This window comes from Bacillus cereus group sp. RP43 (assembly GCF_040459645.1).
GTDB classification, from domain to species: Bacteria; Bacillota; Bacilli; order Bacillales; family Bacillaceae_G; genus Bacillus_A; species Bacillus_A mycoides_C.
Map to the genome: position 1 here is coordinate 979,066 of NZ_JARVHQ010000001.1, position 922,746 is coordinate 1,901,811.

The window sequence follows — 922,746 nt, forward strand, 5'->3', positions numbered from 1 at the left end:
GGATTCGCTCTTCATACGTTAGGAAAAATGCTTTATATCGATTTATGGAAATCAGGTGTGATTGTAATTGGAGCATATATTTTAGCTTCTGCCATTTACTTTATGATCGCTCAAAGAGGATATTTAAAACACGTAAAAAGCTAGGGAAACCTCTAGCTTTTTACGTGTGTAGTAAGTTACAGGAGGACGATAGATGAACATTCGGCAACTAGCGCTGCAAAATATAAAGGGTAATTGGCGTAATTATAAAGTATTTTTCTTAAGTAGTTGTTTTGCAATATTTGCGTCTTTTGCATATATGTCTGTAATTGTACATCCGTATATGCAAGAGACGATGTGGTATCAAAACGTACGCTGGGGACTTATCGTATGTAACGTTATAATTATTTCTTTTTTCGTTATATTTATTTTGTACTCTACTTCTATTTTCATAGAAGCACGTAAGAAAGAATTAGGACTATATATGTTAATGGGAGCGACGAAGTCTAACGTAATAGGAGTGATAATGACCGAGCAAATATTGATCGGGATTTTTGCTAATATTTTCGGTATAGGACTTGGTATGATTTTTTTGAAACTCTTTTTTATGGTGTTTAGCATGTTACTTCGCCTTCCGAAAGAACTCCCTGTCATATTTGATATGAGAGCGATTGGTGTAACGTTTATTACATATATGATTGTTTTTATTTTCTTATCTTTTATAAGTGCTTTACGTATATGGAATATAAAAATCATTCGGTTATTAAAAGAATTTCGAACAGATAAACGAGAGAGAAAAACATCAAAGTGGCTTTGTTTATTCGGCTTTGCTTGTTTAGGGACGGGATATGCGTTAGCGCTACAAGTGACGATGACAACGATAGCATTATACTTTTTTCCGGTTGTTATACTCATTTCTTTTGGGACGTATTTCTCATTTACACATGGCGCTACACAAGTATTAGAAGTGATAAAAAGAAATAAAAAGATTATGTATACATATCCGTATTTATTTATAGTAAATCAATTGTCACATCGAATGAAGGAAAATGGTCGCTTTTTCTTTCTAATGTCTATGGCAACAACGTTTGTAGTTACGGCGACAGGTACGGTGTTCTTATATTTTTCTAGTATGCAAGATATGTGGAGGGGCGGGGGAGTACACTCATTTTCGTACATAGAAAAAGGTACTTCTTCTCATGAAGTCTTTGAGGATGGTGCGGTTGAAAATTTACTGCATCAATATGGATATGATGATTTTCAATCTATGAGTTTTGTTGGAGTGTATGCATCCTTTCAGTCTAATAAGGGAGAAACAACAATAGTACCGCTTATAAAAGAAAGTGAATATAACCAAGAAGCGAGGAAACAAAAACAGAAAACGTATCGTCCTAAAAAAGGTACAGTGACACTCGTTTATTATAATAAATACAATAATTCGAATGTATATAATCAAAAAGAGATTCAATTGCAAGTAATGAATCAACCATATCAATTCGTATTTAACGGTCAGAAAGAAGGGGTTCAATTTAACCATCATCCTTCGTACATTAATGGTCTATTCTTCGTTATGAATGATGAAGACTTTGACAGTATAGCAAATCAGGTTCCTGATTCTGAAAAAATGATATATAGAGGCTACACATTACCAAATATCGAAAAGACGAAGAAATTAAATGAAGATTTACGGAAACATATGAAACAAGATAATAATAATGCATTTCGAAGTAATATGGAGTTGTATGTAAATATGAAAGAAGGGGGCGATATTACTCTATTTGTAGGCTCATTCATTAGTATATTATTCTTTCTTACTTCATGTAGTATCGTGTATTTTAAATGGTTTCATAATATTGCATCGGACCGAAAGCAGTATGGTGCACTCTCTAAACTTGGAATGACGAAGGAAGAAGTATGGAAAATTTCTCGTTGGCAATTATGTATGCTATTTTTTGCGCCAATTATAGTAGGGAGTATGCATAGTGCAGTTGCGTTATATACGTTTCATAATACGCTTTTTATGGATGGATCATTAAGAAAAGTAGGTTTGTTCATTCTGTTTTATATCGCAGCATGTATTATTTATTTCTTCTTTGCTCAAAGAGAATATAAGAAACATTTAGACTAGCGAACGCTAGTCTTTTTTTAATATTCGAAATTTACATAGAAGAATATAAAAAATTATGGTATAACAGTAAGAAAACGAAAAAGAGGGGAAAAGACGATGATTCGAGTAGGATATTTAGGACCAGAAGCAACATTTACAAATATGGCGGTGAGTCGTTTTTTTCCGGAAGCAGAGCATGTACCGTATCGAACGATTCCAGATTGTATAGATGCAGCTGCAAATGAAAATGTAGACTTCGCAGTTGTACCGTTAGAAAATGCAATAGAAGGTTCAGTGAATATAACGGTTGATTACCTTGTACATGAGCAGCCGCTTTCCATTGTAGGAGAAATTACAGTACCAATTCAGCAGCATTTACTTGTACATCCGCAGTATGCAGAAGTGTGGGATGAAGTATATGCGGTGCATTCTCATCCGCATGCCATTGCACAGTGCCATAAGTTTTTAAATGAAGAATTAAAAGGAGTAACTGTTCGAGATATGACATCCACAAGCGCTGCTGCGCAATATGTGAAAGAACATCCTGAAGAAAAAGTTGCCGCCATTGCAAATGAAGCAGCGGCAGAAAAGTACGGATTAACAATTGTAAGGCGTGATATTCATACACATAAAAACAATCATACGCGTTTCCTTGTTCTGCATAAGAAAAAGAAAGCAGTGCTCCCAAATAACGGAGAAAATCGCGGGGAGAAAACGACGCTTATGATAACGTTACCTGCTGACTATGCAGGAGCGCTGTATCAAGTGTTATCAGCTTTCGCATGGAGAAAATTAAACTTATCAAAAATTGAATCGCGTCCGATGAAAACAGGTCTTGGAAATTACTTTTTCTTAATCGACGTAGATAAAGCATATGATGACGTATTGTTGCCAGGCGTAACGATGGAACTTGAAGCACTCGGCTTTTCTGTTACTGTTCTAGGGAGTTATGCTTCTTATTGGTTGTAAGAAGCGAGGCGGCTATTTTTGTAGTATTTTGTTGTTAAGTCGATATAATCAGAATTACGTTCGATATATTTGATTTTGCGTCGATATAATTTCATTCGTTAGTATACTGTGTGATAGATTAATAAAATCCCACCTATAAAAGGTGGGATTCTTTATTTTAACTTCGCAAGACGATCCTCTAACTGACTACGCCAAATATCAGCTAGTTCTTGTACAGCAAGAACCTTCTCAATGCCATCTTTATCTTTTCTATTATGAAAATAAATTTCGTTAGAGAACAAAACAGATACATTATTTGATGGACGCTCTAGTAATGTGATTTTAGAATCTTTACGCACAGTACCTTCTTGTAGAACTCGGCATAAGTATCCAGTATATCCAGTTGCTACAATGCGTGGTAATATGCCAGGAATACCAAGGCGTTTTGAAATTGTGCTACAGGGTACCCTCGCTTGTGTAACTTGAATAATTGCCTCACCTAATTGATATGTATCTCCGATGCAAACATCACGCTCTAACATATTGGTTACTGTAATGTTTTCGCCAAATGTGGAAGCTGGAAGTGTTGTTTGGAATTCTTCTTCCCATAGTGCGTAATGTTCGTATGGATACACACAAACAGCGCGGTCAGGTCCACCGTGATGTTTTAAATCCGCTACATCATCACCAAGAAAGCCATCTTTTGAGAGGAAAGCTTCTTCTGTAGGCTCCTTACATATACCTGTTATCATTTCTTTATCTTCGTTATATTTCATTTGTTTCGGTTTACCGGTGCTAAAGTGAACGAGTTCAATTCCCATATTTGATCTCCTTTATAATTGTTTACAATATTATAACATCTACAAAATAAAAGCACAGAGTATGATAAAAAACTCTGTGCTTTACATTAATAAACGAGAAATCCAGCTTTATCTAGTGCCTCACAAGCAGCATCTAACTTCTCTTTAGAATCTGCTTCGATTGTATGTAAGTGAATACCATCTGTTAGTTGTGAAAGATAGGAAGCGTTTGTGTTTTCGATTTTTTGTAAATATTGCTCTACATCAAAGCGATTACTTACCATAATCGATGCTGTTAAGTCACCGTATACAGGATGCTCAACTTTTACGTCTTTAATCGTAACGCCGTGGTCAACTAACATGGTAAGTTCTTGACGTACTTCTGCCGGTTTATGTTGGCATACGATTACGCGTTCAAAAGCTTGTTGTCTTGTTTGTGGTTTTAAATATAAATACCCTTGCGCAGTTGCAATAATTGGTTCATTTCGTGCTTTTAGTAAGGAAATGTCTTGAACGATAACTTGCCTACTTACGTTTGTCTTTTTAGATAGCTCATTCCCCGATAACGGTTCATTTGCAGCAAGAAGCCACTCGAGGATGAGTTGTCGTCTTTCTTCGCCTAAAATCTTTTTTTGATCATTTTGTTTCATAATGATTTAACACCTCTATAAAATTGATTTCCAATTGTGTGTAGTGCATGAATAGTTGTATCAATTTGTTCTTTCGTTGTGTGATGTCCGAAAGAAAAGCGGACATATTGTTTTGCCTCTTCATACGTTTTTCCAATTGCAAGCATTGTTTTTGAAGGGTCTTGTTTACCGACTTGACAAGCACTTCCAGTTGAAATGGCTATACCATGACGGTTACATTCTAACATTGTATACTGACCTTCTATTCCTTTTATTGTAACCCCAATAATATGTGGTAAACAAGAAGTAGAATGTCCTTTCACTTCAATTTCTAGAGGAAGTGTTTGTAATTGCTCTAAAAAATAAGATCTTAATTGTTTAAAACGAAAGCTCTCTTCCTTTTGATTCTTTAATATATGCTCTGCGGCTGTTAAAAAAGCAGCGATTCCAGGAACGTTTACTGTACCAGGGCGAAAGCCTTTTTCATGAGAAGTTCCAGGGAATATTTGTTCCCAGCGAACTTGCGGATTTATATAGCAAGCTCCAACTCCTTTTGGTCCGTATATTTTATGGGCTGAAACAGAGAGACTATCAATCTCCATCGCTGTAACGTCTATTGGAAGTTTACCAAATGTTTGAACACAATCCGAATGAAATAAAACATTGTATTTTTTTAAAAGTGCTCCGATCTCTGCAATGTTTTGAACGGTCCCAATTTCAGAGTTTCCATGCTGTATACTTGCTAGAACAGTATTTTCCGTAATAGCTGCTTCTAAATCTACTAAATGAATTATCCCGCTTTTATCAACTGGAATCTCAGTAATCGTATAACCTTGCGATTGTAAGGAGTGAAAATAACTTCGAATCGATGCGTGTTCCATAGGTGTCGTAATAATGTGCTTTCCATTTCTAGCATTTAGAAGGGATTGAATCGCAAGATAGTTAGATTCTGAACCGCCGCTTGTAAAGAATACCCCTTGTTCCTTACCCCCAATCATTTCTGCAAATGTTTCTCTACAAACTTGTAATAAAGATGATGCGCTTCCGCCGATATCGTGTAAACTTTGTTCATTTCCGAAATATTTCTTTGCTGCTTCTACATATGTTTCTAAAGCTTCTTCGCTCATAGGTGTTGTCGCTGCATAATCTAGATATATCATCATGTAATTTCCTCTCTTCAGTAAGAGTGACATTTGTTTTCGTTTTTAGAATGGTAGTGAAAATAAGAATTGTAAAAAAACTCTTGTCATTATTTTAAAACTATGTAAATATAGGTGTCAAGACAGTTGAAAAGTGTAAAGTAGGAGGCAACAATTATGCCAAGTGCAGATGTCTTAATTATTGGAAGTGGCGTTGCAGCGCTTCGTGTTGCGAAAGAGCTTTGTCACGAAAAGAATGTGATAGTTATCACAAAAAAAACAGGACGTAATAACAATACACATTTAGCTCAAGGAGGAATTGCAGCAGCTGTTGCTACATATGACGATCCGAGTGGGCATTTTGAAGATACATTAGTGGCAGGTTGCCATTATAACAACGAAGAAGCAGTTCGTTATTTAGTTGAAGAGGGGCAGAAAGAAATAAGTAAGCTTATTACAAATGGAATGAAATTTGATGGAGATGAAAAAGGGCTCCACCTTGGTAAAGAAGGAGCGCATCGAAAACGGCGTATTTTACATGCGGGAGGAGATGCAACTGGTAAAAATCTATTAGAGCATTTAATACAAGAAGTAGTTCCGAACGTTACTGTCGTTGAGCATGAAATGGTGCTCGATTTTATTATAGAAAATAATAAATGCATAGGAGCTTTAACACGAAATAGTGAAGGGAAGTTGAAGCGTTACTATGCTGATAATACGGTGTTAGCATCAGGAGGAATTGGTGGTTTGTACGCCTTTACATCGAATGATGAGACAATTACAGGTGATGGACTTGCGATGATATATCGAGCTGGGGGAAAACTTGTTGATTTAGAATTTGTACAATTTCATCCGACAATGTTATACGTGGACGGGCGATGTTGTGGTCTCGTTTCTGAAGCAGTCCGTGGTGAAGGAGCTGTCCTTATAAATGCAAAAGGACAGCGTTTTATGATGGATATACATCCTGGGAAAGATCTCGCACCGCGTGATGTAGTGGCAAGGGCGATTCATGAACAACTTCTTGCGGGTGAAACAGTGTACTTAAACATCGAAACAATTCAAAACTTTGAACAACGTTTTCCGACCGTTTCATCATTATGTACAAAGAATGGCGTTGATTTAAAAGGAAACCTTATTCCAGTCGTACCGGGTGCTCATTTTCATATGGGCGGCGTGAAGACAGATTGTGACGGAGAGACGTCCATTCCAAACTTATATGCGGTCGGTGAAGTGGCGTGTAATGGAGTTCATGGTGCGAATAGATTGGCGAGTAATTCATTATTAGAAGGTCTTGTGTTTGGAAGACGAATAGGAAAACACATTTTAGCTAAACCAGCAGAGGAAAGAAAAAATGTGACGGAAGAGAGAGGGAAAAGTTTTATAGCTCTTAATGATTTACCGTTGAAAGAAGAAATACAAGAATACATGATGAAGCATGTTGGGATTGTGCGAACTGAGAAAAATTTATCATATGCTAAGAGATGGTTTAGTAGGTACGGTGTGCGAAATATGATCTTACAATACGATGCACTGACAAATGAAGAGATAACGCTTATTAATATGTTAACAGTTTGTGAGCTTATCACAGTATCAGCTTTGCAAAGAGAAGAAAGTATTGGTGGTCATTATCGCATTGATTATCCAGAAAGAAATAGAGTAAGAAAAGAGATTATTCGAGTGAGAAGAAAACTACAACTTGTTTAATAAGGGGAAGAGGGGTTTTATGAATACGTTAAAAGTTAAGGAAGTATTAAATAGATTTTTTCTAGAAGATATAGGAGAAAGGGATGTAACATCTCAGCTTATCTTTCCCGATAATGCACTTGCGAAAGGAACGTTTCTTGTAAAGGATACAGGGGTCTTTGTAGGACGCCTAGTAATTGAAGAAGGATTTAAATTAATTGATCAGAGAATTGAAGTTGAGCTTCATAAAAAAGATGGGGATCTTGTAGAAAAAGGAGAGATAATTGCAACCGTGCAAGGTCCAATCGCATCATTATTAACGGCAGAGCGCGTTATATTAAACGTTATCCAGCGCATGAGCGGGATAGCGACGATGACACGTAAGGCGGTCTTGGCTTTAGATAGCAGTCATACACGCATTTGTGATACGAGAAAAACGATGCCAGGACTACGTATGTTTGATAAATATGCGGTAGTGTGCGGAGGTGGATTTAACCATCGCTTCGGTTTATATGATGGTGTCATGATTAAAGACAATCATATTGCTTTTGCTGGCTCGATTACAAAAGCTGTTACATCGGTGAAAGAAAGATTGGGACATATGGTGAAAGTAGAAGTCGAAACAGAGACAGGGGCGCAAGTGAGAGAAGCGATAGAGGCCGGCGCAGATGTTATTATGTTCGATAATCGTACGCCAGAAGAGATTCGTGAGTTTTCAAAAATTGTACCAAGTGCCATCGTTACGGAGGCTTCAGGTGGTATTACAATTGAGGATTTATCAAAATACGGAAAAACAGGGGTAGATTATATTTCACTTGGAGCGTTAACACATTCAGTGAAAGCACTTGATATTAGTTTTAATATTGAGGCCTAATGAGAGTGGTTTAGAGGGGGAGAATCATAAATGGGTATTTTAGAGAAAGTTCAGCCAATCGAAGTAATGTTACCAGAGCGCTATCAAACGATGTCTACATTAGAGATGGAAGAGCGTGTCCGTGAAATTAAAGAAAAAATGGGGGCATTACTATTTATTCCCGGACATCATTATCAAAAAGATGAAGTGGTGCAATTTTCAGATGCAGCAGGGGATTCACTTCAACTCGCGCAAGTTGCAGCGAGTAATAAAGAGGCAAAATATATTGTGTTTTGTGGTGTGCACTTTATGGCAGAAACGGCAGATATGTTAACGACAGATGATCAAATTGTCATCTTACCAGATATGCGTGCCGGCTGTTCTATGGCAGATATGGCAGATATTGAACAAACAGAAAGAGCGTGGAAAGAGCTCACGAAATTATTTGGGGATACGATGATTCCATTAACATATGTAAATTCAACAGCTGCAATCAAAGCGTTTTGTGGTCGTAATGGAGGGGCAACAGTAACCTCTTCTAACGCAAAACAAATGGTGTCTTGGGCGTTTACACAAAAAGAGCGTCTCGTCTTTTTACCAGACCAACATTTAGGAAGAAATACAGCGTATGATTTAGGTATTCCGTTAGAAAAAATGGCAGTGTGGAACCCGCATACAGATTCATTAGAGTACGATGGAGCTATAGAAGAAATTCAAGTGATTTTATGGAAAGGCCATTGTTCTGTTCATCAAAACTTCACTGTGAAAAATATTGAAAATGTGCGAAAAAATCATCCGGATATGAATATTATTGTTCACCCTGAATGTTGTTATGAAGTTGTTGCCGCTTCTGACTATGCAGGATCAACGAAATATATTATTGATATGATTGAAGCTGCTCCAGCGGGAAGTAAGTGGGCGATTGGTACAGAGATGAATTTAGTGAACCGAATTATTCAGCAACATCCTGATAAAGAAATTATTTCGCTAAATCCGTTTATGTGTCCTTGTTTAACAATGAACCGAATTGATTTACCTCACCTATTATGGGCACTTGAGAACATAGAAAGAGGAGAACAAATCAATGTTATTCGTGTAGAGAATCAAGTAACAGAAGAGGCAGTTCTTGCATTAAATCGTATGTTAGAGCGTGTTTAAAGCAGCGGGATTTCCGTTGCTTTTTTTCGTACATATAATCATAACAAGGATGAAATAGGCATACATTGTGTTGAGGAAATCATTGCGGTTTTTCTATGCTTATTCCACTTCGAATCATATTGAAAATAGAAGAAGTGATAAAAGTAAAAGAAGTTAATGTTGTTTAGAAAGTGTTACTTCAAAGTGTTTTTACTTATAGATAAGTTATACAGGAGGGGGAAAATTTGAAAATTCATATCGTGCAAAAAGGGGAGACCCTTTGGAAAATTGCAAAAAAGTACGGAGTGGATTTTGAGACGCTAAAAAAAACAAATACACAGCTTAGCAATCCAGACCTAATTATGCCAGGGATGAAAATTAAAGTGCCATCGAATAGCGTTCATGTGAAACAACAGACTGGATCGGGTTCAGCGCCCCCGAAACAATATGTAAAAGAGGTACAGCAAAAAGAGTTTGCATCAACACCAACTCCACTTGGAATAGAAGATGAAGATGAGATCACGTATCAATCAGTACCTATTACACAAGAGCCAGCTATGCAACAAACACAAAAAGAAATGCAGGTAAAACCGCAAAAAGAAATACAGGTGCAGCCGCAAAAAGAAATGCAAGTGAAACCACAAAAAGAAGTACAGGTGCAGCCGCAAAAAGAAGTGCAAAAAGAAATTCCGATTCAAAAAGAGAAGCCAGTTGAAAAGCCACCTGTCATTCAAAAACCACCTGTTGTAGAGAAAGTAGAAAAACTAAAACCTACTACGAAAGAAAATACTAAATTTTCTATCAATGTATTACCGCAGCCGCCGCAACCGCCAATTAAATCGAAAAAAGAATATAAAATTTCAGACGTAATAAAAAAGGGAAGCGAGTTAATTGCTCCTCAAATTAATAAAATGAAGCCTAACAACGTCATTTCTCCGCAAACGAAAAAAGAGAATATAGGAAATGTATCGCCACAAGTAAAGAAAGAAAATGTAGGGAATATAGTATCGCCGCAAATAAAGAAAGAAAATGTAGGGAATATAGTATCGCCGCAAATAAAGAAAGAAAATGTAGGGAATATAGTATCGCCGCAAGTAAAGAAAGAAAACGTAGGGAATATAGTATCGCCGCAAGTAAAGAAAGAAAATGTAGGGAATATAGTATCGCCACAAGTAAAGAAAGAAAATGTAGGGAATATAGTATCGCCGCAAGTAAAGAAAGAAAACGTAGGGAATATAGTATCGCCGCAAGTAAAGAAAGAAAATGTAGGGAATATGGTATCGCCACAAGTAAAGAAAGAAAATGTAGGGAATATGGTATCGCCGAACGTATCAAAAGAAAATGTCGTTATCCCACAAGTAATACCGCCAAATATTCAAGTGCCAAACATAATGCCAATGTTGGATAATAACCAACCACCAAACATAATGCCAATAATGGATAACAACAATCAACCACCAAACATAATGCCAATAATGGATAACAATCAAATGTCAAACATGATGCCAATAATGGATAACAATCAAATGCCAAACATAATGCCAATAATGGATAACAATCAAATGCCAAACATAATGCCAATAATGGATAACAATCAAATGCCAGACATGATGCCAATAATGGATAACAATCAAATGCCAAACATGATGCCAATAATGGATAACAATCAAATGCCAAACATGATGCCAATAATGGATAACAACCAAATGCCAAACATGATGCCGATAATGGATAACAACCAAATGCCAAACATGATGCCGATAATGGATAACAATCAAATGCCGAACATGATGCCAATAATGGATAACAACCAAATGCCAAACATGATGCCGATAATGGATAACAATCAAATGCCAAACATGATGCCAATAATGGATAACAACCAAATGCCAAACATGATGCCGATAATGGATAACAATCAAATGCCGAACATGATGCCAATAATGGATAACAACCAAATGCCAAACATGATGCCAATAATGGATAACAATCAAATGCCGAACATGATGCCGATAATGGATAACAATCAAATGCCGAACATGATGCCGATAATGGATAACAACCAACCACCAAACATGATGCCATATCAAATGCCGTATCAACAGCCAATGATGCCACCATATCCGCATTATCAGCAACAAAATCCATACAATCAAATGGCGCCGCAATATACTTCTATGCCAAATCCAAATATGATGCCAATGGATAATAATATGCCACCACTCGTACAAGGGGAAGAAGATTGTGGATGCGGAGGAGAGAGTAGGTTATATAGTCCGCAACCGGGTGGACCACAATACGCCAATCCTTTATATTATCAACCGACTCAGCCAGCATATGCACCGCAGCCAGGAACTATGTATTATCAGCCGGACCCACCAAATGTATTTGGAGAACCAGTTTCGGAAGAAGAGGACGAAGAGGAAGTTTAAAAAAGGTGGGGTTATTCCCGCCTTTTTTGTATTTATGATAGTCAGAAATATGGTGAATTTACATTAAGTGCTAGAAAATTCCTAGTGAAATATTAACAGTGTAAAAACCTTCTCTGTTACTCATCATAAGAGGGAGCTTTTCGAAAGAGAAGTTCATTCTAACAAGGGGGGTTTTTGTATTGAATACGAAAGTAAAAGTGATTGCTGCTTCTTTGTTAGTTACCAGTGCATTAGCTGCATGTGGTACACCGAAAGATAATAATGCGATGGATGGACGTAACTATAATTACGAGCGTACATCTTATAATGATACACACCAGTATCGTGATAATGTAGCGCGTAACGATCGTTATACAGATTATGTAACATATAGAAACGGTCGTAACGATACAGGATATAATAATTATTACCGTGATGTAAATTACAATGGGCAAATTGCTAATCCGCATCCAACTCGTAATATTACAATGAACAATTCATACATTAACAATGATGGTAAAACTGCGGAGAAAATTACGAATCGTGTGAAACGTATGAATAACGTAGACCGAGTTTCTACAGTTGTATATGGAAACGATGTAGCGATTGCGGTAAAACCACGTAATACAGCAACGAATGAAACAGCGATGGCGAACGAAATTCGTCAAGCTGTTGTGAATGAAGTTGGAAATAGAAATGTATATGTTTCTGTAAGAAATGACATGTTTACTCGTGTCGATGCAATGAGTACGCGTTTACGTAACGGCACAGCTACAAACGATTTTAATCGTGACATAACAAATATGTTCCGAGACATTCGTTACGGTCTGACTGGTACAGTACGATAACAAATCGAAGAGGAAGGGATAGCCCTTCCTCTTTATTCATCTTTGTCTTGTAAACGACGCTTTTTAATAAAATAACTAACGGAGTAAGAAACTAAAAAGCATATGAAGAAAATACTACCTGTTAGAATGGCTTCAAACAGAGGTCTTTCTGGACTGAAAATAATATAAATAATAGCTATGATAATCCCAACAATAAAAGAGCGTAAGACAAGTTTGTAATAAGGAGTTAACTTTATTTCCTTTTCACTTTCATCTACATCGATTGAAACACTTAACTGTAAATAACTAAATAAGATACTTGTAAGAATAAATAATAACCATAATGGAGATTTCGTAATTTGATTAGCTCCTTCAGTGAATCCAATATAGCCTAAAATTCCGATTATACCAATGTATTGAAGAAGAAAGGCAATACGTATGTTTTTTAACGTTTGAAGAATGAGACGTTCATCCTTTATTTTTTTCACAATATCCATCTCCTGTTTATTATGATTTCGCTGTTATACCAATTGTAACATATATATTACATTAATCAATTTATAATTTACATAAATTTCAATTGGTTGAAAGAGGAAGAAAAATATATTTAGAAATATGTTGCGCTTCTACCTTGTTAATGTTATATTAGCAAAGCGATGAGCTAATTTACGTAAGACGAGAGATATGCTTAAGTGCTAAACACGCGAATGTGGTCGCCTGGTCTCTCGCCGTAAACGCATCAAGACGCCTGCTTTGCAGGCGTCTTTCATTTTATATAAAAGTAAATGATACATGCAGATAGGATAAATTCTTATCTGCATTTTTTATTTTCCTTAGAAATTTAATGCGATTGTTTATATGGATAAAACCCCCATTTCCGGAAAAACTACAAATGAAAGTATGATTTTGCCTAGAAGAGGTGAACGGAAATGAAATGGATACTAATTGCAGTGCAAGCTTTCGTTATGATGTTTTGCTTAGCTTATGGATCCGATGTGAGGGCAGAAGTAGTAGAAAAAGAACCTCAAGTTACAATTTTATTAGAGCGCATGTATGTTGATGGAGAAGTAAGCGAGGAAATACTGACAGAAAAAGTAGCGGATTTAGAAAAGTTTTTGCAGCAATATAAAGAATGGCAACTTGTTGATCGTGATGATGTGCAAATCGTATTACAAAGGAAAGTTGATGATATTTCTCCTTTACTGAAAACGAGCGGTTATTTTGGTGTTTCAGAGGAAGGGATATTGCAAATTTTCAAAGGGGTACCGAAAAGTGATAACGCGATCCATTCCTTCTTTCAAATTGATATGAAAAAGCTTGAAAGTTATGAGCGTGCGGAATTGAAACGTGGTATTCGCATAAAATCAAAAGAAGGTTTTGTGAAGACAATCGAAAAAATGAAGCAGTATGCAGTGCAAAATAAGAAAAAAAGCAGCTCAGGGTGAGCTGCTTTTTCTTATTTATTCTTAGCTAAAATCTCTTTTGCGATTTCATCAATTAGCATATCTTTTCCGATTGGATTGAATGCTTTCGTATTGAAGACTTCATTCGATACTTCATATACGTGATTATTTTTTACTGCTTTATTATCTTTCCAAACCGCACTGTTTTTATAGTCTTCGTATACTTTATCAGCTTCTCCGCCGAAGTTTACAATAAACATTTGATCAGGCTGGAATGCAACAAGACCTTCTAGTGATACTTGTGCCATCGTTTGTTTTAAATCTGTACCTTTTGTTGCTGGAAGCTTTAAGTCGTTAAAGATGATGTCACCGTATCCGAAGCTACCGTATACACGGAAGTTTTGTGGTGTAACTGCAACGAACATAAAGTTCTCATCTTTTGTTTTCTCTTTAATTTTTTTAGATAAAGAATCTGCTTTTTTATCGTAATCTGCAATCCATTTGTCTGCTTTCTTTTCTTCGTCAAATAGTTTACCTACTTCTTTAAACTTACCGCGCCAGTCTTCTAGATTTGTTTCTAGAACAACAGTTGGTGCAACCTTTTCTAATTGATCGTAAATTTTCAATTGACGATTGTTTAAAATAATTAAGTCGGGTTTTAAAGCAGTAACAGCTTCTAAATCAACTTTAGGTGCCCAGTACCAGCCAACTGCTTTTACGCCGTCTAGTTTGTCTGTTAAGTGGTTTTGGATTTTATCTTTATATGTGTTTGCTGTACCAACAGGTTTGTGTCCAAGAAGTAATAACTCTTCTGTTGATCCAGATAAGTCAACAATTCTCTTTGGATTTACTGGAATTGTAGCTTCCCCTTTAGCGTGTTTTACAACTTTCGTTTTCGGTTGTTCTTTTGCTTTTGATTCTTCTTTTTGAGAAGAACAGCCAACAATAGAAAGAACGACTAGCATAATAGTAAATAAAATAAATAGCTTTTGTTTCATCCTGATGTAACCCCTTTAATTAATATTGATAATCATTATTGACTCCTGTATAGTAATGTTCTTTTTGTATTTATGTCAATAGAAAAAAACGGAAATTGTAAACAGGGAACATTTGTTGGGGCAGTCTCGCTTTTCTATTGTTAAATATGTTAAAATGGAATACATGATTTGAGAGGGAGAGGTCGTATTTTGTTTGAATATGTTACAGGTTACGTGGAGTATGTAGGACCGGAATATGTCGTAATTGATCATAATGGAATTGGTTATCAAATTTTCACACCAAATCCGTATGTATTTCAAAGAAGTAAGCAAGAAATTCGTGTCTATACATATCATTATGTGAGAGAAGATATTATGGCACTTTACGGATTTAAAACACGTGAAGAGCGTTTATTATTTACAAAATTGTTAGGTGTATCGGGGATTGGGCCAAAAGGTGCTCTTGCAATTCTAGCTTCTGGTCAAACAGGACAGGTCGTTCAAGCGATTGAACATGAAGATGAGAAGTTTTTAGTGAAATTCCCAGGTGTCGGAAAGAAAACAGCACGCCAAATGATTTTAGACTTAAAAGGAAAACTAGCAGATGTCGTGCCAGATGCATTTGTTGATCTGTTCTCGGATGTCGAAAGTTTTGATCAGAAGAAAGGTTCATCAACTGAGCTTGATGAGGCGCTTGAAGCACTACGAGCACTTGGTTACGCGGAGAGAGAAGTTTCTCGCGTTGTACCAGAACTATTAAAAGAATCACTTACAACGGATCAGTATATCAAAAAGGCACTTAGTCTTTTACTAAATGGTAAGAGGTGAGTATAATGGACGAACGTCTCCTTTCAGGGGAATCTGGATATGAAGATGCGGATTTAGAGTATTCATTACGGCCACAGACGCTCCGTCAGTATATTGGCCAAGATAAAGCGAAACATAATTTAGAAGTGTTTATTGAAGCGGCGAAAATGCGTGAAGAAACGTTAGATCACGTACTTTTATATGGACCACCTGGACTTGGTAAAACGACGCTTGCGAATATTATTGCCAATGAAATGGGTGTTAACATTCGAACAACGTCAGGTCCTGCAATTGAAAGACCAGGAGATTTAGCGGCTGTATTAACAGCACTTCAGCCTGGGGATGTATTATTTATTGATGAAATTCATCGTTTGCATAGATCTATTGAAGAAGTGTTATACCCAGCGATGGAAGACTTTTGCCTTGATATCGTTATTGGGAAAGGACCGTCAGCTCGCTCTGTACGTCTAGACTTACCTCCATTTACGCTAGTTGGGGCAACGACGCGTGCAGGTGCATTATCAGCACCACTTCGTGACCGTTTTGGTGTACTTTCACGATTAGAGTACTATACAGTAGATCAGCTTTCTGCGATTGTAGAACGTACAGCAGAAGTGTTTGAAGTTGAAATAGATTCGTTAGCTGCATTAGAAATTGCAAGACGTGCCCGTGGTACACCTCGTATTGCGAATCGTCTATTACGACGTGTACGTGACTTCGCACAAGTTCGCAGTGACGGAACGATTGCGATGGAAATTACACAAATGGCGTTAGAACTATTGCAAGTAGATAAATTAGGACTTGATCATATCGATCATAAATTACTGCTTGGTATTATTGAAAAGTTCCGCGGTGGTCCAGTTGGATTAGAAACTGTTTCAGCAACGATAGGGGAAGAATCGCATACGATTGAAGATGTGTATGAGCCGTATTTATTACAAATTGGCTTTTTACAAAGAACGCCAAGAGGCCGGATCGTAACGCCGCTCGCATATGAGCATTTCGGAATGGAGATGCCAAAAGTATGACGGAGATGCCAAAGCTGCTTATTACAGCTGGTATTTTGCTCATTGTTGCTGGATTAGCTTGGAAGTTCATAGGAAGGCTTCCAGGCGATATTTTTGTGAAAAAAGGTAACGTTACCTTTTATTTTCCTATCATTACATGTATTGTGTTAAGTATTGTATTATCTTTTATTATGTATATAATAAATCGATTCAAATAAGAAATAGGTGGATACAGTTATGGATATTAATTTGTTTGATTTTCATTTACCAGAAGAGCTCATTGCACAAATTCCGCTTGAAGAGCGTGAAACATCAAGATTGATGATGTTAGACCGTGAAACAGGAGATATTGAGCACAAACATTTTACGGACATTCTTTCTTACTTACATGAGGGGGATTGCTTAGTTTTAAATGAAACGAAAGTTATGCCTGCTCGCTTGCACGGTGTGAAAGAAGATACAGGTGCACACATTGAAGTGCTTCTTTTGAAACAAGAAGAAGGCGATAAGTGGGAAACGCTTATAAAGCCAGCGAAGCGTGTAAAAGAAGGAACTGTCATCTCTTTTGGTGAAGGAAAGTTAAAAGCAACTTGCATTGGAACAGCAGATCAAGGTGGGCGTCAACTTGAGTTTTCATATGACGGCATCTTTTATGAAATTTTAGACGAGCTTGGAGAAATGCCACTTCCTCCATATATTAAAGAAACGCTAGAAGATCGCGATCGTTATCAAACGGTATATGCGAAGGAAATAGGTTCAGCAGCAGCACCGACAGCTGGACTTCACTTTACAGAAGAGTTACTCGAGAAATTGAAGCAAAAAGGCGTTGGGTTAGCGTTCATTACACTCCATGTAGGACTTGGAACATTTAGACCAGTTTCTGCAGATACGATTGAAGAGCATCATATGCACGCAGAGTATTACCATATGTCTGAAGAGACAGCTGCGTTATTAAACCGCGTAAAAGAGAATGGCGGACGTATTATTACAGTAGGTACGACATCAACTCGTACGTTAGAAACGATTGCGACAGATTATAGTGGTAAGCTTTGCGCCGCTTCTGGCTGGACAGATATTTTTATGTACCCAGGATATGAATTTAAAGCAATTGATGGTTTAATTACAAACTTCCATTTGCCGAAATCAACATTAATTATGCTTGTAAGTGCATTTGCAAATAGAGATAATGTACTTCATGCTTATAATGAAGCAGTAAAAGAAAAATATCGTTTCTTTAGCTTCGGTGATGCGATGTTCGTTGCATCTCACGCTAAAATGAGAAACAAATAAAAGGAGTAAATTATGACAGCAATTCGTTATGAATTTATTAAAACTTGTAAACAAACGGGTGCGCGTTTAGGTCGAGTACATACGCCACACGGTTCATTTGATACACCAACATTTATGCCAGTTGGTACACTTGCAACAGTTAAAACGATGTCACCAGAAGAATTAAAGGCAATGGATTCGGGTATTATCTTAAGTAATACGTATCACTTATGGTTACGTCCAGGTCATGAAATTGTACGCGAAGCAGGCGGTTTGCATAAATTTATGAACTGGGATCGTGCAATTTTAACAGATTCTGGTGGTTTCCAAGTATTTAGTTTAAGTGACTTCCGCCGTATCGAAGAGGAAGGTGTTCACTTCCGTAACCACTTAAACGGAGATAAATTATTCTTATCACCAGAAAAAGCGATGGAAATCCAAAATGCATTAGGTTCAGATATCATGATGGCATTTGATGAGTGTCCACCGTTCCCTGCTACTTTTGAATACATGAAGAAGTCTGTAGAGCGTACAAGCCGCTGGGCAGAGCGTTGTCTAAAGGCACATGAACGTCCACAAGATCAAGGTTTATTCGGTATTGTGCAGGGCGGGGAGTTTGAAGAACTTCGTCGCCAAAGTGCGAAAGATCTTGTTTCAATGGACTTCCCTGGCTATGCTATAGGCGGTCTATCCGTTGGTGAACCGAAGGATATTATGAATCGTGTTCTTGAGTTTACAACACCACTTCTTCCTGATGATAAACCACGTTACTTAATGGGTGTAGGTTCTCCTGACTCGTTAATTGATGGTGCGATTCGCGGTGTTGATATGTTTGACTGTGTACTTCCAACTCGTATCGCTCGAAATGGTACATGTATGACAAGTGAAGGCCGTCTAGTTGTGAAAAACGCGAAATTCGCTAGAGACTTCGGGCCGCTTGATCCGAACTGTGATTGCTACACATGTAAAAACTATTCTCGTGCGTACATTCGTCACTTAATGAAATGCGATGAAACGTTCGGAATTCGTTTAACGTCTTATCACAACCTTCATTTTCTGTTAAACTTAATGGAGCAGGTGAGACAAGCTATTCGTGAAGACCGTCTTGGCGATTTCCGCGAAGAGTTCTTTGAACAGTATGGCTTTAATAAACCGAATGCTAAAAACTTCTAATACATAATTTAAAAGGAGGAACAAAAGATGAATCCAGGTATGATGAATATCATTATGATCGTTGCGATGTTTGCGATTTTCTATTTCTTATTAATTCGCCCGCAACAAAAGCGTCAAAAAGCAGTAGCTCAAATGCAAAATGAGTTGTCAAAAGGTGATGCTATCGTAACAATCGGTGGTTTACACGGTACAATCGAATCAGTAGACGAAACGAAAATCGTTGTTAAATCTGGTGGTTCACACTTAACTTTCGATCGTAATGCGATTCGTGAAGTTGTGAAAAACTAATGATGAAGGCCCTGCATGAAATGTGCAGGGCCTTTTTTTAATTGTTTTGTTTTGACATATTTACACCGAAAATGCCTCCGAGTGTACTCGCACCCATTAATGCTAATTGGTAGAGTAACTGTGAGTTCGATAAAGTTTGAGAGAAGCCTAAATAGTTAACGAGAAAGACGAGAAGAGTGAATGTGAGTCCTGTAGTGAAACCTACTAACCAACCTTTTCCTTGTGCCTTTTTACCAGCAATAAATCCAGACATAAGCATAGATAGAAGGGCTATTATAAAAATAGTAATTACTAATGTCCCTTCATTAATATTCGTAAATTTTAATAAAAGAGCCATGATCATACTTGTAATAGAGGCGAGGATTAATAGGGTAATAATACCGAAGCCGATTGCGCTCGATAATTTTTTCGTTCCATCCATTATGCATTCCCCCTTTTTAATACAAGCATATTTTCATTTTGTTTAAGTTAGACTAGTTTCTTTTTTGTAGGGGAGCCTATAAGTAAAAAAAAGGGGGTGCAGAAATGGAATGGGTATCAATAATCGGACGAACAATGCTTTTGTATACAATCATATTAATTATTTTTCGTCTTATGGGTAAACGTGAAATTGGAGAATTAAGTGTATTAGATTTGGTTGTATTCATTATGCTCGGTGAAATGGCTGTAGTGGCAATTGAAAATACAGATAAATCACTTTGGCATCAATTAGTTCCAATGATTTTTCTAATGTGTATACAAATCATTTTGTCGATCATTTCTTTAAAGTTCCAGCGTTTTCGGCATTTAATAGAAGGAGAGCCTGCGATTCTTGTGAATGCGGGTAAAATTGATGAAAAAAAGATGCGGAAGCAGCGATATAACATAGATGATTTATTGATGCAACTACGTGAGCAAGGAATCGGAGATGTACGTGATGTAGAATACGCTATTTTAGAACCATCTGGAAAGTTATCTGTCTTTCAAAAACAAAAAAGTAAAAAGAGCAAAAATGATACACCAATCTTTACACTCCCGCTAATTATTGATGGAGAAATTCAATCTAATCATTTGCAAATGATTGAGCATACAAATGAGTGGCTCATTGAGAAATTGAATAACTTAGGTTATAAAGATGTGAAACAGATTGTATATTGTAGTTTTCAAAATGGACAATTTTTTGTTGATTTGAAAGAAAATTAGAGGCTTACCATTTTGAATGGCAAGCCCGCTTATTTCAAAAATGAAAGTTTACGAATGATAGGGAGACGACTTAATTCTTCTTTTCGAATGAGTTTGAAAACGAAGAGGAGAATGATATAAACGATTGTTGTTAAGGTGATTTCCCATAACGTTTGTACGCCAAGTGAATGAGAAAAAACAATATGCTTATGAAGATAAAAACCGAAGGTACCAGCAATCCCGATAGCAATTCCACCGAAAATATAGTCTTTTGCGTAGATGGTAAATGCAATTTTCTTTAAAACAGTGGCGTAGTGAAGGAATGTTACGGTTACTATATTCGCTGCGATGGCGAGGGCAACCCCCATCATTTGGAACTCTGGGCGTGAAGCGAGTGCAAAAATAACGATTAATTTTACGATAGCGCCAATAAAGGTGTTCATCATAGCAGCGCGTGCTAAGTTTAAAGCTTGCAACACAGACGTAAGGGGACTTTGGAAATAATGAAATAAAAAGCAAGGTGCAAGAAGCTGGATGAAAGCGACCGCGTTGTCTGATCCGTACATGAGAGTTAAAACTGGAGAAGCAAATACATATAATATAACGACTGACCATCCGCCGGTTATTAAGGAGATCCGAAGTGCTTGTTGTAATCGGTGTTCCACTAATTTGTGTTGTCTCTTTGCCATTGCCTCGCTAATTGATGGGACGAGTGCTGTAGAAAGAGCATATGTAATAAAGGCTGGCAGTGATAGAAGCGGGAACGCATATCCGTTTAACATACCGTATTGCTGAGTTGCGACAGATGCAGCAACGCCGGCGATCGCTAAGCTTTGCATAACGACGATAGGTTCAAAGAAATAAGAAACGGAACCAATTAAACGGCTTCCTGTAGTTGGTAAAGCAATGTCCATAAGGGAATAAAACGTATTTTTGCTCTCCTTTACAGTAGTGAAAAATCCAGAGCGTATAGATAAATGTTTTTCGCGTTGGAATAAAGTAAGTAAAAATAATAAAGATGCAACTTCGCCCAGAACAGCTGATAGCATGGCACCGGCTGCAGCATATTCTACGCCGTAAGGTAAAAATAACTGAATGCATACAGCGATAATTGTAATGCGGACAACTTGTTCTATGACTTGAGCATAAGCGCTCGGCTTCATATTTTGTTTCCCTTGGAAATAACCACGTAAAACGGAAGAAACTGCAATAACAGGGACGACAGGTAAAATAGCCATTAATGGATAGTAAGTTCTTTCATCTGTTAATAATGTTTTTGCTAAAATAGGTGTGAGTAGCATAATCCCAATTGTTAAAATGATACTAATAATGGATGTAACGGCTAGCGAGACAGTTAATATTTTTTTAACTCTTTGCTTATCGTTCACTGCTTCCGCTTCTGCTACAAATTTTGCGATTGCAACAGGAAGGCCAATTTGTGTTAATGTTATTGCTAAAATGAAGGTGGGGACAGCCATCATATAAAGGCCAACGCCTTCTTCTCCTAAAATACGTGCCATTACAATGCGGTTAATAAATCCAAGGATTTTTGTAATAAAGCCGGCTATCATTAAAATAAATGCACCTTTTAAAAAGCTTTGTCTCGTCATACTCTTCTCCTACCTTCTCAAAATCAATGGAATGATTTACAATAATTTATATGCACGTATGAGACAAGAATGACAAGCATTTAAGAGAGTGAAGTATGAATGGTACTCTTGAAAGAAGTTATTACTGTCCATTAGAGCGGGATTAAAAGCGACTTTTCGTGCTGAAATAAGAAGGAGATGTTATATATGGTGGATAAAGAGGCTTTGGTAGAATCATACCGCGGACAGTTACAAGTCGTTTTAGAAAGTAAAGTAGAAGAGTTTCACATGTTTGGTTATGACAGAGTGACAGATAATGATATTTGGAAGTTTCTCAAGGTGAAAAAGTGGAAAAAGATAGACAGTGATGTTAGGTTATATGAGTTAGTAAATGATGTATTAAGAGTAAGTGCTAATGAATATATGACTTATTTAACTGTAGAAGCATATCAAGCGCCACTTTGGTCGTTTGATGAATATGAAAATAAATAACCGACTGCAATTGGTTTGTTCTTCCTTTTGCAGTATAATGATAGGTATTGATAAAGAGGAATTAATTATGTCTAAGATTATATATAAAGGAGGTAGTGAAGAGAAAAAATAAATAATGAAAGTGTAGGTATTGTGAAAAGCTTACCGACACAGCTAGTGATGAACTAGCAAAAATACATGTATTTTATAGAAAGTAAGTCTACTAACTAGGCGTATGCACACGTGCAAAAGTGAATCGTAAGAGATTTATTGAAAGTGTTAGTAGCAGAAAGAGGGTACATATGGCAAAGCGTGGTACAAGAATTGCCGCCTTTTTCCTCATCGTTTTATTAATTGGTGGAGTAATTGGTGCGGCAGGAAAAGACATAGCAAAAGGAATTAGTCTAGGACTAGACCTTCGCGGTGGTTTTGAAATTCTGTATGAAGTAAAACCAGCCAAAAAAGGTGATAAAATCGATCGTGATGCACTTGTAAGTACAGTAGGTGCTCTTGAAAATCGTGTCAATGTTCTTGGTGTAAGTGAGCCGAACATTCAAATCGAAGGGGAAGATCGAATTCGTGTACAGCTTGCTGGTGTACAAGATCAGCAAAAAGCACGTGAAATGTTATCAACACAAGCGAAACTAACATTCCGTGATGTGGATGATAACCTGCTTATGGACGGAACGGATTTAAAAGGCGGCGGAGCGAAGCAAACATTTGATGAGCAAGGCCGTGCGAGCGTAGGTCTTACACTAAAAAGCGCTGAAAAATTCCGTGAAGTAACTGAAAAGATTTCAAAAATGCCACCACCAACGAATTTAATGGTAATTTGGCTTGATTTTGAAGAAGGAAAAGATTCATATAAAGCAGAATCTGCAAAACCGAATCCAAAGTTTTTATCAGCAGCAACAGTAAACCAAGTATTTAACCAAGCTGAAGTATCTATCGTAGGTGGAAACTTTACAGTTGAAAGTGCGAAAGAACTTTCATCTTTATTAAATGCAGGTGCACTTCCTGTTGATTTAAAAGAAATGTATTCAACATCTGTTGGAGCGAAATTTGGTCAACAAGCATTAGAGCAAACGATTTTCGCTAGTGCGATCGGTATTGCTATTATCTTCTTATTCATGCTTGTATTCTACCGTTTACCAGGACTTGTAGCGGTTATTATGTTAGGTTTATACATTTTCGTTACATTACTTGTCTTTAACTGGATGCATGCAGTTCTTACGTTACCAGGTATTGCGGCATTAGTGCTCGGGGTTGGTATCGCAGTTGATGCGAATATCATTACGTACGAGAGATTGAAGGAAGAGCTTAAAATTGGTAAGTCGATGATGTCAGCATTCCGTGCTGGTAACCATCGTTCATTAGCGACAATTTTAGATGCGAACATTACAACAATTGCAGCAGCTGGTGTATTATTCGCTTACGGTAATAGCTCTGTGAAAGGATTCGCAACAAGTTTAATCGTAAGTATTTTAGTTGGTTTCATTACGAACGTATTCGGTACTCGTTTCTTACTAGGTTTACTTGTAAAGAGCCGTTACTTTGATAAGAAACTATCTTACTTTGGTGTTAAGGAAAAGGATATTATTCCATTAACAAAAGGTGTAGTACATCCACCGACGAGGTTTGATCGTATTAACTTCGTAAATATCGGTCATAAATTCTTCTTATTCTCAATTGCAGTCGTAATTGCTGGGGCAATTATATTACCGATTTTCAAAATGAATCTTGGTATTGACTTTGCAAGTGGTACACGTATCGACTTGCAATCAAAACAAGCAACTACTGTTTCTAATGTTCATAAAGATTTGAAAGAATTGAACATCGATGTGAAGGAAGAAGATATTGTACCGACTGGAGATGATAATAAAGGTTTCGCAGTTCGTACAGTAGGTGTTCTATCAAAAGATGAAATTGCGAAAACAAAAACATTCTTCCACGATAAATACGGTACAGATCCGAATGTAAGTACAGTTTCACCGACAATCGGTAAAGAGATTGCACGAAATGCATTTATCGCAGTATTAATTGCTTCTGCAGTAATCGTTTTATACGTAAGTATTCGTTTCCGTCTTACGTACGCAGTATCTGCAGTAATCGCATTATTACATGATGCATTCGTTATGATTGTTATGTTTAGTCTTTTCCAGATAGAGGTAGACTTAACGTTTATCGCTGCGGTATTAACGATTATTGGTTACTCTATCAATGACTCGATTGTTACGTTTGATAGAAACCGTGAGTTATACAAACAGAAAAAAAGAGTTCGCGACATAAAAGACCTAGAAGAAATCGTAAACGCAAGTATTCGTCAAACAATTGGTCGTTCAATTAATACCGTGTTAACAGTGTTATTCCCAGTAATCGCACTACTTATTTTTGGTAGTGAATCACTGCGTAACTTCTCACTTGCATTATTAATTGGATTAGTTGTAGGTACGTACTCTTCTATTTTCGTTGCTTCTCAAATTTGGTTAATGCTTGAAAACCGCCGTTTGAAAAAGGGCAAAAACAAGAAGAAGGTTGAGAAAGAAGTATCTGAACCACAAGTATAAAAAATAAAACATATAAAAAGATGATGTCTCTATATGAGGCATCTCTTTTTCGTTTGCGGACACAATAAAGTAGCGCCTTTTTAAGGGGAGATAAATGGAAAAAAGTGGTGATATTATCTTTATTTTTGTTACAATGAAGTGAAACTTTAATCAGCGGGATTCTTACTGCTCGTTAAAGCGGGATAAAAAGAGAGGTTAAGAAAAGAAGGGATTTTAATTATGGAAAAAGATGAACGTTTTAAACAGGCCGAGTTTGGTGCTATTGTCGGAATCGTTGGTAATATTATATTAGCGATTGTAAAAGCGGTAATTGGTTATATTGGAAACAGTAAGGCACTTTTAGCGGATGCGGTGCATTCTGGATCAGATGTAATTGGCTCGTTAGCTGTACTTTTTGGATTACGAGCAGCAAAGCAACCGCCTGATGAAGATCATCCGTATGGTCATGGTAAAGCGGAATCGATTTCAGCGATTATTGTTGCGGTATTATTATTTATTGTTGGAATAGAGATAGCGATTTCGTCTATAAAAGCTTTTTCACAAGATTTAGAACCACCAAAAGGAATTACGATTTTTGCAGTTATTCTTTCGATTGTAGTGAAAGAAGGGATGTTTCAGTATAAATATCGATTAGGGAAGAGAATAAATAGTGATGCAATTATTGCAAATGCATATGAACATCGTTCGGATGTGTTTTCTTCAATTGCAGCTTTAATCGGCATTTGTGCAGCTATTATCGGCGGTAAGTTAGGTATGGATTGGCTTGTATATGCCGATCCAATTGCGGGATTATTTGTTTCAATTCTCGTTGCTAAGATGGCGTGGAGTATTGGATCAGAAGCTATTCATGCAACGCTCGATCATGTTCTGCATGAAGAAGATGTCGTTCCGCTTAGGGAGGCAGTTTTTCAAGTGGAAGGTGTGAAAAAAATCGGCTCTTTATATGCAAGGGAACATGGCCATTATGTTATTGTTGATATTAAAATATCTGTAGATCCATATATCACTGTAGAAGAAGGTCACCGCATTGGAAAACATGTAAAAGAAACACTTATGAAACAAGATAACGTACAAAATGTTTTTGTACATATTAATCCGTATTCTCCAAATTGAACATAACGGATATTTAATTATATAGATATCGAATCGTAGTTTGCATTATATTGTCACCCCTTAATCTGTCTTGTATAATGGATAGGTTAAGGGGTGATTTCGTGTTACAACCGAAGACGCGTTGGAAAGAAAAAGAATATAATGAGGAACTAGTGAGTGAATTAGCAAATAAATTGCAACTATCACCTCTTGTGACTTCATTATTTCTCGGCAGAGGCTTAAATACAGAAGATAAGATTGTAGACTTTTTAAATACAGCAGATCAAGAATTTCATGATCCATTTTTACTTGAAGGAATGGATCGGACTGTAGAACGTGTGAAAAAAGCTATTGAACATGGAGAACAAATATTAATATTTGGCGATTATGATGCGGACGGAGTAAGTAGTACGACTGTGTTATATCTTGCTCTCAAAGAATTAGGTGCAGAAGTAGAGTTTTATATTCCAAATCGTTTTACTGAAGGCTATGGGCCAAATGAAGAAGCGTTTCGTTGGGCGCACAGTGCAGGGTTCACATTAATTATTACTGTCGATACTGGTATCGCAGCGGTACATGAAGCGAAGGTAGCGAAGGAACTTGGAATAGATCTTATTATTACAGATCATCATGAGCCGCCACCAGAATTACCAGAGGCACTTGCGATTATTCACCCGAAATTAGAAGGCGGTGTTTATCCGTTTCATTATTTAGCGGGTGTTGGTGTTGCATTTAAAGTTGCACATGCACTTTTGGGCCGTGTGCCAGAGCATTTGTTGGAAATTGCAGTAATCGGTACGGTAGCCGATTTAGTATCGCTTCATGGTGAAAATAGATTGTTAGTACAGCGTGGACTGAAGCATATGCGAATGACTCGGAATATCGGTTTAAAGGCGTTATTTAAAGTTGCTAACGTTTCGCAAAGCGAAATTACAGAAGAAAGCATCGGGTTCGCACTCGCACCTCGTATTAATGCAGTTGGTCGTTTGGAAGATGCAACACCTGCTGTACACCTTTTATTATCAGAAGATCCAGAGGAAGCGAAAGAGCTAGCTGAAGAAATTGATGAGCTGAACAAACTTCGAAAAGATATTGTAAAGCAAATTACTGAAGAAGCTATCGCTGAAGTCGAAAATAATTTCCCGCCAGAAGAAAATAAAGTATTAGTCCTTGCAAAAGAAGGTTGGAATCCAGGGGTAATTGGAATTGTCGCTTCTAAGTTAGTTGAACGTTTTTATCGTCCGACGATTGTATTAAGCATTGATCCTCATAAAGAAACAGCAAAGGGATCGGCTCGTAGTATTGCAGGATTTGATTTGTTTGCAAACCTTTCAGATTGCCGTGAATTGTTACCGCATTTCGGAGGTCATCCGATGGCGGCGGGAATGACGCTTAATATGAATGATGTGGATGAATTAAGACGCAGGTTAAATGAGCAAGCAGATGTAATTTTAACAGCAGAAGATTTTATTCCGATTACAGCAGTGGATGCATTTTGTAAAGTAGAGGATGTAACGCTTGCTGCGATTGAGGATATGCAAAAGTTAGCGCCATTTGGCGTAGGAAATCCGAAACCGCGTATTGCGGTGAAAGATGCTGACTTAGGAAGTATCCGTGCAATTGGATCTGATGGTTCGCATTTAAAAATGGCTCTTCGTGATGGACAAGCAACACTGGACACGATTGGATTTGGATTTGGTACTTATGCGAAAGAAATCTCTCCAGTTGCGAAAGTTTCTGTAGTAGGAGAAGTGTCCATTAATGAATGGAATAACTTTAAAAAGCCGCAATTAATGGTGCAAGATATTGCTGTAGAGGCATGGCAATTATTTGACTGGCGTAGTATGCGTAATGCAGAAGCAAATTTAGCAGAACTTCCGAAAGAGAAAATAACCATGGTGTATTTTTCTGAAGAGGTATTGAATAAGTTTTCTTTAGAAGGCTATAAAGAACAGCTCGTGCATGCATCAGAGGTAACGCATTTAGATGATCAATATATTGTGTTACTCGATTTGCCGAAAGGAACAGATGAATTGCGTGATTTATTTAAAGTAGGATTTCCATCTCGAATTTACACGCTATTTTATCAAGAGAACAATCATTTATTTAGCACAGTCCCAACGAGGGAACACTTTAAATGGTACTATTCTTTCTTAAGCCAAAAAACACCATTTTCTTTAAAGCAATATGGGGAACAACTGTGTCGTCATAAAGGTTGGTCAAAAGATACAGTAAATTTCATGACACAGGTGTTTTTTGAGTTAGAATTTGTTACAATAAAAGACGGTGTCATTTTTATGGCAGACAAAAAACAAAAGCGTGATTTAATTGAATCGAACACATATCGTGAGAAAATGAACCACTTACAATTAGAGAAAGAATTGGTTTATAGCACATATCAGCAACTATATACATGGTTTGAAACGATTCGTAATCATAAATAAGTAGAACAGTTAGGGTAAAGGATTTGTATTTACAAACCTTTTATATCTGAGGAGGATTCAGAAATATGGATTTCAAGAAACATATCGCAATTGTACCAGATTATCCGAAAGAAGGTATTGTGTTCAAAGACATTACACCTTTAATGAACGACGGAAAAGCATATAAAGCAGCAACAGATGCAATCGTTGAGTATGCAAAAAAAAGAGACATTGATGTTGTAGTAGGACCAGAAGCGCGTGGTTTTATTATCGGTTGCCCAGTTTCTTATGCATTAGAAGTAGGTTTTGCACCAGTTCGTAAATTAGGAAAATTACCACGTGAAGTAATTACAGTTGACTACGGTAAAGAATATGGAACAGATGTTTTAACAATCCATAAAGATGCAATTAAGCCAGGTCAACGTGTATTAATTACAGATGATCTATTAGCTACAGGTGGAACAATCGAAGCGACAATTAAACTAGTTGAAGAACTTGGCGGAGTTGTAGCAGGAATTGCATTCTTAGTAGAGCTTACTTACTTAGATGGTCGTAAAATGTTAGATGGTTACGATGTATTAGTATTAGAAAAATACTAATCATTATATAGGTGAAACTACGGTGATAAAAAAGTACCCGTGAATCTCTTGGAGAGGAGCGGGTACTTTTGTATAATTGAACAAAAAAACATGGTGAAATGTCAGTAAAATCTTTTCCTTTTCACAATTCACAATCATTGGGTTATAATGATAGAATATAATTTATTCTACTTAATAAAGATAAAGTCAATTTTCAATAAAAGGTGATTCGATGGCAAATGAGCAAGTACTAACAGCTGAACAGGTACTCGAGAAAGCAAGTCAATATTTAGCGGATGAAGATATTGAGCTAGTGGCACGTGCCTATGAATATGCGCGCGATGCACATAGCGAACAATATAGAAAATCGGGTGAGCCATATATTATTCACCCAATTCAAGTTGCAGGTATTTTAGTTGATTTACACATGGATCCAGCTACAGTATCGGCAGGTTTCTTGCATGATGTAGTGGAAGATACAGAAATTACACTAGAAGATATTGAACGGGAGTTTAATAAAGAAATTGCTATGCTTGTCGATGGTGTTACAAAGCTCGGAAAGATTAAATATAAATCTCATGAGCAGCAACAAGCAGAAAACCATCGCAAAATGTTTATCGCAATGGCTCAAGATATTCGAGTTATTTTAATTAAACTAGCTGATCGTCTTCATAATATGCGTACATTGAAACATTTGCCTCAAGAGAAGCAGCGTCGCATTGCGAATGAAACGTTAGAAATCTTTGCACCTTTAGCACATAGACTCGGAATTAGTACTATTAAATGGGAGTTAGAGGATACGTCACTCCGCTATTTAAACCCACAGCAATATTATCGTATTGTAAATTTAATGAAGCGTAAACGTGCAGAGCGTGAAGAATATTTAGATGAAGTAATGACTGGTATTCGTGAGAAATTAAAAGAAGTTTCAATTCAACCTGAGATTTCTGGAAGACCAAAACATATTTACAGTATTTATCGTAAAATGGCATTGCAAAATAAACAGTTCAATGAAATTTACGATTTATTAGCTGTACGTGTCGTTGTAAATAGTATTAAAGATTGTTACGCGGTGCTTGGAATTATTCATACGTGCTGGAAGCCAATGCCAGGTCGTTTTAAAGATTATATTGCAATGCCGAAAGCAAATCTATATCAATCTCTTCATACAACTGTAATTGGACCGAAAGGTGATCCGCTAGAAGTGCAAATTCGTACGAAAGAAATGCACGAAATTGCAGAATTCGGTATCGCGGCACACTGGGCGTATAAAGAAGGGAAAACAGCAGAAACAACTGGTACATTAGAGAAGAAACTAACTTGGTTCCGTCAAATATTAGAATGGCAAAATGAAGCTTCTAATGCAGAAGAGTTTATGGAATCATTAAAAATTGATTTGTTCTCTGACATGGTATTCGTCTTCACACCGAAAGGCGATGTAATGGAATTACCACTTGGATCTGTTCCAATTGACTTTTCGTATCGTGTCCATTCAGAGATCGGGAATAAAACAATTGGTGCAAAAGTAAATGGGAAAATGGTGACCCTTGATTATAAATTAAAAACGGGTGACATCATTGAAATTTTAACATCGAAACATTCGTATGGCCCAAGTCAAGATTGGGTGAAACTTGCTCAAACATCTCATGCGAAAAATAAAATACGTCAATTCTTTAAGAAACAACGTAGAGACGAAAATATTGAAAAAGGCCGTGAACTTGTTGAAAAAGAAGTACGTGGTCTAGAGTATGAGATGAAAGAAGTGTTAGCTCCTGACAATTTAAAACGTGTTGCTGAGAAGTTCAATTTTGCAAATGAAGAAGATATGTTTGCAGCAGTTGGATATAGCGGAATTACAGCGTCGCAAATTGTTACGCGACTAACGGACAAGTTCCGTAAGCAACGTGAAGAAGAAGAAATCGTTGAAGTTAAAGAAGTTCGTAAACCGATGAAAATTCGAAAATGGGATTCTGGTGTAAAGGTAAGCGGTGCTGACAATTTATTGATTCGCTTGTCAAAATGCTGTAACCCAGTTCCGGGCGATGATATTGTTGGGTATATTACGAAAGGCCGAGGTGTATCGATTCACCGTCGTGATTGTGTAAATGTCCATACAGAAGAAGCTGTAGAGCGCTTATTAGAAGTAGAGTGGGAAGGTAGCCCTGAAAAAGAAATTGAATACAATGTTGATATTGAGATTTCAGGTTACGATCGCCGTGGTTTATTAAATGAAGTATTGCAAGCTGTTACGGAGACGAAAACGTACATTTCAGCTGTTTCTGGTAGAAGTGATCGTAATAAGATGGCAACGATTAACATGTCAATTTCTATTCGAAACTTACAGCACTTGAAGAAAGTAGTAGAGCGCATTAAACGTGTTCCAGAAATTTATGCAGTACGACGCATGATGCATTAATAGGGAGTGTATAAAAGATGAGAGTTGTTTTACAACGATCAAAAGAAGCGTCTGTCACAGTAGATGGTGAGATTGTAGGACAAATTCCATTCGGTTTAACACTACTAGTTGGCATTACGCATGAAGATACAGAAAAAGATGCAACTTACATCGCTGAAAAAATTGCAAACTTGCGTATTTTTGAAGATGAGAGCGGAAAGATGAACCACTCTGTACTTGATGTAGAAGGACAAGTTCTATCTATTTCGCAATTCACATTATACGGAGATTGCCGCAAGGGAAGACGTCCAAACTTTATGGATGCTGCGAAACCTGAATACGCAGAGCGTTTATATGATTTCTTTAATGAAGAAGTTCGTAAACAAGGACTACATGTGGAGACAGGACAGTTCGGAGCAATGATGGATGTTTCTTTAATCAATGATGGTCCGGTGACCTTAATTGTAGAAAGTAAATAGTGTTGCCGGGGAAGAGAGGATTATAGGATCCTCTCTTTTTTTATACATTGTGGTATGTTTTGTGTAGTTACAATAGGATTAATTTGAAGAGGAATAAAAGGAAAAGAAGGTGTAGCATGCTTCAAGAATTCAATATAGCTTTACGTTTTATGCTGGAGTTATGCATTCTTGGGAGTGTTGGATACTGGGGATTTCGAGTAGGAGAAATCCCAGCCATAAAAATTACACTGGCTATTATTCTTCCGATTGTTGTTGCTGTCATATGGGGGTTATTTGGAGCTCCACACGCAGAGTGGGAAGTGCAAGGTATATTACATGTACTGTTAGAAATTATCGTATTTGGAGTAGGTGTTGCAGCGTTGTATCATTTGAAGCACCCTTTACTTGCGAGTGGATTGGCTACCGTTATTATTGTTAATCGCATTCTTATGTTTATTTAGAATCAATAGCTGTTTCGGTTATGTATAACTATCTCATCAATATGGAACAATAAAAAGTAAAACATCCATATTGAATGTGAGGGATATACGTATGCGTATGAATGAAAAAGGGCATTCTGTTACAAATGGTGCTAATCAACTATTTAACGTAAATTTACATGATTTTATTTCAAAAGAACAAAATAATACTTCAATGGAGCTTGCTTCTGAGTTTGGGATTTCACTACAAGATGTAAAGCGCCTAAAGAAGCAGATTGAACGCTCTTAGAGCACTTGACAATCCTACTCAACAAACGTATAGTAATTTTATATTTACATATGAATATAACCGTTGATAGAGAAGAGTAAATGAGATACACATGGAAAGAGAAGAAATGTCTTAGGCTGAAAACATTTCTACATGATGACTGATTGAATGACACTCTGTAGGTTTCAACTTGAACAGCATATATGCTTAGTAGAGATGAACGCAAATTTAAGCGTTATTAAAAAAGTGGAAGCATACGTGCTTCAATTAGGGTGGCACCACGGGTATAATACTCTCGTCCCTACTGTTTAAACAGTAGAGACGGGAGTTTTTTTATTTTTATTAAGATTAAAACAATTTGAGGAGGAACTGAATATGTCTATTCAAATCCCACGCGGAACGCAAGATATCCTTCCGGGTAGCGTTGAGTTATGGCAGTATATCGAAGGGCAAGCACGCGAAATTTGCCGTCGTTACAATTATAAAGAAATTCGCACACCAATTTTTGAACACACTGAGCTATTTTTACGTGGTGTTGGTGATACGACAGATATCGTACAAAAAGAAATGTACTCATTCCAAGATCGTGGAGAGCGTAGTTTAACATTACGTCCAGAAGGTACTGCACCTGTTGTACGTTCTTACGTTGAAAACAAAATGTTCGGTGATGCAACACAACCAACGAAATTATACTATATCGGTCAAATGTTCCGTTACGAAAGACCACAAGCAGGTCGCTATCGTCAATTCGTACAATTCGGTATTGAAGCAATCGGTAGTAACGACCCTGCAATTGATGCGGAAGTAATTGCACTTGCTGTAGAGTTTTACCGCGGCATGGGCTTAAAAAATATTAAAGTTGTATTAAACAGCTTAGGTGATGCAGCGAGCCGTCAAGCGCACCGCGATGCATTAATTGCTCATTTTGAGCCGCGCATCGGAGAATTCTGTTCTGATTGTCAATCTCGCTTAGAAAAGAACCCTCTTCGTATTTTAGACTGTAAGAAGGACCGTAATCATGAATTAATGAGCACAGCACCATCTATTACAGAATACTTAAATGAAGATTCAGCAGTATACTACGACAAAGTACAAGAACTACTAACGATGATGGATGTTCCATTTGAGAAAGATCCGAATTTAGTACGTGGTTTAGACTACTACCAACACACTGTTTTTGAAATTATGAGTGAGGCAGAAGGTTTCGGTGCTATCACAACATTAAGTGGCGGTGGCCGTTATAACGGACTTGTACAAGAAATCGGTGGACCGGAAATGCCAGGTATCGGTTTTGCGATGAGTATTGAGCGTTTAATTATGGCGCTGAAAGCTGAAAATATTGAGTTACCAATTGAACATAGTATTGATTGTTACGTTGTAGCACTTGGTGAAAAAGCGAAAGACCATGCTGCGAAAATTGCGTTTGATCTTCGTAAAGCTGGACTATCAGTTGAAAAAGATTATTTAGATCGCAAAATGAAAGCACAATTTAAATCTGCAGATCGTTTAAATGCGAAATACGTAGCTGTATTAGGGGAAGATGAGCTAGATAAAGGCATCATTAACTTAAAAGATATGGCAACAGGCGGACAAGAAGAAGTAGCGTTAGATGTATTTGCTTCATACGTAGCAGAGAAATTAATATAGGGGGAACTTACAGTGGCTGAAAGAACACATGCATGCGGAAAAGTAACAGTAGAAGCTGTTGGACAAACAGTTCAATTAAAAGGTTGGGTACAAAAACGTCGTGACTTAGGTGGATTAATCTTCATCGATTTACGTGACCGTACAGGTATCGTGCAAGTTGTATTTAACCCAGAAACATCAAAAGAAGCGTTAGAAGTAGCAGAAACGATTCGTAGCGAATACGTATTACACGTAGAAGGTACAGTTGTTGAACGTGGTGAAGGCGCAATTAATGACAATATGGCAACTGGCCGTATTGAAGTACAAGCAACGAAAGTAAACGTATTAAACGCAGCGAAAACAACGCCAATAATTATTGCTGATGATACAGATGCATCAGAAGATGTACGCTTAAAATATCGTTACTTAGACTTACGTCGTCCTGTAATGTTTAACACATTCAAAATGCGTCACGACGTAACGAAAACAATCCGTAACTTCTTAGATACAGAAGACTTCTTAGAAGTTGAAACTCCAATTTTAACGAAGAGCACACCAGAAGGAGCTCGTGACTATTTAGTACCAAGCCGTGTACATGACGGTGAATTCTATGCATTACCACAGTCACCACAATTATTTAAACAGCTTCTTATGGTCGGCGGATTTGAGCGTTACTATCAAGTAGCACGTTGTTTCCGTGACGAAGATTTACGTGCGGACCGTCAACCAGAATTCACGCAAATCGATATCGAGGCATCATTCTTAACACAAGATGAAATTTTAGAAATGATGGAGCGTATGATGACGAAAGTCATGAAGGATGCAAAAGGTGTAGAAGTTAGTGCACCATTCCCTCGTATGAAATATGCTGATGCAATGGCTCGCTACGGTTCTGATAAGCCAGATACACGCTTTGAAATGGAACTAACAGACCTATCTGAATTTGCAGCAGATTGTGGATTTAAAGTATTTACAAGTGCGGTAGAAAGCGGCGGACAAGTAAAAGCAATTAATGCAAAAGGTGCTGCAAGCAAATACTCTCGTAAAGACATCGATGCATTAACTGAATTCGCAAAAGTATACGGTGCAAAAGGTCTAGCTTGGCTTAAAGTTGAAGAAGATGGCCTAAAAGGACCGATTGCAAAATTCTTCGGTGAAGAAGATGCAAACGTGTTAATGAGTACATTAGAAGCTAATGCTGGCGACTTATTACTATTCGTAGCAGATAAGAAGAGCGTTGTTGCAGATAGCTTAGGTGCACTTCGTTTACGACTAGGTAAAGAGCTTGAGTTAATTGACGAAAGTAAATATAACTTCCTATGGGTAACTGATTGGCCACTTCTTGAGTACGATGAAGATGCAGATCGTTACTTCGCAGCTCACCATCCATTCACAATGCCATTCCGTGAAGATGTTGAATTATTAGAAACAGCACCAGAAAAAGCGCGTGCACAAGCATATGACCTTGTATTAAACGGTTATGAGCTTGGTGGTGGATCACTTCGTATTTACGAGCGTGACGTACAAGAAAAAATGTTCAAAGCACTTGGATTCTCACAAGAAGAAGCACAAGAACAATTCGGATTCTTATTAGAAGCATTCGAATACGGTACACCACCACATGGTGGAATCGCATTAGGTTTAGACCGTCTTGTTATGTTACTTGCAGGTCGTACTAACCTTCGTGATACAATTGCATTCCCGAAAACAGCAAGCGCAAGCTGCTTATTAACAGAAGCGCCAAGCCCAGTTGCAGAAGCTCAGCTTGAAGAGCTAAGCTTGAAGTTGAACGTGAAAGAAGAGAAGTAAGAATAGAGTCTAGATGGTTATACTAACCCCATCTAGGCTTTTTTTATAGAGGTTGTTTAAAAATTCCGGTTTAGATGGCAGTCGCATCTCATCGTTGCTTAGAGCCAGTCCGGTGCTCAAGTAGTAAAAAAGCTACACTGCGCTCCTCCTGGCGTCAGCGCCTCGATCTACTCGGCCCTCTGAATCCTCCTTTTTAAGTGTATATGTAAGAAAAAATTCTGGTTCAGCTAGCGGTCTTATATTTTATTTTTTCTCTTTGAATATGTATTTTTAGGAATTCTATAACTTTTTCTATACAAATAGTCGGAAAAACGCTAGAATACATGGTAGACCATTTTTGTAATAGGAGTGTAGAGCTGAATGTTACATCAATTTTCACGTAATGAATTAGCCTTTGGAAAAGAAGGCCTTGAAATATTAAAAAATAGTACAGTCGGTATTTTAGGAATTGGCGGAGTAGGGTCATTTTCGGCAGAAGCGTTAGCGCGTTCTGGCGTAGGACGCCTTGTATTAGTTGACAAAGATGTTGTAGATATTACAAACGTAAACCGTCAAATTCACGCGTTAGTATCTACTGTAGGACGTTCAAAAGTAGAATTAATGAAAGAGCGTATTGCAGACATTAATCCAGAGTGTGAAGTAATTGGACTAGAGATGTTTTATACAGATGAAACATATGAAGAGTTCTTTAAACACGGTTTAGATTTCGTAGTAGATGCATCTGATACGATTACGTTCAAAATTCATTTAATTAAACAATGTTTACGTCGTAAAATCAAAATTATCTCATGTATGGGTGCGGCAAATAAAATGGATCCAACTCGTTTCCGTATTGCGGACATTTCTAAAACACATACAGATCCAATTGCGAAAGTAATTCGTACGAAGCTTCGTAAAGATGGTATTAAAAAAGGTGTAAAAGTTGTCTTCTCTGACGAAAACCCAATCGTAATTCGTGAAGAAGTACGTAAAGAAATCGTACCAGACGAAAATGCAAAAATTCGTAAAGCGAAATTACCACCTTCTTCAAATGCGTTCGTACCATCTGTGGCTGGTTTAATTATGGCAAGTCACGTTGTACGTGAGCGTATTAAAAACGTAGAAGTGAAGCGTGTAGGGCAAGAATAAAAAGGAAGCATATATCGTTTAGGATATATGCTTTTTGTATGTTTTAAAGAAATATCGATGTCGAATCGTTAATATAATTTCATTTACGGTGGTGCTGTTTCACTAAGGGAAAATAAACAAGGATGTCACTTAGTTGAAAAAGTGGCATCCCTGTTTTTAGTTTTCTGCTGAATATATAATATCTAAATTTCCATTTTGATCAGTCTTGAAAATCGGAGCAATTTGCTCTTCTTGTTCTTCGATCGAAACAAGTTTTCGAGCACGATCCATAATTCTAACAAGCATTGCATAATCTTCTTCGATTGCTTGTTGTTTTTTTGTGAGAATAGCTAATTTTGCTTCAAGTTCATTATTCGTTTTTTTCAAGGAAGTGAGCTGATTTTGTAATACGTCATTTTCAGTTTGTAACTTTGCGAGTGAAGGGTTATTGTGCTCCAAGTTTTGCAAAAATGAGATGACATTTTGCATTGTAAGATCTTGTTTATTTGGGGCGATATCTTCTGAAAACTCGGCATCGATTACGAGCTGCCGAGTTTGTGTGAAGTGCTCTTTTTCTATTTTAGCTTCCGAACGCTTTAATTCTTTACGTTGTTTTTTTGCAATTTGCACCGCATCTTCATAATATGGTCTTACTTCAGCATTCCATCTAAAGCCACAAGCTGCTGAAGTTCGGTTTAATGTATCGCCAACTTCATCGAATGCTTTTATTTGTGTACTTCCGCTGCGAATATGTCGTAAAACAGTTTCTGCTAAAAGGAGATCGTCTTCTTTTGTCCATGCATCTTGACGTGTTTTCATAAGCGAAGCCTCCGTAATGGTGACGTTTTCGCTTATATTACCCTTTATTCTTCGTTTTATGCGAACTTTGTAATCTTTCATAAACAGTAGAAAGTGCTTGTTCAAATTTTCCTGTCGTTTTCGGTTTATAATATTGCTTGTTTTTAATTTTATCAGGTAAGTATTGTTGTTGTACCCACCCGTTTGGCTGATCGTGTGGATATAAGTATCCGATGCCTCTTCCTAACGATTCGGCTCCTTTATAATGACTATCTTTTAAATGACTTGGAATATCGCCTGTTTGGCCATTACGTAAATCGTGTAGTGCGGCATCGAGTGCTTTATAGGCTGAATTTGATTTCGGTGATAGACAAAGTTCAATAACAGCATTTGCAAGTGGTATGCGTGCCTCTGGGAAGCCGACCCGTTCAGCTGATTCAATTGCTGCCAGTGTACGTGGCCCAGCTTGTGGGCTAGCAAGTCCGATATCTTCATATGCCATAATAAGCAGACGTCTACCGATGCTTTGTAAGTCACCAGCTTCAATAAGACGTGCTAAATAATGAAGTGCGGCGTTCACATCACTTCCGCGTACTGATTTTTGAAAAGCAGATAAAACGTCATAGTGAGCATCGCCACCTTTGTCGTGAACGAAGCTCTTTTTTTGTAAGCATTCTTCTGCGATTTCAAGTGTAATTTCCGCTGCCTTGTCGTCAGTTGTAAAGCTAGATAAAACTGCTAGTTCAAGTGCATTATAAGCTGAGCGCATATCACCGCCTGACGCATTTGCAAAGTGATGTAATGCTTCATCCGTAACAGTTACATCATATTCCCCAAGCCCTTTTTCTTTATCTTCAAGCGCTCGTTTTAAACCAATTAAAATATCATCTTCTGTTAGTGCGTGTAACTCGAAGATTTGACATCTGCTTCGGATAGCAGAGTTTATCGCATGGAATGGATTACTCGTCGTTGCACCAATTAAAGTAAGAAGCCCGCTTTCTAGATGGGGCAATAGAAAGTCTTGCTTCGCTTTATCTAGCCTATGGACTTCATCCAAAATTAAAACGAGGTGTCGATGCATCTTCGCTTCTTGTACGACAACTTCCATATCTTTTTTATTATGAGTAACCGCGTTTAAGAGGCGAAACGGGGTTCCAGTACTTCCCGCAATTGCGCTAGCTATTGATGTTTTTCCTGTACCTGGAGGACCGTATAAAATCATAGATTGAAAATGATTTGCTTGGACCATTCGCCATAAAATCTTTCCTTCACCAACTAAATGCTGTTGTCCAATAATTTCTTGAATATTTGTAGGGCGCATTCGATGTGCGAGTGGTTGTTTCATTTTTACCGTCTCCCTTAATATATAATCTCATTCTATCGTATCATTTTTTTTAGTGGAATTTGAAATAGGATGCTGTTTTGTGGGAAAGATGAACATTAATATTTTCATTTTTCTTTCAATTGTAATAATTTCCGAGTTTTTCAATGTGATTTTATGTTATCATTTTGATACACAAGTTGAAATTTCTTATAATACTATATTATGCTATAATTTCATAGGATTTTAAATTGTGTTCTTTTATAAATAAGATATAACCAATAGAAGTGAAAATTTGAAATGAGGTGCAAATAGATGAAGATTTCAACGAAAGGCCGCTACGGCTTAACAATTATGATCGACCTTGCAAAAAAGTTTGGTGAAGGTCCAATTTCATTAAAATCAATTGCGCAGGCACATGACCTATCTGAGCATTATTTAGAGCAATTAATTTCACCACTTCGTAACGCTCGTCTTGTAAAGAGTACGCGCGGGGCATATGGCGGATATGTATTATCTGATCAGCCAGTCAACATTACAGCAGGAGATGTAATCCGTGTACTAGAGGGGCCAATTAGTGTTGTAGAAATGATAGAAGAAGAAGAACCAGCACAACGCCAATTATGGATGCGTGTTCGTGATGCGGTGCAAGAAGTATTAGATAGTACAACTTTAGAAGATTTAGTACGTTATGAGGAAGAAAATCACGGGGGCTATATGTTTTACATTTAATTCCTTGTGAAACGATTTGGAAAGAAGGAGATTTAATGGAACGCATTTACTTAGATCATGCTGCGACATCTCCGACTCACCCAGAAGTGGTCGAAAAGATGATTCCATATATGACAGAAACATTTGGAAACCCGTCTAGTATTCACTTTTATGGGCGTCAAACGCGCCATGCGGTAGATGAGGCGAGACGTGTATGTGCACGTAGCATTCACGCGAGTCCAAATGAAATTATATTCACGAGCGGTGGTACGGAAGCTGATAATTTAGCACTTATAGGTGTAGCGCGCGCGAATCGTCATAAAGGTAACCACATTATTACAACGCAAATTGAACATCATGCGATTTTGCATACGTGTGAATTGTTAGAGCGTGAAGGGTTTGAAGTGACATATTTACCTGTTGATGAAACAGGGCGTGTTCAAGTTTCTGACATACAACAGGCATTAACGGATGAGACAATTCTCGTATCTGTTATGTATGGGAATAATGAAGTAGGAACAATGCAACCAATCGTGGAAATAGGTAAGCTGTTAAAAGAACATCAAGCTTATTTTCATACAGATGCAGTACAAGCCTACGGTTTAGTAGAAATTGATGTGAAAGAGTTGGGCATTGATTTACTATCAATTTCAGCTCATAAAATTAACGGACCAAAAGGTGTCGGGTTCCTATATGCTGGTGCAAATGTGAAATTTGAACCATTATTAATAGGCGGAGAGCAAGAAAGAAAACGCCGTGCTGGTACTGAAAATGTACCTAGTATTGCCGGACTTCAGCAAGCAATTTTGCTAGCTGAAAAAACTCGTGAGCAAAAAAATGCCCAATATGAAGAGTTTAAAGATATAATGGTATCTGTCTTCAAAAATGAGGACATTACTTTCGAGGTAAACGGAAACTTGGAATATCGCTTACCCCATGTGTTTAATATAAGTTTTACAGGAATGAATATTGAACCGTTTCTTGTAAACTTAGACTTAGCTGGTATTGCAGTATCAAGTGGTTCTGCTTGTACAGCTGGTTCGATTGACCCATCACATGTATTAGTGGCGATGTTCGGAAAAGACTCCGATCAAATACGTTCATCCGTACGCTTTAGTTTCGGACTTGGAAATACGAAAGAGCAAATTGAAAAAGCGGCGTACGAAACAGTGAAAATCGTGAAGCGATTAACACAAAATTAGCATGGGAGGTGACATGATGAACAAACTACCTCACGAAACACGCGTTGTCATCGGGATGTCCGGTGGCGTCGATTCATCTGTAGCAGCACTTTTATTAAAAGAGCAAGGTTATGATGTAATCGGAATTTTTATGAAAAACTGGGATGATACAGATGAGAATGGTGTCTGCACAGCAACAGAAGATTACAATGATGTAATTGAAGTGTGTAACCAAATCGGCATTCCGTATTATGCAGTAAACTTTGAAAAACAATACTGGGATAAAGTATTTACGTACTTTTTAGATGAGTATCGAGCTGGTCGTACACCAAACCCAGATGTAATGTGTAACAAAGAAATTAAATTTAAAGCATTTTTAGAGCATGCAATTGCACTTGGTGCTGATTATGTAGCAACAGGGCATTATGCACGCGTTGCTTATATGGACGGCGAATATAAAATGCTTCGCGGCGTTGATGACAATAAAGATCAAACATATTTCTTAAATCAATTAAGCCAAGAGCAATTATCAAAAACAATGTTCCCATTAGGTGAATTAAAGAAACCGCAAATTCGCGAAATGGCGACAGAAGCTGGTTTAGCGACAGCGGCGAAGAAAGATAGTACTGGTATTTGCTTCATCGGTGAGCGTAACTTTAAAGATTTCTTAAGTAACTATTTACCGGCGCAACCAGGTGTGATGCAAACATTATCTGGTGAAGTAAAAGGGAAACATGATGGTTTAATGTACTATACAATTGGACAACGTCATGGCCTTGGTATTGGTGGTAACGGTGATCCGTGGTTTGCTGTTGGGAAAAACTTGAAAGAAAACATTTTATATGTTGATCAAGGATTCCATAATGAACTTCTATATGGTGATGAAGTTATTGCTACGAATGTAGGCTGGGTAAGTAATAAAGCGAAAGAAAAAGAATTTAAGTGCACAGCGAAATTCCGTTATCGTCAAGCAGACAATAAAGTAACGGTTCAAATCGTTGATGAAAATACAGTTCGTATTCTTTGTGATGAGCCAATTCGTGCGATTACGCCAGGCCAAGCAGTTGTTTTCTATGATGGAGATGAGTGCTTAGGCGGCGCTACAATTGATGAAGTATATCATAGTGGTAAGAAATTAGATTATTTAGGATAACACGAGAAGCCTCTGCCGATTAGCGGTTAGAGGTTTCTTTTACATAAAGCGAATTTTCGTTCGCTTGGAAAATACATTCTTTGTTATAATTTGTTGTAGAGGTGAAGGATATGTCAAACAAACTTGAAACAGGTATTAAATATATGCAAGAAGGAAACTGGGAAGAAGCAGCTAAAAACTTCACAGAAGCAATCGAAGAAAATCCGAAAGATGCGCTTGGATACATTAACTTTGCGAATTTATTAGATGTATTAGGTGATAGTGAGCGAGCAATTTTATTTTATAAACGTGCATTAGAATTAGATGATAAATCTGCGGCTGCTTATTATGGTTTAGGCAACGTATATTACGGTCAAGAACAATTTGCAGAGGCAAAGGCTGTATTTGAACAAGCGATGCAAGCGGGCTTACAATCAGCTGACGTAACGTTTATGCTAGGGATCACACATGTGCAACTTGGAAATGATCGTCTTGCGCTGCCATTTTTACAAAGAGCGACGGAATTAGATAAAGACGATGTAGAAGCTGTTTTCCAATGCGGACTTTGCTTCGCGCGACTAGAACATATTCAAGAGGCAAAACCTTATTTTGAAAAGGTGTTAGAAATGGATGAAGAGCATGCAGATGCGTATTATAATTTAGGTGTTGCGTACGTATTCGAAGAAAATAACGAGAAAGCTCTTACTTTATTTAAGAAAGCGACTGAAATTCAGCCAGACCACTTTTTAGCGGGTAATGGTGTTCGTTTATTAGAGCAAGAAGCTGAATAAAGTGAAATTATAGTTTAATGCGCAGTTACCCCTCATCTAAAGATTGTGAAAGAGGTGGGGGATGTACTGCTCATTAAAGTGAAAAGAATTCGGGAAGGAGAGGAAAGATGGGAAATCAACATGCAATGGATTTGTTTGAGGAAGAGAAAAAATTTATAAAAGCGCAAGTTCTTCATACCATTTTCCACAACGAAGAAAACCTCTATTCCGTTGTCAGTATGAAAATCATTGAAACGAATGAAACATATGACGAAAAAAAAGTGATGATAAACGGTCACTTTCCCCGTATGCACGAAGATGAAGTGTTTACATTAACAGGTCACTTTAAAGACCACCCAAAGTATGGGAAACAATATTTAGTTGAAACGTTTAAGAAAGAATTGCCGCAAACGAAAGCAGGCATGGTGCAATATTTAGCGAGCGATTTATTTAAAGGGATTGGAAAGCGTACAGCTGAAAAAATCGTTGATCATCTCGGTGAGCATGCTATTTCTAAAATTATGGATGATCCGGATGCGTTAAATGGTGTTGTAAACAAGCAAAAAGCACAGGAAATATATGAGACGATTATTGAGCATCAAGGGCTAGAGAAAGTGATGAGCTTTTTAAATGGTTACGGTTTTGGAACAAAACTTTCTATTAAAATTTATCAGCAATATAAAGAGATGACATTAGAAGTGATTCGTAATAATCCATATAAACTTATTGAAGAAGTGGACGGAATTGGATTTGGAAGAGCAGATGATATAGGGCGTGCAATAGGAATAACGGGCAATCATGAAGACCGTGTACGTGCAGGGTGTTTTTATACGTTAGAGAATATTTCATTACAACTCGGTCACGTTTATATGGAAAAAGGTCAACTTGTGAGGGAAACGATGTCACTTTTAAATAATCAAGAAGGCAGAGTGACTGAGGAAGATATTGTAGGTTGCGTTGAAATGATGCAAAGTGAAGGGAAAGTCATCATAGAAGAAGAGCGTGTGTATTTAGCTTCGTTATTTTACTCTGAAAAAGGCGTTGTAAAGTCCATTCGCAGGCTTATGAATCAAGAGGAAACCCCCGCATTTCCTGAAGCAGAAGTGTTAAAGACATTAGGTGAAATTGAAGAACAGTTAAAGGTACAGTATGCACCGCTTCAACAAGAAGCAGTTCAAACTGCACTTCATAAGCCGATGATGTTATTAACAGGTGGACCAGGAACGGGGAAAACCACAGTTATTAAAGGAATTGTTGAAATGTATGCGTCGTTGCACGGGCTATCACTAAATCTAAATGAATATAGTGATGACAATCCATTTCCAATACTATTAACGGCTCCAACAGGAAGAGCAGCGAAGCGAATGAGTGAATCGACGGGGCTTCCGGCGTGCACAATTCATCGTCTGCTTGGATGGACGCCAGAAGGGTCTTTCCAGCGCAATGAAACAGACCCTGTTCAAGGAAAGCTCCTTATTATTGATGAATTTTCGATGGTAGATATTTGGCTGGCAAATCAATTGTTTAAATCCTTGCCGACGAACATCCAAGTAATCGTTGTAGGTGATGAAGACCAATTACCATCGGTAGGACCTGGACAAGTGTTGAAAGATTTATTAAATGCAGGTGCCATTCCAACGGTAAAACTCACAGAAATTTATCGTCAGGCAGAAGGTTCGTCTGTTATTCAGCTTGCCCATGCGATAAAAGACGGGACGCTCCCGCCAGATTTAGCACAAAATAAAAAAGATCGTTCATTTATCAGCTGTGCAGGTGCTCAAATTGTTGAGGTTGTTAAAAAGGTTTGTGAAAATGCTAAGACAAAAGGCTTTAGTGCAAGAGATGTACAAGTATTGGCACCAATGTACCGCGGACCAGCAGGTATTAATGTGTTAAATGAAGCTCTTCAAGAAGTGTTTAATCCGAAAAAAGAAAAGAGTAAAGAAATTGCTTACGGTGACGTTGTATACCGGAGAGGTGATAAAGTACTTCAATTAGTCAATCAGCCGGAAAGCCAAGTGTTTAATGGTGATATTGGAGAAATTGTTTCGGTATTTTATGCGAAAGAAAATGTCGAGCAACAAGATATGATTATCGTTTCATTTGATGGAATTGAAGTAACATATACAAAGCCGGATTTAAATCAAATTACGCATGCCTATTGCTGCTCGATTCATAAATCGCAAGGTAGTGAATTCCCAATAGTTATTATGCCAATTGTAAAGAGCTACTACCGTATGTTACGTCGTAATTTAATTTACACGGGTATTACAAGGAGTAAGAAATTCCTTATTATTTGCGGGGAGGAAGCAGCTTTTCAATCCGGTGTAAATCGCCTTGATGATGCAATGCGTCAAACGACTTTAGCTGGTCGATTGCAAGAATCACAAGGAGAAGTGCAAATGGTGACGGTTAATGGTGAAGAAATGGACGTGGAAAACATTTCACCGTATGATTTCATGTAACAAGGTGAAATTATATAGTGAAACTTTCAAACGTATAACGTTGAAAGGCTCTAGCAATGTATAAATGAATGCAGTTTGGACATAATGGCGAATAGAATCTGGGAGACTGTAAGGAGATGAAAGCCATATGTTCAGTTGTCCAAATTGTAAAGGGAAAGACATCGGAAAAATAGGTGTCAACCAATTTTATTGCTGGAACTGTTATATCGAATTATCGGTTTCAAAGGGGAAGATCCATACACATCAAGTAGAGGAAGATGGTTCATTAAGCTCTCTTGATGATTTATTTGATGATAATGAAAGAACGATCGGATAACGAAAAGGGGGATTTACCTTGAATCTACGCAATTCATTAATCGCATTAGGTGTTGGAGCTGCAGCATATCAATATGCCCGCAAACAAGATGTATTCTCAAAACGCAATGTGAAAAAAGCACGTAAGATGATTAAGTCTTATTTATAAGACGTAAAAAACTCCCTTCATGATAAGGGAGTTTTTTTATGCACTTGTATGCAAATATAAAAGTCCGATTTCAGAGAAGAGATAAGATAAACCGTAACATCCAACGCCAAGCATTCCATAATGCCATAAGTGCTTGGCTCTTTCTTTTCGCGAGGAATGAATAAAGAAACCTTTCCAAATACCGAACCCAATACAAATCCATTCAAGAATCATAAAAAGTGCTGATAATACGAGCATAAATAAAACCATCATTAGCCCTCCAGAATATATTTTTACGTCCTGTATTCTCATGGGTGGTTGTCCTTATTATGTTAAATATATGTACGTCTTTAAAAAACAGTATGGTCTGTATAAAAAGATTTTAAAACTTTTGCACATAACCTAACCTATTTATTTTCAAAATAAAGGTAGAGGAGGTTTTTCGTGTGAAGAATCTTAAAATCATTTGGATATATCGTTTAGGATTATTGTTACTTGTTTTTCTTTGTTTGCTGGTCTTTTTAAAAATTAAGCCACTATGGGCACCGATTATTTTTGTATTTAAAGTGGCGATCACACCGTTTCTTATTGCTTGTTTTATTGCTTATTTATTGCACCCTTTAATTGAAAAAATCCATAAGGAAGGAATGCCACGCACACTTGCTATTTTGCTCATTTATATTCTTTTCTTTGGCGGAATTGGCTATGGAATTTATAAAGGGACGCCAGTTGTTATTAAACAGTTACAAGAAATTAATGAACAATTTCCGCAGTTTACAAAAATGTACGATTCTTGGATGGATGGAGTTACAGAACAAACAGCGAATTTCCCATCATTTATTCATGAAAAGGTAAAGCAAATTTTCGTTGGTGTAGAAATGAAGATACAAACGCTTTTAAATAAGGTTATGAGCACAGCTCGTGGTGTATTGGATTCATTGCTCATTATTTTCTTAATTCCGTTCATTGTATTTTACATATTAAAAGATTACGGTGAGTTTTATCACATTTTTTGGAAAATAGTTCCGAGTAAGTGGCGTAGTACGGGTCAAATGCTTGCGAAAGAAATTGATAAGTCACTCGGAAGTTATATTCGAGGACAGTTATTTGTTTGCTTAGTATTAGGGGGAGTATCTGTTCTTTCTTTTTGGTTTATCGGTATGAAATATCCGTTATTACTCGGCATTATTATTGGGGTAACGGATATAATCCCATACTTTGGTCCTATTTTAGGGGCGATTCCGACGTTGATGATTGCGGCAACGGTATCAACGAGTTTACTCATTAAGGCGGGGATTACGATTGCTATTTTGCAATTTTTGGAAAGTAACATTTTATCGCCTTACATCGTTGGTAAGTCGCTTCGTATGCATCCCGTTATTATTATGCTCGCATTACTAGTTGGAGGAGAGATAGCCGGGATTGTAGGATTGCTAATATCGGTTCCAATTTTAGCTGTTATTCGTACAGTGGTCGTTCATGTGAGGCCTCTTTGGAAAAGAGAAGATATTTAATGTGAAAGCCCTCTATCTATAGAGATAGAGGGCTAATAATATGGTTATTTAGAGAGTTGTTCTTTTATTTGTTGAACAATCCCGCTCACATCATTTGTTTGAATATGTTTTATTTTTTTCCATTCATCATCATACATAAATACAATTTGATTACTAAAAAGTCGTTTCTGTTCTTTTAGATTAGAAATTTTTGCGAAAGAGTACTCTTCAAATATTGGGTTTTTGCTTAAATCTGGTCCGTAAAAGAAGAGCCTTTTGTTCGTTAAGATTAACAGTCCTGGCCTTGCGATGGAACGATATATAAATATATCTAATGAGCATGCTGCGTAAAACAATATAGTTTCGTCCGTAGTTAACATGTTTTTAGCTTTGTTCAATAAGGTTGTCATTGTGATCGCTCCTTCATTATTAATAATTTAATTATAACAAAAAATGTAATATTTAGAAAATTGTATAAGGTGTTTTTTATGAGGAGATTCCTATTTAGTAATAAATGCATAATATATTTAAAGGCTGTTAAGAATGAATAGTAGAATAGCTATGATTAATAAGCAATTGATACAATATAAATGATTATCTACATTGACAAACTTAAGAGAATTCTATTATATTTAGTCATATAATACATTAAATCAATGACGGAACAAGTACGTTACAGTCCATTTGTAGAGAGAAGCTTCCACTGGCTGAAAGAAGCTTTAAATGAAGGGTAACAGAAAGCTAATCCTGAGAGCAGCTAATCACTGCCGTCTTGCCACGTTACGGCACCATGAGGTGATGAATTGATTGTTATAATAATCAATTCATAATTAGGGTGGTATCGCGAGTTAACTCTCGTCCCTTTTATAGGGGCGGGAGTTTTTTATATTTAAGGAGGAAAATACAATGAAACAACTAACAGGCGCACAAATTCGTCAAATGTTTTTAGACTTTTTCCAAGAAAAAGGACATGCAGTAGAACCTAGTGCATCACTAGTTCCACATGAAGATCCATCTCTTCTATGGATTAACAGTGGTGTAGCAACATTAAAAAAATATTTTGATGGACGCGTAATTCCGCAAAATCCACGTATTACAAATGCTCAAAAATCAATTCGTACAAACGATATTGAAAACGTAGGGAAAACGGCTCGTCACCATACATTCTTTGAAATGTTAGGGAACTTCTCAATCGGTGATTACTTCAAAGAAGAAGCAATTACTTGGGCTTGGGAATTTCTAACGAGCGACAAATGGATCGGATTCGATAAAGAATTACTATCTGTTACAATTCATCCGGAAGATGAAGAAGCATTCACAATTTGGAATGAGAAAATGGGTGTTCCAAAAGAACGCATCATCCGTTTAGAAGAAAACTTCTGGGATATCGGTGAAGGACCAAGTGGACCGAATACAGAAATTTTCTATGACCGCGGTGAAGCTTACGGTAATGACTTTAGTGACCCAGAATTATATCCGGGCGGAGAAAACGAGCGTTACTTAGAAGTATGGAACCTTGTATTCTCTCAATTTAACCATAACCCAGACGGTTCATATACGCCGCTTCCTAAGAAAAACATCGATACAGGGATGGGTCTAGAGCGTATGACATCTATCGTTCAAGATGTACCTACGAACTTTGATACAGATCTATTCATGCCGATGATTGGTGCAACAGAATCAATTTCTGGTGAGAAATATCGTAATGGCGATTTAGAAAAAGATATGGCGTTTAAAGTAATTGCTGACCATATCCGTACAGTAACATTCGCTGTTGGTGACGGTGCTCTTCCATCTAACGAAGGCCGTGGTTATGTATTACGTCGTTTATTACGCCGTGCTGTTCGTTATTCTAAGAAATTAAACATCAACCGTCCATTCATGTTTGAATTAGTACCGGTTGTTGGAGAAGTAATGAAAGACTTCTATCCAGAAGTACTTGAAAAGAAAGATTTCATCGCAAAAGTTGTGAAGAATGAAGAAGAGCGTTTCCATGAAACACTTCATGATGGTGAATCAATTTTAGCTGAAGTAATTGCAAAAGCGAAAGAAGAAAAAACAACTGTTATTTCTGGCGTAGATGCGTTCCGTCTATACGACACGTACGGTTTCCCGATTGAATTAACAGAAGAATATGCAGAAGAAGCTGGTATGACAGTTGATCAAGCAGGCTTTGAAAATGAAATGGAGAAACAACGTGAGCGTGCACGTGCTGCTCGTCAAGACGTTGACTCTATGCAAGTTCAAGGCGGTGTACTTGGTGAGGTTAAAGTAGCGAGCGAATTCGTTGGTTACGGTACAGTTGCAACAGAAAGTAACGTTGTTGCACTTGTAAAAAATGGTGAGTACACAGATAGCCTACAAGCAGGTGAAGAAGGACAATTAATACTTGATGTAACGCCATTCTACGCTGAGAGCGGTGGGCAAATTGCAGACCGTGGTTATCTTCTTGCTGACGGCGTAAAAGTTGTTGTAAAAGACGTACAAAAAGCACCAAATGGTCAAAACCTACACAAAGTTGTTGTTGAAGAAGGTACATTAACGAAAGAAGCGGCTGTAAAAGCTCTTATCGATACGAAAAACCGTAGTAGCGTTGTGAAAAACCATACAGCAACTCACTTACTGCACCAAGCATTAAAAGATGTACTTGGAACGCATGTTAACCAAGCGGGTTCTCTTGTAACATCTGAACGTTTACGTTTTGACTTCTCTCACTTCGGTCAAGTACAAGCTGACGAATTAGAAAAAATTGAGCGTATCGTAAACGAAAAAATTTGGGAAAGTATTGATGTTGCGATTTCTCAAAAAGCAATTGAAGAAGCGAAAGAAATGGGCGCAATGGCATTATTCGGTGAAAAATACGGTGATGTTGTACGCGTTGTACAAGTAGGCGATTACAGCTTAGAACTTTGCGGTGGTTGTCACGTTGATAACACAGCTTCTATCGGTATTTTCAAAATCGTTGCTGAGTCTGGTATCGGTGCAGGAACACGTCGTATTGAGGCGGTAACTGGTAAATCTGCATATGAATTAATGAACGATCAAGTAGGTTTATTAAAAGAAGCAGCAGGAAAAATGAAAACAAATCCGAAAGATATTTTAACAAGAGTAGATGGTTTATTTGCTGAAGTAAAACAACTTCAAAAAGAAAACGAATCTCTTGCTGCGAAATTAAGCAATATCGAAGCTGGAAACTTAACTGATTCAGTAATGACAGTTGATGGCGTGAACGTATTAGCGGCGAAAGTAAATGTTGCAGATATGAACAACTTACGTACAATGATGGACGACCTTAAAAATAAATTAGAGTCTGTAGTTGTTGTATTAGCGTCTGTAAATGACGATAAAGTAAATATTTTAGCTGGCGTAACGAAAGATTTAATTAGTCAAGGTTACCATGCAGGTAAACTTGTGAAAGAAGTAGCTTCTCGTTGTGGAGGCGGCGGTGGTGGCCGTCCTGACATGGCTCAAGCAGGTGGTAAAAACCCGGCGCAAGTAGAGGAAGCTTTAGCATTTGTACAAGAGTACGTTAAATCTGTTTCAAAATAAAGAGATAGTAGTGTACAATGGTAGGGAGAGGAGAAGTTCTTCTCCCTATACTTACTACTTACAAGTGAGGTGCTTGAAATGGACGGTTTTGATAAAACAATGAAGTTTAGCATTCAAGATGAAAAACAGAGTGTCCATGTAAATGATGTACTTTTAACTGTGTATGATGCACTTCAAGAAAAAGGTTATAATCCGATTAACCAAATCGTCGGTTATTTATTAAGTGGAGATCCAGCATACATACCTCGCCATAAAGATGCACGAAGCATCATTCGCAAGCTTGAACGTGATGAGTTAATTGAAGAGCTTGTGAAGTCTTACTTGAAACATCATCGTGAGGAGTAGTTTATGCGGATATTAGGTTTAGATGTTGGTACTAAAACAGTCGGTGTTGCAATGAGCGATGAAATGGGCTGGACAGCACAAGGGCTGGAAACAATCAGGATTAACGAAGAACGAGGCCACTTTGGTTTTGACCGTATTTCTGAGTTGGTAAAACAGTACAATGTGGACAAAATAGTAGTAGGTTTACCTAAAAATATGAATGGTACAATCGGCCCTCGTGGTGAAGCGTGCCAGCAATTTGCAGAAAACCTGCGAAATCTGTTACAATTAGAAGTTGTAATGTGGGACGAGCGTTTGTCGACGATGGCAGCGGAACGTCTGCTCATTTCAGCTGATGTGAGCCGTAAGAAGCGAAAACAGGTAATCGATAAGATGGCTGCAGTCGTGATCTTACAAGGATTTTTAGATAGTAAATAAGAGGTGACCAAAATGGAAGAAAATCAAATTACAATTGTAGACGAAAAAGGAAACGAACATTTATGTGAAATTATTTTCACTTTTGATGCTGAAAAATTCGGCAAAAAATCTTACGTAGTCTTCTCTCCAATCGGTGAAGTAGACGAAGATGGAGACCAAATCTTCGATGCAATGGCATACGAGCAAAGTGAAGATGAGGGCGGAACATTACTTTCAATTGAATCTGAAGAAGAGTGGGAAATGGTACAAGAAATGTTTAACACTCTTGCTGATGAGCAAGAAGAAGAATAGTAATGAATAAAAAGGCGAACTGTTTACACAGTTCGCCTTTTTTGTATTCATATGCAAAATGACAGATTTTTTGTCGAAACTACTTAATTGTTTATAGTATAATAAGACGGGTTGTATGAAAAAAAGGCTTTAAATGAGCAGCTGTCACCAATTATTTAGAAATGATTGGTTTTGCTTTATGTTTGTAGGGCATTGTATAGAGGAAGTGTATATGGTCTACAATTGAATAAGGAGGAAGAATTTTGGTAGAGAATCAAGTGAAGAAGAAGCGTAGACGCATTTTTTTAATTTCGATTATCGCACTGCTTTTAGTTTGTGGATCAGTCTATGCGTATATTTCATCTGCATTAGGGCCAGTTGATAGCGAGAATAAAAAAGAGATTGAGGTAGAGATTCCAAAGGGGTCATCTACAAGTAAAATCGGTGAGATTTTAGAAGAAAAAGGTGCTGTGAAAAGCGGTACAGTTTTTAGTTTTTATACGAAATTTAAGTCAAAAAACTTACAAGCAGGTACATATTTATTAAATCCTTCGATGAGTGCTAACGATGTCATTGAACAAATGTCATCTGGCAACGTACATCGTCCGGCTCTTTATAAAGTGACGATTAAAGAAGGGGCGCAAGTAACTGAAATTGCTGAAGTGATTGCGGCGGAATTAAAGTGGAATAAAGATGATGTTGTGCGTCAATTAAACGATAAAGCATTTATTCAAAAAATGCAGCAAAAGTATCCGAAGCTATTAACGGATAAAATTTTTGATAGCAACATTAAATATCCACTAGAAGGATACTTATATCCAGCAACGTATTCTTTCTATAAAAAGGATACGAAGTTAGAAGAAATTGTAATCCCGATGCTTGAGAAAACAAATGCAATTATTGTTCAAAATGAGGCGAAAATGAAAGCAAAGAACTGGGATGTTCATCAACTTCTCACGTTGTCTTCACTTATTGAAGAAGAGGCCACTGGCTTTACTGATCGCCAGAAAATCTCTAGTGTTTTCTATAATCGTTTAGCGAAAGGTATGCCGCTTCAAACGGATCCGACGGTATTATACGCGCTTGGAAAGCATAAACAACGTGTATTATATGAAGACTTGAAAGTAAACTCACCGTACAATACGTATGTTGTGAAAGGATTGCCGGTTGGACCGATTGCAAACTCTGGTAAACATTCAGTGGAAGCAGCGTTAGATCCTGCGCAAACAGATTATTATTATTTCTTAGCTGCACCAAGTGGTGAAGTGTATTATGCGAAAACATTAGAAGAACATAATTCATTAAAGCAAAAATACATTACGAAAAAACAGTGAAATGGGGAGGGGTAGCGAAAAAGGTCGCACATCCCTCTTTTTTGTGGTAAAATATATCGGGTTAAAAACTGGCAGAAGAATCGTTTTTAATATCAAAACGGGACGTACAAGCTAAGGGTGAAACTGGCTTGTATTTTTATTGCATTCTATGTGTGAAAAGACAAAGGTTGACGCGTCATAGAGGCACTTCTCCATGTAAATAAGGAGGACCAATTATGGAGGATGCAGTTAACGAGTACCTATTATCATTTATTGATCCAAAAGATAAATTAATTCTTGAAATGGAAGAGTATGCAACTGAAAACCATGTGCCGATTATGGATCGACTTGGAATGGAATTTATGCTGCAATTTTTACGTTTAATTGGACCGGAAAGTATTTTAGAACTGGGAACAGCAATCGGTTATTCTAGTATTCGTATGATGCAAGCTATTCCGAACTCTCGCATTGTGACAGTAGAGCGCAATCGTGAACGATATGAAAAGGCACTTGAATATATAGAATGTTCCCCAGTAACAGACCGTATTTCTGTTATTTACGGTGATGCTTTAGAAACGGGCGAACAAGTGAAAGAACATGGAACATTTGATGTTATTTTTATTGATGCAGCGAAAGGGCAGTATCGTCGCTTTTTTGACTTATACGAACCGTTATTAAATCCTGGTGGCGTTATTATTTCAGATAACGTTATGTACCATGGTCTTGTGACGACAAAAGAGAAAATTGAAAATAGACGTACGCGTGGTTTGATTCGTCGTATTAAGACGTACAATGAATGGCTTATGAACCATGAAGGATACGATACAACGATTTTCCCAATTGGCGATGGAGTGGCTGTAAGTAAAAAGAGAGGGTGACAAAGTATGAAGAAACCTGAATTGTTAGTAACGCCTAGAGCGGTGGCGGATATTGAACCTCTTGTGAAAGCAGGGGCAGATGCAGTAATGGTTGGTGAACAAAAGTTTGGTTTACGTTTGGCAGGAGAGTTTTCACGTGAAGATGTGAAACAAGCTGTAAACATTGCACATGAAAATGGTGTGAGAGTATACGTTGCAATGAATGCAATGTTCCACAATGATAAAGTGGAAGAATTAACGGACTACGTTGCCTTTTTAAATGAGATAAATGTAGATGCGATTGTTTTCGGAGATCCAGCGGTATTAATGGCTGTTCGTGAAGTTGCACCAAACATGCAACTTCACTGGAATACAGAAACGACAGCAACAAACTGGTTTACTTGTAACTATTGGGGGCAAAGAGGTGCGAAACGCGCTGTATTAGCTCGTGAGCTTAGCTTAGATGAGATTGCTGAATTAAAAGAAAATGCTGAAGTGGAACTTGAAGTACAAATTCACGGTATGACTTGCATGTTCCAATCGAAGCGTTCACTAGTAGGAAACTACTTTGAGTATCAAGGGCGTAATCTCGACATCGAAAAGAAAAAGTATGAAGAGAATATGTTCTTATACGACCCAGAACGTAATAACAAATATCCAATTTATGAAGATGAAAATGGTACTCACATTATGAGTCCGAATGATATTTGTTTCATCGATGAGTTAGAGGAACTAATCGATGCTGAAGTCGATAGCTTAAAAATTGATGGTGTCCTAAAGAGTTCTGAATACATTATTGAGGTAACGAAGAAATATCGTAAGGCGATTGATTTGTGTGTAGAAGATCGTGATGCGTATTATGACGTGAAAGATGATTTATTTAAAGAGATAGAAGAAATGCAACCGGTAAATCGTCCGTTAGATACAGGATTCTTCTTTAAAGAAACGGTTTACTAGACGAGGAGGGTGTAGGAAATGACTGTACAAGAAATTTCACGAGTGATCGATGGCAAACGCGTTATTGTGAAAAAACCTGAACTGTTAATCCCTGCGGGTAACTTAGAAAAATTAAAAGTAGCTATCCATTATGGGGCAGATGCTGTATATTTAGGTGGACAAGAATTTGGTCTTCGTTCTAATGCAGGTAACTTTACGCTGGAAGACATGGCAGAAGGCGTTGAATTTGCAAAGAAATATGGAGCAAAAATATACGTAACAACAAATATTTTTGCACATAATGAAAATATGGATGGGCTAGAGGAATATTTAAAAGGGATTGAAAAAGCTGGCGTAACGGGAATTATCGTTGCCGATCCGCTTATTATTGAGACATGTAAACGTGTAGCGCCTTCTGTTGAGGTGCATTTAAGTACACAACAATCACTATCCAACTGGAAAGCAGCACAGTATTGGAAAGAAGAAGGTTTACATCGTCTTGTATTAGCTCGTGAAGCAAGCTATGAAGAAATGAAAGAAATTAAAGAAAAAGTTGATATTGAAATTGAAGCATTCGTCCATGGTGCAATGTGTATCGCGTATTCAGGGAGATGTACATTAAGTAACCATATGACAGCGCGTGACTCTAACCGTGGTGGTTGTTGTCAATCTTGCCGCTGGGATTATGATTTAGTTCAAACGGTATCACAACATAAAGATGCAAAAGAGCTTCCTCTATTCCAAGAAGAAGATGCTCACTTTGCGATGAGCCCAAAAGATTTAAATTTAATCTTATCCATTCCGAAAATGATTGAAATTGGAATTGATAGCTTAAAAGTTGAAGGACGTATGAAATCTATCCATTACGTAGCGACTGTAGCAACTGTATATCGTAAAGTAATTGATGCGTATTGTGCGGATCCGGATAACTTTGAGTTTAAACAAGAATGGTTAGATGAACTTGATAAATGTGCAAATCGTGATACAGCTCCTGCATTCTTTGAAGGGGTTCCAGGACATCAAGAGCAAATGTTTGGAAATCATAGTAAGAAAACAACGTATGATTTTGCTGGTTTAGTGTTAGATTATAATGAAGAAACGGGCATCGTAACGCTTGAGCAACGTAATCACTTCAAACCAGGACATGAAGTGGAGTTCTTTGGGCCAGAAATAGAAAACTTTACGCAGACGGTGGAGAAAATTTGGGATGAGGATGGAAACGAATTAGATGCAGCGAGACATCCGTTGCAAATCGTGAAATTCAAAGTGGATCAACCAGTGTATGTGAATAATATGATGCGCAAAAACATACTTCAATAAGAAAGAGTGGTAGTCGAATGGGGACGAATAAGCCTGTTGTAATTGGAATCGCTGGTGGTTCAGGATCAGGAAAAACAAGTGTAACGAAAGCGATTTTTGACCATTTTAAAGGTCATTCCATTTTAATCTTGGAGCAAGATTATTATTACAAAGATCAAAGCCATTTACCAATGGAAGAACGTTTAAAAACGAATTACGATCATCCGTTAGCGTTTGATAATGATTTGTTGATTGACCATTTGCAGCAGTTGCTTGCATATGAGCAAGTGGAAAAGCCTATATATGACTATACAGTGCATACGCGTTCAGAAAAAATTATTCCAGTTGAGCCGAAAGATGTAATTATTTTAGAAGGAATTCTTATTTTAGAAGACCCACGTCTTTGTGAGTTAATGGATATTAAGGTGTTCGTTGATACAGATGCGGACCTTCGTATTTTACGCCGCATGCAGCGCGATATTGAAGAGCGCGGTCGTACAATGGATTCAGTTATTGACCAATACGTAAACGTTGTACGCCCAATGCATAATCAATTTATTGAGCCTTCTAAGAAATTCGCGGATATTATTATCCCTGAAGGTGGACAAAATCATGTTGCAATTGATATTATGGTTACAAAAATTGCAACAATTCTTGAACAAAAAGTAAATTTGTAATAGCATAGTAAAAGATATACGATAGGAAGGGATTTTTTCCCTTCTTATCGAATACAATGAAACATGAAACCTCACCTACCAATAGGTGAGGGCATATTTATATCAACTTTCCATACATACCTTCTTTACATAAGGAAGAATTGGAGAATAAGGGGTTGTATGTGACAACTCCACTAGTGCACGTGTGCTAGAAACCTCCGCTATATATAAGCGGAGGAGTTTTCATATGGAACTCCTCTTTTTTTCAGGGGATTGGTATATAAAAGGAGTGGAAAACATGGCAACAGAAAAAACATACCCTATGACGCAAGAGGGTAAGCAAAAACTAGAGAACGAAGTTGAACAATTAAAAACAGTAAGACGTAAAGAAGTTGTAGAGCGTATTAAAATCGCACGTAGCTTCGGAGATCTTTCTGAGAACTCTGAGTACGATGCAGCGAAAGATGAGCAAGCATTCGTTGAAGGGCGTATTACACAACTAGAAAATATGATTCGTAACGCAGTTATCATTCAAGATAATGGTGAAGAGTCTACAGTTGTAACATTAGGTAAAACAGTAACATTTAAAGAGTTACCAGGTGGAGACGAAGAAGCGTACACAATCGTAGGTAGCGCAGAAGCTGATCCATTTGAAGGAAGAATTTCTAACGATTCTCCAATCGCAAAAAGCTTATTAGGTAAGCAAATTGGTGAGAAGGTAGCAATCCAAACACCAGGTGGAGAAATGCAAGTAGAGATTATCTCTGTAAAATAACGTAAAAATCACTCGTGTAAAAACGAGTGGTTTTTTATTTGTATAAAAGGTGAAACACCTCGTCTAAACTACAATAGACGAGGTGTTTTTTATGAAAATAAAACGGAGAATTATAATTGTTTTAATTTGTTTTATGTGTGTGATTTTTTTATTACTTTGTCGTTTAATCCAAATACAGATTATAGATACGGAATCATTTACTGACCGAAATATCAATTTGATTGAAAAAAGTGTTACACAACGAACACAATCACTTACAGTAGATAATGGAAGAGGGCATTTTACAGATCGAAATGGTAAGGAAATTGGTGAAGAGAAATATCCAGTCGTAATTATTTTTCCATTTTTACAAATAAAAAATGACATGTTAGAGAAAATTGCGCATATCATTGGTATGTCGAGACAAGAGATAAGAATGCAAATGAACAATAAGAATCAAGCATTTATATTACGAAGGGGGAATATCCCATTTCAATTAACGCTCGAGCAAATGGAGAAGGTAAATCAATTAGATATTTTAGGTATTGTAGCAGCAGAAGTTCGACTGAAGCAAACGGGAGAGGCAAATCATTTAATTGGTGATGTAGGAGAGAATGAACAGGAATTTCAAAAGCGTTATGGAGAAATGGAAAAAACTTCGAAACAAACGCCAATTGGTATTTCGGGATTGCAACAATCATTTGATGAATTTTTACTGACTGATGGAGAAGCGAAAGTACTATATCAAGTGGATCGACAGGGAGAACCGATTTTTGGGAAGCAGGCGAAATACACTTCACCAGGAAATCCGTTTTATCCAGTTACTATTCAAACAACAATACATAAAACGTTGCAACGACGAGCAGAGAAGATTATAGATGAAAACAGAATAAAAAAAGGTGGGTTAGTATTACTAGACATAAAGAATAGTGAAGTTTTAGCAATGGTAAGTAGGCCTTCTTTACAGATGAATGATAGGAGGATATATAAAGCTACACTTGAAAATCAAATGTTAACTCCTCATTTTCCGGGGTCTGTTTTTAAAACAGTAGTTGCAGCAGCAGGAATTGATGAGAATTTGGTGCGGTTTAATCGTACATTTAACTGTAATACGGATTTATACGGTGAAGATCTTCCGCAAGTTATGATGGGGTCATTAAACTTTAAGGGAAGCTTTGCTAGAAGCTGTAATCGGACGTTTGCCGTGTTAGGTGATGAACTAATGCAAAAGGATAGGGAAGTATTAGAAACGTATTTAGAGGCCTTAGGAGCAAGTAAGAAGGTAGGGTGGAAAGGTTCGGTATTTCATACACCAGAATTTGAGCAATTGCCAGAAGAAAAGAGTGCTATTATTTGGGGGAGCGAAGAAAATAAAGATAGTAGAAAAGCGATTGCTCAAACGATGGTCGGACAAAAAGATGTACGTGTGTCACCTCTAGCTATAGCGAATATGATGGCGACAATTGCTAGAGGTGGAGAGAAGATGGAAGTGAAAGCTGTGAAAAAAATAGTGTATAAAAATGGAACCGACTTTTTTACATTTGAAAATCATAAATTAAATGGGAAACAGCTTTCTTATGAAACGATGAAAAAATTACAACAGTTGTTAAGAGGCGTTGTAACGATGGAGAAAGGAACGGGAACCGCATTCCGTTCGTTGCCACTAACTGTCGCTGGAAAATCTGGGACGGCACAAACAGGAAAAGGAGGGAAGGTGAATCGCTGGTTTGCAGGTTATTTTCCATATGAAAACCCAAGATATGCTTTAGTTGTAGTTGATATAGAAACAGATAACGTAAATGTAGTTACACCAGCTTTTGCAGAAATGGTAGAAGCAATTCATCAATTAGAAATTGAAAAGTAATCTTGCAATTATTTATGAAATGTTTTCATTTCGTGAAAATATTATTGTAAATGTTCAACCTTTCTAGATTTAATGTTACAATAGCAAGTATGAAAAACTGCATGGAGGTTTGAAGAATGGCAGGAGGATCTAGATTTCAACAGAAACAACAAAAACGTCGTCAAAACGGTGTTTTAAATATTGCGATTGCTATTGTATTAGTAGCAGTAGCTATTGTAGCATATCAATTGTTTGTTCCTGGTACAAAAGAGCAAGCGTCTTCTAGTGATAAAAAAGTAACTCAGCAAACAACAAAAGAGAATAAAGCTGAGAAAGCTAAAGGTAAAGAAGAGACGAAGAAGAATGAGCAAGAGAAAGCAGAGGCTAAGAAGAAGGAAGAAGAGAAGCTAAAGGCTGAAGAAGAAAAGAAAAAAGCTGAAGAAGAAGCGAAAGCTAACGAGAAAGTACCAGCTGAAAAAACACAGTCACAGGCAACAGATGCGTATACGAAATCCTCTTGGAAGCCAGTAGGTACAGAACAAGGTGCAACACCTGCGATGACGTTTAAAAAAGGTTCAGCAGATTGGAATGAAATGAATCAAGCGATTTCCACTGCAATTGACGTTCCAGTAGAGCAATTAGTTATTCATAGAATCGGAAATAACGGTAAGAATAAAGCGTACGGTAATGTCCAAGATAAGCAATCAGGTAAAAAATATTATGTAAATATTGATTGGGTAGACAATGAGGGCTGGAAACCAGTACTTGTTCAAACTCTAAACTAAAAAAGAGAGGCTCTTATGAGCTTCTCTTTTTTAGTTAACGTAATTTCTTTAATTTAAAATGAACAACCGCGCTATAATACGGTCTTTTGCTTTCGGGATCCATAACCATTTGATGCGAGATGTGATGAACTTCAAGCATAAGTGCTTTATTATTATCAATTTGTTCACTAATTTTTTTTTCTAAAGAAGCTAAGTCCCCCGCTTCAAAAAATTCTATTTTATCTTCTAACATTTCAAAGGTAAATGACATGAAGATGCCCCCTCTCCTATGTAATCAACTACAGTGTAACAAAGAAAAGAAGGAAATACCATGTACATTTCAATTGACATTTTTAGAAAGAGGGAATATCATACTGATAAAACCGATAAGAAAAAGGGGAATTTTTATGGGGACAGAATTTAATGGTTTATTTGATGAGTGGGCTCATACGTACGACTCATTTGTACAAGGCGAAGATATACAATATAAAGAAGTTTTCGCCCATTATGAGGACATTTTAGAGGATGTAGTTAACAAGTCATTTGGTAACGTATTAGAATTTGGTGTAGGTACTGGCAATTTAACAAATAAATTATTACTTGCTGGTCGCACAGTTTACGGTATAGAACCGTCACGCGAAATGCGTACAATTGCAAAAGAGAAATTACCAAAAGAGTTTTCAATTACAGAGGGTGATTTTCTTTCATTTGAAGTCCCAAATTCGATCGATACTATTGTGAGCACTTACGCATTTCATCATTTAACAGATGAAGAAAAAGACGTAGCAATTGCGAAGTATAGTCAATTGCTAAACAAAGGTGGTAAAATAGTGTTTGCTGATACGATATTTGCAGATCAAGATGCATATGATAAAACTGTCGAAGTAGCAAAGCAAAGAGGTTTTCATCAGTTAGCAAACGATTTGCAAACAGAATACTATACACGTATTCCTATCATGCAATCTATTTTTGAAAACAATGGCTTCCATGTAACGTTCACGAGATTGAATCATTTCGTTTGGGTAATGGAGGCAACTAAGCAATAGAAAGAGGGATTAGATTGAGAATTGCTGTAATTGGAGCAATGGAAGAAGAAGTACGTATTTTACGTGACAAATTAGAACAAGCAGAAACAGAAACGGTTGCAGGTTGTGAATTTACGAAAGGGCTATTAGCAGGACATGAAGTAATCTTGTTAAAGTCTGGTATTGGTAAAGTAAATGCAGCGATGTCAACGACAATTTTATTAGAAAAATATAAGCCTGAAAAAGTAATTAATACTGGTTCAGCTGGTGGATTCCATCATTCTCTAAATGTTGGAGATGTAGTCATTTCAACAGAAGTTCGTCATCATGACGTAGATGTAACAGCATTTAACTATGAGTACGGTCAAGTGCCAGGAATGCCGCCTGGATTTAAAGCTGATGAGGCATTAGTTGCATTAGCTGAGAAATGTATGCAGGCAGAAGAAAATATTCAAGTTGTAAAAGGTATGATTGCAACAGGAGATTCGTTTATGAGTGATCCGAACCGCGTTGCAGCAATTCGTGATAAATTTGAAAATCTTTATGCAGTAGAAATGGAAGCAGCAGCTGTTGCGCAAGTATGCCATCAATATGAAATTCCGTTTGTAATCATTCGTGCACTTTCTGATATTGCTGGTAAAGAATCAAATGTTTCATTTGATCAATTTTTAGATCAAGCAGCTCTTCATTCTACAAACTTTATCGTAAAAGTACTAGAAGAGTTAAAGTAATGTAACAAAAAGGCAACTGTCTCATATAAAGAAAATACATACAGTTGCCTTTTCTTTATTGGCAAATAAGGGGGAGAACACGATGAATGTATATCGTGGAGTTCATGAGTTAATTGGTCATACACCAATCGTAGAAATTACTCGTTTTTCACTTCCAAAGGGGGTCCGTTTATTTGCAAAGCTTGAATTTTACAACCCAGGCGGAAGCGTTAAGGATCGTTTAGGAAGAGAATTAATCGAAGATGCGCTAGAAAAAGGGCTTGTCGCGCAGGGTGGAACAATTATTGAACCGACTGCTGGCAACACTGGTATTGGACTGGCGCTTGCAGCGTTAGAACATGATTTACGCGTCATTGTTTGTGTACCAGAGAAATTTAGTATTGAAAAACAAGAATTAATGAAAGCGCTAGGTGCAACGGTTGTGCATACACCGACTGAGCAAGGAATGACCGGCGCAATTGCAAAGGCAAAAGAATTAGTAAATGAAATACCGAATTCATACTCTCCAAGTCAGTTTGCGAATGAAGCAAACCCTCGTGCTTATTTCAAAACACTAGGTCCTGAACTTTGGTCGGCACTAAATGGAGAGATTAACATATTTGTTGCGGGTGCAGGAACTGGCGGTACGTTTATGGGAACTGCGTCTTATTTAAAAGAGAAAAACATTGATATTAAAACGGTTATTGTAGAACCAGAGGGATCTATTTTAAATGGTGGTAAGGCTGGTTCACATGAAACAGAAGGAATTGGTCTTGAATTCATTCCGCCATTTTTGAAAACATCTTATTTTGATGAAATTCATACAATTTCTGATCGACATGCATTTTTACGAGTGAAGGAATTAGCGAAAAAGGAAGGCCTTCTCGTTGGGAGTTCTTCAGGAGCAGCGTTTCATGCAAGCTTACTTGAGGCAGAGAAAGCAGCACCAGGTACGAATATTATAACGATTTTTCCTGATAGTAGTGAGCGCTATTTAAGTAAAGACATATACAAAGGATGGGAATAAAAAATGAGAGCAAAGACAAAGTTAATTCATGGTATTCGCATAGGAGAACCTTCAACTGGATCTGTAAACGTACCGATTTATCAAACAAGTACGTATAAACAAGAAGCAGTTGGTAAGCATCAAGGATATGAATATTCACGTACAGGCAACCCAACACGTGCAGCTTTAGAAGAAATGATTGCTGTATTAGAAAACGGTCATGCTGGATTTGCATTTGGTTCTGGAATGGCTGCTATTACAGCAACAATTATGTTGTTCTCAAAAGGTGACCATGTCATTTTAACAGATGATGTTTATGGCGGAACGTACCGTGTTATTACGAAAGTATTAAACCGCTTCGGTATTGAGCATACATTTGTAGATACAACAAACCTAGAGGAAGTTGTAGAAGCGATTCGTCCAAATACGAAAGCGATTTATGTAGAAACACCAACGAACCCATTACTAAAAATTACTGATATTAAGAAAATATCTGCTCTTGCTAAAGAGAAAGATTTATTAACAATTATTGATAACACATTCATGACGCCATATTGGCAGTCGCCAATTTCTTTAGGAGCAGACATTGTACTTCATAGTGCAACGAAATATTTAGGAGGACATAGTGACGTAGTTGCAGGCCTAGTAGTTGTAAATAGCCCGCAATTAGCAGAAGACCTTCACTTTGTACAAAACTCAACAGGAGGTATTCTTGGCCCACAAGATAGCTTCTTACTACTTCGTGGTTTAAAAACATTAGGAATTCGTATGGAAGAACATGAAACGAATTCACGTGCGATTGCCGAGTTTTTAAATAACCATCCAAAAGTAAATAAAGTATATTATCCAGGTCTTGAATCCCATCAAAACCATGAACTAGCAACAGAACAAGCAAATGGATTTGGTGCTATCATCTCATTTGATGTAGATAGTGCGGAAACGTTGAATAAAGTACTTGAGAAACTGCAATACTTTACACTTGCTGAAAGCTTAGGAGCAGTAGAAAGTTTAATTTCTATCCCATCTCAAATGACACATGCATCAATCCCAGCAGATCGCCGTAAAGAATTAGGAATTACAGATACATTAATTCGTATCTCTGTCGGAATTGAAGATGGTGAAGATTTAATTGAAGATTTAGCACAAGCGCTAGCATAATAAAAATGCACTGCTAATGTAGAGCAGTGCATTTTTATTATATTGATTTGTGAAATATTTCACAAATTAGACATACACAAATGAAATGATTTCATGTATATTGAATTCATGAAATGTTATTCACGAATAAACTTGTGAAATGTTTCACAAACAATGGGATTCATGTAGGACGGTAACTCTATTTTTTTTCGCTAATCGGGACTTATTATGACCTATAGGGACTTATAAAGACCGTGATAACAGAATAGGAGGAAATTTACATGGTAGTCAAAGAGAAAGTTGTAAATGAAATGCAAGAGGTAAAAGAGATGATTGATACGTTAGTAAATAACGGTCAAGAAGCTTTACAAGCATTAGAAAGTTTTACACAAGAGCAGATTGACAACATTGTTCATGAAATGGCACTAGCAGGTGTTGATCAACATATGCCGCTTGCGAAATTGGCTGTTGAAGAAACGGGCCGTGGTGTCTATGAAGACAAATGCATAAAAAATATTTTTGCCACTGAATATATTTGGCATAGTATAAAGAAAGACAAGACGGTAGGAATTATTCATGAAGATCCTCATGAAGAAATAATAGAAATTGCGGAACCGGTTGGTGTAGTAGCTGGAGTAACGCCAGTAACCAACCCAACGTCGACAACGATGTTTAAAGCATTAATCGGGATAAAAACGAGAAATCCAATTATTTTCGCATTCCATCCTTCCGCACAAAAATGTTCTATTGCAGCAGCGAAAACAGTATACGATGCTGCATTGAAGGCTGGTGCACCAAAGCACTGCATTCAATGGATTGACAGACCTTCTGTTGAAGCAACGAAACAATTAATGAATCATGAAGGTGTTGCGCTCGTTCTAGCAACTGGAGGAGCTGGTATGGTGAAATCAGCGTATTCTACTGGCAAACCAGCGTTAGGTGTAGGTCCTGGTAATGTACCGTGTTATATCGAGAAATCAGCACATGTAAAACGAGCTGTTAATGATTTAATTTTATCGAAAACATTTGATAACGGTATGATTTGTGCATCGGAACAGGCAATCATTATCGATAAAGAAATTTATGATGATGTTAAAACAGAAATGATTGCAAATAATTGTTACTTTGTAACAGAGGAAGAGAGAAAGAAATTAGAAAAGCTCGTTATAAATGAAAATACATGTGCAGTAAATAGTGATATTGTAGGGAAATCTGCGCAGTATATTGCCGAATTAGTTGGGATTACTGTGCCTGAACATACAAAAATGCTTGTAGCTGAAATTAAAGGAATTGGGGCAGCATATCCACTATCTCGTGAGAAACTGAGTCCAGTATTAGCTTGTGTAAAAGCGAATTCATTAGAAGAAGGATTTACATATTGCGAAGAAATGCTAGACCTTGGCGGCTTAGGGCATTCAGCAGTCATTCATTCTACAAATACAGAAGTACAAAAACAATTTGGTTTACGTATGAAAGCTTGCCGTCTTATTGTAAATGCACCTTCATCACAAGGCGGAATAGGTGATATATATAATGGGTTTATTCCATCGCTTACACTTGGTTGTGGTTCCTACGGGAAAAACTCAGTTTCTCAAAATGTAACAGCGACTCATTTATTAAATATAAAAAGGCTGGCAAATAGAAAAAAGAATATGCAGTGGTTCAAGTTGCCACCAAAAATTTATTTTGAAAAACATGCTACAGCATATTTAGCGAACATGCCTAATATTTCACGTGCATTTATTGTAACGGACCCAGGAATGGTTGAGCATGGATATGTAGATACGGTCACGCACTATTTACGTAAACATGCAAATGATGTGAAAGTCGAGGTTTTCTTCGAGGTCGAGCCAGATCCATCAGATGAAACTGTTTTTAAAGGTGCGGAAATGATGAGAAGCTTTAAGCCAGATGTAATCATCGCACTTGGTGGCGGTTCAGCTATGGATGCAGCAAAAGGGATGTGGCTTTTCTATGAGCACCCCGAAACAACATTCTATGGAATTAAACAGAAGTTTTTAGATATAAGAAAACGTACATGTAAGTATCCGAACTTGGGAAATAAAGCGCAATTTGTTGCCATTCCAACAACATCAGGGACGGGATCAGAAGTGACGCCATTTGCGGTTATTACAGATAAGAAAAATAATATAAAGTACCCGCTTGCGGATTATGAATTAACACCAGATGTAGCGATTGTTGATCCGCAATTTGTAATGACAGTACCACCTCATATAACAGCAGATACCGGAATGGACGTATTAACACATGCAATTGAGGCATATGTGTCTGTTATGGCAAATGACTATACGGATGGTTTAGCGTTAAAAGCAATTGATCTCGTATTTAAATATTTACCGAGAGCATATAAAGATGGGAATGATGAAGAGGCGCGGGAAAAAATGCATAACGCTTCTGCGATTGCAGGGATGGCATTTGCAAATGCTTTCCTTGGTATTAATCACAGTTTAGCACATAAGCTTGGACCGGAATTCCATATTCCACACGGACGCGCAAATGCAATTCTTATGCCGCATGTAGTCCGCTATAATGCTATTAAGCCAAGGAAACATGCATTGTTCCCAAAATATGAGCACTTTGTGGCAGATGAACGTTACGCACATATTGCGAGAATGCTCGGGCTTCCAGCAAGTTCGGCGGCAGAAGGTGCGGAATCACTTATCCAATCAATTATTGCGCTTGGGAAAAAATTAAATATTAATATGAGTATTGCAGGACAAGGAGTCGCTAAAGAACAATTTGAAGCGGTTGCTGGAATATTGGCAGAAAGAGCTTTTGAAGATCAGTGTACAACAGCTAATCCCAAATTGCCGCTTATTTCAGAGCTGAAAGAAATTTATATGGAAGCATATAAAGGCGTTTAATAGATCTGAAAGAGTCGCATTTAAGCGGCTCTTTTTTACTTTGGAAAACATCTCCCAGTTTGGTTCTATTTACTTGTCTTTAAGCTTAATAGAATGTGATAAAGTGAGGATGGGAGTGATAAAGATATGAAAGAATTACAAGAAAAAATAGCAGATTATACCCGTTTCGGACAAGTACTTTTATCTATAAGTACATTTTTAATGATCGGTTTATTAATTCCAAGTGGAGTCAAAGATATGGTGCAGTCTTTTGTTATGATGGGGAGTATTATTGTATTTTTAGTTCTTGCTTTTTTCTTCTTTAAGCGTGTTAGAACGATGCGTGACCAATTAGAGGAGAGCAAATATGAAGAAAATTGTTAAGTAGGGCGCTACGAAAAGAAGAAATCTTTTTGTAGCGTTTTTTCATTTTTGTAGAAAATGTATGCGTTTCATATTGACAATGATAATCCTTATCAATTAAAGTAGAATAGTAGTTAATGATTATCATTATCATTTAGGAGTGAAAGAATGAAAAAATCCATTACGCTGTTCACAGCGATCTTATCTATTTTTTTCTTATTAATAGGTTGCAGTGCAAAAGAAAACGAAAAAGCATCCGCAACAAAAACAGACAAAGAAACAGACAAAATCGAAATTACCGATCTCTCAGACAGAAAGATAACATTCAATAAAGTTCCTGAAAGTTTTGCGACGTTAAGTATGGGGGATATGAATATTATCCATGCTTTAGGAGGGAAAATCGTCGGTCGTCCAGATGCAAAAATTCCCCTTCCAGAAGATTTGCAAAAAACACAAGTAATTGGAAATGCACATCAGCCAAACTTTGAACAAATTGCTAGTTTAAAGCCAGATGTACTTGTTGCTAATAATGGGTTCCAAAAAAATATTCCAACGGTTGAAGGGCAAGGAACAAAAGTAATCATTTCTTCAGCAAACTCTGTAAAAGATATTCAAAAGAGTATTGAAATGTATGGAACAGTAATGAAGAAAGAAGATAAGGCAAAAGAGCTTAACCAAAAAATTAATGATCAAATGAAGAAATATGAGAAAAAGAGCGATATTAAAGCATTGCTCGTTTATGGAGCACCAGGCACTTATTTAGCAGCGTTACCAACATCTCTATCAGGGGATATTTTAGAAAAAACGGGCGGGAAAAATATCGCAGCTGGTTTTCCAGAAATGAAAGAGTATCCGCAATATGCACAGCTAAGTGTAGAACGTATTATTGAAGCAAATCCAGATGTGATTTATTTAATTACACATGGAGATCCCAATAGTGTGAAAAAAGCATTTGAAGGCGAAATGATGAAAAATGAAGCATGGAAAAATTTAGATGCAGTAAAACAAAATCGTGTTGTTATTTTACCACCAGATTTATTTGGATCAAATCCTGGGACAAAAGTAACAGAGGCGATGGACTTTATGTATAAAAGTATACAAGATGTAAGGAAATGATAAGTATGGAGAGTAGTGAAATAGTAAGAGAAAAGGAACATCCTTTTGCGAGAAAAAGATGGATAATAACAGTTACTTTAGTCGTATTAACATTTCTAGGTCTTTTTTACGGTCTTTTCGCAGGGAGCTTATCTTTTTCTTTACGAGACATTATAGAGGGTATACAAGATGAAGGTTCGACAGTTCATCGAATTGTGTGGGATCTTCGCATACCGAGAGTGCTCGTTGGATTTATAGTAGGAACATGTTTAGCTACATCTGGAGCATTACTGCAAGGGGTTATGAGAAACCCTCTTGCAGACCCTGGAATTATTGGAGTTTCATCAGGAGCAGGCCTTGTAGCAATAATAATCATGATTTTATTTCCACAGCATATGGCTTTTTTACCGCTAGGAGCTTTTTTAGGAGCTTTCATAACAGCGATGGTCATTTATGCTTTATCATGGCAAAAAGGGGCACCGCCTTCAAGAATCGTCTTAGTAGGTGTGTCAATCAATGCATTAATTGGTGCAGCAACGTCAGCATTAATGTTATTACATAGTGACAAAGTACAATCCGTGTTACCGTGGTTAGCAGGCGGTATCGGTGGTGTGAGTTGGGCTCATTTAAACATGATTACTTATTATGCAATATTCGCTATTATATTAGCTTTCTTCGGTATTAAACACATTCGAGTATTAATGCTCGGAGATGAAATGGCGAAATTATTAGGGTATAACGTGGAAAGAAGCCGGTTTTATTTAATAGTAGTAAGTACATTATTAGCTGGAATTGCGGTTAGTGTTTCCGGACTTATTGGATTTGTCGGACTTGTTGTACCGCATATGTTACGTTTATTAGTTGGAAATGACTATAAATATTTACTGCCATTATCATGCCTTGGCGGTGGGATATTACTTGTTTTTGCGGATGCGATAGCTCGAAGTTGGTTCGATCCAATCGAATTGCCTGTTGGTATTTTATTGTCCTTCTTAGGTGGTCCGTTCTTCTTATATTTAATCCATAGAGGAGGAAAACAACGTGATTTCCGTTAACAAAGTGTTTTACGCACATTCTGAAAGATTTCAAATGCAAGATATGAATGTACATATTAAAGCTGGAGAAATCGTTAGTTTAATCGGTCCGAATGGATCGGGGAAATCTACTTTGCTTCGTTTAATAGCACGGCTACTTAAACAAAGCGAAGGAGACATCATTTTAGATGGGGAAAATATTCATATGATGAAGAGTGCAGATGTAGCGAAGCAATTAGCGATGTTACCACAAATGCACGATCATCAATTAGATTTAACAGTGAAAGAACTAATAGAGTTCGGAAGAGGTCCTCATAAATCATGGAGTAGTCGCTTAAATAAAGAAGATGAAGAAATTGTTGATTGGGCATTGTCTGTTACAAATCTTGAAGGGTATGAATATCGTCTTTTACAATCCTTATCAGGAGGAGAAAGGCAACGTGCTTGGATTGCAATGACGCTTGCACAACGCACAAATGTCTTATTATTAGATGAACCAACAACCTTTTTAGATATCGTCCATCAGTTAGAAGTAATGGAACTTGTTAAACGATTAAACGAAGAGTTTGGTATGACGATTGTAATGGTTTTACATGATATTAATCAAGCGGCTCAATATAGCGATCGTTTACTCGTATTAAAGCGAGGAAAGATTCAGTATGACGGTGTACCAGAAGAAGTATTATGTCATCAAATGTTTCAGCGTGTATTTGGCATAGAAGTAGATATTTTTCAAGGAAGCGACAAGCCATTTTTTACACCGAAACGAATTTCTAAAAAAGGAGAAGCGAGATGCAAACAGAAGAGCGTATTACCACTGAATTAGTAAGAGAATTTGTTATGGCAGCTCACGGAGATCTAGAAAAAGTACAGGAACTGTTGGCTGAATCGCCAAGCTTACTTCATGCCGCCTATAATTGGGGTGGCTCAGATTGGGAAAGTGCTTTAGGTGCAGCTGCACATGTAGGACGTAAAGATATTGCTCTTTATTTACTGGAAAAAGGAGCTCGGATGGATATTTTTGCAGCGGCTATGCTTGGGGAACTTGAAGTCGTACAAGCTATTTTAGTAGTACAACCAGAAGCATTATTTGCACCTGGTCCGCATGGTATCTCGCTACTTCAACATGCACGAATGGGTGGAGAAAAAGCTCAGCGTGTATTTGAGTACTTAACAGTGCTTTCTTAATGACCGCAAAGTTCTTATGTGCGGTAAACTTTCCACTCAAAAGATTGGAAGGTTTACCGCCCGTTAGAACGGGATAAGTATCTAGTATATATGAAAATCCTACACCCCCTCAATTGTAGTTTTCTTTATACTAGTTATGATATGGATGCAGTAGACACTCTTTTGTCTACTGCTTTTTTTTGATATAATACATTTTTATAAGACTGAATTTTCTTTCTTTTTTGACTTTCTTGATAAAAATTATTTAACACTTAAGTAGTTTGAAATATATAGTTATGTAATGAGGTTCAAAATGATGGGAGTGAATAAAAGAGTGTTTCATACAGATCGTTTACAATTTCGCAAATATACAATGGATGATTTACCGTTTTATGCTTCTTTATGGGGGGATGAGAAGGTAATGCGCTATATTGGAAATGGAACGTTAAAAACATATATGCAATGTCAAAAAAGTTTGGAGGAGTGGGTACTTCCAAATTATAAAAATGGTCTCGGTTTATTTGTAATGATTGAAAAGGAAACAGGGATACGAATTGGTCATGCAGGGCTTGTCAAGCAGAAGGTAGATGGAAAAGAGGAAATTGAGATTGGCTATTGGCTACTTCCTAAGTATTGGGGGAAAGGGTATGCAAAAGAGGCTGCGGCAGCATTTCGGGACTATGGTTTTCAAGCATTACAAATGAATAAATTAATTTCACTTATTAATCCGAACCACCCAGCTTCAATATTTGTTGCTAGAAAAACAGGGCTTAGTTATGAGAAAACAACTTCATTTCATGAGATGGATGTTCTCGTTTATGCTATTAAGCGGGTTGGATGAAAAAAGGTGAATTGCATCTTTTGGAGAATGGTATATAAAAAATAAAGGGGGGATTACATGTATATTTATCATAATGGACTTATTATTCGTGAGGGAACGAACGGTGTACCAGCATATGCAATTAAAACTTTATTTGAAGATGCCGGTTGGAGTAATGATAATATCCCTTCTTGGCAAATTGAAAAATTTACGATAGCATTTGAAAATTCTACATGGGCTTTCACAATTTGGGATGAAGAAGAAATGGTCGCGATGGTTAGAGTGATTTCTGATCAAATCATGGTTGCTAACATAGTAAATTTAGTTGTGAAGTGTGAGTATAGGGGAAAAGGGTTAGGTAAGAAACTTGTAGCTCTTTGTTTACAAAAGCTTCCGCATGGCGATTGGTTTGCGCATACATCCGCTAACAATTTTGATTTTTATAGAAGTTGTGGTTTTGAAGTAAGAGAGTTATCAAGAAATGGAACATGTGCGTATTATGGGTATCAAGTGGCAAAAAAGGATGGGCATCGATAAAATTATAAGGTAATGAAGAAAAAGGATCGTTATTTTAATAATATAAACTAAACTGAGACTTATTTTGTGATAAAATAAAAGAAAATTCAGTTTATTAAACGGGGGATAAAAATGAATGTAAAAGTTGGGGATGTATTTAAATACGAAAGAAGGTTTACCGAGGAAGAAGTTTTTGAATTTGCAAATATTACAGGCGATAAAGGTAGACATCATATGGAATATGATGAGAATGGACGATTAATGGTTCATGGTCTATTGACTGCTAGCATTGGTACGAAAGTAGGAGAAGAGTTACATTACATAGCGAGGGAATTAGTAAGTGAGTTCATTAGACCAGTTTTTACAGGTGATACGATTACTTGTGAATTAACATTAACAAATATTGAGCAAATGGAAGGATATAAAAAAGTTTCAATTGAGTCCGTTTATCGCAATCAACATGAAAAGACTGTACTGGTTGGGACGAGTTATGGAATTATAAGGGAATAAAAAAGAAGCCTGTTTCGTAACAGGCTTCTTTTTTATCAATTAGTAAACTCGTTTTCGATTTTCAGCATGACTAGAGATAAGTAATAACGCAGATTCTTCACCTATGTTACGGACAATATGGGGAACGCATGCATTCCAGGAGAAAGAATCACCTTCTTCTACAATTGCAATGTCTTCACCATGTTGAACTTCCAGTTTTCCGCGTAATACAAGATGGCACTCTTCGCCTTCATGAGCATTTGGTGAGTTTTCTTTCGGGAATCCGGCAGAAATTTCTACTAGAGATAGGCGGAGACCACCTTGCTCAGCAACATGTTCAATTCTTTGTTCATCTTTACCGTATACGCTGTATTTCCGTTCTTCTTTTTTTATAATTTTCATTCGATCCTTTTGTTCTAACAGTAAATAAGGAAGGGGAACATTTAAAAAAATGGAGATTGTTTCTAAAGTTGAGATAGATGGTGATGTTTTATTATTTTCAACCTGACTCATAAAACCTTTAGAAAGACCTGTTCCTTCACAAATTTGTGCAATTGTTATGCCTTTACGTTGACGAATTTCACGTATTGCAGAACCAATATTCATAAAATCAAGCTCCTTTTTGTAAACAACTATTTGTATCATAGCAAAAAAAATATATATTTTCCCACTGAAAATGAATTGACGAATAAAAAAAATTAGTGTATGTTTTGTAATGTAAATAAAAGTTTTGTATAAGGAAACTATAAAGGAGAGAATGAAATGAATCAACATATCGGTAACTTAATTATTCGTATCGTGTTAGGGGTAACGTTCTTTATGCACGGTTTAACAAAATTCCAATCAGGAATTGACAATATTGCAGGGTGGTTCACAAGCATTGGTTTACCAGGAGGACTTGCATACGGTGTAGCAACAGTGGAATTAGTTGGTGGTCTATTGTTAATTCTAGGTTTAGGTGTAAGATATATTGGATTATTATTTGCACTTGTTATGGTTGGAGCAATTGTAAAAGTGAAATGGTCAGCTGGTTTATTAGGAGATGGGAAAAATCCTGGCTTCGAATTAGAACTTGCATTATTAGCAATGGGTGCTTATTTATTTGTTGCCAAAGCTGATGGTTTTGTAGATAATTTCTTAAAAGAGAAAATGTCAAAGAAGAACTAATTTAAATGGGGGTATAACAAGATGAGCTTTCAACTTCATCCCGAAACAACACTTGGTGTTGTTCATCTATACGTATCAAATATAAAGAAATCACTAGAGTTTTATACAGAAGTATTAAGTATGAAAGTGCTAAAAGAAGATGAAACAGTCGTTACATTTGGGAATGAAAATGAAGAACCACTCCTTATCATTGAAGAAAAGAAAGAAGCTTTACCAAAGCAAAGAGGGAGAACAGGGTTATATCATTACGCAATTTTATTACCAACCAGACAGGACTTAGCGAACATTCTTCGTCATCTTGTAGAGATGGTATATCCACTGCACGGCGGAGCCGATCATTACTTTAGTGAAGCTCTTTATTTAGCTGATCCAGATGGAAACGGGATTGAAATTTATCATGATCGCCAAAAAGAAGTTTGGCGTGATGAGAATGGAGAGCTACCATTTGTTAGTAACCCATTAGCCGGTGAAGAATTATTGCAGCAAGGAAGTGCATGGAATGGGTTCCCGGCTGGTACTGTGATGGGGCATATTCATTTACATGTAGCTGACTTAGAAGAAGCGAAACGTTTCTACGTTGATGGTCTTGGCTTTGCAGTAACAATCCCAGCTCGTAATGGAGCGTTATTCGTATCCGCAGGTGGTTATCATCATCATATCGGTTTAAATACGTGGCAAGGTGAAGGGATACCACCACAAATGCCAAATTCCGTTGGCTTGAAATATTTCACAATTGTACTAGCGGATGAAAAACAAAAAGAGCAAGTATGTGAAAGCTTAAAAAATATTGGCAAAATTGCTACGTACAAAGATGGAATATTACAGGCCAAGGATCCATTTGGACATTGTATACATTTCAAAATAAAAGGAGAAGCCTAAAAAAGGCTTCTCTTTTTTACTTTCTTATAATTGCTTTTTCGTTTTGTAAAAATAGTTGGTCAAATTGCTTTGCAAGGTCAAAATCTAGTTTCGTTAAACCTTTTGCATTCCAAGATGACAAAGTAATAATGACTGCTTTATACTGGATAAGGATAAATGGATGGTGATTATGTTCTTCTGATAGTTTGGCGGCTTCAGAGACAAATTCGACTCCTTTTAAGTAGTCGGAAAACATATATTTTCGTTCAATCCATTTTTCATCTTTTACCATCCATTTATCTACATTCAATAATTCCTCTTGAACTTCTTCTTCAGTTAATCGTAGCATTATTTTTCACATCCTTCACCTGCAGTAGCGCAAGACCATTGTTAATAAGGCGTGTTACAGATTCTTCAGTTGTGAAAGTAGAAAGTTGTTGTAATAATGCTGCTGATGTTTCATGCCCTTTGTTATGCTCTAAAAGTAACTCTAATATTTCAAGGCGAAGCAGCCATTCTTTCGGATAGCATGTATTTAACACTTCTTGAATTGCTATTAATTTCTCGACATGAGAGTCTTGTAGGATATTTTCTTTTCGAATATCACGAACTGTTTGATACATACGTTCAAGTTCAGTCAGTGTAAGTGGAGCAGGAGTTTCTTGTATTACTTCATCCATTGGGAAAAATGCTGCTGCATCTGCTGCACCTGGGAATACGGAAGTAATTGTTAAACCAACAGCCATATCAAATGCTCCCCATGAAGGATCGAATAATAAACGATCTTTATGAGTAACTGTGCAATCTGTAAATGAGATAAGGGCAATCTTGTTACCGTTCTTTACAATGTCTGTTACTGTTCCTTTTACATGAACGCCACTTGTGAAGGAAAGCTCGACGCGACTGCCAATTGTAATACCTAATGACTGTAACTTTTTTTCTGTACAATCTTCTAATGCGATATTACCTTCTAATAATCCGACCGGTGTGCCAAATCCATCGTTGTGTACAGATGTAGAATGATTTGCTAACTGTTTATTATGAATTGCTAATGCAGTTGGTGTATTTGTTCTCATGTAAATGACTTCACCAGTATCATTTTTAATTGTCTCTGTAAATGTACCGGTAATTTGTAATCCGCTACTTAGCTCAGCTGTAGCATGATTTTCGGAGCGAATTGCTTTTTCTAATCCTTCTGTGCCACCTGTTTTGAATGCCATCGTTTCAGAGAACTTCTCAAGTGCCTCAGTCAACTCTTCAAATGATTCACAAACAAATAGCTGTGGCTGCATTTTTGTCACGTCATAAGTTGTCCCTGTGCAAGCTTCAATTGAGAATGGAACTTTTTCTACAGCATCTGTTAAACAATGCTTGCTTTCACCAACAGAAGAAAGGAGACCAGCACCGTAGATTTTTGGAGCGTCTATATTTCCAATCAATCCGTATTCCACTGTCCACCAGAAAAGACGTGAAATTTGTTCTGCTTCTGATAAACCGGAAACTAAGTTTTGTTTTTCGATTACAGTATTTTCAGCAGCTTCAACTTCTTCAGGTGTAGAAGTCGGGCTTTCTTTTACAATCGTTAATGTACGAACAGCTTCAAAAGCCTCATGTTCTTCTTTTGTTGAGAAAGCTTTCGCTCCAATTTGTCCAAAGCGCTTCACATATTTTGCATATGTAGAATCAAGTAAAATCGGTGCGTGTCCTGCTGCTTCATGAACGATATCAGGAGCAGGGGTATACTCGATATTTTCTACTTTACGAATATCTGTTGCGATTGGTAGTAATCCGTGCCCCTGAAAATCGAAGAATGCTACGCCAGGAATAAGTCCGTCAATCGTTACAGCTCCCCAACCGCTTGGTGCTAAACAATCATTCATTTCTTCTACTTTTGGGATTGCATCTATATTAATACCAGATGATTGTAGTCCGTTAACATAGGCTGGATGAGCAACATCTTTTAAAAAGCTATGGTTTTGTCTCATAATGTAACGCCAAACAGCGTGATTCACCGGTGTGTATTGATCATAATGCTGTGTGGATACGAATGGTTTTAAATGTGATGGAATTTCTGTTTTCTTTGTCATTTAGACGTCCTCCTTTTTCTCTATAAAAATGAATACCGGTTTTGTATAGCTTGTACCACCTCCTTTCAAAATTGTAAGCGTTTATAAAATTTTATCATAAGATTCGGAATTATTTAACATTTGTTTCTGTGAGAAATAGAAAAAGCCCCCATCGGAACATCCGATAGGGGCGAAAGAATCGCGGTACCACCCTATTTGTAAGTGAAAGTATACTTACATCTCAACTAATGATAACGGAAAAATTCCGTCTTTTCCTTCATGCATAAAAGCACTACGAAAAAGAAGCTCCAGAATTGTAATTCGTACTTATATATGTGCTAATTCCCACCGACCATTAGCTCTCTGAAACAGGGATATAAGATACTACTGCGATTCTTTCAACGCATAATATACGAATTTATTTAAAAGGGAAGGACGCAAAAAAGTCCCTATCGGAATATCCGATAGGGACGATAAAAATCGCGGTACCACCCTATTTGTAAACAAGTAATTGTTTACCACTCACTTTAAGATAACGGAAAGATCCGTCTTTCTCTTCATGCATCATGTGCACTACGGGAAAGAAGCTCCAGAATTGTAATTCACGCTTGTATATGTACTGATTCGCACCAACCATCAGTTCTCTGAGACAGGGATATAAGCCGCTACTAGTATTCCTTCAAAGCCAATATATAATTCGTTCAACTAAACTATGTTTTGTATTATAAAACTATATTTAAAAGCTTGTCAACAATAATTTTATTATTTTACTTCTAAATCAACGTTTAAATTAGTTGTATTTCCAGCTGCATCGGTTGCTACAATATGAATTGTATTCTTTCCTTGTTGTAATTGACTACGATCTAAATAAATTTCATAGTTTTTCTCCCAAGGATTTAAGAATGCACCTTCCCATGCGCCATTTCCATTAATTTCATATTGTATCGTTACTGGATGTCCTGGAGCAACCCATCCGGATTCTGTCATCCAATCTAAAAGTATATCATCTACTTTCCCTCTAATTACGAGGTTCTCTTGATCTACTTCAGACGATAATTTCGGTGCAGTGCGATCGACAAACACAGCTCCTGTTTGCTTTGTTTCTCCTCCAGAATTAGAAGCAACAGCTTCGATTTGGTATAAGCCATCAGGTAGAGGAGATCCGTCAGTTTTCGTACCATTCCATTTGAAAGATTTATAACCAGGTGTTTCATTTTTCCCTTGATGTATCATGCCTTGATATGCTACACGATCTTTCGTAATTAAATTAGCATGAAACGTTACATCTTCAACTGGTGTAACTAAATAGTAATTGATAAGGTTATCATCTAGTATTCGGTCATTATTTGGACTGAAAGTAGAATTAACGATTTCAAGTCCATCAATACGCTTGTATTCTTTCGGATCGATGCTAAATGTAAATGGAATACGCATTTCTTCAGTCTTTCCTTGCTCTTTTACGTATAGATTTCCCGTATATACACCTTGTGGTAAGGAGCTATCTACAGTAATAGTAAAAGGCTTTTCGATATTACTATTAGGTTTAATGCTAATAGAAGAAGGGAAAGAAGTCTGGATTTTTGTTTTTGTATCTAGTAATTCAATGCGAGTTGAAAAGTTTTTCTTTTTGTTAGAAAGATTTTGTAACGTAATATTTTGTGTTAGCTTCACTTTGCCGCTATTAGGTTTAATAAGACCGAAACTTACATTGTTTGGTTTCACTAATGCATCTGCTTTTGCTGCTTTTGGAATGTTAATTAAACCGGATCCTTGTGCCATGACAGGATATGTATTTTCATTGACATCCTTTAATGTTTTTGCAGTGTTGGCAAGAGCTGCTTTCAATTGTTCTGTCGTCCAATCAGGGTGCATTTGACGCAGCAGGGCAACGGATCCCGCTACTTGTGGCGCAGCCATACTTGTTCCGTTGTGAGATTCATAGCCACCTCTTGGTACTGTGCTTGTAATGTTTACTCCAGGTGCAACAACATCAGGTTTTATGAGCCAACTTCCTTGTGATGGTCCTCTTGAACTGAAGTTACCAATAAGTTCGGTTTGGTTTGGTTGTCCAATCTTTATATTTTTCTTTCGTTTTGTAATTAAATTTTTCAACTCTTCACCATTCATATTTGATAGTTGCATAACTGGAAGAGCCACATCTTCACGTCCAAAATATTCTGGCATAAGATTAATTTCTTTTTCGTTAGAAATTAGTAGCACGCCGAGAGCACCAGCTTGTTTCGCTTGTTCTGCTTTTACTAACGTGCTCGAAGTTCCTTGTAAAACAAGGGCGAACTTACCTTTCACATCTTGTTTAGCGTAATCACTTGGATTACCGTAGCCGACATATACAAGCTGAGCATCGTTTCCTACTTGGAAATCTGCTTTTGATAAAGGTAATCCTTGGTAAGATTTATTGGAACCAGCTACTTGGAATGTTGGAAATGGAATAGAAACTGTAGATGCTCCAACAGAGATGACACTACTTGCGTTACCAGGAGCGTCAACAGACCAAGGTTTTGGTCCATCATTTCCATTTGAGACGACCGCAGTAACACCAAGTTTTGCTGCGCGTTCTAATGTCATTGTTACAGGTTGATCAGGTACATTTAAATCTTGACCAAGAGATAGATTTAAAACATCGGCACCATCTTGAATAGCGCGCTCAATACCTTGAATAATATCTTCGGTCGTACCAGTACCACCATCATTCATGACACGGTAAGCGAGTATGGAAGCATTTGGAGCAATCCCCTTTATTTTTCCGTTACCAGCAATAATTCCAGCAACATGGGTACCGTGGACGTTTCCATCCATCGGATCATTATCTTCATCGACTGTATCGTAGCCACCAATATAATTTGCTTGTAAATCAGGATGGGTATAGTCTACACCTGAATCGATAATAGCGACTTTCATTCCTTTTCCATCAAGGGGTTTGCCAGTTGGATCTTTTAAATTCCATGCTTCAGGTGCACCAACTGTAGGGCCTCCAACGTTTGGTTTTGCTTGATCAGCTGGGATTTTTGATGTTTCATGTAACTTATATGTTAAGTTCGGATAAATTGCTTTTACTTCAGGTAAAGAAGCTAAAGCAGCAATTTGATCTCCGGGGATAGAAATAGAAAACCCAGAAAATAATGTACTGTATGTTTCTTTTATCGTTGCCTTCGGTGCTTTTTCTTTAATTTTCTTTGTTGTATCCTCTTGTGCCTTTTTTAGTTGCGTATGGTATGATTGCACATTGCTATTTTTTAGATCCGGAGCATGCTGAATATTACTTTGTGAAGCGAGCGGAGCGTGTTGCAATTCTACAATGACTGAAATTTCTTTTGATGTTTTTGTTTCAACATTTTGCGCGATTTTATTTTCGCCCCATTGTTCAATATTCGCTTTTAACTGTGGGCTAAATTGCTTCTCCTTTTGCAGTGATTCAGCATGTGCGCTTAAAGCTCCAAAACTAGAAAAGACGAGCGCCATACTTAATAGTGTGGATGCAGTTTTTTTCATTGAAACTCCCCCTAATAAAAAGTGCTAATATTCAGAAAAAAATAATCTTGCAAATTTATCTCAAATTACATAATCGGATGTCAGCTAAACTATATTTTCGACATAATTCATACCAATCCTCTTTGAATTAAAAATTTCTTGGGAAATTTTTTCTGATTATGTCGAATAGGCATTTTTTACATATTGTAGGTGGGCATTGAGGAATGCTAAAGATGGAAAATGGGGGTGCCATATGAAAAGGTTTATAGTAAGTGTAATCATGATTTTGTTCCTTTTTTTCTGTTCCAGTTCGATTAAAGGCGCAGAAAGTAATGAAGTGAAAGTTGCCTTTATTCGTAATCATAATCTATGGATTAAAGTCGGTGAGAAAGAAAAACAAATTACAAAAGGAGAGTACATAACAGGGCCGAAATGGTCACATAATGGAGAATGGCTTGCATATGCAAAAGGAAAGAAGCGAAATCATTTTGAACTGTATCGGCTGAAAGATGGAAAGAAAGTTACACCATCTCAATCAGAAGCATCGAATTATCAATGGTCACCAACAGAGAATATAATTGCATTTATATTTACAAGTACATTAAATACATTTGATGCTGAAAAAAAGAAAGCAGATTTTGAAAATGTAGCCAATGGTGTAGGGGACTATGCTTGGTACTCAGACGGACAGAGATTTTTTGTTTCCTCTGAAGCGTACTTGCTTCCAACAGGGTGGACAGGTGCTCAGTTATATGAAATACAAAAGGATGCAAATATGAATCCTCATAAGATGAAACATTTATATGCACTACCGAATGAGCATGATGACTTTTTAGCATTAGTTGGAAGTGGATTTAAGTGGTCGCCAGATCAAAAGTGGATTTCGTTTTTGGCAGTACCAACAGCTTCTTTATCAGCGGATAGTAATACACTTTGCTTAATTCGATCAGACGGCAGTCGTTTTGAAACAGTAGATCCAATGTTATTAAACACACAATGGTTCAAATGGGCACCATCAAAAAATATATTAGCCTATATTGAAGGGAGCGGGAGGGTTGCATTAGAGAATAAACATTTAAAAGTAAAAGAACTGCCGGCTCTCCAGCAAAATACATTTACTCCAAAAGGCTATGTTGATTGGGATTTCACATGGAAGAACGATAATGTAATTATCGTTTCAAGGGCAAAGGAAGCAGAGCTATCGGCCCCTCTAGAAAAAAGACCACTACCATCTTTATATGAAGTAAATAGTATAAACGATGAACAAAATCAAATTACAAAGCCATCAAATAGCCAAGGCGATTATAACCCTATTTTTATTAAGAAGAGCAACCAATTAATGTGGCTCCGTTCAAATCGTAAGAAAGCTGATGTATGGATTGGCCATAGCGATGGGAAATATGAAAAGAAGTGGATTGAAAATATAGATGTGCCAGAGTGGTATTATGAGAAATGGAATTGGGAAGATGTCCTTTCGGTTAAAGGTGAGTAAAAAACCTGCCTAAAATATAATTTTTAGGCAGGTTTCTCCATATTATTTATGTGTTTTATTTGGCTTTTTTTTCGCAGGGTTTCCGTTCCCTTGGCGCTTTCTATTTTGTTCATCTTTTGCTTGTTTTTCATGTAATGTATCTAAAAAGTTATTTGAGTTACTCATTTTTATATCTCTCCTTTTTTCATTGCGTCCTAGTTACTATAACCATTTAGGAGGATAATCATGAGATAAAAGTTAAGCGCTTAGTTTTCTTTGGTAGTATAAGTAAAATAGTCCATACGTAATGAATGACATAAGTAAAATTTGTAACTCTACATTTTCTTTTAAAATAGTTGCGACAGGATCTGGTAAGTAAGATGATGTATCGCTTGTTTCTAAACCTAACCATTTGTTTAAGAGGTTCATGATACAAAATATGAAAACACCGGACCAGCTTGCGATAATTGCTTTTTGTTTAATTTTCGTTTTACGTTCATCATCTGTAATCCAAGGATTAGCAGTTTTATCGCTATTAAAAAAGCCATTTATGTATCCCCATATGATCATTCCGATAAAGATGATAATCAATTTCATATTTGCATTCCTCCCCTTATTGTAAAAAGTATTTTATATAATTGTAATATTTTCCAAATATTAATGTCAAATACTTTTTACATTATGCTTTTAAAATAGCAGGATTAAAGAAAAAAAATAGGGAAGAAATATGTGAGACCATTTTCTAGTGAGAGGAAGAGGAGAATGAAACTTGTCTTTGTTCGGCATGGTGAAGGTGAGCATACGAAAGATGTACCATTAAGTTTACAAGCGGTGAATCCGCAATTGACGGGTGTGGGAAAGAAGCAGGCTAAATTGCTTCAGTGCGATGTACCATTACAAGAAAAGGATATACTAATCGTTAGCCCTACACTTCGAACTTTACAAACTGCGACAATATGGAGTGCGGAAGTTGCTTGTCAAAAAATTGTTCACCCATATACATCCCCGCGTATTTTTCCTTATCGGGAATCCGCCAAAACATTGCCATGCGATCAATTGTTAGATCGAAAGATAATAAAAAATTTATTTCCGCATTTTTTGTTAGAAGAAAGTACAAATGAATTGTTATGGAATGAGGGAGTCAATATCATCTCGGAGATGGTATTTCAGCAAATAGTAGATGAATTTCTGCACTGGTGCTATCAGTTAAAAGCAGAAAAAATTTGTATCGTTTCACATGATGGAACAATTACAGCGTATAGGCAATATTTACATAAAGTCGCTTTAACTAGAGCTGATTTTTTGAAAGAAACGGGTATATATGAAATGGATTTATAGGGTAGGGAATTTGTAATGGAGAGTTAGGAGAAAATGTGTATGACTTAAATGAGCGGAGAGTATACTTTGGCGTAGCGAAAATTAAGTAATATGCAAAATTGCATATTACACATATTTTAAATGGTTGGTGTAAGTTTGGGGAGTTGAAACTAGTAGAATTCATTTTACATAATGATGCAAAATCGCATGTTAGATCGATAGATTATGTAGATGGAAATGTAGCACTTATATTTACAATACGCTTATTTTACGGGTTTATTAACCATAAAAAACGTTAGAAGAGACTTTTCAAGAAGCAAGAGTAATCGATGAGGAGACACATACATTTCGATTATATAAATAGCATGAAACACATTTGTTCTATATTCGAATAAATGTGTTTCACATTTAACTCACAGTTTTTTTACATTTTATTCAATGAAAATGATTATCACCTGTGGTATGATATGTTCAAGTTTTTACAGGTAATAAAAGTTACTATATAAACGTTAGTATTTAATGTTTTTTATGTATGTCACAAATTATTCATAATTAACATTTTAAAAGTAAGTAACTAATGTTATCATATTATCTGTAACTGATATAATTACAACTTTAGGAGGAAGATATGATTATTCAATTTTTAAGAGAAAACAAAGCAGTTTCTTTTGTGTTAGCGATAATTCGAGTGTATCTTGGTTATACATGGGTAATGGCTGGAATCGGTAAACTACAAGGAAAAGGATTCGATGCAACGGGTTATTTACAAGGTGCAATTGAAAAATCTAAAGGAGCACAACCAGCTGTTCAATCTTGGTGGGCATCATTCTTACAAGACTTTGCAATTCCAAATGTAGATTTGTTTAATACACTTGTAACTTGGGGAGAAATTTTAGTCGGAATTGGTTTAATTGTAGGCTGTTTAACGAAAACAGCAGTCTTTTTCGGCCTTGTAATGAACTTTTCCTATATGTTTAGTGGGTCAATTGGTGTGAACCCTGAGATGGTTATCTTATCCATGTTCGTTCTTGTTTCTGGTATGAATGCTGGGAAAATTGGAATTGATGGCTTCGTTATTCCAAAAGTACTAGGATCAAAAACTCAAAAACGCCAAAAGCAAGCTGCTTAATATATGAAAACGGGTATCTCAAAAAGAGATACCCGTTTATTTTTCAGCACTTATAGGATTTTTCTCGAAGAAATCTTTTACATACCCTACAAATTCTTGTGGCTCTTGACGAAATGGAGCATGATAACCTTTTTCAATAATATGGAAAGTGCTATTTTTTAAGAATTGATGATAAGTTTCTCCTTCTTTCCAAGAAACGCTATTATCATTTCTTCCCCATATAATTAAAGTTGGTTGCTTGATTTCATTTGCATTGATTTGAAGACGTCTAGGCCATAATTTCATTTTATTATAATGCTCTTCATCATTACGCTTGAATTTAACTTTGCTCTCATCATAATCTGCAATAGAAGAAACGGCACTTAAATCAGTCGACAACTTTGGTTTTGGTGAACCTTGTTTATTAACGAACGTATGAGGGCCGCCTGTAGCATCAGTTAAAATAAGGTGGGTAACCGCTTCAGGGTATAAATATGTTAAATTAAGAGAAATTTCTCCGCCCATCGAATGTCCCAGTATTGCAAATGAGTCATACCCTAGTTTTTTCATTAACTTATAATACAAATTTGCATGAGTTGGGAAAGAATAATAAAAATCCATCGGCTTAGAGGAACGTCCGAATCCTAAAGCATCAACAGAAATGATCGTATGATTTTTTGCTAAATCTGAGTAAATCTTTTGAAAACCATCGGATGATCCTCCAAATCCATGGATCATAAGTAAAGGTGGTTTTTCATCACCAATCTTTTTAAAGTAAATCGTTTGACCATCTATCTCTACCATTTTTTCCTCGGTAGCTAGTTTCGCTGTAATTGTATTTTTAACTTGTTTTACTTGTTCTACTGGCTTTTCTGCTGCACTACATCCTACTAATAGTGTAAGAGTAAGACAACCTACCATAAAATAGCTAAATCGCTTCAATTAGGTGTCTCCTTTCTAACATAACGCTGCATCTATCATAGCAAATAGCATATTACGATTTCCAGGAAGTTGATTACCATTCTTTATCATAAGAGGTGATAGGAGCGTTTCCTGGAAATTTGCTGTTTGAAGAAATTGGCGGAAAATGAATTGTGAATGGGGAACATCAATGCGTATCGTCCCATTCCAGGATTTACAAATCATTTCTAATAACTGAATAGCGTCTTTTTCTTTTTTTGAAATAAGCGGAGTGATACATAGTACATCTCCTTTTTGTATGCATAAAGCAAAAGCATCTATTTGATTATTCCGCTCTACTTTAAAGGAGTAAGTTGCTCTCGATAGTAGTGATAAATAAAGCTTAGAACGATGTGCACCAGTCGCAGTTTGATCAAGAGAAATTAGAGATTGAACATCCGTCTGCTGAATTTGTTTTATGGGAACAAAATTTGTATTTTTGTAAGCCACTTGTTTTTCGAAACGATGAATGGTTGTTATTGATTGAAATCCATAAGATTCATATAAGGATTCGCCAGCTTTTGTTGCAATGAGCGTAATAGGGAGCGATGGATGAGTTACTTTTAAGCTATTGTTTAACAAAATACGGCCAATTCCTTTTCTTTGAAAATCAGGATGCACGATTAACATACCGATAGAAGAAAATCCAGGGGCAAATGAAAAGACCCCGCCCGCTGCAATAAGTTTATTCTCATATACATAGCCAAAAACTGTGCCAATGGAAAGGTACAGATGGAATTGCTCTTTCATAAAACTCGCATGCTGTAACCACCCAACTGATTCACAAAGAGAGAGTAAGGCTGGAATGAAAGATTCGTCTAGTTTTACTGTTTTCATAAAGTTCACCATATTTCTATTTAAATTAGAAAAAATAAGAATAATATTACGAAATGTAAAATAATAGGTTCGTATTAAAAGAAATCCAACATGTTTATATTTATCTTTGTAAAGGGGAGTATGTTTGATATGAAAAGACAAACTTATACAAATTATAACTGAAATTTACATAAGTTAACAAAAAATTTACATATAACTCATTTTCTCTTAACAGTCTTCTATTAAATTTGATAGTGGGAAATGAATAACCTAATTAGGGGGACAAGACAGTGAAAAAGTTTGTAAAAAAAGCATGGCCATTTGCAGTTGTGGCGTCGTTAGCAGTTACTTCGGTAGCAACATGGAATTTTACGCGTTCTAGTGAGGTTAATGCAGATGAGAACGGAAACAATGCAAAAATTAAAAATGTTATTGTATTAATTGGGGATGGTATGGGGCCTTCATATATGACAGCTCATCGTTATATGAAAGATAATCCAAAAACATTTGAGATGGAATCTACAGAATTTGATAAGCATCTTGTAGGAACACAAAAAACATATCCAGAAGATGAGCATGAAAATATTACAGACTCTGCATCGGCAGCTACTGCGATGTCAGCAGGTATAAAAACATATAATGCAGCTATTGCAGTAGATAATGATAAAGCTGAAGTGAAAACAGTGCTTGAGCAAGCGAAAGAAAAAGGGAAGTCAACGGGACTCGTTGCAACTTCTGAAATTACGCATGCAACACCAGCTGCATTCGGTGCGCATGATATTAGTCGTAAAAATATGGACGCAATTGCAAATGATTACTTTGATGAGAAAATTAAAGGTAAGCATAAAATAGATGTTATGCTTGGCGGTGGTGTAAATAACTTTGTTAGAAAAGACCGCAATCTTACAGAAGAATTTAAGAAGTCTGGTTATAGTTATGTAACAGATCGTAATCAATTATTAAATGATAAAAGTGATCAAGTTCTTGGTTTATTTGCACCAGGTGGTTTAGACAAAATGATTGACCGTACTGATAAAACACCTTCATTAGAAGAGATGACAAATGCAGCAATTGAGCGCTTGAACAAAAATAAAAATGGTTTCTTCTTAATGGTCGAAGGTAGTCAAATTGATTGGGCTGGACATGATAATGATATTGTCGGTGCAATGAGTGAAATGGAAGACTTCGAAAAAGCGTTTAAAGCAGCAATTGAGTTTGCGAAAAAAGATAAGAACACATTAGTCGTTGCAACTGCAGACCATGCTACTGGCGGATTATCTTTAGGTGCGAATGGTGAGTATAACTTTAAAGTAGATCCGATTAAAGCTGCGAAACGTACGCCAGACTTTATGGCAAATGAGATTGTAAAAGGTGCAAATGTAGAAGAAACATTGAAAAAGTATATTGATCTACAATTAACACCAGAAGAAATTAAAGCTGTAAATGATATAGCTCCATCAAAAGATGTAACAAAGATTGATAATGCAATTGAAGATATCTTCAATAAGCGTTCGGTTACAGGTTGGACAACGGGTGGACATACAGGTGAAGATGTGAACGTATATGCATTCGGACCAGGTAAATACTTATTCTCTGGCGTTCAAGAGAATACAAATATAGCTAAACGTGTCTTTGACATTGTTGGCGGTGGCGACCCGAATAAAGGAAGACGCTAATTATAAATGAAAGTGAGGCGAAATGCCTCACTTTTCTTTTTAGGAGATGGAAAGATGAGAATTTTTTTAGGGAAATTAAGATTCCTTCTAGTATTTGTATTATTGCTAGTTGGATGTCAATCTCAAGAGAATAATATAGAACAAAAATCTGCTGAAAAAACTGAGGGAAAGGTACATATAACGAAAGAAGAAGAGAAATCCATTCAAGATGTTATTGAGGCATTTATACGGACGACGAATGAAAAAAATCTTGCTGAACATATGGAATTATTTTCAAAGAAGATGCCTAGTGCTGAAGACTTAAAAACACAAAAGGAAGCGGCATTTCAAAAGGGAAATAAGAAAATAGAATTAGAACATATGAATATGAAAGCTCTTAAAGGTGGGCTTGTTATTGTTGAAACGGAGGAAAAAGAAGTAGATGGAGGGGTTACTCTTCAAAAAAAAATGCGGTATGCACTTGGAAAAGAAGACGAAGGGTGGAAGATTGAAGAGGTTCGTACGATAGAGAAGAAATAAAAAGGTTCTCATAGGAGAGAACCTTTTTATAGTGGTAATAAAATTTGATTTGAACATGCTTCAATGTCATCAATATCTTGACGGATTGTTGCCATCTTATTATCGAGGTCTTCAGCTTTCATAGCAGCATCATGTAGTTCATCTTTCAAATAGTCAGGTATATTTCCTTCATATTTGTAGTAAAGTTTATGTTCTAAACTTGCCCAAAAGTCCATGGCAAGTGTACGTAATTGAATTTCTGCAAAGACATCTTTCGTACCAGAATTTAGTGACAATGGATATTTAATAATCATATGCAAACTTTTATAGCCATTTCCTTTTGGATTAGCAATATAATCTTTTACTTCTACAATTTCCATGTCTCCACGATTTTCAATAACTTCTTTTAAATGATAAATATCTTCTACAAAGCAACATGTAATACGGATGCCAATAATATCTTGTAATTGTGTTTGAGCATTTTCAACTGTTGGTGATAAGTTTTTACGCTCAAGCTTCCTAATGATACTTTCGGGTTGTTTAAGTCTTGTTTTTATATGTTCAAACGGGTTGTAGTCTTCTAAAAATTGAGCTTCCCGGTTCATAATTTCAAATTTAGTTTTTAACTCTTCTAAAGCGAATGTATAAGGTAATACAAAAGCTTTCCAGTAGTTAACTGTTGATTGGTTATATTCCATTTCTATACACACCTTTTCTTATTTACAAGTGAAGTTGTTATTATACTAAACACCAAATCATGTAGGCGCAAGCAGCAAATGATGAAATCATAAAGCGATATTTAGTTTTCATATTTTCAACTCCTTTCAAATGAAATTATATATGAATAAACGTCATTGTTAGTAATTTCACTATGTACAATTCTTATAGTAATAGATTCATGTGAAATTCGTATGAACTAATTGTTTCAGCTTTTTGTCTTTTTGCTAATGGCTTTTGGTTTTGTTTGTTATAATTACCTTAAATTGTAATAAAGGAGAGGGTATGATGAATCCAAAAGATAAAGAAAGAAAAGAGCAAGTGGCTCATATTATTGAAATTCCAGATGAATATAGGCTTGTTGTAGATGATCAAGAAGGAGTGGATGATCCGCTTCATGTACTATGGTGGGAGCATAAAGAGGATGAGGAGAAAACGATAGAGGTTTTGTTAAATAGACATACAGGGGAGTTAATTGAATTAAAGATAGAAGATGATGGGTATTTTTCAATTAATAATGAAACGCTGGATAATAACAAGGCGAAAAAAATTGCAAATGCATTTATAAAAGAATATACAAAAGAAGGATTAGAGTTTTATACATATGTAACTGTTAAGGACGACTGGCGTGGTTGGAAAGAAATAAATTATATGCAGGAAGTGAATGGATATCCATTGCCGGATACAGGATGTGTTGTGCGAGTTCATTCTTCAGGTAATGTTGTGAATTTCCGTTATAACGGAGGGGAAAATATACAGAAAAAACCGTTATGGCCAATTGAAATTGTTGATGAGAGCACAGTTTTAGATAACCTCAAGGCTAGACAAGATATAAGACTTGTATTTGCGGATTTAACGTACTCCTCATGTGAATATAAAAGTGGAGAAGAAGTAAAAGGGTACCATCTTGTGTATGAGCCAGAACCTAGTCATGCGTTTATTGATGCAAGTACAGGTAAAGATTTGTTTGAACCAGGACACTATAAATTAGCTCCTACAGTACCTGTTGAAAAAACGGTAAAAAGTACCCGAAAAAAAGATGTCTTCGATTTATTAGATTGGGACGTAGAAAAGTTTATAAAAGTAGATGAAAAAGAAGATGAGTATGAAGTCCGAATGAAATTTGTATTGAAAGAAGAAGCGCAAAAAGAAATAGAAGAGAAGGATCCATATTCAATGGATGAGTTCTATAAAAAGCATTTTCCTATGTTACAGCATGATAAATTCGTTGTAATTACTGTAGATAAAAAAACAAATCAATTGATCGCCTGTTTAATGTGGACGAATGAGAAAGACAGGAAATCAATATTATCAAGAGAGCAATGTTTAGAAAAAGCACTTCAATTTTTAGAAGAAATTATTCCAAATGCAACAAAGTATGTTCAGCTTTGGGATGATTATGAAGTGGAAGAGGGAATAGAGAGATTTTCCTTTTCGATACATGTAAATGACATTTGTGTAGCGGGAAAATATATCATGATCAACATCAATACAGAAAATGGTGCTGTGATGCACTACTCAGGAGAATCTAGCAACTTTATAAAAGAATTGCTCACATATGAAACAACACCAAAAGTAACAAAAGAAAAAGCGTTAGAAATATACAAAGAAGCCATCCGAGTTAAATTAGAATGGTATATAGATAATGATGCAGAGGAAACGGTATATCAATTACTGTATAAACAAACGACGGATGAAAATTATAAAGAGCCTTTCGAGTGTAGTCGAGAAATTCGTTATATTGATGCCCACACTGGGGAAAAGATTTGGAGTAAATAAGTCTTTAAATAGGGGAAAAGGTCTTCGAGAGAAGACCTTTTGTAGAAAGAACGATTATTCTTCGCATGTATCAATTTTGTATAACCACTTCTGTACACTGGCAGGTGGTCCTTCTGTTCCCCACTTTGTTGTACACATGCCGCAAGAACAGTGAACTTTTCCTTTTGCAAAAATACCGACAATTTCAGGAGTATATCCCCATGCGTGTTTTGCAATATTCATCTTTCGGCGCATTGTACGCTGACGTTGGTGTCTTGTATAAGCACGTGTTCTTTCAAATTTCATATTTGTAATCCCTCCTTGTAGTACAAGCAGCTTGCAAGAGCGTACAAGGAGTTCATCTCTTACAAGCTACTCTGGTACAAGAAGGTAATAAAATGTTTCACATTTTACCCTCCTATCTTTTGTTTAAGTATACGTAACGAAGCTTTGTGCGACAAATATCATGCTTAAAAACATGTTGGAATGATATCGTACAGACACAAACAACCTCATGCCCACATACACATAGTAAAGACCACTATTTTGGCGGAGGTGAAAGGTTTGAGTCTATTCGCCGCAATTGGATATATGGTTCGAGAAGTGTTTGTATTTGTTTCTTATGTGAAGAACAATGCGTTCCCGCAGCCGTTATCATCAGATGATGAGAGAAAGTACTTAGAGTTAATGGAGCAAGGTGATGCTCAAGCGAGAAATCTTTTAATTGAACATAATTTACGGCTTGTAGCTCATATTGTTAAGAAATTCGAAAACACCGGTGAAGATGCAGAAGATTTAATTTCAATTGGTACCATCGGGCTTATTAAAGCGATTGAAAGCTATTCAGCAGGGAAAGGAACTAAGCTTGCAACGTATGCAGCGCGCTGTATCGAAAATGAAATTTTGATGCATTTACGTGTGCTGAAGAAAACGAAAAAAGACGTTTCACTTCATGATCCAATCGGGCAAGATAAAGAGGGTAATGAAATATCGCTTATTGATATATTAAAATCAGAATCTGAAGATGTAATTGATATGATTCAGCTTAGTATGGAGTTAGAAAAAATTAAAGAATATATCGATATTTTAGACGAACGGGAGAAAGAAGTAATTGTGAAGCGTTTTGGACTTGGGCTTGATAAAGAGAAAACACAGAGGGAGATTGCGAAGGCACTCGGTATTTCAAGAAGCTACGTATCGCGAATTGAAAAGCGTGCTTTAATGAAAATGTTCCACGAATTTGTGCGGGCTGAGAAAGAGAAAAAAGCAAAAGAATAATGTATATTGTAGGCAGCTACACTTTAAAAGTGGCTGCTTTTCTTTCGGGAAAACGGAAAGAAAACGAGCTGCTCTAAGAAGAAATACATGTTCACTGTTGAAAATAGCGGGTTCTATCTGTAATATTAGAAGGTGCTAAACAATTTAAGAATAAAAATTATACTTAGTTTTTCTTCGTGTATAACGAGACGGCTCCATTCTATATGTGGGAATAAGAACCAATTTTACATATGATATAGAGAGAAAAGAAGGGGAAACTAAAGTTATAGGCTGATTAGGAGGTTTCGTAATTTGCGACGGACATTATATCGACTTATGATCGAACTTACAAATGGTCGTTTTACTTCTTATATATTACGTAAATTTGCACAATCTCGTTTGAGCTCTATCATTATTCCATCGTACGCGAAAGTTTTTCAAATTAATCAAGATGAGATGGAAAAGGGTTTGAAGGAATATGGAACATTGCATGATTTATTTACACGTAGGCTAAAAGAAGGAAAGCGTAGTATTGATACTGATGCATCGAGTATCGTTAGTCCTGTTGATGGTGTTTTTGCTGATCAAGGTCCTATTGAGGATACAAAAACATTCGATATAAAAGGAAAGCGTTATTCAATTGTGGATATGCTAGGTAATGAAGAGCGTGCAAAGCGATATGCAGGCGGTACATATATGGTAATTTATTTGAGCCCAAGTCATTATCATCGTATTCATAGCCCGCTTTCTGGCTCTGTGACTGAAAGATTTGTACTCGGTAGAAAATCATATCCGGTAAATGCAGCGGGTATGGAGTATGGGAAAGAACCATTGTCAAAAAATTATCGCTCTGTTACAGAAGTAAATAGTGACGGCGAACATATGGCACTTGTAAAAGTAGGTGCTATGTTTGTTAATAGTATCGAGCTCCTTCATGAAAGAAGTACTGTTCAAAAAGGTGAAGAGATGGCATACTTTACATTTGGCTCAACAGTTGTTTTATTATTTGAAAAAGATATGATTGAAGCAGTGCAGGAATTGACAAGTGGGCAAGAGTTGCGTCTTGGTGAAAAAATTGCAACCCGAGTATCTCATAAGTAAAGAAAAGATTTTATAATATACTTATGAAGCTCTAATTAAGAAATGTGGACAAAGATGCTTAATGGAGAAATCCCCTAGATGGGAGTACTTGTTTATTCGAGAGCCATCGCAGGATGGCTCTTTTTACAGGTCAATCAGTAATCTATATGTACTCAAGAAGATTTGACGAGCTTGTCCTCTAACGAGCGTCTAATAATTTCTTGTTTTATAAGTAAAATGAAGTCGGGATTTAATTTTAGTTCTTTTGCTTTATAATAAGACTCAGTGAGTAAATCAGTAGATAACTGTTCCATATGTTTTGTTTTCAAGGTGAGTCACCTCCTAATAATATAAGGATTGATTCGTTGTTGCATTTAATGTACCAAAAAAATATGACAGTAACAAACAAGAGGTTATCCACATACCTCAGTGGATAAAATGTGTATAGAATGTTAGTAAATTCCAAATTGACTGAAAAATTAGTGTGGAAAGTGTGTACAAGTTTATCCACAGGTTATCTATCGAAAAATGTTGTCGAAAAATTTTATGAAAAATCCTCAAAGAGGTGAAAGAAATTGAAGTTATTTTTACCAAATGAATATGTGAAAAATGTATATCATGTTCAAGCAGAAGATTTGAAAAAACGTGGAATTAAAGGAGTTATCACTGATTTAGATAACACTTTAATTGAATGGGATCGTCCAAACGCAACACCACAGCTTGAAGAGTGGTTTTTGAAAATGAAAGCAAATGATATTCAAGTAACGGTCGTTTCAAATAATAACGAGCAACGCGTTAAAGACTTCGCTGATCCATTAGGTATTCCGTTTATTCATAGTGCACGCAAACCGTTTGTTCGCGCATTTAAGCGTGCGATACACGAGATGCATCTGCAACCAGATGAAGTTGTAGTAATTGGAGATCAGTTACTAACGGATGTGCTCGGTGGGAATCGTGTGGGACTTCATACAATTTTAGTTGTACCGGTAGCGCAAACGGACGGATTGGTGACACGCTTTAATCGAAAAATTGAACGAAGAATTATGAAAAACATGAAGAAAAAAGGCTTAATTAACTGGGAGGAATAAAGTTTGACTGAAACAATTAAATGTATTGGTTGCGGTGTAGAAATTCAAACAGAAAATAAAAATGAAGTAGGATACGCTCCTGCATCATCTTTAGAAAAAGAACAAGTAATTTGCCAACGTTGTTTTCGTTTGAAACATTATAACGAAATTCAAGATGTATCTTTAACAGATGATGATTTCCTTCGTATTTTGAACGGAATTGGACAATCAGACGCACTAGTGGTTAAAATCGTAGATATTTTCGATTTCAATGGTAGCTGGTTACCAGGCTTACATCGTTTTGTAGGGAACAATAAAGTATTACTTGTAGGGAATAAGGCTGACTTAATTCCAAAGTCAGTTAAGCATGATAAAGTAAAACATTGGATGCGCTATAGTGCAAAGCAACTTGGTTTAAAACCAGAAGATGTCTTTTTGATTAGTGCAGCTAAAGGACAAGGAATTACTGAACTTGCTGATGCAATTGAGTATTACCGCGAAGGTAAAGATGTTTATGTTGTTGGATGTACGAATGTTGGTAAATCAACATTTATTAATCGTATGATTAAAGAGTTTAGTGATGAGACTGAGAATGTAATTACAACATCACATTTCCCAGGAACAACGCTTGATTTAATTGATATCCCATTAGACGAAACGTCATCTTTATACGATACACCAGGTATTATTAATCATCATCAAATGGCGCATTATGTTGGGAAACAAAGCTTAAAGCTTATTACACCAACTACAGAAGTTAAGCCAATGGTATTCCAATTAAATGAAGAACAAACATTATTCTTTGGTGGATTAGCACGATTTGATTATGTAAGTGGAGGCCGTCGTGCATTTACTTGTCATTTCTCAAACCGTTTAACAATCCATCGTACAAAGCTTGAAAAGGCTGATGAATTGTACGAAAGACACGCTGGAGAATTATTGAATCCACCGACACCAGAAGAATTAGAAAATATGCCTGAGTTTGTGAAATATGAATTTAATATTCGTGAGCCAAAAACGGATGTTGTATTCTCTGGATTGGGCTGGGTTACTGTAAATGAATCAGGAGCGAAAATTGTTGCTCATGTACCAAAGGGAGTAAGTGTTTCATTACGTAAATCTTTAATTTAATATGGAGAGGGATTTATGAAACAATTATATGGTGTAATCGGAAATCCAATTGGACATTCATTATCACCCGTTATGCATAACGATGCATTTGAACACTTGAATATGGATGCCCATTATCATGCGTTTCTTGTAGAAGAAGAAGCACTAGGGGAAGCAGTAAAAGGTTTGAAAGCATTAGGTATTTCAGGATTTAATGTAACGACTCCACATAAAGTTGCAATTATGGAGTACTTGGATGAGGTTGCCCCGCTAGCAAAGCAAATCGGTGCGGTAAATACAGTAGTTCATCGAGATGGAAAATTGATTGGGTATAATACAGATGGAATTGGTTTTGTTCGTGCCCTGCAGTCAATTAGTGAAGATCCACTTCAAGAGAAACGTATTTTATTAATCGGTGCAGGTGGTGCTAGTCGAGCTATTTACTTCTCGCTTGCAGATGTAGGTGTGAAAGAAATTGATATTGCTAATCGTACGAGAGATAAGGCGAAAAATCTTATCGCTGGGTGCATGGCAAATGTTAATTCGCATGCTCTATCGTTAGAATGTGCAGCAGAAAATCAAGGGGAATATGATATTATCATCCAAACAACAACGATAGGTATGCATCCGCATGTTGAGTATACGCCGCTGGAAATTCGTTCGTTGAAACAAGGAACGATTGTTTCTGATATTATTTATAATCCATTTGAGACGAAAATTTTAGGGGATGCGAAAGAACAAGGTGCAATAATTCAAAATGGAATCGATATGTTCGTTTATCAAGGTGCACTTGCATTTGAAATGTGGACAGGATGTGTGCCGAATATTGATAGAATGAAACAATTAGTAATGAGAGAGCTTGGAGGCTAATTATATGTTAACAGGAAAACAAAAAAGATTTTTACGTGCAAAGGCACATCATTTAACACCGATTTTTCAAGTTGGAAAAGGTGGCGTGAATGAAAATATGGTGAAACAAATTGGAGAAGCATTAGAAGTTCGTGAACTATTTAAAGTGAGCGTATTACAAAACTGTGAATTTGATCGTAGTGAAGTTGCAGAAGAGCTTGCACAAGGTGCACGAGCTGAAATCGTTCAAGTAATCGGAAGCACAATTGTTTTATACAAAGAATCAAGAGAAAATAAGCAGATTAAGCTTCCTCGATAAAAGATATACGTGAGTTATTTCGTAATGGACGCTTGATATGTAGAAAGCGAAACCAATTGAACTTTTATTAACAGTGGGCTCTCTTCGAATATTTATGGGGAGAGTTGCTGTATGTAAAAGGAAGGAGTGTTTCTTTTGAGAAAAATTGGCATTATTGGTGGCACGTTTGATCCGCCTCATAATGGGCATTTGTTAATTGCAAATGAAGTGTATCATGCTTTAGGGTTGGAAGAGGTATGGTTTTTGCCGAATCAGATTCCACCGCACAAGCAAGGACGTAACATTACGAGTGTGAAAAGTCGATTAAACATGCTGCAAATAGCGATTGAGGAAGAAGCATACTTTTCAATTTGTTTAGAAGAGCTAGACAGAGAAGGCCCATCTTATACGTACGACACTATGGTACAATTAACGGAGAAGTATCCGGATGTGCAGTTTCACTTTATTATTGGCGGAGACATGGTTGAGTATTTGTCAAAGTGGTATAACATTGAAAAGTTACTTAAGCTTGTGACTTTCGTTGGAGTTGCAAGACCAGGTTATACATTACATACGCCTTATGATATCGTAAAAGTGGAAATTCCGGAGTTTGCAGTTTCTTCTTCTCTGTTACGTGAGAGATATATGACGAAGAAAACGTGCAAATATTTACTCCCCGAAAAAGTACAGGTATATATCGAGAGGAATGGGTTGTATGAATCGTGAGGAAGCACTTAGTATTGTCAAACAACAAATGCATGAAAAGCGTTATATACACACGGTTGGTGTAATGGAAACAGCGATTGAACTTGCCCGATTATATGGTGTAGATGAAAAAAAGGCAGAGACGGCTGCTATATTTCACGATTATGCAAAATGTAGAGCGATTCCAGAAATGGAAGAGATTATTAAGAGAGAAGCTTTGCCGAAGGATCTACTGCACTATAACAAAGAGTTATGGCATGCACCTGTTGGGGCATACTTAGTAGAAAAAGAAGTAGGCATTACTGATCCTGAAATTCTACAAGCTATTACATATCATACAAGTGGTCATGAAAAAATGACAATGTTAGATAAAGTTATTTATGTAGCAGATTACATTGAACCAGGACGTAAGTTTCCTGGTGTGGAAGAAGCGAGGAAACTCGCATATAAAGATATAAATCAAGCTTTACTGTTTGCTTTAAAGCGAACAATTCAATTTTTAATGGAAAAAGATCAAACGATTTATCCATTAACATTCCAAACATACAATGCAGTTATCAAGGAGGAAATTAATAAATGAAAGATAAAGAGTTATTAGTATTAGCGGCAAAAGCAGCTGATGATAAGAGAGCAGAAGATATGGTTGTACTAAATATGCAAGGTATTTCACCGATTGCAGACTATTTTATTATTTGTCACGGAAATTCAGACAAGCAAGTACAAGCAATTGCACGTGAAATTAAAGCGAAGGCACATGAGTTCGAGATTAACGTACAACGTATGGAAGGCTTTGATGAAGCGCGTTGGGTTTTAGTAGACCTTGGTGATGTGGTTGCTCATGTATTCCATAAAGACGAGCGTAATCACTATAATTTAGAGCGTCTATGGGGCGATGTGCCGCGTGAAGATATTGCAGATGAGCTAGATCAATGAAATACGAACAATTTGCTTTGCTGTATGACGAACTGATGAATGATGTCCCTTATGATAAATGGGTGGAATTCACAGAGGAAAGTTTGCAACAGGCATCTATGAAAGAGGCAAAAATTCTTGACGTAGCATGTGGAACTGGTAACGTAACACTTCCGCTTGTGCGAAAAGGTTATGATTTAATTGGTGTAGATCTTTCGGAAGAAATGTTAACTGTCGCACAGCAAAAATTGGGGGGAGAAGGTTATTTTATTCCTTTTTACCAACAAGACATGAGAGAACTCGATGTTCCTGGTGAATTTGATTGTGTGACAATCTTTTGTGACTCATTAAATTATGTATTGCAAGAAGATGGAGTGCAAGAGACATTTAGAAGAGTTTTCCACCATTTACGTCAGGATGGCTTGTTTTTATTTGATGTACACTCTTTATATAAAATACATCACGTATTTCAAAATGAAACATATACAGTGAACGGTGAAGAAATATCACTTATTTGGAACTGCTTCCCTGGAGAAGAATCAGATAGTGTGGAACATGATTTGACATTCTTTGTACAAGATTCAGAAGAAGATGTGTACCATCGTTTTGACGAATGTCACGTGCAGCGTGCATATTCGGTTGAAGTGTTAACGAAATGGCTTGAAGAAGCTGGGTTTACAGTGCTTCGCGTCACAGGTGACTTTGAACGAATTGAAGTGACAGAACAAACAGAGCGCATCTTTTTTATGGCGAAGAAGAATGGATAAAACAAAAGCAACCGATAAGGTTGCTTTTGTTTTATAGAAAAGATGTAGTTTTAGTTCTAGAAAAATAAAAAGATGATATGTGTAAAGTGTAAAAATGCTAGTTTTAGTGAAAATGTAGCATGAAAAAGATCAGTATTAATAAAAAGGGTTTGGGATTATGATGGCGTATTTATTATGTGTGTTTATTGAATTGCTGCTCAACGCATTTTAAATCTTCATCAAATTTCTCATGTGTCCGTTCGATTAATTTATGAAACATATCCCCAACGTGCTCTTCTAAAATACGAATACCTTCTCCTGTAACACCGCCTTTAACGCATACCTTTTCTTGTAAAGTAGGTAATGTGAAAATTTCTTTTTCAAGTAATTTCCCCATTCCAATGACCATTTCACTTACTAAAGTAGTGGCTTCTTCGTGTGTAATATTTGTTTTATCTACAGCAGCGTTAATGAAACATTGTAATAAATAACTAAAAAAAGCAGGGCCGCAGCTTGCTATATCAGATGAAACGCGCGTTATATCTTCTTCTATAACAAGGGGAGTAGAAATGTTTTTGAATAGACGAAGTAGTTTTTGTTGCCATTCTTCAGAGCAGTTATTTCCAAATGTAAATAGTGATGCGCCAGATAAGGCGCGGTTTGTAATACTCGGAATAATACGTGCGACGTGGCATGGTACAAGTGTCTCTAATTGTGATGGAGATATTGGACTTGTGATAGAAACTAAGCACTTTTCATCAGAGAAATGTTCAGCATGTTTTTGTAGGATGGGGTATATATCTATCGGTTTTACGCAAATAAAAATAAGATGTGATCGTTCGATTACCTCATCGATAGTTTTGGCTATATGAACAGAATGGTATTTTTCCTTTATATGATATGCTTTGGCAGGCGTCCGATTAATAATAGTAAGGCACGAAGGCTTGACAGCACGGGTTTCTAAAAATGCATCGATTAGTATATTCCCCATGTTCCCTGTCCCTATAATTCCTATGTTCAATGTTTCATCCCTCCTTCGTAACAGCTTTCTCCTAAACAATATGAATGATGTTATAAATTTATGATTAGAGGTGTAAAATGATGTGGGATTTTCGGAAAAAATGGTTGGGATTAGTGGTTATTATTGGCACTTTGATTTTTCTTTTTTTCTGGAAAACGAATCAGCAAACAGAACCATCGCTCATTACAACGGAAGTTCAAGCGAAAGATGTGGAGAAAAAAAGTAGACCGAAAGCATTGGATACAAAGGAGCAGAAAAAAATAATTATAATTGATGTGAAAGGGGCGGTTTTTAAAGAGGGTGTGTATGAAATGAAGGAAGGGGACCGGGTGAAGGAGGCGGTTGAAAAAGCTGGAGGTTTGTTGCCGGATGCAGATATGAAAAAAGTGAATTTGGCGCAAATGGTCCAAGACCAAATGCTTCTTTATGTTCCTAACAAGAATGAGCCAATGCAAGAAGGGGCTACTTTTTCAAAAAGCGAGGGTAAAGTGCAAATAAATACAGCTTCTAAAGAGCAACTTGAAAAAATTACAGGCATTGGTTCTCGGAAGGCAGAAAGTATTTTGAAATACCGAGAAGAACATGGGCCGTTTCAGAAAATAGAAGATTTATTGGAGATTGATGGGATTGGTGCGAAGTCACTTGAAAAAATAAAAGATCAAATAATTATTCCATAAAAGATTGACGAAGTTTTTCTTCTTTCGCTACACTACAAGTAGACAAAAAAGTAGGTGAAAAATATGGAACGAATTTCATGGGATCAATATTTTATGACACAAAGCCATCTGTTATCATTGCGTAGTACATGTACAAGACTTGCAGTAGGAGCGACAATCGTTCGTGATAAACGAATTATTGCTGGTGGATATAACGGTTCAATTAAAGGTGGTGTACATTGTATAGACGATGGTTGCTATGTCATTGATAATCATTGCGTTCGTACAATTCATGCGGAAATGAATGCTTTATTGCAATGTGCGAAGTTTGGTGCAAAAACAGAGGAAGCGGAAATTTATGTCACACATTTTCCTTGTTTGCAGTGCTGTAAGGCGATTATTCAAAGTGGTGTTACAGCAGTTTATTATGCACAGGATTATAAAAATCATCCGTATGCCGTAGAGTTATTTGAACAAGCGAGTGTAACAGTGAAGCACGTTCCGCTAGAATATGATATTACATCGCTAGAGGAACAAGAGCGTCATTTGCAGCTAAAGGAATTATTCGCAGCTTTAGAAAAAGATAATTTATCAATGGAAGAATTACAGCGTGTATTCACTAAAGCGAAAATGATGCTATAAGGAGTGAGTATGAGTTGAATGGACAATGGGGCTATGTTGCAATCTCGTTTATAATTGGGATTGCAATTACCTTTTCCGCATTGCATTTGTTGACTGCTTGTTGTTTCGTTTGTTATGTTTTATTTTGTTTATATCGTACTTCGCGTAAAACCTTCATAATTTGTATGATAGCGTGTTTTAGTGGCGCTATGTACACTACGTATGTTCAGAGTCTAAATAAGCCGCTAGGGGAGTCCTATGAAGTTACACGAGGGGTCGTGCAAAATACACCTCTAATTAATGGGGATCGCCTCTCTTTTCAAATTGAGGATCAGAATAAAAACTTAGTGCAGCTAAATTATAAAATACAATCTGCTTCGGAAAAGAAGCAGTTGCAACAATTACATGCAGGTATATCGTGTACATTTAAAGGGGAGGTGAAAGAACCACAAACTGCCCGGAATTTTCATGTTGTTGATTATCGTAATTATTTATATCAGCAAAAAATACATTTTATATTTGATGTGACATACATTTCTGAATGTCAAAAAACATCGTTGTCACTCGTGCAATGGATTTTCCTTCTCAGGCAACAAACAATCTCGAAAGTTACAGAAATGTTCCCAGAACAATCAGGTGCATTTATGAACGCATTATTATTTGGAGATCGACAACAAATGACGTTTGAAGTAGAAGAGCAATATCAACAATTTGGTCTTATACATTTGTTAGCAATTTCGGGATCGCATATCGTATTATTAATGGTTATAATGTATTTTGTTTTACTAAGAAGTGGTGTGACGAAAGAGACAGCAACAGTATGCCTTATAGTTTGCATTCCGCTGTATATGATCATAGCTGGGGCATCGCCATCTGTTGTGAGGGCTTCTATAACAGGAGTTTTATTGTTAGTAGCTTTTATGTGCTCTATTCGCTTATCTAGTCTAGACGCCTTAAGTATAACAGCTATATGTATGCTTATATACGATCCGTATCTTATTTTCAACATTGGATTTCAATTCTCATTTGTAGGTAGTTTTGCTTTACTACTATCTGCGCCGATATTATTAGGGCGTAGTAATGGAGTAGTTCGAAATTCTATTTACATTTCTATAATTTCACAGCTCGCTAGTACCCCCATCTTGTTATATCATTTTGGTTATTTTTCTCCTTATAGCATTTTCCTCAATCTTATATATGTTCCTTTTTTATCCATTATTGTGTTACCGTGTAGCATTATTATTCTTATATGTATGCCGGTTATTCCATTTTTCGCAAAAGGAATTGCATATGTACTTTCATTATGTTTAACCATTTCTAATGATTTTCTAAGTTACTGTGAAAGTTTCCCTTTCATCCGACTTACTTTTGGTCAAACTCCCTTACTTCTTGTGGCTATATATTGTTTTAGTATCGTTAGTATATTTGTGATTTGGGAAAGAGTAATAACGAAAAAAAAATTGTGCATAGTCGTGGGTGTGTTTCTTTTTATTAGTACTTGTCATTATGTATATCCATATCTTCGCGAAAGTGGGAGTGTTACATTTGTTGATGTTGGACAGGGAGATGCAATATTAATTCGTCTCCCGTACGATAAAGAGGTTTATCTTATTGATACAGGTGGATCCCTTCCTGTCAAGAAGGAAGCGTGGCAACAGAAAAAGCATGAATTTTCTGTTGGGCATGATATTCTTGTTCCTTTTTTACAAAAAGAAGGTATAAAAACGATTGATAAATTAATTGTAACGCATGGAGATGCGGATCATATAGGTGCTGCGCTGGATTTGCTGTCATCTATGATTGTAAAAGAAGTTGTATTTGGGAGAAAGGAACAAGATGCTGTATTGGAAAGATTGGTGAAGAAAAAGGCGTTAGAAAAGAGCATGAAGATAAGTGTAGTAGGGGAAGGGGAAGGTTGGAGGGTAAATGAAGCGGAATTTTTCGTATTAGCTCCAAGGGGAAAAGAAAAGGAGGAAAATGACTCTTCGATTGTACTATGGGCCAGACTAGGAGGACTAACATGGCTATTTACGGGTGATTTAGAAGAAGAAGGAGAAAAGTTTATAGTATCGACATATCCTGATTTGCGGGCTAATATTTTAAAAGTTGGCCACCATGGGAGTAAAACATCATCTACAGACCCTTTTTTAAGGCTTGTACAGCCTAGTGTAGCGATTATTTCTGTGGGGGAGCGTAATAGGTATGGGCACCCGCATAAGGAAGTTATAGAGCGTTTTGAGAAGATGGGTATTGATATATGGCGTACGGATAAGCAAGGTGCTATTTCCTATGTTTTTAATGGAGAAAAAGGAACCTTTCAAAGTAAAATCACATATGATGAAACACATAGAAGATGAAAAAAAGAAGACTGCCATTAAGCGGCAGCCTTTAAGAACCGATGAATTTAATAACAGTTGCAATAATGAAAAGTGTTGCGAAAAAACCAAATGAGACGATAAATCCTACCCCTGAATCAATAGCGTCATTGCGTTTACTTTGAACGTTTTGTTCAAAATCATTCATTTAGAATCCCTCCCCAACATTCCATTTTAGTATAAAATATTGTCAGAAAAAAATCTACAATTTCCATGTGAAGCGAAATAGAGTATTTGTACACTTCTTCTAGTTAGCTAAGTAGCGTGAATTTTTCATTTCCAATCATGTTAACAGTTGGCACTTATACTAAGATTATTATTGTAAATAATAAAGGGAAGGTGATTACCGCACACCAATAAGAAATCCGGGGCTTATTGCGTGGCGTTTTATATAAATAAAGGGGCGGGGTATAAAGCCCGTCTCTTTGTACTTGTAAAACAAAAGCTAGGGCATTAGTATAAATATATATTGCCAAGTTAGGGAGTAGGAAAAAATATGAGTGATATACATAAGAAGATTAAAAAGAAACAGTTCGCTCCGTTGTATGTACTGTATGGAACGGAAGCCTATTTTATAAATGAAACGATAAAACTTATTACAACGGAAGCGCTTGAAGAGGAAGATCGAGAGTTTAATGTTGTGACATACGATTTGGAAGAAGTGTATTTAGAAGATGTAGTTGAGGATGCACGTACGCTTCCTTTTTTTGGAGAGCGTAAAGTTATATTAATAAAATCACCATTATTTTTAACGGCACAAAAAGAAAAATTAGAACAAAATATAAAAATTTTAGAAGAATATATTGGGGAGCCATCTCCTTTTTCTATTCTTGTTTTTGTTGCGCCTTATGAAAAATTAGACGAACGAAAAAAAATTACAAAACTACTAAAGAAAACAGCGGATGTAATAGAAGCAAATACGATGCAAGTGCAGGATGTTCAGAAGTGGATTGTTTCTCGAGCAGATGAGGTGCATGTGCATATTGATAATGCAGCTGTTAGTTTGTTGTTAGAGCTTGTGGGAAGTAATATAACAATGTTGGCGAAGGAAATGGACAAGTTAACGTTATACGTCGGTATGGGCGGAGAAATTACGCCAAAACTTGTCACGGAACTTGTGCCGAAATCTGTTGAGCAAAATGTGTTTGCTTTAACGGAAAAAGTGGTAAAAAAAGATATCGCTGGTGCGATGCAAATTTTAGACGGATTATTTACACAGCAGGAAGAACCAATTAAGCTGCTCGCGTTATTAGTAAGTCAGTTCCGCTTGCTACATCAAGTGAAAGAGCTGCAACAGCGTGGTTACGGACAAAATCAAATTGCTTCCCATATTGGTGTGCATCCGTACCGGGTAAAGTTGGCGATGAATCAAACGAAATTTTTCTCTTTTGAAGAATTAAAAAAAGTTATTATAGAATTAGCGGAAGCTGATTATAGTATGAAGACTGGAAAGATGGATAAGAAACTTGTGCTTGAGTTTTTCTTAATGCGGTTAAATCATATGTAGTGACACAAAAAAGTTCACGTACTTAGTACGTGAACTTTTTTGTGTATATAAAAAACGATCCGAATGGATCGTTTTTTAAACGCCTTACGCGTTTACTTGTTTCGCTAAGCGAGATTTTTGACGAGCTGCAGCGTTTTGGTGGATAAGACCTTTACGAGCTGCTTTGTCAAGTTTTTTAGAAGCAGTTTTGAAAGCTTCTTTAGCATTTTCAAGATCGTTATTAGTAACTAAAGCTTCTACAGTTTTAACAGCAGTACGCATGTCAGACTTGATAGAAGCGTTATGTGAACGACGCTCTTCGCTAAGTTTAGCGCGTTTGATAGCAGATTTGATGTTTGCCATACTTTTCACCTCCCTGGTGCAATCGAATGACTCGATTCTTACATAGAACAAGTGATATTTTATCAAACGGTGAAGAGAATTGCAATAGTATATCAATGAAATTTCACGTAAAGGAAAGAATGACCTAATATAACTTGGGGAAATCTAACGATATTTACTATGAATTACGGAGGAGATACGATGAAAGAACCATTAGATTTAAGTAAATATAGTGTTAGAACTGACCTTGCTGTAGAGGCGCACCAAATGCTGCAAGAGCGCCAAGAAGAACAAAAAGGGATACAGGGAGTTATTGTAAAAGAGAGGGAAGAAGAGGGAGTTACAATTACAAAAGTAACTATTGATGAAATTGCATCTGAATCGATGGGGAAAAAACCTGGGAATTATTTAACTCTTGAGGTGCAAGGTATACGTCAGCAAGATACGGAACTTCAGCAAAAGGTAGAGCGTATTTTTGCAAAAGAATTTTCTTATTTCTTAGAAGAGGTTGGAGTTTCAAAAGAAGCGAGTTGTTTAATCGTAGGTCTTGGGAATTGGAATGTAACGCCGGATGCACTCGGACCGATAGTTGTAGAGAACGTACTGGTGACGAGACATTTGTTTAAATTGCAGCCTGAAAGTGTGGAAGAAGGGTTTAGACCTGTTAGTGCGATTCGTCCAGGGGTAATGGGGATTACAGGGATTGAAACGAGCGATGTCATTTACGGAATTATTGAGAAGACAAAACCAGACTTTGTCATCGCAATTGATGCGTTAGCTGCGCGTTCTATTGAACGAGTAAATAGTACGATACAAATTTCTGATACAGGAATTCATCCAGGATCTGGCGTTGGGAATAAGCGTAAGGAACTAAGTAAAGAAACATTAGGAATTCCTGTTATTGCGATTGGTGTTCCAACTGTAGTAGACGCAGTTTCTATTACAAGTGATACGATCGATTTTATTTTGAAGCACTTTGGAAGAGAGATGAAAGAGGGACATAAGCCGTCACGGTCTTTATTACCAGCGGGATTTTCATTTGGGGAAAAGAAAAAACTAACAGAAGAAGATATGCCGGATGAAAAGAGTCGAAATATGTTTTTAGGAGCTATTGGTACGTTAGAAGAAGAAGAAAAGAGAAAGTTGATTTATGAAGTGTTATCTCCTCTTGGTCATAATTTGATGGTAACCCCAAAAGAAGTAGATGCGTTTATTGAGGATATGGCAAATGTAATAGCAAGTGGTTTAAATGCAGCACTGCATCATCAGATTGATCAAGATAATACAGGGGCATATACACATTGATGGAAAGAGGCAGAAATAGTTTGAGTCAATTTACGCTGTTATGTATATGCGGTACAGTCTTATGTTTGCTTATGATGATAGCTGGAGTGGGACTCGCTAATCATGGTCTGAAAAGTATGAAGGGGTATCGTCAGCTGTCATATGAACAAATTGCTCATATGACAGGAACAGAAGGCGCTGGAGCTGAATCCGGAATTTCGGGAGAGACGTTTTCGGCTATTGAAAAACAAAAACAGTTAGAAAGCTTAAGAAGTTTTAATGTTGTAGAAGGTATCGGTATGGCGATAGCAAGTGTTGCTCGTGATATGACAAAGTTTGGAACGGATATAGTTGTTGGGGCAATAAAAGGAATTTTTAGTTAAGGGTAGCGGGAAGGACGGTTGTCTTATGTTTGTAAGAGAGCTGTCTTTTAATTTGAAAAAGGTTTGTCTCTTATGGTTTGTTCGCATAAGATATAGATAGAGTGATTTGTATTGTAAGCAGCACGAGTTTTCATTGAATCTTTGCTGCTCTATTGATATAATCAGTGCTAGTGTATATTGGCGAGACTATTAGGAGTTGAGAACATAGATGAATAAAGAAGAAAGAGCAAAAAGACAGTCGAAAATTCGTAACTTCTCCATCATTGCTCACATTGACCACGGGAAATCAACGTTGGCAGACCGTATTTTGGAGAAAACAAACGCGTTGGCACAGCGCGAAATGAAGGCGCAATTGCTTGACTCTATGGAGTTAGAGCGTGAGCGTGGTATTACAATTAAATTAAATGCAGTACAACTAACTTATAAAGCGAAAGACGGTGAAGAATATATTCTTCACTTAATCGATACTCCAGGACACGTCGACTTTACGTACGAAGTATCTCGTAGTTTAGCGGCTTGTGAAGGTGCAATTCTTGTTGTGGATGCAGCGCAAGGAATTGAGGCGCAAACATTAGCGAACGTATATTTAGCGCTTGATAATAATTTAGAAATCTTACCAGTTATTAATAAAATCGACTTACCAAGTGCGGACCCAGAACGCGTACGTCAAGAGGTAGAAGATGTAATTGGTTTAGATGCATCGGAAGCTGTACTTGCTTCAGCGAAAGCTGGCATTGGTATTGAAGATATTTTAGAACAAATCGTTGAAAAGGTACCAGCTCCAACAGGTGATTCAGAAGAACCGTTACAATGTATGATTTTCGATTCTTTATATGATCCGTACCGCGGTGTAATTGCATATATCCGTGTTGTAAATGGAACGGTAAAAGTTGGCGATAAAGTACGTATGATGGCAACTGGAAAAGAATTTGAAGTAACAGAAGTAGGTGTGTTTACACCGAAAACGACGCAACGTGACGAGTTAACAGTAGGTGATGTAGGTTTCTTGGCAGCATCTATTAAAAATGTAGGCGATACACGTGTTGGTGATACGATTACACATGCGAAACGTCCGGCTGCAGAAGCGTTAGCAGGATATCGTAAATTAAACCCAATGGTATTCTGTGGTTTATATCCAATCGATTCTGCACGTTATAATGACTTACGTGATGCGTTAGAAAAACTAGAATTGAATGATTCTGCTCTTGAATTTGAGCCTGAAACATCTCAAGCTTTAGGTTTTGGTTTCCGTTGTGGTTTCTTAGGGCTGCTGCACATGGAGATTATTCAAGAACGTATTGAACGTGAATTCAAGATTGACTTAATTACAACAGCGCCAAGCGTTATTTATAAAGTGTATTTAACAAACGGTGAAGATTTTATTGTTGATAATCCATCTAATATGCCAGATCCACAGGTTATCGATCGTGTAGAAGAGCCGTTTGTGAAGGCTTCAATTATGGTTCCGAATGACTATGTTGGAGCTGTAATGGAAATTTGCCAAGGGAAACGTGGAACGTTTATTGATATGCAATATTTAGATGAAACACGTGTTACATTGACATATGAAATCCCGTTATCAGAAATCGTATATGATTTCTTCGATCAATTGAAATCAAATACGAAAGGATATGCATCATTTGACTACGAGTTAATTGGTTATAAACCATCTAAACTTGTGAAAATGGATATTCTTTTAAATAATGAACAAGTGGATGCTTTATCATTTATTGTACATCGTGATTCAGCGTATGACCGTGGTAAAGTAATTGTAGAGAAATTAAAGAAATTAATTCCAAGACAACAGTTTGAAGTGCCAATTCAGGCGACTATCGGAAATAAAGTTGTATCTCGTTCTACAATTAAGGCGATGCGTAAAAACGTACTTGCAAAATGTTACGGTGGTGACATTTCTCGTAAGCGTAAACTTCTTGATAAGCAAAAAGAAGGTAAAAAACGTATGAAGTCTGTTGGTTCTGTAGAAGTGCCACAAGAAGCATTCATGGCTGTACTGAAAATGGATGATAACTAATAGAGTGAAGCTATAATTAGTGGGATTTTTCTATTCTTCGCTAATTATTAGCCCGCACCAATTGTGATAAAAGTAGAAGCCGTTCGTTCGGCTTCTTTTTTATATGCTAAGTACTTTTTAGACATCTTAGCATCTCTCATTTACAATAGTGAGAGAGCATTTTAGTGATTGATATAGAGTTAGGAGATTATTAATGTCCGAAAATATTCGAAAAGATATTCGAGAGAAAATACAAAATGGTAATTTTAATTGTGAAAAGGAACTGACGCTTTCTATTATTAGCGGGAAGTGGAAAGTTGTCATATTGTGGCACCTCGGTGTGGAAGGGCCTCATCGTTTTAGTGAATTACAGCGACTATTCCCTAGCATTTCTCATAAAGTGTTGTCGAATCAATTAAAAGAGTTGATGGAGGATGGGATTATTGATCGAACAGTATACCCGGAAATCCCTCCGCGAGTTGAGTACTATATGACGGAATTAGGTATGTCGCTTTTGCCAATCGTTGAAATGATGTATGATTGGGGAAAAATGCGAATGGAACAAATTCGTAACACGTTATAAAAGTAAAGGACCCTCCGGAGCGCGGAGGTTTTCTTTTTAGAAAGGTAGGAGTTATATTTGGTACAAGCTGCATATATTCATATTCCATTTTGTCAGCATATTTGTCACTATTGTGACTTTAATAAAGTATTTATTGAACGCCAACCGGTTGATCAATACTTACAATATTTAGAGAAAGAAATAATAAATACGGTTCAAAAAGTACCGTTTGAAAGTATGAAAACGATTTTTGTTGGCGGAGGAACTCCGACAGCTTTAAATATGGAGCAAACAAAAAAACTACTCGATATCATTAACCGTCGTTTGCGTCCATTTGCACCGAATTGTGAATTAACATTTGAAGCGAATCCAGGTGATTTACCGAAAGAGAAGTTGAATTTATTGCTAGAAGGTGGAGTGAACCGAATTAGTTTTGGTGTGCAAACATTTCGTGATGAGCTACTTGAGAAGATTGGACGCAGGCATACGAGAGAGGATGCATTCGTAGCAATTCGAGAAGCGCAGGAAGTCGGTTTTACAAATATTAATGTAGATTTAATTTATGCTCTGCCGGGACAGACGATAGAAGATGTAAAAGAAACGTTAGACATTGCCTTTACGCTTGGTGTACAACATTTCTCAGCGTATTCATTAATTGTGGAACCGAAAACAGTCTTTTATAACTTAATGAATAAAGGGAAATTAAGACTACCAGGTGAAGATCATGAAGCGAAAATGTACGAAATGGTAATGGATGAAATGGAGAAACATGGCTATAACCAGTATGAAATTAGCAATTTCTCAAAAGGTGATAATGAAAGTAGACATAATCTCACATACTGGAATAATGAAGAATATTATGGATTTGGAGCTGGAGCGCATAGTTATGTGAATGGAGAACGAATTCAAAATGTAGGTCCGCTTAAGCAATATTTCACCAAAATTGATGAAACTGGATTTCCATATTTAGACGTTCACGCAGTGACGGAGAAAGAAAAAATGGAAGAAGAGTTGTTTTTAGGACTTCGAAAAACAAAAGGTGTGTCTAAAATAGCGTTCCAAAAGAAATTCAACATGGAGATGGATCAAGTTTTTGCGAAGCAGTTACAAGGCAATCAAGAACAGGGATTGCTTGAAGAGAGAGATGGATATGTGCGTTTAACACAAAAAGGAAAATTATTAGGAAATGAAGTGTTCCAGTCATTTTTGATTGACTAATTAAATGTTTCATAAACGTGAAAAAATTTCATTATTTCGTGACGTTTCCGTTGACAATTGAATGTCAATTTTGGTAAGTTATTAATAGATTTAGCACTCGAAGACAAAGAGTGCTAACAGAGGTGATGATGAGATGCTTACGGAACGTCAGCTCTTAATTTTACAAACAATTATTGATGACTTTATTGGATCAGCGCAGCCCGTTGGGTCTAGAACGTTGGCTAAAAAAGAAGAAATCACATTTAGTTCAGCTACTATTCGGAATGAAATGGCTGATTTAGAAGAATTAGGTTTTATTGAAAAAACGCATAGTTCTTCTGGACGGGTTCCTTCTGAGAAAGGATACCGATTTTATGTAGACCATCTTTTAGCGCCGCAAAACTTACCGAACGATGAAATTGTACAAATTAAAGATTTATTTGCTGAAAGAATTTTTGAAGCAGAAAAAGTTGCACAGCAATCTGCTCAAATTTTATCAGAGCTTACGAACTATACGGCCATTGTTCTCGGGCCTAAGTTAAGCACAAATAAACTTAAAAACGTACAAATTGTGCCGCTTGATCGTCAAACAGCAGTCGCTATTATTGTAACGGATACAGGGCATGTACAAAGTAAAACGATTACCGTTCCGGAATCTGTTGATTTATCAGATTTAGAAAAAATGGTTAACATTTTAAATGAAAAGCTATCTGGTGTACCGATGGCAGAACTTCATAATAAAATCTTTAAAGAGATTGTTACAGTTTTACGTGGGTATGTTCATAATTACGATAGTGCGATAAAAATGTTAGATGGTACATTTCAAGTTCCGTTATCGGAAAAGATATACTTTGGAGGGAAAGCGAATATGCTTTCGCAACCAGAGTTCCATGACATTCACAAAGTAAGATCTTTGCTGACGATGATTGATAATGAGGCTGCGTTTTATGACATTTTGCGTCATAAACAAGTCGGAATTCAAGTGAAAATTGGTAGAGAAAATTCTTCTACGGCAATGGAGGATTGCAGTTTGATTTCTGCAACGTATTCGATTGGAGAAGAGCAACTTGGAACAATTGCAATTTTAGGTCCGACGAGAATGCAATACTCTCGTGTAATTAGTTTACTGCAGTTATTTACAAGACAATTTACAGACGGACTTAAAAAGTAAATGAGAGTAATACATTCGCTCAAGTGATGAAATTTTCATTACTGTGTGTAATATATAATGCTTAGGTAATCATGCTAAGCATGATACCTAATACCTTTTAAGGAGGTGAAAATTGTGGAAGAGCGTAACGAACAAGTGGTAGAAGAAGTGAAAGAAGCGCAAGTTGAAGAAGCTGTCACGCCAGAAAACAGTGAAAAAACTGTAGAAGAAAAAAGTGAGGCTGCTCTTTTACAAGAAAAAGTAGATGAGTTACAAGCGAAACTAACGGAAACGGAAGGTCGCACATTACGTCTACAAGCTGATTTTGAAAATTATAAGCGCCGTGTCCAAATGGATAAACAGGCTGCTGACAAATATAGAGCACAAAGTCTAGTTTCAGATATTTTGCCAGCTCTTGATAATTTTGAAAGAGCGATGCAAGTGGATGCGACTGACGAGCAAACGAAATCCTTGTTACAAGGTATGGAAATGGTGCATCGTCAATTGCTAGAAGCGTTGACTAAAGAAGGTGTTGAAGCGATTGAAGCTGTTGGTAAACAGTTTGATCCGAATGAACACCAAGCTATTATGCAAGTGGAAGACAGTGAATTTGAATCAAACGCGGTAGTTGAAGAATTCCAAAAAGGTTATAAACTAAAAGACCGTGTGATTCGCCCATCAATGGTAAAAGTAAATCAATAATTTACATAAAAGTAGGAGGATTCGCCATGAGTAAAATTATCGGTATTGACTTAGGTACAACAAACTCTTGTGTAGCTGTTATGGAAGGTGGAGAACCAAAGGTTATCCCAAATCCAGAAGGAAACCGTACAACACCTTCTGTTGTAGCTTTCAAAAATGAAGAGCGTCAAGTTGGGGAAGTTGCGAAGCGTCAAGCAATTACAAACCCAAATACAATCATGTCTGTTAAACGTCATATGGGTACAGACTACAAAGTAGAAGTTGAAGGTAAAGATTTTACACCTCAAGAAATTTCTGCAATCATTTTACAAAACTTAAAAGCTTCTGCTGAAGCATACTTAGGTGAAACAGTAACGAAAGCTGTTATTACAGTACCTGCATACTTCAACGATGCAGAGCGTCAAGCAACGAAAGATGCTGGTCGTATCGCTGGTTTAGAAGTTGAGCGTATCATTAACGAACCAACAGCGGCAGCACTTGCTTACGGTTTAGAAAAACAAGATGAAGAGCAAAAAATCTTAGTATATGACTTAGGTGGCGGTACATTTGATGTATCTATCCTTGAGTTAGCAGACGGCACATTCGAAGTTATTTCAACTGCTGGTGACAACCGTCTTGGTGGAGATGACTTTGACCAAGTTATCATTGATCACTTAGTAGCTGAATTCAAAAAAGAAAACAACATTGATTTAAGCCAAGATAAAATGGCACTTCAACGTTTGAAAGATGCAGCTGAAAAAGCGAAGAAGGATCTTTCGGGTGTAACACAAACACAAATTTCATTACCATTCATTAGTGCTGGAGCTGCTGGCCCATTACACTTAGAATTAACGTTAACAAGAGCTAAATTCGAAGAAATTTCAGCTGGTCTTGTTGAAAGAACATTAGAGCCAACTCGTCGTGCATTAAAAGACGCTGGTTTTGCTCCGAGCGAATTAGATAAAGTTATCCTTGTTGGTGGATCTACTCGTATCCCAGCTGTACAAGAAGCAATTAAACGTGAAACTGGTAAAGAGCCATACAAAGGTGTAAACCCAGATGAAGTTGTAGCATTAGGTGCTGCAGTTCAAGGTGGCGTACTTACTGGTGATGTAGAGGGCGTTCTATTATTAGACGTAACTCCACTTTCTTTAGGTATCGAAACTATGGGCGGTGTGTTCACGAAACTAATCGAGCGTAACACTACAATTCCAACAAGTAAGTCACAAGTATTCTCAACAGCTGCTGATAACCAACCAGCGGTAGACATTCACGTACTACAAGGTGAGCGTCCAATGTCAGCGGACAACAAAACGTTAGGTCGTTTCCAATTAACAGATCTTCCGCCAGCACCACGTGGAATTCCACAAATCGAAGTAACATTCGATATTGATGCGAACGGTATTGTTAACGTACGTGCAAAAGACTTAGGAACAAGCAAAGAGCAAACTATTACAATCCAATCTTCTTCAGGTCTTTCTGATGAAGAAGTAGATCGTATGGTACAAGAAGCTGAAGCAAATGCTGACGCTGACCAAAAACGTAAGGAAGAAGTTGAACTTCGTAACGAAGCTGACCAACTTGTATTCCAAACGGACAAAGTTGTAAAAGATTTAGAAGGTAAAGTAGATGCAGCTGAAGTAGCGAAAGCAACGGAAGCGAAAGAAGCATTACAAGCGGCAATCGAGAAAAACGAACTTGAAGAAATCCGTGTGAAAAAAGATGCTCTTCAAGAAATCGTACAACAATTAACTGTTAAATTATACGAGCAAGCTCAAGCGGCTGCAGGGCAAGCAGAAGGTGCACAAGGAGCACAAGACGCTGGCGCGAAAAAAGATAATGTAGTAGACGCTGAGTTTGAAGAAGTAAAAGAAGACAAGTAATACAGTGAAATAAAATAAGTAAGATGACAAAAAGTCAAAGTCAAGCGTGCCTTGGCTTTGACTTTTTTCACGAATAAGAAGAAATGTGTGAGGATCTAAAGTTTTTTGTTTTGCATACTGTAAGTGAGGAAACTTTGTTGCAAAGCACTTTCTTTCGATGTTAAAATTACGTTTATGTGAAAGATTCGGGGGTTGCAAATTTATGAATAAACGAGATTATTATGAGGTCCTTGGACTTAGCAAGGGCGCTTCTAAAGATGAAATAAAAAAAGCGTATCGTCGTTTGGCTAAAAAGTACCATCCAGACGTAAGTAAAGAAGAAAATGCAATTGAAAAGTTTAAAGAAGTACAAGAAGCATACGAAGTATTAAGTGACGATCAAAAACGCGCGCAGTATGATCAATTTGGTCACGCGGGTCCGAATCAAGGTTTCGGTGGAGGCGACTTCGGCGGTGGCTTCGGATTTGAAGATATCTTCAGTTCATTCTTTGGTGGTGGTGGCGGCAGACGTCGTGATCCGAATGCTCCACGTCAAGGTGCTGATTTACAATATCAAGTTACTTTAGAGTTTGAAGAAGCTATTTTTGGTAAAGAATTAAATGTTGAGATTCCAGTGGAGGATCCATGTGATACTTGTAAGGGTAGTGGAGCGAAACCAGGGACTTCAAAAGAAACATGTAAACACTGTTCAGGATCAGGGCAAGTAAGTGTAGAACAAAATACACCATTTGGGCGTATTGTAAACCGTCAAGCTTGTGGTCATTGTTCAGGAACAGGTCAAATGATTAAAGAGAAATGTACGACATGCCATGGTTCTGGTAAAGTTCGTAAACGTAAAAAAATTAATGTCAAAATTCCAGCGGGTATCGATAATGGTCAACAAATTCGTGTATCTGGAAAAGGTGAAGCAGGCGTAAATGGCGGACCGGCAGGTGACTTATACGTTGTTGTTCATGTGAGAAGTCATGAATTCTTTGAACGTGAAGGGGATCACATTATCTGCGAAATGCCATTAACATTTGCGCAAATGGCACTTGGCGCGGAAGTAGAAGTTCCTACCGTTCATGGCAAAGTGAAGCTGAAAATTCCAGCAGGAACACAAACAGGAACAGAATTCCGCTTAAAAGGAAAAGGTGCTCCGAACGTACGTGGATATGGTCAAGGAGATCAATATGTAGTCGTTCGTGTTGTTGTGCCGACGAAATTAACTTCACATCAAAAAGATTTATTGCGCGAATTTGCAGGGCAAGAAGAGCAGGATGATAGCTTATTCGGAAAGCTTAAACGTGCTTTCAAAGGGGAATAATGGAAATAAAAAATGGAGTTGGTAAATTGTGAAATGGTCAGAAATTAGTATTCATACAACAGAAGAAGCAGTAGAAGCTGTCTCTCATATTTTGCATGAAGCAGGCGCTAGCGGGGTTGCGATTGAGGACCCAGCGGAGTTGACGAAAGAGCGCGAGCAACAATACGGTGAGATTTATGCACTTAACCCAGATGAATATCCAAGTGAGGGCGTTTTGGTAAAAGCATATTTCCCACAAACGGATTCTTTACACGAAACGGTTGCAGGTGTAAAATCATCTATTGATGCACTACCATCTTTCGACATCGAAATTGGTACAGGAAATATTACAATTAATGAAGTCGATGAGGAAGATTGGGCTACTGCTTGGAAGAAGTATTATCATCCAGTTCAAATTTCTGATACATTCACAATTGTGCCGACGTGGGAAGAGTATACACCGTCTTCTCCAGATGAAAAAATTATTGAATTAGATCCAGGTATGGCGTTTGGTACAGGGACACATCCAACAACGACGATGTGTATTCGTGCATTAGAAAAAACGGTTCAGCCAGGTGATACTGTGATCGATGTGGGGACAGGTTCGGGGGTACTTAGTATCGCAGCAGCAAAATTAGGTGCGTCTTCTGTTCAAGCGTATGATTTAGATCCAGTTGCAGTTGAAAGTGCAGAAATGAATGTGCGCTTAAATAAAACAGATGACATTGTCAATGTTGGACAGAATAGTCTATTAGAAGGTATTGAAGGTCCGGTTGATTTAATCGTAGCGAATTTACTAGCGGAAATTATTCTTCTATTCCCTGAAGACGCGGCGAGAGTTGTGAAGCCAGGTGGATTATTTATTACATCTGGTATTATTGGGGCGAAAGAAAAAGTAATTTCTGAAGCGTTAGAAAAAGCTGGATTTACAATTGAAGAAGTACTTCGAATGGAAGATTGGGTAGCAATTATTGCACGAAATGCGTAATATAGATTTTAGTCTATAAAGAACAGGGGAGTCTCTTACCATATAAGGTGAGGGACTTGCCGTTTGTTATATGAAAATGATAACGTTTCGTTCTTTTCGTAAGTCAACACTTACGAAAGGAACGAAACTCTACTAAGGTGATTATATGCAACGTTATTTTGTAGAAGAGAAATATGTAAATGAGACAAGTATTCGCATAATGGGGGATGATGTCCATCACATCGCAAGAGTGATGCGTATGTCAGCTGGTGACCACATTTATTGCTGTGTAAATGGTAAAACAGCAGAGTGTTCAATTGCTGAAATTACCAGTGAATTTGTGGATACCACTATTGTAGAATGGGTAGAGGCGTCAAGCGAACTTCCTGTGTTCGTGACGATTGCAAGTGGACTGCCGAAAGGAGACAAGCTTGAGTTAATTTTTCAAAAAGGAACTGAGCTTGGGGCGGCTGCATTTTTACCATTTCAAGCATCTCGATCTATTGTAAAGTGGGATGCGAAAAAAGCAGATAAAAAAGTTGAGCGTTTGAAAAAAATTGTAAAAGAAGCTGCGGAACAATCGCATAGAAGTGAAATTCCAGAAGTACACGTGCCCTCATCGTTTAAACAATTGCTGTCGATGAGTAGCGAGTATGATGTTTGTCTTGTTGCGTATGAAGAAGAAGCGAAACAAGGTGAGAAATCTAATTTTGCGAAAGCTTTAGCGACGATTAAACCAGGTCAAAAGCTGTTAATTGTATTTGGACCAGAAGGCGGTTTAGCGGAGGAAGAGATTACTGCACTTCGTGAACATAAATTTGTACCATGTAGTTTAGGACCAAGAATTTTAAGAACAGAAACGGCTCCGCTTTATGCGTTAAGTGCCGCTTCGTATCATTTTGAGTTGATGGGGTGATAATCAATGGCAACTGTTGCGTTCCACACGTTAGGTTGTAAAGTAAACCACTATGAAACAGAAGCGATTTGGCAATTGTTTAAACAAGGTGGTTATGAAAGAACTGAATATGAAAAGAAATCTGATGTATATGTTATTAACACATGTACAGTAACAAATACTGGAGATAAAAAAAGCCGTCAAGTAATTAGACGTGCTGTACGTCAAAATCCAGATGCGGTAATTTGTGTAACTGGATGTTATGCACAAACATCTCCAGCAGAAATCATGGCAATTCCAGGTGTAGATATTGTTGTTGGTACGCAAGATCGTGAGAAGATGTTAGGATACATCGAAGAGTTCCGTAAAGAGCGTCAACCAATTAATGCTGTCCGCAATATTATGAAAACACGTGTATACGAAGAGCTTGATGTACCATATTTCACGGACCGTACACGTGCATCTTTAAAAATACAAGAAGGTTGCAATAACTTCTGTACATTTTGCATCATTCCTTGGGCGCGTGGTTTAATGCGTTCTCGTGATGGAAAAGAAGTTATTAAACAAGCACAGCAATTAGTAGATGCGGGCTATAAAGAAATCGTATTAACAGGTATTCATACAGGTGGGTACGGTGAAGATATAAAAGATTATAATTTAGCTGGATTACTGCGTGATATGGAAGCAGAAGTAGGCGGATTGAAACGTCTTCGTATTTCTTCAATAGAGGCGAGTCAAATTTCAGATGAAGTAATTGAAGTGCTAGATAAATCTGAAGTAGTTGTACGTCACTTGCATATTCCGTTGCAATCAGGATCTAATACTGTATTAAAACGTATGCGCCGTAAGTATACGATGGAATTTTTCCAAGAGCGTTTAGATCGTTTGAAAGAGGCACTACCAGGTCTTGCGATCACATCAGATGTAATCGTTGGATTCCCGGGTGAAACAGAAGAAGAATTCATGGAAACATACAATTTCATTAAAGAGAATCGTTTCTCTGAATTACACGTTTTCCCTTATTCAAAACGTACAGGTACACCAGCAGCGCGTATGGAAGATCAAGTTCCTGAAGACGTGAAGAACGATCGTGTTCACCGTCTAATTGAGCTATCAAATCAATTAGCGAAAGAGTATGCTTCTGGATTTGAAGGTGAAGTACTTGAAATCATTCCGGAAGAGACATTTAAAGATGGTGACCGTGAAGGTTTATATGTAGGTTATACAGATAACTACTTAAAAATTGTGTTTGAAGGATCTGAAGAATTGATTGGTAAGCTAGTAAAAGTGAAAATTACAAAAGCTGGTTATCCATATAACGAAGCGCAGTTTGTTCGTGTTCTTGAAGATGATGTAAAAAAAGAATCAGCAAGCGCATAATAAAGTGAAACTTTAATCAGTGGGGGGGGTGTTCATCCCCCGCTGATTATTAGCCTTCACCAATCGGGAGTTTTACTGCCCACAAATAGCGGGATAAAAAGCATGCAACCGAAAATGGTTTGTATGCTTTTTTCTTTCGTGGAGAAGTTAAGTATTGAAATGGATGCAATGGAGTGCCCGTTAAATAAGTGGTTATTTAGCAAATTTTGTATGGGGAAGTTTTCGTGATAAAAATATATTTGTTTTTAGGTGGGAGCGATAGCGGCTGTTTACATAGATTTTTGGAAAAGGAAGAGCATCTATTCTTCTTTTATTCTGCCAAATAGTTGACCTGAAGTGATAAAATGTATTATAATCGTAAAAGACATGCTGAAGAAGTGTTTCTTTTTGCATGCTGAAGTTAGTATGTAAGTGTGATGTTTCGGAGGGAGGGAAAGAGAATGTCAAAAACAGTCGTTCGTAAAAACGAGTCTTTGGAGGATGCACTTCGCCGTTTTAAAAGATCGGTTTCTAAAACTGGTACACTTGCTGAAGCAAGAAAGCGCGAGTTTTATGAAAAGCCAAGTGTAAAACGTAAGAAGAAATCTGAAGCGGCAAGAAAGCGTAAGTTCTAAGAGAGGGTGTAAGTGATGAGTCTTCTCGGTCGTTTAAACGATGATATGAAACAAGCGATGAAGAATAAACAAAAAGAAAAATTAACCGTTATTCGTATGGTTAAGGCTGCTTTACAAAATGAAGGTATTAAACTGCAACATACTCTTACTGAAGAAGAGGAATTAACAGTTTTAGCTCGTGAAGTAAAACAGTATAAGGACTCCCTCCTTGAATTTAAAAAAGCTGGTCGTGAAGACCTTGTTGATAAACTGCAAAGTGAAATTCAGATTTTAAGCGCATATTTGCCGGAGCAATTAACAGAAGAAGAACTAGCGGATATAATTAAGCAAGTTATTTCTGAAGTTGGTGCTACATCTAAAGCAGATATGGGTAAAGTGATGACTGCTGTTATGCCGAAAGTAAAAGGTAAAACAGACGGATCACTAGTGAATAAGTTGGTTATCCAGCTATTAGCATAAAAAAGCGTCTCATTTCGTATGAGACGTTTTTTTATGCTTTTTTCAGTTTGGACGTGATATTACAAGCACTTTTTTCATACATATGGGATGAGAGGGGGTCTTTTGAGATGAAGAAATTAGAACAAATGAAGAATTGGTTAACGAAGCAAATAGACCTGCCAGTGGATGTGTTAATGGATCTACCTCGGATCACGCTTGTTGGGCAAGTACATATCTATATAGAAAACCATCGAGGATTATTAGTGTTTTCAGATAAAGAGGTAAGATTGCTATTGAAACATGGTCAATTATTAATTAAAGGTCAATCCTTTGTTATTAAAACAATCCTTCCAGAAGAACTGTTGCTTGAAGGGATTATTGAACAAGTGACGTTTTTAGAAAATGAAAAGAAAGAGGAGTGAGGAGAAACTTCCGTTTGTGAAGTTTTTCTTCGTTATCTTGTATTAACAGGTGGTAACATTCTGGCCTCAATATTCGGTTCGTACAAAGAGGATAGATGGGAATTGAGTTCCACGTAAAAAAACTGGCTCGTGAAGGTTAATGATTAGTGAGGATCAAGGGATCTGCTAATTAAAATTTTAGTACGAGCTAGTTTGATAATCGAATTAAAAAGTAGTGTATCTACTTTTAGAAAGGTAGTGGAGATAGTCGATGAAAAATAAATGGTTTATAAAATGGCTTGGGTATGTAAAGGTGCGAATTGAAGGTAGAGGAGCAGAACGCTTTGTTAACGAGTGTGTGCGGAGGAAATTACTAGTTTGGGATGTAAAGAAGATAGCTGATGAAACGTTAGTTTTTTGTATGTTATTACGAGATGTGAAAAAGATAAAACCGATTTATAGAAAAAATGAATGTAAATTATATTTTATTGGACGTTACGGTTTTCCGTTTTGGAATAAGCGTTTAATTAAAAATAGTGGATTTTTAATTGGGTTTTTAATATTTTTTTTCGGGATGATCGCATTGTCAAATATGGTGTGGAAAATTGAAATTACAGGAGCAAAACCTGAAACGGAATATATCTTGATGAAAGAATTGGACAAAATGGGTATAAAAAAAGGAAAATTACAGTTCCAAATGCCGAGTGTAGAAGATGTTCAACGTCATTTGACAGACAATATTAATGCGATTACTTGGGCAGGATTAGAAATAAGAGGGACAACATATCATTTTAAGATTGTTGAAAAAAATGAACCGAAAAAAGAAAGTGAACAACAGCCACAAAACTTAGTAGCAAAAAAAGAAGGGATTATTACAAAAACATTTGTGGAAGTTGGGAAGCCTGTTGTCATGAAAAATGACCATGTAGAAAAGGGGCAACTTCTCGTCTCGGGGATGTATGGTAATGAGGAGAATCCGACAATTGTTTCGGCTAAAGGGATTGTATATGGAGAAACGTGGTACAAATCTGAGGTGGATGTTCCGTTAAAGACGCAATTTCAAGTGTATACTGGTAATTCATACAATGAATATTTTCTTAAATTTGGGAGTGCTAAAATAAAAATATGGGGATTTCAACAGGATGAGTATAAACGCTCGCGTACTGAAAGTGTAAAACATGATGTGAAATTATTTGGATTCACATTACCAGTTGCATATGAAAAAGATATTGTACGAGAAGAGGAAGAAGCGAACCGAGAATATACCGAAAAACAAGCAATGAGAGTAGCGAAAGAGATGGCAGAAAAAGAACTGAAGAAAAAATTGGATGAACATGCTATGATTGTAAGTGATAACATTTTGAGTAAAGAGGTTGAGGCGGATCACCTAAAGGTCACATTACATTATACAGTGATTGAAAATATTGCAGAGCCACAACCAATATCTGAATCCGATATTCAAGGAGACTGAGTAATGGCAGAACAATTAGTAGAAATGAACCAACAATTGGAAAATCCCAACGAAGCAATCGCTCTTTTTGGGGTAAATGATGCTCATTTAAAAGTAATTGAACGAGAACTTAGTGTATCGATTGTGACTAGGGGAGAATCTGTTCGTGTATCTGGGGCAGATGAAACTGTGGTGCTCGTAGAAAAAATCTTACAACAGTTACTTGTTGTTATCCGTAAAGGTGTATCAATTTCGGAAAGAGATGTTGCGTATGCGATTCAGCTTGGGCAACAAGGGAAAATTGCTCAATTCGAAGAGTTATATGAAGAGGAAATTTTTAAAACGGCAAAAGGTAAATCCATTCGTGTGAAAACGATGGGGCAAAGACGATATATTCATGCAATGAAAAAGAATGATATTGTATTTGGGATAGGACCTGCTGGGACAGGAAAAACATACTTAGCTGTAGTAATGGCTGTGAGAGCTTTAAAGCAAGGGTATGTAAAGAAAATTATTTTAACAAGACCTGCTGTAGAAGCTGGAGAGAGCTTAGGGTTTTTACCAGGTGACTTGAAAGAAAAAGTAGATCCGTATTTACGTCCACTATATGATGCGTTACATGATATTCTTGGACAAGAATATACACAACGCATGATGGAACGTGGTGTAATTGAAATTGCACCGCTTGCTTACATGAGAGGGCGTACTCTTGATGATTCATTTGTTATATTAGATGAGGCGCAAAATACAACTGGTGTTCAAATAAAAATGTTTTTAACACGATTAGGTTTTAGTTCTAAAATGGTTATTACGGGGGACCCCTCACAGGTAGACTTGCCAAAAGGGGCAAAATCAGGTCTTTCTATTGCTACAAATGTTTTATCTGGTGTATCGGGACTTTCGTTCATTACATTAGAGCAAAGCGACGTTGTGAGACACCCGTTAGTGCAACGTATTATTGAGGCATATGATAAAATGGAATGATCCTATTTGTCAGGATCATTTCTTTTTGTATGATAAGGTTGGCGAATGACATATTTTTTACTATCATTAAAGACGAGGGAAATAAACTATAGGTGATGGTCTATAAAAATATGGCCTTAAAAAGCATCATTGGCTGGAAGAAACGAAAGCTATAAATAGTTTCACTTTATTTCTGGAGAGGAGAAGGTATTGAAATCATGTCAAGATCTCAAGAAATTTCTAAGTGGTTTCGTAATTTACAACATTCGAAAAAACTAAGTTGGATTTCTTACGTTTTATTAGGAGCAGTGCTGTTTTTTGCACTTATGAATAATGTAAAACCAGAGCAATTAGATGTTGAAACATACTCTATTGCTAAAAAAACAATCCACTCTCCTATTAAAATTGAAGATAAAGTTACAACGGGAAAAAAGAAAAAAGAAGCCGCTACCAAAGTTGAAGATCAGTATACATATAGAAGTGAGCTTAAACAAAATAAAGTGGATATTGTTAATGATGTTTTTGCTAAGGTAGATGAAGTGGTGCAAGAGATTAAAGCTGTTGGACCAGATGAGCAAAAAAAGATTACCGATGCTGATAAAGTGGACAAGTTGAAAAAGAAACTACCTGTCGATTTAACAAAAGATTTATCGGATTCAAACTTACTAAATTTGATTAACGCGGATTCAAGCCAATTGGTATTAGCAAAAGATGCAGCAGTCACAGCCGTTAATAGTATAATGGCTATGCATATTAAAATGGACGAATTGAAGGACGCTAAAGAGCGGTATGTAAGTGAGATGAATAATGTTAATGTCGATAGTGGTTTAAAAGAAGCTATTAAGGCACTAGGGAAATATGCAATTTCAGCAAATTATTTTTATGATCCGACTTTAACAAAAGAGAAGAGAAAAGCAGAGGAAGATTTAGTGCCGCCTGTTTATATCCTTCAAGGGCAAGTTCTTGTGAGAGAAGGAGAAACGATTTCAAGTGATATGTATAATCAGTTGAAATTAGTTGGGTTGCTAGAGAAAGGTAATAGCTTCCAACCTTATGTTGGTTTGGCGGTGCTCATTTGTGTGTTGCTATACTTTATGCATAAGCAGTTTGAAGTATTTTTACAGCGAAAAAGAGAAGATAGGCCGTATGTTTTAGCATACATCACAATTCTGTCTATCACGATTGTTTTAATGAAAATCATTAGTTTATTCCAAAAGCTTGAATATGCAGGAATTGCGTATGTTGTTCCGGTCGCGATGGGGACAATACTTGTGAAATTAATGATTGGTGACCGATTTGTATTTTTAACAAGTATGATTTTTTCTGTTTGCGGAAGTATTATGTTTAATGAAGGTGTAACGAGTACACTGAATTATAGTGTAGGGATTTATGTTTTGTTAAGTTCATTATCGGTTAGCATCTTCTTGAGAGAAAAAAATCGTCGTACGATGATTTTGCAAGCTGGTATACTCGTTTCCGTATTAAATGTAGTCGTATTGGCGGCATTGCTACTATTACGAAATGGGAACTTTTCACCTCTTGAAATTGGTACGCAATTATTAATGGCAGCAGTTTCGGGGATTATCTCTTCTGTTCTAGCTATGGGGATTTTACCGTATTTAGAAAGTGGGCTCGGAATTGTATCGAGTATGAAATTAATGGAACTTTCAAGTCCGAATCACCCGCTCCTGCGTAAAATCTTATTAGAAGCACCGGGTACGTATCACCATAGTGTAATGGTAGCGAATCTTTCTGAAGCTGCTTGTGAAGCGGTTGGAGCAAATGGAGTGTTGGCTCGTGTAGGGGCGTATTATCATGATGTGGGAAAAACAGTACAACCACAGTTTTTTATTGAAAACCAGATGGGGATTAAAAACCCTCATGATAGATTAGACCCTGTAACGAGTAAAGATATTATAATCGCTCACGTAACTGATGGGGTGAGGATGTTAGAGGAATATCATATTCCTCAAGAAATTATTGATATTGCTGGACAGCATCACGGTACAACGTTACTTAAATATTTTTACTATAAAGCGATTAAGGAAGATAAAGAGAAATATAAGGAAGAGATGTTCCGCTACCCAGGATCAAAAGCAACATCTAAAGAGTCGGCAATTGTTGGTATTGCTGATAGTGTAGAAGCGGCGGTACGTTCAATGAATCATCCAACGCCAGATCAAATTAATAACTTAGTGCAAAGTATTATTAAAGATCGTTTGCAAGATGGGCAATTTAGTGAATGTGATTTGACATTTAAGGAATTACAAATTGTTGGTAAAACGTTATGTGAAACGTTAAATGGTATTTTCCATTCTCGTATTACATATCCGGAACTGCCGGAAGAACAGGAGAAAGAATGAATTTATTAATTGATTTTATTGATGAAACAGAAGAAGTGAAAGACGAATATATAAGTTTGATTCGAGGATTGGTAGAAAAAGCAGCCCAAATGGAAAATATAGAAGAAGGAGCAGAATTATCGGTTACGTTTGTAGATAATGAACGTATTCGCGAAATTAACCGTGATTACCGTGATAAGGATCAGCCTACGGACGTTATTTCTTTCGCAATGGAAGAAATGGGAGAAGGCGAAATGGAAATTGTCGGTGCAGAGATGCCGCGTATGTTAGGGGATCTTATTATTTCTATTCCAAGAGCAAAAGAACAAGCTGAAGAATATGGACATTCTTTTGATCGAGAACTTGGGTTTTTAGCATTGCATGGCTTTTTGCATTTGCTTGGTTATGATCATATGACAGAAGAAGATGAAAAAGAAATGTTTGGAAGACAAAAAGAAATTTTAGAGGCATTTGGATTAGGACGATGAAAAAAGGAAAACTTTTAGATAGTTTTGGATATGCTATAGCTGGTATATACTTTTGTCTTCGTCATGAACGAAATATGAAAATTCATTATTTAGCCGCAGTCATTGTTATATGCTGCGGCTTTTATTTCCATATTACAACAACGGAATGGATTGTATTACTTATTGTGATAGGGATTGTAATGAGTTTAGAGATGGTGAATACGGCTATTGAAAAAACAGTAGACTTAGCAACCGCCGATATTCATCCGTTTGCAAAAATTGCAAAGGATGTTGCGGCAGGGGCGGTTTTATTGTTTGCAATTATAGCTGCTGTAATTGGTGCTATTATCTTTTTACCGTATATGGTATAGTTGCATTCCGAAGCTTTTATTAAGCTTTGGGAGCGCCGTGAAGGCCTTTAATGAAAGAGTGTATCTATTCACATCTGTGAACGGAAAGGATGCGGGAATATGAATAGCAAACAATTAATTCAAGAAGCAACCGAAGCGCGTAAACGAGCGTACGTACCATATTCTAAATTTCAAGTAGGTGCAGCTTTACTAACTCAGGATGGAAAAATATATCGTGGATGTAATGTTGAAAATGCATCATATGGTTTATGTAACTGTGCAGAAAGAACAGCGTTATTTAAGGCGATTTCTGAAGGAGATAACGAGTTTGTAGCTATTGCAGTCGTAGCGGATACAAAGCGTCCAGTACCTCCTTGTGGAGCATGTCGACAAGTTATGGTAGAATTATGTAAACAGGATACGAAAGTATACCTATCAAACTTACATGGTGATGTTCAAGAGACAACAGTCGGAGAATTGTTACCAGGAGCATTTTTAGCGGAGGATTTACATGAATAGAAAAGGTTATAAATCAGGTTTTGTCTCTATTATTGGCAGACCGAATGTTGGGAAATCTACATTTTTAAATCGTATTATTGGCCAAAAAATTGCCATTATGAGCGATAAGCCACAAACAACTCGTAATAAAATTCAAGGTGTATATACAGAAAATGATTCACAAGTAGTTTTCATTGATACACCAGGAATACATAAACCTAAACATAAACTAGGCGATTTCATGGTGAAGATGGCTCAAACGACATTAAAAGAAGTTGATATTGTTTTGTTTATGGTCAATGCAACTGAAGGATATGGTCGTGGTGAGGAATTTATTATTGAGAAATTACAAGAAACGAAACAACCGGTATTTTTAGTAATTAATAAAATTGACCAAGTTCATCCAGAGCAATTGCTGGAGTTGATTGATCAATATCGTAAATTATATGAGTTCGCGGAGATTGTGCCAATTTCTGCATTGGACGGTAATAACGTTGAAGCGTTAATTGGAGCAATTAAAAAGTATTTACCAGAAGGACCGCAATATTACCCGGATAATCAAGTAACGGATCATCCAGAGCGATTTATTATTTCAGAGCTTATTCGTGAAAAAGTATTACATTTAACGCGTGAAGAAGTGCCGCACTCTGTAGCGGTTGTTATTGATGCAATTCAAAAACGTGAGGGCGGAGCGGTTTATATAAACGCAACGATTGTTGTTGAACGTGCATCACAAAAAGGAATTATTATAGGTAAGCAAGGGAAGATGTTAAAAGAAGTCGGTAAGCGAGCTCGTTTTGACATTGAAGCACTTCTTGGTTCTAAAGTATTTTTAGAAGTATGGGTGAAAGTGCAAAAAGATTGGCGCAATAAGATGTCACAGCTTCGTGACCTTGGTTTCCGTGAAGACGAGTATTAATATGAAGTAAAGTTGTAATCAGTGGATGTTGTGTTCATCCACTGATTATTGGTTTTAATGAACCTTGATAAATTAGGAAAAATTTTTCTCACATGAAAATGAACAAAATGGGTCAATTTAATAACAACAAAAGAAATTGGTTTATAGGCTACGCTTATTGAGAAAGGTGGATTCTTATGCTAGATTTTACCTGGAAGTTTTTCTCCAAAACAGGAAGCATTGAAACGTATTTGCTTTTGAAAGAAATGGAAAAAGACGTAAACGATGAGATGGATCAACATGAAGAGGAGTTAGCGCATCTAGACTCTCCAATTTCTTGACCCGTTTTGTTCAAACCTTGGATGGTGACGAACATGTTTCAAAAAGTTGAGGGCATTGTTATCCGTACAACAGATTACGGAGAAACAAATAAGATTGTTACAATATACTCACGGGAATTTGGTAAGGTAAGTGCAATGGCAAGAGGGGCGAAAAAGCCGAAGAGTCGGTTAGCAGCTACTTCGCAACTTATGACACATGGTCATTTTCTTATTCAAATGGGATCTGGACTTGGAACTTTGCAACAAGGCGAGATTATTTCATCTATGAAAGAAATTCGCGAGGATATATTTTTAACTGCTTATGCATCATTTATTATTGAATTAACTGATAAAGCAACAGAAGATAAGAAGCATAATCCGTATTTATTTGAAATGTTATATCAAACGTTGCATTATATGTGTGAGGGTGTTGATCCAGAAGTATTATCATTAATTTATCAAACGAAAATGCTTCCGGTATTAGGGATGCATCCGTACTTTGATACATGTGCTATTTGTCATCAAGAAACAGATTTTGTCGCCTTCTCTGTCCGGGAAGGCGGTTTTCTGTGCTCGCGTCATGCGGAGCAAGATCCGTATCGTATTCCGGTGGGAGAGGCTGTTCATAAATTATTACGTCTCTTTTTTCACTTCGATCTACACCGGCTTGGTAATGTATCGGTGAAGGATAGTACAAAAAAACAAATGCGCACAGTGTTGAATACATATTATGATGAATATTGTGGGATTTATTTGAAATCAAGGCGTTTCTTGGAACAACTTGATAAGTTTCAAATATAAAAAGGGCCGTATACGGTCCTTTTTACATACTTTCTTTTTCGAATAGCATATTTAGTATATAATATTTAAGAGATAGTATAACTTTTTTCGTTGTGCATTAAAGGTGGTGATTATCATAGAGCTGAATAAACGGCAAGAACATATCATTCAGATTGTAAAAGATCACGGTCCTATTACAGGGGAGTCAATTGCTGCGCAATTGGGTTTAACACGTGCAACGCTAAGACCAGACTTAGCAATTTTAACGATGGCTGGTTATTTAGAAGCGCGTCCACGCGTAGGTTATTTTTATACGGGTAAAACTGGAGGACAGCTATTATCTGAAGCTGTTAAGAAAATTAAAGTGCAAGATTATCAATCTAGACCGGCTGTAATTGATAAAAATGTATCAGTATACGATGCAATCTGTACTATGTTTCTAGAGGACGTTGGTACATTATTTGTTGTAGATCAATCTACTTTATTAGTTGGCGTTGTATCTCGTAAAGATTTATTACGAGCTAGCTTAGGAAAGCAGGATTTAACCTCGCTTCCGGTTAATATTATCATGACGAGGATGCCAAACATTGCGATGTGTCGCAGGGAGGATTCTTTATATGATATTGCGATGGAATTAATAGAAAGACAGATTGATGCGATGCCAGTTGTGAAGGATACGAAACAAGGTTTAGAAGTGATTGGGCGAATTACAAAAACAAATATTACACGTGCGTTTGTAAATTTAGTAAATAACGAATAAGTGTAATTTGTTTAAAGTGAGGTAATGTAATGGATAATAAAATCGTATATGTCGTATCTGACTCTGTAGGAGAAACGGCTGATTTGGTTGTTAGAGCGGCAATGGGACAGTTCCCATTCGCTCCTGATATTAGACGTGTACCGTATGTAGAAGATACAGGGACATTAAAAGAAGTAATCTCGATTGCCAAGAGCAATCAAGCGCTTATTTGTTTTACGTTAGTAAAGCCTGATATGCGTCAGTATTTATTGACAGAAGCGGCAAAAGAAGGAGTAGAGGCATACGATATTATCGGACCTCTTATTGATCAAATTGAAGGAATTACAGGGCAAGTACCAAGGTATGAGCCAGGTGTCGTTCGAAGATTAGATGAAGAGTACTTTAAAAAAATTGAAGCGATTGAATTTGCAGTTAAGTATGATGATGGTAGAGATGCACGTGGTATTTTAAAAGCTGATATCGTGTTGATTGGAATTTCACGTACATCAAAAACACCACTTTCACAATATTTAGCGCATAACAAACGTTTGAAAGTTGCCAATGTACCACTTGTGCCGGAAGTGGATCCACCTGAGGAATTATATCAAGTGGCAAAAGAGAAATGTTTCGGTTTGAAAATTATACCGGATAAGTTAAATCATATTCGAAAAGAACGATTGAAATCACTTGGATTAAGTGATGGAGCAACATATGCAAATATTAATCGTATTCAAGAAGAAATTGATCATTTTGAGGAAGTAATTAGTAAAATAAATTGTCAAGTGATTGATGTATCAAATAAGGCGATTGAAGAAACAGCAAATATTATTGTTAATGCAGTGCAAAACCAAAAAATGTTTTAGCACATTTACCAAAGGTGAATGTGCTTTTTTCGCTCGTGAGAAGGCGATAGAGGAAGATGCGAAGTAGAGCATGAACTTTCGGCTTAGTAATAGAATATAGCGGAATGGTTATACTTATATTCTTCTGTTTTTTAATTATGCTAAAGGAACGATTTCGTTATCTTTAAATGTAAGATGAAAATTAAAGGGATATGTAGCGTAGTTGAAGAAAATATATTATAATAAAAAATTGTGATAAAAACCTATATTTTACGTTTAGACTTTAATTTTTCAGAATAAACTAGGGATAGGATTTTCGAAAAAGACATGTATTTACGTTAAATCGACAAAATCTAGACAAGAAAACGCACATTATGGAAGGATTCACAGAAGGGATGTAGAATACAGAAATATGCAAAACATCAGTTAAGATATTAGTTGATGCAGATGCCTGTCCCGTGAAGAATGCAATTGTGCAAGTTGGAACAAAATTTTATGTCGAAATTTTGTTTGTCGCATCCTATGCTCATCGTTCAAGAAAACAGCAAGGTAATTGGGTCTATGTAGATTCTGAGCAAGATGAAGTTGCCTGTTATATTTATTAACATGCAAAAGCTACAGATCTCATGATCATACAGGTTATAGTGCTTGCTAGTCTTCTTGTGAAAAAGGAGTATATGTATTGTCTCCAAGAGATATATTTGTAACAGATGAGCAAATGGATACAATTTTATATAGTAGTATGTATCTGCGAATTTACGCAGACTGGGGACTTATCCGAAAGGTCCAAAATCGTTTACACAATGTGATCGACAGTACTTTCTAACAAATTTAGAAAAATATTGTCGAATTATAAAGGAATCTTTTAATTTATATCGAATACAAAATACGACACGGAGATGGAGTTATGGGGAACAGAATTCCTGAAGAAGTTGTTGAACAGATTCGGACATCATCTGATATTGTAGAAGTGATTGGTGAGTATGTTCAACTTAGAAAGCAGGGACGTAACTATTTCGGCCTTTGTCCATTTCATGGTGAAAATTCTCCTTCATTCTCTGTTTCATCTGATAAGCAAATTTTTCATTGCTTCGGATGTGGAGAAGGGGGAAATGTCTTTTCTTTTCTGATGAAAATGGAAGGACTTGCTTTCACCGAGGCTGTTCAAAAGCTTGGTGAAAGAAATGGAATTGCAGTTGCAGAATATACATCAGGGCAAGGACAACAACAACAAGAAGACATATCTGATGACACTGTCATCATGCAACAGGCTCATGAACTTTTGAAAAAGTATTATCACCATTTATTAGTAAATACAGAAGAAGGAAATGAAGCACTTTCATATTTATTAAAACGTGGTATTACAAAAGAGATGATTGAGAAATTTGAAATTGGTTATGCATCACAAGCTTGGGATGCAGCAACGAAAATTTTACAAAAAAGAGGTTTGTCGCTATCTAGTATGGAACAAGCTGGCCTTCTTGTAAGAAGTGAGAAGGATGGCAGTCATTATGACCGCTTCCGCGGAAGAGTTATGTTTCCGATTTATACTTTACAAGGTAAGGTGATAGCGTTTAGTGGAAGGGCATTAGGAGATGACACTCCGAAATATTTAAATAGTCCTGAAACACCGATTTTTTACAAAAGTAAGCTGTTGTATAATTTCCACCAAGCAAGGCCGTTTATTAGAAAACGTGGGCAGGTTGTCCTTTTTGAAGGTTATGCCGATGTGCTAGCCGCGGTGAAAAGTGGTGTGGAAGAAGCTGTTGCGACAATGGGAACAGCCTTAACTGAAGAACAAGCGAAACTTCTGCGACGTAACGTTGAAACTGTTGTTCTTTGCTATGATGGTGATAAAGCAGGGCGAGAAGCAACGATGAAAGCAGGGCAATTACTATTGCAAGTTGGTTGCCAAGTGAAAGTTACATCCTTGCCAGATAAGCTTGACCCTGATGAATATGTGCAACAATATGGGACAACCGCTTTTGAAAATCTTGTGAAATCAAGTATAAGTTTTGTTGGTTTCAAAATAAATTATTTGCGTTTAGGGAAAAATTTGCAAGATGAGTCTGGCAAAGAAGAATATGTAAAAAGTGTTTTAAAAGAGTTATCATTGCTACAGGATGCGATGCAGGCGGAATCATATTTAAAATCATTATCGCAAGAATTTTCGTATTCAATGGAAACACTTTTGAATCAATTGCACCAATATCGCAAAGAACAAAAGGTACAGCAAAAACAAATAAAGCAGGTTTCTAAGCCATCTCAAATTGTTCAAACGAAGCCGAAGTTAACAGGTTTTGAAAGAGCAGAAAGAGAAATTATTTACCATATGTTGCAAAGTGCAGAAGTGACAGTACGTATGGAACCTCATATAGAAGATTTTTATACAGAAGAACATAAAGGGATTTTATATGAACTATACGCATATTATGAAAAGGGAAATGAACCTTCAGTCGGAACATTTTTAAGTTGGCTCTCTGATGAAAAGTTGAAAAATATTATCACTGATATTTCGACGGATGAATTTATTAATCCAGAGTACACAGAAGAAGCGTTACAAGGTCATTTGGAGGCGTTAAGACGCCATAAAGAGAAACTTGAAAAGATGGAAATTATCTTTAAAGTAAAACAAATGGAAAAAACAGATCCTGTAGAGGCTGCTAAATATTATGTGGCATATTTACAAAGTCAAAAAGCAAGAAAATAGCTTTTTTGATAAAATTTTAGTATAATGAATGTTTGTATCTCGCGTAAGGAGGGGAACAGATGGCTGATAAACCAGCTCGTTCTAAACAAATTGAAACTGAAATGACCCTTGAGCAAGTGAAAGAACAACTCACTGAGCTTGGAAAAAAACGTGGCGTTCTTACATATGAAGAGATTGCAGAACGCATGAATGGATTTGAAATTGAATCCGATCAAATGGATGAATACTATGAATATTTAGGTGAACAAGGGATTGACTTAGTTGGTGACAATGACAACGACGAAGGTCCTAATAATCGCCAAATTACAAAAACGGAAGAAGAGTTTGACCTTAATGATTTAAGTGTGCCACCAGGTGTGAAAATCAATGACCCTGTTCGTATGTACTTAAAAGAAATTGGTCGAGTTGACTTACTATCCGCTGAAGAAGAAATTCGACTTGCAACGCGTATTGAAGAAGGCGATGAAGAAGCAAAACGCCGTCTTGCAGAAGCAAACTTACGTCTTGTAGTAAGTATTGCAAAGCGCTACGTGGGCCGCGGTATGCTTTTCTTAGACTTAATCCAAGAAGGAAATATGGGTCTAATTAAAGCGGTTGAAAAGTTCGACTATCGTAAAGGTTTTAAATTTAGTACGTATGCAACTTGGTGGATTCGCCAAGCTATTACACGTGCGATTGCAGACCAAGCGAGAACAATTCGTATTCCAGTTCATATGGTTGAAACCATTAATAAGTTAATTCGTGTACAACGTCAATTATTACAAGATTTAGGACGCGAACCATCTCCTGAAGAGATTGGTGAAGAGATGGATCTTGCACCAGAAAAAGTACGCGAAATCTTAAAGATTGCACAGGAGCCAGTTTCTCTTGAAACACCAATTGGTGAAGAAGACGACTCCCATTTAGGTGACTTTATTGAAGACCAAGAAGCAACATCGCCTGCGGACCATGCAGCGTATGAATTGCTAAAAGAACAATTAGAAGATGTGTTAGATACACTAACAGATCGTGAAGAAAATGTTCTGCGTCTTCGTTTTGGTTTAGATGATGGACGAACTCGTACGCTTGAAGAAGTTGGGAAAGTATTCGGCGTAACGAGAGAACGTATTCGTCAAATTGAAGCGAAAGCACTTCGCAAATTAAGACATCCGAGCCGTAGTAAACGTCTTAAGGATTTCTTAGAATAGGTTATTTTTAAGTTTACTTCACGATTGTGAAGTAAACTTTTTTATTTTGTTAATTTTTGTTAAAATTTATCTATCGGCAACGATTACAATTTCTTGTAATTTATTTTACAGAATTGTCTTTTGATTTGCAAATGCTCATTTTTCGATTTTTCGATTAATTTTGTTTATTCTATACAAAATAATATGTAGAAAAGTAAAAAATATGATGAGAAACGTTAGTAATTATCGAAATAATATGCGATATCATAGTGAAAATCAATAAAATGAATTTACGGAATATTTTTAACAAATGATAGTTTGCTCTTTTCTGATAGAGCGTTTTCAAGTACAATTAAAATGACTGAATCATCTAATTATTTAGCGGTATAGAGGGGGGAGAAGAGATATGAAACGTAATCCGTTGATTCCGTTCGCTCTTATTGCAGCATTAGGTATTATCGTTATGTTTGTATTTTCATTTCAGGGGCTAAATAAATCTAAAGAGTTAGCTGATGCAAAAAATGGCGGGAAACCAGCACAAACAGCATCAAAGCCAGAGGATATTGTAAAGCAAAGCTGTACGAGCTGTCATGGTGATCAGTTACAAGGAGCGGTAGGCCCTAATTTACAAAAAATTGGTGGGAAACTTTCAAAAGATGAAATTAAAGAAGTTCTTTCAAAAGGAAAAGGAAATATGCCACCTAATTTAATTCCAGCTGATCAAGCAACGAAAGTAGCTGATTGGTTATCGAAGAAAAAATAAAGTGAAACTTTAATCAGTGGGGGTTCATCCCCCATTGGTTATTAGCCTTCACCAATCGGGCGTTTATGGGCAGTTGGTCTCCCGCCTAGCTTCTTTGTTTTAGCCGAATTTTTAGGTAGGAGTCTTACTGCCCGTTAATGCGGGGTAAAGTATAGAAAAACAAGCCTTTTGCTTTTTGCAAAAGGCTTGTTTTTCTATACTATCTAAAATACGATTAGTAATAGAGAATTGAAGTATTGTTATGGACTTGCAACAACTACTATAAATTCATTATCATGGAGACAGACTGACAAGAGAAGGAGTAATGGGAATACATGAATGAAGTAAAGCTTTCGAAACGATTAGAAGAAGTTGTGAGGGAGATTCCGGTAGGCTCTACAGTAGCTGATATTGGATCGGATCATGCGTATTTACCGTGTTACACAATTATAAATAATATTGCTACAAAAGCAGTTGCAGGAGAGGTTGTAGATGGGCCGTTTCGCTCTGCACAAGCAACTGTAGCTGAAAGTGGCTTACAAGATAAAGTAGACGTTCGTAAAGGGAATGGATTAGCTGTTATCGCGCCAGGAGAAGTAGATGTTATTACGATTGCTGGTATGGGTGGAGCGTTAATTCGTGACATTTTAGAAAGTGGTAAAGAAAAATTAGAAGGTGTAACACGTTTAATCTTACAGCCGAATATTGCAGCACACCATATTCGTGAATGGTTTATTGAAAATGGATGGGAGCTTATCCGTGAGAAAATTGTAATAGAAGACGGAAAGATTTACGAGATTTTAGTCGGAGAGCGAGGAGATACAGCAGTACCTTACTCTGAAAATAAACAAGCTGCATTGTTTATGGGTCCATTTCTAATAAAAGAAAAAAGTGAAGCTTTTGTTGAAAAGTGGGAAGGGGAATTGAAAAACTTCCAAAATATTTTAAAACAGTTAGAGCGTGCAGCAGATTCTGAAGAGACAAAAGCGAAGCGTGCAGAAGTAGAAGCGAAAATGAAAATGATAGGAGAGGTTTTATCATGAGTAAAATTCCAAATGGCCATGAAATTATTTCTTTATTTGAAGGTATGTATCCGAAGCATTTAGCGATGGAAGGGGATAAGATTGGCTTACAGATTGGAGCGCTTAATAAACCTGTCCAGCACGTATTAATCGCATTAGATGTAACTGAGGAAGTTGTGGACGAGGCGATCCAATTAGGAGCAAATATCATTATAGCGCACCACCCTTTAATCTTTAATCCATTAAAAGCGATTCATACAGATAAGGCGTACGGAAGAATTATTGAAACGTGTATTAAAAATGATATTGCAATTTATGCCGCACATACAAATGTAGATATTGCTAAGGGTGGGGTAAATGATTTACTTGCAGATGCGTTAGGGTTACAAAATACAGAAGTGTTAGCTCCTACATATGCAGAAGAAATGAAAAAAATTGTTGTATTTGTTCCAGTAACCCATGTAGAAGAAGTGCGTAAAGCTCTTGGAGATGCAGATGCAGGTCATATCGGTAATTATAGCCACTGTACGTTCGGTAGCGAAGGGATAGGTACGTTTATCCCTCGAGAAGGGACAAATCCTTATATCGGGGAAACTGGACAGTTAGAGCGTGTGGAAGAGGTGCGTATCGAAACGATTATTCCTACTTCACTACAAAGAAAAGTTATTAAAGCGATGTTAGCAGCTCATCCGTACGAAGAAGTGGCATATGATGTATACCCGCTTGATAATAAAGGTGAAACATTAGGTCTTGGTAAAATAGGGTATTTACAAGAAGAGATGACACTTGGTCAGTTTGCTGAGCATGTGAAACAATCATTACATGTGAAGGGTGCAAGAGTTGTTGGCAAGTTAGATGATAAAGTGAGTAAAGTAGCTGTACTTGGCGGTGACGGTAATAAATATATAAACCAAGCGAAATTTAAAGGGGCAGATGTATATGTAACAGGTGATATGTATTATCATGTTGCTCATGATGCGATGATGCTTGGTTTAAATATAGTCGATCCAGGGCATAACGTTGAAAAAGTAATGAAGCAAGGTGTACAAAAACAATTGCAAGAAAAAGTAGATGCAAAGAAATTCAATGTACAAATTCATGCTTCGCAGTTACATACAGATCCATTCACGTTTGTATAAGAAAAATAAAAACCGTTGCTCATGTAGGCAACGGTTTTTGCTATTGTTGTTTTTTTACTTTTACACGTGGCAATATCTTTTGAAGTGGTACTTTTCGAATTCTATCCCATGTAGCTGGATTCATCGGGTCATATTGCTCTAAGAAAGCAATAACTTCTTTTGTGATTGGTGTTGGAGTAGAAGCACCCGCTGTAACTGCAACATTTTCGATACCTTGTAGCCACTCTAATTGGATTTCACTTACGTCTGCAACGCGGTATGCTTTCGTACCAGCGATTTCTTGTGATACTTGTGCTAAACGGTTTGAGTTGTTACTTTTCGGATCACCTACAACAATTGTTAAATCTGCAACATCAGCTTGTTTAGCGACAGCTTCTTGGCGAACTTGGGTTGCTAAACAAATTTCCTTATGGAATTCTGCTGTTGGGAATTTTTTCTGAATGTCCTCCATTAAATGTTGAACATCCCATTGACTCATTGTCGTTTGATTCGTAACTAAAATTTTATCCGTTGGGATTTCTAATGTTTTTAAATCATCAGCTCTTTCGATAAGATGAACGATATCAGGTGCAATACCAACTGCGCCTTCTGGTTCTGGATGATTTTTTTTGCCGATATAAATGACATGGTAGCCTTCAGCTTTCTTTGCTTCAATAAGGTCATGTGTTTTTGTAACATCTGGACAAGTTGCATCAATTGTCGTTAAACCTTTTTCTTTTGCACGTTGTTTAACTTCTGGAGAAACACCGTGTGCAGTAAAAATAACAGTACCAGAATCGATTTTATCTAAAATTTCTAATCGACTTGGCCCGTCTAATGTAATGATGCCATCCTCTTCGAAAGCATCTGTTACATGCTTATTGTGAACAATCATACCTAAAATATAAATGGGTCTCGGTAATGATTTATCTAATGCGGCGTTACGTGCAATAACCATCGCGTCAACAACGCCGTAGCAATAACCACGAGGGGAAATTTTAACAATCTTCATGTGAGTAATCCTCTCCTTCTAAACAAGGGATACTTTTGTGCATAGTCCATTACATTATAAAGGAGGAGGAGATAGAAAACAAAGGATTGTTACACATATAGTTTTGGTTTTGTTGCTGATTGTTGAACGGGTTCTTTCGGAACCTCTTTTTCTATTACCGGTTCAAGCACTATTTTTTTTCGTTTTCGTTTCCTTTTTGGAGACGGAAGAGGTGGAGTTGCTACCTCAACCTGTTCTGTTGCATCTTCAGTTTGATTTTCTTCCGTACTTTTTCCGGAGGTGAGGATTTTAACAATGCTTGGTAGACTCCGCATAATGGGACCGTACTGTTCGACAACAGGACCGACAGATTGCACGACTTGAGATACTTTTTCGATATTATTTATCATATTAGTTGGGTTCGCAATTAAATTTGAAAAAAAACTACCGATGCCGCTGCTAGATGCAGCTGCAGTTGTAGCTGACGCAGCGCCGCGTGTATCATTTGATTCATACATTTGAGGTGGTATCATCTGTTGAGGATATTGCTGCATGTATGGTTGATATTGTTGTGTATATTGTTGTTGGTATGGCTGTTGCTGTTGATATTGGGGCGGCTGTTGTTGGTGCATCATCGGTGGCCCTTCCATTTGTCGATAAGGAGGGACCATTTGCATAAAAGGTTCGGTTGGATCGTGTTTTTTAAAGAGTTTAGCAAGGAAACCTTTCTTTTTTTGGGCCATCGGTGGTAGTTGTGGAATCGGATATGGTGTGTAAGATTGTTGTCCTCGATTCGGATACATTTGTCTTATAGGGGATTTCGGAAACATGTGGGAAATCCTCCTTTCTTCAGTTAGGTATATACACATACAATATGCAATGAAAGGGAAGAAGGTTAGTTTTTGAAATGAAAACCTAAACTAAAGATGGATTTTACTTGTAGATTTCGATATAATGTAGACTTGACTGATTTGTGCGCAGTAGAAATTTTAGAAAGAAGGTGTAACTTATGACACTACAAACTTTTACACAGTATGATTTTAAACCATTTTTAATAGATGCAGTTCGTGAACTACGCTTTACAGAGCCAACAGGAATTCAAAAGAAAATTTTCCCGGTCGTGAAAAAAGGTGTGAGTATAATTGGACAATCCCAAACTGGTTCTGGGAAAACACATGCATACTTACTTCCTACATTAAACAGAATTGATGCAAGTCGTGAAGAAGTACAACTTGTTATTACAGCGCCTACTCGTGAGTTAGCACAACAAATTTACGAAGAAATTGTGAAACTAACAAAGTTCTGTGCAGAAGATCAAATGATTACAGCACGCTGTTTAATTGGTGGAACTGATAAACAACGATCAATTGAAAAGTTGAAAAGACAACCTCATATTGTAGTTGGAACGCCAGGACGTATTAAAGACTTAGTAGAAGAAAAGGCGCTATTTGTTTATAAAGCGGATACTATTATTGTCGATGAAGCGGACTTAATGCTTGATATGGGATTCATTCAAGATGTAGATAAAATTGCGGCACGTATGCCTAAAAACCTGCAAATGTTAGTTTTCTCTGCAACAATTCCTCAAAAATTAAAACCATTTTTGAAGAAATATATGGAGAATCCAGAACATATTCATATTAATCCGAAGCAAGTTGCAGCAGGAAATATTGATCATTACCTTGTGCCTTCAAGACACCGTAATAAAACTGAATTAGTGAAAAATATGCTACTTCAATTTAAACCGTACTTAGCGATTGTCTTTACAAACACAAAGAAGAAAGCTGACGAAGTAGCCGATGGATTAGCAGAACGTGGGTTAAAAGTAGGGCGTATACACGGTGATTTATCACCACGTGATCGTAAAAAAATGATGAAACAAGTTCGTGATTTAGAGTTCCAATACATTGTCGCAACAGATTTAGCGGCACGCGGTATTGATATCGAAGGAATTAGTCATGTTATTAACTATGAACTTCCTTCAGATTTAGATTTCTTCGTTCACCGCGTTGGAAGAACTGCACGTGCGGGTCATTCAGGTATTGCTGTGACGATTTATGATCCAGCAAATGAAGAAGCGTTAGATAGTTTGGAAAAACAACGTCATATCGAGTTTAAGCATGTAGATTTACGCGGAGATGAGTGGGCGGATTTAGGTGACCGTCGTCGTCGTAAGAGCCGTAAAAAACCAAATGATGGACTAGATGTTATGGCAACAAAAGTTGTTAAAAAGCCGAAAAAAGTAAAACCAAACTATAAACGAAAACTTGCAACAGAACGTGACAAAGTGAAGAAAAAATATAGCAATAAAAAAAGATAAGGGGATTTCCCTTATCTTTTTTTATCTCACTACTTGAAAGAAAATCGATTGATGCGGGTTAATAATTAGTGAGGGGTAGAAAAAACGTTGTCTAAAGTTTCGCTGTATCCGGTTAATTTAAGTGTAGAGTGTGAATTGTTTGGATAGTAAGTTTAATTTGTATAGTGCCTTTTTGGGGAACAAACAATTCGCTACATATTTCTACAAATTATGCTATCATTATATCTATTGTATATTGAAGAGGTGATTGTATGTTAAAGATTGGATCTCATGTTTCAATGAGTGGTAAGAAGATGTTATTAGCAGCAAGTGAAGAGGCTGTTTCATACGGTGCAACAACGTTCATGATTTATACAGGTGCACCACAAAATACACGAAGAAAACCAATTGAAGAATTGAATATAGAAGCAGGAAGAAAACATATGGAACTGAACGGTATTGAGGAAATTATCGTCCATGCTCCGTATATTATTAATGTTGGGAATACGACGAAACCTGAGACGTTCCAATTAGGTGTTGATTTCCTGCGTATGGAAATTGAAAGAACAGCAGCATTAGGGGTAGCGAGACAAATTGTTCTTCACCCAGGAGCTCACGTTGGTGCAGGAGCCGATGCTGGTATTCAACAAATTATTAAAGGGCTTAATGAAGTAATAACGCCAGAACAAACGGTTAATATTGCGCTAGAAACGATGGCAGGAAAGGGAACAGAATGCGGTCGTAGCTTTGAAGAAATTGCGAAAATTATTGATGGCGTAAAATATAATGAAAAACTATCTGTATGTTTCGATACGTGTCATACGCATGATGCAGGTTATGACCTTGTAAATGATTTTGACGGTGTGTTAAACGAATTTGATAAAATTGTTGGAATAGATCGTTTGCAAGTACTTCATATTAATGATAGTAAAAATGTACGCGGGGCTGGAAAAGACCGTCATGAAAATATCGGTTTCGGTCATATTGGCTATAAAGCATTACATCATATTGTACATCATCCACAGTTAATGAACGTACCAAAAATTCTTGAAACACCGTATGTAGGTGAAGATAAAAAAGATAAGAAGCCACCATATAAATTAGAAATCGAAATGCTGAAAAATGGTACTTTTGATGAAGGAATTCTTGAAAAAATTAAAGCGCAATAAGGAGGGGATTTTCCCCTCCTTATTTTAGTAGTTGTTGAAATAAAGTATTTACTTGTTGGGCAGTAGCAGGGGAGGTTACTGTAGCGATTTGTTTTAGCAAATCTAGTCGCTCGGTATTATCGTAAATGTTAATATTTTTCCCTTTCATAAGTAAAACAATTTTATCAGCTTGTGCAGTTGTGATTGGAACTTCGTATTCTTTACTATATTTCAATAACTCTTTTGTAGAAATATGATTTAATTTTTTGTTCACAATTTGTTTAATGAGGTTCATCGTGTTGTCCTCCTTCACACGTTCTTCTATCGAAATATATGTAGGTGTAGCTTGTACATATTCGTATAAAGGTGCATTTTTTCAATGGGGAAAAGAAGCTTATGTTATAATATAAGAACGAAACTATAGATAAAGAGCATAAGGAGGACTTATGGAGAAAAAGCAACATCGAAAGGAAAGTGTTATCCATCTTGTATATCGTTTAGTTATGATTGTCTTTGGGGCAGCGTGTGCGGCGGTAGCGATTGAACTGTTTTTAATGCCAAATAAAATTATTGATGGTGGAATTATTGGTATTTCTCTTATATTAGATTATCTTACTCCTAATATTTGGTGGTTAAGTTTTTCTACTTTAGTTGTTATCCTCAACATTCCTTTTATGTACTCCGGGTATAAGCAAATTGGAAAAACATTCATGTTATCTTCAGCATTCGGAATTGTAGCTTTAGCATTTATTGAATCAACGTTGCATGCTATACCGCCATTTACAACAGAGCCGATTTTAGCAACAGTTTTTGGAGGTCTTATTTTAGGGATTGGTGTAGGACTTGTTATTCGTCATGGTGGATCGTTAGACGGGACGGAGATTATGGGGATTTTATTAACGAAGAAATTACCGTTTTCTGTTGGTGAATTCGTAATGTTTGTGAACTTATTCATTTTTGCATGGGCAGCATTTGTATTTGGTGTTGAACAAGCGATGTATTCTGTTATGACGTACTATATCGCATTCAAAACAATTGATACGGTAATTCAAGGATTGGATGAAACGAAAGCAGTTTTAATCGTGTCGGATCAATATGAGGAAGTATCAAATGCAATTTTACACCGCCTTGGTCGTGGAACAACAAAACTTGTTGCTAAAGGTGGCTATACAGATAAAGAAAAAGAAGTTATTTATGCAGTTGTAACACGTCTGGAAGTGACTAAGTTAAAATCAATTGTGCATGAAATTGATGAAAACGCATTTGTTACGATTATGAATACACAAGAGACAAATGGTGGTAAGTTTAAATCAGCAATTCACTAAAAAGTTAATTGTAATATCTTTTGAAAGCAGAGAATTCTTCTCTGCTTTTTGTTATAATAATAAGGTTTCTTGAAATAAAGAATATATTTTAGGCAGATTGGTTTACAACTATAATAAGCTGTACTATAATTCAAATAGAGATAAATCGGAATCATTCTGAATTAAAATAGGTGAGATGATATGAATAATATATTGGAAATAGAAGGATTAACGTTTCGATATGAAGATCGCAACGTGTTAGAAGATATTAATTTGCAAGTTCCGAAGGGAGCTTTTTTAGGTTTAGTTGGACCAAATGGTTCAGGGAAATCGACTTTACTTAAGTGCTTATTGGGTGTTTTAAAACCAAAGCAAGGAAGTATTAGATTGTTTGGCATTGATAGTAAGAAATTTAAAGAGTGGAATAAAGTTGGTTATGTATCCCAAAAGGCAAGTAGTTTTAACTCAGGTTTCCCGGCAACTGTTTTTGAAGTTGTTTCAATGGGGCTCGTTTCGAAAAAGGGGCTTTTTCGCTTTTTTACGAAAGACGATAATGCGAAAGTAGAAAAAGCGATTGCTGATGTAGGTATGAGTGAGTTTCAAGGTCGCAATATTGGAGAACTTTCTGGTGGACAACAACAGCGTGTATTTATTGCTCGTGCGCTTGTAAGTAATCCGGAATTGCTTATTTTGGACGAACCTACTGTTGGGATTGATGTAAAAAATGTGGAAAGCTTCTATGAGATACTAGAGGATTTAAACAAAAGGCTCGGGATTACGTTAATTCTTGTTACGCACGATATGGGTGCTGTAACAGAGAAGGTGACGCATGTTGCATGTTTAAATCAGCATCTACATTTCCATGGGAATGTAGAGAAATTCCGAGAGTTAGAAGATGCAGAAATGTCGATTTTATATGGACATCATGTTCATCGCTTAGAACATGATCATGGGCATCACGGGAGGATATAATGATACAGGATTTTTTACAATATGATTTTTTACGTAATTCTTTATACGCTGGTATTTTAATTGGGCTTGTCGCGCCACTTATCGGCGTGTTCGTTGTAATTCGCCGCATGTCGCTTATTGCGGATGCATTAAGTCATGTGACGTTATCAGGAATTGCAGCAAGTTTATTGCTTGAAAAGACAATCTTTACCGGTGGTTTTTTAAACCCTTTATATATGGGAATGTTTTTTTCAATCGGTGGAGCATTGCTAATTGAAAAATTACGTACTGTATATAAACATTATCAAGAGTTAGCAATTCCGATTATACTTTCAGCAGGGATGGGGATTGGAGTTATCTTCATTTCACTTGCTAATGGATTCAATACGGATTTATTTAGTTATTTATTTGGTAGTGTAAGTGCTGTGACAAGTGCGGATTTAATTATTATTGGTATAGTAGCAATTGTAGTTATTATAACGATTGTTTTATTATACAAAGAGTTATTTTTACTATCATTTGATGAGGAATACGCTGTATCAACCGGTTTGAGTGCAAAGTGGATTCACTTTATTTTCATTATATTAGTTGCTCTTGTAATTGCAGTATCAATGCGTGTTGTAGGTGTTCTTCTCGTATCATCTTTAATGACGTTACCAGTTGCAGCAAGTATTCGTATTGCAAAAGGATTTAAACAAACGATTTTCTTTTCCATTTTATTTGGTGAAATTGCAGTAATTGGTGGAATGTTTGCTTCGTATCAACTTGATCTAGCACCAGGTGGTACAATTGTTATGATAGCGGTTCTTATTTTAATCGGTGCGATTTTATGGAAGAAGAAAAAAACTGCATAAAGTAGGGATAGGTATGAATCTAACAGAAGCTTTACGCCTAATGAAGGAAAAAGGATATAAACATACGGGGAAAAGGGAAGAGATGCTAAGATTATTCGCGGCGCATAATCGTTATTTAACCGCAAAAGATGTTTTAGAACATATGAAGGATGATTATCCAGGGCTTAGTTTTGATACGATTTATCGTAACTTAACAGTTTTTGCTGAAATTGGTGTTTTAGAGCAAACAGAATTAAATGGTGAAAAACATTTTCGTTTTATGTGCTCTATTATGGAACATCATCATCATTTCATTTGTTTAGATTGTGGTGGTACGAAAGAAATCACTTCTTGTCCAATGGATTTTATGAATAAAGATTTTAAAGGTTATGAGGTAACGGGGCATAAGTTCGAAATATATGGTCGTTGTCCAAAGTGTGCAAAATAAGAGAACTCGTCGGTTATATAACTGACGAGTTTTTAATTTAAATGTAAAAAAAGGTTGCTCACAAAAATTGTGGGCAACCTTCTTTTTTATTGTTCTTGTTTTTCTTTTTCTTTTTCTTTTTCTCGTTCGGCAGCCATTTCAGCAGCGATTACATCAATTTCTTTTTTCAGTTCTTCTACCATTGTTTCTTCTGGTACTTTACGAACGACTTGCCCTTTACGGAATAATAAACCTTCTCCGCGTGCACCGGCAATACCGATGTCAGCTTCACGAGCTTCACCAGGACCGTTTACGGCGCAACCGAGTACGGCAACCTTAATTGGAACTTTAAGCGTAGAGATGTATTCTTCTACTTCATTAGCAATGCTAATTAGGTCAATTTCAATACGACCACAAGTTGGACAAGAAATAAGTGTTGCAGCATTAGATGCAAGACCGAATGACTTTAATAGTTCACGTGCAACTTTTACTTCTTCAACTGGATCAGCACTTAAAGAAATACGAAGTGTATTTCCGATGCCTTTACTTAAAATTGCTCCAAGACCGGCGGCACTTTTTACAGTTCCAGCAAACAGTGTTCCTGATTCTGTAATACCTAAATGTAATGGATAATCAAAAGCGCGAGCAGCTTTTTCGTATGCTTCAATTGCTAAGTTAACATCAGAGGCTTTCATTGATACGATAATATCGTGGAAATCTAAGTCCTCTAAAATTTTAATATGGTGCAGTGCACTCTCGACCATACCATCAGCAGTTGGATATCCATACTTTTCTAAAATATGACGTTCTAATGAGCCGGCATTTACACCGATACGGATTGGAATGCCACGCTCTTTCGCTGCATTTACAACAGCTTCTACTTTATGGCGACGCCCAATGTTACCTGGATTGATACGTACTTTATCAATGCCGCCTTCGATTGCTTTTAAAGCAAGGCGATAATCAAAATGAATATCAGCAACAAGTGGAATGTTGATTTGTTTTTTAATATCAGCAATAGCATTTGCTGCACGTTCGTCTGGAACAGCAACACGAACAACTTGACAGCCAGCTTCTTCTAAACGTTTAATTTCAGCAACTGTAGCCTCAACATCATGTGTTTTTGTTGTCGTCATACTTTGTATAATTAATTCATTGTTACCGCCAATTGTTAAATTACCGACTTTAACTGGACGTGTTTTTGTGCGTTGAGTCATTTCATTCACGAATTGATCGCTCTCCTTATAAAAGAAGTTTCTTATTTTAGTCCCTTACATCAATGATAGTATGTGTGAGAAAGGGCTATAGAAACCAAAGTACTCGGTTTCACTTTTACTATTGTATCAGCGCCTTTATGTAATTGACAAGGATTAAGTGATTGCTTATTGATATAAGGGGAATTTATAAGACTTTCCAACTTGGATTTTTGTAGCAGATGTATTGTTATTTAATTGCTTAAAATCATCAATTACTTTTTCAATAGAAGGAATTTTTTTCTTATTGATTGCTTCTGTAATAGAAAGAACTGTATCACCAGTTTTTACTTCGATTGCTTTATAAACTGTATCCGTTTCTTTTTCTGTTTTGTTCTTTTCATTCTGTTTTGCATCTGTATTTTCTTTTTTTATCGTTTGGGCAGCAGAGGTTTTTTTGTATGAACTTAACATCGGTAAAGTACCGATTTTAATATCGTAATAAAATATATAACCGAGGACAAGCACGAATAAGAGTACACCTAATCTCTTCATATCCTTCACTCCTTTGCTAGGAATATATGCTTGTCCAAAAAAAAAATGCCTATTTAGGCATTTTTTTATAGTTCTTGTTTTTCTTTCGGCTTTGGAACTTCTTTAATTGTTAAGTATAGAACGATTAAAACAACTGCAATGTAAATGAATGTTGCACCAGGTACGTTTATTTTGAATAAATCCATAATCATAAAGAAGATTGTTGGAATTGTGTAGCTGTAAGCAGTTAATGTCCAAACTTGTTTATAAGATAATTTGCGTTGACCGCTCATCGCAGAACCGATGAAGGCAAGCAATGTAACTCCTACAAAGGTAATAAATAATTGGAACAAGTACAGTAAGAACCCAATAACGAATAATAAGATTGGATAAATACTGTCAAATAACGAAATGAAATCTTGTAAATCTTTCTTCTCAAGAGATGCGCCTAGTAAGTCATTATAGGAGTATGTTTGTGTTTGACCATTCCCCATGGAGACTACTTTATCTTTTAAAACAAATAAACCTGTTTTATTTTGATATTTTTCTAAGTCTGTTGAATTTGGATCAAATACGAAAAGGGCATTTCCGTCTTCTTTTTCGATAGGCTGATCAATATCAGCTTGTAGCTCACCATTTTCAATTTTAAAATCAGGTAAATCTTTTTCGATTACTTTATTTACCATGTTAACACCATCTTGGATAACGCTACCGTACAAGAAAGTTCTTGGAATAGTAGTGATTAGGCAAAGAAGCATAATATACAAAATGGTTTTACCAATTTTTTGGAAACGGAAAAGCGCCATATCTTTAGGCGAATATACGCTTTTTGCTAGCTGTTTAAAAATGGACATAGATTCACTTCCTTTATGTATGTATAAAATCATTGTAACGTACGAATCTAGAGAAGCTCAAGATATATTATATTTACATATAGTAGAAAGGACTAAATTTCTTCTTATTAATTTACTTCTTTTAGTAGGGAAAAATACAATTGACACTTTTCTTTTGTATATGGTAAATTTATCTTACATTTTTCAAACGATATATCCGATGGAAATTTAGTTGTTTTTAATGTACATACATAATTGTGGACCCTTAGCTCAGTTGGTTAGAGCAGACGGCTCATAACCGTCCGGTCGTAGGTTCGAGTCCTACAGGGTCCATATCCATTTCAGATGTTTAGTATGTCAGCAGGAAGCTTCCTTGTAGAAGGAAGCTTTTTTTACGGAATATATGAGCATTTTAATTGAAAAGAAGTGGGAATTTTGCTACTTTAATGATAGCAAGACAAAGCGATTTATTTGTTTGCACCCTATGGCAATTAGGGTAGAATGAAGTTGTAGGTCACATATGTAGTGACAATACATAAACCGGGAGGAATATAACAATGGCAAAACACGAATTACCAAATTTACCTTATGCGTATGATGCTTTAGAACCTCACTTTGATAAAGAAACAATGAACATCCATCATACAAAACATCACAACACGTATATTACAAACTTAAACGCTGCTTTAGAAGGTCATGCAGAATTAGCTGACAAAAGTGTTGAAGAATTAGTTGCAAACTTAAACGAAGTACCTGAAGCAATCCGTACAGCAGTACGTAACAATGGTGGCGGACATGCTAACCATACATTCTTCTGGACAATCCTATCTCCAAACGGTGGGGGACAACCAGTAGGCGAACTTGCAACTGCGATTGAAGCGAAATTCGGTAGCTTCGATGCATTCAAAGAAGAATTTGCAAAAGCTGGCGCAACTCGCTTCGGTTCTGGTTGGGCTTGGTTAGTAGTAAACAATGGTGAGTTAGAAGTAACAAGCACTCCAAACCAAGATTCTCCTCTAACTGAAGGTAAAACTCCAGTTATCGGTTTAGATGTTTGGGAGCATGCTTACTACTTAAATTACCAAAACCGTCGTCCTGACTACATCGGTGCATTCTGGAACGTTGTAGATTGGAACGTTGCTGAAAAACTTTACCAAGAAGCAAAATAATTAAAGTTAATACAGATAGAAAAAAGCTAGGAGTTTTCTCTTAGCTTTTTTCTATGCTCTCCTTTTACATAATTGAGCTTGTCTTTGGAAGACTAGAACATGTAGTAAAGGAGAGTTGTGTATGAAGTGGAAACATGTAATTGGTGATGTTGAAGTGAATCGGGATTTAGTATTATTGCTCGTTATAGGAGGTTTATACACGCTCGCAATTTCTTTATCGAATACGTTTGTAAACATTTATTTGTGGAAGCAAACACAAAATTACGTAAATCTGGGCTTGTATAATTTGGCCAGCGTTGTATTGCAGCCTCTAACATTTCTTGTGGGCGGGAAATTAGCGAAACGTATTGATCGTTCGATTTTATTGCGAATAGGTGTAGGCACGTTAGCTGTTTTTTTTATCGTCGTTTTAGTAGCGGGAAAAAGTGCATCTCACTATATTTTACTAATGGGAGCCCTTTTAGGAGTTGGTTATGGTTTTTATTGGCTCGCTTTTAACTTGTTGACATTTGAGATTACAGAACCAGAAACAAGAGATTTTTTTAACGGTTTTCTCGGACTTCTTACATCTTTCTCTGGAATGATTGGACCGATAGCAGCAGGATATACAATTTCACGTATGGAAAAATGGAGCGGTTATACTGTCGTTTTCTTCCTCTCGTTAATGCTATTTGCGGTTGCAGTTGTTTTAAGCTTTTTTTTATCGAAGAGAGAATGTGAAGGACACTATGAAATTGTGCAAGTATTGAAAGAGCGGCAAGTTGATGAAAACTGGGGAAGAATTACGCGTGCTCATTTCTTCCAAGGTTTGAGAGAAGGAACGTTTATTTTCGTTATTTCGGTATATGTCTATTTAGCATCTGGTAGCGAGTTAGCACTAGGGAAATATAGTTTAGTGAATTCTGCAGTATCATTTGTATGCTATTATTTAGTTGCTCGTATGTTAAAGAAAGAATGGCGAAAAAAAGCAATTTTACTTGGTGGCATTATTTTATATGCGGTCGTATTTTTAGTTATTTTTAATGTTACATATACGAAATTACTTATTTATGCAGCATGTATTGCGGTTGCATATCCTATTTTACTCGTTCCGTACGGCTCAATGACATACGATGTAATTGGTAGAGCAAAACAGGCGAGAGAATGGCGCGTAGAATATATAGTGGTCAGGGAATTATGGTTAAATGCCGGAAGAATTTGTTCCATTTTAAGTTTTTTATGTGCTGTCATATTCTTTCCGCCTGAAAAAAGTTTACCTTTCTTACTATGTATATTAGGAGCTGGACATTTTCTTATTTATTTTGCAGTTAAAAATGTCAAATATGATGAGGGGAATGTGAACAAAACCAGTGTTGTAGCGCAAGGAAGCACGCAGAATCAAACTGAACCAGAAGGTTAACTTATTGTTTGTTTTATGCTAGAATAGAAAAAGATGTAAGACAGCAGTGAGGGCACCTGTATGAAGGTGTCCCTTTCACATTACATAGCTGTTGGTAGAGGGGGTTTGTATGAGCAAGAAGCAGAAACAACAAAAGAAAAAGACCCACGTTCCTTTTCGGTTAAACGTGTTGTTTTTTTGCGTGTTTTTAATGTTCTCCGCGGTTATTGTAAGGCTTGGATACGTACAAATTGTTCGTGGTGAGGAATATAAAAATGAAGTTGAGAAAAAAGAAAACTCAACGATAAGTAATCCTGTACCGCGCGGGAAAATATTTGATCGTAATGGAGAAGCGGTCGTAGATAATGAGCCTATTCGTACAATTACATTTACAAAAATGAAGGGATCAACTGCAGCAGATCGCTTAGAAACGGCGAAAAAGTTAGCGGATTTAATTGAAGTCCCAACAGATAAGTTAACAGATCGCGATAAGAAAGATTATTGGCTTGCTTTACATAAAGAAGAAGCAGAAGCAAAAATCACAAAAAAAGATCGTGAAGAGTTTAAAGCGAATAAAATTGACGATAAAGAACTAGATGAGCGTCAACGAAATCGTGTAACAGAAGAAGAGATTAATCAATTATCAGCAAAAGATTTAGAAATATTGGCGATCAAAAGCAAGATGGAAAGCGGATATGCAATGACGCCGCAAATCGTTAAAAAAGGTGCAACAGAAGAAGAATACGCGATTATTAGTGAAAATTTAGCGAAATTACCAGGTGTAGATACGAATGTTGACTGGGAGCGAAAATATAAGTATGACGATATGTTCCGAAGTGTACTTGGTGGTGTAACTTCTTCTGATGAAGGGTTGCCGAGAGAAAGATTAGATTACTATCTTGTTCGTGATTATAATCGTAACGATCGCGTAGGAAAAAGTTACCTTGAGCAACAGTACGAAGATAGTTTACACGGCACAAAAGCTGAAGTTAGAAATGTTACAGATAAAGAGGGTAATATTTTAGAAACTATTAATGTGTCACAAGGACAACGAGGTAACGACCTGAATTTAACGATTGATATGAAATTACAAAAGAGCGTAGAAGAAATTCTTACGAAAAACTTAATGAGATTTAAAGGGAGCGAACCTCTTTTAGACCGTGCATTCGTTGTAATGATGAACCCGAAAAATGGTGAAGTTTTATCTATGGCGGGGAAACAATTAGTGAATAAAGACGGCGAAACGAAAGTAGAAGATTTTGCATTAGGAACGATGACGAGTTCTTATCCGATGGGTTCAACTGTAAAAGGTGCGACAGTACTTACGGGATATCAAACTGGTGCAATTCAACCTGGATCTGTACAGTTAGATGAACCGATTAAATTAAAAGGGACACCTACGAAGTCATCTTGGAAAACGATGGGGTATATTAATGACCTTACAGCGTTAAAAATGTCTTCTAACGTTTATATGTTTAAAACAGCGATGAATATCGCTGGTGTTCCATACGTGCGAGGTGGTACGTTAGATATACCACAAAAAGCATTTGATACGATGCGTTACTATTTTGGGCAGTTTGGGCTTGGTGTAAAAACAGGAATTGATTTGCCAAATGAAACTGCTGGTCAAATAGGTAGAGGGAGTCAACCAGGCTTCTTATTAGATTTATCAATCGGACAGTATGATACGTATACACCGCTTCAATTAGCGCAATATATTTCGACGATTGCAAATGGTGGATATCGTATGCAACCCCAAGTTGTAAAGGAAATTCGTCAGCCATCGGCGAAGCCAGAGGAAGTTGGAAAAGTTGTTCAATCCATGGAACCGAAAGTATTGAATCGTGTTGATATGCCTGAATCACAAATTAAACGTGTTCAAGAAGGATTTAGACAAGTGTTTAACGATACAGGTGGTACAGCTACAAAATACTTTGCAGGTGCACCATATAAAGCCGCTGGGAAAACAGGTACAGCTCAAACTGTATATGGCGGAGATAAAGAGATTGGTAGAAATGCAAAAGGTGAGCGTGTTGAAACATATAACTTAACATTAGTAGGTTATGCCCCGCTCGAAGATCCAGAAGTAGCATTTTCTGTTGTTGTGCCGTGGGTACATGATGATAAAACAGGGATTAATGGATATATTGGTCGTGAAATAATGGACGCTTACTTTGATTTGAAGAAACAAGCATTAACTGGTGAAGCTCCAAAAGATGAAAAAGAGAAGAAAAGTAATACACAAGATGATGAATAAAAAAGTTGTAAAAAAAGCACACTATCTGAAAAGATAGTGTGCTTTTTTTTATGCTTTATGCATATGGTTTAGTAAATGTGGACAAGCGTAAAATGTTGAAAAAACATGTAGTTTCAAAAACGATGAACACAACAAGGTTAGTGCATACGCTCTAAGTTTGTTGTGTGTGATAGGAGATAGCGGTTTTATCCCGCTATTTGAGGGCAGTAAAACTGCTACCTCAAAATTCAGCTGGAGCAAAGAAGTTAGGTGGGAGCCTTGCTGCCCGTAAACGCCTGATTGGTGAGGGCTAATAATCAGTGGGGGATGAACAAAACTCCCACTGATTAAAGTTTCACTTTATGGATGATTAGAAAATTTCCTGCATCTAAAGTACAAAAGTGGAAATAAAGTTTGTGTATACAGTTGTTTTTTTGTGGAACTTTACAAAACTTTTACAAACAATTAAAACCGAATTAATAGTTTAGCAGTATTCTTATATCTGTAATCCTGTTATTTCCGGTTACTTCTAGGAGGAAGAACACGTGAAATGGATGAGCGCATCGATTAAAGTTTGGACATTATCGACATGTTTCCTTTGTTTTAATATATCTACTGCATTCGCTACAAATGAAATGGGAGAAGTGAGAGTTGATGGATCCTCAACGGTTTTTCCTATTATAGAGGCAGTAGCAGAGGAATATACAAAGGCCCATCCAAACGTGAAAATTTCTATTAGTATTTCTGGGACAGGGGGAGGATTTAATCGTTTCAGTAAAGGAGAAGTAGATATAAACAATGCTTCGAGATTGATGAAACCGGTAGAGGAAAATGCAATGCAGAAAAACTCTATTCAATTTACACCAGTTGAGGTTGCTTATGATGGTCTAACGATTGTTGTGAATCGTCAAAATACGTGGGTAAACAATATGACGATAGATGAGTTACGTCTATTATGGAGTGAAAATGGAAGATTGAAACGATGGTCACAAATTCATTCATCATGGCCACGTGAACAAGTTAAATTTTATGCACCAGGCGTAGACTCTGGTACTTATGATTATTTCCAAAATGTTGTCTTACAAAATAATCGCCTTGTAAAAACGGTTTCTTTGTCTGAAGACGATCAAGTTATTATGCAAGGGGTAATGAATGATAAAAATGCCATTGCTTTTGTAGGATATGCTTATTATATGGCCAATCGAGATAAGGTAAAAGCAATACAGGTGGATGGTGTATTTCCAACGAAAGAGACCATTCAATCGGGTGCGTATAAGCCATTATCTAGGCCGCTATTTACGTATGTGAATCATGCATCTATCAGAAATAAAATTAATGTAGCAAATTATGTTGAGTTTATGATTAAGCATGTTGGAAGCCTTGCTGAAGAGGTCGGATATGTAAAATTACCAAAAGAAAAATATAATGAACAGCTGCGAATGTTAACAGAAATAAAAAGGTAATGTCAGGGTGGAAAGGGGTTTTCATCTTTGGCTCATAATGACAAAAGTCAAATTACATTTTCTGTGCAACATTTGATTGAGAGAAATACAAATAGAAGAAAAAAAACGCAGCGAATCAATCGAATTGTTCCGTTAATACTAAAAGCCATTGCTAGCGTGTCCATTATAACGACACTTGGAATTATTATTACGTTGGCAAATGAAACAATCATGTTTTTTCAAAAGATATCATTGTATTCTTTTTTGACAGAGAAAGAATGGTTACCTTTTTTTGAAGATCCGAAATTCGGTATATTACCACTTATATGTGGAACAATCCTTGTAACAGCAATTGCCATGTTCGTAGCAATTCCTATTGGTTTAGGTTGTGCCGTATTTTTAAGCGAATACGCTTCGAATGGCGCTCGGAAAATATTAAAACCGTTGTTAGAGCTACTAGCAGGTATCCCGACAATTGTATATGGTTTTTTCGCGTTAACAGTTGTCACACCACTTTTACAACGCGTTATACCAGATTTGCAGTTTTTTAATGCTATTAGTCCAGGTATTGTTATAGGGTTTATGATGATACCGACGATTGCGTCTCTCTCTGAAGATGCTATGAGAGCTGTAGAAAAAGGAATTAAAGAAGCCTCATTAGCGCTAGGAGCAACTCGTTTTGAGATGGTAAAACAAGTGGTGTTTCCATCGGCTTTTACGGGCATAATGGCAGCGATTATATTAGCAGCTTCTCGAGCAATTGGTGAAACGATGATTGTTGTTATTGCTGCTGGATCAACACCTAATGTATCAATAGATCCGACTCATTCTATTCAAACATTAACAGCTTATATTGTACAAGTGAGTTTAGGTGATGCTCCGCACGGAACGATTACTTATTACAGCATGTATGCTGTAGGTGCAACGTTATTTATGTTTACTTTTATTATGAATATCATTTCGCAATATATTATGCGCCGTTTTAGGAGGGTGACATAATATGCGAATGTTAAACCATAAAAAAATACAAGAAAATATGGCATCGCGTTTTTTAAAGGATCGGATTTACAAGTGTTTGTTTTATATAGCAATTTTGTTTTCAGTAGTAATACTTTTTATATTGCTTTTTCAAATTTTTGAAAAAGGTATAAGTTATCTTTCAATAGATTTCTTTACAAACTTCGCCTCACGTAATCCGAGAGAAGCTGGGATTGTCGCTGCTTTGTCAGGAACAATACTATTTATGAGCATTGTTATACCGGCCTCTTTTATATTTGGAGTCGGAACAGCTCTTTATTTAGAGCATTATGCGAAGGAGTCCGTTTTTAAAAAGTTAATAGAATTAAATAATCAAACATTAGCAGGGGTACCTTCCGTTGTGTTTGGTTTACTCGGGTTAACTATTTTCGTATACGCTCTCCATTTAGGAGAGAGCATAATTGCAGCGGCACTGACGATGAGTTTACTCGTCTTACCAACTGTTGTGGTAGCTAGTCAAGAAGCGATTCGAACTGTGCCGAGCTCATTACTAGAGGCTTCTTACGGATTAGGTGCTACGAAGTGGCAAACGATGTATCAAATTGTATTGCCAGTAGCTTTACCAGGGATTGTAACGGGATGTACGTTAGCGGTATCGAGAGCAATTGGTGAGGCAGCACCATTATTAGTCATTGGAGCCCTTGCCTTTGCAAATTATGTTCCGTTTAGTATGTTTGATAGATTTACGGTTTTACCAATTCAAATTTTTAATTGGATGAGTAGACCACAAGAAGAATTTCAGTATGTAGCAGCAGCTGGGATGATTGTTTTGTTAGGATTGTTGCTCTTTATAAATATATTTGTCTTATGGTTACGAAATCGAAAATAAGTTGGAAGTGGATGAAAGGGGAATTCAAATGGTAGCAACAGTAGTAAATGTACAGGTGAAAAACGAGAAAAAGATTGAGGCAGCACAAAAAAAAGTGGTATTTGATACGAAAAATTTAAATTTATGGTACGGAGAAGACCACGCTTTAAAAGATATCAACTTAAGTATTCATGAGAATGAAGTAACAGCGATTATCGGTCCGAGTGGTTGTGGGAAATCAACATACTTGAAAACACTAAATCGTATGGTAGAGTTAGTGCCTATCGTTCGAACTACGGGCGTTATCGAATATAGAGAACGAAACATATTCGAAAAGTCATATCCGGTTGAAGAATTGCGTACGCATGTGGGAATGGTGTTCCAAAAGCCAAATCCATTCCCAAAATCTATTTATGAAAATGTAGCATATGGCCCGAAAATCCATGGTGTTCGTGACAAAAAAACACTTGATGAAATCGTTGAAAAGAGCTTGCGCGGAGCAGCGATTTGGGATGAGTTAAAAGATCGTTTGCACGATAATGCATACGGTTTATCAGGTGGACAGCAACAGCGCCTATGTATTGCACGCTGCTTAGCGATTGAGCCAGACGTAATTTTAATGGATGAACCAACATCGGCGCTAGATCCAATTTCAACATCAAAAGTAGAAGAGCTAATTCAGGAGTTAAAGAAAGACTTTAGTATTGTTATCGTAACGCACAATATGCAACAAGCAGCGCGTATTTCAGATAAAACTGCTTTCTTCTTAAGTGGGGAAGTTGTGGAATATACAGATACGAACAAATTATTTACAACACCTACAGATAAGCGTACAGAAGACTACATTACAGGACGATTTGGTTGATATTGTTGTAAGGCTAAGAGTAAATGCCCTCTTAAGAGAGGGCATTTCTCACTTTCACCTCATTCTAATAGGGGAGAATATTTCTCTTTTCTCAAGGCTTAATAAACGTACAAGAGGCTGGGTAGGGGATTTATATAAAATGGCACATAATATTGAGGGGGAAGAAACGATGGTAAGAGAACAATTTCAATGTGATTTAAAAACGTTACAGCAAAAGGTGATCGAGCTTGGTGAGTTAGCAAGGGAAGCTTTATTGATTGCTATGGAAGGTCTTCACAACAGGGATGTAGAGAAAGCGTTAGAAGTCATTGATGGGGATTATCGCATGGATAATTTAGAAGAGGAAATAAATGACCTTGCGCTTATGCTTATTACAAAGCAGCAGCCTGTAGCAAGTGATTTAAGAAGAATTTTCATTTCAATTAAAACAGCGACAGATTTAGAACGTATTGCAGACCATGCTGTTAATATTGCGAAATCAACAATTCGTCTTGGTGAAAAAGAAGTGGTCGTTAGCTTGCGTAATCTTGAGGAAATGTTTGAGATTGCTCATAAGATGTTAAATTTAGCATTAGAAGCATATGAGCAAGAAAATTTAACTTTTGCTAAACAAATTGCTGAGATGGATGATTCAGTTGATGAAATTTATGGGAAAGCGATTCGTGAATTTATTTCCTCTATCCCTGGACAACCAGAAGCGATTACACAAATTACACAACTATCCTTTGTTGCAAGATATATTGAGCGTGTAGCTGACCATGTTACAAATATTGCTGAGAATGTATTTTATTTAGTAAAAGGAAAGCATTATTTATTGAATGAGTAGGGGAAAAAGTAGGTGATGAGAAATCACCTGCTTTTTTTAGTCAAAACATGACAAAAAAAGCTCGTTGTTTCCTTTAGTCTATGATGATAAGATGTATCATAATTAATGGAAAAATAAGTACATATATTTTAGTTGCGTATTATTAATTATTTTACCAAGTTAATGGTAAGCGCTTTCTTTTTGTTGGGAGTTAGAAGGTACATTTATTCATACAGTGAGGGTTTAATTAGTGAGGCTGTCTCTCACTGATTGTTAGATTTACCAAACCAAACCGGACTTTTACTGCAGTTAATGTGGGATAAATGATATACGGAGTTCTTGAACATTATATAAGTGGAGGCTGAAGTATATGAAGGGGGTTATTTTAGCTGGAGGAAAAGGGAGACGTCTTAGACCATTAACATGTAATACTCCAAAACCGATGTTACCATTGTTAGAAAAGCCAGTTCTTGAATATAATATTGAATTATTACGTCAGCATGGTATTCGTGAAATTGCAATTACAGTTCAATATATGAGTACTGCCATTAAGCAATACTTTGGTGATGGTAGTAAATGGGGAGTTAACTTGTATTATTTTGAAGACTCTCCTCCGCTTGGAACAGCAGGAAGCATTAAGCAAGCGGAAAGTTTTTTAGATGAAACATTTGTTGTTATTAGTGGAGATGCATTAACTGACTTTCAATTATCAGAAGGAATTGCATTTCATGAACAGAAGAAGAGAATGGTAACGATGTTTGTGAAAGAAGTAGAAAACCCTCTTTCATTTGGGTTAGTTGTAATGAATAAAGAACAAGAAATTATACGATATATAGAAAAGCCGAGCTGGAATGAGGTAGTTTCTAATATTGTGAATACAGGTATTTATATAATGGAGCCAGAAATCTTTTCTTACATACCATCCATGGAATTTTCGGATTTCAGTCATGATGTGTTTCCGTTATTGGCAAATAAAAATGCTTTATTTGCATATTTATCAGAAGACTATTGGTTAGATATTGGTACATTTGATCAATATCGGCAAGCTCAATTCGATTTGTTGACGAAAAAATTGAAGGTGCCTATTCCATATACAGAAGTATTACCAATGGTGTGGATGGGAGAAGGTGTAACGATAGGAAAAGGGACGAAAATTCATGGTCCTTCTTTTATTGGGGAAGGAGCAATGATTGGTGCGGGGGCTGTAATTGAACCGTACTCTATTATCGGGAAAAATAGTATCGTTTCAAGTTATTCTCTTCTTCAAAAAAGCATCATTTTTGCAAACGCTCATATAGGAAAAAATTGTGAGTTGTTAGAAACAACAATAGGAGATCATACAATGGTCGAAGATGATGTTACACTTTTTCAAAAAAGTATTGTAGCGGACCATTGTCATATAGGGAAAAGTACAGTAATTAAGCAAAAAGGGAAAATATGGCCATATAAGGAGATAGATAGTCATTCGATAGTAGGTTCTGCCGGTGTTAAAGAGAGTGAAAAGAGTGCAGGATGGTTACAAAAAAGCCGGATTGTAGGCAGAGGTAATGTTGAAATTACTCCTCAATTTATTGTGAAAGTTGCAATGGCTTATGGATCTCTTTTTGCCAAAGGAGAGAGTATATTGATTGGAAGTCAGGAAAATATAGAAACAACTTCCTTTAAAAATTTATTCCTCCATGCCATTCATGGCAGCGGGATTCATACGATGGAATGTAAAGAAATGAATGAGTCGCTTTTTCAGTATGCCATTCATAATTTGCAATGTGCAGGTGGAGTTTTCGTTCAAGTGGAAAGCGAAAGAGGGATTGTTATACAACTGTATGGTAAGGAGGGCTCATTTTTAACGTATAAGCAGCAAAAAGCGATAGAACAAGTATATATGTCTGAGTCGTTTTATTACGCTTGTGAGAAAGAAATGGGACGAAATAAGCTAGTTCATGTTTCTGTAAATAATTATGTAGAAGCTTTGTTAGAGCGTATTGATATTGAAACGATACAAGAACAGAAGTTCCATCTTCTTATTAATAAGAGAAATGATATGTTACAACATTTACTTATGCTCTTTCTACAAAGGCTTGGATGCACAGTTACATGGATTTATGCGAGTGAACAAAAAGATCATGTGAAAGCTTTGATGAAATCGAGTAAAGCAAATATGGCGCTTATGTTTTCTGAACATGGAAATCGCTTCGAATTATATGACACTCACAGTAATATTTACCAAGGAACTGATTTTGAAGAAGTAGATATCCCGGATTTATTACTCGAATCAGCAGATAATGTTTACCCGATGTCTTTGAAATTCGGGGAATGTTATCTCCTCTTTTATATGCATAATGAAAAAAACTCTTTTCAAATAAGATGGAAGCGAGATATTTTATATCGAATTGGAAAATTATTTGAATTAATAGCATTGCAAGGAAAAACATTACTTAGCATAGCAGAGCAATCACCTCCACTGTATCTACTTTATGATGAAGTTGTATGTTCATGGAAGGAAAAAGGGAAAGTAATGAGGAAATTATTGGCCGATATGGAAAGAAAAGAAGAAGGTATATTTGAAGGAATACAGTTCAAATATACAGAAAAAGAGTGGTCTTATATCGTTTCTGATACAAAACAACCAAAATTTTTGGTGTATTCACATGCTAGAAACCCAGTCATAGCAAGGGAAAACATGAAAAATCTTATAGAAAAAATTAGACAATATCAAAAGGTGTAGAATTTTTATTTTAAAAGTGGTATTATAGTATAGTCTGATTTAAGTTATTAGTACTGGAGGGAAATAAGAATGCGTGTGAATATTACTCTAGCATGTACAGAATGCGGAGATCGTAACTATATCTCAAAGAAAAATAAACGTAACAACGCTGAGCGTATCGAGCTTAAAAAGTATTGCAAGCGTGACAAGAAGTCTACGTTACACCGTGAAACAAAGTAAGCAGTAGGAATATTTTCCTACTGTTTCTTTTTTTTATTCGATTCCTCTGTTAAAAGTGATACACTATCATCGTAGAGAAAAGTATCACTGTAAGGGGGAAAAGTGTGTGAAAGAAGAGAAAATACGTTTGCGTAAACAAATAATAGAGCACATGAATTCTTTATCAGAAGAACAGTATACAACTTTATCAGAGCAAATTGCAGTTTCGTTGTATGCGCAAAAAGAGTGGGCTGAAGCTAAAACAATTGGAATCACTCTCTCGATGGACAATGAAGTGAATACATATCCTATTATCGAAAAAGCTTGGGAAGAAGGAAAGAAAGTTGTTGTTCCGAAGTGTAATAAAGGAACACGAGCAATGTCCTTCCGGAAAATTAGTAATTTTGATCAATTAGAAACAGTGTATATGAATTTACGTGAACCCATTCCAGCGCTTACGGATGAAGTGAATGCGGATGAAATTGATCTTCAAATCGTGCCAGGCGTAGCTTATACAGAGCGAGGAGAACGAATTGGGTATGGCGGTGGCTATTATGATCGTTATCTCGTGCATTATAAAGGGAAAACGCTATCATTAGCTTATGATTTTCAAATGGTAAAACATATTCCAGTAGAGCCATTTGATAAAAATGTAAAAAAAATTATTACAGAAAAAGGAACAATGGTTAAAAATGGGCTTGTATAGACAAATAAAAATTGACGAGACTTTTTCTTCTTGATTATAATAAAATATGTGAACGTTTTCTTATTATAATTTTTTTATAGTAAGTGAGCATAGAGGGTGATGAAATGGTATCTATTTATGATATTCAACAATTGCTAAAGAAATTTGGTACGATTATTTATACAGGTGATCGAATTGCGGATTTACAATTAATGCAAGATGAATTGCGTGAATTAAATCAATCACAGCTAATCGATCCACAAGACTATCAAACAGCTTTATTTTTATTGAAGCAAGAAATTCAAAAAGAGCTAAATAAGAATTAGATAAAGGTAGGTAAGCAACATGGAAGAGAAATGGTTAGTTGGTGTTGACCTTGGTGGTACAACGATTAAATTAGCATTTATTAATGTGTACGGTGAAATTTTACATAAGTGGGAAATCCCTACGAATACAAATGAGCAAGGAAAACATATTACGCTTGATGTAGCGAAAGCGATTGATAAAAAGTTAGAAGAGTTAGGTGAATTGAAAAGCAAGTTAATTGGTATTGGTATGGGAGCTCCTGGTCCTGTACATGTGGCATCTGGAATGATTTATGAAGCAGTTAATTTAGGGTGGAAAAACTATCCATTAAAAGATTTATTAGAAGTAGAAACAGGATTACCTGTTGTTATTGATAATGATGCAAACTTAGCGGCGCTTGGTGAAATGTGGAAAGGTGCTGGCGAAGGAGCAAAAGACTTAATTTGTATGACACTTGGAACTGGTGTTGGTGGTGGTGTTATCGCCAATGGTGAGATTGTACATGGTATAAGCGGTGCTGCTGGTGAGATTGGACATATTACTGTTGTTACAGAGAATGCTTTTCCATGTAATTGCGGGAAGTCGGGTTGCTTAGAAACAGTAGCGTCTGCAACAGGTATTGTGCGTGTTGCTATGCAAAAAATACAAGAGACAGATAAAGAAAGTGTTTTACGCTCTATGTTAGCAGAAGAAGGGCTTATTACATCAAAAGATGTGTTTGAAGCGCTTGGACAAGGTGACGAACTAGCAGGTGAAGTAGTGGAAAAAGTAGCTTCTTATTTAGGATTAGCTGTAGCGAACCTTGCTAGTACGTTGAACCCAGAGAAAATTGTAATTGGTGGTGGCGTATCTAAAGCTGGAGATGCACTATTAGAGCCAATTCAACGTTATTTCGAGCAATATGCTTTCTCACGTGCTGTAAAGAGCACAAAGTTAGCAATTGCAATCCTTGGTAATGATGCAGGTGTTATTGGAGGAGCGTGGCTTGTAAAAAAGCACAAATACGAGGCGAAGATGATATAAGTTGTGAATAATGGAAAGAGGAAGGGGCCCCCTTCCTCTTTTTATGCAAGATCTTGTTGGAGAATAAAAATGTAAATGGATTAAGCTGGTGGGTACCCATTATATAGAACAGTCATGATTGTAAACCATCCGAAAACAAGTACGGTTGCAATAGCGAAGCCGCCCGCGAATAAGTTTTTTTCGCGAAGTGTTCTAAGCGTAGCAAATACAGCTAACAGAGTGACTAGCGTAAAAATGATAACAAGGCCCATACAATATCCTCCTCTGTCTACTCAATCCTTAGGATGAGTTTTTAGAATATTTACTCTTTTATATTGTACATGTTTTAAAAATGATTGTCGAGATAACACGCCTTCTTTTCCTAAGAGAAAGAAATGTTGTATCATTAAAAGTAAATTAAATAACTGGAGGAGATTTTCATATGAAATGGATACAAATGCCTTTAGGCCCATTACAAACAAATGCTTATATTTTAACGAATGATCAAAATGAGTGTATTATTTTTGATCCTGGTCATGAAGGAGAGAAACTTGTCACATATTTACAGGAAGCGCAGTTAAAGCCACTTGCGGTTTTATTAACACATGCTCATTTTGATCATATTGGTGCTGTTGATGCCGTGAGAGACGCTTTTCGTATTCCGGTATACGTACATAAAGAAGAAGCGGATTGGTTAGGAGATGCAACTGTGAATGGCTCGCAAATTTTTATGATGAACCGCAGTATTACAGCGAAACCAGCAGATCATATTATCGATGCAGAGGGTACATTAACGATCGGTTCTTTTAGTTTTGAAATTTTTGAGACACCAGGACATTCTCCAGGAAGTATTTCTTATTACAGTAAAGAAGCGAATGCTGTATTTTCTGGTGATGTATTATTCCAAATGAGCATCGGAAGAACAGATTTGCCTGGCGGAAGCTTTGCTGAATTAATTGGAAGTATTGAAGAGAAGCTATTTGTATTACCAGATGAAACAGCAGTGCTATGTGGACACGGTCCAGAAACAAGTATTGGATTTGAAAAAGAAAATAATCCATTTTTACAATAAGGAGTCATTATGGGGATGGAGCTCATTTTAAGAGAATGGATGGGAAAAGAAAAGGATCATTCGATTTCATATAGTACGTATATGAACCTCGCATTATATGCAGAGGGACATGGGTATTATATGAGAGAACGTGAAAAGATTGGCAGACGGGGAGATTTTTTTACGAGTAGCAATGTATCCTCTGTATTTGCGAAGACTTTTGCTAAGTTTTTTATTCGGCTTGTTGAAAAGGGGGAAGTGTCTCCAAATATTTGTGAGATTGGTGGGGGAACAGGAAAGTTTGCCTATGATGTTTTACAAGAATGGAAACAATTATCTCCGGAAACCTTTATCAATTTAAACTATTCAATTATTGAAGTGAGCCCTTTTCATAGAAGATTGCAGCAGGAGAGGCTTTGCTCAGTTGATAATGTGTCCTATTATACATCTTATATTGAAATGGGAGAGTCTTTCGAAGGAATTATTTTTTCGAATGAATTATTTGATTCGTTTCCTGTTGAAATAGTTGAGAAAAGAAATGGAATTTTGTATGAAGTACGTATCACGTATACAGATGAGGGGAACCTTACAGAAATATTTAGACCGATAGAGAAAAGAATCGGTCGTTACTTATTGAAATATAACATTCATATTGCGGAGGGACAGCGCTTTGAAGTGCCTATTGCAATGGAAGAGTATATAGAAGAGATTGCGAAATGGTTTCAGAAAGGTATATGTATTACAGTTGATTATGGATATACAAAAGAAGAATGGATGCATCCTGCACATCAAGAAGGAAGTTTACGAGGATACTATCAGCATGAGCTAATACGGAATCCTCTAGAGCATCCAGGTGAAATGGATCTTACGACTCATATTCATTGGGATGAGTTGAAGGAGATTTTTAGCCTTCAAGGAATGGGTGCAGTATGGCATAAGAAGCAATCTGAATTTTTGTTAGCGGCAGGAATATTAGAACAGCTTACGAGTCATCAAGATACGAATCCATTTTCTGAAACTCAAAAACGAAATCGAGCAGTTCGTTCTATGATTTTGAACGGAGGCTTAGGAAGTGCCTTTGATGTTGTTATACATACGAAAGATATGAAGAATTTACATTTGAATCAATATTTAACAATATGAAAAAAAACAAGACACAGTATACTTCTGTGTCTTGTTTTTTAATACGACTTATGTAGTATTATATATTTCCTCTCATGATATATATTTATATTAAAGATATGAGATGAAAAATATAGAATACGTTCTTTTTCTCCGTCTATTAGTCCCTAACCTAATAATACGCGAACGAGTTGAATAATTGTTTCATTTTCTACTTTGTAGTAAATTTCTAATCCTTTTCTTTCACTAGAAACGATTTTAGCACTTTTTAACTTTGCTAAATGCTGTGAAATTGTAGATTGTGGCATGTTTAAGCCTGTGTACATTGTAGAAACATTGCTTGGGCCACGTTCAATTAATCCTTTTACAATACATAAGCGAACAGGATGAGCAAGCACTTTCAATAATTCTGCATTGCTTTCATATAGTTCTATTTCTTTTTGAAAGGTTTCTAACATGTTCTTTTCCACCTCCGTGTGAGCTGTTATACCATACTATACATACCAAAAAATTAAAGAAAAGAAAACAGTTGTTGCAGAAAAAAAGTCCTAAAGTAAAGAAACTGTAAGAAAAGAGACCCTGATGTAAATAAAATAGATAAATTTGCACAGTTTTGTAAAATGACATTTTTGGGTGAAAATTTTGATGCGTTTCAAAAATTGAAAGATATAGATATATTCGTAACACAATTTTATCATGATTTTCTTATTCTTTCAAATGAATATACAAAATTTTTAAAATAATATGACAAAGGAATTATAATGTTATATATAGAATATAAAACAGGTTAAAAGAAAAGAAGTTGATTATAATCAGCTTCTTTATAATGGTGATAATGAAATATTTGAGTGTAGCTGATAAATCTTAGAATGATCAAACCATTAGTCATTTATTCTAGAGTTAATCTTGTATCAATTTTAAAAATCTGTGATTCCATATATTCTCATAAAAATTAATTGTCTCTTTTGCGGACATAAATGGATTATTTAACGTAGAGGTTGTTTTCTGTACCATGAAGTTTTTGTATCCTAGTCCATGGGCAAATTTAATTGTAGCATCCATGCAGTATTCTGTTTGGGCACCACAAAATTCAATACGATGTACAGATAATTGATCTAAAATTTCTTTTAAGTTTGTTTTATAAAATGAATTTGCATGTGTTTTTCTTACAAAAAAATCTTGTTCTTGAACATCTAGATCGGTATGAATAGCCCAAAGTTCTTTTTCGGGTACTAAATCATCATCACAATGTTGAACAAAAATGATTGGTTTATTTGATTTTCTATATGAAGAAATTCTTTTATTTACTTTTGTAAGCAAGTTTTGTAAATCAAATAAATGCTCTCCGCTATAACATACCCCATTTTGTAAATCGATAACGATTAAAATATCTGCACAAGTATCCATTATTTTTACCCCTTTTTTATTTCTTAATATATCAATTAATCCATTACTTGGAAATAGATGATACACTTTTATTTTTTTAATGTACTACACAAAAAGAAAAAACATTAAAAGGAATATACTAGACAGCATAAAAAGAAGATATGATAACTTAATTTCATATCTTCTTTTTTCTCTATGCATTTACAGGTTCTTCTACGTAAGAAAGAGCATTTTCAAAATCGGATATTAGATCGTTAACATTTTCAAGACCGACTGATAAACGAAGCAATGAATTAGAAATGCCTCTTTCGTCACGTGCCTCCTGTGATAAAGCTGCATGGGACATTTTTGCTGGATAGGAAAGAATAGATTCAACAGCCCCTAGACTAACCGCAAAAACGGGTAGTTTAACTTTCGATAAAAATTGGCGGAGTGCATCTTCTGACTGTAAAGTAAAAGATAGGACAGCTCCGGCCGATGTTGCTTGAGATTGTTGAATATCATAGCCAAGATGTGATTGTAATCCAGGATAATAGACATTTTGGACTTTAGAGTGCTCTTGTAAATAATGTGCAATTTTATTGGCACCTGCAGCTGAATGTTCGAGACGTACATGCAATGTTTTAATACCGCGAAGCACGAGAGAACAGTCTTGAGGTCCTAAAATAGCGCCAAATGCATTTTGTAAAAATCCAAGTTTTTGAGCGAGTTCGGCATCTTTTACGACCGCTAATCCGGCAGTAACATCACTATGGCCAGCAATAAATTTTGTGGCACTATGAAGAACGACATCGGCGCCAAGATCAAGCGGCTTCTGGAATAATGGGGTCAAAAATGTATTATCAACAAATGTAAGAGCACCAATAGATTTTGCGAGTTTAGAAACCTCGCGAATATCTGTTACTTTTAAAAGTGGGTTAGATGGTGTTTCTACATAAAAGAGCTTCGTATTCGGTTTGATATTTTGTTTTATTGCTTCTAAATTGGTCATATCAACAAATGTATGTGAAACACCGTAACGAGAGAGAACTTCAGTTATAATCCGGTAAGTGCCTCCGTATACGTCTTCTGAAATGAGTACGTGATCGCCTTGTGAAAGAAGGAGAAAAGCAGTAGAAATCGCTGCAATGCCTGATGCAAAGGCGAACCCTTTTGTTCCGCCTTCTAATAAAGCAATGATATCTTCCAGAGCTTCACGAGTTGGATTTCCAGATCGGCTATAGTCGTATTTGCCAAAAGTATCTACATCAAACTGGTGAAATGTTGATGTGTTATAAATGGGAACGTTAACAGCTCCTGTTTGTGCATCGTGTTTATATTGGTTGTGTAGTAAGAGTGTATCTATAGAATAACTCATATTCTCACACCTTCTTTTACAAGTTTAATGGCTTGATTTAAGTCTTGAATTAAATCATTACTGTTTTCAATGCCGACGGAGAATCGAAGAAGACGATTACATACACCGTTTGCCGTTCTGATTTCTTCTGGAATATCAGCATGCGTTTGCGTTGCTGGATAAGTCATTAAACTCTCTACACCACCAAGACTTTCAGCAAATGTGATTAAGGATAAAGATTGTAAGAATGGATTAATCCATGTTTCATCTTGAAGACGAAACGAAATCATACCGCCTCTTCCTGGATAAAATACATCTGTCACACCGTCTTCATCATTTAAATAAGCAACAATTGCTTTCGCATTTTCTTCATGTTGTCTCATGCGAAGCGCTAAAGTTTTCATACCACGAATTAATAGCCATGAATCAAATGGGCTTAAGACAGCACCGGAGGCATTATGATAATGAGCGATTTCTTCACAAAGTTCCTTTCCTTTTGCAACGACAAGTCCGCTTAGTACATCGTTATGCCCACCTAAATATTTCGTTGCACTATGAAGTACGATGTCGGCACCTTCTGTTAATGGTTGCTGTATATAAGGAGTGTAGAATGTGTTATCTACAATAAGAAGTAGTCCGTGTCTTTTCGCTACACTTGTGACAGTGGCAATATCAGTAACTTGCATTAATGGATTAGTCGGAGTTTCTATGAAAATAGCCTTCGTTTCAGTTGTGATAGCTTGCTCAATTTGTTTAATAGATTGTGTATTTACGTATCTACATCGAACATTCCACTTTTTTTCATGTTCAGAAAATAATCGATACGTTCCTCCATATAAATCTTCAGATACAATAAGTTCATCCCCAGAACGGAATAACGAAAGGACAAGGAGAACAGCTGCCATTCCTGAACTGCAGGCATAACCTTGTTCGCCATATTCTAAGTCTGCGATTGCCTGTTCTAAAAGACCACGAGTTGGATTTCCAGTTCGTGAATAGTCAAAGCCGGTAGATTTACCAAGTCCTTCGTGACGATAAGCGGTTGAGAAATAAACGGGTGGATTAACAGTTCCTGTTGTAGTTTCGCTACGATTTCCGATTTGTGCTAGTTTTGTTTCGATAGTTGACATGTAAAAATTCCTCCTTTTTAAATTGAACGAGTAGTTGAATATAAAATAAAAAAAGCCTTCTAAGAAGAAGGCTTTCGGATTGAATAGAGTCTTCTTCTCATCTGTCAAATCTTTGACAATTTGCTGGAATTAGCACCTTATTAACAAATTGTTAATGGTTGCTGAGGCGTCATAGGGCCAGTCCCTCTACCTCTCTAGATAAGAATGTTCGTATGAAATTTTTATTATGTTTTTAACTTTACAACAAAAGTTAACTGAATTGCAACTTTATTTTAAATAATTTTTATTTTTCCGCAAGTGTCATTGACTTTTATTTTAGTGCGTGCTAAATTTATAAAAAATTAACAAACATTGTTAAAAGGGGAACGTATTTCCTTTTAGCTACATAAATAAAATAATAAAGACAAACTCTTATTGAGAGCGGTGGAGGGAAAGGCCCTGTGAAACCCGGCAACCTTCAAACTAAATGTTTGAAACGGTGCTAAAACCTGCAAAACGTGTGTTTTGCATAATAAGAGGAGGAACAATTATGTCCCCCTCTTCAAAGCGAAGAGGGGGTTTTTATATTGATAGAAATGAGGGAGATTCGTGAAATTACTAGATTTATTATCAAAAGGAATTGTAATAGGTGATGGTGCGGTTGGAACGTTATTACATTCGCATGGTTTACAAAGTAGTTTTGAAGAATTGAATTTGTCTGATCCAGACTTAATTATATCGATTCATAAACAATATGTAGCTGCTGGAGCGGATGTTATTCAAACGAATACGTATGGGGCAAATGAAGCGAAATTACGTATGTATGGATTAGAAAATCAAGTTGTCCAAATTAATAGAGCGGCAGTGAATATTGCGAAAGCATCAGTAACAGAGCGGAATGCAATTTTAGGGACAATTGGAGGTATGAAACATATTGGTGCTGTTACAACGACTGATATAGAGCGAGAATTTATGTTACTTGAGCAGGCAGGTGCTCTACTAGAAGAACAGGTTGATGGATTATTATTAGAAACTTTTTATGATGAATTTGAATTATTACATGCCGTTAAAGTATTGCGTAAACAAACGAATATTCCGATTGTTGCTCAGTTAGCGTTGCATGAGGCAGGTACGACTCAAAATGGGAATGATGTCAATGAAATATTAAAACAGCTTTTAGATTACGGTGCAAATGTTGTTGGATTGAACTGTCAACTAGGACCACTTCATATGACGGAAGCTTTTAAAATGATATCGATTCCTCAAGATGGCTACTTGTCAGCATATCCAAATGCAGGTCTCCCGAATTATGTGGAAGGGCGTTACGTATATGAGGGAAGTCCAGCGTATTTTGAAGAAATGACACCGAAATTTATTGAGCAAGGTATTCGGTTATTGGGTGGTTGTTGTGGTACAACACCAGAACATATTGAAAGTATGAAGCGTGCTATTGCAAATATTGCACCTGTAATAGTAAAGGAGACGGTTCCACGGCCTAAAGTGGTCCATACACAGGAGAAGCGTTCGAGAGCTCATGTCACTCTCGCAGAAAAGGCAAAGAAACAAACGACAGTTGTAGTGGAATTAGATCCACCGAAAACGTTAGACACGCAGCGGTTTTTTGAAGGGGCAAGAGCACTGAAAAGGGCTGGAGCGGATACTATTACTCTAGCAGATAATTCATTAGCATCTCCTCGCGTTTCGAATATGGCTATGGGTGCATTATTAACGAAGCATGATATTCCAGTATTGACGCACTTAACATGTAGAGACCATAACGTTATTGGACTACAGTCTCACTTGCTTGGATTATCAGCATTAGGTATGGAGGAAGTGCTAGCTTTAACTGGTGATCCAGCGCGCGTTGGTGATTTTCCAGGTGCAACTTCTGTATATGATTTGTCATCTATAGAGCTAATTAAAATGATTAAAGAGATGAACGACGGTCGCTCTATTTTAGGGAAATCAATTGGTCCAGCAACAAGGTTTTCTGTCGGAGGGGCATTCAATCCTCATGTAAGGCATTTAAAAGCAGCGGTAAAACGAATGGAACGAAAAATAGATGCTGGAGCAGAATATTTCTTAACTCAGCCGATTTATGATGTAGCTTTAATTAAAGAAGTATATGAAGCGACAAAGCATTTGGAACAACCAATCTTTATTGGAATTATGCCGTTAGTAAGTAAGCGGAATGCAGATTTTCTTCATTTTGAAGTGCCGGGTATTACTCTTCCAGAAGAGATAAGGCAAAGAATGGATGGACATGAAACGAAAGAGGCTGCTATCGAGGAAGGAATTCGTATTTCACAAGAGTTGATCGATGCGGCAATGAAATATTTTAACGGTATTTATCTTATTACGCCGTTTTTAAAATATGAAATTACAGAACATCTCGTGAAATATGTGAGAGAAAAGCAAGAAGTGAAAGAAGGTATTAATTGATGAAACGAATAGAAGAGAGATTACAACATGAAATTTTAATATTAGATGGTGCAATGGGAACGATGATCCAGCAAGAAGACTTAACAGCGGAAGATTTTGGAGGAGAAGAATATGAAGGTTGTAATGAATATTTAGTAAAAACAAGACCGGATGTTATTTTAAATATTCATAAAGTCTACATTGAAGCTGGTGCAGATATTATTGAAACGAATACGTTTGGTGCAACAAATATTGTATTAAGTGATTACGAATTGTCTCATTTAGATGAAGAGTTAAACGAAAGGGCAGCGCTTTTGGCGAAGCAAGCGGTTAAAGAAAGTGGGAAAGAAGTATATGTTGCGGGAGCGATGGGACCAACGACGAAAGCGATTAGTGTTACAGGCGGTGTGACTTTTGAAGAGTTAATCGAAGCCTATACAAGGCAAGCGAGAGGATTATTAAGAGGAGAAGTTGATGTATTGCTCGTTGAGACGAGTCAAGATATGCGTAATGTGAAAGCTGCTTACCTTGGAATTCAATCGGCGTTTGAAGAACTAAACAAAATAGTACCTATTATGATTTCCGGAACAATTGAACCGATGGGAACGACTTTAGCGGGTCAAACGATCGAAGCCTTTTATTTATCGGTAGAGCATATGAAGCCATTATCGGTTGGATTAAACTGTGCTACAGGTCCTGAATTTATGAGGGAACATATTCGTTCTCTATCTGATTTATCGGAGTGTTATATTTCTTGTTATCCAAATGCTGGTCTTCCTGATGAAGATGGGCATTATCACGAATCTCCGGCGTCACTTGCTGAAAAAGTAAAACGTTTTGCTGAAGAAGGATGGATTAATATTATTGGTGGTTGTTGTGGCACAACACCAGAACATATAAGTGCAATGAAATTGGCGCTTGCTTCGATTAATCCTCGTGAGCATCATAAACGGATTGGACATGGAATTAGTGGGCTAGAAGCGTTGCAATACGATGATTCTATGAGGCCCCTATTTGTTGGAGAAAGGACGAACGTAATTGGATCACGTAAGTTTAAAAGATTAGTAGCAGAAGGGAAATTTGAAGAGGCTGCTGAAGTGGCAAGAGCACAAGTGAAGAAAAATGCTCATATTATTGATATTTGTATGGCGGACCCAGATCGTGATGAAATAGAAGATATGGAAAGATTTTTGGCGGAAGTTACGAAAGTGTTAAAAGTACCGATTATGATTGATTCAACAGATGAAAATGTTATGGCGAAAGCTCTTACTTATATTCAAGGAAAAGGTGTTATCAATTCTATTAATTTAGAGGATGGAGAAGAACGTTTTGAAAAAGTGACACCCCTTCTTCGGAAATACGGTGCTGCGATAGTTGTAGGGACAATTGATGAAGATGGTATGGCAGTTAGTGCAGAAAGAAAGATAGAGATTGCTAAAAGAAGCTATGAATTACTAACGAATAAGTATGGTATACGCCCATCTGATATTATTTTTGATGCGCTTGTGTTTCCTGTAGGAACAGGTGATGAAGAATATATAGGTTCAGCAGCAGCGACCATAGAAGGAATTCGTCTTATTAAAGAAGCGTTACCAGAGTGTTTAACGATTCTAGGTGTGAGTAATATATCTTTTGGTTTACCACCAGCTGGACGTGAAGTATTAAACTCTGTCTTTTTATACCATGCAACGAAAGCAGGATTAGATTATGCGATTGTTAACACGGAAAAATTAGAACGCTATGCATCAATTCCAGAGGAAGAAAAACGTCTTGCAGATGCATTATTATTTGAAACGACGAAAGAGACATTAGAAGAATTTACAAACTTTTATCGTGTTGCTAAAAAGAAAGATGTTGTTGTACAAGAAACATTAACGCTTGATGAACGATTAGCAAACTATATTGTAGAAGGTACGAAGCAAGGATTACACGAAGATTTAAGTCTCGCACTTACAGAAGGAAGAAAACCGTTAGATATTATTAATGGCCCGCTTATGACAGGAATGGATGAGGTAGGGCGATTATTTAATGGTAATGAGCTTATAGTTGCTGAAGTATTGCAAAGTGCTGAAAGTATGAAAGCTGCCGTAAGTTATTTAGAGCCACATATGGAATCTAGTGATAGTGCGAAAAAGGGGAAAGTATTGTTAGCGACCGTAAAAGGTGACGTACATGATATTGGGAAAAATCTTGTTGAAATTATTTTATCAAATAACGGATATGAAATTATTAATTTAGGAATTAATGTTCGTTCGGATCGAATTGTTCAAGAAGTACAAGAAAAGAAACCTGATATTATTGGTCTTTCTGGTTTGTTAGTAAAATCAGCGCAACAAATGGTAACAACTGCTGAAGATTTAAAAGCGGCAAATATTGATATTCCAATTGTTGTAGGTGGTGCAGCGCTAACGAGGAAATTTACAGATAATCGTATTTCTCCAACTTATAAAGGGCTCGTATGTTATGCAAGTGATGCAATGACAGGTCTTGATATTATTAACAAATTACAAAAAGAAGAAGAACGTGAAAAGATGAAGCAAGATAAACAGGAACGCCATCTTCATATTGTGAAACAAGAGGAGAAAAAAATAGAAATTCCGGCAGTTATTGAGCCGTTGCCAAAAGCAACTGTTATGATACCAGATTCGACGAAACGAGTTGTATTACGGGATATTCCTACCCTTCATCTTGCACCGTTTTTAAATAGACAAATGTTAATTGGACACCATCTTGGATTAAAAGGAAACGTAAAAAAACTCCTGCAAGAAGGAGATGAAAGAGCGCACGAATTAAATGATTTAATAGATGAATTATTACAAGAAGGACAATCTTGGTTACGTCCGAAAGCAGTGTATCAATTTTTCCCAGCCCAAAGTGATGGACAAAATATAATTATATACGACCCGGAAGATCATACAAGTATTATAGAGCGATTTGAATTTCCGAGACAAGGGAAAGCGCCATACCGTACTTTAGGCGATTATATACGCCCTATTGGAGATGAGATGGATTATGTTGCTTTCTTATCTGTTACCGTTGGAGAAAGTGTCCGCGATGTTGCAGAGGAATGGAAGGTGAAGGGGGATTATTTACGCAGTCATGCAATTCAGTCGTTAGCACTTGAATTAGCAGAAGGACTTGCTGAAAAAACACATATGCTTATTCGTGACCGCTGGGGCATTCCAGATTCGCCTGAACTGACGATGGAGGAGCGTTTCCGTACAAAATATAGAGGAATACGTGTGTCATTTGGTTATCCAGCATGTCCAGAACTTGCTGACCAGGAAAAATTGTTTCGCTTAATTCATCCAGAGGAAATAGGTATTACATTAACAGAAGGATTTATGATGGAGCCAGAAGCGTCTGTAACGGCTATGGTATTTTCTCACCCTGAGGCAAGGTATTTTAGTGTACTATAGTGTAGAAGGGGGAGACGTATGAAAAAAATAGTCTTTACAGGTGGCGGTTCGGCCGGCCATGTAACACCTAATTTAGCAATTATTCCACATTTACAAAAACAGAACTGGGATATCTCTTATATTGGTTCTCATCAAGGGATTGAGAAAACGATTATAGAAAAAGAAGGAATCCCGTACTATAGTATTGCAAGCGGGAAGCTACGTCGTTATTTTGATTTGAAAAATATAAAAGATCCTTTTCTCGTGATGAAGGGTGTTATGGATGCGTACGTAACAATTCGTAAACTAAAACCGGATGTTATTTTTTCAAAAGGTGGTTTCGTATCTGTACCAGTCGTAATTGGAGGATGGTTAAATAGGGTGCCAGTTTTGTTACATGAATCAGATATGACACCTGGACTAGCAAATAAAATTGCGCTCCGTTTTGCCTCGAAAATATTTGTTACATTTGAAGAAGCTGCGAAGCATTTACCGAAAGAGAAAGTAGTATATACAGGATCACCAGTACGTGAAGAAGTACTAGGAGGAAATCTTGAAAAAGGTTTAAAGTTTCTAGGGTTTTCCCGTAAGAAATCAGTTATTACTGTTATGGGAGGAAGTTTAGGAGCAAAGAAAATTAATGAAACGGTTCGATCGGCACTTCCAGATCTTCTGAAAAATTATCAAATTGTGCATCTTTGCGGAAAAGGAAATCTTGATGAATCCTTACAAAATAAAGAAGGATATAGACAATTTGAATATGTACATGGAGAGTTGCCCGATATATTAGCAGCAACAGATTTTGTTATTTCACGTGCGGGATCCAACGCGATTTTTGAATTTTTAACAATACAAAAGCCGATGGTTTTAATTCCGTTATCGAAATTTGCAAGCCGTGGAGATCAAATTTTAAATGCTGAATCCTTTAAAAGACAAGGGTATGCATCGGTATTATATGAAGAGGATGTAACGGTGAACTCTCTTATAAAGCATATAGAAGAGCTATCTAATAATAATGAAACGTATAAAACAGCATTAAAAAAATATAATGGAAAAGAAGCGATTAAAACTATCATTCAACATATTTCAGAGACATGATTAAACAATCATGTCTTTTTTAGTAGGATGAAAGATTCCAAGAATTGATATTTTTATGTTACAATAACAAATGGTTAATAGGGCAATTCCAATTGATTAAGCGTGAAAATACGAATGGATTAGGAGTGACTGTGTTGGGGCTAAGTCTCTATGAAAATACTGCACTTATTATATGCTTTGTGTTGTACGTTGGTAGTGTTATTGTTTATATTTCACGGAAATTTTCACAAGAACGAGAGCTTGAAAAATCAGAAATAACAGCTGAACTAGAAATGTTAGCTGATGAAAGTTATAAAAAACAAAAAATAAAAGAAGATCATGAGGCACCCCATCATTGAAACGCAAATAAGTTCTAAAGATGGGGATTTTTTTTGGGAAAAATCCTATTAACGCTAAAACGGAGTTTCCCCATGTATATTTAAGGAGTGGGTATAAATGAAATTTTATATTGCTTCAGGATTTCAAAATAAGCATCTTGTACGTTTCATATCAAGCCAGTTGAAAGAAGTAGGATGGCATCATACATATGATTGGACGAAAAATGAAAGAGCAACTAATAGAGAACAATTGCAAAAAATTGGTGAGGAAGAACAAAAAGCGATCCGAGAAGCGGATGTCTTTTTACTTATATTAGATGGCGGAAATGGAAGTCATACAGAGTTTGGAATGGCGATTGCGCTAGAGAAAAAGGTATATATTTATCATGAAGGAAACCCACTGCAAACAACGTTTTATCATTTACCAGAGATAAATATTTTTGAAGGAGATGCAGCTGAGTTCGCATCTTATGTTATGAAGCATATGGAATAATAGTAATTACCTAAAAGGTTATAAAAGGGATCTTTTGGGCACAGTGATTATAAGTAAAGTATATAAAGGAGTTATACATATGAAATTAGAAAATGGTTGGGAAACGAATTTTTTAGAAGTTGTACAAAACAGTGAATTCAAGAAAGATGCAATTCTTAGTCAATTGCTTTTTGCGGATGGTGAAGAAGTAGAAGAGCTTGTTGATGATTACGGTTATGAAGAGATTATTGAACGCGAACATGATGATGAGTTAGCAGGAATTTTAGGAGAAGAACTTTTTAGTGAGATGGAGCGAAACGTATTCTTATCTTCACAGCCAGAAGAAAAACTTATTTCATTCGTAAATGGATTAGGTTTTCATGTGTTAGATTGGATCGTGCTTCTTGAAACAGAATTTGGCATTGATAGCGCAAATTTCACATCGGATGCGGTGAAAATGTTAGAAAAGCGTTTTAGACAGTTTCCATATATAGAAGAGAAGACAATTTTTGATATGAAGCTTGAAGAAACAATGGATGTATTAGAGTCTGTAACAGGTTTGCATTTAAAAGAAAAGATGGGTGTTTAAAAAAAAAGAACGTGATAGCTTCACGTTCTTTTTTTTACATAATAATAATTTTATCATCTAGCTTTGTTTGTCCAGTAAGAAGTGCATTTAAATACTCTACTTTTCGTATGCAAGCTTGTATATGTCTTTCAACCTCTTGTAACTCTGCTTGGTGATGCGTTTCAATTGGATGAATTTGTACGTTAAATTTTTCGAATTGACTACTATATGTTATTTCTGCATAGCCGCTCATAATATCGGTTTCGTTATGAAATAAAAATTGCTTCGTTTCTTCACAGAATGATACATCCTGAAAGCCATATACTTTTAATGCTTCAATTACTTTGTTAATCATTTTTGTATTCATTTTTTAACCCTCTTTACGAAGTTCTACTTTTATATTATAACATAAAAAATTACACGGAAAGCGCTTCCAAGTGTATTTTATTATAAACTTTACGTTTCAATCATAAAAATGAAACAAAGAAAAAATAATTGTAAAGAAGGAAGGACTCTTTTATTGTTTCGTCATATATATAGAGAAATAGTGCAATGAAAGGAAATTTTCCGAGGTGGAGATTGTATTTCCAATTTGAGCGCAGTAAAAGAGGTGAGAATCTTGAACTTTGATATTGTAGGACAAAAAGCATATATAAAAGATGGGCCGCATCGGAACAGAATTGGAACTGTAAAGAAAAATGAAAAACAATTAGAAACCAACTTTGCTATTGTAATTGGAGAACAAAGTATTGATGTAGAGCTAAAGGATATCGTGTTAGTTGGAGTAGACGTAGGACAATTTCATACATGGTGCGAGCAGAATGGTTATTTGTGAAAGGGACGGGCTGTGAGATAATGAAATATATTTGAGAAAAGAGAATATGTTATTGTATTCTCTTTTTCTATGCGTAAGGAGACGGAAATGAAGTATAAAGAACGAGATTTCACATTGAAATTGAAAGAGAAAATTCAATGTATGGAAAAGGAGATAGAGCGAATATCACTTAAACTTTTTAGAGAGTATGCGCATTTATATATTGAGACAAGTATGGAATTAGACATTGGATTCGAAAGAGAAAAAGAGGATCCCTTTGAAACGGGGTATTATTCATCAGTTTCTATGGCGATAGTAGATGAAGAAGGTGAGATGATTGACTTTTATAGCATTCCAATTTGGAAATGCGAAAATATCCTTTTAGGAATGCTAACTCAATCAAGAATTTGGGGGAGTAAGAAAGTAGGAGAACTTGTTGATGATTCTTATTAAGAGATTGAGGAGGAGTTAAAAGAGAAACTAGAAGAATGCCTGGAGTGATACTTTTCAAGATGAGATGTAAAAAAAGACGCTAACAGTTTTATGTTAGCGTCTTTTTCTTATTATGAAGCAATCTCACCAGTTTTTACATCATCTTGATTGTACGTATCATGATCTAATTCACCAAGCCATTTACTAGAAATAAGACCTGCTGTCATAGAACCACTTACGTTAAGAGCTGTACGACCCATATCGATTAATGGCTCAACTGAGATAACTAGAGCGACAATACCGATTGGTAAGTTCATTGTAGATAATACGATTAATGCTGCGAATGTTGCACCGCCACCAACGCCGGCAACACCGAATGAACTAATAGCAACGACAGCGATTAAAGTTAAAATGAATTGTGGTTGTAATGGATCGATTCCTACAGTTGGAGCGACCATCATAGCAAGCATTGCTGGATAAATACCTGCGCAACCGTTTTGACCGATAGATACCCCAAAGGATGCAGCGAAGTTAGCGATTCCTTCAGAAATACCAAGTTTTTCTTTTTGTGCTTCAATATTTAATGGCATTGCACCAGCACTAGATCGAGATGTGAATGCAAATGTTAATACCGGGAACACTTTTTTCAAATATTGAATTGGATTTAAACCAGATAGCGCGATTAATAATAAGTGAATGATAAACATTACGATAAGTGCTACGTAAGATGCTAAAACGAAGTTACCAAGTTTTAAAATAGCATTTATATCGCTACCAGCAACTGTTTTTGCCATAAGAGCTAATACGCCGTATGGAGTAAGACGTAAAATTAACGTTACCATACGCATTACGATTGCATATACCGCATCAAGCATCTTCTTAAATAGCTCTGCTTGTTCTGGATATTTTCGTTTTACACCTATAAAGGCAATACCGATAAATGCGGCAAATATTACAACAGAAATTGTTGATGTTGGACGAGCGCCTGTTAAATCAAGAAACGGATTTGTAGGCAACAGCTCTAACAATTTGTCTGGAATAGTTGTTTTTTCGATAGAAGTAAATCTTTCTTCAACTAGCTTCAGACGAGCAGATTCTGCATCACCTTGTTGTAAGCCTGTTGCTGATACATCAAATCCCGCGCTTGCAGCTATACCGACAGCTGCAGCAATTCCTGTAGTAAGAATTAGAATTCCGATAATAAGACCACTAATTTTACCAAGGTTTTTCGTTAATTGTAATTTTGTAAATGCTGAAATAATAGATACTAAAATAAGTGGCATAACGATCATTTGAAGTAATTTCACATAACCGTTACCAATTAAGCCAAACCAGGTATTTGATTCAATAATTACTTTAGAAGTAGGCTCATAAATAAATTGTAATATAAGACCGAATATAATTCCGACTCCTAAAGCAGTAAATACACGTTTATTAAAAGATACATGCTTACGTTGCATATAATATAATACGCCAACTAAAATGAGCATGACTGCAACGTTAATTCCGACAAGCAGTGTATTCATGTTGATTCCCCCTAATTCCAATCTGTTATATAGAATATAAGATAATAAAACCTATAAGTCAACTAGGAAATTACGGAATTAAAAAAAGATGGCAAAATGCCATCTTTTAATGTCCAGCCCCAGGGACAAGTAAAAATGTTGTGTACCATGTAAATCCGATGAAGAAAACGGTTAGATACGCCCCGAATACGTATATATACATACGCTCTGTTAATTTTAAATAACTTAAAAGTACGAAGAATCCTGTTTGTCCTAAAAATAGTAGTGCGGTCGAATGCATATCCCCTACGTAAAACATAACCGAGAAAATTCCAGTCCAAAAGCCGAGAACGCGAAACATGCGCTCCATGCCATCTCCCTCCTTTTCTAAAAAAGTAAAACCTCTTTTCATTATAGTTTATTTTTCTAACTATTGTAAATATTCATTCATATAAAAGGAAGAAGCCAATTATAATATTGACTTCTTCTTAATTGAAAAATTAAATTTGAACTTTATCCCGCTATTTGCGGGCAGTAAAACTCCCACCTCAAAATTCGGCCTGAACAAAGAGGTTAGGTGGGAGTCGGGCTGCCCGTAAACGCCCGATTGGTGAAGGCTAATAATCAGTAGGGGAAGAACAAACCCCCCACTGATTAAAGTTTCACTTTATAGTTACAAGATTTGCATCCATCTAGTAGACTATCGTTTCGTGTTAATTCCACGTTCGGGAATAGGATTTCAAAAATTCCCTTCATCATATCTCCGTGCATATTACAAATTTCAGTGGGATGATGCGCAGCAACTTCTTTAAATGGGCAATTGTGTACATCATAGAAAATCTTTGTACCATCCGTACTTATTTCAAAAGCAGGAGATAAACCAGCTGTTGAGAATGCTTCTTTTGCGATTTGCATTTTTTGTTCTATCGTTAATGCTTCTGCACTTACATTTAAGCGATGCATATGTTGTTGCATTAATTCTTTGCCGAATTGTTTCCCTGTTTCATATAGCGCTTTTTCACCAGCGCTACCTAAGCTTAGGAGTGAATTAAATGCTATCTTCGCTAATAATTGATAATCACGAAATGGAAATTGTAACTGGATGACATCTTGAGACAAGACGTATAGTCTGCTTGGTCTTCCACCTTTCCCAGTTTTTTTTGTTTCTGATTTGAGCATATTAACATCTTCTAATTTAGATAAATGTAAACGCGCCACGTTTGGATGAATGTTAAACTCATCTGCAATTTCTTGTACAGTTACGTAATTATGTTTTTGCGAAATATATTTATAAATATAATAACGAGTAGGATCAGATAATACACCTGTAATTTTTAAAGCTTGTTCCATGAGGATCTCCACCTTTATCACTTTATCCAAGATATTAACATTATAATACAGATAAACTTCTGTATAGGTAATTTCAGACAATAATTCGGAAATTGTTCATAATTTCACAAACATATTTTCCCTTTTCCTCTTAGTGAAAATAAAAAATTGCTAATTTTTGTTTTGCAGTTTTTCATGATATATACATGGTGAGGAGGGAAATTTGATGAATAGTGTCGAGCTTTTTGCAAATATGATTATGAAAGAAGCTTGTGGGGTGCAAGCATCGGACTTACATATTGTGCCCAGGCAGAAGGATATGGCGATTCAATTACGTATAGGAAAAGATTTAATTATGAAACGGTGTATTGAAAAGGAATTTGGAGAAAAGCTTGTTTCGCACTTTAAATTTTTAGCATCAATGGATATAGGAGAGAGGAGAAAACCTCAAAATGGTTCGTTGTACTTACAAATTGATGGACAAGAAGTGTATTTACGCCTTTCAACACTTCCAACAGTATATCAAGAAAGTCTCGTTATTCGCCTCCATTTACAAGCATCTGCTCAGCCATTGTCTCATCTTTCGTTATTTCCAAGTTCAGCGGAAAAATTACTCTCTTTTTTAAAGCATTCGCATGGATTACTCGTATTTACTGGGCCGACTGGTTCTGGAAAAACAACAACAATGTATGCGTTATTAGAAGTAGCTAGAAAATGGCAAACACGTCGCATCATTACACTGGAAGATCCAGTTGAGAGAAGAAAAGACGGTTTATTACAAATTCAAATAAATGAAAAAGCTGGTATCACATATAAAACGGGATTAAAGGCTATTTTGCGTCACGATCCAGATATTATTTTAGTTGGCGAAATTCGTGATGAAGAAACAGCAAAAGTAGCTGTAAGGGCCAGTTTGACGGGACATTTAGTAATGACAACCTTGCATACAAATGATGCGAAAGGAGCGATACTACGATTTATGGATTATGGTATTACAAGGCAAGAAATTGAACAATCATTATTAGCTGTAGCTGCTCAGCGACTCTTCGAATTGAAATGCCCATTTTGCAAAGGCAAGTGTTCAACTTTATGTAAATCAATGAGGCAAGTGAGACAGGCAAGTATTTATGAACTGTTATATGGATATGAATTAAAACAAGCGATTAAAGAAGCAAATGGAGAACATGTTACGTATAACTATGAAACTTTGGAAGCATCGGTTCGAAAAGGGTATGCTTTAGGCTTTTTAGAAGAAGATGTATATGTTTAAGAGAAAATGGAGTTTAAGTGATCAAGCATTATTATGGAAAAGATTAAGTGATTTATTAGAGAAAGGTTACTCACTTTTGCAGGCGTTAGAATTTTTGCAGTTGCAACTACCATTAGGGAAGAAATTACAGTTATGGCGTATGATCGAGGGATTGAAAAATGGACAAAGTTTGCACGCTTCTTTTCACCAATTAATGTTTCACCCTGAGGTGTTAAGTTATTTGTTTTATGCAGAGCGACACGGTGACATTTCTTTTGCTTTGCAACAAGGGAGTGTACTTCTTTACAAGAAGGATAAATATAGGAAAGATATGATGAAAGTAATGCGATATCCTATGTTTTTATCGTTCTTTTTAATGATTATGCTTTCTGTTTTTAACCTCATTTTATTGCCTCAGTTTGAAATGATGTATAGTTCTTTACATTCCACAGCACCACCACTTACGGAGCAAATTTTAGTTGCAATTAAATTATTACCTTACTTCATTTATATCATTTTTCTTATCGTTATAACGGGCTTTAGTTTATATATATTTTATTTCCGAAAACTTCCGCCTACTCAAAAGGTAAAGATCATGATCCGTATTCCCCTTATGAAAACATTTCTTATTTTAAATCATTCGCACTATTTTTCCGCTCAATTAAGTGGTTTATTACACGGTGGATTGTCAGTACACGAAGCATTAACAATAATGATGAAGCAAAAGTATCATCCGTTCTTTCAGTATGAAGCAGTCCGAATTGAGCGGCAATTAATTGCAGGAGAACCGTTACAATCTATTATTGATAAAAGCGGTTATTACGAGAAAGAACTTTCTTATATCATTACGCATGGACAAGCAAACGGTAATTTAGCAAATGAGCTTGGTGATTACAGTGAGCTCATTATTGAAAAGGTAGAACAAAAAATTAAACGTATGTTATTTGTGATTCAACCTATTTTATTTACATGTCTTGGGGTTATAGTCATTCTGATGTATTTAGCGATGATTATGCCGATGTTTCAAATGATGAATTCTATTTAGGGGGCATTTACATGCAGAATGAAGAAGGTTTTACTCTTTTAGAAATGTTGTTAGTTATGGTTGTCATAACTGTATTATTACTATTAATTATTCCAAATGTAGTTAAGCAGCGAGCCTCGGTGCAGGAAAAAGGGTGTGAAGCCTACGTGAAATCTGTAGAAGCACAAATACAGGCATATCAACTCGAAAATAATAAAATACCTACAATCGAGGAATTAAAAACTAAAAAATATATTGCTGTTGATGAATGTCCGAAAGGTAAACCAATCCATATTTCTGATGATGGCACGGTATCAGCAGGGAAATCGTGAAGCAAAAAGGTTTTACTCTTTTAGAAATGTTACTTGTCTTATTTGTTATTTCTGTACTGAGTGTTGTTACGCATTTTAACGTTACTTCATTACATGAAAAACAAAGAGTTGAGCAGTTTTTAAAACAGTTTTCAAATGATATTTTGTATATGCAGCAGTTGGCAATTAAGCGTCAAAAACATTACACGTTACGCTGGTTTAAAGGGAAACAGATGTATTATATTTCGGAATCAGAGACGGATTTTTTAATTGTTAAGAGAGAATACAATAAAGATATCCAATTTGATTTGCATACCTTTCCAAATCCAATGACATATAATCCGAGCGGAAATATTAATAGAGGTGGTACGATTTTACTTTCCTATCAAGGGTATAAATATGAGATTGTATTTCAGCTTGGAAGGGGGAGGTTTACGTATCGTGAAGTGTCAAAAAGGATCAGTAATGGTTGAAATGGTTGTAGCGTTAAGTTTAATAATGGTGGCGGTATCGTTATTACTCCCGCAAACATTATTAATTATGCAGGAAAGAAAAAATATAAACATGAGCTATAAAGCATTACTATTATTAAAAAAAGAAGCGGCCGTATTTATGTATGAGAATGAGGAAAAGCGAGTAAAAGAGCAAGTCATAAAAGGAATTGTATATTACACATATTGGAGAGGAGATGAAGTTTGTACGATGTGGAAAGATATGAGAGGAAAAATGATGGAGCAATGCCTTTATGCAAAGGAAAAATAAAAAAGAAGCGGGATTTACATTAATAGAAATGATTGCATGTTTGTTGCTTTTATCAATGTTCTTTTTACTTTTACCGCGTCTTCATATTATGGGGATAGAAAATACACGTTCAAAAGGATTAAATGACTGGGAGTGGGATGTGTTTTTAGGACAAATGCAATTAGAGTTTCGTGAAGTATCAAGTGGGAGGAAGATAGCACTAGAAAATGGTGGGAATATTTTGCGCTTCCAACTTCGCAATGGTGATCAGGTGACGTATGAAAAAGTGAATAGTAATTTAATAAGAAAAGTAAATATGCGCGGAAGGGAATTTATATTACAAAGGATTGAGGCGATTTCGTATAAATTAACACCTCATTTGCTATATATATATGTGAAAGATATAAGTGGTGAAATATATGAAGGCGTGGCTGGGCGCTATAGTGAAATTGAGATAGAAACATGAGAAAACAAGATGGATTTGCAATGCCAGGAACAATTATTTTTCTTATTTTATTCATTTCTTTTTTGATGTACGAAACGAATATGTTACTTTCGGATAAAAAATTTTATTCTGAAATAGAACAAAGTTTTTTCATGGAGGAACTTATTGATCGAGCTATTTCAGATATCAAAAGAGACTTACAACAAAAAGAAAAAGAGGATGTTTTTTATTTCAGTATGAAAGAGGAGAAGTGAGTGGAAAGTATGTCTTTGAAAATGATGGTATTAGTATTTCGTTGCAATGTGTTACAAAACAGAGAGGTTTCTATACAGTGAGCTTTCGCTATAGGAAAAGGGATAATAAAATATTTGATTGGGTAGAAGGATAATGTGTGAAATACGCGAGGGAGAAGCGTTAATTTCCATTGTGTTGAGAGTCAATTTCTTTGAGAAAAGGGATAAAAACGACGATCAAAAGTTTAAATTTTCTCAAAAAAGAGAAAGGTAGAAAGAATATGATATATTCATGCTATCCAATCATTTTTTTCTAGGGAGATAAGGAAATGACAAACAACAATCAAATAGGTGAAAATAAGGAACAAACTATTTTTGATCATAAAGGAAATACGATTATGACAGAGGATAGGGAAATACAAATTATTTCAAAATTCGAAGAACCTCTTATTGTCGTATTAGCAAATGTATTAAGTGATGAAGAATGTGATGAATTAATTGAATTGTCTAAAAGTAAAATGAAGCGTTCTAAAATTGGTTCATCACGTAATGTAAATGATATTCGAACGAGTAGCGGTGCATTTTTAGAAGAAAATGAACTAACTTCGAAGATTGAAAAACGAATTTCATCTATCACAAATGTTCCTGTGGCGCATGGAGAAGGATTGCACATTTTAAATTATGAAGTGGATCAAGAATATAAGGCGCACTATGATTATTTTGCAGAACATAGTAGATCAGCTGGTAATAATCGTATAAGTACTCTTGTGATGTACTTAAATGATGTAGAAGAAGGCGGGGAAACATTCTTTCCGAAATTAAATCTTTCTGTACACCCTAGAAAGGGAATGGCAGTATACTTTGAGTATTTTTATCAGGATCAATCATTAAATGAGCTTACTTTACATGGAGGGGCACCTGTTACGAAAGGCGAGAAATGGGTTGCGACGCAGTGGGTGAGAAGAGGTACTTACAGGTAAAAGTGAGCCAACTTGTTTGATTGCGAGAAAATAGCGAGTATGTTACGTTTTGTTCTTCATAGCACAAGAAGAACAAAACGTTTTTTTTATTAAATAAAGTAACATCTTTCGTTATAATAACAAATAATAACGTATGATTGAGAGGAATGAAAATGAAATCTATATATATAACCGGTTATATGGGAGCTGGGAAAACAACAATTGGAAAAGCGTTAAGTAAAGAACTCCATATGGAAGTTGTAGATACAGATCAAAAAATCGAAGAGCAGAAAGAGAAAGCGATTCGGCATATTTTTGCAGAAGAAGGCGAAAGGGCTTTTCGCGAATATGAAAGTGAGATGTTACGTTCACTATCGATTCAGAATGTAATTATTACAACTGGTGGAGGGATTATTGAACGAGAGGAAAATCGAAAGTGGATGAAGGAAAATGGAACTGTTGTGTATTTATATTGTGATCCACATGTAATTGCAGAAAGGCTTCGTGAAGATACGACACGTCCACTATTTCAGAAGAAAGATATAGATGCATTTGTAACGAAATTTGAATCGCGCCGAGCTTATTATGAAGAGGCTGATATTCATATCGATACGACAAATAAGTCGGTAAAGCAAATTATGAATGAATTAAAGCAAAAGATTAATGAATAAAAAAGTGGACATACTAATCAAGTAGAGGTGATGATAATATGTCTACTAATGATTATGTACGCTTTGTGACACAGCAATTTGTGTCATATATGGATGCTCCAAAAGAGGATCGAAAACAACAGAAACAACAACGTCGTGCAGAGAAAGAGCCATTCTTAAATAAATGGTTTGGTGTTATGCCGCTGAGCGCTGCCTTGTTTTATCGAAATGTAAAAAATAAAAGAAAAAAATCAAGCTAACTGGTCCGTAATATGTCTAGCAAAATAACAATCCCCTAGTAGCATCATATACTAGGGGATTGTTATTTACTGCACGGATTCTTTTTCCTCAGTAACTGCATGTATTTTATTGTTTACCCATACAAATCCAATTCCGATACAAATAGAAATCCCCCAGCCAACAGCGGTCATAATAGCTCTCATTTCACCATATCCATCTACACCGAAAACAGAGATGAAATAGATTTTCAAGAAGCTTTTTAATATAAATTGAAGACCGAAAAATAGTGTTAAATATTGCAGTGCTGGATATATGCGACTATCCCGGTAAAGCTCGCGACTTTTATCGCGGTCATGGCCTTGCAGCGCTGCGATATCCGCTGCGAAATATAACATAATTGGTTTTTTCATAAAGATTGTACATATAACGATGCAGCCAAGTACGATATGATAATATGCATCATTCCATAGCATTCGTTCCGCTGATCCAGATATTAAGTCTACCGCTGTATTAGAAATAAGTGTAATTAAAATAAAGAACCCTGTAACGTTAAACTGTTTTTCTTTTTTAAAGGTATACAGTGTATAAATAATCCCCGGAACAGAGGAAATTAACATTGCGTAATAAGGATCGATATAAGGTTTTGCAAATTTCCAAATGAGGAACGGGAATACGAGATAAAAGACAAGATCTAATATAGCTTTTTTATTTTGATTCATACATGGCCTCCTTAAGTCATACATATATTTTATAATATAATTTCTGAAAATTGTATAAGGTTAATGAAAAAAAAGAAAAGTAGATGTTTAATAGATTAAGAAATTGCCCCTAGCGTAGTAAGTTTTTTTAGTATATAATAAAGGAAACGCTTTCATTTTTTGCTTTGTTCACAAAATGGACGGAAAATCACATATTTACTATTGATATGTTGCTTTATAATGAAACTAATTAAATATACATGCATACAATATTGTGAAATAAATAACATAAATAATCTATATAAATGTAAACGTTATCAAAGAGAGAGGTGGAGACAATGAGTAAATTTTTCTTCAATCATAATCCAGCAACATTAGAGGATGGAAGACTTGTTAAGTATGCTGAAATTATTTATGGAGAAGGTGGCCGTTCTGTATTAGAAAATTTAATGGTGAAGGCATCTATCAGATTGCGTGATCGTTATCCGAATAAATCTGACGAACAGATCTCGAACCTCGTAAATCAAGGCATCCATGATATGTTTCAAAAATACGTGAATGAGTAAGAGCAGCTACTGGCTGCTCTTATTTTTTTTGTATAAGGATTGTGCTTTTAGCTGAAAATAAAGGTGCATTTTGAAGTGTGTAAAAAGGAGGGGAAAAGATGAGCAATGGAATTGGTCGTTCAAAAAAAAATCTTCCAACTGATGCAAATCATGTAAGCGCGAAGGACCGTGCAAATCAAAAACGTATGACAGAGAAAAAACAACAAGAGCGTAATGACGATAGAGAATAGGATGGAAAAACATCTTAAAGAAAGCTCCTTCAACAGTTGAAGGAGCTTTCTTTAAGATAGAAAATGATTTGCGGTAACATAAAAGAGACCACCGTTTATAATTTGTATTGTAATACGTGGTTCGTATTGTTCTTGTAATGCTTGCTTTTCAATTTCATAGCTTTCTGGAAGTTCATCGCTATCTTCGTAAAATCGATTTAAAAGGTCTAAATCGTGATTCCAACGCACTCTCGCTTCTTTTGCCCACGTGTGGTCATCTTCAGCGATTATACTTTTTAAAGCATCCTCTATACGTTGTAAGCCACTTTGTGGCTTAATGATAGGTGAGAGCGTAAAACAAAAATCAGGTATTTTCGGTGTGAGTTTGATCTCTGCTAAAGTGTCATGAAAGTTTGCAATCATTGTCCCGGAAATAAGATGAATACCGATGGAATGAAGTATGTCTTTTTTTCGGTCGCATTGATAAGATACTTTTATATTTACACCAAGCCAAGGATGAAGGGGGGTATGAGTTGCCCCGCTATGTTTCACTTCCTCATATAAACGTATGTATGAGCCTAGTTCTTTTGTCGTTTCAAATATTTGATGCAAACGTGGTGAACCGTAATGAATAAGTTCACCGTCGTTTTCTTCGTTTTCCGGATTTGTAATAAGAGTAAGGCGCATCGGGTTCGGAACGCCTCCTGTTTTTTCAAGATAGTGCCAATAGAAAGGGCGGTTCATTAATAACTTATCCATTTCAATTGTTAACTGCACGTCTAATAGGTGAGGGGAACGCTCTAAAATTTCACAGTTATTCGCCTCAAAAAAGTTGTATAAGTAATTATGAATTTCATTTTGCTGCATAGTCCTGCACCTCTGCTTCATTGCGCTTCGCAAAATCGATAATAGATGTTAAATTTTCCATCTTGATTCGAATTTCACCTTCGCTTTTTGACTGCGCGAAAATTTCTTGAATATGCGCATCAATATTTTTCATGTTGATTCTCGTTAAAATTTCATCGAGTTCACCGATTACACGTTCAAATAAATTAATTTTTTCATATAGTAGTTTTAAAATGTGCTCTTCAACAGTGTGCTTTGTTGCTAAGTTATAAATATGAACATCATTTTTTTGTCCAAGACGGTGAATACGTCCAATCCTTTGCTCGAGTCGCATTGGATTCCACGGTAAGTCGTAATTAATCATATGGCTACAAAATTGTAAGTTAATTCCTTCACCACCAGCTTCGGTCGCAATTAATACTTGGGCACGATTTTGGAAAAGCTCCTTCATCCAATCTTTTTTCCCGCGCTTAAATCCACCGCGAAATGGTACAGAGGAAATGCCATGTTGTTGTAAGAACCATTGTAAATACATTTGTGAAGCTCTATATTCAGTGAAGATAATGACTTTATCGTCAATTTCTTTTATAAGCTCTAGTGCTTTATTTGCTTTGGAGTTAAACGGAATATAATTAATTTTATCCATCAGCACATCAATATGTGGGTCCTTTATGTAATGCTCATTTTCTTTCTGCCTTTTTTCTACATGTTTTTTTAATGAATAGTAAACAGCTTCACGACTACTACATGCTTCCCGTTTTAAAGTTAAGGATGAGAAAGCAGATGTGACGGCATCTTGTCCACGCCAATTTTCAATTTCATTATACAAAGCTTGTTCTTCTTCATTAAATTCAACGAAGATTGTTCGTACATGCCTTTTCGGCCAATCAATGCCAGTGTTATTGCGTCTATTTCGAACCATTACTTTATTGATAAGAGCTTTTAAATCTTCATCGGATTCAGTGGAACGATTTTTGGAAGCGTAATATTCTTCAAAATTAGATTGATTGCCTAAATGACCTGGTTTTAATAAAGAAACGAGGTTGAAGATTTCATCAATTTTATTTTGAACAGGAGTTGCAGTTAGTAATAAACAAAACTTCTTTTTTAATCGCTGTGCAAATTCATAGTTTTTTGTTTTATTATTTTTTAGTTTATGTGCTTCATCGATAATAATAAGGTCATACTCTAGGTTTAAAACGATATCGCGATGCGGTGAACGTTTCGCAGTATCGATTGATGAAACGATGACATCAGCTTGTTCCCAAGAATAACTTTTCTTTTGAGCGACCGCAGGAATAAAAAATTTTGTGTTTAGTTCATACGCCCACTGAGATACGAGAGAAGCTGGAACGAGAATGAGTACCTTTTTTACAAGTCCTCGAACCATATATTCTTTTAAAATAAGTCCAGCTTCAATCGTTTTTCCAAGTCCGACTTCGTCTGCTAGAATCGCTTTACCATTCATTTGTTCAATGACATTTTGAGCGACCTCTAATTGATGTGGAAGCGGCGTGAAATGTGATAAATGTTTCGGTGCTTGCAATCCATCAAAAGTAGGGACGAGTAACGATTTCTCTGTTTTATAAGCTAAATGATATAAATCCCAATTTGTCCAAGGACCATCTTCATCAATTCTTTTTAAAAAATTGTTTTGCCATGTTCGATCTACGGAAATATCGACATTCATTAAGACTCTCCCACCTTTTATAAACTAAAGTGATTATTAAAAAAATCTTTATTATAAGCCTTGTAATAAGGCGCTATCACAATTACTAAAAGTTAAAGAATAGACAGCGATAAAGGTCTAAATCTTAAAAGTTGTATTTAATATGATTAAGAATAAAAAATTCTAAATTATTTTTTATGCTAGAATATTGATGAAATATAGCGAATGATGTTAGGATAATGGTGTGAAATGTGTGGAATCTTTCGTATTTTATCCAAGAAAGCAATTTTTTATTTACGCTTTCATAAAAAAATATACTGAGATTCCGTATATCCTATATTTTCAGAATGAAAATGTTTAGATATGGGAAGCAACTTTTATTGATTTGTCAGAGCATAAGGGGGAAAGAGCATGATTACATTACAACGTACACCGTTATTTGATGTATACGCGAAGTATGGTGGGAAAACAGTCGACTTCGGTGGTTGGGAATTACCAGTTCAATTTTCAAGCATTAAAGAGGAACATGAAGCTGTACGTACAGGAGCAGGTTTGTTCGATGTATCTCATATGGGAGAAGTAGAGGTAAAAGGTGTAGATAGTTTAGCATTTTTACAACGTGTTGTTACAAATGACGTATCTACCTTAAAGGTAGGGGGCGCACAATATACAGCTATGTGCTATGAAAATGGTGGCACAGTAGATGATTTATTAATCTACAAACGTGGTGAAGAAGACTATTTATTAGTAATCAATGCATCAAATATCGAGAAAGATTACGAATGGTTAGCTAGCCATGTAATTGGCGATGCGAAAGTAGTCAATGTTTCTAGTGAAGTTGCGCAGCTTGCAATTCAAGGACCAAAAGCAGAAGGCATTTTACAAAAAGTTGTGTCAGAAGATTTGAAAGAAATTAAGTTCTTTAAATTTAAAAATAATATTCTTGTAGATGGAATTCCTGCACTTGTATCTCGTACAGGTTACACAGGTGAAGATGGATTCGAAATTTACTGTAAGAGTGAAGATGCAGCAAAACTTTGGGAGAAACTTCTTGAAGTGGGAGCAGAAGAGGGGTTAAAACCATGTGGCTTAGGTGCTCGTGATACACTTCGCTTCGAAGCAACACTTCCGTTATACGGACAAGAGTTATCAAAAGATATTACACCGATTGAAGCGGGAATTGGCTTTGCGGTAAAACCAAATAAAGAAGTAGATTTCTTTGGAAAAGAAACGTTAAAAGAGCAAAAAGAAAACGGTGCATCTCGTAAATTAGTCGGCATCGAAGTAATCGAACGCGGTATTCCTCGTACGCATTACCCTGTATTTATAGGAGAAGAAAAAATCGGGGAAGTAACGAGTGGTACACAATCTCCAACGTTAAAGAAAAGCATTGGTTTAGCACTAATTGATGTAAAATACGCAGCAGTTGATACAGAAGTAGAAATTGAAATTCGTAATAAACGCGTCAAAGCAGTAGTTGTTCCAACACCATTTTATAAACGTTCAAAGTAACGGGGAGAGGGGTAGATTTCATGTTGCATCGTTATCTTCCAATGACAGAAGAAGACAAAAAAGAAATGTTACAAACAATCGGCGTTCAAACGATTGATGAGTTATTCTCTGATATTCCAGAGAGTGTTCGTTTTAAAGGGGATTTAAAAATTAAAGAAGCAAAATCAGAGCCAGAGCTTTTAAAAGAGCTATCTCAAATGGCTAGCAAAAATGCGAACTTAAAAGAATATGCTTCTTTCTTAGGAGCAGGTGTATACGATCATTATGCTCCAGTAATTGTTGATCATGTTATTTCTCGTTCAGAATTTTATACAGCTTACACACCATACCAACCAGAAATTTCACAAGGAGAATTACAAGCAATTTTTGAGTTCCAAACAATGATTTGTGAATTAACAGGAATGGATGTAGCAAACTCTTCTATGTATGACGGAGGTACAGCTTTAGCTGAAGCGGCAATGTTAGCAGCTGGTCATACACGCAAAAAGAAAATTCTTGTATCTAAGGCAGTTCATCCAGAATCAAGAGCGGTACTTGAAACATATGCAAAAGGTCAACATCTTGAAGTTGTTGAAATTGATCATAAAGACGGTGTAACAGATTTAGACGTATTACAAAGTGAAGTAGATGATACAGTTGCTTGCGTAATCGTTCAATATCCAAACTTCTTCGGACAAGTTGAAAAGTTAGCTGATATCGAAAAAATCGTTCATCAACAAAAATCATTGTTTATCGTTTCTTCAAATCCATTATCATTAGGCGCATTAACACCGCCAGGAAAATTTGGTGCTGATATTGTAATCGGTGATGCACAGCCATTTGGTATCCCAACGCAGTTTGGTGGACCTCATTGTGGTTACTTTGCAACAACGAAAGCATTTATGCGTAAAATTCCAGGACGTCTTGTCGGACAAACTGTAGATTCAGATGGTAAACGTGGGTTTGTATTAACGTTACAAGCACGTGAACAGCATATTCGCCGTGATAAAGCGACGTCTAACATTTGTTCAAACCAAGCTTTAAATGCATTAGCAGCATCAGTTGCAATGACGGCACTTGGAAAACAAGGTGTGAAAGAAATGGCACGTCAAAATATTTCTAAAGCACAATATGCAAAACGTCAATTTGAAGCGAAAGGCTTCACTGTAACGTTCGCTGGACCATTCTTCAATGAATTTGTTGTAGATTGTAAACGTCCAGTTAAAGAAATAAATGATGTATTAATACAAAAGAATATTATCGGTGGTTACGACCTAGGCCGTGATTATAAAGAGCATGAAAACCATATGCTTGTAGCAGTAACAGAGCTTCGTACAAAAGAGGAAATTGACACACTTGTAAACGAAATGGGGGCTATCCAATGAAGAACCAAGACCAAGCACTTATTTTTGAAGTGACTAAAGAAGGACGCGTAGGATATAGCTTACCCAAACTAGATGTAGAAGAAGTAAAATTAGAAGATGTATTTGAGAGCGATTATATTCGCGTTGAAGATGCAGAGCTTCCAGAAGTATCTGAACTTGATATTATGCGCCATTACACAGCGCTTTCAAACCGTAACCACGGCGTTGATTCTGGATTCTATCCACTTGGATCTTGTACGATGAAATATAATCCGAAAATTAATGAAAACGTAGCTCGCTTCGCAGGCTTTGCAAATATTCATCCACTTCAAGATGAAAAAACAGTGCAAGGTGCAATGGAATTAATGTACGACTTACAAGAACATTTAATTGAAATTACAGGTATGGATACTGTTACCTTACAACCAGCAGCTGGTGCACATGGAGAATGGACAGGTTTAATGTTGATTCGTGCATACCATGAAGCAAATGGTGACTTTAACCGTACGAAAGTAATTGTTCCTGATTCTGCTCACGGAACAAACCCGGCGTCTGCAACAGTAGCTGGTTTTGAAACAATTACGGTGAAATCAAATGAACATGGTCTTGTTGACTTAGATGATTTAAAACGTGTTGTAAACGAAGAAACAGCAGCACTTATGTTAACAAATCCAAATACATTAGGCCTATTCGAAGAAAATATTTTAGAAATGGCAGAAATCGTCCATAACGCAGGCGGTAAATTATACTATGATGGTGCAAACTTAAATGCGGTATTAAGCCAAGCGCGCCCAGGAGATATGGGATTTGACGTTGTACATTTAAACCTTCATAAAACATTTACAGGTCCGCATGGCGGCGGTGGTCCAGGTTCTGGTCCAGTAGGTGTGAAAGCTGATTTAATTCCGTACTTACCAAAACCGATTTTAGAGAAAACGGAAAATGGCTATCACTTCAACTATGATCGTCCAGAAGCAATTGGGCGTGTGAAACCATTCTATGGTAACTTCGGAATTAACGTTCGTGCATACACATATATTCGTTCTATGGGTCCAGATGGACTACGTGCAGTAACTGAGTATGCTGTATTAAATGCGAACTATATGATGAGAAGATTAGCACCATTCTATGATCTTCCGTTCGATAGGCATTGCAAGCATGAATTTGTATTATCAGGTCGTCGTCAAAAGAAACTTGGTGTACGTACATTAGATATTGCAAAACGTCTGCTTGATTTTGGTTACCATCCACCAACAATTTACTTCCCATTAAATGTGGAAGAATGTATTATGATTGAGCCAACAGAAACAGAATCAAAAGAAACATTAGATGGTTTCATTGATAAGATGATTCAAATTGCTAAAGAGGTAGAAGAAAATCCAGAAGTTGTACAAGAAGCACCACATACAACGGTAATAAAACGTTTGGATGAAACATTGGCTGCTCGTAAACCAGTTTTACGTTATGAAAAGCTAGCACCTGTACAAGTGTGATTGGAATAAAAAGAACTCGCTATATGCGGGTTCTTTTTTTTTGCAACATTGGTGCAGCTAGAATGAAAAAAATGTTAAAAATTTATATTTTTTGTTTCATATTGCTGTAAAGATGCGGTTTTATAGGTGGTTTTGTTGAAAAAGTCGGTTTGATAAAAGTATTTATTTTTGTTAGAATTTTATTGAAATTAAGAAGATGTGATGAGGTAGAAATTACTCATTTTTATGTATATGTGAAAAAACGAGCAAGGCGGGGGTGGAAGCGTGGGATATCGATGTTATAGAATGGTATACCATTTAGAAAATGGAGAAACAATTAAAGATGTAAAAGAATTTTGTTACAGAGACCAAGGAAAAGTGTTAGAAAGAGTAGCGCACCGTGTAATGGATAATAGAGAAGTGACAGCGATTGATAAACAAGGAACAATCATTTCAATAGCGTGTGAGGACATTGTAAAGGTGGAACTTGATTACATAACAGAAAGTTAACCTTGAGTCATATCGAATTATTCGATACAATATACTGTTGAATGGTGAAGAGAGAAGAGAGGAGTTTATCATGGATAATACAAGACACTTTTATATGTTTATTTTAGCGTTTGTTCTTGTTGTGGCGTTAACGATTTATTTAATTGTTGATAGTAGCTGGTACAATACAGTTCATCCAGCATTCCTTCTTTTTATGTATGTAGGAATTGCGGTTGTTAGTTTCGGAATGAGAGACGAAATGTTAGATCGCTTTGAAAAGTGATACATATACGAAAGACCAACAGGAAAATGTTGGTCTTTTTTTCTTGCCAAAAATAGGATGGTGTGTATATACTGTATATATAATATATATACAGTATATACACACTGGAGGAAAACATGAATATTATTATTTCGAATTCTTCCCAAGACCCTATTTATGTGCAAATAAGGAAACAATTAAGCCAGCTTATTTTAAATGGTGGTTTAAAGGGTGGAGATCAATTACCGTCTATTCGTAGTTTAGCGAAGGAATTACAAATTAGTGTAATTACAACGAAGCGTGCATACGAGGAGCTTGAAAAAGAAGGATATATAGAAACTGTTGCTGGGAAGGGGACTTATGTTTCACGTAAAAATAATGAACTATTAAAAGAACAGCGGCTACGTCTATTGGAAAGTAAAGTGGAAGAGATTGTGAATGAAAGTAAAGTGTTGCAGCTTTCACTTGAAGAGTTGCAACAGATGATTGCGTGTTTATATGAGGGGGAATAAGAGATGTTAGAGCTAAAAAACGTTTGTAAAACTTATCAAGATTTCTCAGTGGAAAATGTAAGTTTTACATTGCCACGTGGATATATTATGGGATTTATCGGACCGAATGGAGCTGGGAAAAGTACGACGATCAAAATGATTATGAATTTAATCAGAAAAGAGAGCGGTGATATAAAAATTTTTGGTAAGGACAATAAGAAAGCCGAAAAGGAAATAAAACAAAATATTGGTTTTGTATATGATGAAAATCATTATTACGAAGATTTAACGTGTGAGCAAATGAAACGGATTATTGCACCGTTATATAAAAAGTGGGACGAAAAGCAGTATCAATCGTATATGCAGAGATTACAAGTTCCAAAGTATAAAAAGATTAAAGCGTTATCCAAAGGGATGAAAATGAAATTTGCGATTGCAATCGCACTTTCACACCATGCGGAATTTATTATTATGGATGAACCCACAGCAGGATTAGACCCAGTTGTTCGAAGTGAATTGCTTGATATGCTGCAGGAAATTGTGATGGAGGATGAAGTGTCTGTCTTATTTTCAACGCACATTACAACAGACCTAGAACGCATCGCAGATTACATTACGTTTATCAATGACGGAGAAATTATATTTACTGGTGAGAAAGATGAATTAATGGAGAACTACGTAATCGTAAAGGGAAGCAATGATTTATTAGACCGAGAAGGAAAAGAGCTATTTGTTGGATTACGAAAAAATAAATTTGGTTTCGAAGGTTTAGCAGAGGATAAACAAGCAATTATCGATTGGTTTGGAAATGAGGTTGTAATAGAAAAGCCTACATTAGATGATATTATCGTTTATACCGCGAAAGGGAGAGGTGCCTATGCGTCAGCTCGTATATAAAGATTTGTTCTTTTTTCGGGGGATATGGCCAGTGTATCTTACTATACCCTTTGTATTCTTTTTGTTTGAACCCGGTGATGGAATGCTGTTTCCTATGAGTTGTTTATTTATAACTCTTTCCGCAGTTATGATATTAGTCGTAATAGATGAACGAAATACAAGTGACATTATTATGAATAGTTTACCGTTAAGTAGAAAGGATATCATAATTGCTAGATATATTTCCTGTGCAATATTCATTGTAGGGGGCATGGTTTCCACTATGCTAGTTGTTTTTCTTATAAGAGGTATCGCTGTTATTGGTGATATCGGTGCATACTATCCTAAACTTTATATTGAGATTTCATGGTATGAAGTAATAAATGGAATTGTTTACGCCGTATTTTGGATGGTCACCTTTTTCCCTATTTATTATGTTACAAAATCGAAGGCGGTAATAAGTATAATAGCAGCTGCTTCAATAATAGTTGGGGGGATACTTTGGATATTTATTAGTGATTGGCTCAATGAAACAACACCTTCATTTCTTGAGTGGATTATGAATCCTCTACATATTGGTGTATTTATAATTGGATTCATTACATTAGTTAGTATTTATATCGCTTCTATGTTTCTTACAATTAAAATTTATGAAGCACGTGATTTGTAGAAAAGGCTCTTTTCATACTAGGAGGTGTAATATATGATCAAGCAACTAGTCTTAAAAGATATGATGTTGCAAAGAAAGTTAGGGTTTGCTTATCTTATATGCTTGTTTTTCCTTGCTATTGTTGATTTTCGTAGTGATAGTTTTCTGATGACATTTAGCATGTTTATACCTGTTCTTGGAATGATGCTGTCAATGAGTTATGAGGATAAAAATAAAAGTGAAATGATAATAAATAGTTTACCGTTGCAGCGTAAAGAAATTGTCATAGCGAAATACATATTTGTAAGTATTTTAGTTGCTTTAGGTGGGATTTTCCCATTTGCCGTTAGTTTAATCCAGTTGCAAAACGAAAATACAACTGTATTTATTCTATGGGGAGCGATTCTCGGAGGAATAACAGGTGGTTTTGTTTATAGCATAATTGTGCTCCCGATTGAATTTTCAGTAGGATATAGCAGTGCAAAACAAATTGCTCCTTTTATCGGAATTGCATTTGGGTATTTAAGTGGACTGATTGTAAGTAACGTATGGTTAAGTGTAGAAAATGATTGGAACACTAGTATATTCATAAATATTTGTTTCATAGCAGGACTGCTTCTTTTATATATCATGTCTATGTTACTCTCAATTAATTTGTATAATGAGCGTGATTTGTGAGGGGAGGGGAATGTTGTTGAAACAACTAATTTTAAAAGACTTCATCGTCCAATGGAAATTTTTAATTTGGTACATACTGTATCCTATTTTCTTTTATATGGCTTTAACAGATACGAAAAATTTATTCGTAATTATGTCAGTCATTTTTACAGTTATGGCAACCGTTAAAACATTTAATGAGGATAGTAAAAATGAGAGTGAAGTTATATTAAATAGTTTACCAATATTGAAAAAAGAAATTGTATTTGCAAAGTATATAGTAGCAATTATTATTCTTTTCATAAGCGTAACGATTGGCTGTTTCACGATGGGAATGAAGAATGGAGTTAATGTATTTGAATTTATTGAAACGACAGTGGTTGCTAGTATTAGCTTTATTTTAGTATATTTAAGCTTTGTTTTACCGATATCATTTTGGCTAGGGTATAAAAAAACTGTTTTTATTACGATATTCATATTTATAGCACCGATTGTTATTTTAGAGACGTTCTTTCAAATCAACCTGGAACAAATTCAACTATATAATAGCTTATTGTTCGTTAGTTCAATATGCATGTTCATAGCATCTGTCTTCGCTTCGATTAAGCTATATGAAAAAAGAGAATTTTAAAAGGTGCCTCATAAAAGGCACCTTCTTCAATAATGACAATAGGAAAGCAGCAGTTTATAAACAGAAACGTTATTCGGCAAATCTTTTGGAGTATGTAATATAAAGCTGAAAACGATAACGAAAATGAGAAAGAGGAAAAATAAAAATAGGATCTGCTTATGTATAGAATTTTGCATATAACCCACTCCTTTTTTAGGTAGTATGTCCAAAAGAAAGAAGGATATGAAAAATTTTAGGGGAGAATGATGATGAAAAGAAAATGGTTATATAGAATAGGGGTACTTTTATCCTCAATTGGTATCATATTAGCAAATTTTTATTCAGATATACCGCCGCTATTTCCTAGTTTGCATAAAGGGATTGGTATAAGTGTTGTCATAGTTGGTCTGCTTTGTCTTATCGTATCAAATTTCTATAGAAAATCTAAATGAATATAAAAAAGGACAGTTATTCTTTTTCAGAAGAACTGTCCTTTTTTAATAACTTGTTCCATAGCTTGGAAATACTCCATATAATTACGATTGTAATGGAGGCAATAATTGACCAAGCGATAGATGCAATTTCAAGTGCCATGTTAGGAAGGAATGTAAGAATGGATATTACTTTATGAAACAACCATTCTATTATATGAAAACTTATTTGTAATAGAATGACGATCCCGAGTGTAATCCATGCTAACATTTGTTTTCCTTTTTCTTTCCACATGACATTCACCTCACGTTAGCCTAATAATTTTAAGCCAACAGCGCCGCACAGAATGCAGCTTAAGAAGGCAAGGCGACGCCAATCCGCTGATTCACGGAAAATAAGAATACCGAGAAGTGCACTTCCGGCAGTTCCGATTCCAGTCCAAATTGCGTAAGCAGTTCCCATCGGTAATGTATTCATTGCAAGGGATAAGAAGAAGAAGCTTACGCCGAAGTTAGCGATTAAAATAACTTTTGGTGCCCAGCCTTTCTTTTCAGTGGCTACTTTCATAAAGAGTACACCAATAATTTCACAAATACCAGCTAGAATTAAAAATACCCAAGCCATTTTATGCAGCCTCCTTCGATTCTTTTTCTTCTGTTACTCGTTTTAAACCAATTACGCCGAAGAAGATTAAACCGATTAATAATACTTTTACAATAGAGAAAGGTTCTCCGAAGATGAAAATCTCGGTAAGAACGATTCCACCAGCTCCAATTCCTGTAAAGACTGCATATACAGTACCGACAGGTAAATCTTTATAAGCTCTAAATAATAAGACGAAACTAATTGTAATTAATAGAGCAACACCAGCCCACTCAAGTGGTGCCTCCGCTTTTTTAAGTCCAATAACCCAAAAGATTTCAATAATACCAGCTATGATTACATAAATCCATGCCATATGTCATTTCTCCTTCCTACCAGTCGTTAGGTAAAGGGCTTAAAAACGACGCATTGCAAAGGAGCAATCCGTCAGTTTGAAAGTCCGCGCCAAAATACTTTCCAAGAAGCTTCTAAACGTGTCTCAAAACGATTTAAACCTGCGTATAGTAGTTCAACCATAAGGCCGTCAAGTAAGCATAAAAAAGCCTCCAAAGCGTCTTTTACTTCAATGTTATGCAGTTCATCTTGTTCGCTTGCTCTTTTAAACACAGGGAATAAAAGTTTTCCGACATTTTCAATGTGTACATTCGCTTTATCAATAATTTGTTCGCGAAATGCATCCGGCGGAAAATAAGAAGTTCGTAACCAAAACATTGATTCTTCACTTTCACCAAATCGTTTTGCATAGCCTTTTAACAAATTTAAGAGCAATTTTTCAGTAGACGATTTTGAAAAATTTTCGATATCGTCTGTGAAGCTTTGCAAATCTTTTTGAAGAGCGGATTCCAAGCATGTAAAATATAGCTCTTCTTTTCCTTTAAAGTGTGCGTAAATCGATGGTTTTTTAATCCCAACTTCTTGAGCAATATTTGCTAATGAAGTTCCTTCATAGCCGTAGCGTGCGAAATGAGAAAGTGCTACAGCTTTAATGCGGTTTGCTGTCATTTTCATCCCCTACCTACCGTTCGTTAGGTTAATTATATGAGATGAAAAATATAAAGTCAATAGGTGAAGGGATAAAAAAAGAGCGCTATAGTTAACGCTCTTTTTTAGACTGTTTCTCGCTCAATTAAATGGAATGAAAGTTCTTCTGCGCTGCCGATAATTTGCTCGCTTTGAATTTGTTTATGGAATAAAGAAAAAGCATGTGAGCCCATTGTGAGCCCAGGATGTTCAATAGTTGAAATTTCTAATGCTTTTGAAATTTCATGGTTATCAAATCCCAGTATAGCGAGGTCTTCAGGTATGCGAATGCCATGTTTTTTTGCCTCTGTTAATAAGCCAGCAGCAACTTGATCGTTCGCTGTAACAATAGCGGTTGGGCGATTTTTCATATTTAAAATGCGATGGAGTACTTGTGCCCCGTCCTGCATCGTATAACATTGATGAAAAACCCAATCAGGGTGCACTGTTTTTCCTTCTTGACGAAGAGTATCGGCGAAAGCTTTTTCACGCTCGATTGAATTAGCACTTGTTTTTCTTGCTAAACAAATGCCGATTTTTTCATGACCTTTACTGAGTAAATAGGAAGTACCAAGGCGGAATCCTTCGTAATGATCTACATAGACAGATGAAATGAGGGGATGTTTCATTTTTTCACATGAAATAATAGGGGCAAATTTTGCGAACGGTTCAATTTGTTCCCATGAACTCGTGCGAGAGCAAATAATCATCCCGTCAAATTGCTTCATTTTCATCATTTCAAGAACGCGAATTTCTTCAATACTATCGTAATTCGTTTGGCATAAATTAATATGATATCCAGCTGCTAACGCTTCATTTCCGATTCCTTCAATGATCGTGCTAAAGTACGGAAGGTTAATAAAAGGTAGCATAACGCCAATTGTATATGTTTTACCCTTTATTAAATGGATAGCATTTATATTTTTTGCATAGTTCAATTCTTCAACTGCATCTAAAACACGCTTACGCTTTTCTTCTTTTACGTATGGATGATTATTAAGAACACGAGAAACAGTTGATATAGATACACCAGCAGTTTTTGCAATTTGTTTTATATTGGCCATATGTATCACCTCTTTCCTTAATTATAAGGGGAAAATAATAAGAATGAAAAAAATCTTGACCTGAAAAGCTTTTCACAATCTATGTTATAAGCATGACTTCTGTTGTTCGCGTAACCTTTTTATTTGGGCGTAAGAATAGTGGGGTCTTTTTTGTATGTCTGCAAAGAATTTTTGTCAGAATGTGTGAGAATAACGTGGAAAGTTTTCGGAGGAGGCGTTTGATAACGAAGCGAATAGAAGAGAGTATAAACGCTTCACTCGTTAAGAGAGCGGTATGAAAGGGCGGAAACAAATTGAAAAAAGGAATCATTTGTTTCGTGTTTTCTAGTGTAATACTTAGCTCATGTTCATTTCAGCAAACGATGCAAGAAGAAAAAACATTTGTAGGAACAACAGGAGGGGCTAAGGACCGTGTTACTGATCCGATTCCGCTAAAGGAACTTCCAAAATATTTTCCGGCGAAGTTTAAAGTTCCAACGTTTTTACCTTATGACATTACGAGTGATGTGCAGGGAGAGGTAAGAACGATGGGAAAGAAGAATGCTGTTTTAACGATTAAATATAAGCAACAAGAGAAAGGAAGGCACGATTATATAGAATTAACAGTGGCCAACTTTTCTTACAGTTTTCCATACCTCGTAGAAGAAAATCGATTTCAAGAACAAATGAAATTGAATAATGGAGCACCTGCTTATTTTAAAAATAAGGATGATTACGAGCGAGGGGACGAATTTGCTACGCTTATATGGAAAGAGAAGGGGATTGAATATCAGCTATTATATCGTAATGTAGATGAGAAAGATGAAGATGTGATTAAACAAAATCTACTGTACATTGCGAACAATATGGAATAAAAAACTAGCTGTATCATGCAGCTAGTTTTTGTATGTTATTTCTTTTTAATTTTGCCTGACCAAGATTTAAATCCACCTTTTAATTGGTAGAAATCTGTGTAGCCTTGTTTTTTTAAGTATTGAGCTGCACGACCTGTACGGAATCCGCTTTGGCAATATAAATAAACTGGTTGATCTTGGCGAAGTTCTTTGTGGCGAAGGCGAATTTGTGATAATGGAATGTTACGCGCACCTAAAATATGTCCCGCGTTAAATTCATCTGCTTCGCGAATATCGATAAGCTGTGCTTTACGGTAGCCAGCGCGAAATTCTTCTTCTGAAAGTGTTTTAATTAATTTTTTCTGATAGAAATACATCCATACAGTGTAGCCGATGAATGCTGCAATTGCGGCTAGTATAATAATCAAGTTTGTTGACACGATTCTATCGCTCCCTTTTTTCTTATCCTACTTTCAATATTATAATGCCCATATGTATTTATGCAACAGATTCATTTGTATATAAGAAGAAATTTCGTATTCTTTCACAAATTTTGTCGAATTTGGTAGACTAGAGAATGTGAAAAATAATTGGTTATATGAGGTGCAGGATGGGAAAAGAAAAATGGTGTTATATTAACTCTGGTCAATGTTCACCAGCATTTAATATGGCGTTAGATGAATGTTTATTAAATTGGCAAAGTGAAAAGAAAATGCCACCAACAATTCGTTTTTACGAATGGGAAGTACCAACATTAACAGTCGGGTATTTTCAGCGTGTTGAAAAAGATATAAATATGGATGTAGTTAACGAAAAAAAATATGGATTCGTTCGTCGTCAAACAGGCGGCAGGGGTGTACTACATGACAAAGAATTAACGTACAGTGTTATTGTGTCTGAAGATCATCCGGATATGCCAAAAACAGTTACAGAAGCATACCGCGTTATTTCGCAAGGCTTATTAGACGGTTTTAAGGCATTAGGATTAGAAGCGTATTATGCAGTTCCGAAAACAGAAGAGGATCGTGAGAATTTAAAAAATCCGCGTTCAGGAGTATGTTTTGATGCACCATCTTGGTATGAAATTGTAGTTGAAGGAAGAAAAATCGCAGGTAGTGCTCAAACACGTCAAAAAGGGGTTATCTTACAGCACGGTTCTATTCCGTTAGAAATAGATTTAGATGAGTTATACGATCTATTTTTATTCCCGAATGAACGTGTAAAAGAGCGTATGAAAAACATGTTTTCTTCTAAAGCGGTAGCGATTAATGAGTTGACAGACCGTACATTTACGATTGAACAGTTAATCAAAGCGTTTGAAACTGGATTTGAAAAAGGTTTAGATATAGAGCTTGTGCCGTATGAACTAACAGAAGAACAGCTTCATGAAGTTCAAACTTTAGCAAAAGAGAAGTATGAAAGTAATGAATGGAATTATAAAAAATAAGGAGATGGCGACCGCCATCTCCTTATTTTTATAGTAAATTAAGTACTTTTTCTACTTTGATTCCTTTATCTTGTAAAGAACGAAGGCGATTTACAACGTCCATAATTTCTTTGTCGAATGTAACGCTAATACCTTGGCTTTGTAGCTCTTTTTTTAATCCTTCAATAGAATCATCTATGTCGATGCCAAGCTCGTAATCTTGACAAACTTCAATTGTCTTTTTCACAAGTTTAACATAATTTTCTTGTAGTTTTGTATTTGTTTCAGTCAAAGCAGGTTGCTTCGGTTTTGCAGGAGTAACCGGTGCTGTCTCTTGCTTTGTAACTGGAGTAGGTACTGCTTTTTTCACAGGTGCTGGAGTAGATAGTTCTACAGCTGCTTCAACACTTACTGACTTCGGCGTTGGTACCGGAGTAGGCTTAGGTGTTATAGCGGGTGTTTCTACACGCATAACAGGTTTAGGAGCGGGTGTAACTGCTTTAGGAGCCTCTACAACTACTTCTTTGTTCGGAGTAGCTTCTACAACTGTTTCTTCTTGCTCAGCAGCTTCTTTATTTTCTTTGCTCCACATAACGCGTTCAATTTCTAGAGAAACATTGTTCTTATTCATCGCTGTTAATGTAACTTTACCAACTTCCGCGTTCCCAGTGAAATCAACAATTTTATAAATAACACTCTTGTTCCAATCCACGTTTCCGCTCAAAAATAATTCTTCGTTACATTTCGGCGTTAAGCCCTCGATTTTAATTTCTGCGTTTACACCGTTTTCACTGTATACCATAATTAGCGAAGCATTTACATCTTCGTCTGCTAACATTAGTTCACGTACCATTTTGCCGGTGCGTACTTGCGTTTTCTTCTTAACTGACATCTAATTTCTCCTCTCAAAAATTCAGTAATAATAAAAAAATCGTATAACGAAAAATAATTGCTCACGAAGATTTATGATACCGATAATAAAAGCATCACGTCAACAATTAACTTTAATTATTTTGCATTTTTCTTATTTTCTTTATGAAATTTTTCAATTTGTAAAATTAGACAGAAGAAAAACAGCCGTTTGAAGGGCTGTTAAAATTTAGATGTTTTATATAAAAATTTGTACAGAATATAAAAAGAAAGTGTAACAAGAGCACCTTGCCAAATAGACAAATTATAAAATAAGTATGGTTGTGTTTTAAAAAATACGTTTGAAAAAACTGATAAGATAAAAGGTATAAACACTGATAATAAGAGGAGTGCTTTTTGTTTCCAGGAAGCCAGTATTGTAAAAGAAAAACGTCTAAATAACGAAAAAGTTATGAAAGCACCAATTGTTAAAACGATAGCAGATAATATTGTTCCAGGAATACTAAGTGGAATTCCTGAAGTGTTTGTATCTGTAAATAGTTTTTGCATAAGAGTAGTAAATGTATCGTATCCAATTTGAATAGCTAATAATAAACTAACTGCAAATCCAATAACGGTAGCTTGTTGGAAAGAATTTTGATGCTCTGAAGAGTTAATCAATTCGTCGCAGTAAGCTTTTAAATCTTCTCCGAAAATATCATGTGCATTTTTACCATCTTCTTGCGCTTCTAAAAGATGATCCAATATTTCTAAAAGCAATTCTTCCATTTGCTTTTGCGGAACGCTAGTAAAACGTAAATAAATAAGCATATCACCATAAGCAGCTTCGTTTTCAGGTGTTAATAACTTTCTTTTTTCATTGTTTAACTTAACCATTTCTTTTTCGGTCATAATATCGTCACTCCTTTTTAAAGGCTAAATTTTCTTTTTTGAAGAAGATTTTGTATAGTGCATAGCAAGAGATGGCCAGTAAAGTGCCAATCCAAGGTGAGATTTGTAATGTAGTATAGGGCTGTTTAATAAATAAAAAGGAAATACCGATTAATAGTATCCATAGGCTATGGCGTATTAAAAAACTTCCTATATGCCTCCAAATAGTTGTTTGATTTTTAAATAAATCAGTGTTAATAAAATCGAAAACAAAACGTATCATAAGATGTACGGATAAGATAAATGCGAGCAGATAAATGAAATCAATGTGCACAAATTTAAAACGTGCTTCATTTGAAAATAAGGGAAATACCAATGCAATTACGGAAGAAATAGCAAAGTATATTGCTAACAGATAACTAGTTATAAATAAAGGAATCGATAATTGTTCCCATAAACCTGGCTTCGGTAGAGCAGCAATTAGTTCGTCACAGTACGCCTGTAAGTCGTCGCCAAAAATATCATAAGCACTTTTTTCTTCTTGCTGGGCTTCAATAAGGTGATCTAGAATTTCAATTAGCAGTTCTTCCGCGTGGTACTCTGGCACTTTAGCTAAGCGGATGTATATTAACATGTCACTATAGGCGGTTTCATTTTCTGTAGTTAATAATTTACGCTTTTGGTTATTTAGTTCGATTAAATCTTTCGCCCTCATTCCTATCGCTCCCCTTGTAATAAGTTGTTTACCGTCGTTGAAACCATTCCCCAGCTTTGTTTAAATTCTTCAAGCTGTTCTAATCCCTTATCAGTTACGTGATAATATTTTCGCTTCGGTCCAAGAGAGGAAGCCTTTAATGTACCTTCAATAAGTTTCTCTTTTTGCATGCGTAATAATAACGGATATATGCTTCCTTCACTTACGAATGTAAAGCCATGTTTATTTAATTTTGTACTCAGTTCATATCCGTACACTTCTTCTTGTGAAATGATGTATAGAATACACCCTTCTAGTACACCTTTTAACATTTGGCTGTGCATGATTTCACCACCTTTTATCCAGGTAACTTGCGTTGCAAGGTAGCTGATATCCAAATTATAACATCCAGTAACTTGCAACGCAAGTTACTGGAGTGGAAAACTTTAATCTGTGTTAATTTTTCTTTGTTTCCCATACTAACGAGAGGAGGGAAGCATATGAAACCATTTATGCCAAAACTCGTTTACTTTGAACCGAGGGCACTCGAATATCCGCTTGGAAAAGAGCTTTATGCGAAGTTTACGAAGATGGGATTAGAAATTCGTGAAACGACATCACACAATCAAATTAGAAATTTGCCAGGCGAAAATGAATTGCAAAAGTATCGTAATGCAAAAGCGACACTTGTCGTTGGGGTGAGGAAGACGTTAAAGTTCGATACATCAAAACCGTCAGCTGAATATGCAATCCCGCTTGCAACAGGATGTATGGGGCATTGTCATTATTGTTATTTGCAAACGACACTTGGGAGTAAACCTTACGTAAGGGTGTATGTGAATCTAGATGAAATATTTGAGAAGGCAAAGCAATATATGGATGAAAGGACCCCTGAAATAACAAGATTTGAAGCGGCGTGTACATCAGACATCGTTGGAATTGATCATTTAACGCATGCATTAAAGCGGGCGATAGAGTTCATCGGAGAAAGTGAAAATGGACGTTTACGTTTCGTTACGAAATATTCGCACGTTGATCATTTATTAGATGCAAAGCATAATGGGAAAACGCGTTTTCGATTTAGCATTAATTCACGTTATGTGATTAAAAATTTTGAACCAGGGACTTCGCCATTTGAAGAGCGAATTGAGGCTGCTCGTAAAGTAGCGGGGGCTGGTTATCCTCTTGGCTTTATTGTTGCGCCAATTTATATGCATGAAGGATGGGAAGAAGGGTACCGTGAATTGTTTGAACGATTGTACAATGCGTTAAAAGGCATGAAGATACCAAATTTAACGTTCGAATTAATTCAACATCGTTTTACGAAACCAGCCAAAAAAGTCATTCAAGAACGTTATCCGAGTACGAAACTTGAAATGGATGAAGAGAAGCGGAAATATAAATGGGGACGATACGGTATTGGGAAATATGTATATCAAAAGGATGATGCGGAAGTATTAGAAGAAACAATACGAGGTTATATATATGAGTATTTTCCCGATGCAGAAATTCAATATTTTACATAAGGGGAATCTGTATGAGAATATGGATTCTTTTTTTGTTTTATATATTTAGGCTCGTTTCCACCTTGTCACGTTATTCTTTCTGGTGTATCATTTTATTGATTGCTTCGTACGGAATAAGCAAAATGAAATTGGATGGAGGAAACCGATGCCTACCCCTAGTATGGAAGATTATATTGAACAAATTTATTTGTTGATTGATGAAAAGGGTTATGCCCGTGTATCTGATATTGCTGAAGCGCTTAGTGTACATCCATCCTCTGTAACAAAAATGGTACAAAAATTAGACAAAGACGAATATCTAATTTATGAAAAATATAGAGGGCTTGTATTAACATCAAAAGGTAAAAAAATCGGAGAACGTCTCGTATATCGTCATGAATTGTTAGAGCAGTTTATGCGCATTATCGGTGTGGATGAAAGCAAAATTTATAATGATGTAGAAGGAATTGAACATCATTTAAGTTGGGAATCAATTGACCGTATCGGTGATCTAGTACAATACTTTGAACAAGATGAAGTTCGAGTAGAAACACTTCGTGGTGTTCAAAAAGCAAACGAAGAGAAAAGTAATTAAGGGGAACGTGTGGCGTTTCCTTTTTTATTTCAATCGAAAAGGACGGGAGAATAATGAAAGCAATTATTTTTGATTTTGATGGATTAATTGTGGACACAGAAACAATATGGTTTCACTCTTTCAGAGATGCTGTTCGTGAATATGGCGGCGAGTTACCTTTAGAGGAATTTGCAAAATGTATTGGAACGACAGATGAAGTACTTTATGCATATTTAAAAGAGCAATTAAAAGAAAAATTTAACGAGCATGCATTAAAGGAAAAAGTAACAACTTTACATAAAGCGAAAATGAAAATACCAAAAGCGCGTGACGGGGTAAAAGAATATTTAGAAGAAGCGAAAGAACTTGGATTGAAAATTGCATTAGCCTCTAGTTCATCTAGGGAGTGGGTCGTTCGTTTTTTAGAAGAGCTACAAATTAGAGATTATTTTGAAGTGATTAAAACGAGAGAAGATGTAGAGAAGGTAAAACCAGATCCAGCTCTTTATAAAGTTACGATAGAAGAATTAGGAATTGAACTGTCAGAAGCTGTTGTATTTGAAGATTCATTAAATGGATTGAAAGCAGCGGTTGCAGCAGGATTAAAATGTATCGTCGTGCCTAATGATGTGACAAGAAATTTGCAATTTGAAAACCATCACCTTCGTATCGAAAGTATGAAAGAAAAAAGTTTGAAAGAAGTGCTTCAACATATAAAGTGAAACTTTAATCAGTAGGGAGGCTCATCTTCCACTGATTATTAGCCCCGTACCAACCGGGATAAAAAAAGACCGTATTTCCTAAAAGGAAGCACGGTCTTTCTTTTTGTTTTTCTTACCTTCAATGACAGTTAAATGAGATTGTTTTCTTTTTCTTTTCAACGATGGAGAATTACCCTTTTTCCCCTTGTCATCAGAAGCATTTCGTTTCAAGAAAGAATTACTTAGGGGTGCTACATTTTGTTTCCCGTGTTTGCGGTTCGATTGTTTCGCTGCACGCTTATATGAGCTTTGCGAATTTGCAGAACCACTAGAGTTTGTAAACATTTTGTAGAGTAAGTAAAAGATACCGACGACAGCCAACATGATACCAATGTTTTTCAATACTTGCATTGGATCCGTAATAACAGATGAAACAAGGCCGAATATTGCTAATCCGATAATAAGCACAAATATAGCGAATGTAAACGAACGACCGTTCATAAGGGACACCTCCTAAAAACATATATTAAAATTAGTATATTAACGATGAGGAAAGGAGTTGAACACCATTTTTAAATAATTATTGTTTGTTTTCTAAACGTAATAATTCTTCAAACGATGCGATTGCAACTTCCGCTTGATCATCTGTTGGTTCTTTCGTTGTTAATAGTTGCAGCCATAATCCTGGATATCCAAGTACTCGTAAAACAGGGACATCTCGTAATCGATTGGTAAATTGTAATACTTCAAAAGAAATACCGAGAACAACTGGAATTAATAAAATTCGGTTTACTACCCTTGCCCAAAGCGGATCTGTAGGGACGAGGAAATAGACAAACATTCCAATAATGACCGTAAATATAATAAAGCTACTGCCACAGCGATAATGGAGGCGAGTTTGCTTTTGAACATTTTCTACAGTCAGTGGAAGATTATTCTCGTAAGCATTGATTACTTTATGTTCCGCACCGTGGTACTGAAATACCCGCTTAATAAGTGGGGTTAAAGAAATGAAGTATATATAGCTCAATAATAGCATGAGCTTAATGACACTTTCGACAATGATTTGCCCTGTATGAGATGGGAAAATCGGTCTCGTTAATTCAGCTAAAAGTGCAGGAACTGCTGTGAAAATTACTTTACCGAATATGAACGATAAAACGCCAACTGCTGCAACTCCTAATACCATCGTTAATTTTGATTGTTCTTCTTTTTTATTTGCAAGTTGTTCATCTTCTTCTGGGTGGACATCAAATCGTTCTGAAGCAAAGTTTAAATGTTTCGCTCCATTCGCACTTGCATCCACAATAGCGGCAATACCTCGTAAAAATGGAATTTTTTTTAGTAGAGACAATGCTTTATTACGAACGCGTGGTAAACGATAAAATTCAATCGATTTATCTTTACGACGAACCGCTGTAACAGTATATTCTCTACCGCCAAACATAACTCCTTCTATGACCGCTTGCCCGCCATATATTTGTTTTGACTCTTCTGCCATGTTAACACCAACCTGTATTTGTTTCTCTCTTATGTAGAAAAAGAGGCAATTGTCATACTTGGTTCTGTCATCTTGAAATAAGACAATCACCGAGTTTCCTTTATTTTATCGACAAATACAGGCAGATGACAAGGGAAAATATTACGAGAGTCGGACATTTCTTATTCTTTTTATAGACAAATTTTGCAGGATTTAAACATGCTTCAAAATAGTTTCGGGCATACTATTGAGCGGAGGTGTCAATGTGAATCAAGAACAATCAACAATAAGAAACTTTGTACAAATTGGTTTATTTGGTGGCTTATTTTGGGGAGGTATATGGTATTTCCTTCATATATTCTCATTTACAGAAGCTGGCCCTAACTATTTACTTTTACCGTTTGCATTTGGAGATTGGAAAGAAGGGGTTTGGGGAAATGTACTAGGTATCGTTTGCATGGGACTTCTTTCAATTTTAGTGGCATTTCTCTATAAAGCTCTTTTTAAAAAGTTTGAAGGAGTATTACCTGGCATAATATACGGTTTATTTTGGTGGGCATTATTATTTTTTGGGATGGGGCTAATGGCACCTGCTATTAAAAGTGCACTCCATTTACCGAAAGAAACAATTGTAACGACAGTATGTATCTTTATATTATATGGTGTTTTTATTTCGTATTCTGTAGCATTCGAATCGAATAATACAAATAGAGGAGAAGGGATCGAGAAGACAAACTATTCAAATAAGTGATTCCTATGTTAAAATGTCGTATAGACATTCTTTAATATTAAGGAGTTTTAAGAAAATGAAAAAGTTACTCCTCGTAAATGGTCCTAACCTAAATCGCCTTGGCGTTAGGGAAGTAAATGTATACGGAAAAGGAACGTTAGCGACGCTTGAAACAGATATGAAACAAGAAGCAGAGAAAATGGGAGTGGAGTTAGAATGTTTTCAATCGAATCATGAAGGAGCTATTATTGATATTATTCATGAGGCTGATGACATATATGAAGGAATCATTCTAAATCCGGGTGCATTTACGCATTATAGCTATGCGATTCGGGATGCTATCGCAAGTGTTTCGATTCCAGTTATTGAAGTACATATTTCTAACATTCACGGGCGTGAGTCGTTTCGTCATGAATCTGTGACAGCGGCTGTTTGTGCGGGACAAATTGTTGGATTTGGTTTTTATGGTTATAAGCTAGCGTTATTTGCATTAATGGAGAAATTGAGGGAGGCATAAAGTCATGGAAAAGATCGAAAGATTAAGAAGTGCGTTTGATGAGGCTGGTATTGACGGTATCGTATTAACGAATGAACATAGCCGTAGATATATGGCGAATTTCACAGGAACAGCTGGTGTTGTACTAATTTCAAAAGAGCGTGCTCTATTTATTACAGATTTCCGTTATGTAGAGCAAGCTAGTAAGCAAGCGGTTGGATACGAAATAGTGCAGCATTCAGGATTACTTCTTGATGAAGTTGCGAAACAAGTTAAAGAACTTGGAATTCAAAAGCTAGGATTTGAGCAAGATACTCTTACATATAGTTCCTACGTAACGCATAATGAAGCGATCGAAGCTGAATTTATCCCGACTTCTGGGCTTGTAGAAAAGTTACGCTTGATAAAGACTGATTCAGAGATTAAGATATTAAAGGAAGCTGCACAGATTGCAGATGCTGCCTTTGAGCATATTCTATCATTCATTCGCCCGGGAGTATCTGAAATTGAAGTGTCAAATGAACTTGAATTTTTCATGAGAAAACAAGGAGCAACATCTTCTTCGTTTGATATTATCGTTGCTTCAGGTCTTCGTTCGGCATTACCGCACGGCGTGGCATCTGAAAAAGTGATAGAAACAGGAGATTTCGTTACATTAGACTTCGGCGCTTATTACAAAGGATATTGTTCTGATATTACTCGTACAATTGCAGTCGGTGAACCATCTGATAAATTAAAAGAAATTTATAATGTCGTTTTAGAAGCACAACTACGTGGTGTGAACGGTATTAAAGCTGGTTTAACGGGCCGTGAGGCTGATGCATTAACGCGTGATTACATAACGGAAAAAGGATATGGAGAATACTTCGGACACTCTACTGGTCATGGAATTGGTCTTGAAATCCATGAAGCGCCAGGTTTAGCTTTCCGTTCTGATACAGTACTTGAACCAGGTATGGCTGTAACAGTAGAACCAGGTATTTATATTCCAGGTGTTGGCGGAGTACGTATTGAAGATGATATCATTGTAACAAGTGAAGGTAATGAAGTAATAACGAAATCACCAAAAGAACTTATTATTTTGTAATACACAGGAGGATTTTTTTACATGATTTCAGTAAACGATTTTCGTACAGGTTTAACAATCTCAGTGGACAATGCCCTTTGGCAAGTAATGGATTTCCAACACGTAAAGCCAGGTAAAGGTGCTGCATTCGTTCGCTCTAAACTACGTAACCTTCGCACAGGATCTGTTCAAGAGAAAACATTCCGTGCAGGTGAAAAAGTAGAAAAAGCACACATCGAAAACCGTCGTATGCAATACTTATACGCGAGTGGTGAGTCTCACGTATTTATGGATAACGGAACTTATGAGCAAATCGAACTTGGCGAAAACCAAATCGAGCGCGAACTTAAATTCCTAAAAGAAAACATGGAAGTATCTATTATGACATACCAAGATGAAGTACTTGGTGTTGAACTTCCAAACACAGTTGAATTAAAAGTGTCAGAAACAGAGCCTGGTATTAAAGGTGACACAGCTTCTAACGTAACAAAACCAGCTACATTAGAAACTGGTCTTGTTGTACAAGTACCAATCTTTATTAACGAAGGCGAAATGCTTATCATCAACACTGGTGAAGGTAAATACGTTTCTCGTGCATAGTAAAAAAGCACTCGTGATTATCACGAGTGCTTTTTTATAGGAAGTAGGGAAGGTAGTAAATTGCGGTTATAACAAAACTAACTGTGACGAGTGAAAGGGTACCCATAATATATGGAGTCAAAACAATTTGAAACGGGCGTATTTCACCAGTTTCAACACCGGTAAAAGTTTTATTCGTTACATGATCCATATTGTTATTTCTAAAGTTACTCATAATAATTAACCACGTAATTGCAAATATTGCTAGACTACCAAGGAAAAAGCTCTCCATAAATGACCAGCCAACCATTTTTGAAAAAAGATAAATAATAGCTAATTCTACTACAATTGTTAAACTAATTTTCAATCCCTTCATATTTTCCCCCCTCATTTTGTACTTTCAACCAATTTGAAAATTTTTCGCATGATACAACATGCAGTACGCAAGGTGATTTTACTTCTTTCTCCAAAGCAGCATGTACGTCTGGAAATTGTTTTTCCGCATGTAATGAAATGTAAGGTAGTTTCTCTTGTGCTTTTAAAGAGCGAATGTTAGTCGTTTTAGCACCGGCAAATACGTATGTAAGTTGCAAGTCTAAAAAAGCGATTTTAAAGATCTCTTTTTTAGCAGCTTCGTTATATCCTCTTCCCCAATATTGATAGCCGAGCCAACTTCCAATATGTGAGTGCTTTTGTTCGTAATTAATATGTTTAAGTGTCGTGAGGCCAATTACTTCATTTTTCTCACTTACAATCACTCTTGATAAGGAGTGTTTTTTTCGTTCCTCTCCAATTGCAAAAAGAATGAATGCCTTTGTATCTTCCACTGATTCTACTTTTATCCCCAATGCATTTTTTACATGCGGATTGCTTGATAGTTCAAAAATCACATTTGCATATTGTAAATCGAGCGGTAATAAAGTAACATGCTGCATCGTCTATGCTCCTTTTCTATTAAATATACCATAAACTAATGAGAATATTCAGATTTTAGTAAAGTCGATAGAGAAAAAATTATGTTTTTACTTCTGAAATAGACAACCTCTGCATATGGTTGTACAAATATATTCTTTTTCAGAATAAGGAAGTAGTAACTGTTATGGGAGAAGGTGGGAGAATGAAACAGTGGCTAGCGGCAATGGAAACATCCGTGCTTGTTATGGGGTTACTTCGGTTGTTTTCAGGTAGCGCGGAAATATTCGCCGCTTTGCTTATGCTTTACGTGAATGATGCGAAGAAAGCATTGTTTATAAATGGTATGTTGGCGTTTGTTGGACCGACCGTATTAATTTTAACAATGACAATTGGCATAGCGAGTGTAGCAAGTGAGATTTCTTTCTTGAAACTCTTTTTTTTAGCACTTGGAATTGGCTGCATTTTTATCGCGTTGTTGAAATAGTAAGTCGAGTATAGTGGGGAGAAGCTTATGAAAGAAGTATTAGAAGTTTTACCGAAAACGATGAGACAGTTAGTTGAAGGCTGTAAACAATATGATGCTCTAGAGGAAATTCGCGTTCGAATTGGAAGGCCACTAGAGTGTATCGCACATGGAGAAGTGTTTTTTTATGACTATATCGCTACAGCGGAAGATGCAATCCATTTATTGAATAAATTAAGTCAGTTCTCAATTTATATGATGGAAGAGGAATTGAAACGTGGATATGTGACACTACGAGGAGGACATAGAATTGGCCTAGCTGGAAAAGTCATTACAGAAAAAAGTGCAGTGAAAATGATTCGGGATGTCTCTTCTTTTAATATTCGTATTGCCCGTCAAAAAATAGGGATTGCTGAGCCGCTTTTGCCATATTTGTATGAAACACGATGGTTAAACACGATGGTAATTGGCCCACCGCAAACGGGAAAAACAACACTTTTAAGAGATGTAGCACGCTGTATGAGTCAAGGTGTAAGTGCTTCGAAAATTCCTTCATGTAAAGTGGGGATTATTGATGAACGATCAGAAATTGCGGGCTGTGTGAAAGGAATTCCGCAATATGACTTTGGCGCGCGAGTAGATGTATTAGACGCTTGTCCAAAAGCTGAAGGAATGATGATGATGATTCGTTCTATGAGCCCAGACGTATTAATCGTAGATGAAATTGGACGTAAAGAAGATAGTGAAGCGATTATGGAGGCGGTGCATGCAGGCGTTCAGCTTTTTATAAGTGCACACGGATTTTCTTATGATGATGTTGTGAAACGTCCATCGTTACAGGCGGTGCTGGAACTTGGTGTATTTGATAGGTTTGTGGAATTGTCAAAAGCTAGAGGACCAGGAACAGTTATGCAAGTGAAAGATAGAGATGGAAAACCAGTATTACCTCATAGAAAGGCTCAAGGCGTATGGTGAAAATATTTGGTGCGGTATTAATAGTTGCTGTTAGCACTTTTTTCGGATTTTCATACGCTAAAAGGTATAGTGAGAGACCGCGGCAGCTTAGGTTATTGAAGGCAGCATTGCAATCATTAGAAGCTGAAATTATGTATGGACACACGCCATTATCTGAGGCGGCAGAGCGTTTAGTCAAACAAATGCCGAAGCCATTAAATTGGATATTTCAAAGCTTTTCGAAACGGCTAGAGAGCGGGGAACAGACAGTTAGAGAAGCTTGGATTGATAGTTTGAAGGAGAACTGGACGTTAACGGCGTTTAAACAAACCGAGTATGAAATACTGCAACAATTTGGTGAAACACTTGGACAACATGATCGTGAATCACAGCAAAAACATATTCGCTTATGTATTACACATTTGGAGAGAGAAGAAGGAGAAGCGAAAGCATTACAACTACAATACGAAAAAATGATAAAGAGTTTAGGGGTACTAGCAGGGCTACTTATCGTAATTTTACTGCTATAGGGGGGAGAAAGGCGATGTCCATTGATGTTGGATTAATATTTCAAATCGCCGGAATCGGCATTGTTTTAGCTTTCATTCATACTGTATTAAAAGAATTAAAGCGAGAGGATATTGCAAATTGGGTTATCCTTGTCGGTTTTGTCGTTATTTTATTCCATGTTGCGTTTTTGATTAATACTCTATTCGACAAGATTAAAAGTGTCTTTCTCTTCCAGTAAAGGAGGCGGTTCGAATCGAAATTATACAAATTGTCGGATTAGGCCTCGTTGCTACATTTTTAGCTGCTGTTTTAAATCAGCATAAGTCTAGTATTACATCGTTATTTATTGTGTTCATTGGTAGCATGATGTTTCTCCTCTTAATCGATCAAATTCATTCTATTTTACAAATGATTGAGAGAGTGGCGAGTGAAGCGAAAGTTAGCAACGTATATGTAGAAACGTTATTGAAAATTATAGGGATTGCTTATATCGCTGAGTTTGGTGCGCAAATTACAAAGGATGCTGGTCAAGGTGCAATCGCTTCGAAAATTGAATTAGCTGGGAAAATCTTAATTCTCGTTATGGCAATTCCTATTTTAACGGTTGTAATTGAAACAATTCTTGGTTTTTTACCTACAGGATAAGGGGGAGTGAATGTTGAGGAAGTTTGGAGCTAAGCTACTATTTGCTTGCTTCCTTTTCTTTTCTTTACCGATTGTTGTACAAGCTTCTCCTATAGAAACAAACGTCGTTGATCAACAATTGGATAAGCTCGGAATTGAAGATGTGAAGCAATTTTGGGACGGGCTTGTTACAAAGTATGGAGGCTATTTACCAGAGAGTCAAAAAGGAAGCTTTATGGAGTTTGTAAAGGGAGAAAAAGAGTTCTCCATAAAAGAGTGGATGATAGGTCTACTAAAATATTTATTTCACGAGCTTGTTGCAAATGGAAAGTTACTTGGAACGCTCATTATGCTCACGATTTTCAGTGCATTGCTGCAATCGTTGCAATCTGCTTTTTCAAAGAGTAGCGTGAGTAAAATCGCGGATGCAGTCGTATACATGGTACTTATTATTTTCGCTTTAAATAGTTTTTATGTCGTCATGACATATGCAAGAGAGACGATACAAACAATGGTAGATTTCATACTAGCGTTATTACCAATTTTACTCGCACTCATAGCAACGGGCGGCGGTGTTGTTTCTGTATCGTTTTTTCATCCAATCATCATTTTCTTAATGAATACGAGTGGGCTTCTTATGAATTACATCGTTCTACCGCTTTTATTACTTGCAACTATATTAAGTATTGTAAGTACGATGAGTGATCAATATAAAGTTACGAAATTGTCCAAGCTTTTGCAAAACGTTAGTGTTGGGATTATTGGTATCTTTTTGACGATTTTTTTAGGCGTATTATCTGTACAGGGAACAGCGTCAGCCGTTGCTGATGGTATAGCTGTGAAAACGGCTAAATTTGTAACAGGAAACTTCATTCCTGTAGTAGGAAGGATGTTTACTGAGGCGGCGGATACTGTTATTAGTGCATCTGGATTATTAAAAAACACAGTCGGAATTATCGGGCTCGTTATTTTATGCTTAATTGTCGCTTTTCCAGCGATTCAAATTTTTTGTATCGCGTTTATTTATAAATTCGCAGCAGCAGTATTGCAACCAGTAGGCGGAGGAGCAATTATTCAATGTTTAGATATCATTGGACGAAGTATCATTTACGTATTTGCTTGCTTAGCTATCGTATCATTTATGTTCTTTTTAAGTATCACAATTATTATTGCTGCCGGGAACATTACTCTCATGATGCGGTAGGAGGTGAAGAGTGTGCAATTTGTTACAGAGTGGATTAGAAATATTATCGTTTTTTTACTCTTAGCGACAATGCTTCATCTTATTCTTCCAAATTCAAATTTGCAAAAGTACGTTAAATTCGTTGTAAGTCTATTGTTAGTCGTACTAATTTTAACGCCTCTATTTAAGTTGTTACAAACAGATGTAAATGAAGTTATTGCGAATTTTAATGAAGAAAAGTACGTAGCAGAAGGATCTGTAAAAAATTCGATAGATTCGAAGAAAAAAGAAATACAAGCTCTAACACGTGCATATAGTTTAGAAGAGATGGCTACCAAAATGAAAAAAGACGTAGGAAAAGAGTTTGAGAAAAAGTATGGTATGACAGTCTCTGAAATACAAATAGTCGCAGTGGAACATGCAGAAGAAGTAAAGTCAGCGAAAGATATTCAATCTGTTGTTGTGACGTTGAAAGAAAAAGAGAGCAGTAAAAATGATGCAATCGAAACAGTAAAGTCAATTGAAATTAATACGAAAGAACCACCAAAAAAATTAGAAGAAACGAATGTAGAAATGGAAAAATTCTTTTCAAGCAGGTGGCAACTAGAGGATAAACAAATCCAAGTTCAGATGGAAGGGAGGACAGGTAGCGTAAATGGACAATAAAGATAAAAATTCGAGGTTCTCATTTTTTCGAAACTTATTAAATGGGGATGAAAAAGAAAATAATGAGAAGGGGAAAAAGGTAACACCTAAGTTTTTGCTTGTCCTACTCATACTTGGGATTGCGCTTATGTTTTCTAGTAATTTCTTATCACCTAAAAAAGAAGAAGTACCTGTGTTTAAAGAAAAGACAAGTCAAAGCCAAGATAAAGATGTGCCAACTTTCGGTCAAAAAAACAATGATAATATGTCAAATGTAGAAAAATATGAAAAAGCGTATGAACAAGAATTGAAAGCTTCTTTAGAAGAGATAGCCGGAGTAAAAGATGTAACTATTAAAGTGAACTTAGATTCATCTGAAGAAAAAATACTCGAGAAAAATACAGTAAAACGTTCACAAACTACAGGTGAAACTGATAAAGCAGGCGGTAAAAGGGAAGTAGAGGACGAGTCTCTTGATGAAAAGACCGTCATTATACGTGAAGGTGATAAAGAAACTCCAATTGTTTTGCGAACAGAGAAACCGAAAGTACGAGGTGTTCTTGTCGTAGCAAAGGGAGTGGATAATATACAAATAAAAGCAATGGTAAAAGAAGCAGTGACGCGATTATTAGATGTACCAGCTCATCGCGTTTCAGTATCACCGAAAAATTGATAGGGAGGAAATAAAGTGTTGAAAAAACAAACGGTTTGGCTATTAACGATGTTAAGTTTAGTGGTTGTGCTATCTGTTTATTATGTAACAACTCCTGATAAAATGAATACAGCAGCACCGGCAACGGGTGAAAAGATGGGACAAGAAAAGCAAGGTGCTGATAAAGCAGTTACAAAAGAAACAACGAAAGAAACTACAAATAAAGAGACAACAAAAGAAAATACAAGCAAGGAAACTACAAATAAAGAAACAGACAAAAAAGAGAATGACAAAAAAGAAACAAGTAAAAAAGAGGCTAGCGTAACAGTTCAATCAAGCGATGAGAATTTCACAGCGTTACGTATGCAAATGGAAGATCAGCGTAGTGTAGAGAAAGAAAAGTTACAAAATGTAATGAAGTCATCAAAATCTTCAGCAGAAGAAAAGAGTAAAGCGAAAGATAATCTTGATGCAATCACTACAATGGAAACGAAGCAACAATTACTTGAGACAGTGATTAAATCTCAAGGTGGATATAAAGATGCTCTTGTAAGAGCTGATGGAACGGACATTAAAGTGACAGTTAAATCGGCAAAGCATTCACAAAAAGAAGCGAATAAAATTATTCAGCTCGTAAGAAGTGAAGGTGGTTCAAAAGATGTAGGTGTGAAATTTGATCCATCAGTAAAATAAAGTGGCATATTAATTATAATAGGTGCTTTTGCTTCAAATTAGATAAAAGAATAATAGAAAAAAGCTATCGAAAACGATAGCTTTTTTCTATGTCATCTTTGCAATTGTATTTAGTATTTTCAATTGGAAACGGGGAAATACGCTGTGAGTAAAAGATTAATGGTTCATGATGATGGTGATTACTTTTTCCAGATTTGACGTGGATGAAGAGGACCAATGCCCAAATCACTACAGCAGGAAAGAAAAGGATGAGCCATATCATATGTCCACACCTCACTACAATAAATTTTCTACACTTTGAACATACTATTCTTTTATGAAGGAAGAATGAACGGCACGTAAACAAAAAAATAATATTTGGTAAAAATATGTTTTTTCACCGTAGATAAAATGAAGAATGCTGAGGGAATTATGTTTTTACACTGTACAGTTTTGAAAAAGTAAAGAATGTTTTTTAGGAAGTGGTCTTGCCAATTTCGTGTGAAACTTGGTATTATTACTAGGTAATAATTTTTTAGTGGAATAATATTTTTACAGGAATTTCGATTTATAATAAAGAAATATAAATTGGAATGTTTAAAAAATTTAGCGTAAGATGGGAATAGTAAATATTTCTATTAGTAAATGTCATAGGAATAAATTTTCTAATAGAATGCATCGTATTTTTACAGTAAATCAATTTGATGCCAATCTGTAAAAACGGGACAAACAAGAGTATGGGAGTGGATTTTACATGTTTAAAATTCAAGAAGTTCGTGAATTAATTAAATTAATTGATAGCTCTAATATTGATGAATTTGAATACAAAAAAGACGGTACAACAATCAAAATGAAAAAACGTGGTAATGAAGTAGTTACTGTGCAAGCACCGGTAACGAAACAGGTAGTACAGCCAGCAGCATCTGTCGAAGTAGAAACAGCAGTAGCGGCAGCGCAAGTAGAAGCGCCAAAACAAGAAGAGAAGACAGCTGTTCAAAATGAAAACCTACATAAAATCACATCACCGATGGTAGGGACATTTTATTCCTCTTCTTCGCCTGATACACCTCAATATGTAAGTGTTGGGGACAGAGTATCGAAAGATTCTATCGTATGTATTGTTGAGGCTATGAAATTATTTAACGAAATTGACGCAGATGTAGAGGGCGAAATCGTTGAAATTCTTGTTAATAATGGACAGCTTGTTGAGTATGGACAACCGCTATTTCTTGTAAAAGCGTAATAAGGGAGTCTTTGTGATGATAAAAAAAGTATTAATAGCCAATCGTGGGGAAATTGCTGTACGAATTATTCGTGCTTGTAAAGAAATGGATATTGAAACAGTTGCAATTTATTCAGAAGCAGACAAAGAGTCACTTCATGTGCAAATTGCAGATGAAGCGTATTGTGTTGGACCAACGATTTCAAAAGAAAGCTATTTGAATTTGACGAACATTATTAGTGTTGCGAAATTAACAGGTTGTGATGCAATTCATCCGGGATATGGATTTTTAGCAGAGAATGCAGATTTTGCAGAATTATGCCGTGAGTGTAACTTGATTTTTATCGGTCCGAGCCCAGAAGCTATTTCAAAGATGGGCACAAAAGACGTTGCACGTGATACAATGAAAGAAGCAGGGGTTCCGATTGTACCAGGTTCACAAGGGATTATTAAAAATACCGAAGAAGCGATCGAGCTTGCTAATCAAATTGGATATCCAGTTATTATTAAAGCAACTGCAGGTGGCGGCGGAAAAGGTATTCGTGTTGCGCGCCATGAAGAAGAGCTTGTAAAAGGAATTCAAATTACACAGCAAGAAGCTAGTACCGCTTTTGGGAACCCTGGTGTATACTTGGAGAAGTACGTTGAAGATTTCCGCCATGTTGAGATTCAAATAATGGCAGATACACATGGAAATGCCATTCATTTAGGAGAGCGTGATTGTACAATTCAGCGCCGTCTGCAAAAACTATTAGAAGAAAGTCCATCACCTGCACTTGATGAGAATATTCGCAAGCAAATGGGTGACGCAGCAGTTAAAGCGGCGGTAGCGGTTGATTATACAGGTGCTGGTACGGTTGAGTTTATTTATGAATATAAAACGAAAAGCTTTTATTTCATGGAGATGAATACGAGAATCCAAGTTGAACATCCAGTTACTGAAATGGTAACAGGGATGGATTTAATTAAAGAACAAATTCTTGTTGCTTCTGGAGAAAAGTTATCGTTACAGCAAGAAGAAGTACAATTTAATGGCTGGGCAATGGAATGTCGAATTAATGCGGAAAACCCTGCCAAAAAATTTATGCCATCTCCAGGTAAAGTAGAAATGTACTTACCACCAGGCGGATTTGGTATTCGCGTCGATTCAGCTGTATATCCGGGATATTCAATACCACCTTTCTATGATTCGATGGTTGCTAAATTAATTGTTCACGGAAAAACACGTGAAGAGGCAATTGCAAAAATGAAGCGAGCGCTCAGTGAGTTTGTCATTGAAGGCGTACATACAACAATCCCGTTCCATTTGCAATTGCTAGATCATCCTGATTTTGTAAAAGGTGAGTTTAACACGAAATTTTTGGAAGAGCATGAACTTGTGACGCAGTGATACATTAAAGGAGGTTTTTTTCATGGCTGAACATATGTTAGATATGGGTCAAGATACAACTCTTGGAAAAGTAGAAATTGCACCAGAAGTAATCGAAGTAATTGCAGGTATTGCAGCTGCTGAAGTAGAAGGTGTAGCGGCAATGCGTGGTAATTTTGCTACAGATGTTGTTGAGAAGTTAGGTAAGAAAAATCATGGTAAAGGTGTAAAGGTTGAATTAGCAAACGAAGATATTATTGTTGACCTTTATGTTGTGATGTATTTTGGTGTAGCAATTCCGGTTGTTGCACAAAAAATTCAAGACAATATTCGCCAAGCACTCTTTACAATGACAGGACTTGAGCCAAAAGAAGTGAATGTTCACATCGTTGGCGTAACATTCGAAACACAAAAAACAGAAATCGAACCAGTGTAAGAGTGAAAAAAGGTGCCTAGTAAAATAGGCATCTTTTTTATCGTGTCATTTCTTCACAAATTAAAACCCTCTAATTATTATACTATTTCAAAAAATAAGAAATATAAAAGGGAATGTTTCATTTTTCCAAAAAACGTACATTGTGATAAGATATGGAACTTGAAGTTAATCTTTTTATTATTTTTCAGCCTTGTACCCCGTGTGTGAAACGATAAATTGTGTTATTATCATTGTATTATAAGGTTGGAAAATCAATGAAAACTGCAAGAGTAAGTGAATTGACGGCTTATAAATTATAATAATATAACAAAGCATAAGGAAAGACTTGAAGTATAAAGGAGAGTTACAATGAAACGTAGGACGGCTAGAGAAAGAGCAATGCAAGCATTATATCAAATGGATATTACAGGAGAATTAGAACCGAAAGTAGCGGTGGAAAATACGCTAGATGAAGGTGAAGAAACAAATGAGTTTCTAGAATCACTTGTTGTAGGATTTGTAGACAACAAAGAAGAGATTGACGCAGCAATTCGTCAAAATTTAAAAAAGTGGAAGCTTGAGCGTATTAGTATTGTTGATCGCAGTATTTTACGTGTAGCTGTGTGTGAGATGAAATACATGGAAGAAATTCCACACAATGTAACAATTAACGAAGCAATTGAAATCGCAAAAACATTTGGGGATGAGGAATCTCGTCGTTTTATTAACGGCGTTTTATCTAATATAAAAGATACACTGTAATTTCTTTAAGGGGGAAACTTAAAATGGTAGCAGTAATCATCAAAGGAAATGAAGTTGCGGAGAAAAAACGAGCACAATTAAAAGAAGAAGTTGTGAAGTTAAAAGAGCAAGGGATTGTACCAGGATTAGCAGTTATTTTAGTTGGAGAAGATCCAGCATCTCGTTCTTATGTAAAAGGAAAAGAAAAAGGCTGTGAGCAAGTAGGAATCTATTCAGAGCTAATTGAACTTCCTGAAACGATTGCTGAGGAGCGTTTGCTTGCTGAAATCGATCGCTTAAATGGAGACGACCGCATTAATGGCATATTGGTACAATTACCTTTACCAAAACATATTGAAGAAAAAGCTATCATTGAAAGAATTTCACCGGAAAAGGATGTAGATGGATTTCACCCAATCAGCGTAGGACGTATGATGACGGGACAAGACACATTCCTTCCATGTACACCGCATGGCATTTTAGAATTAGTAAAAGAAACGAATCTTGATATTTCTGGAAAACATGTTGTTGTAATTGGAAGAAGTAATATTGTTGGTAAACCAGTGGGGCAACTGTTTTTAAATGAAAATGCAACTGTCACATATTGTCATTCTAAGACGCAAAATATAGAAGAATTATCGAAGTTAGCTGATATTTTAATCGTAGCCGTTGGACGACCGAAAATGGTAACAGCTGACTATATTAAAGAAGGTGCGGTTGTAATTGATGTTGGTGTTAACCGTTTAGAAACAGGCAAACTTTGTGGTGATGTTGATTTTGACAATGTATTAGACGTTGCGGGATACATTACGCCTGTGCCAAAAGGAGTCGGCCCAATGACTATTACAATGCTTCTTCACAACACTGTGGAGTCTGCAAAGCGTGCAGGTGTTGTTTGTCAATAATTTGAATCGGCTATGAGGAGAGAGCAATGGAGAAACAATATTTAACCGTTACAGCATTAACACGCTATATTAAAACAAAAATAGAGTATGATCCGCATTTACAGTCTGTTTGGTTAAAAGGAGAAATTTCCAACTTTAAATATCATAGTCGTGGTCATATGTATTTTACATTGAAAGATGAAAATGCAAGAATTGCAGCGGTTATGTTTGCGGGTCATAATCGTAACATTAAATTCAGACCGGAAAATGGAATGAAAGTACTTGTAAAAGGAAAGATTTCTGTTTACGAGGCGAGTGGTTCTTATCAAATTTATATTCAAGACATGCAGCCTGATGGAATTGGAAACTTGCATTTAGCTTATGAGCAATTAAAAGTTCGTTTAGAGGAAGAGGGCTTGTTTTCTCAAGTTTATAAAAAAATAATTCCTCCGTATGCTAAAACAATAGGTGTAATCACGTCGCCAACAGGAGCAGCGATTCGCGATATTATAACAACGATTAAACGTCGTTATCCAATTGGAAATGTTATTGTGTTTCCTGTACTTGTACAAGGGGAGTCAGCAGCTCCCTCGATTGTACAAGCAATTCGTACAGCGAATGAAATGGGAGATATTGATGTTTTAATTGTTGGACGTGGTGGAGGCTCTATTGAAGAATTATGGGCCTTTAATGAGGAAGTAGTTGCAAGAGCAATTTTTACAAGTGAGATTCCGATTATTTCGGCTGTAGGCCATGAAACAGATTTTACAATTGCAGATTTTGTCGCAGATTTACGTGCACCAACACCGACTGCAGCAGCTGAGCTGGCGGTACCTAATACTATAGAGTTACAAGAAAAGGTATTACAAAGAACTCTGAGATTGCAAAGAGCAATGAGAGAGAGAGTACATAAAAAAGAAGAAAAACTGCAAGTGTTACAAAAATCTTATGCGTTCCGTTATCCAAGGCAAGTGTACGAGCAAAAAGAAGAGCAGCTAGACAGGGCTCTTGAACAACTTGTTTTAGCGAAAGAGCGTTATATAGATAAAAAAGTAAATCAATTAAAGCAACTTTCATTTTATTTAGAAAAGCACCACCCATCTCAAAAAATTATACAAACGAAAACGGCAATTGAAACGTTGCAAAAGCAGTTGCAACGTGAAATGCAAACATTACTTCAAACGAAAGAGTTCGTATTTGTGAGAGCGGCTCAAAAGCTTGAGGTATTAAGCCCGCTTAAAGTAATGATGAGAGGGTATGGGCTTGTATACGATGAAGAGAAACAAGTATTAAAAAGCGTGAAAGATGTTAGCCTTGGAGATGCTGTTTCGGTTCAATTACAAGATGGAATACTAGATTGTAGTGTATCAAGCATAGAGGAGCGTGAATTGAATAATGGAAAATAAGTTAAGCTTTGAAGAAGCAATTTCGCAACTTGAGCATCTCGTTTCTAAGCTTGAACAAGGTGATGTACCTTTAGAGGAAGCGATTTCTTATTTTAAAGAAGGCATGGAATTATCTAAGCTTTGTGATGAGAAATTGAAAGATGTACAAGAACAAATGGCAGTTATCCTTGGGGAAGATGGAGAGCTTAAACCGTTTACTGCTTTAGGAGATGAAGCATAGTGACACATATAGCTTTTGATGCTTTTTTGAAAGAGAGTAAAACTTTCGTAGAAGAAAAGCTTGTAAGCTATGCAAATGAATTACAATGTCCAAAGGTGCTTCGTGAAGCGATGGCATATTCTTTGGAAGCGGGTGGGAAACGTCTCCGCCCGTTACTTTTATTTGCAACGTTACAAGCGTTTGGGAAAGAAAAAAATCTTGGAGTGGGTGCAGCTTGTGCCCTTGAAATGATTCATACATATTCGTTAATTCATGATGATTTACCTTGTATGGATGATGATGATCTAAGACGAGGAAAGCCTACAAATCATAAAGTATTTGGTGAAGCAATGGCAGTTCTAGCAGGAGATGGTTTGTTGACATATGCTTTTCAAGTTATTATGGCATATGAGCAAAAAGAAATCTCTGCTGAAAAAAAAGTAAGACTTGTACTTGAGCTTGCGAAAGCAGCAGGACCTGAAGGGATGGTTGCTGGACAAGTGGCAGATATGGAAGCTGAAGGAAAACGACTTACAATTAATGAATTAGAGTACATTCATAGGCATAAGACAGGTAAACTGCTTGAGTTTGCTGTACTTGCAGGGGCGATACTTTCTGATGCTACAGAAGAGCAAGAAGAGAAGTTACTTGCATTTGCGAAATATATCGGTCTAGCTTTCCAAATTAGAGATGATATTTTGGATGTAGAAGGAACAGAAGAAGAGATTGGAAAACCGATTGGTAGTGATGCTTCCAACGAAAAGAGCACATATACGACGTTATTTGCTGTAGATAGAGCAAAATCTATTTTAGAGGAGACAATTGCAAAAGCAAAAGATTCTATTAGCTCCTTGCAATTACAAGATGAATATTTACTATCTATTTGTGATTTAATCGCAAAACGTAATAACTAATATAACAGCGTTTTCATTTGTTGAGTCATTCATCATTTTATGATATAACTGTAGGAAAAGGTTTTTCTTTTCTTGTTATTGGCAAAAATATATGTAGATTACATTGCCGTTATCACTTCGTGTTAGCGGCTATTTTTTTCATCGCGTAAAGAAATATGATGTATAATATGATAAGTGAAAAAAATGGAAGTGTTTTCTGAAAGCAGGACAAGATAAAAAGAATGGAAAGAGAATTTCTTGTGTTGTGTAAATGTTTCTTATAATATTTGACATGTTGACAGATTATGAAATGAAAGTGAGTGATCCGTGTGGATCTAACGCAAATTCAAAACCCTAGTTTTTTGAAAGATATGTCTATTAGTGAACTAGAGGGATTGAGTGAGGATATTCGTAAGTTTTTAATTGAAGAGCTCTCTCAAACAGGTGGACATATTGCACCTAATTTAGGTGTAGTAGAACTCACAATTGCTCTGCATAAATTATTTGATAGTCCGAAAGATAAGTTTTTATGGGATGTAGGACATCAATCCTATGTACATAAAATTTTAACAGGGCGTGCGAAAGAATTCGGCACATTAAGGCAATACCAAGGTCTATGTGGTTTCCCAAAACGCTGCGAGAGTGAGCATGATGTTTGGGAAACTGGTCATAGTTCGACGTCACTATCTGCTGCAATGGGAATGGCTCTAGCGCGTGATTTAAAGAAAACGGAAGAATACGTTATACCAATCATTGGCGATGGTGCATTAACAGGCGGAATGGCTTTAGAGGCATTAAACCATATTGGTCATGAAAAAACGGACATGATTGTTATTTTGAATGACAATGAAATGTCAATTGCACCAAACGTCGGTGCGCTTCATAATGTACTTGGTCGTTTACGTACCGCAGGGAAGTACCATTGGGTAAAAGATGAATTAGAGTATATATTGAAGAAAATCCCAGCAGTTGGCGGAAAAGTTGCTGCGACAGCAGAGAAAATAAAAGATAGTCTAAAATATTTACTAGTATCAGGCGTCTTTTTTGAAGAATTAGGCTTTACATATTTAGGTCCGGTCGATGGGCATGATTATGAAAAGTTATTCGAAACGTTGCAATATGCAAAGAAAACAAAAGGCCCAGTACTTGTTCATGTTATTACGAAAAAAGGAAAAGGTTATAAACCAGCTGAGAGTGACGTTATTGGAACTTGGCATGGAACAGGACCGTATAAAATTGAGTCAGGTGACTTCGTTAAACCGAAGGAAGTTGCACCAGCATGGAGTGCTGTTGTTAGTGAAACAGTGCTTAAGCTAGCGAGAACGGATGAACGTATCGTTGCAATTACGCCTGCAATGCCTGTTGGATCGAAACTTGAGAAATTCCAAAAAGAATTTCCGAATCGCATGATTGATGTAGGTATTGCAGAGCAGCATGCTACAACAATGGCGGCTGGTATGGCAACGCAAGGAATGAAGCCATTCTTAGCAATTTATTCAACGTTTTTACAAAGAGCATATGACCAAGTTGTTCATGATATTTGTCGCCAAAATTTAAATGTTTTCATTGGAATAGATCGTTCTGGATTAGTTGGAGCAGACGGTGAAACGCATCAAGGTGTATTTGACATCTCGTTTTTACGTCATTTGCCGAATATGGTACTTATGATGCCGAAAGATGAAAATGAAGGACAACATTTAGTATATACAGCGATGCAATACGAAGATGGACCGATTGCTTTACGTTATGCACGCGGCAATGGACTTGGCGTTCAAATGGATGAAGAATTAAAGGCGATTCCAATCGGTACATGGGAAACGTTAAAAGAAGGCACACAAGCAGCAATTTTAACGTTTGGTACGACAATCCCGATGGCAATGGAAGCAGCAGAGCGTCTTGAAAAAGCTGGAATATCAGTGAAAGTAGTGAATGCTCGCTTTATTAAGCCGATGGATGAGGCATATTTACATGAGCTTTTAGGGAAAAATATACCGATTTTAACGATTGAAGAGGCTTGTTTAATCGGTGGCTTTGGAACGGGAGTAGTTGAATTTGCTTCTGAGAACGGATACCATAGTGCTTTAATTGAACGAATGGGTATTCCTGATCGCTTCATAGAGCATGGTAGTGTAACAAAACTGTTAGAAGAAATTGGTTTAACGACAGATGCTGTTGTAGACCGTATTCATACAATGATTCCATCAAAACAAAAAAGGGCGTAACAAATGAGCGTAAAAAAAGAAAGAGTAGATGTACTATTAGTAGAGCGAGGACTTATAGAAACGCGTGAGAAGGCTAAACGTGCTGTTATGGCAGGTCTTGTATATGCGAATGAAATGAGACTCGATAAGCCAGGGGAGAAAATCTCGCAAGATACGGAGATTACGGTGAAAGGGCAAGTTATGCCGTATGTAAGCCGTGGTGGTTATAAGCTTGAAAAGGCATTAGAAGCATTTCAACTTGATTTAAAAGATAAAGTTATGATAGATATTGGTTCATCAACTGGTGGTTTTACAGACTGTGCGCTTCAAAATGGGGCGAAGTTATCTTATGCATTAGATGTAGGATATAATCAACTTGCGTGGAAATTGCGTCAAGATGAGCGTGTTGTTGTGATGGAACGAACGAACTTCCGTTACGTGACACCGGCAGATTTAGAACGTGGTTTACCGCAGTTTGCAAGTATTGACGTGTCATTTATATCATTAAGGCTTATATTGCCGGTTTTAAAAACAATGCTTACGCCAAATGGTGATGTAGCTGCATTGATTAAACCTCAGTTTGAAGCTGGACGAGAACAAGTCGGGAAAAAAGGCATTGTTCGTGATAGAAAAGTACATGAAGCTGTCGTGGAAATGATTGTCGATTTTGCTCTTAAGGAAGGCTATAATGTCGAAGGTTTAACATTCTCACCAATTACAGGCGGAGATGGAAATATTGAATTTTTAATTCATCTAAAGTGGCACGGTGAGCGTGAGAATGGCGAAAATCATTCTCCGGTTTCTATTGAGCAAGTTGTTACAGAGGCGCATGATGTTCTAAAACAAAAAGGAAAAGGGGAATAACATATGTTGTTCCTCTTTTTGTTGTAATTGTATAATGATTGTAAAAACAATTGTGTACAAGTAACGGATTATACGTTAACATAAATAAGTGAAGTATACCAATGATTAAACTATGGTAAGAGATAGTGTGAGGTGCAAATGTATGAATAAAGGTCAGCGCCATATTAAAATTAGGGAAATTATTGCGAACAAAGAAATTGAAACACAAGATGAACTAGTTGATATTTTACGTAATGTGGGGTTTAATGTAACGCAAGCAACAGTATCGCGCGATATTAAAGAACTGCACTTAGTGAAGGTGCCATTACATGATGGTCGCTATAAATATAGCTTGCCAGCAGATCAACGGTTTAATCCGTTGCAAAAATTAAAACGAAATCTAGTGGATTCATTTGTAAAATTAGACACGGCAGGACATATGCTTGTGCTAAAAACATTGCCTGGTAACGCTCATTCACTGGGGGCACTTATTGATCATTTAGAGTGGGATGAGATCATCGGAACCATTTGTGGTGATGATACTTGCTTAATTATTTGCCGTACACCTGAAGATACAGGTGTTGTCTCTGATCGTTTCTTAAATATGCTGTAACAGAAAAATCTTGTTTACTTTCCTCTGTAAAGTGGAAAGTAAACAAGATATTTTTATTGGCGAAAAATATGGATTTTCAAATACAATACATTATTTTTTTTGAATGAAGTTAGAAAATAGGTGGATTGACCCGTAAAACGAATGTTTGGTACAATGGAGCGGGTTAGAAGAGTAATTTATACATACAAACATATAGTATAACTATTTGAATGAAGAATACTGAGAAAAGCCCTTAATAAGGGATTAGTTTATAACGAGGTGAATGGGGCATTGTTATCGGAATTATCGATCAGAAACTTTGCTATTATTGAGGCATTAAATATTTCTTTCCAAAAAGGTTTAACCGTTTTAAGTGGTGAAACAGGAGCTGGAAAATCAATTATTATTGATGCAATTAGTTTGCTTGTTGGTGGCCGTGGTTCAGCAGAATTTGTTCGATATGGAACAGAAAAGGCTGAGATAGAAGGGTTATTCTATGTAGAAGATGACAAGCATCCATGTATCGCAAAGGCAGAAGAGTTAGATATAGAAATAGAAGATGGCATGATTATTTTGAAACGTGACATCGCTGCGAATGGAAAAAGTGTCTGTCGTGTAAATGGGAAACTTGTTACACTCAGCATATTAAAAGAGATTGGAAAAACGCTAGTTGATATTCATGGACAGCATGAAACACAAGATTTAATGAATGAAGAGCGTCATATGTTTATGCTTGATCATTTTGATGGAAATCGCATTGTTAAACAATTGGATATATATCAAAATGTATATACAGACTATGAGAAGTTAAAAAAACAGCTGAAATCTTTAAGTGAAAATGAACAACAAATGGCCCATCGTCTAGATTTGATTCAATTCCAACATGAAGAAATTCGTAAGGCGGATTTAAAAATGGATGAGGAATATGAATTGACTGAGGAACGATTAAAAATCTCCAATTTTGAAAAGATTTATAAAGCATTAGGAGATGCGTATCGTTCGTTAAGTGGAGACGGGCAGGGATTAGATCATGTAAGAAATGCAATGGGACAAATGGAGAGTATTACGCACTTAGATGAAGCGTATCAAGAAAATCATGATTCTATTGCAAATAGTTATTACTTATTAGAAGAAGTTGCATACCAGCTTAGAGAAAAGTTAGATATGATGGAATATGATCCGAAACGTCTAGATGAAATTGAAACACGTTTGAATGAAATCCGTATGTTAAAGAGAAAGTATGGAAATACTGTAGAAGAGATTTTAGCGTATGCTGATAAAATTGAACAAGAAATTTTTACGATTGAAAATAAAGACGTACATATTGAAACGACGAGAAAACAGTTAACGAAATTAGAAGGTGTTATTGTAAAAGAAGCAACGTTGTTAAGTGCTATGCGTCATGAGCTTGCAGATCATCTTACAAGCGCTATTCATCAAGAATTAAAAGAATTATATATGGAAAAAACAAAATTTGAAGTGAGAATTATGAAGAGGGTAGGAAACGTAGAAGAACCTCTCGTGGAAGGAACACCGGTAAAACTTACGGCGGATGGCTACGATCATGTGGAATTTTATATTTCAACGAATCCGGGTGAACCGTTAAAGCCACTTTCAAAGGTCGCTTCTGGCGGAGAGTTATCTCGTATTATTTTAGCTTTAAAAAGCATTTTTTCTAAGCATCAAGGTGTTGCATCTGTTATTTTTGATGAAGTGGATACGGGTGTGAGTGGTCGGGTTGCACAGGCTATTGCGGAAAAAATTTATCGTGTATCAGTAAACTCGCAAGTACTTTGTATTACGCACTTACCTCAAGTAGCTTCAATGGCGGACTCGCATTTATTTATTAGAAAACAAGTGGCGAATGATCGGACGATTACATCGGTTACTGTGTTAAGTACGGATGAAAAAGTAACAGAAATTGCTCGAATGATTTCTGGTGTTGAAATTACAGATTTAACGACAGAGCATGCGAAAGAGTTACTTACGCAAGCGCATCATTTCAAACAGACAGCAGAGGCTATCCAGTAATGGATAGCTTTTTTTCTCAAATGACGATTTCTTAATTCTTCCGGTTATAAATAAAGCACTGCAAGGAGAGATTAAAAAGTGAAGCCAAGAGGCTGAATGTGGGGTAGGAGCGAGGAGAGTGAACAAATTGAAATTAGAAAGATTTCGAAAAATAATAGGTCTTTGTCTCCTTGTTTCTTTAGTTTTTATTGGATGTTTTAAACCGCTTCGAACGTTTATTTCATCGCCGAAGCAACTTGTTGTTTTTGAAGGACAACAATCAGAAATAGCATCATTACCAGTTTTTAAGGCTGCATCTACAGATCGTAATGTATTTACTGTAAGTTCAAATGAACAAGAACAAGGGCTTATGGTAAATTCTCACCAAAATGGTGAAGCTGATATGGTGTTTCAACTTGCTGGTTTTCCAGTGAAAAAAGTAAATGTGAAAGTATTAAAAGATTTTAAAGTTATTCCAGGTGGACAATCGATTGGTGTAAAATTGAATACAAAAGGTGTACTTGTTGTAGGCCATCATTTAATTCAAACTGAAAAGGGTAAAGTATCTCCTGGTGAAACAGCTGGTGTACAGATTGGAGATATGATTACTGAAATCAATGGTAAAACAATTGAAAGAATGAGTGATGTAGCACCGTTTATTCATAATAGTGGAGAAACAGGTGAACCGCTTAATCTTGTTTTATTAAGAGATGGAAAATATATTCGGGCTAAGCTAACACCACAAAAAGACAATGGTGAATCCTCTTACCGAATTGGACTGTATATTCGTGATTCAGCAGCTGGTATCGGAACGATGACATTTGTACATCCAGATTCTATGAAATACGGAGCGCTTGGTCATGTAATTTCTGATAATGATACAAAAAAGCCAATTCAAGTAGAAGATGGACAAATTATGCGTTCGACAGTAACGTCTATTGAAAGAGGAAGTCACGGGAACCCGGGAGAAAAATTAGCAAGATTTTCACCGGATCGTGAAGTGATTGGTAATATTACAATAAATAGTCCGTATGGTATCTTTGGGAAGTTAAACACAAATATGACAAACGGCATAATGGATAAAGCAATGCCTATCGCATTATCCCATCAAGTAAAAGAAGGGCCAGCGAAAATATTAACAGTTATTGATCAAGATAAGGTGGAAGCGTTTGATATTGAAGTTGTTAGTACGGTACCACAAAAGTTCCCGGCTACAAAAGGTATGGTTATAAAAGTGACAGATAAACGTTTACTAGCAAAAACGGGTGGTATTGTACAAGGAATGAGTGGAAGTCCGATTGTACAAAATGGGAAAGTAATTGGTGCGGTTACACATGTATTTGTAAATGATCCAACGTCAGGATATGGTGTTCATATTGAATGGATGTTACATGAGGCTGGAATTAATATTTATGATCAAGAGAAAAAAGCGAGCTAATACATATTAGCTCGCTTTTCTTTTGAAAAATTCGTTGAAATTTTGTAAAAGCTCCGCAAGAGCTGTTTTTTGTTGTAAGATATAAGCAAAGGGTTGAACGTTTCGCTGTAATTCTATGATGGAATGTGTTGCGAAAGGAAATAAATGAACGATAAACATATTTTTTTGTGATTTTATCGGAAAGTAAGAAACTTTAAAGGGAATTTTCACACAATTGTCGAACAATTCATGTAGCCTAGAAGCTTACACATGTCGGGAGAATCGATTCGGTAAGGGAGGAAAAACTGTGGAGAAAATTAAAGTATGTCTTGTGGATGATAATAAAGAATTGGTATCGATGCTAGAGAGTTATGTTGCTGCTCAGGATGATATGGAAGTTATTGGGATTGCTTACAATGGTCAAGAATGTTTAAACTTATTGAAAGAAAAGCAGCCTGATGTACTCGTTTTAGACATTATTATGCCACATTTAGATGGTCTAGCTGTGCTAGAGAAAATGCGACATATTGAAAGGTTAAGACAACCTAGCGTTATTATGTTGACAGCATTCGGACAAGAAGATGTGACGAAAAAAGCGGTTGATTTAGGGGCATCATATTTCATATTAAAACCATTTGATATGGAGAATTTAACAAGTCATATTCGCCAAGTGAGTGGTAAGGAAAATGCTACTATTAAACGTCCATTACCATCTTTCCGATCAGCAACAACGATCGATGGAAAACCGAAAAACTTAGATGCGAGTATTACAAGTATCATTCATGAAATTGGTGTACCCGCTCATATTAAAGGGTACATGTACTTACGAGAAGCAATCTCTATGGTGTACAATGATATCGAATTACTAGGATCTATTACGAAAGTATTATATCCAGATATCGCAAAGAAATATAATACAACAGCAAGTCGTGTCGAGCGCGCAATCCGTCACGCAATTGAAGTGGCTTGGAGCCGTGGGAATATTGATTCTATTTCGTCCTTATTTGGTTATACTGTATCAATGTCAAAAGCAAAACCTACGAATTCCGAGTTCATCGCAATGGTTGCGGATAAGTTGAGACTTGAACATAAGGCTTCGTAAGTGTTGATATAACAGTGTTTTTGATTGTTTAGTGGTAATGTAAAGTTACCAACAAACTTCTTTTCGTACCAACAAATAAAGGTAATGTATTTTAATAAACACCGTCTTTTATTGGTTTGTAAATCAAACTAATGAAAGGCGGTGTTTTTTGTTTTGACTGAATTTGAATTACAGCTAGATAATTTTATGTTGTATTGTTCAAGTAAAAACTTATCGACTAAAACACTGAAAAGTTTCGTAATGCCGATGAACGTTATGATGGTAATTTAGTTAATGGGAATTTATCAGATGAAAAGGTAGAAGAAGGGGCAAAGTGCGGCAAACCCTCTGAAAAATCTATGCTTAGAAAAATTTGGGACGGTATATACGTTGGTTCTGGGCAAGTTATTGGGGAGATTGTAGAAGGATTTGATTCACTAGACGATACAGTAACAAAAGAAAATATTAAGTATGCTATAGGTCACCCTATAGAGACAACCTTTACTGCTTGGAATGCTGTTTCGGATTTATTTATGAATGATTTTTGGCATGGTGATGCGGAAAGTCGTACAAAATGGGGAACGAGTGTTTTTATGGGGCTTGGATTGGGATGGCTTGGGGATAAAGGAATAAGTAAAGTAGGGAAAGTAACTACACTCGCAAAAGGTACGAATCTAACAAAATTCTCAGAAGGTATCTCGTCTGTTTCGAATCAATTACCATTGAAAGACCGATTTGCATTCGCAGGTACTAGTGGCTTTGGTAGCAATCAGATAAAAACTTTTGAAGCTTTACAAGAAGCCCGTGATACATTTATGTTTTCCGAAACTGGTGGAAGAAGTAGAGTTAAAGGTGTACAAGAAGTAATAAAAGATTATGCGGATAAAGTTCTTGATAGAGTAGATGTAAAAAATGAGTATCCCGATTCGTATACAGCATCTAAAATATTACGTGAAGAACTTAAGGATGCAGGGATTGAACCACCCCCATATTTTAATGCAGCACATCATCTAACACCTTGGAACGATAGTAGGGCAGAAAAGGCACAAAAATTATTAAAGGAATTTGGGATAGACTATGATTCGGCGGCTAATGGAGTATTTTATACCTTATAAAGTTAATGAATACGTGACTACTGAAGTCTTACACATAGGAAAGCATAGTTCAGAGTACATACTTGAAGTAGAGAGTATTAAGTCTTGTTAAGAAACGGGGCGGTACTCAAGAATATGCTGTTGACGCCTTACATGATATAAGAGAACGTTTATTGAATGGTGAATTAAAATTAAATAAACCGAAGAAAGAGTAATCTTATAATAGAAAAATAACAAAGGAGAGTAAAAATGAAAATTTGGGAATTAAAGAGTTCATTTGATGACTATGAATCTTTTCAACTATTGAATTTAGAAGAAGATTCTAAAAAGTATTTTGAAGGAAAAATTGACTCGGCAGTAAAAGCATCTGATTCATGGGGAGAAATACGTATTAAATGTGTAGAAGAAGGAAATAAAAGTGATTTTCCTCATTTTTGGGGAGAAGTTGGTACACCAATGGTTAGTGGGAAAGCTAAAAAATTCTTAGAGTCTATGCTTGGTGATAATGTAGAATTTCTTCCCCTAATTCATGATGTGACGGGAGAAGTGTATTATATAATTAACGTTTTAAATGCAATAGATGCTATTGACTATGAGAAAGCTATACTAAAGAAATTATGTTCTGGCTTAGTAATAGATTTCAAAAAATACGCATTCTTACCTAATATGGTCAAGAACCAAACAATATTTAAAGTTTACTTAAATGAAATATTACATATTCCTTTCGTTTTTGTATCAGATGAATTTAGAAATGCAGTTTTAGAAAGTGATTTAAAAGGTTTTGAATTTGTAGAGGTATGGGATTCAAAAGAGGACATGTAAAAGAAAGTTCTAAAATAACTGATAGGGGTTAACAGCATGGGTGCAAAGGTTTTAGAAATTCTAAGAATGTTAAACAATTATGAGGGAAATGAAAAAGAAATTTTTGAACAGATTCAAGCTGAAGCAATGGTGAAATTTATATGTGGAAAAATCTGATTTTAGAAATTGAAGATATACTGAAAAGTGTTAACTTTAATCTGAACACACCAGCAACAGATACTGAAGTTCATAGATTAAGAGAACACGTGAAAGAGAAATTTAATGTTGATTTACCGAGTGAATTTGAGGAGTTTCTTAAAAACGTAAATGGTTTAGATTTTGGTGGACTAGTTATTTATGGAGTTGACCCTTCTTTACTAGAAACAGAAAGAAACGAACCGATCTGTGGATTTATAGACACGAATGAGATTTGGTATGAAAATGAATTTCAAAAAGAGTACCTTTTCTTTGGGGATTCAAATATTGCGTGGTTTTGTAAAAACTTATCTGAGGGTACTTATCTAGAACTTGATAAACCATCTGGCACAGTGATGAAAACATATAATGATTTCAATACAATGCTTGAAGAGGCATTGAAAACAGCAATTCTGTAATAAGGAGGTAGTAAAAGTTATGTTTAATTTTTTGAAAAAGTGTGTTGTAGCTAATGAAAGTATAAAATCTGACCAAACACCTATTTTCTATCCTTTAACAAGTGAAGAGATAGAGGAAGCAGAAGGTTTATTAAAAATGAAATTCCCTAAAGAGTTGAAAAATTTTTATAAAGAAATTGGTTATGGTTTTTTAGAGGCATCAAGTAAGTTCTTTTTTAACAGATTTATGGACCCCTTTTCTGTTGTGGATTTTCGTTTGAGACAAGATATCTATGAATATAACCCTAATATAGATGGTGTAGGCGATGAAGAATCATTAGTGTTTTTTGAAGTAACAGAACTTAACTTTTTAACAATTAAATTTAAAGAGGCAAATGAATTAGGTCAATGTCCTATTTACTCTGAAGATGAGAAAATAGCGGATTCTTTAGAAGAATTTTTAATTAAAATGGGCGAAAATCCTGACTATTATATCTAATGAAAGAATCAATGAACACCTGAGTTTCAGAGTTGAACGTGTAAGTCTTTAGCAAAGTTCTAAAATAACTGACAGGAGTTAGTAACATGGACGTAGAGATTTCAGAAATGCTAAAAATATTAAACGATTATGAAGGGAATGAAAAAGAAATTTTTGAATTGATTCAAGCTGAAGCAATGGTTAAATGTAAACAATGCGAAGAAATGATAGAGGCTTTTTATTTTGTTGTTCCATGCATTCGTAATTTTAGTGGGTAAGTTATCCATGATATAATAGATGATAATAAAAAGCCCTGCAAAACAGGACTATATTATTCTTCGTCTTTATTTTGTTTTTCTAATTCAACTAACTTTTGGATTAAAATATGCTGTGGCATATGCATAAGTTGTTCAAGTGGAACACCTAACGCTTTTGATAGGCGGACTGCAGTGTCTGGAGAAATTTGTAATGGTCTCATAGAAGTACCTCCTTTTTCGTATAGTATAGCATAAGATTGGGGGAGTGAGGATGACTCTTATATTTGCACATCGTGGTGCGGCGGGAACGTATCCGGAAAATACAATGATTTCATTTGAAGCGGCGGAGGCTTTCGGGGCAGACGGAATTGAGCTCGATGTTCAATTCACGAAAGATGGAAAAGTTGTCGTTATTCATGATGAAACGGTGGATCGGACAACAAATGGAAAAGGTGCGGTTCGAAATTATTTATATGAGGATTTATGTAAGTTGGATGCGAGTTATAAATTTAGTGAAAAAGTAGGTTTTTGTAAAATTCCTCTTTTAGAAGAAGTACTGGAATGGCTCGCAAAAACGAAATTGCTACTCAATATTGAACTGAAAAATAATAAAATCCCATACAGAGGTTTAGAAGAAGAGGTTATAACACTTGTACGTAAGTTTAGTTTAGAGGATCGGATTGTATTTTCTTCGTTTAATCACTACAGTATGAAGCGATGTCATATGATGGCTCCTGATATTCAAACAGCTATTTTGTATCGTGAAGGTTTGCATAGCCCGTGGGCATATGCAAAAAAGATGGGTGCTACTGCAGTGCATCCAAATTATCGTTATCTTCAAGATGCCATCGCTGAATTAACGATGGAAAGTGGTGTAGAGGTTCGTCCTTACACGATAAATGAAGAAACGCTTATGCGTAAATATTTTGATATGAACATATCGGCGATTATTACTGATTATCCTGAAACAGCAAGAACTTTATTACCCATAAAAAATGAGACCTAATATAATGGTCTCATTTTTTTATGGGTATGTGAAAACTTTGTTCTATCTTCTGAAGCGGGCTTGTACTTTATTTCTCTTACGATCTCTGTGTAAGACGAAGCCACCGAAAATATAAAACCCGAGTGCAAAGCAAAGAGCACCGATTAAAAATTGTAACCATAATATAGGGATTGGGGAGAATAAAATCCCAAATACAGTATCTCTCATTAGTTTAATACCAAGCACGGCTAATGAAATCGGGATGAGTGCTAATAATAGAGCGAGATAACGCTGCATACATAACGCTCCTTTTCAGATTATTTTGTTTATTTTAATGATGTTATATGAAAAGGGGGTTTGTCAAGAGGTTGCTGAGCGAGTAAGATAAGTATGTGAAAAATTTTGCAGAGATACTTCGAGAGGAAGTGTAATGTATGAAACAAAAGGTGTTAATTGTTGGAGCGGGTGAAGGTGGAAGTACACTGCTGAGTCTGTTACAAAATTCGAATATATTTCAAATTATAGGAGTTATTGATATTAATCCAATTGCGAAAGGATTACAAATCGCGAAGGAATATGGGGTTCCGATTGGTGATAGTGTAACTCCGTTTCTTTCTATGCATATTGATGTAATGTTTGATATGACAGGTGATTATGATTTACATAAAGTTTTATTGGGAAGCAAGCATAAAGACACCCTTCTTATACCAGGGGATATTGCGAAAATTGTTACGAGACTAGCGCATGAGAAGGAAAGCTTAATTGGGAAGCTAGAAGAACAGACGCAACAAGGTGATTTAATTTTAAATTCTACGCACGACGGTATGATTGTTATAGATCAAGAGGGACAAGTTCGTCTGTTTAATAAAAGTGCAGAGCGTATTATCGGATATAAGAAAGAAGAGGCGATAGGAAAATATATTTTAGAAGTTATTCCAACAAGTAAGTTGCTTCGTATTATACGCACGAAAAAAATAGAAGTGAATCATGAACTGACGTTAGAGAATGAAAAAAAGATTATTACAACGCGTATCCCGATATTAAAAGAAGATGGAGAAGTTCAAGGCGCATTTGCGATTTTTAAAGATATTACAGAAGTTGTAGATTTGGCGGAAGAAGTTACAGATTTAAAAGAAATTCAAACGCTACTTGAGGCGATTATTAACTCATCTGAGGAAGCGATTTCGGTTGTTGATGAGAAAGGAAGAGGATTGGTTATAAACCCTGCTTATACGAAGTTAACGGGTTTAACCGAAGAGGATATTATAGGAAAGCCAGCTACAACTGATATTGTAGAAGGTGAAAGTATGCATATGAAAGTACTTCGGACGCGCCGAGCGGTACGAGGAATACATATGAAGATTGGGCAAAAGAAGCGGGATGTAATTGTAAATGTAGCACCGGTTATTGTTGATGGAATATTGAAAGGAAGCGTCGGGGTAATTCGCGATGTATCAGAAATTCAAAAGTTAACAAATGAATTGAATAGGGCAAGACAAATTATTCGAACGTTAGAGGCGAAATATTCATTTGATGATATTGTTGGCGATTCAGATGAAACGACGGCAGCTATTGAACAAGCAAAACTTGGAGCGAATACACCAGCAACAGTATTACTTAGAGGGGAATCTGGTACAGGGAAAGAGTTATTTGCACATGCTATTCATAACGGTAGTAACCGAAAATACAATAAGTTCGTACGAGTAAACTGTGCTGCAATTTCTGAGACCTTATTAGAAAGTGAATTATTCGGTTATGAGGAAGGTGCGTTTTCTGGAGCGAAAAGAGGCGGGAAGCGAGGATTCTTTGAAGAAGCGAATAATGGAAGTATTTTTTTAGATGAAATCGGAGAGTTATCTGCAAATACGCAAGCGAAGCTTCTTCGTGTACTACAAGAAAAAGAAATTGTGAAAGTAGGAGGAACGAAAGCGATACCTATTAATGTTCGAGTGATCGCTGCGACGCATGTGAATTTAGAAAAAGCTATTTTAGAAGGAAAGTTCAGAGAGGACTTATATTATCGTTTAAATAAAATTCCGATTCAAATTCCTTCCCTTCGTCAGCGTAAAGGAGACATACCAGCGATTGCAGAAAGGTTAATTCAAAAAATTAATCAAGATTATGGTCGTAATGTAGAAGGACTCACCGATTCCGCCATTTCGTATTTACAATCATATGAATGGCCGGGAAATGTTAGGGAACTTGAAAATATTTTAGGACGAGCTATTATCTTTATGAATTATAACGAGATATATATTGACGTACATCATTTACCGCCTTTACATAAAGAAGAACAAGTAGAGACGAAACAAAATAATTTATTACCTGAATTAGAAGAGAAGGCCCTTGAACACCTAGTGACAGAATTTGAGGGGAATATTATCCGTGAATATTTAGAGAAATTTGAGGGGAACAAAACGAAGACTGCAAAAGCGTTAGGAATTTCAGTTCGAAACTTATATTACAAGATAGAAAAGTACGACTGTGCAAAAAATAGCATGCAATAAATTGCGTACCGTGCAATTTATTGCATGGTATACAAAAAGTGACAAAACAAGACAGAATATTTCGTTATTTTCCAAAGTATTGATTTTACTGCATTTTGAATGCGTTTTCATTATTGGTAAGACCACTTTTAAAAGTTGGCACGGTATTTGCTTAATGAATAGACGAGGGACGACGGAAAGGGTTGATTACAAAATATGAAGTTAGAACACTTAATTGATCAAGCAGCAGGACAGCCTAAAAAAACTGTGGCTGTAGCAGTAGCTGAAGATCATGAAGTAATTGAAGCTGTAGCGAAAGCAATTAAGTTACAGCTAGCTCAATTTCGTCTATATGGAAATCAAGAGAAAATAATAGGGATGCTACAAGAGCATGGGTTACAAACTTCAGAACACATTGAAGTGATTGCAGCAGCGTCAAGTGCTGAGGCTGCAGAACTTTCTGTTAAATCCGTAAGAAATGGCGAAGCAGATGTGCTAATGAAGGGGAACATCCCAACAGCAAATATTTTGAAAGCTGTATTAAATAAAGAGTGGGGACTTCGTAAGGGCAGCGTACTTTCACACGTTGCAGCGTTTGAAGTTCCAAATTACGATCGTCTTATTTTTGTTACAGATGCAGCGATGAACATTGCACCTGATGTAACACAAAAAGCTGCTATTATACAAAATACTGTAGAAGTTGCCCGAGCAATAGGAATTGATTTGCCGAAGGTAGCGCCAATTGCAGCGGTAGAGGTTGTTAATCCTGCGATGCAAGCGACAATTGATGCAGCGATGTTAACTCAAATGAATCGCCGCGGACAAATTAAAAATTGTGTCGTTGATGGACCACTTGCTTTAGATAATGCAGTATCACAAATTGCAGCAGAACATAAAGGCATAGTAAGTGATGTTGCAGGTAAGGCAGACATTTTACTCGTCCCAACGATTGAAGCTGGAAATGTGCTATATAAATCACTCGTCTATTTTGCAAATGCAAAGGTAGGAGCGATGATTGCTGGCGCTAAAGCACCGATTGTTTTAACATCTCGTGCTGATTCAGCAGAAACAAAAGTATATTCATTAGCATTGGCAGTTGCGACTGCTTCAAAATAAACCAAATAGGGTAAAACAATTAGGGGGAAACGACAATGACATTAGAAATCTTCGAATACTTAGAGAAATATGATTATGAGCAAGTGGTATTTTGTCAAGATAAAGAATCTGGTTTAAAAGCAATCATTGCAATCCATGATACAACACTTGGACCAGCTCTTGGTGGAACAAGAATGTGGACATATGATTCTGAAGAAGCGGCGATTGAAGATGCATTGCGTCTTGCAAAAGGGATGACATACAAAAATGCAGCAGCTGGTTTAAACTTAGGTGGTGCAAAAACAGTAATTATCGGTGATCCACGTAAAGATAAAAGCGAAGCGATGTTCCGTGCATTAGGACGCTACATTCAAGGACTAAACGGACGTTACATTACAGCTGAAGATGTTGGTACAACAGTAGATGATATGGATATTATCCACGAAGAAACTGACTTTGTAACAGGTATTTCACCTTCATTCGGTTCTTCTGGTAACCCATCTCCAGTAACTGCATACGGTGTTTACCGTGGTATGAAAGCAGCTGCAAAAGAAGCGTTCGGTACAGATAATCTAGAAGGAAAAGTAATTTCTATTCAAGGCGTTGGTAACGTAGCATATCACCTATGCAAACATTTACACGCTGAAGGAGCAAAATTAATCGTTACAGATATTAATAAAGAAGCTGTACAACGTGCAGTAGAAGAATTCGGTGCAACAGCAGTTGAGCCAAATGAAATTTACGGTGTTGAATGTGATATTTACGCACCATGTGCATTAGGCGCAACAGTTAATGACGAAACTATTCCACAACTTAAAGCAAAAGTAATCGCAGGTTCTGCAAATAACCAATTAAAAGAAGATCGTCACGGTGACATTATTCATGAAATGGGTATTGTATACGCACCAGATTATGTTATTAATGCAGGTGGCGTAATTAACGTAGCAGACGAGTTATATGGATACAATAGAGAACGTGCACTAAAACGTGTTGAGTCTATCTATGACACAATTGCAAAAGTAATCGAAATTTCAAAACGTGATGGTATAGCAACTTATGTAGCAGCAGATCGTCTAGCTGAAGAGCGCATTGCAAGTTTGAAAAACTCTCGTAGCACATACTTACGCAACGGTCACGACATTATTAGCCGTCGCTAATCATTAATATATAACTTTTACAAAAGGTGTGGTTACCTCTTATGAGGTTTCCACTTCCTTTTAAATTTATTAGTGGAGGTAGCAACATTGTCTGTAAATCGAATTCTTGTTATTAACCCAGGTAGTACATCCACAAAAATTGGTGTTTTTGATAATGAAAGACCTGTTCTAGAAGAAACGATTCGTCATGACGTAGAACAGATTGGAAAATATAAGCGAATTATCGACCAATATGAGTTTCGTAAAGAAACGATTTTAGAAGTTCTACATTCTCACGGTATTAACATTTCAAAATTAAACGCTGTTTGTGGGCGTGGTGGATTACTTCGTCCAATCGAAGGCGGTACGTATACAGTAAACGATGCGATGTTAGAAGATTTGAAAAATGGGTTTAGTGGTCATCACGCTTCAAACCTCGGAGGTATTTTAGCCTATGAAATTGCTTCTGGATTAAATATTCCTGCATTCATTGTGGATCCTGTCGTTGTAGATGAGATGGAACCGATTGCTCGTATAAGTGGTATTGCTGGTATGGAACGCAAAAGTATCTTCCATGCATTAAATCAAAAAGCAGTTGCTCGTAAAGTAGCTGACCAATTAAATCACAAATACGAGGATTTAAATTTATTAGTTACACATATGGGCGGCGGTATTACAGTTGGTGCTCATAAAAAAGGAAAAGTTATCGATGTAAATAATGGTTTAAACGGAGAAGGACCATTTAGCCCAGAGCGTGCTGGTACAGTACCAGTAGGACAGCTAGTTGAAATGTGTTTCTCTGGTGAGTATTACCGAGACGAAATGGTGAAACAGCTTGTCGGACAAGGTGGACTTGTAAGTCTAATCGGTACAAATGATGCAATTAAAGTAGAACAAATGGTTGAAAAAGGTGATCCTGAAGCAACTCTTATTTATAAAGCAATGGCATATCAAGTTGCAAAAGAGATTGGCGGAGCTAGTGCTGTGCTTCACGGGAAAATCGATGCAATCGTATTAACTGGCGGACTTGCATACAGTAAAATTCTTGTCGATGAAATAAAAGAACGAGTGGACTGGATTGCAGATGTTATCGTACATCCAGGAGAAGATGAGTTAGAAGCGTTAGCAGAAGGAGCACTTCGTGTATTACGTGAAGAAGAAGCGCCGAAAGAGTATGTTGTAAGAGAAAAACAAACAGTAGCTAGGGGTTGAGATAATGGCAAGAGAATATGATTTAGTCATCGTTGGCGGCGGTACAGGTGGATATGTTGCTGCTATTCGCGCATCACAACTAGGATTAAAAACAGCACTTGTTGAAAAAGAAAATCTTGGTGGTACTTGTTTACACAAAGGATGTATTCCTAGTAAAGCTCTTTTACGTAGTGCAGAAGTATACGCAACTGCTAAAAAAAGCGAAGAGTTCGGAGTTATTGCAAGTAATGTAGAGCTAAACTTTGCAAAAGTACAAGAGCGTAAAGAGAAGATTGTAACGCAGCTCCATAAAGGCGTTCAACATTTAATGAAACAAGGTAAAATTGATGTGTTTGAAGGTATTGGCCGTATTCTTGGCCCATCTATTTTCTCTCCGATGCCAGGGACAATTTCAGTTGAACTTGCAAGTGGAGAAGAGAATGAAATGTTAATTCCAAAAAATGTACTTGTTGCAACGGGTTCTCGTCCAAATTCATTACCAGGTTTAGAGTTAGACGGAGAGTATGTAATGTCTTCAGATCATGCCCTAAAAATGGAAACGCTTCCTAGTTCGATCATTATCGTTGGTGGCGGTGTAATTGGTATTGAGTGGGCATCTATGCTTGCTGACTTCGGTGTAGAAGTTACAGTGTTAGAGTATGCAAAAACGATATTACCACTAGAAGACCAGGACGTTTCAAAAGAAATGCAACGTCTGTTCAAGAAAAAAGGTATTAAAGTGGTGACTGGTGCAAAAGTATTACCAGAAACATTGGTAAAAGATAATGGAGTAACAATTCAAGCTGAACATAACGGTGAGAATAAAGAATTTAAAGCAGAAAAAATGCTTGTATCTGTAGGAAGACAAGCCAATACGCAAAATATTGGTTTAGAGAATACGGATATCGTTGTGGAAAAAGGATACATTCAAACAAATGAGTTTTATCAAACGAAAGAATCTCATATTTACGCAATTGGAGATGTAATCGGTGGCTTACAACTTGCTCACGTTGCTTCTCATGAAGGAATTGTTGCAGTAGAACATATTGCAGGGAAAGAAGTTACACCAATTGATTACTCTATGGTATCAAAATGCGTATATAGCAGTCCAGAAGTTGCTTCTGTTGGTTTAACAGAACAAGAAGCGAAAGAAAAAGGCTATAAGTTAAAAGTAGGTAAGTTCTCATTCCGCGCAATCGGAAAAGCACTTGTATACGGAGAATCAGATGGATTTGTAAAACTTGTAGTTGATGAAGAAACAAATGACATTCTTGGTGTTCATATGATTGGACCACATGTAACAGATATGATTTCTGAAGCTGGTCTTGCAAGAGTACTTGATGCAACACCTTGGGAAGTAGCACATACAATTCATCCGCATCCATCATTATCTGAGGCGATTGGTGAAGCAGCACTAGCTGTAGATGGAAAAGCGTTACACGCATAAAAATGTGGATTTAGGAGGTTATGAAAAATGGCAGAAGTAAAAGAAAAGCGCCATGAAGAGCTTGGCTTAAGTGATGAGCAAGTATTAGAAATGTTCCGTACGATGTTACTTGCACGTAAAATCGACGAACGTATGTGGTTATTAAACCGTGCAGGTAAAATTCCATTCGTAATTTCTTGTCAAGGACAAGAGGCTGCACAAGTTGGAGCAGCGTTCGCTCTTGATAGAGAGAAAGATTATGCATTACCATACTACCGTGATATGGGTGTTGTACTAGCGTTTGGTATGACAGCTAAAGAGCTTATGTTGTCAGCTTTCGCGAAAGCTGGAGATCCAAACTCTGGTGGTCGTCAAATGCCTGGTCACTTCGGTCAAAAGAAAAACCGTATTGTTACAGGTTCATCTCCAGTAACAACACAAGTACCTCATGCAGTTGGTATTGCATTAGCTGGAAAAATGGAGAAGAAAGATTTAGTAACGTTCGTTACATTCGGAGAAGGCTCTTCAAACCAAGGTGATTTCCATGAAGGTGCAAACTTTGCTGGTGTACACAAACTACCTGTTATTTTCATGTGTGAAAATAATAAATATGCAATCTCTATTCCGGTTGAAAAACAATTAGCATGTAAAAACGTATCAGATCGTGCAATTGGTTACGGTATGCCTGGATATACAATAGACGGAAACGATCCGCTTGCAGTATATAAAGCTGTAAAAGAAGCAGCAGACCGCGGTCGTCGTGGTGAAGGCCCGACTTTAATTGAAACAGTATCATATCGTTTAACAGCGCATTCTAGTGACGACGATGATCGTGTTTACCGTGATAAAGAAGAAGTAGAAGAAGCGAAGAAAAAAGATTCAATAATAACATTTGCAGCTTATTTAAAAGAAGTTGGCGTGTTAACTGAGGAATTTGAAAAACAAATGTTAGATGAAATTATGCATATCGTAAACGAAGCAACAGAATATGCAGAAAATGCTCCGTATGCAGCACCTGAAGATGCATTGAAGCACGTATACGCAGAATAGGGGGGAACGTTTCATGGCTGTAATGTCTTATATTGATGCTATTACATTAGCAATGCGCGAAGAAATGGAACGCGATGAGAAAGTATTCGTTTTAGGAGAAGATGTTGGTAAAAAAGGTGGCGTGTTTAAAGCGACACACGGTTTGTATGATCAATTTGGTGAAGATCGTGCGCTTGATGCACCGCTTGCAGAATCTGCAATCGCTGGGGTAGCAATTGGTGCGGCAATGTATGGTATGCGCCCAATCGCTGAAATGCAGTTTGCTGATTTCATCATGCCAGCAGTAAACCAAATTGTTTCTGAGGCAGCAAAAATTCGTTATCGTTCTAACAACGATTGGACTTGTCCAGTTACAATTCGTGCGCCATTTGGCGGGGGGGTTCACGGTGCATTGTATCATTCACAATCTGTAGAAGCGATGTTTGCAAACCAACCAGGTTTAAAAATTGTTATCCCTTCTACACCATATGATGCAAAAGGCTTATTAAAAGCTGCAATTCGTGATGAAGATCCAGTATTATTCTTTGAACATAAGCGTGCATATCGCTTAATTAAAGGTGAAGTGCCAGAAGATGACTATGTATTACCAATCGGAAAAGCAGATGTGAAACGCGAAGGTGATGATATTACTGTTATCACGTACGGATTATGTGTTCACTTTGCTCTTCAAGCAGCTGAGAAGTTAGCACAAGATGGAATCTCTGCACACATTCTTGATTTAAGAACGGTATATCCGTTAGATAAAGAAGCGATCATTGAAGCAGCTTCTAAAACAGGTAAGGTTCTTCTTGTAACAGAAGACAATAAAGAAGGAAGTATTATAAGTGAAGTGGCAGCAATTATTGCTGAAAATTGTCTGTTTGATTTAGATGCGCCAATCGCACGTCTTGCAGGCCCAGACGTTCCGGCAATGCCATATGCACCAACAATGGAAAAATTCTTTATGGTAAATCCAGATAAAGTTGAAAAAGCAATGCGTGAACTTGCGGAATTTTAATCGGGGGGACTATACATGGCTGTAGAAAATATCACAATGCCTCAGCTCGGGGAGAGCGTTACAGAGGGTACAATTAGTAAATGGCTCGTTAATGTTGGCGATCACGTAAACAAGTATGATCCACTTGCAGAAGTAATGACTGATAAAGTAAATGCCGAAGTACCATCTTCTTTCACTGGTATTGTGAAAGAGTTAATAGCTGGCGAAGGTGAAACGTTAGCTGTAGGTGAAGTTGTTTGTGTCATTCAAGTAGAAGGTGCAGATGAAGTAGCAGCAACAGCTGTAGAGGAAAAAACGAAAGAAGAACCAAAGGCAGAAGTAACTACGCCTGAAAAAGCACCGAAAGCAAAACAACCAACTGATGGAAAACCACGTTTTTCACCAGCTGTGTTAAAACTTGCGGGTGAGCATAACGTTGATTTAGATTTAGTAGAAGGTACGGGGGCAAATGGCCGTATTACTCGTAAAGATATTTTAAAGCTAGTGGAATCTGGAAATATTCCGCAAGCAGGTGCGAAGAAAGAGGCAGTTGTTGCAGTAGCAGAGCGCCCAGAAGCACCAAAATCAGTGGCAGTAGCACCGGTAGCGCAAAAAGTAGAAGCTGCAAAACCAGTTTCTGTGCCGACAATGCCTGGAGATATCGAGATTCCGGTAACAGGTGTGCGTAAAGCAATTGCAGCAAATATGTTACGCAGTAAACACGAGGCACCTCATGCTTGGATGATGATTGAAGTAGATGTGACAAACCTTGTATCATACCGTAACTCCATTAAAGGCGATTTCAAAAAGCGTGAAGGCTTTAACTTAACGTTCTTTGCTTTCTTCGTAAAAGCAGTAGCACAAGCGTTAAAAGAATATCCTCAAATTAACTCAATGTGGGCTGGCGATAAAATCGTTCAGAAGAAAGACATTAACCTTTCTATCGCTGTTGCAACAGAGGAAGAACTATTTGTACCAGTAATTAAGCATGCGGACGAGAAAACAATTAAAGGTATCGCTCGCGAAATTACAGAACTTGCAGGAAAAGTACGCACGAAATCATTAAAAGCTGATGAAATGCAAGGCGGAACATTTACAATTAATAACACAGGATCATTCGGTTCTGTTCAATCTATGGGTATTATTAATTACCCACAAGCGGCTATTTTACAAGTTGAATCAATTGTAAAACGCCCAGTAATTATGGATAATGGTATGTTCGGTGCTCGTGACATGGTTAACTTATGCTTATCACTTGATCACCGTGTACTTGATGGTTTAATTTGTGGTAAATTCTTAGGACGTGTAAAAGAAATTTTAGAAAACACGTCAGAGAACAATACATCTGTATATTAATAAAAAGCTCGCGTTTGCGAGCTTTTTATCATTTCATTTCTTCATTTGTATCCTACTATATGTACAAACCTTTCCCAGTAATCTTACAATGAATGATCATGTATTAGGAATTTGCGAAAATACATTGCTGATATATGGTATATAGATATAAAATAAGAAAAGAATAATTTTTTTGGCAAATCTTACTGACGAAACTGTAGTATAATATATTGTATTGTATGAAAAAGAGAGTTATTCTATATAAGTGTTTTATAGATAATGTGTAATCAGTCGTCAAAACATAAAGAGTATTGACTCCTGGTTTTTTTATTTTGCCGTAACAATGTTTCAGGAGGATGTCATGAAAAGAAGTACCGATTTTCTAAAAAGCTTAGATGTAAAACTAATTTTAATTTTGTTTGCATTATGTGTTACGAGTATAGCCGCTATATATAGCAGTCAGCAAACCGGACAATATGGAGATGCAAACTTTGCTTTGAAACAAGGTGTTAACTACATAATAGGGGTTGTATTGTTACTTCTTGTTGCAAGCATCGATTTAGATCAATGGCAAAAATTGTCTTGGCCACTTTATATCGCTGGGTTTGGTTCACTTATTCTTTTGAAAATACTACCGGTTTCCACTTTTACACCTGAAAAATTAGGTGCAAAAAGATGGTTCGTTTTCCCAGTAGCTGGACAAATTCAGCCGTCTGAGTTTTTCAAAATTTCATTGCTTCTCATAGTTGCAAGTATAGCGGTGAAACATAATGCTCAATATATGGCCCGGACATTCCAAACTGATTTGAAATTAGTCGGAAAGATAATGTTAGTATCTCTTCCACCTATGGCCGTTGTATATAGCCAACCAGATACAGGTATGGTGTTCTTATATGCAGCAGCTATCGCATGTATTTTATTTATGTCAGGAATTCAAAAGAAATTAATTGCGTTATGTACAGTTATTCCGTTGACGATATTATCTGCGTTAATATTTATTTTCGTAAGGTATAGGGATTTCTTCTTTAATAATTTAGTTACTTTACTAAAACCTCACCAACAGTCGCGTATTGTAGGTTGGTTAAATCCATTTGAAAATGCAGATCAAGGCTATCAAACACAGCAATCGATTTTAGCTGTAGGTAGTGGGGGAATGGAAGGGAAAGGTTTTGGTGAAGGAAGCGTCTATATCCCAGAGAAACATACTGACTTTATTTTCGCTACAATTGCCGAAGAAGGTGGATTTATAGTAGCGGCGTTAGTTGTGTTCTTGTTCCTGTTATTACTTTATCGAACAATTATTATCGGTTATTCTGCTGATAATTTATTTGGTACATTATTATGTGCTGGATCAATAGGAATACTAACGGTTCAAATATTCCAAAATATTGGTATGATCGTTGGATTAATGCCTGTAAAAGGTATCGCATTACCTTTCTTATCATATGGGGGAAGTTCCTTATTCTCGAATATGATTATGATGGGACTCATATTATCGGTACGGAAAACGTATAAAAAATATATGTTTTCAGTTAAGTAAAAAAAGCTGGTTCGTTTAAAAACGAATCAGCTTTTTTTACATATATGCCCTTAAACGTTGCAAACTAAGAAAGAATTGCAGTTTGCGACGTTTAAGGGGTGCAAAGTTATGCATATTTTTGAAGGAGCACGGCATCTTTCTAATGGCGAATGGGTTATCCGAGCGATTATAGCTTATATATTTTTAATTCTTGTTGCGAAAGCGATGGGGCAAAGGTCTATTGCGCAACTAAGATTTTTAGACGTTGTACTAGTGTTATTATTAGGGGGGAATATTTCTAACGCATTATCAGATGAAAAGGTTGGATTACTCGGTTCGATGATTACAACGTTCATGCTCGTTGTACTTCATATAATAAGCTCTATTTTAATGTTGAAATGGGATAGGTGGAGACGTTTTTTAGAACCTGCACCTATTATTCTTATACATAATGGTTCCATTGATTTTAGTAACTTAAAAAAAGCGAGAATTACGGTGGAATATTTATTTTCGGAGCTACGTTTGCAAAATGTGAGCGATATTACCACAATAAAATTAGCTTTATGGGAAGCAAGCGGCGTCGTTTCTATATTTCAATATCCAGAATATGAAGCAGTTTCTCGTCTTGATCTTAAAGTGGCGGGGAGAAAATCTCCAGTTGCTTTTATATTAGTGAAAGATGGTAGAATTCAGCAAGATGTTCTCGCTTTATTAGGAAAAACGGAAGAGTGGGCGAAAGAATATTTAGAGAAGAATACAGAAATTGAGTCCATTATATTAGCTACGGTAGATGAAGCATATAAAATAAATATTTTGTTGAAAAAATGAAAAACATACGCATTTTGTCATTTCATACATATGATACAATAGTGTGGACAACGAAAAAATGGGAGGTGTTTCCATGGGATATGTAGAGGAATTACGAAAAGTAGTTGGTCATCGCCCTTTAATTTTAGTTGGTGCTGTTGTACTCGTTATAAATGAAAGTGGATATGTATTATTACAGCAAAGAACAGAGCCGTACGGAAAATGGGGGTTGCCTGGCGGGCTAATGGAGCTTGGTGAATCACCAGAAGAAACAGCTTACCGTGAAGTATATGAAGAGACAGGAATAGAAGTAAAGAACCTCCGATTAATCAATGTATTTTCTGGAGCGAACTATTTTACAAAATTAAAAAACGGCGATGAGTTTCAATCCGTAACGACAGCCTATTATACCGATGAATATGAAGGGAATTTTGTTATGAATAAAGAAGAAGCGGTTCAGCTTAAATTCTTCCGGGTAACAGAGCTACCTGATTATATTGTAGGATCGCATAAAAAAATGATTGTGGAATATATGAAAATTATGGAAAAAAAGATATAATAGTAGTGGAAGAAATACAAAAACACAGTTCTGGTCGGTAGTCCAGACGCATGATTTCATGTCAGTAACCTTCCCCTCCGGGATGTCCAGTATTTCTAATTTTTTAAAAGGAGGGGCTGTCAATGGATTTGACAGTATATCACGATGGTCAATTTTTTGTAGGAATTATTACGCATAAAGAAAAAGGGAAATTGTATGGAGCAAGGTATATTTTTGGAATGGAACCTTCAGACGAGGAAGTACTTATATTTGTGAATGGTCCAATGTTAGCATATTTCCAGCACGTTGCAAAATGCGGTGTGGAAGTTAAAGAAAAACAGCGTCCAAAAAATATAAAACGTATCATACGACAAGCGGCAAAAGAAGTAAATGTAAAACGTTTTACAAAGGCGCAAGAAGCAATTAGTTTATCTTATGAACTGCATAAACAAGATAGGAAAGTGCAATCTAAAGAGAGACGAGAAGCAGAGAAGCAGCGAAAACGTTTTATAAAAGTACAAAGAGCAAAGCAAAAGCATCGTGGTCATTAATAAAAGGTGTTAGAGCAAGAGCTCTAACACCTTTTCTATGTTGAAATACAAGTAAACTTACTTGTATTCTCTAAACATTAACTGGTAAGATACAAATAGGTAGAATTAGAGGAGGGAAAAGATTGATTAACTTTAACTTTTTTATGAATGATGTTGTCCGTCAAGCGCGTGAAGAGATTGTCTCTGCGGGATATACAGAATTGACGACACCAGAAGCAGTCGAAGAAGCATTTAAAAGAAATGGTACAACACTTGTAATGGTAAACTCTGTATGTGGTTGTGCAGGTGGCATTGCTCGTCCTGCTGCTGCACATTCCGTACATTATGATAAACGCCCTAACCACCTTGTAACGGTATTTGCGGGTCAAGATAAAGAAGCAACAGCAAGAGCGCGTGAATATTTTGAAGGATATCCACCTTCATCTCCATCATTTGCTTTATTGAAAGATGGAAAAATTGTAACGATGGTAGAACGTCATGAAATTGAAGGTCATGAACCAATGCAAGTAATTGCAAAACTACAATCTTATTTCGAAGATAATTGCGAAGAACTATAAGGAAGCGAAAAGACGGTATGTCCACGATTAAGTGGGTGTATCGTCTTTTTATTTGTTTTTTATAATGATTGGACATGCATGGATTTTATATTTTATGCATGTTTTTATGCAATTAAAATGAACTTAATAATGTTTTTGTGTTTATTTTTATTTTAAATGTTGCATAAAAATGAAAGTGTTGATACAATACAAACATCGAATAAATATTCTATTTAACTTTTAAATATACATTATTAGGGGGAAGAAAGATGAAGAAGTTATTATCAATATCATTTGCACTTATTTTAATTGTAAGTATGTTCAGTGCTTGTAGTAATGGGGAAGAAAAGGCGAAGATTGAGAATAAAAAAGTACTTGTTATGGGGACTTCAGCAGACTATAAACCGTATGAATACGTGGAAGCATCAAAAAGTGATGAAATTATCGGTTTTGATGTTGATATTGCAAAATATATCGGAAAAGAACTTGGGTATGAAGTGAAAGTGAAAGATATGGATTTTGGCGGATTATTAGCATCTCTTAGCTCAGGAAAAGTTGATTTCGTTATGGCAGGTATGACACCAACTGCAGAGCGTAAAAATAATGCTGATTTCACAGATATTTATTTTGTTGCTAAAAATATGATTGTTTCAAAAAAGGGCTCTAATATTAAATCATTAGAAGATTTAAAAGGTAAAAAAGTAGGAGTACAAACAGGATCAATCCAAGAAGAAAAAGCAGAAGAATTTAAAAAACAAGTCGATTTCAAAGCTGAGGGACGTGACCGTATACCAGAAATCGTACAAGAAATTAAAGCTGGTCGTTTTGACGCTGCAATTATAGAAGACACAGTTGCAAAAAATTATTTAGAAAAAATGAAAGATTTGCAAGGAATTGAAATTCAAGAAGCACCAGAAGAAGTAGGTGCAGCAATTGCTCTTCCGAAAAACAGTGATAAAACAGAAGAATTTAATAAAGTAATTAAGAAAATGAAAGAAAATGGAGAAATGGATAAATTAGTGAAGAAATGGTTTGGCAGCGGAAAATAAGCTGCCTTTCACTTTTCTGTGAGGGGAATGAAAAGGATGAATCTAGATTTTTCGGCAATTACGCCTTCAATACCATATATATTAAAGGGATTAGAAGTTACATTGAAAATTGTAGCTGCATCAGCTGTGGTAGGATTTATTTTAGGAACGTTATTAGCACTTTGCAAAATTGCTAGAATACGAGTATTAAATATTGCAGCAGATATTTATACGTCAATATTTCGTGGCACACCGCTAGTATTGCAATTAATGATTATTTATTTTGGTGTTCCGCAAATGATTGGATATGAGATACCAGCCTTTTTAGCAGCTGTACTTGCATTTAGCTTAAACTCAGGTGCATATATGTCAGAAGTGATTCGTGCCGGCATTCAAGCAGTCGATAAAGGGCAAACAGAAGCAGCGATGGCTTTAGGTATTCCGTACAGTAAAATGATGAGAAATATTATTTTTCCTCAAGCTTTAAAAAATATATTACCAGCGCTTGTGAATGAGTTTGCGACACTTACGAAAGAGTCGGCTGTAGTAACTGTAATAGGAGCGACTGATTTAATGCGCCGTGCTTATATTGTAGGCGGTGAAACATTTAAATATCTTGAGCCATTACTGTTTGTTGGACTTATTTATTATATGTTAGTAATTATTCTTACATTAATCGGGAAGGCAATTGAAGGGAGAATGAAGAAAAGTGATTAAAATTGACAACCTTCATAAATCATTTGGAAAAAATGAAGTATTAAAAGGAATTACAACAACGATCGAAAAAGGAGAAGTTGTTGCAATTATCGGACCGTCTGGATCTGGAAAGTCAACATTTTTACGCTGTATGAATGTACTAGAAGCAGCGACAGCTGGTCACATTTGGATTGGAACGGAAGAAGTAACGAATCCGAAGACAAATATTATGCACGTTCGTGAAAATGTCGGAATGGTATTTCAACATTTTCACTTATTCCCTCATATGACTGTATTAGAAAATATTACGTATGCTCCTATCAATGTAAAAGGAGTAACGAAGCAAGAGGCTGAAAAAAAAGCTGAGAAACTTTTAGAGAAAGTGGGGTTATTAGATAAGAAAGATGCATATCCAAATCGCCTTTCAGGTGGACAAAAGCAGCGTGTAGCAATTGCAAGAGCGTTAGCGATGGAACCGGAAGTTATGTTGTTTGATGAACCGACTTCTGCGTTAGATCCAGAAATGGTGAAAGAAGTGTTAGAAGTTATGAAATCATTAGTTACGACAGGAATGACGATGGCAATCGTTACACATGAAATGGGATTTGCAAAAGAAGTAGCAGACCGTGTTCTCTTTTTAGATGGTGGAAAGCTCGTAGAAGATAGTAATCCGGAAGAGTTTTTTACAGCACCAAAAAGTGATCGTGCAAAAGAATTTTTGCAAAAGATATTGTAATATGTGAAGGGTACGTGAATAATAGGTAGAAAAGGATGACATTGCGTCATCCTTTTTTTATACTATTTTTAAATACATTTATACATATAGGAGTAATGATATGTTTAAAATTGGATATAGAACAGTGAAAACAGCGCTTGGAACGGGAGCGGCAGTTTTTATTGCTCAGTTATTAGGATTAGAATTTTATAGTTCAGCTGGTATTTTAGTCATTTTATGCGTGCAAAATACGAAACGAAAATCCGTTCAAGTATCGTTGCACCGTTTCTTAGCTTGTGTATTATCGATGGTATTTGCGTTTTGTATTTTTGAAACCATTGGTTATACACCACTTGCGATTAGCGTATTACTGCTTACCTTCATTCCGACTGCAGTTATGTGCAAAATTCAAGAAGGCATTGTCACGAGTTCGGTTATCGTTATGCATCTGTATTCATTAAAGCAAATTACATGGTCTATAGTTGGTAATGAAATTGCTATATTAACGATTGGAATTAGTGTCGCTTTATTAGTAAACATGTACATGCCAAGCAGTGAGAATAAACTGAAAGAGTATCAAGGGAAAATAGAAGACCATTTCAGAACGATTTTGTTTGAAATGGTCGTTTATTTACGAAATCGAGATAGTAATTGGAGTGGGGCCGAATTAATTGAAACAGAAATGATGCTGAAAGAAGCAAAAGATTTATCATTTAAAAAACTTGAGAATGAATTTATGCGTGAAGATGACTATTATTATCGGTATTTTGATATGCGTATGCAACAATTTGAAATTTTGGAGCGAATGATACCATTAGCTGCATCACTATCTTGGACGTATGAACAAGCTGATATGATTGCAGACGTAATCGAAAATATAGGAAATTCTATTCGTCCTGAAAGTACAGGAGTCATTTCGTTAAGACAACTTCAAGAAATGCGAGAAGTATTTAGAGAAATGCCTTTACCAGTCTCGCGAGAAGAATTTGAAATACGTGCAAAACTCGTTCAACTTGTTTATGAAATGGAGCAATATTTACTCATTAAAAGTCGTTTTAAGGGAAAGGATAATATAAAAGAACTTATTTAGAAGGTAGGAATTATATATGCCGTATCTTCTTTCTTTATTATTATGTCTTTCTCTATCACCAATCTGGCCTCTTGGTGATAATCCACGTGCTGGAGATCCTTTTATAATTGTAAATAAAGCAACGAATAAACTAGCTTACATTGATGATGGGAAGATCCAAAAGGTTTTTCCAGTAGCGACAGGGAAAACAAATGAATTAACCCCAGAAGGAACCTTTGACATTGTATTGAAGGCGAAGGATCCTTATTATATTGCGAAGGATATTCCTGGGGGTTCTCCAAAAAATCCACTTGGATCGAGGTGGATGGGATTTAATGCAAGAGGAACGGATGGAAGTAAGTATGGGATACACGGGACAAACCAGCCTAGTTCAATTGGAAAATATATTTCGCAAGGATGTATAAGAATGAAGAAACATGATGTGGAATATTTGTTTGATCGTATTCCACTTGGAACGAAAGTATCGATTGTGAAATCGAAAAAATCATTTCAGCAATTGGCAAAGGAAAAAGGGGCCATAGCATTTGGAAAAGTCAACGAAACGGTTGGCTTTTTTCTTTTCTATAAGTTGTCTTGACATGTGTACATAACCATGCGTTAATGAGAATATATAAAGATAATTGAGTAAAGGGGTTGCTCATATGTATTTAAATCCAAAAATTTCTTACATGCAGTTTTGTGTTGGTTTTCTATTTGTTATTACATTCATATTGGCAACTTTTAATATATGCTCTTACGTTGTAGCGATTGTATTTATGGCATTACTCAATCTTACTTTTGTTATTGGGGCATTTCAGCAGAAACAATATACAAGTTTTGTAATAGCACTTGTAATGGCTTTTTCCTTTAGCATTGTAGCAATTGTTATATATATAAAATAAAATGTTCATTACAAGATAGACTATCTCGATTTCGAGATGGTCTATTTTGTATGTGTAAGCAGTAAAAAAAGGACGAGTGAATCGTCCTTTTTACCAAAACATACTTGCGCCAGTAAGTAATGTTGTTACAAGCATAGAAATTAGCATTATATAAACCATAATTTTTTGAGCTTTTTTATGCATCGTTAAACCTCCTTGCAAATCAGTACAAATTTATTGTAACTAGAAATGGATTTGTGGACAAGGGGAGAGAAATGACAAATTTCGAGAAGTGTGTGTAAAGTATAACAGGAAATTTGTGCGTGTGTAGAGAATATATTAAAAGATAGAGTACTAGTTTTTTGTTATGCAAGCATGAAGAATGGAGATACGATGATGAAAATATACGAAACAGATCGTTTACATTTAAGAGAAATTGATGAGTCGTATACTGAAAAAGTTCTTCAATATTACGACAGAAATCGTGAATTTTTAAAAGCTTGGGAAGAGTATAGACCGGAGGATTTTTTTACATTAGATTATCAAAATAAAAAGTTACAAAAGGATAGAAAAGAGTTTGCAGAAGGTAAAATCATCAGGCTATGGATTTTTAAAAAGGGTGATGATACGAAAATAATTGGTTGTATATCATTTAATTTAATTGTTCGTGGTATTTATCAATCTTGTGTACTCGGTTATAAATTAGATAAGGAAGAGTTAAATAAAGGTTATACGACAGAAGCGCTTAGAAAAGCAATTCAAGTTGCTTTTGGGGAATTTCATTTACATCGTATAGAAGCACCGATTATGCCACGAAATTTAGCATCTATACAAGTAGTGACGAAGATAGGATTTCAATATGAAGGTGTGTCTCGAAAAATGCTAATGGTAAATGGCGTCTGGGAAGATCATATGCGGTGGGTGTTGTTAAACGAGTAATAGAAGGCAGATGGGTATCTAGATGTGTTAACCATCTGTTTTTTGTCTTGTATTTCGAAACTTTTGCGAAATTCTGTTATAATTAATGTTGTTACATACATAATGGTAGTGCAGGAGGCGCAGTCTTATGATTAATCAAGAACGTTTAGTAAATGAATTTATGGAGTTAGTACAAGTAGATTCTGAAACAAAATTTGAAGCAGAAATTTGCAAAGTGTTAACAGAGAAATTTACTGCTTTAGGTGTAGAAGTATTTGAGGATGACACGATGGGTGTGACTGGTCATGGCGCAGGTAACTTAATTTGTACTTTACCAGCAACAAAAGACGGTGTTGATACAATTTATTTCACTTCTCATATGGATACAGTAGTTCCTGGTAATGGAATTAAGCCTTCTATTAAAGATGGATATATCGTATCAGATGGTACTACAATTTTAGGAGCCGATGACAAAGCTGGATTAGCATCTATGTTTGAAGCAATTCGTGTCTTAAAAGAGAAAAACATTCCTCATGGTAAAATTGAATTTATTATTACAGTTGGAGAAGAATCTGGTCTTATTGGTGCAAAAGCGTTAGACCGTGAACGTATTACAGCAAAATATGGTTATGCATTAGATAGTGATGGAAAAGTTGGTGAAATTGTAGTTGCAGCGCCAACACAAGCGAAAGTGAATGCGATTATTCGCGGGAAAACAGCTCATGCTGGCGTAGCACCAGAAAAAGGTGTATCTGCAATTACTATCGCAGCGAAAGCAATTGCGAAGATGCCACTTGGTCGTATTGATTCTGAAACGACTGCAAATATTGGACGTTTTGAAGGTGGTACACAAACAAATATCGTTTGCGATCATGTACAAATCTTTGCAGAGGCTCGTTCTTTAATCAACGAGAAAATGGAAGCACAAGTTGCGAAAATGAAAGAAGCATTTGAAACAACTGCAAAAGAAATGGGTGGTCATGCAGACGTTGAAGTAAACGTTATGTATCCAGGATTTAAGTTTGCTGCTGGCGATCACGTTGTAGAAGTTGCAAAACGTGCAGCTGAAAAAATTGGTCGTACACCTTCTCTTCACCAAAGTGGTGGCGGAAGTGATGCAAACGTAATTGCAGGACACGGTATTCCAACAGTTAACTTAGCAGTTGGTTATGAGGAAATTCATACAACAAACGAGAAGATTCCTGTTGAAGAATTAGCGAAAACAGCAGAATTAGTTGTTGCAATTATTGAAGAAGTAGCGAAGTAATAAAATAAAAAAGACGTGTGAACCAATTATGGTTTACACGTCTTTTTTATTTTGATTCAACTGCTTTCACTAGGCGGATAAACCAATATAAGAAAATCCATGGCAGTATATAAGTTGTTACGATACCTAGTAAACGAGGGAGGAGTCCAGCTGTATTAATATTAAAAATCGGGAGTAGTAAGTAATTAATGAAGAGGATTAATATAATAATGAGAAAGGTATAGTTAAGTTTACTATTTGATTTCATAATAAGTCACTCCTTTTACAATAATATCCATATTTCGTATTAAGTATAGCAAAAATAAGGATAAAAAGAATAAGTAATTATTATATTGTACATGAATTTGGTATAATGAAAGAACAGATGTTCTTCGAAAGGAGTGAGTAGTATGCGAGAAATGTATCCGAAAAATGGTCGTGTTATTTTACATGTAGATATGAATTGTTTTTTCGCATCTGTTGAAATTGCTCATGATTCATCATTACAAGGAAAGCCATTAGCGGTTGCTGGAAATGAAAAAGAGAGAAAAGGAATTATTATAACGTGTAGTTATGAGGCGAGAGAATATGGAATACGTACGACGATGCCTCTTTGGGAAGCGAAAAGGTTATGCCCACAATTAGTTGTAAGGCGTCCTAATTTTACAATATATCGTGAAGCTTCATTTCAAATGTTTCAAATCCTTTCACGTTTTACAGAAAAGATACAACCAGTCTCTATAGATGAAGGATATTTAGATATCACAGATTGCTATGCACTCGGTTCGCCTCTTGAAATAGCAAAGATGATTCAACAAGCGTTGTTAACAGAGTTACAGCTTCCGTGTAGTATTGGAATTGCTCCAAATCTTTTTCTAGCAAAGACCGCTTCAGATATGAAAAAACCACTTGGTATTACTGTGCTTCGAAAACGTGATATTCCAGAATTGATTTGGCCACTTTCAGTTGGAGCCATGCATGGAATTGGTGAGAAAACAGCTGAAAAATTAAATGATATTCATATACAGACAATTGAACAATTGGCAAAGGGAGACGAGTATATCATTCGCGCTAAGATTGGAAAGCACGGTGTTGATTTACAAAGGCGTGCAAAAGGTATAGATGATAGAGAAGTTGATCCGAGTCAAATGGGACAGCATAAAAGTGTCGGTAATTCGACGACCTTTTCAAAGGATATGGATGAAGAGAAAGAGTTACTTGATATGTTAGAACGTTTATCAAAATCAGTGAGTAAAAGGTTACAAAAGCGAACTCTTGTCAGCTATAATATTCAAATTATGATTAAATACCATGATAGGCGAACAGTAACACGGAGTAAGCAATTGAAAAATGCCATTTGGGAAGAACGCGATATTTTTCAAGCAGCATCCCGTTTATGGAAGCAACATTGGGACGGTGATTCCGTTCGTTTACTAGGTGTTACAGCTACTGAAATAGAGTGGAAGACAGAATCGGTGAAACAATTGGATTTGTTTTCATTTGAAGAGGATGCGAAAAAAGAACCGCTACTTGCTGTCATTGATCAAATTAATGATAAGTATGGAACACCGCTTTTACAACGAGGTAGTCAACTACTACGTAGGCAAGAGAAGTCGTTTCAACAAAAGTTAGAAAATAAGTTTATGTAGAAGGTGTCATGAAGTAGTAACTATCATGACACCTTTCATATTTAACTCGCTTCTAAATCTAAAGAAGTCTTCCAACCAGCAGCAGTAACGCCAGATTCTAATAACATTCTACTTACTATTTTTTCAATTAAGATAGCCGCATTTGTCTTGCAATGTAATGTAGCCTGTATACAGACTTTTTGGTTAGAATCTACATCTTCACTATATAACTCTTTTAAACCGAGACCTTCTGTACTTACCATGTGCATGAGTAAAAAACGAATATGTGCTTCATTTTCTTCGGAACAAGTAAGAGAAAGGAAGTAGTTTGTTTGTTCAGGTGATTCTTCTTTTGATTTTTTATTCATAAAGAGAGCGATCGGGCGAAGTAGTATATTTGCTAGTAAAACGCCGGCTGCACCTAATATAGCTGCAACGAGAAAACCAGCGCCTGTAAGAGTGCCGACAGCAGCAGCACACCATAAAGTAGCCGCAGTATTTAATCCTCTAATACTAAAACCGTCACGGATAATCACACCGCCTCCTAAAAAGCCAATCCCACTAACAACTTGAGCAGCAATACATGAGGGGCTAGCATCATGATCGAGCATGACGGATAATAAAACAAATATACAGGCACCAAGTGATACGAGAGCATTTGTCCGCAGTCCGACCATCCGGTGTCTCCATTGCCTTTCCATTCCGATGCAAGCACCTACAATAATTGCGATAAATAATCTTAATACAATGTCATACCATACCATCATGGTCACCTCCATACATATAAGTACGTGTTATGTTTTTAAGAATGAGTGGGGAGTACCCACTCATTCTCGTTTTTATCCCGCTATTTGCCGGGCAGTAAGACCCCCAGCTCAAAATTCAGCGAAAGTAAAGAAGTTAGGCGGGGGATCAACTGCCCGTAAAAGCCCGATTGGTGAAGGCTAATAATCAGTGGGGGATGAACAAAACCCCCACTGATTAAAGTTTCACTTTATAACCAGCTATGAAACTTTTTAATATAAACTTTTTTCAGGAATTGTGTTAAGAAAGTATAGCCTAATAATATTCCTACTAGCCAAGGGAAATAGCTAAGTGGTAATGCTTGTAAACCAACGGCCGCACCAAGTGGTGAGAATGGAATATAAATTCCGATTGCCATAATACAAGCGGTTAATAAAAGTACCGGTGCTGATGCAGTACTTTGAATGAATGGAATCTTCTGTGTTCTTATCATGTGAACGATTAAAGTTTGTGTGAGCAGTCCAACGACAAACCAACCAGATTGGAATAATGATTGTTCGCTAGGTGTATTTGCACCGAAGACATTCCACATGATTACGTATGTGATAATATCAAATATGGAACTAATTGGACCGATACAAATAATGAAGTTCCGTAAGTTTGCAGTATCCCATTTTCTCGGTTTTTCTAAAAACTCTTTATCCATTTTGTCCCATGGAATAGACAGCTGTGAAATATCGTAAAGCAAGTTTTGAATTAAAAGGTGAATGGCAAGCATCGGTAAAAAGGGAATGAAAGCACTTGCCACTAACACACTAAATACATTTCCAAAGTTAGAGCTAGCCGTCATTTTAATATATTTTAAAATATTTCCGAACGTAGTGCGTCCTTCTAAAATACCCGCTTCTAATATAGTTAAACTTTTTTCAAGTAGAATAATATCGGAAGACTCTTTTGCGATATCAGTTGCAGTATCAACAGATATTCCAACGTCAGCTTCACGTAGTGCTACAGCATCGTTAATGCCATCTCCCATATACCCTACAGTATGACCATTTCCTTGTAATACTCGTATAATGCGCGATTTTTGCATTGGATTTAGTTTAGCAAATACAGTTGTTTCTTCGGCCAGTTTTGCTAATACTTTATCAGGTAAAGAATCGGTTTCGTAACCAAGGATAGGCTCACCTATATTTAATCCAACTTCTTTGCAAACTTTTCTTGTAACAATTTCGTTATCGCCAGTTAAGATTTTCACTTGTACGCCGTGTTTTTGCAATGCTTGAATTGCAGAAGCAGCAGATGGTTTAGGTGGATCTAAAAAGCCGATATATCCAGTAAGGATCATAGCGGATTCATCTTTTACTGCATAAGCTTTGTGATCAGGTTTGTTATCTTTTTTGTATGCTACAGCGATGACACGCATGCCTTCACTATTTAAAGTTGCGCTAAGATGTTTTACATTTTCTCTCACTTCTTCAGTAAGAGGGACAATTTGCCCATCCACTTCAGTGTAGTTGCAAATTGATAAAATTTCTTCTACGGCACCTTTACAAACCATTGTATGTTCACCTGAAATATCTTTCACGATGACAGACATACGACGCCGAGCGAAATCAAATGGAATCTCATCTAGTTTATGAAAAGCTGATGGATCAAATTTATGGTTTTCCTCTGTATGTTCAATGACAGCTTTATCTATTAAATTTTTCAATCCCGTTTGATAGAAGCTATTTAAATATGCAAAGTGTAATACACGATCACATTTATTACCGTTAGGATCTAAATGACGGACAAGAACAACTTTATCCTCTGTCAATGTCCCAGTTTTATCTGTACAAAGAATGTTCATAGCACCTAAGTTTTGAATAGAATTTAGCTGTTTTACAATAACTTTTTGCTTAGACATTTTCACGGCGCCTTTAGCTAAATTAGCAGTTACAATCATTGGTAACATTTCAGGTGTAAGACCAACTGCAACGGCAATAGCAAAAAAGAAAGCTTCTTGCCAATCTCCTTTTGTGAATCCATTAATGAGAAGGACAATAGGTGCCATAATAAGCATGAATGTGATTAAGAGCCAACTTACTTTGTTTACACCTTTATCAAAGCTTGTTTCTGCACGTTTTCCGATCACTTTTTTTGCTAAAGAGCCGAAATACGTATCCGTACTAGTGGAAATAATAATAGCTTTTGCACTACCGCTAACAATATTTGTACCCATAAAGCAAAGGTTTTCCATATCGAGCGGATTGTAATTTTTTTTCATGTTTTTCGGTAAGGTATGCTTATTTTCTGTATGGTAGCAGTTTTCGTATTTTTCTACAGGAAGTGCTTCCCCGGTTAATGAAGACTGATTAACAAATAAATCTTTAGCCGATAAAATGCGCACATCAGCTGGAACGATGTCACCGGCTGAAAGTGAAATAATATCGCCAGGTACAAGCTCTTCAATTGGAATTTCTATTGTATAATTTCGATTTAAATTCGTTACGTTTTTTGTTTCGTGTACAAATCCATCTATTCTAAAGACGCTCGCGGTTGTTCGAACCATAGCCTTTAACTTATCAGCGGCTTTTTGAGAGCGGAATTCTTGTAAAAAGCGAATCGTTGAACTTAGCAGTACCATTACAGATACGACAATTGTTCCTTTTATGTCATCTGTGAAAAAAGAGAGTGCTCCAAGAGCTAATAAAACAAAAATAAATGGATTTTTAAATGCCAGCAGAAATTGAATGTACCAGGGCAATGTTTTATTATGAGCAATTTCGTTCGGACCATATAAAGAAAGTCTACGAGACACTTCTTGTTTAGAGAGTCCATTTTCTGTTGTTTCTAGAAGTTTTAATGCAGAGTTTACATCTTGTGTTGCAACTTCCACTAATAATTCGTTATTTATTTTCATGCTATCCTGATCGTAAGCATGCTTCGTTTCTTGTCTTTGTAAATTTAACATTGGTAGTTCCTCCTTTTTCATGAAGGAGGAAACAATCTGTTACTCGACTATTTAAAATTGGGAGGAACAGTTTCTTTCCTACCTACATGGTGAAATATTAACGTAAAACATATGGGTATCTGGGCCGAATCATCACTTGCCACTGTTCCTCACCTCCGTACAATTAGTAGTTTCTGAATATGCTATGTTTGTTTCATAGTAAGGTGCATAAAGACATAAAAAGACCTTTACTCAAAAAGAGTAAAGGTCTGAATTCGTAGTCAAAAAGAGTCAACAACAAAGACTGTTATTAAACATAGATAAAAACAGTTTTTGTGTATGACAAAACATACGCACCTCTCCCTCGTTGAGTTTTAGCACTGTATAGCATAGGTACTGAAACCAGCTACGTTAAGAAAGGCCTTCATTCCGACCTTTCCTGTTGACCCATTGGCGTCTCTCGACATTTTTGGGCAGCAGCGTTTCTCTATACAGGAGCCTCACCTAACAGAGACCATATTCAATTACAAGTTGAATGTTAGCACTGTAAAATCGTAGTGTCAATATCTTTTTAATCTGTTTTTTTGAAAAATTAAATAGATTTATAATGGATATATGGAATGGAGTGGTTATGTTGTTTATAGATAATGTGGGAAAATTAATGTTTTGTAAGAAGTGCATGTATAATGGAACCACCAAATTTTATAATAAATATTGAGAATCAGAAGTGTTTGTTTAATGAGCGAAAAGATTTATGTTTTCATGGAGAAATTTATTTAAACGTAGCTGGAACGATTGTTACACAAATGAGCATGGATGAGAGAATCTTAAAAGTATTTTTATGCTTTTTTCCTTAAAGGATTTGTTAAAATTTACAAATGCCAATAGAACCTCTTTCGGGGCTCTATTGGCATTTGTAGATTGATAACGTATATTTTTCATATTTGCACCACAGTAGGAATATTTTCTTTGTTTAATAGTAAGAGCAAGATTATATATTACAAACCATCTAATGGAAAAGGTGATTTCATCTCATTCAGAAATCAACAAGCAAATTAGGCCTTTAATTGTTAGGTAAATCTAATATGTATTTTATTTTCTTACCATTTTTTTCGCCTAGATATACTAATTTCGCAGGTGTATTAAGTGCAACTCCCCAACTTTCCCTCATTTTCATTGTTACAATGCCTTTATGGTTTTGTAACCTTTCCCATGAAATTATTGTTTTCTTCGTACTCTCATTAAACATTCCATTCGTCTTATTAACTCCTTTTAAAGGTGCCAATATATGCAAATCTGTAAAAATTGTTTGTTCCGTTTGCGTGTTATTTGTTGCCTCAATATCAAAAACATAATGAATTTCTTTATTTCCGTTATCATCAATTACTTGTTTCTTCTTGAAAGAATTAATGCTAAATTTAAATATATCTGTATTAAATGATTGACCTAGATTAATATTCTCTGATTTCACAATATAAGATTCATTTAAATTATTTACTACCTGATATCTCCAACATGCTCCTAATATAAAAAATGTACAAATAATCATAAAAACATATCGTTTTTTATTCATATCTTTCTCCCTCTACATCTTTGAAGATAGTGATACTTTACCATTTTCAACTAGGAATATTCTGTCTGCAATTAAATTTAATGTTTCACTATCATGACTCGCAACTAATATAGTTGTACCTTTAGACTTTAAATCTAATAAGATTTTAGTTATATCCCTAATTCCATTTTCATCTAAAGCGTTTGTAGGCTCATCTAAAATTAATAACTTAGGGCTCTCCATAATTGCTTGTGCTATACCCAATCTTTGTTTCATGCCAAGTGAATATTTTTTTACTTTTCTTTTATCTTCTGGATTTAATCCTACGAGCTCCATAGTTTCACTAATTGTTGTATCAGTTATTTTATTTTGAATAGAAGCTAATAGTTTTAAGTTTTTAAATCCTGTATAGTCTGGAATGAATCCTGGATATTCAATGATAATACCTGTATTTTCAGGAAACGGATGATCAATACCAATTATTTTTCTATCTATTAATATTTCACCACTATCTATTTTCATCAATCCTAATAGAGCTCTAAAAAGCATTGTTTTACCGGAACCATTTCTCCCTTTAAAACCGTAAATCTTTCCCTTTTCTAATTCTAAATTAACATCATTTAAAATAATATTGCCTTTTAGCACTTTAGAAACATGCTTAGCTTCAATGTATATCATCAGAATCATCCTTTCTATTAACAAATTCAAATGTTTTCCCTACCCAATAACCACTTATCCATAGAAAAAAAGCGCACAAAAGAAAATAGAATATAGAAAATGTTCATTATTAACGTAAAATAATTTTTTACGGATTAACATACTATCGAATGGATTACATATAACCGGTATAAATATAGTCATAGTAATAATCACAATAATTACCACATATGAAATAACACTTTTTAATTTAGTAGCTACAATTAAATAAACCCAAACTAATAAGACAGATGTTATTACTTGTAAAGTAAAGCTTTTTATAACAAAAATAATTTCTTTTATGTAATTATAAATTTTAGGGTTAATATTTTCTGTATATATTCCCCAGTTAAATTGATAAGAACAAAAAACACCTCCCCAGAAGAACATGGCAATATAAAATAATAGAGTTATACAAACAGCTAATATACCTGTACTAATAAACTTGCTAAACAACACTTGATACCTAGACACTTTCCTTGCTAAAAGATACGGTGTCTGTTGTATAAAATCAGCTCTTACATAAGTACCTAATATAAAACAATAAGATAATTGCAATATAAGCCATGTTACTGGAAGCTGGAATCGCCCCATTTCAACTTCTTTAAAAGATATCCCTTTTAGTAATTCATATAAAACATCAAGAACCGTTATAGCATTTGAAGGTAGCTCTCTATACTGGGCTGATTGCTTTAATAAAAATACCGCTCCCCCCACCAATGCACTATAAACAATAAATGCTATTATCAATCTTAATTTCATAATATGAATGCTTAATATTAAATCCCTTTTTAATAATTTATAAAAAACACTATTATTCATCGTAATTAATCACTTCCGTTATATAAGTCCATCCGGTGTAAACAAATATTCAATATGGAAAATAAAATACTAATAATCCCTAATATAAAAGCTAATTTCATCAAACTTATACTTGTTAGAAACAAATCTTTTTCTTGAAAAATCAAACCTTTTGACCAAAATAAAGAAAAATTATAATTTTTTTCTAATAACTGATCAATTGTAATAAAAAAGTAAATAGTAAAAATACAAATAGCTTTATTTTTAACGAAAAAAACTAGTATTTGTGCAAAAATACATATTGCTACAGTTACTAGCCATAACGATACTATAAAATATGTAATTACTAACCAACTTGAAGATGGAAGCAACCACATTACTATTTTTTCTCTTACAATTAAAAAATTAATTCCTACAATTAACAGATAGATACTCGAATAGAGAATTGCTAAACTTACAATCTTTATTATTAAATGAACACAATATGATTGACGATTTTTATGTCTAAAATACACGTAAACGTTCTTATCCATATAATTAAACGAATAGAAAAAAAGCAATAATAATGGGAGATAACTAAATAACACTATTTTCATATCTCTTGCAGAAATAAGAAATGAAAACAAAGAATTATTAGATAAAAAGTAAAAGGTTCTAATCAAGGGAATAGACACACCGGCTATAAGAAATAAAATATTAATCACAAATAACCATCGTTTTTGAAACAACTCTAATAAATACATTTTCAAAAGGTTATAAAATAACATGTCGTTTTACTCCCCTTAAAAACAAAACTATCGATAAAATAAAAATCCCTACTAACACTAAAATAGAGACAATAATATTTGCTCCATGATATATATGAGATTCAGATAAGAAATATATGGGAGCAAGAGGCGTAGCATAAAACAAATTAATTATCATTAAAAAGAGTTGTAATAAAAAAGCACTTAATAAAGTTATAAAAGTATGCTTTGCATAAAAGGATACACTAAGAGAAAACAAAGCAAATGCTCCACCGTAAACAAACGCTATAAATATATATAACAACATATGGATGAAAGGGTTAGTGAAATATATACTAATAAAAAAGGTTGCTCGCTCATACATCCCTATATTGGAATTTAAAATTTCGTCAGGAGTTATATCTGGAAGAAACATAAACGATAAAAAAATGTTTAAAATCAATGGAATAATAACGACAATGCCACCGATAAGAAAGGTCTTACTAAACAGCTTAAGAAAATACATTTTATAATTACTTCTCATAATTACAAACAAAAAAGAACCATTTTTTTTATCTTCCTGAAAGATTGATGAACTAGGTAAACTTGCAATCACTGGAAGTATAAAGAAAAATAAAAAGGAAGGTGTTACAATACTATTAATTCCCATCCAAGTTGTATATGGAGTGAAGATAACGTCCCTTTTATCGGTTAGTGGAATTACATAATATAATATATATACACAAGATAAGGCTATTCCTAACATAAGCGAAAAATAAAAATTTCTATTAGTCATTCTTTCATTAAAATAAGTACCCATGTTTCACCTCTTAAAAATTCAAATATACTCCTCGTAACATTTAAAATATGTAATGTTACGAGGAACGGCTTACAAGAATATAAAGTATTATATTTATAAGTTCATTTTTTTATATAATTATTTACGAATACTATCCGGGCTCCAAACACCGCTTGCTGTACCCTCAGCCCATCTTCTAGTATCAATTTTAACCTTGATACCAGAATTATATTTCTCAACTGCTAAATTGTATAAGAATTCTTCTTGACCATCACGCATTTTGTATGAATGACCATCAGAAACATCTGTACCATCTTTTAATGCAGCCCAGGCATTGAAATATCCATCTAATCCCGACATGTTGTCTACTCTCATATAATAAGCTGTTCTATTATATTTAGGTTGAGATGGTGTTTCATCATTAGGACTGTAAACACGATATACATTTGACCAGGGTCTATCTTCATGATTAGACTTTGCTGCTGCTGATGCTGCAAAGCTTGATAAGGCTATGCCTGCCGTTAAAGTTAGAACTGTTATTTTTTTTATTTTTTCTCCTCCTATTCTTTTACTTGTAAGCCCTTAAAAAATATAGCACACAAAGTAAAATAATATATATGGATTTTTAAATATTAATATTTCTTTAATATTAACTATAACTTTTTAACAAATATCTTATAAAACATATTATTACACAAAGTTTTTCAATCAATAAAAACTGTTTTACTTATAGATATTAAATAAAAACAAGGTATTAACAAAAAAAGATACAATGTAGTTGCTTCAATTGCGCTACAAGCAATTGAATTATTTAATAAATCAAGTGAAAAGATAATTTTAGATGAATTTGATCGGAGTATGTATACAGATTTTTGGACGGAATATGATCATTTGTTAAATAAGTATAAATAAAAAAGCACTGTAACCAGTGCTTTTTTATTTATACTTATGAGATTGTAGGATTTTCAAAAATAACAATTTCTGAGTTGCTTGTTGTTGAAACACGTTGTGCGTAATATGTTAAAGCTGAAGAAATATATGTTGGTAACGTCTCATTTGTATGTGATGTTGTATATTCATTGATTAATTCTTTTAAAGTCGTCCATTCTAATTGTGCTGGGTGATCAGACACGAAAGAACTTACCCAGCGATCAAATGAAGATGAAAAATCAGTTTGTAAACGAAATACTTCTTTCATAATAAAACGCTCCCTTAAAATGTAGTACAATTATTTTACCATAAAACACGAACGATTGCTAAGTTTTTTAAGTATAACGTTCGTGTTATATAGTTGTCTAGATGATTGGTTATGTAAATTCAATTTGCCATTTGAAATAACATTCCGTAAGATGAAAGATAGATTATATAAAGAGCTGGAGGAAAGAAAGTGGAATTTGTATTTTTAGGAACTGGTGCAGGTGTTCCTTCAAAAGGAAGGAATGTTTCAGCAATTGCTTTGCAGTTGTTAGAAGAACGAGGACAGACTTGGTTATTTGACTGTGGCGAGGCGACGCAACATCAAATACTACATACGTCTGTACGTCCACGCCGCATTGAAAAAATATTTATTACGCATTTACATGGCGATCATATTTTTGGATTGCCGGGTTTATTGGGTAGCCGTTCGTTTCAAGGTGGAACAACAAAATTAACAGTGTACGGACCAAAAGGAATTAAACAATTTATTGAAGTGGCATTATCAGTAAGTACGACACATGTGAAATATCCACTTGAAATCGTTGAGATAACAGAAGAAGGTACTGTGTTTGAAGATAATGAGTTTTATGTAGAAACGAAAAAATTGTCACATGGCATTGAATGTTTTGGATATCGTATTGTAGAGAAAGATATACAAGGTGTTCTTTTAGTCGATAAATTGCTCGAAATGGGTGTGAAACCGGGGCCAATCTTTAAGCGTTTAAAAGATGGAGAAGTAGTTGAATTAGAGAATGGTACGGTACTAAATGGAAAAGATTTTATCGGTCCGCCTCAAAAGGGAAGAATTATTACCATTTTAGGTGATACACGATATTGCGAAGCGAGTAGAGAGCTAGCGCAAGATGCTGATGTACTTGTTCATGAAGCAACTTTTGCGGCAGAAGATGAACAGCAAGCGCATGATTATTTTCATTCCACATCTAAGCAAGCTGCGAGCATTGCACTTAATGCAAATGCGAAACGATTAATATTGACTCACATTAGTTCTCGTTATCAAGGAGATACATATAAGGAATTATTGAAAGAAGCAAGGGAGTTATTTTCTAATACGGAAATAGCAATGGATTTAAAATCATTCCCAGTAGAAAGATAATAATTTCCGAAAAATGGTAACTTGTGTTTACCATTTTTTTATGTCTAAAAAATTTTAAAAATAAAACTGTTATTATTTTATACTTATACTTGGATGATACAGAAACTTAGAATGGTTTGAATATATAGGGTGAAAATACGTAATAATGTTTATTTAGAAAAACTGTTATATAAGTCAGATGACATACAAGTGATACAAATAGCAGAAAGGGACTTTTATTCAGAACTTTTAAAATTCAACAAAAGTAAGCGTTTTATAAAAAACAAGCTATAATGAGGGCAGATTATAATTTATTATAAGTCACATGCATTTTAGTCATTGTCGTAACAAGTGAAGTTGACTAAACCATGAGAGAGTAATATGGAGATTATAATAGGAAAGATATTATTATTATTTGTACTAAGTCTTTTTTCACTTTTTAGCTAAACGGTATGATTAGCTAGTGTAGCTGTTGCAAGTGCCTTAGTAGAAGCTTTTTAATAATAAGTTGGTGGAGATTTAATTGGTATACCACTCTTTAAAAGAGTTCAGAATATCAGCAGGTAGTCTAGGCGGAGTAGCGGGTGCAAATTTAGTGTATTAGCAATGGTTATATCACCTGTTTATGCTATGCTTGCAATGGCTTCTGTGTTAAACTTTGGATTGCTACCAGGATTTATTGCTGGTTATCTTATATCGTTTTAAATGAAAGTAATGCTATATTTCTTATGTATTATGGTATCTGGTATTATTTCAGGATATATTGGTCCACTGCTGTTCAAAAACCATCCAATTCGTACAGCGGAGCAAATTCGTGGTACGGCTGGAAAAGCAACAGATGTGGCAGCTTAATAGAATAGTAGAAAAAATTTTCATAGAGGTTTAGGGGGAGTTATGATGAAGTACCGCTCAGTGTTTGATATTATTGGTCCGGTTATGATTGGTCCATCAAGTTCACATACAGCAGGCGCGGCAAGAATGGGGCAAGTTGCTCGTCAGCTGTTTCGTCATGAGCCAGAGAGAGTTAGCATTTCATTATATGGTTCATTTGCAAAAACATACCGTGGTCACGGTACGGATGTAGCGCTAATCGGTGGAATACTAGGATTTGAAACAGATGATTTACGTATTCCAAGTGCGTTAGATATTGCAAAAGAACGCGGGATTGAAGTGGAATTCATTGAAGAAGATGCAAATGCTCCGCATCCAAATACAGCGAAAATTCGTCTGTATAAAGGTGAAGAGGAAATTGAAGTTGTTGCTTGCTCAATTGGTGGCGGTAAAATTGAAGTTGTAGAATTAAACGGATTCGATCTTCAATTAACAGGCACGAGTCCAGCGCTACTTATTGTAAATAACGATCGCTTTGGTGCTATCGCAGCTGTAGCTTCAATCCTTGCGAAACACGAGATTAACATTAGTACAATGAGTGTTTCTCGTAAAGAAAAAGGAAGAAGAGCGCTTATGGTCATTGAAACAGATGAATTATTAGCAGATGAAGTAATCGCGGAAATAAATGGGCAACAAAATATTTGTCAAGTAACTATTATGGATTAATTGCAGGGGGGACACACCATGTTTCGGAACGCAGCGGAACTAGTGGCGCAAGCTAAAGAGCAAAATGTAAAAATCGCAGAAATTATGATTCAATGTGAAATGGATACAAGACGTATTTCACGTGAAGAAGTAATTGCTGGTATGGAAAAGAACTTAGTTGTGATGGAACAAGCAGTAGAACGTGGTATTCGTGGTGTAAAATCACCGACGGGTTTAACTGGCGGAGATGCTGTGAAAGTTCGAGAGTATATGAAGAGCGGAAAAGGCTTATCTGGGGATACAATTTTGGACGCAGTGAGTAAAGCGGTTGCGACAAATGAAGTAAACGCAGCGATGGGAATCATTTGTGCAACACCAACAGCAGGTTCTGCTGGGACAGTGCCAGGTGTACTGTTTGCATTGAAAGAAAAATTACAGCCTACACGTGAAGAAATGATTGAATTTTTATTTACAGCAGGGGCTTTCGGTATGGTTGTTGCGAATAATGCTTGTATTTCCGGCGCTGCAGGAGGTTGCCAAGCTGAAGTAGGTTCAGCAAGTGGAATGGCAGCGGCAGCAGCAGTTGAGATGGCTGGTGGAACACAAGATCAAGCAGCTACAGCGATGGCGATTTCATTAAAGAATATGCTTGGTTTAGTATGTGATCCTGTTGCAGGGCTTGTAGAAGTACCTTGTGTAAAACGTAATGCAGCAGGAGCTGCGAATGCCATGATTTCAGCTGATTTATCATTAGCTGGTGTAACTAGTACAATTCCATGTGATGAAGTCATTGAGGCGATGTTTAGAATTGGACAAACGATGCCAGTAGCACTTCGTGAAACAGCAGAAGGTGGACTTGCAGCAACACCGACAGGTCGTCGTCTGCAAGAAGAGATTTTTGGTAAGAGTAATAACTAAATGCATATCATATGATTAAAATAAAAAACGGAGCTCAAGTAAAGTTGAGCTCCGTTTTTTATTTTTCTTTCGCTATTTTTTCTAATGTTTTTCCAAGATCGTGTGAGCGTTTCGTTGCTTGTGCAATACAGGAAATTAATGCTTGTTGAAAAGCATGCTCCTGTAACACTTCAATACCTGCTTCAGTTGTTCCCCCAGGAGAAGTAATTTCTTTTCGCAAAATAGAAGGGTGTTTTTCGCTTGCTTTTAGCATTTCAGCAGCACCAATCATCGTCTGAAGAATAAGTGATTTTGCAACATCTTCTTTTAAACCAATTTTTTTTGCTGCCTCTTCCATTGCCTCTACCACGTAATAAATATAAGCTGGTCCACTCCCGGATAATGCAGTGACAGCATGCATATCTTCTTCTTCTACAACAGAGACGAGACCAATCGTTTCAAATAATGATGTTGCAATGCGAATATGTTCCTCCGTTGTGTGTTCTGAAGGTGAGATAGCGGTAGCGGATTTTAAAATGGCCGCAGATGTATTTGGCATTGCACGAATAATCGGAACGTCTTTTTCAAGTAGGTTTCTAATTGAATGAGTAGAAACACCTGCTAATAACGAAATAATAAGCAAGTCATTATTTATATATTCTTTAAGAGGAATAATCGCTTCTGCGACATCTTTTGGCTTCATAGCTAGAAAAAGAATATTTGCATCAGCAAGTAAATCCTTTTTATTATGTGTACCTTTGACACCATATTTTGTATGTAACTCCTGTAATCTTGTCTCGTTAGAACGATTACTCACAGTAATATGTTCCCCTTTAACAACATTTGCATTTAATAAACCACCAATAATCGCTTCGGCAATAGAGCCTGCACCGAGAAAGGAAATGTTTTGCATAGACATGATGTGCCTCCTTTAAATTTGGTTAGAAATACTTATAAATGTACATACATTCGTTTTTTTATGGAAAACACCTCTTTTTATCTGAAAATAATGACAAATTTATAGGGAAGTTGTAAACTGAAGAGGTATTCATTTTTGAACCGGAAAAAGACAGGGGGGACTAAGCATGACGGCGATTCATCGAATGGAGATTCCTGTTCCATTTGCAGTTGAGACAGTGAATGTGTTTTTAGTTGAGGGAGAAACATTAACGTTAATTGATACAGGGACAAATACAGAAGAAGCAAAGAAGGCACTAGCAAGTCAATTAGGTGCATTAGGGTATAAGATAGAAGATATTGAAACGGTAGTGATTACGCATCACCATGCGGATCATTGCGGACTTTTAAATACATTTTCTGAAAAAGTAAAGATTATCGGACATCCTTGGAATGAACCGTGGATTACACAGAATGCTGAATTTTTAAAGAGGTATCATGAATTTTTTAAAGAGACAGCCTTGCAGTTCGGCGTTCCAGCAGCATTTCTGAATGGTGAGGCGCTATTGACGACGAAGACACTTAAATATTCTTGTAATAGATCGTTAACACATACTGTGAGAGAGGGAGATCGTATAGATTCGTTACCTGGATTTATAGTGATTGAAACCCCAGGTCATGCTTCCACTCATATTTCATTATATAGAGAATCTGATGGAATATTAATTGGTGGGGATGCTCTCATTAGTCATATTTCTTCAAATCCAATATTAGAACCACCATATGAAGGGCAAACAGAAAGAGCGCATCCTTTATTGCAGTATAATCAAACGTTAAAACGTTTAAGCGAAATGAATATTTCACGTATTTTATCAGGGCATGGGGAAGATGTTCTGAATGTGAAACAACTTATTGAAACAAGATTACAAAAGCAAGAGACACGTGCTTTTAAAGTGCTGGAGTTATTAAAGGAAAAGCCAATGACAGCATTTGAAGTATGTGTAAAACTATTTCCGGTATTATATAAAGAGCAATTGCCACTTACTATCTCAGAAACTGTTGGACAATTAGACTTTTTAGCATATAATCAACAAGTGATGATTGATGAATCTTCACAACAATTGATTTATTATGCAAAGTAGGTGACAGCAATGACGGGACGTTTACAAGAAAAAGTAATCGTCATTACAGGTGCTTCTAGTGGAATTGGAGAGCAAGTTGCAATGCAGGTTGCAGAGCAAGGGGCGACGCCGGTATTAATGGCTCGAACAGAAGAGAAGCTACAAGCATTAGCAGACAAAATTAAAGCAACTTATAATACGCCTTGCTATTACTATGTATTAGATGTAAGTGAAGAAACGAAAGTACAATCTGTTTTTTCAAAGGTATTACAAGAAGTAGGACGTATTGATATATTGGTAAATAATGCTGGGTTTGGTATTTTTAAAACGTTTGAAGATGCGTCAATAGATGAAGTAAAGGATATGTTTCAAGTAAATGTATTTGGATTAGTAGCTTGTACGAAAGCGGTATTACCTTATATGGTAAAAAGGAACGAAGGACAAATTATTAATATTGCTTCATTGGCTGGAAAAATTGCAACTCCGAAGTCAAGTGCTTATGCAGCAACAAAACACGCTGTATTAGGGTTTACGAATAGTTTGCGTATGGAGTTATCTAACACAAATGTGTATGTAACAGCAATTAACCCAGGACCGATAGATACGAACTTTTTTGAAATAGCCGATCAATCAGGTACATATGTGAAAAATATGGGACGTTACATGTTAAAACCAACATATGTAGCAGAACAAATCGTAAAGGCGATGCAAACGAAAAAACGTGAAGTAAACTTGCCGAAGTGGATGGGAATGGGGCCAAAGCTCTACGCATTATTCCCAGGTTTATTTGAACGTGTTGCAGGCAAATCATTAAGTAAAAAATAGGAGATTTCCATATGGAAATCTCCTATTTTTTTATTTTCCAGTCACATAATCGTAAACGATATCCTCAACTGCCTCGTATACATCAATTTCAGTATTGGAATGAATTATCATTTGAATATGTTTAATTAGCATTTCCTGATCCTCTTTTGAAACAGGATTACATTGATATTGCCGAAAACTTTTTATAATCATTTTCTCAATTAATTTTTCATTCATGTTTTTCCCCGCCTGTATGTATACATGTATTGTTTTATTGTACTTGAAGTGAAATAAAAATACTACTATGCACTGTTTTTGTATAAAAATCCACTTGTATATATTATTTTTCTAGTAAAATTAAGTTTTTAAAGTTTTTAAAATTAATAAATATTTAATTGACTCTATAAATATACAATATTATAATCATATTTAATTTAAAGAATCGATTTAAGGAGGAGCATATGAAAGTCGCGATTATTGGAGCAACTGGATATGGAGGTATTGAATTAATTAGGTTATTAGAGCAACACCCATACTTCTCAATAGCATCCCTCCACTCCTTTTCACAAGTTGGCGAGTGCATAGCGAATGCATATCCGCATTTGCGAAATGTTCTCGTTCATAAGTTGCAAGAAATTGATGTGGGTGAAATAAGGAAGGTAGCAGAGGTTGTGTTTTTAGCAACACCTGCAGGAGTATCGGCAGAGCTAGCGCCACAACTATTAGAAGTAGGTTTAAAAGTGATTGACCTATCTGGTGACTTTCGTATGATAGATCCTTCGTCATATGAAATGTGGTATAAACGGCCAGCTGCAGAAGCAGAAATCCTTAGGAAAGCAGTATATGGATTAAGTGAATGGAAAAGTCCTGAGATTCAAAATGCAAATTTAATTGCAAACCCAGGATGTTTTGCGACAGCTGCATTATTAGCGATAGCGCCGTTAGTACGTAGCGGGATGATTGAAGAAGATTCGATTATCATTGATGCAAAGTCAGGTGTATCTGGAGCAGGCAAAACCCCAACAACAATGACTCATTTTCCAGAGCTATATGATAACCTTCACATTTATAAAGTAAATCAGCATCAGCACGTTCCTGAGATTGAGCAAATGCTTGTAGAGTGGAATGATAAAGCGAAGCCAATCACATTTAGTACACATTTAATACCGATATCAAGAGGGATTATGGTTACACTCTATGCGAAAGTAAAACAAGAAATCAAAATGCAGCAACTTCAAAAGTTGTATGAAGAAACGTATCGCAACTCAGCTTTCATTCGAATTCGTTCTCAAGGAGAATTTCCGAGTCCGAAAGAAGTAAGAGGCTCAAATTATTGTGATATTGGGATGGCCTACGATGAAAGAACAGAAAGAATTACGATAGTTTCTGTTATAGATAATATGATGAAAGGTGCAGCTGGGCAAGCGGTTCAAAATGCAAATTTATTAGCGGGACTAGAAGAAACAACGGGTTTACAGCATATGCCGCTTTATCCATAAGGGGGAAAATATGATTAAAGCATCGTCTCTTACAAAATTAGCAAATGGTTCAATTGTTACGCCGAAAGGCTTTTCGGCAATCGGTACTGCAAATGGTCTGAAAAAGGTGAAAAAGGATGTGGGTGCAATCGTTTGTGAGGTGCCAGCATCATGTGCCGCTGTGTATACAACAAATCAAATACAAGCAGCACCGTTGCAAGTAACGAAGGATAGCATAGCAGCAGAAGGGAAATTACAAGCAATTGTTGTAAATAGCGGAAATGCAAATGCTTGTACGGGCATGAAAGGATTGCAAGATGCTTATGAGATGCGAACATTAGGAGCGGAACACTTTGGAGTAAAAGAAAAGTACGTTGCAGTCGCTTCAACAGGTGTAATTGGAGTACCTTTACCGATGGATATCATTCGAAAGGGAATTGAATCTCTTGTGCCAACAAAGGAAGTAAGGGAAGCTCATTCTTTTTGTGAAGCAATTTTAACGACAGACCTTATAACGAAAGAAACTTGCTATGAGATGATAATTGATGGGGAAGCAGTGACCATTGCTGGGGTCGCAAAAGGTTCAGGGATGATCCACCCGAATATGGCAACGATGCTTAGTTTTATTACAACAGACGCAAATATAGAGCATGAAATACTGCAAACAGCATTATCACAAATTACGAATCATACGTTTAATCAAATTACGGTGGACGGAGATACGTCTACAAATGATATGGTTATCGTTATGGCAAGTGGATTATCAGAAACGAAAACGATGGATATGGAACATAAGGACTGGGAAACTTTCGTATTTGCTTTACAAAAGGTATGTGAAGATTTAGCGAAAAAAATTGCACAAGATGGTGAAGGTGCTACGAAGTTAATAGAAGTAAACGTGTTAGGGGCTAGAACAAATGAAGAAGCAAAGCAAATTGCAAAACAAATAGTCGGTTCAAGTCTTGTGAAAACAGCGATATATGGTGAGGATCCAAATTGGGGACGAATTATTAGTAGTATTGGACAGAGTGAAGTAACTATTAACCCAAATACAATTGATATCACTCTTCAATCTATCACCGTATTAAAAAATAGTGAGCCTCAAATGTTTTCCGAAGAGGAAATGAAAAAGAAATTACAAGAACATGAAATAAAAATTGATGCGTGTTTACATTTAGGAGATGAAACGGGATCAGCTTGGGGCTGCGACTTAAGTTATGAATATGTGAAAATAAATGCTTGTTATCGTACATAAGGAGAGAGAAGATGAGCGATTATATTGTAGTTAAATGTGGCGGTAGCATGTTGAATCGATTAAATGGTGTGTTTTTTGATTGCATAAAGAAATTGCAAAATAAGTATAAGGTTGTTATTGTCCATGGCGGTGGCCCAGAAATTGATGCCAAGTTAGAAGACTCTAATATCAAGATAGAAAAGAAAGATGGATTACGAGTAACACCGAAAGAGGTTATGGATGTTGTTCAAATGGTGCTATGCGGAAGTACGAATAAAAAATTCGTAATGAATTTACAAAAACATAATTTACTTGCGGTGGGGCTTTCAGGATGTGACGGTAATTTACTTCAAGTTCAACCTGTTGGGGAAGAGATAGGATATGTAGGAGAAGTAAGTTATGTAGAAACAGCCTTATTAAAAGGGTTGATAGATATGAATTATATTCCTGTTATTGCTCCAATCGGGATAAATGATAATGAAGTGTATAACATAAATGCGGATACCGCTGCAGCTGGGATTGCGGCCGCGCTATCCGCAAAAGAACTCATTTTTATTACAGATGTAGATGGGGTATTACATGAAGGGAATTTAGTAAAGAAAGCGGATGAATCTGAAATTGTTACTTTTATAGAAAAAGGGATTATTACAGGTGGGATGATTCCGAAAGTACAGGCGGCACTGACATCATTAAAAATGGGAGTGCAAAAGATAAGTATTGTGAATGGTACAAAAGATTTTACTGAGGTTACAGGAGAGTGTATTGGAACGACGGTAACGAAAGGCGTGAGTATTGCATGACAAGTCATCTTTTTCAAACGTATGGCAGAAGAACTATTGAGTTTGTAAAGGGAACTGGAACGAAAGTTATTGATAATAACGGTAAGCAATATTTAGATTTCACATCAGGAATTGGCGTATGTAATTTAGGGCATTGTCACCCTACTGTTCTCAAAGGTGTACAAGAGCAACTTGATGCTATATGGCATATATCTAACCTGTTTACAAACAGCTTACAAGAAGAAGTTGCGTCATTATTAACAGAAAATAGAGCATTAGATTATGTGTTTTTCTGTAATAGCGGGGCAGAGGCAAATGAAGCAGCTTTGAAGTTAGCGCGTAAGCATACTGGAAAATCTCTCGTCGTAACATGCGAGCAGTCTTTTCACGGTAGAACATTTGGAACGATGAGTGCAACGGGCCAAGATAAGGTAAAAGAAGGATTTGGTCCATTACTTCCATCTTTTTTACATATCCCTTTTAACGATATTAAAGCATTAGAGGAAGTAATGAATGAAGAAGTTGCGGCGGTAATGGTAGAAGTAGTTCAAGGAGAGGGAGGAGTAATACCTGCTGTTCTATCTTTTTTGAAAGAGATTGAAACATTATGTAATAAGTTCGGTTCCTTATTTATTATAGACGAAGTACAAACGGGGATAGGAAGAACTGGAACACTATTCGCTTATGAACAAGTGGGAATAGAGCCTGATATCGTTACCGTTGCAAAGGCACTTGGGAATGGTATTCCTGTCGGAGCGATGATTGGCCAGAAAGAGCTCGGAACGTCGTTTACTGCAGGATCACACGGTTCAACTTTTGGCGGGAATTACATCGCGATGGCTGCAGCGAAAGAAGTATTACAAGTAAGTAAAAGACCATCGTTTTTAAAAGAAGTACAAGAAAAGGGCGAGTACGTATTACAGAAGTTGCAAGAGGAATTACAACATGTCGAATGTATTCAAAATATACGTGGTAAGGGGCTTATGATTGGGATCGAGTGTAAGCATGAAGTTGCAAGTTTTATAGAACAACTAGAAAACGAAGGACTTCTCGTATTACAAGCAGGCCCTAATGTTATAAGACTATTACCACCACTCATTGTCACGAATGAAGAGTTAGAACAGGCAGTATATATAATAAAAAAAGTAGTTTGTATAAAAAACGTATCAATCATATAAGGGGGAAGATTCATGTCAACTGTACAAGTACCGAAATTAAATACGAAAGATCTTTTAACACTAGAAGAATTAACGAAAGAAGAAATTATTTCTTTAATTGAGTTCGCTATATATTTAAAAAAGAATAAGCAAGAGCCTTTATTACAAGGCAAAATATTAGGGCTTATTTTTGATAAGCATTCAACTCGTACTCGTGTATCTTTTGAAGCGGGAATGGTACAACTCGGGGGACATGGTATGTTTTTAAGTGGGAAAGAGATGCAAATGGGAAGAGGAGAAACCGTTTCAGATACTGCGAAAGTATTATCGCAGTATATTGACGGGATCATGATACGTACATTCTCACACGCGGATGTAGAAGAGCTTGCAAAAGAATCGAGTATTCCTGTTATTAACGGTTTAACGGATGATCATCATCCTTGTCAAGCATTGGCAGACCTAATGACGATATATGAAGAAACAAATACATTTAAAGGAATAAAATTGGCTTACGTAGGTGACGGAAATAATGTATGTCATTCATTGTTGTTAGCGAGTGCGAAAGTCGGAATGCATATGACTGTTGCAACGCCTGTAGGGTATGAACCGAATGAGGAAATTGTAAAAAAAGCGTTAGTAATTGCTGAAGAAACAGGAGCTGAAATTGAAATTTTGCATAATCCTGAATTAGCGGTAAACGAAGCAGACTTTATTTATACTGACGTTTGGATGAGCATGGGGCAAGAGGGAGAAGAAGAGAAATATACTTTATTTCAACCTTACCAAATTAATAAAGAACTTGTTATGCATGCGAAGCAAACATATCGTTTCTTACACTGTTTACCTGCCCATCGTGAGGAAGAAGTAACAGGAGAAATTATAGATGGGCCACAGTCTATCGTCTTTGAGCAAGCTGGTAATCGACTACACGCGCAAAAAGCTTTATTAGTGAGTTTATTTAAAAATATAGAAGAGCCTTCCTAAATGATGTGCACCCCACTTGTTAGACACGAATAACAAGTGGCGGTGTATTTTTTTGGTTAAATTCTCACTAGAAGAAAAAATAAATGCAATAAAAAGATATTCCCTTCAGTATACACTGAATGTACTTAATTATATGGATAGACGAGGGATATCTATTAGAGAAACAGCTACTTAATTTTTTGTCTAACCTTTTGGTCCCTGTTCATCAGGAAGGCTCTTTCCTTTACTTCACATACACATAGGGTTCATTTGCTGTTAAGCAGGTTTTATGTTATATAAAGATTTTTGGTTGGCCTGAAATTTCCGTATTTACATTTTTTTCTTTTTATCTCATAATTTTAATTGGGAGAGGGAGGAAAAAAATGGTTCAAATTAAAGTAACACCTGAAATGCTAGAAGAAGTTGCGAATCGTGCAAGTAATACTCGAATCGCATTAGAATCTATACATAATAAATTATGTAATGAAATAGATCAATTGTGTTTTCAGTGGATTGGTGCCTCCAATCAACAGTTCATTCAAATGTTCAATGATGCGCGACCAAAAGCTTTTACATCTATTCATTCACTTGTAAAAGTAGAAGAAGATTTGAAACGAATTGCTGAGAAATTCCGCAATACAGATAATCAAGATGTTACAATGGAAAAAGGGGCGATGTGTGGACCACTATCATCAGGGAAAGAGGATTTTGATGGTGAAAAACTTGCTAGGGATATAGTGGGTGAAATAAGTGGTGAGTATGATATTCGTCGTGCTTGGGATGGGATTGATCCATCTACTGGTGAAAAACTATCTACTTTGGATAGAGTATTTGCAGGAGGAATGGCAGTAGCAGGGCTTACCCCCTTTGGAAAGATAGCTAAAGTAGGAAAAGGAGTTAAAATGACTGCTAAGGCTACTGAGGCTGTGAATAAAGCTAAAAAAGTACCTGTGGAGAAAGTCAATGGAGTTAAGGGTACGGGTAATAATTCTTCAAGTAAGGATGTTTATGGAACTTATTATGATGAGGCAAAAAAATTACACGAAACTAACCCTGATTGGTATCCTAACCCTGATGAATCTACAATAGTAAAGGGTACAGAACTAAAGGAAGCAAGAGCAGACTATCAAGCGTTGGTTAGAAGAGGGGAACTTGAAAAAGGTCACCATGTCCAAGGTTTATCTTTTGGGGGAGAGAATGTAAGTTCAAATATAAAGAATACAGGAGAATCAACTATTCGTCGAGAACAAATTGATGATTTGAATTTGGATTTTTATCATGAAATGGGTTATGGTAAAGAAAATGCTAAGGTACTAAAAATACATGAGAATGAAAAGGGGATTATTGTATTTGGTAATAATCCACAACATACTGAGGTTACTGTTTTTCAAAATAAAGTTCTGAAATGGCAACGAGAAAATGGAAAGAGATAATTTAATGAAAGTAGGTGCATTTATGGGAGAAACGGGAAATCTTATGAATAGTATATGGTTTGGAGAAAAAACAATTTTAGCTAAATCGGAAATAAAAGAAAAAATTTTAAAATCTGTAACAGAAACGGAAGTTTTATTTAACTTAATAGAATTATTTAAAACGGGGGATTTTACTCAAAAACCACTATTAGTTCAATTAATGAATCAGACTAAAGATGAAGCGGTTCTGAATTTATGTATTAGAGTATTCTTATCTGTCGCAACACATGAAGACTTAAGGGATTCAAATAATCTCCGTTTTCTTAGTGAGGTAACTGAAGAAACAGTAGACACTTTTGCATCAGCAGCCACAACCTCACTTTCTCTTGAGGTAATTCCATATTTATTGGCTTTACTTGAAGAGTGGGAGGAATTCAGTGATACAGCTACTATTATAAGAGACTCTATTGATTCTTTTATTAATTTTGAAGAGCAAATTGGTGAAGATGCAACTATAGATGAAATTGGAAATTTTTATTTTAAGTATTGTCAGGAAAAGGATACAAATAGTTATTATTTTCAACAGAATTTAGCTTTTCCTGGAGACATAGCTAAAAAATTAATTCAGCGGGTTATGATTGCTGCGAATAATGAGGAGCAATTAAAGATGGAATTAATACCATCTTTATTATCAATTTGGACTGGTGAAAGAGTACCTGCGGATTACAACACTATTATTAGTGCAAGTAATTATAAAGATTTTATTGACTATATAAACGAACTTTTAAGTGAAAACTGGGAAAAGGGACAAAAATATTTTTACGGATATAAGCTTTAACTATAACCTATGAAAAACAAAGTATATGTGAAGTGGATAGGGAAAATAATAGGGTGTTTGAAAATACATACTTCATGATGGTTGTACCATCATAGAGTGTTATGTGCAATGATAGAATAGAAAACGAGGTACGGGCTTAGGTGAGAGGGGCAATTCCGAAAGGAAAATGCTCTTTTTTTCGTTCTTTTATCACGGTTAATAGCATTAAATGTTACGAAAGATATCAACTATACGACTCAATTCCCCGATGGAAAATTGGCTAAAATAGAGAATAGTGCAATATTTTCAGAGAGTTGGAGTGATAAAAAGATTTTAGATAGTATAACTAACTGATGTAGGTAACTCTTCTCCGTTAAGTATTAGAGGAAGAGATGGGGCAACTTTTCATAGAGAAATTATTGACGGCATAGAAATTGATGTAATAAAAATAGGTGACAATGTGGTTACTGGATAGCCAATAGGTCAAATAAATGCACTATTATCAGGTGGATTTATCAAATAGAGGAGGGACATAAATGTATGAAAAAGTAGATGCAGTATTATCTGGAAATAGCTCAGATAACTACTTCTATGATGATGAATTTATGTATGTACAAAAATTGATAAGTGAATTTACTGAAAATGATTGGGGTAAATTGCTTCAAAATCTAAATATATCTTTTGAAGAATATATTCCGAATAACTGGGAAGGTTATTTACAGCGATTTGATGAACAAGTACTCTATGAGTATAGATACTGGGAAGATAACAATAAAAACTATTTAGTTCGAGAGGGTTAAGTTATGCAAGAAAATAAATGAACTATGGTAAAAGAAACATTTTAAAATGAAGAAAATGGTGGGAGACATCGTGAAATATATATATGGTCTATCAGGAGAAAATCAAAGGAGTATTTAAACCTTAGCTCATGATAGTTTGGATGCTCGAAAAATTTATATAAAAGATGGTTTCTATACTGAGGAGATAAGAGAAGGTTTACGAGGAGTTATAAAAAGAGAAAAAGAGCTGTATCCGCATTTATTTGATAAATAAAACATGGAAAGGACGATTATCTTTGGATATAAAGAGTCATTTAAAAAGATTATACGATAATCGTTTATTAGAAAGTGAGAATGAGATACGAGATTTTAATGAGTCATTAATGGAAGTAATAGCGTATAACGACGTCTCTGTTATTACAGAGTTATGTTTAGTTTTGGATGATGAGACTGAGCAATTTGAGGTTATGTTTGGTTTGATTCATGGAATAGAGAGCTTATATAAAAATAACATAGAAGAAGGACTTGTATGTATTGCTAAAGCTTTTCCAAAGATGATTAGCTCAGCTCAAGAATGGGTAGAAATTTTACATTATAGAATTCTTAATCATCCTCAAGTAAGATTAGCATATGGAAAAGTACTTTCGGGATTTGATCCATCAATTACGATTAGTATTAAAGAATTATTGATTGATATAAAAAATGAAGACCCTGATATGTTTAGTGAATCTGTTAATGAGGTAATTAAGAACATCTAACCATTTAATGTTTAAAGTTGAAATGATATAAAAGCACATAAGGCAAGCTAACAGAAAAGAATTTATTATTGGAGTGGAAAGAAAAAGAATAAGCTATAAAAAAATACATACCTCATGATAGTTGTACCATCATGGAGTACTTTGTGCAATGATAGAATAGAAAAACGAAGTACGAGCTTAGGCGAGATGACATTTTACTGGATGATGAATATAAACACATGGAATGGATATAAAACTAATGAACTCGTACAAACTCGTAAGTTTTAACGTAGTAGTTGTCATGACATATAAAGGCTGTCAAACTGTTACTACAAAACTTGAAAATCTATACTATTTAAAAACAGATGAACTTAAAGCACTGGGTTGTCGACTAAAGGCGACGAGTGCTTTTTTGGTTTTAGCGTAGAAATAAGTTGATACACGTATAATTTTATAAGTGTATGAAGTGTTGCATTTTATAGACTGTAATTTATCGCAATGTTCAAGGTGGCGATAGTAAAGAGCTAATTTTAGTTAATAATGGTTTTGTAATTTCCTTAAATAGTAAATTGATAGGAATCATAGCTTAAATGTATCTACTGGAAAAGAGCACTCTACATATTTTAAAAATAAACGATCAGACTCATAAATATTGTGGGATTTGAAGTAACATAAGTATATAGAAGTCATAAATATGAATAGTTAGGAAGATGATGAAATGAGAATATTAAATGTTTTTGATGCAGTTAGAGAAGGGGATTTTGAAGATTTTAAAAAAATTTATGATGGTGATATTAATCAAATTGATAGTGATTTAGATATTAATTTATTGTGCATGGCTATGACTAATAATAAAAATTCTAGTGAAAAACTTAAAATTATAAATTTTTTACTAGAAGAGGGTATTGATATTAATTACACCACACTTAAGGATAAAAGGAATGCATTGCATATGTTTTATTTTTGTGTTTTACGCCCAACAATAGAATATGAATTAGAGATAACAAGACTACTTATTGATAATAAAATTAATATAAATGCTTTGGATAAATATAATGCTATTCCCTTGAAGTATGCTATTACAATAAATAAATTGTCTACAGAAGATAATAAAGACATGTATAAACTACTTATTAAAAAGGGTTCGAACTACAATTTGAAAGATCAATTTGGAAAATCATGTGTGGATTATGCTAAAGAGTACTCTTGGAGAAATGATTTATTAACTATTATTGAGGAGGGTTAATATGAAAGTAAATAATTCTGATTATGGGACTATTATAAAGTTCGGGAATCTTGAATTATTTTTAGAGAAGCTAAAAATTGAGGGAAACTGTATTGAAGAGATTGTAAATTCAATTGATAAAAATGGTATTAGTTTACTTGAAAAATCATTAATTAGTAGAAAGTTTGATATAGCAAACTTTCTATTGGACAGTGGTGCAAAGGTTAATATAATTTCTAATGATAAATGTAATGAATTGCACTATTTAGCAGCAAATATTAATTTTCCAGGTGCGGTTGAAGTAGCTTGTAGGCTGGTTGATATGGGGATAGATTTGGATTTAAAAGATAAAAAATTTGGTAATTCTGCAATATGGTCTTTATGTCAAGAAGTATTAAAAAAAAGAACAAAGGAAGGAAAAGATTTAATTGTAAAATTTTTAGGAAAACGCCCGAATATTAATGATGAAAATAAATCTGGATATTCATTAAGGTATTTAATTGAAGAACGTGGAACAGAAGATATGAAAAAAGCTCTGGAGGTGATGAGTTGAAAAAGAGTAGTGGCTTAGGTAGTAGCATTATATCTAAGAATATTTTACATATATAAAGGGAATGTGAAATGGTGTATTAAAGAACAACCAGTTAATGCTATTGATAATGAATGGAGGTTTTTGTCAGAAATAGATACAAATGAATATTTTGCTGATGCATCAAATATGTCAATTTGTGATTGGGGAACTATTAGTGAATAAGAAAAAAGCCGCCCAACTAAAGTGCACCTCAAATTGCTAGACACGAATAACAATTGGAGGGGTGCTTTTTTATATTGAAATGTCATATGTATATTTGGTTAACCATTTTGATATCATTTATAATAAAAGAGAAAATGAAATTTGTTTTTCAGAGTATGTAAGGGCATACTAGGTATAAAAATATAGTTAAAGAGATGATGAGGGTGAAAACAACTAAGAAAACATATTCGTTTTTTCAGCGGATGTGGAGAATATTAAAGTTTCAATATTTTAAGTTGCTTCGATCACCAGAAGGAGCAAAGAAAGTGTCGTTAGGTTTTGCTATTGGATTTGGTTTAGAAATGTTGGTAATTTATACGGCATCGCTTGTATATTTAATATTTTATCCAATTGTCAGGTTAGCAAAGGGATCATTTCCAGCCGCAGTCATTGGTAATATTATTGGGAAAATATCGTTTCTCCCAGTATTTTTATTTCCGTTTGCTTATGCATTAGGGAAAATGATTTATCCATTTGATGTACAGAAAATACATCATGAACCATTTACGATATCAGATTTGTTTTCGAGCCATATTTTTACGATATTAAAGAGCTTATTACAGAGTGAAGTGTATGTATTAATTGGTATGACGATAATAGGGATTGTGTTTGGGGTAATTTCATATTTCGTTGTACATTATTTATATGAAAAAAATCGTAAGTTACGTTTGAAGAAAAGAAAGAAACAAGTGAGAGAACCACTTGTGCAAATATAAAGAATGTCACATTCATTTTCTCCTTTGAATATGTTTAAGGAAAAGGGGGAGAGAATGAATGTATTATTACTATGTACCTCAAGTATATCCATATACAAATTATTATCCTGTAAATGATATGAGGCAACAATTCGGCGTATATCCGCAGCAACAAATACAGCAAATGCAACAGCCTGAGCAGCAACCTGTTCAAGAACGAAAGCCGTATTTAATGACATGGCCGTATTCAAACGTATACTATGGTAATTATTACGAATCATAAAGCTGCTTCTATTTAGAAGCAGCTTTATGCGTTTGTTTTCAAAATTAAATTTTGAATGGTTTTAAGAGAATAAATGAGCTTTTCACGCTCTTCCTCAGATAATGTTTGAAAATTTTCTTTTAGTTTGTTTAAAATGAATTGCTGATACTGACTTACTAACATTTTCCCTTCAGTTGTTAGGGAAATTAAAATGACCCGTCGATCTTTTTCGCTATAATGACGCTCTATTAGTTCTTCTTGAATAAGTTTATTTAATAGAGGGGTCATGTTAGGCCGTGAAATCGCTAGCCGCTTGCCAATTTCTGAAACTGCTAAGGTACCATTTTCATGCAAAAGCAGTAACACTTGCGTATGTGATGGCGGCATATGTCTTTGAGAAGAAAACTCTCCAGGAAGCATAAATTTGCGATAAAAAAGAGGCACTAGCGAAAGAAGATGATCAACAATACGTTCCCACTCGCGTGATTCCATATAACGGCCCCCTTCCACTATCATTGTAACAAAAAAGACAAGGTATAAAAATAGAATTGTTTCATGGTAGCCTTAATATTTGTAGGATAACACTTGCTTTGTAAACGTATTGGCAATAATCGCATAACCGTTATCATTTGGGTGTACTTGGTCAAATAGTAAATCTTTTTTATCCTTCGATATTAATTTGCGAATTGGTAAAACGATCGAAGGTTGATGGGCTTTTGAAATAGAATAAATAGAATCATTCCAACCATCTAAAAACATATCTGCATAACTTGCGATGGAGTCATCTAGTTGTAAAGGGTTATAGAGTTCAGATAGAATGAGTAAAGCATTCGGATTTTGATCTCGAACGGTCTTTACAATATTTTTTACATCCGTTTCAAAACGGGCTTTTTCTTTATTTAACATTTTAATACCATCTATAACACCTACATCACGATTTAAGCGGAATAAATTATTTCCTCCAATATTAATAGTAATTATATTTGCTTCCCTAATTTTTTGTTGAACCTCTTCTGACTGGACTTTTTTAACGAGACGATCTGTAGTGAGACCATTTACACCGAGGTTTTCTACCGTAATTGGCTTGTGAATTTGTCCTTCTAGTTGTCTAGAGGCTAATTCGGCAAATCCCCCTTGTGTTGAGCCATATCCTTTTGCAAGTGAATCACCTAATACGAGGTGATAAAAAGAGTCATTCGTTTGTTTATCAATCCAATTTGGGGCAGATATTTTTTCTGTTTTCCCTTCATTTTCTTTTTGTTTTGTCTCATCGTTCTTTTCAAAATTAGAATAAGAAATGATTAGAAGGAGGAGACAAACAATTGTTAAGATGACTTTTTTCATAAATTCATCCTCCTTGTAATTGGTAATTGTATCATATTCAGCAGTATAAGCAATGTAAGGGCATATTATATGTTTATGAAAACTTTACAATAACTTTACAGAAAATTTGTAGAAGTGTGTCAAAAAATATTGACGGTATGAAAGTACTTTAGATATGATAATGTCAGATAAAGTGAAAATCATCGCTCTAATAGAAGCAAAAAGGTATGTGGTTAGGGACCGATAGAGATTCATTTCATTATTTTGGGGTAATTGTATAAGGGGGATTTTTTGTGAAAAAGTCAAAAAAAATGCTAGCTGGAGCAACACTTGCTATTGGCGTTATAGCACCGCAAGTGTTGCCGACAACAGCTCATGCAGAGGAAAAAGCTGGGGAGAGTACGGTTAACTTACGAATTTTAGAAACATCAGATATTCACGTTAACTTAATGAATTACGATTATTATCAAACGAAAACAGATAATAAAGTAGGTCTCGTGCAAACTGCAACACTTGTTAATAAAGCACGTGAAGAAGCGAAGAACTCTGTCCTATTTGATGATGGGGATGCATTACAAGGGACACCGCTTGGAGATTATGTAGCGAATAAAATAAATGATCCGAAGAAGCCTGTGGATCCTAGTTATACACATCCATTATATCGTTTAATGAATTTAATGAAGTATGACGTCATCTCTCTTGGGAATCATGAATTTAACTACGGTTTAGATTATTTAAACAAAGTGATTAGTAAAACAGAGTTCCCGGTTATTAATTCGAATGTCTATAAAGACGATAAAGATAATAATGAAGAGAACGACCAAAACTACTTTAAACCATATCATATTCTTGAAAAAGAAGTAGAAGATGAATCAGGTCAAAAACAAAAGGTGAAAATTGGTGTAATGGGATTTGTTCCACCTCAAGTTATGAACTGGGATAAAGCAAATTTAGAAGGAAAAGTTAAAGCAAAAGATATTGTGGAAACAGCGAAGAAAATGGTGCCAAAAATGAAAGCAGAAGGTGCAGACGTTATCGTTGCGTTAGCTCATTCCGGTGTTGATAAGAGTGGATACAACGTTGGAATGGAAAATGCATCGTTTTATTTAACAGAAGTTCCTGGTGTTGATGCAGTACTAATGGGACACTCACATACTGTAGTAACAGATACATTTAATGGTGTTCCGGTTGTAATGCCAGGTGTTTTTGGAAGTAATTTAGGGATTATTGATATGCAATTGAAAAAGGTAGACGGAAAATGGCAAGTACAAAAAGAGCAATCTAAGCCACAAGTTCGTCCGATTGCTGATAATAAAGGGAATCCATTAGTAGAATCCGATCAAAAACTAGTTAATGAAATTAAGGATGATCATGAAGCGACTATTAACTATGTAAATACAGCTGTAGGTCAAACGACAGCGCCAATTAATAGTTATTTTTCATTAGTACAAGATGATCCTTCTGTACAACTTGTGACAAATGCACAAAAATGGTATGTAGAAAAGCTATTCGCTGAAAACGGACAATATAGTAAATATAAAGGAATTCCGGTATTATCTGCAGGAGCACCATTTAAAGCAGGTGGCCGAAACGGTGCTACATATTATACGGATATTCCAGCAGGGACGTTAGCAATTAAAAACGTAGCGGATTTATATGTATATCCAAATACATTATATGCTGTAAAAGTAAACGGGGCACAAGTGAAAGAATGGCTTGAAATGTCTGCTGGTCAATTTAATCAAATTGATTCAAAGAAAACAGAAGAACAACCACTAGTAAATATAGGTTATCCTACATATAACTTTGATGTTTTAGATGGCTTAAAATACGAAATTGACGTAACGCAACCAGCGAAATACGATAAAGATGGCAAAGTTGTAAATGAAAATACGAATCGTATTGTAAATATGACGTATGAAGGTAAGCCTGTAGCTGACAATCAAGAGTTCATTGTAGCTACAAACAACTATCGTGGAAGTAGCCAAACGTTCCCCGGTGTAAGTAAAGGCGAAGTTGTATACCAATCGCAAGATGAAACGCGTCAAATTATTGTGAAGTACATGCAAGAAACCCCAGTTATTAATCCAACAGCAGATCAAAATTGGGCGTTTAAACCGATTATTGCAGATAAATTAAATACAACATTTGATTCTTCACCAAATGCACAAAAATATATAAAGAAAGATGGAAAAATATCATATGTTGGACCATCTGAAAATGAATTTGCTAAATATGCAATTGATATAACGAAGAAGAACGATGGTGATAAAGAAACTGGTGGAGAGAATCCAACGACACCGCCAACAGGTGAAGGAAATAATGGAGAGAATCCAACGACACCACCAACAGGTGAAGGAAATAATGGAGAGAATCCAACGACACCACCAACAGGTGAAGGTAATAATGGAAATGAACCAAAACAAGATGGAAACAACGCAGGATCTGGACAAACTACAACGGATAATCAAAATACAAAAGAAACAACTGTAAGTGAAAATAAAGAAGCAGATAAAGAAGAACGTGATTTACCGAAAACAGGTACAAGTGTTGCTTCTACAATTGGAGCTGGTCTTGCGTTTGTTGGAGCGGGATTACTTATGTTATTTAGAAGAAAGAAAGCAAATAGATAGTAAAGTATTGAAAAAAGGATTACCGTAATCGGTAATCCTTTTTTCACGTATATATTATGAAACTGATACTGCTTTTTCTTTCTTCCATGAAAGACCAAATCCAGTGAAACCAACAATAATTGTTAAGACTGGACAAGCTAAACAGAAGATTGCGTATGGAAGGTAATCGAATGTTGGAACGCTAAGGACGTTTGTTAAGAATACGCCACTTACACCCCATGGTACGAGCGGGTTAATAACTGTACCTGCATCTTCTAATACGCGTGATAAATTACGACGTTCTAAACCGACTTCATCGTATTTATTAGCAAATGCTTGTCCTGTTAAAACGATTGATAAGTACTGCTCACCAAGTAAGAAGTTTACACCAATTGCAGTTGAAGCAGTAGAAATAATTAAGCGTGTACTATTTTTTACAAAGCTAGAAATGATATTCATTAGCTGAGAGATAATACCCATTCCTTGTAATAATCCTCCCATACAAAGAGCTAGGAAGATAAGAGCAATTGACATCATCATACTTTGTAAACCACCGCGAGATAATAAGCTATCAATATCTTTTATACCAGTTTTAGAAACATAACCATCTTGCATAATTTTCATTAAATCAGCTAAAGAAGTACTAGGATTAAAAATAATGAGAATGATGATCCCTACTACGATTCCCGCAAGTAATGTTGGAACTGCGGGTACTTTTTTAAATGCGAATAGGAACAGTAACAAAATCGGAATAAGTGTAACGATAGAAATCGTTGCATTTTTTTCTAACGTACTAATGAAGTTTGTGAAATCAACGTCTCCTCTAGTGCCGCTTCCTAAAATGAAAAATGCGATAAAAGCAATAATGAAAGCAGGAACTGTTGTCCAAAGCATGTTACGAATATGTTCAAATAAATCTACACCAGTTACAGCCGGAGCTAAGTTTGTTGTATCAGATAAAGGAGACATTTTATCCCCAAAGAATGCACCAGAAATAATTGCACCAGCAATAAGAGCTGGATCGTATCCGAGAGCAGTACCCATTCCCATAAAGGCAAGTCCTACTGTTGCTGCAGTTGTAAATGCACTACCTATACTTGTTCCAACAATTGCACAAACAACAAAAACAGTAGGAACGAAAATTTTTGGAGATACAAGTTGGAAACCGTATACCATTAAAGTTGGAATTGTTCCAGCTGCGATCCAAACACTAATTAATACTCCTACAAGTAAGAAAATAAAAATAGATGGAATACCAGCTGAAATACTACTTATCATCCCTTTTTCCATAGTAGACCAAGAGATTTTTTTCATAAATCCAAACGCTAATAAAATAACAATGCCGAATAAAATTGGGATATGTGGTGAAACTTCTAATTGAATAACGCTAAAGCCAATACAGAAAAAAATGAAAATTGTTAAAAGAACAGATTCAATTTTTGAAACCATTGTTTTCCCCTCCTAAGTAATCTAAAATAGCCTTTTTTATATAAAATTCGCCAATATTGTATATTTCCTTCTGAAATTTAGAATTTTGTGACAAATCACCGGTAATTGTCAACATCTCAATATGATACGGAAATGATTGGATAAAAAAACGCCCCTGCATATAATTATGCAGGGACGAAGAAATCGCGGTACCACCCTAGCTTGTGAAAGGAATGTATCACAAAATAAAGGGTCATATGATATGCGATAATAAAATAAAAACGCCCCTGCAATATATGCAGGGACGAAAAATTCGCGGTACCACCCTAAATTGTGAAACAGTGTCGTTTCACCACTCTTTAGACATAACGGTCTAAACCGTCTTTCACTACTCCTCACGTTTCGTAAAAGAAGCTCCAGGGGGTAATTCATAAATCGCTCTGTACTGGTTCGCACCGACCACCAGCTCTCTGAAATCAGAAAACGAAATACTACTAAATCCTATCAACGCCGATTCATATGATGTTAGTTAAATTTTTATCATATATTCATCATACATGTCAATAAAAACATTCGATATTTTTTTAGGTAAATAAAGGAGAAATGTTTTTAATACTGTAAAAATGTGCGTTATAATGAATTTGAAAGGGGAGGAAAGAGTGAAGAAAAAAATAATTCTTTTTACCACCTTACTAGTCGTTGGCGGAAGTGCTGGAATTTACACAGCTTTTGCAGCTGAATCAGAGCAGTCAAAACAAAAGCAAATACAGCAGTCAGAAGTGAAAAAAGTGAAAGAAACTGAAGAGAAGAAGTCGATGGAAAAATCAGCTGCAAAACTAGGAGTTTCTACTGAAGGGAAAACAAAAGAAGAGATTACGAAAGAAGTAGATACCGCTAGGTTTGAGCAGCGCCATGATTTATTAATTGAGCATGCTAAGCAACTTGGAATTGATACAGAAGGAAAAAAAGATGAAGAGATTATTTTAGAAATTGGAAAGATACAACATGGAAAGTAGAACAACTTATCGTATGATAAGTTGTTCTTTTTTAAGAACTATTTTATTTAAAAATAATTGACAGTCATTTATTTTTAATGTTAACTGTATTTATAAACAAGTTAACATTAGGGGTGACAATTGTGGCTGTTAATAGTAACACGAGTGAAAAATCGTCTTATACATATGAAGAATTATCGAAGAAGAATAAAGATTACGTATGGCACCCATTTACACAAATGAAAGATTATTTAGAAGAAGATCCTGTCATTATTGAACGTGGAGAGGGAAGAAAGCTATACGATGTAAATGGAAATGAATATTGGGACGGTGTTTCGTCTATTTGGCTAAATGTTCATGGGCATCAAGTACCGGAACTAGATGAGGCAATTCGTGAGCAATTAAATAAAATTGCCCATTCTACTATGTTAGGACTTGCTAACGTTCCATCTATTTTATTAGCAGAAAAAATAATTGATGTTGTACCAGAAGGCTTGAAGAAAGTATTTTATTCAGATTCTGGTTCTACCGCTGTTGAAATTGCAATTAAAATGGCTTTTCAATATTGGCAGCATAAAGGAAAACCGAAAAAACAAAGATTTGTTACATTAAAAGAAGCATATCACGGTGATACAATAGGTGCTGTTTCAGTAGGAGCAATAGACTTGTTTCACCAAGTGTATAGTTCACTATTATTTGAGGCAATTAAAATGCCGTATCCATATACATATCGTTCTCCTTATGGAGATAATAAAGAACAAATTGTAAAGAAACATTTAGAAGAAATGGAAGAATTGCTGAGAGAAAAACATGAAGAAGTAGCAGCTATTATTGTGGAGCCATTAATGCAAGGTGCTGGCGGGATGATTACAATGCCAAAAGGATACTTAAAAGGGCTTCGCGATTTATGTACAAAATACAATGTATTATTTATTACAGATGAGGTAGCAACTGGATTTGGGCGTACCGGGAAAATGTTTGCATGTGAACACGAGGATGTGACGCCAGACATTTTAACTGCGGGAAAAGGCTTAACAGGTGGCTATTTACCGGTGGCAATTACGGTAGCGACAGATGAAATTTATAATGCCTTTTTAGGAGACTATGAAGAACAAAAAACATTTTTCCATGGTCATAGTTATACAGGGAATCCGTTGGGGTGTGCCGTAGCAATTGCAAATTTAGAACTATATGAAAGAACTAATTTAATAGAAGATGTTGCGCATAAAACAGAATATGTAGCAAAACAACTAGAAGCGCTTTATGAATATAAGCACGTAGGAGATATTCGTCAATGCGGGCTAATGGTTGGTATTGAACTTGTGAAAAATAAGGAAACGAAAGAATCGTTTGAATGGACAGAAAGAGTCGGCGTTCAAGTGTGTAAACGTTCAAGAGAGTTAGGCATGATTTTACGTCCGCTTGGTAATACGATTGTATTTATGCCTCCTCTTGCATCTACAATAGCTGAAATTGATGAGATGTTACGCATTTTATATAAAGCAATCTCGGATGTTACGGAGGGAGAGTAATGAATGGTTTCTTTATAACAGCAACGGATACAGAAGTTGGCAAAACGGTAGTGACAGGAGCATTGGCAGGTATATTTCGAGAACGTGGACATAATGTTGGTGTATATAAACCGTTGCAAAGTGGTCATGTTGCTTCAAATCCAGAAGGAGATGCAGCAAGATTAAAAGCGTTCTCGGGTGTACCGACAAAAGAAGATGAAATTTGCCCTTATTCAATTACAGAACCACTTGCTCCGAGACTTGCTATGAAAAGAGCTGGAAGGACAGTAACGTTAAAAGAAATTACTGATCACTATAAGGAACTACTAAAAGAGTTTAATAGCCTATTTGTAGAAGGTGCTGGTGGGCTTGCCGTCCCGTATACAGAAGACTCTTTAGTAATTGATTTTGCAAAAGAATTAAAGCTCCCTCTTATTGTAGTAGCGCGTCCTACACTTGGGACAGTTAATCATACTGTTTTAACAATTTCTTATGCGAAGGCACATGGTTTAACAGTAGCAGGTGTAATTTTATCTGGTTGTAAAGAATGTGAAAAAGAAAGAGTGCAAGAAAATAAAATAATGATTGAGGAATTAAGTGGAGTGCCGGTTTTAGGGTTATTACCATTCCTTGAAGGAGAGTTTACAAAGGAAGAATTATTAGAATCGGCAAAAGAGCATATTATGATTTTAAAATTAGAGGAGCTCATCCAAAATGAATCAAACGTGGCGCGCGCATCTGCAATCTAAAGTAGAACAATTAAAGGAGCAAGGGCAGTATCGTAATTTACATGTAACAGAGCGACCTGAAGAGACATGGCTTATTCGAAATAAGAAAAGGATGCTAAATCTAGCATCTAATAATTATTTAGGACTAGCTGGAGATGAAAGGTTGAAAGAAGCTGCTATTTCCTGCACAAGAAAATATGGAACTGGAGCGACAGCATCTCGTCTTGTTGTAGGAAATTATCCACTGTATGAAGAGGTTGAGAGAAGTATATGCGATTGGAAAGGTACTGAAAAAGCCTTAATTGTAAATAGTGGATATACCGCGAATGTTGGGGCGATTTCTTCGTTAGTTGGTCGTCATGATATTGTTTTTAGTGACAAATTAAATCATGCAAGTATCGTTGATGGGATTATATTAAGCGGAGCAGAGCATAAAAGATATCGCCATAATGATTTGGATCATTTAGAGAAGATGTTGAAAATAGCGTCACCAGAAAAGAGAAAATTAATCGTAACAGATACGGTTTTTAGTATGGATGGAGATACCTCAAATTTACAAGCTTTAGTGCAACTTAAAGAAAAATATGAGGCACTTCTTATGGTTGATGAAGCGCATGCGAGTGGAATATTTGGAAAATATGGTGCCGGATTATCTCATATTGAAAAAGACATTGCCAATAACATTGATATACATATGGGGACGTTTAGTAAAGCACTTGGATGTTATGGTGCATACTTAACAGGTAATTCGACTTGTATAGAGTATTTGCAAAATATGATGAGGGGCTTTATTTTTACTACAGCTTTACCACCAGGAACATTAGGAGCGATAAAGAAGGCAATTGAAATAGTGAAAGAAGATAACGAAAGAAGAGAGAGTCTCTTAGAAAACGGGGTATACTTCAGAATTCGTTTACGAGAAGCCGGTTTTGATATTGGGAATAGTTCAACGCATATAGTCCCAATTATAGTCGGTTCAAATGAAAATGCCATGCGCTTTAGTAGAGAATTACAAGAGATAGGTATTGCAGCAATTGCAATTCGTCCACCAACTGTTCCGGTTGGTAGTTCCCGAATTCGCTTTGCAGTTACATCACAACATACGAGAGCTGATTTAAAGTGGGCAACGCAGCATATCATTCGCATTGGTAAAGAAGAGGGGTTTTTAGTATGAAAGAGCTGAAGGTTATTTTTATTCCTGGATGGGGAATGGAAGAAGATGTTTGGACTTTAGTTCTGCCGTATTTTAAAGGATATTCTGTTCAATGTGTAGACTGGCGTAATATGAAAGAAAGTAGTGAATTTGCGGGGCGCATCATAGATGCAGCAAATGATGAAAATGTGATTTTAGTTGGGTGGTCATTAGGAGCGCTAGCAGCAGTACAAGCTTATAAAAAGATTAAGGCGAAAGGTATGGTGCTAATTGGTGGTACCGCTAAATTTACCAATACAAGTGACTATACAAGTGGATGGAATTCCCTGCATGTAGAACGTATGAAAAAGAATTTAACGAGAAAGAAAGAAGATACTTTGAAGCGTTTCTATGAAAATATGTTTACAAAAAATGAGCTGAAGGAGAATACGAGTTTTGAAGAGATTGCGCTGAATTTTAAAGGGGACTCGATTCAGTCTTTACAATTAGGCTTAGATTATTTAATAGAAACAGATATGAGAAACGAATTAACAGATGTCAAAGTCCCGTTGTTACTTCTTCATGGAGAACAGGATGTGATATGTCCATTATCCGCAGCTCATAGTATGACAGAGAATATGAATGCTAAGCTAAAAGTAGTAAGCGAGGCAGGGCATGCATTATGCGTAACAAATTTTGAATATTGCGCAAATGAAATTATTCAATTTGTAGAGGGGATACGACATGATCAACAAAACGTTACTGCAAAAACGGTTTAACGGGGCGGCGGTATCTTACGATCAATATGCAAACGTACAAAAAAAGATGGCACATTCGTTACTTCCTACATTGAAGGAACGGTATAGTGAATCATCATCGATACGTATTTTAGAACTTGGATGCGGAACTGGATATGTAACAGAGCAATTATCAAATTCATTTCCGAAAGCACATATTACAGCCGTTGATTTTGCTGATGAGATGATTGCTGTGGCGAAGGCTAGGAAGCAAGTCGAGAATGTTACATTTAGATGTGAAGATATTGAGAAAATAAAATTAGAAGATTCATATGATGTCATTATTTCAAATGCTACATTTCAATGGCTAAATGATTTAAAAGCGACAGTGAAAAATTTATTTAACCATTTGTCTGAAGAGGGAATATTATTATTTTCAACGTTTGGTAATGCAACTTTTCAAGAATTACATACGTCTTTCCAACGTGCTAAGAAAGAAAAGGGGATACACAATTGTACTTCAATTGGACAACGCTTCGTTTCGAAAGAACAGTTAGTAAATATATGCAAAAATCCATTAGGAGATGTATATGTTTCTGAAACATGTTACATAGAAAGATTTGCAGAAGTTAGGGAATTCCTACATTCTATTCGAAAAGTAGGAGCGACCAATAGTAATGAAGAGTCTTACTGTCAAAGCCCTTCACTCTTTCGTACGATGCTTCGTATATACGAAAGAGACTTCACGGAAAAAGAAGGGATAGTAGCAACATATCATGCTTTATTTACGTATATAACAAAAGAGGGGAAGAGATGAAATGAAACAAGTACAAACAAAAAGGGATTGGAAAAAACTTGCATACGACGTAGTAGAAGAGAAAATGATTACGAAAGAAGATGCAATTGCAATATTAGAAGCTGATGATACAGAGGTTTTAGAAATTATGAATGCAGCTTATATCATTCGCTATCATCATTTTGGTAAGAAAGTAAAGTTGAACATGATTATAAATACGAAATCTGGATTATGTCCTGAAGATTGCGGGTATTGTTCACAGTCTATTATTTCAGAAGCACCGATTGATAAGTATGCATGGTTGACACAAGAGAAAATTGTTGAAGGAGCGCACGAAGCAATTCGTCGTAAAGCAGGTACATATTGTATTGTTGCATCTGGTCGTCGTCCAACGGATAAAGAAGTAAATCACGTTATTGGAGCAGTTAAGGAAATTCGTGAAACGACAGATTTAAAAATTTGTTGTTGTTTAGGATTTTTAAATGAAGATCAAGCTGGTCAGTTAGCAGAAGCTGGTGTGCATCGTTATAACCACAATTTAAATACGCATGCCAACAATTATGATAGCATTTGTTCAACGCATACGTATGACGATCGTGTTGATACAGTTCAGAAAGCGAAGCAAGCCGGTATTTCTCCATGCTCTGGGGCAATTTTCGGAATGGGAGAAACGATTGAGCAGCGCGCTGAAATTGCATTTGAATTACAACGTTTAGATGCGGATTCTATTCCATGTAATTTCCTTGTTGCTGTAAAGGGTACTCCGCTTGAAGGACAAAAAGAATTAACACCTGTAGAATGTTTAAAAGTGCTGGCGATGATGCGTTTTGTAAATCCAACAAAAGAAATTCGTATTTCAGGCGGTCGAGAACTTAATTTACGTTCTGTACAGCCACTTGGTTTATTTGCAGCAAACTCTATCTTTGTCGGGGACTATTTAACAACAGCGGGACAAGAGCCGACTGCGGACTGGGGTATGATTGAAGATTTAGGATTTGAGATTGAAGAATGTGCACTATAAGATAGATGAAAAGCAAACTCTTTAAAGGGTTTGCTTTTTTTGTAAATAAAATGTAATAAAAGTCCATTAACGCTTGATAGTAGTCGCTTTTGGCCGAGAAAATAATTTTTGTGGACGAATTTTCCAAGCTCTAATTGTACATAGTAAAAATGTAATTTATATCGGGTTGGAGGATTTTACATGTACAAATACATATTAGCCATTATGACTTGTCTGATTTTAATAAAAGCGATAAGTGCTGATCCAGTTAAAGCGGCTGAAAATCCTGAACAAAAAGAAATGCAACAAAGAATTGAACAGCATTTTCGAACAAAAGCTGAACATTTTGGGCTTGAAACAGAAGGAAAAGATTTAAAAGAAGTGAGGAAGGAAATTTCTATTATAGAAGAAGCGAAAAAGAGAGAAAATGTGTGGAGAACAGCACAAACTCTTCGTATAAAAACAGAAGGAAAAACGATGGATGAATTAATAGAAGATGTAAGAAAAAAGGTGAGAAAATAAAAAAAGAGGCCGCAGCCTCTTTTTTTAAGCCCATTGTTTTGATAAATGAGCCATTTCGATCGCAGCAACTGCTGATTCATAGCCTTTATTGCCAGCTTTTGTACCTGCACGTTCAATCGCTTGTTCAATTGTTTCTGTCGTTAATACACCGAAAATAACTGGAATGTCCGTTTGTAGTGATAAAGACGCAACACCTTTTGCTACTTCATTACAAACGTAATCGTAATGCGTTGTAGCGCCGCGAATTACTGTACCTAATGTAATAACAGCATCATATTTTCCGCTATTTGCCATCTTTTTAGCAATTAAAGGAATTTCAAATGCACCAGGAACCCATGCAACATCAATATCATTCTCTTCTACACCGTGACGCTTTAATCCATCTAAAGCTCCGCCAAGTAACTTACTTGTAATAAACTCATTAAAACGTCCAACAACAACCCCAACTTTTAATCCTGTACCAACTAAATGACCTTCGAATACCATAATGTATCTCTCCCTTAATTATAAGTTTAGTAAATGCCCTAATTTGCTTACTTTCGTTTGTAAATACGTTTTGTTTTCTTCTTTTGTTGGCATTTGCAACGGTACACGCTCGGTTACTTCTAAATCGTAACCTTGTAAGCCAGCAATTTTTCGCGGGTTATTCGTTAATAATCGTAAACTTTGTAAGCCTAAATCTTTTAAAATTTGAGCACCAATACCGTAATCACGAAGATCAGCTGGGAACCCAAGCTTTTCATTTGCTTCTACAGTATCTAACCCTTCTTCTTGTAACTTATAAGCGCGAAGCTTATTCAGAAGACCAATGCCTCTGCCTTCTTGTCTCATATAGAGAAGAACGCCTTTTCCTTCACGCTCAATTTGAGCAAGTGCAGCATGTAGCTGTGGTCCACAATCACAGCGGCACGAACCAAATACATCTCCTGTTAAGCATTCTGAATGAACGCGTACAAGTACAGGTTCGCCTGTTGAAATATCACCTTTTACGAGCGCGATATGTTCTTTCATATCTAATGAGTTAGAATAGCCAATTGCATGAAAAGTACCGAAATCTGTAGGTAATGTAATTTCCACTTCCCTCGTCACAAGTGTTTCGTGATGGCGGCGATAAGCAATTAAATCTTCAATTGTAATCATTTTTATATCAAATTGTTTTGCACACTGCATTAAATCAGGTACACGTGCCATCGTACCGTCCTCATTGATAATCTCGCAAATGACGCCAGCTGGCTCAGTTCCGCAAAGTTTTGCTAAATCAACAGCAGCTTCTGTATGGCCTGCGCGGCGAAGGACGCCACCTTCTTTCGCAATTAATGGAAAGATATGTCCAGGGCGGTTAAAATCAGTTCCTTTAGATGCGGGATTCAATAATTCCTGTATTGTTGTAGCGCGCTCATGAGCACTAATGCCTGTTGTTGTAGAAACGTGATCGATGCTTACTGTAAAAGCAGTATGATGCGAATCCGTATTATGAGAAACCATTGGTTCTAACTGTAGACGTTCTGCGTACCCTTCCGTAATTGGTACGCAAACGAGACCACGACCGTGTGTAATCATAAAATTAATCGTTTCTGGTGTAATGTACTCTGCTAAAGCAATAAAATCGCCTTCATTTTCTCGGTTTTCATCATCACATACGATAACGACTTTTCCTTGTTTTAAATCTTCTAGAGCTTCTTCAATACGATGAAACATTGTGCTTCCCCCTTATAGAAATCCGTTTTCTTGTAAAAAGCTTTCGGTCATTGAATCTGTTCTTTTTGCTGGCTTTGAAATAAAGCGTTCAATATATTTTCCAATCATGTCACACTCAATGTTTACGATGTCCCCGGCTTTTTTTTCTCCGATTATAGACTCGCTTACTGTGTGGGGGATGAGTGAAATTGTAATTGAAGATTCGTCTATATCGAATATTGTTAAACTAGTGCCATCAATAGAAACGGATCCTTTATGCAAACAATAGCGTAGTAATTCATCAGAAATTGCTATTTTGTAATAGATGGCATTGTAATGTTGTTTTTTAGTTAAAATCGTACCGATGCCATCGATATGTCCGGTGACGAAATGTCCACCGAATCGTCCGTTCGCAGCCATTGCTCGTTCTAAATTCACTTTGGCACTTGGCTTTAGCATACGAAGTGATGTTGCTTTCATTGTTTCAGGCATTGCATCAACAGTGAATGAAGTAGTTGTAAAAGTAGTTACTGTTAAGCAAATGCCGTTAACCGCGATACTATCACCTAATTTTACATCTGATAAAATTTGATTTGCGTTAATAGTTAGCTTCATTGCTTCACCACTTTGAGTCATGCTTGATATCGTTCCTAACTCTTCTACAATTCCTGTAAACATTCCGTCACCTCGCTTTTTAAGGTTGCAACAATTTTTATATCATTACCAATTTGTTTCATCTCTTGAATTGTTAAGGAAAGTGCATCTTGTAACTTCGAAAAACCAGCTCCGCCAAATAAAGTGGGTGCATCTTTTCCGCCAATTAATTTTGGGCTTATATAGGTTACAATTTCATTAAAACTATTTGTTTTTAAGAAGTTTGCATGTACTGTTTGACCACCTTCAACGAACAGAGAAAGAATTTGTTTCTCCCCGAGTAGGGATAGGACATCTTGTATTTCAATTTGCTTCGTTTTCATTTGGAATACAGCTATATTGTTAGATTCATAAGACGCTATTTTCTCTTTATTTACATACTTACCGACAATAATCCATGTCGGAGCTAAGGCATCTGTTATGACATGAGAAGATGGCGGCGTTTGTAAGTGGGTATCTAAAATAACGCGTATAGGATGTTTACCTCCGTTTGGAATTCGTGTTGTTAAGTGTGGATTATCAGTTATAACTGTATTCACACCGACAAGGATAGCGTCATGCATATGACGATATTGGTGAACATCAGCTCGCGCTTCTTCACTTGTAATCCACTTACTTTCCCCTGTTACAGTCGCTGTTTTTCCATCTAAGCTCATTGCTGTTTTTATTGTTACAAATGGACGTTTCGTTTTCATATAGTGAAAAAAGTATCGATTTAATAAAGTTGCTTCCGCTTCAAGAACACCAGTAGTTACCTCGATTCCAGCTTCTTCTAATCTCCTTTTTCCATTACCAGAAACGAGTGGATTGCAATCAAGGGTGGCAATTACAACACGCTGAACTCCCTTTTCAATGAGTAATTCACAGCAAGGCGGTGTTTTTCCAAAATGGCTACACGGTTCAAGTGTTACATAAACGGTAGCGCCTTTTGCTCTTTGTCCAGCCATGTGAAGAGCATGAACTTCAGCATGTTCTTCACCAGCACGCATGTGGGCACCCATTCCGACAATGTTGCCATCCTTTACAACAACAGCACCAACCATAGGATTTGGACTTGTTTGTCCAGTTGTACCTTGTGCTAACTGCAAGGCAATCCTCATATATTCTTGATCTGTCATTCTCTTCACCTCTCCTGAAAAAATCAAAAAACCCCAAGGATATAGAATCCTTGGGGTTTGGGAGACGTGATTTCTAGAAATATAGTTCGAATACGAAAGTATAGGAAAGAAACCTAACGATGACTGATATTTTGGCATAAGGAAAAAACCTAGCAAAATATCGAGTTTTTCAAACGCTAGTCGTATCTTTTTATTTCAGTATAGAAACATAAGTATACAAAATAAAACATATATAAAGAGTCAAAAGGAATCTTTAAAAATATGCATACTGAAATAAAAGTGTATTCGCTATATATAATTACTAGAAAACATATCCTTCTCCCATCCAGACTATACTGTCGGCCCTAGAGTTTCACTAGATCCACCGTTTTCGCATTGAAAACGGGTCACGGACTTAGAAGCTTTGGCTTCATCACCGCCGGTTGGGAATTTCACCCGACCCCGAAGGATGTTGTTTGCTCACATTATAGCACAAAAAAGAAAAAAGCATAGTAAAAAATGTTCGAATGTGAAGAATTGTGTGAAAATACATGCCGATTTGAATGGGGACGAAAGTAATAGAAATGTTGAAAGGGGAAGGGCTGTATAGGCTTTGATCAAAAGAAAAAACATGCACAAATAAATGTGCATGTTCTTTAAATATTTATTCTGCTTCTGGTGCTCTAACAACAGACTCGAATTTTCCTTTATGCGAAGCATCGCAATAAGGCATGTTTTTTGATAAACCACAACGACATAAAGAAAATGCCGGTTTTGCTGGGAATACATTCCCTTGTGAGTCAACTAATTCCACGTCCCCTGTAACGCGAAAAGAGCCATTATCATTTACTTTAATTTGTACTTTTGCCAACGTTATCCCTCCTTTCCAAACGCTTAATCTCATCATATAATTAGGGAGAGTACTTGACAATATAAAAAGAGCACTTTGTTTGAGAGAGAAGAGAGTGTTATAATAGTTTTTATAACTGACTAGAGTAAGGTGACGAAAGATGGATAAAAAATTACGAACACTACAAAATATTGCAAATGAGCGCACATGGGCATCATTTTTGAATGATAATCATCCATATAGTTTACTTCATTGGTCAATCGCAGGTGTAGGACAAGAACCGAAAGATGTTTGGTTACTTCAAGATGAGGTGACTTTTCAAACGACGGAATTCCCAACGCTAGACGAGGCAGTAAAGTGGATTTCTGAAAATATGGAACAAGTTACAGACGTTTTAGCGCAGTAAAAAAACAGGCTTATGCAAGCCTGTTTTTTGTTTCTTTTACATATGTGTTTAAAAATTGATCGATGGCATCTTCGTACTCTTCTTTATTTTCATTATAAGAGCAAGCGTGTGCACCATGTTCTGCAATATAAAGCTGTTTATTATTTTCTTTCGCTTCATAAAGTGATTTCGTCATATCAGATAAAATATAGTCATCATCTTTACTATGAATAAAGAGAACTGGATTGTTAATATTTTTTATACAATCAATTGGTGAAACTTCACGAATTGTATAGCCGTCACGAACTTTTAAAAATGCATTTGCTAAAGGTAATAAAGGCCATTTTGGCAAATGAAACTCAATTTTCAAACGATGCTGTAACTGTCCATAAAAATCAGAGAAAGGACAATCGGCAATATAAAAATCAGCACCATCTTCTACAAGTCCTGCATATTGAAGAAGAGTTGCAGCACCCATAGATTCACCGTGAATTCCGAGTGTGATATTCGTTCCGAAACGATCTTTTAGCCAGTCAACTACTGACTTTAAATCATGTTTTTCATAATAGCCATAGCTAGTTGTTTTACCACCTGTTTTACCATGACGGCGATGATCATAAATAAATACGTTATATCCTCTATTTAAAAATAAGTTTGCATATTTAACGGAATTCATTTTATTTACAGTCACACCATGACAAAAAATCATAAATTTATTGGAATGACCAGCTGGCATGTAATATCCGTGAAGTTCGTATCCGAATTGAGAAGGGATATGAACCTCTTCTTTTTGAATAGCCTTAAAATCGTCCAAATGAAAATGCTTTTTCGTTTCGCGTTCTAAAACTTCTTCCTCTGTTTTTTTCTTCAAGTACATAACTTTATTTGTAAAGAAAATCCCAATCGCAGTTAGTGCACCTAGTATAGTAAACAATGCTGTAAAAAAACGTTTCATACTTTACCTCATCCTCCAAATACCTCTACATATGATACACTTACATTGTATCACAATGATGTGAAAAGGGGAGAAATCGTGTATGGTTCATATACAAAAAATCACACCAGAAATGAAAGAAGCAATTCAGGATTTTATGTATGAAAACTGGGGAAGCTCAATGATGGTCTCGCGTGGCAGAGTACATAAATTAGAAGAATTACCTGGTTTTATCGCACTTGAAAATGACAGAATAGTGGGAATTATAACATGTGAAGTGCTAAAAAACATGTGTGAAATTGTATCGTTAAATAGTTTTGAGGAAGGAAATGGGATTGGAACAAAACTGGTGGATTGTGTATTGCAAGTGGCAAAAGAGAACGAATGTAAAAAAGTGTGGCTTATTACGACGAATGATAATATGAACGCACTTCGTTTTTATCAAAAACGTAACTTCATAATGACGAATTTATATATTGATGCGGTAAAAGAAGCACGAAAAATAAAGAAAGAAATTCCGTTTATTGGTTATGATAATATCGCGATTTCACATGAAATTCAGCTGGAGTATATTTTATGAGTAGAGTGTAAGCTGTGTAACAATTTTCAGAAATATAAAACAATAGCCTTGACGAATGCTATATTTTGGTTTAGTTTAAAATTGTAATCTATTACCATATTAAGGGGTGACGATGTGGCAACTATACGTGATGTTGCAAAATTGGCCGGTGTTTCAGTCGCAACCGTTTCAAGAGTCATTAACGAAAAAGGATATGTCCATGAAGATACGGTGAAACAAGTAAAAAAAGCAATTGAAGAATTACATTATAGGCCGAATGCTACAGCAAAGCCTTTATTTAAACAGCCTTCAACGATGATTGCATTACTTGTAGATAATTTGCATAATCCATCATACATCACTTTGCTCCGTTTCGTTGAGGAAATAGCATATAAAGAAGGATATCAAGTAATAGTTTGTAATATAGAAAATAAGAATAGATACATAGATATGTTGGAGCAAAATAACATTGCAGGTGTTATAATGACAAAATCGGTTTTCCGAAGTATAGGAGAAGTTTCACTTCCTTTCGTTGTGCTTGAGGGACGGCAATCTCTTATGGGCTATTATGAAAGTGGACAGAAAGCTGTTTCTTTATTAAAAGAGAAAGGCTGCCAGTTCCTTGCTTATATCGGTGAGGGAGTAGAGAGTGAAGAAATGGAAGAGCATGTGTCAGGGTTTTTAGATACTGCTTGGAAAGAAGGACTTTCTTATCGAGAGGAAATTGTACAAGGGTATACGAATCAACAGTTTCTTGAATTGTTACAAAAGCATCCATACATAGATGGGGTTGTAGCTTCAAGTGATAAGGTCGCTATTGAGCTAATCAGGGCGGCGAAAACTCTTAATATTCATATACCAGGTAAGTTACAAATCATTGGATTTAACGGGAGTGTAGAGGGTGAATGGATAAGTCCATCATTAACGACGATTGGAAGTTATATCGAAGAAAATGGGGAAATAGCTTTTCAGCAGTTAATAGGAAAAATAAAGAAGAAACAAGTGGGACAAGAAGAAGTGGAAACAGAATTTAGATGCATTGAGAGAGAAACAACAAAGTAAAAGGTGCGTTTTTAAAACGCACCTTTTACAGTGTAATTGCGGCAATAAAGCCGAATATAAGTAACGGTATATTATAGTGAAGAAAAGTTGGAACGCACGTATCCCATATATGATGGTGCTGACCATCAGCATTTAAACCGGACGTTGGTCCAAGTGTACTATCAGATGCTGGAGAACCTGCATCACCTAGTGCACCAGCTGTACCGATAATTGCGATTGTAGCCATGGGACTAAATCCGAGCTGGACGCATAACGGTACGAAAATTGTTGTTAAGATTGGGATGGTTGAAAAGGAAGAACCAATTCCCATCGTAACGAGAAGTCCAATAACGAGCATAAGAAATGCAGCAAGCGGTTTATTATTTCCAATTATATGTGCACTCGTTTGCACAAGAGATTCAACATGTCCAGTTTTTCGAAGAACAGCGCCAAATCCAGCGGCAGAAATCATAACAAATCCGATAAAGGACATCATACGCATTCCGCTTGTTAAAATAGCATCGGCTTCTTTAAGAGGGAGACTACCGCTAATTGATAAGACAATAATACCTGCTAAAGCACCAAAAATCATTGATTCTGTTGCTAATTGCACAGTTAATGTAGCGATTATTGATAATAAACCAAAAGTAATGCTTCTTTTTGTATAGGGAACGATTTCATTCTGTGCAGCATGAATTTGTTCTGTTTCATATGTACGTGGTTTTCGATATGTAATGAAAACCGCTACACATAATCCGATAATCATACCGATTGCTGGAATAGTCATCGCTTTTGGAATAAGTGCGACATCAAATGTAAGACCGCTTTGCGCAGCATTTGTTTGCAATACGTCATGATAAATTTTTCCGAATCCTGCTGGGACCCACATGTAAGGGGTAATTAACCCAAATGTAATAAGACATGTTACAAGCCTACGATCCACCCTCAGCTCATTTAATACTTTTAAAAGTGCTGGAATTAAGATCGGAATGAAGGCGATATGAACAGGGATAATATTTTGTGAGAAACAAGCCATTGTTAAAATGATAAATAATATAAGTATTTTAGAATAGACTTGTTTTTTCGTGTCTTGTTCGTTGCCGATCCATTTTAAAGCTGATTGGATCATTGCATCAGGAAGTCCTGTTTTTGAAAGGGAAATAGCAAATCCACCGAGCATTGCGTAGCTTAATGCGATAGGAGCACTGTTCCCAAGACCGGCTGTAAAAGTACTAATTGTTTCTGAAATACCGAGTCCGCCGATAAGTCCGCCTGTTAAAGCTCCAACGATAATGGCGACAATGACTTGGACACGTAACAAACTAAGCAGTAGCATGACTGCTACTGCGATGAGTACAGCGTTCATAATAAATGTAATCTCCCTAATTTTTATTCTGTTAAGGCAAGTAAATGTTTGCAGTGAAATATACTTGCGACATATCATTATAAAATGTTTTCTATGAAATGTAAAAGAGCCTTTCGTTATGTATGTTGAAAAGATAGTTCTTGTTTAATTGATTGTAAAGATTTGGCGAATAGTTCAGGCTCTTCTAAATCTGGAGAATGTGCCGAGTTTGGAAACCAAACCATCTTTTTAATAGGAGCTTGAATGATATCGCAATATTGTTGAACGAGTGCATAAGGAGTTTGATAATCATAGCGACCAGAACAAAAATAAACAGGAACAGATAAACTTGAAATAGACGAAAAGAAATCGATTGTTAGCATCTCTTCCCATAAAACTCCAGATTTTAAATTTCCTGCGAGAAATTTGAACCAGTCTAATAGCGTATATTCAGGAGAAAAGAAACCTTTTCGTATGAAAGAAAAGGAAGATCCGTTTTGTATTGCTCCGCCAAATGTACCTAGCCACTTTCTTTGAATAATGAGACGTCTCGTATCTAAAAAGGGTGGTTTCCCTAATTTTAAAAGAGAAGCTAATGCCTTTTTATGGTCATGTTTTTTTGCAGAGCTAATTAAATGTCGGTATAGCAATTCTTCATTTTGTTTCATATGTACGATTTGACCGATTCCGATGTATGCTTCTATATATTCGGGATATTGACTAGCGATTTGCAGTCCAATAATACTCCCCCAAGAATGTCCAGCGAGAAATAATTTCTGTTTTTTAAAGCGTCTAAGAAGATAGGGAATGACTTCTTTAGCATCTGAAACAAATTGATCAATCGTAAAATTTGTTTGGATATCTCGCCATAAAAAGGATTTACCTGCCCCGCGTTGATCCCAATTAATAACGATAAAGTGCTTTTCTAACTCTTTTTGAAAATGACGAATAAAGCCAATTTGTGCCATACCAGGTCCACCGTGACAGCATAATAAAATAGGCTGTTCTACGTTTTGTCCGCGTATAAGGAGAGATTGTTTCCGGTCATTAATCATAACGTTTTCTATCGTAGCGATACTGTTAGGGATTAATTGCTTCTTTTCGTTATAAAAACGAGGGGTATGGCTACGAAAAAGCATATGTAAACCTCCTTTTCTTAAATGGTATGAATCGCACAGGCTCTTTCTTTTGCATATACTACTAGAAAATCATTGTATCATAACATACTGGTTTGATTTCAAGTTTAGGCGATTAAGAGAGGAGGGAGAATGTGACGATTGGAGAAATTATTGATTCTTTAAATAGACGCGAATCAATCGCTATTATAGCGAAACGGCTTGGAATGAGCCCATATACATTATCAAAGAAGTTAAGGGTGATTGGATATGAATATGATGGAGAGCAGAAAAAACGTATCTTTATAGGTGATGGTGAAGAGCCACGTCATTTGCAAATCCAAGAAGCTACTGCCCTTCAATATGCAAAAACAGACTATCAATTACTAATTTATGAACAATTACAAAGCATTTATGAATTGCTAAGAAAAAGAGAAGAAGTAAGTGTTCAAATTATAAGTAAGAGCACAGAGAAAAAGAAACGAACCTTTTCGATTAATATAGAAGTATTAGCAAGACTAGATGTTATATCGGAATCGAAAGGGATTCAAAAGTCTAAAATTGTAGAAGAAGCACTACAGGAATTTTTGCAACGGTATGATGTTAATCATGAAACGTATCCAGAGAAATAAAAGAAAGGATACTATGTTCCATATAAGAGCGTGTATCCTTTTTGTCTTATTTCATTTCATTTTTTGTTTTGTTTCGAAAAGTAATATAGGAACCAAACGGCATGATTTTGTTCATCAGCTGCTGCGCGCCGAAATGTTTCTTTCACTTGTTGATTTGTCGCTTCGTCTGCAATTTCTAAGTAAAAATCAACTGTTCGTTGCTCGTCTTGTATAGCGAATTCTAATCCGTTCAAATAAAGAGTTGGACATTCTTCAGTGATTTGGGGCTGAGGGTTTTTACTGGTTAAAAGGGTGTAGATTTGTACAAATTGGTGAAAATGCTTTATTTCATCTTGCCGGATTTCAAGGATTTGATTTCGTTCATTTATGTCTGGAGCTAAATTAGCTAATTTAGCATAACAATGAATGGCGCTATATTCTCCGTTAATGGCTTTCTCAATACTACGAATGAGTTTGTCGTTTTGTCGATATAATGTATCGTCGTTGTTTGGATAGAAATACATAAAAACCCTCCTATTATAGTTTTCTATATACTACGAGGAAACAAGGGCTATGTGCTTATCCTTTACTGCACTAGAAGAATGACAATACGTATGACTCTAAAAGAAGAAGCTCCTTGCATATAAAAGGAGCTTCTTCTTTCCAGTGTCACGCACTAGTTTGAATAGTATTTAGTTGATTTTTTGAATACGTCCATCAATAATTGGTTGAATTGGCTCTTTTACTTGTTTTACATAATCGACTAGTGCTTCAAAGTCATTTGGACCAGTTTCTGCATTTTTACCATTTTTAAATGATACGAATCCATCACCGCCAGAAGCTAAGAAAGCATTTGCAACTACGCTATACGTTTTGGATGGAGATAATTCTTCTCCATTTGTTAGGCGTATAGTCGTAACCTTCTCACCGTTTGGTTTGCTTGCATCCCAAGTATAGTGGATACCTGAAATTTGAAGCATTCTCGTTGTACCTTTTTGCCATTGTTGATTTAAAATATCGCGAATGTCTTGACCTGTTAAATCTACTTTAATCAATTGATTTCCAAAAGGTTGAATGCCGTACAATTCGCCCCATGTAATATCGCCAGCGTCTAAGTCATTACGAATGCCGCCAGGATTCATAAGTGCGATTTGAGTTTGCATAGTTTGGCGCTGGGCATCGGCAACTAAATTTCCAAGTGTAGATTCACCAGCATCGTTTTGTTTACGGTCAATAGGTGCTGTAGATTTTCCGACTACTTCATTTACAAGAGGTGCGATTTTTTCTTTATATTGATCTAACTTTTGTTTTACTTGTTTATCAGGTTCGACACCTTCATGGTATGTTGTAACAACTTCAGCTTTTTTCTTTACAATATCTTTTGTTTTACGGTCAATTGTTACATCTACGTCTGAGAAAGCCATCCCGTAAGAGTTCGCTTGTACGATAAGCTTATTATTAACAGTACCATTTACATACGTATGACTATGTCCACCGAAAATAACATCAACTTCTGGATCCGTTTCATTTGCAATTCGAGTAAGGTCTCCATTTGTTACGCCAGACTCATCGGTAGTTCCGCCAACATGGGCGAGAACGACGATGGATTTAACGCCGAGACGTTTTAATTGTTGCGTTGATTTATTAATTGCTTCAACTTCGTCAGTGATTTGTACATTTTTAAGCATAGTAGGCATAACGACATTTGGTGTATCAGTGGTAACGACACCAATGAACCCTACAGGAACACCATCTACCATTTTTACAGTAAATGGTGGTAAAAATAAGCGACCAGTTGATTTGTTATAGAAGTTTGCAGCGACATAAGGGAAGTTTGCTCCCTTGAATTTCCCTGTTTTTTCATGGTAACCACCGTAAATGAGTCGTTGCATTTCGTCGATGCCTTCATCAAATTCATGGTTTCCGATTGTACCAACATCAAACTTTAAGTCATTTAAAAATTCAATCGTTGGTTCGTCTTGTAACAATGCTGAAACTGGTGGACTAGCTCCGACAATATCGCCAGCATGTACGAGAAGTGTATTAGGGTTTTGTTTTTTACGTTCTTTTAAATAAGTGGCTAAGTAATCAGCACCACCAGCTTCTTTGTTATTAATTTTTTTTACAGTGTCTAGTTGTCCATGGAAATCATTAATACCAAGCATTTGTACGTCTATGTATCGGTTTTGTTCAGCAGGAGTCTGAGATGGAGGAGCGGCGAACACGCTTGAAAAAGTCATGGTGCTTAAAATAGCGACAGCAGGAATAATTTTTTTCCACATAATTAATTTCTCCTTTTTTATAATCTGATTTTATAATCTGACATCATACGACATAATTTTAATAGATTACTAGGATTATATCTATAATAAAATTTAGTTTTTTCGAAAAATTAACATATTTACAAAAAAGAATAATAGAGAATCGGGGAGTAATGTACTTTTTTATTGTCGATTTCGCCGTGTATCCTCTATAATGGAGAAAAAAGTAAAAGGTGAGTAGTATGAAGAAAAAGAAGCAAAGACAAACACAAAGACACTCTCAAATGAATCAACCAGAGAAAGAATCACTTACACTAGGTGATCAATTGAACGATTCGTTAATGCAACAATTAAAGAATAAGAAAAAAGAGTTGCAAGTGAGAGAAGAGAAAAAAGAGGCAGCAGAACTGGAAAGAAAGCGTCAAGAGCAAAAAGAACGTGAAAAGAATAAATCATTTGAAGAACTGTTAAGTGAAAGTAGCCTTACTTGGAAAGACTTTAAATAATAACGAAAATGATCAGTGTATATTGCTGGTCATTTTTTTGACGAGCTTGTAAGAAAAGGGGAGTTAAAATGAGAAAAATTGTAGTCGTGCCGTATGAAAATCATTGGAGTGAAAAATTTCAAATGGAAGCCGAAAGATTGAAGTCTGTGATGCCAGAAACAGTGGAGATTCATCATATTGGCAGTACATCAGTGCCAGGACTAGCAGCTAAACCTATTATTGATATGATTATGGAAGTAGAAAGTATCGATCGAGTAGATCGTTGGAATGAAAGATTTAAAGAGCTTGGTTACATCGTAAAAGGGGAAAATGGTATTTCAAGACGCCGTTATTTTATTCATGGAACTGAGGAGAAACGCTCGTATCATTTACATGTATTTGAAAAAGAGAACCCTGAGATTACAAGGCATTTAGCGTTTCGTGATTACATGATGGCTCATTGTGAAGAAGCAGAGGCATATGCGACTTTAAAGAAAGAACTAGCAGAAAAATATACATATGATGGCACGATGTATACAGAAGGAAAAAATGAGTTTGTACGTAATGTTGATGAAAAAGCGAAAGAATGGATAGAAAGTAACGTGAATGACTGAGTTCACGTTATTTTTTTAAATGTGTATAAAATTATTATGTCAACTGTACGTATGTTTTGACTTTTTGGATGAATCTTGTTGAAATAAAGTAGTGGTTTATAAAAATGTAACAATGAAAGGGAGAACGACTGTGCATATTCCAACAACTACACTTCATAATGGCGTGAAAATGCCGATGATTGGTCTAGGCGTTTATAAAGCGAAAGAAGGCGACGAAGTAAAACAAGCAGTAAAAACAGCGTTAGAAGTTGGATACCGTTCGATTGATACAGCAACTGTATATGAAAATGAAAGCGGTGTCGGAGAAGCGGTTCGTGAATCTGGGATCCCGCGAGAAGACTTGTTTATTACAACAAAAGTTTGGAACGACGATCAAGGGTACGAGGAGACGCTTGAGGCGTTTGAAAAAAGTTTAACGAAATTACAAATGGACTATGTAGATTTATATTTAATCCATTGGCCGATAAGAGGAAAGTATGTTGATACGTACCGTGCTCTAGAAAAGCTATATGAAGAAGGTAAAGTGCGTGCTATAGGTGTTTCTAATTTTCATAAACATCATTTAGAACTGTTATTACCAAATTGCAAAGTGAAGCCAATGGTAAACCAAGTTGAACTTCATCCAATGTTAGCGCAATTTGAATTGCGTGATTTCTGTCAAGGTGAGCAAATTCAAATGGAAGCGTGGAGTCCTTTAATGAGAGGCGGCGAAGTATTCCAGCATCCAATTATTCAGGCTATTTCTAAAAAATATGAAAAGTCACCTGCACAAGTTATATTAAGGTGGGATATTCAAAGTGGGATTGTGACTATTCCTAAATCTGTTACGCCATCTCGTATTAAAGAGAACTTTACTATTTTTGATTTCTCATTAACTGAAGAAGAGATGGATCAAATTAATACGTTAAATCGTAATTTACATGTAGGAACGAATCCTGATAAATATGATACGTTATAAAAAGACGCTACCAGTATGGTAGCGCCTTTTTAACGATGTAAAGCATATGTATCAAATTTAAAAATTTGCTGAAGTTGTGTATATTCTTCTTTTGTTAAAGACATTTGTTCCCCAGCATGTACATTTGCTTGCAACTGCTGAATAGAGCTTGCACCAGGTATAACAGATGCAACAGCTTCATTATGTAAGCAGTATTGAATGGCCGATCCAGTTAAAGATCTTTCTCCTATAATTTCTTTTACACTTGCGAGTGTTGTATTTAATTCATCATAAGAATAGGAGAGGTAATCTTTTTCCTTCACTCTTTCTATCTTGCTTGCATTGTTGTTAGTTAAAATGCCCTTCGCAAGTGGTCCGCGTGCGATGACACTAATTTGATGTTCATTAAGAAGTGGGAACCATTCTTCAGGACGACGATTTAAAAGGCTGTATTCCATTAATACACTAACGATATTTGAACGTTTTGCATACTCACGAATGACATTTGGACGTATAGAAGAGATACCATAATGACGAATAATACCTTCTTTTTTCAATTCTTCAAAGGCTTCAATTGTTTCATCTATAGGATCTTCAGTTGTCCCGCCATGCAGTTGATATAAATCAATATAATCTGTTTGAAGTCTACGTAAACTCTCTTTTACTTCGGCCTTTATATAAGCTTTAGAAGGATCCCAAGACCAACCGTTTTTTTCTTCTGTCCATCGATTTCCAACCTTTGTTGTAAGAACAATTTGGTCGCGTTTTCCTTTCAGAGATTTTCCAACAAATTCTTCATTTAATCCATAATCGTATAAGTCCGCTGTATCAAAAAAGTTAATTCCTAAATCGATTGCCTCATCGATAATACGCATAGCTTCAGTCCCAGATGTACCGAGAGACATACAGCCAAATCCAATTTCCGTAACATATAAATCTGAGTTTCCTAATTGACGTTTTTTCATAGGTCAACCTCCTTATCCTTATTGTACGAAAGGGGAAGGAGGTTGACAAACGTTTACTTTTTATTTGCTGTAATCCACTCTTGTACAGTTGTATACTCTTTTCCATATTGTTTTAGCTTATGACGAATTTGCCATGCTTTGCCGACTAAAGTGACGCGATTTGGTAAAATGTAAACTTTCATTTCTATCACGCTCCTTTCAATGTGGTAAAATGTATGAAGAACGATTAGGAAATAGAACAGGGAGATGAAGTAGTATGAGTAATCTTGCAGAAAGAACAGTAAAAACTGAACCGATTTTTGATGGTAGAGTTATAAAAGTTCGTGTTGATGATGTAGTATTACCAAATGGAGAAATGAGTAAACGTGAAATCGTAAATCACCCTGGGGCAGTTGCTATTATTGCTATTACTGATGAGGGGAAAATTGTACTCGTTGAGCAGTATCGTAAAGCTCTCGAAAAGGCAATTGTGGAAATTCCTGCTGGGAAGTTAGAACCTGGGGAAAAGCCAGAGGTAACAGCAGTTCGTGAATTAGAAGAAGAAACAGGATATGTGTGTGAAAATATGGAGCTTATTACATCTTTCTATACATCACCTGGTTTTGCAGATGAGATTTTATATGTATATAAAGCGACAGGATTAAAACAAAAAGAAAATAAAGCAGCTTTAGATGAAGATGAATTTGTGGAATTAATGGAAGTGTCATTAGAAGAAGCGGTTGATCTTATGAAAGACCTTCGCATTCATGATGCTAAGACGATGTTTGCAGTACAATATTTACAATTACAAAAATAAACACTCGCCAAAGGCGAGTGTTTTTTAATTGATTTTTGCATATACACGTGCATCACGTAAGCTACCATCTGGTGCTAAGAAATCATTTTCCATAGTTCCTTCTAAAATAAACTCTAGACGTTCTGCTAAGCTACATGCATTTACATTTGTTGCATCAGTACGAATTTCAATTCTTCTAGCACCTAGCTTATCAAATGCAAATTGAATCGCACCTTTAATGGCTTCTGTCATATAGCCTTGCTTTGTATAAGCGCTATGTAACCAGAAGTGAAGTGAAAACTTTGGAATATCCCAGTTTTCAGGCTTGAGAGTAATAGCTCCGATGAATGTACCAGATACTTTATCGTATAAGTGGAAATCAAGTGTTTCACGAAGTAAAAACTGTCCGTGAGCTTCGCGAACAATTTCTTCAGCACGTTCTTCTGTTTCAGCTGTAATTGGCATCCACGGTAATAAGTCTTCTAGAGAAGCTTGGATTGCTTCATATACTTCTGTACCGTCACCTGGAAACGGCTTACGTACTTGCAAGCGCTCAGTTTGAAATAATGTTGGAAAATCTAATAATAATGGTTTCAAGAGAAATCCCTCCTATTCTCTACTTTTTAGTTTAGCAAAGTAGAGCGGAATTTCAATGTTAATTCGTCATACTTTTTTTCTTTCTTTCATACATTTTTAGTAAGAGTGTGAACGGAGGGAAGGAAAATGTGGCGAAAAACTTGGCAAGACCGTGTAATGTCTCACATACAGGAAAATTCTTCACTATATATATTTAATGCGGTTTTATTACTGATGGGAGTAATATTCGGAGCGATTCTTGTGAATAGTTTACAGATAAACCAAAAGCAAGATTTATCATTTTATTTACAGCGTTTTTTTGGACAAGTTTCTAAAGGAGAATTTGCTGTCGCGGGCGAAATGTTTCGAGAAAGTTACTTTTCGCAATTAAAATATATCGGCTTTATTTGGATTTTGGGGATTTCAATTATTGGGTTGCCGCTCATTTTTATCTTACTATTTTTGAAAGGGGTAGTTGTTGGATTTACAGTAGGTTTTTTAGTAAGTCAGCACGGATGGAATGGACTATTACTAGCATTTGTATCTGTATTGCCACAAAATTTAATTATAATTCCTGTATTTCTCGTTATGACAACAATTGCTGCAAGCTTTTCCTTGAGAATGATTAGGCATCAATTTATCCGGAAAATAACTGAGCCACTATTACCGTTATTAATTCGCTATACATGCTTTTTTCTCGTGATTGGAGCGGTATTAGCTATTGCTTCCAGTGTCGAAGCGTATGCATCACCAGTTTTAATGAAAGAAGTCGTGGAGGCTATTAACAAACAATAAGTACTTTTTGAGAATAATTATCAATTTGTTTTTATTGTTTTTCTTTTGACAGGAGCCCTTCTTCTGATATAATGGTGTAAGAGTGGCGAGGAGGGAGTAGTACCGAATGGAAGAAAGAATTGAACGAATTAAAAAGCAATTACATGCAGCGAGCTATAAATTGACACCACAACGTGAAGCAACAGTTCGTGTGCTGCTAGAAAATGAAGAAGATCATTTAAGCGCAGAAGATGTATACCTCCTTGTAAAAGAAAAGTCGCCAGAGATCGGATTAGCAACCGTCTATCGAACTTTAGAGTTATTGTCTGAGTTGAAAGTTGTCGATAAGATTAACTTTGGAGACGGTGTTTCGCGTTATGACTTACGCCAAGAAGGTGCACAGCGTTTCCATCATCATTTAATCTGTACACAATGCGGTGCTGTACAAGAAATACAAGAAGATTTACTTGGTGAAGTGGAGAATAAAGTGGAACGAGACTGGAGCTTTAAGGTGAAAGATCATCGTTTAACATTCCATGGGATTTGTAAAAATTGTCAAGAAAATGAAACGGATGAAAAATAACCTTTTCCTATTTAACTAGGAAGAGGTTTTTTATTTGAATAAGGTATAAATTGGTGAAAGCTTGGCATATGTTGTAATAACTTATATTTTGGAGGAATTTACAATGCGCCGAGCTTTAAAATTAACTTTTGATGGGATGAAAGTATTTTTATTATTTACAAGTTGTACGATTTTGTTTTATTTCGCTATACTATGGATAAATGAAGAATATGAAAGTTACCATCGTTATGAAAAGCCAAAAGAAGAGACTGTAGAAAAAGTATCAGGGAATGAGGAGCCGGAAAAGGATGCTTTCGTAAATAGAATGATGTTTTTCTATGAAAATGGGGAGTAGTGTAGATTGGAAGATCAATTAAAAGATTTTATTCATTATATGATTGTTGAAAAAGGGTTAGCGAAAAATACAGTTGTATCTTATGAACGTGATTTGAAAAGCTATGTGAAGTATTTGCAAAATGTAGAACAAACGAAGACGTTTCATGAAGTGACACGCTTGCATATTGTTAACTTTTTGCAGTATTTAAAAGAAAACGGGAAATCTTCAAAAACATTGGCGCGTCATATTGCATCGATTCGTTCGTTTCATCAATTTTTACTTCGTGAACGAGCAGTGGAGCATGACCCATCGGTACATATTGAAACACCACAAGGGGAACGGAAATTACCAAAAGTATTATCAATCGACGAAGTGGAAGCATTGCTTCAAACACCGAAAACGGCAAGTGCTTTTGGGATTCGTGATAAGGCAATGTTAGAGTTGTTGTATGCAACAGGACTTCGTGTTTCAGAATTAATTGCATTAAATTTAGAAGATGTACACTTAACGATGGGGTTTGTTCGCTGCATTGGGAAAGGGAATAAAGAAAGAATTATTCCATTAGGAAGCTTAGCGACAGAAGCGATTCAAAAGTATATTGAAAAAGGAAGAAGAGAATTGATGGGTAAAAAAGCAGTAGATGCACTCTTTTTAAACCATCATGGTAACCGATTATCGAGACAAGGATTTTGGAAAATTTTAAAACGATTAGCGAAAGAAGCAAATATTGAAAAAGAGCTTACACCGCATACGTTGCGTCACTCTTTTGCTACGCATTTATTAGAGAACGGGGCAGATTTGCGTGCTGTACAAGAGATGCTTGGACATGCAGATATTTCGACGACACAAATTTATACGCACGTTTCAAAAACTAGATTAAAAGATGTATATAAACAGTTTCACCCGAGAGCATAGTCACTATGCTCTTTTTTCATAGATTAAGAAGAGTGAACCATTTCACAGAAACTTCACAAACATTTCGTACATTGTTTTCAGCAGAAGACTAGAATATTACAATGTATTTCCTCTATACTAAGGAAAGTATGAAGGAGGAAATGATGATGAAAAAACTTATTATGACGTTATTTATCGCGATGCTAGCACTGGCTGGCTGTAATACAAACAAAGAAGAACCGAAAAAAGAACAGAAACTTGAAGGTATAGACGTAGCGGTTCAAACGAATCCGAAAGAAATTAAACCTGGTGAAAAAACAGAAGTACAAGCACTTGTTACACAAGGAAAAGAAAGAGTAACGGATGCTGATGACGTAAAGTTTGAGATTTGGAAAGATGGCGACGAGAAACACGAGATGTTAGATGGTAAGCATAAAGGAAAAGGTGTTTATGCAGTAGAGAAAACATTTGAAACTGATGGAGTATATCATATTATTCCTCATACAAATGCACGTGATATACACGTTATGCCAGAACACAAAGTTGCTGTAGGGAATGCGAAAGTAGAAGATGCGAAAAAAGAAAGTGGTGATCATAGTGCAGGACACGGTGATCATAAAAGTGACACAATGATTCATCTTATGGCCGGTGACATAAAAGCAAATGCTGAAGCAACAATGAAAGTCCATTTAAAGCAAAAAGAAGAAGCGTTAACTGGTGCTGAAGTTCAACTTGAGATTTGGAAAGATGGTGTTGAAAAACACGAATTTATTCCAGCGAAAGAGGGGAATAAAGGAGAGTATGAAAGTAAACATACTTTCAAAGAGAATGGTGCTTATAAAGTGAAAGTTCATGTAAGAAAAGGCGAACTACATGAACATAAAGAAGAAACAGTAGAAGTAAAATAAAAAGCAGCTCTTTAGAGCTGCTTTTTATTTTTATATTAGGAAATATGTTATAAAATAATTAGCACTTCTTCGCAGAATGGATTACAATAGAAGTGTGAATAAAATAAGAAATTCTACGAAAATGTATTAAAAAGAAAGCGTAAACATGTTATGATATCAATATCAGATGTCTGACATCTGACTTAGAAAAAACTAGAAATGTTTTTCAGTCGTTTCAAGTAAAACGAAATAGGTTAGAGAATGATTTAAAGAAGTACTGTTTGACAATGAGAACGAAAGAGAATTCTTATGAATAACAGTTTCACTTTATAGCGTTTTGAACATACTACAAGAAGTAGAACTGAACTTATAGGAGGTCGCAGTTATGAATAAATATAAACGTATATTCCTAGTCGTAATGGACTCTGTAGGAATCGGTGAAGCACCTGATGCTGAACAATTTGGTGATTTAGGTTCTGACACAATTGGTCACATTGCTGAACATATGAATGGATTACAAATGCCAAACATGGTGAAATTAGGTCTTGGTAACATTCGTGAAATGAAAGGGATCTCAAAAGTAGAGAAGCCACTTGGATATTATACAAAAATGCAAGAGAAATCTACCGGTAAAGATACAATGACAGGTCACTGGGAAATTATGGGCCTTTACATTGATACACCATTCCAAGTATTCCCTGAAGGATTCCCGAAAGAATTACTTGATGAATTAGAAGAAAAAACAGGCCGTAAAATTATCGGTAATAAGCCAGCTTCTGGAACAGAAATTCTTGATGAGCTTGGTCAAGAGCAAATGGAAACAGGCTCTTTAATCGTTTACACTTCTGCTGATAGTGTATTACAAATTGCAGCACACGAAGAAGTAGTGCCACTTGATGAGTTATATAAAATTTGTAAAATTGCCCGTGAACTAACGTTAGATGAGAAGTACATGGTAGGACGTGTTATCGCGCGTCCATTCGTTGGAGAACCAGGGAAATTCACACGTACACCAAATCGTCATGACTATGCATTAAAACCATTTGGTCGCACAGTAATGAATGAATTAAAAGATAGTGACTACGATGTTATTGCTATCGGTAAAATTTCTGATATTTATGATGGCGAAGGGGTAACGGAATCACTTCGTACGAAGTCTAACATGGATGGAATGGATAAGCTTGTAGATACATTAAACATGGACTTTACAGGTCTTAGCTTCTTAAACTTAGTTGACTTTGATGCATTATTCGGTCACCGTCGTGATCCACAAGGATATGGAGAAGCTCTGCAAGAATATGATGCACGTCTTCCAGAAGTATTCGAAAAACTTAAAGAAGATGATTTATTATTAATTACAGCAGACCATGGTAATGATCCAGTACATCCTGGTACTGATCATACACGTGAATATGTACCGTTATTAGCATATAGCCCAAGCATGAAAGAAGGCGGACAAGAATTAGCACTTCGTCAAACATTTGCTGATATTGGTGCAACTGTAGCAGAAAACTTCGGTGTGAAAATGCCAGAATACGGAACAAGCTTCTTAAACGAGCTAAAGAAATAGGGGGATAAACAAATGAATCGTGAACTTATTACAAAATCAGCTTCATACTTAAAAGAGAAATTTCAAGAAACACCACAAGTAGGACTAATCCTTGGATCTGGACTAGGTGTATTAGCAGATGAAATCGAGAACGCAGTAACAGTGCCGTACAGCGAAATTCCTGAATTCCCAGTATCAACTGTAGAAGGACATGCAGGTCAACTAGTATTTGGTACACTTCAAGGTGTACCTGTAGTAGCAATGCAAGGACGTTTCCATTTCTACGAAGGATATGACATGCAAAAAGTAACATTCCCAGTTCGTGTTATGAAAGAACTAGGTGTAGAAACTGTTGTTGTAACGAACGCAGCTGGTGGTGTAAATACATCATTCGAGCCAGGCGATCTTATGTTAATTTCAGACCACATCAACTTCATGGGCACGAATCCATTAATCGGACCAAATGATTCTGAAATGGGCGTACGTTTCCCTGATATGTCTACATCATATACGCCAGAACTTCGTGAAATGGCGAAACAAGTTGCAGCAGACTTAAACATTAAAGTACAAGAAGGTGTATACGTTGGAATGACAGGTCCTGTATATGAAACACCAGCTGAAATTCGTATGCTTCGTACACTTGGCGGAGATGCAGTTGGTATGTCAACAGTACCTGAAGTAATTGTAGCGCGTCATGCGGGTATGAAAGTACTTGGTATTTCTTGTATTTCAAATATGGCAGCTGGTATTTTAGATCAACCACTTCACCACGATGAAGTAATTGAAACGACAGAACGTGTTAAAGCTAACTTCTTAGCATTAGTAAAAGCAATCGTAAAACAAATGAAGGGGTGACCTCACAATGAGAATGGTGGACCTAATTGCAAAAAAACGTGATGGACAAGCATTAACGACAGAAGAAATTAACTTTATTGTTGAAGGATATACAAATGGTGATATTCCTGATTATCAAGTAAGTTCACTTGCAATGGCAATTTTCTTCCAAGATATGAATGATCAAGAACGTGCAGATTTAACGATGGCAATGGTAAATAGCGGTGATACAATTGATTTATCAGCCATTGAAGGGGTAAAAGTAGATAAGCATTCAACAGGTGGTGTTGGTGATACAACGACACTTGTATTAGGTCCATTAGTAGCTGCTTTAGGTGTACCGGTAGCGAAAATGTCTGGACGTGGTTTAGGACATACTGGTGGTACAATTGATAAATTAGAAGCAGTTCCAGGATTCCATGTGGAAATTGAAAATGATGAATTCATGCGTCTTGTAAATGAAAATAAAATTGCTGTTATCGGTCAAAGTGGAAACTTAACACCCGCTGATAAAAAATTGTATGCACTTCGTGATGTAACGGCAACAGTAAACTCAATTCCGCTTATTGCAAGCTCGATTATGAGTAAAAAAATTGCTGCTGGTGCAGATGCAATTGTTCTTGATGTAAAAACTGGAGCAGGAGCATTTATGAAAACGGATGAAGATGCAAAACGTTTAGCTGAAGCAATGGTACGCATTGGTAATAACGTTGGTCGTAATACGATGGCGGTTATTTCTGATATGAGTCAGCCGCTTGGTGAAGCAATTGGTAACGCATTAGAAGTACAAGAAGCAATTGATACATTACAAGGTAAAGGACCGAAAGATTTAGAAGAGTTATGTTTAACGCTTGGAAGTCAGATGGTGTACCTTGCTGGACAAGCTTCATCTTTAGAAGATGCGCGTGAAAAGTTAATTGAAGTAATGAACAATGGTAAAGCGCTAGAATCATTTAAAACGTTCTTATCAGCGCAAGGCGGCGATGCATCTGTTGTTGATGATCCTTCTAAATTGCCACAAGCACAATTTAAAATTGAAGTAGAAGCGAAAGAAGACGGTTACGTATCGGAAATCGTTGCAGATGAAATCGGAACAGCAGCAATGCTTTTAGGAGCAGGGCGTGCAACGAAAGAGTCTGAAATTGATTTAGCAGTTGGTCTAATGCTTCGCAAAAAAGTAGGCGATAGCGTGAAAAAAGGTGACTCTCTTGTTACAATTTACGCGAACCGCGAAAATGTTGAAGATGTAAAAGCGAAAATTTATGAGAACATGAAAATCGCTAAAGACCACGTAGATGCACCAACTTTAGTGCACGGTATTGTAACGAAGTAATAAAAAAAAGCTGAGGAGATTTCTCCTTGGCTTTTTTTACTATTTTTTGTTTATAATAATAATGGGTGAAATTATGATTAGAATTTGTGCAATAACGAAAAAAAATGAAGTTTTATATGATGTGTCGCTAGAAGAAACGAAAAAAGAGAACATCGTATGGTATTGGCTTGATTTATATAAGCCGACGAAAGAGGAGTATACATATATTTTACAAGATCACTTCAAGTTCCATCCCCTTGCAATTGAAGATTGTGTAGAGTATGTACAGAGACCAAAGGTAGATTTTTATGATGGATATAACTTTTTAGTTCTTCATGCATTCGGAGAAGACGGATTAGAACCGCATGAAATCGATTTATTTATTAGTGATCGATATATAGTCTCTTTCCATTTCTCTCATAACAATGCGATTGAAAGAGTATGGAAAACGCTTGGTGAAAAGAAACGTATTAAGAAGAGTCCTTTGCATGTAGCACATACAATTATTGACCAAATTGTAGATGATTATTTCGCACCTGTTTATTACATCGAAGACCATTTAAATGCAATTGATGATAATTTAACGGGTGAGACGGCAGGAAGTGTGCTAGAAGAAGTATTTGATATTCGTGCTGATTTATCTAAGCTAAGGCGTACGATTATTCCGATGCGTGATTTACTGTATCGTATATTAAATTCAACACGTTTTTACGGTATAAGCGATCATGAAATTTATTTTAAAGATATACATGATCATTTGCTTAAACTGACAGAGATGATTGAAGCGAGCCGTGAATTAACAGCAGATATTCGAGATAGTTACTTTTCGTTGAATTCCCACCATATGAACAATATTATGAAAACATTAACTGTTTTCTCAACTATTTTCATGCCGTTAACATTTATTGCAGGGGTATACGGCATGAACTTCGCACATATGCCAGAGCTTGGCGGGAAGTATAGTTATTTTATTTGCTTAATTTTAATGGCGTTAATTGGCGGCGGAATGATGGCTTGGTTTTATAAAAAAGGTTGGTTTAAGTAAAAAAACACCGAGGATTTCCTCGGTGTTTTTTACTAGCCAATAGCGTGTAATACGAACATGGCTAAGAATAAGCATGTAATGATATACATGGATGGTGCGACTTCTTTACGCTTTCCAAGAGCAACTTTCAAGATAGGATAAGCAATAAATCCGAACGCAATGCCATCAGCGATACTATATGTGAGCGGAATCATAACGATAATTAAAAACGCTGGAAATCCTTCTGAAAAGTCGTTCAGAGGAATTTGTTGAATGCTTGTAATCATCAGACCGCCAATAATAATTAAGATTGGTGCAATGGCACTGTCAGGAATTATTTTGACAAACGGAAGTGCAAACAGTGATGCGAAGAATAACAACCCTGTAACGATAGACGTCAGACCTGTTTTTCCGCCTGCAGTAATACCTGCGGCACTCTCTACTGTTGAAACGGTAGGGCTTGTGCCAAATAGACCACATGTCATTGCTGAAATTGCATTTGCTTGGTAAGCACGTGGGAATTTACGGTCATCTTCTAATAAACCGTGCAGTAGTCCCATGTTCTCGAAAATAAGCACCATGCTTAAGGAGAATGTTGCAATCCAAAATGGTAAGGAAGAAAGTTTCCCAAATGACATAGCTCCAAACACATCGCCGTAATTAGCGAATGAAAACGAACTATTTCCCATTTGACTCGTATCAACAAGGCCAAACAGCCATGCAATACCAGTTCCAATTGCAATCGTCCATAAAAAGTTTCCACGTACGTTACGCACAAATAGCACAAGTGCCACAATAAGAGTAAGTAGTGTTGCAAGAACGACAGGACTACTTAATTTCCCCATTGCAACAGCGGTATTAGGATGCGAAACGACTAAACCACCTTTTTGCAAGCCGATGAAAGCTAAAAACAACCCGATACCGACAGTGATCGCTTCCTTTAATGACTTTGGAATCGATACCGAAAGCACGCGAGCAATTGGTGTAAAAGCAGCAATTGCAAAAATAATCCCGGCGATAAAAACAGCTGCCAATGCTTCTTGCCAAGTTAAACCGAGCGTATGCACAGCAGTGTACGTGAAGAATGCATTTACACCCATACCAGGGACAAGAATAGCAGGTGCATTTGCCCAAAATGCCATAAGTAGACATCCGACAAATGAACTAAAAACAGTTGCCAAAATTCCTGCTTCAAGAGGAATGCCGGCATCTGATAAGATTGACGCATTTACAATCATAATATAAACGATCGTGAAAAATGACGTGACTCCAGCTAAAACTTCTTGTTTTGGTGATGTTTGGTGTAAGTCTAATTTAAATGTTCTTTCAAGTATTCCTTTCATGTTAAACCTTCTTTTTCATATCCCTCTCCCACCCGTGATATCTCTTTCGTAAGAGCTCACCGTCCTTTATTATATCAGAACATCATGTTTTTACAACAAGGAAAATGATAACGTTTACTTATAAATGAAATTATTTATAAATACGTAAAAATCGCTCGTATTGTTGAAATGATTTCTAATTCTCCCGATTGAATGGGAGGGGCTGCTTGTGCATGTAAAGTAGCATAGGATGCAACCTCCCGTGGTAATTGGGCAGATTCTTCAACGAGTGAGAGGGGAACAGGATTAATGTTTAAATTGTATGTACTCGCAATAGCACGAGCTTTTTCTACTGCTTGGTGCAGAGCCTGAATGAGAGCTTGCTCATAATATTTATTTGGATGAGATATTCGAAAACGTAACCCTTTTGCTACGTTTGCACCATTCGAAACGGCTATATCATATACTTCCCCTGCTTTTTGCACATTTAAAACGGTAATTTCATACAAATGCTCTACACGGTATCCTTGTAGTAAGGCTTTATCATTTACATATTCGTATTGAGGAGTAATCGTATAAGAAATGGTTTCTATATCTTTATCGGCAATACCTAGCTGTTTGAGTGCATCAAGCAATTGTTTCGATTGTACTGCATTTTCTTCTTGCGCTTGTTTTACATTTTTACTATCTGTTCGAATGCCCAGTGTTAATATGACAACATTTGGTTTTGCCTTTATAATGCCTTCTCCTTGTACAGTAATAGTAGCTTCTTTACCAGTATTTGTCGTACGGATATTATGTAAATACGGATTCATTCCACTTTGCATTTATGCTCACCATCCTTTTTACATGTATATGTGTGAACAAAAAAGAAAATCGCATGAAAAAAGTTACATAAATGAGAATGTTGAGGGAAGAAAGCATATACAACATAGGTATTTATAGATTATAATATGTGTAAATATGATAAAAAAGGGACGAGGCTAGTGAACGAAAATAGAGAAACACTGATTTTAGATTTATCTGCATCATTTCGAAAGATGATACGTTTATTACAAAATGATATTAATACACGTTTTTCAGAGCATATGCCATATAATGAATTCTCTGTATTACGTGCGTTATTTTTAAAAAGTCCACAAATGGCTTCGCAAATTGCGAGTGAAGTAAACGTAACCTCTAGTCATATTACAGCTGTAACAGATCGTCTCGTACGAAAAGGGTTTGTTGAAAGAAAACGTTCAAATTCAGACCGTCGTATCGTATACTTAGAAATTACAGAAAACGGACGAGAAGTCACTGAAAAGCTTGAAGCTGTGCGTAAAGAATATTATAAAGAGAGATTTAAAGGTTGGAGCGACCAAGAGATAGAAATGGTTTTAGAACTATTTGGCCGCGTATTATAATAAATGAGGATAGGAAGCGATAGCTTTCCTATCCTTTTTCTTTTGAATAAAAATATTTTGAAACTCCGATACTTTAATTAAAAAGATCGGAGGAAAGATTATGAAATATATTGCTGCACTTACCATTTTACTTGGAAGTTTTTTCTGCTTTACTACATTCATGTACGCCGATACCCCTATCCAAGTGGTGCAAAAAGAAGTGAAGTACATTGAAAATGATAATACTGTCTTGTATTCGAAATTATGGGTTCGTTCTATGCAAAACGCAGTATTATTTCATCATAGTGATAATATTCGTAATCAGGACACTCTGCGTAATGTAACAAGTTCATCGCTCGTGAAAGCAAAGCACTTACCATTTAAGAAAGCATCTATGTACATTCCAAGATTATCGCAATACGTATCAAAAGCAGGAAAAGAAAATATTCAAGTGTACTACATTGCGGTACACTATAATGTGAAAAAAGAAAATGCATATCAGCTAAATGGCATGAACTATTTTCTGCAAGTATTTATGAAAGAGCAAGGGGAATGGAAAATTGCTGAAAGTGTAGTCGCACCGACAGAGCAAATTGTACAAAATGGTGATGGATTCGGGATGAAAGAAGAGATGGTGTATGGGGATAGGAGAGAGAATGTGAAATAGCCTCCTCTTAGCGAGGGGGCTATTTTATTTGAAATTCCAAGAGACTTTCCATTTTAATATTTTAGGTAGAAGGAAATAGGTAATTAAGCTAGCTACTAAAAATCCAATGTAAAAGCTGGGCAATGACTGTGCGCGGCTTAGTATTAAACCTCCAACGATTCCAACAAAGAAAATAGCACATGCTATAACTAACTTTTGTAACCTTGGATATAATAGATAGTTACCATTTCTTTCATTTACTGAACGAACATATAAATATATACCGAGTGGTAATAAAATAATTATATTTACAATAGGTCCAATTAATGTTTTTGTTGGTGGAATCTTTGTAAAGTTTGGTTCGTTATGACGTACTCCATTTTGATCGGTATAAGCGCTTTGTGGATCATAATTAAAGTTAATATTAAAATCTTCTGCTGGACTAGAAATACGTATGTTTTCCATCAAATCATGTATAAGACCATTGCCCTCATGAAATTCAGTGTTTGAGTGAACAGCAATGACTCCTGAGATAAGTGATGGAAGTATAACTGGGAACATTAATAGAGCTGCAGTAAGAAATCCTTGCGATATAATATTCCCAGCAATTGTTCCTATACATAAGGCAAGTGTATAAATAGCAATTAATACAATTAACATGTATATAAAATAACTATGAAAGGGGGAAAATACTTGATATTTATTATGAAAAGTTACCTTTTTCATAATAGCAAATAGTCCCCAGTTTAAAATGACAACAGCGGCAATATTACAGATTCCAAACAACCACTTTGTTATATAAAGGTGTGAACGTTTAAAGGGCATAGACCATAACAAGTCGCTAGAGTTATTTTGTCTTTCCCATCCAATTAACGTACAAGCTAGCACGATAAGCACACTACCTAACAGTATGACAGAGTTTATGAGTGTTAAATCAAAGTGATAATGATATACATAGTTCCATTTTTTATTGTCATTTAGAAATTGTTGCTGTTGAATAGAAGTCATATAGTAGTAATATGACAAAGTATAGAAGCTGACGAGCCAAAATAACCATACAGCATATTTACTTTGTTGATATGTTCTTAGCCATAGTGCTTTTTGAAACATAGGATCTCTCCTTTAAAAAACTTTATAATTTGTTAGGCGTGATAATACAACATAAGTAATGATTCCAGTTAGAAACAAACCGATATAGTAGCTAGGTAAGAAATTAAAATGATTTATTTTGTATCCGCCTAGTAATGCAAAGTAAATGGTTGTCCCCCATATCCATATTCGTAAATGCTTTTGGAAAATAAATATCTTTTGACCGTTTTCATTTGGCGATCGTGTATATAAATATGTCCCAAGTAGTAAATAAAATATCGTATAGAAAATAGGGACTAACATTGACTTGGCTGAATAATACATATGAGATGCTGGATTTCTTAAAGCAGTTGGATCGTTTTCCTGCTTTCGGTATTCTGGATCATAGTTATAATTAATAGAAAAGCGGTAAATTGGTGCAACTATATTTGTTTTTTGATTGATTTCATAAAGTTGTCGATATAAGTTTTCACTTTTTATATTTGCAGCGTATAAATGGTTTGTTGTAAAAGTGTATAGTAATGTAATAAATGTAACCCCCGCTAGTAACCACGGAATACAAAAAACAATCTGCGAAACAACGCTTCCAGTAAAAGTACCGATACATAAAGCAGCTGTATAAACTGCGACATAAGAAATAATTGCATAAAGAAAGTATCGGTGAAATGGACTAAATGATTGATAATCAAAATGAATAGTTGTTCTATAAATAACATACATAAGAATCCAATTTACAAGTAACGAGCTCACAATACAAACGGAACCGAAAGTCCATTTAGATAAGAAAACATCTTTTCTTTTAAATGGCATTGTCATAAGTAGTGTATTAGATTGATTGCTACGTTCCCATCCTATCAATAAGCAGGCTAAAGCAATGATAAGAACGGTTAACCAAAAACTATTACCTGCTCCTGAAGAAAAGGTATAAAAATAATAATAGTGTTTCCCTTTTTCTTGTAATTCGTAATACGCATCAAGTTGTTGCTGAGCACTTCTATAGTAGTCAAAAGGTAACAAGTAAAGCGAACTAAAGAAGAATAGTAACACAGCATATTTCCCACGTTTCCAATTCCACGTCCACAACGCCTTATGAAACATACCCATCCTCCTCTAGTGTCGTAACGAAGACATCTTCAAGTGACATTGTTAATTCTTCAATGAGTATAGGTTGTTCTTTATAAAACTTCTCCAGTGTTGTAGCCACATTTCCCTCAATTAAGATTGTATATACTTTTCCTGTTTGATTTAATATTTTAATATTGCTTAAGTTTTCTAGTTTTTGAGGTAATGAACGTTCGTAAGCAACTTGGATTTTAGCAAATCGTGATTTTGCATCGTCTAGTGATGTAATAGAAGATATAGTATGGCCTTTTAATATAATGATTGTATCTGCAATTTGTTCCACTTCATCTAAATGGTGAGTGGAGATGAAAAGGGTAATCTCTTTTTCTGCAACTTCTCCAACGAGAAACTGCAAAATCTGTCTTTTAACGATAGGATCAAGTCCGTTTGTCGGTTCATCTAAAATGATATATTCTGCTTTTGTAGCGAAAGCTAAAATGATCGCAAGCAGTGCTTTCATTCCTTTTGAGTAACTACGAATACGTTTGTTTGGTAAATTAAAACGTTCTAATATTTCATAAAAATATTGTTCATCAAATGCTGTATAAACGGCTTTATAAAACTTCACGATTTCCTTCACTGTATATCCGTTTAATATGTTAGTAGAATCTGGAACGTATACAACTTTTTGTTTAATTTCAGGATGCTTATGAACATCTGTATCCTCATATGTAACAGTTCCTTCATCGGGGTCTAAAATGCCGACCATCGTTCGTAATAAAGTTGTTTTTCCCGCACCGTTTCTTCCGAGTAATCCGATGATACTACCTTTTTGTAATGTGAAAGAAACATTGTCTAAAATCGTTTGATTATCAATTGTTTTCTTCAAGCTTGTCACTTTCAGCATCCGTATTTCCTCCAATCTCCTTGTAGTATGAATCTATCCAATAGTGAATTTTATCTTTCGTAATCCCAAGATAAGAGGCTTCTAGTAATAATTGATGAAATTGCTTTTCAACCATAGCGATTTTCCTTTCGTCTAATGTTGGGGTAATCGATTGGGCTACAAATGTTCCTTTTCCTCGTAATGTTTCAATAATCCCTTGTCGCTCTAATTCTTGATAGGCCTTACTTACTGTATTTGGATTTATAACGAGTAAAGAAGCGAGTTCGCGTACAGAAGGAAGTTTATCACTTGGAGCTAACATGTTTTTCAATACGAGTTCTTTTATATTTTGAACAATTTGTTCCCATATCGGAGTGTTGCTTCTTGGATCAAGTTGAATATGCAAGAGCAATGTCTCCTTTCTGACGTGTATTAAGTGTACTACTGTATGTAATACACTTAATACAATATAGGTAATGAATGTATTTGTCAACTGAAAATATTAGAAAAATATGGTATTAAAAAATAAAAAATTGGAAAAAATAGGTCTGATATAGAATGGAGGGTTAGTCATGAAGCGAGTTTTTGGAATACTTGTTTGTTTCATGTTATTGCTTTCTGGTACTTCAGTTAGTTTCGCACAATCTGAGAAGACGAAGCAGGAGAAAACAGAAGAAACAGCGCCGAAGTTAGCGGAACAAGCGTCGTCAGCAATTGTAATTGAACAAGATACAGGTAAAGTTTTGTTTGACAAAAATCCAAATGAGAAATTACCACCTGCTAGTATGACGAAGATTATGACAATGCTATTAATTATGGAACAAGTTGAAAAAGGAAAACTAAAACTGACCGATAAAGTTAGAGCAAGTGAGCATGCAGCTTCAATGGGTGGATCACAAATCTTTTTAGAGCCTGGAGAAGAGATGACTGTAAATGAAATGCTAAAGGGTATTGCTATTGCATCTGGAAATGATGCGTCGGTTGCAGTAGCGGAGCATATCGCCGGTTCAGAAGAAGGATTCGTAAATATGATGAACAAAAAAGCGAGAGATTTAGGACTGAAAAATACACATTTTCAAAACCCAACAGGTCTCCCGGCGAAAGATCATTATTCCACAGCGAATGATATGGCTATTATGGCGAAAGAATTGATGAAGTATCCACTTATTCGAAAATATACAGGTAAATATGAAGACTATTTACGTGAAAATACGGATAAGAAATTTTGGCTCGTTAATACGAATAAGCTAGTACGTTTTTATCCTGGAGTAGATGGAGTGAAAACGGGCTTTACGACGGAAGCGAAATATTGTTTAACAGCATCAGCTGAAAAAAATGGAATGCGTGTCATTTCAGTTGTTATGGGAGCACCTACTTCAAAAGAACGGAACAATCAAGTAACGAAGCTGCTTGACTATGCATTTGGTCAATATATGACAAAAAAATTGTATACACGAGGCGAAAAAATTAAGACTGTACAAGTAGGAAAAGGTAAAAAAGAAAAAGTAGATTTAGTTGCGTCAGACAATGTGTCTCTTCTTATGAAGAAGGGCGAAAACATGGACAAAGTAAAACAAGAAGTGATTGCAGAAAAGAAAGTGAAGGCACCGATTAAAAAAGGTGATGCACTCGGCACACTTGTTATTAAAAGAGATAAAGATGTTTTATTAAAACAAACAATTGTAGCGAAAGAAGATGTTGAGGCAGCTAGCTGGTGGGAGTTATTTAAACGAAGCTTTGGGATGTTTTCAACATCAAAATAGCGGTGAGAATTTTGCCGCTTTCTGTTCGTATTTACAGGGATAATTGCTGAAAGGTTTCACTTTATGACGAAATAGTTCTTCTTTTGTCAGTAGGAAGGATTCTTATTTTATATCACGAAAATCTTATGTTAAAGAGTAAAGTTTGAGCATAAGGAGGAAATCGTGTGAGTCTTTCCATGCATTTAGAAGTAAAACGTGACGTCTTATGTGTGAGGCTAGAGGGTGAATTAGATCATCATACTGCTGAAGAGTTGCGAACGAAAGTCACAGATATGATTGAGACACATGGTGTTCATCATATTGTTTTGAGCCTAGAGAACTTAACATTTATGGATAGTTCTGGTTTAGGCGTTATATTAGGCCGATATAAACATGTAAAGGGATTAGGTGGAGAAATGGTTGTCTGTGCAATTTCACCGCCTGTTAAACGTTTATTTGAAATGTCAGGTCTATTCAAAATTGTTCGTTTAGAAGAAAGTGAAGCGCATGCGCTCGCGACGTTGGGGGTGGCATAAATGAGAAATGAAATGAACCTTCAATTTTCAGCGTTAAGTCAGAATGAATCATTCGCTCGTGTTACGGTAGCTGCTTTTATTGCGCAATTAGACCCGACGATGGAAGAACTAACAGAGATTAAAACAGTTGTGTCAGAAGCGGTTACAAATGCAATTATTCATGGGTATGAAGGAAATGCAGAAGGTGTTGTTTATATTTCAGTGATTTTGGAAGAGGCAATGGTGAAACTCACGATTCGAGATGAAGGGATTGGTATCTTTAACTTAGATGAAGCAAGACAACCCCTTTTTACAACTAAACCTGAATTAGAGCGTTCCGGAATGGGATTTACTATCATGGAAAATTTTATGGATGAAGTAGAGGTTATTTCAAACGAATCTTTCGGGACAACAATCCATTTGACAAAATACTTATCAAATAGTAACGCTCTATGCAATTAAGGAGAATAGCCAATGGACATAGAGGTCAGAAATGAGAAGAAGAAACCTCAGTTAAAGGACCACGAGCTAAAAGCGTTAATTCAAAAAAGTCAAGATGGAGATCAACAAGCGAGAGATACAATCGTTCAAAGTAATATGCGTCTCGTATGGTCGGTTGTGCAGCGATTTCTTAATCGAGGATACGAACCAGATGATTTATTTCAAATTGGATGTATTGGACTCTTAAAATCGGTAGATAAATTTGATTTATCTTTCGACGTGAAATTTTCAACATATGCAGTTCCAATGATTATCGGTGAAATACAACGATTTTTACGTGACGATGGATCAGTAAAAGTAAGTAGATCTTTAAAAGAAACAGGAAACAAAGTCCGAAAGATGAGAGACGAGCTTTCGAAAGAATTTGGAAGGGCTCCAACGATTAATGAGGTAGCAGAGGCTCTTGAACTAACGCCAGAAGAAGTTGTTCTGGCGCAAGAAGCGAGTCGCGCTCCTTCATCGATACATGAAACTGTGTATGAAAACGATGGGGATCCAATTACTATTTTAGATCAAATTGCAGATCAATCGGAAACGAAATGGTTTGATAAAATTGCGTTAAAAGAAGCAATCAGAGAACTGGATGAACGAGAACGGCTAATTGTATATTTGCGCTATTATAAAGACCAAACCCAATCAGAAGTAGCGGAGCGTATAGGCATTTCGCAAGTACAAGTTTCAAGACTTGAAAAGAAAATATTAAAACAAATGAAAGATCGAATAGATGAATAGCTATCTATTCGATTTTTTTTGTTGTAACGTATGGTTGGTCGATAGCGGCAGCATTCCTTCTAGTCGCGCTAGTTATTGGTCTGAAAAAATGGAATGCACAAATACATTCAGATTCTGCCCAGCTTGAAAAAGAATGGAAGGACCGAGGTGTTTCATGATGAGTGGATCAGCGATCATGATGATGGTTATTGGTATTGTAGTCATTTGGGGAGGGCTCGCATTAAGTATCGCAAATTTATTTAAGAAAAAGGCATAAACTAAAAACATCTGTACCGAAACGGTACAGATGTTTTTTTATGAAAAAATTGTATTAGAAAAAAATTCAATAACCATACTACAACTACGAGGAAGAGGTGAATGAAAATTGGAAGGAACAATTTATATTAAAATGCGCAATCGTTTAAAAGTTTCTCCTACGTATGAAGTAAAGCTGAGCGATGTTGCTCAACTTGCAGGAGATTCTTTTGTAGTTGAGTCGTTACAAAATGAGATAGTTTACAACATAACAGCACATGATAAGACGCATGTTGTAATTGATGTCATGAAAGTAATTGAGATTATTCAACAAAAAGCATCTCATGTACAAATTAATTTACTGGGTTCTGGACAAACTCTTGTTGAAATTATATATGAAAAAAAGAAAGTGCATCCGGTTTTCTTTGGACTTGTATGGTTGTTGCTTTTCATTGGAGCGGCCCTTGCGATAATTTATTTCCATGAGGATGTAAGTATGCAACAAGTACATCAACGGTTATATTACATGATTACTGGAGAGTTTAAGGAGCAACCACTATTATTTCAAGTTCCATATTCAGTAGGTCTTGGATTAGGTATGGTTTTATTTTTTAATCATGTATTTCAAAAGCGAATTAATGAAGAGCCTAGTCCGTTAGAAGTTGAGATGTTTCAATATCAACAGTCGCTTGATCAATATGTAATTGTTAATGAAAACAAGGATAACACGAAACAGCTTGCCGATGATTGAATGTGGGTTTGTTATATTAATTGGTTTAGCTGGCGGGATTGCAGTAGGTAGCGGATATGTTGCCTTTTTAGCTGTTCTCGGTATTATCCCGCGCTTAGCTCAATTAACGAGAAGTGGAAAGCATATTCAATATTTTGAGTGGGCTGTCATTGCGGGTACTTTAACTGGGGCTTGGTGTAGTTTGAAAAACATTACATTTCAAACATCGCAATATTGGCTTGTAATATTAGGGGTATTTTGTGGCACATTCATTGGAATGCTTGCTGCGGCATTAACAGAAGTATTAAATGTTTTACCTATTTTAGCGAAACGAGTCGGGGTAGAGGGGAAAATTGTTGTTTTACTCGTTGCTCTTGTACTTGGAAAAGTAATAGGCTCATTGTTTCACTGGATTTATTTCGTAAAGTAGGAGGCAATATATATGACAAGGCGAAAACTGAAAGATGATTACATAAATAAAGTGAAGGAGTACCATCCAAAGCCAAACTATTTGCTAAATTGTGTGAAGGCATTTCTTGTAGGTGGGCTCATTTGTACAGTCGGAGAAATATTGATGAAATTTTATATACATTATTTTCACTTTAGTGAACAAGAGGCAGGAAATCCGACAGTTGCAACGCTTGTTTTATTGTCGGCGATTTTAACAGGGTGTGGTGTATATGATAAAATCGGGCAGTTTTCTGGAGCGGGATCAGCAGTACCAGTTACTGGATTTGCGAATTCTATGGCGAGTGCCGCGCTAGAACATAGGAGTGAAGGAGTTGTTCTCGGAATTGCTACTAACATGTTTAAGCTTGCAGGAAGTGTCATTGTATTTGGAGTCGTCGGTGCATATATTATCGGGTTAATAAGATATACATTTCAAATTTTAACGTCTTAAAGGAGGGATAGGTATGAGATTGACAGGGAAACAAACGTGGGTATTTCAAAATGATATCTTCGTGAATGCAACTGGTACTGCTGTCGGTCCGAAAGAAGCTGAAGGCCCTCTTGGAAAGGATTTTGATATTTCATATTCTGACTTACATTGCGGAGAGGAAAACTGGGAACTTGCTGAACGAAGGTTAATGTCAGACTCGATTCAACAAGCGATGCAAAAAGGGAATATAAAAAAATCACAAATTGATTTCTTTTTAGCGGGAGATTTATTAAACCAAACAGTGACAGCAAATTACGTTGCTCGTGAGTATGGTATTCCTTTTTTAGGGATGTTCAGCGCTTGTGCGACGTCAATGGAAACTTTGGCGATTGGATCAGCTTTTATAGATGGTGGATTTGCGAATCGTATTTTAGCTACAGTAAGTAGTCATAATGCGACGGCTGAAAGACAATTTCGTTCCCCAACAGAATACGGAGGACAAAAGCCAGGGACAGCAAACTCAACTGTTACTGGAGCAGGGTCAATATTGATTAGCAATGAAGAGAGTGCAATTAAAATAACAGCAGCAACAATCGGCAAAGTACAGGATTTAGGAATTGCGAATCCTTTAGATATGGGATCAGCAATGGCGCCAGCTGCTGCTCATACAATTCAACAGCATTTTGAAGATTTGAGAAGAAGTGCAGCTGATTATGATCTTATTGTTACTGGTGATTTATCAGCTGTTGGTACACCAATTACGAAACAACTTTTACTTGAGGAAGGGTATGATTTGGGGAATGTATACAACGATTGTGGGTTAATGATTTACAATTCAAATCAAGAAGAAGTGTTTGCAGGGGGCAGTGGTTGTGCCTGTTCAGCTGTTGTAACATACGGCCATTTATTGCGTGAAATGCAAAAAGGGAACTTACAACGGATTTTTGTCGTTGCAACTGGAGCTTTATTAAGCCCGGTGATGATGCAGCAAAAGGAAACGATTCCAACGATTGCGCATGGTGTTGTGTTTGAAAGAGTTAAAGGAGAGTGAATTGTGGATTTTATATATGCATTTCTTGTAGGAGGAGCTATTTGTGTAATTGGACAAGTGTTGCTAGATTTCGCAAAGTTAACACCGGCACATTTAATGGCAACTTTTGTAGTCGCCGGAGCTATTTTAGACGGATTCGGATTGTACGATAAGCTTATAAAATTTGCAGGTGCTGGGGCAACAGTCCCTATTACAAGTTTTGGACATTCACTATTACACGGGGCAATGCATGCGGCAGAAAAACATGGATATTTAGGAATTGGAATCGGTATGTTTAGCTTAACGTCTGCGGGGATTTCCGCAGCGATATTATTTTCATTTTTTGTTGCACTTATATGTAAACCGAAAGGATAAATCAAATGAGACGAAGGGTTGTTTTGGTCACAGATGGAGATGAATATGCAAAGCGGACAATTGAGCTGTTAACAAAGGAATTTGGGGGAAGGTGTATTTCAGCATCGCAAAGTAATCCGACCAAATTGACAGGGAAGAAAGTTGTTGAGCTTATTATGCAAACGCCATATGACCCTGTATTTGTCATGTTTGATGACAGCGGATTTATAGGAGAAGGACCTGGTGAAAAGGCGTTAAAGTATGTCGCAACACATAAACAAGTGGATGTACTGGGTATTTTAGCAGTAGCATCTAATACACATCATTGGGAATGGGCGCGTGTAGATGTAAGTGTAGATCGGAATGGGAATTTGACGGAATACGGCGTTGATAAATTTGGACTCCCAGATGGTGAAATTGGCAGGATTAGTGGGGATACGATTTATTGTTTAGATGGGCTGAATGTTCCTGTCATTGTGGGGGTCGGTGATATTGGCAAGATGTGCGGAAATGATGAATGGGAGAGAGGATCACCTATTACTAGAAAAGCAATTCAATTAATTTTGGAAAGGAGTGGGTTTTATGACGAAGCCTAAAAAAGTGAGTATCCCGATTTCATCTTTTTTAAGTGATAATGAAAATTATTTAAAGCAAACAGTTGGACTGGGTGTTACATACGATGTTGGTATTCGTAAATTTCAAATTTTAAATAAAGAAATTGGTGTGTTATTTGTAAATGGACTTTGTGATACGAATTATATTATCCCTATTTTAGAAGAAGCGGTGGACACAAATGAAATAAGGGATGTAGAAGAAGATACAGTAAAGCTTTTAGAGAATCGTTTAATTCATCAACAAGTAAGTAAAGTAAAAACGATGGATGAGGTAATGCTCCAAGTATTATCAGGACTTATTGTTATATTTGTAGAAGGTGAAACGGAAGCATTCGCAATAGATGTTCGTAGTTATCCTGGCCGGACACCGACAGAACCAGATACAGAAAAGGTAGTACGTGGTGCAAGAGATGGCTTTGTTGAAAATATCGTTGTAAATACAGCGTTAATTCGTAGAAGGATACGCGACCCGCGTCTTCGAAACGAAATGATTCGAGTAGGGGATAGATCGCAAACGGATATTTGTATTACATATGTACAAGATGTTGCAAACCCGGATTTAGTGAAGATTATAAAACAAGAATTAAATAGCATTGAAGTAGATGGGATTACGATGGCGGATAAAACGGTAGAAGAATTTGTAGTCAAACAAGGTTATAATCCATTCCCGCTTATTCGATACACAGAAAGACCAGATGTAGCAGCAAATCATCTGTTAGAAGGACATGTGTTAGTACTCGTTGATACATCGCCAAGTGCTATGATCACTCCAACAACATATTTCCACCATTTACAACATGCAGAAGAGTTTAGACAAAATCCAGCTGTAGGTACATTTTTACGTTGGGTACGTTTTTTAGGTGTTATATTTTCACTGTTCTTACTGCCATTTTGGTTAGTTTTTGTTTTTGATCCAACTCTTTTACCGGAAAGTCTAGCTTTCATTGGACCGAATAAGATGACGCATTTACCAATTTTATTACAAATTTTGATGGCTGAAATCGGACTCGAATTTTTAAGGATGGCTGCCATTCATACACCGACATCATTGTCGTCTGCAGCAGGATTAATTTCTGCTATATTAATTGGTCAAATTGCAATTGATGTAGGTTTGTTTGTACCAGAAGTTATTTTATACGTAGCAGTTTCTATGATTGGTGCATATGCTACGCCGAGTTATGAGTTAGGGCTTGGGAATAAGATTGGAAAATTGTTTGTAATTATTTTAACAGGCATATTTCATGAAATGGGATTTGTAATTGGAATGACGATATTGATTCTATTTTTAACATCTATAAAAAGCTTACAAACACCGTATTTATGGCCGTTTTTACCGTTTGATTGGGGTGCGTTAACGAAAATTTTACTTCGTCCAACTATGTCTAGTTTAAAGGTTCGTCCAAGTATTGTAAGACCTCAAAATGTGCGAAGACAAAAATAAGCGGGATTATGCTCCCGCTTATTTTTTATTGAAAATTTATTGTTTTTTTAACAAAAATCAAACATTTTTTTTGTACAATTAGAGTAGATATTGTGTATGAAAGGGGAAGAGGACATGATTAAATTATTTGTAAGTGATTTAGATGATACGCTCGTTTACAATGTGAATCATATGCAAAAAGAAGATGAACGAGCGCTTTGTTGGCTAGCTGAAAAAGGGACAAATATTTGTTTTGCCTCTGGCCGTTTTACTCACCGAATTGATGAGGCGGTAAAAAGGTTTTCGTTCCCGTATTACACAACTAGTTTAAATGGAGCGACAATGATACTACCGGATGGAAAAGTATTTCATGAATCGAGTTTTGAAGATGGGGTTGCCCAGGAAATATATCGATATATACATAAAAAGGGACTAGCAGATATTGTTTGTGCAAATGAGCAGCGATATACAAAAAGAAAGAATGAACATCATCATACTTTTGAAGAGTATATGGGAGTGCATATTGCTGAAATCGAAGAATTAGAAGAGGAATTTGGGAAGACGGTACATCCTGCGAAATTATTTGTTTTTGGAGAAGAAGAAAAAATAGTAGCATTAGATCAAGAGTTGCGAGATACATTTCAGAGCGAAGCGGAAGTTTTTATATCGGGTAAGCGCTATGTTGACATTATGCCAAGAGGTGTAAGTAAAGGAAGGGCTCTGAAGCGATTAATGGAACATTTACAAATTGAAGCAAATGAAGTTGCATGTATTGGAGATTCTTTCAATGATATTTCTATGTTTGAAGTAACCCCACACTCCTTCACCCTTCATCATGCTCATCCGTATGTGAAGGAGAAAGCAAATCATGTTGTTCGTTCGGTTGAAGAAGCTATTATGAAATTACCGTTACTTGTATAAAAAAGAAGCTCGTCACTGGCGAGCTTCTTTTTTACTTGAATAAAGATTTAACGAAATCAATGATACTAGAGAAGAAATCTTTTACTTTATCTAGGAAACTTTGTCCTTCTTCAGATCCTAAGAAGGCAGACACATGGTCTTTTGCTTTATCTAATTGGCTACCAACTTGGTTCCAATCGATATTAAGATTTTTCATTTTATCAAATAACGCTACTAAGTTATCTAACTGTTCATCTGTTAATGTAATGCCAAGTTGATCAGCAATTTTTTTAATTAATGAGCGTAAATCTTCAGTTGTTTTTGGCTGTTCTTTTGCAATTTCTTCTTTAATTTTTGCAACAAGTTGAACTGCTTTTTCTTCACCGATTTTATCACCAAGTTTTGCTGTTTGCACCATTTCTTCATTGGCTACTTTTTTAACATCTTCTGGAATTTCTTTGTTCGATGTTGTTTCATAGGCCTTCATTAAACCTGTTAAAGCAGCAGTTCCGGAAACTTTAAATGGTGCAGTAATTTGAATCTCTGCATCTTTCACACCTGCTGTAATAAGTGCATTTGTGTACATTGCATCTGTTATCGAATTAATGTTTTTTGAGCGTACAATGAGACCTGACCCTGGTTTTGTGTATGTAATCATAGAAGAGGAAATTGCTCTTGTACCAATTTGTGATTTTGGAACAATTCCTTCTAGAAATTTATGTTCTTCCGCATTAGACACAGTGATAATTGTAGCATCTTTTGGTGCTTTCATTTCTTTTAACAGCTCTTGTTTTTGTTGTTCAGATAAGTTTTCTCCTAGTGTAACAATTGATTCTCCCTCAATGATGTCTGCAAATGAAGCTGTTGGCATAATAAATACGGCTACAGCTAATAGCAGAGCTAGTAATTTCGCTTTCACGAAAAATCGCTCCCTTTCTCTTTCTAAAATTTTCGGGCAACACAGTTATTATAGTATATTTTTAAAATTTGTCACCTAGCTTTTTCCACATTTCGAAAAAGAAGTATGCAGATTGTCGGATTCTTTTTGTTTCTCGTCATGAATATGTTAATATAGTGCTGAGATAGTTGAAAGGAGACATATACATATGAAAACTTTAGGATACATATTAATGGAAAATGGTGAAAAAATCGATTTAGAATTTTTCCCAGAAGAGGCACCAAAAACAGTAGAAAACTTTAAAAAATTAGCAGAGCAAGGATTTTATGATGGTGTGACATTCCACCGCGTTATTCCTGGCTTCGTAAGCCAAGGTGGAGACCCAACAGGCACAGGTGCAGGTGGCCCAGGTTACTCTATTCCATGTGAGACTGATGGAAATCCTCATAGACACCTTGTTGGATCACTTTCTATGGCACATGCTGGTCGTAATACAGGTGGTAGCCAATTCTTTGTTGTTCATGAGCCACAACCGCATTTAGATGGCGTACATACTGTATTCGGTAAAGCAACAAGCGGTATTGAAACGGTATTAAACATGCGTCAAGGCGATGTAATGAAAGAAGTTAAAGTTTGGGAAGAATAAGTTATGAGAAAAGAGAGCGATTTTGCTCTCCTTTTTTATTTCCTATAAACAGGAATTGTTATATATTTTAAAGTATATGACACAAATAGGACGGCTACTAACGTTAAATTATATTGTTCACAAGAACACACTTTTAACAAAATACATAGGATGGAGTACGAATTATATGCTTCAATAAATGGATTTCTCTTAACATATTGGTTTTGGTAGAACTACTTTTTTCAAAAGTGGTTAGTAATTAAAATGTGATGAGAAAAGGATTTTCCTTTTAGTTCCTATATAGTATTGTCTCTTTTTTGAGCGGTGTAATAGAAGGAAATAGCGTGGAAACATATATTTGACTTTCTTCTTAACGCTTTGTATGATTATCAAGTTGTTTCAGCCTCTTCTCACTCTGGTAAAAATATTGTAGAATGAATGTGATATGAAAAGAGTGATTGATGGGATAAATAGTTTGTAACTTTTGTAAGAAGGGATAAGGGTTATGTTAATTCGTTTTAAAAAAAGTTATGAAAAAATTGCAATGGGGCTTCTTTCATTTATGCCAACTGAAAAAGATGTAAAAACATTACAATTGACAATGAAAGAATATGAAGCGAAAGAGGATTGGCAATTGTATTTGTGGAAACAAAATGAAGATTTTGTTGGGATAATGGGGATTATAAAAAAAGAAGATCAGGTATTGGAAATTCAGCATTTGAGCGTGAATCCGTCTCACCGACATATGGGGATTGGGACGAAGATGGTTCAAGAGCTTAAGAGTAAATTTCTTGAGTTTACAATTTGCGGAAATGAGCAAACAGCAAGTTTTTGCAAAAAGTGTAAAGAGCTTGAACAAAATATACATTCATGAAAGCAGGGATAAGTAGTTTATTATCTCTGCTTTCTTTTTTGTAGTTGTTCGTGTCGTTCAGAAATGACATCTGTTCGATCACGCAATGTGTGCTTATTTATGATGTATTCACCAGGAATGACGTTTACATCTTTCCAAGAGAGGTTTTGTTTCTTACATAACTGTATGCATTGTTTTTCTAACGATGTGTCTAATAATGGTAAAAATAATGGCGCGAAAATTTCCTTTTTGTGGATAGATTGTAGTCTCTCATTTAATAAGAATATAAGTTGTTTATGATCTATTCCTAATTGATGTAACGGCGCACAGTTCTTTTCTAAAAGTGCTATTGCGCTTTTTATCATCTTCTCTGCACCATTCCAGTTGGATCGTCTGTGATGGTATAAGGAAACAGCAATTTGAATGAGACCGACTAAGTAATTGTCACGTTCTCCTCTAGGTTTTAATTTCCAATACTCTTCTAATATTTCATGACATTCAAAATAATCATGGTCTCCATGAAAATGAATTAAAAATTGTATGTACTCGGTAGGATACATTTTTTTCGCTCCTGTCTAACGGTTCTATGTACAGTGTATCATAGAAATATTAACAATAAGCGACTAGTGAAATATCTCTAGTCGCTTTATTGCTTCCTATTAGCAGAAGCAAGCTGCTCCTACAATGATTAGTAAAATGAACAGTACAACAAGTAATGCGAACCCACCGCTAAAACCGCAATCAACGTGACCCATAGTTTTTGACCTCCTACATTGTTCTTACTACATTGTTATCATATGAAGCGGTGGGCATTATGACATGGGCATAGGTCTATTTTTAATTAAATTTCTTAAAAAGGTTGGATAGAACATGAGGATGCTCTATACTTATGGTGTTATAGAAAAAATGTGGTGGGATGCTTTGTGCAGTATAATTTTAAAGTAGAGGCTTTTGAAGGGCCTTTAGATCTATTGTTACACTTAATAAATCGTTACGAAATTGATATATATAATATTCCTGTAGCGGAAATTACAGAGCAATATCTATCTTATGTCCATACGATGAAAGAATTACAATTAGATGTTGCCAGTGAGTATTTAGTAATGGCTGCAACGTTATTACAAATTAAAAGTAAAATGTTGTTACCGAAACAAGAAGAAGATGTACCTGATAACGGTGAAGACTTTATAGATGATCCTCGTCAAGAATTGATGGAGAGGTTAATTGAATATAAGAAATATAAGCAAGTTGCTACTGAGTTAAAAGAAAGAGAACAAGAAAGAGCACAGCTATATACACGTCCGCCAATTGATTTTACATCATTTCAACAAGAAGAGGAGACAAGCTTACCTCTTGATGTTACGTTATATGATATGTTAGCGGCATTTCAAAAGCTAATGCGTCGTAAAAAAGCAAAAACCCCCGTAACAACGCGAATTACTCGCCAAGAAATACCAATTTCACAGCGAATGACTGATATTCTACAACAGTTAGAAGTAAGAGGCGGTCGTCAAAGCTTTTATGATTTGTTTGCTGATGAAGAACGTGAAATAATGGTTGTAACATTTTTAGCGGTTCTTGAGCTAATGAAAAATCAACAAATCATAATTGAGCAAGAACATAATTTTGATGAAATTTTCGTATCAAGCTCTAATAAATCCGTATAGAGTTGATGTGAAGATGGGATAGAAATATTTTATCTTATGTTAGGTTTTAATGTATCGTTTGGAACGAGAGAAGAAATATTGAACCGAACGCATTTACTGTGATTCGGTTTTTTTATGTGTATTTTTTATGGGAAATAGGAGGAAGGAGTTCGTAAAATGGATAGAAAAGAACAAAAAGCGATTATTGAAGGGCTTTTATTTGTTGCAGGTGACGAAGGGATTTATCCGGAACAGATAGCTAAAGTTCTGGAAGTTGAAGTGGAAGAAGTAATAAACAGTATAGAGGAAATGCAAAAAGAATGCGAAGGATCGAATCGCGGTTTGCAAATTGTACAATATGCAAAAGTGTATCGTTTTGCAACAAAGAAAGAACATGCTTCGTACTATCAAAAATTAATAGATACTCCAACCGCGGCTTCACTTTCTCAAGCAGCTCTTGAAACGTTGGCAATCGTTGCGTACCGTCAACCGATTACAAGGACAGAAATGGAAGAGATTAGAGGTGTGAAAACGGACAAGGCATTACAAACGTTAGTTTCACACTTACTTATAAAAGAAACAGGAAGAGCGGAAGGCCCGGGGCGTCCTATCTTATATGGAACTACGAAAGAATTTTTGGACACGTTTGGATTGAAAACGTTAGATGATTTACCACCTCTTTCGGAAGAAAATGAACAAATGAATGAAGCGGATTTATTCTTTGGTTCTTTACAGGAATTATCAAAATAAAAGCTTAGCATTTTGCTAAGCTTTTTTGTATATCAATTACAGAGCGTGCCATACTAAATGAAAAAAGGAGACGAGTTATGAAAGGTGTACGGAGTATTCTATTGTTGGTTTCTGTTTTATTATGTTTTTCGTTAAACAGCGCATCGGCTAAAAGATATATGACGTCTATTCATACTGCGTCTTCTATACATATGCAGCGGCAACATTTCGGTAAAATGAAAGTGAGTTTTTTAAAAGTTGGACAAGGTGATGCGACACTTATTACATTGCCAAATGGTCAAACGATGTTAATAGATGGGGGCCCTTATGAAGCCGGAGAGGTTATTATTCAAAAACTAATTGAAAAAGGAATTAATCATTTAGATGTGATTGTAAGTACTCATCCGGATATGGACCATATAGGGGGGCTTATTCCAATTGTAGAACAAATGCCGGTTGCACTCGTATTAGATAGTGGAAAAACATATAGTTCATTTACTTATCATACGTATCGGAATAATATTAAAAAAAGGGGTATACCTTTCATTTCAGTGAAGGAAGGACAATATATACCGCTAGATCCACATGTTTCTATACAAGTATTGAACAATGGGAAATCGAAAGACGAGAATAACGAGTCCTCAATTGTGTTAAAGATTCGATATGGTAAAGCGGACTTTTTATTAATGGGTGATGCTGATATACGGACAGAAAATGAAATATTAAAGCAATTTGATGTACATGCAGATGTATTAAAAGTTGGGCATCATGGCTCGTATACTTCAACGAGTGAAACATTCTTAAAAAAAGTAGATCCACAATTCGCTATTCTTTCGTACGGGAGTAGAAATCCGTATGGGCATCCTCATCAAAGTGTAGTAAGACGATTAAAACAGCGTGGTATAATGATATACGGAACAAACAAGCGTACTGTAGAAATAGAAACAGATGGTGAACATATTACTATGGGGGCGAGCGGTCTTATGCCATTACTTAAGTAACTAATTATATAAGAGGGTATTATCCATTTTGGAAAAAATGGATAATATATATTATAATAAAAAAGAAATCAATTTCCTTTTTTTGCTGAAAGAAGAGGAAATTTCATTAGAATGTATAGACAACTACTTGTGTGTATATTAAGATGGAATTAGGCGAATAAGGTAATAATAATAAGTAGGTATTTCATGGGAAAGGATCGATGAAAATGAAAACGCAAGTTGTCATCAATGCCAAAATTTATACAGGTAAAGAAGTAGTGGAAAACGGATTTATTCGTTACGCAGAAACAGTTAAAGAAATTGGTTTGATGGCTCAATATGTATCACAAGAAAATGAAACTGTGTTAGATGTGGCAGGAAAGATTGTGATTCCAGGTATGATTGATGTTCATATTCATGGTGGATACGATATTGATGCGATGGATGCAAATAGCGATGGATTAGTAACTCTTGGTAAAGAAATGTTAAAAGAAGGAGTTACAACGTACTTCCCAACAACAATGACACAAGCTCCAGAAGCGATTGAAGCGGCGCTAAGTGCTGCGAAGGAAGCGAAAGATAAAGGAGCACATTTCGAATATATTCACTTAGAAGGACCATATGTTTCAAAAAAACGTGCGGGTGCACAACCACTAGAACATATTGTTCCTGCGAGTATCGAGCAATTTAAACAATGGCAGGAAGCAAGCGGTAATCTAATTAAATTAGTAACATATGCACCGGAAGAAGAAGGTGCGTTAGAGTTTGAACAGTATCTTGCTGAAACAGGTGTTGTTGGCACAATGGGGCATACAGATGCGATTGATGCACAACTGAAAAATAGAAAAATTACACATGCAACACATTTATACAATCAAATGCGTGGATTACATCATCGTGAACCAGGAGTTGTTGGTCATGTGTTATTAAATCCAGATGTAATGGTTGAAGTAATTACAGATGGTATTCACATTCACCCTGATATGGTGAAATTAGCATATAAATTAAAAGGACCGAAAAAAGTAAGTGTCATTACAGATGCAATGCGTGCAAAAGGTCTTGAAGAAGGATTATATGAGCTTGGCGGACAGCCAGTACATGTAAAAGATGGCAGTGCCCGATTAGAAGATGGAACGTTAGCTGGTAGTATTTTGAAAATGGATCAAGCTTTCCGAAATGTAATTGAATTTACAGGATGTTCAATCGAGGATGCAGTGTTGATGACATCAGTTAACCAAGCAGAAGAGTTTGGATTAAATAATAAAGGCGCGTTAGCGGCAGGTAAAGATGCAGACTTTGTTATTATGACTGAAGAATTACATGTATATGATACGGTTCGTTTAGGAATTCATATGAAGGAAGGGAAGTAATTAGATGAATATTCTTGTTGTAAAAACTCCAGAAGAATTAGCTGAAGCAGGTTATAAGTTAATTAAAGAGGTTGTAAAATCAAAAGAAAATCCAACTTTAGGAATGGCTACAGGAAGCTCTCCATTAGGTATTTATGCAGAAATGCGAAAAAATAAACTTGATACAAGTCATACAACCACTGTAAACTTAGATGAGTACGTAAATTTACCACACGAAGATAAAAACAGCTATCACTATTTCATGCAAGAACAGTTGTTTGATTATCTTCCATTTAAACAAACTTATGTACCTAATGGGATGGCAAGTGATTTAGAGGAAGAGTGCAAGCGTTATGAAGGCATTCTAGTAGCTAACCCAGTTGACTTACAGATTCTTGGAATCGGTGAAAACGGTCACATCGGATTTAATGAGCCAGGAACACCATTTAATTCTCCAACTAATATTGTAGAATTAACAGAATCTACGCGCCAAGCAAACCTTCGCTTCTTTGAAAATGAAGAAGATGTGCCGACTCATGCGATTACAATGGGAATTGGAAGTATTATGAAAGCGAAACAAATTCTACTTGTTGCTATGGGATCTAAAAAGGCAGAAGCTATTAAAGAATTATTGCAAGGTGAATATAGTGAGGCGTGTCCTGCTACAGTTTTACAACGTCATCCGAATGTAACCGTAATCGCAGATCCAGAAGCTCTATCTTTATGCAGTGAGGCGATTGCTGATGAACATCGACAAGTATTCACCATTTCCGATCTATTATCAGATTCAAGAGTGGGTGAAACAGCTAATTGAGGAAGGCGAATGGAAGCCGGGAGATAAAATTCCATCTGAGAATGAACTTTGTGATAAGTTCGAAGTAAGTCGTATGACAATCAGACAGGCGATTAATAACTTAGTGGAACAAGGTTATTTATACCGGAAGCGCGGGATTGGAACGTTCGTCCAACTTCCGAAAGTGGAGCAAAAGTTGCAAGGAATGACGGGATTTACAGAAGATATGATTTCTCGTGGTATGAAACCGAGCAGCCAGTTATTAAGTTTCCGCCTAGTTCCAGCTACTGCTAAAATAGCAGACCGGCTGAAAATACAAGAGGGAGAGTCGGTTTATGAAGTGAGGCGTACTCGCTTAGCTGATGACGAACCGATTGCATTTGAGACGACATATTTGTCGCCAACTCTTGTGAAAGATATTAACGAAGAAATATTGCAACAATCTTTATATGAACATTTAGAGAAAAAACTGGGCTTTAAGCTAGTTCGCGCTACTCAATCAATTGAAGCTTCAATTGCAACGGATAATGAAGCTGAACATCTGCATATTCCTAAAAAGGCGCCTGTACTTGTAATGCGTCAATGGTCATATTCAGAAGGTGAGTTACCGTTAGAGTATGTGAAATGTATTTATCGTGGTGATCGTTACAAGTTTATTACGAACATCGCACGTAACAAGTAATATATTTCAGTTTGTGAAGTACAGTGAACTTTGATGTTTTCAACATGTAAAGAAATAAAAATACGACTCATCCTTATAAGGATTGAGTCGTATTTTTATTTGCTTCTTCATTATAAACAAGTACTTGGTTAACGGCATCTTTGACAGCATCTACTACATAGTGAGCGTGCTCTTTTACCGCGTCATCAGCTTGAGACATAGCAAAACTATGAGGAGTTAAAGAAAACATTGGAATATCATTGTAAGAATCCCCTATGCATGCAACCTCCTCTGGTTGTATTTGAAACTCTTGTAATAAAACAGAAATAGCAGAACCTTTACTAATATTTGGTGGCATTACATCTAAACATTGTTCAGCTGAAATAAAAGTACTAACTTTTCCATGGAATTTTTCATCGATCTTTTTTTGAAGGAGTTGTAAGTTTTCTTTTGTTCCACCGATAGAAATTTTATTTGGAAAAATTGTATCATCGATTTTCTGTAATAAATTTGGTTCTTCAACAGAAGTCATTGTTACTTGTTTTTCGAGTTCATGAATAAAAGGTGTCTTTTCTTCAATATAGTAATTATGCTCATCACTTACATAACGGAAATAAGGGTCTTGATTTGTCATAGCTAGTAAATCAGGAAGAATGCTGGAATCAAAAGTTGCGGACAATAGTTGCTTATTTTCATTTGTGTATACAAACACACCGTTTACACTAATACGATGGAAATTTGTATTTACAGCTTTCATTAGGTCTGCGATTTCATTATCAAGTCGTCCAGAAGCGAAGCAAAGAATAACATTTTGCTCAGCAAGAATGCGAAGTGCCGCAACATCCTGTTCATCAATCAGACCTCCGTGCTGCATCATTGTACCGTCAATATCACTTACAAACATTTTAATCATGTTGCTATCTCCTTTCTATGTACAGTCGCTCTTACATTATACGCATCATATACAAACATGTCTAAAAAATGAATTTTTATCAAATGGTAGATGTTTTACATTGACGACAAAGAAGAATATTCTGTAACATAAAAGTAGGCTATTTAAGTACGAGGGTGGTGTTATATGAGTAATTATCTAGAAATTAAAAAAGTTTTAAATAATAATGTCATCATTGCTAGCCATCCTGAACACGAGGAAGTAGTAGTGATCGGTAAAGGAATTGGATTTGGAAAAAAGGCTGAAGATGTGTTGGAGCAAGAACAAATTGAGAAAATGTTTGTTTTAAAAAATGAACGTGATCGAGAACAATACAAACTTTTAGTGCCACATGTGAGTGAAAAGCTAATTGAATTGATGAATGATATTATGTTATACATTCAAGAAAAAGCGGAGTCTCCATTAAATGAACATATTCATATCGCTTTAACAGATCATATTTCTTTTGCCATTAAAAGGCTGAAACAAGGACTTACAATAGATAATCCTTTTTTAGTTGAAACGAAAATGCTATATCCAGAGGAATATGAAATTGCTGAAGGAGTTGTGAAACTTTTAAATTCTCGTTTGCAAATTACATTGCCAGAAGGAGAAGTTGGCTTTATCGCACTCCATATTTATAGCTCGCTTACAAACTCTGATTTATCTTCTGTTAATCAAAATTCCCGTCTTATTGCACAACTTGTGTCTTTAATTGAGACAAACCTACAAATTACATTAGACCAAGAAAGCATTCATTATTTACGCCTTATTCGCCATTTACAATATGCTATTGAACGGGTGAAAAAAGGAGAAAAAGTAGAAGAAGCACAAAGTTTTGCTGATTTATTAAAATTAGAATATCCAGTTTGTTACAATTTGGCGTGGAAGCTAGTCAAAGTAATGCAGAACGAATTACAACTTCCTGTTTATGAAGCGGAGAGTATTTATTTAACGATGCATTTACAACGATTAGTGAAAGCAGAACATGTGTAAAAAGACATATATTTTTGTCTAAAATGAAAACGTTAAAAAAAATGATTGAATCGCTTACAATAGTTATGTATAATAACTATTGCAAAGTTATACAAAATTCGACAAACACATTAAGGTAAATAACGAAAACGTTTGCTTTAATTATAGTGAACTTATACGTAATCCTATTTTTGACACGTGTTACTGATTCGATCAGGCATGAGTGGAGAAAAGTTGGGAATGTAAGCTAAAGAAAGGGACATACTACCCTTTGTATAGCTATCGTTCTATCTTTTTTTCCTCATGCCTTTTTGGCGTTTGTCGAAAAGTATCAATATAGATAAGAGAGGAAGGGTTTCCATGTTTAAGAAGATCTTTGGTGTTCTTCAAAAAGTCGGAAAAGCGCTTATGCTTCCAGTAGCTATTTTACCGGCAGCAGGTATTTTACTTGGATTTGGTAATGCATTTCAAAATCCACAACTAACAAATGTTATTCCTGCTTTAAAAGCAGATTGGTTCGTAATGGTTGCAAAAATTATGGAACAATCTGGTGATATTATTTTCGCTAACCTTGCGCTATTATTCGCAGTTGGGGTAGCAATCGGTTTAGCTGGTGGAGACGGAGTAGCTGGTTTAGCAGCATTCGTCGGCTACTTAATTATGAACAAAACGATGAGTGTATTCTTAGAAGTAGATAAGTTAGTGAAAGTAACAAGCACTGGAACAGATCCAGTGAAAATTGGATTTTCAGATCCAGCATATGCAAACGTATTAGGAATTCCAACGCTGCAAACAGGAGTGTTTGGTGGTATTATCGTCGGGATAGTAGCGGCATATTGCTATAATAAATACTTCAACATTGAATTACCATCATACTTAGGTTTCTTTGCAGGTAAGCGTTTCGTACCGATCGCAACTGCAACATTCTCTTTAGTAGTAGGTATTATCATGTGCTTCGTTTGGCCATACATTCAGGGTGGCTTAAATACGTTCTCACATCAAATGATTGATGCAAATAGAACGATCGCAGCATTTATATTCGGTTTAATTGAACGTTCATTAATTCCATTTGGATTACATCATATTTTCTATTCACCGTTCTGGTTCGAATTCGGTCAGTATACAAATGCAGCTGGCGAATTAATCCGTGGTGACCAAAAAATCTTTATGGCACAGTTAAAAGATGGCGTAGAATTAACAGCTGGTACATTTACAACTGGTAAGTATCCGTTCATGATGTTCGGTCTTCCAGCAGCAGCTTTAGCAATGTACCATGAAGCACGTCCAGAAAATAAAAAATTAGCAGCTGGTATTTTAGGATCTGCTGCATTAACATCTTTCTTAACAGGTATTACAGAACCGCTTGAATTTTCATTCTTATTCGTAGCACCAGTATTATTCGGAATCCATGCAGTATTCGCTGGTCTATCATTTATGACAATGCAAATTTTAGGTGTTAAAATTGGTATGACATTCTCTGGTGGTTTAATTGACTTCATCTTATTCGGTGTACTACCAGGTCGTACGGCATGGTGGTGGGTAATTATTGTGGGTCTTGTACTAGCAGTTATTTACTACTTCGGATTCCGTTTTGCAATCCGTAAATGGAACTTAAAAACACCTGGTCGTGAAGTAGCGAATGCCAATGAAGGCGCAGGGAAAACAGAAGCAGGAGAACTTCCACGTGAAGTATTAGTAGCACTTGGTGGTAAAGAAAACATTGCTTCGTTAGATGCTTGTATTACTCGTTTACGCGTTCAAGTTAACGAACAAAAAAATGTAAATAAAGACCGCTTAAAAGAGCTTGGAGCAGCTGGTGTACTTGAAGTTGGAAATAACATTCAAGCTATTTTCGGACCGAAATCTGACACATTAAAATCACAAATTCATGATATTATGTCAGGTCGTACACCTCATGTTGAAAAAGAAGAGCCTGTAAAAGTGGAAGAAGTTCCTCAACAAGTTGATGAAAATGAAACAATCGTTTCACCAATTGAAGGGAAAATCTTACCGATTACAGAAGTACCTGACCAAGTATTCTCAGGGAAAATGATGGGAGATGGATTTGCGATTGAGCCAACAGAAGGAACAGTAGTTTCTCCGGTTAATGGTGAGATTGTAAATGTATTCCCTACAAAACATGCGATTGGTATTCAGTCTGAAGGTGGAAAAGAAATTTTAATCCACTTCGGTATTGATACTGTAAAATTAAATGGTGAAGGCTTTGAAGCGCTTGTAGCACAAGGTGATAAAGTGAAGCAAGGACAACCATTATTAAAAGTAGATCTTGCATTTATAAAAGAAAATGCACCATCTATTATTACACCAATCGTCTTTACGAATTTACAACAAGGACAACAAGTCGAATTGAAAAAAGATGGAAATGTTAAGAAGGGCGAAAACGCTATTATTGACATTCAGTAGGAATTTGACGCAAAATGTTTATAATTATAATAGGCGATGTGGTTGACCGAACATCGCCTATTATATACAATAGATGATGTAGTACTCACGTCTATACAACTAAAAAAATACTGTATTTAAAGGAGATAAATTATCATGGAAAAAATCTTTAAAGTAACTAGCGACTCAGGAATTCATGCTCGTCCAGCAACTCTACTTGTAAACACTGCAAGCAAATTTGGTTCTGACATTAACTTAGAGTATAACGGAAAAAACGTTAACTTAAAATCAATCATGGGTGTTATGTCTTTAGGAATTCAACAAGGCGCAGAAATTAAGGTCACTGCAAATGGTGATGATGCAGCTCAAGCACTAGCAGCTATCGAAGAAACTATGAAAAACGAAGGATTAGGAGAATAATGACTCTTAATATCCAAGGGATCGCTGCATCAAGTGGGATTGCTATTGCAAAGGCTTTCAGACTTGAGAATCCTGAATTTAACATTGAAAAGAAATCAATTACAAACGAAGCTGCTGAAATTGCACGCTTAGACGCTGCGCTTGAGAAAGCAAAATCTGAACTAGAAGCTATTAAGGACCACGCTTTTGCTGAGCTAGGTGCTGATAAAGCTGCTATCTTTGAAGCACATTTATTAGTATTAAATGATCCGGAATTAGTAAATCCAGTAAAAGATAAAGTAAATAGCGAAAAAGTAAATGCTGAATTTGCAATGGATGAAGTTGCATCAATGTTTATTTCTATGTTTGAAAACATGGATAACGAATACATGAAAGAACGTGCTGCGGATATTCGCGACGTAACAAAACGTGTTCTTGCGCATTTACTAGGAATTAACTTCTCAAACCCTGGTACAATTTCTGAAGAAGTAATCATCATTGCTGAAGATTTAACACCATCTGATACAGCTCAGTTAAACCGTAAGTATGCAAAAGGTTTCACAACTGATATCGGTGGACGTACATCTCACTCTGCAATTATGGCTCGTTCTATGGAAATTCCAGCTGTTGTTGGTACGAAGGTTGTTATGGAGAAAATCCAAAACGGCGATATCGTAATCATTGACGGTTTAGATGGAGAAGTAATTGTAAACCCATCTGAAGAAACTCTTCGTTCTTTTGAAGAAAAGAAAGCGAAATTTGAAGAGCAAAAAGCTGTATGGGCAAAATTAAAAGACCAAGCAACTGTAACAAGTGATGGACATCACGTTGAGCTTGTTGCTAATATCGGAACACCAAATGATGTACAAGGTATTATCGATAATGGCGGAGAAGGCGTTGGTTTATACCGTACAGAATTCTTATACATGGGCCGTGACAATCTTCCAACAGAAGAAGAGCAGTTCGAAGCGTATAAAGCAGTTCTTGAAGGTGTAAAAGAAGATCAACCAGTCGTTGTTCGTACACTTGACATCGGTGGAGATAAAGAGCTTCCATACTTACATTTACCAAAAGAAATGAACCCATTCTTAGGATACCGTGCAATTCGCTTATGTCTTGATGAGCAAGATGTGTTCCGTACACAACTTCGTGCATTACTTCGTGCTAGCGTATACGGTAACTTAAAAATTATGTTCCCAATGATTGCAACTCTTGATGAGTTCCGTCAAGCGAAAGCAATCTTATTAGAAGAGAAAGAAAGACTTGTTCAAGCGGGTACAACTGTTTCTGATTCTATTGAAGTTGGTATGATGGTTGAAATTCCAGCTTCAGCAGTATTAGCAGATCAGTTCGCAAAAGAAGTTGATTTCTTCTCTATCGGAACAAATGACTTAATCCAATACACAATGGCTGCAGACCGTATGAACGAACAAGTAGCTTACTTATACCAACCATATAACCCATCTATTTTACGTCTTGTAAAAATGGTTATCGATGCTGCTCATAAAGAGGGCAAATGGGCTGGTATGTGTGGTGAGATGGCGGGAGATTCACTTGCTATCCCATTATTATTAGGCCTAGGTTTAGATGAGTTCAGTATGAGTGCAACATCTATTCTTCCTGCAAGAACACAACTAAGCAAGTTGTCAAAAGCAGAAATGGAAACATTAGCAGAAAAAGCATTAACAATGTCAACTGCTGAAGAAGTTGTTGAATTAGTTAAAAGCATATAATAGTAAAAAACCTGAGTCGATTTGAAATCGGTCTCAGGTTTTTTCTATGAGAAAAGTAAATCTTATTTTGCGGCTATTGAGGATAAAGAACAGAATTAGATAGCGATTGCAACGATATCAGTTGGGCATACACGTAAAATACCAGTAAAAGTATTTCGATTTTGATTGTTCTTATCGTCGTTATTGTTATTTTTGTCATCTTTGTTATTACGAGCTAAAGCAGAGAAAAGAGCAACACCGTTAGCGAAACCTTCAAAAATTACATTGTTGAATGTTCCGTTACCTCTAATGCTTAAAAGAGAAAGCTCTGTTCCAACTGAAATGCTAGCAAGTACGTTACATACAGCTGTTTGTTGTGGTTTTACTTCTCTCTCTCTCTCTTTCTCGCGATGTTCGCGATGGTCACACTCTCTTTCACGATGATGACAGTCTCTAAAGTTATCACAGCATCCAAATGATCCAAACATAATCCTCATCACCCCCTTCACACTTATAATCTATGTAAGTTCGGTAGTTAGTGACTGGACAGATAATGGAAATTTTTCTAGGGGATTTTCTCATTTTAAATGACTAGATGGGTATTTAGTATGGAATGATGTTTAAAATAGGGGAAATGTCACAAAAAAATGTAAAGACCACCGAAATGAATGAAATAGGTAGCCTTTACACTTTTTTGCTTTTATATAAAACGATGATATATACAGGAAGAGCTAAGAGTAGTGGTGCAATGGATCGCGCAGTATGTTTTTCTGCTTCTAATTGTAACGCTTCTTCTTTTGGGAATTGTAACACTGATATGTTTGCAGCATCGCCAATAAAATATAGCAGTAGTACAGTTACTATGTAACTTAAAAGTGCGATAAAGCTTCCGTATGAACTCAATGAAAATCCCTCTCTTGTTATCTATTTGTTATTATTGTATCACGATTGTAACAAAAACACACGGTTATATTTCAACGCTTTAACAAATTTCGACACAAAACGCCATATTTATTTATGGTGATAGCATAAATATTACAATTTTTCTATGTGTAGATGTCGAATAATACAGTGTAATATTACGGATGTGTGACAGAATATAAAAAAACGAAGGTAATGAAATTACCTTCGTTTTTTATTATTTTGCCCATTCACTTACTTGTTCTACGCTCATGCGCGGTGCAGGGTGACCTTTTAAAGTTGATTCACCAATTGTAATAAGCATAATTGGTACGTAACGAGATGAAACATTAAATTCTTCCATTAGTGCTTGTGGGTTGAAACCACCAATTGCGCAAGTATCCCAGCCAGTTGCTTTAGCAGCAAGCATAAGTTGCATTGCTGCTAAAGCAGCATTTGAAAAGGCAGCATCTCGTGGGTATTGCTCACGAGTATATGCAGATTCAATATTTTTAGCTAAGCGCTCTTTTGCTTCTTCTTTCATAAATCCTTGTTCTACAATTGGACCGTAAACAGGTTCAACATTTTTATATGCCTCTAAATCACCTAAAATAGCGACTACGGCAGAAGCATCAAGAATTTGTTGTTGGTTATAAGCAATTGGGTGTAATCGTTTTTGCACGTCTGCGCCTTGGAACACAAGGAATTTCCAGTGTTGCAAGTTCCAAGCAGAAGGTGCTTGAGCAGCTGCTTTTAAAATTTCGTGTAATTCTGTAGATGAAATTTCTTTTTCAGGGTTGAATGCACGTGTAGATGTGCGTTCATATAAAACGTTAAAAAAGTCACTGTTTGTCATTATATATCCTCCAAATTACATATCAAGTTAATTTAAAATACATGTAATATATTCTACTTACATTTTGTAAGTTATTGAATTTAAGAATATAATAACTTTATTTTAATTGTCAAGTTTTAAGTAATAAGGAGGGCATTCATACAAACGATACAATTTATATAATCATACACTAAAAAAGGAGTTTCCAGAGTCGATAAGCGAAGATAACATTCTCAATTAGCTTGTTAATATGTATCCCTCACTAATCGAATTTTTTTGAGAACAATCTTTTATAAAATGATTGTGAGGAATTCAGTAAAACAAGATATATGAAGTGAGTGAAGACTAGTGATGAACATACTACATTTTTTATTAGAGAATACTGTTTTCCAAAATGTATTACAAGATCTTCAGTTGAATGTCCTTTATATAGAAGATGGATGTACACATCAACAAACGATAGAAAATGTCCATCCAAAATGTATGTTTATAGCAAATAGTTTTGAAGAAGGAGAAATATTGTTTCATAGAACTAAACCACATATTGTAATTATGTATGTAACAGATGTTGATCAAATAAAATATATAAAGAATATATATGATTCACGGAGTACATTCATTATCATTTGGGATCAACAGATAAACAGTGAGTTTGCAGATTTACTCATGTTAGGAATACGTAATATTGTTATAGCGCCAGTAACCCCACAAGTGGTACTAGAGGAAGTGAATAAGAGTTTATATCAAATTTCTTTAGTGCGGCAAGTAGGTTTACAACAAGAATTGCTTCAAACGATGTTTGATTTTCAAAATGATTTATTATTTATAGTAGAAGATGATGAGATTGTTGATTGTAATACGAATTTTTTACAATTCTTCGGATATGATAATTTATTTACGTATCGTGAACAACATTTAGTGTTTGCAGAACATCTTATTAGAGAGAACGGATATTATGCGACGAATCACGATATAACATGGTTGGATGATACTTTATCAAATGGAAGAAGAATTAAAATGTACAATTATGAAGGAGAAGAGTTTACTTTTCTATTACGTGCGACACCTTTACCAGAAGACTTATCACGATTTATAGTAAAATGTACAGAGATTACAGAATTAGATGAAATCTATCAAGAGCAAGAAAGACTTGCAATGATAGATTCATTGACAGAAATATATAATCGTTTGAAATTCCAACAAATATTGGAGAAAGAGTGGGAGAATGTAATACGTAACGATGAAAAAATAGCACTTATTTTGTTTGATATAGATAATTTTAAATCAGTAAATGACACATATGGTCATGATTTTGGCGATTTAGCATTAGTACAACTTGCAGATCTTATGAAATCTAAAGTTGAAAATCAACATATATTTGCAAGGTGGGGAGGAGAGGAATTTATAATATTAGTGACAAATACGGTAGAAAAAGAAGCGTTTCAAGTTGCGGAGTCATTACGATTTTTTATTGAAACAAAGCAATTCTCTGGAATTTCGAAATTAACAGCGAGTTTTGGAGTTGCGTTATATGAGCAAGGAATTACTAAAGAGGAATTAATGCAAAGAGCGGATATTGCATTATATGAAGCAAAAAAAAATGGGAAAAATCAAGTATGTATATATAGAAAGGAAAAAATGTGATTTTTCGCAACAAATTGTTGCGATTTTTTTTTATTGCCTGATAATAGAATATGGGGGACCATTCTTCACGAAGTAATTATGGAGGAACAATATGAAAAAAAAGATAATGATTATGGCTTCACTGTCTGCTGTAGTTTGCGGCGGAGTATACTATTTTCTCTATAGTCCCGATCTAAAGGAACAAGCAGTATTAACAACAAAGGTAACTCCCGCTATTGAGTCAGAGGTACAGGATAATATAGAAGAAGTACAAAAAATTGATTATGCTAGTATATCTCAAAAGTTAGATCAATATTTAGTAGGAAAGCAATTTAATGGGACAGTTTTGGTGACAGATAAAGAACATGTTATATTGAATAAAGGATATGGATATGCTGATGTTCAAAATAAAATAGAAAATACGCCTCAAACAAAATATCGTATCGGTTCTATTACGAAAACAGTTGTTGCTACATCCATTTTACAGTTACAAGAACAAGGGAAGTTAAATATCCAAGATAATGTAAATAAATACATTCCTTCATTTCCAGCAGATAAAAACATCACGTTATATCACTTATTAACGCATACATCTGGTTTGCCGGAAAATGGAAAAGGGAAGGTTAATGTGGCTTCACGTATCAATTTAATAAATTGGATTGGAAGTCAAAAGTTAGATTTTCCACCAGGAACAGGTTGGAAGTATACGGATTATAATTATATGGTGCTCGCTTATATTATAGAAAATATAACGAAAAAGCCTTTAGGAGATTATATAAAAGAAAATATATTTACAAAGGCAGAGATGCATGAATCAGGTATGGGAAATATGGTGCCTGGAGATAAAAACTTCACGAAGGGTTATGTGAAGAAAGATCAAGAACTTGTACCAGCGCAAAAATTAGGGATGGACTGGTTATATGGATCGGGTGAGATGTATACGACAGTAGGGGATATGAAAAAATTAGATGAAGCGATTATAAATGGAAAGCTTCTTTCTGAACAAAGTATACAAGCGATGTTTACACCTTCACAAGAAAAAAAATATGCATTTAGCTTTTACATATATCCAGATTATTTCCATAACCATGGTGTACTATCTGGCTGGAATACGTTTAATAATTTCAATAAAGAAAAAGGAACGTTTGTTATTTTATTCTCAAATGTGAAGAATGGTTTGGATGATGATTTTAATAAGGAATTTCGAAAGATGGTAAATGATTTATTAGAACAAAGGGGATGAGAAGATGGAGAATAAAAATTTATCAATAGGTTTCATTGGTATTGGTGTGATGGGAAAAAGTATGGTTAACCATTTAATGCAAAGTGGTTATAAAGTATATGTATATAATAGAACGAAAGAAAAAGCGGATTCTTTAGTGCAAGAGGGTGCGACTTGGTGTGATACACCGAAAGTGTTAGTAAAGCAAGTTGATGTTGTTATGACGATGGTTGGTTATCCTCATGATGTAGAAGAAGTGTACTTTGGGATAGATGGAATTTTAGAACATGCAAATGAAGGTACGATAGCAATTGATTTTACGACATCTACACCAACATTGGCAAAACGTATTAATGAAGCTGGAAAAAGTAAGAGTGTATATACGCTAGATGCACCTGTATCTGGAGGAGATGTTGGCGCTAAAGAAGCAAGACTCGCAATTATGGTCGGTGGAGAGAACGAAATATATGATAAATGTTTACCGTTATTTGAAAAGCTAGGAACAAATATTCAGCTGCAAGGACCAGCAGGGAGTGGACAACATACAAAAATGTGTAATCAAATTGCGATTGCTTCCAACATGATTGGAGTATGTGAAGCTGTTGCTTATGCGAAAAAGGCTGGACTTAATGCAGATAAAGTATTAGAGAGTATTTCGACAGGAGCAGCAGGTAGCTGGTCATTAAGTAATTTAGCTCCTCGAATGTTAAAAGGAGATTTTGAACCTGGTTTTTATGTAAAGCATTTTATGAAAGATATGAAGATTGCTTTAGATGAAGCTGAAAAACTACAATTACCGGTACCGGGTTTAACCTTAGCGAGGGAATTGTATGAAGAACTAATCGCAGATGGAGAAGAGAATAGCGGAACACAAGTATTATACAAAAAGTATATAAGGGGGTAAATGAGATGGATCTCCAAAAGTTTGATGAGATGATTGATGCTGTGCAGCAATCAACTTGTGTACAGATTAATGATAAGCAAAAAGAAGCATTTAAACAAAAATACGATTTTGAGCCAAGTTTTGAATATGGACGAGATGAGAAAGGGCATTATGTTATCCGAACTTCGAAAAAGATGTTAGAGGAAATGGAGTTTTATTTGGCATTGAAATATGATCGAGATGGAATTGCCCTTTATATGCATGCTGAGATTGAAGGGACATGTCACGTATCCGTTAGCTATAGTGAAGATGCACTTCATTTGCAAGAATTGTTTCAATTTCTAGAAGAAAATAAATAAAAAGTCCTCATTTGAGGACTTTTTATTTAGGCAGGCATAATATTTAAGTTGGATAATTTATAGGCTGGAAGCTCGGCGGCATCGTTCAATTGGGAATGGAATAACTTGTGCAATGTGATTAGGACCAAACTGTTTCGCGCGAGCATGGCGTACTATATAAAATGCGCACAGGATAGCAACAGGAATAGCACCGTACAAACCAAAAAATAAAGCGCTTACACAAGATGCGACAAAACCTAAAACACCAACTTCTAATTCTTCCATAATAGCTCCTAAAATGACAGGAATAGCTCCACATGAAACTCCTAGTATAAGTGCGATAAGTAAACTCATGATTATCCCCCTCTGCTTGCAATATTCTTTTCCTTCTTATTATTTGTAGTATATCATACACAAAACAGAATTTTCAGAAAAAATTCAAAAAAAGTTCAATAAATGTTCAAAAAGTGTTCCGAAATATACTTGATAAAATGGAAGTGTGATTTGAATAAACGAAAGGGACAAATTATTTTAGTAAATAAAAAATCAGGCTTACTTCAATGTTATGAAATAAGCCTGTTCCATAGGAGGATGTATATATGTAGAGTGAATAAAAGATTGGAAAAGGGGTTCCAATCTTTTATTCAACTAGCTACCTTAATAAATTGGAACCCAACCTTCTGTTGTAACAAAAATACGAATAGCTACAACTTGGCGATCATCTTGTAAGGTAAAATAATGTCTTGCATTTTCAGGTACAGATATAAGGTCACCAGGCTCAAGTTCAACGTCAAAGAATCGACCATCTTTTCCTTCAATAGCGAAGATGCCATGACCACTGACAATAAAGCGAACTTCATCGTCAGTATGATGGTGTTCTTTTTGGAAATTAATTAATAACTCGTCAAGGTTAGGTGTGCTATTTGAAAGTGAAATCACATCATATGCTTTATAACCTCTGCGCTCTGAAACATCAGCAATTTCTTTTGAAAACAACGTTAATATTTCAGCTTTGTTTTCATCTGTTAAGGAGTAATTTTCTTTTAAATGAGTAGGAAGTTTAGAAATATTCCATTTCTCATATAAAACATCTTCTCCTTGTAGAAAGTTTGATACTTCTACTTCATTTTCAATACGAGTATTTTCCTCATGAATACGAATTTGCGCCATTAGAAACGCCTCCTTGAATTGATAATAATTTTATATGAAATTGGAATAAAAACTCATAAGCTTCTAATCTTTTTTTTGCATCAAAGCTATCACGGCCCCATACGGTAATGCCATGGTTTCGAATTAATACTGCTCCTGAATCTCCTTGTATATGCTTTCGGAATTTCTCTCCAAGCGTCGGGATATGAGCATCATTTTCGATAATAGGAATGTTAATCGTTGCACCTTCTTCCCAAATATCAAGAGCTTTAATAATCTCTTGATTTTGAAGGGTGACTGCATCACTATACAAATTTGTGATGACATTGTTATCAGTTGTATGAACATGAAGTACGCACCCGGCGTTCGTATTGTTATAAATATGTGTATGCAATATTGTTTCTGCCGAAGGGCGTAACTCAGTTTCTAAAACGGGAACTCCTTGATGATTTACTAATAAAAAATCATCTGGAGTGGTTTTTGTTTTATCTTTGCCACTTGCTGTAATAAGAAAAGTAAGGGGATCATGACTGACTTTTATAGAAATATTTCCACTCGTTGCTGGAAACCAATTCCGAGTTGTTAATTCTTTTTTAATTTCACTTAAGTCATACCATTGACGAAAAAGTTGTTTCATAATTTCACCTCCAACAAATGTTTTAGTTCAGCTAGAACATCGTGAAATGTTTCAAACGGTGTATAAGCAATACGATTTTCTTCACACTTTGTAATAAGGAAGTCACGGGCGAATACTTTATCTGCTTGTTTTGCTGCTTGTAAATCAGTAATAGAATCTCCAATCACAATATGAAAATCATCTTTAGAGCTTAGTTTACGAATTAATGATGATTTACAGAGACCACAATTATGCTGACATTGCTCGTCACAAGGGTGCGGCCATTTCACTTCAACAAATTCTCCTGAAAAGTCAGTTGCATTACAATAAATTTGTTCTTTAGGGATTATTTCTTGTAAGAGTGGATAGACGAAGAAATCCATTCCACCTGATATAACGTAAAAGGAAATGTTATTTTCATTAATGAATTGTATGAATTCATGAAAACCTGTACGGATTTCAGCAGTTTCTTGTAAAAACTGAATAATATCATCGTGTAGATTAATAGGTATTAATCGAAATAATTGAGAAACACCTTCTTGAATAGAAAGTTCTTGCGATAAAATTTTTTGCTTTATTTCCTCTGCTGCTGGTGGTGCGAATTTTTCCATAATGGACATGATATTATCGTTATTTGTAATCGTACCATCGAAATCACAAAATACTTGAATACTCATAATTTCACCTCATGAGAAGGATTTCCCCATATTTGTAGTGCGCTATGCAAATTTATTTCATCCACTTCATGGAGTGGTTTACCTTGTAAAGTAGCTTCAATTGCAGCACGGAAAGCTTTGCCACCACCTTGAGCTCCATTTGGATGCCCATGAATCCCGCCGCCGGCATTAATCACAACATCCTTACCAAAATCTCGTAAAATAAAGGGAACGAAACCAGGATGAATTCCAGCAGATGGAACAGAAAAACTTTTCTTAAAATAGTGGTCTTCCTCAGTTAATGCTTTTGTAATGAGAAGAGCTTCCTCTTTTTCTAATGCAACGTTGCCGTATGGTGATGGGAATAAAGAGAAATCAGCACCAGCGTAACGTAGTAATTTTCCAAGTAGTAATGGAGAAGAGAACCCATATAGTTTCGATGACGAATATGCGCCACTTACAGCAGGGTGTGCCATAATAGGAATTGGAATTTCATCGTCTTCCACAAGTGCTTGCAGTACATCTAATCCATAAGAAAATACATTAAATAAAAGAATGTCTGCTCCAGCTACCACCGCACGTTTCGCGTTCTCTTTTAAATCATAAGTTCGCCCTGTTAAATTTACTGCGTATAAAGTTTTATGTCCGTAAGTTTCGTATACAGATTGTAAAACTTCTTTCCCAGATTCAATTCTTTTTGTAAGTGGTGTTAATGAGTTTTCGAATAAAATTTCATCATCTTTTACAATATCTACGCCTCCAATTGCCTGATCGCGTAGTTGAGTTTTTAAATATCCAATATTCCGTCCTATCATCCCTTTGAAAATACTCATTAGAAGAGGGCGATCTTGAACTTGTAAAAGGTTTCGGATGCCTTCAATTCCAAATTTCGGTCCAGGGAACTGTTTCTTTAATTCGTCTGAGAATGTTAAATCGATTAGTTTAATTTCCCCATCTAACGAAAGTTTTCCAAATGTTGTTGTCAAAATGGCTGGTAAGTCTGGGCTGAAGTTCAGCGATGGATAATGAATTTTAATGATTCCACGTGATACTTTTTTGCCAAGATAAGAGTTAATATGTTCTTGTTCGTCTAACTCTTCAATATGAATGACATTGCCTTTATGTTGTTTTAATTGTTCTTGTAATAAGTGTGGTAAATGAGTCCATGAACCAATTGTTAAACCAATTGCAATTTGTTCTGCTTTCTTTTCTAAGTTGTGAGAATCATCGTGGATTAAATATGTCGCTATAATTCCGCTCATTGTTATAACCTCCTAGTTAAATAAAAAAACCTCTCAGCTAAGGAGAGGTTTTTTTACAACCAGCTCCTTATCTGTCAGCGTAACGCTGCGAGAATTAGCACCGTGTCTACAATTGTAGATCGGTTGCCGGGTTTCGTCGGGCTCGTCCCTCCACCTGCTCTTGATAAGAAGTATTTAGAAATGTTTAAATTTTTAAGATAACTGAATTTTGTCAGATATTTTTTATGTTGTCAATGACTTTCTGAAAAAATTTAATTTATCAATTCGATTAATTGCTTCTCGTAATCTATCTTCTGTGTGCAAGAGACCAACACGGACATACCCTTCGCCGTGCTCACCAAATCCAACACCAGGAGCAACTGCAACGTGTGCTTTTTCTAGTAAAATATCAGAAAATTGCTCAGATGTATATCCTTCTGGTACCGGAAGCCATGCAAAGAATGATCCTGTTGGAACGTTTACATTCCAACCAATTGAGTGACAAGCTGAAATAAGAGCATTTCTCCGAGATTCATAACTATTAACAAGTTCTACCACACAAGACTGTGAGCCTAATAGTGCTTCGCGGGCAGCATCTTGAACTGCACCAAAAATACTAACATACATATGATCTTGCAATAGGTTAATAGTTTCGATGACACTTTCATTTCCTACTGCAAAAGCAATACGCCATCCAGCCATATTGAAAGTTTTCGATAAAGTGTAAATCTCAATTCCTGTATCTTTAGCGCCGTCTGCTTGCAAGAAGCTAACAGGCTTTTGACCATCAAATCCGATAGCACCGTAAGCAAAATCATGAACGACTAATATATTATGTTTATTAGCAAAATGAATGGTTTCATCAAAAAAATCTTTTGATGCAGTAGCACCGGTAGGGTTATTTGGATAGTTTAAAAACATTAACTTTGCTCGCTCTGCAACAGAGTCATCAATTTTTGTATAATCCGGTAAAAAATTTTTTTCTGTAATAAGCGGCATTGTTTCAAATTGTGCTTTTGCTAAAGCAACTCCTGATAAATAATCTGGATAGCCTGGATCTGGAACGAGAATAGTATCACCAGGGTTTGTAAAACAAACTGGTAATTCTACTAATCCAGCTTTTCCGCCAAACAAAATAGCAACTTCAGTTTTTGGATTTACTACTACATCATATTCACGTTGATAGAATGTTGCCACGGCTTCTTTTAAGCTTTCGTGTCCGCGAAATGGCGGATATTTATGATGAATGGTCTTTTCAGCAGCATCTTGTAAAGCTTTAACGATATGCTGCGGTGTTGGTTGATCTGGATTACCTTGACCTAGATTAATAACATCGTGACCAGCTGCAACGACTTTGTTAACTTTTGCAACAAGTGAAGCGAAAAATTGTGTCGGCAATGATGTTACTATCTCAGAAGGTTGAAATAATTTCATACTTTCCACCTCTTTTGAAAGTTGTTACAATTCTAGTGACAAATGATATAATCTTTCCAGTATTTTGTAAAGAAAAAAATGAGAATGGGGCTGAAAAAATGAAAGTCGCATGTATTCAAATGGATATTGTCTTTGGAGATGTAGAAAAAAATATTGAGAACGCTAAAAATAAAATAAGTGAAGCGATGAAGGAAAGACCAGATGTTATCGTCTTACCAGAACTATGGACAACAGGATATGATTTAACGAGACTTTCTGAAATTGCAGATAGAGAGGGAGTAGAAACGAAAGAAAAGTTGAAAGAATGGTCGAAACAATATGGTGTACATATTGTTGGTGGTTCCATTGCGAAGCAAACAGAGCAAGGTGTTACAAATACAATGTATGTTGTAAACAATGAAGGGAATCTAATCAATGAATATAGTAAAGTACATTTATTTCAGCTTATGGATGAACATAAATATTTAGTAGCTGGTAATGAGACAGGTGAATTTAAGCTAGATGATGTAGAGTGCGCTGGCACAATTTGCTATGATATTCGTTTTCCGGAGTGGATGCGTGTTCATACTGCTAAAGGTGCAAAAGTTTTATTTGTTGTAGCAGAATGGCCATTAGTACGTTTAGGGCATTGGCGTTTGCTTTTACAGGCGAGAGCAGTTGAAAATCAGTGTTATGTTGTAGCATGTAATAGGGCAGGAAAGGATCCGAATAATGAGTTTGCAGGTCATTCTTTAATTGTCGATCCGTGGGGTGAAGTTGTAGTAGAGGCAGATGAAGAGGAATCTATTTTATTTGGAGAGCTTAAATTCGAGAAAATTAAAGAGGTTCGCAAAGGAATTCCAGTTTTTGCAGATCGTCGTCCAGAATTATACAAATAAAATGTTGACAAGTGATTTTTATTCTTGGTATAGTCTTCATCATAAAGTTAAAGATTCTAAAAATTATAAAACTCTTATCAAGAGCAGGTGGAGGGATTTGGCCCGATGAAGCCCAGCAACCGACCGTAATACCATTGTGAAATGGGGCGTTTATGACGCCAAAAGGCACGGTGCTAATTCCAGCAGAAAGTAAACTTTCTGGCAGATAAGAGGGGAGAAGATAAACTTCAAACCTCTTTCTTTGTGGGAAGAGGTTTTTTTGTGCTAGAAAAACCTCTGAATTAAAAGGGGGAGAAGACGATGGGATATTATTCATTAACAGAAGTAACAGCTGTACACTACGCAAAAGAACATGGATACTTTGAAAAGAAAGCGAATGTAATCTGCCATGAAATTGGAGATGGCAATTTAAATTACGTATTCAAATTAGATGATGGAGAAAAGACGATTATATTAAAACAAGCACTTCCATATGCAAAAGTAGTTGGTGAGAGCTGGCCATTGTCAATAAAAAGAGCAACGATTGAAAGTAAAGCATTACAAATTTTCGCGAAGTATGTACCGGAATACGTTCCAGAAGTATACAGTCATGATGAGGAGTTGGCATTGACAGTAATAGAAGATTTATCAAGACTAACGATTACAAGAAAAGGATTAATAGACGGAGAAGAGTATCCTCTTTTATCCCAGCATATTGGTCGTTTTCTAGCACATGTTTTATTTTATACTTCAGATTTCGGTTTACAGTCAGAAGAGAAGAGGGTACTAGAGGGTACATTTGTAAACCCAGACCTTAGCAAAATTACAGAAGATTTAGTGTTTACAGATCCGTTTAGTCATTATGATACGAATGATTATGAACCAGAGCTACAACTAGTGGTTGATGAACTGTGGAGTGATAAAAATTTAAAATTAAAAGTAGCACAGTATAAGTATAAGTTTTTAACGAGAAAAGAAGCTCTCATACACGGAGATTTACATACTGGTAGTATATTTTCATCACCTTCTGAAACGAAAGTAATTGATCCAGAATTTGCAACGTACGGTCCATTTGGATTTGACATCGGTCAATTTATTGCAAATTTATTATTAAATGCTTTATCTAGAGAAGAAGAAGAGAGAAATGTACTATTTTTCCATATAGAGAAGACATGGAGTTATTTTGTAGAAGCTTTTACGAGGTTATGGATTGGAGAAGGTGTAGAAGCATATACGAAAGAAAAACAATGGTTACCGATTATTTTACAAAATATCTTTACTGATGCTGTCGGATTTGCTGGATGTGAACTTATTCGTAGAACAATTGGCTTAGCGCATGTAGCGGATTTAGATGAAATAGCAAATAAAGAAAAAAGAATTCAAGCTAAGAAGCAAGCGCTATACTTAGGAAAAGAACTAATAAAATATGAATCTAAGAGTGCTGATATTCAACTGTTTCGAACATTATTTCAACAGACAGTTGGAGGCGTAAAAGCATGAGTACAATTGTTACTGTTCCGAGATCTGTAAGTTGGAAAGGCGATGCCATTGCCGTATTAAACCAAACAAAACTACCGCATATTACTGAGTTTAAAACATTAACGACTATTGAAGAGGTATGGAAAAGCATTGTTATGTTAGAAGTACGCGGGGCACCTGCAATTGGAATTGTAGCTGCGTTTGGTTTGGCGCTTGCGGCAAAGAAATACGATGCTATAAATATCGATGAGTTTCAAAAGAAGTTTAATAGAGATTGTAACTATTTAGGGACATCACGCCCGACGGCAGTCAATTTATTTTGGGCAATCGATCGTATGAGAGAATCTATTCGAGAGGTTGCTACAATAAAAGAAGCGCAAAAAATATTAGAAGAAGAAGCGCTTCGTATTCAGCAAGAGGATGAAGCTGTGTGCCGAAATATTGGAGAACATGGTTTAACGTGTTTTAAAGACGGTGATAAAATTTTAACAATTTGTAATGCAGGGAGTATCGCAACTGCTAGATATGGTACTGCATTAGCACCGTTTTATATTGGGAAAGAGAAAGGTGTACATTTACATGCGTATGCATGTGAAACAAGACCAGTTTTACAAGGGGGACGTTTAACAACTTGGGAGTTGAAGCAAGCGGAAATTGATGTAACGCTTATTACGGATAATACTGCGGCACATGCAATTCGAACGAAAGAAATTAATGCGATTATCGTAGGGGCAGATAGAATCGTTGAAAACGGTGATACTGCTAATAAAATAGGAACATTAAATTTAGCTATATTAGCAGAGTATTTCGGTATCCCATTTTACGTTGCAGCACCGTTATCTACGTTTGATATTACGAAACAAACAGGTACCGAAATTGTTATTGAAGAAAGAGATGAAACAGAAGTTACGAAAATTTTTGGCAAACAAGTAGCACCAATTGGTACAGATGTTTATAATCCTGCATTTGACGTAACACCGCATGAATTAATTACAGGTATTATTACTGAGAGAGGTATTATACGTGGAGATTATAAGCGAGAAATTGCATCATTATTTGAAAAACAAGCTAATACATAATAGCTTGTTTTTTTATGCCTAAATGTGTTCTTTCCCCTTATTTATATAATGAAAGGAGGAGAGAAGGATGGAAGAGTGGATCAGGATGATAGGTAATGTGGGGTTTCCAATTGTTGTAACACTATATTTACTACATCGCATTGAAAGCAAATTAGACGGAGTGATTGTTGCAATTGAGAAACTCCCTAAACAATTACTAAAGTAGGAAGATCCTCGCGATAGAAAGTAAAATAAAGTTTGCTCTTCATGAGCAAACTTTATTTTTTATTGAGCAGTATATCCACCATCGATAACAACAGCTTGACCAGTTATGCCTTTTGCTTTTTCACTTGCTAAAAACATAGCATAATCTGCAATTTCTTGTACTTGCAACAAGCGTTTTTGCGGTACAAGAGGATAAATAACATCTTCTAAAACATTTTCAAGTGGTATATTTCGTGTAGTTGCTAAATCTTGTAGTTGATTTCGTACAAGGGGAGTATCAACATATCCGGGACAAAGAGCGTTTACAGTAATTCCATGAGTTGCTCCCTCTAAAGCAGCCACTTTTGTTAATCCGATTACTCCATGTTTCGCACTATTATAAGCAGCTTTTCCAGCAAATCCGACAAGGCCGTTAATAGAAGCGATATTAATAATTCGTCCATACTGTTGTTTCTTCATAATAGGAAAGGCAAGCTTGGTTGCAATAAATGGAGCAATTTGCATAATTTTAATAAGAAGTTCGAACTTATCCGTTGGAAAATCTTCAATTGGTGAGACGTACTGCATTCCTGCGTTGTTAATTAATACGTCTAATGAACCGAAGTGAGTAACTGTTTGAGAAATTGCTGCTGCAATTTCTTCTTCAGCTGTAACGTCACATTTTAAACCGATAGCTTGATAGCCTTCTTTTTGCAATTGTTCAGCAGCTTCTTTTGCACGATCTTCAAGGCGATCACTAATGACAACTCTAGCACCTTCTTTTGCGAAAGCACTTCCCATTTCATAACCAATACCGCTCGCAGCACCTGTTAAAAAGACAACTCGATTTGTAACCATGATGAAAAACACTCCTTCATAATAAAAGTTCTCTTATTGCTCTATTTAGAGAGGCGATAATGAAATCCCTGCAAACATTTGGAAAATATCTTTAGCTATCTTGCTTTACAAAATAGTCTTTGCTATACTATTTTGTAAAGCAAGATACTTACGCTTATCTATCTTGTAAAACAAGATAGTGGGAGGATTTGAAATATGTCGACAAGTCAAATGCTAAAAGGGATTTTAGAAGGTTGCTTACTTGCTATTATTTCTGAAGGTGAAATATATGGTTATGAAATGAGTGAAAAACTAGCGAAATATGGTTTCACAATGGCGAGTGAGGGAAGTATTTATCCGTTATTAATACGAATGCAAAAGGAAGGATTAATAACAAGTGTAATGAAGGAATCTCCATCTGGCCCAAAGCGAAAATATTATACATTAACAGAAAAAGGCGAGGAAGCACTGGATGAATTTATGGATCGCTGGGAAGCGATGCAAAGTAGTGTAGAGCGTCTAATTGAGGGGAAGGGGAGAAAGAAATAATGTTATCAAATGAAGCGCGAAATTTTTTATTGGATATGAGATTATTTTTAACTGCAAAGAGTGTGAAAGAAAGCGATATTGAAAGCTTTTTAGAAGATGCAGAGTTGCATTTAATAGAAGGTGAGAGTGATGGGAAAAGTGTAGAAGAAATTTTCGGAAGCTCGCCGAAAGAATATGCAAATGAACTTGTAAAAGTAATGGAAAGAGATAGACAGGAAACGTGGAAGCAAATTGGGTTTACGGTAATGAATATCGTTTCGTTTTGGATTATTGCCTCTATTTTAATAGTTAATAATGGGATTTTACAGATTTCGCTTATTCAGTGTATTGGCTATAGTTTTACATTGATTTTAGCTGTTGTGGGTCCAAATTTTCTGCTTCGTAAAATGACCTTTGTAACAAGTTTTACAAAAACGTGGTTCTCCATGCGGTTTTTAGTCATGATAGCGCCAATGTTTTTATTAGGAGCTGTTACGATATTAGATGTGATATATCCTACAACGATGTTTACGTTGACTCTAGTCCAAAGTTATATATTAGCTGGAGGGATCTTTATCCTCACGGTATCTATGAATATATATTTTGAAGGATGGTTTAAAAACTTATATTTAATTATTCCGCTTTCTATTATGTTAGTGTTTAAAACATTTACATCGGAAGATCTTATGCCAATGTTATTTCAAATTGTATGCTTGTATGGAAGTTTATTTATTTTAATTTTCCTTGAAATTATGATGAAGGCGAATAGAAGAGAAACGGTTAAATAAGGGAGGGGGGAATGGGATGCTTTCTCAAGATTCACGAGATTTTCTGGAAAATACAGGTACTTATTTAACAGCAAAAGGGATAAGTGAAAAAGATATTGAATCCTTTTTAGAAGATGCAGAATTGCATTTAACTGAAGGTGAAAAAAGGGGCAAGAGTGTAGAGGATATATTTGGTGATTCACCAAAGGAATATGCAAATCAACTTGTAAAAGAAATGCAAGTGGATTATAAACGGAATTTAGGATGGCTAGCTACAGCTATTATGAGCATATTATGCTATTGGACTGTTCCAGATCTTTTATTTCGAAATTTAAATGAGCCTTATACCATTTCTTTAATAGGGTTGATTGGATATCCGATTATCTTAGTGTTAATGATTGTGGGAGGAATTTTATTTTTAAGAGGTGCTAGTTTTCAAAGGAGTATGTTGAAAAAGGGTTTACTGCTATTTGGAGCAGTAATACTTACTTATTTACCAGTATTAATAATGTTTTTAAAAGATTGGTATAGTTTTCCTTCCTATGAAGTCCCTCAATTAGGAAGATATTTAATTGGAGGGGTTATGCTAGTGATAACAACGATTGTGAATGTTCGGTCTCTTGGTTGGAGTGGTTTGTTTGTGTTAGGAATTCCAATTTTTATGATAGTGATGGTTGAACAACTAGTAAGAGTATTTTTCTAATGAGAAGCTCTAGAAATAAAAGAAGAGGATGAGCATATATGCAAATCATACTTATATGTATATTAACTATTATGTTTCTAGGATTAATGACTTTAGGAATTTATACTGCCTTCACCAAAAGAGCATAATGAATATTTTAAACGTTACGATATATTTTATTCTTCAGTTTAATAGGAAAGTGGCTGCTCTGGATATACAAAAAATTATTTCCAAAGAAATACTATATTTTGATTTTTAGAAGGATTATGCTTAGGTGTATAGTGTATCCTTTGCAGCCGAAATCTGGTTTGTTGATTTGAATATATTGTTTTAAACAGTAACAATATCGTTACTGTTTTTTTCTTTGTAATAAAGGACTTTGTAAAGAGAGCGCTTTTTGTTCATTTGTTAATAATGAATTGATGTGAACTTTATTAGGACTAGGCACTATAGGGTACATCAGGTTCGATGGTGAATGGTGATGTTCAGAACCGGTTGGAGAGTGGGGGTCTGCGTGCGTAAGTTTTCCATGAATTCGTCTTGTGAATAAAATATGACCAATTTCGTGAGCGAGGGTGTATATATTTTTCATTGGAGCAGCTGAGTTTGTTAGAACGATGTAACCAGTAAGTTGCTGTTGTTTTGCTAGAGAGTAAGCGCAAGCGATTACTGCGGTTTCTTTGAAATAATCACTGCCAATATAACAAATATAAAGGTCACATTCAGGAGCTTCGTTAACACAAGTTTGAAAAAAGGATGATAATTTTTCCTGACTTTGAATGGAGTTTTTATAACTAATTTCCCGATTAGAAAAACGGAAAAGTTCGTTTAGTACAATTACTTCTTTAATTTGAAATGTAATGGGATGCCAAATTGATTCTGCAACTGCTAAATCTTTTGCAATACGGTCGTCAGAAATATCGGCGCCTGGAGTAATGCAAACACATATATTAACGTATGAATTCATAAGAAACACCTCAAATGAAAAAATTCTTTCTATAATATATGTGGGGGAAAGGTCCTATGTATGGATAAACGCCTCGTTTATTACACGAATATATAGACTACAAGTCGAAAAAATTTCATAGTTCTATAACGTAGTGTGGTCATCTTTTTGATATAGTAAAGAAAAGGGGGAGAATATATGTATACATTAAAAATCGTTTCAGACAGAGAAGCTCTGTATCAATTTGCGAGCTATGTAAGAGTTGCGCAAGGGGTTGAAGGTGTATATGTAGAGGTGGGAGAACCTTTATATGAACATCCATTAATGAAGTTTTATGTACATATTACAATTGAAGAAACATATGATCAGCATAAAGCATTGCAAGAAATCGCTAGATTAGTAGAATTAGGGCGTTTTACATATGTCCATTATCATAATGAGGAAATTGAAGAAGCTTTTGAAGCTGTAAAATACGAAAGCTTTAAGAAATAACGGGAAAAAAGGAAGCGAAAGCTTCCTTTTTTATTGAAAATTACAGCAACAAAAGGAAGAGAATTTTGTTATGATAAGGAAGGGTGAGGAAAGGAGAGTTTACATATTGGGGTATATTGAAGAGTTACGCAAAGTAGTTGGTACGAGACCACTTATTTTAGTAGGATCAGCAATTATTATATTAAATGATAATCAAGAAGTATTGCTTCAATATCGTTCAGATACATATGATTGGGGTGTGCCTGGCGGGGCAATGGAACTGGGAGAAACGACAGAAGAAACTGCTCGTAGAGAATTATTCGAGGAGACGGGACTAAGTGCAAAAATAATGCAATTTCTTGGTGTTCTTTCAGGAAAGGAAGTTTATTTCCGTTATCCAAATGGAGATGAAATTTTTAATGTGATTCATCTGTATCAGGCACATCATGTAAGCGGAGAATTAAAGCTCGATCAGGAAGGGTTACAACTTCAATATTTTCCAGTAGATAAATTGCCGAAATTGAATGAAACGACAGAGAAGATATTACAAAAATTCTTATATGCATTGACAGAATAGAAGGTTAATTCCTTCTATTTTTATTATATTAAATATTTTGATTTTTTGGTATGTTTATAGTATGATAACTGTAGATATACATCTTATGGAATTCCATCTAAAAACTTACTAGGGTACATAAGAGAGGGGCAAGTACAAAATGCATAATGTTGTCATTACAGCTGCAGTTCGTTCACCAATTGGAACTTTCGGAGGAGCACTAAAAAATATAACACCAGTAGAATTAGCTGTTCCTGTACTTCAGGAAGCTGTAAAAAGAGGCGGAGTAGAGCCACATGAAGTTGATGAAGTAATTTTAGGTCATTGTATTCAAAGAACTGATGAAGCAAATACGGCAAGAACAGCTGCATTAGCGGCAGGATTTCCTGACACAGTTACTGGTTATACAATTCAACGTCAATGTTCTTCAGGTATGCAAGCAATTATGTCTGCTGCAATGCAAATCCAATTAGGTGTAAGTGATATTGTTGTTGCAGGTGGAGTAGAAGCAATGAGCTCGAGCCCTTATGCATTAAAACAACACCGCTGGGGACAACGTCTACAGCACGGAGAAATTCGTGATACGGTGTGGGAAGTTTTAGAGGATCCGATTCACCATATTATGATGGGTGAAACAGCGGAAAATTTAGTTGAACAATATGAAATTACAAGAGAGGAACAAGATGAAGTTGCGCTTCGTAGTCATACATTAGCGTTGCAAGCAATTGAGTCTGGATACTTTGACGATCAAATTGTTCCTATTTCGATAAAAGAACGTAGAAAAGAAGTTGTATTTTCGAAGGATGAACATCCACGTGCAGATATTACAGCGGAAAAATTAGCAGGATTAAAACCAGCTTTCCGTAAAGATGGATCAGTAACTGCAGGGAATTCATCTGGTCTTAATGATGGAAGTGCTGTTTTAGTATTAATGAGTGAGGAAAAAGCGAAAGAAAAAGGTTTACAACCGTTAGCTCGAATTGTTGGATATTCAGTAGCGGGTGTAGATCCGAAAATTATGGGTATTGGACCAGCACCAGCAATTCGCAAAGGATTAGAAAAAGTAGACTGGTCATTAGAAGATGCAGACCTACTTGAAATTAATGAAGCTTTCGCTGCACAATACCTAGCTGTAGAGAAAGAGTTAGGGTTAGACCGTGAGAAAGTGAATGTAAACGGTAGTGGTGTAGGACTTGGACATCCAATTGGTTGTACAGGAGCTCGTATTACGGTAAGTTTAATTCACGAATTAAAAAGACGTGGATTAGAGAAAGGTATTGCCTCTCTATGCGTTGGAGGCGGTATTGGAGTAGCTTTATTTATAGAAGCATTATAAAAAAGAGGCAGCGATTGCTGCCTCTTTTTTATGACTCAAATAAGTGATGAAATAATCGATCGCGATTTTCAAAGAAAAGTTTCGTTGTTTGGTAATGCTCTGTTTCTTCTAATGTCGATTCGTGAATCCCTTCTTGAGTTAAAGAGTATATAATAGATTCAGGATAAGCCATTAAAATGGGAGAATGCGTCGCGATAACAAATTGTGAACCTTGTTCAGCTAGCTCGTGCATGCGAATGAGCATTGAAAGTTGTCTCATGGGTGATAATGCTGCCTCAGGCTCATCTAAAATATATAAACCTTGTCCTGAAAAGCGGTTCATAAATAATGAGAAGAATGATTCGCCGTGTGATTGTTTGTGTAGTGAGATACCACCATATGAGTCAATAACTGGATTTCCCCGTGCTTCTGGATCAGCATCCATTTCATCAATATAAGAAGCGACGTTATAAAATGATTCAGCACGAAGAAAGAAGCCGTCGTTTGGTGTATTGAAACTTTTTGAAATTCGAAGATATTCATGTAAAGATGAATGTGAATCGTTGGTGCTAAAACGGAAATTCTTCGTTCCACCTTCTGCATTAAAACCTAAAGCAACTGCAATCGCTTCGAGTAATGTTGATTTACCTGTTCCGTTTTCTCCAATAATGAATGTTACATTCGGGTGGAAATCGAGTGATTGTAATGTTCGAATAGCGGGTAAACAGTATGGATATACGGAAAAGCCAGGGATATCTTCTTTTTTTAATGTGACACTTTTTAAAAAGGGTACGTCAATCAATATATAAACCTCGATTCATAACGGATTTTGATTCTAAAAAAGGAGCAAATACAAGTGTAAGAAAACTAGTTAATAAAATTGTATATTGAAGTGCGCCAAAACTGAGACCTTCCCATCTGAAAGTAATTCTCTTCCATATAAAAAGGAAAAGAACGCTCATAAATCCAAACAGAGCAGGCATATATTTTATAATTTTCAAGTGCTTCCATAGAAAGAAGCCAATGTATATACTTAAAAATAAGGTAAACAGAACAAGAAAAAATACAAGTGTTAACGACACATGACTCCTCTTGTTTTCTGAATATTTTATGTGGATTATAACATTTAAACTATCATATTCCAATGTGAAAATAAACATTGCATAGAGATTGTTCATATCGTTATGATAATATGTATTCTATTGGGAATATGAAAAGGAGTTAAAATATGCCATTTACATTCGCACATCCAGCAGCTGTTCTCCCTTTTGCTAAGAAACATTCTAGTTATATTTCCGTGACGGCTCTTATATTAGGTAGTATGGCACCTGATTTTGAATATTTTTTACATTTTAGGCCATACGGTATTATTGGCCATACATGGGCTGGTTTCTTCTATTTGAATTTACCACTCGTCTTTTTATTAGCATATGCATATCATTGTATTTTAAAAGGACCATTTATAACACATTTACCTAAGCCTTTTGCTAGTTACTATAAATATGTAGTAGATGAGAAGTGGGGGCTTTATACTTGGAAAGATATTTTTGTATTTTGCTATTCTGCTTTATTCGGTATGGTAACGCATGTCGTTTGGGATGCTTTTACTCATAAGACAGGCTATTTTGTTATGGAAATGCCGCTGTTACAGCAAGAAGTATATAGTATTCCGATTTATAAATTTTTACAGCATGGGAGTACGTGTTTTGGTCTACTATTACTAATATATGTACTATGGAAATATAGGAGAGAAACTGATAAAGATACTAGTTTAACTTCGGAAAAAAAGAAATATTGGGCTTCATCTATCGTTGTGGCGGCCATTATATTTATCGTTCACGCGTTATTAGACCCCTATTTTCATATTTTCCAAATAGGGGGTATAATAGTATCTGGACTGACAAGTTCGTTTTGTGGACTTCTCATTGTTTCTATAGTTTACAAAACAAGGGACTAATATATTTTAATGAATGATAGTGTTAGGAGAAATTAAATGATGAAAGCATGGAAAAGTATTTTTGTTTTATGTAGTTTTCTTCTTATGTTAAGTGGTTGCTTCCATCAAGAAGAAAAGAAAGCAGAACCTAAAAAGAAAGAATCTATTCCTGAAACAAAAGAGTATGGTGGGCGTGAGCTTAAAAAAGTAGGACAAAAAGTGAAAGAAAAAGGGTGGGGGACATTTGAATTAGAACAGATTCATTCTGTGAATCAGACATTTGAAGTAGCCCCAATGAAAATTCACGTACAAGACGTTAAAGTTATCTCATTATCACAAATGAGCAAAGATGCAAAAAATACATTGAAAGTGTATACTGCATTAACTCCTGAAGAAGTAAAGCGTAGATTAGGAGATAAAGTGAGTCAAGAAGACGCTGAATTATATGCATCGTTAAGTGGAACAGAGATTAGCGATACGATTCGGTATGTTGAAATTACATATAAGGTAGAGAATAGTGGAAATAAGAACATGCAATTCTTCTCTATGAATGATGTTATTATTAATGACAAACAGCATTTTAAGGTAGCGACTCAAAACTTTTTATATGAAGAAGACACACTTGTAGGCACAAAGAGTGTATCTAGGGAAGATTATAAGCCTGGTGAGACACGAGAAGGAATTATCGGTTTAATACTTGATGATGGAAAAGAGAAGGTAAAGGATATTAAGTTTACAACAGATGATTTAGCAGCAGGAGATACTCATGAAGCTGTTAAAGAGCCACAAACTTTCAATATCTCATTTCCTAAGTAGTGTATTTAAATGAAAACAGTCAGCATAAAAAGTTATGCTGACTGTTTTTTTAGCTCTTTCACATATGAATCTACACTTTGAAAAGGTACAGTAATTTTAAAAGCATCTTTCTGCTCGTTAAATTGTTTTTCATTATAAGGACCGAATCGTTTATTATGCTTTACATCGATAATCCAATAATGTTCACTTTTTTTATTTGTAATTGCTGCGTCAGGATTATTTGGATCTGACTTTTCCTCAATTTGTTTTGTGATAATGTATTTATCGTCCCAAGCAATTTCTGTAATTTTTGCAGGGATGTATTGTGTAGCATATACAGCATCCTGCGAGGGGAAAAGTTCAAATGCATCTCCAGAAGTATGTATGAGTTCATATTCATCGTTAATTGTATAGGTTAAATGGTTTGTATTACCTGTACAACCTGTTAATAAGAGTGCGGCAAATAGGATTATCCATCTTTTCAATATGGGAACCTCCTTTACAATGCTGTTGTAACACATTGTACAAGAAAAGTAAGCGAAACGCCAGTTTACAATGTTTTTTAGAAGTGGTACGATGAAACGGGTAAAGAAGGATATGAAGGAGTCGACACAAAATGAAGTTAAAGATGCATCGTCCAGCGCTTGTAATGAATCGCATAGGTGCTTCCCTTATTGACATGTTTTTAATCTCGGTTACGTACGGTGCAGTAGTAGCTATTATTACCGGAAACTATAGTGCTATTTTCAATCGTTTTAATATAAGTTTAGGTGACTATAGATATGACCTTACACTTGTTTTCGTATTAATGGCTATAAATTTTATTGTGTTACCTTTTCTTTGGAACGGTTCTACACTTGGTAAAAAGGTAACAAGAACAAAAATAATCTCGTTAACAAGTGAAAAATTAACGTTAAAAACATTAATAATACGATTTTTAGTATTATTATTACCAAGCATATTATTACTTGGAGTTCCATTAATATGCAATGTATATATGATGTTATTCCGCAAAGATAATTGTGGCTTCCATGATTTAATTGCAAAGACGAAAGTGATGAGTCTTGTATAATTAATAATTAGATTATATGTGCTACTAATGAATAAGACTTTTTATTGTTTGTATATAAAAAGTCTTATTTTTAATTTCGTGAGAAATTTCATCATTCTCTTATTTTTTGAAAAATTAGATAAATGGAATTGATATAGGGCGGATATCTCCTATTATAGTACCCCCCATATTATTGATGGATGTTTAAAGAAGCGGTAGCTAATACGAACATCCTATTTTTGTTTTGAATAGATTGAAAATTAAGAGAATGATATAATGGGTATAAATAATATCGTTATATAACAAAGGGGGATTTGGAATGACTGGAGGTAGCTTAATATTTTGGGGAATTCTTATTTATATTGGTTTAACCTTCGATCAATATAATAGTAAAAAAAAAGAAACAAAAAAGTAATCGCTTACAAGTTATAGCGTGAACTTTTCCTGCTTGCAGACTAATCTAATAAAGGAGTATACTGAATGACGGTAAGACTTATAGAAGGGGTAATGAAAATGAAGCTTGCAGGAAAGGTTGCCATTGTAACTGGTGGTGGCATCGGTATTGGACGTAGTACAGCTCTTTTGTTGGCTAAGCAAGGCGCAAAAGTAATTGTGACGGACATTGATCAAGAAAGTGGACAAGCAACAGCTGAGGAAATTACGGATTTAGGCGGAGAAGCACTTTTTGTATCCTACGATATGGGGAAACAAGGAGATTGGCAACGTGTTATTAGTTTTGCTATGGAGGCATATAGTCGTATTGATATGCTTTTTCAAAATGCTGGTCTATATAAAATAGATTCTATTTTTTCTCGCCAACAAGAGAACGATTCCAATGTACTTTGTATTAATGACGTTTGGATAGAGATAAAACAATTAACGTCATCTTTTATGAAACAGCAAGAAGAAGTGGTGCTTAGTGATTTGCCGGTTTTTGGTATTATTAGCACGAGAGGACAATCATTTCATACAATAGAAGCCCTAGTATAATAATGGAAAACCGCCCCCAGTATATATGTGGACGGTTTTTTTGTATGTTTTATAATAGAACTTTATTTTTTAACGAATACGTTGTTCGGTTTGGCTATCAAAGAAATGTGCTTTATTCATATCAAAAGCAAGTTTAATTTGGTCACCAGGTGAAAAAGTATGTCTTGCATCAACACGTGCTGCAAAATCTTGATTTCCAAGTTTCATATATAAAATGGATTCAGCCCCTAACAACTCTGCAACTTCAATTTTTGTTGTGAAAGTAGTAGCTTGTGAAGCTTCTAAAAATAATAGTTCATCATGAATATCTTCTGGACGAATACCTAAAACAATTTCTTTATTTACATAGCCTTGTTCGCGTAATAACTTCATTTTTCCTTCAGATACTTTAATCTTTAGTGAACTGTCTATAACGAAATCGGTTTCAGTTAATTTTCCACGGAAGAAATTCATTGCGGGTGAACCGATAAAACCACCAACGAAAATATTTTCAGGTGTTTCATATACTTCTTTTGGAGTTCCAATTTGTTGGATTTTGCCGTCTTTCATAACAACAAGACGTGAAGCCATTGTCATTGCCTCAGTTTGATCATGTGTTACATAAATTGTCGTTGTGCCAAGGCGGTGATGTAATTTAGAAATTTCTGATCGCATTGCAACACGTAGTTTAGCGTCTAAGTTTGATAATGGTTCATCCATTAAGAAGACTTTTGCGTCTCGAACAATTGCTCTACCTAATGCAACACGTTGACGTTGTCCACCTGATAAAGCTTTCGGTTTTCTATCTAAGTATTGTTCAAGTCCTAAAATTTGAGCTGCATGTTTAACTCGACGGTCGATTTCATCTTTCGGTATTTTTCGAAGTTTTAATCCAAATGCCATATTATCATACACACTCATATGTGGATAAAGAGCGTAGTTTTGGAAGACCATTGCGATATCTCGATCTTTTGGAGGAACATCGTTCATTAGCTTACCATCAATTGAAAATTCTCCTTTTGAAATATCTTCAAGTCCAGCTACCATTCGTAGTGTTGTAGATTTTCCACAGCCAGAAGGACCAACGAATACGATAAATTCTTTATCTTGAATGTGTAAGTTAAAATCTGTTACGGCTGTTACGTTATTATCATATATTTTATAAATATTTTCTAATTTAAGTTCTGCCATGATATTTCCCCCTAGAAAGTTTATGCAAACGTTTTCTTTGAATTTATTATAAACGAATAGATTCAAAAAAGAAATAAAAACACTATAAAAAAATAAAACGTTTTCATTATCCCTATGAATATATAATAAGTTCCACATGTTTTATTAGAAAAAGAAAATAAATATTGTAAGCGCTATTTTAAATTTTGATAGAATCTGTTATCATTCAGTAATGAAAACGTTTGCGCCTTAAAAAGAAAAACGAATCAATAGTATAGATGAAATGGGGTAGCATAATGGGAAAACAATGGTGGAAAGAAAGTGTAGTATATCAAATTTATCCTCGTAGTTTTATGGATAGTAACGGTGATGGTATAGGGGATCTTCGTGGTATTCTTACGAAGCTAGATTACTTAAAAGAATTAGGTATTGATGTAATTTGGTTATCACCAGTCTATGAATCTCCAAACGATGATAATGGTTACGATATAAGTGATTATTGTAAAATTATGAACGAGTTCGGAACAATGGAAGATTGGGATGAACTATTACATGAAATGCATAAACGTAATATGAAACTTATGATGGACTTAGTTGTTAATCACACTTCAGATGAACATAATTGGTTTATTGAATCATGTAAATCAAAAGATAATAAATATAGAGACTATTATATATGGCGCCCTGGAAAAGAAGGGAAAGAGCCGAATAACTGGGGAGCAGCATTTAGTGGATCTGCATGGCAATATGATGAAATGACAGATGAATATTATTTACATCTGTTCTCTAAAAAACAGCCAGATTTAAACTGGGATAATGAAAAGGTAAGACAAGATGTTTATGACATGATGAAGTTTTGGTTAGAAAAAGGAATTGATGGGTTCCGTATGGATGTTATTAATTTTATTTCTAAAGAAGATGGCTTACCAGCTGTTGAAACGGATGAAGAAGGATATGTTTCAGGGCATAAACATTTTATGAACGGTCCGAACATTCATAAGTATTTGCATGAAATGAACGAAGACGTATTGTCTCAGTATGACATTATGACGGTTGGGGAAATGCCTGGTGTAACGACAGAAGAGGCTAAATTGTATACAGGGGAAGCTAGAAAAGAACTGCAAATGGTATTCCAATTTGAACATATGGATTTAGATTCCGGAGAAGGTGGGAAATGGGATGTAAAACCATGCTCACTCCTTACTTTGAAACAAAATTTAACAAAGTGGCAAAAAGCATTAGAACAAACAGGATGGAATAGCCTTTATTGGAATAACCATGACCAGCCTCGCGTTGTATCTCGTTTTGGTAATGATGGGGTTTATCATACTGAATCAGCAAAAATGTTAGCGACAGTACTTCATATGATGAAAGGGACACCATATATTTATCAAGGAGAAGAAATCGGAATGACAAATGTTCGATTTGAATCAATTGATGAATATCGAGATATTGAAACACTAAATATGTATAAAGAAAAAGTTATAGAGCGCGGCGAAGATATTGATAAAGTGATGCAGTCTATATATATAAAGGGCCGAGATAATGCTAGAACTCCGATGCAGTGGGATGATAGAGAACATGCTGGATTCACAACGGGTGAGCCTTGGATTACGGTAAATCCTAACTACAAAGAGATTAACGTGAAACAAGCGATTCAAGATGAAGAATCAATTTTTTATTACTATAAAAAATTGATTGAATTACGTAAAAAAAATGAAATAGTTGTGTATGGAACATATGATTTAATATTAGAAAATAACCCTTCTATTTTTGCTTATGTAAGAACATATGGAGAAGAAAAGCTGCTGGTGATTGCAAACTTCACTGCGGATGAATGTGTATTTGAATTGCCAGAGGATATTGTTTATAGTGAAGCAGAGTTATTAATACACAATTATGATGTAGAAAATGTATTGATAGAAAACATTACATTACGACCATATGAAGCAATGGTATTTAAATTGAAATAAGAAAAGCCTTATGCTACCCTGGCATAAGGCTTTTACTATTACCATTTTAAAATAGAGAATCCATACGGTGGAAGTGTAACTTGTAATACACTTGCTTCCGCTGAAAATTCTTCGTTTGTATAAATGTTAATTATTTTCTTCCTGGTAATATGAAGAGGGAGTGAAGTTGTAACTTCACTGTTAGTAGGATTTAAAACGAAAAAGATAGTTTCATCTTCATATGTTTTTGTATAAGAAATATAATTATGTTCATCATTTGCCTCAATGAATTGAAAAGTACCATTTCCTCCAAATGCTTTATGTTGTTTCCGTAATGAAATTAATGTTTGTATATGTGTAAATAAAAGAGTATCTTGTTCTTTTTCATCCCATATCATACATTTGCGGCAGTCAGGGTCCATTCCACCATCCATACCGATTTCATCGCCGTAATAAATACAAGGAGAACCGATGAAAGAAAGGTGAAATACATAGAGTAACTTTAACTTATTTTTATCCCCGTTACATGTTGCTAAAATTCTAGGTGTGTCATGACTGTCTAATAAATGAAATGCCGCTTCATTTACATTCATAGAGTAGGAATGTAGAGAATCGGTAATTTGTTTCATAAATTCACTTGCATGAATGGATTCGTTAGCAAAGTAAGAAAGTAGAGCGTTTGTAACAGGATAGCTCATTACAGCATCAAATTGGTCACCTTGTAGCCATGGGAGTGCATCGTGCCAAATTTCGCCTAAAATATATACTTCAGGATTTAATGCTTTTATTTCACTTCGGAATTCTCTCCAAAAACTGTGATCGACTTCATTTGCTACATCAAGGCGCCAACCGTCTATATTGAATTCTCTTACCCAATAACGCCCTACTTCAAGTAAATATTCTTTTACATCTGGGTGTGCTGTATTTAATTTAGGCATATACGGTGTAAATGCGAAAGTATCATAATTAGGAAGTGGCTCGGTTATAATTGGGAATTCATGAATGTGGAACCAATCTTTATAGGCGGAATTCTCACCTTGGTTCAGCACGTCTTGAAATTTATCAAAGAAGTATCCGCTATGATTAAAAACAGCGTCGAGCATTACTTTTATACCATGTTTATGACACGCCTGAACGAGTTCTTTGAAAGTTTCTTTCGTCCCAAATTGTGGATCGATTTCCATGTAATCAATTGTGTCATATTTATGATTCGAATGAGCTTTGAAAATAGGAGTGAAATAAATGCCAGAGATTCCAAGCTTAACAAGGTAATCAAGATTTTGAATAATACCAGCAAAATCTCCGCCGAAAAAATTAGTTGGAGTTGGTTCGGTACTTCCCCAAGGGAGGGTGTTTGCCGGATTTAATGTGTTATCCCCGTTAGCGAATCGTTCCGGGAAAATTTGATACCATACTGTGTCTTTAATCCAGGATGGTGCCCTGAAAACGTCTTTTGCATGAACAAATGGAAAGCAGAAAAAGTTACCGACATCGTCATTTGGGATATTAGAAAAAAATCCTCGTTCTGTATAAATAAAAGTTTCTACGTCGTTTTTTAATTCGAATCCATAACGTAAGCGTTTAAATTTTGGTTTGATTGAAACGGACCAATAATCAAATAACTCAGTAGATCCGGTTTTTTTCATCGGTGTACTAGCTGTAATCCATTTCCCGTCCTGCCATTCGTACGGATCACCGTAGATGAGAGCGGCGTTGTGAACATCATCTCTTTTGGTGTGTATTCGGATGTGAATTGTTTTTTCGTCGTAAGCGTATGCATAATTATCTTTTGGCCTATGATAGATCGCTTCTTTAAGCATATAGAAAATCCCCCTTTAATATCTCTATACATATAGTTCCCTTAAACGAAATAATAAAGATTATGTTGCAAACGATTGCCTTCCACATAACTTTAATATTGCTTATAAGAGTAGTATTCATTTTATATAAAGTCAATGAATAAAAAGTCAATGAATAAAGAGTATGATAAGATTGTTTTGAAAATTAATATTTGCAAAATGAATAAAAGGATGTATAATGATAGACAAATAGCGCAAACGTTTTCATAGATTTAGATATTGTTTGCGCTTCTATTAAACTATTAAATGCAAACGTTTTCAATTGAAGAGGTACATAGACAATTTAGGGAGGTTTTTGGGATGAAGAAAGCATTATCACTATTAACGATTTCAGCATTGTCAATCGGCATGTTATCTGCATGTGGACCGAAAGATTCAGGGAAAAAAGAGGAAAGTAAAGCGAAGAAAGACTATGATCTTCTCGTTTGGGAAGATGATAAAAAAGGTGTTGGTTTAGAACCAGCAGTGAAAAGCTTTGAGGAAAAATATAAAGTAAAAGTAAAAGTTGTTGAAATGCAAATGACAGATCAAGTGAAAAAGTTACGTCTTGATGGACCAGCGGGGACGGGACCAGATGTTGTAACATTGCCACACGATCAAATCGGAAATGCAGTAACAGAAGGCTTACTTTCTGAAGTAAAAGCAGATGATGCTGTGAAGAGTAAATTCACTGACTTATCAATAGAAGCACAGACATACAACGGGAAATTATATGGTTTACCAAAAGCAATTGAAACACCAGTTTTTATTTACAATAAAAAATTAATGCAAAAAGCACCAGAAACGATGGACGAGCTGTTTAACTTCTCAAAAGACTTTACGAAGGATGGCAAGTACGGATTTTTAACATTAGGAGATAACTTCTACTTTGCTAACGCGTTTATGGCAGGTATGGGCGGATATGTATTTGGTGAGAAAGACGGAAAGCCAAATGCGAGTGATGTTGGATTAAATAATAGCGGAGCAGTACAAGGTGCTGAATACCTTCAAAAATGGTACAAAGAAAAGTTATTCCCGAAAGGTATTATCGGTGAATCTGGTGGCCCTGCTGCTGATGGATTATTTAATGAAGGAAAAGCAGCATCTATTATGAACGGACCGTGGGCGTTCCAAGCGATGGAAAAGAACGGAATTGATTATGGTGTTGCTCCAATGCCGAAATTACCAAATGGTCAACCGATGAAAACATTTGTTGGGGTAAAAGGATGGCATGTAACAAGCTTCTCTAAACAAAATGATTTAGCTACAAAGTTCACTGAGTGGGTAACAAATGAAGAAAATGCAAAAATTCGATTTGAGAAGACAAAAGAAATTCCTCCAGTAAAATCAGTAATGGAAGATCCAATTATTAAAGATAATGAAGCTGCAAAAGCAGTTGCAACTCAATCAGAAAATGGAATTCCAATGCCGAATATTCCAGAAATGCAAGAAGTATGGAAACCAGCTGGAGACGCTCTTCAGTTAGTTGTTACAGATAAAGAGGCACCAAAATCTGCGCTTGATAGTGCAGTGAAACAAATTAAAGGAAATATTGAGGCAAACCACAGTAATAAAAAATAAGGTGAAGTTCGTGCCTCTAATATGAGAGGCACGAATTCTCTCCCTTCCAAGTAGGAAGAAAAAAGGGGGAAGGAACATGCAAACATCTATGGAACCAATGAAAGATATGAACGGTTCGAAACATAGGAAAATGGCGACCATGTTATCTATTATTCCAGGCATGGGCCAAATATATAATAAACAATTTGTAAAAGGTCTTATTTTTCTAGTATTAACAGGTTCATTTATTGTAGCATTTGCTGATTTGTTAAATATGGGATTATGGGGAATTGTAACGCTCGGTACAGAAGTTCCACGTGACCATTCTGTCTTTCTATTAGTAGAAGGAATTTTGGCACTTATCGTCATAGCGTTCGGTTTGGGGATATATGGAATTAACTTATATGATGCATACCAAAATGGGAAGAAACGTGATATAGGAACACCATTAAACTCAGTAAAAGAGCAATACCGTAACTTATTAGATCAAGGTTTTCCATATTTAATGGTTTCACCAGGATTTCTATTACTTATCTTTGTAGTTGTATTTCCAATCATTTTTGTAATTTTAATTGGATTTACGAACTATGACTTATATCACTCTCCTCCAGCTAAATTAGTAGATTGGGTGGGCTTTAAAAACTTTATTGATATTTTCACATTACCAATGTGGAGAGAGACATTTTTAAGTGTATTTTCTTGGACTGTCATTTGGACATTTGTTGCAACAACATTACAAGTTGCACTTGGTATTTTCTTAGCAATTATCGTAAATCAGCCTGGTATTAAAGGTAAGGCAATTATTCGAACAATCTTCATTTTACCGTGGGCTGTTCCCGCGTTCGTATCTATTCTTGTCTTCTCGGGTATGTTTAATGAAACATTTGGAGCAATTAATAATCAAGTATTAGCTTTATTCGGGATTGAAAAGATTGCTTGGATGACAGATCCGTTTTGGGCGAAGATTGCTTTAATTATGATCCAAACGTGGCTCGGTTTCCCATTCGTCTTTGCAATGACAACAGGTATATTGCAATCGATTCCAGGAGAATTATACGAAGCGGCTACAGTAGATGGAGCAACTGCTTGGCAACAGTTCCGCAAAATTACATTGCCACTTGTTTTATACGCAACAGCACCAATTTTAATTACACAATATACGTTTAACTTTAATAACTTTAGTATCATTTATCTATTTAACGGCGGAGGTCCTGCTGTAGCGGGGCAAGATGCAGGTGGAACGGATATTTTAATTTCATGGATTTATAAGTTAACGATGACTTCAGCGCAGTACGGAAAAGCAGCAGCTCTTACAATGATTTTATCGTTAATCGTTATTACAGTTGCGTTATGGCAATTTAAGAGAACAAAATCATTCCAAGAAGAGGATATGATGTAAATGAATATTAAACGACAAAAGATGTTACGTCTTTCATTAAGTTATTTGGTTATCTTCATAATGTGTGCGATTATTTTCTATCCATTACTATGGATTATTGGTTCATCGTTTAATCCAGGAGATAGTTTGTCTGGTTCTAGCATTATTCCGAAAAATGCTACGTTAGATCATTATCGTAAGCTACTTGATCTTGATTCAAGTAAGTACTTACTTTGGTATAAAAATACGTTAAAAGTTAGTGTTATGACGATGATTTTTTCGGTGTTAGCAATTAGCTTTACTGCTTATGCATTTTCGAGATATCGTTTTGTCGGAAGAAAAAATGGTTTATTAACATTTTTAATTCTACAAATGATTCCGAACTTTGCGGCGTTAATCGCACTATACGTATTAGCGCAGTTAACAGGATTAATTGATACACATCTTGCATTAATTTTAATTTATGTGGGTGGAGCAATTCCGATGAATACTTGGCTTATGAAAGGGTATTTTGATACGATTCCGAAAGAGTTGGATGAGTCAGCCCGCATGGATGGAGCAGGACACTTCCGTATTTTTTGGCAAATCATTATGCCGCTTGCAAAGCCAATCGTAGCGGTTGTAGCATTATTCACTTTCATCGGTCCATTTACAGATTTCATTTTAGCAAGTATTATTTTACGCACGCCGGAAAATTACACTTTAGCAGTTGGATTATATGAAATGGTAGCGAAAAAATTTGGTAATGAATTTACGACGTTTGCAGCGGGTTCAGTATTAATTGCAATACCAATTTCAATTTTATTCCTATCATTACAAAAATACTTCATTTCTGGTTTAACAGCTGGAGGTACGAAAGGGTGAAAATGGGACATTACGTCCCATTTCTCTTTTCATCTCTCTATAAAAGCCTTTGTAGGGAGATGAAAAGAGATTTGACATTAAATGTGAAAAAATGTGAAATAAATAGTATATTATAGTATAGGAAAAAAGAGCTATATCCCTTACAATACATGGAGAGGGAGAATAAGATGATTTTTGCAAGATAGAATAAAGTGATGAAAGTTTACGACTTCTCCTATTACTTGCACCGATTGCAAGATAACAATATATGAAATATGGCAGAGAAGTGAGAGGGGGGATTTTTATGACAGTTACAATTAAAGATGTGGCGAAGAAGGCAAATGTTGCACCATCGACAGTTTCCCGTGTAATTGCTGATAATCCAAGTATAAGTGAAAAGACAAAGCGTCGTGTTCGAAAAGTGATGAGTGAACTAGGCTATCACCCAAATTTAAATGCAAGAAACCTTGCAAATCAAACAACGAAAACACTTGGGCTCGTTATGCCGAGCTCAGCAAGTAAAGCTTTTCAAAACCCATTCTTTCCAGAAGTTATAAGAGGAATTAGCTCATTTGCACATATGGAAGGGTATGCACTCTATATGTCGACAGGTGAAACGGAAGAAGAAATTTTTAATGGTGTTGTAAAGATGGTACAAGGGCGTCAAATTGGTGGAATTATTCTTTTATATTCAAGAGAAAATGACCGGATTATTCAGTATTTGCATAATCAAAATTTCCCGTTTGTATTAATTGGAAAACCATATGATCGAAAAGATGAAATTACATATGTAGATAATGACAATTATACAGCAGCAAGAGAAGTAGCGGAATATTTGATTTCATTAGGCCATAAACAAATCGCATTCATCGGCGGTGGATCAGATTTACTTGTAACGAGAGATCGTTTGGCGGGAATGAGTGATGCTTTGAAACTAGCAGATATTATATTACCGAAAGAGTATATTTTACACTTTGATTTTTCAAGAGAGAGTGGTCAACAGGCTGTTGAGGAATTAATGGGACTAAAGCAACCACCGACGGCAATTATGGCAACGGATGATTTAATTGGACTTGGCGTGTTAAGTGCGCTTTCTAAAAAAGGATTTGTTGTACCGAAAGATGTTTCGATTGTAAGCTTTAACAATGCTTTATTATCAGAAATTGCTAGTCCACCACTTTCGACAGTTGATGTGAATATTTATCAATTAGGGTATGAAGCGGCAAAAGCTTTAGTTGATAAGGTAGAGCATTCTGAGTCTACTTCAAAATGCATTATTATTCCGCATAAATTATTGAAGCGTCAAACTTGTGATCAGTATGCAACAAAAAGCTAAGAGTTTAACTCTTAGCTTTTTGCTTTAGAAAGGCTTCTAAACGGTCACAGCCTTCTTTTAAAGTTTCGATACTATAAGCATAGGAAAGACGAAGATAACCCTCACCATATTCAGAAAATGCGGTTCCAGGAACGACGGCTAGCCCAGCTTCTTTTACAAGATCAAGTGCAAAATCAAATGATGAAGATGTTAAATGTCCAACATATGGGAATAAATAAAATGCACCTGTCGGCTTCTCAACCGTTAAACCCATTTGAATGAGTCTATTATACACGTAATCACGGCGTTTTTTGTATTGATAGCGCATCATCTTCGGTGCATCTTTAGCAGCTGTTAACGCTTCAATTGCAGCATGTTGTGCGATTGAATTCGCACATGTCACATTATATTGATGAACTTTTAAAATATGCTTTGCTAAATAATCCGGAGCAAATAAAAATCCAATACGCCATCCTGTCATAGAATGTGATTTGGCTAAGCCATTAATGACAATCGTTTTGTCACGCATTTCTGGGAATTGAGCGATAGATGTATGTTGTCCTTCATATACTAGCTCGCTATATATTTCGTCAGAAAGAACGAAAATATTTTTATCTTTTAAGACAGATACAATCGTTGCTAATTCTTCTTTTGGCAATGTAACGCCAGTCGGATTAGATGGATATGGTAAAACGACGCATCTTGTTCGTTCTGAAATTGCATTTTGCAGAGCTTCAGCTGTTAAACGAAATCCAGTTTCACGAACATCTATAAAGATAGGTGTTGCACCGCATTGTCGAATAATAGGCTCATAACCTGGATAAATAGGAGCAGGTAAAATCACTTCCGTTCCTGGCTCTAAAATTGTTCGGAATGCAATATCAATCGCTTCACTAGCACCGATTGTAACGATGGTTTCGTTTTCAGGTGAATAGTGTAAATCGTAATTATCTTTTACAAAGTTACAAGCCGCCTCGCGTAATTTTAATAAACCAGCGTTATGTGTATAGCTTGTATAATTTTCTGTAATGGCCCGTTTAGCAGCTTCTTTTACTAGAGAAGGTGTAGGGAAATCGGGTTGCCCAATTGTTAAAGAGATGAGATTATCATAGTGTTGAATCATGTTAGAGAACTGACGGATTCCAGAAATTTGGATGTCCTTCACTCTAGGATTAATGAATTGTTCCATTGTATCTCCCTTTCTTCCGTTTGAAAATTAAGTTCATTTTATCATATTTTTAACTATTACGCTTTGTTTATAAAATTTCCCCGGCTATTTGTGAAAGATAAGAATCGTATCTTAAAATTCAGTGGAAGTAAGAATTTATGTGAGGATTCAAATGTCCATAAGAGTATAAGCTGTGTGAGTTACTTAAAGTTTCACTCCATTTGTTTACGCATAAACACAAAAAAAGCCGCTGCAAGCGACTTTTTAATAACCGTATTCCCAATCTATTTCATCTTCGTTCCAAAGTACGGAAGATACTTTGCCAAGATGGACAACGGATTCATTTACAGCACATGTACAGTCTTCGTCCCCTGCTTTATGTTGCAATTCTTCGTATACTGATTTTTCAACGTTTTCTAGCACAACCAAATTTTCTTCTTTTAAAACAAGCGTAGTACCCGCCATATTTATCTTCCTCCTACTAAAGTAATGATCACTTATTTGTAAACATAGATAGTATGGATTATATGCTGTATTTTGCGATAGTTGTCCGTCTAGTGAAGTGTTTTTTATTTTCTTTGTAATCCGTATTCATTGTATACTGCACGAAGGAAATTTGGTACAGGGTTTACAATCATTTCGGAAATTTGTAACATTTATTATTAGTTGTTAACAAATAATTAACAAAAATGTTAAGAAAAATCAAAATTTTAAAACAAATAGACTTATAAAATGATATAATCATATCAAAATACATATAGGGGATGAGAGGCTATGGAGCTGATTCGTGATTTAATGATCCAAATTGCCATCATTATTTTACCACTATTTTTATATGAAGCGATTCGTTTAAATCGTTATCAAGGAATGCTTCCGAAGCCTAATCGCTACTTTATTATGTTTTTATCTAGCGTTACACTCGTTCTCTCCATGACATACTCTATTTGTTTTGGTACCGTTTGCGGATACAATTTTCATCCAATTCCAATTGTGAGTGGTTTTTTATATGGTGGGATTGTTGGGCTCATCCCTGCCATTATTTTTGTTGCATATGAATGGATTTTTAAGGGGCTCAGTTGGTTGCCTATCGTAGAAGTTATATTTCTTTCGATAATTCCATTGTTTTTGTCAAAGAAATGGTCTCTTTTTTCAAGAGATAAGAAGCTAATATTAGCTTTTATGATTGCATCATTTTATGTTCTTGTTTCATTAGTAGTCGGGATGTTGAATGTCCTTTTAGAAACAGGTTTTACACCGTACATATCTAATCTATATAGTGGGTATATATTTGCATCACTTATTATGGTTATGACAATGGTATTTCAAGTGTATTTGACTGAGTATTTAAATGAAAATGCATTATTGCGTACAGAAATGCAAAAATCAGAAAAACTTAATATTGTAAGTGAGTTAGCTGCAAGTGTTGCACATGAAGTTCGAAACCCTCTCACTGTTGTACGAGGGTTTATTCAATTGCTAGAGAGTACGGAAGACGTAAAAAACAAAGATTATATGCGTCTCGTATTAGCTGAACTGGATCGTGCTGAACAGATTATTTCAGATTATTTAAATTTAGCAAGGCCTCAAATTGAAAAAAAAGAACATATTTGTTTATCAGCACAATTAATTGAAATGACAACTCTTATGTCATCATTTGCAGCGATGCAGGGCGTTTATTTGCAAGTTGAGATTTCTGAGAGCCTTTATACTATCGGCGATAAGACGAAATTGAAGCAAGCTATTATGAATGTCGTTAAAAACGGTATTGAAGCAATTCAAGGAAACAAAGGGTATTTAAAAGTAACAGCTATTCAAAAAGATGAAATGATAATAATAAGAGTTAAAGATAGTGGTGTTGGAATGACAAAAGAACAGTTAGTAAGGCTTGGACAACCGTATTATTCTTTAAAAGAAAAAGGAACAGGATTAGGTCTTATGGTAACGTTTAGTATTTTACAAGCGCATAATGGTACATTGGAATATAAAAGTGAAAGCGGAAAAGGAACTGAAGCTATTATTATATTGCCAGCTGTACGATATAAGGAATAAAAGTTACCGGTAGAAGGTAACTTTTTATTTTATCTTACATCAGAAAAATATACAAAGTTTCATTCATTTATTTTTTCTTGTTTTGTTCGAACGAATAAACTTTTAAATGATTGAAAGAAGCTTTGCTCTTTTGAGGCGGCGACTAATCTTTTTGTTTCTTGAATTTCACGAATAACTTGCATAAGTTGTGTATCACGGTTGCTGTCTTTATTGTAAATTTGATTGACAAGTTTATTCATTTTTTCTTCTTGCTTGGATTCTCGCTTATACATATGATTCATTAATAAGTCCATCTTTTCTTTTTGGAGTGCATCTGTTTGAGCGGCGTGAACAACTAGCTCTTGTAACATTTTTTCCTGAGACCCTTCTTTTACATAAACTTGTTGCATTAGTTCATCTAATTTCTCGTCTTTTAAACGGTTTTGTGTAATGAGAGTAGAGTTTTGATGAATAATTGCTTCATTTAATTGAGCAAGCATTTCAAGTTTTAACATGAACTCCTCAAAATTACGCCCATCTTCTTTTGGTTGCACTTCTTGTTTATCTTGAATAATAGGTACAGGTGGGGCCTCTTTTTCTTTTAAAATAATAGGTATTGTTTCTGAAATGTCTTCTTGTAATGTAGCAGCTCTTTCATGTATAGATTTCAATAGTTTTAAATCATCCAATTTATAAATACGAGCATCAGCTGTTTTTGAAATGATATAACCGTGTTCCTCTAAGAGTTGGCTATATTTTCGGACTATATGTTTTGGGATACCTGTTTTATTTGTAACATCTTTCGTTTTATACATAGCTTCCATGATAGTTCCTCCCCAAAAAGTATCGTATATATCATTTCAATCTTTTATGAGGACTTCCTTTGAAAAAGAATGTCGGAAGGTTATTAGTTTTCTACAGCATTAGTGAAAAGATGAGGAAAAATGAATGTTTTTGGCGGAATGGGGAGGAAGAGCTAAAATAATGTCTGAGAACATACATAGAAGAAGTTTGTTATAATAACTGAGGAAAAGAAATTGGTAGGAACACGGAGGTACACATGAAGCAATTTAAAGGTATTATCATTTCAATTATTGCAATTCTTTCTCTTTTGGTAGCGGTATATGAAGTACTTGTGCCAGAGGAGACAAGTACTAAAAAAACAACTACGTATGATCAAATTCTAGAGTTCCCAAAAGAACGATATCCAGAGACCGGGAAACATATAACGGATGCTATAAAAGAAGGGCATTCAGAAATGTGTACAATTGATCGTAATGGTGCAGCGGATAGAAGGAAACTATCGTTAGCGCCATATCCGACGAAGAAAGGTTATGACCGTGATGAATGGCCGATGGCGATGTGTAAGGAAGGCGGAAAAGGAGCTCATATTGAATATATAAGTCCAGCAGATAACCGTGGTGCAGGTTCTTGGGTAGGGAATAAGCTAGACAAATATCCAGATGGTACGCGTGTGAAATTTGAAGTGAAATAGTAACTAGTATACATTTCATAGTGGAGGAGAGGGATAGTTATGGAATTAACAATTTCATATTCGCAATTAATGATAATGAATTATGATGGTCAGCAGCCTTATGTAGATTGGACTCCTGAAGATTTTGAAAGAGGATATGCTGAGGTGGATGGAGCTATTATTTTTGAAGCAATCTCTGACTATACTTGTGAAGTGGAAGTTACTTGCGGAAATCATATTGAGAAAGAAGAAGTGGTTAGAACGATATCAGTTCCTTTCACAGTAAAGAATGAAGAAGTATATATAACAAGTATTCTTTCTAATAAATTGCATATTCCTATTCCGAACGGGGAATATATGATAGTCTTGCAGGCAACTCCTCTTGAAGAGCCAACAGACGATGAATTATATAAAGTACAATACGACTTCTATTTTGAGAGTGTAGAATAAAAAACGTGTTATCCTTTTTGAAGGATAACACGTTTTTTATTATGCGTTTGTTGTTAGGAGAGAACGAGCGTCTTTTGCTGCCTGAACCATGTGCTCTAAAGCAGGTATAACTTCCTCAGTTCTTCGTGTTTTTAAACCACAGTCTGGATTAATCCAGAAATATTTAGGATCACATACTTGTAAAGATTGTTCCACGATTGTGAACATTTCATCTTTACTTGGGACACGTGGGCTATGAATATCATATACACCTAGACCAATTCCTTTTTCATATGTTGTATGTTTTAATGTATTAATAAATTCTCCATGACTTCTTGATGTTTCGATAGAAATAACATCTGCATCTAACGCGCGAATTGCATCTACAATATCTTCGAAGTTACTGTAACACATATGAGTATGAATTTGTGTTTCATTTTCTACAGAAGATGTTGCTAAAAGGAATGATTGAACTGCCCATGTAATGTATGCATCCCAATCTTTTTCTTTTAACGGCATACCTTCACGAAGTGCAGGCTCATCGACTTGGATTACTCTAATTCCGGAAGATTCAAGTAATTCAATCTCATGACGAAGTGCTAATGCAATTTGATATGAAACTTCTTTTCTTGAAATATCATTTCGAACGAATGACCAATTTAAAATAGTGACAGGTCCAGTTAGCATACCTTTTACTACTTTCTCTGTTAAGCTTTGTGCATATACAGTTTCTTTAATAGTCATTCCACTTATAAAGGCAACATCACCATAAATAACAGGTGGTTTTACGCAGCGAGAACCGTATGATTGTACCCATCCGTTTTTAGTAAAGGAGAAACCAGCAAGTCTTTCTCCAAAATATTCCACCATGTCAGTTCTTTCGAATTCACCATGTACTAGTACATCAAGACCAATATCTTCTTGGTAACGAATCCATTTAGCAGTTTCTTGTTCAATGAATTGATTATATTGTTCATTTGTAATATCGCCGTTACGCCACTGTTTACGTGTTTGACGAACTTCAGATGTTTGCGGGAAGCTACCGATAGTTGTTGTTGGTAACAACGGTAATTGTAAAGCTACTTGCTGTAGTTCATATCGTTTTTCAAATGGAAGAGGACGTGAGAAATCATCTTCTTTAAGTGATGTACGTGCCACTTTTACATCTTCACGATTACGTGCAGCTGATGAGCGGATTGCATGATGTGCATTACGATATGTTGTCAGATCGCTACTGATGCTTTCTACACCTTTAGTAAGAGCAGAATGGATAAGGACTAGTTCTTCTAATTTTTGATTAGCAAATGCAAGTGCATCAAATAATTCACTTGCTAAGTGAGTTTCTTCCGTTTTATCAATTGGAGTATGCAATAAGCTACAAGAAGGTTGAACAATTAAACTTTTTGCTGTGATTTGATTTTGTAATGTTGTAAATAAAGAAAGTACATCATCAAGATCAGCTCTCCAAATGTTACGGCCATCTATACAACCGATAGCTAAAATTTTATCAGCTGGGAATCCATATTTTGAAATAGCATTTACATTACCTTCTTTGCCATGAACAAAGTCTAATCCAATACCAGAAACAGGGAATGTAATAATTTCTTCATAGTTCTCTTCTACACTATCAAAATATGTTTGTAGAAGAAGATTAGCATCCGGAAGTTCTTTATGAATAGCTTCGTAAAGTTCTTTCGCTTGATTAATTTCATCTTTTGTTAAAGATGCGAAGATTGGTTCGTCAACTTGAATAATTTGTGCTCCAGCTGCGTGTAATTCAGAGAATAATTGTACATAAGGTGCAACTAGCTCTTTTAAAATAGTGGAAAATTGCTCTTCGTTATAACCTTTTGCTAGTTTTAGGAATGTATAAGGGCCTAAAATAACTGGTTTTCCATCAACGCCTAACTCTTTTTTCGCTTCTTCATATAAACGAAGAGGACGATTGTCTTTTAAAGAGATTTGTAATCCTTCTTCATATTCAGGAACAATGTAATGATAGTTTGTGTTAAACCATTTTGTCATTTCAGAAGCAACGTGATCTTTAGAGCCGCGTGCCATTGCAAAATATACATCAAGGTAAGAGGTAAACTCTGAAAAACGTGACGGGATGAATCCTAACATGTAGGCCGTATCCAGAACGTGGTCATAATATGTAAAATCGCCAACTGGAATTAATTCAATTCCTTTTTCTTGCTGTACTTTGACGTGTTGAAGGCGAATTTCTTTCATTGTCGTTAAAAATTGTTCTTCATCAATTTTATTGGACCAAAAAGCTTCCAATGTTTTTTTCCACTCTCGTTGTAGTCCGATACGTGGATAACCTAAGTTACTTGTTTGAATTGCCATTTTAAATTCCTCCCTAATTGAAAGTAAGCATTTCCGTTTACTCGGAAATACCTATAACAAAAAGCATAAAGGCATAGAAAAATAAGCCTTCCTTCTTGTTCTTAACACCTCATCATCATCCGTGAGTCTATCAGTGTTGTTAAAATAGGCAGGTCTCCTGACTTATGCTTCATATAATTTCTTTCACCTTCCCGTTTTCACAGTGGCACAAAAAAGAAATCTCAGCATTTACAGTGGCGGGACCGTGTTGGAGTTTCACCAAACTTCCCTTTTAAACACGAAGTGAAATATTCGTGTACCTATTTTCCTTTTGAAAGGAATTTAACAAGCGATATGATATTGAAACAAATTCTAACACAATTTTCGGAATTTTGTCCACTGTTTTAAAATAAGAAAATTCTAAAGTTTTTTTATTTCTTTTTATTCATAAAATTAAGAATTTTAAATGGTTATTTATTATTAAAATGAGGGTGTTTTGAGTTGCGAGGAATAATTATAGTGTTAAGTTTTTCTAAAAGAGGAGGCACCTCTTTTAGAAAAACTTAATCATTATCTACACCTATTTCTGAAAGGCGACCTGCAGTTGCATCTTGTAAGAGTGTGTTTAGCCAACGTAATTCAACATTAATATGCTCAATGACGCTTTGTAGAATATATAGTTGAGCACGAGGAACTAGTTGTTTATTATGATCGTATATCGTTTGCATTGTATGTAAATATAGCACTGTATCATCTCTCTTTTTTTCCAAAATGGGAACTAGTGCTTGTTCGTCGCTAAAGTGAGCGAAAGAGAGCGCAGAATAAATAGGTTTATATATTTGGTTTTTCGCTTCAAATTGTTTTAATAATAAGGTGTGGAAAAGCCCTTTTCCTTCTTCAGTTATATGGAAGATCGTCTTATCTGGTCTATTCGTATCTCGAACAATATTAGTAACGCTAATCGCACCTTGTTTTTCTAATTGCTCGAAGGCGTAGTATAGCGATCCTTTGGCATATTTAATATAACAATCCATTTGTCGTTCTTTCATTATGTGCTGCACTTCATATGGATGTTTATCTCCTTCAAGTAACAAGCCGAGAATGACTAACTTCATGCTCATGCTGTCTCAACTCCTGTATATAGAAACTTTATATATATTATAAACGGTATATCCTCTTACATAAAGGGATATACCGTTTCGTTTTTCTATATTAGCTTACTTGTTTTTGTTTTTGCTTTGTTTTCGGTCCTGTTAAAAGACGTTCATTTCCCATAAGTAAAATACAAATTATACTTAGAGTAGCTGGGATAAGTGCCCAGAAAAATGTATTAGCAATAGATGTTGCAAGAGCCTCCTTAATTCCGCTCAGTACTTCAGGAGGTAGCTTTTCAGTAGCATTTGGTGATAATAAAAAGCTTGTGTCGCCACCTTTAGGAGCCATTTTTGCTAGTTCAGGAGGGAAGACTGCTTTTAATTTATCAGTGAAAACATGATTTTGAATCGTACCGAAAATCGTGACGCCAAGGGTCATTCCAAGGGAACGGAAGAATGAGTTCGTTGATGTAGCAGAACCCCGATCTCTCATTTCTAGTTTGTGAATAGATGCCATACTTAAAACTGAGAAGGAGAATCCTACTCCAAGTCCAGCAAGCACCATAAACATTGTTACGAGGCTGCGAGGTGTTTCCATAGTTAAAGTACTTAGTAAATAAATACCAAGAACGAAGAAAACTCCAGATACTATCATGATGTTACGATAACTTGTTCGTGAAACTAACTGTCCACCAGTTTGACTTCCAATTACAGATCCTACCATCATAGGTGTCAAAATTAATCCAGCATTTGAGGCTGAACCACCGAGAACACCTTGAACGAAGATTGGAATATAAACTGTACAGATGATAAAAGCTGCGCCATAGAAAAAGGCAACACCTTGGCTAGCTGCAAATAAAGGTTTTTTAAATAAGTGGAAAGAAATAATAGGCTCGGTTGCGTTTCTTTCTACGAAGAAGAAAATAATAAGCATAATAACAACAGTTGAAAATAAACCAATAATCACATTAGAGTCCCATGCATACTCCTTACCGCCAAGTTCTAGAGCAAACATTAAGCAAACAATACTAATGACAAGTGTAATGGCACCGGCCCAGTCGATTTTTTGTTTTCGATATTCTAGAGACTCGTTATAGTATTTAGTAATGAAGAAGAAGGAAATAAGTCCTAATGGAATATTAATATAGAAGACCCAGTGCCAACTTATATAATCTGTAATGTAAGCACCTAATAAAGGTCCGAAAACACTAGATGTTCCGAAAACAGCACCAAATAGTCCGGTCATTTTTCCGCGTTTTTCAGGTGGGAATATATCATACATAATTGTAAATGCGATAGGCATAAGAGCGCCGCCACCAATTCCTTGAATGGCTCTATAAATACTTAGTTGTTCAATACTTGATGCTGTCCCACAAAGTGCAGAACCAAATAAGAAGAGAATTAATCCGCCAATATAAAAGCGTTTCCGTCCGTACATATCAGACAGCTTACCGAAAATAGGCATTCCGGCCATTGTTGCTACCATGTAGGCAGATGTGACCCAAACGAATTTGTCGAACCCTCCTAAGTCTCCGACAATCGTTGCCATCGCAGTTGCGACGATTGTGTTATCCATTGCTGCCATTAGAATACCAAGTAGTAAACCAGCAACAACAAATTTTGTTTTACTTGAATCGTTTTTTGATAGTTGTGCTTCCAAAAGTAGCCCTCCTTTAATAAAAACTAAACTAACTTAAGTTTTTAGATGTAGTGAATAAAAACCTTTGTGTACAGTTTGTTTCGTTCCCTCTTTATTTATAAAAATTGATTTTACATGATATAAAGAATGGAAATCATAGATTATATTATAGTCAAATTTGACTAAAAGGTAAATATTTTCTTAAGCCAAAGTATTTTATCCCGCTTTAACGGGCAGTAAGACTCCCACCCCAAAATTTGGCGAATGCGAGGAAGTTAGGTAGGAGATTAACTGTCGGTAAAAGCCCGATTGGTGAAGGCTAATAATCAGTGGGGGATGGACAAAACCCCCACTGATTAAAGTTTCACTTTATTATATTGACCAAAAGAGAGAGTAAGAATTTATTTTGTTATGTAGTCAAGGAAGGAAATTGTAAAAAAATATTTAATAAAGAATAACCTGTGTCAACCTATTAAAAATGGTTTTTTCTTTATATTGTCGAATAGGATAAAAGGAAAAGAAAAATTTAATATGGTTTGTAACAAGCTCAATATTTTTTCTAAGTGTAGTTTATTGCATCGAGAGGCAGAATAAAGTTGTATAGATGATATATCTGGAATGAGGTGAATATATTATGAAAATATGGAAACGAATTTCGGATCAAGGAAGGTTTTCTATACCGTTACAGCCGGTTTTGTGGATTGATGGTTCTAAAAAGGAAACGGAAGCATCCAATGTAGCAGTCACATTGCAAATCCGTAGTATGTATAAAGAAAAATTTTCATATGAGATGATCTATGATGTTAATGACATACTAATTATTCGACTTGAAGTTGAAAATAAAGGCGTTGAAATCATTTCGCGAGTAGTTGTAAGTCATATGATTCGTGATTATTTTGCGTATATCCCAAACTCTTTAAAAGCAGATAAGGGAATCAGTGAGTTTTTATTTCAGCTTGTAAGGTGGCGAATCGATAATTTATCGCCGAGTGAAAAGGTAGAATTAATTTGTCAAATAAAAGCAAATAAAGATAAAGCTCCTCCCAATTCATTATTTCAGGCTACATATACATTTCAATATAAAGGAGTATCATATGGACCGCTACAAACAAATGAAGTGGTTGTCAGAAAATGATAAGAAGGAACCTGTGCGAAAGGTTCCTTCTTTAATGAAGATTGTGCTTCTTGAGTAATTTTTTTTGTTCCACTCCCTTTTTTCCAACATAGTTATTTTTGTATCCAAAATATAGAATGAATAGAAATGAAATAATATTTACTATAGCGTCAATTTGATCGTTTGTAATGAAGTTTATCCCGAAAGAGTTAAATAGTAATTTTAATGATAACAAAAAGCCAGCTAGTAAGCGCATAATATCTGATAGATTTTCTTTTTGAAGCATATAGGTCACTCCTTTCTAAAAACGATATATAGTATATATATGAAATAAAATAGAAAAGGTATACAAGCTTAAGTAGAAATGTACATTAGATATGTACATTTTTTATTTTGTAGAAAAACATTATTGTTATAGAAGCATATATTAGTATAAAAAGGGGGGAGAGTATGAAACATAAAGGGAAAATTAGTGGATTATTACTTGGAAACACAGTTGCGGTTACAGAATGGATTGCACTTCAGGATGTAATTGCTAAGCTAGATTCGCGATCGTTTTTTACCGTCTTTATTATTTATATATTGCAAATGATACTAAGCTATTATTTTGGACATTGGTACGATAAAAGAGCGAATACGCGTGTGAATAGTGAATTAGGAGGAATGACGAATAACGATTTTGTCGTTGATTTTTTCGGGAAGGTAGCTGCTTTATCAGAAAGAGATTCTCGTAATATTACAGTGTATATTCTTTCCGTAAAAGAATGGGATGTATTAAAGGATACAGTGCAAGAAAAAAAGTTAGATGAGCTAGTCCAAAGAGTAGAACGTACAATTGTAAAGACAGTTCGAAAAGGCGATGTAGTTACAAGGTGGGATGAAAATAAATATGTGATCGTAGCTGTTGATAATGGCTATGAAAAGTCAACAATAACAAATCGATTAATCAAAAATATTCAAAATGAAATAGCGAATGATTTATTAAGTGTCACACTATTATTTGGGGCTGCAAGTTATCCGATAGAAGGGAAAACTTTTGAAGATTTGTTTAGAAAGGCACAAAACCAATTGTATAATTATAGAAACTTGCAAAGTCATGAATGAAACTTTGATTTGAAGAAGTATGATATAAAGATTTTTTTGTAACATTTTTTTGTCTTTTGTTACAAGAAAACTTTTTTTTGTAACAAAAGTATTTAAAAATATATGAAAACAGCATATAATTGTGTGTGGATGTGTCAATGCATTTTGCACAATGTTTTCAGTTTAAAAGTGTAGAGGAAAACATGCTCTACACTTTTCCTTTTTAAGAAATTAAAAGAATCTTTGTAAGAGTTGCGAGGTCACCTTTGCACTATGTAAAATGGACAAAGAGGTTATTTGATAGAAAGTGAGAAAGGGAATGATAGACGTGAGAGGTCAAAGAAGATCTTTTATCAGGTGAAACATTATAGTATTTCTTGCAGTGGGTAAGATTAAGGCAAATACCTTTATGTTTTAAGACATTACATAATTTCAAGTACGAAAATTGTACAAGCAGTATAAATAATTATTGATGATCTTCGTAAAAAGATGCGAGCGTGAAATAGATAACGAAGTTACATGTTTTTCATGGGATTTTTGGCACGATGGTCGTCTATTAATAGGAGGAAAAGATGTTGAAATATAATAAATTAGCAATTGTAACTGCATTATCAATGACTTTACTAGCTGGTTGTTTTGGCCCAAAACCAGAAGAGGAGCTATATGTTGCATTTGAAAATGCTGCCAAGCAAGAAAAAACAATGTTTGAAGATGCGAAAAAATTAGAGTCATTAGAGAAAGAGGGTCAAGTATTATATAATCAAATCGTCCAAGAAGGAAAAGATAATAATCAGGCTGTTAAGGATAAGCTTGATCAAGCGGTGAAAAATACAGCTGAACGAGAAAAAGTTCTTATTAAAGAAAAAGAGGCGTTAAATAAAGCACAAGAAGAAGTGAAGTCAGCTGATAAGCATGTGAAGAAAATTGAAGATAATAAATTAAAAGAACAGGCGGATAAAGTAAAGAGTACCTATGAGAAACGACATGATTCATTCCAAAAGATGTACGATAGCTATAATAAATCTTTAAAGCAAGAAAAAGAATTATATACAATGCTACAAGATAAAGGTACAAAATTAAAAGATATTAGCGAGAAAGTAAAGGTAGTAAACCAAGCATATAAAGATATTGAGACAGAAAAAGATAAGTTTAATGAATATACGAAATCATATAATACAGAAAAAGTTGCATTCTATAAACAAGCGAATATTAAAATTAAGGAAGATAAAAAATAAAACAGTTTGGCCTAATATTAGGCCAAACTGTTTTATTTTTTTGTATAGGTACGGCTATACCATGGAACTGGTTCGCTTAATTTTTTTTCTTGTTTTAATGCTTCAGGACCAATATAATCTTGAAGTGTTTTTTTTGCTATTGTTAAAGATAAGGTTGTTTTCGGATTTCGATAGGAGGATTCAAGGTGACCAAGATGCGGTAGGGTGCGAAAATCATCTTTCGTAGGAGGGATATGGAAAAAATAATCACCTAAACGTATAAGAACATCGGATTGTTGTTGACTAAAACGTGGATTTCTAGAAAAATGTAATCCTTCTTTGATAGCCTTTTTTTCAGTAATTAAGCGTTCTAAAGCAGTCTTTTTTAACCAATATAAGTATTTAGGGTTAGTTGCAGCTTTAGCATGACGATTCACAACGAAAATAGATTGAGCTAGTCTATTAATAGAATGTTGATTATGCAATGGAGATTGTGGTTGTGAAGGTTTCATATTGACTCTCCTTTCAATTTTTCCTTATTATAGCATAAATAAAATGGGTTTTTATTATATGCAAAAAGTAATTGTATATATTTTCAATATTAAAGCAATATTGTTACAAAAAACAACTATTTTGTATAATAGTGATAGAATATGTTTCAGAAATTTGATAATGAAAGAGTGAGAAGTTTGAAAGAAATATTAAAATTACAATATGCCATTATAGACATTGGTTCTAATACAATGCGCTTAGTTATTTATGAAAAACAAAGCGGGGGTTTTTATAAAGAGATTGAAAATACGAAAGTGGTCGCTAGGTTAAGAAATTATTTAGTAAATGGTGTATTAAGTGAAGAAGGAATAGAAGTATTATTACAAACATTATTTCAATTTCAAGAAAGTACACGATTCCATAAGCTGCATCATGTACTTTGTGTTGCAACGGCAACAATTAGACAGGCTGAGAATCAAGTTGAAATTAAAAAACTTGTTGAAGGGCAAACAGATTTTACTCTTAGAGTCTTATCAGAATATGAGGAAGCGCGTTACGGTTATTTAGCAGTTATGAATTCCACTTCATTTTCAGAAGGAATTACAGTTGATATTGGTGGGGGGAGTACAGAAGTTACATACTTTCGAAATAGAGAAATTTTAGAATATCATAGCTTTCCTTTTGGAGCACTTTCTTTAAAGCAACAATTTATTCAAGGGGATATTCCTACTACAGAAGAGTTAGAGGAAATAAAAAACTATTTATGGTATCAATTTCGAACGCTACCGTGGTTAATCGATAAAAAATTACCCCTTATCGCAATTGGGGGGAGTGCGAGGAATATGGTAAAAATCCATCAAAATTTAATTTGTTATCCTATAGCCGGATTACATTTATACAAAATGAAAGAAGAAGATATTAAACATGTAAAAGAGGAATTAAAAGAATTATCGTTCATAGAGCTTCAAAAGATGGAGGGGTTAGCGAAAGATCGAGCAGATACAATTATTCCAGCGATCGAAGTCTTTCATATGCTTGTTAACCTTATAGAGGCACCGTCATTTGTATTGAGTAAAAAAGGATTAAGAGAAGGTGTTTTTTATGAAGAATTAGCGAAAGATTTGGGGATTTTTTACTATCCGAACGTAGTAGAAGAAAGTTTATATTTATTATCATATGAATACGAAATGGATATGGAATTTGTAATTCAACTTATTAAACAAGGAACATTGATTTGTAAACAACTTGAAGGATCAGGACTTATTTCTATGTCGGAAAAAGACTGGGAAATATTCCATCAAGCGGCGAAAGTATTTAATATAGGGAAGTACATTGATGAAGAGGCGAGCCGCTTACATACGTTTTATTTACTAGCGAATAAAACAATTGATGGTATGATGCATAAAGATCGAGTTAGATTAGCACTTATTGCTTCGTACAAATCAAAAATGTTATTTAAACAACATTTAGCCCCATTTGAAGGATGGTTTGATAAAAATGAACAAAAAAAAATCCGGCTATTAGGAGCTGTTTTGCAATTTTCAGCTGCTTTAAATGTGAGACAAAGAGCGCTTGTTGAAACGATATCTATAACAGAAAGTAAAGAAGGATTAACGTTTAGAATTGTATGTGAGCAATCGGCATTAGCGGAAAAAGTACAAGCTGAAAAACAAAAAAAGCAGCTAGAAAGAGTATTGAAAACAAATATTCACTTATCATTCGAATCAAAACGTTAAGTTGTACGGATGTCTTTACGAAAAATTAACACTTTGGAATATTGTAATTTGATAAAATAAAAGTAACTAAATTATAGTGAAAAAGTTTCAAAGGGAAGTGTGAAGAGAATGGAATTGCTAAAGGGGAATTTAGTAAATTTAAATGATACAGCGTATTATAATAACCGCGAGTTGAGCTGGCTAGCTTTTAATGAACGTGTACTACAAGAAGCGCAAGATGAAAATAATCCACTTTTAGAAAGATTAAAGTTTATTAGTATTTTCAGTTCAAATTTAGATGAGTTTTTTATGGTGCGCGTAGCAGGTTTGAAAGATCAAGTAAGTGCCGGATTTAATCAGCCAGAAAATAAAGCAGGTTTAACACCGAAGAAACAGTTAAATAAGATTGCGATAAAAGCGCATGACTTAATGACTGTACAGTACGATACGTTTAAAGGTTACATATTGCCAGCGCTTGAACTAGAGGGGATTGAGCGTCTAACATTCCATGATTTGACGAAAGAGCAGAGGGGATTTATCGAAGAGTATTTTGATGAACAAATCTTTCCAGTGTTAACTCCTGTAGCTATTGATGCGTATCGTCCATTTCCTATGTTATTAAATAAAAGCTTGAATTTAGCTACTATTTTATACGATGAGAAGCAGGCAGAGGAAGAAAATCGCACGAAGTTAGGAATTGTCCAAGTGCCTTCTTTACTGGAGCGTTTCATATTTTTACCGAGTGAAGGACAAAAACATAAATTTATTTTATTAGAAGATGTAATTAGTGGTTTTACCCATAAATTATTCACAGGATATAACGTATCACCTGTTACTCGTTTCCGCATTACACGTAATGCGGATTTAACAATCCATGAAGAAGGTGCACGCGATTTATTAAAAGTAATTGAAAAAGAATTAAAAAAGCGTAAGTGGGGAGCTGCCGTTCGTTTAGAAGTTGGTAAAGAACACATTGATGAAAGAGTGCTAGCGTTATTGTATGAAGTGTTGGAAGTAAAAGATGAAGATGTGTACATGATGGATGGACCGTTAGATTTAACATGTTTATTTTCCTTATATAAAAAATTAGCGCCTTTATATGAACATCTTGTATATCCAGCTCTTATTCCACAACCTCCTCAAGATTTAGGTGATGAGGAAGATGTATTTGAAAAAGCGATAGAACATGATATTTTATTACACCATCCTTTTGAGTCGTTTCAGCCAGTCGTTGATTTTGTTCGTGATGCGGCAGATGACTCGAATGTACTTGCGATTAAACAAACATTATATCGTGTAAGTGGAGATTCTCCAATAATTCAGGCGTTGAAGGTAGCAGCCGAAAAAGGAAAACAAGTGACGGTATTGGTTGAGTTAAAGGCAAGGTTTGATGAAGAGAATAATGTTCATTGGGCTAAAGAATTGGAACAGGCCGGATGTCACGTTATTTACGGAGTAAGTCACTTGAAAACGCATAGTAAAATTACGTTAGTTGTAAGAAGAAGAAACGGGAAAATTGAAAGGTTTGTACATCTTGGGACCGGAAATTATAATGATGCAACAGCGAAGTTGTATACCGATTTTGGATATATTACATCGCGAAAAGACTTTGGTGTAGATGCAACAAATTTCTTTAATTATTTGAGTGGTTATACAAAAAAACCGCATTTTCATCATTTATCTGTTGCCCCGTTTGATATAAGAGAGCAGTTTATGGAGTTAATAGATGAGGAAATCCGTTATCATAGACAATATGGAAATGGATATATTATCGCTAAAATGAATTCGTTAACAGATAAACCGTTAATAAAAAAAATGTATGAAGCATCACAAGCTGGGGTGAAGGTAGAGCTCATTGTTAGAGGGACATGTTGTTTAAGGCCAGGGATTCCGAATGTAAGTGAAAATATTCGTGTAGTTAGTGTTGTTGGAAGATATTTAGAACATAGCCGTATTTATTATTTCCATCATAATGGAGATGAGAAAATATATTTATCTTCAGCTGATTTGATGACGCGAAATATGGAAAAACGAGTAGAAATATCCTTCCCAATTTTAGATATTGAAATGAAAGCGAGAATAAAGGCAATTTTACAGCTGATTTTAGCTGATAATGTGAAAACACGTGAACAAAATAAAGATGGTGACTATTATTATATAATTAATAGTAGTACAGAAGAAATTGATAGCCAAGTGAATTTATTTAAGATGGCGTATCAAAATACAGACGCTGAATAATAGAGAAAAAGTAAAAACCTCTTAATCGAAATTAAGAGGTTTTTATTTTTTTCTCTACTCATATGTTCCGTAAATGGAAGAATGAGTAGAGAGAATAGTTTTTATTATAAGCGTATGATGCGTCGGTTCATTGAGAGAATAATATTTGGAAGAATCGTTGTTTTAAATTAGTAATAGTATGGTTGTTGACAAGGCCCGCCGTAACAAGGATAAGGTGGTGGGTAAGGCGGTGGATAAGGCGGATAAAACGGTCTAGGGCCGAAAGCTAATGCTCCACCGATTAACCCTCCAGCAATTCCAGCTAGAAATGGAACCCCGAAAAATGGAAAGAAGCGTGAGTCGCCTGCTGGGCCAATAGGTGCTGAACGAACTGGGATCTGTTGATAATATGGATACATGAACAAACCTCCTTTACTGGACTCATTTTTATCATATGGTGGACCAAGCGTGGATGAGCGCGTACAAGAAAGGATATGTAAGAAAATAGGCGAATTCTTACGAATGTTGTAGGATGAAGAGTGTAATTTCAGGTTTTGACATAAAGCGGAATGGGACACGTGTTCTTCCAATACCTCGATTGACATAGAGAGTCAAACCTTGAATGTTATAGAAACCTTCAGTATATTCTTTTGCAAGCGACGGGGTAATAATAGCACCTAAAAAAGGAATTTGTACTTGTCCGCCATGGCTATGACCAGAAAGTTGAAGATTGATTGGATATGTAGCGATTTGTGGCGCGATATCTGGTTCGTGAACGAGAACAATGGTATAAATATTTTGTTTTGCATGTTGTAAAGTTTCCGCTATTTTTGGTTTACCTAGTAGCATATCATCGAGCCCGAAAATAGAAATTTCACTATTATCCAGTAAACGAATTCGCTTTTCGCTATTGTGCAAAAGTTCAAATCCAGATTCGCGCATGATGTGGTCATAGTATTCAGTTCCATATCCGCCATGGTCGTGGTTACCATAAATAGAAAATTTACCGAAGGGTGCCTGTATATTCTTTAAAATGGATGCAACAAAAGGAGCCTCGGTATATGTTTGGTAGTCATCAATGAGATCACCAGTAAAAAGGACAATATCTGGTTTTTCAGCATTAATCTTGGAAACGATTTGAGATAAATGTTGGAGAGAGAAATAGTATCCGAGATGTAAATCGCTAAATTGAAGGATCTTCATACCATGAAACCCTTTTGGTATAAGCTGTGATTTAAGTGTGTGTTGCGTAAAAGAAAGCAAATAGGGCTCTATATATTTAGCATAATAATAGCCGATACTAGCGGTTATAAATGAATATAGACAAGTGCGTATTCCAGATTTCAAAAAATTTCTTCTTGTAATTTTCTTCATATACAGGTTACTTGAATCTCCCTTCAGTTTTTTAAAAATATATTTTAAACACTAAAAAAGTAGTATAGATTATGAAAAAAATGAACGAAAAGAAACCTCTTTACGTTAAAATATCAGAAAAATTGAAAAATATAAAGATTTCTATCAAATAAAGTGATAAAATGAATGTGTATTCATTTTTGGGAGGGATATATGTGAAAGAGAAGGTAGTAATTATAACAGGTGGATCGAGTGGAATGGGAAAAGGAATGGCAACTCGTTTTGCAAAAGAAGGGGCACGAGTTGTTATTACAGGGCGTACAAAAGAAAAATTGGAGGAAACAAAGTTAGAAATCGAACAGTTTCCAGGGCAAGTATTGCCTGTACAAATGGATGTACGAAATACTGAAGATATTCAGAAAATGATTGAACATATTGATGAAAAGTTCGGACGAATTGATATTTTAATAAATAATGCAGCTGGCAACTTTATTTGTCCAGCAGAAGATTTATCTGTGAATGGCTGGAATTCGGTCATTAATATTGTGTTAAATGGTACATTTTATTGCAGTCAAGCTGTCGGGAAGTATTGGATTGAGAAAGGTATAAAAGGAAATATCATTAATATGGTAGCGACATATGCATGGGATGCAGGTCCAGGAGTTATTCATTCGGCTGCAGCAAAAGCTGGCGTATTAGCAATGACTAAAACGCTTGCTGTTGAGTGGGGGCGTAAATATGGAATACGAGTTAACGCTATCGCACCAGGGCCGATTGAACGTACGGGCGGTGCCGATAAATTATGGATTTCAGAAGAAATGGCTAAGCGTACACTACAAAGTGTGCCACTTGGAAGACTAGGTACGCCAGAAGAAATTGCGGGTCTAGCTTATTATTTATGTTCAGATGAAGCTGCATACATAAATGGAACATGCATGACAATGGATGGAGGACAACACTTGCATCAATATCCATTTTAAGAGGGATGACTAAATGAATGTTTGATTCATTTTTTCGTGGAAAAATGTGACGGAATTGTGACATGTGAAAGAAAGGTATTTACAAGAGGTCATATATACGGTATATTTAAGACCTCTTTTTTCTTCATAGTAGAATTGCTAATTCCCCTTAGCATTTTACCCCTCTAATCCCTTCAGGAAAACTGAAGGGATTTTTTATTATTTTTCCGTAAATATCGTGTTATAATTTTTGAAAAGTAAAGGGAGGGAAGCACGTTGATAGATGCATTAGATGTAATGAGTAACTTGGATAAAGTCCTTCCTTATTATCAAGCTATTTTTAGTGCTGATGAACATACAGTAATTGGATATGAAGTAGTAGGACGTATTCAAACAGAAGAGGGCATACAAAGTTTAGCTTCGTTCTTTCACGATGATTCTATTCCAAGTGAGTTTCAACTGGAAGCGGATAACATTATAGTAGAAAAAGCTTTAAACCGTTATTTAGAAAGCAATCAAAAATTGTTATTATTTATACATCGGAATGCTAACGTATTAATGAATGACGAAGATGAAAGTTTACTTCAACTTTTATTGATGTATGAAAAACAAGGTTTAAATTTGAACCACATTGTTTTAGAGATAACAGAGCATGAATGTAAAGAAGATATTGAGCAATTTAATCATTTGCTGATGTATTATCGTACATATGGTATTCAAATCTCGATTAATAAAGTTGGAACGGGTACAAGTAATTTAGAACGTATTAGCGTGTTAGCACCTGATATTTTAAAAGTAGATTTAACAAACTTAAGGCAAACTGCACTTATACAATCTTATCAAGATATTTTATATTCCTTATCTTTACTTGCAAGAAGAATTGGTGCAACATTGTTATATGAAGAAATTGATGCTTTTTATCAACTACAATATGCTTGGAAAAACGGTGGTAGATACTATCAAGGTAATTATTTAAAAGAATGTTTACCTGATTTTATTGAAACGAATGTTTTAAAAGAGCGACTTGGTAATGAATGTCATCAATTTATTCAGCATGAGAAAAAGAAGTTGCAAAAAATTTATCATTTAACAGAGATGTTACGTGATCGAATTGGTGATGTTCTGTCAAAACAAAAAAAGAATGAAGATATAAATGATTGGTTATTACAATTTAGTCAAAGTATATCACAATGTAGTTTTCGCATATTTATTTGCAATGAAGATGGTTTTCAACAATCAGGTAATGTTATGAAAAAAGATGGGGAATGGATTGTGATGCCGGAGTATTATATGAAGAACTGGAGTTGGCGTCCGTATTTTCTTGAGAATATTATGAAAATGCGTTTTGAAAATAAGGCGAGACTTTCAGATTTATATGCCGATATTGAAACTGGTGAAATGGTACGAACATTTTCCTTCCCAATTGATGATGAAAACTTTTTATTTATAGATTTATCTTATGAATATTTATATGAAGAAGATGTTTTATTTTAATGCACGAAGAGATTCGTGCATTTTTTTGTTTGTTTTTATCATAAATTGGTAATAGTGAAAATGATGATGAAAATGCTGTCTATCGTTGTAAAGATTTTACGAACGAAATCATCCCTTTCTTTGCATAATCATTGTTACAATGAATACTACAAAGACAAGCTCTTTTAAAAGGAAGGTGAAAAAATGAAGAAATATGGAATATGGTTTGTTCTATTTATATGTGTTGCCTTTCTAGTTGGTTATAGTGTTACAACTGTTTTAGGAAAAGAAGAAGTGAAAGTGGATCGGAAAGAAGTGTTTACAACGATACAAAAAGGTTATGAAACGCAATTTTCAATTCGCGGGAAGCAAATATCTATGAATAAGATGATAGCGACGTTATCACCATATTTTACAAATAATTTCCTTCAAGTTTTTACAGATGAAAACAGTAGAAATGAAAAACAAAGTGGTGAATATTTACTTCCAGCAAAAGAAGCTCCGTTTTCCTTTAATTCAGAAACAAAAATGTCTTATGATGAAGAACATAAAAATTTATATGTCTACGAGCGGGCAAAGAGTGGACAATATCAAATTGTGACATTGCAAAAGGATAATGGAAAATGGAAATTAGCAGGGTATCATGAAAGTCAGGAACTGTTGACTGAAATAAAAAGGTTACAACAATTATGAAAATAGGAATAGGTGTCCCCTATTCCTATTCTATACCGAGTAGCTGTTGTAATTTTTCAATTTGAAACCCTGCGACAACTTCTCCGTCAATTACAACTGTTGGAGTTGAATAGGATTCATAGTCGGATAAAAGACGATTGCGTGCAGCAGCGTCTTTTTTTACGTCAAATTCTTCGTATACAACGTTATTATGTTTTAAAAATTCTTTTACAATGGTACAAGGCGGACAATCAGGTTGTGTATAAACCTCAATTTTTTTCATTGTAATTCCTCCCTTTTTCTGTGTTTTATTATATTCTGCCAGTATAAAAAGCGCAATAAAGAAGTAAAAAGATGCTCTTTCATCTTTTTACTTCTTATTTCGACAAATTTTAGTTGAGTTTCTGGCCAAGAACCTTTATCCTAGATTGTGGAACGTTTTTTCTGTTATGACGGATAGAATGAGTATAGCTGTAAAACCTATTGGTAGGAAGATCAGAGAAAGGAGAGATTTCATGTCTCTACTCCAAGGAATTTTAACTCGACTTGTTAGTCTACAAGAACAAGCTGAAAGCGGTGAAGTAGCACAACGCTATTTTGAAGTGAACGGTGAGCGCAAATGTAGCGTGAAATTTTTCGATAAAAGTGAAATGTATGAGTTAGAAGTGTATCAACCAGGTGAAAAGCCTCAAGTGTATCAATTCGATAACATCGATATGGTTGCAATTGAGATTTACGATATCATTTCTTGATACATATAAAAAGGGTACTGCCAAATGGTGGTACCTTTTTTAGTTATATTAATTAATGGGCTATACAGGTAGTAGAAGTTTCAATTTAAGTCGCGATTAAATAAAAGAGTTTTTATAAATGTATATGTATAGGAATTTTTCATTTTTCCTACAATGATAGTAAATATTAATAGGAGGTGCAAAGGATGGAACGCTTACCGATTGTTATTTGTCCTAATTGTCACAGTCATGCTGAAATTAATCATGTATTAACTGCCCAGTCTAATCAAAATGTAATTTATACATGTAAGTTTTGTAATTATGTAATTCGAAATATTGAAACGAATAAAGGGTAGTAAGTTATAATTTTTGTTTTTGTCCCATACAATGAGAATACGAAAAGTCTGTCTAATTGAAAGGACGTGACTATGTGGACGGTGAGCATACATTTTATAATGTTTCAGAGAGACATTTGAATTTTGATATGGTATTTAACCGCATTTGTAATTTCATTGAAAAGGATCCACGAAATTTATATCGATTATCCATTGGGACAGACTCACAAGCGCATCAAAAGGATACGAGGTTTATTACAGCGATACATATTCATCGGGTTGGCAAAGGAGCATGGGGATGTTTGCATCATAAATCAGTGAAAAATAAGCCAGCAACGTTGCGAGAGAAAATATATTTAGAAACACAGTTTAGTCAAGAAATCGCCTATCTATTTACTCCCAATCATATACAAACAATATGGGATTTATTGCACCCATACGCTCAAGAGGGAGCAGGATTCATAATGGAAATTCATTTAGATATCGGGAATGATGGTTTAACAAAAGAATTTATTTTAGATATGACGATGAAAATTCAAGCAATGGGATTAACAGCAAAAATTAAACCAGATGCTTATGCGGCATTTAGTTATGCGAACAGATATACGAAATAATGTGAAATGATGTCTATATATTTGCAGTCGTTAAGTGTTTTTAACAAAAACTGAATATTACATCTATTAAATGAGTTGAAAATTTTATATAATGAGAGTGATGATGTGAGTGCAAGGAGAGGGGCATATGGAAAAGGAATTTGTTTTAACAAGAGAAGAAGAAAATTTATTGTTGGATATTCTGTTTCAGCAAAATTACGCGAGCGAAATTTTAGCGGTGGAGCTTACAGACATTGAGAATGGTTTAAAACAGACAGATGTGACGCAATATAAAAAAATCACAAGATTATTTTACCGATTAAAAAATAAAGGGTATTAAGTGCTACCGGAATGGTAGTCTTTTTTTTATGTTATATGCTAAAATAGCTGTGTATCTTTATTTTTATTAGAAGAATGTTAGGACAAAATAATAATATGAAAACGCTATCATAAAATGTGAATAGGATTGGAGAATATAAGCAAGGGAAATGGGGGATGTAACATGATTAGTATTCCGAAAGATGAGTTTCAACAAATTCTTGTGAAGGATTTAATGATTTCATCAGAAAAAGTAGCACATGTCCAAATAGGGAATGGTTTAGAACATGCTTTACTCGTTCTTGTGAAATCTGGATATTCGGCGATTCCTGTTTTAGATCCTATGTATAAATTACATGGGTTAATTAGTACTGCTATGATTTTAGATGGTATTTTAGGATTAGAGCGCATTGAGTTTGAAAGACTTGAGAATATGAAAGTGGAACAAGTGATGAAGGAAGAGATTCCAGTTCTTATGTTAGAAGATTCTTTTGCAAAAGCTTTAGAAATGACAATTGATCATCCTTTTATTTGCGCTGTCAATGAAGAAGGTTACTTCGAGGGTATTTTAACACGTCGGGCTATTTTAAAATTGTTGAATAAAAAAGTGAGACAGCATAATCGATAACGTAGGGAAAGTGACTTCACAGAAAAGGCGAAGTCACTTTTTTTCGTGCATATCAGTTGTGTATGTATTATATTTAAAAAGACATAAAACATAAGAAAAGTTTGAACTAACAAACCGCTCTAATGTATAAAAGTATTCAATTAAATTAAGGATGAAATGTTTATTAAAATTAGGTGTATGGAAGCTAAGGAAAGAGGGAGAAAGTTGCAAATTGATGATTTTCAAATGATGGTTGTGTTAGCGCAGGAATCAAATATGAGAAAAGCGGCGGAACGTTTATTTGTTTCCCAACCTGCGCTTAGTCAACGATTACAATCTATGGAGAAACAATGGGGAATGAAATTTTTTATTCGTTCACAAAAAGGATTGACAATTACACCTGAAGGGGAAAAAGTTGCAAATTATGCAAAAGAAATGTTACAACGGGAAGAGAATATTAAAAGTGAACTGGCTCTTTTTAGAACGGAAACATACGGTACGTTAAAAATAGCTGTTGCATCAGTCATTGGCCAATATTGGCTTCCACCTGTTTTGAAAAAATTTGTGCAAAAGTATCCTTCTGTGAAGATATCTCTGTTTACTGGCTGGAGTAGTGAAGTGCAAAAGCAATTTTATGAAGGAGACGTTCACGTCGCCATATTAAGAGGGACACAAGAATATAAAGGTCAGAAGCAACAATTATTTGAAGATGAATTATACTTAGTTGATAAAGAAATAAAAGATATTACAATGTTGAAAGAGACAAATAGACCTTTTATTCAATTTAAAAGTGATTCGACTTACTATGGACAAATACAAAATTGGTGGTATGGATTATTTTCCAATCCACCTAAGCGAACGATTGTAGTTGACCAAATTGAAACGTGCAAACAGCTTGTTTTAAATGGTATAGGCTATGCTCTTTTACCTTCGACTGTTTTAAAAGAAGTGCAGGAAAACATGTATAAAACACCTGTTCAATTAACGAGAGAAACATGGTTATTGACGAGTGACTCGGCAAGGCAGTTGAAGCAAGTGCAAGCATTTTTAGAAATTATAGAAGAAATTCAAATGGAAAAATAAGATTATTGTCTTGCTACTCGCTCTATCGTTTGGTAGAGTAACATTATAAATGGATTTAGGAGGCAACAAGAATGAAAATGATGGACGCTAACGAAATTATTTCGTTTATTCAAAACAGTGAAAAGAAAACTCCTGTAAAGGTATACATAAAAGGGGATTTAAAAGAAGTAACATTCCCTGAAACAGTACAAGCATTTGTAAATAAAAAATCTGGTGTATTATTCGGAGAATGGTCTGAAATTAAGACAATTCTTGATGAAAATAATAAGCACATTGTTGACTATGTAGTTGAGAATGACCGTCGTAATTCTGCAATTCCAATGCTTGATTTAAAAGGTATTAAAGCTCGTATTGAGCCAGGCGCGATTATTCGTGACCAAGTAGAAATTGGTGACAACGCTGTTATCATGATGAATGCAACAATTAACATCGGTGCTGTAATTGGTGAAGGTACTATGATCGACATGAACGCAGTGCTTGGTGGACGTGCAACGGTTGGTAAAAACTGTCACGTAGGTGCAGGTGCTGTACTTGCAGGTGTTATTGAGCCACCTTCTGCAAAACCAGTTATCGTTGAAGATGATGTCGTAATTGGTGCAAATGTAGTTGTTCTAGAAGGTGTTACAGTAGGTAAAGGTGCAGTTGTAGCAGCAGGAGCTGTTGTAACAGAAGATGTGCCTCCATATACAGTTGTTGCGGGAACTCCGGCACGTGTAATTAAAGAAATTGATGAGAAGACAAAAGCAAAAACTGAAATTAAACAAGAGCTTCGTCAATTAAACCCAGAGAAATAAAAAACAAAAAGCGTAAGAGCATGAATGTGCTCTTACGCTTTTTATAGATAGAGGTGCAAAAATGACAGTAAGCAAATTTGTCCAAGTTCGTAGAGATTTACATAAAATTCCGGAAATCGGATTTAAAGAGTGGAAAACACAACAGTATATTTTAGATTATATAAGAACGCTTCCTAACGAATATTTGGAAGTGAGAACATGGAAAACAGGTGTAATTGTTAAAGTAAATGGAAAAAATCCAGAAAAAATAATAGGTTATCGTGCAGATATAGACGGTCTACCTATTACAGAGGAAACTGGATATGAATTCTCTTCTGTCCATGAAGGAATGATGCATGCATGTGGACATGATTTACATACAACAATCGGTTTGGGCCTTCTAACAGCGGCTGTAAGCGAAAGAATAGATGATGATCTTGTGTTTATATTCCAACCAGCTGAAGAAGGTCCAGGTGGTGCACTTCCTATGTTAGAAAGCGATGAGTTAAAAGAATGGAAGCCTAATATGATTCTTGGACTTCATATTGCGCCTGAATACTCTGTGGGAACAATTGCTACAAAAGAAGGCTTATTATTTGCGAATACATCAGAGTTATACGTTGATTTAAAAGGAAAAGGTGGACATGCTGCATATCCGCATACAGCAAATGATATGATTGTTGCAGCGAGTCATCTCGTTACACAACTTCAATCAGTTATTAGTCGTAATGTGAATCCTCTTGACAGTGCGGTAATTACAATTGGGAAAATTACAGGTGGTACAGTTCAAAACATTATCGCAGAAAAGTCTCGTTTAGAAGGAACAATTCGAACGTTATCAGTGGAATCAATGAAACGTGTTAAAAGTCGAATTGAGGCAATTGTTGCGGGAATAGAAGCTTCCTTTCAATGTGAAGCTGCTATTGACTACGGAGCGATGTATCATCAAGTGTATAACCATGAAGAGTTAACGAGAGAGTTTATGCAATTTACACGTGAACAAACGAATATGGACGTACTTACATGTACGGAGGCAATGACAGGTGAAGACTTTGGGTATATGCTTCGAGAGATACCTGGATTTATGTTTTGGCTTGGAGTAAATTCAGAATATGGTTTACATCATGCGAAATTAAAACCAGACGAAGAGGTTATTGAGAAAGCGATTGTATTTTTAAATCAATATGTGAAGTGGAAGGGAAATAGAAAGTGAACTTACTCGCTAATTGTGCAACAGTTTAGAGTGGGGATTTTTTAGTTCCGAGACGAAAACATCTTTTGTATTTGTTAGTGTTAGACATCTTCATACAAATGAGTAGAGTTAAATTTGACGTCTTAATAATGAGCAGGGGTTTTTAGCCACTGCTCATTATTAATTAGTACTAATAGGTAAGATAATTATTTAACTACCTTATACAGGTTTACTTTTAGTATGAAAAGTGTGTAAAATCAATGTGATACATAGAAAAAAGGGTGGGGAATTACGTGCAAATTAGCAGTGCGATTTTATGTTTCGTCTTATATGCATATGTTATAATTGCGGCGGTTTATTTTGGGATAAGTTTTTACGCCTATCGTTTAGCAAATAATAGTGAATATGAAGAAACATACAAATGGGTGAAAAGATATTTGTCACCTGTACTAGAGATTATGAATGGATTTGTTCTTTTTTTATTTATTGGATTAATTGCTTTCTCAACGAGTTTAGTAGGGAATAAGACTACGTTATTTGTACTAGGTATCATTATTTTTATGCTATTAGGAATTCGGATTGGTAATACGGTGTTTTGGAACGAAAGAAAAATAGATGGTTGGACAGGGATGTTTATTCCATGTATGTTAGCTGCAATTGTGACGAATATAGAACATGAATATTATCAATTACATTTTTGGCTTATCATTGTTTTAACAATCCTCTCTGTTTTGTATATAAGTACTGTCGTGCTAACATACATCGCAAATGAAAAAGGAGATGCAAAAGGTGCGCGCTTCTTTAGAGGGCGTGCATTATTATGGAGTGTGCCGACGATGGCAGTTATAGGAATTATTGCGATATTAGTAAATGGATATCAATTTACTAATTGGCAATTGTTTTTAGAAACTTGGTGGATCTTCATTGTTTCGCTTGTAGCTTTTTTAGGCGCAACACATTATTTATTCCATCAACATCATTACATATTGGCACTGTTATTCGCATTTACACAACTGTTATTTGCTTTTTTCGGACAAGAAACGCTATTGTTCGTTTTTGAAACATTTAGTTCATTTGGAAATATATTTGTATTTGGTATGTTGATTTTCGGTATCGCGTTTTATTTACAACAGTATTTTTATATGCAAAAACAAAAATAAGAAGTATATACAGGTTTTTGTAGCGAATTTAAAGTATGTTACAATAAAAGTACATAGTACTTGATGTTATTGGAGGAATTCCTGTGGGCGAAAAAGAGAAAGAATTTGCTGTTATTGGGCTTGGTCGTTTTGGTGGAAGTATTTGCCGTGAATTAGCTCAATTAGGTATGGAAGTAATGGCAATTGACTCAGATGAGGATAAAATTAATGAGTTTGCAAATATAGCTTCGCATGCTGTAATTGCAGATTCAACAGATGAGATGGTATTAAAAAGTCTTGGTATTCGTAATTTTGATCATGTAGTCGTTGCTATTGGAGATAATTTGAATTCAAGTATTTTAACAACGTTAATTTTGAAAGAATTAGGTGTGAAAAATATTACTGTAAAAGCTCAAAATGACTATCATGAAAAAGTGTTAAGTAAAATAGGGGCAGATCATATTGTGCATCCAGAACGAGATATGGGAAAAAGGATTGCTAATAATATCGCATCAAGTAATGTGTTAGATTACCTAGAGCTTTCAGATGAGCATAGTATTGTAGAGATTATCGCAAATAAAAAAATTGATGGGCACTCTTTAATTGAATTAGATATTCGTGCGAAGTTTGGTTTGAACATTGTAGCAATTAAACGTGGGAAAGAAGTTATCGTATCTCCTCGAGCTACAGAAAACATTCAGGCGGGAGATATATTAATTGTAATTGGTCATGACGATGAAGTAGATCGTTTTAAGCATTTTTTAAGATAAGAGAAAAGGACAATGCCGAGGAGGCATTGTCCTTTTTCTTATATTTCCATAATGATTGGTAAAATCATTGGACGACGTTTCGTTTTTTCGTATAGGAATGGTGCTAATGTGTCTGTAATCTCATTTTTAATTTCAGACCATTGTGTTGTTTTTCGCTCCATTACTTTTTCTAAATGTGTTGTAATTAAAGTTTGAGCATCGTTGATTAAATCGCTGCTTTCACGCATATAAACGAAACCACGCGAGATGATATCAGGTCCTGCTGCAACTTTAAATTCTTTCATATCAATGCTTACAACTACAATAACAAGTCCTTCTTCAGAAAGAATGCGACGATCACGTAATACGATATTACCGATATCTCCAATACCATTTCCATCGATATAGACAGAGCCAGATGGGATTTTCCCAGCTACGCTTGCTTCATCAGAACGTAAAGCGAGAACATCCCCGTTATCCATAATGAAACAATTTTCTTCTGGAATACCACAATCATTCGCTAATTTCATATGCATACGTTGCATACGATATTCACCATGAATTGGCATGAAATATTTCGGCTTAATAAGACGTAGCATTAACTTTTGTTCTTCTTGTCCACCGTGTCCACTCGTATGAATATTTGAGAGTTTACCATGGATTACATCAGCGCCAGCGCGGTACAACATGTTAATTGTACGACTTACACTAATTGTATTGCCTGGGATTGGTGAGGAAGAGAAAACAACTGTATCGCCAGGGATAATTTGAATTTGACGATGTGTACCATTGGCAATACGTGAAAGTGCTGCCATCGGCTCCCCTTGACTACCTGTACATAACATAACAACTTTATTAGCTGGTAGGCGGTTTAGCTGAGATGAGTCTATGAATGTATCCTTTGGACACCGGATATAACCAAGGTTTTGTCCGATTTCAATAGCTGCTTCCATACTTCGACCGAATACAGCTACTTTACGATTGTTTTCAACAGCAGCCTCAACAACTTGTTGTAAGCGATGGATATTCGATGCAAAGGTTGCGAATATAATACGACCGTCTACTTTGCGGAATATATCTTGAATACTATCACCAACGCGGCGCTCAGACATCGTAAAGTTTGGCACTTCACTATTTGTACTATCAGATAAGAGACAAAGTACACCGTCTTTTCCGATTTCGGCCATTTTTGTTAAATCTGCTGGCTCGCCGACTGGTGTGAAATCAAATTTGAAATCACCAGTATGAACGACTTGTCCTTGAGGTGTTTTCACAACAACTCCGTATGAATCCGGAATACTGTGAGTTGTACGGAAGAAGGAAACAGATGTCTTTTTGAATTTAATAACATCATCTTCTTGAATTTCATAAAGTTTTGCTTTACGAAGTAATCCGTGCTCTTCTAATTTGTTTTTTATTAGGGCAATTGCTAATTTTCCGCCGTAAATTGGAATGTTTACTTGACGTAATAGATAAGGAATTCCACCGATATGATCTTCGTGACCATGTGTAATGAATAACCCTTTAATTTTATCTTCGTTTCGCACAAAATAAGTGTAATCTGGTATTACATAATCGATCCCGAGGAGTTCGTCTTCTGGAAATTTAATTCCAGCGTCAATTATAATAATTTCATCTTGAAATTGAACAGCATATGTATTTTTACCGATTTCACCAAGACCACCTAGGGCAAAAACGGCAGCTTGATCATTTTTTAGGAATTTCATATGACTATACGATCTCCGCTAATATTAAATCAGCGTTTTGTTTTTCATATTCAAGATGAGCACCAGTAACAGACTGAACGAACTCGATATTATATGCGAACTTTTGTAATTTTTTACGAACATCCTTTTGAGACGTAGCCTCTAAATATAAAACTTTTGTATTTTCACGTACTGGGACCTCAGTTAATTTTTCTTGATAAAATACTTTAAAAATCATTTGGAAAACCTCTCCTTGTCTATGTTTTGCATTATCTGTTACTTATTATAAAGCAAACAGTCACGATTTTCATGTTTTTTCGAATGAGAATGAAGAAAAAGCCCGAAATGGGCACAATTTAAGCGATTGTCTTCTTACGGACTAAATCGTTTAAATAACGCTTGAGCTTTTTCTTCAGCTTCTTCAGCATGATTACTCCTTCCTTTCCTTATTTTAAACATGCATATTACTAATGGTAACTCCGTCCCCGTATAAGAAAGAAGGTTTAGAAGTTGATTGTGAATCTTGTCCTTTCCAGTACAGTACTAGTTATCCTGTAGTAACGATTAGTAGCCGTTAGTTATAGGCATAGTATGAGAAAGAATAGAAAAGAAAATTCATCCGAACAAGTATCCACATTTGTTACTAATATATATATGCACGTTTCATAAATAAGGTCAGAAAGTGAACGCTTTCTTCACAGATGTTTAATATGTTATACTTTTTTTTGAAATTTGAAAAGTGATAATCAAAATAGGAATATAGAGTGCCAGAAAGGATTTTGACAAATGAATGATAAAATTGTCTTTTTTGATATTGATGGAACATTATTAGATCATGATAAAAACATTCCGCAATCTACAAGAGATGCAGTAAGAGATTTACAAGAAAAAGGTGTGCATGTAGCGATTGCGACAGGGCGTGCGCCATTTATGTTTGAAGATATTCGTGAGGAACTCAATATACATAATTATGTTAGTTTTAACGGACAGTATGTTGTATTTGAGGATGAGGTATTATTTAATAATCCATTACATCCTGATGCTCTACATAAGTTTACTCAGTTTGCAAAACAAGAAGGATATCCACTTGTATATCTTGACCATCAAGAAATGAGAGCGTCAGTGGAATATCATGATTATGTAAAAGAAGGTTTTGGAAGCTTACAATTTGAGCATCCGGCATATGAACCTGATTTTTATGAGAAACGCGATATTTATCAAACGCTTCTTTTTTGTGAAGTAAACGAAGAAGAAAAGTTTATTCATCATTATCCAGATTTTCATTTTATACGCTGGCATGCATATTCAATGGATATTATTCCTAATGGTGGTTCTAAGGCAAAAGGGATTGAGAAGTTTATTGAGAAAATAGGATTTAATCGTGAACAAGTATATGCATTTGGGGACGGATTAAATGATTTAGAAATGATTGAAGCAGTAGGAACGGGCATTGTGATGGGGAATGGTCATGAGGATTTGAAAAAACTTGCTAATTATGTGACAAAAGATGTTAATGAAGACGGTATTTATCACGGATTAAAGTGGGCTGGCTTGTTATAAGTAAGTGTGGAACCCATTTCATATAATAAAAAGGCGGAAGGTTAACTTCCGCCTTTTTACTATTATCGCTCGAGAGGTTTTGAATCATCGGGAGCCACAAATGGATTGTCTTTATTAATATGGTCATAGAACATAACACCGTTTAAATGGTCGATTTCATGTTGGAATACAATTGCTGGTAAACCTTTTAATCGCAGTTTTACGTCTTCACCGTTAATCGTTGTTGCCTTTACTGTAATTCTTGTGTAACGAGGGACATAACCAGGTACGTCACGGTCTACAGATAGACAACCTTCACCATTTTGTAAATATGTACGTTCAACAGAATGACTAATGATTTTTGGGTTGAATAATGCGTAGCTATATAACGTATCGTTCGTATCAGTTACATGAACCGCAATCATTTTCTTTGAAATACCGATTTGCGGAGCCGCTAATCCGATTCCGGGGCGTAAATTATATTTTTCAGCCATTTCAGGGTCCTGGCTATTTATTACAAATTCAATCATTTCTTTAAGCGTATTTGTATCTTCCTCGCTAGCAGGTAAGGAGACCTCTTCTGCGACGTCGCGCAAAATAGGATTTCCTTCACGAATTACCTCATTCATTGTAAGCATATGTAATCTCTCCTTTCTTCTTTAGTCTACCAAAGGAGATAAAAAAAGTCATCGGCAAGTAAGGAAGAGCTACTTGGAAACAAATCTTCTATAGATAAGTTATGTAATAAAAGAAAAGACGGCAAAGCCGTCTGTTTCTTTCCATAGTTGTTTCATTTTACATTAATTAGCGAATGCAAGCAGCACCAACGATAATTAAAAGGATAAACAACACAACGATTAAGGCGAAGCCGCGTCCAGATCCGCCACAAGAACCGCCATAACCGTAGGAAGGATATGAACAAGTTGTTGGATAGCAATATGAGTATCCGTACATGAGATGACCTCCTTTATCATTTCCCGCTAATACTGCGGTTACTATAATGTATGGAGGAATGATCAGAAATGTATAGGTATTTACCTATAAAAGGAAGAAGTGTTTGTATAATTTCATTGAGAAGAGAGAAAAACTAAAGAGAATTAAATCGTTTACATATTATTCTAAGAGAAAAAACAAGTTAAAAAGGGAATAATATAACAGTAGGTTATTGCTTACTAATACAGATGTGAAAAATAAAAACACGTTTGTGTAGAGGAGACCTGCATATTATTTATAAAAAAACGTATTCAAAGTAATTGACATCGTAATTAGAATAGTTGTAAACTAAAAAACGTGATCAAGATTGTATTAATATGTTTTTGAAAAAACATTAGTACAGATTGTTAGGTACACAAAATTATTCTCAACCGACAGACAAACTTGTTGGTTTACATTGTTGCGCTTTCAGTCTAGTTAATAGGTAGTGAAAGCGTTTCAGAATATGGTTCAAGAGAGGAAGAGGTGAACGGAATGGGTACTAAAACAAAAAAGACCCTATTTAATGTTGATGAGCAAATGAAAGCTATCGCAGCTCAATTTGAAACATTACAAATTTTAAATGAAAAAGGCGAAGTTGTGAATGAAGCAGCTATGCCTGAATTATCTGATGATCAATTAAAAGAATTAATGCGCCGTATGGTGTATACTCGCGTACTAGATCAACGTTCTATTTCTTTAAACCGTCAAGGACGTTTAGGTTTCTACGCACCAACTGCTGGACAAGAGGCTTCTCAATTAGCAAGTCATTTCGCACTTGAAGCAGAAGATTTCATCTTACCAGGATATCGTGATGTTCCACAATTAGTGTGGCACGGTCTACCATTATATCAAGCATTCTTATTCTCTCGTGGACATTTCATGGGTAACCAAATGCCTGAGAATGTAAATGCACTTGCTCCACAAATCATTATCGGTGCGCAAATCATCCAAACTGCTGGTGTTGCGTTAGGTATGAAACTACGTGGTAAAAAATCTGTTGCAATTACTTACACTGGTGACGGTGGTGCTTCACAAGGTGACTTCTACGAAGGTATGAACTTTGCGGGTGCATTCAAAGCTCCAGCAATCTTCGTTGTACAAAACAACCGTTATGCAATCTCTACTCCAGTAGAAAAGCAATCTGCAGCTAAAACTGTAGCACAAAAAGCAGTAGCAGCAGGTATTTACGGAATTCAAGTAGACGGTATGGATCCATTAGCTGTATACGCAGCAACTGCATTCGCTCGTGAGCGCGCAGTAAACGGCGAAGGTCCTACTTTAATCGAGACTTTAACATTCCGTTATGGTCCACATACAATGGCTGGTGATGACCCAACTCGTTACCGTACAAAAGATATCGAAAACGAATGGGAACAAAAAGATCCAATCGTACGCTTCCGTGCATTCTTAGAAAACAAAGGCCTATGGTCTCAAGAAGTTGAAGAGAAAGTAATCGAAGAAGCAAAAGAAGATATCAAACAAGCAATTGCTAAGGCTGACCAAGCTCCAAAACAAAAAGTTACTGATTTAATGGAAATCATGTACGAAAAAATGCCTTACAACTTAGCTGAACAATATGAAATTTACAAAGAAAAGGAGTCGAAGTAAGCCATGGCTCAAATGACAATGATTCAAGCAATCACTGATGCTTTACGCGTTGAAATGAAAAATGATCCTAACGTACTTGTGTTTGGTGAAGACGTTGGTGTAAACGGCGGAGTATTCCGTGCTACTGAAGGTTTACAAGCTGAATTTGGTGAAGATCGTGTAATGGATACTCCACTTGCAGAGTCTGGTATTGGTGGACTTGCAGTTGGACTTGCACTTGAAGGCTTCCGTCCAGTTCCAGAAATCCAATTCTTCGGTTTCATTTATGAAGTAATGGATTCAGTTTCTGGTCAATTAGCTCGTATGCGTTACCGTTCTGGTGGACGTTGGACTGCTCCAGTAACAATTCGTTCTCCATTCGGTGGTGGCGTTCATACTCCTGAACTACATGCTGATAGCTTAGAAGGATTAGTGGCTCAACAACCTGGTCTAAAAGTTGTTATTCCATCTACTCCATACGATGCAAAAGGTCTTTTAATCTCTGCGATTCGTGACAACGATCCAGTTATCTACTTAGAGCATATGAAATTGTACCGTTCATTCCGTCAAGATGTACCAGAAGGCGATTACACAATTGATTTAGGTAAAGCTGATATCAAACGTGAAGGTACAGATGTATCTGTTATCGCTTATGGTGCTATGGTTCATGCTGCATTAAAAGCTGCTGAAGAACTTGAAAAAGAAGGTATCTCTTTAGAGGTTGTTGACTTACGTACAGTTCAACCATTAGATATCGAAACAATCATCGCTTCTGTTGAAAAAACAGGTCGCGTAGTTGTAGTTCAAGAAGCTCAAAAACAAGCTGGTATTGCAGCTAACGTTGTAGCGGAAATTAACGACCGTGCAATCTTAAACTTAGAAGCTCCAGTTGTACGTGTTGCAGCTGCTGATACAGTATTCCCATTCTCTCAAGCTGAGAGCGTATGGTTACCAAACCATAAAGATATTGTTGAAGCTGTTAACAAAGTAATGAACTTCTAATTTTTAGTTTTTCATGTGCAAAAGAAATCAGCACATGCTGGTTTCTTTTGTACATATTCCATAATAATGAAATGAATCAGGGGGCTGAATTCCGTGGCATTTGAATTTAAACTACCAGATATCGGTGAAGGTATCCACGAAGGTGAAATCGTAAAATGGTTTATTAAACCAGGCGATGAAGTAAATGAAGACGATGTACTTCTTGAAGTACAAAATGATAAAGCAGTAGTAGAAATCCCTTCTCCTGTTAAAGGTAAAGTACTTGAAGTACTTGTAGAAGAAGGAACAGTTGCAATTGTAGGAGATACATTAATTAAATTTGATGCTCCTGGATACGAAAACCTTAAATTTAAAGGTGACGATCATGATGAAGCTCCAAAAGCTGAAGAAGCAGCAGTAGAAGCTCCAGCAGCGGAAGCTACTCCAGCAGCAACTGCAGAAGTAGTAAATGAGCGTGTAATCGCTATGCCATCTGTTCGTAAATATGCTCGTGAAAAAGGTGTAGATATTCATAAAGTAGCTGGTTCTGGTAAGAACGGCCGTGTTGTGAAAACTGACATCGATGCATTTGCAAATGGTGGACAAACTGTAGCAGCAACTGAGGCTCCAGCAGCAGTAGAAGCTACTCCAGCAGCAGCAGCGAAAGAAGAAGCACCAAAAGCACAACCAATCCCAGCTGGTGAATATCCAGAAACTCGTGAGAAAATGAGTGGTATCCGTAAAGCGATTGCAAAAGCAATGGTTAACTCTAAGCATACAGCTCCTCACGTAACATTAATGGACGAAGTAGATGTAACAGAACTTGTTGCTCACCGTAAGAAGTTCAAAGCTGTTGCAGCTGACAAAGGTATTAAATTAACTTACCTTCCATACGTTGTAAAAGCTTTAACATCTGCATTACGTGAATTCCCAATGTTGAATACTGCTTTAGACGATGCTTCTCAAGAAATCGTTCATAAACATTACTTCAACATCGGTATCGCAGCTGATACAGACAAAGGTCTATTAGTACCAGTTGTTAAAGATACAGATCGTAAATCTATCTTTACTATTTCTAATGAGATCAATGAACTTGCTGGTAAAGCACGTGACGGTCGTTTAGCTCCAACTGAAATGAAAGGTGCTTCTTGCACAATTACAAACATTGGTTCTGCAGGTGGACAATGGTTCACTCCAGTTATCAATCACCCAGAAGTAGCAATCCTTGGTATCGGCCGTATCGCTGAGAAACCAGTTGTGAAAAATGGTGAGATCGTTGCAGCTCCAGTATTAGCATTATCTCTAAGCTTTGACCATCGTTTAATTGACGGCGCAACTGCTCAAAAAGCATTAAACCAAATTAAACGTCTATTGAATGACCCACAATTATTAGTAATGGAGGCGTAATAACAATGGTAGTAGGAGATTTCCCAATTGAATTAGATACAGTCGTTGTTGGTGCAGGTCCTGGTGGATACGTTGCGGCAATTCGTGCAGCACAATTAGGTCAAAAGGTAGCAATTATTGAAAAAGCTAACCTTGGTGGCGTATGCTTAAACGTTGGATGTATTCCTTCAAAAGCGTTAATCAATGCAGGTCATCGTTATGAGAATGCAATGCATTCTGATGACATGGGTATCACTGCAGAGAACGTAAAAGTTGACTTTACAAAAGTTCAAGAATGGAAAAACGGCGTAGTTAAGAAATTAACTGGCGGTGTTGAAGGCCTTCTTAAAGGTAATAAAGTTGAAATCATTCGCGGTGAAGCTTACTTCGTAGATGCTAACACATTACGCGTAATGACTGAAGATGCAGCTCAAACTTATACGTTTAAAAATGCTGTTCTTGCAACTGGTTCTACACCAATCGAAATTCCTGGATTCAAATACTCTAAACGTGTTATCAACTCTACAGGCGCTCTAAGCTTACCTGAAATTCCTAAAAAACTTGTTGTAATCGGCGGCGGTTACATCGGTATGGAATTAGGTACTGCATATGCTAACTTCGGTACAGAAGTTACTGTAGTAGAAGCTGGCGACGAAATCTTAGCTGGTTTCGAAAAAGCAATGAGTTCTGTTGTTAAACGTGCCCTTCAAAAGAAAGGTAACGTAAATATCCATACAAAAGCTATGGCTAAAGGCGTTGAAGAAACAGAAACTGGCGTAAAAGTTAGCTTCGAAGTTAAAGGTGAAATCCAAACTGTAGAAGCAGATTACGTATTAGTAACTGTAGGTCGTCGTCCAAACACTCAAGAAATCGGTCTTGAGCAAGTTGGAGTTAAAATGACTGACCGCGGTATCATCGAAATCGATGAGCAATGCCGTACAAACGTACCAAACATCTATGCAATCGGTGATATCGTTCCTGGACCACCATTAGCTCACAAAGCTTCTTACGAAGGTAAAGTAGCTGTTGAAGTAATTAGTGGCCATGCATCAGCTATCGATTACATCGGAATTCCTGCAGTATGCTTCACTGATCCAGAATTAGCATCTGTTGGTTACACTAAGAAACAAGCTGAAGAAGCAGGAATGACTGTAGCTGTATCTAAGTTCCCATTCGCTGCAAACGGTCGTGCGTTATCATTAAACAGCACAGACGGTTTCTTACAACTTGTAACACGTAAAGAAGATGGTCTTCTTGTAGGTGCTCAAGTTGCAGGCGCAGGCGCTTCTGATATTATTTCTGAGATTGGTTTAGCTATCGAAGCTGGTATGACAGCAGAAGATATCGCTCAAACAATCCACGCTCACCCAACATTAGGTGAAATCACAATGGAAGCAGCTGAAGTTGCTCTTGGAATGCCAATTCACATTGTAAAATAATTTAAGTAATGTAAATAACCCATCTCTTATTTAAAGAGATGGGTTATTTTTATTTTCATAAAATGACTTGCAAGGTCTTTATATGTACTTGTCGAATGAATATATAATACTTTAAATGAATCGTTAGAATATATGCAGTTGTATAATATGTAATTGATTCAAACTTAATCCCATATATTAATAAAATAGAGCATGTCAAAGGAGAAGGTTCCATGAAAATATTACATGTTATATTTTATCATTTTTTATTATGGAGTGGTTTTTCCGTTGTATTAACATTATCGAATGGTGATAAGTTTCATTATAAAGTAATTCTCTTTTTCGTATTTCTTTATTTAGCATATGTAATTGCATGTTTTCTATTACACGTAAGGAAGCAGGCTTTATTACTTACATGTTCGAATTGTATACTCTTTTTAATTCTATTCTCTATTTTTTAAATTAACGTTTATAGAAATACATTGTTCTTCCATTAAATAGTTGTAACTCTCCTTCTAATTTCTTCGCTAGAAAACGGCTAAATTCATTTGCTTTTCCCTTATCACCAAATGTTGCTGTAGTAGGTAAAGAAATTTGAATGAAAGATTGTTCCTTTTCTATTCCAATCCCCACATAAATAGAATCATATCGATCGTGACTCGATTGGAGCTTTAATGTTGTTGCTGATGTATCTAATATTTCATAAGGAAAAGCTGTATTTGTATAAGCATAATTAATTTGATCACCAGTCTTGGAAGTAACGGTTTTATAATTATGAAAAAGGTGTTTTACATCCTCTATTGAAACAGATTGTTGATTGGATTTAGGTACAAGTGTGATAAAGGCGTGTTGCATACAAATTCCCCCTAGCTTAGTAGAATAATATTATTCTACATCCTACTGAATTTTTTGACAATTAAAAGGAGTATTCCTTTTTTTGTTTAATATATTATTGAGTAGGAAGTGTTGTTTAGAAAGGTGGAAACTGATGTTTGAAAAATTGTATGATGAGCATGAAAGTGTGAAGGTACGATTTTTAGGATTCATGACGCATGATACACGTTATGATTTTGGTGTTATTTATACAAATATGTTTTTTGGAAAGCCGCTTATTGTTTGTATGCAAACAGGGAGATCTACTTTGCTTGGGCGAGATGATGTAGAAAATGTTCCATATATACAAGAAACTTTTAAGTTAGGATCGGAAGAGGAGGCGGAGGAGTTAGCTCAGTTTTTTAAATTTCTTGTTCCGTCTACTTCCTTGCATGCGGAGTATGAAGAATAATTAACAAGAAACAGTCGTACGTATGAGATATGGCTGTTTTTTTGCGTCAATATCGCATACTAATTTAAATTTAAAATATTCAATGTGTTATACTAAAAACCTATTGACGTAAAAAGTATAACATATTACAATAAAGACAGAAAGTTAAGCGGTTACAAAAGTTTTTGGGATTATAAACTTAGGGGGAAATGAAAAATGGGAACAATCGTATGTCAAGATTGTGAAGGTACAATTGCACACTTCGAAGATGAGAAAGTAACGGTACTTTACGGGAAATGTGGATCTTGCGGATGTGAGCACACAGAACATACAAATGCCCAATAATTGATAGGAAATGGACAGCTAAAAGTTTTTAGGACCATAAACTTAGGGGGAAATGAAAAATGGGAACAATCGTATGCCAAGTATGTGAAGGAACAATCGGACATTTTGAGGATGAGAAAACGACAGTACTTTACGGAAAATGTGGTTCAAATTGTGACTGTGCTAGTAGAGACAATGCGAAAGCTTAATCATATATAAGTAGATTATTCTTAAAACTAAGGGGGAAATGAAAATGGGAACAATCGTATGCCAAGTATGTGAAGGAACAATCGGACATTTTGAAGATGAAAAATCAACAGTACTTTATGGGAAATGTGGATCTCATTGCGACTGTGAGCATAAAGAACATTCTAAAGCTTAATATTTAAGAAAAAACGCCTACACATGTAGGCGTTTTTTTAATAGATTGTAGTTGTATGTCCGACTGTTGCAACGATTGCATCATCTCTAATAGGAATAAATCCTATTGATGTTTGTGGTGTGTTAGGCGAACTGTAGTGGCTCATCATACGACTATCGATACGAGTAATAGTATCAGTCAAGAAAGCCGAAATAAATGCATAAGGGACTCGTCGTTCATTTAATGAGTAGATAATTTCTTCTTTTGTTTTTACACCTACGCCATGTCCGTAAAAAAAGAAATTTCCTAAATAGATTGTGTTTTCTCCTTGCCACTCGATCGTAGCTGGATTCACTTGTGGATTTTTAAAGTAAACGAGATCGCCTGGAACAAGATCGCCACCCGTTTTTGTTATGAGCTTTAAATCATGATCGTAGTCCCATGTATAAAGTAACAGGTTTGCAAATAGACGGTTGAAAGTTTTTTCCTCATACAATGATAGTAATGCTTTGTAAAAAATAATTATCATAGCGGTTGCGCATTCAGTTCCATATAGTTTTCCGTTTTTGAAAATATCTTGGATGGCAATGGAAGGGGCTATGTTTGGGAGTAGTTGAAATCCGCCAAGTGATGTTCTTTCCCAAAACTGAGGGTTGCAAAAAGATTGTTGAAATGTACGAAACTGAAATCCACTTTGAAAAAGTTCTAGCGCGGAAGTAATAATATTAACTCGTAAATTAAGATCAAAGCTGAGTTCATCAGCTGTTCGGAAGGAATAAACTTCTTGATTTCCTGCCATTATGGATAAAATTTGTTGTTTCTCAGCTGCAAATGGCTCATATTCGTTTGTGATATAAGGATGTACAATAGAACGGCCTATTACAATCATAATAGTATCCCCACCTATACGTTACATTCTTAAATATCGTATGAGAAAAGGAAAAAAAGGTGAAAGAAAAGCCTATCAACTGATAGGCTTGTACTCTTTAATAACACGTAATGTTTGTAATGTCATATCTTCAGGACCTTGTACAGGTAACCCAGCTTCTAAATTTTTAAGAATATACTCTAAGTTATCTTGTGTAATAATTTCCCCCGGAGTAAAGATTGGAATCCCTGGCGGATAAACCATAACAAAATCAGCTATAATACGACCTGCTGCGTTTTCAAATGGAATGACTTCTGTTTCTGAATAAAAAGCATCTCTAGGAGAAAGTGCTAGCACAGGTATTTCTGGTATTTCTACTTGTACTTGAACACCTTTGTCTGCTCTATTTCTATACGTTGCTGCTAAATCTTGTAATGCTGTAATAAGTGTATCTGTTTCACTTTCTGTATCTCCAAATGTGATAAGACAAAGTATGTTATATAAATCAGAGAGTTCTACTTCAATGTTGTAATGTTCTCTAAGCCATACTTCAGCCTGATGGCCTGTAATACCTAAATCTTTTACAGATACAATTATCTTTGTAGGATCATAGTTAAAAGTAGCATCTGTTCCTAGCATTTCTTTTCCAGGACAATAAAGATGCTCAATAGCATTAATAGCATTACGAACATGCTCAGCTAATTGTATTGTTTGTTCTATGAGAGCTGTTCCTTCTGTAGCAAGACGTTTTCTAGCAACATCAAGGGATGCTAACAAAATGTAAGAAGTTGATGTAGTCGTAAGCATGCTAATAATGGATTGGACATGCTTTACGTTCACAAGACCTTCTTTTACATTAAGAATAGAGCTTTGGGTTAAAGACCCACCTAATTTGTGAACACTTGTTGCTGCCATATCTGCACCTGCTTGCATAGCTGACATTGGTAGTTCATCATGAAAATGGATATGAACACCGTGAGCCTCATCAACAAGTACAGGAATATCGTAAGAATGAGCTAATTCTACAATCTGCTCTAAATCTGCAGCAAACCCAAAATATGTTGGATTTATAACAAGTAAGCCTTTCGCATCTGAGTGCTCTTCAAGAGCCTTTTTGACAGATTGAATTGTGATCCCATGTGAAATACCGAGCTTCGGATCAATCTCAGGATGCATGAAAATTGGTTTTGCACCTGAGAAAATAATAGCTGACATTACTGATTTATGCACATTCCGTGGCACGAGGATTTTATCCCCAGGACCGCACACGCTCATCACCATTGTCATAATTGCACCACTTGTACCTTGAATAGAAAAGAACGTATGATCTGCACCGAAAGCAGCGGCTGCTAAATCCTGTGCTTCTTTAATCATACCTTTTGGATGATGTAAATCATCGAGCGGCGCAATATTAATTAAATCAATTGCTAATGCATTATGCCCAATAAATTCGCGAAATGTAGGATCCATGCCCTGTCCTTTTTTATGACCAGGAATATGGAATTGAACTGGATTTCGCTTACTGTGCTCAACTAAAGCGGTAAACAATGGTGTTTCGTATTGGGACAATCTATACACCCCTTCTTCTTCGTAATATTTATTAGAGTTTGTTTTATATGATTTCATCTCATTCTAAAAGGAAATTAAGATGACAAACTTTTAGAATTTGACTTGTTTTTCTGCCATTCGCAAAAGTCTTTTTGGGGATGGTAGTCTCACTTTATTCTCTATAAAACAAAAGCATTATATCACCAATAATTATAGATGTATAGAAAAATTTCATTTTCAAGGTGAGTATGTTTAATAGTTATATTTTAAATACCACGAAGAGGAAGACAATTCCATTGAAATGGATAAATGGTGTATAATGCAGAGTGGCTATAGTGAAGAATAAAAGGTTCTTTTAAAGGTAGCATAATGGAAAAAGAAAGAATACTGAATGAGGTGCAAAAATGGAATATCAATATCCACTTGATTACGATTGGTCAAATGAAGAAATGGTAGCAGTTGTAAAGTTTTATGAAGCGATTGAAAAGGTATATGAAAAAGGGGTTTTGAGAGAAGATTTGATGGAATTATATCGTCGTTTTAAAGAGATTGTGCCATCGAAGGCAGCGGAGAAAAAAATTGATAAAGAATTTCAAGAAGTAAGTGGATATTCTATATATCGTACGATTCAAAGAGCAAAAGAAGTAGCAGAAAAAAAGATTGTAAAAATGTAAAAAGATTTTGAAAATTAAAATACAAAGTGCTATAATGTGATAACAACTAAAAACGGACAATATAAATTGTCCGTTTTCTACTATCGATTACAAAGTGCATATAAAGGAAGGAGTGGTTGCATCGTAGATTCAATCTTAGCAAGGAATTGTTCGTTGGTCATTGCTGAAAACTCCTCTGGTGATATATGAATACCGACTAATAATTCTGCTTTTTTTACAGTAGCTAAACGTTCAATCATCTTTTGTAAGTCTTCCGTTTCAAGCGTTTCATGTAATTTTACACCTGGTTTAGTATGGTCAATGGACCAAACGAAGTCATTTGGAATATTTGTTTTTAAATCATTTAAATGTTCTAAGAAGGCGTGAGCCGTCTCCACTTTTTGTGGACACTCATAGATTAAACCAAAGTATATGAAGGCATGAGTACCCCATAAACCAATTTGGAAGTGTGGTAACATTTTATATCCACGTTTATTTGTTGAAAAAGCAACCCAAGTATCGTTTGGTGGATTGACTTTGCGGCGTGCATGTTTTGCTACATGGTAGAAAAAGTTTTCGTCAGTTTGTTGTGATAAATATGCTGCAAACTGTTCCCCTAAAGCGTCTAGCTTAGGATGAATATTCGTTTTAATTGCGCTCATTCGTTCTTCAAGACCATCAACAGTAAAGACTTCAAAATCAGTTGATGTGAATGTTTGTAGTGTCATGATTGTTCCTCCAACTCCTATTTTGTTTTAATTTTAGCATAGCTTGTACTATTCATAAAAAAAACAGCACAAAAAAATTTAAATAAAAAAATATAATTTTGTTGCATAGATGATTTATCCAACATAGTATAGTATAAAACAAAAAATCAGAAAATTGAATCAATTCTAGTCCGAGGGCAGACGAATATTGGGAGGAGGCAAAAAAATGAGACAGGTGATTAATGCGTTAAAGAGAACAGATGCTGAAAAGAGAATTCCGGTGCTACGTTTGGAGCTAGATTATGAATTAGCAACTTTATATGATGCTATGATGGATAACGACAAACAGAAAAAAGAAGAGTGCGTACAAAAATTAGAAGTGTTAAGACTTGAAATGATCCGTTTAGAAGCGTAATAATAGTATATGTATAAATAATTAGTTGGTGCGAACCTTATAAAGGGTTCGTTTTTTCTGTGAACAGTATAGATCGGAGTGTTTAAACATGCAAGAAGTATGGAAAGACATCGATACACACGCGAAACAGTGGATTAGAGAAGCCGGAGAACATTTAATGGCGTCACTGAAAAAAACACTTATTATAGAAACAAAGTCAAATGCAGCTGATCTAGTAACAAACATGGACCGAGAAACGGAGCAGTTTTTAATTGGGAAAATTAAAGAAACATTCCCGGCTCATAATATTTTAGGAGAAGAAGGATACGGAGATGAGGTTACCTCTTCTAATGGGGTTGTTTGGTTAATTGATCCAATTGACGGCACGATGAACTTTGTTCACCAAAAAAGGAATTTCGCAATCTCAATCGGGATTTATGAGAACGGTATCGGAAAGATTGGTCTTATTTATGATCCAGTTCATGGCGAACTATATCATGCGGTAAAGGGAGAAGGAGCTTTTTGCAATGATTTAGCCATTCCCATGTTGGAAAAAGGAACGGTAGAGCATGGAATTATAGCTTTGAATGCGATATGGCTTACTAATAATCCATTGCTTAATATGGAAAAAATGATGATGCTCGTTAAGAAGGCGAGAGGTACGAGGTCATATGGTTGTGCAGCGTTAGAAATGGTATATGTTGCAACGGGAAGATTAGATGCATATGTAACACCGCGCTTATCGCCATGGGACTTTGGCGGGGGACAGATTATTGTAGAAGAAGTTGGCGGTAAAGTGACAACGTTCTTGGGAACGCCTCTGTCTATTGTAGAGAAAAGCAGTGTGTTAGTTGCAAAACCAGGAGTATACGAAGAATTATTACCATTTGTATCGCAATAATGAAAAAAAGTAAGAGGCATAAAGAAGCTTCTTACTTTTTAATGTTATTGCGATTTACGCATTTTTCTTTTTGTTACAAAACCGTATCCAACTGTAACAAATGTGCCGATAATGCAAATAATAATGCCGATGGGACTATTTTCAGCAATCATAATTCCGATACCAATTAAGAAGATAACACCGATGATTGCTGTTAATAAAAAGCGATATTGAATGTGTTCCATTTCTTCACCCTCCAATTTCATTTTACTTTCACAAAAGTAAGAATACAACTATATTTTCATTCTTGATTTTATTTTGATTGCCATTGTATCCCCTTCGCTCTTATAATAGAGAAGGATTAAAAAGACATTAGGAGTTGGACATGTTGAAAAAACGACAAGATTTACGAAATATAGCAATTATTGCCCACGTTGACCATGGTAAAACAACACTTGTTGACCAGTTATTACGTCAAGCGGGGACGTTCCGTGCGAATGAACATATTGAAGAACGCGCAATGGACTCAAATGATCTAGAAAGAGAACGTGGTATTACAATTTTAGCGAAGAATACTGCGATTCACTATGAAGATAAAAGAATTAACATTTTAGATACACCTGGTCACGCTGACTTCGGTGGAGAAGTAGAACGTATCATGAAAATGGTTGATGGTGTTCTACTTGTTGTTGATGCATATGAAGGTTGTATGCCACAAACACGATTTGTTTTAAAGAAAGCTCTTGAGCAAAACTTAACTCCAATCGTTGTTGTAAACAAAATTGACCGTGACTTCGCTCGCCCTGATGAAGTAGTTGATGAAGTAGTTGACTTATTCATCGAACTTGGTGCAAACGAAGATCAATTAGAGTTCCCAGTTGTATTTGCATCAGCAATGAACGGAACAGCAAGCTTAGATTCAAATCCAGCAAATCAAGAAGAGAATATGAAATCATTGTTTGACACAATTATTGAACATATTCCAGCACCAGTTGATAACAGTGAAGAGCCACTTCAATTCCAAGTAGCACTTCTTGATTACAATGACTATGTTGGTCGTATCGGGGTTGGACGCGTATTCCGCGGTACAATGAAAGTAGGACAACAAGTTGCATTAATGAAAGTTGACGGAAGTGTAAAACAATTCCGTGTAACTAAATTATTTGGTTACATTGGATTAAAACGTCAAGAAATTGAAGAAGCAAAAGCTGGAGATTTAGTAGCTGTTTCAGGTATGGAAGACATTAACGTAGGTGAAACGGTATGTCCGGTTGAGCATGAAGAGGCTTTACCATTATTACGTATTGATGAGCCAACGCTACAAATGACATTCCTTGTAAATAACAGCCCATTTGCAGGTCGTGAAGGTAAATTCATTACATCTCGTAAAATTGAAGAGCGTCTTCGTTCACAATTAGAAACAGATGTAAGTTTACGTGTAGATAATACAGATTCTCCTGATGCATGGATCGTATCTGGACGCGGGGAATTACATTTATCTATCTTAATTGAAAACATGCGTCGTGAAGGTTATGAACTACAAGTATCTAAGCCTGAAGTAATTATCAAAGATGTCGATGGCGTAAGAAGTGAGCCTGTAGAGCGCGTACAAATCGATGTGCCTGAAGAATACACTGGTTCTATTATGGAATCAATGGGTGCACGTAAAGGTGAAATGTTAGACATGGTGAATAACGGAAACGGTCAAGTTCGCCTTACTTTCATGGTTCCAGCACGTGGTTTAATTGGTTACACAACAGAATTCCTAACATTAACTCGTGGTTACGGTATTTTAAACCACACATTTGATTGCTACCAACCAGTACATGCTGGACAAGTGGGTGGACGTCGTCAAGGTGTTCTAGTTTCACTTGAAGCAGGAAAAGCATCACAATACGGTATTATGCAAGTTGAAGATCGCGGTGTAATCTTCGTTGAACCAGGTACAGAAGTATATGCTGGTATGATCGTTGGAGAACATACACGTGAGAACGATTTAACAGTTAACGTTGTAAAAATGAAACAACAAACTAACATTCGTTCTGCGACGAAAGATCAAACTTCAACAATGAAAAAACCACGCTTAATGACTTTAGAAGAGTCATTAGAGTACTTAAACGATGACGAGTTCTGTGAAGTAACTCCAGAATCAATTCGTCTACGTAAAAAGATTCTTGATAAGAGTGAGCGCGAAAGAGCTGCTAAGAAAAAGAAATCTGTTGAAGCATAAAATAATAGAAAAGCTACCTTTATGAAAGGTAGCTTTTTTTTTGTTTTATGTTTATTTTTTAGAATATTTACTCTTTTTTGTGGACAGTATTTTTTTTGCGAGTTACTCTTGTATTAAGTACATAAAGAGAATTTGTTTCATGAGAAGAGGTGAAAGATAGTGTTAGAAAGAATGTCATTTTTCGCGAAGCTTTGTAAAGTTGATGAAAATCCAGAGTTAGGGATGTGGTTGCTTTATGGAACAATAATTTTATTAAGCGCACTTGTATATAATTTAGGATTTGCAAGGAAGCTATCGGTACTAAAAAATATAGTGATATATACATCTTTAGCAATTGGATGCACGGTATTAACTTTTTTTGCAGTTTTTTTACCCGTTGGAGAGGGGCTCGTTGTAGCGGCAATTGTACTTGGAATTTATAGACTGCGTTTACGTCAAGCTAAACAACAAAAAACAGGGTGAAAAAGGAGGGGCTTTCATGCGCTCAGTACAAGATGCACTATATAATTGGTTAACAATTAAAACGGTTGCGGAAGCACGTCCAGATGATAGCGCTGCACAAGAAACGTATGTATTATTTCAAAATATAATATATGAAGAGCATAAATTACGAAATGTAGAAGTTGAAAAGAAAGAAGAAATGTATTTGATTACATATGAAATTGATGGAGAAATAAGGTGTGCAAGATTTCCGGTAGAAGCCATTGATTGTTTTTTGGATCAGATGAATCGTGAACCAGAAAAATACAAATAAGTCCTTATCTATATGATTAAGGACTTATTTCCGGTTTACCAATCGTCTTCTACTTTTTTATCACGATATAATCGGAAATTACCACTCGCATGGCGTTCCATAGTACGCTCTGCAATTCGTTCCGTACATTCCATGCACATATATGTATGAATAGGGCGATTACGCAGTTTTTTTGCCATAGGATTTTCGTCATCTAACATATCTTTTTTATCACAAATCATACATTTGACTCTCATTTCGTCACCTCAATACGAATTCTATCAGTATAAGTATATCATGGAAGTATAATGTTTTTGAATAATAGCGGGAAAAAATAATATTTTCGCAATTCGAAAAATAGGTTATGATAAGGATATATAAAGAATATTTGGAGGTGGGAATATGGCGAATGTAGTTGAGCCTACATTGACAGATGATTTAGTACAATCTTTGCGTAAAGAGTGTATCGTTATGATAGCAACAACAGATTTTGAAAAACAAACCCCTAACGTAAGTGCTATTTCTTGGGTATATGCAGTGAGTGAAACTAGTATTCGATTTGCGGTAGATCAACGCTCACGTATTGTGGGAAATATACGGCATAGTGCAGGGGTTGTATTGACTATAATGGCGAATGAATCCGTATTTTCCATAAGTGGTGAAAGTGAAATTTTAACAGATAGAATGGAAGGGATTCCTCTAAAATTAACGGTAGTAGAAGTGAATGTGCAAGAAGTTCGTGATGTTATGTTTTATGGTGCGAAACTTGCCACTGAACCAACATATGAAAAAACATATGATCTTCGAGCTGCTAAAAAGCTTGATAATCAAGTATTAGTAGGAATGAAAGAATTATAAAGAAGATGAATAGGAACGTTGTTCATAAACTTTTATAAGTGAGTATAGTGATTTAATGTGAAAAATTATAATTAAAAGTAATATATTGAATAGAAATGAATAAAAAATAAAGAAAAGGTTTAATTTCTATGAATTTCGATTCTACCTCGTTTTTACGGTACATATAATTATAACAATGGTTCGTCCATATTTTATGGATGAAACCCTTGTTCTACAAATTTAAAAGTGGAGTCAGGGGGTAACAGGTTGGATAAAATTTATGTGTTAGATACGAATGTACTTTTGCAGGATCCTTTATCTATTTTTTCATTTGCAACAAATGAAGTAGTAATTCCAGCAGTTGTATTAGAAGAGGTTGATTCGAAAAAACGTTATATGGATGAAGTAGGACGAAATGCTCGTTATGTGTCTAAGTTAATAGATAAATTTCGTGAAATAGGAAAGCTGCATGAAAGTATTCCGTTAGAAAACGGCGGTACATTTCGTATTGAATTAAATCATCGCTCATTTGTTCAACTGCAAGATATTTTTGTAGAAAAAACAAATGATAATCGAATTTTAGCGGTAGCGAAAAACCTATCTTTAGAAGAACAAGAAAAAGAGGACGGGAAGTCTGTTATTTTAGTAAGTAAAGACGTGCTCGTAAGGGTAAAAGCTGATGCAATTGGTTTGAAGGCTGAAGATTATTTAAGTGACCGAGTAATCGAAGTGGAAAATATATATTCAGGATTTTTAGAAGGATATATATCAAAAGAACAATTGGATTATTTTTATGAAAAAGGTGAACTGCCTTTATCTGAAATCGCAAATCATCCTTTTTATCCAAATCAGTTTGTTATAATGAAAGATGCATTAGGGGGGTCTAGTTCTGCACTTGGAATTGTGGATCACTTAGGTAAGAAGGTAAAGAAACTTATTTTTCACAATGAGCAAGTGTGGGGGATACGACCGCGAAACGTGCAACAAATTATGGGATTAGAATTGTTGCTGCGCGAAGATATTCCGCTTGTAACGTTAACAGGGAAAGCTGGTACAGGAAAAACGCTACTTGCGTTAGCTTCGGGACTTATGCAAACGGAAGATTTAGGGTTATATAAAAAACTACTTGTTGCAAGACCAATTGTTCCAGTCGGAAAAGATATCGGTTATTTACCAGGAGAAAAAGAAGAAAAGTTAAGACCGTGGATGCAACCGATTTTTGATAATCTAGAGTATTTATTTAATACGAAAAAGCCAGGGGAGTTAGATGCTATTTTAGCTGGAATGGGTTCGATTGAAGTAGAAGCGCTTACCTATATACGTGGGAGAAGTATTCCAGACCAGTTTATTATTATTGATGAAGCACAAAATTTAACAAAGCATGAAGTGAAAACGATACTAACTAGGGTAGGGGAAAAGAGTAAGATTGTATTAATGGGAGATCCTCAGCAAATTGATCACCCGTATTTAGATGAATATAATAATGGCTTAACATATGTTGTAGAGAAATTTAAAGAACAACGTATTAGTGGTCATGTAAAGTTTGTTAAAGGAGAGCGTTCTAATTTAGCACAACTAGCAGCGGATTTATTATAAAAAGGAGTGAGCTTAAGCTCACTCCTTTTTTGCTTTTTAATTATACAATTTAAATGATTGTAAATTTACGGATGTTACGAATCGGATTTTGTCTATTAGATCCATCATGGAAATATAGATGAACAGGCCCGTCTTCTCGTAATGGTTTACCTTCTTTTGAAAAACCGAGAATTGCTTTGTGGGCTGTTTCTAACGGAAGTGTAATTGAATTGTCTGTGGTTTCAATTTCGACTTGAGTAGCATCTTCTAAAATTTCAGCATTTTTAAGAAATGGATGAAGTGGTATGCCAAATGTCCCGTTAATAAGCTGTTCTTTTTTATATTTCTTTACACTTTGTTGTATTGGTGGGAAGGCAGCGCCATCACGGATTTCGCGATCCCAATGCTCTGAAGTATGTTTTAAGTATGTTTCTAATTCGGATGATTCTTCTCTAGTTTCATCAAAGTAAGTTGTCAAATCTACTTTTCGATCATCAAAAATCCAAACAGTTGGATCAATAGTGATTGGAAAACGTACTTTTCCATTAATAAATAAAATTTCGCTCATTGTTGTTCCCCCATTTGTGTTATACTCCCACTTTTCAGTATAATAGTATTAGACACTGTTGTCACAAAAAATGTTTCTATTGCAATTTATTAAAACTATCGCTAATATTAATAGATAGGTGAGAGTAGGACGGAAACGGAGGGAATCAATTTGGCGTCTGAGACAGTATCAAATCATCAGGAAAAGGCACTAGCCCTTCTACAAGCGGATGCGGAGAAAATCTTAAGACTTATTAAGGTGCAAATGGACAATCTTACAATGCCGCAATGTCCATTATATGAAGAAGTGTTAGACACACAAATGTTTGGACTATCCCGCGAGGTCGATTTTGCAGTTCGCCTTGGTCTTATTGCAGAAGAACAAGGGAAAGCAATGTTAGGAGAGCTCGAACGTGAGTTATCTGCACTTCATGAAGCATTTACAAACAAACAACAATAACGGGTTCAAATAGGGGGGCTCAAACTGAAATAGTTTGGGCTTTTTATTTGTATAATAAAGCAGGAAGAACCTATATACATATGGAATACAACAATAATTAAATTGAAACAGAGAGAGGAAATAAAATGAAAAAAGTATGGAAATCAATGGATTATTCCTTATTACTTCCTCTTGTTATCTTATGTGTGCTGGGAGTAATAATGGTATATAGTTCTAGTTCCATTGTTGCGATTTCGTCGAGACATAACTGGCCAGCAGATTACTTTTTTAAAAAACAATTAATAGCTTTAGCTATTGGAACGATAATGTTAGCTATTATCGTTTCCATTCCTTATACATTTTGGAGAAAGCGAATAGTTTTGATCTCAATTGGAATAGGGAGTATTGGTCTATTATCAGCAGCCTTGCTTTTTGGCCAGGTCATAAATGGTGCAAAAGGATGGATATTAGGTATACAACCAGCTGAGTTTGTGAAAATAACGGTTATTATTACGCTAGCAAACTTTTTTGCTAAGAAACAAGAGACACAAACAGCTTTTGTACAAGGGATAATTCCTCCTCTAGCTGTTGTCGGTGGAACGATGGGATTAATTTTACTTCAAAATGACTTAGGGACCGATATACTAATAGGTGGAACTGTACTGATTATGTTCTTTTGTTCAGGAGTTAATGTTAATTTAAGTATAAAGCGATTCCTCTTAACATCTATAATATGGATTCCAGCGTTATATTTTATTGGGAACTATAAGTTAAGTCCGTACCAAAAAGCTCGGTTTTCAGTTTTTCTTGATCCATTTAATGATCCTCAGAATGATGGATTCCAATTAATAAATTCTTTTATTGGAATTGCTTCAGGAGGGCTAAATGGTCGAGGGTTAGGGAACAGTGTGCAAAAATATGGATACTTACCAGAACCACAAACAGATTTTATTATGGCAATTATATCTGAAGAGCTTGGTTTTATAGGTGTAGCTGTCATTTTAATCTGTTTATTACTTATTATTGTTCGGGCATTTAGAGTTGCGCAAAAGTGCAAAGATCCGTTTGGAAGTTTAATGGCAATTGGGATTGCAAGCTTGTTTGGAGTGCAAACGTTTGTTAATGTCGGTGGTATGTCTGGGTTAATACCGCTTACAGGGGTACCATTACCGTTTGTGAGTTATGGAGGAAGTTCTTTGTTAGCCAATTTACTTGCAATGGGTATACTGTTAAATGTTGCCAGTCATGTAAAACGACAAGAGAAATTACAGAATGAAATGAATACAGAAATAGGGCAAGGTGGACCGCATCTTGTTGTTGTAAAATAAAAAACACATTGAGCTCTAGAGTTCAATGTGTTTTTTAATTTGTTAGGTTTTAAATGTGATATAATATTGATTCTTTTAAAATAAAAAGTATATTACATTTAAGTTAATGTGATATACAATAGTGTTGTTAGAAAAGGAAGAGGTATGCTATACTATTTTTGTGAAACAAATTGATCAGAAAACTTATCATTTGTTGAAAAATAAGGTATGATGGATAAAAATAAAGTGAAGCTTTCTAAGTATAATATAATGTGGAAAGTGAAGAACTTCACGCTCTTTAGAGTGTGTATGTATTTTATCTCTAGAGTGGTAGGAAAATAGAGGGGGAAAATCATGACAAAGCTGCAACGTATTCAAAAAGTATTGGTAGCTAACCGTGGAGAGATAGCAATTCGTGTGTTCCGAGCATGTTCAGAACTTGGACTAAACACAGTTGCGATCTATTCTAAAGAGGATAGCGGTTCTTATCATCGCTATAAAGCCGATGAGTCCTATTTAGTTGGGGAAGGGAAAAAGCCAATTGATGCTTATCTAGATATTGAAGGCATTATTGAGATTGCGAAAAGTAATCATGTAGATGCAATCCACCCTGGATATGGTTTCTTGTCAGAAAATATTCAATTTGCAAAACGTTGTGAAGAAGAAGAGATTATCTTTATCGGTCCAAAAAGTAAGCATTTAGACATGTTTGGAGATAAAGTTAAAGCAAGAACACAAGCGCAGCTAGCACAAATTCCAGTTATTCCTGGTAGTGATGGTCCAGTAAATTCACTAGAAGAAGTCGCGGAATTTGCTGAAAAGTATGATTACCCGATTATTATTAAAGCGTCTCTTGGCGGTGGCGGTCGCGGTATGCGTATTGTACGTGCTAGTGAAGAATTAAGAGAATCGTATAATCGCGCGAAATCAGAAGCAAAAGCAGCCTTTGGTAATGATGAAGTGTATGTTGAAAAATTCGTTGAAAAACCTAAACATATAGAAGTGCAAATTTTAGCAGATGAAGAAGGTAATGTTGTTCATTTGTATGAGCGTGATTGCTCTGTACAACGACGCCATCAAAAAGTAGTCGAAATCGCACCAAGCGTGTCGCTTTCAGACGATTTGCGTCAACGTATTTGTGATGCTGCTGTTAAGTTAACGAAAAATGTAAACTATTTAAATGCAGGAACGGTAGAATTCCTTGTAAAAGGTGATGAGTTTTACTTCATTGAAGTAAACCCACGTGTTCAAGTTGAACATACGATTACAGAGATGATTACAGGAGTCGATATCGTTCAATCGCAAATTTTAATAGCTGATGGACATGCATTACATAGTAAAATGGTAGGTGTTCCTAAGCAAGAGGAAGTGGTTGTGCATGGATTTGCAATACAATCGCGTGTAACGACGGAGGATCCACTAAATAATTTCATGCCGGATACAGGGAAAATAATGGCGTACCGATCAGGTGGTGGTTTTGGTGTGCGTCTTGATACAGGTAATAGCTTCCAAGGTGCAGTTATTACACCTTACTATGATTCTTTACTTGTAAAAGTTACAACATGGGCGCTTACTTTTGAACAAGCTGCTGCAAAAATGGAACGGAACTTAAAAGAATTCCGTATTCGTGGTATTAAAACAAATATTCCATTCCTAGAGAATGTAGTAAAACATAAAAACTTTTTATCAGGAGAATATGATACTTCGTTTATTGATGTGTCACCTGAACTATTCTTGTTCCCGAAACGTAAAGACCGCGGAACAAAAATGTTAAATTATATTGGTTCAGTAACAGTAAATGGCTTCCCAGGAGTAGGGAAAAAAGAGAAACCAATTTTCCCAGATGCTCGTATACCGGATGTGAAGCATTCAGAACCAATCCAAAATGGCACGAAACAAATTTTGGATGAGCGTGGAGCGGATGGGTTAGTAAAGTGGGTACAAGATCAAAAACGTGTACTTTTAACGGATACAACATTCCGTGATGCACATCAGTCCTTACTTGCAACTCGTATTCGTACAAAAGATTTACATCATATTGCAGAGCCAACAGCGAGAATGTTACCAAACCTATTCTCAGCGGAAATGTGGGGCGGTGCAACGTTTGATGTCGCGTATCGTTTCTTAAAGGAAGATCCATGGGAACGATTACTAGATCTTCGTGAAAAAATGCCGAACGTTTTATTCCAAATGTTACTTCGTTCTTCAAACGCAGTAGGTTACAAAAACTATCCAGATAATTTAATTCAAAAATTTGTGGAGTGTTCTGCTCAAGCAGGAATTGATGTGTTCCGTATTTTTGATAGCTTAAACTGGGTAGAAGGCATGAGAGTTGCAATTGATGCTGTGCGAGATACTGGTAAAATTGCAGAAGCAACAATGTGCTACACAGGAGATATTCATGATCCATTACGTAGTAAATATGATTTGAATTATTATAAAAACTTAGCAAAAGAGTTGGAAGCATCAGGAGCTCACATTTTAGGTATTAAAGATATGGCTGGCTTACTAAAACCAAATGCAGCATATGATTTAGTTTCAGCATTAAAAGAGACGGTATCGATTCCGATTCACCTGCACACACACGATACGAGTGGAAATGGTATATTAACGTATACGAAGGCAATTGAAGCAGGTGTTGATATTGTCGATGTAGCAGTAAGTTCTATGGCTGGTCAAACGTCACAACCGAGTGCGAACACGCTATACTATGCACTAGGTGGAAACGAAAGACAACCAGATGTTAATATTGATTCTTTAGAAAAGCTATCTCATTATTGGGAAGATGTACGCAAATACTATGCACCGTTTGAAAGTGGTATGAATGCACCTCACACAGAGGTATATATGCACGAAATGCCGGGCGGACAGTATAGTAATCTTCAGCAACAAGCGAAGGCGGTTGGTTTAGGAGATCGCTTTGATGAAGTTAAAGTGATGTACCGTCGTGTTAATGATATGTTTGGAGATATTGTAAAAGTAACACCATCATCTAAAGTTGTGGGTGATATGGCATTATTTATGGTTCAAAATCATCTGACAGAGCAAGATATTTTAGAACGTGGACATGCTATGGACTTCCCGGGATCTGTTGTTGAAATGTTCTCTGGAGATTTAGGACAACCATATGGTGGTTTCCCGAAAGAATTACAAAAAATTATTTTAAAAGGGAAAGAGCCATTAACAGTAAGACCGGGTGAATTATTAGAACCAGTAGATTTCGATGCTTTAAAAGAAGAGTTATTCCACAAACTTGGACGCGAAGTAACAATTTTTGATGTAGTCGCATATGCATTGTATCCAAAAGTATTTATGGACTACGAAAAAGTTGCTGGGATTTATGGAAATGTATCTGTGCTTGATACACCGACATTCTTCTATGGTATGAGACTTGGTGAAGAAATTGATGTGGAAATCGAGCAAGGTAAAACATTGATGGTTAAACTAGTTTCCATTGGGGAGCCACAGCCAGATGGAAATCGTGTGCTTTACCTGGAATTTAATGGACAACCGCGTGAAATCGTAGTGAAAGATGAAAACGTGAAAGCAACTGTTGCACAGCGTGTGAAGGGGAATCGTGAAAATCCAAATCATATTAGCGCAACGATGCCAGGAACAGTTATTAAAGTAGTTGTAAAAGAAGGCGATGAAGTGAAAAAAGGTGATTCCATGGCAATTACAGAAGCTATGAAAATGGAAACGACGGTTCAAGCGCCATTTAGTGGTAAAGTGAAAAAAGTATATGTAAATGATGGGGATGCAATTCAAACGGGAGATTTACTCATTGAATTAGATCATTAAAATAAAGAAAAAGAGCTGTGCGAAAGCAGCTCTTTTTTGTGTGTAAATAATACCTTGCCGAATTGGCAAGGTATTAAAGTTTTACTTTATTTTGTTTGCTTCGAATTTGATTCAGTCTCTTTTGCATTGACTGTACTTCTTGTACCTATCATAACTAAATAGCATAGTACAGCAAACAGGCAAGAAATGAAGAGTGAATGTAATAATGCCATTGCTAAACTAGCATTTGTAAATACGACTAAAATCCCTACTATAGCTTGAAGTGTAACAAGGATAAATGAAATAATCCATCCCCAGTACACTACACGCTGCTGCTTGTAATGACGAATAGCTATAAACATTGCGTATAGTATCCAAACGAATATTAACATAGCTGCAACTCTATGCCCCATTTGTACCCACTCATGTAGTTGAGTTGGCATAGGTCTATTTTTACTGCATAAAGGGAAGTCTGGACAGGCTAAGGTAGCTCGTTCGTGACGTACTAAAGCTCCTGTGTAGACAACAATATAACTGTAAATTGTTACACCATAAATATGAAATTTCATTTTTTTGTCCATAATAAGTGAACGTGCATCAAATTTCTGATCAATTTCAAAAATAAGACACGTTAACAAGATGACAGAAGCAAATGAAATTAAGGAAATACCGAAATGAATAGCTAATACAGCAGGCATTTGACCCCAAACAACCGCCGCCGCCCCCATTAATGCTTGTGCAACTAAAAATACGAAGGATAAAATTGCTAACGTCTTTGTTTCGCGCACATGTTTATAATATTTCCAGGACAAGATACAAAGAAGAGTAACAAGAATTCCTGCTGATCCAGATGTTAAGCGGTGACTTAGCTCAATAATAGTTTCCATTGATAAATTAGATGGAACAAATTCACCGTTACAAAGAGGCCATGACTTGCCGCATCCTTGGCCTGAACCCGTTTTTGTAACTAAAGCGCCTCCTAGTAAAACTACTAATAAATCGAGACTTGTAATGACTGCTAACCATTTAATAAAGCGTTGCAATCTCTTTCACCATCTTTCTGCTATGAAGTTATTGCGAAATATTTTCATTCCATTATGTATAGAATAAAACGTGCTACAGTCCTATGATATATAAAAAATAATAAAATAGCAAAGAAATGGAGGGCGAGGACAACGTACGTATTATAAAGAAAAAAACGGGGTTTAAAATACATATTTTAGGAGGAAATTAGGCTATTTTGAAAAGAAATGGGGAGAATACATGCTAAATATGACAAAATAGTTTATTATAGAAGATAACATCATGTTATGATAAGGATAAATTAGAATAAAGTTTTTTAATGTTCGACACAAAAAGTTCATGTTTTCTTCACAAAAAGTTCGGGAAATATGATTTAATATATTGGAGTATGGGCGTAGATTAGTAGTAGAATGGGTTAACAATATTTCTACTGTAATAATATTGCTATATAGAAGCGAAATATTTCACATGAAATATGCGCTTAGAAAGATGATAGGTTTAAGAGGGGGTTAAAGTGATGAACCATGCAACAAGTGAGCTGCATGATGAGTCAGCTGTTTCAATTGTACCGGAAACAACTCGGTTACAAGATTTATCAGCGCTCGTTAAAATGGGGATTGTAAACTCAAATACACTTACTGTATTTACAGGATTTTGGTTGGCTTTACATTTTAATGGATTGAGTGTTATGGACTATCTAGATAAGCTATTTTTCACAATAGTTGGTTCTGCATTAATTATGGCTGGGGTATGTTGTTTAAATAACTACATTGACCGAGATATCGATCCATTAATGGAAAGAACAAAAAACCGTCCAACGGTAACAGGTAAATATAAACCTGGCTTTGCACTTGCATTTGGACTTGTAATTTTACTTCTTGGCTTTGCCTTTTTATTACTTACTACACCGATGGCAGTGTTAATCTCATTTATTGGTGCCTTCACATATGTTGTTTTATATACGTTATGGACGAAGAGAAAATATACGTTAAATACTGTTGTAGGTAGTATATCAGGAGCAGTTCCACCTTTAATTGGATGGGCGGCAATTGATCCGTCTTTAAATCATCCAATTGCTTGGATGTTATTTTTAATTATGTTTATTTGGCAAATCCCACATTTCCTCGCATTAGCGATGAAGCGTGTTGATGAATATCGAAATGCAGGAATCCCAATGCTTCCTGTTGTACAGGGATTTGATATTACGAAACGTCAGATTATGATTTGGACAGTATGTTTATTACCACTACCATTTTATATGAGTGGGCTTGGAATAACATTCATGGTAATTGCAACATTGCTTAACATCGGATGGATCGCATTAGGGTTTTATGGCTTCCGTAAGCAAGATGACATCAAATGGTCCGTAAAAATGTTTGTTTATTCCCTGAATTACTTAACAATCTTATTTGTGTCAATGATTGTAGTTACATTCTTCTAAGACAACGACATGATTGGATTTCTTTACGTTGAGATTTACTTTACTTAACTATAAAGTACAATCTAATTCACAAAGAAAGTGGGGGTTGTTTGTATGAAGAAACAGTGGCGACTGCTTTCGTTCGTTTCACTGCTGGCTTTACTGTTAGGGGGATGCGGTAAAGCTTTTCAGTCTACTTTAATTCCGCAAGGGGAAGTAGCAAAAATGCAATATGATTTGCTCTTGCTAGCGAGTGCAATCATGGTAGGAGTAGTACTTGTAGTTACTATTATTTTCTTATATGTAATTGTGCGTTTCCGACAAAAAAAGGGTGAGGAAGATTATATTCCAGAGCAAGTTGAAGGAAATCACAAACTAGAAATTATATGGACAGTTATTCCGATTATTCTTTTGTTAATCTTGGCTGTTCCAACTGTTACATATACATTCAAGCTTGCTGATGTAAGTGCGATGGAGAAAAAGAATATTGATAAAGATACTATCGTTGTTGATGTAACAGCGAATCTTTATTGGTGGGAATTTTCTTATAAATCAGAAAAAATAGTAACTTCTCAAGATTTAGTTATCCCCACAGGTAAGAAAGTGTATTTGAATTTGAAGGGTGCCGATATTAAACATTCGTTTTGGGTTCCATCTTTAGCTGGGAAAATGGATACAAATACAGATAATGTAAACAAAATGTGGTTAAAGGCAGATAAATCGGGCACTTATAATGGTTTTTGTACAGAATTTTGTGGCCCATCACATTCTTTAATGCAGTTCAAAGTGAAAGCTCTGGATGAAAGCGAGTACAAAAAGTGGCTTGCTGACATGAAGAAGATTGATGGGAAAAAAGAAGTAGCTTCTACAAAGGCGCAAGAGGGTCAAGAAATATTTAATAAAAGCTGTATTGGTTGTCATGCAGTGGGATCAAATGATAGTAGACCACCTTCTGCTCGTATCGCACCGAACTTAGCAAACTTTGCAGATCGCGATATGGTTGCTGGTATTGCCGAAAATAATGAAGAGAACTTAAAAAAATGGCTCAAAGATCCTGAAAATATGAAACCAGGTAATAAAATGACTGGTAAATATGGCAACTTAACGGATGATCAAATTAATGCATTAAATGCATATTTACAAACGTTAAAGATTGAAAAGTAAAGAGGGATCATTTGCGAAGGGGAGGTTGAAAACGTGAGTTCTGTAGCAAAAAAACAGGGGATGGGTGCTGTCATATGGGATTATTTAACGACAGTAGACCATAAAAAGATTGCCATTCTCTATTTAATTGCAGGTGGATTGTTTTTTGTAATAGGTGGAATAGAAGCATTATTTATTCGCCTGCAGTTAGCGATTCCTAACAATGCTTTTCTTGTTGGGGATGCTTATAATCAAGTATTAACGATGCACGGTACAACAATGATTTTCCTCGCAGCTATGCCACTCGTGTTTGCATTTATGAACGCCGCTGTACCACTTCAAATTGGAGCACGTGATGTGGCGTTCCCGTTTTTGAATTCGCTCGGATTTTGGTTATTTTTCTTTGGTGGATTATTTTTAAATTTAAGTTGGTTTTTAGGAGGAGCGCCTGATGCAGGGTGGACATCGTATGCATCTTTAGCTTTAGCCTCTAAAGGACATGGTGTTGATTTTTATGTACTCGGCTTACAAATATCAGGTATTGGTACATTAATTGGAGGTATTAACTTCCTTGTTACAATTATTAATATGCGCGCGCCAGGGATGACGTACATGCGCATGCCGATGTTTACATGGACAACATTTGTAACATCTTCACTTATTTTATTTGCATTTCCACCATTAACTGTAGGATTAGGACTTTTAATGTTAGATCGTTTATTTGGAACAAGTTTCTTTAATCCGGCATTAGGTGGAAACACAATTATATGGGAGCATTTATTCTGGATCTTCGGTCATCCGGAAGTATACATTCTTATACTCCCAGCTTTCGGAATATTCTCAGAAATCTTCGCCACATTTTCGAAAAAACGATTATTCGGTTATTCCTCGATGGTGTTCGCGACAGTATTAATAGGGTTTTTAGGATTTATGGTATGGGCGCATCATATGTTTACTGTTGGTCTTGGGCCTGTTGCAAATGCTATCTTCTCGGTTGCAACAATGGCGATTGCGGTTCCGACGGGTATTAAAATATTTAACTGGCTCTTTACAATGTGGGGCGGAAGTATTCGTTTTACGACACCGATGATGTGGGCAGTAGCTTTTATTCCATCATTCGTAATGGGTGGAGTTACAGGTGTTATGCTTGCATCTGCACCAGCTGATTATCAATTTCATGATAATTATTTCGTAGTAGCGCACTTTCATTATGTAATCGTCGGCGGTGTTGTATTTGGTTTACTTGCAGGGGCTCATTATTATTGGCCACTGATGTTTAATAAAGTATTAAATGAAACATTAGGTAAGATAACATTTTGGTTATTCTTTATCGGTTTCCATTTAACATTCTTTATTCAGCATTTCCTTGGATTGATTGGTATGCCACGTCGTTACTACACATATCTTGAGGGCCAAGGGTTGGAAATGGGGAATATGATTAGTTCTATCGGAGCTGTGTTTATGGCTCTTGGAACGATTGTTCTTCTATTCAATGTAATTAAAACGACAGTATCAAAAGAGAAGGCTGGTCGTGATCCATGGGATGGACGTACATTAGAATGGACAATGCCAGCACCTACACCGGAATACAATTTTAAACAATTGCCATTTGTTCGCGGGTTAGATCCGTTTTGGATTGAAAAACGTGAAGGTAATAAAGAGATGACAGCAGCGGAACCAGTTGGTGATATTCATATGCCAAATGCTTCATTTTCACCATTTATCATTTCTCTAGGCTTATTCATAGCAGCATTCGGTGCAATGTATATGCAAGGTGGGAAAGATAAGTTCTGGTTATTAGTAGCAATTATCGGTTTAATCATTACATTTGGCACAATGTTCCTACGTTCAGTAATCGATGATCACGGATATCATATTCATAAGGAAGATTTAGAGGATAAGGGGGGCAAGGCATAATGCATGTAGATGAAAAATTAACGAATGAAACATTTCCAGCAGAGCCTGAAAAAGCAACCCTTGAGGGGAAAAATAAGTTTGTCGGTTTTTGGCTATTTCTTGGAGGCGAAACAGTGTTGTTCGCTTCCTTATTTGGCACATATTTAGCATTAAAAAACTCTACAAATGGTGGACCAACATCTCAAGAGATGTTTCAAATGCCGCTTGTTTTCATTATGACGATGCTTTTATTAACGAGTAGTTTAACGAGTGTGTATGCGATGTACCATATGAAAAACTTTAATTTTAAGAAAATGCAACTTTGGTTACTTATAACAGTGTTGCTTGGCTTAGGATTTTTGGGATTTGAAATATATGAGTTTTATCATTATACACATGAATTTAAGCATACTATGAGAAGTAGTGCATTTGGCTCTGCATTTTATGCTCTTGTTGGTACACATGGACTTCACGTATTGTTTGGACTTTGTTGGATTTTAACATTAATCTTTAGAAATGCAAAGCGGGGCTTAAATTTATACAATGCACCGAAGTTTTATGTTGCATCAATTTATTGGCACTTTATTGACGTAGTTTGGGTGTTTATTTTCACTGTAGTATATTTGATGGGAATGGTGGGATAAACAATGGCGGTTAAGCAAACGAATAATCCTAAGGTGGATCTTGTTTATCGGAAGAGAAAAAGTGCAGAGGAAATGAAGCACCAAGTTATTACATTTTCACTAATGATTTTTTTAACATTAGTTGCATTTGCAGCGGTGGCATATCCGAAAACATTTAGTCCGATTTTTTCGGTTCCATTTATATTATTGTTAGCAGTCGTTCAAGTTATATTTCAGCTATATTATTTCATGCATATGAGTCATAAAGGGCATGAAGCGGCGAGTTTCTTCTTGTACTCTGGATTGTTAATTGGTTTATTAACAATATTAGCCTTTATGACAATTGTGTGGATTTAAACAGTGATAGTAGGGGGCTCTGATTTATCATAGCCCTCTTTTTATATGAAATATAAGAATTTTGAAAAGGTAGGTGTGGAAATGGGAAACTTATGGGTATTTGGTTTTCAAGCTTTATGGAGTCCGATTTTTTTATTATTTATGATCTCGATTCTTATTAGTTATTTTTTAATTATTGGACCATATAGAACGCGATTTGAAAATGCGACGAAGGTAAGTAAGAAGCAAATCTTTTATTTTACGACCGGGATTGTTCTTTTGTATTTTGTAAAGGGAGGACCTATTGATTTAATTGGTCATATTATATTTAGTGCACATATGTTTGAGATGGCAGTAATGTATATTGCGGTGCCTCCGTTATTACTGCTTGGTATACCTGTTTGGTTATATCGTTATATTACTTCTTTTAAGTTCGTTCAAATTGTGATAAAGTTTTTTGCTAAGCCGCTTATTGCGTTGTTTGTATTTAATGGCCTGTTTTCCTTTTATCATTTGCCAATTGTTTTTGATGCAGTAAAACAAAGTCAAATAGCGCATCCTATTTGCCTTGCTATATTGTTTTTTGCAGCAATGATGATGTGGTGGCCGATGTTAAATCCGCTGCCAGAATATCAAACTTTAAGTGATATTAAGAAGCTTGGTTACATGTTTGCTAATGGTATTTTATTAACGCCAGCTTGTGCGTTAATAATTTTTGCAACTGCACCATTATTTGCAACATATACAGATTCGGCCGCTTGGATGAAGGCAATGGAACTCTGTGTACCGGCGGGTACTTTATCAGATTTAAATATAACTGGACCAGAATTTTTACATTGGATGCCGGTAGTACAAGACCAGCAAACAGGTGGTATCATTATGAAAATTGTCCAGGAAATAGTGTACGGTACGATTATCGGTTATGTATTCTTTAAATGGGCACGTAGAGAGCGTGAAAAGGATAAAGAGCAGCTGCAAGAGTTACCTCCTTATTTGCAGACGAAATAAAAACTAGCGCATCGTGTTAATGCGCTAGTTTTTTTGTTATTCAATAATTTGAAATTCTTTTAACTCTTTTTCAATATTTTGTAGGAGTTGTTCGCTTTTTTGAATTACATTCGTTGGGAAAATCTCATCATCTCCATATTCAACGCCATGAGGATAATAATGTTTTCCTAATAAGGGTGGCAATAGTTTTACTTGAGCGTGTCTGCCACCGATGTCACCTTCAACAGCAAATCCTTGTACACGTAAATAATAAATATCCTTTAATATTTCAAATTTATAATCATATGTAACGCGTTCGTAATCCCATTGTCCAGCAAGTACGAAATGATTGTTTTCCATAATCGCAGTTAAAAGAGTTAAATCAACGACTGCATCATTAAAGTTTGTATTTGTAAATTGCATAGAATACCTCCTTCTTTTAATGTTAGTTCATTATTTTTATAATAGTATGAATAATAAGAAAGTGCAATTCATATTGCGAGAAAAGGGATAATCCAGACTTTTTTCGTGAAAATATGATATAGTGAAAAGAGTACGGTACACACAAAAAAAGGAAAGAAAAGGATTTGTGTATATCTCGATTTTATGCTTTGTTCAGGAGGTATATCGTTTGAAGAAATTATTGCGTATCGTAATGATTACATTTTTAATTTTAGCTGTTGATTTATACGGGAAGTTACTCGTGTCACAATATATCTTAACCCCATCTCACTCTAAGCAAGAAAATAAAATTGTGAAAAAGAAGAAGCAAGTAAATGAAGAATCCACAGACACTGTTTTAAATATGATTGGTGGGGACTCTGAGAATTTATTAGCGAAGTGGGGCGAACCGTCTCGAATAGAGCCGTCTGCTTATGGATATGAATGGTGGGTGTATAATCAAGATTTAGCTCAGTATGTTCAATTTGGAGTTGCTGAACGTAAAGTTGTAACGGCGTATGTTGCTGGTGAGCAAGTTAAGGTGGCTCCCTATTATATAAATGAAAAGTATGAAGAGGTATATAAAAAGAATCCACTTTCACATGAGATTTCATTAAAAAGAGGAAAGAATAGTTATCAATTTGAGTTATCTGATACGGAAATAATGGAACAACCGCTAGTACCTGTAGAAGATGGATGGGCACAATTATATTTTGATCACTTTACACATGAGCTTGTTGGTCTTCGGTATATGGATGATGAAACGTTATTACGACAAAGACCATATCAACTTGTTTATTCGGGTGAATTAATAGCGGAACAGCCGCTGACGCCAGAAAAAATGAAGCAAGTAGAAAATGGGAATATGCAACAAATTCTCGATTTAACAAATATTATTCGAAGTCGTCATCAATTACCGTTGTTAACATGGGACCAACAAACTGCAGATGTTGCATTTGGCCATAGTAAAGATATGAAGGATAATAATTATTTTTCGCACGATTCACCTACTTTTGGTACGTTAGGGGATCGTTTGCAGCGTGGGCAAGTGGCTTTTCAACTTGCTGGTGAGAATATAGCGGCGCAACATAGTGATGGAATTGCGGCGGTACAAGGTTGGTTAAATAGTGAGGGTCACAGAAAGAATTTATTAAATGAACAATTTACTGGATTAGGTGTTGGGGTATATGATAAATTTTATACTCAAAACTTTATCCGAAAATAAAATGAAACTTTAATCAGTGGGGGCATCCTTCGCTGATCATTGGCCTTCATCAATAGGGCTTTAACGGGCAGTAAGACTCCCGCCTAACTTTTGCGTATTCGTAGAAGTTAGGCGGGGCTTATGTCCACAAATAGGGAAGTAAAAAGGTGCATGAATCGTCTAAAAATAGGCGAACCATGTGCCTTTTTTTTCTTACAATATAGTAGATATACATGAAGAGGTGAGGATTATGCCAACAACAAAAGGGCCGTTACATCCATCGGTTCAACAGTTTAAAGAGTTTGTAAACCATCACCCTAAAATGGTTCATGAGGTTAGAAGTGGTCAAAAAACTTGGCAGCAATTTTATGAAGAATGGTACTTACTTGGTGAAGAAGATCAAATATGGACAGCGTATAGACCTGATGGAGCACCTGCTTTTTCTTCGGTAAAAGAAAATAAAGAAGAAAAAGAAAATCGAACAGAAGAGGAAAAAACTGCTGATGTGATGGGGCAAATGCTTTCTTTCTTTAAAAAGCTAGATGTAGAACAAATGCAACATCATTTAGCAAATGTAACGAGTGCGATTGGTAGCGTGCAACAAGTTATCCAACAATTTCAAGGGAACCGTGCGCAACAAGAACAAAGTACTTCTGAAAATAATCCTTTTTTCTTTCAAAAGGATTAGGGGGAAAGAGGATGAGAGCAGAGCTTATGGAGTTTATAAAAGCTGATGAGGATTTAGCTCGCTATATTCGGGAACAGCCATACTGGTACCGGAAATTGACGCGTAACCCAGAAGAAAAAGAAGCTTTTGAGTTAGCTGCCATGCAGCATTTCAAAAAAACGATACCAGATAAAGTGGAAAAATTTCAAAATCAATTGGCGGTTGCTTCAATTATGATTGATATGTTCCAGTATATGAAGCAGCAAAATACGACGTAATTGGAAGGGAAAACTATGTCCGTTGTGCAAAACTTTTGTTACAATAGAATCGGATTATTTAAAAAAGGAGTTGCAGCATGACGGAAATTTGTTTAGTACGACATGGACAAACTGATTGGAACTTTCAAGAGATTATTCAAGGGCGCGAAGATATTCCACTCAACGAAGTTGGGAAGAAGCAAGCGAGTCAAAGTGCAGCTGCTTTGCAAGCGGAATCGTGGGATATAATTATAAGTAGCCCGTTAATTAGAGCGCAAGAAACAGCTAAGGAAATTGCTGGGGCTATTGGATTACCGTCTATTTTATTAGATGAGCGATTTATGGAACGTAATTTTGGGGAAGCTTCTGGGAAACCAGTTGCGGCCGTTAGAGAGTTAATTACAGAAGGTAATGTAGAAGGAATGGAGCAGGATGAAGAAATTGTAGAGCGCTGTTTTACGGCTTTACAAGAGGTTGCAGCAGCGCATGGAGATAAACGTATTATCATTGTTGCGCATTCACATGCAATAAAAGCTATTTTACACGCAATTGCACCAGATGAAATTACATTTAAAACGCCGTTAAAAAATGCATGTATTAGTTACGTGAAAGAGAATAGCGGGAAATGGGATGTTCTTAAATATAATATTGCGGAGCATATTAGTGTATAAGAGTGCAAGGAGATTGTATGAAAAGTAGTTAGAATCATATCTTTCTTTTAGGTGAGACACTTCAATTAGTAGTTCTGTTCCAAATGTGTTATGATGAATACTCGGAGGTGTCTCTCATGATTGTAGCGACGCTGGAAAGCGTATTGATTTTAGATAAGGCAGAGCAGCTTGCAAAAGCGATCATCTGTTCAGATATAGCAGAAGATTATCGTAAGTATTATAAGGATTTACAAGAAGATATAGAAGTCCAGACGTTAATTCAGCAATTTACAGCGATGAAAGAGCGATATGAAGAAGTGCAACGTTTTGGTAAATATCATCCTGATTATACTTTCGTTTCGACGAAAATGAGGGAATTAAAGCGTTCTGTAGATATGCATGATAAGGTTGCAGCCTTTAAAAGAGCAGAAACTGCTTTACAAAAGTTATTAGATGAAGTTAGTGTAGCAATTGGTTCTGAGGTGTCTCCTTCCGTTAAAGTTCCAACAGGAAATCCGTTTTTTGATGCGGGTGGCTGTGGCGGTGGTTGTGGTACCGGAGGCGGTTGTGGTTGTAAAAAAACGGGGTAATTTACCCTGTTTTTTAGAATATAGAAGAAAACGTATACAGAGTTTGTTCTTTAATGTCATAAATTTCTGATTGGTTTTCATAAAATATAAGAATATAAGTTTTTAAAAGGAGAAGATGGAGAAAATTATGTTCGGGCAACGACAAAGTATGATTGTTTATTTACATTCATTGAAACATGCCAAGATTTTAAGGAAATATGGTAATATTCATTACATATCAAAACGTTTGAAATATGCCGTTGTATATTGTGATATGGAACAAATTGAGCATATGATGCAAAAATTGAATAAACTTCCTTTTGTAAAAAAAGTAGAACAGTCGTATCGCCCATTTTTAAAAACGGAATTCGAAAATTCGCGTCCTGATCGGGCAAAAGAATACGATTATAGCTAAGTAAAAAAATCCCCTGCTAAATTTAGCAGGGGATTTTTTTACTTGAAATAACGTATTATTTCATTGGAGGAATGAAATTGTTCATTCGTAAAATACCAATTAGATGATTAAAAAATAGTTCTTTTTCAGGGAAAGTTGTTGATGGTTTTACAGTAAAGGGAGTAACTTTTTTCCCTATTTGTTCCGCCATTTCTTCAAATAAAACGACACGTTTACTTTTTTTATTTTCAAGTACAGGAATGCCTTCACGACATATGTATAATGGTTGGAAATCACCAGTAGTTGTCGGTTTTAGTATTACAACAAGTGAACACACTTTTTTTTCGTTTTTTACAGTTTCGAATTGTAGCATATGTGTTACACGTTCTTGGTTTGTTTTGGCAATTTCAAGTAATTCATATAAGTCAGAGTAGCCTTCTCCGAGTTCTATAAAGCGTTGAATCATATTTTTTCCTCCTCTTTCTTTTACTGTACCACCTCACTTTTTAAATGAAAAGTAGACAAATAAAAAAACCCTGCAAAGCAGGGCCCTTCTAATACTAGTATGTACTAGTAAGAAGGCAAAGGGAGAGGAGAAACCGGAGGAAGAACTTATGGGGAAACGTAAGTCTTCTCCGCGGTTGGCAACAACATCGAAGATGATGTTGTTATATTTATTTATGTCCAATCTAAATGAAGATATACATAATGAAATTAAAATTTATGTTAGGCTTTTTATTTTTCTTTTTTTTATTTTATGATAGGATAAAAAAGGTAAAGTGGAACTGATGTACATAAAGGGTTTTTGTTCGCAAATAGTGAGATGAATATGCAAGAAATAGCGAACGGTTATTTTAACTAAAGTTCTCTATAGGTTAAGTAACGAATTAGTGAAGAATTGTATGGTTTGGTAGCGGTTACCGACTTGAAATGCATTTACAGTAATCGCTCGATAGATTGAAATAAAGGTAGTGACAACAGATGAGAGTAGTTTCAGGAAAATGTAAAGGGCACCCACTTAAAGCGGTACCTGGTAATACAACACGTCCAACGACAGATAAAGTGAAAGAATCTATTTTTAACATGATAGGTCCTTATTATGATGGTGGTATCGCTCTTGATTTATTTGGTGGTAGTGGTGGTCTTGGAATTGAGGCCATAAGTAGAGGGATTGATAAAGCAATTTTTGTTGACCGAGATAGTAAAGCGATAAAAGTCATTCATCAAAATTTAGAAAGCTGTAGAATACAAGAACAAGCTGAAGTGTATCGAAATGATGCGGAACGTGCGGTAAAGGCGCTTATAAAGCGTGAAATATCATTCGATCTTATACTAATAGACCCTCCATATAAAGGTCAAAAAATTGTGTCTTTAATTAGTGTGATGGATCAACATGGATTGTTAAATAAAGATGGCATCATTATGGCAGAGCATGGGGATGACGTGGTTTTACCTGATTCTATAGGAGAACTTGTAAAAGTACGGGCAGAAAACTACGGGATTACAGCAATTTCGATTTATAAGTATGAAGGTGAGGGGACAGAATGACAAGTATAGCTATTTCTTCAGGGAGTTTTGATCCAATTACCCTTGGACATTTGGATATTATTAAAAGGGGAGCAAAAGTATTTGATGAAGTATATGTAGTTGTTTTAAACAATTCATCAAAAAAACCATTCTTTTCGGTAGAAGAACGCCTAGAGTTAATTCGAGAGGCGACAAAGGATATTCCGAATGTAAAAGTTGATTCACATAGTGGATTATTGGTGGAATATGCAAAAATGCGTAATGCAAATGCAATATTACGTGGTTTGCGAGCGGTTTCTGATTTTGAATATGAGATGCAAATTACTTCAATGAATCGAAAATTAGACGAAAGTATCGAAACCTTCTTCATTATGACAAATAATCAATATTCATTTTTAAGTTCAAGTATTGTGAAAGAAGTTGCGAGATATGGTGGGAGTGTAGTAGACCTTGTTCCTCCGATTGTAGAGCGTGCTTTAAAAGAAAAGTTTAAAACCCCGTTAAAGTGAACGGGGTTTTTCTTTATAAATGCGTAAAAACAATAAGATGATATATAAATATAAACAAAATAAGGTGAAGATTGGTCCGTAGTGTATAAATGATGTCCAAATATCAGTTAGTGTATAAGAATGATTCAATAAAAATACGGGAAGATCTTCTTGCGTAGGCGAGAAAGAATGAACTTTTTCATAAAATGGTCCCCAAAATATAAAAGTGAAAATAGGAGCGAGAATACTTTGGATAATTCGAGCTAAAAAATATGGTTTAAAGCGGATATCTGTCTCCGCTAATATACTTGCTACTTGTGCCTGAATAGAAAGACCGCTAAATGCTAAAATGAAGCTTGTTACCATCGCTTGTTGAAGAAGTGTTGTTTCATTAATTTGACTAATCATTTGGCTTCCAAGCGTCATTTCAAAAATACCGGATAATATCGGAATACTAAATTGGGATGTAAGTTGGAAGAATGATAAAATATGTTGCATAATAAAAGAAAGCGCTTCTGTAATTTCGAAAACAGTAATCATTTTATTTAAAACAGAGAATAAAATAATAAACCCACCAATCATGAGCAATGTTTGAATAGAAGAAACGATAGCGTCACCGAGTAGTTTCCCGATTGGTCTTTTTTCTTGCATACGTGTTTGGTGGAGGATGGAAAAAGGGTTTTGGAAGGCACGCTTTTGATTCGTATGTTTGTCTTTTATGTAAGTATCGTTATTACCATAAAAGCGCATAAGTAATCCGACGATAAAGTTACTTATATAATGTGCTGCTGCTAATACGAGTCCTAATTTCGGATTATTAAAAAAACCAATAGAAACCGCTCCGAAAATAAAAAGTGGATTAGAAGAATTTGTGAAAGATACGAGTCGTTCCGCTTCAATTTGTGTTAGTTGATTGCTCTTGCGTAGTCTAGCGCTTAATTTGGCGCCAGCGGGGAATCCTGAAGCCATTCCCATTGCCCAAACAAATCCGCCTATCCCTGGAACACGAAACAGTGGACGCATTAGTGGTTCTAATATAACACCGATAAATTTTACAATACCAATACTGATTAGAAGTTCCGCAATGATGAAAAAAGGTAGTAGTGAAGGGAATACAACTTCCCACCATATATTTAACCCGCGAATTGAAGCTTGCAAAGCAGCTTGGGGGTGAAGTACAAGAGAAAAGGTTAAAAACAACATTGATATGGTAAGAAAAGCAGTTTTCCATTTTTCGTACATGTAAGAAAATCCCCCTTTGTCCCAAAAACGTTCATTTCAGTATACGTGGATATGTGGTGAATTTAGACCATAAGTATGAAAAAGGAATGAAAAAAATTAAAGGGTGAGAAAAATGAAGGAACCAAAAATCGGTTTAGCGCTTGGATCCGGAGGTGCAAAAGGTTTTGCTCACATAGGGGTAATAAAAGTGTTAAGGGAAGCTGGTATCCCTATTCACATGGTAGCAGGTAGTAGTATAGGAGCGTTAATTGGTACATTTTATGCAGCGAGTTGTAACGTTGAAAGACTGTATAAATTGGCAGCTGTTTTTAAAAGGAAATATTATTTGGATTTTACAGTTCCTAAAATGGGATTTATTGCTGGAAAACGTATTAAAGATATGATTAAAATGTTTACATATAATAAAAATTTAGAAGAGTTAGATATCCCGACAGCTGTTGTGGCTACTGACATTTTGAAGGGGGAAAAAGTTGTTTTTACAAGTGGTCCGATTGCGGAGGCGGTTCGAGCTAGTATATCTGTGCCAGGGGTGTTTGTTCCAGAAAAAATAGATGGCCGCTTATTAGTGGATGGAGGGGTAATTGACCGTATTCCCGTATCGGTTGTAAAAGATTTAGGTGCTGATATTGTTATTGCTGTTGATGTATCTCCAATTAAGGTGAATGGAGAGGTTACATCGATTTATGATGTCATTATGCAAAGTATTGAAATTATGCAGCATGAACTTGTGATGAATCGGCAAATAGCATCAGATTTGATGATGCGGCCAGCAGTGGAACAATTTAGTTCGCGTGCTTTTACACATATTGAAGACATTATTAGGGTCGGAGAAGTGGAAGCAGAAAAACATATTTCAAACATTTATTTACTAATTGAGCAGTGGAAGGAGAAACATAATGTTTAAGCGTTTTCGGTTTATATATGCAATTTTAATAGGGGTTATATTGGCGATGTTACTTGTTTATGTGCGCTTGCCGTATTATGTGACAAAACCAGGTATGGCCGCGAAATTAGCGCCGTACGTGCAAGTTGACGGTGGAACTAAAGAGTCTGGTGATTTCATGCTTGTCACTGTCTCAATGGGACCTGCCAATGTGGTGAACTTAATAGCCGCGCAATTTAATAAATATACACACGTTTCGAAGGCGGAAGAAATATTGCAAAAAGGCGAGAGTGATGAAGAGTATCAATTTCGCCAAAATTATGCAATGAAAGATTCGCAAAATGCAGCGATCTATAATGCTTATAAACGTGCAAATCGCTCTGTTTCTTTTGAAAATAAAGGTGTACTAGTTGCTGGTGTAGCGAAGGGTATGCCGTCAGAGGGAAAGCTTAAGCTTGGAGATGTTATTATAGCTGTCGATGGAAAAACATTCGACAAGACGGAACAATTTATTGAGTATATGACAGGGAAAAAAGAAGGGGACACAGTAAATATTGAATACAAGCGGGGCGGAAAACAGTTTAAAGAAAATTTAAATGTAAAGACGATCCCTAATGGGAATGGACGCGTCGGTATAGGGGTCTCTATCGTTACGGAAAGAGAGTTAGTAGTAGATCCGAAAGTGAAAATTGATTCCCATGAAATAGGGGGTCCATCAGCGGGGTTAATGTTTACACTAGAAATTTATAATCAGCTCGTTGAAGAAGATTTAACAAACGGACATGAAATAGCTGGAACAGGTACAATCAATGATAAAGGAGAAATTGGTCCAATTGGTGGTATTCAGCAAAAAGTAGTAGCTGCTAGTGATGCGGGAGCTGAAGTGTTTTTTGCGCCAAATGAAAAAGGTGTAGAGAAATCGAATTATAAAGATGCTCTTGAAGCTGCGAAAGATATTAAAACAAAGATGAAAATTGTGCCGGTGGACACACTGGATGATGCATTAATGTATTTGGAGAAAATGGGTAAAACAAAGTAAACCTCTCTGAAGAAGAGAGGTTTTTCTTATAGGAATTTTTTCGTTATTTCATCATAACGAATTGGATGATGCGTTGCGTCTTGTTTTAGCAGTTGTGTCCGCAAAGGTTCTTGCATTATGGAGAAATATACAGCATTTGATTTTCGTTCTATATCTAAAGTTGGATGTTCGAATGTTTTTGTATGAGTAAGGATTGGGAGTTCTATTTTTTTCTTATTTTTAGAAAGATAAGTTTGTCCTTTTTGTGACATTCCGAGAAGACGGATATACGGCGCATGTTGCTCTATATTTGCTTTATGTATTTCTTCCTTCGTTGTATTTGTTAAAATATGTGTACAAGCTCTTTGTAATCTAGTCCATGTATAACGTTTTGTTTTTAATGCTTCCATGAATGAATAGAAAGATGAACTGTTTTGTATTTTTGATAAAATACGATGCTCTAAACCTTCTTCCATTTCATATATATGTTGTAAGTCCTCTGAAGACATCGTCATAAGTTTGTATTTAAAAAATGAAAAGTATTTTTCCCAGTTATGTAACGTCCCGTAGTTTTGCTTGTAGTTTTCTAAAAGAGAAGCAGTTATTTTTGGGATAAAAGGCTCAATAGTTGTAGAGGAACTGTTTTCATTAAATAGCTGTTTGCGAATACTTGTTGCACTTGCAATATGTTGATCATGAAATGTTTCATCATGATAATGAGAGGCGAATCTTTTTATAGTTTGCGCTTGCATGGAACTATTTTGTAAGAGAATTGCTTTAATGTATTCTAAGCCTAAAATGTTATTTGGTTGTGACATATCTACGTTTTTTTCGGGTGGTAAGATGTGTGAAAAGGCTTCAGATGTAGCTTTTGCATAACTATTACCTGCATTCATAAATTGCTTTACAAGACGATTAAAAGTCTCTTCTTCATTTTTTTGTATAGCGATGGTAGTGTAGAAATTTTCAGCTTGTCCATCTTCACTGCCGAAACAAATGTCAGAAACACCAAGGGCGTTTAAAATCGAAATTGCGCCATTTGCGAAGGTTTCGGCCTTTTGGGTTGCGAATGCATAAGGAAGCTCTACAACAAGGTCTACGCCGTTTGTTAAGGCCATTTTAGTACGATACCATTTGGAGATGAGTGCGGGCTCACCACGCTGCAAAAAAGGACCACTCATAACGGCGATAATAATATCACACTGTGTTAACTTTTTTGTTTGTTGCACATGATAAGCATGACCGTTATGAAAAGGGTTATATTCAACAACAATACCACTGGATTTTATGGTAATCTCTCCTTTCGATGTAGCATCTTTTTGGAAAACGTGATAATCTATATATTATTTCCTATGATGACTTCATTATAGTGTAAAGAAAAAACATTGACAAATATAAAATGGCTAGCTATAATTTTGTTTGTTGCCTTGAGGTGATATGATATGAAATGGTCCATCCATCAATTGAATAAATTGAGAAATAAAGGATTGACATTAAATGAAATGGTAGATGTAAGTGAGCTAAAAGAGGTCGAGAAAGATATTCGTGAAATTAATCCTGTTCATGTAACAGGAAGAGTTGATTTTGGCTCCGGTAAGTTTACGTTTCATCTACATATAACTGGAAGCATGGTTTTACCATGTTCTCGCTCTTTAGTAGATGTGACATTACCATTTGACATTAAAACAACTGAGGTGTTCCAAACTTCAGAAGAAGAATTTGAAACAGAAGCTGAAATTCATTGTTTAGAAGGAGAAGTACTTGACTTACTGCCCGTAATCAAGGAAAATATACTTTTGGAGATTCCAATGCAAATTTTCAGTGATGATGTTTCTGGTGGAGCACCGATGCAAGGTCAAGACTGGCAAGTGATTTCGGAAGAAAACAAAGAAAAGACTGTTGATCCAAGATTAGCAGGACTTGCAAAGTTTTTTGACAAATAATCGGAAGACTGGTTTAGGCCTTCATATGAAAATAACTATTTCTTTTAAGGAGGTGGGAAGAATGGCTGTACCTTTTAGAAGAACTTCTAAAACAGTAAAAAGAAAGCGTCGTACGCATTTCAAATTATCAGTACCTGGTATGGTAGAGTGCCCAAGCTGTGGTGAAGCGAAATTAGCTCACCGTGTATGTAAAGCATGCGGTACTTACAAAGGTAAAGAAGTAATCAGCAAGTAATTGCGAAAAATAAACGTAGAAGATATCTTCTACGTTTATTTTTTTTGTCTTATTCTTTATTTGTTGTATTCTATCTTTTCTAGTAACTGCATATGCTTAATAAAAAATGCATAGGGAGGACTAGAGAGATGGCGACAACAAGACAAGATGCTTGGACTGATGATGAAGATTTGCTTCTGGCAGAAGTAGTACTCCGGCATATTCGTGAAGGTGGAACGCAACTTTCCGCTTTTAAAGAAGTGGGGAGGCATTTGTCTCGTACACCTGCAGCTTGTGGATTTAGGTGGAATTCTTACGTTAGAAAGCAGTATAAAGAACGTATTGAAGAAGCGAAGCAACTTCGAAAGGTAGAAAATTATGAAGTGAAAGAGACAACGGTATTAGAGCCAAAATCTATTACGTTGAATGATGTTATTGAATTCTTGCGAAATTATAAAGATGAAAGCTCTTTAATGGTGTTGCAACAACAAATTGAATCGTTACAAACAGAGAAAGAGCTTCTTCTGGAGCGATTATCAGTATATGAGGAAGAATATAGAACATTACTTGATTATATCGATCAAAAAAGAAGTGTAATGGTAGCTGAAAGAAATGGCGCTCGCTCGAATGGAGAATTAGAAAAATTAAAGAAATAAAAACAGCTGCGTAACAGCTGTTTTTTTGTTTCTTATGCAGATTCTTCATTTGTAACCGCATTCAAATTTGTTTCTGGATGCCAAATATAAAAATCACCATCAGTTACTGATACTGGCTGGAAACTTAATTTATCCCAAAAACCAGCTGACTGGATACGTGCTATCGTTTTAATTGGGAATTGTAGTTGTTGTGCATAATTAACAAGCATTTGCCCGAATCCTTGTTTTTGAAAAGTCGGCAATACTTCAAGTTTATAAAGTTCTAGGTAAGTACCTGTAATTTCAAATGGTTCCCCGCCGTTCCTTTTCATATATAGACTCATACGTGCGATTAGCGATCCTCCATAATAAATACCGTAAAATGGAGACTCACTATCATTTTCAATAATGTTTGCTTGTAATTCTTCCAACATGGATAGTTCTTGAGCTCCGCACCCTTTAAAATTTTTAAATTCATCTAATGTTTTATAATTGATGAGCAAGCGTTCAACTTTTGGGAATCCCATTACATCACGTCCTTTTCTTATCTTGTTGAATGCAGAAAAGTTAAAATATTTATAATAATATTATAACTCATTTTTAAATTTTTATGAAGAAGATAGAATATTTCTTTCATTATTTTTTTGAGGATTTGCTAAAATAAGAATAGAACTATGTATATAGGTAGTATATACATAGTGAAAGAAGAGGTTGCATTTGTTAAAAGATAATTGAATCTTCAACTATGTAATTGTAATTTAATAAGATGTAAAGGGGGAAGGGCAAGGGAACTTATATCACTTGTTAATATGAGTTCTTTGTGTGAAGATGAAAATTGGAATTGTTGGACCAGGAGCTATTGGTCTCCTATATACATTTTATTTACAAAAAAGCAATCAAGATGTTACGTTGTTTACAAGAAACGCTAAGCAAGCAGAAGAATTAAACTTAACGGGTGTAAGTTGTATTAGGAATGGAGAACGTGAAACAGTATTTCCATCTATTTTACCGATAGAAAGTATGCTGGATAAACAGTTAGATTATACATTTATTGCTGTAAAGCAATATCATGTAACTGATATATTACCTTTTGTGCAGGGAGAATCGTCATTAATCTTTTTGCAAAATGGAATGTCGCATCTTCACGTTATGCAAAAAATAGGAAATGAACGTATAGCAGTCGGGATTGTGGAGCATGGTGCAAAAAAAGAGGATGGACATACAGTTCGTCATACTGGAGTAGGTGTTACAAAGTTTGGTGTAGTGCGTGGTCAATCTAGTTGTTTTAAAAAGGTATTTAATTGTTTTCCTTTTGATTATTTTCCGATTCAGATAGAAGATGATTGGAAGGGGATTATGCGTAATAAATTAGTAGTCAATGTATGTATTAATCCATTGACGGCATTATTGCGGGTTGAGAATGGGGAGTTAATTTCAAACCCGTTTTTTTATCAAATGATGGAGCAAGTATTTCAGGAAGTTGCATTTCTTGTTAAAGAAGAAGATAAGGAAATGCTATGGCAAATGGTATGCCAAGTATGTGAAAAAACATCTCATAATACTTCATCTATGTTAGCGGACGTAAGAGCGAATAGACAAACAGAAGTTAATGCGATTGTTGGATATGTATTAGAAGAAGCTAAGGAGCAACAACAATCTGTTCCGACACTTCGATTTTTGTTCAATGCAATAAAAGGAATGGAATTATAAGTGTTTTTCTTTGCTTTTACGTGAAACATTGACTACAATGTGGGTTGGTGAGAGAACAGGATACGAAAGGAAGAATTATATGGAGATAAAAGAAATCTCTGTTCCACTACAAGGTGTTGTAGCGGACTATATGAACGTTAAAAAAGAGATACAGTCATGTTTTGATTATCTGTTAACAGAGGATGCTTTTAAACAGCGTTTACATGATTTGCGTGAGAGAGAGTTCTTCCGTCAAGATTTAGTAACGCATTTATTGGAATATAATACACAATTGCAAGCGGGAGAATTTACAATTCAAAATATAAAAGCGCTTGAAGATGAAAATACATATGTTGTTATAGCTGGACAACAAGCTGGGTTATTAACTGGTCCGCTTTATACAGTGCATAAAATCATTTCAATTTTACAGCTTGCAAAAGAAAAAGAAGAGAGCTTAGGGATTCGAGTTGTTCCTGTCTTTTGGATTGCTGGTGAAGACCATGACATGGATGAAATTAATCATACGTTTGTAACGAAAAATAAAAAAATAAAAAAGACCATTTTTCATGATCGTTATCCGAAAAAGGCGAGTGCTTCTGAGTCTGAGCTTTCTATTGAAGACTGTAGGAAATGGGTCGAAGAGATCTTTAAAACATATCCGGAAACGAATTTTACAAAGGATGTATTACAATTTGTTGATGATGCTTTAGGTAAATCGCATACATATGTAGATTTCTTTGCGCGCCTTATTATGAAAATGTTCGCAAATTCTGGTTTAATTCTTGTAGATTCACATCATGCTGCATTAAGAAAATTAGAAGTTCCGTTTTTGCAACAAATTATAAGTAAATATAAAGAAATTCAAGTAGCACTTCATAATCAACAGGAAGTAATTAAGGAATTAGGATTTAAACCGATTATTGAAACGAAGACAAATGCAGTGCATATATTTATGGAAATTGATAATGAGCGAGTATTGCTTGAAGAGAATCAAGGGAAGTTTATTGGAAAAGATGGAGTGTATTCATTTTCGTATGAAGAATTGATGGAAGAGATGGAAAGAAGTCCAGAACGTTTTAGTAATAATGTTGTAACGCGCCCTCTTATGCAAGAATATGTGTTTCCTACGTTAGCGTTTATTGGCGGTCCAGGGGAGTTAGCTTATTGGAGTGAATTGCAACAAGTGTTTCATACGGCCGGTTTCCAAATGCCACCTGTCGTTCCGCGTCTTACGATTACTTATATGGAGCGAGATATAGCGACAGATTTATATGATTTAGATTTGCAAGAAATTGATCCATTTCTAAATAATATAGATAATCTGCGTGACAATTGGCTTTCTAATCAAATAGAGGAACCGATAGACGAGCGATTTATAGAAGCGAAAAAAGAAATAATGGATATTCATACATCATTACAACAATTCGTGAAAAAAATAGATCCAGGGTTAAATGAGTTTGCTGGGAAAAATGAACTGAAAATTAATGAGCAAATTGAACTGTTAGAAAGAATGTTGAAAAGAAATGTTGAGAAGAAACATGAGGTTCAACTGAATAAATTCCGCCGTTTACAATTTGCGCTTCGTCCATTGGGAGCACCACAAGAACGTGTGTGGAATGTCTGTTATTATTTAAATCAGTTCGGTCTTGATTTTATTGACCGAGTAATGGAACAATCTTTTTCGTGGGACGGAAAACATCATGTAATAAAACTATAGAATCTTGCTCTTTTGAGCAGGATTTTATTTTTATTCTGTTGAATTAACTGTGAAGTGAAATATTTCTGAATTATCCATCTTATGTTAATGTAATGAATCGCTATGTATCAGGTATATATATATGACAAAATAGCACAAAATGTAAACGGATTATTATCTTTTTCGACAGGTTTTTGTTTAAATTCCCGCAAAAAATGATAAAATTTAGTATATAATAAAATAAAATAGCGATTTGTATAGCATGCTACCTTGTTGGAAGTTAAATGAGTCGTTCTTTAGTAGCATTTCATCCTCTAGTAGTAAATTTTGTTTGTAGAGTGAGAAATGTATTTAACATAATTAATTGGAAAAAGAGTAGGTGCAGCAATGTTCAAACACGTAACAGTACTTTTGAAAGAAACAGTAGATGGCTTAGATATAAAGCCGAGTGGTACATATGTAGATTGTACACTGGGTGGAGGAGGACATAGTTCTTATTTATTATCTCAGCTAACAGATGGTGGAAAATTAATAGCATTTGATCAAGATGAAATAGCGATTCAAAATGCGAAGGAAAAATTTTCTTCTTATGGTGAACAATTTGTAACAGTGAAGAGCAACTTCCGTTATTTATCTGAAAAACTACATGAATTAGGTATTACAGAAGTAGACGGGATTTTATTCGATTTAGGTGTTTCATCCCCACAATTAGATACACCAGAGCGTGGCTTTAGTTATCATCATGATGCACCGTTAGATATGCGGATGGATCAAGATGCCCCATTAACAGCATATGATGTTGTGAACAGCTGGTCATATGAACAACTCGTAAGAATTTTCTTCCAATACGGAGAAGAAAAATTTTCAAAGCAAATAACAAGGAAAATTGAAGCTTATCGCGAGAATAAGGCTATTGAAACGACAGGAGAATTAGTGGGATTAATTAAAGAAGGTATTCCAGCTCCGGCACGTAGAACAGGTGGACATCCTGCGAAGCGAGTATTCCAAGCGATTCGTATTGCTGTAAATGATGAATTAAAAGTATTTGAAGAAGCGTTGGAATCTGCAATTGATATGGTCAAGCCTGGTGGAAGAGTTAGTGTTATAACATTCCATTCTTTAGAAGATCGTATTTGTAAAACGACATTTAAGCGAAATAGCACAACGCCGCAATTACCACAGGGGCTACCGATTATTCCGGATGAATTTAAGCCGAAATTAAAGCTTATTACAAGGAAGCCGATTTTACCTTCTGACATTGAATTAGAAGAAAATAATCGAGCGCGTTCTGCGAAGTTGAGAATCGCTGAAAAACGATAAAAGGAGAGAGAGGTATGACTAATTTAGCTGTAAAGTATAAACAACAGGCGCAAGAAGAGGTACAAATTCAAACGCCGCCGCAGCAGATGGTTAAGCCAAAAGTTAAAACGAAAATTACAAGAATTGAAAAGCTATTGTACGTAACGTTTATTGGGTTTTTATTATATGCTTGTGTAGCTTTTATTGGGAATAAAGCGGGTCTATATCAAGTTAATGTAGAAGCAGCGACGGTAGAAGAACAAATTGTGAAAAAACAAAAGGAAAATCAAGAATTGCAGGCTGAAGTAGAGAAGTTAAGTCGTTATGAACGTATCGCTGAAGTTGCAAAAAAACACGGGCTAGAAATTAATGCGAATAACGTGAAAGGCCTAAAGTAAGGCAAATAGGTGTGAAGAAAAGATGAAGAGAACTATGAACAAATTTCATACCAATAAGGGAGCAGGTTATTTTATGATATTTTTCCTCCTGCTCTTTTTGCTGTTATTAGCCCGATTTTTTTACATACAAGTAACAGGAACAGTGGACAATCATGATTTAAAGAAACTTGCTGAGCAGAAACATAGTAAAAAGGGAGTTCTCGAAGCGAATCGAGGAACAATTTATGATCAAAATGGTCATGTCCTAGCGCAAGATGCAAATTCTTATAAACTTGTAGCCGAGTTAAAAGGAGCTAACGCCGTTAAGGATAAAGAGGATACTGCAAAGAAAATTGCAGGAGTACTCGAAAAAGATGAAGATGAAATTTTAGCTACTTTAAATAAAGAAGGCAGAAGTCAAGTGGAATTTGGAACATTAGGTAAGGACTTGACGAAAGAAAAGAAAGAACAAATAGAAGCATTGAAATTGCCGGGAATCTCTTTTATTACCGAAAATGCGAGAGTTTATCCAAACGGTGATTTCGCATCTTACGTCATAGGGCATGCCAGCCCTGATGAGAATGGAATCGCAGTAGGTCAATTTGGCTTAGAAAAGAGTTTGGATAAGTATTTAGGTGCTTCTAATGGTGAGGTAGCTTATACAGGGGACCGTAAAGGTGTATCTCTTGACGGCGGGAAAGTGAATGTAAAGGCGCCTAAAAATGGAGATAACGTGTATGTAACACTTGATCAACGTATTCAAAGTTATTTAGAAGACGCAATGAAAGAAGCTAGTAAACATTATGAGCCGGAAAGTTTAATAGGGATTGTTGCGGATCCGAAGACGGGGAAAATATTAGCGATGTCTAGTAAACCTAGTTATGACCCTAATGATCGTCAAATTAAATATTTCTTCAATGACGCAATTGCAAATGCATTTGAACCTGGATCAACAATGAAAATTTTCACATTAGCGGCGGCTATTAATGAAGGTGTATACAATGGGCAAGACTTTTATCAGTCTGGTACATATCAAGTTGGTAATCGCAAAATAAAAGATCATAACGGCGGCGCTGGATGGGGTTCTATTACTTTCGATGAAGGGGTAGAGCGCTCTTCAAACGTAGCGTTTGCAATTTTAGGTGATCAAAAACTTGGTCCAGATCGTTTCCGAAAATATATTCATAATTTTGGATTAGATGAAAAAACAAACATTGATTTACCTGATGAAGGGTCAAATACAATTTTATTTGATCAACAAATACAACAAGTAACAACAGCATTTGGACAAGGTTCTACAGTTACACCAATTCAACTTGTACAAGCTGCAACAGCGATTGCAAATGATGGGAAAATGATGAAACCTTATACAATTGATAAAATTGTGGATCCAATAACAGGTAAAGTACAGCTAGAGCATAAACCAGAAGAAGTAGGAAAACCAGTTTCCAAAGAGACAGCAGCGCAAGTAAGGCAATTACTAGAACGTGTTGTTACATCACCGAAAGGAACAGGAACTGCATATAAAGTTGATGGGTACTCAGTCGGGGGGAAAACAGGTACAGCACAAATTCCTGACGGGAAAGGTGGCTATATGACAGGAAAAGAGAATTATATATTCTCATTCTTAGGTATGGCACCGATGGACGATCCGCAACTTGTTGTGTATGTGGCCGTTAAACAACCAAAATTAAAAGATGATGAAAACGGGGCTAAACCTTTAGCTGATATCTTTAAATATGTAACGAAAAATAGTTTAGAGTATTTAAAGATTAAGCCAAATGAAATAAAGGATCCGAAAAAATATGTGAAAGAACAACAAACTGTCGTTCCAGATGTAACCGGAAAAACGATGGAAGAAGCGAAAAAAACAATTGATAAAGCAAAACTTCGTCCAATCGTATTAGGTGAAGGGAAAGTGCAGCAGCAAGTGCCGAAGGCAACTGAACAAACATTAAAGGGTGATCGAGTCTTCTTAGTAGGAGATAAACCTACAATGCCAAATATACAGGGATGGGCACTGCGTGATGTTATGAATTTAGCAAAAACATTAAAGCTTAACTTAAAACCTTCTGGTACAGGATATGTAACGGAACAAAGTGTGGCGGAAGGAACATTGTTGCAACCTGGTACAGAATTAGGTGTAACACTCGTACCACCACTTGAACCGCAGCAAGAAGCGGAAAAGCCATAATGGTAATAGGGAAGAAGTTCTAATTAAATAAGTACAAGCATATATTGGAACAAGCTAGGCGTAAGGGAGGCTTGTTCCAATATGCGTGTATCAAATGTAACGGTTAGGAAACGGCTTATTTTTATACTTATATCGGGTATACTCATTTTCACCATCATTGATATTCGTCTTGGATATGTGCAATTTTTTCTTGGAAATATGTTAACGGATCGTGCGAAGGATTCATGGAGTCGTAATATTACTTTTGAACCAGAGCGAGGGAAAATTTTAGATCGAAATGGTGTGGAGCTTGCTACGAATAAAAGTGCACCGACCGTCTTTGTTGTGCCGAGGCAAATTGAAAAACCAGCAGAGACTGCAGAGAAGTTAGCTGCAGTATTAGGTGTGGAAAAAGATGATGTTTATAAGCGGATTACAAAAAAAGAGTCGATTGTAAGGCTTGATAAAGGCGGAAGGAAAATATCGCATGACAAAGCGAAAGAAGTACGCGCATTAAGTTTAAAGGGTGTGTACATCGCAGAGGATTCTATCCGGTACTATCCATTCGGTAATTTTTTATCACACGTATTAGGATTTGCGGGCAGTGATAATCAAGGGCTTATGGGACTAGAGAAATATTATGATAAAGAGCTAAATGGTGATAAAGGTCATGTGCGATTTTTTGCAGATGCAAAAGGACAGAGAATGCCTAACGTTGGAGATGATTTCAAAAAACCAGAAGCCGGCTTGAATTTAGGATTAACAATTGATTCACGCATTACGAGGATTATGGAAAGAGAAATGAATATTGCGGAATCAACGTATAATCCTGATGGTATGATAGCAATTGCAATGAATCCGAAAAATGGTGAAATTTTAGGTATGTCAAGTCGGCCAAGTTTTGATCCAGCAGATTTCCAAAGTGTTTCTCCCGAAGTATATAACAGAAACTTACCTGTATGGAGTACGTATGAGCCGGGGTCAACATTTAAGATTATTACATTAGCTGCAGCCTTGAATGAAAATTTGGTAGACTTAGAGAAAGATACGTTTTATGATGATGGAGCAGCTGAAGTTGGTGGAGCTAGATTGCGATGTTGGAAAGCTGGAGGCCATGGTAGCCAAACGTTTTTAGAGGTAGTTCAAAACTCTTGTAACCCAGGATTTATTGAACTCGGTGATCGTCTTGGTAAAGATCGATTGTTTAAATACATTCGCAATTTCGGGTTTGGACAGAAGACCGGAATTGACTTACAAGGTGAAGGTAGCGGGATTTTATTTAATTTAGATAAAGTTGGTCCAGTCGAGCAAGCGACGACTTCATTTGGGCAAGGTGTTTCTGTTACACCGATTCAACAAGTAGCAGCTGTAGCGGCCGCTGTAAATGGTGGAACTTTGTATCAGCCATATATAGCGAAGGAATTTATTGATCCGAAGAATAATCAAGTTGTCAGCAAAAAGACACCTGTTGCGAAAAGGGAAGTTATTTCCAAGGAAACTTCAGAGAAAGTTCGTTACGCATTAGAGAATGTTGTAGCGAAAGGTTCTGGTAAAGGGGCTTATATTGATGGATATCGTGTAGGTGGAAAAACTGGGACTGCTCAAAAGGTGAAAGATGGAAAATATTTAGATAATAACTATATTGTATCATTTATCGGTTTTGCTCCAGCCGACGATCCGCAAATTGTTGTTTATGTAGCAGTGGATAATCCAAAAGGAGTCACTCAATTTGGTGGAGTTGTAGCAGCACCTATTGTTGGGAATATTCTTCGTGACGCACTTCCTGTAATGGGAGTGGAACCGAGAAAAGAGCAAGTTGAGAAAGAATATAAATGGGGCGATACACCAACTGTGGAAGTTCCGAATTTAATTGGTATGAAAAAGAAAGATTTACAAACGCAACTTGTAGACTTGAAGCTTGATATAAGTGGTGATGGTGGGAAAGTAATTAAACAATCACCAGAAGCAGGAGCTAAAGTAAAAGAGGGTTCAAAAGTTAGAATTTACTTCGGGAATTAAAGGTAACTGATTGTATTTTATGGTACAATTGGTGGAAGTGAGTTTTTTATAGAAAAATTGCTTTATTTGAGACGATAAGTGTCTCATTAATAAATAAATCTATTGATTAGACTATAGTAGCACTTACCTCCTATTTTTATATAACTAGGAGGTAACGTGTTACTTGCTAAAATAAGAGATAAATAAACAATGTAGAGAGGGTTTAGTGAAATGAAGTTGCATACACTTGTATCATGTTTGCATGATTTTCCAGTTGTTCCAAAAGAAAATCCAGAAATAACATCTATTGAAGCGGATTCACGTAAAGTGAAAGAGGGAAGCTTATTTATATGCATGAAAGGATATACGGTTGATAGCCATGACTTTGCTAAGCAAGCAGCCGCACAAGGAGCGGCTGCTATTGTTGCGGAAAGACCAATTGATGTTGACGTTCCAGTTGTACTTGTGAAAAATACTTTTCGTTCGCTAGCGGTTTTAGCTGATTATTTTTATGGCCAACCAACACACAAGTTACATTTAATCGGTATTACAGGTACAAATGGAAAGACAACAACATCGCATATTATGGATGAAATTATGCGCGCACATGGTCATAAAACAGGGCTAATTGGAACGATTAATATGAAAATCGGTGATGAAACATTTGAGGTGAAAAATACAACACCAGATGCACTAACACTTCAACAGACGTTTTCAAGAATGGTTGAACAAGGTGTGGATAGCACAGTAATGGAAGTTTCGTCTCATGCTCTAGATCTTGGCCGTGTACACGGGTGCGATTACGATGTTGCAGTATTTACGAATTTAACACAAGATCATTTAGACTATCATAAAACGATGGAAGAATATAAGCATGCGAAAGGATTGCTTTTTGCACAGCTTGGCAATAGTTATCATCATAATCGCGAAAAATACGCTATATTAAACAGTGATGATCCAGTAGCAGAAGAGTATATGAGAAGTACAGCAGCTACTGTTGTAACATACGGTATAGATGTTGTAAGCGACATTATGGCACGAGATATCGTAATGACGAGTGGCGGTACAACATTTACACTTGTAACACCGTATGAAACTGTAAATGTTACGATGAAATTAATTGGTAAGTTTAATGTATACAACGTGTTAGCAGCTACAGCAGCAGGTCTTGTTTCAGGAGTGAGCTTACAAACAATTATTGATGTAATTAAAGAGCTTGCTGGCGTTCCTGGACGTTTTGAAGTTGTTGATGGTGGACAAAATTACACAGTTATTGTTGACTATGCACATACACCTGATAGCTTAGAGAACGTACTAAAAACAGCAAAACAGTTTGCAAAAGGTGATGTATATTGTATCGTTGGTTGCGGTGGTGATAGAGATAGAACGAAAAGACCAATAATGGCAAGTGTTGCAACCGAATATGCAACTCATGCAATTTATACATCAGATAATCCAAGAAGTGAAGATCCGAAGGCTATTTTGGATGATATGGTAAATGATGCAAATGGGAATAATTATGAAGTAATTGTTGATAGAAAAGAAGCGATACGTTCCGCTATCTCGAAAGTGAAAGCAGAAGATATTATTATTATTGCTGGTAAAGGGCATGAAACGTATCAAATTATTGGTAAAGAAGTTCATCATTTTGACGATCGTGAAGTCGCTAAAGAAGCAATCACGGAGCGTTTAAACAACGAAGTGTAACAGCATGAGAGGAGGACTACATGTGCTTGAACAAGGTTTATTAGTAACGGCTGGGGTAGCATTCTTAATTTCTGTTGCCCTTTCGCCATTATTTATTCCATTTTTAAGAAAATTAAAGTTCGGACAGAGTATTCGTGACGAAGGACCGAAGTCACACCAAAAGAAATCAGGGACACCAACGATGGGTGGTATTGTCATATATGTATCTATGATGGTGACTACGCTTATTATGGCGATTAAATTTAACAATTTAGGTGCAGAAGTATCATTGTTATTATTAGTTACATTTGGGTACGGATTAATCGGATTTTTAGATGACTACATAAAAGTAGTAAAGAAAAGAAATCTTGGTTTAACATCAAAACAAAAATTGATTGGTCAGCTTGTAATTGCTATTGCGTTCTTTTTAATTGGAAAAGGGCAAGCATTTCACACTTATATCATGATTCCGGGAACTGATGTTAAATTTGAATTAGGCTGGGCATATTTTGTTCTTGTATTATTTATGCTTATTGGTGGATCAAATGCGGTTAATTTAACAGATGGTTTAGATGGCTTATTATCAGGAACAGCTGCTATTGCATTCGGAGCATTTAGTATTATTGCTGTAGCTCAAGAACAATTTGGGGTAGCTATTTTCTGTATGGCAGTTGTAGGAGCTGTACTGGGCTTTTTAGTGTTCAATGCGAATCCAGCGAAAGTATTTATGGGGGATACAGGTTCTCTAGCTTTAGGTGGTGCTATCGCAGCTGTAGCGATTTTGTTAAAACAAGAATTGTTACTCGTTATTATTGGCGGTGTATTCGTAGCGGAAACTTTATCTGTTATTATCCAAGTTATTTCGTTCAAAACAACAGGAAAGCGTGTCTTTAAAATGAGCCCATTACATCATCATTATGAATTATGTGGTTGGTCAGAGTGGCGCGTTGTTGTAACGTTTTGGTCTGTAGGATTTTTATTAGCTGTGCTAGGAATTTATATCGGGGTGTGGATGTAATTGAAAACTGTAACTGAATATCAAAATAAAAATGTTCTTGTATTAGGTATTGCTAAAAGTGGTTATGCAGCAGCTACTTTATTAAAAAAATTAGGTGCAAACGTCATTGTAAATGATGGGAAACCATTAGTGGGTAATATGCTTGCTGCTGAGTTACAAGCGGAAGGAATGGATGTTGTATGTGGTGGGCATCCGTTAGAATTGTTGGAGAGAAACATTTCACTTGTCGTAAAAAACCCAGGAATTCCATATTCTAATCCACTCTTAATGGCGGCGAAAGAAAAGCAAATTCCAATTGTAACTGAGGTTGAATTAGCATATCGCATTTCAGCAGCACCGTTTGTTGGGATTACGGGATCTAACGGCAAAACAACAACGACAATGTTAACGTTTGAAATGTTAAAAGAAGGACAAAAGCACCCAGTTATTGCGGGGAATATAGGTACTGTGGCTTGTGAAGTTGCACAATTGGCGAAAGAAAATGAAGTTGTCGTTACGGAACTTTCATCGTTTCAATTGATGGGAGTGGAATCGTTCCAACCAAAAATTGCAGCCTTTTTAAATTTATTTGAAGCGCATTTAGATTATCACGGGACGAAGAAAGAGTATGGTTTGGCGAAAGCGAATATTTTCAAAAACCAAACTGAAACAGATTATAGTGTAATTAACGCAGATGATGCAGATGTAATGGCATTATCGGCATATAGTAAAGGACAAAAAGTATTATTTTCGACGACGAAAGAAATTGAAGATGGTGCGTGTATAAAAGGTAACGCTCTTTATTTTAAAGGCGAAAAAGTAGTTAAAGTAAGCGATATTGTTTTACCTGGTAAGCACAATCTAGAAAATATTTTAGCAGCAATGAGTATTGCTAAATTACTAGGTGTTTCTAATGAAGCAATTACTGCTGTGTTAAAAAGTTTTACAGGTGTAAAACATCGCTTAGAATATGTAACAACGATTAATAATCGAAAATTTTATAATGATTCAAAAGCGACGAATATGCTAGCGACAGAAAAAGCATTATCTGCATTTACACAACCGATTGTATTATTGGCTGGTGGACTTGATCGTGGTAATGAATTTGATGATTTAATTCCATACTTTAAACATGTCAAAGCGATTGTAACATTTGGACAAACTGCACCAAAATTAGTAAGAGCGGCAGAAAAAGCAGGATTAGATGTAATTGAAAGTGTCGATACTTTAGATGATGCAGTAGTGAAAGCTTATGCTCATTCTGCCGATGGTGATGTTATTCTTCTTTCACCAGCATGTGCAAGCTGGGATCAATTTAAAACATTTGAAGAAAGAGGAGACATTTTTATACAAGCTGTGCATAAACTTATATAAAGTAAATCAAAACATCAGTAGGCTAACACCTACTGATGTTTTGTTACATAGGGCAAAAGGCTCTGCCCAAAGAGGTGGTGTTTATGGGTAATGAAGAAAACGCCTGATTTTATTCTCATCATCGTTACACTTACGTTGTTAACAATCGGAATGATTATGGTTTATAGTGCGAGTGCGGTTTGGGCCTCTTATAAAATGGGGGATTCATTCTTTTTTGCAAAAAGACAATTGTTATTTGCAAGTCTTGGGGTAGTAGCTATGTTTTTTCTCATGAAAATTGATTATTGGGTGTGGCGTACGTATTCAAAAGTAATTTTACTAGTTTGTTTCGTTCTGCTTATTCTCGTTCTTATTCCTGGAGTAGGTCTCGTTCGTGGGGGAGCGCGAAGTTGGATTGGAATCGGAGCATTTTCTATCCAACCGTCAGAGTTTATGAAATTCGCGATGATTATTTTCTTAGCAAAATTTTTAGCGGAACGACAAAAATTAATTACCTCGTTTAAACGTGGTTTGCTACCGGCTCTTAGTTTTGTCTTTCTTGCTTTTGGGATGATTATGTTACAACCAGATCTTGGTACGGGAACGGTAATGGTTGGGACATGTATTATTATGATATTCATTTCGGGAGCAAGGGTTTTTCACTTTGCAATGTTTGGTTTGCTTGGTGCAGCGGGATTTGTAGGGTTAATTGCATCAGCACCGTATCGAATGAAACGCATCACATCATATTTAGATCCATGGTCGGATCCGCTCGGAAGTGGATTTCAAATTATCCAATCGTTACTCGCAATTGGACCTGGTAGTTTATTTGGGCTTGGACTTGGACAAAGTAGACAAAAATTTCTTTATTTACCTGAACCACAAACAGACTTTATATTTGCGATCTTATCCGAGGAATTAGGTTTTATTGGTGGTTCATTTGTGTTATTATTATTTAGTCTATTATTATGGCGCGGGGTTCGTATAGCATTAGGAGCGCCAGATTTATATGGTACGTTTTTAGCAGTAGGTATTGTGGCGATGATTGCGATTCAAGTAATGATTAATGTTGGTGTTGTAACAGGACTGATGCCTGTTACGGGTATTACTTTGCCGTTTTTAAGTTATGGTGGATCAAGTTTGACCTTAATGTTAATGGCAGTAGGTGTATTATTGAATATAAGTCGCCATTCTCGCTATTAAACCCTGTTTAAAAGACAGGGTTTTTCGTGTGTGTGTGAAAATACAATATGTATATAGAAATAAATACGATTGAATAAGAACAGGGAAGTGGAGGAATCAGTAGTGCGAGTATTAGTAAGTGGTGGGGGTACTGGAGGACATATTTATCCAGCTCTTGCTTTAATTAGAGAAATAAAAAAACTAAATCCAGAAGCAAGGTTTTTATACATTGGTACAGAGAATGGATTAGAGAGTACCATCGTACCGAAAGCCGGTATTCCGTTCCAATCTATTGTTATAAGTGGATTTAAACGAAAAATATCTCTTGATAATGTAAAAACAGTAATGCGTTTCCTAAAAGGTGTTCAAGATAGTAAACGATATATTCGTCGTTTTAACCCTGATATTGTGATTGGTACGGGTGGATACGTATGTGGGCCAGTTGTATATGCTGCGGCTAAATTAGGTATTCCGACTATTGTACATGAACAAAATAGTGTACCTGGTGTAACGAATAAATTTTTAAGTCGTTATGTCGATAAAGTTGCAGTTTGCTTTGAAGCAGCTGCAGAACATTTCCCACAGTCAAAAGTGATTATGACAGGTAATCCACGTGCATCAGAAGTAATGGACCAAAATGGAATGAAAGGAAAACGTTCGGTAGGACTATCCCTTTCTAAAAAATCCGTGCTTATTTTTGGTGGGAGTCGCGGGGCTAGACCGATTAACGATGCTTTTGTAGAAGCGATTGAACAATTTGGGAATAAAAGTTACGAAGTATTATATGTAACAGGCGAAGTACATTATGATAAAGTTATGGAAGCCGTGAAACAAAAAGGGAATCCGAATAATGTTATTATTAAACCTTTTATTCATAATATGCCAGAGGTACTGACTGGTGTAGATCTTGTTGTTTCAAGAGCAGGGGCTACAACGCTTGCAGAATTAACAGCGTTAGGAAAGCCAAGTGTATTAATTCCAAGTCCGTATGTAACAAATAACCATCAAGAAAAAAATGCACGATCAGTTGTTGATAAAGGAGCAGCTAAAATGCTACTTGAAAAAGATTTAACATCTGAAACGCTTATTCGTGACATTGATGAGATTTTATTGGATACACAAACATTACAAAATATGAAACTGGCTACTAAGCAACTTGGTATTCCAGATGCAGCAAATAAGCTATATGAAGTAATGAACAAGCTTATTAAAAAATAACATTAGGTGAACGCCCTGCATATTACTGTAATAAGGAGACTTAATATGGGGGAGATTGTCTATGGAACAATTAGTAAAAGAGCTTTTAGAAGCCAATGTTGGCCGTGTGTTAGTTAATGAACCGTTAGCGCGTTACACGACTATGAAAATAGGCGGACCAGCTGATATTTTAATTGTGCCAAAGCATGTTGCTGGTATTGAGAAGACGCTAGAGTTAGTAAAGAAGTACAAGACAGGGTGGACTGCAATTGGTCGTGGTTCAAATCTTCTCGTATCTGATCGAGGTATAGAAGGTGTGGTTATTCGTTTAGGAGAAGGATTAGACCACTTAGAAGTCGAAAAACATAGAGTAAGAGTTGGTGCTGGATATCCCCTTATTAAATTGTCAACTTTACTTAGTCGACAGGGATTAGCTGGCTTGGAATTTGCAAGTGGTATTCCAGGAAGTGTTGGCGGTGCGGTGTATATGAATGCAGGTGCTCATCAGTCAGATATATCGAGTATATTAACGAAAGCTTGTATTTTGTTTGAAAATGGAACAATTAATTGGTTGACGAATACCGAAATGGGGTTTTCTTATCGTACATCTGTATTGCAAATGAAACGCCCTGGTATTGTTTTAGAAGCTGAATTCCAATTGGAGGTAGGCGAACGCGAGGAAATTGTAAGAAGCATGCAAAAGAATAAAGAGTATCGCCGTGAAACGCAGCCTTGGAATCATCCTTGTGCAGGAAGTATATTTCGAAATCCAGCCCCATATTTTGCAGGAGATTTAATAGAAAAAGCAGGGCTTCGTGGCTATAAAATAGGTGGAGCTCAAATTTCTGAAATGCATGGGAATTTTATTGTTAATACTGGTGTGGCTTCAGCGCAAGATGTATTAGACTTGATCGCATTGATAAAGCGTACAATTAAGGATAAATTTGGTGTCGATATGCATACAGAAGTAGAAATAATTGGAAGATAACGCTTGTTCGTTCCGCTCATTATCATTTATGTTATAATAAGAAGATAAGAACGGCATGAGGAACATGCCGTTCTTTATGTTACATAGGGGGATCGTACATGAAAAATAGTAAAGTGATTAAACTACAAGATCGTGTACCAAAATTAAAGAATCAAAAGAAAAAGAATAAGAAACCTGTTAATCATAGGTTGATTTTATACATATCGATTTTATTTTTATTAGTACTCTTTTTAATTTATTTTCGGTCTCCGCTTAGTAATATAAAAAAGATAAGTGTGTTTGGAAATCATTATATGACAGATGAACAAGTTATGAAGGAATCAGGTGTGACATATGATACGAGTTATTTCCGAGTAACAGCACATAAAGCAGAAGAAAACTTAACGAAACGAAAAGAAATTAAAGCGGTAAATGTAAAAAAACGTTTCCCAAACAAAATTGATGTTCATATCGAAGAATATTTAACAATTGGCTATATAAACAAAGATGGGAAATTACAACCGTTATTAGAAAATGGGAAAACACTCGATGTACTTCCGAATGGAAAACTTCCAGTTGCAGCACCAATTTTTGAACCGTTTAAAGAGGAAAAAATGAAGGAATTAATTGCAGAACTAGAAAAATTAACGCCGACTATTTTAAGGTCTATTTCTGAAATTCGTTATACACCAACGAACGCAAATGAAGATCATCTTACTTTATATATGAATGAAGGATATGAAGTGAGCACCACTATTCAAAATTTCGCAAAGCGAATGGAAGCTTATCCACTTATTTTAAAAACAATTGAACCTGGCAAGAAGGTTTTAATTGACTTAGAAGTGGGTGCATATACGAAGGAACTAGGTGCTGAAGAAAAGAAAGAATAGAATGATAGTTTTTACTGCGTCATTACGTATGAAATAAAACAAACGTTCTTTTATATGGATGCTAATTTGCAAGAATGCTTAATTTGATGAAAAAAATGTAAATTTTCTTAGATTCATACTAGGATTGGTACAAGTTTCACTTTTCTACAAGTACATCTTAGTGTAGACTTATACTTGGCGGTAATCTTTACACTTGAAATATAATTATTTCAAGATAAAGCAGTTATTCACAGGTTACTGCGATATTCTTAAATGAATGTTAAATAAAAATAAGAAAAATATAGGGTTAAAAAAGGGAAACGTATAAAGACGTTGAATATTTTTCTTATAAATAGTAAAGTTGCGATTGTTGTTCCATATATTGAGTTGTATGGTATAAATAAAGAAGGAGGTGCCAAAGAATGAACAGCAATGAAATATATGTTAGTCTTGACATCGGTACATCCAATGTTAAAGTCATCATTGGTGAAATGGTTAATGATAGCTTAAACATTATTGGTGTTGGAAACGTAAAATCAAATGGTTTGAAGAAGGGATCGATAGTTGATATAGATGAAACTGTTCGATCAATTAAAAAAGCAATTGAACAGGCTGAGCGCATGGTGGGTATCCACATTGAGCAAGTTGTAGTAGGTGTCAATGCAAACCAGGTACAGTTGCTCCCGTGTCACGGAGTAGTTGCTGTTTCAAATGAAGATCGTGAAATCGGGAATGAAGATGTCTTACGCGTTCTAGATGCAGCGCAAGTTGTGTCAATTGCTCCTGAACGTGAATTTATTGATGTGGTACCTCGACAGTTCATTGTAGACGGTCTTGACGAGATTAACGATCCACGCGGGATGATCGGTGTAAGATTAGAAATGGAAGGTACACTTATTACAGGCTCGAGAACTTTACTACATAACCTACTTCGTTGTGTAGAAAAAGCAGGTCTTGAAATTGTTGATATTTGTCTGCAACCTTTAGCGGCAGCGACAGTTGCGTTATCTTCGGATGAAAGACATAGAGGGGTAGCCCTTGTTGATATGGGTGGAGGATCTACAACCTTATCTATTTTTAAAGATGGAGAGTTGCAAGCAACGAGCGTATTGCCATTAGGTGGAGATCATATAACGAAGGATATAGCGATTGGGCTGAAAACTTCAACAGAAAATGCAGATCAAATTAAGCTGAAATATGGACATGCTTTTTATGATACAGCATCTGAAGAAGAGATGTTCACGGTTCCTATTATGGGAAGCGATCAAACAGAACAATATTCTCAGTTGGAATTATCGGATATAATAGAGGCTCGTGTAGAGGAAATTTTAATGTTTGTTCAAGATGAAGTGCGTAAGTTAGGAGTAAAGCAAGTAGCTTCTGGATATGTACTAACTGGTGGAATAGCTTCTATGCCAGGTATTCTTGATCTTGCATACGATATTTTACATGAAAATGTTCGTATAGCAACTCCTGATTATATTGGTGTGCGTGAGCCTCAATATACAAGTGGAGTTGGATTAATTAAACATTCTTATCAAAAAGCTAAATTACGTGGGAAAAATGTGCAGGAAAAGCAAGAACATTTTGAAACAGTACCAGCACCAATGCCGGTACAACAGCAACCTGCGAAACAAAAAACTCGTAATCAAAACAATACTAATCAAAATGATGACCGCATGATGTCAAAAGTAAAACGTGTATTCCGTTATTTATGGGATTAAAATTGGACACGAAAAATGAGGTTCTAGGGGGATTTCGACATGTTAGAGTTTGATACTACTCAAGATCAATTAGCGAATATAAAAGTTATCGGTGTCGGCGGTGGCGGAAACAATGCTGTAAACCGTATGATTGAACACGGTGTACAAGGTGTAGACTTTATCGCTGTGAATACTGATGCACAAGCATTAAATCTATCAAAAGCTGAAACGAAAATGCAAATTGGTGGAAAATTAACGCGTGGACTTGGTGCAGGCGCAAACCCTGAAGTAGGGAAAAAAGCTGCAGAAGAAAGTAAAGAACAGATTCAAGAAGCGCTTCGTGGCGCGGATATGGTCTTCGTAACTGCTGGTATGGGCGGCGGAACTGGAACTGGTGCAGCTCCAGTTGTTGCTCAAGTTGCAAAAGAACTAGGCGCGTTAACAGTTGGTGTTGTAACACGTCCATTTACATTTGAAGGGCGTAAACGTGCAACTCAAGCTGCATCTGGTATTGCGTCATTTAAAGAAAATGTAGATACACTTATTGTAATTCCAAATGATCGCTTATTAGAGATTGTTGATAAAAATACGCCAATGTTAGAAGCGTTCCGTGAAGCAGATAACGTATTACGTCAAGGTGTTCAAGGTATTTCTGATTTAATTGCTACACCAGGTCTAATTAACTTAGACTTTGCAGACGTAAAAACAATTATGTCTAATAGAGGTTCTGCTTTAATGGGTATCGGTTCTGGTAATGGTGAAAACCGTGCTGCCGAAGCTGCGAAAAAAGCGATTTCTAGTCCATTACTAGAAACATCTATTGATGGAGCTCAAGGTGTTATTATGAACATTACGGGCGGCGCAAACTTAAGTTTATATGAAGTACAAGAAGCAGCAGATATTGTAGCTTCAGCTTCGGATCCAGAAGTAAATATGATCTTCGGTTCTGTTATTAATGAAGGATTAAAAGATGATATAGTTGTCACTGTAATTGCAACTGGTTTTGATGATAGTGCTTCGACGCAGCCACCAAAACCAATTATCCGTCCGACTGCGAATCACACGCAACAGCAACAACAGCCAGTAGCTCAACCTTCAAAACAACGTGAAGTTAAGCGTGAAATGAAACGTGAAGAGCCGGTTGTGCATGATCGTCATACAGATTCAGATGACATCGATATTCCAGCATTCTTACGTAACCGTCGTAGACGATAAAAGAAAAGGAGCTTTCATGCTCCTTTTTTTGTTGTCTAAATGGAAAAGATCTGCTAAGCAGATCTTTTTTTATTTTGCATATGGAGAGTCCAGTCCTACTTTTAAGCGATAAGCTGTGATAGATAAAATGAAACTTTAATTAGTCGGGGGTGTTCATCCAAAAATGATGGTTAGCCCGACGCCCACTTAACTTCTGTACTTTTTTATAACTGAATTTTGAAGAGGGGTCTTACTGCCCGCAAATAGCAAGATAAACTTTGTATATGTATAATTCAATTATTATGTATATAAGTAAGGGATTTATATTATTCTATGAAAAATACACTTTTATTTTTTACCGACAGATTATGTCTAGAAATCACAAAATAACAAAAAAACCCCTCCACCAATTGACACACTTTCCTATTGGATATGCATTATACTAGTCTCAACTTAAAAAAAGAGGTGAATTGTTTGGTTGTTTACGCCGACATTGTTTGGTTGTTAAACGCCTGCATTGATTTTCTTTTACTTTTATTAACAGCCACCGTGTTAAAAAAGAGAATCAAAAGATGGAGGCTTGTGTTAGGGGCATTTATAGGTTCAACTATTGTTATTTTCGCCTTTACGCCTTTTGCTTCTATGATGACACATCCAATTATGAAACTATTGTACTCGTTACTTATTGTGTATACAGCATTTGGGTTTTCGACATTTAGAAATTATACACAAACTGTTTTTACTTTCTATTTTGTAACCTTTATGGTTGGTGGAGGATTAATTGGAACGCATTACTTTTTGCAAACGAACGAAATGGTAAATGGATTAGTTCAATCTAAATCAGTTTCTTACGGCGATCCAATTAGTTGGTTGTTTGTTATTTTTGGTTTTCCAGTAATTTATTATTTTTCTAAAAAGCGTATAGAAAGCGTAGAGGTCACAAAGATACACTATGATCAAATCGTGAAAGTGAAAATTCAATTAGCTGGAGAGGAACTAGAATTAGCAGGTCTAATTGATAGTGGGAACCAACTTTATGACCCGTTAACGAAAACACCCGTTATGATTATGCATATTTCATCATTAGAACATTGTTTGCCAGCTTGGTTAACAGAACAAATTTATTCCAAAACAGAAATTCCTCAAATACCAGAAAATGATTCTGGATGGGCGACGAAACTACGTTTAATTCCTTTCCGAGCAGTAGGAGTAGAGAACCAATTTTTATGGGCAATTAAGCCAGATTGTGTGCGAGTTTATCATGAAGGTAGTTCGGTTGTTGTAAACAAAGTACTGATTGGATTAAATACACAGCAATTATCTACCAATGGAGAGTATCAATGCATTGTACATCCGAAAATGTTGATTTCGCAAAAGATGGTAATTGCTTAATTATGAGAGGCGGGATAATATGGTGAAATTTAAATTTTATTTGGTATACCTTTGGTATAAAGTATTGCTGAAATTAGGAATTAAGACCGATGAAATTTATTATATTGGCGGAAGTGAAGCGTTGCCACCGCCGTTAACGAAAGAAGAAGAGGCAGTTCTTTTAAATAAATTACCAAATGGAGATCAAGCTGCGAGGTCGATGCTTATTGAACGTAACCTACGGCTTGTTGTATATATAGCAAGAAAATTTGAAAATACAGGGATCAATATTGAGGATTTGATTAGTATAGGAACAATTGGTCTTATTAAGGCAGTGAACACATTTAATCCAGAAAAGAAAATTAAATTAGCAACATATGCATCTCGTTGTATAGAAAATGAAATTTTAATGCATTTGCGTCGAAATAATAAAAATCGTTCGGAAGTTTCTTTTGATGAACCGCTTAACATTGATTGGGACGGAAATGAACTGTTATTATCAGATGTTTTAGGTACAGATGATGACATTATTACAAAAGATTTAGAAGCTACTGTAGATCGTCATCTTTTAATGAAAGCATTGCATCAATTAAACGATCGTGAGAAACAAATTATGGAGCTTCGGTTTGGACTCGCTGGTGGCGAAGAGAAGACACAAAAAGATGTGGCTGATATGCTTGGAATTTCACAGTCTTATATTTCTCGTTTGGAAAAAAGAATTATAAAAAGATTACGAAAAGAATTTAATAAAATGGTGTGAAGAATAAGACCAGTCGGTATCTAGACTGGTCTTATTCTCTTTTTGTGCATTAGGAAATATGATGTTTGTGAAAAACGATGGGAAAACCGTATGCATAAAATCCCCTTCAAAGGAAATACTTTACACTGTACAGCAACTCCCGATAGGAGGGAACACTTTGACGAGAAACAAAGTAGAAATTTGCGGTGTTGATACAGCTAAACTTCCAGTACTAAAAAATGAAGAGATGCGTAAATTATTTCGTGAAATGCAAAGTGGAGAGATAAGCGCCAGAGAGAAATTAGTGAATGGAAACTTACGTCTTGTACTGAGCGTCATCCAAAGATTTAATAACAGAGGAGAATATGTTGATGATTTATTTCAAGTTGGTTGCATTGGACTTATGAAATCCATTGATAACTTTGATTTAGGCCAAAATGTAAAATTTTCAACGTATGCTGTGCCGATGATTATTGGGGAAATACGCAGATATTTGCGTGATAACAATCCAATTCGCGTATCTCGCTCATTACGAGATATTGCGTATAAAGCGTTGCAAGTAAGAGAAAAATTGATTGCTGAAAATTCAAAAGAACCAACAGCAATGGATATTGCCAAAGTTCTTGAAGTGACACATGAAGAAATTGTTTTTGCGTTAGATGCTATTCAAGACCCAGTTTCATTATTTGAACCGATTTATAATGATGGAGGAGATCCTATCTTTGTTATGGATCAGTTAAGCGATGAAAAACAAAAGGACGAGCAGTGGGTTGAAGAACTAGCGTTGAAAGAAGGGATGAAGCGTTTAAATGATCGTGAGAAAATGATTATTCGAAAACGGTTCTTCCAAGGAAAGACACAGATGGAAGTTGCCGAAGAAATTGGGATTTCTCAAGCACAAGTATCACGTTTGGAGAAGTCTGCTATTAAGCAAATGAATAAGACGATTCAAGGATAAGGTCCTCACCAGTTATGGTGAGGCCTTTTTTATATATAATATTTTGCGCTCATAGTAGAGTGGGTAGGGTCATATAATGAAAATAAAATGGATGTTCTATTAGTAGCGGTTATATACTGTTTATTCGCTTCAAAATTCGGCTGAAGTAAAAAGTTAGATGGAAGCGGGACTGCCCGTAAAAATCCGATTAGCATGGATTAATAATCAGTAGGGATGGGGAAAATCCCACTGATTAAGGTTTCACTTTATTTGAGAGCGTAATTACGATTCATGATATAAGGGAGAGGATGAATATGATACGAATTTCGGAGTTTCAAATGAAGGATGTTGTAAATATTTCAGATGGAAAAAGGCTTGGGAATATTGGAGATATTGATTTTGATATAGACACAGGGAAGATTAGGGCAGTTATTATTTCCAAGCAGACACGTATGCTAGGACTCTTTGGAAAGGAAGTAGAATTTGTGATTCCTTGGGAGCAAATTATGAAAATTGGGGAAGATGTCATACTTGTCAGAGTAGATAATATTAATTCTGTAACAGAATCAATACAAACACCGACAATTTCATAAAGAATATTACAAATTCCTCTTTTTTTTCAGTTGTCATTATGAAAAAATAAAAGTATGGTAAAATAGACAGGAAGTACCATGCTTTTTTACGTTATTTTAATTAAAAGGAGCCGCTTTATGAGAGAACCATTTAAATATGTGGACGGTATACTGTATTTACAAGCGTGGAAAGAACTTGGAAACATTACTGTTGGATTTACGACAAAAGATGGTGGAGTAAGTACAGGCTCCTTTCATGCGATGAATTTAGGATTACATGTGAATGATATCGTGGAGAATGTTCATGAAAACAGACGCATTTTAGCGAATAAGTTACAAAAACCATTAGAAAAATGGATTTGCTCTGAACAAGTTCATGACCATCATGTTGAGAAAGTAGGACTGCAAGAAAAAGGAAAAGGCGTTTATTCATATGAAGATGGTATTCCAAAAACGGATGGCATTTATACGACTAACAAAGATGTTCTCTTAACATCTTGTTACGCTGATTGTGTTCCGCTCTATTTTTATGCACCATCACATGATATGATAGGACTTGCGCATGCTGGATGGAAAGGGACTGTAACAGAGATTGCGAAAGAAATGATTCAAAAGTGGAATGCAGAAGGTGTTTCAAGTGATGAAATTTATGTCGCAATTGGTCCTGCAATCGGATCGTGTTGTTATGTTGTTGATGATCGTGTATTAACAGCAGCACAGCAAGTAGTAAACGGATCTGTTCCTCATAAAATAATTTCTGATGGTCAGTATGCAATTAATTTAAAAGAAGTTAATCGTATATTATGTGTACAAGCAGGTATAAAAGAAGAACATATTGTAATGTCATCTCTTTGTACAAGCTGTGAAGAACAATTATTTTTCTCTCATCGTCGTGATCAAGGTAAGACGGGGAGAATGTTGAGTTTCATAGGTTTTAAGGAGGAGTGAAGCAAGTGACAGTGCAAGGGAATTTAGCAGATGTAAACGAAGCACTTAAAGAATCTTGTGCACGAGCTGGACGTTCGATGAAAGATATTAAGCTCGTTGCAGTTACAAAAACTGTAGGAATTGAAAAAACAAATGAAGTAATTGAAGCTGGAATTATTGATTTAGGTGAAAATAGAAATGAAGGTTTCTTGCAAAAATATGAGCATTTCGGTTCAAAAGTGAATTGGCATTTTATTGGATCATTGCAAACGAGAAAAGTAAAAGAAATCATTAATGAGATTGATTATTTACATTCATTAGATCGTCTCTCGCTTGCAAAAGAAATTCAAAAACGTGCTGATAAGAAAGTTAAATGCTTTATTCAAGTGAAAACGTCATCTGAAGAATCAAAGCAAGGATTGGCGATAGAAGAAACAATTTCTTTTATTCAAAGTTTGCAAGAATTAGATAAGGTTGAAGTGGTAGGATTAATGACAATGGCTCCGTTTACAGGAGAAGAGGAAGAGATTCGTCGCTGCTTTAAGGAATTGCGTATGCTACAAACAGAGGTGCAGGAGCTAGAATTATTACATGCACCATGTAAAGAATTATCAATGGGAATGTCAAATGATTACACGATTGCAATTGAGGAAGGCGCTACATATATTCGTTTGGGAACGGTTTTAGTAGGAAAAGCGTAAGAGGAAGGAGAAAGTTATTATGAGTTGGTCAAAAGTAAAATACTTCTTTTTTGACACACCGGAAGAAAAAGAAGCAGCTCAATATAGTTATGAAAAGGAGCAAACAGACATGAAAAAGCAACAAGATCCCCCGGAACAACAAGATGTTTCGTTTGCGAAAGTGCAACCGAAGCAAAATGTAGTGAGTATTGAAACAGCGAAGCAATCTTCAAAAGTTGTTTTACTAGAACCACGCACATATTCGGAAGCGCAAGGCATTTCGGATCACTTAAAAGGTAGACGAGCTGTTGTAATTAATTTGCAAAGAATGTCTACAGATCAAGCTGTACGTATCGTTGACTTTTTAAGTGGTACTGTATACGCTATAGGCGGGGATATTCAAAAAATAGGCCCGAAAACATTTATGTGTACACCTGAAAATGTTGATATCGTTGGTGCGATTTCAGAGTTATTCGGTGAAGAAGAAGAGACCAATATAAAGAGGTGGTAATACGCCATGACAACAATTTTAACAGTGTTAGTTACTGCTATCGAGATTTACTCGTGGGCACTAATTATTTACATTCTCCTATCATGGTTTCCTGGCGCGAAGGAATCAGCTTTTGGAGATTTTCTTGCGCGTATTTGTGAACCGTATTTAGAGCCGTTTAGGAGGTTTATTCCACCATTTGGTATGATTGATATTTCTCCACTTGTTGCTATTATTGCCTTGAAACTTGCTAGAGGTGGTTTAGTGAGTTTATTCAACTATTTTTTATAGTGTGAGGTTAAATACATGAGCATTTACGAGCATTTTAGACCTGATGAAGAGGTCTTTGTGGATAAAGTATTAGAGTGGAAGCAGGCTGCTGAGTACCATCAAGTCAAGTTAACAGATTTTCTTGATCCAAGACAGCAACAAATTGTTTCTATGGTAATAGGACAAGGAGATGTAGCTGTACAGTTTGATGGTGCGATGCCTGAATCCGAACGAAAAAGAGCACTAATTTATCCAGACTATCTAGAATTAAATGAAGAGGAATTTCAAGTAGAAGTATTAGAAATTGACTATCCTTCCAAGTTTTTTACGCTAGAACATAGGCAAATATTAGGTGCATTCATGTCGCTTGGTTTAACAAGGGAAAAATGTGGTGATATTTTGCTTCAAGAAGATCGTGCCCAAATTGCAGTTGCCAAAGAAGTTGTATCGTATATTGAAATGAACTTACAATCAATAGGGAAAATGAAAGTCACACTCTCCCCTATACAAGTAGAGCAAATATTGCAGGTAAGTGAAAAATGGGGAGAAAAATCTGGGACTGTTTCGTCACTGCGTCTAGATGTTTTATTAGCTGAAATGCTACATATATCTAGGCAGAAAATACAACCTCTCATAAAAAATGGCCTAGTAAAAGTCAATTGGAAAACAATAGAGCAAACTTCATATGAATGTTTTCCTGGGGATGTTTTCTCGGTTAGAGGGTATGGACGAAGTAAATTATTTTCTGTAGAAGGTAAAACGAAGCGCGACAAATGGAGAGTTTTGTATGGTATACTAAAATGATTGGTTTTTTAGAAGGAAATTCTCTTATTTTGTCGAAGAAAAGATATAATTGAAAGAGGAAATTTAGATAACTACTTGGAGGTGGCGTTGTGCCGTTAACACCATTAGATATTCATAACAAAGAATTTGGTCGCGGATTTCGTGGCTACGATGAAGATCAAGTAAATGAGTTTCTTGATCAAATCATCAAAGATTATGAATTAGTCATTCGTGAGAAAAAAGCTTTAGAAGAAAAGGTTGCACAATTAGAAGGAAAGTTAGATCATTTTTCTAATATTGAAGATACGCTGAACAAATCTATCATTGTCGCACAAGAAGCTGCTGAAGAAGTGAAGCGTAATGCACAAAAAGAAGCAAAATTAATTGTACGTGAAGCAGAAAAAAATGCAGATCGTATCATTAACGAAGCATTAGTGAAATCAAGAAAAGTTGCTTTTGATATTGAAGAGTTGAAGAAACAAGCGAAAGTATTCCGAACTCGTTTCCGTATGTTATTAGAAACACAACTTGAAATGTTAAACAACGATGATTGGGATAAACTAATTGAGTTAGAAGACGAAGTGGACGAGCTGTTGAAAAAAGAAGAAACAGTGTAAGCTTGACGTTTTTCTCATTATTACATATAATTTTAAACAACATATTTATTAAGAAAAACGAAGATAGGGATAAGTACCTTTTTCATACCTTATATAGCGAACTGAGGATGGTGTAAGCTCAGGATAAGGAGATAATGGGAATATCACCCTGGAGTTCCGCGCTGAACAAATAGAGTAAGCGTAGGCGTATATTCGCGTTAAGAATATAAAGAGGATTGTATACATACGTATAGGATCTACTAGGGTGGTACCGCGGGAGACTTTCTCGTCCCTTTTTGGGATGAGAAGGTCTCTTTTTTATTCCGTTTTTTAAGTGTTTCTTTTATACATGTAAGGAGGAATTGAGCATGGAGTACAAAAATACATTACTAATGCCAAAAACAGAGTTCCCAATGCGTGGGAATTTACCGAAACGTGAGCCTGCAATGCAAGAACAGTGGGCTGAAATGAATATTTATGAAAAGGTACAAGAACACACGAAAGGTCGTCCTTTATTTGTACTACATGATGGACCTCCATATGCGAATGGTGACATTCATATGGGACATGCATTAAATAAAGTATTAAAGGACTTTATTGTTCGCTATAAATCAATGACTGGATACTGTGCACCATATGTACCAGGTTGGGATACACACGGTTTACCGATTGAACAAGCTTTAACTAATAAAGGTGTAAAACGTAAAGAAATGACGGTTGCTGAGTTCCGTAAGTTATGCGCAGAGTATGCATATGAGCAAGTAGAACGTCAACGTGAACAGTTTAAGCGTTTAGGTGTACGTGCAGATTGGGATAATCCATATATTACTTTAGAGCCAGCTTATGAAGCACAACAAATTAAAGTGTTTGGTGACATGGCGAAAAAAGGTTATATCTATAAAGGACAGAAACCAGTTTACTGGTCTCCAACGAGTGAATCAGCTTTAGCAGAAGCTGAAATTGAATACCAAGATAAAAAATCAGCATCTATTTACGTGGCATTCCCTGTAAAAGACGGAAAGAACGTATTAGAAGGTGATGAGAAGTTCATTATTTGGACAACAACACCTTGGACGTTACCTGCTAACTTAGGTATTTCTGTTCATCCAGAACTTGAATATGCTATTGTGAAAGTAAATGATGAGAAATATATTATTGCTTCTGAACTATTTGAGACAGTTGCAAAAACGTTAGAATGGGAAAATACTGAAGTTGTGAAAACGGTAAAAGGTAGCGAACTGGAGTATACAGTTGCAAAACATCCATTCTACGATCGTGACTCATTAGTTATGCTAGGGGAGCACGTTACAACAGATGCTGGTACAGGTTGTGTACATACAGCACCTGGACACGGGGAAGACGATTTCCTTGTTGGTAAGAAATATGGTTTAGAAGTTCTTTGTCCAGTTGATGATAAAGGTGTATTAACAAATGAAGCACCTGGATTTGAAGGACTATTCTATGATAAAGCTAATAAACCAATTACGGAAAAGTTAGAAGAAGTAGGTGCGTTACTAAAATTAACATTTATTACGCATTCATACCCACATGATTGGAGAACGAAAAAACCAATCATTTTCCGTGCAACAGCACAGTGGTTTGCATCTATTGAAGCATTCCGTAAAGAATTATTACAAGCTGTTGAAGAAACGAAATGGGTGCCAGCATGGGGTGAGACTCGTCTTCATAATATGGTTCGTGACCGTGGTGATTGGTGTATTTCTCGTCAACGTGCATGGGGTGTACCAATTCCTGTATTCTATGCAGAGAATGGTGATCCAATTATTACAGATGAAACAATTAGCAATGTAGCAGATTTATTCCGTGAACACGGTTCTAACGTATGGTTCGAGCGTGAAGCGAAAGATCTATTACCAGAAGGATTTACACATCCAGGTAGCCCAAATGGTGAATTCCGTAAAGAAACAGACATTATGGATGTATGGTTTGATTCAGGTTCTTCTCACCAAGCGGTATTAGAAGAGCGTGATGATTTACAACGTCCAGCAGATTTATATTTAGAAGGATCTGACCAATATCGTGGTTGGTTTAACTCTTCATTATCAACAGCAGTTGCTGTAACAGGTAAAGCACCGTATAAAGGTGTTCTAAGCCACGGTTTCGTACTAGATGGTGACGGACGTAAAATGAGTAAGTCGATTGGAAACATCGTCGTACCGAAGAAAATTATGGATCAATTAGGCGGAGATATTTTACGCTTATGGGTTTCTTCTGTTGACTATCAATCTGATGTACGTATTTCAGATGATATTTTAAAACAAGTAGCAGAAGTATATCGTAAAATCCGTAATACATTCCGTTTCTTATTAGGAAACTTAGATGACTTTAATCCAAGTGAAAATACAGTGGCGGCAGCTGAGCTTCGTGAAGTGGACCGTTACATGTTAGTAAAATTAAATGACTTAATTACAAAAGTAAAAGAAGCATATGAAGCATATGACTTTGCGGCAGTATATCACGCAATCCATAACTTCTGTACAATTGATTTAAGCTCATTCTATTTAGACTTTGCGAAAGACATTTTATACATTGAAGGTGCAAATCATCACGATCGCCGCGCAATTCAAACAGTATTATATGATGTTCTTGTTGCATTAACAAAACTTGTAACACCAATCTTACCTCATACAGCTGATGAAGTATGGCCTTATGTCCCTGGTGCAGAAGAAGAAAGCGTCCAGTTAACTAATATGCCAGAAGTTGTAGAAGTAGATGGTGCTGAAGCGTTAAAAACAAAATGGGATGCATTTATGACGTTACGTGATGACGTATTAAAAGCTTTAGAAGTCGCTCGTAATGAAAAAGTAATTGGTAAGTCATTAAATGCAAGTATTACACTATATCCGACTGCAGAAATGAAAGCTATGTTAGAGTCTATTAGTGAAGACTTAAAGCAACTATTTATCGTTTCTGAGTATAAACTTGGTGGTATGATGGAAGAAGCACCAAAAGAAGCGCCTAAGTATGAGCATACAGCGGTTGTTGTAGCTCAGGCAACGGGTGACACATGTGAACGTTGTTGGGTTGTTTCAGAAACAATTGGTAAAGATGCGGAACATGAAACATTATGTGAGCGTTGTGCAACAGTTGTTAAAGAAAACTATGTAAAATAATGAAAAAACTGACTGCTCATAATAGCAGTCAGTTTTTTGTTGATGATATATCGAAATAACTTTCACTCTCTTTCCTATGAAGGAAAAATGTGTGTGAGGTAAGCATGGAAATTTCGGACACACTAATTGTACATTGCAGCTGGGAGGAATGTACACGTGAATGAAATTTATATGGAAATAAAAGAAGAATTGCAATTGATGAGAAAAGAGTTGCAAGATAGACTGGCTAAAGAAGTAATGCACACATACTATATGGAATTTGGGCAAGAACTTGGATACGAAATAAAGGAAGAGACAAAGAAAAAATTGCTATTACATGATATAAAAGAGGATTTAAAAGATGTAGAACGTGCATTGTTTAAAATGGAAATAGATATGTACGGTATTTGTGAAGAAACTGGAAGAGCGATTCCAACAAAACAAATGAAAACAATGCCGACTGCTCGTACTATTCATGAATTTTTCTATGAAAAGGTAAATGTATGAATACGCACAACGATATTATGTTACCTTTTTTTAATTTATTTTATTCTTCCACAAAGGTTCATTGTGAAAAGGTAGCAGCTATGCTAAAATTTTGAGGTACACTGTCTTTGTGGGGGAAATGAAAATGATATATTATGTAATAGCGTTATTTGTCATTGCCATCGATCAAATATCGAAATGGCTAATTGTAAAGAACATGGAATTGGGTACGAGCATTCCGATTATCGATAATGTATTATACATAACATCACATCGAAATAGAGGAGCTGCCTGGGGTATTTTAGAAAATAAAATGTGGTTTTTCTACATTATTACAGTCATTTTCGTAGTATTTATCGTATTTTATATGAAAAAATATGCGAAAACGGACAAGCTTCTAGGTATTTCATTAGGTCTAATTTTAGGCGGAGCAATTGGCAATTTTATTGATCGTGTATTTAGACAAGAAGTAGTGGATTTCATTCACGTGTATATTTTCTCGTACAACTATCCAGTATTCAATATAGCTGACTCAGCATTATGTATTGGAGTTGTATTAATTATTATTCAAACAGTATTAGAAGGAAAGAAAACGAAGGAGTAATTGAATGAGTGAAGTAGTACAAGTAACAGTTGCAGAAGAACAAAAAAGCGAGCGAATTGATAAATTCGTTGCAGAAATAAACAGTGAATGGTCACGTTCACAAGTACAGCAATGGATTAAAGATGCTGTTGTGACAGTAAATGGGAAATCAGTTAAAGTGAATTACAAAGTAAAAGAAAATGATGAAATTACAGTAACAATTCCCGATCCAGAAGAGTTAGATATTCAACCGGAAGATATGAATTTAGAAGTTTATTATGAAGATGCCGATGTACTAGTTGTAAATAAGCCGCGTGGAATGGTAGTACATCCAGCACCAGGGCATACGAAGGGTACGCTTGTAAACGGACTTATGCATCATTGTACAGACCTATCAGGTATTAACGGTGTAATGCGTCCTGGTATAGTACACCGTATTGATAAGGATACATCTGGATTATTAATGGTTGCTAAAAATGATATGGCGCACGAATCACTTGTAAATCAACTTGTAGCAAAAACGGTAACAAGACGCTATAAAGCGATTGTACATGGTGTAATTCCACATGATAAAGGAACAATTGATGCTCCAATTGGTCGTGATAAAAAAGAACGTCAAAGTATGACTGTTGATGAAAATGGTAAGAATGCAGTTACGCATTTCCAAGTGTTAGAGCGATTTAAAGATTTCACACTTGTAGAATGTCGCTTAGAAACGGGACGTACACACCAAATTCGTGTTCATATGAAATATATTGGTTATCCACTTGCAGGGGATCCAAAGTATGGTCCGAAGAAAACATTAGATATGAATGGACAAGCACTTCATGCAGGGATTTTAGGTTTCGATCACCCTCGTACTGGTGAATATATTGAGTTTGAGGCACCGATTCCAGAAGTGTTTGAAGAAGCGCTAAATATTTTACGGAAATAGTATTGACAAATCATAAGAAAACTGAGATACTGACAACAGTTAAATAATGATCCTTTAACACAGCCCCGTGAGGTTGAGAAGGTAACGGTTTGAAATACTTAGGGTATGTTGTACCCTTTTTTCAAAAGTCCTCTCGCACACGCTGAGAGGACTTTTTTTATACCATTACTCTCACGCAAGAAAAAAAGCTTGGAGGTGTAGAGCATGCAAGAGAAAGCTGTCGTTTTAGATGACCAAATGATTCGCCGCGCTTTAACACGAATTAGTCATGAAATCGTGGAACGAAATAAAGGTGTCGATAATTGTGTTCTTGTCGGAATAAAAACACGTGGAATTTTTATTGCACAACGTTTGGCAGAACGAATTGGTCAAATTGAAGGAAAAGAGATGGAAGTAGGAGAGTTAGATATTACGTTATATCGTGATGATTTAACACTACAATCGAAACATAAAGAACCACTTGTAAAAGGTTCTGATATTCCTGTAGATATTACGAAGAAAAAAGTTATCCTTGTGGATGATGTGTTATATACAGGAAGAACAGTTCGAGCAGCAATGGATGCTCTTATGGATTTAGGTAGACCATCACAAATCCAATTGGCTGTTCTTGTTGATAGAGGTCATCGTGAATTACCAATTCGCGCTGATTATGTAGGAAAGAACATTCCAACATCTAGTGAAGAGCGTATCGAAGTTGATTTGCAAGAGACAGATCAACAAGATCGAGTAAGCATATACGATAAGTAAAGCCCTTTTAAATGTAGTCCTGTGAGGCTGCCAAAGGGTCTTGGCTTTCATATGTCAAATTTGGCATACGAAAGTATAGGACTCTTTGTGCACAGGCACAAAGAGTTTTTTTATTGCAAAGATTATAACTGAAGGAGGATGTAACAATGGAACAAAAGCCAGTGTTAGACATTCATGAAGTACCGAAACCGGGAAAATGGTTATTATTAAGTATACAACATTTGTTCGCGATGTTTGGATCAACAGTGCTTGTTCCGTTTTTAACAGGACTGAATCCATCAGTAGCTTTAATATCAAGTGGATTAGGAACGCTAGCGTTTCTTCTTATAACGAAAGGTCAAGTACCAGCATATTTAGGATCATCATTCGCCTTTATTGCACCAATTATTACAGCAAAAACAGCAGGTGGACCTGGAGCAGCGATGCTTGGTGGAATGCTTGCGGGACTTGTGTACATCTTAATCTCACTCGGAATTAAGAAATCGGGGTCAGAGTGGATAATGAAATTACTTCCGCCAATCGTAGTTGGACCAGTTGTAATGGTAATCGGTTTAGCTTTAGCACATACAGCGGTGAACATGGCGATGAACGGTGCGGATGGTAAGTATAGCATTACACACTTTTTAGTAGCATTAGTAACATTAGCAATTACAATCATTTGCTCCATATTCGGAAGAGGATTTTTCAGTATCATACCAGTTCTACTTGGAATCATCGGCGGGTATATATTCGCTTACTTCCAAGGGCTAGTAGACTTAAAGCCGGTAGCTGAGGCAAAATGGTTTGTTGTACCAGATTTCACTGTACCGTTTGTAACATACACTCCGGAGTTCTCGTGGAAGATTGTACTTTTAATGGTACCAGTTGCACTAGTAACAATTTCAGAACATATCGGACATCAAATTGTACTTGGAAATGTTATTAAAAGAGATTTAATTGAAAAACCAGGCTTACACCGTTCGATATTCGGTGATGGGATAGCAACATTAATCGCATCACTAATAGGTGGACCACCGAATACAACGTACGGTGAAAACATCGGTGTGCTAGCAATTACGAGAGCATACAGTGTATACTTATTCATCGGTTCAGCAGTATTCGCAATCATGTTTGGATTTATCGGGAAGATTTCAGCACTGATTCATTCGATTCCAACACCGGTTATGGGTGGTGTATCAATCTTACTATTCGGTGTAATCGCATCAAGCGGTTTACGTATGATGGTAGATGATAAAACAGACTTAAGCGACAAACGAAACTTAATGATTGCATCAGTAATACTAGTAATCGGTATTGGTGGAGCAGTACTTCACGTAGGAGAATCGTTCCAAGTAGAAGGAATGGCACTAGCAGCAATTGTAGGCGTACTGTTAAATCTACTACTGCCGGAAACGAAACAAATAAAACAATCTAAGCAGATTGCTTCATAATAATAACCTTTTAATTCAGTCCTGTGAGACCGGAAAGGGTGGCTTCTTCCTTGCACCCTGGTCTCACACGACTAGGGTATTTTTATGCAATAGTTGTTATAAAAATGCAAAAGTGGTAACATAAAAATCAGAAAGATGAGGGATGACGATGAGCCATTTGTTAACGATGAGTGAATTATCGGAAGTAGAAATTTCAGAAATCCTAAAAGACGCAGAAGATTTTGCGAATGGGAAAGAGAGCAAAACGACAGAGCAAACTTTTGTTGCAAACTTGTTCTTTGAGAATAGTACGAGAACGAGATTTAGCTTTGAAGTTGCTGAGAAGAGATTAGGACTTGATGTTTTAAACTTTTCAGCTGATGCATCTAGCGTACAAAAAGGAGAAACTTTATACGATACGATAAGAACACTAGAATCAATCGGAACAAAAGCGGTGGTCATCCGCCATGAGCAAGATCGCTACTTCGATGAGCTAAAAGATCAGGTGAATATCCCAATCTTAAACGCTGGAGATGGATGTGGAAACCACCCAACGCAGTGCCTACTCGACCTTCTTACAATTAAACAAGAGTTTGGAAGATTTGAAGGTTTGAAGATTGCAATAGTAGGAGATGTTCGTCATAGCCGAGTAGCACGTTCTAATGCAGAAGCATTAACGAAACTGGGTGCAACAATTTACTTTGCAAGTCCAGAAGAGTGGAAAGATGAAGACAACACATTTGGAACATACAAACCATTAGATGAACTTGTTCCAGAAGTGGATGTGATGATGTTACTACGTGTACAACACGAGCGTCATGATCATTATGAAACAGACATCATGAAAGAGTATCACAAGCAACATGGATTAACAGTTGAAAGAGAAAAACGTATGAAAGAAGGAAGCATTATTATGCATCCAGCTCCTGTAAACCGTGATGTTGAAATTGCAAGTGAACTTGTCGAGTGTGAGCGTTCGCGCATATTCAAACAAATGGAAAATGGAGTTTACGTAAGAATGGCTGTACTAAAACGCGCCTTACCAAATGTATTAGGAGGAATGAAACATGAATTATTTGTTTAAAAATGGTCGTTATATGAATGAAGAAGGAAACATCGTAGCAACAGATCTTCTCGTACAAGACGGTAAAATTGCGAAAGTAGCAGAAAATATTACGGCAGATAATGCTGAAGTAATCGACGTAAATGGAAAGTTAATTGCACCTGGATTAGTAGATGTACACGTTCATCTTCGTGAACCAGGTGGTGAACATAAAGAAACAATTGAAACGGGAACATTAGCAGCAGCAAAAGGTGGATTTACTACAATTTGCGCAATGCCAAATACACGCCCAGTACCAGATTGCAGAGAACATATGGAAGACCTGCAAAAACGTATAAAAGAAAAAGCGCATGTCAACGTACTACCATACGGAGCAATTACAGTACGACAAGCAGGTTCTGAAATGACAGATTTCGAAATGTTAAAAGAGCTTGGAGCATTTGCTTTCACTGATGACGGTGTCGGCGTACAAGATGCGAGCATGATGTTAGCTGCTATGAAGCGTGCAGCGAAATTGAATATGGCAGTAGTTGCGCATTGCGAAGAAAATACACTTATTAATAAAGGTTGTGTACATGAAGGGAAGTTTTCTGAGAAACACGGACTAAACGGTATCCCATCAGTATGTGAATCTGTACATATTGCAAGGGATATACTGCTTGCTGAAGCGGCAGATTGTCACTATCACGTATGTCACGTAAGTACGAAAGGATCTGTACGTGTAATCCGTGATGCGAAACGCGCTGGAATTAAAGTAACAGCAGAAGTAACACCGCATCACTTAGTGTTATGTGAGGATGATATCCCATCAGCTGATCCTAACTTTAAAATGAATCCACCGCTTCGTGGAAAAGAAGATCATGCAGCACTAATTGAGGGTTTATTAGATGGAACGATCGATATGATCGCAACTGATCATGCACCGCATACAGCGGAAGAGAAAGCGCAAGGAATTGAAAGAGCACCATTCGGAATTACTGGTTTTGAAACAGCATTCCCGCTTCTATACACAAACCTTGTGAAAAAAGGAATTATCACACTAGAGCAGTTAATTCAATTCTTAACAGAAAAGCCAGCTGATACATTCGGCTTAGAAGCAGGTCGCCTAAAAGAAGGTAGAACAGCTGATATTACAATCATTGATTTAGAACAAGAAGAAGAGATTGACCCAACAACATTCTTATCAAAAGGAAAAAACACACCATTCGCAGGTTGGAAATGCCAAGGATGGCCGGTAATGACAATCGTTGGTGGTAAGATCGCATGGCAAAAGGAGAGTGCATTAGTATGAAAAGACAACTTATCTTAGAAGATGGAACAGTATTAATTGGAAAAGGTTTCGGAGGAGAAATTGAAAAGTCAGGTGAGGTTGTATTCACAACAGGAATGACTGGATATCAAGAAACATTATCTGATCCATCATATTGCGGTCAAATCGTAACGTTTACGTACCCATTAATCGGAAACTACGGCATTAACCGTGACGATTTTGAATCGATTCATCCATCTGTAAATGGTTTAATCGTAAATGAAATTTGTGATCACCCATCAAACTTCCGTAATGAAATTTCGTTAAATGATTACTTAAAAGAAAGAAACATCCCAGGATTAGCGGGAATTGATACGAGAAAATTAACGAGAAAAATTCGTCAATACGGTACATTACGCGGCCGCCTTTGTAACATGGATGCAGATGTAGAATACATCGTGAGCCAATTAAAAGCGACAGTATTTACAGATCACGTGAAACGTGTATCAACGAAAGATCCATACCCAAGCCCAGGTCGTGGACACCGAGTTGTACTTGTAGACTTCGGAATGAAACATGGTATTTTACGAGAATTAAATAAACGTGACTGTGATGTAATTGTAGTACCTTACAATACAACAGCAGAAGAAATTTTACGCCTTAGCCCAGATGGAATTATGTTAAGTAACGGACCTGGAGATCCAAAAGATGTGCCAGAAGCGATTGAAATGCTAAAAGACATTATCGGTAAAGTTCCTTTATTCGGAATTTGCTTAGGACATCAATTGTTCGCACTAGCATCTGGTGCGAATACAAGTAAGTTAAAATTCGGTCACCGTGGTTTAAATCATCCAGTAAAAAATCTTGCAACTGGAAAAGTAGCAATTACATCTCAAAACCATGGTTACGCAGTGGAAGAAGAATCAGTTAAAAATACAGAACTTGAAATTACACATGTTGCTTTAAATGATGGAACAGTAGAAGGTCTTCGTCATACGAAGTTCCCAGCATTTACAGTACAATATCATCCAGAAGCTTCAGCAGGACCAGAAGATGCAAATGATTTATTCGAAGATTTCTTAGAAATGATTGAAAACTTCAAGAAAGAAGGGGAAGAGTTATGCCAAAACGCCTAGACATTAACACAATTTTAGTAATCGGATCAGGACCAATTGTAATTGGGCAAGCAGCAGAGTTTGATTACTCTGGTACACAAGCTTGTCAATCTCTTAGAGAAGAAGGTTACAAAGTAATCCTTGTTAACTCTAACCCAGCAACAATTATGACAGATACTGCAACAGCAGATAAAGTATATATAGAACCATTAACACTAGAATTCGTAAGCCGTATCATTCGTAAAGAACGTCCAGATGCAATCCTGCCAACATTAGGTGGTCAAACAGGTTTAAATATGGCTGTCGAACTTGCGAAATCAGGCATACTTGAAGAGTGCGGAGTTGAAATTTTAGGAACAAAATTATCAGCAATCGAGCAAGCGGAAGATCGTGATTTATTCCGTACATTAATGCAGGAATTAAATGAACCAATTCCATCTAGTACGATTATTCATACGCTAGAAGAAGCACATGAATTTGTAAAAGAAATTGGTTATCCAGTTATTGTTCGCCCAGCATTTACAATGGGTGGAACAGGTGGCGGAATCTGTAGTAATGAAGAAGAATTAATTGAAATTGTATCAGGTGGTTTAAAACATAGTCCAGTGACACAATGTTTATTAGAAAAGAGCATTGCTGGTTGTAAGGAAATTGAATATGAAGTAATGCGTGACTCGAATGATAACGCGATTGTAGTATGTAATATGGAAAATATCGATCCAGTTGGGGTTCATACAGGTGATTCTATCGTTGTAGCGCCGAGCCAAACATTAAGTGACCGTGAGTATCAAATGTTACGAAACACTTCATTACGAATTATTCGTGCATTAGGAATTGAAGGCGGATGTAACGTTCAGCTTGCACTTGATCCACATAGCTTCCAATACTATGTAATCGAAGTAAACCCACGTGTAAGTCGTTCATCTGCACTAGCATCTAAAGCAACTGGATATCCAATTGCAAAGCTAGCGGCAAAAATTGCAGTCGGTTTAACATTAGATGAAATTATAAACCCAGTAACACAAAAAACATACGCTTGCTTCGAGCCAGCATTAGACTATGTTGTTTCAAAAATACCACGCTGGCCATTTGATAAGTTTGAATCAGCAAACAGAACACTTGGTACGCAAATGAAGGCAACTGGTGAAGTTATGTCAATCGGACGTAACTTAGAGCAATCATTATTAAAAGCGGTACGTTCTTTAGAACTTGGCGTTTATCACTTAGAATTAGAGCATTTAAAAGAACTTGATAAAGAAACAATGAAAAAACGCATTATAAAAGCTGATGATGAGCGACTGTTTGTTGTAGCAGAAGCGATTCGTCAAGGTGTAACGAAAGAAGAAATCAACGAATGGTGTGAAATGGACTTCTTCTTCTTACAAAAAGTTGAAAATATCGTAAACATGGAACGCGAAGTAAAAGCGAATGTAGGAAATATGGAAGTACTACAAACTGCGAAAGAAATGGGCTTCAGCGATCACTACATTGCAGCAGCTTGGAACAAAACAGAGCGTGAAATTTACGATATGCGTAAAGAAAGCAATATAACTCCTGTTTATAAAATGGTAGATACTTGTGCGGCAGAGTTTGAATCTGCAACACCATACTACTACAGCACATATGGTGACGAAAATGAATCGGTTAGAACAGATCGTAAGAGTGTAGTAGTTCTAGGATCTGGTCCAATCCGTATCGGTCAAGGTGTTGAGTTTGACTATGCAACAGTTCACTCAGTATGGGCAATTAAAGAAGCTGGATATGAGGCAATCATTGTTAATAACAACCCAGAAACAGTTTCAACAGACTTCAGTATTTCTGACAAATTATACTTTGAACCATTAACGATTGAAGATGTAATGCACATCATCGATTTAGAAAAACCAGAAGGTGTTATCGTTCAGTTCGGTGGACAAACGGCAATTAACTTAGCGGCGAAATTAGAAGCACACGGTGTGAAAATTTTAGGAACATCACTTGAAGACTTAGACCGTGCAGAAGATCGTGATAAGTTTGAAGCGGCTCTAACACAGCTTGGTATCCCGCAACCAGTTGGTAAAACAGCAACGACTGTAGAGCAAGCAGTAGCAATCGCTGACAAAATTGGTTACCCAGTATTAGTAAGACCATCTTACGTACTAGGTGGACGCGCGATGGAAATCGTATATCGTCAAGAAGAGCTGCTGCACTACATGAAAAATGCGGTTAAAGTTCACGCAGATCACCCAGTATTAATCGATCGTTACATGGTTGGTAAAGAAATTGAAGTAGATGCAATTTCAGACGGTGAGAATGTGTTCATTCCAGGTATTATGGAACATATTGAACGCGCTGGAGTTCACTCTGGTGACTCAATCGGAGTATATCCACCACAGAGCTTATCTGCAAAACTGAAAGAACAAATTATTGAACATACAATTGCACTTGGAAAAGGATTAAACATTGTTGGATTACTAAATATCCAGTTTGTAGTATTCAAAGATGAAGTGTATGTAATTGAAGTAAACCCACGTGCGAGCCGTACGGTACCATTCTTAAGTAAAATTACAGGCGTACCAATGGCGAATGTCGCAACGAAAGTTATTTTAGGGCAAAATCTTGTAGAACAAGGTTATGGAACTGGCTATCACCCAGAAGAGAAAGAAGTGTATGTAAAAGCACCGGTATTCTCATTTGCGAAATTACGCTCAGTTGATACAACATTAGGACCTGAAATGAAGTCAACAGGGGAAGTAATGGGGAAAGACTTAACACTTGAAAAAGCCTTATACAAAGGGTTAGTTGCTTCTGGAATTAACATCCCAACGCACGGATCAGTAATCATCACTGTAGCGGATAAAGATAAAGAAGAGGCGATGGAAATTGCAAAACGTTTCCACGAAATCGGTTATAACTTATTAGCAACAGCTGGAACAGCACAAACATTAGCAGAGCAAAACATTCCAGTACAAGTTGTAAACAAAATTGATTCTGAAGACTACAACTTACTAGATATTATCCGTCAAGGAAAAGCACAGTTTGTAATCAATACATTAACAAAAGGCAAACAACCAGCGCGTGATGGTTTCCGCATTCGCCGTGAATCAGTAGAAAATGGTGTGGCTTGCTTAACATCACTTGATACAACGAGAGCAATCTTACGAGTATTAGAATCTATGACATTCTCAGCTCATTCAATGAAAGAAATTACGCAAACGAAGCGTCACGAGGTGGTACATGCATGATGCAAAAGCAAAATATGATTGTCGTTAACCAAAAAGAAATCGCAAAAAACATTTACGAATTAGTGCTTCAAGGGGATCTTGTGCAGCAAATGAACGACCCAGGGCAGTTTGTACACATTAAGGTAGCAGAGGGCATCACGCCCCTTCTGCGCCGCCCAATTAGTATTTGTAATGTCGATCAAGATAAGAACGAATTTACAATGCTATATCGTGCGGAAGGACAAGGAACAAAAACATTAGCGAAAAGAAAACAAGGTGAACTTGTAGATGTGTTAGGACCACTTGGACAGGGTTTTCCTGTAGAAGAAGCGGAAGTTGGACAAACGGCTCTATTAGTTGGAGGGGGAATTGGTGTACCACCACTATATGAATTGTCACAGCGTCTTGTAGCAAAAGGAGTACGCGTTATTCACATCTTAGGTTTCCAAACGAAAGATGTTGTCTTCTATGAAGAGAAATTCGCAGAGCTTGGTGATACGTATGTTGCAACAGTTGATGGTACGCATGGTACAGAAGGCTTTGTAACAGATGTAATTGATAGCTATGGAATTGACTTTGACATTCTATACTCATGTGGACCTTTAGCGATGCTTCGTGCATTAGAAGGACGCTATAAAGAGAGAAAAGCCTACATTTCATTAGAAGAGCGTATGGGCTGTGGCATTGGAGCATGTTTTGCATGTGTATGCCATCTGCAAGCAGATCCGAGTGGACATTCTTACAAGAAGGTGTGTAGCGACGGCCCAGTATTTCCAATCGGGGAGGTTGTACTATGAACAGATTGCAAGTTGAATTACCAGGGTTATCATTAAAAAATCCAATCATCCCAGCATCTGGTTGCTTCGGATTTGGTCGTGAGTATGCACAGTTCTATGATTTAAGTGTACTTGGATCAATTATGATTAAAGCGACAACAGAACAGCCTCGTTATGGAAACCCAACGCCTCGTGTTGCTGAAACACCAGGCGGAATGCTAAATGCAATCGGGCTTCAAAATCCTGGATTAGAAAAGGTAATGAATTCTGAATTGCCTTTTCTCGAGCAATTTGATCTTCCGATTATTGCAAATGTTGCTGGCTCACAAGCTGAGGATTATGTAGCAGTTGCGAAGGAAATTTCAAAGGCACCTAATGTTCATGCGCTAGAATTAAATATTTCTTGTCCAAACGTAAAGACGGGTGGTATCGCTTTTGGTACGAATCCTGAAATTGCTGCTGATTTAACGAAGCGAGTAAAAGAGGTTTCTGAAGTACCGGTATATGTGAAATTGTCACCGAACGTGGCAAACATTGTGGAGATTGCAAAAGCAATTGAAAATGCAGGTGCGGACGGTTTAACGATGATTAATACATTGCTTGGTATGCGTCTAGATTTAAAAACTGCAAAACCAATTTTAGCAAACCGTACGGGCGGACTATCAGGGCCAGCGATTAAGCCAGTAGCAATTCGCATGGTACATGAAGTAAGTCAAGCGGTTAACATTCCGATTATCGGAATGGGTGGTATTGAAACAGCGGAAGATGTAATTGAATTCTTCTATGCTGGCGCAAGCGCGGTTGCAGTTGGAACAGCGAACTTCATAGACCCGTTCGTATGTCCGACAATTATTGAAGAGTTACCAGCATTACTAGATGAATTAGGATTTGATCACATTTCGGAGTGTCAAGGAAGGAGCTGGAAGCAAACATGTCACAGTCGTTAATTGTTGCACTAGATTTTCCAGGGAAACAAGATGTAGAACAATTCTTACACCACTTTGAAGGGGAAGAGTTATTTGTCAAAGTTGGTATGGAGTTATTTTACAAAGAAGGCCCTGCGATTATTACGTACTTAAAAGAAAAAGGGCATAAGATCTTCCTAGATTTAAAACTTCATGATATTCCGAATACAGTAAAAAGCGCTATGCGTAGCCTAGCTAGTCTAGATGTTGATATGGTAAATGTTCATGCTGCTGGGGGAAGCAGTATGATGAAAGCTGCGATTGAGGGATTAGAGGAAGGTAAGCAAGAAGGAAAAGAGAGACCGATTTGTATTGCAGTTACACAACTAACAAGCACTTCGGAAGCTATGATGAAAAAAGAGATCGGCATTGAGAAAACGTTAGAAGAAGCGGTTGCTCATTATGCTAAATTAACGAAAGAAAGTGGACTTGATGGCGTTGTTTGTTCAACACTTGAAGTTCCAAAATTACGTGAAGTATGCGGAAATGAATTTGTAACAGTAACACCGGGGATTCGTCTTGCAAGCGATGATGTAAATGACCAAGTGCGCGTAGCAACACCGAAACGTGCGAGGGAACTTGGTTCAAGCTACATCGTAGTTGGACGTAGTATTACAAAAGCAGAAAATCCGCTTGAAGCGTATAAAACAGTAAAACAACAGTGGGAAGGTGTAACAGTATGAAAAAAGAAATCGCATCGCATTTATTAGAAATTGGAGCAGTATTTTTACAACCGAATGATCCATTTACTTGGTCTTCTGGTATGAAATCACCAATTTATTGTGATAATCGTTTAACTTTATCTTATCCAAAAGTACGCCAAGCGATTGCAGCTGGATTAGAAGAGTTAATTAAAGAGCATTTCCCAACTGTAGAAGTTATTGCAGGAACAGCAACTGCTGGTATTGCGCACGCTGCATGGGTAAGCGATCGTATGGATTTACCGATGTGCTACGTACGTAGTAAGGCAAAAGGTCACGGCAAAGGGAACCAAATCGAAGGAAAAGCTGAAAAAGGTCAAAAAGTAGTAGTAGTAGAAGACTTAATTTCAACTGGCGGTAGTGCAATTACATGTGTAGAAGCACTTCGCGAAGCTGGCTGTGAAGTATTAGGAATCGTATCAATCTTCACGTACGAGCTTGAGTCAGGAAAAGAGAAACTAGAAGCAGCAAACGTAGCATCATATTCTTTAAGTGATTACAGTGCATTAACTGAAGTTGCAGCAGAAAAAGGTATGATCGGACAAGCTGAAATGAAAAAATTACAAGAGTGGCGTAAAAATCCAGCTGACGAGGCTTGGGTTACAGCGTAATACGGAAAAGGACGACTGCGTGGGGAAACGCGGTCGTCTTTTTATATCATTGCTAAAATTTCATGTAAAGTTCCATCGATATCAAAGAAAATCATATTACAAACTCCTTACTAATAACTACTTAGCATTTTCCGCAACTTCATATCCTCTCACAAATAATAGAGTCATATAAGAAATGATAAATGAGAAGATGCTATACATACCAACCCAAAAGAAAAATTTTGGAGTAAAGGCGATAACACCTATTATTAAAAAACTAGCAAACGTTACAATCGGCATTACATAATACGTTTTCGTTCTACGTGTTCCAATAACAGAAACGATAAAGATAAGTAATGGACAGATTAATAAGACGAAAATCAATTCATTCATAGTTATGTCCCCTTTTCTAGTAGAAGTAATATGTTTCTTGTAAACGTTTTGAAATAATTACTCTCTTAATATAATTTCGCTAACACATACATAATCCCTTTTGAAGGTCAGTATGTTTCAATACTTAACCTGAAAAAACGTAAGCAAGTATTGCCTTGCTTACGTTATAGGATAAACATCGCAACAATCGTGGTGACAATTAAGCCAATCACAACTGGTAAAAAGTTTCGGCGTGCAAGTTCAAACGGATCCACTTTACAAATGGCAGCGGCAGGGATAAGCGCCCAAGGAATTAATGTTCCGCCCCCGGTCCAGATTGCTGCAATTTGCCCGAGTGCTGTTAATGTAGCTGTTCCATGCCCAAGCGCTGTTCCGAAAAGATTGGCAATCGAACCAGCAAGTGATATACCGGAAAAGCCAGATCCGTCTAAACCAGTAATGACACCAACGATAGTTAATGTTCCCGCCGATACATATTGGTTTAAAGGAACAGTTTGAGATAAGGCGATCCCTAAGTCGTTAATGATTCCGTGTGAACCTTTCGGTAAATAGTCCCCGATAATTTTTACAAAGCCACTATCTCCTAAATAAAAGAGTGCAGCAATTGGAATAACTGGTCCGAAAATTTTAAATCCAAATTGGAGCCCTTCTATAAAATAATCGGTCGTTTTATTTAGTCCATTTCCTTTGTAAGCGATGAGAGAAATGATGATAATCATAATAACAGTCGTCCCGCCGATAAGTGCGGTTGCGTCGCTTCCTTGTAGTTTAAATTGAATCATACAAAGGATATCGATGGCATATACGATCGGAATACAAATAGCGAGCCATTTTTTTGTCCGAGAAGATAATGAAGTGAGCGTTTTAGAAGACTCAGTTGATGGAATAGATTCTTGTATAGATAAGCCTGTATGAAATTCTTTTCGTAAGAAGAAAAATGCGACGGAAGTTGTCACAATGCCCATAACAATTACGAGGGGAACACTGGCAGAAACAACGCTGGAAACAGGAAGACCAGCAGCGTCTGCAGTTAATTTCGGTGCACCTTGAATAACGAAGTCACCAGATAAGGCGATGCCATGTCCGAATAAGTTCATAGCAATGGCAACTCCAATTGGCGGAAGGCCGACGCGTACAGCGACAGGTAATAAAATAGCCCCCATTAAGGCAACAGCTGGAGAAGGCCAAAAGAAGAAAGAAATTGTCATCATCAAAAGGCCGATAATCCAGTAGGCGAGGGTAGGTGTACGAATCATTTTTGTAAATGGTGAAATCATCGTATCATTTATGCCGGTATGAACGAGTAGATTGCTCATTGATACGATAATGGAGATGATCAATATAGTTGGTAATAGCTCAGTAATGGCGTAAATGAAAATTTGAAAAATACCGCTAATGGCAAGAGGGATAGAGCTTGTAGCGGTTAATGCTAATAAAAAGATAAAAACGATACAAATAATCGTCGTATCTTTCCGGAGAATAAAGAAGGTAATAATGGTTAGTAAGCAAAGAACATAGAGAGCATGTAAAAGCGTTAATTCAACTCCCATAACATTCACATCCTTAGGCGTTCGTGTAGTTCATTGTATGAAAGCAGTGAAAGTATGTGAGTATAAGGAAAAAGAAAAAAAGTGAAATTTCATGTACTGTAATGGTAAGAATAAAATATGGATGTTACAATACAATTAATCCTAAAAATGGAATTAAAGGAGGACTTATGCACAAGAAAATTGGTTTTTGGGGATTTATTATTTCTTGTAGTCTATTAATCATTTTAAATCTATTTACAAACAATGAATGGGTAAGTATCATACCTGTTTTTGGGTTTGTTTTTGTACTGTTATATAACTGGGATGATATGAAACAATATAGTAAGAAAAGTATTGGAATTATGATAGGTATCACTGTTATTTGCTCATTTTTCATAGGGTTTATTTTAATAGAAGGGCAGAAACAGATGGAGAAAATGTCTATTTTTCAAGATTGGATGTCTTCTACGAAAGGTCTTTATCTTGTAATTGTAGTCGTTATTTTTCTAAGAGTCATGATAAGAATAGGGAGTTACATATTAAAGAGAGGATAGAATGGAGGTAGTACGAATGAGAGAAAAAATAGGGTATTATGGTGTGCTCGGTTGTTTACTATTATCTATCATTTTAGGACAATTTCTTAAAAGTGAATGGGTACCAGTAATATTATGTATAGGAGTATTGATTTTTGCTCCCTTGTACCGCTGGAAAGAGTGGAAAACGTATAGTCGGAAAAAGAAAATTATTTATAGTATCGAGTTTGTCATAATAATTAGTACGATTCCGTTCTTGCTAATAAAAGGTTATGAACAAATGAATGACATAGCAATTTTTCAAGGGTGGTTACTTGTTGCAAAATGGTTATACTTACTATTCATTTTAATAGCGATAGCAGTGATTGCTAAAAAAGTAAACGGAAAAATATTTGTTAATGAATAAAAGAAAGTGCCACCGGATAAGGTGGCACTTTCTTATTTTACTGAATGTGCTTTTTGCATCTTTTTAACTAAACGAATTTGTCCGCGATGATTGATTTCATCTTCAAATACGTGAAACCATTTAAAGTAGTTATTTGCTGGCTTGTCATGCCAAAAGTCTGTCGTTTTAAATAGCCATTCATCAGGTAATGATTGAAAAGTTTTAATCGTTTTGGAACGTACTTCTTGCAACGTATTTATGTAAAATTCTATTGAGTTTCCTTTTATTTTCTCACGGCCAAGATTTCCTAACTCAACAGCAGGTAACCAGCGTTCTAATTCAGCATCTGTTGGTTCACGATCTTCAAAAGTATGAATCTGGTAGTAAAATTCAATAGCGGCCATATGGTACAATAACATGCCAATTGAATTTGCTTCATCATCATATAAATAATCAAGTTCTTCAATTGTTAAGCCTTCGACCGCTTGCATTGTTGTATAACGAGCGTAATTCATCATGGAAACAAGTTTTGAAAATTCTACGTTTAAACCATCTATTTTATCAATTACAAAGTTCAATTAAAATTCCCCCTCTTTAAACGAATACTCCAGAGAAGGAATTCTATGTGCAGAGAAAAACTCCTGTTAAAAAGTTCATAATTTTTAACAAGGAATAACAATTAGCTCTCTATTTGCTTTTGTAATAACTTCATAGCCATCTTTTGTAACGACAATATCATCTTCAATTCTACAACCACCCCAGTTTGGGATATAAATACCTGGTTCAATTGTAACAACCATACCTTCTTCTAAAGTAGCCTTACTTTCTTGGGATAGACGGAGAGGTTCATGAATTTCTAACCCAAGCCCATGACCAGTAGAGTGACCAAAATATTGACCGTATCCATGTTCTGTAATGTAATCTCTCGTTATATCATCGATACTTTTCGCAGTTTCTCCAGGTTTAATTGCTTCAGTTCCACGCTTCAATGCTTCTAATACAACATTATATATTTTTTTGAATTCTTCTGATGGTTCGCCGATTGCTACAGTACGTGTTAAATCGGAACAATACCCGTTATAAAGTGCACCGAAATCTAATGTAACGATATCGCCGTGCTCGATTATTTTATTCGATGCAACGCCATGAGGAAGGGAAGAACGAACGCCAGAAGCTACAATAATTTGAAACGATGAGGATGTAGCCCCTTTTTTTCGCATGAAAAATTCTAATTCATCTCTGACATCAGTCTCACTTATTCCTGGTTTTAGAAATTGGAGGATGTGGTGAAATGCTTCGTCCGCAATAGTAGCCGCAATTTTCATTGTTTCTATTTCAGGCGTGTCTTTAATAATACGGATATCTTCGATGATTTCGCACACCTGAACCATTTCCACGTGTATGTATTTTTGTAAGTTTTTATATTGTTGCAATGTCATGTTATTTTCTTCAATTCCAAGTTTTTGAATGTTTAATTTCGATACTTGATTTGCGATTTCTTTTTCTAAATTTCCTTTATGCATAATAATTTCAGCTTCTTCTATTTGTGATTTTGCTTGATCTACATAGCGGAAATCAGTTATAAAAACAGCGTTATCCGCAGAGATTAAGACGACGCCAGCACTACCTGTAAAGCCTGTTGCATATTGGCGATTTTCTTTTTTTGTAATAAGTAATCCGTCAATTTCATAGTTTTTTAGTTGATTTTGGATTTTATTAATTCTTAAAGTCATGTTAATTCCCCCTTTTCACAGTATTGAATAAAGCAAATAGCGTGCCAAAAAATATATTTAGAGAAAAGATAGTGGGAATTACATATGTTTTAGAGAAGATAAGAAATGTAGTCCGTTATTTGTGGGCGGTGGGCTGCTCGTGAAATACAGATTACTTCAATTAGCAGTGGGAGAATGAAAAAAACATCAACTCAAGATTCAATTTCTTTACACACTGTAAAAAAATTTATACAAATACGAAATAGCACTGTCAAATTTTTTGACAACATTGAAGTTAGAAAAGGAAAGTAAAGTTAAAGCAATTGCTACAGATGAAAATAATGGAACGATGAGATATATCGAAGCTGCAGATGAAAAATATAAGATGACAAAAGAAAGATGTTATGAATTAGTGAATGGGTATATGAACTAAGCTGAAAACATAGAAAAATGCGTTGCTTGCTAGCAACGCATTTTTAAGTATTTACGCTTTTAATTTCATTACTGTATCAGCATCTGGTGTTACATATAATGTTTGCTGATTGTCATATGTAACAAATCCAAGTTTTGCACCGCTCGGTTTTTTGACATTGCGTACCTTTGTGAAATCTACAGGAACAGAGCTAGAATCTTTTGCTTTACTGTAATAAGCAGCGATTTTAGCGGCCTCGTGTAAAGTCTCTTCCGTAGGTTCAAGAGAACGAATGACAACGTGGGACCCAGGTATGTCTTTCGTATGTAACCAAATTTCATCACGACGGGAGAATTTCGTTGTTAAATAATCATTTTGCTTATTGTTTTTACCGACGAAAATTTCTGTACCATCACTAGCTAAATATTTGTCCAATACTGGTTTTGTCGGTTTTTTCTTTGCGTTTTTCTTCTTACGATTGCGTACATAACCTTCTTCGGCTAACTCTTCACGAATCTCTTCAATATCTTTTGAAGAAGCAGCCTCCATTTGTTGAAGTAAGCTATCGAAATAAAGAATTTCTTCATTTGTTTTTACGATTTGTTCTTCTACAATAGCAACTGAATTTTTCGCTTTTTGGTACTTTTGGAAATAGCGTTGTGCATTTTCAGATGGTGTTTTTAAAGGATTTAATGTGATTTTTACAGTCCCACCATTTTCGTCGTAATAGTTAACGACTTCTATCTCTTTATCACCTTTTTTCAAAGCGTACATATTGGCTGTAAGTAGCTCTCCAAATAGTTGATATTTATCTGCTTTTCCGGCATCTTGTAATGTTTTTTCTAGTTTAATTAGCTTCTTTTCGTTTTTTGTTTTTTCATTTTGCATAAAGCGTTCTAAATCGTGAGCTTGTTGTTTTACACGATCGCGCTCTGCTTTACCAAAGAAGAAACGATCTAATAATTCACTAACAGATGAAAATGTTTTTTCATTTCCTTGTAAGTGAGAAAGAGGGAATAGGTAAAAGAACTCTTTTCCATTTGCTGTTATCATTGCTGGCACGTACTGATGTGTTAGCAATGGTTTTTGCAAGCTGAAGAAAGCTTCAGATAATGCTTTTTCATTTGCCATACCTGCTTTTTTTACAACTTCTTTTGCAAATAATGGGGAAATTCCCATGAATGCTCCGACAAGTTGTTTGTCCATGTTGCCAGATAAAAAGTCTAGCGGTTTAATAAAATCATCTTCTGTTTCGATAAGAAGCGGATTAACTTTATGTTGTGCTGGTGGAGCAACATATTCAGCTCCAGCATATACAGTACGATGTCGGTTTACCGCTAAAGAAATGTGTTTTAAGCTATCTAAAATAACATTTGTTTTCGTATCTAATAAGATAATATTACTGTGTCGTCCCATTATTTCGATTACTAATGTTTTTACTGATTCGTCACCGATTTCATTGCGACTGCGGACTGTAATTTGAATAATACGTTCTAAGTCAATTTGTTCAATTTTTTCAATAAATCCACCTTCTAAATGTTTGCGAAGAAGCATACAAAACATTGGCGGTAGCGCTGGTGAATCGTAGTTTTGATTTGTTAAGTGCATACGCGCATATGTAGGGTGAGATGAAAGAATTAGCTTTTGATTTTTTCCGTTTGCTCGAATATGTAATAAAACTTCATATTTTGAGGGTTGATATATTTTTGAAATTCTTCCTGTTTGAAGAGAATTTGCAATTTCATGTGTAATTGCTCTTGTAAATAATCCATCGAATGCCATGAATGAACACTCCTTTCTAACTAAAAGTTAATTATAGCATTTTTTTGGACGAGGCTGAATAAGCTTTCATTAGAGTATGTCTGGAATCAGGAGGTCGATGGCAGGATGAATTGGTATGAAATGCGAGCACATGAAGTGGAGGAAAGAACGAATACGAATGTGGAGGTAGGTCTTACAGAACAAGAAGCAGAGGGCCGATTAAAGAAATTTGGTACAAATGAATTGCAAGAAGCAAAGCGGCCTGCTGCGCTTATGGTGTTTTTAGCGCAATTTAAAGACTTTATGGTACTTGTTTTATTTGGTGCTACAATTATTTCAGCTTTTTTAGGAGAGTATATTGATTCGATTGCAATTGTTGCAATTGTTATTATCAATGGTGTCCTCGGTTTCTTTCAAGAGAGGAAAGCTGAAAAATCGTTGGAAGCTTTAAAAGAATTGGCAGCCCCTCAAGTTACTGTACTAAGAAATGGGAAGTGGATAAAAGCGCCGTCAAAAGCGCTTGTACTAGGTGATATCATTAAGTTTTCTAGTGGTGACCGTATTGGCGCGGATGTTCGCCTTGTGGAATCTTCAAGTTTATATATTGAAGAATCGGCTCTTACAGGAGAGTCATTGCCTGTACAAAAGAAGGTAGAGGCGTTACAAGGCCAAGATGTTTCAATTGGTGATCAAAAAAATATGGCATTTATGGGAACGATGATAACGAGAGGTGCTGGAACAGGGGTAGTCGTAGCGACTGGAATGAATACAGCTATGGGGCAAATTGCAAATATGTTGCAAAATGCTGAGCAAATGGAAACGCCATTACAAAGAAGATTAGAACAGCTTGGGAAAATTTTAATTATTGTTGCTCTTATTTTGACGGCTCTTGTTGTATTAGCTGGTGTATATCAAGGGAATGAAGTGTATCACATGTTTTTGGCTGGGGTTTCGCTTGCTGTTGCGGCTATTCCAGAAGGATTGCCAGCTATCGTTACGGTTGCGCTATCACTTGGCGTACAGCGTATGATTAAAAAGAGGGCAATTGTGCGAAAATTGCCAGCTGTAGAAACGTTAGGTTGTGCTTCTGTTATTTGCTCAGATAAAACAGGAACAATGACACAAAATAAGATGATGGTAACACATATGTGGTCAGGCGGAGAATTGTGGAAAGTAACAGGTCAAGGCTATGAGCCGGCAGGTTCGTTTATGAAAGGTGAAGAGGTAATTGACCCTACTAAGACGAAATCACTGTATCAACTACTTACATTTGGCTGTTTATGTAATAATGCGAACGTTATTCAAAAGAAAAAGACGTATGTGTTAGATGGAGATCCAACAGAGGGAGCTCTCGTTGCTGCTGCAATGAAGGCGGGAATATCACGTGAAGCTCTTAAAGGAAAGTTTGAAGTCATTCGTGAATTTCCTTTTGATTCAACTAGAAAAATGATGAGCGTTATTGTTCGTGATCGTGAAGGTAAAAAATTTGTTATTACAAAAGGAGCACCAGATGTTCTTTTGCAAATGAGTCAAACAATTTTGTGGGGAAATAAGCAGCAGCCTTTAAGTGAAATGTATCGAAAAGAAGTGCAGGCAGCGATTCATAGCTTAGGAAGTCAAGCTTTACGAACGATTGCGGTGGCATTTAAACCGTTAAAAGCTACAGATTCAATTGAACATGAAAGAGAAGTCGAGCAGGATTTTATGCTTGTTGGAATACAAGGAATGATAGATCCGCCAAGACTAGAAGTGGCGCAAGCGGTGAAAGAGTGCAAGGAAGCTGGTATTAGAACGGTAATGATTACGGGAGATCATAAAGTGACAGCAATGGCAATTGCGGAACAGTTAGGGGTTTTACCGGCGGGTGGACGCGTTGTTGAAGGTGTAGAACTTGCGAATATGGATGTAGAGGCATTAGAAGATATTGTAGAAGATACGTATGTATTCGCTCGTGTGTCTCCTGAGCATAAATTGAAAATCGTTAAGGCGCTGCAAAATAAGGGGCATATAGTAGCTATGACAGGTGATGGAGTGAACGATGCCCCGGCCATTAAAACAGCTGATATAGGGATTGCAATGGGAATTACAGGGACAGATGTTGCAAAAGAAGCTTCTTCACTTGTGTTGTTAGATGATAACTTTGCTACGATTAAATCGGCGATTAAAGAAGGTAGAAACATATATGAAAATATTCGGAAGTTTATTCGGTACTTGTTAGCATCTAACGTTGGTGAAATTTTAGTTATGTTATTTGCGATGTTACTTGCACTGCCATTGCCGATGGTTCCAATTCAAATTTTATGGGTGAACTTAGTTACTGACGGTTTACCAGCGATGGCATTAGGTTTGGATAAGGCTGAAGGTGATGTGATGAAGAGAACACCACGCCATCCGAAAGAAGGGGTGTTCGCTAGAGGGCTTGCGTGGAAAATTATAAGTCGTGGTTTTCTAATCGGAGCAGTGACATTAGTAGCGTTTATTATTGCATTTAACCAGCACCCGAATGAATTAAAGTATGCACAAACGGTAGCCTTCGCAACATTAGTACTGGCTCAGCTTATTCATGTATTTGATTGTCGTAGTGAACATTCTATATTTCACCGCAACCCGTTTGGAAATATATATTTAGTAGGGGCGGTTATTATTTCTTTACTGTTAATGCTTGTAGTTATATATTATCCACCATTACAGCCGATTTTTAGCACAATGCCGATACAAGCGCGAGATTGGTTGTTAATTGGGGGATTATCATCTATTCCGACCTTCTTATTAGTAGGATCTTTATTAACAAGAAAAAAGGAGAAAAAGAAAAAGCCACTGTTATATAAGAAGGGATTAAACTTGAAATAGTCAATGATATGAAAATATGATATAATTTACAGAAGGTAGTAGAGCCTTGTCTCTATTACCTTTTTCATTGAGTTATTTCATGGCTTGGATGTGATAAAGATGATTTGTAGTATGACAGGATTTGGAAGATCGAAAGTAGAAAACGATATTTTTCAAATAACAGTAGAAATGAAGTCGGTGAACCATCGTTTTTTAGAAATGAGTATTCGGCTTCCGAAGCAAATGATGGTGTTTGAAGACAAGATTCGTAAAATAATTGCAAAGCAAGTTCGCCGTGGACGTATTGAAGTGTCTATTAGTATAACAGGTGAAGGGCTTGTTGAAAGAAAATTAAGTGTGAATTGGGAGCTTCTCAAGCAGTACCAATCCATTATGGAAGATATAAAAGGGAAATTTCAATTACAAGATTCTATTACACTCGGGCAACTAATGGGAATGCCAGAAGTAACGGCAATTGAAGAAATAGAAAATGTAAATGAACAATTTGAAAACAGTTTATATGAGGCTGTTCGCCAAGCTGCTCATATGTTAAAAACGATGAGAGATGGCGAAGGAGAACGATTACATAAAGATATAGCGTATCGTTTGCAAGAGATTCACAATTGTGTAAATGCAATTATTCCACATGCACCAATTGTTACACAAAAATATCGTGAACGATTAGAAAATCGCTTAAAAGAATTACATAATCAAGATTTAGATGAACAAAGATTGCTAACAGAAGTCGCAATGTTTGCAGAGCGTTGTGATATTCATGAGGAGTTAGTTCGTTTACAAAGTCATTTAGATCAATTTCGTGAAACACTGCAGATTGAAGAGCCTGTTGGAAGGAAAATGGACTTCATCGTGCAAGAGATGCATAGAGAAATTAATACGATTGGTTCTAAGGCAAATGACTTAACAATTTCAAAATATGTTGTAGAAATGAAAAATAACCTTGAAAAAATTCGTGAACAAGTACAAAATATTGAGTAGCTTTCAAAAAATATATAAAGTTATACGTGGTGGAGAAATCGGATAGACTTACTAGGAGGCGCAAACTATGGCCATGCGGTTTTTAAATATTGGATACGGAAATATTGTATCTGCTCATCGAATTATTGCTATTGTAAGTCCGGAGTCAGCTCCTATTAAACGAACAGTACAGGAAGCACGTGAACATAATGCTTTGCTTGATGCTACGTATGGGAGAAAAACAAGGGCGGTTATTGTTATGGATGATGGGCATGTAGTATTAAGTCCAATTCAGCCAGAGACGATTGCACATCGTTTGAATAATAAAGAAGATTTAAGTGAGGAAGGGTAGGTTTTACATATTTATGAGAAGTAGAAGAGGATTGCTCATCGTTCTTTCGGGACCTTCTGGTGTCGGGAAAGGAACGGTTCGAAAAGAGCTGTTTAGCCATGAAGACACACGTTTTCAGTACTCTATTTCAGTAACGACACGTAAACCGCGTGAAGGTGAAGTAGATGGTGTGGATTATTTCTTTAAAGAGAGAGAAGAATTTGAAGAAATGATTCGTAATGAAAGGTTACTTGAATGGGCTGAGTTCGTTGGTAACTATTACGGAACACCGATTGATTATGTTGAAAAAACGTTACAAGAAGGAAAAGATGTGTTCTTAGAAATTGAAGTGCAAGGAGCAATTCAAGTTAAGAAAGCCTTCCCTGAAGGTGTATTTATTTTCTTAGCACCTCCAAGTTTATCTGAACTAAAGAACCGAATTGTCGGCCGTGGTACAGAAACTGAAGATGTTATTGAAAATCGTTTAACTGTAGCGAAAGAAGAAATCGAAATGATGGACGCTTATGACTATGTTGTAGAAAACGATCAAGTTGAATTAGCTTGCGACCGAATTAAAGCAATTGTGGTTGGTGAACATTGCCGCCGCGAAAGAGTGGCAAAATACTATAAAGAAATGACGGAGGGTCTATAATTATGTTAAATCCATCAATTGACTCATTATTAACAAAAATCGATTCTAAATATACACTTGTAACAGTAGCTGCAAAGCGTGCACGCGAAATGCAAATTGCTGACAATTGTGTTATTGAAAAGCCTGTTTCTCATAAATGTGTGGGTAAATCATTAGAAGAAATCGATGCAGAAGTATTAAAATATGTACCAAGCGATGACAAAATAATTGATTAAGACATTCTTTTCGACAAATTAAAACATAGACTTTATAATTTTCTATGTAACGGTAACAACCTATTTACAAGTAGGTTGTTATTTTTTTACGACAGAGCCGAAAAGAACTTGGATAAAGATGAAACGAAATGCTAGCACTGACGAGCTGAAAAAATTCCATTTCAGCAGAATAAGTTTGAAAAAGAAAGAGGACGAGTCATATGCTAAAAGGGAAAAAAATACTTCTATGTGTAACAGGAGGCATTGCGGTTTTTAAAGCAGCGGCGTTAACAAGTAAATTGACACAAACGGGGGCAATTGTAAAAGTAATGATGAGTGAGTCAGCAATGAAATTTGTTACGCCTCTTACATTTCAAGCACTTTCTCGCCATGATGTATATACAGATACATTCGATGAGAAAGACTCGGCTGTTATCGCTCATATTGATTTAGCGGATTGGGCAGATGTTGTGCTTGTTGCACCTGCTACAGCTAATTGTATTGGAAAATTAGCTGGTGGTATTGCTGATGATATGATTACAACTACTTTGTTAGCTACTACAGCTTCAGTATGGATTGCACCTGCTATGAATGTGCATATGTATGAAAATAAAATTGTTCAAAAAAACATGATGACGTTAAAAACATTAGGATATACATTTATTGAGCCTGGGGAAGGTTTTTTAGCATGTGGTTATGTAGCAAAAGGAAGACTGGAAGAACCTGAAGTGATTATTGGACGATTAGAAGAGGCCTTCTCCGAACAAAAACCATTGCAAGGAAAGCGAATATTAATAACAGCTGGACCGACACGTGAAAAGATTGATCCAGTTCGTTTTATGACGAATTTCTCTTCTGGAAAGATGGGATATGCGATCGCAGAAGTTGCAGCAAGCTTAGGTGCTGATGTCATACTTGTGTCAGGACCGACAGCATTAGAGTCACCATTACATGTAACAACAATACAAGTAGAATCTGCACAAGATATGTTAGAGGCAGTCCTTCAACATTATCAGAATGTGGATGTTGTCATTAAAACAGCAGCCGTTGCAGATTACCGTCCGAAATATGTTCATGATAATAAAATGAAAAAGAAAAACGGCGATGCTGTAATTGAATTAGAAAGAACAGTGGATATTTTAAAAACGTTAGGTGAGAAGAAGGACCGACAGCTACTTATCGGTTTTGCAGCTGAAACGACAAACATAGAGGAATACGCAACGAGAAAATTACGTGAGAAAAATGCAAATATGATTGTTGCGAATGACGTGAAAGTGCAAGGAGCTGGATTTGGTACAGATACAAATATTGTGACAATGTATAGAAAAGATGGAAAAATTATCGAACTGCCACTTTTAATGAAGAAAGAAGTAGCTCGTGAAATATTAAAGCAAATAGAAATGATGTTAGAAGATGATCGTGTATGAAGTTTGCAAGTGTAGTTGTTGATGTACCTGCACGTCAAACAGATCGACCGTTTGATTATATTATCCCTAAAAAATGGGAAGATATCGTGCAAACAGGAATGCGTGTAGTAGTCCCATTTGGTCCGAGGAAATTGCAAGGTTTTATTATTGGAATAAAGGATTCGGTTGACCTAGAAAGTAAAAAGTTAAAAGCGTTGTATGAAATATTAGATGTCACTCCGGTTTTAAATGATGAATTATTAAAGCTTGGGTATTGGCTTACAAGTGAAACGTTATGCTATATGATTTCAGCTTTTCAGGTAATGCTTCCGACAGCGATAAAAGCAACATATAAAAAGCGTCTGCAACTTCGTAACCAAGAAGAAGTAGCGCCAGAAATTCTTTCTTTATTTCAAGGGAAGGAAACGATAGATTGGGAAGCTATCGAAGCGCAGCCGCACCTATATCGCACTATTCAACAAGAAATTAAAAATGGTACGACTGAAGTGGTTTATCAAGTAAAGGATAAAGTGCAAAAGAAGAAACAAAGAGTAGTTCAACCGGAGTTGCCGGCAGATAAATTGGAATTAGCAGCATTTGAACTGAAAAGTAAAAAACAACAAGACGTACTCTATTATTTTGTAGAAAACTACAACAGTGTACCGTTAAAAAATTTAACAGAAGAATTACAGATAACAGATGCTCCAATAAAATCACTTGTTAAAAAGGGTCTAATCTCAGAAAAGTATGTAGAAGTATACCGGAATCCGTATGACGATGATGATTTTGAACAAACGAAACCATTTCCGCTTACTGAGGAACAAAAACAAGTAATTACACCGATTTTGTCATCAATTACAAATGAAACTTACAATCCATTTTTACTATATGGTGTTACAGGAAGTGGTAAGACTGAAGTGTATTTACAATCTATAGCAGCGGTGCTCGAGAAAGGAAAAGAAGCAATTGTGCTTGTTCCTGAAATTGCGCTAACGCCCCAGATGGTAGATCGCTTTAAAGGTAGGTTCGGTTCGCAAGTTGCAGTTCTTCACAGTGCACTTTCTGTTGGAGAAAAGTATGATGAATGGCGCAAAATTTTAAGAAAAGAAGTGAAAGTGGTAGTTGGTGCACGTTCAGCTATTTTTGCTCCCTTTGAAAATTTAGGAATCATTATTATTGATGAGGAACATGAATCGAGTTATAAGCAAGAAGATAACCCGAAGTATCATGCGAGAGATGTAGCAGTGTGGAGAGGACAATACCATAAGTGTCCAATCGTTCTCGGAAGTGCAACGCCGACACTTGAATCGTTTGCTAGAGCGAAAAAAGGTGTCTATGGGTTGCTTACAATGGAAAAACGTATGAACAAACAAGCTTTGCCGACTGTAGAAATTGTTGATATGCGTGAAGAGCTACGTGATGGAAATCGCTCAATGTTTTCAAAGGCACTGCATGAAAAAATAGCAGATCGATTAGAAAAGAAAGAACAAATGGTTCTCTTTTTAAATAGAAGGGGTCATTCTACGTTTGTGATGTGCCGTGATTGTGGGTATGTCGTACAATGTCCGCATTGTGATATTTCGTTGACATATCACAAAATGAACCATCGTTTAAAATGTCATTATTGTAGTCATGAGGAAAATATGCCAACGGAGTGTCCTGCTTGTAATAGTACGTATATTCGTTTCTTTGGTACAGGGACGCAAAAGGTTGAAGAAGAAATCACAAAACTATTCCCTGAGGCGCGGGTCATTCGAATGGACGTGGATACAACAAGCCGTAAAGGAATGCATGAAAAATTATTAAAGGCGTTTGGTGAAGAGAAAGCAGATATATTACTTGGAACACAAATGATTGCAAAAGGGCTTGATTTTCCGAAGGTGACGCTTGTTGGGGTTTTAACGGCGGATACGATGCTTCATCTACCTGATTTTCGGGCGAGTGAAAAGACATATCAGCTATTGACACAAGTGAGTGGACGTGCAGGAAGACATGAATTGCCAGGGGAAGTTGTAATTCAAACGTATACGCCGGAACATTACAGTGTAGAATTAGCAAAGAATCAACAATATGATGTATTTTATGAGCAAGAAATGCAAATGAGACAAATGAGACAATATCCGCCATATTACTACGTTGTACTTGTAACTGTATCTCATCCGGAATTATTAAAGGCAGTCCAAGTGACGGAAAAAATTGTCGGTCATTTACGAACGCATTGTTCAAGGCAAACAATGGTGTTAGGGCCGGTTGCTTCAGCAATTCCAAGGATAAAAGATAGATATCGTTACCAATGCATGATAAAATACAAACGGGAACCAAACTTAAAGAACGTGCTCAAAATGGTAAATGAACATTATCAAGCAGAAATGCAAAAAGAGCTACAAATCTCAATTGATTTTAATCCAACAATGTTAATGTAGCGGAGGGAAATATGGCAGTTTTAGAAATTGTAAAGCATCCAAATGAAGTGTTAGAAACACCATGCGAAAGAGTAATTAACTTTGATAAAAAGTTAGTGAAATTGTTAAAAGATATGCATGAAACAATGTTAATTGCAGATGGCGTTGGTCTAGCTGCGCCACAAGTAGGTGTAAGCTTACAAGTTGCTGTTGTTGATATCGGTGATGATACGGGTAAAATTGAATTAATTAATCCTGTTATTTTAGAAAAACGTGGTGAACAAGTAGGTCCCGAAGGCTGCTTAAGCTTTCCGGGACTTTATGGTGAAGTGGAGCGTGCAGATTACATTAAAGTACGTGCGCAAAATCGTCGCGGTAAAATATTTTTATTAGAAGCGGATGACTTCTTAGCGCGTGCAATTCAGCATGAAATCGATCATTTACACGGTGTTTTATTTACATCTAAAGTGAAAAGATATTATGAAGCAGGCGAATTAGAATAGGTTTAAAAGGAGCGGTTTTTGAATGATGAAAGTAGTATTTATGGGGACACCGGACTTTTCTGTGCCGGTGCTTCGTCGTCTTATCGAGGACGGATATGACGTAGTTGGTGTTGTGACGCAACCTGATCGTCCAGTTGGTAGAAAAAAGGTTTTAACACCTACTCCTGTTAAAGTAGAAGCGGAGAAACATGGTATTCCAGTATTACAGCCGTTAAAAATTCGTGAAAAAGACGAATATGAAAAAGTATTAGCACTAGAGCCAGACTTAATTGTAACAGCGGCATTTGGACAAATCGTGCCGAATGAAATTTTAGAAGCGCCAAAGTATGGATGTATTAATGTCCACGCGTCATTACTTCCAGAACTTCGCGGTGGTGCACCAATTCATTATGCGATCATGGAAGGTAAAGAGAAAACAGGTATTACAATTATGTATATGGTAGAAAAATTAGATGCTGGTGATATATTAACGCAAGTAGAAGTAGAAATTGAAGAGCGTGAAACAACAGGTTCATTATTTGACAAGTTAAGCGAAGCAGGAGCACATCTTTTATCTAAAACGGTTCCTTTACTAATTCAGGGTAAACTAGAACCAATTAAACAAAGTGAAGCTGAAGTGACGTTTGCATATAATATTAAACGTGAGCAAGAGATAATTGATTGGACAAAAACAGGTGAAGAAGTATACAATCACATTCGCGGATTGAATCCATGGCCAGTTGCTTATACGACTTTGGCAGGACAAGTTATTAAAGTATGGTGGGGAGAGAAGGTCTCTATTACAGAGAAAGCTGAACCAGGTACAATAGTAGCTCTTGAAGAAGATGGATTTGTTGTTGCAACAGGGAATAAGACAGGTGTTAAAATCACTGAATTGCAACCGTCTGGTAAAAAGCGTATGAGTTGTTCACAATTTTTACGTGGAACAAAACCTGAAATTGGTACGAAGTTAGGAGAAAATGCATGAGACAAAATGTTCGTGAGTTAGCTCTGGATGGCTTAATTCAAGTAGAAAAAAGTGGCGCATATAGCAACCTACTTTTAAATAATCTGATTGAAAAAAATACAATAGACAGAAAAGATATTGGTTTATTAACTGAAATGGTATATGGAACGATTCAACGTCGTGACACACTAGATTATTATTTACAACCATTTTTAAGAAAAAAGGTTGAAGCGTGGGTAAGAGTGTTGCTTCGCCTATCTTTATATCAAATGCTATATTTAGACCGAGTTCCAGAAAGAGCGGCTATTCATGAAGCTGTTGAGATTGCGAAGCGTCGTGGACATAAAGGGATTTCAGGCATGGTGAACGGAGTATTGCGTTCAATTCAGCGAGAAGGTGTACCTTCGTTAGAAGAAATCAATAATCCAGTAGAACGACTTGCGATTGCAACAAGTCATCCGATGTGGCTTGTACAAGAATGGGCATCTGAATATGGTTTAGAGACAGCAGAGAAAATGTGTGAAGTAAATATGTTGCCACCTGTACCAACAGCGCGTGTAAATGTTGATAAAGTAACGGTAGAAGAAGCGGTTGCGTTATTAGCTGATGAGGGTATAGAAGCAAAACGTGGCGAATTGTCAGAGGATGCAATTCAAATTGAAAGAGGAAATGTCGCACATACAGAAGCGTTCAAAAAAGGTTTCCTTTCTATTCAAGATGAAAGCTCAATGCTTGTAGCACGTGCTTTAGAACCGAATAAAGGAGATGCAGTTCTAGATAGTTGTGCTGCTCCTGGCGGAAAAACAACTCATATTGCAGAGCGTTTGGACGGAACAGGTAAGGTAATGTCGCTTGATTTACACGCACATAAAGTACGTTTAATTGAACAACAGGCGAAGAGACTTGGTTTAGAAAATGTAGAAACGATGGCTTTAGATGCTAGAAAAGTTCAAGAGCATTTTGCAAATGAATCTTTTGACAAAATATTAGTAGATGCACCATGTTCTGGATTTGGTGTTATTAGACGTAAACCTGATATTAAGTTAGGTAAAGATAAGGGCGATAGTGAAAGATTATCAACGATTCAACTTGCGATACTAGAAAAAATAGCACCATTGTTAAAACAAGGTGGTCGCCTTGTTTATAGTACGTGCACAATTGAAAAAATAGAGAATGAACAAGTAATAAAGCAATTTTTACAAGAGCATCCTGAATTTGAATGGGATACTACGATAAAAGATCGCATGCCAGAAAAGTTAAATCCGTATATTGATGAAGGTCAAGTACGAATTTTACCGCATTATTTTGCAACAGATGGCTTTTATATTGCTTGTTTAAGAAAGAAGGTGTAGCATCATGGAAACGACTGTAAAAAAACAAAAGAAAAATCTAGAAACAAAGAAACCATCAATTTATTCTTTACAACTTCATGAAATGCAAGATTGGTTAAAGGAACAAGGAGAACCTAAGTTCCGTGCAGGACAAATTTTTGATTGGCTATATAAAAAACGTGTAAAAAATTATGAGGATATGTCAAACCTTGCTAAAGGATTGCGCGATAAATTGTCGAATTCCTTTGATATTACTACTTTAAATACTTTAGTAAAACAAACGTCTTCGGATGGAACGATTAAATTCCTATTCCAGTTATACGATGGGTACTCTATTGAAACGGTACTAATGCGACATGAATATGGAAATTCCATTTGTGTAACAACACAGGTGGGTTGCCGCATTGGCTGTACGTTCTGTGCTTCTACACTTGGTGGGTTAAAACGAAACTTAGAGGCTGGAGAAATTGTAGCGCAAGTAGTAGAAGTTCAGCGTGCGCTTGATGAAACAGAAGAACGTGTAAGTTCTCTTGTTGTTATGGGAATCGGAGAGCCGTTTGATAATTATGACAACTTAATGTCATTCTTACGCATTGTAAATCATGAAAAAGGAATTCATATTGGTGCAAGACATATGACAGTTTCAACAAGTGGAATTGTTCCAAAAATTTATAAGTTCGCTGAAGAAGATATGCAAATTAATTTTGCGATTTCATTGCATTCTGCAAATACAGAGTTACGTTCAAAATTAATGCCGATTAACCGTGCTTATAAGCTACCAGATTTAATGGAAGCTGTTAAATACTATGTAAATAGAACAGGGCGTCGTATTACGTTTGAATATGGCTTATTTGGAGGGGAAAATGACCAAGTTGAGCAAGCTGAAGAACTTGCTGCGCTCTTAAAAGGTGTAAAATGTCATGTAAACTTAATTCCGGTAAACTACGTGCCAGAACGTGATTATGTACGTACGCCACGAGAGCAAATTTTCTTATTTGAAAAGACGCTAAAAGATCGTGGAGTGAATGTAACAATTCGCCGTGAACAAGGTCATGATATTGATGCAGCCTGCGGTCAGTTGCGTGCAAAGGAGCGCAAAGAAGAGACGAGGTGACGAGATGAAAGCCGTGTTTCTATCGGATAAAGGGAAAGTTCGTCAACATAATGAAGATAGTGCAGGAGTTTTTCACAATTTAGATGGAAATATTTTAGCGGTAGTAGCAGATGGAATGGGAGGTCATCGAGCTGGCGATGTAGCTAGCTCGATGGCTATTCAATTATTCCATGATTATTGGAAGCAAACGCATAATATGAATGAGCCTAAAAAGGTAGAAAAGTGGTTACATACTAACGTTGGAATTATTAATGAGCGCATATATGCTTACTCTAAGCAGCATGTAGAATGTAATGGCATGGGAACAACGGTTATCGTGGCGATTTGTACACCTAATTTTGTAACAATAGGTCATATAGGAGATAGTCGTTGTTATATGGTATCAGAGGGAGAAATATCGCTTGTAACGGAAGATCACTCACTTGTAAATGAACTTGTTAGGCACGGTGAAATTTCAAAAGAAGATGCAGAATATCACCCGAAAAAGAATGTTCTGTTAAGAGCATTAGGAACAGAAGAAAAAGTCGGACTAGATGTTAAAACATTGGTGCTCGAAGAAGACGATCAATTGCTTCTTTGCTCTGATGGATTGTCTAACAAAGTTTCTATTGCTGATATGCAACAAATTTTACAATTGAATGAACAGCTCGAGGCGAAGGGAGAGCATCTCATTCAATTAGCAAATGATCGTGGTGGAGAAGATAATATCACCCTCGTTATTATTGATTATGCGGATTCGACAAACGAAAGTAGGTGAAGTGCAACGTGCTGATTGGAAAACGCTTAAATGACCGTTATAAGCTGCTGAAAATGATTGGCGGTGGAGGAATGGCCAATGTATATTTAGCTCATGATGATATACTTGGCCGAGATGTAGCGGTGAAAATATTAAGACTCGACTATTCAAATAATGAAGAGTTTATTAAACGTTTCCATCGAGAAGCGCAATCTGTTACAACGTTGTCGCATCCAAATATTGTGAATATGTATGATGTTGGGGAAGAGGATGGTATATATTATCTTGTAATGGAATATGTACCTGGCCGAACATTGAAGCAATACATAATTGATCGAGGGATGTTACCGATAGGAGAAGCTCTTGATATAATGGAGCAGTTAACATCCGCCATGGCACACGCCCATCATTTTGAGATTGTGCATCGCGATATTAAACCGCACAATATTTTGATCCGAGATGATGGAGTGATAAAAGTCACAGACTTTGGAATTGCGACAGCTACAAGTGCAGCAACGATTACACATACAAATTCGGTGCTCGGTTCGGTGCATTATTTATCACCAGAACAAGCGCGTGGCGGTATAGCGAATAAACAATCAGATATTTATTCACTTGGGATTGTTATGTTTGAATTGTTAACAGGAAGACAACCGTTTTCTGGTGAATCTGCTGTTGCAATTGCGTTAAAACATTTACAAAATGAAATGCCATCTCCAAAAAGATGGAATGAAAATATTCCACAAAGTGTTGAAAATATTATATTAAAGGCAACTGCGAAAGATCCGTTCCATCGATATCAATCTGCTAACGCGATGAAACGAGATATTGAAACAGCACTATACCCAGAACGAATCAATGAACAACCATTTTACATACCAGAAGATATGGAAGCAACGAAAGCGATTCCAATTATTCAACAAGAACAACTATTTCAAAACGTAAGTGATGAAACGATTGTATTAAAAGGAAGTAAAGTGGATGAACAAGTAAGAAAAGAAGAGACCGAATCAGGTAAGAAGAAAAAACGAAGTAACAAATGGCTGAAGGTTTTAATTACAACATTTTTACTTTTAGCGATAGGGATAACATTAGCACTTACTGTTGTTCCAGGCTTCTTTATTCCGAAAGATGTGAAGGTTCCTGACGTGGCTGGTATGAAATATACAACAGCTGTAAATACATTAGTTGAAAAGGGGTTTGAAGTTACTGAACCTAATATTGTATATACAGATGACGTTGAAGCCGGAAAAGTGATAAAAACAGATCCTATAGCTGGAAGAGTAGTGAAAGAAAACTCTAAAATCACTATCTATCAATCAGGTGGAAAAAAGAAAAGTAAGATGAGTGATTTCACAGGAAAAGATTTCGAGAGTATAAGGGCTGAGTTAGAAGAAAAATATAAACAAGTTACAGTAAATTATATTGAAAATGATAAGCCAAAAGGTGAAATTGTAGAACAAATACCAACTCCTGACCAAATGGTTATAGAGGCAGAACAGGAACTGAAAATTTGGGTAAGTAAAGGGCCTTATCAGATTAGGTCAGGTGATTTTTCAGGATGGACTGAAAATAGCGTGAAAGGTTATTTAAATGAAAGAAAGCTTGTTTCTGATATAAAAAGAGAATATTCAGATGCAATTGATAAAGGCCTTGTTATTTCACAATTTCCAAAGCCTGGGACACCTTTAAAAGAAGGAGATAAAGTAACGATTGTTATCTCTGATGGCCCGAAGCCTAAAGTGACGAAAACGGTAAAAGTGGATAATATTTCTATCCCATATGAGCCTTCTGCAACAGGTGAGAAAAAACCGCAAACAATAGAAATTTATAAAGAAGATATGCAGCAAAAAATGGATAGACCAGTTGAAACTAGAACAATTTCAGAGTCAGCGACAATTTCTTTAGAATTTGTAATTCAAGAAGGTGCAAGGGGACACTATAAAATTGTTCGAGATGGAGTAACAATTATCGACAAAGAAGTACCATATCCAGCTCAATAATAGTGAATTTCATCGTCCTTATATAGAAGATGGGATGTATTACTCTTGCCTGTTATGCTGTCTACATCGTGGACTGTATAACAGGCAAAAATATATGATTCAAAAAGCTGTAAAAGTGATACTGTTGTAAATAATATTTCAAATTTGATGGTAGATTAAATATATGAACCTGGATATATATTTGGTGGGCTTTGAAATAATTGTTTAAAGAACTCTAGTCTATTCATATTTAATTGCAGTTTCATTTTATACAAAATAAAGGAGAATTATATGCCAGAAGGAAAAATTGTAAAAGCTCTAAGTGGGTTTTATTATGTGCAGAATGAGGAAGGGATTACACAATGTCGCGGGCGTGGTGTATTTAGAAAGAATAAAATTACGCCACTTGTAGGAGACCAAGTTGTTTTTCAAGCGGATAATCCGAATGAAGGTTATGTGTTAGAAGTATTTGATCGGAAAAATGAACTTGTTAGACCTCCTATTGCTAATGTTGATCAAGCTATTCTTGTTTTCTCTGCAGTAGAACCAGATTTTAATCCAGGACTGTTAGATCGATTTTTAGTGTTGATTGAATATCATAACATTAAGCCGATTATTTGTATTAGTAAAATGGATTTAGTAGATGAAAAAATGAGAGAAACTGTTGAATCTTATGCAAATGATTATCGTGAAATGGGTTATGATGTGTTGTTTACTTCTATAAATACTGCGGAAAGTATTGATATTCTGAAACCATTCTTAGAAGGTTGTATTTCCGTCGTTGCAGGCCAATCTGGTGTTGGGAAATCTTCAATGCTAAACGTATTACGCCCAGATTTAGAATTGAAAACTAATGATATTTCCTCACATTTAGGGCGTGGAAAGCATACGACAAGACACGTGGAATTAATTACAGTTGGAAGCGGACTTGTTGCGGATACACCTGGTTTTAGTTCGCTTGATTTCATAGATATAGAGGTAGAAGACCTTACGTATTGTTTTCCAGAGTTGAAAGAAGCGAGCCAATACTGTAAATTTAGAGGGTGTACACACCTTGTTGAGCCGAAATGTGCAGTGAAAGCTGCGGTTGAAGAAGGAAAGATTACCGAATATCGCTATAAGAATTACAAACAATTCGTAGAAGAAATTAGAGAGAGAAAGCCGAGGTATTAGTCATGATCAAAATTGCACCATCAATTTTATCAGCAGATTTTTCAAGATTAGGGGAAGAGATTAAAGATGTAGAAAAAGGCGGGGCTGACTACATTCACGTCGATGTAATGGATGGACATTTCGTACCAAATATTACGATTGGACCATTAATTGTAGAAGCAATCCGACCGATTACATCATTACCGTTAGATGTACATTTAATGATTGAAAATCCTGATAACTATATCCCAACTTTCGCAAAAGCGGGAGCTGATATTATTACTGTTCATGTAGAAGCTTGTCCACATCTACATCGTACAATTCAGTTAATTAAATCTCATGACATTAAAGCGGGAGTTGTATTAAATCCACATACTCCAGTTTCAACGATTGAGCATGTATTAGAAGATATAGACATGGTATTACTTATGACAGTAAATCCTGGATTTGGCGGACAAAAGTTTATCCATTCTGTATTACCGAAAATCAAACAAGTTGCAGAAATGGTTAAAGAGCGAAATCTACAAGTGGAAATTGAAGTTGATGGTGGTGTTAACGCTGAAACGGCAAGGCTTTGTATTGAAGCAGGAGCGAATGTTCTTGTAGCGGGATCAGCAGTATACAATCAAAAAGACCGCGGTGAAGCAATTCGTGTAATTCGCGGATAAAGAATGAAAGAGCCTTTATCCTAGTGAAGCTTCTAGTTCAGTAAGACTTCACTACTTATACATGTTAGAGTGGCAAATAAGGAGAAAGGCAATCTACCGAATGGCAGATTGCCTTTTTACAATAGAAGGGGAAGGAAAAATGATTATTCATATTTTAGCGGGAGGACCTGCAGAATACTGCGCAGATTTTTCTCGGTATGAAAATGAAGAAGTAGTTTGGGCGGCTGTTGATAGAGGAGTGTACCGTTTGTTGAAAAGAGGAATCACTCCGGCTGTTGCGTTTGGGGATTATGATTCAGTTACTGATGAGGAATTAGCATGGATGGGACAGCAGACAAATGAATTACATATTGTCCCGCGAGAAAAAGATCAAACAGATTTAGAGATTGCAATTAGCTGGGCTTTAGAACAGAAACCAAAATTAATTCGTATTTTTGGTGCTACTGGTGGAAGGCTTGATCACGGTTTAGCGAATATACAGATGCTTTTAAAGGGATTAGAAGCACAGATAGAAATGTGTATTGTGGATAATAAAAATGAGATAATGGTGAAAAAGATAGGTGCATATATAATTGAAGGAAATGAATATTTTCCATATGTATCATTTGTACCAGTTACTGAAAGGGTAGAAGGCATTACACTTCAAGGCTTTAAGTACCCTCTTACTAATAAAACAATAGAGTGGGGATCGACACTTTGTATTAGTAATGAACTCATTGAGGAAAAAGGTACTTTTTCATTTACCTCTGGCATATTAATGATGATAAGAAGCACTGATTGAAGAAACAATTTTGCTCCTTGCATCATATAGTGAACAAGTGGAGTAATGGGGATTAGGAGGGAAACCATGAGATTTTATACAATTAAGTTACCTAAATTTCTTGGTGGAATTGTTCGTGCGATGTTAAATACCTTCAAAAAAGACTAAAAAAAGCACCTATTACCGGTGCTTTTTCCATTGGTATAATAAAAAAAGAGCCTAGCGGCTCTTTTTTTTATTATTAAACACGTTCGATTTTGCCAGATTTTAATGCTCTAGCAGAAACGTAAACACGTTGAACTTTTCCGTCGATGCGTACGCGAACTTTTTGAAGGTTAGCGCCCCATTTACGTTTTGTAGCGTTCATTGCGTGAGAACGAGAGTTACCAGAACGAGCTTTTCTTCCAGTGATAGCACAAACACGAGCCATTTATATTTCCCTCCCTTAACTACCGTAACATACGTAATTTTTCAATGTTAGTCTTTTATGCGATGCTAAAAACACTACTATAATTTAACACAACTAAAAAGAGAATGCAACACCGTAGGAAAAAGAAATCAAGAAAAAATACTTGACACTATATGTCAATGAAGAAAAGGTGAAATCAAGAAAAATTGCTTGACATATTATAGTGGTACATGTTGTATAATAACAATGGACTATTTTGCTCATCATAAGAAAATGTAATTAAAAACATAAAATATGAGAGTGAAAAAGAAAGAACGATGGAATTTTCTTTAAAAAGATTATATGATAGTAACTAAAGTAGTCTAGCTCACTTTCACCATTTATGAAGGGGGAAACGAGATGTCAATTGAAATTAAAACAAAGTACGGTCAAATTGATATTAGTACAGATGTAATTGCAACAATTGCTGGAGGTGCCGCAGTAGATTGCTACGGTATCGTAGGTATGGCATCAAAAAATCAGTTAAAAGATGGATTAACAGACATTTTACGAAAAGAAAACTTCACTAGAGGCGTTATTGTTCGTAAAGATGAAGATGAAGTACATATTGATATGTATATTATTGTGAGCTATGGTACGAAAATTTCAGAAGTAGCACATAACGTGCAGACTAAAGTGAAATATACATTAGATCAAACTGTAGGACTAGCAGTAGATTCTGTAAACATCTACGTACAAGGAGTTAAAGTAATAAACTTGTAATGTGCATTAAGGAGGAAAATCTGTGTCAATTCAAAAAATTGATGGAAAACGTTTATCACAAATGATCATTCAAGGAGCCAATAATTTAACAAATAATGTTCAGCTTGTTGATGCATTAAACGTATTTCCAGTTCCAGATGGCGATACCGGTACAAATATGAACTTATCAATGACTTCAGGAGCACGTGAAGTGAAAGCAAATCCTTCACAACATGCTGGTAAAGTCGGCGTAAGTTTAGCCAAAGGATTATTAATGGGAGCTCGTGGTAACTCTGGGGTTATTTTATCTCAGTTATTCCGTGGTTTCTCTAAATCCATTGAACAAAAAGAAGAATTAACGACAGTTGATTTCGCTGCAGCTTTAGAAGCTGGAGTAGAAGCAGCTTACAAAGCGGTTATGAAACCGATTGAAGGAACGATTTTAACGGTTGCAAGAGAAACGGGTAAATATGCAGTGACAGTTGCGAAAAAACAGCGCGACTTTGTTTTGTTTATGGAAGACGTTGTAAAAGAAGCAAACGCATCGTTAAATCGTACGCCAGATTTATTACCTGTATTAAAACAAGTTGGCGTTGTAGATAGCGGTGGTAAAGGTCTTGTTGTTGTATATGAAGGATTTTTAGCTGACTTAAAAGGAGAAACGATTTCTTCTAATGTGCCTGCCCAACCATCTATGAATGACATGGTACGCGCAGAACATCACCGTAGTGTACAAAGCCAATTGAGTACAGAAGATATTAAGTATGGATATTGTACGGAATTCATGGTGAAATTAGAGCCTGAAAAAATGAAGGAACATAATTTCTCTGAACAAAAATTCCGTGAAGATATTAGTGTGTACGGAGATTCACTACTTGTTGTATCGGATGATGAGGTTGTAAAGGTTCATATTCATGCGGAACATCCTGGAGATCCTATGAACTATGGACAACGTTACGGTAGTCTAATTAAGATCAAAGTAGAAAATATGCGTGAACAGCATACTGCTTTATTAGATGAGCCTACCATGGTGCCTGAACAAACGAATCAGCCAAAAGAGAAACAACCGTATGGTATTGTAACTGTAGCTATGGGATCTGGTATTAAAACTTTATTTGAGAGCATTGGCGCAACGAAAGTTATCGAAGGTGGCCAAACGATGAATCCGAGTACGGAGGATATTGTGAAGGCGATTGAAGAAGCAAATGCGGAAAAAATCATTATTCTACCAAATAACGGAAATATCGTGATGGCAGCAGAACAAGCAGCGTCAGTTGTAGAACAAGAAGTTATTGTTGTTCGTTCAAAAACAGTTCCTCAAGGTATGGCTGCAATGTTAGCATTTAATCCAGTTGGAACGCTAGAAGAGAATGAAGAAAACATGAAGGAAGCTTTATCTCATGTGAAAACAGGTCAAATTACGTATGCTGTTCGTGATACGGAAATTGACGGTGTGGAGATTCAGAAAGATGATTTCATGTGTATTGCAGATGGGAAAATCGTATCAACAAACGCTGAAAAAGTAGGAGCTGCGAAGCAATTACTAGAAGCACTAATTGATGAGGATTCTGAAATCGTAACGATTCTACAAGGTGAAGATGCAACAGATGAAGAAGTGGCTGAATTAGTTGCGTTTGTTGAAGAGAACTTTGAAGATGCAGAAGTAGAAGTACATACAGGGAATCAACCGGTGTATTCTTTCATCTTCTCTGTAGAATAAGACAAGATTCGTTTTGAAAATAGATGGATTACTTACTTGCTAATGGATAAGAAGTAGTGATATGGAACTTATTACTACTTCTTATTCAAAAGGCTAGCATATTGATGATAGAAAAGAGCCTTGCTGCTAATAGTGAGGCTCTTTTCTTACGTGTTGTATATCTTTGTTTTATCCCGCATTAACTGCCCGTAAACGCCCGATTGGTGAAGGCTAATAATCAGTGGGGGATGAATAAAACCCCCACTGATTATAGTTTCACTTTATATAGAGGGATTAGAGTAGTTTCTCTTAGAATGCCTATGATAGAATATATAAGGTGAAAGAGAGCGAGTGCAGATGTCAATGATGTTAATGGATAATCAATAGAATGAATCGAAGAAAATAATGTGACGGAGCGTGAGAATCTTGAATGGAGTTGTACAAGTTCCTGTTACGGATGTAAAGGGAATCGGAGGAGAAACATCTGAGTTATTACATGAGATGGGAATTTATACAGTTTCTCATCTGTTAGAACATTTTCCGTACCGTTATGAAGACTATGCGATGAAAGATCTTGCTGACGTAAAGCATGATGAGCGTGTGACAGTTGAGGGGAAAGTCCATAGTGCTCCTCTACTTCAATATTATGGTAAGAAAAAGTCGCGTCTTACAGTTCGTGTTCTTGTCGGTCGTTATTTAATTACGGCGGTATGTTTTAATAGACCTTACTATAAGCAAAAGTTAACGTTAGATGAAACAGTAACGATTACTGGTAAATGGGATCAGCATCGCCAAACGATCGCTGTATCAGAACTTCATTTTGGACCGGTTGTGCGTCAACAAGAAGTAGAACCAGTATATTCCGTGAAAGGGAAACTGACAGTAAAACAGATGCGCCGTTTTATTGCCCAGGCTTTAAAGGAGTATGGAGATTCTATAATTGAAGTGTTACCTGACGGTTTGTTAAGTAGGTATAAATTATTACCACGTTATGAAGCGCTTCGAACGTTACATTTTCCGATGGGACAGGAAGACTTAAAGCAAGCGCGTCGCCGTTTTGTATATGAGGAATTTTTCTTGTTTCAGTTGAAAATGCAAACATTACGGAAAATGGAAAGGGAAAACTCGAAAGGGACGAAAAAAGAAATTTCATTAGTAGAATTGCAAGAGTTTACTGATGCACTTCCGTTTCCATTAACTGGCGCACAACGCCGGGTTGTAGATGAAATAATGAAAGATATGACATCTCCGTACCGAATGAATCGATTATTGCAAGGGGATGTAGGTTCTGGGAAAACAGTTGTTGCTGCGATTGCTCTTTATGCGGCGAAATTGGCTCATTATCAAGGTGCTTTGATGGTTCCTACAGAAATTTTAGCCGAACAACATTATCAGTCGCTCGCGGAGACGTTTTCACATTTCGGTATGAAGGTTGAATTGCTAACAAGTTCTGTTAAAGGTGTGAGACGTCGAGAAATTTTGTCGAGATTAGAACAGGGAGAAGTAGACATCCTTGTTGGGACGCACGCTTTAATTCAAGACGAGGTTATATTTCATAGGTTAGGTCTTGTTATTACTGATGAACAGCATCGATTTGGTGTGGCGCAGCGCCGGGTTTTACGTGAGAAAGGTGAAAGTCCAGATGTGTTGTTTATGACGGCGACCCCAATCCCGCGTACGTTAGCTATCACTGCATTTGGAGAGATGGACGTTTCTATTATCGACGAAATGCCAGCTGGTAGAAAGGTAATCGAAACGTACTGGGCAAAACATGATATGTTAGATCGTGTTCTCGGCTTTGTGGAGAAAGAGATAAAAAAAGGAAGACAGGCATATGTTATTTGTCCTCTTATTGAAGAGTCTGAGAAGCTTGATGTACAAAATGCTATCGACTTACATAGTATGCTGACTCATCATTATCAAGGGAAATGCCAAGTTGGATTAATGCATGGGAGACTATCATCTCAAGAAAAAGAAGAGATAATGGGACATTTTAGTGAAAATAAAGTGCAAATTCTTGTGTCGACAACAGTTGTTGAAGTAGGTGTGAATGTACCGAATGCGACTGTTATGGTTATTTATGACGCGGAACGTTTCGGTTTATCACAGCTCCATCAGCTGAGGGGGCGTGTTGGGCGTGGTAGTGAGCAATCATATTGTTTATTAATTGCGGACCCGAAATCAGAAACGGGAAAAGAAAGAATGCGCATTATGACTGAAACAAATGATGGATTTGTATTGTCAGAAAAAGATTTAGAGTTACGAGGTCCTGGGGATTTCTTTGGAAGTAAGCAAAGTGGTCTGCCAGAATTTAAGGTTGCTGATATGGTGCATGATTATCGGGCGTTAGAAACAGCAAGACAAGATGCGGCGATACTAGTTGATTCAGAAGCATTTTGGCATAATGATCAATATGCTTCGCTGCGTACTTATCTTGATGGGACAGGTGTGTTCCAGGGAGAGAAGCTCGATTAAAAGTAGTCTGCAAAAGTTTTTGTTGCATTCTACTTTTAATGATTATATACTACTTTTAGTACCTAGTCATAAAAATGGATGGTGCGGTATGAAAAAAAGAAGAAGTAAAAAAGAAAGACAAGAATTATTACAACAAACAATAGAAACGAATCCTTTTATAACGGATGAAGATTTAGCGGAAAAATTTCAAGTGAGCATACAAACTGTTCGTCTTGATCGTATGGAATTATCTATTCCTGAATTAAGAGAACGAATTAAGCATGTGGCTACAAAACAACATGAAGAAGATGTGAAATCTTTACCGTTAGAAGAGGTTGTCGGAGAAATTATCGATATAGAATTAGATAGACATGCGATTTCTATCTTTGAAGTAAAGGTAGAACATGTATTTAAAAGAAATCAAATTGCTCGTGGGCATCATTTGTTTGCACAAGCAAACTCACTAGCTGTTGCGGTTATTGATGAGGAATTAGCTTTAACTGCAAAGTCCACCATTCGATATATTCGTCCTGTAAAATTAGGAGAGCGTGTTGTTGCAAAAGCACGTGTTGAAGATGTAGAGAATGATAAAGGACGGACGGTTGTCAAAGTGCGTAGCTTTGTTGGAGAAGAACTCGTTTTTACAGGCACTTTTGAAATGTATCGATCTAGTAATTATAGTGAGGAAGGTAACAACTTATGAAAATCGCAATAGATGCAATGGGCGGCGATCATGCACCGAAGGCTGTAGTATTAGGAGCAATGAAAGCTATTAAGGAATACTCAGATTTACATATTACGTTAGTAGGGAAAGAAGAGGGAATTCGTCAATATTTAACGAGTGAAGAGCGAATTACTATACTTCATACGGACGAAAAAATCGAATCGACAGACGAACCAGTAAGAGCGGTTCGCCGAAAAAAACAAGCTTCAATGGTACTAGCGGCGCAGCAAGTAAAAGACGGCGTAGCGGATGCTTGTATATCAGCAGGTAGTACAGGAGCTTTGATGGCAGCTGGATTGTTTGTTGTTGGTCGTATGGAAGGAATTGAACGACCAGCTTTATCGCCTACAATGCCAACTGTTGATGGAGAAGGTTTTGTTATGTTAGATGTTGGAGCCAACGTTGATGCAAAACCAATTCATTTATATCAATATGCAGTAATGGGCTCTGTTTATGCAGAGAAGGTAAGAGGAATTAAAAATCCACGCGTTGGACTTTTAAACGTTGGAACAGAGGATGGTAAAGGAAACGAGCTTTCAAAACAGGTCTTTGCTATGCTCAAGGATGCACCAATTAATTTCGTTGGAAATGTTGAATCAAGAGATTTATTGCAAGGTGTAGCAGACGTTGTTGTATGTGATGGTTTTACGGGTAATGTAGCGCTAAAATCATTAGAAGGAACAGCACTTGCGTTATTCTCTATGTTAAAAGAACAATTAATGAGTTCGTTTACGAGCAAATTAGCAGCAGCGGTATTAAAACCAAAACTTATGGTATTGAAAGATAAAATGGATTATTCAGAGTATGGAGGAGCGGCATTGTTTGGATTGAAAGCTCCTGTCATTAAGGCTCACGGTTCTTCTAATGACCAATCGATATTTAGTGCGATTCGTCAAACGAGAGAAATGGTAGCGAAAGAAGTAATTCCTACAATTTCAAGTGTCATGGAGAAGGAGCCGCTTCAATAAGAGGAGGATTTGAAATGGGAAAACTAGCATTTCTTTTTCCAGGCCAAGGTTCACAGGCGGTTGGAATGGGTAGACAGTTAGCGGAGAATAATAAAGAGGTTGCGAAAGTGTTTGCAAAAGCGGATGAGGTTTTGCATGATTCTCTTTCAGAAGTGATTTTTGAAGGACCACAGGAAAAGTTAACATTAACGACAAATGCGCAGCCGGCACTATTAACAACGAGCTTTGCGATTTTAACAGCTTTGAAAGAGTATGATATTACACCTGATTTTGTCGCAGGACATAGTTTAGGTGAATATAGCGCTCTTGTAGCTGCGGGTGCATTAACATTCGAAGACGCTGTGTATGCTGTAAGGAAACGCGGGGAATATATGGAAGAAGCTGTTCCAGGCGGAGAAGGTGCAATGGCAGCTATTTTAGGTGCGGATCCGGATATGCTGAAACGAGTTACAGAAGAAGTAACAAGTGAAGGATACGCAGTACAAATTGCTAATATGAATAGTACGAAGCAAATTGTTATTTCTGGAACAAAGCAAGGAGTAGAACTTGCTTCTCACAGAGCGAAAGAAAATGGTGCTAAAAGAGCAATTCCACTCAAAGTAAGTGGACCGTTTCATTCTTCACTTATGAAACCAGCTGCTGAGAAGTTCCAATGTGTTTTAAATGAAATTACAATTCAAGACACAAATATTCCTGTTATTGCAAATGTTACGGCAGACGTTATTACACGTGGTACAGATATTCAAGAAAAGCTAATTGAACAGCTCTATTCGCCTGTATTATGGTACCCATCTATTGAGTATATGGTGAATCAAGGGGTAGATACATTTATTGAAATCGGACCTGGAAAAGTACTTGCTGGTCTTATGAAGTCGATTGATTCTTCAGTGAAAGCATATGCGATATATGATGAAGAGACATTAAAAGATACCATTTCAAATTTGAGAGGAGAAAGCTGATGTTAAAAGGGAAAGTAGCATTAGTAACTGGTGCTTCACGTGGGATTGGTCGTGCGATTGCCATTGATTTAGCGAAACAAGGGGCAAATGTTGTAGTAAATTATGCTGGTAATGAGCAAAAAGCGAATGAAGTAGTTGATGAAATAAAAAAATTAGGTTCAGATGCCATTGCAGTAAGAGCAGATGTTGCAAATACTGATGATGTTACAAGTATGGTGAAACAAACTGTAGATACGTTTGGACAAGTTGATATTCTTGTAAATAACGCTGGTGTAACAAAAGATAATTTATTAATGCGTATGAAAGAAGAAGAATGGGATACAGTTATTAATACAAACTTAAAAGGTGTTTTCTTATGTACGAAAGCAGTATCGCGCTATATGATGCGTCAACGTCATGGACGTATTATTAATATTGCTTCTGTTGTTGGTGTAACAGGAAACCCAGGACAAGCAAATTATGTTGCTGCTAAAGCTGGTGTAATTGGATTAACAAAAACATCAGCAAAAGAATTAGCGAGCCGAAATATTACTGTAAATGCAATTGCTCCAGGGTTTATTGCGACTGATATGACGGATGTATTAGATGAAAATATAAAAGCAGAAATGTTAAAATTAATTCCTGCAGCTCAGTTTGGAGAAGCACAAGATATCGCAAATACTGTAACGTTTTTTGCTTCTGATCAAAGTAAATATGTTACAGGTCAAACGTTAAATGTTGATGGCGGTATGGTAATGTAATAAAAGAATCGATTTCACCTAGTTTTTTTGGACAATATTTTATATAATATTTGAGGGGAGGTGAATAAAATGGCAGATGTTTTAGAGCGTGTAACAAAAATTGTCGTTGATCGTTTAGGAGTAGAAGAAACTGAAGTAGTACCAGCTGCAAGCTTCAAAGAAGATTTAGGAGCAGACTCCCTAGATGTAGTAGAACTTGTAATGCAATTAGAAGATGAATTTGAAATGGAAATTTCTGATGAAGATGCTGAAAAGATTGCTACTGTTGGCGATGCTGTGACTTACATAGAGAGTCATCTATAATGCTTAAGTGAAGTCCCGTTTTTTAACGGGGCTTCTCGGCTTATATCTGGAGGGACCTATGCCGTACCGAAAACATAGAGAAAAAAAATACGAAGCAAAATATCGTGAAGCTTTTAAAGTATTTCAAGAAAAGATAGGTATTACGTTTACAGATGAAAAATTATTGATTCAAGCATTTACGCATTCATCGTATGTGAATGAGCATCGAAAAAAACCGCATGAGGACAATGAGCGTCTTGAATTTCTTGGCGATGCTGTATTGGAACTCACTGTATCACAGTATCTGTTTCAAAAATATCCGACAATGAGCGAAGGAGAGTTAACAAAACTACGTGCAGCTATTGTATGTGAGCCATCTCTTGTTCGTTTTGCAAACGAAATGTCATTTGGTAGCCTTGTTTTATTAGGAAAAGGTGAGGAAATGACGGGTGGACGTGAACGACCAGCTTTATTAGCGGATGTCTTTGAAGCGTTTATTGGTGCCCTTTATCTTGATCAAGGGCTAGAAACAGTTTGGGGATACTTAAAAGAAGTTGTATATCCAAAAATTAATGAAGGTGCTTTTTCTCATGTGATGGATTATAAGAGTCAATTGCAAGAATTGATTCAGCGTGATGGTAGTGGCAATATTGAGTATCAAATTTTGCAAGAAAAAGGACCAGCCCACAACCGAGAATTTGTGTCCCGTGTAACTTTAAATAATGAGGCATTAGGTCTTGGAAGTGGTAAGTCAAAAAAAGAGGCAGAGCAACAAGCTGCTGCAGAAGCATTGAAAAAATTAAAAGAACAATCATAAGGAATCCCCCTCATTCAAAGGGGGATTCCTTATGCATAGAATGAAACTTTCCTTTTATTTATAAATAAAAGGAGTGGGAAATCCGTATAGTAGCTTGTTTTCGTACAGACAACGTTTACAACAACGGAGAATAGGAGGAAGGCCTTTCGTGTTTTTAAAAAGATTAGAAATAGCAGGATTTAAATCTTTTGCTGAGCGTGTATCTGTCGATTTTGTTCCAGGTGTAACTTCTGTAGTAGGACCTAACGGGAGCGGAAAAAGTAATATTACTGATGCAATTCGCTGGGTACTTGGTGAACAATCTGCAAAGTCATTACGCGGTGCAAAGATGGAGGATATTATTTTTGCCGGCAGTGATACGAGAAGAGCGGTTAATGTTGCTGAAGTTACATTAACTTTAAATAATGAAGACCAACGCTTACCGATTGAGTATAACGAGGTGTGTGTAACGCGTCGTGTATCTCGTTCGGGTGATAGTGATTTTTATATTAATAAACAATCTTGTAGATTGAAAGATATTATTGATTTATTTATGGACTCTGGTATGGGAAGAGAAGCTTTTTCAATTATTAGCCAGGGGAAAGTCGAAGAGATTTTAAGTAGTAAATCAGAAGAACGCCGTGGTGTATTTGAAGAAGCTGCGGGTGTGCTGAAATACAAACTTCGTAAAAAGAAAGCTGAAGGGAAATTGGCGGAAACACAAGAAAACTTAAATCGTGTACAAGATATTATTCACGAATTAAGTAGTCAAGTAGAACCACTAGAAAGACAAGCTTCTATTGCGAAAGATTATCTTGAGAAAAAAGAAGAATTAGAGAAGGTAGAAGCTGCGCTTATTGTACATGAAATTGAAGAATTACATGCAAAATGGGAAGCGCTTCGAAATCAATTTGGGCATAATAAAGATGAAGAAGCTAAAATGTCGGCGAACTTACAAAAAAGTGAAGAAGAGCTTGAGGAATTACGCGGGCAATTACAAGCCGTTGATGAATCTGTAAATTCCTTACAAGAAGTTCTCCTTCTGTCTAGTAAAGAACTAGAAAAATTAGAAGGGCAACGCGAGCTGTTAAAGGAAAGAAAGCAAAATGCAACGACACATTGTGCGCAGCTTGAAAAGCTAATTGTTGAGTTAACAGAGAAAGCTACAAGTTATGATGACGAAATTGAAACAAGTACAGAAGCGTTAATGCAATTTGTGAATCAAGTAAAAGAATTGGAGAAGAAATTGCATGATAACGAGCGATTACTTGCGACTTTTGCTGAGAATTTAGAGGAACAAATTGAGAATTTAAAAGGTGACTATATTGAACTTTTAAATCAACAAGCAAGTCTTCGTAATGAATTATCTATGATTGAAGAACAATCAAAACAGCAAAACTCTAAAAACGAACGACTTGATGAAGAAAATGAAAAGTATGTACAGATGCGTGTGGAAATTACAGCGAAAAAGGCGAAACTTGTAGAAAGTTATGAGCAAGCGAGAGAGAAAATAGCTGACATTATTTCTAACATACAGAAGACAGAAACGGCGCTTGGGAAATGTAAGTCACAGTATAGTGAAAATGAAACGAAACTGTATCAAGCGTATCAATTTGTGCAACAGGCGCGCTCTCGGAAAGAAATGTTAGAAGAGATGCAAGAGGACTATTCTGGCTTCTATCAAGGGGTACGTGAAGTATTAAAGGCTAGAGAAAATAGGCTGCAAGGTATTGAGGGAGCGGTTGCAGAACTTCTGACTGTGCCGAAAGAATATGAAATCGCAATGGAAATCGCCCTTGGGGCAGCGATGCAACATATCGTAGTACAAACAGAAGAACATGCTCGTAATGCGATTGCATTTTTAAAGCAAAATAAACATGGCCGTGCAACGTTTTTACCTCAAGCTGTTATTAAAAGCCGATCGCTATCATTTGATCAATTACGCATTGTGAATCAGCACCCATCGTTTGTCGGTGTAGCGGCAGAACTTGTGCAGTACAATAATAAATATGAGAATGTAGTTTCCAGTTTATTGGGTACTGTTGTTGTTGCGAAAGATTTACGCGGAGCAAATGAGTTAGCGAAACAACTGCAATACCGCTATCGTATTGTAACACTCGAAGGTGACGTAGTGAACCCGGGTGGTTCTATGACGGGTGGAGCTGTAAAACAAGCGAAATCCTCTTTATTGGGACGTCAACGTGAACTTGAAGAGTGGACTGAAAAACTAACTGACATGGAAGAAAAAACAACGAAGCTAGAAAACTTTGTTAAAGCAGTAAAGCAAGAGATTCAAGAAAAAGAAGTACAAATACGAGAGCTACGCCAAGGTGTAGAGACCGAACGTGTAGATGAACAGAAGTTAAGAGAAGAAATTAATCGTTTAGAATTGGATGAACATCGTATTAATGATCGTTTATCGATTTACGATTTAGAGATTGAAGGATTTTTACAAGATCAAGTAAAAATGCAAGGGCGTAAAGAAGAGTTAGAAAAGATTTTAGCTACTCTTCAAGCGGAGATTGGGGAATTAGATAGCAAAATCGTCGTTTTAACGAAACAAAAAAGTGAACAACATTCTTCAAAAGAAAAAGTTCAGAAGGAAATGACGGAGCTAAAAGTGCAAGCTGCTGAACAACAACAACGTTTGTCTAATCAAAAAGAAAAAGTCGAACGATTGACGAAGGAAAAAGAAGAGACTGATGCAACGCTTGTAAAAACGAAAGAAGATTTAGCGTTCTTAAAGCAAGAGATGACATCTAATTCAAGTGGCGAAGAACAAATTACGAATATGATTGAGAAGAAAGCGTATGATCGTAATCAAACTTCGGAGTTAATTCGTTCTCGTCGTGAACAACGCGTATCATTGCAAGAAAGAGTCGAGCATTTAGAGCGCGGTACGAAAGAAACGATAGGTAAACATAAATATATTCTTGAGATGCTGAAAGATCAAGAAGTGAAAATTAACCGACTTGATGTAGAGCTGGAAAATAGATTGCAACATTTACGTGAAACATATACTATTTCATTTGAAGCAGCAAAACTTAAGTATACAATGATGATGCCTGCAGAAGATGCGCGTAAAAAGGTGAAACTAATTAAACTATCCATCGAAGAGTTAGGCGCAGTAAATTTAGGGGCAATTGATGAGTATGAACGTGTAGCAGAGCGCCATACATTCTTATTAGAGCAAAGAGATGATCTAGAAGAAGCGAAATCGACATTGCATCAACTTATTACAGAAATGGATGAAGAGATGAAAAAACGCTTTTCTACTACGTTCGAAGGGATTCGAACAGAGTTTCAATCTGTATTCTCTGAATTATTCGGAGGTGGAAGAGCGGATTTAGTAATGACAAATCCAGAAGATTTACTAAATACTGGTATTGATATTGTAGCGCAACCACCAGGAAAGAAACTACAAAACTTAGGTTTACTTTCAGGGGGAGAGCGTGCTTTAACGGCAATTGCGCTCTTATTTGGTATTTTAAAAGTACGCCCAGTTCCATTCTGTGTGCTAGATGAAGTAGAAGCAGCTCTTGATGAGGCAAACGTTGCTCGTTTTGCGCAGTATTTAAAGAAATTTAGTGATGAAACACAGTTTATTGTAATTACACACCGAAAAGGTACAATGGAAGAGTCTGATGTATTGTACGGTGTCACAATGCAAGAATCAGGGGTGTCGAAGCTTGTTTCTGTTCGTTTAGATGATGGCGAAGAACTTGTTGCAAGTAGATAGGAAGGATGGGAAGTATGAGTTTTTTAAAAAAATTAAAAGAAAAAATTTCAAAACAAACGGATACGGTAACAGAGAAGTTTAAACAAGGCTTAGAAAAAACGAGAAATTCATTTGCTGATAAAGTAAATGACTTAGTGTACCGTTACCGTAAAATAGACGAAGATTTCTTTGAGGAATTAGAAGAAATTTTAATTAGTGCGGATGTCGGAGTTTCGACAGTGATGGAATTAATTGATCAGTTGAAAGAAGAAGTGCAACGTCGTAACATTCAAGATCCGAAAGAAGTACAGGCTGTTATTTCTGAAAAGTTAGTGGGAATTTACAAAGGTGACAGCGACTTTAGTAATGAAGTTAATATACAAGAGGATCAATTAACAGTAGTTTTATTTGTTGGTGTTAATGGTGTGGGGAAAACGACGACGATTGGTAAGCTTGCACATAAATTTAAATCAGAAGGTAAGTCTGTCCTATTAGCGGCAGGAGATACATTCCGTGCTGGAGCGATTGAACAATTAGAAGTATGGGGCGATCGTGTTGGTGTAGAAGTAATTAAACAAGAATCAGGATCTGACCCAGCGGCGGTTATGTATGATGCTGTACAAGCGGCAAAGGCCCGTAAAGTGGATGTATTGCTATGTGATACAGCAGGACGCTTACAAAATAAAGTAAACTTAATGAAAGAGTTAGAGAAAGTGAAGCGCGTAATTGAGCGCGAAGTACCAGGGGCTCCTCATGAAGTATTACTAGTTATTGATGCAACAACAGGACAAAATGGTTTAAGCCAAGCGAAAACATTCCGCGAGGCAACGAATGTTACTGGTATTGTTTTAACGAAGTTAGATGGAACTGCTAAAGGTGGTATCGTCTTAGCGATTCGTAACGAAATGGATGTTCCGGTGAAATTTGTTGGGCTAGGAGAGCAAATGGATGATCTGCAGCAGTTTGATCCAGAACAATATGTTTATGGTTTGTTTGCGAACTTAGTAGAAACAGAAGAAGTGTAAGTGAAAGAAGCGGTATTTCCGCTTCTTTTTCTATAAAAATATGTGATGTTAAGAAAAAAACTTGACACTCTTTTGTACTCCATGTAAACTAAATCATGTAAAGGGAAATCACTTAACAAAGGATGATCCAACATGCTCGAGAAAACAACGAGAATGAACTATTTATTTGATTTTTATCAATCGTTGTTAACGCAAAAACAAAGAAGTTATATGTCGCTTTATTATCTAGATGATTTATCTCTTGGTGAAATTGCGGAAGAATTTGATGTAAGTCGCCAAGCCGTGTATGATAACATTAAACGGACTGAAGCGATGCTTGAAGAATATGAAGATAAATTAGTATTACTTCAAAAGTTTCAAGAGCGACAGCGACTTGTTGCAAAGCTAAAACAGCTAATCAGCGAAGAAGAGCATGTGAATGAAGAAATGAAACAAGTTGTTGAAGCTATCGAAAAATTAGATTAGGAGGGCGGCAATATGGCATTTGAAGGATTAGCCGACCGACTTCAACAGACAATGCAAAAAATCCGCGGCAAAGGAAAAGTTTCTGAAGCCGATGTGAAAGAAATGATGAGAGAAGTTCGTCTAGCTCTTTTAGAAGCAGATGTTAACTTTAAAGTAGTAAAAGATTTTATAAAGCGTGTGTCTGAGCGTGCTGTCGGACAAGATGTAATGAAAAGTTTGACACCTGGACAACAAGTAATTAAAATCGTACAGGAAGAACTTACAGAACTTATGGGCGGAGAGCAAAGCAAAATTGCTGTTGCTAATAAGCCACCTACTGTTATAATGATGGTTGGTCTGCAAGGTGCGGGTAAAACAACGACGACAGGTAAGCTTGCGAATTTGCTTCGTAAAAAGCATAATCGTAAACCGATGCTTGTTGCAGCGGATATTTACCGTCCAGCAGCGATTAAACAGCTTGAAACATTAGGGAAGCAATTGGACATGCCTGTTTTCTCTTTGGGAGATCAAGTAAGTCCGGTTGAAATTGCGAAACAAGCGATTGCGAAAGCAAAAGAAGATCATCATGATTATGTTTTAATCGATACAGCGGGTCGCCTGCATATTGATGAAGAACTAATGGATGAATTAGCGAAAGTCAAAGAAGTTGCGAAACCGGATGAAATTTTCCTTGTTGTCGATGCGATGACAGGACAAGACGCGGTAAATGTAGCACAAAGTTTCCATGAACAGCTAGGATTAACAGGTGTTGTATTAACGAAATTAGATGGTGATACGCGCGGTGGTGCGGCATTATCTATTAAGGCTGTAACAAATACACCAATTAAATTTGCTGGTATGGGTGAAAAACTAGATGCAATTGAAGCGTTCCATCCAGAACGTATGGCATCCCGTATTTTAGGGATGGGCGACGTCTTAACATTAATTGAAAAGGCGCAAGCTACAGTTGATGAAGAGAAAGCAAAAGAACTTGAGCAAAAAATGCGTACGCTTTCGTTTACGCTTGACGATTTCCTAGAACAACTTGGACAAGTGCGTCAACTTGGACCGCTTGACGAATTGTTAGGAATGCTTCCTGGTGCAAATAAAATTAAAGGGCTGAAAAATGCACAAGTTGATGAAAAACAAATTGGGCATATTGAGGCAATTATTCGTTCTATGACTAAAGTAGAACGAGAACAACCGGAAATAATCAATGCTAGTCGTAAAAAGCGCATTGCCAAAGGTAGCGGTACAACAGTACAAGAAATCAATCGTCTAATCAAGCAATTTGATGATATGAAAAAAATGATGAAGACGATGACGGGAATGCAAAAAGGTAAGAAAAAAGGACTAGGTGGATTGAAGTTTCCATTCATGTAAGGAAAAAAGATGGCTCTGTTAAGAAAAAATACTTTACAAAGCAATAGTCTTTTTGCTAATATAATTATCTGTGTGAAATAAATTCGGAGGTGCTTTATAAATGGCAGTTAAAATTCGTTTAAAACGTATGGGAGCTAAAAAAACTCCTTTCTATCGTGTAGTTGTTGCAGATTCTCGTTCTCCTCGTGACGGACGTTTCATTGAGGAAATCGGTACTTACAATCCGGTTGCTCAACCAGCGGAAGTTAAGATCAACGAAGAAGCAGCATTAAAATGGTTAGGAAATGGTGCTAAACCATCTGATACAGTTCGTAACCTTTTCTCTAACCAAGGTATCATGGAGAAATTCCACTTATCTAAACAAGGTAAGTAATTGAGGCAATGACAATGAAAATGTTAGTCGAGACAATTGTTAAACCTCTTGTGGATCATCCTGGAGATGTAAAAGTTACACAGGAACTTTGCAACGGAGAAATAAAGTATCGATTAACTGTACATCCTGAGGATGTTGGAAAAGTCATTGGAAAGCAAGGGAAAGTTGCGAAAGCGATTCGAATGCTCTTGTATTCAGTGGGACATCATAATGATGAGAACGTCACACTGGAAATTCAATAAACGTAAAAAGGGCGAGGAGTTATTTCCTCTCCCTTTTTTAACATTTAAAGAGAAATTGCATGTTCCATATATAAAATGGAAATGCTTAATTTATATAGAAACCAGGGGTGACATACTGTTTATGACAAAATGGTTTAACGTAGGGAAAATTGTAAATACTCATGGCGTAAAAGGAGAAATTCGTGTTATTTCTCGTACTGATTTTCCAGAAGAGCGATATAAAGTAGGGAACACGTTATACATATGGGATGAGAAAGGTACAGACTATCTTACAGTGAAGGTAACTTCTCATCGTCAACATAAGACATTTGATTTATTAACACTTGAAGGATACAACAATGTAGATGAAGTAGAGAAATTTAAAGGTTCTTTAATAAAAGTACCAGAAGAGCAGTTAGGCGAACTAGCTGAAGGTGAATACTACTACCATGAAATTATTGGTTGCAACGTTGTAACGGAAGAAGGAGAAGCGTTAGGGACAATCAAAGAGATTCTATCTCCTGGTGCGAATGATGTTTGGGTGATTAAACGTCCAAAGGGTCAAGATCTGTTAATTCCTTATATTGATGACGTTGTACTTCAAGTTAACATTGAAAATAAGCTAGTAACCATTCATGTAATGGAAGGGCTACTATAATGAAAATTGACATTTTAACATTGTTTCCAGATATGTTTACGGGAGTATTTGGGTCTTCAATTTTAAAGAAAGCACAAGAAAAAGAAGCGGTAGAGCTTCGTGTTGTCAATTTCCGTGAGTATACAACTAGTAAGCATAATAGTGTAGATGATTATCCGTATGGTGGGGGCGCTGGTATGGTATTAACCCCACAGCCTATCTTTGACGCAGTAGAAGAGTTAACGAAGGAAACAGACCGTAAGCCGAGAATCGTCTTAATGTGTCCACAAGGAGAGCGTTTCACGCAGAAGAAGGCAGAAGAGCTTGCTGGAGAAGAGCATGTTATTTTTGTATGTGGCCATTATGAAGGATACGATGAACGAATTCGTGAGCATCTTGTAACAGATGAGATTTCTATTGGGGATTACGTATTAACGGGTGGAGAATTGGCTTCTATGGTAGTCACAGACAGTGTTGTACGTCTTTTGCCAGGAGTACTTGGGAATCAAACGTCACAAGTGGAAGACTCTTTTAGCACAGGTTTGTTAGAGCATCCACATTATACACGTCCTGCTGATTTTCGTGGTATGAAGGTACCGGATGTACTAATGTCAGGAAATCATAAAAACATTGATGAATGGCGCCATAAAGAGTCACTACGTCGTACGTACACACGTAGACCGGATTTACTAGAAGAAAGAGAATTATCTAAGCAAGAAGAGAAATGGCTGGAACAAATTAAAGAAGACCGATAAGGGCTTGATATATTTTCTATTGCAACAGTCCTAGCAATATGCTATTATAACATTTGTGCTACTGAAATCAGTAGCCGTATTAACGATGTTCCGCTGTAATTTAATAAGACTTTATAAGAGCATCTGTTTAAAGGAGAGAATTTAATATGCAACAATTAATCACAGAAATCACAAAAGGCCAATTAAAAACTGACCTTCCTTCATTCCGTCCTGGAGACACTTTACGTGTACACGTAAAAGTAGTTGAGGGAACTCGTGAAAGAATTCAGCTTTTCGAAGGTGTTGTAATTAAACGTCGTGGTGGCGGAATCAGTGAAACATTCACAGTTCGTAAGATTTCTTACGGTGTAGGTGTTGAGCGTACATTCCCAGTTCACACGCCAAGAATCGCGAACATCGAAGTACTTCGCCGTGGTAAAGTACGTCGTGCTAAGTTATACTACTTACGTAACCTTCGCGGTAAAAAAGCACGTATTAAAGAAATTCGATAAGACATGTATGGGAGCTTGTAAATACACAAGCTCCCTTTTTCCAATCTATATGAAATTTTGGTATAATACGAGCAGCTTACATAACTGTGGAGGGGAAAGAATGAAGAAAGAGAAGAGCTCACTTTGGGAATGGATTAAAGCAATTTTGATTGCTGTTGTATTAGCGGGCGTAATTAGACAGTTTTTCTTTGCCCCAATTCTCGTAGATGGTGTATCGATGTCGCCGACTTTACATGACCGTGATCGAATGATTGTTAATAAAATTGGCTATCACATAGGTGATCCGAAACGCTTTGATATTATTGTATTCCGAGCGACGGAAGAAAAAGATTATATTAAGCGTATTATTGGCCTGCCAGGCGACGAAATCGAATACCGTAATGATAAACTATATGTTAACGGGAAACCTTATGAGGAGCCGTATTTAGATAAGCAGAAAAAACAACTTGCTGACGGACCGCTTACATATGATTTTACTCTTGAAGAAATGACAGGAAAGAAAACTGTTCCAGAAGGTCAATTATTTGTTTTAGGCGATAATCGTCGTTTTAGTAAAGATAGCCGTTCGATTGGTACAATTTCAATGGACCAAGTGATTGGTAAAGCAAATATGCTATATTGGCCGTTAAAAGATGCACGTATTGTGAAATAAAAGAAAAAGAAGGTGGCAACATGGTAATTCAATGGTTCCCAGGGCATATGGCAAAGGCTAGACGCCAAGTAACAGAAAAATTAAAGTTAATTGATGTTGTAATTGAGCTTGTAGATGCTCGATTACCTTTATCTTCTCGTAATCCAATGATTGATGAAATTATTACGCATAAACCAAGGCTTGTTGTTTTAAATAAAGCGGATATGGCGGATGATCGTCTTACAAAGCAGTGGATTGCATATTTTGATGAAAGAGGTCAAAAGGCAATTTCAATTAATGCACAAGCTGGACAAGGTATGAAGGAAATTGCAGCAGCTTGTAAAGTTCTTGTCAAAGAAAAATTCGATAAAATGGTTGCTAAAGGCATTAGACCAAGAGCAATTCGTGCTTTAATTGTAGGTATTCCAAATGTTGGTAAATCTACACTGATTAATAAATTAGCGAAGAAGAATATAGCAAAAACAGGAGATCGTCCTGGTGTTACAACCGCCCAGCAGTGGATTAAAGTTGGGAAAGAAATGGAATTATTAGATACACCAGGTATTTTGTGGCCTAAATTTGAAGATCAATTAGTTGGTCTTCGTTTAGCGACGACGGGTGCAATTAAAGATTCTATATTAAATCTACAGGATGTAGCTATTTATGCGTTACGTTTTATGGAAAAACATTATCCAGAACGTTTAAAAGAGCGATATAATTTAAATGACATTCCAGAAGAAATTGTGGAGTTATTTGATGCAATTGGAAAAAACAGAGGTTGCTTAATGGGCGGCGGAATGATTGATTATGATAAAACATCTGAGCTTATACTTCGTGAGCTTCGTGGTGGAAGATTTGGAAAAATGACGTTTGAAACACCAGAAGAGTTTGCAGAGCAGGTAGAAGATGTGGAAAAAGTAGAAGGAGTATAAGACGTGCGTTTGTACGTCTTTTCTTTTTGGTTACGTTTAAAAGGAGTGTAAATGGATGCAAAAAATGACTATTCAAGAAGCGGAATGTTTTCTGCAAGAAATTATGAGTGAAGAAGACGAGCGTTTTCAAATGTTAGTGAAAGATGAGCGAAAAGGTGTTCAAAAACTAATTTTGAAGTGGTATAAACAAAAAGAGTTAGCGCAAAAAGAAAGAGAAAAATTTATAGAAATGTCAAAGTACGAAAATGAGTTACGTGAAAAAGGCCTCACATACATTGCTGGTATTGATGAAGTGGGCCGTGGGCCGTTAGCAGGACCGGTTGTGACGGCGGCTGTCGTCCTTCCGGAAGATTTTTATATTCCAGGATTAAATGACTCGAAAAAATTAAGTGAAGCGAAACGTGAGCGTTTTTATGATGAAATTACAGAGCATGCAATTGCGATTGGAGTTGGAATTATATCACCACAAGTTATTGATGAAATAAATATTTATCAAGCGACGAAGCAAGCGATGTTAGATGCCGTTGCTAATTTATCATGTACACCAGAATATTTATTAATCGATGCGATGAAGCTTCCTACATCAATTCCGCAAACATCAATCATTAAAGGTGATGCGAAAAGTGTCTCTATTTCAGCTGCATCTATTATTGCGAAAGTGACGAGAGATCGCATGATGAAAGAGTTAGGAGGAAAGTATCCTGCATATGGATTTGAACAACATATGGGATATGGGACGAAACAGCATTTAGAAGCGATTGAAGCACATGGAGTATTAGAGGAACATCGAAAATCATTTGCGCCAATTAAAGATATGATTCAAAAATAAGCTGTATATTCACAGCTTATTTTTTATTTTGGTATATAAACATTATTATTTTTGAAAAAGAATAAAGCGATTTCAGTTTTCTGACACTTTATTGTAGACAGCGTGCCAATCATCTTATACAATGGCAATGTAATGTTTTTTAAACATTAAAAAACTTTTTGAGTAAAACAGGAAAACAGGGGAGGATGGGACTATGAATATCCATGAGTACCAAGGTAAGGCAGTCCTTAGAAGCTATGGGGTTAGCGTTCCAAACGGGAAGGTTGCATTTACAGTAGAAGAAGCTGTAGAAGCAGCGAAAGAACTAGGAACGGAAGTATGTGTAGTTAAAGCGCAAATTCACGCTGGTGGACGCGGCAAAGCTGGCGGTGTAAAAGTTGCGAAAAATTTAGAAGAAGTTCGTACATATGCAGAAAGCATTTTAGGAACTACACTTGTGACGCATCAAACAGGTCCTGAAGGTAAGGAAGTAAAACGCTTACTTATCGAAGAAGGTTGCGATATTAAAAAAGAATATTATGTAGGTCTTGTATTAGATCGTGCAACTTCTCAAGTTGTTTTAATGGCATCTGAAGAAGGTGGAACAGAAATTGAAGAAGTAGCAGAAAAAACGCCTGAAAAAATCTTTAAAGAATATATTGATCCAGCAGTAGGTTTACAAGGTTTCCAAGCGCGTAGAATCGCGTTTAACATCAATATTCCAAAAGAACTTGTAGGACAAGCTGTGAAGTTTATGATGGGCTTATACAGTGCGTTTATCGAAAAAGATTGCTCTATCGCTGAGATTAATCCACTTGTTACAACAGGTGACGGTAAAGTTATGGCGTTAGATGCAAAATTAAACTTTGATTCTAATGCGTTATATCGCAATAAAGACATTTTAGAACTTCGTGATCTTGAAGAAGAAGATTCAAAAGAAATTGAAGCTTCTAAATATGACTTAAACTACATTCCTTTAGATGGAAATATCGGTTGTATGGTTAATGGTGCAGGTTTAGCAATGGCTACAATGGATATCATTAAACATTACCATGGTGACCCGGCTAACTTCTTAGATGTTGGTGGCGGCGCAACAGCTGAAAAAGTTACAGAAGCATTCAAAATTATCCTTTCTGACAAAAATGTAAAAGGTATCTTCGTTAACATTTTTGGTGGCATTATGAAGTGTGATGTTATCGCAGAAGGTGTTATTGAAGCAACTAAGCAGGTAGGTCTTGAGTTGCCTTTAGTTGTACGTCTTGAAGGTACAAACGTAGAGTTAGGAAAGAAAATTTTAAATGAGTCTGGTTTAAATATTGTTGCAGCAGAATCTATGGCAGACGGTGCACAAAAAATTGTTTCACTAGTGGGCTAATAGAAAGCGGGGGAGAAAAATGAGCGTATTAGTTAATAAAGATACAAAAGTTATTGTTCAAGGTATTACAGGTTCTCAAGGATTATTCCATACAAAGCAAATGATTGAATACGGTACGAAAATTGTAGGTGGTGTAACACCAGGTAAAGGTGGCACTGATATTGAAGGTGTACCAGTATTTGATACAGTAGAAGATGCTGTGAAAGCAACAGGCGCAAACGCTTCAGTTGTATACGTTCCACCCGCTTTTGCGGCTGATGCAATTATGGAAGCAGTTGATGCAAAGATTGATTTAGTAGTATGTATTACTGAAGGAATCCCTGTATTAGATATGGTAAAAGTAAAGAGATATATGGCGGGTAAACATACACGTTTACTTGGACCAAACTGCCCTGGTGTGATTACACCTGACGAATGTAAAATTGGTATTATGCCAGGATATATTCACAAAAAAGGTCATGTTGGTATCGTGTCTCGCTCTGGTACATTAACGTATGAAGCTGTACATCAGTTAACACAAGAAGGTATTGGCCAATCTACTGCTGTAGGTATCGGCGGGGACCCTGTTAACGGTACAGACTTTATTGATGCGTTAAAAGCATTTAATGAAGATGAAGAAACACATGCTGTAATTATGATTGGTGAAATCGGCGGTACGGCAGAAGAAGAAGCAGCTGAATGGGTAAAAGCTAATATGACAAAACCAGTTGTAGGTTTCATTGGTGGTCAAACTGCGCCTGAAGGCAAACGTATGGGTCATGCTGGGGCGATCATTTCTGGCGGCAAAGGAACTGCTGCTGAAAAGATTAAAACAATGGAAGCTTGTGGTATTAAAGTAGCGGAAACACCAGCTGTTATGGGTGAAACATTAATCTCTGTTTTAAAAGAAAAGGGATTATTTGAGACTTGTAAAAACTATTAATCTTTTTGAAAGACACCTTCTTATTAGAGGGTGTCTTTTTACACTTTTTCTGTTTACATAATAAAAATTATGGGTAAGGAGAATTAGGATGAAAAGAGAACGATTACTACATCTTCATTACGTGTTAGCGGATCATTGGAAGGCGATGGAGAGACTGCTATATGTCGATCCGGAATTGAAGGTAATATACAATTTTAACCAAAAACAAATAGAAAACTACACTGGAATATCCCCGGAAAAATCTGCAGAACTAGTAAATTTCCTCCAAAGTTCAAACCTTTCGAAATATATATCTTATTTAGAGAGAAATCAAATCTTTTATGTGACTATATGGGATGAAAATTACCCGCAATTATTACGTGAAATACAAGACCCTCCTTTTGTTTTATATGGAAAAGGAGAGAAGAATTTTTTAAATAAAGTAAATAAATTGGCGGTTGTTGGAACGAGAGAACCGTCGTTATACAGTCGTGAGAGTATAGAGTTTATTTTACATCCTTTATTAGAAAGAGAATGGCTTATTGTGAGTGGATTTGCAAGAGGGATAGATACAATTGCTCATGAAGTTACAGTAGGGCAGAATTGCCCGACTATTGCAATATTAGGACACGGATTATATTATATGTACCCAAAGGAGAATAGAGGTTTATATGACACGTGGAAAGACTATATATTGTTATTGACAGAGTATCCGCCGCATTATGCGCCGAAAAAATGGTATTTCCCAAAAAGAAATCGAATTATTAGCGGTATAAGTAAAGGTGTTTTAGTTGTAGAAGCAAAAACGAGAAGTGGATCCCTTATTACTGCAGACCTTGCGTTAGAACAAAATAGAGAGGTGTTTGCTCTTCCTGGACCTATATTTATTGAGAGTGCAGCGGGAACGAATTATTTAATTCAACAAGGCGCAAAGCTAGTAAGAAATGCGGAGGATATCCTTGAAGAAATTTTAAATTAACCATATATTTTTATGTTTTTATTAAACAATTATTGACAAATGGTAGATTGTCGCTGTATGGTATATTCATTCTTGATTGACAAAAACAAGAGAAATCAATAAGATTGATGAAGACTTGAATCCACCTCTTAAGGAGGCACTAGCATGTCAGATTACCTCGTAATCGTGGAGTCGCCTTCTAAGGCGAAGACCATTGAAAAATATTTAGGGAAAAAATACAAAGTCGTCGCGTCCATGGGACATGTCCGCGATTTACCTAAAAGCCAAATGGGGATAGAAGTAAAGAATAACTTCACCCCGAAGTATATTACCATTCGTGGTAAGGGTCCCGTTTTAAAAGATTTAAAATCAGCGGCAAAAAAAGCAAAGAAAGTCTATCTCGCGGCCGATCCGGATCGTGAAGGAGAAGCAATTGCTTGGCATTTAGCAAATACGTTAAATGTGGACGTTGAATCAGATTGCCGAGTTGTATTTAATGAGATTACAAAAGATGCAATAAAAGAATCATTTAAATATCCTCGTGCAATTAATATGGATTTAGTAGATGCACAACAGGCAAGGCGTATACTCGATCGTCTTGTTGGCTACAATATTAGTCCTTTATTATGGAAGAAAGTAAAAAAAGGATTAAGTGCAGGACGCGTACAATCTGTAGCAGTTCGTTTAATCATCGAACGTGAAAGAGAAATTCAAAGTTTTGAACCTGAAGAATTCTGGACAATTAAAACAGAATTTGTGAAAGGAAAAGACACATTTGAAGCAAGCTTTTACGGTGTAGATGGTGAAAAAGTTCAATTAACGAACGAAGCACAAGTAAACGAAATAATCGAAAAGATGAAAGACAATGCGTTTTCGGTTGAAAATGTAACGCGAAAAGAGCGAAAGCGTAACCCTGCATTACCGTTTACAACATCTTCCTTGCAACAAGAGGCAGCGCGTAAGTTAAATATGCGAGCAAAGAAAACAATGATGCTTGCACAGCAGCTGTATGAAGGGATAGATCTTGGAAAACAAGGGACTGTAGGTCTTATTACGTATATGAGAACTGATTCAACACGTATCTCAGAAACAGCTCAAACAGAGGCTCGTGATTACATTACTGAGGCGTTTGGTGCGGAATACATAGGAACAGAGAAGAAGAAAGAAACGAAAAAGTCGAAAGCACAAGATGCGCATGAGGCGATTCGTCCTACTTCGGTAATGAGAAAGCCAGAGGAACTAAAAAGTTTCTTAAGTCGTGATCAACTCCGTTTGTATAAACTGATTTGGGAGCGATTTGTTGCAAGTCAAATGGCATCTGCTATAATGGATACTGTTACAGCGAGACTCATTAATAACAATGTTCAGTTCCGTGCAAGTGGATCAGTTGTAAAGTTCCCAGGATTTATGAAAGTGTACGTAGAGTCGAAAGATGATGGTGCGGAAGAAAAGGATAAGATGTTGCCACCGTTAGAAGTAGGTGAAACTGTATTTTCAAAAGATATAGAACCGAAGCAACATTACACACAGCCTCCGCCACGTTATACAGAGGCTCGTCTAGTAAGGACACTTGAAGAGCTTGGAATTGGGAGACCGTCTACTTATGTACCGACACTTGAAACAATCCAAAAACGAGGATACGTTGCTTTAGATAATAAACGCTTCGTTCCGACTGAGCTTGGTGGAATAGTAATCGAACTTATTTTAGAGTTTTTCCCAGAAATTATTAACATTGAATTTACTGCCAACATGGAGCAAAGCCTTGATGAAGTAGAAGAAGGAAATGCAAATTGGGTGAAAATTGTTGATGATTTCTACGTAGGATTTGAACCGCGCTTAGAAAAAGCGGAAAAAGAAATGCGTGAAGTGGAAATTAAAGATGAACCAGCTGGGGAAGACTGTGAATTATGTAGTCACCCGATGGTCTTTAAAATGGGTAAATATGGGAAGTTTATGGCTTGTTCAAATTTCCCGGAATGTCGTAATACAAAACCGATTGTAAAAGAAATCGGTGTTACTTGTCCGAAGTGTGATAAAGGGCAAATTATTGAACGCCGTAGTAATAAAAAGAAACGTCTTTTCTACGGATGCGGTACGTATCCAGAATGTGACTTTGTATCTTGGGATAAGCCGATTGGTCGTAAATGTCCGAAGTGTGAAGGTATGCTCGTAGAGAAAAAGTTGAAAAAAGGCGTGCAAGTACAATGTATTTCGTGTGATTATGAAGAAGAACAACAAATGTGAGCGTAACTGCTCACATTTTTTTCGGGAAGAAAAGGAAAGGTGATATATATGACAACACAAGTAGTAAACGTCATTGGCGCAGGTCTTGCAGGAAGCGAAGCAGCTTACCAAATTGCAAAGCGTGGTGTCCAAGTAAAATTATATGAAATGAGACCAGTAAGGCAAACACCAGCTCATCATACAGATAAATTTGCTGAATTAGTATGTAGTAACTCACTTCGCGCAAACACATTAACAAATGCTGTTGGTGTTATTAAAGAAGAAATGCGCCTAATGGATTCTGTCATTATTCGTGCAGCTGATGAATGCTCTGTACCAGCAGGAGGTGCTTTAGCTGTAGACCGTCATGAATTCGCGGCGAAAGTGACTGAATATGTGAAAAATCATCCGAACGTAACTGTAATGAATGAGGAAATCACTGAAATTCCAGAGGGGCCAACTGTTATTGCGACAGGTCCGCTTACGTCTCCAGATCTTTCTGCACAATTAAAAAAACTAACAGGTGAAGATTATTTTTATTTCTATGATGCTGCAGCGCCAATCGTTGAGAAAGACAGCATTGACATGAATAAAGTATATTTAAAATCTCGTTATGATAAAGGTGAAGCGGCATATTTAAACTGTCCAATGACAGAAGAAGAGTTTGATCGCTTTTATGAGGCTTTAATTGCTGCTGAGACAGTGCCTTTAAAAGAATTTGAAAAAGAAATTTTCTTTGAAGGTTGTATGCCAGTAGAAGTTATGGCAAGTAGAGGGAGACAGACGTTAGTATTTGGACCGATGAAGCCTGTTGGGTTAGAAGATCCGAAAACAGGGAAAACACCGTATGCGGTTGTTCAGTTACGTCAAGATGATGCAGCAGGAACATTGTACAATATTGTAGGCTTCCAAACACATTTAAAGTGGGGGCCACAAAAAGAAGTGTTACAGCTAATTCCAGGACTAGAAAACGCAGAGATTGTACGTTATGGTGTAATGCATCGTAATACGTTTATTAATTCACCTAATTTGCTTCGTCCAACATATCAATATAAACAACGTGATGATTTATTCTTCGCTGGTCAAATGACTGGTGTAGAGGGTTATGTTGAATCAGCAGCATCAGGATTATTAGCGGGTATTAACGCTGCTCGACTTGTACAAGGTGAAGAGCCAGTTGTATTACCACCTGTAACTGCAATGGGAAGTATGGCAAATTATATTACTGCGACAAATGCGAAAAACTTCCAGCCGATGAATGCAAACTTCGGATTATTTGCACCGTTAGAGAAGAAAATTAAAAAGAAACAAGAGCGAAATGAAGCATATGCTACACGCGCTTTGGAAACAATTCAAAATTTTGTAAATATTTAATTAAATTTCTTGCAAAGGCTACTAAGTTGTGCTACGATTTAGTAGCCTTTATTGAGGTGAGTTATATGGATGTGAATGTGAAGAAATTGTTACAATTATTCGTTGGATATTTACAAATTGAAAGAAATTATTCAAAATATACAATTGCAAGTTATCAAAATGATTTAGAACATTTTGTGCAATTTATGGAGCGAGAAGGCATATCCTCTTTTTTAGATGTTACATACGCGGATGTTCGTTTATACTTGACGACGTTGCACGATGAAAAGTTAGCCCGTAAATCTGTCGCAAGGAAAGTATCAAGCTTACGAAGTTTATATCGTTTTTTGATGCGTGAAGGTTATCGAAAAGATAATCCGTTTGCACTTGCGTCACTCCCCAAGAAAGAATTGTCAATCCCAAAGTTTTTATATGCTGAAGAGTTAGAGGAATTGTTTGAAGTTTCTGATACAGAGACGCCATTAGGTCAAAGGAATCAAGCTTTATTAGAGTTGATGTATGCAACTGGGATTCGTGTAAGCGAATGTGTTAATTTGCAACTTACCGACATTGACTTTGCAGTGGGAACAATTTTAGTGATGGGAAAAGGGAAAAAACAAAGATATATTCCGTTCGGAAGCTATGCACAAGATGCTTTAATTACTTATATAGAGAACGGGAGAAAACAGTTAGCTCAAAAGACTGAAGAACAATCTCATATGGTATTTTTAAATGCGAAAGGTAAGCCGTTAACAGATCAGGGTGTACGTTATGTGTTGAACGAACTCATTAAGAAAGCTTCACTTACAATGCGGATAAGTCCCCATATGTTAAGGCATACATTTGCTACACATATGTTGGATGAAGGAGCGGATTTACGTACTGTGCAGGAGCTATTAGGTCATGAAAATTTGTCGACGACACAAATTTATACGCATGTCTCTAAAGAAAGATTGCGTTCTGTGTACATGAAGCATCACCCGCGGGCATAAATTGCTTTTAAAGCTATAAAAACATATAAAGGAGTTTTTTCTATGGGAAATTTCCACGCTACAACGATATTTGCAGTTCATCATAATGGAGAATGTGCAATGGCTGGAGATGGTCAGGTAACGATGGGGAATGCTGTTGTAATGAAACATACAGCTCGCAAAGTTCGCAAACTTTTCCAAGGGAAAGTTTTAGCTGGTTTTGCAGGCTCAGTTGCTGATGCATTTACTCTTTTTGAAATGTTTGAAGGAAAATTAGAAGAGTATAATGGCAACTTGCAGCGCGCTGCAGTTGAGATGGCGAAACAATGGCGTGGTGATAAAATGCTACGTCAGCTAGAAGCAATGCTCATTGTCATGGATAAAACAACGATGCTCCTTGTTTCAGGTACAGGAGAAGTAATTGAACCAGATGATGGTATTTTAGCAATTGGTTCAGGTGGACATTATGCACTTGCTGCTGGTCGTGCTTTAAAGCAACATGCAAGTGAACAATTAACAGCGAAACAAATTGCGAAGGCCAGTTTAGAAATTGCAGGCGATATTTGTGTTTATACGAACCACAACATAATTGTTGAAGAATTGTAGAATCGTAAGGGAGGCATTTTATATGCATTTACATTTTACTCCGCGCCAAATTGTGGAAAAATTAGATCAATACATCATCGGTCAAAAAGATGCAAAGAAAGCGGTTGCTGTAGCTCTACGAAATCGATACCGTCGCAGTAAATTAGTTGAAAATTTACGTGATGAAATTGCACCTAAAAACATTTTAATGATTGGACCGACAGGTGTTGGTAAAACAGAGGTAGCACGGCGAATGGCGAAACTCGTTGGAGCACCTTTTATTAAGGTTGAAGCGACGAAATTTACAGAAGTTGGATATGTGGGTCGAGATGTAGAGTCGATGGTCCGCGACCTTGTTGAAACGTCTGTTCGTATCGTGAAAGAGGAAATGGTAGTTAAAGTTCAAGATAAAGCAGAAGAGCAAGCGAATCAACGTCTTGTTGAAATTTTAGTGCCGAGTCCGGAGAAACAATCTGGATTTAAAAATCCATTAGAAATGCTTTTTGGTGGTAATCAAAATTCAAACCAAACATCTGATGCACAGGAAGATGATGAAATCGAAAAGAAACGTCAAGATGTGGAAAGAAAGCTTGCGGCAGGCCTTCTTGAAGATGAAGTGGTATCAATCGAAGTGACGGAACAACAGTCTTCTATGTTTGATATGTTGCAAGGAACTGGCATGGAGCAAATGGGGATGAATTTCCAAGATGCACTAGGAAGTATCATGCCGAAAAAAACGAAAAAACGTAAACTTTCTGTAAAAGAAGCAAGAAAACTCTTGACAAATGAAGAGGCACAGCGCTTAATTGATATGGATGAAGTTACACAAGAGGCTGTTTATCGTGCTGAACAGCTCGGGATTATTTTTATCGATGAAATTGACAAAATTGCTGGTAAGCAGTCGAATAGCGTAGATGTATCGCGTGAAGGTGTGCAACGTGACATTTTACCGATTGTAGAAGGATCGAATGTTGCAACAAAATACGGATCAGTAAAAACGGATTATATTTTATTTGTTGCAGCTGGAGCGTTCCATATGTCTAAACCGTCGGATTTAATTCCGGAATTGCAAGGGAGATTTCCGATTCGAGTAGAATTAACAAAACTATCGGCGGATGATTTTGTTAAAATATTAATCGAGCCAGACAATGCGCTAATTAAACAGTACATGGCGTTATTAGCGACTGAAGGTATAGAAATTGAATTTTCAGACGAAGCTATTCGTAAGATTGCTGAGATTGCTTATCAAGTTAATCAGGATACAGATAATATTGGAGCGAGAAGACTTCATACTATTATGGAGAAGCTCCTTGAAGATTTATCGTTTGAGGCATCTGAAATTACGTTAGAGAAAATAACGATAACACCTCAATATGTTGAGGAAAAATTAGCGACAATAGCTAAAAATAAAGATGTGAGCCAGTTTATTTTGTAATAGTGTCATCAGGTGACTCGCCCTAGTTTCCAAGTGATGAAAAAATATGTAAGTAACATGTAGGAGGAAATTTTGAAATGGAATTATTAGCAAAAACGAGAAAATTAAATGCGTTATTACAGAGCGCAGCAGGAAAGCCTGTAAACTTTAGAGAGATGTCTGATACAATGTGTGAAGTAATTGAAGCGAACGTGTTCGTTGTAAGTCGTCGTGGTAAATTATTAGGATATGCGATTCACCAACAAATCGAGAACGAACGTATGAAGCACATGCTTGCAGAGCGTCAATTCCCAGAAGAGTATACGCAAAGCTTATTCAATGTTACAGAAACATCTTCAAATTTAGGTGTGGATAGTGACTACACAGCATTCCCAGTAGAAAATAGAGAATTATTCGGTCAAGGTTTAACTACAATCGTACCAATCGTTGGTGGCGGTGAGCGTCTAGGTACACTAGTCTTAGCTCGTCTTGGTCAAGAGTTCTTAGACGATGATTTAATTCTTGCTGAATACAGTTCAACTGTTGTAGGTATGGAAATCTTACGTGAAAAAGCAGAAGAAATCGAAGAGGAAGCACGTAGTAAAGCTGTTGTTCAAATGGCGATTAGCTCATTATCTTACAGTGAGTTAGAAGCAATCGAGCATATCTTCGAAGAATTAAATGGAACAGAAGGTTTACTTGTTGCAAGTAAAATTGCTGATCGCGTAGGAATTACTCGTTCTGTAATCGTAAATGCACTACGTAAATTAGAAAGTGCTGGTGTTATTGAGTCTCGCTCTTTAGGTATGAAAGGAACATACATTAAAGTGCTAAACGACAAGTTTCTACAGGAACTTGCTAAATTAAAAACAAACTAATTTATAAAAAAACTCTCCTCGATTGAGGAGAGTTTTTTGTTTTTTTAAGAGAATGATTTTGCTTACGTAAGGCGTCATGACAACATTCATTAGAAAACTATTAATTAACCTTCAATTCCTTGCTTAAAGGAATTGAAGGTTGGTAATACTAGAATTTGAGCGTGAAAAAAAGAAAGTTTTACATTGTTCGCATTTTCGACTTGATTGTAATATTTCAGTATGATATAGTAAGCAGTGGTGTCAGTACAAAGTACACACGTTTACTGATTTAAGTGTTGGTGCTACGTTCGTAGTTTCGCTTAGAGATGAAGTAAACGGAGGATATCAAAAAACCATTTAGGAGGAACTAAATTATGTCAGTAATTTCTATGAAGCAATTGCTTGAAGCTGGTGTTCATTTCGGACATCAAACTCGTCGTTGGAACCCAAAAATGAAGCGTTACATTTTCACAGAGCGTAACGGTATCTACATCATCGACTTACAAAAAACTGTGAAAAAAGTTGAGGAAGCTTACAGAACGATGCGTGACATCGCTGCTGAAGGCGGAGACATCTTATTCGTAGGTACTAAAAAACAAGCACAAGAAGCTATTAAAGAAGAAGCAACTCGTGCTGGTATGTACTTCGTTAACCAACGTTGGTTAGGTGGAACTTTAACAAACTTCCAAACAATCCAAAAGCGTATCAAGCGTCTTAAAGATATCGAAAGAATGCAAGAAGATGGTACTTTCGAAGTACTTCCTAAGAAAGAAGTTGTTCAACTTAAAAAAGAGTTAGAGCGTCTTGAGAAATTCTTAGGCGGTATTAAAGATATGAAAGGTCTTCCAAGTGCATTATTCGTAGTAGACCCTCGTAAAGAGCGTATTGCAGTTGCTGAAGCACGCAAATTACACATTCCAATCATCGGTATCGTTGATACAAACTGTGATCCAGACGAAATCGATCACGTTATTCCAGCAAACGATGATGCAATTCGTGCTGTAAAACTTCTTACATCTAAAATGGCAGACGCGATCCTTGAAGCAAAACAAGGTGAAGAAACTGTTACTGCGTAACAAATTTGGAAAGGTGATAAGGGGTTCGGCCTTTTATCACCTTTTTTAAGGTATAAACACCTTTTTAAAAGGTATAAATACATATTTTAGGAGGATGAAAAACATGGCAATCACTGCACAAATGGTAAAAGAACTTCGTGAAAAAACTGGCGCAGGTATGATGGACTGCAAAAAAGCTTTAACAGAAACTAATGGCGACATGGAGAAAGCAATTGACTTCTTACGTGAAAAAGGTATTGCGAAAGCTGCTAAAAAAGCAGACCGCATCGCTGCTGAAGGTTTAACTTTCATCGAAACAAACGGTAACGAAGGTTTAATCTTAGAATTAAACTCTGAAACTGATTTCGTTGCGAAAAACGAAGGTTTCCAAGCATTAATTAAAGAACTAGCTGCTCACTTATTAGCTAACAAACCTGCTAACGTTGAAGAAGCTATGGCTCAAACAATTGAAGGCGGCAAAACAGTAGAAGAGCACATCAATGAAGCAATCGCTAAAATTGGTGAAAAACTTACACTTCGTCGTTTCGAAATCGTATCAAAAACTGATGCAGATGCATTCGGCGCTTACCTACACATGGGTGGACGTATTGGTGTATTAACAGTTCTTGAAGGTTCTACTGATGAAGCAGCTGCTAAAGATGTAGCAATGCACATTGCAGCAGTTAACCCTAAATACATCGACCGCGATGCTGTAACAGCTGAAGAAGTTGAGCATGAGCGTCAAGTATTAACACAACAAGCTTTAAACGAAGGCAAGCCTGAAAAAATCGTTGCGAAAATGGTAGAAGGTCGTCTTGGCAAATTCTTCGAAGAGATTTGTTTACTTGACCAAACATTCGTTAAGAACCCTGACATGAAAGTTCGTCAATTCGTTGAGTCTAAAGGCGGAACATTAAAAGGATTCGTTCGCTACGCTGTTGGTGAAGGTATCGAAAAACGCGAAGACAACTTTGCTGAAGAAGTAATGAACCAAGTAAAAGGTAACAACTAATACAGATTAGGGAACACATTGTGTTCCCTTTTTTAAAATAAAGATGTAAGCAATTGGAGGTTCATTATGAGTAAACCGAAATATAATCGTGTCGTTTTAAAGCTGAGCGGAGAAGCTTTAGCTGGCGAGCAAGGATTTGGAATTAACCCAGCTGTTATTAAATCAGTTGCGGAACAAGTGAAAGAAATTGCAGAACTTGATGTAGAGGTTGCTGTTGTTGTTGGTGGCGGTAACATTTGGCGCGGGAAAATTGGAAGCGAGATGGGCATGGATCGTGCAGGAGCAGATTACATGGGTATGTTGGCAACAGTTATGAATTCATTAGCTCTTCAAGATAGCTTAGAGAATATTGGAATTCAAACTCGCGTACAAACTTCAATTGAGATGCGTCAAGTGGCAGAGCCTTACATTCGTCGTAAAGCAATTCGTCACTTAGAGAAAAAACGTGTTGTTATCTTTGCTGCAGGTACTGGTAACCCATACTTCTCTACAGATACAACAGCAGCATTACGTGCAGCTGAAATCGAGGCGGACGTTATTTTAATGGCGAAAAATAATGTAGATGGCGTATATAGTGCAGATCCATCTATTGACCCAACAGCTACGAAATACGAAACACTTACTTACTTAGATGTATTAAAAGCAGGTTTAGGTGTAATGGATTCTACAGCTTCTTCTTTATGTATGGATAATGATATTCCATTAATTGTATTCTCGGTTATGGAAAAAGGTAATATTAAACGTGCCGTTTTAGGCGAAAATATTGGAACAGTTGTAAGGGGGAAATAAATTATGGGACAACAAGTATTGAAGTCTTCAAATGAAAAAATGGAAAAAGCAGTTGCTGCTTATTCTCGTGAATTAGCAACAGTTCGTGCTGGTCGTGCAAGCTCGTCTGTATTGGATAAGGTACAAGTTGATTACTATGGTGCACCAACACCAGTTGTGCAATTAGCGAACATTACAGTTCCAGAAGCACGTTTGCTTGTAATTCAACCTTATGATAAAACTTCTATCGGTGATATTGAAAAAGCAATTTTAAAAGCAGATTTAGGCTTAAACCCTTCTAATGATGGAACTGTAATTCGTATTGCATTCCCTGCATTAACAGAAGAGCGTCGTCGTGATCTTGTAAAAGTTGTGAAAAAATATGCTGAGGAAGCAAAAGTTGCTGTTCGTAACGTACGTCGTGACAGTAATGATGACCTTAAGAAACTTGAAAAAGCTGGCGACATTACAGAAGATGACTTAAGAGGATATACTGAAGATATCCAAAAAGAAACAGATAAATATATTGCAAAAGTTGACGAAATCGCAAAAAACAAAGAAAAAGAAATTATGGAAGTGTAATAGCGATAATTTCGCAAATATGACCCTCTTCTTAAGGGGGTCTTTTTACACTTTTAGGCATACGTCTGCTTGTTGGAGGGTATGAATGATGTTTAAAAAGTTTCCTTTTTTTAAAAGTAAAAAGGTCACATCGTTTGATCATCTCATTGAAAAAGTGAAAAAAGGATATATCCCAGAACACATTGCTATTATTATGGATGGTAATGGAAGATGGGCAAAGAGAAGAGCGATGCCTCGCATTGCTGGCCATCATGAAGGTATGCAAGTTGTGAAAAAAATCACAAAATTTGCAAGTAACCTTGATGTGAAAGTATTAACTCTTTATGCTTTTTCGACTGAGAACTGGAAAAGACCGAAAAAAGAAGTTGATTATTTAATGAAGCTTCCAGAAGAATTTTTAGGTACATTTTTACCAGAGTTGATTGAAGAAAACGTACAAGTCCGAGTAATAGGGCAAAAAGATCGTCTTCCTACGCATACGCGCAGAGCGATGGAAAAAGCCATGGAAGATACGAAAGAGAATACGGGATTAATTCTTAATTTCGCGTTAAACTATGGAAGTCGAGATGAAATCGTTTCTGCTGTGCAACATATGATGAAAGATAGTGAGGAAGGAAAAATTCGTTCGGAAGAAATAAGTGAAGAAATGATTTCTTCTTACTTAATGACGAGTTCTTTACCTGATCCAGAGTTGTTAATCCGTACAAGCGGAGAGCTACGTATTAGTAATTTCATGTTATGGCAAATTGCTTATTCGGAATTTTGGTTTACAGATGTGTATTGGCCAGATTTTACCGAGGAACATTTGCTAAATGCGATTACGGACTTTCAACATAGAGGGCGCAGATTCGGAGGCGTGTAGAAAGAGAGGGTTTGGTAGTGAAACAGAGAATTATTACTGGAGTGATTGCTGCCGCGCTATTCATTCCCATCGTAATTTACGGTGGCGTGCCTTTTACAGTTTTAGTGTATGCACTTGCTTCTATAGGTTTATATGAATTAATTCGTATGAACAAGCTTACGCTTATTTCGGTACCAACAGTTTTAGCTGCAGTATTATTGTGGATTATTTTAATTCCGAGTAGTGCATCAGAACTGTTTACATGGATTGGTTTAGGTAAATTAGAAATCACATTTGTGATTGTTTTATTACTTTTATCATATACAGTCCTTTCTAAGAATACATTTACTTTTGACAATGCTTCATTTTTACTTATGGCAACGACATATGTTGGAATGGGATTCTTATATTTAAATGAAACGAGAATATTAGGAATCAAATATGTGTTCTGTGCACTATTTGTCATATGGGCAACTGATTCAGGTGCATATTTCATAGGAAAAGCATTTGGAAAAAGAAAATTGTGGCCAGAAATTAGTCCGAATAAAACGATTGAAGGTTCATTAGGCGGTATTGTTTGTGGAATTGTTGTTGCACTTGTTTACAATATGTTCTTCCCAGTTGAAGCGAATGTAGGAGTTTTAATCGTTCTGACGATTATCATTTCTATTTTTGGACAAATTGGTGATTTAGTGCAATCTGCATTTAAACGCCATTATGGTGTAAAGGATTCAGGTACAATTTTACCTGGACATGGTGGTATTTTAGATCGAACAGATAGTTGGTTATTTGTGTTACCAATTCTATACTTCTTATTACAATACAATTAATAAATGAACGAGGGGGTGGAGTCATGAAAAACATTAGTTTATTAGGTGCAAGCGGATCAATCGGTACACAAACATTAGATGTGTTACGCTCGCACCCAGACCAATTCCGTCTCGTTGCTTTTTCTGTAGGGAAAAATGTTGATTACGCAGTAAAGGTAATTCAAGAATTTTCTCCGCAAATTGTCTCTGTGCAAAGAGAGGAAGATGTTTTAAAATTACAAGCTGTTTCTGGTAATACAAAAGTTGTATATGGTAGCGAAGGCTTATTAGAAGTAGCGCTACATCCTGATACAGAAATTGTAGTGAATGCTGTTGTAGGTAGCGTAGGGTTATTACCGACACTCCGCGCAATTGAGGCGAAAAAAACAATTGGAATTGCAAACAAAGAAACATTAGTAACTGCAGGGCATCTTGTAATGGAAGCAGCACGAAAACATAATGTATCGTTACTTCCAGTAGACAGTGAACATTCAGCTATTTTTCAATGCTTGAATGGTGAAAATGAAAAAAGAATCTCTCGCTTAATTATAACTGCTTCAGGCGGAAGTTTTCGTGATAAAACGAGAGATGAATTGCATCAAGTGACCGTAGAAGATGCACTTCGTCATCCAAACTGGTCAATGGGTTCGAAAATTACAATTGATTCTGCTACAATGATGAATAAGGGGCTAGAAGTAATTGAGGCACACTGGCTTTTTGGTATCCCTTATGAGCAAATCGATGTTGTTCTACATAAAGAAAGTATTATTCATTCTATGGTTGAATTTGAAGATCGTAGTGTAATGGCGCAGCTTGGCTCACCTGATATGCGAGTACCGATTCAATACGCGCTTACATATCCTGATAGATTACCTCTTTCAGACACAAAACAGTTAAATTTATGGGAAATGGGAACATTGCATTTTGAGAAAATGAATCAAGACCGTTTCCGTTGTCTACGTTTTGCGTATGAAGCTGGAAAGACAGGTGGAAGTATGCCGGCTGTAATGAACGCGGCAAATGAAGTAGCTGTTGAAGCTTTTTTACAAAAGAGAATTGGTTTCTTAACAGTGGAAGACCTCATTGAAAAAGCAATGCACCATCACACTGTCATTGCACGTCCGAGCTTAGAGGAAATTCAGGAAATTGACGCAGCCACAAGACGGTTTGTGATGGAACAAATTTAGCAAAGGTGGTTATGGAATTGAATACAGCGATTGCCTTTATATTAATTTTCGGTGCACTCGTATTTTTCCATGAGCTAGGGCATCTATATTTCGCAAAAAGAGCAGGTATTTTGTGCCGCGAGTTTGCGATTGGTTTTGGTCCGAAAATATTCTCATTTGAAAAGAATGAAACGGTGTATACGATTCGATTACTGCCCCTGGGTGGCTATGTAAGAATGGCTGGCGAGGATGCGGACACAGTTGAGTTAAAACCTGGAAAAAAGGTTGGGCTTGTATTAAATGAAAAAGACGAAGTTGTGAAATTAGTTTTTGACGGACATGAAAAATATCCAAATGTTCGTGTCATTGAAGTCGAACAAGCTGATTTAGAGCATAATCTTACAATTTCGGGTTATGAAGAGTACGAGGAAGAGCTGCAAACATTCCGAGTGAATGAAAAAGCTCGTATCATTTCTGCGGGAGAAGAAATTCAAATCGCTCCGTACAATAGACAATTTGGCTCTAAAAAATTGGGCCAACGTGCTCTAACAATTTTTGCAGGTCCTGCAATGAACTTTATTCTAGCATTTGTTATTTTTGTGATTCTTGGATTTGTACAAGGAGTTCCTGTTGACAAACCGATGGTCGGAAAAGTAATGGAGAATAGTGCTGCAGAACAAGCTGGATTAAAAGAAAACGATACAATTCAAGCAATCAATGGGAAGAACACTAGTACATGGAAAGATGTTGTAACGATTGTACGGGAAAACCCAAATAAAGAAATTACGTTACATGTAAAGCGTGATAGTGAGCAATTTAATGTGAAAGTAACACCAACGCTTGATAAAGAAGGAAAAGACGAAGTTGGTAGAATTGGTGTTTATTCTCCTGTAGAGAAAACAGTGATGGGTTCTATTAAATCAGGATTTGAACAAACATACGAATGGACGAAACTAATTTTTGATTCTCTTGTGAAATTAGTGACGGGTCAATTTTCTATTAATGAGTTGTCAGGTCCAGTAGGAATTTATAATCTAACAGATCAAGTTGTAGACTATGGATTTACGCGTGTACTAAGTTTAGCGGCAGTTTTAAGTATTAACCTTGGTTTATTTAATCTATTACCAGTCCCAGCTTTAGACGGTGGACGTTTGTTCTTCTTCTTAATTGAAGCGTTACGAGGAAAGCCAATTGATCGTCAAAAAGAAGGAATGGTTCACTTTATTGGGTTTGCATTATTAATGTTGCTTATGTTAGTTGTAACATGGAATGACATCCGTAAGTTTTTCTTGTAAAATAAGAAGAAGTTTATAATGAAATAGAGCTCGTAGAATAAAATCCCTCACCTAACTCGAGGTGAGGGATTTTATTGCGTATAAGAGTAAAATGAAGAGGTGCGAATAAATGAAACAAAGTATGGTATTCAGTCCTACATTACGTGAAGTTCCAGCAGATGCTGAAATTAAGAGTCATCAATTATTACTTCGCGCAGGGTTTATGCGTCAAAATGCTTCTGGTATTTATAGTTTTCTACCATTTGGTTTAAAAGTGTTACACAAAGTAGAACGTATTGTTCGTGAAGAAATGGAGCGCGCAGGGGCAGTAGAACTATTAATGCCAGCTATGCAAGCTTCTGAATTATGGCAAGAATCAGGCCGTTGGTATTCTTACGGATCAGAATTAATGCGTATGAAAGATCGTAATGCTCGCGAGTTTGCGCTAGGGGCAACTCATGAGGAAGTAATTACAGATCTTGTACGTGATGAAATTAAATCGTACAAAAAACTACCATTAACATTATATCAAATTCAAACAAAATTCCGTGATGAGCAAAGACCACGTTTCGGTTTATTACGCGGAAGAGAATTTTTAATGAAAGATGCGTATTCTTTCCATGCAACACAAGAAAGTTTGGATGAAGTATATAGCCGTTTATACGAAGCGTATTCTAATATCTTTGCTCGTTGTGGTTTGAATTTCCGTGCAGTTATCGCTGATTCTGGAGCAATGGGCGGAAAAGATACACATGAATTTATGGTGTTATCTGATGTAGGTGAAGATACAATTGCGTATTCTGATACATCTGATTATGCAGCAAATATTGAAATGGCTCCTGTTGTTGCTACGTATACGAAAAGTGATGAAGCTGAAAAGGCACTTGAAAAAGTAGCAACTCCAGATCAAAAAGCTATTGAAGAAGTATCTGCATTTTTAAATATTGCAGCGGAAAAATGCATTAAATCCATGGTATTTAAAGTAGATGAGAAATTAGTAGTAGTACTTGTTCGTGGCGATCATGAAGTCAATGATGTAAAAGTGAAGAATGTATACGGAGCTTCAGTCGTTGAGCTTGCTTCCCATGAAGAAATAAAAGAGTTATTAAACTGTGAGGTTGGTTCTTTAGGACCGATTGGTGTTACAGGGGATATCGAAATTATCGCTGACCATGCTGTAGCATCAATTGTCAACGGATGTTCAGGAGCGAACGAAGAAGGATTCCATTATGTAAATGTAAATCCAGAACGTGACTTTAAAGTAAGTCAATATACAGATTTACGCTTCATCCAAGAAGGAGACCAATCTCCAGATGGAAATGGAACAATTCTTTTCGCACGTGGAATTGAAGTTGGTCATGTATTCAAATTAGGAACTCGTTATAGTGAAGCAATGAACGCAACGTTCCTAGATGAAAACGGAAAAACAAAACCACTTATTATGGGTTGTTACGGTATCGGTGTATCTCGTACAGTGGCAGCAATTGCAGAGCAGTTTAATGATGAGAATGGTTTAGTTTGGCCAAAAGCTGTAGCACCGTTCCATGTGCATGTAATTCCAGTAAATATGAAATCTGATGCACAACGTGAAATGGGTGAAAATATCTACAACTCATTACAAGAGCAGGGATACGAAGTATTACTAGATGATCGTGCAGAACGTGCAGGTGTTAAATTTGCAGATGCAGATTTATTCGGCCTTCCAGTTCGTGTTACAGTTGGTAAAAAAGCAGATGAAGGTATTGTAGAAGTGAAAGTACGTGCTACAGGCGAGTCTGAAGAAGTGAAAGTAGAAGAACTTCAAACATATATTGCTAATATTTTAAAATAAGAAGAGGTACCTCGTAATGAGGTACCTTCTCTTTCTTTGTAAACGTATTTTGTAAAAGAAGAAGGAAGAAATCTTTCTTTGTAGTACGTTTCAATTTATAATAGCAAATGGAAGGAGAGTGCTTATGTCATTAACAAATGAACAACAAGAGCGATTTCAAATTTTGCTCCAACAGTTGCAAATACCAGAAGACCTTATAAATCAATATTTACATGGCGGTGGTATTGAAAAGCTAGTTATTGATAAAGCGAATAAAAGTTGGCATTTTGACTTACAAGTGCCACGTATTTTGCCGACAGAATTATATGAGTTGCTAGAAACAAAGCTTAAGCAATCATTTTCTCATATTGCAAGAACAACATTTGCATTACGGGCAGAGAATAAACAATTTACAGAAGAAGAAGTGAAGGCATATTGGCCGCTTTGTACAGAACGAATTACATTTTCACCTATGTTCGCGTACTTAAAGAAGCAACTTCCGCAGGTCAATGGCGTGAAGTTGCTAGTAAATGTGAATAATGAGCTGGAATCTACTACTTTAAAGAAAAACGTTGCGAAACCAGTAGGTGATCAATACGAAGCTTTTGGATTCCCGCGTTTTCAGTTAGACACACATATAAAGCAAAATGCAGAAGAAATGCAAAAGTTTCGTGAGCAAACACAGGAAGAAGATCGTCAACGAGTTATACAGGCTATGGAAGAGATGGCTAAAAAGCAAGCTGAAGAAAGTGATGTTGTTCATGAAGGACCAGTTGTGCTTGGTTATCTTATTAAGCCAGATGAAGAGATTACGCCGCTGCGTGAAATTCAAGATGAAGAAAGAAGAAAAACCGTTCAAGGGTATGTTTTCCATGTAGAGACGAAAGAACTTCGTAGTGGACGTACGTTATTAACTTTAAAGATAACGGACTATACGAACTCTATTATGATTAAGATGTTCTCACGTGATAAAGAAGACATCCCGATGTTACAATCCTTGAAAAAAGGAACGTGGGTAAAAGCGCGTGGTTCAGTTCAAAATGATACATTCGTGCGTGATTTAGTTATGATCGCAAATGATATAAATGAAATAACGGGACCTTCTCGTAAAGATAAAGCAAAAGAAGGGGAAAAAAGAGTAGAACTTCATCTTCATACTCCAATGAGTCAAATGGATGCTGTTACTTCTGTTTCTAAGCTCGTTGCCCAAGCAGGAAAATGGGGGCATGAGGCTATTGCAGTTACAGACCATGCTGTTGCACAGTCATTCCCAGAAGCATATTCTGCTGGTAAAAAGGCTGGAGTTAAAGTTCTATATGGTGTAGAAGCAAATTTAGTTAATGATGGTGTGCCAATAGCGTATAACGAAGCACATCGTCTACTTGCAGAAGAAACATATGTTGTCTTTGACGTTGAGACAACAGGGCTATCTGCTGTATATGATACAGTCATTGAGTTAGCTGCTGTAAAGATAAAAGGTGGCGAAATTATTGATCGCTTTGAATCTTTCGCAAATCCTCATCAACCATTATCGGCAACGATTATTGAATTAACAGGTATTACAGATGATATGTTAACTGATGCACCAGAAGTGGACGAAGTGTTTAAAAAGTTTGAGGAATGGATGGGTGACCATACGCTTGTTGCTCATAACGCAAGCTTCGATATGGGCTTTATTAACGTAGGTTTTAAAAAGGCTGGGATAGAAAAAACGAAAAATCCAGTTATTGATACGTTAGAACTTGCACGGTTCTTATTCCCAGAAATGAAAAATCATCGATTAAATACGATGTGTAAAAAGCTTGATATTGAATTAACGCAACATCACCGTGCGATTTATGATACAGAAGCAACGGGATATTTACTTGTGAAGATGTTAAAAGATGTGATTGAAAAGGGATTTGAATATCACGATCAACTAAACGATAGTATGGGACAAGGGGATGCATATAAACGTGGGCGTCCAAGTCATATGACATTACTTGCCACATCAGATGTTGGGTTGAAAAATTTATATAAACTTGTTTCATATTCTCACTTGAATTACTTTTATCGTGTACCACGTGTACCACGATCACTATTAAAAAAATATCGCGAAGGCATTTTAGTAGGAACAGCTTGTGACAAAGGTGAAGTGTTTGAAGCTATGATGCAAAAAGCACCTGAAGAAGTAGAAGAAATTGCACAGTTTTACGATTACATTGAGGTTATGCCTCCAGAAGTGTTACGTCATTTAGTAGAACGTGAACTCGTTCGAGATGAAGGACAGTTAAAAACAATAATTTCTAACTTAGTAAAACTAGGTGAGACATTAGATAAGCCAGTTGTTGCTACAGGGAATGTGCATTATTTAGATCCAGAGGACGCGATATATCGGAAAATTTTAGTCAGTTCGCAGGGCGGAGCTAATCCGTTAAATCGCCATTCATTACCGCCTGTACATTTCCGTACAACAAATGAAATGCTAGATTGTTTTTCATTTTTAGGTGAAGACAAAGCAAAAGAGATTGTTGTGACAAATACACACAAGATCGCATCATTAATTGGTGATGTTCATCCAGTAAAAGATGATTTATACACACCGAAAATTGAAGGTGCTGATGATGAAACACGTGATATGAGCTATATAATGGCAAGAAGTATCTATGGAGATGAACTACCGGAAATTGTAGAAGCTCGTTTGGAAAAAGAATTGAAAAGTATTATTGGACATGGATTCGCCGTTATTTATTTAATTTCACATAAGCTTGTGAAAAAATCGTTAGTAGACGGTTATCTAGTAGGTTCGCGTGGATCGGTAGGTTCATCATTTGTTGCAACGATGATGGAAATTACAGAAGTAAACCCATTACCACCGCACTATGTATGTCCAAAGTGTAAACAATCAGAGTTCTTTAATGACGGTTCTGTAGGTTCTGGTTTTGATTTACCAGATAAAGAATGCCCAACATGTAATGTTCCATATGTGAAAGATGGACATGACATTCCTTTCGAAACGTTCCTTGGATTTAAAGGGGATAAGGTACCCGATATCGATTTGAATTTCTCTGGAGAATACCAACCACGCGCCCATAACTATACGAAAGTACTGTTCGGTGAAGATTATGTATACCGCGCAGGAACAATTGGTACGGTTGCGGAAAAAACCGCTTATGGGTATGTGAAAGGTTATGCTAATGATCATAACTTAACAATTCGAAATGCAGAGATTGATCGCTTAGTTGCGGGATGTACAGGTGTAAAGCGTACAACCGGACAGCATCCAGGTGGTATTATCGTTGTACCAGATTACATGGATATTTTTGACTTTTCACCAATTCAGTTTCCTGCTGATTCAATAGGTGCTGAGTGGAGAACAACGCACTTTGACTTCCACTCAATTCATGATAATTTATTGAAACTGGATATATTAGGACACGATGATCCGACTGTTATTCGTATGCTTCAAGATTTAAGTGGTATTGACCCGAAAACAATCCCAACGGATGATCCAGAAGTAATGAAGATTTTCTCTGGTCCAGAATCTTTAGGGGTAACGGAAGAACAAATTAACTGTAAAACAGGTACACTTGGTATACCAGAGTTTGGTACGAAATTCGTAAGACAAATGTTAGAAGAAACGAAACCAACGACGTTTTCAGAGCTTGTCCAAATTTCTGGACTGTCCCATGGTACAGATGTATGGTTAGGTAATGCGAATGAATTAATTTATAACGGTACGTGTACACTGAGTGAAGTTATCGGTTGTCGTGATGACATCATGGTATATTTAATTTATCAGGGCTTGGATCCATCATTAGCCTTCAAAATCATGGAGTCGGTGCGTAAAGGTAAAGGTGTACCAGAAGAATGGGAAGAGGAAATGAGAAATAACAATGTACCAGGTTGGTATATTGATTCATGTAAGAAGATTAAGTACATGTTCCCTAAAGCCCATGCGGCTGCTTACGTACTTATGGCTGTACGTATCGCATACTTTAAAGTACATTTCGCACTTTTATTCTATGCGGCATATTTTACAGTTCGTGCAGATGACTTTGATGTAGAGGCGATGGCGAAAGGTTCAGCATCCATACGTGTAAAAATTGATGAAATTGCACAAAAAGGATTGGATGCAGCACCGAAAGAGAAGAGTTTATTAACGGTACTAGAAATGACACTTGAAATGTGTGAGCGTGGTTATTCATTCCAAAAGGTTGATTTATACCGCTCGCATGCAACCGAATTTATAATTGATGGGGATACTTTAATTCCTCCATTTAATGCAGTGCCTGGTCTTGGTACCAACGCAGCTTTCAGTATTGTTGAAGCTCGTAAAAGCGGTGATTTCTTATCAAAAGAAGACTTACAGCAGCGCAGTAAGGTTTCTAAAACGATTATTGAGTATTTAGATGGTCAAGGTTGTCTAGGCGATTTACCGGATCAAAACCAATTGTCACTGTTCTAATAGGTAGGAAAAGTCTTTGCAAATCAATATTTGCTATGGTATACTATAAACCGAGATAACCATGTCATGTATATTTTGTGAAAAAGAGAGTGGGGAAACCCACTCTTTCGTGTTACTATCTACATTTTGTTTATGCAGATAGTAAAGATATTTCTGTCGTATATACATATTTTGTTACAAGTTTTACTTCTTAAATTTGGTAATACTAAGACAGATATTCCCTGCTTAACGGCAGGGGCTTTTGTTAGCTAACGAGAAAGAATAAGATAGACCGTCTTTATGAACGGAATCTTTTCTTGTAAATGGTACATGGCGGCAGGAAGGAGGCTGTTTATGGATAAGAAAGTCACAGAAGTTGTAGAAGCATTTGCGCAGCCAATCGTTGAAGAGTTAAATCTTGAACTTGTAGATGTAGAGTATGTGCAAGAAGGACAAGACTGGTTCTTACGCGTATTCATCGATTCTGAAAAGGGAGTCGACATTGAAGAATGCGGTGCGGTAAGTGAACGTTTAAGCGAAGCTTTAGATAAAGAGGATCCAATTCCTCATCTTTACTTTTTGGATGTATCATCTCCTGGAGCGGAACGCCCATTAAAGAAAGAGAAAGACTTCCAGCAAGCGGTAGGAAAACAAGTGGCAATTAAAACATATGAGCCGATTGATGGTGAAAAGATGTTTGAAGGAAAGCTACTTTCCTACGATGGTACTACAATTACACTACTATTAACAATTAAAACACGTAAAAAAGAAATCCAAATTCCAATGGATAAAGTTGCAAATGCGCGACTTGCTGTTACGTTTTAGTAAGAAGGGGGATCTTCATGAGCACTGAGTTGTTAGATGCTTTGCTCGTATTAGAGTCAGAAAAAGGTATTAGTAAAGATATTATTATTGATGCGATTGAAGCAGCATTAATCTCTGCTTATAAACGCAATTTTAACCAAGCACAAAACGTTCGTGTGAGCTTTAATCCCGAAGTGGGAACAATTCAAGTTTTAGCACGTAAGGACGTTGTGGATAATGTGTTTGATCCACGTCTTGAAATCTCTGTAGAAGAGGCAAGACAAATTAATCCAAACTACCAAGATGGCGACGTACTAGAAATTGAAGTAACGCCAAAAGATTTTGGTCGTATTGCAGCGCAAACTGCAAAACAAGTTGTAACACAACGAGTTCGTGAGGCGGAACGTGGTGTTATTTATTCAGAATTTAGTGATCGTGAAGAAGACATTATGGTTGGTATTGTACAGCGCCAAGATGCTCGTTTCATCTATGTAAGCTTAGGTAAAGTAGAAGCTTTACTACCTGTAAGTGAGCAAATGCCAAATGAGCAATATAAACCACATGATCGTATTCGCGTATTTATTACAAAAGTAGAAAAGACAACAAAAGGACCACAAATTTACGTATCACGTACACATCCTGGTCTTTTAAAACGTTTATTCGAAATGGAAGTTCCAGAAATTTATGATGGAACTGTAGAAATTCGCTCTGTAGCACGTGAAGCAGGCGACCGTTCTAAAATTTCTGTATATGCAGAGAATATCGATGTTGATCCAGTAGGTTCTTGTGTAGGACCGAAAGGACAACGTGTACAACGCGTTGTAGATGAACTAAAAGGTGAAAAGATTGACATCGTTCGCTGGTCGAATGACCCAGTTGAATATGTTGCAAATGCTTTAAGTCCATCACAGGTTGTTAAAGTACTTGTAGATGAAGAAGAGAAAGCAACAACTGTTGTTGTTCCAGACCACCAGCTTTCGTTAGCGATTGGTAAGCGTGGACAAAATGCGCGTCTTGCAGCTAAATTAACAGGCTGGAAAATTGATATTAAAAGTGAGTCTGATGCGAAACAACTTGGTATTGTGACAGAAGAAGATAGCGTAATCGCATTCGGATTCGATTCAGTTGAAGACGAAATCGAATAGAGGTGATGAGTATGAGCAATCGAAAAGTTCCGTTACGAAAATGTATTGCGACGCAAGAGATGAAATCAAAACGAGAGCTCGTTCGCATTGTTCGTTCCAAAGAGGGCGAAGTGTCTATTGATTTATCAGGAAAAAAATCAGGACGAGGTGCATATTTATCAAAAGATAAAGAAAGCATTATTCAAGCCCAAAAGAAAAACATTTTGGAACATCATCTAAAAGCGAAAATCGACAGTTCTCTGTACGAAGAGCTTCTTGAGCTTGTTGAGAAGGAGTCGAAATAAGTGTCTGATTGGAAATCGTTTTTAGGACTAGCAAACCGCGCTCGAAAAATTATTTCGGGTGAAGAACTCGTTTTAAAAGAAGTACGAAGTGGCAAAGCAAAGCTAGTATTGCTTTCTGAAGATGCGTCAGCGAACACTACAAAACGTATCATTGATAAAACCACGTACTATAACATACCAATGAGAAAAGTCGAAAATCGACAACAATTAGGGCATGCGATTGGGAGAGACGAGCGAGTCGTTGTAGCTGTGTTAGATGAAGGCTTTGCGAAAAAGCTACGTAGCATGCTCGATACAAATTACCGGGGGTGAAGGTATGAGTAAAATTCGAGTACATGAATATGCAAAAAAAAATAATATCTCAAGTAAAGATCTTATGACAAAACTAAAAGAGATGAATATCGAGGTTTCGAATCATATGACAATGTTAGAAGATGAAGTAGTAAACAAATTAGATAATCAATATAACACTGGGGCAGAAAAACCTTCTGTTGCAGATGAGTTTGAAGTAGAAGAGAAAGTTGTTCGCAGTAAAAAGAACAGCAATAAGAAGAAGAAAAAAGGCAAAGGAAATGAAGACAAACGTCAAGATAACTTTGCTGGAAGACAACAAACACAAATAGTAGAAACACCAGATAAAATCACTTTCTCTGGAAGCCTTACAGTAGGTGACCTTGCTAAAAAGTTAAGCAAAGAGCCATCTGAAATTATTAAAAAGCTCTTCATGCTAGGAATTATGGCGACAATTAACCAAGACTTAGATAAAGATACAATTGAGTTAATTGCTACTGATTACGGTATTGAAGTAGAAGAAGAAGTAGTTGTAAGTGAAACTGAATTTGAAACATTCATCGATGAGCAAGATGATGAAGAAAACTTAAAAGAACGTCCAGCTGTTGTTACAATTATGGGACACGTTGACCATGGTAAAACAACATTGCTTGACTCTATCCGTAATTCAAAAGTAACTGCTGGCGAAGCTGGTGGAATTACTCAGCATATTGGTGCATACCAAGTTGATGTAAATGATAAGAAAATTACGTTCTTAGATACACCAGGTCACGCGGCATTTACAACAATGCGTGCTCGTGGTGCACAAGTAACAGATATTACAATTCTTGTTGTTGCAGCTGATGACGGTGTTATGCCACAAACAGTTGAAGCGATTAGCCATGCGAAAGCAGCTGGAGTACCAATTATTGTTGCTGTGAATAAAATGGATAAACCAGCGGCAAATCCTGATCGTGTAATGCAAGAATTAACAGAATATGAATTAGTTCCAGAAGCTTGGGGTGGAGACACGATTTTCGTACCAATTTCTGCAATTCAAGGCGAGGGAATTGACAACTTACTAGAAATGATTCTTCTTGTGAGTGAAGTAGAAGAATATAAAGCAAATCCAAATCGCTATGCAGCTGGTACTGTAATTGAAGCACAGCTTGATAAAGGTAAAGGAACTATCGCGACATTACTTGTTCAAAACGGTACACTTCGAGTTGGAGATCCAATTGTTGTTGGAACATCATTCGGTCGTGTTCGTGCAATGGTAAGTGATATTGGTCGTCGTGTAAAAGTTGCTGGTCCATCAACTCCTGTTGAAATTACAGGTTTAAATGAAGTGCCACAAGCGGGAGATCGTTTCATGGCATTCGCTGATGAGAAGAAAGCTCGTCAAATCGGTGAATCACGTGCACAAGAAGCGTTAGTTGCACAACGTGGTGAGAAATCTAAATTCAGCCTGGAAGATTTATTCCAACAAATCCAAGAGGGCGATGTAAAAGAAATTAACTTAATTGTGAAAGCAGACGTACAAGGTTCTGTAGAAGCAATGGCAGCATCACTTCGTAAAATTGATGTTGAAGGCGTAAAAGTGAAAATTATCCATACAGGCGTAGGTGCGATTACAGAATCTGATGTTATTTTAGCTTCTGCATCTAATGCAATTATAATTGGATTTAACGTACGCCCTGATGTGAATGCTAAGCGTACAGCTGAATTAGAGAAAGTTGATGTTCGTTTACACCGTATTATCTATAAAGTAATCGAAGAAATTGAATCAGCAATGCAAGGTATGCTGGATCCAGAATTCGAAGAAAAAGTAATCGGTCAAGCGGAAGTTCGTCAAACGTTCAAAGTAACAAAAGTTGGAACAATCGCAGGTTGTTACGTAATAGACGGTAAAATTACACGTGATAGTGGCGTTCGTATTATCCGTGATGGCGTAGTAATTTTCGAAGGACAACTTGATACGTTAAAACGTTTCAAAGACGACGTAAAAGAAGTTGCACAAAACTATGAGTGTGGTATTACAATTGAGAGATATAATGATCTTAAAGAAGGGGACATCATTGAAGCATACGTTATGGAAGAAGTGAAGCGATGATTATCGCTTCACTCTCATTCGAGTGTATGATTTACGATGTGCATTCTTTAAAAGAGAAACGAGCAATTTTGCAACGTGTGTTAACTCGTGTGAAACAGCGCTATAATGTTGCTGTTTCTGAAGTTGGGCATCAAGATGTATGGCAACGTACAGAAATTGCAATTGTTTCCGTATCCTCAAATCGTGTTGTCTGTGAAAAAGAAATGAATCGTGTACTTGAGTATATCGATTCATTTCCTGAAATTGAACGTACGATAACACATTTGGAATGGTATTGAATGAGGTGAAGAGTTATGAAATTACGTGCGAACCGTGTGGGCGAGCAAATGAAAAAAGAATTAGGCGACATTATCAGTCGTAAAATTAAAGACCCACGTATTGGATTTGTTACAGTAACAGATGTACAAGTGAGTGGAGATTTACAAATTGCTAAAGTATACATTTCTGTTTTAGGTGACGAAGAACAGAAAGAAAATACATTAAAAGGTTTAGCGAAGGCAAAAGGCTTTATTCGTTCAGAAATTGGCCAACGTATTCGTCTTCGTAAAACACCAGAAATTACCTTTGAGTTCGATGAGTCTATCGGATATGGTCATCGAATTGATACACTTTTACATGAAATTAATAAAGACGGTAAACGTGAAGAATAATGGATAGACATTTGTCTATCCATTTTTTCAATGTAAAATAAGTTTTGCATAATTGCAATTACTACAAAAGAATAATGATGAGGTGAGTATATGGAAGGTGTAGTATTATTACATAAGCCAAAGGGAATGACATCACATGATTGTGTGTTCAAATTAAGAAAGATATTGCGTGAGAAACGAATTGGTCATACAGGGACACTGGATCCAGATGTAACAGGAGTATTACCTATTTGCGTTGGGCGTGCAACAAAAATTGCGCAATTTTTAACAAGTGAAACAAAAACATACGAAGGTGAAGTGACATTAGGATTTTCAACAACAACAGAAGATGCTTCTGGTGAAGTTGTGGAGAAACAAGATGTAAATCGTGTCATTACACGTAAAGAAGTAGAAGAGGCACTAGCGGAACTAACAGGGACAATTGAACAAATGCCACCGATGTTCTCAGCTGTAAAAGTTAACGGAAAAAAACTATACGAATATGCAAGGGCAGGACAAGAAGTTGAACGTCCAGTTCGTACAATTACAATTCATGAATTTGTATTACTTGATGAACGTGAAGTTTTTGAAGGGGAAAACATTTCATTTCGTTTCCGTGTAACGTGTAGTAAAGGAACATATGTAAGAACACTAGCAGTAATGATTGGTGAAAAACTTGGATTTCCATCACATATGTCTCACCTTGTAAGAACAGCATCTGGTGAATTTTTACTAGAAGATTGCATATCATTTGAAGAAATTGAAGAAAACGTGCAAAATGGAACAGTAGAGTCTATTTTCATCTCAATTGATGAGGCGCTAAGTAAGTTTCCAAAAATGGTTGTAGATGAAAAGCAAGCTGAAAAAATAAAGAACGGTATGTTCTTAAAGAATGAATTAGAAACAACAGCACCATTTATTACAGTATTTGATAAAAATGATCGTTGCTTAGCGATTTATGAGCATCACCCAAAACACCCTGGCATGCTAAAGCCAATGAAAGTGCTTGTGAATAATCAAGAACTAAAGCTATAATGAATTATTGGAAGGATTATTACAGAAAAAGGTGAATTCAAGCGTGAAACTTATTCATTTAACTCATCCACATGAACAAAATAAAATAGAATTACCACCTACTGTAATGGCATTAGGATATTTTGATGGCATTCATTTAGGACATCAACGTGTGATTCGAACAGCGAAAAAAATAGCGGATGAAAGAGGATGTAAAAGTGCTGTCATGACGTTCCATCCACACCCGTCTGTTGTATTAGGGAAAAAAGAAGCGCATGTGGAGTATATTACACCGATGCGCCTTAAAGAAGAAATCATCGCAAGTTTAGGAATTGATATCTTATATGTAGTGAAATTCGATGAGCCATTTGCTGGATTATTGCCACAACAGTTTGTCGATGAGTACATTATTGGTTTAAATGTAAAGCATGTAGTAGCAGGCTTTGATTATTCATATGGACGTTTAGGAAAAGGGAAGATGGAGACTTTACCATTTCATGCAAGAGGGGAGTTTACACAGACCGTGATCGAAAAAGTTGAATATCAAGAAGAAAAAGTAAGTTCCACTTCATTACGAAAGTTAATTCGAAACGGTGAAATGGAACAAATTCCATCTATTTTAGGGAGAGCTTACACCGTAGAAGGCACAGTTGTACACGGTGATAAGCGTGGACGTCAAATTGGTTTTCCAACTGCAAATGTAGGTTTAAATGATGAATATCTGTTGCCACCTGTAGGTGTATATGCGGTAAGGTTGAAAGTTCATGATGAATGGCATGATAGTGTATGTAATATCGGATATAAACCAACCTTCAAAGAGAATGAGCGTCAATTATCTATTGAAGTGCATCTATTTGAATTTAATAAAGACATATACGATCAAAGTGTTACAGTGGAGTGGCACATGCGTATAAGAGAAGAAAAAAAGTTTAATGGAATTGATGAGTTAGTTGCGCAAATCGCTCAAGATAAAAAGGTTGCCCAAGAATATTTTGCGAGCGTAAAGAATATACTTGCTTTTTCAAATGAAAAGTAGTATTCTATGTTATGTACTTTATGACAACCATTACTTGGCATTGCGACTCACCGATGCTTGCTAGGTAACTGGGGGTTTAATTATTAGGAGGTGAAATAGGATGGCTTTAACACAAGAGCGTAAAAATGAAATCATTGCACAATTTAGAACTCATGAGACTGATACTGGTTCTCCAGAGGTTCAAATTGCTGTCCTAACGGAGCAAATTAACACTCTAAACGAGCACTTACGTACTCACAAGAAGGATCATCATTCACGTCGTGGTCTATTAAAGATGGTTGGTAAACGTCGTAATTTACTTACTTACCTTCGTAATAGCGATATCACACGTTACCGTGAATTAATCACAAAGCTTGGCTTACGTCGATAGTCAAAGAAGCGGGAATATTCCCGCTTTTTTGTTAGGTAAAAATATATCTTCTACTCTTTATAGCTTACTTAATTTTCGGCAATACTAGAGGAAAGAATATTGTGATATACTATCCATTTACATAGAAGAATTGAATATTTTAAATTGAGAGGGGTACTTAAATGAGTCAGGAAAAGCAAGTCTTCTCGATAGATTTAGCTGGTCGTCAGCTAACAATTGAAACAAGTCAGCTTGCAAAACAAGCAAACGGAGCAGTATTAGTAAGATATGGCGACACAGCAGTTCTATCTACAGCAACTGCATCAAAAGAGCCAAAAAATGTAGATTTCTTCCCGCTTACAGTAAACTATGAAGAGCGTTTATATGCAGTCGGAAAAATCCCAGGTGGTTTTATTAAGCGCGAAGGCCGTCCAAGTGAAAAAGCAATTTTAGCAAGTCGTTTAATTGACCGTCCAATCCGTCCACTTTTCGCAGATGGTTTCCGTAATGAAGTACAAGTTGTCAGCATCGTAATGAGTGTTGATCAAGACTGTTCTTCTGAGATGGCAGCTATGTTTGGTTCTTCATTAGCATTATCTATTTCAGATATTCCATTTGAAGGTCCAATCGCAGGTGCGACAGTTGGTCGTATTAATGGCGAGTTCGTTATTAATCCAACAGTAGAACAGCAAGAACAAAGTGATATGCACCTTGTTGTAGCTGGTACGAAAGATGCAATTAACATGGTTGAAGCAGGAGCGGATCAAGTACCTGAAGAAACAATGTTAGAAGCAATTATGTTTGGACACGATGAAATTAAACGTCTAATTGCATTCCAAGAAGAGATTGTACAAGCTGTCGGTAAAGAGAAAACAGCAGTGAAACTTTATGAAGTGGATGCTGATTTGAACCAAGCTGTACGTGAAATGGCTGAGACAGATATGCATTCTGCAATCCAAGTGCACGAAAAACATGCACGTGAAGATGCAATTAGCGTAGTGAAAAAGCGTGTAATTGAGCATTACGAAGCAGCGGAAGCTGATGCTGATACATTAGGACAAGTAAACGAAATTTTATATAAAATTGTAAAAGAAGAAGTACGTCGTCTTATTACAGTTGAAAAAATCCGCCCAGATGGTCGTAAAGGTGACGAAATTCGTCCTTTAGCATCAGAGGTTGGTATTTTATCTCGTACACATGGTTCTGGTCTATTCACACGTGGACAAACGCAAGCATTAAGTATTTGTACATTAGGTGCATTAGGCGATGTGCAAATTTTAGATGGTCTAGGTGTAGAAGAGTCAAAACGCTTTATGCACCATTATAATTTCCCTTCATTTAGTGTTGGTGAAACAAGACCAATGCGTGGACCAGGTCGTCGTGAAATTGGTCACGGTGCACTAGGAGAACGTGCTCTTGAACCTGTAATTCCGTCTGAAAAGGATTTCCCATATACAGTGCGTCTTGTATCTGAAGTATTAGAATCAAATGGTTCTACTTCACAAGCGAGTATTTGCGGTAGTACATTAGCGATGATGGATGCGGGTGTACCACTTAAAGCACCAGTTGCTGGTATTGCAATGGGTCTAGTAAAATCTGGTGAGCATTACACAATTTTAACAGATATTCAAGGAATGGAAGACCATTTAGGTGATATGGACTTTAAAGTAGCAGGTACTGCAAAAGGTGTAACTGCACTACAAATGGACATTAAAATCGATGGTTTATCTCGTGAGATTTTAGAAGAAGCATTACAACAAGCGAAAGTTGGTCGTATGCACATTCTAGATCACATGTTATCTGTTATCGCTGAACCTCGCATTGAGTTATCTGCGTATGCTCCGAAGATTATTACAATGACAATTAACCCAGATAAAATTCGTGATGTTATTGGACCAAGTGGTAAACAAATTAATAAAATCATTGAAGAAACTGGCGTTAAAATTGATATCGAGCAAGATGGTACAGTATTCATTTCATCAATTAACCAAGAGATGAATGACAAAGCGAAGAAAATTATCGAAGATATCGTTCGCGAAGTACAAGTAGGCGAAATCTACTTAGGCAAAGTTAAACGTGTTGAAAAATTCGGTGCGTTCGTTGAATTATTTAGCGGTAAAGATGGACTTGTTCACATCTCTGAACTTGCACTTGAGCGTGTAGGTAAAGTAGAAGACGTTGTGAAAATCGGTGATGAGATTTCAGTTAAAGTTATCGAAATCGATAAGCAAGGTCGTGTAAACTTATCTAGAAAAGTATTGCTAAAAGAAGAGCAAGAAAAAGAAGCTGCTAAAGAAGAAGCGGTTAAAGAAGAAAACGCACAAGAGCAACAATAAGTGAAAGCCAGTTTAGCTGGCTTTTTTTGTTATGTAAAAAATGTGATTCATTTAGATTTTTATGTGAGTATAGGTATAGTTTTCATCATAACGCTCAAATTAACAAAGATAAGAAGAAAATGGTTTCTTTTTTATAGTTAATGGGAGGGTTTATATGAAAGCTCGTATATTAGCGTACATATTTATATTTTCTTTATATGTGGGTTTTGGCTCTTATTCCGTTTTTGCGCAGGATAACTTGCATGAAGAGATTCAAAAGCATGCAAAACAGTACGAGATTATGCCGCAAAATGCGATGATTGATAAGATTTGGAAGGCGACGCCTGGGTATAATGGAAAACAAGTGGATATAGAAGCGTCCTATAATAATATGAAGAAAATCAAGAAGTTTGATCAAGAACAACTTGAATTTAAGGAAGTATCACCGAGTGTTCACTTAGAAGATTTACCACCAGCTCCCATTTATCGAGGACATCCAAATAAAAAAATGGTGGGATTAACAATTAATGTGGCCTGGGGTAATGAGTATTTGCCACGTATATTAGAGATATTGAAAAAACATGATGTGAAGGCGACTTTCTTTTTAGAAGGACGCTGGGTGAAAGAAAACTTACGATTTGCCAAAATGATTGTCGATGCAAATCAAGAAGTAGGAAATCATTCTTACACACACCCTAATATGAAAACGCTGTCTACAGATGAAATACGAGATCAATTACAAAAAACAAATCGAATGATAGAAGCGGCTACAAATCAGAAAGTGAGATGGTTTGCTCCGCCAAGCGGAAGCTTTCGGGATGAGGTAGTAAAAATAGCGGATGATTTCCAAATGGGGACGATTATGTGGACTGTAGATACAATTGATTGGAAGCGGCCAGAACCGGGTGTGCTATTGCAGAGAGTAATGCGAAAAATACATCCAGGTGCTATTGTGCTAATGCATCCTACTTCACCTACAACAGAAGCGCTAGATACTATGATTAAAAAATTAAAGGAACAAGGATATAAAGTGGGGAATATTACAGAATTATTAGATGAAAAACGTGTGGATTAAATACATTTGCATGACATTCATCTCTAAACTTGTTATCATTAAATAATAGCAATTATTTAGAGAAACTGGCATTAGGAGGAAAGTTTTTGATTAAAAAATATACGTGTAAAAATGGTGTGAGAATTGTTATGGAGAATATACCAACTGTACGCTCGGTTGCGATTGGTATATGGATCCACGCAGGTTCAAGAAATGAAAATGAAAAAAATAATGGAGTTTCGCACTTTTTGGAACATATGTTCTTCAAAGGGACAGAAACGCGAAGTGCAAGAGAGATTGCAGAATCATTTGATAGCATTGGTGGACAAGTAAATGCTTTTACTTCAAAAGAATATACATGTTACTATGCGAAAGTGTTAGATGAGCATGCTAAATACGCGTTAGATGTTTTAGCAGATATGTTCTTTAATTCAACATTTGATGAGGAAGAACTGAAAAAAGAGAAAAATGTTGTATGTGAAGAAATAAAAATGTACGAAGATGCGCCAGATGATATTGTGCATGATATGTTAACGAAAGCAACATATGAAACGCATCCGCTTGGATATCCTATTTTAGGAACAGAAGAAACGCTTGAAACATTTACAGGTGATACGTTACGTCAATATATGAAAGATCATTACACACCTGAAAATGTTGTTGTATCAATTGCAGGGAATATTGATGAAGCATTTTTACAAACTGTAGAGCAATATTTCGGTAGTTACGAAGGAACAACAAATCGTGAACAAGTACATAGCCCAATTTTCCATTTCAATAAAGTAGCACGTAAGAAGGAAACAGAACAAGCTCATTTATGTTTAGGATATAAAGGCTTGCAAATGGGACATGAAGATATTTATAACTTAATTGTATTAAATAATGTTTTAGGCGGTAGTATGAGTAGCCGTTTATTCCAAGAAGTACGTGAGCAACGTGGATTGGCGTACTCAGTATTCTCTTATCACTCTTCTTATGAAGATACAGGGATGTTAACGCTTTACGGTGGAACAGGTAGCCAACAATTAGATACACTGTATGAAACAATGCAAGAGACGTTAAATACGTTGAAAAATACAGGTATTACAGAAAAAGAGCTTGTTAATAGTAAAGAACAATTAAAAGGAAACTTAATGTTAAGTTTAGAAAGTACGAATAGTCGTATGAGCCGTAACGGTAAAAACGAATTACTTCTTCGTAAACATCGTTCTCTTGATGAAATAATTGAAAGTGTAAATACTGTAACAAAACAAAATGTAGACGAGTTAATTCGCAATATGTTTACAGATGAATTCTCTGCGGCACTTATTAGTCCGGATGGAAAACTACCAAAGGGAATGAAACTTTAGTTGGTTTTATGATTCATTCCTTTTCGAGAATAATCGTATCTCATTTATATGAGGTACGGTTATTTTTTTTATATATGCAGAATAGGTACTTATTATAGGAGGCTTTTATAAAAAAATAAGGGGGAGATTTCATGCGCTTAAGTGAATTAAGTGGTAAAGAGATTGTGGATTTAGAAAGAGCGGAAAAAATGGGAGTTTTAGGTCACGCAGATGTAGAAATTAATGAGCGAGACGGACGAATACAAGCTCTTATTATACCGCTTGGGAAATGGGGAGGCTTTAAAAGAGAACAGCAAGAAGTGAGGGTGGAATGGAACCAAATTAAGAAAGTGGGACATGATATGATAATTTGCGATTTTACAAATCATACAAAGTCAGAATGAAAGATGACCGTTTTGGTTGTCTTTTTTCTTATTTTTATATAGAGCAGATAAAACATGTGTGCTTTTTGTTTTTCAATCACCTCAAACTCGTACATTACATATGATGTGGAGGAAAAAGAAAAAGTAGGCATTTTTCTTATAAATGAAAGAAAAAGAAGGTGAATTAGGGAATGTTGACTGAGATGCATATCGCTGTCATAGGAGGAGATGCACGGCAGCTAGAAGTAATTCGCAAGTTAGTTGAACTAGATGCGAAACTTTCATTAATAGGGTTTGAACAGCTAGATCATGGCTTCACTGGGGCAGCAAAAGAAAGTATACAAGATTTAAATTTCGCTGCTTTAGATGCCATTATTTTGCCAGTTGCAGGGACGAATGCCAAAGGAGAAGTAGATACTATTTTTTCAAATGAAAAAGTTTCTATAACGCAGGAGCAGATTGAAAAGACACCAGAACACTTTACTATATATTCAGGTATCGGAACACCTTATTTGGAGAATCTTGTATCTACTACGAATCGAAAACTTGTAAAATTATTTGATCGTGATGATGTTGCAATTTATAACTCTATTCCGACTGTAGAAGGTACACTAATGATGGTTATTCAACATACCGATTATACAATCCATGGATCGAATGTAATGGTTTTAGGGTTTGGTAGAACTGGTATGAGTGTAGCAAGAGCCTTTCAATCATTAGGAGCACATGTCAAAGTAGGAGCGAGACGATCGGAACATATTGCTCGTATTACAGAAATGATGTTTTCTCCTTTTCATATGCAAGACATAGAGAAAGAAGTAGGTAATATCGATATTGTGATTAACACAATTCCGCATCTCGTTGTGACAGCGAATGTTATTTCAAAAATGCCAGCTCATACGTTAGTAATTGATTTAGCTTCTAAACCAGGCGGTACTGACTTTAGATATGCGGAAAAAAGAGGAGTCAAGGCATTGTTAGCACCTGGTTTGCCGGGTATTGTTGCTCCGAAAACAGCCGGACAAATTTTAGCGAACGTTCTTTCTCAGTTACTAGCAGAAGGTGCAATAGCAAGAAAGGAGAATGGGGAATGAATTTAAAAGGGAAAAGAATAGGATTTGGTTTTACAGGTTCACATTGTACGTATGAGGAAGTGATGCCTCATTTAGAAAAATTAATTGCTGAGGGCGCAGAAGTACGTCCCGTTGTTTCTTACACTGTTCAATCAACAAATACTAGATTTGGAGAAGGGGCAGAGTGGATTAAAAAGATTGAAGAAATAACAGGTTTTAAGGCAATTAATTCAATCGTTGGCGCAGAACCACTAGGACCTAAAATTCCACTAGATTGTATGGTGATTGCACCACTAACAGGAAATTCTATGAGTAAATTTGCAAATGCAATGACAGACTCTCCGGTACTAATGGCAGCAAAAGCGACGCTTAGAAATGGAAAGCCTGTTGTGTTAGCTGTTTCGACGAATGATGCTTTAGGGCTTAATGGGGTTAATCTAATTACACCAACAAGGTGACAACAAAGCACGAACGCTTATATGTCGCCATCTTGAGGGAGCTTAGGGTAAAGCACAAGTTCGAAATCATCAAGCCTTTGCCATTTTTCTTTCTTATAAACAGCCTTTTCTAAAACTGATTTTAGGAGGCTGTTTTTCTTTTTTGGATCATCTGTTTTGAAGTACAGATCAAGAACATGTTCTACTTGAGGAATTGTATCTTTCTTCACTTTTTCCTTTTTTATTTCTGTTTTAATTTCTTTCTTTAAGTTTTCCATCGTTGAGGTGATTTCATTAATGCGATTAGAAACTACATTCGAACGTTCTAAAAACATATCGACAGTATAAACGCCACGCTCTAATAAATCATGCAGATTATTTTTTTGTTTTTGGACATCCACTAATTCTTTTTCAAGCTTTCGTAATGCAACTTCATTCATTTGAATAACTTGCGTTTCTTTCAATTTGTCATCTTGCTTATGTTTTTCAAAATCAGCTTTATAATCGATATACCATTCTTTTAAAGCCTCGAGTAAACGTCTCTCGATTAATTCAGTATAGCTTGATTTGTTTTCGCAGCCACGGTGTTTACAATCCATAGCTTCTTTTCGATTTTTCGGATAACGTTGGACCATGCTGTAACCACATTTACCGCATTTAATAATACCAGCCAGTGGATTTTTAATTCCGTTTGTATTGTAAGGAACATGATACCTTGAATTTAATTTATCTTGCACTTGTTCAAACAAACTTTCGGATATGATAGGTTCATGTTTTCCATCAGCAATAATCCAATCTGATTTATCTTGCCTTGCACAACTACGCTTCACAGCATCAGGGCGTTTTACTTCTTTTCGTTTTTGCCACGTTACTTTTCCGATGTACACATTGTTTTTTAATATATCCAAGATGCTGTAGGGGTTCCATTCATTGCCTAACTTACTTTTGTAGCCAAGATCATTTAACTTGCTTCTGATTGCGTTAGCACCCATATCCTCATTTGCATACCAATCAAATATCATTCTAACAACAGAAGCTTCTTCTGAATTAATCGTTAACGTACGCTCTCGCTTATTTAAACGATGGATATCATATCCGAATGGCGCATGTGTGCCAAGGTAATTCCCAGCCTCTACACTTGCGATACGACCGCGTTGCATACGACGAGTAATAATCTTTAACTCCTTACGTGCCATAAACGCTTCAAATTCGCTGTATTCTTCGTCCCACTCATCATTAAGGTCATAAGTCTTCCTAGGTGTCATAATCTTCGTACTCGAGCGTTTAAACGTCTCTAAAATGATTCCTTGTTCTTTCATACCACCACGCCCTAAACGGTCCATATCCATACAAAGAACAACATCATATTTGTTATCTTCAATTTCTTCAAGCAGAGCTAGCATTTCAGGACGTTTCACTAAGCTCTCACCAGAAACGATTTCTTCACGGACAGCTAAAACATTTAAGTTCATTTCCTTGGCAATTTTCAGCAGGGTAGTGCGGTGCTTTGCTAAAGTTTCGCCTTCGCCACGTGCTTCGGCTTCGAGATCGGCACGGGATTTACGTAAATAGATTGCGGTTTTCATAGAAAATCCTCCTCTTATTAGTATTCATTATGTGAAAATTAATTTAAATAAATTGTAAAAAGCGAATTGTTTGGTGTAAATACAAGCCAAATGATATGTGTATATTCTTTTATTATGTAATCAAGCATGTTTACGGAAAAATAGTTTGTAAATGAGAAGATAATAACTGATTTTCATAATGTAATAAGCGCCGTTTTGCGACTTGAAATGAAACATTGAAAGTTTTTGCGATGAGATATATGGATTCTTTTCTTGTTTCAGGGAAATCTAGTGTTCTTAGCATAAAAGTAGGAATACAAAAATGTAACATGAAATTTTTTGCTTTTGCTTCTTGATAGTTTAAAAATAATTTCGGTACATATAATTGATTTCCTACATGGAATAGAATATGACAAAGTTCATGACCAAAGTCCTCCCATTGTTGGTAAAATGTGATTCGATTATCAATGATAATGCTCGGCAAATTATCTCGACAAATAGCACAACTTCCAAACGGAGCAAAATGTAGCCAAATATTTAGTTTTTTAGCAATTATTATCATATCGAGCTGTTCCGGAGTAGAGATTGATAAAGAATTATATAATTTTTCAATGTAGTCTTCGAGTTGTGTTGTGTAATAAGTGATTACTTTATGCAATTAAATTCACTCCATTATCCTATTGGAACGTATGTTCTTTTTTAAAGGAGAAGAAAAGCCCATTTAAGGGCTTTTTAAAAAGTTAAGATACTAATGTTGCAGCAAGTTCAAGATCTGTTAATTTTCCACTGATTTCAGCATACTTATCAAAGATAACTTTTGATTTACCGTTAATATTAATAGTCTGTTTGAATAATTCATCTTGTATGTTATAAAAGTAACATTCTTCTACTGGAATATTGTAAGGAATAGTATATTGTACTTTAAGTATATGCATATCGGGTCGTTTCTCGACGCTAACTTCTTTTTTTTCGTTAAGTGCATCTGTAAGTAGTTCTTGCAAATTCGGACCTTTGTACATCAAGAGATCTGTAATTTCTTTCAGCACTTGCTTCATTTTATTCAATCCCTTCAATTTTCTTTCTTAATTTTTCCATTAAAATAGGCACTAATTTTCTAGCTTCTTCAAAATCATATGTTTCCCATTCATCGATACTACGTTTTAATTTCTGCTTAAGATTAAAATTCATATAAACTGCTACGTAAGCATCATTTGTTTTGAGATTTTTAAAAATTACATTAGAAGAATTATTCGGTAGCTCAGTTCCTTTTGGTTCAGTACCTGTAGAAGTGAAAAGTTCTTCTGTCATATTCAGAATATGTTCTGTATGAGCTTCATGCAATTCTTCTCGAATGAGTTCTGCACGTAATTCTTGACGTTTAGCCGTAACGGATTTTTCCATTTCACGTAATTGGAACTGTTTAAATGCTTCGATTTGTGGCTCAGGGATTCCTGCTTCACGCATCTGATTAGCTTGATTTTCTAAATCCGTGTGTCTTCTAGATATTTCTTTTTGTATTGTATCTCTATATTTATATCCAATACCATCAGTTAAAAATTCTCTGTTTGTTGTAATAATATTTCCTTCGGACTTCACTTCACCGACATCATCATCACGTTCATAGAAAGACCTTTCTATTTCTTGTTGTATTAGTTGCCTACGGGCAGCCTTCTCTTTTTCACCAGTATAGTACATCCAGAGCTCTTCTAAACCTAATTCCTTATGATATACAATATGAGCCACATTATCAATAGAAGGAATGATTTCATCGCCAGGTATTCTTCTTAACGCACGTCCAATGAATTGGGCATAAGGGCCTAGAGTTCTAAAAGGGCGAAAAATCGCGGCAACGCTTATATTAGGATGATCGAATCCTTCACCTAACATATTAACATTAACAAGAACGTCTAATTCGCCTTTTTTATATTGAATAATTGCCTTTTCAGATTCTTCAGGACGATCACTTGTAACATAATCTGCGCTATATCCAGACTCTTGATATAATTCCATGATTTGTTTAGCGTGATTTATACTACATGCAACGGCGATAATTTGATGATGCGCTTTACCGTGTTGACGCTTTTCTAACAAACGTTGGATACTCATGTCTACAATTGTTTTACTACATTGTTTAGAGTATGCGACACTGCGTGTAACCCAATTTGTGTCCATGAGTTCTAAAGCTTCTTCTTTACTAACTTCTTTATCATCAACCATAAAAACTAATTTCTCAGTTGTATAATCTTCTGACACAATGTTTTTGATATAACCATCTTTAATCGCGTCTGCCATCTCATATTCATAGACAACATGACCTTCTACTTCTTGATTATCAGATCTAAAAGGAGTACCAGTTACTTTAATAATTTTTGAAGCACTAAAATGTTCTAATGTATGTAACCAAGAATCTGCAGCTGAGTGATGAGCCTCATCAATAATAATCATGTCAAAGAAATCAGAGGATAACAAATTGACCAAGGATTTCCTTGAATTAGTGTTATATACTTTGTGAATATTTGCAATAATAATATCCGCTTCTTGAAGATACTTTAGTACTCGTTTTTTATCACCAGGTTTTTGAAATCCTGCATAACGATAGACTCTTGGTAAGTGCTCATCATTTAAAATAACATTTTTATCGGACCAAAAATTGAAAGCAGTTCTAGTATCAAAAACATCTGAAATTCCTTCGCGAATTATTAGACTAGGTGTAATAATTAAAACTTTACCATTACTTAATTTAAAAGGGGCAATCCCCATTAAACCAGTTTTACCAGTACCAGTAGGAAGTACTATCATTTTGTGCGTTGATGGATCTGTAGAGAATGATTCATATAATTCTTTGTAAGCATGCCTTTGTGGTGTTCTTAATGCTAAATTACCTTCAATAAATACTTCAGTTTGTTTAAAATAAGAATCTGTCAATGTAAGTTCCCCCATAATTTTTTTGTATAATCTTTTACCTTTATTCAATTTTGACACCTGAAATTATATGTATATATAAATATTGTTAACGGCATAAAAGAAGGGGAATTTTATTTTAATTCCCAAGCTCTGATTTTTCCCGATATATCAATTACAGGAATAATTAGCCAACAACAATGTAAATAAAAACACGCAATATAGCGTGCGTTTATTATTGGATATAATTGTTATTTTTGTAGATCTCCAGATTTGCGGTTTTTTTCCTTTTCTTTAATGAACTCCCAAAATCGTTTAAGTTCTTCTTGCTTTTCAAGAGAAGCATCTTGAATGTCTTTGAACCAAAGACCAAGTTTAGGATCATTCAATGCTTTTTCTAGGTTATTTTCATTATCGGATTTCTCATTAATGTTTGGACGTAATTCAACATTAGTATCACTAAGTAAATAATCAATTGATACATTAAAGAAATCTGCTATTTCTATTAAACGGGATTTTCTAGGGAGTCTATCATTATGATTTTCATAATGAGTGATAGAAGAACGGGGGATATTCAATTTGGCCGCTAGTTCTTCTTGAGAAAGCCCTTTAGATTCTCTTAATTCTTTTAGCTTGGACGAAAAAGGCACAAAATTCCCCTCCTTTGTAAATTATATTTTACCATCTAATGTTCGTAAAAAAAACAGTTCGTAATTCGCACGTTTTATATTGACATGTTCGTTTTAAGCACGTATCATAGAAGTTAGATGTTCGAAAAACGCACATTTGGTGGTGAAGAAAATGAATGTGATTACAAAGTTAAGAAAAGAACAAGACATAACACAAGAAGACTTAGCCTTGAAGGTTGGAATTACTCGTGCTTATTTATCGAATATAGAGAACGGAAAACACACTCCTTCTTTAGATGTCGCTTTTAAAATTGCAGGAACATTGGGAAGCACAATAGAAAAAATTTTTAAATAGAATGTTCGAAAAACGAACTATAGGGAGGTGAAAAAATGCCATCAACTAACATGGCAGTACCAACAGATTCGTCGCATAAACATATAAAAAGCACTTCAAGAGGTGACAACATGAGCCAACAAGAAGAATATGCGGCGACTTATGAATTTGGAAAAACGAAAGTCCATGTTGTGGCTCCTGAGCCAAAATCGCAAAAGGATATTGATAAACTCCTTCAAGCATATTACAAGGCTGGTTGGGCCATCATCAAAGAAATGCAAGTGAAAGAAAACATTGAGGAATAGTTCCTCTCTTTTTATATGAAAAATAGACAAGTTACATATGTACTAAATTCATTGTAACCATTTGAAAACTAAATATGGAGGCGAACAGATATGGGAACAAGCATATACTGCAATTCAGCAATAGGGGAATTATTACAGAATGCTAGAGAATGTTGTGATAATGTTCAGCTGAAAACGAAGAAAGGGTTATCTAAGTACCTTGGTATTACACATGAAAGATTAACTCGTATTGAATCTGGACTTTCTAAACCAGAATTTGAGCTTGCGATGGATTGGTGTCATGCAACAGGAGCAAAGTTGAATCAACAAGCGATTAAACATATTTATGGTGTTGGTTTACCGCCTACAGATCCACGTTTAACTCAAGATGTGAACTTACAACTGATGAACTACATTAAACAAGCTGAAGAGGGAATTTTAGCAGCGAAGGAAATCATGAACTTACAAGTTGCAACAAGGTCATGGAAGCTTGATGAAAAAAAGAAACATGAATACGCAGTTCATGCAAAAGAAATCTTCGATACAATCCAAGCTACTCAATGTGTAGTTCAAGCTCTTGAGCAAGTTCATTTTGGCATTATGGAACAAATACAAGGAAGTTGGTTGCGAAAGGCTATGGCGGAGAACGTTATTATTCAATCGGTGGATAGCTTAATGACTTTAACAAAAGTTTTGTAAAGGAGGAAGTGTAAATGACAGTAGATTACAAGAAACCAAGTTTAAGAGAATATAAGGAACTAATTCGCTATGATGCAAAACTAACTGGTGAAATAAAAATAGCGAAAATACTAGGTGAGGATTCAAAGTCAGTTGAGTTAAAGCAAGAGAAGAAGTTAGTGGGGATTCGAATCAAAATTATCGAAGCATCATTCATTTTAAAACATAAATGGGCAAAAGAAAAAGCTACCGCCTAGACAACAGTAGCTCTAACAAAAATATTGTAAAGCAATTATAACATTTTATAAATCATTTGGACAAGCACTGTGCTTGTCGTTATGACCAGAAAGGGATTGTTCCTCCCATCATCCCCTTACAATACGTCTTTCTGGTTGTAACGATGCGTACAGCATCAGTCAAAACTGTATGAGGGAGGAAAGTGAAGATGAAAAGGATTCAATTAACAGACGGACAACCAACAAGTGTTAGGAGAGAAGATCTCAAATCAGGAGCGGTCGAGTTATTGGAGATAATTAAGACGGCATGTTTGAATAGTAGTTTGAGTTATGTGGAAGTAAATAAAGCTCTTCATGTGGTAGATGAAGAGCTTTATAAAAGAGTTATTAATAGTTCTTGTGAAAAATCATTAAATTAAACTGAGGTTATCTTCTTCTAACTCTTTTTTGTACTTGTCGTATTGCTCTTGGTTAGCACCTACAACATAAGTGGTGTTGTAGTATGCTTGCTCGTTATAGATGTCGATTAGCTTTGTACCAACATGCAATAGCGTCCAACCTTGTTCTAAATAATCATTGGCACGTGAGTTAGCTATGTCGTCATCAAATTCTAAAGTAAATACAATGTCTTTCATATGTAACACCTCCCTCTATGGGAGATTATACCAAAATAATAGATTTTTAGATATTTTTAGTAATTAGACAAGCGTTGTGCTTGTCGTTATGACCAGAAAGGGATTGTTCCTCCCAATACCTCTACAATGTTCCTTTCTGGTTGTAACGATGCGTACAGCATCAACTCAAATAGAAAGGAGATGTAATTCATGACACATAAATACGATCGTCTTCATGATCTAGTTCTCCCAGGAGACTTTTCATTTGCGAATAAACTTCATAACTGTATGGTTGCATGTATTCATAACATGTTTTATGCAAAATCAGCCGAAGAATCAAATCATTGGGAAGAAGAACTGGAACGATGTATGAAAGAATTTAAAATGCTTCGTGATGCAAAAGAAGAACATGAGGCATCGATGAGTTATCGTGTAGTGATTAAAGATTTAAGAGCAAGAGGAGTTAACGCCTCATTAGTAACACGTAGAAAATAAAAAATCTATCACTTGGCAGAGTGATAGATAAATGGTTTTGCAAAAGATCTTAGGATTAATTATATCAAATTAGCATTCGTATAACAACGGAGCGTGTTGCATGATTCTAGACAAAACCTTACATAGAGTGTTGCTGAATCATAAGGTATTTCAACAAGCGGTAACAGAGCAGCACTTAAATAACTTAGTAAAACAATATCTCAAAACAGGATACGAGAATTATCGCTTATTACGTGTAGAGGATGGATTTGCGATATGTAAACGGGAGGATGAATAATATGGCAGTTTATAGACCAGTACATGTTTCATTTTGGCAGGATTCATTTGTTTTAGATCTTACACCGGAGGAAAAGTATTTCTACTTATATTTGATGACAAACAGTAAAACGTCTCAATCAGGAATCTATGAACTTCCACTTCGTATCATTGAAACGGATACAGGGTACAACCGCGAAACTGTTATGAAGCTATTAGAACGTTTTGCAGAGTACGGGAAAATTAATTACAACCAAAAAACAAAAGAGTTGTTCTTAATCAACTGGTTGAAATTCAATCCGATTAAAAATGTGAACATTGAAAAGTGCGTTTTAAAAGAAATTCAATCTGTGAAGGACCAGGATTTTTTAGTTGATTTCTATGAAACTTGCTTGGAATTAGAAGTGCAACAAGAATTTAAGATTCCAAGAATTAAGGAGTATTTATCAGCGCGTTTGGAGGGGCTTATAAGGGGCTTCCAAGACCCTAGCAAGGAAGAAGAAAAAGAAAAAGAAGAAGAAAAAGAACAACAACAACAAGAACGCGCAGGCGCGGAAGAAGTTGTTGAGGTTAATCCAATTTCTTTTTACGAGCAGAACTTCGGATTCATTACACCTTTTATCGCAGATGGTATTCACGCTTGGATAGATGATTTAAATGCAGAGCTAGTTGTAAAAGCTATGGAGATTGCTTTAGAGAAAAACACGAGGAACATGTCTTACGTAAATACGATTTTACGAGATTGGCATCTTAAAGGTTTTAAAACGATAGCAGATGTGGAGATGGCTGATAAAGCATTTCGTACTCAACGATTAGCAAAGGCGCAACAACCGACGCAAGCTCCTTATCAACAAAAAGGCTTATCAGAATCTACTAAGAACGTAATACAGAAGCAACAATCATGGGAACAAAACATTCCAACGGATGAAGAGCTTGCAGCACTTAATCAACAGAATGGGTGGATGGTTCAATGAGTAACGATATGATTCGTAACGCAGAAGCTGAACAAAGTGTTTTAGGTAGCATTATCCAAGAAGGAGATTTAATTAAAGATTGCCAGCTAAAGGCAAAACAGTTTTCTTTACCAACACATCAAGTGATTTTTAAAGCGATGAGAGAGTTAGAGGATGCTGAGGTTCCAATAGATCTTGTCGCTCTCATGGGAAAATTCGATGAAAGCTTTATGAATCAAATTGGCGGAATTGAATTCTTTGTAAACTTGACAGAAGTTGTAACGACAACTAAAAACTTCTCGTATCACGAAGGTTTAGTGATTGAAGCTTGGAAGATGCGACATGCTCAAGAGGTTGCTGGTAATTTATATAATCGTCTTCAGCATGAAAGAGATATGAGTGCTATTAGTACATCGATTGACGAGTTAAGCACCATTGAAGAAACGGGTTATTCAGATGAATTTAATCTAAAGGAAACCCTAGTTGATCTGTATAAAAACATGCAAATTGATGTAGGAGATTTAACCGGTATACCAACTGGTTATGACGACTTAAACAGAATGACAGCAGGACTACAAGAAGGCGATTTAATTATTGTCGGTGCCCGTCCTTCGATGGGGAAAACAGCATTTGTATTAAACATTGCTTTCCATGCAGCGAGTGCTCATACAGCAACAGGCGTCTTTTCGCTAGAGATGGGAGAAGAACAGTTGCTTAAGCGGATGATCTCAAGTACTGGAAATATAGATGCTACGAAATTAAAGAACCCTAAAAAGCTATGTAATTTAAAGGATTGGGAAAAGATTAGTCAGGCTATGGGCTTGATAAATGATTTACCACTAGAAATATACGATAAAGCAAATGTAACGATGCAAGAGATTTACGCAAAGACTAGGAAACTAAAGCGCAAATACCCAGACAAAAAGGTGCTAGTCGCAATTGATTACTTGCAGCTTATTGTAGGTGATTCAAAGCACAAAGGAAATCGCATGCAAGAGATTGGTGAGATTAGTCGTAAGCTAAAACTGATGGCAAGAGAGCTAAACGTATGTGTAGTCGCATTATCGCAATTAAGCCGTGCTGTTGAGAGTAGGCAAGATAAGAGACCATTACTATCAGACTTACGTGAGAATGGTCAAATTGAGCAAGATGCAGACTTGATCGCATTCTTATATCGTGAAGATTATTATGACCGTGAAACAGAAAATAAAAACATAACGGAAATTATTTTAGCGAAACAGAGAAATGGTCCAGTTGGTGTTGTTGAACTAGCATTCGTTAAAGAGTTTAGTAAGTTTGTAAATTTAGAGCGGAAGTTCAATCACCAACAGGAGGCTTAATCATGTTGTTACGTCAGGAAGTAGAACGTAGAAAACTAGCAATCATTCGTAAATTACTAGGATTAGGATTATCAGAAATTCATGGTCAAACATTAGATCAACTAACGTTAACGCAGCTTGAAGGAATTTTAATAGCAAGTTTGCATGTATTGGAGGGGAAAAGCAATGCCAAAGCAGCTAACAATCTTTGATGCTGAACCAGTTGTGTCATTTGATCCTAAGAAGGCTCATGTTCATCGGTTAAATTCTAAACTACGTTTTGCTGACGTTGTTGTACAAATACCACGCCAAGCAAAGGCGATTGAAGAATTAAAACCAACGACAGCGCCAGATGATCGTTACGAATTATTTGAGGATTATACAATTGGGATTTGGCGTTATAAGCGAGTGGAGGATAAACAGTTTGATTGGGAAGAAGCTGAAGAGATATGTAAGCGAGCAAGGGATAGCAAAGAGCCGATTCCAATACGGCTACATCTATCCTTGGAACAATCATTTGTTCCGGAGAATGTTGTGCAGTATTTATAAGCAAATAAAAAAGCCGAGAATACTCCCGACTACTTTCGACAAAGTAATTATATCATGGGAGTGGTGAATGTGGCGATTAGTAAAGAAGATATTGCAGAAATGAGAGCGGAAATTTCTTTAGCTGAAAATATGGTTTATATCGTGAAAGATGGACAAGTTCGTCAAATAGAGCCGCCGATAAGTGGTCATGGTGAGCAGTCCTTGATATACAAGAATAAAAAAGTAATTCGTATTGAAAAACGAGAATCAGAGTTGATTTAGCCTAGCTTTTATTTTTTTAAACAAGTTGGAAATTGGGGTAATAATAAACCTTGAATTTTGTTCAGGATGAAGACTCAGTGAACAATTAATGAATAAAAGGAGAAATCCCTGCGGCGGCAAGGATTTCGGAGGGGAGAGGCTATTGTCGTACTATGTCGAAATTTGGCGTATTCGACGAATTAATATTATCACGAATTTTCAAGTAATTGTGGTGTTCGATGTGTCAAAAATGTGTACGAATTTTATATAAAAGCGTTATTTTATATAAAATAATCCCCTAAAATCTAGGGGATTTAGGAAAATATCAATGAAAAATTATTTTATAAGGACCGGCATTCTTCTAGTTTCAAATCTTTCGAATTCTATAGGACAATATGCAAACGTTGCTAAAGGTTCTGGAGTTTCGTTTGTAAAAAAAGTGTGGTTAATTACTTTACCAGAAGAAGAATAAAAAGTAATTTTGGTTTTTGATATAGGAGGAAGTGTTATTACTAGTGGTTTACTTGTCATACTAATCAGCTCCTAAATTATTTGGTTTTATATGAATTTAATATGTATTCAATAAATGTATATGAATTCATTTTATAAAGTTAGTACTTTGCGAATTGAGAAATTTAACAAAGTAGTTATTTAGTAATCATAAAAATAGGAGTGCCCGACCAGAGCACTCCATGACGCTAATAACAACACCTATAAGAGTATATGAGTGCTTTGACTAAATATGTTTTTATTTTTGGACTTTAAACAAAATCCTTATTTAGTAGCAAATGAAAAGAGCACTTCGTAAAAGTGCTCTTCTGACCAAGATCCATTTTGTAAAAGAGAGGAATACGTAATATCATATGAATTTATTTTTAAATGTGTGTAAAAGCGTAGAAAAACTTCATTTTGTAGAATAAGGGAAACTAAAAAAGAGCACTTGCTTACGGTGCTATTTAGGGAAAAAGTGAAATGTTGAAAAGTAGATTAGGGTTTCTTGCTTCGAAATAATATATGACCATTTCATCGTAATGTGACAATGAATCGCTAATGCTAACTACTTGTTGAAAAAAGAATCCCCTCTAGATTATTGAATGCCAGAGCTTTAAGAAATAATTAATTTAACTTTTCAATTACAATCGAAGCATTTATATTTGTTTGTGTTCCACCTGCTAAAGTCTGCAAAGTAACTGCAGCAGCGGAAGTATGATTATTAAGGGTAAGAATATCACCTGCGGCTAAAGTGAGAACTGTTTGCCCATTGTTTTGTTGAGTACCTGCACCTGATCCATAAACGGAGTTGGTAACGGGAGCCCCATTTAAAAAGAGGGCAAATTGATTAGGCTCAACTCCTGATACAGAAAAAGAAATTTTATAATCTCCAGCATTAATAACTGTCATCTGAGAAGTTCCAAGAGTATGAGTAAAGCCGGATGTGATTTTACCGTGTGAATTAAACAGAATAGGTGCTTCTAATGCAACAACTTGAGCTGCTGTATTGAAAACATAAGCATACTGGGATAAACCAGATGTTGTAAGTCCAGCAGGCCCGGTTGGTCCAGTAGATCCGGCCGATCCAGCAGGCCCTGAAGGTCCTGTTGCTCCAGTTATTCCAGTTGGCCCAGTAGGTCCTGGAGGTCCACCTGAAGGTCCTGTTGCTCCGGTTATTCCAGTTGGCCCAGTAGGTCCTGGAGGTCCACCTGAAGGTCCTGTTGCTCCGGTTATTCCGGTTGGCCCAGTAGGTCCTAGAGGTCCTGTTGCTCCAGTTATTCCAGTTGGCCCAGTAGGTCCTGGAGGTCCACCTGAAGGTCCTGTTGCTCCGGTTATTCCGGTTGGCCCAGTAGGTCCTGGAGGTCCACCTGAAGGTCCTGTTGCTCCGGTTATTCCGGTTGGCCCAGTAGGTCCTGGAGGTCCACCTGAAGGTCCTGTTGCTCCGGTTATTCCGGTTGGCCCAGTAGGTCCTGGAGGTCCACCTGAAGGTCCTGTTGCTCCGGTTATTCCGGTTGGCCCAGTAGGTCCTGGAGGTCCACCTGAAGGTCCTGTTGCTCCGGTTATTCCGGTTGGCCCAGTAGGTCCTGGAGGTCCACCTGAAGGTCCTGTTGCTCCGGTTATTCCGATTGGCCCAGTAGGTCCTGGAGGTCCTGGAGGTCCACCTGAAGGTCCTGTTGCTCCAGTTATTCCAGTAGGCCCAGTAGGTCCTGGAGGTCCACCTGAAGGTCCTGTTGCTCCGGTTATTCCGGTTGGCCCAGTAGGTCCTGGAGGTCCTGTTGCTCCAGTTATTCCGGTTGGCCCAGTAGGTCCTGGAGGTCCACCTGAAGGTCCTGTTGCTCCGGTTATTCCGGTTGGCCCAGTAAATCCTGTCGCTCCAGTTATTCCAGTAGGCCCTATTTGAGGCAAAGGAAAGGCACATGGAAAGGGTATGTGACAATTCTTTTTAAATTTACTCATTTTTACACCTCCCTTATAAATTAACTACCAATTTATATTTATACTTTAACAACTTATGAGTAAACAGACACACGGGTGTAAGGAAAAAACCTATAAAAATTACATAAAGGGCTTTAAGAGCAAGCCTCTATTTCACATTCCATACCAAAAAGAGCACCATATATAAGTGCTCTTCGGACCAAAACTCTTAATGTAAAAGAGTACGTGATACCATATGTGATTTTTTCATGAGGCGTGAAGGATTTGAACAAAAACACTATTTGATATGTAAAAGTTAGAGCACTTTGGAAAGTGCTCTGTAAAGGCTATTTATTCTAAAAAGAGAGGATAGAAGATATCATATGAGGTTATTTTTAATTGAGTGTGTATCTTTTGCACAAAAATTGCATTGTGTAGAAATGAGGAAACTAAAAAAGAGCACCATGCACAAGTGCTCTTCAAGATAGGAGGTAACTCTATGAGCTGAGTCTAGGTAAGAAGTATATGGTGTGAAAAAGAAATAAGAACATAATTTTATAATCAGACTAATAAAAAAGAGCAGCTAGCAAAAGCTAACTGCTTAGCCCCAGGGAAGGGAGAGGAGCGATTTGTTAGGTCTAAGGTTGAAATAAGGGTTTTAGATATTAAGACCTAAATATAGTATGGATTTCAATTTAAAAGTTATGCATATAAACTGTATTCGTGCAAAAAATGGTTAACAAACAAAGCAGCTAGCTAATTAAACTAACTGCAATGTTCTTAGTACTTTCTCTAAAGGATATGTGATTCGGCACAATTTCATGGGAAAACTATTATGGCTGTTAGCCTACCTACATTATTTACAATTTATAGGAATTGATTCTTGGATTTTATAATAAAGGACCAATGAAAATAAGATGGCAGACAGTTGGTAAGTGAACTGCCTGCCAAATGAATGAACAAATGTGATTTGGAAAGATTGAGCTATATCTGTAATAGCTCATGAGTAGTATAGTTAGAAACTTAAAAGTTTATTCATCGGGTAAAGTGAATTGAAACAATTCATATTGCACGACAAAGTAGCTAGCTCAATTAGCTAACTACTTGTTGTACAAAAGAAAATTAGGCCCTACAAGTAAATGATATGTAACTTTTAGTTACAGCTATAGTATAAGCAGAATTAAAAATATTATGTGGAAGTGAAAATGAGTTTAATAAAAATCTCATTTTGTAAAGTTCAAGTGCATCCAACAGGAGAATAACCTAAGGATGCATTTGAACAGTAAATTTGTTATTAGAAATTTTGGTCATGTATAAACATAACTAATGTTTAGTATGGGTTTAAATATAACAAAGTATCAAAAGAGCAGCTAGCAAAAGCTAACTGCTCCCTACAAGGAGATACAGAGAAAACTACTTTAAATGAGTTCTGGCTAACAGCCTATCTACAGTATTGACGGAATATTGAGTTTTATCCAAGGGATAGATGTATTTAATGAAAGAGTATAGCCCACCACATTGCGAATAATGCAATCCAACCAATGCTAAGTAATATGTATTTCAAAATTTTCATAATTACTCCTTTTAGATATAAATTGCTCAATGAAGATGGATTTTATAAACTTTTTACAAAATAATCTTTTTCTAATAAGAAAGTTACTGAAATATGAGAAAATGATATAATAATATCAATTACACATTTAGTCCTACTGGAAGAACCAGCGGACATCAAACTATAAAGAGCATTAGTGATATTGCTCCATAGTTTGGTGTCCGCTTTTTGGTTTTTTTAACAAAATAGATAAGGGGTGTTTATATATATGATGCAATTAACTTTCTTACCTAAAATTGACCGAAAAGCAACACAGGTTCGTTTAGAAGAGATTTTAGAAAACGTTCGTATTTACAGACAATTTGGGATGATTAGAAACGAGATGAAGGTCACAGTCTCTGGTGAGGTAAGGTATCATGGTCCAACAAACATAATAGGAAAGCCAGCTGAAGATGTTGCTTTAGCAAATGTTGCTATGAGTGAAAGAGAAGTGAAATTACAACGTTTATCTTTTCAAATTGATAAGGCATTAAGTCGTTTTAGCAAAAATCAACGAGATATCATTGTAAAACGATATTTGGAAGATGAGGAAGTCTTTGATTATATGGTTTATAACGATATTGGTATGAGTGAACGTACATATAGAAGAAATAAATCTAATGCTTTTTATAAATTAGCATTTGCTCTTAGATTAGAAGTTTATGAGACTGAAGAATCTGGAGGTAATGAATAATGAATTTTGTTCAGCCAATACGTGACCCAGAGCGAATACAACAGCTAAAAGAGTATTTTAAGGAAAAGAGCTTACGTAATTACATTCTCTTCATTATGGGCATTAATACTGGCCTCAGAATCTCCGATATTTTGAAATTAAAAGTAGGTGATGTCAAAGGTAGTCATATCTCTATGAGGGAAAAGAAAACAGGAAAACAAAAACGTATTCAAATTACTGCAGCATTAAAAAGAGAACTTAAATGGTTTATAGAAGAAAGAGAAGATCATGAGTATTTGTTGCAAAGTAGACAAGGGAAGAATCGTCCTATCGGTCGCAGTATGGCATATAAGATATTAAGTATAGCCGCAGGAGAGTTCGGATTAGATGAAATAGGAACACATACGCTAAGAAAGACGTACGGGTATCATATGTACATGCAAACGAAAAACATAGCATTACTCATGGAGATATTCAATCACTCGTCAGAGAAGGTCACGTTACGTTATATAGGTGTAAACCAAGATGCAATGGATAAAGCAATGACTAGGTTTAAAATCTAATCATTGCTTTTTTCATTTTAAATCTAGGGGTATCGCCACATCGCTATCAACCTAAAAAATCAAAATCTCCCAATAACGAAAATTCTATTCATTGTTGACTATTTATAATGATAGGTTATGTAAACTTTACATGAATAAGGTATATAATATATAAATAACGATTAACTGAGGTGAGAGTATGGAAGATACATATAAAATCCCAAAGTTAGAAACAAAGCGTCTTTTATTAAAAAAACTAGATTTTCATGATTTAGATGATTTATTTGAAGTCTATTCTGATCCTCAAACAACTACATATGTACCTCGAGAGGTACACAAAAATAAAGATGAAACTCGTATTTTTTTAGAAAATACGATGGACACAGCTAAGAAAGGTAAGTCTTTCATATGGTCTATTATCTTTAAGGGTGATCAGAAAGCTATTGGAACCTGTGGCATCTGGAAATTATCACACAGTAGCGCTTCTTTAGGAGCCGTTATTAACCCACTGTATTGGGGAAAAGGAGTTATCGTTGAAGCTTTAGAAGAACTAATAAAGTTTGGCTTTCAAGAATTAGATTTAAATCGTATTGAAGGAAGATGCGACATAAGGAATACAGCGTCTGAACGAGTTATGCAAAAGCTAAAAATGACATATGAAGGAACATTGAGACAAAGTGTAATGATCAATGGTATGTATTGCGATTCTAAGGTATATTCTCTTTTAAAACATGAATACGGTAACTTTCGATAACGATAATTATGTAAATAAGCTGTCCACATGGGCAGCTTATTTTATTTTTCCGCATAGCGTAGGTTATTTTGCAAAATGCTGGTGGTATCCCTATAAAGTTACTCATAATTTTCGTACTGTGTAACTCAAAAGAGAAAGTTTAATTAAGTCAATGATAGCAAGAGCCGTGGCGTATGGCTCAGTTACACACAATATAAGATATGGGTAAGTGATGGAAGCTTTTTACTATAAAATAATGAGCGAATGATAATGTTAATCCAATGAACCCATTGGCTACTAGGTTAATACGATGTAACGGGAGGGAGATGAAAAAATGAATAATGGTCATTATGAATACAAAAATTCTTTTCATCAATATTATCCAAACGAGTCTTATCCTTTTGTAATGGACAACAGAAATATAGATATGAGTAGAGGGGTAAGGCCACAACAATGGCAACAACCACAACAACCACAACAATGGCAACAACCACAACAACCACAACAATGGCAACAGCAACAACAACAGCAACAGCAGCAACAACCGCAACAGCAACAGCAGCAACAATATAAGTGCCAATGTGATGGAAAAGAAGCCCTTTGTGTTTCAATTCCAGTTCCAATTACAGTTGTTCTTTTGGGAACGAAACTCCAAGTTGAATTACCGTGTATTAGAATAACTTCCGAAGAAGATATTACACCAGTATTGAAAAAGTTGATAAAGTCCCTTGGCGGTTTACTTGGCGGTTCAGGTAGCACTTCGTCTTAAAAATACAACTTTACTTATTTATTCGGATAATACTAGCTTTCGTGTAAGCGAGGCAAAGTAGACTAGAATAGCAATAAGCAACTTTTGTATGATTTGAACTATAACTCTACACTGTGGCAAGGTTATGGTTCTTTTTAATTGTGGCAAAATAACGCTTCTTATTAAAAATTTCGGCCAACTTATGAGTAAAGTGACAGCGTTATTGATTTTAAAAAATAAAAAATCGCCTTATTAAAGGCGATTTATAATTTATTCATTTTGCATTCTTTTGATGATACATAAATATCTTTTAAAATTAAATGCAATGTTCTACATTAACGTGTTTCTGGATCTTTGTCTTTTTTTCTAAGACCAAATAATCCTAATAGTCCCAATAAACCAAGCCAAGTCCAATTATTATTTTTATCACGATTATCATTTAAATCATTTGTCGTATTTACATTTCGAGTTCTCACATCATTATTAACTCTATTCATGTTATAGTCATTAACTCGAGTTGTAGTATTATTATTGTTAACTCTATTCGTATTATATCCATCGTAATCAGCATGGACGCTTGTACCAAAAACCGTAATAGTTAGTAATAGGGCACCTAAAATAGATGAAAGTTTTTTCTTCATGGTTTTCCCTCCTTTCGTATTTAGTAATGTCTCCAGTTCCTTTAGGCAATATTCGGTTGAAAATATATAAAACCATTTGAATTTAAATTATGATAAATATCTTTAATTTTTATTATTAAAAGTACTTAATAATAATGGATTAAATTAATTGAAATGTATTTATTCTTTATAAGCATAAATTTTTGGTAACGGTACATTCTATGAGAGGTAATTACTATATTTGGGTAAGGTGTTCCTTATGAGTTATAAGAACTTATTTTCTTTAATCAAGAACATGATTGGGAAAATTTTTTCTATAGTAAGTATTGTTGCTAAAAATCTAATTTCTTTAAGGAGGAATATTTTTATGGGTATTTTAAGTGGAAATCCACAAAATGAACCAATGCACTACGGAGAAGTCTTTGGGATTTGGAGTTATCTTGCAGCGGCACAAGGCGCAATTGCTGGATATCAAGTTCTTATTAACCACACAGGAGACGAGGATTTAAAGAAATTTTTAGAAAACCTTGTAGAGAATGATATCCAATCAGAAGTTGAAGAATTAAAAAATATATTAAAATTGAATGGTGTTGCATTACCACCAGCACCTCCAGAAAGACCAGTTGCATCTATTGAAACGATTCCTCCTGGTGCTCGTATTAATGATGCGGAAATTGCAGCTAAAGTTTCTATGGATCTTGCTGCTGGCTTAGTAGCATGTAGTCAAGCTATGGGGCAATCTCTTCGAGAAGATGTTGGAATGATGTTTGGTCAATTTCATATGAAAAAAGCACAAGCTGGAGCTATATTACTTCGTCTGAATAAGAAAAAAGGTTGGATTATTCCGCCTCCTTTACATGTTCTACAATCCGATCAAGCATAATACCTAAATAAATTTCAATCGATTCTTTATGGCTGTTGGATTGAAGTAGTGTAGGAAAATAAAAGTTATTAGCGAATTAAAATAATTGGCAGATTCGTGACCGCTTTTTGGCAGTAAATGTGCCGGTTGTTTTGAAATCAAAGTGATATATTTGTATTGTGAGAAATGGCGGAAAACATTGCTCGCAAAATTCCTTATAACTGAAAATGGATCGTCATAACCGGTGGCGATGGTTGTAGATTGGATGAACAGTTGTTTCTTGTTTTCACATTCAATTGCAATTCACGTTGTGTAAACGGAGAAGGGCTTTTGCTCTTCTTCCAGGGACTTAATAATGTTTGTGTAGATAAATGTAAACAACATTAGGTGGTTGGAAGAAGAATAAAACTTCATTTACCGGATTTATAGTTATAAAATTACGATGAAAGGGAAGTTGGTGCACAGTTGCCCTTTCATAATGAAAAAATAGTATATTACCTTTCTTAATGTACATATTAAGTAAAGTGTTTAATATCACACATAAAAGGCGGGGTAATATGAGTGAAAACAAGAAAAATGAAGAATTGAATAAGATAAAGAAGTATTATTTTAATGAGGATAATCAACCAGTAGCTGGTATAGAGTTAACTTTGCCGCCTGATATAGGAAGCATGTTAGACCTGAAATCAGATGATGATGAAAGTAGAGAAAGTAATAATGAATAAGTTTAATCTAAGCATCCATTCGGATGCTTTTTATTTTGGAGGAGGAATATGAACAAATGAAACTAAATAAACAAGAACAAACAGCTATTATAGGTAACTTAATAAATAATACTATTGGTTTGGGGTTAGTAAAGGAACATATTGATCCACAGAAATTAGAAAAGGCTGTAGCTTTGTATAATGAAATTAGTGAAGATATGACACCGAAACAAACAAGAGAATCACTTATTAATGTATTGGATAAAACGATTGATGAATTCTTAGTGAGTAAGGAGTGAGGATAGATGTGTGAGCATAAGTATCAGGTGCTAGATAGTGAGACTACTTCTTTTTATTCTGATGCTAATCGTTATGGTGTAGATGTATCAGCTACTTTCTATTGTAAGAAGTGCCTTGATATTCAACACCGAGAGAAGCGGATTGATACAGGTGTGATTGAGGTTAAGGATAGTGAATGAATATAAAACAAAACAACAGAAGCGTAAGTTTTATGATAGTGGTGAGTGGAAGAGAACACGAGAACAAGTAAAGAAGCGTGACAACTATGAATGCCAAGAGTGTAAACGCAATGGTAGTGTTCGTGTGGACACCAATGAGTACAGCGAGAGTGCCAAGCGTAAGAAGATTCAACTCGTTGTCCATCATATAAAGGAACTTGAACACCATCCAGAACTTGCATTAGAAATAGATAATTTAGAAACCGTCTGCGTATTGCATCACAACAAAGAACACGATAGAACATTCAAAAAGAAACCGAATAAATGGGAAAACGATGAAAAGTGGTAAAAATGATTCAACATAAACACCCCCCGGTTCAAAAATTGGGCTTTTTTTCGTCTAAGGGGCACCGGAGGAGGGGGTTAACTGTCAGGTTTTTTTCGGAATTACGCACGTAAGGGGGGGTGGGTAGATGGCTGTTAGTATTATAAGGTTAAAAGAACAGCTCATGAATAGTATTGATATTGCAGATTTAGTCGAAGTTGAAAAGGTAGAAAGATACATTGATCTTGTTAAAGCATTTAGAAAAATAAATAAAACTATTAATAAGGAAGGCGAGTCCGTAACAGTAAAAAACGGTTCTCAAGTTTTTGTTAAAGCCCACCCTCTCATAGGAGAAAGGAATAAAATTAACAGTTCTTTAATCGCGTTAGGCAGAGATATAAAGTTTGTTGTTAAGGCTAACATTCCTAATGCGGGTTATAGTGAAAGTGATCTAACATGATTGGGCAAAAGTACATTGGTGAATATATTGAACTTTATCGAAGTGGAAAAGTGAAGTTCAATAAAGAAAGAGAATTGTTAATTGAATATCTAGAAAAATATGTTTTGAACAGAGACGATTTATATTTTGATGATGAAATGATTGAGAAGTGTATTCGCTTCGGTGAGAAGTGGTACTTTCCATTACAATCTTTTCAGAAATTCTTAATAGCATTCGTCTTTTTATTTTACAAGAAAAATGGACGCGTATTTTATCGTAAATTTCTTTGGATGCTTGGGCGTGGTGGCGGTAAAAACGGATTAATATCAGTCATTATTCACTTTTTAATTAGTGAAATGCATGGTATTCCGGAGTATAACATTTCCGTTGTTGCAAACAGTGAAGAACAAGCGAAAACAAGTCCTGATGAAGTTCATAAATGCGTTAAACGAAATGAAATATTGCAACGAGCATTTAAAACAACATTAACTCAAACTGTTTCCAAAGCTACCGGAAGTGTATTGAAGTTTAGGACATCAAACGGAGATACGAAAGATGGTTTGCGTGATGGCGCGGTTGTATTTGATGAAATACATCAATACGAAAGCAATAAAGATGTTCGAGTCCATATCAGTGGCTTAGGGAAAAAGAAAAATCCACGCGAATTTTATATTGGTACAGATGGATATGTACGTGATGGTTTCTTAGATAAGCAAAAAGAAAAAGCAATGAAGGTTTTAAATGGTGAAGCCCGTCCAAACGCTATCTTTCCATTCATTTGTAAATTGAATGATGAAAAAGAAGTTGATGATCCGGATAATTGGGAAATGGCAAACCCTATGTTATCGCAGCCGTTAAGCGAGTATGCTGAAGGGTTACTTGAAACGATAAAGGAAGAGTATGAAGATTTAGAGGATGATCCAAGTAACAGAGAAGAGTTCATGACAAAGCGTATGAACTTACCCGTTACAAATTTAGAACGCTCTGTTGCAAAATGGTCAGAAATCCTTGCTACAAATCGCCCGTTTCCTGATTTATATGGTCAAGAATGTATCGGAGCGTTAGACTTTGCAAGTATGCGAGACTTTGCTGCATGTGGACTTTTGTTTAGAAAAAATGGCGATTATATTTTTAAAACACATTCATTTGTGCGTAAGGAATTTGTTGATATTTACTATGGCTATTCAAAAAAAGCTGGTGAATATAAAAAACAAAAATTCGCACCAATTAAAGAATGGGAAGAACAAGGGCTGCTAACAGTTGTGGACGAACCAACTATAAATCCATCTCACATTGTAGATTGGTTTGTAGCGATGCGTGAGAGTTACGGACTTAAAAAGATTATAGGTGATAATTTCAGATTAGAAGCTATAAAACCATTGTTAATAGCTGAAGGTTTTGAAGTTGAAATTATTAGAAATCCTAAAGCAATTCACAGTTTACTAGCACCACGTATTGAAATGGCCTTTGCAAATAAACAAATTATTTTTGATGATAATCCTCTAATGCGCTGGTATACGCAAAATGTATTAGTTGTTATTAAAGGTGATGGCAACAAGATTTATGAGAAAAAAGAACCTGTGCGAAGGAAAACGGATGGATTCCAGTGTTTTGTCCATGCTCTTTATCGAGCTGACGAGATACGAGAGTCAACAGAGTTCTTAATAGGCGATATTAAATTCTAATAAAGGGGGTGATAATCATTGGATGGTTAGGTTCAGTATTTAAAAGAAATAAAGAGTTAGAATTTATGCTAGATCTAGATTTGATTGCTGATACGGCAAATAGGCTTCATATGAAACGATTAGCACTTGATACATGCGTATCTTTTTTAGGGAGAACGATTAGTCAATCTGAATTCAGGGTAAGAAACGGTAAAACATTTGAGAAGAATGAGCTTTATTATCGACTAAACGTTAGACCGAATAAGAATATGACTGCAAGTACCTTCTGGGAAAGATTTATCCGTAAACTTATTTATGATAATGAGTGTTTAGTTGTACAGGCGGATGATGGTGATTTGCTTATTGCTGATGGATTTCAGCATAACGAATATGCCGTATATGAAGATATTTTTACAGATGTAACAGTAAAAGATTACACATTTAAGAGAAGTTTTAAACAAAGCGAAGTTATTCACTTAAAGTATCGAAATGATAAATTATCTCCACTTATTGATGGTTTATTTGCAGATTACGGTGATTTATTTGGTAGGATATTAAACTCACAGAAGCGTAAAAATCAAGTTCGTGGAACGGTTGATATGGATATGATTGGAGCTAAAACAGAAGAACAAATAGCGAAGTTACAAGAGTTTATAGACAACATGTATAAGTCGATTGGCTCAAAAGATATAGCTATTGTTCCGCAACAAAAGGGTATTAATTATAACGAGATATACAATGGTGTTGCAAATGGGCCGAGTGTGGAAGAAATTAACAAAGTAACAAATGGTTTCTTAAATCAAGTAGCTATGGCATTTGGTATTCCAACGGCTTTATTATATGGAGAAATGGCTGATGTAGAGAAGCAAACGAAAAACTACATGCTTTTTACAGTACGGCCATTATTAAAAAAATTATCTGATGAAGCGAATGTTAAATTCTTTGAAATGAATGAGTATCTTTTAGGGAAAAAGATTGAAATTAAGGCTGTTTCTTATCAAAGTATATTTGACCTTGCAACAAGTATTGATAAGCTCATATCTTCAAGTGCATTTACAGGAAATGAGATTCGATCAGAAGTAGATTATGAAGATTCGGATGATCCGAACTTAAATGTTCATCACATTACGAAAAACTATACAAGATTAGATAAATCTGAAGGGGGTGAGAAATAATGCAACATGTGAATATGAATAAGCTTTTAAATTTAAAACGAGATATTCGTTTTGAAGCTAAAGGAGAAAATGAGTATAAATTAACCGTTTATGGGTCAATTGGTGGATGGTTTAGTGAAAATAATGCTGAAGCAGTAAGAAGAAAAATTCAAGATGTTAAAGCAGAAAAAATCCACGTTCATATTAATTCGGGTGGAGGTTCTGCATTCGATGGTGTAGCAATTTGTAATCAGTTAAAACAGCACAATGCAGAAATTATAGTTCATATTGATGGTTGGGCAGCTAGCGCCGCATCTGTAATTGCGATGGCAGGTGATAAAATCATTATGCCTAGCAATACTATGATGATGATTCATCAAGCAAGTACCTTTGAATATGGAAATGCAGATCTTTTTGAAAAAACAGCACGAGATTTACGAAAGATTGATTCAGCTTTAGCCGCATCTTATAAAAAACGTTTTGTTGGAACAGATGAAGAATTAAAACAGCTTTTAAAAGATGAAACTTGGCTAACAGCAGAGGAAGCTGTTGCTCTTGGTTTAGCTGATGAAATTGCTGATGAAATTGAAATTGATGATACGCAAGAAGATGAAGAAGAGGAAGTTGTAGAAAATTTCAAAGAAGATTTAGTAGCTAAGTATACGAAACAACCAAATAATCAAAATCCAAAAGAGCCTATTCAAGAGCCTGTTAATACAAAACAGAATCTGAGTACGCTCTTTTTAACTTTAGGAGGAAAATAAAATATGGTGATTAAATTTAATAATTTTGAAGATAAGAAACTAGCTTTTGCGAAAGCAACACAGGAAGGTACGGCAGAAGAACAATCAGCAGCATTGAATTCTATGATTGAAGCACTTGCTACAGATGTTCGTTCAGATATTTTAAATCAAGTAAATGAATCTATGGTAGATCGTTCTATTATGCAGTCTCGTGGCGCTAATGTACTAACAAGTGAGGAAATGAAGTTCTTTAATGCAGTTGTGGAAGAAGGTGGCTTTAAGTCTACTGAAACATTACCAAAAACAACGCAAGAACGAATCTTTGATGATTTAGTTGAAGATCATCCTTTCTTACAACATATCGGTCTTGAAAATCTGGGCGCAGTAACAGAATTTATTTACGGAGACCCAGAGGGAGCAGCAGTATGGGGGCCGCTATTTGATGGGATCAAAGGCCAATTAAATGCTACATTCCGTAAAGATAGCATTTCCCAACTTAAATTAACAGCGTTTATCCCATTAGCAAACGACATGCTGAAACTTGGGCCTGTTTGGGTAGAAAGATACGCTCGTACAATGATTACAGAAGCAATGAAAGTCGGATTAGAACGTGGATTTGTTGCTGGTACAGGTAAAAATGAACCTATTGGACTATTAAAAGATCCAAGTGGAAGTGTTGTGAATGGGGTATATCCAGATAAAAAGCCAGTAGGTACTTTAACGTTTGAACCAGGTCGTAAAACAATCAATGAATTAAAAGGCGTTGTTAAATTACTAGCTAAAAAATTAAACGCTGATGGTTCAGATGCAGATCGACCAAAAAATATTGCTGGTAAAGTGGTTATGGTAACTAATCCGTTTGATACTTTTGATATTCAAGCAAACGCGACAATTCAAAACGCAGCTGGAGTATATGTAACTAGCTTGCCATTTAACCCAATCCTTACAGAGTCGGTGTTTGTACCTCAAGGTAAAGTATTATTCTTTGTTAAAGGCCAGTATGTTGCAGCGATGGGAGGCACAGAACCAATCAAAAAGTACGAGGAAACATTAGCTTTAGAAGATGCAACAGTTTATATTGCTAAACAATATGCTACAGGTAAACCAAAGGATAAATACACTTCACAAGTTTACACATTGAAACTTGAAGAAGTAACGCCACCAACACAAGGGTGATGTGAATGGACAAAATAATTTCAGATCAGATTTTGCAGCAATTCAAAGATAGGATGCGATTAGGTGATGAGGAAGACGATAATCTAAGACGCATCCTATTTGCATCCAATAAAGCTTTAATAAAAGACTGTGGATCATATGACATAAACGAAGACCAGACGTTCAAAGAATTAGTTTTTGAACGTTCCCGTTATGTTTACAATGATGCACTTGAGTATTTTTCTGAAAATTTTTTAACAGAAATAAATAGCTTTGGCATTCAAAAAGCTTTAGAAGAAATCAAACTGGAAGGTGATTAATATGCGTCCTTTTCAGTACAAAAAACCACTGAATACAGGTGATTTTAGGAATCGAATTATCATTGAACAACCTGTAGTAATAAAAGATGAATTAAACCAAGTAATCGAAACATCTTGGCGGGAATTCAAAAAAGCCTGGTCAATGATAAAAACGGTGAAAGGTTCCGAGTATATTGAAGCTTCAGCTTCACAGGCTACACGGGTTTATCGTTTTGTGATTCCTTATACTTCTGGTATTACGGAAGAAATGCGAATTAATATGAAAGGTCGTATCTTTGATATTATCGAACCGCCAATGAATGACGATGAAATGTATCAAACATTGACTATTATCGCAAAGGAGCATGTTTAATATGAACGATTTTGCGAGGGATCTTGCTAGAGAATTACAAAGATATGCAAATGTTGTGGAAGAAGAATTATTGACCACACAAGAAGAAGTGGCTGATGTTGCTGTAGAAAAATTAAAGCAAAATAGTCCTAAAAAAACAGGTGCTTATCGTAAAGGCTGGCGCAAGAAAAAAGAAGGAAAGGGTGTTATTCTTCATAATACACAAGGGCAATTAACACACCTTTTAGAAAATGGACATGCAAAAGTCGGTGGTGGTCGAGTACCAGCACAAGTGCACATTCGTCCAGTTGAAGAGTATGTAATTGACGAATTGCCAAGACGTATCGAAAGGACGATTGGGCAATGACATTAGGTGATTTAACAAAAATTCTTGAAGCTACAGGTTATCCTGTGGCTTATTCGCATTTCACAGCAACACCAACTAATCCAGTTCCAGCACCACCTTATATTTGCTTTCTTGTGGATGGTTCAGCCAATCTCATGGCTGATAATAAGGTCTATCACAAGATAAATGATTTAAATATAGAGCTTTATACAAATAGAAAAGATTCAGTTGCAGAAGCCAAGCTTGAACAAGTCCTGAACGATCATGAAATACCTTATAATTCGCCATTCGAAGGGACTATTGAAACAGAAAAAATATATCAAAAATTTTATGAAACGAGGTTGATATAAATGAATGAAAACAAAGTAGCTTTCGGTTTAAAAAATGTCCATTATGCACTTTTTGACATTAAAGATGGTGTAGTTACATTTAGTTCTCCAATTCCATTGCCAGGTGCGGTTGAATTAACGTTTGATCCACGAGGGGATTTAATTGAATTCTATGCTGATGACATGCTTTACTATGCAGCAAGTAACAACCAAGGATATGATGGTACGTTATCAATCGCAACTATTCCAGAAAAATTTGCTGTTGATGCATTAGGAGAGGAATTGGACGAAGAAGACGGTGTGTTAAACGAGTTAGCTGATGCGAAAGGAAAACCATTTGCATTATTATTTGAATTCGATGGTGATGTACGTGCGACTCGACACGTTATGTTTAACTGTTCAGCAAGTCGTCCAACACTTGCATCTAAAACGAAAACAAACTCGGCAGAGCCTAATACAAATGAACTTAAATTTGTATCAAGCCCTATTGATATTAACGGGAAACGCATGGTTAAAACGAAAACTACTACTAAATCAAAACAAGATATTTATGATAATTGGTACAAAAAAGTGTATACAAAAGTACCTACATTAGCAAAAGGAGCGTAAGCAAATGGAAAAGACAATTACAATAGATGGAAAACAAGTCAGATTAAAAAGCACAGCAGCAACGGTTAAACGCTATAAAGCACAATTTAGACGTGATTTATTTGCGGATATGCTTAAATTAGGGGTTATTGCTCCTTCAAATCCTCAAGCTGGCTCACTAGCTACTATTGATTTAGCGAATGCAGATTTGAGTAAAGTGGATTTTGAGGTTGTTTATGATTTAGTTTGGTTATATGCGAAAACAGCAAATCCGGAAATTGCGGAACCAATTACATGGCTAGATGGTTTTGATGAATTCCCTATTTCTGAGATTCTTCCAGAAATTATGGATATGATTCAAAGTACAATGGGAGCAAAAAAAAAATAAAGAAAACTAATGGAGAGCAAGGAGCTTTCGGTGATGAAGAGTTATCAACCGATACGTTCCTTGCTCTTTGTTATAAATCAAAGCTAACACATTGGGATTTAGAAGTTATGACAATTGGTGACTGTTTTGATTACATTGCTGAATTCGCTGAAATGGAGAATCCAGACAAAGACAAAACGCGTAAAGCGAGCCAAAAAGACTTCGATTCATTCTAAGAAAGGAGTGAGATGATGGCAGGAGGAAGAATTAAAGGGATTACGATTGAAATCGGTGGTAATACTGATCCGTTACAAAACGCCTTAAAAGATGTTAATAAGCAAAGTGATTCTTTGACTAAAGAGTTAAAAGATGTCGAACGGTTGTTGAAATTCGATCCAGGCAATGTGGAAGCATTGGCACAAAAACAGCAGTTACTTACTCAACAAATCGAAAATACAACACAAAAGCTAGATAAATTGAAAGCAGCGGAACAACAAGTCCAAGCACAATTCCAAAACGGAAAAATTTCCGAAGAACAATACCGTGCGTTTAGGCGTGAAATTGAATTTACAGAAGGATCGCTTAATGGTCTGAAAAATAAACTCGGAAACATGAAGGCTGAGCAAGACAATGTAGCAAGTTCAACAAGACAATTAGAAACATTGTTTAGCGCTACAGGAAAAAGCGTTGATGATTTTGCAGGGGCATTAGGAAATCGTCTTGTGAATGCAATTAAAAGCGGAACAGCTACAAGTCGGCAGTTAGAACAAGCGATTGGTCTTATCGGTCGGGAAGCATTAGGAACAGAGGCAGATATTGAGAAATTACAACGTGCGCTCAGATCTGTGGATGATGGGAACTCCATTCAACAAGTGCGAAATGAGTTAAGAGATTTACAGCAAGAAGCCGGCAGAACAGAGAAAAAGTTTGAAGGCTTACAAGTAGGATTAGAAAATGTCATAGGCGGCATGGCTGCTGGTGGTGGTATTGCAAGTGCAGTTGAACAAGCAATGGACATGTCTAAGTTAAAAACAAAGATTGATATCACCTTTGATGTTCCTGAGGCTTCGAAAAAATCAGTAGAAGAAGCTGTAAGGGGTGTAACGACGTATGGTGTTGATGCTGAAGAAGCCTTAGAAGGTGTTCGAAAACAATGGGCATTGAATAAGGATGCTTCTGATGAAACAAATGCCGCTGTGGTTAAAGGAGCAGCGACTATTGCGGCGTCCTATGCTGGCATTGATTTTAATGAGCTTATACAAGAAACAAATGAGATTGGTGCAACATTAGGAATTACTAATGAAGAGGCTTTAGGATTAGTTAACACCTTATTAAAAACAGGTTTTCCGCCTGAACAATTAGACATTATTGCTGAATATGGTGACCAAATGGTTCAAGCTGGCTTTACAGCTAAAGAAGTTCAAGGAATTATGTCAGCTGGTGTGGACACGAAAAGCTGGAATATAGACAACCTATTGGATAAAAAGTTGTCCCTATGAGTGGCGACATTCATAGAAAACTCCTTTAATTCAGTGGAACTCTCAAAAGAGACAATACTGAGCGAAGCCTTTAATATAGGAACGTGCAACGACTAGCTGAAAAGCGTAGGATGTAAGCCAATGACATCCGAAATGGGGAGCATCTTATATAAAGATGATGATATAGTCTGGTCTGTATAGTGATATACAGAAGTTCATAAGAGAACTGGCAGGATGTTGCGAATCCTGTTGAACATATCGGGTGTTAAAGAAGGTCGCATTCAAATGGCTGACTTTGGTAATGGTCTTGATAAATCCATGAAAGAAATCATATCACAGACAAATATTTCTGCTGAGCAATTTGAAGGTTGGGGGCAATCTATCGCTAAAGGTGGAGAAGGTGGCCAAAAAGCCATGCTGGAAGCCACAAAAGCTTTAGCTGGCGTCGAAGATGCTACCGTAAGAAATCAGCTTGGGACGAAAATGTTCGGGACCCTTTGGGAAGACCAAGGAAAGAAAATTATTGATACGATTTTGAAGGCAGAAGGGAAGCAAGTTGATCTAAAAAAAGGAGTAGAAGATCTGAACGGCGCTACTTCTAAAATAGATGCTAGTCCAGCTGTTAAATTCCAAAAAGCGATGGAAGATTTAAAAATGGCTCTCGAACCAGTTCTTGGAGTGATAGCCGATGTTGTTGCTAAAATTGCTGATTGGATTTCTAACAACCCAAAACTAGCAGCTACATTGGCAGCTATCGCAGTAGCTATTGGTGTAATTTCAGGAGCATTTATGGCTTTAGCGCCAATAGTTGTCGTTATATCCACCATAGGGGCTGCAATGATGGGATGGGTAGCATTAATTGCTATAGTTGTAGCCGCAGTTGTTGCTTTAGGTGTAGCCATTTATCAAAATTGGGATTCTATAACGAAATGGACTATTGATGCTTGGAATGCTATTGGAGATTTCTTAATAGGTCTATGGAACGGTTTAGTTCAATGGTTATCAGATACATGGAATAGTATGAGTGAAGGAACGCAAGAGCTCTGGAATAGTATACTAGAATTTCTAACTGGAATTTGGAATAGCATTATTGAGTTTGTTACTACTTGGGGAACAACGATACTAGAGGCTTTTAGCAGTGCTTGGACTTCTGTATCCGACTTCTTTATAGAAATCTGGAACGGAATTGTTGAATATTTAACAGAGGTTTTACAAGGCATAGCGACCTTCTTTACTGAAGTATGGACTTCAATTTCAACGTTCTTCCAAGAAACTTGGAATGGTCTAGTTGCTTTCATAATGCCGATTTTACAAGGAATTGCTGATTTCTTCTCTATGATGTGGAACGGTATTTCCACAGTGATCCAAACGGTATGGAATTTCATTACTCAATACTTACAAGCAATTTGGACAGCTATTTTATATTTTGCTACTCCAATATTTGAAGGTATTAAGAACTTCATTTCAGAATGCTGGAATACGATTAGTTCTACAACAAGTTTGGTATGGGAAACGATTAAGAATTTCTTAGTTTCCTGTTGGAACGGAATTGTAGCATTTGTTGTGCCGATTTTTGAACAAATCAAGTCTTGGATCATTGCTGTGTGGGATACAATCAGTTCAGCAACAGTGACTGTGTGGAATGCAGTTAAGAATTTCTTGCAAGCATGCTGGAATGGATTAGTTGCTTTTGTGGTACCAATTTTTAATTCAATAAAAGAATGGATCATAAATACATGGAACACGATTAGTTCTACAACAAGTGCGGTATGGAACGCTGTAAAAAACTATTTGTCTAGTTTATGGAATTCAATCGTTTCTACAGCAAGTTCTATTTTTAATAATATTAAAGAAGCTATATCAACAGTTTGGAATATGATTAGTAGTACAAGCACCAGCGTGTGGAATGGTATTAAATCCACACTTTCAAATATTTGGGAAGGAATTAAATACACAGCAGCATCAGTATGGAGTGGATTAACAGATGCAATTATGACACCTGTACGTTGGGTAACAAGGGCTGTTAGTGGTGCATTCGAAGGTATGCAATCGGCTATACTCGGTGTGTGGAGTGGAATCAAAAGTGGTATAAAATCGGCTATAAATGGAATTATTAGTATGATAAATAAATTCATTTATGCTTTCAATACACCAGCCCAATTATTAAATCAAATTCCAGGAGTAAGCGCTCCTACAATTCCATATGTTCCGATGCTTGCTAAAGGTGGAAAGCCTGTAGGGGATGGCTCATTTATTACAGGTGAAGCTGGACCTGAGATGTTTACGAAAAAAGGTAATTCAATTACAGTTACTCCGTTATCTTCGAAAGAAAAATCGCTTGGTATCACTGGAACTATGAATCAATTAATGGGTGATATGAGTCGTATGATGGCTAGTTCTATGAGTCAGCTATCAGGATTAAAAGGGGTCATGAGTGGCGTATATGGAAACATGTCAAATAGTAGACAAGCTATGACAAGTAGTGTCGCAAATCAAGTATTCAATTATTCTCCTGGACAATCAGGTGTTAGTGGAGCGGTACCGATGCAAGGTGGCGATTTATTAATTGAAGTACCTGTCACATTAGATGGTAGAGCGGTTGCGCGTGGGACTTACCGACATACAACTGAATATCAACGAAGAGAAGAACAAAGAAACTCAGACTTTTAGGTTTGGGTTTCTTTTATTTTATAGAGAAATGAGGTGTCAAAATGACTTCTTTTACATTTAACAAAGAACGTAAAGAATTTGTTCAAATAGAAAAAGGATGGAAAAGACCGACTTGGGCACCATTGAAGAGGAATTTATTAAGTGTTCCAGGTTATCCAGGAGCAAGGTTATTAAACACACAAACCGAAATTCGTGTTCTTTCTATTCCTGTCGGAATTATTGTTCCTGATGGTGGAGACTTAGAACTATTAAAAGAAGAAATCGCAAATTGGTTAATTACAGAGCAACCAACAGAACTTACTTTTGATGTAGAACCAAATAGAACGTATTTAGCTGTTGTGGATGATAGTTTTGATCCGGATGAGTTTGTAACACTTGGACAAGGAGTTATTAAATTCATTTGTCCAATGCCTTATAAATTAGGGAAAACAAATACACACACCTTTACTCAAAATTGGTCTACAGAAATAACCTCTAATTTTACTAATAAAGGTAGTGTAGAAGCTCCACCAATAATTGAAATGATTGTTAAAAAACCAAGCACCTTCTTAGATGTATGGTTTGGTAAATATCCTTTAGATCGAAATTATTTTCGAATTGGCTATCCATTAACTGTGGAAGAATCAACTGTACAAGAGCGAGAACGAGTCTTGTGGGATGAAATGTCATCCATTGTAGGTTGGACTCCTGTTACCGGACAAGTGGAAGAAATGAAAAGTACAGGGGAACTGAAGGTGAAGGACGGAACAGCGATTTATTGTTCTTATTACGGTGAAGAAGGTACGAAAGGGTTTCATGGTGGTATTTCAAAGAAAAGTATACCTGGTGGACCTATTCAAGATTTCGAAATGGAAGCAAGAGTACATTTGCAATCTAAAAATATAGATCAAATGGGGCGTGTGGAAGTCCTACTTTTAGATGAAGCGAGTAATGTTGTAGCTCGTATTAATATGAATGATTTATATGGCGATGCTGAGATTACCAAATCATATATGAGGATTGGTAACAACGGAACACCTAACAGTATTCGGAAATTAGTTGATACAAGCGGAGTGCATCCTAATACTTTCAATAATTTTCATGGAAGGTTACGTATTGCCAGACGTGGGAAAGAATGGTCTGTTTATGTGGCACGTTTTAGAGATGGTACAGAAATAGACGATGCTTCACTTGTTGAACGTTGGATTGACGAAACAGGAAACCCGATGACGGAAAGAAAAATCGCACAAGTCATGATTGCCATTTGTCGGTGGGATAGAAATACACCTGTTTATACCATGCAAATTGATGATTTAAAGATCTGGAAGATAAACAAAGTCCCTTCCAATACAAAGCCTTATATTTTCGATACAGGAGACAAAGTGATTATCGATACAGAAAGAAGTCTTGTTACGATTAATGGGAAAGACGCCATTAATATTAAAGATATATTTAGTGAGTTTCCTAAGATCATACGTGGAGATAATCAGATTGATATTATGCCACCAGATGTTACAGCGACAATCAGTTACAGGGAGAGATACAGATGAGAACGCCAAGTGGTGAATTGCATGTTGTTGATTTTAAAACAGAACAAATCGTAGCATCTATTCAGCCTAAAGATTATTGGGATGATAAAAGGCATTGGGAAATCAAAAATAACATTGATACATTAGAGTTTAGAGTATTTGATAATACAAAGCATTCAACCACACTTATGCAGCAAAACTTAGTATTAAAAGAAGTGCGTGATGGTCGTATCGTTCCGTATGTAATCACTGAAATAGAAAAAGAATCTGATGATAGATCGGTAGTTGCTTATGCATCTGGTGAATGGGTTCAACTTGCTAAAGCTGGAATTATCCCTCCACAAAAACTAGAAGGTAAGACAGTAATTGAAATGGTGGATATAGCTCTTGCAGGTACGAAGTGGAAGAAAGGGAATTTGGAATATGCTAGTTTCCGTTCCATGACTATTGATGAATTTATTGATCCATTGACTCTCCTTAAAAAGATAGCTTCATTATTTGAATTAGAAATCCAATACCGCGCTGAAGTCGTAGGCTCTCAAGTCGTTGGTCGTTATGTTGATATGATTAAGAAGCGCGGTCGAGAAACAGGGAAAGAAGTAACTCTCGGTAAAGATTTGATGGGAATTAAACGCATTGAAAACTCCCAAAACATTTGCACAGCCTTATTGGGTTTCGTGAAAAAAGAAGGTGGAGAGTTTGTTACTATTACGGAAATAAATAACGGTGTCCCTTATCTTGTGGACAGTGATGCCTTTCAAAGATGGAGTGAGAAGGGGCAGCATAAGTTTGGTTTCTATAGTCCAGAGACAGAAGACCAAGATATGAATCCTAAACGCTTAATGACTCTTATGAATACAGAGTTAAAAAAGCGTGTAAATACATCCGTTTCGTATGAGGTCCAAGCACAATCAATTGGTCGTGTGTTTGGATTAGCGCATGAACTAATTAATGAAGGCGATACAATCCGAATTAAAGATACTGGCTTTACACCTAAATTGTATTTAGAAGCGCGTGTTATTGCTGGCGATGAATCTTTCACTGACCCTACACAAGATAAATATGTGTTCGGAGATTATCATGAAATCATTGATCCGAATGAAGAATTAAGAAAAATTTACAATCGAATCCTTAGTTCATTAGGCAATAAACAAGAAATGCTAGATCAGCTAGATAGATTAGTGAAAGAAGCTAATGAAACCGCTAGTAATGCAAAGAAAGAATCAGAAGCGGCAAAAGCACTTGCTGAAAAAGTACAAGAGAATATTAAAAATAATACCGTCGAAATCATTGAATCTAAGAATCCACCGACAACAGGGCTTAAAGACAGAAAAACATTATGGTTAGATATTTCGAACGGTAAGCCTGGTATTTTAAAACTCTGGAAAGATGGTATTTGGGACCCGGTTGTTCCTGATGTGGAATCAGTTAAGAAAGAAACGTTGGAACAGGTTAATAAAGAGATTGAGTCCACAAAAACGGAATTAAATCAAAAAGTGCAAACTGTAGAAAACAAAGCGAAAGAAATTTCTGGGCAAATAGTTGATGTTCAAAAACAAGTCAATGACAAAGTAGATCAAACGTGGATTAATAATCAATTAAAAGATAAAGCTGATAAGTCAGGCGTCTATACAAAAGATGAAATTAAAGATGGGTTTATTGGTAAACAAATCTATGAAACTGATAAACAAGGGAACGTTAAGAAGTTCCAGGACATTAATACATCTATTGGTCAAACGAACGAAGCTCTTACACAAAAAGCAGAGAAGTCAGAGCTAAAGAAAACAAATGATGGTTTATCACAACTTGAAAAGAAAACGAATGAAGTTGTACAAACTGCTGAGGGTACGAAACAAACTCTTACAGACCTTAAAACGAAAGTTGATAATACGGTAATTGGTGGACGTAACTTATTACTAGAAACAGCTACTAAATCGCATTCAGTGAAGACTGGGGAAAACAAGCCACATACCTATTTTGATGTAGCGAAGGATGCATCTACTTTAATGCAGGGGAAGAATCTTGCTATGAGCTTCCTATTTACAGGCAAGGTTACTGCATGGGGTACAACGAATAAATGGGCTGGTTTTGAAGTGAAGATCACTTTCACAGACAATACATTTCATTATCCGAGTTGCCGCATAGAAAACCGCCTAACACTAGGTAAACAATATAATCAAGAAAGATTCACAGCTGCAGCTGTAGTTATGGATAAGCCTATTAAAGAAATTACTGTTTATGCTTTAGGGCGTGATTTCACTGGGGAAATGTTAATTGAAAAGCCTAAATTAGAAATTGGCACAGTATCAACTGCATGGTCCCCAGCACCAGAGGACCAGGTAACAACAACTGATTTCACTAAAAAGACAGTAGAGATTGAGACTACTATTAAAGGGATTAATACCTCTGTATCCAATGTACAAAACGAACAAGGTAAACTTACTGAACGCATGACGAAATCAGAGCAAACAGCAGATGGATTTAAAAAATCTATTGAAACGTTAACTAAAAAAGATAGTGACATTAGTAATAAATTAAATACGGTTGAATCCACTGTGGAAGGCACTAAGAAGACAATTTCTGATATACAATCTGATACAACATCACTCAAACAAACAACAACTGAAATTAAGGAACAGGCAGGTAAAGTTACCGAAAAATTAAGTAGTGTGGAGAAAAAGTTTGACGATATGAAAATAGGTGGTAGAAACCTAATTCCGAACAGTAAGATAAATGAAACTTCAAGTAATTACGGATTTGGTATTAGAACAACAACTATAGATTTAGTTGCAGATGAAACCTATACTTTGGTGGGGAACGGTAGGGTTGACCAGAAGACTATTGATGATGGAAAATCACTACTTATTTATATTTACGAACCTACATGGAAATATAAAAATATTAATTTCTCTATTAAAACTACTACAGATAGCACTGGATCCATACAATTTACACCTAACTGGTCGGGGAAGTATATTGTAGCATCTTATTTATATCCGAATGGCGGTAGCCGGGCAGGTAAGGCGACAACTAATTGGGTTGCGTTATACAAAGGAAATAAGTCAATGGACTGGATGCCAGCACCAGAAGACCAAGTAACAACCGATGAATTCGCCAAGAAAACAACAGATATTGAAAAAAGTGTAGATGGTGTTAAAACCACTGTAACAAACGTTCAAAACAGTCAGGTTGGATTTGAAAAACGCATGACTTCCGTGGAGCAAACAGCAAGCGGATTATCTTCCACAGTTGGTACTTTAAACAATGTAGTATCCGATCAAGGGAAGAAGCTTACTGAAGCTAATACCAAAATTGAGCAACAGGCAACAGCAATCGGTGCGAAAGTTGAAATCAAACAAGTTGAAGATTATGTTGCTGGGTTTAAGATTCCTGATTTGAAGAATACAGTGAATAAAAACAAAGAAGATTTGCTTGGAGAATTAGCTAATAAATTAGCAACTGAGCGATTTAATCAGAAGATGACTCTGATCGATAACCGCTTTAGTGTTAATGAGAAAGGTATCGATTTAGCAGCAAAAAAGACAGAGGTATATACACAAACTCAATCTAATGATAAATTCGCTACGAATGCTTATGTAAGGGATATGGAGGGACGCATTCAAGTTACTGAGAAAAATATTCTTAGTACCGTTAAACAAGGTGAAATCATTTCATCTATAAATCAAACAGCAGAAACCATTAAAATTAAAGCAGGTAAAATAGAGTTAGATGGAACAACTATAGCAAAGTATTTAGAAGCGCAGGAACTTAGAGGTACAACCATACGCACAGACAATGGCGTTAATTATGTCCACATTCAAAAGCAATTCATCCGTTTAATGGAGTCAAATTTAAGCAGAGTTTACCTTGGATACTATAAAGATCGCACAAGCCAAGTCCAACCAACAGTTGTATTAGGGGGAGATTCTGATTTCCAAGACGGTTCGGTTGTCTTAAGTAAACAACCAACGCAAGGATTCTTAGGAGTAATAAACGGAAAAGATTCTAACGGAGAGCCTTATTTTGTAAGCTCAGTTATATTCAAAAGATCAGGTGATTTGAACCTTAACGCAGGAATGAATGGGAATGTAACTGTTAACTCTGGTAAAGGTATAGGTCATTATGCGAAAGGTGGTTCGTTCTGGGCAGAAGCAACAGACGGAGTCACATTAAAAGGTGGAGCTAAATCTGTATGGATGGACTGTCAGTCTTCTATTGTTTTTAACTTAAAAGGTAAAAATATGCTTGATATAGTTGCAACACCAAACGCCGAGACTGATCTCCGTTTTCAAACAGTAATTCTTCGTAACGGTAATGTTGATGGCTATAAAACGCTTCAGGTGAAAAATGGAACAGGAAATGCGTATAACGCTGTTACAGCATCGGCATTCCAAACGGCATCGAAACGCGAGTACAAGACAAATATTCGCGATATACAGTTTAATGCAATAGAAAAAATTATGGCGCTTTCTATTCAACAATATAATCTAAAGACTGATATAGAAGATCTGTATGAGAAGCGAATGAATCGTGCTGAGGGTGATCCAATCCTTACAACAAACGATATAGAAACTCACTATGGTTGGATTGCAGATGATGAAAACACTCCTGGGTGTTTCGTTACAAAAGCAAGAAATGCCGCTGAAATATATTCTTCAATAGCAATTTTAATACAAGCATTTCAAGATGAAAAACGTGCTAAAGATGCTGAAATTCAAGAGTTAAAAGAAAAAAATGAACAAACAGAATGTAGAATCGAAGCGTTAGAAGAAGAAAACCAACAAATGAACCATAGAGTTGAAGTCTTAGAACAATTGTTAGTTCAGAATTTAATCGATAGAAAACCAGAGCAGCGATAGGCTGGTCTTTTTTTTATTGCCTAAAAGGGGTGGTCAAAGTGGAAGGATTACAAGAAGTAAGAAGCGATGTTCAAGAAATAAAGCAAGATATCAAGGACATTCGTTTGGAAATTAAAAGTTTAGAGATGCGAACAACAGGTAACGAAAAAGACATTATTAATATCAACAAACAGTTGGATAAGATTAGTGCAAATACTACTTGGATCTTACGACTTATTGTCGGTGGAATTATAGGTGCAGCTCTCACTTTCTTAATGAAAGGAGGTGGTATGTAGTGTTTGAAATTACTGTCATGATTGGAATTGTAGTAGGTCTTTCACAGATTGGAAAAACAATTGGATTACAAACAAAATATGTTCCGTTATTAAATTTAACGCTTGGCATTGTGCTAGGCGTTTTATTTTTGGGCGGAGATATAAAAACAAATGTATTTCAAGGAATCATCATTGGACTATCAGCAAGTGGATTATTTGACCACACAAAAATTATAAAAAAGGATGTTGATACTAAATGAAAAGGCTAATGAAACATGTTACCTCACTTCTTATGATTCTAGTACTTGCTGGTTCTTTTGCAACAAGTGCTTTTGCTGATAGAACGCTTATTATTCCTGATTTACCAAAACAACCATATCGTTATGGTGTAGGGGCTTATGAAGGCGTTGTAGCTCATTCTACGGCTACTCCAGAAGCTCCAGCTATTAATATCCAAAAGTATGAATCTCGCACATGGAGAAATGCATTTGTTCATTATGCAGTCGATTGGGATGAAACAATTCAAATTGCTGATACAAAGTACATCGCTTATGGCGGTGGACCTGGTGCAAATAAACGTTTTGTACATGTGGAGCTTTGCGAAACAGCAGATTACGATAAATTCAAACGCAGCTATGATAAATACGTGAAGTTACTTGCTAAAATCTTGCGTGACCGTGGGTTATCTGTAGAAAAAGGATTGTGGACTCACTACGATGTTACAAAGTACCTTGGCGGTACAGACCATGAAGATCCACTTGATTATTTACGTAGTCATGGTGTTTCAGAAGCTCAATTTCGTGCTGATGTACAGCGAGCATACGAGAATTCTAGTGTTGAAGTTTCTGTTCCAGAAAAACCTTCTAAATCAGCAGAAGTACCAACAGCTGTAACTGATGGTGTAGCTTATATTCAAGGGAGCAACGTTAATTTACGCAAAGGACCAGGTACAAGCTATTCTAAAGTTCATCAATTGAATAAACCAGAATCATATATTGTGTGGGGAGAAAAAGACGGTTGGTTAAACCTTGGTGGGGAACAATGGATTAAAAATGATTATTCTTATGTGAAATTCAATAAGAAAAGCACAGTGGATTTATCTATTGTAGGAAAACGCGTTGTGTCCAAGGTGGACAACCTACGATTCTATGATTCTCCATCTTGGCAGGATATAGACGTTGTTGGTTCTGTAGATGCAGGATTAGGCTTTACTATTGAAACGAAAGTAAGTGTGAATGGTTCGCCGCAATATAAAGTACACAACAGCAAAGGAAAAACATACTATGTAACAGCAAATGAAGCTTATGTATATGTAAAGTAATATGAAAAGCCGATCCTTATTAAAGGATTCGGCTTATACATTTTTTCATTTCATTATACTCCATATTCCATTTCTTCTAAGAATTCTCCACCACTCTTGATACATTGCATTATTCTGCTACATGCACAATAAAAGTAATGTTCACTTGTTGCAGTTGATTTTACCGGAACTGGATCTATTTCATGAAACATTTGATCTTTTTAATGAAAGTAATATAATTAAATATAAAAATTATTCATCTTCAACCATTGAATCAATAAATGTTTTAAGAGAGTTAGTTAAATAAAAAACATGTTCTTCTGGGTCTTCTCCATATTCATATTCATGACTCCAATAGTAAATAGATCCTTCTTCACCCTCTTTTAAACTAAAGCAATAGAGATCGCCCCCAGTTTCATCTGCAAAAGGAATCAACCAATCTGGAAGCACCTTACCTACTCGTAAGGTATCAAGACAATATTCTAAATTTCTTCCGCTTTCCTCATCGTATTTAATAGGAATAAATTGAGTCACTATGTACTCATCTTCATCTTCATCTACAAATACGTAGCGTTCAGGTTCTCCGCCGTTATATGTTAAATAATGTTCTTTAAAATCTTCAGGAAATATGAAATTATATTTTGTTTCAACCGTATTAATATCTTTAATCGTTATTTCTTTTTCTGGATTTACGAATTTATTATTATAAGAAATACTCATTTTTTTCTCCTCCAATTTACAGTTAATTTATTTCTTTTTTCTTGGTTTGTTATAAGTTTTTTCCCCATGATGTTGTTCATATTGAGCGCATGAACCAATATGTGGAAGCGTTGCTTCATGCGCTTTTCTATAAGCCAGTTGCATCGTACATGTGCCTGTTTCAGGATCAAAATCATCTAAATGATGCCATGTATATTTTTTATCAGGTGATTTCCTTCCTGCTTCAGGAAACCCAGCCGCCTCATTCGCTGCTTTAAAATCCTTTTGTCTGTTACCTGTCATTTCAATTGGAACTATATTTTTTTGTCCTTCTTTAACTGGATACAAGTACGGAGTATCTTTGAAATCAGGCCCTCCATTTGGAGACGTCTTAATATCTGGAAAACCTTTCTTTGCTGCACGTTCTGCTGGTGTTAATTTACGAGTAGCCTTAACTGTCATCTTAGCACCTTTAGCAAGTTTAGCAAGTTTCCCAACTGGTGTAACACCTAGAACCATCATTCCACCAGCTCCCACTCGATCCAACCATGAAAGTTTATCACCTGTTGAGGGATCTACGCCCTCCCAAACACGTCTGAGATCATATTCACCAGTCAATTCTCCAGCTATATCACGAGCTAATTTTCCACCATCAAATTCTGTTTCCTCTGAAGAAGGTTTACCACACATTGCACCTTCTTCCATTGTAACATCTTGATTATCTGCATTACGGAATTTTTCGGCAATTCGTTTCAAATCCTCTTCTACTTGTATAATTGAATTGATAGATGTAAAAGCTTTTGGTCTCGCATCATTGAACATTTGAACGAACTGTTGATTAGAGGCACCAATCCATTGAAAACACAAATGATCAATTTCATTACATAAATTATTATGTATAGATTCTAATGCGATCCTGGTATTACTTGCACGATTTGCGACTTCTTCTAGCATTTCAGGTGTTACTTTGATTTGAACCATTTTCTTCCTCCCTTTCCCAATTAAAATTATGGGACAATAAGAAAAAAATGTAAATATCTAATTCTAATGTAGAGATAAATGTAGCCTATGTATATGTGAAGTAAGGTAAAAGAGGGATTCCTAGTATGGGAGGAAGCCTCTTTTTCGGCTTCGATATACTATCTTATAAAAAATTAGAATAATATGAATATTATTCTATCCAATAAAATATGGGTAATGTATAATATTCGTATCTAAGGGGGTATACAACATGAAGATAATAGACTTAATACAATTTAGAAAGAAAAAAGAATTAGAAAAAAGATTAGAAAAGCAGATTGTAAATGTCCCTGTAGTGACACAGATTAGTGTAGAGAATGGTGAAGTGAAATTTGAAGTTTCTGGTGAAAGAAAAAAACACTTTGATGAAGAGTGATGTTTAAGCCGTCTCCTTAGTGGAGGCGGCTTTCTTATTGTTATGATGTTTAGAATTTACTTTTAGATAATGCCTTCAATATAGGATTTATGATTTTACTCAGTAAACGAAATCCATTAAATATAGACCTTACAACCTTCATCTAATCATCCCCTTCAAATTAAGTAAATCATACCAATTCAAGGAACGAACTGTAAATACTACATATTCCAAAAAAATGAAATCCTAGGTATGTGTAAAGTAATAAAAAGCGGGTCTACTCACATATGAGCAGACCCGCTTTTATAAAACTTTGACCACCGACCACAAAAACGACCACACACTTAAAATAAATACATTTCACACGCATAAATGACATTTCCTTTTGTTTTTTTGCGATAGAATGCAAAAGGATAACATAAACAACACTAATTGATATGGTATACTTTATACTGCGCATATGGGGATTTGATAATTAAATAAATTCAACTCTTCATGATGTACTATATATAATAGAAGAAGAATGAAAATGTTTATTGGTTTTGTCATCACCCTGTTGGAGTCAACCTCATGCGCCTAATGGCTACAAAAAACATCTACTTCGTCCCATTCGGCCAAGATGCACCAGAGAAAAAACCGAACTCAATGGTAGCTCGTATGGAGTTACTTGAAGATACAGTATTAGAAGCATTACAAGGGAAACAATTGCAACCCGTTGTTGTAGAAAAATTCAGATATATGAATTAAAAAACGAAAAAAACGGACAATTTTTGATGAAACCATCATTCTTACTGTAGAATATGATAAAATTAACGTTATTAAGATTGGAAGGGGCATAGTAAGCTCCTTCTAATTCTAAGTTATAGAAGGATTGGTATCTAGAAAGGGGCATAGTGATGGAAAAGCAAAAAACTTTTCATGTCGCTGTAGTTGGAGCAACCGGCGCAGTTGGTGAACAAATGTTAAATACTTTAGAGAAACGAGAATTTCCAATCGGGAAGTTAACGTTACTTTCATCTAAACGATCTGCAGGTAAGAAACTTGTATTTAAAGGCGAAGAATTTACAGTTCAAGAGGCAACTCCTGAAAGTTTTGAAGGAGTAGATATCGCACTATTTAGTGCTGGTGGATCTGTATCGAAACAATTAGCGCCAGAAGCAGCAAAGCGCGGTGCGATTGTTGTTGATAATACAAGTGCATTCCGTATGACAGAAAACGTGCCACTTGTTGTACCTGAAGTAAATGAAAACGACTTAAAAGAACATAATGGTATTATTGCAAATCCGAACTGTTCTACAATTCAAATGGTAGTAGCTCTTGAGCCAGTTCGTCAGCAATATGGTTTAAAACGAGTAATCGTTTCCACATACCAAGCTGTATCAGGTGCTGGTGCGGCAGCGATTGAAGAACTTCATGAACAATCACAAGCAATCTTAAATGGCGAAGAAGTTAAGGCGAATGTTTTACCTGTATCAGGTGATAAAAAACATTACCAAATTGCTTTTAATGCGATTCCACAGATTGATAAGTTCCAAGATAATGGATTTACGTTTGAAGAAATGAAAATGATTAATGAAACGAAAAAAATTATGCATATGCCTGAATTAGAAGTAGCGGCAACATGTGTACGTTTACCAGTTGTATCAGGGCATTCTGAGTCTGTTTACATCGAAGTAGAAAAAGAAGGCGTAACAGTAGCAGAATTAAAGAGCTTACTTGCAAATGCGGAAGGTATTGTTCTGCAAGATAATCCAGAAGAGCAGTTATATCCAATGCCAGCTACTGCAGTAGGTAAAAACGAAGTATTCGTTGGAAGAATCCGTAAAGATTTAAATAACGATAAAGGATTCCATCTTTGGGTCGTATCTGATAACTTATTAAAAGGCGCTGCATGGAATTCTGTTCAAATTGCAGAGCGCTTAGTAAAATTACAATTAGTGTAAACGGCTAAGAGAAGGTGCAAAATATGAAAATAATTGTTCAAAAATTTGGTGGCACATCAGTACGTGATGAAAATGGACGTAAGCATGCGCTTCATCATATAAAAAAATCGTTAGCTGCTGGTTATAAAGTAGTTACTGTCGTATCTGCTATGGGCCGTAAAGGTGAACCGTATGCAACGGATACGTTATTAAGTCTTGTAAATCAAGAGGAATCTACTATTTCTAAACGTGAGCAAGATTTATTATTATCATGTGGAGAGTTAATCTCTGCAATTGTTTTCTCTAATATGTTGAATGAGAACGGCATTAAAGCAGCAGCATTAAATGGTGCACAAGCTGGTTTTGTAACAAATGATGACTTTACGAATGCGAAGATTATTGAAATGAATTGCGATCGTATACATGAAGAGTTACAAAGTTTAGATGTAATTGTCGTTACAGGATTCCAAGGGCAAACGAAAAAAGGTGATACGACAACACTTGGACGCGGAGGTAGCGATACTTCAGCTTCAGCGTTAGGTGTTGCGCTTCATGCTGAATACATCGATATCTTCACGGATGTAGAAGGTGTTATGACTGCGGATCCTCGTATCGTAAAAGATGCACGTCATCTTCAAACTGTAACGTACAATGAAATTTGTAACATGGCATATCAAGGTGCAAAAGTTGTTCATCCACGTGCAGTTGAAATTGCAATGCATGCCAAAGTACCACTTCGTGTGCGTTCTACGTATTCTGATAGTGAAGGTACGCTTATTTCAGCATCGGACGGTGCTACAAAAGGCCGTGATGTAGAAGAACGGCCTGTTACAGGTATCGCTCATGTGTCAAATGTGACGCAAATTAAAGTGCTTGCAAAAGAAACGGCATATGATTTGCAGCAGCATGTGTTTAAAGAAATGGCGAATGAAGGAATAAGTGTCGATTTAATTAACATTTCACCTACTGGGGTAGCTTATACGGTGAGTGATAGTGTATCAAGTCGTGCAGTTGAATTATTAAAAAACCTTGGATATGAGCCAATTGTGACAGAGCATTGTGCGAAAGTATCTATTGTAGGAGCTGGAATGGCAGGATACCCAGGGGTTACTGCGAAAATCGTTACAGCTTTAGCGGAAAAAGGTATTCAAATTCTGCAATCGGCAGATAGTCATACGACAATTTGGGTTCTTGTAAAAGAAACCGATTTAGTGGAGGCTGTAAATGCATTACATAGTGCGTTTGAGCTTTCAAAAGAAAAGCAACTGGAACAATAAGGAGTGAGACCATGATAGATTTTGGGACAATTGCAACTGCGATGGTAACACCGTTTGATATAAACGGGAATATCGATTTTGCAAAGACAACGAAATTGGTAAATTATTTAATTGATAACGGTACAACAGCAATTGTGGTAGGAGGAACGACAGGTGAATCTCCTACACTAACATCAGAAGAAAAAGTAGCGTTATATCGCCATGTCGTATCGGTTGTCGATAAAAGGGTGCCCGTAATCGCTGGAACAGGTAGCAATAATACACATGCCTCTGTTGACTTAACTAAAAAGGCAACAGAAGTTGGTGTTGATGCAGTTATGCTAGTGGCGCCGTATTATAACAAACCGAGTCAAGAAGGAATGTATCAGCACTTTAAAACGATTGCTGAAAGCACGCCACTTCCGGTTATGCTATATAACGTTCCAGGGCGATCTATTGTACAAATCTCCGTTGATACAGTTGTTCGTTTATCAGAAATCGAAAACATTGTTGCGATTAAAGATGCAGGCGGCGATGTGTTAACAATGACAGAGATCATTGAAAAAACAGCGGACGACTTTGCAGTATACAGCGGTGATGATGGTTTAACATTACCGGCTATGGCAATTGGAGCAAAAGGTATTATTTCTGTAGCATCTCATGTTATCGGGAATGAAATGCAAGAAATGATTGCTGCATTCCAAGCTGGAGAGTTCAAAAAAGCGCAGAAATTACATCAATTACTAGTAAAAGTAACGGATGCACTATTTATGGCACCAAGCCCAACACCAGTAAAAACAGCATTACAAATGGTTGGATTAGATGTAGGTTCTGTACGTTTACCACTTCTTCCATTAACGGAAGAAGAAAGAGTAGCGTTACAATCTGTAATGCAATCTATTCCTCGTTAGTAAAAATGACCTAGTGTGAAACTAGGTCATTTTTATTTTGACTAACTATATGTAAGTGGTGAAAATTAGCTATAGTTAATAGGCTATAATAAGAAGGGGATGGCAGAGTGTAGGATTAGTTAGAAACTGATTACAGAGATAAGATTTTTTAGTGAATATCGTTTCATGTTTATGTAAAGAACTTACATGCATATTTTTCCATTAAAATCCTATTACGTAGGGAAAATAGTGAGTATGATATGAAGATACCCCTCGAAAATTACAGCTTCACTTTAGCGTCTTCTCTTGTCTTTCGCATAATTTAACTTGTGTTCTATTTCTTGTATCAGTTATAATATGGCTAAGTAGCTTAGTACGGGTATGCTTAGCAAAATTGGAAAAAATTATGATTCAATGAAATTTTCATATCATATCGAATAAGATATTTGATTTATATAATGAAAGAGAGGTGAAACCTGGTTTAAAAAATTAACAAGGACATGATATCGCATAACGGTAAGGACATTCGTCTTGGACGGTGAATATATGGTGGTTGCAGAGTTTCCCCTGGTGTCTCTGCAATTTTAGTGAAATCAGTGTTTGCAAGATTTTTAAACCAGGCAACAACATGAAGAGAAAAGAGAATGAGTCTGTTAAAGTATTTGCTCTTGGCGGAGTAGGTGAAATCGGAAAAAACATGTACTGTGTTGAAATTGATTCTGAAATCTTTATTGTAGATGCAGGATTGATGTTCCCGGGAGATGAGATGTTTGGGATTGATATTGTTATTCCTGACATTACATATTTAGTAGAAAATCAAGAGCGAGTAAAAGGACTATTTATTACCCATGGTCATGAAGATCATATTGGTGGAATTGTTTATGTGCTTCGTAAATTATCTATTCCAGTATATGCGACAAAATTAACGGTAGGACTTATACAAGAAAAGCTTGGCGAAGCGGGAATGTTAGGCCGTGTAGACTTAAAAACAATTGACTCGAATTCAACAGTAGAGTTTAATTCAACTAATGTGTCATTCTTCGGAACGACACATAGTATTCCGGATTCTGTGGGTGTTTGTTTCCATACATCAAAAGGTGCTGTAGTATATACAGGAGACTTTAAATTTGATCAAACTCCAATCGGAAATAGTGGAGCAGATCTTGGGAAAATGGCGCAAATTGGAAATGAAGGCGTACTTTGCTTGTTATCTGATAGTACAAACGCTGAACGCCCTGGTTATACAGGTTCGGAAAAAGAAGTTGGTATAGAGATTTCTAAAGTGTTCTATAGTTCAGAAGGACGTATTATTGTTGCTTCATTTGCATCCAATGTACATCGTATTCAACAAGTATTTGATGCTGCTGCTGAAACTGGAAGAAAAGTAGCAGTAGTAGGACGTAGCATGGTAAAAGTGGTAGACATTGCAAGACGTCTTGGCTATTTAGATGTTCCAGAAGGTATGGTTATTTCATTACAAGAAATAGACAATTTCCCAGAAAAAAAGGTAGCTATTTTAACGACTGGTAGTCAAGGGGAACCGATGGCAGCCCTTTCTAGAATGGCGAAGCAAGCTCATAAACAAATTTCAATTCGTAAAGGTGATACTGTTATTATTGCAGCTTCTCCAATTCCAGGAAATGAAATATCTGTATCAAAAATTATTGACTTGTTGTTTAGAGCTGGGGCTGAGGTTATTTATTACGGTGAAAGAAAAGTTCACGTTTCAGGTCACGGTAGCCAAGAAGAATTAAAACTGATGATAAATTTAATGAAGCCGAAGTACTTTGTACCCGTACATGGTGAGTTCCGTATGCAAAAAGCACATGCATATTTAGCGGAAGATGTAGGTATTACGAGAGAGAATATCTTTATCGTAGAAAAAGGTGATGTAATTGCTTTTGGTGACGATGAGGCAAAATTAGCTGGTAAAGTGCAAGCTGGCAATGTTTTAATTGATGGATTAGGTGTAGGTGACGTCGGTAACATCGTGCTTCGAGATAGAAAGATGTTATCTCAAGATGGAATTTTAGTTGTTGTTGTAACACTAGGTAAGGATGAAAAGAAAATAATCTCTGGTCCAGAAATTATTTCACGTGGCTTTGTATATGTTCGTGAATCAGAAGCATTAATCGAACGATCCACAGATATTGTACGTATGATTGTTGAACAATCAATTAAAGAGTATACAATTGAATGGTCTATGTTGAAACAAAATATTCGTGAATTATTAGGGCAGTTCTTGTACGAAGAAACGAAGAGAAAGCCAATGATTTTACCAATTATTATGGAAGTATAAAGAAGATCACCTTTACAGGTGATCTTTTTCTTTTTAACCCTATCGAATGAAATTTATAACTTAAGAAATAATAGTTATATACGAGTGAAAGGGGATACGATATGACAGAACGTGAACGTTATACAAATGAAGAAAAAGAAGCTGAGCCGAAAGAAGTTCCAAAAGAAGCTTCTATAGTGGAGAAAATTCAACAGCTTGGACAGACGAATGTACCACAAATGAATGAATCGCGTATTCATTGCTTAACGATTGTTGGGCAGGTGGAAGGTCATATTCAGTTGCCACCACAAAATAAAACAACAAAATATGAGCACATCATTCCGCAAATTGTCGCGATTGAACAAAATCCAAAAATTGAAGGTTTACTTTTAATATTAAATACAGTTGGAGGTGACGTTGAAGCTGGGTTAGCAATTTCTGAAATGGTGGCTTCGCTTTCAAAACCAACTGTATCTCTTGTTTTAGGAGGAGGGCATTCAATCGGTGTACCGATTGCGGTCTCAACTGATTTTTCATTTATTGCCGAAACAGCGACGATGACCATTCATCCGATTCGTTTAACAGGTCTTGTTATAGGTGTGCCACAAACATTTGAGTATTTGGATAAAATGCAAGAAAGAGTCATTCGATTTGTGACAAAGCATTCGAAAGTAACGGAAGATCGTTTTAAAGAGCTTATGTTTGCAAAAGGCAATTTGACGCGAGATATTGGGACGAATGTAATAGGTGGAGATGCAGTGAAGTATGGTCTTATAGATGATGTCGGAGGTATTGGTAGCGCACTTAGAAAATTAAACGAATTAATTGATGAACGCAAGGATAATAGTGCAGAAGGGACAATGCTACAATGATTTTATATACAATTATGCCAGAACAACTTGTGTATCCGGCCGATTATTCACAATGTGAAAGCCAAAAAGTTGTGAATATAAATGGCGTGGAATTAGTGGTTTCTGAGGAGGATAATCAATGTTACTCTATTGTACGTGTATTAAGTACGAATCCGTCTCACTACCTAGAGTTTGAGCCTGGACAGAAAATTACCTTTTAGCAAAAAGAAGGATTTTGTTTAGGAGCTATGGTATAATATAAAAAACAAGACGGTTGAGCAGCCATGAGTAGGCTGCTTTCTTCTGTTTATTTAACATTTTACAAGAAGTGTAAAAATAGAAGATATAAAGACCTGAAAAATAGAGAGAAAGACATATAAGTAGAGCTTTTTTTATAAGAAAGTTGTACTTAATTTTTAGAACACGAGGTGAAGAAATGGCAAAACAAAAGCAAAGAGGGACGAAGGCAAAGGCAAGACGTACGATAAAGCCAACTTTGTATTATGAAATCGTCGGGTTGACTCTTTTTGCGCTTTCGATTATTACGATTTTGCAGCTAGGTGTTGTAGGGAAATCGTTTGTGTTATTTTTTCGCTTCTTCTTTGGTGAGTGGTACATAATTGGTGTGTTAGGTGTAATAGCTTTATCTGTTGCATTTGTAATAAAGCGTGGATGGCCAAACCTTTTAAATAAACGGCTAATAGGTGTTTATTTAATTGTACTAGCAATATTAATGTTTAGTCATATTACATTATTTAACCTTCTTACGAAAGATGGAGCTGTGCAAAATACTTCTGTAATTGTTAGTACAAAAGATTACTTTTTCCTTGAAATGAAAAAGGGCCCGGATAGTGTTCATTTAGGTGGTGGTATGTTCGGTGCACTTATGTTCGCAACGTGCTACTTCTTATTTGACGAAGTAGGGGCATATATCATTGGAATTATTTTAGTTATTCTTGGAATACTTTGTATAACAAATAAGCATATTGGAGAAGTACTTGCTCCGGTAGGGAGAATTCTTAGAAGCCAATTTCAAGTCATGCAAGGGGATTATAAAGATTGGAAATCTCAAAGGGTCGCCGAGCAAACTGAAAAGAAAAAAACAACAAGAAGCAAGAGGCGTGAACGTGTTGCTGAACAAGAAGAAGTTATTGAGCCAGTAGAAGAAATAGAAATTGGTCCACCAATTATTTCAAATTTTACTGAGAATTATCCAGTAAGTGAAGAGACGGAAAGGCAGATAGAAGAAAATGAAAATGATTTAATCACGCCTCCGTTTATTGAAGAGGCAGTTCCGCCTACGCCAGAAGAACAACCTCAAAAGAAACGAGGAGAAAAAATCGTTGAATCGCTAGAAGGTGAAACGAAAGCACCTCCTATGCAATTTTCTAATGTGGAAAATAAAGATTATAAGCTTCCTTCGCTTGATATATTAAAGTTTCCTCAAAATAAGCAAGTTACAAATGAAAATGCGGAAATTTATGAAAATGCTCGTAAATTGGAACGTACATTCCAAAGTTTTGGTGTGAAAGCGAAAGTAACAAAAGTACATAGAGGTCCTGCAGTTACGAAGTATGAAGTGTATCCTGATATGGGAGTAAAGGTAAGCAAAATTGTTAGTTTAAGTGATGATTTAGCGCTTGCTTTAGCAGCGAAAGACATTCGTATTGAAGCACCTATTCCCGGGAAATCAGCTGTAGGGATTGAGGTTCCGAATTCAGAAGTTTCTATAGTAACGCTTAGAGAAGTTCTTGATTCAAAGGCGAATAACCACCCAGAAGAGAAGTTATTAATCGGTCTTGGACGTGATATTACAGGAGAGGCTGTATTGGCACGTTTAAATAAAATGCCTCACTTATTAGTAGCTGGTGCGACTGGTAGTGGAAAGAGTGTATGTATTAATGGAATTATTGTAAGTATTTTAATGCGTGCGAAACCGCATGAAGTAAAATTAATGATGATTGATCCGAAAATGGTAGAGTTAAATGTATATAACGGTGTTCCGCACTTATTAACACCAGTCGTAACTGATCCGAAAAAAGCGTCACAGGCTTTGAAGAAAGTTGTGAGTGAAATGGAGCGTCGTTATGAATTATTCGCGCATAGCGGTACGCGTAACATTGAAGGGTATAACGATTATATTAAAGAACATAATAGCCAATCGGAAGCGAAACAACCTGAATTACCATATATTGTAGTGATTGTGGACGAGTTAGCTGATTTAATGATGGTTGCTTCTTCGGATGTAGAAGATGCGATTATGCGTTTAGCGCAAATGGCACGTGCTGCTGGTATTCATTTAATTATTGCGACTCAGCGCCCGTCAGTTGATGTTATCACGGGTGTTATTAAAGCGAATATTCCATCGCGTATTGCATTTGCTGTATCTTCCCAAATAGACTCTCGAACGATTCTTGACGGTGGTGGTGCAGAGAAGTTGCTAGGTCGTGGAGATATGTTGTTCATACCAATTGGTGCATCGAAACCTGTTCGTGTACAAGGGGCGTTTTTATCAGATGATGAAGTTGAGAGAGTCGTAGAATCTGTTATTGCGCAGCAAAAAGCGCAATATCAAGAGGATATGATTCCACAAGATGTTCCTGAAACAAAGCAGGAAGTAGAAGATGAATTATACGATGAAGCGGTTCAGCTTGTAGTAGAAATGCAAACAGCATCTGTTTCTATGTTACAACGTAGATTTAGAGTAGGGTATACGCGAGCAGCTCGTTTAATTGATGCCATGGAAATGAATGGTGTAGTAGGTCCTTATGAAGGTAGTAAACCAAGGGGAGTACTCATTAAAGATGTGCAAGAAAAAAGTTCTTAAAAAAAGCCTAATTGTTTTTACAATTAGGCTTTTTTATATGCTGTTTTTGTTATATACTATAGTCAATAAAAAAGAAAGTGCTTACATAACGAAGGGCTCTTTAGAATACGAATGCTTATCGTTTTGATTTTCGAAACGTTCGATATTTAATGTAGAAAAATGTTGAATTCTGTTGACACATATGGGAGCAAGTGGTAAGATTACTTCGAAAAGAACCACTGCCTCATATAATCTTGGAGATAAGGTCCATAAGTTTCTACCTGGCAACCATGAATTGCTAGACTATGAGGGGAAAAGTGTGTAACAAAGGATGTAAGGAATCTTTGTGCCGAACTTTTTCTCGATATGAGGAATGTTTATGGTGCAAAGTTTTTTTTATGGAATAAAGTGTGAAAATTTCATCTTGAAAAATTATTAATATTTATTCGATAATTACGCTTATTTTTAGTATTTAGTAATTTATACTATGTTGTAAGTTGAAAAAAGAGAAAAGAAGTCTTACATCAGAGGTCGAATAATTGAAACGCGGGGGAGTCTTATGTCAGTAAAATCCGATAGTCGTCACCTATATTTGCGGGTGATTGATCACATCAAAGGAAAAATTAAAGATGGGGCTTACAAAGAAAAACAAAAGTTACCTTCAGAGTTTGATCTAGCGAAAGAACTTGGTGTAAGTAGGGCAACTTTAAGGGAAGCACTACGTATTTTAGAAGAAGAAAATGTTGTTATTCGTAGACATGGTGTAGGGACATTTGTAAATGCGAAGCCGTTATTTTCTTCTGGGATAGAGCAACTTTCTAGTATTACAGATATGATTTCTAGTGTGGGGAAAACACCAGGAACAATCTTTTTATCATCATCTACAACAACTTTAACAAAAGAAGAAAAAGAGAAATTTAATTGTGAAGATGGTTTTAGCGCAGTAATGATTGAACGTGTTCGTACAGCGGATGGGGAACCAGTTGTATATTGCATTGATAAACTAGCAAAAGAGATATTACCAGATTTATCGGGATACAATGAGGAATCGCTGCTTACAGTAATACATAATAATACGCACAAGCGTATCACATACGCAGTTGCTCACATTGAACCGATTGGTTATCACTCGAAAATTTCACCGATTTTAGAATGTGAACCTGAAACGGCACTGCTAGTTTTAAAACAAATGCACTATGATCAAAATGATGAGCCAATCTTATATTCTATTAATTACTTTAGAGCTGATAAGTTTAGCTTCCACGTATTAAGAAAACGTATGTAGGGAAGTTCCTTTTTAGGGAGGTGACAGCAAGAAGTAAGGGACAGCAGCGTATGAATCATTAAACAAAACATTTCAGGAGGGGTTTCTAGTATGAAGAAAAAAACAGGTCTTTTATTATCGTTAACGTTAGCAGCAAGTACAGTGTTAGGTGCATGTGGTAACTCGGATAAAGCGGATAGTGACAAAAAAGGGGATAAAGAGTTTAAGGTTGGTATGGTTACAGATGTTGGGGGCGTTGATGATAAATCATTCAACCAATCTTCTTGGGAAGGACTAAAAAAGTTTGGTAAAGAAAACGATTTAAAGGAAAAGACAAATTATCGTTACCTACAGTCTGAAAAAGAAGCAGATTATATTCCGAACTTAAAGAAATTTTCAAAAGATAAGTATGATTTATCTTTCGGGATTGGTTATAAATTAGAAGGTGCAATTAAAGAAGTAGCAAAAGAATCTCCAAAACAACAATTCGCAATCGTTGATACTGTTGTAGATGCACCAAACGTAACAAGCATTACATTTAAAGATCATGAAGGCTCATTCCTTGTAGGTGCAGTAGCAGCTATGTCAACGAAATCGAATAAAGTAGGATTTGTTGGTGGAATGAAGAGTGATTTAATTAGTAAATTCGAAAATGGATTTAAAGCCGGTGCCAAGGCAGTAAATCCAAATATTGAAATCGTATCTGAATATGCAGAAGCATTTGATAAACCTGAAAAAGGTACAGTTCTTGCTTCAGCAATGTATGGTCAAGGCGTAGATGTAATTTATCATGCTGCTGGTGGTACAGGTAATGGTGTGTTCACTGAAGCGAAAAACCGTAAGAAAAAAGGTGAAAACGTTTGGGTAATCGGTGTTGACCGTGACCAAAACCAAGAAGGTATGCCTGAAAACGTAACATTAACTTCAATGGTAAAACGTGTAGATATCGCTGTTGAAAAAGTAGCACAAGAAGCGAAAGACGGTAAATTAAAAGGCGGTAAAGTAGAGGCGTTTGGTTTAAAAGATGACGGCGTTGGTATTGCAAAAACAACTGACAACGTGAAAAAAGTTAACCCTGAAATTTTAACAAAAGTAGAAGAGTTTGAAAAGAAAATTACAGATGGTGCAATTAAAGTACCAGCTACAGATAAAGAGTATAAAGAATATGAAGCTTCTCTAAAAAAATAAATAGAGAAATAGCAAAGGTTAGTTCATAGAACTAACCTTTGTATGTATAAAACTTCCGAATTGCTTAATAAGTTAATAGTGTAATAGGGGAATGTTCCCTGTTAAAAGGAGGAACACAATGGAATACGTAATTGAGATGAATAACATTACGAAAGTATTCCCAGGCATTGTAGCGAATGATGATATTACGCTGCAAGTAAAGCAGGGAGAAATACATGCTTTACTTGGAGAAAATGGTGCAGGGAAATCCACATTGATGAATGTACTATTTGGTTTGTACCAGCCAGAACAAGGTGAAATTAAAATTAAAGGAAAAACTGTAAAGGTTACAAATCCGAATATAGCAAATGACCTTGGTATTGGAATGGTACATCAGCACTTTATGCTTGTTCATAATTTTACAGTTACAGAGAATATTATTCTCGGAAACGAACCGAAGAAAAAAGGGAAAATTGCTGTTGAGGAAGCTGCTAAAGAAATTCAAAAACTGTCTGAACAATACGGTTTAGCTGTAGATCCATATGCGAAAATACAAGATATTTCTGTCGGTATGCAACAGCGCGTTGAGATTTTAAAAACACTTTACCGCGGGGCAGAAATTTTAATATTTGATGAACCGACAGCTGTGTTAACACCACAAGAAATTCATGAGCTAATTCAAATTATGAAAAAGCTTGTGCAAGAAGGAAAATCTATTGTTCTTATTACACATAAGTTGAAAGAAATTATGGAAGTTTGCGATCGTTGTACGATTATTCGTAAAGGAAAAGGGATTGGAACGGTTGACGTTGCAAATACGGATGAAAATAAACTTGCAGAATTAATGGTCGGACGTCAAGTGAATTTTAAAACAGAAAAAATAGACGCGAAGCCAAAAGAAGCGGTACTTTCAATTGCAAATCTTGTTGTTCACGATGCACGTCAACTACCTGCTGTAAAAGGCCTTGACTTAACTGTTCGTGCGGGGGAAATTGTTGGTATTGCAGGAATTGATGGAAACGGACAAAGTGAATTAATAGAAGCAATTACTGGTTTACGAAAAGTTGAGTCAGGTTCTATTGCAATTAAAGGGAAAGAAATAACAAATTGGCCTGTTAGAAGAATAACAGAAGAGGGAATTGGTCATATTCCAGAAGATCGTCATAAACACGGACTCGTTCTTGATTTTTCTGTTAGAGATAATATAGTTTTGCAAACGTACTATAAAAATCCGTTTTCGAAGAAAGGGATTTTAAATTTCAGCAAAATTACAGAAAAAGCTAAGGCGCTTATTGAACAGTTTGATGTACGTACACCTAGTGAGCAAACGTTAGCTCGTGCACTATCTGGGGGGAATCAGCAAAAGGCAATTATTGCACGTGAAGTAGACCGTGATCCAGATTTATTAATTGCAGCACAGCCGACACGTGGTTTAGATGTAGGGGCAATTGAATTTATTCATAAGAGATTAATAGAGCAAAGAGATAGAGGAAAAGGTGTATTACTTTTATCACTAGAGTTAGAGGAAATTTTAAATGTTAGCGATCGAATTGCTGTTATTTATGAAGGAACAATTGTAGCAATAGTTGATGCGAAAGAAACGAATGAACAACAGCTTGGATTGTTAATGGCTGGAGGAACAAAGAAGGAGCAGGTGGGTACAAATGGCTAAAAAACTTTTAACAGAACGAACGATAAATATTTTAGTCCCAGTACTATCCGTTATTTTTGGCTTACTTGTAGGAGCAATTGTAATGCTAGTTAGTGGCTATGACCCAATTGTTGGTTATAGTGCACTTTGGACAGGCATGTTCGGCAGCCCAAGTGCGATTGGTGAAACGCTTCGTACAATGATACCGCTTATTCTTGCTGGTTTATCGGTGGCGTTTGCATTTCGTACAGGTTTATTTAATATCGGGGTAGAGGGTCAATTGTTAGTTGGTTGGCTTGCAGCGGTTTGGTTCGGTTATGCAGTCTCGCTACCAGCTGTTCTTCACATTCCATTATCTATTTTATTCGCAGCGTTGGTAGGCGGAATCTGGGGTTTCATCCCTGGATATTTAAAGGGAAAGTTTCAAGTTAATGAAGTTATTGTAACAATTATGATGAACTATATCGCGTTATATGTAACATATGATATTATTAAGCGCTTTTTACACGAGGGTAACGATAAAACGTACGACATTAAAGAGAGTGCGTCATTATCTTCAGACTGGCTTGCTTCCATTACTGACGGTTCACGCCTTCATTGGGGAATTATTGTAGCAATTTTAATCGCTATTTTAATGTGGTTCTTATTAGATCGAACAACTTTAGGTTATGAATTAAAGTCGGTAGGATTTAATCAACATGCTTCTCAATATGCAGGTATGAAAGTTTCTCGTAATGTAGTATTTTCCATGACAATTGCTGGTGCGTTTGCAGGGATTGGTGGAGCGATGGAAGGATTAGGAACATTCCAAAGCATGACAGCGATGTCTTCCTTTACAGGGGTAGGATTTGACGGGATTGCCGTAGCCTTACTTGGAGGAAATAATCCGTTTGGCATTATCCTTTCAGCTTTATTATTTGGTGGTTTGAAAAGTGCTTCCCCTCAAATGAACTTTGAGGCAGATGTGCCATCAGAGCTTATAAACGTAATTATTGCATGTATCATCTTCTTTGTTGCATGTAGTTATGTGTTAAGATGGGCGCTTACACGCATGAGCAAGGAGGGGAAATAAATGAGCTTTTTAGATATATTAGCCATTCTTGTGACGGGTACGTTATATACATCGGCACCTATAATTTTTACAGCACTAGGTGGTGTATTTAGTGAACGATCGGGTGTTGTAAATATCGGATTAGAAGGACTAATGCTATTTGGTGCATTTATTGGAGTTGTTACAAACTTATTAATGGGTGATACTTGGGGAACGATGACGCCGTGGATTGCGTTATTATTTGCGGCAATTGGTAGTGGGTTATTTGCATTGCTTCATGCAGTAGCATCTATTACATTCCGAGCGGATCAAGTTGTAAGTGGTGTAGCAATTAACTTCTTATCTCTTGGTTTAACAGTATTTGCAATTAAGAAGATCTTTGATAAAGGGCAAACTGACTTTATTCAGTACCGTATTGAAAAGATTGACATTCCAGGTCTTTCGGATATTCCGGTGATAGGGAAAATATTCTTTTCAAATGTACCAATAACGTCGTATATTGCGATTATTTTAGCATTTGTTGTTTGGTATGTTATTTATAAAACACCGTTCGGTCTTCGATTGCGTGCTGTTGGTGAACACCCAATGGCAGCGGATACGATGGGGATTAACGTATATAAAATGCGCTATATCGGCGTTTGTATATCAGGTGTATTTGCCGGAATTGGTGGGGCGATTTTTGCAATGTCAATTTCTAATAACTTCTCAGGGGCAACTATTACAGGACAAGGTTTCTTAGCTTTAGCTGCTATGATCTTTGGGAAGTGGAATCCACTAGGCGCACTAGGTGCAGCTCTATTCTTTGGTTTTGCACAATCTCTTAGTGTAACAGGTGGAACAATTCCTGTATTAGATCAAATTCCAAGTGTTTTATTAACGATATTACCATACGTATTCACAATATTAGCACTTGTTGGTTTTGTAGGCCGATCTGAAGCTCCGAAAGCACTCGGAACGCCTTATGAAAAAGGAAAACGATGAGTATTTAGAAAGTATAAGAAAAGCTCGCACATTAGTGCGGGCTTTTTTACATAGAATATATTTAATACGGAATTTTACTATGTTCCTTACATATTAAAGTTTTTAGAAAGACTCAAATGTAAGCATAATAAGGAAGAAAAGTTGATTTTTTATTTCTAAAAACTGTATATTGAAGAGGAATATTCCTACATACGTAAAGGAGGGCTATTAATGAAACTAATGGAACAGCAACTGCATGAATTAGGTGGCTTGCGAGTACATATTATTCCGACTGATAAATTTAAAACAAATACCTTTGTATTTCGTTTTAAAGCACCTTTAAATGAGGAGACGGTGACAGAGCGTGCCTTATTACCATACGTATTGCAAAGTGCGACAGAAAAACTGCCTTCTGTAATTCGTCTTCGTCAATATTTAGAAGAATTATATGGATCTTCTTTAGCGGTAGATGTAAGTAAAAAAGGGGAAGACCATATCATCTCTATTTATGTAGACATTGCAAATGAAACATATTTACGCGATGCACCACCGTTATTTGAAAAAGCACTTTCTATGTTATCTGATATTGTTTTACATCCAGCAACAGAAGGGAACGGTTTTCTATCTTCTATTGTAGAAAGTGAGAAACGAGCACTCTTGCAACGAATTGAAGCTACTTATGATGATAAAATGCGTTATGCAAACGAGCGTTTAATTGAAGAAATGTGCAAAGTAGAACCATATCGCTTAAGTGCAAATGGGAAAAAAGAAAGTGTTGCTTCTATTACAAATGAAAGTTTGTACCAATATTATCAAAAAGTGTTAGCTGAAGATGAAATGGATTTATATATCATTGGTGACATTTCAGAAGATGCCGTGGAGCTTGTAAATAAGTATTTTTCGATTTCACCTCGCGCCATGAAAGAAAGAAATGTACTTCTTCATAAACGAAATAATGAAGAAAAAGAAATTGTTGAAAAACAAGAGCTAAAGCAAAGTAAATTAAATATCGGCTATCGAACATTCATTACGTATAAAGATGAAGATTATTTTGCATTACAATTGTTTAACGGATTATTTGGAGGATTTTCTCATTCGAAGTTATTCGTAAATGTCCGTGAAAAAAATAGTTTAGCGTACTATGCAGCATCGAGATTTGAAAGTCATAAAGGTCTGCTCTTCGTTATGTCTGGAATTGAAGCGAAGAACTTTGAAAAAGCTGTTGAAATTATTAAAGAACAGATGAAAGCAATGCAAAGCGGTGATTTTTCAGAGGAAGAGATTCAGCAAACGAAAAGTGTAATTCAAAATCAAATCTTAGAGGCAATTGATACACCACGTGGTTTTGTTGAAATGCTTTATCACGGGGTAATCTCAGAGCGTACGCGTCCAGTTGAAGAATGGTTAACGGGCATAGAAAGCGTGACGAAAGAAGAGATTGTGAAAGTTGCTAATAATATTGAACTAGATACAATTTACTTTTTACATGGAACGGAGGGAGAATAAATGGAGAAAATTGTGTATGAGCAATTAAAAGAGACGCTATATTATGAAAAACTTCCGAATGGATTAGACGTATATATCTTACCGAAACAAGGCTTCAACAAAACATTTGCAACATTTACGACGAAGTACGGTTCTGTTGATAATGCATTTGTTCCGCTTGGAAAAGAAGACATGACTCGTGTACCAGATGGAATTGCTCATTTCCTTGAACATAAATTGTTTGAAAAAGAGGATCATGACGCGTTTCAATTGTTTAGTAAACAAGGTGCTTCAGCGAACGCTTTTACATCTTTTACAAGAACCGCTTACCTCTTTTCCTGTACATCAAATGTAGAAAGAAATTTAAATACGTTGTTAGACTTTGTACAAGAACCGTATTTCTCTGAAAAAACGGTCGAAAAAGAAAAAGGTATTATCGGTCAAGAAATTCAAATGTACCAAGATAACCCAGACTGGCGTTTATACTTTGGGTTAATCGATAGTTTGTTTGTGAAACATCCGATTAAAATTGATATTGCAGGGACGATTGAGTCTATTAGTAAAATTACAAAAGACCTATTGTATGAGTGTTATGAGACTTTTTACCATCCAAGCAATATGTTATTGTTTGTTGTTGGAGCAATTGATCCTGAAAAAACAATGGATTTAGTTCGTGAAAATCAAGCGAAAAAAGATTACGAAAATCAACCGAAAATCGTTCGCTCTTTTGAAGAGGAACCAGAAGAAGTAAATGAAAAGAAAAAGATTATTTCAATGCCTGTTCAAACTCCAAAATGTTTAGTGGGTATTAAGGCAACGAATTTAAAAGAAAAAGGGCAAGTTCTTTTAAAACAAGAAATTGCGCTTACATTACTTTTAGATTATTTATTTGGAAAAGGGTCAGTTCATTATGAATCTTTATATAATGAAGGTCTTATTGATGATTCGTTTTCGTATGACTATACAGAAGAAAATAACTTCGGTTTTGCAATGGTTGGTGGAGATACGAAGCAGCCTGATGAATTGGCAGATCGATTAAAAGGTATTTTACTACAAACGAATTATGATCAGTTAGATGAGGATGCGCTGGAACGGGTGAAGAAAAAGAAAATTGGCGGATTTTTACGATCATTGAATTCACCTGAATATATTGCAAATCAGTTTACACGATATGCGTTTAATGAATCTAGTTTATTTGATGCTCTTACAGTGTTAGAAGGATTAACTGTTCAAGACCTACAACAAGCAGCAAAAACATTATTAATTGAAGAGAAAATGAGTGTCTGCCAAGTGTTACCAAAAAAGTGAAGTAATATGTGAATGAAAAACGCAGTATCTATATCCCTCATCTAACGTTTGGTTATTGCCAAATGGTAAGATGAGGGTATTATTTATTTATACATAAAAGATAAGAGAGGGAATTTATGAAAAAGTATGCATTAGTAACTGGAGGAAGCGGAGGGATTGGCTCTGCTATTTCGAAGCAGTTAATTGAGGATGGTTACACAGTCTATATTCATTACAATAAAAGTGAAGAGAAGGTAAGGGAGTTACAAAAGGAATTTGATGCAGTGATTCCTGTGCAAGCAAATTTAGCTTCTATCGATGGAGCGGAGAAATTGTGGAGACAAATCGAACATCCTATTGATGTTATTGTATACGCAGCTGGAAAGAGTATCTTTGGATTAGTAACAGATGTTACGAATGAAGAATTAGATTATATGGTGGAGCTTCAAGTGAAGAGTGTATATAGACTTCTATCGATGGCGCTTCCACCGATGATCGGGCGGAGAAGTGGTAATGTTGTTGTTATTTCATCCATTTGGGGGCAAATAGGAGCGTCTTGTGAGGTGCTGTACTCAATGGTGAAAGGTGCACAAAATTCATATGTGAAGGCTTTAGCGAAAGAAGTTTCTTTAAGTGGATTGCGCGTTAATGCGGTAGCGCCAGGTGCGATCGAAACAGAAATGTTAAATGTATTTTCAGAAGATGAGAAAAATGAAATTGCTGAAGATATTCCATTAGGTAGAATAGGACTACCCGAAGAGGTAGCAAAAACAACCTCCTTCCTTGTTTCGCCAGGAGCTTCTTATATTACGGGGCAAATTATTGGAGTCAATGGCGGTTGGCATTGTTAAAAATTTCTTACATAAAAAATAAAAAAATGCACAAATTAAGCATGATTCTATTACTCAATAGTGAGGTGCTTAAACATGTCAGTGTTAGATAACTTTGATCAGTGGAAGAGCTTTTTAGGAGAACGTTTAGAACAAGCGGGGGGAAAAGGGCTTGATGGTGGTGCCGTATCAGATATGGCATTTCGTGTTGGTGATTATTTAGCAAATGAAGTAGAAGCGCGCAACGATCAAGAAAAATTATTGTCTGAGCTTTGGAAAGTTGCTGATGAACAAGAGCAACATACAATCGCAAATTTAATGGTGAAGTTTGTACAACATAAGTAAAAGTAGAGAGGAGAAGCTCCTCTCTACTTTTTTTGTATAATAATTAGGAGGAATAGATTATACATTTAGCTTCCCTATTAAGGTGAAATCATATAATATAGTACGTAGGTGTAAAGTAAGCGTGGGGGAGTGATCTTGGATGATTGAATGGTATTTTGAATATGAAATACATAAAAACCGACCTGGCTTACTTGGTGACGTTTCTTCGTTAATCGGTATGCTTGGCATCAATATTGTCACAATTAATGGTGTAGATAATGCACGACGTGGACTTTTGCTTATGTGTGATAATCAAGAACAAATCTCTAGACTTGAATCAATTTTAAATACGATGGATAATATAACGGTAACGAAATATCGTCCGCCAAAGCTTAGAGATAAGCTAGCAGTTAGACATGGTAGGTACATACAACGAGATGCAGACGATAAGAAAACATTTCGATTTGTGCGTGATGAACTAGGATTACTTGTAGACTTTATGGCGGAGATAATGAAAAAAGAAGGTCATAAACTAATTGGGATACGAGGAATGCCTCGTGTCGGAAAAACAGAATCTATTGTTGCCGCAAGTGTTTGTGCAAATAAGAGATGGTTATTCGTATCATCTACTCTCATTAAGCAAACTGTTCGTAGCCAATTGATTGAAGATGAGTATAGCGACGATAATATTTTCATACTAGATGGAATTGTGTCGACAAAGCGTGCCAATGAAAGACACTGGCAGCTCGTTCGTGAAATCATGAGATTGCCTGCAACGAAAGTTGTGGAACATCCGGATGTGTTTGTGAGTCAGTCAGAATACACATTGGATGATTTTGATTATATTATCGAATTGCGTAACGATTATGATGAAGAAATTCAATATAATTTAGTAGATGAAATTGAGCAAGGTACGCAAAATAATTTCTCTATGTTCGACTTTTAAAGAAATATTGAGGTGTTAGTAGTGACGGAATTAGGAAAAAAGCTGACAGAAGCAAGAGAAGTAAAAGGCTTGTCTATTGATCAGCTGCATGAGATTACAAAAATTCAAAAACGCCATTTAGTAGCGATTGAAGAAGGCAATTATGATGTGTTGCCAGGAGCTTTTTATGCGCGTGCATTCATTAAACAATATGCAGATGCTGTTGGATTAAATGGAGAAGAACTGCTTGTAGAATATCAGAGTACGATACCACAATCTGAAAAACGTGAAGTTCCACAAGTATCAACTGGACAAAAAACACAAGAAACAATGCAAAAGTCTTCATCATGGCCAATTGCAGATCATATGCCAAAAATTTTGATTGCGTTGTTAGTAATCGCATTTGGAGTGGTAGTCTGGTTTGTTATTCAAGCGTTAACTGGAAAAGATGATAGGCAAGTTCCAAATGCTCAAAGTGAGAAAATTGAGGTTCAAAAAGCAAAAGATTCTCCGTTAGATACGAAGAAAGATGAAGCGAAAGCGGAAGAACCAAAAAAAGAAGAACCAAAAAAAGAAGAACCAAAAAAAGAAGAACCAAAGAAAGAGGAACAACCAGCACAACCAACTGGACAACAAGAAGTGAAAGTAGTTGGAACAAGTGGTAAGGTATCTACTTTGGAAATTCATAATAATAAAACATTAGAACTGGAAATATCGGGTAAAGGTGCGAGTTATGTAGATGTTAAAGATGAAGCTGGGAACGAAATTCTAAACACTACAGTACAAGGTGGCCAAATAGAAAAACGTGATTTATCAACAGTAAAAGAAGTGCGACTTAATATTGGAAATGCAACGAATGTTGAAGTCAAACTGAATGGCCAAGTGGTTGCTTTCCCATTGGATCCAGAAAAAGAACTTCACCAAAGATTGGTGATAAAAAACCAAGGGATAGAGCAACCAGCACAATAACAGTCATCGCTTCGATGACTTTTTTCAATGAACAAATGTTTTTGATATGATGGAGGAATAGCTGTGAATTTACCAAATAAAATTACAATATCTAGAATCTGCTTAATTCCAATTTTTATGGTAATTATGCTAGCGCCCTTTGAGTGGGGCTCATTTATAATTGGTGATGTAGAGTTACCGATTCAACATTTAGTAGGGGCGCTTATCTTTATTATTGCTTCGGCTACAGATTGGATTGATGGACATTATGCAAGAAAGTATAATCTTGTAACGAATTTAGGGAAATTCCTTGACCCGTTAGCAGATAAATTACTTGTTTCGGCAGCACTTATCACGTTAGTAGAGATGCAATACGTACCTGCTTGGATCGTTATTGTAATTATAAGCCGTGAGTTTGCAGTAACAGGTTTACGCCTTGTACTTGCTGGGACAGGGGAAGTAGTTGCAGCAAATCAGTTAGGGAAAATTAAGACATGGACACAAATTATTGCGATTGCAGCATACTTATTGCATGATGTACCGTTAAATTTACTGCATATTCCAGTTGCGGATATTTTCATATGGATTGCATTATTCTTTACCGTTATTTCAGGGTGGGATTATTTCTGGAAAAATAAAGATGCTTTTGTAAACTCAAAATAGAAGTTTATGGGGGAATTGGGATGAATGCTGAAATTATTGCGGTTGGAACGGAATTGTTACTTGGACAAATTGCAAATACAAATGCCCAGTTTTTATCTGAAAAGTTAGCTTCAATCGGAATTAACGTGTACTACCATACTGTTGTTGGGGATAATAACAAGCGATTACAAAAGGCAATTGAATTGGCTGAAGAACGAGCTGATATGCTCATTTTTACAGGTGGATTAGGACCGACAAAAGATGATTTAACGAAAGAAACAATTGCGTCTAGTTTAGATGAAGAGCTTGTGTATGATGAAAAGGCATTAACATCGATAAGCGATTATTTTAAGCGTACAGGCCGTGAATTTACGGAGAATAATAAAAAGCAGGCGCTCGTTTTAAATGGATCGACTGTATTTGCGAATGATCACGGTATGGCACCTGGTATGGGGTTAAATAAGAACGGAAAAGTTTATATTCTATTACCAGGACCACCAAAAGAAATGAAGCCGATGTATATGAGTTACGTAGAGCCGTTTTTATGCAAGTTTACAACGGGGGAAAATATTTATTCTCGTGTTCTTCGTTTTTTCGGTATTGGGGAATCTCAATTAGAGGTGAAAGTTCAAGATTTAATTGATGGACAAACGAACCCAACCATTGCACCACTTGCAAATGATGGAGAAGTGACATTACGTTTAACTGCCAAACATCATGATGCTGATGAGGCGGAGAAACTGATACAGCATGTGGAAGAGTTGATTTTAGAAAGAGTAGGAGAATTTTTCTACGGATATGACCAAGATTTCCTTCATTACAAAGCAATAAGGCTATTGAAGGAAAAGGGGTTAACTTTAGCATGTGCAGAAAGTTTAACAGGTGGTCTTTTTGGGAATCAAGTAACAGAAAATGCTGGTGTTTCGTCTGTATTTAAAGGCGGTGTCATTTGTTATCAAAATGATGTGAAGCAACAAATTTTACATGTACCTGAAGAGGTGTTACGCACTGACGGCGCGGTTAGTAAACAGTGTGCTCGTTATCTTGCTGAAAATGTGAAAAAACTGTTAAATGCAGATGTCGGGATTAGTTTTACTGGAGTGGCAGGACCGGATGCTTCAGAGCATAAAGAACCAGGGACAGTATTTGTTGGATTGGCGATTAAAGATGAACCAGCTGTAGTCTTCTCGCTTAATTTAAGTGGAAGTCGTCAACAAATTAGAGAGCGCTCTACAAAATATGGATTTTATCATTTATTTAAAAAGCTAGAAGAGATATAAATTTCTTCTAGTTTTTTTGTGGGAAAATCTAGTTTTATTCGATATAAAATAAAAAATCGAATAAATGTTCGATTTTTGTTGGCAAATTGAATTGAAAATAGGTATAATAAGATTAGCAATTGAGTTAAGGAGGAATTTTGAATGAGTGATCGTCAAGCGGCATTAGATATGGCGTTAAAACAAATAGAGAAGCAATTCGGTAAAGGTTCAATTATGAAATTAGGAGAACAAGCGGAGCGTAGAATTTCTACAATTTCAAGTGGTTCTTTAGCACTTGATGTGGCACTAGGGGTAGGCGGATACCCACGTGGACGTATTATTGAAATTTATGGACCTGAAAGTTCAGGTAAAACAACAGTTTCATTACACGCAATCGCGGAAGTGCAGCGTCAAGGTGGACAAGCGGCGTTCATCGATGCGGAGCATGCAATGGATCCTGTATATGCACAAAAATTAGGTGTTAACATCGATGAATTACTATTATCACAGCCTGATACAGGAGAGCAAGGTCTAGAAATCGCAGAAGCACTTGTACGAAGTGGCGCGGTTGATATTATCGTAATTGACTCTGTAGCAGCTCTTGTACCGAAAGCTGAGATTGAAGGGGACATGGGTGACTCTCACGTTGGTTTACAAGCACGTTTAATGTCACAAGCACTTCGTAAACTTTCAGGTGCAATCAACAAATCAAAAACAATCGCAATCTTTATCAACCAAATTCGTGAAAAAGTCGGGGTTATGTTCGGGAACCCAGAAACAACTCCAGGTGGTCGTGCGTTGAAATTCTATTCAACTGTCCGTCTTGAAGTGCGTCGTGCTGAGCAATTAAAGCAAGGTAATGACATCGTTGGTAATAAAACGAAAGTAAAAGTAGTTAAAAATAAAGTAGCACCGCCATTCCGTGTTGCTGAAGTTGATATTATGTATGGAGAAGGTATTTCAAGAGAAGGTGAAATCTTAGATATGGCTTCTGAACTTGATATCGTTCAAAAGAGCGGTGCTTGGTACTCTTATAATGAAGAGCGCTTAGGGCAAGGTCGTGAAAATTCGAAGCAATTCTTAAAAGAGAATACGGATTTAAGAGAGGAAATTGCTTTCTTTGTTCGTGAACATCACGGAATTGGTGAAGACTCTGGTGTTGAAGGCACGGAAGATTCAACTCTTCAAGATTAAAAAATAAAAGACACGGTCCCGTGTCTTTTATTTTTTAATTCATTATGAAAGCGTTGTATATAGCTAGAGATAAAATATTTATTCTATCCAAAAGGCTATGTATAAAGAGGGATATTCATATGTTTTGAGTGAATGAATTGGGATTTACTAAGGTTTTCCAGGATAATATGCCGTCTGTTTTTTAAATCCATATAAGATTCAGGGCTGAAGGTAAAGAAAGTAAAAGTAGACAACGCTTGACAATGAAAATTGCGATAGATACAATGAGAATGTATATTTTTTCTTATATACGATATACTCTTCTCAAGAAGAGAAGTAATATTCGGAGTAAGACTTAAATCTTGCCGAAATAATAATATGACATTTTAATTGTGAAATGAAGAAAGTCCCTTAAAAAAGCGGGACGACGGTCTTTGCTGTACGTTGTCATTCAATGTACATGCCGACAGTCTTTTTTCATTCATAGCAAGGGGAGGTGAAATCATGAGTAGTACAGTTTGGATACTCATCTCCATTTTGCTTGCAACAGTCGGTGCAGTTGTTGGCTTTTTTGTTCGAAAGTCTATTGCCGAAGCGAAGATTAATGGTGCAGCTAATGAAGCAAAACGTATTCTAGACGAAGCGAATCGTGATGCTGAAGCACTTAAGAAAGAAGCGCTTTTAGAAGCAAAGGATGAAATTCATACACTTCGTACAGAAGCTGAATTAGAAATTCGTGACCGTAGAAGCGAATTACAAAAACAAGAAAATCGTTTAATGCAAAAAGAAGAGAACCTTGATCGTAAAGACGAAACGCTCGATAAACGCGAGCAACAGTTAGAAAAGAAAGAGGAATCTCTTGTAGCGAAACAACAACAGATTGAAGAGTTGGAAAGCAAAGTGGGAGAGTTAGTTCAAAAGCAACAAACAGAATTAGAGCGCATTTCCAATCTGACCCGCGAACAAGCGAAAGCAATTATTCTTGGTAAAGTGGAAAGTGAAGTTTCTCATGAAATTGCCGTTATGGTAAAAGAAAGTGAAGTTCGCGCGAAAGAAGAAGCGGATAAGAAGGCAAAAGAGATTTTATCTCTTGCAATGCAAAGATGTGCAGCTGATCATGTTGCTGAAACAACCGTTTCGGTTGTAAATCTTCCAAACGACGAAATGAAGGGACGTATTATCGGACGTGAAGGTCGTAATATTCGTACGTTAGAAACGTTAACAGGTATTGACCTTATTATCGATGATACACCAGAAGCGGTAATTCTATCTGGATTTGACCCGATTCGTCGTGAAACAGCTCGTATCGCTCTTGATAAACTAGTACAGGATGGACGTATTCACCCAGCGCGTATTGAAGAGATGGTCGAAAAATCAAGACGTGAAGTGGACGAGTATATTCGTGAAGTCGGAGAGCAAACAACGTTTGAAGTGGGTGTTCATGGCTTACATCCAGATTTAATTAAAATTTTAGGTCGTTTAAAATACCGTACAAGTTACGGACAAAACGTCTTAAAACACTCTATGGAAGTTGCATACTTAACTGGACTTATGGCAGCGGAGCTTGGTGAGGATGAAAAACTAGCAAGACGTGCTGGTCTATTACATGATATCGGAAAAGCAATCGATCATGAAGTAGAAGGTAGCCACGTTGAAATTGGTGTTGAACTCGCAACGAAATATAAAGAGCATCCTGTTGTAATAAACAGTATCGCATCTCACCATGGTGACACAGAACCAACTTCTATCATTGCAGTTCTAGTTGCTGCAGCAGATGCATTATCAGCTGCAAGACCGGGAGCTCGTAGTGAAACGCTTGAGAACTACATTCGTCGTCTTGAAAAGTTAGAAGAAATTTCAGAGTCTTATGAAGGCGTAGAAAAATCTTTCGCAATTCAAGCAGGACGTGAAGTTCGTATTCTGGTAAAACCAGATACAATTGATGATTTAGAAGCTCATCGTTTAGCTCGTGATATTCGAAAACGTATTGAAAATGAACTGGATTATCCAGGACATATTAAAGTAACTGTTATTCGTGAAACACGCGCAGTGGAATACGCAAAATAAAGTGGTGAAACACCACTTTATTTTTTTGTGTTGGAATTGGGTAAAATAAAGAAAATTATTTATGAGCAGTATGCAAGTGAAGAAACTTATAATAGATAAATTGTAACTGTTGTAAGGAAATAGCTTTAAGTTATAGTATGGTAATAAAAAATGTAGTACATAGAAAGGGTAAGACATATGAGAATATTATTTGTTGGGGATGTAGTAGGATCTCCTGGTAGAGACATGATTCAACAGTACGTACCGGCATTAAAGAAAAAATATACACCCACAGTAACAATTATTAATGGAGAAAATGCTGCGGGTGGACGTGGAATTACGGAAAAAATATATCGAAACTTTTTAGAGTGCGGGGCACAAGCGGTTACACTTGGAAACCATGCTTGGGATAACCGTGAAGTATTTGAATTTATCGATGATGCAAAATATCTTGCAAGACCAGCTAACTTCCCAGAAGGAGCGCCGGGAAAAGGGCTTATCTTTGTAAATTGTAATGGAACAGAAGTTGCAGTTATTAACTTACAAGGACGTACTTTCCTTCCTCCGATTGATTGTCCATTCCGTAAAGCGGATGAGTTAATCAGCATTGCAAAAAAACGTACAAACATTATTTTTATTGATTTTCATGCTGAAACAACAAGTGAGAAGCAGGCGTTAGGTTGGTACGTAGACGGTCGCGCTACAGCGGTAGTAGGTACACATACACACGTTCCTACAGCTGATAATCGTATTTTACCAAGCGGAACAGCTTATATTACAGATGTTGGTATGACAGGCCCATATGATGGGATTTTAGGTATGGATCGCGAAGCGGTATTGAAGAAGTTTTTAACGAACTTACCAGTACGTTTTGAAGTGACGAATGGTAGAACGCAATTAAGTGCAGTGTTAATTGATGTGGATCCTAATACAGGGAAAGCGAAGAAAATTGAGCGCATTTTAATTAATGATGACCAACCGTTTTTTGACTGATTTTTAATGAAAAGTTAGAGAATTTATTATATTTTAATTTTTTAGAAAAATTACAGAAATTTAGCAGGAATACGTGCCATTCCTCGTGAATATAAGTTAAAGTGAAATAATTGCTATTACTTTTTATAGAAACGAGGAGGAAACGCGGAATGGAAATATTAAAAGTTAAAGCAACGTCGGTCCCTAATTCTGTAGCTGGTGCACTTGCAGGTGTTATTCGCGAACGCGGAACAGCAGAAATTCAAGCTATTGGTGCAGGTGCATTGAACCAAGCGGTAAAGGCAGTAGCAATTGCAAGAGGATTTGTAGCGCCTAGCGGTTTGGACTTGATTTGTATCCCAGCGTTTACAGATATTATGATTGATGGTGAAGAGCGTACAGCGATAAAATTAATTGTAGAACCTCGTTAAGTTGAAACAACCTGTTTGCATGTATGCAGACAGGTTGTTTTTGTAATGGAGGAATATGAAAATGAAAATTTTTGATGCTCATTGCGATGTGCTCTTTCAGTTATGGAGTGCAAAGGGAAAAAAAGACTTTCAAAACGATTCACAATTACATATTACATTTGAACAATTAAAGAAAAGAAAAGGAAGTATACAATGCTTTGCTATATATGTACCAGAAACAGTAGCGTATGAAAAGCGTTTTGAAGTTGCGCTGCAAATGATAGATATTTTTCATAATGAAATTCTATCGCTACCAGGAATGAAGTTTATTCAGACAAAAAACGATATTAACATGCTAAAACAGGACGAGATTGGAGCATTATTAACATTAGAAGGATGCGAAGCAATTGGAAAAGAAGCGATGAAATTACGTTTGTTTTATCGCTTAGGTGTACGTTCTTTTGGATTGACATGGAACTATGCCAATCTGTTAGCTGATGGAGCGCTAGAGGCACGTGGAGCAGGTTTAACTGCATTTGGTAGACAAGTTGTACAAGAACTTAATACGTTACATTTATGGATCGATGTGTCTCACTTAAATGAAAGAAGCTTTTGGGATGTTATTGAAATTGCTAAAAAACCAATTGCATCTCACTCAAACTGTTATCAACTTTGTGGGCATCCACGCAATTTAACAGATGAACAAATAAGAGCTCTTATAAAGAAAAATAGCATTATTGGTATTACTTTCGTACCGCAGTTTTTAACGAATGAAAGACAAGCGAATATAGCAGATATATTAAGGCATGTGGAATATATTTGTTCATTAGGTGGAGAAAAAAATATAGGATTCGGTTCTGATTTTGATGGGATTTTAGAAACTGTTGTAGGTGTAGAAGCATATAGGGATTATGAAAATATAATTAATCAACTGTGTAAAAAGTATAGTGAATCAACTGTAGAGCGATTTTTGTATAAAAATTTTGTTGACTGTATAACGTTCTAAAGGATGCATTTTAAAAATTCAGAAAAATTAAAATAAATACACTTGAATTTATTGATTTTTTTAAGACCTAATACTAGAATGGTAAACGAAATAGCATTATACTAAAGATTAAGGGAAATCAGAAGAGGCATAATTTGCGTCCATTGTAGTTTATTTGCATAAAAAATGCTAAACTATTACTGTAAAAAAATACACTACAATGAATGCAGCCAAAAGGGGTGTAGGAGATGATTAGTCAACTTTCATGGAAAGTTGGAGGCCAACAAGGTGAAGGAATTGAAAGTACAGGAGAAATCTTCTGTATTGCATTAAACCGATTAGGATATTACCTATACGGTTACCGCCACTTCTCATCACGTATTAAAGGCGGCCATACAAATAATAAAATTCGTGTAAGTACAACAGAAGTACGTGCGATCTCAGATGATTTAGATATTTTAATTGCTTTTGATCAAGAAACAATTGATTTTAACTTCCACGAACTACGTCCGGGCGGAATTGTAGTTGCGGATGCGAAATTTAATCCGACAATACCTGATAATACAGATGTAAATCTATATGTGATACCGTTTACAGATATCGCTTCAGAATTAGGCACATCTTTAATGAAAAACATGGTTGCTGTTGGAGCATCTAGTGCGGTATTAGGATTAGACGAAACAGCTTATTTAGAGGTTGTTGAAGAAATCTTTGGTCGTAAAGGAGAGCAAGTCGTTCAAAAGAATATGGAAGCAATTAAACGCGGCTCTCAATACATGAAAGAATTGCTTGGTGAGAAAGTAAACATGATGCAGCTTGAAAAAGCTGACGGTAAGAAACGCATGTTTATGATTGGAAACGACGCAATCGCATTTGGTGCGGTGGCTGGTGGTGCTCGCTTTATGTCTGCATATCCAATCACACCTGCATCTGAAATTATGGAATATTTAATTAAAAAGTTACCGAAAGTCGGCGGAACAGTAATCCAAACTGAGGATGAAATCGCAGCTTGTACAATGGCGATCGGTGCAAACTACGCTGGTGTTCGTACATTAACAGCATCTGCTGGTCCTGGTCTTTCTTTAATGATGGAAGCAATTGGTTTAGCAGGTATTACTGAAACACCGCTAGTTATCATTGATACACAACGTGGTGGTCCAAGTACGGGCTTACCAACAAAACAAGAGCAGTCTGACTTAATGGCTATGATTTACGGAACGCATGGTGAGATTCCAAAAATCGTAATGGCGCCAAGTACAGTTGAAGAAGCTTTCTATGATATTGTAGAAGCGTTTAACTTAGCAGAAGAATATCAAGTGCCTGTTATTTTCTTAACAGATTTACAGCTTTCTTTAGGAAAGCAAACAGTAGAACCACTTAAGTTAGATAAAGTGGAAATTCGTCGTGGTAAGCTTGATTTAGAAGTAGAATTACCAGAACGTGAAAATAAAGCATACTTCAAGCGTTATGAAGTAACAGAAGATGGAATTTCACCACGTGTTTTACCTGGTATGAAAAATGGTATTCACCATGTTACAGGTGTAGAACATGATGAAACGGGTAAACCATCTGAATCAGCGTTAAATCGTAAAGATCAAATGGACAAACGTTTCCGTAAAATGGCGAACTTGCAGTTTAATACCCCTATTTACAAAAATGCTAAGCATGATGACGCAGACGTATTGTTAGTTGGTTTTAACTCAACTCGTGGTGCGATCGAAGAGGCAATGCAGCGTTTGGAACAAGAAGGAATGAAAGTCAACCATGCCCATGTACGTTTAATTCATCCGTTCCCAACAGCTGAAATCGATCCACTTGTGAAAAAAGCGAAGCGTGTTGTAGTAGTAGAAAACAATGCAACTGGTCAGCTTGCTAACATTATGAAAATGAATCTTGGCAATGGTGAGAAAATTTCTAGTCTTTTAAAATACGATGGAAATCCATTCTTGCCGAAAGAGATTTACAACGAATGTAAAAAAGGGGTTGTATTAAATGGCAACATTTAAGGACTTTCGTAACAGTGTAAAACCAAACTGGTGCCCAGGTTGCGGAGACTTCTCGGTGCAGGCTGCGATTCAGCGTGCGGCAGCTAACGTTGGTTTAAATCCAGATGAGCTAGCTGTTATTTCTGGTATCGGCTGTTCCGGTCGTATTTCAGGGTATATTAATTCATATGGTTTGCATAGTATTCACGGACGTGCTCTTCCGATTGCACAAGGTGTGAAAATGGCAAATCGTGATTTAACAGTTATTGCATCCGGTGGTGACGGTGATGGTTTTGCGATTGGTATGGGACATACAATCCATTCTATTCGTCGTAACATTGATATTACGTACATCGTAATGGATAACCAAATTTACGGATTAACAAAAGGTCAAACTTCACCACGTAGTGAAGCTGGATTTAAAACGAAAAGTACACCACAAGGTTCAATTGAACCATCACTAAATGTTATGGAAATGGCTTTAACAGCTGGTGCGACATTTGTGGCGCAAAGCTTTTCAAGTGATTTAAAAGAATTAACGCAAATTATTGAAGCTGGTATTAACCATAAAGGCTTTTCATTAATTAATGTATTTAGTCCATGTGTTACTTATAATAAAGTAAATACTTATGATTGGTTTAAAGAGAATTTAACGAAACTAAGTACAGTAGAAGGATATGATCCATCTAACCGCATGATGGCTATGCAAACATTAATGGAAAAGAACGGGTTAGTAACAGGTTTAATTTATCAAAATACAAAGCAGCCTTCTTACCAAGAGCTTGTAAAAGACTATAGTGAAAAGCCTTTAGTGCAAGCTGATTTGAATATGGATCAGAAAATGTTTGATGAGCTTGTTGCTGAATTTATGTAATGATCGGAGAGAAGGTTGCCACTTGGCAACCTTCTTTTTGAGTGAATAAAAATAATTAATAGATTTGTTTACTTAGAAAATTCGGAATGATAAAATAATATATAAATCGTTGTATAAAAATAGCATGTTCATTAACTGTGAAATGTAATATAGGATAAGGCTTCTTCTTCTTTAAAATTGGCTAAACGTTCTATACTATGATAATGTGTATAGGGATAAAGCAATATGCTTTTGGGTAGGACAAGATGAAATAATAAAAAGGGAATGTCTATTTGTGTGGGGAAGACTTCATTCTTACGGATGATTAGATCGATTACTCAAGTTTCAAAGGGCAAGTTATCTCTCAAGCTATCTAACATCATTGAGATGGGTCTAAGCGCATTAAAATGGACTACAGAGTGTATAGTTAAGGGTGAAAGGAGATTACCGATGAACGAGCAACAACGATTAGCAAGTCGACAAGCAAATTCCTCTACGAAAAAAGAAGAGAAAGATTATAGTAAATACTTTGAAAGTGTATACCAACCACCTTCCTTGAAATTGGCGAAAAAGCGTGGGAAAGAAGAAGTTAAAATTGAACGAGATTTTGGCTTACCTGAAGAGTTCCGTAATTTTGGCGCAGGAAGAAAGTTTTACATTCGTACATATGGCTGTCAAATGAATGAGCATGATACAGAAGTAATGGCTGGGATTTTTACAACACTTGGATATGAGCCAACTTTTTCAACTGAAGAGGCAGATGTGATTTTATTAAACACTTGTGCAATTCGTGAAAACGCTGAAAATAAAGTGTTCGGTGAACTTGGTCATTTAAAATCATTAAAGCGAAGAAATCCGGATCTTTTAATTGGTGTATGTGGTTGTATGTCTCAAGAGGAATCTGTTGTAAATAAAATTATGCAAAAAAATCAGCATGTAGATATGGTGTTCGGTACACATAATATTCATAGATTACCGTATATCTTAAAGGACGCAATGTTCTCAAAAGAGACGGTAGTTGAAGTTTGGTCAAAAGAAGGGGATGTAATTGAAAACCTTCCGAAAGTACGTCGTGGTGATATTAAAGCTTGGGTAAATATTATGTATGGCTGTGATAAGTTCTGTACATATTGTATTGTACCGTATACACGCGGAAAAGAGCGTAGCAGACGTCCAGAAGATATTATTAAAGAAATTCGCCATTTAGCTGCGAACGGTTATAGAGAAATTACGTTACTTGGTCAAAACGTAAACGCATACGGTAAAGACTTTGAAGATATACAATATGGTCTTGGCGATTTAATGGATGAACTTCGTAAAATCGATATCGCACGTATTCGTTTTACAACAAGTCATCCACGTGATTTTGATGATCATTTAATTGATGTTCTTGGAAAAGGTGGTAACCTAGTAGAACATATCCACTTACCAGTTCAATCTGGTAGTACAGATATGCTTAAAATTATGGCACGTAAATATTCGCGAGAACACTATTTAGAGCTTGTACGAAAAATTAAAGAAACAATTCCAAATGCAGTACTAACGACTGATATTATCGTTGGTTTCCCAAATGAAACGGACGAACAGTTTGAAGAGACGATGTCGTTATATCGTGAAGTAGGATTTGATACGGCATTTACATTTATTTATTCTCCGCGTGAAGGTACACCAGCTGCAAAAATGCAAGATAATGTTCCAATGGAAGTGAAGAAAGAGCGATTACAACGCTTAAATACACTAGTGAATGAATATGCAGTTAATAAAAACAAGTGTTATATAGGACAAATTGTAGAAGTATTAGTTGATGGAGAAAGTAAGAATAACCCTGAAGTACTTGCGGGATACACGCGTACGAATAAACTTGTAAACTTTGTTGCTTCAAAATCTTTAATTGGTCAGCTTGTGAAAGTAAAAGTAACGGAAGCAAAAACTTGGTCTCTTAACGGGGAATTGGTTAAGGAACCGATTGAGGTGAAATAATAGATGAAAGTATATACGAAAGATGAAATTGTTGAGCAAGCGAAAGAATTAGCGAAAATGATCTCTGAAACAGAAGAAGTCGATTTCTTTAAGCGAGCAGAAGCACAAATTCATAAAAATGAAAATGTAAAGCGAGCAATTGATGAAATAAAAGCTTTGCAAAAACAAGCAGTAAACTTGCAACATTATGGGAAATGGGAAGCTTTGAAAAAAGTAGAAGCTGAAATTGATGCACTTCAAGATAAGTTAGATAATATCCCAGTTGTACAGGAGTTTAAATCTTCACAAACGTATGTAAATGACTTACTACAGCTAGTTGCTAGTACCATTTCTAACAATGTAACAGATGAAATATTAGTTTCAACTGGCGGCGATGTATTGAAGGGTGAAACTGGTGCAGCAGTAGAGGGTAAAAAAGGAAATTGTGGTTGTTAAAGAGATGTCTTATTGACATCTCTTTTTTTTATTGGGTTATATCAGAAATTCTTCTCAAAAAAAGAATGACACATTCCGCTATTGTCACGCATATGATTAAGTGAATAGTGATTGAGGAGGGTTACGAATGTCCGAATTTAGAGAGATTATTACAAAAGCAGTGGTTGGAAAAGGACGTAAGTATACAAAGTCAACGCATACATGTGAATCGAATAATGAGCCAACAAGTATTTTAGGGTGCTGGGTAATTAACCATTCGTACGAAGCGAGAAAGAATGGGAAACATGTGGAAATTGAAGGTTTCTATGATGTAAACACTTGGTATTCATTTGATGGAAACACAAAGACTGAAGTTGTAACAGAACGTGTTAACTACACTGATGAAGTAAGCATTGGGTATCGTGATAAAAACTTCTCTGGTGACGATTTAGAAATTATCGCTCGTGTAATTCAGCCGCCAAATTGTTTAGAAGCTCTTGTATCACCAAATGGTAATAAAATTGTTGTGACGGTAGAACGTGAATTTGTAACAGAAGTAGTTGGGGAAACGAAAATTTGTGTAAGTGTAAACCCTGAAGGTTGCGTAGAATCAGACGAGGATTTCCAAGTCGATGATGATGAGTTTGAAGAATTAGATCCGAACTTTATCGTCGATGCAGAAGAAGAGTAAGAGAAAGCTAGGGAGAAGTTCTTCCTAGCTTTTTACAATACATAAGTAGTGCTGAATGGACATGATTCCTTATGAAATGTGCTATAATGAGGAAAGACTCCTGGAATAGGAGATAGGGTGTCCGTGAAGTGTGATATATATGAATATAGATTATTATGCAAGAATTATGGAGGAAAGACATGACGCAATATACGCCTATGATACAGCAATACTTAAAGGTTAAGGCAGACTATCAAGATGCCTTTTTATTTTTCCGATTAGGTGATTTTTATGAAATGTTCTTTGAAGATGCGGTTAAAGCAGCTCATGAACTTGAAATTACATTAACAAGCCGAGATGGTGGTAGTAGTGAACGTATACCAATGTGTGGTGTACCACATCATGCAGCTAAAAATTATATTGAACAACTTGTTGAAAAAGGATATAAAGTAGCTGTTTGTGAGCAAGTGGAAGATCCAAAAACAGCTAAAGGTGTAGTACGTCGTGAAGTAGTACAACTAATTACACCAGGAACGATGATGGAAGGGCGTACAATAGACGAGAAGGAGAATAACTTCTTAGCAGCATTAACACATTTCGAAGATGGATCTTATGCGCTAGCTTGTAATGACTTAACGACTGGACAAAATACAGTGACGTTATTAACTGGTTCAGTAGAAGATATTTTATTAGAAGTTTATGCGACTGGTTCAAAAGAAATTGTTGTAGATTCTACATTTTCAAAAGATGAATTAAATAAATTAACTGAAACATTAAAAATGACGATTTCGTATGAAGATGCAACAGCTATTCCAGAAGGATTAGAACATCTTGTGAAAAATGTTTCACAAGCAAAATTAATTAAAGCAATTGGACGCTTATTTAACTATGTGATAAGAACACAAAAACGTTCGTTAGATCACTTGCAACCAGTAGAAATTTATTACACGAACCAATTTATGAAAATTGATGTGCATTCAAAACGCAATTTAGAGTTAACAGAGACTCTTCGTACGAAGGAAAAGACAGGCTCATTATTATGGCTATTAGACAAAACAAAAACGGCTATGGGTGGGCGTATGTTAAAACAGTGGATGGAACGTCCACTTATCCAGAAAGAAAAAGTTGAAGAGCGTTTAGAAATGGTTGAAACGTTTGTAAATGATTACTTTTTACGTGAAGATTTAAAAGAAAAGTTAAAAGAAGTATATGATTTAGAGCGTTTAGCAGGGAAAGTTGCATTTGGTAATGTAAATGCACGGGACTTATTACAGTTAAGACGTTCTTTACTGCAAGTACCAGCTATTTTAGAAGCGATTAGTCTTTTAGATAATGCTTATGCAGCAAGATTAATTCAAGGTGCGGATCCATGTGAGACCTTAACTGAATTACTAGGAAGAAGTATCCAAGAAAACCCACCGCTTTCTATTAAAGACGGAGATATAATTAAAGACGGTTATAATGACAAGCTTGATCAATATCGTTACGTTAGTAAAAACGGAAAAACGTGGATCGCTGAGCTTGAAAAACGAGAGCGTGATATTACAGGGGTTAAATCATTAAAAATTGGGTACAACCGTATTTTCGGCTACTACATTGAAGTGACGAAGGCGAATCTTGCAGCACTTCCAGAAGGGCGCTATGAGCGTAAACAAACACTTGCAAATGCAGAGCGTTTCATAACAGATGAACTAAAAGAAAAAGAAACATTAATCTTAGAAGCAGAAGAGAAAATTGTACAATTAGAATACGATTTATTTACAGCACTTCGCGAAGAAGTAAAAGTATTCATTCCGAAATTACAGCATTTAGCAAAAGTAATTAGTGAACTAGACGTACTGCAAAGCTTTGCGACAGTTAGTGAAGAAGAGCAGTTTGTAAAACCTGTATTAACAACTAAGCGCGAAATCTTTATTAAAGATGGTCGTCATCCTGTCGTTGAAAAAGTATTGAACGGGAAATTGTATGTACCGAATGATTGTATTATGCCGGAGAAGATGGATGTCTTTTTAATTACAGGACCGAACATGTCTGGTAAAAGTACGTATATGAGGCAATTAGCGCTTGTTACTGTTATGTCACAAATTGGTTGCTTTGTACCAGCGACAGAAGCAGTATTACCTGTCTTCGATCAAATCTTTACGAGAATTGGTGCAGCGGATGATTTAATATCAGGTCAAAGTACATTTATGGTCGAAATGTTAGAAGCGAAAAATGCAATTGCAAATGCATCAGAAAGAAGTTTAATTTTATTTGATGAAATTGGACGCGGTACATCTACGTATGACGGTATGGCACTTGCACAAGCAATCATTGAACATATTCATGACCAAATTGGTGCGAAAACGTTATTCTCTACACATTATCATGAATTGACAGTGTTAGAAGAAAGCTTAGAACAATTGAAAAATGTACATGTTTCCGCTATTGAAGAGAATGGAAAAGTAGTCTTCCTTCATAAAATTCAAGATGGAGCGGCTGATAAAAGTTACGGAATTCACGTTGCTCAACTTGCTGAGCTTCCAGATAGCTTAATCGCTCGCGCGAAAGAAGTGTTAGCACAACTAGAAGGACAGGAAGAAATTATTATTCCGAAGCGTGTAGAAGTAAAAGTACAAGAAGTTATTCCTGAACCTGCAGTTGTAAAAGAAGAACAAGCCGAAATACAAGAAACGAAAGTAGAGACTGAAGAAGAATCACAACTATCTTTCTTTAGTGCAGAACAGTCTTCGAAAAAGCAAGACAAGTCAGTGTTAGATCAAAAAGAAGCAGCAGTACTTGCGCAAATTAAAAAGATTGATTTACTCGATATGACGCCTTTAGACGCGATGAATGAACTGTATCGTTTACAAAAAAAGTTAAAGAAAGGATGAGTAAGTAGATGGGGAAAATTCGCAAACTCGATGACCAACTCTCTAACTTAATTGCGGCAGGGGAAGTAGTAGAGCGCCCTGCCTCAGTCGTAAAAGAACTTGTGGAAAATTCTATCGATGCGAATAGTACATCTATTGAAATCCACTTAGAAGAAGCTGGTTTATCAAAAATTCGCATCATTGATAATGGAGATGGCATTGCCGAAGAAGATTGTATCGTTGCGTTTGAACGCCACGCAACGAGTAAAATTAAAGATGAAAATGATTTATTTCGTATAAGAACGCTCGGTTTCCGTGGTGAGGCATTGCCGAGTATTGCTTCTGTAAGTGAATTAGAATTAATCACAAGCACAGGTGATGCGCCTGGTACACACCTTATTATTAAAGGTGGAGACATTATAAAACAAGAGAAAACGGCGAGCCGAAAAGGAACAGATATTACAGTACAAAACTTATTCTTTAATACACCAGCGCGCCTTAAATATATGAAAACTATTCATACAGAGCTTGGGAATATTACAGATATCGTGTATCGTATTGCAATGTCGCATCCAGAAGTATCGTTAAAACTGTTTCATAATGAAAAGAAATTGCTTCATACGTCAGGAAACGGTGATGTAAGACAAGTACTTGCATCGATTTACAGCATTCAAGTTGCGAAGAAGCTGATTCCGATTGAAGCTGAGTCTTTAGACTTTACCATTAAAGGTTATGTAACATTACCAGAAGTAACGAGAGCATCTCGTAACTATATGTCAACGATTGTAAATGGCCGTTACGTTCGAAATTTCGTATTAATGAAAGCAATTCAGCAAGGATATCATACGTTACTGCCAATCGGACGATACCCAATCGGTTTCTTATCAATTGAAATGGATCCAATGCTTGTTGATGTCAACGTACATCCAGCAAAATTAGAAGTTCGCTTTAGTAAAGAACAAGAATTGCTAAAGCTTATCGAAGAAACATTGCAAGCTGCATTCAAAAAAATACAGCTTATTCCTGATGCTGGAGTAACAACGAAGAAAAAAGAAAAAGACGAAAGTGTGCAAGGGCAATTCCAGTTTGAGCATACGAAGCCGAAAGAACCATCTATGCCTAATATTGTTTTACCGACAGGAATGGATGAGAAACAAGAAGAACCAATGACTGTGAAACAGCCAGCACAACTTTGGCAACCGCCGAAGCAAGAATGGCAACCACCACAGTCATTAGTAAGAGAAGAGCAAAGTTGGCAGCCATCCTCTAAACCGATAATCGAAGAACCGATCCGAGAAGAGAAATCGTGGAACAGTAACGATGACGACTTTGAATTAGAGGAATTGGAAGAAGAAGTCGGAGAAATAAAAGAGATTGAAATGAACGGTAATGACTTACCACCGCTTTATCCAATTGGACAAATGCATGGAACATATATTTTCGCTCAAAATGATAATGGATTATATATGATTGATCAGCATGCAGCGCAGGAACGTATCAACTATGAATATTTTCGTGATAAAGTAGGAAGAGTAACGCAAGAAGTACAAGAACTACTTGTACCGTACCGTATTGATTTATCTCTTACTGAATTTTTACGTGTTGAAGAACAGCTAGAAGAACTGAAAAAAGTTGGTCTATTTTTAGAGCAATTCGGCCATCAATCCTTTATCGTCCGCTCGCATCCAACTTGGTTCCCGAAAGGACAGGAAACAGAAATTATCGACGAAATGATGGAGCAAGTTGTTAAACTAAAAAAAGTGGATATTAAAAAACTACGAGAAGAAGCTGCCATCATGATGAGCTGTAAAGCGTCGATTAAAGCAAATCAATATTTAACGAACGATCAAATATTTGCTTTACTCGAAGAGCTGCGTACAACAACAAATCCATATACATGCCCGCACGGAAGACCGATTCTTGTGCATCATTCTACTTATGAATTGGAGAAGATGTTTAAGAGGGTTATGTAGGGATAATAAAATTAGATGTAAGAGGGGAGCGACATATTAATGTTGCTCCCTTTTAATATGTAGAATTAATTGTTAAACGAGAATAGGGTGGAGTGATTTTACAGTTTATTCAAATTTGAGCAATCATACTTAAGGTTGTAAGGTAGTTTATTTCTAGGATAAGACAGCTTTAATGTATCTATGTATAAAAAAAGCGCTGTATATCAGCACTTTTTAAAAGGTGCGTGAATTGTATAATGAAGATTTACACATTGTTAAAAACGTAACTATGCATAGCCAAATATTGATTTTTATTTGGTTAATTGTTATAAGGATCTATACAATTATTTATTTTTATTATTAATTTTTTCAGTATATAGCACCTGTTCTTTGTAGTGTTTTTTAATTGGGAAATTATGTGTATCTGTGCCGTTCTTGAATTTTTTATCAATGGGGTTCTTTAGAGGAACTGTTGTAGTTTCTGTAAATTCATATGGGTAATTTATTTTAGATTTATCTTCAAACATGAAAATGCCTCCTTTTTAGGATTTCCTAAATTCTTTACTATAACATGATATGCATATATATTTTTTTGGACTAGTTATTTATATAGGTTAATGGAATTTAATTATATAACTATTGTTGTTTTTCTTTAAGTTATCGTGATATATCTGAAATTCTGAAGGAAGGTAGCATCTCGGTTCAGCCAACAACCATTATGCGATGGGTTCATGGAGGGGAAAATCTTAACTATCAAATTTGGAAGAAGAAAAACAAAAGAGCAGAACTATCTTGGGAAATGGATGAAACCTATATAAAAGTTAAAGGGAAATGGTGCTATTTATATTGAGAAATTGACAAAAAGGGGATAGACGCTGGATATTCAACTTCATAGGAAACGAGATTCTGGTTATCCAGAACTCCCGTTTCCTACGAAGTATTTATCGATGACCAATCCCAATATATTGTAAACCGTGTTTTACTATTTCATTTTGTTTAATACAATTGCGGCCATCAACGATTTTGCATCCGCGCATTAATCTTTTTACTTCTTGCCAATCAAGTGTTTTAAATTCGTCCCATTCTGTGGCAATAATTATACAATCCGAATTTGTAATAGAAGGTTCCAATTTAGTATGTTGTGTAACTTGTTTTTTCATATGAGAAGGGAGAAGGGCTATTGGGTCATAGGCGTGAATTTCGTAACCGAGCGGAATTAATTTTTCAATAAGTGTTACAGAGAGAGAGTAGCGTGTATCATCTGTATTTGGTTTAAAGGAAATCCCTAAAATTGTTAATCTGATTGAAGAAGGATTTTTTAAATTGTTTTTGATTTTTTCAATATAGAGATCTACTTGTGTCGAATTGATAGATTGTACAGCTTGTAAAATAGGGACCGGTACTTGTTTACTATTTGCTGTGTAAATTAATGAATTCAAATCTTTTGGAAAACAGGATCCTCCATAACCAAGTCCTGCTTGAAGAAAATGGGGATTGATTCGAAAGTCATACCCAACTCCTTTTGCTACTTCAGTAATATCAATGTGATAAGCGTCACAAATTCTAGCAATTTCATTTATAAAAGATATTTTCGTAGCCAAAAACGCATTAGATGCATATTTAATCATTTCCGCCTCATTTAAACTTGTAGGAAAGAACGGTGCTTGAATACCTTTATATAGTGCTTGCATAATTTCTAGTGACTTTGTGTCATCTTTTTGTATGCCCACGACTGTTCTATCTGGAAAGAGCATGTCATGAACAGCGGAGCCTTCACGAAGAAACTCTGGATTAGAAACGATATTAAAAAGTGAGGATTCTACACCTTTTTTTATAAGCATTTCCCGCATGAGTTGATTGGTACCTGGTGGAACCGTACTTTTCGTGATAATGGTTTTATATGATTTTATAGTTTGAGCTAACATATCGATAACAGAGTAAATATATGTTAAATCTGTTTTTCCATTAGACATGGAAGGAGTTCCTACAGCAATAAGAATAACTGGTGTTTGTTGAATAACTTGATCAACATCACTACGGAATTGTAACCGTTTTCGATGTTTGTGCATAAGTTCTGTTAAACCTGGTTCATAGATAGGATACTCTCCTTTTTGGAGAGCGTTAACTTTATTTTGATCTTTATCAACACAGATAACATGATGTCCTAAATCGGCTAATACTACTGCTGATGTTAGTCCAACATAGCCAGAGCCTATAATACATATATCCATAAAATGATCACCCTTCTGAAATTAGTGCTAGTTTTTAGTTTAATATTGGTGGATAAGTACAATTGGTGACATATGAAAAGATCTACTCGTACCAGAAATGAGAAGAGATGATAAGGTAAAAGCTTTTTGATTTAGCGAATATTTGATAGTCTGTACGTAGTCCTAGCAATACTCCTGTGTAATCTTCTGGATACATATCTCCACTATATTGTTCACAGGAAAAGATAGGTGGAATAGTCCAATCGCCTATATTAATCACATCAAATCCTCTTACAACAGAATAAGGAATATTCTCTGTTGCATCACATTTTCCTACAGAAGAGGTTATACAAAATCGCCCTTTACAACGATAAGATCTTTTCGAACTTGATGACAACCCTCACATCCAAACAATTTAAATTCATTTTTAAGGTATCCGAATCGTATGAATTTTAAAATTCATTCCAAAGAGATTTATTGAATTTTTATACCATATTTGATTATAAATTGTTCCTAATGATTATGTCTATTAAAGAAAATACGTTTCAGTATATTTGGTTCCATAACTAAAAACTATCATAACCTGAACGGTTATGATAGTTCCAGATTTTGTACGATGTCCCATGCATAGCAGGGGGTTTTTAAGTCAAAATCCAAACAAAAAACCTATATTTTCGTGGTTTAATAAAAAGGATCAGATGCCTTTTTATTAAGCTTTCTTAAATTGGTCGAAATTACCATATGTAAATGTGACAACTTATGCAATGTTTATGTTGACATATATGGTAAGCGCTTTTATAATCAATTTGACAATAATGAAAATCACTATCATTTAGGGGTAGTAGGGGGAAATAATTCATGACATTCAAGTTAAAAGTATTATCTGCAGCTGCGGTAACATCTCTTCTTTTTACAGGTTGTGCAAAAGAGGAAACAAAAGCATCGGAAGCACAAGATAAAAAGACAGAACAGACTGTGAAAAAAGAAGAAACAAAACAACAAGAAGCTGACTTTGTACAAGCTTACAAAGATGGGATAGCTGAACTTGAAAAAGCGAAAGATGGCAAAGAGGTTGACTTCGATAAGGTAACAAAGCTATATAAAGAAAAATTACAATCACTTGTTCAAAAGCGTGACGGTGAATTCAGTGAACAAATCGACCAAACAATTACAGCTGCATTAGAAGCAGGAAAAAAGAAAGAAATGGAACCAATGGTTGTAAAGCAACTATTTGATAAATTAATGCAAAAAGAATTCTTCCAATCAATGCGCCATGATTTTAAAGAAATTGATACAAACTGGGGCAAAAAAGATGTTGTGAAAAAAGAAATGGATGAAGCACTTGCGTTTTATAAGGGTGTAGAAGGTACAGTTGGAAAACGCGATACAGCATATGGTACACAAATGACTTCTCAAATTAAAGGCGGCTTTGATGAAATGCAAGCAGCCATTGATAAAGACGACAAACTGGCATTTGCACTTGGTAAGCAAGTTGTAGATAAAACAATAATGAAAACGTTCTATTTTGCGACAGGTGGAGTTCCACATGGCTATGCTACAAAAATGGTAGAAGCAGCAAAAACTGATGAGAAGACAGCGAAAATTGAACAAGCAGAGGGATGGGCATTTTATCAAGCTATCTACTCGTATATGAAAAAAGCAGCTCCTGAAGATGCGGACTTTATCTTAAAGCAGTTTGACCTAAAAACGGATGTGAAAACAGTGGATGCAAAAGCTGTAAATCAAGCATTTGTACGTGGTTTCGCAAAAGTTGCATTAGGTGAGTATAAAGAAAGTCAAGAAAACTTCGGAAAAGACAAAGGTCCTATTACAGCGTTAGAAGGTGCATTGTTCATTAATATCATCGAAAATGATTTAAAAACAGTGCTTGGTGAGCAGGAAACAGCAGAGTTAACAAAAACAGCACAGTCTTATTTAGAGGCAGTAAAAGCTAAAAAGAAAGAAGAGGCTGATAAATTGTTACCACAGCTTGAGTCTGCGCTAAATAAAGCTGTTGAAGTAGCGAAATAGTCTGCGGATACGATATTGTTTTTTTGAAGAAACCTTGTTTTGACAGGGTTTCTTCTTTTACATGATGTGATAGAGAGTAGTGAAATGAATGAAAGTATTAATTACTGGTGGAGCAGGCTTTATTGGAAGTCACCTTGCTTTGAAACTGTTAGCACAGGGAAAGCAAGTGGTGTTACTTGATAATTTCCACTCTTACTATGCAAAATCAAGAAAACAGTTTCAACTTGAACAAGTTCAACGATATGGAAAGGTTCCGTTTTACGAGTGCGATATTTTGCATAAAGAAGATGTGAAAGCTGTCATGCAACAAGAGAAGGTTGATGCAGTTATTCATTTAGCTGGATTTCCAGGTGTGAGACCATCGCTTGAAATGCCAGGCGCTTATATTGATATTAATATAAAAGGGACAAGTAACGTATTAACATGTGCAGGAGAAGAAAATGTAAAGAAAGTTATTGTAGCATCCTCTTCTTCCGTGTATGGAGAGCAAACAGGAATGCCTTTGAAGGAGGAAATGGCACATGGTCGTGTCTTATCTCCTTATGCAGCATCGAAATACGGGATGGAGTCACTTTGCCATGCTTATCAATATATGTATGGATTTCAAATGAACATTTTACGATTCTTTACTGTATATGGTCCGTGGGGGCGTCCTGATATGGCGATAGCAAGCTTTATTCGAAAATTATTACATGGTGAAGAAATTGTTGTATATGGAAAGGGAACAGGAAGAGATTACACATACATTGATGATATTACAGAAGGGATTACTCTTGCGTTAGAGTCGAATAGAAGTGATGTCTACAATCTAGGTTCGAATGCACCAATTTTAATGACTGAATTGCTTGCACAGTTAGAGAAACATTTCCCACTTATGTGCGTAAATAGAGAAGCGCATCGTCAAGGGGATGTAACATCGACGTGGGCTGATATTTCGAAGGCGAAAAATCAGCTGGGATATGAACCTCGTGTATCATTTGCAGAAGGGTTGGAACGGACTATTGCTTGGGCGAAAAAATATCCGGATACTGTTTAATCTTTGTGGTATTTTCTTGTTATGTGTTTTTTTGGTTATATCGTGGCAATCATTTGAAATGTCTTCTTTGTGGGGACAACTATATGAGTTATGGAAACATCCTTATACCTTAGTGTTTCTTATTGTAATGTATGGTGTTGCATTTTTCTTTCGTGCATACGCTTGGAAATTGTATCTTCATCATCATATTACAATGAAAGAGGCTTTGTATGGATTGTTTTATAGTTTATTTATTAATCATGTTTCTCCATTGAAAGTAGGGGATGCTGTTCGCATTGCGATCATTACAAAAGAAAAGAAAGTGACGTTAGGAGAAGCGACACAATCAGTTGTTATACTTCGTATATTAGATTTGCTTATTCTTGGTGTATTTGGAACAGTAGGGATGTTTATATTGTGGGGGAATGTTTTACTGAATGTTCCCGTTATCCTCGCTTGTATATGTATCGGAAGTGGGACGTTGTTTCTTTTGTATAAGAAAGTACCGCAATTTGTAGAGGGGCAGTGGAAGCAATTAAAGGCAGTTTTGTTTACAATACAAGGCGTTATCATTCTCTTACTAATTGTACTGAGCTGGATTTGCGAAGCTTTTGTAATTTATGAAATTGCGAGTTCTCTTACATTCATACAAGCGGTTTGGGTGAATAGTATGACCATCGCAGGACAAGTATTTCAATTAACACCAGGCGGTCTTGGAACATATGAAACGGTAATGACGTTTGCGCTAAGAGCGCTTGGAGTAGGGGAAGTAGTAGCATATGAATGGTCATTAATGAGTCACGGTTTTAAATTTATATTTTCTTACGGTGTGGGTGCAATCCTGCTCGTCTTATACCCAATGGAATTGCGTTCACTAGTCAGTCAGAAGGGGGAAAACATCCGGTGGAAGAAGTAAAAAAAGCATCAAAGTTTGAAAAAGTTGCAGCCCGCTGCTGGAACTTACTAAATGAAGGAAAACCGTTTACACCTATTTTTGTATTCGGTACATTTTTATTGTTTTCTATTTCGCAGTTTGGACAAACTGGTTTTATTTCAGCATTTTTTAGTAGTTTTGTCCTCATTGTACCTTTACTTGTTTTATATTATTTGTTTGATTTCCCATTGTTTTTAAGAAACTATTTATGGTTCCCGTTTATTGCATATCTAATTGTATTTAAGATGGTCCATTTGCCATTATTCTTTTTTGCATTAGGACTATATTTCTTCTTTACAATTCTATTTTGGGGAACTTTATATTATCATTTGCGAATTGGTACATCATGGTTGAACTTCACACGGTTTTGGAAGCTGGTTTTAAAAAATAGTGATTCTACAAGTGGGAATGCACAAGAACAGATGCCAAAGTTCTTACTATTACTTTCGCTTTGGTATTACTATTACGATTTCTTTCAAGCAGGCGGTACATTTAACGGTGTAGATTGGAAAGTGCTGTGTATATTTTATGGTGCTCTTCTTATATATACGCTTATTTTACACCGTAATTTATTTGATTGGCAGCCAAAGGCAATTTCTAGCTATACAGAAAACATGCCTGAAAATCAAAAGGCATTAAATGAAAAAGTAGTTGTGATTGTGATAGATGGTATGCGAAAAGATCGTTTTGAGGCAGCACATACACCGTACTTAGATTCCCTTCGAAAACAAGGGACAGAGTTTTTAAATATGGAAACTGTATATCCAGCTCGTACAGTTGTATGTTTCTCATCTATGTTTACAGGAACGTATTCTTTTGAGCATGGAATTAAATCGAATATGGTTTGGAAGCATGGAGTGAACGTGGAGAGTATTTTTGATTCTCTTCGTAAAGTGGATAAAACAGGGAAGATGTTGGCGGTTGCTCATCTTGTCGACGCGTTTGGCGATGATGTGGAAACATTTACTGCTGTGATGAAAAATGATGTTGTTGACTCGAAAATTATGGAGAAAGCAAGAAAGATTATGGATGAACAAGATCCAGATCTATTTATCGTCCAGCTTATTTCTACAGATCAAACAGGTCATAGCCGCGGCGTACTATATGATGAATATTTACAAAAAATTCATGAAGCAGATCAGCATGTGAAGCAATTTATTGAGCATTTAGAGAAAACAGGAAAAGCAGAAAATACGACATTTATCATTTGTGCAGATCATGGACAAGCGGATGGGATTGGTGGTCATGGGCATTTAGACGAAGGAGAACGGTTTGTACCATTCTTTATGTGTGGTCCTCATATCGCTCAAGGTATAAAAGTAGAAGAAAAGAAGAGTCTTGTTTCTATGGCCCCTACAATTGCTTATTTATTAGGAGCACCGTATCCATCTCATAGTCGTGGTCCTGTCTTAGTAGAAGCGCTAAAGGAGCAGGAAAAAGAATGAAAGTAATTGTTTTTATACCTGCATTAAATGAAGAGGATTCTATTGCACAGGTTATTCAAAAGGTACCGCGCCATTTTCATCCAAGTGTAAAGGTAGAAGTGCTTATTATCGATGATGGATCAACTGATAGAACGGTAGATGTTGCAAAAAAAGCCGGGGCTGATCACATCGTTTCATTTGCAAAAAACGGAGGACTTGGTGCAGCCGTTCGAGCAGGTTTGCAGGAAAGCTATCGTCTTGGGGCTGACATTAGTGTAATGATTGATGCTGATGATGAGTACCCAGCTAATGAAATTCCGAATGTACTTGAACCTATCTTTACTGGAGAAGCAGATTATACGATGGGTTCTCGTTTTCGGGGAACCATTCAAGGAATGAGATTACATCGACGTCTTGGGAATTATTGCTTTACGACGCTACAATGTTTGTTATTGCGAAAGTGGATTCGCGATGGACAATCAGGTATGCGTGCTTTTTCTAGACAAGCGATGGAGCATGGGGAAATTATTCATGATTATAACTATGCCCAAGTTATTACTTTGAATTTAGTACGAAAAGGCTTTCGAGTACAAGAAGTACCGATTACGTATAAAGTAAGAGAAACAGGCGATTCTTTCATATCTTTTCGTAAGTATATGACGCGTGTGCTTCCGGCAATTTGGAAAGAAATGAAGCGTCCAGTAGAGAAAGTTATAATTGACTATACTGCACATGTATTAACAGAAGATAAGAGGTGCTCGTAGCGAGCGGTTCTTATCTTAATAATGAAAGTGGTAATAATTATCGTTAACCTCGGGAGGAACGTTCATGAAAAGAATCATTACATCATTATTTGTTGGTATTTTCTTAATATTCTCAGTGCAAACAAGTACATTTGCTTATTCGTATGGAAATCCGAACGAAGAAAAAGTAGCTGAAGCATACAAGCAGATGGTTACCAAGTTAGATGAAAATCCGGCAAACTTTAAAGAAGCAAAAAAAGTATATGAAAATGTGCAAGAAGAAATTGATCAGCATATGGGAAAAGAACCTTCTAAAGCAATGATGAAGGACTTTGATAAACAAAATAAAGAAGATATTATTGCTGATATGCAAAAAATTCTTGCGCTTAATATTAATCGTCGTTTAACAAATGTAGATGAAAATTTTAAAGACTATGATACAAGCAAACGTTTATTAGCTAAAGCATTTGCTACATATGAAGCATTATCACCAGTTGTTGGTGAGCACAATAAAGAGCTGGATAACAAGCTAAAGGATGAATTTAATAAAGCGTTAGAATCATTAGGAAATCCGGGCTTATTTGGAGTAGGTCAAAAAGAAGCAAATCAAGAGGCTTTTAAGAAAAGCAAAGACGTTATTTTAACAGAGTTACAAAAAGAGTTTAAAATTAAAGACTTTAAAGTAGGACACTTTAGTGCAAATAGTCAAGAAGATAAAGCAGTTTCTGATAAAACGGAAAAAACAGAGTGGACAGATTTAAGCAGCCTGAAAAACTGGGCTCCAATCGTAGTTATTGTACTTATACTTGTTGGGGTCATTGTATATGCTGTAAGAAAACGCAAGTAGGGATGAGGGGGAAGAGTAATGCAACTTCAGGCATTTCTCATTACATTTCGTGAAGTATTAGAAGCATTGCTTATCGTTGGGATTATTACAACGTACTTAAAGCGCACAGATAGTAAGCAGTATGTAAAATATGTTTGGCTAGGAGCAGGGCTTGCGGTTGTAGCAAGTTATATTGTCGCCCTAGTCTTTCAAGTTGTATTTACTGGTTTTGCTGCTATGGGTAGCGAAATGTATTTAAAAATATCCATTATTTTCGTTTCAGCCATTTTACTTACACAAATGGTATTTTGGATGGCAGAACATAGTAAGAATATGACAGCCAATATGGAAAATAAAATGAATCAGTATATTACGGCTGGAAATATAATTGGAATGGTCGTGCATTCTTTTCTTGTTGTACTTCGAGAAGGTGTAGAAACAGTTTTTTTCTTTGCAGCGATTACAGGAGGAAACATCGGGGAAGCGATGAAAGGCTGGGGAGCTATATCTGGTCTACTCGTTGCAGCGGTTGTTAGCTTCTTATTCTTTAAAGGAACGATGCGTATTTCACTCAAAGTATTCTTTAAAGTAACAGGTGCATTTATCGTATTAATTGCAGCAGGACTTCTTGTACAAGGTGTTTCTATGCTTCAAGATTTAAAGATACTTGGCAGCGTAATGCCGCACGTATATGATATTACATGGCTACTACCAGAGCATCCAATCGATTATGCTCATTATTTGCGTGATCATGGTACTGCACCTCTTCTTTCCGGTGATTTAGGTATTTTCTTAAAAGCATTTTTAGGATATTCATCGATGCCATCTCTTGAAGAAGTACTTGTATATATTGGATATTTTGTTGTGTTGTACATGTTAATTATCTTTAAAAAACCTGTTAAAACAAAGAAAGAAATAAATGAAGAAAATAAGTCAGTTAGTTAAAGTACAAGGTGTTTTCCTTGTACTTTTTTTGCAGAAAGGAAATGAGATGAAACAAGTATTACGTATATGGGCAGTTATCCTGGTTATTAGTGTGATTTGTATTCGTTTTTTCTATGCAAGTCCGTTTGCAGCAACGTGGGACGAAGTTGATTTTACACTTGCATTAAAGCAATATGACATATTAGCGATGCAGCCACATTTCCCGGGATATCCTCTTTTTATTTTAGGGGGAATGATAACGCATATTTTTATAGAAAGCCCTGTGCAATCGTTAGGGATTTTTAATGCCATCATGGCACTCGGCGCAGCTTTTCCGATGTATTGGATTGCACGCCATTATGTAAATAAAACGAGCGCTCTTATTGTTGTAGCTGTCTTACAAACGAGCGGGTATTTCTCTATTTTAGTAACGCAGCCCATGTCAGAGGGCGCAGCGTTAGCAATCGTATGGTGGTATATATGGAGTATAGAACGTGCCTTTCGTACAAAGCGTTTTCAAACTCAATTTTGGCCAATTCTCTTCTTTGCGCTATTAATGGGTATACGGTTATCATATGCACCGTTTGGAATTGTACTTATATTGTTATTATGGCAACAATGGCATGAAGAAAAATGGCGGTTTATAATCTTATTTTGTACAGCTGTCCTTTCGCAACTAGTTTGGATCAGCGCTCTTATTTGGAACATTGGTGGAATCACGGGATTGTTGGAAATTTCTTTCGGATTTGTAGAAGGGCATTTTACCGAATGGGGTGGAGCAGTTACAGAAACAAGTGAACCACTTATTTCACGTCTCTATCGTTTACTTTCTGAAAACATCGTCTTTGCAGGAATAGGTATTTACTCTTATTATCTGGTAGGTTTCTTTTTTTTCTTTTTGTTTCTATTTATTTTACAATGGAAAAACATACGTTGCTATCCCAAGGTTTTAATTGCTCTTGGAATTTTCTATTTTCTTTGGAATTTACTTGGACAAAATATTGATAAACCTCGTCATTCTTATCCGATTGTAGCGATGTTACTTTGCGTACTTGCTATTTCATGGTTAAAAATACATCGTGGTATTATATTGCTATTGTTTGCAACCAGTCAACTTATGATGAGTATACCGCTTATGAAAGAACAACAAGTGGAGGTACCGGCAACATATCAACTTGCGTCATATTTGGAGGGAAAACAACAGCCGTTTATTGTATACACTTGGGAAGAGACGAGGGTTATGGAATATTTACAAATGCCGTATGAACATAAACGTTTTTACACATATTCCTATTTTTTACAAGATAAAAAATATCATAAAAATGATAATATATATGTTACGAATCACCTCATTGAAGGATTTCAAAAACAAGGGATTAATATAGAAGGGCAAGTTGAAAAGGAAGCTGTCTTTTATTCGAATCCATTATTTGATCCTGTTTATCATAAAATAGTTTTATATAAGTGGAAAAAGGATTCTGTTGCAAAGTTTATTCAAGAATAGAGTAACCTAGCTAAAAGTTCTTGATTTTATTCGATGATTAATAAAATTTGTAATTCATCATACCTCGAAAAACAGAAACTTGGGTTCAGATTTCGGTTCGTTTTTTTATAAAGCGATGATCTTGTTCTACTATGTTATTCAAGTATTTTTTTTGTCTAAGTTGCATACCGTTAGGTATGCTTTTTTTCACTGTTCAATTGCTATAGGAAAAACGGGATTCTTATTGAATGTTATAACACATGGCATATATATTCACTATATATTGTTTTTATAAAGAGTTCTACATTAAATATTCCTAATAATTTAATGTAGGATATTATACTCGTATTAGGTTATTAGGAACATTTAATGTTGTTTCACAACTGAAAGGGAATTGAAAAAAAACTGAAACTTTTCTCATAAAAATTCAATCTTACTTGAAAAATGAAAGGAAAATGAAATTTTTCAAAAGGAATTCTTTGTTAAGATAAAAAGCATACATACAAAAAAGTATTGACATATCTCAAAAAATGTATTTTCGAGATATAGTGGGGGAAAAGATGAGATTAGAAAAACAATTAATAAAAAAGATGTATTATGAAACATTCCTAATGGAGAATGAAACGCACCCACCTCTTCAAGTACTTGGAGAAGCTTATGTAAACGAAGAAAAAAATGAGATTTCTGATGGATCTTATATTCGTTTTGCACAAGGTGAATTTTATTATCACCATCAAGATTTTGAAGCAGCTATTTTTAAATGGGAGAAAGTTAGTAATGAATTAGCACCATGGGCACAAAAAAATATTGCGGATGCTTACTTCGAACTTAACCAATTATCAGTTGCTGAAAATGTGTATACTTCTATTACTACTGATAACAAAATACTGATGACCGAAATTGTACTGCAATTACTGTCTCTTTACATCGAGCAAAATAATTTTGATTCAGCTTTCGCTGTTATTAAAGAAGCGGTTTCTTTAAATCCCGATTATCCAAACGTCACAACAATTGCCCGTTCCTTTTATGAAGAACAGCAAGATTTTGATAGTGCGGTAGAGCTTGCTGTGAACGAGTTAATTCGAACAGAATCTTATCCGTGGTTTGAGGTGCTGAAAGGATATATCGATAAAGGATTTACTAAAAATATTTCACCAGATTATTTTTATGAAGTATTAGTTACATTAAATAATGTAGATCAAGTGCAATTTACGCAAATGGTTTCATCACTTTGGCACAGTTATAAAAATGAACAAAATTACTTATTATGGCTTAATACAATAAATGAATTTTTCATACATATCGAAATACATTCGTCCGATATATGGGACAAAATTTCTTCTCTTTACGAAGAAACGTACTTTGAATTAATTCAAGGTCAATATATGCTTAGACAATTACACGATATCATTCCAAATCTGTTAACAAATTGGTTAAAGGTAGTCAATCCGTCTCATGCTGTATTTCCATCTGCAGCAGTATTGGCATGGGATGAGATTTTTCCTTCTAAAATAGATTCAGCGGATATAAAAGATGCAGAAGACCTACTGTCATATTCTATTAATCATGTGAATGGCTTAGAGTATAGTTTACATCTTTTTGAATCTATTACACACTGGGCGCAAGAACATGATTTAGAAATGGGTCACCGATTTAGCTGGTTAGTTGGTGAGCTTGCAGATTTAAGAACAAATCGCCTATTAGTAACTGGAACTTCAGGGAACGGAAAAGCTTCATTTATTAACTCTATTTTAGGAGAAAATATATTAGAAAACTCAATCTCAAATGTAGTTGTTTTTAAAAATGACGCTTATACAGAAATTAACGCTATAACAGATTCGGAAATTACAACAACTGAGAATTTCTCTGATTTCCATAACATGATGGCAGTGCATCGTCAAACATATAGAGATAGAGCATGTGTTGAATTTAAATTACCATGCAGGTTTTTAAGTAAAAATAAACTTACATTCGTTGTTACACCTAGCTTTAATAGGAACAATGACGCGAGAGATGAGGTGTTTGAATATTTAAACTCTGTAGATGAATTATTATTTGTATTGAATACGGATTCACCTTTTACTGACAAAGAACGTGACATTTTATTAAGTATCCAAGAACATACACCAAATCTACAAGTTCATTTCTTATTAAATAAAATCGATAACATTTACAATGAAGCAGAAGCAAAAAGAGTTATACAAGATACGCAAATGAGAATAAATACATATTTCCCTAATGCAAGAGTTTTCCCTTATTCTTCGTTATATACAAATAGTAAACAACTAAACGATTTAACTGAGTTTATTCATTTTAACTTTAACCATAAAAATATCGATGCAGAACGTACTGAAAAGCTATTGTTTTTCATTCGAAAAACAATTACATATCTTTTGGATAAACGCGTCGAGAGGGAAAATAATCTAGTGGATTCTATTAATTGGAATGAAGATATGCTAGTTAAACTAAATGCTTGTATTAATAACCTTACTGCTTTTGAGAAGGAAAAAATTCATTTAATTACAGAATCATATCGTACAATGAAAAACGAAATTACTAATGATCTTACAGAACATATTCCGAAGCTATTGCAGAGTTGTTCCGATTTAATTAGTGAAGAAAGCGATTTTGGTCAAATTGATATTGAACTAAACACAGCGATGAATGAAAGGGTGCAACAATATCTAGAACAAACTGTATTACCTAATCTTGCTCGCTCTATGCAAAATTGGATTGAGACTTCTAATAACGAGCTCCTTCAAAGTCAATTGTACTTAGCAGAAACCAGTGAAGGACTTAATTCTTTATTTGGAGAAAATCGAATACAGTTAGAATGTGACTTTAAAGTAATTGATGACTGGCGCAGGGATACTGATAGAATGACAACTAGAATACAAATGGAAGAAGTAAATATTTTACGCCGATTTACGCCAGCACAATTTTTACTGAAAAGTGCCGGTAAATTATTTGGAGTTCTTCCTAAAAATAAAGCTATGCTATATAACAAATACAAACAGTATTTAGAAAATGAAGATTATACCGATGTAACGGTTTCTATTATGAAGAAATTTTTCTTGCAGTTTGAGCTATTTGAAAACACACAAGAGCGGGATATTAATATGTTCTTTAGAAATCCATTTGGCGCGTTGGAACAAGCTGTAAAAAACACTCATTTAGAAATAAAAGAAAAACAAGATAAACTGCATAAAATGAAATCAAACCCTGAAATTTACCATGATCCTATAACGCTCTTTGAATTGAGATTACGTCAATGTGAGGTGATTTTAAATATAGGTGATGATAATACTTATACAGATGTAACTTTAGAAACAAGTGTAGAATAAAAGTAAAATATATCAAGTTTTTTATATGAAATTGCATCATGTGTTATAAGAGGGTAAAAGGGAGCAACCGTAATAAGTTGCTCCCTTCGCATATTTAGATTATTTTTCAGTTTCTTTAATTTTAGTTTTTACTTCTCCAGTTTTAATTTTATTACTTTCTGAGAAACGTAATAAATCACCTTCAATAATTTTGTCAGACATTCGTAACTCATTTTGTGCACGGTTAATGAGTGCTTGTGCTTCTTTTTTTGGTAAATCTACAATTTCACCCGTTATGCGGTCATAGAAAGTATTGTTTTTGTATGCATACTTGTCTGTAATAAAGCTACCATCACGTAAAACAACAAAACCGGTATATTCATCTGAAAACATATCATGGCCAAAACGGATATCGTTAGTAGTATCAATCCCTAATAAATTTAGAATAGTAGGCTTCATATCGATTTGTCCCGTAGGCTTTGAAATAGTTTGACCTTCTGTTTGGCCAGGGATATGAATATATAAAGGTGTGCGTTGTAAATTTAAAGTATCAAATTCTGTTATTTGATCTTTTTCTAAAAACTGTGCCATTGCGCGATTATGTTTTTCAGAAATGCCATAATGATCACCATATAACACAATAATAGAATCATCATACATTCCCTCGGCTTTTAAACGCTCAATAAATTTTTTAATTGATTCGTCTAAGTAACGTGCTGTTACGATATAACGATCAAATACGCCATTACCAGAGTTGTATGGTTCAATGAATTTTGTATCTTCATCATACGTAAATGGATAATGGTTTGTTAAAGTAAGGAAACGAGCGTAAAATGGTTGATCAACAGTTTTTAATATATCTACTGATTGATCAAAGTATTCAATATCCTTTAATCCCCAATTTAAATTTGTTTCCGGCGTAATTTTGTAATCAAGTTCATTATAGTAACGATCATAACCAAGAGCAGAGTACATGATATTACGATTCCAAAATGTTGCGTTATTCGCATGGAATACAGAAGTGAAATAGCCTTGCTGACGTAAAATTTCTGGAGTCGCAGTATAATCGTTGTTACCGTGCGTGAAGAATACAGCTCCTCGATTTAATGGATACAACGATGTATCTATTAGAAATTCAGAATCTGATGTTTTTCCTTGACCAGTTTGGTGGAAAAAGTTATCAAAGTAATAGCTTTCATTTATGAATTCATTCAAGAACGGTGTAACTTCTTGACCATTGACAGATGCACCTATTAAAAAGGTTTGCAAGGATTCAAGAGTAACGACAATTACGTTTTTTCCTTTCGCTGCACCAAACATATTAGGATTTGGTTCACTTTGGTTTGCTTTTACGTAGTTTTCAGTTTCTTGTAATTTACTACTATCTGCAAGTGCCTTTTGGGATCCAGCTTTTATTTGTAGTGTTAAATCATATACTTGATGAGTGTATAGTCCTAAATTTTTCACAAGCATTACGCGGTCGAAGGATCTCGTTAATAATTCAGGTCGTTCTTTTTCTGCAAGCTGTAGATTCGCAAAAAATACACCAAGTGTTAAAAGAAAATATAATAAGCGTGCAGAATGAGTTACACGTTCTGTTTTAAAGACTATTGCTTTCCTTTTTAATAAAATAAAGAAGAAAATAATGTCTACGAATGCGAGTATAATTTTGTAGTTCAATATTTCTATAATACTGCCGCCTAATTGGCCAAAGTTTGATGTTTGTCCAAGTACTGGTAACGTAACGAAATCATTATAAAAGTCATAGAACATTACATTCCCAACAAGTACGATTGTTAATAAGAGATTAATACATAGCGCTATATAATTTCTCTTTTCACCAGTTGCAAATAATGCTAATCCAACAAATGCTAACGAGGCAGCGAGAGGGCTAATAAACAAAATAAGTTCTTGTGTAGAAGACTCAATTTTTAAATCAAAACTGAATCGCGTAATAAGATATGTTTTTAACCATACTGCTAAAGCAATTATTATAACAAAGCTTATATTTTGCATTTGTAAATTTATTTTATTCTTCATTTTTACACCTTCTTTATAGAGTTTATTTAACCAAGGTTATATATTATATTTTTATAACTATTAGAGTGTGGTGAACCATTTAGATTATATTTTTCTAAAGGTAATAATTTGAAGTATTCATATACATACAATGGAGAATTTTAAAGCGAAGTAACATAAATCTAATTTTTTTAGAAACAGAGCAGAAAAAGTCATAGTTGTAGTAAAAATACTTATAGACATCCTAACATATTAAACACTACGGTGATGTTACAAAATATCGAACAAATAAAAGTGAAAATGAATAGAGACTTGTAAAACTATTGACATTCAATTTGTTAGAAGTGAATGTCAATAGTTTTACATACATGGTTATATTAAATATGTATCTTGTAAAATCCCGATTCTTTGTGGGTTAATCAGTAGCGCGGGAAGGATTTCATTCATGCTATTACTACGTAAGTAGAGTACTGGTGAAACTCAAAATGTTTGATTGGTATCTAAATTATAGCAATTAAATGTCAGACAAATATTTTCCAACATACAGTCCACTTGCAGCTGCTTGAGATAATGAATGAGTGACACCTGAACAATCTCCAATTAAAAATAGCCCATTCATAGTTGTTTCAAAATGGTTATTGACTTTTATGGTAGGAGCATAGAATTTTCCATCAATTCCATATAATAAAGTATCTTTATCGATAGGTTCTTGTATAAATTGTTCTAAGCGTAATAAAAACTCTTTGAGCCCTTCAATATATAATGGAGGGATTTCTTTATTCAAATTTCCATAATCACCGTGTAGTGTAGGTTGTATATGATTATGTTTCATGCCGTTTTCCACTGTAGGTTGTTTCTTTAATAAGTCCTCTAAGCGCTGTATAACAATCCGATCTCGTCCTTGGTTAATGCTTTTAATAATTGAACTTGTGTATACATTTGCTTCTTTGAGAGTTGGAAAATAGCGCGGGATAAATAAAGTGAAATTTAAGTTAGGAGTGCCAGTTCCTTGCTCTCGGAAATTTTGACCGTCAGGCATAACTAAACCTTCTTCGTACTTTCGAATAATGCGTCCTTTTGGATTCATACAGTAAGTAGTTGCTGTGAAATGTTCATGCTCATAAGAAAGTTTTGTCTCAAATGTATCTTTTAATATAGAACGTAATTGATTTTCTTTCATCTCTACTCTAATACCTAAATCTACACGAGTTTGCTCCTGAGAAATATTAAGAGAAGTGCACATTGCTTTTAACCAATCCGCCCCGGAACGACCGGTTGCAAATACTAATTTCTTAGAATGGACAGTTTCTTGATTTGTATATATTTTAAAATGGTCTTTCTGCTTAACGATATTTTGTACATCTATATGAAATTGGATATCTATTTTGGTAAGTAAAAATTCATAGAGCTGCTGAAAAATGTTACTGGAAAGTGTAGTACCAAGATGTCTTACTTCGGTTGTTAGCATTTGTAAACCACACGCTTCAGCTCTTTTAGTGAGAGTTGGATTTTCTGTAGAATATTTTGAAACTGAACTTCCGCCAAACTGACATAGAATTTCATCTACTTCATCCATGAGTTGTATAAAGCCTTTTTTACCTACCTTTTTCTCGAGTTCGCCTCCAAATCCATTTGTATAATTAAATTTCCCTTCAGACTTTCCTAAGCCACCAAAACCGAAATACTTATCACATGAATTACAGTTACATGTTTTCCCTTGGTCTAAAGGACAATTTCGATGTTCTAACGGTTTGCCTTTATCAAGAATTAAAACCTTTTTGTTGCTTTTGGCTAATGTATAAGCCATAAAAATGCTACTCACTCCAGCACCGATAATTGTAATATCATACATATTTTTTCACCTGCTACCGAATAGTTTGTTTGTTATTTTCCTAGTGTATAACAATTTTCCAAAGTTAAGAAATAGCTTGTATTAATAAAGTCATAGTTGTGGATTTGATACTTTCTCAATTACTCTAAATGATGAATGAGATACAACAGTTTTTTATTTGAAAAGAGAGATACGTTTAAACAATCATTTTATCATATGGTTAATAAAAAGCTTAAATATAAAAAGAACAGACCTTTTAAGTAAAGAGGTCTGTTAATCATTTGAAATAGTTGTTAAGTGAATAAATCTGAAGAAAATTACAGTTTTATTTAGCAAAGACATGGTTACCGATTACTGCTACTGTTTGACGTGTAGTAATCCATTTGCTTGTTGATGTTTTCGGATTATAGAAATAAAGCCAATCAGAATTTATTCCATTTGTGGAGATAGCCTCTTCTACTGCCATTTTTGCTTCTGCACTAGCAGGCTGATTAATTCTTCCATCTGTAACAGGGGTAAATGCATATCCGTGTTTAATAGGTTCATAAATAACTCCTGTTATTGTATTAGGAAAACCTTTTGCATTTACACGATTTAAGATAACTTTCGCTACTGCTACTTTTCCTTTATATGATTCGCCACCTGCTTCAGCAGTGACTAAGCGTGCCATTAAGGCTTTTTCTTTTTCTGAAATACTTGAATTAATTTTCAAATGTTGTCCTGTGTAAAGCTTGTTTCCGACTGTGTTGTTAATTTGTTTTATAGATTGAACGGTTACATTGTAACGCTTTGCTACTATTTCTAATGAATCTCCCGGTTGTACTTGATAAATAATTTGTCCAGAGATGTTCGCAGGTTTGTCGTTTTGACGAACAGTGACTTCATTTGAGTTCATGGATCCTGGAATATGTAACTGTTCTCCAATAAAAGTTTGATCGTTTCCTTTATTATTCGCTTGTTTAATGGATTGTATTGAAACTCCATATTGTTTACTAATGCCCCAAAGTGTATCATTCTTTTTTACTGTATGAATGGTGGAAGCTTCAGCTGCACCTTGATTACATACGAATGTAATTGCAGCTGCAGATAAAGGAATAATATGTTTTATTTTTAATAATTTCATTGGAGATCCTCCTAATAAAAAATTAAGTTTTAACTGTTGAATAATGTAGTTAAGAGTATATAAGGTAAGTATTTATATTTTAATATAAGTATATTAGCACGTACGGAATAAATAATCATTATAAGTTTTTTATTTATATCATGTAGGACCCAAATATGAAATATTGCATATGAAAGCCCATTGAAGTTTATGTTGTTGATTACTATAATTTATCTAGTAGAAAGGGACTTTAAATTTTCCTAATGCATTGAGAATAGGTGAATGATTTTTTAATTTTACTTCTAAATAATATTTCATATTTATGAAATATTATTTATTTTTTATTAACTACCCTATATTACATTCAATAAGTTTGATATAAAAACAGAAAAAGAGAGGAATAATAATGAGCAATAAGAAACTTTTTTTGAAATTATTCATATGTAGTACTATATTTAGTACATTTGTATTTGCTTTAAATGATAAGCAAGTAGTTGCAGCTAGCTCTATTAATGAACTTGAAAATTGGTCAAGATGGCTGCAACCTATACCCGATAACATACCGTTAGCACGAATTTCAATTCCAGGAACACATGATAGTGGAACGTTCAAGTTGCAAAATCCGATAAAGCAAGTATGGGGAATGACGCAAGAATATGATTTTCGTTACCAAATGGATCATGGAGCTAGAATTTTTGATATAAGAGGGCGTTTAACAGATGATAATACGATAGTTCTTCATCATGGGCCATTATATCTTTATGTAACATTACACGAATTTATAAATGAAGCGAAACAATTTTTAAAAGATAACCCAAGTGAAACGATTATTATGTCTTTAAAAAAAGAGTATGAGGATATGAAAGGAGCGGAAAACTCATTTAGTAGTACGTTTGAAAAAAATTATTTTCTTGATCCTATCTTTTTAAAAACAGAAGGAAATATAAAACTTGGAGATGCTCGTGGGAAAATTGTATTATTAAAAAGATATAGTGGCAGTAATGAGTCTGGAGGATATAATAATTTTTATTGGCCAGACAATGAGACGTTTACCACAACTGTAAATCAAAATGTAAATGTAACAGTACAAGATAAATATAAAGTGAGTTATGATGAGAAAGTAAAATCTATTAAAGATACGATAAATGAAACGATTAACAATAGTGAAGATTTTAATCATCTATATATTAATTTTACAAGCTTGTCTTCTGGTGGTACAGCATGGAATAGTCCATATTATTATGCGTCCTACATAAATCCTGAAATTGCAAACTATATGAAGCAAAAGAATCCTACGAGAGTGGGCTGGATAATTCAAGATTATATGAATGAAAAATGGTCACCATTACTTTATCAAGAAGTTATAAGAGCGAATAAGTCACTTATAAAAGAGTAAAGATGTTGATTGTAAGAAGCGATGAAATACGTCGCTTCTTTTTTGTTTTCTAAAAATTAACATTAAATATAGTTTTACATATCGTGCGTTCATGATAGAAAAAAATCGAAACTTACGCTATAATTACACATATAAAATTTGTACCTATAAATTTTATATGTAGTAATAAATTTGATTTATTGTAATGAAATGGAGGTATATACTATGAAGTTTCCACATGATTTTTTATTCGGGGCTGCTTCAGCTTCTTATCAAGTAGAAGGTGCATGGAATAAAGATGGAAAAGGTGTTACGAATTGGGATGAGTTTTCAAAAATTCCTGGCAAAACATACAATGGGACAAATGGTGATGTAGCTGTTGATCATTATCATCGATATAAGGAAGATGTTCGCTTAATGGCTGAGATGGGATTAGAATCGTATCGTTTTTCTATTTCTTGGGCGAGAATTTTGCCGACTGGAGATGGAGAGGTAAATGAAAAAGGAATAGCATTTTATAACAACTTAATTGATGAATGTTTAAAATACGGGATTGTACCGTTTGTAACTTTATATCATTGGGATCTACCGTTAACTTTAGAAAAAGACGGTGGATGGACGAATAAAAGAACAGCAGAAGCTTTTGTAAAGTACGCAGAGATTTGCTTTAAGGCATTTGGTGATAGAGTTAAACATTGGATTACTTTTAATGAAACAGTGATGTTTTGTGGATTAGGGTACTTAAAAGGTGCGCATCCACCTGGAATACAAAATGATGTTCCAAAGTATTTTCAAGCGACTCATTATGTATTTTATGCACATGCAAAAACAGTTGCAGTGTACAAGCAGTTGAAACAATATGGAGAGATTGGTATCACGCATGTTTTTTTACCTGCTTATAGTGTGGATGATCAAAAAGAAAATATACTAGCAGCAAATCATGCGAATGAATATGAAACGTATTGGTACTATGATCCAGTTTTAAAAGGTGAGTATCCATCTTATGTTGTACAACAATTAAAGGAAAAAGGATGGACTCCTAATTGGACGGTTGAAGAATTAGAAATTATTAAACAAAATGCCGAAAAAAATGATTTTATTGGCTTGAATTATTATCAACCGATACGAGTGGAAAGATACGATATGGATATAAAGAATGAGGAACATTCTCGAGAAAACTCAACACTTGCTCCAGGTAGTCCTTCTTTTGATGGTTTTTATCGAACAGTTAAAATGGATGATAAAACATATACAAAATGGGGATGGGAAATATCTCCCGAAGGTTTCTTAGAGGGATTGCACATGTTGAAAGCACGTTACGGTGACATAAAGATGTATGTAACGGAAAATGGACTTGGTGATGAAGATCCAATCATTGACGGAGAAATTGTAGATGTTCCAAGAATTAAATTTATTGAAGAGCATTTAAAAGTAATGAAGCGTGCAATTCAAGAGGGAATTAATTTAAAAGGTTATTATGCATGGTCTGTTATCGATTTATTAAGTTGGCTAAATGGATATAAAAAGCAATATGGCTTTATTTTTGTCGATCATAATGATAACTTAAAACGTAAGAAGAAACTTTCGTTTCATTGGTATAAGCATGTGATCGAAACGAGAGGAGAAGAGTTATAACAGATAAAAGAGTATTTTAGGAGAAAGTGTATGAGTGCAAAGTATAAACAAATTGCAGATGTGTTAGAGCAAGACATTCGAGATGGGCTTTTTAATGAAACGAAAAAACTACCTACAGAAGAAGCGTTGATGAATCGATTTGAAGTAAGCCGTAATACGATACGTAAAGTAATTAGTCAGCTTGTGAATAGAGGCTATATTTTTCAAGTGCAAGGTAGTGGCATGTTTTTACGCGAAACTTCTGTAACAGATTACATTAATCTAGGCAGTTTGCGTGGATTAACGAAAAACCTCGTTTCACAAAATATTGAAACGAAAGTGTTAGAGCTTGAAGTAATTGATGCGGACGAAGAGATAGCAAAGCGGATGCAATGTGAAGTTGGAACTAGGTTATATTTTTTGAAGCGCTTAAGAATTGTAGACGGGAAACCATTCTCTATTGAAGTAAGTTATTTCAAAAAGGATATCATTCCTTATTTGAATGAAGAAATAGCATTAAGCTCTGTATACAGTTATTTCATTGAAGATTTACGATTAAATATTGGCTTTGCCGATAAAGTTATTAGTTGTGAAAAAGTAAATAAAGAAAATGCACAGCTTTTAGAAATAAATGAAGGTGATCCGGCACTTCTTATTGAAAATACAGTTCATCTTGTAAATGGAACTATTTTTGAGTTATCTCAATCGATGTTTCATTATGAAAAGACCAAACTTTTAAATCGGATTAATTTTAAGTGAAAATGAATATAATTAGCCTTGTAAAAAAGTAACTGATTCTAGGAAATCAGTTACTTTTTATTTTGAAGTGGATGAGTAAAAAAACCTAAAAGTGGTTGGTCCGTTTTTCGCAAACTTCTATTATGATAAGAGAAGAAAGGTAGTATTTTATTGATACCTTAAGAAGGACATTTTATATGTATCTTCTTTGTTTAAATAGACTGGCCTTAGAGAGGTGAAAAGACAATGAGTTTTGCGATTTCACTAGTTGTTATTATTGTAGTTGTATCACTGTTTGGGACCGTGCTAGTTGCACGAAATGTGGAGGAGAATTACGGTAAGTCTACAAAGAGGAATGTAAAAAACTTATCTGCTATTTATATCATTCTTCTTTTAGTGCTTCTCGTAGGAGTTACTTGGTATGCGGTCGTTATTTTATAGAGTGTGTATATGATAAAGGAGTTAATATATTGATGAAAAAGGAGCGCCACGTTTTAGTTGTTTTCCCGCATCCAGATGATGAGTCGTATTGCGTGGCTGGCACAATTTTGGCTTATACTGAGCAGAAAGTCCCTCTTACTTATGTTTGCTTAACACTTGGTGAAATGGGGAGAGCAATGGGAAATCCACCTTTTGCAACACGTGAGTCTTTATATGCTATTAGAGAGAAAGAATTAAAGCGAGCTACAAATATTTTAGGGATTGAAGATTTACGTATGATGGGATATCGTGATAAAACTCTTGAATTTGAAGAGCCTGGAAAATTAAGAAGTCTGATTCAAAACTGTATTGAAGAATTGAATCCTTCTATAGTTATTTCTTTCTATCCTGGGTATGCAGTTCATCCAGATCACGATGCAACAGGGGAAGCGGTAGGAGAGGCATTAGCTAATATTTCGGAAAGTACACGACCGGCCTTTTATGCTGTAGCTTTTTCGAAAAATCATGAAGCTGAAATTGGGCCTCCGGATTTTAAAAATGAAGTGAAAGAATATGTTCCAAGAAAATTAGAAGCATTAAGAGCACATGCATCACAATTTACAACTAAAGTGGATGAGCTGGAAAGAGAGTATGAAGAAGGTGTTCCGGAAACAGTTGAGTGGTTAGAAAGAGAGCCGTTTTGGATATATTCATTCAAAGATAAAAATATGTGATGCTACATCTGAAGGTGATTAATACCATTTTCACAGTGAATACTATTGTTAATGAATTCAGGACACCAGTTTGGAGAGGAGGGAACTAAATGGAATGGCAACCGAATCGTGAAGATAAGATACCAGTGTATAAACAAATTGCTGATTACATTGAAAGAGGCATTTCTACCGGTGAATTCCCTTCTGATAGAAAATTACCTTCTGAGCGTATGTTAGCACAGAAGTTACAAGTGAACCGGAGTACAGTAGTAGCTGCTTATGAGGAATTAAAATCACTTGGGGTAGTAGACCGGCAAAAAGGAAGCGGCACCCGTGTGAATACAGACATATGGGGTGTGTCACATAAACGAATACCGAACTGGGGTAGGTACGTTGAGGATGGATCGTTCTTGCCTAATGTACCACTTGTTCAACAAATTCGAACGGAAACACAAAAAGATGATTTAATCAATTTAGCGAGTGGTGAATTGTCACCAGAATTAATTCCGAGTGATAGATTTCGAACAATTTTGTCGGAGAAAACATTTATGGAAAATCTCGGTTATGACCACCCACTTGGAAATGAAATGTTGCGAAAAACAATTGCAGCACATGTCGAGCAATATAAACAAATAGAAGCAGATTCAAGCTCTATTCTTATTACATCTGGAGCTCAGCAGGCACTTAATCTTATCGTTCAATGTTTGTTAAAGCCTGGCGATGCGATTGCAATCGAGGATCCTTCATATTGTTATTCACTTCCGATGTTTAAATCAGCGGGCTTAAAAATATTCCGTTTACCAGTTGATCAGCATGGTATGAATCCAGATGACTTAATCGATTTGCACAAAAAGCATCGCATTCGTATGGTGTTTTTAAATCCGGATTATCAAAATCCAACTGGAACGGTACTTTCATTGGCAAGACGTAAAAAGGTTTTAGAACTATCTTCTGAATTTGGTATACCGATTGTAGAAGATGATCCGTATAGTTTGACTTCTTTTAATGGAGAAGTGAATCCAACATTGAAATCGATGGATCAAAATGGGAATGTTCTTTATGTAAGCTCATTATCAAAAATTGTTGCATCAGGATTACGTATTGGTTGGGTAATTGGTCCGACGCGTGTAATTGAGCGATTGGCAGATGCGAAGCAGCAAGTTGATTTCGGTCATAGTGTATTTACACAGTGGGTAGCGAACCAATTTTTAGAATCTGAGGATTTTCATACGCATATTACGATGCTTCGTGGACAACTGAAACAAAGAAGAGATGAGTTAATTAGAAAGCTTGAAGAAATATTAGGGGACCAGGTTGAATTTTTTGTTCCTGAGGGTGGAATACATTTATGGTGCAAAGTGCAAGGAACGTTTGATGAATATCATTTACTAGGTGAATCTATACGAAATGGTGTAGCATTTGTACCCGGAAGCGTCCTAGGCTCGAAAAGTGAATATATACGATTTACTTTTGGCAGAGCGAATGTAGAACAAATTCAGCTTGGAATTACAAGATTTGCAGAGACATTAAATGAGATTCAATAATAAATTGTGGGAATTTGGTATTGAAATGGGGAGTAGCAATTGAAGTTTTTGACGCTTTTACTTCAAGTAGGAGTGCTATATATGTTTAGTTTGGTGGGTGTATGGATTCAGGAAGTATTTCATCTATCTATGCCAGGAAGTTTAATAGGAATGTTAATTCTTTTTCTGCTTCTTTCCACTCGCATTTTGCCATTAAAATGGTTTGAGATAGGTGCAGAAAAGCTAATAATATTTTTACCTTTATTTTTAATTCCTTCAACGACTGGGCTAATGGAATACGGCTCATTTCTTTTAAGTAAGGGTAGTATTATGTTCTTTCTAGTTGTTGTAAGTACTTTAGTAACGTTGATTATTTCAGGTTACGTAAGTCAATTATTAATAACATCAAAAAAATAAAATTGACAAGGTGCGCTATTCAAATGTTCTTAATTTTTATTACTGTAGTGATTTATATATTGGCGACAAATCTATATAAAAAATTTACGTTTCCATTTACTTTACCGGTGTTAACAGTTACGGCAATTATGATTTGTATATTCCTTACTTTTGGGATTTCTCATCATGAGTATAAGGAAAATGGGGGAGATCTTCTTTCCAGTTTCTTGAGCCCAGCAATTGTAGCTTTAGCTATACCGCTATTTAAGGAACGAAAAATACTTATGAAAAACTTCTTATCGATACTTGTTGGGGTAGTAATCGGTATAGTAGCTTTAATAAGTTTGAATGTAGTGATTGGGGAAATGTTGAATATAGATAAGGAACTTATATTAACAACTATCCCGCAATTAGCGACGATGCCTATTGCAATTTCATTAGCCGAACAAATTGGAGGTATTCCATCTATGACTGCTAGTTTTGTAGTTGTTGCGGGAATAACAGGTGCTATCATGGGACCGACAGTACTTAAGTTTTTCCGAATAACAAGTACAATTGGAAAAGGAGTTGGGATGGGCTGCGCATCACATATTATTGGTGTGAGTCGTCTAGTGAAAGAAGGAGAGAAAGAGGCAACTATCGGTTCGGTAACGATGATTGTAACAGGGATACTTATTAGTATATTCGTACCTTATGGAATGAAAATTTTATTATGAAGATTAATGAATCGTAATAAGGAGTATAACACTACTCATTTTAGAGCGTAATGGAGATGATTAAAATGACAACATGGTTTATAGTTACATTATTTATTTTTGGTGCTCTTAAAGTACTAGTTTCTAGTATGCCGACTTCTGTTGTAGAATCAATTATTAGTAGATTTGAATTACATCAAAAACTTGATGAGGAAAATACGACTGTAACAGTTGATGGAACAAGTATAGAAGGAGAAATGAAACTTCAAATTATTCAAGAATTCAACGAAGCTTTATTTTTAGATAAACATTATTTTCCCCCGCAAGGGAATGGAACACCATTAGTTATTGAGACGAAGATAGGAAAGAAAACGATTAAATTTTCTTTATATAGCTACGAGGAACACGTTGATGTAATAAAGCAATATAAGAAGAAAGTAGTTGCATATCGTTTGCGATCAAAAAGTCTTCAAAGTCGTTCAGTAGTAAGAATTGAAGATTATGCTTAAGGAGAGAGGCCGTTATACAAACGGTCTCTTTATTTTGGTAGCCGACGATATACTTTCCAAATAAAAGCAAGAAAAATCATATACCCAAACAAAGAATAAGTATGATGCCAATGCTCATTATGTACAAATAAACCTAATCTCTCAGCAACTTGCTCAAAAATGCTAGCGCAAACGCCTATTGAAATAATAAATAGAGTTCTAGAAACTGTAGATAATGTTTTTGAAATTTGTATAAAAGAGGCTGTTAAAATCGGTAGTACGAGTAATGTGAAAGCTATATTAACTGAAAATGTGGATGAGAAGGGCCTAACTGGAAAAGAATATATTTGTTTATTAACAAAGAAAGCATCTAAAAAAGTTCCAATAATAGCAGAGAGAAAAACTGTAATTATTAAAGCTAGAAAGTCATTCTTCCTCTCGGAGGAGGACATTTTTCTTTGCGAGAATTGCAAGTTCAATTTTTTCGAGTGTTTTGCAGTAGTCTTCTGAAATTTGTCCACTTATACTTTCCTCCTTATCAACTAAGTAATTTACAACTTGCCAATCAGTAAACCAATCTTTACTTTCATCTTCTTCATGTTGCATATCGCGCCATGCATAGATGAGTGCAGGGCTGTATATACGATATGCACCACTACGCAACTGGCATTTCTTTATTCGGCGTTTATAAAACTCACGGGAAAAAGATTCATTTACACTTGAAAATAAATGAGGCCAGTAATCTTTCCTTGAGCCTGTGTGTGGATGATGCTCGGCCCAACGTATTATTTGAGATAAAATATGTGTATCCCGAAATAATAGTGAATACAACCTTTTTCCAATTAAGATTCGTTCATGCAAGGATGTAAAATGTTTCATTGTATCACCAAATAGTAATACTTTTTGTTTCTTATCATTTTCGTAGAATGGGAAAAGGATGTGATTAAACTGAAAAAAATCAAAGAGTTTAAATCCAATACTATTTAGTACAGTCTTTTTGAAGTGTACATTTTGAACAACTCTTTTTTCTAAGTAGTTTTGTTCATTAATAATAGTTGCAATCGCTAATGTTTTTTTGTTACCTGTTTTCCAAAAATCGTTCCACATCGTTTCCATAAATGTAGAAACATTTAGGTGAGGGAGAAGGTGAAATAGCCTTTGCGATCTTTTTACACTTTGTTCATATAGCAAAAATTGAGGATATACATCTTGGAAAATAAGCCAATTTCCCCTTTCTAAAAAAGAAAAAAATGTAATTTGATCTTTCTCTGATAAAATTCTCGTATATAAATCTCCCTTTAAATCGGTCATATTCCAACCACCGTTACGTGATACCATATGCCCAAGTAGTGCCCAATGTATTTCTGGATATTGAATGTAAAATTGGTAGTATGCACGTGTTCTTGTTACATTATTTTTATTTAGTTGTTTTGTTTGTGCTTTTATGTTGTCGATGATGAGTTGCTCTTCTTTCGTTAATTTATACATGGTTCCAGAATGAATGAGTTTGCATTTTAGTTTTAACTCATTTTTCACATCAAATAGGGAGAGAGGAAGTGCTTTGGAAGCTTCGTTATATGTATTATTTGAGTTGCTTTGGTACATTCCATTACCTCCCTTTTCATGAATTTAAACATGATATTGGTTATGAATCATTCTATTTATTTTATTACGAGTATATGAAATAAATGAGCGGTGTTTTTTACAAGTAATATAGTTATCGTGCAAACAGTATGAAAAAATCTTACCGTTAAGAGGTGAAATGAAAAACAGAAACTATGTTTAATAGTTTCTGTTTTTTTTATTTTGTCAATTTAATGTAACAAACGACGATTATGATTTGAATCAATTGAAAATAATTCAATAGCTTTGGTAAGTACAATTTTTATTGAAATGTATGGTAGGAGGAAAAGGAATGCTTAATAAAATAATTTTAATTACTGGTGGCACAGGTTCGTGGGGACATGAACTTATAAAACAACTATTAGAAAAATCGCCGAAAGAAATTAGGGTTTTTTCAAGGAATGAAACAGTTCAGTTTGAAATGCAGCAACAGTTTATAAATGACGATAGATTAAAATTTATTATTGGAGATATTCGTGATAAAGACCAACTAGTCTATGCTTGCCAAGGTGTACATTATGTATTCCATCTTGCAGCTTTAAAACATGTTCCAGTATGTGAGTATTATCCTTATGAAGCTATAAAAACAAATATACATGGTACGCAAAATGTAATTGAAGCATCAATTCAGAAGCAAGTTGAAAAAGTTATATATGTTTCAACTGATAAAGCGGCCGACCCATCAAATACGTATGGGATGACAAAAGCAATTGGTGAAAAGTTAATGGTTCATGCGAATGTGCAAACGAAGAAAACAAAATTCATTTGTGTTCGTGGTGGAAATGTTTTAGGGACGAGTGGAAGTGTGGTACCGCTTTTTAAAAAGCAAATTAAAAAGTCTTCACAGGTAGGGATTACTGATGAAAATATGACTAGATTTTTCTTAACAATTGAAGATGCTGTTGGATTGTTATTTAAAGCAGCATCTGAAGGAAGAGGAGGGGAAATCTTTGTTATGAAAATGCCAGCGTGTAAAATAACGGATTTAGCAAAAGTGTTGATTGAAGATTCGAAAAAAGAAAACGTGAAGATAAAAGAGGTAGGGATAAGACCTGGTGAAAAATTAAGTGAAATGCTTTTATCTGAGGTAGAGAGTAAAACAAGTATAAGTTTTGATCAAAATTATTTTGTTGTGCTACCGACTATTCCTATAGAAGGACTTCAAGAATATTATGCTAGTTATCCGCTTGTGGATGTGAAGAGTTTTAGTTCTCAACAAGACTTACTTGCAAAACATGAGGTGAAACAAATGTTAGAAAAAGGAGGGTTTTTACTATGAAAAAAAATGCGAGCCTTTTAATAACTGGTGCAAATGGCTTCACAGGGCGTCACGCTTGCCAATATTTTTCAGAAAAGGGCTTTCATGTAATTCCTATGTTTCAAAATTGTTCACATAGAGAAAAATTCAGGAATGGCATTACTTGTAATTTAACTAATAAGAGCGAAGTAATGAAGGTAATTAAACAAATAAAGCCAGACTATGTATTGCATTTAGCAGGAAGAAATTCGGTCATAGAGTCTTGGACAGCTGCTCTTGAATACATGGAGATTAATGTAATAGGGACGTTATATTTATTAGAAGCAATTAAGCAGGAAGCCTCGCATTGTAGAACATTAGTTATAGGATCTGCATTGCAAGCAGATAGTATGAACAACATAAAAGTTTCAAATCCATATAGTTTAAGTAAAACTATGCAAGTAATCGTCGCAGAGGCTTGGGGTGGATTAATGGATTCAAATATTATCATCGCAAAGCCCTCGAACTTAATTGGTCCAGGAGTATCGAATGGCATTTGTTCTATTCTTGCAAAAAAAATGATAGATATAGAGTCGGGTAAAAGTGAACCAATTATTGAAGTAAACAGTTTGAAAGATAGTAGGGACTTTCTAGATGTACGTGATGCAGTTAAAGCCTATCATGTGTTATTGCGTGATGGTATAAATGGAAAAGAATATAATATTGGATCAGGAGTAAAACGATCTTTATTAGATGTATTAGAACAATATAAAGGATTAACACAGCTGAACTTTACTATAAAAGAAACAGAGAATTTTGAGAGTGACTCAAATAAAAGTTTAGTGTTAGATGATATAAAAAAGTTAGGTTGGGTCCCAAAAATCCAATTTCACCAATCATTAAAAGATGTACTTGAGTATGCGAAGCGCAGTGACATCTGCATTCAATGAAAAATAAAAAAGGGTGTAAGAAGTATATGAATGGTTATGAAGCAATAGATAATCAAAATACGCTATTTCTTTCGATTGTTGATACGCTGGATTGGAAAGATGAAGAAGCGCATGTGTTGCACCTCTATGAGGCAATAAATCAATATCGAGCGTATGTGGAAGAAAAAAAGGTTGATCGAATAAAGCCAGCACTAGAGACTAGAACTAGGCATGTGATTCAAGTTTTTGCTCAGTATGAGTGTAGTGAGTATGGAAATGATTTTTATGAACTCATCAAAGATCTTTTACAAGATATAGGACTTGAGTTAAAGATTTATATAAATAATAGTAAGTATATTTACATTTGAAAGATTAATATAAAGCTAGATTTTTAATGATAAAGGTGGATATAAGTTATGAGCAAAACGATTCTTTTTACTGGGGGCGGTACAGCTGGACACGTTATGATTAACATTGTATTGATTCCTAAATTTATAGAAAAGGGATGGAGAGTCGAGTATACTGGTTCTCAAAATGGAATTGAAAAATTATTAGTTCAAAATGTTAAGTATAATAGTATTTCAACCGGGAAGCTTAGGAGATATTGGGATTGGGAGAACTTTAAAGATCCTTTCAAAATTATACACGGTTGTTTACAAAGTTATAAATTAATTAAGAAAATGAAGCCTGACGTTATCTTTTCTGCAGGAGGATTTGTTTCAGTTCCTGTAGTTATAGGGGCGTGGTTAAATCGTGTACCTATAATAATACGTGAACCAGATAGTACGTTAGGGTTGGCAAATAAAATAGCATTACCTTTTTCTAAAAAACTATGTACAACATTTCCTCAAACAGGGGGTAATGTAAGTACTGAGAAGAAGGTTTATGTGGGGCCAATTGTAAGGGAAGAAATTGAGAGAGGTAACGTATTACGAGGAAGAAGCTATTGTAAATTTCAGCAAGATAAACCGGTATTGTTAGTAATGGGTGGGAGTCAAGGTGCTAAGTGGATAAATGATATAGTAAGGAAAAGTTTAGATACATTATTATTAAATTTTAATATTGTTCATATGTGTGGTAAAGGGAAGGTGGACCCAGCTATTGGAATGGAAGGTTATATGCAATTTGAATATATAGGGGAAGAGTTACCGCATATACTGAATATGGCAAGTGTTGTCGTTTCCAGAGCGGGTTCTACTGCTATTTCTGAATTGTTATTTTTGAAGAAACCGATGTTGCTTATTCCGTTAACTAATGGTTCCAGTAGAGGGGATCAAGTTTTAAATGCTGACCATTTTGCACGACAAGGATATGCGGAAGTTTTACTTCAAGATAGAGTAAACACTAGTACATTTACACATGCAGTAAATAAGTTGTATGCCAATAAGGAGAGATATATTCAAAACATGAATGGATTTAAGAAAACAAATGATGAGGGGATTCATCATTTGATAGATATAATAAATGAAGTGGTGAAGTAATAGAAATTTAAATAGAAAAATAAAAGGAAAGAAGATATCTTCTTTCCTTTTTACTATAGTTGTTCAAATTCATTTATTACTTATACCGATTAGCTATGTACTATGGATGAATACCGTCTTCTAACAACTCAGTAAATGCATTAGTATGAATAGGCTTACTGTAATAGTAACCTTGAATAAACTGACATTTATTTTTTTGAAGGAAATTTACGTGTTCTTTCGTTTCTACACCTTCAGCAATGACAGACATTCCTAATGTATGTGCTAATGTGATGATCGTTTTAATGATTTCCATTCCATCTTCACACGTTTCAGACATTGTAAGAAATTCTCTCGGGATTTTTAACGTATCGATGGGATATAAAGGTAAGTAGGCTAGCGAAGAATAGCCTGTACCAAAATCGTCGATTGAAATATGAATCCCTAAATTTTTTAGTGTACGCAGTTTTATCAATGTTTCTCGCTCGTCCATCATTGCAATTCGTTCTGTTAATTCAAGATCGAGAGAACTTGCTGGTAAACCTGTAGTTGCTAAAGTAGAAGAAATAGACTTTACAAAATCTTCTTGTTCAAACTCTTTAGCAGATAAATTTACTCCTATTTTTAAATGAGAATATCCGAGTGTGTGCCAACGTTTCATTTCCTGACAGGCTTGCTGTAATGTCCATTTTCCTATTGGAATAATTTGTAGTGTTTCTTCGGCGATAGGGATAAATTCATATGGAGAAATAACACCTAATTCGGGATGGTTCCATCTGATTAAAGCTTCAGCACCGATAATTTTATTAGATTTGCTATCAACTTGAGGTTGATATAAAAGGAATAGTTCTTCATCTTGAATTGCGTTTGGTAAATCTTTCTCTAACCGTAATCGTCTTTCAATTTTTTTAGCGATTACATCGTCATAAATAGAGACAGAGTTAAGCTCTTTTTCCTTAGCATCATACATTGCAACATTAGCGTTTTTTAAGAGTGTAGCGGTATCGATTCCACCAGATGGGTATATAGCGATCCCGATACTAAGTGATAAAGTTAATTTATGCTCATGTATGACAAACGGTTTTTTCATGCCTTCAAATAATTGGTTACATAACTTGAATAAGGAATCATGGTCCGTATAGTTTTCGATTAAAATTGTAAATTCATCGCCACCGATTCTTGACAGATGAGTATGTGATGGAAGACATGATTGGAAACGTTTTGCTACTTCTTCTAATATGTAATCACCTGACGAATGTCCAAGTGTATCGTTAATTACTTTAAAGCGATCTAAATCTAAATATAATAATGCAAACTCACTTTGTGTTGTTTGAGCATTTTTTATTAATTTTCTTAACTTCCTGTGGAAAAAGGATCGGTTCCCAATTTTCGTTACAGTATCGTGGAATGCTAAATATTTTATTTCTTCTTGTTGTTTTTTTAGTGCGGTAATATCCTTTACCATAATATAGCTTCCTGAAATTTGTCCATCTATCATAATAGGAACGATGGTAACGTATAAAAAATAAGTAAAGCCATCTTTATATTGAGAACTAAGTTGTAAGGATGCTGATTCTTGTTGTTTAACTTTTTCTAATGCAGATATCAGTTTATGTTTATCTGCATCTAAAATGATAGAAAAACACGTCTCACCAAGTAACTCGTTCGTTGGTGCTCCGAGTAGCACACTTCCTGCTTTATTTACATTTAAGAATATTCCATTTAAATCAATCGTAAAAATGGGATCAGGATGATATTCATATAATGATTTGAATTTTTGTTGTTTCTGAGATAGGGCCTCTGATTTATGGACTAAATCAGAAGTTCTTAAAGTAACTTTTTCTTCTAGTTGAGCATTAAATACTTGTAAACGTTTTGTTAGGTTGTCGTTTTGCATACGCACAATAGAATGGCGAATAAGTACGAAAACAAAAGCGATACAATTCCCTGTAATGAGAGTTGAAGATGATGTTTGTTCTTTTAACGTAAACCCGATTAGTATTGCAACAGCAAGATAGGGAAATACGACTAAAGCTTTCTTTCCTAGTATAGGGTTTACAATGAAATAATTTTTATAGCTATTATCATCTTCTGAAATAGACCCAGCTATTGCGATAAGCAATATAGGTATTCTATATAAAAGACGTAAAAATGTTATAGTGTCAGTTGATAAATGGGTATTTAAGTAAAAATAAATATAGTTAAAAGTTGCAGAACTAATTAATACAAAAATAAAGATATAAATTTTCCGCTTGGACTTAAAAATTGTTGGGCGGAAAAAGAGACTAACACCTAGTAGAAGAAATAATAGATCTGCAATTGGATATAGAAATGAAAGGAAAATATCTCCGAGTGAAAGTGAGAATATATTTAAATTTGGCTGATTAAATAAATACCATTCTAATGTGAATATGGAAGTAAGTACTATACATATATCACAAATAAAGAAAGCTTTTTCCCATTTATTGCATTCTTTTAAGATTTTATAGCAGAAAGCGATAAGACAGAAGAATAGAAAAAACATGTAAAATACATCAGAAACAGTAAAATGATGTATTGGAAGTTCGAAAAAGGTATCTTGATACGTATATACTACTTTTCCTAATAAAAAACTACCAATTGCAATTGTAATACATATCCAAAAAGGATTTGAACTAACTTTTTTAGAATATATAGAGTAAATTAGCGATATAAATGTAATGACTTCAACGATGAGTGAAGCGAAGCGTACATTGAAATTTGAGAAATGAGTAGGGAACAGAAAGAAAAACATAAAATAGATTGAATAGCATATTAATGTTGTGATTAATATACATAGTTGTAAATTTTTATTTAATTTCAATAAAATCACCTTCTTTAAGTATGCACTATATTCGTAATATCTATACATAATAATATTACTTAAGGATTGTATCAGATTTCCTTATAAAAATCATGTTTATAAAGAAAGAATAGAAGAGTATAATAATTCTTAAAAGTGAAAAATATTATATTTAATAATTTTTAGTATATCAGGAATTTAGATGGAATTTGTATATTTAGTCATCCTTTAGATTTTAAAGGTTTTTTAGTGATTTGCAAGTGGGGATGCAAAATTGCATATGAAATAATAAGAAACTTCTTTCTAGGTGGGGGAAGTTTTTTGTTGTTATAGGATAGTAAGTAAGACATTAGTATGTATCTATTCTCATACTAATGAGGGATTCAAAAAATATGTTACGTATATACAATAAGATGTAATCATTCATAAAATTTTTAGTGGGAGGGAAGAACATGAAAAATTGGGTGAAGTTTCGAATAGCACGTCCAACAGATAAGTTTGAAGAGGTTATAGCATTCTATGAAAAAGGATTAGGTTTAAAACGTATAGGTGAATTCTACGATCATGATGGCTATGATGGGATCATGTTCGGTCTACCAGATGAAGAGTATCATTTAGAATTTACAAGACATATAGATGGAAGCCCTTGTCCGGTTCCAACAAAAGACAATTTACTTGTATTTTACATGCGTGAAGATAGTGAAATGAAAAAAGTGAGTAAAAGGCTGCATACAATGGGATACGATGAAGTAGAACCAGAAAATCCATATTGGAAAGATAAGGGGATAACGATAGAGGATCCGGATGGTTGGAGAATTGTGTTAATGAAAATAGAAGAATAAAGGGTAATGAAACAAATAAGAATAAGGTTTCGAATTTCGATAAGGTAAAAATATATTGGCTTCCTTCTAAGAAATAAAACTAGGAGGAAGCTTTTTGGTTTTTTAGTCTGAAAATTAAAATTTGAAAAAATGTTATGAAAAGATATAAAATAAGAACGTATATTCCTGTTGGTTTGAGACAGTTGTCTTTAAAGATAAATATAAAAATAGGGAGGTTTTTTTATGATATGCCGGATTAAGGACGCAGAAATATACTATGAAATTGTGGGAGAAGGTAAACCAGTCATTATCATACATGGTTGTGCTCCTGACCATAGGTTAATGAAGAGGTGTATGGAATCAGTATTTCAGAAATATGAAGGTTATCAAAGAATTTATATTGATTTACCTGGCATGGGGAAATCGAATGCTCCAGATTGGATAAATAGTTCAGATCGTATAGTAGAAGTGCTTATCACATTTATTGAGGAAATCATTTCTGCTGAAGAATTTTTATTGGTAGGAGAATCATACGGGGGATATTTAGCTAGAGGGATACTTTCAAAGATGTTTGAGAGGGTTAATGGATTATTATTAGTATGTCCTGTTGTTGTGGCACAAACAGGAAAAAGACTTCTACCAGATAAACAGGTAATTGTAAGAGATGAGGAATTTTTAAAAACGCTCACTTCAACCGAAAGGGAAGAATTTTGCGAATTAGCAGTGGTAGCGAATGAATATACATATAAGCGATTCAAAGAAGAGATTAAGCCGGGTCTAGATGTTGCTAATAATGAATTTATTGAAAGATTACAAAAGAATTATTCTCTTACTTTAGACTTTCATCGTAAGAAATATGAGAAACCAGTTCTATTGTTAGCTGGGAGACAAGATATATCAGTAGGTTATCAAGATATTGTACGAATTATTGAAGATTACCCAAGAGCAACATTAGCGGTGTTAGATATGGCGGGACATAATTTGCAAATTGAACAGCCTGATCTATTTGAGAGTTTAGTTTGGGAATGGATTAGACGAACAGTTTAGCAAAGTTCATAAAATAGTTTAAAAGAAGAATTAATTAATATTTTGATTGTACTCAAGTTTTGAGACGGCAGAGATTAAAATAAGTAATTAACTTATAAATATTTTCAAGGAGGACTTATGAATACATATATCTATATGGTTAGGCATGGTGAATCACCAAAATTAGAAGGAGATGAAAGAACACGTGGATTAACTGAGAAGGGAACTTTAGATGCTCATAAAGTAACTGAGATATTAAAAACAGAGGGGATTGATACTTTCATTTCAAGTCCGTACAAGAGGGCTATGTTAACGATAGAAAAGTCAGCTAATTTCCATGAAAAAGAAATAGTAGTATATGAAAATCTCAAAGAGTGTAGGTTTTTAAGTGAGGATAAGATTATATCAGATAAGGAAGTGTATCCACTCGTAAAGAAGATGTTCTCTAATCCAGATTTCACACTAACTGGAGGAGAGTCGTATGTGGATTGTCAGAGAAGAGTCGTGAAAATATTAAAAGAAATATTAATAGATTTTCAAGGACATAAAATTGTAGTTGGTACACATGGGCTTGTAATGACATTGATGATGAACTATTTTGATAACCAGTATGGGCTTGAATTTTTAATGAATACATCAAAGCCAGACGTATATAAGCTAGAATTTAAAGATGAGCAATTAATAAATGTAGAGAGATTATGGAGAGAGAAGTGAAATGGATTATATGGAGTGTGTTTTAAAAACTACTTTTAAAACACACTCTTTTTTGAAGAGAAATAGTTTTTATCAACTATTTTTAGAATGTTAAATCAAATAAGTAATTATTCAGCTTTTGAATAATTTATTGAAAAATTGGTTTAGGGGAACAATTTTAAATGTGACAAAACTCCAAACGCTGGATTTATATTCAATAGGAGAAAAAGATGTAGAATTTTGTCTTACTGTACACGTTTACTTTTCATTTCTTTACATATAGGCTTTGTGGTGTAAGGGGGAAACATCACCCTTACATTAAAATTATAAGGGGGTCATTATGATGAAAAAAATGAAAAAATTTGCAGGAGTAGCTCTAGCGGGTTCAATTGGATTAAGTGGATTACTTTTTTTAGAACCAAGTGTAAGTGCTGCGGAAACATCGCAAGTGAAAGAGGACAAGTTTAATGCTATTGATGTAACGTTGAATCAAAGTGAATCTTATTTATTGAGTGGTAGAAGTATTGATGTTCTTTCTGGAGATAAAGAAGAAATTCAGTTAAACAAATACACAATTAGTTTTAGTAAACCTGGGAAGTATGTTATTAGGGTAAATGGTTGTATTTATAATGATGTATATACTTTTATTGTGAATGAGTAGTATATGCTCTTGATGTTTAATTAAATATATATTATCGGATGAAAAAAGAAACACCCTATTTGCGGTGGGAATCGTAAATAGGGTGAATTATTTGTAAGAAAGTTAATGAAAAGAGTAATTGGTATTAAGTTATGTTTTATATATTTTCATTAATTTGCTCTTTGTTTTTGTTATGTAAAGTATGTAAGCGTGTTTGAAATATCTTAAATGATTGCTGAAAGATTGGACTTTGAATAAAAGTGTATAGAAAAGTTACGATGAAAACAGGACCTCCTAGCATATATCCAATAACTAGTACAACGCATTCTACAATGATTCGAGCCCGGCTAATAGACAGTCCAGTTTTGTCAGAAATAGTAAGCATGAATCCATCGCGGGGTCCAGCGCCAATTCCAGCCGCAACGTACATACCGCCCCCAATACCTGTAATTACAATACCAGAAAACAAAATGAATAAATTTATCCATAAATAATCAGTAGCGTTTGGAAGGATGTTTGATTGTAAGAAAAAGTCCATAATAGGGCCGATAAGCAATGCATTTAAAAATGTGCCTACGTTTATATATTTTGGATCTACTAGTAAAGAAATAAGTACGAGGCATAACCCGCATATAACACTCCAAGTACCAAGTGTCCATCCGAATCGTTCATAGAGAGCCATATTTAAAACTTCCCAAGGATGTAACCCGAGGAATTTAACTTTGACTGCAAGAGCGTTTCCGAGCCCAAAGAAAATTAATCCTAAGAAAAAAAGAAAATAACGAAAGAGAGTTAGTCTCATTTTTTAAACCTCCCATAATATAATTATGTATATTACATGTTAGAATTTTAATGTACAAATATTATGTCTTTTTATGTTTTTTTAAAAGTGTTAACAACGTACATGAAATATACATCTTCACAGTCAAAAAAGTTAAAATATTTCGTTTAAAGGATTATAATAGAGAAAGAAATATAAAAAGGAGTGAACGAGTTTGAAACAAGAACTTATTGAAAGATTTACGAGATATGTGAAGATTGATACACAATCAAATGAAGAAAGTCATACAGTGCCAACAACACCAGGACAGATTGAATTTGGTAAGTTATTAGTAGAAGAGTTAAAAGAAATTGGATTGTCAGAAGTGACGATGGATGGTAATGGTTATGTAATGGCAACACTTCCTGCAAATACAGATAAAGATGTTCCTGTAATCGGCTTTTTAGCACATTTAGACACAGCGACAGACTTTACAGGGAAAAACGTAAAACCACAAATTCATGAAAATTTTGATGGGAAAGCAATTACGTTAAATGAAGAGTTAAACGTTGTACTAACGCCAGAACAGTTCCCAGAACTACCATCATATAAAGGACATACAATTATTACAACTGATGGTACAACACTTCTTGGGGCAGATGATAAAGCTGGTCTTACAGAAATTATGGTGGCAATGAATTATTTAATACATAATCCGCAAATTAAACACGGGAAAATAAGAGTAGCGTTCACACCGGATGAAGAAATTGGCCGTGGACCATCGCATTTTGATGTAGAAGCGTTTGGTGCATCCTTTGCCTATACGATGGACGGAGGTCCATTAGGTGGTTTAGAATATGAAAGTTTTAACGCTGCAAGCGCTAAGTTAACTTTTAAAGGGACAAATACACATCCTGGAACAGCGAAAAATAAAATGCGCAATGCAAGTAAACTCGCTATGGAATTTGATAGGTACTTGCCAGTAGAAGAAGCACCAGAATATACAGAGGGATATGAAGGGTTTTATCATTTACTTTCTTTAAATGGTGATGTTGAGCAAAGTAAAGCTTACTATATTATTCGAGATTTTGATCGTAATCATTTTGAAGCGCGTAAAAATAACATCCAAGATATTGTGAAAAATATGCAAGAAAAGTACGGCGAAGATGCAATCGTTTTAGAGATGAATGATCAGTATTATAATATGCTTGAAAAAATTGAACCGGTGAGAGAAATTGTTGATATTGCGTATGAGGCAATGAAAAGTTTAAATATTGAACCGAATATTCATCCAATTCGCGGCGGGACAGATGGATCACAATTATCATATATGGGATTACCGACACCAAACATTTTTACTGGCGGTGAAAACTATCACGGTAAATTTGAATATGTTTCGGTAGATACTATGGAAAAAGCTGTTCAAGTTATTGTAGAAATCGCAAGACGATTTGAAGAGCAAGCTTAAAAAGAGAACCAAGTAGTAATGAAGTACTACTTGGTTCTTTTCTATAGTAAAAAATAGAAGGTGAAACTTGTTTACAAGACATGTGTAAAAGGGGGAAATGTTATGAGTGAAAATCAGTATCATGGCTATATAGGGACATATACAAAGACGGATAGTAAGGGGATTTATAAATTTATACTTGATACGAAAATTGGAAAGATTAAAGGGATTGAATTAGCAGCTCATATAGGAAATCCAACATATGTAACGATTAGTCATAACAACGAGTACCTTTATTCTGTTGCGAAAGATAATGGATTAGGTGGAATTGCTAGTTTTTCCATTCATAATAAAACGGGTAATCTAGATTTGATTAATACACAACTTTTAGAAGGGGCATCGCCGTGTCATTTAAGTGTGGATCGAGAGAATAGTACAGTAGTAGCAGCGAATTATCATAAAGGAACAGTTGAATCTTATGTAGTGAAAAAGGGTAGTGGAAGTATAAATACTGCTACGACAATTGTAGAACATAAAGGTTCAGGACTGAATAAGGAAAGACAGGAAAAGGCGCATGCTCATTATGCGAGTTTCACTCCTGATGAAAAATATGTAGTAGCAGTTGATTTAGGAATAGACAAGGTGATTACATATAAAGAAAGTGATGGAGGATTAATGGAAGCTGCTTGTTTATCTGTTAAACCTGGTAGCGGTCCGAGACATCTTGTATTCCATCCCAATAAACATCTTGCATACGTTATGACGGAACTAAGTTCAGAAATTATTGCACTGCAATATGATGCACAGAGTGGCAGTTTTAAGGAAAAACAATACATTTCGACATTACCTGAAGAGTATAGTGAAGAGAGTTATGGAAGTGCAATTTATATTTCTTCTGATGGCAAATTCGTTTACGCAGCAAACAGAGGACATAATAGTATCGTAGTTTTTCGAGTAAACGAGCATAATGGGGAGCTAACTTTTATTGAAACAGTATCGACAGAAGGTAATTGGCCACGTGACTTTTCTTTAGATCCGACCGAAAGATTTTTAATTGCTGCGAATGAAAAATCTAATACATTGACTTTATTTACTAGGAATGAATTTACAGGTAAGTTAACGCTTGTACAGACGGGCATAAATGTTCCAGAACCAGTATGTGTGAAGTTTTTACATAATAAAAAATAGATAGGTTTTCCTATCTATTTTTTATTAGGAAATTTTAATATAGCACCCGCCACAAATAAAAAGTCGCGTAAGACTTCCAACTTGTCCAATTTGCTGCAAATTCTTTTATTTCATTTTTAGCCGGTTTCTTTTCGGAACCTGTTATAAATTTAATTGCATTATGCAAACCAACATCATCAATTGGAAAAGCTGAAGGAAATCGTAAACAACGCATCAAAACATAGTGAGCCGTCCATGGCCCTATACCGCGAATGCTAGTTAATTGTTTTTCAGCTTGCTTTACATCTTGTATTTGTAATAGAGATTCCTTGGATAATTTACCTTCTGTAATGAGCTGTGCGATGTCAATTAAGTATTCACATTTTCTTGTAGTCATTTTTAATAATGCGAGATCTTCTACACTTAGAGTTGCTATTACTTCAGGTGAGGGGAATATCCAATGTTTTCTATCGTTCCATTCTACATAATTGCCAAAATTTTCGACTAATCTTCTTTTTAGAGTATAGGCATATGTGAGGTTAATTTGTTGACCGATAATTCCCCAGGAAAGTGCTTCAAATAAATCTGGAATACCTAATGTGCGAAGCCCATAATACTCTTGAATAGGACCTTGAAGGAGTGGATCATGTTTTGCTAATTTATAAAAGGGAGCTAAATCCGTAGTTAAATCAAACCACTCTTTTACATAGTTAGCTACAGCATCGCATATCCATTTTTTAGAGATATATGATTCTCCTAAAAAACGTATTTGAATATTGCCATCAGTATTTATACTAATTTCAACAAAAGGATTTACATCTTGAACAGGGATGACTTTATAAATTTTGTTATCTTCAATATGAAACATACATTCATTGTTAGAACGTGATAGATAGCGTAAATTTTCTTGGAAACTAAATTCTTTCGGAACTGCTAAAGTCAATGTGCTATTATATTCTGCTGTCATATGAATTCCACCGGTAACTTTTCTAATGTAAGCAATTCTTTCTTCATTTCTAATCCGCCTCTAAAACCAGTTAGTTTTCCATCTTTTCCTATAACGCGATGGCAAGGAATTGTAATAAGAAGTGGGTTGGCAGCAATAGCAGAAGCAACGGCACGTACAGCTGTAGGTTTTTGAATTCTTTCTGCAATTTCTGAATAAGAATATGTTTTTCCGTAAGGAATTTCACGTACCGTATTCCAAACAGATAATTGAAATTCAGTTCCGTAAGCATCAATAGGCAATGTGAAAGTTTCTAGCTTGTTTTCTAAATACTCGATAACTTCTTTTGTATATGTTTGCAGGTAATCTGGATTGCGAGTCAATATATGTTGTGGCAGTTTTTTTCTAGCCCACAAATTTAGTTCTTCAAAGTTTTCTTCTTGAGATCCAATGAAACATAGTCCATTTTCAGTTGCAGCAATATGCAAGCGCCAATTTTTATGTGTAATTAGCGTCCAATATATAGATTTATTTTTATAGGAATTCATTATTGTATCCCTCTTTCATTTTGTTCTTTTTTCGATATTCAGTAGGAGTAAATCCGGTTTTCTTTTTAAATAAAGTTGCGAAATACTCCGTGTTTTCTATCCCGACAGCAGTACTAATTTCCTTAACGGATTGATTTGTATGTGAAATATATTCTGCCGCTTTAACAATCCTAAATTGCTGTATATATTCTATGGGACTTATTCCTATCAGTCTTTTGAAAGTGCGTTGTAAATGAAAAGGGCTACCGTGGCACATTTCTGCAAGTAGGCCGAGAGTTAGTGCTTCGTCATAATGTTTTTCGATATAGTCTTTAATTTGTTCTACCCACTCTTCATTAGGTAAAATTATCCCATTTGGTTTACAACGTTTGCACGGACGAAAGTGTTCATGCAGTGCTTGCTCTGCATTTAGAAAAATTCGCACGTTGTTTTTATTCGGTATTCTCGATTTACACGATGGCCGGCAAAAGATCCCGGTTGATTTCACAGCATAAAAGAACTTGTTATCATATGAAGAATCATTATGAATAATTGCTTGCCAATACTCATTTGTTAACGTAAACCCTTCATTATGCAAAGATCATCACCTCTGAAATTAGTATAACCTGAATCATGTGCGTATGTACGTATTCACAAATGTAAGAGCAAGATTACAAAGATGAAAATATGATTCTTTTTCTATTTTGTGATAGCATGAAATTTGGAAGTGAACATCAAGAGGAGGACTATAAGTGAAGTTAATTTCATGGAATGTAAATGGTTTGCGAGCAGTTATTGCAAAGGGTGGATTTTTAGAGTATCTCGAAGAATCCAATGCAGATATATTTTGTTTACAAGAGATTAAATTACAAAGTGGACAAATTGATTTAAATTTAGATGGATATTATACATATTGGAATTATGCTGTGAAAAAAGGATATTCAGGAACGGCTATTTTTACAAAAAAGGAACCGCTTTCTGTTACATACGGATTAGGAATTGAGGAACATGATCAAGAAGGACGAGTCATTACTTTAGAATTTGAAGATTTTTATATGATAACGTTATATACACCAAACTCCAAACGTGGATTAGAACGCTTAGATTACAGAATGAAATGGGAAGATGATTTCAGGGCCTATATTAAGCGATTAGATGAAAAGAAACCAGTTGTTTTTTGTGGAGATTTAAACGTCGCGCATAAAGAAATAGATTTAAAAAATCCAAAAAGTAACCGTAAAAACCCTGGATTCTCTGATGAGGAGAGGGAGAAGTTTACACGTATTTTAGAAGAAAGATTTGTTGATACGTATCGCTACCTTTATCCTGATCAGGAAGGAGCATACTCGTGGTGGTCGTATCGTATGGGAGCGAGAGCAAAAAATATTGGATGGCGTTTAGATTATTTTGTTGTCTCGGAAAGAATGAAAGACAAAATAACAGAGGCGAAAATTAACAGTGAAGTGATGGGATCAGACCATTGTCCAGTTGAATTACATATAAATTTCTAAAAAAAGAAGTATCTCCCTAATATTAGGGAGATACTTCTTTTTTGATTCAGTTTGTTAAAATTTTTCAAATCATTCTTGAAATAATTGCATATTAAATATATACTTAGTAACGATAATCATTATCACTGAAAAGGATTATCAATGGTTGAGGTGTAAAAGAATTATAGTTTAGGGGAAGTGAATGAGGATGAGTTCCGGATAAAATTATTAATCTAATGAAATATATGTTTGGAACAAGTTTCATGTAGTTAAGTTTTCATATAAAAATAATCTATTTACAGGTTTTGAGAGGAGATATATAAAGATGAACAAGAAGTTATTTACATTAGGGATGGTTACAGTTTTAAGTGTAGGTTTAGCAGCATGTAATAGTACGGATAAAACTTCAGGGGAACAAAAGCAACAGACAAAAGCTACGGAAACAAAAAAAGATGAAAAACGAAAAATTACATATTTAGGTAAAGAATATACAGTACCAGCAAAAGTAGATAAAATTGCGACAGCAAGTTTAGAGTCAATGGAAGATGCAGCAGTACTTGGAATTAAACCAGTTGGTGCCATTACTGTTGGTGGTAAATTACCGAAGTATCTTGAGAAAGATTTAGAAGGTGCGAAATCTGTTGGTGAGAAAATGGAACCAAATTTCGAAACATTACTGCAATTAAAACCAGATGTTATTACATCAAGTACGAAATTCCCAGCAGAAACAGCTGAAAAGTTTACGAAAGTAGCTCCGACATTCCCAGTATCACATGTTTCAATAAATTGGGAAGATAACTTAAAGTTAATGGGAGAATTAACTGGTAAAAAAGATAAAGCAGAAAAAATTATTAAAGATTACAATGCAGATGCTGAAAAAGCAAAAGCAAAATTAGGAGATAAGTTAAAAGACAAAAAAGTCCTTGTAATTAGACTAAGAGCAAACGAATTATTCTTATATCCAGAAGGAGTGTACTTCAACCCTGTAATTTATAAAGATCTTGGACTAACAGCTCCAGAACAATTGAAAACTGTAAAAGCACAAGAGAAAATTTCATTTGAAAAACTTGCTGAACTTAACCCGGATTATGTTTTCTTACAATATGAGGCAAGTGAAAATAAAAACCCGAAAGTGCTAGAAGAAATTGAAAGCAATCCAATTTGGCAAAGTATGAATGCTGCGAAAGAAAAGAAAGTATTTGTAAACGTTGTTGATCCAATGGCACAAGGTGGTACTGCTTGGAGTAAAACAGCATTCTTAAAAGAAGCAGTGAAAAATTTATCTAAATAATATAATAAGTAAGGTGCGTTGAATGATATGCAGAAAACAAATGCAGTACCAGTAACCATATTATGTATAGCACCCATACTCATCTTATTTACAGTTATACTTTCTATTTTGTATGGGGCAAAAAGTATTGATGCTGAAACAGTGTGGAACGCATTATTTCATTTTGATTCAAGCGATGTAAATCATAATATTATTATTACTTCACGTTTACCAAGGGTAGTTGCAGCTCTTTTAGTCGGAGCATTTCTAGCCATATCAGGAGCACTTATGCAGGGGATGACAAGAAACTATCTTGCATCCCCTTCTATTATGGGTGTGACGGATGGGGCAGCCTTTGTTATTACACTTTGTATGATTTTTCTTCCAGGAATGTCCTCAATTGGCATGGTTTTATGTTCAATGATTGGTTCTGCACTCGGAGCCGGTATTGTGTTTGGTTTTGGTTCGCTTCTTCAAAATGGCTTATCACCAGTTCGGTTAGCAATTATAGGGACAGTTATTGGAACATTTTTAAGCAGTGTATCTGCTGCAATGGCTTCATATTTCCAAATTTCTCAAAATGTTAGTTTTTGGTTTAATGCAAAATTAGATCAAGTCGATCCTAATATAATTAAAATCACGATACCTTTTGGGATAATTGGAATAGTTTTAGCTCTGTTAATATCAAAATCTATTACTATTCTTTCTTTAGGAGAAGAAGTTTCTATTAATCTAGGACAGCGTACAAAACTAGTTAAAGCGATGGCTATTTTATCAGTTATCTTTTTAACAGGAACTGCAGTTGCTTTAGTGGGGAAAGTTGGCTTTGTAGGTTTAATTATTCCGCACATTACTCGCTTTATAATTGGGGTAGATTATAAGTGGATTTTACCATGTGCAGGCGTTATTGGCGGCGTTTTTTTAGCATTATGTGACGTTTTAAGTAGATTTGTAAATTATCCATTTGAAACGCCAATCGGAGTCGTAACATCATTAATTGGAATTCCTTTCTTCCTTTATTTAATCCGTACAAGAGGAGGAGAGAGACATGCTTAAAAGCTCAAGTCAACGTTTTGGAATGACGATGGGGATTATTATATTTTTAATACTATGTGCTATTTACATTAGTTTAACGAATGGTACGTTTGATATTACGATTACAGATGTATTTAAAACACTCCTTAGAATAGATCCAGTACCAGACCATGATTTAGTTATTTTTGAGTTTCGTCTTCCGCGCATTGTAATTGCTGGATTAGTAGGATTAGGTCTCGGCGTTGCCGGTGCTGTAATTCAAGGGATTACGAAAAATGGATTGGCGGACCCAGGTATTTTAGGCGTAAATGCCGGAGCAGGAACAGCCATCGTTATTTTTATGTTTTTCTTTCAAGGACAATTAAAAAGTACAGACTGGGTTTCTATTATGATGATGCCAATGTTTGGTTTAGTGGGCGGATTAGGTGCAGCTATCATTATTTATCTGTTTTCTTGGAAAAACGGTAAGTTAGATTCGCAGCGTCTTTTATTAACAGGGATTGCGATTGGATCAGGATTTGGAGCCTTTTCTATGTACTTATCACTCAAAATGAAGTCAACTGATTTTGAAATGGCTGCAGTATGGGTGTCTGGAAGTATTTATAATGCAAACTGGAAATATATTATTGCTATGTTGCCATGGCTTATTATATTAATTCCTCTCATACAAAAGAAAGCTTATTTATTAGATTTATTTCAATTGGAAGAAACGAGTATTACAAGTTTAGGTGTTTCAGTAGAAAGAGAGAAATCAATTTTACTACTAAGTAGTATTGGACTTGTGAGCGCATGTGTTGCTGTTTCAGGAAGTATTGGTTTCATTGGGCTAATGGCACCGCATATAGCGAAACGACTTGTCGGTATTCAGCATAAGCATATCATTCCTACGTGCGGAGTAATCGGAATGTTCCTTGTAATTGCTTCAGACTTTATTGCAAAAACAGTTTTCACACCTGTAGAGTTACCAGTTGGAATCGTTATTTCTATTGTCGGTGTACCTTATTTCTTATATTTACTTTATAAGGCGAAAGCGTAAGAGGAGGAATAAAAGTGAGTATTTTAAGTGCAAAAAATTTAGAAACAAGTTATGAAAAGCTTACAGTGTTTCGCGATTTAAATGTGGAAATACAAGAAGGAAAAGTAACGACAATTATAGGACCAAACGGGTGCGGTAAATCGACACTGTTAAAAACAATGGGAAGAATTTTAAAGCAAAAGAGCGGTAAAGTATATTTGCAAGGACAGGATTTAAATACAATTCCAACGAAAGAAATTGCGAAGCAGTTAGCTTTACTCCCGCAAACTCCAATTGCGCCAGGAGAGCTGAAAGTAGAAGAATTAATTTCTTATGGACGTTATCCACATCGAAATAATGTAAATAAGTTAACTTCAAAAGATAAAGAGATGATTGACTGGGCATTAGATATAACGAAAACTTCTGAATTTCGAACGAGACAAATTGCAAATTTATCAGGCGGTCAACGACAAAAGGTATGGCTAGCGATGGCGTTAGCACAAGAGACAGAAGTGTTACTACTAGATGAACCAACTACATATCTTGATATGTCTCATCAATTAGATGTATTACAAATTGTAGAAAAATTAAACAAAGAGCATAATTGTACGGTCGTAATGGTACTACATGATATTAACCATGCAGCGAGGTTTTCAGATGAAATTATTGCAATGAAGGAAGGGGAAATCGTTACAACTGGTAGCCCAGAAGAAATCATTACAAATGAAGTGTTAAAAGAAGTATTTCATATTGATGCACGTGTCATGATTGATCCGTATAATGGGTCTCCTGTTTGTTTTGGATACGATAGCGTTGTACCTCAAGAAGAGAAAGTAGAAATATATGTAACGAGTTAAGAAGGGGGATATAAGATGAATACTACTATTGAAAAACAGCAGATTATAACATCTAATACAGAACAGTGGAACATGTATTCAAAATTAGAAGGTCAGGAATATCAAATTCATATTTCAAAGCCGAGGCAACCAGCACCAGAGTCAGGATATCCTGTTATATACGTATTAGATGGCAATGCCTTTTTTCAAACATTTCATGAAGCAGTTAAAATACAATCAGTTAGAGCAGAAAAAACAGGTGTCTCACCAGCCATTATAGTAGGTATTGGTTATCCAATTGAAGGGGCATTTTCAGGTGAAGAAAGATGCTATGATTTTACGCCTAGCGTAATTTCAAAAGATGCTCCTTTAAAACCGGATGGTAAACCGTGGCCTAAAACAGGAGGTGCACATAACTTCTTTACGTTTATTGAAGAAGAATTGAAACCACAAATTGAAAATAATTTTGAAATTGATAAAGAGAAACAAACGTTATTTGGACATTCTCTAGGTGGATTATTTGCATTACATATACTATTTACAAATGTAAATGCTTTTCAAAATTATTTTATTAGTAGTCCGTCTATTTGGTGGAATAATCAATCTGTACTTGAAAAAGAAGAGAACCTTATAAATGAATTAAATACAGCGAAGGTTGAAGCAGGAGTATTCCTTACAGTTGGATCATTGGAGCGAGCGCATATGGTTGTAGATGCAAATGCATTATCAGAGCGCCTACTCCAATTAAAACATGAGAAGTTTAGATTTAAATTTTATGAGGCTGAAGGAGAGAATCATGCATCTGTTGTGCCGACTTCTTTAAGTAAAGGACTAAGGTATATTAGTCATATGTAGAAGGAGTATATGAAAAAAGGTAAGCAATTGCTTACCTTTTTTCACTATTGTTTTATTGCCACGTATCCATCAATTAAAAAGCTAGTGAAAAAACGAGTGATTTGAGTAAAGCCACATTCCTCCATGATAGTTAGTAAACCTGTTTCAGAAATAGGAAACATTTCTTTTTCAAAAGAATTTTCAAATCGTTCCCAATCTTCTAATGGGATTTTATTTTGTAACATATGATTTCGCCAAGCATTCAATTGTGCAGAAAATTTATTTGTATGACGCACACCATTTATCGTAGAGAGAAAAAATGGTGCACCTGGTTTTAAGCGGTTACTAATTTCTTTAAGAAGTTCTTTTTTCTGGTTAATATTTGGGATGAAATGAAGAACAAGCATGCAAGTAGCAGCGTCAAATAACTGATTCGGTAATAATGAATGGACGGTTCCGTGTGTAAAATGAATATGGTTTTGTAGTTCCTCTCTTTCAATTCTCTTTTTTGCTAACTGAAGCATTAGTTTAGACGGATCAACACCTGTAAATTCGAGGGTCTGATTTTGTTTACCCATTGAAATTATTTCTTGACCACCGCCAGCACCAATAACTAATAAGTGTGGAGCGGAGATTCCTAATGGAATTGTAGTAGACAAGAAATGATTCATCATTTCATAAAGGGTAAAGTATCCAGGGATTTTTAATGGAATCATTCGTTCGTATGTATTTATGGTAGAGTCATTCCAACTCATTTTTCACCCTCCTTTTTTAAATTATAGTTCTATTATGAAATGAAACGGCTAGGGGAAACAATCCCATAAATCTGGGGGAGATAAAGATGATTTATGAAAAGGTAACGAAAAAAATTATAGTGTTAATGAAAAGTGAAAGTTCAGCTAGACAATTTCAAGAACAGTTTTTAAAAATATTGCAAAAGGCAATTCCTTTTGATGCAGCCTGTTTTACAACTATAGATCCAAGCACATTTTTATCAACTGGAGCATATACAGATCAAAGAATTGAAAAAATTCATCCGCAGTTATTTATGAATGAATTTTTAGAGGATGATTATAACAAATTTAAAGATTTAGCTCGAAATGCTCCTCATGCTGCTGCACTGGGTATTGTTACAAATGGTGAACAAATAATGAGCTCCAGGTATCGGGAAATTTTAAAACCAGCCGGTTTTGTAGATGAAGTAAGAGCGGCTTGTATGAGTAAAGGAAAATGTTTTGGGCACCTTAGTTTGTTTCGAGATAATACAAGAGTATCTTTTCAACAAAATGAATGTGAGTACTTATCAAAGATAAGCTCTATTGTGGGAGATACATTAAGAAAATCATTTATAACATATTCAGAGGAACAAGTGGAAGTAGTAGGAACGGGTACGATTATATTAAATGAAAAATTCAACCTACTATATTGGGATCAAAATGGAAAGGCGTGGCTATCCACTCTTAGAACATATGAACAATTGAATGAAGATGACGTTCCAAGGCCTATACGTGCGGTTTGTTCAAGAGTGAAAGCTAACGAATCTAATAGAGCAGCAACAGATGAAGGCGAAATGGTATGTATTGGTTTATTTTGTGGACAATTTTTAGTTATTCGCGCGAGTAGGTTAGAAGGTTACGGTAGTTGTAATGATGGCTATATAGTTTTGTTTGAAAGAGCGAGGCCGAAAGAAGTTTTTCCCCTTATTGCAGATTCTTATAGTCTTTCTCAAAGAGAGAAGCAAGTGATAGTAGGAATTGTTAGAGGGATGTCAACAAAAGACGTGGCGGAAGAGTTGCATATTTCTACGTATACAGTTCAAGATCATTTTAAATCCATTTTTGAAAAGGTAGGGGTATGTAGTAGAAATGAACTTATATGGGAGGTTTTTTCGAAGTTTTGTTTTTCTAAAGAGAAGTAACAATAGAAAAGAATCCAAAGTCATTTAGGATTCTTTTTTTTTAATTTTTTTTAGGATAACCAAAAACATTCAAATAAATATTTGAATGTTTTTGGTTAATAAGGTATACTACATACATAATCAAATATATACTTGAATAAGAGGTGTTACTTATGAAAGAAGAACATTGTGAACTTTGTTATCACGATGAGCAAAAAGTAAAGCATGCAAGTGACATGTTGGAGAAAGAAAATATAAGTAGTGTAGCGAAAATGTTCAAGGCACTCGCGGATGAAACACGATTAAAAATTGCGTATGCACTGTATACGGAAAAGGAACTTTGTGTACGCGATGTCGCAAGTATTATTCATAGTAGTATTGCAACGGCTTCGCATCATTTAAGACTGTTACAAACAATAGGATTAGCAAAAAAGCGTAAAGAAGGAAAACTTGTTTTTTATTCATTAGATGATTCTCATGTAAATGGATTAATTGAATTGGCGTTTAGTCATAGTAGTGAAATGAACAAGAAAGAACTTGATATGTAGTAAGGCATTTTCATAAAGAAATTTCTTTATGAAAATGCAACTTTAAAAGGAGAGGAGATAATAAGTATGATTAAGCTCGTTTTAATAAGACACGGACAAAGTGAATGGAATGTTGAAAATCGGTTTACAGGCTGGACAGATGTAGACTTATCAAATGCTGGTCTTCGAGAAGCAAGAGAAGCTGGAGAGATTTTGAAAGCCGATGGATTCTCATTCGATATAGCATATACATCTGTTTTAAAAAGAGCGATGCGTACTTTGTGGATTGCTCTTGAGGAAATGGATTTGATGTGGATACCTATTCATAAAACCTGGAAATTAAATGAGAGACATTACGGTGCACTTCAAGGATTAAATAAAGAAGAAACAGCGAGAAAATATGGTGATGAGAGAGTAACTTTATGGAGACGTTCAACAAATGTACGCCCACCAGCTCTTACAAAAGATGATGAGAGATATGAAGCGGCACATCCGAAGTATAGAGATTTAAAAGAAAATAAGTTTCCCCTTACAGAAAATCTAGAAGATACAGAAAAACGAGTTGTTTCATATTGGGATGAAGAAATAGCCCCTAATTTAAAAGATGGAAAAAAAGTGATTATTGCAGCGCATGGAAATACAATACGAGCTTTAGTAAAACATTTAGATCAAATTTCAGATGAAGATATAGAATATGTAAATATTCCAACAGGAACACCATTAGTTTATGAATTAGATAACGATTTAAAACCGATATGTCATTATTATTTAAGGGGAAAAGGAGAAGTGATGGAAAGAAAAATAGTGTAAAATAATCATTTTCACATACCCTACCTCAGTATTGTATGAGGTTAATGGAGGTAACAAATATTGTTACATTATACTGTTGTAAATAAAGAAACTTGTGAATCATGTGGAGTATGCCGCTCTATAGCACCAGATATATATCAATTGGATTGTAAAAGTAAAGCATTTGGTGCATTAGATCACAATGAAGGAATAATTGGAATTCCAACTACATTTTTGAATGCAATGGTGGCAGCATATGAAAGTTGTCCGACAAATTCGATTCGAGTAGGAAAAGAGTCGTTTGAAAATCAAGAATTAGAAAATGGTATGAGAATGGATTAAAGCCGCATTTCTATATTAATAAAAGCAATAGACAGATAGAAGTGGTGAACTTCAGAACAAATGTTAATAGATTAATAAAAGGAGGAATTTATATGGGACATCATCACGGTCACCAACATCATGGGCATACTCACGGGCATTCCCACGGACATCATCATTTTGAAGCGAGTAGAGAAGGGAATAAGAAAGGTTTAGTTACGGCATTAGTAATTACGGCAATTATTATGTTTCTTGAATTTTTTGGAGGACTAGTTACAAATAGTTTAGCCTTATTATCTGATTCAGGACATATGTTAAGTGATACAAGTTCGTTATTATTAAGTTTAATTGCCATTGGATTAGCAGCTAGAACAGTTACTTCTACAAAAACGTATGGATATTATCGTTTTGAAATTTTAGCTGCATTAATTAATGGAATTACATTATTTGTTGTGGCGGGACTTATCGTGTGGGAAGCAATCGGAAGGTTTTTTGAACCACCAACTGTAGCGAGTGGTCCAATGATGTTAATCGCATCAATTGGTTTACTAGCAAATTTAATTAGTGCATGGGCTCTTATGAGACAAGGCGATGTGAAAAATAACGTCAATTTACGTAGTGCATATTTACATGTTCTTGGAGATGCTTTAGGTTCAGTTGGTGCGTTAGTAGCTGGTGCACTTATGTCTTTATTTTCATGGTATATTGCAGATCCAATTATCTCAGTAATTGTGGCGCTATTAATTTTAAAGAGTGCATGGGGAGTAACAAAACATTCCATTCATATACTTATGGAGGGTACACCTGTTTCAATTGAGATAGAACAAGTTAAGCAAGCTATTAAAGAAGTAGAGGGTGTACGTGATATACACGATCTCCACATTTGGACAATTACATCAGGATTAGATGCATTAAGTGTCCATGTAATGATCGATAAAAAACAGGACGATCAAGAAGTGCTTCAAAATATTATTACTATGTTAAAACAGGAGTTCCATATTGAACATGCTACAATTCAAATTGAAACGCTTAAGATTAAGCATAGTGAAATGGTCATTTAATAAAATTGAACAAAAAGGCTATGGAGGAAATTCTCCATAGCCTTTTTGTTCACGTAAGTAGAATTGTCCTTTTTGAACGTTTTGTTTCAACTTTTCGTCTAAAGAGACAAAAAGTTGTCACAATTCCGTCACAATTAGCATAAACATACTATAAACGAAATGAACTTATCCCGCATAATAGCCCGATTGATTCAACTAATAATCAGTAGGGCTGAAAACACCACTGATTAAAAGTTCACTTTATTCTCAAGGAGGTAGGTCGTATGAAAACTATTCTTGCTATCGCTGGGCTTATTTGGGTTTTATCACACGGTATTCCAATTTATGAAGGAGAACAAATTCGTAGTGCTCTAAATAAAGAATTTAATGAATATCATATTATTGATCGACAAGATAATGTTGTTACAGTTCGTGTAAATGATTGTTTTCATACAGTTACCGTTGAAGGAACTTCTGTAGTTAATGATACAAAATTATGTGATCAACAATAGATGTATATATAATAGAAAGAAAAAGTCTCAATTCAAGTTTGTAATGATTGAGGCTTTTATTTATCCCGCTATTTGTGGGCAGTAAAACTCCCACCTCAAAATTCGGCTTGAGCAAAGAAATTAGGTGGGAGATAAACTGCCCGTAAACACCCGATTGGTGTGGGCTAATAATCAGTGGAGGATGAACAAAACCCCTACTGATTATAGTTTCACTTTATTGAGTTTTAGTGAGAGATTTCATTATTTTTTGGAAAAAGGAAAGGGTATACTGAAAATTGAGACTGAGAAGCTAATAATTTGTTAAGAATAATCATAGAGTGGGAATATACTCATATGGGGTATCATACATAGATATTTAATGCTATAATTGGTATACTCGTAAAAGTAATAGTTTTATTGGATGAAGAGAAACTTTGAGAAGGTGATAATATGGATCATAAAGAGCATGAAGCAACTACACATAGATCAGAAAAAGAAAAAGAGCAAATTATAAATAGATTAAAGAGAATCGAAGGGCAAGTTCGTGGTATTCAAAATATGATTGAAAATGATCGTTATTGCGTTGATATTTTAGTGCAAATTTCAGCGATTAATGCAGCGATGAAAAAAGTAGGAATGGGTGTTTTAAAAAATCATACAAGTCATTGTGTTTCAGGAGCCATTAAAGATGGAAATGGTGACGAAGCAATTGAGGAATTAATGACAGTATTTGAACGTTTTTCAAAAGCATAAAAACCAAGCTAGCATTAGACTAGCTTGGTTTTTTGTTTATGGAGAAGGCATTACAAATTTATAACTGGAGCAAAGAAATAAAGATTTTAGAAAAAATTTTAAATCGTGATACAAAACCATTGATTACCTTAGGGGGGTATGGTAAGATGTAGTTGTGATTAACAAACAATGAAGAAACAAGAGGAGGATTTTAAATGGAACAGTTAACATTACAAGTTGAAGGTATGTCTTGTGGGCATTGTGTAAATTCTATTGAAAGTAATGTGAAAGAACTAAACGGTGTTGAACAAGTAAAAGTTCAATTAGCAGAAGGAACTGTTGAAGTTACTATCGACTCATCAGTTGTAACGTTAAAAGATATCGTTGCTGTAATTGAAGATCAAGGATACGATGTTCAATAATTATTTTTAGATATGGAAATAAATCGTACTTTATAGGAAGTACGATTTATTTTGTTAATAATTATACCTTATGAGGGTATATAGAGGTGAGAGACATGAATGAACAAAAAGAGACCAATCTTCAAATATCAGGAATGACATGTGCGGCATGTGCAAATAGAATTGAAAAAGGTCTTAAAAAAGTAGAAGGTGTGCAAGATGCAAATGTAAATTTTGCACTTGAAAAAACGAAAATTTTGTACGATCCAACTAAAACAAATCCGCAACAATTTAAAGAAAAAGTTGAATCGTTAGGATATGGAATTGTCAGTGATAAAGCTGAGTTTACTGTTTCGGGAATGACATGTGCAGCATGTGCGAATAGAGTGGAAAAGCGTTTAAATAAGTTAGATGGTGTGAACAAAGCGACGGTTAACTTCGCTTTAGAATCGGCAACGGTAGATTTTAATCCGGATGAAATTAATGTAAGTGAAATGAAGAGCGCCATTACAAAATTAGGATATAAATTAGAAGTAAAATCAGATGAGCAAGATGCATCAACTGATCATCGCTTACAAGAAATTGAGCGACAAAAGAAGAAGTTTATTTTTTCGTTTATTTTATCATTCCCGTTATTGTGGGCAATGGTGAGCCATTTCTCATTTACATCGTTTATATATTTACCTGATATGCTTATGAACCCATGGGTGCAGCTAGCTCTTGCAACTCCTGTTCAATTTATCATTGGCGGGCAGTTTTATATTGGGGCTTATAAAGCGTTACGTAATAAAAGCGCCAACATGGATGTTCTCGTGGCACTTGGAACGTCTGCCGCATATTTCTACAGTGTGTATTTAAGTATTCAATCAATTGGTTCTTCGGAACATATGACTGATTTATATTTTGAAACGAGCGCAGTACTTATTACATTAATTATTTTAGGTAAATTATTTGAGGCGAAAGCAAAAGGACGCTCATCAGAAGCGATTAAAAAATTGATGGGATTACAGGCGAAAACTGCTACAGTCGTGCGAGATGGAACAGAAATGAAAATATTGATTGAAGAAGTGGTAGCTGGTGATATCGTTTATGTAAAACCTGGCGAAAAAATCCCGGTAGATGGGGAAATTGTAGAAGGAAAGTCAGCGATAGATGAATCCATGCTAACAGGTGAGAGTATTCCGGTTGATAAAACAATTGGAGATGTAGTAATCGGTTCTACAATGAATAAAAATGGATTTTTAAAAGTTAAGGCAACTAAAGTAGGCAGAGATACTGCATTAGCTCAAATCATTAAAGTAGTAGAAGAGGCACAAGGTTCGAAAGCTCCTATTCAAAGGGTAGCAGATCAAATTTCAGGTATTTTCGTACCTGTTGTAGTTGTGATTGCTATTATCACATTTGCGGTGTGGATGATATTTGTTACGCCTGGTGATTTTGGCGGAGCACTTGAGAAAATGATAGCAGTACTTGTTATCGCTTGTCCATGTGCATTAGGTCTTGCGACACCTACATCTATTATGGCGGGATCAGGAAGATCAGCTGAATACGGTATTTTATTTAAAGGCGGAGAGCATTTAGAAGCGACGCACCGATTAGATACAGTTATTCTAGATAAAACAGGTACTGTGACAAATGGGAAGCCTGTGTTAACAGATGTAATTGTAGCAGATGGATTCCATGAAGAAGAAATACTACGTTTAGTAGGTGCGGCAGAAAAAAATTCTGAACATCCACTTGCAGAAGCGATTGTAGAAGGAATTAAAGAAAAGAAAATTGATATCCCAAGTTCAGAAACGTTTGAAGCAATTCCGGGATTCGGTATCGAATCAGTTGTAGAAGGGAAACAATTATTAATTGGTACACGTCGATTAATGAAGAAATTCGATATTGGTATTGAAGAAGTTTCTAAATCGATGGAAGAGCTAGAACGAGAAGGAAAAACAGCAATGCTTATTGCGATCAATAAAGAATATGCTGGTATAGTGGCCGTTGCAGATACTGTAAAAGATACTTCAAAAGCAGCTATCGCAAGACTTAAGAAAATGGGTCTAGACGTTGTTATGATTACAGGAGATAATACACAAACTGCTCAGGCAATCGCTAAGCGAGTTGGTATTGATCATGTAATTGCAGAAGTATTACCAGAAGGAAAAGCAGAAGAAGTGAAAAAACTTCAAGCGCAAGGTAAGAAAGTAGCGATGGTTGGAGATGGAATTAATGATGCTCCTGCTCTTGCTACGGCGGATATTGGTATGGCAATTGGAACAGGAACTGATGTAGCGATGGAAGCAGCGGATATTACGTTAATCCGTGGTGATTTAAATAGTATTGCTGATGCAATTTTCATGAGTAAAATGACGATTAGAAATATTAAGCAAAATCTATTCTGGGCGTTAGCTTATAACGGCCTAGGAATTCCAATTGCGGCGCTCGGTTTCTTAGCTCCTTGGGTTGCAGGTGCAGCGATGGCGTTTAGTTCTGTATCCGTTGTATTAAATGCATTACGATTGCAAAGAGTTAAATTGAAATCTTAAACATTTTCAGCTATAAAGCGAATTTAATATGCTTTTTTACAATAAACAATACTTTGTATAAGTATTGTTTATTGTTCGTTTAGAAGGAAAAGTCGATATAATATAGAAAGAGCAGAAGTAGTGAATCATATATAGTGGAAGAAACTGTTTCGAAAATAAACACGAAATAATTATCGGAATAACCGAAATAGAAGAGTTAGTTTGATAAGGAGTTTTACATATGTTTAAAGATATTAAAATTAGAACATTCCAGAAAGAGGATTTAGAGCAAGTATTACAATTGTTCTATGAAACGGTTCACACGGTTAATGCACAAGATTATAATACGTTACAGCTACAGGCATGGGCACCAAAGCGACTAAATAGAGCAAGTTGGCTAAAGTCTTTAGAAAAGAATATTAGTTATGTAGCTGATAATAACGGTGTGATAGTTGGATTTGGGGATTATAATGATGAGCATTACGTAGATCGTTTATTTACGCATAAAGATTATCAAGGGAAAGGAATAGCTTCTCATATACTACAGAAGCTAGAAAAAGAAGCAGTGAACTTGCAGCATAAGGATATATATACAGAAGCGAGTATTACAGCGAGACCTTTCTTTGAAAGTAAAGGTTTTATTTGCATCAAGGAACAAAGGAAGCAACATAATGGTCAGATTTTTATTAATTATGTAATGAAAAAATAGCCTTCTCATAAAAGAGAAGGCTATTTCTTCATTATTTTACAGCTTCTTTTAGTTCTTTACCAGCTTTGAAAGCAGGCACTTTAGAAGCTGCGATTTGCATTTCTTCACCAGTTTGTGGGTTACGGCCTGTACGAGCAGCTCTTTCACGAACTTCGAAAGTACCGAATCCGATAAGTTGTACTTTTTCACCAGCAGCTAAAGTGTTAGTGATTGATTCTACTACAGTTTGTAAAACTACAGTAGCTTCTTTTTGAGAAATCTCAGCATTTTGTGCTACGTTTTTAATTAATTCTGTTTTATTCATGTTTTTCACCTCATATGTAAATAATGCTATTTAAGTTGTTATTATAACGTATAAAACATTCGAGAACAAGTGTACGTACATATATTCGCAAAAAAAATGAAATTTGTAATATTTTTTAGGGCCACTTTATAGACATTTAATTTAAGCGGATACAGATTTGTTCTTTATTTCAGTCTTCTCTTTATTTAGAGGCAGTTTCTTATTATAAGATATGAAATAAGGTAATGCTACAAATAACATACCTCCTACTAAGTTTCCAAAGAAAACAAAAATGAAGTTTGGAAAATATTCAATCCAAGTTAAATGACCGGCAAAAATTGCAGCTGGGATAACAAACATATTGGCTACAACGTGTTGAAATCCGATCGCAACAAAAGTCATAACTGGGAACCAAATACCGATAATCTTTCCGATAAATTCTTTACTTCCCATACTAAGCCAAACAGCTAAACAAACAAGCCAATTGCATCCGATTGCAGAAATAAAGGCTTGTAGAGGTGTATCTTGTAGTTTAGCTTGTGCAATGGAAACTGTTTTCGTTAAAAAAACTCCCTCTGTTAATCCAGCAATATGGCCGAAAAAATAAGCAACGAATATAGCGCCGATGAAATTGCTAAACGTAACAATAATTAAATTGCGTATGAAGTGAAATAGGGTGATTTTCTTTTGAAGCCAAGCCATTGAAACTGTCATCATGTTCCCAGTTACTAATTCACCGCCCGCAAGAATAACGAGTATAAGACCGATAGGGAATACAGCTGCACCTAAAAAACTATTAAATGATCCCCAAGATTTTGGCATTGTCCCAATAACATGAATATCGAGTAAATACCCTAATGCTATGAAAGCACCACCAAAAAAACCGAGAATTAGCATAGGGAGTAATGATAAATGAGCTTTTTTTCTTCCGGAATTAGCAGCAAGTTCCGTAATTTCTTCTGGTGTAAATACAGACATGATTAACCCCTCCATAAATATTTTGACGGAACGAATAGAAGAAATGTTTTTAAAAATCTATGTATTATAAAAATATGTTATGAGTTATGTATAAATTTGTCAAATTGAGATAGGGATAAAATCGAATATAGCTAACATTATTTCATATTGTCACATCAATGTAACAAAAAGGTTTTAAAGTACTTCTAGAGGTGAAAATATGAATACGCATCATGTAAAAAAAGAGCAAAAAAAATCAATCTTAAAGAAATTTATTATTAGTTTAATAAGTATATTAATGATTCCAATAAGCTTCTATTTCTATGCAACAGAAATAGAACGAAGGTTAGTATCGGTCACGTGGAATGAAATAGAAGCTCCTACGATTCCTAAAGAGTTTAACAATAAAAAGATATTGCAATTCTCAGATGTACATTTAGGGCCAGAGTTTACATTGAAGCAACTAGATAATTTGGTGGAGAAAATGAATGAGTTATGTCCAGATATAGTAGTTTTCACAGGGGATTTAATAGATAAGTTCGGATCTTATAATGAGGAAAGAGCGGAGGCAAAAGAAATTTTGAGGAAAATTCATGCTCCTCTCGGAAAGTATGCTGTGTTTGGGAATCATGATAGAGGCGGGGGCGGTAATTTATTCTACAAAAGGTACATGGAGGAAGCGGGTTTTTCTGTTTTAGTAAATGACGTGCAGAAAATTAAAGTGGAAAATGGCAAGTATATTACAATATCAGGTTTGGATGATTTTTTATTAGGGAAACCACAAATAGATTCGACTTTAAAAAACTTAAGACAACAAGATTTCAATATGCTATTAGTACATGAGCCTGATGTTGTAGACAAAGTAGCTGGTTATCCAGTTGATTTTCAAATCTCAGGACATAGTCACGGAGGACAAGTTCAGATTCCTTTTGTAGGTCCTTTAATTACCACAAAATTAGCAGAGAAGTATGTTGAAGGAATGTATGAATTAGAAGGAAAGAGTAAGTCGTTATATTTATATGTAAATCGCGGTATTGGAACGACTCGAATGCCTGTCAGGTTTTGGAGTGTACCTGAACTTTCAGTTTTTGTATTGAAGCAAAGTAGTAACTAAAGTAGAACGTTTCATATTTTGGAGAATTAAGAGTACTTTTAAAGAAAGTTCTCTTTTTTTATTGATTAAGTGCAGAATATTATGTACTTTTATGTAAAGTGTTAAAAAGAAAGGAGAATTTCTATGATAGAAACATGGCATAAAGAATTGGAAAGTTTATATAACCAAATGGTTTCGTGGCGAAGAGACTTTCATCAATACCCAGAGCTATCGTTTCAAGAAATAGAAACACCCAAAAAAATAGCTGAAATCTTAAAAAGTTTTCATATTGATGTGAAAACAGATGTCGGGGGAAGAGGGATAATCGGCGTAATTGAAGGTGGAATACCTGGGAAGACGATCGCGTTGCGTGCTGATTTTGATGCACTACCGATTCAAGATGAAAAGCAAGTTTCATATAAATCAAAGGTTCCTGGCGTAATGCACGCTTGTGGCCATGATGGACATACAGCAACACTTTTAGGCGTTGCAAAAATATTAAGTGATAACAGAGACCAACTTTCAGGAAAAATAGTCCTTATTCATCAACATGCAGAAGAGAAAGAACCTGGTGGGGCAATTGCTATGATTGAGGATGGTTGTTTAGAAGGAGTAGATGTTATTTTTGGAACACATTTATCTTCTCAAATGCCTTTAGGAATTGTTGGGGCGAAAGCTGGAGCAATGATGGCTGCAGCTGATACTTTTGAAGTGAAGATTCAAGGACGAGGCGGTCACGGAGGTATGCCGCATCATACTGTAGATGCCATTATCGTTGCAACACAAGTTATTAATCAATTGCAACTTTTAGTTAGTAGAAAAGTAGATCCGTTGCAATCAGCTGTATTAACAGTTGGTACATTCCATGCTGGTCAAGCAGATAATATTATTGCGGATACTGCTACATTTACAGGGACAATTCGGACGTTAGATCCTGAAGTGAGAGAATTTATGGAGAAGGAATTTAAACGAGTTGTTGAGGGGATTTGTCAGTCTCTTCATGCTGAAGTTAATATTCAATATAAACGTGGTTATCCAATATTAATAAATCATCTAGATGAAACGAGTCATTTTATAGAGATTGCGAAACGTGATCTTGGAAGAGACAGAGTCATTGAAGTACCACCTATTATGGGTGGAGAAGATTTTGCATATTACTTAGAACATGTTCCAGGAGCATTTTTCTTTACAGGTGCGGGTAATGAAAAAATAGGAGCAACATATCCACATCATCATCCTCAATTTGATTTTGATGAACGTGCGATGTTGGTTGGTGGGAAGTTACTTTTAAGTCTTGTGACTAGTTATTTAAGCAATGGAGAAGAATTTCTTGGAAATTTAGATGTGAATGTGACAAAGTAATTTGCATAAATGAAAAACAACAATAGGTTAGTAAAGAGATCTATTGTTGTTTTTATTATTTTTTGCGCAGGAATAGCTTCGAAATAGGATCAATACAAAAAATGTCTAGATGTATAATCTTGTTAATCGAATAATATCTGAAAATCCTTTGTTTTATAAGAATGGATATAATTTTCTCAACAATTTTGTATGGAAAATTATTAAACCTAATGTAATAATTTCTGTAGGAGGTTCAATTATAAATGTTAATTTCTGAATATTTCGAAATTAATTAAAGTGTAGGACAAGATGTTTTGCATAATACTCTTACATAAATTTTAAAATCAAGTTTGGAAGGGGATGTACAAGAGTTGAATAAAAATCTTAAGAAAGACCTCAAAATACGCCATATTACAATGATCTCAATTGGCGGCGTAATAGGTGCGGGTTTGTTTGTTGGAAGTGGTGCAGTTGTGCATTCAGCGGGACCAGGCTCTATCGTTTCATATGCATTAGCAGGACTTCTAGTCGTTTTCGTTATGAGAATGCTAGGAGAAATGGCAGCTATTAATCCGACAAGTGGTTCATTTGCAACATATGCACGTGAAGCAATTGGTCCATGGGCGGGTTATACAATTGGGTGGCTATATTGGTTTTTCTGGGTAATTGTTATTGCAATAGAAGCTACAGCAGGTGCTGGCATCATTCAATACTGGATTCCGCAAATTCCGTTATGGTTATTAAGCTTAATATTAACAATTTTATTAACGTTGACGAATGTTTTTTCAGTGAAATCATTTGGAGAGTTTGAATATTGGTTTTCATTTATTAAAGTAATTAGTATTGTTTTGTTCCTATGCCTTGGTCTTGCTGTGATTTTAGGATTTGTACCAGGAACGGAAGCACCTGGCACTTCAAATTTAGTAGGGCAAGGAGGATTTATGCCAAATGGTATAAGTTCGGTGCTGATTGGAATCACCGTCGTTATATTTTCATTTATGGGATCAGAGATTGTTGCAGTAGCGGCTGGTGAATCTGCCGAACCTGTAAAAGCAGTAAAAACAGCAACAAATAGTGTAATTTGGCGTATTCTCGTATTTTTTATTGGATCTATCGCTGTAGTTGTTACACTTCTTCCATGGAACTCAGCAAACATATTAAAAAGTCCGTTTGTAGCGGTACTTGAGCATATAGGAATACCAGCGGCAGCACAAATTATGAATTTTATCGTTTTAACAGCTGTACTTTCTTGCTTGAATTCAGGTTTATATACAAACTCAAGAATGCTTTTTTCGATGGCAGAAAGAGGAGATGCTCCAAAGGCATTTTTAAAATTGAACAGTAGTGGTGTTCCAGTTCGGGCAGTTTTATTTGGAACGTTCTTTGCTTATATTGGAGTTGTTTTTAGTTACATATCTCCAGATAAAGTCTTTTTATTTTTAGTGAATGCATCTGGTGGGATTGCGTTACTAGTTTATCTCGTTATAGCAGTTTCACATTTAAAGATACGTAAAAAAATGGGGAAAGTGGAACAACAAAATTTGAAAGTGAAAATGTGGCTTTTCCCGTATGTAACATATGTTACAATTGCCGCTATTATAGCAGTTTTAGTTGCAATGGTTGCAATTGAATCTTTACGTTCACAAGCACTTTTAACGATGCTTGTTACTGTTCTTATTATAGTTTCTTATTTTATTTTTAATAGAAATAAAAATGGTTCGGTTTTGAATCCTAAAAGTGGGGATAAAGAACCCGTTCAATTCTAATTTCTTGTTTTTGAAGAAAGGTATATCCAATCATTGCTAGAAAAGATTCATATATAAGTAAAGAAAAGAGTAATTACTATTGTCATAGTGAATATAAACTTTTTTCTTGACTTTTTCTACGAAGGCGAGCAAAATGGTAAAAAAGGAAGGGGGGATGACGATGGAAGAGTACGTATTAGAGCTGTATAATCTGTTATATACGACAGAATGGCAAGATATTGTTTCGTTTCTTGGGATAGTATTTTGTATGAAAATTGTAATCGTATATATGGAAGAGCAAGGTATGTTCTATTCCTTCTCATCTCCGTTCGATTTGCAACGAGAGCCGTTGCTAAACTATGCCAATATAAATGATGAACAAATTCCTTTTGTTATATTCTTTATGATTCGTTTTATAACGGCGATTGTGAAGAAGAAAGAAAGTGATGAAGAAGAGTGCCACTTAACTTGTAAGATAGCTAACGTTTTTTAAGCTAAATACAAGGAGGAGATTTATATGTGGTTTCGATTTCTTATGATTGGTTTCTTTTCATTAACAGCAATTTCATTAATGGGATATCAAGTGTCTGAAATATATCAAGCGTATAGCAATACGTTTTTTAACAAAAACTAATTCCATTGCTATTTAAATAATAAAGCGATAAAATCCTTCTTAAGAAGTTTTATTAAGAAGGATTTTTTTCTTTGCCTCATCTAACTGTGTCAAACTATTGTCACATTTACACTGTGAATAATATGTTAAAATAGTGAGGTTACGTATACATATTTGAAGGAAGAGGAGTGACCATTTTGGTGGATCAATCAACTAATCAGAAAAGCTATGCTCCTATTGTGATAACGCTTTCTGTACTTGTAAATGCGATTATTTTATTTTTGTTCTTTGGGCCTGTTGGCTATGAAGGAGAAGTACATTTTGATGTAACAATTTTACCAATGTTAAATGCAATCTTTAATAGTTTTACGTTTGTATTTTTATTAGCAGCATTATTCTCTATTATTAAAAAGAATGTAAAAATGCATCGTGGATTTATTCTTGCAGCATTTACAACGACTTTACTATTTTGTGTTTCATATTTATCGTACCATTACTTGGCGCCAGCGACACATTTTGGTGGAGAAGGATTCATTAAGTATGTTTATTTCATCATTTTAATAACACATATTATCCTTGCGGCGATTATTGTACCACTTGCATTGTTTGCACTTGTATTTGGTTTTACAAATCAATTAACACGTCACCGTAAAATTGTGCGTTGGACGATGCCGATTTGGTTATATGTAAGTTTATCTGGTGTTATTGTTTACTTAATGATCTCGCCTTATTATCAATAAAAAATCTCAGCCTTTAAGGCTGGGATTTTTTTGTTAAGCAAATTTGTTTGTGAAATTTAAAAAGTGTGGTATACAAAAGTATAGTTGCTTTTCATATGGAAGGGATGGTAAAGGTATATGCAAAATTTTGTATTTCGTAATCCAACAAAACTTATTTTTGGTAAAGGACAATTAGAGCAGTTAAAAACTGAGATTCCACAGTTCGGTAAGAAAGTTCTTCTCGTATATGGAGGAGGAAGTATTAAAAGAAACGGTATTTATGATAATGTAAGTTCTATTTTAAAGGATATAAGTGCGGAAGTGTTTGAATTGACAGGTGTTGAACCGAATCCTCGTTTATCAACTGTAAAGAAAGGGATTCAAATTTGTAAAGACAATGGAGTCGAATTTATTTTAGCAGTTGGTGGAGGAAGTGTAATCGACTGTACGAAAGCGATTGCTGCAGGTAGTAAATATGATGGTGATGTATGGGATATTGTAACAAAAAAAGCATTTGCTAGCGAGGCGTTACCATTTGGTACTGTACTCACTCTTGCAGCAACAGGTTCTGAAATGAATGCAGGGTCTGTAATTACAAATTGGGAAACGAATGAAAAGTACGGATGGGGTAGTCCAGTTACATTCCCGCAGTTTTCAATTTTAGATCCAGTTCATACGGCGTCTGTGCCGAGAGATCAAACAATTTATGGTATGGTCGATATTATGTCGCACGTATTAGAGCAATATTTCCATCACGGCACGAATACAGAATTACAAGATCGTTATTGTGAATCTGTTTTAAAAACAGTAATTGAAACAGCTCCTAAGCTTTTAAGTGATTTAGAAAATTATGAGCATAGGGAAACGATTTTATATTGCGGAACGATGGCTTTAAACGGTATTTTAGCAATGGGAGTAAGAGGAGATTGGGCAACTCATAATATTGAGCATGCAGTTTCTGCTGTTCATGATATACCACATGGGGGTGGCCTTGCGATTTTATTCCCGAACTGGATGAAGCATGTTGTAGATGAAAATGTAAGTCGTTTTAAACAATTCGCTATTCGTGTATTCGATGTAGAAACAGATGGGAAGACCGATAAAGAGGTTGCATTAGAGGGAATTGAGGCGTTACGTCAATTTTGGACTTCGATTGAAGCGCCAGTAACATTAGCTGATTACGCTATTAGAGAAAGTGAAATTGACTTAATGGCGGATAAAGCGATGGCTTATGGTGAATTCGGTAACTTTAAAAAATTAAATAAAGATGATGTTCTTGAAATTTATAAAGCTTCTTTATAAGTGAATTGAGAGTAGAAACCTATTTGATTATAATGTCAAATAGGTTTATTTTTGGTTATTTATAATTGTTTTTGGATGTTTGTGATTATATATGATTGTTTATGGTTGATTTTTGTGATCGTTTTCATTATACTGTAATCAAAGAAGAGGTGAAGAAGATGTTAACTCCTGAACGTCATCAAATGATACTACAACTTGTGAAAGAACAAAAAGTGGTTAAATTACAGCAATTAGTGGAAAGAACAGAAAGCTCTGAATCGACAATTCGTCGTGATTTAGCGCAATTGGAAAAACAAAGGTTATTAAAAAGAGTTCATGGTGGTGCCTCTGTTTTAACAGGCAAAGGACAGGAGCCAACGATGATTGAAAAATCATCCAAAAACATTCAAATAAAACAACAAATTGCCAAGTATGCGGCTAGTATTGTTGAACAAGGGGATTGCGTTTATTTAGATGCAGGAAGTACAACATTTGAAATGATTCCATTTTTAATAAATAAAGATGTTACTGTCGTAACGAATGGACTTATGCACATTGAAGCTTTAGTTGAAAATAATATTCGTGCGTATTTACTAGGCGGGATGATGAAGAGTAGGACGAAAGCTTTAATCGGTGCGATGGCACAGGAAAGTATGCAGAAGTATCGATTTGATAAATGTTTTTTAGGAGCTAATGGTGTACATGAACAGTTAGGGTATACAACGCCAGATCCAGAAGAAGCACTCTTGAAACAAATGGCATTAATATTAGCGAACGAAGGGTATTTCTTAATTGATGAAAGTAAATTTTCAGAAGTTGCGTTTGCGAAAATTGCAAATGTTGAAGATGCAAGCATTATTACAAATCATTTAGAAATTGATTTAGAAAAATATAAAAGACAAACCAATGTAATTGAGGCTGATAAACAATGATCTATACAGTTACTTTAAACCCATCTATTGATTATGTAGTACAAGTTAATTCTTTCGATTTAGGAACAGTAAACCGAGCAGAGAAAGATATGAAGTTTCCAGGAGGAAAAGGGATTAATGTTTCTCGTGTTCTTCATCGTTTAGGTGTTGAAAATGTAGCGCTTGGATTTACGGGTGGATTTACTGGTCAATTTATTAAAGATGTATTGCAGACGGAAGGTGTAACAACAAACTTCGTCCAAGTAGATGGAGATTCTCGAATTAATGTGAAAATAAAAGGGCAAGAAGAAACAGAGCTAAATGGACAAGGCCCTATTGTGACAAATGAGCAATTTGAACAATTGATGAAAAAAATCGAAAGTATGCAACCTGGAGATAGTGTTGTACTAGCTGGAAGTGTACCTTCTTCTATTCCAACTACCTTTTATGAATCAATCGCAGCGTTTGGAGCCGAAAAAGGTATTCGTGTAGTAGTAGATGCAAGTGGAAGTGCACTGCAGCATGTAACTAAAAACAATCCATTTTTAATAAAGCCAAATCATCATGAACTTGGTGAGTTATTCGGAGTAGAGCTTTCAACAGTAGAAGACATTTTACCGTATGGAAGAAAATTAATCGAACAAGGTGTAGAGCACGTTATAGTATCAATGGCAGGAGATGGGGCTTTATTATTTACGGCAGAAGGTATATATGAAGCAACTGTTCCAAAAGGTATTGTAATTAATTCAGTTGGGGCAGGAGATTCACTTGTTGCAGGATTTGTAGGTAAATATGAACAGACAAAAGATATTGAAAAAGCATTTCAATATGGTGTTGCAACGGGGAGTGCAACAGCATTTTCAGCAGATTTATGTACAAAGGAAAAAGTAGAAGAATTATTGTCGCAAGTAGTTGTAGTTAAGCGATAGGGGGAAGTAACATATGAAAATTACAGAACTATTAAAAAGGGATACAGTCATTATGAATTTGACAGCTTCAAATAAAGAAGCTGTCATAGATGAATTAGTTGAAAAGTTAAGCGGGGCAAATCGTTTAAATAGTAAAGCTGAATTTAAAGAAGCTATTTTAAAGCGAGAGTCACAAAGTACAACAGGAATTGGTGAAGGTATTGCTATACCTCATGCGAAGACGAATGCCGTTAAACAACCATCGATTTGTTTTGGTAGAAGTGTAAGCGGTATCAACTATGAATCACTTGATGGACAGCCCGCACATTTATTCTTTATGATTGCTGCAAGTGAAGGGGCGAATAATACTCATTTAGAAACGTTGTCTCGTCTATCTACATTATTAATGGATGAAGGTTTTCGTAAACAATTATTAGAAGCAAAGGATGAAGAGGAACTTCTTAGTTTATTTGATGAAAAAGAGAGTGAAAAAGAAGAAGTTGAAGTAGTAAAGCCAGAAGGGAATGAACCATACGTATTAGCTGTTACAGCTTGTCCAACTGGAATCGCTCACACATATATGGCTGCGGATAGTTTAAAAGCAAAAGCAGCAGAGTTAGGGATAGCGATTAAAGTTGAAACGAATGGATCAACAGGTGTTAAAAACGATTTAACGAAAGAGGACATTGAGCGCGCAACGGCTATTATTGTAGCTGCAGATAAACAAGTAGAAATGAATCGTTTTGCTGGGAAGCATGTCATTCAAGTACCAGTCGCCGATGGGATTAGAAAAACTGAAATCCTTCTTAATCGAGCTATAAAACAAGATGCACCCATCTTTAAAGGTGTAAAAGAGGATGGGAAGGCAGAAAATGTAGAGAAAGAAAAGGGGCTGGGAATTTATAAGCATTTAATGAGCGGTGTAAGTAATATGCTTCCGTTCGTTGTTGGTGGTGGAATTTTAATTGCACTAGCGTTTGCAGTTGGTGGCATAAAGGCAGAAGGCCCTTTAGCTGAATTGTTCATGTCTATTGGTGGAGGAAAAACAGGTGCGTTTTTATTCCTTGTACCAATTTTAGCTGGATTTATTGCGAGTTCTATTGCTGATCGTCCTGGTTTTATGCCTGGTGTTGTCGGTGGATTTTTAGCAGCACATGCGAATGCTGGATTTTTAGGCGGATTAATTGCTGGTTTCTTAGCTGGATATGTTGTTTTAGGATTGAAAAGATTATTTTCAGGATTACCAGTACAGTTAGAAGGAATTAAACCTGTTTTGTTATATCCAGTCTTTGGATTATTGATTACAGGAGTTGTAATGCAAAAAGTAGTAAACCCGCCTGTAGTAGCATTAAATGAAATGTTAACCGGATGGTTAAATGGTTTGAACGGTACGAATGCTATATTATTAGGTCTTATTTTAGGTGGTATGATGGCAATTGATATGGGTGGTCCAATTAATAAAGCGGCATTTACATTTGGTATTGCTGCAATAGAAGCACAGAATTTTGGAGTGCACTCAGCAGTTATGGCTGGTGGTATGGTACCGCCACTTGCGATTGCATTCGCAACCACATTCTTTAAAACAAAATTTACAGAAGCGGAACGTAAATCTGGTTTAACAAATTATATTATGGGAGCATCGTTTATTACAGAAGGTGCGATTCCATTTGCAGCTGCCGATCCGGTTCGAGTAATAGTAAGTTGTGTTGTTGGTTCAAGTATCGCGGGTGCCTTATCTATGTTATTCCAAATTACATTGCCGGCACCGCATGGTGGATTGTTTGTTATCGCATTAGTGAATAAACCGTTGCTATACATTTTCTCTATATTAATTGGGACGATTGTTTCAGCTATTATGATAGGTGTTTGGAAGAAGAAAGTTAAATAAAAGATAAAAAGGGACAGCTAATAGGAGTTGTTCCTTTTTCGTTACAAAAAGTAATTTAATAATTGGATTATGATGGATTTTGGTAAAAGATGTAATGAAAAGTGATTTTTTTGTAACAAAAAAGTAATACTGTAATTTTTTCTGGAAAAAAATTCTTATACTAATTTGTGAGAAATATATGAAAACTATTGCTGATTTTGGTAGAAATACAATTCTTTAATATGGAAATTTATGTTACAAATCATTAATCGTTTATTACGAATGCTTTGTAATTGTGTGATTTTCGAAATTCTACAAAAAACTGTTGTTATAATGAGAACACGAAAACAAAGCAAATGGAGGCTATTCATGAAAAAATTATTAGGTATAGCAACAGCAGCAGTTTTTGGTCTTGGGATTTTTGCAGGTTCTGCTAAAGCGGAAACGATTGTAACAACAGATGTATTAAACGTTAGAGAAAACCCAACTGTAGAATCAAAGCTTGTAGGTAAAATGCTAAGTGGAAATAAATTAGATGTTATAAATACAGAAAACGGATGGTCCAAAATTAAATTAGATGGCAAAGAAGCGTTTGTAAGTGCTGAGTTTACGAAAAATTCTTATTATGTAACAGCAAATGTATTAAACGTTCGTGCTGGAGCGAATACTGATTCAGAAATTCTTGGTACGCTTAAAAAAGATGACTTGATTGAAACGACAAATCAAGTACAAAACGAATGGTTACAATTCGAATATGGTGGGAAAGCGGCGTATGTTCACGTACCATTTTTAACAGGTACAGCACCTGTTATTGAAAGAAAAGAAGTTCCAGCTCAAGATGAAGCACCAACTAAGGTGAAAACGGCGGTTAAAAATGATGCATCAGTTAAGGAGAAAACTCCGGCCAAAAATGAAACGGCAGTTAACGGAAAAGAATCTGTTAAAAGTGGAGCATCAAGTAAACCAGTAGCGCAAGCGAAGCCGGCAGCTAAACCAGTGACGAAATCTACTGAAACAAGTGCACCTGCTGGTGGTCGTGAAATAACAGTAGAAGCGACAGCTTACACAGCTAATCCGAGTGAAAATGGCACATATGGTGGTCGTGTGTTAACTGCGATGGGGCATGATTTAACAGCGAATCCAAATATGAAAGTTATTGCTGTTGATCCGAAAGTAATTCCTCTCGGATCAAAAGTGTGGGTGGAAGGATATGGAGAAGCAATTGCTGGAGATACTGGTGGCGCGATTAAAGGAAATCGTATTGATGTTTTAGTTGGTTCAGATAGCACTGCTGATAGTTGGGGTCGTAAATCCGTTAAAGTGAAAGTTATCAAATAATGTATTAAAATAAAAAACGGCTGCTTGAAAATGTCTAAGCAGCCGTTTTTTTATATAAGAATTATTGAAAAGGGTAAATTGTTTTACCTGTAATAATTTTATATGCGGTGCAAAATTGAGTTTGCATATACTCTGTATTTTTATTTTCTGGATGTAACGCTGTTTCTTGAAGAGTAGAATGAAAGGAACGTAGTAAACAATTTAGTGCGAAGTATAATTCTTCTTGTGAACAATTTTGTTCTTTTGTAGCAGTAGCTAAAATAAGGTCTTTTATTAATAATGGAAAATCGATAGTCGCTTGTTTCATAGTCATTGCACCCTCTCCGAGCTATTTTTTATCATGTATATGCAGAATTGGACAAGCTATGCTCTTTTTTTTATGTATAATTTCATGTACTGGATTCAAAGAACTTGCAATCATGCCGTTAAAATTGGTAAGATTGGGTATAATCAATAGATGGAGTATATTACATAAAGAGAGTTGAATGATATGGGAGAAGTGCAACATGAAAAAGTTGCTGTCATCATTGGGCCAACTGCTGTCGGGAAGACGAAATTAAGTATCGATCTTGCAAAAGCGTTCAATGGTGAGATTATTAGTGGTGATTCCATGCAAATTTATCGTACGATGGATATCGGGACTGCAAAGGTGACGACAGATGAGATGGACGGAATTCCGCATTATATGATTGATATAAAAGATCCGGAAGATTCATTTTCTGTGGCGGAATTTCAAGAACGTGTCCGTAAGTGCATTCGAGAAATTACAGAGCGCGGGAAATTACCAATTATTGTTGGTGGAACCGGTCTCTATATACAATCTGTTCTATTCGATTACCAGTTTACAGATGAGGCTGGGGACGCTACATACCGAGAACAGATGGAAAAGTTATCATTAGAACACGGTGCGGAATATGTACATAAAAAGTTGCAAGAAGTAGATCCAGAAAGTGCGGAGCGTATTCATGCCAATAATGTAAGGCGTGTTATTCGGGCGTTAGAAATTTTTCACACGACGGGTGAAAAAATGAGTAACCAGCTCGAAAAACAAGAAAATGAGTTACTGTACGATGTTTCATTAATTGGCTTGACAATGGATCGAGAAATGCTATACGATCGCATTAACTTACGTGTTAACCTAATGATTGAACAAGGTTTATTAGAAGAAGTAAAAGGTCTACATGAAAGAGGAGTGCGAGATTGTCAATCTATTCAAGCGATTGGTTATAAAGAGATATATGATTATTTTGAGAATCGTGTATCTTTAGAAGAAGCGGTATCACAATTAAAGACGAATTCACGCCGTTATGCCAAACGTCAATTAACGTGGTTCCGTAATAAGATGGATGTCACGTGGTTCGATGTTACTGATGGTGAAAAAACGTCAGAAATTTTACGATACATAGAAGGAAAGCTACAACTAAAGTCGAATAATAGTAAGTAGAGAAAAAGAGGAGGATTCGACATGAAGCAATCAATCAATATTCAAGATCAGTTTTTAAATCAACTCCGTAAAGAGAATACGTTCGTTACGCTGTACTTATTAAATGGTTTCCAGCTTCGTGGATTAATTAAAGGTTTTGATAACTTTACAGTCCTGCTGGAAACAGAAGGTAAGCAACAGCTTATTTATAAACATGCAATTTCTACATTTGTACCACAAAAAAATGTTTCAATTGAATTAGAGTAGTAATGAATGATTGTACATAACAAAAAAGAGCGAGTTTCTCGCTCTTTTTTTATTTGCCATAAACAATAAATAGTGAAATTTAAGCGATTCTAAATACAGTAAGTCGGATGTTAGTGTTGCCTGTTTCGGGAATTGTAATTTCACTAAGGGTAGATTTGACAGAAATATTTGTGCTAGCTGCTAACGTTTCAATTGTAGTAAATGAAAGTGAGTCGCCTATTAGATTTGAAGAGAAGTTGTCAGTTGCGGCTGCTCCATTTATTGAAATTCCTACTCCGAGCGGAGCACATCCTGGTGCAGTTGTAGAGATGGATACGCTAATTACATAAATACCAGCGTTGATAACAGTAACTGTATCTGTGCCGTTGAAGATAATATTGTTTACGTTAATTGCAGTACTAAAAATAAAGTTATTAAATTGGAGTACTGTTTGTTGGATGTTGTTTGTTACAACGATTGTCGCTACTGGGAAGCTAGGTCCAGTAGGTCCGGTAACTCCTATACCGGTAGCACCCGTTGGTCCTTGAACACCTTGAGGTCCAGTAGCACCCGTGTTACCTTGAGCACCTTGAGGTCCAGTAGCACCCGCTGGTCCTTGAGCGCCTTGAGGTCCGGTAGCACCCGTGTTACCTTGAGCACCTTGAGGTCCGGTAGCACCCGTGTTACCTTGAGCACCTTGAGGTCCAGTAGCACCCGCTGGTCCTTGAGCGCCTTGAGGTCCGGTAGCACCCGTGTTACCTTGAGCACCTTGAGGTCCGGTAGCACCCGTGTTACCTTGAATACCTTGAGGTCCAGTAGGTCCAGGAGGCCCGCCAGAAGGTCCAGTAGGTCCGGTAACTCCTATACCAGTAGCACCTGTGTTACCTTGAACACCTTGAGGTCCGGTAGCACCTGTGTTACCTTGAACACCTTGAGGTCCGGTAGCACCCGTGTTACCTTGAATACCTTGAGGTCCGGTAGCACCCGTGTTACCTTGAGCGCCTTGAGGTCCGGTAGCACCCGTGTTACCTTGAACACCTTGAGGTCCAGTAGCACCCGCTGGTCCTTGAGCGCCTTGAGGTCCGGTAGCACCCGTGTTACCTTGAATACCTTGAGGTCCGGTAGCACCCGTGTTACCTTGAACACCTTGAGGTCCGGTAGCACCTGTGTTACCTTGAACACCTTGAGGTCCAGTAGCACCCGCTGGTCCTTGAGCGCCTTGAGGTCCAGTAGCACCCGTATTACCTTGAGCACCTTGAGGTCCGGTAGCACCCGTGTTACCTTGCGCACCTTGAGGTCCGGTAGCACCTGTGTTACCTTGAACACCTTGAGGTCCAGTAGGTCCAGGAGGCCCACCAGAAGGTCCAGTAGGTCCGGTAACTCCTATACCAGTAGCACCCGTGTTACCTTGAACACCTTGAGGTCCGGTAGCACCCGTGTTACCTTGAGCGCCTTGAGGTCCAGTGGAACCGGTAGCACCCGTGTTACCTTGAACACCTTGAGGTCCAGTGGAACCAGTAGCACCCGTGTTACCTTGAACACCTTGAGGTCCGGTAGCGCCCGTGTTACCTTGAATACCTTGAGGTCCAGTGGAACCGGTAGCACCCGTGTTACCTTGAACACCTTGAGGCCCAGTGGAACCAGTAGCACCCGTGTTACCTTGAACACCTTGAGGTCCAGTGGAACCAGTAGCACCCGTGTTACCTTGAGCGCCTTGAGGTCCAGTGGAACCGGTAGCACCCGTGTTACCTTGAACACCTTGAGGTCCAGTGGAACCGGTAGCACCCGTGTTACCCTGTGCACCTTGAGGTCCGGTAGCACCCGTGTTACCTTGAGCGCCTTGAGGTCCGGTAGCACCCGTGTTACCTTGAGCACCCTGAGGTCCGGTAGCACCCGTGTTACCTTGAGCGCCTTGAGGTCCAGTGGAACCGGTAGCACCCGTGTTACCTTGAACACCTTGAGGTCCAGTGGAACCGGTAGCACCCGTGTTACCTTGAACACCTTGAGGTCCGGTAGCACCTGTGTTACCTTGAGGTCCAGTGGAACCAGTAGCACCCGTGTTACCCTGTGCACCTTGAGGTCCGGTAGCACCCGTGTTACCTTGAGCGCCTTGAGGTCCGGTAGCACCCGTGTTACCTTGAGCACCCTGAGGTCCGGTAGCACCCGTGTTACCTTGAGCGCCTTGAGGTCCAGTGGAACCAGTAGCACCCGTGTTACCTTGAACACCTTGAGGTCCAGTGGAACCGGTAGCACCCGTGTTACCTTGAACACCTTGAGGTCCAGTGGAACCGGTAGCACCCGTGTTACCTTGAACACCTTGAGGTCCGGTAGCACCTGTGTTACCTTGAGGCCCAGTGGAACCAGTAGCACCCGTGTTACCTTGCGCACCTTGAGATCCAGTGGAACCAGTAGCACCCGTGTTACCTTGAACACCTTGAGGTCCAGTAGAACCAGTAGTACCTGTGTTACCTTGCGCACCTTGAGATCCAGTGGAACCAGTAGCACCCGTGTTACCTTGAACACCTTGAGGCCCAGTGGAACCAGTAGCACCCGTGTTACCTTGAATACCTTGAGGTCCAGTGGAACCAGTAGCACCTGTGTTACCTTGAATACCCTGAGGTCCAGTAGCACCTGTGTTACCTTGAACACCTTGAGGTCCGGTAGCGCCAGTAGCGCCCGTGTTACCTCTAGGCCCAGTGGAACCAGTAGCGCCCGTGTTACCTCTAGGCCCAGTGGAACCAGTAGCGCCCGTGTTACCTCTAGGCCCAGTGGAACCAGTAGCGCCCGTGTTACCTCTAGGCCCAGTGGAACCAGTAGCGCCCGTGTTACCTCTAGGCCCAGTGGAACCAGTAGCGCCCGTGTTACCTCTAGGCCCAGTGGAACCAGTAGCGCCCGTGTTACCTCTAGGCCCAGTGGAACCAGTAGCGCCCGTGTTACCTCTAGGCCCAGTGGAACCAGTAGCGCCCGTGTTACCTCTAGGCCCAGTGGAACCAGTAGCGCCCGTGTTACCTCTAGGCCCAGTGGAACCAGTAGCGCCCGTGTTACCTCTAGGACCGGTAGCACCAGTAGCACCCGTGTTACCTCTAGGCCCAGTGGAACCAGTAGCGCCCGTGTTACCTCTAGGACCGGTAGCACCAGTAGCGCCCGTGTTACCTCTAGGACCGGTAGCACCAGTAGCACCCGTGTTACCTCTAGGCCCAGTGGAACCAGTAGCGCCCGTGTTACCTCTAGGACCGGTAGCACCAGTAGCGCCCGTGTTACCTCTAGGTCCAGTGGAACCAGTAGCGCCCGTGTTACCTCTAGGACCGGTAGCGCCAGTAGCGCCCGTGTTACCTCTAGGACCGGTAGCGCCAGTAGCGCCCGTATTACCTTGAGGTCCAGTAGGTCCAGTAGGTCCTCTGCCGAACGAAGCTGAATTAACTAGAGTAGTTTGTAATTCTGCTATTAATTTAAGAAGCTCTTGAAGCGTGCAAGAGTCGATTCGGAATAGTTTTGTAATGTATAGTATATAATTAATTAGGTTTTGAAGTTCAATAAATACAGCACTTGCTACGAAGGTTGGATTTTTTAATATAGTTATTAAGTTTTTAATGATGGCTAATCCTTGTGCTTTCAGAGCGGAAGTAGTGTCTAGTGAACAGATGAATTTGCTTAGTAGGTGCAATGTATCTATTAGATTCTCAATGTTTTTGGGAGATGGATTGGCGAAAAGTTTAGGGATTATTTTTATTAAATCGTTAATGATTGCACGGAATGTTCTAATTTGCGCTTTAGTAATTGGAATCGTTGGGGTAGTTGGAATTCGTCCAGCGCTAGTTGGAAAGCAGGGATTGGAGTGTTTATTTTGATTGTCGTTAAAGCGAGACATTAAATCTCTCCTTTCTAATAAGAATGTGAACGAAACTCATCATAGTAGATGCAGGGAATGGTTAAATGGTCATAGTGAAATTAATTGTTTCGAGAAAAAAATAAAAAAACGCCTTATTATAGGGCGTTTTTTTTATTTTCAGCATATTGATAATATCGTTTTAGTGAAATTTTTGATTTGAAGCCAACTAATTTTATGATCTCTGGCTCTGGGGTTTGTTTTTTTATTAGGCGTAAAATAAACGTGTTCCGGAAATGTTGTCCAGAAATGCCTTTACGTAAATTCGCTCTTGCTACTTCAAGTCGGATCATTTTTTGAATAGCGATTTCTGTTAGTGCTTTTGGTGCGTCGTTTTCATATACCCATCTGTATGTTCCGCGGTTAAAATCGAATGCAACAAACAACGGATCATTACTATGGTATTTAGGACGAACTGGTTCTGGAATACTTTTATAATATGTGTACAGTTGTTTTTTGTCTTCGGTTGCTAATGTGATTGTTCTTTCTACTCCTGCGGTTGCTGGAATAGAAAGTGTATTAGTTTCAAAATGAACGTGATGCATAGTTAATGCTGTAAGTTCCTGTAAGGATAGTCCGTAGTCGATCAAGAGACTTAAAATGGCGATATTACGATCCATTAATAATGGACGAACAGGACGTTGTTTTTCTGAAAGTCCTTCTAATGAAGTGACTATATGCTTTAATCTTTTTTCTTCATCGTATGAAATGAAATCTTCATTACGCAATGCACGGTTGGGTTGAATAGTAATTTCCATATTCTTTAATGGATTTGGAATGTTAAGAAAATGATGCATTCTATTTAATACAATAAATACACGATGCATTGTTTTCTCAGAGTAGTGTCGATTCTTTTTTAAGTCTGAAAAGTAATCTTCATAGTCTTTTGTACAAAGTGTTGCCCATATATTACTGGAAGGGAGCTTTTTGTTTTTTTCTAACCAATGTCCAAAATCTTCAATGTCATAAACATAACGTTTAATGGTTGAAGACTTTCGGCCTTTATTCAATAAAAAAATAGAAAAGGCTTGTATTGTATCATGGAATTCCGTTGTTTCCATAGTCCCACCACCTTAATTATTTCTTATATTATAGCAAACTTTTCTGAAAATAGGCATTCGCAAGGGGGACGGGAATAATAATATTTGGTGAGTGGATAAAATGAGGTGATTATATGGAACAATCTATGCGTAAGAAAAATAACAATCAAATTAATATTGTGTTAAACCATCGAAAGAAAATTTCGTTACCGGCAGCAGAAAACAAAACGGAAATTTCAAGTGAAACCACTACTAAACATGAAATGTTGCAGAGAATTGAAGAAGAGATGGGAAAGCTTGTTGGAATGGATGAAATAAAAAAGATAATAAAAGAAATTTATGCTTGGATTTATGTAAATAAAAAAAGGCAAGAGGTGGGGTTGAAGTCTGAGAAGCAAGTGCTTCACATGTTATTTAGGGGGAATCCCGGTACTGGGAAGACAACCGTTGCTAGAATGATAGGGAAATTGTTGTTTGAGATGAATATTTTATCGAAGGGGCATTTAGTTGAAGCTGAACGTGCTGATCTTGTAGGTGAGTATATCGGTCATACAGCGCAAAAGACAAGAGATTTAATAAAGAAGGCTATGGGAGGTATTTTATTTATTGATGAAGCGTATTCATTAGCGCGGGGTGGAGAGAAGGATTTTGGGAAGGAAGCTATTGATACACTTGTGAAGCATATGGAAGATAAGCAGCACGGTTTTGTATTAATTTTAGCTGGATATTCAAGAGAGATGAATCATTTTCTTTCATTAAATCCAGGATTACAATCTCGTTTTCCATTTATTATTGAATTTGCGGATTACTCGGTAAATCAGTTGTTGGAAATTGGAAAGAGAATGTATGAAGAGCGTGAATATCAGTTGTCAAAAGAAGCAGAGTGGAAATTTAGAGATCATTTACACGCGGTAAAGTATTCGTCACAAATTACATCGTTTAGTAATGGGCGATACGTACGGAATATTGTTGAAAAATCAATTCGCACACAAGCTATGCGATTGTTACAAGAGGATACTTATGATAAATATGATTTAATTGGGATATCAAGTATGGATTTGATGCTTGAAGAGGAGACGCACAGTACGTAAACTGTGCGTCTGTTTTTTGATGTATAAGTACGTTACTCTTTTTTCGCTTTTTCTTGGTAAGATTTATGGAAGTGTTCCATTTTAGCGCTTTTTTCGTGTGCTGAATTAGGATCGTGTGTAATTTGGTCTACTGAGCTTTTTTGAGCGCCTTTATTAACATGGTTTGTCATTTGTATTCACCTCGCTTTAAAAATTAGTATTAACATTATGTAAAGAAAAACTCGTTAGAAAAGAAAAACCTCTTTACGATATGTAAAGAGGTTAGAGTGCTATTTATGCATTGAACGTTCCTTTGTATCGATACGTCTATGCGGTAAATGCCATTTGTAATGAATAGAAATCATGCGGAAGCAAACAATTAAAATGAATAAGGTGTATAGAGCCCAATCGCTAACGATAATTTTAGCACCAATTAAGAAACCTGCTAAAATCGTCCAAAACGCATATACTTCAGCTCGGAGGACAAGAGGTTTTCTGCGAGCTAAAAGGTCGCGAATAATACCGCCGCCGATGCCTGTTAAAACAGCAGCTACGATTGTAGCGCTAATTGGTAAATCTAGTTTTTGAGCATAGAGTGCTCCTTGTACAGCGAATGCTGATAAACCGATGGCGTCCGTGATGTTTTCCCACTTTTTCCACTGTCTAATTAACTTATTTGGAAAAAGAAAAATAATCGTCATTGATAATAGTGCGATTTGGAATAACATGTCTTGTTGCCAAAATGCGACGATTGGATAACCAATTAATAAATTACGAAGGGCACCTCCCCCAAATGCGGTTGCCATTCCTAAAATATATACCCCGAAAATATCATAATCTTCTTCCATTGCAACAATGGCTCCGCTTAGTGCGAAGGCGATTGTGCCTATGATGCTAAAAATCTCCCATGCCATGAATTTTCTCCCCCGCTAACTAGATGAAATATGCTTCCTCTGCTATTATATTAGAAGGTTTAAATTTCGAAAAGGATGAGTGAACATATTTGATGGAAGAAAAAGAAAAAGTCATATTAGTTGGCTGTCAATTGTCGCAAGATGATGATGAAAAATTTATGCATTCCATGAAAGAGCTTGTATCGCTAGCAAAGACTGCGCGAGCGGAAGTGTTAGTATCAACGACGCAAAAGCGCCCGAAGTTTCATCCTGCGACTTATATAGGAAAAGGTAAACTGGAAGAGCTTACGCTGTTAACTGAAGAATTAGAACCAGCTGTTATTATTTTTAACAACGAGTTAACGCCAAGCCAAATTCGGAATTTATCTTCAGTATTAGATGCGAGAGTGATTGACCGAACGCAGTTAATACTAGATATCTTTGCGCAACGTGCGAAATCAAGAGAGGGTAAGCTCCAAGTAGAGCTAGCTCAGTTGCAATATACAATGCCGCGCCTTATGGGGCAAGGTTTGTCTTTATCACGTCTCGGTGGTGGAATTGGTACAAGAGGACCGGGAGAGACGAAGCTTGAAACAGACCGTCGTCATATTCGATCACGTATTGATGAAATAAAGAAGCAACTTGCGATTGTTGTAGAACATCGAAAAAGATATCGTGAGAGAAGGAAAGATAATAAAGTGTTTCAAGTTTCGTTAATTGGGTATACAAATGCAGGAAAATCTACGTTGTTTAATAGATTAACGGAAGCTGATACGTTTGAAGAAAACTTATTGTTTGCAACGCTAGATCCAACGACGAGAAAGATGCCGTTACCTTATGGTTATACAGTGCTTTTGACTGATACGGTTGGTTTTATACAAGATTTACCTACGTCATTAATCGCTGCTTTTCGATCTACGTTAGAAGAAGCTGGTGAAGCGGATGTTATTTTACATGTTGTTGATTCGGCAGATCCTAATTATATAGGGCATGAGCAGACGGTAAAACAATTATTGTCAGACCTTGAAATTAACCATATTCCTATTATTACGTTATATAATAAAAAAGATAAATTGCATCAAAACTTCATTCCATTTCCGAAAAGTGATTTCTTAATGACTAGTGCGTTTGAAGAAAGTGATTTACTGCGTATAAAAGAAGCGATAGAAACGAAGATGAAGGAAGAAATGGATGATTATCAAGTGGAAATTCCTCCGAGTGAAGGTAGATTGTTAACGCTTTTAAAGACAGAAACGTTATTAACTAAAATGGAGTTTCTAGAAGATAAATTTGTATATGATTGTACAGGATATATATTTGCTCATTCATCGCTTAATGGGCAATTAAAGAGATTTTTAGTGGAAGAAGGAGAAAATAATAATGTTTGATCGTTTGAAAAATGGAGAAAAAATTGCTCCAATCGTAAAAGAAGTAGAAAATCAAATTATAGAAGTGCATAAACGTGTGGATGAAGTAATTGAGAGTAATCAATTTCGTGTGCTAGAAAGTTTTCGTAAACATAAAATTAGTGATTCACATTTTATTCCGACGACAGGTTATGGGTATGATGATATTGGTCGTGATACGTTAGAGAAAGTGTATGCGGATGTATTTGGAGCAGAAGCGGGTCTTGTTCGTCCTCAAATTATTTCGGGTACTCATGCAATTTCAACAGCTTTATTTGGTATTTTACGTCCGGGAGATGAGTTACTATACATAACGGGGAAACCGTATGATACGCTAGAAGAAATCGTTGGTGTGCGCGGGAAAGGTGTAGGTTCTTTTAGAGAATATAATATTGGATATAACGCGGTTCCGCTAACTGGAGCGGGGCTTGTGGATTTTGAAGCTGTTGCAGCTGCAATCCATAGTAATACGAAGATGATTGGTATTCAGCGTTCAAAAGGATATGCTACCCGTCCGTCGTTTACTGTTTCGCAAATTAAAGAGATGATTGCGTTTGTGAAAGAGATTAAACCTGATGTTGTTGTATTTGTAGATAACTGCTATGGCGAGTTTATTGAAGAACAAGAGCCATGTCATGTTGGTGCGGACTTAATGGCAGGTTCTCTTATTAAGAATCCTGGCGGGGGGATTGTTAAAACGGGTGGTTACATTGTCGGTAAAGAACAGTATGTTGAAGCTTGTGCATATCGTCTAACATCTCCGGGGATTGGTGCGGAAGCAGGGGCATCTTTATACAGTCTGCTAGAAATGTATCAAGGTTTCTTCTTAGCGCCACATGTTGCGGGACAAGCGCTAAAAGGTGCGATTTTTACAGCAGCATTTTTAGAGAAGTTAGGAATGAATACATCACCAGCGTGGAATGCGTCAAGAACGGATTTAATTCAATCTGTTCAGTTTGATGATAAAAATCGTATGATTGCGTTCTGTCAAGCGATTCAATATGCATCTCCAATTAATTCTCATTTCACTCCATATGCAAACTATATGCCGGGTTATGAGGATGATGTAATTATGGCTGCGGGGACGTTTATTCAAGGTGCAAGTATCGAATTGTCGGCTGATGGACCAATTCGTCCACCTTATGTTGCTTACGTACAAGGTGGGTTAACTTATTCGCATGTAAAGATTGCGATTTGTTCTGCGATTGATGCGTTAATTGAAAAAAGTCTATTAACAATTTCTTAAAGGGAAGCTGTCGATTTCGGCAGCTTTTTTCGTGTGAAAGTAATGATTTGTGCCATTAGAAAAAAGAATGAAAAAATCTACAAAAAAATCATGTAAGAAAAGCTAACATCTATTGACACTAAACATAACATGGTATAAAATGAGAAACAGTTAAGGCGAAGGAGGAACTGAAACGATGAAAGAAGATAGACGTTCTGCCCCGCTGTTTCCTATTGGTATTGTTATGGATTTAACACAATTGTCTGCACGTCAAATTCGCTACTATGAAGAGCATAATCTTGTTTCTCCAACCCGTACAAAGGGGAATCGTAGGTTATTTTCATTTAACGATGTAGATAAGTTGTTAGAGATTAAAGATTTATTAGATCAAGGCTTGAATATGGCTGGTATTAAGCAAGTGTTACTAATGAAAGAAAATCAAACAGAAGCAGTGAAAGTGAAAGAAGAAACGAAAGAAATTTCAAAAACTGAGCTTCGCAAAATACTTCGAGATGAACTACAACATACAGGTAGATTTAATCGAACTTCATTGCGACAAGGTGATATTTCAAGGTTTTTCCACTAAAGATAACTGATTCTGAAGGCGATTAGAGGGACTAAGGAGGAATTTATAATGTCTAGATACACAAAAGAAGATATTTTCCGTTTGGCGAAAGAAGAGAATGTAAAGTATATCCGCTTACAATTTACGGACCTTTTAGGAGTAATTAAAAACGTAGAGATTCCAGTGAGACAATTAACGAAAGCTCTAGATAACAAAATGATGTTTGATGGATCTTCGATTGAAGGTTTTGTACGTATTGAAGAATCTGATATGTATTTATATCCTGACTTAGATACTTGGGTAATTTTCCCTTGGACAGCTGAAAAAGGTAAAGTTGCTCGTCTAATTTGTGACATTTACAATGCGGATGGCACTCCGTTTGATGGAGACCCACGTAACAACTTAAAACGTGTGTTAAAAGAAATGGAAGCTTTAGGATTCTCAGATTTCAACCTTGGACCAGAGCCAGAATTCTTCCTATTCAAAGTTGATGAAAAAGGAAATCCAACATTAGAATTAAACGATAACGGTGGATACTTCGACCTTGCGCCGATGGATCTAGGGGAAAACTGTCGTCGTGATATCGTTCTTGAACTTGAAGAAATGGGCTTTGAAATTGAAGCGTCTCACCATGAAGTTGCACCAGGTCAACACGAAATTGACTTTAAATATGCAAATGCAATTCGCTCATGTGATGACATTCAAACATTCAAACTTGTTGTAAAAACAATCGCTCGTAAACATGGTTTACACGCAACATTTATGCCAAAACCATTATACGGTGTGAACGGTTCAGGTATGCACTGTAACTTATCATTATTTAAAAATGGTGAGAACGTATTCTTCGATCAAAACGGTGATTTACAATTAAGTGATGATGCTCGTCACTTCATCGCAGGTATTTTAAAACACGCACCAGCATTTACAGCGGTAGCAAACCCAACTGTAAACTCTTACAAGCGTTTAGTACCTGGATACGAAGCTCCTTGTTACGTAGCATGGTCTGCACAAAACCGTAGCCCATTAGTACGTATCCCTGCATCTCGTGGTATTAGTACACGCGTAGAAGTACGTAGTGTTGACCCAGCTGCAAACCCATATTTAGTAATGGCTACATTATTAGCAGCAGGTCTTGACGGAATTAAAAACAAATTAACTCCGCCAGCTGCAGTAGATCGTAACATTTATGTAATGACAAAAGAAGAGCGCGAAGAAGCAGGTATCGTTGACTTACCGGCAACATTAGCGCAAGCGTTAGTTACTTTACAAGCTAATGAAATCGTATGTGGCGCATTAGGTGATCATTTACTTGAGCACTTCATCGAAGCGAAAGAGATTGAGTGGGATATCTTTAGAACGCAAGTTCACCAATGGGAACGCGATCAATATATGTCTCTATACTAAGAGAGAAAAAAGCCCTGATACTATGGTGTCAGGGCTTTTTCTTTTTTATAAAGTTAATTTCAAGTGGCGTAAAATAAAAAGAAGCCACAAAACAGCCACTAAAATTTTCAGTATAAGAGTATCTTGATAATAGATATGGTAATTCCAATAAACCTTTATTAAAATCGGTTCTTTTTTTAATAAATTTCTAGCGCTAAAAATTTAATAATTTTTTACTGCTTGTACAACGCGACCAATGATTTTTACATCTTCAGCTGAAAGGTCGTAAGTCTGTGGTTCATGGATAGGATCATTACTCAATGGTATTAAAGTAATGATGCTTCCAGATTTTGAGATTTTTTTCACAGTAGCATCATAACCATTGACTTTTACAACAGCAATTTGTCCATTCTCAACATAAGGAGTTTCTTCTACCAGAACATAAGAACCATCAGGGAATTCGAGATTCATGCTAGTGCCTTTTACAGTAAGATAAAAATACTTTTTACGCTTATTTAAAAATGTACTTAGCATTGGTAAATAACCCTCGATATTTTCTTCAGCGAATATAGGCGTACCGGCTGCAACAGAACCAATGATTGGGATATGGATAATGTTTGATTGGTCGTTTTGAATGGTTTCATAAATAGAAACTTCTTCTTTAACTGTATTATCCCCTTTAGTTGTGAGCCCCTCTAAATCATCAGTAGTGATTCCTAATCCCTTACAAACTTTTATTACATTATCAACAGATGCTTTGCCGATTCCTCTTGATAACATTGATTGCAGTGTTGTGGGAGGAAGCCCGATTTTTTCTGCGAAAGCTCTTTTGCTATATCCAGCTTCTTTTATTAAGCGTGTTACAATCTTTGCTTTTTCCATTAACCTCACCATCCTTCTTATTAAAATGTATACGATATTGAGTATGTTTGTTACTATCATAACTTAGCTGAATTTATATGTAAATAGTATTTTGTACGATATTGAGTATATTTTTCCTGTTATCCCGTTGACTTTGTACGGAAATGCGTATATATTAAAAAAAGAAATGAACGCAATTTCGTATAAAAGTTAAGGTGGTGAGCTAATGTATCCGAATCTGCGTGCAGAGATGGCGAGAAAAGGGATTGTAATTACCCAAATCTCTTCGCATCTGAATCTTCGCTACGCAACAGTGAGCGACAAAATTAATGGCAAATTTCGTTTTTATTATGATGAGGCTCTTGAAATTAAGGAAACCTTTTTTCCTGATCATAATTTAGAATACCTTTTTGAATTTGAAGAAAACAAACCGAATTGTAGTGTGAAAAGAAACCCTACTTTTTTTGGAACATAAAATATTGAAGTTTTAACTCGATAACGAAATTATTGAGAAACGCTTTATTGTAGAGTTGAGGAAATATTTTATATTAAATCACATAATTTGAATGTTGGAAGTTGGTTAATGTTCAAGAAAACAGGTGAATAATTACATTTGATGCATGGTTATGTAAATGTAAGGAAGGTAATCAAAAATTAAAGGTGAGGAGGAGATAAGAATGGATCACTTAACTGAAGTATTAGTACATGGTGAACTAGTATTTGAAGTTAATGGTGAGGTAGTAACGGATAGTTTGGTAATTGCGAAAAAGTTCGGGAAAGATCATTACTATGTTTTGGAGGATATTCGTAAAAATATTGTATATGCGGGTGAAGAATTTGCACAAGGAAATTTTTACGATTCCACTTATACCAATTCACAGGGGGAGCGAATGTCTAAATACAATTTAACTGAAGAAGCTTTCGTATTACTTGCTATGGGGTATAACACAAGAGAAGCTGTTAGAATGAAAATTAAATTTATTGAAGAATTTAAACGGATGAACCGGTATATACAAAACCAGCAAAAAATACCAAAGGATCCAATAGGGGTTTTAAAGTTAACGTTTGCTGCTTTGGAAGGACATGCTCAGGAGATACAAGAGATTAAATCTGAGGTGAGGGGATTGAGAGAAAATGCTCCGCTTTATGCCATCGAGTGTGACGAAATAACAAGGGCTGTAAAAAGGTTAGGTGTCATGTTATTAGGAGGTAAAATTTCAAATTCTTATCAGGACATCAGCCTTAGAAGGAAGGTATATAGAGATATTTATAGTCAGTTACATCGTGAATTTGGTGTGAATAGTTATAAAGCTATTAAACGTAATCGTTTGGAAAGAGCTATACAAATAATTAATGAAGACTATTCAATTCCAACTGTTTTAGAGGAAGAAATCACAGTTAAAAACTTGCAATTACATATGGTGGAAGTTCAATAGGAGGAAGGAATATGCAACAAAAGATTATTGTCATTATTAGCAGTTTAGCAGGTGTACCAACTGTCAGTGAATTTAAAACAAAAGATGCTGCAAAAGAGCAGGTTAAAAAACTTATCCAAAAAGGAATAAGTCCAAATATTATTCGTATAACACAAGAAATTCCTATGAATATCGAAATTCAAGTTGATGTTGAATTTGAGGAATAAGAAAGATTTAGGAGAAAAGAAACATGGGTAGCGTGATTGATTTGAATGAATGCATAAGAAAAGAATCCGTTGCAGCGGATTCTATAAGAAAAAATATCTCTAAATAAGTATAACATTGAATACCGGTTTTGAGAATTTAAGAGGTGGCTAATATGGGGATTATTCGAGTGAAAAAAGATAGTAATTATTCCGTCATAAATAATACTGGTTTAAAAGATGAAAGGTTGTCATGGAAAGCGAAAGGAATTTTGGCCTATGCACTTACATTACCAGATGATTGGACTTTTCATATTAGTGAATTAGCTCAACATGCTAAGGATGGAGAAGATTCACTACGTACAGGTTTTAAAGAACTAAAAGAATTAGGCTATGTAAAGCGTTATCCCGTTCGTGATGAAAATACAAAAAAAATTACAAGATGGGATACGGAAATTTATGAAACACCACAAATGGGAATTCCACAAGTGGAAAAGCAAGGTGTGGGAAAGCCATATGAGGAAAATCCGACACTACTAAATATTAATAAACTAAATACTAAAATACAAAATACTAATCATGATGATAAGGATAAATTAGAATCTCATATATTATTCGGTGGAGAGTTTAAAAAAAATTATAATTTTTTAAAAGAGAGAGGAATTCCGTTAAGTGAAATTGCATTTACGGAGTTAGGAGATTTTTGTAATTTGTTTAGTAGTGAGTTAATTCAGTATGCAACTAATAAGGCTATTGATGAGAATGCACCAAGATGGAACTACGTTAAAGCTATATTGAGTAATTGGAAGGAGCAAAAAGTTAAAACATTTGCTGAGGTGACTGCGCTAGATAGACGTTTCAAAATGAATAAGAATAAGAAATATAATGGATCAGGTAGAACTTATTCGACTAGAAAAGAGATTGTCCCAGATTGGTTATATAAAGATGAAGAACCAACGAACCAAGAAGCGGAAAGAAAACCCGCGCAGTATACTGATGAAGAGCGTGAGAGATTACAAGAGGTATTAAATAAATATAAGTCTTAAGAAAAGATAAAATGGTCGATGACCTGGATGTTTTAAAATGAATTATCTTAATGTAAATATAAAACGATTACGTTATTCAAGGATGTTCGATGTATATTGAACATTCATATGAAGATATTCGTGAAAGTTTGGAGCAGGTATTAACAATTTATGATTTCTGTGTGCTTCTTAATGTCCTACAAGGAATGTTAGAAGGAAGTTTTTCATTATCTATTCAGGAGTTAATTACAGTATCGGAATTCTAAAGAGAAAATGAGTTTATAAATAGTAGGAAATGGTTGTGTTTATTAAATGAAAGATGTTCTACAAATAACAAAGATTGAAAAAGCTAATAAGGATATAAGTTTTATTAAATTAGTAGTATTTAAGTTTACAAAAAAGGAAGTAGGTGAATCGTCAGATGTTTGAATGGCTCAAAGATTATAAGAAATTAGAAGAAGAAATTGCTTATTTAGAATACAACTTAGACAAATCAAAAGCGGAATTAAAGCGCTGGACTAGTGGGGACTTGCAAAATGTACGATTAACCGCTGAATCGGAAGGGGCTAAGGTAGAAGACCGGATTGAAGCAATTGAATATGAATTAGCTCATAAGATGAATGAAGAGTATGATTTAAAGCTTTTGATTAATAAGTTTGCAGGACTGGATCATCAAATACTTAAAATGAAATATGTTGATGGAATGACCTTAGAACAAATAGCATTTGAATTGCATTATAGTACAGGCTATATTCGACGCAAACATGCTGAAATAAGAAAGATTGTCAAGTTTTTAGATGAATTTTAATGTTACCTTTTTGTAGGATACATGTGGTGTACAGAAAGTATTGAAAAAGTGATTTATAGTAGTAATATAAGATTTCGACGAAAGAGCAACTATTTTTATGGTTGCTCTTTTTGTTGTGAAAGAAGGTGAGCAACATGAAGTAATTTTATAGAATAATGGGTATTTGGCTGATAGTCATATGTAGTAAAGTAGTAGTTTTTTAGACAAAAATAATAGGAAAATAAGGAGATGTTTAGTAATGAGTATATTAGCTGCTTCAGTTAAAACAAAGAATCTGCCACAACAAGTGTTACGTTGGCAATCAATGGTAGAAAGTGAATGTGCTACACAAGGTGTTTCTGAGTTAGTTCCTTACGTACTTGGAATTATTATGGTGGAAAGTGGAGGGAACTCTGAAACAACACCTGATATTATGCAGTCAAGCGAATCGCAAGGATGGGCAATGAATACAATTAAAAATCCTAAAGATTCAATTTATTACGGGGTAAAGCATTTAAAAGGAGCTTTTGATGATGCAAAGAAAAATGGTATTACAGATTTAAGTGCCATTGTTCAATCATATAATTTTGGACGAGCTTACCTTCGCTGGTTAGCTTCTAATAATAAACAACATTCATTACCGGTGGCAGATCTGTATTCTAAGACGGTTGTTGCGCCATCACTTGGAAATACAACTGGTGCTATGGTCAAGTATAGTCAGCCTGTTGCTGTTGCATACAATGGTGGCTACCGATATAAAAATGGAGGGAATTTTTTCTACTCTGAAATTGTTAAGCAATATGTAGATTTTGATGGAGGAACTGGTGGCGGTGGTGACAATAAACCGGTACAACCAAAAGGTGTTGGAATCGCTACGTCTAAATATCCAGAAGGTGCTGGTATCAATTTATATATTAGTGGTGATAAAGATGCTCATGCCACTGGCCGAATAATCGATACCAAGACTCCGTATTTAATTATAGATGCTGCTTGGTATGGTGGTAATGAAAATAGGTTGTGCTTAGGTTGGCAGGCATGGGTGAAGCAAGAGCACTTCGATGTACAATGGTTCTATGCTTACTCAAAATATCCGGCAGGTGCTGGTATTAACACATATAATGGACCAAATGGTGAATGGACTGGTAATGTGGATGGATCTGTTGCTTATGAAATTTATGCAAGAAAAGATGGTTATATTGCTATTGGACCAAACGCATGGGTGAAAGAAGAACATTTTAATGTAAGGTAACAACGGAGGATTTCTCATTCTTTTGATTATACTCATGTAATCTAGAGGTATGAGAATCTAATATTGGAAATCTATAATACATCGAAATAATAATGATTATAGACAATGAACAAAGGCACTCATTTAAGTGCCTTTTTATATTACGTAAAAATAGAAAGGAAGATTAATATGGCAAAATTTATTTATCCAACAAATACAACGAGAGTAACAAGTGGTTTTAGAGGTAGCAGACCAAATCATCATGGCGTAGATCTTGCTGAATCGGGTGATCATCCGATTTATGCAGCGGCTAGCGGGCGAGTTAGTCGTTCTTATTATTCATCCAGTTATGGTGAATGTATTATGATTGTGCATACTATTGATGGAGTTACATGGGAAACTGTATACGCCCATATGCGTAGTGGTTCTCGAACGGTTAAAGAAGGCGATTATGTTACACAAGGACAAACAATTGGAGTTATGGGGAGCACGGGGCAGGCTGACGGCCAACACTTACATTTTGAATTGCATAAAGGAGGCTGGAATGATAGTAAGAGTAATGCCGTGAATCCGTTAGACTACTTGGGAAAAGGAGACGGTGGTAGCACGACTGATCCTTCCGAAAATAAGCCAGTACAATCAAAAGGTGTTGGAATTGCTACGTCTAAATATCCAGAAGGTGCTGGTATCAATTTATATATTAGTGGTGATAAAGATGCTCATGCCACTGGCCGAATAATCGATACCAAGACTCCATATTTAATTATAGATGCTGCTTGGTATGGTGGTAATGAAAATAGGCTATGCTTAGGTTGGCAGGCATGGGTGAAGCAAGAGCACTTCGATGTACAATGGTTCTATGCTTACTCAAAATATCCGGCAGGTGCTGGTATTAACACATATAATGGACCAAATGGTGAATGGACTGGTAATGTGGATGGATCTGTTGCTTATGAAATTTATGCAAGAAAAGATGGTTATATTGCTATTGGACCAAACGCATGGGTGAAAGAAGAACATTTTAATGTAAGGTAGTATCTCGAAATCCATGAATATTAAATTAGATGAACAAAAAGCATTATATGAAGCATCATATGATGCTTTTTTTTTTGTGGTGTGGTTAATCCCTGTAAAACGGTGGTCGGAGTGTAGAGAGAAATTAACGGAAGAGAAACTGATACATAGTTGCTCTTTTTCTTTTGCAAGAAAGTGATAACAATGAATCACCTATAGAAAAGCTAGTCGTATATGCATGAAGCGATCAGGTGTACCTAGTAACACAGTAGAAATTTTAGGTGGAAAAACAAGAGAATAAAAAGGAGATGTTCAGTAATGGAGATTAGAAAAAATTAGTTAACTCAAGTAAATATAGTATAAAGTGTCCCAATACAATGATACCGGAATTCATCACAGTGCATAATACATACAATGAGGCATCATAGATGAGACAGATAAAAGAAGGATCTAAATAATGAAACGTAAAGCCAAGCGTATGTAATGTAGGCTTTTTTTTATTTTAAATCAAATAAGAAGTGGGAAAGAGGTGGCAATATGGATGGTTTGCAAGAGGTGAAAGGTGATGTTCAGGAAATAAGGCAAGATATTAAGGACATACGATTAGAGATTAGAAGTTTAGAAATGCGGACAACGGGTAACGAAAAAGACATTATTAATATTAATAAACAATTAGATAAGATTAGCGCTAATACAACTTGGATTTTACGTCTTATCATTGGTGGGCTTATTGGCGCGGCGTTGACCTTCTTTTTGAATGGAGGCGGTATGTAGTGATTGAAATTACGGCAATGATTGGAATTGTGATAGGACTATCACAAATTGCAAAAACAAATGGACTGCAAACAAAATATATTCCGTTATTTAATTTGATGCTTGGCATTACGCTAGGCGCTTTATTTTTTTCCCAAGATATTAAAATGAATATATTTCAAGGAATGATTATCGGATTGTCAGCAAGCGGATTATTTGACCATACAAAAATTATAAAAAAGGATGCCAATAAGAAATGAAAAAGAAACACAAACATATTGTATCCATAGTTATTGCAATGACTTTAGTAGTATCAATTGGAACAAACGTATTTGCTGATAGAATTTTACTTATTCCTGATGTACCTAACCAACCATACCGTTACGGTGTTGGTGCTTATGAAGGCGTTGTGGCACATTCTACAGCTACCCCTGAGGCGCCAGCAATAAATATTCAAAAATATGAGTCTCGTATATGGCGTTCAGCATTTGTTCATTATGCAGTTGATTGGGATGAAAAGATTCAAATCGCATCTACAAAATATCGGGCATGGGGCGCAGGTCCGATAGCAAATGCAAGGTTCGTTCATGTTGAACTGTGTGAGACAAGTGATTCAGTGAAGTTTAAACGTTCTTATGAACAATATGTAGAGTTAATTGGGGAAATCTTGCGAGAACGAAATATTCATCCTTCTATAGGGTTATGGACACATAAGGATATTACTTATAAATTAGGTGGGACAGATCATGAAGACCCACTTGATTATCTTCGTAGTCATGGTGTATCAGAGGCTAAATTCCGAGCAGACGTGTTAAAGGCTTATAACGGGAACTCTGTTACAGTGGATGCTAAACCACAAAAACCAAATGAAGTACCTGGTACAGTAGAGGTGAATGGTGTTGCGTATATTGAGGGGTACAATGTAAATCTTCGTTTTGGACCATCAACAGATAATAGTGTTATTCGTAAATTACAAAAAGGAGAGGCTTATAAAATATGGGGCAAATTAGGAAACTGGTTAAATCTTGGTGGTAACCAATGGATTTATTATGACTCCTCATACATCCGTTACAATGGGACGGATGCTTCTACTATAACTGGTAAGAGGGTTATTTCTAAAGTGAACAATTTACGTTTCTATGAATCTCCATCTTGGCAGGATAAAGATGTGGCTGGAGTAGTAGATATAGGTTTAGGGTTTGTTATTGAGACAAAAGTAATTGTGAATGGTTCATATCAATACAAAGTACACAACAGTAAAGGCAAAACATACTATGTAACTACTAATCCTGCCTATGTGTATGCGAGATGAAAATTATAAAAGCAGAACCCTCATAAGGTTCTGCTTTTATTTGTTGTAATTAATTTCCTTTAGCTAGTTAGTGTAAACCCCCATATAGGTTTTTTTTCTTCAATTACCTCAACATCTTTTAAGTTTACAGACATTTCGTATTCTGATTTGTTAACATTTTTCATACCTAATTCATCTGATTCTGATTTGTAGGTCGTTCCGATAATGACTGAGTCGGTGCTCCCATCTCCAGCAGCAATACCAAATTTTCGACCTTTATACAAAACATATGGGGTAATATAATAAGCTAATTCTAATTCATCTTTTGATACATTTTTACAGAACATATTCTCATCCCAATTATCACGAATGAAACCTTGCAATAAATCAAATTCCTTTGTAGAGATAAGTTCTACACCGTCATTTGTTTCCACGATTCTATACTCAGACCCTTTATAAAGGCCATATTTTCCTCTTTTAATCATTGTATCACCTACTTAATTATTTTGTTGTTGCTGGAATAAAACGCTGGTATTTTTCGCGATATACTCCTACTAATTTTTCTTCACCATTAATTATCGTGTAGATTTCCGCTCCGTCTTTTGGTTTTAAGATTCATATTCTGGAATAATCCGTTCGTTTTCGGATATTACAAATCCATTTCCTGTTTGATGATATTGTAAGTAGTCGCTAGGTTATTTATTGGCCATTAAAATTATCGCCATAAGGGATAAAAAGTAAGTGTGAACGATTTGCTACAATATAAAGTACACAATAGAAAAGGGGGAAATATACTATGTTACGACAAATGAAGCTATTGTGTATGTGAAGTAGAAAAAAGTAAAAGACCATCTGTAAAGGGTGGTTGAAAACCGTTCTTACTATTTATTTTTTAATGCTCTTTTTAAGAGGTCGACTATTTGCTCTAGCCATTCTATAGGGGTAAGGTTTAAAGCAGGAAAATAAATTTCGACATTATATTTAATGAATTCTTCTTTTTCATGAACAGTTAAACCACTTTGTAGGAATGATATAATGTCTTCAATAGTATTCTCTAAACATATATTAGTAACTTCAGTGATAAATTCGTTTATGGCGAATTCGAGTGATTCAATATCTTGATGGAAAGTTCCTGCTAAAAAATCACCTAATTCTTCATATTGTATGTATTTATCTTTCATATAAACTCTCCTCTATCTTTCTGGATATCCTGTAATAATAAAACTACCATCTCTGTCTTTTTTTAAAACAATTCTTGCATTTGTTACTTCTGAGATAATTTCTGATCCTCTAGGAACATGCCTACCAGTAATATCTGTACCTTGGTATCTTAAGGGTAAGGTTGGCTTGCTGTCAGGGTTATTTAACCATCTGTTTATTTTTTCCGTATTTTGCGGGTTGCTTAAAACTTCATTAACTACTCTCTCGGCTGTAGCCCTATCAGTGAAAGTTGATGACGCTCGAATTCTAGGGTCCCTTTCTAATCTTTGCAATAGTTCTTCATCTGTTTTTCCTACATGTCTTTCTATTAAATGTCCACCTCTAGCCTCGTGTGCAGCTAGGCCTCCTCCAGGGGCAAGTGAACTACTATCACCAGGTTTCACAGTAGTAGTATTTTCACCTTTAGCAAACTGGTAGGTTGAAAGTTTTTCTTCGGCTTGTCTAAAAGTAGCACTATCAAATGCAGATGTAACACCATTACCGCCTGCGAAAGCCAAATTATCGCCTTTATTAAATAATTGTCCAGCTTTTGAGATACCTTGAGAGAATTTAGCACCTTGTGCTAGCTTTGCAGCCTTACTGATCCCTTTATCTCCAAGAAGACCTAATCCAATTTGTGTTAAAGCATACGATCCCCATCTTGCACGTGTTTCTGCATCACCATTTATCACATCTTTATTATAAGAGTCGGATAACGCATCCCACATAGCAGGTAAAGCTTCATCTAAATGGGTGACAGTGTAGCCCATGCCTTTCCAAGTTTCCCAGTCACCTAATGCTTTTATACCGTCGATTGTATCTCCAACAGCATCTCCCGTACCATCTACTATACCATCCCAAACATTTCCTATTCCATATAATATGATGAAAAAGTTTATTTGGACGAATATTCCCGTAGTTTTGATTTTAGGATTTATCTTAGCAATACTGGATTATGACAATCTAAACACATGGGGCTATGTCTTAATAGTATTTAGCATAATATCGTTTGTACTAATGATAGTAAATATAATTACTCTCTATATAAAGGAGAAGAAAAATGTATAACTTTGAATCTAAGGAAGAACTAATAAAATTCGTAAATGATGAAATAGTGAATACTTCAGAGGCATTGGAGATTTTAGGATGCTCAAGGCAGAATTTAAATAAGTTGGTGAAGTCGGGGACGTTAGTGCCGATTAAAGAGATGGTTCGAGATAGGCTGTTTTTAAAAAGGATATTTTAAATAGGAAAGAATAGATGAAAAAATAAAACAGGCCTAAGTTATTTAGGTTTGTTTTATTTTGTGGGGCACCCACGAACCCACCCACAATTCACCCACAAAATAAAAAAAAGTGATGAATCACTATGAAACATCACTTTTATAAAACCTTGGTAAATCAACGTTTTTAGCGCAATTTAAAACTTGATGAATTCAGAGGATATATTTAGAACGCAAGGCCACCAATGGGAACGCGATCAAAATCCATCTCTATATTAAGAAAAAAAGCCCTGATATTACGGTGTTACGGTTTTTTCGTCATATATTTACAGCGAATTACAGCGAATGTTGTCGTAATTTATGAGGTGTAATTAAGAAGTGATTTAACAAGAATAATTTATATTGACTCGTTCTGTATAAAGAACTAAAATGGCATTAACTAGAAATGTTTGTATATTTAAAAGAATAAAAATATTGTTTTTTTCTTGATGTTTTGATGTCAATTTCAACTTGAAGCTCATTGGTTTTAAATGAGGAGGGAAGTTATGGATAAGGAAATAAATTTGAAAAATCTATTTACTATTATACGGAAAAGAATTTGGATAATTCTATTATTTACAACTCTCACAACAGTAGCAGGAGCGATGTATAGTATATATGTAAAAACACCATTATATGCCTCTTCAGCAAGGGTTATTGTTCAAGCTAATGCTGAAACGATGAATACATTGAAAGCGATGGTAAATGAGCCTGTAATATTAGAAAAAGTGGCTGCTGAGTTGAATATTAACAGATCTGCAGGTGCATTAAGTGGACAAATAAGTACAGAAAGTGTACAAGGGTCCCAGATTATGAGAATAAATGTAGTGGATATAGATCCTGTGCTTGCTCATAAAATTGCAAATACTACAGCCGCTGTTTATAAGAAAGAAGTAGCGAATATACTGAATTTTAATAATGTGAGTATATTACCAGAAGACCCAGTTCAAAAAAATTCTATGCCTATAAATGTAAATCACTTTAAGACGATATTAATTGCATTCTCTATAGGTATAGTGCTCAGTATTGGATTCATTTTTTTATTGGATTCACTTGATGAGAGAATCAAATCGGAACGGCGAATTGAACAATTGTTAGATGTCCCTGTTTTGGGCGGAATATCTAAAATGAATAGAAAAAATGCGAAAGACAAATTCAGTAAAAAAAATACGGTATTATTGGGGGAGGGAACGGAGTGGCTTACAAAAATAGACGAAAAACAAATAAAGTTAAAGGAGAAAGTATAATTGCTTATACCGCTCCAAGATCGAAAATTTCGGAGCAGTATCGTTCGCTTCGAACAAACCTTCAATTATCTTCATCTATTCATAAAAGCAGAACTATAGTTATTACTTCTCCGAGGTATGGTGAAGGAAAATCAACGATTACAGTTAATTTAGCAGTTTCGATAGCACAAAAAGGTGAAAAAGTATTGGTAATAGATGCAAATTTACGAACACCAACGATTCATGAAATGTTCGGAGTAGAAAATACAATTGGATTAACTGATATATTGAACGGAAAAACAACTTTAGAGGGTGCTGTGAAAAAAACAGAGTTAGAAAGTCTGGATGTATTAACTAGCGGACCGATACCATTCAATCCATCTGAAGTACTTAGTTCAGATGTAATGGATATGTTAATTCAAAAGGCGATGGGACGGTACGACATCATATTATTTGATTCTTCTCCTGTATTAGAAGTAACAGATACGAGTGTATTAGCTGATAAGTGTGAAGGAGTATTATTGGTGATTCGTTATAATCGTACTGTGAACGAAGATGCGCTTGAAACGAAAAGAGCGTTAAGTTTTACGAAAAGTAGGATATTAGGTGCGATTTTGAATGGAAAAGTATGAATAATATAAATGTACTTTAGAAAAATAAATTTAAGATTCGCATATAGAGATGTTCTTTATAAAGAATTTTTTAAAGAGATACGATGTGGTGATGTCTCCTTACCGCTATCAATGGAGGCACTCGATTATGCTGTGGGTTGTGAAAACAACCTTAGATGCGAGTCATCAAAAGTGTAATGTGAGGGAGGGTTAGATGCCCATGTTTTATTAAAGTTTCTAACTATGTACTTTTAATAAAGAGGACATAGTTAGAAACTTTAAATTTGAAAGAGTTAAGTATGGAATTGATTAAAGGAGGAAGTTACATGACGTATCGACGGAGGATATCGTTATTGCTTTTAATGGATTCACTGATTGTGTTAAGTGCTATTTTTTTTAGTTATTTCTTTGTAAATGCTAGCTTTAGTGTTATCACTTTATCATCAGTTATTAGCTCTATCACTTTATTAGTCAGTCATCATTTGTTTGCTTTAATGTATAAGATGTATAACAAATCTTGGGAATATGCAAGTATAGGAGAATTACTCATTATATGTAAAGTTGTTACATTTTCTATAATTGCTACAGCAGTTGTGCAGCAACTAATCATGCCAAAAATGTATTTTCGGCTGTTAGTTGTAACTTGGATGATTCATATTTTATTAATTGGTGGTTCGCGTTTTATATGGAGAATGTATAGAGATGCTTATTATGTAAAAAAGGGTGATAAAAAAAGAACCTTAATTGTTGGTGCTGGTTCAGCAGGGACAATGGTTGCAAGACAGTTGTTAAAGAATAGTGCTGCCGAATTAATGCCAGTCGCATTTATTGATGATAATGTAAAAAAACATAATCTTGATATTTGGGGGATTCCAGTAATTGGCGGTGTCAATCAAATTGAAACTGCTATAAAAAAACTGAATGTTGAAACTATTATTCTGGCAATTCCTTCACTAAGCAAAGGGAATCGAAATATTATTTTAAAAGAATGTTTGAAAACACAGGTGAAAACTCAAATTCTTCCGATGTTAGAAGACTTAGTAACAGGTAAAGTTTCGGTGAATGAATTCAGGGATGTTCAGGTGGAAGATTTATTAGGGCGTGATCCTGTGGAACTTAATATGGATATTATTTCAGATTATATAACTGACAAAGTCATTTTGGTTACTGGTGCAGGAGGTTCAATTGGTTCGGAAATTTGTAGACAAGTTGCGAAATTTAAGCCGAAAAAATTAATTTTATTAGGGCATGGAGAAAACAGTATTTATTCTATAGAAATGGAATTAAACGAAAAATATAGAGAGATGAAAGGCGTATTTATTCCTGAAATCGCAGATATACAAGATGATAAGAAGATGCATTTAATTATGAGTAAACATCTTCCAAATGTCGTATATCATGCAGCTGCACATAAACATGTACCACTAATGGAGAATAACCCTGAAGAGGCTGTTAAAAATAATTTGATTGGAACTATGAATGTAGCAGAGGCAGCGAGAGCAACTGGAGTAGGAACGTTTGTTATGATTTCATCTGATAAAGCGGTGAACCCGACGAGTGTTATGGGAGCAACAAAGAAACTAGCTGAGATGGTCATTCAGCACAAAGATAAAATAAGTCATACAAAGTTTGTTACTGTACGGTTTGGGAATGTCTTAGGAAGTAGAGGCAGTGTTATTCCTTTGTTTAAGAAGCAAATACAAAACGGTGGACCAGTTACAGTTACTCATCCAGATATGATTAGGTATTTTATGACAATTCCAGAGGCATCTAGACTTGTAGTGCAAGCTGGTGCGTTAGCTGAAGGTGGGGAGATTTTTGTGCTGGACATGGGAGAACCAGTAAAAATAGTCGATCTCGCTAAAAATCTCATTCGATTATCCGGAAATTCCGTGGATGAAATAGGAATAGAATTTACTGGTATACGCCCAGGAGAGAAACTTTTTGAAGAATTACTAAAAGAAGATGAAATGAATGAGAAGCAAGTTCACCCAAGAATTTATGTAGGACAAGAAATGAATGTTCGAATAGAAGAAATAGAAGAGTTTGTTTCAAATTATACAGATTTAAATGAAGTAGCTTTAAGAAAGCGATTGTTAAATTTAGTGAATCAGCGTAAAACTTTAAAACTATTAATACCAGTATCAGGTTAATAGCAAAAATTTATAATAAGACGGGTGCGTGGGATGGTGTCTAAAAAAGTTCTGTTTTGTGCAACTGTGGATTATCATTTTAAAGCTTTTCATTTACCATATTTGAAATGGTTTGTAGACCAAGGATGGGAAGTACATGTTGCAGCGAATGGGAATATACATCTTCCGTACGTAACTCAAAAATATAATATTCCTATTCAAAGATCACCTCTTAGCATACAAAACCTCCACGCATATAAAAAACTAAAATCAATTATTCATCAAAATAAATATAATATCATTCATTGTCATACGCCTATGGGAGGAGTAATTGCTCGTTTAGCTGCTCGAAAAGCCAGGCAGCAAGGAACGAAAGTCGTATATACAGCACATGGATTTCATTTTTGTAAAGGATCACCATTCATAAATTGGCTTCTATACTATCCGATTGAAAGAAGTTTAGCTACTACTACGGATTGTCTCATAACAATTAATCAAGAAGATTACAATTTAGCCGTAAGACATCGGTTTCAGGTGAAAAATATTAAACTTGTTCATGGTGTAGGATTAGATATAGAACGATATGTTCCTGTTACTGAAAGTGAAAAAGAGCAATTAAGGCTTAAAAATGGTTATAAGACAAAAGATTTTTTAATGTTTTATGCTGCTGAATTTAATAAGAATAAAAATCAAAGCTTTTTAATCCATGTATTAGCACAATTGAAAAATGAAATGCCACATGCGAAGCTTTTGCTGGCTGGAGAAGGTCCTTTAATAGAAGAGTGTAAAAAAATAGCTACTCAACTAGAAGTGACTAACATGGTTCATTTTCTCGGTTACAGAAATGATATAGCTTCCTTACTACAAATGTGTGACCTTGCAGTTGCATCCAGTTACAGGGAGGGTTTGCCAGTTAATATTATGGAAGCCATGGCTTGTGGACTTCCGGTTGTAGCTACTGATAACCGGGGACATAGGGAATTGATTATTAATAATAAGAATGGTTGGATTGTAGATCGTGATGATATAAACGCAATGGCTGACAGGATAAAGGGTATTTCTATAAATCCTAAAGTATTAGCTCAGATGGGGCAGTATGGATGTACTATTATTAAAAATCAATATTCAGTAAATGAAGTGTTAAAAGAGAAACAAGAAATTTATACAACATTCATGGGTGAAATGGAGGAGTTAAGGTGGGTACTCCATTAAGAGTATTACACGTAGTCGTAAATATGAATAGAGGCGGCGCCGAAACGCTAATTATGAATTTATATCGCAATATAGATCGTTCCAAAGTTCAATTTGATTTTTTAACATGTAAAGAAGGAGTGTTTGATGAAGAAATAGTAAAGTTAGGCGGGGAAATTCATAGAATTCCATATGTTACAGATGTTGGTCATAGGGGCTATATAAAGGCGCTAGATAACTTCTTTAGTACCCATACGCAATATAAAATCGTTCATTCACATATGGATAAAATGAGCGGATTTGTACTTCGTTCAGCTAAAAAAGCAAGGGTGCCAGTTAGGATTGCGCATAGTCATAATACTAGTAGTGAGGGTGGTACTGCTGCAAAAATCTATAAATGGTATGCGGGAAAATCAATAGCCATATGTGCAACACATTTGTTAGCATGTTCAAATGCTGCTGCCAGATGGCTATTTGCGGATAAAGCCGATGTAGCTAGAATCTTAAAAAATGGAATTGATTGTGATAGATTTTTGTTCTGTCCAGAAATACGAAAACAAGTAAGAGAAGAATTACAAATTGAGAAAGACGCTCTTGTTATAGGTCATGTTGGAAGATTTGCTCATCAAAAAAATCATGCTTACCTTATAGAATTATTCGCGCGGTTAACTCAATTTAAGCCAGATTCAATTCTTTTATTAGCTGGCGAAGGGCCGCTTCGCGTGGGAATTGAAAATAAAGTAAGGGAATTGAATATGGAGAAGCATATAAGGTTTCTTGGGATACGAGACGATATAGAAAGGATACTTCAAGCATTTGATGTATTTGTTTTTCCATCCATACATGAGGGATTGCCACTCACTCTCATAGAGGCGCAAGGAGTTGGTTTACCTTGTATTATATCTGATACTATTACGAAAGAAGTGGATCTGGGAATGAATTTAGTTGAACATGTTTCTCTAACAGATAAATTTGCTTGGATAGAAAAAATGAAAAATATAGAAACTAGTAATTTTTCGAGGAAAACACCAACTCAAGTAGTATTCGAAAAAGGATACGATATAAAACATACGGCTGAATTAACTCAAGACTATTATTCTGTACTTTTGAGGTGAGTAATTTGAAGAATTTAACGATTTTCACCCCTACCTATAATAGAGCATATTGTCTTGCAAATTGTTATGAGAGTTTAAAACGTCAAACATGTAAGGATTTTGTATGGTTAATAATAGATGATGGATCTAGTGATAACACAAAAGAATTGGTGGATAGCTGGATTGCTGAAAAATATATCAAAATTAAGTATCATTGGCAACAAAATCAAGGGATGCATGGTGCTCATAATACAGCATATGAAATGATTGATACGGAGTTAAATGTTTGTATTGATTCTGATGATTATATGCCCGATGAAGCTGTAGAAAAAATCCTTTCTTTTTGGAGTATCTATGGGAATGAAGAAGTTAGCGGGATAATTGGATTGGATTTGTATACAAATGGACAAATAATTGGTTCAAAGTTACCAGAGAACCTTAAACACTCCACGCTTTTTGATCTTTACAACAAACATGGTGTCACAGGTGATAAAAAATTGGTCTATCGCACAGAATTGACTAAGAAATATCCATACCCAATTTTTAAAAATGAAAAATATGTAGGGTTAGCATACAAATATTACATGTTAGATCAACAGTATGAGATGTTACTAATGAACGAAGCGCTTTGTTATGTGGAATACATGGCTGATGGATCGTCAATGAATATGCTAAACCAATATCGTAGAAACCCAAAAGGTTTTGCTTTTTATCGCAAGGAACTTATGAAATTACCATTTACTAATCGACTATTTAAGTATAGGCAAGCTATACATTATGTATCTAGTAGTTTCATATCGAGAAATAGAAGGTTTATACAAGAATCGCCATGTAAAGGACTGACACTTTGCGCACTACCATTTGGGGCTATTCTTTATATTTACATTACGATGAAAATAAAAATAAACAGTAAACATATAGGGGTTTAATTAGTAATTAAATGAGAGGAAATAACAATGACTATACTTTGGATGAATCTTGCTATAGTATTCATACTCGCATTTTTTGCAAGGTATTTTGCTATACCTGTAACTAATGATTTTACATTGATAAAGCCAAATAGATTATTGGTTTTAATGGCGGCTCTATCACTTGTATTGGTAGCGGGACTTCGGAATAATATTGGGGATACTTATTTTTATATGCATGCATATAATGTTACTGAATTTAATTGGGAATATATCCAAAATAATAAGGACATGGGATTCAATATTTTTCAAATGATTTTAAAGGGATACATTAATGACCCTCAAGTTATGGTTTTTATTACAGCACTAATAACAAATTTATTAATTGTAGTTACTTTATATAAATATTCAAGATTAATTGAGATAAGCCTCTATGTATACATAACATCTGGAATGTATTTAGTCTCTATGAATGGAATAAGGCAGTATTTGGCTGCAGCTATTGTTTTTGCAGCAACAAAATATATTTTTGATGGTAACTGGAAAATGTATGTGTTAATTGTACTCTTTGCTTCAACTTTTCATCAAAGTGCACTAGTGCTTATTCCTGTTTATTTTTTAATAAGAAGGAGAGCGTGGTCAGGGATAACATTTTTGCTTCTTTTTTTAGCAGTACTTATAGTTATAGGATTCAATCAATTTACAGAGGTTTTATTTAAAGCAATAGAAGACACTCAATATAGTCAATATAAAGAATTTCATGAAGGTGGAGCTAATATATTGAGGGTTGTTGTGGATTCGACACCGCTTATTCTGGCGTATATTGGTAGGGATAGACTGAGAGAGATTTTTCCTAAATGTGATGTTATCGTAAATATGGCTTTACTTGGCACGGTATTTATGTTTATTTCAACACAAAATTGGATTTTTGCAAGATTTTCTATTTATTTCGGATTATATCAACTGATATTAATTGCATGGGTAATAAAGTTATTTACAAAAAAGGATCGAAAATTAATTTATTATAGCATCTTGTTATGCTATTTTATTTATTTTGTTTATGAACATATTATTACTTTGGGAGTTATTTATAAGAGTAGTTATTTTTGAGCTAATGTTAGAAGGGGATTAAGTGAGTGGAGGGAGTAATTTGGAAAATATACGGGAGAAGATTCCTCGTAAAATACATTATTGCTGGTTTGGAGGAAAAGAAAAGCCCAGTATGGTAGAAAAATGTATAAATAGCTGGAAGAAGCATTTACCGGAGTTTGAGATAATAGAGTGGAATGAAAAAAATTTCGATATTAATTGTAATATATATACTAGGGAAGCCTATGAAAAGGGGAAATATGCATTTGTAAGTGATTATGTAAGAGTTCATGTGTTGTATTACTATGGTGGAATTTATTTAGATACTGATGTCGAAGTTTTTAAATCTTTTGATGATTTATTACATCACCATTCTTTTTGGGGATTCGAACAAGAAAATTATATAGCTACTAGTACGATAGGTGCAAGAAAAGGAAATCAGCTTATTAAAGTGTTTTTGGATTCTTATGCAGATAAAAAGTTTATAAAACAAGATGGAACTTATAATGATTTGACAAATGTAGCAATTGTAACAGAAATTCTACAGAATTTAGAATTAAAGCTAAATGGAGAATATCAAGAAATAAAAGGGGCAGGAGTTTTTTATCCTCAAACATATTTTTCTCCATATGATTATATTAATTGTAGAAAATTTATTACTAAAGATACGTATGCAATGCATTATTTTTATAAAAGTTGGTTGCCGCTGAATGTAAGAGTGAAGGTGAATTTAAAAGTTATTTTGTCTAAAATAATTGGTGGAGACAATATTTCGAAAGTAAGGAAAGTCTTTTCTAAATAATGGAGGGCTAATTATGAATTTAAATGTTGTGTATTCAAGTGATGATAATTATGCGCAGCATGTAGGGGTATCGTTGCTATCGCTGTTGCAAAATAATCAGCATTTTAATAACATTAATATTTTTCTTATTGAAAATAATCTTTCATCATATAATAAAAAAAAATTAAACACAGTTTGTAAAAAATATAACAAAACTATTCAATACATAAATTTTAATGTTTTGTTAGATAGATTAAAACTTAATATTGATGATTCAATTGCAATAAATTCGTATGCTAGATTATTTTTAGCAAGTATCATTCAAGAAGAGGTGGATAAAATTATCTATCTAGACTGTGATTCAATAATCAATAGTAGTTTAAGTGATTTATGGAATATTGATATTACGGAATGTTTTGTGGCAGGTGTTTGTGATACGGTTAGTAATCAAACTAAATTAAGAATAGATATGGATAAAAGTGATGGATATATAAACGCTGGTATGCTCTTAATAAACCTTAAGAAGTGGAGAGAAGAAAATATTGAACAAAAATTTATGGAATTCATAAAGAAGAAAAATGGTAACGTATTCCATCATGATCAAGGAACTATTAATGGTGTGTTAAAAGATAAGGTTTTATATCTTCATCCAAAGTTTAATGCAATGACTCCTTTTTTCACTATGAGTAGGAAAGAAATTATGAGTTATTATGAGCTAGAGAATTATTATAACGAGAATGAAATAGATGAAGCAGTAAAAAACCCTGTATTTATTCATTATACTCCTGCATTTGTAAATAGACCTTGGATAGAAGGGTGTAAACATCCATTAACATCGTTGTATAAGAGCTATTTAGATATGACTCCTTGGAAGGGTACTGATTTATGGAAAGATAGAAGGGGGAAAGTGGAAAAGGCTATTGCTTTATTATATACTAGATTGCCATTTCGTATTGCACATCATATAAGAAATTTAATTTTTAAGTAGATATTGATTTGGGGTAGGGGATGTAAGTGCGAAAAAAAATATTAATAAGTATGTATTCATTAAATATAGGTGGTGTAGAAAGAAGTTTAATAGGATTGTTAGAAACATTTAACTATAAAAAATATGATATTGATTTATTTTTATATAGGCAAGAAGGGGATTTTATTAATTTTATTCCTAAAGAAGTCAATATATTACCAGTAATAAAACAGTATACAACGTTTGAAAGACCTATAAAAAATATCATTAAAGAAGGTCATATGTATTTAGGAGCTATGAGGATTCTTGCTAAATTAAAGGCGAAAATTAAGAATAAGGGGCAGAATATAGAGCAAGGGACATACAAGCAGATGCAATATACATGGCGCTATTCACTTCCAATATTACCTAAATTGAAAAAAGAGTATGATGTAGCGATAAGTTTTTTGGGTCCACATGATTTTATTCTTGAAAAAGTAAATGCGGATATAAAAATAGGCTGGAATCATACAGACTATTTTACAGTAGTGAACCCAGATAAGCCATTAGATGAAAAAATGTGGAATAAGCTCAATTACATTGTTAATGTATCTAAGGAATGTCAAGAATCTTTTTTGAAGGTATTTCCTACTCTTAAGCAAAAAGCGATTGTTATTGAAAATATTTTATCTCCCAACTTTGTAATAAATCAATCAAAAAAAAGTGTAGAGAATGAGATGGATGGTGCTGGAGTTATAAAGATTTGTTCGGTAGGGCGATTAAGCAATGCGAAAGGTTTTGATCAGGCGGTGTTAGCTTGTAAAAAATTGGTTGAATTAGGTTATGATGTGAAGTGGTATGTTGTAGGGTATGGGGGAGAGGAAACACATATAAAACAATTAATAATAGAGAACGAGATGGCTGAAAGATTTGTATTGCTAGGTAAAAAAATCAATCCATATCCGTATATTTTAAGTTGTGACATTTATTGTCAACCATCGCGATACGAAGGGAAAGCCGTGACAGTGAGAGAAGCACAAATTCTAGGGAAAGCGGTAGTAATAACAAATTTCCCTACAGCAAAAGGGCAGCTTTGTCATAGTTTTGATGGATGGATAACTCCAATGGGAGTAGAAGGAATAGTCGAGGGAATAAAAACGTTAATTGAGGATACGGAATTAAAAACGAGGTTAATTAGTAATACGATGCAGGCAGACTATGGAAATATTAGTGAAATTGAAAAATTATATAAAATTTTTAATCAATAAAATAAATAGTTATAAGTGGAATAAAAGAGTCTGGTTATGTGGTGTAAACCTGTGAGAGATTACATAGATTAAGCTAATTCAGAAGGGAGAGGAGGATGTGGAAGCGAAGGTAAGCATTATAGTGCCAGTGTATAATTCTGAAAAATTCATTTCTAAATGTTTAGAGAGTATAATTCGACAAACGTATAGAAATATTGAAATACTAATTGTAAATGATGGATCAAGTGATGAAAGTGAAACGATAATTAATGTATATCGAGAAATAGATCATAGAATAACATATTATTATCAAAATAATAGTGGCCCTTCTAAAGCTCGAAATAAAGGGATTTTAAATGCAACAGGAGAGTATGTAATTTTTCTTGATTCGGATGATACTGTAAATGAAAATTATGTTATGTATTTATTAAATGAAATGATTAATTCCAATTCTGATTTAGTTTGTTGTGGCTATAAAGATATTTCTAAATATGGCGTGTTGAATTGTTCAGATTTTAATTTTGAAAGTAGTATTTCTGTAAATTCCTTCATGGAGATGGTTTGTAAGGGAACTGGGGGAGTGTTGTGGGGGAAAATATACAAAAGGGAGATAATTTCTTCATCCAACTTAAAGATGGATGAAGAGATATTTATGTGTGAGGACTTAGTCTTTGTTTTGCAATACGCAGCTCAATGTAAAAGGTTCAAGTATATAGAAGCCTATTTATATAATTACAATAGGTTAAATCAATATAGTATAAGTACAAATATTTCAATACATTATATGCAAAATTATATATCGGTTTGTAAGAGAATTGAGGAAATATTTAAATCAGTGGAGTTAGATGAAAAGCAGATACATGAGATAATTACGAGGAGAATTCAAGACAATGTATTGAATTTAATCGAACAACAAAGTATAAATATAAAATCAATAGGTATAAAAGCTTCTATATTAAATACAAAGAAAATTTTGTCTATGAAATACGTTAGAAAATATATTAATTCATTTTCGTCAGACACTAAGGTTTACCAATTATATATATATATTATTAGAAGTAGATTTATAATATTAAGTGTTATATACGGAATATATTTAAATAAATTAAGAAATATTAAAGGGAAATTAAGAGGGGGGAGGTAAATAAATATATGAAAAAAAATATACTCTTTGTTATTGATTCGCTAACCATAGGTGGAGCAGAAAAAAGTTTGATTTCTTTATTAAATTTAATTGATCCTTCAAAGTATGCAATTGATGTTATGTTTTTTAAAAAAGGAGGAGAGCTCGAAACTTATATACCTAATTATGTGAATGTTTTGAAATCCCCTTCTTATTTTCGTTACATAAATAATGAGAAGTTTCCTAAAAGTAAAAGGTTTACATATCTTTCTTATAGAATAAAAACCTCTCTCAACTTAAGACTAAATAATTATAGAAAATCTGTTTTACATAGTGAACAAGTGGTCTTTCAAAGCTTAAATAAAATCATTATGCCGATACGGAAAAAGTATGATGTAGCGATTGCTTATAGTCAGGGAATGCCTACATATTTTGTTGCTAATAAAGTGTCGGCATTACAAAAACTAGCATGGATAAATACTGACTATGCAAATACATTATATGATAAAGAGGTTGATTTTAAATCGTATAAGAAGATGGATAAAATAATTGTGGTTTCAGAAAATACTAAAAATTCGGTTTGTAAAACCAGAAAAGAATATAATGAAAAGGTTGATATTCTATTAGATATTGTGTGTCCTAGTATGATTCATAAATTAGCTCAGGAATATGAAGTGGAGGAGTTTGATAAAACGATTATAAATATTTTAACAGTTGGAAGATTGGTTACTGCAAAAGCGTATTTTAAGGCTATAGAAGTAGCGAAATTGTTAAAAGCATCAGGTTATAAATTTAAATGGTATGCAATTGGAGAAGGACCAGAAAAAAGCATGCTTCAAGAATTAATAGATAGATATGAATTGAATGGTTATTTTGTATTACTAGGAAAAAAGTTAAACCCCTATCCATACATGGAAAACTGCGATATATATGTACAAACATCTTTAAAGGAAGGGTTTGGACTTACGGTAAGTGAAGCGAAAATATTAAAAAAAACTATTGTATGTACTAACTTTGCTACGGCAAAAGAAATTATTAATCATAATACAGATGGTTTAATAGTAGAACATGATATAGAGAGTATATACAAAGGCGTGAGAAGATATATAGATGATAATGATTTTAGAGAAGAAATATCTAAAGAATTAAACTCTATGGAGCCTTATAATTCGGTAAATCAATTGGAGAAATTCTATGATTTAATAGAAAATTGAGGGTGTTGATAATAAAATGAAAAAAGTGTTTGTTGACATTTATTTGATGTTTAATTTTGGAGATGATTTATTTTTAGATATCCTTGTAAAAAAATATCCAAATTGTTATTTTACAGTGAATCATTTAGGTTCAAATTATGATCAATTTATTTCTCAATATAATAATGTTAGCAGAAGAAAATATACACTGCTGAATAAAATTGGACAACGCCTAAAATTATCAGATAATATAACAAACTATGAAAAAATAGCAGAAGAACATGACGCAATACTATTTATAGGAGGATCTATTTTTAGAGAAGAAGCGTACCATAGCTCTTTATATCGAGATAGAATGAAAATGGTTATGGAATTTAAGAGAAGAAAAAAATTAGTATTTATATTAGGAGCGAATTTTGGTCCTTTTAAAACGGAAGAATTTCTTGATGACTATAGAAAGTTTTTTGAGTTATGTGATGATGTTTGTTTTAGAGATGTATATTCATATCAACTATTTGAAGATTTACCGCAGGTTAGGTGTGCATCAGATATTGTTTTTCAGATGAATACAGATGAATATAAGTTAGATTTGTCTGAAGAAAGAATTGGATTTTCAATAATAGATGTCAGACATAAACAAGGGCTAGCCCATTATTATACTGATTATATACGTAGTACTATAAAGACAATAGAATTATTAGTGAACAAAGGTAATAAATGTTATTTAATGTCATTTTGTGAACAAGAGGGTGATTTGGATGTGATTAACACAATTCAATCACGTCTTTCCTCTAATGCATTAGAGAATATAGTAATTTATGAATATAGGGGCAATTTAAAAGAGGCTATCGAAATGATGGCCTCTTTTAAATTATTAATTGCAGCGAGATTTCATGCTAATATATTAGCGTTATTATTAGGTATTGGAATTATTCCTATAATATATAGTCAGAAGACCATCAATATCCTGAAAGATATTGATTTTAATAAGACTTTAATAGATATGGAAAATCTGCAATTACAATATGATGAAAAGGTTATAGATGCATCCATTGATTATAAGTTTAATTTAGAGGCCACAATGATTAAGGCGAAGAAACAGTTTGAAAAATTAGATAAATTTTTAGGTAATGAGGCAGTGAAATCGGAGGGAATATGAAAAAAAATATTATCTTTATGGTCATTAATATGAATGTTGGGGGAACCGAAAAGGCATTACTTAATATGATATCTGAAATTCCAAAAGATAAGTATAGTATAACTATTTTAATGCTAGAGAAATACGGTGGTTTTTTTAATTCTATTCCTAGAGAAGTTCACATTAAATATTTTGAAGAGTACGAAGAGATAAAAGGTATATTAAATGAGCCGCCTCACATAATTTTTTTAAATTTGCTAAAAGAAGGGGAAATAATAAGAGGTTCCAGAATAATGCTTCTACATCTTTTAACGAAGTTTATAAAAGATAGAAGCCTTTTTTTTAAATATGTACTTAGAGAGTATCCTGTAGTGGAAGATGAATATGATATTGCAGTAGCTTATGCTGGTCCAATGGATTTCATAAGTTATTTTGTTATTAATAAAATAAAAGCAAAAAGGAAATTTCAATGGATTCATTTTGATGTAACAAAAATCAAATTTAATCAAATATTTTCAGATAAGCTATACAAAAAATTTGATCATATATTTGTTGTATCTAATGAAGCAAAATATAAGTTACTTAGTATCATTCCTTCTATAAAACAGAAAACAGAGGTATGTCCTAATATAATTTCTGCAAAATTAATACAGAATAAAGCAAAAGAAGGAAAGAGATTTAACGATAATTTTTTGGGAATAAGAATATTAACAGTTGGTAGATTAACAAATGAAAAAGGGCAAGATCTTGCTATTAAAGTACTGGCAAGATTAATCAATGAGGGATATAAAGTTAAATGGTATTGTGTGGGGGAAGGTGGGGCTAGAAAGGAATACGAAAAATTAATAGCAGAATATGGTTTAGAAAGAGATTTTATTATGTTGGGAGAGTTAACAAATCCATATGGCTATATGAAAACTTGTGATATATATGTGCAACCATCCAGATATGAAGGGTTTTGTATAACGCTTGCTGAAGCAAAGTGTTTACACAAAGCAATTGTAACCACAAATTTTACTGGGGCAAAAGAACAAATTAAGAATAGGGAAACAGGAATGATTGTAAATATTTGTGAAGATGATATTTATGAAGGTGTAAAAAGTTTAATAGATAATCGCAGTCTATGTGAAGTTTTTTCTGGGAATTTGGCAAATGAAAATTTTGATAAAAAATTAGAATTGAAAAGAATTTATGAATTTTTTTAAAGCTAATATATTTAACTTTGCAAGAAAAGTGATAAAGTGGAAGTTTAATATGAGAGGGAAATTTTCAAATGAAAAGTCAAATTAAAGCAGGAGCAATATTATCATATGCGGCTCTAGTTATTAATAGTTCTATTTCACTTTTATATACTCCTATTATGTTAAAGTTACTTGGTCAATCGGAATATGGTTTATATAGTTTAGCTACATCAGTTGCAGGGTATGTAGGAGTATTAAATTTTGGTTTAGGAAATGCAGTAATTAGATATACAGCGAAGTATAGAGCACTTAAAGATGAAGAGAATTGTTCACGCCTGTATGGAATGTTTAGTATTATGTATGGGGTATTGGGAGGAATAGCACTAATTACAGGTATTATATTAACATTAACTGCAGATAGTATATTTTCAAGTTCATTAAATGTGGAGGAAATAAATAAACTCAAAACTTTAATGGTGATAATGGTAATAAATATATCTATAGGAATAGGATTCGGCTTTTTTAGTGTTGTAGTATTAGCTTATGAAAGATTTATTTTTCAAAAAATTCTAGGTATTGTTGGGGCTATAGTAGTGCCGCTTATAATGTTACCGCTTCTTATTAAGGGCTACGGATCAGTGTCTATAGCGATAGTAACGTCAGCAATAAATTTTATAATAATTGTAATTAATATGTATTACTGTTTTAAAGTGTTAAGGATAAAAATAGTATTTAAAAAAATAGAAATTGGATTATTGAAGGAAATCTTGGGATTTTCATCTTTAATATTTTTAAATTTAATAATAGATAAGATATATTGGTCCACAGATCAAGTTATCTTAGGGATATATAGTGGAGCAGCAGCAATTTCCATATATACTATAGGTGCATCTTTTACAGGTTATTTCTCAGGGCTTGCTGCAGCTATATCGAATGTTTTTTTGAGTAGAATTACAGGGATGGTTACAAAAAAGGCATCTGATAAAGAAATATCAGATTTGTTTATCAAGATAGGTAGAATTCAATATATCATTTTATCATTTGTTTTAAGTGGCTTTATTGTTTTCGGTCAAGAATTTATTCATTTATGGGTTGGAAAAGAATATAATGAGGCCTTTATTATAGCTATTATAATCTTAGTTCCGATGATTGTATCATTAGTACAAAGTATAGGTGGAATTATACTGCAGGCAAAAAACATGCAAGGGTTTAAATCTATTACATATGTCGTAACATCTTTTGTTAACGTAGTTATAAGTATAATATTTGTTCAATGGTGGGGGGCAATTGGTAGTGCTTTAGGTACAGCTGTAGCATTTACTATTGGGAATATAATCATTATGAATATTTATTATTGGAAGAAGATCAATATAGATATACCAAGGTTTTGGACAAATATTACTTGTATGAGTTTTGCTTTTGGGGCAAGTTTAGTGTTTGGAATGACATTAAATAGATGGATACTTGCTTACAAATGGCAGGAATTATTTGTGAAGATTATTTTATTTTCAATCGTATATATTTGTTTGATGTGGCTTACGGGAATGAATAAATATGAAAAGGATACGTTTAGGCAGGTTATTCAAAATATATTATATAGATTTAAAAGAAAGAAAGTCATACAAGATACTTCAAGTAATACGGACTGACAACAAATATTTAGGTAATCGTGATTGTTAGGAAGAAAGTTCAGTACAGTCCAGTGTTAATCATACGGATGAATCTAGAATGTACATGCTTAATAAATATGAGATGGGAACATTTAAAATATTTGTAGCACATTGTAATTAACATGTTGTGAGTAATTGAGGGGAATTTTAACTATAAATTAACTTGGAAGAGTATGATAGATATCTATACCGTTATTGAGTTAAATGAATATACTTCTATTAAGAATGGAGGTATGTTTTAAATCATGAGAAAAAATCAAGTTATCAGTAAAATACGAAAAGAATTAAATGTATTAAGCCGAAATGAACTTGTGCCTTCAATTGATAATAGTGAATTGTTTATGCGTATATTTAATGGTTTTACAAAATTTAATCTAAATACAAATGTTGATTTTTGTAATCGTGTATGTAAGCCAGTGAAGATAGGTGAAATAATTGACTATTTATACAGTTGAACTTGAACGTTGGGGAATAAATAATGACGGTACAGCAGCTGTAAAGACGACACAGGGATTAAATGATGCACTTTTATGGGCGAATAAAGAAGGTTTTCAAATAGTGGTTTTACCAAAAGGAAAGTACCTTATAGAGAAAACTTCTTCTGTGAAACTTTGTAGTAATACGACGTATAGATTTTATGAATGTGTATTTGAGAAAGAAGCTAATAATCTTATAAAATATAACATATTGCTATGTGATGGAATAAAAAATGTAGAAATAATAGGTGCAATAGTTAAAGGAGATAGGGAAAATCATGATTATTCAAGTGGAGGTACACATGAGTGGGGGCATGGAATTGAATGTAAAAACTCATGTTATAACATCTCTGTAAAAAACTGTGAAGTAAGTGAGTGTACTGGGGATGGATTGGTAACATCTATGGATTTTTCAGCGATAGGTGGAATGTCACATCCGGATCACTTTGCAAAAGGTGACATTGATAGCAAAGGAAATTTGGACATTACTAAAGTTAATTATACAACAGTAGTTAAATTTTTTGATATTACTGGAGACATAGTGAAATCTGTTGGGTATTTTTACTATTCAGGGGATGGTTATGGTGGATATGGAAGTGGATGTAATTTAAATAAAGTTACTATAAAAGTACATTTTTATGCGGGTAATGGTTCATATTTAGGGTATAGAAACTCTAGATCTTATGAATTTATATATTTAGATTCATTGCCGACTGGTACTACAAAAGTAAGGTTTTCGTTCTTGCAAAATTTCGACTTAATGAATAGTAATTTGCACTATGTAATGTGCGCTAAAATTCCACAATATGTATATTTTTCGGGTTGTAAATCTTATAAAAATAGAAGACTTGGAGCTTCAATAAATGGTGGAAGATTTATCACTTTTGATGGGTGTGAAATTTTCAATAATAGTAATGCAATGAATCGATCAATAGGTTGTAATCCTGGTTATGGGATAGATATTGAAGATGGATATATGAATAATCAAAAAATAACGATTAGAAATTCTGATATATATGACAATAGAGCTGGAGCTTTTGTGTGTATTAGTACTAGAGGTGTCTATTTAGAAAGTAATAAAATGAAAGGGAATGTCTATCTATCTGGTAGTGGAGATGACTATTTTTCCATAAATAATATGTATTATGGTGCAATTACGGGGAGATCTATAACTAGTGGAATTGAAGCTGATGGAACATTTTGTACATTTAGGAATGATACAATATTCGGTCAGAGTTGCGGGATCGTTGGAGGGAATACAACTTTAGAAAATTGTGTTTTTTCAAAAAGTACAATTGCTCTAAGTGGTGAGACAGTAAAAATAATCAATTGTAAATTTACTTTTGATGATCCTGATAAGGATGGAATTATTGATTTTAGGAGTAAGTATTTGGAGATACGAAATTCCTTGTTTGATATAAGAAGGGCAAAAAGTATAGCGACAACTGGCTATGGTCAAACGGAAACTGCTATATTTTCTTCTGTAAAGTTTTTGACAAATGAATGTAATGGTGGACATTATATAGGAGCAAAGAATTTAATTGTAGAGGATTGCGAGTTTATTCATAGTGGTAGAACTGCAAATTATAGTCGAATGATGGCTGCTGAATCTATGAGAGTTGAGAAAACTATTTTTAAAAATCAATCTTTTAGGTTTGATGGTGGTGATATTTATGGTATCGAGAGCTTGGCGAAAGACAAAGGGTATATTACACATGTTTTTAGTAGAAATCAAATTATTTGGGATGCTCCTTATGGCTTAGCGGTTCATGAAGCTAGGGGAGCGGGAGTTGCATTTATTTATATACCTAGAATAGAGATTACGGATAATAAGTTTGAAGTGAATGGGAAGGGTGTTTCTCTCGGTTCATTGCATACCATTAGGGTTTTTGTAGAAAATTATTTGAAGCTCTGTGACAATACGATTATTACAAAAAATGATAACGGTATAAATACAACAGGGAATATTACAATTGAAGGTGTGTATCGAAAGCAAAACTCAACACTTCCTGTGCCAAGAACTACTATACTAGTACAGGATAACAAGAAAATTAATTCTAATATAACATTTACAAATAATGTGAACAACCAATTAGAAAAGAATATATTAGGTAATCTTCCACAATCTTCTTTAGTATCATCAGAACCTACCTTTGGAACGTATAGTCGTGGTGAATTGCTGTACAATGATACCCCAACAGTAGGTGGATATATTGGTTGGGTCTGTATCACTGCTGGTACAGCAAATAAAAATTTTTGGGTAGCTGAAAAAGAATATCAGATAAATAGTTTTATAAATGCCAATGGTAATGTTTATAAATCTGTAGTGGCAGGTATTAGTGGTAAAACTGCTCCTTCGCATACAAGTGGTACTAGTAAAGATGGAAATATAGTATGGGAATACGTGGATGTCTTAGCTGTGTTTAAACGCTTTGGGTTAATCTCTAACTAGAATAGTTTTTATATTCTAGTTTTTTTATTGGAAAAGAACTAAATTAATTACCAGTAGAAAATAGTTTGTCCAGGTATTTTAAACAAAATGTGAGGAGTATGATTGTGAATGAAGAGACTTTTTGATGTGTGCGTATCCTTATTGTTATTATTATTATTTTCAATTGTTATATGCATAGTAGCTATATTAGTAAGAATAAAATTAGGCTCTCCCATTTTATTTAAACAAGAGCGTCCGGGAATGAATGGAATTCCTTTTTATTTATATAAGTTTCGCACAATGACTAATGAAATAAATGGAGATGGGAATTGGCTTCCAGATGAAGTCAGATTAACTGCTTTTGGGAAAACGCTTAGAAAATATAGTATAGATGAGTTACCTCAACTTATAAATGTTATAAAAGGCGACTTAAGTTTAGTAGGTCCAAGACCATTATTAATGGAATACTTACCCTTATATTCTAGTAAACAGGCTAAAAGGCATAGTGTAAAACCAGGAATTACGGGATGGGCACAAATAAATGGGAGGAATTCGATTACTTGGGAAGAAAAGTTTGAATTAGATGTATGGTATGTAGAGAATCGTTCCTTTTTATTAGATTTGAATATAATTGTACTTACAATAACAAAAGTATTTAAAACAGAGGGGATAAATCATGTTGGCCATGTAACAATGGAGCGATTTACTGGAGGGAAAATAGAAATAAAGGGGGAGGGGAAATGAAAATTTTAATAATTGGGCATGGTGGCCATAGTAAGGTAGTGAAGGATATCATCTTATCAAATGAAGGATATGAAATAGTTGGCTATTTAGATGATTTATATACAGATAAAACTATTATTGATAACCTTTATTTTGGGGCAATTAAAGATGCATGGGAAATTATCAACAATTTTAATGATATAAAGCTTGTTATTGCCATAGGGAATAATAAAGTCAGAAAAAGAATTTTTGGAATATTAAATCAACCGATTGAGATGTATGCTACATTAATTCATAAAACAGCAATTATAAGTCCTTATGCTCATGTAGGGAACGGAACAGTAATTATGCCGAATGTGGTTGTTAATGCTGATACTAATATTGGTAATCATACTATTATTAATACAGGTTCCATCATTGAACATGACAATATAATCGATGATTTTGTTCATATTTCACCCCATGCTACACTTTCAGGTTCTATCATTATAGAAGAAGGGGCACATATAGGTGCCTCAGCTACTATGATCCCAGGTGTTAAAATTGGAAAGTGGTCTATCGTTGGAGCAGGTTCTGTTGTCATAAATGATTTTCCATCTAATTGTACTGCTGTTGGTATTCCGGCAAAGGTTATTAATGTAGTAAATTAAGGAGAGGATGAAGAATGATGATAAAAAATAAGGAGAAAATTTACCTTTCCTCTCCGCACATGAGTGGGAATGAACACAAATATATTCAAAATGCATTCGATACCAACTGGATCGCTCCTCTTGGCCCAAATGTCGATGGGTTTGAACGGGAACTTGCATCTTTTGTAGGAGTTAAGGGAGGTACTGCAGTTAGTTCAGGTACTGCTGCTATTCATTTAGCCTTGCGGTTATTAGGTATTCAAAAGGGAGATACAGTATTTTGTTCCAGTTTTACTTTTGTAGCGAGTGCAAATCCAATTGTTTATTTGGGAGCTGAACCAGTATTTATTGACTCAGAACCGGAAACATGGAATATGTCACCGGATGCATTGGCACATGCATTATATGAAGCTGATAAAGCAGGGAAATTACCAAAGGCTATCATTCTTGTTCATTTATATGGTCAGAGTGCTAAACTAGATGAAATTCTTTCACTTTGTAATCAATACAATGTTCCTATAGTCGAGGATGCAGCAGAATCTCTTGGATCTACATATAAAGGAAAAGCAAGCGGTACATTCGGGAAGTTTGGTGTTTATTCATTTAATGGAAATAAAATTATTACAACTTCAGGTGGTGGAATGCTGGTTTCTAATGATGTAGAAGCATTAGAGAGAGCGAGGTTTTTAGCGACACAAGCAAAGGATCCAGCGCCACATTATGAACATAGTGAGATAGGATATAATTATCGAATGAGTAATATTTTAGCTGGTATTGGTAGAGGACAATTAGAAGTGTTAGAAGATAGGGTGAAAGCTAGAAGGTCTATATATAAACGGTATTACGCAGCGCTATCTCACATACCAGGATTTTATTTTATGCCTGAATTAGAAAATACACGCTCAAATCGTTGGCTTACTACATTGGCAATTGATGAAAAGGAATCCGGGATCTCTATTGGAAAATTGTTGAGAACTTTAGCAGAAGAGAACATTGAAGCGCGTCTTATGTGGAAGCCACTTCATATGCAGTCGCTCTTTAAAGAGAAGAAGTATTATCCGCATAGCGAAAATGAAGATGTGTCGCAGTCCCTATTTCAAAGTGGAATTTGTTTGCCTTCAGGATCTAATATGTTAGCTGAAGATCAACAAAGGGTAATTCAAGGTATTTTAAAAGCTATAGAATGGAAGAATTAAAAGAAAAGTAAGTGAAAATGGAATTAGATTTGTATACGTACTACTATTTGTTCTTTATAGTGAATTTTTGCGAAAGTTGTTTTGGGATATTTAGTTTCAATTAATATAAAAAAGTGATGATTATAGGTTTTAAATACCTATATATTAGTCTGCAAGTAAATTAAAGTATGTAATTGAGAAAGTAATAAAACAAATAATTTTGTTCTTTAAAAAGAATGATAAAAGGGTGTGTTTAACGAATTTAATATGTAAATAGTATTTGTAGTAACTTTTCATATATTAGGAGGAAGAAATGAGCGCTATAACTGGCATTATTCACTTTAATAATGAACCTATATCAATTGAACATGGCACACGATTAATGAGTGAATTACAAAAGTACCCTGCTGACGATATTCAAATATGGCACAAAGAAAATGCTTTTCTAGGATGTCATGCACAATGGATTACACCAGAGTCAGTTGGTGAACAATTACCCTTTTATAATTATGAAAAGCAATTGGCAATTACAGCAGATGCTATTATTGATAATCGTGATGAGTTATTTGAAAAATTACAAGTGGATTATTCGGATAGAAAAAACATGACAGATAGTGAGTTGATTTTACTCTCTTATCAGAAATGGGGGGAAGCGGCTCCAAAATATTTGGTAGGCGATTTTGCCTTTATGATTTGGGATGAGAAAAAACAAATTCTTTTTGGTGCCAGAGATTTTTCAGGAAGTCGGACACTTTATTTTTATCGTGGTGAGGAAAAATTTGCTTTTTGTACCATTATAAATCCATTATTTTCTCTACCATATGTTGAGAAGAAATTAAATAAGCAGTGGATTGCTGAATTTTTAGCTATACCTGTAAATTTCGAATCGGTAGATCCACAGTTAACAGTTCACAAATATATAGAACAAGTGCCTCCATCACACACTATTTTGGTAAAGGAAGGCGAAGTGAAGTTTTCAAGATACTATATACCAACTGTTGGGGAAATGCTTAATTTAAAATCAAATGAAGAGTATGAAGAGGCGTTTCGAGAGGTGTATAAAAGCGCAGTGAAGGCACGTTTGCGAACACATCACCAAGTAGGAGCCCATTTGAGTGGAGGGTTAGACTCAGGTTCTGTCGTTAGTTTTGCTGCAAGGGATTTACGGACTGAAAATAAAAAATTACATACGTATAGTTATGTTCCAGTAGAAGGATTTGAAGATTGGACACACAAAGGTAGGATAGCTGACGAAAGACCATTTATTCAATCGACTGTAGAGCATGTAGGAAATATACAGGATTATTATTTAGAATTGCCAGAGAGAAGCCCACTATCGGAAATTGATGATTGGCTGGAAACAATGGAGATGCCATATAAATTTTTTGAGAATACTTTTTGGTTGAGTGGAGTTTATGAAAAAGCATCTCAGCATGGAATAGGAGTACTTCTTAGTGGTCAAAGAGGTAATTGGACAGTATCATGGGGACCTATTTTAGATTACCAGGCAATGTTATTGAAAAAGCTACATTGGATTCGTTTTTATCGTGAACTATATTTATATAGTAGAAATATAGGAGTAAAAAAATCACGTGTTTTTGAAGTGGTAAGACGAAAGGCATTTCCATTTTTGCATCAGTTACTTTTTTCAGGAAAACAAGATGCAAATTCCGTAATAATTAATCCGGAATTTGCAAGGGAAATGAATGTTTTTGACAGACTTAGAGAACAAGAAATCGATATAACAGGCACCGCTATTTCTAATGCATATGACATGAAAAGAGAACAGTTTGAAAAACCATATTATTGGAGCATAAATGGCACGTATGAAACGAAATTATCATTACGTTATGCCTTATGGGATCGTGATCCCACAAATGACTTACGATTGATTCAATTTTGTTTGTCAGTCCCAGAAGAACAGTATGTTCAAAATGGTTTAGATAGAGCCCTGATTCGGAGAGCCACAAAGAGCTTCCTTCCTGATAAAGTACGATTGAATCAACGGGTTCGCGGTATTCAAGGTGCAGATGGTGTTTACCGTATGGCTCCTTTTTGGAATGAATTTATTGAGGAAGTTGAAGGACTTAGTGTAGATCCAGTAATCTCTGAATTTCTAAATGTAGAGGTAATTAAGAAAGCTATCTCAAAAATTTGTAAAGAACCTCGACCAGAATATGCATTTGATTTAGATTTTAGAGTTTTAATGCGCAGCTTAATCTTTTATCGATTTATAAAAAAAGCAATATGAAAGGAGGTGATACGTATGAAAAAGGAATGGAAACAACCTGTATTAGAAGTACTTAATATTAATATGACTATGGCTGGGCCTGGGCATAAATATCCAGATGCTGTTCAACCTGACCCAGATGACCCAGTGAAGTACAGTTAAGTCACTGGAAAAATAAAGCTCTTATATAGCTTTATTATATAAGAGCTTTCAAAAAATTGACAATGTGGGGGATAGGATGTTTGATTCTATGGGGAATGTGTTATATCAAGCCTTCGGGTTAAAAATAGTAAGTGAAATTCCATTACCCGAATTGTCTCAGCTGAATGAAAAAAAAGAGATGGCAGATGTTCAAGTTGAAATAACGGATTTGTCAGAACAGTGGAGTAAATATAGCGCAGAAAAGCAAAAAACAATTGTAGTGGAGGATGATGTAGTTATGTTTCATGTTCCTCAAACTGCAATATTTTCTGTACAAGCCGGCGAGAAAATCACCTTTTCACCTATGGCAGACGCAGAAGAAGATAAAATTCGCCTATATATTCTGGGAACTTGTATGGGGGCGCTTTTAATGCAACGTAAAACACTCCCATTGCATGGGAGTGTAATTGCCATAGATGGAAAAGCATATGCATTAATTGGTGATTCAGGAGCTGGAAAATCAACGTTAGCCTCGGCTTTTTTGAATAAAGGATATCAGCTTTTAAGTGATGATGTAGTTGCTGTGTCTCTTTTGAATAAAAATACTGCAATAGTTCATCCTTCTTACGCACAACAAAAATTATGGCAAGAGAGCATAAATGAGTTAGGAATGGAAGTAGCGCAATTTAGCCCTTTATTTGAAAGAGAAACGAAGTATGCTGTTCCTGTAAATTCTCAATTCTTTCCAGATCCATTACCTCTTGCTGGTGTTATTGAATTAGTAAAAACACAGGGAGAAGATATTGAGATGACCCGTATAGAAGGGCTCGCACGCTTGTATAAATTATACCGTCATACTTTTAGGAGTTCTTTAATTTCTAAATTAGGATTGATGGAATGGCATTTTGAAACTTCAACTCATATTGCAAGTGGAATGGAAATGTTTCAAGTAAGCCGCCCGGCCTCAAGATTTACAGCTCATGAGCTTGTGGAAGTTATTTTAAGTGCTATACAGAAAGGGAGTATGGTTGATGGTTGTCCACTCGAGAAAAATATCATTAGAACATAACGTTGTCCAAAGTAAGGGTAATATAGTAAGCGATATGGATGGAGAAAAAGTTATGTTAAATGTCCAGAAAGGAAATTACTATAACTTAGGTGAAATAGGCGGAGAAATATGGGAGCTTATTGAAAAGCCAATAATAATTAATCAGCTTGTTACTATGCTAGTATCTAACTATGATATTGAACGAAAAGATTGTGAAGAGCAAGTTCTTTCCTTTTTAGAGTGTTTGTTTCAAGAAGGGTTAATTCAAATAAAAGATCAGCCTAATAGATAGATTCGTAATTTCAAAAGAACTGTTAGGAAGGGATTAATAAATATTGTGAAAAGGTTAAGGATGTTTTTATCACTGAACATGAAAACAAAGCTCTTATTTTTAGAGGCTTTTATTTTTTTAGGGTGGGCGCGCGTACTAAAAAGTATTACCTTTTCCAAAGTTGCACCTTCTTTAGGAGATTACATGAGTGAAACGTCAAGTACTCATATTCAACCGCACGGAGATACGCTAAAAAAGGTGTCCGAAGCAATTTCTATTATGAGTCGGTATACTTTTTGGGAAAGTCAGTGCCTTGTTAAAGCTATAGCTGGGATGAAAATGCTCGAAAAACGTCACATTGAGAGTACTCTTTATTTAGGAACTGCTAAGGATAGTCATGGTGAATTAATTGCGCATGCATGGTTACGGAGCGGTTCTTTTTATGTTACTGGATCGGAAGGGATGGAGAAATTCACTGTCGTTGGATCATTTGCAAAGAGGCTAAGTGAGGACACTTTTAAAGGAGAGTACAATGAGGAATGATTTAGGTCTTGATGTAGAGTTCATGTCTAAGGAATTGAAGTTTCTTTGTGCAATTTTGCAGTTACAAGATGACGAAACAATGCAAACTTACAGTAAGGAATGGTTTTCGGGTATTGATTGGGAGGTTTTTCTTGAGCAAGCCGTGCATCATCGTGTTTATCCGGTGATCTATCAAAAAATTAAACAGGTAGATGAGGAACTGATTCCTTCACATGTTGTACAAACTTTAAATAGAAAATATAAAAAAAATACATTTCAAATGCTTTATTTAAGTGCTGAAATGGAACGAATAAATAAAATATGTAATGAAAATGAGATTCGTATGATTTTTCTAAAAGGGCCTGTACTATCTCAGGATTTATATGGAGATATTTCTTTACGAACATCTTGTGATTTGGACGTTCTTATTCCAATTCAAAATTTAGAAAAAGTAGAAATGCTACTTTTAGAGCAGGGATATGTAAAAGATGATTATATTCAAACGATATTAAATGATTGGAAATGGAGGCATCATCATATAACATTTTTTCATCCAACAAAGCAGATTAAGCTTGAGATTCATTGGCGGTTAAATCCCGGACCTGGTAAGGAACCTGGGTTTGAAGAACTTTGGAAGCGAAAGAGAAAAAGTACCCTTACGAGTAATTCCGTATATATGTTAGGGAAGGAAGATTTATTTTTATTTCTTGTATCTCATGGTGCTAGACATGGTTGGTCCAGATTACGCTGGTTAGTAGATATAAAAAAAATTGTCAATCAAGATCTTAATTGGAGAGAGATTCATAAATTAATGAGAACATATCAAATGCTACATTTAGGAGGACAAGCATTAATTTTGGTATCTCAATTGCTAGGCGTACGGCTAGATGAAAGAATGATGAGATTAGTAACTAAAAAACATTCAAAAAGGTTAGCACAAGAAGCTCTGTTTTACTTCAGGGAAATGATAAACTTGCATACCGATCCGGTTCCTGAAGAAGTACTTACTTATCATAGTCGACATTTATTTTCGCTAATGTCTAATCAGCAAAAAATTTTATATATTATGAGCCAACTATATCCTTATCCAATTGATGCGAAAACATTGCCGTTACCTAAATTTCTTCATTTTTTATATTTTCCTTTACGTCCGTTTCTATGTATTTGGAGGAAAACGAAGAAGTTTGCTTTATTATTGGGGGAACATCGATGAATTATATTATATATTTTATGAAGAAATTATATTCTTCAGCAGGAAAAATACTGTATGTGAATTTATTTGGTATGGTTTTAATAAGTTTACTTGAAGGGATAGGTATTATTTTATTACTTCCTATGATAAGTATGACTGGAATAATCAATATAGGTGAGGAGACTTCTTTTATTGCACCCGTTTATAGATTTTTGCAAGATTTTCCTAAAACAACAAGTCTAATCTCTATTTTAGGTATATATGTATTAATAGTATTAAGTCAAAATCTACTGCAAAGAAACATAACGCTAAGAGATGCGGGAACGCAACAAGTTTTTGTACGAAAGTTAAGAGAAGAAACATATAGTATGATTTTAAAAGCAAAGTGGAGGTTTTTTTTAGAGAAAAGGAAAACAAATCTAATTAATATATTAACTACAGAATTAGCTCGTGTTAGTTATGGGATTAATTTAATTTTACAATTGCTAGCTACTATTCTATTTACATTCATACAGGTAGGGCTTGCGTTTTTATTATCTCCCCAAATCACTGTATTTGTTTTGGGCTTTGGCTTATTGTTCTTGGTAGCTTCTCGTGTTTTTATAAAAAAAGCAAGAATACTAGGCGGTAAGACTTCAGAATTGGCAAAAGACTATCTTTCTGGTATAACAGATCATTTCAATGGAATTAAAGATATAAAGAGCAATACTTTGGAAGGATCACGTTTGGATTGGTTTCAATCTATAACAAAAAAGATGAGTAGCGAACAAATGGAGTATATGAGAATAAGGTCAAACTCTCAATTGTTTTATAAAATTTCAATGGCTATATTAATTGCATTTTTTATATTTTTGTCAGTAAATATGTTTCAAGCGCAAACGGCCCAGTTACTATTAATCATTCTCATTTTTTCAAGACTATGGCCAAGATTCATGACGATTCAGTCAAATTTAGAACAACTGGCTGCAAGCATTCCTGCCTTTAAGTCATTATGGGAATTACAAGGGGAATGTAATGAAGCGATTGAAATGCAGGATATACATCAGCAAAAACATATAAAGCCGATTTGTATAGAACAGGGTATTGAATGTAAGGATGTTTATTTTCGGTATAATAAGAAGGAGCATTTGTATGCACTTCAAAATATTAATGTGAAAATACCAATCAATAGTATGACGGCTATTGTGGGACATTCGGGAGCTGGGAAGAGTACATTAATTGATGTTTTAATGGGATTGATTCAACCAGAGAAAGGTCAAGTATTAATAGATGGAACTCCTCTTACAAGTGAAAATTTATTGTCATTGAGACGAGCTATTAGTTATGTGCCACAAGATCCTTTCTTATTTAATGCAAGCATAAGAGAAAATTTATTGATGATTGATCCGAATGCGAGTGAAGAACAAATTTGGGCTGCATTAGATTTCGCGGCGGCAGCTGAATTTGTACGAATGCTTCCAAAAGGGCTTGATACTCTCATTGGAGATCGTGGAGTGAGACTTTCAGGTGGTGAACGTCAACGACTTGTATTAGCTCGAGCTATTTTAAGACAACCATCCATTTTAATATTAGATGAAGCTACGAGTGCATTAGATACTGAAAATGAAGTGAAAATCCAATCAGCAATAGAAAGATTGAAAGGAACGATGACTATTGTTGTTATTGCGCATCGGTTATCTACGATCCGTAATGCAGATCAAGTTATTGTTTTAGGAAAAGGTGAAATTGTTCAAAAAGGTGAGTTTAATCAATTGGCTAAAGAGAGAAAAGGTATATTTCGAAATTTATTAGGGTCACAAATGGAAGTGGGTTCATAGAGGAGAAAGATTGAATGAAATCTTGTATTATTGTAATTCGAGTTGAATGAAAGCCCGGATAATGGTCAGTTACAACAGATCTTATCCGGGCTTTTATATTTGTATTTTGTAAATTTAGGGAATAAATATAATTTAGTACCTTGCAATAAATAGTACTGAGTGGTATATTGTGGATAAAGTAGGTACCGTGTATTGAACAGTACTGAAATGAGAAAGGGGGATTGTCCTTGAACGTTCAGTTTAAAAAAGGTGTGTTAGAACTTTGTGTATTGGCACTTGTAAAACGTAAAGATTGTTATGGTTATGAACTTGTTCAGCAAATCTCTAATAAATTTTTAATATCGGAAGGTTCTGTATATCCGTTATTACGTCGTTTAACGAAAGAGGGATATTTTCAAACGTATTTAAAAGAATCCACCGAAGGACCGCCACGTAAATATTATCAACTAACAGAGCAAGGAGAGATGCAACTTACGTTATTAGTAACGGAGTGGCGTGATTTTGCTAAAGGTGTTCAAGAAATTATTGAAGGGGTGGAATGGGATGAGTAAAGAACGGTTTCTTAAAGAATTATCAAGTCATCTTAGAAAGTTACCAGAAGAAGAGCGACAAGATATTTTATTTGATTATGAAGAGCACTTTCAGTTTGGGATGGAAGAGGGGAAAACTGAATCAGAAATAATAAAGGGACTTGGCTCTCCAAAGGTAATTGCGAAAGACTTGCTTGCTTTGTATCGCTTTGATGAGATGAAAAGGGATCCATCGACTTCGAATATAACAAGAGCTGTCATGGCAGCGATTGGACTTAGTTTGTTTAATTTTATTATTGTGTTAGGCCCGTTAGTTGCAATTATCGGTTTTATATTTTCTTTTTGGGTCGGTGGGATTGCTAGTGTAGTGACACCATTTTTCGTTATTGTAAAAGTATTTATGGGTACTTTTATATGGTTGGATCTTTTCGTTAGTATAACGTTTGTTGGAGTAGGTTTGTTGTTATGTATTGTAGCTTATTATAGTACGAAGTGGTTTAAAAGATTATGTGTACGCTATGTAGTATGGAACTTCAAAATGATAAAAGGGGAGTAGATGATGAAAAAGATATTATTAGTAGCTATCGCTTGTATCATTATTGGAGTAATAGGGATTTCACAAACATATGAAAAAGCAGTACAAACTGCAGGAAAAGGAGATAAAGAGGACGTAATTAAAAACGAAACGCTAAAAAATGTAGAAGTTAAGTTAGATGCTGGAGATATTGTTGTCCAAAAATCTCCTGATTCCTCTTTTTATGTAAAGCAAACAGGAGACGTAAGTAAACAGGAGATTCGTATTGCTGAAGATGGTGATACATTAAAAGTCATAGGGGAAATAGAAAAAGGTGTTTCATTTGATTTTTCATTTTACAATTTTGGATTTCAAACGCCTACATTAACTATATTAGTACCTGAACGTTCTTATCAAGAGATAAAAGTAAATTCATCCGCTGGACAAATAGAAATAAGTAATGTGAAAAGTGACCGCGTAAGTGTTGAAACACTCGCCGGAGAAGTGGATTTGAAACATGTAACAGCAAAGAGTGTGGAGGGGTCTACAAAAGCTGGCGAGGTGAATTTTAAAAAAGTCATAGGGAAAGCAACAGCAAAAACGGCTAGTGGGGATATAAATATTATTGATCATGATTCTAAATATGATTTAGAAGCAAGTTCAACTGCTGGAGATGTAGAGATTACTTTATTGGAAAAACCACAAGATGCAGTTATAACTGGGCAAACCGCTGCTGGAGACGTGACAATATTTAATGAAGAAAATAAAAATATAACGATTGGTAATGGTAGTAAAAAGATTAGCGGTAAAACCGCTGCTGGAGATGTTACTATTGAAACGCGTTAATAATTAATGAAATAAATTCTTTTGAATGAACGGAAATCTATCAAAATATAAAAAGAAGATAATTCCCTATATAAATAAGGGAATTATCTTCTTTTTATTATTTTTAATGTAAATCACGATATACGCCAATTACTTTTCCGATAACTGACACTTGTTTTAAAATGATAGGTTCTAGTGAAGAGTTTTCCGGTTGTAGACGGAAATGATCTTTTTCTTTATAGAAACGTTTAACAGTTGCTTCGTTATCTTCTGTTAAAGCAACTACAATTTCACCGTTGTATGCAGACTGTTGTTGGCGAACAACAACTAAATCACCATCAAAGATACCAGCTTCAATCATGCTATCTCCAGAAATGCGTAACATAAATACTTGGTCTGCTCCAGCAACGATACTAGCTGGAAGTGGGAAGTGATCTTCTACACTTTCGACTGCTGTAATCGGTAAACCGGCAGTAACTTTTCCGACGATTGGAACTTGAATAACAGATTGTGTTTCTGTTTCCATTCGGTTGTCACCTAAAATTTCAATTGCGCGTGGTTTTGTTGGATCGCGTCGAATATATCCTTTTTCTTCTAGTCGTGATAAATGTCCGTGCACTGTAGAACTAGAAGCGAGGCCGACTGCTTGACCGATTTCACGTACGGAAGGTGGATATCCTTTTTCTTGTACTTTTAGCTTAATAAAGTCGAGAATGTCTTGCTGGCGTTTCGTTAACTTTTCCATGTTTTCTAACACCTCGTTTTCTTTCATTTTTCTTATTATTAAGTATAACATGCGAAAAAACATTCTACAAACATAAGTTCGAACGGAAGGCGAATTTATGATACACTATAAGGAAAATATAGTGAGAAAGAAGGGTTCAAAGTGAATGCAATTATTTATGCACGTGTGAGCACAACAAAAGAAGCGCAGGAAACATCATTATTGCGTCAAAAAGATGAATTATTGCATTTAGCTGAGCGCTATCAAATGAATGTTACAAAGGTGATTGAGGAGCAGGCTAGCGGTTATACAATTGAACGTGATGGCATATTAGAAGTGCTAGATACAATTCGCGATGAACAAGTTGATGTACTTCTAATACAAGATGAAACGCGCCTTGGTAGAGGGAATGCGAAAATTGCATTAATGCACTGTTTACATAAAGAGGGAATAAAAGTATATACGCATACGCATAATGGAGAATTAGAACTCTCTGACTCTGATTCGATGGTGCTAGATATAATTGGGATTGTTGAAGAGTATCAAAGAAAGATCCACAATTTAAAAATTAAGCGTGGCATGCAAAGGGCGATAGAGAAAGGATTTCGTCCGGAGAATAATTTGAAAAATCGTCATTTAAGTATAGGACGTGAGAAAAAAGAAGTGCCAATTGAGGAAATTGTACGTTTACGCCGGAATGAATTAACTTTTGAAGAAATTGCAGCAACACTTCGTGGTTTTGGTCATGATGTTTCAAAAGCAACTGTACATCGAAGATATGTAGAATATACAAAGCAATTGCTTGATAAAGAGGACTAACTATTGTATGATAATAATCAGTTTTGAGTAGAAGGGGGATTCGAGATGCCAAGTCACGAACTCATTGAACGCATTAACTTCTTAGCGAAAAAAGCAAAAGCTGAAGGCTTAACTGAAGAAGAACAACGTGAGCGCCAATCGCTACGTGAACAATATTTAAAAGGATTTCGTCAAAATATGTTAAACGAATTAAAAGGAATTAAAGTCGTTAACGAAGAAGGCACGGATGTTACACCGACGAAATTGAAAGCTTTAAAAAAGCAAGATAATGCAAAATTAAATTAAAAGATGGGCATAGCCCGTCTTTTTTGATATTAATAGAAAGATACGTGAGTAATAGCTTTCCAGTTGTAATGCTACTTCAATCGTTTCAATACATAGTGAGTGGTGAATTTAGACATATCAATTGATATGTCTTTTATTATGCACTTGTTGCGAAGGTAATATGTGAATAAATCGAATTGGTTATAGCTTTATTAGAAGCAATGATTGCAAGTGGATTGTATATGCAGTAATTCTTTAGGCAGGATAAAATAGATATGAGGGGAATATGCGTGTGACATTTGTTTTATAATTAGTAGGAGTACATGGTTGAAATTAATGTGCTTTTCATATTTGCGCTAAGCTTAAAATATGATCTTGTGTATGTGTTACTTTGATGGTAATTATTATTGATTTTATTTCGATGCAAAGGGAGAATACCTGCTTTATTTTTAGTTAGAGCCTTCTATTCATTTGCCACGCGCAGTAATGAAAGGTTAAATGTACATTTTTTATTTTTCGATTTAATGATATTGCATAAAAATACAGATAATTCCCTTTCTTTTTAAAATAAAAACAATAAAAAAGTATGTCATATTGAATACCCATACATTCCCGGAATCACTGTTTTTTTTATGAAAAATCAAAAAAACATCAACATATTTGTCGATACATGTTGTATAATCTTGCGTGGGAAGCTATCATATAAATGTATAAAACGTTTACTAACATACGCGAAGGGAAGAATAGCATGTCACATTCAATCGAACAACTTTCTATCAACACGATTCGCACATTATCCATTGATGCGATTGAAAAAGCAAACTCTGGTCACCCAGGAATGCCAATGGGTGCAGCACCAATGGCTTATACATTATGGACTCAATTTATGAAACACAATCCAAATAACCCAACGTGGTTTAACCGCGATCGTTTCGTATTATCTGCAGGTCATGGTTCAATGTTACTATACAGCCTACTTCATCTATCTGGTTATGACTTAACAATGGATGATTTAAAGAACTTCCGTCAATGGGGAAGCAAAACTCCAGGACACCCTGAGTATGGTCACACAGCAGGTGTAGACGCAACTACTGGTCCACTTGGACAAGGTATTGCAACTGCTGTAGGTATGGCAATGGCTGAAAGACACTTAGCGGCTAAATATAACCGTGATGCGTATAATGTAGTAGATCATCATACATACGCTATTTGTGGTGATGGAGATTTAATGGAAGGCGTTTCTGCTGAAGCATCTTCATTAGCTGCTCATTTACAATTAGGTCGTCTTGTTGTGTTATACGATTCAAACGATATTTCATTAGATGGCGATTTAAATCGTTCATTCTCTGAAAGTGTAGAAGATCGTTATACAGCATACGGATGGCAAGTAATCCGTGTTGAGGATGGAAACGATATTGAAGCAATCGCAAAAGCAATTGAAGAAGCGAAAGCTGACGAAAAACGCCCAACGCTAATTGAAGTAAGAACGACAATTGGTTTCGGTTCTCCAAACAAATCAGGAAAATCAGCTTCACACGGTTCTCCACTTGGTGTAGACGAAACAAAATTAACGAAAGAAGCATACGCTTGGACTGCTGAACAAGACTTCCATGTAGCAGAAGAAGTATATGACAACTTCCGTAAAACAGTACAAGATGTTGGTGAGACTGCACAAGCTGCGTGGAACACGATGCTCGGTGAATATGCACAAGCATATCCAGAATTAGCAAACGAACTGCAAGCAGCAATGAACGGTCTTCTTCCAGAAGGTTGGGAACAAAGCTTACCAACTTATGAATTAGGATCAAAAGCAGCAACACGTAATTCTTCAGGTGCTGTAATTAATGCAATTGCAGAGTCTGTACCATCATTCTTCGGTGGATCTGCTGACCTTGCTGGTTCTAACAAAACATACATGAATAACGAAAAAGACTTTACAAGAGCTGATTACAGCGGTAAAAACATTTGGTACGGTGTACGTGAGTTCGCAATGGGTGCAGCAATGAACGGTATCGCACTACATGGCGGTTTAAAAACTTACGGTGGTACGTTCTTCGTATTCTCTGACTACTTACGTCCAGCAATTCGCCTTGCAGCATTAATGCAATTGCCTGTAACGTATGTATTCACACATGATAGTATCGCTGTTGGTGAAGATGGTCCAACACATGAGCCAGTTGAACAATTAGCAGCACTTCGTGCGATGCCAAACGTTTCTGTTATTCGTCCAGCAGACGGTAACGAATCAGTTGCAGCTTGGAGACTAGCTCTAGAATCTACAAAAACACCAACTGCATTAGTGTTAACTCGTCAAGATCTTCCAACATTAGAAGGTGCAAAAGACGATACTTATGAAAAAGTAGCAAAAGGTGCATATGTAGTTTCTGCAAGCAAGAAAGAAACTGCTGATGTAATCTTAATTGCAACTGGATCTGAAGTAAGCTTAGCAATCGAAGCGCAAAAAGCTCTAGCAGCAGACGGCGTTGATGCAGCTGTTGTTAGCATGCCATCTATGGATCGCTTCGAAGCTCAAACTGCTGAGTACAAAGAATCTGTACTACCAAAAGCAGTAACGAAACGTTTCGCAATTGAAATGGGTGCTACAATTGGATGGCACCGTTACGTAGGTCTTGATGGAGATGTACTAGGTATTGACACATTCGGTGCTTCTGCTCCTGGTGAGAAAATTATGGAAGAGTATGGATTTACTGTAGAGAACGTTGTTCGTAAAGTAAAAGAAATGCTTTAATGATTTTAGAAAAATCTCTCCAGCATGGGGAGATTTTTCTATGTAATTGAGTTTTTTCGACAGGAAAAGTTTTTTCTCTCTCCGTAGTCAGACAATCATTGCAAATTTTCTCTTATATAATGTAGGGAAAAGGTTGTCCAGATCGGGAGGGAAAAAATGAAAACGTATGAATTGTATTTAATTCAAGAGGATATTGCGAAAGCTTACTTTGGTCGTGAATATTTGTTTTTTGATTTATTTGCTCGATTTTCAGAATCTGGGTCCCTTTCGGAGAAGAAAGTATTATATAAACAAATGACGTATATTACGATGCCGTTACAAGTAATGAAACTTCATCATAAATTAGAACAAGCTTTGCGTGTTCTTGGCAAATATGAAAGAACAAATCATATTCATACGCTTTATACAGGAGCTGAATACGGCGAAATAATGGTGAAACCACAATATATTCGAATGAATACTTCTGGAAATGTATCCATGGAAACAACTTTCTTTGAGGTGCTTAGAAAGTGTGAGTTAACATTTTTAGCGATGGATTATGAAAATAAAAAGTACGGTTGGTTAAACCCTCTCAAACAAGTACGAACATATGTGTAAAAAATGTCGAATAGTATCTTGTCTTATTGAAAAGGTTTTAGTACACTGTAAGGTAGACAACATGAAGGAGGAAAAGATATGCCAATGTGGTTAGGTATTCTAGTGGGCGTAGTAGCACTAGTAGCAGGCGTGGCGTTAGGATTTTTCATTGCCCGCAAATACATGATGAATTACTTACAAAAAAATCCACCAATTAACGAACAAATGTTAAAAATGATGATGATGCAAATGGGACAAAAACCTTCCCAAAAGAAAATCAATCAAATGATGAGCGCGATGAACAAGCAACAAACAAAATAAGCGCCAAAGGGCACTCTTACCGAGTGCCCTTTTCTTTTGAGTGCATAAGATGTTTAAAACTTTTAAAAATTCTGTGTTTTTGTTAAACTGAAAATATCGCTCATTTTAAGGGAGGAGGATAAATATGAAAGTGTTTTTGAATTTAGCTTGGTTTTTTAAACAAGAAAAACGAGCGTACATAATCGGAATTATTATGTTATTTGGTGTGGCGCTTCTTGAACTTGTAGCGCCAAGAGTACTAGGCATTGTAGTAGATGAAATTAATAATGGAACATTAACGTCTGAAAAATTGTTGAACTGGGTTATTCTATTAGTAGTTGTAGGAATTACGATGTATATATTACGTTACTTATGGCGTATTATGATTTTTGGATCTTCTTTAAAACTAGCTCGTCAACTCCGAAAGAATTTATATGAACATTTTACAAAGATGAGCCCATCCTTTTATCAATCACGTCGTACGGGCGATTTGATGGCACATGCGACAAATGATATTCAGGCGATTCAACAAACTGCTGGGGCAGGTGTGTTAACGCTCGTTGATTCATTAGCTGTTGGAGGATGTGTACTCGTAGCGATGGGGTTTACAATTAGCTGGAAGTTAACGCTGTTAAGTTTAATTCCGATGCCAATTGTAGCTATTTCTACAAATTATTATGGAACTTTATTGCATAGAAGATTTCATAAAGCACAGCAATCGTTTTCTGAAATCAATGATAAAGTACAAGAAAGTATGAGTGGGATGAAGGTAATTCGCTCACTTGGACAAGAGAAAGAGGATTTACAATCGTTTCGGAAGAAATCGGAAGATGTCGTACATAAAAATATGCTAGTCGCACGTATTGACTCGTTATTCGATCCAACGATTGCCCTAATTGTCGGATTTTCATTTTTAATCGCAATTTGTTACGGATCATTATTAGTTGTACGGGGCGAATTAACTGTAGGAGAATTAGTAACATTTACAACATACTTAGGGACTCTTGTATGGCCAATGTTAGCTTTTGGATGGCTATTTAATATTATGGAGCGTGGACGTGCTTCGTATGATCGTGTGGAGAAAATACTTTCACAGACTTCGGATGTAGTGAATAAGGAAGATGCTATACATGCTATAGCAAGTGGTGATGTTTCGTTTGCTGTTGATTCGTTTTCTTATAAAAAGAATGAACTATTAAACTTAAAAGATATTTACTTTAACTTAAGAAAAGGTGAAACGTTAGGAATTGTAGGGCGTACCGGTGCAGGGAAGACGACGTTATTAAAATGTTTAATTCGCGAGTATGACCACTTTAATGGTGAATTAAAAGTTGGTGAGCGGGATATTCGAGATTTAACACTTCACGGTGTACGCTCTGCAATTTCATACGTACCGCAAGATCATTTTTTATTTTCAGCGAGTGTTGGGGAGAACATTGCTTTTGGAAAGGCTGATGCTACATATAAAGAAATTAACAGGGCTGCTGAGATTGCTTGTATTCATAATGATATTATTCAATTTTCGGAAGGATATGAAACGGTAGTGGGTGAAAGAGGGGTTTCGCTATCAGGAGGCCAAAAACAGCGAATTTCAATTGCACGTGCGTTATTAACGAATGCTGAAATTTTAATTTTAGATGATTGTTTATCAGCTGTAGATGCAAAAACAGAAGAAACTATATTAACTGCATTGAAACGAGAAAGAGCAGAAAAAACGACGATTATTACTGCGCACCGTTTAAGTGCGATTCAGCATGCAAATCTTATTCTTGTTATTGATGAAGGTAAGGTTATGCAGCGTGGAACACATGAACAACTAATGAACGAAAATGGTTGGTATAAAGAAATGTATGAAAGCCAGCAGTTAGAGGCGTTGGTAGAGAAAGGAGGCGTATGATGGCTGAGAAAAAGCGGAGTGATTTAAGGCGATTGCTTTCTTATATGAGACCATATAAAGGGTTATTAGCGTTAGCATTTTTATTTCTAGTTGGTGCAACTGTAACTGAAATGATGGGTCCTTTTTTAATTAAACAATTTCTTGATGAACACTTAGTACCACGTAACTTTGAACAATCAGCACTTGTTACTCTATTTGTAGTGTATATTATTGCTCACTTATTAAAAGTATTATTTACGTATTTAGACTTATTGTACTTTCAAAATATCGCTTTTAAGATTGTTCAAGATATGCGAGTTGAAGTGTATGAACATGTTCAAAAATTGTCATTAAGTTTCTTTGATCGTACGCCGATTGGTACACTTGTATCTCGTATAACGAATGATACGGAAGCGATTAAGGATTTTTATGTTAGTGTACTATCAACATTCGTGAAAAATGTAGTCTTTTTAGTAGGGATTTTAGTAGCGATGTTTTTACTAGATGTAAAATTAGCGCTATTTTCGCTCATATTAATTCCAATTATGTTTGCGATTATGGTGCTGTATCGCCGGAAAAGTGCAGCTTTTTATTTAGAGGTACGTAATCAACTGAGTGTATTAAATGCAAAGTTAAATGAGTCCATTCAAGGGATGAATATTGTTCAAGTGTTCCGGCAAGAAAAGCGGATGAGAAAAGAGTTTGAAGAAGTGAACAACAAGCATTATAGTGCTGGACGTCGTACATTGAAATTAGATGCATTACTTTTACGTCCAGCAACAGATCTTGTTCATATTGTAGCAATTGCGTTAGTTCTTGGTTTATTTGGAATTGACGCTTTAAAGAGTCCTGTTGAAGTAGGGGTTTTATATGCTTTTGTTAACTATATACATCGTTTCTTCCAGCCGGTAAATGAGATGATGATGAAACTATCTTTCTTCCAACAAGCGCTCGTTTCATCATCGCGTGTATTTCATTTAATGGACGATAAAGATTTAGCTCCTGTTCAAATCGGGAGTGAAAATCCACAAGTAGTTAACGGGGAAATTCAGTTTAAAGATGTTACTTTTTCATATGATGGAAAGCGTGACGTTTTAAAAAATGTATCTTTTCACGTAAAGCCAGGGCAAACGGTTGCTTTCGTTGGACACACTGGTAGTGGTAAGAGTACAATTATGAATTTATTAATGAGATTTTACAATATTAAATCAGGTAATATTGTAATAGACGGAGTGGGTTTAGAGAAGTTTGAAGAACAAGAAATTCGAAAGAAAATTGGTCTTGTGCTGCAAGATGCATTTTTATTTACTGGAAATGTAAAGCAAAACATTCGTATGTATAATGAAGAGATAACGGATGAAGAGATAGAAGAAGCAGCGCGATTTGTGCAAGCGAATACGTTTATTGAAAAATTACCAGAGAAATACGATACAGAAGTAGTCGAAAGAGGAGCTGCGTTTTCTAGTGGTCAAAGGCAATTAATTGCTTTTGCTAGAACGATAGCAACTAATCCGAAAGTATTAGTGCTAGATGAAGCGACGGCAAATATTGATACAGAAACAGAGGAGGCTATCCAAACGGCATTGCAGCAAATGCGAAAAGGTAGAACAACGATAGCGATTGCACACAGATTGTCTACAATCCAAGATGCGGATCAAATATTTGTTATGCATGAAGGGGAAATCATAGAAAGAGGTACACATCAAGAGTTGCTTAGTAAACAAGGACTTTACTACAATATGTACTTACTACAAAATAAAGGGAGTTTACAAAAGGCCTTGTGATTACAAGGCCTTTTTTGAGGTGTTAAAAGTGTATTAATGGAGTTTCTGGTGTACGGTGTAGTTTCAATTTCACTTTTTTCTTAAACATCTCGACAAAATAAATATATTAGAACTTTATTACTCTAGCATAAAGGTCGTGTCCATTAACTGAATGTGTACATATTGTATACGGAATAAAAAAATTTGATAGGAGCTTTTATATGCAAAATAGATCCAGTTCAAATATTACGTTTATCGATGTGTCTCATTGGGAAGGAAGCATCGACTGGAATGCTGTGAAGTCATCTGGCATTTCAGCGGCGTATGCAAAAGCGACGGAAGGTGTGAACTATATTGACCCTACTTTCGTTCAAAATGTACAAGCTGCGAGAAATGCGAATGTATTAATTGGTGCATATCATTTTGCGCACCCAGAACAAAATGATGCCATTTCAGAAGCGAAATATTTTGTGAATATCTTACAGAGTAATCAGACGGACTTAATTCCTGTTTTAGATTTAGAATCGCCAACGGATACTAGCAATAGTAGTTTAACGGGTGCGACTATATCGAATTGGGCAAGAAGTTTCGTAAATTATGTGAAACAAGCTACTGGGAAAAATGTAATGTTATATACAGGAGTTTGGTATATTAATGAATTTGGAATTAGCGGGTTAAGTGACATTCCACTATGGATTTCCAGATATTCTAGTATACCGCCTGCTGATGCTGGTGGATGGACAGAGTGGACAGCATGGCAGTACACAGATTCTGGGCAAATTTCAGGTGTAGGAAATTGTGATGTATCAGCAGCTGTTTCATTAGAAGCTTTACAAGGAAATGGAGCAAGTGGTGGAGGTAATGTTCCCACGCCTAATAATGCGACTCCAGTATACGGAGTTGCTGTAATTAATGGAGATAATGTGAATTTACGAAGTGGACCATCTTTACAGTCTAGTGTAATTCGCCAATTGAATCGTGGCGAATCATATGAAGTTTGGGGAGAACAAGATGGATGGCTCTGTTTAGGGACAAATCAGTGGGTATATAATGATTCAAGTTATATTCAGTATAAACATTATGTGGCAACTATTACTGGCGATAATGTGAATATGCGAGACGCTCCATCATTAAACGGGAATGTTATAAGACAGTTACATCATGGTGAATCATATCGAGTATGGAGTAAGCAAGATGGATGGCTTTGCTTAGGGACAAATCAATGGGTATACTATGATTCAAGTTATATTCAGTATGGTGTACAATAAAGTGAACTTAAAAGGTATCTCGACTGAGGTGCCTTTTAGTAAAAATATATAATTTTTACAAAGTGTATATTGAAAGCATAGTATAATATAATGGATATATTTATAAAAAATAATCGAAAATGAAATAAAGGAGTAATAATATGGAGTATGTGCTAATGGGTGGAATTTTAATATTATTAGCTGCAGTGTTTGTACTGTTTTATAAAAATAAGCAGTTAGAATCAGAGAGTCAGCAAGTAGAGTTTGAAAAGAAACAAGCGATTGAAACGTATGAAAGTGAGATTGCAGCTACGATTACGGAGCATAAAGAAAAACAAGATACTTTAAAGAATATGGAACAGAAAAAATATAATGATTTACAAGTGAATACAGCTAGAGAACTTGAAAATATGCGTATGATGAAAAATCAATTGGCAGTTCAACATAGTAAAGAACGTAGTGAAATGCAAGATAAGCATACTAATGAAATACATATGTTTCAAAATTTAATTGCGGATTTACGAGAATATGCCAAAAATGGTGCTGAAGTGAATGCGCATGAAACATTACATTATATGAAGAGAGGTTTCGTGGAGCAAGGAATAATACTAGAAGAAGAGTTTCATATTATACCGAACGTTTTTATGAGAAGTAACAAATATAGAGATAAACATGACATAAACGATAATCGAATCCATCACCTCATCTTATGTAAAACTGGTATTTATCTACTTGAGACGAAAGAATGGACGGGGACATTAATTCATGGTTTAACGAGAAAAAATGCTGGTATATATTCATTTATGATTGAGGAAATTGGTAAGTATCAACATGAAATTGAAAAAGAAGAGACGTTTGAATTTATTACGGATGGAACTTCATTAACTTTGCAAGTAAGAAATGAAGGGAATCCAGCGTATAAAGCGAAAATACTATCTCAAACTTTATATAATTGTTTGGAAGAAATGCAAGTAGATATTGTAAAGGGAAAAGTAAAACCGATTGTATATTTTGAAAATGAAAGTGGAAAAGAAGTTATTGATCTTTCTAATGAAGAATTGCCGAGATTTAAAGATAGAGAGCAAATTGTAACGTTTTTCAGAAATGAAGTTTTAACAAGTGAAGTACTATATACAGCACGAGAACTAAAAAAGATTAGAGATATGATTGGCCAGATGAATTATGTTGCGAAGTGAAAAATAAAGTAAAACTTTAATCAGCGGGGTTTTATGGGCAAACCGACTCCTACCCTGCACAGCCGAATTTTGAGGTGGGAATCTAACTGCCCGCAAATAGCGGGATAAAGTAGGTGTTATTTGGGTGGAGAAAGGTAAAAGCACTATAATGTGGGGGATGTTGTACATTTATTTTTGTTTGTATATATTAATGTACATTGCGTTTATTTTCGTTATTGATATGGTTCATGTGTCATTGAGTGTAATGAGTATTTTGGTGGTAGTAATGCCTTTTATTTTATTAGTTATTATTCAAAAGTCTATCTTACATGTTTCGGTAAGACGTGATAAAGGTAAGAAACAACTGTTCACTATAATGATGGTGGGTCTCATTCCATTGCTAGTATGCACCGTACAATTAAGTATAAATAAATACACTTCAAACTTTAATCAGGATCGGTGGTTAAATTATGAAGAAAAACGAGTACATATGGTAGATGACCTATTACAGGAGCATAAATTGATAGGGAAATCAAACGAGGAAATTACAAAATTGTTTGGCCCCCCTATGAAAACGAGAAGTTGGGCAGAGGGAATTACTACTTTGTACTATCTTGGGAATGAACGTGGTTTCATACCTATAGATAGTGAATGTCTTGTTTTGCAATTTGATAAAGATGGTAGAGTTATAGAGTATAAGGTACAACGAGATTGAAATAGTGAGAGGAGAAGCTATACCTTTTATAGCTTCTTTTCTATATTCCAATATAGAAAAAGTAGGCAAATAGTAGTCATTCCTATCTATACGAATGAGATAGAGTTTGTTATATTGTAAAGGGTTATTTAGTTTAGAAGTTTGCTAGATAGCCTTAAATATTTTAGATTAGGGAGGGAAGTTAACACGAATTAAGATATAAACGTGTTAAATAATTAGTATGAAAAAAGAATTTTATAATGTTTTAGCTGCATCAATTATATTTAGTATGGTAACGATTCCAAGTTTTTCCTATGCAGACACAGTAGAAAAGACCGTAACAATTTCAACAGACGAGCAAGCATTAAAAAGTATTGAAAGCCATATGAAAGATGAAGATGGACGTGGAGAGAGCAAAGGAATAACAAATGAAGTACAAGGAGATTTTTTTGTACATATAATAGGTTCAGCATCTTTATTTGATTCTGCTGAGTTACAAAAAGCGACAGGTGTTCAGCTTTCTAATCAAGTAGTAAAAGCCGAAAAACGAAAAGGAAACGCTTACTATGTGCAAACAGAATCTGGAGCTGGGTGGATACAAAGTAGTGAAGGAAATGTAGAGGTTAAGGAAGTTTATCACTTGGCAAACGAAAAATTAGTAATTAATGAAGAGACAGCTACATATTCCGCACCATTTAATTCATATAAAGACGAGAAAGTGTTACAACCGCAAACAATTATTGCAATTGGGCAAGCTGGAGAGTGGTTCCAAGTCCAAATAGATAATGAGGTGAAATGGATCTATTCACCTTCAGCAAAATTTGAAGGTACAAAAGCATCTCTTATTCAAAGTACAACCCCAACTCGTACGAAACGTGAAGCGGTTATGTATGCAGCGCCATCAGCAGAGAAAACAACGGATATTTACGGTGTACCATTAAAGGAAATGATTGTACCAACAGGAAATGAAAATATTCGTCCAGGTTATGCGATGAAACCAAAATACATTACAATTCATGAGACGGATAATTATAGTGTTGGAGCAAATGCTAGAAACCATGCACAATATTTATACAGCCAAGCAACAGGAACGACTGATCGTTCAGCATCTTGGCATTTTACAGTAGATGATAAAGAAATTTATCAACATCTACCATTAAATGAAAATGCTTGGCATGCTGGAGATGGAGCAGAAGGAACTGGTAACAGAGAATCAATTGCAATTGAAATTGCTGTCAACCAAGATGGTGATTATAATAAAGCTGTGGAAAATGCTCGCAAACTAGCAGCCTATTTAATGGGGGAGTTAAATGTTCCTTTAGAAAATGTGAAAAAACATCAATTTTGGAGCGGAAAGAATTGTCCGGCCATTATGATAAAGAATAATGCGTGGGAGCCATTTTTACAGGGAACGAAAGCTTATTATGATGCGAATCATAAAGATGATATAACTGGCGGTTGGTATGAAGCTGATATTCGTGAATTAGATAAAAGAGGTATTATGGTTGGAGACGGAAAGGGTTCTTACTGGCCAGAACGTCTTGTAACACGTGGTGAATTTGCGAATTTAGTTTCAAGATCATTGCAATTACCAGAGGGGAAATCGAATTTCAAAGATTTAAACACAGCACATCCATCGTTAGTAGATGGTATTAATCGTGCAGCTAGTGCTGGGATTATAAGTGGACGAGGAAATGATATATTTGCTCCTAATGATACGATTAAACGTGATGAAGCTGTCATTATGATTGACCGTGCATTGCAATACAAAAATATTAAAGGTAATTTAGTTCCATTACCATTTACGGATCAAAATTTAGCGTATGATAAACAGGCGGTTCAACGTGTTTATGGATTAGGTATTGTAAAAGGGAATGAGAATAATGAGTTTATGCCAAAAGGTTCTGCAACACGTGGAGAATCGGCAGCATTTATTAATAGAATGTTAAAAGTAATAGAGAAGTAAATAATAGAAAGGCATTCGCTTTAGCGAGTGCTTTTTTATTTTTCAATATGTTATAGACAGGGGATGTGAATTTTGGCTGGAATAAGGAATGAAAGCGGAGGTGATGCATATATTTAGATGCATTGGGTAGTTTTTTATAATTTTGTATAAAATGAAAAGGAGGTAAGACGGTGAAAGCGATACCGACTGATGTCCTGAGTAAGGAATTGATGGAAAGAGAAGGGGTTATATCTATTACAGTGAAGGAATTTGAAAAGATAGAAGTGGCCGGGGTTGTTGTCTCTGGACCAGCTGTAATTTTGATTAATCAAGATTAAGTACATATTATCAATATAGAAAAGTAGTAAAAGCATCCGTTTAGGGTGCTTTTTGTTTGTATAGAAGTGTGCATATGATAGATAATTGGGGTATTGGAGGGGGAGTATGTGGCAATTATTATAACAATGTTATTAATGGGAGTTTTATTAGGATTCGTCGGAGCAGGAGGAGCAGGATTTATCATCGCGATACTCACTCTGGTATTCCATATCCCTATTCATGTTGCGCTTGCAACATCTTTAACTGCTATGGCATTTACAACATTATCTGGAGTAGTAAGTCATTACCGAGAAGGGAATGTTGTGTTTGTAATAGGTGGGATTGTTGGGGGATTTGGAGCAATTGGTTCCTTTATTGGTTCAAAGTTTGGTTCGCTAATACCAGCGCATCTTCTGCACTGGTTTACAGCGGGTATGTTATTTTTATCTGCAATTTTTATGTTTATTAGATTGATTATGTTCCAAAACAGGGAGCAGTCGTCTTTAAAAGAGGAAAAAGAACTTACGAAAGATAACTTGATTAAATGTATATGTCTCGGACTGGTTACTGGAATCTTAGCTGGTTCGTTTGGGATTGGTTCAGCACCCTTTATCCAACTCGGGTTAATGGTTCTATTAGGTTTAACGATCCGTCAATCTGTAGGGACGACAATGCTCGTTATATTACCAATCGCAATTGGAGGTGGGCTTGGATATAGTTCGGAAGGGTATTTAGATTATGTATTATTAGTACAAGTTTTAATCGGGACAATGTTAGGCGCATATATAGGAGCTAAGTTTACAAATTATGCACCTCGCATGCTTCTAAGGTTTTCGATGATTATGACACCAATATTAGCTGGATGTATGTTATTAGTAGATTAAAGAGAATATATAGAAACATATTAATATATTTTACGAATGAATTATGTAAGTAATTCATATTTCTCATATAAAAAGATTTGCTTTAATATAATGAGTGTAAAGTTCGAGTATTCGAAGTATTACTTGAATTATATCCCTATCCCTTTTCTAAAAAATGCGAACAAGTTTTGCCCTATTCTATTCAATAGTTTATTGTATAGAAATATATTGTTCGATGACCATTATGGAACGCACATAATGGGTAAATCCCGATCCTTAAAGAGGATGCCCCTAATCTTCATGTGAAAATATGATCGGATAAGAAAGCTGGCCAATTTATGGTCAGCTTTCTTTTTGTTCAAAGAGTAATTCTTCTTTAATTTCTGTTTGCAATAATAAAGTTTTTCCGAAGCGACGTTTACATTCAGCTCGTACTTTTTGAATGGCTAGTAGCTGAGAAGTAGCAGGCACTGTGACAATGGCTTGCCGAGGTTTTCGGTTTTCTTCACAAAAAACACATTCCACAACATATTTAGAAATCATAATTTCATCCTTCCGGTTTGAATTTCTAAGAAGGGACTGCTCATGAAGTTGATGTAAACTTTCGGCATCTTTTTACTTATTTCCTCTTTTTTCAAAGGGGAAATAAAACAGAAGGCGAATTTTAGTAGGGGAGGGATGTATATGGAGAGATGGATAGGTACGGCAGCTATTTGTATGAATGAAAGAAATGAAATTTTAATGGTATTACAAGGAAAAGAAGGGGAAGAAAAAAGGTGGTCTGTCCCAAGTGGAGGACTTGAAAAGGGAGAAACACTAGAAGAATGTTGTGTTCGAGAAGTTTGGGAGGAAACAGGTTACAATGTGGAGGTTGTAAATAAAATATACGAAAAAGAAGGTATTACATACGGAATTCCGGTGTATGTTCATTATTACTTTGTTAAAAAAATAGGCGGTAATATGAAAATCCAAGATCCGGATGAGTTAATACATGAAATTGATTGGAAAGGGATACATGAAGTTGAAAAATTAACTTTGGCTTTTCCAGAGGATTACGAAATAATATACCAATATATAAATAAAGAAGTAAGTATGTAAATACTTGCTTCTTTAATGTATCCAAGATAAGAAAAGCGGAACAATAACTAAACTAGCTCCAGCTGTTAAAAGCATTGATAAACTTGCAATGGTTCCTTCGACAGGACCGATTTCAAATGCTTTTGATGTTCCGGTTCCATTCGCGCTAGTACCTAGCATTATACCTTTTGCGAGCGCTGTTTTAATACGGCATATGCGTATGAGTGTAGGACCGAGTAATGCTCCAGTTAAGGCAGTTAATACGACGAAAACGGCTGTTAATTGTGACATGCCGCCAATCATTTCTGAAATAGCCATTGCAATAGGTGTTGTTACAATGTGTGGTGCCAAACTTTGTTCTATTGTAGAGTCAATTTGAAAAAAATTAGCTAGTAGTGCGGAAGTAATAACAGATAGAAAAGAACCGACAATGACATTAATTAAAATAGCAGTGCCATGTTTTTTTAATAGATCAAAATATTTATAGATTGGCCATGCGAAAGCAACTGTTGCAGGTTTTAATAATTCTGTTAGCCAATGACTACCAGATTCGTAGGTTTCGTATGGTGTATCTAATCCGAGTAATAAAGCAATTAAAATGATTGGGCATACAAGAAGGGGAGAAAGTAAGCTCCAATTCCAGCGTTGATACATTTTTTTAGATACCCAATATGTGAATAGTGTTAATAGTAAACAAAGAAAGCCGATCATTGTGTTGATCCTTTCCGCTTTAATAGCAATTCTGTTAAAAGTCCTGTTACGAGAGTGACACAAAGTGTACTAATTACGATAATTAAAATGAGATCGATTCCATATTGTGATAATGTATCTTTGTAACGAATGACAGCGACTGCAGAAGGGATGAAAAATAAAATAAGTTCTTTTAATAAAAAGTCTGCACCGTCTTGTATCCATTCTTTTTTCACTATGTTAAATTTTAATGAGATTAACAATAAAAAAATACCGATTATACTTCCTGGAACTGGGAGGTGTGCCTGTTTTGCAATCCATTCACCTGTCCAAGCGAAACAAAATAATAATAAAATTTGTCCGCTTAACTTCCACCATTTCATACAGTAACCACCTCTTTGTTTTTTACATAAAAATTGTAAAAAATAATTAACAATTTCTACTATACGTTCATTCGAAATATTTGTCTAATATATAAATTATATGTTATTAATATATTAGATGTATTAATCGAAAGTGAAAAGGGTGTCCAAAATGGAATTACGGCATTTGCAATATTTTGTTGTAGTGGCAGAGGAATTGCACTTTGGACGAGCGGCTGCTCGTTTACAAATGACACAACCCCCGCTTAGTCAACAAATTCAGCAATTAGAAAAAGAAATGGAAGTTATGTTATTTTCAAGAACGAAGAGAAAGGTTGAATTAACAGAAGCTGGAGAAATGTTTTTAAAAGAAGTGAAAAAAGCGTTTGAACAAATTGAAAAAGCAGTAGAAGTCGCACAAAGTGCTCAAAGGGGAGAAGTAGGATCACTTTCAATTGGTTTTGTAGGTGCGGCGATATATGATATTTTACCGTCAATCGTCAGGGAGTATAGAAAGAAATTTCCAAGGGTGTCTGTTGCATTACATGAATTGTCAACACCAGATCAGGTGCATGCACTTCATGATAATCGAATTGATATCGGATTTTTACGTCCGCCAATTCCAACGCAATTACTTGAGTTAGAACCAATTCAAAAACTTTCGTGTACGTTATGCTTACCGAAGGCCCATCCACTTGCTGAAAAGGACGAAATACATATCGAAGATTTAAGGGATGAACCGTTCGTATTTATTACGAGACCAGTATGGCCAGCGTTATACGATACAATTTTATCGCTTTGCCGCGATGTCGGTTTTAGTCCGCACATTGTACAAGAAGCAACGGAGTATCAAACTGTCATGGGGCTTGTAGCAGCAGGTATTGGAATTACAGTAATACCTGTATCCGCAAATAAATTGTATAAAACAGAAGTTGTATATAAAGAGTTATGTGATTCTAATTTTGTTGCAGAAATGTCAGTGGCTTATAAAAAAATGAATAGCAATCCAGAGTTGTTAGAGTTTTTGAAAATTGCAAGAGAGAAAAAAAGGATTGAAGTGGAAGATGCGAAGGGTGAATAGTTGATGAAGTTACAAGGCAGTCATGATAATTAAGTTATATAAAGATTCACCTCGTTAAACAAAAAACGGAAATGTAAGTAAAGTGCATTTCCGTTTTTTGTTTTTTATTTTTTATTCAATGCTAAGGAGATAAATATACGTGGTTTCTAGGACTAAAGGCTTAGTAAAGATTCCGATTGAAGTGCGATGTTTAAAATGTCATATTTTTATACACTAGTAGTATAGAATGCGTATGTTATGAAGCAAGGTAGGGGGAAATTATGTCTTTATTTCGGTTAGCGAGAAAAAATATACAAACATTTGCTGCCCAAAGGTTAAAACAATTTATGTGGATTGCTATGAATACAATGCTTTGTTTTTTTATGATATCATTCCGATTTAATGAAGCTGTAATAAGTAAAACGGAATATACACCTATATTTATAAAGTGGTTTTATGTTATGTTTCTATTTATAGTTTTTGTGTGTATTTTCATTACATATAAAATGACAGATTCTCTTTTACAGATAAGAAAAGAGGAGTTTACATCGAATGAAGCGATGCATATGACAAGAAAAGAAATGTTATGTTTATTATGTCAGGAGCAATTATTAACTTGCGGAGGAGCACTCGTTTTCGGATTAATTCATGGTATGTTATTTTTGAAATTATTTATTATTATTTTTATGAAAGCAGTAGGAATCCAAGGAGTAACAAATGCACCGATTACGACGTATGCGATAATGGTAACAGCAGTTGTTATGATAACCGTCATTATAATATCAATGTGGCAATGTTGTAGGTTTACCCAAAGGTTAAAGGGTGAAAAGTCATATGAAACAAGGAGAAAGGCATGAGAAATCATGTCTTTTTCTTCATTTTACACATGTTATTAATCATGATACAGTGGGAAGAACTGAAAAAAAGAGTTAAGAAGAAAGGTTGTATGGAATGATAAATGAGCAAGCGATCGTAAAAGTTGATCGATTAACAAAACGAATTGGTTCAAAGACGTTAGTAGAAAATATTAGTTTTGAAGTGAAAAAAGGTGAAGTAGTTGGTTTATTAGGACCAAATGGTGCTGGGAAAACGACATTAATGCGAATGATGGTCGGTATGATTCGTATGACAGAGGGCGAAGTTTGGATTGACGGTCAATCTGTAAAACAGCAATTTGAAAAAACTGCTGCAAAAATTGGTGCTGTAATTGAGACGCCAGAATTTTATCCTTTCTTAAGCGGCTATGAAAATTTAACATATTTCGGACGAATGAATGGGAATGTGACTGAAGAGCGTATCGATGAAGTAGTGCAATTGTTAGGAATGGGACAAGTAATTGACCGTAAAGTAAAAGCATATTCACTCGGTATGAGACAGCGTTTAGGAATTGCTCAGGCACTTATACATAATCCAGATGTATTAATACTAGACGAGCCAACGAACGGATTAGATCCTAGTGGTATACATGAAATGCGGATGTACATAAAGAAAATTGCGCATGAACAAGGAAAAGCTGTTCTTGTCTCTAGTCACTTACTCTCAGAAGTTGAATTAATGTGTGACAGGGTTATTATTATTCAGCATGGAGAATATGTCGCAACACAAAATATTCAAAGTGATAAAAAGGAAGAAACAGAAGAAATACATATACGTGTAGATGATGCGAATAAAGCGGCAGAGGTTTTAGAATACGATGTTTTAGTAAAAGAAAACGAATTAATTATAAACGTGAAAGATGAAGAAATTCCAAATATTCTTCGTACATTGATGGAGAAAAACATTCAAGTTTATCGTGTATATGAAGAAAGAAAAACGCTAGAAGAGCAGTTTTTAGAATTAACAGGGGGAAAAGATATTGTTTAATTTAGTTTATAACGAGCTGTATAAAATATTTAAGCGAAAGCGAACGATTATTCCTTTTGCAGTTATTGCGGTATTAATTATTGGATTAGGATGGGTTACGGTAAAGTATTTAGAGCCAGAAACAAAAGGGTGGAAAGCGGATTATACAGAACGCACTGTAGAAATTGAGAAAAAGCTCGGTATGAAAAAAGAGGATATTTTAGCAGAAAAGTCAGGGGACGAGCTTGTAAAGGAATACCAGCTTAAAATGAAGCATTTAGATACGAATACAGCGCCAGCGAGTAGTTCTCCACTTTCTTTCATGAGAGATACTGGTTTTATTGTTTTTCCTATTTTACTTCCGTTTATTCTCGTATATGCGAGTACAGTTTTTGCGAATGAATATAGCTGGGGAACATATAAATTTTTAACGATTCGTCCGGCGAGCCGATTTAAAATTTTAACATCAAAATTTTTGGCAATCGTTATATTTGCAGCGTTATTGTTTATATTTAATATGATTTTCTCCGTTTTATGTGGACTTGTTATTTATAAATTCCAACAGCCTGCATGGAGTGAATTTATTTTCCAAGATGGAAATATTATAAAACAAAATATTTTTGTGGAAGCAAGTAAGTATTATGTTTTATCGTGGTTGCCAACCATTGTGTACGCAGCGTTTGCGTTTATGATTTCTGTTTTAACGAGATCTAGTGGCGGCGCAATTGGTATTTCGCTATTTCTTGCTTTATCAGGAAATATTGCGTTAATAGCAGCAACTAGATATGAATGGGCGAAATATTTATTGCCGGCAAACACAGATTTATATAGTATTTCAAAGAATGGAAGCTTTATTGATGGAGTAACATTCCCGTTCGCTTCTTGTATACTTCTTCTGTATTTAATTGTATTTCTAGGGATTTCTTATACAGTATTTATAAAACGAGATTTAACCGCATAAGCAAAAGCCGTTAAGGGTAACTTAACGGCTTTTTGTTTGTAATAATTGATGAATAGCTTCTTCGGCTAATAAGGCGAAATACTCCGCGCTAATAGGCAATGCTTTTTCATCTACTGTAAAAGCTGGATGATGCCATTCATGTGCACCACTTGTTCCCATAAAGACGAATGAACCTGGTACTTCTTGTTGGTAAAAAGAAAAATCTTCTCCTGCCATTGATGGTGTAGGAGAGATAACGTTTAGATTCATTTTCTCTGCAACCTGAACAGAAAGATCAGTGAGTACTTTATCGTTTTGAACAGCAGGAGGACCTGGATAAAATCGAAATTCTGTTTTTACACCTAGTGCATCAGAAACGCCTTTAATGATACGTTTCATTAATGCCGGAATCTTTTCACGTGTTTCAGCTTGGAATGTACGGACAGTTCCTTCTAATATTGCTTTTTCGGGAATAACGTTCCACGTATTCCCTGAATGAATGTTTGTTACACTTACGACAGCGTTATGAGAAGAACTAATATTTCGGCTTACAATCGTTTGAAGTGCCATAACGATTTGAGATGATGCAACGATAGGATCGACGCCCGCATCAGGTACAGCTGCATGTGTACCAACACCATGGATTTCAATTTCAAATCGATCAACTCCTGCCATTAGCGGCCCATCTTTAATACCGATTGTACCTACTGGTAAATCAGGTTTATTATGCATACCGAAAATAGCTTGCACGCCACGTAAATGCCCAGCTTCAATAACTTTGCAAGCACCATTACTACTTTCTTCAGCTGGCTGGAATATAAGGCGGACAGTTCCGTTAAGAGAAGCTTCTTTTTCTTTTAATAAGTAAGCCGCACCCAATATAGCAGCTGTATGAAAATCATGCCCACAAGCATGCATTTTACCTTGTATTTTTGAAGTGTATGGAAGGTCTGTTTCTTCCTGGATAGGAAGGGCATCGATATCAGCACGAAGCGCTACAACGGGGCCGTTTTTATTACCAGAAATTTCAGCGATAACTCCTGTTTCTAAATTGGAATCAATAATAGTAATATTAGCTTCTTCTAACCGATTTTTTATTGCTTTTGTCGTTTCAAATTCTTCGTACGATAGTTCTGGGTATTCGTGTAAATGTCGACGAATAGAAATAAGTTTTTCTGTTAATTGATTTGGAATGGATGCCACTTATTATCCCCTCTTTCTTAAGTGAAATATTTGTATTCATTATATAACACAATAATAAAAAGAGAGGATTTTCAAATGAAAATCCTCTCTCGTTTATGCCGCAACTTTTTTATGAGTATGCTGCTTTTTATAACGTCCATGCATTGCATATGCAATTTGCGGGATTGCAATACCGATTAAAATAAGTGATACACCGACCCATTGTGAAGATAGTACAGCTTCTTTTAAAACGAATACAGACATAATTGTTGTAACTGGCAGTTCTGCTGCACCAAGAATAGTTGCTAAGCCAGACCCGATTTTTGGAATACCGATTGTAAAGGCAATGGACGGAATAACGATACTAAATATTCCTAATCCTAAGCCGTATTTCCAAAGGCCTTGAGAAATCGCTCCGTTAAAAATAAATGTTGGTGGGAATACAATCATGACTAAAGTTAAAGCGCCAGCCATTAAAAGGACACCACGTGGCAAAGAAGGTACTTCAACGGCAACTTTCCCACTTACGAAAATGTATGTTGCAAATGTAACAGCAGATAATAAGCCTAAAATGATTCCAGTCGTATCGAAATCACCAGCTGATGTTTCTAATAACCCACTTGATAAAAATGTACCTGCAAGTAAGAAGATTACTGAAATAACTTTTTCTCTTGAAGGTAATGTTTTCGTTGTAATTGCTTCAATGATAATTCCAACCCAAACGAATTGGAATAAAAGTATAATTGCAATAGAAGCTGGTACAGTTTTTAAAGAAGCATAATAAAAAATTCCAGTGAAACTTGCAGACGTTCCTGCGACGAATAAAATTAACATTTGTTTTAGTGGAACACGATGTCTAGAAAATAGAAGTGTAATAGCAAGTAAAATAATCCAACCGAACAAATACTGGCTACCAATTACCTCTCCAAGTGAAAATCCTTCTGCGTATGCAAGTTTAACAAAAATAGCTAAAACCCCATAACTACACGCTCCTAATAAAACTAAAAGAGAATAACGAAGCATGAAAAATTCCTCCCATCTATATGAAATTGTTCCGTAACGGACATATATAACTAGAGGGAAGTATACAAAATTAAAAATGAAGGGTCAAATGAAAGAAAAGTGCAAAATTTTATAGAATAATAATAAAAGTATGATATTTATGCATAATCTTGAAATTAATAATAATTAAAGTATTGTAAAATCAGCTTTATGTTGTATAAAGACAGCATTTGAAAAAAATTTTTTAGGGTCAATATGTGTGAAGTTAATTGTAATGTGCTAATCATTTGAGAAACTGTGGAACCTTTGTTATGTTAGTAACAATTAGAAAGAGTTTCATAATTCAATTGAGATTTTTCTATATAATAGAAGGGAATGAAAACGTTTTATTAGAAAATGTGTGAAAGGGTAGTTTTTCTTATTGTCACGTTGGAAAAGTGAATTCATGAAATGTCCATAGTATTTTCAATTGTTTTTGCTACAATATTGAAGAGGAGAGGAGTGGAATAATGCAAGATATTAGTATTTTTTTAGCGTTTGGAGCTGGGTTCTTATCATTTATATCCCCATGTTGCTTACCGCTTTATCCGGCATTTTTATCATACATAACAGGTATGTCGGTTTCTGAATTGAAAGAAGAAAATGCAATGCTTCGCAAAAGAAGTATGATACATACAGCGTTTTTCTTACTTGGGTTTTCTATTATATTTATCGCAATTGGATTTGGTACAAGTTTTATCGGAGGAGTTTTTACGGATTATAAAGATTTAATTAGACAGTTAGGTGGTATATTTATCATCGTGTTCGGTCTTATTATTGTCGGTGTATTTAAGCCGAAGTTTCTAATGCAAGATCGTAAATTTACTTTTAAAAACCGTCCGAGTGGTTATTTTGGTTCAGTTTTAATTGGATTGGCATTTGCTGCTGGATGGACACCTTGTACTGGGCCTATATTAGTGTCTGTAATTGGATTAGCTGCAACAAATCCAGAATCGGCAATGATTTATATGATTGCTTACATACTTGGATTTGCTATCCCGTTTTTCGTACTTTCATTCTTTATTACGAAAATGTCTTGGATTAAAAGAAATAGTATGGCGTTCATGAAAATCGGAGGATACATTATGATTGTCATGGGGGTCTTTCTATACTTTAACTGGATGACGAAAATTATCGTATATTTCTCAAGTTTATTTGGTGGATTTACTGGTTTTTAGTATTATTCTGTGAAAATGTTGGAAATACTAACGGAAAAGCATATAATGAAATTATATTTTGCGTATAGTCACAAAAAAAGGATGAGAAAATATGAACATAGTTCTTTTATCAAGTATCGTTGCTGTTTGTATGGCTGTTGGTGCGATGTTTATTCGTTTAAAAGCAGCTAAGAAACCTGCAACATTGAAAAAAATTATACTCCCACCGTTTTTTATGAGCACAGGAGCACTGATGTATGTTTTTCCAGAATTTCGATTAACTCCAGCAGAAATGTTAGAAGCGATTGTCGTTGGTCTATTTTTCTCTATTTTTCTTATTAAAACATCTAAGTTTGAAATACGCGGACAAGAGATTTATTTGAAGCGTTCAAAAGCATTTGTATTTATTTTAATTGGATTACTTGTAGTGCGTATTGTGTTTAAAACATACTTAAGTCAATCTCTTGATTTAGGACAACTTAGCGGTATGTTCTTCTTACTTGCGTTTGCGATGATTGTATCATGGAGAATTGCAATGTACCGTTCCTTTACAAAATTACAGAGGGAAATGGAAAAAGAAGACGGTTTTTATAACGAAAAAGATATGAAATTAACGTGAAAATTGTATATGTATAAAATAAAAAATACAGCGTCTTTGACGCTGTATTTTTTATTGGTATTGTTAGCACCTTCTGTCCCAACCACGACGTATAAAACGTAACTTGTCGAAAATAGGGAAATAAAAAATGAAGATTATTTTGCAAGTAAAGATTTGTAATTTGAATAATCAATCTCTTTTTCTTGTAGTTTCTTAATTAAAAATTTATGATCGCGCTTCGGTGTGGCAACGATATATCCTTGTATAATTAAATCTTGTGTAATTTTTGAAGCGTTTTCCTTTATTGCAAGTTCACCAATTTTACCGGCAATCTTTGACGTGGCAACATCACGAAATAGTTCAGGAACGGGACTTACTAGTTCTTCTAATAATTGTTTTTGTTCATCATCCCATAAATGTCTCGTTTTATTAATATAGTGCTCTTCCCAATCTAAAATGGACATACCGTCTTCTTTCGGTAATCGTTTTAAAAATTTTCTGAACATAAAGTATCCACCGATAGACATAAGTCCTAATAAAATAACAGTCCATAATACAATAAACCAACTGAACCATCCTTCGAGCAAGTATATCCCCCCTTAAATGATTTCGATTTTCTTTTATTCATATTATAAACAGTGAGATTCATAGAAAGCAAGAACGCTTGATCATTTTGACCAAGCGCTGTGATTTAAACGAAGTATAGTTGTTCAACACATAAAATATCATTGTCATTTTCTACATATTCAATGATGAGTGTGCCAACTTTACGATCTTTATCTTCAGTTGTGAAAATAGAGTAAGAAGTAAAACGTGTTGTTGATAGGCCGCTTATATGTGTAGGTAAAGGAATGTAGTCGTTATCGCGGAAGAATTCCATCAGTTCAATATCTTCAAATTCTTTTCGGTCAACTTGTTTGTTTGTATAGCGGCGTTGAAGTTGTTTTAAAGATTCATTCCAAGAAATTGCTTTTGTGTCGTATACCATTGTTCTATCTCCTTACTGTATGTAATTATTAAGAACATACGTTCTAATCTAGTATACTCTTTTTATAAGAAAAGGGAAAGCAAAAAATAATGTAAGCTTGGATTTCCAAGCTTACATTATTGATGCGTCCGTCATAATCTCTATTTTTTATTATAAGTTACATAAGAATAAGAAACAAGATGATATATATTTTGTTGATGGTTTTCAAAATTCTGTTTATTATTTATGTATTACAGTACAAGGGAATGAGAGGGATGACATACGTAATTTCACTCCAAGGACCGATGGCAAGTGGAAAAACAACATTGGCAAAAAGGTTAGAGCAATATGGGCTTTCAATTATATACGAAAATCCATATCCAATTGTAGAAAAAAGAAAAGAATTACATTTAGATATGAACTCAAAAGAGGGGTTTATTACAAATCAAAAAATGTTTATTGAAGCAAAAATAAAAGAGTTTCAAAATGTGAAATCAGTTATGACTTTTGATCGCGGACCAGAAGATATTGAATTTTATACACTCTTTTATCCGAAGATGATAGGGAAAGAGTGGGATATAGAAACAGAGTTAAAAGATGAATTGTATAAATTAAGAGAATGCCGTTCGGATGCAATTTTTTATTTAGATGTTTCGAAAGAGAATTTGTATGATAGGAAAAACAATGATAGGGCAAGAAATCGAATTACATTTGAGGAACAATTTAAATTAGTAGAAGTTGAAAAAGAATGGTATAAACAATTTCCCATAACTTATGTGGACACTAATATATTATCAGTAGACGAATTAGAGGCATATTTTATAGGGTGGCTAAGGGAGAAAAGGCTATGAAAAAAATATTGTTATTCGTATACCCGACATTTGCAGAGTTTGAAATCACGGTAGCAACAGCATTGCTGAAAAATAAATATGAAATCATTACAGCGGGTTTAACAAAAGAATTGATTATAAGTGAAACGGGCTTGCAAGTACAACCGCACATAGAATTAAATGAAGTGCGTGTGGAAGAGTATGAGGGGATTCTTATTCCGGGCGGAGATGAAATACATATGAAAGAGGCAGAACTGCTTTTTTCAGTTATTCGTCAATTCTCTGAACAAGAAAAATTAGTGGCAGCGATTTGTGCTGGACCGTATGCGTTAGCAAAAGCAGGCTTATTAAAAGAAATCTCTTATACAGTCACCATAGATTATCAAAAATTAAATTGTTTTCCAGTAGAAAATTTTGTGTATAAAGAAGTTGTACAGCACGCAAATATTATTACAGCACAAGGACATGCATTTGTGCCATTTGGACTAGCGATTGCCTCTTATTTTGGAGTAGCGAATGAACATGATACAAATTTTTATCGTGGAAAGGGCAATATAATGATGGAGAATCTTTTACCGGAAAACGTGTAAAAGCTAGCAAATGCTAGCTTATTTCCTTTTTACATCGATAAATCACTAACGTTTTCGGATCGCTCCATATACCGTCATGAGTTGTTAATTCATTTTCTATTTCTTTTTTCAGCCAGGCCTTCATTTCGGTGTGAAGAGACATATTATCAGGTATATTCAGCGACGGAAACATGCTAGAAATATAGTTAACGATTGGAGTGGCATGATGAAAAACAAGTGCATTATGAATAATTGTTTCTTCAACAGTTGGAAAAACAGAGTGTAATAGATCTTTACCATTTTCTAAACAAAATGGAGTTGCTGACGGTGAAGTTTTTGGTAAATCAAATGCGACTAACATTTTGTTACACATTTCATCTATACGAGGCAATGAAACTTTAGAGTTTGTTGTAGCTAAAAGGGCACCGCCAGGACGAATTATCTTATGTAATCCTTGAATAGTTTTTTCGACATCTTTCATGTGGTATAACATATGCCTTGCGATTATCCAATCATAACAATTAGCTTCGAAAGGAAGTTTACTAGCATCACCGAGTTTCCATTCGATCATATTATTCTTTAAAGTGGCTTCAGAAAGCATGGTTTCCGATTGATCAAAGCCGGTTAATTGGCCTTTATGACCATTAGTTTGCAAAAGGGAAAGGAATTTTCCATTAGCGCACCCGACTTCTAATATTTTTTCTTCCCCTTGGAGTTGTAAATGTTCAATGACGAATTCATCTACATTCACTTGTTTTTCTTCGTAATGTTTATGCGTATTGATACGTGTTTGTAAATGGTCACTAACGTTGTATTGGCGTTTTACATCATTCATTTTTTCACATTCCACCTTTGTGCAAAATTGCTGGACCGCATGTGTTAATACGTCTGTTTTATTTAAACCTTCGTAATGGAGTGCCGATTCAAATCTTTCAAGTAATTTCTCTTCAATTCGAAAATGAATATCTTTTCGCTTTGCCACTGAAATCTCGCCCCTTTGCATCTGTTAGTGAGACTATAGCACGTCTGAAAAAAATCTGTAAATAAATTGTGTACACAAGTATGAGAGGGATAAAAAATTGCTTGAATAATATTTTAAACTATTGACGATTTAACCGTTTTCATATATTCTTAAATTAAGTAATATTCAAATAATTCAAAAGAAATGAGAGAGTCACATGCTTCTTCAAGGAACACATCGAATTGGTCGTATGGCCATGCTGTTGGCACTTGCGGATGAGAATGAAAGTCCCGTATTATCTATTCCGAAAGGTTGGAAATATTGTACTGGGAAAGTTGGTTCTATGAATTCGCAAAAAGTAGTAGCAGCAATGGAAACAGCGGCTAAGAGCAACCGAGTTATTGAAACAGATGTTTACAGAGAAACACATGCACTTTATCATGCAATTATGGAAGCTTTGTACGGAGTGACGAGAGGTCAAATTCAGTTAGCAGACGTTCTTCGTACAGTAGGACTTCGCTTTGCGATTGTGCGCGGTACACCATACGACGGAAAAAAAGAAGGCGAATGGGTTGCTGTTGCACTTTATGGAACGATTGGTGCACCTGTAAAAGGATCTGAGCATGAGGCGATTGGTTTAGGAATTAATCACATATGATTTGCCCATAGTCTATTAGTTAGAAGGGGGCCTTATTTTTTAGGACAGAAGTCTGTCTTAAAAATATAAGGTCCCCTTTTGCCTTTATAAGGAGGAAAAAGAATGATTACGTTAACAGGACACACATTGACAGTTGAAGAAATGAAGAGGTTATTACTTGAAGGTGAAGGTGTAACAGCTTGCCCAACTAGTATGCAAAAGGTAGCGGAGTGCCGCGAAGTAGTTGAGAAAATCGTAGAGGACGGAAAAGTCGTTTATGGTATTACAACTGGATTTGGAAAGTTTAGTGATGTGCTTATTCAAAAAGATGATGTAAAGGCACTTCAGCACAATTTAATTCAATCACATGCGTGCGGAATAGGCGATCCATTCCCGGAAGAAGTATCACGCGGTATGTTAATTTTACGAGCTAATACGATGTTAAAAGGAGTATCGGGTGTTAGACCACTTGTTGTAAATATGCTTCTGGAGTTTGTAAATCGTAAAATTCATCCAGTCGTTCCGCAACAAGGATCACTAGGAGCGAGCGGTGATTTAGCACCTTTATCTCATCTTGCTCTCGTTTTATTAGGTGAAGGTGAAGTGTTCTACAAAGGAAAACGAGTTCATGCGATGGTTGCTCTTACAGAAGAAGGACTTGAACCTATTGAACTTGAAGCAAAAGAAGGTCTTGCGTTAATCAATGGTACGCAGGCAATGACAGCGCAAGGAGTTCTTTCTTATATAGAAGCTGAAGCAACGGCTTATCAATCTGAATTAATTGCTTCTATGACAATTGAGGGATTGCGCGGCATTATTGATGCATTTGATGAAAATGTTCATAAAGCGCGTGGTTATAAAGAGCAAGTAGAAGTAGCAAGCAGAATTCGTGACATCCTTCATGATAGTAAGCTTGTGACAAAACAAGGAGAACTTCGGGTACAAGATGCATATTCACTTCGTTGTATCCCGCAAGTGCACGGTGCTTCTTGGCAAGTTTTAAATTATGTGAAAGAAAAATTAGAAATTGAAATGAATGCAGCAACAGATAATCCACTTATTTTTGATGGTGGGGAAAAAGTAATTTCTGGTGGTAATTTCCACGGACAACCGATTGCATTTGCAATGGACTTCTTAAAAGTAGGGATGGCGGAGCTTGCAAATATTTCCGAACGTCGTATAGAACGCCTTGTGAATCCACAATTAAATGATCTGCCACCATTTTTAAGTCCTCAGCCAGGACTTCAGTCTGGTGCAATGATTATGCAATATGCAGCAGCATCACTCGTTTCTGAGAATAAAACGTTAGCACATCCGGCGAGTGTAGATTCAATTCCATCGTCAGCTAACCAAGAAGATCATGTAAGTATGGGAACAATTGCTTCACGTCATGCACATCAAATTATTCAAAATGCAAGACGAGTTCTTGCAATTGAGATGATCTGTGCGATGCAAGCTGCGGAATATCGCGGTATTGAAGAGATGAGTACAGTAACGAAAGCTTTCTACCATCAAGGTCGTCAACAAGTGCCTTCTATTACAAATGACCGCATATTCTCAACAGATATTGAAAATATTGCGCATTGGTTAAAAACGAATTACTCGATAAAAGAAAGAATGGATGTAAACGCAGCACTATAAAACGAGAAAAGGGAGAGATTGAAATGGAAAAAGTACAACAAACAATTCGTGCGGCAAGAGGTACTGAGTTACAAACGAAAGGATGGGTTCAAGAAGCTGCACTTCGAATGTTAATGAACAATTTAGACCCTGAAGTAGCTGAAAAACCAGAAGAATTAGTTGTATACGGCGGAATTGGTCGTGCAGCTCGTAACTGGGAAAGCTACCATGCAATTGTTGATTCATTAAAAACGTTAGAAAGCGACGAAACGTTACTTGTTCAATCAGGAAAACCAGTTGCAATTTTTAAATCACATGAAGATGCGCCTCGCGTTCTTTTAGCAAACTCAAACTTAGTACCAAAATGGGCGAACTGGGATCACTTCCGTGAACTAGAGAAAAAAGGTCTTATGATGTACGGACAAATGACAGCAGGTAGCTGGATTTACATTGGAACACAAGGGATTTTACAAGGAACATATGAAACATTTGGTGAAGCGGCACGTCAACATTTCGATGGTTCATTAAAAGGTACAGTAACACTTACTGCTGGTTTAGGTGGTATGGGTGGTGCACAACCGCTTGCTGTAACGATGAACGGCGGTGTTGTAATTGCTATTGATGTAGATAAGCGTAGTATCGATCGTCGTATTGAAAAGAGATATTGTGATCTGTATACAGAGTCTTTAGAAGAAGCGTTAACTATTGCGAACGAGTATAAAGAGAAGAAAGAACCGATTTCAATTGGATTGCTAGGAAATGCGGCAGAGATTTTACCAGAGCTAGTGAAGCGTAATATTACGCCAGATTTAGTTACGGATCAAACATCTGCTCATGATCCATTAAACGGTTATATTCCAGTAGGTTACACGTTAGAAGAAGCAGCGAAGCTTCGTGAAGAAGATCCAGAACGTTACGTACAATTATCAAAAGAAAGTATGAAAAAACATGTAGAAGCAATGCTTGCAATGCAAGAAAAAGGCGCGATTACATTTGATTACGGAAATAACATTCGCCAAGTTGCTTTCGATGAAGGATTAAAAAATGCTTTCGATTTCCCAGGATTCGTTCCAGCATTTATCCGTCCATTATTCTGTGAAGGAAAAGGACCATTCCGCTGGGTAGCACTTTCTGGTGATCCAGAAGATATTTATAAAACAGACGAAGTTATTTTACGCGAGTTCGCGGATAATGAACATTTATGTAATTGGATTCGTATGGCACGCCAGCAAGTTGAGTTCCAAGGTCTTCCATCACGTATTTGTTGGCTTGGTTATGGCGAGCGTGCAAAATTTGGCCGCATTATTAATGAAATGGTGGCTAATGGGGAATTATCAGCACCGATCGTTATCGGCCGTGACCATTTAGATTGTGGATCAGTGGCATCTCCAAACCGTGAAACAGAATCTATGAAAGACGGTAGTGATGCAGTAGCAGACTGGCCAATTTTAAATGCATTAATTAACAGTGTAAACGGTGCAAGCTGGGTATCTGTTCACCACGGTGGTGGCGTTGGTATGGGTTATTCACTTCACGCCGGAATGGTTATCGTTGCAGATGGAACAGAAGCAGCAGCAAAACGTATTGAGCGCGTATTAACTTCTGACCCTGGTATGGGTGTTGTTCGTCACGTTGATGCAGGCTATGACTTAGCGGTTCAAACTGCGAAAGAAAAAGGCGTTAACATTCCAATGATGAAATAAGGAGGAAGAAACATGCTGGACACTTTACTAATAAATATCGGTCAATTACTAACAATGGATCAAGAAGATGGCTTGTTAAGACGGGAAGCGATGAACACGCTTCCTGTTATTGAAAACGGTGCCGTTGGAATCGAAAACGGTGTGATTACTTTCGTTGGAACAGCAGAAGAAGCAAAAGGATTACAAGCGAAAGAGGTTATTGATTGCGGCGGGAAAATGGTTTCGCCTGGTCTTGTTGACCCGCATACTCATCTTGTATTTGGTGGATCTCGTGAAAATGAAATCGCGCTGAAATTACAAGGAGTTCCGTACTTGGAAATTTTAGAACAAGGCGGAGGTATTCTTTCAACTGTAAATGCAACGAAACAAGCATCGAAAGAAGAACTTGTTCAAAAAGCTAAATTTCATTTAGACCGTATGCTATCTTTCGGTGTAACAACCGTAGAAGCGAAGAGTGGTTACGGATTAGATGATGAGACGGAATGGAAACAATTAGAGGCAACTGCACAATTACAAAAAGAGCATCCAATTGATTTAGTTTCAACATTTTTAGGTGCTCATGCAGTTCCGAAAGAGTATAAAGGAAGATCGAAAGAATTTTTACAATGGATGCTAGATCTATTACCAGAAATGAAAGAGAAGCAATTAGCTGAGTTCGTTGATATTTTCTGTGAAACAGGTGTGTTCTCTGTAGAAGAATCAAAAGAATTTTTATTAAAAGCGAAAGAGCTTGGCTTTGATGTGAAAATTCATGCAGATGAAATCGACCCTCTTGGTGGTGCGGAAGCAGCGGCTGAAATTGGCGCAGCATCAGCAGATCATTTAGTTGGCGCTTCTGATAAAGGAATTGAAATGCTTGCGAATTCTAATACAGTTGCAACTTTATTACCAGGAACAACTTTCTATTTGAATAAAGAAAGTTTCGCACGTGGCCGTAAAATGATCGATGAAGGTGTTGCGGTTGCTTTAGCTACAGACTTTAACCCAGGTAGCTGTCCAACTGAAAACATTCAGCTTATTATGAGCATTGCGATGCTGAAACTAAAAATGACACCAGAAGAAGTTTGGAATGCGGTAACAGTTAACTCTGCTCACGCAATTAATCGTGGTGATGTAGCTGGGAAAATTAGAGTTGGTCGTAAGGCAGATTTAGTTTTATGGGATGCTTATAATTATGCTTACGTGCCGTACCATTACGGCGTAAGTCATGTAAATACAGTATGGAAGAGCGGTAATATCGCATATACAAGAGGTGAACAATCGTGGAGCACGGCCACTATTTAAAGAGAAATGCAAAATTTATCGATCGTGAAGTAACGAAATGGAGTGAGATGATTAAAGATTGGGAGGAAGGCGTAGAAATATTCGGTGCAGCCTTAATTGGTGCACCTCTTTCTAAACCATCTATTAGTCATTCAGGAGCATGTTTTGCACCAAAAACAATTCGTTCAATGTTAGATGCATATAGCACGTACGCAATTACAGAAGAACACGATATGAAAGAAAGTGTTCTTCATGATTGCGGTGATATTACGATGCATGTAACAGATATAAAAGAGAGTCATAACCGAATTGCGAAAACAGTTGGTCACTTGACGAAAGTAAATCCGAAAATGATACCAATCGTTCTTGGTGGTGACCACTCGATTAGTTTTCCAAGTATAACCGGTTTTGCAAATAGTAAAGGGAATGTCGGTATTATTCAATTTGATGCTCATCATGATTTACGTAATTTAGATGATGGTGGTCCGTCAAATGGTACACCGTTCCGTAGTTTGCTAGAAAATGATGTGATTACAGGAAAACAACTCGTTCAAATTGGGATTCGTAATTTTTCAAATGCACGAGCGTACCATGAATATGCAAAAGAGCATGGCGTGACAGTGTATACAATGAAAGATGTAAGAGAGCGAGAAATAAAAGATCTTATTTCAGAAAGTATTGAAGTATTAAGAAAACAAGGTGTGACTTCTATTTATATTTCTCTTGATATGGACGTACTAGACCAAGCGTTTGCGCCAGGCTGTCCAGCAATTGGCCCTGGTGGAATGGATAGTACAACTTTACTTGATGCAATTGAATTCCTTGGTAAAGAGCCACTCGTTCAAGGGATGGATATAGTAGAAATTGATCCAACTCTTGATTTTAGGGATATGACAAGTAGAGTAGCTGCGCAAGTGATTATGAGTTTTCTTTTAGCGCGAGAAACGATTAGAAAACAGGTTAGTATATAAGCGAAGAATCGTATGTGTGAAGTTTTGAAGTAATCGTTTTTGTCTTTCATGTTGCACATTATATAAAAATACATCGCTACTTATATGTAGGGATGTATTTTTTTGTTTTACAAGGTATATAAAATTGGAGGGAATGGGTGTGAAAAGGTAACAAAAATGCGGGTTTTTTAGTGTTTCTGTACAGATTGAATTTTTATGTATAAATAAATTGACATGGAAAATAATTTTGTGATATTATAAAAATTTTGCTAAAAAAATAAATGTGTGTTATGCTTGAGAAGGTTACCATATATGGAGGTGGATTATTTGTTTCAAATTGGCGATAACATTGTTTATCCAATGCACGGAGCAGGTATAATTAAAGCCATAGAAGAAAAGGAAATTTCAGGGGAAAAACAACAGTATTATGTTATAAAAATGTCGGCTAGTAATATGGAAGTAATGATTCCTATGGGGAAAATATTGAATTCAAATATACGACCAGTTACAAATCTAAAGGCATTAACACACATAATAGATGTTTTTCAACATGGAGAATCAGATAGATTACTTACGTGGAAACAAAGGTATAAATTGAACACTGATAAAATAAAAACGGGTAAAATACAAGAAGGTGCTGAAGTTGTACGTGATTTATTACGTATGCAGAAAGAAAAAGCACTTAATGCAAGCGAAAAGAAAATGTTAGATAACGCACATGAATTTTTGATTAGTGAACTGGGATTAATTGAGGGTATCACAGAAAATCAAATAAAAAGCTTTTGTTAAGATTCATTGTAGATAATGTATTACATCCCAAAAAAGATCTTGAATTTTTTGGGAATATAATTATAGAGAATCAATCATTTCAAAGACATTCAACTCTTTCAAACCACTTTTAGAGCATTAACCTCTTTTGTTATTACTACAATCTAATCCATTTTTATTTTTTAATTTCTTTTACGAATGTTCGAGGTTTAATTAAATAACTCGATAAAATAGTTACTTGATTTTTGCAATCCTGATTCACACTGGCACGGACGAGGAGCCGTAAGGATGAAAGAGAGGTAGGGCTTTCATTGTTTTAGGTATATAAGTTATTATTTTTAGAAGAATACTGAACCACTCCCACTTCTATTGTTAAGAGATTTTCCATATGTGAGGAGATAATAATTGTTTATTTTCTTTATGTAAAAGAGATAAACGAATTGTTAGCCTTATATGGTCAACTAAAAAAAGGTTTCCTAATTAGGAAACCTTTTTAATTTTTGTTTTTATTATTCTGTTTGTTTAATATTCGAATTTATAATGGTAAAGACGTATAAATTGACGTTACTATCTAAAAGTAAGTATGATGCGATTATAGTTAGATTTTTTTAGGGGGAAGAAAAATGACAAGTTCAAATAATAAAGCAGCAAGTATTTATGAAGGAACAAATATAAACGCTTGGGGGTCTTTTGAAAATATTGAAGAAACGAAATTATTCCATCCGATTCAAGTTGGATCTTGGTCTCTTCGTAATCGCATAGCGATGGCACCGATGACGAGATGTTTTGCAAATAATGAGACTGAAGTCGTTGGTGCTGACGTAGTCGAATATTACCGAAAACGTGCTGCTGATGGAGTTGGATTAATTATTACAGAAGGAATTGTTATTAGTCCAAGAGCAAAAGGGAATCCAGGAGTTCCAGGTATTTATACACAAGCGCAAGTCGATTCTTGGAAACCTGTTACAGAGGCGGTACATAAAGAAGGCGGAACGATTATCGCTCAAATATGGCATGTTGGACGTATGAGTCATCATGAAATAATTGGTGGTCAAATGCCGCAAGCACCGTCAGCAATTGCTGCGGAAGGGAATGTTCCGCGTTTTCGTAAACCATTTGATACACCAGAAGCAATGACAATAGAAGAAATAAAAGAAGTTGTTGGTCAATATGCACAAGCTGCAAAAAACGCAATTGAAGCTGGGTTTGATGGAGTAGAAATTCACGGTGCACACGGATATTTAATTGATCAATTTACTTATGAGTTTGCGAATAAGCGAACTGATAAATACGGCGGTGACTTGAAGCAAAGGTTAACATTTATGAAAGAAGTAACGGAGGCTGTAATTGAAGCAGTTGGAGCTAATAAAACGCTGCTTCGCTTCTCTGCCTTTAAAGGTGATAACCCTGTCTATATGTGGGAAAACCCAGAACTTGCGATTGAAACTTTTGTAAATATGTTCAAAGAAGTTGGATTAACGATGATTCACCCTTCAACGATGAATTATACGGCAGTTATTGCTGACGGAAAGAATTTTCATCAATTAGTAAGAAAATATTGGGATGGTACTATCGTAGGAGTAGGGAATTTGAATCCGAAAGAGGCAGAAGAAGCATTGCAAGAAGGAACAATTGATGTAGCGGCGTTCGGAAGACCATTAATTGCGAACCCAGATTTTGTTCATCGAATTAAAAATGCTGAAAGTTTAGTTGAATATGACGCGAAAGAGCATCTTGCTACACTAATTTGAATAAGGATAAAAGGAGAACACATGAAGTGTTCTCCTTTTATTATGGAATTTCATAGGAGGAAGCGGGATGAGTGAAACGCTACTCGTTATTATTAGTATATTGCTCTTATTGATGTTACTTTTAATCGCCTTTTTTATCATTACATTTTTTATAAAAAAACGGACGCATCATTCTATATTAAAACTGCATCCATACTTAGGGAGAATGCGCTATCTACTTGAAAAAATAGGGCCGGAGTTTCGGCAATATTGGTTTGATCACGATACTGACGGAAAACCATTCTCACGCTATGATTTTCAAAGTATTATGTTTTTAGCGAAGTATCGTTCTGAAATACTTGGTTTTGGATCAAAACGAGATTTTGATGAATCTGGTTATTATATTGCTAATACACTGTTTCCGATATTGACGGATGAATTAAGTGTGGATCTCATGCAAGAACGTGAGGGGAAAAAGTATGTGATCCATAAAGAAGGGTTATTTTCAAGAAGAGAGAAATTGACAGCGGATACAACGAATCTTTGGTTATATGAAGATGACGATGCAATTATAGTTGGTGAAAATCGTAAATATCCATGGAAACTACATGGAATGTTTGGAGCATCAGCGACATCTTACGGTGCGATTGGAGAAAATTATATTTTAGCGAGCGGTTTTGGTGCGAAAATGGCAGGTGGATCGTGGATTAATACTGGAGAAGGGGGCGTAATTCCAGAACATTTACATACAGGAGCGAATATCGTTGCGCAAATTGGTCCAGGGTTATTCGGATACCGTGATGAAGACGGGAATTTTTCAATGGAGAAATTTATGGATAAAGCGAAAGAAAGTAATATTAAGGCGTTCGAATTGAAATTTGGGCAAGGTGCTAAAATACGTGGTGGTCATCTAGAGGGACAAAAAGTAAATGAGAAAATTGCTTCTGTTCGGAACGTACGAGAAGGGGAGACGATTAATTCACCGAATCGATTTTCATTTTTAAATAATGCAGCGGATACACTTTACTTTATTCAAAAATTGCAAAAAAACGGTGGCAAGCCAGTCGGGATGAAAATCGTAATTGGACAGCAGGAGCCTTTGGAAGATTTATTAAAAACAATGAGTGAATTAAATATTTATCCAGATTTTATTACAATTGATGGTTCAGAAGGTGGATCGGGTGCCACGTATAAATCGATGGCAGATAGTATGGGGCTTCCGCTTATACCGGCATTACTTACATTTATTGATACAGCAAATTATTTTGGTGTCCGGGATAAATTAAAGGTGTTTGCCTCTGGGAAATTAGTCACACCAGATAAAGTGGCGATTGCTTTAGCTATCGGTGCAGATGCCGTAAATTCGGCACGCGGATTTATGATGGCGAGTGGTTGTATTATGGCACTTCAATGTAATTCAGGGCAATGTCCATCTGGAGTTGCAACTACGAATCCACACTACCAAAAAGCATTAGATCCGTATGAGAAAAAATGGCGAGTAATGAATTACATTGTTAGTATGAGATATAGTTTGTTTTCATTAGCGGCAGCAGCAGGGGTAAAGAGCCCGCGCCATTTAACAAGAGAACATATTGTATTTAAAGATGAGGTGGGAAGGGTAGTCCCTCTTTCGGAATTGTTTCCTATAGTAAATAAAAGATAAGCTATGTTTAATAGATTAAAAGTCATACATTTGTATGGCTTTTTTGATTATAGTAGTATGGGGGTTAATTGTCAGAATATTGTTTTTGATGAAAAAATGAAACGATATGCTCATTGACAATAAAAAATAATTAGACTATAATAAATCTCGAATTCAAGATAAATTTAAGGATAGTTAAAATAATGTTAGACTAAACACATTGTAAGAACAGTAATTTTTTTATGGATTATCTCGAATTCGAGATAATTTTCGAGCAGGATGAAATGTGTTAGTTTTTTAGAGAAATACCTCAAGCTTGAGAAAGATAGTATTACGGATTGAACTTTATCATATGGACAAAATGAATAATGAATTTTAGCGAATAAACGTTTTTTATAATGAAATAAAAAGGGATGTGGAGAAAATGGAAAAGAAGACGATGGGAATTCACCATATTACAGCAATCGTAGGTCATCCACAAGAAAATGTAGATTTTTATGCAGGTGTATTAGGATTGCGTTTAGTAAAACAAACAGTGAATTTTGATGATCCAGGTACGTATCACCTTTACTTTGGAAATGAAGGAGGAAAACCAGGAACTATTATTACATTTTTCCCATGGGCAGGTGCAAAGCAAGGTGTTATTGGAGATGGTCAAGTAGGGGTAACTTCTTACGTTGTACCTAAAGGTGCTATGGGGTTTTGGGAAAAGAGATTGGAGAAATTCAATATTTCGTATACAAAAATGACTCGCTTTGGAGAAAAATATTTGGAATTTGATGATCCACATGGTTTGCATTTAGAGTTAGTTGCAAGAGAAGAAGGCGAGTTAAATACTTGGAGCTTTGGAGAAGTTACTTCAGAAGTAGCTATTAAAGGATTTGGTGGGGCGGTTCTTTTATCGGCACAACCTCAAAAAACTGCCGAATTGTTAGAACATGTAATGGGACTTGAAAAAGTTGGAGAAGAGGGAGAGTTTATGCGGTTCCGTTCTTCAGCTGAAATTGGAAATGTAATTGATTTAAAGATACATTCTATCGGACGTGGGCAAATGGGTGTTGGGACGGTTCATCATATTGCATGGAGAGCTAGCGATGATACCGATCAATTAGACTGGAAAGAGCATGTGTCCCGCTTTGGATATGGTGTAACTCCTGTACAAGACCGAAATTATTTTAACGCAATTTATTTTAGAGAACACGGCGAAATCTTATTTGAAATTGCAACAGACCCTCCTGGTTTCGCTCATGATGAATCATTAGAGACGATGGGTGAGGAATTAAAATTACCAGAGCGATATGATCAGCATAGAAAACAGATTGAACAAGGGTTATTACCAATTGAAGTAAGAGAATTAGACTAATTATATATGTAATTGAAAGGGGAGAAAAAATGATGAAACATGTTTTTCAAAAAGGAAAAGATGAGTCAAAATCAACACTATTATTGCTTCATGGTACAGGAGGAAATGAATTAGATTTATTACCGCTTGCAGAAAGAATTGATCCAAAAGCTTCTGTATTAAGTGTTCGTGGAAATGTATTAGAAAATGGGATGCCTCGTTTCTTCCGCCGATTAGCAGAGGGTATTTTTGATGAAGAGGATCTTGTTTTCCGTACGAAGGAATTAAATGAATTTTTAAATGAAGCAGCAAAAACATATGAATTTGATAGAGATAATATCGTAGCTGTTGGGTATTCAAATGGAGCAAATATTGCAGCGAGTTTATTATTCCATTATGAAAATGCATTAAAAGGTGCCATTCTTCATCATCCAATGGTCCCAAGAAGAGGGATGGAACTTCCTAATTTAGTAGAGAAAGCAGTGTTTATTGCTGCTGGAACAAATGATCCAATTTGTTCACCTTCTGAGTCAGAGGAATTGAAGGTGCTATTAGAAAATGCAAATGCTAATGTAACAATGCATTGGGAAAATAGAGGACATCAATTAACGATGAATGAAGTAGAGAAGGCAACAGAATGGTATGAAAAAATGTTTTCACATGCATAAATAGTAGACTAAATCGAGTGTAAAATCATAAAGATTTTATACTCGGTTTTTTTGTTGTAATTTAAGGAATTAAAAGAGAATAGGAAAGTTATGTTAAAATATAAAGAAAAGCAAAGGGGTTCCTGTTTTGTTAATGAGCAGGAGTGTAGAATAATTGGCAATTTGTTTTAAGGGTGTCGATTTTTCTAATAATGAGGGGGAACTATTAGATGTCAAACTACGAAAATGAAGAAATGCTAACGGGAGGGAATGTCTCAAACGTATATCGTTCGGAAGATACTGTTCGACGAGAATTAAAGCAAGGCAGTACCAAAATTCATAAGCTATTAAATCATTTGGAAAACAAAGGTTTTAGTTATGCACCAAAGTTTTTAGGTATTGATGATAAAGATAGAGAGATATTATCATTTATTGAAGGAGAAGCTGGTAATTATCCTTTAAAAGAGTACATGTGGTCTAATGATGTTTTAAAAGAAATAGCGAAGATGCTCCGTCTTTATCATGATGCTGTGAGTGATTTCCCGTTATCAGATGATTGGAAACCGATGGATAATACTCCAAATAAAATAGAGGTTGTATGCCATAATGATTTTGCAATATACAACATTATTTTTAATAACGAAAAACCAGTAGGTATTATTGATTTTGATGTTGCTGGTCCTGGACCAAGACTTTGGGATATAGCATATACTCTTTACACTTGTGTCCCATTAAGTAGAGTTTATTATAAGGAAACAGGTGAGGCAGTTTATTATAGTTCATTACAGCATGCGGAACGTATAAAGAAAAGGGTTAAATTGTTTTTTGAATCTTACGGTGGGGTTATGGAAGAAGATTATCTGGAAATGGTATTGCTACGATTAGAAGGGTTATGTAAATATATGAAAAGAAAAGCAAAAGAAGGCGATATGAACTTCAAAAAAATGATAGATGAAGGACACCTTGACCATTATGAAAACGATATTAAATTCATTCGTGAACATGGAAGAGAATGGATGTAATGAAATACGTTTTATACAAAAATAAAGCTCAGAGTCATATAGGGACTTTGAGCTTTTTAGTGTAGATGTTTCCACAATAACTGAACTACTTATAATATTTTGTAGATGTATAGTTACGAGTTTGTTACAGGCTGAGATGTAGCAATTGGTAATTGGATATCGACAGTTGTTCCTATGTTTAATTCACTTGAAATGAATAATTTTCCGTGATGCTCTTGAATGATTTTATAGCACATCATTAAGCCCAGCCCAGTTCCTTTTTCTTTCAAGCTATAAAAAGGTTCGCCAAGACGAGCCATGCGCTCTTCAGGAATCCCACAACCTTCATCGATAATGCGTATTGAAACAAAATCATTTTCTAACGAAGCTGTTTGAATGAATATGTTACCACCATCAGGCATCGCCTCAATCGCATTTTTTAATATGTTAATAAAAACTTGTTTTAATTGATTACTGTCACATTGAATGTCAGAAATATAATCGAAATGGTCCATAATGATATGAACGCTATGCATAATTGCTGTTGGTAAAATAAAAGTTACAACTTCTTCAATTAATGTTTGTACGTTGCATGTATGAATAGATAACACTTGTGGTTTAGACATCGCCATAAATTGGCTTGTTATAGATTCCATTTGTGAAATCTCACTCAGCATAACGTCCACATACCATTTATTTTCCTCATTTATTTCTGGATGTAATAATGTTAAAAATCCTTTTAATGAAGTGAGCGGGTTTCTGATTTCATGTGCAATTCCAGCTGTCAGTTGTCCTACTACTGCAAGCTTTTCGGATTTTCGTAATAACTTTTCAGTTTCTTTTAGTTCGGTAACGTCCCTTCCCATCACTATAAGACCTTTTCGTGAGCCATCAGGGTGGAAGAGTGGGACTTTTGAAATACTTAAAACTAGGTCGAAGTCATCTCTATGTATAATAAATTCCTCTCCGTGAAGAATTTGTCCTTTTTGCCATGTTAGTTCATCGACTTCTTCACAGTGCAAAAAAGCTTCTCGGTACGCTTCGTTATATTGAATGAGTTCATTATCTCTTTTTCCATGATAAGGAACGTTATGGAAATTGAAACAAGAAAGCGCATAGTCATTCGCTTCCAGCCACCGCCCTTCATGATCCTTAAAAATAACAAACGCAGGCATTGAATTCATTAATGTGCGTAATCGTTTCTCACTCTCTTGTAATACTTTCTCAATTCTTTCTGATTTTTCAAGTGGTTTCATAATGGCGTATACACCTGTTAAACGGTTTTCAACAAAAATAGGAACTAATTTTGTTACGGCATCTAGTAAATATCCGTCTTTATGATAAATAGAGACGATATACTCTTTTTGATTGTCAGCTGCAGTATTTTTTATGTATTGTAGCACTTGATCAGAAATATGTGCTTCTAAAATAGAAGTGATTGTTTTTCGCTCCAATTCGTTAGAAGTATAACCTAATATTCTTTCAGCAGAGGGGTTAATATGTAAAATAACTCCTTCTAAATTCAATGAAATAATACTATCAGGGTTATGTTCAAAAAGAGATGCATACATTTCTGCTAAAGAACGATTTTGTATATGGTTTCGCAGGCGTCCTGATACGTTTGGGTGACGCTTTTTTTGAGTAGATGAATATTTTTTACGACTCATAATATTTCCTCCGTACAACTGGCATCTAAAAAAGATGGATCTATTAATAACTATAATATAGGTGTGATGTGTATTTCTATAAAAAATGGAAATTACATAGTGAATTTTCTTTTTTTATTTTTAGTGGAAGGTATAAAAGGTAGTAATAAGAGAATCTTATATTGCTTTATTAATTTTTTGTAAGTTACATGAATGTATTTTCGTTATAACATTAGAATAGAAGAGGGGGAAGGAATATGAAAAATTATATTCAAGGAATTGATCATGTACAAGTAGCTGCGCCTGTAGGATGTGAAGAAGAAGCGCGAGAATTTTATGGTAATAAAATTGGTATGGAGGAAATTCCGAAACCGGAGGAATTAAAGAAGCGTGGTGGGTGTTGGTTTAAGTGTGGAAATCAAGAGATTCATATCGGAGTTGAGCAAAACTTTAATCCAGCTAAAAAAGCGCATCCGGCTTTTTATGTTTTAAAAATTGATGAATTTAAACAAGAGTTAATAAAGCAAGGTGTTGAAGTAATAGATGATAATGCACGACCAGATGTAATTAGATTTTACGTATCAGATCCGTTTGGAAATCGAATTGAATTCATGGAAAATAAAAACTAGGTGAAGGTTCACCTAGTTTTTTATACTTTTCTAAACAATCCTAATACTTCAACGGTTTCTGTAATATTAACGAATGCATGAGGATCAATTTCGGAAATCGTTAGTTTCATACTTGCTAACTCTTCACGAGAAACAACTGTCATAAGTACACGTTTTTTTTCGTTTGAATAAGCACCTTCACCATCAAGTAACGTAATTCCGCGTACTACAGTTGAAAGAAGCTTTTTTTTCATTTCTTCCGCTTGATTTGTTACAATCATAAGTGTAACTTTACGATGTTTTGTATGAACGGCATCAATTACTTTACCAGTTACATAAATTGAAAGTAAGCTTGTAAGGGCAACATCCCAAGTGAAGAAAAATCCTGCAATGACAACAACAACAGTATTTAATGCAATAAGGAATCCACCAAGTTTAATATCTCGCTTGCGAGATAACAACATACCGATAATATCAAATCCACCAGTTGAACCATGGCAGTTAAAGACAAGACCAATACCAGCTCCGGCGATGACACCGCCAAATACAGATGATAAAAGTGGATCTGTTGCCACGACTTTTACAGGAATATAATATAGTGCAACAGATAATACAATTACAGAGACAACTGTGTTAAAAATTACTTTTTTTCCAAGACCTATGTATCCTAAAATAAGGATAGGTAAGTTCAATACAAAGTTAATAATGCCTGTGTTCACAGGGGTTGCAATTCCTAAAATAATAGCAATTCCGCCAATTCCACTACTTAAAATTTTATGGGGGATAAGGAAAAGATTAAAGGCAATTGCAATAATAATAGAACCAAAAATAACACCAAGGAATCTGACCATCTTTTTCCCGTCCTTCACTAAAAAATCATATTATTTCAAGATTATATATGAAATTGAAAGTTTTAGGTAAAAACAGTTTATTTCGGAAAATTAGATTAATCCAAATGTTTTGAGTATTTGAGTATTTGAGTATTTGATGATTTGAAAGGGGATACAGATATGAAGATAACAACGTACCAACAGAAGAGTCCTTTAAAACAAGAGTGTGAGGATTCATTTTTTTGTAATGAACATAACATGATGTACGGTGTATGTGATGGAGCAACACCGCTCGTTCCGTTTTGTGATGAAGAAGGACATAATGGAGCATACATCGCTTCGCATATATTTGCAAGTCATTTTACTTCGCTACGGGAGATTAATAGTTTACAAGGTGAAGTTGCAAAGGCGAATGAATTATTGCAAAACAAGATGCTTGAGTACAAGGTTGATACGAGAAAAAAAGACCATCTATGGTGTACATGTATTGCAGCAGTTCAAATAGAAGGCGAGAAACTTGAATATGCACAATTAGGTGATTGTATGATCGTTGCAATGCTTCAGGATGGAGCGATGAGAGTATTAACGAAAGATACAGTTAAGGGAATTAGTAAACGTGCAAAAAAAAAGAGAGAGGAAGATAGAGGAAATGGATTACCTGTACCTGAAGAACACGTTTTTCAAGATGTTCGAGAGCAGTTAAAATACAATCGTTATCTTGCAAATATGCCAAACGGCTACTCTGTTGCAAATGGGATGAAAGAAGCTATGGATTATTTACAATATGGTGAATTACAGGTAGCTGAAGTAAGTGGGATTTTTATTTGTTCAGACGGATTGTTTCACCCTGATTGGTCGTTAGAACAGATTGTGGCATATATAAGAAAGAATAGTATAAAAGAATATGTAGCGATCATTGAAAGGCTAGAGGGAGAAAATAGAATAAGACCAGATGATAAAACAGTTATTATGATCGATTTGTAAGAGGAGGATGTTCATATGGAAATTAAATGTGCAAATTTAACATTTCAAAATGAGTTAGTTCCTTTAGAAAAAGTAAATAAACTGATTATCCACCATACGTCAGAAGATGGATGGGATGTGTATAAAACTCACGAATTTCATCAAAAGGTAAGAGGATGGAGCGGGATTGGTTACAATTATTTTATTGAGGAAGATGGAACTGTAGTCGAAGGGCGAGGTTTACATATTGGAGCACATGCGAAAGATAATAATAGTGATACAATTGGAATATGTATGACGGGAAATTTTGATAAATATGATCCAACTACCCCGCAAATGAATTCATTATATTTTTTATGTAAAATGTTTATGAAGCAGTTTGCCATAGAGAAAGGAAATATACTAGGTCATAGGGAGTTAGAAGGGGTTACAAAAACTTGTCCAGGAAATCGCTTTTCTATGGTAGAGTTAAGAAAAGTATTATCTTAAATATAGAGGAGTAACTAACGATGATGAACATAAAAATACCGAATGATAAAAAAGAAGAGCTTGTAGCACAAATTCAGCAATTTTTCATGGAAGAAGATTTAGATGAAATTGGACGTTTCCAAGCAGAACGTTTAATAGAAGAAATGATAAAGTTAGTAGGACCATTTGCATATAATCAAGCAATTGGAGATGCTAGAAAACTTGTAAGTGAGAAATTAACGAATATTGAAGAAGATTTGTATGTGTTAGAGAAGAGTGAAGGGAAATAAACAAAGAGCCAAAGGGCTCTTTGTTTATTTCCCTTCTTTATGCTCTTTATATTCATGTATTTTCTCTTTTACATTACCGACAGTATCTTTAGCAGTGCCTTTTACCTTATCCCATTTTCCTTCAGCTTGTAATTTCTTATTGTCAGTTACTTTCCCGACAACTTCTTTTACTTCACCCTTTACCTTATCAATGGCACCCTCTACTTTTTCTTTTAAACCATGCTCATGTTTTGACATACACTTCTCCTCCTTGTAGTTTGATTAGAATTCTCTTTTCATGTTGCAAGTTGAATGATGTATCTAGTAATAGCGTAACAAATTTAGTTTGAATATTCAAATGATTAACAGGATAGAAAGGTAATTGTCATAAAATGTATACATTCGTAATGGAAAGAAAAAGAAAGTTAATTATATGTCTTTCGCAGTCCATATTGATTTTGTATAAGCAATTTTCATATGGGCACGTTCCATATTATTTTGACTGCCGCTACCAAATCGAGCTTGTCCAACTATTAAATGACAGTTTGTCGCTATAGCTTTTTCTATTCGTTTTTGAATTAATGCAGTATGACAACCTTTGCGCTGGAATTCTGGCAAAGTAGCGGATGCAGCTAATGAGGCAACACCTTTATTTATATAAAGTACACCTATACTAGTTGGAATATTTTGAACTTCAACTATGAAAAAATGCCACCCTGGCTGATTGTAAAGAATTTCATTATTTTGACGAACACCATCTTTTGTAAAAGAAGGCATATTAAATCCCTGAACATAAATATCTGCAAAAGTATGAAACTCATTTTCTTTCAGTTTGCGTACTGAAATGGTAGAAGGGGGAAGCGAAAAAGCTTGTCCCGGTATACTGTATAAAGCGGTATGGAAGCTAGATTGGTAAAAGCCTTTTTGAGATAAGTATTGAAATAGTTCAGTTGTACCTTGAGCCGGTGTAATTTCAAAACGGCAAGGGATTTGTAGTGATTGATAATAAGAGATGATTTCATCTATCTCGTCTGTATTTGTAAATGCAATGCCCTTTACTGTGTTAAAAGTAGGACCAACAATTATTTTTGATGAAAAGGCAGTAGCACTCCCAAACTTTTTCAATTGTACTTGCATTGGATTTTCTGACATCGCTTGTAATGCCTTTAATCTAGAAGATAGCATATCTATTTCTGCGTTTTCAATTTCACTTGCTGTATCGAGTGTCATAATAGTACACATAAAATTCCTCCAAAAAAATATATTCATAGTATATATACGTTTTTTCTAATAGGATTCCTGTTGTAATGTAAGAGAATAAGAAGGTTTTTGGAAGGGAAATGGAAGTGAACTGTCGAAGGGAGTAGAAACAGATTAAAGGTGGTGCTCTCATGAAACTGAAAGACGTGCAGGCATGCTCTAATTGCGGTTCTCATAACATAGGAGAAGGTGAGTTTGTCGGATATGCACAAATAAGGAAAAAGGAAACGATGTTTACATCATCTCCAGTAGATGCTTATGTTTGTACGGACTGCGGGAATATCCTTTTATTAAAGGTACGGAATTATGAAAAGTTTAAACAGAAGCCGTTATGATTATTGAGAAGTGGTAATATAAAACGTTGTACACGAAATATATTACATTAAGTTAATTTAATATAATATAAGTGACATTTTACATATATATGAGTACGCCTTAAAAAAGAGATAAAAACATATACTGTATAAGATGCATTACATGATACAGAAAAATATATAGAAGAAATTAAAAGTAGCCATCTTAGAATAGTTCATAACGAAAACTCCTTTAAATGAATAAAGGAGTTTTTTTATTTTTATAACAATAATTACCTTTAATTGTTATAATTGGTTATTAAGGGACAGTTGTTTTATTAACGCCATAATCATAGAAGAAAAATAGCTAAATCGTATATAAAACCGCTATATAACATAATCGCAACCGTAAGTTGACAAAGTGCAACTGTAGGAAGATAGAGATGAGAGCAATGTTTACATACAATTTAGTTAAGAAAGCAAAGGGGGATACACATATGGGATTTGGTGAAAAGCTTTTTAAATTAAGAAAGGAAAAAGGCCTTTCTCAAGAAGCGTTAGCTGAGAAATTAAACACGACAAGGCAAGCGGTTAGTAAATGGGAGAATGGTCAAGGTTTTCCTGAAACTGAAAAACTAATAATGATTGGAAATGTATTTGAAGTCTCTCTCGATTACTTATTAAAAGAAACTGCTGAGCAAAGTAATGAAAAGGAAAACGGTTATTATGTAAGTAAGGAAATGGCGGAAGGGTATGTAGTGTATGGGCAAAACATTTCTAAATATATCGCATTAGGATTTAGCTTGCTTATTTTATCTACAGTACCGTATTTATTATTAAAAGAAAATGCAACAATGTCTACGTTCCTTGTCATTATCATTGCAGTTCTTGGAATTGGAGCGATGATGGTACCTGTAACGATAGAAGAGAGTCGATACAATGTATTAAAAAAAGAAGAATTACTATTTGATCAAAATTTTTTGAAAGAATTGACAAAAAGATATGCGACTATTAAAAAGAAGTATGCTGCAGTAGTAATCGTTGGACTTTGTTTCATAGCAGCAGGAGCGATACCATTTTTATTTGAGAAAAAACGAATTACTTCAGGAGAGCTCGTGCAGTATTATCCTTATTGTGTTGTACTTATTGCTATCGGGTTTTATCTTTTTGTTCGTGTTTTAGGAGTGTTAGAGACGTATCGGATTTTAGTAGAAAATAAAGAATATAGTAATCGTTTCATTTTTAAACTGAAAAAGAAAGTGAGAGAAAAAGTAGACAATTTTTAATAGGAAAAAACATATTTTTATTCGTTTTTTATTAAAAGTTAAGATAGGAGTGGAATGATGTCAAACCTTCTAGAAATTAAAAATTTGAGTAAATCATTTGGAAACAAAGTTGTTTTAAGAGATGTTTCCTTCAATGTGCCGCCTGGATCAATTGTTGGATTCATTGGTGATAATGGGGCTGGGAAATCAACAACCTTTAAAACAGTACTAGAATTAATTTCTAAAGATAGCGGTACAGTAAAAATATTTGGTGAAGAAAATATAAGTAAATATGCCAAGATTAAGGAAAAGATAGGCGTCGTATTTGATGCAATGAATCTACCAGCTCATCTTACAATAAAACAACTAAATAAGGTTTTTGAAAAGATGTTTGAATCTTGGGATAGGGAAAATTTTTATCGATTAGTTAATACTTTCTCTTTATCTACCAATGAAAAAGTAGGTGGATTCTCACGTGGGATGTCAATGAAACTCTCTATAGCTATTGCGCTGTCGCATAATGCAAAATTATTAATCCTAGATGAAGCGACGGGAGGTCTTGATCCTTCATCCAGGGAGGGTGTGTTAGAGGAATTAAAAAGTTTTGTGAGTAAAAGTAATGGTGGTATATTACTTTCTTCTCATATTATGAGTGATGTAGAAAAAATAGCTAGCCACCTTATCATTATAAAAGATGGAGAAATTTTATTGAATGAAGAAAAAGATAATGTTTTGGGCAGTTACGCCATTGTAGATGTTGACGTGGAACAAATAACTTTAATCAATAAAGATATAGTTGTGGCAAAGAGGAACCATGGTTCTTATTTCAATGTACTCGTATCAAATGTACATAAATTACCAAGTGGAATTGCTCATAGAACCATCTCGATAGAAGAAATGAGTGTCTTATTAACGAGGAGTGAAAAATAAATGAGAGGTTTATTATTGACAAACTATTACCTAGTTTATCGAACTTTCTTTACGTTCATGGGAATAGCGATATTGGGAGCGGGATTCGTTTTTTATTTTGGTGATGCTTCAATGTACCGTTTAATTGCTACGTTCATTATCTTATTTGCTGCGATTCCTGCACTTGAAGTTATTAAATATGAGAGTAAGTCGGGTTATGAAAAATATGTACTTACTTTACCAGTTACTAGAAGTAATATTGTGCAAACCACTACTTTTTCTATTTTTTAGTTGTAATTATTGGTACCTTATTATCTTATGGCATATTTTATGTATATGGTTTAGTTTCAGATACACCAATTGATGATGGTATATTTAAGAGTGTTTCTTTAGGGACTTTCATCATTCTTAATGCCGGAGCAATAGCCTATCCACTCCTCTATGTTTTTGGAGCAGAAAAATCTGATGCTATTACAATTGGAGGCGCATGTGGGGGACTTGTTACTTATTTTGGATTACAAAGTGTAATTGGCTATCTAATAGAACAATTTCCAATATCAAATTTAAATTCATCTGTATACGTTTCAATTCTATATACAATATTTGGCGTTATCCTATATATCTTTTCTTTTTTTATTTCGGTATTTATATATCGTAAGAAGGAATTTTAGTAGATTTTCTCCTAGTATTTTCTGAATTATTTCCAAAGAAATAATTCAGAAAATACAGAAAAATATCGTAATTATTTGTAGAAGTCTGTTATAATATACAGAAATGAAAACGCTTTAAAGGGAGGATGTAAACAATATGATGATGAATGTACCTCTAACAATTAGTTCTATGATGGAAAGGGCAGAAAAACTATTCCCAAAGAAAGAAATCATTTCACGGACACATGATACAGTTACGACATTAACGTATAAGCAGCTAGGGGAAAGGACAAGAAGACTTTCCAGTGCGTTAAAAAAGCTTGGAATTAAAGAAGGCGAGCGCATAGGAACGTTAGCGTGGAATCATCATCGACATGTGGAGGCATATTTTGCTATTCCAGGTATTGCTTCCGTTTTACACACAATTAATATTCGTTTATCTCCTCAACATATTTCATATATTATTCAGCATGCAGAAGATCGAATTCTACTTATTGATGAAGATCTCGTACCACTCATTGAGAATATCCAGTCTGAATTATCGACTGTACAAGCATATATTATTATGACTGATAAAGAGGAGCTCCCAAAAACTACACTTCAGCCTGTATATCATTATGAGAAACTTTTAGAAGAAGGCGACCCGAATTTCCAATTTGTTAAAGAGATTGATGAAAATACACCTGCTGGTATGTGTTATACGTCAGCGACTACAGGGAATCCAAAAGGTGTTGTTTATACACATCGTAGTACAGTGTTGCACTGTATGGCACTCGGATTAGCGGATACGACAGCTTTATCGGAAAGTGATGCAGCAATGGCTATTGTGCCAATGTTTCATGTGAACGCTTGGGGACTTCCTTTTGCGGCTACTTGGTTTGGGGCAAAACAAGTTCTTCCGGGACCGATGTTTACACCGAAAATTTTATTAGAAATGATTCAAACTGAAAAAGTAACGATAGCTGCAGGTGTGCCGACAATTTGGCTCGGTGTTTTACAAGAGTTAGAAAATAATAGTTACGATTTATCTAGTATAACGAGACTACTATGCGGAGGCGCAGCTGCACCGAAAAGCGTTATTAAAGCGTTTGAGCAAAAATATAATGTTCCTTTCGTACATGCATATGGCATGACTGAAACGAGTCCACTCGTAACGCTTGCACGTCTAAAAAGCTATGAAACAGATTTGGCGTATGAAGAACAACTTGAGATAAGATCGAAGCAAGGATATCTTGTCCCTGGTGTAGAGATGAAAGTAGTCGGTACAAATGGTGAAGTGAAGTGGGACGGTACGGAGATGGGAGAACTATGTTTACGAGCGCCATGGATCGCTGCAAGCTATTATAACGATGATCGTACTGTCGAAGGTTTTCGTGATGGTTGGTTATATACAGGAGATGTCGTTACGGTTGACGAGGAAGGGTGCGTAAAGATTGTTGATCGTACGAAGGATGTTATTAAAAGCGGGGGAGAATGGATTTCCTCAGTTGACCTTGAAAATGCTCTAATGGCACATGACGCTATATTTGAAGCGGCTGTCGTTGCAATCCCACACCCGCAGTGGCAAGAGCGTCCAGTTGCCTGCGTTGTACAAAAGAAAAATAGTACTGTTACAAAAGAAGAACTATATGAATTTTTAAAACCACAGTTTGCGAAGTGGTGGTTACCAGACGATATTGTATTTCTGGAGGAAATTCCGAAAACATCTGTTGGGAAGTTTTTAAAACAGGCGCTTCGGAAAGAACTTGAGCATTTGCATAAAGAGAAATAATCGAATTTATATTTGTAAACTTATATAAAAATAAGGTTGACAAAGGATAGGTAGAAAGATAATATAACTTCTATAATATGTTATCTAAAAATCATTTTAAGTTTACAAATAGGAGAAGCAAATATGAATACAAAAAACTTAGTTTTCGTCGCTTTATTTAGTTCTATTATGGGAGTGTTAGGATTAATACCTCCAATTGCTCTTGCTATTACACCAGTTCCGATTACATTACAATCACTTGGTGTTATGCTTGCTGGCGGGTTGTTAGGCTCACGCCTTGGCGCATTAAGTCAGCTTATTTTCTTACTAATAGTTGGAGTTGGAGCACCATTACTTGCTGGTGGACGCGGGGGTCCAGGTATATTTGTTGGACCGAGTGCAGGATATTTACTTGGTTATATCGTTGGAGCGTTTGTCATTGGTTATTTAATTGAGCGTTTACGTGAAGTTTCTATTATAAAGGTATTATGTATTAATATAATTGGTGGTATTTTCGTAGTTTATGTATTTGGTATTATTGTACAAGCCTTCGTAATGGATATTTCCATATGGCAGACGATGAAAGTAAGTGTTGTATTTTTACCAGGTGATTGCATAAAGGCGATTATAGCAGCAATTCTCGTAACGAAATTACATCGTTCATTGAAACATATTATTACGCCTGCTTTGAGGAATAAAAAAATTACAAATGCAGGATAAGAAAAAGGAGAAACACGTTACGTGCGTGTTTCTCTTTATTATTTTGTAAAGAAAGGACGTCTCACATGGGGATTACAAAAGAATACAAAAAGTATGCCTCTTTACAACCGAATAAAATAGCGATTAAAGAAAATGATAGAGTGTTAACATATAAAGATTGGTTCGAGTCAGTTTGTAAAGTAGCAAATTGGTTGAATGAAAAAGAATCGAAGAATAAAACAGTAGCAATTGTATTAGAAAATCGTATGGAGTTTTTACAACTATTTGCAGGTGCTGCTATGGCTGGATGGGTTTGTGTGCCGCTAGATATAAAATGGAAACGAGATGAACTTAAAGAAAGAATAGCGATTAGTAAACCGGATATTATTGTGGCGGAGCAGTATAGGCTCAATGATATATCGTGCGAAGAAGAAAGGGTTATTGAGATTGAAGAATGGAAAGAAATGATTGAGAACTATCTTCCTATATATCATCCTGTAGAAAATGTACAAAACGCTCCTTTTTATATGGGATTTACATCGGGATCAACCGGAAAGGCAAAAGCATTTTTACGTGCTCAACAGTCATGGGTACATAGTTTTGATTGCAATGTACATGATTTTTATATGAAAAATACAGATTCTATTTTAATAGCTGGGACGCTTGTTCATTCTTTATTCTTATATGGAGCAATAAGTGCCTTATCTTTAGGGCAAACGGTACATATAATGAGAAAGTTTGTACCAGTTCAAGTGCTATCTAGTATAAAGATAGAGAATATTTCTGTAATGTATACAGTTCCTACAATGCTTGAGTCTTTATATAAAGAAAATAAAGTAATTGAAAGTGAAATGAAAATTATTTCGTCAGGAGCGAAATGGGAAGCTGAAGCAAAAGAAAAGATGAAGAATGTGTTTCCTTATGCAAAAAGATATGAGTTTTATGGTGCGTCTGAGCTAAGTTTTGTAACGGCATTGATCGATGAAGAGAGTGAAAGAAAGCCGACTTCAGTAGGGAAGCCTTGTCATAATGTACAAGTTCGAATATGTAATGAAGCAGGAGAAGAAGTACAGACAGGTGAGATAGGAACTGTGTATGTGAAAAGTGATCAGTTTTTTATGGGCTATGTATCGGATGGAGCTATAATCCGGCAATTGTCCAAGGGTGGTTGGATGACAGTACAAGATGTGGGCTACCAAGATGAAGAAGGCTATATATATATTGTTGGTAGAGAGAAGAATATGATTTTATTTGGAGGAATAAATATTTACCCAGAAGAAATAGAAAGTGTATTACAGACACATCCAGCTGTTGATGAAATAGTTGTAGTTGGTGTAGAAGATAGTTATTGGGGTGAAAAACCTGTCGCTATCGTAAAAGGAAGTGCTACGAAGCAACAATTAAAGAGCTTTTGCCTACAACGATTATCCTCTTTTAAAATACCGAAAGAATGGCATTTTGTAGATGACATCCCTTATACAAGTAGCGGGAAAATAGCTCGTAATGCAGCAAAAAGTATCATTGAAAATCAGGAGAAGATATATGAATAGAGCAGTTATTGTGGAAGCGAAAAGGACACCCATTGGCAAAAAAAACGGGATGTTGAAAGATTATGAAGTTCAGCAATTACTAGCGCCGCTTCTTACGTTTCTAAGTAAAGGAATTGAGAGAGAAATAGATGATGTCATACTAGGTAACGTCGTTGGACCAGGAGGTAATGTTGCAAGATTATCTGCTTTAGAAGCAGGACTCGGTTATCATATTCCTGGTGTAACGATTGATCGGCAATGTGGTGCAGGATTAGAAGCCATTCGTACTGCGTGTCATTATATTCAAGGCGGGGCAGGTAATTGTTATATCGCTGGGGGAGTAGAGAGTACAAGTACGTCAACTTTTCAAAATAGAGCACGGTTTTCGCCTGAAATAATTGGGGATCCAGATATGGGATTAGCCGCTGAGTATGTTGCAGAGCAGTATAACATAACAAAAGAGATGCAAGATGAATATGCTTGTCTTAGCTATAAAAGAACGCTGCAAGCATTAGAAAAAGGATATATACAAGAAGAGATATTACCTCATTATTTTAATGGATTATTAGATGAATCTATAAAGCGAGAAATGAATTATGAAAGAATGATTAAGAGAACGAAACCTGTATTTTTACAAAATGGAACGGTAACAGCAGGAAATTCGTGTGGTGTAAATGACGGGGCATGTGCTGTTCTTGTAATGGAAGAGGGGCAAGCCCGGAAATTAGGATACAAGCCTGTTCTTCGTTTTGTTCGCAGTGCTGTAGTTGGAGTTGATCCAAACCTTCCTGGAACTGGTCCGATATTTGCAGTGAACAAGTTATTAAATGAAATGAATTTAAAAGTAGAGGACATTGATTATCTTGAAATAAATGAAGCATTTGCTGCAAAAGTTGTTGCTTGTGCAAAGGAGTTACAAATTCCGTATGAAAAGTTAAATGTAAATGGTGGTGCGATTGCACTTGGTCATCCGTACGGTGCATCTGGAGCTATGCTTGTAACGCGCTTGTTTTATCAGGCTAAAAGAGTGCATATGAAATATGGAATTGCGACATTAGGAATTGGTGGGGGAATAGGGCTTGCTCTATTATTTGAGAAAATAGAAGACTAGCAAGATAACTAGTTTTCTACTTTTTGAGGAACATACACGTTGCTACCAGGTTTTGTTTTTATTTTGTTCCAGGCAGCGATTGCATCAGCTTTTGATTTTCCTTTGTTGCAAGGATCTTCGAAAAAATCACGAGTAAAACGATTGTATTCAAATTGTGTGCCGATAGTTGTTTTATAGGATGGGTCTTTTTTACGTTCGTTTTCTTCGTACCAAAACTTTATCGCGTCTTCATATGTTTTTCCGATATTCTCTTTAAAAAACTTTTGAAGAGCTACTGTAAAGCGAAAGTTTGCTCCAATTTTTTCTGTGAAGAAAGTACGAACTTCTTCACTACAGCGGTGATTTTCACTAATAATCGTTTGAAGAGAGAGATCTTTATAAGAGAGGGAAGTTTTACTTCCTTTTTGGTGAGAACTATTTTTTAATATTTTACCCGTTGCTAAATAATGAGAGATACGCCCGCTTATTTCAATTTTAGAGCCACTAGCTGGTAAATCATGCTCACGACAAAATATTTGTAGTTCTGTTTTTAGCCAATAATAGTTTTGGAAATCTTCGAGTGATATAGATTTTGTTAAAGGTGGACGCATGAACATAACAACTTCTTTCTTCCATAATTTTCTTTAATTATAAAACGTACGTTCTCTTTGTGGAAGGATTAATTTGTAAATTTAGTGGGAAGAGGAGATTACATATGGAAAATGTAATGCAAGTTCGTGTTACTGGTATTTTAATTGAAGACGAAAAGGTGTTGCTAGTAAATCAAAAAGTTGCTAATCGGAATTGGTCTTTACCTGGGGGAAGGGTAGAGAACGATGAAACGCTAGAAGAAGCAATGATTCGAGAAATGAAAGAAGAAACAGGGTTAGAAGTTAAAATTAAGAAACTACTCTATGTTTGTGATAAACCAGATGCTAGCCCATCTTTATCCCGCATTAACGGGCAGTAAAACTCCCACCTCAAAATTTGGCTTGTGCAAAGAAGTTAGGTGGGAGATCAACTGCCCGTTAATGCCCGATTGGTTCAACTAATAATCAGTGGGGGATGAACAAAATCCCCACTGATTAAAGTTTCACTTTATTACATATTACATTTTTACTTGAAAAGGTAGAAGGTGAAATTACGCTACCTTCTAACGAGTTTGATCATAACCCGATTCATGATGTGCAAATGGTAGCGATAGAAAATTTAAGTAGTTATGGTTTTTCTGAGAGGTTCACTAAACTTGCATCTGAAAAATTCTTGAACGCAGGAAGTTATCAAGGATTAAAACAAAATATTGGTTTGTAAATATTAGGAGGAGGCTGTTATTGTGCAGCAGCCTCCTCTTACTCTATAAGTTGTGTTTATATTCGTATTTTGTCGGTAAATCGATATTTCTTATAGAATCGTTGATATATTGCGAGTTGTAATAGATATATTTGCAGAATCGTTCATATAATTTCATTTACTGTACTACTTTGCACGGAGCAGAAAAGAGAAGTGGATGTCACACAGTTCAATGACATCCACTTCATAAAATAATCTACACTGCAGATTGTAAAGAAGAAACAAGTTGATTTAAAAACTCGTCACCAGTCATAATCGCTTTTCCACCGCCACGAGCACTTTTTTTATTTCCGCCACCTTTTCCTTCAATAGAAGGAAGGGCATCTTTTAAAAGAGCATTCATATCGAGTATCACTGCTTTACCACAAGCAAGAATACATTGTAATTTGTCCTCATTTTCAATAACGAAATATGTAATTGCATGCTCTTGTTGTTCTGTAATAATAGCGGAAAGTTTTGCGATTTCTTGCATAGAGCGATTTATAAATGCCTTAGAGATAAGTGTTCCAGCATGTATTTCTGCAGGTTGTTGTAATAGTTCATTTGCTTCTGCAAATAATAATTTTTCATTCATTGTTTGTATTGCTTTTTCGTTTTCTTTTTGAGAAGCAAGAAGTTGTGCCACTTTTGCTGGAATATCAGTTTCGCTACTGTTTAATTGTTTAGAAACATCTTTCATAATTTGTTGCTGTTGCCCCATTAATTTAAGGGTGCGCCAACCAGCGATAAATGTTAAGCGTATACCACCTTTATTGCGCTCCCATCCTAGTACTTGAATAGGACCTACTTCACCAGTGTGTTTCGGATGCGTTCCACCACAGCCGTTGTAATCATAGTTTTCGATAATAACAACACGTATATTTTCTGTCATAGTTGGTTCTTTACGAAGAGGTAATGTTTTCGCTTCTTCTAAGTTCATCCACTCTATACGGATCGGATGGTTTTCAAAAACAATGTTATTGGCAATTTGCACTGCTTTTTCAACCGTTTCTGTAGGCAGGTTTGTCGTTTCTAAATCAATTGTTATAGTTTCTTTTCCAAGATGGAATCCAATTGTCGGTATGTTAAAGTGATCCCAAAATGCAGCAGATAAAATGTGCTGAGCTGCATGTTGCTGCATATGATCAAAACGGCGCTCCCAATTGATTTTTCCTTCTACTTTTTCTGTATGTAATTGTTCTACTATGAAATGACGAATTTCTCCATTTACTTCTTCAACGTTAATTACCGGAATACCATTTAAAGTTCCAGTGTCATGTGGTTGTCCGCCGCCTGTTGGATAAAATGCAGTTTCATTTAAGACAACATATAAGTTTCCTTCTGTACAATAATCTTGCTTTATAACTTTAGTAGTAAAGTCTTTCTTATAAGTGTCAGCGTAATATAATTTTTGCTCCAAGTTTCTTTCCCCTTTCGTGTTAGCTAGTTTCATTGTAAAGCAATTGAAATTAGTTTCCTAATATTTCAGAAGAAAGAAACTTTTTTTAGAATTTTCTTGCTATAATAAGAAGAAAATGCGGGGGTGGAATGAATATGTTATATGAAAGCGGTGTAGATAAACTGCTTAGTTTAAGCAGAAATATTTCCGAATTATATCGAGAACTAAATGAAATGACCCGGATTTTAACGGATTGTAACCGAGAAAGTGTGAAGTTTGATCGGTTATATGTAAAGGAGTTACTTTGGAAGAAAGAAGATGTGATAGAGAAGTATGATCAATTACTTGTGCAGCTTTGTATTAACGAATGCTTTGATTTGAAAAGTGTAATTACTGGCGAATATAAGTATACATATGAAGAAGTGGAAAGCATTGTTTTACAATTTAATGAAAAGTATAATGTAGCCATTTTAATTAAAGATATTTGTAAAGAATTACAGTTTACATATGGCATTGATATGGACATATCGAGAACGGCTCGGGTGCAAACATCTCAAGTATAAAAGGAAAAAGAAAGCAGATCCTTTGCTTTCTTTTTTTATGTAGGAAAAGGGAGAGTAGGTTAGAGATGAAGGGGAAGTTGCAACAGATTCATCCGCTTGGAATGACAATTATAATAGGGACTCTATTTGCGAGGTTTGCCACTTCAATGAGTATTCCTTTTTTAGCAATTTATTTAACGACTGTTAAAGGTGTGTCAGCTGGAATGACGGGTGCTATTATTGGAACGAGTGCACTTGTTGGAGTGTTTGCTAGTTTTATTGGGGGCAATTTATCGGATCGATTTGGTCGAAAGATGATTATAATATGGTCCATGATTGTTTGGGTGTTTGTATTTATAGGATTTTCAGTTGCAGATCATGTTTTGAGTTTTTTTCTATTAAACGCTTTGAATGGATTATGTCGGTCTTTTTTTGAACCGACATCAAGAGCATTATTATCAGATTTAACAAAACCAGAGTATCGTTTACTCGTATATAATTTGCGTTACGGCGCAATAAATGTTGGGGTAGCGATTGGCCCACTTGTCGGATTACAGATTGGAAGCGCAAAATCAACAATTCCGTTTTTAGTAGCAGCTGGAGTATACATTCTATATACAGTTATATTAGCGCTTCAATTTAAGAAGTATCCACTGGAACAAAAGAAAGTAAATACAGATAAGCCTGTCACAATGTTAAATGCAATTCGCATTTTGCGAAAGGACACAGTATTTTTAGTTGCTTTAGTCGGTATTATTTTGAGTAATTGTGGCTTTTCCCATTTAACGACGACAGTATCTCAATATTTTGCAAATGCACATATATTTCAGGATGGAGTAAAGTTGTTCTCATATATGCTAGCTTTAAATGCAATTACAGTAGTAGTTATTCAATACCCTGTTATTCAAATGTGTAAAAAGTATACGCCATTAGCGTCTATTATGGTTGGAACGTTATTTGTGAGCGGGGGATTGTTTGGATTTGGACTAGTAGAATCCATGTTAGGGGCAGCTATATGTACAATTATTTTTACATTCGGAGAAGTTTTAATGTTTTCAATGACAGATGTATTTATTGATGAGATCGCTGATTCCAATCTGAAAGGAACATACTTCGGAGCGATGGGCTTTTCAGGAATTGGAGGAGTAATTGGTCCTTGGTTTGGGGGAGTACTTCTCGATTATTACGGGTATCAAAATGGATTTGTAGTATTTTCAGCGCTCGCTATATTTTCAACTGTAGCATTTCCTGTACTTTTAGTTACAAAAGGTTTATTGAACAAAAGATATGATAGAGATTCTAATATTGAAATACAAGTGAAATAATATAAGCCCGAGCAAACTAAAAGGTTGCTCGGGCTTATATTTATATCAATCGTTAATTCGAAAAAAGACTTTCTCTTCATGCGTATTGGCAACTTCATTTTTGGAAATATGAATGGCTAAATATCCATTCTCTAAGCAGGCTAGCATCTTCTTATAAATAATATTAGCAGGTAAAGGAATTATCCGCTGTAAAGAAGTATTTTTATGAAGTATGCAAATGTTTAGGCCTGTCTCCATCTTTTTAATGAGTACATCATGTTCTGTTACATTTAGTACATCTGTTTCCAAAATGTATTCTTGTTCTGTTTCACAAAGGTCAATATGAATTTGATTTGGAAAACTAAAGTTACTATAAGAATCGGAACAAAATTGATCCATCCATTCTTCGAAACCATCAACATGAAAAAGACAATCCTTCTTTTTCTTGCCCATGTAAGACACCCTCCGTAAAATCTCAATTCATACTATGTTATGCATGAATGAACCAGGGGTGAAGAATAAATGGAAAAATATAAAAATATAAACATTGTATGTGACAAAGGTAGCTAGTGTGAATGTTTTGTTTTACATATCATGATGAGCATGATTTTTTTGACGAGAATGATTACGATTTTTTACTTTATGAGATCCGCTTAATGGTTCAGGTTGTCCTTTTTTTTCTTTAGATTCACGATTGTTTTTTCCCATTGTATATGACACCTCCTCTTCCTATTTAGAATGGGAGAAGTTTGCGAATTTATACGAGAATGTTTTTAGAAAAAAAGGTAAAGATAAAGGGGACTAACTATTATAGAAAGGGGATTGTATAATGCCATATCATAAAGATAAACAACAAGCTTTTCAAGCTGCACAGCAAGGATTTACACAAGCAGAAAATATATTTAACAGCATTGTAAAAAATGATCCAAACTACGGTCATGATTTAAAAGAGTTACGCCAAGAGGTCCAGGAAGCGTATGAACAGATTCAAAATGCGCTAGAAGTAGCTTCGGAAACACAACGTCCACAACTTGAGCAATACGAAAATAATCTCCAAAATATCATGCGAAATGTAGATCAATTAGAAAAGTAAATGAGGTTGTTGTGTATTCAACAACCTCAAAACTTTTGGCGCTAATATGCAGAAACAAAAAATTATTCTACTAATTTTTTCTTTAATTTGTGCAGTACATATATTTCAAGTGGATAAAGTGGAAGCGAAAATGTTGCTCAGAAAAGAGCTAGAACCAACTGGCTATGTAACGTGGGAAGTGCCAAATAATGAAAAGGTTATTGCAATTACATTTGATGATGGACCAGATCCAACATATACGCCGCAAATTCTAGATTTATTACATCAATATAAGGCAGAAGCGACTTTCTTTATGATTGGATTTCGAGTTCAGCGTAATCCATATTTAGTAAAGCAAGTGTTGAAAGAAGGGCATGAAATCGGAAATCATACGATGAATCATTTGTATGCGAGTAATTCATCAGATGAAAAATTAGAACATGATATTTTAAATGGAAAGAAATATTTTAAAAAATGGGCGAAAGAACCTTTATTGTTCCGTCCCCCAGGTGGATATATTAATGATGCTGTATTTACTACGGCAAAAAAAGCTGGGTATCAAATTGTTCTATGGTCATGGCATCAAGACCCTCGTGATTGGGCAAATCCAGGTACAGAATCCATTGTAAATCATGTTGTGAAAAATGCTAAAAGTGGAGATATTGTACTGTTGCACGATGGAGGCAGTGATCGTAGTCAAACAGTTGCGGCATTAGCAAAAATTTTACCTGAGCTTAAAAAGCAGGGGTATCGATTTGTAACAGTTTCGGAGTTGTTACGTTATAAACATTAGAAAAAATCCCAAAAGGAAAATGGACCTTTTGGGATTTTTCGTTACTGGTTCTTTTTGCGTTTCTTATTATTTTGTCGCTCTGCTGGAGTTAAAGGTTCATTTGCGAACTCTTCGTTATAACCAGCTCCTTGTCCTTGTGCGGATGCAGCATTCATTCCTGAAATAATATGATTGGCTTTTCGTTTACCCATTTTTCTCACCTCTATAATGGTTTTTATAGACGAACCATGAGTCGTTCATAGCATATATGAACGTAAAGTAAAACGCTGAAAGAGTGCTTTACTTTATAGTAATAGTATTAATAAAGAGCATGGACACTATTCAAATTTAGAAAGATAAAGAAAACTTATGATAATCCATAAGTTTCTTATTATTTACTTATTTAGAAAGTTGTAATAAGATATTATCGTAAGGTATTGAAAAGTTTGTCTACATTTTATATTCAGACAACTTAGTCACGTTTAACAGGGGGGAAACATAATGGTCAAACATAATCCATTTCAATCACGTGCAACTTTTGAACTAGATGGAAAGACGTATCATTATTATCAATTGAAAGCGCTTGAAAATGCAGGGGTTGGCAACGTATCTCAATTACCATATTCCGTTAAAGTTTTACTTGAATCTGTACTTCGTCAAGTAGACGGACGCGTAATTACAGAAGAACATGTTACAAATTTAGCGAAATGGGGAACGAAAGATGTTCAAGATATCGATGTTCCGTTTAAACCATCTCGTGTAATCTTACAAGACTTCACAGGTGTTCCAGCTGTTGTAGATTTGGCTTCGCTTCGTAAAGCAATGGCAGATATGGGCGGGGATCCTGATAAAATTAATCCAGAAATTACTGTAGACCTTGTAATTGACCACTCTGTACAGGTTGATAGAGCGGGTACAGCAGACTCACTTGCATTCAACATGGACTTAGAGTTTAAACGTAATGAAGAACGTTATAAATTTTTAAGCTGGGCACAGAAATCATTTGATAACTACCGTGCAGTTCCACCAGCAACAGGTATTGTACACCAAGTAAACCTTGAATATTTAGCACCGGTTGTTCATGCGGTGAAAAATGCTGAAGGTGACTTAGTTGCATACCCAGATTCATTAGTTGGAACAGACTCACATACAACAATGATTAATGGTATCGGTGTTCTTGGATGGGGCGTTGGTGGTATTGAAGCAGAAGCAGGAATGCTTGGACAGCCTTCATATTTCCCAGTGCCTGAAGTAATCGGTGTGAAATTAACTGGTACACTTCCAAGTGGTACAACAGCAACTGATGTTGCATTAAAAGTAACACAAGTGTTACGTCAAAAAGGTGTAGTTGGTAAATTTGTTGAGTTCTTCGGTAGTGGACTAAAGAGCATGCCTTTAGCTGACCGTGCAACAATTTCAAATATGGCACCAGAATACGGTGCAACTTGTGGATTCTTCCCAATCGACGACATTTCATTAGAATACTTACGTTTAACAGGTAGAGATGAAGAGCAAATTCGCGTTGTTGAAGAATATTGTAAAGCAAATGGTTTATTCTATACAGCAGATAGTAAAGATCCAATCTATACTGATCTAGTTGAAATTGATTTAAATACAATCGAATCTAACCTTTCTGGACCGAAACGTCCGCAAGATTTAATCCCGCTTTCAAATATGAAAGAGGAGTTCCATAAAGCTGTTGTAGCACCAGTTGGAACACAAGGACTTGGATTCAATGAGCAAGAGTTTGATAAAGAAGTGAAAGTTACATTAAAAGATCAAGAAGTAACGATGAAAACAGGTGGAATTGCAATCGCTGCGATTACAAGTTGTACAAATACGTCAAATCCATACGTATTAATTGGAGCGGGATTAGTTGCGAAGAAAGCAATTGAAAAAGGACTTAAAGTACCTGGTTACGTAAAAACATCATTAGCACCAGGATCTAAAGTTGTTACAGAGTACTTAGATAAGTCTGGTTTAACAACGTATTTAGATCAATTAGGTTTCCAAACAGTTGGTTACGGCTGTACGACTTGTATCGGTAACTCTGGTCCATTAGCAGAGGAATTAGAAGAAGCAATCGCAGCAAATGATTTATTAGTAACATCTGTTTTATCCGGTAACCGTAACTTTGAAGGTCGTATTCACCCACTTGTAAAAGCAAACTACTTAGCATCACCACCACTTGTTGTGGCATATGCACTTGCAGGTACTGTTGATATTGACCTGAAAAATGATGAAATCGGTAAAGATGTAAATGGTAATGCTGTTTACTTTAATGATATTTGGCCATCAGCTAAAGAAATTGAAGATGTAGTTCAAAGTGTTGTTACATCTGAATTGTTCAAAAAAGAATATGCACAAGTATTTAACAGCAATGAGCGCTGGAATGAAATCCAAACTTCAAATGAAGCTTTATATACTTGGGATAATGATTCAACATACATTCAAAACCCACCGTTCTTCGAAGGATTATCTAAAGAGCCAGGTGAAGTTGAAACATTATCAGGTTTACGCATAGTTGGTAAATTTGGTGATTCTGTAACGACAGATCACATTTCACCAGCAGGTTCAATTGGTAAGCACACGCCAGCTGGACGTTATTTACTAGAAAACGGCGTACAACCAGTTGACTTTAACTCTTACGGTTCTCGTCGTGGTAACCATGAAGTTATGATGCGTGGTACATTCGCGAATATCCGTATTAAAAACCAAATCGCACCAGGAACAGAAGGCGGATATACAACATATTGGCCAACTGGTGAAGTAACATCTATCTATGATGCTGCTATGAAGTATAAAGAAGATGGCACAGGCCTTCTAGTTGTTGCTGGTAAAGACTACGGTATGGGAAGTTCTCGTGACTGGGCTGCGAAAGGTACAAACTTATTAGGTATTAAAGCAGTAATCGCAGAAAGCTTCGAGCGTATTCACCGCAGTAACTTAGTGTTAATGGGTGTATTACCACTACAATTTAAAGATGGCGAAAGCGCTGAAACGTTAGGTCTTGTTGGTAACGAGTCATTTGAAATTCAAATTGACAAAACAGTTAGACCACGCGATCTTATAAAAGTAGTTGCAATCGATTCAGAAGGAAAAGAGAAGCAATTTGAAGTAGTAGCTCGTTTCGATAGTGAAGTTGAAATTGACTACTACCGTCACGGTGGTATCTTGCAAATGGTTCTTCGTGAGAAAATCGAAGAGTCTAAAGTGTCAAACTAAATAATTGAAATGAATGATAAGGAAGTTAACATTTGTTAGCTTCCTTACGTTATGTACAAAGGAAAGGGATGAAACCAATTTGGTTTCATCCCTTTCCTTTTATTATGCAAAATTGGAGGAATGACAATGAATGAGTATAGAAGAATATTTTTGCCGTTACTACAAGAAAAGCTATTGCTGATTAGTGCGATTTGTAGCGGAATAGTAGCTGCCATTTTAAATTTATCTAGACCAATTTTAATGGGATTAATTGTTGATAATCTTATTCAGCGAGAGTTAAAAGATGCATATATGTACATTGCATTGTTTGCGGGGAGTAGATTTATGATGTGGACGAATACACTTGTGTTTGATTATATAAGTGCAAAAGCGAGTCAACGTATATTACAAAAGAAGCGTATAGACTTATTACGTCACTTTTTTTCATTACCACTTGAAGAAAGCGAGAAGATAAAACAAGGAGAGTTAGAAACATTAGTCGTTTCTGATATTCCGAATTGGGTAAGGTTATATGGATCTATATTAATCGAATATATTCATGCACTTGCGCAATTTATTGGTGCGTTCATAGCGCTACAACATATAGATATACAGTTCATATGGTGGGTAACTCCGTTTTTATTTTTAAGTGCAATTGTTCCGATACTTATGGGGAAAAAGGTAAGAAATATTGCGAGTGTTGCTCAAAAAAATCATTCAAGTGTTGTAGAGATGATGTCACAGTTTGTAAAAGGTATACAAGATTTGCGTAGTTTACAAAAAGAGAGCTGGGCAATTGGCTTATTTAAAGGAGTTACAGTAACAGCTTATAAAACAGAAGTAAAGAAGACGATGTTGCAACATTGTATTGGGATAGTTGGAACGGTAATAGAAACAGGAGCATATATAGTTGTTCTTATTATAGGAGCACAAAAAATAATAAAAGGGGACATGGAAGTGGGGTCGCTTGTAGCGGTATTAGCTACAATTGAGATGCTTTTTTTCCCCGTTCGTTATGCAAGTGATTTATTGATGATGACACAAGTTGCTATTGCTTCGGCAAATCGAGTTTTTTGCTTTTTAGATATACAGGCTGAATACAAAAATGTAGAAAGAGCGATGGGAATGAGATTAACAAATGTTTCATTTCAAGAGAATGGTGAAGAGAGATGTAGAATTAAAAATATTCATTTGCAAATTAATCCTGGCAAACTCGTTATCATTGTGGGGGAAAGTGGTGCAGGTAAAACGACGCTTTTAAAATTAATTACGGGTTTATATAAACCATCTAATGGTAGCATTGCTTATTACGGTAATAAAGCTCGTATGACTACTATATGGCAGGAACCTCGTTTTTTTCGAACGACAGTAAAAGAGAATATGTGTTTCGGGGAAGAGGGCTTAGAAAAGAAGTTAGAAAAAAATATTGAACTTGTAAATGCGAAATCGATTATTAGGAGTTTACCTGAAGGTATTCAGACTGTACTACATAAAAGTGGAGAAGAGTTTTCGGGAGGAGAGAGAAAACGTCTTGCGTTATTGCGAGCGATTGTATCAAATCCGAATCTCATTGTTTTAGATGAACCGACTGCGGGATTAGATCCGAGTAATCAAGAAGTGGTTTGGAATATGCTGAAAGGGTTAGGAGGGAATGTAACGAGAATTGTGACGACACATGATGTCGAGAGGGCGATGATAGCAGATCGAGTTGTGGTCATGAAGAATGGAATTGTTGTGGAGTGCGGGGATCCTAGAGAATTATTAACGTGTAAGTCATTGTTTAAAGGGATGCTAATAAAAAGATAAGAGCTATATAGCGCTCTTATCTTTATTCACTCTTATTAAGTTGATACGTATAAGACTCAGTATCGTTAGTGCTAAACTCTTTGACTAGAGTAAGTTGATTTGTTTCCGGATTATATTTGAAAATTTTGACCGTATGTTCGCTACTTAGTGATGGATTATATTCTTGAATAGCAAATGTATTTTCAGCAATCTGTGTCATATTACTGGTGGAAACATTTTCTATTGGGCTATAAATATTCTAACTATTTCGAATGTGAATATTTCCAAGCTTGTCCGTATAAGCTAAAATAAGGTATATAGTATTTTGATGATTATGTTATAAGAAGATAAACACGTTAGGGTGATATAAAATGTGGCGGAAGCTTACGATTATTGTAGTGTTACTTTGTTTAGCGGGATATGCGGCTTATGATCAGTTTGGTAAAAAGGATCAAGTAGTACAAGAAAAGCCGGCAAAGAGCGAAATTGCTATGAAAGAGATTATCGCAAGAAACGGTATTGAAATAGGAAAGAATGCACCAGATTTTGAATTAACTAAGTTAGATGGAACGAATGTAAAGTTATCAGATTTAAAAGGAAAGAAAGTGATTTTAAACTTTTGGGCAACGTGGTGTGGACCTTGTCAACAAGAAATGCCTGATATGGAGTCCTTTTATAAGGAGCATAAGGAAAATGTAGAAATTTTAGCAATAAATTATACTCCTTCAGAAAAAGGTGGGGGAGAAGAAAAGGTAAGCAACTTTGCGAAGGAAAAAGGAATTACTTTTCCTATTTTGTTGGACAAGAACATTGATGTAACAACAGCGTATAAAGTAATTACGATTCCAACCTCGTATTTTATAGATACAAAAGGTGTCATTCAAGATAAGTTTATTGGACCAATGACACAAAAAGAGATGGAAAAACGGATAGCGAAATTGAAATAATAAGTAAGAAGGCAGAGATGGATATTGACCATTTCTGTCTTTTCTTTTTCATGGAGTGATGACTTCGTGATATGATAAAGAAAAATAACCGTTAATGATAGATGAAGGAGTGTATGGAGTGGGGAATATATCCTTACCGTTAGATTATGTTGTAATTGATTTTGAAACAACAGGATTTAACCCTTATAATGATAAAATTATTCAAGTCGCAGCAGTGAAATATCGTAATCATGAACTAGTAGATCAGTTTGTTTCCTATGTGAATCCGGAGCGTCCAATTCCGGACCGAATAACGAGTTTAACAGGTATTACAAATTATCGTGTTTCAGATGCACCGACGATTGAAGAAGTATTACCTTTATTTTTAGCATTTTTACATACAAATGTAATTGTCGCCCATAATGCTTCTTTTGATATGCGTTTTTTGAAAAGTAATGTAAATATGCTTGGGCTACCAGAGCCTAAAAATAAAGTGATTGACACTGTGTTTTTAGCAAAAAAATATATGAAGCACGCGCCTAATCATAAACTTGAAACGTTAAAGCGAATGCTTGGAATTCGTTTAAGTTCTCATAATGCATTTGATGATTGTATTACGTGTGCGGCAGTTTATCAAAGATGTGCATCTATTGAAGAAGAAGGAAAAAGAAAAGTGCAGAAAGAAGTGCTTGATGAAGCGGTAGCATACGAAGCAGTAAAAGAACTTCTTATGCGAAATAAACGTGATATCGAATGGATTCGCTGTATGAATGTCGGGAGCTATTTAGATATAAAGGCTTTTTACCCAATTATTAGGATGAAGGTAAACGGGCGAAAGAAATATGTGTTAACAGAAAAAATGGAAGACGATGTAAGAGGGATTTGTACGAGCTTAACATGTGAGGCAGCATTGAAAAGTGAGATTGGCAACACGAGAATCATGATTGACAGTGTAGAGGACATTTTGAAGCTAGAGAGCTACATTTTAGAAGAATACGATTCTGTATTGCGAGCACTGCATGAATATAGAGTGAATGAAGAAGATGCTGATGAAGAAATTAAAAAATATTTAAATATAATGATGTGAAAAAATCCCATGCGTAATATTTACGCGTGGGATTTTTTGTTAAAACATAAAATTTTCTTGCAAATCTGATTAAAGAGTTTTTCATTTGCTCATACTATGTAATAAGAAAACGTAGAAGAAAGGGTGAGCAGCATGAGAAGAAGTCGCCGTAGATCGTTTGAAGAACTTGTAAATGAAAATAAACAACAATTATTAAGTGATCGTGATGCAATGGATCGAATTGAAGAACGTATTGAAAAACGTTATGAAATGAAACTTTTTAAGCAGGCTGAATAATTCTTAACACTAGTACGATACTAGTGTTAAGGAGGCGATAGTAATGGGTAATCCGAAAAAGAATTCAAAAGACTTTGCACCAAATCAAATTGGAACACAATCGAAAAAAGCTGGTGGCAATAAAGGAAAGCAAATGCAAGACCAAACTGGTAAGCAACCGATTGTTGATAACGGTTAAAGAAAAGGAGAATATTGCATTCTCCTTTTTTTGTATAAATTTGAAGGAACATAGGTAATTTAAGATGGTATGTATAAATAATTAGGAGGGAAGTACATGCCGAATCCAGATAATCGAAATGACAACGCTGAAAAATTACAAGAAATGGTACAAAATACGATTGATAATTTTAATGAAGCAAAAGAAACAGCGGAACTTTCTAATGAAAAAGATCGTGCTGCCATTGAAGCGAAAAATCAAAGACGTTTAGAAAGTATTGATTCATTAAAAAGTGAAATAAAAGATGAATCTTAACAGAGTGTACAAAAAAGGGCTGACTTTCGTCAGCCCTTTTTTGTAATTGTAAAATTTTCAACGAGTAAACGCCAATTTTGTGGAAATGGTAGACCAATCTTCCAATAGCTAATGCCGCCTATACCTTGTTCTTTCATTAAATTAAATTTACTTTGAACGGACCGTGAATCTTCAAACCAAACTTCGTGTTGTACGCCGTTTTCGTCAAAGTAATTGAAATGAGGAGCTTGAGCCGTGAAATCATAGCGGATAGGAACATTGTATTTACGAGCTAGTGCAACAGCTGCAACAGAGCTGATTGCTTTTGCAGGTGGATTTCCTTGTTTGAACGGAAGTTTCCAATCGAAACCATATAAATTTTGCCCCATCATAATTTTTTGTGGTGGCATTTGAGATTTTGCATATTGAAGTACTTCTTTCACAGGCCCGATAGGAGAAATCGCCATCGGTGGTCCACCTTGCCAACCCCAGTCGTATGTCATAATGACGACGAAGTCAACAATTTGTCCTTGTGCTTTATAATCGTGAGCCTCAAAAAATTTCCCTTTTTGATTGGAACTTGTTTTCGGTACAAGCGTTGTACTTAATGTGTACCCGCTAGGTAAGCGTGTTTTCACATTTCGTAAAAAACGATTATACGCTTCGCGATCTTCAGGTGCCACACTCTCGAAATCGAAATGAATGTCTCTCATACCATATTTTTCAGCTGTTTGCAAAATGTTAGTAATGAACTTGTTTTGAATTGTTGCATCGCGTAAAATAACCGAAGTCAGATCGGCACTGAAATTTCCATTTTCGATATTTGTAATAACGAGCATAGGGATGGTTTTACCTTGCGTTGCAATATTAGCGATTTTCGCTGTTTCTGTTGGTTCTTTTAAAGTGCCGTCTCTTTTTGCTTCAAAGCTGAAGTAGGCTAAATATGTTAAAAATGGATTAATAGCACGTGTAGCATTTACTAAACTTTCTTTTATCGGTATTGTTGAAGGTTGTAAATAAGCGATGGATTCTACTGCTCGTTTTGTACCTTTTGGTATATATAATTGTTGTCCGACATGGAGAATAGATTTTAATGAAAGGTTATTAACTTTAGCTAAACTAGCGAGAGGAACGTTATACGTTTGAGAAATTCGATAAAGGCTGTCACCAGGCTGTACATAATAGTTATTGCCTTTCGTATTAACGATAAGTGCCTGACCAACAACGAGTGTTTCAGCTGGATTTAGTCCATTGTCTTTTACAATTTCTCCAGGTGTAGATCCGTACTTTGATGCTAAACCATAAACACTATCACCGCTACGAACAGTTACAATTTGGATCATGTGCTTGCCCCTTTCGGTAAAAGATTCACTGTTTTTATTTTATTTTTGATTCCACTGTATTATGATTAAATGTATGCAAGGTAGCAGAAGTGAAAGAAGGCGAATAGAAATGTTTGTAGCAGAATATGAAGTTGAAATCCGCTATGCGGAAACAGACCAGATGGGTGTTGTTTACCATTCAAACTATTTAGTGTGGCTGGAACTTGGGCGCACTAAACTTATACAAGAATTAGGATTTTCATATGTTGAAATGGAGAAAGAGGGAATTATTTCTCCTGTATTAGACTTGCAAATTTCATATCGTAAAGCGATGCGTTACGGAGAAAAAGCAATTGTGAAAACGTGGATTGATACTGTGAGCCCGCTTCGTGTTGTATATGGTTATGAAATATATAACGGTGATGGTGAGCTTTGCATTACTGCAAGTACAACGAATATTTGTGCGAAAAAAGAAGGGTTCCGCCCTGTATCATTTAAAAAATTATATCCTGAGTGGTATGCGAAATATGAGGAAATTAAAAAGAAATAAAAAAGCGTGGCAGAAGCCACGCTTTTTTTATTTTTCATAATTAAATTGAGGGAAATCATCACCGTCGTTAAGTGTAACAGATAAATTATGTCCATCGAAGAACCACTCATCATCGCCTTCAATAAAGAAGTTAATACCTTCTTCTTGAGTTTGAACAGCAGGATGTGCAGGGTCATCTTTACGAATACCTAAAGAAAGTCCTTTTTGCACAGTACTGCAACCGCCGTATTGTACGAAAAGGCGTAGTGTTTCACCCGATTGTAAGTTTAATTCGTTTTTATACCATTGTGCTGCTTCTTTTGTTACGGAAAGATTCATGTATAGTTCCTCCAAATTATGTTGCTTTTTCTTAAGTATAAAAAATAACGCAAAAAGACGCTATTAATATGCTTCACGTTTTCTTTTTGCGTTATGTGGGTTACGATCTTATTTTTGCTTTTTTGAAAAGTTTGCTTTTGGTTCAGTTTTATTTATAATTCGTCCAATATTTGCACGGTGTTTATAAATAACCATACCAGCTAATAAACACATCGCAATAATGAAGATTTTATCCCCGCTAACAATTGATGCAATAACAGCAACGACAGCTGTTACCATAGAAGAAAGTGATACGTATCTTGTTGTAAATAAAAGGGTGAAAAATACAACAGCTAATATTGCAAATACAACTGGTGAGTAGCATAATAGCACGCCAGCAGAAGTTGCAACTGCTTTCCCTCCGCGGAATTTTGCGAAGATTGGATAGACATGTCCAAGAACAGCGGCTAATCCAAACCATAGTGGGTGCGTATCTAATCCGAAAATAATCGGTAGAGCTGTTGCTAATGTGCCTTTTAAAATGTCAGCAATTGTAACGATAAAACCTGCTTTTTTCCCTAATGTACGGAATGTATTTGTTCCGCCTAGATTACCGCTTCCATGCTCACGAATGTCGATTCCATAACCGATTTTTCCAACGACTAATGCAAATGGAATCGAACCGAGTAGATAGGCAACGATAAATAAAAGATATGTAATAACCATGAGTTCAGTCTCCTTTATACAAATGTGTTGATAAAGGGTAAAAAGAGTTTTTCCCGTATATTGTACCATACATTTGTAAAGAGCACATTTCTTTTTTATAAATGAAAAAGTCATTAATTTTTAAAAAAACTTTCACAGGAATGTTACATTTTTCACAAAAACACTAGAACTATATGTTGTATGATTTTAATCAAAAGACAACAACATGTTGGTGGAGGGTTATGAATGTTGAAACAAAATGTACGTGGAGAAGAATTAATGAAAGTATTTGAGACAATTATCCACGGTAATGAACAAGATTTAATGCAGGAAAATGCAAATGTAGATGGTCGATCTCCAATGGGAGTAATGGGAACGTTCGCATCTGAGAGCGCAAAGTATTATGCAGTAGAAAAATTATTATCAGATCAAGTGAAAAAAGCGATAGATCAAAATATATTATATCCACATGATTTAGATTTTTATGCAACAGGAACGACGACTTGCTCGCAAATTCCGTTAGCGCAAATGCTAGCTAATGGTTTTCATACTGGACATGGACATATGAGACAACCGCAAGACATTAAAAGTGCGTTGGCGCTTTCTTCAATTATTTTTCAGGCGAATCAAAATATGCAGCACGGTGGTCAATCGTTTGCACTCTTTGATATTGATTTAGCGCCGTATGTGAGAAAAACAGTAGAGAGACATAAAAAACGACTACAGTCATATCCGCTTACGAAAGAACAAATAGAGGAATTTGCATGGAAAGAGACAGAAAATGATACGTATCAGGCGTGTGAGGCTTTCGTTCATAATTCAAATAGTATGCATAGTAGGGGCGGGGGACAAGTACCGTTTATTTCTATTAACTATGGAACAGACACATCGAAAGAGGGAAGGCTTTTAATTAAGGAACTTTTAAAAGCGACGCAAGCTGGACTTGGTAAAGGGGAAACACCGATTTTTCCTATTCAAATTTTCAAAATGAAAAAAGGCGTGAACTTTGAAGAGTGTGATCCGAACTATGATTTATTTGAATTAGCGTTAGAAACGACCGCTGAGCGATTATTCCCTAACTTTTCGTTTTTAGATGCTCCGTTTAATGCTGTGCATTATGATGGTCGACCTGAAAGTGAAGTATGTTATATGGGGTGTCGTACTCGTGTTATGTCTAATATACATGGAGAAGAAACAGCAATTGGAAGAGGGAATTTATCGTTTACTTCTATTAATTTAGTGAAATTAGCGCTAATTAGTGGTTCAAAAGAAGCGTTTTTTGAAGCGCTAAGTTATTACTTAGATTTAGGCGTTAAGCAATTATTAGAGAGATTTGCTTATCAATGTACAAAGAGAGCAAGAGATTTTCAGTTCTTATATTCACAAGGTGTATGGCGTGGTGGAGAGTCGTTACAACCTGAAGATGCTGTGGCACCGATTTTAAAACAAGGGACGTTAAGTCTTGGTTTTATCGGTCTTGCAGAATGTTTAGTAGCGTTAACTGGAAAACATCATGGAGAAAATGAAGAATCGTGGAAGCTTGGATATGAAATTATTTCCTTTATGAGAGAGAGAATGGATAAGGCGATGGAAGAACATCAACTCAATTTCTCTGTAATTGCAACGCCAGCAGAAGGGTTATCAGGAAAGTTTGTGAAAAAAGATAGAGAAGAATTTGGTGTAATTAGCGGTGTGACAAATCATAATTATTATACAAATTCGTTCCATGTACCGGTGTATTACAATATTCAAGCGATAGATAAAATTCGATTAGAAGGACCGTTCCACGCTCTTTGTAATGGCGGACATATTACGTACATTGAACTAGATGGTGCAGCTGTGCATAATCAAAAAGCGTTAAAGCAAATTGTACAAGCGATGGCGCAGTACGGAGTAGGGTACGGTTCAATTAACCATCCTGTCGATCGTTGTAAGTGCTGTAGTTATCATGGCATTATCGGGAATGAATGTCCGAGCTGCGGAAATGAAGATGAGAATGAAATAGAAAGAATTCGCCGCATAACAGGATATCTTGTAGGAGATATGTCAAAATGGAATAGCGCGAAACGTAGTGAAGAGATGGATCGGGTGAAGCATAAATGAAAGTTATGAATATCATTCATGATAGTGTAGTAGATGGAGAAGGGTTGCGGACAGTCGTGTTTTTTGCGGGCTGTCCGCATCGTTGTATCGGTTGCCATAATCCGAAATCATGGAATGTTTGCAATGGGACTGAAATGACGGTAGAAGAAATTGTGAAAGAGATTGAAAAAAATTCATTAACTGATGTAACATTTTCAGGTGGAGATCCATTTTTTCAAGCTACTGAAGTGAAAAAAGTAGCAAAAGCAGTGAAGGATTTGAAAAAAAATCTATGGATTTATACAGGTTACACGTTAGAAGAGATACAGAGTGCTCAAAATAATGATATGATAGAATTGTTACATTATGGGGATGTTTTGGTCGATGGAAGATTTGAACTTGATAAAAAAGATTTAACACTTCCATTTCGCGGAAGCTCCAATCAACGTATTATTCGATTGAAAGAGTAAAAAGGCGGGATAGGTTATATGAATAAAACAGTATTACTTGTTGAAGATGAAAGAAGATTACGTGAAATTGTTAGTGATTATTTTCGTAATGAAGGCTTTGAAGTAATCGAAGCGGAAGATGGAAAAAAAGCGCTAGAATTATTTGCTGAACATACAATTGATTTAATTATGTTAGATATTATGTTACCTGAAATAGATGGTTGGTCTGTTTGTAGACGAATTAGAAAAGAGTCAGCGGTACCAATTATTATGCTGACAGCACGTTCTGATGAGGATGATACATTACTAGGCTTTGAACTAGGTGCAGATGAATATGTAACAAAACCTTTTAGTCCGAAAGTGTTAGTAGCTCGTGCAAAGACGTTATTGAAACGTGCGGATGGAGCGATAGGAGTATCAGAAGAAAATACTATGTCATTAGCTGGAATAGAAGTGAATCGACTATCTAGAACAGTTTTAGTAGATGGAGAAGAAATTATATTGACACATAAGGAGTTTGAGCTTCTCGTTTATTTAATGGAGAACAAAGGAATTGTGTTGTCACGCCAACATTTATTAGATCAGTTATGGGGATATGATTACTACGGTGATGACCGAACGGTTGATACACATATTAAAAAACTGCGAAATAAGCTAGGAGATAAGGCGAAGCATATCGGTACTGTCATTCGAGTGGGTTACAAGTTTGAAGAATAACCTTTAAGTTACTATGCACTTTAGCTTTGGGATATAGCAAATTTACACTCTCCTTTGTAGGTGGAATGTACAAAAAATACTTTTCTTGTCTACAATGATAGATAGGGGTATTTTTTTAATTGGATTTCACGATGAGTTCACAAGAAGGACACAAAATGTGACTATACTGAAAGTACGAATTCACCAGAGAGGGGAAATAAAACATGGGATATTACGACGGACCGAATTTAAATGAAGAGCATAGTGAAACGAGAGAAATGAAAAAATCAGGTAGTAAAAAAGGATATTTTTTCACAGGTTTAGTTGGAGCTGTAGTCGGGGCGGTTTCGATTAGTTTTGCAGCACCTTACATGCCGTGGATGCAAAATAATGCGGCAGTTTCGTCATTCAATTCTAATCAACAAGTAGAAGGTACTGTAGCTCCTGTTGTTAATAAAGTGAAGGGCGAAACTGATTTGCCAGGCATGATTGAAGGCGCAAAGGATGTTGTAGTTGGTGTAATTAATATGCAGAAGACTATTGATCCGTTTGCGATGCAACCGGCAGAACAAGAGCAGACAGCTGGTACAGGATCAGGTGTTATTTATAAAAAGTCAGGAAATAAAGCATATATTGTAACAAATAACCACGTAGTAGACGGTGCAAATAAACTTGCTGTTAAACTGAGCGACGGAAAGCAAGTTGATGCAAAATTAGTTGGTAAGGACCCTTGGTTAGACTTAGCAGTTGTAGAGATTGATGGAGCTACTGTTAATAAAGTTGCAACTTTAGGTGATTCCAGTAAACTTCGTGCTGGTGAAAAAGCAATTGCAATCGGCAACCCACTTGGATTTGACGGCAGCGTAACGGAAGGTATTATCAGTAGTAAAGAACGTGAAATTCCAGTAGATATTGATGGGGACAAACGTCCAGACTGGCAAGCACAAGTTATTCAAACAGATGCAGCGATTAACCCTGGTAATAGTGGCGGTGCATTATTTAACCAAAACGGTGAATTAATTGGAATTAACTCAAGTAAAATTGCGCAGCAAGAAGTTGAGGGGATTGGTTTTGCAATTCCAGTTAATGTTGCAAAACCAGTTATTGAATCGCTTGAAAAAGACGGAGTAGTGAAACGCCCAGCTCTTGGTGTAGGTGTAGCTTCATTAGAAGATGTGCAAGCTTATGCATTAAACCAATTAAAAGTACCAAAAGAAGTAACAAATGGCGTTGTATTAGCTAAAATTTATCCTGTGTCACCGGCAGAAAAAGCTGGCTTAGAGCAATATGATCTTGTAGTAGCATTAGATGATCAAAAAGTAGAAAATTCACTTCAATTCCGTAAATACTTATATGAAAAGAAAAAAGTAGGCGAGAACGTAGAAGTTACATTCTACCGCAACGGTCAAAAAATGACGAAAACAGCTACATTAGCAGATAATTCAGCTACAAAGAATCAATAATCGGAATAAAAGAAAGTCTCTTTCATGTTGAAAGAGACTTTCTTTATCGGCTATACTAAAGGAATAGGAGGGATAAATTATGACAATTGAAAACCCAACTCGTACGGAAATTGGTGAAGTATTGAAGAAAAGTAAAACGATTGCAGTTGTTGGATTATCAGATAAGCCAGAACGCACATCATATATGGTTTCAAAAGCAATGCAAGATGCTGGGTACCGTATTATACCAGTAAATCCAACAGTAGATGAAGTACTCGGAGAAAAGGCGGTTTCTTCACTGACGGATATTAAAGAACATGTTGATATCGTAAATGTATTTCGTCGCTCAGAATTTTTAAAGGATGTTGGGAAAGAGTTTGTAGAGATTGATGCAGATGTTTTCTGGGCACAATTAGGAGTACAAGATGAAGATACATATAAACTTTTACAAGAAAAAGGCTATACTGTAATCATGGATCGTTGTATTAAAGTAGAGCATGCGATGACAAAATAGTATAGACTTTAAAGATAGAAAGATTGATTCAGCCTTCACTTTTTACATAAGTAGGGCCGATGAACGAGGTGTTCATCATGAGATTTTTTAAAGGCTGTTTTTGGGGATTGTTACTTGTTATCCCATTTTGGATATTGATCATTTGGATCATGATAAAGGTTTGGAATGTATAATGTTGGAATACATATCCATTTCTCGTTGACAAACGATTATTTTTCTGAAATAGTAGCCTAGAGGAATCCTTGTGAAAAAACAAGGATTTTTCTATTGAAAATGGTATATAAAAGAGATAAGATAACTTGCCAAAACTATAGTCGAGGCGTTATTCTATAATAGAAACATATGTTCTGATTTGATTAGGAAAGGGGCAAGGAGTTTGGCGAAGCATCAGTTCCAATACAATGAAGATGCAATTCAAGTGCTAGAAGGACTTGAAGCCGTTCGAAAACGCCCGGGTATGTATATCGGGAGTACGGATAGCCGTGGATTGCATCATTTAGTATATGAAATAGTAGATAACTCCGTTGATGAAGCATTAGCGGGATTTGGCGACGAAATTTCTGTCGTAATACATAAAGATAATAGTATTAGCGTTATTGATAAAGGGCGAGGAATGCCTACGGGAATGCATAAGCTTGGAAAACCGACACCTGAAGTTATTTTAACTGTACTTCATGCTGGTGGTAAGTTTGGCCAAGGAGGCTATAAAACGAGTGGTGGTTTACACGGTGTTGGGGCATCAGTTGTAAACGCCTTGTCAGAATGGCTAGTAGTAACGATTAAGCGTGATGGTAACATTTATGAACAACGCTTTGAAAATGGTGGTACTCCTGCAACAACGTTAGAGAAAATTGGGAAAACGAAAGAATCTGGTACAACAATGCACTTCAAACCAGATACAACTATTTTCAGTACAACAAATTATAATTATGAAACATTATGTGAAAGATTACGTGAATCTGCATTCTTATTAAAAGGAATGAAAATCTCGATAAAAGATGAGCGTAATGATTTAGAAGATGTATTTCATTATGAAACAGGAATTGAAGCTTTCGTTTCATACTTAAACGAAGAGAAAGATTCGATTCATCCAGTTGTATATTTCTCTGGTGAACAAAACGGAATTGAAGCAGAGTTAGCATTCCAGTTTAACGATGGGTATTCAGAAAACATTCTTTCGTTTGTAAATAATGTACGTACAAAAGACGGTGGAACACACGAAGCTGGATTTAAAACAGCAATGACGCGTGTGTTTAATGAGTATGCTCGTAAAGTTTCACTATTAAAAGAAAAAGATAAAAACTTAGAAGGTACAGATATTCGTGAAGGTGTAGCGGCTATCGTTTCTGTACGTGTACCAGAAGAAGTACTTCAGTTTGAGGGACAAACGAAAGGAAAACTAGGTACAAGTGAAGCTCGTTCTTCAATTGATGCAATTGTATCTGAGCATTTAGCTTACTTTTTAGAAGAAAATCCAGATGTTGCTACACTTCTTGTGAGAAAGGCAGTTAAAGCAGCGCAGGCGCGTGAGGCTGCTCGTAAAGCGAGAGAGGAAGCACGTACTGGTAAAAAGAAAAAGAAATCAGAAGGTACATTGAGTGGTAAGTTAACACCTGCACAATCACGTAACCCACAGAAAAATGAACTGTACTTAGTAGAGGGTGACTCTGCAGGTGGTTCTGCGAAACAAGGTCGAGACCGACGTTTCCAAGCGGTATTACCATTACGTGGTAAAGTAATCAATACAGAAAAAGCAAAGCTTGCTGATATCTTTAAAAATGAAGAGATTAATACGATTATATACGCAATTGGCGGCGGTGTAGGGAATGAGTTCGCTGTTGAAGATATAAACTACGATAAAGTTGTTATTATGACCGATGCAGATACGGATGGAGCACATATTCAAGTGTTACTACTGACGTTCTTCTACCGTTATATGAAACCACTTATTGAAGCTGGTAAAGTATTTATCGCACTTCCACCTTTATATAAAGTAAGTAAAGGAAAAGGGAAAAGTGAAGTAATTGAATATGCATGGTCTGATGAAGAATTAGATGGTGTAACGAAAAAGGTCGGTAAAGGCTATATGTTGCAGCGCTATAAAGGACTTGGCGAAATGAATGCCGATCAATTATGGGAAACAACGATGAACCCTGAAACACGTACGTTAATTCGTGTGAAAATTGACGATGCATCAAGAGCTGAGCGCCGAGTTACGACATTGATGGGGGATAAAGTAGAACCTCGTCGTAAATGGATTGAGCGTAATGTACAATTTGGCATGCAAGAAGAAGGAAATATTTTAGAAAATGAAATGATTATGGAGACGGAGGTGGAATAACATGCAGGCAGAGAAGTTTCATGACCTCCCGCTTGAAGACGTGTTAGGTGACCGCTTTGCACGTTATAGTAAATATATTATTCAAGACCGCGCGCTTCCAGATGCGCGTGACGGTTTAAAACCGGTACAAAGACGTATTTTATATTCTATGTATGTAGAAGGAAACGTACATGATAAAGCGTTTCGTAAATCAGCTAAAACAGTAGGTAATGTTATCGGTAATTATCATCCACATGGTGATTCCTCTGTATATGAGGCGATGGTACGTTTAAGTCAAACTTGGAAAGTACGTAATGTTTTAGTTGAAATGCATGGAAATAACGGTAGCGTTGATGGGGATCCAGCAGCGGCAATGCGTTATACAGAAGCACGTTTATCACCAATTGCATCTGAGTTATTACGTGATCTTGATAAAGAAACAGTAGAATTTGTTTCAAACTTCGATGATACAAGTGAAGAACCAGTTGTATTACCGGCAATGTTCCCAAACTTATTAGTGAACGGATCGACAGGGATTTCAGCTGGTTATGCAACAGAAATTCCTCCGCATCACCTTGGAGAAGTAATTGATGCGACGATGATGCGAATTGATAATCCGAATAGTACTGTTGATGATTTATTAACAGTTATTAAAGGACCAGATTTCCCAACAGGCGGTATTATTCAAGGGATTGATGGTATTAAAAAAGCGTACGAAACAGGGAAAGGTAAAATTATTATTCGCGGAAAAGCAGAAGTTGAAACGATTCGTGGTGGAAAGCAACAAATCGTTATTACAGAAATTCCGTACGAAGTAAATAAAGCGAACCTTGTTAAAAAGATGGATGAATTACGTCTAGATAAAAAGCTAGATGGAATTGCTGAAGTGCGTGATGAGACGGACCGTACGGGTCTTCGCATCGTTGTAGAATTAAAAAAAGAAGTAAATGCTGAAGGTATTTTAAATTATTTATATAAGAATACAGATTTACAAATTCCATATAATTTTAATATGGTAGCGATAAATTATCGTCGTCCAACACTTATGACATTACCTAAAATTTTGGATGCATATATTGGACATCAAAAAGAAGTTGTTACGAGACGTTCACAATATGAATTACGAAAAGCAGAAAATCGTCAACATATTGTAGAAGGTTTAAAGAAAGCACTATCGATTTTAGATGAAGTGATTGAAACGATCCGTGCTTCTAAAGATAAACGTAATGCGAAAGATAACTTAAGTGCAAAATTTGGCTTTACAGAAGCGCAATCAGAAGCGATAGTTTCATTACAATTATATCGTTTAACGAATACAGATATTACAGCGCTAGAACAAGAAGCAGCTGAACTTAATAAGAAAATTATAGAGTTACAGTCGATTTTACAAAGTGAAAAAAGACTTCTTCAAGTTATTAAAACAGATTTGAAGAGAGTGAAGAAAACATATAGTGATGATCGCCGTGCGATAATTGAAGAGGAAATTGAAGAAATTAAAATCGATGTGGAAGTGATGATTCCGCAAGAAGATGTCATCGTTACTGTAACGAAAGAAGGATATGTGAAACGAACAGGTTGGCGTTCGCATAATGCATCGAACGGGAAAGACTTCGGTATGAAAGAGGGTGACATCTTACTTGAGCGTTTCGATACAAACACGACAGAAACCGTTCTTTTATTTACGAACAAAGGAAATTATATTTATCTTCCTGTATATGAAATGCCAGAAATTCGTTGGAAAGATTTAGGTCAACACGTTGCGAATCTTGTTTCACTCGAGCGAGATGAAGCGTTAATTTGGGCAACAGTCGTACCGAATTTTGAAGAAGAAAAACGATTTATCGTATTTGTTACACGAAACGGTATGATTAAGAAAACAGAATTAAATCAATATAAAGTGCAGCGTTATTCCCGGGCGTTCGTTGCTGTAAATCTGAAAAAAGATGATGAAGTTGTTGATATATTTGCGACAGATGGGACAAGTGATATTGTTCTTGCAACACATGGTGCATATGCACTTGTATTCAATGAAGAAGAAGTAAGTCCAGTTGGTGTAAGAGCAGCTGGTGTGAAAGCAATTAATTTAAAAGAAGATGACTATGTTGCTTCTGGTAAACCGTTAAATGGTGAAAAAGATCAACTTATTCTCGTTACGCAGCGAGGTGCTGTGAAACGTATAAAGGCATCGGAAATTGAGAAATCAACGAGGGCGAAGCGCGGCCTTGTAATTTTTAAAGAGTTAAAGCGTAATCCGTACCGCATTGTCGGTATTGAAATTGTTCGAGATGATGAATTAGTTTACATGAAGACAGAGAAACACATTGTAGAAGAAATTGATCCGAAAGCGTTTCGAAATAAAGACCGGTATAGTAATGGTAGTTTAGTACTAGATGTTAATGATACTGGTGAAGTAATTGAAACGTGGACGAAGAAAAGAACGTAATAAAGGGAGCATCTTGCTATGAATGATAGCAAGATGCTTTTTTCTAAGCAAATCATTATGTATATAAAAATAATCTTGTTATAATAATGAGATGAAATCGTTCTCATAAAGTGAAACTTTAATCAGTGGGGGTTTTCTTCATCCCCCACTGATTATTAGTTGAACCAATCGGGCTTTTACGAGCAGTTGATCCCTCACCTAACTTCTTTGCATTCGTTGAATTTTGAGGTAGGGATCTTACTGCCCGTTAGTGCGGGATAAATGGAGGGGCAACATGAAAAAAATAGGTGTAGGGATTGTCGGATTTGGATTTTCTAGTACAACATTTCACATCCCGTTATTACAAACGATAAAAGAATACGATATTCGTGCTATTTTATCATCAAAAGAAGAAGTAGTGAAACAAGCATTACCAAATACTGAAGTTGTTGGTACAATTGATGAATTAGTAAATCGGGCTGATATTGACTTAGTGGTCATTACTTCACCAAATACAACTCATTTTCCATATGTAAAAGAAGCGATTGTACACGGTAAGCATGTTGTTGTGGAAAAACCATTCGTTGTTTCAATTGAAGAGGGAGAAGAACTTATTTCATTAGCGAAGCAACATAATGTCGTTTTAAGTGTGTATCACAACCGTCGTTTTGATAATGATTTCTTAACGATAAAGAAATTATTAGAAGAAAACAGAGTAGGGAATGTATACGCATATGAAGCGCATTTCGATCGTTTCCGCCCACATGTACGTGACCGCTGGAGAGAAAAGAATTTACCAGGTTCAGGTATATTATATGATTTAGGATCGCATTTAATGGATCAAGCATTATCATTATTCGGGAAACCAGATGCGATAAATGCAGATGTAATAAAACAACGCCCAGGTGCAGAAATTGATGATTATTTCCATGTTGTACTTCACTACGGAGTAAAGCGTGTCATTTTACATAGTAGCAGTTACGTAAAACAAGCTGGACCACATTTTACATTACATGGAGACAAAGGTTCTATCGTGAAGTATGGTATGGATTCACAAGAAGAGCAGTTGAAAAATGGAATGAAGCCGGGCGACAATGGTTATGGCACAGACTCTGAAGAGAATTTTGCTACTTTAGAAACGGAAGAAAAGTTAGAGCGTATTCCAACAGAAGTCGGCTGTTATGACATGTATTATAAAGGTGTAAGAGATAGTATTGTAAATGGTGAGAAACCACCTGTAACAGCAGAAGAAGGCTTGGAAGTTATTAGACTGATTCAATTGGCAATTGAAAGTAGTGAAACTGGTAGAGTCATTTCAGTGAAATAAAAAAAGACACGATTCTGTGTCTTTTTTATTTTTACGGAACAGAAAGTCCGTAAAAGAACATCGTAACTATATCTTGTATATGTTTTTCTCGATCTCCTTCAAGAAGCTGTGCCCCGAAATCATCACCTAATTTAGTGAACATTTGAATGTAAAGTAACATCATTTCTTTTGAAAGGTGTGGATTAATTTCATTTTTGCGCTGTGCTTGTTCTAATATTTCTAAATACCACGGCAAGATTTTTTCGTTTTGATAACTATAAATAAATTCTCGGAGCGCTTCGTCTCTTTGCATCATTTGTAGTAACATATCAGGCTGAAATAACCCCCCAGTATTCATTTTTCTTACAATCATTTTTTGCATCATATCATGAAAAGGTAATTTTTCTTCTGCAAGCTCTTTATAATATTGAAATTCAGATATTATAAATTCTTGTATAAGTTCCCTAAATAACGCATCTTTACTTCCGAAATGATTATAAATTGTCACTTGAGAAACGTTTGCTTTTTTTGCAATATGTTCTATTTTCACTTCATTAAATCCACGTTCTGAAAATAATTTAAAGGCCGCATCTTTAATGGCACGTTTTTTCTTTTCTTTCACTTTTTCAAAGCCGTTCAATACAATCACCTCATTTAAAATATACAAGAAAAAATAATTGAAAACAATATTTTTGAAATATGGACATATAAATATTTCAAAAAGTTGTTGCGAATATGAAAGATGAGGAGTACAATAATTTTGAAATATCATATGTTAAATATTTCAAAAAATGAGGTGAGTTTATGATTTCAGTTCAAAATGTTACAAAACAGTTTTCAAATGGAAAAGGCTTGTTTGATATTACATTTGAAGTGAAAGAAGGAGAAGTTTTTGGCTACTTAGGACCAAATGGTGCTGGGAAATCAACAACGATTCGTAATTTAATGGGATTTATAAAACCGACGGCTGGTAAAGCGACAATTTTCGGATTAGATTGTTGGGAAGATGCTGCGAAAATTCAAAGAGAAGTTGGTTATTTACCAGGAGAAATTTCTTTTATTGAAGGAATGAACGGATTAGATTTTTTAAAGTTGATGCAAGGAATGCGTGGGCTAAAGGAAACGAAGAGACGTGATGACTTGATAGAGCGTCTGCAATTCGATGTGAAAACACCAATTCGAAAAATGTCTAAAGGAATGAAACAAAAAGTAGGGATTGTTGCTGCATTTATGCATGATCCAGAAGTACTAATTTTAGATGAACCGACATCAGGACTCGATCCACTTATGCAGCAACTATTTATAGATTTAATATTAGAAGAAAAGCAAAGAGGAAAAACGATTCTTATGTCGTCGCATATTTTCACTGAAATTGAGAGAACTTGTGACAGAGTGGCTATTATTAAAGATGGTTGCCTTGTAACAGTTGAAAACATTCATGATTTACAAGGTATGAGAAGACAGGTGATAGATGTAACTGTATCATTTCAAGAAGAAATCGAGTCTCTTAAACAATGTGATTTGCAATTTGAAGGAGTGAAAGGTAGAGAGGCGTCAATTATTGTGCAAGGAAACTATCAAACTGTTTTACAAATACTTTCAAACTATAATGTAACGGCACTTCAAACGAGAGCGACGGATTTAGAACATTTATTTATGCATTATTACGAGAAGAAAGAAGGGGTAAAGCATGAATAAACAACTATTTTTAGCTAGTTTGAAAGAAACTCAAAAAAGTATATTGAGCTATGCTACTGGTGCAGCTCTTTATTTATGGTTATTAATTTGGATATTCCCATCGATGGTTTCAGCGAAAGGGTTAAATGAATTAATAAGTGCCATGCCTGATAGTGTAAAAAAAATCGTTGGAATGGAAAGTCCGATTCAAAATGTAATGGATTTTTTAGCTGGTGAATATTATAGTCTATTGTTTATTATCGTTTTAACAATTTTTTGTGTCACGGTTGCAACGCATTTAATTGCTCGTCATGTAGATAAAGGGGCGATGGCATATTTATTAGCAACACCTGTATCAAGGGTACAAATTGCAATTACACAAGCTGCTGTTCTCATATTGGGGCTACTAATAATTGTAATTGTTACTTATGTAGCTGGTATATTAGGTGCAGAATGGTTTTTAAAAGATAATAACTTAAATCGAGAATTATTTTTGAAAATAAACATAGTCGGAGGGCTTATATTTTTAGTAGTTAGTGCCTATTCATTTTTCTTTTCCTGTATATGTAATGATGAAAGAAAGGCACTTAGCTACTCAGCAAGTTTAACAATCTTATTTTTCGTATTAGATATGGTAGGGAAATTAAGTGATAAGTTAGAGTGGATGAGAAATATATCCTTGTTTACATTGTTTCGTCCGAAAGAAATTGCTGAAGGAACATATAATATATGGCCAGTAAGCGTAGGCTTAACTGCTGGAGCGCTTTGTATCTTCATAGTAGCAATTGTAGTGTTTAGGAAGAGGGATTTACCGTTGTAAAGTAGAAAGTCCACTTAATTAGTGGGCTTTTTTTGATGAGGAGGAAACTAGTGAATCATTTATTTCCGATTAAGCTATACGTACATGATATTGAAAAATCAGTATTGTTTTATGAAACAATACTTGGATTAAATTTGTATAAAAGAAGTGAGCATATAGTACGTTTTAATCATGAGTGTTTTTCCCTATTACTAGCTAGCGATTCGACATTGAATGAAAACCATTATTTTTACAATCAAAAAGAAATGAAAGGAAATGGCTTTGAACTAATTATCGTTGTCGATCAGATTGAAGAAGTATATGAACGTTGTAAAGAGAAGCGATGCAGAATACAAGAAGAGATTCAAATTTATCCATGGGAGATGAGGGGATTTAAAGTTGTGGATCCAGATGGATATTTCCTTAGGGTTACGTCTAAGGAAAGGTAAACATGAAGAATGTTTACCTTTTTTGTGAAAATATTCAAAAAAAATGAACCTTTTTCTAGGCTACTCCGTCTAATACATGTAAAGTTAAATTTGAAGTGAGGATGAAACAGGAGGAGCAATTGTGAAAGTAATCCCTTTATATAAAATGATTGTAAAAGATGAAACAGATGTTTCCTTAGCGAAAAAGGGTAATCATGAGGCGTTCATGGCGCTTATACATACAGAAAAAGTGAAGATGTATCGCATTGCGAAGGCGATGTTACGTGATGAGACGAATATAGAGGATGCGATGCAGGCAACAATTTTAAAAGCTTATGAAAATATAAAAAAACTGAAAAAGGAAGAGTTTTTTCAAACTTGGCTAATTAGAATTTTAATAAATGAGTGTAACAATATAATTCGCTCTTATAAAAAAGTAATTGTAATTGAGGATCATGATAGTAATATGGTGGCGTTCGATCGATATGAAGATATTGATCTTTGTAATGCTATTCAGTCTTTAACGGAAGAACTAAGAGCTGTAACTGTACTTTATTATTATGAAGATATGAATCAAGAAAGTATTGCAACGCTTTTAGAAATTCCAAAAGGAACGGTTAAATCAAGATTGTCACGTGCAAGGGAGCAATTAGAAGAGCGATTAAAGATGGAGTAGGAGGTGGTTAAAATGGATAAAGAAAAATCATTTGATGAAAAATTAAAAAAGAGAATAGAAAAGGATAATACCGTATTGCCACAGGCACTAAACGAAAAAATTAATGATACACTTCGTAATCTTCCTGTAAAAAGAAAGAGTTATAGAGTACATATGATGTTTATTAGTGCCGCTGTTCTAACACTGTCAATTGTATCTATGTCTGAGTTTTCTATACAGAGCTTTGCACAAAATGGAGGGATGTTTAATTACGTAAAGAAGAATGCGTTTTTTGATTATGAGAATGAAGAAGAAATAAAGTCGAACGTCAATTATCCAGATAAGGAAAAGATTCATCAAAAGATGCTTGATTCAATTGATCATTTCCAAAATGTTTCAGGGCAATTCGAAGAATATTCTAGCTCTACAAGAATTGCTACAACATATAAATATGCGATTGATACGGAGAAACAAAGTGGTATTTCATCTAAAGAAGACAAACTATCGAAAAAAAGCACGATTATTTATAGCGAGGACGGAAAAAAAGAGTTTAATGATAAGAATAATACGTATAAAGAGACGAGATGGAGCCCAAAAGAAAGAAATAATGAACTATTAAAATTAAGCCCTAAGGAAAGGTTGTTGAGAAAATCAGGTGAGAAGAAACGGTATGATGACGAATATGTGGGATTCGCTAAGTACAGTATTCAATCAGAATTTGATGATCTATTAATTCGATATAAAGATTGGAGTTATAAAGAAACGAAGTATCTTGGACTCGATTGCTACAAAATAGAAGGGGTAATAAACATAGAAATGCCTGTAAGTACATCTGAAGATTTGAGAGGGAAATTTGAAATGGTTGTAGATAAAAATACGGGGATTATGTTGAAGTTCCTTAGTTTCCATGAAGGTATGATTCAATATTCGATTACGACTGAATGGATACAAATAAACAAAGGATTGAAAGAGAATGTATTTCAAAAGGATAGCACTAATTATGAAAAATTGAAAAACATATTAGATGAATAGAAAACGGAGGGAACTATATGGAGAATACCTCTCCTTCAAGAGAAAAGAAAAATAAACGAAAATATAAAAAGACAACGATAATAAGTGTATTGTTAGGAGTATTACTATTTGGCGGAGTTGGTTATGGTGCTTATGTATATATGAAAACTTCTAATCTCGTACAAAAATCTAATTTGAACTTATCGCGTGGTGAAAAATCAAATTTACGTGAGAAAGCTGTAAAGCCAATTGCAAACAACGTTTCAATGTTAATTATGGGAATTGATGAAAATCAAGAACGGCAAAAGGGGTATAATGGTGCATTTCATACGGATGCATTATTATTAGCTACGTTTAATAAAGAAGATAAGACAGTGAAGTTAACCAGTATACCACGAGATACATATACATATGTTCCAATCGAAAAGAAAAAAGATAAAATAACACACGCATATGGAAGTGGTTTCGTTAAAAACGGAAAAGATGGAGGACCACAAGCTTCTGTTGAGGCAGTAGAAAAGTTACTGCAAGTACCGGTAGATTATTTTGTGAAATTTAATTTTGGTTCATTTATTAAAATTGTTGATGGGCTCGATGGTGTTGAGGTAGATGTCCCGGTTGAATTTACTGAACAAAATAGTAAAGATGAACCTGATACGATTCACTTGAAAAAAGGGGTTCAAAAATTAACGGGAGAAGAAGCACTTGCTTTGGCGAGAACTCGTCATATTGATAGTGATGCAATGAGGGGACAGCGCCAACAACTTGTTATTGAGGCGATTTTAAGTAAATTAAAAAGTGTAGGGTCTATTACAAAACTGGAGAAAATGGTTGAGGCCGTCGATGGTGATTTTAAAACAAATTTAGCATTGGATGATATTTTATCTTTTTATAAATATGGTTTAGATTGTTCAGTTGAGAAGATTCAGCTAAATGGTGATGATTTATATTTACCAAATGGCCCAAATGGACAGCGTGTATATTATTATAATCCTAATAAAAAAGACTTACAAAATTTGAGTAATACACTCAGAACACATCTTGGATTAAGTGAGAAGCAAATTGAGGAAAACTAAAGCAGATGTTATATCTGCTTTTTTGTTTTTGTAGGAAAAAGATTTCTGAAATATACATTATTTATTAACGATAATCTACAGTCTGTTTATTAGAAAACATAATTAACACTATTAAATTAGTGTATATGTAACGATAAAAAACGATATTAAAAAACTATATGGAATTTTTATGAATATTACTGTAAGAAAATAATTTTTTAAAAATTATTAATAATAATACTTTACAAATTTTAAAAAATTAGTAGAATAAGAAGTAGTAAGAATCGTCTGATAAATATATAAAGAAAAACAGAATTATCAGAAAATTCTTAAATAGATATCGTTTAGAATTAGGGAGGGTACAGAAAATGAAAAAGAAAAAAATGAAAAAACTAACAGCAGTTGTAGTACCGGTTTTAGCAATGAGCATGGCATTAACAGCATGTTCTACATCAGGCGGGGATAAAAAGACAAGCACAAACTCAAGTGGAGATAGCAAGTCAGGGGAAAAATTAGCGGCAAAACAAGTATTGAATCGAACAGTAAACCAAGAGATTCCAACGATGGATTCTTCTAAATCAACAGATACAGTATCTTCACAAATGCTAGGGAATACGATGGAAGGATTATATCGTCTTGATAAAGATAATAAGCCTATTCCAGCTGCAGCAGAATCTAGCACGAAAAGTGAAGATGGTAAAAAATATACATTTAAACTACGTAAAGATGCAAAATGGTCAAATGGAGATCCAGTAACGGCGAAAGATTTCGTATATGCTTGGCAACGTCTATTAGATCCAAAAACAGCTGCGGAGTACGCATTTATTGCATTCCCAATTAAAAATGCAGAAGTGGTTAATAAAGGAGAAAAACCTGTAGCTGAATTAGGAGTGAAAGCGGTAGATGATCTTACGCTTGAAGTTGAATTAGAGCAAGCGGTACCGTACTTCTTAAATTTAGTAGCATTCCCATCGTACTACCCATTAAATGAAAAATTCGTAAAAGAAAAAGGAGAGAAGTTCGGTATAGAGTCTGATACAACAGTTTATAATGGACCGTTCGTTCTTAAAGATTGGAAGCATGAACAAGGATGGCAATTAAAGAAAAATGATCAATATTGGGATAAAAAGACTGTAAAACTTGAAGAAGTTAACTTCAGTGTTGTTAAAGAGCCAGCAACTCTTATTAATTTATATGATAGCGGACAAGTTGATTTCGCTTTATTAAATGGAGAGTTCGTTGATAAATATAGAAGTAAGAAAGATGAATTTGGCACATATTCACAAGTAAGTACGTACTTCATTCGTATGAACCAAAAACGTGCTGGACAAGACACACCATTAAAGAGCAAAAAATTGCGTGAAGCAATTGCACTATCAATTGATAAAAAGAATTTAGCAAATGTAATTTTAAATGATGGATCAAAAGAAGCTGATTTCTTAGTACCAAAAGGATTAGCGACTGGACCAGACGGTAAAGACTTCCAAGAAACGTTTAAAAACGGCTTGAAACCAGATGCTAAAAAAGCTGCAGCAGCTTGGGAAGAAGCGAAAAAAGAGCTTGGCAAAGATCAAGTTACAATTGAATTCTTAAACTATGATACTGGTAATGCGAAAAAAGTTGGAGAATATGTAAAAGATCAAATCGAGAAAAACTTAAAAGGTGTAACAGTTAACATTAAACTTCAACCATTTAAGCAAAAACTAAAATTAGAATCTGAGCAACAATATGATATTTCATACGGTGGTTGGAATCCGGATTATGCAGATCCAATGACATTCTTAGATATGTTTGAGTCTGGACATTCTCATAACCAAATGAGCTTCTCTGATCCTAAATATGATGAAATGGTGAAGAAGGCTGGTACTGAATTAATGGGTGATGCGAAAAAACGTTGGGAAGAGTTAGGGAAAGCTGAAAAAACATTACTTGAAGAAGATGTAGCGATTGTACCTTTATACCAACGTGGAGATTCTTATGTTTTACAACCAAGTGTAAAAGGTGTAGTAAAACATAATATCAGTCCAGAATTTAGCTTTAAGTGGGCATACGTGACTGAAAAATAATAGAGTTGAAAAAGCATTTCAAAGTAGCCCTGCTACTTTTGAAATGCTTTTTTTAGTGAGCTTAAAATACTAATTTTTAGTGCAGTTAAATAGAGAAGAATAAGGCGTATAGTACGTACATATAGTAGATGGGGGATAAATCATACTAAATTACGAAGATTAAAATCAGAATATTTAAAATAAAACTATTTACAAATGTAGAAAAAAGAGTAGAATAACATTAGTTATAATTTTCTGAAAAGTAAATCATTAACAAAGAGTCTCTCAAGGGTTGATAATGTACATATAATTAGGGAGGGTATAAAAATGAAGAGAAAAAAGATGAAAAAGTTAACAGCGGTTGTAGTGCCGGTTTTAGCGATGAGTGTTGCATTGACAGCATGCTCTGGGTCAGGTGGGGAAAAGAAGACGACCACTACATCTAATAGTGGGGAAGAAAAAAAATCTGATATTAAATATGCAGCGAAGCAAGTATTAAATCGTACGGAAAACCAAGAGATTCCGACGATGGACACTTCTAAATCTACTGATACATTAGGGGCACAAATTTTAGGGAACACGATGGAAGGGTTATACCGTCTTGATAAAGATAATAAGCCTATTCCGGCTGCTGCAGAATCTAGTACGAAAAGCGAAGATGGCAAAAAATATACGTTTAAACTGCGTAAAGATGCGAAATGGTCAAATGGAGATCCTGTAACAGCAAAAGATTTCGTGTTCGGATGGCAGCGCTTACTTGATAAAAACACAGCTGCAGAATATGCATTTATTGCTTACTATATAAAAAATGCAGAAGCGATTAATAAAGGAGAAAAACCTGCAACTGAATTAGGAGCGAAGGCGGTAGATGATTACACGCTAGAAGTAGAATTAGAAAAACCGGTACCGTACTTCTTAAATTTACTAGCATTCCCGTCATACTATCCTTTAAATGAAAAGTTCGTAAAAGAAAAAGGAGATAAGTTTGGTTTAGAAGCAGATACAACGGTGTATAACGGGCCATTCGTTATGTCTTCATGGAAACATGAACAAGGATGGCAGTTGAAGAAAAATGATAAATATTGGGATAATAAGACTGTGAAATTAGAAGAAATTAATTATAGTGTAGTAAAAGAAGTTGCTACGAAAGTAAATTTATATGATACAGGATCAATTGATTTCACACTACTATCAGGAGAGTTTGTAGATAAATATAAATCGAATAAAGATGAATACGGTGAGTATGCAGAATCAAGTACATTCTTCTTACGTTTAAATCAAAAGCGTAACGGACAAGATACACCGTTAAAGAGTAAAAAACTTCGTGAAGCAATTGCATTATCAGTTGATAAAAAAGGTTTAGCAAATGTTATTTTAAATAATGGATCAAAAGCAACAGATCAATTGGTTCCAAAAGGGCTTGCGACAGGACCTGACGGTAAAGATTACCAAGACACGTTTAAAAATGGTCTGAAACAAGATACAAAAAAAGCAGCAGCTGCATGGGAAGAAGCGAAAAAGGAACTTGGAAAAGATCAAGTTACAATTGAATTACTAAGCTATGATGATGGAACTGCGAAAAAGATTGCTGATTATGTTAAAGATCAAATTGAGAAAAATTTAAAAGGTGTAACGATTAATACGAAAATTCAGCCGTTCAAACAAAAATTAAAATTAGAGTCAGCGCAAGATTATGAAATCTCTTATGCAGGCTGGAGCCCAGATTATGCGGATCCAATGACATTTATTGATATGTTTGAATCGAAGAGCCCATATAACCAAATGAGTTATTCGAATCCAAAATACGATGAAATGGTACAAAAAGCAGGTAATGAATTACTGTCTGATCCGAAGAAACGTTGGGAAGCGTTAGGGAAAGCAGAAAAATTATTCCTTGAAGAAGATGCTGGATTAGTACCTTTATATCAAACAGGAAGATCATATGTGATGAAGCCGAATGTAAAAGGAATTGTAAAACACAACATCAGTCCAGAATATAGCTTTAAGTGGGCGTATGTAACTGAGGATGGCGGAAAGAAATAACATGAAAGCATTTCAAAAGTGGCTAATATGCTTTTGAAATGCTTTTTTTGTATGGATAGGAGAATAAGGATCATGGAATTTTTGAGAAATGTTGAGGTTGCTTTTAATATTCTACTGTAGGATGGTAGAAGGAATTCAATAATTGGATAGATGAATGATAGTTAGAGATTTCATTTTTATAAGGAAAATATAGAACTTAGCAATAGCGAAGAATAAGAGGAGATATGTTTACATATAGTAGACGGGGGATAATTCATATAGTAGTTAAAACAACAAGTTACTATCATAAAAAAATAAATATTTAGAAAATTTACAAAAATACTTTACAAAACTCGAAAAAACAGTAGAATATTAATTAATAAGAATTTTCTGATAACAAAAGTTAATAGAGAATCTCTAAATGTTAATATCGTACATATAATTGGGGAGGGTACAAAAAAATGAAGAGAAAAAAGATGACAAAATTAACAGCGGTTGTAGCACCAGTTCTAGTAATGAGTATGGCATTAACAGCTTGCTCTGGATCAGGGGATAAAGATAAGGCAAGCACAACGCCGAAAAGTGGCGAAAAAGAAGGCGGAAAATTAGCTGCAAAGCAAGTGCTTAATTTAACAGAAACGCAAGAGATTCCATCTATGGATTCAGCAAAAGCGACAGACCAAGTATCGTTTCTTGCTTTAAACAACGTAATGGAAGGTTTATATCGACTTGATAAAGATAATAAAGCAGCACCAGGGGTTGCTGAATCATATAAAAAGAGTGATGATGGTAAAAAATATACATTCACATTAAATAAAAATGCGAAATGGTCAAATGGAGACCCTGTAACAGCTAAAGATTTCGTGTTTGCTTGGAAACGTGCGGTAGATAAAAATACAGCAGCGGAATATGCATACATTATGTTTGATTTAAAGAACGCAAAAGCAATTAATGATGGGAAAGCACCACTTGATACGTTAGGTGTAAAAGCTGTAGATGACTACACATTAGAGGTAGAATTAGAAAATCCAGTTCCTTACTTTGTAGAATTAACTTCATTCGGAACATTCTATCCGTTAAATGAAAAATTCGTAAAAGAAAAAGGTGAAAAATACGGTTTAGAGTCGGATACAACGTTGTATAACGGACCGTTTACATTAACAGACTGGAAACATGAAGAAGGTTGGAAGTTAAAGAAAAATGCACAATACTGGGATAATAAAACAGTTAAGTTAGAAGAAATCAACTTTAACGTAGTAAAAGATAGCGGTACACGTGTAAACTTATATGAAAGTGGACAAATCGATCGTGCAGCACTTGCATCTGAAATGGTTGACAAATATAAATCAAATCCAGATTTCTTTACACAAAAAACACCGTCAACGTACTTCTTACGATTAAACCAAAAACGTGGTAATCAAGATACAGTATTAAAGAGCAAAGATTTACGTTTAGCGATTGCAATGGCATATGATAAAAAAGGCTTAACGAATGTAATTTTAAATGACGGATCTACACCTGCAGATTACTTAGTACCAAAAGAATTTGCGAAGAGCCCAGATGGAAAAGACTTCCGTAAAGATAACGGAGATATTTTAAAAACAGATTTGAAAAAGGCAAAAGAGCATTGGGAAAAAGCGAAAAAAGAGCTTGGAAAAGAGCAAGTAACGGTAGAGCTATTAAACTATGATAGCGATAACGCGAAAAAAGTAGGAGAGTTCTTAAAAGGTGAGCTAGAGAAAAACTTACCAGGCTTAACAGTGAATTTGAAAAACCAGCCGTTTAAACAAAAATTAAAATTAGAATCAGATCTAGATTATGATTTATCTTACGCTGGTTGGGGACCTGACTACTTAGATCCAATGACATTCATTGATATGTTCGTTACAAATGGACCTCATAACCAAACTGGATATTCAAATCCGAAATATGATGAAATTGTAGAAAAAGGTAAAGGCGAGCTATTAACGAAAACGAAAGATCGCTGGGATAGCTTACTGAAAGCTGAGAAAATGTTACTTGAAGACGCAGCAATTGCACCATTATATCAACGTGGTGATGCTCTTGTTCAAAGACCGAAAGTAAAAGGTATTATTCACCATCCGGTTGGTGGAGATTATAGCTACAAATGGGCATATATTTCTGAAGATAAGTAAAAGAGAGGGCGCGCGATGCGCCCTTTTTTTATGCACTTTTCTTCCTTCCTGGAATATATAAAATAAAAAAGGGAGAATTCCATGAAACGAAACACATACATCGATTTTCTAGCTTATTACGGAATAGGGAGTGCTCATCCGGGTGGTTTTACGTTAACAAAACAATTATTAGCTCAATTGCCACTTAGACATGGAGCGAGTGTCCTTGAGATAGGTTGCGGCACGGGGAAAACAGCGGCGTATATGACAAAAGAATTGGGTTATAAAGTGACAGCGGTTGAAAAGAATGAAATTATGATTCAAAAAGCGAAAGATAGATGGTTGTTTGATGGTTTAAATATACAATTGATTCAAGGAGATGTAGAAGGATTACCGTGTTTAAATGATTCATTTGAGCTTGTACTTGGAGAATCCATACTCGCTTTTACAAATAAAGAAAAGGTTATTTCGGAATGTTATCGTGTATTACAGAAGGATGGAAAGCTTGTTGTCATTGAAATGATTACCGAAAAACATATTGAGAAGAAAGAGGAAGAAAAGATTGGACAGTTATATGGTATTAAAGAATTATTAACTGAGAATGAGTGGGTTCATTTGTTTAAAGCAGCAAATTTCAAAAGAGTTACAATTGCGGGTGGCGGAACTATTGCAGAAACAGTTGTAGGACATATGGAAGAGCCAGAGTGGAATGTATCACCGTTTATTCCGGAAGAATTGTATGAGGCGTGGGTGCAACACGAACAAGTACTGCTTATGTATCAACATATTTTAGGGCATCGCATTTTTATATGTGAAAAATAGAGAAAAAGAGTTGGCTAAAGATAGTCAACTCTTTACTATGTTAGATGAAAAATAATGCAGCCAAAGTAATTCCAAAAATAAAGCCAAATCCGAGTTCAAGGCCCCAGCCACCGCCGCCACAACCACCGCAACCACGACCGCCGCATCCACAGCCACTAAATCCACCACTGAATCCACCACTGAATCCACCGCCGCATCCAAATCCACAGTTATCACATCTGCTAATACCACCGCAAATATCACATCCACCGTTTGAATATGCGTCATAGTATCCGAATCCTGTATCAAAAGATGAGCGCTGTTGCATTGGTTCAATCCAAACAGAATCGTTTGTTACATCGATTATTTTGCCTAAGTGAATGCGACCATCATGATCTTCAATTCGAACAACTTTACCGAAATAACGTTGGCATGTATCATAACATCTTTTTCTATGCATGCTCTTTCCTCCTTCCGTATTACCGTAATACGATATGTAAGCAGGACAAGTGCGGCTTGTACGAATGACCTATCTATCATAATTGTTATACGAAAGGGGAAATATACGAACAGGATACATAACGAGGAGGAAGGGAAATGAAATCTACAGACCAATTTCAGACGTACGAAGTTCCTTGGGAAGAATTTATTGAAGCATTGCGGGGGGAAATAAAGAAACAAGTAGGGGCGGATATTATTGATACGGTCGTATGTAATTTGAAGGATGGTTTTGAAGTGTATACATATGTGCAAGGAGATTTAGATTTTGAATATAAGGAGGCGCTTGAAAGAAAGTACGGAAGCGATGCGAAGATACCTAACTTACTAACTGTTATGCTGGTAGCTAGCATTTATAATACGGGTGAAGAGAATATACGTTTACATGCAGATCAAAAGGAAAATCCGATTGTTGAAGTGTATGTGAAGAAATAAAGTGAAACTTTAATCAGTGGGGGTTCTGTTCCTCCCCCACTGATTATTAGCCCTCACCAATCGGGCTTTTACGAGCAGTTGATCTCATCTCCCATCTAACTTCTTTGCTTCAGCCCAATTTTGAGGTGGGAGTCTTACGGCTCGCAAATAGAGGGATAAAGAGTGCGCTAATTATAGCGCGCTCTTTATTTTTTGTATTGAAAAGAAAATCAAACTTTAATGGTGGAATTTATAGGGGGAAAAGTATGAAAGCTATGCGTTATTTCAGATATATAATAAGGAAAAAACTCGAAATAAAATATGGGAGTAGTTCATTTTTGTTTACATAATGTAATTGTTGTGAACTGTTGTCCTAAAATACAAGTCATATATCTTGTTTCCTCTCATAAATTTAAACATAGGAATTTGTCTACAAAGGTGGCGAAGCCTCATCATGAAAATTCGAATTTGTGCCACGTTCATGTTATTTCTATTTATATGTTTACCTTTTTCAGCTTTTGCAAAAGGAGAGGAGGCAAAGGAAAGGGTCGTTTCACTTGTATATGATGATTCGGGCAGCATGAGAAATAACGATCGCTGGAAGTATGCCAATTACGCCTTGCAAAGTTTAGTTGCGCTATTAGATGAGAAAGATAAATTTTCTTACGTTCCAATGAGTAAGCCAGATGATTCGTTAAACATTTCGTTAACAAAGGATCAAAGGCAAACGGAAATTGATGGGATCGGCGCGTGGAAAACATATTTAAATACTCCATTTAGCGCAGTAGAAACGGCGATGCAATCTATAAAAAAGGAAGCAGATATAGATGGGAAACGTGAATTTTGGCTTATTGTATTAACTGACGGGGCATTTAATGATTTGGAGAAAGAAAAGGTTGGCGGAAAAGAACAAATTACACAGAAGTTAGCACAGTTTAAGAAAGAAATGGATTCTAAAAAGATTTCTTTACACCCAGTCTTAATCACGATGGAAGAGGATTTAGGGCAGCAAGAAAAAGAGCAGTTAAATACGTTTAAAGAGATTTGGAAAAAAGAAATGAATGGAGTTGTCATGCCGTCTAGCGGTGAGGATGGTATTGTACAAAGTGTAAATCAAGTGGCAGCATTAGTTGCTAATCGTGATCCATTTTCTTCTGTTGAATCGATTGTTAAAACGAAAATAGTAGGGAAAAAAGTAGAGATTACAACACCGTTTCCATTAAAGCGTATGACGCTTGTACGACAATCACCTTCTTTGTCTAATTATAAAGTTATGCAACTTTCCAAACCGTTACAATTGCAGTCTTCTTTTTCTATACATGCACCAGGAGAAGCTAAATTATTCGGAAATATAGTGCATGTAAGTACAGCGAATCAGGAAGTGATTAAGCCAGGGACATATACGATAGAAGTGGATCAGGACATTGAGAAAGAGGGATTACAAGTACTTGTTGAACCAGCGCTTAATTATACTGTTTCTACGTATGACAAAGATGATAAAGATAGAAAAAATGTTGAGAAAATGTATGAAGATGTGACAGCTGTTATTGAAGCAAAGCCTACTGAATTACCAATTCAAACTTCTTATTTCGAAGCAGAAGTAGAAATAGACGGAAAGCAGTATCCGATGAAGTGGGATGATAAAAGACATGTGTTTTATTACGAGACAAAAGTTGGTAAAGAGTTAGTACGCGGGAAAGTCCATATGAATATAAAGGGGTTTTATAGACAGACGAAAGAATTCAAGATTGAACCAACTGAAAAACCAAAATTATCACTTCAAGCTGTTACGAAAGATTATGAAGAAAAGGTAACAAATTTAGAAAATAGTAAACCGTTCATTTTACAACCATTATTAAATGGTGAACCAATGACAGAAGAGGCTGTAAAGAAACTATTAAAATCTACTGGTGTCACATCCAATCAATCGATCAACTACGAATTAAAACAGCATGGTAATCAAATTTACGTTTATCCTCGACCTTATTACTCCGACACATTCAATTTTACAGATACCGGCACCGTAGAGGCTACCATCACAATCAATGATTCAAAATTACAAGAAGTAAAGGAAAAGATTGTACTTCACATTGAAAATGCGCCGTTTTTTGAGAAGTATGCGCTCATTTTTAAATTTGTAATTCCTATCACTTTATTACTTTTAATAGTAGGAATTATTATTTTAGGATGGATTGTTCGCCCGAGATTTCATCGGAAAGCATTACTATATTACGAATGGGATCAAGAAGTAGCGAAAGATTGGCTTTATCAATCTGAACCAGAGTTACTTAAAAATAAATGGTGGAAGCACTATTTTGGCATTCCATTCCGAGCAGAAAGAAAGACGGTGCAATCTGTAACATTAATAGCGAAAAAAGGATCGAAATCTATATTTGTAGCGAAAGAATCGCAAGTAGTTGGGATGATTATTGATGGAATGTTTATTACAGAGGAAGAAGTGGGAATGGAACATAAGACATTGTATCCAAATGAAATTTTATTAATTGATAGAGGATATGGTAAGGAGATTTACCGGTATGAATGTGAATAGTAGATAGGGGTAAGGGAGACAGAGGCAGAGTGGCCCCTTTATCCTTTTTTCAAACAAGCACGAATAGGAAGGTGGTTCACATGACATTACAAGTTCCAACGATATTAATTGGATTAGGTGGAATCGGTAGTACTGTCACACATCAAATATATGAAAAATTACCAGAGGAGCGTCGTAAAAAGGTAGCGATGCATGTATTTGATACAGATGTGAATACATTGAGTAAATTTGATCATATTCGGAAGTTTAAGACGCAAACGAGTTCGAGTAAAACGCCGAGAGAGTATATTGCGGGAGATCCAACGATTCCGGAGTGGTTCCCAATGGATCCGACTATACTGGATAAACCGTTAACAGAAGGAGCGGGACAGTTACGCGTCATTTCACGTTTAGCGTTACGTGCTGCGATGAAAGAAGATAAATTGACGTCCTTTTGGCAAGAAATCGAGAAGATTTTTCCAGTTACAAGTGATCAGACGGAATATGGTGTGCGTGTCATTATTGTAACGTCGTTAGCTGGCGGAACAGGCTCAGGGATGTTTTTACAAATCGCATTATATTTGCGTGAAATGCTTCGGAAAAAATTGCAGCATCATAACATTTTAATTCGCGGTGCGTTTTTAATGCCAGATGTTTTAGTTAAGACGAGAACGGTTAGTGCGAAAGAGTTTGAAACTGTGCAAGCGAATGGTTATGCATCGTTAAAAGAGTTGCACGCTATTACGCTCGGATCAACTGGTGAATTATCAAAACGAGGCGGTGTAACGATTGAATTAGAATATCGTCCTGATCAAGTGGATGAAGATGGAAGAACGAATCATACGATAAAGCAGCATCATTTACCGTACAATTATTGTTTCTTGTATGATTATGAAAATTTACATGGGCACCATTTGCACAATTTATCGGATTATATGGAGCAAATGGCAAATACAATTTATTTACAGTTATTCAGTCCAATGTCTGCAAATCATTTTGCGCAAGAAGATAATCAAATTCAGCAATTGGCAGAATCGAGTGGGAAAGGGAGATATTGCGGAGCAGGAACGGCAAAACTTATTTATCCGTATGAGCACGTTTTGAAATACTGTGCTTTAAAATGGGCGGTGCAAGGTTTAGATGAATCTTGGCTTCATTTAGATCAACTGTTTCAAGAGAAGAAGCAAAGATACGATCAAGATGTAAAACGTGGTATGCAGCGTGAAAAGCCCGAGCGCGGGAAAAGTTATTTAGAAGATTTAGAGCATCTTGCTACTCGTCCAGAGCAGGCCCATATTTTTTATAGACAAATGTTCAATGAGACGCGCGAAGGGGCAGAGGGCGGTAAGGTCGGTGTCGCGAAGTCTAAGTTGTTTTTAGAGGCTGTCGAAAGCTATGTACACCGTACAGTGCAAAAAGATGAAGAATTAAACCGCCTGCAGCATGAGTGTAAAATATCGGCTGCGAAACTGAAAATGATGGAACAAATGAAAGGTGAAGTAGCGAGAGTTGATCATGCGGTTCGTTTATATGCTTATGCGATTCCGAGCCGTGTACATGAGCATGTGACTACTCTTTTATATGACATGATCGAATCAGATCGTTTTACACCGAGTGGCTCAGAAGGACAGTCTTATCAATTAAATACATGGTTCTTAAAGAAAACGGATCCTGTCCATCCAGTCGCAGCACGTTTTATGCTGTATGAAATTCGAAAGCAGTTAGTAGAGAAGATGAATCGACTACATGAAAATAATGAACAAAAGCGTAATTTAATTCAAAACTACGATAAGAAATTTAATGTGAGTAATATTGATGGAACGGTAACGGCTGTTCGCCGTGTTGAAATTGCACAGCAACAAGGCTGGGTCGGCAAAATGTTTTATAATCAGCAACGTTTGTTCAAAAAAGAATTTGAAGATATCGTAACGCAATATGTCCACAAATTAAGTGAGTATCGTAAAGAAATGTTGTTAGAACTCGTGTATCAATCGCTATACCAAGCAGTTGGTAAAATGATTCAATATTGGGAAAGATTCTTTGATAATTTACACGAAACACGTGAAAATTTATTGTTTGAAATTGAAAAGCGAAGCAAGGAATTTGAGGGGAAAACGAACCCGACGAATGTATACGTATTAGCTGAAGAGAAATTGCAAGAAAAGATTTGGCAAGATATGCAGCAACATTTAAATTTAGGTGTCTTACCGAAAGATATATCGTCCGAAATTTATATGAGCTTGTACGGGGAATATTGCCGTGATGCGAAAGCCGAAGAAATTCAGTCGAAAAAGGTGGAAGACTTCTATCGTGAACATATATTGAGTTATTGTTATGACGAACTTCAAGTACGCTATCGTGACAAACTAGAGCTTAATATCGTTGAAGCGTTGCGAAAAGAAGCAGATTTCAAGAAACGTGATCGTGATGAATACGTTCGTGAAAAAATTGAAGATCTTTTCCATTTAGCAAGTCCGTTCGTTCCGAAAGTTTCTCATCATAGAGAATTACAATATTGGGGCGTACATCCATCTTTAAAACAAGAATTACAAGAAGAGTTATTGCAAGAAATGTTTAAAGAAAAAGATACGGTAAACGAGGCGTTTTCACCATTTGAAGTGATTTGTTATCGTGCTCATTACGGATTATCGCTACAAGATTTTCCTAAGCTTTCATCTGGGCATATTGCAAATGGCTTTATGAACGATAAAGGTGACTACTTTCAATCATATTATCGCCGTGTAAACAAATTAAATAGTAAAAAATCTAGTTTGACACCGCATTTAGATAAATATTGGCATTTACCAGCCTTTATGCCAGACTTGAATGCAACGCAAACGAAGTTAGATTACGATAAATGTAATCGTGCTCTTCTATATGCGTATATGTATCGTTGGATTAGCTTAGTTGCTGTTGATGGTCAATTCGTGTATCAATATAATGGTGTTGGCCGTAGCTTTTTAATCCAGTCGATGGGGAAAAATATTTCAAGTGAAAGTTATAAGTTGCACAGAGCATTGCTTCATAATCCTTTTATTTATGAAAATATTTTGTCCAGGTTTGAAGAAGAGCAAGAAAAGGCAATGATACAAGGTGGGCATTTATATACACATGCATTTGTATTAGGTGCTCAAGATATTAGATGGCTTCGTAAAGAGCATGTCCATAATATTTTAGATATGATTTTAATGTATGATCGTGAGGCGAAATATGATCCGACGTTAGAAGAAACATCAGATGAGTTGTTAAGACTATTCCTTGATGAAATTGAGCTGTATTTTCAAAACTATTACGGAACAGGTGCAGATATGGTTGCAAAGAAAGAGAAAGAGATGTTTATGAAACAATTGTGGGATCGTTCGTATGCGAAAGGGTATGTGGATCCAAATAGTGCGCCTTATAAAAAATGGCAAAATGTATTGCATGTTCCGGATGAAGAAGAAGCACCAAAAACGAATGTATAATGAGTGAAAAGGGAATCCTTAAGAATGGCAATACAACTTTAGAAATGAGGGATTCCGATGCCGTTTTTAGGAAGTGTATATCAAATATTTGGATTATATCCAGAAATTTATCATGCGATGATTTCAGCAGAGCTGCAAGAAGAAGCTCAAAAGGAACATATCAATAATAATAGTACAGAGATTGAAGCGGAAGAATAAAGCGCAGATGAAAATCTGCGCTTTTTTATTGCCTTAAGTGAAAATACTGTTTGCAATTTGTAGGGAAGTTAATCGGTTTAACAAAATGAATAGTTATTTTTATATAATGAAGAGACTGGTTTTATTGTGTTTGCATACGGGGATTACATTGAGTTAAATGTATAAAAATGAATTTTGAAATAATGAAAATTGTATTAAAATGGGAATCTGCAGTGTTGGTGAGTGGTATCGTATATTTTGGAATGCTATTTTATTTATAATTATTCAATTCGGGTGAATTAATTATATTGTTGACAATATAATTAATCGTGTGATAAATTCAATCAATCTTATAAAAACATGCTTGTTAACAAGCATGTTTTTATAAGATTGATTTTTCAGATTTTTTAGATGGGTAATTTGTGGAGTTTATATAGGGAGTGAAAGTAAAGCATGAATATTATTAATGTGTAATAGCAACAGTAATAAAGATTGTAATGAGTAAGGGATAATTTTGAAAAAGAGGTTTTTATGAATGAATTTATTTATAAAGAAAGCAATGAATGAAGAAAAGAAAAAAGTGTTAAAGCAAACTTTAGGAGCAATTGATTTAACGCTTTTAGGAATTGGAGCAATTATTGGTACAGGTATTTTCGTATTAACAGGTATTGTAGCGGCGAAACATGCTGGTCCAGCAATTGTATTATCTTTCATGTTAGCCGCAATTGTATGTGCTTGTGTAGCTTTTTGTTATGCTGAATTTGCATCTACAGTCCCGGTCTCAGGAAGTGTGTATTCGTATACGTATATGACATTAGGTGAGATTTTTGCTTTTATAGTTGGCTGGTGTGTCATGTTAGAGTACTTATTAGCTACTTCCGCGGTGGCGGCGGGATGGTCAGCCTATTTTCAGTCATTGCTACTAGGGTTTAATATTCATATTCCGGCAATCGTTGCTTCTGCACCAGGGATGGGGAATGGCGGGATTATCGACTTGCCAGCGGTTATTATTATTTTAGTTGTTACATTTTTACTAAGTCGTGGTGTGAAAGAAAGTGCACGTATAAATAATGCAATGGTTATTATTAAACTGGCTGTTATTTTAGTATTTATTATTGTAGGAGCAAACTATGTAAAGCCAGAGAATTGGCAGCCGTTTCTTCCTTTTGGATACCATGGTGTTATTGGAGGAGCTGCTACTGTATTTTTTGCCTTTTTAGGTTTCGATGCAGTTGCAACAGCAGCAGAGGAAGTGAAACGCCCACAACGCAACGTTCCAATTGGATTACTTGTCTCTTTATGCATTTGTACAATTCTTTATGTTGGTGTTTCATTCGTGTTAACTGGAATGGTTCCATTTACGGATCTGAATGTAGCTGATCCAGTTGCATATGCACTGCGTATTGTAGGAGAGGATAGAATTGCTGGTCTATTATCAGTTGGAGCGATAGCTGGTTTAACAACAGTTCTGTTAGTTGCTATGTTCGCATTTGTTCGAGTATCATACTCGATGAGCCGAGATGGATTGTTACCAAAAAGATTTTCGAGTGTTCATAAACGTTATCAAACACCATTTTTTAATACATGGATTACGGGTATTCTTGCGGCTGTATTAGCAGGTTTATTGGACTTGAATTTGTTGGCAAATTTAGTGAACGTGGGAACGATAACAGCTTTCATATTTGTATCTATAGCTGTAATTGTATTAAGGAAGACACATCCTAATTTGAAAAGACCGTTCCGTGCTCCGTTAGTTCCATTCTTACCTATACTTGCGATAGTAAGTTGTTTATATTTAGCATTAAATCTTTCTAAAACCACTTTAATCAGTTTTGCAATTTGGGTTATTGTAGGTATTTTTATTTATTTTATATACGCGAAAAAACATAGTAAGATTAGAAATAGAGTATAAGGTATTACAATTATGGTTGTAGGCTAAAGTTTTTTTACCTATAGCCATTTTTATTTGTGCGCACCTTATTTTCGTGTTAACATAAAGCGAATTTTTTAAGGGAGAGAAAGAGATGAAATGGATTTATTTTATTATTATCAACGTTATAGCATTTAGTATGATGGGGCTTGATAAGCGAAAAGCAAAGAAAAAGCAGTGGAGAACGCCAGAAAGTACGTTGTTTTTATCAGCTGCAGTTGGAGGAGCGATTGGAGCTTGGATTGGTATGTATATGTTTCATCATAAGACACATAAAAGTAAATTTGTTTTCGGTATTCCAGTGCTCGTTATTATAACAGTAGGAGTGTTTTTATACATATAACGGATTTGCAAGAGGAATGTCGAAAGAAATGCAGATTGAATATTGGTAAAGTAAGTATGTGAGACCTTATAATGAAGAAAAAAAGAGAAGAGGAGAACAGGGAAGATGGGGAGTCAAACAGCAGAGCAAAAGCAGGGGATTATATATGCGGCGGGTGCGTATACGATGTGGGGAGTCCTTCCGATTTATTGGAAATGGGTGGAGGAAGTACCGGCGGATGAAATATTAGCACACCGCATCGTTTGGGCATTTGTTTTTATGTTGTTAGTTTTAGGGATAACGAAGAGGTTTCGTCAGTTTGGTGGGGAGTTAGTGGCCCTTTTTAAACGACCTAAATTATTAATGTCATTAACAATTGCTTCGGTACTTATTAGTGGAAACTGGTTTGTATACATATGGGCCGTAAATCATAACCATGTAATCGAAGCAAGTCTTGGGTATTATATTAATCCACTTATAAGTATTTTACTTGGTACAGTTGTTTTAAAAGAGAAGCTTAATTTTTGGCAATATGTTGCGGTTGGTTTAGCTGGAGTAGGTGTTGTTATTTTAACGGTACGTTTCGGATCAATTCCATGGGTTTCTCTTTCACTTGCTTTTTCATTTGGATTATATGGATTAACGAAAAAATTATTAAATTACGACGCAACAATTGGGCTTACGATGGAAACGATGTTAGTGACGCCATTTGCACTTATATATTTGTTTATGACAGGAGTGCATGGTTTCGGTTCGTTCGGTTCTATTTCGGCAATATCAACGTTTCTTTTAATAGGGGCGGGTATTGTTACAGCATTACCACTCTTTTATTTTGCTAAAGGAGCACAACTTATTCCGCTCTATATGATAGGATTTTTACAATACATCGCGCCGACTATTAGTTTAATTTTAGGGGTGTTCGTTTTTGGTGAACATTTCACATCTACTCATATGATTGCATTTTTCTGTATATGGATTGCTTTATTTGTCTTTTCAATGGCGAAAACAAAGTTTCTACTACAGAAACAACCAAAATTTATTAAAAATAAATCAGCAAAAGTATCATAATGCGTAGTATTTTCTACGCATTTTTCTTTATACTTATATTATATAGAAATTCCATTATAGTCAGTGAGGAGCTGAAAAACATGGAAACAATTTTACATAATGATCCACTTATAGCAGCTATAATCTCTTGGTTTTTAGCACAGTTAACGAAAGTCGTTTTTAAATTAATAAAAACAGGCGAGTTTGATTTTGCTAAGTTCTTTGCTTCAGGTGGAATGCCAAGTTCGCATGCTTCGACTGTTACTGCACTTGCTACAGGTGTCGGAGTGGTGGAAGGTGTGGAGAGTCCAATATTTGCGGTTGCCGCTATTTTTGCCATTATTGTTATGTACGATGCTTCAGGAGTAAGGCTTGCGGTAAGTAAGCAAGCGAAAATATTGAATGATTTTTTTCATGGTAGACAAACAGAATATAAAAAGTTAAATGAGCTCGTTGGACATACACCGTATCAAGTTGTTGTTGGTGCACTATTAGGAATTGTTGTCGGGGTTGGGTATTGTTTGTAAGCAGAATGTGTGTAATACACGTTCTGCTTTTCTTTGTTTTCATACATATTTAGCTAAGTTTTCGAATATCGTATACGGACTTAGAAAGGGTGGGTGAGCGGTGTGCTACTATATGACAAAGTGCGTGACGAAATAGAACGGAGAACGACTGCACTTCAAACGATGCAAAGACAAGATGGGACGTGGAGATTTTGTTTTGAAGGAGCACTGTTAACAGATTGTCATATGATTTTTTTACTCAAATTGTTAGGGCGAGACGATGAAATAGAGCCGTTTGTGAAAAGGTTGGTATCTCTTCAAACAAATGAAGGGACTTGGAAATTATATGAGGATGAAAAGGGAGGGAATTTATCCGCAACGATTCAAGCATATGCAGCTTTACTTGCTTCAAAGAAGTATTCGAAAGAAGATGTGAATATGAGGCGAGCTGAAATGTTTATTAAGGAACGCGGTGGAGTTTCTCGTGCTCATTTTATGACGAAATTTTTATTAGCGATTCATGGAGAATATGAATTTCCTACGCTTTTTCACTTTCCAACGCCAATCTTATTTTTACAAGATGACTCCCCCCTCAGTATATTTGGGCTAAGCAGCTCAGCGCGTATACATTTAATTCCGATGATGATTTGTATGAATAAGAGATTCCATGTAGAGAAAAAGTTATTGCCAAATTTAAATCATATTGCAGGTGGGGGTGGGCAATGGTTTCGAGAGGAGCGGTCTCCGCTGTTTCAATCGTTTTTAGGTGATGTGAAAAAGGTAATATCTTATCCATTATCATTACATCATAAAGGATACGAAGAAGTAGAGCGCTTTATGAAGGAGCGTATAGATGAAAATGGAACTTTGTATAGTTATGCGAGTGCTACGTTTTATATGATTTATGCTTTGCTTGCATTAGGGCACTCTATTCAGTCTCCAATTATTGAGAAAGCTGTGACAGGATTAAAATCTTATATATGGAAGATGGACAGAGGAAGTCATTTGCAAAATTCTCCTTCTACCGTATGGGATACCGCTTTACTTAGCTATTCATTGCAAGAAGCTAAAGTTACAAATGAAAATAAGATGATTCAAAGGGCGACAGAGTATTTATTGCAAAAACAACAAACTAAAAAGGTAGATTGGAGCGTACATGCATCATCACTTGTAGCTGGCGGTTGGGGATTTTCAGATGTTAATACGACGATCCCTGATATAGACGATACTACAGCTGTCCTTAGAGCGTTAGCGCGAAGTAGAGGGAATGATAGAGTAGATAAGGCTTGGGGCAGAGGCGTGGAATGGGTAAAAGGATTGCAAAACAACGAAGGAGGCTGGGGAGCTTTTGAACGAGGGGTAACGAGCAAGTTACTATCGAATTTGCCGATTGAAAATGCGAGTGATATGATAACCGATCCGTCCACACCAGATATTACAGGTAGGGTGTTAGAATTATTCGGAACGTATGCACCGAATGAATTGCCTGAAGAGCAAAAAAAGAAAGCTATCAAATGGTTAATGGATGTACAAGAACAGAATGGATCATGGTATGGAAAATGGGGGATATGTTATATATATGGGACATGGGCAACGATGACAGGCTTACGTGCAGTAGAAGTGCCTTCTACTCATCCATCGTTGAAAAAAGCAGTTTCATGGCTCGAGCATTTGCAGCATGAAGACGGAGGGTGGGGAGAATCCTGTCAAA

At 35.8% G+C, this 922,746-nt stretch carries 958 protein-coding genes, 1 tRNA gene, 18 pseudogenes, 8 riboswitches and 6 other annotated features (2 of these 991 cut by a window edge); of the genes and pseudogenes, 765 read left to right on the forward strand and 212 right to left on the reverse strand.

The genetic code is table 11. The features are described 5' to 3' along the window. The 3 genes from QCI75_RS05090 to pheA form a co-directional block, all read left to right on the forward strand. Nucleotides 1-144: the final stretch of an FtsX-like permease family protein gene (locus QCI75_RS05090; protein WP_353760036.1), read on the forward strand. The gene continues 1,779 nt to the left of window position 1, outside the view; the window shows 144 of its 1,923 coding nt (coding positions 1,780-1,923); the start codon falls outside the window, past its left edge; it ends in the stop codon at nucleotides 142-144. A gap of 49 nt (nucleotides 145-193) precedes the next feature. Then, nucleotides 194-2,107, forward strand: coding sequence for an FtsX-like permease family protein (locus QCI75_RS05095; RefSeq protein ID WP_353760037.1), 1,914 nt, complete (start codon nucleotides 194-196; stop codon nucleotides 2,105-2,107). Between the two features lie 96 nt (nucleotides 2,108-2,203). Beyond that, nucleotides 2,204-3,055, forward strand: coding sequence for a prephenate dehydratase (gene pheA, locus QCI75_RS05100; RefSeq protein ID WP_353760038.1), 852 nt, complete (start codon nucleotides 2,204-2,206; stop codon nucleotides 3,053-3,055). A 152-nt stretch (nucleotides 3,056-3,207) separates the two neighbouring features. Here the strand turns inward: pheA and QCI75_RS05105 are convergent, their stop codons facing one another. The 3 genes from QCI75_RS05105 to QCI75_RS05115 form a co-directional block, all read right to left on the reverse strand. Further along, nucleotides 3,208-3,855: an MOSC domain-containing protein gene (locus tag QCI75_RS05105; RefSeq protein WP_353760039.1), complete on the reverse strand. Its 648-nt coding sequence runs from the start codon at nucleotides 3,853-3,855 to the stop codon at nucleotides 3,208-3,210. A gap of 86 nt (nucleotides 3,856-3,941) precedes the next feature. Beyond that, entirely contained in the window at nucleotides 3,942-4,484 is a 543-nt protein-coding gene (locus QCI75_RS05110) for a transcription repressor NadR (RefSeq protein ID WP_002160371.1), read from the reverse strand. After that, nucleotides 4,481-5,626: an IscS subfamily cysteine desulfurase gene (locus tag QCI75_RS05115; protein WP_144503967.1), complete on the reverse strand. Its 1,146-nt coding sequence runs from the start codon at nucleotides 5,624-5,626 to the stop codon at nucleotides 4,481-4,483. Before QCI75_RS05115 ends, QCI75_RS05110 begins: the two co-directional genes overlap by 4 nt. Before the next feature lie 153 nt (nucleotides 5,627-5,779). On the opposite strand from QCI75_RS05115, the gene nadB reads away from it, so the two are divergent. The 5 genes and pseudogenes from nadB to QCI75_RS05140 all read left to right on the forward strand — a co-directional run bounded on the left by nadB (nucleotide 5,780) and on the right by QCI75_RS05140 (nucleotide 12,537). Next, on the forward strand, nucleotides 5,780-7,309 hold the full coding sequence (gene nadB, locus QCI75_RS05120; protein ID WP_144503969.1) for an L-aspartate oxidase: 1,530 nt from the start codon (nucleotides 5,780-5,782) through the stop codon (nucleotides 7,307-7,309). Between the two features lie 19 nt (nucleotides 7,310-7,328). Continuing rightward, nucleotides 7,329-8,162, forward strand: a complete 834-nt coding sequence (gene nadC / locus QCI75_RS05125) for a carboxylating nicotinate-nucleotide diphosphorylase (protein WP_353760040.1) — start codon at nucleotides 7,329-7,331, stop codon at nucleotides 8,160-8,162. Nucleotides 8,163-8,192: 30 nt separating this feature from the next. After that, complete coding sequence (nadA, locus tag QCI75_RS05130) at nucleotides 8,193-9,299, forward strand: quinolinate synthase NadA (protein WP_144503973.1); 1,107 nt, start codon at nucleotides 8,193-8,195, stop codon at nucleotides 9,297-9,299. Between the two features lie 224 nt (nucleotides 9,300-9,523). After that, a pseudogene (safA, locus tag QCI75_RS30510) lies at nucleotides 9,524-9,680 on the forward strand (SafA/ExsA family spore coat assembly protein); the annotation flags it as partial. A 2,209-nt stretch (nucleotides 9,681-11,889) separates the two neighbouring features. After that, nucleotides 11,890-12,537: a YhcN/YlaJ family sporulation lipoprotein gene (locus QCI75_RS05140; protein ID WP_144503975.1), complete on the forward strand. Its 648-nt coding sequence runs from the start codon at nucleotides 11,890-11,892 to the stop codon at nucleotides 12,535-12,537. Nucleotides 12,538-12,569: 32 nt separating this feature from the next. On the opposite strand, the gene QCI75_RS05145 is transcribed toward QCI75_RS05140, so the two are convergent. Continuing rightward, a complete protein-coding gene (locus QCI75_RS05145) occupies nucleotides 12,570-13,013 on the reverse strand; it encodes a branched-chain amino acid ABC transporter substrate-binding protein (RefSeq protein WP_353760043.1) in 444 nt (147 codons plus the stop codon). Between the two features lie 432 nt (nucleotides 13,014-13,445). Between QCI75_RS05145 and QCI75_RS05150 the strand changes: the two genes are divergently transcribed. Then, nucleotides 13,446-13,961 carry a BofC C-terminal domain-containing protein gene (locus tag QCI75_RS05150; RefSeq protein WP_353760044.1) on the forward strand — a complete coding sequence of 172 codons (516 nt, stop codon included), beginning with the start codon at nucleotides 13,446-13,448 and terminating at the stop codon, nucleotides 13,959-13,961. An 11-nt stretch (nucleotides 13,962-13,972) separates the two neighbouring features. Here the strand turns inward: QCI75_RS05150 and QCI75_RS05155 are convergent, their stop codons facing one another. Further along, the gene (locus tag QCI75_RS05155; protein WP_144503981.1) at nucleotides 13,973-14,917 is read right to left on the reverse strand and encodes an iron-hydroxamate ABC transporter substrate-binding protein; all 945 of its coding nucleotides are present in this window, start codon (nucleotides 14,915-14,917) and stop codon (nucleotides 13,973-13,975) included. A 189-nt stretch (nucleotides 14,918-15,106) separates the two neighbouring features. Here QCI75_RS05155 and ruvA point away from each other — a divergent pair, with 189 nt between their 5' ends. From ruvA to yajC, 6 genes are read left to right on the forward strand one after another with little or no spacing between them, the layout of a single operon-like run. Continuing rightward, nucleotides 15,107-15,724, forward strand: coding sequence for a Holliday junction DNA helicase RuvA (gene ruvA / locus QCI75_RS05160; RefSeq protein ID WP_002122732.1), 618 nt, complete (start codon nucleotides 15,107-15,109; stop codon nucleotides 15,722-15,724). A gap of 5 nt (nucleotides 15,725-15,729) precedes the next feature. Then, complete coding sequence (gene ruvB / locus QCI75_RS05165) at nucleotides 15,730-16,731, forward strand: Holliday junction branch migration DNA helicase RuvB (protein ID WP_000344470.1); 1,002 nt, start codon at nucleotides 15,730-15,732, stop codon at nucleotides 16,729-16,731. Then, entirely contained in the window at nucleotides 16,728-16,928 is a 201-nt protein-coding gene (locus QCI75_RS05170; RefSeq protein ID WP_002112011.1) for a DUF2905 domain-containing protein, read from the forward strand. Before ruvB ends, QCI75_RS05170 begins: the two co-directional genes overlap by 4 nt. 19 nt (nucleotides 16,929-16,947) lie before the next feature. After that, nucleotides 16,948-18,000, forward strand: coding sequence for a tRNA preQ1(34) S-adenosylmethionine ribosyltransferase-isomerase QueA (gene queA, locus QCI75_RS05175; protein WP_353760045.1), 1,053 nt, complete (start codon nucleotides 16,948-16,950; stop codon nucleotides 17,998-18,000). Between the two features lie 12 nt (nucleotides 18,001-18,012). Continuing rightward, nucleotides 18,013-19,152 carry a tRNA guanosine(34) transglycosylase Tgt gene (gene tgt / locus QCI75_RS05180; protein ID WP_000125368.1) on the forward strand — a complete coding sequence of 380 codons (1,140 nt, stop codon included), beginning with the start codon at nucleotides 18,013-18,015 and terminating at the stop codon, nucleotides 19,150-19,152. A 27-nt stretch (nucleotides 19,153-19,179) separates the two neighbouring features. Further along, nucleotides 19,180-19,440: a preprotein translocase subunit YajC gene (gene yajC / locus QCI75_RS05185; protein WP_070144971.1), complete on the forward strand. Its 261-nt coding sequence runs from the start codon at nucleotides 19,180-19,182 to the stop codon at nucleotides 19,438-19,440. Nucleotides 19,441-19,477: 37 nt separating this feature from the next. Here yajC and QCI75_RS05190 read toward each other — a convergent pair whose 3' ends face one another. Then, nucleotides 19,478-19,861: a TIGR04086 family membrane protein gene (locus QCI75_RS05190; protein WP_098777250.1), complete on the reverse strand. Its 384-nt coding sequence runs from the start codon at nucleotides 19,859-19,861 to the stop codon at nucleotides 19,478-19,480. A 104-nt stretch (nucleotides 19,862-19,965) separates the two neighbouring features. On the opposite strand from QCI75_RS05190, the gene QCI75_RS05195 reads away from it, so the two are divergent. Continuing rightward, the gene (locus QCI75_RS05195; RefSeq protein WP_144503983.1) at nucleotides 19,966-20,622 is read left to right on the forward strand and encodes a DUF421 domain-containing protein; all 657 of its coding nucleotides are present in this window, start codon (nucleotides 19,966-19,968) and stop codon (nucleotides 20,620-20,622) included. A gap of 29 nt (nucleotides 20,623-20,651) precedes the next feature. Here the strand turns inward: QCI75_RS05195 and spoVB are convergent, their stop codons facing one another. Beyond that, nucleotides 20,652-22,211 (reverse strand): stage V sporulation protein B, encoded by a 1,560-nt coding sequence (gene spoVB / locus QCI75_RS05200; RefSeq protein WP_144503985.1) that lies wholly within the window; start codon nucleotides 22,209-22,211, stop codon nucleotides 20,652-20,654. Between the two features lie 186 nt (nucleotides 22,212-22,397). Here spoVB and QCI75_RS05205 point away from each other — a divergent pair, with 186 nt between their 5' ends. The 12 genes from QCI75_RS05205 (at nucleotide 22,398) to QCI75_RS05260 (ending at nucleotide 37,445) form a co-directional block, all read left to right on the forward strand. Next, nucleotides 22,398-22,682 carry a post-transcriptional regulator gene (locus tag QCI75_RS05205; protein ID WP_144503987.1) on the forward strand — a complete coding sequence of 95 codons (285 nt, stop codon included), beginning with the start codon at nucleotides 22,398-22,400 and terminating at the stop codon, nucleotides 22,680-22,682. A 281-nt stretch (nucleotides 22,683-22,963) separates the two neighbouring features. Then, nucleotides 22,964-25,228, forward strand: a complete 2,265-nt coding sequence (gene secDF / locus QCI75_RS05210) for a protein translocase subunit SecDF (protein ID WP_144503989.1) — start codon at nucleotides 22,964-22,966, stop codon at nucleotides 25,226-25,228. Between the two features lie 219 nt (nucleotides 25,229-25,447). Beyond that, nucleotides 25,448-26,341: a cation diffusion facilitator family transporter gene (locus QCI75_RS05215; RefSeq protein WP_144503991.1), complete on the forward strand. Its 894-nt coding sequence runs from the start codon at nucleotides 25,448-25,450 to the stop codon at nucleotides 26,339-26,341. 101 nt (nucleotides 26,342-26,442) lie between these two features. Continuing rightward, nucleotides 26,443-28,764 carry a single-stranded-DNA-specific exonuclease RecJ gene (recJ, locus tag QCI75_RS05220; protein ID WP_144503993.1) on the forward strand — a complete coding sequence of 774 codons (2,322 nt, stop codon included), beginning with the start codon at nucleotides 26,443-26,445 and terminating at the stop codon, nucleotides 28,762-28,764. Nucleotides 28,765-28,829: 65 nt separating this feature from the next. Beyond that, nucleotides 28,830-29,342: an adenine phosphoribosyltransferase gene (locus QCI75_RS05225; RefSeq protein WP_144503995.1), complete on the forward strand. Its 513-nt coding sequence runs from the start codon at nucleotides 28,830-28,832 to the stop codon at nucleotides 29,340-29,342. Nucleotides 29,343-29,553: 211 nt separating this feature from the next. Continuing rightward, nucleotides 29,554-31,737 (forward strand): GTP diphosphokinase, encoded by a 2,184-nt coding sequence (gene relA, locus QCI75_RS05230; protein WP_002145623.1) that lies wholly within the window; start codon nucleotides 29,554-29,556, stop codon nucleotides 31,735-31,737. A gap of 17 nt (nucleotides 31,738-31,754) precedes the next feature. Then, a complete protein-coding gene (locus QCI75_RS05235) occupies nucleotides 31,755-32,195 on the forward strand; it encodes a D-tyrosyl-tRNA(Tyr) deacylase (protein ID WP_144503997.1) in 441 nt (146 codons plus the stop codon). A gap of 116 nt (nucleotides 32,196-32,311) precedes the next feature. After that, the gene (locus tag QCI75_RS05240; protein ID WP_353760047.1) at nucleotides 32,312-32,635 is read left to right on the forward strand and encodes a YrdB family protein; all 324 of its coding nucleotides are present in this window, start codon (nucleotides 32,312-32,314) and stop codon (nucleotides 32,633-32,635) included. A gap of 91 nt (nucleotides 32,636-32,726) precedes the next feature. Further along, nucleotides 32,727-32,903: a hypothetical protein gene (locus QCI75_RS05245; protein ID WP_002015300.1), complete on the forward strand. Its 177-nt coding sequence runs from the start codon at nucleotides 32,727-32,729 to the stop codon at nucleotides 32,901-32,903. Between the two features lie 54 nt (nucleotides 32,904-32,957). Further along, nucleotides 32,958-33,188 (forward strand) — a binding site (T-box leader). A gap of 69 nt (nucleotides 33,189-33,257) precedes the next feature. Next, entirely contained in the window at nucleotides 33,258-34,529 is a 1,272-nt protein-coding gene (gene hisS / locus QCI75_RS05250; RefSeq protein ID WP_000027074.1) for a histidine--tRNA ligase, read from the forward strand. A gap of 12 nt (nucleotides 34,530-34,541) precedes the next feature. Then, the gene (gene aspS / locus QCI75_RS05255; RefSeq protein WP_353760048.1) at nucleotides 34,542-36,317 is read left to right on the forward strand and encodes an aspartate--tRNA ligase; all 1,776 of its coding nucleotides are present in this window, start codon (nucleotides 34,542-34,544) and stop codon (nucleotides 36,315-36,317) included. A gap of 360 nt (nucleotides 36,318-36,677) precedes the next feature. Further along, the gene (locus tag QCI75_RS05260; RefSeq protein ID WP_000903181.1) at nucleotides 36,678-37,445 is read left to right on the forward strand and encodes a tRNA threonylcarbamoyladenosine dehydratase; all 768 of its coding nucleotides are present in this window, start codon (nucleotides 36,678-36,680) and stop codon (nucleotides 37,443-37,445) included. A gap of 156 nt (nucleotides 37,446-37,601) precedes the next feature. On the opposite strand, the gene QCI75_RS05265 is transcribed toward QCI75_RS05260, so the two are convergent. Continuing rightward, entirely contained in the window at nucleotides 37,602-38,243 is a 642-nt protein-coding gene (locus QCI75_RS05265; protein WP_144504005.1) for an RsfA family transcriptional regulator, read from the reverse strand. Between the two features lie 37 nt (nucleotides 38,244-38,280). Further along, on the reverse strand, nucleotides 38,281-39,567 hold the full coding sequence (locus tag QCI75_RS05270) for a replication-associated recombination protein A (protein ID WP_144504007.1): 1,287 nt from the start codon (nucleotides 39,565-39,567) through the stop codon (nucleotides 38,281-38,283). Between the two features lie 291 nt (nucleotides 39,568-39,858). Here QCI75_RS05270 and cymR point away from each other — a divergent pair, with 291 nt between their 5' ends. The 7 genes from cymR (at nucleotide 39,859) to QCI75_RS05305 (ending at nucleotide 46,265) form a co-directional block, all read left to right on the forward strand. Beyond that, nucleotides 39,859-40,275, forward strand: coding sequence for a cysteine metabolism transcriptional regulator CymR (cymR, locus tag QCI75_RS05275; protein ID WP_000704117.1), 417 nt, complete (start codon nucleotides 39,859-39,861; stop codon nucleotides 40,273-40,275). A 35-nt stretch (nucleotides 40,276-40,310) separates the two neighbouring features. Further along, nucleotides 40,311-41,456 carry a cysteine desulfurase family protein gene (locus QCI75_RS05280; protein ID WP_144504009.1) on the forward strand — a complete coding sequence of 382 codons (1,146 nt, stop codon included), beginning with the start codon at nucleotides 40,311-40,313 and terminating at the stop codon, nucleotides 41,454-41,456. 16 nt (nucleotides 41,457-41,472) lie between these two features. Further along, a complete protein-coding gene (gene mnmA, locus QCI75_RS05285; protein ID WP_001038016.1) occupies nucleotides 41,473-42,588 on the forward strand; it encodes a tRNA 2-thiouridine(34) synthase MnmA in 1,116 nt (371 codons plus the stop codon). Nucleotides 42,589-42,698: 110 nt separating this feature from the next. After that, complete coding sequence (locus tag QCI75_RS05290) at nucleotides 42,699-43,358, forward strand: tetratricopeptide repeat protein (RefSeq protein WP_144504011.1); 660 nt, start codon at nucleotides 42,699-42,701, stop codon at nucleotides 43,356-43,358. A gap of 107 nt (nucleotides 43,359-43,465) precedes the next feature. Next, nucleotides 43,466-45,802 carry an SF1B family DNA helicase RecD2 gene (gene recD2, locus QCI75_RS05295; RefSeq protein WP_002122699.1) on the forward strand — a complete coding sequence of 779 codons (2,337 nt, stop codon included), beginning with the start codon at nucleotides 43,466-43,468 and terminating at the stop codon, nucleotides 45,800-45,802. 127 nt (nucleotides 45,803-45,929) lie between these two features. Next, on the forward strand, nucleotides 45,930-46,118 hold the full coding sequence (locus tag QCI75_RS05300; protein ID WP_002015288.1) for a hypothetical protein: 189 nt from the start codon (nucleotides 45,930-45,932) through the stop codon (nucleotides 46,116-46,118). A gap of 18 nt (nucleotides 46,119-46,136) precedes the next feature. Beyond that, the gene (locus QCI75_RS05305; RefSeq protein WP_002015286.1) at nucleotides 46,137-46,265 is read left to right on the forward strand and encodes a YrzQ family protein; all 129 of its coding nucleotides are present in this window, start codon (nucleotides 46,137-46,139) and stop codon (nucleotides 46,263-46,265) included. 36 nt (nucleotides 46,266-46,301) lie between these two features. On the opposite strand, the gene QCI75_RS05310 is transcribed toward QCI75_RS05305, so the two are convergent. After that, nucleotides 46,302-46,514 (reverse strand): hypothetical protein, encoded by a 213-nt coding sequence (locus QCI75_RS05310; protein WP_144504015.1) that lies wholly within the window; start codon nucleotides 46,512-46,514, stop codon nucleotides 46,302-46,304. Between the two features lie 176 nt (nucleotides 46,515-46,690). On the opposite strand from QCI75_RS05310, the gene QCI75_RS05315 reads away from it, so the two are divergent. Beyond that, nucleotides 46,691-47,758, forward strand: a complete 1,068-nt coding sequence (locus tag QCI75_RS05315) for an AI-2E family transporter (protein ID WP_353760049.1) — start codon at nucleotides 46,691-46,693, stop codon at nucleotides 47,756-47,758. A 44-nt stretch (nucleotides 47,759-47,802) separates the two neighbouring features. Here the strand turns inward: QCI75_RS05315 and QCI75_RS05320 are convergent, their stop codons facing one another. Continuing rightward, the gene (locus QCI75_RS05320) at nucleotides 47,803-48,147 is read right to left on the reverse strand and encodes a PH domain-containing protein (RefSeq protein ID WP_144504019.1); all 345 of its coding nucleotides are present in this window, start codon (nucleotides 48,145-48,147) and stop codon (nucleotides 47,803-47,805) included. Between the two features lie 237 nt (nucleotides 48,148-48,384). Continuing rightward, nucleotides 48,385-48,603, forward strand: a binding site (T-box leader). 40 nt (nucleotides 48,604-48,643) lie between these two features. Here QCI75_RS05320 and alaS point away from each other — a divergent pair. From alaS to QCI75_RS05380, 12 genes are all read left to right on the forward strand, one after another. Next, on the forward strand, nucleotides 48,644-51,286 hold the full coding sequence (gene alaS, locus QCI75_RS05325) for an alanine--tRNA ligase (RefSeq protein WP_353760050.1): 2,643 nt from the start codon (nucleotides 48,644-48,646) through the stop codon (nucleotides 51,284-51,286). A 78-nt stretch (nucleotides 51,287-51,364) separates the two neighbouring features. Next, complete coding sequence (locus tag QCI75_RS05330; protein WP_000348590.1) at nucleotides 51,365-51,631, forward strand: IreB family regulatory phosphoprotein; 267 nt, start codon at nucleotides 51,365-51,367, stop codon at nucleotides 51,629-51,631. Nucleotides 51,632-51,634: 3 nt separating this feature from the next. Further along, nucleotides 51,635-52,048: a Holliday junction resolvase RuvX gene (gene ruvX / locus QCI75_RS05335; RefSeq protein WP_001221204.1), complete on the forward strand. Its 414-nt coding sequence runs from the start codon at nucleotides 51,635-51,637 to the stop codon at nucleotides 52,046-52,048. A gap of 12 nt (nucleotides 52,049-52,060) precedes the next feature. Beyond that, entirely contained in the window at nucleotides 52,061-52,339 is a 279-nt protein-coding gene (locus QCI75_RS05340; protein ID WP_002015279.1) for a DUF1292 domain-containing protein, read from the forward strand. Between the two features lie 242 nt (nucleotides 52,340-52,581). After that, nucleotides 52,582-53,652, forward strand: a complete 1,071-nt coding sequence (gene mltG, locus QCI75_RS05345) for an endolytic transglycosylase MltG (protein ID WP_144504023.1) — start codon at nucleotides 52,582-52,584, stop codon at nucleotides 53,650-53,652. Nucleotides 53,653-53,867: 215 nt separating this feature from the next. Next, nucleotides 53,868-54,509, forward strand: coding sequence for an O-methyltransferase (locus QCI75_RS05350; RefSeq protein WP_002122686.1), 642 nt, complete (start codon nucleotides 53,868-53,870; stop codon nucleotides 54,507-54,509). Nucleotides 54,510-54,515: 6 nt separating this feature from the next. Further along, nucleotides 54,516-55,445 carry a peptidase U32 family protein gene (locus tag QCI75_RS05355; protein WP_353760052.1) on the forward strand — a complete coding sequence of 310 codons (930 nt, stop codon included), beginning with the start codon at nucleotides 54,516-54,518 and terminating at the stop codon, nucleotides 55,443-55,445. An 18-nt stretch (nucleotides 55,446-55,463) separates the two neighbouring features. Further along, nucleotides 55,464-56,744, forward strand: a complete 1,281-nt coding sequence (locus tag QCI75_RS05360) for a peptidase U32 family protein (protein WP_002111968.1) — start codon at nucleotides 55,464-55,466, stop codon at nucleotides 56,742-56,744. Between the two features lie 17 nt (nucleotides 56,745-56,761). Further along, entirely contained in the window at nucleotides 56,762-57,400 is a 639-nt protein-coding gene (gene udk, locus QCI75_RS05365; RefSeq protein ID WP_002145642.1) for a uridine kinase, read from the forward strand. Between the two features lie 277 nt (nucleotides 57,401-57,677). Next, a complete protein-coding gene (gene greA, locus QCI75_RS05370) occupies nucleotides 57,678-58,154 on the forward strand; it encodes a transcription elongation factor GreA (RefSeq protein WP_131232081.1) in 477 nt (158 codons plus the stop codon). Nucleotides 58,155-58,245: 91 nt separating this feature from the next. Then, on the forward strand, nucleotides 58,246-59,997 hold the full coding sequence (locus tag QCI75_RS05375) for a peptidoglycan D,D-transpeptidase FtsI family protein (RefSeq protein WP_144504029.1): 1,752 nt from the start codon (nucleotides 58,246-58,248) through the stop codon (nucleotides 59,995-59,997). A gap of 116 nt (nucleotides 59,998-60,113) precedes the next feature. Further along, the gene (locus QCI75_RS05380; RefSeq protein WP_144504031.1) at nucleotides 60,114-60,761 is read left to right on the forward strand and encodes a YrrS family protein; all 648 of its coding nucleotides are present in this window, start codon (nucleotides 60,114-60,116) and stop codon (nucleotides 60,759-60,761) included. A gap of 34 nt (nucleotides 60,762-60,795) precedes the next feature. On the opposite strand, the gene QCI75_RS05385 is transcribed toward QCI75_RS05380, so the two are convergent. Beyond that, the gene (locus QCI75_RS05385; protein ID WP_144504033.1) at nucleotides 60,796-61,011 is read right to left on the reverse strand and encodes a YrzA family protein; all 216 of its coding nucleotides are present in this window, start codon (nucleotides 61,009-61,011) and stop codon (nucleotides 60,796-60,798) included. A gap of 136 nt (nucleotides 61,012-61,147) precedes the next feature. On the opposite strand from QCI75_RS05385, the gene QCI75_RS05390 reads away from it, so the two are divergent. The 13 genes from QCI75_RS05390 (at nucleotide 61,148) to QCI75_RS05450 (ending at nucleotide 72,987) form a co-directional block, all read left to right on the forward strand. Then, a complete protein-coding gene (locus tag QCI75_RS05390; RefSeq protein ID WP_144504035.1) occupies nucleotides 61,148-61,786 on the forward strand; it encodes a class I SAM-dependent DNA methyltransferase in 639 nt (212 codons plus the stop codon). A gap of 14 nt (nucleotides 61,787-61,800) precedes the next feature. Continuing rightward, complete coding sequence (mtnN, locus tag QCI75_RS05395) at nucleotides 61,801-62,496, forward strand: 5'-methylthioadenosine/S-adenosylhomocysteine nucleosidase (RefSeq protein WP_001217024.1); 696 nt, start codon at nucleotides 61,801-61,803, stop codon at nucleotides 62,494-62,496. 82 nt (nucleotides 62,497-62,578) lie between these two features. Continuing rightward, nucleotides 62,579-63,502 carry an O-acetylserine dependent cystathionine beta-synthase gene (locus QCI75_RS05400; protein WP_144504037.1) on the forward strand — a complete coding sequence of 308 codons (924 nt, stop codon included), beginning with the start codon at nucleotides 62,579-62,581 and terminating at the stop codon, nucleotides 63,500-63,502. 3 nt (nucleotides 63,503-63,505) lie between these two features. Next, on the forward strand, nucleotides 63,506-64,639 hold the full coding sequence (locus QCI75_RS05405; RefSeq protein ID WP_002067265.1) for a bifunctional cystathionine gamma-lyase/homocysteine desulfhydrase: 1,134 nt from the start codon (nucleotides 63,506-63,508) through the stop codon (nucleotides 64,637-64,639). A 260-nt stretch (nucleotides 64,640-64,899) separates the two neighbouring features. Beyond that, nucleotides 64,900-67,503 carry a bifunctional acetaldehyde-CoA/alcohol dehydrogenase gene (gene adhE / locus QCI75_RS05410; protein ID WP_353760053.1) on the forward strand — a complete coding sequence of 868 codons (2,604 nt, stop codon included), beginning with the start codon at nucleotides 64,900-64,902 and terminating at the stop codon, nucleotides 67,501-67,503. Between the two features lie 126 nt (nucleotides 67,504-67,629). Next, the gene (locus tag QCI75_RS05415) at nucleotides 67,630-67,866 is read left to right on the forward strand and encodes a YrhC family protein (protein ID WP_144504041.1); all 237 of its coding nucleotides are present in this window, start codon (nucleotides 67,630-67,632) and stop codon (nucleotides 67,864-67,866) included. Between the two features lie 147 nt (nucleotides 67,867-68,013). Further along, nucleotides 68,014-68,961, forward strand: coding sequence for an ABC transporter substrate-binding protein (locus tag QCI75_RS05420; RefSeq protein ID WP_144504043.1), 948 nt, complete (start codon nucleotides 68,014-68,016; stop codon nucleotides 68,959-68,961). A 5-nt stretch (nucleotides 68,962-68,966) separates the two neighbouring features. Beyond that, nucleotides 68,967-69,995, forward strand: a complete 1,029-nt coding sequence (locus QCI75_RS05425; RefSeq protein WP_144504045.1) for a FecCD family ABC transporter permease — start codon at nucleotides 68,967-68,969, stop codon at nucleotides 69,993-69,995. Beyond that, nucleotides 69,982-70,800, forward strand: a complete 819-nt coding sequence (locus QCI75_RS05430; protein WP_144504047.1) for an ABC transporter ATP-binding protein — start codon at nucleotides 69,982-69,984, stop codon at nucleotides 70,798-70,800. Before QCI75_RS05425 ends, QCI75_RS05430 begins: the two co-directional genes overlap by 14 nt. Beyond that, nucleotides 70,767-71,162 (forward strand): ankyrin repeat domain-containing protein, encoded by a 396-nt coding sequence (locus tag QCI75_RS05435; RefSeq protein WP_144504049.1) that lies wholly within the window; start codon nucleotides 70,767-70,769, stop codon nucleotides 71,160-71,162. The genes QCI75_RS05430 and QCI75_RS05435 overlap by 34 nt, the downstream gene beginning before the upstream one ends. Nucleotides 71,163-71,454: 292 nt before the next feature. Beyond that, nucleotides 71,455-71,982 (forward strand): GNAT family N-acetyltransferase, encoded by a 528-nt coding sequence (locus QCI75_RS05440; RefSeq protein WP_144504051.1) that lies wholly within the window; start codon nucleotides 71,455-71,457, stop codon nucleotides 71,980-71,982. A 57-nt stretch (nucleotides 71,983-72,039) separates the two neighbouring features. Further along, nucleotides 72,040-72,498 (forward strand): GNAT family N-acetyltransferase, encoded by a 459-nt coding sequence (locus tag QCI75_RS05445; RefSeq protein ID WP_002111948.1) that lies wholly within the window; start codon nucleotides 72,040-72,042, stop codon nucleotides 72,496-72,498. Nucleotides 72,499-72,609: 111 nt separating this feature from the next. Further along, nucleotides 72,610-72,987, forward strand: a complete 378-nt coding sequence (locus QCI75_RS05450) for a hotdog family protein (RefSeq protein ID WP_002160412.1) — start codon at nucleotides 72,610-72,612, stop codon at nucleotides 72,985-72,987. Nucleotides 72,988-73,026: 39 nt separating this feature from the next. On the opposite strand, the gene QCI75_RS05455 is transcribed toward QCI75_RS05450, so the two are convergent. Then, nucleotides 73,027-73,572, reverse strand: a complete 546-nt coding sequence (locus tag QCI75_RS05455) for a helix-turn-helix domain-containing protein (protein ID WP_002160413.1) — start codon at nucleotides 73,570-73,572, stop codon at nucleotides 73,027-73,029. Between the two features lie 156 nt (nucleotides 73,573-73,728). Here QCI75_RS05455 and QCI75_RS05460 point away from each other — a divergent pair, with 156 nt between their 5' ends. Beyond that, the gene (locus tag QCI75_RS05460) at nucleotides 73,729-74,133 is read left to right on the forward strand and encodes a DoxX family protein (protein WP_001071557.1); all 405 of its coding nucleotides are present in this window, start codon (nucleotides 73,729-73,731) and stop codon (nucleotides 74,131-74,133) included. A 21-nt stretch (nucleotides 74,134-74,154) separates the two neighbouring features. Next, entirely contained in the window at nucleotides 74,155-75,012 is an 858-nt protein-coding gene (locus QCI75_RS05465) for a VOC family protein (protein WP_144504053.1), read from the forward strand. Nucleotides 75,013-75,028: 16 nt separating this feature from the next. Here QCI75_RS05465 and QCI75_RS05470 read toward each other — a convergent pair whose 3' ends face one another. From QCI75_RS05470 to QCI75_RS05480, 3 genes are all read right to left on the reverse strand, one after another. After that, nucleotides 75,029-75,343, reverse strand: coding sequence for a 4a-hydroxytetrahydrobiopterin dehydratase (locus tag QCI75_RS05470; RefSeq protein WP_144504056.1), 315 nt, complete (start codon nucleotides 75,341-75,343; stop codon nucleotides 75,029-75,031). Continuing rightward, the gene (locus QCI75_RS05475) at nucleotides 75,324-77,078 is read right to left on the reverse strand and encodes an aromatic amino acid hydroxylase (RefSeq protein WP_144504058.1); all 1,755 of its coding nucleotides are present in this window, start codon (nucleotides 77,076-77,078) and stop codon (nucleotides 75,324-75,326) included. The genes QCI75_RS05470 and QCI75_RS05475 overlap by 20 nt, the downstream gene beginning before the upstream one ends. Nucleotides 77,079-77,240: 162 nt before the next feature. Beyond that, nucleotides 77,241-77,468 (reverse strand) — a binding site (T-box leader). Between the two features lie 52 nt (nucleotides 77,469-77,520). Continuing rightward, nucleotides 77,521-77,749: a binding site (T-box leader), on the reverse strand. A gap of 70 nt (nucleotides 77,750-77,819) precedes the next feature. Beyond that, the gene (locus tag QCI75_RS05480) at nucleotides 77,820-80,567 is read right to left on the reverse strand and encodes a S8 family serine peptidase (protein ID WP_353760054.1); all 2,748 of its coding nucleotides are present in this window, start codon (nucleotides 80,565-80,567) and stop codon (nucleotides 77,820-77,822) included. A gap of 232 nt (nucleotides 80,568-80,799) precedes the next feature. Between QCI75_RS05480 and QCI75_RS05485 the strand changes: the two genes are divergently transcribed. Beyond that, nucleotides 80,800-82,038, forward strand: coding sequence for a TolB family protein (locus QCI75_RS05485; protein ID WP_353760055.1), 1,239 nt, complete (start codon nucleotides 80,800-80,802; stop codon nucleotides 82,036-82,038). A 42-nt stretch (nucleotides 82,039-82,080) separates the two neighbouring features. Here the strand turns inward: QCI75_RS05485 and QCI75_RS05490 are convergent, their stop codons facing one another. Next, nucleotides 82,081-82,203, reverse strand: a complete 123-nt coding sequence (locus tag QCI75_RS05490; protein WP_144504062.1) for a DUF4023 domain-containing protein — start codon at nucleotides 82,201-82,203, stop codon at nucleotides 82,081-82,083. 72 nt (nucleotides 82,204-82,275) lie between these two features. Beyond that, entirely contained in the window at nucleotides 82,276-82,614 is a 339-nt protein-coding gene (locus tag QCI75_RS05495) for a phosphoglycerate mutase (protein ID WP_144504064.1), read from the reverse strand. A gap of 165 nt (nucleotides 82,615-82,779) precedes the next feature. Between QCI75_RS05495 and QCI75_RS05500 the strand changes: the two genes are divergently transcribed. From QCI75_RS05500 to QCI75_RS05510, 3 genes and pseudogenes are all read left to right on the forward strand, one after another. Next, nucleotides 82,780-83,355 carry a histidine phosphatase family protein gene (locus QCI75_RS05500; RefSeq protein ID WP_144504066.1) on the forward strand — a complete coding sequence of 192 codons (576 nt, stop codon included), beginning with the start codon at nucleotides 82,780-82,782 and terminating at the stop codon, nucleotides 83,353-83,355. A 20-nt stretch (nucleotides 83,356-83,375) separates the two neighbouring features. Then, a pseudogene (locus tag QCI75_RS05505) lies at nucleotides 83,376-83,698 on the forward strand (delta-aminolevulinic acid dehydratase); the annotation flags it as partial. 264 nt (nucleotides 83,699-83,962) lie between these two features. Continuing rightward, nucleotides 83,963-84,463 (forward strand): DoxX family protein, encoded by a 501-nt coding sequence (locus QCI75_RS05510; protein ID WP_098499605.1) that lies wholly within the window; start codon nucleotides 83,963-83,965, stop codon nucleotides 84,461-84,463. Nucleotides 84,464-84,499: 36 nt separating this feature from the next. Here the strand turns inward: QCI75_RS05510 and QCI75_RS05515 are convergent, their stop codons facing one another. Further along, nucleotides 84,500-85,384 carry an alpha/beta fold hydrolase gene (locus QCI75_RS05515; RefSeq protein WP_144504068.1) on the reverse strand — a complete coding sequence of 295 codons (885 nt, stop codon included), beginning with the start codon at nucleotides 85,382-85,384 and terminating at the stop codon, nucleotides 84,500-84,502. Between the two features lie 15 nt (nucleotides 85,385-85,399). Continuing rightward, complete coding sequence (locus QCI75_RS05520; protein ID WP_144504070.1) at nucleotides 85,400-86,239, reverse strand: GNAT family N-acetyltransferase; 840 nt, start codon at nucleotides 86,237-86,239, stop codon at nucleotides 85,400-85,402. A 269-nt stretch (nucleotides 86,240-86,508) separates the two neighbouring features. On the opposite strand from QCI75_RS05520, the gene QCI75_RS05525 reads away from it, so the two are divergent. Continuing rightward, nucleotides 86,509-87,894 carry an alkaline phosphatase gene (locus QCI75_RS05525; protein WP_000714901.1) on the forward strand — a complete coding sequence of 462 codons (1,386 nt, stop codon included), beginning with the start codon at nucleotides 86,509-86,511 and terminating at the stop codon, nucleotides 87,892-87,894. A 54-nt stretch (nucleotides 87,895-87,948) separates the two neighbouring features. Continuing rightward, the gene (locus QCI75_RS05530; protein ID WP_144504072.1) at nucleotides 87,949-88,413 is read left to right on the forward strand and encodes a hypothetical protein; all 465 of its coding nucleotides are present in this window, start codon (nucleotides 87,949-87,951) and stop codon (nucleotides 88,411-88,413) included. Nucleotides 88,414-88,439: 26 nt separating this feature from the next. Here the strand turns inward: QCI75_RS05530 and QCI75_RS05535 are convergent, their stop codons facing one another. Next, nucleotides 88,440-89,090 carry a GTP pyrophosphokinase gene (locus QCI75_RS05535; protein ID WP_002015229.1) on the reverse strand — a complete coding sequence of 217 codons (651 nt, stop codon included), beginning with the start codon at nucleotides 89,088-89,090 and terminating at the stop codon, nucleotides 88,440-88,442. Nucleotides 89,091-89,394: 304 nt separating this feature from the next. Here QCI75_RS05535 and QCI75_RS05540 point away from each other — a divergent pair, with 304 nt between their 5' ends. Next, complete coding sequence (locus tag QCI75_RS05540) at nucleotides 89,395-90,888, forward strand: YcdB/YcdC domain-containing protein (RefSeq protein ID WP_144504074.1); 1,494 nt, start codon at nucleotides 89,395-89,397, stop codon at nucleotides 90,886-90,888. Nucleotides 90,889-90,942: 54 nt separating this feature from the next. Here the strand turns inward: QCI75_RS05540 and QCI75_RS05545 are convergent, their stop codons facing one another. After that, complete coding sequence (locus QCI75_RS05545) at nucleotides 90,943-91,173, reverse strand: hypothetical protein (RefSeq protein ID WP_144504076.1); 231 nt, start codon at nucleotides 91,171-91,173, stop codon at nucleotides 90,943-90,945. Nucleotides 91,174-91,431: 258 nt separating this feature from the next. Here QCI75_RS05545 and sigK point away from each other — a divergent pair, with 258 nt between their 5' ends. Both sigK and QCI75_RS05555 read left to right on the forward strand, forming a co-directional pair. Then, nucleotides 91,432-92,145, forward strand: a complete 714-nt coding sequence (sigK, locus tag QCI75_RS05550; RefSeq protein WP_000051382.1) for an RNA polymerase sporulation sigma factor SigK — start codon at nucleotides 91,432-91,434, stop codon at nucleotides 92,143-92,145. A gap of 291 nt (nucleotides 92,146-92,436) precedes the next feature. Beyond that, nucleotides 92,437-93,225, forward strand: coding sequence for a phosphatidylserine decarboxylase (locus tag QCI75_RS05555; protein WP_144504078.1), 789 nt, complete (start codon nucleotides 92,437-92,439; stop codon nucleotides 93,223-93,225). Between the two features lie 152 nt (nucleotides 93,226-93,377). Here QCI75_RS05555 and sda read toward each other — a convergent pair whose 3' ends face one another. Then, complete coding sequence (sda, locus tag QCI75_RS05560) at nucleotides 93,378-93,533, reverse strand: sporulation histidine kinase inhibitor Sda (protein WP_002015226.1); 156 nt, start codon at nucleotides 93,531-93,533, stop codon at nucleotides 93,378-93,380. 246 nt (nucleotides 93,534-93,779) lie between these two features. Between sda and QCI75_RS05565 the strand changes: the two genes are divergently transcribed. The 8 genes from QCI75_RS05565 (at nucleotide 93,780) to QCI75_RS05600 (ending at nucleotide 98,912) form a co-directional block, all read left to right on the forward strand. Further along, nucleotides 93,780-94,292 (forward strand): YqeG family HAD IIIA-type phosphatase, encoded by a 513-nt coding sequence (locus QCI75_RS05565; protein WP_098777190.1) that lies wholly within the window; start codon nucleotides 93,780-93,782, stop codon nucleotides 94,290-94,292. Between the two features lie 3 nt (nucleotides 94,293-94,295). After that, complete coding sequence (gene yqeH / locus QCI75_RS05570; RefSeq protein WP_002122628.1) at nucleotides 94,296-95,402, forward strand: ribosome biogenesis GTPase YqeH; 1,107 nt, start codon at nucleotides 94,296-94,298, stop codon at nucleotides 95,400-95,402. Nucleotides 95,403-95,417: 15 nt separating this feature from the next. Next, complete coding sequence (aroE, locus tag QCI75_RS05575; RefSeq protein ID WP_144504080.1) at nucleotides 95,418-96,251, forward strand: shikimate dehydrogenase; 834 nt, start codon at nucleotides 95,418-95,420, stop codon at nucleotides 96,249-96,251. A gap of 4 nt (nucleotides 96,252-96,255) precedes the next feature. Then, nucleotides 96,256-96,549 (forward strand): ribosome assembly RNA-binding protein YhbY, encoded by a 294-nt coding sequence (gene yhbY, locus QCI75_RS05580; RefSeq protein ID WP_002015220.1) that lies wholly within the window; start codon nucleotides 96,256-96,258, stop codon nucleotides 96,547-96,549. A gap of 135 nt (nucleotides 96,550-96,684) precedes the next feature. Next, nucleotides 96,685-97,254, forward strand: a complete 570-nt coding sequence (locus QCI75_RS05585) for a nicotinate-nucleotide adenylyltransferase (RefSeq protein WP_144504082.1) — start codon at nucleotides 96,685-96,687, stop codon at nucleotides 97,252-97,254. Further along, nucleotides 97,244-97,813 (forward strand): bis(5'-nucleosyl)-tetraphosphatase (symmetrical) YqeK, encoded by a 570-nt coding sequence (gene yqeK, locus QCI75_RS05590; RefSeq protein ID WP_098777188.1) that lies wholly within the window; start codon nucleotides 97,244-97,246, stop codon nucleotides 97,811-97,813. Before QCI75_RS05585 ends, yqeK begins: the two co-directional genes overlap by 11 nt. Beyond that, nucleotides 97,810-98,166 (forward strand): ribosome silencing factor, encoded by a 357-nt coding sequence (gene rsfS / locus QCI75_RS05595; protein ID WP_000653209.1) that lies wholly within the window; start codon nucleotides 97,810-97,812, stop codon nucleotides 98,164-98,166. Before yqeK ends, rsfS begins: the two co-directional genes overlap by 4 nt. Beyond that, a complete protein-coding gene (locus QCI75_RS05600) occupies nucleotides 98,163-98,912 on the forward strand; it encodes a class I SAM-dependent DNA methyltransferase (RefSeq protein ID WP_002111917.1) in 750 nt (249 codons plus the stop codon). The genes rsfS and QCI75_RS05600 overlap by 4 nt, the downstream gene beginning before the upstream one ends. A 172-nt stretch (nucleotides 98,913-99,084) precedes the next feature. Here the strand turns inward: QCI75_RS05600 and comER are convergent, their stop codons facing one another. Continuing rightward, nucleotides 99,085-99,912, reverse strand: a complete 828-nt coding sequence (gene comER, locus QCI75_RS05605; RefSeq protein WP_144504084.1) for a late competence protein ComER — start codon at nucleotides 99,910-99,912, stop codon at nucleotides 99,085-99,087. A gap of 77 nt (nucleotides 99,913-99,989) precedes the next feature. Between comER and QCI75_RS05610 the strand changes: the two genes are divergently transcribed. From QCI75_RS05610 to QCI75_RS05620, 3 genes are all read left to right on the forward strand, one after another. Then, nucleotides 99,990-100,589: a helix-hairpin-helix domain-containing protein gene (locus tag QCI75_RS05610; RefSeq protein ID WP_144504086.1), complete on the forward strand. Its 600-nt coding sequence runs from the start codon at nucleotides 99,990-99,992 to the stop codon at nucleotides 100,587-100,589. A gap of 63 nt (nucleotides 100,590-100,652) precedes the next feature. Then, complete coding sequence (locus QCI75_RS05615; RefSeq protein WP_002088698.1) at nucleotides 100,653-101,210, forward strand: ComE operon protein 2; 558 nt, start codon at nucleotides 100,653-100,655, stop codon at nucleotides 101,208-101,210. A 14-nt stretch (nucleotides 101,211-101,224) separates the two neighbouring features. After that, nucleotides 101,225-103,546 carry a DNA internalization-related competence protein ComEC/Rec2 gene (locus QCI75_RS05620; protein WP_353760057.1) on the forward strand — a complete coding sequence of 774 codons (2,322 nt, stop codon included), beginning with the start codon at nucleotides 101,225-101,227 and terminating at the stop codon, nucleotides 103,544-103,546. 31 nt (nucleotides 103,547-103,577) lie between these two features. On the opposite strand, the gene QCI75_RS05625 is transcribed toward QCI75_RS05620, so the two are convergent. Next, nucleotides 103,578-103,712 carry a YqzM family protein gene (locus QCI75_RS05625; protein ID WP_000997609.1) on the reverse strand — a complete coding sequence of 45 codons (135 nt, stop codon included), beginning with the start codon at nucleotides 103,710-103,712 and terminating at the stop codon, nucleotides 103,578-103,580. A gap of 348 nt (nucleotides 103,713-104,060) precedes the next feature. Between QCI75_RS05625 and holA the strand changes: the two genes are divergently transcribed. Beyond that, entirely contained in the window at nucleotides 104,061-105,071 is a 1,011-nt protein-coding gene (gene holA, locus QCI75_RS05630) for a DNA polymerase III subunit delta (RefSeq protein ID WP_070144907.1), read from the forward strand. 84 nt (nucleotides 105,072-105,155) lie between these two features. Here holA and rpsT read toward each other — a convergent pair whose 3' ends face one another. Continuing rightward, entirely contained in the window at nucleotides 105,156-105,413 is a 258-nt protein-coding gene (rpsT, locus tag QCI75_RS05635; RefSeq protein ID WP_002122607.1) for a 30S ribosomal protein S20, read from the reverse strand. Between the two features lie 180 nt (nucleotides 105,414-105,593). Here rpsT and gpr point away from each other — a divergent pair, with 180 nt between their 5' ends. The 31 genes from gpr (at nucleotide 105,594) to QCI75_RS05790 (ending at nucleotide 136,951) form a co-directional block, all read left to right on the forward strand. Continuing rightward, entirely contained in the window at nucleotides 105,594-106,697 is a 1,104-nt protein-coding gene (gene gpr / locus QCI75_RS05640) for a GPR endopeptidase (protein WP_098777182.1), read from the forward strand. Continuing rightward, the gene (locus QCI75_RS05645; RefSeq protein ID WP_353760058.1) at nucleotides 106,697-107,059 is read left to right on the forward strand and encodes a DUF3679 domain-containing protein; all 363 of its coding nucleotides are present in this window, start codon (nucleotides 106,697-106,699) and stop codon (nucleotides 107,057-107,059) included. Before gpr ends, QCI75_RS05645 begins: the two co-directional genes overlap by 1 nt. 208 nt (nucleotides 107,060-107,267) lie before the next feature. Next, nucleotides 107,268-109,091: an elongation factor 4 gene (gene lepA / locus QCI75_RS05650; protein ID WP_144504814.1), complete on the forward strand. Its 1,824-nt coding sequence runs from the start codon at nucleotides 107,268-107,270 to the stop codon at nucleotides 109,089-109,091. Nucleotides 109,092-109,284: 193 nt separating this feature from the next. Further along, a complete protein-coding gene (locus tag QCI75_RS05655; protein WP_070144903.1) occupies nucleotides 109,285-109,653 on the forward strand; it encodes a winged helix-turn-helix transcriptional regulator in 369 nt (122 codons plus the stop codon). A 57-nt stretch (nucleotides 109,654-109,710) separates the two neighbouring features. Continuing rightward, a complete protein-coding gene (gene hemW / locus QCI75_RS05660) occupies nucleotides 109,711-110,850 on the forward strand; it encodes a radical SAM family heme chaperone HemW (RefSeq protein WP_144504816.1) in 1,140 nt (379 codons plus the stop codon). 133 nt (nucleotides 110,851-110,983) lie between these two features. Further along, nucleotides 110,984-112,000, forward strand: coding sequence for a heat-inducible transcriptional repressor HrcA (gene hrcA, locus QCI75_RS05665; RefSeq protein WP_144504818.1), 1,017 nt, complete (start codon nucleotides 110,984-110,986; stop codon nucleotides 111,998-112,000). A gap of 114 nt (nucleotides 112,001-112,114) precedes the next feature. Continuing rightward, the gene (gene grpE / locus QCI75_RS05670) at nucleotides 112,115-112,681 is read left to right on the forward strand and encodes a nucleotide exchange factor GrpE (RefSeq protein WP_144504820.1); all 567 of its coding nucleotides are present in this window, start codon (nucleotides 112,115-112,117) and stop codon (nucleotides 112,679-112,681) included. 26 nt (nucleotides 112,682-112,707) lie between these two features. Then, nucleotides 112,708-114,543 (forward strand): chaperone protein DnaK, encoded by a 1,836-nt coding sequence (gene dnaK, locus QCI75_RS05675; RefSeq protein WP_144504822.1) that lies wholly within the window; start codon nucleotides 112,708-112,710, stop codon nucleotides 114,541-114,543. Between the two features lie 202 nt (nucleotides 114,544-114,745). Next, nucleotides 114,746-115,849: a chaperone protein DnaJ gene (gene dnaJ / locus QCI75_RS05680; protein ID WP_144504824.1), complete on the forward strand. Its 1,104-nt coding sequence runs from the start codon at nucleotides 114,746-114,748 to the stop codon at nucleotides 115,847-115,849. Nucleotides 115,850-115,877: 28 nt separating this feature from the next. Then, nucleotides 115,878-116,816, forward strand: a complete 939-nt coding sequence (gene prmA / locus QCI75_RS05685; RefSeq protein WP_144504826.1) for a 50S ribosomal protein L11 methyltransferase — start codon at nucleotides 115,878-115,880, stop codon at nucleotides 116,814-116,816. A gap of 145 nt (nucleotides 116,817-116,961) precedes the next feature. Further along, nucleotides 116,962-117,711, forward strand: a complete 750-nt coding sequence (locus tag QCI75_RS05690; protein ID WP_002015195.1) for a 16S rRNA (uracil(1498)-N(3))-methyltransferase — start codon at nucleotides 116,962-116,964, stop codon at nucleotides 117,709-117,711. A 6-nt stretch (nucleotides 117,712-117,717) separates the two neighbouring features. Continuing rightward, on the forward strand, nucleotides 117,718-119,070 hold the full coding sequence (gene mtaB / locus QCI75_RS05695; protein ID WP_002173505.1) for a tRNA (N(6)-L-threonylcarbamoyladenosine(37)-C(2))-methylthiotransferase MtaB: 1,353 nt from the start codon (nucleotides 117,718-117,720) through the stop codon (nucleotides 119,068-119,070). A 440-nt stretch (nucleotides 119,071-119,510) separates the two neighbouring features. Then, on the forward strand, nucleotides 119,511-119,684 hold the full coding sequence (rpsU, locus tag QCI75_RS05700; protein ID WP_000048061.1) for a 30S ribosomal protein S21: 174 nt from the start codon (nucleotides 119,511-119,513) through the stop codon (nucleotides 119,682-119,684). Nucleotides 119,685-119,699: 15 nt separating this feature from the next. Next, on the forward strand, nucleotides 119,700-120,143 hold the full coding sequence (locus tag QCI75_RS05705) for a GatB/YqeY domain-containing protein (protein ID WP_000054578.1): 444 nt from the start codon (nucleotides 119,700-119,702) through the stop codon (nucleotides 120,141-120,143). 107 nt (nucleotides 120,144-120,250) lie between these two features. After that, nucleotides 120,251-120,544 (forward strand): sporulation protein YqfC, encoded by a 294-nt coding sequence (gene yqfC, locus QCI75_RS05710; RefSeq protein WP_002088680.1) that lies wholly within the window; start codon nucleotides 120,251-120,253, stop codon nucleotides 120,542-120,544. Between the two features lie 250 nt (nucleotides 120,545-120,794). Beyond that, nucleotides 120,795-121,994 carry a sporulation protein YqfD gene (yqfD, locus tag QCI75_RS05715; protein ID WP_353760059.1) on the forward strand — a complete coding sequence of 400 codons (1,200 nt, stop codon included), beginning with the start codon at nucleotides 120,795-120,797 and terminating at the stop codon, nucleotides 121,992-121,994. A 3-nt stretch (nucleotides 121,995-121,997) separates the two neighbouring features. Then, a complete protein-coding gene (locus tag QCI75_RS05720; protein WP_144504829.1) occupies nucleotides 121,998-122,957 on the forward strand; it encodes a PhoH family protein in 960 nt (319 codons plus the stop codon). A gap of 197 nt (nucleotides 122,958-123,154) precedes the next feature. Then, on the forward strand, nucleotides 123,155-125,299 hold the full coding sequence (locus tag QCI75_RS05725; protein WP_144504832.1) for an HD family phosphohydrolase: 2,145 nt from the start codon (nucleotides 123,155-123,157) through the stop codon (nucleotides 125,297-125,299). After that, the gene (gene ybeY, locus QCI75_RS05730) at nucleotides 125,296-125,766 is read left to right on the forward strand and encodes an rRNA maturation RNase YbeY (protein WP_098777169.1); all 471 of its coding nucleotides are present in this window, start codon (nucleotides 125,296-125,298) and stop codon (nucleotides 125,764-125,766) included. Before QCI75_RS05725 ends, ybeY begins: the two co-directional genes overlap by 4 nt. Further along, nucleotides 125,763-126,116, forward strand: a complete 354-nt coding sequence (locus QCI75_RS05735) for a diacylglycerol kinase family protein (RefSeq protein ID WP_144504834.1) — start codon at nucleotides 125,763-125,765, stop codon at nucleotides 126,114-126,116. Before ybeY ends, QCI75_RS05735 begins: the two co-directional genes overlap by 4 nt. 99 nt (nucleotides 126,117-126,215) lie before the next feature. Beyond that, complete coding sequence (locus QCI75_RS05740; protein ID WP_002111886.1) at nucleotides 126,216-126,614, forward strand: cytidine deaminase; 399 nt, start codon at nucleotides 126,216-126,218, stop codon at nucleotides 126,612-126,614. Next, on the forward strand, nucleotides 126,607-127,512 hold the full coding sequence (gene era / locus QCI75_RS05745) for a GTPase Era (protein ID WP_002122584.1): 906 nt from the start codon (nucleotides 126,607-126,609) through the stop codon (nucleotides 127,510-127,512). Before QCI75_RS05740 ends, era begins: the two co-directional genes overlap by 8 nt. A 176-nt stretch (nucleotides 127,513-127,688) precedes the next feature. Continuing rightward, nucleotides 127,689-127,832 (forward strand): YqzL family protein, encoded by a 144-nt coding sequence (locus QCI75_RS05750; RefSeq protein WP_000883924.1) that lies wholly within the window; start codon nucleotides 127,689-127,691, stop codon nucleotides 127,830-127,832. Nucleotides 127,833-127,865: 33 nt separating this feature from the next. Continuing rightward, nucleotides 127,866-128,612: a DNA repair protein RecO gene (recO, locus tag QCI75_RS05755; protein ID WP_144504836.1), complete on the forward strand. Its 747-nt coding sequence runs from the start codon at nucleotides 127,866-127,868 to the stop codon at nucleotides 128,610-128,612. 106 nt (nucleotides 128,613-128,718) lie between these two features. Next, nucleotides 128,719-129,351, forward strand: coding sequence for a transcriptional regulator CcpN (gene ccpN, locus QCI75_RS05760; protein ID WP_000583755.1), 633 nt, complete (start codon nucleotides 128,719-128,721; stop codon nucleotides 129,349-129,351). 29 nt (nucleotides 129,352-129,380) lie between these two features. Next, nucleotides 129,381-130,193: a pyruvate, water dikinase regulatory protein gene (locus QCI75_RS05765; RefSeq protein WP_070144890.1), complete on the forward strand. Its 813-nt coding sequence runs from the start codon at nucleotides 129,381-129,383 to the stop codon at nucleotides 130,191-130,193. Between the two features lie 886 nt (nucleotides 130,194-131,079). After that, nucleotides 131,080-132,882, forward strand: coding sequence for a DNA primase (dnaG, locus tag QCI75_RS05770; RefSeq protein ID WP_002015179.1), 1,803 nt, complete (start codon nucleotides 131,080-131,082; stop codon nucleotides 132,880-132,882). Between the two features lie 59 nt (nucleotides 132,883-132,941). Then, complete coding sequence (gene rpoD / locus QCI75_RS05775) at nucleotides 132,942-134,069, forward strand: RNA polymerase sigma factor RpoD (RefSeq protein ID WP_000764062.1); 1,128 nt, start codon at nucleotides 132,942-132,944, stop codon at nucleotides 134,067-134,069. 385 nt (nucleotides 134,070-134,454) lie between these two features. Beyond that, complete coding sequence (gene cccA / locus QCI75_RS05780; protein WP_144504840.1) at nucleotides 134,455-134,811, forward strand: cytochrome c550; 357 nt, start codon at nucleotides 134,455-134,457, stop codon at nucleotides 134,809-134,811. 314 nt (nucleotides 134,812-135,125) lie between these two features. Beyond that, complete coding sequence (locus QCI75_RS05785; RefSeq protein ID WP_144504842.1) at nucleotides 135,126-135,833, forward strand: tRNA (adenine(22)-N(1))-methyltransferase; 708 nt, start codon at nucleotides 135,126-135,128, stop codon at nucleotides 135,831-135,833. Then, the gene (locus QCI75_RS05790) at nucleotides 135,830-136,951 is read left to right on the forward strand and encodes a Nif3-like dinuclear metal center hexameric protein (protein ID WP_144504844.1); all 1,122 of its coding nucleotides are present in this window, start codon (nucleotides 135,830-135,832) and stop codon (nucleotides 136,949-136,951) included. The genes QCI75_RS05785 and QCI75_RS05790 overlap by 4 nt, the downstream gene beginning before the upstream one ends. 40 nt (nucleotides 136,952-136,991) lie before the next feature. Here QCI75_RS05790 and QCI75_RS05795 read toward each other — a convergent pair whose 3' ends face one another. Continuing rightward, on the reverse strand, nucleotides 136,992-137,942 hold the full coding sequence (locus QCI75_RS05795; RefSeq protein ID WP_002122577.1) for a 4-hydroxy-3-methylbut-2-enyl diphosphate reductase: 951 nt from the start codon (nucleotides 137,940-137,942) through the stop codon (nucleotides 136,992-136,994). Between the two features lie 89 nt (nucleotides 137,943-138,031). Beyond that, on the reverse strand, nucleotides 138,032-138,751 hold the full coding sequence (gene vrrA / locus QCI75_RS05800; protein ID WP_144504846.1) for a VrrA/YqfQ family protein: 720 nt from the start codon (nucleotides 138,749-138,751) through the stop codon (nucleotides 138,032-138,034). 179 nt (nucleotides 138,752-138,930) lie between these two features. On the opposite strand from vrrA, the gene QCI75_RS05805 reads away from it, so the two are divergent. Beyond that, entirely contained in the window at nucleotides 138,931-140,241 is a 1,311-nt protein-coding gene (locus QCI75_RS05805) for a DEAD/DEAH box helicase (RefSeq protein ID WP_144504848.1), read from the forward strand. A 251-nt stretch (nucleotides 140,242-140,492) separates the two neighbouring features. Continuing rightward, entirely contained in the window at nucleotides 140,493-141,389 is an 897-nt protein-coding gene (locus QCI75_RS05810; protein WP_098777161.1) for a deoxyribonuclease IV, read from the forward strand. A 19-nt stretch (nucleotides 141,390-141,408) separates the two neighbouring features. On the opposite strand, the gene QCI75_RS05815 is transcribed toward QCI75_RS05810, so the two are convergent. Continuing rightward, entirely contained in the window at nucleotides 141,409-141,663 is a 255-nt protein-coding gene (locus QCI75_RS05815; RefSeq protein ID WP_144504850.1) for a DUF2624 domain-containing protein, read from the reverse strand. Nucleotides 141,664-141,814: 151 nt separating this feature from the next. Here QCI75_RS05815 and QCI75_RS05820 point away from each other — a divergent pair, with 151 nt between their 5' ends. The 4 genes from QCI75_RS05820 (at nucleotide 141,815) to QCI75_RS05835 (ending at nucleotide 144,904) form a co-directional block, all read left to right on the forward strand. Continuing rightward, nucleotides 141,815-142,693 (forward strand): YitT family protein, encoded by an 879-nt coding sequence (locus QCI75_RS05820; RefSeq protein ID WP_002015168.1) that lies wholly within the window; start codon nucleotides 141,815-141,817, stop codon nucleotides 142,691-142,693. Nucleotides 142,694-142,873: 180 nt separating this feature from the next. After that, entirely contained in the window at nucleotides 142,874-143,644 is a 771-nt protein-coding gene (locus QCI75_RS05825; RefSeq protein ID WP_098777160.1) for a metal ABC transporter ATP-binding protein, read from the forward strand. Continuing rightward, complete coding sequence (locus QCI75_RS05830) at nucleotides 143,644-144,477, forward strand: metal ABC transporter permease (RefSeq protein WP_070144879.1); 834 nt, start codon at nucleotides 143,644-143,646, stop codon at nucleotides 144,475-144,477. Before QCI75_RS05825 ends, QCI75_RS05830 begins: the two co-directional genes overlap by 1 nt. Nucleotides 144,478-144,490: 13 nt before the next feature. Further along, the gene (locus QCI75_RS05835) at nucleotides 144,491-144,904 is read left to right on the forward strand and encodes a Fur family transcriptional regulator (RefSeq protein ID WP_002067192.1); all 414 of its coding nucleotides are present in this window, start codon (nucleotides 144,491-144,493) and stop codon (nucleotides 144,902-144,904) included. Between the two features lie 86 nt (nucleotides 144,905-144,990). On the opposite strand, the gene ispG is transcribed toward QCI75_RS05835, so the two are convergent. From ispG to yqgB, 3 genes are all read right to left on the reverse strand, one after another. Continuing rightward, nucleotides 144,991-146,100: a flavodoxin-dependent (E)-4-hydroxy-3-methylbut-2-enyl-diphosphate synthase gene (ispG, locus tag QCI75_RS05840; RefSeq protein WP_162208025.1), complete on the reverse strand. Its 1,110-nt coding sequence runs from the start codon at nucleotides 146,098-146,100 to the stop codon at nucleotides 144,991-144,993. Nucleotides 146,101-146,265: 165 nt separating this feature from the next. Then, nucleotides 146,266-146,631 (reverse strand): hypothetical protein, encoded by a 366-nt coding sequence (locus QCI75_RS05845; protein WP_144504852.1) that lies wholly within the window; start codon nucleotides 146,629-146,631, stop codon nucleotides 146,266-146,268. A gap of 65 nt (nucleotides 146,632-146,696) precedes the next feature. After that, the gene (gene yqgB / locus QCI75_RS05850) at nucleotides 146,697-147,464 is read right to left on the reverse strand and encodes a protein YqgB (RefSeq protein ID WP_070144877.1); all 768 of its coding nucleotides are present in this window, start codon (nucleotides 147,462-147,464) and stop codon (nucleotides 146,697-146,699) included. 19 nt (nucleotides 147,465-147,483) lie between these two features. Here yqgB and QCI75_RS05855 point away from each other — a divergent pair, with 19 nt between their 5' ends. The 15 genes from QCI75_RS05855 to glcK all read left to right on the forward strand — a co-directional run bounded on the left by QCI75_RS05855 (nucleotide 147,484) and on the right by glcK (nucleotide 162,121). Then, entirely contained in the window at nucleotides 147,484-147,675 is a 192-nt protein-coding gene (locus QCI75_RS05855; protein WP_353760060.1) for a hypothetical protein, read from the forward strand. Between the two features lie 27 nt (nucleotides 147,676-147,702). Continuing rightward, nucleotides 147,703-147,776: transfer RNA gene (locus QCI75_RS05860), tRNA-Ile, on the forward strand. A 224-nt stretch (nucleotides 147,777-148,000) separates the two neighbouring features. Continuing rightward, on the forward strand, nucleotides 148,001-148,612 hold the full coding sequence (sodA, locus tag QCI75_RS05865) for a superoxide dismutase [Mn] (protein ID WP_001052033.1): 612 nt from the start codon (nucleotides 148,001-148,003) through the stop codon (nucleotides 148,610-148,612). Between the two features lie 121 nt (nucleotides 148,613-148,733). Then, nucleotides 148,734-150,011 carry an MFS transporter gene (locus QCI75_RS05870; RefSeq protein ID WP_353760061.1) on the forward strand — a complete coding sequence of 426 codons (1,278 nt, stop codon included), beginning with the start codon at nucleotides 148,734-148,736 and terminating at the stop codon, nucleotides 150,009-150,011. Nucleotides 150,012-150,120: 109 nt separating this feature from the next. Further along, on the forward strand, nucleotides 150,121-152,247 hold the full coding sequence (locus QCI75_RS05875) for a peptidoglycan D,D-transpeptidase FtsI family protein (RefSeq protein ID WP_144504856.1): 2,127 nt from the start codon (nucleotides 150,121-150,123) through the stop codon (nucleotides 152,245-152,247). 524 nt (nucleotides 152,248-152,771) lie between these two features. Further along, nucleotides 152,772-153,689, forward strand: a complete 918-nt coding sequence (locus QCI75_RS05880; protein ID WP_353760062.1) for a PstS family phosphate ABC transporter substrate-binding protein — start codon at nucleotides 152,772-152,774, stop codon at nucleotides 153,687-153,689. A 27-nt stretch (nucleotides 153,690-153,716) separates the two neighbouring features. After that, nucleotides 153,717-154,667, forward strand: coding sequence for a phosphate ABC transporter permease subunit PstC (pstC, locus tag QCI75_RS05885; RefSeq protein ID WP_144504860.1), 951 nt, complete (start codon nucleotides 153,717-153,719; stop codon nucleotides 154,665-154,667). A 1-nt stretch (nucleotide 154,668) separates the two neighbouring features. Continuing rightward, nucleotides 154,669-155,535 carry a phosphate ABC transporter permease PstA gene (gene pstA, locus QCI75_RS05890; protein ID WP_144504862.1) on the forward strand — a complete coding sequence of 289 codons (867 nt, stop codon included), beginning with the start codon at nucleotides 154,669-154,671 and terminating at the stop codon, nucleotides 155,533-155,535. A gap of 28 nt (nucleotides 155,536-155,563) precedes the next feature. Next, a complete protein-coding gene (pstB, locus tag QCI75_RS05895) occupies nucleotides 155,564-156,379 on the forward strand; it encodes a phosphate ABC transporter ATP-binding protein (protein WP_353760063.1) in 816 nt (271 codons plus the stop codon). A 169-nt stretch (nucleotides 156,380-156,548) separates the two neighbouring features. Next, a complete protein-coding gene (gene phoU / locus QCI75_RS05900) occupies nucleotides 156,549-157,205 on the forward strand; it encodes a phosphate signaling complex protein PhoU (protein ID WP_144504874.1) in 657 nt (218 codons plus the stop codon). A 349-nt stretch (nucleotides 157,206-157,554) separates the two neighbouring features. After that, complete coding sequence (locus tag QCI75_RS05905; protein ID WP_144504866.1) at nucleotides 157,555-159,909, forward strand: sugar phosphate nucleotidyltransferase; 2,355 nt, start codon at nucleotides 157,555-157,557, stop codon at nucleotides 159,907-159,909. Nucleotides 159,910-159,978: 69 nt separating this feature from the next. Further along, entirely contained in the window at nucleotides 159,979-160,128 is a 150-nt protein-coding gene (gene rpmG / locus QCI75_RS05910; RefSeq protein WP_001265616.1) for a 50S ribosomal protein L33, read from the forward strand. 106 nt (nucleotides 160,129-160,234) lie between these two features. Beyond that, the gene (locus QCI75_RS05915) at nucleotides 160,235-160,813 is read left to right on the forward strand and encodes a 5-formyltetrahydrofolate cyclo-ligase (protein WP_353760064.1); all 579 of its coding nucleotides are present in this window, start codon (nucleotides 160,235-160,237) and stop codon (nucleotides 160,811-160,813) included. A 104-nt stretch (nucleotides 160,814-160,917) separates the two neighbouring features. Then, nucleotides 160,918-161,118, forward strand: a complete 201-nt coding sequence (locus QCI75_RS05920) for a YqgQ family protein (RefSeq protein WP_000253699.1) — start codon at nucleotides 160,918-160,920, stop codon at nucleotides 161,116-161,118. A gap of 19 nt (nucleotides 161,119-161,137) precedes the next feature. Then, nucleotides 161,138-162,121, forward strand: a complete 984-nt coding sequence (glcK, locus tag QCI75_RS05925; RefSeq protein WP_002145726.1) for a glucokinase — start codon at nucleotides 161,138-161,140, stop codon at nucleotides 162,119-162,121. A gap of 80 nt (nucleotides 162,122-162,201) precedes the next feature. Here the strand turns inward: glcK and QCI75_RS05930 are convergent, their stop codons facing one another. After that, nucleotides 162,202-162,372, reverse strand: a complete 171-nt coding sequence (locus tag QCI75_RS05930; RefSeq protein WP_002034036.1) for a DUF2759 domain-containing protein — start codon at nucleotides 162,370-162,372, stop codon at nucleotides 162,202-162,204. A 170-nt stretch (nucleotides 162,373-162,542) separates the two neighbouring features. Between QCI75_RS05930 and QCI75_RS05935 the strand changes: the two genes are divergently transcribed. After that, nucleotides 162,543-163,172: an MBL fold metallo-hydrolase gene (locus QCI75_RS05935; protein WP_144504870.1), complete on the forward strand. Its 630-nt coding sequence runs from the start codon at nucleotides 162,543-162,545 to the stop codon at nucleotides 163,170-163,172. Nucleotides 163,173-163,181: 9 nt separating this feature from the next. After that, the gene (locus QCI75_RS05940; RefSeq protein WP_144504872.1) at nucleotides 163,182-164,294 is read left to right on the forward strand and encodes a class I SAM-dependent methyltransferase; all 1,113 of its coding nucleotides are present in this window, start codon (nucleotides 163,182-163,184) and stop codon (nucleotides 164,292-164,294) included. Between the two features lie 146 nt (nucleotides 164,295-164,440). On the opposite strand, the gene QCI75_RS05945 is transcribed toward QCI75_RS05940, so the two are convergent. The 4 genes from QCI75_RS05945 to metI form a co-directional block, all read right to left on the reverse strand. Next, entirely contained in the window at nucleotides 164,441-164,731 is a 291-nt protein-coding gene (locus QCI75_RS05945) for an ArsR/SmtB family transcription factor (RefSeq protein WP_000894375.1), read from the reverse strand. 442 nt (nucleotides 164,732-165,173) lie between these two features. After that, nucleotides 165,174-165,680: a cysteine hydrolase family protein gene (locus tag QCI75_RS05950; protein WP_144507420.1), complete on the reverse strand. Its 507-nt coding sequence runs from the start codon at nucleotides 165,678-165,680 to the stop codon at nucleotides 165,174-165,176. 172 nt (nucleotides 165,681-165,852) lie between these two features. After that, the gene (gene metC, locus QCI75_RS05955; RefSeq protein WP_353760066.1) at nucleotides 165,853-167,016 is read right to left on the reverse strand and encodes a cystathionine beta-lyase; all 1,164 of its coding nucleotides are present in this window, start codon (nucleotides 167,014-167,016) and stop codon (nucleotides 165,853-165,855) included. Then, a complete protein-coding gene (gene metI, locus QCI75_RS05960; protein WP_353760067.1) occupies nucleotides 167,013-168,125 on the reverse strand; it encodes a cystathionine gamma-synthase/O-acetylhomoserine thiolyase in 1,113 nt (370 codons plus the stop codon). The genes metC and metI overlap by 4 nt, the downstream gene beginning before the upstream one ends. Nucleotides 168,126-168,219: 94 nt before the next feature. Beyond that, a riboswitch (SAM riboswitch) is annotated at nucleotides 168,220-168,330 on the reverse strand. A 203-nt stretch (nucleotides 168,331-168,533) separates the two neighbouring features. Further along, a riboswitch (SAM riboswitch) is annotated at nucleotides 168,534-168,643 on the forward strand. Nucleotides 168,644-168,713: 70 nt separating this feature from the next. Between metI and QCI75_RS05965 the strand changes: the two genes are divergently transcribed. The 6 genes from QCI75_RS05965 to QCI75_RS05990 all read left to right on the forward strand — a co-directional run bounded on the left by QCI75_RS05965 (nucleotide 168,714) and on the right by QCI75_RS05990 (nucleotide 176,399). Next, a complete protein-coding gene (locus QCI75_RS05965) occupies nucleotides 168,714-170,546 on the forward strand; it encodes a bifunctional homocysteine S-methyltransferase/methylenetetrahydrofolate reductase (protein WP_353760068.1) in 1,833 nt (610 codons plus the stop codon). After that, complete coding sequence (gene metH, locus QCI75_RS05970; RefSeq protein WP_353760069.1) at nucleotides 170,546-173,944, forward strand: methionine synthase; 3,399 nt, start codon at nucleotides 170,546-170,548, stop codon at nucleotides 173,942-173,944. Before QCI75_RS05965 ends, metH begins: the two co-directional genes overlap by 1 nt. Nucleotides 173,945-173,962: 18 nt before the next feature. Beyond that, nucleotides 173,963-175,021: an undecaprenyldiphospho-muramoylpentapeptide beta-N-acetylglucosaminyltransferase gene (locus QCI75_RS05975; protein WP_144507430.1), complete on the forward strand. Its 1,059-nt coding sequence runs from the start codon at nucleotides 173,963-173,965 to the stop codon at nucleotides 175,019-175,021. 95 nt (nucleotides 175,022-175,116) lie between these two features. Continuing rightward, nucleotides 175,117-175,359 carry a DUF3966 domain-containing protein gene (locus QCI75_RS05980; protein WP_186320949.1) on the forward strand — a complete coding sequence of 81 codons (243 nt, stop codon included), beginning with the start codon at nucleotides 175,117-175,119 and terminating at the stop codon, nucleotides 175,357-175,359. Between the two features lie 97 nt (nucleotides 175,360-175,456). Further along, on the forward strand, nucleotides 175,457-175,831 hold the full coding sequence (locus QCI75_RS05985) for a nucleoside 2-deoxyribosyltransferase (RefSeq protein ID WP_144507434.1): 375 nt from the start codon (nucleotides 175,457-175,459) through the stop codon (nucleotides 175,829-175,831). A gap of 79 nt (nucleotides 175,832-175,910) precedes the next feature. Continuing rightward, complete coding sequence (locus QCI75_RS05990) at nucleotides 175,911-176,399, forward strand: hypothetical protein (RefSeq protein WP_144507436.1); 489 nt, start codon at nucleotides 175,911-175,913, stop codon at nucleotides 176,397-176,399. Nucleotides 176,400-176,433: 34 nt separating this feature from the next. Here QCI75_RS05990 and QCI75_RS05995 read toward each other — a convergent pair whose 3' ends face one another. Beyond that, nucleotides 176,434-176,745, reverse strand: coding sequence for a hypothetical protein (locus QCI75_RS05995; protein ID WP_098777139.1), 312 nt, complete (start codon nucleotides 176,743-176,745; stop codon nucleotides 176,434-176,436). 252 nt (nucleotides 176,746-176,997) lie between these two features. Between QCI75_RS05995 and QCI75_RS06000 the strand changes: the two genes are divergently transcribed. Further along, nucleotides 176,998-177,213 carry a DUF3912 family protein gene (locus QCI75_RS06000; protein WP_144507438.1) on the forward strand — a complete coding sequence of 72 codons (216 nt, stop codon included), beginning with the start codon at nucleotides 176,998-177,000 and terminating at the stop codon, nucleotides 177,211-177,213. 87 nt (nucleotides 177,214-177,300) lie between these two features. After that, nucleotides 177,301-177,645, forward strand: a complete 345-nt coding sequence (locus QCI75_RS06005) for a hypothetical protein (RefSeq protein ID WP_144507440.1) — start codon at nucleotides 177,301-177,303, stop codon at nucleotides 177,643-177,645. Between the two features lie 110 nt (nucleotides 177,646-177,755). On the opposite strand, the gene QCI75_RS06010 is transcribed toward QCI75_RS06005, so the two are convergent. The 3 genes from QCI75_RS06010 to QCI75_RS06020 all read right to left on the reverse strand — a co-directional run bounded on the left by QCI75_RS06010 (nucleotide 177,756) and on the right by QCI75_RS06020 (nucleotide 180,479). Next, complete coding sequence (locus tag QCI75_RS06010) at nucleotides 177,756-179,150, reverse strand: L-cystine transporter (RefSeq protein WP_001094337.1); 1,395 nt, start codon at nucleotides 179,148-179,150, stop codon at nucleotides 177,756-177,758. 106 nt (nucleotides 179,151-179,256) lie between these two features. Then, on the reverse strand, nucleotides 179,257-179,499 hold the full coding sequence (locus tag QCI75_RS06015) for a DUF2626 domain-containing protein (RefSeq protein ID WP_002015110.1): 243 nt from the start codon (nucleotides 179,497-179,499) through the stop codon (nucleotides 179,257-179,259). Nucleotides 179,500-179,783: 284 nt separating this feature from the next. Further along, the gene (locus QCI75_RS06020; RefSeq protein ID WP_353760070.1) at nucleotides 179,784-180,479 is read right to left on the reverse strand and encodes a helix-turn-helix transcriptional regulator; all 696 of its coding nucleotides are present in this window, start codon (nucleotides 180,477-180,479) and stop codon (nucleotides 179,784-179,786) included. A 205-nt stretch (nucleotides 180,480-180,684) separates the two neighbouring features. On the opposite strand from QCI75_RS06020, the gene comGA reads away from it, so the two are divergent. The 10 genes and pseudogenes from comGA (at nucleotide 180,685) to QCI75_RS06070 (ending at nucleotide 186,330) form a co-directional block, all read left to right on the forward strand. Beyond that, nucleotides 180,685-181,728: a competence type IV pilus ATPase ComGA gene (gene comGA, locus QCI75_RS06025; protein ID WP_353760071.1), complete on the forward strand. Its 1,044-nt coding sequence runs from the start codon at nucleotides 180,685-180,687 to the stop codon at nucleotides 181,726-181,728. After that, nucleotides 181,715-182,752: a competence type IV pilus assembly protein ComGB gene (gene comGB / locus QCI75_RS06030; protein WP_353760072.1), complete on the forward strand. Its 1,038-nt coding sequence runs from the start codon at nucleotides 181,715-181,717 to the stop codon at nucleotides 182,750-182,752. Before comGA ends, comGB begins: the two co-directional genes overlap by 14 nt. 11 nt (nucleotides 182,753-182,763) lie before the next feature. Further along, nucleotides 182,764-183,063: a competence type IV pilus major pilin ComGC gene (gene comGC / locus QCI75_RS06035; protein ID WP_144504876.1), complete on the forward strand. Its 300-nt coding sequence runs from the start codon at nucleotides 182,764-182,766 to the stop codon at nucleotides 183,061-183,063. Further along, complete coding sequence (gene comGD / locus QCI75_RS06040; protein ID WP_144504878.1) at nucleotides 183,060-183,515, forward strand: competence type IV pilus minor pilin ComGD; 456 nt, start codon at nucleotides 183,060-183,062, stop codon at nucleotides 183,513-183,515. The genes comGC and comGD overlap by 4 nt, the downstream gene beginning before the upstream one ends. Continuing rightward, entirely contained in the window at nucleotides 183,508-183,804 is a 297-nt protein-coding gene (locus QCI75_RS06045; RefSeq protein WP_144504951.1) for a type II secretion system protein, read from the forward strand. The genes comGD and QCI75_RS06045 overlap by 8 nt, the downstream gene beginning before the upstream one ends. Next, on the forward strand, nucleotides 183,788-184,249 hold the full coding sequence (gene comGF, locus QCI75_RS06050) for a competence type IV pilus minor pilin ComGF (protein WP_144504880.1): 462 nt from the start codon (nucleotides 183,788-183,790) through the stop codon (nucleotides 184,247-184,249). Before QCI75_RS06045 ends, comGF begins: the two co-directional genes overlap by 17 nt. Continuing rightward, a pseudogene (gene comGG / locus QCI75_RS06055) lies at nucleotides 184,246-184,616 on the forward strand (competence type IV pilus minor pilin ComGG). Before comGF ends, comGG begins: the two are co-directional and overlap by 4 nt. Nucleotides 184,617-184,790: 174 nt before the next feature. Continuing rightward, a complete protein-coding gene (locus QCI75_RS06060; protein WP_353760073.1) occupies nucleotides 184,791-185,441 on the forward strand; it encodes a 2OG-Fe(II) oxygenase in 651 nt (216 codons plus the stop codon). Between the two features lie 152 nt (nucleotides 185,442-185,593). Continuing rightward, nucleotides 185,594-186,091 (forward strand): shikimate kinase, encoded by a 498-nt coding sequence (locus QCI75_RS06065; protein ID WP_144504886.1) that lies wholly within the window; start codon nucleotides 185,594-185,596, stop codon nucleotides 186,089-186,091. Nucleotides 186,092-186,129: 38 nt separating this feature from the next. Next, nucleotides 186,130-186,330 (forward strand): YqzE family protein, encoded by a 201-nt coding sequence (locus QCI75_RS06070; RefSeq protein WP_002015009.1) that lies wholly within the window; start codon nucleotides 186,130-186,132, stop codon nucleotides 186,328-186,330. A gap of 66 nt (nucleotides 186,331-186,396) precedes the next feature. Here QCI75_RS06070 and QCI75_RS06075 read toward each other — a convergent pair whose 3' ends face one another. Together QCI75_RS06075 and QCI75_RS06080 are read right to left on the reverse strand one after the other, a co-directional pair. Beyond that, entirely contained in the window at nucleotides 186,397-187,029 is a 633-nt protein-coding gene (locus QCI75_RS06075; protein ID WP_144504887.1) for a VC0807 family protein, read from the reverse strand. A 127-nt stretch (nucleotides 187,030-187,156) separates the two neighbouring features. After that, nucleotides 187,157-187,274 (reverse strand): annotated as a pseudogene (locus QCI75_RS06080) (GTP pyrophosphokinase). A 72-nt stretch (nucleotides 187,275-187,346) separates the two neighbouring features. On the opposite strand from QCI75_RS06080, the gene QCI75_RS06085 reads away from it, so the two are divergent. After that, nucleotides 187,347-187,574 (forward strand): hypothetical protein, encoded by a 228-nt coding sequence (locus QCI75_RS06085; protein WP_000032698.1) that lies wholly within the window; start codon nucleotides 187,347-187,349, stop codon nucleotides 187,572-187,574. Between the two features lie 98 nt (nucleotides 187,575-187,672). Continuing rightward, nucleotides 187,673-187,804: a hypothetical protein gene (locus QCI75_RS06090; RefSeq protein ID WP_353760074.1), complete on the forward strand. Its 132-nt coding sequence runs from the start codon at nucleotides 187,673-187,675 to the stop codon at nucleotides 187,802-187,804. 51 nt (nucleotides 187,805-187,855) lie between these two features. On the opposite strand, the gene QCI75_RS06095 is transcribed toward QCI75_RS06090, so the two are convergent. Next, nucleotides 187,856-188,650 carry a YqhG family protein gene (locus QCI75_RS06095; protein ID WP_002088611.1) on the reverse strand — a complete coding sequence of 265 codons (795 nt, stop codon included), beginning with the start codon at nucleotides 188,648-188,650 and terminating at the stop codon, nucleotides 187,856-187,858. Next, nucleotides 188,637-190,319, reverse strand: a complete 1,683-nt coding sequence (locus QCI75_RS06100) for a DEAD/DEAH box helicase (protein ID WP_353760075.1) — start codon at nucleotides 190,317-190,319, stop codon at nucleotides 188,637-188,639. The genes QCI75_RS06095 and QCI75_RS06100 overlap by 14 nt, the downstream gene beginning before the upstream one ends. A gap of 390 nt (nucleotides 190,320-190,709) precedes the next feature. On the opposite strand from QCI75_RS06100, the gene gcvT reads away from it, so the two are divergent. The 11 genes from gcvT (at nucleotide 190,710) to QCI75_RS06155 (ending at nucleotide 199,111) form a co-directional block, all read left to right on the forward strand. Continuing rightward, the gene (gene gcvT, locus QCI75_RS06105; protein WP_353760076.1) at nucleotides 190,710-191,810 is read left to right on the forward strand and encodes a glycine cleavage system aminomethyltransferase GcvT; all 1,101 of its coding nucleotides are present in this window, start codon (nucleotides 190,710-190,712) and stop codon (nucleotides 191,808-191,810) included. A gap of 20 nt (nucleotides 191,811-191,830) precedes the next feature. Beyond that, nucleotides 191,831-193,174, forward strand: coding sequence for an aminomethyl-transferring glycine dehydrogenase subunit 1 (gcvPA, locus tag QCI75_RS06110; protein WP_016106146.1), 1,344 nt, complete (start codon nucleotides 191,831-191,833; stop codon nucleotides 193,172-193,174). Then, the gene (gene gcvPB / locus QCI75_RS06115; RefSeq protein WP_002122485.1) at nucleotides 193,171-194,646 is read left to right on the forward strand and encodes an aminomethyl-transferring glycine dehydrogenase subunit 2; all 1,476 of its coding nucleotides are present in this window, start codon (nucleotides 193,171-193,173) and stop codon (nucleotides 194,644-194,646) included. Before gcvPA ends, gcvPB begins: the two co-directional genes overlap by 4 nt. Before the next feature lie 285 nt (nucleotides 194,647-194,931). Beyond that, entirely contained in the window at nucleotides 194,932-195,135 is a 204-nt protein-coding gene (locus QCI75_RS06120; RefSeq protein ID WP_000262495.1) for a DUF3929 family protein, read from the forward strand. Nucleotides 195,136-195,205: 70 nt separating this feature from the next. Then, on the forward strand, nucleotides 195,206-195,397 hold the full coding sequence (locus QCI75_RS06125) for a hypothetical protein (RefSeq protein ID WP_002160499.1): 192 nt from the start codon (nucleotides 195,206-195,208) through the stop codon (nucleotides 195,395-195,397). Nucleotides 195,398-195,513: 116 nt separating this feature from the next. Continuing rightward, the gene (locus QCI75_RS06130; protein WP_002160500.1) at nucleotides 195,514-195,888 is read left to right on the forward strand and encodes a GntR family transcriptional regulator; all 375 of its coding nucleotides are present in this window, start codon (nucleotides 195,514-195,516) and stop codon (nucleotides 195,886-195,888) included. 3 nt (nucleotides 195,889-195,891) lie between these two features. Beyond that, complete coding sequence (locus QCI75_RS06135; protein ID WP_353760077.1) at nucleotides 195,892-196,764, forward strand: ABC transporter ATP-binding protein; 873 nt, start codon at nucleotides 195,892-195,894, stop codon at nucleotides 196,762-196,764. Further along, nucleotides 196,745-197,413, forward strand: a complete 669-nt coding sequence (locus QCI75_RS06140; RefSeq protein WP_353760078.1) for an ABC-2 transporter permease — start codon at nucleotides 196,745-196,747, stop codon at nucleotides 197,411-197,413. The genes QCI75_RS06135 and QCI75_RS06140 overlap by 20 nt, the downstream gene beginning before the upstream one ends. 33 nt (nucleotides 197,414-197,446) lie before the next feature. Next, nucleotides 197,447-198,070, forward strand: coding sequence for an ABC-2 transporter permease (locus QCI75_RS06145; RefSeq protein ID WP_353760079.1), 624 nt, complete (start codon nucleotides 197,447-197,449; stop codon nucleotides 198,068-198,070). 13 nt (nucleotides 198,071-198,083) lie between these two features. Continuing rightward, nucleotides 198,084-198,680, forward strand: coding sequence for an ABC-2 transporter permease (locus tag QCI75_RS06150; protein WP_353760080.1), 597 nt, complete (start codon nucleotides 198,084-198,086; stop codon nucleotides 198,678-198,680). A gap of 245 nt (nucleotides 198,681-198,925) precedes the next feature. After that, a complete protein-coding gene (locus QCI75_RS06155) occupies nucleotides 198,926-199,111 on the forward strand; it encodes a hypothetical protein (RefSeq protein WP_353760081.1) in 186 nt (61 codons plus the stop codon). A 16-nt stretch (nucleotides 199,112-199,127) separates the two neighbouring features. On the opposite strand, the gene QCI75_RS06160 is transcribed toward QCI75_RS06155, so the two are convergent. From QCI75_RS06160 to QCI75_RS06180, 5 genes are all read right to left on the reverse strand, one after another. Continuing rightward, nucleotides 199,128-199,385 (reverse strand): DUF3975 family protein, encoded by a 258-nt coding sequence (locus tag QCI75_RS06160; RefSeq protein ID WP_353760082.1) that lies wholly within the window; start codon nucleotides 199,383-199,385, stop codon nucleotides 199,128-199,130. Nucleotides 199,386-199,400: 15 nt separating this feature from the next. Next, a complete protein-coding gene (locus QCI75_RS06165) occupies nucleotides 199,401-199,715 on the reverse strand; it encodes a DMT family transporter (protein WP_002111784.1) in 315 nt (104 codons plus the stop codon). A 1-nt stretch (nucleotide 199,716) separates the two neighbouring features. Then, nucleotides 199,717-200,049, reverse strand: coding sequence for a DMT family transporter (locus QCI75_RS06170; protein ID WP_002111782.1), 333 nt, complete (start codon nucleotides 200,047-200,049; stop codon nucleotides 199,717-199,719). Nucleotides 200,050-200,120: 71 nt separating this feature from the next. Next, complete coding sequence (locus tag QCI75_RS06175) at nucleotides 200,121-200,702, reverse strand: TetR/AcrR family transcriptional regulator (protein ID WP_353760083.1); 582 nt, start codon at nucleotides 200,700-200,702, stop codon at nucleotides 200,121-200,123. Between the two features lie 98 nt (nucleotides 200,703-200,800). Further along, the gene (locus QCI75_RS06180; RefSeq protein ID WP_353760084.1) at nucleotides 200,801-201,778 is read right to left on the reverse strand and encodes a LacI family DNA-binding transcriptional regulator; all 978 of its coding nucleotides are present in this window, start codon (nucleotides 201,776-201,778) and stop codon (nucleotides 200,801-200,803) included. Between the two features lie 317 nt (nucleotides 201,779-202,095). Here QCI75_RS06180 and QCI75_RS06185 point away from each other — a divergent pair, with 317 nt between their 5' ends. Continuing rightward, nucleotides 202,096-202,632 (forward strand): hypothetical protein, encoded by a 537-nt coding sequence (locus QCI75_RS06185; protein WP_016100627.1) that lies wholly within the window; start codon nucleotides 202,096-202,098, stop codon nucleotides 202,630-202,632. A 35-nt stretch (nucleotides 202,633-202,667) separates the two neighbouring features. Here the strand turns inward: QCI75_RS06185 and QCI75_RS06190 are convergent, their stop codons facing one another. Then, nucleotides 202,668-203,051, reverse strand: coding sequence for a rhodanese-like domain-containing protein (locus QCI75_RS06190; protein WP_002034000.1), 384 nt, complete (start codon nucleotides 203,049-203,051; stop codon nucleotides 202,668-202,670). Nucleotides 203,052-203,221: 170 nt separating this feature from the next. On the opposite strand from QCI75_RS06190, the gene QCI75_RS06195 reads away from it, so the two are divergent. Next, nucleotides 203,222-204,058, forward strand: coding sequence for a lipoate--protein ligase family protein (locus QCI75_RS06195; protein ID WP_016120796.1), 837 nt, complete (start codon nucleotides 203,222-203,224; stop codon nucleotides 204,056-204,058). Between the two features lie 28 nt (nucleotides 204,059-204,086). Here QCI75_RS06195 and QCI75_RS06200 read toward each other — a convergent pair whose 3' ends face one another. The 4 genes from QCI75_RS06200 to QCI75_RS06215 all read right to left on the reverse strand — a co-directional run bounded on the left by QCI75_RS06200 (nucleotide 204,087) and on the right by QCI75_RS06215 (nucleotide 206,815). Beyond that, nucleotides 204,087-204,929 (reverse strand): hypothetical protein, encoded by an 843-nt coding sequence (locus QCI75_RS06200; protein WP_002111777.1) that lies wholly within the window; start codon nucleotides 204,927-204,929, stop codon nucleotides 204,087-204,089. 200 nt (nucleotides 204,930-205,129) lie between these two features. Beyond that, entirely contained in the window at nucleotides 205,130-205,798 is a 669-nt protein-coding gene (locus QCI75_RS06205) for a DUF1048 domain-containing protein (RefSeq protein ID WP_353760085.1), read from the reverse strand. A 7-nt stretch (nucleotides 205,799-205,805) separates the two neighbouring features. After that, the gene (locus QCI75_RS06210; protein WP_353760086.1) at nucleotides 205,806-206,492 is read right to left on the reverse strand and encodes a DUF1129 domain-containing protein; all 687 of its coding nucleotides are present in this window, start codon (nucleotides 206,490-206,492) and stop codon (nucleotides 205,806-205,808) included. Nucleotides 206,493-206,494: 2 nt separating this feature from the next. Next, entirely contained in the window at nucleotides 206,495-206,815 is a 321-nt protein-coding gene (locus tag QCI75_RS06215) for a PadR family transcriptional regulator (protein ID WP_071728410.1), read from the reverse strand. A gap of 156 nt (nucleotides 206,816-206,971) precedes the next feature. Here QCI75_RS06215 and splB point away from each other — a divergent pair, with 156 nt between their 5' ends. From splB to QCI75_RS06230, 3 genes are all read left to right on the forward strand, one after another. After that, nucleotides 206,972-207,997 (forward strand): spore photoproduct lyase, encoded by a 1,026-nt coding sequence (gene splB / locus QCI75_RS06220; protein ID WP_353760087.1) that lies wholly within the window; start codon nucleotides 206,972-206,974, stop codon nucleotides 207,995-207,997. A 145-nt stretch (nucleotides 207,998-208,142) separates the two neighbouring features. Continuing rightward, nucleotides 208,143-208,571 (forward strand): transcriptional regulator MntR, encoded by a 429-nt coding sequence (gene mntR / locus QCI75_RS06225; RefSeq protein ID WP_001143080.1) that lies wholly within the window; start codon nucleotides 208,143-208,145, stop codon nucleotides 208,569-208,571. A gap of 53 nt (nucleotides 208,572-208,624) precedes the next feature. After that, the gene (locus tag QCI75_RS06230; protein ID WP_144504901.1) at nucleotides 208,625-209,272 is read left to right on the forward strand and encodes an HAD family hydrolase; all 648 of its coding nucleotides are present in this window, start codon (nucleotides 208,625-208,627) and stop codon (nucleotides 209,270-209,272) included. 78 nt (nucleotides 209,273-209,350) lie between these two features. Here the strand turns inward: QCI75_RS06230 and QCI75_RS06235 are convergent, their stop codons facing one another. Beyond that, a complete protein-coding gene (locus QCI75_RS06235) occupies nucleotides 209,351-209,752 on the reverse strand; it encodes an SA1362 family protein (protein ID WP_144504903.1) in 402 nt (133 codons plus the stop codon). A 79-nt stretch (nucleotides 209,753-209,831) separates the two neighbouring features. Continuing rightward, complete coding sequence (locus tag QCI75_RS06240) at nucleotides 209,832-210,752, reverse strand: DUF1385 domain-containing protein (protein ID WP_002015047.1); 921 nt, start codon at nucleotides 210,750-210,752, stop codon at nucleotides 209,832-209,834. Nucleotides 210,753-210,996: 244 nt separating this feature from the next. Between QCI75_RS06240 and QCI75_RS06245 the strand changes: the two genes are divergently transcribed. The 4 genes from QCI75_RS06245 to efp are packed head-to-tail and all read left to right on the forward strand — an operon-like array spanning nucleotide 210,997 to nucleotide 213,623. Then, nucleotides 210,997-211,482: a YqhR family membrane protein gene (locus QCI75_RS06245; protein WP_353760088.1), complete on the forward strand. Its 486-nt coding sequence runs from the start codon at nucleotides 210,997-210,999 to the stop codon at nucleotides 211,480-211,482. 55 nt (nucleotides 211,483-211,537) lie between these two features. Beyond that, nucleotides 211,538-211,978 (forward strand): type II 3-dehydroquinate dehydratase, encoded by a 441-nt coding sequence (gene aroQ, locus QCI75_RS06250; protein WP_144504907.1) that lies wholly within the window; start codon nucleotides 211,538-211,540, stop codon nucleotides 211,976-211,978. 4 nt (nucleotides 211,979-211,982) lie between these two features. Further along, entirely contained in the window at nucleotides 211,983-213,044 is a 1,062-nt protein-coding gene (gene pepQ / locus QCI75_RS06255; RefSeq protein ID WP_144504909.1) for a Xaa-Pro dipeptidase, read from the forward strand. A gap of 21 nt (nucleotides 213,045-213,065) precedes the next feature. After that, nucleotides 213,066-213,623 carry an elongation factor P gene (gene efp, locus QCI75_RS06260; RefSeq protein WP_000626521.1) on the forward strand — a complete coding sequence of 186 codons (558 nt, stop codon included), beginning with the start codon at nucleotides 213,066-213,068 and terminating at the stop codon, nucleotides 213,621-213,623. Nucleotides 213,624-213,657: 34 nt separating this feature from the next. Here the strand turns inward: efp and QCI75_RS06265 are convergent, their stop codons facing one another. Then, entirely contained in the window at nucleotides 213,658-213,978 is a 321-nt protein-coding gene (locus QCI75_RS06265) for a hypothetical protein (RefSeq protein WP_002111766.1), read from the reverse strand. After that, on the reverse strand, nucleotides 213,959-214,537 hold the full coding sequence (locus QCI75_RS06270; protein WP_353760090.1) for a GNAT family N-acetyltransferase: 579 nt from the start codon (nucleotides 214,535-214,537) through the stop codon (nucleotides 213,959-213,961). The genes QCI75_RS06265 and QCI75_RS06270 overlap by 20 nt, the downstream gene beginning before the upstream one ends. A gap of 182 nt (nucleotides 214,538-214,719) precedes the next feature. Between QCI75_RS06270 and QCI75_RS06275 the strand changes: the two genes are divergently transcribed. From QCI75_RS06275 to QCI75_RS06315, 9 genes are read left to right on the forward strand one after another with little or no spacing between them, the layout of a single operon-like run. Beyond that, nucleotides 214,720-215,001 (forward strand): YqhV family protein, encoded by a 282-nt coding sequence (locus tag QCI75_RS06275; RefSeq protein WP_000816054.1) that lies wholly within the window; start codon nucleotides 214,720-214,722, stop codon nucleotides 214,999-215,001. A gap of 27 nt (nucleotides 215,002-215,028) precedes the next feature. Beyond that, on the forward strand, nucleotides 215,029-215,955 hold the full coding sequence (spoIIIAA, locus tag QCI75_RS06280; RefSeq protein ID WP_353760091.1) for a stage III sporulation protein AA: 927 nt from the start codon (nucleotides 215,029-215,031) through the stop codon (nucleotides 215,953-215,955). Beyond that, nucleotides 215,949-216,464 (forward strand): stage III sporulation protein SpoIIIAB, encoded by a 516-nt coding sequence (gene spoIIIAB, locus QCI75_RS06285; protein WP_144504915.1) that lies wholly within the window; start codon nucleotides 215,949-215,951, stop codon nucleotides 216,462-216,464. Before spoIIIAA ends, spoIIIAB begins: the two co-directional genes overlap by 7 nt. Before the next feature lie 14 nt (nucleotides 216,465-216,478). Then, a complete protein-coding gene (gene spoIIIAC, locus QCI75_RS06290; protein WP_000020914.1) occupies nucleotides 216,479-216,682 on the forward strand; it encodes a stage III sporulation protein AC in 204 nt (67 codons plus the stop codon). Between the two features lie 23 nt (nucleotides 216,683-216,705). Then, entirely contained in the window at nucleotides 216,706-217,089 is a 384-nt protein-coding gene (spoIIIAD, locus tag QCI75_RS06295) for a stage III sporulation protein AD (RefSeq protein ID WP_078172833.1), read from the forward strand. A gap of 10 nt (nucleotides 217,090-217,099) precedes the next feature. Continuing rightward, nucleotides 217,100-218,272 carry a stage III sporulation protein AE gene (spoIIIAE, locus tag QCI75_RS06300; RefSeq protein WP_002199385.1) on the forward strand — a complete coding sequence of 391 codons (1,173 nt, stop codon included), beginning with the start codon at nucleotides 217,100-217,102 and terminating at the stop codon, nucleotides 218,270-218,272. Nucleotides 218,273-218,284: 12 nt separating this feature from the next. Next, the gene (gene spoIIIAF, locus QCI75_RS06305) at nucleotides 218,285-218,917 is read left to right on the forward strand and encodes a stage III sporulation protein AF (RefSeq protein WP_144504917.1); all 633 of its coding nucleotides are present in this window, start codon (nucleotides 218,285-218,287) and stop codon (nucleotides 218,915-218,917) included. Continuing rightward, nucleotides 218,907-219,569, forward strand: a complete 663-nt coding sequence (gene spoIIIAG / locus QCI75_RS06310) for a stage III sporulation protein AG (RefSeq protein ID WP_070144819.1) — start codon at nucleotides 218,907-218,909, stop codon at nucleotides 219,567-219,569. Before spoIIIAF ends, spoIIIAG begins: the two co-directional genes overlap by 11 nt. A 15-nt stretch (nucleotides 219,570-219,584) precedes the next feature. After that, nucleotides 219,585-220,241, forward strand: a complete 657-nt coding sequence (locus tag QCI75_RS06315) for a SpoIIIAH-like family protein (RefSeq protein WP_144504919.1) — start codon at nucleotides 219,585-219,587, stop codon at nucleotides 220,239-220,241. A gap of 64 nt (nucleotides 220,242-220,305) precedes the next feature. On the opposite strand, the gene QCI75_RS06320 is transcribed toward QCI75_RS06315, so the two are convergent. Further along, nucleotides 220,306-220,503: a DNA recombination protein RecO gene (locus QCI75_RS06320; RefSeq protein ID WP_098776552.1), complete on the reverse strand. Its 198-nt coding sequence runs from the start codon at nucleotides 220,501-220,503 to the stop codon at nucleotides 220,306-220,308. A 471-nt stretch (nucleotides 220,504-220,974) separates the two neighbouring features. On the opposite strand from QCI75_RS06320, the gene accB reads away from it, so the two are divergent. From accB to QCI75_RS06415, 19 genes and pseudogenes are all read left to right on the forward strand, one after another. Next, nucleotides 220,975-221,463: an acetyl-CoA carboxylase biotin carboxyl carrier protein gene (accB, locus tag QCI75_RS06325; RefSeq protein WP_002129047.1), complete on the forward strand. Its 489-nt coding sequence runs from the start codon at nucleotides 220,975-220,977 to the stop codon at nucleotides 221,461-221,463. 16 nt (nucleotides 221,464-221,479) lie between these two features. Beyond that, entirely contained in the window at nucleotides 221,480-222,832 is a 1,353-nt protein-coding gene (accC, locus tag QCI75_RS06330) for an acetyl-CoA carboxylase biotin carboxylase subunit (protein ID WP_002122429.1), read from the forward strand. 22 nt (nucleotides 222,833-222,854) lie between these two features. After that, a complete protein-coding gene (locus QCI75_RS06335) occupies nucleotides 222,855-223,247 on the forward strand; it encodes an Asp23/Gls24 family envelope stress response protein (RefSeq protein ID WP_000807630.1) in 393 nt (130 codons plus the stop codon). A 348-nt stretch (nucleotides 223,248-223,595) separates the two neighbouring features. Then, nucleotides 223,596-223,988, forward strand: a complete 393-nt coding sequence (nusB, locus tag QCI75_RS06340; RefSeq protein ID WP_002067080.1) for a N utilization substance protein NusB — start codon at nucleotides 223,596-223,598, stop codon at nucleotides 223,986-223,988. A 23-nt stretch (nucleotides 223,989-224,011) separates the two neighbouring features. Then, nucleotides 224,012-224,872, forward strand: a complete 861-nt coding sequence (gene folD / locus QCI75_RS06345; protein WP_070144817.1) for a bifunctional methylenetetrahydrofolate dehydrogenase/methenyltetrahydrofolate cyclohydrolase FolD — start codon at nucleotides 224,012-224,014, stop codon at nucleotides 224,870-224,872. 26 nt (nucleotides 224,873-224,898) lie between these two features. Next, the gene (gene xseA, locus QCI75_RS06350) at nucleotides 224,899-226,257 is read left to right on the forward strand and encodes an exodeoxyribonuclease VII large subunit (RefSeq protein ID WP_002122424.1); all 1,359 of its coding nucleotides are present in this window, start codon (nucleotides 224,899-224,901) and stop codon (nucleotides 226,255-226,257) included. Continuing rightward, complete coding sequence (xseB, locus tag QCI75_RS06355) at nucleotides 226,247-226,477, forward strand: exodeoxyribonuclease VII small subunit (protein WP_000428422.1); 231 nt, start codon at nucleotides 226,247-226,249, stop codon at nucleotides 226,475-226,477. Before xseA ends, xseB begins: the two co-directional genes overlap by 11 nt. Continuing rightward, nucleotides 226,477-227,370, forward strand: a complete 894-nt coding sequence (locus tag QCI75_RS06360; RefSeq protein ID WP_144504922.1) for a polyprenyl synthetase family protein — start codon at nucleotides 226,477-226,479, stop codon at nucleotides 227,368-227,370. Before xseB ends, QCI75_RS06360 begins: the two co-directional genes overlap by 1 nt. A gap of 308 nt (nucleotides 227,371-227,678) precedes the next feature. Then, on the forward strand, nucleotides 227,679-229,571 hold the full coding sequence (gene dxs / locus QCI75_RS06365; protein ID WP_002111749.1) for a 1-deoxy-D-xylulose-5-phosphate synthase: 1,893 nt from the start codon (nucleotides 227,679-227,681) through the stop codon (nucleotides 229,569-229,571). 3 nt (nucleotides 229,572-229,574) lie between these two features. Further along, a complete protein-coding gene (locus QCI75_RS06370; protein ID WP_353760095.1) occupies nucleotides 229,575-230,414 on the forward strand; it encodes a TlyA family RNA methyltransferase in 840 nt (279 codons plus the stop codon). Nucleotides 230,415-230,556: 142 nt separating this feature from the next. Beyond that, the gene (argR, locus tag QCI75_RS06375) at nucleotides 230,557-231,006 is read left to right on the forward strand and encodes an arginine repressor ArgR (RefSeq protein WP_001032584.1); all 450 of its coding nucleotides are present in this window, start codon (nucleotides 230,557-230,559) and stop codon (nucleotides 231,004-231,006) included. Nucleotides 231,007-231,276: 270 nt separating this feature from the next. Beyond that, complete coding sequence (recN, locus tag QCI75_RS06380) at nucleotides 231,277-233,016, forward strand: DNA repair protein RecN (RefSeq protein ID WP_098776557.1); 1,740 nt, start codon at nucleotides 231,277-231,279, stop codon at nucleotides 233,014-233,016. A 118-nt stretch (nucleotides 233,017-233,134) separates the two neighbouring features. Then, nucleotides 233,135-234,433, forward strand: coding sequence for a SpoIVB peptidase (gene spoIVB / locus QCI75_RS06385; RefSeq protein WP_144504928.1), 1,299 nt, complete (start codon nucleotides 233,135-233,137; stop codon nucleotides 234,431-234,433). Between the two features lie 286 nt (nucleotides 234,434-234,719). Beyond that, nucleotides 234,720-235,514: a sporulation transcription factor Spo0A gene (gene spo0A / locus QCI75_RS06390; protein WP_002122410.1), complete on the forward strand. Its 795-nt coding sequence runs from the start codon at nucleotides 234,720-234,722 to the stop codon at nucleotides 235,512-235,514. Between the two features lie 296 nt (nucleotides 235,515-235,810). Beyond that, a pseudogene (locus tag QCI75_RS06395) lies at nucleotides 235,811-236,802 on the forward strand (AHH domain-containing protein); the annotation flags it as partial. 34 nt (nucleotides 236,803-236,836) lie between these two features. After that, entirely contained in the window at nucleotides 236,837-237,409 is a 573-nt protein-coding gene (locus QCI75_RS06400) for an imm11 family protein (RefSeq protein WP_353760096.1), read from the forward strand. A gap of 140 nt (nucleotides 237,410-237,549) precedes the next feature. Then, a complete protein-coding gene (locus QCI75_RS06405) occupies nucleotides 237,550-238,002 on the forward strand; it encodes a YrhA family protein (protein WP_144506471.1) in 453 nt (150 codons plus the stop codon). Between the two features lie 19 nt (nucleotides 238,003-238,021). Next, nucleotides 238,022-238,480: an SMI1/KNR4 family protein gene (locus QCI75_RS06410; protein ID WP_353760098.1), complete on the forward strand. Its 459-nt coding sequence runs from the start codon at nucleotides 238,022-238,024 to the stop codon at nucleotides 238,478-238,480. Nucleotides 238,481-238,566: 86 nt separating this feature from the next. Then, entirely contained in the window at nucleotides 238,567-238,737 is a 171-nt protein-coding gene (locus tag QCI75_RS06415) for a hypothetical protein (RefSeq protein ID WP_186320895.1), read from the forward strand. 53 nt (nucleotides 238,738-238,790) lie between these two features. On the opposite strand, the gene QCI75_RS06420 is transcribed toward QCI75_RS06415, so the two are convergent. Then, nucleotides 238,791-238,937, reverse strand: coding sequence for a YycC family protein (locus QCI75_RS06420; RefSeq protein ID WP_001247671.1), 147 nt, complete (start codon nucleotides 238,935-238,937; stop codon nucleotides 238,791-238,793). Nucleotides 238,938-238,987: 50 nt separating this feature from the next. Between QCI75_RS06420 and QCI75_RS06425 the strand changes: the two genes are divergently transcribed. After that, nucleotides 238,988-239,722, forward strand: a complete 735-nt coding sequence (locus tag QCI75_RS06425) for a glycerophosphodiester phosphodiesterase (protein WP_144506474.1) — start codon at nucleotides 238,988-238,990, stop codon at nucleotides 239,720-239,722. 42 nt (nucleotides 239,723-239,764) lie between these two features. Here the strand turns inward: QCI75_RS06425 and QCI75_RS06430 are convergent, their stop codons facing one another. Then, nucleotides 239,765-239,998: a DUF2627 domain-containing protein gene (locus QCI75_RS06430; protein ID WP_001190193.1), complete on the reverse strand. Its 234-nt coding sequence runs from the start codon at nucleotides 239,996-239,998 to the stop codon at nucleotides 239,765-239,767. Nucleotides 239,999-240,135: 137 nt separating this feature from the next. Between QCI75_RS06430 and QCI75_RS06435 the strand changes: the two genes are divergently transcribed. The 19 genes from QCI75_RS06435 (at nucleotide 240,136) to QCI75_RS06525 (ending at nucleotide 258,757) form a co-directional block, all read left to right on the forward strand. Next, complete coding sequence (locus QCI75_RS06435) at nucleotides 240,136-242,208, forward strand: sigma-54 interaction domain-containing protein (protein WP_144506475.1); 2,073 nt, start codon at nucleotides 240,136-240,138, stop codon at nucleotides 242,206-242,208. Nucleotides 242,209-242,403: 195 nt separating this feature from the next. Next, complete coding sequence (gene yqiS, locus QCI75_RS06440) at nucleotides 242,404-243,303, forward strand: phosphate butyryltransferase (RefSeq protein WP_353760099.1); 900 nt, start codon at nucleotides 242,404-242,406, stop codon at nucleotides 243,301-243,303. A gap of 35 nt (nucleotides 243,304-243,338) precedes the next feature. Next, nucleotides 243,339-244,439, forward strand: coding sequence for a leucine dehydrogenase (locus tag QCI75_RS06445; RefSeq protein WP_144506477.1), 1,101 nt, complete (start codon nucleotides 243,339-243,341; stop codon nucleotides 244,437-244,439). Nucleotides 244,440-244,526: 87 nt separating this feature from the next. Further along, nucleotides 244,527-245,630, forward strand: coding sequence for a butyrate kinase (buk, locus tag QCI75_RS06450; RefSeq protein WP_060632217.1), 1,104 nt, complete (start codon nucleotides 244,527-244,529; stop codon nucleotides 245,628-245,630). A gap of 4 nt (nucleotides 245,631-245,634) precedes the next feature. Next, entirely contained in the window at nucleotides 245,635-247,056 is a 1,422-nt protein-coding gene (gene lpdA, locus QCI75_RS06455; RefSeq protein WP_000090438.1) for a dihydrolipoyl dehydrogenase, read from the forward strand. A 27-nt stretch (nucleotides 247,057-247,083) separates the two neighbouring features. Further along, entirely contained in the window at nucleotides 247,084-248,085 is a 1,002-nt protein-coding gene (bfmBAA, locus tag QCI75_RS06460) for a 3-methyl-2-oxobutanoate dehydrogenase subunit alpha (RefSeq protein WP_144506478.1), read from the forward strand. Nucleotides 248,086-248,098: 13 nt separating this feature from the next. Further along, entirely contained in the window at nucleotides 248,099-249,082 is a 984-nt protein-coding gene (gene bfmBAB, locus QCI75_RS06465; protein WP_000290070.1) for a 3-methyl-2-oxobutanoate dehydrogenase subunit beta, read from the forward strand. A 15-nt stretch (nucleotides 249,083-249,097) separates the two neighbouring features. Continuing rightward, nucleotides 249,098-250,417: a dihydrolipoamide acetyltransferase family protein gene (locus QCI75_RS06470; protein ID WP_002145830.1), complete on the forward strand. Its 1,320-nt coding sequence runs from the start codon at nucleotides 249,098-249,100 to the stop codon at nucleotides 250,415-250,417. Nucleotides 250,418-250,757: 340 nt separating this feature from the next. Further along, a complete protein-coding gene (locus tag QCI75_RS06475) occupies nucleotides 250,758-251,936 on the forward strand; it encodes an FtsW/RodA/SpoVE family cell cycle protein (protein WP_144506480.1) in 1,179 nt (392 codons plus the stop codon). A gap of 108 nt (nucleotides 251,937-252,044) precedes the next feature. Then, the gene (locus QCI75_RS06480; protein WP_144506481.1) at nucleotides 252,045-252,743 is read left to right on the forward strand and encodes a DUF421 domain-containing protein; all 699 of its coding nucleotides are present in this window, start codon (nucleotides 252,045-252,047) and stop codon (nucleotides 252,741-252,743) included. A 73-nt stretch (nucleotides 252,744-252,816) separates the two neighbouring features. Beyond that, the gene (locus QCI75_RS06485; protein WP_144506482.1) at nucleotides 252,817-253,281 is read left to right on the forward strand and encodes an NUDIX hydrolase; all 465 of its coding nucleotides are present in this window, start codon (nucleotides 252,817-252,819) and stop codon (nucleotides 253,279-253,281) included. Nucleotides 253,282-253,403: 122 nt separating this feature from the next. Then, nucleotides 253,404-253,811 carry a YjdF family protein gene (locus tag QCI75_RS06490; RefSeq protein ID WP_144506483.1) on the forward strand — a complete coding sequence of 136 codons (408 nt, stop codon included), beginning with the start codon at nucleotides 253,404-253,406 and terminating at the stop codon, nucleotides 253,809-253,811. Between the two features lie 143 nt (nucleotides 253,812-253,954). Beyond that, nucleotides 253,955-254,368, forward strand: a complete 414-nt coding sequence (locus QCI75_RS06495; protein WP_002015097.1) for a BrxA/BrxB family bacilliredoxin — start codon at nucleotides 253,955-253,957, stop codon at nucleotides 254,366-254,368. 248 nt (nucleotides 254,369-254,616) lie between these two features. Then, on the forward strand, nucleotides 254,617-255,396 hold the full coding sequence (locus tag QCI75_RS06500) for a transporter substrate-binding domain-containing protein (RefSeq protein ID WP_144506484.1): 780 nt from the start codon (nucleotides 254,617-254,619) through the stop codon (nucleotides 255,394-255,396). 36 nt (nucleotides 255,397-255,432) lie between these two features. Continuing rightward, nucleotides 255,433-256,092 (forward strand): amino acid ABC transporter permease, encoded by a 660-nt coding sequence (locus QCI75_RS06505; RefSeq protein WP_144506485.1) that lies wholly within the window; start codon nucleotides 255,433-255,435, stop codon nucleotides 256,090-256,092. Next, nucleotides 256,085-256,807 (forward strand): amino acid ABC transporter ATP-binding protein, encoded by a 723-nt coding sequence (locus QCI75_RS06510; protein ID WP_002111715.1) that lies wholly within the window; start codon nucleotides 256,085-256,087, stop codon nucleotides 256,805-256,807. The genes QCI75_RS06505 and QCI75_RS06510 overlap by 8 nt, the downstream gene beginning before the upstream one ends. A gap of 100 nt (nucleotides 256,808-256,907) precedes the next feature. Continuing rightward, nucleotides 256,908-257,876, forward strand: coding sequence for an aromatic acid exporter family protein (locus QCI75_RS06515; RefSeq protein ID WP_002111713.1), 969 nt, complete (start codon nucleotides 256,908-256,910; stop codon nucleotides 257,874-257,876). Nucleotides 257,877-257,892: 16 nt separating this feature from the next. Next, nucleotides 257,893-258,453, forward strand: a complete 561-nt coding sequence (locus QCI75_RS06520; protein WP_016106120.1) for a L,D-transpeptidase — start codon at nucleotides 257,893-257,895, stop codon at nucleotides 258,451-258,453. Between the two features lie 64 nt (nucleotides 258,454-258,517). Further along, nucleotides 258,518-258,757, forward strand: coding sequence for a DUF3894 domain-containing protein (locus QCI75_RS06525; RefSeq protein ID WP_002088543.1), 240 nt, complete (start codon nucleotides 258,518-258,520; stop codon nucleotides 258,755-258,757). A gap of 90 nt (nucleotides 258,758-258,847) precedes the next feature. Here the strand turns inward: QCI75_RS06525 and prli42 are convergent, their stop codons facing one another. Continuing rightward, a complete protein-coding gene (prli42, locus tag QCI75_RS06530; RefSeq protein ID WP_000549036.1) occupies nucleotides 258,848-258,940 on the reverse strand; it encodes a stressosome-associated protein Prli42 in 93 nt (30 codons plus the stop codon). Nucleotides 258,941-259,129: 189 nt separating this feature from the next. On the opposite strand from prli42, the gene QCI75_RS06535 reads away from it, so the two are divergent. Together QCI75_RS06535 and QCI75_RS06540 are read left to right on the forward strand one after the other, a co-directional pair. Next, nucleotides 259,130-259,675 carry a GNAT family N-acetyltransferase gene (locus tag QCI75_RS06535; protein WP_142344605.1) on the forward strand — a complete coding sequence of 182 codons (546 nt, stop codon included), beginning with the start codon at nucleotides 259,130-259,132 and terminating at the stop codon, nucleotides 259,673-259,675. 127 nt (nucleotides 259,676-259,802) lie between these two features. After that, nucleotides 259,803-260,921 (forward strand): tripeptidase T, encoded by a 1,119-nt coding sequence (locus tag QCI75_RS06540; RefSeq protein ID WP_144506486.1) that lies wholly within the window; start codon nucleotides 259,803-259,805, stop codon nucleotides 260,919-260,921. Nucleotides 260,922-260,967: 46 nt separating this feature from the next. Here the strand turns inward: QCI75_RS06540 and QCI75_RS06545 are convergent, their stop codons facing one another. Further along, nucleotides 260,968-261,168, reverse strand: a complete 201-nt coding sequence (locus QCI75_RS06545) for a hypothetical protein (RefSeq protein WP_144506487.1) — start codon at nucleotides 261,166-261,168, stop codon at nucleotides 260,968-260,970. 142 nt (nucleotides 261,169-261,310) lie between these two features. Between QCI75_RS06545 and QCI75_RS06550 the strand changes: the two genes are divergently transcribed. Then, entirely contained in the window at nucleotides 261,311-262,549 is a 1,239-nt protein-coding gene (locus QCI75_RS06550; RefSeq protein WP_144506488.1) for a DNA polymerase IV, read from the forward strand. Nucleotides 262,550-262,590: 41 nt separating this feature from the next. On the opposite strand, the gene QCI75_RS06555 is transcribed toward QCI75_RS06550, so the two are convergent. From QCI75_RS06555 to QCI75_RS06600, 9 genes are all read right to left on the reverse strand, one after another. Next, nucleotides 262,591-263,292, reverse strand: a complete 702-nt coding sequence (locus QCI75_RS06555; protein ID WP_353760100.1) for an MgtC/SapB family protein — start codon at nucleotides 263,290-263,292, stop codon at nucleotides 262,591-262,593. Between the two features lie 230 nt (nucleotides 263,293-263,522). Continuing rightward, nucleotides 263,523-266,228: a magnesium-translocating P-type ATPase gene (gene mgtA / locus QCI75_RS06560; RefSeq protein ID WP_144508611.1), complete on the reverse strand. Its 2,706-nt coding sequence runs from the start codon at nucleotides 266,226-266,228 to the stop codon at nucleotides 263,523-263,525. 330 nt (nucleotides 266,229-266,558) lie between these two features. Continuing rightward, nucleotides 266,559-266,726: riboswitch (M-box (ykoK) riboswitch) on the reverse strand. A gap of 544 nt (nucleotides 266,727-267,270) precedes the next feature. Continuing rightward, nucleotides 267,271-267,780 carry a hypothetical protein gene (locus QCI75_RS06565; protein WP_144508610.1) on the reverse strand — a complete coding sequence of 170 codons (510 nt, stop codon included), beginning with the start codon at nucleotides 267,778-267,780 and terminating at the stop codon, nucleotides 267,271-267,273. A gap of 12 nt (nucleotides 267,781-267,792) precedes the next feature. Next, entirely contained in the window at nucleotides 267,793-268,437 is a 645-nt protein-coding gene (locus QCI75_RS06570; protein WP_002145847.1) for an ATP-binding cassette domain-containing protein, read from the reverse strand. Between the two features lie 54 nt (nucleotides 268,438-268,491). Continuing rightward, nucleotides 268,492-269,277 (reverse strand): hypothetical protein, encoded by a 786-nt coding sequence (locus QCI75_RS06575; RefSeq protein WP_353760101.1) that lies wholly within the window; start codon nucleotides 269,275-269,277, stop codon nucleotides 268,492-268,494. 5 nt (nucleotides 269,278-269,282) lie between these two features. Next, nucleotides 269,283-269,633, reverse strand: a complete 351-nt coding sequence (locus QCI75_RS06580; protein WP_353760102.1) for a hypothetical protein — start codon at nucleotides 269,631-269,633, stop codon at nucleotides 269,283-269,285. 376 nt (nucleotides 269,634-270,009) lie between these two features. Next, a complete protein-coding gene (locus tag QCI75_RS06585) occupies nucleotides 270,010-270,801 on the reverse strand; it encodes a hypothetical protein (protein ID WP_144508607.1) in 792 nt (263 codons plus the stop codon). A 117-nt stretch (nucleotides 270,802-270,918) separates the two neighbouring features. After that, entirely contained in the window at nucleotides 270,919-271,155 is a 237-nt protein-coding gene (locus tag QCI75_RS06590; RefSeq protein WP_353760103.1) for a hypothetical protein, read from the reverse strand. A gap of 571 nt (nucleotides 271,156-271,726) precedes the next feature. Further along, a complete protein-coding gene (locus QCI75_RS06600; RefSeq protein ID WP_144506852.1) occupies nucleotides 271,727-271,978 on the reverse strand; it encodes a DUF3932 family protein in 252 nt (83 codons plus the stop codon). Between the two features lie 189 nt (nucleotides 271,979-272,167). Between QCI75_RS06600 and rnz the strand changes: the two genes are divergently transcribed. The 3 genes from rnz to sdaAA all read left to right on the forward strand — a co-directional run bounded on the left by rnz (nucleotide 272,168) and on the right by sdaAA (nucleotide 275,524). After that, on the forward strand, nucleotides 272,168-273,091 hold the full coding sequence (rnz, locus tag QCI75_RS06605) for a ribonuclease Z (RefSeq protein WP_144506853.1): 924 nt from the start codon (nucleotides 272,168-272,170) through the stop codon (nucleotides 273,089-273,091). A gap of 876 nt (nucleotides 273,092-273,967) precedes the next feature. Further along, entirely contained in the window at nucleotides 273,968-274,627 is a 660-nt protein-coding gene (gene sdaAB, locus QCI75_RS06610) for an L-serine ammonia-lyase, iron-sulfur-dependent subunit beta (protein WP_002088527.1), read from the forward strand. 18 nt (nucleotides 274,628-274,645) lie between these two features. Beyond that, nucleotides 274,646-275,524, forward strand: a complete 879-nt coding sequence (sdaAA, locus tag QCI75_RS06615) for an L-serine ammonia-lyase, iron-sulfur-dependent, subunit alpha (protein WP_002145856.1) — start codon at nucleotides 274,646-274,648, stop codon at nucleotides 275,522-275,524. A 58-nt stretch (nucleotides 275,525-275,582) separates the two neighbouring features. Here sdaAA and proI read toward each other — a convergent pair whose 3' ends face one another. After that, entirely contained in the window at nucleotides 275,583-276,422 is an 840-nt protein-coding gene (proI, locus tag QCI75_RS06620) for a pyrroline-5-carboxylate reductase ProI (protein WP_144506854.1), read from the reverse strand. A gap of 166 nt (nucleotides 276,423-276,588) precedes the next feature. Between proI and QCI75_RS06625 the strand changes: the two genes are divergently transcribed. Together QCI75_RS06625 and QCI75_RS06630 are read left to right on the forward strand one after the other, a co-directional pair. After that, nucleotides 276,589-277,542, forward strand: a complete 954-nt coding sequence (locus QCI75_RS06625) for an MBL fold metallo-hydrolase (protein WP_144506855.1) — start codon at nucleotides 276,589-276,591, stop codon at nucleotides 277,540-277,542. Nucleotides 277,543-277,551: 9 nt separating this feature from the next. After that, the gene (locus tag QCI75_RS06630; protein ID WP_353760106.1) at nucleotides 277,552-278,346 is read left to right on the forward strand and encodes an SDR family oxidoreductase; all 795 of its coding nucleotides are present in this window, start codon (nucleotides 277,552-277,554) and stop codon (nucleotides 278,344-278,346) included. Nucleotides 278,347-278,376: 30 nt separating this feature from the next. Here QCI75_RS06630 and QCI75_RS06635 read toward each other — a convergent pair whose 3' ends face one another. After that, the gene (locus QCI75_RS06635) at nucleotides 278,377-278,562 is read right to left on the reverse strand and encodes a YqzH family protein (RefSeq protein ID WP_002160569.1); all 186 of its coding nucleotides are present in this window, start codon (nucleotides 278,560-278,562) and stop codon (nucleotides 278,377-278,379) included. Between the two features lie 224 nt (nucleotides 278,563-278,786). Here QCI75_RS06635 and argC point away from each other — a divergent pair, with 224 nt between their 5' ends. The 14 genes from argC (at nucleotide 278,787) to QCI75_RS06705 (ending at nucleotide 290,677) form a co-directional block, all read left to right on the forward strand. Then, entirely contained in the window at nucleotides 278,787-279,824 is a 1,038-nt protein-coding gene (gene argC, locus QCI75_RS06640; protein WP_144506857.1) for an N-acetyl-gamma-glutamyl-phosphate reductase, read from the forward strand. A 10-nt stretch (nucleotides 279,825-279,834) separates the two neighbouring features. Then, on the forward strand, nucleotides 279,835-281,058 hold the full coding sequence (argJ, locus tag QCI75_RS06645; protein WP_144506858.1) for a bifunctional glutamate N-acetyltransferase/amino-acid acetyltransferase ArgJ: 1,224 nt from the start codon (nucleotides 279,835-279,837) through the stop codon (nucleotides 281,056-281,058). Between the two features lie 11 nt (nucleotides 281,059-281,069). Continuing rightward, nucleotides 281,070-281,837, forward strand: a complete 768-nt coding sequence (gene argB, locus QCI75_RS06650) for an acetylglutamate kinase (protein WP_353760107.1) — start codon at nucleotides 281,070-281,072, stop codon at nucleotides 281,835-281,837. Continuing rightward, nucleotides 281,834-282,994 (forward strand): acetylornithine transaminase, encoded by a 1,161-nt coding sequence (locus QCI75_RS06655; RefSeq protein ID WP_353760109.1) that lies wholly within the window; start codon nucleotides 281,834-281,836, stop codon nucleotides 282,992-282,994. The genes argB and QCI75_RS06655 overlap by 4 nt, the downstream gene beginning before the upstream one ends. 12 nt (nucleotides 282,995-283,006) lie before the next feature. Next, a complete protein-coding gene (argF, locus tag QCI75_RS06660; RefSeq protein WP_353760110.1) occupies nucleotides 283,007-283,957 on the forward strand; it encodes an ornithine carbamoyltransferase in 951 nt (316 codons plus the stop codon). A gap of 362 nt (nucleotides 283,958-284,319) precedes the next feature. Beyond that, nucleotides 284,320-285,369, forward strand: a complete 1,050-nt coding sequence (locus tag QCI75_RS06665; RefSeq protein ID WP_353760111.1) for a WXG100 family type VII secretion target — start codon at nucleotides 284,320-284,322, stop codon at nucleotides 285,367-285,369. Between the two features lie 4 nt (nucleotides 285,370-285,373). Continuing rightward, complete coding sequence (gene imm47, locus QCI75_RS06670; protein WP_353760112.1) at nucleotides 285,374-286,186, forward strand: Imm47 family immunity protein; 813 nt, start codon at nucleotides 285,374-285,376, stop codon at nucleotides 286,184-286,186. Between the two features lie 515 nt (nucleotides 286,187-286,701). Then, nucleotides 286,702-286,965, forward strand: coding sequence for a hypothetical protein (locus tag QCI75_RS06675; protein ID WP_144506866.1), 264 nt, complete (start codon nucleotides 286,702-286,704; stop codon nucleotides 286,963-286,965). Nucleotides 286,966-287,240: 275 nt separating this feature from the next. Continuing rightward, a complete protein-coding gene (locus QCI75_RS06680; RefSeq protein ID WP_144506867.1) occupies nucleotides 287,241-287,702 on the forward strand; it encodes an Imm30 family immunity protein in 462 nt (153 codons plus the stop codon). A gap of 697 nt (nucleotides 287,703-288,399) precedes the next feature. Further along, on the forward strand, nucleotides 288,400-288,927 hold the full coding sequence (locus QCI75_RS06685; RefSeq protein WP_144506868.1) for an ankyrin repeat domain-containing protein: 528 nt from the start codon (nucleotides 288,400-288,402) through the stop codon (nucleotides 288,925-288,927). Between the two features lies 1 nt (nucleotide 288,928). After that, nucleotides 288,929-289,459: an ankyrin repeat domain-containing protein gene (locus QCI75_RS06690; RefSeq protein ID WP_144506869.1), complete on the forward strand. Its 531-nt coding sequence runs from the start codon at nucleotides 288,929-288,931 to the stop codon at nucleotides 289,457-289,459. Nucleotides 289,460-289,522: 63 nt separating this feature from the next. Continuing rightward, nucleotides 289,523-289,660 (forward strand): immunity protein Imm33 domain-containing protein, encoded by a 138-nt coding sequence (locus QCI75_RS06695; protein ID WP_144506870.1) that lies wholly within the window; start codon nucleotides 289,523-289,525, stop codon nucleotides 289,658-289,660. A 194-nt stretch (nucleotides 289,661-289,854) separates the two neighbouring features. Then, entirely contained in the window at nucleotides 289,855-290,415 is a 561-nt protein-coding gene (locus QCI75_RS06700; RefSeq protein WP_144506871.1) for a DUF2062 domain-containing protein, read from the forward strand. A gap of 58 nt (nucleotides 290,416-290,473) precedes the next feature. Continuing rightward, nucleotides 290,474-290,677, forward strand: coding sequence for a hypothetical protein (locus QCI75_RS06705; protein ID WP_144506872.1), 204 nt, complete (start codon nucleotides 290,474-290,476; stop codon nucleotides 290,675-290,677). A 24-nt stretch (nucleotides 290,678-290,701) separates the two neighbouring features. Here QCI75_RS06705 and QCI75_RS06710 read toward each other — a convergent pair whose 3' ends face one another. Then, a complete protein-coding gene (locus QCI75_RS06710) occupies nucleotides 290,702-291,148 on the reverse strand; it encodes a MarR family winged helix-turn-helix transcriptional regulator (protein ID WP_144506873.1) in 447 nt (148 codons plus the stop codon). 72 nt (nucleotides 291,149-291,220) lie between these two features. Continuing rightward, entirely contained in the window at nucleotides 291,221-292,000 is a 780-nt protein-coding gene (locus QCI75_RS06715) for a GDSL-type esterase/lipase family protein (protein WP_144506874.1), read from the reverse strand. 272 nt (nucleotides 292,001-292,272) lie between these two features. Here QCI75_RS06715 and cpdB point away from each other — a divergent pair, with 272 nt between their 5' ends. Then, a complete protein-coding gene (cpdB, locus tag QCI75_RS06720) occupies nucleotides 292,273-294,612 on the forward strand; it encodes a bifunctional 2',3'-cyclic-nucleotide 2'-phosphodiesterase/3'-nucleotidase (protein ID WP_353760115.1) in 2,340 nt (779 codons plus the stop codon). Nucleotides 294,613-294,666: 54 nt separating this feature from the next. Here the strand turns inward: cpdB and nhaC are convergent, their stop codons facing one another. Beyond that, entirely contained in the window at nucleotides 294,667-296,040 is a 1,374-nt protein-coding gene (gene nhaC / locus QCI75_RS06725) for a Na+/H+ antiporter NhaC (RefSeq protein ID WP_144504420.1), read from the reverse strand. Nucleotides 296,041-296,316: 276 nt separating this feature from the next. After that, nucleotides 296,317-296,536, reverse strand: a binding site (T-box leader). 142 nt (nucleotides 296,537-296,678) lie between these two features. Here nhaC and QCI75_RS06730 point away from each other — a divergent pair. The 8 genes from QCI75_RS06730 to QCI75_RS06765 all read left to right on the forward strand — a co-directional run bounded on the left by QCI75_RS06730 (nucleotide 296,679) and on the right by QCI75_RS06765 (nucleotide 303,440). Beyond that, nucleotides 296,679-297,035 carry a hypothetical protein gene (locus QCI75_RS06730; protein WP_142344609.1) on the forward strand — a complete coding sequence of 119 codons (357 nt, stop codon included), beginning with the start codon at nucleotides 296,679-296,681 and terminating at the stop codon, nucleotides 297,033-297,035. A 77-nt stretch (nucleotides 297,036-297,112) separates the two neighbouring features. Further along, the gene (gene bioA, locus QCI75_RS06735; RefSeq protein ID WP_144504418.1) at nucleotides 297,113-298,546 is read left to right on the forward strand and encodes an adenosylmethionine--8-amino-7-oxononanoate transaminase; all 1,434 of its coding nucleotides are present in this window, start codon (nucleotides 297,113-297,115) and stop codon (nucleotides 298,544-298,546) included. Further along, nucleotides 298,546-299,274 carry a dethiobiotin synthase gene (gene bioD, locus QCI75_RS06740; RefSeq protein ID WP_144504416.1) on the forward strand — a complete coding sequence of 243 codons (729 nt, stop codon included), beginning with the start codon at nucleotides 298,546-298,548 and terminating at the stop codon, nucleotides 299,272-299,274. Before bioA ends, bioD begins: the two co-directional genes overlap by 1 nt. Further along, nucleotides 299,240-300,427 carry an 8-amino-7-oxononanoate synthase gene (bioF, locus tag QCI75_RS06745; protein ID WP_353760117.1) on the forward strand — a complete coding sequence of 396 codons (1,188 nt, stop codon included), beginning with the start codon at nucleotides 299,240-299,242 and terminating at the stop codon, nucleotides 300,425-300,427. Before bioD ends, bioF begins: the two co-directional genes overlap by 35 nt. Continuing rightward, nucleotides 300,424-301,164 carry an alpha/beta fold hydrolase gene (locus QCI75_RS06750; RefSeq protein ID WP_353760118.1) on the forward strand — a complete coding sequence of 247 codons (741 nt, stop codon included), beginning with the start codon at nucleotides 300,424-300,426 and terminating at the stop codon, nucleotides 301,162-301,164. The genes bioF and QCI75_RS06750 overlap by 4 nt, the downstream gene beginning before the upstream one ends. Then, on the forward strand, nucleotides 301,130-301,939 hold the full coding sequence (bioC, locus tag QCI75_RS06755; protein WP_144504410.1) for a malonyl-ACP O-methyltransferase BioC: 810 nt from the start codon (nucleotides 301,130-301,132) through the stop codon (nucleotides 301,937-301,939). The genes QCI75_RS06750 and bioC overlap by 35 nt, the downstream gene beginning before the upstream one ends. Before the next feature lies 1 nt (nucleotide 301,940). Then, a complete protein-coding gene (gene bioB / locus QCI75_RS06760; RefSeq protein WP_144504408.1) occupies nucleotides 301,941-302,939 on the forward strand; it encodes a biotin synthase in 999 nt (332 codons plus the stop codon). A 180-nt stretch (nucleotides 302,940-303,119) separates the two neighbouring features. Continuing rightward, nucleotides 303,120-303,440, forward strand: a complete 321-nt coding sequence (locus QCI75_RS06765; RefSeq protein ID WP_002111666.1) for a hypothetical protein — start codon at nucleotides 303,120-303,122, stop codon at nucleotides 303,438-303,440. A 24-nt stretch (nucleotides 303,441-303,464) separates the two neighbouring features. Here the strand turns inward: QCI75_RS06765 and ribH are convergent, their stop codons facing one another. The 5 genes from ribH to QCI75_RS06790 all read right to left on the reverse strand — a co-directional run bounded on the left by ribH (nucleotide 303,465) and on the right by QCI75_RS06790 (nucleotide 307,739). Further along, a complete protein-coding gene (ribH, locus tag QCI75_RS06770; protein WP_000230892.1) occupies nucleotides 303,465-303,926 on the reverse strand; it encodes a 6,7-dimethyl-8-ribityllumazine synthase in 462 nt (153 codons plus the stop codon). A gap of 18 nt (nucleotides 303,927-303,944) precedes the next feature. Beyond that, nucleotides 303,945-305,138, reverse strand: a complete 1,194-nt coding sequence (ribBA, locus tag QCI75_RS06775) for a bifunctional 3,4-dihydroxy-2-butanone 4-phosphate synthase/GTP cyclohydrolase II (protein WP_353760120.1) — start codon at nucleotides 305,136-305,138, stop codon at nucleotides 303,945-303,947. Nucleotides 305,139-305,150: 12 nt separating this feature from the next. Further along, the gene (gene ribE / locus QCI75_RS06780; protein WP_353760121.1) at nucleotides 305,151-305,795 is read right to left on the reverse strand and encodes a riboflavin synthase; all 645 of its coding nucleotides are present in this window, start codon (nucleotides 305,793-305,795) and stop codon (nucleotides 305,151-305,153) included. Then, nucleotides 305,777-306,889, reverse strand: a complete 1,113-nt coding sequence (gene ribD / locus QCI75_RS06785) for a bifunctional diaminohydroxyphosphoribosylaminopyrimidine deaminase/5-amino-6-(5-phosphoribosylamino)uracil reductase RibD (RefSeq protein WP_353760122.1) — start codon at nucleotides 306,887-306,889, stop codon at nucleotides 305,777-305,779. The genes ribE and ribD overlap by 19 nt, the downstream gene beginning before the upstream one ends. A 309-nt stretch (nucleotides 306,890-307,198) precedes the next feature. After that, a riboswitch (FMN riboswitch) is annotated at nucleotides 307,199-307,342 on the reverse strand. A 190-nt stretch (nucleotides 307,343-307,532) separates the two neighbouring features. Then, nucleotides 307,533-307,739: a CDGSH iron-sulfur domain-containing protein gene (locus tag QCI75_RS06790; RefSeq protein WP_001151582.1), complete on the reverse strand. Its 207-nt coding sequence runs from the start codon at nucleotides 307,737-307,739 to the stop codon at nucleotides 307,533-307,535. A 139-nt stretch (nucleotides 307,740-307,878) separates the two neighbouring features. Here QCI75_RS06790 and QCI75_RS06795 point away from each other — a divergent pair, with 139 nt between their 5' ends. Next, a complete protein-coding gene (locus QCI75_RS06795) occupies nucleotides 307,879-308,124 on the forward strand; it encodes a DUF2552 family protein (RefSeq protein WP_098776611.1) in 246 nt (81 codons plus the stop codon). Between the two features lie 10 nt (nucleotides 308,125-308,134). On the opposite strand, the gene QCI75_RS06800 is transcribed toward QCI75_RS06795, so the two are convergent. Beyond that, complete coding sequence (locus QCI75_RS06800) at nucleotides 308,135-309,058, reverse strand: alpha/beta hydrolase (RefSeq protein ID WP_144504400.1); 924 nt, start codon at nucleotides 309,056-309,058, stop codon at nucleotides 308,135-308,137. 82 nt (nucleotides 309,059-309,140) lie between these two features. Here QCI75_RS06800 and QCI75_RS06805 point away from each other — a divergent pair, with 82 nt between their 5' ends. Continuing rightward, nucleotides 309,141-309,617: a GNAT family N-acetyltransferase gene (locus QCI75_RS06805; RefSeq protein WP_144504398.1), complete on the forward strand. Its 477-nt coding sequence runs from the start codon at nucleotides 309,141-309,143 to the stop codon at nucleotides 309,615-309,617. 114 nt (nucleotides 309,618-309,731) lie between these two features. Next, nucleotides 309,732-310,658: a LacI family DNA-binding transcriptional regulator gene (locus QCI75_RS06810; protein WP_144504395.1), complete on the forward strand. Its 927-nt coding sequence runs from the start codon at nucleotides 309,732-309,734 to the stop codon at nucleotides 310,656-310,658. A 25-nt stretch (nucleotides 310,659-310,683) separates the two neighbouring features. On the opposite strand, the gene QCI75_RS06815 is transcribed toward QCI75_RS06810, so the two are convergent. After that, entirely contained in the window at nucleotides 310,684-312,003 is a 1,320-nt protein-coding gene (locus QCI75_RS06815; protein WP_144504393.1) for a Na+/H+ antiporter family protein, read from the reverse strand. 116 nt (nucleotides 312,004-312,119) lie between these two features. Further along, nucleotides 312,120-313,121, reverse strand: coding sequence for an alpha/beta fold hydrolase (locus tag QCI75_RS06820; RefSeq protein ID WP_353760123.1), 1,002 nt, complete (start codon nucleotides 313,119-313,121; stop codon nucleotides 312,120-312,122). Nucleotides 313,122-313,252: 131 nt separating this feature from the next. Here QCI75_RS06820 and QCI75_RS06825 point away from each other — a divergent pair, with 131 nt between their 5' ends. Next, entirely contained in the window at nucleotides 313,253-313,729 is a 477-nt protein-coding gene (locus QCI75_RS06825; RefSeq protein ID WP_144504389.1) for a ribbon-helix-helix domain-containing protein, read from the forward strand. A gap of 56 nt (nucleotides 313,730-313,785) precedes the next feature. On the opposite strand, the gene QCI75_RS06830 is transcribed toward QCI75_RS06825, so the two are convergent. Next, the gene (locus QCI75_RS06830) at nucleotides 313,786-314,232 is read right to left on the reverse strand and encodes a ferritin-like domain-containing protein (protein WP_098776617.1); all 447 of its coding nucleotides are present in this window, start codon (nucleotides 314,230-314,232) and stop codon (nucleotides 313,786-313,788) included. A gap of 168 nt (nucleotides 314,233-314,400) precedes the next feature. Then, a complete protein-coding gene (locus tag QCI75_RS06835) occupies nucleotides 314,401-315,990 on the reverse strand; it encodes a bifunctional metallophosphatase/5'-nucleotidase (RefSeq protein ID WP_144504387.1) in 1,590 nt (529 codons plus the stop codon). Between the two features lie 221 nt (nucleotides 315,991-316,211). Here QCI75_RS06835 and QCI75_RS06840 point away from each other — a divergent pair, with 221 nt between their 5' ends. From QCI75_RS06840 to QCI75_RS06850, 3 genes are all read left to right on the forward strand, one after another. Then, complete coding sequence (locus QCI75_RS06840) at nucleotides 316,212-316,475, forward strand: YqkE family protein (RefSeq protein ID WP_144504385.1); 264 nt, start codon at nucleotides 316,212-316,214, stop codon at nucleotides 316,473-316,475. A gap of 68 nt (nucleotides 316,476-316,543) precedes the next feature. Next, nucleotides 316,544-317,068 (forward strand): GrpB family protein, encoded by a 525-nt coding sequence (locus QCI75_RS06845; RefSeq protein WP_353760125.1) that lies wholly within the window; start codon nucleotides 316,544-316,546, stop codon nucleotides 317,066-317,068. A 130-nt stretch (nucleotides 317,069-317,198) separates the two neighbouring features. After that, nucleotides 317,199-318,026 carry an aldo/keto reductase gene (locus QCI75_RS06850; protein ID WP_353761496.1) on the forward strand — a complete coding sequence of 276 codons (828 nt, stop codon included), beginning with the start codon at nucleotides 317,199-317,201 and terminating at the stop codon, nucleotides 318,024-318,026. Nucleotides 318,027-318,055: 29 nt separating this feature from the next. On the opposite strand, the gene QCI75_RS06855 is transcribed toward QCI75_RS06850, so the two are convergent. Beyond that, nucleotides 318,056-318,970: an aldo/keto reductase gene (locus QCI75_RS06855; protein ID WP_353760127.1), complete on the reverse strand. Its 915-nt coding sequence runs from the start codon at nucleotides 318,968-318,970 to the stop codon at nucleotides 318,056-318,058. Nucleotides 318,971-319,023: 53 nt separating this feature from the next. Continuing rightward, nucleotides 319,024-319,152, reverse strand: a complete 129-nt coding sequence (gene mciZ / locus QCI75_RS06860) for a Z-ring formation inhibitor MciZ (RefSeq protein ID WP_000870295.1) — start codon at nucleotides 319,150-319,152, stop codon at nucleotides 319,024-319,026. 74 nt (nucleotides 319,153-319,226) lie between these two features. Between mciZ and QCI75_RS06865 the strand changes: the two genes are divergently transcribed. Continuing rightward, nucleotides 319,227-319,766, forward strand: a complete 540-nt coding sequence (locus QCI75_RS06865) for an NUDIX hydrolase (protein ID WP_144504377.1) — start codon at nucleotides 319,227-319,229, stop codon at nucleotides 319,764-319,766. A gap of 24 nt (nucleotides 319,767-319,790) precedes the next feature. Here QCI75_RS06865 and QCI75_RS06870 read toward each other — a convergent pair whose 3' ends face one another. After that, nucleotides 319,791-320,342: a GNAT family N-acetyltransferase gene (locus QCI75_RS06870; protein WP_002199431.1), complete on the reverse strand. Its 552-nt coding sequence runs from the start codon at nucleotides 320,340-320,342 to the stop codon at nucleotides 319,791-319,793. Nucleotides 320,343-320,468: 126 nt separating this feature from the next. Between QCI75_RS06870 and spoIIM the strand changes: the two genes are divergently transcribed. The 9 genes from spoIIM to corA all read left to right on the forward strand — a co-directional run bounded on the left by spoIIM (nucleotide 320,469) and on the right by corA (nucleotide 328,515). Further along, a complete protein-coding gene (gene spoIIM, locus QCI75_RS06875; RefSeq protein ID WP_002111637.1) occupies nucleotides 320,469-321,116 on the forward strand; it encodes a stage II sporulation protein M in 648 nt (215 codons plus the stop codon). A 106-nt stretch (nucleotides 321,117-321,222) separates the two neighbouring features. Beyond that, nucleotides 321,223-321,678, forward strand: a complete 456-nt coding sequence (fur, locus tag QCI75_RS06880) for a ferric iron uptake transcriptional regulator (protein ID WP_000392654.1) — start codon at nucleotides 321,223-321,225, stop codon at nucleotides 321,676-321,678. 103 nt (nucleotides 321,679-321,781) lie between these two features. Beyond that, the gene (locus QCI75_RS06885) at nucleotides 321,782-322,012 is read left to right on the forward strand and encodes a YqzK family protein (RefSeq protein ID WP_002088473.1); all 231 of its coding nucleotides are present in this window, start codon (nucleotides 321,782-321,784) and stop codon (nucleotides 322,010-322,012) included. Between the two features lie 6 nt (nucleotides 322,013-322,018). Continuing rightward, the gene (xerD, locus tag QCI75_RS06890) at nucleotides 322,019-322,909 is read left to right on the forward strand and encodes a site-specific tyrosine recombinase XerD (protein ID WP_002122242.1); all 891 of its coding nucleotides are present in this window, start codon (nucleotides 322,019-322,021) and stop codon (nucleotides 322,907-322,909) included. Between the two features lie 143 nt (nucleotides 322,910-323,052). Continuing rightward, a complete protein-coding gene (locus QCI75_RS06895; protein ID WP_144504375.1) occupies nucleotides 323,053-323,796 on the forward strand; it encodes a FixH family protein in 744 nt (247 codons plus the stop codon). Between the two features lie 364 nt (nucleotides 323,797-324,160). Continuing rightward, nucleotides 324,161-325,345 (forward strand): phosphopentomutase, encoded by a 1,185-nt coding sequence (deoB, locus tag QCI75_RS06900; protein ID WP_001046076.1) that lies wholly within the window; start codon nucleotides 324,161-324,163, stop codon nucleotides 325,343-325,345. Nucleotides 325,346-325,357: 12 nt separating this feature from the next. After that, complete coding sequence (locus QCI75_RS06905; RefSeq protein WP_001078440.1) at nucleotides 325,358-326,179, forward strand: purine-nucleoside phosphorylase; 822 nt, start codon at nucleotides 325,358-325,360, stop codon at nucleotides 326,177-326,179. A 7-nt stretch (nucleotides 326,180-326,186) separates the two neighbouring features. Beyond that, complete coding sequence (locus tag QCI75_RS06910; RefSeq protein ID WP_098498747.1) at nucleotides 326,187-327,491, forward strand: pyrimidine-nucleoside phosphorylase; 1,305 nt, start codon at nucleotides 326,187-326,189, stop codon at nucleotides 327,489-327,491. A 61-nt stretch (nucleotides 327,492-327,552) separates the two neighbouring features. Then, complete coding sequence (corA, locus tag QCI75_RS06915) at nucleotides 327,553-328,515, forward strand: magnesium/cobalt transporter CorA (protein ID WP_142344611.1); 963 nt, start codon at nucleotides 327,553-327,555, stop codon at nucleotides 328,513-328,515. Nucleotides 328,516-328,547: 32 nt separating this feature from the next. Here the strand turns inward: corA and QCI75_RS06920 are convergent, their stop codons facing one another. Together QCI75_RS06920 and QCI75_RS06925 are read right to left on the reverse strand one after the other, a co-directional pair. After that, nucleotides 328,548-329,837, reverse strand: a complete 1,290-nt coding sequence (locus tag QCI75_RS06920) for an NCS2 family permease (protein ID WP_060749665.1) — start codon at nucleotides 329,835-329,837, stop codon at nucleotides 328,548-328,550. Nucleotides 329,838-329,971: 134 nt separating this feature from the next. Further along, nucleotides 329,972-330,643 (reverse strand): SIMPL domain-containing protein, encoded by a 672-nt coding sequence (locus QCI75_RS06925; protein ID WP_001190569.1) that lies wholly within the window; start codon nucleotides 330,641-330,643, stop codon nucleotides 329,972-329,974. A gap of 159 nt (nucleotides 330,644-330,802) precedes the next feature. Between QCI75_RS06925 and QCI75_RS06930 the strand changes: the two genes are divergently transcribed. Then, nucleotides 330,803-331,222, forward strand: coding sequence for a MarR family winged helix-turn-helix transcriptional regulator (locus QCI75_RS06930; protein WP_001004995.1), 420 nt, complete (start codon nucleotides 330,803-330,805; stop codon nucleotides 331,220-331,222). Between the two features lie 100 nt (nucleotides 331,223-331,322). Next, nucleotides 331,323-331,868, forward strand: coding sequence for a hypothetical protein (locus QCI75_RS06935; protein WP_098776628.1), 546 nt, complete (start codon nucleotides 331,323-331,325; stop codon nucleotides 331,866-331,868). A 24-nt stretch (nucleotides 331,869-331,892) separates the two neighbouring features. Here QCI75_RS06935 and QCI75_RS06940 read toward each other — a convergent pair whose 3' ends face one another. From QCI75_RS06940 to QCI75_RS06955, 4 genes are read right to left on the reverse strand one after another with little or no spacing between them, the layout of a single operon-like run. Beyond that, nucleotides 331,893-332,957, reverse strand: a complete 1,065-nt coding sequence (locus QCI75_RS06940) for an ABC transporter permease subunit (RefSeq protein ID WP_353760130.1) — start codon at nucleotides 332,955-332,957, stop codon at nucleotides 331,893-331,895. Nucleotides 332,958-332,969: 12 nt separating this feature from the next. Continuing rightward, complete coding sequence (locus QCI75_RS06945; protein WP_353760131.1) at nucleotides 332,970-334,034, reverse strand: ABC transporter permease subunit; 1,065 nt, start codon at nucleotides 334,032-334,034, stop codon at nucleotides 332,970-332,972. After that, a complete protein-coding gene (locus QCI75_RS06950; protein ID WP_353760133.1) occupies nucleotides 334,024-334,905 on the reverse strand; it encodes an ABC transporter ATP-binding protein in 882 nt (293 codons plus the stop codon). Before QCI75_RS06950 ends, QCI75_RS06945 begins: the two co-directional genes overlap by 11 nt. Then, nucleotides 334,871-335,290 carry a GntR family transcriptional regulator gene (locus tag QCI75_RS06955; RefSeq protein WP_353760135.1) on the reverse strand — a complete coding sequence of 140 codons (420 nt, stop codon included), beginning with the start codon at nucleotides 335,288-335,290 and terminating at the stop codon, nucleotides 334,871-334,873. Before QCI75_RS06955 ends, QCI75_RS06950 begins: the two co-directional genes overlap by 35 nt. Before the next feature lie 166 nt (nucleotides 335,291-335,456). Between QCI75_RS06955 and dacF the strand changes: the two genes are divergently transcribed. From dacF to QCI75_RS07020, 13 genes are all read left to right on the forward strand, one after another. Continuing rightward, on the forward strand, nucleotides 335,457-336,647 hold the full coding sequence (dacF, locus tag QCI75_RS06960) for a serine-type D-Ala-D-Ala carboxypeptidase DacF (RefSeq protein WP_353760136.1): 1,191 nt from the start codon (nucleotides 335,457-335,459) through the stop codon (nucleotides 336,645-336,647). 164 nt (nucleotides 336,648-336,811) lie between these two features. Further along, nucleotides 336,812-337,162, forward strand: coding sequence for an anti-sigma F factor antagonist (gene spoIIAA, locus QCI75_RS06965; RefSeq protein WP_002088460.1), 351 nt, complete (start codon nucleotides 336,812-336,814; stop codon nucleotides 337,160-337,162). Then, on the forward strand, nucleotides 337,163-337,603 hold the full coding sequence (gene spoIIAB / locus QCI75_RS06970; protein ID WP_001243400.1) for an anti-sigma F factor: 441 nt from the start codon (nucleotides 337,163-337,165) through the stop codon (nucleotides 337,601-337,603). Between the two features lie 12 nt (nucleotides 337,604-337,615). Next, nucleotides 337,616-338,374, forward strand: a complete 759-nt coding sequence (sigF, locus tag QCI75_RS06975; protein WP_002111619.1) for an RNA polymerase sporulation sigma factor SigF — start codon at nucleotides 337,616-337,618, stop codon at nucleotides 338,372-338,374. Between the two features lie 157 nt (nucleotides 338,375-338,531). Then, nucleotides 338,532-338,630 carry a methionine/alanine import family NSS transporter small subunit gene (locus tag QCI75_RS06980; protein ID WP_000016826.1) on the forward strand — a complete coding sequence of 33 codons (99 nt, stop codon included), beginning with the start codon at nucleotides 338,532-338,534 and terminating at the stop codon, nucleotides 338,628-338,630. Between the two features lie 108 nt (nucleotides 338,631-338,738). Next, complete coding sequence (locus QCI75_RS06985) at nucleotides 338,739-339,359, forward strand: stage V sporulation protein AA (protein WP_098776635.1); 621 nt, start codon at nucleotides 338,739-338,741, stop codon at nucleotides 339,357-339,359. Beyond that, nucleotides 339,352-339,768, forward strand: a complete 417-nt coding sequence (spoVAB, locus tag QCI75_RS06990) for a stage V sporulation protein SpoVAB (protein WP_353760138.1) — start codon at nucleotides 339,352-339,354, stop codon at nucleotides 339,766-339,768. The genes QCI75_RS06985 and spoVAB overlap by 8 nt, the downstream gene beginning before the upstream one ends. A gap of 12 nt (nucleotides 339,769-339,780) precedes the next feature. Then, complete coding sequence (gene spoVAC / locus QCI75_RS06995) at nucleotides 339,781-340,239, forward strand: stage V sporulation protein AC (RefSeq protein WP_144504367.1); 459 nt, start codon at nucleotides 339,781-339,783, stop codon at nucleotides 340,237-340,239. Nucleotides 340,240-340,252: 13 nt separating this feature from the next. Further along, the gene (spoVAD, locus tag QCI75_RS07000; protein ID WP_144504365.1) at nucleotides 340,253-341,269 is read left to right on the forward strand and encodes a stage V sporulation protein AD; all 1,017 of its coding nucleotides are present in this window, start codon (nucleotides 340,253-340,255) and stop codon (nucleotides 341,267-341,269) included. Between the two features lie 3 nt (nucleotides 341,270-341,272). Next, nucleotides 341,273-341,623, forward strand: coding sequence for a stage V sporulation protein AE (spoVAE, locus tag QCI75_RS07005; RefSeq protein WP_002014916.1), 351 nt, complete (start codon nucleotides 341,273-341,275; stop codon nucleotides 341,621-341,623). 5 nt (nucleotides 341,624-341,628) lie between these two features. Further along, complete coding sequence (spoVAEA, locus tag QCI75_RS07010) at nucleotides 341,629-342,198, forward strand: stage V sporulation protein SpoVABEA (protein WP_002138193.1); 570 nt, start codon at nucleotides 341,629-341,631, stop codon at nucleotides 342,196-342,198. After that, nucleotides 342,185-343,657 (forward strand): spore germination protein SpoVAF, encoded by a 1,473-nt coding sequence (gene spoVAF / locus QCI75_RS07015; protein WP_144504363.1) that lies wholly within the window; start codon nucleotides 342,185-342,187, stop codon nucleotides 343,655-343,657. The genes spoVAEA and spoVAF overlap by 14 nt, the downstream gene beginning before the upstream one ends. 96 nt (nucleotides 343,658-343,753) lie before the next feature. After that, nucleotides 343,754-344,557 (forward strand): Cof-type HAD-IIB family hydrolase, encoded by an 804-nt coding sequence (locus QCI75_RS07020; protein ID WP_144504361.1) that lies wholly within the window; start codon nucleotides 343,754-343,756, stop codon nucleotides 344,555-344,557. A 31-nt stretch (nucleotides 344,558-344,588) separates the two neighbouring features. Here QCI75_RS07020 and QCI75_RS07025 read toward each other — a convergent pair whose 3' ends face one another. Continuing rightward, nucleotides 344,589-345,455: a DUF1002 domain-containing protein gene (locus QCI75_RS07025; RefSeq protein WP_070144735.1), complete on the reverse strand. Its 867-nt coding sequence runs from the start codon at nucleotides 345,453-345,455 to the stop codon at nucleotides 344,589-344,591. 187 nt (nucleotides 345,456-345,642) lie between these two features. On the opposite strand from QCI75_RS07025, the gene QCI75_RS07030 reads away from it, so the two are divergent. Both QCI75_RS07030 and ribT read left to right on the forward strand, forming a co-directional pair. Then, nucleotides 345,643-346,080, forward strand: a complete 438-nt coding sequence (locus QCI75_RS07030; RefSeq protein WP_000853785.1) for a peptidylprolyl isomerase — start codon at nucleotides 345,643-345,645, stop codon at nucleotides 346,078-346,080. A gap of 484 nt (nucleotides 346,081-346,564) precedes the next feature. Beyond that, the gene (gene ribT, locus QCI75_RS07035) at nucleotides 346,565-346,933 is read left to right on the forward strand and encodes a GNAT family N-acetyltransferase RibT (RefSeq protein ID WP_000908403.1); all 369 of its coding nucleotides are present in this window, start codon (nucleotides 346,565-346,567) and stop codon (nucleotides 346,931-346,933) included. 20 nt (nucleotides 346,934-346,953) lie between these two features. Here ribT and QCI75_RS07040 read toward each other — a convergent pair whose 3' ends face one another. Together QCI75_RS07040 and QCI75_RS07045 are read right to left on the reverse strand one after the other, a co-directional pair. Next, entirely contained in the window at nucleotides 346,954-347,472 is a 519-nt protein-coding gene (locus tag QCI75_RS07040; RefSeq protein WP_144504359.1) for a DUF309 domain-containing protein, read from the reverse strand. 99 nt (nucleotides 347,473-347,571) lie between these two features. Then, a complete protein-coding gene (locus tag QCI75_RS07045) occupies nucleotides 347,572-347,667 on the reverse strand; it encodes a YjcZ family sporulation protein (RefSeq protein WP_000510194.1) in 96 nt (31 codons plus the stop codon). A gap of 168 nt (nucleotides 347,668-347,835) precedes the next feature. Between QCI75_RS07045 and QCI75_RS07050 the strand changes: the two genes are divergently transcribed. The 6 genes from QCI75_RS07050 to phnF all read left to right on the forward strand — a co-directional run bounded on the left by QCI75_RS07050 (nucleotide 347,836) and on the right by phnF (nucleotide 353,091). Continuing rightward, nucleotides 347,836-348,579, forward strand: a complete 744-nt coding sequence (locus QCI75_RS07050) for a segregation/condensation protein A (RefSeq protein WP_144504357.1) — start codon at nucleotides 347,836-347,838, stop codon at nucleotides 348,577-348,579. A gap of 156 nt (nucleotides 348,580-348,735) precedes the next feature. After that, nucleotides 348,736-349,308 (forward strand): SMC-Scp complex subunit ScpB, encoded by a 573-nt coding sequence (scpB, locus tag QCI75_RS07055; protein ID WP_002014908.1) that lies wholly within the window; start codon nucleotides 348,736-348,738, stop codon nucleotides 349,306-349,308. A gap of 77 nt (nucleotides 349,309-349,385) precedes the next feature. Then, on the forward strand, nucleotides 349,386-350,288 hold the full coding sequence (locus QCI75_RS07060) for a ComEC/Rec2 family competence protein (RefSeq protein WP_353760140.1): 903 nt from the start codon (nucleotides 349,386-349,388) through the stop codon (nucleotides 350,286-350,288). Nucleotides 350,289-350,494: 206 nt separating this feature from the next. Continuing rightward, nucleotides 350,495-351,637, forward strand: coding sequence for an N-acetylglucosamine-6-phosphate deacetylase (gene nagA / locus QCI75_RS07065; protein ID WP_353761498.1), 1,143 nt, complete (start codon nucleotides 350,495-350,497; stop codon nucleotides 351,635-351,637). A gap of 4 nt (nucleotides 351,638-351,641) precedes the next feature. Continuing rightward, nucleotides 351,642-352,430 (forward strand): glucosamine-6-phosphate deaminase, encoded by a 789-nt coding sequence (gene nagB, locus QCI75_RS07070; RefSeq protein ID WP_144504353.1) that lies wholly within the window; start codon nucleotides 351,642-351,644, stop codon nucleotides 352,428-352,430. Next, on the forward strand, nucleotides 352,360-353,091 hold the full coding sequence (gene phnF, locus QCI75_RS07075; RefSeq protein ID WP_098776640.1) for a phosphonate metabolism transcriptional regulator PhnF: 732 nt from the start codon (nucleotides 352,360-352,362) through the stop codon (nucleotides 353,089-353,091). Before nagB ends, phnF begins: the two co-directional genes overlap by 71 nt. A gap of 73 nt (nucleotides 353,092-353,164) precedes the next feature. Here phnF and QCI75_RS07080 read toward each other — a convergent pair whose 3' ends face one another. After that, a complete protein-coding gene (locus tag QCI75_RS07080; protein WP_353760141.1) occupies nucleotides 353,165-353,983 on the reverse strand; it encodes an HAD family hydrolase in 819 nt (272 codons plus the stop codon). A gap of 165 nt (nucleotides 353,984-354,148) precedes the next feature. Between QCI75_RS07080 and glcT the strand changes: the two genes are divergently transcribed. The 4 genes from glcT (at nucleotide 354,149) to ptsP (ending at nucleotide 359,511) form a co-directional block, all read left to right on the forward strand. Further along, nucleotides 354,149-354,997: a glucose PTS transporter transcription antiterminator GlcT gene (glcT, locus tag QCI75_RS07085; protein ID WP_002033914.1), complete on the forward strand. Its 849-nt coding sequence runs from the start codon at nucleotides 354,149-354,151 to the stop codon at nucleotides 354,995-354,997. Between the two features lie 339 nt (nucleotides 354,998-355,336). Continuing rightward, on the forward strand, nucleotides 355,337-357,400 hold the full coding sequence (ptsG, locus tag QCI75_RS07090; protein ID WP_353760142.1) for a PTS glucose transporter subunit IIABC: 2,064 nt from the start codon (nucleotides 355,337-355,339) through the stop codon (nucleotides 357,398-357,400). Between the two features lie 135 nt (nucleotides 357,401-357,535). Next, nucleotides 357,536-357,799, forward strand: coding sequence for a phosphocarrier protein HPr (gene ptsH / locus QCI75_RS07095; RefSeq protein WP_002033915.1), 264 nt, complete (start codon nucleotides 357,536-357,538; stop codon nucleotides 357,797-357,799). Next, entirely contained in the window at nucleotides 357,799-359,511 is a 1,713-nt protein-coding gene (gene ptsP, locus QCI75_RS07100; RefSeq protein ID WP_144504347.1) for a phosphoenolpyruvate--protein phosphotransferase, read from the forward strand. The genes ptsH and ptsP overlap by 1 nt, the downstream gene beginning before the upstream one ends. A gap of 95 nt (nucleotides 359,512-359,606) precedes the next feature. Here the strand turns inward: ptsP and QCI75_RS07105 are convergent, their stop codons facing one another. The 3 genes from QCI75_RS07105 to QCI75_RS07115 form a co-directional block, all read right to left on the reverse strand. Beyond that, nucleotides 359,607-359,978: a DUF3915 domain-containing protein gene (locus tag QCI75_RS07105; RefSeq protein ID WP_144504345.1), complete on the reverse strand. Its 372-nt coding sequence runs from the start codon at nucleotides 359,976-359,978 to the stop codon at nucleotides 359,607-359,609. 196 nt (nucleotides 359,979-360,174) lie between these two features. Then, on the reverse strand, nucleotides 360,175-360,393 hold the full coding sequence (locus QCI75_RS07110; protein ID WP_002088422.1) for a hypothetical protein: 219 nt from the start codon (nucleotides 360,391-360,393) through the stop codon (nucleotides 360,175-360,177). A 235-nt stretch (nucleotides 360,394-360,628) separates the two neighbouring features. Then, on the reverse strand, nucleotides 360,629-361,246 hold the full coding sequence (locus QCI75_RS07115; protein ID WP_144504340.1) for a nitroreductase family protein: 618 nt from the start codon (nucleotides 361,244-361,246) through the stop codon (nucleotides 360,629-360,631). A 330-nt stretch (nucleotides 361,247-361,576) separates the two neighbouring features. On the opposite strand from QCI75_RS07115, the gene QCI75_RS07120 reads away from it, so the two are divergent. The 4 genes from QCI75_RS07120 to QCI75_RS07135 all read left to right on the forward strand — a co-directional run bounded on the left by QCI75_RS07120 (nucleotide 361,577) and on the right by QCI75_RS07135 (nucleotide 365,312). Next, nucleotides 361,577-362,869 carry a GGDEF domain-containing protein gene (locus QCI75_RS07120; RefSeq protein ID WP_144504338.1) on the forward strand — a complete coding sequence of 431 codons (1,293 nt, stop codon included), beginning with the start codon at nucleotides 361,577-361,579 and terminating at the stop codon, nucleotides 362,867-362,869. Nucleotides 362,870-362,960: 91 nt separating this feature from the next. Further along, nucleotides 362,961-364,091, forward strand: a complete 1,131-nt coding sequence (locus tag QCI75_RS07125) for a serine hydrolase domain-containing protein (protein WP_144504335.1) — start codon at nucleotides 362,961-362,963, stop codon at nucleotides 364,089-364,091. Nucleotides 364,092-364,095: 4 nt separating this feature from the next. Then, a complete protein-coding gene (locus QCI75_RS07130; protein ID WP_144504333.1) occupies nucleotides 364,096-364,974 on the forward strand; it encodes an NAD(P)-dependent oxidoreductase in 879 nt (292 codons plus the stop codon). Nucleotides 364,975-364,979: 5 nt separating this feature from the next. Further along, nucleotides 364,980-365,312: a DUF3909 family protein gene (locus QCI75_RS07135; RefSeq protein ID WP_000365603.1), complete on the forward strand. Its 333-nt coding sequence runs from the start codon at nucleotides 364,980-364,982 to the stop codon at nucleotides 365,310-365,312. 57 nt (nucleotides 365,313-365,369) lie between these two features. Here QCI75_RS07135 and QCI75_RS07140 read toward each other — a convergent pair whose 3' ends face one another. The 6 genes from QCI75_RS07140 to QCI75_RS07165 form a co-directional block, all read right to left on the reverse strand. Then, on the reverse strand, nucleotides 365,370-365,645 hold the full coding sequence (locus QCI75_RS07140; RefSeq protein WP_128853537.1) for a hypothetical protein: 276 nt from the start codon (nucleotides 365,643-365,645) through the stop codon (nucleotides 365,370-365,372). A 303-nt stretch (nucleotides 365,646-365,948) separates the two neighbouring features. Then, complete coding sequence (locus QCI75_RS07145) at nucleotides 365,949-366,461, reverse strand: 1,2-dihydroxy-3-keto-5-methylthiopentene dioxygenase (protein WP_002111583.1); 513 nt, start codon at nucleotides 366,459-366,461, stop codon at nucleotides 365,949-365,951. Then, nucleotides 366,439-367,077 (reverse strand): methylthioribulose 1-phosphate dehydratase, encoded by a 639-nt coding sequence (locus QCI75_RS07150; protein WP_002128926.1) that lies wholly within the window; start codon nucleotides 367,075-367,077, stop codon nucleotides 366,439-366,441. Before QCI75_RS07150 ends, QCI75_RS07145 begins: the two co-directional genes overlap by 23 nt. After that, nucleotides 367,074-367,733, reverse strand: coding sequence for a 2-hydroxy-3-keto-5-methylthiopentenyl-1-phosphate phosphatase (locus QCI75_RS07155; RefSeq protein WP_353760144.1), 660 nt, complete (start codon nucleotides 367,731-367,733; stop codon nucleotides 367,074-367,076). The genes QCI75_RS07150 and QCI75_RS07155 overlap by 4 nt, the downstream gene beginning before the upstream one ends. Further along, nucleotides 367,730-368,974: a 2,3-diketo-5-methylthiopentyl-1-phosphate enolase gene (gene mtnW, locus QCI75_RS07160; protein ID WP_144504330.1), complete on the reverse strand. Its 1,245-nt coding sequence runs from the start codon at nucleotides 368,972-368,974 to the stop codon at nucleotides 367,730-367,732. The genes QCI75_RS07155 and mtnW overlap by 4 nt, the downstream gene beginning before the upstream one ends. Nucleotides 368,975-369,038: 64 nt before the next feature. Further along, nucleotides 369,039-369,144: riboswitch (SAM riboswitch) on the reverse strand. Between the two features lie 52 nt (nucleotides 369,145-369,196). After that, nucleotides 369,197-370,387, reverse strand: coding sequence for a pyridoxal phosphate-dependent aminotransferase (locus QCI75_RS07165; RefSeq protein WP_353760145.1), 1,191 nt, complete (start codon nucleotides 370,385-370,387; stop codon nucleotides 369,197-369,199). Between the two features lie 14 nt (nucleotides 370,388-370,401). Between QCI75_RS07165 and QCI75_RS07170 the strand changes: the two genes are divergently transcribed. From QCI75_RS07170 to QCI75_RS07185, 4 genes are all read left to right on the forward strand, one after another. After that, nucleotides 370,402-371,265, forward strand: a complete 864-nt coding sequence (locus QCI75_RS07170) for a carbon-nitrogen family hydrolase (protein ID WP_353760147.1) — start codon at nucleotides 370,402-370,404, stop codon at nucleotides 371,263-371,265. 71 nt (nucleotides 371,266-371,336) lie between these two features. After that, nucleotides 371,337-371,477: riboswitch (SAM riboswitch) on the forward strand. A gap of 88 nt (nucleotides 371,478-371,565) precedes the next feature. Next, a complete protein-coding gene (mtnK, locus tag QCI75_RS07175) occupies nucleotides 371,566-372,744 on the forward strand; it encodes an S-methyl-5-thioribose kinase (RefSeq protein WP_353760148.1) in 1,179 nt (392 codons plus the stop codon). Continuing rightward, entirely contained in the window at nucleotides 372,741-373,802 is a 1,062-nt protein-coding gene (gene mtnA, locus QCI75_RS07180) for an S-methyl-5-thioribose-1-phosphate isomerase (protein ID WP_353760149.1), read from the forward strand. The genes mtnK and mtnA overlap by 4 nt, the downstream gene beginning before the upstream one ends. 67 nt (nucleotides 373,803-373,869) lie before the next feature. Continuing rightward, nucleotides 373,870-374,007: a YvrJ family protein gene (locus tag QCI75_RS07185; RefSeq protein WP_000393342.1), complete on the forward strand. Its 138-nt coding sequence runs from the start codon at nucleotides 373,870-373,872 to the stop codon at nucleotides 374,005-374,007. Between the two features lie 59 nt (nucleotides 374,008-374,066). Here the strand turns inward: QCI75_RS07185 and QCI75_RS07190 are convergent, their stop codons facing one another. Then, nucleotides 374,067-374,843: a 3-hydroxybutyrate dehydrogenase gene (locus QCI75_RS07190; RefSeq protein WP_353760151.1), complete on the reverse strand. Its 777-nt coding sequence runs from the start codon at nucleotides 374,841-374,843 to the stop codon at nucleotides 374,067-374,069. Between the two features lie 195 nt (nucleotides 374,844-375,038). On the opposite strand from QCI75_RS07190, the gene QCI75_RS07195 reads away from it, so the two are divergent. The 4 genes and pseudogenes from QCI75_RS07195 to QCI75_RS07210 all read left to right on the forward strand — a co-directional run bounded on the left by QCI75_RS07195 (nucleotide 375,039) and on the right by QCI75_RS07210 (nucleotide 377,133). Further along, nucleotides 375,039-375,371, forward strand: coding sequence for a PadR family transcriptional regulator (locus QCI75_RS07195; protein ID WP_144506725.1), 333 nt, complete (start codon nucleotides 375,039-375,041; stop codon nucleotides 375,369-375,371). Further along, nucleotides 375,371-376,138: a DUF1129 domain-containing protein gene (locus QCI75_RS07200; protein ID WP_353760153.1), complete on the forward strand. Its 768-nt coding sequence runs from the start codon at nucleotides 375,371-375,373 to the stop codon at nucleotides 376,136-376,138. The genes QCI75_RS07195 and QCI75_RS07200 overlap by 1 nt, the downstream gene beginning before the upstream one ends. Nucleotides 376,139-376,154: 16 nt before the next feature. After that, nucleotides 376,155-376,820, forward strand: coding sequence for a DUF1129 domain-containing protein (locus QCI75_RS07205; RefSeq protein WP_353760154.1), 666 nt, complete (start codon nucleotides 376,155-376,157; stop codon nucleotides 376,818-376,820). Between the two features lie 38 nt (nucleotides 376,821-376,858). Continuing rightward, nucleotides 376,859-377,133 (forward strand): annotated as a pseudogene (locus QCI75_RS07210) (DNA-binding protein). A gap of 15 nt (nucleotides 377,134-377,148) precedes the next feature. Here the strand turns inward: QCI75_RS07210 and QCI75_RS07215 are convergent. After that, nucleotides 377,149-377,766, reverse strand: a complete 618-nt coding sequence (locus tag QCI75_RS07215) for an ImmA/IrrE family metallo-endopeptidase (RefSeq protein WP_144506721.1) — start codon at nucleotides 377,764-377,766, stop codon at nucleotides 377,149-377,151. Nucleotides 377,767-377,943: 177 nt separating this feature from the next. Between QCI75_RS07215 and QCI75_RS07220 the strand changes: the two genes are divergently transcribed. The 3 genes from QCI75_RS07220 (at nucleotide 377,944) to QCI75_RS07230 (ending at nucleotide 380,108) form a co-directional block, all read left to right on the forward strand. Beyond that, on the forward strand, nucleotides 377,944-378,237 hold the full coding sequence (locus tag QCI75_RS07220; protein ID WP_144506720.1) for a DUF3928 family protein: 294 nt from the start codon (nucleotides 377,944-377,946) through the stop codon (nucleotides 378,235-378,237). A gap of 106 nt (nucleotides 378,238-378,343) precedes the next feature. Next, nucleotides 378,344-378,793: an NUDIX hydrolase gene (locus tag QCI75_RS07225; RefSeq protein ID WP_353760155.1), complete on the forward strand. Its 450-nt coding sequence runs from the start codon at nucleotides 378,344-378,346 to the stop codon at nucleotides 378,791-378,793. Nucleotides 378,794-378,932: 139 nt separating this feature from the next. Then, a complete protein-coding gene (locus tag QCI75_RS07230) occupies nucleotides 378,933-380,108 on the forward strand; it encodes an acetyl-CoA C-acetyltransferase (protein WP_002199469.1) in 1,176 nt (391 codons plus the stop codon). Nucleotides 380,109-380,136: 28 nt separating this feature from the next. Here the strand turns inward: QCI75_RS07230 and QCI75_RS07235 are convergent, their stop codons facing one another. Beyond that, entirely contained in the window at nucleotides 380,137-380,889 is a 753-nt protein-coding gene (locus QCI75_RS07235) for an AAA family ATPase (protein WP_144506719.1), read from the reverse strand. Continuing rightward, complete coding sequence (locus tag QCI75_RS07240) at nucleotides 380,882-381,169, reverse strand: hypothetical protein (protein WP_144506729.1); 288 nt, start codon at nucleotides 381,167-381,169, stop codon at nucleotides 380,882-380,884. Before QCI75_RS07240 ends, QCI75_RS07235 begins: the two co-directional genes overlap by 8 nt. 146 nt (nucleotides 381,170-381,315) lie before the next feature. On the opposite strand from QCI75_RS07240, the gene QCI75_RS07245 reads away from it, so the two are divergent. Then, nucleotides 381,316-382,044, forward strand: a complete 729-nt coding sequence (locus tag QCI75_RS07245; protein WP_353760156.1) for a DUF4184 family protein — start codon at nucleotides 381,316-381,318, stop codon at nucleotides 382,042-382,044. A gap of 36 nt (nucleotides 382,045-382,080) precedes the next feature. Beyond that, the gene (locus tag QCI75_RS07250) at nucleotides 382,081-382,839 is read left to right on the forward strand and encodes a hypothetical protein (RefSeq protein WP_353760157.1); all 759 of its coding nucleotides are present in this window, start codon (nucleotides 382,081-382,083) and stop codon (nucleotides 382,837-382,839) included. 32 nt (nucleotides 382,840-382,871) lie between these two features. Here the strand turns inward: QCI75_RS07250 and QCI75_RS07255 are convergent, their stop codons facing one another. After that, on the reverse strand, nucleotides 382,872-383,303 hold the full coding sequence (locus QCI75_RS07255; RefSeq protein WP_002033805.1) for a DUF3997 domain-containing protein: 432 nt from the start codon (nucleotides 383,301-383,303) through the stop codon (nucleotides 382,872-382,874). A 131-nt stretch (nucleotides 383,304-383,434) separates the two neighbouring features. On the opposite strand from QCI75_RS07255, the gene QCI75_RS07260 reads away from it, so the two are divergent. The 3 genes from QCI75_RS07260 (at nucleotide 383,435) to QCI75_RS07270 (ending at nucleotide 384,859) form a co-directional block, all read left to right on the forward strand. Continuing rightward, nucleotides 383,435-383,890 (forward strand): RDD family protein, encoded by a 456-nt coding sequence (locus tag QCI75_RS07260; RefSeq protein ID WP_144506717.1) that lies wholly within the window; start codon nucleotides 383,435-383,437, stop codon nucleotides 383,888-383,890. Between the two features lie 298 nt (nucleotides 383,891-384,188). Beyond that, nucleotides 384,189-384,284 carry a flagellar motor protein gene (locus tag QCI75_RS07265; RefSeq protein ID WP_353760158.1) on the forward strand — a complete coding sequence of 32 codons (96 nt, stop codon included), beginning with the start codon at nucleotides 384,189-384,191 and terminating at the stop codon, nucleotides 384,282-384,284. Nucleotides 384,285-384,349: 65 nt separating this feature from the next. Further along, nucleotides 384,350-384,859, forward strand: coding sequence for an SDR family NAD(P)-dependent oxidoreductase (locus tag QCI75_RS07270; RefSeq protein ID WP_002066937.1), 510 nt, complete (start codon nucleotides 384,350-384,352; stop codon nucleotides 384,857-384,859). A 69-nt stretch (nucleotides 384,860-384,928) separates the two neighbouring features. Here the strand turns inward: QCI75_RS07270 and QCI75_RS07275 are convergent, their stop codons facing one another. Further along, nucleotides 384,929-386,029: an ABC transporter ATP-binding protein gene (locus QCI75_RS07275; RefSeq protein WP_144506716.1), complete on the reverse strand. Its 1,101-nt coding sequence runs from the start codon at nucleotides 386,027-386,029 to the stop codon at nucleotides 384,929-384,931. Nucleotides 386,030-386,304: 275 nt separating this feature from the next. On the opposite strand from QCI75_RS07275, the gene malL reads away from it, so the two are divergent. Then, nucleotides 386,305-387,981 (forward strand): oligo-1,6-glucosidase, encoded by a 1,677-nt coding sequence (malL, locus tag QCI75_RS07280; RefSeq protein WP_353760159.1) that lies wholly within the window; start codon nucleotides 386,305-386,307, stop codon nucleotides 387,979-387,981. A gap of 38 nt (nucleotides 387,982-388,019) precedes the next feature. Here malL and QCI75_RS07285 read toward each other — a convergent pair whose 3' ends face one another. Continuing rightward, nucleotides 388,020-389,780: an alpha-glycosidase gene (locus QCI75_RS07285; protein ID WP_353760160.1), complete on the reverse strand. Its 1,761-nt coding sequence runs from the start codon at nucleotides 389,778-389,780 to the stop codon at nucleotides 388,020-388,022. A 339-nt stretch (nucleotides 389,781-390,119) separates the two neighbouring features. Between QCI75_RS07285 and QCI75_RS07290 the strand changes: the two genes are divergently transcribed. The 4 genes from QCI75_RS07290 (at nucleotide 390,120) to malR (ending at nucleotide 394,915) form a co-directional block, all read left to right on the forward strand. Beyond that, on the forward strand, nucleotides 390,120-391,379 hold the full coding sequence (locus QCI75_RS07290) for an extracellular solute-binding protein (protein WP_144506713.1): 1,260 nt from the start codon (nucleotides 390,120-390,122) through the stop codon (nucleotides 391,377-391,379). Between the two features lie 76 nt (nucleotides 391,380-391,455). Next, nucleotides 391,456-392,757 (forward strand): maltosaccharide ABC transporter permease MalC, encoded by a 1,302-nt coding sequence (gene malC / locus QCI75_RS07295; protein WP_144506712.1) that lies wholly within the window; start codon nucleotides 391,456-391,458, stop codon nucleotides 392,755-392,757. Continuing rightward, entirely contained in the window at nucleotides 392,758-393,600 is an 843-nt protein-coding gene (malD, locus tag QCI75_RS07300; protein WP_002160656.1) for a maltosaccharide ABC transporter permease MalD, read from the forward strand. 283 nt (nucleotides 393,601-393,883) lie between these two features. After that, nucleotides 393,884-394,915 carry a maltose operon transcriptional repressor MalR gene (gene malR, locus QCI75_RS07305; RefSeq protein ID WP_144506711.1) on the forward strand — a complete coding sequence of 344 codons (1,032 nt, stop codon included), beginning with the start codon at nucleotides 393,884-393,886 and terminating at the stop codon, nucleotides 394,913-394,915. A 4-nt stretch (nucleotides 394,916-394,919) separates the two neighbouring features. On the opposite strand, the gene QCI75_RS07310 is transcribed toward malR, so the two are convergent. Both QCI75_RS07310 and QCI75_RS07315 read right to left on the reverse strand, forming a co-directional pair. Further along, the gene (locus QCI75_RS07310) at nucleotides 394,920-396,083 is read right to left on the reverse strand and encodes an aminotransferase A (RefSeq protein ID WP_144506710.1); all 1,164 of its coding nucleotides are present in this window, start codon (nucleotides 396,081-396,083) and stop codon (nucleotides 394,920-394,922) included. Nucleotides 396,084-396,326: 243 nt separating this feature from the next. Continuing rightward, complete coding sequence (locus QCI75_RS07315) at nucleotides 396,327-396,527, reverse strand: hypothetical protein (RefSeq protein ID WP_000929276.1); 201 nt, start codon at nucleotides 396,525-396,527, stop codon at nucleotides 396,327-396,329. A gap of 309 nt (nucleotides 396,528-396,836) precedes the next feature. Between QCI75_RS07315 and QCI75_RS07320 the strand changes: the two genes are divergently transcribed. Then, nucleotides 396,837-398,111, forward strand: coding sequence for a sensor histidine kinase (locus QCI75_RS07320; protein ID WP_144506709.1), 1,275 nt, complete (start codon nucleotides 396,837-396,839; stop codon nucleotides 398,109-398,111). Nucleotides 398,112-398,170: 59 nt separating this feature from the next. On the opposite strand, the gene QCI75_RS07325 is transcribed toward QCI75_RS07320, so the two are convergent. Then, the gene (locus tag QCI75_RS07325; RefSeq protein WP_353760162.1) at nucleotides 398,171-398,914 is read right to left on the reverse strand and encodes a DUF3967 domain-containing protein; all 744 of its coding nucleotides are present in this window, start codon (nucleotides 398,912-398,914) and stop codon (nucleotides 398,171-398,173) included. 236 nt (nucleotides 398,915-399,150) lie between these two features. Between QCI75_RS07325 and nucA the strand changes: the two genes are divergently transcribed. Together nucA and comJ are read left to right on the forward strand one after the other, a co-directional pair. Continuing rightward, the gene (nucA, locus tag QCI75_RS07330; protein WP_002014817.1) at nucleotides 399,151-399,585 is read left to right on the forward strand and encodes a DNA-entry nuclease; all 435 of its coding nucleotides are present in this window, start codon (nucleotides 399,151-399,153) and stop codon (nucleotides 399,583-399,585) included. Nucleotides 399,586-399,624: 39 nt separating this feature from the next. After that, a complete protein-coding gene (comJ, locus tag QCI75_RS07335) occupies nucleotides 399,625-400,014 on the forward strand; it encodes a competence protein ComJ (protein WP_002111536.1) in 390 nt (129 codons plus the stop codon). A gap of 39 nt (nucleotides 400,015-400,053) precedes the next feature. On the opposite strand, the gene metE is transcribed toward comJ, so the two are convergent. The 3 genes from metE to QCI75_RS07350 all read right to left on the reverse strand — a co-directional run bounded on the left by metE (nucleotide 400,054) and on the right by QCI75_RS07350 (nucleotide 405,075). Further along, entirely contained in the window at nucleotides 400,054-402,342 is a 2,289-nt protein-coding gene (gene metE, locus QCI75_RS07340) for a 5-methyltetrahydropteroyltriglutamate--homocysteine S-methyltransferase (RefSeq protein ID WP_144506708.1), read from the reverse strand. A gap of 130 nt (nucleotides 402,343-402,472) precedes the next feature. After that, a riboswitch (cobalamin riboswitch) is annotated at nucleotides 402,473-402,660 on the reverse strand. Nucleotides 402,661-402,884: 224 nt separating this feature from the next. Further along, nucleotides 402,885-403,442: a PadR family transcriptional regulator gene (locus QCI75_RS07345; protein ID WP_144506707.1), complete on the reverse strand. Its 558-nt coding sequence runs from the start codon at nucleotides 403,440-403,442 to the stop codon at nucleotides 402,885-402,887. A gap of 91 nt (nucleotides 403,443-403,533) precedes the next feature. Continuing rightward, entirely contained in the window at nucleotides 403,534-405,075 is a 1,542-nt protein-coding gene (locus QCI75_RS07350) for an MDR family MFS transporter (RefSeq protein WP_144506706.1), read from the reverse strand. A gap of 613 nt (nucleotides 405,076-405,688) precedes the next feature. Between QCI75_RS07350 and QCI75_RS07355 the strand changes: the two genes are divergently transcribed. Beyond that, nucleotides 405,689-406,189, forward strand: a complete 501-nt coding sequence (locus QCI75_RS07355; protein WP_144506705.1) for a hypothetical protein — start codon at nucleotides 405,689-405,691, stop codon at nucleotides 406,187-406,189. 31 nt (nucleotides 406,190-406,220) lie between these two features. On the opposite strand, the gene QCI75_RS07360 is transcribed toward QCI75_RS07355, so the two are convergent. Beyond that, nucleotides 406,221-406,454: an SPP1 phage holin family protein gene (locus tag QCI75_RS07360; protein ID WP_144506704.1), complete on the reverse strand. Its 234-nt coding sequence runs from the start codon at nucleotides 406,452-406,454 to the stop codon at nucleotides 406,221-406,223. Between the two features lie 164 nt (nucleotides 406,455-406,618). Here QCI75_RS07360 and QCI75_RS07365 point away from each other — a divergent pair, with 164 nt between their 5' ends. Together QCI75_RS07365 and QCI75_RS07370 are read left to right on the forward strand one after the other, a co-directional pair. Then, nucleotides 406,619-407,272 (forward strand): diguanylate cyclase domain-containing protein, encoded by a 654-nt coding sequence (locus QCI75_RS07365; RefSeq protein WP_144506703.1) that lies wholly within the window; start codon nucleotides 406,619-406,621, stop codon nucleotides 407,270-407,272. Nucleotides 407,273-407,823: 551 nt separating this feature from the next. Further along, on the forward strand, nucleotides 407,824-408,486 hold the full coding sequence (locus tag QCI75_RS07370; RefSeq protein WP_002014826.1) for a YkyA family protein: 663 nt from the start codon (nucleotides 407,824-407,826) through the stop codon (nucleotides 408,484-408,486). Between the two features lie 32 nt (nucleotides 408,487-408,518). Here QCI75_RS07370 and QCI75_RS07375 read toward each other — a convergent pair whose 3' ends face one another. Continuing rightward, nucleotides 408,519-408,977 (reverse strand): YkyB family protein, encoded by a 459-nt coding sequence (locus tag QCI75_RS07375; protein WP_002014827.1) that lies wholly within the window; start codon nucleotides 408,975-408,977, stop codon nucleotides 408,519-408,521. Nucleotides 408,978-409,118: 141 nt separating this feature from the next. On the opposite strand from QCI75_RS07375, the gene QCI75_RS07380 reads away from it, so the two are divergent. Both QCI75_RS07380 and QCI75_RS07385 read left to right on the forward strand, forming a co-directional pair. Beyond that, nucleotides 409,119-410,693: a Ppx/GppA phosphatase family protein gene (locus QCI75_RS07380; RefSeq protein WP_353760164.1), complete on the forward strand. Its 1,575-nt coding sequence runs from the start codon at nucleotides 409,119-409,121 to the stop codon at nucleotides 410,691-410,693. Between the two features lie 108 nt (nucleotides 410,694-410,801). Then, complete coding sequence (locus tag QCI75_RS07385) at nucleotides 410,802-412,910, forward strand: polyphosphate kinase (RefSeq protein ID WP_353760165.1); 2,109 nt, start codon at nucleotides 410,802-410,804, stop codon at nucleotides 412,908-412,910. Nucleotides 412,911-413,077: 167 nt separating this feature from the next. On the opposite strand, the gene QCI75_RS07390 is transcribed toward QCI75_RS07385, so the two are convergent. Together QCI75_RS07390 and QCI75_RS07395 are read right to left on the reverse strand one after the other, a co-directional pair. Beyond that, nucleotides 413,078-413,308 (reverse strand): hypothetical protein, encoded by a 231-nt coding sequence (locus tag QCI75_RS07390; RefSeq protein WP_353760166.1) that lies wholly within the window; start codon nucleotides 413,306-413,308, stop codon nucleotides 413,078-413,080. Between the two features lie 97 nt (nucleotides 413,309-413,405). Beyond that, entirely contained in the window at nucleotides 413,406-414,263 is an 858-nt protein-coding gene (locus tag QCI75_RS07395; RefSeq protein ID WP_144506698.1) for a metallophosphoesterase, read from the reverse strand. 194 nt (nucleotides 414,264-414,457) lie between these two features. Between QCI75_RS07395 and fadH the strand changes: the two genes are divergently transcribed. The 3 genes from fadH to QCI75_RS07410 all read left to right on the forward strand — a co-directional run bounded on the left by fadH (nucleotide 414,458) and on the right by QCI75_RS07410 (nucleotide 417,367). After that, nucleotides 414,458-415,222 (forward strand): 2,4-dienoyl-CoA reductase, encoded by a 765-nt coding sequence (fadH, locus tag QCI75_RS07400; RefSeq protein WP_000660915.1) that lies wholly within the window; start codon nucleotides 414,458-414,460, stop codon nucleotides 415,220-415,222. A 255-nt stretch (nucleotides 415,223-415,477) separates the two neighbouring features. Next, complete coding sequence (locus tag QCI75_RS07405) at nucleotides 415,478-416,695, forward strand: EAL domain-containing protein (RefSeq protein WP_000564311.1); 1,218 nt, start codon at nucleotides 415,478-415,480, stop codon at nucleotides 416,693-416,695. Between the two features lie 183 nt (nucleotides 416,696-416,878). Continuing rightward, nucleotides 416,879-417,367 carry a DUF3993 domain-containing protein gene (locus QCI75_RS07410; RefSeq protein ID WP_098779343.1) on the forward strand — a complete coding sequence of 163 codons (489 nt, stop codon included), beginning with the start codon at nucleotides 416,879-416,881 and terminating at the stop codon, nucleotides 417,365-417,367. A 25-nt stretch (nucleotides 417,368-417,392) separates the two neighbouring features. On the opposite strand, the gene QCI75_RS07415 is transcribed toward QCI75_RS07410, so the two are convergent. After that, nucleotides 417,393-417,629 carry a glutaredoxin family protein gene (locus tag QCI75_RS07415; RefSeq protein ID WP_070144681.1) on the reverse strand — a complete coding sequence of 79 codons (237 nt, stop codon included), beginning with the start codon at nucleotides 417,627-417,629 and terminating at the stop codon, nucleotides 417,393-417,395. A gap of 232 nt (nucleotides 417,630-417,861) precedes the next feature. On the opposite strand from QCI75_RS07415, the gene QCI75_RS07420 reads away from it, so the two are divergent. The 10 genes from QCI75_RS07420 (at nucleotide 417,862) to QCI75_RS07465 (ending at nucleotide 424,887) form a co-directional block, all read left to right on the forward strand. Further along, on the forward strand, nucleotides 417,862-418,098 hold the full coding sequence (locus QCI75_RS07420) for a YkuJ family protein (RefSeq protein WP_070144680.1): 237 nt from the start codon (nucleotides 417,862-417,864) through the stop codon (nucleotides 418,096-418,098). 185 nt (nucleotides 418,099-418,283) lie between these two features. Further along, on the forward strand, nucleotides 418,284-418,433 hold the full coding sequence (locus QCI75_RS07425; protein ID WP_002160670.1) for a hypothetical protein: 150 nt from the start codon (nucleotides 418,284-418,286) through the stop codon (nucleotides 418,431-418,433). Nucleotides 418,434-418,507: 74 nt separating this feature from the next. Beyond that, nucleotides 418,508-419,026: a ribonuclease H-like YkuK family protein gene (locus QCI75_RS07430; protein WP_070144679.1), complete on the forward strand. Its 519-nt coding sequence runs from the start codon at nucleotides 418,508-418,510 to the stop codon at nucleotides 419,024-419,026. A 127-nt stretch (nucleotides 419,027-419,153) separates the two neighbouring features. Further along, entirely contained in the window at nucleotides 419,154-419,345 is a 192-nt protein-coding gene (abbA, locus tag QCI75_RS07435) for an antirepressor AbbA (RefSeq protein ID WP_002145987.1), read from the forward strand. Between the two features lie 162 nt (nucleotides 419,346-419,507). Next, nucleotides 419,508-419,951 carry a cyclic-di-AMP-binding protein CbpB gene (gene cbpB / locus QCI75_RS07440; protein WP_098779339.1) on the forward strand — a complete coding sequence of 148 codons (444 nt, stop codon included), beginning with the start codon at nucleotides 419,508-419,510 and terminating at the stop codon, nucleotides 419,949-419,951. A gap of 177 nt (nucleotides 419,952-420,128) precedes the next feature. After that, on the forward strand, nucleotides 420,129-421,013 hold the full coding sequence (locus QCI75_RS07445) for a transcriptional regulator CcpC (RefSeq protein ID WP_144506696.1): 885 nt from the start codon (nucleotides 420,129-420,131) through the stop codon (nucleotides 421,011-421,013). Between the two features lie 71 nt (nucleotides 421,014-421,084). Beyond that, nucleotides 421,085-421,807, forward strand: a complete 723-nt coding sequence (gene dapD, locus QCI75_RS07450) for a 2,3,4,5-tetrahydropyridine-2,6-dicarboxylate N-acetyltransferase (RefSeq protein ID WP_061689318.1) — start codon at nucleotides 421,085-421,087, stop codon at nucleotides 421,805-421,807. Nucleotides 421,808-421,868: 61 nt separating this feature from the next. Further along, on the forward strand, nucleotides 421,869-422,999 hold the full coding sequence (locus QCI75_RS07455; RefSeq protein ID WP_353760167.1) for an N-acetyldiaminopimelate deacetylase: 1,131 nt from the start codon (nucleotides 421,869-421,871) through the stop codon (nucleotides 422,997-422,999). A 272-nt stretch (nucleotides 423,000-423,271) separates the two neighbouring features. Continuing rightward, entirely contained in the window at nucleotides 423,272-424,138 is an 867-nt protein-coding gene (locus tag QCI75_RS07460; RefSeq protein ID WP_002111505.1) for a hypothetical protein, read from the forward strand. 83 nt (nucleotides 424,139-424,221) lie between these two features. After that, nucleotides 424,222-424,887: a potassium channel family protein gene (locus tag QCI75_RS07465; RefSeq protein ID WP_000504032.1), complete on the forward strand. Its 666-nt coding sequence runs from the start codon at nucleotides 424,222-424,224 to the stop codon at nucleotides 424,885-424,887. 38 nt (nucleotides 424,888-424,925) lie between these two features. Here the strand turns inward: QCI75_RS07465 and rnjA are convergent, their stop codons facing one another. Both rnjA and QCI75_RS07475 read right to left on the reverse strand, forming a co-directional pair. Further along, on the reverse strand, nucleotides 424,926-426,593 hold the full coding sequence (rnjA, locus tag QCI75_RS07470) for a ribonuclease J1 (protein ID WP_098779333.1): 1,668 nt from the start codon (nucleotides 426,591-426,593) through the stop codon (nucleotides 424,926-424,928). Nucleotides 426,594-426,597: 4 nt separating this feature from the next. Then, nucleotides 426,598-426,810 carry a DNA-dependent RNA polymerase subunit epsilon gene (locus QCI75_RS07475; protein WP_000576437.1) on the reverse strand — a complete coding sequence of 71 codons (213 nt, stop codon included), beginning with the start codon at nucleotides 426,808-426,810 and terminating at the stop codon, nucleotides 426,598-426,600. A gap of 548 nt (nucleotides 426,811-427,358) precedes the next feature. On the opposite strand from QCI75_RS07475, the gene QCI75_RS07480 reads away from it, so the two are divergent. Beyond that, on the forward strand, nucleotides 427,359-428,132 hold the full coding sequence (locus QCI75_RS07480) for a Cof-type HAD-IIB family hydrolase (protein WP_144503955.1): 774 nt from the start codon (nucleotides 427,359-427,361) through the stop codon (nucleotides 428,130-428,132). A gap of 62 nt (nucleotides 428,133-428,194) precedes the next feature. Here QCI75_RS07480 and def (QCI75_RS07485) read toward each other — a convergent pair whose 3' ends face one another. Then, nucleotides 428,195-428,749 (reverse strand): peptide deformylase, encoded by a 555-nt coding sequence (def, locus tag QCI75_RS07485; RefSeq protein ID WP_098779329.1) that lies wholly within the window; start codon nucleotides 428,747-428,749, stop codon nucleotides 428,195-428,197. Nucleotides 428,750-428,915: 166 nt separating this feature from the next. Further along, entirely contained in the window at nucleotides 428,916-429,065 is a 150-nt protein-coding gene (locus QCI75_RS07490) for a YjcZ family sporulation protein (RefSeq protein ID WP_000274565.1), read from the reverse strand. A 513-nt stretch (nucleotides 429,066-429,578) separates the two neighbouring features. Between QCI75_RS07490 and pdhA the strand changes: the two genes are divergently transcribed. From pdhA to QCI75_RS07515, 5 genes are all read left to right on the forward strand, one after another. Continuing rightward, nucleotides 429,579-430,694, forward strand: coding sequence for a pyruvate dehydrogenase E1 component subunit alpha (gene pdhA, locus QCI75_RS07495; protein WP_000536893.1), 1,116 nt, complete (start codon nucleotides 429,579-429,581; stop codon nucleotides 430,692-430,694). A 3-nt stretch (nucleotides 430,695-430,697) separates the two neighbouring features. Further along, nucleotides 430,698-431,675 (forward strand): pyruvate dehydrogenase complex E1 component subunit beta, encoded by a 978-nt coding sequence (gene pdhB / locus QCI75_RS07500; protein ID WP_000068162.1) that lies wholly within the window; start codon nucleotides 430,698-430,700, stop codon nucleotides 431,673-431,675. Nucleotides 431,676-431,768: 93 nt separating this feature from the next. Continuing rightward, entirely contained in the window at nucleotides 431,769-433,061 is a 1,293-nt protein-coding gene (gene pdhC, locus QCI75_RS07505) for a pyruvate dehydrogenase complex dihydrolipoyllysine-residue acetyltransferase (RefSeq protein ID WP_002111501.1), read from the forward strand. Between the two features lie 5 nt (nucleotides 433,062-433,066). Then, nucleotides 433,067-434,479, forward strand: coding sequence for a dihydrolipoyl dehydrogenase (gene lpdA, locus QCI75_RS07510; protein WP_000260105.1), 1,413 nt, complete (start codon nucleotides 433,067-433,069; stop codon nucleotides 434,477-434,479). 212 nt (nucleotides 434,480-434,691) lie between these two features. Then, the gene (locus QCI75_RS07515; protein WP_070144671.1) at nucleotides 434,692-434,919 is read left to right on the forward strand and encodes a hypothetical protein; all 228 of its coding nucleotides are present in this window, start codon (nucleotides 434,692-434,694) and stop codon (nucleotides 434,917-434,919) included. A 1-nt stretch (nucleotide 434,920) separates the two neighbouring features. On the opposite strand, the gene QCI75_RS07520 is transcribed toward QCI75_RS07515, so the two are convergent. After that, complete coding sequence (locus tag QCI75_RS07520) at nucleotides 434,921-435,313, reverse strand: DUF1885 family protein (RefSeq protein WP_002145998.1); 393 nt, start codon at nucleotides 435,311-435,313, stop codon at nucleotides 434,921-434,923. 133 nt (nucleotides 435,314-435,446) lie between these two features. Here QCI75_RS07520 and QCI75_RS07525 point away from each other — a divergent pair, with 133 nt between their 5' ends. From QCI75_RS07525 to QCI75_RS07540, 4 genes are all read left to right on the forward strand, one after another. Further along, a complete protein-coding gene (locus QCI75_RS07525; protein WP_000462037.1) occupies nucleotides 435,447-435,743 on the forward strand; it encodes a DUF3055 domain-containing protein in 297 nt (98 codons plus the stop codon). A 195-nt stretch (nucleotides 435,744-435,938) separates the two neighbouring features. Then, nucleotides 435,939-436,067 carry a GapA-binding peptide SR1P gene (locus QCI75_RS07530; RefSeq protein ID WP_144503950.1) on the forward strand — a complete coding sequence of 43 codons (129 nt, stop codon included), beginning with the start codon at nucleotides 435,939-435,941 and terminating at the stop codon, nucleotides 436,065-436,067. Nucleotides 436,068-436,126: 59 nt separating this feature from the next. Then, nucleotides 436,127-436,255 carry a GapA-binding peptide SR1P gene (locus QCI75_RS07535; protein WP_002033839.1) on the forward strand — a complete coding sequence of 43 codons (129 nt, stop codon included), beginning with the start codon at nucleotides 436,127-436,129 and terminating at the stop codon, nucleotides 436,253-436,255. A 44-nt stretch (nucleotides 436,256-436,299) separates the two neighbouring features. Next, nucleotides 436,300-436,428, forward strand: a complete 129-nt coding sequence (locus tag QCI75_RS07540; protein WP_098779321.1) for a GapA-binding peptide SR1P — start codon at nucleotides 436,300-436,302, stop codon at nucleotides 436,426-436,428. A gap of 37 nt (nucleotides 436,429-436,465) precedes the next feature. On the opposite strand, the gene QCI75_RS07545 is transcribed toward QCI75_RS07540, so the two are convergent. Both QCI75_RS07545 and speA read right to left on the reverse strand, forming a co-directional pair. Continuing rightward, on the reverse strand, nucleotides 436,466-437,296 hold the full coding sequence (locus tag QCI75_RS07545) for a protein-glutamine gamma-glutamyltransferase (RefSeq protein ID WP_098779319.1): 831 nt from the start codon (nucleotides 437,294-437,296) through the stop codon (nucleotides 436,466-436,468). A 75-nt stretch (nucleotides 437,297-437,371) separates the two neighbouring features. Next, on the reverse strand, nucleotides 437,372-438,844 hold the full coding sequence (gene speA, locus QCI75_RS07550) for an arginine decarboxylase (RefSeq protein ID WP_144503948.1): 1,473 nt from the start codon (nucleotides 438,842-438,844) through the stop codon (nucleotides 437,372-437,374). Between the two features lie 383 nt (nucleotides 438,845-439,227). Here speA and QCI75_RS07555 point away from each other — a divergent pair, with 383 nt between their 5' ends. Further along, nucleotides 439,228-439,497: a UPF0223 family protein gene (locus QCI75_RS07555; RefSeq protein ID WP_003191110.1), complete on the forward strand. Its 270-nt coding sequence runs from the start codon at nucleotides 439,228-439,230 to the stop codon at nucleotides 439,495-439,497. An 80-nt stretch (nucleotides 439,498-439,577) separates the two neighbouring features. On the opposite strand, the gene QCI75_RS07560 is transcribed toward QCI75_RS07555, so the two are convergent. Then, a complete protein-coding gene (locus QCI75_RS07560; RefSeq protein WP_002128876.1) occupies nucleotides 439,578-440,204 on the reverse strand; it encodes a YktB family protein in 627 nt (208 codons plus the stop codon). 205 nt (nucleotides 440,205-440,409) lie between these two features. Here QCI75_RS07560 and QCI75_RS07565 point away from each other — a divergent pair, with 205 nt between their 5' ends. Both QCI75_RS07565 and QCI75_RS07570 read left to right on the forward strand, forming a co-directional pair. Continuing rightward, the gene (locus QCI75_RS07565; RefSeq protein WP_002121995.1) at nucleotides 440,410-440,598 is read left to right on the forward strand and encodes a hypothetical protein; all 189 of its coding nucleotides are present in this window, start codon (nucleotides 440,410-440,412) and stop codon (nucleotides 440,596-440,598) included. Between the two features lie 88 nt (nucleotides 440,599-440,686). Further along, the gene (locus QCI75_RS07570; RefSeq protein WP_353760171.1) at nucleotides 440,687-441,478 is read left to right on the forward strand and encodes an inositol monophosphatase family protein; all 792 of its coding nucleotides are present in this window, start codon (nucleotides 440,687-440,689) and stop codon (nucleotides 441,476-441,478) included. 44 nt (nucleotides 441,479-441,522) lie between these two features. On the opposite strand, the gene QCI75_RS07575 is transcribed toward QCI75_RS07570, so the two are convergent. Continuing rightward, entirely contained in the window at nucleotides 441,523-441,702 is a 180-nt protein-coding gene (locus QCI75_RS07575) for a DUF5325 family protein (RefSeq protein WP_000400127.1), read from the reverse strand. Nucleotides 441,703-441,842: 140 nt separating this feature from the next. On the opposite strand from QCI75_RS07575, the gene typA reads away from it, so the two are divergent. From typA to QCI75_RS07590, 3 genes are all read left to right on the forward strand, one after another. Further along, nucleotides 441,843-443,687: a translational GTPase TypA gene (gene typA / locus QCI75_RS07580; RefSeq protein WP_002111487.1), complete on the forward strand. Its 1,845-nt coding sequence runs from the start codon at nucleotides 441,843-441,845 to the stop codon at nucleotides 443,685-443,687. Nucleotides 443,688-443,846: 159 nt separating this feature from the next. Further along, entirely contained in the window at nucleotides 443,847-444,149 is a 303-nt protein-coding gene (locus tag QCI75_RS07585; RefSeq protein WP_002066917.1) for a YlaH-like family protein, read from the forward strand. Between the two features lie 16 nt (nucleotides 444,150-444,165). Then, entirely contained in the window at nucleotides 444,166-444,441 is a 276-nt protein-coding gene (locus QCI75_RS07590) for a hypothetical protein (RefSeq protein WP_144503942.1), read from the forward strand. 35 nt (nucleotides 444,442-444,476) lie between these two features. Here the strand turns inward: QCI75_RS07590 and QCI75_RS07595 are convergent, their stop codons facing one another. Beyond that, nucleotides 444,477-444,677: a YlaI family protein gene (locus QCI75_RS07595; RefSeq protein ID WP_002111485.1), complete on the reverse strand. Its 201-nt coding sequence runs from the start codon at nucleotides 444,675-444,677 to the stop codon at nucleotides 444,477-444,479. Between the two features lie 145 nt (nucleotides 444,678-444,822). Here QCI75_RS07595 and QCI75_RS07600 point away from each other — a divergent pair, with 145 nt between their 5' ends. After that, on the forward strand, nucleotides 444,823-445,278 hold the full coding sequence (locus QCI75_RS07600; RefSeq protein WP_199672437.1) for a pyridoxamine 5'-phosphate oxidase family protein: 456 nt from the start codon (nucleotides 444,823-444,825) through the stop codon (nucleotides 445,276-445,278). A gap of 246 nt (nucleotides 445,279-445,524) precedes the next feature. Beyond that, nucleotides 445,525-446,853 (forward strand): PhoH family protein, encoded by a 1,329-nt coding sequence (locus QCI75_RS07605; protein WP_144503938.1) that lies wholly within the window; start codon nucleotides 445,525-445,527, stop codon nucleotides 446,851-446,853. A gap of 49 nt (nucleotides 446,854-446,902) precedes the next feature. Here QCI75_RS07605 and QCI75_RS07610 read toward each other — a convergent pair whose 3' ends face one another. Next, nucleotides 446,903-447,400, reverse strand: coding sequence for a peptidyl-prolyl cis-trans isomerase (locus QCI75_RS07610; RefSeq protein WP_144503936.1), 498 nt, complete (start codon nucleotides 447,398-447,400; stop codon nucleotides 446,903-446,905). A 150-nt stretch (nucleotides 447,401-447,550) separates the two neighbouring features. On the opposite strand from QCI75_RS07610, the gene QCI75_RS07615 reads away from it, so the two are divergent. The 3 genes from QCI75_RS07615 (at nucleotide 447,551) to pyc (ending at nucleotide 452,925) form a co-directional block, all read left to right on the forward strand. Continuing rightward, nucleotides 447,551-447,838: an Fpa/YlaN family protein gene (locus QCI75_RS07615; RefSeq protein WP_000135698.1), complete on the forward strand. Its 288-nt coding sequence runs from the start codon at nucleotides 447,551-447,553 to the stop codon at nucleotides 447,836-447,838. A gap of 125 nt (nucleotides 447,839-447,963) precedes the next feature. Further along, nucleotides 447,964-449,145 (forward strand): putative lipid II flippase FtsW, encoded by a 1,182-nt coding sequence (gene ftsW / locus QCI75_RS07620; RefSeq protein ID WP_144503934.1) that lies wholly within the window; start codon nucleotides 447,964-447,966, stop codon nucleotides 449,143-449,145. A 333-nt stretch (nucleotides 449,146-449,478) separates the two neighbouring features. Then, nucleotides 449,479-452,925 carry a pyruvate carboxylase gene (gene pyc / locus QCI75_RS07625; RefSeq protein WP_353760176.1) on the forward strand — a complete coding sequence of 1,149 codons (3,447 nt, stop codon included), beginning with the start codon at nucleotides 449,479-449,481 and terminating at the stop codon, nucleotides 452,923-452,925. Between the two features lie 86 nt (nucleotides 452,926-453,011). Here pyc and ctaA read toward each other — a convergent pair whose 3' ends face one another. Then, nucleotides 453,012-453,947 (reverse strand): heme A synthase, encoded by a 936-nt coding sequence (gene ctaA, locus QCI75_RS07630; RefSeq protein ID WP_144503930.1) that lies wholly within the window; start codon nucleotides 453,945-453,947, stop codon nucleotides 453,012-453,014. 497 nt (nucleotides 453,948-454,444) lie between these two features. Here ctaA and cyoE point away from each other — a divergent pair, with 497 nt between their 5' ends. The 6 genes from cyoE (at nucleotide 454,445) to ctaG (ending at nucleotide 460,353) form a co-directional block, all read left to right on the forward strand. Beyond that, a complete protein-coding gene (gene cyoE / locus QCI75_RS07635) occupies nucleotides 454,445-455,368 on the forward strand; it encodes a heme o synthase (RefSeq protein WP_144503928.1) in 924 nt (307 codons plus the stop codon). A 93-nt stretch (nucleotides 455,369-455,461) separates the two neighbouring features. Next, on the forward strand, nucleotides 455,462-456,511 hold the full coding sequence (gene coxB, locus QCI75_RS07640; RefSeq protein WP_002088304.1) for a cytochrome c oxidase subunit II: 1,050 nt from the start codon (nucleotides 455,462-455,464) through the stop codon (nucleotides 456,509-456,511). Between the two features lie 60 nt (nucleotides 456,512-456,571). Continuing rightward, entirely contained in the window at nucleotides 456,572-458,407 is a 1,836-nt protein-coding gene (gene ctaD / locus QCI75_RS07645) for a cytochrome c oxidase subunit I (RefSeq protein ID WP_180235434.1), read from the forward strand. Beyond that, nucleotides 458,407-459,030, forward strand: coding sequence for a cytochrome c oxidase subunit III (gene ctaE / locus QCI75_RS07650; RefSeq protein WP_002121963.1), 624 nt, complete (start codon nucleotides 458,407-458,409; stop codon nucleotides 459,028-459,030). The genes ctaD and ctaE overlap by 1 nt, the downstream gene beginning before the upstream one ends. A 3-nt stretch (nucleotides 459,031-459,033) precedes the next feature. Further along, nucleotides 459,034-459,366 carry a cytochrome c oxidase subunit IVB gene (gene ctaF / locus QCI75_RS07655; protein ID WP_002121961.1) on the forward strand — a complete coding sequence of 111 codons (333 nt, stop codon included), beginning with the start codon at nucleotides 459,034-459,036 and terminating at the stop codon, nucleotides 459,364-459,366. A gap of 81 nt (nucleotides 459,367-459,447) precedes the next feature. Then, nucleotides 459,448-460,353 (forward strand): cytochrome c oxidase assembly factor CtaG, encoded by a 906-nt coding sequence (gene ctaG, locus QCI75_RS07660; protein ID WP_144503924.1) that lies wholly within the window; start codon nucleotides 459,448-459,450, stop codon nucleotides 460,351-460,353. A 36-nt stretch (nucleotides 460,354-460,389) separates the two neighbouring features. Here the strand turns inward: ctaG and QCI75_RS07665 are convergent, their stop codons facing one another. Further along, entirely contained in the window at nucleotides 460,390-460,755 is a 366-nt protein-coding gene (locus QCI75_RS07665; RefSeq protein ID WP_353760177.1) for a YugN family protein, read from the reverse strand. 208 nt (nucleotides 460,756-460,963) lie between these two features. Between QCI75_RS07665 and QCI75_RS07670 the strand changes: the two genes are divergently transcribed. The 6 genes from QCI75_RS07670 to QCI75_RS07695 all read left to right on the forward strand — a co-directional run bounded on the left by QCI75_RS07670 (nucleotide 460,964) and on the right by QCI75_RS07695 (nucleotide 464,535). Further along, on the forward strand, nucleotides 460,964-461,998 hold the full coding sequence (locus QCI75_RS07670) for a CAP domain-containing protein (protein WP_353760178.1): 1,035 nt from the start codon (nucleotides 460,964-460,966) through the stop codon (nucleotides 461,996-461,998). 229 nt (nucleotides 461,999-462,227) lie between these two features. After that, nucleotides 462,228-462,665, forward strand: coding sequence for a YlbD family protein (gene ylbD / locus QCI75_RS07675; protein WP_002088296.1), 438 nt, complete (start codon nucleotides 462,228-462,230; stop codon nucleotides 462,663-462,665). Nucleotides 462,666-462,676: 11 nt separating this feature from the next. Further along, the gene (locus tag QCI75_RS07680; RefSeq protein WP_002014770.1) at nucleotides 462,677-462,922 is read left to right on the forward strand and encodes a YlbE-like family protein; all 246 of its coding nucleotides are present in this window, start codon (nucleotides 462,677-462,679) and stop codon (nucleotides 462,920-462,922) included. Between the two features lie 77 nt (nucleotides 462,923-462,999). Further along, nucleotides 463,000-463,572, forward strand: coding sequence for a histidine phosphatase family protein (locus tag QCI75_RS07685; protein WP_070144654.1), 573 nt, complete (start codon nucleotides 463,000-463,002; stop codon nucleotides 463,570-463,572). A gap of 116 nt (nucleotides 463,573-463,688) precedes the next feature. Beyond that, nucleotides 463,689-464,141 (forward strand): YlbF/YmcA family competence regulator, encoded by a 453-nt coding sequence (locus QCI75_RS07690; protein ID WP_070144653.1) that lies wholly within the window; start codon nucleotides 463,689-463,691, stop codon nucleotides 464,139-464,141. A 127-nt stretch (nucleotides 464,142-464,268) separates the two neighbouring features. Then, nucleotides 464,269-464,535 carry a YlbG family protein gene (locus QCI75_RS07695; protein WP_002088292.1) on the forward strand — a complete coding sequence of 89 codons (267 nt, stop codon included), beginning with the start codon at nucleotides 464,269-464,271 and terminating at the stop codon, nucleotides 464,533-464,535. A gap of 55 nt (nucleotides 464,536-464,590) precedes the next feature. Here the strand turns inward: QCI75_RS07695 and QCI75_RS07700 are convergent, their stop codons facing one another. Further along, on the reverse strand, nucleotides 464,591-464,980 hold the full coding sequence (locus QCI75_RS07700) for a DUF7147 family protein (protein WP_002014762.1): 390 nt from the start codon (nucleotides 464,978-464,980) through the stop codon (nucleotides 464,591-464,593). Nucleotides 464,981-465,495: 515 nt separating this feature from the next. Here QCI75_RS07700 and rsmD point away from each other — a divergent pair. Both rsmD and coaD read left to right on the forward strand, forming a co-directional pair. Further along, nucleotides 465,496-466,062, forward strand: a complete 567-nt coding sequence (gene rsmD, locus QCI75_RS07705; RefSeq protein ID WP_002121937.1) for a 16S rRNA (guanine(966)-N(2))-methyltransferase RsmD — start codon at nucleotides 465,496-465,498, stop codon at nucleotides 466,060-466,062. Then, on the forward strand, nucleotides 466,059-466,550 hold the full coding sequence (gene coaD, locus QCI75_RS07710) for a pantetheine-phosphate adenylyltransferase (RefSeq protein ID WP_002142952.1): 492 nt from the start codon (nucleotides 466,059-466,061) through the stop codon (nucleotides 466,548-466,550). Before rsmD ends, coaD begins: the two co-directional genes overlap by 4 nt. On the opposite strand, the gene ylbJ is transcribed toward coaD, so the two are convergent. After that, nucleotides 466,542-467,771 (reverse strand): sporulation integral membrane protein YlbJ, encoded by a 1,230-nt coding sequence (gene ylbJ, locus QCI75_RS07715; protein WP_353760181.1) that lies wholly within the window; start codon nucleotides 467,769-467,771, stop codon nucleotides 466,542-466,544. The two genes, coaD and ylbJ, sit on opposite strands and share 9 nt — an antisense overlap. A gap of 112 nt (nucleotides 467,772-467,883) precedes the next feature. On the opposite strand from ylbJ, the gene QCI75_RS07720 reads away from it, so the two are divergent. Both QCI75_RS07720 and QCI75_RS07725 read left to right on the forward strand, forming a co-directional pair. Beyond that, nucleotides 467,884-468,675 carry a patatin-like phospholipase family protein gene (locus QCI75_RS07720; protein WP_098778504.1) on the forward strand — a complete coding sequence of 264 codons (792 nt, stop codon included), beginning with the start codon at nucleotides 467,884-467,886 and terminating at the stop codon, nucleotides 468,673-468,675. Next, the gene (locus QCI75_RS07725) at nucleotides 468,668-469,693 is read left to right on the forward strand and encodes a SepM family pheromone-processing serine protease (protein WP_144503917.1); all 1,026 of its coding nucleotides are present in this window, start codon (nucleotides 468,668-468,670) and stop codon (nucleotides 469,691-469,693) included. The genes QCI75_RS07720 and QCI75_RS07725 overlap by 8 nt, the downstream gene beginning before the upstream one ends. Nucleotides 469,694-469,719: 26 nt before the next feature. Here QCI75_RS07725 and QCI75_RS07730 read toward each other — a convergent pair whose 3' ends face one another. Next, a complete protein-coding gene (locus QCI75_RS07730; RefSeq protein ID WP_353761499.1) occupies nucleotides 469,720-470,961 on the reverse strand; it encodes a nucleotidyltransferase in 1,242 nt (413 codons plus the stop codon). Nucleotides 470,962-471,114: 153 nt separating this feature from the next. On the opposite strand from QCI75_RS07730, the gene QCI75_RS07735 reads away from it, so the two are divergent. The 3 genes from QCI75_RS07735 (at nucleotide 471,115) to QCI75_RS07745 (ending at nucleotide 472,485) form a co-directional block, all read left to right on the forward strand. Next, the gene (locus QCI75_RS07735; protein WP_000872151.1) at nucleotides 471,115-471,615 is read left to right on the forward strand and encodes a YceD family protein; all 501 of its coding nucleotides are present in this window, start codon (nucleotides 471,115-471,117) and stop codon (nucleotides 471,613-471,615) included. 61 nt (nucleotides 471,616-471,676) lie between these two features. After that, nucleotides 471,677-471,850: a 50S ribosomal protein L32 gene (gene rpmF, locus QCI75_RS07740; RefSeq protein ID WP_001984764.1), complete on the forward strand. Its 174-nt coding sequence runs from the start codon at nucleotides 471,677-471,679 to the stop codon at nucleotides 471,848-471,850. A 128-nt stretch (nucleotides 471,851-471,978) separates the two neighbouring features. Beyond that, the gene (locus tag QCI75_RS07745) at nucleotides 471,979-472,485 is read left to right on the forward strand and encodes an RsfA family transcriptional regulator (RefSeq protein ID WP_144503913.1); all 507 of its coding nucleotides are present in this window, start codon (nucleotides 471,979-471,981) and stop codon (nucleotides 472,483-472,485) included. 32 nt (nucleotides 472,486-472,517) lie between these two features. On the opposite strand, the gene QCI75_RS07750 is transcribed toward QCI75_RS07745, so the two are convergent. Then, the gene (locus tag QCI75_RS07750; RefSeq protein WP_353760182.1) at nucleotides 472,518-472,991 is read right to left on the reverse strand and encodes an N-acetyltransferase; all 474 of its coding nucleotides are present in this window, start codon (nucleotides 472,989-472,991) and stop codon (nucleotides 472,518-472,520) included. 295 nt (nucleotides 472,992-473,286) lie between these two features. Between QCI75_RS07750 and panE the strand changes: the two genes are divergently transcribed. From panE to pyrE, 39 genes are all read left to right on the forward strand, one after another. Continuing rightward, the gene (panE, locus tag QCI75_RS07755; protein WP_353760184.1) at nucleotides 473,287-474,174 is read left to right on the forward strand and encodes a 2-dehydropantoate 2-reductase; all 888 of its coding nucleotides are present in this window, start codon (nucleotides 473,287-473,289) and stop codon (nucleotides 474,172-474,174) included. A gap of 79 nt (nucleotides 474,175-474,253) precedes the next feature. Then, entirely contained in the window at nucleotides 474,254-475,870 is a 1,617-nt protein-coding gene (gene bshC / locus QCI75_RS07760; RefSeq protein WP_353760185.1) for a bacillithiol biosynthesis cysteine-adding enzyme BshC, read from the forward strand. Nucleotides 475,871-476,236: 366 nt separating this feature from the next. Beyond that, entirely contained in the window at nucleotides 476,237-477,169 is a 933-nt protein-coding gene (gene rsmH / locus QCI75_RS07765; RefSeq protein WP_353760187.1) for a 16S rRNA (cytosine(1402)-N(4))-methyltransferase RsmH, read from the forward strand. 14 nt (nucleotides 477,170-477,183) lie between these two features. Continuing rightward, nucleotides 477,184-477,546 (forward strand): cell division protein FtsL, encoded by a 363-nt coding sequence (gene ftsL / locus QCI75_RS07770; protein ID WP_098777383.1) that lies wholly within the window; start codon nucleotides 477,184-477,186, stop codon nucleotides 477,544-477,546. Between the two features lie 22 nt (nucleotides 477,547-477,568). Beyond that, complete coding sequence (locus QCI75_RS07775) at nucleotides 477,569-479,719, forward strand: penicillin-binding protein (protein ID WP_483299459.1); 2,151 nt, start codon at nucleotides 477,569-477,571, stop codon at nucleotides 479,717-479,719. Between the two features lie 81 nt (nucleotides 479,720-479,800). Next, nucleotides 479,801-481,717 carry a stage V sporulation protein D gene (locus tag QCI75_RS07780; protein WP_144503903.1) on the forward strand — a complete coding sequence of 639 codons (1,917 nt, stop codon included), beginning with the start codon at nucleotides 479,801-479,803 and terminating at the stop codon, nucleotides 481,715-481,717. A 210-nt stretch (nucleotides 481,718-481,927) separates the two neighbouring features. Continuing rightward, nucleotides 481,928-483,403, forward strand: coding sequence for a UDP-N-acetylmuramoyl-L-alanyl-D-glutamate--2,6-diaminopimelate ligase (murE, locus tag QCI75_RS07785; protein ID WP_353760189.1), 1,476 nt, complete (start codon nucleotides 481,928-481,930; stop codon nucleotides 483,401-483,403). A gap of 22 nt (nucleotides 483,404-483,425) precedes the next feature. Next, a complete protein-coding gene (mraY, locus tag QCI75_RS07790) occupies nucleotides 483,426-484,400 on the forward strand; it encodes a phospho-N-acetylmuramoyl-pentapeptide-transferase (RefSeq protein WP_002014738.1) in 975 nt (324 codons plus the stop codon). After that, a complete protein-coding gene (murD, locus tag QCI75_RS07795; RefSeq protein WP_353760191.1) occupies nucleotides 484,401-485,753 on the forward strand; it encodes a UDP-N-acetylmuramoyl-L-alanine--D-glutamate ligase in 1,353 nt (450 codons plus the stop codon). It begins immediately after the preceding gene. A gap of 90 nt (nucleotides 485,754-485,843) precedes the next feature. Beyond that, nucleotides 485,844-486,935: a stage V sporulation protein E gene (gene spoVE, locus QCI75_RS07800; RefSeq protein ID WP_353760193.1), complete on the forward strand. Its 1,092-nt coding sequence runs from the start codon at nucleotides 485,844-485,846 to the stop codon at nucleotides 486,933-486,935. Nucleotides 486,936-487,037: 102 nt separating this feature from the next. Beyond that, the gene (gene murG, locus QCI75_RS07805; protein WP_144503895.1) at nucleotides 487,038-488,132 is read left to right on the forward strand and encodes an undecaprenyldiphospho-muramoylpentapeptide beta-N-acetylglucosaminyltransferase; all 1,095 of its coding nucleotides are present in this window, start codon (nucleotides 487,038-487,040) and stop codon (nucleotides 488,130-488,132) included. Between the two features lie 61 nt (nucleotides 488,133-488,193). Further along, complete coding sequence (murB, locus tag QCI75_RS07810; protein ID WP_098777377.1) at nucleotides 488,194-489,099, forward strand: UDP-N-acetylmuramate dehydrogenase; 906 nt, start codon at nucleotides 488,194-488,196, stop codon at nucleotides 489,097-489,099. A gap of 98 nt (nucleotides 489,100-489,197) precedes the next feature. After that, a complete protein-coding gene (gene divIB / locus QCI75_RS07815; protein WP_002111435.1) occupies nucleotides 489,198-489,968 on the forward strand; it encodes a cell division protein DivIB in 771 nt (256 codons plus the stop codon). Nucleotides 489,969-490,369: 401 nt separating this feature from the next. Then, nucleotides 490,370-491,671 carry a cell division protein FtsA gene (gene ftsA, locus QCI75_RS07820; protein WP_144503893.1) on the forward strand — a complete coding sequence of 434 codons (1,302 nt, stop codon included), beginning with the start codon at nucleotides 490,370-490,372 and terminating at the stop codon, nucleotides 491,669-491,671. A 39-nt stretch (nucleotides 491,672-491,710) separates the two neighbouring features. Beyond that, nucleotides 491,711-492,865: a cell division protein FtsZ gene (gene ftsZ / locus QCI75_RS07825; protein WP_002014730.1), complete on the forward strand. Its 1,155-nt coding sequence runs from the start codon at nucleotides 491,711-491,713 to the stop codon at nucleotides 492,863-492,865. Nucleotides 492,866-493,318: 453 nt separating this feature from the next. Then, nucleotides 493,319-494,236, forward strand: coding sequence for a sigma-E processing peptidase SpoIIGA (spoIIGA, locus tag QCI75_RS07830; protein ID WP_199672413.1), 918 nt, complete (start codon nucleotides 493,319-493,321; stop codon nucleotides 494,234-494,236). A gap of 19 nt (nucleotides 494,237-494,255) precedes the next feature. Then, entirely contained in the window at nucleotides 494,256-494,975 is a 720-nt protein-coding gene (sigE, locus tag QCI75_RS07835; protein ID WP_002128857.1) for an RNA polymerase sporulation sigma factor SigE, read from the forward strand. A 157-nt stretch (nucleotides 494,976-495,132) separates the two neighbouring features. Next, complete coding sequence (sigG, locus tag QCI75_RS07840; protein WP_000197755.1) at nucleotides 495,133-495,912, forward strand: RNA polymerase sporulation sigma factor SigG; 780 nt, start codon at nucleotides 495,133-495,135, stop codon at nucleotides 495,910-495,912. 293 nt (nucleotides 495,913-496,205) lie between these two features. Then, entirely contained in the window at nucleotides 496,206-496,484 is a 279-nt protein-coding gene (locus QCI75_RS07845; protein WP_070144631.1) for a YlmC/YmxH family sporulation protein, read from the forward strand. A gap of 117 nt (nucleotides 496,485-496,601) precedes the next feature. Next, nucleotides 496,602-497,411, forward strand: coding sequence for a peptidoglycan editing factor PgeF (gene pgeF / locus QCI75_RS07850; protein WP_098777373.1), 810 nt, complete (start codon nucleotides 496,602-496,604; stop codon nucleotides 497,409-497,411). 5 nt (nucleotides 497,412-497,416) lie between these two features. Then, on the forward strand, nucleotides 497,417-498,091 hold the full coding sequence (locus QCI75_RS07855; protein ID WP_144503961.1) for a YggS family pyridoxal phosphate-dependent enzyme: 675 nt from the start codon (nucleotides 497,417-497,419) through the stop codon (nucleotides 498,089-498,091). A 19-nt stretch (nucleotides 498,092-498,110) separates the two neighbouring features. Continuing rightward, nucleotides 498,111-498,581: a cell division protein SepF gene (locus tag QCI75_RS07860; protein ID WP_098777371.1), complete on the forward strand. Its 471-nt coding sequence runs from the start codon at nucleotides 498,111-498,113 to the stop codon at nucleotides 498,579-498,581. 6 nt (nucleotides 498,582-498,587) lie between these two features. Further along, a complete protein-coding gene (locus QCI75_RS07865) occupies nucleotides 498,588-498,851 on the forward strand; it encodes a YggT family protein (protein ID WP_002121879.1) in 264 nt (87 codons plus the stop codon). Nucleotides 498,852-498,866: 15 nt separating this feature from the next. Next, nucleotides 498,867-499,634, forward strand: a complete 768-nt coding sequence (locus tag QCI75_RS07870; protein WP_144503889.1) for a YlmH family RNA-binding protein — start codon at nucleotides 498,867-498,869, stop codon at nucleotides 499,632-499,634. An 89-nt stretch (nucleotides 499,635-499,723) separates the two neighbouring features. After that, nucleotides 499,724-500,230 carry a septum site-determining protein DivIVA gene (divIVA, locus tag QCI75_RS07875; RefSeq protein WP_001131609.1) on the forward strand — a complete coding sequence of 169 codons (507 nt, stop codon included), beginning with the start codon at nucleotides 499,724-499,726 and terminating at the stop codon, nucleotides 500,228-500,230. A gap of 51 nt (nucleotides 500,231-500,281) precedes the next feature. Continuing rightward, nucleotides 500,282-500,506, forward strand: a binding site (T-box leader). Nucleotides 500,507-500,577: 71 nt separating this feature from the next. Next, the gene (gene ileS2, locus QCI75_RS07880; RefSeq protein ID WP_353760195.1) at nucleotides 500,578-503,343 is read left to right on the forward strand and encodes an isoleucine--tRNA ligase; all 2,766 of its coding nucleotides are present in this window, start codon (nucleotides 500,578-500,580) and stop codon (nucleotides 503,341-503,343) included. A 156-nt stretch (nucleotides 503,344-503,499) separates the two neighbouring features. Continuing rightward, nucleotides 503,500-503,829 carry a TraR/DksA C4-type zinc finger protein gene (locus tag QCI75_RS07885; RefSeq protein ID WP_002111422.1) on the forward strand — a complete coding sequence of 110 codons (330 nt, stop codon included), beginning with the start codon at nucleotides 503,500-503,502 and terminating at the stop codon, nucleotides 503,827-503,829. A gap of 124 nt (nucleotides 503,830-503,953) precedes the next feature. Then, nucleotides 503,954-504,412 carry a lipoprotein signal peptidase LspA gene (gene lspA / locus QCI75_RS07890; protein ID WP_002111421.1) on the forward strand — a complete coding sequence of 153 codons (459 nt, stop codon included), beginning with the start codon at nucleotides 503,954-503,956 and terminating at the stop codon, nucleotides 504,410-504,412. A 4-nt stretch (nucleotides 504,413-504,416) separates the two neighbouring features. Further along, nucleotides 504,417-505,325: an RluA family pseudouridine synthase gene (locus QCI75_RS07895; protein ID WP_098777368.1), complete on the forward strand. Its 909-nt coding sequence runs from the start codon at nucleotides 504,417-504,419 to the stop codon at nucleotides 505,323-505,325. A 204-nt stretch (nucleotides 505,326-505,529) separates the two neighbouring features. Then, nucleotides 505,530-506,072, forward strand: coding sequence for a bifunctional pyrimidine operon transcriptional regulator/uracil phosphoribosyltransferase (gene pyrR, locus QCI75_RS07900; protein WP_001156489.1), 543 nt, complete (start codon nucleotides 505,530-505,532; stop codon nucleotides 506,070-506,072). Between the two features lie 146 nt (nucleotides 506,073-506,218). Beyond that, nucleotides 506,219-507,502: a uracil permease gene (uraA, locus tag QCI75_RS07905; RefSeq protein WP_353760196.1), complete on the forward strand. Its 1,284-nt coding sequence runs from the start codon at nucleotides 506,219-506,221 to the stop codon at nucleotides 507,500-507,502. A 148-nt stretch (nucleotides 507,503-507,650) separates the two neighbouring features. Then, nucleotides 507,651-508,565, forward strand: coding sequence for an aspartate carbamoyltransferase (pyrB, locus tag QCI75_RS07910; protein ID WP_144503881.1), 915 nt, complete (start codon nucleotides 507,651-507,653; stop codon nucleotides 508,563-508,565). Further along, the gene (pyrC, locus tag QCI75_RS07915) at nucleotides 508,549-509,835 is read left to right on the forward strand and encodes a dihydroorotase (RefSeq protein ID WP_144503879.1); all 1,287 of its coding nucleotides are present in this window, start codon (nucleotides 508,549-508,551) and stop codon (nucleotides 509,833-509,835) included. The genes pyrB and pyrC overlap by 17 nt, the downstream gene beginning before the upstream one ends. After that, nucleotides 509,832-510,929: a carbamoyl phosphate synthase small subunit gene (locus QCI75_RS07920; RefSeq protein ID WP_128853665.1), complete on the forward strand. Its 1,098-nt coding sequence runs from the start codon at nucleotides 509,832-509,834 to the stop codon at nucleotides 510,927-510,929. Before pyrC ends, QCI75_RS07920 begins: the two co-directional genes overlap by 4 nt. Further along, nucleotides 510,914-514,132 carry a carbamoyl-phosphate synthase large subunit gene (carB, locus tag QCI75_RS07925; RefSeq protein ID WP_353760197.1) on the forward strand — a complete coding sequence of 1,073 codons (3,219 nt, stop codon included), beginning with the start codon at nucleotides 510,914-510,916 and terminating at the stop codon, nucleotides 514,130-514,132. The genes QCI75_RS07920 and carB overlap by 16 nt, the downstream gene beginning before the upstream one ends. After that, nucleotides 514,129-514,908 carry a dihydroorotate oxidase B electron transfer subunit gene (gene pyrK / locus QCI75_RS07930; protein ID WP_353760198.1) on the forward strand — a complete coding sequence of 260 codons (780 nt, stop codon included), beginning with the start codon at nucleotides 514,129-514,131 and terminating at the stop codon, nucleotides 514,906-514,908. Before carB ends, pyrK begins: the two co-directional genes overlap by 4 nt. After that, a complete protein-coding gene (gene pyrD / locus QCI75_RS07935) occupies nucleotides 514,905-515,834 on the forward strand; it encodes a dihydroorotate oxidase B catalytic subunit (protein ID WP_001081053.1) in 930 nt (309 codons plus the stop codon). The genes pyrK and pyrD overlap by 4 nt, the downstream gene beginning before the upstream one ends. After that, nucleotides 515,819-516,535, forward strand: coding sequence for an orotidine-5'-phosphate decarboxylase (gene pyrF / locus QCI75_RS07940; RefSeq protein WP_000083488.1), 717 nt, complete (start codon nucleotides 515,819-515,821; stop codon nucleotides 516,533-516,535). The genes pyrD and pyrF overlap by 16 nt, the downstream gene beginning before the upstream one ends. After that, nucleotides 516,532-517,164 carry an orotate phosphoribosyltransferase gene (gene pyrE / locus QCI75_RS07945; protein WP_144503873.1) on the forward strand — a complete coding sequence of 211 codons (633 nt, stop codon included), beginning with the start codon at nucleotides 516,532-516,534 and terminating at the stop codon, nucleotides 517,162-517,164. Before pyrF ends, pyrE begins: the two co-directional genes overlap by 4 nt. A gap of 117 nt (nucleotides 517,165-517,281) precedes the next feature. Here pyrE and QCI75_RS07950 read toward each other — a convergent pair whose 3' ends face one another. Then, nucleotides 517,282-517,536, reverse strand: a complete 255-nt coding sequence (locus tag QCI75_RS07950) for a YbeF family protein (protein WP_144503871.1) — start codon at nucleotides 517,534-517,536, stop codon at nucleotides 517,282-517,284. A 164-nt stretch (nucleotides 517,537-517,700) separates the two neighbouring features. Next, the gene (locus QCI75_RS07955; RefSeq protein WP_353760199.1) at nucleotides 517,701-519,086 is read right to left on the reverse strand and encodes a hypothetical protein; all 1,386 of its coding nucleotides are present in this window, start codon (nucleotides 519,084-519,086) and stop codon (nucleotides 517,701-517,703) included. A gap of 101 nt (nucleotides 519,087-519,187) precedes the next feature. On the opposite strand from QCI75_RS07955, the gene QCI75_RS07960 reads away from it, so the two are divergent. Then, complete coding sequence (locus tag QCI75_RS07960; RefSeq protein ID WP_186320832.1) at nucleotides 519,188-519,619, forward strand: YoqO family protein; 432 nt, start codon at nucleotides 519,188-519,190, stop codon at nucleotides 519,617-519,619. A 16-nt stretch (nucleotides 519,620-519,635) separates the two neighbouring features. Then, a complete protein-coding gene (locus QCI75_RS07965) occupies nucleotides 519,636-520,004 on the forward strand; it encodes a YoqO family protein (RefSeq protein WP_144503865.1) in 369 nt (122 codons plus the stop codon). A gap of 32 nt (nucleotides 520,005-520,036) precedes the next feature. On the opposite strand, the gene QCI75_RS07970 is transcribed toward QCI75_RS07965, so the two are convergent. Beyond that, on the reverse strand, nucleotides 520,037-520,561 hold the full coding sequence (locus QCI75_RS07970; protein WP_353760200.1) for a DinB family protein: 525 nt from the start codon (nucleotides 520,559-520,561) through the stop codon (nucleotides 520,037-520,039). An 84-nt stretch (nucleotides 520,562-520,645) separates the two neighbouring features. Continuing rightward, nucleotides 520,646-521,716, reverse strand: a complete 1,071-nt coding sequence (locus QCI75_RS07975; protein ID WP_144503861.1) for a M24 family metallopeptidase — start codon at nucleotides 521,714-521,716, stop codon at nucleotides 520,646-520,648. 277 nt (nucleotides 521,717-521,993) lie between these two features. On the opposite strand from QCI75_RS07975, the pseudogene QCI75_RS07980 reads away from it, so the two are divergent. Then, nucleotides 521,994-522,128 (forward strand): annotated as a pseudogene (locus QCI75_RS07980) (lysozyme inhibitor LprI family protein); the annotation flags it as partial. Between the two features lie 51 nt (nucleotides 522,129-522,179). On the opposite strand, the gene QCI75_RS07985 reads toward QCI75_RS07980, so the two are convergent. Beyond that, on the reverse strand, nucleotides 522,180-523,889 hold the full coding sequence (locus QCI75_RS07985) for an Rqc2 family fibronectin-binding protein (protein ID WP_144503859.1): 1,710 nt from the start codon (nucleotides 523,887-523,889) through the stop codon (nucleotides 522,180-522,182). Nucleotides 523,890-523,994: 105 nt separating this feature from the next. Between QCI75_RS07985 and QCI75_RS07990 the strand changes: the two genes are divergently transcribed. From QCI75_RS07990 to spoVM, 17 genes are all read left to right on the forward strand, one after another. Then, nucleotides 523,995-526,718 carry a calcium-translocating P-type ATPase, SERCA-type gene (locus QCI75_RS07990; protein WP_353760202.1) on the forward strand — a complete coding sequence of 908 codons (2,724 nt, stop codon included), beginning with the start codon at nucleotides 523,995-523,997 and terminating at the stop codon, nucleotides 526,716-526,718. A 99-nt stretch (nucleotides 526,719-526,817) separates the two neighbouring features. Beyond that, a complete protein-coding gene (locus QCI75_RS07995; protein WP_353760203.1) occupies nucleotides 526,818-527,693 on the forward strand; it encodes a YicC/YloC family endoribonuclease in 876 nt (291 codons plus the stop codon). A 67-nt stretch (nucleotides 527,694-527,760) separates the two neighbouring features. Next, nucleotides 527,761-528,024, forward strand: a complete 264-nt coding sequence (gene remA, locus QCI75_RS08000; RefSeq protein ID WP_001251456.1) for an extracellular matrix/biofilm regulator RemA — start codon at nucleotides 527,761-527,763, stop codon at nucleotides 528,022-528,024. Between the two features lie 13 nt (nucleotides 528,025-528,037). Then, nucleotides 528,038-528,655, forward strand: a complete 618-nt coding sequence (gmk, locus tag QCI75_RS08005) for a guanylate kinase (protein WP_002173127.1) — start codon at nucleotides 528,038-528,040, stop codon at nucleotides 528,653-528,655. A 2-nt stretch (nucleotides 528,656-528,657) separates the two neighbouring features. Next, nucleotides 528,658-528,870: a DNA-directed RNA polymerase subunit omega gene (gene rpoZ / locus QCI75_RS08010; RefSeq protein WP_098777351.1), complete on the forward strand. Its 213-nt coding sequence runs from the start codon at nucleotides 528,658-528,660 to the stop codon at nucleotides 528,868-528,870. A gap of 200 nt (nucleotides 528,871-529,070) precedes the next feature. Next, nucleotides 529,071-530,276: a bifunctional phosphopantothenoylcysteine decarboxylase/phosphopantothenate--cysteine ligase CoaBC gene (gene coaBC / locus QCI75_RS08015; protein WP_353760204.1), complete on the forward strand. Its 1,206-nt coding sequence runs from the start codon at nucleotides 529,071-529,073 to the stop codon at nucleotides 530,274-530,276. Beyond that, complete coding sequence (priA, locus tag QCI75_RS08020) at nucleotides 530,273-532,678, forward strand: primosomal protein N' (protein ID WP_144506122.1); 2,406 nt, start codon at nucleotides 530,273-530,275, stop codon at nucleotides 532,676-532,678. The genes coaBC and priA overlap by 4 nt, the downstream gene beginning before the upstream one ends. A gap of 11 nt (nucleotides 532,679-532,689) precedes the next feature. After that, entirely contained in the window at nucleotides 532,690-533,160 is a 471-nt protein-coding gene (gene def, locus QCI75_RS08025; RefSeq protein ID WP_002014496.1) for a peptide deformylase, read from the forward strand. A 22-nt stretch (nucleotides 533,161-533,182) separates the two neighbouring features. Then, nucleotides 533,183-534,127 carry a methionyl-tRNA formyltransferase gene (gene fmt / locus QCI75_RS08030; RefSeq protein WP_353760205.1) on the forward strand — a complete coding sequence of 315 codons (945 nt, stop codon included), beginning with the start codon at nucleotides 533,183-533,185 and terminating at the stop codon, nucleotides 534,125-534,127. Further along, nucleotides 534,124-535,458 carry a 16S rRNA (cytosine(967)-C(5))-methyltransferase RsmB gene (gene rsmB / locus QCI75_RS08035; RefSeq protein WP_098777347.1) on the forward strand — a complete coding sequence of 445 codons (1,335 nt, stop codon included), beginning with the start codon at nucleotides 534,124-534,126 and terminating at the stop codon, nucleotides 535,456-535,458. Before fmt ends, rsmB begins: the two co-directional genes overlap by 4 nt. Nucleotides 535,459-535,462: 4 nt before the next feature. Continuing rightward, nucleotides 535,463-536,551, forward strand: a complete 1,089-nt coding sequence (gene rlmN, locus QCI75_RS08040) for a dual-specificity RNA methyltransferase RlmN (RefSeq protein ID WP_070144606.1) — start codon at nucleotides 535,463-535,465, stop codon at nucleotides 536,549-536,551. Nucleotides 536,552-536,555: 4 nt separating this feature from the next. Continuing rightward, nucleotides 536,556-537,308, forward strand: a complete 753-nt coding sequence (locus QCI75_RS08045; protein ID WP_199672389.1) for a Stp1/IreP family PP2C-type Ser/Thr phosphatase — start codon at nucleotides 536,556-536,558, stop codon at nucleotides 537,306-537,308. Nucleotides 537,309-537,316: 8 nt separating this feature from the next. Continuing rightward, nucleotides 537,317-539,290 (forward strand): Stk1 family PASTA domain-containing Ser/Thr kinase, encoded by a 1,974-nt coding sequence (pknB, locus tag QCI75_RS08050; RefSeq protein WP_353760206.1) that lies wholly within the window; start codon nucleotides 537,317-537,319, stop codon nucleotides 539,288-539,290. 270 nt (nucleotides 539,291-539,560) lie between these two features. Continuing rightward, nucleotides 539,561-540,442 (forward strand): ribosome small subunit-dependent GTPase A, encoded by an 882-nt coding sequence (gene rsgA / locus QCI75_RS08055; RefSeq protein ID WP_144506126.1) that lies wholly within the window; start codon nucleotides 539,561-539,563, stop codon nucleotides 540,440-540,442. A gap of 2 nt (nucleotides 540,443-540,444) precedes the next feature. Continuing rightward, a complete protein-coding gene (rpe, locus tag QCI75_RS08060; protein ID WP_002111395.1) occupies nucleotides 540,445-541,089 on the forward strand; it encodes a ribulose-phosphate 3-epimerase in 645 nt (214 codons plus the stop codon). Between the two features lie 100 nt (nucleotides 541,090-541,189). Further along, the gene (locus QCI75_RS08065; RefSeq protein ID WP_144506127.1) at nucleotides 541,190-541,870 is read left to right on the forward strand and encodes a thiamine diphosphokinase; all 681 of its coding nucleotides are present in this window, start codon (nucleotides 541,190-541,192) and stop codon (nucleotides 541,868-541,870) included. 66 nt (nucleotides 541,871-541,936) lie between these two features. Next, a complete protein-coding gene (gene spoVM, locus QCI75_RS08070) occupies nucleotides 541,937-542,017 on the forward strand; it encodes a stage V sporulation protein SpoVM (RefSeq protein WP_001213599.1) in 81 nt (26 codons plus the stop codon). Nucleotides 542,018-542,090: 73 nt separating this feature from the next. On the opposite strand, the gene rpmB is transcribed toward spoVM, so the two are convergent. Further along, nucleotides 542,091-542,279: a 50S ribosomal protein L28 gene (gene rpmB, locus QCI75_RS08075; RefSeq protein ID WP_000124776.1), complete on the reverse strand. Its 189-nt coding sequence runs from the start codon at nucleotides 542,277-542,279 to the stop codon at nucleotides 542,091-542,093. Nucleotides 542,280-542,657: 378 nt separating this feature from the next. On the opposite strand from rpmB, the gene QCI75_RS08080 reads away from it, so the two are divergent. From QCI75_RS08080 to dpaB, 56 genes and pseudogenes are all read left to right on the forward strand, one after another. Beyond that, complete coding sequence (locus QCI75_RS08080; RefSeq protein ID WP_000021109.1) at nucleotides 542,658-543,020, forward strand: Asp23/Gls24 family envelope stress response protein; 363 nt, start codon at nucleotides 542,658-542,660, stop codon at nucleotides 543,018-543,020. A gap of 22 nt (nucleotides 543,021-543,042) precedes the next feature. Further along, entirely contained in the window at nucleotides 543,043-544,719 is a 1,677-nt protein-coding gene (locus QCI75_RS08085) for a DAK2 domain-containing protein (protein ID WP_144506128.1), read from the forward strand. Between the two features lie 405 nt (nucleotides 544,720-545,124). Further along, on the forward strand, nucleotides 545,125-547,173 hold the full coding sequence (gene recG, locus QCI75_RS08090; protein ID WP_353760207.1) for an ATP-dependent DNA helicase RecG: 2,049 nt from the start codon (nucleotides 545,125-545,127) through the stop codon (nucleotides 547,171-547,173). An 88-nt stretch (nucleotides 547,174-547,261) separates the two neighbouring features. Continuing rightward, a complete protein-coding gene (fapR, locus tag QCI75_RS08095; RefSeq protein ID WP_000747352.1) occupies nucleotides 547,262-547,855 on the forward strand; it encodes a transcription factor FapR in 594 nt (197 codons plus the stop codon). Beyond that, nucleotides 547,852-548,844: a phosphate acyltransferase PlsX gene (gene plsX / locus QCI75_RS08100; protein WP_002128828.1), complete on the forward strand. Its 993-nt coding sequence runs from the start codon at nucleotides 547,852-547,854 to the stop codon at nucleotides 548,842-548,844. Before fapR ends, plsX begins: the two co-directional genes overlap by 4 nt. Nucleotides 548,845-548,858: 14 nt before the next feature. Beyond that, nucleotides 548,859-549,803, forward strand: a complete 945-nt coding sequence (gene fabD, locus QCI75_RS08105) for an ACP S-malonyltransferase (protein WP_353760208.1) — start codon at nucleotides 548,859-548,861, stop codon at nucleotides 549,801-549,803. After that, nucleotides 549,803-550,543, forward strand: a complete 741-nt coding sequence (fabG, locus tag QCI75_RS08110; RefSeq protein WP_199672382.1) for a 3-oxoacyl-[acyl-carrier-protein] reductase — start codon at nucleotides 549,803-549,805, stop codon at nucleotides 550,541-550,543. Before fabD ends, fabG begins: the two co-directional genes overlap by 1 nt. 69 nt (nucleotides 550,544-550,612) lie before the next feature. Continuing rightward, nucleotides 550,613-550,846: an acyl carrier protein gene (gene acpP / locus QCI75_RS08115; protein WP_002014515.1), complete on the forward strand. Its 234-nt coding sequence runs from the start codon at nucleotides 550,613-550,615 to the stop codon at nucleotides 550,844-550,846. Nucleotides 550,847-550,904: 58 nt separating this feature from the next. Continuing rightward, the gene (rncS, locus tag QCI75_RS08120; protein WP_070144596.1) at nucleotides 550,905-551,642 is read left to right on the forward strand and encodes a ribonuclease III; all 738 of its coding nucleotides are present in this window, start codon (nucleotides 550,905-550,907) and stop codon (nucleotides 551,640-551,642) included. A 148-nt stretch (nucleotides 551,643-551,790) separates the two neighbouring features. Beyond that, a complete protein-coding gene (gene smc, locus QCI75_RS08125) occupies nucleotides 551,791-555,360 on the forward strand; it encodes a chromosome segregation protein SMC (RefSeq protein ID WP_144506133.1) in 3,570 nt (1,189 codons plus the stop codon). Nucleotides 555,361-555,374: 14 nt separating this feature from the next. Next, nucleotides 555,375-556,364 (forward strand): signal recognition particle-docking protein FtsY, encoded by a 990-nt coding sequence (ftsY, locus tag QCI75_RS08130; protein WP_002146088.1) that lies wholly within the window; start codon nucleotides 555,375-555,377, stop codon nucleotides 556,362-556,364. Between the two features lie 132 nt (nucleotides 556,365-556,496). Next, nucleotides 556,497-556,829: a putative DNA-binding protein gene (locus QCI75_RS08135; RefSeq protein WP_000891061.1), complete on the forward strand. Its 333-nt coding sequence runs from the start codon at nucleotides 556,497-556,499 to the stop codon at nucleotides 556,827-556,829. A 12-nt stretch (nucleotides 556,830-556,841) separates the two neighbouring features. Further along, entirely contained in the window at nucleotides 556,842-558,191 is a 1,350-nt protein-coding gene (ffh, locus tag QCI75_RS08140) for a signal recognition particle protein (protein WP_002111383.1), read from the forward strand. A gap of 100 nt (nucleotides 558,192-558,291) precedes the next feature. Continuing rightward, nucleotides 558,292-558,564, forward strand: coding sequence for a 30S ribosomal protein S16 (gene rpsP / locus QCI75_RS08145; RefSeq protein ID WP_000268750.1), 273 nt, complete (start codon nucleotides 558,292-558,294; stop codon nucleotides 558,562-558,564). 14 nt (nucleotides 558,565-558,578) lie between these two features. Beyond that, nucleotides 558,579-558,806 carry a KH domain-containing protein gene (locus QCI75_RS08150; protein ID WP_002088196.1) on the forward strand — a complete coding sequence of 76 codons (228 nt, stop codon included), beginning with the start codon at nucleotides 558,579-558,581 and terminating at the stop codon, nucleotides 558,804-558,806. 121 nt (nucleotides 558,807-558,927) lie between these two features. Next, nucleotides 558,928-559,443, forward strand: a complete 516-nt coding sequence (rimM, locus tag QCI75_RS08155; protein ID WP_033711967.1) for a ribosome maturation factor RimM — start codon at nucleotides 558,928-558,930, stop codon at nucleotides 559,441-559,443. Then, nucleotides 559,443-560,177, forward strand: coding sequence for a tRNA (guanosine(37)-N1)-methyltransferase TrmD (gene trmD, locus QCI75_RS08160; RefSeq protein ID WP_002014522.1), 735 nt, complete (start codon nucleotides 559,443-559,445; stop codon nucleotides 560,175-560,177). The genes rimM and trmD overlap by 1 nt, the downstream gene beginning before the upstream one ends. Before the next feature lie 146 nt (nucleotides 560,178-560,323). Continuing rightward, the gene (gene rplS, locus QCI75_RS08165; RefSeq protein WP_002014524.1) at nucleotides 560,324-560,668 is read left to right on the forward strand and encodes a 50S ribosomal protein L19; all 345 of its coding nucleotides are present in this window, start codon (nucleotides 560,324-560,326) and stop codon (nucleotides 560,666-560,668) included. A 100-nt stretch (nucleotides 560,669-560,768) separates the two neighbouring features. Continuing rightward, nucleotides 560,769-561,320, forward strand: a complete 552-nt coding sequence (gene lepB / locus QCI75_RS08170) for a signal peptidase I (protein ID WP_002066791.1) — start codon at nucleotides 560,769-560,771, stop codon at nucleotides 561,318-561,320. Between the two features lie 20 nt (nucleotides 561,321-561,340). Further along, nucleotides 561,341-562,231, forward strand: a complete 891-nt coding sequence (ylqF, locus tag QCI75_RS08175; RefSeq protein ID WP_353760209.1) for a ribosome biogenesis GTPase YlqF — start codon at nucleotides 561,341-561,343, stop codon at nucleotides 562,229-562,231. A 55-nt stretch (nucleotides 562,232-562,286) separates the two neighbouring features. Beyond that, on the forward strand, nucleotides 562,287-563,060 hold the full coding sequence (locus QCI75_RS08180) for a ribonuclease HII (protein WP_353760210.1): 774 nt from the start codon (nucleotides 562,287-562,289) through the stop codon (nucleotides 563,058-563,060). Nucleotides 563,061-563,253: 193 nt separating this feature from the next. Then, entirely contained in the window at nucleotides 563,254-564,414 is a 1,161-nt protein-coding gene (gene sucC / locus QCI75_RS08185) for an ADP-forming succinate--CoA ligase subunit beta (RefSeq protein WP_002014529.1), read from the forward strand. A 19-nt stretch (nucleotides 564,415-564,433) separates the two neighbouring features. Continuing rightward, nucleotides 564,434-565,336: a succinate--CoA ligase subunit alpha gene (gene sucD / locus QCI75_RS08190; protein WP_070144589.1), complete on the forward strand. Its 903-nt coding sequence runs from the start codon at nucleotides 564,434-564,436 to the stop codon at nucleotides 565,334-565,336. Nucleotides 565,337-565,424: 88 nt separating this feature from the next. Beyond that, on the forward strand, nucleotides 565,425-566,294 hold the full coding sequence (gene dprA / locus QCI75_RS08195) for a DNA-processing protein DprA (protein WP_353760212.1): 870 nt from the start codon (nucleotides 565,425-565,427) through the stop codon (nucleotides 566,292-566,294). A gap of 144 nt (nucleotides 566,295-566,438) precedes the next feature. Continuing rightward, a complete protein-coding gene (topA, locus tag QCI75_RS08200; RefSeq protein WP_088059916.1) occupies nucleotides 566,439-568,517 on the forward strand; it encodes a type I DNA topoisomerase in 2,079 nt (692 codons plus the stop codon). A 48-nt stretch (nucleotides 568,518-568,565) separates the two neighbouring features. Further along, nucleotides 568,566-569,870, forward strand: a complete 1,305-nt coding sequence (trmFO, locus tag QCI75_RS08205; RefSeq protein ID WP_071718855.1) for an FADH(2)-oxidizing methylenetetrahydrofolate--tRNA-(uracil(54)-C(5))-methyltransferase TrmFO — start codon at nucleotides 568,566-568,568, stop codon at nucleotides 569,868-569,870. A gap of 71 nt (nucleotides 569,871-569,941) precedes the next feature. Further along, nucleotides 569,942-570,841 (forward strand): tyrosine recombinase XerC, encoded by a 900-nt coding sequence (gene xerC / locus QCI75_RS08210; RefSeq protein WP_144505457.1) that lies wholly within the window; start codon nucleotides 569,942-569,944, stop codon nucleotides 570,839-570,841. Nucleotides 570,842-570,883: 42 nt separating this feature from the next. Further along, entirely contained in the window at nucleotides 570,884-571,426 is a 543-nt protein-coding gene (hslV, locus tag QCI75_RS08215; RefSeq protein WP_070144585.1) for an ATP-dependent protease proteolytic subunit HslV, read from the forward strand. A 22-nt stretch (nucleotides 571,427-571,448) separates the two neighbouring features. Further along, nucleotides 571,449-572,840 carry an ATP-dependent protease ATPase subunit HslU gene (hslU, locus tag QCI75_RS08220; RefSeq protein WP_144505427.1) on the forward strand — a complete coding sequence of 464 codons (1,392 nt, stop codon included), beginning with the start codon at nucleotides 571,449-571,451 and terminating at the stop codon, nucleotides 572,838-572,840. Nucleotides 572,841-572,917: 77 nt separating this feature from the next. Beyond that, nucleotides 572,918-573,697, forward strand: a complete 780-nt coding sequence (gene codY / locus QCI75_RS08225; RefSeq protein WP_002014541.1) for a GTP-sensing pleiotropic transcriptional regulator CodY — start codon at nucleotides 572,918-572,920, stop codon at nucleotides 573,695-573,697. Between the two features lie 353 nt (nucleotides 573,698-574,050). Further along, nucleotides 574,051-574,752: a 30S ribosomal protein S2 gene (gene rpsB, locus QCI75_RS08230; RefSeq protein WP_000111485.1), complete on the forward strand. Its 702-nt coding sequence runs from the start codon at nucleotides 574,051-574,053 to the stop codon at nucleotides 574,750-574,752. 103 nt (nucleotides 574,753-574,855) lie between these two features. Beyond that, nucleotides 574,856-575,743 (forward strand): translation elongation factor Ts, encoded by an 888-nt coding sequence (gene tsf, locus QCI75_RS08235; RefSeq protein ID WP_002088177.1) that lies wholly within the window; start codon nucleotides 574,856-574,858, stop codon nucleotides 575,741-575,743. A gap of 66 nt (nucleotides 575,744-575,809) precedes the next feature. Beyond that, nucleotides 575,810-576,532, forward strand: coding sequence for a UMP kinase (pyrH, locus tag QCI75_RS08240; protein WP_002111372.1), 723 nt, complete (start codon nucleotides 575,810-575,812; stop codon nucleotides 576,530-576,532). 3 nt (nucleotides 576,533-576,535) lie between these two features. Beyond that, complete coding sequence (gene frr, locus QCI75_RS08245; protein WP_000531506.1) at nucleotides 576,536-577,093, forward strand: ribosome recycling factor; 558 nt, start codon at nucleotides 576,536-576,538, stop codon at nucleotides 577,091-577,093. 85 nt (nucleotides 577,094-577,178) lie between these two features. Further along, nucleotides 577,179-577,955, forward strand: coding sequence for an undecaprenyl pyrophosphate synthase (gene uppS / locus QCI75_RS08250; RefSeq protein WP_353760215.1), 777 nt, complete (start codon nucleotides 577,179-577,181; stop codon nucleotides 577,953-577,955). A 17-nt stretch (nucleotides 577,956-577,972) separates the two neighbouring features. Beyond that, a complete protein-coding gene (gene cdsA, locus QCI75_RS08255; RefSeq protein WP_002088171.1) occupies nucleotides 577,973-578,764 on the forward strand; it encodes a phosphatidate cytidylyltransferase in 792 nt (263 codons plus the stop codon). Nucleotides 578,765-578,787: 23 nt separating this feature from the next. Next, nucleotides 578,788-579,930 (forward strand): 1-deoxy-D-xylulose-5-phosphate reductoisomerase, encoded by a 1,143-nt coding sequence (gene dxr / locus QCI75_RS08260; RefSeq protein ID WP_098777331.1) that lies wholly within the window; start codon nucleotides 578,788-578,790, stop codon nucleotides 579,928-579,930. Nucleotides 579,931-579,947: 17 nt separating this feature from the next. Next, nucleotides 579,948-581,204 carry an RIP metalloprotease RseP gene (rseP, locus tag QCI75_RS08265; RefSeq protein ID WP_144505428.1) on the forward strand — a complete coding sequence of 419 codons (1,257 nt, stop codon included), beginning with the start codon at nucleotides 579,948-579,950 and terminating at the stop codon, nucleotides 581,202-581,204. A gap of 109 nt (nucleotides 581,205-581,313) precedes the next feature. Continuing rightward, nucleotides 581,314-583,014 (forward strand): proline--tRNA ligase, encoded by a 1,701-nt coding sequence (locus tag QCI75_RS08270; protein WP_098777329.1) that lies wholly within the window; start codon nucleotides 581,314-581,316, stop codon nucleotides 583,012-583,014. A gap of 124 nt (nucleotides 583,015-583,138) precedes the next feature. After that, nucleotides 583,139-587,440: a PolC-type DNA polymerase III gene (locus tag QCI75_RS08275; RefSeq protein WP_353760216.1), complete on the forward strand. Its 4,302-nt coding sequence runs from the start codon at nucleotides 583,139-583,141 to the stop codon at nucleotides 587,438-587,440. 333 nt (nucleotides 587,441-587,773) lie between these two features. Next, the gene (gene rimP / locus QCI75_RS08280; protein ID WP_000359098.1) at nucleotides 587,774-588,244 is read left to right on the forward strand and encodes a ribosome maturation factor RimP; all 471 of its coding nucleotides are present in this window, start codon (nucleotides 587,774-587,776) and stop codon (nucleotides 588,242-588,244) included. A gap of 17 nt (nucleotides 588,245-588,261) precedes the next feature. Continuing rightward, the gene (gene nusA / locus QCI75_RS08285) at nucleotides 588,262-589,368 is read left to right on the forward strand and encodes a transcription termination factor NusA (protein WP_002173086.1); all 1,107 of its coding nucleotides are present in this window, start codon (nucleotides 588,262-588,264) and stop codon (nucleotides 589,366-589,368) included. An 11-nt stretch (nucleotides 589,369-589,379) separates the two neighbouring features. Then, complete coding sequence (gene rnpM, locus QCI75_RS08290) at nucleotides 589,380-589,652, forward strand: RNase P modulator RnpM (protein ID WP_002088161.1); 273 nt, start codon at nucleotides 589,380-589,382, stop codon at nucleotides 589,650-589,652. Continuing rightward, nucleotides 589,653-589,964 carry a YlxQ family RNA-binding protein gene (locus QCI75_RS08295; RefSeq protein WP_001286519.1) on the forward strand — a complete coding sequence of 104 codons (312 nt, stop codon included), beginning with the start codon at nucleotides 589,653-589,655 and terminating at the stop codon, nucleotides 589,962-589,964. A gap of 4 nt (nucleotides 589,965-589,968) precedes the next feature. Beyond that, nucleotides 589,969-592,035, forward strand: coding sequence for a translation initiation factor IF-2 (infB, locus tag QCI75_RS08300; RefSeq protein WP_144505431.1), 2,067 nt, complete (start codon nucleotides 589,969-589,971; stop codon nucleotides 592,033-592,035). After that, the gene (locus QCI75_RS08305; protein WP_002088157.1) at nucleotides 592,032-592,313 is read left to right on the forward strand and encodes a DUF503 domain-containing protein; all 282 of its coding nucleotides are present in this window, start codon (nucleotides 592,032-592,034) and stop codon (nucleotides 592,311-592,313) included. Before infB ends, QCI75_RS08305 begins: the two co-directional genes overlap by 4 nt. A gap of 15 nt (nucleotides 592,314-592,328) precedes the next feature. Continuing rightward, the gene (gene rbfA, locus QCI75_RS08310) at nucleotides 592,329-592,685 is read left to right on the forward strand and encodes a 30S ribosome-binding factor RbfA (RefSeq protein ID WP_000776437.1); all 357 of its coding nucleotides are present in this window, start codon (nucleotides 592,329-592,331) and stop codon (nucleotides 592,683-592,685) included. 90 nt (nucleotides 592,686-592,775) lie between these two features. After that, a complete protein-coding gene (truB, locus tag QCI75_RS08315) occupies nucleotides 592,776-593,699 on the forward strand; it encodes a tRNA pseudouridine(55) synthase TruB (protein WP_144505432.1) in 924 nt (307 codons plus the stop codon). Nucleotides 593,700-593,742: 43 nt separating this feature from the next. Further along, nucleotides 593,743-594,714 carry a bifunctional riboflavin kinase/FAD synthetase gene (gene ribF, locus QCI75_RS08320; RefSeq protein WP_353760217.1) on the forward strand — a complete coding sequence of 324 codons (972 nt, stop codon included), beginning with the start codon at nucleotides 593,743-593,745 and terminating at the stop codon, nucleotides 594,712-594,714. Between the two features lie 100 nt (nucleotides 594,715-594,814). Further along, nucleotides 594,815-595,084: a 30S ribosomal protein S15 gene (gene rpsO, locus QCI75_RS08325; protein ID WP_001229392.1), complete on the forward strand. Its 270-nt coding sequence runs from the start codon at nucleotides 594,815-594,817 to the stop codon at nucleotides 595,082-595,084. Nucleotides 595,085-595,245: 161 nt separating this feature from the next. Further along, nucleotides 595,246-597,399, forward strand: coding sequence for a polyribonucleotide nucleotidyltransferase (gene pnp / locus QCI75_RS08330; RefSeq protein ID WP_098777324.1), 2,154 nt, complete (start codon nucleotides 595,246-595,248; stop codon nucleotides 597,397-597,399). Nucleotides 597,400-597,553: 154 nt separating this feature from the next. Further along, nucleotides 597,554-598,453 (forward strand): polysaccharide deacetylase family protein, encoded by a 900-nt coding sequence (locus tag QCI75_RS08335; RefSeq protein WP_144505433.1) that lies wholly within the window; start codon nucleotides 597,554-597,556, stop codon nucleotides 598,451-598,453. 86 nt (nucleotides 598,454-598,539) lie between these two features. Continuing rightward, nucleotides 598,540-599,781, forward strand: coding sequence for a M16 family metallopeptidase (locus QCI75_RS08340; RefSeq protein WP_098777322.1), 1,242 nt, complete (start codon nucleotides 598,540-598,542; stop codon nucleotides 599,779-599,781). A 131-nt stretch (nucleotides 599,782-599,912) separates the two neighbouring features. Further along, entirely contained in the window at nucleotides 599,913-600,164 is a 252-nt protein-coding gene (locus QCI75_RS08345; protein WP_071746772.1) for a YlmC/YmxH family sporulation protein, read from the forward strand. A 170-nt stretch (nucleotides 600,165-600,334) separates the two neighbouring features. Further along, nucleotides 600,335-601,237: a dipicolinic acid synthetase subunit A gene (dpaA, locus tag QCI75_RS08350; protein ID WP_016130177.1), complete on the forward strand. Its 903-nt coding sequence runs from the start codon at nucleotides 600,335-600,337 to the stop codon at nucleotides 601,235-601,237. Next, nucleotides 601,234-601,659 (forward strand): annotated as a pseudogene (dpaB, locus tag QCI75_RS08355) (dipicolinate synthase subunit B); the annotation flags it as partial. The gene dpaA and the pseudogene dpaB, both read left to right, overlap by 4 nt. Nucleotides 601,660-601,691: 32 nt before the next feature. On the opposite strand, the gene QCI75_RS08360 reads toward dpaB, so the two are convergent. From QCI75_RS08360 to QCI75_RS08380, 5 genes are all read right to left on the reverse strand, one after another. Then, nucleotides 601,692-603,239 (reverse strand): recombinase family protein, encoded by a 1,548-nt coding sequence (locus tag QCI75_RS08360; protein WP_353760219.1) that lies wholly within the window; start codon nucleotides 603,237-603,239, stop codon nucleotides 601,692-601,694. Nucleotides 603,240-603,369: 130 nt separating this feature from the next. Beyond that, a complete protein-coding gene (locus QCI75_RS08365; protein ID WP_098720446.1) occupies nucleotides 603,370-603,876 on the reverse strand; it encodes an ImmA/IrrE family metallo-endopeptidase in 507 nt (168 codons plus the stop codon). 82 nt (nucleotides 603,877-603,958) lie between these two features. Then, nucleotides 603,959-604,273 carry a hypothetical protein gene (locus tag QCI75_RS08370; RefSeq protein ID WP_353760221.1) on the reverse strand — a complete coding sequence of 105 codons (315 nt, stop codon included), beginning with the start codon at nucleotides 604,271-604,273 and terminating at the stop codon, nucleotides 603,959-603,961. 1 nt (nucleotide 604,274) lies between these two features. Next, nucleotides 604,275-606,191 (reverse strand): DEAD/DEAH box helicase, encoded by a 1,917-nt coding sequence (locus QCI75_RS08375; protein ID WP_353760222.1) that lies wholly within the window; start codon nucleotides 606,189-606,191, stop codon nucleotides 604,275-604,277. Nucleotides 606,192-606,370: 179 nt separating this feature from the next. Then, a complete protein-coding gene (locus tag QCI75_RS08380; protein WP_353760223.1) occupies nucleotides 606,371-606,769 on the reverse strand; it encodes a helix-turn-helix domain-containing protein in 399 nt (132 codons plus the stop codon). Between the two features lie 151 nt (nucleotides 606,770-606,920). Here QCI75_RS08380 and QCI75_RS08385 point away from each other — a divergent pair, with 151 nt between their 5' ends. The 5 genes from QCI75_RS08385 to QCI75_RS08405 all read left to right on the forward strand — a co-directional run bounded on the left by QCI75_RS08385 (nucleotide 606,921) and on the right by QCI75_RS08405 (nucleotide 608,699). Further along, entirely contained in the window at nucleotides 606,921-607,103 is a 183-nt protein-coding gene (locus QCI75_RS08385) for a helix-turn-helix transcriptional regulator (RefSeq protein WP_353760224.1), read from the forward strand. A 35-nt stretch (nucleotides 607,104-607,138) separates the two neighbouring features. Next, nucleotides 607,139-607,387 carry a hypothetical protein gene (locus tag QCI75_RS08390; RefSeq protein ID WP_353760225.1) on the forward strand — a complete coding sequence of 83 codons (249 nt, stop codon included), beginning with the start codon at nucleotides 607,139-607,141 and terminating at the stop codon, nucleotides 607,385-607,387. Between the two features lie 90 nt (nucleotides 607,388-607,477). Continuing rightward, on the forward strand, nucleotides 607,478-608,065 hold the full coding sequence (locus tag QCI75_RS08395; protein ID WP_353760226.1) for a sporulation sigma factor-processing peptidase: 588 nt from the start codon (nucleotides 607,478-607,480) through the stop codon (nucleotides 608,063-608,065). 14 nt (nucleotides 608,066-608,079) lie between these two features. Beyond that, nucleotides 608,080-608,301, forward strand: a complete 222-nt coding sequence (locus QCI75_RS08400; RefSeq protein WP_002165166.1) for a hypothetical protein — start codon at nucleotides 608,080-608,082, stop codon at nucleotides 608,299-608,301. A 188-nt stretch (nucleotides 608,302-608,489) separates the two neighbouring features. Next, nucleotides 608,490-608,699 (forward strand): hypothetical protein, encoded by a 210-nt coding sequence (locus QCI75_RS08405; RefSeq protein ID WP_071728551.1) that lies wholly within the window; start codon nucleotides 608,490-608,492, stop codon nucleotides 608,697-608,699. On the opposite strand, the gene QCI75_RS08410 is transcribed toward QCI75_RS08405, so the two are convergent. Next, on the reverse strand, nucleotides 608,691-608,915 hold the full coding sequence (locus tag QCI75_RS08410; RefSeq protein ID WP_000652091.1) for a hypothetical protein: 225 nt from the start codon (nucleotides 608,913-608,915) through the stop codon (nucleotides 608,691-608,693). The two genes, QCI75_RS08405 and QCI75_RS08410, sit on opposite strands and share 9 nt — an antisense overlap. A gap of 189 nt (nucleotides 608,916-609,104) precedes the next feature. Here QCI75_RS08410 and QCI75_RS08415 point away from each other — a divergent pair, with 189 nt between their 5' ends. The 7 genes from QCI75_RS08415 to QCI75_RS08445 all read left to right on the forward strand — a co-directional run bounded on the left by QCI75_RS08415 (nucleotide 609,105) and on the right by QCI75_RS08445 (nucleotide 612,726). After that, the gene (locus tag QCI75_RS08415; protein ID WP_002192657.1) at nucleotides 609,105-609,389 is read left to right on the forward strand and encodes a hypothetical protein; all 285 of its coding nucleotides are present in this window, start codon (nucleotides 609,105-609,107) and stop codon (nucleotides 609,387-609,389) included. A 100-nt stretch (nucleotides 609,390-609,489) separates the two neighbouring features. Beyond that, nucleotides 609,490-609,666: a hypothetical protein gene (locus QCI75_RS08420; RefSeq protein ID WP_353760229.1), complete on the forward strand. Its 177-nt coding sequence runs from the start codon at nucleotides 609,490-609,492 to the stop codon at nucleotides 609,664-609,666. Between the two features lies 1 nt (nucleotide 609,667). After that, the gene (locus QCI75_RS08425) at nucleotides 609,668-610,618 is read left to right on the forward strand and encodes a DnaD domain-containing protein (protein ID WP_353760231.1); all 951 of its coding nucleotides are present in this window, start codon (nucleotides 609,668-609,670) and stop codon (nucleotides 610,616-610,618) included. Next, on the forward strand, nucleotides 610,615-611,937 hold the full coding sequence (gene dnaB / locus QCI75_RS08430; RefSeq protein ID WP_353760233.1) for a replicative DNA helicase: 1,323 nt from the start codon (nucleotides 610,615-610,617) through the stop codon (nucleotides 611,935-611,937). Before QCI75_RS08425 ends, dnaB begins: the two co-directional genes overlap by 4 nt. A 2-nt stretch (nucleotides 611,938-611,939) precedes the next feature. After that, complete coding sequence (locus QCI75_RS08435; protein ID WP_098402099.1) at nucleotides 611,940-612,128, forward strand: hypothetical protein; 189 nt, start codon at nucleotides 611,940-611,942, stop codon at nucleotides 612,126-612,128. Beyond that, a complete protein-coding gene (locus tag QCI75_RS08440; RefSeq protein WP_353760235.1) occupies nucleotides 612,103-612,465 on the forward strand; it encodes a cell division protein SepF in 363 nt (120 codons plus the stop codon). Before QCI75_RS08435 ends, QCI75_RS08440 begins: the two co-directional genes overlap by 26 nt. A gap of 69 nt (nucleotides 612,466-612,534) precedes the next feature. Continuing rightward, nucleotides 612,535-612,726 carry a DUF3954 domain-containing protein gene (locus QCI75_RS08445; protein ID WP_353760237.1) on the forward strand — a complete coding sequence of 64 codons (192 nt, stop codon included), beginning with the start codon at nucleotides 612,535-612,537 and terminating at the stop codon, nucleotides 612,724-612,726. 315 nt (nucleotides 612,727-613,041) lie between these two features. Here the strand turns inward: QCI75_RS08445 and QCI75_RS08450 are convergent, their stop codons facing one another. Beyond that, nucleotides 613,042-613,236 (reverse strand): hypothetical protein, encoded by a 195-nt coding sequence (locus tag QCI75_RS08450; RefSeq protein WP_353760239.1) that lies wholly within the window; start codon nucleotides 613,234-613,236, stop codon nucleotides 613,042-613,044. 585 nt (nucleotides 613,237-613,821) lie between these two features. After that, complete coding sequence (locus QCI75_RS30515; RefSeq protein WP_483299460.1) at nucleotides 613,822-615,153, reverse strand: BclA C-terminal domain-containing protein; 1,332 nt, start codon at nucleotides 615,151-615,153, stop codon at nucleotides 613,822-613,824. 1,778 nt (nucleotides 615,154-616,931) lie between these two features. Here QCI75_RS30515 and QCI75_RS08460 point away from each other — a divergent pair. The 4 genes from QCI75_RS08460 (at nucleotide 616,932) to QCI75_RS08475 (ending at nucleotide 619,419) form a co-directional block, all read left to right on the forward strand. Then, entirely contained in the window at nucleotides 616,932-617,396 is a 465-nt protein-coding gene (locus tag QCI75_RS08460; protein ID WP_353760241.1) for an ArpU family phage packaging/lysis transcriptional regulator, read from the forward strand. Beyond that, nucleotides 617,396-617,938 carry a site-specific integrase gene (locus QCI75_RS08465; RefSeq protein WP_353760243.1) on the forward strand — a complete coding sequence of 181 codons (543 nt, stop codon included), beginning with the start codon at nucleotides 617,396-617,398 and terminating at the stop codon, nucleotides 617,936-617,938. Before QCI75_RS08460 ends, QCI75_RS08465 begins: the two co-directional genes overlap by 1 nt. A gap of 178 nt (nucleotides 617,939-618,116) precedes the next feature. Next, nucleotides 618,117-618,671: a GNAT family N-acetyltransferase gene (locus tag QCI75_RS08470; protein WP_063549430.1), complete on the forward strand. Its 555-nt coding sequence runs from the start codon at nucleotides 618,117-618,119 to the stop codon at nucleotides 618,669-618,671. 313 nt (nucleotides 618,672-618,984) lie between these two features. After that, a complete protein-coding gene (locus QCI75_RS08475; protein ID WP_353760245.1) occupies nucleotides 618,985-619,419 on the forward strand; it encodes a hypothetical protein in 435 nt (144 codons plus the stop codon). A gap of 314 nt (nucleotides 619,420-619,733) precedes the next feature. Here the strand turns inward: QCI75_RS08475 and QCI75_RS08480 are convergent, their stop codons facing one another. Further along, nucleotides 619,734-620,039 (reverse strand): WGxxGxxG family protein, encoded by a 306-nt coding sequence (locus QCI75_RS08480; protein ID WP_353760247.1) that lies wholly within the window; start codon nucleotides 620,037-620,039, stop codon nucleotides 619,734-619,736. A 346-nt stretch (nucleotides 620,040-620,385) separates the two neighbouring features. On the opposite strand from QCI75_RS08480, the gene QCI75_RS08485 reads away from it, so the two are divergent. The 23 genes from QCI75_RS08485 to QCI75_RS08595 all read left to right on the forward strand — a co-directional run bounded on the left by QCI75_RS08485 (nucleotide 620,386) and on the right by QCI75_RS08595 (nucleotide 641,893). After that, nucleotides 620,386-620,901 (forward strand): DUF3231 family protein, encoded by a 516-nt coding sequence (locus QCI75_RS08485; protein ID WP_000512143.1) that lies wholly within the window; start codon nucleotides 620,386-620,388, stop codon nucleotides 620,899-620,901. Nucleotides 620,902-621,437: 536 nt separating this feature from the next. Continuing rightward, nucleotides 621,438-621,605, forward strand: coding sequence for a hypothetical protein (locus QCI75_RS08490; RefSeq protein WP_353760249.1), 168 nt, complete (start codon nucleotides 621,438-621,440; stop codon nucleotides 621,603-621,605). Nucleotides 621,606-621,661: 56 nt separating this feature from the next. After that, on the forward strand, nucleotides 621,662-621,883 hold the full coding sequence (locus QCI75_RS08495) for a hypothetical protein (RefSeq protein ID WP_353760250.1): 222 nt from the start codon (nucleotides 621,662-621,664) through the stop codon (nucleotides 621,881-621,883). 6 nt (nucleotides 621,884-621,889) lie between these two features. Continuing rightward, a complete protein-coding gene (locus QCI75_RS08500; protein WP_353760252.1) occupies nucleotides 621,890-622,063 on the forward strand; it encodes a hypothetical protein in 174 nt (57 codons plus the stop codon). Then, nucleotides 622,056-622,391: an HNH endonuclease gene (locus QCI75_RS08505; RefSeq protein WP_353761504.1), complete on the forward strand. Its 336-nt coding sequence runs from the start codon at nucleotides 622,056-622,058 to the stop codon at nucleotides 622,389-622,391. The genes QCI75_RS08500 and QCI75_RS08505 overlap by 8 nt, the downstream gene beginning before the upstream one ends. A 124-nt stretch (nucleotides 622,392-622,515) precedes the next feature. Next, complete coding sequence (locus QCI75_RS08510) at nucleotides 622,516-622,827, forward strand: P27 family phage terminase small subunit (protein ID WP_353760254.1); 312 nt, start codon at nucleotides 622,516-622,518, stop codon at nucleotides 622,825-622,827. After that, nucleotides 622,824-624,491, forward strand: coding sequence for a terminase TerL endonuclease subunit (locus tag QCI75_RS08515; RefSeq protein WP_353760256.1), 1,668 nt, complete (start codon nucleotides 622,824-622,826; stop codon nucleotides 624,489-624,491). Before QCI75_RS08510 ends, QCI75_RS08515 begins: the two co-directional genes overlap by 4 nt. Before the next feature lie 8 nt (nucleotides 624,492-624,499). Further along, nucleotides 624,500-625,645 (forward strand): phage portal protein, encoded by a 1,146-nt coding sequence (locus QCI75_RS08520; protein ID WP_353760258.1) that lies wholly within the window; start codon nucleotides 624,500-624,502, stop codon nucleotides 625,643-625,645. Next, nucleotides 625,645-626,388 (forward strand): head maturation protease, ClpP-related, encoded by a 744-nt coding sequence (locus QCI75_RS08525; RefSeq protein WP_353760260.1) that lies wholly within the window; start codon nucleotides 625,645-625,647, stop codon nucleotides 626,386-626,388. The genes QCI75_RS08520 and QCI75_RS08525 overlap by 1 nt, the downstream gene beginning before the upstream one ends. A gap of 3 nt (nucleotides 626,389-626,391) precedes the next feature. Beyond that, entirely contained in the window at nucleotides 626,392-627,543 is a 1,152-nt protein-coding gene (locus QCI75_RS08530; protein WP_353760262.1) for a phage major capsid protein, read from the forward strand. A gap of 5 nt (nucleotides 627,544-627,548) precedes the next feature. Next, entirely contained in the window at nucleotides 627,549-627,842 is a 294-nt protein-coding gene (locus tag QCI75_RS08535) for a hypothetical protein (RefSeq protein ID WP_353760264.1), read from the forward strand. A 1-nt stretch (nucleotide 627,843) separates the two neighbouring features. Further along, on the forward strand, nucleotides 627,844-628,194 hold the full coding sequence (locus tag QCI75_RS08540) for a phage head closure protein (protein ID WP_353760265.1): 351 nt from the start codon (nucleotides 627,844-627,846) through the stop codon (nucleotides 628,192-628,194). Between the two features lies 1 nt (nucleotide 628,195). Further along, nucleotides 628,196-628,540 carry an HK97 gp10 family phage protein gene (locus QCI75_RS08545; protein WP_353760267.1) on the forward strand — a complete coding sequence of 115 codons (345 nt, stop codon included), beginning with the start codon at nucleotides 628,196-628,198 and terminating at the stop codon, nucleotides 628,538-628,540. Beyond that, complete coding sequence (locus tag QCI75_RS08550; RefSeq protein WP_353760269.1) at nucleotides 628,537-628,869, forward strand: hypothetical protein; 333 nt, start codon at nucleotides 628,537-628,539, stop codon at nucleotides 628,867-628,869. Before QCI75_RS08545 ends, QCI75_RS08550 begins: the two co-directional genes overlap by 4 nt. Then, complete coding sequence (locus tag QCI75_RS08555) at nucleotides 628,870-629,457, forward strand: major tail protein (RefSeq protein WP_353760271.1); 588 nt, start codon at nucleotides 628,870-628,872, stop codon at nucleotides 629,455-629,457. It abuts the gene before it with no gap. 4 nt (nucleotides 629,458-629,461) lie between these two features. Next, the gene (locus tag QCI75_RS08560; RefSeq protein ID WP_098253083.1) at nucleotides 629,462-629,824 is read left to right on the forward strand and encodes a hypothetical protein; all 363 of its coding nucleotides are present in this window, start codon (nucleotides 629,462-629,464) and stop codon (nucleotides 629,822-629,824) included. Nucleotides 629,825-630,054: 230 nt separating this feature from the next. After that, nucleotides 630,055-631,302, forward strand: coding sequence for a hypothetical protein (locus QCI75_RS08565; protein WP_353760273.1), 1,248 nt, complete (start codon nucleotides 630,055-630,057; stop codon nucleotides 631,300-631,302). A 264-nt stretch (nucleotides 631,303-631,566) separates the two neighbouring features. Beyond that, nucleotides 631,567-633,951, forward strand: coding sequence for a hypothetical protein (locus tag QCI75_RS08570; RefSeq protein ID WP_353761506.1), 2,385 nt, complete (start codon nucleotides 631,567-631,569; stop codon nucleotides 633,949-633,951). Between the two features lie 41 nt (nucleotides 633,952-633,992). Beyond that, nucleotides 633,993-635,480: a distal tail protein Dit gene (locus tag QCI75_RS08575; RefSeq protein ID WP_353760275.1), complete on the forward strand. Its 1,488-nt coding sequence runs from the start codon at nucleotides 633,993-633,995 to the stop codon at nucleotides 635,478-635,480. Next, nucleotides 635,477-640,318, forward strand: coding sequence for a phage tail spike protein (locus QCI75_RS08580; RefSeq protein WP_353760277.1), 4,842 nt, complete (start codon nucleotides 635,477-635,479; stop codon nucleotides 640,316-640,318). Before QCI75_RS08575 ends, QCI75_RS08580 begins: the two co-directional genes overlap by 4 nt. 38 nt (nucleotides 640,319-640,356) lie before the next feature. Beyond that, nucleotides 640,357-640,593, forward strand: a complete 237-nt coding sequence (locus QCI75_RS08585; protein ID WP_000398737.1) for a hemolysin XhlA family protein — start codon at nucleotides 640,357-640,359, stop codon at nucleotides 640,591-640,593. Beyond that, nucleotides 640,593-640,832, forward strand: a complete 240-nt coding sequence (locus QCI75_RS08590) for a holin (protein WP_353760279.1) — start codon at nucleotides 640,593-640,595, stop codon at nucleotides 640,830-640,832. Before QCI75_RS08585 ends, QCI75_RS08590 begins: the two co-directional genes overlap by 1 nt. After that, nucleotides 640,829-641,893, forward strand: a complete 1,065-nt coding sequence (locus QCI75_RS08595) for an N-acetylmuramoyl-L-alanine amidase (RefSeq protein ID WP_353760281.1) — start codon at nucleotides 640,829-640,831, stop codon at nucleotides 641,891-641,893. The genes QCI75_RS08590 and QCI75_RS08595 overlap by 4 nt, the downstream gene beginning before the upstream one ends. A gap of 231 nt (nucleotides 641,894-642,124) precedes the next feature. On the opposite strand, the gene QCI75_RS08600 is transcribed toward QCI75_RS08595, so the two are convergent. Both QCI75_RS08600 and QCI75_RS08605 read right to left on the reverse strand, forming a co-directional pair. Further along, the gene (locus QCI75_RS08600; RefSeq protein ID WP_353760283.1) at nucleotides 642,125-642,592 is read right to left on the reverse strand and encodes an SMI1/KNR4 family protein; all 468 of its coding nucleotides are present in this window, start codon (nucleotides 642,590-642,592) and stop codon (nucleotides 642,125-642,127) included. A gap of 27 nt (nucleotides 642,593-642,619) precedes the next feature. Next, on the reverse strand, nucleotides 642,620-643,552 hold the full coding sequence (locus tag QCI75_RS08605; RefSeq protein ID WP_353760285.1) for a WXG100 family type VII secretion target: 933 nt from the start codon (nucleotides 643,550-643,552) through the stop codon (nucleotides 642,620-642,622). Nucleotides 643,553-643,659: 107 nt separating this feature from the next. Here QCI75_RS08605 and QCI75_RS30520 point away from each other — a divergent pair. From QCI75_RS30520 to mutL, 35 genes and pseudogenes are all read left to right on the forward strand, one after another. After that, nucleotides 643,660-643,734: pseudogene (locus tag QCI75_RS30520) on the forward strand (hypothetical protein); the annotation flags it as partial. Nucleotides 643,735-643,802: 68 nt separating this feature from the next. Next, nucleotides 643,803-643,967, forward strand: coding sequence for a hypothetical protein (locus QCI75_RS08610; RefSeq protein WP_340777311.1), 165 nt, complete (start codon nucleotides 643,803-643,805; stop codon nucleotides 643,965-643,967). A 537-nt stretch (nucleotides 643,968-644,504) separates the two neighbouring features. Then, nucleotides 644,505-644,693: pseudogene (gene spoVFB, locus QCI75_RS08615) on the forward strand (dipicolinate synthase subunit B); the annotation flags it as partial. Nucleotides 644,694-644,842: 149 nt separating this feature from the next. Then, nucleotides 644,843-645,889 (forward strand): aspartate-semialdehyde dehydrogenase, encoded by a 1,047-nt coding sequence (gene asd, locus QCI75_RS08620; protein ID WP_000414857.1) that lies wholly within the window; start codon nucleotides 644,843-644,845, stop codon nucleotides 645,887-645,889. Nucleotides 645,890-645,912: 23 nt separating this feature from the next. Next, on the forward strand, nucleotides 645,913-647,145 hold the full coding sequence (dapG, locus tag QCI75_RS08625) for an aspartate kinase (RefSeq protein WP_098777319.1): 1,233 nt from the start codon (nucleotides 645,913-645,915) through the stop codon (nucleotides 647,143-647,145). 11 nt (nucleotides 647,146-647,156) lie between these two features. After that, nucleotides 647,157-648,035, forward strand: a complete 879-nt coding sequence (dapA, locus tag QCI75_RS08630; RefSeq protein WP_144505640.1) for a 4-hydroxy-tetrahydrodipicolinate synthase — start codon at nucleotides 647,157-647,159, stop codon at nucleotides 648,033-648,035. Nucleotides 648,036-648,642: 607 nt separating this feature from the next. Then, nucleotides 648,643-650,313 carry a ribonuclease J gene (locus QCI75_RS08635; protein WP_144505639.1) on the forward strand — a complete coding sequence of 557 codons (1,671 nt, stop codon included), beginning with the start codon at nucleotides 648,643-648,645 and terminating at the stop codon, nucleotides 650,311-650,313. Nucleotides 650,314-650,414: 101 nt separating this feature from the next. After that, complete coding sequence (gene tepA, locus QCI75_RS08640) at nucleotides 650,415-651,164, forward strand: translocation-enhancing protein TepA (protein ID WP_144505638.1); 750 nt, start codon at nucleotides 650,415-650,417, stop codon at nucleotides 651,162-651,164. Next, nucleotides 651,161-651,364 (forward strand): YlzJ-like family protein, encoded by a 204-nt coding sequence (locus QCI75_RS08645; protein WP_002088064.1) that lies wholly within the window; start codon nucleotides 651,161-651,163, stop codon nucleotides 651,362-651,364. The genes tepA and QCI75_RS08645 overlap by 4 nt, the downstream gene beginning before the upstream one ends. Nucleotides 651,365-651,579: 215 nt before the next feature. After that, a complete protein-coding gene (locus QCI75_RS08650; RefSeq protein ID WP_144505637.1) occupies nucleotides 651,580-653,970 on the forward strand; it encodes a DNA translocase FtsK in 2,391 nt (796 codons plus the stop codon). A gap of 203 nt (nucleotides 653,971-654,173) precedes the next feature. Then, a riboswitch (purine riboswitch) is annotated at nucleotides 654,174-654,275 on the forward strand. Between the two features lie 233 nt (nucleotides 654,276-654,508). After that, nucleotides 654,509-655,234 carry a GntR family transcriptional regulator gene (locus QCI75_RS08655; protein WP_144505635.1) on the forward strand — a complete coding sequence of 242 codons (726 nt, stop codon included), beginning with the start codon at nucleotides 654,509-654,511 and terminating at the stop codon, nucleotides 655,232-655,234. 90 nt (nucleotides 655,235-655,324) lie between these two features. After that, nucleotides 655,325-656,401 (forward strand): BMP family lipoprotein, encoded by a 1,077-nt coding sequence (locus QCI75_RS08660; RefSeq protein WP_002121702.1) that lies wholly within the window; start codon nucleotides 655,325-655,327, stop codon nucleotides 656,399-656,401. Nucleotides 656,402-656,519: 118 nt separating this feature from the next. After that, nucleotides 656,520-658,052, forward strand: a complete 1,533-nt coding sequence (locus QCI75_RS08665; RefSeq protein ID WP_144505634.1) for an ABC transporter ATP-binding protein — start codon at nucleotides 656,520-656,522, stop codon at nucleotides 658,050-658,052. Beyond that, the gene (locus tag QCI75_RS08670) at nucleotides 658,045-659,103 is read left to right on the forward strand and encodes an ABC transporter permease (protein ID WP_001085263.1); all 1,059 of its coding nucleotides are present in this window, start codon (nucleotides 658,045-658,047) and stop codon (nucleotides 659,101-659,103) included. Before QCI75_RS08665 ends, QCI75_RS08670 begins: the two co-directional genes overlap by 8 nt. Further along, the gene (locus QCI75_RS08675; protein ID WP_000008852.1) at nucleotides 659,104-660,063 is read left to right on the forward strand and encodes an ABC transporter permease; all 960 of its coding nucleotides are present in this window, start codon (nucleotides 659,104-659,106) and stop codon (nucleotides 660,061-660,063) included. It abuts the gene before it with no gap. Between the two features lie 210 nt (nucleotides 660,064-660,273). After that, nucleotides 660,274-661,548 carry an EF-P 5-aminopentanol modification-associated protein YfmF gene (gene yfmF / locus QCI75_RS08680; protein WP_353760286.1) on the forward strand — a complete coding sequence of 425 codons (1,275 nt, stop codon included), beginning with the start codon at nucleotides 660,274-660,276 and terminating at the stop codon, nucleotides 661,546-661,548. After that, nucleotides 661,549-662,835 (forward strand): EF-P 5-aminopentanol modification-associated protein YfmH, encoded by a 1,287-nt coding sequence (yfmH, locus tag QCI75_RS08685; protein WP_144505633.1) that lies wholly within the window; start codon nucleotides 661,549-661,551, stop codon nucleotides 662,833-662,835. Nucleotides 662,836-662,951: 116 nt separating this feature from the next. After that, a complete protein-coding gene (ymfI, locus tag QCI75_RS08690) occupies nucleotides 662,952-663,665 on the forward strand; it encodes an elongation factor P 5-aminopentanone reductase (RefSeq protein WP_144505632.1) in 714 nt (237 codons plus the stop codon). Nucleotides 663,666-663,740: 75 nt separating this feature from the next. Further along, on the forward strand, nucleotides 663,741-663,989 hold the full coding sequence (locus QCI75_RS08695) for a DUF3243 domain-containing protein (protein WP_000114449.1): 249 nt from the start codon (nucleotides 663,741-663,743) through the stop codon (nucleotides 663,987-663,989). Between the two features lie 139 nt (nucleotides 663,990-664,128). Beyond that, the gene (locus QCI75_RS08700) at nucleotides 664,129-664,914 is read left to right on the forward strand and encodes a DUF3388 domain-containing protein (protein WP_000574107.1); all 786 of its coding nucleotides are present in this window, start codon (nucleotides 664,129-664,131) and stop codon (nucleotides 664,912-664,914) included. 21 nt (nucleotides 664,915-664,935) lie between these two features. Next, nucleotides 664,936-665,862: a helix-turn-helix domain-containing protein gene (locus tag QCI75_RS08705; RefSeq protein WP_353761507.1), complete on the forward strand. Its 927-nt coding sequence runs from the start codon at nucleotides 664,936-664,938 to the stop codon at nucleotides 665,860-665,862. 63 nt (nucleotides 665,863-665,925) lie between these two features. Continuing rightward, entirely contained in the window at nucleotides 665,926-666,504 is a 579-nt protein-coding gene (gene pgsA / locus QCI75_RS08710) for a CDP-diacylglycerol--glycerol-3-phosphate 3-phosphatidyltransferase (RefSeq protein WP_128281259.1), read from the forward strand. Nucleotides 666,505-666,524: 20 nt separating this feature from the next. Beyond that, a complete protein-coding gene (locus tag QCI75_RS08715) occupies nucleotides 666,525-667,763 on the forward strand; it encodes a competence/damage-inducible protein A (protein ID WP_353760287.1) in 1,239 nt (412 codons plus the stop codon). A 141-nt stretch (nucleotides 667,764-667,904) separates the two neighbouring features. After that, a complete protein-coding gene (recA, locus tag QCI75_RS08720) occupies nucleotides 667,905-668,936 on the forward strand; it encodes a recombinase RecA (RefSeq protein WP_002121682.1) in 1,032 nt (343 codons plus the stop codon). A 483-nt stretch (nucleotides 668,937-669,419) separates the two neighbouring features. After that, the gene (gene rny / locus QCI75_RS08725; RefSeq protein WP_002111330.1) at nucleotides 669,420-670,982 is read left to right on the forward strand and encodes a ribonuclease Y; all 1,563 of its coding nucleotides are present in this window, start codon (nucleotides 669,420-669,422) and stop codon (nucleotides 670,980-670,982) included. Nucleotides 670,983-671,159: 177 nt separating this feature from the next. Continuing rightward, complete coding sequence (locus tag QCI75_RS08730; protein ID WP_098777306.1) at nucleotides 671,160-671,954, forward strand: TIGR00282 family metallophosphoesterase; 795 nt, start codon at nucleotides 671,160-671,162, stop codon at nucleotides 671,952-671,954. Nucleotides 671,955-672,103: 149 nt separating this feature from the next. Then, nucleotides 672,104-672,364: a stage V sporulation protein SpoVS gene (gene spoVS / locus QCI75_RS08735; protein WP_000404341.1), complete on the forward strand. Its 261-nt coding sequence runs from the start codon at nucleotides 672,104-672,106 to the stop codon at nucleotides 672,362-672,364. Nucleotides 672,365-672,425: 61 nt separating this feature from the next. Further along, the gene (locus tag QCI75_RS08740; protein WP_353760288.1) at nucleotides 672,426-673,349 is read left to right on the forward strand and encodes a dipeptidase; all 924 of its coding nucleotides are present in this window, start codon (nucleotides 672,426-672,428) and stop codon (nucleotides 673,347-673,349) included. A gap of 227 nt (nucleotides 673,350-673,576) precedes the next feature. After that, nucleotides 673,577-675,334, forward strand: coding sequence for a 2-oxoacid:acceptor oxidoreductase subunit alpha (locus QCI75_RS08745; protein WP_098777304.1), 1,758 nt, complete (start codon nucleotides 673,577-673,579; stop codon nucleotides 675,332-675,334). Next, nucleotides 675,321-676,187 (forward strand): 2-oxoacid:ferredoxin oxidoreductase subunit beta, encoded by an 867-nt coding sequence (locus tag QCI75_RS08750; protein ID WP_002088040.1) that lies wholly within the window; start codon nucleotides 675,321-675,323, stop codon nucleotides 676,185-676,187. Before QCI75_RS08745 ends, QCI75_RS08750 begins: the two co-directional genes overlap by 14 nt. Before the next feature lie 429 nt (nucleotides 676,188-676,616). Beyond that, nucleotides 676,617-678,146: a tRNA (N6-isopentenyl adenosine(37)-C2)-methylthiotransferase MiaB gene (gene miaB / locus QCI75_RS08755; RefSeq protein ID WP_353760289.1), complete on the forward strand. Its 1,530-nt coding sequence runs from the start codon at nucleotides 676,617-676,619 to the stop codon at nucleotides 678,144-678,146. Between the two features lie 3 nt (nucleotides 678,147-678,149). Beyond that, nucleotides 678,150-678,581, forward strand: coding sequence for a YlbF/YmcA family competence regulator (locus QCI75_RS08760; protein WP_144505628.1), 432 nt, complete (start codon nucleotides 678,150-678,152; stop codon nucleotides 678,579-678,581). Nucleotides 678,582-678,708: 127 nt separating this feature from the next. Beyond that, nucleotides 678,709-679,251, forward strand: a complete 543-nt coding sequence (gene cotE / locus QCI75_RS08765; protein WP_001288802.1) for an outer spore coat protein CotE — start codon at nucleotides 678,709-678,711, stop codon at nucleotides 679,249-679,251. A 179-nt stretch (nucleotides 679,252-679,430) separates the two neighbouring features. Further along, nucleotides 679,431-682,103: a DNA mismatch repair protein MutS gene (mutS, locus tag QCI75_RS08770; RefSeq protein ID WP_353760290.1), complete on the forward strand. Its 2,673-nt coding sequence runs from the start codon at nucleotides 679,431-679,433 to the stop codon at nucleotides 682,101-682,103. 8 nt (nucleotides 682,104-682,111) lie between these two features. Continuing rightward, on the forward strand, nucleotides 682,112-684,055 hold the full coding sequence (gene mutL / locus QCI75_RS08775; protein ID WP_353760291.1) for a DNA mismatch repair endonuclease MutL: 1,944 nt from the start codon (nucleotides 682,112-682,114) through the stop codon (nucleotides 684,053-684,055). A 323-nt stretch (nucleotides 684,056-684,378) separates the two neighbouring features. Here mutL and QCI75_RS08780 read toward each other — a convergent pair whose 3' ends face one another. Then, entirely contained in the window at nucleotides 684,379-684,561 is a 183-nt protein-coding gene (locus QCI75_RS08780; protein WP_144505625.1) for a hypothetical protein, read from the reverse strand. 110 nt (nucleotides 684,562-684,671) lie between these two features. On the opposite strand from QCI75_RS08780, the pseudogene QCI75_RS08785 reads away from it, so the two are divergent. After that, nucleotides 684,672-684,881 (forward strand): annotated as a pseudogene (locus tag QCI75_RS08785) (DDE-type integrase/transposase/recombinase); the annotation flags it as partial. 94 nt (nucleotides 684,882-684,975) lie between these two features. Here the strand turns inward: QCI75_RS08785 and QCI75_RS08790 are convergent. Together QCI75_RS08790 and QCI75_RS08795 are read right to left on the reverse strand one after the other, a co-directional pair. Then, nucleotides 684,976-686,265: a UDP-glucose dehydrogenase family protein gene (locus tag QCI75_RS08790; protein WP_144505624.1), complete on the reverse strand. Its 1,290-nt coding sequence runs from the start codon at nucleotides 686,263-686,265 to the stop codon at nucleotides 684,976-684,978. 82 nt (nucleotides 686,266-686,347) lie between these two features. Continuing rightward, a complete protein-coding gene (locus QCI75_RS08795) occupies nucleotides 686,348-686,524 on the reverse strand; it encodes a hypothetical protein (RefSeq protein ID WP_186320859.1) in 177 nt (58 codons plus the stop codon). A gap of 578 nt (nucleotides 686,525-687,102) precedes the next feature. Between QCI75_RS08795 and QCI75_RS08800 the strand changes: the two genes are divergently transcribed. From QCI75_RS08800 to QCI75_RS08835, 8 genes are all read left to right on the forward strand, one after another. Then, a complete protein-coding gene (locus QCI75_RS08800) occupies nucleotides 687,103-688,275 on the forward strand; it encodes a hypothetical protein (RefSeq protein WP_144507940.1) in 1,173 nt (390 codons plus the stop codon). Nucleotides 688,276-688,363: 88 nt separating this feature from the next. Then, a complete protein-coding gene (locus QCI75_RS08805) occupies nucleotides 688,364-689,311 on the forward strand; it encodes an SDR family NAD(P)-dependent oxidoreductase (protein ID WP_144507942.1) in 948 nt (315 codons plus the stop codon). After that, the gene (locus tag QCI75_RS08810) at nucleotides 689,277-690,206 is read left to right on the forward strand and encodes a lysylphosphatidylglycerol synthase domain-containing protein (protein ID WP_144507955.1); all 930 of its coding nucleotides are present in this window, start codon (nucleotides 689,277-689,279) and stop codon (nucleotides 690,204-690,206) included. Before QCI75_RS08805 ends, QCI75_RS08810 begins: the two co-directional genes overlap by 35 nt. Next, a complete protein-coding gene (locus QCI75_RS08815; protein WP_144507944.1) occupies nucleotides 690,194-691,669 on the forward strand; it encodes an alkaline phosphatase family protein in 1,476 nt (491 codons plus the stop codon). The genes QCI75_RS08810 and QCI75_RS08815 overlap by 13 nt, the downstream gene beginning before the upstream one ends. Next, the gene (locus QCI75_RS08820) at nucleotides 691,666-692,412 is read left to right on the forward strand and encodes a glycosyltransferase family 2 protein (RefSeq protein WP_144507946.1); all 747 of its coding nucleotides are present in this window, start codon (nucleotides 691,666-691,668) and stop codon (nucleotides 692,410-692,412) included. Before QCI75_RS08815 ends, QCI75_RS08820 begins: the two co-directional genes overlap by 4 nt. A 64-nt stretch (nucleotides 692,413-692,476) precedes the next feature. Beyond that, on the forward strand, nucleotides 692,477-693,238 hold the full coding sequence (locus tag QCI75_RS08825) for a hypothetical protein (protein ID WP_144507948.1): 762 nt from the start codon (nucleotides 692,477-692,479) through the stop codon (nucleotides 693,236-693,238). Between the two features lie 18 nt (nucleotides 693,239-693,256). Then, complete coding sequence (locus QCI75_RS08830; RefSeq protein ID WP_144507949.1) at nucleotides 693,257-694,162, forward strand: FTR1 family iron permease; 906 nt, start codon at nucleotides 693,257-693,259, stop codon at nucleotides 694,160-694,162. A gap of 46 nt (nucleotides 694,163-694,208) precedes the next feature. After that, on the forward strand, nucleotides 694,209-695,645 hold the full coding sequence (locus tag QCI75_RS08835) for a hypothetical protein (protein ID WP_144507957.1): 1,437 nt from the start codon (nucleotides 694,209-694,211) through the stop codon (nucleotides 695,643-695,645). 97 nt (nucleotides 695,646-695,742) lie between these two features. On the opposite strand, the pseudogene QCI75_RS08840 reads toward QCI75_RS08835, so the two are convergent. Then, nucleotides 695,743-695,888 (reverse strand): annotated as a pseudogene (locus QCI75_RS08840) (IS6 family transposase); the annotation flags it as partial. 296 nt (nucleotides 695,889-696,184) lie between these two features. On the opposite strand from QCI75_RS08840, the gene QCI75_RS08845 reads away from it, so the two are divergent. Beyond that, nucleotides 696,185-698,968, forward strand: coding sequence for a dynamin family protein (locus QCI75_RS08845; protein ID WP_353760292.1), 2,784 nt, complete (start codon nucleotides 696,185-696,187; stop codon nucleotides 698,966-698,968). A gap of 99 nt (nucleotides 698,969-699,067) precedes the next feature. Here the strand turns inward: QCI75_RS08845 and QCI75_RS08850 are convergent, their stop codons facing one another. The 3 genes from QCI75_RS08850 to QCI75_RS08860 form a co-directional block, all read right to left on the reverse strand. Beyond that, nucleotides 699,068-700,987, reverse strand: a complete 1,920-nt coding sequence (locus tag QCI75_RS08850) for an LTA synthase family protein (protein WP_144507953.1) — start codon at nucleotides 700,985-700,987, stop codon at nucleotides 699,068-699,070. A gap of 493 nt (nucleotides 700,988-701,480) precedes the next feature. Continuing rightward, nucleotides 701,481-702,818, reverse strand: a complete 1,338-nt coding sequence (locus QCI75_RS08855) for an NAD(P)-binding protein (RefSeq protein ID WP_353760293.1) — start codon at nucleotides 702,816-702,818, stop codon at nucleotides 701,481-701,483. Between the two features lie 304 nt (nucleotides 702,819-703,122). Continuing rightward, nucleotides 703,123-703,920: a cell wall hydrolase gene (locus QCI75_RS08860; protein WP_144508989.1), complete on the reverse strand. Its 798-nt coding sequence runs from the start codon at nucleotides 703,918-703,920 to the stop codon at nucleotides 703,123-703,125. Nucleotides 703,921-704,305: 385 nt separating this feature from the next. Between QCI75_RS08860 and plcA the strand changes: the two genes are divergently transcribed. The 9 genes from plcA (at nucleotide 704,306) to QCI75_RS08905 (ending at nucleotide 711,882) form a co-directional block, all read left to right on the forward strand. Further along, nucleotides 704,306-705,295: a phosphatidylinositol diacylglycerol-lyase gene (gene plcA / locus QCI75_RS08865; protein WP_353760294.1), complete on the forward strand. Its 990-nt coding sequence runs from the start codon at nucleotides 704,306-704,308 to the stop codon at nucleotides 705,293-705,295. Nucleotides 705,296-705,499: 204 nt separating this feature from the next. Next, complete coding sequence (locus QCI75_RS08870; RefSeq protein WP_353760295.1) at nucleotides 705,500-706,909, forward strand: glycoside hydrolase family 1 protein; 1,410 nt, start codon at nucleotides 705,500-705,502, stop codon at nucleotides 706,907-706,909. 30 nt (nucleotides 706,910-706,939) lie between these two features. After that, nucleotides 706,940-707,647: a GntR family transcriptional regulator gene (locus QCI75_RS08875; RefSeq protein WP_144507591.1), complete on the forward strand. Its 708-nt coding sequence runs from the start codon at nucleotides 706,940-706,942 to the stop codon at nucleotides 707,645-707,647. A 225-nt stretch (nucleotides 707,648-707,872) separates the two neighbouring features. Beyond that, nucleotides 707,873-708,067 carry a hypothetical protein gene (locus QCI75_RS08880; RefSeq protein ID WP_002066705.1) on the forward strand — a complete coding sequence of 65 codons (195 nt, stop codon included), beginning with the start codon at nucleotides 707,873-707,875 and terminating at the stop codon, nucleotides 708,065-708,067. Between the two features lie 32 nt (nucleotides 708,068-708,099). After that, the gene (bshB2, locus tag QCI75_RS08885; RefSeq protein ID WP_353760296.1) at nucleotides 708,100-708,780 is read left to right on the forward strand and encodes a bacillithiol biosynthesis deacetylase BshB2; all 681 of its coding nucleotides are present in this window, start codon (nucleotides 708,100-708,102) and stop codon (nucleotides 708,778-708,780) included. Between the two features lie 89 nt (nucleotides 708,781-708,869). Continuing rightward, the gene (gene pdxR / locus QCI75_RS08890) at nucleotides 708,870-710,303 is read left to right on the forward strand and encodes a MocR-like pyridoxine biosynthesis transcription factor PdxR (RefSeq protein WP_144507589.1); all 1,434 of its coding nucleotides are present in this window, start codon (nucleotides 708,870-708,872) and stop codon (nucleotides 710,301-710,303) included. Between the two features lie 39 nt (nucleotides 710,304-710,342). Next, nucleotides 710,343-710,699 (forward strand): CidA/LrgA family holin-like protein, encoded by a 357-nt coding sequence (locus QCI75_RS08895; RefSeq protein ID WP_144507587.1) that lies wholly within the window; start codon nucleotides 710,343-710,345, stop codon nucleotides 710,697-710,699. Nucleotides 710,700-710,722: 23 nt separating this feature from the next. Further along, a complete protein-coding gene (locus QCI75_RS08900; RefSeq protein WP_144507585.1) occupies nucleotides 710,723-711,394 on the forward strand; it encodes an LrgB family protein in 672 nt (223 codons plus the stop codon). Nucleotides 711,395-711,459: 65 nt separating this feature from the next. Next, nucleotides 711,460-711,882, forward strand: coding sequence for a YfmQ family protein (locus QCI75_RS08905; protein WP_144507583.1), 423 nt, complete (start codon nucleotides 711,460-711,462; stop codon nucleotides 711,880-711,882). Nucleotides 711,883-711,911: 29 nt separating this feature from the next. Here the strand turns inward: QCI75_RS08905 and QCI75_RS08910 are convergent, their stop codons facing one another. Continuing rightward, complete coding sequence (locus QCI75_RS08910) at nucleotides 711,912-712,313, reverse strand: CBO0543 family protein (RefSeq protein WP_353760297.1); 402 nt, start codon at nucleotides 712,311-712,313, stop codon at nucleotides 711,912-711,914. Further along, a complete protein-coding gene (locus QCI75_RS08915) occupies nucleotides 712,288-713,466 on the reverse strand; it encodes a DUF2515 domain-containing protein (protein ID WP_353760298.1) in 1,179 nt (392 codons plus the stop codon). The genes QCI75_RS08910 and QCI75_RS08915 overlap by 26 nt, the downstream gene beginning before the upstream one ends. 310 nt (nucleotides 713,467-713,776) lie before the next feature. On the opposite strand from QCI75_RS08915, the gene QCI75_RS08920 reads away from it, so the two are divergent. Genes QCI75_RS08920 through QCI75_RS08935 form a run of 4 tightly spaced genes read left to right on the forward strand, consistent with a single transcriptional unit; the run spans nucleotide 713,777 to nucleotide 717,131 of the window. Beyond that, entirely contained in the window at nucleotides 713,777-714,763 is a 987-nt protein-coding gene (locus QCI75_RS08920; RefSeq protein WP_105585393.1) for a UDP-N-acetylglucosamine 4,6-dehydratase family protein, read from the forward strand. Further along, complete coding sequence (locus QCI75_RS08925) at nucleotides 714,760-715,671, forward strand: SDR family oxidoreductase (protein ID WP_144507580.1); 912 nt, start codon at nucleotides 714,760-714,762, stop codon at nucleotides 715,669-715,671. The genes QCI75_RS08920 and QCI75_RS08925 overlap by 4 nt, the downstream gene beginning before the upstream one ends. Next, a complete protein-coding gene (locus tag QCI75_RS08930) occupies nucleotides 715,668-716,018 on the forward strand; it encodes a DUF6572 domain-containing protein (RefSeq protein WP_144507578.1) in 351 nt (116 codons plus the stop codon). The genes QCI75_RS08925 and QCI75_RS08930 overlap by 4 nt, the downstream gene beginning before the upstream one ends. 48 nt (nucleotides 716,019-716,066) lie before the next feature. Beyond that, nucleotides 716,067-717,131 carry an undecaprenyldiphospho-muramoylpentapeptide beta-N-acetylglucosaminyltransferase gene (locus QCI75_RS08935; protein WP_144507576.1) on the forward strand — a complete coding sequence of 355 codons (1,065 nt, stop codon included), beginning with the start codon at nucleotides 716,067-716,069 and terminating at the stop codon, nucleotides 717,129-717,131. A 100-nt stretch (nucleotides 717,132-717,231) separates the two neighbouring features. Here QCI75_RS08935 and QCI75_RS08940 read toward each other — a convergent pair whose 3' ends face one another. Further along, nucleotides 717,232-719,952 carry a putative bifunctional diguanylate cyclase/phosphodiesterase gene (locus QCI75_RS08940; RefSeq protein WP_144507574.1) on the reverse strand — a complete coding sequence of 907 codons (2,721 nt, stop codon included), beginning with the start codon at nucleotides 719,950-719,952 and terminating at the stop codon, nucleotides 717,232-717,234. A 431-nt stretch (nucleotides 719,953-720,383) separates the two neighbouring features. On the opposite strand from QCI75_RS08940, the gene QCI75_RS08945 reads away from it, so the two are divergent. The 4 genes from QCI75_RS08945 (at nucleotide 720,384) to QCI75_RS08960 (ending at nucleotide 723,132) form a co-directional block, all read left to right on the forward strand. Then, nucleotides 720,384-720,773: a VOC family protein gene (locus QCI75_RS08945; protein ID WP_353760299.1), complete on the forward strand. Its 390-nt coding sequence runs from the start codon at nucleotides 720,384-720,386 to the stop codon at nucleotides 720,771-720,773. A 222-nt stretch (nucleotides 720,774-720,995) separates the two neighbouring features. Further along, nucleotides 720,996-721,799: an alpha/beta fold hydrolase gene (locus QCI75_RS08950; RefSeq protein ID WP_144506877.1), complete on the forward strand. Its 804-nt coding sequence runs from the start codon at nucleotides 720,996-720,998 to the stop codon at nucleotides 721,797-721,799. Nucleotides 721,800-721,916: 117 nt separating this feature from the next. Further along, on the forward strand, nucleotides 721,917-722,492 hold the full coding sequence (locus QCI75_RS08955) for a histidine phosphatase family protein (protein WP_144506878.1): 576 nt from the start codon (nucleotides 721,917-721,919) through the stop codon (nucleotides 722,490-722,492). A 322-nt stretch (nucleotides 722,493-722,814) separates the two neighbouring features. Beyond that, complete coding sequence (locus tag QCI75_RS08960; protein ID WP_144506879.1) at nucleotides 722,815-723,132, forward strand: hypothetical protein; 318 nt, start codon at nucleotides 722,815-722,817, stop codon at nucleotides 723,130-723,132. Between the two features lie 136 nt (nucleotides 723,133-723,268). On the opposite strand, the gene QCI75_RS08965 is transcribed toward QCI75_RS08960, so the two are convergent. Continuing rightward, nucleotides 723,269-723,913, reverse strand: coding sequence for a YczE/YyaS/YitT family protein (locus QCI75_RS08965; protein WP_144506880.1), 645 nt, complete (start codon nucleotides 723,911-723,913; stop codon nucleotides 723,269-723,271). A gap of 193 nt (nucleotides 723,914-724,106) precedes the next feature. Between QCI75_RS08965 and pepT the strand changes: the two genes are divergently transcribed. After that, complete coding sequence (pepT, locus tag QCI75_RS08970; protein WP_078172968.1) at nucleotides 724,107-725,339, forward strand: peptidase T; 1,233 nt, start codon at nucleotides 724,107-724,109, stop codon at nucleotides 725,337-725,339. A 102-nt stretch (nucleotides 725,340-725,441) separates the two neighbouring features. Then, nucleotides 725,442-726,506 carry a lactonase family protein gene (locus tag QCI75_RS08975; RefSeq protein WP_353760300.1) on the forward strand — a complete coding sequence of 355 codons (1,065 nt, stop codon included), beginning with the start codon at nucleotides 725,442-725,444 and terminating at the stop codon, nucleotides 726,504-726,506. 34 nt (nucleotides 726,507-726,540) lie between these two features. Here QCI75_RS08975 and QCI75_RS08980 read toward each other — a convergent pair whose 3' ends face one another. Genes QCI75_RS08980 through QCI75_RS08990 form a run of 3 tightly spaced genes read right to left on the reverse strand, consistent with a single transcriptional unit; the run spans nucleotide 726,541 to nucleotide 728,556 of the window. Then, nucleotides 726,541-727,452, reverse strand: a complete 912-nt coding sequence (locus QCI75_RS08980; RefSeq protein WP_353760301.1) for a DNA-3-methyladenine glycosylase family protein — start codon at nucleotides 727,450-727,452, stop codon at nucleotides 726,541-726,543. Continuing rightward, a complete protein-coding gene (locus QCI75_RS08985) occupies nucleotides 727,449-727,979 on the reverse strand; it encodes a methylated-DNA--[protein]-cysteine S-methyltransferase (protein ID WP_144506883.1) in 531 nt (176 codons plus the stop codon). Before QCI75_RS08985 ends, QCI75_RS08980 begins: the two co-directional genes overlap by 4 nt. After that, nucleotides 727,966-728,556 (reverse strand): bifunctional transcriptional activator/DNA repair enzyme AdaA, encoded by a 591-nt coding sequence (locus QCI75_RS08990; protein WP_144506884.1) that lies wholly within the window; start codon nucleotides 728,554-728,556, stop codon nucleotides 727,966-727,968. The genes QCI75_RS08985 and QCI75_RS08990 overlap by 14 nt, the downstream gene beginning before the upstream one ends. A gap of 154 nt (nucleotides 728,557-728,710) precedes the next feature. Between QCI75_RS08990 and QCI75_RS08995 the strand changes: the two genes are divergently transcribed. The 6 genes from QCI75_RS08995 (at nucleotide 728,711) to QCI75_RS09020 (ending at nucleotide 734,459) form a co-directional block, all read left to right on the forward strand. Next, a complete protein-coding gene (locus tag QCI75_RS08995) occupies nucleotides 728,711-729,469 on the forward strand; it encodes an exodeoxyribonuclease III (protein WP_199673935.1) in 759 nt (252 codons plus the stop codon). Between the two features lie 304 nt (nucleotides 729,470-729,773). Next, complete coding sequence (locus tag QCI75_RS09000; RefSeq protein ID WP_353760303.1) at nucleotides 729,774-730,739, forward strand: iron-hydroxamate ABC transporter substrate-binding protein; 966 nt, start codon at nucleotides 729,774-729,776, stop codon at nucleotides 730,737-730,739. A 27-nt stretch (nucleotides 730,740-730,766) separates the two neighbouring features. Further along, nucleotides 730,767-731,774: a FecCD family ABC transporter permease gene (locus tag QCI75_RS09005; RefSeq protein WP_001173055.1), complete on the forward strand. Its 1,008-nt coding sequence runs from the start codon at nucleotides 730,767-730,769 to the stop codon at nucleotides 731,772-731,774. Then, the gene (locus QCI75_RS09010; protein WP_353760304.1) at nucleotides 731,767-732,789 is read left to right on the forward strand and encodes a FecCD family ABC transporter permease; all 1,023 of its coding nucleotides are present in this window, start codon (nucleotides 731,767-731,769) and stop codon (nucleotides 732,787-732,789) included. Before QCI75_RS09005 ends, QCI75_RS09010 begins: the two co-directional genes overlap by 8 nt. Nucleotides 732,790-732,803: 14 nt before the next feature. Further along, nucleotides 732,804-733,625 (forward strand): ABC transporter ATP-binding protein, encoded by an 822-nt coding sequence (locus QCI75_RS09015; RefSeq protein WP_144506887.1) that lies wholly within the window; start codon nucleotides 732,804-732,806, stop codon nucleotides 733,623-733,625. Nucleotides 733,626-733,640: 15 nt separating this feature from the next. After that, the gene (locus tag QCI75_RS09020; RefSeq protein ID WP_144506888.1) at nucleotides 733,641-734,459 is read left to right on the forward strand and encodes an alpha/beta hydrolase; all 819 of its coding nucleotides are present in this window, start codon (nucleotides 733,641-733,643) and stop codon (nucleotides 734,457-734,459) included. Between the two features lie 44 nt (nucleotides 734,460-734,503). On the opposite strand, the gene QCI75_RS09025 is transcribed toward QCI75_RS09020, so the two are convergent. Further along, the gene (locus tag QCI75_RS09025) at nucleotides 734,504-735,193 is read right to left on the reverse strand and encodes a class I SAM-dependent methyltransferase (protein ID WP_353760305.1); all 690 of its coding nucleotides are present in this window, start codon (nucleotides 735,191-735,193) and stop codon (nucleotides 734,504-734,506) included. Nucleotides 735,194-735,279: 86 nt separating this feature from the next. Between QCI75_RS09025 and QCI75_RS09030 the strand changes: the two genes are divergently transcribed. The 10 genes from QCI75_RS09030 (at nucleotide 735,280) to QCI75_RS09075 (ending at nucleotide 743,861) form a co-directional block, all read left to right on the forward strand. Further along, nucleotides 735,280-736,356, forward strand: a complete 1,077-nt coding sequence (locus QCI75_RS09030; RefSeq protein WP_353760306.1) for a helix-turn-helix transcriptional regulator — start codon at nucleotides 735,280-735,282, stop codon at nucleotides 736,354-736,356. A gap of 152 nt (nucleotides 736,357-736,508) precedes the next feature. Then, complete coding sequence (locus QCI75_RS09035; protein WP_144506891.1) at nucleotides 736,509-736,883, forward strand: ArsR/SmtB family transcription factor; 375 nt, start codon at nucleotides 736,509-736,511, stop codon at nucleotides 736,881-736,883. A gap of 66 nt (nucleotides 736,884-736,949) precedes the next feature. Next, on the forward strand, nucleotides 736,950-737,672 hold the full coding sequence (gene gpmA, locus QCI75_RS09040) for a 2,3-diphosphoglycerate-dependent phosphoglycerate mutase (RefSeq protein WP_353760307.1): 723 nt from the start codon (nucleotides 736,950-736,952) through the stop codon (nucleotides 737,670-737,672). A 60-nt stretch (nucleotides 737,673-737,732) separates the two neighbouring features. Continuing rightward, nucleotides 737,733-737,993, forward strand: a complete 261-nt coding sequence (locus tag QCI75_RS09045) for a ferredoxin (RefSeq protein WP_144506893.1) — start codon at nucleotides 737,733-737,735, stop codon at nucleotides 737,991-737,993. Between the two features lie 92 nt (nucleotides 737,994-738,085). Next, entirely contained in the window at nucleotides 738,086-739,033 is a 948-nt protein-coding gene (locus tag QCI75_RS09050; RefSeq protein WP_353760308.1) for a cation diffusion facilitator family transporter, read from the forward strand. 263 nt (nucleotides 739,034-739,296) lie between these two features. Beyond that, entirely contained in the window at nucleotides 739,297-739,524 is a 228-nt protein-coding gene (locus QCI75_RS09055; RefSeq protein WP_002160816.1) for a hypothetical protein, read from the forward strand. Nucleotides 739,525-739,953: 429 nt separating this feature from the next. Beyond that, nucleotides 739,954-740,256, forward strand: a complete 303-nt coding sequence (locus QCI75_RS09060; protein WP_070144516.1) for a metal-sensing transcriptional repressor — start codon at nucleotides 739,954-739,956, stop codon at nucleotides 740,254-740,256. A 194-nt stretch (nucleotides 740,257-740,450) separates the two neighbouring features. After that, the gene (gene copZ, locus QCI75_RS09065; protein ID WP_002146184.1) at nucleotides 740,451-740,657 is read left to right on the forward strand and encodes a copper chaperone CopZ; all 207 of its coding nucleotides are present in this window, start codon (nucleotides 740,451-740,453) and stop codon (nucleotides 740,655-740,657) included. A 95-nt stretch (nucleotides 740,658-740,752) separates the two neighbouring features. After that, complete coding sequence (locus tag QCI75_RS09070; protein WP_144506895.1) at nucleotides 740,753-743,173, forward strand: heavy metal translocating P-type ATPase; 2,421 nt, start codon at nucleotides 740,753-740,755, stop codon at nucleotides 743,171-743,173. A 220-nt stretch (nucleotides 743,174-743,393) separates the two neighbouring features. Beyond that, the gene (locus QCI75_RS09075; protein WP_144506896.1) at nucleotides 743,394-743,861 is read left to right on the forward strand and encodes a GNAT family N-acetyltransferase; all 468 of its coding nucleotides are present in this window, start codon (nucleotides 743,394-743,396) and stop codon (nucleotides 743,859-743,861) included. Between the two features lie 31 nt (nucleotides 743,862-743,892). Here the strand turns inward: QCI75_RS09075 and QCI75_RS09080 are convergent, their stop codons facing one another. Then, nucleotides 743,893-744,165 carry an HU family DNA-binding protein gene (locus tag QCI75_RS09080; protein ID WP_001043902.1) on the reverse strand — a complete coding sequence of 91 codons (273 nt, stop codon included), beginning with the start codon at nucleotides 744,163-744,165 and terminating at the stop codon, nucleotides 743,893-743,895. 141 nt (nucleotides 744,166-744,306) lie between these two features. Continuing rightward, nucleotides 744,307-745,122: a formate/nitrite transporter family protein gene (locus tag QCI75_RS09085; RefSeq protein WP_144509014.1), complete on the reverse strand. Its 816-nt coding sequence runs from the start codon at nucleotides 745,120-745,122 to the stop codon at nucleotides 744,307-744,309. A gap of 199 nt (nucleotides 745,123-745,321) precedes the next feature. On the opposite strand from QCI75_RS09085, the gene QCI75_RS09090 reads away from it, so the two are divergent. From QCI75_RS09090 to entD, 10 genes are all read left to right on the forward strand, one after another. Then, nucleotides 745,322-746,215 carry a metallophosphoesterase gene (locus QCI75_RS09090; protein WP_144509015.1) on the forward strand — a complete coding sequence of 298 codons (894 nt, stop codon included), beginning with the start codon at nucleotides 745,322-745,324 and terminating at the stop codon, nucleotides 746,213-746,215. A gap of 123 nt (nucleotides 746,216-746,338) precedes the next feature. Further along, the gene (locus QCI75_RS09095; protein ID WP_353760309.1) at nucleotides 746,339-747,556 is read left to right on the forward strand and encodes an amidohydrolase; all 1,218 of its coding nucleotides are present in this window, start codon (nucleotides 746,339-746,341) and stop codon (nucleotides 747,554-747,556) included. 350 nt (nucleotides 747,557-747,906) lie between these two features. After that, nucleotides 747,907-749,301: a GABA permease gene (gene gabP, locus QCI75_RS09100; protein WP_144508932.1), complete on the forward strand. Its 1,395-nt coding sequence runs from the start codon at nucleotides 747,907-747,909 to the stop codon at nucleotides 749,299-749,301. A 133-nt stretch (nucleotides 749,302-749,434) separates the two neighbouring features. Then, a complete protein-coding gene (locus tag QCI75_RS09105) occupies nucleotides 749,435-749,773 on the forward strand; it encodes a hypothetical protein (protein WP_142344910.1) in 339 nt (112 codons plus the stop codon). Between the two features lie 317 nt (nucleotides 749,774-750,090). Beyond that, complete coding sequence (locus QCI75_RS09110; protein WP_002137842.1) at nucleotides 750,091-750,633, forward strand: DUF420 domain-containing protein; 543 nt, start codon at nucleotides 750,091-750,093, stop codon at nucleotides 750,631-750,633. 117 nt (nucleotides 750,634-750,750) lie between these two features. Continuing rightward, nucleotides 750,751-751,914 (forward strand): iron-containing alcohol dehydrogenase, encoded by a 1,164-nt coding sequence (locus QCI75_RS09115; protein ID WP_353760310.1) that lies wholly within the window; start codon nucleotides 750,751-750,753, stop codon nucleotides 751,912-751,914. A 158-nt stretch (nucleotides 751,915-752,072) separates the two neighbouring features. Next, complete coding sequence (locus QCI75_RS09120) at nucleotides 752,073-752,825, forward strand: DeoR/GlpR family DNA-binding transcription regulator (protein ID WP_144508683.1); 753 nt, start codon at nucleotides 752,073-752,075, stop codon at nucleotides 752,823-752,825. Then, nucleotides 752,822-753,733, forward strand: a complete 912-nt coding sequence (gene pfkB / locus QCI75_RS09125; RefSeq protein WP_144508682.1) for a 1-phosphofructokinase — start codon at nucleotides 752,822-752,824, stop codon at nucleotides 753,731-753,733. The genes QCI75_RS09120 and pfkB overlap by 4 nt, the downstream gene beginning before the upstream one ends. 13 nt (nucleotides 753,734-753,746) lie before the next feature. Beyond that, entirely contained in the window at nucleotides 753,747-755,600 is a 1,854-nt protein-coding gene (locus tag QCI75_RS09130; protein ID WP_144508681.1) for a PTS fructose transporter subunit IIABC, read from the forward strand. A gap of 348 nt (nucleotides 755,601-755,948) precedes the next feature. Beyond that, a complete protein-coding gene (entD, locus tag QCI75_RS09135) occupies nucleotides 755,949-756,917 on the forward strand; it encodes a cell wall-binding protein EntD (protein ID WP_144508680.1) in 969 nt (322 codons plus the stop codon). A gap of 61 nt (nucleotides 756,918-756,978) precedes the next feature. Here entD and QCI75_RS09140 read toward each other — a convergent pair whose 3' ends face one another. Then, nucleotides 756,979-757,224 (reverse strand): hypothetical protein, encoded by a 246-nt coding sequence (locus tag QCI75_RS09140; protein WP_002199601.1) that lies wholly within the window; start codon nucleotides 757,222-757,224, stop codon nucleotides 756,979-756,981. A 183-nt stretch (nucleotides 757,225-757,407) separates the two neighbouring features. Between QCI75_RS09140 and miaA the strand changes: the two genes are divergently transcribed. Both miaA and hfq read left to right on the forward strand, forming a co-directional pair. Beyond that, nucleotides 757,408-758,361, forward strand: a complete 954-nt coding sequence (gene miaA / locus QCI75_RS09145) for a tRNA (adenosine(37)-N6)-dimethylallyltransferase MiaA (RefSeq protein WP_144508679.1) — start codon at nucleotides 757,408-757,410, stop codon at nucleotides 758,359-758,361. 21 nt (nucleotides 758,362-758,382) lie between these two features. Continuing rightward, nucleotides 758,383-758,607, forward strand: a complete 225-nt coding sequence (gene hfq / locus QCI75_RS09150; protein WP_000813896.1) for an RNA chaperone Hfq — start codon at nucleotides 758,383-758,385, stop codon at nucleotides 758,605-758,607. A 79-nt stretch (nucleotides 758,608-758,686) separates the two neighbouring features. Here the strand turns inward: hfq and QCI75_RS09155 are convergent, their stop codons facing one another. Beyond that, complete coding sequence (locus tag QCI75_RS09155; protein WP_353760311.1) at nucleotides 758,687-762,454, reverse strand: Gly-Xaa-Xaa repeat protein; 3,768 nt, start codon at nucleotides 762,452-762,454, stop codon at nucleotides 758,687-758,689. A 116-nt stretch (nucleotides 762,455-762,570) separates the two neighbouring features. Next, complete coding sequence (locus QCI75_RS09160; RefSeq protein WP_353760312.1) at nucleotides 762,571-763,533, reverse strand: tyrosine-type recombinase/integrase; 963 nt, start codon at nucleotides 763,531-763,533, stop codon at nucleotides 762,571-762,573. A 113-nt stretch (nucleotides 763,534-763,646) separates the two neighbouring features. On the opposite strand from QCI75_RS09160, the gene spoVK reads away from it, so the two are divergent. Beyond that, nucleotides 763,647-764,603, forward strand: a complete 957-nt coding sequence (gene spoVK, locus QCI75_RS09165; protein WP_098779902.1) for a stage V sporulation protein K — start codon at nucleotides 763,647-763,649, stop codon at nucleotides 764,601-764,603. A gap of 32 nt (nucleotides 764,604-764,635) precedes the next feature. Here the strand turns inward: spoVK and QCI75_RS09170 are convergent, their stop codons facing one another. After that, the gene (locus QCI75_RS09170; protein WP_186320978.1) at nucleotides 764,636-764,773 is read right to left on the reverse strand and encodes a hypothetical protein; all 138 of its coding nucleotides are present in this window, start codon (nucleotides 764,771-764,773) and stop codon (nucleotides 764,636-764,638) included. A gap of 99 nt (nucleotides 764,774-764,872) precedes the next feature. Then, on the reverse strand, nucleotides 764,873-765,496 hold the full coding sequence (locus QCI75_RS09175) for a trimeric intracellular cation channel family protein (protein WP_002146207.1): 624 nt from the start codon (nucleotides 765,494-765,496) through the stop codon (nucleotides 764,873-764,875). Nucleotides 765,497-765,588: 92 nt separating this feature from the next. Here QCI75_RS09175 and hflX point away from each other — a divergent pair, with 92 nt between their 5' ends. From hflX to glnA, 4 genes are all read left to right on the forward strand, one after another. After that, nucleotides 765,589-766,863, forward strand: coding sequence for a GTPase HflX (gene hflX, locus QCI75_RS09180; protein ID WP_353760313.1), 1,275 nt, complete (start codon nucleotides 765,589-765,591; stop codon nucleotides 766,861-766,863). Further along, nucleotides 766,856-768,127, forward strand: a complete 1,272-nt coding sequence (locus tag QCI75_RS09185; protein WP_353760314.1) for a methionine gamma-lyase family protein — start codon at nucleotides 766,856-766,858, stop codon at nucleotides 768,125-768,127. Before hflX ends, QCI75_RS09185 begins: the two co-directional genes overlap by 8 nt. A 175-nt stretch (nucleotides 768,128-768,302) precedes the next feature. Next, nucleotides 768,303-768,692: a transcriptional repressor GlnR gene (gene glnR, locus QCI75_RS09190; protein ID WP_000656783.1), complete on the forward strand. Its 390-nt coding sequence runs from the start codon at nucleotides 768,303-768,305 to the stop codon at nucleotides 768,690-768,692. 48 nt (nucleotides 768,693-768,740) lie between these two features. Beyond that, entirely contained in the window at nucleotides 768,741-770,075 is a 1,335-nt protein-coding gene (gene glnA, locus QCI75_RS09195) for a type I glutamate--ammonia ligase (RefSeq protein ID WP_353760315.1), read from the forward strand. 201 nt (nucleotides 770,076-770,276) lie between these two features. Here glnA and QCI75_RS09200 read toward each other — a convergent pair whose 3' ends face one another. Further along, entirely contained in the window at nucleotides 770,277-770,936 is a 660-nt protein-coding gene (locus QCI75_RS09200) for a LexA family protein (RefSeq protein ID WP_353760316.1), read from the reverse strand. Between the two features lie 205 nt (nucleotides 770,937-771,141). Between QCI75_RS09200 and QCI75_RS09205 the strand changes: the two genes are divergently transcribed. The 11 genes from QCI75_RS09205 (at nucleotide 771,142) to QCI75_RS09255 (ending at nucleotide 778,652) form a co-directional block, all read left to right on the forward strand. Next, nucleotides 771,142-771,390: a helix-turn-helix domain-containing protein gene (locus QCI75_RS09205; RefSeq protein WP_353760317.1), complete on the forward strand. Its 249-nt coding sequence runs from the start codon at nucleotides 771,142-771,144 to the stop codon at nucleotides 771,388-771,390. Nucleotides 771,391-771,592: 202 nt separating this feature from the next. Continuing rightward, nucleotides 771,593-772,351 (forward strand): ORF6C domain-containing protein, encoded by a 759-nt coding sequence (locus QCI75_RS09210; RefSeq protein WP_353760318.1) that lies wholly within the window; start codon nucleotides 771,593-771,595, stop codon nucleotides 772,349-772,351. 11 nt (nucleotides 772,352-772,362) lie between these two features. Continuing rightward, nucleotides 772,363-772,557: a hypothetical protein gene (locus tag QCI75_RS09215; protein WP_353760319.1), complete on the forward strand. Its 195-nt coding sequence runs from the start codon at nucleotides 772,363-772,365 to the stop codon at nucleotides 772,555-772,557. A gap of 152 nt (nucleotides 772,558-772,709) precedes the next feature. Further along, entirely contained in the window at nucleotides 772,710-773,579 is an 870-nt protein-coding gene (locus QCI75_RS09220) for a DnaD domain protein (protein WP_353760320.1), read from the forward strand. A gap of 89 nt (nucleotides 773,580-773,668) precedes the next feature. Next, nucleotides 773,669-773,824 (forward strand): hypothetical protein, encoded by a 156-nt coding sequence (locus tag QCI75_RS09225; protein WP_353760321.1) that lies wholly within the window; start codon nucleotides 773,669-773,671, stop codon nucleotides 773,822-773,824. A 155-nt stretch (nucleotides 773,825-773,979) separates the two neighbouring features. Beyond that, nucleotides 773,980-774,366 carry a DUF1492 domain-containing protein gene (locus QCI75_RS09230; RefSeq protein ID WP_353760322.1) on the forward strand — a complete coding sequence of 129 codons (387 nt, stop codon included), beginning with the start codon at nucleotides 773,980-773,982 and terminating at the stop codon, nucleotides 774,364-774,366. A 238-nt stretch (nucleotides 774,367-774,604) separates the two neighbouring features. Continuing rightward, on the forward strand, nucleotides 774,605-775,594 hold the full coding sequence (locus tag QCI75_RS09235; RefSeq protein ID WP_353760323.1) for a lysozyme family protein: 990 nt from the start codon (nucleotides 774,605-774,607) through the stop codon (nucleotides 775,592-775,594). 168 nt (nucleotides 775,595-775,762) lie between these two features. Next, nucleotides 775,763-776,608, forward strand: coding sequence for a M23 family metallopeptidase (locus tag QCI75_RS09240; RefSeq protein WP_353760324.1), 846 nt, complete (start codon nucleotides 775,763-775,765; stop codon nucleotides 776,606-776,608). A 516-nt stretch (nucleotides 776,609-777,124) separates the two neighbouring features. Next, nucleotides 777,125-777,361 (forward strand): hemolysin XhlA family protein, encoded by a 237-nt coding sequence (locus tag QCI75_RS09245; protein WP_353760325.1) that lies wholly within the window; start codon nucleotides 777,125-777,127, stop codon nucleotides 777,359-777,361. Then, complete coding sequence (locus QCI75_RS09250; protein WP_353760326.1) at nucleotides 777,361-777,600, forward strand: holin; 240 nt, start codon at nucleotides 777,361-777,363, stop codon at nucleotides 777,598-777,600. The genes QCI75_RS09245 and QCI75_RS09250 overlap by 1 nt, the downstream gene beginning before the upstream one ends. Continuing rightward, complete coding sequence (locus QCI75_RS09255) at nucleotides 777,597-778,652, forward strand: N-acetylmuramoyl-L-alanine amidase (RefSeq protein ID WP_353760327.1); 1,056 nt, start codon at nucleotides 777,597-777,599, stop codon at nucleotides 778,650-778,652. The genes QCI75_RS09250 and QCI75_RS09255 overlap by 4 nt, the downstream gene beginning before the upstream one ends. A gap of 59 nt (nucleotides 778,653-778,711) precedes the next feature. Here QCI75_RS09255 and QCI75_RS09260 read toward each other — a convergent pair whose 3' ends face one another. The 3 genes and pseudogenes from QCI75_RS09260 to QCI75_RS09270 all read right to left on the reverse strand — a co-directional run. Then, nucleotides 778,712-779,116 carry a hypothetical protein gene (locus QCI75_RS09260; protein WP_353760328.1) on the reverse strand — a complete coding sequence of 135 codons (405 nt, stop codon included), beginning with the start codon at nucleotides 779,114-779,116 and terminating at the stop codon, nucleotides 778,712-778,714. Nucleotides 779,117-779,512: 396 nt separating this feature from the next. Then, nucleotides 779,513-779,812, reverse strand: coding sequence for a contact-dependent growth inhibition system immunity protein (locus QCI75_RS09265; protein WP_353760329.1), 300 nt, complete (start codon nucleotides 779,810-779,812; stop codon nucleotides 779,513-779,515). Nucleotides 779,813-779,824: 12 nt separating this feature from the next. Beyond that, nucleotides 779,825-780,703: pseudogene (locus tag QCI75_RS09270) on the reverse strand (RNase A-like domain-containing protein); the annotation flags it as partial. Nucleotides 780,704-780,891: 188 nt separating this feature from the next. Between QCI75_RS09270 and QCI75_RS09275 the strand changes: the two are divergent. From QCI75_RS09275 to QCI75_RS09420, 30 genes and pseudogenes are all read left to right on the forward strand, one after another. Further along, a pseudogene (locus QCI75_RS09275) lies at nucleotides 780,892-781,091 on the forward strand (DNA-binding protein). A gap of 507 nt (nucleotides 781,092-781,598) precedes the next feature. Beyond that, the gene (locus QCI75_RS09280; RefSeq protein ID WP_144505539.1) at nucleotides 781,599-782,339 is read left to right on the forward strand and encodes a YveK family protein; all 741 of its coding nucleotides are present in this window, start codon (nucleotides 781,599-781,601) and stop codon (nucleotides 782,337-782,339) included. Further along, complete coding sequence (locus tag QCI75_RS09285) at nucleotides 782,288-782,950, forward strand: CpsD/CapB family tyrosine-protein kinase (protein WP_144505538.1); 663 nt, start codon at nucleotides 782,288-782,290, stop codon at nucleotides 782,948-782,950. Before QCI75_RS09280 ends, QCI75_RS09285 begins: the two co-directional genes overlap by 52 nt. Before the next feature lie 305 nt (nucleotides 782,951-783,255). Further along, a complete protein-coding gene (locus QCI75_RS09290; protein ID WP_144505537.1) occupies nucleotides 783,256-785,082 on the forward strand; it encodes a polysaccharide biosynthesis protein in 1,827 nt (608 codons plus the stop codon). 33 nt (nucleotides 785,083-785,115) lie between these two features. Then, nucleotides 785,116-786,273: a glycosyltransferase family 4 protein gene (locus tag QCI75_RS09295; RefSeq protein ID WP_353760330.1), complete on the forward strand. Its 1,158-nt coding sequence runs from the start codon at nucleotides 785,116-785,118 to the stop codon at nucleotides 786,271-786,273. Beyond that, on the forward strand, nucleotides 786,258-787,367 hold the full coding sequence (locus QCI75_RS09300) for a glycosyltransferase family 1 protein (RefSeq protein ID WP_144505535.1): 1,110 nt from the start codon (nucleotides 786,258-786,260) through the stop codon (nucleotides 787,365-787,367). The genes QCI75_RS09295 and QCI75_RS09300 overlap by 16 nt, the downstream gene beginning before the upstream one ends. A gap of 5 nt (nucleotides 787,368-787,372) precedes the next feature. Continuing rightward, on the forward strand, nucleotides 787,373-788,275 hold the full coding sequence (locus QCI75_RS09305; protein WP_353760331.1) for a glycosyltransferase family 2 protein: 903 nt from the start codon (nucleotides 787,373-787,375) through the stop codon (nucleotides 788,273-788,275). Nucleotides 788,276-788,302: 27 nt separating this feature from the next. Further along, nucleotides 788,303-789,364 carry an EpsG family protein gene (locus QCI75_RS09310; protein ID WP_353760332.1) on the forward strand — a complete coding sequence of 354 codons (1,062 nt, stop codon included), beginning with the start codon at nucleotides 788,303-788,305 and terminating at the stop codon, nucleotides 789,362-789,364. A 40-nt stretch (nucleotides 789,365-789,404) separates the two neighbouring features. After that, nucleotides 789,405-790,145 (forward strand): glycosyltransferase family 32 protein, encoded by a 741-nt coding sequence (locus QCI75_RS09315; protein ID WP_353760333.1) that lies wholly within the window; start codon nucleotides 789,405-789,407, stop codon nucleotides 790,143-790,145. Between the two features lie 13 nt (nucleotides 790,146-790,158). After that, nucleotides 790,159-791,112, forward strand: coding sequence for a glycosyltransferase family 8 protein (locus tag QCI75_RS09320; protein ID WP_353760334.1), 954 nt, complete (start codon nucleotides 790,159-790,161; stop codon nucleotides 791,110-791,112). Between the two features lie 50 nt (nucleotides 791,113-791,162). Then, complete coding sequence (locus tag QCI75_RS09325) at nucleotides 791,163-792,338, forward strand: glycosyltransferase (RefSeq protein ID WP_353761510.1); 1,176 nt, start codon at nucleotides 791,163-791,165, stop codon at nucleotides 792,336-792,338. 97 nt (nucleotides 792,339-792,435) lie between these two features. Then, nucleotides 792,436-793,461, forward strand: coding sequence for a glycosyltransferase family 2 protein (locus QCI75_RS09330; RefSeq protein WP_353760335.1), 1,026 nt, complete (start codon nucleotides 792,436-792,438; stop codon nucleotides 793,459-793,461). A gap of 8 nt (nucleotides 793,462-793,469) precedes the next feature. Beyond that, a complete protein-coding gene (locus tag QCI75_RS09335; protein WP_353760336.1) occupies nucleotides 793,470-794,654 on the forward strand; it encodes a glycosyltransferase in 1,185 nt (394 codons plus the stop codon). A 16-nt stretch (nucleotides 794,655-794,670) separates the two neighbouring features. Further along, nucleotides 794,671-795,792 (forward strand): polysaccharide pyruvyl transferase family protein, encoded by a 1,122-nt coding sequence (locus QCI75_RS09340; protein ID WP_353760337.1) that lies wholly within the window; start codon nucleotides 794,671-794,673, stop codon nucleotides 795,790-795,792. Continuing rightward, complete coding sequence (locus QCI75_RS09345) at nucleotides 795,789-796,976, forward strand: glycosyltransferase (protein WP_353760338.1); 1,188 nt, start codon at nucleotides 795,789-795,791, stop codon at nucleotides 796,974-796,976. Before QCI75_RS09340 ends, QCI75_RS09345 begins: the two co-directional genes overlap by 4 nt. A 68-nt stretch (nucleotides 796,977-797,044) precedes the next feature. Beyond that, complete coding sequence (locus QCI75_RS09350; RefSeq protein ID WP_353760339.1) at nucleotides 797,045-798,601, forward strand: oligosaccharide flippase family protein; 1,557 nt, start codon at nucleotides 797,045-797,047, stop codon at nucleotides 798,599-798,601. Nucleotides 798,602-799,057: 456 nt separating this feature from the next. Then, nucleotides 799,058-801,550, forward strand: a complete 2,493-nt coding sequence (locus QCI75_RS09355; RefSeq protein WP_353760340.1) for a right-handed parallel beta-helix repeat-containing protein — start codon at nucleotides 799,058-799,060, stop codon at nucleotides 801,548-801,550. A gap of 108 nt (nucleotides 801,551-801,658) precedes the next feature. Next, a complete protein-coding gene (locus QCI75_RS09360; protein ID WP_353760341.1) occupies nucleotides 801,659-802,273 on the forward strand; it encodes a sugar transferase in 615 nt (204 codons plus the stop codon). After that, nucleotides 802,270-802,902: an acetyltransferase gene (locus QCI75_RS09365; RefSeq protein ID WP_098319221.1), complete on the forward strand. Its 633-nt coding sequence runs from the start codon at nucleotides 802,270-802,272 to the stop codon at nucleotides 802,900-802,902. The genes QCI75_RS09360 and QCI75_RS09365 overlap by 4 nt, the downstream gene beginning before the upstream one ends. A gap of 17 nt (nucleotides 802,903-802,919) precedes the next feature. After that, nucleotides 802,920-804,077: an aminotransferase class I/II-fold pyridoxal phosphate-dependent enzyme gene (locus QCI75_RS09370; protein ID WP_353761511.1), complete on the forward strand. Its 1,158-nt coding sequence runs from the start codon at nucleotides 802,920-802,922 to the stop codon at nucleotides 804,075-804,077. 292 nt (nucleotides 804,078-804,369) lie between these two features. Continuing rightward, the gene (locus QCI75_RS09375) at nucleotides 804,370-806,307 is read left to right on the forward strand and encodes a lasso peptide isopeptide bond-forming cyclase (RefSeq protein WP_144505522.1); all 1,938 of its coding nucleotides are present in this window, start codon (nucleotides 804,370-804,372) and stop codon (nucleotides 806,305-806,307) included. A 15-nt stretch (nucleotides 806,308-806,322) separates the two neighbouring features. Next, nucleotides 806,323-806,448, forward strand: coding sequence for a paeninodin family lasso peptide (locus QCI75_RS09380; protein ID WP_000712621.1), 126 nt, complete (start codon nucleotides 806,323-806,325; stop codon nucleotides 806,446-806,448). 76 nt (nucleotides 806,449-806,524) lie between these two features. Continuing rightward, on the forward strand, nucleotides 806,525-807,496 hold the full coding sequence (locus tag QCI75_RS09385; RefSeq protein WP_353760342.1) for an aldolase: 972 nt from the start codon (nucleotides 806,525-806,527) through the stop codon (nucleotides 807,494-807,496). Continuing rightward, a complete protein-coding gene (locus tag QCI75_RS09390; RefSeq protein WP_002128586.1) occupies nucleotides 807,459-807,767 on the forward strand; it encodes a lasso peptide biosynthesis PqqD family chaperone in 309 nt (102 codons plus the stop codon). The genes QCI75_RS09385 and QCI75_RS09390 overlap by 38 nt, the downstream gene beginning before the upstream one ends. Before the next feature lie 36 nt (nucleotides 807,768-807,803). Further along, nucleotides 807,804-808,289, forward strand: a complete 486-nt coding sequence (locus QCI75_RS09395) for a lasso peptide biosynthesis B2 protein (RefSeq protein ID WP_353761513.1) — start codon at nucleotides 807,804-807,806, stop codon at nucleotides 808,287-808,289. Further along, nucleotides 808,279-809,481, forward strand: a complete 1,203-nt coding sequence (locus tag QCI75_RS09400) for a nucleotidyltransferase domain-containing protein (RefSeq protein WP_353760343.1) — start codon at nucleotides 808,279-808,281, stop codon at nucleotides 809,479-809,481. The genes QCI75_RS09395 and QCI75_RS09400 overlap by 11 nt, the downstream gene beginning before the upstream one ends. Beyond that, a complete protein-coding gene (locus QCI75_RS09405; RefSeq protein WP_353760344.1) occupies nucleotides 809,478-811,277 on the forward strand; it encodes an ABC transporter ATP-binding protein in 1,800 nt (599 codons plus the stop codon). Before QCI75_RS09400 ends, QCI75_RS09405 begins: the two co-directional genes overlap by 4 nt. Nucleotides 811,278-811,504: 227 nt before the next feature. Then, complete coding sequence (locus tag QCI75_RS09410) at nucleotides 811,505-811,828, forward strand: PadR family transcriptional regulator (protein ID WP_002066545.1); 324 nt, start codon at nucleotides 811,505-811,507, stop codon at nucleotides 811,826-811,828. Next, nucleotides 811,821-812,363 carry a DUF1700 domain-containing protein gene (locus QCI75_RS09415; protein WP_353760345.1) on the forward strand — a complete coding sequence of 181 codons (543 nt, stop codon included), beginning with the start codon at nucleotides 811,821-811,823 and terminating at the stop codon, nucleotides 812,361-812,363. The genes QCI75_RS09410 and QCI75_RS09415 overlap by 8 nt, the downstream gene beginning before the upstream one ends. Beyond that, complete coding sequence (locus QCI75_RS09420) at nucleotides 812,364-813,167, forward strand: DUF4097 family beta strand repeat-containing protein (protein ID WP_186320856.1); 804 nt, start codon at nucleotides 812,364-812,366, stop codon at nucleotides 813,165-813,167. Between the two features lie 103 nt (nucleotides 813,168-813,270). Here the strand turns inward: QCI75_RS09420 and lexA are convergent, their stop codons facing one another. Next, a complete protein-coding gene (lexA, locus tag QCI75_RS09425) occupies nucleotides 813,271-813,891 on the reverse strand; it encodes a transcriptional repressor LexA (RefSeq protein WP_128853760.1) in 621 nt (206 codons plus the stop codon). A gap of 141 nt (nucleotides 813,892-814,032) precedes the next feature. On the opposite strand from lexA, the gene QCI75_RS09430 reads away from it, so the two are divergent. The 13 genes from QCI75_RS09430 (at nucleotide 814,033) to QCI75_RS09490 (ending at nucleotide 828,480) form a co-directional block, all read left to right on the forward strand. Further along, the gene (locus tag QCI75_RS09430) at nucleotides 814,033-814,689 is read left to right on the forward strand and encodes a YneB family resolvase-like protein (RefSeq protein ID WP_144505515.1); all 657 of its coding nucleotides are present in this window, start codon (nucleotides 814,033-814,035) and stop codon (nucleotides 814,687-814,689) included. A gap of 45 nt (nucleotides 814,690-814,734) precedes the next feature. After that, nucleotides 814,735-814,974, forward strand: a complete 240-nt coding sequence (locus tag QCI75_RS09435; protein WP_001139098.1) for a DUF896 domain-containing protein — start codon at nucleotides 814,735-814,737, stop codon at nucleotides 814,972-814,974. Nucleotides 814,975-815,701: 727 nt separating this feature from the next. Next, on the forward strand, nucleotides 815,702-817,702 hold the full coding sequence (tkt, locus tag QCI75_RS09440; protein ID WP_144505514.1) for a transketolase: 2,001 nt from the start codon (nucleotides 815,702-815,704) through the stop codon (nucleotides 817,700-817,702). A gap of 156 nt (nucleotides 817,703-817,858) precedes the next feature. Next, nucleotides 817,859-818,299, forward strand: coding sequence for a sporulation inhibitor of replication protein SirA (sirA, locus tag QCI75_RS09445; RefSeq protein ID WP_070144423.1), 441 nt, complete (start codon nucleotides 817,859-817,861; stop codon nucleotides 818,297-818,299). Nucleotides 818,300-818,377: 78 nt separating this feature from the next. Continuing rightward, complete coding sequence (locus QCI75_RS09450) at nucleotides 818,378-818,599, forward strand: YneF family protein (protein WP_001132292.1); 222 nt, start codon at nucleotides 818,378-818,380, stop codon at nucleotides 818,597-818,599. 124 nt (nucleotides 818,600-818,723) lie between these two features. Continuing rightward, on the forward strand, nucleotides 818,724-820,475 hold the full coding sequence (locus QCI75_RS09455; RefSeq protein WP_353760346.1) for an ABC transporter transmembrane domain-containing protein: 1,752 nt from the start codon (nucleotides 818,724-818,726) through the stop codon (nucleotides 820,473-820,475). After that, on the forward strand, nucleotides 820,475-822,238 hold the full coding sequence (locus QCI75_RS09460) for an ABC transporter ATP-binding protein (RefSeq protein WP_144505512.1): 1,764 nt from the start codon (nucleotides 820,475-820,477) through the stop codon (nucleotides 822,236-822,238). Before QCI75_RS09455 ends, QCI75_RS09460 begins: the two co-directional genes overlap by 1 nt. A gap of 200 nt (nucleotides 822,239-822,438) precedes the next feature. Beyond that, nucleotides 822,439-823,485 carry a GH25 family lysozyme gene (locus tag QCI75_RS09465; protein ID WP_353760347.1) on the forward strand — a complete coding sequence of 349 codons (1,047 nt, stop codon included), beginning with the start codon at nucleotides 822,439-822,441 and terminating at the stop codon, nucleotides 823,483-823,485. A gap of 140 nt (nucleotides 823,486-823,625) precedes the next feature. Further along, complete coding sequence (locus tag QCI75_RS09470) at nucleotides 823,626-824,660, forward strand: nuclease-related domain-containing protein (protein WP_353760348.1); 1,035 nt, start codon at nucleotides 823,626-823,628, stop codon at nucleotides 824,658-824,660. Nucleotides 824,661-824,784: 124 nt separating this feature from the next. Continuing rightward, a complete protein-coding gene (locus tag QCI75_RS09475) occupies nucleotides 824,785-825,354 on the forward strand; it encodes a hypothetical protein (RefSeq protein WP_353760349.1) in 570 nt (189 codons plus the stop codon). Nucleotides 825,355-825,574: 220 nt separating this feature from the next. After that, nucleotides 825,575-827,299, forward strand: coding sequence for an S-layer homology domain-containing protein (locus tag QCI75_RS09480; RefSeq protein ID WP_353760350.1), 1,725 nt, complete (start codon nucleotides 825,575-825,577; stop codon nucleotides 827,297-827,299). A 170-nt stretch (nucleotides 827,300-827,469) separates the two neighbouring features. Continuing rightward, nucleotides 827,470-827,616 (forward strand): BC1881 family protein, encoded by a 147-nt coding sequence (locus QCI75_RS09485; protein ID WP_002146257.1) that lies wholly within the window; start codon nucleotides 827,470-827,472, stop codon nucleotides 827,614-827,616. A gap of 108 nt (nucleotides 827,617-827,724) precedes the next feature. Beyond that, nucleotides 827,725-828,480 carry a sulfite exporter TauE/SafE family protein gene (locus QCI75_RS09490; RefSeq protein WP_144506360.1) on the forward strand — a complete coding sequence of 252 codons (756 nt, stop codon included), beginning with the start codon at nucleotides 827,725-827,727 and terminating at the stop codon, nucleotides 828,478-828,480. Nucleotides 828,481-828,801: 321 nt separating this feature from the next. Here QCI75_RS09490 and QCI75_RS09495 read toward each other — a convergent pair whose 3' ends face one another. Further along, nucleotides 828,802-829,002 (reverse strand): DUF3903 domain-containing protein, encoded by a 201-nt coding sequence (locus QCI75_RS09495; protein WP_002121502.1) that lies wholly within the window; start codon nucleotides 829,000-829,002, stop codon nucleotides 828,802-828,804. A 141-nt stretch (nucleotides 829,003-829,143) separates the two neighbouring features. On the opposite strand from QCI75_RS09495, the gene QCI75_RS09500 reads away from it, so the two are divergent. After that, nucleotides 829,144-829,557: an NUDIX hydrolase gene (locus tag QCI75_RS09500; RefSeq protein WP_144506361.1), complete on the forward strand. Its 414-nt coding sequence runs from the start codon at nucleotides 829,144-829,146 to the stop codon at nucleotides 829,555-829,557. Nucleotides 829,558-829,569: 12 nt separating this feature from the next. On the opposite strand, the gene QCI75_RS09505 is transcribed toward QCI75_RS09500, so the two are convergent. Together QCI75_RS09505 and QCI75_RS09510 are read right to left on the reverse strand one after the other, a co-directional pair. Next, the gene (locus QCI75_RS09505; RefSeq protein WP_002128560.1) at nucleotides 829,570-830,247 is read right to left on the reverse strand and encodes an LrgB family protein; all 678 of its coding nucleotides are present in this window, start codon (nucleotides 830,245-830,247) and stop codon (nucleotides 829,570-829,572) included. Next, nucleotides 830,244-830,609, reverse strand: coding sequence for a CidA/LrgA family holin-like protein (locus QCI75_RS09510; RefSeq protein ID WP_000872360.1), 366 nt, complete (start codon nucleotides 830,607-830,609; stop codon nucleotides 830,244-830,246). The genes QCI75_RS09505 and QCI75_RS09510 overlap by 4 nt, the downstream gene beginning before the upstream one ends. Before the next feature lie 151 nt (nucleotides 830,610-830,760). On the opposite strand from QCI75_RS09510, the gene alsR reads away from it, so the two are divergent. The 4 genes from alsR to QCI75_RS09530 all read left to right on the forward strand — a co-directional run bounded on the left by alsR (nucleotide 830,761) and on the right by QCI75_RS09530 (nucleotide 834,451). Next, the gene (alsR, locus tag QCI75_RS09515) at nucleotides 830,761-831,669 is read left to right on the forward strand and encodes an acetoin biosynthesis transcriptional regulator AlsR (RefSeq protein ID WP_144506362.1); all 909 of its coding nucleotides are present in this window, start codon (nucleotides 830,761-830,763) and stop codon (nucleotides 831,667-831,669) included. 260 nt (nucleotides 831,670-831,929) lie between these two features. Next, nucleotides 831,930-832,505, forward strand: a complete 576-nt coding sequence (locus QCI75_RS09520) for an FtsX-like permease family protein (protein WP_144506363.1) — start codon at nucleotides 831,930-831,932, stop codon at nucleotides 832,503-832,505. Between the two features lie 94 nt (nucleotides 832,506-832,599). Beyond that, nucleotides 832,600-833,511 carry an ABC transporter ATP-binding protein gene (locus tag QCI75_RS09525; RefSeq protein ID WP_128282452.1) on the forward strand — a complete coding sequence of 304 codons (912 nt, stop codon included), beginning with the start codon at nucleotides 832,600-832,602 and terminating at the stop codon, nucleotides 833,509-833,511. Further along, a complete protein-coding gene (locus QCI75_RS09530) occupies nucleotides 833,504-834,451 on the forward strand; it encodes an ABC transporter permease (RefSeq protein WP_144506364.1) in 948 nt (315 codons plus the stop codon). Before QCI75_RS09525 ends, QCI75_RS09530 begins: the two co-directional genes overlap by 8 nt. A 21-nt stretch (nucleotides 834,452-834,472) precedes the next feature. Here the strand turns inward: QCI75_RS09530 and QCI75_RS09535 are convergent, their stop codons facing one another. Together QCI75_RS09535 and QCI75_RS09540 are read right to left on the reverse strand one after the other, a co-directional pair. Further along, nucleotides 834,473-835,633, reverse strand: coding sequence for a M20 peptidase aminoacylase family protein (locus QCI75_RS09535; RefSeq protein ID WP_144506365.1), 1,161 nt, complete (start codon nucleotides 835,631-835,633; stop codon nucleotides 834,473-834,475). Nucleotides 835,634-835,726: 93 nt separating this feature from the next. Further along, nucleotides 835,727-836,635 carry an EamA family transporter gene (locus QCI75_RS09540; RefSeq protein ID WP_144506366.1) on the reverse strand — a complete coding sequence of 303 codons (909 nt, stop codon included), beginning with the start codon at nucleotides 836,633-836,635 and terminating at the stop codon, nucleotides 835,727-835,729. 488 nt (nucleotides 836,636-837,123) lie between these two features. Between QCI75_RS09540 and ccdA the strand changes: the two genes are divergently transcribed. Continuing rightward, entirely contained in the window at nucleotides 837,124-837,831 is a 708-nt protein-coding gene (ccdA, locus tag QCI75_RS09545; protein ID WP_144506367.1) for a cytochrome c-type biogenesis protein CcdA, read from the forward strand. 91 nt (nucleotides 837,832-837,922) lie between these two features. Then, on the forward strand, nucleotides 837,923-838,429 hold the full coding sequence (locus tag QCI75_RS09550) for a CcdC family protein (RefSeq protein WP_144506368.1): 507 nt from the start codon (nucleotides 837,923-837,925) through the stop codon (nucleotides 838,427-838,429). 134 nt (nucleotides 838,430-838,563) lie between these two features. On the opposite strand, the gene QCI75_RS09555 is transcribed toward QCI75_RS09550, so the two are convergent. Both QCI75_RS09555 and QCI75_RS09560 read right to left on the reverse strand, forming a co-directional pair. Continuing rightward, nucleotides 838,564-838,995: a DUF2621 domain-containing protein gene (locus tag QCI75_RS09555; RefSeq protein ID WP_144506369.1), complete on the reverse strand. Its 432-nt coding sequence runs from the start codon at nucleotides 838,993-838,995 to the stop codon at nucleotides 838,564-838,566. Nucleotides 838,996-839,099: 104 nt separating this feature from the next. Further along, the gene (locus tag QCI75_RS09560; RefSeq protein WP_044443662.1) at nucleotides 839,100-839,396 is read right to left on the reverse strand and encodes a hypothetical protein; all 297 of its coding nucleotides are present in this window, start codon (nucleotides 839,394-839,396) and stop codon (nucleotides 839,100-839,102) included. A gap of 254 nt (nucleotides 839,397-839,650) precedes the next feature. Between QCI75_RS09560 and QCI75_RS09565 the strand changes: the two genes are divergently transcribed. Continuing rightward, the gene (locus QCI75_RS09565; RefSeq protein WP_353760351.1) at nucleotides 839,651-840,226 is read left to right on the forward strand and encodes an AAA family ATPase; all 576 of its coding nucleotides are present in this window, start codon (nucleotides 839,651-839,653) and stop codon (nucleotides 840,224-840,226) included. After that, nucleotides 840,223-840,795, forward strand: coding sequence for a DJ-1/PfpI family protein (locus QCI75_RS09570; protein ID WP_098775484.1), 573 nt, complete (start codon nucleotides 840,223-840,225; stop codon nucleotides 840,793-840,795). Before QCI75_RS09565 ends, QCI75_RS09570 begins: the two co-directional genes overlap by 4 nt. 13 nt (nucleotides 840,796-840,808) lie before the next feature. Here QCI75_RS09570 and QCI75_RS09575 read toward each other — a convergent pair whose 3' ends face one another. After that, nucleotides 840,809-841,756, reverse strand: coding sequence for a class I SAM-dependent methyltransferase (locus tag QCI75_RS09575; RefSeq protein ID WP_144506371.1), 948 nt, complete (start codon nucleotides 841,754-841,756; stop codon nucleotides 840,809-840,811). 196 nt (nucleotides 841,757-841,952) lie between these two features. On the opposite strand from QCI75_RS09575, the gene hutP reads away from it, so the two are divergent. The 11 genes from hutP to QCI75_RS09630 all read left to right on the forward strand — a co-directional run bounded on the left by hutP (nucleotide 841,953) and on the right by QCI75_RS09630 (nucleotide 855,059). Next, nucleotides 841,953-842,393 carry a histidine utilization transcription antiterminator HutP gene (gene hutP / locus QCI75_RS09580; RefSeq protein ID WP_000926519.1) on the forward strand — a complete coding sequence of 147 codons (441 nt, stop codon included), beginning with the start codon at nucleotides 841,953-841,955 and terminating at the stop codon, nucleotides 842,391-842,393. A gap of 102 nt (nucleotides 842,394-842,495) precedes the next feature. Next, on the forward strand, nucleotides 842,496-844,013 hold the full coding sequence (hutH, locus tag QCI75_RS09585) for a histidine ammonia-lyase (protein WP_353760352.1): 1,518 nt from the start codon (nucleotides 842,496-842,498) through the stop codon (nucleotides 844,011-844,013). A gap of 23 nt (nucleotides 844,014-844,036) precedes the next feature. Continuing rightward, on the forward strand, nucleotides 844,037-845,695 hold the full coding sequence (gene hutU / locus QCI75_RS09590) for a urocanate hydratase (RefSeq protein ID WP_144506373.1): 1,659 nt from the start codon (nucleotides 844,037-844,039) through the stop codon (nucleotides 845,693-845,695). A gap of 12 nt (nucleotides 845,696-845,707) precedes the next feature. Next, complete coding sequence (gene hutI, locus QCI75_RS09595; protein WP_353760353.1) at nucleotides 845,708-846,979, forward strand: imidazolonepropionase; 1,272 nt, start codon at nucleotides 845,708-845,710, stop codon at nucleotides 846,977-846,979. After that, on the forward strand, nucleotides 846,958-847,929 hold the full coding sequence (gene hutG, locus QCI75_RS09600; protein ID WP_353760354.1) for a formimidoylglutamase: 972 nt from the start codon (nucleotides 846,958-846,960) through the stop codon (nucleotides 847,927-847,929). Before hutI ends, hutG begins: the two co-directional genes overlap by 22 nt. A 306-nt stretch (nucleotides 847,930-848,235) precedes the next feature. Next, nucleotides 848,236-848,697: a CarD family transcriptional regulator gene (locus QCI75_RS09605; protein ID WP_180235333.1), complete on the forward strand. Its 462-nt coding sequence runs from the start codon at nucleotides 848,236-848,238 to the stop codon at nucleotides 848,695-848,697. Nucleotides 848,698-849,299: 602 nt separating this feature from the next. Beyond that, complete coding sequence (locus QCI75_RS09610; RefSeq protein ID WP_144506376.1) at nucleotides 849,300-850,427, forward strand: alkene reductase; 1,128 nt, start codon at nucleotides 849,300-849,302, stop codon at nucleotides 850,425-850,427. A 67-nt stretch (nucleotides 850,428-850,494) separates the two neighbouring features. Further along, entirely contained in the window at nucleotides 850,495-852,069 is a 1,575-nt protein-coding gene (locus QCI75_RS09615) for an FMN-binding glutamate synthase family protein (RefSeq protein ID WP_144506377.1), read from the forward strand. A 403-nt stretch (nucleotides 852,070-852,472) separates the two neighbouring features. Next, nucleotides 852,473-853,411, forward strand: coding sequence for a ring-cleaving dioxygenase (locus QCI75_RS09620; RefSeq protein ID WP_353760355.1), 939 nt, complete (start codon nucleotides 852,473-852,475; stop codon nucleotides 853,409-853,411). A 32-nt stretch (nucleotides 853,412-853,443) separates the two neighbouring features. Continuing rightward, complete coding sequence (locus QCI75_RS09625) at nucleotides 853,444-854,058, forward strand: alpha/beta hydrolase (RefSeq protein ID WP_353760356.1); 615 nt, start codon at nucleotides 853,444-853,446, stop codon at nucleotides 854,056-854,058. A gap of 209 nt (nucleotides 854,059-854,267) precedes the next feature. Continuing rightward, nucleotides 854,268-855,059 carry a phosphotransferase gene (locus QCI75_RS09630; protein WP_353760357.1) on the forward strand — a complete coding sequence of 264 codons (792 nt, stop codon included), beginning with the start codon at nucleotides 854,268-854,270 and terminating at the stop codon, nucleotides 855,057-855,059. A gap of 113 nt (nucleotides 855,060-855,172) precedes the next feature. Here QCI75_RS09630 and QCI75_RS09635 read toward each other — a convergent pair whose 3' ends face one another. Next, nucleotides 855,173-856,705: a BA3702 family sensor histidine kinase gene (locus tag QCI75_RS09635; RefSeq protein ID WP_144506381.1), complete on the reverse strand. Its 1,533-nt coding sequence runs from the start codon at nucleotides 856,703-856,705 to the stop codon at nucleotides 855,173-855,175. Nucleotides 856,706-856,941: 236 nt separating this feature from the next. On the opposite strand from QCI75_RS09635, the gene QCI75_RS09640 reads away from it, so the two are divergent. Further along, nucleotides 856,942-857,313 (forward strand): VOC family protein, encoded by a 372-nt coding sequence (locus tag QCI75_RS09640; protein ID WP_002121439.1) that lies wholly within the window; start codon nucleotides 856,942-856,944, stop codon nucleotides 857,311-857,313. A gap of 20 nt (nucleotides 857,314-857,333) precedes the next feature. Here QCI75_RS09640 and QCI75_RS09645 read toward each other — a convergent pair whose 3' ends face one another. Then, a complete protein-coding gene (locus tag QCI75_RS09645; RefSeq protein ID WP_070144391.1) occupies nucleotides 857,334-858,143 on the reverse strand; it encodes a YitT family protein in 810 nt (269 codons plus the stop codon). 159 nt (nucleotides 858,144-858,302) lie between these two features. Between QCI75_RS09645 and QCI75_RS09650 the strand changes: the two genes are divergently transcribed. The 3 genes from QCI75_RS09650 to QCI75_RS09660 are packed head-to-tail and all read left to right on the forward strand — an operon-like array spanning nucleotide 858,303 to nucleotide 859,843. Then, nucleotides 858,303-859,106, forward strand: coding sequence for a protein phosphatase 2C domain-containing protein (locus QCI75_RS09650; protein ID WP_144506382.1), 804 nt, complete (start codon nucleotides 858,303-858,305; stop codon nucleotides 859,104-859,106). Between the two features lie 15 nt (nucleotides 859,107-859,121). Beyond that, nucleotides 859,122-859,574, forward strand: coding sequence for a peptidoglycan recognition protein family protein (locus tag QCI75_RS09655; protein ID WP_353760358.1), 453 nt, complete (start codon nucleotides 859,122-859,124; stop codon nucleotides 859,572-859,574). 20 nt (nucleotides 859,575-859,594) lie between these two features. Further along, complete coding sequence (locus tag QCI75_RS09660; protein WP_144506384.1) at nucleotides 859,595-859,843, forward strand: DUF2164 domain-containing protein; 249 nt, start codon at nucleotides 859,595-859,597, stop codon at nucleotides 859,841-859,843. A 24-nt stretch (nucleotides 859,844-859,867) separates the two neighbouring features. Here QCI75_RS09660 and QCI75_RS09665 read toward each other — a convergent pair whose 3' ends face one another. Then, complete coding sequence (locus QCI75_RS09665; RefSeq protein WP_353760359.1) at nucleotides 859,868-860,080, reverse strand: CsbD family protein; 213 nt, start codon at nucleotides 860,078-860,080, stop codon at nucleotides 859,868-859,870. Between the two features lie 171 nt (nucleotides 860,081-860,251). Continuing rightward, nucleotides 860,252-861,064 (reverse strand): GNAT family N-acetyltransferase, encoded by an 813-nt coding sequence (locus QCI75_RS09670; protein WP_144506386.1) that lies wholly within the window; start codon nucleotides 861,062-861,064, stop codon nucleotides 860,252-860,254. A gap of 149 nt (nucleotides 861,065-861,213) precedes the next feature. Here QCI75_RS09670 and QCI75_RS09675 point away from each other — a divergent pair, with 149 nt between their 5' ends. From QCI75_RS09675 to QCI75_RS09710, 8 genes and pseudogenes are all read left to right on the forward strand, one after another. Continuing rightward, a complete protein-coding gene (locus tag QCI75_RS09675) occupies nucleotides 861,214-861,417 on the forward strand; it encodes a hypothetical protein (RefSeq protein WP_144506387.1) in 204 nt (67 codons plus the stop codon). Nucleotides 861,418-861,872: 455 nt separating this feature from the next. Further along, nucleotides 861,873-862,661, forward strand: coding sequence for a helix-turn-helix domain-containing protein (locus tag QCI75_RS09680; RefSeq protein WP_337692309.1), 789 nt, complete (start codon nucleotides 861,873-861,875; stop codon nucleotides 862,659-862,661). A 57-nt stretch (nucleotides 862,662-862,718) separates the two neighbouring features. Next, a complete protein-coding gene (locus QCI75_RS09685; protein ID WP_353760360.1) occupies nucleotides 862,719-863,570 on the forward strand; it encodes an ABC transporter ATP-binding protein in 852 nt (283 codons plus the stop codon). Then, nucleotides 863,571-864,220, forward strand: a pseudogene (locus QCI75_RS09690) (ABC-2 transporter permease). A gap of 136 nt (nucleotides 864,221-864,356) precedes the next feature. Continuing rightward, nucleotides 864,357-865,970 (forward strand): long-chain fatty acid--CoA ligase, encoded by a 1,614-nt coding sequence (locus tag QCI75_RS09695; protein WP_353760361.1) that lies wholly within the window; start codon nucleotides 864,357-864,359, stop codon nucleotides 865,968-865,970. A 123-nt stretch (nucleotides 865,971-866,093) separates the two neighbouring features. Further along, the gene (locus QCI75_RS09700) at nucleotides 866,094-866,669 is read left to right on the forward strand and encodes a biotin transporter BioY (RefSeq protein ID WP_144503849.1); all 576 of its coding nucleotides are present in this window, start codon (nucleotides 866,094-866,096) and stop codon (nucleotides 866,667-866,669) included. 65 nt (nucleotides 866,670-866,734) lie between these two features. Continuing rightward, nucleotides 866,735-868,198, forward strand: coding sequence for an acyl-CoA synthetase (locus QCI75_RS09705; RefSeq protein ID WP_144503847.1), 1,464 nt, complete (start codon nucleotides 866,735-866,737; stop codon nucleotides 868,196-868,198). Next, entirely contained in the window at nucleotides 868,191-869,288 is a 1,098-nt protein-coding gene (locus QCI75_RS09710) for an acetyl-CoA C-acyltransferase (protein WP_144503845.1), read from the forward strand. The genes QCI75_RS09705 and QCI75_RS09710 overlap by 8 nt, the downstream gene beginning before the upstream one ends. 8 nt (nucleotides 869,289-869,296) lie before the next feature. Here the strand turns inward: QCI75_RS09710 and QCI75_RS09715 are convergent, their stop codons facing one another. Continuing rightward, entirely contained in the window at nucleotides 869,297-869,878 is a 582-nt protein-coding gene (locus tag QCI75_RS09715) for a DUF6434 domain-containing protein (protein WP_144503843.1), read from the reverse strand. Between the two features lie 104 nt (nucleotides 869,879-869,982). Between QCI75_RS09715 and QCI75_RS09720 the strand changes: the two are divergent. Both QCI75_RS09720 and QCI75_RS09725 read left to right on the forward strand, forming a co-directional pair. Next, nucleotides 869,983-870,213, forward strand: a pseudogene (locus QCI75_RS09720) (NUDIX hydrolase); the annotation flags it as partial. 152 nt (nucleotides 870,214-870,365) lie between these two features. After that, nucleotides 870,366-870,578 (forward strand): annotated as a pseudogene (locus QCI75_RS09725) (NUDIX hydrolase); the annotation flags it as partial. Nucleotides 870,579-870,813: 235 nt separating this feature from the next. On the opposite strand, the gene QCI75_RS09730 reads toward QCI75_RS09725, so the two are convergent. Then, nucleotides 870,814-872,016: an alanyl-tRNA editing protein gene (locus QCI75_RS09730; RefSeq protein WP_186320831.1), complete on the reverse strand. Its 1,203-nt coding sequence runs from the start codon at nucleotides 872,014-872,016 to the stop codon at nucleotides 870,814-870,816. Nucleotides 872,017-872,150: 134 nt separating this feature from the next. On the opposite strand from QCI75_RS09730, the gene QCI75_RS09735 reads away from it, so the two are divergent. Together QCI75_RS09735 and QCI75_RS09740 are read left to right on the forward strand one after the other, a co-directional pair. Beyond that, the gene (locus tag QCI75_RS09735) at nucleotides 872,151-872,558 is read left to right on the forward strand and encodes a hypothetical protein (RefSeq protein ID WP_142344837.1); all 408 of its coding nucleotides are present in this window, start codon (nucleotides 872,151-872,153) and stop codon (nucleotides 872,556-872,558) included. Nucleotides 872,559-872,623: 65 nt separating this feature from the next. Further along, complete coding sequence (locus QCI75_RS09740) at nucleotides 872,624-873,862, forward strand: MDR family MFS transporter (protein ID WP_144503839.1); 1,239 nt, start codon at nucleotides 872,624-872,626, stop codon at nucleotides 873,860-873,862. A 45-nt stretch (nucleotides 873,863-873,907) separates the two neighbouring features. On the opposite strand, the gene QCI75_RS09745 is transcribed toward QCI75_RS09740, so the two are convergent. Continuing rightward, nucleotides 873,908-874,294 carry an Hsp20/alpha crystallin family protein gene (locus tag QCI75_RS09745; protein WP_199672289.1) on the reverse strand — a complete coding sequence of 129 codons (387 nt, stop codon included), beginning with the start codon at nucleotides 874,292-874,294 and terminating at the stop codon, nucleotides 873,908-873,910. A 132-nt stretch (nucleotides 874,295-874,426) separates the two neighbouring features. After that, nucleotides 874,427-874,549 (reverse strand): small acid-soluble spore protein P, encoded by a 123-nt coding sequence (locus QCI75_RS09750; RefSeq protein ID WP_000517651.1) that lies wholly within the window; start codon nucleotides 874,547-874,549, stop codon nucleotides 874,427-874,429. A 121-nt stretch (nucleotides 874,550-874,670) separates the two neighbouring features. Here QCI75_RS09750 and QCI75_RS09755 point away from each other — a divergent pair, with 121 nt between their 5' ends. Beyond that, nucleotides 874,671-874,934, forward strand: coding sequence for a hypothetical protein (locus QCI75_RS09755; protein WP_144503834.1), 264 nt, complete (start codon nucleotides 874,671-874,673; stop codon nucleotides 874,932-874,934). Between the two features lie 46 nt (nucleotides 874,935-874,980). Continuing rightward, nucleotides 874,981-875,706 carry a polysaccharide deacetylase family sporulation protein PdaB gene (pdaB, locus tag QCI75_RS09760; protein WP_144503832.1) on the forward strand — a complete coding sequence of 242 codons (726 nt, stop codon included), beginning with the start codon at nucleotides 874,981-874,983 and terminating at the stop codon, nucleotides 875,704-875,706. 41 nt (nucleotides 875,707-875,747) lie between these two features. Here pdaB and sspO read toward each other — a convergent pair whose 3' ends face one another. Next, complete coding sequence (gene sspO, locus QCI75_RS09765; protein WP_002111139.1) at nucleotides 875,748-875,897, reverse strand: acid-soluble spore protein SspO; 150 nt, start codon at nucleotides 875,895-875,897, stop codon at nucleotides 875,748-875,750. A 289-nt stretch (nucleotides 875,898-876,186) separates the two neighbouring features. On the opposite strand from sspO, the gene acnA reads away from it, so the two are divergent. After that, on the forward strand, nucleotides 876,187-878,910 hold the full coding sequence (gene acnA, locus QCI75_RS09770) for an aconitate hydratase AcnA (RefSeq protein WP_144503830.1): 2,724 nt from the start codon (nucleotides 876,187-876,189) through the stop codon (nucleotides 878,908-878,910). A gap of 126 nt (nucleotides 878,911-879,036) precedes the next feature. Then, nucleotides 879,037-880,695, forward strand: a complete 1,659-nt coding sequence (locus QCI75_RS09775) for an ABC transporter ATP-binding protein (protein ID WP_144503828.1) — start codon at nucleotides 879,037-879,039, stop codon at nucleotides 880,693-880,695. 22 nt (nucleotides 880,696-880,717) lie between these two features. On the opposite strand, the pseudogene QCI75_RS09780 reads toward QCI75_RS09775, so the two are convergent. After that, nucleotides 880,718-880,927: pseudogene (locus tag QCI75_RS09780) on the reverse strand (YmzC family protein); the annotation flags it as partial. 118 nt (nucleotides 880,928-881,045) lie between these two features. On the opposite strand from QCI75_RS09780, the gene QCI75_RS09785 reads away from it, so the two are divergent. From QCI75_RS09785 to tlp, 5 genes are all read left to right on the forward strand, one after another. Continuing rightward, a complete protein-coding gene (locus tag QCI75_RS09785; protein WP_353760362.1) occupies nucleotides 881,046-881,621 on the forward strand; it encodes a redoxin domain-containing protein in 576 nt (191 codons plus the stop codon). 118 nt (nucleotides 881,622-881,739) lie between these two features. Next, nucleotides 881,740-882,687 (forward strand): 3'-5' exonuclease, encoded by a 948-nt coding sequence (locus QCI75_RS09790; protein ID WP_144503822.1) that lies wholly within the window; start codon nucleotides 881,740-881,742, stop codon nucleotides 882,685-882,687. 132 nt (nucleotides 882,688-882,819) lie between these two features. Continuing rightward, entirely contained in the window at nucleotides 882,820-882,963 is a 144-nt protein-coding gene (locus tag QCI75_RS09795) for an FbpB family small basic protein (RefSeq protein ID WP_002111132.1), read from the forward strand. A 43-nt stretch (nucleotides 882,964-883,006) separates the two neighbouring features. Beyond that, on the forward strand, nucleotides 883,007-883,141 hold the full coding sequence (sspN, locus tag QCI75_RS09800) for an acid-soluble spore protein SspN (protein WP_000527988.1): 135 nt from the start codon (nucleotides 883,007-883,009) through the stop codon (nucleotides 883,139-883,141). A gap of 96 nt (nucleotides 883,142-883,237) precedes the next feature. Next, on the forward strand, nucleotides 883,238-883,435 hold the full coding sequence (gene tlp, locus QCI75_RS09805) for a small acid-soluble spore protein Tlp (protein WP_001133508.1): 198 nt from the start codon (nucleotides 883,238-883,240) through the stop codon (nucleotides 883,433-883,435). Between the two features lie 29 nt (nucleotides 883,436-883,464). Here tlp and QCI75_RS09810 read toward each other — a convergent pair whose 3' ends face one another. Beyond that, a complete protein-coding gene (locus tag QCI75_RS09810) occupies nucleotides 883,465-884,757 on the reverse strand; it encodes a glycoside hydrolase family 18 protein (RefSeq protein ID WP_144503818.1) in 1,293 nt (430 codons plus the stop codon). A gap of 109 nt (nucleotides 884,758-884,866) precedes the next feature. Between QCI75_RS09810 and QCI75_RS09815 the strand changes: the two genes are divergently transcribed. Next, a complete protein-coding gene (locus QCI75_RS09815; protein WP_000495823.1) occupies nucleotides 884,867-885,286 on the forward strand; it encodes an acyl-CoA thioesterase in 420 nt (139 codons plus the stop codon). Between the two features lie 27 nt (nucleotides 885,287-885,313). Here QCI75_RS09815 and QCI75_RS09820 read toward each other — a convergent pair whose 3' ends face one another. Together QCI75_RS09820 and plsY are read right to left on the reverse strand one after the other, a co-directional pair. Then, on the reverse strand, nucleotides 885,314-885,604 hold the full coding sequence (locus QCI75_RS09820; RefSeq protein ID WP_001054451.1) for a HesB/YadR/YfhF family protein: 291 nt from the start codon (nucleotides 885,602-885,604) through the stop codon (nucleotides 885,314-885,316). Nucleotides 885,605-885,712: 108 nt separating this feature from the next. Further along, complete coding sequence (gene plsY / locus QCI75_RS09825) at nucleotides 885,713-886,309, reverse strand: glycerol-3-phosphate 1-O-acyltransferase PlsY (RefSeq protein ID WP_002121351.1); 597 nt, start codon at nucleotides 886,307-886,309, stop codon at nucleotides 885,713-885,715. Nucleotides 886,310-886,534: 225 nt separating this feature from the next. On the opposite strand from plsY, the gene QCI75_RS09830 reads away from it, so the two are divergent. The 8 genes from QCI75_RS09830 (at nucleotide 886,535) to QCI75_RS09865 (ending at nucleotide 897,540) form a co-directional block, all read left to right on the forward strand. Then, on the forward strand, nucleotides 886,535-888,391 hold the full coding sequence (locus QCI75_RS09830; RefSeq protein WP_144503816.1) for an anaerobic ribonucleoside triphosphate reductase: 1,857 nt from the start codon (nucleotides 886,535-886,537) through the stop codon (nucleotides 888,389-888,391). Continuing rightward, nucleotides 888,388-888,840, forward strand: coding sequence for an anaerobic ribonucleoside-triphosphate reductase activating protein (nrdG, locus tag QCI75_RS09835; RefSeq protein WP_144503814.1), 453 nt, complete (start codon nucleotides 888,388-888,390; stop codon nucleotides 888,838-888,840). The genes QCI75_RS09830 and nrdG overlap by 4 nt, the downstream gene beginning before the upstream one ends. 18 nt (nucleotides 888,841-888,858) lie before the next feature. Continuing rightward, complete coding sequence (locus QCI75_RS09840) at nucleotides 888,859-889,536, forward strand: response regulator transcription factor (protein ID WP_002111124.1); 678 nt, start codon at nucleotides 888,859-888,861, stop codon at nucleotides 889,534-889,536. Nucleotides 889,537-889,739: 203 nt separating this feature from the next. Beyond that, complete coding sequence (locus QCI75_RS09845; RefSeq protein ID WP_144503811.1) at nucleotides 889,740-890,978, forward strand: S1C family serine protease; 1,239 nt, start codon at nucleotides 889,740-889,742, stop codon at nucleotides 890,976-890,978. A gap of 79 nt (nucleotides 890,979-891,057) precedes the next feature. Beyond that, nucleotides 891,058-891,471 (forward strand): CoA-binding protein, encoded by a 414-nt coding sequence (locus tag QCI75_RS09850; RefSeq protein WP_144503809.1) that lies wholly within the window; start codon nucleotides 891,058-891,060, stop codon nucleotides 891,469-891,471. A gap of 376 nt (nucleotides 891,472-891,847) precedes the next feature. Then, nucleotides 891,848-893,812, forward strand: coding sequence for a DNA topoisomerase IV subunit B (gene parE / locus QCI75_RS09855; RefSeq protein ID WP_144503807.1), 1,965 nt, complete (start codon nucleotides 891,848-891,850; stop codon nucleotides 893,810-893,812). A 1-nt stretch (nucleotide 893,813) separates the two neighbouring features. Beyond that, nucleotides 893,814-896,234 (forward strand): DNA topoisomerase IV subunit A, encoded by a 2,421-nt coding sequence (parC, locus tag QCI75_RS09860; protein ID WP_144503805.1) that lies wholly within the window; start codon nucleotides 893,814-893,816, stop codon nucleotides 896,232-896,234. Nucleotides 896,235-896,508: 274 nt separating this feature from the next. Then, entirely contained in the window at nucleotides 896,509-897,540 is a 1,032-nt protein-coding gene (locus QCI75_RS09865; RefSeq protein ID WP_353760363.1) for an oxidoreductase, read from the forward strand. Nucleotides 897,541-897,571: 31 nt separating this feature from the next. On the opposite strand, the gene QCI75_RS09870 is transcribed toward QCI75_RS09865, so the two are convergent. Next, the gene (locus QCI75_RS09870) at nucleotides 897,572-898,159 is read right to left on the reverse strand and encodes a TetR/AcrR family transcriptional regulator (RefSeq protein ID WP_144503801.1); all 588 of its coding nucleotides are present in this window, start codon (nucleotides 898,157-898,159) and stop codon (nucleotides 897,572-897,574) included. Between the two features lie 164 nt (nucleotides 898,160-898,323). Between QCI75_RS09870 and QCI75_RS09875 the strand changes: the two genes are divergently transcribed. The 10 genes from QCI75_RS09875 to QCI75_RS09920 all read left to right on the forward strand — a co-directional run bounded on the left by QCI75_RS09875 (nucleotide 898,324) and on the right by QCI75_RS09920 (nucleotide 910,168). Next, complete coding sequence (locus QCI75_RS09875; protein ID WP_353760364.1) at nucleotides 898,324-899,217, forward strand: ABC transporter ATP-binding protein; 894 nt, start codon at nucleotides 898,324-898,326, stop codon at nucleotides 899,215-899,217. Continuing rightward, entirely contained in the window at nucleotides 899,210-900,016 is an 807-nt protein-coding gene (locus tag QCI75_RS09880) for an ABC transporter permease subunit (protein WP_144503797.1), read from the forward strand. Before QCI75_RS09875 ends, QCI75_RS09880 begins: the two co-directional genes overlap by 8 nt. 50 nt (nucleotides 900,017-900,066) lie before the next feature. Continuing rightward, nucleotides 900,067-900,444, forward strand: a complete 378-nt coding sequence (locus QCI75_RS09885) for a VOC family protein (RefSeq protein ID WP_235676315.1) — start codon at nucleotides 900,067-900,069, stop codon at nucleotides 900,442-900,444. A 121-nt stretch (nucleotides 900,445-900,565) separates the two neighbouring features. After that, the gene (locus QCI75_RS09890; protein WP_144503793.1) at nucleotides 900,566-901,099 is read left to right on the forward strand and encodes an RNA polymerase sigma factor; all 534 of its coding nucleotides are present in this window, start codon (nucleotides 900,566-900,568) and stop codon (nucleotides 901,097-901,099) included. Nucleotides 901,100-901,111: 12 nt separating this feature from the next. Beyond that, a complete protein-coding gene (locus QCI75_RS09895; RefSeq protein ID WP_353760365.1) occupies nucleotides 901,112-902,110 on the forward strand; it encodes an anti-sigma factor in 999 nt (332 codons plus the stop codon). A gap of 17 nt (nucleotides 902,111-902,127) precedes the next feature. Then, a complete protein-coding gene (locus QCI75_RS09900; protein WP_144503789.1) occupies nucleotides 902,128-903,165 on the forward strand; it encodes an LCP family protein in 1,038 nt (345 codons plus the stop codon). Nucleotides 903,166-903,512: 347 nt separating this feature from the next. After that, nucleotides 903,513-905,210, forward strand: a complete 1,698-nt coding sequence (locus QCI75_RS09905) for a peptide ABC transporter substrate-binding protein (RefSeq protein WP_144503787.1) — start codon at nucleotides 903,513-903,515, stop codon at nucleotides 905,208-905,210. Nucleotides 905,211-905,516: 306 nt separating this feature from the next. Further along, complete coding sequence (locus QCI75_RS09910) at nucleotides 905,517-907,232, forward strand: peptide ABC transporter substrate-binding protein (protein WP_144503785.1); 1,716 nt, start codon at nucleotides 905,517-905,519, stop codon at nucleotides 907,230-907,232. 440 nt (nucleotides 907,233-907,672) lie between these two features. Beyond that, nucleotides 907,673-909,367, forward strand: coding sequence for a peptide ABC transporter substrate-binding protein (locus tag QCI75_RS09915; RefSeq protein ID WP_144503783.1), 1,695 nt, complete (start codon nucleotides 907,673-907,675; stop codon nucleotides 909,365-909,367). An 81-nt stretch (nucleotides 909,368-909,448) separates the two neighbouring features. Continuing rightward, complete coding sequence (locus QCI75_RS09920) at nucleotides 909,449-910,168, forward strand: class I SAM-dependent methyltransferase (protein ID WP_353760366.1); 720 nt, start codon at nucleotides 909,449-909,451, stop codon at nucleotides 910,166-910,168. 40 nt (nucleotides 910,169-910,208) lie between these two features. On the opposite strand, the gene QCI75_RS09925 is transcribed toward QCI75_RS09920, so the two are convergent. Beyond that, nucleotides 910,209-910,607, reverse strand: coding sequence for a hypothetical protein (locus tag QCI75_RS09925; protein ID WP_353760367.1), 399 nt, complete (start codon nucleotides 910,605-910,607; stop codon nucleotides 910,209-910,211). Nucleotides 910,608-910,744: 137 nt separating this feature from the next. Between QCI75_RS09925 and QCI75_RS09930 the strand changes: the two genes are divergently transcribed. From QCI75_RS09930 to QCI75_RS09970, 9 genes are all read left to right on the forward strand, one after another. Continuing rightward, the gene (locus QCI75_RS09930) at nucleotides 910,745-911,080 is read left to right on the forward strand and encodes a hypothetical protein (RefSeq protein WP_098777410.1); all 336 of its coding nucleotides are present in this window, start codon (nucleotides 910,745-910,747) and stop codon (nucleotides 911,078-911,080) included. Nucleotides 911,081-911,513: 433 nt separating this feature from the next. Next, nucleotides 911,514-913,610, forward strand: coding sequence for a vWA domain-containing protein (locus QCI75_RS09935; protein ID WP_144503775.1), 2,097 nt, complete (start codon nucleotides 911,514-911,516; stop codon nucleotides 913,608-913,610). A gap of 80 nt (nucleotides 913,611-913,690) precedes the next feature. Continuing rightward, nucleotides 913,691-917,053, forward strand: a complete 3,363-nt coding sequence (locus tag QCI75_RS09940) for a tubulin-like doman-containing protein (protein WP_144503773.1) — start codon at nucleotides 913,691-913,693, stop codon at nucleotides 917,051-917,053. A gap of 57 nt (nucleotides 917,054-917,110) precedes the next feature. Further along, nucleotides 917,111-917,251 (forward strand): hypothetical protein, encoded by a 141-nt coding sequence (locus QCI75_RS09945; protein WP_002121303.1) that lies wholly within the window; start codon nucleotides 917,111-917,113, stop codon nucleotides 917,249-917,251. A gap of 514 nt (nucleotides 917,252-917,765) precedes the next feature. After that, the gene (gene bcaP / locus QCI75_RS09950; protein ID WP_144503771.1) at nucleotides 917,766-919,142 is read left to right on the forward strand and encodes a branched-chain amino acid transporter BcaP; all 1,377 of its coding nucleotides are present in this window, start codon (nucleotides 917,766-917,768) and stop codon (nucleotides 919,140-919,142) included. 112 nt (nucleotides 919,143-919,254) lie between these two features. After that, nucleotides 919,255-919,503 carry a DUF1294 domain-containing protein gene (locus QCI75_RS09955; protein WP_353760368.1) on the forward strand — a complete coding sequence of 83 codons (249 nt, stop codon included), beginning with the start codon at nucleotides 919,255-919,257 and terminating at the stop codon, nucleotides 919,501-919,503. A 105-nt stretch (nucleotides 919,504-919,608) separates the two neighbouring features. Further along, nucleotides 919,609-920,550 carry an EamA family transporter RarD gene (gene rarD / locus QCI75_RS09960; RefSeq protein ID WP_144503769.1) on the forward strand — a complete coding sequence of 314 codons (942 nt, stop codon included), beginning with the start codon at nucleotides 919,609-919,611 and terminating at the stop codon, nucleotides 920,548-920,550. An 80-nt stretch (nucleotides 920,551-920,630) separates the two neighbouring features. Further along, entirely contained in the window at nucleotides 920,631-921,056 is a 426-nt protein-coding gene (locus tag QCI75_RS09965; RefSeq protein ID WP_000447809.1) for a divergent PAP2 family protein, read from the forward strand. Nucleotides 921,057-921,158: 102 nt separating this feature from the next. After that, nucleotides 921,159-922,746, forward strand: partial view of a terpene cyclase/mutase family protein gene (locus QCI75_RS09970; protein WP_144503767.1) — the 5' portion only. 266 nt of this gene lie beyond the right edge of the window; 1,588 of the gene's 1,854 nt are visible here — the first part of the coding sequence; the start codon lies at nucleotides 921,159-921,161; its stop codon lies off the right edge, out of view.

Excerpts from the sequence above, each read along its gene's own strand:
- QCI75_RS09010 (WP_353760304.1), top strand. The coding sequence starts at position 731,767 with ATGCTTAAAAGCTCAAGTCAACGTTTTGGAATGACGATGGGGATTATT.
- bshC (WP_353760185.1), top strand. The coding sequence starts at position 474,254 with ATGGAGATAAAAGAAATCTCTGTTCCACTACAAGGTGTTGTAGCGGAC.
- argF (WP_353760110.1), top strand. The coding sequence starts at position 283,007 with ATGTCAACTGTACAAGTACCGAAATTAAATACGAAAGATCTTTTAACA.
- QCI75_RS09360 (WP_353760341.1), top strand. The coding sequence starts at position 801,659 with ATGAAGAGACTTTTTGATGTGTGCGTATCCTTATTGTTATTATTATTA.
- QCI75_RS08275 (WP_353760216.1), top strand. The coding sequence starts at position 583,139 with ATGTCATTAACAAATGAACAACAAGAGCGATTTCAAATTTTGCTCCAA.
- QCI75_RS07610 (WP_144503936.1), bottom strand. The coding sequence starts at position 447,400 with ATGAGCGAAATTTTATTTATTAATGGAAAAGTACGTTTTCCAATCACT.
- plcA (WP_353760294.1), top strand. The coding sequence starts at position 704,306 with ATGAGCAATAAGAAACTTTTTTTGAAATTATTCATATGTAGTACTATA.
- QCI75_RS05815 (WP_144504850.1), bottom strand. The coding sequence starts at position 141,663 with ATGAACCTCATTAAACAAATTGTGAACAAAAAATTAAATCATATTTCT.
- QCI75_RS08495 (WP_353760250.1), top strand. The coding sequence starts at position 621,662 with ATGAAACTAAATAAACAAGAACAAACAGCTATTATAGGTAACTTAATA.
- QCI75_RS06495 (WP_002015097.1), top strand. The coding sequence starts at position 253,955 with ATGAATGATGTTGTCCGTCAAGCGCGTGAAGAGATTGTCTCTGCGGGA.
- topA (WP_088059916.1), top strand. The coding sequence starts at position 566,439 with ATGTCAGATTACCTCGTAATCGTGGAGTCGCCTTCTAAGGCGAAGACC.
- sigE (WP_002128857.1), top strand. The coding sequence starts at position 494,256 with ATGGTGAAATTTAAATTTTATTTGGTATACCTTTGGTATAAAGTATTG.
- priA (WP_144506122.1), top strand. The coding sequence starts at position 530,273 with ATGAAGTTTGCAAGTGTAGTTGTTGATGTACCTGCACGTCAAACAGAT.
- QCI75_RS06130 (WP_002160500.1), top strand. The coding sequence starts at position 195,514 with ATGAATATTATTATTTCGAATTCTTCCCAAGACCCTATTTATGTGCAA.
- QCI75_RS07390 (WP_353760166.1), bottom strand. The coding sequence starts at position 413,308 with ATGTATCCATATTATCAACAGATCCCAGTTCGTTCAGCACCTATTGGC.
- ftsW (WP_144503934.1), top strand. The coding sequence starts at position 447,964 with ATGAAAAAAGTATGGAAATCAATGGATTATTCCTTATTACTTCCTCTT.
- QCI75_RS07385 (WP_353760165.1), top strand. The coding sequence starts at position 410,802 with ATGGAATTGCTAAAGGGGAATTTAGTAAATTTAAATGATACAGCGTAT.
- QCI75_RS08555 (WP_353760271.1), top strand. The coding sequence starts at position 628,870 with ATGAATGAAAACAAAGTAGCTTTCGGTTTAAAAAATGTCCATTATGCA.
- mtaB (WP_002173505.1), top strand. The coding sequence starts at position 117,718 with ATGGCAACTGTTGCGTTCCACACGTTAGGTTGTAAAGTAAACCACTAT.
- QCI75_RS09230 (WP_353760322.1), top strand. The coding sequence starts at position 773,980 with ATGTTTGAATGGCTCAAAGATTATAAGAAATTAGAAGAAGAAATTGCT.
- QCI75_RS06520 (WP_016106120.1), top strand. The coding sequence starts at position 257,893 with ATGCCGTATCTTCTTTCTTTATTATTATGTCTTTCTCTATCACCAATC.
- rarD (WP_144503769.1), top strand. The coding sequence starts at position 919,609 with ATGGGGAGTCAAACAGCAGAGCAAAAGCAGGGGATTATATATGCGGCG.
- comGF (WP_144504880.1), top strand. The coding sequence starts at position 183,788 with ATGCAAAGGAAAAATAAAAAAGAAGCGGGATTTACATTAATAGAAATG.
- nagB (WP_144504353.1), top strand. The coding sequence starts at position 351,642 with ATGAATATTCTTGTTGTAAAAACTCCAGAAGAATTAGCTGAAGCAGGT.
- QCI75_RS07845 (WP_070144631.1), top strand. The coding sequence starts at position 496,206 with ATGATACGAATTTCGGAGTTTCAAATGAAGGATGTTGTAAATATTTCA.
- spoVE (WP_353760193.1), top strand. The coding sequence starts at position 485,844 with ATGAAGAAAACGCCTGATTTTATTCTCATCATCGTTACACTTACGTTG.
- spoIIIAB (WP_144504915.1), top strand. The coding sequence starts at position 215,949 with ATGGTGAAAATATTTGGTGCGGTATTAATAGTTGCTGTTAGCACTTTT.
- QCI75_RS06885 (WP_002088473.1), top strand. The coding sequence starts at position 321,782 with ATGCGCCGAGCTTTAAAATTAACTTTTGATGGGATGAAAGTATTTTTA.
- imm47 (WP_353760112.1), top strand. The coding sequence starts at position 285,374 with ATGAAAGTAGGTGCATTTATGGGAGAAACGGGAAATCTTATGAATAGT.
- QCI75_RS06820 (WP_353760123.1), bottom strand. The coding sequence starts at position 313,121 with ATGCTTTTTCGTAGCCATACCCCTCGTTTTTATAACGAAAAGAAGCAA.
- malL (WP_353760159.1), top strand. The coding sequence starts at position 386,305 with ATGGGAAAACAATGGTGGAAAGAAAGTGTAGTATATCAAATTTATCCT.
- pdxR (WP_144507589.1), top strand. The coding sequence starts at position 708,870 with ATGGAATGGCAACCGAATCGTGAAGATAAGATACCAGTGTATAAACAA.
- QCI75_RS08825 (WP_144507948.1), top strand. The coding sequence starts at position 692,477 with ATGAAAAGAATCATTACATCATTATTTGTTGGTATTTTCTTAATATTC.
- QCI75_RS05320 (WP_144504019.1), bottom strand. The coding sequence starts at position 48,147 with ATGACAACCTTATTGAACAAAGCTAAAAACATGTTAACTACGGACGAA.
- QCI75_RS07270 (WP_002066937.1), top strand. The coding sequence starts at position 384,350 with ATGACGGTAAGACTTATAGAAGGGGTAATGAAAATGAAGCTTGCAGGA.
- accB (WP_002129047.1), top strand. The coding sequence starts at position 220,975 with ATGTTTAAAATTCAAGAAGTTCGTGAATTAATTAAATTAATTGATAGC.
- QCI75_RS07120 (WP_144504338.1), top strand. The coding sequence starts at position 361,577 with ATGAACATACTACATTTTTTATTAGAGAATACTGTTTTCCAAAATGTA.
- QCI75_RS06420 (WP_001247671.1), bottom strand. The coding sequence starts at position 238,937 with ATGAGACCATTACAAATTTCTCCAGACACTGCAGTCCGCCTATCAAAA.
- QCI75_RS08135 (WP_000891061.1), top strand. The coding sequence starts at position 556,497 with ATGCTCGAGAAAACAACGAGAATGAACTATTTATTTGATTTTTATCAA.
- QCI75_RS07415 (WP_070144681.1), bottom strand. The coding sequence starts at position 417,629 with ATGAAAAAAATTGAGGTTTATACACAACCTGATTGTCCGCCTTGTACC.
- QCI75_RS06535 (WP_142344605.1), top strand. The coding sequence starts at position 259,130 with ATGATGAAAATATACGAAACAGATCGTTTACATTTAAGAGAAATTGAT.
- QCI75_RS09955 (WP_353760368.1), top strand. The coding sequence starts at position 919,255 with ATGAAATGGATTTATTTTATTATTATCAACGTTATAGCATTTAGTATG.
- QCI75_RS09000 (WP_353760303.1), top strand. The coding sequence starts at position 729,774 with ATGAACAAGAAGTTATTTACATTAGGGATGGTTACAGTTTTAAGTGTA.
- glnR (WP_000656783.1), top strand. The coding sequence starts at position 768,303 with ATGAAAGAAGATAGACGTTCTGCCCCGCTGTTTCCTATTGGTATTGTT.
- QCI75_RS09420 (WP_186320856.1), top strand. The coding sequence starts at position 812,364 with ATGATGAAAAAGATATTATTAGTAGCTATCGCTTGTATCATTATTGGA.
- def (WP_098779329.1), bottom strand. The coding sequence starts at position 428,749 with ATGCTTACAATGAATGAGGTAATTCGTGAAGGAAATCCTATTTTGCGC.
- QCI75_RS09400 (WP_353760343.1), top strand. The coding sequence starts at position 808,279 with ATGAGGAATGATTTAGGTCTTGATGTAGAGTTCATGTCTAAGGAATTG.
- QCI75_RS08080 (WP_000021109.1), top strand. The coding sequence starts at position 542,658 with ATGTCAATTGAAATTAAAACAAAGTACGGTCAAATTGATATTAGTACA.
- QCI75_RS05330 (WP_000348590.1), top strand. The coding sequence starts at position 51,365 with ATGGACGGTTTTGATAAAACAATGAAGTTTAGCATTCAAGATGAAAAA.
- QCI75_RS08650 (WP_144505637.1), top strand. The coding sequence starts at position 651,580 with ATGGCAAAACAAAAGCAAAGAGGGACGAAGGCAAAGGCAAGACGTACG.
- QCI75_RS09520 (WP_144506363.1), top strand. The coding sequence starts at position 831,930 with ATGTCTTTATTTCGGTTAGCGAGAAAAAATATACAAACATTTGCTGCC.
- QCI75_RS07165 (WP_353760145.1), bottom strand. The coding sequence starts at position 370,387 with ATGAAATTATTTCAACCTTCTGAGATAGTAACATCATTGCCGACACAA.
- QCI75_RS06565 (WP_144508610.1), bottom strand. The coding sequence starts at position 267,780 with ATGAATAAAAAACGATATGTTTTTATGATTATTTGTACATTTTTTATA.
- rny (WP_002111330.1), top strand. The coding sequence starts at position 669,420 with ATGAGTAGTACAGTTTGGATACTCATCTCCATTTTGCTTGCAACAGTC.
- nrdG (WP_144503814.1), top strand. The coding sequence starts at position 888,388 with ATGAAAGTTATGAATATCATTCATGATAGTGTAGTAGATGGAGAAGGG.
- QCI75_RS08655 (WP_144505635.1), top strand. The coding sequence starts at position 654,509 with ATGTCAGTAAAATCCGATAGTCGTCACCTATATTTGCGGGTGATTGAT.
- ptsH (WP_002033915.1), top strand. The coding sequence starts at position 357,536 with ATGGAAAAAATCTTTAAAGTAACTAGCGACTCAGGAATTCATGCTCGT.
- murB (WP_098777377.1), top strand. The coding sequence starts at position 488,194 with ATGGAACAATTAGTAAAAGAGCTTTTAGAAGCCAATGTTGGCCGTGTG.
- cymR (WP_000704117.1), top strand. The coding sequence starts at position 39,859 with ATGAAGATTTCAACGAAAGGCCGCTACGGCTTAACAATTATGATCGAC.
- QCI75_RS07445 (WP_144506696.1), top strand. The coding sequence starts at position 420,129 with ATGGAAGCTAAGGAAAGAGGGAGAAAGTTGCAAATTGATGATTTTCAA.
- ylqF (WP_353760209.1), top strand. The coding sequence starts at position 561,341 with ATGGTAATTCAATGGTTCCCAGGGCATATGGCAAAGGCTAGACGCCAA.
- efp (WP_000626521.1), top strand. The coding sequence starts at position 213,066 with ATGATTTCAGTAAACGATTTTCGTACAGGTTTAACAATCTCAGTGGAC.
- QCI75_RS08605 (WP_353760285.1), bottom strand. The coding sequence starts at position 643,552 with ATGGTTCAAATCAAAGTAACACCTGAAATGCTAGAAGAAGTCGCAAAT.
- QCI75_RS05985 (WP_144507434.1), top strand. The coding sequence starts at position 175,457 with ATGAAATTTTATATTGCTTCAGGATTTCAAAATAAGCATCTTGTACGT.
- QCI75_RS09505 (WP_002128560.1), bottom strand. The coding sequence starts at position 830,247 with ATGATCGGCTTTCTTTGTTTACTATTAACACTATTCACATATTGGGTA.
- infB (WP_144505431.1), top strand. The coding sequence starts at position 589,969 with ATGAGTAAAATTCGAGTACATGAATATGCAAAAAAAAATAATATCTCA.
- QCI75_RS05475 (WP_144504058.1), bottom strand. The coding sequence starts at position 77,078 with ATGACAAAGAAAACAGAAATTCCATCACATTTAAAACCATTCGTATCC.
- sodA (WP_001052033.1), top strand. The coding sequence starts at position 148,001 with ATGGCAAAACACGAATTACCAAATTTACCTTATGCGTATGATGCTTTA.
- phnF (WP_098776640.1), top strand. The coding sequence starts at position 352,360 with ATGAACATCGACAAGTATTCACCATTTCCGATCTATTATCAGATTCAA.
- QCI75_RS08475 (WP_353760245.1), top strand. The coding sequence starts at position 618,985 with ATGAATAATGGTCATTATGAATACAAAAATTCTTTTCATCAATATTAT.
- QCI75_RS06855 (WP_353760127.1), bottom strand. The coding sequence starts at position 318,970 with ATGAAAAAACGTCAATTAGGAAACTCAGATTTATATGTTACGGAAATT.
- QCI75_RS05385 (WP_144504033.1), bottom strand. The coding sequence starts at position 61,011 with ATGTCATTTACCTTTGAAATGTTAGAAGATAAAATAGAATTTTTTGAA.
- mgtA (WP_144508611.1), bottom strand. The coding sequence starts at position 266,228 with ATGTTAAATTTACAAAGACAAGAAACGAAGCATGCTTACGATCAGGAT.
- argC (WP_144506857.1), top strand. The coding sequence starts at position 278,787 with ATGAAAGTCGCGATTATTGGAGCAACTGGATATGGAGGTATTGAATTA.
- malC (WP_144506712.1), top strand. The coding sequence starts at position 391,456 with ATGCAAACATCTATGGAACCAATGAAAGATATGAACGGTTCGAAACAT.
- QCI75_RS06625 (WP_144506855.1), top strand. The coding sequence starts at position 276,589 with ATGACGGCGATTCATCGAATGGAGATTCCTGTTCCATTTGCAGTTGAG.
- QCI75_RS06425 (WP_144506474.1), top strand. The coding sequence starts at position 238,988 with ATGACTCTTATATTTGCACATCGTGGTGCGGCGGGAACGTATCCGGAA.
- QCI75_RS07030 (WP_000853785.1), top strand. The coding sequence starts at position 345,643 with ATGAAAACTTTAGGATACATATTAATGGAAAATGGTGAAAAAATCGAT.
- QCI75_RS07995 (WP_353760203.1), top strand. The coding sequence starts at position 526,818 with ATGATTTGTAGTATGACAGGATTTGGAAGATCGAAAGTAGAAAACGAT.
- pyrD (WP_001081053.1), top strand. The coding sequence starts at position 514,905 with ATGAACAGATTGCAAGTTGAATTACCAGGGTTATCATTAAAAAATCCA.
- QCI75_RS09210 (WP_353760318.1), top strand. The coding sequence starts at position 771,593 with ATGGATCACTTAACTGAAGTATTAGTACATGGTGAACTAGTATTTGAA.
- QCI75_RS08965 (WP_144506880.1), bottom strand. The coding sequence starts at position 723,913 with ATGAGACTAACTCTCTTTCGTTATTTTCTTTTTTTCTTAGGATTAATT.
- QCI75_RS05265 (WP_144504005.1), bottom strand. The coding sequence starts at position 38,243 with ATGAAAACACGTCAAGATGCATGGACAAAAGAAGACGATCTCCTTTTA.
- QCI75_RS05205 (WP_144503987.1), top strand. The coding sequence starts at position 22,398 with ATGGTGGATAAAGAGGCTTTGGTAGAATCATACCGCGGACAGTTACAA.
- mnmA (WP_001038016.1), top strand. The coding sequence starts at position 41,473 with ATGAACAAACTACCTCACGAAACACGCGTTGTCATCGGGATGTCCGGT.
- QCI75_RS07325 (WP_353760162.1), bottom strand. The coding sequence starts at position 398,914 with ATGGAAGCTATGTATAAAACGAAAGATGTTACAAATAAAACAGGTATC.
- fabG (WP_199672382.1), top strand. The coding sequence starts at position 549,803 with ATGTTAAAAGGGAAAGTAGCATTAGTAACTGGTGCTTCACGTGGGATT.
- QCI75_RS09320 (WP_353760334.1), top strand. The coding sequence starts at position 790,159 with ATGAATTTAAATGTTGTGTATTCAAGTGATGATAATTATGCGCAGCAT.
- QCI75_RS06865 (WP_144504377.1), top strand. The coding sequence starts at position 319,227 with ATGAGTAATCTTGCAGAAAGAACAGTAAAAACTGAACCGATTTTTGAT.
- QCI75_RS08645 (WP_002088064.1), top strand. The coding sequence starts at position 651,161 with ATGATTTTATATACAATTATGCCAGAACAACTTGTGTATCCGGCCGAT.
- QCI75_RS07870 (WP_144503889.1), top strand. The coding sequence starts at position 498,867 with ATGAGCATTTACGAGCATTTTAGACCTGATGAAGAGGTCTTTGTGGAT.
- QCI75_RS07150 (WP_002128926.1), bottom strand. The coding sequence starts at position 367,077 with ATGAAACAACTTTTTCGTCAATGGTATGACTTAAGTGAAATTAAAAAA.
- QCI75_RS09480 (WP_353760350.1), top strand. The coding sequence starts at position 825,575 with ATGAAAAAAGAATTTTATAATGTTTTAGCTGCATCAATTATATTTAGT.
- fapR (WP_000747352.1), top strand. The coding sequence starts at position 547,262 with ATGAAAAAAAGAAGAAGTAAAAAAGAAAGACAAGAATTATTACAACAA.
- rbfA (WP_000776437.1), top strand. The coding sequence starts at position 592,329 with ATGAAATTACGTGCGAACCGTGTGGGCGAGCAAATGAAAAAAGAATTA.
- rsgA (WP_144506126.1), top strand. The coding sequence starts at position 539,561 with ATGCCAGAAGGAAAAATTGTAAAAGCTCTAAGTGGGTTTTATTATGTG.
- QCI75_RS09290 (WP_144505537.1), top strand. The coding sequence starts at position 783,256 with ATGACGTATCGACGGAGGATATCGTTATTGCTTTTAATGGATTCACTG.
- vrrA (WP_144504846.1), bottom strand. The coding sequence starts at position 138,751 with ATGTTTCCGAAATCCCCTATAAGACAAATGTATCCGAATCGAGGACAA.
- QCI75_RS05545 (WP_144504076.1), bottom strand. The coding sequence starts at position 91,173 with ATGAAATTTGAAAGAACACGTGCTTATACAAGACACCAACGTCAGCGT.
- QCI75_RS09155 (WP_353760311.1), bottom strand. The coding sequence starts at position 762,454 with ATGTCTCGCTTTAACGACAATCAAAATAAACACTCCAATCCCTGCTTT.
- QCI75_RS09455 (WP_353760346.1), top strand. The coding sequence starts at position 818,724 with ATGAAAGTGTTTTTGAATTTAGCTTGGTTTTTTAAACAAGAAAAACGA.
- QCI75_RS07105 (WP_144504345.1), bottom strand. The coding sequence starts at position 359,978 with ATGTTTGGATCATTTGGATGCTGTGATAACTTTAGAGACTGTCATCAT.
- typA (WP_002111487.1), top strand. The coding sequence starts at position 441,843 with ATGTTGAAAAAACGACAAGATTTACGAAATATAGCAATTATTGCCCAC.
- proI (WP_144506854.1), bottom strand. The coding sequence starts at position 276,422 with ATGTCTATGCAAAACATTTCCTTTCTCGGTGCAGGCTCTATTGCCGAA.
- QCI75_RS07700 (WP_002014762.1), bottom strand. The coding sequence starts at position 464,980 with ATGATTCAACGCTTTATAGAACTCGGAGAAGGCTACTCTGACTTATAT.
- QCI75_RS08390 (WP_353760225.1), top strand. The coding sequence starts at position 607,139 with ATGCCATCAACTAACATGGCAGTACCAACAGATTCGTCGCATAAACAT.
- QCI75_RS07375 (WP_002014827.1), bottom strand. The coding sequence starts at position 408,977 with ATGAAACCTTCACAACCACAATCTCCATTGCATAATCAACATTCTATT.
- abbA (WP_002145987.1), top strand. The coding sequence starts at position 419,154 with ATGGAAAAGGAATTTGTTTTAACAAGAGAAGAAGAAAATTTATTGTTG.
- QCI75_RS06125 (WP_002160499.1), top strand. The coding sequence starts at position 195,206 with ATGGATAATACAAGACACTTTTATATGTTTATTTTAGCGTTTGTTCTT.
- cotE (WP_001288802.1), top strand. The coding sequence starts at position 678,709 with ATGTCCGAATTTAGAGAGATTATTACAAAAGCAGTGGTTGGAAAAGGA.
- spoIIIAA (WP_353760091.1), top strand. The coding sequence starts at position 215,029 with ATGAAAGAAGTATTAGAAGTTTTACCGAAAACGATGAGACAGTTAGTT.
- ruvB (WP_000344470.1), top strand. The coding sequence starts at position 15,730 with ATGGACGAACGTCTCCTTTCAGGGGAATCTGGATATGAAGATGCGGAT.
- QCI75_RS09570 (WP_098775484.1), top strand. The coding sequence starts at position 840,223 with ATGAAAAAAATATTGTTATTCGTATACCCGACATTTGCAGAGTTTGAA.
- QCI75_RS07680 (WP_002014770.1), top strand. The coding sequence starts at position 462,677 with ATGAGAGCAGAGCTTATGGAGTTTATAAAAGCTGATGAGGATTTAGCT.
- QCI75_RS08565 (WP_353760273.1), top strand. The coding sequence starts at position 630,055 with ATGGCAGGAGGAAGAATTAAAGGGATTACGATTGAAATCGGTGGTAAT.
- era (WP_002122584.1), top strand. The coding sequence starts at position 126,607 with ATGAATAGAAAAGGTTATAAATCAGGTTTTGTCTCTATTATTGGCAGA.
- QCI75_RS09185 (WP_353760314.1), top strand. The coding sequence starts at position 766,856 with ATGTTTGATCGTTTGAAAAATGGAGAAAAAATTGCTCCAATCGTAAAA.
- rnjA (WP_098779333.1), bottom strand. The coding sequence starts at position 426,593 with ATGAAATTCCTAAAAAATGATCAAGCTGCCGTTTTTGCCCTAGGTGGT.
- QCI75_RS07955 (WP_353760199.1), bottom strand. The coding sequence starts at position 519,086 with ATGGGAGTTGAATTAACGCTTTTACATGCTCTCTATGTTCTTTGCTTA.
- ccdA (WP_144506367.1), top strand. The coding sequence starts at position 837,124 with ATGCAAGATATTAGTATTTTTTTAGCGTTTGGAGCTGGGTTCTTATCA.
- QCI75_RS05490 (WP_144504062.1), bottom strand. The coding sequence starts at position 82,203 with ATGAGTAACTCAAATAACTTTTTAGATACATTACATGAAAAACAAGCA.
- QCI75_RS05440 (WP_144504051.1), top strand. The coding sequence starts at position 71,455 with ATGATGGGAGTGAATAAAAGAGTGTTTCATACAGATCGTTTACAATTT.
- QCI75_RS08595 (WP_353760281.1), top strand. The coding sequence starts at position 640,829 with ATGAAAAGGCTAATGAAACATGTTACCTCACTTCTTATGATTCTAGTA.
- ribBA (WP_353760120.1), bottom strand. The coding sequence starts at position 305,138 with ATGTTTCATCGTATTGAAGAAGCTCTAGAAGATTTAAAACAAGGAAAA.
- QCI75_RS07155 (WP_353760144.1), bottom strand. The coding sequence starts at position 367,733 with ATGAGTATTCAAGTATTTTGTGATTTCGATGGTACGATTACAAATAAC.
- QCI75_RS07725 (WP_144503917.1), top strand. The coding sequence starts at position 468,668 with ATGTTTAAGCGTTTTCGGTTTATATATGCAATTTTAATAGGGGTTATA.
- QCI75_RS06170 (WP_002111782.1), bottom strand. The coding sequence starts at position 200,049 with ATGGCATGGATTTATGTAATCATAGCTGGTATTATTGAAATCTTTTGG.
- QCI75_RS06430 (WP_001190193.1), bottom strand. The coding sequence starts at position 239,998 with ATGCAGCGTTATCTCGCTCTATTATTAGCACTCATCCCGATTTCATTA.
- QCI75_RS08500 (WP_353760252.1), top strand. The coding sequence starts at position 621,890 with ATGTGTGAGCATAAGTATCAGGTGCTAGATAGTGAGACTACTTCTTTT.
- QCI75_RS08925 (WP_144507580.1), top strand. The coding sequence starts at position 714,760 with ATGAAAAAAAATGCGAGCCTTTTAATAACTGGTGCAAATGGCTTCACA.
- QCI75_RS07080 (WP_353760141.1), bottom strand. The coding sequence starts at position 353,983 with ATGATTAAAATGTTTGTAAGTGATATTGACGGTACAATGATGCAGCAC.
- QCI75_RS08410 (WP_000652091.1), bottom strand. The coding sequence starts at position 608,915 with ATGAAAGACATTGTATTTACTTTAGAATTTGATGACGACATAGCTAAC.
- QCI75_RS07215 (WP_144506721.1), bottom strand. The coding sequence starts at position 377,766 with ATGAATTCATACGTTAATATATGTGTTTGCATTACTCCAGGCGCCGAT.
- pdhA (WP_000536893.1), top strand. The coding sequence starts at position 429,579 with ATGGGTACTAAAACAAAAAAGACCCTATTTAATGTTGATGAGCAAATG.
- QCI75_RS09245 (WP_353760325.1), top strand. The coding sequence starts at position 777,125 with ATGGATGGTTTGCAAGAGGTGAAAGGTGATGTTCAGGAAATAAGGCAA.
- rsmB (WP_098777347.1), top strand. The coding sequence starts at position 534,124 with ATGAGACAAAATGTTCGTGAGTTAGCTCTGGATGGCTTAATTCAAGTA.
- QCI75_RS05790 (WP_144504844.1), top strand. The coding sequence starts at position 135,830 with ATGAGTAAAATTCCAAATGGCCATGAAATTATTTCTTTATTTGAAGGT.
- relA (WP_002145623.1), top strand. The coding sequence starts at position 29,554 with ATGGCAAATGAGCAAGTACTAACAGCTGAACAGGTACTCGAGAAAGCA.
- folD (WP_070144817.1), top strand. The coding sequence starts at position 224,012 with ATGGTAGCAGTAATCATCAAAGGAAATGAAGTTGCGGAGAAAAAACGA.
- miaA (WP_144508679.1), top strand. The coding sequence starts at position 757,408 with ATGGGAGAAGTGCAACATGAAAAAGTTGCTGTCATCATTGGGCCAACT.
- QCI75_RS08740 (WP_353760288.1), top strand. The coding sequence starts at position 672,426 with ATGAAAATTTTTGATGCTCATTGCGATGTGCTCTTTCAGTTATGGAGT.
- QCI75_RS08395 (WP_353760226.1), top strand. The coding sequence starts at position 607,478 with ATGGGAACAAGCATATACTGCAATTCAGCAATAGGGGAATTATTACAG.
- pyrF (WP_000083488.1), top strand. The coding sequence starts at position 515,819 with ATGTCACAGTCGTTAATTGTTGCACTAGATTTTCCAGGGAAACAAGAT.
- gpr (WP_098777182.1), top strand. The coding sequence starts at position 105,594 with ATGAAAGAACCATTAGATTTAAGTAAATATAGTGTTAGAACTGACCTT.
- QCI75_RS06750 (WP_353760118.1), top strand. The coding sequence starts at position 300,424 with ATGAAAGAGCTGAAGGTTATTTTTATTCCTGGATGGGGAATGGAAGAA.
- QCI75_RS07380 (WP_353760164.1), top strand. The coding sequence starts at position 409,119 with ATGTTTCAGAAATTTGATAATGAAAGAGTGAGAAGTTTGAAAGAAATA.
- dapD (WP_061689318.1), top strand. The coding sequence starts at position 421,085 with ATGAAAATGATGGACGCTAACGAAATTATTTCGTTTATTCAAAACAGT.
- QCI75_RS07555 (WP_003191110.1), top strand. The coding sequence starts at position 439,228 with ATGGAATATCAATATCCACTTGATTACGATTGGTCAAATGAAGAAATG.
- QCI75_RS05625 (WP_000997609.1), bottom strand. The coding sequence starts at position 103,712 with ATGAATGATTTTGAACAAAACGTTCAAAGTAAACGCAATGACGCTATT.
- dapA (WP_144505640.1), top strand. The coding sequence starts at position 647,157 with ATGATAGATTTTGGGACAATTGCAACTGCGATGGTAACACCGTTTGAT.
- QCI75_RS07685 (WP_070144654.1), top strand. The coding sequence starts at position 463,000 with ATGACGGAAATTTGTTTAGTACGACATGGACAAACTGATTGGAACTTT.
- QCI75_RS09050 (WP_353760308.1), top strand. The coding sequence starts at position 738,086 with ATGGGACATCATCACGGTCACCAACATCATGGGCATACTCACGGGCAT.
- prli42 (WP_000549036.1), bottom strand. The coding sequence starts at position 258,940 with ATGCATAAAAAAGCTCAAAAAATTATGGTTTATATAATGCTAATTTCT.
- QCI75_RS05170 (WP_002112011.1), top strand. The coding sequence starts at position 16,728 with ATGACGGAGATGCCAAAGCTGCTTATTACAGCTGGTATTTTGCTCATT.
- QCI75_RS06895 (WP_144504375.1), top strand. The coding sequence starts at position 323,053 with ATGATGAAAAAACTTATTATGACGTTATTTATCGCGATGCTAGCACTG.
- QCI75_RS07490 (WP_000274565.1), bottom strand. The coding sequence starts at position 429,065 with ATGTACGGATACTCATATTGCTATCCAACAACTTGTTCATATCCTTCC.
- recD2 (WP_002122699.1), top strand. The coding sequence starts at position 43,466 with ATGGGAAATCAACATGCAATGGATTTGTTTGAGGAAGAGAAAAAATTT.
- QCI75_RS05735 (WP_144504834.1), top strand. The coding sequence starts at position 125,763 with ATGAAAAAAGGAAAACTTTTAGATAGTTTTGGATATGCTATAGCTGGT.
- rlmN (WP_070144606.1), top strand. The coding sequence starts at position 535,463 with ATGGAAACGACTGTAAAAAAACAAAAGAAAAATCTAGAAACAAAGAAA.
- QCI75_RS08780 (WP_144505625.1), bottom strand. The coding sequence starts at position 684,561 with ATGTTTGAAGATAAATCTAAAATAAATTACCCATATGAATTTACAGAA.
- nadA (WP_144503973.1), top strand. The coding sequence starts at position 8,193 with ATGGGTATTTTAGAGAAAGTTCAGCCAATCGAAGTAATGTTACCAGAG.
- hslU (WP_144505427.1), top strand. The coding sequence starts at position 571,449 with ATGCATTTACATTTTACTCCGCGCCAAATTGTGGAAAAATTAGATCAA.
- QCI75_RS08560 (WP_098253083.1), top strand. The coding sequence starts at position 629,462 with ATGGAAAAGACAATTACAATAGATGGAAAACAAGTCAGATTAAAAAGC.
- QCI75_RS08335 (WP_144505433.1), top strand. The coding sequence starts at position 597,554 with ATGAAAGCTCGTATATTAGCGTACATATTTATATTTTCTTTATATGTG.
- QCI75_RS06195 (WP_016120796.1), top strand. The coding sequence starts at position 203,222 with ATGGGAAAAGAAAAATGGTGTTATATTAACTCTGGTCAATGTTCACCA.
- comGC (WP_144504876.1), top strand. The coding sequence starts at position 182,764 with ATGCAGAATGAAGAAGGTTTTACTCTTTTAGAAATGTTGTTAGTTATG.
- hflX (WP_353760313.1), top strand. The coding sequence starts at position 765,589 with ATGGAAGAAAAAGAAAAAGTCATATTAGTTGGCTGTCAATTGTCGCAA.
- ctaE (WP_002121963.1), top strand. The coding sequence starts at position 458,407 with ATGCATGTAGATGAAAAATTAACGAATGAAACATTTCCAGCAGAGCCT.
- QCI75_RS05610 (WP_144504086.1), top strand. The coding sequence starts at position 99,990 with ATGATGTGGGATTTTCGGAAAAAATGGTTGGGATTAGTGGTTATTATT.
- bioD (WP_144504416.1), top strand. The coding sequence starts at position 298,546 with ATGAATGGTTTCTTTATAACAGCAACGGATACAGAAGTTGGCAAAACG.
- QCI75_RS09470 (WP_353760348.1), top strand. The coding sequence starts at position 823,626 with ATGGAGTATGTGCTAATGGGTGGAATTTTAATATTATTAGCTGCAGTG.
- QCI75_RS09795 (WP_002111132.1), top strand. The coding sequence starts at position 882,820 with ATGAGAAGAAGTCGCCGTAGATCGTTTGAAGAACTTGTAAATGAAAAT.
- QCI75_RS09105 (WP_142344910.1), top strand. The coding sequence starts at position 749,435 with ATGGTAAAAAAGGAAGGGGGGATGACGATGGAAGAGTACGTATTAGAG.
- mtnA (WP_353760149.1), top strand. The coding sequence starts at position 372,741 with ATGAGTACAATTGTTACTGTTCCGAGATCTGTAAGTTGGAAAGGCGAT.
- truB (WP_144505432.1), top strand. The coding sequence starts at position 592,776 with ATGGAAGGTGTAGTATTATTACATAAGCCAAAGGGAATGACATCACAT.
- QCI75_RS05380 (WP_144504031.1), top strand. The coding sequence starts at position 60,114 with ATGGCAGGAGGATCTAGATTTCAACAGAAACAACAAAAACGTCGTCAA.
- QCI75_RS09465 (WP_353760347.1), top strand. The coding sequence starts at position 822,439 with ATGCAAAATAGATCCAGTTCAAATATTACGTTTATCGATGTGTCTCAT.
- uppS (WP_353760215.1), top strand. The coding sequence starts at position 577,179 with ATGATGTTTAAAAAGTTTCCTTTTTTTAAAAGTAAAAAGGTCACATCG.
- QCI75_RS09075 (WP_144506896.1), top strand. The coding sequence starts at position 743,394 with ATGTTTAAAGATATTAAAATTAGAACATTCCAGAAAGAGGATTTAGAG.
- QCI75_RS05150 (WP_353760044.1), top strand. The coding sequence starts at position 13,446 with ATGAAATGGATACTAATTGCAGTGCAAGCTTTCGTTATGATGTTTTGC.
- QCI75_RS09945 (WP_002121303.1), top strand. The coding sequence starts at position 917,111 with ATGCCGTTTTTAGGAAGTGTATATCAAATATTTGGATTATATCCAGAA.
- QCI75_RS05690 (WP_002015195.1), top strand. The coding sequence starts at position 116,962 with ATGCAACGTTATTTTGTAGAAGAGAAATATGTAAATGAGACAAGTATT.
- QCI75_RS07750 (WP_353760182.1), bottom strand. The coding sequence starts at position 472,991 with ATGGGATTCCCAAAAGTTGAACGCTTGCTCATCAATTATAAAACATTA.
- QCI75_RS09660 (WP_144506384.1), top strand. The coding sequence starts at position 859,595 with ATGATGAACATAAAAATACCGAATGATAAAAAAGAAGAGCTTGTAGCA.
- QCI75_RS06910 (WP_098498747.1), top strand. The coding sequence starts at position 326,187 with ATGAGAATGGTGGACCTAATTGCAAAAAAACGTGATGGACAAGCATTA.
- QCI75_RS07775 (WP_483299459.1), top strand. The coding sequence starts at position 477,569 with ATGAAGAGAACTATGAACAAATTTCATACCAATAAGGGAGCAGGTTAT.
- QCI75_RS06635 (WP_002160569.1), bottom strand. The coding sequence starts at position 278,562 with ATGAATGAAAAATTAATTGAGAAAATGATTATAAAAAGTTTTCGGCAA.
- QCI75_RS09815 (WP_000495823.1), top strand. The coding sequence starts at position 884,867 with ATGTTTGTAGCAGAATATGAAGTTGAAATCCGCTATGCGGAAACAGAC.
- QCI75_RS09630 (WP_353760357.1), top strand. The coding sequence starts at position 854,268 with ATGTCAAACTACGAAAATGAAGAAATGCTAACGGGAGGGAATGTCTCA.
- QCI75_RS09850 (WP_144503809.1), top strand. The coding sequence starts at position 891,058 with ATGACAATTGAAAACCCAACTCGTACGGAAATTGGTGAAGTATTGAAG.
- QCI75_RS06400 (WP_353760096.1), top strand. The coding sequence starts at position 236,837 with ATGAAAATTTGGGAATTAAAGAGTTCATTTGATGACTATGAATCTTTT.
- bioF (WP_353760117.1), top strand. The coding sequence starts at position 299,240 with ATGAATCAAACGTGGCGCGCGCATCTGCAATCTAAAGTAGAACAATTA.
- QCI75_RS06710 (WP_144506873.1), bottom strand. The coding sequence starts at position 291,148 with ATGGAATCACGCGAGTGGGAACGTATTGTTGATCATCTTCTTTCGCTA.
- QCI75_RS05445 (WP_002111948.1), top strand. The coding sequence starts at position 72,040 with ATGTATATTTATCATAATGGACTTATTATTCGTGAGGGAACGAACGGT.
- QCI75_RS05520 (WP_144504070.1), bottom strand. The coding sequence starts at position 86,239 with ATGAAAACAGTAAAACTAGACGAATCTTTCATTCCAGCCTTACTCTCT.
- QCI75_RS07745 (WP_144503913.1), top strand. The coding sequence starts at position 471,979 with ATGGCGACAACAAGACAAGATGCTTGGACTGATGATGAAGATTTGCTT.
- QCI75_RS07600 (WP_199672437.1), top strand. The coding sequence starts at position 444,823 with ATGGCGAATGTAGTTGAGCCTACATTGACAGATGATTTAGTACAATCT.
- QCI75_RS08845 (WP_353760292.1), top strand. The coding sequence starts at position 696,185 with ATGAGATTAGAAAAACAATTAATAAAAAAGATGTATTATGAAACATTC.
- QCI75_RS05935 (WP_144504870.1), top strand. The coding sequence starts at position 162,543 with ATGAAATGGATACAAATGCCTTTAGGCCCATTACAAACAAATGCTTAT.
- QCI75_RS05110 (WP_002160371.1), bottom strand. The coding sequence starts at position 4,484 with ATGAAACAAAATGATCAAAAAAAGATTTTAGGCGAAGAAAGACGACAA.
- QCI75_RS05655 (WP_070144903.1), top strand. The coding sequence starts at position 109,285 with ATGTCCGAAAATATTCGAAAAGATATTCGAGAGAAAATACAAAATGGT.
- QCI75_RS06470 (WP_002145830.1), top strand. The coding sequence starts at position 249,098 with ATGGCTGTAGAAAATATCACAATGCCTCAGCTCGGGGAGAGCGTTACA.
- QCI75_RS05485 (WP_353760055.1), top strand. The coding sequence starts at position 80,800 with ATGAAAAGGTTTATAGTAAGTGTAATCATGATTTTGTTCCTTTTTTTC.
- QCI75_RS09130 (WP_144508681.1), top strand. The coding sequence starts at position 753,747 with ATGAAAATTACAGAACTATTAAAAAGGGATACAGTCATTATGAATTTG.
- dapG (WP_098777319.1), top strand. The coding sequence starts at position 645,913 with ATGAAAATAATTGTTCAAAAATTTGGTGGCACATCAGTACGTGATGAA.
- glcK (WP_002145726.1), top strand. The coding sequence starts at position 161,138 with ATGGAAGAGAAATGGTTAGTTGGTGTTGACCTTGGTGGTACAACGATT.
- QCI75_RS06065 (WP_144504886.1), top strand. The coding sequence starts at position 185,594 with ATGAAATCTATATATATAACCGGTTATATGGGAGCTGGGAAAACAACA.
- QCI75_RS09915 (WP_144503783.1), top strand. The coding sequence starts at position 907,673 with ATGAAGAGAAAAAAGATGACAAAATTAACAGCGGTTGTAGCACCAGTT.
- QCI75_RS09025 (WP_353760305.1), bottom strand. The coding sequence starts at position 735,193 with ATGAGTTGGAATGACTCTACCATAAATACATACGAACGAATGATTCCA.
- coaBC (WP_353760204.1), top strand. The coding sequence starts at position 529,071 with ATGCTAAAAGGGAAAAAAATACTTCTATGTGTAACAGGAGGCATTGCG.
- QCI75_RS09335 (WP_353760336.1), top strand. The coding sequence starts at position 793,470 with ATGAAAAAAAATATACTCTTTGTTATTGATTCGCTAACCATAGGTGGA.
- QCI75_RS09820 (WP_001054451.1), bottom strand. The coding sequence starts at position 885,604 with ATGAATCTTTCCGTAACAAAAGAAGCAGCACAATGGTATAAAAACGAA.
- QCI75_RS06905 (WP_001078440.1), top strand. The coding sequence starts at position 325,358 with ATGAATCGTGAACTTATTACAAAATCAGCTTCATACTTAAAAGAGAAA.
- tlp (WP_001133508.1), top strand. The coding sequence starts at position 883,238 with ATGCCGAATCCAGATAATCGAAATGACAACGCTGAAAAATTACAAGAA.
- QCI75_RS08870 (WP_353760295.1), top strand. The coding sequence starts at position 705,500 with ATGAAGTTTCCACATGATTTTTTATTCGGGGCTGCTTCAGCTTCTTAT.
- QCI75_RS05190 (WP_098777250.1), bottom strand. The coding sequence starts at position 19,861 with ATGGATGGAACGAAAAAATTATCGAGCGCAATCGGCTTCGGTATTATT.
- acpP (WP_002014515.1), top strand. The coding sequence starts at position 550,613 with ATGGCAGATGTTTTAGAGCGTGTAACAAAAATTGTCGTTGATCGTTTA.
- ruvX (WP_001221204.1), top strand. The coding sequence starts at position 51,635 with ATGCGGATATTAGGTTTAGATGTTGGTACTAAAACAGTCGGTGTTGCA.
- QCI75_RS09895 (WP_353760365.1), top strand. The coding sequence starts at position 901,112 with ATGGATAAAGAAAAATCATTTGATGAAAAATTAAAAAAGAGAATAGAA.
- yajC (WP_070144971.1), top strand. The coding sequence starts at position 19,180 with ATGAATCCAGGTATGATGAATATCATTATGATCGTTGCGATGTTTGCG.
- QCI75_RS07860 (WP_098777371.1), top strand. The coding sequence starts at position 498,111 with ATGAGTTGGTCAAAAGTAAAATACTTCTTTTTTGACACACCGGAAGAA.
- pyrC (WP_144503879.1), top strand. The coding sequence starts at position 508,549 with ATGAATTATTTGTTTAAAAATGGTCGTTATATGAATGAAGAAGGAAAC.
- QCI75_RS09415 (WP_353760345.1), top strand. The coding sequence starts at position 811,821 with ATGAGTAAAGAACGGTTTCTTAAAGAATTATCAAGTCATCTTAGAAAG.
- QCI75_RS06490 (WP_144506483.1), top strand. The coding sequence starts at position 253,404 with ATGGATTTGACAGTATATCACGATGGTCAATTTTTTGTAGGAATTATT.
- sucD (WP_070144589.1), top strand. The coding sequence starts at position 564,434 with ATGAGCGTATTAGTTAATAAAGATACAAAAGTTATTGTTCAAGGTATT.
- QCI75_RS08930 (WP_144507578.1), top strand. The coding sequence starts at position 715,668 with ATGAAAAATAAAAAAGGGTGTAAGAAGTATATGAATGGTTATGAAGCA.
- QCI75_RS09880 (WP_144503797.1), top strand. The coding sequence starts at position 899,210 with ATGAATAAACAACTATTTTTAGCTAGTTTGAAAGAAACTCAAAAAAGT.
- QCI75_RS05145 (WP_353760043.1), bottom strand. The coding sequence starts at position 13,013 with ATGGATATTGTGAAAAAAATAAAGGATGAACGTCTCATTCTTCAAACG.
- QCI75_RS09460 (WP_144505512.1), top strand. The coding sequence starts at position 820,475 with ATGGCTGAGAAAAAGCGGAGTGATTTAAGGCGATTGCTTTCTTATATG.
- pstB (WP_353760063.1), top strand. The coding sequence starts at position 155,564 with ATGGTAGCAACAGTAGTAAATGTACAGGTGAAAAACGAGAAAAAGATT.
- QCI75_RS07140 (WP_128853537.1), bottom strand. The coding sequence starts at position 365,645 with ATGAGTTTACTTATCGCACTTATACTAGGAGTTTCATGTGGAGCTATT.
- hutI (WP_353760353.1), top strand. The coding sequence starts at position 845,708 with ATGCTGGACACTTTACTAATAAATATCGGTCAATTACTAACAATGGAT.
- QCI75_RS09785 (WP_353760362.1), top strand. The coding sequence starts at position 881,046 with ATGTGGCGGAAGCTTACGATTATTGTAGTGTTACTTTGTTTAGCGGGA.
- QCI75_RS05310 (WP_144504015.1), bottom strand. The coding sequence starts at position 46,514 with ATGGTTTTATTTATGCTCGTATTATCAGCACTTTTTATGATTCTTGAA.
- QCI75_RS08540 (WP_353760265.1), top strand. The coding sequence starts at position 627,844 with ATGCGTCCTTTTCAGTACAAAAAACCACTGAATACAGGTGATTTTAGG.
- comGA (WP_353760071.1), top strand. The coding sequence starts at position 180,685 with ATGAATAGTGTCGAGCTTTTTGCAAATATGATTATGAAAGAAGCTTGT.
- QCI75_RS06815 (WP_144504393.1), bottom strand. The coding sequence starts at position 312,003 with ATGAACGCTGTACTCATCGCAGTAGCAGTCATGCTACTGCTTAGTTTG.
- QCI75_RS09080 (WP_001043902.1), bottom strand. The coding sequence starts at position 744,165 with ATGAATAAAACAGAATTAATTAAAAACGTAGCACAAAATGCTGAGATT.
- remA (WP_001251456.1), top strand. The coding sequence starts at position 527,761 with ATGGCCATGCGGTTTTTAAATATTGGATACGGAAATATTGTATCTGCT.
- QCI75_RS05460 (WP_001071557.1), top strand. The coding sequence starts at position 73,729 with ATGAATCAACATATCGGTAACTTAATTATTCGTATCGTGTTAGGGGTA.
- QCI75_RS05225 (WP_144503995.1), top strand. The coding sequence starts at position 28,830 with ATGGATTTCAAGAAACATATCGCAATTGTACCAGATTATCCGAAAGAA.
- QCI75_RS06705 (WP_144506872.1), top strand. The coding sequence starts at position 290,474 with ATGTATTATTACTATGTACCTCAAGTATATCCATATACAAATTATTAT.
- rpsU (WP_000048061.1), top strand. The coding sequence starts at position 119,511 with ATGTCAAAAACAGTCGTTCGTAAAAACGAGTCTTTGGAGGATGCACTT.
- bcaP (WP_144503771.1), top strand. The coding sequence starts at position 917,766 with ATGAATTTATTTATAAAGAAAGCAATGAATGAAGAAAAGAAAAAAGTG.
- sirA (WP_070144423.1), top strand. The coding sequence starts at position 817,859 with ATGAAAACGTATGAATTGTATTTAATTCAAGAGGATATTGCGAAAGCT.
- parC (WP_144503805.1), top strand. The coding sequence starts at position 893,814 with ATGCAGGCAGAGAAGTTTCATGACCTCCCGCTTGAAGACGTGTTAGGT.
- QCI75_RS05425 (WP_144504045.1), top strand. The coding sequence starts at position 68,967 with ATGGAGAGTAGTGAAATAGTAAGAGAAAAGGAACATCCTTTTGCGAGA.
- QCI75_RS06475 (WP_144506480.1), top strand. The coding sequence starts at position 250,758 with ATGAAAAGAAGTACCGATTTTCTAAAAAGCTTAGATGTAAAACTAATT.
- QCI75_RS09070 (WP_144506895.1), top strand. The coding sequence starts at position 740,753 with ATGAATGAACAAAAAGAGACCAATCTTCAAATATCAGGAATGACATGT.
- QCI75_RS06805 (WP_144504398.1), top strand. The coding sequence starts at position 309,141 with ATGGTTCATATACAAAAAATCACACCAGAAATGAAAGAAGCAATTCAG.
- spoVAF (WP_144504363.1), top strand. The coding sequence starts at position 342,185 with ATGACGAAGCCTAAAAAAGTGAGTATCCCGATTTCATCTTTTTTAAGT.
- QCI75_RS07230 (WP_002199469.1), top strand. The coding sequence starts at position 378,933 with ATGCATAATGTTGTCATTACAGCTGCAGTTCGTTCACCAATTGGAACT.
- QCI75_RS06550 (WP_144506488.1), top strand. The coding sequence starts at position 261,311 with ATGCGAGAAATGTATCCGAAAAATGGTCGTGTTATTTTACATGTAGAT.
- QCI75_RS07395 (WP_144506698.1), bottom strand. The coding sequence starts at position 414,263 with ATGAAGAAAATTACAAGAAGAAATTTTTTGAAATCTGGAATACGCACT.
- cbpB (WP_098779339.1), top strand. The coding sequence starts at position 419,508 with ATGATTAGTATTCCGAAAGATGAGTTTCAACAAATTCTTGTGAAGGAT.
- QCI75_RS09755 (WP_144503834.1), top strand. The coding sequence starts at position 874,671 with ATGCCATATCATAAAGATAAACAACAAGCTTTTCAAGCTGCACAGCAA.
- QCI75_RS05355 (WP_353760052.1), top strand. The coding sequence starts at position 54,516 with ATGAAGAAACCTGAATTGTTAGTAACGCCTAGAGCGGTGGCGGATATT.
- QCI75_RS05450 (WP_002160412.1), top strand. The coding sequence starts at position 72,610 with ATGAATGTAAAAGTTGGGGATGTATTTAAATACGAAAGAAGGTTTACC.
- QCI75_RS07895 (WP_098777368.1), top strand. The coding sequence starts at position 504,417 with ATGAGTGAAGTAGTACAAGTAACAGTTGCAGAAGAACAAAAAAGCGAG.
- QCI75_RS05300 (WP_002015288.1), top strand. The coding sequence starts at position 45,930 with ATGTTCAGTTGTCCAAATTGTAAAGGGAAAGACATCGGAAAAATAGGT.
- gcvT (WP_353760076.1), top strand. The coding sequence starts at position 190,710 with ATGATTACATTACAACGTACACCGTTATTTGATGTATACGCGAAGTAT.
- hfq (WP_000813896.1), top strand. The coding sequence starts at position 758,383 with ATGAAGCAATCAATCAATATTCAAGATCAGTTTTTAAATCAACTCCGT.
- rnpM (WP_002088161.1), top strand. The coding sequence starts at position 589,380 with ATGAGCAATCGAAAAGTTCCGTTACGAAAATGTATTGCGACGCAAGAG.
- QCI75_RS06515 (WP_002111713.1), top strand. The coding sequence starts at position 256,908 with ATGTTTAAAATTGGATATAGAACAGTGAAAACAGCGCTTGGAACGGGA.
- QCI75_RS09695 (WP_353760361.1), top strand. The coding sequence starts at position 864,357 with ATGATGATGAATGTACCTCTAACAATTAGTTCTATGATGGAAAGGGCA.
- QCI75_RS05465 (WP_144504053.1), top strand. The coding sequence starts at position 74,155 with ATGAGCTTTCAACTTCATCCCGAAACAACACTTGGTGTTGTTCATCTA.
- dnaG (WP_002015179.1), top strand. The coding sequence starts at position 131,080 with ATGGGGAACAGAATTCCTGAAGAAGTTGTTGAACAGATTCGGACATCA.
- QCI75_RS08985 (WP_144506883.1), bottom strand. The coding sequence starts at position 727,979 with ATGAATTCCTATAAAAATAAATCTATATATTGGACGCTAATTACACAT.
- QCI75_RS08150 (WP_002088196.1), top strand. The coding sequence starts at position 558,579 with ATGAAAATGTTAGTCGAGACAATTGTTAAACCTCTTGTGGATCATCCT.
- ctaD (WP_180235434.1), top strand. The coding sequence starts at position 456,572 with ATGGGTGCTGTCATATGGGATTATTTAACGACAGTAGACCATAAAAAG.
- QCI75_RS05990 (WP_144507436.1), top strand. The coding sequence starts at position 175,911 with ATGAAATTAGAAAATGGTTGGGAAACGAATTTTTTAGAAGTTGTACAA.
- QCI75_RS06435 (WP_144506475.1), top strand. The coding sequence starts at position 240,136 with ATGAAACAAAAGGTGTTAATTGTTGGAGCGGGTGAAGGTGGAAGTACA.
- QCI75_RS06545 (WP_144506487.1), bottom strand. The coding sequence starts at position 261,168 with ATGAAATCAAATAGTAAACTTAACTATACCTTTCTCATTATTATATTA.
- QCI75_RS09705 (WP_144503847.1), top strand. The coding sequence starts at position 866,735 with ATGGGGATTACAAAAGAATACAAAAAGTATGCCTCTTTACAACCGAAT.
- QCI75_RS08830 (WP_144507949.1), top strand. The coding sequence starts at position 693,257 with ATGCAACTTCAGGCATTTCTCATTACATTTCGTGAAGTATTAGAAGCA.
- metI (WP_353760067.1), bottom strand. The coding sequence starts at position 168,125 with ATGTCAACTATCGAAACAAAACTAGCACAAATCGGAAATCGTAGCGAA.
- nadC (WP_353760040.1), top strand. The coding sequence starts at position 7,329 with ATGAATACGTTAAAAGTTAAGGAAGTATTAAATAGATTTTTTCTAGAA.
- QCI75_RS05615 (WP_002088698.1), top strand. The coding sequence starts at position 100,653 with ATGGAACGAATTTCATGGGATCAATATTTTATGACACAAAGCCATCTG.
- QCI75_RS06540 (WP_144506486.1), top strand. The coding sequence starts at position 259,803 with ATGATTAATCAAGAACGTTTAGTAAATGAATTTATGGAGTTAGTACAA.
- QCI75_RS09035 (WP_144506891.1), top strand. The coding sequence starts at position 736,509 with ATGAAAGAAGAACATTGTGAACTTTGTTATCACGATGAGCAAAAAGTA.
- QCI75_RS06630 (WP_353760106.1), top strand. The coding sequence starts at position 277,552 with ATGACGGGACGTTTACAAGAAAAAGTAATCGTCATTACAGGTGCTTCT.
- QCI75_RS07735 (WP_000872151.1), top strand. The coding sequence starts at position 471,115 with ATGAAATGGTCCATCCATCAATTGAATAAATTGAGAAATAAAGGATTG.
- lspA (WP_002111421.1), top strand. The coding sequence starts at position 503,954 with ATGATATATTATGTAATAGCGTTATTTGTCATTGCCATCGATCAAATA.
- QCI75_RS09060 (WP_070144516.1), top strand. The coding sequence starts at position 739,954 with ATGGATCATAAAGAGCATGAAGCAACTACACATAGATCAGAAAAAGAA.
- QCI75_RS07355 (WP_144506705.1), top strand. The coding sequence starts at position 405,689 with ATGAAAATATGGAAACGAATTTCGGATCAAGGAAGGTTTTCTATACCG.
- QCI75_RS09640 (WP_002121439.1), top strand. The coding sequence starts at position 856,942 with ATGAAAAATTATATTCAAGGAATTGATCATGTACAAGTAGCTGCGCCT.
- QCI75_RS09525 (WP_128282452.1), top strand. The coding sequence starts at position 832,600 with ATGATAAATGAGCAAGCGATCGTAAAAGTTGATCGATTAACAAAACGA.
- argR (WP_001032584.1), top strand. The coding sequence starts at position 230,557 with ATGAATAAAGGTCAGCGCCATATTAAAATTAGGGAAATTATTGCGAAC.
- QCI75_RS05870 (WP_353760061.1), top strand. The coding sequence starts at position 148,734 with ATGAAGTGGAAACATGTAATTGGTGATGTTGAAGTGAATCGGGATTTA.
- coaD (WP_002142952.1), top strand. The coding sequence starts at position 466,059 with ATGACAAGTATAGCTATTTCTTCAGGGAGTTTTGATCCAATTACCCTT.
- pyrB (WP_144503881.1), top strand. The coding sequence starts at position 507,651 with ATGAGCCATTTGTTAACGATGAGTGAATTATCGGAAGTAGAAATTTCA.
- QCI75_RS09225 (WP_353760321.1), top strand. The coding sequence starts at position 773,669 with ATGTATATTGAACATTCATATGAAGATATTCGTGAAAGTTTGGAGCAG.
- QCI75_RS07410 (WP_098779343.1), top strand. The coding sequence starts at position 416,879 with ATGAAGAAATATGGAATATGGTTTGTTCTATTTATATGTGTTGCCTTT.
- QCI75_RS08695 (WP_000114449.1), top strand. The coding sequence starts at position 663,741 with ATGTCAGTGTTAGATAACTTTGATCAGTGGAAGAGCTTTTTAGGAGAA.
- QCI75_RS06075 (WP_144504887.1), bottom strand. The coding sequence starts at position 187,029 with ATGAATCAAAATAAAAAAGCTATATTAGATCTTGTCTTTTATCTCGTA.
- QCI75_RS08535 (WP_353760264.1), top strand. The coding sequence starts at position 627,549 with ATGGACAAAATAATTTCAGATCAGATTTTGCAGCAATTCAAAGATAGG.
- QCI75_RS06205 (WP_353760085.1), bottom strand. The coding sequence starts at position 205,798 with ATGACCGAAAAAGAAATGGTTAAGTTAAACAATGAAAAAAGAAAGTTA.
- plsY (WP_002121351.1), bottom strand. The coding sequence starts at position 886,309 with ATGGTTATTACATATCTTTTATTTATCGTTGCCTATCTACTCGGTTCG.
- QCI75_RS05105 (WP_353760039.1), bottom strand. The coding sequence starts at position 3,855 with ATGGGAATTGAACTCGTTCACTTTAGCACCGGTAAACCGAAACAAATG.
- QCI75_RS07480 (WP_144503955.1), top strand. The coding sequence starts at position 427,359 with ATGAATGATAAAATTGTCTTTTTTGATATTGATGGAACATTATTAGAT.
- QCI75_RS05785 (WP_144504842.1), top strand. The coding sequence starts at position 135,126 with ATGAATGAAGTAAAGCTTTCGAAACGATTAGAAGAAGTTGTGAGGGAG.
- rimM (WP_033711967.1), top strand. The coding sequence starts at position 558,928 with ATGACAAAATGGTTTAACGTAGGGAAAATTGTAAATACTCATGGCGTA.
- QCI75_RS06120 (WP_000262495.1), top strand. The coding sequence starts at position 194,932 with ATGGTATACCATTTAGAAAATGGAGAAACAATTAAAGATGTAAAAGAA.
- QCI75_RS06445 (WP_144506477.1), top strand. The coding sequence starts at position 243,339 with ATGACATTAGAAATCTTCGAATACTTAGAGAAATATGATTATGAGCAA.
- entD (WP_144508680.1), top strand. The coding sequence starts at position 755,949 with ATGAAAAAATTATTAGGTATAGCAACAGCAGCAGTTTTTGGTCTTGGG.
- QCI75_RS06085 (WP_000032698.1), top strand. The coding sequence starts at position 187,347 with ATGAGTAAATTTTTCTTCAATCATAATCCAGCAACATTAGAGGATGGA.
- QCI75_RS05995 (WP_098777139.1), bottom strand. The coding sequence starts at position 176,745 with ATGAATACAAAAATGATTAACAAAGTAATTGAAGCATTAAAAGTATAT.
- QCI75_RS05540 (WP_144504074.1), top strand. The coding sequence starts at position 89,395 with ATGATGAATCCAAAAGATAAAGAAAGAAAAGAGCAAGTGGCTCATATT.
- rsmD (WP_002121937.1), top strand. The coding sequence starts at position 465,496 with ATGAGAGTAGTTTCAGGAAAATGTAAAGGGCACCCACTTAAAGCGGTA.
- QCI75_RS05820 (WP_002015168.1), top strand. The coding sequence starts at position 141,815 with ATGGAGAAAAAGCAACATCGAAAGGAAAGTGTTATCCATCTTGTATAT.
- nucA (WP_002014817.1), top strand. The coding sequence starts at position 399,151 with ATGAAGCAATTTAAAGGTATTATCATTTCAATTATTGCAATTCTTTCT.
- QCI75_RS06840 (WP_144504385.1), top strand. The coding sequence starts at position 316,212 with ATGAAGAAAAAGAAGCAAAGACAAACACAAAGACACTCTCAAATGAAT.
- QCI75_RS09280 (WP_144505539.1), top strand. The coding sequence starts at position 781,599 with ATGGATAAGGAAATAAATTTGAAAAATCTATTTACTATTATACGGAAA.
- QCI75_RS07540 (WP_098779321.1), top strand. The coding sequence starts at position 436,300 with ATGGGAACAATCGTATGCCAAGTATGTGAAGGAACAATCGGACATTTT.
- QCI75_RS06095 (WP_002088611.1), bottom strand. The coding sequence starts at position 188,650 with ATGCAGCAAAATGAAATTCATAATTACTTATACAACTTTTTTGAGGCG.
- QCI75_RS09930 (WP_098777410.1), top strand. The coding sequence starts at position 910,745 with ATGAAATCTACAGACCAATTTCAGACGTACGAAGTTCCTTGGGAAGAA.
- pheA (WP_353760038.1), top strand. The coding sequence starts at position 2,204 with ATGATTCGAGTAGGATATTTAGGACCAGAAGCAACATTTACAAATATG.
- rpmG (WP_001265616.1), top strand. The coding sequence starts at position 159,979 with ATGCGTGTGAATATTACTCTAGCATGTACAGAATGCGGAGATCGTAAC.
- ctaG (WP_144503924.1), top strand. The coding sequence starts at position 459,448 with ATGGGAAACTTATGGGTATTTGGTTTTCAAGCTTTATGGAGTCCGATT.
- QCI75_RS06920 (WP_060749665.1), bottom strand. The coding sequence starts at position 329,837 with ATGAAAGGAATACTTGAAAGAACATTTAAATTAGACTTACACCAAACA.
- QCI75_RS07865 (WP_002121879.1), top strand. The coding sequence starts at position 498,588 with ATGACAACAATTTTAACAGTGTTAGTTACTGCTATCGAGATTTACTCG.
- QCI75_RS05340 (WP_002015279.1), top strand. The coding sequence starts at position 52,061 with ATGGAAGAAAATCAAATTACAATTGTAGACGAAAAAGGAAACGAACAT.
- QCI75_RS09905 (WP_144503787.1), top strand. The coding sequence starts at position 903,513 with ATGAAAAAGAAAAAAATGAAAAAACTAACAGCAGTTGTAGTACCGGTT.
- glnA (WP_353760315.1), top strand. The coding sequence starts at position 768,741 with ATGTCTAGATACACAAAAGAAGATATTTTCCGTTTGGCGAAAGAAGAG.
- pyrH (WP_002111372.1), top strand. The coding sequence starts at position 575,810 with ATGAGTAAACCGAAATATAATCGTGTCGTTTTAAAGCTGAGCGGAGAA.
- QCI75_RS08905 (WP_144507583.1), top strand. The coding sequence starts at position 711,460 with ATGACAACATGGTTTATAGTTACATTATTTATTTTTGGTGCTCTTAAA.
- QCI75_RS05405 (WP_002067265.1), top strand. The coding sequence starts at position 63,506 with ATGAGAGCAAAGACAAAGTTAATTCATGGTATTCGCATAGGAGAACCT.
- QCI75_RS05765 (WP_070144890.1), top strand. The coding sequence starts at position 129,381 with ATGGATAATAAAATCGTATATGTCGTATCTGACTCTGTAGGAGAAACG.
- gpmA (WP_353760307.1), top strand. The coding sequence starts at position 736,950 with ATGATTAAGCTCGTTTTAATAAGACACGGACAAAGTGAATGGAATGTT.
- QCI75_RS05535 (WP_002015229.1), bottom strand. The coding sequence starts at position 89,090 with ATGGAATATAACCAATCAACAGTTAACTACTGGAAAGCTTTTGTATTA.
- yqiS (WP_353760099.1), top strand. The coding sequence starts at position 242,404 with ATGAAGTTAGAACACTTAATTGATCAAGCAGCAGGACAGCCTAAAAAA.
- yqfD (WP_353760059.1), top strand. The coding sequence starts at position 120,795 with ATGAAAAATAAATGGTTTATAAAATGGCTTGGGTATGTAAAGGTGCGA.
- QCI75_RS08945 (WP_353760299.1), top strand. The coding sequence starts at position 720,384 with ATGAAAAATTGGGTGAAGTTTCGAATAGCACGTCCAACAGATAAGTTT.
- QCI75_RS06500 (WP_144506484.1), top strand. The coding sequence starts at position 254,617 with ATGAAGAAGTTATTATCAATATCATTTGCACTTATTTTAATTGTAAGT.
- QCI75_RS09095 (WP_353760309.1), top strand. The coding sequence starts at position 746,339 with ATGATAGAAACATGGCATAAAGAATTGGAAAGTTTATATAACCAAATG.
- splB (WP_353760087.1), top strand. The coding sequence starts at position 206,972 with ATGAAACCATTTATGCCAAAACTCGTTTACTTTGAACCGAGGGCACTC.
- QCI75_RS06180 (WP_353760084.1), bottom strand. The coding sequence starts at position 201,778 with ATGGCCAATATAAAACAAATTGCAAAAACTGCTGGTGTATCTATATCA.
- corA (WP_142344611.1), top strand. The coding sequence starts at position 327,553 with ATGGGTGAAATTATGATTAGAATTTGTGCAATAACGAAAAAAAATGAA.
- QCI75_RS09700 (WP_144503849.1), top strand. The coding sequence starts at position 866,094 with ATGAATACAAAAAACTTAGTTTTCGTCGCTTTATTTAGTTCTATTATG.
- ispG (WP_162208025.1), bottom strand. The coding sequence starts at position 146,100 with ATGACTCAACGCACAAAAACACGTCCAGTTAAAGTCGGTAATTTAACA.
- QCI75_RS06945 (WP_353760131.1), bottom strand. The coding sequence starts at position 334,034 with ATGTTTCATAAGGCGTTGTGGACGTGGAATTGGAAACGTGGGAAATAT.
- QCI75_RS08415 (WP_002192657.1), top strand. The coding sequence starts at position 609,105 with ATGACACATAAATACGATCGTCTTCATGATCTAGTTCTCCCAGGAGAC.
- secDF (WP_144503989.1), top strand. The coding sequence starts at position 22,964 with ATGGCAAAGCGTGGTACAAGAATTGCCGCCTTTTTCCTCATCGTTTTA.
- mutS (WP_353760290.1), top strand. The coding sequence starts at position 679,431 with ATGACGCAATATACGCCTATGATACAGCAATACTTAAAGGTTAAGGCA.
- rpsB (WP_000111485.1), top strand. The coding sequence starts at position 574,051 with ATGTCAGTAATTTCTATGAAGCAATTGCTTGAAGCTGGTGTTCATTTC.
- hrcA (WP_144504818.1), top strand. The coding sequence starts at position 110,984 with ATGCTTACGGAACGTCAGCTCTTAATTTTACAAACAATTATTGATGAC.
- QCI75_RS05750 (WP_000883924.1), top strand. The coding sequence starts at position 127,689 with ATGCTAGATTTTACCTGGAAGTTTTTCTCCAAAACAGGAAGCATTGAA.
- QCI75_RS08550 (WP_353760269.1), top strand. The coding sequence starts at position 628,537 with ATGACATTAGGTGATTTAACAAAAATTCTTGAAGCTACAGGTTATCCT.
- trmFO (WP_071718855.1), top strand. The coding sequence starts at position 568,566 with ATGACAACACAAGTAGTAAACGTCATTGGCGCAGGTCTTGCAGGAAGC.
- QCI75_RS07965 (WP_144503865.1), top strand. The coding sequence starts at position 519,636 with ATGAGAGAAAAAATAGGGTATTATGGTGTGCTCGGTTGTTTACTATTA.
- QCI75_RS09390 (WP_002128586.1), top strand. The coding sequence starts at position 807,459 with ATGGTTGTCCACTCGAGAAAAATATCATTAGAACATAACGTTGTCCAA.
- argJ (WP_144506858.1), top strand. The coding sequence starts at position 279,835 with ATGATTAAAGCATCGTCTCTTACAAAATTAGCAAATGGTTCAATTGTT.
- sspO (WP_002111139.1), bottom strand. The coding sequence starts at position 875,897 with ATGGGTAAACGAAAAGCCAATCATATTATTTCAGGAATGAATGCTGCA.
- queA (WP_353760045.1), top strand. The coding sequence starts at position 16,948 with ATGGATATTAATTTGTTTGATTTTCATTTACCAGAAGAGCTCATTGCA.
- QCI75_RS06685 (WP_144506868.1), top strand. The coding sequence starts at position 288,400 with ATGAGAATATTAAATGTTTTTGATGCAGTTAGAGAAGGGGATTTTGAA.
- QCI75_RS09910 (WP_144503785.1), top strand. The coding sequence starts at position 905,517 with ATGAAGAGAAAAAAGATGAAAAAGTTAACAGCGGTTGTAGTGCCGGTT.
- cyoE (WP_144503928.1), top strand. The coding sequence starts at position 454,445 with ATGAACCATGCAACAAGTGAGCTGCATGATGAGTCAGCTGTTTCAATT.
- cccA (WP_144504840.1), top strand. The coding sequence starts at position 134,455 with ATGAAACGTAATCCGTTGATTCCGTTCGCTCTTATTGCAGCATTAGGT.
- QCI75_RS06675 (WP_144506866.1), top strand. The coding sequence starts at position 286,702 with ATGTATGAAAAAGTAGATGCAGTATTATCTGGAAATAGCTCAGATAAC.
- nhaC (WP_144504420.1), bottom strand. The coding sequence starts at position 296,040 with ATGGTTTCAAAAATTGAATCTGTTCTTTTAACAATTTTCATTTTTTTC.
- QCI75_RS06135 (WP_353760077.1), top strand. The coding sequence starts at position 195,892 with ATGTTAGAGCTAAAAAACGTTTGTAAAACTTATCAAGATTTCTCAGTG.
- pnp (WP_098777324.1), top strand. The coding sequence starts at position 595,246 with ATGAGTCAGGAAAAGCAAGTCTTCTCGATAGATTTAGCTGGTCGTCAG.
- QCI75_RS05645 (WP_353760058.1), top strand. The coding sequence starts at position 106,697 with ATGGAAAGAGGCAGAAATAGTTTGAGTCAATTTACGCTGTTATGTATA.
- QCI75_RS05930 (WP_002034036.1), bottom strand. The coding sequence starts at position 162,372 with ATGGGCCTTGTTATCATTTTTACGCTAGTCACTCTGTTAGCTGTATTT.
- rimP (WP_000359098.1), top strand. The coding sequence starts at position 587,774 with ATGGATAAGAAAGTCACAGAAGTTGTAGAAGCATTTGCGCAGCCAATC.
- QCI75_RS09875 (WP_353760364.1), top strand. The coding sequence starts at position 898,324 with ATGATTTCAGTTCAAAATGTTACAAAACAGTTTTCAAATGGAAAAGGC.
- QCI75_RS06165 (WP_002111784.1), bottom strand. The coding sequence starts at position 199,715 with ATGGCTTGGGTATTTTTAATTCTAGCTGGTATTTGTGAAATTATTGGT.
- hisS (WP_000027074.1), top strand. The coding sequence starts at position 33,258 with ATGTCTATTCAAATCCCACGCGGAACGCAAGATATCCTTCCGGGTAGC.
- QCI75_RS08425 (WP_353760231.1), top strand. The coding sequence starts at position 609,668 with ATGGCAGTTTATAGACCAGTACATGTTTCATTTTGGCAGGATTCATTT.
- QCI75_RS07195 (WP_144506725.1), top strand. The coding sequence starts at position 375,039 with ATGTCGACAAGTCAAATGCTAAAAGGGATTTTAGAAGGTTGCTTACTT.
- QCI75_RS09200 (WP_353760316.1), bottom strand. The coding sequence starts at position 770,936 with ATGGAAAAAGCAAAGATTGTAACACGCTTAATAAAAGAAGCTGGATAT.
- QCI75_RS06020 (WP_353760070.1), bottom strand. The coding sequence starts at position 180,479 with ATGGAACAAGCTTTAAAAATTACAGGTGTATTATCTGATCCTACTCGT.
- QCI75_RS07320 (WP_144506709.1), top strand. The coding sequence starts at position 396,837 with ATGGAGCTGATTCGTGATTTAATGATCCAAATTGCCATCATTATTTTA.
- tepA (WP_144505638.1), top strand. The coding sequence starts at position 650,415 with ATGACAGAACGTGAACGTTATACAAATGAAGAAAAAGAAGCTGAGCCG.
- QCI75_RS06765 (WP_002111666.1), top strand. The coding sequence starts at position 303,120 with ATGTACAAATACATATTAGCCATTATGACTTGTCTGATTTTAATAAAA.
- QCI75_RS09745 (WP_199672289.1), bottom strand. The coding sequence starts at position 874,294 with ATGGGCAAGAAAAAGAAGGATTGTCTTTTTCATGTTGATGGTTTCGAA.
- QCI75_RS06795 (WP_098776611.1), top strand. The coding sequence starts at position 307,879 with ATGGATAAAAAATTACGAACACTACAAAATATTGCAAATGAGCGCACA.
- QCI75_RS08465 (WP_353760243.1), top strand. The coding sequence starts at position 617,396 with ATGAATTTTGTTCAGCCAATACGTGACCCAGAGCGAATACAACAGCTA.
- ribH (WP_000230892.1), bottom strand. The coding sequence starts at position 303,926 with ATGGTATTCGAAGGTCATTTAGTTGGTACAGGATTAAAAGTTGGGGTT.
- QCI75_RS07135 (WP_000365603.1), top strand. The coding sequence starts at position 364,980 with ATGGATCTCCAAAAGTTTGATGAGATGATTGATGCTGTGCAGCAATCA.
- nusA (WP_002173086.1), top strand. The coding sequence starts at position 588,262 with ATGAGCACTGAGTTGTTAGATGCTTTGCTCGTATTAGAGTCAGAAAAA.
- yqfC (WP_002088680.1), top strand. The coding sequence starts at position 120,251 with ATGAAGAAATTAGAACAAATGAAGAATTGGTTAACGAAGCAAATAGAC.
- rpe (WP_002111395.1), top strand. The coding sequence starts at position 540,445 with ATGATCAAAATTGCACCATCAATTTTATCAGCAGATTTTTCAAGATTA.
- QCI75_RS07365 (WP_144506703.1), top strand. The coding sequence starts at position 406,619 with ATGAAACATAAAGGGAAAATTAGTGGATTATTACTTGGAAACACAGTT.
- QCI75_RS08570 (WP_353761506.1), top strand. The coding sequence starts at position 631,567 with ATGGCTGACTTTGGTAATGGTCTTGATAAATCCATGAAAGAAATCATA.
- QCI75_RS09620 (WP_353760355.1), top strand. The coding sequence starts at position 852,473 with ATGGAAAAGAAGACGATGGGAATTCACCATATTACAGCAATCGTAGGT.
- QCI75_RS09265 (WP_353760329.1), bottom strand. The coding sequence starts at position 779,812 with ATGAAAGATAAATACATACAATATGAAGAATTAGGTGATTTTTTAGCA.
- QCI75_RS09350 (WP_353760339.1), top strand. The coding sequence starts at position 797,045 with ATGAAAAGTCAAATTAAAGCAGGAGCAATATTATCATATGCGGCTCTA.
- QCI75_RS05360 (WP_002111968.1), top strand. The coding sequence starts at position 55,464 with ATGACTGTACAAGAAATTTCACGAGTGATCGATGGCAAACGCGTTATT.
- QCI75_RS06155 (WP_353760081.1), top strand. The coding sequence starts at position 198,926 with ATGATGAAAAGAAAATGGTTATATAGAATAGGGGTACTTTTATCCTCA.
- QCI75_RS09670 (WP_144506386.1), bottom strand. The coding sequence starts at position 861,064 with ATGTGTACTATTATGACACTCGATACAGCAAGTGAAATTGAAAACGCA.
- QCI75_RS09055 (WP_002160816.1), top strand. The coding sequence starts at position 739,297 with ATGAAAACTATTCTTGCTATCGCTGGGCTTATTTGGGTTTTATCACAC.
- QCI75_RS07990 (WP_353760202.1), top strand. The coding sequence starts at position 523,995 with ATGAATTGGTATGAAATGCGAGCACATGAAGTGGAGGAAAGAACGAAT.
- QCI75_RS08045 (WP_199672389.1), top strand. The coding sequence starts at position 536,556 with ATGAAAGCCGTGTTTCTATCGGATAAAGGGAAAGTTCGTCAACATAAT.
- divIB (WP_002111435.1), top strand. The coding sequence starts at position 489,198 with ATGAAAAATAGTAAAGTGATTAAACTACAAGATCGTGTACCAAAATTA.
- QCI75_RS08700 (WP_000574107.1), top strand. The coding sequence starts at position 664,129 with ATGATTGAATGGTATTTTGAATATGAAATACATAAAAACCGACCTGGC.
- QCI75_RS07265 (WP_353760158.1), top strand. The coding sequence starts at position 384,189 with ATGACTGGAGGTAGCTTAATATTTTGGGGAATTCTTATTTATATTGGT.
- QCI75_RS05495 (WP_144504064.1), bottom strand. The coding sequence starts at position 82,614 with ATGAAATTGATTATCATCTTTATCGGAATGATCATATGGGGATACATA.
- QCI75_RS06100 (WP_353760075.1), bottom strand. The coding sequence starts at position 190,319 with ATGAATGTCGATATTTCCGTAGATCGAACATGGCAAAACAATTTTTTA.
- dxr (WP_098777331.1), top strand. The coding sequence starts at position 578,788 with ATGAAAAACATTAGTTTATTAGGTGCAAGCGGATCAATCGGTACACAA.
- QCI75_RS06715 (WP_144506874.1), bottom strand. The coding sequence starts at position 292,000 with ATGAAAAAAGTCATCTTAACAATTGTTTGTCTCCTCCTTCTAATCATT.
- QCI75_RS09925 (WP_353760367.1), bottom strand. The coding sequence starts at position 910,607 with ATGCATAGAAAAAGATGTTATGATACATGCCAACGTTATTTCGGTAAA.
- QCI75_RS09385 (WP_353760342.1), top strand. The coding sequence starts at position 806,525 with ATGTTTGATTCTATGGGGAATGTGTTATATCAAGCCTTCGGGTTAAAA.
- mutL (WP_353760291.1), top strand. The coding sequence starts at position 682,112 with ATGGGGAAAATTCGCAAACTCGATGACCAACTCTCTAACTTAATTGCG.
- spoVAEA (WP_002138193.1), top strand. The coding sequence starts at position 341,629 with ATGAGACGAAGGGTTGTTTTGGTCACAGATGGAGATGAATATGCAAAG.
- QCI75_RS07535 (WP_002033839.1), top strand. The coding sequence starts at position 436,127 with ATGGGAACAATCGTATGCCAAGTATGTGAAGGAACAATCGGACATTTT.
- spoIIIAE (WP_002199385.1), top strand. The coding sequence starts at position 217,100 with ATGTTGAGGAAGTTTGGAGCTAAGCTACTATTTGCTTGCTTCCTTTTC.
- rpsP (WP_000268750.1), top strand. The coding sequence starts at position 558,292 with ATGGCAGTTAAAATTCGTTTAAAACGTATGGGAGCTAAAAAAACTCCT.
- QCI75_RS06410 (WP_353760098.1), top strand. The coding sequence starts at position 238,022 with ATGTTTAATTTTTTGAAAAAGTGTGTTGTAGCTAATGAAAGTATAAAA.
- spoIIM (WP_002111637.1), top strand. The coding sequence starts at position 320,469 with ATGTGGCGAAAAACTTGGCAAGACCGTGTAATGTCTCACATACAGGAA.
- QCI75_RS05435 (WP_144504049.1), top strand. The coding sequence starts at position 70,767 with ATGCAAACAGAAGAGCGTATTACCACTGAATTAGTAAGAGAATTTGTT.
- dprA (WP_353760212.1), top strand. The coding sequence starts at position 565,425 with ATGAAAAGAGAACGATTACTACATCTTCATTACGTGTTAGCGGATCAT.
- pyrK (WP_353760198.1), top strand. The coding sequence starts at position 514,129 with ATGATGCAAAAGCAAAATATGATTGTCGTTAACCAAAAAGAAATCGCA.
- QCI75_RS05095 (WP_353760037.1), top strand. The coding sequence starts at position 194 with ATGAACATTCGGCAACTAGCGCTGCAAAATATAAAGGGTAATTGGCGT.
- QCI75_RS09840 (WP_002111124.1), top strand. The coding sequence starts at position 888,859 with ATGAATAAAACAGTATTACTTGTTGAAGATGAAAGAAGATTACGTGAA.
- yfmH (WP_144505633.1), top strand. The coding sequence starts at position 661,549 with ATGGAGAAAATTGTGTATGAGCAATTAAAAGAGACGCTATATTATGAA.
- QCI75_RS08835 (WP_144507957.1), top strand. The coding sequence starts at position 694,209 with ATGAAACAAGTATTACGTATATGGGCAGTTATCCTGGTTATTAGTGTG.
- QCI75_RS08400 (WP_002165166.1), top strand. The coding sequence starts at position 608,080 with ATGACAGTAGATTACAAGAAACCAAGTTTAAGAGAATATAAGGAACTA.
- QCI75_RS06555 (WP_353760100.1), bottom strand. The coding sequence starts at position 263,292 with ATGGTATGGTATGACATTGTATTAAGATTATTTATCGCAATTATTGTA.
- pstA (WP_144504862.1), top strand. The coding sequence starts at position 154,669 with ATGCGAATGTTAAACCATAAAAAAATACAAGAAAATATGGCATCGCGT.
- greA (WP_131232081.1), top strand. The coding sequence starts at position 57,678 with ATGGCAACAGAAAAAACATACCCTATGACGCAAGAGGGTAAGCAAAAA.
- QCI75_RS05845 (WP_144504852.1), bottom strand. The coding sequence starts at position 146,631 with ATGAAGAGATTAGGTGTACTCTTATTCGTGCTTGTCCTCGGTTATATA.
- bioC (WP_144504410.1), top strand. The coding sequence starts at position 301,130 with ATGATCAACAAAACGTTACTGCAAAAACGGTTTAACGGGGCGGCGGTA.
- QCI75_RS06585 (WP_144508607.1), bottom strand. The coding sequence starts at position 270,801 with ATGGGTACTTATTTTAATGAAAGAATGACTAATAGAAATTTTTATTTT.
- QCI75_RS05270 (WP_144504007.1), bottom strand. The coding sequence starts at position 39,567 with ATGAAACAACCACTCGCACATCGAATGCGCCCTACAAATATTCAAGAA.
- QCI75_RS08820 (WP_144507946.1), top strand. The coding sequence starts at position 691,666 with ATGAAAGTAATTGTTTTTATACCTGCATTAAATGAAGAGGATTCTATT.
- QCI75_RS08975 (WP_353760300.1), top strand. The coding sequence starts at position 725,442 with ATGAGTGAAAATCAGTATCATGGCTATATAGGGACATATACAAAGACG.
- QCI75_RS09495 (WP_002121502.1), bottom strand. The coding sequence starts at position 829,002 with ATGATTTCTAAATATGTTGTGGAATGTGTTTTTTGTGAAGAAAACCGA.
- spoVAC (WP_144504367.1), top strand. The coding sequence starts at position 339,781 with ATGACAAGGCGAAAACTGAAAGATGATTACATAAATAAAGTGAAGGAG.
- QCI75_RS05740 (WP_002111886.1), top strand. The coding sequence starts at position 126,216 with ATGAATAGCAAACAATTAATTCAAGAAGCAACCGAAGCGCGTAAACGA.
- QCI75_RS09085 (WP_144509014.1), bottom strand. The coding sequence starts at position 745,122 with ATGTCTGTATTTACACCAGAAGAAATTACGGAACTTGCTGCTAATTCC.
- QCI75_RS07695 (WP_002088292.1), top strand. The coding sequence starts at position 464,269 with ATGTTCGGGCAACGACAAAGTATGATTGTTTATTTACATTCATTGAAA.
- QCI75_RS07205 (WP_353760154.1), top strand. The coding sequence starts at position 376,155 with ATGCTTTCTCAAGATTCACGAGATTTTCTGGAAAATACAGGTACTTAT.
- QCI75_RS09205 (WP_353760317.1), top strand. The coding sequence starts at position 771,142 with ATGTATCCGAATCTGCGTGCAGAGATGGCGAGAAAAGGGATTGTAATT.
- QCI75_RS05510 (WP_098499605.1), top strand. The coding sequence starts at position 83,963 with ATGATTATTCAATTTTTAAGAGAAAACAAAGCAGTTTCTTTTGTGTTA.
- acnA (WP_144503830.1), top strand. The coding sequence starts at position 876,187 with ATGGTCAAACATAATCCATTTCAATCACGTGCAACTTTTGAACTAGAT.
- QCI75_RS09865 (WP_353760363.1), top strand. The coding sequence starts at position 896,509 with ATGAAAAAAATAGGTGTAGGGATTGTCGGATTTGGATTTTCTAGTACA.
- fabD (WP_353760208.1), top strand. The coding sequence starts at position 548,859 with ATGGGAAAACTAGCATTTCTTTTTCCAGGCCAAGGTTCACAGGCGGTT.
- QCI75_RS06590 (WP_353760103.1), bottom strand. The coding sequence starts at position 271,155 with ATGAGAGTAGACAACATGTCGGGATTAGATGGATATTTCAATGCCTGG.
- QCI75_RS05725 (WP_144504832.1), top strand. The coding sequence starts at position 123,155 with ATGTCAAGATCTCAAGAAATTTCTAAGTGGTTTCGTAATTTACAACAT.
- ybeY (WP_098777169.1), top strand. The coding sequence starts at position 125,296 with ATGAATTTATTAATTGATTTTATTGATGAAACAGAAGAAGTGAAAGAC.
- QCI75_RS05260 (WP_000903181.1), top strand. The coding sequence starts at position 36,678 with ATGTTACATCAATTTTCACGTAATGAATTAGCCTTTGGAAAAGAAGGC.
- bioA (WP_144504418.1), top strand. The coding sequence starts at position 297,113 with ATGTTAACTGTATTTATAAACAAGTTAACATTAGGGGTGACAATTGTG.
- QCI75_RS06690 (WP_144506869.1), top strand. The coding sequence starts at position 288,929 with ATGAAAGTAAATAATTCTGATTATGGGACTATTATAAAGTTCGGGAAT.
- QCI75_RS09365 (WP_098319221.1), top strand. The coding sequence starts at position 802,270 with ATGAAAATTTTAATAATTGGGCATGGTGGCCATAGTAAGGTAGTGAAG.
- spoVB (WP_144503985.1), bottom strand. The coding sequence starts at position 22,211 with ATGACGAGACAAAGCTTTTTAAAAGGTGCATTTATTTTAATGATAGCC.
- QCI75_RS07125 (WP_144504335.1), top strand. The coding sequence starts at position 362,961 with ATGAAAAAAAAGATAATGATTATGGCTTCACTGTCTGCTGTAGTTTGC.
- QCI75_RS09325 (WP_353761510.1), top strand. The coding sequence starts at position 791,163 with ATGTATTCATTAAATATAGGTGGTGTAGAAAGAAGTTTAATAGGATTG.
- metC (WP_353760066.1), bottom strand. The coding sequence starts at position 167,016 with ATGAGTTATTCTATAGATACACTCTTACTACACAACCAATATAAACAC.
- QCI75_RS05940 (WP_144504872.1), top strand. The coding sequence starts at position 163,182 with ATGGGGATGGAGCTCATTTTAAGAGAATGGATGGGAAAAGAAAAGGAT.
- codY (WP_002014541.1), top strand. The coding sequence starts at position 572,918 with ATGGAATTATTAGCAAAAACGAGAAAATTAAATGCGTTATTACAGAGC.
- QCI75_RS06070 (WP_002015009.1), top strand. The coding sequence starts at position 186,130 with ATGTCTACTAATGATTATGTACGCTTTGTGACACAGCAATTTGTGTCA.
- QCI75_RS06700 (WP_144506871.1), top strand. The coding sequence starts at position 289,855 with ATGATGAGGGTGAAAACAACTAAGAAAACATATTCGTTTTTTCAGCGG.
- QCI75_RS08675 (WP_000008852.1), top strand. The coding sequence starts at position 659,104 with ATGAGCTTTTTAGATATATTAGCCATTCTTGTGACGGGTACGTTATAT.
- QCI75_RS07570 (WP_353760171.1), top strand. The coding sequence starts at position 440,687 with ATGCAAGAAGTATGGAAAGACATCGATACACACGCGAAACAGTGGATT.
- copZ (WP_002146184.1), top strand. The coding sequence starts at position 740,451 with ATGGAACAGTTAACATTACAAGTTGAAGGTATGTCTTGTGGGCATTGT.
- QCI75_RS30515 (WP_483299460.1), bottom strand. The coding sequence starts at position 615,153 with ATGAGTAAATTTAAAAAGAATTGTCACATACCCTTTCCATGTGCCTTT.
- QCI75_RS08935 (WP_144507576.1), top strand. The coding sequence starts at position 716,067 with ATGAGCAAAACGATTCTTTTTACTGGGGGCGGTACAGCTGGACACGTT.
- hutU (WP_144506373.1), top strand. The coding sequence starts at position 844,037 with ATGGAAAAAGTACAACAAACAATTCGTGCGGCAAGAGGTACTGAGTTA.
- QCI75_RS05835 (WP_002067192.1), top strand. The coding sequence starts at position 144,491 with ATGAATCTAACAGAAGCTTTACGCCTAATGAAGGAAAAAGGATATAAA.
- hutP (WP_000926519.1), top strand. The coding sequence starts at position 841,953 with ATGCTTCTTCAAGGAACACATCGAATTGGTCGTATGGCCATGCTGTTG.
- QCI75_RS06320 (WP_098776552.1), bottom strand. The coding sequence starts at position 220,503 with ATGATATGGCTCATCCTTTTCTTTCCTGCTGTAGTGATTTGGGCATTG.
- nagA (WP_353761498.1), top strand. The coding sequence starts at position 350,495 with ATGAAAACGCAAGTTGTCATCAATGCCAAAATTTATACAGGTAAAGAA.
- QCI75_RS07560 (WP_002128876.1), bottom strand. The coding sequence starts at position 440,204 with ATGACACTACAAACATTCACATCAACTGATTTTGAAGTCTTTACTGTT.
- QCI75_RS09260 (WP_353760328.1), bottom strand. The coding sequence starts at position 779,116 with ATGATTAAAAGAGGAAAATATGGCCTTTATAAAGGGTCTGAGTATAGA.
- QCI75_RS09675 (WP_144506387.1), top strand. The coding sequence starts at position 861,214 with ATGAAACTGAAAGACGTGCAGGCATGCTCTAATTGCGGTTCTCATAAC.
- yfmF (WP_353760286.1), top strand. The coding sequence starts at position 660,274 with ATGAAACTAATGGAACAGCAACTGCATGAATTAGGTGGCTTGCGAGTA.
- alaS (WP_353760050.1), top strand. The coding sequence starts at position 48,644 with ATGAAACAACTAACAGGCGCACAAATTCGTCAAATGTTTTTAGACTTT.
- QCI75_RS09830 (WP_144503816.1), top strand. The coding sequence starts at position 886,535 with ATGTTGAAACAAAATGTACGTGGAGAAGAATTAATGAAAGTATTTGAG.
- QCI75_RS06580 (WP_353760102.1), bottom strand. The coding sequence starts at position 269,633 with ATGTGGTTGCTTCCATCTTCAAGTTGGTTAGTAATTACATATTTTATA.
- QCI75_RS08450 (WP_353760239.1), bottom strand. The coding sequence starts at position 613,236 with ATGACAAGTAAACCACTAGTAATAACACTTCCTCCTATATCAAAAACC.
- gcvPA (WP_016106146.1), top strand. The coding sequence starts at position 191,831 with ATGTTGCATCGTTATCTTCCAATGACAGAAGAAGACAAAAAAGAAATG.
- QCI75_RS06655 (WP_353760109.1), top strand. The coding sequence starts at position 281,834 with ATGACAAGTCATCTTTTTCAAACGTATGGCAGAAGAACTATTGAGTTT.
- bfmBAA (WP_144506478.1), top strand. The coding sequence starts at position 247,084 with ATGGCAGAAGTAAAAGAAAAGCGCCATGAAGAGCTTGGCTTAAGTGAT.
- QCI75_RS06950 (WP_353760133.1), bottom strand. The coding sequence starts at position 334,905 with ATGCTGAAAGTGACAAGCTTGAAGAAAACAATTGATAATCAAACGATT.
- QCI75_RS09615 (WP_144506377.1), top strand. The coding sequence starts at position 850,495 with ATGAGTGAAACGCTACTCGTTATTATTAGTATATTGCTCTTATTGATG.
- QCI75_RS05905 (WP_144504866.1), top strand. The coding sequence starts at position 157,555 with ATGAAGGGGGTTATTTTAGCTGGAGGAAAAGGGAGACGTCTTAGACCA.
- QCI75_RS08525 (WP_353760260.1), top strand. The coding sequence starts at position 625,645 with ATGCAACATGTGAATATGAATAAGCTTTTAAATTTAAAACGAGATATT.
- holA (WP_070144907.1), top strand. The coding sequence starts at position 104,061 with ATGAGTGATATACATAAGAAGATTAAAAAGAAACAGTTCGCTCCGTTG.
- QCI75_RS08960 (WP_144506879.1), top strand. The coding sequence starts at position 722,815 with ATGAAAAAAATGAAAAAATTTGCAGGAGTAGCTCTAGCGGGTTCAATT.
- carB (WP_353760197.1), top strand. The coding sequence starts at position 510,914 with ATGCCAAAACGCCTAGACATTAACACAATTTTAGTAATCGGATCAGGA.
- QCI75_RS06505 (WP_144506485.1), top strand. The coding sequence starts at position 255,433 with ATGAATCTAGATTTTTCGGCAATTACGCCTTCAATACCATATATATTA.
- scpB (WP_002014908.1), top strand. The coding sequence starts at position 348,736 with ATGGATAGAAAAGAACAAAAAGCGATTATTGAAGGGCTTTTATTTGTT.
- QCI75_RS06665 (WP_353760111.1), top strand. The coding sequence starts at position 284,320 with ATGGTTCAAATTAAAGTAACACCTGAAATGCTAGAAGAAGTTGCGAAT.
- QCI75_RS07310 (WP_144506710.1), bottom strand. The coding sequence starts at position 396,083 with ATGGAACAATTCATTAATCCTAGAGTGAAGGACATCCAAATTTCTGGA.
- QCI75_RS05415 (WP_144504041.1), top strand. The coding sequence starts at position 67,630 with ATGAAAGAATTACAAGAAAAAATAGCAGATTATACCCGTTTCGGACAA.
- QCI75_RS08955 (WP_144506878.1), top strand. The coding sequence starts at position 721,917 with ATGAATACATATATCTATATGGTTAGGCATGGTGAATCACCAAAATTA.
- QCI75_RS06925 (WP_001190569.1), bottom strand. The coding sequence starts at position 330,643 with ATGCAAAGTGGAATGAATCCGTATTTACATAATATCCGTACGACAAAT.
- QCI75_RS07260 (WP_144506717.1), top strand. The coding sequence starts at position 383,435 with ATGAAGTTAAAGATGCATCGTCCAGCGCTTGTAATGAATCGCATAGGT.
- rpoZ (WP_098777351.1), top strand. The coding sequence starts at position 528,658 with ATGTTAAATCCATCAATTGACTCATTATTAACAAAAATCGATTCTAAA.
- bioB (WP_144504408.1), top strand. The coding sequence starts at position 301,941 with ATGAAACAAGTACAAACAAAAAGGGATTGGAAAAAACTTGCATACGAC.
- spoVAD (WP_144504365.1), top strand. The coding sequence starts at position 340,253 with ATGAGATTGACAGGGAAACAAACGTGGGTATTTCAAAATGATATCTTC.
- QCI75_RS09405 (WP_353760344.1), top strand. The coding sequence starts at position 809,478 with ATGAATTATATTATATATTTTATGAAGAAATTATATTCTTCAGCAGGA.
- QCI75_RS05240 (WP_353760047.1), top strand. The coding sequence starts at position 32,312 with ATGCTTCAAGAATTCAATATAGCTTTACGTTTTATGCTGGAGTTATGC.
- QCI75_RS08800 (WP_144507940.1), top strand. The coding sequence starts at position 687,103 with ATGACATTCAAGTTAAAAGTATTATCTGCAGCTGCGGTAACATCTCTT.
- QCI75_RS06940 (WP_353760130.1), bottom strand. The coding sequence starts at position 332,957 with ATGTTTCAAAAAGCACTATGGCTAAGAACATATCAACAAAGTAAATAT.
- QCI75_RS09560 (WP_044443662.1), bottom strand. The coding sequence starts at position 839,396 with ATGGTATACGACACAAAAGCAATTTCTTGGAATGAATCTTTAAAACAA.
- QCI75_RS07250 (WP_353760157.1), top strand. The coding sequence starts at position 382,081 with ATGATGAAAGCATGGAAAAGTATTTTTGTTTTATGTAGTTTTCTTCTT.
- QCI75_RS09920 (WP_353760366.1), top strand. The coding sequence starts at position 909,449 with ATGAAACGAAACACATACATCGATTTTCTAGCTTATTACGGAATAGGG.
- QCI75_RS09020 (WP_144506888.1), top strand. The coding sequence starts at position 733,641 with ATGAATACTACTATTGAAAAACAGCAGATTATAACATCTAATACAGAA.
- QCI75_RS07200 (WP_353760153.1), top strand. The coding sequence starts at position 375,371 with ATGTTATCAAATGAAGCGCGAAATTTTTTATTGGATATGAGATTATTT.
- sucC (WP_002014529.1), top strand. The coding sequence starts at position 563,254 with ATGAATATCCATGAGTACCAAGGTAAGGCAGTCCTTAGAAGCTATGGG.
- QCI75_RS06140 (WP_353760078.1), top strand. The coding sequence starts at position 196,745 with ATGCGTCAGCTCGTATATAAAGATTTGTTCTTTTTTCGGGGGATATGG.
- spoVS (WP_000404341.1), top strand. The coding sequence starts at position 672,104 with ATGGAAATATTAAAAGTTAAAGCAACGTCGGTCCCTAATTCTGTAGCT.
- QCI75_RS09450 (WP_001132292.1), top strand. The coding sequence starts at position 818,378 with ATGCCAATGTGGTTAGGTATTCTAGTGGGCGTAGTAGCACTAGTAGCA.
- pgeF (WP_098777373.1), top strand. The coding sequence starts at position 496,602 with ATGAGAGAACCATTTAAATATGTGGACGGTATACTGTATTTACAAGCG.
- QCI75_RS08910 (WP_353760297.1), bottom strand. The coding sequence starts at position 712,313 with ATGTCCTCCTCCGAGAGGAAGAATGACTTTCTAGCTTTAATAATTACA.
- QCI75_RS06010 (WP_001094337.1), bottom strand. The coding sequence starts at position 179,150 with ATGAATACACTGCTTGTCGGAATTAACGTTGCAGTCATGCTCATTTTA.
- QCI75_RS08805 (WP_144507942.1), top strand. The coding sequence starts at position 688,364 with ATGAAAGTATTAATTACTGGTGGAGCAGGCTTTATTGGAAGTCACCTT.
- QCI75_RS09240 (WP_353760324.1), top strand. The coding sequence starts at position 775,763 with ATGGCAAAATTTATTTATCCAACAAATACAACGAGAGTAACAAGTGGT.
- QCI75_RS07315 (WP_000929276.1), bottom strand. The coding sequence starts at position 396,527 with ATGGCGGGTACTACGCTTGTTTTAAAAGAAGAAAATTTGGTTGTGCTA.
- QCI75_RS08515 (WP_353760256.1), top strand. The coding sequence starts at position 622,824 with ATGATTGGGCAAAAGTACATTGGTGAATATATTGAACTTTATCGAAGT.
- QCI75_RS09685 (WP_353760360.1), top strand. The coding sequence starts at position 862,719 with ATGTCAAACCTTCTAGAAATTAAAAATTTGAGTAAATCATTTGGAAAC.
- hslV (WP_070144585.1), top strand. The coding sequence starts at position 570,884 with ATGGGAAATTTCCACGCTACAACGATATTTGCAGTTCATCATAATGGA.
- QCI75_RS08485 (WP_000512143.1), top strand. The coding sequence starts at position 620,386 with ATGGGTATTTTAAGTGGAAATCCACAAAATGAACCAATGCACTACGGA.
- yhbY (WP_002015220.1), top strand. The coding sequence starts at position 96,256 with ATGTTAACAGGAAAACAAAAAAGATTTTTACGTGCAAAGGCACATCAT.
- QCI75_RS07475 (WP_000576437.1), bottom strand. The coding sequence starts at position 426,810 with ATGATTTTTAAAGTATTTTATCAAGAAAAATTAACTGAGGTCCCAGTA.
- QCI75_RS05855 (WP_353760060.1), top strand. The coding sequence starts at position 147,484 with ATGTATAAAATCATTGTAACGTACGAATCTAGAGAAGCTCAAGATATA.
- QCI75_RS08405 (WP_071728551.1), top strand. The coding sequence starts at position 608,490 with ATGAAAAGGATTCAATTAACAGACGGACAACCAACAAGTGTTAGGAGA.
- malR (WP_144506711.1), top strand. The coding sequence starts at position 393,884 with ATGACAGTTACAATTAAAGATGTGGCGAAGAAGGCAAATGTTGCACCA.
- QCI75_RS09140 (WP_002199601.1), bottom strand. The coding sequence starts at position 757,224 with ATGAAACAAGCGACTATCGATTTTCCATTATTAATAAAAGACCTTATT.
- QCI75_RS08950 (WP_144506877.1), top strand. The coding sequence starts at position 720,996 with ATGATATGCCGGATTAAGGACGCAGAAATATACTATGAAATTGTGGGA.
- QCI75_RS06265 (WP_002111766.1), bottom strand. The coding sequence starts at position 213,978 with ATGAAGGGATTGAAAATTAGTTTAACAATTGTAGTAGAATTAGCTATT.
- QCI75_RS07975 (WP_144503861.1), bottom strand. The coding sequence starts at position 521,716 with ATGACTTTAAGAATTAATAAAATCCAAAATCAACTAAAAAACTATGAA.
- QCI75_RS08850 (WP_144507953.1), bottom strand. The coding sequence starts at position 700,987 with ATGAAGAATAAAATAAATTTACAAATGCAAAATATAAGCTTTGTTATA.
- QCI75_RS08180 (WP_353760210.1), top strand. The coding sequence starts at position 562,287 with ATGCAAAAAATGACTATTCAAGAAGCGGAATGTTTTCTGCAAGAAATT.
- aroQ (WP_144504907.1), top strand. The coding sequence starts at position 211,538 with ATGAAAAAGTTACTCCTCGTAAATGGTCCTAACCTAAATCGCCTTGGC.
- QCI75_RS07565 (WP_002121995.1), top strand. The coding sequence starts at position 440,410 with ATGAGACAGGTGATTAATGCGTTAAAGAGAACAGATGCTGAAAAGAGA.
- spoVM (WP_001213599.1), top strand. The coding sequence starts at position 541,937 with ATGAGATTTTATACAATTAAGTTACCTAAATTTCTTGGTGGAATTGTT.
- mntR (WP_001143080.1), top strand. The coding sequence starts at position 208,143 with ATGCCTACCCCTAGTATGGAAGATTATATTGAACAAATTTATTTGTTG.
- QCI75_RS08610 (WP_340777311.1), top strand. The coding sequence starts at position 643,803 with ATGAAGATAATAGACTTAATACAATTTAGAAAGAAAAAAGAATTAGAA.
- pdaB (WP_144503832.1), top strand. The coding sequence starts at position 874,981 with ATGCAGAAACAAAAAATTATTCTACTAATTTTTTCTTTAATTTGTGCA.
- pfkB (WP_144508682.1), top strand. The coding sequence starts at position 752,822 with ATGATCTATACAGTTACTTTAAACCCATCTATTGATTATGTAGTACAA.
- QCI75_RS07665 (WP_353760177.1), bottom strand. The coding sequence starts at position 460,755 with ATGCAATTTACAAATACAAACTTTAATGATGCAGTCGTTGATTTAACT.
- QCI75_RS08730 (WP_098777306.1), top strand. The coding sequence starts at position 671,160 with ATGAGAATATTATTTGTTGGGGATGTAGTAGGATCTCCTGGTAGAGAC.
- QCI75_RS09665 (WP_353760359.1), bottom strand. The coding sequence starts at position 860,080 with ATGTCAAAACATGAGCATGGTTTAAAAGAAAAAGTAGAGGGTGCCATT.
- QCI75_RS09740 (WP_144503839.1), top strand. The coding sequence starts at position 872,624 with ATGAAGGGGAAGTTGCAACAGATTCATCCGCTTGGAATGACAATTATA.
- ftsA (WP_144503893.1), top strand. The coding sequence starts at position 490,370 with ATGAACAGCAATGAAATATATGTTAGTCTTGACATCGGTACATCCAAT.
- QCI75_RS05920 (WP_000253699.1), top strand. The coding sequence starts at position 160,918 with ATGGTATCTATTTATGATATTCAACAATTGCTAAAGAAATTTGGTACG.
- QCI75_RS06830 (WP_098776617.1), bottom strand. The coding sequence starts at position 314,232 with ATGTATTTCTATCCAAACAACGACGATACATTATATCGACAAAACGAC.
- QCI75_RS06600 (WP_144506852.1), bottom strand. The coding sequence starts at position 271,978 with ATGAAAGAAGTATTTCGTTTACAAACTGATTTTTCATCTTCATTTGAT.
- metH (WP_353760069.1), top strand. The coding sequence starts at position 170,546 with ATGAAACGAATAGAAGAGAGATTACAACATGAAATTTTAATATTAGAT.
- QCI75_RS06090 (WP_353760074.1), top strand. The coding sequence starts at position 187,673 with ATGAGCAATGGAATTGGTCGTTCAAAAAAAAATCTTCCAACTGATGCA.
- QCI75_RS07290 (WP_144506713.1), top strand. The coding sequence starts at position 390,120 with ATGAAGAAAGCATTATCACTATTAACGATTTCAGCATTGTCAATCGGC.
- QCI75_RS05500 (WP_144504066.1), top strand. The coding sequence starts at position 82,780 with ATGAAACTTGTCTTTGTTCGGCATGGTGAAGGTGAGCATACGAAAGAT.
- accC (WP_002122429.1), top strand. The coding sequence starts at position 221,480 with ATGATAAAAAAAGTATTAATAGCCAATCGTGGGGAAATTGCTGTACGA.
- QCI75_RS07960 (WP_186320832.1), top strand. The coding sequence starts at position 519,188 with ATGGTAAGAATAAAATATGGATGTTACAATACAATTAATCCTAAAAAT.
- QCI75_RS07530 (WP_144503950.1), top strand. The coding sequence starts at position 435,939 with ATGGGAACAATCGTATGTCAAGATTGTGAAGGTACAATTGCACACTTC.
- argB (WP_353760107.1), top strand. The coding sequence starts at position 281,070 with ATGAGCGATTATATTGTAGTTAAATGTGGCGGTAGCATGTTGAATCGA.
- QCI75_RS06005 (WP_144507440.1), top strand. The coding sequence starts at position 177,301 with ATGAAGTATAAAGAACGAGATTTCACATTGAAATTGAAAGAGAAAATT.
- rpoD (WP_000764062.1), top strand. The coding sequence starts at position 132,942 with ATGGCTGATAAACCAGCTCGTTCTAAACAAATTGAAACTGAAATGACC.
- mtnK (WP_353760148.1), top strand. The coding sequence starts at position 371,566 with ATGGGATATTATTCATTAACAGAAGTAACAGCTGTACACTACGCAAAA.
- QCI75_RS08545 (WP_353760267.1), top strand. The coding sequence starts at position 628,196 with ATGAACGATTTTGCGAGGGATCTTGCTAGAGAATTACAAAGATATGCA.
- tsf (WP_002088177.1), top strand. The coding sequence starts at position 574,856 with ATGGCAATCACTGCACAAATGGTAAAAGAACTTCGTGAAAAAACTGGC.
- QCI75_RS09370 (WP_353761511.1), top strand. The coding sequence starts at position 802,920 with ATGATAAAAAATAAGGAGAAAATTTACCTTTCCTCTCCGCACATGAGT.
- QCI75_RS06415 (WP_186320895.1), top strand. The coding sequence starts at position 238,567 with ATGGACGTAGAGATTTCAGAAATGCTAAAAATATTAAACGATTATGAA.
- gcvPB (WP_002122485.1), top strand. The coding sequence starts at position 193,171 with ATGAAGAACCAAGACCAAGCACTTATTTTTGAAGTGACTAAAGAAGGA.
- QCI75_RS09735 (WP_142344837.1), top strand. The coding sequence starts at position 872,151 with ATGTTATATGAAAGCGGTGTAGATAAACTGCTTAGTTTAAGCAGAAAT.
- QCI75_RS06335 (WP_000807630.1), top strand. The coding sequence starts at position 222,855 with ATGGCTGAACATATGTTAGATATGGGTCAAGATACAACTCTTGGAAAA.
- QCI75_RS09635 (WP_144506381.1), bottom strand. The coding sequence starts at position 856,705 with ATGAGTCGTAAAAAATATTCATCTACTCAAAAAAAGCGTCACCCAAAC.
- QCI75_RS06240 (WP_002015047.1), bottom strand. The coding sequence starts at position 210,752 with ATGGCAGAAGAGTCAAAACAAATATATGGCGGGCAAGCGGTCATAGAA.
- QCI75_RS09160 (WP_353760312.1), bottom strand. The coding sequence starts at position 763,533 with ATGGAAACAACGGAATTCCATGATACAATACAAGCCTTTTCTATTTTT.
- lepA (WP_144504814.1), top strand. The coding sequence starts at position 107,268 with ATGAATAAAGAAGAAAGAGCAAAAAGACAGTCGAAAATTCGTAACTTC.
- sspN (WP_000527988.1), top strand. The coding sequence starts at position 883,007 with ATGGGTAATCCGAAAAAGAATTCAAAAGACTTTGCACCAAATCAAATT.
- ptsP (WP_144504347.1), top strand. The coding sequence starts at position 357,799 with ATGACTCTTAATATCCAAGGGATCGCTGCATCAAGTGGGATTGCTATT.
- rsmH (WP_353760187.1), top strand. The coding sequence starts at position 476,237 with ATGTTCAAACACGTAACAGTACTTTTGAAAGAAACAGTAGATGGCTTA.
- QCI75_RS09510 (WP_000872360.1), bottom strand. The coding sequence starts at position 830,609 with ATGAAATGGTGGAAGTTAAGCGGACAAATTTTATTATTATTTTGTTTC.
- pepQ (WP_144504909.1), top strand. The coding sequence starts at position 211,983 with ATGGAAAAGATCGAAAGATTAAGAAGTGCGTTTGATGAGGCTGGTATT.
- QCI75_RS08855 (WP_353760293.1), bottom strand. The coding sequence starts at position 702,818 with ATGTATGATATTACAATTATCGGTGCTGGAGTGAGTAGCATTTTTATG.
- QCI75_RS07520 (WP_002145998.1), bottom strand. The coding sequence starts at position 435,313 with ATGCAACACGCCTTTATCACACTTGTACCTAAATCCAATCAACAATCT.
- QCI75_RS07060 (WP_353760140.1), top strand. The coding sequence starts at position 349,386 with ATGAAAGGTGTACGGAGTATTCTATTGTTGGTTTCTGTTTTATTATGT.
- QCI75_RS05875 (WP_144504856.1), top strand. The coding sequence starts at position 150,121 with ATGAGCAAGAAGCAGAAACAACAAAAGAAAAAGACCCACGTTCCTTTT.
- phoU (WP_144504874.1), top strand. The coding sequence starts at position 156,549 with ATGGTAAGAGAACAATTTCAATGTGATTTAAAAACGTTACAGCAAAAG.
- QCI75_RS08345 (WP_071746772.1), top strand. The coding sequence starts at position 599,913 with ATGCGCTTAAGTGAATTAAGTGGTAAAGAGATTGTGGATTTAGAAAGA.
- QCI75_RS06145 (WP_353760079.1), top strand. The coding sequence starts at position 197,447 with ATGATCAAGCAACTAGTCTTAAAAGATATGATGTTGCAAAGAAAGTTA.
- sigF (WP_002111619.1), top strand. The coding sequence starts at position 337,616 with ATGGACATAGAGGTCAGAAATGAGAAGAAGAAACCTCAGTTAAAGGAC.
- mciZ (WP_000870295.1), bottom strand. The coding sequence starts at position 319,152 with ATGAAAGTTTACATTTTACCAAATCGCGTCACTTTAGTCGGCAAAGCA.
- QCI75_RS06060 (WP_353760073.1), top strand. The coding sequence starts at position 184,791 with ATGACAAACAACAATCAAATAGGTGAAAATAAGGAACAAACTATTTTT.
- ileS2 (WP_353760195.1), top strand. The coding sequence starts at position 500,578 with ATGGAGTACAAAAATACATTACTAATGCCAAAAACAGAGTTCCCAATG.
- fur (WP_000392654.1), top strand. The coding sequence starts at position 321,223 with ATGGAAGAAAGAATTGAACGAATTAAAAAGCAATTACATGCAGCGAGC.
- QCI75_RS08760 (WP_144505628.1), top strand. The coding sequence starts at position 678,150 with ATGAAAGTATATACGAAAGATGAAATTGTTGAGCAAGCGAAAGAATTA.
- QCI75_RS05245 (WP_002015300.1), top strand. The coding sequence starts at position 32,727 with ATGCGTATGAATGAAAAAGGGCATTCTGTTACAAATGGTGCTAATCAA.
- QCI75_RS06405 (WP_144506471.1), top strand. The coding sequence starts at position 237,550 with ATGTGGAAAAATCTGATTTTAGAAATTGAAGATATACTGAAAAGTGTT.
- QCI75_RS08065 (WP_144506127.1), top strand. The coding sequence starts at position 541,190 with ATGGCAGATTGCCTTTTTACAATAGAAGGGGAAGGAAAAATGATTATT.
- QCI75_RS09030 (WP_353760306.1), top strand. The coding sequence starts at position 735,280 with ATGATTTATGAAAAGGTAACGAAAAAAATTATAGTGTTAATGAAAAGT.
- udk (WP_002145642.1), top strand. The coding sequence starts at position 56,762 with ATGGGGACGAATAAGCCTGTTGTAATTGGAATCGCTGGTGGTTCAGGA.
- QCI75_RS06980 (WP_000016826.1), top strand. The coding sequence starts at position 338,532 with ATGAGTGGATCAGCGATCATGATGATGGTTATTGGTATTGTAGTCATT.
- QCI75_RS08270 (WP_098777329.1), top strand. The coding sequence starts at position 581,314 with ATGAAACAAAGTATGGTATTCAGTCCTACATTACGTGAAGTTCCAGCA.
- xseB (WP_000428422.1), top strand. The coding sequence starts at position 226,247 with ATGGAAAATAAGTTAAGCTTTGAAGAAGCAATTTCGCAACTTGAGCAT.
- QCI75_RS07370 (WP_002014826.1), top strand. The coding sequence starts at position 407,824 with ATGTTGAAATATAATAAATTAGCAATTGTAACTGCATTATCAATGACT.
- dnaJ (WP_144504824.1), top strand. The coding sequence starts at position 114,746 with ATGAATAAACGAGATTATTATGAGGTCCTTGGACTTAGCAAGGGCGCT.
- QCI75_RS08490 (WP_353760249.1), top strand. The coding sequence starts at position 621,438 with ATGAGTGAAAACAAGAAAAATGAAGAATTGAATAAGATAAAGAAGTAT.
- QCI75_RS09345 (WP_353760338.1), top strand. The coding sequence starts at position 795,789 with ATGAAAAAAAATATTATCTTTATGGTCATTAATATGAATGTTGGGGGA.
- ylbD (WP_002088296.1), top strand. The coding sequence starts at position 462,228 with ATGCCAACAACAAAAGGGCCGTTACATCCATCGGTTCAACAGTTTAAA.
- QCI75_RS07950 (WP_144503871.1), bottom strand. The coding sequence starts at position 517,536 with ATGAATGAATTGATTTTCGTCTTATTAATCTGTCCATTACTTATCTTT.
- dnaB (WP_353760233.1), top strand. The coding sequence starts at position 610,615 with ATGAGTAACGATATGATTCGTAACGCAGAAGCTGAACAAAGTGTTTTA.
- lpdA (WP_000090438.1), top strand. The coding sequence starts at position 245,635 with ATGGCAAGAGAATATGATTTAGTCATCGTTGGCGGCGGTACAGGTGGA.
- murE (WP_353760189.1), top strand. The coding sequence starts at position 481,928 with ATGAAGTTGCATACACTTGTATCATGTTTGCATGATTTTCCAGTTGTT.
- yqeK (WP_098777188.1), top strand. The coding sequence starts at position 97,244 with ATGAATCGTGAGGAAGCACTTAGTATTGTCAAACAACAAATGCATGAA.
- QCI75_RS05825 (WP_098777160.1), top strand. The coding sequence starts at position 142,874 with ATGAATAATATATTGGAAATAGAAGGATTAACGTTTCGATATGAAGAT.
- QCI75_RS08460 (WP_353760241.1), top strand. The coding sequence starts at position 616,932 with ATGATGCAATTAACTTTCTTACCTAAAATTGACCGAAAAGCAACACAG.
- QCI75_RS08790 (WP_144505624.1), bottom strand. The coding sequence starts at position 686,265 with ATGGATATATGTATTATAGGCTCTGGCTATGTTGGACTAACATCAGCA.
- QCI75_RS07360 (WP_144506704.1), bottom strand. The coding sequence starts at position 406,454 with ATGCTTCAAAAAGAAAATCTATCAGATATTATGCGCTTACTAGCTGGC.
- ribT (WP_000908403.1), top strand. The coding sequence starts at position 346,565 with ATGTTAATTCGTTTTAAAAAAAGTTATGAAAAAATTGCAATGGGGCTT.
- QCI75_RS05195 (WP_144503983.1), top strand. The coding sequence starts at position 19,966 with ATGGAATGGGTATCAATAATCGGACGAACAATGCTTTTGTATACAATC.
- QCI75_RS05945 (WP_000894375.1), bottom strand. The coding sequence starts at position 164,731 with ATGTTAGAAACCTTTCAAAAAGAAATAGAACTATATGAAAGCAATGCA.
- QCI75_RS09650 (WP_144506382.1), top strand. The coding sequence starts at position 858,303 with ATGAAGATAACAACGTACCAACAGAAGAGTCCTTTAAAACAAGAGTGT.
- comGB (WP_353760072.1), top strand. The coding sequence starts at position 181,715 with ATGTATATGTTTAAGAGAAAATGGAGTTTAAGTGATCAAGCATTATTA.
- QCI75_RS05115 (WP_144503967.1), bottom strand. The coding sequence starts at position 5,626 with ATGATGATATATCTAGATTATGCAGCGACAACACCTATGAGCGAAGAA.
- QCI75_RS06480 (WP_144506481.1), top strand. The coding sequence starts at position 252,045 with ATGCATATTTTTGAAGGAGCACGGCATCTTTCTAATGGCGAATGGGTT.
- ftsY (WP_002146088.1), top strand. The coding sequence starts at position 555,375 with ATGAGTTTTTTAAAAAAATTAAAAGAAAAAATTTCAAAACAAACGGAT.
- QCI75_RS06835 (WP_144504387.1), bottom strand. The coding sequence starts at position 315,990 with ATGTGGAAAAAAATTATTCCTGCTGTCGCTATTTTAAGCACCATGACT.
- tgt (WP_000125368.1), top strand. The coding sequence starts at position 18,013 with ATGACAGCAATTCGTTATGAATTTATTAAAACTTGTAAACAAACGGGT.
- QCI75_RS05480 (WP_353760054.1), bottom strand. The coding sequence starts at position 80,567 with ATGAAAAAAACTGCATCCACACTATTAAGTATGGCGCTCGTCTTTTCT.
- QCI75_RS09115 (WP_353760310.1), top strand. The coding sequence starts at position 750,751 with ATGCAAAATTTTGTATTTCGTAATCCAACAAAACTTATTTTTGGTAAA.
- def (WP_002014496.1), top strand. The coding sequence starts at position 532,690 with ATGGCAGTTTTAGAAATTGTAAAGCATCCAAATGAAGTGTTAGAAACA.
- QCI75_RS09645 (WP_070144391.1), bottom strand. The coding sequence starts at position 858,143 with ATGGTCAGATTCCTTGGTGTTATTTTTGGTTCTATTATTATTGCAATT.
- QCI75_RS09940 (WP_144503773.1), top strand. The coding sequence starts at position 913,691 with ATGACATTACAAGTTCCAACGATATTAATTGGATTAGGTGGAATCGGT.
- QCI75_RS05720 (WP_144504829.1), top strand. The coding sequence starts at position 121,998 with ATGGCAGAACAATTAGTAGAAATGAACCAACAATTGGAAAATCCCAAC.
- QCI75_RS08980 (WP_353760301.1), bottom strand. The coding sequence starts at position 727,452 with ATGACAGCAGAATATAATAGCACATTGACTTTAGCAGTTCCGAAAGAA.
- QCI75_RS07245 (WP_353760156.1), top strand. The coding sequence starts at position 381,316 with ATGCCATTTACATTCGCACATCCAGCAGCTGTTCTCCCTTTTGCTAAG.
- QCI75_RS09435 (WP_001139098.1), top strand. The coding sequence starts at position 814,735 with ATGCCAAGTCACGAACTCATTGAACGCATTAACTTCTTAGCGAAAAAA.
- QCI75_RS09565 (WP_353760351.1), top strand. The coding sequence starts at position 839,651 with ATGACATACGTAATTTCACTCCAAGGACCGATGGCAAGTGGAAAAACA.
- QCI75_RS05530 (WP_144504072.1), top strand. The coding sequence starts at position 87,949 with ATGAGAATTTTTTTAGGGAAATTAAGATTCCTTCTAGTATTTGTATTA.
- QCI75_RS08900 (WP_144507585.1), top strand. The coding sequence starts at position 710,723 with ATGTTCTTAATTTTTATTACTGTAGTGATTTATATATTGGCGACAAAT.
- QCI75_RS09340 (WP_353760337.1), top strand. The coding sequence starts at position 794,671 with ATGAAAAAAGTGTTTGTTGACATTTATTTGATGTTTAATTTTGGAGAT.
- QCI75_RS06160 (WP_353760082.1), bottom strand. The coding sequence starts at position 199,385 with ATGTGGAAAGAAAAAGGAAAACAAATGTTAGCATGGATTACACTCGGG.
- QCI75_RS05215 (WP_144503991.1), top strand. The coding sequence starts at position 25,448 with ATGGAAAAAGATGAACGTTTTAAACAGGCCGAGTTTGGTGCTATTGTC.
- QCI75_RS08420 (WP_353760229.1), top strand. The coding sequence starts at position 609,490 with ATGATTCTAGACAAAACCTTACATAGAGTGTTGCTGAATCATAAGGTA.
- QCI75_RS08385 (WP_353760224.1), top strand. The coding sequence starts at position 606,921 with ATGAATGTGATTACAAAGTTAAGAAAAGAACAAGACATAACACAAGAA.
- QCI75_RS05390 (WP_144504035.1), top strand. The coding sequence starts at position 61,148 with ATGGGGACAGAATTTAATGGTTTATTTGATGAGTGGGCTCATACGTAC.
- QCI75_RS08305 (WP_002088157.1), top strand. The coding sequence starts at position 592,032 with ATGATTATCGCTTCACTCTCATTCGAGTGTATGATTTACGATGTGCAT.
- QCI75_RS05400 (WP_144504037.1), top strand. The coding sequence starts at position 62,579 with ATGAATGTATATCGTGGAGTTCATGAGTTAATTGGTCATACACCAATC.
- QCI75_RS05420 (WP_144504043.1), top strand. The coding sequence starts at position 68,014 with ATGAAAAAATCCATTACGCTGTTCACAGCGATCTTATCTATTTTTTTC.
- QCI75_RS08580 (WP_353760277.1), top strand. The coding sequence starts at position 635,477 with ATGAGAACGCCAAGTGGTGAATTGCATGTTGTTGATTTTAAAACAGAA.
- QCI75_RS06370 (WP_353760095.1), top strand. The coding sequence starts at position 229,575 with ATGAGCGTAAAAAAAGAAAGAGTAGATGTACTATTAGTAGAGCGAGGA.
- QCI75_RS07045 (WP_000510194.1), bottom strand. The coding sequence starts at position 347,667 with ATGGGTCACGTTGATTGCGGTTTTAGCGGTGGGTTCGCATTACTTGTT.
- fmt (WP_353760205.1), top strand. The coding sequence starts at position 533,183 with ATGATGAAAGTAGTATTTATGGGGACACCGGACTTTTCTGTGCCGGTG.
- QCI75_RS09625 (WP_353760356.1), top strand. The coding sequence starts at position 853,444 with ATGAAACATGTTTTTCAAAAAGGAAAAGATGAGTCAAAATCAACACTA.
- QCI75_RS07020 (WP_144504361.1), top strand. The coding sequence starts at position 343,754 with ATGAAAGGGGAAGAGGACATGATTAAATTATTTGTAAGTGATTTAGAT.
- ctaF (WP_002121961.1), top strand. The coding sequence starts at position 459,034 with ATGGCGGTTAAGCAAACGAATAATCCTAAGGTGGATCTTGTTTATCGG.
- ylbJ (WP_353760181.1), bottom strand. The coding sequence starts at position 467,771 with ATGTACGAAAAATGGAAAACTGCTTTTCTTACCATATCAATGTTGTTT.
- QCI75_RS08665 (WP_144505634.1), top strand. The coding sequence starts at position 656,520 with ATGGAATACGTAATTGAGATGAATAACATTACGAAAGTATTCCCAGGC.
- QCI75_RS09845 (WP_144503811.1), top strand. The coding sequence starts at position 889,740 with ATGGGATATTACGACGGACCGAATTTAAATGAAGAGCATAGTGAAACG.
- pyrE (WP_144503873.1), top strand. The coding sequence starts at position 516,532 with ATGAAAAAAGAAATCGCATCGCATTTATTAGAAATTGGAGCAGTATTT.
- QCI75_RS08600 (WP_353760283.1), bottom strand. The coding sequence starts at position 642,592 with ATGAGTATTTCTTATAATAATAAATTCGTAAATCCAGAAAAAGAAATA.
- QCI75_RS07720 (WP_098778504.1), top strand. The coding sequence starts at position 467,884 with ATGAAGGAACCAAAAATCGGTTTAGCGCTTGGATCCGGAGGTGCAAAA.
- ffh (WP_002111383.1), top strand. The coding sequence starts at position 556,842 with ATGGCATTTGAAGGATTAGCCGACCGACTTCAACAGACAATGCAAAAA.
- QCI75_RS05705 (WP_000054578.1), top strand. The coding sequence starts at position 119,700 with ATGAGTCTTCTCGGTCGTTTAAACGATGATATGAAACAAGCGATGAAG.
- ribD (WP_353760122.1), bottom strand. The coding sequence starts at position 306,889 with ATGACAGATCAAGAATATATGAGGATTGCCTTGCAGTTAGCACAAGGT.
- QCI75_RS07190 (WP_353760151.1), bottom strand. The coding sequence starts at position 374,843 with ATGGTTACAAATCGAGTTGTCTTTTTAACAGGTGCTGCGAGCGGTATT.
- QCI75_RS09500 (WP_144506361.1), top strand. The coding sequence starts at position 829,144 with ATGGAGAGATGGATAGGTACGGCAGCTATTTGTATGAATGAAAGAAAT.
- asd (WP_000414857.1), top strand. The coding sequence starts at position 644,843 with ATGGAAAAGCAAAAAACTTTTCATGTCGCTGTAGTTGGAGCAACCGGC.
- QCI75_RS05280 (WP_144504009.1), top strand. The coding sequence starts at position 40,311 with ATGGAACGCATTTACTTAGATCATGCTGCGACATCTCCGACTCACCCA.
- QCI75_RS07345 (WP_144506707.1), bottom strand. The coding sequence starts at position 403,442 with ATGAGCATGAAGTTAGTCATTCTCGGCTTGTTACTTGAAGGAGATAAA.
- rsfS (WP_000653209.1), top strand. The coding sequence starts at position 97,810 with ATGAAAGATAAAGAGTTATTAGTATTAGCGGCAAAAGCAGCTGATGAT.
- QCI75_RS06045 (WP_144504951.1), top strand. The coding sequence starts at position 183,508 with ATGGTTGAAATGGTTGTAGCGTTAAGTTTAATAATGGTGGCGGTATCG.
- QCI75_RS06200 (WP_002111777.1), bottom strand. The coding sequence starts at position 204,929 with ATGTCAGTTAAGAAGAAAACGCAAGTACGCACCGGCAAAATGGTACGT.
- gmk (WP_002173127.1), top strand. The coding sequence starts at position 528,038 with ATGAGAAGTAGAAGAGGATTGCTCATCGTTCTTTCGGGACCTTCTGGT.
- QCI75_RS07590 (WP_144503942.1), top strand. The coding sequence starts at position 444,166 with ATGCGCTCAGTACAAGATGCACTATATAATTGGTTAACAATTAAAACG.
- QCI75_RS08745 (WP_098777304.1), top strand. The coding sequence starts at position 673,577 with ATGATTAGTCAACTTTCATGGAAAGTTGGAGGCCAACAAGGTGAAGGA.
- QCI75_RS07115 (WP_144504340.1), bottom strand. The coding sequence starts at position 361,246 with ATGACAAACAGTGACTTTTTTAACGTTTTATATGAACGCACATCTACA.
- QCI75_RS09715 (WP_144503843.1), bottom strand. The coding sequence starts at position 869,878 with ATGCGTCCACCTTTAACAAAATCTATATCACTCGAAGATTTCCAAAAC.
- QCI75_RS07285 (WP_353760160.1), bottom strand. The coding sequence starts at position 389,780 with ATGCTTAAAGAAGCGATCTATCATAGGCCAAAAGATAATTATGCATAC.
- nusB (WP_002067080.1), top strand. The coding sequence starts at position 223,596 with ATGAAACGTAGGACGGCTAGAGAAAGAGCAATGCAAGCATTATATCAA.
- malD (WP_002160656.1), top strand. The coding sequence starts at position 392,758 with ATGAATATTAAACGACAAAAGATGTTACGTCTTTCATTAAGTTATTTG.
- aroE (WP_144504080.1), top strand. The coding sequence starts at position 95,418 with ATGAAACAATTATATGGTGTAATCGGAAATCCAATTGGACATTCATTA.
- glcT (WP_002033914.1), top strand. The coding sequence starts at position 354,149 with ATGAGTAATTATCTAGAAATTAAAAAAGTTTTAAATAATAATGTCATC.
- pyc (WP_353760176.1), top strand. The coding sequence starts at position 449,479 with ATGACAAAGCTGCAACGTATTCAAAAAGTATTGGTAGCTAACCGTGGA.
- spoIIIAG (WP_070144819.1), top strand. The coding sequence starts at position 218,907 with ATGGACAATAAAGATAAAAATTCGAGGTTCTCATTTTTTCGAAACTTA.
- QCI75_RS07780 (WP_144503903.1), top strand. The coding sequence starts at position 479,801 with ATGCGTGTATCAAATGTAACGGTTAGGAAACGGCTTATTTTTATACTT.
- miaB (WP_353760289.1), top strand. The coding sequence starts at position 676,617 with ATGAACGAGCAACAACGATTAGCAAGTCGACAAGCAAATTCCTCTACG.
- QCI75_RS06485 (WP_144506482.1), top strand. The coding sequence starts at position 252,817 with ATGGGATATGTAGAGGAATTACGAAAAGTAGTTGGTCATCGCCCTTTA.
- QCI75_RS05805 (WP_144504848.1), top strand. The coding sequence starts at position 138,931 with ATGACACTACAAACTTTTACACAGTATGATTTTAAACCATTTTTAATA.
- QCI75_RS06210 (WP_353760086.1), bottom strand. The coding sequence starts at position 206,492 with ATGAGGGCGAAAGATTTAATCGAACTAAATAACCAAAAGCGTAAATTA.
- QCI75_RS05290 (WP_144504011.1), top strand. The coding sequence starts at position 42,699 with ATGTCAAACAAACTTGAAACAGGTATTAAATATATGCAAGAAGGAAAC.
- dacF (WP_353760136.1), top strand. The coding sequence starts at position 335,457 with ATGAAGCGAGTTTTTGGAATACTTGTTTGTTTCATGTTATTGCTTTCT.
- pdhB (WP_000068162.1), top strand. The coding sequence starts at position 430,698 with ATGGCTCAAATGACAATGATTCAAGCAATCACTGATGCTTTACGCGTT.
- QCI75_RS09750 (WP_000517651.1), bottom strand. The coding sequence starts at position 874,549 with ATGGGAAAAAACAATCGTGAATCTAAAGAAAAAAAAGGACAACCTGAA.
- lexA (WP_128853760.1), bottom strand. The coding sequence starts at position 813,891 with ATGGAAAAGTTAACGAAACGCCAGCAAGACATTCTCGACTTTATTAAG.
- trmD (WP_002014522.1), top strand. The coding sequence starts at position 559,443 with ATGAAAATTGACATTTTAACATTGTTTCCAGATATGTTTACGGGAGTA.
- rpsO (WP_001229392.1), top strand. The coding sequence starts at position 594,815 with ATGGCTTTAACACAAGAGCGTAAAAATGAAATCATTGCACAATTTAGA.
- QCI75_RS06175 (WP_353760083.1), bottom strand. The coding sequence starts at position 200,702 with ATGAAAATGACAGCAAACCGCATTAAAGCTGTAGCACTTTCTCATTTC.
- QCI75_RS08860 (WP_144508989.1), bottom strand. The coding sequence starts at position 703,920 with ATGAAATTATTAAAAATAAAACATATTATTCCTTTATCTGCAGCTGCA.
- QCI75_RS09220 (WP_353760320.1), top strand. The coding sequence starts at position 772,710 with ATGGGGATTATTCGAGTGAAAAAAGATAGTAATTATTCCGTCATAAAT.
- uraA (WP_353760196.1), top strand. The coding sequence starts at position 506,219 with ATGGAACAAAAGCCAGTGTTAGACATTCATGAAGTACCGAAACCGGGA.
- QCI75_RS05810 (WP_098777161.1), top strand. The coding sequence starts at position 140,493 with ATGTTAAAGATTGGATCTCATGTTTCAATGAGTGGTAAGAAGATGTTA.
- QCI75_RS05350 (WP_002122686.1), top strand. The coding sequence starts at position 53,868 with ATGGAGGATGCAGTTAACGAGTACCTATTATCATTTATTGATCCAAAA.
- QCI75_RS05455 (WP_002160413.1), bottom strand. The coding sequence starts at position 73,572 with ATGAATATTGGTTCTGCAATACGTGAAATTCGTCAACGTAAAGGCATA.
- QCI75_RS06935 (WP_098776628.1), top strand. The coding sequence starts at position 331,323 with ATGAAATATATTGCTGCACTTACCATTTTACTTGGAAGTTTTTTCTGC.
- QCI75_RS08880 (WP_002066705.1), top strand. The coding sequence starts at position 707,873 with ATGAGTTTTGCGATTTCACTAGTTGTTATTATTGTAGTTGTATCACTG.
- QCI75_RS05235 (WP_144503997.1), top strand. The coding sequence starts at position 31,755 with ATGAGAGTTGTTTTACAACGATCAAAAGAAGCGTCTGTCACAGTAGAT.
- yqgB (WP_070144877.1), bottom strand. The coding sequence starts at position 147,464 with ATGTCCATTTTTAAACAGCTAGCAAAAAGCGTATATTCGCCTAAAGAT.
- xseA (WP_002122424.1), top strand. The coding sequence starts at position 224,899 with ATGGAGAAACAATATTTAACCGTTACAGCATTAACACGCTATATTAAA.
- QCI75_RS09610 (WP_144506376.1), top strand. The coding sequence starts at position 849,300 with ATGACAAGTTCAAATAATAAAGCAGCAAGTATTTATGAAGGAACAAAT.
- QCI75_RS06575 (WP_353760101.1), bottom strand. The coding sequence starts at position 269,277 with ATGAATAATAGTGTTTTTTATAAATTATTAAAAAGGGATTTAATATTA.
- QCI75_RS09175 (WP_002146207.1), bottom strand. The coding sequence starts at position 765,496 with ATGGCATGGGAGATTTTTAGCATCATAGGCACAATCGCCTTCGCACTA.
- QCI75_RS09295 (WP_353760330.1), top strand. The coding sequence starts at position 785,116 with ATGGTGTCTAAAAAAGTTCTGTTTTGTGCAACTGTGGATTATCATTTT.
- mtnW (WP_144504330.1), bottom strand. The coding sequence starts at position 368,974 with ATGAGCGGAATTATAGCGACATATTTAATCCACGATGATTCTCACAAC.
- QCI75_RS07595 (WP_002111485.1), bottom strand. The coding sequence starts at position 444,677 with ATGAGAGTCAAATGTATGATTTGTGATAAAAAAGATATGTTAGATGAC.
- QCI75_RS09235 (WP_353760323.1), top strand. The coding sequence starts at position 774,605 with ATGAGTATATTAGCTGCTTCAGTTAAAACAAAGAATCTGCCACAACAA.
- recA (WP_002121682.1), top strand. The coding sequence starts at position 667,905 with ATGAGTGATCGTCAAGCGGCATTAGATATGGCGTTAAAACAAATAGAG.
- QCI75_RS05795 (WP_002122577.1), bottom strand. The coding sequence starts at position 137,942 with ATGAAGATTGTTAAAATTTCCCCTCGTGGTTATTGCTACGGCGTTGTT.
- QCI75_RS08480 (WP_353760247.1), bottom strand. The coding sequence starts at position 620,039 with ATGAAGAAAAAACTTTCATCTATTTTAGGTGCCCTATTACTAACTATT.
- rpmF (WP_001984764.1), top strand. The coding sequence starts at position 471,677 with ATGGCTGTACCTTTTAGAAGAACTTCTAAAACAGTAAAAAGAAAGCGT.
- QCI75_RS06235 (WP_144504903.1), bottom strand. The coding sequence starts at position 209,752 with ATGAACGGTCGTTCGTTTACATTCGCTATATTTGTGCTTATTATCGGA.
- QCI75_RS08370 (WP_353760221.1), bottom strand. The coding sequence starts at position 604,273 with ATGAAGCAAGTGCTGAAAGAAATTACAGATCTCTTGATGTACAAAGGT.
- lpdA (WP_000260105.1), top strand. The coding sequence starts at position 433,067 with ATGGTAGTAGGAGATTTCCCAATTGAATTAGATACAGTCGTTGTTGGT.
- QCI75_RS08915 (WP_353760298.1), bottom strand. The coding sequence starts at position 713,466 with ATGTACCAAAGCAACTCAAATAATACATATAACGAAGCTTCCAAAGCA.
- dpaA (WP_016130177.1), top strand. The coding sequence starts at position 600,335 with ATGTTGACTGAGATGCATATCGCTGTCATAGGAGGAGATGCACGGCAG.
- QCI75_RS09090 (WP_144509015.1), top strand. The coding sequence starts at position 745,322 with ATGAATACGCATCATGTAAAAAAAGAGCAAAAAAAATCAATCTTAAAG.
- QCI75_RS07425 (WP_002160670.1), top strand. The coding sequence starts at position 418,284 with ATGGAACGCTTACCGATTGTTATTTGTCCTAATTGTCACAGTCATGCT.
- QCI75_RS05155 (WP_144503981.1), bottom strand. The coding sequence starts at position 14,917 with ATGAAACAAAAGCTATTTATTTTATTTACTATTATGCTAGTCGTTCTT.
- sdaAA (WP_002145856.1), top strand. The coding sequence starts at position 274,646 with ATGTTTCGGAACGCAGCGGAACTAGTGGCGCAAGCTAAAGAGCAAAAT.
- rpmB (WP_000124776.1), bottom strand. The coding sequence starts at position 542,279 with ATGGCTCGTGTTTGTGCTATCACTGGAAGAAAAGCTCGTTCTGGTAAC.
- bshB2 (WP_353760296.1), top strand. The coding sequence starts at position 708,100 with ATGAAAAAGGAGCGCCACGTTTTAGTTGTTTTCCCGCATCCAGATGAT.
- metE (WP_144506708.1), bottom strand. The coding sequence starts at position 402,342 with ATGGCAATTCAAACAAGTAACTTAGGTTATCCACGTATCGGACTACAA.
- QCI75_RS09120 (WP_144508683.1), top strand. The coding sequence starts at position 752,073 with ATGTTAACTCCTGAACGTCATCAAATGATACTACAACTTGTGAAAGAA.
- QCI75_RS07185 (WP_000393342.1), top strand. The coding sequence starts at position 373,870 with ATGGAAGAGTGGATCAGGATGATAGGTAATGTGGGGTTTCCAATTGTT.
- QCI75_RS09380 (WP_000712621.1), top strand. The coding sequence starts at position 806,323 with ATGAAAAAGGAATGGAAACAACCTGTATTAGAAGTACTTAATATTAAT.
- QCI75_RS06525 (WP_002088543.1), top strand. The coding sequence starts at position 258,518 with ATGTATTTAAATCCAAAAATTTCTTACATGCAGTTTTGTGTTGGTTTT.
- QCI75_RS09005 (WP_001173055.1), top strand. The coding sequence starts at position 730,767 with ATGCAGAAAACAAATGCAGTACCAGTAACCATATTATGTATAGCACCC.
- QCI75_RS09310 (WP_353760332.1), top strand. The coding sequence starts at position 788,303 with ATGACTATACTTTGGATGAATCTTGCTATAGTATTCATACTCGCATTT.
- hutH (WP_353760352.1), top strand. The coding sequence starts at position 842,496 with ATGATTACGTTAACAGGACACACATTGACAGTTGAAGAAATGAAGAGG.
- QCI75_RS09170 (WP_186320978.1), bottom strand. The coding sequence starts at position 764,773 with ATGACAAACCATGTTAATAAAGGCGCTCAAAAAAGCTCAGTAGACCAA.
- QCI75_RS06845 (WP_353760125.1), top strand. The coding sequence starts at position 316,544 with ATGAGAAAAATTGTAGTCGTGCCGTATGAAAATCATTGGAGTGAAAAA.
- lepB (WP_002066791.1), top strand. The coding sequence starts at position 560,769 with ATGAAGAAAGAGAAGAGCTCACTTTGGGAATGGATTAAAGCAATTTTG.
- spoVAB (WP_353760138.1), top strand. The coding sequence starts at position 339,352 with ATGATTGAATGTGGGTTTGTTATATTAATTGGTTTAGCTGGCGGGATT.
- QCI75_RS08470 (WP_063549430.1), top strand. The coding sequence starts at position 618,117 with ATGGAAGATACATATAAAATCCCAAAGTTAGAAACAAAGCGTCTTTTA.
- QCI75_RS08510 (WP_353760254.1), top strand. The coding sequence starts at position 622,516 with ATGGCTGTTAGTATTATAAGGTTAAAAGAACAGCTCATGAATAGTATT.
- QCI75_RS07545 (WP_098779319.1), bottom strand. The coding sequence starts at position 437,296 with ATGATTGTAATAGGCCGTTCTATTGTACATCCTTATATCACAAACGAA.
- QCI75_RS06270 (WP_353760090.1), bottom strand. The coding sequence starts at position 214,537 with ATGCAGCATGTTACTTTATTACCGCTCGATTTACAATATGCAAATGTG.
- QCI75_RS09540 (WP_144506366.1), bottom strand. The coding sequence starts at position 836,635 with ATGCTTCGTTATTCTCTTTTAGTTTTATTAGGAGCGTGTAGTTATGGG.
- QCI75_RS07420 (WP_070144680.1), top strand. The coding sequence starts at position 417,862 with ATGTCTCTACTCCAAGGAATTTTAACTCGACTTGTTAGTCTACAAGAA.
- QCI75_RS09775 (WP_144503828.1), top strand. The coding sequence starts at position 879,037 with ATGAATGAGTATAGAAGAATATTTTTGCCGTTACTACAAGAAAAGCTA.
- bfmBAB (WP_000290070.1), top strand. The coding sequence starts at position 248,099 with ATGGCTGTAATGTCTTATATTGATGCTATTACATTAGCAATGCGCGAA.
- QCI75_RS09710 (WP_144503845.1), top strand. The coding sequence starts at position 868,191 with ATGAATAGAGCAGTTATTGTGGAAGCGAAAAGGACACCCATTGGCAAA.
- nadB (WP_144503969.1), top strand. The coding sequence starts at position 5,780 with ATGCCAAGTGCAGATGTCTTAATTATTGGAAGTGGCGTTGCAGCGCTT.
- alsR (WP_144506362.1), top strand. The coding sequence starts at position 830,761 with ATGGAATTACGGCATTTGCAATATTTTGTTGTAGTGGCAGAGGAATTG.
- QCI75_RS05600 (WP_002111917.1), top strand. The coding sequence starts at position 98,163 with ATGAAATACGAACAATTTGCTTTGCTGTATGACGAACTGATGAATGAT.
- QCI75_RS07040 (WP_144504359.1), bottom strand. The coding sequence starts at position 347,472 with ATGTATCCTACCGAGTACATACAATTTTTAATTCATTTTCATGGAGAC.
- spoIIAB (WP_001243400.1), top strand. The coding sequence starts at position 337,163 with ATGAGAAATGAAATGAACCTTCAATTTTCAGCGTTAAGTCAGAATGAA.
- QCI75_RS06800 (WP_144504400.1), bottom strand. The coding sequence starts at position 309,058 with ATGAAACGTTTTTTTACAGCATTGTTTACTATACTAGGTGCACTAACT.
- QCI75_RS05975 (WP_144507430.1), top strand. The coding sequence starts at position 173,963 with ATGAAAAAAATAGTCTTTACAGGTGGCGGTTCGGCCGGCCATGTAACA.
- QCI75_RS07985 (WP_144503859.1), bottom strand. The coding sequence starts at position 523,889 with ATGGCATTCGATGGATTATTTACAAGAGCAATTACACATGAAATTGCA.
- plsX (WP_002128828.1), top strand. The coding sequence starts at position 547,852 with ATGAAAATCGCAATAGATGCAATGGGCGGCGATCATGCACCGAAGGCT.
- coxB (WP_002088304.1), top strand. The coding sequence starts at position 455,462 with ATGAAGAAACAGTGGCGACTGCTTTCGTTCGTTTCACTGCTGGCTTTA.
- QCI75_RS09550 (WP_144506368.1), top strand. The coding sequence starts at position 837,923 with ATGAACATAGTTCTTTTATCAAGTATCGTTGCTGTTTGTATGGCTGTT.
- QCI75_RS07690 (WP_070144653.1), top strand. The coding sequence starts at position 463,689 with ATGATTGTAGCGACGCTGGAAAGCGTATTGATTTTAGATAAGGCAGAG.
- QCI75_RS09680 (WP_337692309.1), top strand. The coding sequence starts at position 861,873 with ATGGGATTTGGTGAAAAGCTTTTTAAATTAAGAAAGGAAAAAGGCCTT.
- dnaK (WP_144504822.1), top strand. The coding sequence starts at position 112,708 with ATGAGTAAAATTATCGGTATTGACTTAGGTACAACAAACTCTTGTGTA.
- sdaAB (WP_002088527.1), top strand. The coding sequence starts at position 273,968 with ATGAAGTACCGCTCAGTGTTTGATATTATTGGTCCGGTTATGATTGGT.
- QCI75_RS08660 (WP_002121702.1), top strand. The coding sequence starts at position 655,325 with ATGAAGAAAAAAACAGGTCTTTTATTATCGTTAACGTTAGCAGCAAGT.
- QCI75_RS08715 (WP_353760287.1), top strand. The coding sequence starts at position 666,525 with ATGAATGCTGAAATTATTGCGGTTGGAACGGAATTGTTACTTGGACAA.
- QCI75_RS07130 (WP_144504333.1), top strand. The coding sequence starts at position 364,096 with ATGGAGAATAAAAATTTATCAATAGGTTTCATTGGTATTGGTGTGATG.
- QCI75_RS06215 (WP_071728410.1), bottom strand. The coding sequence starts at position 206,815 with ATGCACAGCCAAATGTTAAAAGGTGTACTAGAAGGGTGTATTCTATAC.
- QCI75_RS06275 (WP_000816054.1), top strand. The coding sequence starts at position 214,720 with ATGAAACAGTGGCTAGCGGCAATGGAAACATCCGTGCTTGTTATGGGG.
- QCI75_RS07525 (WP_000462037.1), top strand. The coding sequence starts at position 435,447 with ATGTTTGAAAAATTGTATGATGAGCATGAAAGTGTGAAGGTACGATTT.
- QCI75_RS07145 (WP_002111583.1), bottom strand. The coding sequence starts at position 366,461 with ATGGCGCAAATTCGTATTCATGAGGAAAATACTCGTATTGAAAATGAA.
- deoB (WP_001046076.1), top strand. The coding sequence starts at position 324,161 with ATGAATAAATATAAACGTATATTCCTAGTCGTAATGGACTCTGTAGGA.
- QCI75_RS09935 (WP_144503775.1), top strand. The coding sequence starts at position 911,514 with ATGAAAATTCGAATTTGTGCCACGTTCATGTTATTTCTATTTATATGT.
- QCI75_RS07920 (WP_128853665.1), top strand. The coding sequence starts at position 509,832 with ATGAAAAGACAACTTATCTTAGAAGATGGAACAGTATTAATTGGAAAA.
- ribE (WP_353760121.1), bottom strand. The coding sequence starts at position 305,795 with ATGTTTACAGGAATTGTAGAAGAGTTAGGAACGATATCAAGCATGACT.
- frr (WP_000531506.1), top strand. The coding sequence starts at position 576,536 with ATGGGACAACAAGTATTGAAGTCTTCAAATGAAAAAATGGAAAAAGCA.
- ymfI (WP_144505632.1), top strand. The coding sequence starts at position 662,952 with ATGAAAAAGTATGCATTAGTAACTGGAGGAAGCGGAGGGATTGGCTCT.
- rpsT (WP_002122607.1), bottom strand. The coding sequence starts at position 105,413 with ATGGCAAACATCAAATCTGCTATCAAACGCGCTAAACTTAGCGAAGAG.
- spoIIIAC (WP_000020914.1), top strand. The coding sequence starts at position 216,479 with ATGTCCATTGATGTTGGATTAATATTTCAAATCGCCGGAATCGGCATT.
- comJ (WP_002111536.1), top strand. The coding sequence starts at position 399,625 with ATGGAATTAACAATTTCATATTCGCAATTAATGATAATGAATTATGAT.
- pyrR (WP_001156489.1), top strand. The coding sequence starts at position 505,530 with ATGCAAGAGAAAGCTGTCGTTTTAGATGACCAAATGATTCGCCGCGCT.
- QCI75_RS08875 (WP_144507591.1), top strand. The coding sequence starts at position 706,940 with ATGAGTGCAAAGTATAAACAAATTGCAGATGTGTTAGAGCAAGACATT.
- QCI75_RS09255 (WP_353760327.1), top strand. The coding sequence starts at position 777,597 with ATGAAAAAGAAACACAAACATATTGTATCCATAGTTATTGCAATGACT.
- QCI75_RS08440 (WP_353760235.1), top strand. The coding sequence starts at position 612,103 with ATGCCAAAGCAGCTAACAATCTTTGATGCTGAACCAGTTGTGTCATTT.
- QCI75_RS09375 (WP_144505522.1), top strand. The coding sequence starts at position 804,370 with ATGAGCGCTATAACTGGCATTATTCACTTTAATAATGAACCTATATCA.
- ftsL (WP_098777383.1), top strand. The coding sequence starts at position 477,184 with ATGACTAATTTAGCTGTAAAGTATAAACAACAGGCGCAAGAAGAGGTA.
- QCI75_RS06015 (WP_002015110.1), bottom strand. The coding sequence starts at position 179,499 with ATGGAGCGCATGTTTCGCGTTCTCGGCTTTTGGACTGGAATTTTCTCG.
- QCI75_RS08920 (WP_105585393.1), top strand. The coding sequence starts at position 713,777 with ATGCTTAATAAAATAATTTTAATTACTGGTGGCACAGGTTCGTGGGGA.
- ftsZ (WP_002014730.1), top strand. The coding sequence starts at position 491,711 with ATGTTAGAGTTTGATACTACTCAAGATCAATTAGCGAATATAAAAGTT.
- spoVK (WP_098779902.1), top strand. The coding sequence starts at position 763,647 with ATGGAACAATCTATGCGTAAGAAAAATAACAATCAAATTAATATTGTG.
- rplS (WP_002014524.1), top strand. The coding sequence starts at position 560,324 with ATGCAACAATTAATCACAGAAATCACAAAAGGCCAATTAAAAACTGAC.
- QCI75_RS07575 (WP_000400127.1), bottom strand. The coding sequence starts at position 441,702 with ATGGAACACATTCAATATCGCTTTTTATTAACAGCAATCATCGGTGTT.
- QCI75_RS08670 (WP_001085263.1), top strand. The coding sequence starts at position 658,045 with ATGGCTAAAAAACTTTTAACAGAACGAACGATAAATATTTTAGTCCCA.
- QCI75_RS05950 (WP_144507420.1), bottom strand. The coding sequence starts at position 165,680 with ATGGATACTTGTGCAGATATTTTAATCGTTATCGATTTACAAAATGGG.
- rncS (WP_070144596.1), top strand. The coding sequence starts at position 550,905 with ATGCCGTACCGAAAACATAGAGAAAAAAAATACGAAGCAAAATATCGT.
- QCI75_RS05375 (WP_144504029.1), top strand. The coding sequence starts at position 58,246 with ATGAAAATAAAACGGAGAATTATAATTGTTTTAATTTGTTTTATGTGT.
- QCI75_RS08575 (WP_353760275.1), top strand. The coding sequence starts at position 633,993 with ATGACTTCTTTTACATTTAACAAAGAACGTAAAGAATTTGTTCAAATA.
- QCI75_RS09900 (WP_144503789.1), top strand. The coding sequence starts at position 902,128 with ATGGAGAATACCTCTCCTTCAAGAGAAAAGAAAAATAAACGAAAATAT.
- QCI75_RS08435 (WP_098402099.1), top strand. The coding sequence starts at position 611,940 with ATGTTGTTACGTCAGGAAGTAGAACGTAGAAAACTAGCAATCATTCGT.
- QCI75_RS05830 (WP_070144879.1), top strand. The coding sequence starts at position 143,644 with ATGATACAGGATTTTTTACAATATGATTTTTTACGTAATTCTTTATAC.
- QCI75_RS07515 (WP_070144671.1), top strand. The coding sequence starts at position 434,692 with ATGAAAATATTACATGTTATATTTTATCATTTTTTATTATGGAGTGGT.
- QCI75_RS09965 (WP_000447809.1), top strand. The coding sequence starts at position 920,631 with ATGGAAACAATTTTACATAATGATCCACTTATAGCAGCTATAATCTCT.
- ptsG (WP_353760142.1), top strand. The coding sequence starts at position 355,337 with ATGTTTAAGAAGATCTTTGGTGTTCTTCAAAAAGTCGGAAAAGCGCTT.
- QCI75_RS06230 (WP_144504901.1), top strand. The coding sequence starts at position 208,625 with ATGAAAGCAATTATTTTTGATTTTGATGGATTAATTGTGGACACAGAA.
- QCI75_RS07220 (WP_144506720.1), top strand. The coding sequence starts at position 377,944 with ATGTATACATTAAAAATCGTTTCAGACAGAGAAGCTCTGTATCAATTT.
- tkt (WP_144505514.1), top strand. The coding sequence starts at position 815,702 with ATGTCACATTCAATCGAACAACTTTCTATCAACACGATTCGCACATTA.
- QCI75_RS08530 (WP_353760262.1), top strand. The coding sequence starts at position 626,392 with ATGGTGATTAAATTTAATAATTTTGAAGATAAGAAACTAGCTTTTGCG.
- QCI75_RS09215 (WP_353760319.1), top strand. The coding sequence starts at position 772,363 with ATGCAACAAAAGATTATTGTCATTATTAGCAGTTTAGCAGGTGTACCA.
- QCI75_RS09810 (WP_144503818.1), bottom strand. The coding sequence starts at position 884,757 with ATGATCCAAATTGTAACTGTTCGTAGCGGTGATAGTGTTTATGGTTTA.
- QCI75_RS08750 (WP_002088040.1), top strand. The coding sequence starts at position 675,321 with ATGGCAACATTTAAGGACTTTCGTAACAGTGTAAAACCAAACTGGTGC.
- QCI75_RS07455 (WP_353760167.1), top strand. The coding sequence starts at position 421,869 with ATGACAGTAAGCAAATTTGTCCAAGTTCGTAGAGATTTACATAAAATT.
- QCI75_RS08360 (WP_353760219.1), bottom strand. The coding sequence starts at position 603,239 with ATGAAAACCGCAATCTATTTACGTAAATCCCGTGCCGATCTCGAAGCC.
- QCI75_RS07275 (WP_144506716.1), bottom strand. The coding sequence starts at position 386,029 with ATGGCAGAACTTAAATTAGAAAATATTTATAAAATATATGATAATAAC.
- adhE (WP_353760053.1), top strand. The coding sequence starts at position 64,900 with ATGGTAGTCAAAGAGAAAGTTGTAAATGAAATGCAAGAGGTAAAAGAG.
- QCI75_RS06570 (WP_002145847.1), bottom strand. The coding sequence starts at position 268,437 with ATGATATACATTGAAGCTAAGCATGTTTCTAAAGTGCTAAAAGGCAAT.
- QCI75_RS09655 (WP_353760358.1), top strand. The coding sequence starts at position 859,122 with ATGGAAATTAAATGTGCAAATTTAACATTTCAAAATGAGTTAGTTCCT.
- QCI75_RS08635 (WP_144505639.1), top strand. The coding sequence starts at position 648,643 with ATGAAGAGAAAAGAGAATGAGTCTGTTAAAGTATTTGCTCTTGGCGGA.
- recO (WP_144504836.1), top strand. The coding sequence starts at position 127,866 with ATGTTTCAAAAAGTTGAGGGCATTGTTATCCGTACAACAGATTACGGA.